The sequence below is a fragment of the Maribacter litoralis genome, assembly GCF_902506355.1.
Classification (GTDB): domain Bacteria; phylum Bacteroidota; class Bacteroidia; order Flavobacteriales; family Flavobacteriaceae; genus Maribacter; species Maribacter litoralis.
This window is the reverse complement of sequence record NZ_LR733271.1, coordinates 1,529,387-2,452,132: the sequence shown is the minus strand read 5'-3', so window position 1 is coordinate 2,452,132 and position 922,746 is coordinate 1,529,387. Positions and strand designations below refer to the sequence as shown.

At 35.9% G+C, this 922,746-nt stretch carries 756 protein-coding genes, 11 tRNA genes and 1 pseudogene (2 of these 768 only partly in view); 381 read left to right on the top strand and 387 right to left on the bottom strand.

What is annotated here, in order from left to right; translation table 11 throughout:
• Positions 1-58, bottom strand: the 5' end (the start) of a protein-coding gene (locus EXIGUO8A_RS10215) for an RNA methyltransferase (protein WP_159303047.1). Its footprint begins 473 nt before the window's first position; 58 of the gene's 531 nt are visible here — the first part of the coding sequence; the start codon lies at positions 56-58; its stop codon lies off the left edge, out of view.
• A gap of 165 nt (positions 59-223) precedes the next feature.
• Here EXIGUO8A_RS10215 and mutS point away from each other — a divergent pair, with 165 nt between their 5' ends.
• The 5 genes from mutS (at position 224) to EXIGUO8A_RS10190 (ending at position 5,128) form a co-directional block, all read left to right on the top strand.
• Positions 224-2,806 (top strand): DNA mismatch repair protein MutS, encoded by a 2,583-nt coding sequence (gene mutS / locus EXIGUO8A_RS10210; protein ID WP_159303046.1) that lies wholly within the window; start codon positions 224-226, stop codon positions 2,804-2,806.
• A gap of 95 nt (positions 2,807-2,901) precedes the next feature.
• Positions 2,902-2,974: transfer RNA gene (locus tag EXIGUO8A_RS10205), tRNA-Gly, on the top strand.
• Positions 2,975-3,018: 44 nt separating this feature from the next.
• Positions 3,019-3,105 (top strand) — tRNA-Leu (locus tag EXIGUO8A_RS10200).
• 101 nt (positions 3,106-3,206) lie between these two features.
• Complete coding sequence (locus EXIGUO8A_RS10195; RefSeq protein ID WP_159303045.1) at positions 3,207-3,842, top strand: SanA/YdcF family protein; 636 nt, start codon at positions 3,207-3,209, stop codon at positions 3,840-3,842.
• A 35-nt stretch (positions 3,843-3,877) separates the two neighbouring features.
• Positions 3,878-5,128 carry an NRAMP family divalent metal transporter gene (locus EXIGUO8A_RS10190; RefSeq protein ID WP_159303044.1) on the top strand — a complete coding sequence of 417 codons (1,251 nt, stop codon included), beginning with the start codon at positions 3,878-3,880 and terminating at the stop codon, positions 5,126-5,128.
• 20 nt (positions 5,129-5,148) lie between these two features.
• On the opposite strand, the gene EXIGUO8A_RS10185 is transcribed toward EXIGUO8A_RS10190, so the two are convergent.
• The 7 genes from EXIGUO8A_RS10185 to EXIGUO8A_RS10155 all read right to left on the bottom strand — a co-directional run bounded on the left by EXIGUO8A_RS10185 (position 5,149) and on the right by EXIGUO8A_RS10155 (position 17,405).
• Positions 5,149-7,062: an OmpA family protein gene (locus tag EXIGUO8A_RS10185; protein WP_159303043.1), complete on the bottom strand. Its 1,914-nt coding sequence runs from the start codon at positions 7,060-7,062 to the stop codon at positions 5,149-5,151.
• Positions 7,063-7,073: 11 nt separating this feature from the next.
• Positions 7,074-8,054 carry a PorP/SprF family type IX secretion system membrane protein gene (locus EXIGUO8A_RS10180; RefSeq protein WP_159303042.1) on the bottom strand — a complete coding sequence of 327 codons (981 nt, stop codon included), beginning with the start codon at positions 8,052-8,054 and terminating at the stop codon, positions 7,074-7,076.
• Between the two features lie 8 nt (positions 8,055-8,062).
• Positions 8,063-12,835, bottom strand: a complete 4,773-nt coding sequence (locus EXIGUO8A_RS10175) for a Calx-beta domain-containing protein (protein WP_159303041.1) — start codon at positions 12,833-12,835, stop codon at positions 8,063-8,065.
• A gap of 157 nt (positions 12,836-12,992) precedes the next feature.
• The gene (gene fabD, locus EXIGUO8A_RS10170; RefSeq protein ID WP_159303040.1) at positions 12,993-13,880 is read right to left on the bottom strand and encodes an ACP S-malonyltransferase; all 888 of its coding nucleotides are present in this window, start codon (positions 13,878-13,880) and stop codon (positions 12,993-12,995) included.
• Between the two features lie 76 nt (positions 13,881-13,956).
• Positions 13,957-14,466, bottom strand: coding sequence for a gamma carbonic anhydrase family protein (locus EXIGUO8A_RS10165; RefSeq protein ID WP_116770351.1), 510 nt, complete (start codon positions 14,464-14,466; stop codon positions 13,957-13,959).
• Positions 14,467-14,475: 9 nt separating this feature from the next.
• A complete protein-coding gene (locus EXIGUO8A_RS10160) occupies positions 14,476-15,207 on the bottom strand; it encodes a LytR/AlgR family response regulator transcription factor (protein ID WP_159303039.1) in 732 nt (243 codons plus the stop codon).
• Entirely contained in the window at positions 15,204-17,405 is a 2,202-nt protein-coding gene (locus tag EXIGUO8A_RS10155; RefSeq protein ID WP_236564466.1) for a tetratricopeptide repeat-containing sensor histidine kinase, read from the bottom strand. The genes EXIGUO8A_RS10160 and EXIGUO8A_RS10155 overlap by 4 nt, the downstream gene beginning before the upstream one ends.
• Positions 17,406-17,609: 204 nt before the next feature.
• On the opposite strand from EXIGUO8A_RS10155, the gene EXIGUO8A_RS10150 reads away from it, so the two are divergent.
• On the top strand, positions 17,610-18,785 hold the full coding sequence (locus EXIGUO8A_RS10150; protein WP_159303038.1) for a vWA domain-containing protein: 1,176 nt from the start codon (positions 17,610-17,612) through the stop codon (positions 18,783-18,785).
• A gap of 41 nt (positions 18,786-18,826) precedes the next feature.
• Here EXIGUO8A_RS10150 and EXIGUO8A_RS10145 read toward each other — a convergent pair whose 3' ends face one another.
• Positions 18,827-19,849 (bottom strand): PorP/SprF family type IX secretion system membrane protein, encoded by a 1,023-nt coding sequence (locus tag EXIGUO8A_RS10145; protein ID WP_159303037.1) that lies wholly within the window; start codon positions 19,847-19,849, stop codon positions 18,827-18,829.
• Positions 19,850-19,972: 123 nt separating this feature from the next.
• Between EXIGUO8A_RS10145 and EXIGUO8A_RS10140 the strand changes: the two genes are divergently transcribed.
• From EXIGUO8A_RS10140 to EXIGUO8A_RS10125, 4 genes are all read left to right on the top strand, one after another.
• The gene (locus tag EXIGUO8A_RS10140; RefSeq protein WP_159303036.1) at positions 19,973-20,884 is read left to right on the top strand and encodes a NifU family protein; all 912 of its coding nucleotides are present in this window, start codon (positions 19,973-19,975) and stop codon (positions 20,882-20,884) included.
• Positions 20,885-20,955: 71 nt separating this feature from the next.
• The gene (locus EXIGUO8A_RS10135) at positions 20,956-21,156 is read left to right on the top strand and encodes a dodecin family protein (protein ID WP_116770345.1); all 201 of its coding nucleotides are present in this window, start codon (positions 20,956-20,958) and stop codon (positions 21,154-21,156) included.
• 67 nt (positions 21,157-21,223) lie between these two features.
• Complete coding sequence (locus tag EXIGUO8A_RS10130) at positions 21,224-23,275, top strand: thioredoxin domain-containing protein (RefSeq protein ID WP_159303035.1); 2,052 nt, start codon at positions 21,224-21,226, stop codon at positions 23,273-23,275.
• 77 nt (positions 23,276-23,352) lie between these two features.
• Positions 23,353-24,177, top strand: a complete 825-nt coding sequence (locus EXIGUO8A_RS10125) for a mechanosensitive ion channel family protein (protein WP_159303034.1) — start codon at positions 23,353-23,355, stop codon at positions 24,175-24,177.
• Between the two features lie 63 nt (positions 24,178-24,240).
• On the opposite strand, the gene tsaB is transcribed toward EXIGUO8A_RS10125, so the two are convergent.
• The 26 genes from tsaB to ruvB all read right to left on the bottom strand — a co-directional run bounded on the left by tsaB (position 24,241) and on the right by ruvB (position 55,480).
• Positions 24,241-24,921 (bottom strand): tRNA (adenosine(37)-N6)-threonylcarbamoyltransferase complex dimerization subunit type 1 TsaB, encoded by a 681-nt coding sequence (tsaB, locus tag EXIGUO8A_RS10120; RefSeq protein WP_159303033.1) that lies wholly within the window; start codon positions 24,919-24,921, stop codon positions 24,241-24,243.
• Between the two features lie 83 nt (positions 24,922-25,004).
• A complete protein-coding gene (locus EXIGUO8A_RS10115; RefSeq protein ID WP_159303032.1) occupies positions 25,005-26,345 on the bottom strand; it encodes a TolC family protein in 1,341 nt (446 codons plus the stop codon).
• Positions 26,346-26,412: 67 nt separating this feature from the next.
• Complete coding sequence (locus tag EXIGUO8A_RS10110; protein ID WP_159303031.1) at positions 26,413-27,537, bottom strand: efflux RND transporter periplasmic adaptor subunit; 1,125 nt, start codon at positions 27,535-27,537, stop codon at positions 26,413-26,415.
• Positions 27,538-27,579: 42 nt separating this feature from the next.
• Positions 27,580-28,836 (bottom strand): ABC transporter permease, encoded by a 1,257-nt coding sequence (locus EXIGUO8A_RS10105; protein WP_116770340.1) that lies wholly within the window; start codon positions 28,834-28,836, stop codon positions 27,580-27,582.
• 1 nt (position 28,837) lies between these two features.
• The gene (locus EXIGUO8A_RS10100) at positions 28,838-30,067 is read right to left on the bottom strand and encodes an ABC transporter permease (protein ID WP_116770339.1); all 1,230 of its coding nucleotides are present in this window, start codon (positions 30,065-30,067) and stop codon (positions 28,838-28,840) included.
• Complete coding sequence (locus EXIGUO8A_RS10095) at positions 30,060-30,761, bottom strand: ABC transporter ATP-binding protein (protein WP_159303030.1); 702 nt, start codon at positions 30,759-30,761, stop codon at positions 30,060-30,062. Before EXIGUO8A_RS10095 ends, EXIGUO8A_RS10100 begins: the two co-directional genes overlap by 8 nt.
• Positions 30,762-30,856: 95 nt before the next feature.
• Entirely contained in the window at positions 30,857-31,972 is a 1,116-nt protein-coding gene (locus tag EXIGUO8A_RS10090; protein WP_159303029.1) for an efflux RND transporter periplasmic adaptor subunit, read from the bottom strand.
• 29 nt (positions 31,973-32,001) lie between these two features.
• Positions 32,002-33,258: an ABC transporter permease gene (locus EXIGUO8A_RS10085; protein WP_159303028.1), complete on the bottom strand. Its 1,257-nt coding sequence runs from the start codon at positions 33,256-33,258 to the stop codon at positions 32,002-32,004.
• A gap of 37 nt (positions 33,259-33,295) precedes the next feature.
• Positions 33,296-34,543: an ABC transporter permease gene (locus EXIGUO8A_RS10080; protein WP_159303027.1), complete on the bottom strand. Its 1,248-nt coding sequence runs from the start codon at positions 34,541-34,543 to the stop codon at positions 33,296-33,298.
• Positions 34,544-34,658: 115 nt separating this feature from the next.
• Positions 34,659-34,877, bottom strand: coding sequence for a hypothetical protein (locus EXIGUO8A_RS10075; protein WP_159303026.1), 219 nt, complete (start codon positions 34,875-34,877; stop codon positions 34,659-34,661).
• Positions 34,867-35,400: a DUF420 domain-containing protein gene (locus tag EXIGUO8A_RS10070; RefSeq protein ID WP_159303025.1), complete on the bottom strand. Its 534-nt coding sequence runs from the start codon at positions 35,398-35,400 to the stop codon at positions 34,867-34,869. Before EXIGUO8A_RS10070 ends, EXIGUO8A_RS10075 begins: the two co-directional genes overlap by 11 nt.
• A gap of 10 nt (positions 35,401-35,410) precedes the next feature.
• Complete coding sequence (locus EXIGUO8A_RS10065) at positions 35,411-36,142, bottom strand: SCO family protein (RefSeq protein ID WP_159303024.1); 732 nt, start codon at positions 36,140-36,142, stop codon at positions 35,411-35,413.
• Complete coding sequence (locus tag EXIGUO8A_RS10060; RefSeq protein ID WP_159303023.1) at positions 36,142-36,771, bottom strand: hypothetical protein; 630 nt, start codon at positions 36,769-36,771, stop codon at positions 36,142-36,144. Before EXIGUO8A_RS10060 ends, EXIGUO8A_RS10065 begins: the two co-directional genes overlap by 1 nt.
• A 122-nt stretch (positions 36,772-36,893) precedes the next feature.
• Positions 36,894-37,277, bottom strand: a complete 384-nt coding sequence (locus EXIGUO8A_RS10055) for a cytochrome C oxidase subunit IV family protein (RefSeq protein WP_116770330.1) — start codon at positions 37,275-37,277, stop codon at positions 36,894-36,896.
• Between the two features lie 53 nt (positions 37,278-37,330).
• On the bottom strand, positions 37,331-38,305 hold the full coding sequence (locus EXIGUO8A_RS10050; RefSeq protein ID WP_159303022.1) for a cytochrome c oxidase subunit 3: 975 nt from the start codon (positions 38,303-38,305) through the stop codon (positions 37,331-37,333).
• 97 nt (positions 38,306-38,402) lie between these two features.
• Complete coding sequence (locus EXIGUO8A_RS10045; protein ID WP_159303021.1) at positions 38,403-38,984, bottom strand: cytochrome c oxidase subunit 3; 582 nt, start codon at positions 38,982-38,984, stop codon at positions 38,403-38,405.
• 2 nt (positions 38,985-38,986) lie between these two features.
• A complete protein-coding gene (gene cyoE, locus EXIGUO8A_RS10040; RefSeq protein ID WP_159303020.1) occupies positions 38,987-39,889 on the bottom strand; it encodes a heme o synthase in 903 nt (300 codons plus the stop codon).
• A gap of 227 nt (positions 39,890-40,116) precedes the next feature.
• Positions 40,117-40,821 carry an energy transducer TonB gene (locus EXIGUO8A_RS10035; RefSeq protein ID WP_116770326.1) on the bottom strand — a complete coding sequence of 235 codons (705 nt, stop codon included), beginning with the start codon at positions 40,819-40,821 and terminating at the stop codon, positions 40,117-40,119.
• 62 nt (positions 40,822-40,883) lie between these two features.
• Positions 40,884-41,231: a VanZ family protein gene (locus tag EXIGUO8A_RS10030; protein ID WP_159303019.1), complete on the bottom strand. Its 348-nt coding sequence runs from the start codon at positions 41,229-41,231 to the stop codon at positions 40,884-40,886.
• A 37-nt stretch (positions 41,232-41,268) separates the two neighbouring features.
• Entirely contained in the window at positions 41,269-41,649 is a 381-nt protein-coding gene (gene gcvH, locus EXIGUO8A_RS10025) for a glycine cleavage system protein GcvH (protein WP_159303018.1), read from the bottom strand.
• Positions 41,650-41,782: 133 nt separating this feature from the next.
• Positions 41,783-48,913 carry a T9SS outer membrane translocon Sov/SprA gene (gene sov / locus EXIGUO8A_RS10020; protein ID WP_159304433.1) on the bottom strand — a complete coding sequence of 2,377 codons (7,131 nt, stop codon included), beginning with the start codon at positions 48,911-48,913 and terminating at the stop codon, positions 41,783-41,785.
• 65 nt (positions 48,914-48,978) lie between these two features.
• Positions 48,979-49,560 (bottom strand): Holliday junction branch migration protein RuvA, encoded by a 582-nt coding sequence (ruvA, locus tag EXIGUO8A_RS10015; RefSeq protein ID WP_076547292.1) that lies wholly within the window; start codon positions 49,558-49,560, stop codon positions 48,979-48,981.
• Positions 49,561-49,634: 74 nt separating this feature from the next.
• Complete coding sequence (locus EXIGUO8A_RS10010) at positions 49,635-51,929, bottom strand: NADP-dependent malic enzyme (RefSeq protein ID WP_116770321.1); 2,295 nt, start codon at positions 51,927-51,929, stop codon at positions 49,635-49,637.
• A gap of 118 nt (positions 51,930-52,047) precedes the next feature.
• Positions 52,048-53,367: an MFS transporter gene (locus EXIGUO8A_RS10005; protein WP_159303017.1), complete on the bottom strand. Its 1,320-nt coding sequence runs from the start codon at positions 53,365-53,367 to the stop codon at positions 52,048-52,050.
• Positions 53,368-53,534: 167 nt separating this feature from the next.
• Positions 53,535-54,455, bottom strand: a complete 921-nt coding sequence (queG, locus tag EXIGUO8A_RS10000; RefSeq protein ID WP_159304431.1) for a tRNA epoxyqueuosine(34) reductase QueG — start codon at positions 54,453-54,455, stop codon at positions 53,535-53,537.
• Between the two features lie 2 nt (positions 54,456-54,457).
• Positions 54,458-55,480 (bottom strand): Holliday junction branch migration DNA helicase RuvB, encoded by a 1,023-nt coding sequence (gene ruvB, locus EXIGUO8A_RS09995; RefSeq protein ID WP_116770315.1) that lies wholly within the window; start codon positions 55,478-55,480, stop codon positions 54,458-54,460.
• Between the two features lie 197 nt (positions 55,481-55,677).
• Here ruvB and EXIGUO8A_RS09990 point away from each other — a divergent pair, with 197 nt between their 5' ends.
• On the top strand, positions 55,678-57,942 hold the full coding sequence (locus EXIGUO8A_RS09990) for an acyl-CoA dehydrogenase family protein (protein WP_159303016.1): 2,265 nt from the start codon (positions 55,678-55,680) through the stop codon (positions 57,940-57,942).
• Here the strand turns inward: EXIGUO8A_RS09990 and EXIGUO8A_RS09985 are convergent.
• The 9 genes from EXIGUO8A_RS09985 to EXIGUO8A_RS09945 form a co-directional block, all read right to left on the bottom strand.
• Positions 57,939-58,766, bottom strand: coding sequence for a GIN domain-containing protein (locus EXIGUO8A_RS09985; protein ID WP_159303015.1), 828 nt, complete (start codon positions 58,764-58,766; stop codon positions 57,939-57,941). The genes EXIGUO8A_RS09990 and EXIGUO8A_RS09985 overlap by 4 nt on opposite strands.
• 131 nt (positions 58,767-58,897) lie before the next feature.
• The gene (locus tag EXIGUO8A_RS09980) at positions 58,898-60,727 is read right to left on the bottom strand and encodes a cytochrome c oxidase subunit I (RefSeq protein ID WP_159303014.1); all 1,830 of its coding nucleotides are present in this window, start codon (positions 60,725-60,727) and stop codon (positions 58,898-58,900) included.
• A gap of 63 nt (positions 60,728-60,790) precedes the next feature.
• Positions 60,791-61,894 (bottom strand): cytochrome c oxidase subunit II, encoded by a 1,104-nt coding sequence (locus EXIGUO8A_RS09975; RefSeq protein ID WP_159303013.1) that lies wholly within the window; start codon positions 61,892-61,894, stop codon positions 60,791-60,793.
• 36 nt (positions 61,895-61,930) lie between these two features.
• Positions 61,931-63,265, bottom strand: a complete 1,335-nt coding sequence (locus EXIGUO8A_RS09970) for a quinol:cytochrome C oxidoreductase (RefSeq protein WP_159303012.1) — start codon at positions 63,263-63,265, stop codon at positions 61,931-61,933.
• 15 nt (positions 63,266-63,280) lie between these two features.
• Positions 63,281-63,841, bottom strand: a complete 561-nt coding sequence (locus EXIGUO8A_RS09965; protein WP_159303011.1) for a c-type cytochrome — start codon at positions 63,839-63,841, stop codon at positions 63,281-63,283.
• Positions 63,842-63,843: 2 nt separating this feature from the next.
• Complete coding sequence (locus tag EXIGUO8A_RS09960; RefSeq protein ID WP_058103949.1) at positions 63,844-64,374, bottom strand: DUF3341 domain-containing protein; 531 nt, start codon at positions 64,372-64,374, stop codon at positions 63,844-63,846.
• A 2-nt stretch (positions 64,375-64,376) separates the two neighbouring features.
• Entirely contained in the window at positions 64,377-66,122 is a 1,746-nt protein-coding gene (nrfD, locus tag EXIGUO8A_RS09955; protein ID WP_159303010.1) for an NrfD/PsrC family molybdoenzyme membrane anchor subunit, read from the bottom strand.
• Positions 66,123-66,154: 32 nt separating this feature from the next.
• Positions 66,155-69,274: a TAT-variant-translocated molybdopterin oxidoreductase gene (locus EXIGUO8A_RS09950; RefSeq protein ID WP_159303009.1), complete on the bottom strand. Its 3,120-nt coding sequence runs from the start codon at positions 69,272-69,274 to the stop codon at positions 66,155-66,157.
• Positions 69,275-69,308: 34 nt separating this feature from the next.
• On the bottom strand, positions 69,309-70,679 hold the full coding sequence (locus EXIGUO8A_RS09945) for a c-type cytochrome (protein WP_159303008.1): 1,371 nt from the start codon (positions 70,677-70,679) through the stop codon (positions 69,309-69,311).
• Positions 70,680-70,911: 232 nt separating this feature from the next.
• On the opposite strand from EXIGUO8A_RS09945, the gene EXIGUO8A_RS09940 reads away from it, so the two are divergent.
• Positions 70,912-71,283 (top strand): SPOR domain-containing protein, encoded by a 372-nt coding sequence (locus EXIGUO8A_RS09940; RefSeq protein WP_159303007.1) that lies wholly within the window; start codon positions 70,912-70,914, stop codon positions 71,281-71,283.
• Positions 71,284-71,312: 29 nt separating this feature from the next.
• Here EXIGUO8A_RS09940 and infB read toward each other — a convergent pair whose 3' ends face one another.
• From infB to rimP, 3 genes are read right to left on the bottom strand one after another with little or no spacing between them, the layout of a single operon-like run.
• Positions 71,313-74,141: a translation initiation factor IF-2 gene (gene infB / locus EXIGUO8A_RS09935; RefSeq protein WP_159303006.1), complete on the bottom strand. Its 2,829-nt coding sequence runs from the start codon at positions 74,139-74,141 to the stop codon at positions 71,313-71,315.
• Positions 74,142-74,183: 42 nt separating this feature from the next.
• Positions 74,184-75,416, bottom strand: coding sequence for a transcription termination factor NusA (gene nusA, locus EXIGUO8A_RS09930; RefSeq protein ID WP_116770302.1), 1,233 nt, complete (start codon positions 75,414-75,416; stop codon positions 74,184-74,186).
• 12 nt (positions 75,417-75,428) lie between these two features.
• On the bottom strand, positions 75,429-75,890 hold the full coding sequence (rimP, locus tag EXIGUO8A_RS09925) for a ribosome assembly cofactor RimP (RefSeq protein ID WP_116770301.1): 462 nt from the start codon (positions 75,888-75,890) through the stop codon (positions 75,429-75,431).
• Between the two features lie 222 nt (positions 75,891-76,112).
• On the opposite strand from rimP, the gene EXIGUO8A_RS09920 reads away from it, so the two are divergent.
• Complete coding sequence (locus tag EXIGUO8A_RS09920) at positions 76,113-77,435, top strand: cation:proton antiporter domain-containing protein (protein WP_159303005.1); 1,323 nt, start codon at positions 76,113-76,115, stop codon at positions 77,433-77,435.
• 28 nt (positions 77,436-77,463) lie between these two features.
• Here EXIGUO8A_RS09920 and EXIGUO8A_RS09915 read toward each other — a convergent pair whose 3' ends face one another.
• Together EXIGUO8A_RS09915 and EXIGUO8A_RS09910 are read right to left on the bottom strand one after the other, a co-directional pair.
• A complete protein-coding gene (locus EXIGUO8A_RS09915; protein ID WP_159303004.1) occupies positions 77,464-77,796 on the bottom strand; it encodes a hypothetical protein in 333 nt (110 codons plus the stop codon).
• Positions 77,797-78,050: 254 nt separating this feature from the next.
• A tRNA-Gln gene (locus EXIGUO8A_RS09910) sits at positions 78,051-78,121 on the bottom strand.
• 168 nt (positions 78,122-78,289) lie between these two features.
• On the opposite strand from EXIGUO8A_RS09910, the gene EXIGUO8A_RS09905 reads away from it, so the two are divergent.
• Positions 78,290-81,640 (top strand): glycosyltransferase family 117 protein, encoded by a 3,351-nt coding sequence (locus EXIGUO8A_RS09905; RefSeq protein ID WP_159303003.1) that lies wholly within the window; start codon positions 78,290-78,292, stop codon positions 81,638-81,640.
• 52 nt (positions 81,641-81,692) lie between these two features.
• On the opposite strand, the gene EXIGUO8A_RS09900 is transcribed toward EXIGUO8A_RS09905, so the two are convergent.
• The 3 genes from EXIGUO8A_RS09900 to EXIGUO8A_RS09890 all read right to left on the bottom strand — a co-directional run bounded on the left by EXIGUO8A_RS09900 (position 81,693) and on the right by EXIGUO8A_RS09890 (position 84,092).
• Positions 81,693-81,989, bottom strand: coding sequence for a thioredoxin family protein (locus tag EXIGUO8A_RS09900; RefSeq protein ID WP_058103959.1), 297 nt, complete (start codon positions 81,987-81,989; stop codon positions 81,693-81,695).
• Between the two features lie 92 nt (positions 81,990-82,081).
• On the bottom strand, positions 82,082-83,311 hold the full coding sequence (locus tag EXIGUO8A_RS09895) for a metallophosphoesterase (RefSeq protein ID WP_159303002.1): 1,230 nt from the start codon (positions 83,309-83,311) through the stop codon (positions 82,082-82,084).
• A 58-nt stretch (positions 83,312-83,369) separates the two neighbouring features.
• On the bottom strand, positions 83,370-84,092 hold the full coding sequence (locus EXIGUO8A_RS09890; protein WP_159303001.1) for a copper homeostasis protein CutC: 723 nt from the start codon (positions 84,090-84,092) through the stop codon (positions 83,370-83,372).
• A 41-nt stretch (positions 84,093-84,133) separates the two neighbouring features.
• Here EXIGUO8A_RS09890 and EXIGUO8A_RS09885 point away from each other — a divergent pair, with 41 nt between their 5' ends.
• The 5 genes from EXIGUO8A_RS09885 (at position 84,134) to EXIGUO8A_RS09865 (ending at position 92,121) form a co-directional block, all read left to right on the top strand.
• Positions 84,134-85,120 carry an isoaspartyl peptidase/L-asparaginase family protein gene (locus EXIGUO8A_RS09885; protein WP_159303000.1) on the top strand — a complete coding sequence of 329 codons (987 nt, stop codon included), beginning with the start codon at positions 84,134-84,136 and terminating at the stop codon, positions 85,118-85,120.
• Positions 85,121-85,222: 102 nt separating this feature from the next.
• Positions 85,223-88,057 (top strand): DNA polymerase I, encoded by a 2,835-nt coding sequence (polA, locus tag EXIGUO8A_RS09880; protein ID WP_159302999.1) that lies wholly within the window; start codon positions 85,223-85,225, stop codon positions 88,055-88,057.
• Between the two features lie 121 nt (positions 88,058-88,178).
• Complete coding sequence (locus tag EXIGUO8A_RS09875; protein WP_159302998.1) at positions 88,179-91,061, top strand: T9SS type A sorting domain-containing protein; 2,883 nt, start codon at positions 88,179-88,181, stop codon at positions 91,059-91,061.
• The gene (locus EXIGUO8A_RS09870; protein ID WP_159302997.1) at positions 91,058-91,732 is read left to right on the top strand and encodes a hypothetical protein; all 675 of its coding nucleotides are present in this window, start codon (positions 91,058-91,060) and stop codon (positions 91,730-91,732) included. Before EXIGUO8A_RS09875 ends, EXIGUO8A_RS09870 begins: the two co-directional genes overlap by 4 nt.
• An 89-nt stretch (positions 91,733-91,821) precedes the next feature.
• Entirely contained in the window at positions 91,822-92,121 is a 300-nt protein-coding gene (locus EXIGUO8A_RS09865; RefSeq protein ID WP_116770293.1) for a T9SS type A sorting domain-containing protein, read from the top strand.
• Positions 92,122-92,173: 52 nt separating this feature from the next.
• Here the strand turns inward: EXIGUO8A_RS09865 and EXIGUO8A_RS09860 are convergent, their stop codons facing one another.
• Both EXIGUO8A_RS09860 and EXIGUO8A_RS09855 read right to left on the bottom strand, forming a co-directional pair.
• The gene (locus EXIGUO8A_RS09860) at positions 92,174-92,680 is read right to left on the bottom strand and encodes a hypothetical protein (protein WP_159302996.1); all 507 of its coding nucleotides are present in this window, start codon (positions 92,678-92,680) and stop codon (positions 92,174-92,176) included.
• A 94-nt stretch (positions 92,681-92,774) separates the two neighbouring features.
• On the bottom strand, positions 92,775-95,405 hold the full coding sequence (locus EXIGUO8A_RS09855; RefSeq protein ID WP_159302995.1) for a DUF5916 domain-containing protein: 2,631 nt from the start codon (positions 95,403-95,405) through the stop codon (positions 92,775-92,777).
• 246 nt (positions 95,406-95,651) lie between these two features.
• Here EXIGUO8A_RS09855 and rplM point away from each other — a divergent pair, with 246 nt between their 5' ends.
• The 4 genes from rplM (at position 95,652) to tsf (ending at position 98,761) form a co-directional block, all read left to right on the top strand.
• Positions 95,652-96,107 (top strand): 50S ribosomal protein L13, encoded by a 456-nt coding sequence (rplM, locus tag EXIGUO8A_RS09850; protein ID WP_159302994.1) that lies wholly within the window; start codon positions 95,652-95,654, stop codon positions 96,105-96,107.
• Between the two features lies 1 nt (position 96,108).
• Complete coding sequence (gene rpsI, locus EXIGUO8A_RS09845; protein WP_116770289.1) at positions 96,109-96,495, top strand: 30S ribosomal protein S9; 387 nt, start codon at positions 96,109-96,111, stop codon at positions 96,493-96,495.
• 240 nt (positions 96,496-96,735) lie between these two features.
• The gene (rpsB, locus tag EXIGUO8A_RS09840; protein ID WP_116770288.1) at positions 96,736-97,869 is read left to right on the top strand and encodes a 30S ribosomal protein S2; all 1,134 of its coding nucleotides are present in this window, start codon (positions 96,736-96,738) and stop codon (positions 97,867-97,869) included.
• 67 nt (positions 97,870-97,936) lie between these two features.
• The gene (gene tsf, locus EXIGUO8A_RS09835; RefSeq protein ID WP_159302993.1) at positions 97,937-98,761 is read left to right on the top strand and encodes a translation elongation factor Ts; all 825 of its coding nucleotides are present in this window, start codon (positions 97,937-97,939) and stop codon (positions 98,759-98,761) included.
• Positions 98,762-98,838: 77 nt separating this feature from the next.
• Here tsf and EXIGUO8A_RS09830 read toward each other — a convergent pair whose 3' ends face one another.
• On the bottom strand, positions 98,839-100,710 hold the full coding sequence (locus EXIGUO8A_RS09830; protein WP_159302992.1) for a M61 family metallopeptidase: 1,872 nt from the start codon (positions 100,708-100,710) through the stop codon (positions 98,839-98,841).
• Positions 100,711-100,859: 149 nt separating this feature from the next.
• Here EXIGUO8A_RS09830 and pyrH point away from each other — a divergent pair, with 149 nt between their 5' ends.
• The 6 genes from pyrH (at position 100,860) to EXIGUO8A_RS09800 (ending at position 108,316) form a co-directional block, all read left to right on the top strand.
• Positions 100,860-101,567 (top strand): UMP kinase, encoded by a 708-nt coding sequence (gene pyrH, locus EXIGUO8A_RS09825; RefSeq protein WP_116770285.1) that lies wholly within the window; start codon positions 100,860-100,862, stop codon positions 101,565-101,567.
• Between the two features lie 45 nt (positions 101,568-101,612).
• On the top strand, positions 101,613-102,167 hold the full coding sequence (gene frr, locus EXIGUO8A_RS09820; protein WP_159302991.1) for a ribosome recycling factor: 555 nt from the start codon (positions 101,613-101,615) through the stop codon (positions 102,165-102,167).
• 130 nt (positions 102,168-102,297) lie between these two features.
• Complete coding sequence (locus tag EXIGUO8A_RS09815) at positions 102,298-104,685, top strand: efflux RND transporter permease subunit (RefSeq protein WP_159302990.1); 2,388 nt, start codon at positions 102,298-102,300, stop codon at positions 104,683-104,685.
• 96 nt (positions 104,686-104,781) lie between these two features.
• Positions 104,782-106,215 carry an asparagine--tRNA ligase gene (gene asnS, locus EXIGUO8A_RS09810; protein ID WP_159302989.1) on the top strand — a complete coding sequence of 478 codons (1,434 nt, stop codon included), beginning with the start codon at positions 104,782-104,784 and terminating at the stop codon, positions 106,213-106,215.
• A 38-nt stretch (positions 106,216-106,253) separates the two neighbouring features.
• Entirely contained in the window at positions 106,254-107,711 is a 1,458-nt protein-coding gene (rpoN, locus tag EXIGUO8A_RS09805) for an RNA polymerase factor sigma-54 (RefSeq protein ID WP_159302988.1), read from the top strand.
• Positions 107,711-108,316 carry a hypothetical protein gene (locus EXIGUO8A_RS09800; protein ID WP_159302987.1) on the top strand — a complete coding sequence of 202 codons (606 nt, stop codon included), beginning with the start codon at positions 107,711-107,713 and terminating at the stop codon, positions 108,314-108,316. The genes rpoN and EXIGUO8A_RS09800 overlap by 1 nt, the downstream gene beginning before the upstream one ends.
• Here EXIGUO8A_RS09800 and EXIGUO8A_RS09795 read toward each other — a convergent pair.
• The 8 genes from EXIGUO8A_RS09795 to EXIGUO8A_RS09760 form a co-directional block, all read right to left on the bottom strand.
• The gene (locus EXIGUO8A_RS09795; RefSeq protein WP_159302986.1) at positions 108,311-108,979 is read right to left on the bottom strand and encodes a porin family protein; all 669 of its coding nucleotides are present in this window, start codon (positions 108,977-108,979) and stop codon (positions 108,311-108,313) included. The two genes, EXIGUO8A_RS09800 and EXIGUO8A_RS09795, sit on opposite strands and share 6 nt — an antisense overlap.
• 76 nt (positions 108,980-109,055) lie before the next feature.
• Positions 109,056-109,538 (bottom strand): ExbD/TolR family protein, encoded by a 483-nt coding sequence (locus tag EXIGUO8A_RS09790; RefSeq protein ID WP_058103977.1) that lies wholly within the window; start codon positions 109,536-109,538, stop codon positions 109,056-109,058.
• 23 nt (positions 109,539-109,561) lie between these two features.
• Positions 109,562-110,167, bottom strand: a complete 606-nt coding sequence (locus tag EXIGUO8A_RS09785) for an ExbD/TolR family protein (RefSeq protein ID WP_116770278.1) — start codon at positions 110,165-110,167, stop codon at positions 109,562-109,564.
• A gap of 12 nt (positions 110,168-110,179) precedes the next feature.
• Positions 110,180-110,611, bottom strand: a complete 432-nt coding sequence (locus EXIGUO8A_RS09780; RefSeq protein ID WP_116770277.1) for a hypothetical protein — start codon at positions 110,609-110,611, stop codon at positions 110,180-110,182.
• Positions 110,612-110,636: 25 nt separating this feature from the next.
• Positions 110,637-111,386, bottom strand: coding sequence for a MotA/TolQ/ExbB proton channel family protein (locus tag EXIGUO8A_RS09775; protein WP_058103980.1), 750 nt, complete (start codon positions 111,384-111,386; stop codon positions 110,637-110,639).
• A 77-nt stretch (positions 111,387-111,463) separates the two neighbouring features.
• Positions 111,464-111,551: transfer RNA gene (locus tag EXIGUO8A_RS09770), tRNA-Ser, on the bottom strand.
• 71 nt (positions 111,552-111,622) lie between these two features.
• Positions 111,623-112,648, bottom strand: a complete 1,026-nt coding sequence (locus EXIGUO8A_RS09765) for an asparaginase (RefSeq protein WP_159302985.1) — start codon at positions 112,646-112,648, stop codon at positions 111,623-111,625.
• 28 nt (positions 112,649-112,676) lie between these two features.
• A complete protein-coding gene (locus EXIGUO8A_RS09760; RefSeq protein WP_159302984.1) occupies positions 112,677-113,444 on the bottom strand; it encodes a TatD family hydrolase in 768 nt (255 codons plus the stop codon).
• Positions 113,445-113,481: 37 nt separating this feature from the next.
• On the opposite strand from EXIGUO8A_RS09760, the gene EXIGUO8A_RS09755 reads away from it, so the two are divergent.
• A complete protein-coding gene (locus EXIGUO8A_RS09755; RefSeq protein WP_159302983.1) occupies positions 113,482-113,931 on the top strand; it encodes a retropepsin-like aspartic protease in 450 nt (149 codons plus the stop codon).
• Between the two features lie 40 nt (positions 113,932-113,971).
• On the opposite strand, the gene odhB is transcribed toward EXIGUO8A_RS09755, so the two are convergent.
• Both odhB and EXIGUO8A_RS09745 read right to left on the bottom strand, forming a co-directional pair.
• A complete protein-coding gene (gene odhB / locus EXIGUO8A_RS09750; RefSeq protein ID WP_159302982.1) occupies positions 113,972-115,192 on the bottom strand; it encodes a 2-oxoglutarate dehydrogenase complex dihydrolipoyllysine-residue succinyltransferase in 1,221 nt (406 codons plus the stop codon).
• A gap of 25 nt (positions 115,193-115,217) precedes the next feature.
• A complete protein-coding gene (locus tag EXIGUO8A_RS09745; protein ID WP_159302981.1) occupies positions 115,218-118,013 on the bottom strand; it encodes a 2-oxoglutarate dehydrogenase E1 component in 2,796 nt (931 codons plus the stop codon).
• A gap of 117 nt (positions 118,014-118,130) precedes the next feature.
• On the opposite strand from EXIGUO8A_RS09745, the gene EXIGUO8A_RS09740 reads away from it, so the two are divergent.
• Together EXIGUO8A_RS09740 and EXIGUO8A_RS09735 are read left to right on the top strand one after the other, a co-directional pair.
• Positions 118,131-118,646, top strand: coding sequence for an alpha-ketoglutarate decarboxylase (locus EXIGUO8A_RS09740; protein WP_159302980.1), 516 nt, complete (start codon positions 118,131-118,133; stop codon positions 118,644-118,646).
• A gap of 37 nt (positions 118,647-118,683) precedes the next feature.
• Positions 118,684-119,787 carry an acyltransferase family protein gene (locus EXIGUO8A_RS09735; RefSeq protein ID WP_159302979.1) on the top strand — a complete coding sequence of 368 codons (1,104 nt, stop codon included), beginning with the start codon at positions 118,684-118,686 and terminating at the stop codon, positions 119,785-119,787.
• A 9-nt stretch (positions 119,788-119,796) separates the two neighbouring features.
• On the opposite strand, the gene EXIGUO8A_RS09730 is transcribed toward EXIGUO8A_RS09735, so the two are convergent.
• From EXIGUO8A_RS09730 to EXIGUO8A_RS09715, 4 genes are all read right to left on the bottom strand, one after another.
• The gene (locus tag EXIGUO8A_RS09730) at positions 119,797-120,150 is read right to left on the bottom strand and encodes a hypothetical protein (protein WP_116770270.1); all 354 of its coding nucleotides are present in this window, start codon (positions 120,148-120,150) and stop codon (positions 119,797-119,799) included.
• Between the two features lie 42 nt (positions 120,151-120,192).
• Positions 120,193-121,464: a metal-dependent hydrolase family protein gene (locus EXIGUO8A_RS09725; protein ID WP_159302978.1), complete on the bottom strand. Its 1,272-nt coding sequence runs from the start codon at positions 121,462-121,464 to the stop codon at positions 120,193-120,195.
• Positions 121,465-121,540: 76 nt separating this feature from the next.
• Positions 121,541-122,557, bottom strand: a complete 1,017-nt coding sequence (gene galE / locus EXIGUO8A_RS09720) for a UDP-glucose 4-epimerase GalE (protein WP_116770268.1) — start codon at positions 122,555-122,557, stop codon at positions 121,541-121,543.
• A gap of 42 nt (positions 122,558-122,599) precedes the next feature.
• Positions 122,600-123,754 (bottom strand): DegT/DnrJ/EryC1/StrS family aminotransferase, encoded by a 1,155-nt coding sequence (locus EXIGUO8A_RS09715; protein ID WP_159302977.1) that lies wholly within the window; start codon positions 123,752-123,754, stop codon positions 122,600-122,602.
• A gap of 90 nt (positions 123,755-123,844) precedes the next feature.
• Here EXIGUO8A_RS09715 and EXIGUO8A_RS09710 point away from each other — a divergent pair, with 90 nt between their 5' ends.
• Together EXIGUO8A_RS09710 and EXIGUO8A_RS18845 are read left to right on the top strand one after the other, a co-directional pair.
• On the top strand, positions 123,845-125,095 hold the full coding sequence (locus EXIGUO8A_RS09710; protein WP_159302976.1) for a 3-deoxy-D-manno-octulosonic acid transferase: 1,251 nt from the start codon (positions 123,845-123,847) through the stop codon (positions 125,093-125,095).
• 545 nt (positions 125,096-125,640) lie between these two features.
• A complete protein-coding gene (locus EXIGUO8A_RS18845) occupies positions 125,641-125,763 on the top strand; it encodes a hypothetical protein (protein WP_257786202.1) in 123 nt (40 codons plus the stop codon).
• A gap of 122 nt (positions 125,764-125,885) precedes the next feature.
• On the opposite strand, the gene EXIGUO8A_RS18780 is transcribed toward EXIGUO8A_RS18845, so the two are convergent.
• Complete coding sequence (locus EXIGUO8A_RS18780; RefSeq protein ID WP_236564465.1) at positions 125,886-127,970, bottom strand: family 16 glycosylhydrolase; 2,085 nt, start codon at positions 127,968-127,970, stop codon at positions 125,886-125,888.
• Between the two features lie 301 nt (positions 127,971-128,271).
• On the bottom strand, positions 128,272-131,076 hold the full coding sequence (locus EXIGUO8A_RS09700) for a helix-turn-helix and ligand-binding sensor domain-containing protein (protein WP_159304428.1): 2,805 nt from the start codon (positions 131,074-131,076) through the stop codon (positions 128,272-128,274).
• A gap of 283 nt (positions 131,077-131,359) precedes the next feature.
• Between EXIGUO8A_RS09700 and EXIGUO8A_RS09695 the strand changes: the two genes are divergently transcribed.
• Positions 131,360-133,738: a TonB-dependent receptor domain-containing protein gene (locus EXIGUO8A_RS09695; protein WP_159302975.1), complete on the top strand. Its 2,379-nt coding sequence runs from the start codon at positions 131,360-131,362 to the stop codon at positions 133,736-133,738.
• 132 nt (positions 133,739-133,870) lie between these two features.
• A complete protein-coding gene (locus EXIGUO8A_RS09690) occupies positions 133,871-134,119 on the top strand; it encodes a hypothetical protein (RefSeq protein ID WP_036157715.1) in 249 nt (82 codons plus the stop codon).
• A gap of 61 nt (positions 134,120-134,180) precedes the next feature.
• On the opposite strand, the gene EXIGUO8A_RS09685 is transcribed toward EXIGUO8A_RS09690, so the two are convergent.
• The 3 genes from EXIGUO8A_RS09685 to EXIGUO8A_RS09675 form a co-directional block, all read right to left on the bottom strand.
• Entirely contained in the window at positions 134,181-134,462 is a 282-nt protein-coding gene (locus EXIGUO8A_RS09685) for a DUF427 domain-containing protein (RefSeq protein ID WP_159302974.1), read from the bottom strand.
• A 16-nt stretch (positions 134,463-134,478) separates the two neighbouring features.
• On the bottom strand, positions 134,479-135,687 hold the full coding sequence (locus tag EXIGUO8A_RS09680; RefSeq protein ID WP_159302973.1) for a bifunctional alpha/beta hydrolase/OsmC family protein: 1,209 nt from the start codon (positions 135,685-135,687) through the stop codon (positions 134,479-134,481).
• Between the two features lie 156 nt (positions 135,688-135,843).
• Positions 135,844-135,925 (bottom strand) — tRNA-Leu (locus EXIGUO8A_RS09675).
• A gap of 128 nt (positions 135,926-136,053) precedes the next feature.
• Here EXIGUO8A_RS09675 and EXIGUO8A_RS09670 point away from each other — a divergent pair.
• A complete protein-coding gene (locus EXIGUO8A_RS09670) occupies positions 136,054-137,445 on the top strand; it encodes a dipeptidase (protein ID WP_159302972.1) in 1,392 nt (463 codons plus the stop codon).
• A 184-nt stretch (positions 137,446-137,629) separates the two neighbouring features.
• Here the strand turns inward: EXIGUO8A_RS09670 and EXIGUO8A_RS09665 are convergent, their stop codons facing one another.
• The gene (locus tag EXIGUO8A_RS09665) at positions 137,630-138,208 is read right to left on the bottom strand and encodes a PhnA domain-containing protein (protein WP_116770259.1); all 579 of its coding nucleotides are present in this window, start codon (positions 138,206-138,208) and stop codon (positions 137,630-137,632) included.
• Positions 138,209-138,434: 226 nt separating this feature from the next.
• Between EXIGUO8A_RS09665 and EXIGUO8A_RS09660 the strand changes: the two genes are divergently transcribed.
• The 3 genes from EXIGUO8A_RS09660 (at position 138,435) to EXIGUO8A_RS09650 (ending at position 142,356) form a co-directional block, all read left to right on the top strand.
• A complete protein-coding gene (locus EXIGUO8A_RS09660; RefSeq protein WP_116770258.1) occupies positions 138,435-138,800 on the top strand; it encodes a BlaI/MecI/CopY family transcriptional regulator in 366 nt (121 codons plus the stop codon).
• 2 nt (positions 138,801-138,802) lie between these two features.
• Positions 138,803-141,136, top strand: coding sequence for a M56 family metallopeptidase (locus EXIGUO8A_RS09655; RefSeq protein WP_159302971.1), 2,334 nt, complete (start codon positions 138,803-138,805; stop codon positions 141,134-141,136).
• 116 nt (positions 141,137-141,252) lie between these two features.
• Entirely contained in the window at positions 141,253-142,356 is a 1,104-nt protein-coding gene (locus EXIGUO8A_RS09650) for a DUF4407 domain-containing protein (RefSeq protein ID WP_159302970.1), read from the top strand.
• 60 nt (positions 142,357-142,416) lie between these two features.
• On the opposite strand, the gene EXIGUO8A_RS18840 is transcribed toward EXIGUO8A_RS09650, so the two are convergent.
• Positions 142,417-142,545 (bottom strand): hypothetical protein, encoded by a 129-nt coding sequence (locus EXIGUO8A_RS18840; RefSeq protein WP_262885559.1) that lies wholly within the window; start codon positions 142,543-142,545, stop codon positions 142,417-142,419.
• 427 nt (positions 142,546-142,972) lie between these two features.
• Here EXIGUO8A_RS18840 and EXIGUO8A_RS09645 point away from each other — a divergent pair, with 427 nt between their 5' ends.
• On the top strand, positions 142,973-147,961 hold the full coding sequence (locus EXIGUO8A_RS09645) for a translocation/assembly module TamB domain-containing protein (protein WP_159302969.1): 4,989 nt from the start codon (positions 142,973-142,975) through the stop codon (positions 147,959-147,961).
• Complete coding sequence (tamL, locus tag EXIGUO8A_RS09640) at positions 147,951-150,272, top strand: translocation and assembly module lipoprotein TamL (protein ID WP_159302968.1); 2,322 nt, start codon at positions 147,951-147,953, stop codon at positions 150,270-150,272. Before EXIGUO8A_RS09645 ends, tamL begins: the two co-directional genes overlap by 11 nt.
• Before the next feature lie 3 nt (positions 150,273-150,275).
• Here the strand turns inward: tamL and EXIGUO8A_RS09635 are convergent, their stop codons facing one another.
• The 18 genes from EXIGUO8A_RS09635 to EXIGUO8A_RS09545 all read right to left on the bottom strand — a co-directional run bounded on the left by EXIGUO8A_RS09635 (position 150,276) and on the right by EXIGUO8A_RS09545 (position 166,723).
• Positions 150,276-151,277, bottom strand: coding sequence for a metal-dependent hydrolase (locus EXIGUO8A_RS09635; RefSeq protein ID WP_159302967.1), 1,002 nt, complete (start codon positions 151,275-151,277; stop codon positions 150,276-150,278).
• A gap of 72 nt (positions 151,278-151,349) precedes the next feature.
• Complete coding sequence (locus EXIGUO8A_RS09630) at positions 151,350-153,749, bottom strand: hypothetical protein (RefSeq protein WP_159302966.1); 2,400 nt, start codon at positions 153,747-153,749, stop codon at positions 151,350-151,352.
• 50 nt (positions 153,750-153,799) lie between these two features.
• Positions 153,800-155,572 carry a MutS-related protein gene (locus tag EXIGUO8A_RS09625; protein ID WP_159302965.1) on the bottom strand — a complete coding sequence of 591 codons (1,773 nt, stop codon included), beginning with the start codon at positions 155,570-155,572 and terminating at the stop codon, positions 153,800-153,802.
• A gap of 88 nt (positions 155,573-155,660) precedes the next feature.
• Positions 155,661-156,143: an ExbD/TolR family protein gene (locus tag EXIGUO8A_RS09620; protein WP_159302964.1), complete on the bottom strand. Its 483-nt coding sequence runs from the start codon at positions 156,141-156,143 to the stop codon at positions 155,661-155,663.
• Positions 156,144-156,147: 4 nt separating this feature from the next.
• Positions 156,148-156,765, bottom strand: a complete 618-nt coding sequence (locus tag EXIGUO8A_RS09615) for an ExbD/TolR family protein (protein ID WP_159302963.1) — start codon at positions 156,763-156,765, stop codon at positions 156,148-156,150.
• A gap of 124 nt (positions 156,766-156,889) precedes the next feature.
• Positions 156,890-157,243 carry an MmcQ/YjbR family DNA-binding protein gene (locus tag EXIGUO8A_RS09610; RefSeq protein ID WP_159302962.1) on the bottom strand — a complete coding sequence of 118 codons (354 nt, stop codon included), beginning with the start codon at positions 157,241-157,243 and terminating at the stop codon, positions 156,890-156,892.
• On the bottom strand, positions 157,240-157,788 hold the full coding sequence (locus EXIGUO8A_RS09605) for a GNAT family N-acetyltransferase (protein WP_159302961.1): 549 nt from the start codon (positions 157,786-157,788) through the stop codon (positions 157,240-157,242). Before EXIGUO8A_RS09605 ends, EXIGUO8A_RS09610 begins: the two co-directional genes overlap by 4 nt.
• A 10-nt stretch (positions 157,789-157,798) precedes the next feature.
• Entirely contained in the window at positions 157,799-158,194 is a 396-nt protein-coding gene (locus tag EXIGUO8A_RS09600) for a Dabb family protein (protein ID WP_159302960.1), read from the bottom strand.
• Positions 158,195-158,211: 17 nt separating this feature from the next.
• Positions 158,212-158,838: a DUF4230 domain-containing protein gene (locus EXIGUO8A_RS09595; RefSeq protein ID WP_116770248.1), complete on the bottom strand. Its 627-nt coding sequence runs from the start codon at positions 158,836-158,838 to the stop codon at positions 158,212-158,214.
• Entirely contained in the window at positions 158,831-159,190 is a 360-nt protein-coding gene (locus tag EXIGUO8A_RS09590) for a DUF4260 domain-containing protein (protein ID WP_116770247.1), read from the bottom strand. Before EXIGUO8A_RS09590 ends, EXIGUO8A_RS09595 begins: the two co-directional genes overlap by 8 nt.
• A gap of 2 nt (positions 159,191-159,192) precedes the next feature.
• Complete coding sequence (locus EXIGUO8A_RS09585; protein ID WP_159302959.1) at positions 159,193-159,939, bottom strand: cyclase family protein; 747 nt, start codon at positions 159,937-159,939, stop codon at positions 159,193-159,195.
• 125 nt (positions 159,940-160,064) lie between these two features.
• Positions 160,065-161,198: a radical SAM family heme chaperone HemW gene (gene hemW, locus EXIGUO8A_RS09580; protein ID WP_159302958.1), complete on the bottom strand. Its 1,134-nt coding sequence runs from the start codon at positions 161,196-161,198 to the stop codon at positions 160,065-160,067.
• Positions 161,199-161,270: 72 nt separating this feature from the next.
• Positions 161,271-161,636 carry a four helix bundle protein gene (locus tag EXIGUO8A_RS09575; protein WP_159302957.1) on the bottom strand — a complete coding sequence of 122 codons (366 nt, stop codon included), beginning with the start codon at positions 161,634-161,636 and terminating at the stop codon, positions 161,271-161,273.
• 50 nt (positions 161,637-161,686) lie between these two features.
• Positions 161,687-162,244: a crossover junction endodeoxyribonuclease RuvC gene (gene ruvC, locus EXIGUO8A_RS09570; protein ID WP_159302956.1), complete on the bottom strand. Its 558-nt coding sequence runs from the start codon at positions 162,242-162,244 to the stop codon at positions 161,687-161,689.
• Positions 162,245-162,249: 5 nt separating this feature from the next.
• The gene (locus EXIGUO8A_RS09565) at positions 162,250-162,726 is read right to left on the bottom strand and encodes an energy transducer TonB (protein ID WP_159302955.1); all 477 of its coding nucleotides are present in this window, start codon (positions 162,724-162,726) and stop codon (positions 162,250-162,252) included.
• A gap of 41 nt (positions 162,727-162,767) precedes the next feature.
• Positions 162,768-163,907 carry a tetratricopeptide repeat protein gene (locus EXIGUO8A_RS09560; RefSeq protein ID WP_159302954.1) on the bottom strand — a complete coding sequence of 380 codons (1,140 nt, stop codon included), beginning with the start codon at positions 163,905-163,907 and terminating at the stop codon, positions 162,768-162,770.
• A complete protein-coding gene (locus EXIGUO8A_RS18775; RefSeq protein ID WP_236564464.1) occupies positions 163,908-166,364 on the bottom strand; it encodes a TonB family protein in 2,457 nt (818 codons plus the stop codon). It lies immediately after the preceding gene.
• Positions 166,361-166,723 (bottom strand): BlaI/MecI/CopY family transcriptional regulator, encoded by a 363-nt coding sequence (locus EXIGUO8A_RS09545; RefSeq protein ID WP_159302953.1) that lies wholly within the window; start codon positions 166,721-166,723, stop codon positions 166,361-166,363. The genes EXIGUO8A_RS18775 and EXIGUO8A_RS09545 overlap by 4 nt, the downstream gene beginning before the upstream one ends.
• A gap of 144 nt (positions 166,724-166,867) precedes the next feature.
• Between EXIGUO8A_RS09545 and EXIGUO8A_RS09540 the strand changes: the two genes are divergently transcribed.
• The gene (locus tag EXIGUO8A_RS09540) at positions 166,868-167,383 is read left to right on the top strand and encodes a DUF456 domain-containing protein (RefSeq protein ID WP_116770239.1); all 516 of its coding nucleotides are present in this window, start codon (positions 166,868-166,870) and stop codon (positions 167,381-167,383) included.
• A gap of 7 nt (positions 167,384-167,390) precedes the next feature.
• Here EXIGUO8A_RS09540 and EXIGUO8A_RS09535 read toward each other — a convergent pair whose 3' ends face one another.
• From EXIGUO8A_RS09535 to EXIGUO8A_RS09525, 3 genes are all read right to left on the bottom strand, one after another.
• A complete protein-coding gene (locus EXIGUO8A_RS09535; protein ID WP_159302952.1) occupies positions 167,391-167,948 on the bottom strand; it encodes a nitroreductase family protein in 558 nt (185 codons plus the stop codon).
• Positions 167,896-168,054 carry a hypothetical protein gene (locus EXIGUO8A_RS09530; RefSeq protein ID WP_159302951.1) on the bottom strand — a complete coding sequence of 53 codons (159 nt, stop codon included), beginning with the start codon at positions 168,052-168,054 and terminating at the stop codon, positions 167,896-167,898. Before EXIGUO8A_RS09530 ends, EXIGUO8A_RS09535 begins: the two co-directional genes overlap by 53 nt.
• Positions 168,055-168,126: 72 nt before the next feature.
• Positions 168,127-169,014 (bottom strand): LysR family transcriptional regulator, encoded by an 888-nt coding sequence (locus EXIGUO8A_RS09525; RefSeq protein WP_159302950.1) that lies wholly within the window; start codon positions 169,012-169,014, stop codon positions 168,127-168,129.
• Positions 169,015-169,098: 84 nt separating this feature from the next.
• Here EXIGUO8A_RS09525 and hutH point away from each other — a divergent pair, with 84 nt between their 5' ends.
• From hutH to hutG, 4 genes are all read left to right on the top strand, one after another.
• A complete protein-coding gene (gene hutH, locus EXIGUO8A_RS09520; RefSeq protein ID WP_159302949.1) occupies positions 169,099-170,673 on the top strand; it encodes a histidine ammonia-lyase in 1,575 nt (524 codons plus the stop codon).
• Positions 170,674-170,677: 4 nt separating this feature from the next.
• Positions 170,678-171,925: an imidazolonepropionase gene (gene hutI / locus EXIGUO8A_RS09515; protein WP_159302948.1), complete on the top strand. Its 1,248-nt coding sequence runs from the start codon at positions 170,678-170,680 to the stop codon at positions 171,923-171,925.
• Positions 171,926-172,009: 84 nt separating this feature from the next.
• Positions 172,010-174,010, top strand: a complete 2,001-nt coding sequence (locus tag EXIGUO8A_RS09510; protein WP_159302947.1) for a urocanate hydratase — start codon at positions 172,010-172,012, stop codon at positions 174,008-174,010.
• Positions 174,011-174,180: 170 nt separating this feature from the next.
• On the top strand, positions 174,181-175,137 hold the full coding sequence (gene hutG, locus EXIGUO8A_RS09505; protein WP_159302946.1) for a formimidoylglutamase: 957 nt from the start codon (positions 174,181-174,183) through the stop codon (positions 175,135-175,137).
• A gap of 184 nt (positions 175,138-175,321) precedes the next feature.
• On the opposite strand, the gene EXIGUO8A_RS09500 is transcribed toward hutG, so the two are convergent.
• Both EXIGUO8A_RS09500 and EXIGUO8A_RS09495 read right to left on the bottom strand, forming a co-directional pair.
• Entirely contained in the window at positions 175,322-175,675 is a 354-nt protein-coding gene (locus EXIGUO8A_RS09500; protein WP_159302945.1) for a pyruvate kinase, read from the bottom strand.
• Positions 175,676-175,781: 106 nt separating this feature from the next.
• Complete coding sequence (locus EXIGUO8A_RS09495; protein WP_116770911.1) at positions 175,782-176,240, bottom strand: COG2426 family protein; 459 nt, start codon at positions 176,238-176,240, stop codon at positions 175,782-175,784.
• 227 nt (positions 176,241-176,467) lie between these two features.
• Between EXIGUO8A_RS09495 and EXIGUO8A_RS09490 the strand changes: the two genes are divergently transcribed.
• Positions 176,468-177,859, top strand: coding sequence for a Gfo/Idh/MocA family protein (locus EXIGUO8A_RS09490; RefSeq protein WP_159302944.1), 1,392 nt, complete (start codon positions 176,468-176,470; stop codon positions 177,857-177,859).
• Here the strand turns inward: EXIGUO8A_RS09490 and EXIGUO8A_RS09485 are convergent, their stop codons facing one another.
• Entirely contained in the window at positions 177,860-178,333 is a 474-nt protein-coding gene (locus EXIGUO8A_RS09485) for an Lrp/AsnC family transcriptional regulator (RefSeq protein ID WP_116770230.1), read from the bottom strand.
• A 480-nt stretch (positions 178,334-178,813) separates the two neighbouring features.
• Between EXIGUO8A_RS09485 and EXIGUO8A_RS09480 the strand changes: the two genes are divergently transcribed.
• Both EXIGUO8A_RS09480 and EXIGUO8A_RS09475 read left to right on the top strand, forming a co-directional pair.
• Positions 178,814-180,004: a pyridoxal phosphate-dependent aminotransferase gene (locus EXIGUO8A_RS09480; RefSeq protein ID WP_159302943.1), complete on the top strand. Its 1,191-nt coding sequence runs from the start codon at positions 178,814-178,816 to the stop codon at positions 180,002-180,004.
• Positions 180,005-180,124: 120 nt separating this feature from the next.
• On the top strand, positions 180,125-181,312 hold the full coding sequence (locus tag EXIGUO8A_RS09475; RefSeq protein ID WP_159302942.1) for an AEC family transporter: 1,188 nt from the start codon (positions 180,125-180,127) through the stop codon (positions 181,310-181,312).
• Between the two features lie 3 nt (positions 181,313-181,315).
• Here the strand turns inward: EXIGUO8A_RS09475 and EXIGUO8A_RS09470 are convergent, their stop codons facing one another.
• On the bottom strand, positions 181,316-182,668 hold the full coding sequence (locus tag EXIGUO8A_RS09470) for a Gfo/Idh/MocA family protein (RefSeq protein ID WP_159302941.1): 1,353 nt from the start codon (positions 182,666-182,668) through the stop codon (positions 181,316-181,318).
• A 141-nt stretch (positions 182,669-182,809) separates the two neighbouring features.
• Between EXIGUO8A_RS09470 and EXIGUO8A_RS09465 the strand changes: the two genes are divergently transcribed.
• The 6 genes from EXIGUO8A_RS09465 (at position 182,810) to EXIGUO8A_RS09440 (ending at position 190,180) form a co-directional block, all read left to right on the top strand.
• Entirely contained in the window at positions 182,810-183,688 is an 879-nt protein-coding gene (locus tag EXIGUO8A_RS09465; protein WP_236564463.1) for a nucleotidyltransferase family protein, read from the top strand.
• A gap of 264 nt (positions 183,689-183,952) precedes the next feature.
• The gene (locus EXIGUO8A_RS09460) at positions 183,953-184,318 is read left to right on the top strand and encodes a DUF7009 family protein (protein ID WP_159302940.1); all 366 of its coding nucleotides are present in this window, start codon (positions 183,953-183,955) and stop codon (positions 184,316-184,318) included.
• Positions 184,319-184,401: 83 nt separating this feature from the next.
• On the top strand, positions 184,402-186,699 hold the full coding sequence (locus EXIGUO8A_RS09455; RefSeq protein ID WP_159302939.1) for an FdhF/YdeP family oxidoreductase: 2,298 nt from the start codon (positions 184,402-184,404) through the stop codon (positions 186,697-186,699).
• A gap of 239 nt (positions 186,700-186,938) precedes the next feature.
• Entirely contained in the window at positions 186,939-187,802 is an 864-nt protein-coding gene (locus EXIGUO8A_RS09450; RefSeq protein ID WP_116770222.1) for a UDP-2,3-diacylglucosamine diphosphatase, read from the top strand.
• Entirely contained in the window at positions 187,799-188,797 is a 999-nt protein-coding gene (locus tag EXIGUO8A_RS09445; RefSeq protein WP_159302938.1) for a glycosyltransferase family protein, read from the top strand. Before EXIGUO8A_RS09450 ends, EXIGUO8A_RS09445 begins: the two co-directional genes overlap by 4 nt.
• 15 nt (positions 188,798-188,812) lie before the next feature.
• Complete coding sequence (locus EXIGUO8A_RS09440) at positions 188,813-190,180, top strand: GH1 family beta-glucosidase (RefSeq protein WP_201304112.1); 1,368 nt, start codon at positions 188,813-188,815, stop codon at positions 190,178-190,180.
• Positions 190,181-190,305: 125 nt separating this feature from the next.
• On the opposite strand, the gene EXIGUO8A_RS09435 is transcribed toward EXIGUO8A_RS09440, so the two are convergent.
• From EXIGUO8A_RS09435 to EXIGUO8A_RS09420, 4 genes are all read right to left on the bottom strand, one after another.
• Positions 190,306-191,484 (bottom strand): acyl-CoA dehydrogenase family protein, encoded by a 1,179-nt coding sequence (locus EXIGUO8A_RS09435; RefSeq protein WP_159302937.1) that lies wholly within the window; start codon positions 191,482-191,484, stop codon positions 190,306-190,308.
• 55 nt (positions 191,485-191,539) lie between these two features.
• Positions 191,540-192,199, bottom strand: a complete 660-nt coding sequence (locus tag EXIGUO8A_RS09430) for a tRNA1(Val) (adenine(37)-N6)-methyltransferase (protein WP_159302936.1) — start codon at positions 192,197-192,199, stop codon at positions 191,540-191,542.
• A gap of 85 nt (positions 192,200-192,284) precedes the next feature.
• On the bottom strand, positions 192,285-192,998 hold the full coding sequence (locus EXIGUO8A_RS09425; protein ID WP_159302935.1) for a LytR/AlgR family response regulator transcription factor: 714 nt from the start codon (positions 192,996-192,998) through the stop codon (positions 192,285-192,287).
• On the bottom strand, positions 192,995-193,864 hold the full coding sequence (locus tag EXIGUO8A_RS09420; protein WP_236564462.1) for a sensor histidine kinase: 870 nt from the start codon (positions 193,862-193,864) through the stop codon (positions 192,995-192,997). The genes EXIGUO8A_RS09425 and EXIGUO8A_RS09420 overlap by 4 nt, the downstream gene beginning before the upstream one ends.
• A gap of 550 nt (positions 193,865-194,414) precedes the next feature.
• On the opposite strand from EXIGUO8A_RS09420, the gene EXIGUO8A_RS09415 reads away from it, so the two are divergent.
• From EXIGUO8A_RS09415 to EXIGUO8A_RS09395, 5 genes are all read left to right on the top strand, one after another.
• On the top strand, positions 194,415-195,503 hold the full coding sequence (locus EXIGUO8A_RS09415; RefSeq protein WP_159302933.1) for a carbohydrate-binding family 9-like protein: 1,089 nt from the start codon (positions 194,415-194,417) through the stop codon (positions 195,501-195,503).
• Entirely contained in the window at positions 195,487-196,614 is a 1,128-nt protein-coding gene (locus EXIGUO8A_RS09410) for a family 10 glycosylhydrolase (RefSeq protein WP_159302932.1), read from the top strand. The genes EXIGUO8A_RS09415 and EXIGUO8A_RS09410 overlap by 17 nt, the downstream gene beginning before the upstream one ends.
• A gap of 147 nt (positions 196,615-196,761) precedes the next feature.
• On the top strand, positions 196,762-199,863 hold the full coding sequence (locus EXIGUO8A_RS09405; RefSeq protein WP_159302931.1) for a SusC/RagA family TonB-linked outer membrane protein: 3,102 nt from the start codon (positions 196,762-196,764) through the stop codon (positions 199,861-199,863).
• Positions 199,864-199,872: 9 nt separating this feature from the next.
• Entirely contained in the window at positions 199,873-201,444 is a 1,572-nt protein-coding gene (locus EXIGUO8A_RS09400; RefSeq protein ID WP_159302930.1) for a SusD/RagB family nutrient-binding outer membrane lipoprotein, read from the top strand.
• A gap of 119 nt (positions 201,445-201,563) precedes the next feature.
• The gene (locus tag EXIGUO8A_RS09395; RefSeq protein ID WP_159302929.1) at positions 201,564-204,902 is read left to right on the top strand and encodes a VCBS repeat-containing protein; all 3,339 of its coding nucleotides are present in this window, start codon (positions 201,564-201,566) and stop codon (positions 204,900-204,902) included.
• Here EXIGUO8A_RS09395 and EXIGUO8A_RS09390 read toward each other — a convergent pair whose 3' ends face one another.
• The 8 genes from EXIGUO8A_RS09390 to EXIGUO8A_RS09355 all read right to left on the bottom strand — a co-directional run bounded on the left by EXIGUO8A_RS09390 (position 204,903) and on the right by EXIGUO8A_RS09355 (position 215,426).
• Entirely contained in the window at positions 204,903-206,336 is a 1,434-nt protein-coding gene (locus EXIGUO8A_RS09390; protein ID WP_159302928.1) for a sulfatase family protein, read from the bottom strand.
• 51 nt (positions 206,337-206,387) lie between these two features.
• Positions 206,388-208,445 (bottom strand): FN3 associated domain-containing protein, encoded by a 2,058-nt coding sequence (locus EXIGUO8A_RS09385; RefSeq protein ID WP_159302927.1) that lies wholly within the window; start codon positions 208,443-208,445, stop codon positions 206,388-206,390.
• 1 nt (position 208,446) lies between these two features.
• Positions 208,447-209,253: a chitobiase/beta-hexosaminidase C-terminal domain-containing protein gene (locus EXIGUO8A_RS09380; RefSeq protein ID WP_159302926.1), complete on the bottom strand. Its 807-nt coding sequence runs from the start codon at positions 209,251-209,253 to the stop codon at positions 208,447-208,449.
• Positions 209,250-210,284, bottom strand: a complete 1,035-nt coding sequence (locus EXIGUO8A_RS09375) for an NHL repeat-containing protein (protein WP_159302925.1) — start codon at positions 210,282-210,284, stop codon at positions 209,250-209,252. Before EXIGUO8A_RS09375 ends, EXIGUO8A_RS09380 begins: the two co-directional genes overlap by 4 nt.
• Positions 210,284-211,777, bottom strand: a complete 1,494-nt coding sequence (locus EXIGUO8A_RS09370) for a DUF1501 domain-containing protein (protein WP_159302924.1) — start codon at positions 211,775-211,777, stop codon at positions 210,284-210,286. The genes EXIGUO8A_RS09375 and EXIGUO8A_RS09370 overlap by 1 nt, the downstream gene beginning before the upstream one ends.
• A 2-nt stretch (positions 211,778-211,779) precedes the next feature.
• Positions 211,780-214,131 carry a PSD1 and planctomycete cytochrome C domain-containing protein gene (locus EXIGUO8A_RS09365; RefSeq protein WP_201304110.1) on the bottom strand — a complete coding sequence of 784 codons (2,352 nt, stop codon included), beginning with the start codon at positions 214,129-214,131 and terminating at the stop codon, positions 211,780-211,782.
• A gap of 190 nt (positions 214,132-214,321) precedes the next feature.
• On the bottom strand, positions 214,322-214,849 hold the full coding sequence (gene rimM, locus EXIGUO8A_RS09360) for a ribosome maturation factor RimM (RefSeq protein WP_159302923.1): 528 nt from the start codon (positions 214,847-214,849) through the stop codon (positions 214,322-214,324).
• 13 nt (positions 214,850-214,862) lie between these two features.
• Positions 214,863-215,426 (bottom strand): 30S ribosomal protein S16, encoded by a 564-nt coding sequence (locus EXIGUO8A_RS09355; protein ID WP_116770205.1) that lies wholly within the window; start codon positions 215,424-215,426, stop codon positions 214,863-214,865.
• 400 nt (positions 215,427-215,826) lie between these two features.
• Between EXIGUO8A_RS09355 and dnaE the strand changes: the two genes are divergently transcribed.
• From dnaE to EXIGUO8A_RS09330, 5 genes are all read left to right on the top strand, one after another.
• Positions 215,827-220,263 (top strand): DNA polymerase III subunit alpha, encoded by a 4,437-nt coding sequence (gene dnaE / locus EXIGUO8A_RS09350; protein WP_159302922.1) that lies wholly within the window; start codon positions 215,827-215,829, stop codon positions 220,261-220,263.
• A 212-nt stretch (positions 220,264-220,475) separates the two neighbouring features.
• A complete protein-coding gene (trxA, locus tag EXIGUO8A_RS09345) occupies positions 220,476-220,793 on the top strand; it encodes a thioredoxin (protein ID WP_027065108.1) in 318 nt (105 codons plus the stop codon).
• Between the two features lie 122 nt (positions 220,794-220,915).
• A complete protein-coding gene (locus tag EXIGUO8A_RS09340; protein ID WP_159302921.1) occupies positions 220,916-221,845 on the top strand; it encodes a DUF58 domain-containing protein in 930 nt (309 codons plus the stop codon).
• A 72-nt stretch (positions 221,846-221,917) separates the two neighbouring features.
• Positions 221,918-221,991 (top strand) — tRNA-Asp (locus EXIGUO8A_RS09335).
• A 705-nt stretch (positions 221,992-222,696) separates the two neighbouring features.
• Positions 222,697-224,613, top strand: coding sequence for a hypothetical protein (locus tag EXIGUO8A_RS09330; RefSeq protein ID WP_159302920.1), 1,917 nt, complete (start codon positions 222,697-222,699; stop codon positions 224,611-224,613).
• A 92-nt stretch (positions 224,614-224,705) separates the two neighbouring features.
• Here the strand turns inward: EXIGUO8A_RS09330 and EXIGUO8A_RS09325 are convergent, their stop codons facing one another.
• A complete protein-coding gene (locus tag EXIGUO8A_RS09325; RefSeq protein ID WP_159302919.1) occupies positions 224,706-224,933 on the bottom strand; it encodes a hypothetical protein in 228 nt (75 codons plus the stop codon).
• Between the two features lie 124 nt (positions 224,934-225,057).
• On the bottom strand, positions 225,058-225,321 hold the full coding sequence (locus EXIGUO8A_RS09320) for a hypothetical protein (protein ID WP_159302918.1): 264 nt from the start codon (positions 225,319-225,321) through the stop codon (positions 225,058-225,060).
• A 241-nt stretch (positions 225,322-225,562) separates the two neighbouring features.
• On the opposite strand from EXIGUO8A_RS09320, the gene EXIGUO8A_RS09315 reads away from it, so the two are divergent.
• The 20 genes from EXIGUO8A_RS09315 (at position 225,563) to EXIGUO8A_RS09220 (ending at position 248,938) form a co-directional block, all read left to right on the top strand.
• On the top strand, positions 225,563-226,042 hold the full coding sequence (locus EXIGUO8A_RS09315; RefSeq protein ID WP_159302917.1) for a UpxY family transcription antiterminator: 480 nt from the start codon (positions 225,563-225,565) through the stop codon (positions 226,040-226,042).
• A 568-nt stretch (positions 226,043-226,610) separates the two neighbouring features.
• Positions 226,611-227,957 (top strand): undecaprenyl-phosphate glucose phosphotransferase, encoded by a 1,347-nt coding sequence (locus tag EXIGUO8A_RS09310; protein WP_159302916.1) that lies wholly within the window; start codon positions 226,611-226,613, stop codon positions 227,955-227,957.
• Positions 227,958-228,028: 71 nt separating this feature from the next.
• Positions 228,029-228,808, top strand: coding sequence for a polysaccharide biosynthesis/export family protein (locus EXIGUO8A_RS09305; RefSeq protein WP_159302915.1), 780 nt, complete (start codon positions 228,029-228,031; stop codon positions 228,806-228,808).
• An 11-nt stretch (positions 228,809-228,819) separates the two neighbouring features.
• On the top strand, positions 228,820-231,123 hold the full coding sequence (locus tag EXIGUO8A_RS09300) for a GumC family protein (RefSeq protein ID WP_159302914.1): 2,304 nt from the start codon (positions 228,820-228,822) through the stop codon (positions 231,121-231,123).
• A 27-nt stretch (positions 231,124-231,150) separates the two neighbouring features.
• Entirely contained in the window at positions 231,151-232,248 is a 1,098-nt protein-coding gene (locus EXIGUO8A_RS09295; RefSeq protein ID WP_159302913.1) for an acyltransferase family protein, read from the top strand.
• Between the two features lie 52 nt (positions 232,249-232,300).
• Positions 232,301-233,590: an MATE family efflux transporter gene (locus EXIGUO8A_RS09290; protein ID WP_159302912.1), complete on the top strand. Its 1,290-nt coding sequence runs from the start codon at positions 232,301-232,303 to the stop codon at positions 233,588-233,590.
• A gap of 11 nt (positions 233,591-233,601) precedes the next feature.
• Positions 233,602-234,135: an acyltransferase gene (locus EXIGUO8A_RS09285; protein ID WP_159302911.1), complete on the top strand. Its 534-nt coding sequence runs from the start codon at positions 233,602-233,604 to the stop codon at positions 234,133-234,135.
• A 112-nt stretch (positions 234,136-234,247) separates the two neighbouring features.
• The gene (locus tag EXIGUO8A_RS09280) at positions 234,248-234,733 is read left to right on the top strand and encodes an acyltransferase (RefSeq protein WP_236564461.1); all 486 of its coding nucleotides are present in this window, start codon (positions 234,248-234,250) and stop codon (positions 234,731-234,733) included.
• Between the two features lie 114 nt (positions 234,734-234,847).
• The gene (locus tag EXIGUO8A_RS09275) at positions 234,848-235,837 is read left to right on the top strand and encodes a glycosyltransferase family 2 protein (protein ID WP_159302909.1); all 990 of its coding nucleotides are present in this window, start codon (positions 234,848-234,850) and stop codon (positions 235,835-235,837) included.
• A gap of 48 nt (positions 235,838-235,885) precedes the next feature.
• A complete protein-coding gene (locus EXIGUO8A_RS09270) occupies positions 235,886-237,013 on the top strand; it encodes a glycosyltransferase family protein (RefSeq protein WP_159302908.1) in 1,128 nt (375 codons plus the stop codon).
• A 177-nt stretch (positions 237,014-237,190) separates the two neighbouring features.
• Positions 237,191-238,441 carry a glycosyltransferase family 4 protein gene (locus EXIGUO8A_RS09265; protein ID WP_159302907.1) on the top strand — a complete coding sequence of 417 codons (1,251 nt, stop codon included), beginning with the start codon at positions 237,191-237,193 and terminating at the stop codon, positions 238,439-238,441.
• Positions 238,442-238,450: 9 nt separating this feature from the next.
• The gene (locus EXIGUO8A_RS09260) at positions 238,451-239,623 is read left to right on the top strand and encodes a glycosyltransferase family 4 protein (RefSeq protein ID WP_159302906.1); all 1,173 of its coding nucleotides are present in this window, start codon (positions 238,451-238,453) and stop codon (positions 239,621-239,623) included.
• Between the two features lie 30 nt (positions 239,624-239,653).
• Complete coding sequence (locus EXIGUO8A_RS09255) at positions 239,654-240,946, top strand: hypothetical protein (RefSeq protein WP_159302905.1); 1,293 nt, start codon at positions 239,654-239,656, stop codon at positions 240,944-240,946.
• A gap of 31 nt (positions 240,947-240,977) precedes the next feature.
• Entirely contained in the window at positions 240,978-242,141 is a 1,164-nt protein-coding gene (locus EXIGUO8A_RS09250) for a glycosyltransferase family 4 protein (protein WP_159302904.1), read from the top strand.
• Between the two features lie 42 nt (positions 242,142-242,183).
• Complete coding sequence (locus EXIGUO8A_RS09245) at positions 242,184-243,377, top strand: glycosyltransferase (RefSeq protein ID WP_159302903.1); 1,194 nt, start codon at positions 242,184-242,186, stop codon at positions 243,375-243,377.
• Positions 243,364-243,927 (top strand): WcaF family extracellular polysaccharide biosynthesis acetyltransferase, encoded by a 564-nt coding sequence (locus EXIGUO8A_RS09240; RefSeq protein ID WP_159302902.1) that lies wholly within the window; start codon positions 243,364-243,366, stop codon positions 243,925-243,927. Before EXIGUO8A_RS09245 ends, EXIGUO8A_RS09240 begins: the two co-directional genes overlap by 14 nt.
• 214 nt (positions 243,928-244,141) lie before the next feature.
• Positions 244,142-245,404, top strand: a complete 1,263-nt coding sequence (locus EXIGUO8A_RS09235; RefSeq protein WP_236564460.1) for a WcaI family glycosyltransferase — start codon at positions 244,142-244,144, stop codon at positions 245,402-245,404.
• Positions 245,405-245,421: 17 nt separating this feature from the next.
• Positions 245,422-246,750 (top strand): phenylacetate--CoA ligase family protein, encoded by a 1,329-nt coding sequence (locus tag EXIGUO8A_RS09230; RefSeq protein WP_159302900.1) that lies wholly within the window; start codon positions 245,422-245,424, stop codon positions 246,748-246,750.
• A gap of 28 nt (positions 246,751-246,778) precedes the next feature.
• A complete protein-coding gene (locus EXIGUO8A_RS09225; RefSeq protein ID WP_159302899.1) occupies positions 246,779-247,828 on the top strand; it encodes a sugar-transfer associated ATP-grasp domain-containing protein in 1,050 nt (349 codons plus the stop codon).
• Between the two features lie 90 nt (positions 247,829-247,918).
• The gene (locus tag EXIGUO8A_RS09220; protein ID WP_159302898.1) at positions 247,919-248,938 is read left to right on the top strand and encodes an acyltransferase family protein; all 1,020 of its coding nucleotides are present in this window, start codon (positions 247,919-247,921) and stop codon (positions 248,936-248,938) included.
• Positions 248,939-248,962: 24 nt separating this feature from the next.
• Here EXIGUO8A_RS09220 and EXIGUO8A_RS09215 read toward each other — a convergent pair whose 3' ends face one another.
• From EXIGUO8A_RS09215 to EXIGUO8A_RS09200, 4 genes are all read right to left on the bottom strand, one after another.
• Positions 248,963-251,311: a FlgD immunoglobulin-like domain containing protein gene (locus tag EXIGUO8A_RS09215; RefSeq protein WP_159302897.1), complete on the bottom strand. Its 2,349-nt coding sequence runs from the start codon at positions 251,309-251,311 to the stop codon at positions 248,963-248,965.
• Complete coding sequence (locus EXIGUO8A_RS09210) at positions 251,308-252,045, bottom strand: hypothetical protein (RefSeq protein WP_159302896.1); 738 nt, start codon at positions 252,043-252,045, stop codon at positions 251,308-251,310. The genes EXIGUO8A_RS09215 and EXIGUO8A_RS09210 overlap by 4 nt, the downstream gene beginning before the upstream one ends.
• Complete coding sequence (locus EXIGUO8A_RS09205) at positions 252,046-252,531, bottom strand: T9SS type A sorting domain-containing protein (RefSeq protein ID WP_159302895.1); 486 nt, start codon at positions 252,529-252,531, stop codon at positions 252,046-252,048.
• Positions 252,532-252,939: 408 nt separating this feature from the next.
• Entirely contained in the window at positions 252,940-253,701 is a 762-nt protein-coding gene (locus tag EXIGUO8A_RS09200; protein ID WP_159302894.1) for a WecB/TagA/CpsF family glycosyltransferase, read from the bottom strand.
• Positions 253,702-254,172: 471 nt separating this feature from the next.
• On the opposite strand from EXIGUO8A_RS09200, the gene EXIGUO8A_RS09195 reads away from it, so the two are divergent.
• The gene (locus EXIGUO8A_RS09195; protein ID WP_159302893.1) at positions 254,173-255,594 is read left to right on the top strand and encodes a right-handed parallel beta-helix repeat-containing protein; all 1,422 of its coding nucleotides are present in this window, start codon (positions 254,173-254,175) and stop codon (positions 255,592-255,594) included.
• A gap of 27 nt (positions 255,595-255,621) precedes the next feature.
• On the opposite strand, the gene EXIGUO8A_RS09190 is transcribed toward EXIGUO8A_RS09195, so the two are convergent.
• The 8 genes from EXIGUO8A_RS09190 to EXIGUO8A_RS09155 form a co-directional block, all read right to left on the bottom strand.
• The gene (locus EXIGUO8A_RS09190; protein ID WP_159302892.1) at positions 255,622-256,557 is read right to left on the bottom strand and encodes a nucleotide-diphospho-sugar transferase; all 936 of its coding nucleotides are present in this window, start codon (positions 256,555-256,557) and stop codon (positions 255,622-255,624) included.
• Positions 256,554-257,441, bottom strand: a complete 888-nt coding sequence (locus EXIGUO8A_RS09185; RefSeq protein ID WP_262885581.1) for a glycosyltransferase family 2 protein — start codon at positions 257,439-257,441, stop codon at positions 256,554-256,556. Before EXIGUO8A_RS09185 ends, EXIGUO8A_RS09190 begins: the two co-directional genes overlap by 4 nt.
• Before the next feature lie 22 nt (positions 257,442-257,463).
• On the bottom strand, positions 257,464-258,831 hold the full coding sequence (locus EXIGUO8A_RS09180) for a lipopolysaccharide biosynthesis protein (protein WP_159302890.1): 1,368 nt from the start codon (positions 258,829-258,831) through the stop codon (positions 257,464-257,466).
• Positions 258,831-260,093 carry a hypothetical protein gene (locus tag EXIGUO8A_RS09175; protein ID WP_159302889.1) on the bottom strand — a complete coding sequence of 421 codons (1,263 nt, stop codon included), beginning with the start codon at positions 260,091-260,093 and terminating at the stop codon, positions 258,831-258,833. The genes EXIGUO8A_RS09180 and EXIGUO8A_RS09175 overlap by 1 nt, the downstream gene beginning before the upstream one ends.
• A 50-nt stretch (positions 260,094-260,143) precedes the next feature.
• On the bottom strand, positions 260,144-262,462 hold the full coding sequence (locus EXIGUO8A_RS09170; RefSeq protein WP_159302888.1) for a GumC family protein: 2,319 nt from the start codon (positions 262,460-262,462) through the stop codon (positions 260,144-260,146).
• Positions 262,463-262,540: 78 nt separating this feature from the next.
• Positions 262,541-263,329 carry a polysaccharide biosynthesis/export family protein gene (locus tag EXIGUO8A_RS09165; protein ID WP_159302887.1) on the bottom strand — a complete coding sequence of 263 codons (789 nt, stop codon included), beginning with the start codon at positions 263,327-263,329 and terminating at the stop codon, positions 262,541-262,543.
• A gap of 202 nt (positions 263,330-263,531) precedes the next feature.
• Positions 263,532-264,224 carry a 4'-phosphopantetheinyl transferase family protein gene (locus EXIGUO8A_RS09160; RefSeq protein ID WP_159302886.1) on the bottom strand — a complete coding sequence of 231 codons (693 nt, stop codon included), beginning with the start codon at positions 264,222-264,224 and terminating at the stop codon, positions 263,532-263,534.
• A gap of 36 nt (positions 264,225-264,260) precedes the next feature.
• Positions 264,261-271,646: a non-ribosomal peptide synthetase/type I polyketide synthase gene (locus EXIGUO8A_RS09155; RefSeq protein ID WP_159302885.1), complete on the bottom strand. Its 7,386-nt coding sequence runs from the start codon at positions 271,644-271,646 to the stop codon at positions 264,261-264,263.
• 515 nt (positions 271,647-272,161) lie between these two features.
• Between EXIGUO8A_RS09155 and EXIGUO8A_RS09150 the strand changes: the two genes are divergently transcribed.
• The gene (locus EXIGUO8A_RS09150) at positions 272,162-272,977 is read left to right on the top strand and encodes a class I SAM-dependent methyltransferase (RefSeq protein ID WP_159302884.1); all 816 of its coding nucleotides are present in this window, start codon (positions 272,162-272,164) and stop codon (positions 272,975-272,977) included.
• Positions 272,978-272,980: 3 nt separating this feature from the next.
• Here the strand turns inward: EXIGUO8A_RS09150 and EXIGUO8A_RS09145 are convergent, their stop codons facing one another.
• A complete protein-coding gene (locus tag EXIGUO8A_RS09145; RefSeq protein ID WP_159302883.1) occupies positions 272,981-276,952 on the bottom strand; it encodes a non-ribosomal peptide synthetase in 3,972 nt (1,323 codons plus the stop codon).
• Positions 276,953-278,403: 1,451 nt separating this feature from the next.
• Here EXIGUO8A_RS09145 and gmd point away from each other — a divergent pair.
• The 3 genes from gmd (at position 278,404) to EXIGUO8A_RS09130 (ending at position 282,120) form a co-directional block, all read left to right on the top strand.
• Complete coding sequence (gmd, locus tag EXIGUO8A_RS09140) at positions 278,404-279,516, top strand: GDP-mannose 4,6-dehydratase (protein WP_159302882.1); 1,113 nt, start codon at positions 278,404-278,406, stop codon at positions 279,514-279,516.
• Between the two features lie 45 nt (positions 279,517-279,561).
• Positions 279,562-280,653, top strand: a complete 1,092-nt coding sequence (locus EXIGUO8A_RS09135) for a GDP-L-fucose synthase family protein (protein WP_159302881.1) — start codon at positions 279,562-279,564, stop codon at positions 280,651-280,653.
• Positions 280,654-280,773: 120 nt separating this feature from the next.
• A complete protein-coding gene (locus EXIGUO8A_RS09130) occupies positions 280,774-282,120 on the top strand; it encodes an undecaprenyl-phosphate glucose phosphotransferase (RefSeq protein ID WP_159302880.1) in 1,347 nt (448 codons plus the stop codon).
• A 29-nt stretch (positions 282,121-282,149) separates the two neighbouring features.
• Here EXIGUO8A_RS09130 and EXIGUO8A_RS09125 read toward each other — a convergent pair whose 3' ends face one another.
• Positions 282,150-283,016 (bottom strand): DUF808 domain-containing protein, encoded by an 867-nt coding sequence (locus EXIGUO8A_RS09125; RefSeq protein ID WP_159302879.1) that lies wholly within the window; start codon positions 283,014-283,016, stop codon positions 282,150-282,152.
• A 118-nt stretch (positions 283,017-283,134) separates the two neighbouring features.
• Between EXIGUO8A_RS09125 and EXIGUO8A_RS09120 the strand changes: the two genes are divergently transcribed.
• On the top strand, positions 283,135-284,109 hold the full coding sequence (locus EXIGUO8A_RS09120; RefSeq protein ID WP_159302878.1) for a Gfo/Idh/MocA family protein: 975 nt from the start codon (positions 283,135-283,137) through the stop codon (positions 284,107-284,109).
• A 381-nt stretch (positions 284,110-284,490) separates the two neighbouring features.
• Here EXIGUO8A_RS09120 and EXIGUO8A_RS09115 read toward each other — a convergent pair whose 3' ends face one another.
• The 3 genes from EXIGUO8A_RS09115 to dinB form a co-directional block, all read right to left on the bottom strand.
• Positions 284,491-287,544 carry a DNA polymerase III subunit alpha gene (locus EXIGUO8A_RS09115; RefSeq protein ID WP_159302877.1) on the bottom strand — a complete coding sequence of 1,018 codons (3,054 nt, stop codon included), beginning with the start codon at positions 287,542-287,544 and terminating at the stop codon, positions 284,491-284,493.
• Positions 287,545-287,573: 29 nt separating this feature from the next.
• Entirely contained in the window at positions 287,574-287,699 is a 126-nt protein-coding gene (locus EXIGUO8A_RS18835) for a hypothetical protein (protein ID WP_262885558.1), read from the bottom strand.
• A 359-nt stretch (positions 287,700-288,058) separates the two neighbouring features.
• Positions 288,059-289,273, bottom strand: coding sequence for a DNA polymerase IV (gene dinB, locus EXIGUO8A_RS09110; protein ID WP_159302876.1), 1,215 nt, complete (start codon positions 289,271-289,273; stop codon positions 288,059-288,061).
• A gap of 308 nt (positions 289,274-289,581) precedes the next feature.
• On the opposite strand from dinB, the gene EXIGUO8A_RS09105 reads away from it, so the two are divergent.
• From EXIGUO8A_RS09105 to EXIGUO8A_RS09095, 3 genes are all read left to right on the top strand, one after another.
• Positions 289,582-290,463, top strand: a complete 882-nt coding sequence (locus EXIGUO8A_RS09105) for a hypothetical protein (protein ID WP_159302875.1) — start codon at positions 289,582-289,584, stop codon at positions 290,461-290,463.
• A 9-nt stretch (positions 290,464-290,472) separates the two neighbouring features.
• Positions 290,473-291,807 (top strand): phospholipase D-like domain-containing protein, encoded by a 1,335-nt coding sequence (locus tag EXIGUO8A_RS09100; protein WP_159302874.1) that lies wholly within the window; start codon positions 290,473-290,475, stop codon positions 291,805-291,807.
• 103 nt (positions 291,808-291,910) lie between these two features.
• Positions 291,911-292,951 (top strand): DNA cytosine methyltransferase, encoded by a 1,041-nt coding sequence (locus tag EXIGUO8A_RS09095; protein ID WP_159302873.1) that lies wholly within the window; start codon positions 291,911-291,913, stop codon positions 292,949-292,951.
• A gap of 43 nt (positions 292,952-292,994) precedes the next feature.
• On the opposite strand, the gene EXIGUO8A_RS09090 is transcribed toward EXIGUO8A_RS09095, so the two are convergent.
• A tRNA-Leu gene (locus EXIGUO8A_RS09090) sits at positions 292,995-293,074 on the bottom strand.
• 194 nt (positions 293,075-293,268) lie between these two features.
• On the opposite strand from EXIGUO8A_RS09090, the gene EXIGUO8A_RS09085 reads away from it, so the two are divergent.
• The 3 genes from EXIGUO8A_RS09085 to pth all read left to right on the top strand — a co-directional run bounded on the left by EXIGUO8A_RS09085 (position 293,269) and on the right by pth (position 295,599).
• Positions 293,269-294,210, top strand: a complete 942-nt coding sequence (locus EXIGUO8A_RS09085; RefSeq protein ID WP_159302872.1) for a ribose-phosphate pyrophosphokinase — start codon at positions 293,269-293,271, stop codon at positions 294,208-294,210.
• Positions 294,211-294,252: 42 nt separating this feature from the next.
• On the top strand, positions 294,253-294,882 hold the full coding sequence (locus EXIGUO8A_RS09080) for a 50S ribosomal protein L25/general stress protein Ctc (RefSeq protein ID WP_116771758.1): 630 nt from the start codon (positions 294,253-294,255) through the stop codon (positions 294,880-294,882).
• A gap of 87 nt (positions 294,883-294,969) precedes the next feature.
• Positions 294,970-295,599 (top strand): aminoacyl-tRNA hydrolase, encoded by a 630-nt coding sequence (gene pth / locus EXIGUO8A_RS09075; RefSeq protein ID WP_159302871.1) that lies wholly within the window; start codon positions 294,970-294,972, stop codon positions 295,597-295,599.
• On the opposite strand, the gene EXIGUO8A_RS09070 is transcribed toward pth, so the two are convergent.
• Both EXIGUO8A_RS09070 and EXIGUO8A_RS09065 read right to left on the bottom strand, forming a co-directional pair.
• Positions 295,596-296,246, bottom strand: a complete 651-nt coding sequence (locus EXIGUO8A_RS09070; RefSeq protein ID WP_236564459.1) for a hypothetical protein — start codon at positions 296,244-296,246, stop codon at positions 295,596-295,598. The genes pth and EXIGUO8A_RS09070 overlap by 4 nt on opposite strands.
• A 32-nt stretch (positions 296,247-296,278) precedes the next feature.
• Entirely contained in the window at positions 296,279-300,043 is a 3,765-nt protein-coding gene (locus tag EXIGUO8A_RS09065) for a reprolysin-like metallopeptidase (RefSeq protein ID WP_159302869.1), read from the bottom strand.
• Positions 300,044-300,096: 53 nt separating this feature from the next.
• Here EXIGUO8A_RS09065 and EXIGUO8A_RS09060 point away from each other — a divergent pair, with 53 nt between their 5' ends.
• The 15 genes from EXIGUO8A_RS09060 to EXIGUO8A_RS08990 all read left to right on the top strand — a co-directional run bounded on the left by EXIGUO8A_RS09060 (position 300,097) and on the right by EXIGUO8A_RS08990 (position 312,676).
• The gene (locus tag EXIGUO8A_RS09060) at positions 300,097-301,023 is read left to right on the top strand and encodes a bifunctional riboflavin kinase/FAD synthetase (RefSeq protein ID WP_159302868.1); all 927 of its coding nucleotides are present in this window, start codon (positions 300,097-300,099) and stop codon (positions 301,021-301,023) included.
• Positions 301,024-301,025: 2 nt separating this feature from the next.
• Complete coding sequence (locus EXIGUO8A_RS09055; protein WP_159302867.1) at positions 301,026-302,357, top strand: HTTM domain-containing protein; 1,332 nt, start codon at positions 301,026-301,028, stop codon at positions 302,355-302,357.
• Positions 302,358-302,436: 79 nt separating this feature from the next.
• Complete coding sequence (gene serS, locus EXIGUO8A_RS09050) at positions 302,437-303,708, top strand: serine--tRNA ligase (protein ID WP_159302866.1); 1,272 nt, start codon at positions 302,437-302,439, stop codon at positions 303,706-303,708.
• A gap of 161 nt (positions 303,709-303,869) precedes the next feature.
• A complete protein-coding gene (locus EXIGUO8A_RS09045; protein WP_116771765.1) occupies positions 303,870-304,196 on the top strand; it encodes a DMT family transporter in 327 nt (108 codons plus the stop codon).
• Between the two features lie 70 nt (positions 304,197-304,266).
• Positions 304,267-306,054: a tetratricopeptide repeat protein gene (locus EXIGUO8A_RS09040; protein ID WP_159302865.1), complete on the top strand. Its 1,788-nt coding sequence runs from the start codon at positions 304,267-304,269 to the stop codon at positions 306,052-306,054.
• A gap of 72 nt (positions 306,055-306,126) precedes the next feature.
• Positions 306,127-306,762 carry a DUF4286 family protein gene (locus tag EXIGUO8A_RS18855; RefSeq protein WP_159302864.1) on the top strand — a complete coding sequence of 212 codons (636 nt, stop codon included), beginning with the start codon at positions 306,127-306,129 and terminating at the stop codon, positions 306,760-306,762.
• Positions 306,763-306,780: 18 nt separating this feature from the next.
• Entirely contained in the window at positions 306,781-307,647 is an 867-nt protein-coding gene (rsmA, locus tag EXIGUO8A_RS09030) for a 16S rRNA (adenine(1518)-N(6)/adenine(1519)-N(6))-dimethyltransferase RsmA (RefSeq protein ID WP_116771767.1), read from the top strand.
• Entirely contained in the window at positions 307,634-308,986 is a 1,353-nt protein-coding gene (mgtE, locus tag EXIGUO8A_RS09025) for a magnesium transporter (protein WP_159302863.1), read from the top strand. Before rsmA ends, mgtE begins: the two co-directional genes overlap by 14 nt.
• Positions 308,987-309,101: 115 nt before the next feature.
• Positions 309,102-309,467: a cupin domain-containing protein gene (locus EXIGUO8A_RS09020; protein ID WP_159302862.1), complete on the top strand. Its 366-nt coding sequence runs from the start codon at positions 309,102-309,104 to the stop codon at positions 309,465-309,467.
• Positions 309,468-309,477: 10 nt separating this feature from the next.
• Positions 309,478-310,434 (top strand): 2-hydroxyacid dehydrogenase, encoded by a 957-nt coding sequence (locus tag EXIGUO8A_RS09015; protein ID WP_159302861.1) that lies wholly within the window; start codon positions 309,478-309,480, stop codon positions 310,432-310,434.
• On the top strand, positions 310,424-310,927 hold the full coding sequence (locus EXIGUO8A_RS09010; protein ID WP_159302860.1) for a DUF1801 domain-containing protein: 504 nt from the start codon (positions 310,424-310,426) through the stop codon (positions 310,925-310,927). The genes EXIGUO8A_RS09015 and EXIGUO8A_RS09010 overlap by 11 nt, the downstream gene beginning before the upstream one ends.
• The gene (locus EXIGUO8A_RS09005) at positions 310,887-311,273 is read left to right on the top strand and encodes a VOC family protein (protein ID WP_159302859.1); all 387 of its coding nucleotides are present in this window, start codon (positions 310,887-310,889) and stop codon (positions 311,271-311,273) included. Before EXIGUO8A_RS09010 ends, EXIGUO8A_RS09005 begins: the two co-directional genes overlap by 41 nt.
• A 55-nt stretch (positions 311,274-311,328) precedes the next feature.
• Positions 311,329-311,724, top strand: coding sequence for a TM2 domain-containing protein (locus EXIGUO8A_RS09000; protein WP_159302858.1), 396 nt, complete (start codon positions 311,329-311,331; stop codon positions 311,722-311,724).
• Positions 311,725-311,802: 78 nt separating this feature from the next.
• Positions 311,803-312,126: an ArsR/SmtB family transcription factor gene (locus tag EXIGUO8A_RS08995; protein WP_116771774.1), complete on the top strand. Its 324-nt coding sequence runs from the start codon at positions 311,803-311,805 to the stop codon at positions 312,124-312,126.
• 49 nt (positions 312,127-312,175) lie between these two features.
• Positions 312,176-312,676 (top strand): GNAT family N-acetyltransferase, encoded by a 501-nt coding sequence (locus EXIGUO8A_RS08990; RefSeq protein ID WP_159302857.1) that lies wholly within the window; start codon positions 312,176-312,178, stop codon positions 312,674-312,676.
• Here EXIGUO8A_RS08990 and EXIGUO8A_RS08985 read toward each other — a convergent pair.
• The 3 genes from EXIGUO8A_RS08985 to EXIGUO8A_RS08975 form a co-directional block, all read right to left on the bottom strand.
• Complete coding sequence (locus tag EXIGUO8A_RS08985) at positions 312,673-314,493, bottom strand: GNAT family N-acyltransferase (RefSeq protein ID WP_159302856.1); 1,821 nt, start codon at positions 314,491-314,493, stop codon at positions 312,673-312,675. The genes EXIGUO8A_RS08990 and EXIGUO8A_RS08985 overlap by 4 nt on opposite strands.
• 82 nt (positions 314,494-314,575) lie before the next feature.
• Positions 314,576-315,823 (bottom strand): aspartate kinase, encoded by a 1,248-nt coding sequence (locus tag EXIGUO8A_RS08980; RefSeq protein ID WP_116771777.1) that lies wholly within the window; start codon positions 315,821-315,823, stop codon positions 314,576-314,578.
• Positions 315,824-315,858: 35 nt separating this feature from the next.
• On the bottom strand, positions 315,859-316,341 hold the full coding sequence (locus EXIGUO8A_RS08975; RefSeq protein WP_159302855.1) for a GNAT family N-acetyltransferase: 483 nt from the start codon (positions 316,339-316,341) through the stop codon (positions 315,859-315,861).
• Positions 316,342-316,449: 108 nt separating this feature from the next.
• Here EXIGUO8A_RS08975 and fbp point away from each other — a divergent pair, with 108 nt between their 5' ends.
• Positions 316,450-317,460, top strand: coding sequence for a class 1 fructose-bisphosphatase (fbp, locus tag EXIGUO8A_RS08970; RefSeq protein ID WP_116771779.1), 1,011 nt, complete (start codon positions 316,450-316,452; stop codon positions 317,458-317,460).
• Positions 317,461-317,511: 51 nt separating this feature from the next.
• Here the strand turns inward: fbp and EXIGUO8A_RS08965 are convergent, their stop codons facing one another.
• A complete protein-coding gene (locus EXIGUO8A_RS08965; protein WP_116771780.1) occupies positions 317,512-317,934 on the bottom strand; it encodes a tellurite resistance TerB family protein in 423 nt (140 codons plus the stop codon).
• Positions 317,935-318,036: 102 nt separating this feature from the next.
• Between EXIGUO8A_RS08965 and EXIGUO8A_RS08960 the strand changes: the two genes are divergently transcribed.
• Genes EXIGUO8A_RS08960 through EXIGUO8A_RS08940 form a run of 5 tightly spaced genes read left to right on the top strand, consistent with a single transcriptional unit; the run spans position 318,037 to position 324,689 of the window.
• Positions 318,037-319,062 (top strand): ligase-associated DNA damage response exonuclease, encoded by a 1,026-nt coding sequence (locus EXIGUO8A_RS08960; protein ID WP_159302854.1) that lies wholly within the window; start codon positions 318,037-318,039, stop codon positions 319,060-319,062.
• Positions 319,059-320,669, top strand: coding sequence for an ATP-dependent DNA ligase (locus tag EXIGUO8A_RS08955; RefSeq protein WP_159302853.1), 1,611 nt, complete (start codon positions 319,059-319,061; stop codon positions 320,667-320,669). The genes EXIGUO8A_RS08960 and EXIGUO8A_RS08955 overlap by 4 nt, the downstream gene beginning before the upstream one ends.
• Before the next feature lie 4 nt (positions 320,670-320,673).
• Positions 320,674-323,142, top strand: coding sequence for a ligase-associated DNA damage response DEXH box helicase (locus EXIGUO8A_RS08950; protein WP_159302852.1), 2,469 nt, complete (start codon positions 320,674-320,676; stop codon positions 323,140-323,142).
• A gap of 14 nt (positions 323,143-323,156) precedes the next feature.
• A complete protein-coding gene (gene pdeM, locus EXIGUO8A_RS08945; protein WP_159302851.1) occupies positions 323,157-323,828 on the top strand; it encodes a ligase-associated DNA damage response endonuclease PdeM in 672 nt (223 codons plus the stop codon).
• A 57-nt stretch (positions 323,829-323,885) separates the two neighbouring features.
• A complete protein-coding gene (locus tag EXIGUO8A_RS08940) occupies positions 323,886-324,689 on the top strand; it encodes a tryptophan-rich sensory protein (RefSeq protein ID WP_159302850.1) in 804 nt (267 codons plus the stop codon).
• Here EXIGUO8A_RS08940 and EXIGUO8A_RS08935 read toward each other — a convergent pair.
• Positions 324,686-326,035 carry a dihydrolipoyl dehydrogenase family protein gene (locus EXIGUO8A_RS08935; protein ID WP_159302849.1) on the bottom strand — a complete coding sequence of 450 codons (1,350 nt, stop codon included), beginning with the start codon at positions 326,033-326,035 and terminating at the stop codon, positions 324,686-324,688. The two genes, EXIGUO8A_RS08940 and EXIGUO8A_RS08935, sit on opposite strands and share 4 nt — an antisense overlap.
• Positions 326,036-326,161: 126 nt before the next feature.
• Between EXIGUO8A_RS08935 and mfd the strand changes: the two genes are divergently transcribed.
• The 7 genes from mfd to EXIGUO8A_RS08900 all read left to right on the top strand — a co-directional run bounded on the left by mfd (position 326,162) and on the right by EXIGUO8A_RS08900 (position 334,568).
• Positions 326,162-329,530, top strand: a complete 3,369-nt coding sequence (mfd, locus tag EXIGUO8A_RS08930; protein WP_159302848.1) for a transcription-repair coupling factor — start codon at positions 326,162-326,164, stop codon at positions 329,528-329,530.
• 1 nt (position 329,531) lies between these two features.
• Positions 329,532-329,858 (top strand): TerB family tellurite resistance protein, encoded by a 327-nt coding sequence (locus EXIGUO8A_RS08925; protein WP_159302847.1) that lies wholly within the window; start codon positions 329,532-329,534, stop codon positions 329,856-329,858.
• Between the two features lie 99 nt (positions 329,859-329,957).
• Positions 329,958-330,971 (top strand): 3-dehydro-L-gulonate 2-dehydrogenase, encoded by a 1,014-nt coding sequence (yiaK, locus tag EXIGUO8A_RS08920; RefSeq protein WP_201304109.1) that lies wholly within the window; start codon positions 329,958-329,960, stop codon positions 330,969-330,971.
• Between the two features lie 63 nt (positions 330,972-331,034).
• A complete protein-coding gene (locus EXIGUO8A_RS08915; RefSeq protein WP_159302846.1) occupies positions 331,035-332,312 on the top strand; it encodes a serine hydrolase domain-containing protein in 1,278 nt (425 codons plus the stop codon).
• Between the two features lie 24 nt (positions 332,313-332,336).
• Positions 332,337-332,741, top strand: coding sequence for a TerB family tellurite resistance protein (locus EXIGUO8A_RS08910; RefSeq protein ID WP_262885557.1), 405 nt, complete (start codon positions 332,337-332,339; stop codon positions 332,739-332,741).
• Positions 332,742-332,749: 8 nt separating this feature from the next.
• Positions 332,750-333,082, top strand: coding sequence for a tellurite resistance TerB family protein (locus EXIGUO8A_RS08905; protein WP_116771792.1), 333 nt, complete (start codon positions 332,750-332,752; stop codon positions 333,080-333,082).
• 166 nt (positions 333,083-333,248) lie between these two features.
• Positions 333,249-334,568 carry a TlpA disulfide reductase family protein gene (locus tag EXIGUO8A_RS08900; protein WP_159302845.1) on the top strand — a complete coding sequence of 440 codons (1,320 nt, stop codon included), beginning with the start codon at positions 333,249-333,251 and terminating at the stop codon, positions 334,566-334,568.
• Here EXIGUO8A_RS08900 and EXIGUO8A_RS08895 read toward each other — a convergent pair.
• Both EXIGUO8A_RS08895 and EXIGUO8A_RS08890 read right to left on the bottom strand, forming a co-directional pair.
• Positions 334,565-335,224, bottom strand: a complete 660-nt coding sequence (locus tag EXIGUO8A_RS08895; RefSeq protein ID WP_116771794.1) for an aspartate kinase — start codon at positions 335,222-335,224, stop codon at positions 334,565-334,567. The genes EXIGUO8A_RS08900 and EXIGUO8A_RS08895 overlap by 4 nt on opposite strands.
• A gap of 88 nt (positions 335,225-335,312) precedes the next feature.
• Positions 335,313-335,672: a YraN family protein gene (locus EXIGUO8A_RS08890; RefSeq protein ID WP_159302844.1), complete on the bottom strand. Its 360-nt coding sequence runs from the start codon at positions 335,670-335,672 to the stop codon at positions 335,313-335,315.
• Positions 335,673-335,859: 187 nt separating this feature from the next.
• Between EXIGUO8A_RS08890 and EXIGUO8A_RS08885 the strand changes: the two genes are divergently transcribed.
• Both EXIGUO8A_RS08885 and EXIGUO8A_RS08880 read left to right on the top strand, forming a co-directional pair.
• Positions 335,860-337,353, top strand: coding sequence for a DUF1800 domain-containing protein (locus EXIGUO8A_RS08885; protein ID WP_159302843.1), 1,494 nt, complete (start codon positions 335,860-335,862; stop codon positions 337,351-337,353).
• 11 nt (positions 337,354-337,364) lie between these two features.
• Positions 337,365-339,068 (top strand): DUF1501 domain-containing protein, encoded by a 1,704-nt coding sequence (locus EXIGUO8A_RS08880; protein ID WP_159302842.1) that lies wholly within the window; start codon positions 337,365-337,367, stop codon positions 339,066-339,068.
• Positions 339,069-339,122: 54 nt separating this feature from the next.
• On the opposite strand, the gene EXIGUO8A_RS08875 is transcribed toward EXIGUO8A_RS08880, so the two are convergent.
• Positions 339,123-339,302 (bottom strand): hypothetical protein, encoded by a 180-nt coding sequence (locus EXIGUO8A_RS08875; RefSeq protein ID WP_159302841.1) that lies wholly within the window; start codon positions 339,300-339,302, stop codon positions 339,123-339,125.
• Positions 339,303-339,511: 209 nt separating this feature from the next.
• Here EXIGUO8A_RS08875 and metG point away from each other — a divergent pair, with 209 nt between their 5' ends.
• The 6 genes from metG (at position 339,512) to EXIGUO8A_RS08845 (ending at position 349,392) form a co-directional block, all read left to right on the top strand.
• The gene (gene metG / locus EXIGUO8A_RS08870) at positions 339,512-341,593 is read left to right on the top strand and encodes a methionine--tRNA ligase (RefSeq protein ID WP_159302840.1); all 2,082 of its coding nucleotides are present in this window, start codon (positions 339,512-339,514) and stop codon (positions 341,591-341,593) included.
• A 28-nt stretch (positions 341,594-341,621) separates the two neighbouring features.
• On the top strand, positions 341,622-343,763 hold the full coding sequence (locus EXIGUO8A_RS08865) for a Tex family protein (RefSeq protein WP_159302839.1): 2,142 nt from the start codon (positions 341,622-341,624) through the stop codon (positions 343,761-343,763).
• An 8-nt stretch (positions 343,764-343,771) separates the two neighbouring features.
• On the top strand, positions 343,772-344,674 hold the full coding sequence (locus EXIGUO8A_RS08860; protein ID WP_159302838.1) for a histone deacetylase family protein: 903 nt from the start codon (positions 343,772-343,774) through the stop codon (positions 344,672-344,674).
• Between the two features lie 78 nt (positions 344,675-344,752).
• Complete coding sequence (locus EXIGUO8A_RS08855; RefSeq protein ID WP_159302837.1) at positions 344,753-345,586, top strand: phosphatase PAP2 family protein; 834 nt, start codon at positions 344,753-344,755, stop codon at positions 345,584-345,586.
• Positions 345,587-345,802: 216 nt separating this feature from the next.
• Positions 345,803-348,211, top strand: coding sequence for a putative sodium/potassium/calcium exchanger (locus tag EXIGUO8A_RS08850; RefSeq protein WP_159302836.1), 2,409 nt, complete (start codon positions 345,803-345,805; stop codon positions 348,209-348,211).
• A gap of 101 nt (positions 348,212-348,312) precedes the next feature.
• Positions 348,313-349,392 (top strand): T9SS type B sorting domain-containing protein, encoded by a 1,080-nt coding sequence (locus tag EXIGUO8A_RS08845; protein WP_159302835.1) that lies wholly within the window; start codon positions 348,313-348,315, stop codon positions 349,390-349,392.
• A 9-nt stretch (positions 349,393-349,401) separates the two neighbouring features.
• On the opposite strand, the gene recQ is transcribed toward EXIGUO8A_RS08845, so the two are convergent.
• The 3 genes from recQ to EXIGUO8A_RS08830 all read right to left on the bottom strand — a co-directional run bounded on the left by recQ (position 349,402) and on the right by EXIGUO8A_RS08830 (position 352,837).
• The gene (gene recQ / locus EXIGUO8A_RS08840) at positions 349,402-351,486 is read right to left on the bottom strand and encodes a DNA helicase RecQ (RefSeq protein ID WP_159302834.1); all 2,085 of its coding nucleotides are present in this window, start codon (positions 351,484-351,486) and stop codon (positions 349,402-349,404) included.
• Positions 351,487-351,629: 143 nt separating this feature from the next.
• Positions 351,630-351,962 (bottom strand): single-stranded DNA-binding protein, encoded by a 333-nt coding sequence (locus EXIGUO8A_RS08835; RefSeq protein ID WP_116771804.1) that lies wholly within the window; start codon positions 351,960-351,962, stop codon positions 351,630-351,632.
• Between the two features lie 188 nt (positions 351,963-352,150).
• Positions 352,151-352,837 (bottom strand): GNAT family N-acetyltransferase, encoded by a 687-nt coding sequence (locus EXIGUO8A_RS08830; protein ID WP_159302833.1) that lies wholly within the window; start codon positions 352,835-352,837, stop codon positions 352,151-352,153.
• Positions 352,838-353,129: 292 nt separating this feature from the next.
• Between EXIGUO8A_RS08830 and EXIGUO8A_RS08825 the strand changes: the two genes are divergently transcribed.
• Positions 353,130-354,656 (top strand): sensor histidine kinase, encoded by a 1,527-nt coding sequence (locus tag EXIGUO8A_RS08825; RefSeq protein WP_159302832.1) that lies wholly within the window; start codon positions 353,130-353,132, stop codon positions 354,654-354,656.
• Here EXIGUO8A_RS08825 and EXIGUO8A_RS08820 read toward each other — a convergent pair.
• Positions 354,649-355,275 carry a hypothetical protein gene (locus tag EXIGUO8A_RS08820; protein WP_159302831.1) on the bottom strand — a complete coding sequence of 209 codons (627 nt, stop codon included), beginning with the start codon at positions 355,273-355,275 and terminating at the stop codon, positions 354,649-354,651. The two genes, EXIGUO8A_RS08825 and EXIGUO8A_RS08820, sit on opposite strands and share 8 nt — an antisense overlap.
• A 201-nt stretch (positions 355,276-355,476) precedes the next feature.
• On the opposite strand from EXIGUO8A_RS08820, the gene EXIGUO8A_RS08815 reads away from it, so the two are divergent.
• From EXIGUO8A_RS08815 to EXIGUO8A_RS08780, 8 genes are all read left to right on the top strand, one after another.
• Complete coding sequence (locus tag EXIGUO8A_RS08815; RefSeq protein WP_159302830.1) at positions 355,477-356,880, top strand: purple acid phosphatase family protein; 1,404 nt, start codon at positions 355,477-355,479, stop codon at positions 356,878-356,880.
• 142 nt (positions 356,881-357,022) lie between these two features.
• A complete protein-coding gene (locus tag EXIGUO8A_RS08810) occupies positions 357,023-357,319 on the top strand; it encodes a GNAT family N-acetyltransferase (protein ID WP_159302829.1) in 297 nt (98 codons plus the stop codon).
• A 54-nt stretch (positions 357,320-357,373) separates the two neighbouring features.
• Entirely contained in the window at positions 357,374-358,258 is an 885-nt protein-coding gene (locus EXIGUO8A_RS08805; protein WP_159302828.1) for a sugar phosphate isomerase/epimerase family protein, read from the top strand.
• On the top strand, positions 358,258-359,421 hold the full coding sequence (locus tag EXIGUO8A_RS08800) for a mandelate racemase/muconate lactonizing enzyme family protein (protein WP_159302827.1): 1,164 nt from the start codon (positions 358,258-358,260) through the stop codon (positions 359,419-359,421). The genes EXIGUO8A_RS08805 and EXIGUO8A_RS08800 overlap by 1 nt, the downstream gene beginning before the upstream one ends.
• Positions 359,422-359,424: 3 nt before the next feature.
• Positions 359,425-359,919: a VOC family protein gene (locus EXIGUO8A_RS08795; RefSeq protein ID WP_116771812.1), complete on the top strand. Its 495-nt coding sequence runs from the start codon at positions 359,425-359,427 to the stop codon at positions 359,917-359,919.
• The gene (locus EXIGUO8A_RS08790) at positions 359,912-360,877 is read left to right on the top strand and encodes a 2-hydroxyacid dehydrogenase (protein ID WP_159302826.1); all 966 of its coding nucleotides are present in this window, start codon (positions 359,912-359,914) and stop codon (positions 360,875-360,877) included. The genes EXIGUO8A_RS08795 and EXIGUO8A_RS08790 overlap by 8 nt, the downstream gene beginning before the upstream one ends.
• Positions 360,878-360,889: 12 nt before the next feature.
• A complete protein-coding gene (locus EXIGUO8A_RS08785; protein WP_159302825.1) occupies positions 360,890-361,324 on the top strand; it encodes an SRPBCC family protein in 435 nt (144 codons plus the stop codon).
• Between the two features lie 63 nt (positions 361,325-361,387).
• Positions 361,388-362,935, top strand: a complete 1,548-nt coding sequence (locus EXIGUO8A_RS08780) for a M20/M25/M40 family metallo-hydrolase (RefSeq protein ID WP_159302824.1) — start codon at positions 361,388-361,390, stop codon at positions 362,933-362,935.
• A gap of 9 nt (positions 362,936-362,944) precedes the next feature.
• On the opposite strand, the gene EXIGUO8A_RS08775 is transcribed toward EXIGUO8A_RS08780, so the two are convergent.
• Positions 362,945-365,533: a cyclic nucleotide-binding domain-containing protein gene (locus EXIGUO8A_RS08775; protein ID WP_159302823.1), complete on the bottom strand. Its 2,589-nt coding sequence runs from the start codon at positions 365,531-365,533 to the stop codon at positions 362,945-362,947.
• Between the two features lie 202 nt (positions 365,534-365,735).
• On the opposite strand from EXIGUO8A_RS08775, the gene EXIGUO8A_RS08770 reads away from it, so the two are divergent.
• Both EXIGUO8A_RS08770 and EXIGUO8A_RS08765 read left to right on the top strand, forming a co-directional pair.
• A complete protein-coding gene (locus tag EXIGUO8A_RS08770; RefSeq protein ID WP_159302822.1) occupies positions 365,736-368,891 on the top strand; it encodes a WD40/YVTN/BNR-like repeat-containing protein in 3,156 nt (1,051 codons plus the stop codon).
• Between the two features lie 7 nt (positions 368,892-368,898).
• On the top strand, positions 368,899-369,471 hold the full coding sequence (locus EXIGUO8A_RS08765) for a pentapeptide repeat-containing protein (protein WP_159302821.1): 573 nt from the start codon (positions 368,899-368,901) through the stop codon (positions 369,469-369,471).
• A 64-nt stretch (positions 369,472-369,535) separates the two neighbouring features.
• On the opposite strand, the gene EXIGUO8A_RS08760 is transcribed toward EXIGUO8A_RS08765, so the two are convergent.
• The gene (locus EXIGUO8A_RS08760; RefSeq protein WP_159302820.1) at positions 369,536-370,810 is read right to left on the bottom strand and encodes a PQQ-dependent sugar dehydrogenase; all 1,275 of its coding nucleotides are present in this window, start codon (positions 370,808-370,810) and stop codon (positions 369,536-369,538) included.
• A gap of 234 nt (positions 370,811-371,044) precedes the next feature.
• Between EXIGUO8A_RS08760 and EXIGUO8A_RS08755 the strand changes: the two genes are divergently transcribed.
• The 5 genes from EXIGUO8A_RS08755 to EXIGUO8A_RS08735 are packed head-to-tail and all read left to right on the top strand — an operon-like array spanning position 371,045 to position 373,140.
• Positions 371,045-371,263 carry a DUF6500 family protein gene (locus EXIGUO8A_RS08755; RefSeq protein ID WP_159304423.1) on the top strand — a complete coding sequence of 73 codons (219 nt, stop codon included), beginning with the start codon at positions 371,045-371,047 and terminating at the stop codon, positions 371,261-371,263.
• Between the two features lie 6 nt (positions 371,264-371,269).
• Positions 371,270-371,857 carry a nuclear transport factor 2-like protein gene (locus tag EXIGUO8A_RS08750; protein ID WP_159302819.1) on the top strand — a complete coding sequence of 196 codons (588 nt, stop codon included), beginning with the start codon at positions 371,270-371,272 and terminating at the stop codon, positions 371,855-371,857.
• A gap of 3 nt (positions 371,858-371,860) precedes the next feature.
• Positions 371,861-372,250, top strand: coding sequence for an SMU1112c/YaeR family gloxylase I-like metalloprotein (gene gloA2, locus EXIGUO8A_RS08745; protein ID WP_159304422.1), 390 nt, complete (start codon positions 371,861-371,863; stop codon positions 372,248-372,250).
• A gap of 51 nt (positions 372,251-372,301) precedes the next feature.
• Positions 372,302-372,793 (top strand): DUF6265 family protein, encoded by a 492-nt coding sequence (locus EXIGUO8A_RS08740; protein WP_159302818.1) that lies wholly within the window; start codon positions 372,302-372,304, stop codon positions 372,791-372,793.
• On the top strand, positions 372,790-373,140 hold the full coding sequence (locus tag EXIGUO8A_RS08735) for a hypothetical protein (RefSeq protein WP_159302817.1): 351 nt from the start codon (positions 372,790-372,792) through the stop codon (positions 373,138-373,140). The genes EXIGUO8A_RS08740 and EXIGUO8A_RS08735 overlap by 4 nt, the downstream gene beginning before the upstream one ends.
• A 241-nt stretch (positions 373,141-373,381) precedes the next feature.
• Here the strand turns inward: EXIGUO8A_RS08735 and EXIGUO8A_RS08730 are convergent, their stop codons facing one another.
• Positions 373,382-373,846 (bottom strand): CBS domain-containing protein, encoded by a 465-nt coding sequence (locus EXIGUO8A_RS08730; protein WP_116771824.1) that lies wholly within the window; start codon positions 373,844-373,846, stop codon positions 373,382-373,384.
• 120 nt (positions 373,847-373,966) lie between these two features.
• Between EXIGUO8A_RS08730 and EXIGUO8A_RS08725 the strand changes: the two genes are divergently transcribed.
• The 4 genes from EXIGUO8A_RS08725 (at position 373,967) to EXIGUO8A_RS08710 (ending at position 378,385) form a co-directional block, all read left to right on the top strand.
• Positions 373,967-376,252, top strand: a complete 2,286-nt coding sequence (locus tag EXIGUO8A_RS08725) for a M28 family peptidase (RefSeq protein ID WP_159302816.1) — start codon at positions 373,967-373,969, stop codon at positions 376,250-376,252.
• The gene (locus tag EXIGUO8A_RS08720; RefSeq protein WP_236564458.1) at positions 376,242-377,048 is read left to right on the top strand and encodes an SDR family oxidoreductase; all 807 of its coding nucleotides are present in this window, start codon (positions 376,242-376,244) and stop codon (positions 377,046-377,048) included. The genes EXIGUO8A_RS08725 and EXIGUO8A_RS08720 overlap by 11 nt, the downstream gene beginning before the upstream one ends.
• Before the next feature lie 125 nt (positions 377,049-377,173).
• Complete coding sequence (locus EXIGUO8A_RS08715) at positions 377,174-377,548, top strand: hypothetical protein (protein WP_159302815.1); 375 nt, start codon at positions 377,174-377,176, stop codon at positions 377,546-377,548.
• Positions 377,549-377,680: 132 nt separating this feature from the next.
• Positions 377,681-378,385 (top strand): tetratricopeptide repeat protein, encoded by a 705-nt coding sequence (locus EXIGUO8A_RS08710; RefSeq protein ID WP_116771828.1) that lies wholly within the window; start codon positions 377,681-377,683, stop codon positions 378,383-378,385.
• 48 nt (positions 378,386-378,433) lie between these two features.
• On the opposite strand, the gene EXIGUO8A_RS08705 is transcribed toward EXIGUO8A_RS08710, so the two are convergent.
• Both EXIGUO8A_RS08705 and EXIGUO8A_RS08700 read right to left on the bottom strand, forming a co-directional pair.
• Complete coding sequence (locus EXIGUO8A_RS08705; protein WP_159302814.1) at positions 378,434-378,928, bottom strand: nuclear transport factor 2 family protein; 495 nt, start codon at positions 378,926-378,928, stop codon at positions 378,434-378,436.
• Complete coding sequence (locus EXIGUO8A_RS08700; protein WP_116771830.1) at positions 378,915-379,415, bottom strand: hypothetical protein; 501 nt, start codon at positions 379,413-379,415, stop codon at positions 378,915-378,917. Before EXIGUO8A_RS08700 ends, EXIGUO8A_RS08705 begins: the two co-directional genes overlap by 14 nt.
• Positions 379,416-379,478: 63 nt before the next feature.
• Between EXIGUO8A_RS08700 and EXIGUO8A_RS08695 the strand changes: the two genes are divergently transcribed.
• Positions 379,479-380,426 carry an NAD-dependent epimerase/dehydratase family protein gene (locus tag EXIGUO8A_RS08695; RefSeq protein WP_159302813.1) on the top strand — a complete coding sequence of 316 codons (948 nt, stop codon included), beginning with the start codon at positions 379,479-379,481 and terminating at the stop codon, positions 380,424-380,426.
• An 18-nt stretch (positions 380,427-380,444) separates the two neighbouring features.
• Here EXIGUO8A_RS08695 and rimK read toward each other — a convergent pair whose 3' ends face one another.
• From rimK to EXIGUO8A_RS08665, 6 genes are all read right to left on the bottom strand, one after another.
• On the bottom strand, positions 380,445-381,815 hold the full coding sequence (rimK, locus tag EXIGUO8A_RS08690) for a 30S ribosomal protein S6--L-glutamate ligase (protein ID WP_116771832.1): 1,371 nt from the start codon (positions 381,813-381,815) through the stop codon (positions 380,445-380,447).
• Positions 381,816-381,852: 37 nt separating this feature from the next.
• On the bottom strand, positions 381,853-383,379 hold the full coding sequence (locus EXIGUO8A_RS08685; RefSeq protein WP_116771833.1) for a bifunctional GNAT family N-acetyltransferase/carbon-nitrogen hydrolase family protein: 1,527 nt from the start codon (positions 383,377-383,379) through the stop codon (positions 381,853-381,855).
• Positions 383,380-383,568: 189 nt separating this feature from the next.
• Positions 383,569-383,892: a hypothetical protein gene (locus EXIGUO8A_RS08680; protein ID WP_159302812.1), complete on the bottom strand. Its 324-nt coding sequence runs from the start codon at positions 383,890-383,892 to the stop codon at positions 383,569-383,571.
• A gap of 2 nt (positions 383,893-383,894) precedes the next feature.
• Positions 383,895-384,872: a deoxyhypusine synthase family protein gene (locus EXIGUO8A_RS08675; RefSeq protein WP_159302811.1), complete on the bottom strand. Its 978-nt coding sequence runs from the start codon at positions 384,870-384,872 to the stop codon at positions 383,895-383,897.
• Positions 384,859-385,797: an agmatinase gene (speB, locus tag EXIGUO8A_RS08670; protein ID WP_116771836.1), complete on the bottom strand. Its 939-nt coding sequence runs from the start codon at positions 385,795-385,797 to the stop codon at positions 384,859-384,861. Before speB ends, EXIGUO8A_RS08675 begins: the two co-directional genes overlap by 14 nt.
• A gap of 93 nt (positions 385,798-385,890) precedes the next feature.
• A complete protein-coding gene (locus EXIGUO8A_RS08665; RefSeq protein WP_159302810.1) occupies positions 385,891-387,303 on the bottom strand; it encodes an arginine decarboxylase in 1,413 nt (470 codons plus the stop codon).
• A 478-nt stretch (positions 387,304-387,781) separates the two neighbouring features.
• Here EXIGUO8A_RS08665 and EXIGUO8A_RS08660 point away from each other — a divergent pair, with 478 nt between their 5' ends.
• Positions 387,782-388,531 (top strand): hypothetical protein, encoded by a 750-nt coding sequence (locus tag EXIGUO8A_RS08660; protein WP_236564457.1) that lies wholly within the window; start codon positions 387,782-387,784, stop codon positions 388,529-388,531.
• A 581-nt stretch (positions 388,532-389,112) separates the two neighbouring features.
• The gene (locus EXIGUO8A_RS08655; protein WP_159302809.1) at positions 389,113-390,210 is read left to right on the top strand and encodes an adenylate/guanylate cyclase domain-containing protein; all 1,098 of its coding nucleotides are present in this window, start codon (positions 389,113-389,115) and stop codon (positions 390,208-390,210) included.
• On the opposite strand, the gene EXIGUO8A_RS08650 is transcribed toward EXIGUO8A_RS08655, so the two are convergent.
• From EXIGUO8A_RS08650 to EXIGUO8A_RS08635, 4 genes are read right to left on the bottom strand one after another with little or no spacing between them, the layout of a single operon-like run.
• Complete coding sequence (locus EXIGUO8A_RS08650) at positions 390,197-390,655, bottom strand: hypothetical protein (protein ID WP_159302808.1); 459 nt, start codon at positions 390,653-390,655, stop codon at positions 390,197-390,199. The two genes, EXIGUO8A_RS08655 and EXIGUO8A_RS08650, sit on opposite strands and share 14 nt — an antisense overlap.
• Before the next feature lie 2 nt (positions 390,656-390,657).
• Positions 390,658-391,317: a hypothetical protein gene (locus tag EXIGUO8A_RS08645; RefSeq protein WP_116771840.1), complete on the bottom strand. Its 660-nt coding sequence runs from the start codon at positions 391,315-391,317 to the stop codon at positions 390,658-390,660.
• Complete coding sequence (locus EXIGUO8A_RS08640; RefSeq protein ID WP_159302807.1) at positions 391,307-391,831, bottom strand: RNA polymerase sigma factor; 525 nt, start codon at positions 391,829-391,831, stop codon at positions 391,307-391,309. Before EXIGUO8A_RS08640 ends, EXIGUO8A_RS08645 begins: the two co-directional genes overlap by 11 nt.
• A gap of 14 nt (positions 391,832-391,845) precedes the next feature.
• Positions 391,846-392,889 (bottom strand): alpha/beta hydrolase, encoded by a 1,044-nt coding sequence (locus tag EXIGUO8A_RS08635; protein WP_159302806.1) that lies wholly within the window; start codon positions 392,887-392,889, stop codon positions 391,846-391,848.
• Between the two features lie 247 nt (positions 392,890-393,136).
• Between EXIGUO8A_RS08635 and EXIGUO8A_RS18760 the strand changes: the two genes are divergently transcribed.
• The 7 genes from EXIGUO8A_RS18760 to EXIGUO8A_RS08600 all read left to right on the top strand — a co-directional run bounded on the left by EXIGUO8A_RS18760 (position 393,137) and on the right by EXIGUO8A_RS08600 (position 400,633).
• Positions 393,137-394,921 carry a helix-turn-helix domain-containing protein gene (locus tag EXIGUO8A_RS18760; RefSeq protein WP_159302805.1) on the top strand — a complete coding sequence of 595 codons (1,785 nt, stop codon included), beginning with the start codon at positions 393,137-393,139 and terminating at the stop codon, positions 394,919-394,921.
• Positions 394,922-395,139: 218 nt separating this feature from the next.
• Entirely contained in the window at positions 395,140-395,862 is a 723-nt protein-coding gene (locus EXIGUO8A_RS08625) for a porin family protein (protein WP_159302804.1), read from the top strand.
• A gap of 17 nt (positions 395,863-395,879) precedes the next feature.
• On the top strand, positions 395,880-396,560 hold the full coding sequence (locus tag EXIGUO8A_RS08620) for a DUF4386 domain-containing protein (RefSeq protein ID WP_116771845.1): 681 nt from the start codon (positions 395,880-395,882) through the stop codon (positions 396,558-396,560).
• Positions 396,561-396,639: 79 nt separating this feature from the next.
• On the top strand, positions 396,640-397,896 hold the full coding sequence (locus tag EXIGUO8A_RS08615; RefSeq protein WP_159302803.1) for a serine hydrolase domain-containing protein: 1,257 nt from the start codon (positions 396,640-396,642) through the stop codon (positions 397,894-397,896).
• Positions 397,897-397,947: 51 nt separating this feature from the next.
• On the top strand, positions 397,948-399,123 hold the full coding sequence (locus EXIGUO8A_RS08610) for a serine hydrolase domain-containing protein (RefSeq protein ID WP_159302802.1): 1,176 nt from the start codon (positions 397,948-397,950) through the stop codon (positions 399,121-399,123).
• Entirely contained in the window at positions 399,110-399,979 is an 870-nt protein-coding gene (locus tag EXIGUO8A_RS08605) for an SDR family oxidoreductase (protein ID WP_116771848.1), read from the top strand. Before EXIGUO8A_RS08610 ends, EXIGUO8A_RS08605 begins: the two co-directional genes overlap by 14 nt.
• Before the next feature lie 33 nt (positions 399,980-400,012).
• Positions 400,013-400,633, top strand: coding sequence for a CatB-related O-acetyltransferase (locus EXIGUO8A_RS08600; RefSeq protein WP_159302801.1), 621 nt, complete (start codon positions 400,013-400,015; stop codon positions 400,631-400,633).
• 1 nt (position 400,634) lies between these two features.
• On the opposite strand, the gene EXIGUO8A_RS08595 is transcribed toward EXIGUO8A_RS08600, so the two are convergent.
• A complete protein-coding gene (locus EXIGUO8A_RS08595; protein ID WP_159302800.1) occupies positions 400,635-401,207 on the bottom strand; it encodes a RidA family protein in 573 nt (190 codons plus the stop codon).
• 238 nt (positions 401,208-401,445) lie between these two features.
• Here EXIGUO8A_RS08595 and EXIGUO8A_RS08590 point away from each other — a divergent pair, with 238 nt between their 5' ends.
• Positions 401,446-402,690, top strand: coding sequence for an MFS transporter (locus EXIGUO8A_RS08590; protein WP_159302799.1), 1,245 nt, complete (start codon positions 401,446-401,448; stop codon positions 402,688-402,690).
• A 78-nt stretch (positions 402,691-402,768) separates the two neighbouring features.
• Here the strand turns inward: EXIGUO8A_RS08590 and scpA are convergent, their stop codons facing one another.
• From scpA to EXIGUO8A_RS08565, 5 genes are all read right to left on the bottom strand, one after another.
• A complete protein-coding gene (scpA, locus tag EXIGUO8A_RS08585; protein WP_159302798.1) occupies positions 402,769-404,931 on the bottom strand; it encodes a methylmalonyl-CoA mutase in 2,163 nt (720 codons plus the stop codon).
• The gene (locus tag EXIGUO8A_RS08580; protein ID WP_159302797.1) at positions 404,924-406,297 is read right to left on the bottom strand and encodes a methylmalonyl-CoA mutase subunit beta; all 1,374 of its coding nucleotides are present in this window, start codon (positions 406,295-406,297) and stop codon (positions 404,924-404,926) included. Before EXIGUO8A_RS08580 ends, scpA begins: the two co-directional genes overlap by 8 nt.
• A 110-nt stretch (positions 406,298-406,407) precedes the next feature.
• Positions 406,408-407,214: a DUF6503 family protein gene (locus tag EXIGUO8A_RS08575; protein WP_159302796.1), complete on the bottom strand. Its 807-nt coding sequence runs from the start codon at positions 407,212-407,214 to the stop codon at positions 406,408-406,410.
• Positions 407,215-407,652: 438 nt separating this feature from the next.
• Positions 407,653-408,069, bottom strand: coding sequence for a response regulator (locus tag EXIGUO8A_RS08570; protein WP_159302795.1), 417 nt, complete (start codon positions 408,067-408,069; stop codon positions 407,653-407,655).
• A gap of 7 nt (positions 408,070-408,076) precedes the next feature.
• The gene (locus tag EXIGUO8A_RS08565) at positions 408,077-410,779 is read right to left on the bottom strand and encodes a PAS domain-containing sensor histidine kinase (RefSeq protein ID WP_159302794.1); all 2,703 of its coding nucleotides are present in this window, start codon (positions 410,777-410,779) and stop codon (positions 408,077-408,079) included.
• Positions 410,780-411,033: 254 nt separating this feature from the next.
• On the opposite strand from EXIGUO8A_RS08565, the gene EXIGUO8A_RS08560 reads away from it, so the two are divergent.
• The 3 genes from EXIGUO8A_RS08560 to EXIGUO8A_RS08550 are packed head-to-tail and all read left to right on the top strand — an operon-like array spanning position 411,034 to position 416,987.
• The gene (locus EXIGUO8A_RS08560) at positions 411,034-413,883 is read left to right on the top strand and encodes a TonB-dependent receptor (protein ID WP_159302793.1); all 2,850 of its coding nucleotides are present in this window, start codon (positions 411,034-411,036) and stop codon (positions 413,881-413,883) included.
• A 20-nt stretch (positions 413,884-413,903) separates the two neighbouring features.
• The gene (locus tag EXIGUO8A_RS08555) at positions 413,904-415,202 is read left to right on the top strand and encodes a DUF4249 domain-containing protein (protein WP_159302792.1); all 1,299 of its coding nucleotides are present in this window, start codon (positions 413,904-413,906) and stop codon (positions 415,200-415,202) included.
• A gap of 9 nt (positions 415,203-415,211) precedes the next feature.
• Positions 415,212-416,987 carry a hypothetical protein gene (locus EXIGUO8A_RS08550; protein ID WP_159302791.1) on the top strand — a complete coding sequence of 592 codons (1,776 nt, stop codon included), beginning with the start codon at positions 415,212-415,214 and terminating at the stop codon, positions 416,985-416,987.
• 164 nt (positions 416,988-417,151) lie between these two features.
• Here EXIGUO8A_RS08550 and EXIGUO8A_RS08545 read toward each other — a convergent pair whose 3' ends face one another.
• The gene (locus EXIGUO8A_RS08545; RefSeq protein ID WP_201304108.1) at positions 417,152-417,991 is read right to left on the bottom strand and encodes an NUDIX hydrolase; all 840 of its coding nucleotides are present in this window, start codon (positions 417,989-417,991) and stop codon (positions 417,152-417,154) included.
• A 286-nt stretch (positions 417,992-418,277) separates the two neighbouring features.
• On the opposite strand from EXIGUO8A_RS08545, the gene EXIGUO8A_RS08540 reads away from it, so the two are divergent.
• From EXIGUO8A_RS08540 to EXIGUO8A_RS08520, 5 genes are all read left to right on the top strand, one after another.
• Positions 418,278-420,959, top strand: coding sequence for a TonB-dependent receptor (locus EXIGUO8A_RS08540; RefSeq protein ID WP_159302790.1), 2,682 nt, complete (start codon positions 418,278-418,280; stop codon positions 420,957-420,959).
• Between the two features lie 124 nt (positions 420,960-421,083).
• A complete protein-coding gene (locus EXIGUO8A_RS08535; protein WP_159302789.1) occupies positions 421,084-422,637 on the top strand; it encodes a sulfatase family protein in 1,554 nt (517 codons plus the stop codon).
• Positions 422,638-422,671: 34 nt separating this feature from the next.
• A complete protein-coding gene (locus EXIGUO8A_RS08530; protein ID WP_159302788.1) occupies positions 422,672-426,133 on the top strand; it encodes a ThuA domain-containing protein in 3,462 nt (1,153 codons plus the stop codon).
• A 12-nt stretch (positions 426,134-426,145) separates the two neighbouring features.
• Entirely contained in the window at positions 426,146-427,006 is an 861-nt protein-coding gene (locus tag EXIGUO8A_RS08525) for a ThuA domain-containing protein (RefSeq protein ID WP_159302787.1), read from the top strand.
• 30 nt (positions 427,007-427,036) lie between these two features.
• Positions 427,037-428,020 (top strand): sugar phosphate isomerase/epimerase family protein, encoded by a 984-nt coding sequence (locus EXIGUO8A_RS08520; protein WP_159302786.1) that lies wholly within the window; start codon positions 427,037-427,039, stop codon positions 428,018-428,020.
• A 21-nt stretch (positions 428,021-428,041) separates the two neighbouring features.
• On the opposite strand, the gene EXIGUO8A_RS08515 is transcribed toward EXIGUO8A_RS08520, so the two are convergent.
• The 4 genes from EXIGUO8A_RS08515 to EXIGUO8A_RS08500 all read right to left on the bottom strand — a co-directional run bounded on the left by EXIGUO8A_RS08515 (position 428,042) and on the right by EXIGUO8A_RS08500 (position 435,049).
• Entirely contained in the window at positions 428,042-429,166 is a 1,125-nt protein-coding gene (locus EXIGUO8A_RS08515) for a glycerate kinase (protein ID WP_159302785.1), read from the bottom strand.
• Between the two features lie 10 nt (positions 429,167-429,176).
• Complete coding sequence (locus tag EXIGUO8A_RS08510) at positions 429,177-430,781, bottom strand: sodium:solute symporter (protein WP_159302784.1); 1,605 nt, start codon at positions 430,779-430,781, stop codon at positions 429,177-429,179.
• Between the two features lie 102 nt (positions 430,782-430,883).
• Positions 430,884-432,197: an MGH1-like glycoside hydrolase domain-containing protein gene (locus EXIGUO8A_RS08505; RefSeq protein WP_159302783.1), complete on the bottom strand. Its 1,314-nt coding sequence runs from the start codon at positions 432,195-432,197 to the stop codon at positions 430,884-430,886.
• Between the two features lie 176 nt (positions 432,198-432,373).
• A complete protein-coding gene (locus EXIGUO8A_RS08500) occupies positions 432,374-435,049 on the bottom strand; it encodes a TonB-dependent receptor (RefSeq protein WP_159302782.1) in 2,676 nt (891 codons plus the stop codon).
• 194 nt (positions 435,050-435,243) lie between these two features.
• On the opposite strand from EXIGUO8A_RS08500, the gene EXIGUO8A_RS08495 reads away from it, so the two are divergent.
• On the top strand, positions 435,244-436,269 hold the full coding sequence (locus EXIGUO8A_RS08495; protein WP_159302781.1) for a LacI family DNA-binding transcriptional regulator: 1,026 nt from the start codon (positions 435,244-435,246) through the stop codon (positions 436,267-436,269).
• Positions 436,270-436,284: 15 nt separating this feature from the next.
• Here EXIGUO8A_RS08495 and EXIGUO8A_RS08490 read toward each other — a convergent pair whose 3' ends face one another.
• The 5 genes from EXIGUO8A_RS08490 to rseP form a co-directional block, all read right to left on the bottom strand.
• Complete coding sequence (locus EXIGUO8A_RS08490; RefSeq protein WP_159302780.1) at positions 436,285-437,826, bottom strand: acyl-CoA carboxylase subunit beta; 1,542 nt, start codon at positions 437,824-437,826, stop codon at positions 436,285-436,287.
• A 28-nt stretch (positions 437,827-437,854) separates the two neighbouring features.
• On the bottom strand, positions 437,855-439,327 hold the full coding sequence (accC, locus tag EXIGUO8A_RS08485) for an acetyl-CoA carboxylase biotin carboxylase subunit (RefSeq protein ID WP_159302779.1): 1,473 nt from the start codon (positions 439,325-439,327) through the stop codon (positions 437,855-437,857).
• Positions 439,328-439,419: 92 nt separating this feature from the next.
• The gene (locus EXIGUO8A_RS08480) at positions 439,420-439,899 is read right to left on the bottom strand and encodes a biotin/lipoyl-containing protein (protein WP_159302778.1); all 480 of its coding nucleotides are present in this window, start codon (positions 439,897-439,899) and stop codon (positions 439,420-439,422) included.
• A gap of 285 nt (positions 439,900-440,184) precedes the next feature.
• Positions 440,185-440,258: transfer RNA gene (locus tag EXIGUO8A_RS08475), tRNA-Asn, on the bottom strand.
• Between the two features lie 80 nt (positions 440,259-440,338).
• Positions 440,339-441,691 carry an RIP metalloprotease RseP gene (gene rseP / locus EXIGUO8A_RS08470; protein ID WP_159302777.1) on the bottom strand — a complete coding sequence of 451 codons (1,353 nt, stop codon included), beginning with the start codon at positions 441,689-441,691 and terminating at the stop codon, positions 440,339-440,341.
• Positions 441,692-441,852: 161 nt separating this feature from the next.
• On the opposite strand from rseP, the gene EXIGUO8A_RS08465 reads away from it, so the two are divergent.
• Positions 441,853-442,527 carry an SCO family protein gene (locus EXIGUO8A_RS08465; protein ID WP_159302776.1) on the top strand — a complete coding sequence of 225 codons (675 nt, stop codon included), beginning with the start codon at positions 441,853-441,855 and terminating at the stop codon, positions 442,525-442,527.
• Between the two features lie 54 nt (positions 442,528-442,581).
• Here EXIGUO8A_RS08465 and EXIGUO8A_RS08460 read toward each other — a convergent pair whose 3' ends face one another.
• The gene (locus EXIGUO8A_RS08460) at positions 442,582-444,231 is read right to left on the bottom strand and encodes a hypothetical protein (protein WP_159302775.1); all 1,650 of its coding nucleotides are present in this window, start codon (positions 444,229-444,231) and stop codon (positions 442,582-442,584) included.
• A 23-nt stretch (positions 444,232-444,254) separates the two neighbouring features.
• Complete coding sequence (locus tag EXIGUO8A_RS08455; RefSeq protein WP_159302774.1) at positions 444,255-445,241, bottom strand: hypothetical protein; 987 nt, start codon at positions 445,239-445,241, stop codon at positions 444,255-444,257.
• Positions 445,242-445,558: 317 nt separating this feature from the next.
• Here EXIGUO8A_RS08455 and EXIGUO8A_RS08450 point away from each other — a divergent pair, with 317 nt between their 5' ends.
• The 3 genes from EXIGUO8A_RS08450 (at position 445,559) to EXIGUO8A_RS08440 (ending at position 449,789) form a co-directional block, all read left to right on the top strand.
• On the top strand, positions 445,559-445,804 hold the full coding sequence (locus EXIGUO8A_RS08450) for a FeoA family protein (RefSeq protein WP_116771871.1): 246 nt from the start codon (positions 445,559-445,561) through the stop codon (positions 445,802-445,804).
• Positions 445,801-447,993, top strand: a complete 2,193-nt coding sequence (feoB, locus tag EXIGUO8A_RS08445; protein WP_159302773.1) for a ferrous iron transport protein B — start codon at positions 445,801-445,803, stop codon at positions 447,991-447,993. Before EXIGUO8A_RS08450 ends, feoB begins: the two co-directional genes overlap by 4 nt.
• Positions 447,994-448,250: 257 nt before the next feature.
• Complete coding sequence (locus tag EXIGUO8A_RS08440; RefSeq protein ID WP_159302772.1) at positions 448,251-449,789, top strand: carboxypeptidase-like regulatory domain-containing protein; 1,539 nt, start codon at positions 448,251-448,253, stop codon at positions 449,787-449,789.
• On the opposite strand, the gene EXIGUO8A_RS08435 is transcribed toward EXIGUO8A_RS08440, so the two are convergent.
• From EXIGUO8A_RS08435 to EXIGUO8A_RS08415, 5 genes are all read right to left on the bottom strand, one after another.
• Entirely contained in the window at positions 449,790-450,176 is a 387-nt protein-coding gene (locus EXIGUO8A_RS08435) for a DUF423 domain-containing protein (protein WP_159302771.1), read from the bottom strand. It lies immediately after the preceding gene.
• 48 nt (positions 450,177-450,224) lie between these two features.
• On the bottom strand, positions 450,225-450,647 hold the full coding sequence (locus EXIGUO8A_RS08430) for a DUF2141 domain-containing protein (protein WP_159302770.1): 423 nt from the start codon (positions 450,645-450,647) through the stop codon (positions 450,225-450,227).
• Positions 450,648-450,735: 88 nt separating this feature from the next.
• Complete coding sequence (locus EXIGUO8A_RS08425; protein WP_159302769.1) at positions 450,736-451,137, bottom strand: hypothetical protein; 402 nt, start codon at positions 451,135-451,137, stop codon at positions 450,736-450,738.
• Positions 451,138-451,240: 103 nt separating this feature from the next.
• The gene (locus tag EXIGUO8A_RS08420; protein ID WP_159302768.1) at positions 451,241-452,062 is read right to left on the bottom strand and encodes a ZIP family metal transporter; all 822 of its coding nucleotides are present in this window, start codon (positions 452,060-452,062) and stop codon (positions 451,241-451,243) included.
• A gap of 19 nt (positions 452,063-452,081) precedes the next feature.
• Positions 452,082-452,744 carry a metal-dependent transcriptional regulator gene (locus EXIGUO8A_RS08415; protein WP_116771977.1) on the bottom strand — a complete coding sequence of 221 codons (663 nt, stop codon included), beginning with the start codon at positions 452,742-452,744 and terminating at the stop codon, positions 452,082-452,084.
• Positions 452,745-452,822: 78 nt separating this feature from the next.
• On the opposite strand from EXIGUO8A_RS08415, the gene EXIGUO8A_RS08410 reads away from it, so the two are divergent.
• Positions 452,823-455,099: a TonB-dependent receptor gene (locus tag EXIGUO8A_RS08410; protein ID WP_159302767.1), complete on the top strand. Its 2,277-nt coding sequence runs from the start codon at positions 452,823-452,825 to the stop codon at positions 455,097-455,099.
• A 77-nt stretch (positions 455,100-455,176) separates the two neighbouring features.
• The gene (locus EXIGUO8A_RS08405; RefSeq protein ID WP_159302766.1) at positions 455,177-456,319 is read left to right on the top strand and encodes a lycopene cyclase family protein; all 1,143 of its coding nucleotides are present in this window, start codon (positions 455,177-455,179) and stop codon (positions 456,317-456,319) included.
• Here the strand turns inward: EXIGUO8A_RS08405 and EXIGUO8A_RS08400 are convergent.
• Both EXIGUO8A_RS08400 and EXIGUO8A_RS08395 read right to left on the bottom strand, forming a co-directional pair.
• Positions 456,316-457,290, bottom strand: a complete 975-nt coding sequence (locus tag EXIGUO8A_RS08400; RefSeq protein ID WP_159302765.1) for a polyprenyl synthetase family protein — start codon at positions 457,288-457,290, stop codon at positions 456,316-456,318. The genes EXIGUO8A_RS08405 and EXIGUO8A_RS08400 overlap by 4 nt on opposite strands.
• A gap of 126 nt (positions 457,291-457,416) precedes the next feature.
• Positions 457,417-458,433 (bottom strand): GntR family transcriptional regulator, encoded by a 1,017-nt coding sequence (locus EXIGUO8A_RS08395; RefSeq protein ID WP_159302764.1) that lies wholly within the window; start codon positions 458,431-458,433, stop codon positions 457,417-457,419.
• Positions 458,434-458,955: 522 nt separating this feature from the next.
• Here EXIGUO8A_RS08395 and EXIGUO8A_RS08390 point away from each other — a divergent pair.
• From EXIGUO8A_RS08390 to EXIGUO8A_RS08340, 11 genes are all read left to right on the top strand, one after another.
• Positions 458,956-462,147: a SusC/RagA family TonB-linked outer membrane protein gene (locus tag EXIGUO8A_RS08390; RefSeq protein WP_236564456.1), complete on the top strand. Its 3,192-nt coding sequence runs from the start codon at positions 458,956-458,958 to the stop codon at positions 462,145-462,147.
• Between the two features lie 9 nt (positions 462,148-462,156).
• The gene (locus EXIGUO8A_RS08385; protein ID WP_159302762.1) at positions 462,157-464,034 is read left to right on the top strand and encodes a RagB/SusD family nutrient uptake outer membrane protein; all 1,878 of its coding nucleotides are present in this window, start codon (positions 462,157-462,159) and stop codon (positions 464,032-464,034) included.
• Between the two features lie 67 nt (positions 464,035-464,101).
• On the top strand, positions 464,102-467,446 hold the full coding sequence (locus tag EXIGUO8A_RS08380; protein ID WP_159302761.1) for a VCBS repeat-containing protein: 3,345 nt from the start codon (positions 464,102-464,104) through the stop codon (positions 467,444-467,446).
• Between the two features lie 2 nt (positions 467,447-467,448).
• Positions 467,449-468,810, top strand: coding sequence for a phosphatase PAP2 family protein (locus tag EXIGUO8A_RS08375; protein ID WP_159302760.1), 1,362 nt, complete (start codon positions 467,449-467,451; stop codon positions 468,808-468,810).
• Positions 468,800-470,485, top strand: a complete 1,686-nt coding sequence (locus tag EXIGUO8A_RS08370; protein ID WP_159302759.1) for a CRTAC1 family protein — start codon at positions 468,800-468,802, stop codon at positions 470,483-470,485. The genes EXIGUO8A_RS08375 and EXIGUO8A_RS08370 overlap by 11 nt, the downstream gene beginning before the upstream one ends.
• Before the next feature lie 129 nt (positions 470,486-470,614).
• Entirely contained in the window at positions 470,615-471,139 is a 525-nt protein-coding gene (locus EXIGUO8A_RS08365; RefSeq protein ID WP_159302758.1) for an RNA polymerase sigma factor, read from the top strand.
• An 11-nt stretch (positions 471,140-471,150) separates the two neighbouring features.
• Complete coding sequence (locus EXIGUO8A_RS08360) at positions 471,151-471,564, top strand: hypothetical protein (RefSeq protein WP_159302757.1); 414 nt, start codon at positions 471,151-471,153, stop codon at positions 471,562-471,564.
• An 84-nt stretch (positions 471,565-471,648) separates the two neighbouring features.
• A complete protein-coding gene (locus EXIGUO8A_RS08355) occupies positions 471,649-472,254 on the top strand; it encodes a TetR/AcrR family transcriptional regulator (protein ID WP_159302756.1) in 606 nt (201 codons plus the stop codon).
• Positions 472,255-473,595 (top strand): TolC family protein, encoded by a 1,341-nt coding sequence (locus tag EXIGUO8A_RS08350; protein WP_159302755.1) that lies wholly within the window; start codon positions 472,255-472,257, stop codon positions 473,593-473,595.
• Positions 473,596-473,620: 25 nt separating this feature from the next.
• Complete coding sequence (locus tag EXIGUO8A_RS08345) at positions 473,621-474,787, top strand: efflux RND transporter periplasmic adaptor subunit (RefSeq protein ID WP_159302754.1); 1,167 nt, start codon at positions 473,621-473,623, stop codon at positions 474,785-474,787.
• 6 nt (positions 474,788-474,793) lie between these two features.
• Complete coding sequence (locus EXIGUO8A_RS08340; RefSeq protein WP_159302753.1) at positions 474,794-478,294, top strand: efflux RND transporter permease subunit; 3,501 nt, start codon at positions 474,794-474,796, stop codon at positions 478,292-478,294.
• A 72-nt stretch (positions 478,295-478,366) separates the two neighbouring features.
• On the opposite strand, the gene EXIGUO8A_RS08335 is transcribed toward EXIGUO8A_RS08340, so the two are convergent.
• Positions 478,367-478,714 (bottom strand): toxin-antitoxin system YwqK family antitoxin, encoded by a 348-nt coding sequence (locus tag EXIGUO8A_RS08335; protein ID WP_116771898.1) that lies wholly within the window; start codon positions 478,712-478,714, stop codon positions 478,367-478,369.
• A gap of 260 nt (positions 478,715-478,974) precedes the next feature.
• Here EXIGUO8A_RS08335 and aspS point away from each other — a divergent pair, with 260 nt between their 5' ends.
• The 6 genes from aspS to EXIGUO8A_RS08305 all read left to right on the top strand — a co-directional run bounded on the left by aspS (position 478,975) and on the right by EXIGUO8A_RS08305 (position 484,607).
• Positions 478,975-480,729, top strand: coding sequence for an aspartate--tRNA ligase (aspS, locus tag EXIGUO8A_RS08330; protein WP_159302752.1), 1,755 nt, complete (start codon positions 478,975-478,977; stop codon positions 480,727-480,729).
• 128 nt (positions 480,730-480,857) lie between these two features.
• Positions 480,858-481,403: a hypothetical protein gene (locus EXIGUO8A_RS08325; protein WP_159302751.1), complete on the top strand. Its 546-nt coding sequence runs from the start codon at positions 480,858-480,860 to the stop codon at positions 481,401-481,403.
• Positions 481,375-482,229, top strand: coding sequence for a tetratricopeptide repeat protein (locus EXIGUO8A_RS08320; RefSeq protein WP_159302750.1), 855 nt, complete (start codon positions 481,375-481,377; stop codon positions 482,227-482,229). The genes EXIGUO8A_RS08325 and EXIGUO8A_RS08320 overlap by 29 nt, the downstream gene beginning before the upstream one ends.
• Positions 482,230-482,264: 35 nt before the next feature.
• Positions 482,265-484,049, top strand: a complete 1,785-nt coding sequence (locus EXIGUO8A_RS08315; protein WP_159302749.1) for a chloride channel protein — start codon at positions 482,265-482,267, stop codon at positions 484,047-484,049.
• A 29-nt stretch (positions 484,050-484,078) separates the two neighbouring features.
• A complete protein-coding gene (locus EXIGUO8A_RS08310) occupies positions 484,079-484,345 on the top strand; it encodes a hypothetical protein (protein WP_159302748.1) in 267 nt (88 codons plus the stop codon).
• Between the two features lie 70 nt (positions 484,346-484,415).
• Positions 484,416-484,607: a cold-shock protein gene (locus tag EXIGUO8A_RS08305; protein ID WP_116771904.1), complete on the top strand. Its 192-nt coding sequence runs from the start codon at positions 484,416-484,418 to the stop codon at positions 484,605-484,607.
• Positions 484,608-484,675: 68 nt separating this feature from the next.
• On the opposite strand, the gene EXIGUO8A_RS08300 is transcribed toward EXIGUO8A_RS08305, so the two are convergent.
• The gene (locus tag EXIGUO8A_RS08300; protein WP_159302747.1) at positions 484,676-485,119 is read right to left on the bottom strand and encodes a nucleoside deaminase; all 444 of its coding nucleotides are present in this window, start codon (positions 485,117-485,119) and stop codon (positions 484,676-484,678) included.
• 62 nt (positions 485,120-485,181) lie between these two features.
• Here EXIGUO8A_RS08300 and EXIGUO8A_RS08295 point away from each other — a divergent pair, with 62 nt between their 5' ends.
• Complete coding sequence (locus tag EXIGUO8A_RS08295; RefSeq protein WP_159302746.1) at positions 485,182-486,948, top strand: 1-deoxy-D-xylulose-5-phosphate synthase; 1,767 nt, start codon at positions 485,182-485,184, stop codon at positions 486,946-486,948.
• Positions 486,945-488,072: a DUF3078 domain-containing protein gene (locus EXIGUO8A_RS08290; RefSeq protein WP_159302745.1), complete on the top strand. Its 1,128-nt coding sequence runs from the start codon at positions 486,945-486,947 to the stop codon at positions 488,070-488,072. Before EXIGUO8A_RS08295 ends, EXIGUO8A_RS08290 begins: the two co-directional genes overlap by 4 nt.
• On the opposite strand, the gene EXIGUO8A_RS08285 is transcribed toward EXIGUO8A_RS08290, so the two are convergent.
• The gene (locus EXIGUO8A_RS08285) at positions 488,069-489,412 is read right to left on the bottom strand and encodes a deoxyguanosinetriphosphate triphosphohydrolase (RefSeq protein ID WP_159302744.1); all 1,344 of its coding nucleotides are present in this window, start codon (positions 489,410-489,412) and stop codon (positions 488,069-488,071) included. The genes EXIGUO8A_RS08290 and EXIGUO8A_RS08285 overlap by 4 nt on opposite strands.
• A gap of 179 nt (positions 489,413-489,591) precedes the next feature.
• Here EXIGUO8A_RS08285 and EXIGUO8A_RS08280 point away from each other — a divergent pair, with 179 nt between their 5' ends.
• From EXIGUO8A_RS08280 to EXIGUO8A_RS08265, 4 genes are all read left to right on the top strand, one after another.
• Positions 489,592-489,993 carry a carboxypeptidase-like regulatory domain-containing protein gene (locus EXIGUO8A_RS08280; RefSeq protein ID WP_159302743.1) on the top strand — a complete coding sequence of 134 codons (402 nt, stop codon included), beginning with the start codon at positions 489,592-489,594 and terminating at the stop codon, positions 489,991-489,993.
• Positions 489,994-490,212: 219 nt separating this feature from the next.
• Positions 490,213-492,480, top strand: a complete 2,268-nt coding sequence (locus EXIGUO8A_RS08275; RefSeq protein WP_159302742.1) for an inorganic phosphate transporter — start codon at positions 490,213-490,215, stop codon at positions 492,478-492,480.
• A 30-nt stretch (positions 492,481-492,510) separates the two neighbouring features.
• Complete coding sequence (locus tag EXIGUO8A_RS08270) at positions 492,511-493,227, top strand: DUF6503 family protein (RefSeq protein WP_159302741.1); 717 nt, start codon at positions 492,511-492,513, stop codon at positions 493,225-493,227.
• A gap of 66 nt (positions 493,228-493,293) precedes the next feature.
• Positions 493,294-494,013, top strand: coding sequence for a Tim44 domain-containing protein (locus EXIGUO8A_RS08265; protein WP_159302740.1), 720 nt, complete (start codon positions 493,294-493,296; stop codon positions 494,011-494,013).
• Between the two features lie 21 nt (positions 494,014-494,034).
• Here the strand turns inward: EXIGUO8A_RS08265 and nadD are convergent, their stop codons facing one another.
• From nadD to EXIGUO8A_RS08235, 6 genes are all read right to left on the bottom strand, one after another.
• Positions 494,035-494,619 (bottom strand): nicotinate (nicotinamide) nucleotide adenylyltransferase, encoded by a 585-nt coding sequence (gene nadD / locus EXIGUO8A_RS08260; protein ID WP_116771913.1) that lies wholly within the window; start codon positions 494,617-494,619, stop codon positions 494,035-494,037.
• Positions 494,620-494,625: 6 nt separating this feature from the next.
• Positions 494,626-495,207: a guanylate kinase gene (gene gmk / locus EXIGUO8A_RS08255; protein WP_116771914.1), complete on the bottom strand. Its 582-nt coding sequence runs from the start codon at positions 495,205-495,207 to the stop codon at positions 494,626-494,628.
• Complete coding sequence (locus tag EXIGUO8A_RS08250) at positions 495,208-496,065, bottom strand: YicC/YloC family endoribonuclease (RefSeq protein WP_159302739.1); 858 nt, start codon at positions 496,063-496,065, stop codon at positions 495,208-495,210.
• 135 nt (positions 496,066-496,200) lie between these two features.
• Entirely contained in the window at positions 496,201-497,028 is an 828-nt protein-coding gene (locus EXIGUO8A_RS08245; RefSeq protein WP_116771916.1) for a 3-keto-disaccharide hydrolase, read from the bottom strand.
• Between the two features lie 12 nt (positions 497,029-497,040).
• The gene (locus tag EXIGUO8A_RS08240; RefSeq protein ID WP_159302738.1) at positions 497,041-497,781 is read right to left on the bottom strand and encodes a 3-keto-disaccharide hydrolase; all 741 of its coding nucleotides are present in this window, start codon (positions 497,779-497,781) and stop codon (positions 497,041-497,043) included.
• A 12-nt stretch (positions 497,782-497,793) separates the two neighbouring features.
• Positions 497,794-498,846: a sugar phosphate isomerase/epimerase family protein gene (locus tag EXIGUO8A_RS08235; protein ID WP_159302737.1), complete on the bottom strand. Its 1,053-nt coding sequence runs from the start codon at positions 498,844-498,846 to the stop codon at positions 497,794-497,796.
• 494 nt (positions 498,847-499,340) lie between these two features.
• On the opposite strand from EXIGUO8A_RS08235, the gene EXIGUO8A_RS08230 reads away from it, so the two are divergent.
• Positions 499,341-499,802, top strand: coding sequence for an ASCH domain-containing protein (locus EXIGUO8A_RS08230; RefSeq protein ID WP_159302736.1), 462 nt, complete (start codon positions 499,341-499,343; stop codon positions 499,800-499,802).
• Between the two features lie 64 nt (positions 499,803-499,866).
• On the opposite strand, the gene EXIGUO8A_RS08225 is transcribed toward EXIGUO8A_RS08230, so the two are convergent.
• The 4 genes from EXIGUO8A_RS08225 to EXIGUO8A_RS08210 all read right to left on the bottom strand — a co-directional run bounded on the left by EXIGUO8A_RS08225 (position 499,867) and on the right by EXIGUO8A_RS08210 (position 503,784).
• Positions 499,867-501,006 carry a Gfo/Idh/MocA family protein gene (locus tag EXIGUO8A_RS08225; RefSeq protein WP_159302735.1) on the bottom strand — a complete coding sequence of 380 codons (1,140 nt, stop codon included), beginning with the start codon at positions 501,004-501,006 and terminating at the stop codon, positions 499,867-499,869.
• A 94-nt stretch (positions 501,007-501,100) separates the two neighbouring features.
• On the bottom strand, positions 501,101-502,330 hold the full coding sequence (locus EXIGUO8A_RS08220; protein WP_159302734.1) for a nucleoside permease: 1,230 nt from the start codon (positions 502,328-502,330) through the stop codon (positions 501,101-501,103).
• On the bottom strand, positions 502,331-502,774 hold the full coding sequence (locus tag EXIGUO8A_RS08215) for a DinB family protein (RefSeq protein ID WP_159302733.1): 444 nt from the start codon (positions 502,772-502,774) through the stop codon (positions 502,331-502,333).
• A 17-nt stretch (positions 502,775-502,791) separates the two neighbouring features.
• The gene (locus EXIGUO8A_RS08210; protein ID WP_159302732.1) at positions 502,792-503,784 is read right to left on the bottom strand and encodes a sugar phosphate isomerase/epimerase family protein; all 993 of its coding nucleotides are present in this window, start codon (positions 503,782-503,784) and stop codon (positions 502,792-502,794) included.
• Positions 503,785-503,956: 172 nt separating this feature from the next.
• Between EXIGUO8A_RS08210 and EXIGUO8A_RS08205 the strand changes: the two genes are divergently transcribed.
• The 3 genes from EXIGUO8A_RS08205 (at position 503,957) to EXIGUO8A_RS08195 (ending at position 507,317) form a co-directional block, all read left to right on the top strand.
• Positions 503,957-505,666: a GMC oxidoreductase gene (locus EXIGUO8A_RS08205; protein WP_116771924.1), complete on the top strand. Its 1,710-nt coding sequence runs from the start codon at positions 503,957-503,959 to the stop codon at positions 505,664-505,666.
• Positions 505,666-506,313 carry a gluconate 2-dehydrogenase subunit 3 family protein gene (locus EXIGUO8A_RS08200; protein WP_159302731.1) on the top strand — a complete coding sequence of 216 codons (648 nt, stop codon included), beginning with the start codon at positions 505,666-505,668 and terminating at the stop codon, positions 506,311-506,313. Before EXIGUO8A_RS08205 ends, EXIGUO8A_RS08200 begins: the two co-directional genes overlap by 1 nt.
• Before the next feature lie 80 nt (positions 506,314-506,393).
• Entirely contained in the window at positions 506,394-507,317 is a 924-nt protein-coding gene (locus EXIGUO8A_RS08195) for a hydroxypyruvate isomerase family protein (RefSeq protein ID WP_159302730.1), read from the top strand.
• A 570-nt stretch (positions 507,318-507,887) separates the two neighbouring features.
• Here the strand turns inward: EXIGUO8A_RS08195 and EXIGUO8A_RS08190 are convergent.
• The 4 genes from EXIGUO8A_RS08190 to EXIGUO8A_RS08175 form a co-directional block, all read right to left on the bottom strand.
• On the bottom strand, positions 507,888-510,368 hold the full coding sequence (locus tag EXIGUO8A_RS08190) for a ribonucleoside-diphosphate reductase subunit alpha (protein WP_159302729.1): 2,481 nt from the start codon (positions 510,366-510,368) through the stop codon (positions 507,888-507,890).
• A 121-nt stretch (positions 510,369-510,489) separates the two neighbouring features.
• A complete protein-coding gene (locus EXIGUO8A_RS08185; protein WP_159302728.1) occupies positions 510,490-511,476 on the bottom strand; it encodes a ribonucleotide-diphosphate reductase subunit beta in 987 nt (328 codons plus the stop codon).
• Positions 511,477-511,965: 489 nt separating this feature from the next.
• A complete protein-coding gene (locus tag EXIGUO8A_RS08180; RefSeq protein WP_116771929.1) occupies positions 511,966-512,529 on the bottom strand; it encodes a hypothetical protein in 564 nt (187 codons plus the stop codon).
• 15 nt (positions 512,530-512,544) lie between these two features.
• Positions 512,545-512,685 (bottom strand): hypothetical protein, encoded by a 141-nt coding sequence (locus tag EXIGUO8A_RS08175; protein ID WP_159302727.1) that lies wholly within the window; start codon positions 512,683-512,685, stop codon positions 512,545-512,547.
• Positions 512,686-512,990: 305 nt separating this feature from the next.
• On the opposite strand from EXIGUO8A_RS08175, the gene EXIGUO8A_RS08170 reads away from it, so the two are divergent.
• Positions 512,991-513,725: a LytR/AlgR family response regulator transcription factor gene (locus EXIGUO8A_RS08170; RefSeq protein WP_116771930.1), complete on the top strand. Its 735-nt coding sequence runs from the start codon at positions 512,991-512,993 to the stop codon at positions 513,723-513,725.
• Positions 513,726-513,815: 90 nt separating this feature from the next.
• Positions 513,816-515,708: a tetratricopeptide repeat-containing sensor histidine kinase gene (locus EXIGUO8A_RS08165; protein ID WP_159302726.1), complete on the top strand. Its 1,893-nt coding sequence runs from the start codon at positions 513,816-513,818 to the stop codon at positions 515,706-515,708.
• Here EXIGUO8A_RS08165 and EXIGUO8A_RS08160 read toward each other — a convergent pair.
• Positions 515,701-516,270 carry a DUF3109 family protein gene (locus tag EXIGUO8A_RS08160; protein ID WP_159304418.1) on the bottom strand — a complete coding sequence of 190 codons (570 nt, stop codon included), beginning with the start codon at positions 516,268-516,270 and terminating at the stop codon, positions 515,701-515,703. The genes EXIGUO8A_RS08165 and EXIGUO8A_RS08160 overlap by 8 nt on opposite strands.
• A 116-nt stretch (positions 516,271-516,386) precedes the next feature.
• On the opposite strand from EXIGUO8A_RS08160, the gene EXIGUO8A_RS08155 reads away from it, so the two are divergent.
• Entirely contained in the window at positions 516,387-516,965 is a 579-nt protein-coding gene (locus tag EXIGUO8A_RS08155) for a MarC family protein (protein WP_116771980.1), read from the top strand.
• A gap of 36 nt (positions 516,966-517,001) precedes the next feature.
• On the top strand, positions 517,002-517,205 hold the full coding sequence (locus EXIGUO8A_RS08150; RefSeq protein WP_116771932.1) for a hypothetical protein: 204 nt from the start codon (positions 517,002-517,004) through the stop codon (positions 517,203-517,205).
• On the opposite strand, the gene EXIGUO8A_RS08145 is transcribed toward EXIGUO8A_RS08150, so the two are convergent.
• The 4 genes from EXIGUO8A_RS08145 to EXIGUO8A_RS08130 all read right to left on the bottom strand — a co-directional run bounded on the left by EXIGUO8A_RS08145 (position 517,202) and on the right by EXIGUO8A_RS08130 (position 520,717).
• The gene (locus tag EXIGUO8A_RS08145; RefSeq protein WP_116771981.1) at positions 517,202-518,827 is read right to left on the bottom strand and encodes a S41 family peptidase; all 1,626 of its coding nucleotides are present in this window, start codon (positions 518,825-518,827) and stop codon (positions 517,202-517,204) included. The two genes, EXIGUO8A_RS08150 and EXIGUO8A_RS08145, sit on opposite strands and share 4 nt — an antisense overlap.
• A 14-nt stretch (positions 518,828-518,841) precedes the next feature.
• Positions 518,842-519,279: a deoxycytidylate deaminase gene (locus EXIGUO8A_RS08140; RefSeq protein ID WP_159302725.1), complete on the bottom strand. Its 438-nt coding sequence runs from the start codon at positions 519,277-519,279 to the stop codon at positions 518,842-518,844.
• 85 nt (positions 519,280-519,364) lie between these two features.
• Entirely contained in the window at positions 519,365-519,949 is a 585-nt protein-coding gene (locus tag EXIGUO8A_RS08135) for a HupE/UreJ family protein (protein ID WP_159302724.1), read from the bottom strand.
• Positions 519,950-519,976: 27 nt separating this feature from the next.
• Positions 519,977-520,717, bottom strand: coding sequence for a TerB family tellurite resistance protein (locus tag EXIGUO8A_RS08130; protein ID WP_159302723.1), 741 nt, complete (start codon positions 520,715-520,717; stop codon positions 519,977-519,979).
• Between the two features lie 130 nt (positions 520,718-520,847).
• Here EXIGUO8A_RS08130 and EXIGUO8A_RS08125 point away from each other — a divergent pair, with 130 nt between their 5' ends.
• The 3 genes from EXIGUO8A_RS08125 to EXIGUO8A_RS08115 all read left to right on the top strand — a co-directional run bounded on the left by EXIGUO8A_RS08125 (position 520,848) and on the right by EXIGUO8A_RS08115 (position 522,749).
• Positions 520,848-521,258 (top strand): BrxA/BrxB family bacilliredoxin, encoded by a 411-nt coding sequence (locus tag EXIGUO8A_RS08125; protein ID WP_116771936.1) that lies wholly within the window; start codon positions 520,848-520,850, stop codon positions 521,256-521,258.
• 79 nt (positions 521,259-521,337) lie between these two features.
• Positions 521,338-522,075, top strand: a complete 738-nt coding sequence (locus EXIGUO8A_RS08120) for a lysophospholipid acyltransferase family protein (RefSeq protein ID WP_159302722.1) — start codon at positions 521,338-521,340, stop codon at positions 522,073-522,075.
• On the top strand, positions 522,072-522,749 hold the full coding sequence (locus tag EXIGUO8A_RS08115; RefSeq protein ID WP_116771938.1) for an HD domain-containing protein: 678 nt from the start codon (positions 522,072-522,074) through the stop codon (positions 522,747-522,749). The genes EXIGUO8A_RS08120 and EXIGUO8A_RS08115 overlap by 4 nt, the downstream gene beginning before the upstream one ends.
• A gap of 77 nt (positions 522,750-522,826) precedes the next feature.
• Here EXIGUO8A_RS08115 and EXIGUO8A_RS08110 read toward each other — a convergent pair whose 3' ends face one another.
• From EXIGUO8A_RS08110 to EXIGUO8A_RS08090, 5 genes are all read right to left on the bottom strand, one after another.
• Entirely contained in the window at positions 522,827-524,260 is a 1,434-nt protein-coding gene (locus EXIGUO8A_RS08110) for a glycosyltransferase (protein ID WP_159302721.1), read from the bottom strand.
• 386 nt (positions 524,261-524,646) lie between these two features.
• Complete coding sequence (locus EXIGUO8A_RS08105; RefSeq protein WP_159302720.1) at positions 524,647-525,720, bottom strand: PA0069 family radical SAM protein; 1,074 nt, start codon at positions 525,718-525,720, stop codon at positions 524,647-524,649.
• Positions 525,721-525,767: 47 nt separating this feature from the next.
• Positions 525,768-527,321: a hypothetical protein gene (locus EXIGUO8A_RS08100; RefSeq protein WP_159302719.1), complete on the bottom strand. Its 1,554-nt coding sequence runs from the start codon at positions 527,319-527,321 to the stop codon at positions 525,768-525,770.
• A 17-nt stretch (positions 527,322-527,338) separates the two neighbouring features.
• Complete coding sequence (locus EXIGUO8A_RS08095; protein ID WP_159302718.1) at positions 527,339-528,121, bottom strand: enoyl-CoA hydratase/isomerase family protein; 783 nt, start codon at positions 528,119-528,121, stop codon at positions 527,339-527,341.
• Positions 528,122-528,139: 18 nt separating this feature from the next.
• Complete coding sequence (locus EXIGUO8A_RS08090; RefSeq protein ID WP_159302717.1) at positions 528,140-529,552, bottom strand: sensor histidine kinase; 1,413 nt, start codon at positions 529,550-529,552, stop codon at positions 528,140-528,142.
• Between the two features lie 298 nt (positions 529,553-529,850).
• On the opposite strand from EXIGUO8A_RS08090, the gene EXIGUO8A_RS08085 reads away from it, so the two are divergent.
• Entirely contained in the window at positions 529,851-533,102 is a 3,252-nt protein-coding gene (locus EXIGUO8A_RS08085; protein ID WP_159302716.1) for a ligand-binding sensor domain-containing protein, read from the top strand.
• Between the two features lie 65 nt (positions 533,103-533,167).
• Here EXIGUO8A_RS08085 and EXIGUO8A_RS08080 read toward each other — a convergent pair whose 3' ends face one another.
• The 4 genes from EXIGUO8A_RS08080 to EXIGUO8A_RS08065 all read right to left on the bottom strand — a co-directional run bounded on the left by EXIGUO8A_RS08080 (position 533,168) and on the right by EXIGUO8A_RS08065 (position 541,560).
• Positions 533,168-534,166, bottom strand: a complete 999-nt coding sequence (locus EXIGUO8A_RS08080) for an alpha/beta fold hydrolase (RefSeq protein WP_159302715.1) — start codon at positions 534,164-534,166, stop codon at positions 533,168-533,170.
• Between the two features lie 214 nt (positions 534,167-534,380).
• A complete protein-coding gene (locus EXIGUO8A_RS08075) occupies positions 534,381-534,932 on the bottom strand; it encodes a CopD family protein (protein ID WP_159302714.1) in 552 nt (183 codons plus the stop codon).
• A gap of 188 nt (positions 534,933-535,120) precedes the next feature.
• Positions 535,121-538,246 carry a VPS10 domain-containing protein gene (locus tag EXIGUO8A_RS08070; protein ID WP_159302713.1) on the bottom strand — a complete coding sequence of 1,042 codons (3,126 nt, stop codon included), beginning with the start codon at positions 538,244-538,246 and terminating at the stop codon, positions 535,121-535,123.
• Positions 538,247-538,416: 170 nt separating this feature from the next.
• Positions 538,417-541,560 (bottom strand): VPS10 domain-containing protein, encoded by a 3,144-nt coding sequence (locus tag EXIGUO8A_RS08065; protein ID WP_159302712.1) that lies wholly within the window; start codon positions 541,558-541,560, stop codon positions 538,417-538,419.
• A gap of 275 nt (positions 541,561-541,835) precedes the next feature.
• On the opposite strand from EXIGUO8A_RS08065, the gene EXIGUO8A_RS08060 reads away from it, so the two are divergent.
• Positions 541,836-543,140 carry an alpha/beta hydrolase family protein gene (locus tag EXIGUO8A_RS08060; RefSeq protein ID WP_159302711.1) on the top strand — a complete coding sequence of 435 codons (1,305 nt, stop codon included), beginning with the start codon at positions 541,836-541,838 and terminating at the stop codon, positions 543,138-543,140.
• A 1-nt stretch (position 543,141) separates the two neighbouring features.
• Here EXIGUO8A_RS08060 and EXIGUO8A_RS08055 read toward each other — a convergent pair whose 3' ends face one another.
• The 4 genes from EXIGUO8A_RS08055 to hemH all read right to left on the bottom strand — a co-directional run bounded on the left by EXIGUO8A_RS08055 (position 543,142) and on the right by hemH (position 546,628).
• Positions 543,142-543,282 carry a hypothetical protein gene (locus EXIGUO8A_RS08055; protein ID WP_159302710.1) on the bottom strand — a complete coding sequence of 47 codons (141 nt, stop codon included), beginning with the start codon at positions 543,280-543,282 and terminating at the stop codon, positions 543,142-543,144.
• A gap of 71 nt (positions 543,283-543,353) precedes the next feature.
• A complete protein-coding gene (locus EXIGUO8A_RS08050; protein WP_159302709.1) occupies positions 543,354-544,733 on the bottom strand; it encodes an MATE family efflux transporter in 1,380 nt (459 codons plus the stop codon).
• 47 nt (positions 544,734-544,780) lie between these two features.
• Positions 544,781-545,554, bottom strand: a complete 774-nt coding sequence (locus EXIGUO8A_RS08045; protein WP_159302708.1) for a DUF3050 domain-containing protein — start codon at positions 545,552-545,554, stop codon at positions 544,781-544,783.
• Positions 545,555-545,584: 30 nt separating this feature from the next.
• A complete protein-coding gene (hemH, locus tag EXIGUO8A_RS08040) occupies positions 545,585-546,628 on the bottom strand; it encodes a ferrochelatase (protein WP_159302707.1) in 1,044 nt (347 codons plus the stop codon).
• A gap of 177 nt (positions 546,629-546,805) precedes the next feature.
• Here hemH and EXIGUO8A_RS08035 point away from each other — a divergent pair, with 177 nt between their 5' ends.
• Together EXIGUO8A_RS08035 and EXIGUO8A_RS08030 are read left to right on the top strand one after the other, a co-directional pair.
• Entirely contained in the window at positions 546,806-547,876 is a 1,071-nt protein-coding gene (locus EXIGUO8A_RS08035) for a mechanosensitive ion channel family protein (RefSeq protein WP_159302706.1), read from the top strand.
• Between the two features lie 9 nt (positions 547,877-547,885).
• Positions 547,886-548,728, top strand: coding sequence for an N-acetylmuramoyl-L-alanine amidase-like domain-containing protein (locus EXIGUO8A_RS08030; RefSeq protein ID WP_159302705.1), 843 nt, complete (start codon positions 547,886-547,888; stop codon positions 548,726-548,728).
• Between the two features lie 3 nt (positions 548,729-548,731).
• On the opposite strand, the gene EXIGUO8A_RS08025 is transcribed toward EXIGUO8A_RS08030, so the two are convergent.
• On the bottom strand, positions 548,732-549,622 hold the full coding sequence (locus tag EXIGUO8A_RS08025; protein WP_159302704.1) for a helix-turn-helix transcriptional regulator: 891 nt from the start codon (positions 549,620-549,622) through the stop codon (positions 548,732-548,734).
• 192 nt (positions 549,623-549,814) lie between these two features.
• On the opposite strand from EXIGUO8A_RS08025, the gene hemA reads away from it, so the two are divergent.
• Genes hemA through EXIGUO8A_RS07985 form a run of 8 tightly spaced genes read left to right on the top strand, consistent with a single transcriptional unit; the run spans position 549,815 to position 557,348 of the window.
• Positions 549,815-551,071: a glutamyl-tRNA reductase gene (gene hemA / locus EXIGUO8A_RS08020; RefSeq protein ID WP_116771956.1), complete on the top strand. Its 1,257-nt coding sequence runs from the start codon at positions 549,815-549,817 to the stop codon at positions 551,069-551,071.
• The gene (gene hemC / locus EXIGUO8A_RS08015) at positions 551,068-552,648 is read left to right on the top strand and encodes a hydroxymethylbilane synthase (RefSeq protein WP_159302703.1); all 1,581 of its coding nucleotides are present in this window, start codon (positions 551,068-551,070) and stop codon (positions 552,646-552,648) included. Before hemA ends, hemC begins: the two co-directional genes overlap by 4 nt.
• 50 nt (positions 552,649-552,698) lie before the next feature.
• Positions 552,699-553,055: a four helix bundle protein gene (locus tag EXIGUO8A_RS08010; RefSeq protein WP_159302702.1), complete on the top strand. Its 357-nt coding sequence runs from the start codon at positions 552,699-552,701 to the stop codon at positions 553,053-553,055.
• Between the two features lie 37 nt (positions 553,056-553,092).
• Positions 553,093-554,124 (top strand): uroporphyrinogen decarboxylase, encoded by a 1,032-nt coding sequence (gene hemE / locus EXIGUO8A_RS08005; RefSeq protein ID WP_159302701.1) that lies wholly within the window; start codon positions 553,093-553,095, stop codon positions 554,122-554,124.
• A 54-nt stretch (positions 554,125-554,178) separates the two neighbouring features.
• Complete coding sequence (locus EXIGUO8A_RS08000) at positions 554,179-554,721, top strand: GNAT family N-acetyltransferase (RefSeq protein ID WP_159302700.1); 543 nt, start codon at positions 554,179-554,181, stop codon at positions 554,719-554,721.
• A complete protein-coding gene (gene hemF, locus EXIGUO8A_RS07995; protein WP_159302699.1) occupies positions 554,711-555,613 on the top strand; it encodes an oxygen-dependent coproporphyrinogen oxidase in 903 nt (300 codons plus the stop codon). The genes EXIGUO8A_RS08000 and hemF overlap by 11 nt, the downstream gene beginning before the upstream one ends.
• Complete coding sequence (locus tag EXIGUO8A_RS07990) at positions 555,604-556,548, top strand: DUF4421 family protein (protein WP_159302698.1); 945 nt, start codon at positions 555,604-555,606, stop codon at positions 556,546-556,548. Before hemF ends, EXIGUO8A_RS07990 begins: the two co-directional genes overlap by 10 nt.
• An 11-nt stretch (positions 556,549-556,559) precedes the next feature.
• Positions 556,560-557,348 (top strand): PhzF family phenazine biosynthesis protein, encoded by a 789-nt coding sequence (locus EXIGUO8A_RS07985; RefSeq protein WP_159302697.1) that lies wholly within the window; start codon positions 556,560-556,562, stop codon positions 557,346-557,348.
• Position 557,349: 1 nt separating this feature from the next.
• Here EXIGUO8A_RS07985 and EXIGUO8A_RS07980 read toward each other — a convergent pair whose 3' ends face one another.
• The gene (locus tag EXIGUO8A_RS07980) at positions 557,350-559,992 is read right to left on the bottom strand and encodes a DEAD/DEAH box helicase family protein (RefSeq protein WP_159302696.1); all 2,643 of its coding nucleotides are present in this window, start codon (positions 559,990-559,992) and stop codon (positions 557,350-557,352) included.
• Between the two features lie 159 nt (positions 559,993-560,151).
• Here EXIGUO8A_RS07980 and EXIGUO8A_RS07975 point away from each other — a divergent pair, with 159 nt between their 5' ends.
• The 15 genes from EXIGUO8A_RS07975 to EXIGUO8A_RS07900 all read left to right on the top strand — a co-directional run bounded on the left by EXIGUO8A_RS07975 (position 560,152) and on the right by EXIGUO8A_RS07900 (position 576,653).
• Complete coding sequence (locus EXIGUO8A_RS07975; protein ID WP_164674225.1) at positions 560,152-560,304, top strand: hypothetical protein; 153 nt, start codon at positions 560,152-560,154, stop codon at positions 560,302-560,304.
• Positions 560,305-560,320: 16 nt separating this feature from the next.
• Positions 560,321-561,310: a porphobilinogen synthase gene (hemB, locus tag EXIGUO8A_RS07970; RefSeq protein ID WP_159302695.1), complete on the top strand. Its 990-nt coding sequence runs from the start codon at positions 560,321-560,323 to the stop codon at positions 561,308-561,310.
• A gap of 1 nt (position 561,311) precedes the next feature.
• Positions 561,312-562,655 (top strand): serine hydrolase domain-containing protein, encoded by a 1,344-nt coding sequence (locus tag EXIGUO8A_RS07965; protein ID WP_159302694.1) that lies wholly within the window; start codon positions 561,312-561,314, stop codon positions 562,653-562,655.
• A gap of 37 nt (positions 562,656-562,692) precedes the next feature.
• A complete protein-coding gene (locus EXIGUO8A_RS07960) occupies positions 562,693-563,817 on the top strand; it encodes a CNNM domain-containing protein (protein WP_116771969.1) in 1,125 nt (374 codons plus the stop codon).
• A 15-nt stretch (positions 563,818-563,832) separates the two neighbouring features.
• Complete coding sequence (locus EXIGUO8A_RS07955; RefSeq protein ID WP_159302693.1) at positions 563,833-564,309, top strand: methylated-DNA--[protein]-cysteine S-methyltransferase; 477 nt, start codon at positions 563,833-563,835, stop codon at positions 564,307-564,309.
• Between the two features lie 393 nt (positions 564,310-564,702).
• On the top strand, positions 564,703-565,266 hold the full coding sequence (locus EXIGUO8A_RS07950; RefSeq protein ID WP_159302692.1) for a hypothetical protein: 564 nt from the start codon (positions 564,703-564,705) through the stop codon (positions 565,264-565,266).
• A 574-nt stretch (positions 565,267-565,840) separates the two neighbouring features.
• Positions 565,841-566,671, top strand: coding sequence for a hypothetical protein (locus tag EXIGUO8A_RS07940; protein WP_159302690.1), 831 nt, complete (start codon positions 565,841-565,843; stop codon positions 566,669-566,671).
• Positions 566,672-566,893: 222 nt separating this feature from the next.
• A complete protein-coding gene (locus EXIGUO8A_RS07935) occupies positions 566,894-567,634 on the top strand; it encodes a hypothetical protein (RefSeq protein WP_159302689.1) in 741 nt (246 codons plus the stop codon).
• Positions 567,619-568,338, top strand: a complete 720-nt coding sequence (locus tag EXIGUO8A_RS07930) for a hypothetical protein (protein WP_159302688.1) — start codon at positions 567,619-567,621, stop codon at positions 568,336-568,338. The genes EXIGUO8A_RS07935 and EXIGUO8A_RS07930 overlap by 16 nt, the downstream gene beginning before the upstream one ends.
• A gap of 652 nt (positions 568,339-568,990) precedes the next feature.
• Positions 568,991-569,539: a hypothetical protein gene (locus tag EXIGUO8A_RS07925; RefSeq protein ID WP_159302687.1), complete on the top strand. Its 549-nt coding sequence runs from the start codon at positions 568,991-568,993 to the stop codon at positions 569,537-569,539.
• Positions 569,540-569,781: 242 nt separating this feature from the next.
• Positions 569,782-570,429, top strand: coding sequence for a hypothetical protein (locus EXIGUO8A_RS07920; protein WP_159302686.1), 648 nt, complete (start codon positions 569,782-569,784; stop codon positions 570,427-570,429).
• A 388-nt stretch (positions 570,430-570,817) separates the two neighbouring features.
• The gene (locus tag EXIGUO8A_RS07915; RefSeq protein WP_159302685.1) at positions 570,818-572,161 is read left to right on the top strand and encodes an SWIM zinc finger family protein; all 1,344 of its coding nucleotides are present in this window, start codon (positions 570,818-570,820) and stop codon (positions 572,159-572,161) included.
• 2 nt (positions 572,162-572,163) lie between these two features.
• Complete coding sequence (locus tag EXIGUO8A_RS07910) at positions 572,164-575,109, top strand: DUF6493 family protein (RefSeq protein ID WP_159302684.1); 2,946 nt, start codon at positions 572,164-572,166, stop codon at positions 575,107-575,109.
• 221 nt (positions 575,110-575,330) lie between these two features.
• Entirely contained in the window at positions 575,331-576,050 is a 720-nt protein-coding gene (locus EXIGUO8A_RS07905; protein WP_159302683.1) for a 3'-5' exonuclease, read from the top strand.
• A gap of 93 nt (positions 576,051-576,143) precedes the next feature.
• Positions 576,144-576,653, top strand: coding sequence for a DUF3124 domain-containing protein (locus EXIGUO8A_RS07900; RefSeq protein WP_159302682.1), 510 nt, complete (start codon positions 576,144-576,146; stop codon positions 576,651-576,653).
• 7 nt (positions 576,654-576,660) lie between these two features.
• Here EXIGUO8A_RS07900 and EXIGUO8A_RS07895 read toward each other — a convergent pair whose 3' ends face one another.
• A complete protein-coding gene (locus tag EXIGUO8A_RS07895; RefSeq protein WP_159302681.1) occupies positions 576,661-578,859 on the bottom strand; it encodes a S8 family serine peptidase in 2,199 nt (732 codons plus the stop codon).
• 163 nt (positions 578,860-579,022) lie between these two features.
• The gene (locus EXIGUO8A_RS07890) at positions 579,023-580,000 is read right to left on the bottom strand and encodes an endonuclease/exonuclease/phosphatase family protein (protein WP_159302680.1); all 978 of its coding nucleotides are present in this window, start codon (positions 579,998-580,000) and stop codon (positions 579,023-579,025) included.
• 110 nt (positions 580,001-580,110) lie between these two features.
• On the opposite strand from EXIGUO8A_RS07890, the gene hflX reads away from it, so the two are divergent.
• A complete protein-coding gene (gene hflX / locus EXIGUO8A_RS07885; protein ID WP_159302679.1) occupies positions 580,111-581,322 on the top strand; it encodes a GTPase HflX in 1,212 nt (403 codons plus the stop codon).
• Between the two features lie 276 nt (positions 581,323-581,598).
• Here the strand turns inward: hflX and EXIGUO8A_RS07880 are convergent, their stop codons facing one another.
• From EXIGUO8A_RS07880 to EXIGUO8A_RS07830, 11 genes are all read right to left on the bottom strand, one after another.
• The gene (locus EXIGUO8A_RS07880; RefSeq protein WP_159302678.1) at positions 581,599-582,519 is read right to left on the bottom strand and encodes a DUF3078 domain-containing protein; all 921 of its coding nucleotides are present in this window, start codon (positions 582,517-582,519) and stop codon (positions 581,599-581,601) included.
• 72 nt (positions 582,520-582,591) lie between these two features.
• On the bottom strand, positions 582,592-583,098 hold the full coding sequence (locus EXIGUO8A_RS07875; RefSeq protein WP_159302677.1) for a DUF2480 family protein: 507 nt from the start codon (positions 583,096-583,098) through the stop codon (positions 582,592-582,594).
• Between the two features lie 31 nt (positions 583,099-583,129).
• Positions 583,130-583,462, bottom strand: a complete 333-nt coding sequence (locus EXIGUO8A_RS07870; RefSeq protein ID WP_058104470.1) for an SUF system Fe-S cluster assembly protein — start codon at positions 583,460-583,462, stop codon at positions 583,130-583,132.
• A gap of 5 nt (positions 583,463-583,467) precedes the next feature.
• Positions 583,468-583,893: a SufE family protein gene (locus EXIGUO8A_RS07865; RefSeq protein ID WP_159302676.1), complete on the bottom strand. Its 426-nt coding sequence runs from the start codon at positions 583,891-583,893 to the stop codon at positions 583,468-583,470.
• A 73-nt stretch (positions 583,894-583,966) separates the two neighbouring features.
• On the bottom strand, positions 583,967-585,181 hold the full coding sequence (locus EXIGUO8A_RS07860; protein WP_159302675.1) for an aminotransferase class V-fold PLP-dependent enzyme: 1,215 nt from the start codon (positions 585,179-585,181) through the stop codon (positions 583,967-583,969).
• A gap of 142 nt (positions 585,182-585,323) precedes the next feature.
• A complete protein-coding gene (sufD, locus tag EXIGUO8A_RS07855) occupies positions 585,324-586,640 on the bottom strand; it encodes a Fe-S cluster assembly protein SufD (RefSeq protein ID WP_116771688.1) in 1,317 nt (438 codons plus the stop codon).
• 74 nt (positions 586,641-586,714) lie between these two features.
• Positions 586,715-587,467 carry a Fe-S cluster assembly ATPase SufC gene (sufC, locus tag EXIGUO8A_RS07850; protein WP_116771687.1) on the bottom strand — a complete coding sequence of 251 codons (753 nt, stop codon included), beginning with the start codon at positions 587,465-587,467 and terminating at the stop codon, positions 586,715-586,717.
• A 58-nt stretch (positions 587,468-587,525) separates the two neighbouring features.
• Entirely contained in the window at positions 587,526-588,971 is a 1,446-nt protein-coding gene (gene sufB, locus EXIGUO8A_RS07845; RefSeq protein WP_159302674.1) for a Fe-S cluster assembly protein SufB, read from the bottom strand.
• An 81-nt stretch (positions 588,972-589,052) separates the two neighbouring features.
• Entirely contained in the window at positions 589,053-589,382 is a 330-nt protein-coding gene (locus EXIGUO8A_RS07840; protein ID WP_159302673.1) for a HesB/IscA family protein, read from the bottom strand.
• 123 nt (positions 589,383-589,505) lie between these two features.
• The gene (locus tag EXIGUO8A_RS07835) at positions 589,506-590,852 is read right to left on the bottom strand and encodes a hypothetical protein (RefSeq protein ID WP_236564455.1); all 1,347 of its coding nucleotides are present in this window, start codon (positions 590,850-590,852) and stop codon (positions 589,506-589,508) included.
• A complete protein-coding gene (locus tag EXIGUO8A_RS07830) occupies positions 590,852-592,099 on the bottom strand; it encodes a choice-of-anchor B family protein (protein ID WP_159302672.1) in 1,248 nt (415 codons plus the stop codon). Before EXIGUO8A_RS07830 ends, EXIGUO8A_RS07835 begins: the two co-directional genes overlap by 1 nt.
• 127 nt (positions 592,100-592,226) lie before the next feature.
• Here EXIGUO8A_RS07830 and EXIGUO8A_RS07825 point away from each other — a divergent pair, with 127 nt between their 5' ends.
• Together EXIGUO8A_RS07825 and thiL are read left to right on the top strand one after the other, a co-directional pair.
• Positions 592,227-593,684, top strand: a complete 1,458-nt coding sequence (locus tag EXIGUO8A_RS07825) for a Gfo/Idh/MocA family protein (protein WP_159302671.1) — start codon at positions 592,227-592,229, stop codon at positions 593,682-593,684.
• A gap of 98 nt (positions 593,685-593,782) precedes the next feature.
• Complete coding sequence (gene thiL / locus EXIGUO8A_RS07820) at positions 593,783-594,826, top strand: thiamine-phosphate kinase (protein ID WP_116771682.1); 1,044 nt, start codon at positions 593,783-593,785, stop codon at positions 594,824-594,826.
• 13 nt (positions 594,827-594,839) lie between these two features.
• On the opposite strand, the gene EXIGUO8A_RS07815 is transcribed toward thiL, so the two are convergent.
• The gene (locus tag EXIGUO8A_RS07815) at positions 594,840-595,007 is read right to left on the bottom strand and encodes a hypothetical protein (RefSeq protein WP_317164585.1); all 168 of its coding nucleotides are present in this window, start codon (positions 595,005-595,007) and stop codon (positions 594,840-594,842) included.
• Positions 595,008-595,312: 305 nt separating this feature from the next.
• Between EXIGUO8A_RS07815 and EXIGUO8A_RS07810 the strand changes: the two genes are divergently transcribed.
• Complete coding sequence (locus tag EXIGUO8A_RS07810) at positions 595,313-596,590, top strand: branched-chain amino acid transport system II carrier protein (RefSeq protein ID WP_159302670.1); 1,278 nt, start codon at positions 595,313-595,315, stop codon at positions 596,588-596,590.
• Between the two features lie 9 nt (positions 596,591-596,599).
• Here the strand turns inward: EXIGUO8A_RS07810 and EXIGUO8A_RS07805 are convergent, their stop codons facing one another.
• The gene (locus tag EXIGUO8A_RS07805) at positions 596,600-597,370 is read right to left on the bottom strand and encodes an exodeoxyribonuclease III (RefSeq protein ID WP_159302669.1); all 771 of its coding nucleotides are present in this window, start codon (positions 597,368-597,370) and stop codon (positions 596,600-596,602) included.
• 8 nt (positions 597,371-597,378) lie between these two features.
• Positions 597,379-598,671, bottom strand: coding sequence for an aminopeptidase P family protein (locus EXIGUO8A_RS07800; protein WP_159302668.1), 1,293 nt, complete (start codon positions 598,669-598,671; stop codon positions 597,379-597,381).
• A gap of 148 nt (positions 598,672-598,819) precedes the next feature.
• On the opposite strand from EXIGUO8A_RS07800, the gene EXIGUO8A_RS07795 reads away from it, so the two are divergent.
• From EXIGUO8A_RS07795 to EXIGUO8A_RS07740, 12 genes are all read left to right on the top strand, one after another.
• Positions 598,820-600,271, top strand: coding sequence for a M20/M25/M40 family metallo-hydrolase (locus EXIGUO8A_RS07795; protein WP_159302667.1), 1,452 nt, complete (start codon positions 598,820-598,822; stop codon positions 600,269-600,271).
• Positions 600,259-602,019 (top strand): M28 family peptidase, encoded by a 1,761-nt coding sequence (locus EXIGUO8A_RS07790; protein WP_159302666.1) that lies wholly within the window; start codon positions 600,259-600,261, stop codon positions 602,017-602,019. The genes EXIGUO8A_RS07795 and EXIGUO8A_RS07790 overlap by 13 nt, the downstream gene beginning before the upstream one ends.
• A gap of 36 nt (positions 602,020-602,055) precedes the next feature.
• On the top strand, positions 602,056-604,902 hold the full coding sequence (locus tag EXIGUO8A_RS07785) for a VPS10 domain-containing protein (RefSeq protein ID WP_159302665.1): 2,847 nt from the start codon (positions 602,056-602,058) through the stop codon (positions 604,900-604,902).
• A 4-nt stretch (positions 604,903-604,906) separates the two neighbouring features.
• Positions 604,907-605,245: a cupin domain-containing protein gene (locus EXIGUO8A_RS07780; protein WP_159302664.1), complete on the top strand. Its 339-nt coding sequence runs from the start codon at positions 604,907-604,909 to the stop codon at positions 605,243-605,245.
• A gap of 12 nt (positions 605,246-605,257) precedes the next feature.
• Positions 605,258-605,650 carry a DUF2721 domain-containing protein gene (locus EXIGUO8A_RS07775; protein ID WP_116771674.1) on the top strand — a complete coding sequence of 131 codons (393 nt, stop codon included), beginning with the start codon at positions 605,258-605,260 and terminating at the stop codon, positions 605,648-605,650.
• A 107-nt stretch (positions 605,651-605,757) separates the two neighbouring features.
• Positions 605,758-606,189, top strand: coding sequence for a hypothetical protein (locus tag EXIGUO8A_RS07770; RefSeq protein WP_159302663.1), 432 nt, complete (start codon positions 605,758-605,760; stop codon positions 606,187-606,189).
• 169 nt (positions 606,190-606,358) lie between these two features.
• The gene (locus EXIGUO8A_RS07765) at positions 606,359-607,039 is read left to right on the top strand and encodes a succinate dehydrogenase cytochrome b subunit (RefSeq protein WP_116771672.1); all 681 of its coding nucleotides are present in this window, start codon (positions 606,359-606,361) and stop codon (positions 607,037-607,039) included.
• Between the two features lie 12 nt (positions 607,040-607,051).
• Entirely contained in the window at positions 607,052-609,067 is a 2,016-nt protein-coding gene (locus EXIGUO8A_RS07760; RefSeq protein WP_159302662.1) for a fumarate reductase/succinate dehydrogenase flavoprotein subunit, read from the top strand.
• A gap of 65 nt (positions 609,068-609,132) precedes the next feature.
• Entirely contained in the window at positions 609,133-609,879 is a 747-nt protein-coding gene (locus tag EXIGUO8A_RS07755; RefSeq protein WP_159302661.1) for a succinate dehydrogenase/fumarate reductase iron-sulfur subunit, read from the top strand.
• Positions 609,880-609,944: 65 nt separating this feature from the next.
• Complete coding sequence (locus tag EXIGUO8A_RS07750) at positions 609,945-610,427, top strand: very short patch repair endonuclease (protein ID WP_159302660.1); 483 nt, start codon at positions 609,945-609,947, stop codon at positions 610,425-610,427.
• 131 nt (positions 610,428-610,558) lie between these two features.
• Positions 610,559-611,104 carry a type 1 glutamine amidotransferase domain-containing protein gene (locus EXIGUO8A_RS07745; protein WP_159302659.1) on the top strand — a complete coding sequence of 182 codons (546 nt, stop codon included), beginning with the start codon at positions 610,559-610,561 and terminating at the stop codon, positions 611,102-611,104.
• A gap of 81 nt (positions 611,105-611,185) precedes the next feature.
• The gene (locus EXIGUO8A_RS07740; protein ID WP_159302658.1) at positions 611,186-612,343 is read left to right on the top strand and encodes a methionine aminotransferase; all 1,158 of its coding nucleotides are present in this window, start codon (positions 611,186-611,188) and stop codon (positions 612,341-612,343) included.
• A 10-nt stretch (positions 612,344-612,353) separates the two neighbouring features.
• Here the strand turns inward: EXIGUO8A_RS07740 and EXIGUO8A_RS07735 are convergent, their stop codons facing one another.
• The 9 genes from EXIGUO8A_RS07735 to trhO form a co-directional block, all read right to left on the bottom strand.
• Positions 612,354-613,502, bottom strand: coding sequence for a serine hydrolase domain-containing protein (locus EXIGUO8A_RS07735; protein ID WP_159302657.1), 1,149 nt, complete (start codon positions 613,500-613,502; stop codon positions 612,354-612,356).
• Between the two features lie 15 nt (positions 613,503-613,517).
• Positions 613,518-614,042: a GNAT family N-acetyltransferase gene (locus EXIGUO8A_RS07730; protein ID WP_159302656.1), complete on the bottom strand. Its 525-nt coding sequence runs from the start codon at positions 614,040-614,042 to the stop codon at positions 613,518-613,520.
• Between the two features lie 146 nt (positions 614,043-614,188).
• Complete coding sequence (locus EXIGUO8A_RS07725; RefSeq protein WP_159302655.1) at positions 614,189-614,554, bottom strand: hypothetical protein; 366 nt, start codon at positions 614,552-614,554, stop codon at positions 614,189-614,191.
• A gap of 492 nt (positions 614,555-615,046) precedes the next feature.
• A complete protein-coding gene (locus tag EXIGUO8A_RS07720; RefSeq protein WP_159302654.1) occupies positions 615,047-615,700 on the bottom strand; it encodes a 3-oxoacid CoA-transferase subunit B in 654 nt (217 codons plus the stop codon).
• Between the two features lie 4 nt (positions 615,701-615,704).
• Positions 615,705-616,403, bottom strand: coding sequence for a CoA transferase subunit A (locus tag EXIGUO8A_RS07715; RefSeq protein WP_116771663.1), 699 nt, complete (start codon positions 616,401-616,403; stop codon positions 615,705-615,707).
• A 103-nt stretch (positions 616,404-616,506) separates the two neighbouring features.
• Positions 616,507-618,852 carry a transglycosylase domain-containing protein gene (locus EXIGUO8A_RS07710; RefSeq protein WP_159302653.1) on the bottom strand — a complete coding sequence of 782 codons (2,346 nt, stop codon included), beginning with the start codon at positions 618,850-618,852 and terminating at the stop codon, positions 616,507-616,509.
• Positions 618,853-618,855: 3 nt separating this feature from the next.
• Complete coding sequence (locus tag EXIGUO8A_RS07705; protein WP_116771661.1) at positions 618,856-619,341, bottom strand: gliding motility lipoprotein GldH; 486 nt, start codon at positions 619,339-619,341, stop codon at positions 618,856-618,858.
• Positions 619,334-620,521, bottom strand: a complete 1,188-nt coding sequence (locus tag EXIGUO8A_RS07700; RefSeq protein ID WP_116771660.1) for a PSP1 domain-containing protein — start codon at positions 620,519-620,521, stop codon at positions 619,334-619,336. Before EXIGUO8A_RS07700 ends, EXIGUO8A_RS07705 begins: the two co-directional genes overlap by 8 nt.
• Before the next feature lie 244 nt (positions 620,522-620,765).
• A complete protein-coding gene (trhO, locus tag EXIGUO8A_RS07695; protein ID WP_116771659.1) occupies positions 620,766-621,797 on the bottom strand; it encodes an oxygen-dependent tRNA uridine(34) hydroxylase TrhO in 1,032 nt (343 codons plus the stop codon).
• A gap of 371 nt (positions 621,798-622,168) precedes the next feature.
• Between trhO and recA the strand changes: the two genes are divergently transcribed.
• From recA to EXIGUO8A_RS07675, 4 genes are all read left to right on the top strand, one after another.
• Positions 622,169-623,176: a recombinase RecA gene (gene recA / locus EXIGUO8A_RS07690; RefSeq protein ID WP_058105109.1), complete on the top strand. Its 1,008-nt coding sequence runs from the start codon at positions 622,169-622,171 to the stop codon at positions 623,174-623,176.
• An 81-nt stretch (positions 623,177-623,257) separates the two neighbouring features.
• Positions 623,258-623,680 (top strand): hypothetical protein, encoded by a 423-nt coding sequence (locus EXIGUO8A_RS07685; protein ID WP_236564454.1) that lies wholly within the window; start codon positions 623,258-623,260, stop codon positions 623,678-623,680.
• 15 nt (positions 623,681-623,695) lie between these two features.
• Entirely contained in the window at positions 623,696-624,262 is a 567-nt protein-coding gene (locus tag EXIGUO8A_RS07680) for an RNA polymerase sigma factor (protein ID WP_159302652.1), read from the top strand.
• 32 nt (positions 624,263-624,294) lie between these two features.
• Positions 624,295-625,821: an outer membrane beta-barrel protein gene (locus EXIGUO8A_RS07675; protein WP_159302651.1), complete on the top strand. Its 1,527-nt coding sequence runs from the start codon at positions 624,295-624,297 to the stop codon at positions 625,819-625,821.
• On the opposite strand, the gene EXIGUO8A_RS07670 is transcribed toward EXIGUO8A_RS07675, so the two are convergent.
• Positions 625,818-626,558, bottom strand: coding sequence for a lysophospholipid acyltransferase family protein (locus tag EXIGUO8A_RS07670; RefSeq protein WP_159302650.1), 741 nt, complete (start codon positions 626,556-626,558; stop codon positions 625,818-625,820). The two genes, EXIGUO8A_RS07675 and EXIGUO8A_RS07670, sit on opposite strands and share 4 nt — an antisense overlap.
• A 69-nt stretch (positions 626,559-626,627) precedes the next feature.
• Between EXIGUO8A_RS07670 and trpS the strand changes: the two genes are divergently transcribed.
• Entirely contained in the window at positions 626,628-627,596 is a 969-nt protein-coding gene (trpS, locus tag EXIGUO8A_RS07665) for a tryptophan--tRNA ligase (RefSeq protein WP_159302649.1), read from the top strand.
• A gap of 181 nt (positions 627,597-627,777) precedes the next feature.
• On the opposite strand, the gene dprA is transcribed toward trpS, so the two are convergent.
• Positions 627,778-628,896 (bottom strand): DNA-processing protein DprA, encoded by a 1,119-nt coding sequence (gene dprA, locus EXIGUO8A_RS07660; protein ID WP_159302648.1) that lies wholly within the window; start codon positions 628,894-628,896, stop codon positions 627,778-627,780.
• A 92-nt stretch (positions 628,897-628,988) separates the two neighbouring features.
• Between dprA and EXIGUO8A_RS07655 the strand changes: the two genes are divergently transcribed.
• Entirely contained in the window at positions 628,989-629,948 is a 960-nt protein-coding gene (locus EXIGUO8A_RS07655; protein WP_159302647.1) for an HU domain-containing protein, read from the top strand.
• Positions 629,949-630,008: 60 nt separating this feature from the next.
• Positions 630,009-630,521, top strand: coding sequence for an acyl-CoA thioesterase (locus EXIGUO8A_RS07650; protein WP_116771652.1), 513 nt, complete (start codon positions 630,009-630,011; stop codon positions 630,519-630,521).
• Positions 630,522-630,526: 5 nt separating this feature from the next.
• On the opposite strand, the gene EXIGUO8A_RS07645 is transcribed toward EXIGUO8A_RS07650, so the two are convergent.
• From EXIGUO8A_RS07645 to EXIGUO8A_RS07515, 27 genes are all read right to left on the bottom strand, one after another.
• Positions 630,527-630,844 carry a hypothetical protein gene (locus EXIGUO8A_RS07645; RefSeq protein WP_159302646.1) on the bottom strand — a complete coding sequence of 106 codons (318 nt, stop codon included), beginning with the start codon at positions 630,842-630,844 and terminating at the stop codon, positions 630,527-630,529.
• A gap of 149 nt (positions 630,845-630,993) precedes the next feature.
• Positions 630,994-631,839 carry an aldo/keto reductase gene (locus tag EXIGUO8A_RS07640; protein ID WP_159302645.1) on the bottom strand — a complete coding sequence of 282 codons (846 nt, stop codon included), beginning with the start codon at positions 631,837-631,839 and terminating at the stop codon, positions 630,994-630,996.
• A gap of 12 nt (positions 631,840-631,851) precedes the next feature.
• Complete coding sequence (locus EXIGUO8A_RS07635; protein WP_116771649.1) at positions 631,852-633,075, bottom strand: murein hydrolase activator EnvC family protein; 1,224 nt, start codon at positions 633,073-633,075, stop codon at positions 631,852-631,854.
• A 4-nt stretch (positions 633,076-633,079) separates the two neighbouring features.
• Positions 633,080-633,802, bottom strand: a complete 723-nt coding sequence (locus EXIGUO8A_RS07630) for a DUF4292 domain-containing protein (RefSeq protein WP_236564453.1) — start codon at positions 633,800-633,802, stop codon at positions 633,080-633,082.
• A 70-nt stretch (positions 633,803-633,872) separates the two neighbouring features.
• Complete coding sequence (locus EXIGUO8A_RS07625; RefSeq protein ID WP_159302643.1) at positions 633,873-634,808, bottom strand: tetratricopeptide repeat protein; 936 nt, start codon at positions 634,806-634,808, stop codon at positions 633,873-633,875.
• Between the two features lie 16 nt (positions 634,809-634,824).
• The gene (dut, locus tag EXIGUO8A_RS07620) at positions 634,825-635,259 is read right to left on the bottom strand and encodes a dUTP diphosphatase (protein ID WP_159302642.1); all 435 of its coding nucleotides are present in this window, start codon (positions 635,257-635,259) and stop codon (positions 634,825-634,827) included.
• A complete protein-coding gene (locus EXIGUO8A_RS07615; protein ID WP_159302641.1) occupies positions 635,256-636,716 on the bottom strand; it encodes a lipopolysaccharide biosynthesis protein in 1,461 nt (486 codons plus the stop codon). Before EXIGUO8A_RS07615 ends, dut begins: the two co-directional genes overlap by 4 nt.
• A gap of 51 nt (positions 636,717-636,767) precedes the next feature.
• Entirely contained in the window at positions 636,768-637,208 is a 441-nt protein-coding gene (locus EXIGUO8A_RS07610; RefSeq protein WP_159302640.1) for a hypothetical protein, read from the bottom strand.
• Positions 637,209-637,283: 75 nt separating this feature from the next.
• Positions 637,284-637,850, bottom strand: coding sequence for a hypothetical protein (locus EXIGUO8A_RS07605; protein WP_159302639.1), 567 nt, complete (start codon positions 637,848-637,850; stop codon positions 637,284-637,286).
• Positions 637,843-638,337, bottom strand: a complete 495-nt coding sequence (locus EXIGUO8A_RS07600) for an RNA polymerase sigma factor (RefSeq protein ID WP_159302638.1) — start codon at positions 638,335-638,337, stop codon at positions 637,843-637,845. The genes EXIGUO8A_RS07605 and EXIGUO8A_RS07600 overlap by 8 nt, the downstream gene beginning before the upstream one ends.
• On the bottom strand, positions 638,337-639,179 hold the full coding sequence (locus EXIGUO8A_RS07595; protein ID WP_159302637.1) for an alpha/beta fold hydrolase: 843 nt from the start codon (positions 639,177-639,179) through the stop codon (positions 638,337-638,339). Before EXIGUO8A_RS07595 ends, EXIGUO8A_RS07600 begins: the two co-directional genes overlap by 1 nt.
• A 75-nt stretch (positions 639,180-639,254) precedes the next feature.
• A complete protein-coding gene (locus tag EXIGUO8A_RS07590; RefSeq protein ID WP_159302636.1) occupies positions 639,255-640,475 on the bottom strand; it encodes a TCR/Tet family MFS transporter in 1,221 nt (406 codons plus the stop codon).
• Positions 640,476-640,605: 130 nt separating this feature from the next.
• A complete protein-coding gene (atpG, locus tag EXIGUO8A_RS07585; protein ID WP_159302635.1) occupies positions 640,606-641,466 on the bottom strand; it encodes an ATP synthase F1 subunit gamma in 861 nt (286 codons plus the stop codon).
• An 81-nt stretch (positions 641,467-641,547) separates the two neighbouring features.
• Positions 641,548-643,128: a F0F1 ATP synthase subunit alpha gene (gene atpA / locus EXIGUO8A_RS07580; protein WP_116771638.1), complete on the bottom strand. Its 1,581-nt coding sequence runs from the start codon at positions 643,126-643,128 to the stop codon at positions 641,548-641,550.
• Between the two features lie 60 nt (positions 643,129-643,188).
• The gene (gene atpH / locus EXIGUO8A_RS07575) at positions 643,189-643,728 is read right to left on the bottom strand and encodes an ATP synthase F1 subunit delta (protein WP_159302634.1); all 540 of its coding nucleotides are present in this window, start codon (positions 643,726-643,728) and stop codon (positions 643,189-643,191) included.
• Between the two features lie 8 nt (positions 643,729-643,736).
• Positions 643,737-644,237 (bottom strand): F0F1 ATP synthase subunit B, encoded by a 501-nt coding sequence (locus EXIGUO8A_RS07570; protein WP_159302633.1) that lies wholly within the window; start codon positions 644,235-644,237, stop codon positions 643,737-643,739.
• 87 nt (positions 644,238-644,324) lie between these two features.
• Positions 644,325-644,519, bottom strand: a complete 195-nt coding sequence (gene atpE, locus EXIGUO8A_RS07565; protein ID WP_027065438.1) for an ATP synthase F0 subunit C — start codon at positions 644,517-644,519, stop codon at positions 644,325-644,327.
• 39 nt (positions 644,520-644,558) lie between these two features.
• Positions 644,559-645,734 carry a F0F1 ATP synthase subunit A gene (atpB, locus tag EXIGUO8A_RS07560; protein ID WP_159304416.1) on the bottom strand — a complete coding sequence of 392 codons (1,176 nt, stop codon included), beginning with the start codon at positions 645,732-645,734 and terminating at the stop codon, positions 644,559-644,561.
• 93 nt (positions 645,735-645,827) lie between these two features.
• Positions 645,828-646,220: a DUF6168 family protein gene (locus EXIGUO8A_RS07555; RefSeq protein WP_159302632.1), complete on the bottom strand. Its 393-nt coding sequence runs from the start codon at positions 646,218-646,220 to the stop codon at positions 645,828-645,830.
• Positions 646,221-646,223: 3 nt separating this feature from the next.
• On the bottom strand, positions 646,224-646,457 hold the full coding sequence (locus EXIGUO8A_RS07550; RefSeq protein WP_116771633.1) for an AtpZ/AtpI family protein: 234 nt from the start codon (positions 646,455-646,457) through the stop codon (positions 646,224-646,226).
• Positions 646,435-646,857: a bactofilin family protein gene (locus EXIGUO8A_RS07545; RefSeq protein WP_071340843.1), complete on the bottom strand. Its 423-nt coding sequence runs from the start codon at positions 646,855-646,857 to the stop codon at positions 646,435-646,437. Before EXIGUO8A_RS07545 ends, EXIGUO8A_RS07550 begins: the two co-directional genes overlap by 23 nt.
• Positions 646,858-646,860: 3 nt before the next feature.
• Positions 646,861-649,371 (bottom strand): type IX secretion system periplasmic lipoprotein PorW/SprE, encoded by a 2,511-nt coding sequence (porW, locus tag EXIGUO8A_RS07540; RefSeq protein ID WP_407658228.1) that lies wholly within the window; start codon positions 649,369-649,371, stop codon positions 646,861-646,863.
• A 379-nt stretch (positions 649,372-649,750) separates the two neighbouring features.
• The gene (locus EXIGUO8A_RS07535; protein WP_159302630.1) at positions 649,751-650,473 is read right to left on the bottom strand and encodes an ABC transporter ATP-binding protein; all 723 of its coding nucleotides are present in this window, start codon (positions 650,471-650,473) and stop codon (positions 649,751-649,753) included.
• 55 nt (positions 650,474-650,528) lie between these two features.
• Positions 650,529-651,998 (bottom strand): DUF5687 family protein, encoded by a 1,470-nt coding sequence (locus EXIGUO8A_RS07530; protein WP_159302629.1) that lies wholly within the window; start codon positions 651,996-651,998, stop codon positions 650,529-650,531.
• A gap of 105 nt (positions 651,999-652,103) precedes the next feature.
• Positions 652,104-655,622: a T9SS type B sorting domain-containing protein gene (locus EXIGUO8A_RS07525; RefSeq protein WP_159302628.1), complete on the bottom strand. Its 3,519-nt coding sequence runs from the start codon at positions 655,620-655,622 to the stop codon at positions 652,104-652,106.
• Positions 655,623-655,745: 123 nt separating this feature from the next.
• Complete coding sequence (locus EXIGUO8A_RS07520) at positions 655,746-656,981, bottom strand: RNA polymerase sigma factor (RefSeq protein ID WP_159302627.1); 1,236 nt, start codon at positions 656,979-656,981, stop codon at positions 655,746-655,748.
• A 3-nt stretch (positions 656,982-656,984) separates the two neighbouring features.
• Complete coding sequence (locus EXIGUO8A_RS07515) at positions 656,985-657,335, bottom strand: YciI family protein (protein ID WP_159302626.1); 351 nt, start codon at positions 657,333-657,335, stop codon at positions 656,985-656,987.
• A gap of 241 nt (positions 657,336-657,576) precedes the next feature.
• On the opposite strand from EXIGUO8A_RS07515, the gene EXIGUO8A_RS07510 reads away from it, so the two are divergent.
• The gene (locus EXIGUO8A_RS07510) at positions 657,577-658,626 is read left to right on the top strand and encodes a ferredoxin--NADP reductase (protein ID WP_159302625.1); all 1,050 of its coding nucleotides are present in this window, start codon (positions 657,577-657,579) and stop codon (positions 658,624-658,626) included.
• A gap of 67 nt (positions 658,627-658,693) precedes the next feature.
• On the opposite strand, the gene EXIGUO8A_RS07505 is transcribed toward EXIGUO8A_RS07510, so the two are convergent.
• Together EXIGUO8A_RS07505 and EXIGUO8A_RS07500 are read right to left on the bottom strand one after the other, a co-directional pair.
• Complete coding sequence (locus EXIGUO8A_RS07505) at positions 658,694-659,464, bottom strand: patatin-like phospholipase family protein (RefSeq protein ID WP_159302624.1); 771 nt, start codon at positions 659,462-659,464, stop codon at positions 658,694-658,696.
• Between the two features lie 78 nt (positions 659,465-659,542).
• Positions 659,543-661,057 carry a Do family serine endopeptidase gene (locus EXIGUO8A_RS07500; RefSeq protein ID WP_159302623.1) on the bottom strand — a complete coding sequence of 505 codons (1,515 nt, stop codon included), beginning with the start codon at positions 661,055-661,057 and terminating at the stop codon, positions 659,543-659,545.
• A gap of 328 nt (positions 661,058-661,385) precedes the next feature.
• Between EXIGUO8A_RS07500 and EXIGUO8A_RS07495 the strand changes: the two genes are divergently transcribed.
• From EXIGUO8A_RS07495 to EXIGUO8A_RS07460, 8 genes and pseudogenes are all read left to right on the top strand, one after another.
• Positions 661,386-662,120, top strand: a complete 735-nt coding sequence (locus EXIGUO8A_RS07495) for a TIGR04282 family arsenosugar biosynthesis glycosyltransferase (RefSeq protein WP_159302622.1) — start codon at positions 661,386-661,388, stop codon at positions 662,118-662,120.
• 52 nt (positions 662,121-662,172) lie between these two features.
• Entirely contained in the window at positions 662,173-665,376 is a 3,204-nt protein-coding gene (locus EXIGUO8A_RS07490) for a SusC/RagA family TonB-linked outer membrane protein (RefSeq protein WP_159302621.1), read from the top strand.
• Positions 665,377-665,386: 10 nt separating this feature from the next.
• Positions 665,387-666,811 carry a SusD/RagB family nutrient-binding outer membrane lipoprotein gene (locus EXIGUO8A_RS07485; RefSeq protein WP_159302620.1) on the top strand — a complete coding sequence of 475 codons (1,425 nt, stop codon included), beginning with the start codon at positions 665,387-665,389 and terminating at the stop codon, positions 666,809-666,811.
• Between the two features lie 88 nt (positions 666,812-666,899).
• A complete protein-coding gene (locus EXIGUO8A_RS07480) occupies positions 666,900-668,240 on the top strand; it encodes an SLC5/6 family protein (protein WP_159302619.1) in 1,341 nt (446 codons plus the stop codon).
• Positions 668,195-668,857, top strand: a pseudogene (locus EXIGUO8A_RS07475) (metallophosphoesterase family protein); the annotation flags it as partial. The gene EXIGUO8A_RS07480 and the pseudogene EXIGUO8A_RS07475, both read left to right, overlap by 46 nt.
• 237 nt (positions 668,858-669,094) lie before the next feature.
• On the top strand, positions 669,095-669,430 hold the full coding sequence (locus tag EXIGUO8A_RS07470; protein WP_082642972.1) for an arsenosugar biosynthesis-associated peroxidase-like protein: 336 nt from the start codon (positions 669,095-669,097) through the stop codon (positions 669,428-669,430).
• 209 nt (positions 669,431-669,639) lie between these two features.
• Positions 669,640-670,695: an arsenosugar biosynthesis radical SAM (seleno)protein ArsS gene (gene arsS, locus EXIGUO8A_RS07465; RefSeq protein WP_159302618.1), complete on the top strand. Its 1,056-nt coding sequence runs from the start codon at positions 669,640-669,642 to the stop codon at positions 670,693-670,695.
• Between the two features lie 249 nt (positions 670,696-670,944).
• Positions 670,945-671,562 carry a TetR/AcrR family transcriptional regulator gene (locus EXIGUO8A_RS07460; RefSeq protein WP_159302617.1) on the top strand — a complete coding sequence of 206 codons (618 nt, stop codon included), beginning with the start codon at positions 670,945-670,947 and terminating at the stop codon, positions 671,560-671,562.
• A 2-nt stretch (positions 671,563-671,564) separates the two neighbouring features.
• On the opposite strand, the gene EXIGUO8A_RS07455 is transcribed toward EXIGUO8A_RS07460, so the two are convergent.
• From EXIGUO8A_RS07455 to EXIGUO8A_RS07445, 3 genes are read right to left on the bottom strand one after another with little or no spacing between them, the layout of a single operon-like run.
• Positions 671,565-672,611 (bottom strand): glycosyltransferase family 9 protein, encoded by a 1,047-nt coding sequence (locus tag EXIGUO8A_RS07455; protein ID WP_317164582.1) that lies wholly within the window; start codon positions 672,609-672,611, stop codon positions 671,565-671,567.
• Positions 672,598-673,200, bottom strand: a complete 603-nt coding sequence (locus tag EXIGUO8A_RS07450; RefSeq protein WP_116771617.1) for a DUF4254 domain-containing protein — start codon at positions 673,198-673,200, stop codon at positions 672,598-672,600. The genes EXIGUO8A_RS07455 and EXIGUO8A_RS07450 overlap by 14 nt, the downstream gene beginning before the upstream one ends.
• Before the next feature lie 39 nt (positions 673,201-673,239).
• Entirely contained in the window at positions 673,240-674,169 is a 930-nt protein-coding gene (locus EXIGUO8A_RS07445; protein ID WP_159302616.1) for a DUF6427 family protein, read from the bottom strand.
• Positions 674,170-674,209: 40 nt separating this feature from the next.
• On the opposite strand from EXIGUO8A_RS07445, the gene EXIGUO8A_RS07440 reads away from it, so the two are divergent.
• Complete coding sequence (locus EXIGUO8A_RS07440; RefSeq protein WP_058104550.1) at positions 674,210-674,431, top strand: DUF6341 family protein; 222 nt, start codon at positions 674,210-674,212, stop codon at positions 674,429-674,431.
• A 57-nt stretch (positions 674,432-674,488) separates the two neighbouring features.
• Here the strand turns inward: EXIGUO8A_RS07440 and purD are convergent, their stop codons facing one another.
• From purD to EXIGUO8A_RS07360, 16 genes are all read right to left on the bottom strand, one after another.
• Positions 674,489-675,760, bottom strand: coding sequence for a phosphoribosylamine--glycine ligase (gene purD / locus EXIGUO8A_RS07435; protein ID WP_159302615.1), 1,272 nt, complete (start codon positions 675,758-675,760; stop codon positions 674,489-674,491).
• A gap of 169 nt (positions 675,761-675,929) precedes the next feature.
• A complete protein-coding gene (locus tag EXIGUO8A_RS07430; RefSeq protein WP_236564452.1) occupies positions 675,930-677,000 on the bottom strand; it encodes an MraY family glycosyltransferase in 1,071 nt (356 codons plus the stop codon).
• 132 nt (positions 677,001-677,132) lie between these two features.
• Positions 677,133-677,921, bottom strand: coding sequence for a glycosyltransferase family 2 protein (locus EXIGUO8A_RS07425; RefSeq protein WP_159302613.1), 789 nt, complete (start codon positions 677,919-677,921; stop codon positions 677,133-677,135).
• A 16-nt stretch (positions 677,922-677,937) separates the two neighbouring features.
• Positions 677,938-678,897 (bottom strand): glycosyltransferase, encoded by a 960-nt coding sequence (locus EXIGUO8A_RS07420; protein ID WP_159302612.1) that lies wholly within the window; start codon positions 678,895-678,897, stop codon positions 677,938-677,940.
• Complete coding sequence (locus EXIGUO8A_RS07415) at positions 678,897-679,994, bottom strand: glycosyltransferase (protein WP_159302611.1); 1,098 nt, start codon at positions 679,992-679,994, stop codon at positions 678,897-678,899. Before EXIGUO8A_RS07415 ends, EXIGUO8A_RS07420 begins: the two co-directional genes overlap by 1 nt.
• Positions 679,991-681,403 (bottom strand): O-antigen polymerase, encoded by a 1,413-nt coding sequence (locus EXIGUO8A_RS07410; RefSeq protein ID WP_159302610.1) that lies wholly within the window; start codon positions 681,401-681,403, stop codon positions 679,991-679,993. The genes EXIGUO8A_RS07415 and EXIGUO8A_RS07410 overlap by 4 nt, the downstream gene beginning before the upstream one ends.
• 17 nt (positions 681,404-681,420) lie before the next feature.
• Positions 681,421-682,833 (bottom strand): lipopolysaccharide biosynthesis protein, encoded by a 1,413-nt coding sequence (locus EXIGUO8A_RS07405; protein ID WP_159302609.1) that lies wholly within the window; start codon positions 682,831-682,833, stop codon positions 681,421-681,423.
• On the bottom strand, positions 682,814-684,130 hold the full coding sequence (locus tag EXIGUO8A_RS07400) for an O-antigen ligase family protein (RefSeq protein WP_159302608.1): 1,317 nt from the start codon (positions 684,128-684,130) through the stop codon (positions 682,814-682,816). Before EXIGUO8A_RS07400 ends, EXIGUO8A_RS07405 begins: the two co-directional genes overlap by 20 nt.
• Positions 684,131-684,165: 35 nt before the next feature.
• A complete protein-coding gene (gene rfbD, locus EXIGUO8A_RS07395; protein ID WP_159302607.1) occupies positions 684,166-684,936 on the bottom strand; it encodes a dTDP-4-dehydrorhamnose reductase in 771 nt (256 codons plus the stop codon).
• Positions 684,933-685,478, bottom strand: a complete 546-nt coding sequence (gene rfbC, locus EXIGUO8A_RS07390) for a dTDP-4-dehydrorhamnose 3,5-epimerase (RefSeq protein WP_159302606.1) — start codon at positions 685,476-685,478, stop codon at positions 684,933-684,935. Before rfbC ends, rfbD begins: the two co-directional genes overlap by 4 nt.
• Complete coding sequence (rfbA, locus tag EXIGUO8A_RS07385) at positions 685,475-686,335, bottom strand: glucose-1-phosphate thymidylyltransferase RfbA (RefSeq protein ID WP_159302605.1); 861 nt, start codon at positions 686,333-686,335, stop codon at positions 685,475-685,477. The genes rfbC and rfbA overlap by 4 nt, the downstream gene beginning before the upstream one ends.
• Positions 686,336-686,337: 2 nt before the next feature.
• The gene (gene rfbB, locus EXIGUO8A_RS07380; protein ID WP_159302604.1) at positions 686,338-687,345 is read right to left on the bottom strand and encodes a dTDP-glucose 4,6-dehydratase; all 1,008 of its coding nucleotides are present in this window, start codon (positions 687,343-687,345) and stop codon (positions 686,338-686,340) included.
• 3 nt (positions 687,346-687,348) lie between these two features.
• Positions 687,349-688,344, bottom strand: coding sequence for a hypothetical protein (locus EXIGUO8A_RS07375; RefSeq protein ID WP_159302603.1), 996 nt, complete (start codon positions 688,342-688,344; stop codon positions 687,349-687,351).
• On the bottom strand, positions 688,345-690,027 hold the full coding sequence (locus tag EXIGUO8A_RS07370; RefSeq protein ID WP_116771597.1) for a DUF6909 family protein: 1,683 nt from the start codon (positions 690,025-690,027) through the stop codon (positions 688,345-688,347).
• A 45-nt stretch (positions 690,028-690,072) separates the two neighbouring features.
• Positions 690,073-691,578, bottom strand: coding sequence for a GH3 auxin-responsive promoter family protein (locus EXIGUO8A_RS07365; protein WP_159302602.1), 1,506 nt, complete (start codon positions 691,576-691,578; stop codon positions 690,073-690,075).
• 8 nt (positions 691,579-691,586) lie between these two features.
• A complete protein-coding gene (locus EXIGUO8A_RS07360; protein WP_159302601.1) occupies positions 691,587-692,459 on the bottom strand; it encodes a M23 family metallopeptidase in 873 nt (290 codons plus the stop codon).
• 197 nt (positions 692,460-692,656) lie between these two features.
• On the opposite strand from EXIGUO8A_RS07360, the gene tatA reads away from it, so the two are divergent.
• The 3 genes from tatA to EXIGUO8A_RS07345 all read left to right on the top strand — a co-directional run bounded on the left by tatA (position 692,657) and on the right by EXIGUO8A_RS07345 (position 696,050).
• Positions 692,657-692,845, top strand: coding sequence for a twin-arginine translocase TatA/TatE family subunit (gene tatA / locus EXIGUO8A_RS07355; protein WP_159302600.1), 189 nt, complete (start codon positions 692,657-692,659; stop codon positions 692,843-692,845).
• 313 nt (positions 692,846-693,158) lie between these two features.
• Entirely contained in the window at positions 693,159-695,594 is a 2,436-nt protein-coding gene (locus EXIGUO8A_RS07350) for an OmpA family protein (protein ID WP_159302599.1), read from the top strand.
• A gap of 279 nt (positions 695,595-695,873) precedes the next feature.
• Positions 695,874-696,050 (top strand): DUF6747 family protein, encoded by a 177-nt coding sequence (locus tag EXIGUO8A_RS07345; protein WP_164674209.1) that lies wholly within the window; start codon positions 695,874-695,876, stop codon positions 696,048-696,050.
• A gap of 100 nt (positions 696,051-696,150) precedes the next feature.
• On the opposite strand, the gene EXIGUO8A_RS07340 is transcribed toward EXIGUO8A_RS07345, so the two are convergent.
• The 3 genes from EXIGUO8A_RS07340 to EXIGUO8A_RS07330 all read right to left on the bottom strand — a co-directional run bounded on the left by EXIGUO8A_RS07340 (position 696,151) and on the right by EXIGUO8A_RS07330 (position 700,106).
• A complete protein-coding gene (locus tag EXIGUO8A_RS07340) occupies positions 696,151-697,155 on the bottom strand; it encodes a DUF4837 family protein (RefSeq protein ID WP_159302598.1) in 1,005 nt (334 codons plus the stop codon).
• Between the two features lie 12 nt (positions 697,156-697,167).
• Positions 697,168-698,799: a LysM peptidoglycan-binding domain-containing protein gene (locus EXIGUO8A_RS07335; protein ID WP_236564451.1), complete on the bottom strand. Its 1,632-nt coding sequence runs from the start codon at positions 698,797-698,799 to the stop codon at positions 697,168-697,170.
• Positions 698,800-698,915: 116 nt separating this feature from the next.
• Positions 698,916-700,106, bottom strand: a complete 1,191-nt coding sequence (locus EXIGUO8A_RS07330; protein ID WP_159302597.1) for a phosphoglycerate kinase — start codon at positions 700,104-700,106, stop codon at positions 698,916-698,918.
• A 124-nt stretch (positions 700,107-700,230) separates the two neighbouring features.
• On the opposite strand from EXIGUO8A_RS07330, the gene EXIGUO8A_RS07325 reads away from it, so the two are divergent.
• Both EXIGUO8A_RS07325 and EXIGUO8A_RS07320 read left to right on the top strand, forming a co-directional pair.
• A complete protein-coding gene (locus EXIGUO8A_RS07325; protein ID WP_159302596.1) occupies positions 700,231-701,391 on the top strand; it encodes a DNA polymerase III subunit in 1,161 nt (386 codons plus the stop codon).
• 6 nt (positions 701,392-701,397) lie between these two features.
• Positions 701,398-701,796 carry a DoxX family membrane protein gene (locus EXIGUO8A_RS07320; RefSeq protein WP_159302595.1) on the top strand — a complete coding sequence of 133 codons (399 nt, stop codon included), beginning with the start codon at positions 701,398-701,400 and terminating at the stop codon, positions 701,794-701,796.
• Positions 701,797-701,868: 72 nt separating this feature from the next.
• Here EXIGUO8A_RS07320 and EXIGUO8A_RS07315 read toward each other — a convergent pair.
• The 8 genes from EXIGUO8A_RS07315 to EXIGUO8A_RS07280 form a co-directional block, all read right to left on the bottom strand.
• Positions 701,869-701,939, bottom strand: a tRNA-Cys gene (locus EXIGUO8A_RS07315).
• An 89-nt stretch (positions 701,940-702,028) separates the two neighbouring features.
• Positions 702,029-702,400 (bottom strand): dihydroneopterin aldolase, encoded by a 372-nt coding sequence (gene folB, locus EXIGUO8A_RS07310; protein ID WP_116771587.1) that lies wholly within the window; start codon positions 702,398-702,400, stop codon positions 702,029-702,031.
• A gap of 45 nt (positions 702,401-702,445) precedes the next feature.
• Positions 702,446-703,396 carry a PorP/SprF family type IX secretion system membrane protein gene (locus tag EXIGUO8A_RS07305; RefSeq protein ID WP_456085616.1) on the bottom strand — a complete coding sequence of 317 codons (951 nt, stop codon included), beginning with the start codon at positions 703,394-703,396 and terminating at the stop codon, positions 702,446-702,448.
• 17 nt (positions 703,397-703,413) lie between these two features.
• Complete coding sequence (locus EXIGUO8A_RS07300) at positions 703,414-721,368, bottom strand: T9SS type B sorting domain-containing protein (RefSeq protein ID WP_159302594.1); 17,955 nt, start codon at positions 721,366-721,368, stop codon at positions 703,414-703,416.
• Between the two features lie 1,380 nt (positions 721,369-722,748).
• Positions 722,749-722,934, bottom strand: coding sequence for a hypothetical protein (locus EXIGUO8A_RS07295; protein ID WP_159302593.1), 186 nt, complete (start codon positions 722,932-722,934; stop codon positions 722,749-722,751).
• 177 nt (positions 722,935-723,111) lie between these two features.
• Complete coding sequence (locus EXIGUO8A_RS07290; protein WP_159302592.1) at positions 723,112-724,179, bottom strand: hypothetical protein; 1,068 nt, start codon at positions 724,177-724,179, stop codon at positions 723,112-723,114.
• A gap of 108 nt (positions 724,180-724,287) precedes the next feature.
• Positions 724,288-725,322, bottom strand: coding sequence for a hypothetical protein (locus EXIGUO8A_RS07285; protein WP_159302591.1), 1,035 nt, complete (start codon positions 725,320-725,322; stop codon positions 724,288-724,290).
• A gap of 175 nt (positions 725,323-725,497) precedes the next feature.
• Positions 725,498-725,959, bottom strand: a complete 462-nt coding sequence (locus EXIGUO8A_RS07280) for a hypothetical protein (RefSeq protein WP_159302590.1) — start codon at positions 725,957-725,959, stop codon at positions 725,498-725,500.
• A gap of 263 nt (positions 725,960-726,222) precedes the next feature.
• On the opposite strand from EXIGUO8A_RS07280, the gene EXIGUO8A_RS07275 reads away from it, so the two are divergent.
• Complete coding sequence (locus EXIGUO8A_RS07275; protein WP_159302589.1) at positions 726,223-728,019, top strand: tetratricopeptide repeat-containing sensor histidine kinase; 1,797 nt, start codon at positions 726,223-726,225, stop codon at positions 728,017-728,019.
• A gap of 6 nt (positions 728,020-728,025) precedes the next feature.
• On the top strand, positions 728,026-728,769 hold the full coding sequence (locus tag EXIGUO8A_RS07270) for a LytR/AlgR family response regulator transcription factor (RefSeq protein ID WP_159302588.1): 744 nt from the start codon (positions 728,026-728,028) through the stop codon (positions 728,767-728,769).
• Positions 728,770-728,874: 105 nt separating this feature from the next.
• Here EXIGUO8A_RS07270 and EXIGUO8A_RS07265 read toward each other — a convergent pair whose 3' ends face one another.
• Together EXIGUO8A_RS07265 and EXIGUO8A_RS07260 are read right to left on the bottom strand one after the other, a co-directional pair.
• A complete protein-coding gene (locus EXIGUO8A_RS07265; RefSeq protein WP_159302587.1) occupies positions 728,875-731,046 on the bottom strand; it encodes a PorP/SprF family type IX secretion system membrane protein in 2,172 nt (723 codons plus the stop codon).
• 7 nt (positions 731,047-731,053) lie between these two features.
• Positions 731,054-733,300 carry a T9SS type B sorting domain-containing protein gene (locus tag EXIGUO8A_RS07260; protein WP_159302586.1) on the bottom strand — a complete coding sequence of 749 codons (2,247 nt, stop codon included), beginning with the start codon at positions 733,298-733,300 and terminating at the stop codon, positions 731,054-731,056.
• Between the two features lie 226 nt (positions 733,301-733,526).
• Here EXIGUO8A_RS07260 and EXIGUO8A_RS07255 point away from each other — a divergent pair, with 226 nt between their 5' ends.
• Complete coding sequence (locus EXIGUO8A_RS07255) at positions 733,527-735,212, top strand: glutamine--tRNA ligase/YqeY domain fusion protein (RefSeq protein ID WP_159302585.1); 1,686 nt, start codon at positions 733,527-733,529, stop codon at positions 735,210-735,212.
• 273 nt (positions 735,213-735,485) lie between these two features.
• Here EXIGUO8A_RS07255 and EXIGUO8A_RS07250 read toward each other — a convergent pair whose 3' ends face one another.
• A complete protein-coding gene (locus tag EXIGUO8A_RS07250; RefSeq protein ID WP_058104579.1) occupies positions 735,486-736,415 on the bottom strand; it encodes an SPFH domain-containing protein in 930 nt (309 codons plus the stop codon).
• 189 nt (positions 736,416-736,604) lie between these two features.
• Between EXIGUO8A_RS07250 and EXIGUO8A_RS07245 the strand changes: the two genes are divergently transcribed.
• Positions 736,605-736,964, top strand: a complete 360-nt coding sequence (locus EXIGUO8A_RS07245; protein WP_159302584.1) for a bleomycin resistance protein — start codon at positions 736,605-736,607, stop codon at positions 736,962-736,964.
• A gap of 62 nt (positions 736,965-737,026) precedes the next feature.
• Here the strand turns inward: EXIGUO8A_RS07245 and katG are convergent, their stop codons facing one another.
• Positions 737,027-739,273, bottom strand: a complete 2,247-nt coding sequence (gene katG, locus EXIGUO8A_RS07240) for a catalase/peroxidase HPI (protein ID WP_159302583.1) — start codon at positions 739,271-739,273, stop codon at positions 737,027-737,029.
• 451 nt (positions 739,274-739,724) lie between these two features.
• Here katG and EXIGUO8A_RS07235 point away from each other — a divergent pair, with 451 nt between their 5' ends.
• The 3 genes from EXIGUO8A_RS07235 to EXIGUO8A_RS07225 all read left to right on the top strand — a co-directional run bounded on the left by EXIGUO8A_RS07235 (position 739,725) and on the right by EXIGUO8A_RS07225 (position 741,825).
• Complete coding sequence (locus EXIGUO8A_RS07235; RefSeq protein WP_159302582.1) at positions 739,725-740,303, top strand: PepSY domain-containing protein; 579 nt, start codon at positions 739,725-739,727, stop codon at positions 740,301-740,303.
• 43 nt (positions 740,304-740,346) lie between these two features.
• Positions 740,347-741,318, top strand: a complete 972-nt coding sequence (rlmF, locus tag EXIGUO8A_RS07230) for a 23S rRNA (adenine(1618)-N(6))-methyltransferase RlmF (protein ID WP_159302581.1) — start codon at positions 740,347-740,349, stop codon at positions 741,316-741,318.
• A gap of 111 nt (positions 741,319-741,429) precedes the next feature.
• Complete coding sequence (locus tag EXIGUO8A_RS07225) at positions 741,430-741,825, top strand: ACT domain-containing protein (RefSeq protein WP_159302580.1); 396 nt, start codon at positions 741,430-741,432, stop codon at positions 741,823-741,825.
• Positions 741,826-741,855: 30 nt separating this feature from the next.
• Here the strand turns inward: EXIGUO8A_RS07225 and gltX are convergent, their stop codons facing one another.
• The gene (gltX, locus tag EXIGUO8A_RS07220) at positions 741,856-743,364 is read right to left on the bottom strand and encodes a glutamate--tRNA ligase (protein WP_159302579.1); all 1,509 of its coding nucleotides are present in this window, start codon (positions 743,362-743,364) and stop codon (positions 741,856-741,858) included.
• A gap of 181 nt (positions 743,365-743,545) precedes the next feature.
• On the opposite strand from gltX, the gene EXIGUO8A_RS07215 reads away from it, so the two are divergent.
• The 5 genes from EXIGUO8A_RS07215 (at position 743,546) to EXIGUO8A_RS07195 (ending at position 750,957) form a co-directional block, all read left to right on the top strand.
• Entirely contained in the window at positions 743,546-747,031 is a 3,486-nt protein-coding gene (locus tag EXIGUO8A_RS07215) for a DUF4175 family protein (RefSeq protein ID WP_159302578.1), read from the top strand.
• Positions 747,024-747,443, top strand: a complete 420-nt coding sequence (gene ybeY / locus EXIGUO8A_RS07210; protein WP_159302577.1) for an rRNA maturation RNase YbeY — start codon at positions 747,024-747,026, stop codon at positions 747,441-747,443. The genes EXIGUO8A_RS07215 and ybeY overlap by 8 nt, the downstream gene beginning before the upstream one ends.
• Positions 747,444-747,448: 5 nt before the next feature.
• A complete protein-coding gene (gene mnmG / locus EXIGUO8A_RS07205; RefSeq protein ID WP_159302576.1) occupies positions 747,449-749,317 on the top strand; it encodes a tRNA uridine-5-carboxymethylaminomethyl(34) synthesis enzyme MnmG in 1,869 nt (622 codons plus the stop codon).
• A 59-nt stretch (positions 749,318-749,376) separates the two neighbouring features.
• On the top strand, positions 749,377-750,213 hold the full coding sequence (locus EXIGUO8A_RS07200) for a class I SAM-dependent methyltransferase (RefSeq protein WP_159302575.1): 837 nt from the start codon (positions 749,377-749,379) through the stop codon (positions 750,211-750,213).
• A 237-nt stretch (positions 750,214-750,450) separates the two neighbouring features.
• Complete coding sequence (locus EXIGUO8A_RS07195; protein ID WP_159302574.1) at positions 750,451-750,957, top strand: OmpH family outer membrane protein; 507 nt, start codon at positions 750,451-750,453, stop codon at positions 750,955-750,957.
• A 46-nt stretch (positions 750,958-751,003) separates the two neighbouring features.
• Here EXIGUO8A_RS07195 and EXIGUO8A_RS07190 read toward each other — a convergent pair whose 3' ends face one another.
• The 3 genes from EXIGUO8A_RS07190 to rnr all read right to left on the bottom strand — a co-directional run bounded on the left by EXIGUO8A_RS07190 (position 751,004) and on the right by rnr (position 754,648).
• Positions 751,004-751,684, bottom strand: a complete 681-nt coding sequence (locus EXIGUO8A_RS07190; protein ID WP_159302573.1) for a LysE family translocator — start codon at positions 751,682-751,684, stop codon at positions 751,004-751,006.
• Between the two features lie 6 nt (positions 751,685-751,690).
• On the bottom strand, positions 751,691-752,368 hold the full coding sequence (locus tag EXIGUO8A_RS07185) for a head GIN domain-containing protein (protein ID WP_116771569.1): 678 nt from the start codon (positions 752,366-752,368) through the stop codon (positions 751,691-751,693).
• Positions 752,369-752,455: 87 nt separating this feature from the next.
• On the bottom strand, positions 752,456-754,648 hold the full coding sequence (rnr, locus tag EXIGUO8A_RS07180; protein ID WP_159302572.1) for a ribonuclease R: 2,193 nt from the start codon (positions 754,646-754,648) through the stop codon (positions 752,456-752,458).
• A 647-nt stretch (positions 754,649-755,295) separates the two neighbouring features.
• Here rnr and rpiB point away from each other — a divergent pair.
• Together rpiB and EXIGUO8A_RS07170 are read left to right on the top strand one after the other, a co-directional pair.
• On the top strand, positions 755,296-755,727 hold the full coding sequence (rpiB, locus tag EXIGUO8A_RS07175; RefSeq protein WP_159302571.1) for a ribose 5-phosphate isomerase B: 432 nt from the start codon (positions 755,296-755,298) through the stop codon (positions 755,725-755,727).
• 109 nt (positions 755,728-755,836) lie between these two features.
• A complete protein-coding gene (locus tag EXIGUO8A_RS07170) occupies positions 755,837-756,280 on the top strand; it encodes a GNAT family N-acetyltransferase (protein ID WP_159302570.1) in 444 nt (147 codons plus the stop codon).
• Between the two features lie 44 nt (positions 756,281-756,324).
• Here EXIGUO8A_RS07170 and EXIGUO8A_RS07165 read toward each other — a convergent pair whose 3' ends face one another.
• Together EXIGUO8A_RS07165 and dcm are read right to left on the bottom strand one after the other, a co-directional pair.
• Entirely contained in the window at positions 756,325-756,699 is a 375-nt protein-coding gene (locus tag EXIGUO8A_RS07165; RefSeq protein ID WP_116771565.1) for a hypothetical protein, read from the bottom strand.
• Between the two features lie 154 nt (positions 756,700-756,853).
• Positions 756,854-758,086, bottom strand: a complete 1,233-nt coding sequence (gene dcm, locus EXIGUO8A_RS07160; RefSeq protein WP_159302569.1) for a DNA (cytosine-5-)-methyltransferase — start codon at positions 758,084-758,086, stop codon at positions 756,854-756,856.
• Between the two features lie 55 nt (positions 758,087-758,141).
• Here dcm and EXIGUO8A_RS07155 point away from each other — a divergent pair, with 55 nt between their 5' ends.
• Both EXIGUO8A_RS07155 and EXIGUO8A_RS07150 read left to right on the top strand, forming a co-directional pair.
• Positions 758,142-759,335 (top strand): C40 family peptidase, encoded by a 1,194-nt coding sequence (locus tag EXIGUO8A_RS07155; RefSeq protein ID WP_159302568.1) that lies wholly within the window; start codon positions 758,142-758,144, stop codon positions 759,333-759,335.
• A gap of 102 nt (positions 759,336-759,437) precedes the next feature.
• Entirely contained in the window at positions 759,438-760,070 is a 633-nt protein-coding gene (locus EXIGUO8A_RS07150; RefSeq protein ID WP_159302567.1) for a hypothetical protein, read from the top strand.
• A gap of 14 nt (positions 760,071-760,084) precedes the next feature.
• On the opposite strand, the gene EXIGUO8A_RS07145 is transcribed toward EXIGUO8A_RS07150, so the two are convergent.
• On the bottom strand, positions 760,085-761,590 hold the full coding sequence (locus EXIGUO8A_RS07145) for a S10 family peptidase (RefSeq protein ID WP_159302566.1): 1,506 nt from the start codon (positions 761,588-761,590) through the stop codon (positions 760,085-760,087).
• Positions 761,591-761,782: 192 nt separating this feature from the next.
• On the opposite strand from EXIGUO8A_RS07145, the gene EXIGUO8A_RS07140 reads away from it, so the two are divergent.
• Entirely contained in the window at positions 761,783-762,655 is an 873-nt protein-coding gene (locus EXIGUO8A_RS07140) for a 3-keto-disaccharide hydrolase (RefSeq protein ID WP_159302565.1), read from the top strand.
• 6 nt (positions 762,656-762,661) lie between these two features.
• Here the strand turns inward: EXIGUO8A_RS07140 and EXIGUO8A_RS07135 are convergent, their stop codons facing one another.
• The 7 genes from EXIGUO8A_RS07135 to EXIGUO8A_RS07105 all read right to left on the bottom strand — a co-directional run bounded on the left by EXIGUO8A_RS07135 (position 762,662) and on the right by EXIGUO8A_RS07105 (position 773,879).
• Complete coding sequence (locus EXIGUO8A_RS07135; protein ID WP_116771558.1) at positions 762,662-764,290, bottom strand: S41 family peptidase; 1,629 nt, start codon at positions 764,288-764,290, stop codon at positions 762,662-762,664.
• Positions 764,271-764,699, bottom strand: coding sequence for a ribonuclease P protein component (gene rnpA, locus EXIGUO8A_RS07130; RefSeq protein ID WP_236564450.1), 429 nt, complete (start codon positions 764,697-764,699; stop codon positions 764,271-764,273). Before rnpA ends, EXIGUO8A_RS07135 begins: the two co-directional genes overlap by 20 nt.
• A 27-nt stretch (positions 764,700-764,726) precedes the next feature.
• A complete protein-coding gene (locus EXIGUO8A_RS07125) occupies positions 764,727-766,580 on the bottom strand; it encodes a M1 family metallopeptidase (RefSeq protein WP_159302564.1) in 1,854 nt (617 codons plus the stop codon).
• A gap of 15 nt (positions 766,581-766,595) precedes the next feature.
• On the bottom strand, positions 766,596-768,245 hold the full coding sequence (locus EXIGUO8A_RS07120) for a S8 family peptidase (RefSeq protein ID WP_159302563.1): 1,650 nt from the start codon (positions 768,243-768,245) through the stop codon (positions 766,596-766,598).
• Between the two features lie 53 nt (positions 768,246-768,298).
• Positions 768,299-769,159, bottom strand: a complete 861-nt coding sequence (locus tag EXIGUO8A_RS07115; RefSeq protein ID WP_159302562.1) for an MBL fold metallo-hydrolase — start codon at positions 769,157-769,159, stop codon at positions 768,299-768,301.
• 123 nt (positions 769,160-769,282) lie between these two features.
• Positions 769,283-769,702 (bottom strand): response regulator, encoded by a 420-nt coding sequence (locus EXIGUO8A_RS07110; protein WP_159302561.1) that lies wholly within the window; start codon positions 769,700-769,702, stop codon positions 769,283-769,285.
• Positions 769,683-773,879 (bottom strand): PAS domain S-box protein, encoded by a 4,197-nt coding sequence (locus tag EXIGUO8A_RS07105; RefSeq protein ID WP_159302560.1) that lies wholly within the window; start codon positions 773,877-773,879, stop codon positions 769,683-769,685. Before EXIGUO8A_RS07105 ends, EXIGUO8A_RS07110 begins: the two co-directional genes overlap by 20 nt.
• A gap of 481 nt (positions 773,880-774,360) precedes the next feature.
• On the opposite strand from EXIGUO8A_RS07105, the gene EXIGUO8A_RS07100 reads away from it, so the two are divergent.
• Positions 774,361-776,220 (top strand): cation:proton antiporter, encoded by a 1,860-nt coding sequence (locus EXIGUO8A_RS07100; protein ID WP_159302559.1) that lies wholly within the window; start codon positions 774,361-774,363, stop codon positions 776,218-776,220.
• Positions 776,221-776,390: 170 nt separating this feature from the next.
• Here EXIGUO8A_RS07100 and lepA read toward each other — a convergent pair whose 3' ends face one another.
• On the bottom strand, positions 776,391-778,187 hold the full coding sequence (gene lepA / locus EXIGUO8A_RS07095; RefSeq protein WP_116771551.1) for a translation elongation factor 4: 1,797 nt from the start codon (positions 778,185-778,187) through the stop codon (positions 776,391-776,393).
• A gap of 204 nt (positions 778,188-778,391) precedes the next feature.
• Here lepA and EXIGUO8A_RS07090 point away from each other — a divergent pair, with 204 nt between their 5' ends.
• The 3 genes from EXIGUO8A_RS07090 to dusB all read left to right on the top strand — a co-directional run bounded on the left by EXIGUO8A_RS07090 (position 778,392) and on the right by dusB (position 784,520).
• Positions 778,392-780,794: an outer membrane beta-barrel family protein gene (locus tag EXIGUO8A_RS07090; protein ID WP_159302558.1), complete on the top strand. Its 2,403-nt coding sequence runs from the start codon at positions 778,392-778,394 to the stop codon at positions 780,792-780,794.
• Between the two features lie 111 nt (positions 780,795-780,905).
• A complete protein-coding gene (locus EXIGUO8A_RS07085; protein WP_159302557.1) occupies positions 780,906-783,305 on the top strand; it encodes a TonB-dependent receptor in 2,400 nt (799 codons plus the stop codon).
• 216 nt (positions 783,306-783,521) lie between these two features.
• Positions 783,522-784,520, top strand: coding sequence for a tRNA dihydrouridine synthase DusB (dusB, locus tag EXIGUO8A_RS07080; RefSeq protein ID WP_159302556.1), 999 nt, complete (start codon positions 783,522-783,524; stop codon positions 784,518-784,520).
• Here the strand turns inward: dusB and EXIGUO8A_RS07075 are convergent.
• Entirely contained in the window at positions 784,517-785,722 is a 1,206-nt protein-coding gene (locus tag EXIGUO8A_RS07075) for an ABC transporter permease (RefSeq protein ID WP_159302555.1), read from the bottom strand. The two genes, dusB and EXIGUO8A_RS07075, sit on opposite strands and share 4 nt — an antisense overlap.
• 4 nt (positions 785,723-785,726) lie before the next feature.
• A complete protein-coding gene (gene rbfA / locus EXIGUO8A_RS07070; protein ID WP_036150772.1) occupies positions 785,727-786,119 on the bottom strand; it encodes a 30S ribosome-binding factor RbfA in 393 nt (130 codons plus the stop codon).
• 65 nt (positions 786,120-786,184) lie between these two features.
• Here rbfA and mce point away from each other — a divergent pair, with 65 nt between their 5' ends.
• From mce to EXIGUO8A_RS06995, 15 genes are all read left to right on the top strand, one after another.
• A complete protein-coding gene (mce, locus tag EXIGUO8A_RS07065) occupies positions 786,185-786,589 on the top strand; it encodes a methylmalonyl-CoA epimerase (RefSeq protein WP_159302554.1) in 405 nt (134 codons plus the stop codon).
• Between the two features lie 228 nt (positions 786,590-786,817).
• Positions 786,818-786,891: transfer RNA gene (locus EXIGUO8A_RS07060), tRNA-Ile, on the top strand.
• Positions 786,892-786,945: 54 nt separating this feature from the next.
• Positions 786,946-787,242, top strand: a complete 297-nt coding sequence (locus tag EXIGUO8A_RS07055) for a GIY-YIG nuclease family protein (protein WP_159302553.1) — start codon at positions 786,946-786,948, stop codon at positions 787,240-787,242.
• Between the two features lie 328 nt (positions 787,243-787,570).
• A complete protein-coding gene (locus EXIGUO8A_RS07050) occupies positions 787,571-790,186 on the top strand; it encodes a M14 family metallopeptidase (RefSeq protein WP_159302552.1) in 2,616 nt (871 codons plus the stop codon).
• Between the two features lie 258 nt (positions 790,187-790,444).
• Complete coding sequence (locus tag EXIGUO8A_RS07045; protein ID WP_159302551.1) at positions 790,445-791,206, top strand: hypothetical protein; 762 nt, start codon at positions 790,445-790,447, stop codon at positions 791,204-791,206.
• Between the two features lie 316 nt (positions 791,207-791,522).
• Positions 791,523-792,104: a hypothetical protein gene (locus tag EXIGUO8A_RS07040; protein ID WP_159302550.1), complete on the top strand. Its 582-nt coding sequence runs from the start codon at positions 791,523-791,525 to the stop codon at positions 792,102-792,104.
• A 59-nt stretch (positions 792,105-792,163) separates the two neighbouring features.
• On the top strand, positions 792,164-793,957 hold the full coding sequence (locus EXIGUO8A_RS07035) for a sensor histidine kinase (protein ID WP_159302549.1): 1,794 nt from the start codon (positions 792,164-792,166) through the stop codon (positions 793,955-793,957).
• Complete coding sequence (locus EXIGUO8A_RS07030; protein WP_159302548.1) at positions 793,954-794,568, top strand: response regulator transcription factor; 615 nt, start codon at positions 793,954-793,956, stop codon at positions 794,566-794,568. Before EXIGUO8A_RS07035 ends, EXIGUO8A_RS07030 begins: the two co-directional genes overlap by 4 nt.
• 208 nt (positions 794,569-794,776) lie before the next feature.
• On the top strand, positions 794,777-794,953 hold the full coding sequence (locus EXIGUO8A_RS07025) for a hypothetical protein (protein ID WP_159302547.1): 177 nt from the start codon (positions 794,777-794,779) through the stop codon (positions 794,951-794,953).
• A gap of 8 nt (positions 794,954-794,961) precedes the next feature.
• The gene (locus EXIGUO8A_RS07020) at positions 794,962-795,231 is read left to right on the top strand and encodes a hypothetical protein (RefSeq protein ID WP_159302546.1); all 270 of its coding nucleotides are present in this window, start codon (positions 794,962-794,964) and stop codon (positions 795,229-795,231) included.
• A 41-nt stretch (positions 795,232-795,272) separates the two neighbouring features.
• Entirely contained in the window at positions 795,273-795,515 is a 243-nt protein-coding gene (locus EXIGUO8A_RS07015; protein ID WP_159302545.1) for a hypothetical protein, read from the top strand.
• Positions 795,516-795,621: 106 nt separating this feature from the next.
• The gene (locus tag EXIGUO8A_RS07010) at positions 795,622-795,810 is read left to right on the top strand and encodes a hypothetical protein (protein WP_159302544.1); all 189 of its coding nucleotides are present in this window, start codon (positions 795,622-795,624) and stop codon (positions 795,808-795,810) included.
• A 108-nt stretch (positions 795,811-795,918) separates the two neighbouring features.
• On the top strand, positions 795,919-796,497 hold the full coding sequence (locus tag EXIGUO8A_RS07005; protein ID WP_159302543.1) for a TlpA family protein disulfide reductase: 579 nt from the start codon (positions 795,919-795,921) through the stop codon (positions 796,495-796,497).
• Positions 796,498-796,591: 94 nt separating this feature from the next.
• On the top strand, positions 796,592-797,476 hold the full coding sequence (locus tag EXIGUO8A_RS07000; RefSeq protein WP_159302542.1) for an SdiA-regulated domain-containing protein: 885 nt from the start codon (positions 796,592-796,594) through the stop codon (positions 797,474-797,476).
• Positions 797,477-797,479: 3 nt separating this feature from the next.
• Positions 797,480-798,193 carry a TVP38/TMEM64 family protein gene (locus tag EXIGUO8A_RS06995; protein WP_159302541.1) on the top strand — a complete coding sequence of 238 codons (714 nt, stop codon included), beginning with the start codon at positions 797,480-797,482 and terminating at the stop codon, positions 798,191-798,193.
• Here the strand turns inward: EXIGUO8A_RS06995 and EXIGUO8A_RS06990 are convergent.
• The gene (locus EXIGUO8A_RS06990) at positions 798,190-799,242 is read right to left on the bottom strand and encodes a phosphotransferase enzyme family protein (protein WP_159302540.1); all 1,053 of its coding nucleotides are present in this window, start codon (positions 799,240-799,242) and stop codon (positions 798,190-798,192) included. The two genes, EXIGUO8A_RS06995 and EXIGUO8A_RS06990, sit on opposite strands and share 4 nt — an antisense overlap.
• A gap of 190 nt (positions 799,243-799,432) precedes the next feature.
• On the opposite strand from EXIGUO8A_RS06990, the gene EXIGUO8A_RS06985 reads away from it, so the two are divergent.
• Positions 799,433-799,987, top strand: a complete 555-nt coding sequence (locus EXIGUO8A_RS06985) for a hypothetical protein (protein ID WP_159302539.1) — start codon at positions 799,433-799,435, stop codon at positions 799,985-799,987.
• A gap of 3 nt (positions 799,988-799,990) precedes the next feature.
• Here EXIGUO8A_RS06985 and EXIGUO8A_RS06980 read toward each other — a convergent pair whose 3' ends face one another.
• From EXIGUO8A_RS06980 to nirB, 5 genes are all read right to left on the bottom strand, one after another.
• Positions 799,991-800,575 carry a precorrin-2 dehydrogenase/sirohydrochlorin ferrochelatase family protein gene (locus EXIGUO8A_RS06980; RefSeq protein ID WP_159302538.1) on the bottom strand — a complete coding sequence of 195 codons (585 nt, stop codon included), beginning with the start codon at positions 800,573-800,575 and terminating at the stop codon, positions 799,991-799,993.
• A complete protein-coding gene (locus EXIGUO8A_RS06975; protein WP_159302537.1) occupies positions 800,562-802,412 on the bottom strand; it encodes a sensor histidine kinase in 1,851 nt (616 codons plus the stop codon). Before EXIGUO8A_RS06975 ends, EXIGUO8A_RS06980 begins: the two co-directional genes overlap by 14 nt.
• Before the next feature lie 22 nt (positions 802,413-802,434).
• A complete protein-coding gene (locus EXIGUO8A_RS06970; protein WP_159302536.1) occupies positions 802,435-803,025 on the bottom strand; it encodes a DUF4202 domain-containing protein in 591 nt (196 codons plus the stop codon).
• Positions 803,026-803,046: 21 nt separating this feature from the next.
• Positions 803,047-803,427, bottom strand: a complete 381-nt coding sequence (nirD, locus tag EXIGUO8A_RS06965; protein WP_116771524.1) for a nitrite reductase small subunit NirD — start codon at positions 803,425-803,427, stop codon at positions 803,047-803,049.
• Positions 803,428-803,508: 81 nt separating this feature from the next.
• On the bottom strand, positions 803,509-806,025 hold the full coding sequence (nirB, locus tag EXIGUO8A_RS06960) for a nitrite reductase large subunit NirB (protein ID WP_159302535.1): 2,517 nt from the start codon (positions 806,023-806,025) through the stop codon (positions 803,509-803,511).
• Between the two features lie 123 nt (positions 806,026-806,148).
• On the opposite strand from nirB, the gene cobA reads away from it, so the two are divergent.
• The 12 genes from cobA (at position 806,149) to EXIGUO8A_RS18830 (ending at position 821,446) form a co-directional block, all read left to right on the top strand.
• On the top strand, positions 806,149-806,922 hold the full coding sequence (gene cobA, locus EXIGUO8A_RS06955) for a uroporphyrinogen-III C-methyltransferase (protein ID WP_317164580.1): 774 nt from the start codon (positions 806,149-806,151) through the stop codon (positions 806,920-806,922).
• Between the two features lie 246 nt (positions 806,923-807,168).
• Entirely contained in the window at positions 807,169-808,596 is a 1,428-nt protein-coding gene (locus EXIGUO8A_RS06950) for an MFS transporter (protein ID WP_159302533.1), read from the top strand.
• A gap of 12 nt (positions 808,597-808,608) precedes the next feature.
• Complete coding sequence (locus tag EXIGUO8A_RS06945; protein ID WP_159302532.1) at positions 808,609-809,367, top strand: Crp/Fnr family transcriptional regulator; 759 nt, start codon at positions 808,609-808,611, stop codon at positions 809,365-809,367.
• Positions 809,368-809,616: 249 nt separating this feature from the next.
• Positions 809,617-811,005: a CmpA/NrtA family ABC transporter substrate-binding protein gene (locus EXIGUO8A_RS06940; RefSeq protein WP_159302531.1), complete on the top strand. Its 1,389-nt coding sequence runs from the start codon at positions 809,617-809,619 to the stop codon at positions 811,003-811,005.
• A 33-nt stretch (positions 811,006-811,038) separates the two neighbouring features.
• Positions 811,039-812,139 carry an ABC transporter permease gene (locus EXIGUO8A_RS06935; RefSeq protein WP_159302530.1) on the top strand — a complete coding sequence of 367 codons (1,101 nt, stop codon included), beginning with the start codon at positions 811,039-811,041 and terminating at the stop codon, positions 812,137-812,139.
• 17 nt (positions 812,140-812,156) lie between these two features.
• Entirely contained in the window at positions 812,157-812,996 is an 840-nt protein-coding gene (locus EXIGUO8A_RS06930; protein WP_159302529.1) for an ABC transporter ATP-binding protein, read from the top strand.
• 13 nt (positions 812,997-813,009) lie between these two features.
• On the top strand, positions 813,010-813,834 hold the full coding sequence (locus EXIGUO8A_RS06925; protein WP_116771517.1) for an ABC transporter ATP-binding protein: 825 nt from the start codon (positions 813,010-813,012) through the stop codon (positions 813,832-813,834).
• Positions 813,835-813,869: 35 nt separating this feature from the next.
• Positions 813,870-815,153 carry an alginate export family protein gene (locus EXIGUO8A_RS06920; protein WP_159302528.1) on the top strand — a complete coding sequence of 428 codons (1,284 nt, stop codon included), beginning with the start codon at positions 813,870-813,872 and terminating at the stop codon, positions 815,151-815,153.
• Positions 815,154-815,264: 111 nt separating this feature from the next.
• The gene (locus EXIGUO8A_RS06915; RefSeq protein WP_159302527.1) at positions 815,265-815,936 is read left to right on the top strand and encodes a response regulator transcription factor; all 672 of its coding nucleotides are present in this window, start codon (positions 815,265-815,267) and stop codon (positions 815,934-815,936) included.
• Positions 815,937-816,207: 271 nt separating this feature from the next.
• Positions 816,208-819,738: a nitrate reductase gene (locus EXIGUO8A_RS06910; RefSeq protein ID WP_159302526.1), complete on the top strand. Its 3,531-nt coding sequence runs from the start codon at positions 816,208-816,210 to the stop codon at positions 819,736-819,738.
• A gap of 11 nt (positions 819,739-819,749) precedes the next feature.
• Positions 819,750-821,186 (top strand): rubredoxin, encoded by a 1,437-nt coding sequence (locus tag EXIGUO8A_RS06905; RefSeq protein ID WP_159302525.1) that lies wholly within the window; start codon positions 819,750-819,752, stop codon positions 821,184-821,186.
• A 134-nt stretch (positions 821,187-821,320) separates the two neighbouring features.
• Complete coding sequence (locus tag EXIGUO8A_RS18830; RefSeq protein ID WP_262885555.1) at positions 821,321-821,446, top strand: hypothetical protein; 126 nt, start codon at positions 821,321-821,323, stop codon at positions 821,444-821,446.
• Positions 821,447-821,489: 43 nt separating this feature from the next.
• Here the strand turns inward: EXIGUO8A_RS18830 and EXIGUO8A_RS06900 are convergent, their stop codons facing one another.
• The 4 genes from EXIGUO8A_RS06900 to EXIGUO8A_RS06885 are packed head-to-tail and all read right to left on the bottom strand — an operon-like array spanning position 821,490 to position 828,066.
• Positions 821,490-822,701 carry a Pycsar system effector family protein gene (locus tag EXIGUO8A_RS06900; protein ID WP_159302524.1) on the bottom strand — a complete coding sequence of 404 codons (1,212 nt, stop codon included), beginning with the start codon at positions 822,699-822,701 and terminating at the stop codon, positions 821,490-821,492.
• 53 nt (positions 822,702-822,754) lie between these two features.
• Positions 822,755-826,489, bottom strand: a complete 3,735-nt coding sequence (locus tag EXIGUO8A_RS06895; protein ID WP_159302523.1) for a BamA/TamA family outer membrane protein — start codon at positions 826,487-826,489, stop codon at positions 822,755-822,757.
• A gap of 39 nt (positions 826,490-826,528) precedes the next feature.
• The gene (locus EXIGUO8A_RS06890; RefSeq protein WP_159302522.1) at positions 826,529-826,699 is read right to left on the bottom strand and encodes a hypothetical protein; all 171 of its coding nucleotides are present in this window, start codon (positions 826,697-826,699) and stop codon (positions 826,529-826,531) included.
• Between the two features lie 5 nt (positions 826,700-826,704).
• The gene (locus tag EXIGUO8A_RS06885; RefSeq protein WP_159302521.1) at positions 826,705-828,066 is read right to left on the bottom strand and encodes an NAD-dependent succinate-semialdehyde dehydrogenase; all 1,362 of its coding nucleotides are present in this window, start codon (positions 828,064-828,066) and stop codon (positions 826,705-826,707) included.
• A gap of 199 nt (positions 828,067-828,265) precedes the next feature.
• On the opposite strand from EXIGUO8A_RS06885, the gene EXIGUO8A_RS06880 reads away from it, so the two are divergent.
• Genes EXIGUO8A_RS06880 through EXIGUO8A_RS06870 form a run of 3 tightly spaced genes read left to right on the top strand, consistent with a single transcriptional unit; the run spans position 828,266 to position 829,149 of the window.
• Entirely contained in the window at positions 828,266-828,598 is a 333-nt protein-coding gene (locus tag EXIGUO8A_RS06880; protein WP_116771509.1) for a YtxH domain-containing protein, read from the top strand.
• The gene (locus EXIGUO8A_RS06875; protein ID WP_116771508.1) at positions 828,599-828,946 is read left to right on the top strand and encodes a hypothetical protein; all 348 of its coding nucleotides are present in this window, start codon (positions 828,599-828,601) and stop codon (positions 828,944-828,946) included.
• A gap of 8 nt (positions 828,947-828,954) precedes the next feature.
• Positions 828,955-829,149: a hypothetical protein gene (locus EXIGUO8A_RS06870; protein WP_036150676.1), complete on the top strand. Its 195-nt coding sequence runs from the start codon at positions 828,955-828,957 to the stop codon at positions 829,147-829,149.
• 85 nt (positions 829,150-829,234) lie between these two features.
• On the opposite strand, the gene EXIGUO8A_RS06865 is transcribed toward EXIGUO8A_RS06870, so the two are convergent.
• Together EXIGUO8A_RS06865 and EXIGUO8A_RS06860 are read right to left on the bottom strand one after the other, a co-directional pair.
• Positions 829,235-829,702, bottom strand: a complete 468-nt coding sequence (locus EXIGUO8A_RS06865; RefSeq protein WP_116771507.1) for a Dps family protein — start codon at positions 829,700-829,702, stop codon at positions 829,235-829,237.
• 110 nt (positions 829,703-829,812) lie between these two features.
• Positions 829,813-830,418: a DUF2652 domain-containing protein gene (locus tag EXIGUO8A_RS06860; RefSeq protein WP_116771506.1), complete on the bottom strand. Its 606-nt coding sequence runs from the start codon at positions 830,416-830,418 to the stop codon at positions 829,813-829,815.
• Positions 830,419-830,665: 247 nt separating this feature from the next.
• On the opposite strand from EXIGUO8A_RS06860, the gene EXIGUO8A_RS06855 reads away from it, so the two are divergent.
• On the top strand, positions 830,666-831,742 hold the full coding sequence (locus EXIGUO8A_RS06855) for a DNA topoisomerase IB (protein ID WP_159302520.1): 1,077 nt from the start codon (positions 830,666-830,668) through the stop codon (positions 831,740-831,742).
• A 25-nt stretch (positions 831,743-831,767) separates the two neighbouring features.
• On the opposite strand, the gene EXIGUO8A_RS06850 is transcribed toward EXIGUO8A_RS06855, so the two are convergent.
• Positions 831,768-831,980 (bottom strand): hypervirulence associated TUDOR domain-containing protein, encoded by a 213-nt coding sequence (locus EXIGUO8A_RS06850; RefSeq protein WP_116771504.1) that lies wholly within the window; start codon positions 831,978-831,980, stop codon positions 831,768-831,770.
• A 266-nt stretch (positions 831,981-832,246) separates the two neighbouring features.
• Between EXIGUO8A_RS06850 and EXIGUO8A_RS06845 the strand changes: the two genes are divergently transcribed.
• From EXIGUO8A_RS06845 to EXIGUO8A_RS06835, 3 genes are all read left to right on the top strand, one after another.
• Positions 832,247-832,489 carry a hypothetical protein gene (locus EXIGUO8A_RS06845; protein WP_159302519.1) on the top strand — a complete coding sequence of 81 codons (243 nt, stop codon included), beginning with the start codon at positions 832,247-832,249 and terminating at the stop codon, positions 832,487-832,489.
• A gap of 51 nt (positions 832,490-832,540) precedes the next feature.
• Positions 832,541-832,990: a ferritin-like domain-containing protein gene (locus EXIGUO8A_RS06840; RefSeq protein WP_116771502.1), complete on the top strand. Its 450-nt coding sequence runs from the start codon at positions 832,541-832,543 to the stop codon at positions 832,988-832,990.
• Between the two features lie 204 nt (positions 832,991-833,194).
• The gene (locus EXIGUO8A_RS06835; RefSeq protein ID WP_159302518.1) at positions 833,195-833,857 is read left to right on the top strand and encodes an SOS response-associated peptidase family protein; all 663 of its coding nucleotides are present in this window, start codon (positions 833,195-833,197) and stop codon (positions 833,855-833,857) included.
• Here the strand turns inward: EXIGUO8A_RS06835 and EXIGUO8A_RS06830 are convergent.
• Positions 833,854-834,891: a helix-turn-helix domain-containing protein gene (locus EXIGUO8A_RS06830; protein ID WP_236564449.1), complete on the bottom strand. Its 1,038-nt coding sequence runs from the start codon at positions 834,889-834,891 to the stop codon at positions 833,854-833,856. The genes EXIGUO8A_RS06835 and EXIGUO8A_RS06830 overlap by 4 nt on opposite strands.
• Before the next feature lie 169 nt (positions 834,892-835,060).
• Positions 835,061-836,110 carry a helix-turn-helix domain-containing protein gene (locus tag EXIGUO8A_RS06825; protein ID WP_159302517.1) on the bottom strand — a complete coding sequence of 350 codons (1,050 nt, stop codon included), beginning with the start codon at positions 836,108-836,110 and terminating at the stop codon, positions 835,061-835,063.
• A 275-nt stretch (positions 836,111-836,385) separates the two neighbouring features.
• Between EXIGUO8A_RS06825 and EXIGUO8A_RS06820 the strand changes: the two genes are divergently transcribed.
• Positions 836,386-836,568: a hypothetical protein gene (locus tag EXIGUO8A_RS06820; protein WP_116771730.1), complete on the top strand. Its 183-nt coding sequence runs from the start codon at positions 836,386-836,388 to the stop codon at positions 836,566-836,568.
• Positions 836,569-836,631: 63 nt separating this feature from the next.
• On the opposite strand, the gene EXIGUO8A_RS06815 is transcribed toward EXIGUO8A_RS06820, so the two are convergent.
• Complete coding sequence (locus EXIGUO8A_RS06815; RefSeq protein WP_159302516.1) at positions 836,632-838,188, bottom strand: hypothetical protein; 1,557 nt, start codon at positions 838,186-838,188, stop codon at positions 836,632-836,634.
• 82 nt (positions 838,189-838,270) lie between these two features.
• Positions 838,271-838,681 carry an arsenate reductase family protein gene (locus tag EXIGUO8A_RS06810; RefSeq protein ID WP_159302515.1) on the bottom strand — a complete coding sequence of 137 codons (411 nt, stop codon included), beginning with the start codon at positions 838,679-838,681 and terminating at the stop codon, positions 838,271-838,273.
• Positions 838,682-838,811: 130 nt separating this feature from the next.
• Between EXIGUO8A_RS06810 and cls the strand changes: the two genes are divergently transcribed.
• Both cls and EXIGUO8A_RS06800 read left to right on the top strand, forming a co-directional pair.
• Positions 838,812-840,239, top strand: coding sequence for a cardiolipin synthase (gene cls, locus EXIGUO8A_RS06805; protein ID WP_159302514.1), 1,428 nt, complete (start codon positions 838,812-838,814; stop codon positions 840,237-840,239).
• Positions 840,236-840,865, top strand: coding sequence for a hypothetical protein (locus EXIGUO8A_RS06800; RefSeq protein WP_407658181.1), 630 nt, complete (start codon positions 840,236-840,238; stop codon positions 840,863-840,865). The genes cls and EXIGUO8A_RS06800 overlap by 4 nt, the downstream gene beginning before the upstream one ends.
• 9 nt (positions 840,866-840,874) lie before the next feature.
• On the opposite strand, the gene EXIGUO8A_RS06795 is transcribed toward EXIGUO8A_RS06800, so the two are convergent.
• Positions 840,875-842,398 (bottom strand): GH3 family domain-containing protein, encoded by a 1,524-nt coding sequence (locus EXIGUO8A_RS06795; RefSeq protein WP_159302513.1) that lies wholly within the window; start codon positions 842,396-842,398, stop codon positions 840,875-840,877.
• 115 nt (positions 842,399-842,513) lie between these two features.
• Positions 842,514-843,269 carry a sulfite exporter TauE/SafE family protein gene (locus EXIGUO8A_RS06790; protein ID WP_116771495.1) on the bottom strand — a complete coding sequence of 252 codons (756 nt, stop codon included), beginning with the start codon at positions 843,267-843,269 and terminating at the stop codon, positions 842,514-842,516.
• A 75-nt stretch (positions 843,270-843,344) separates the two neighbouring features.
• On the opposite strand from EXIGUO8A_RS06790, the gene EXIGUO8A_RS06785 reads away from it, so the two are divergent.
• Positions 843,345-845,156, top strand: a complete 1,812-nt coding sequence (locus EXIGUO8A_RS06785) for a sodium:solute symporter family protein (RefSeq protein ID WP_159302512.1) — start codon at positions 843,345-843,347, stop codon at positions 845,154-845,156.
• A 7-nt stretch (positions 845,157-845,163) separates the two neighbouring features.
• The gene (locus EXIGUO8A_RS06780; RefSeq protein ID WP_159302511.1) at positions 845,164-846,252 is read left to right on the top strand and encodes an acyltransferase family protein; all 1,089 of its coding nucleotides are present in this window, start codon (positions 845,164-845,166) and stop codon (positions 846,250-846,252) included.
• 2 nt (positions 846,253-846,254) lie between these two features.
• Here EXIGUO8A_RS06780 and EXIGUO8A_RS06775 read toward each other — a convergent pair whose 3' ends face one another.
• Positions 846,255-846,839: a riboflavin synthase gene (locus tag EXIGUO8A_RS06775; protein ID WP_159302510.1), complete on the bottom strand. Its 585-nt coding sequence runs from the start codon at positions 846,837-846,839 to the stop codon at positions 846,255-846,257.
• 60 nt (positions 846,840-846,899) lie between these two features.
• On the opposite strand from EXIGUO8A_RS06775, the gene pdxA reads away from it, so the two are divergent.
• The 10 genes from pdxA (at position 846,900) to EXIGUO8A_RS06725 (ending at position 855,872) form a co-directional block, all read left to right on the top strand.
• Complete coding sequence (gene pdxA, locus EXIGUO8A_RS06770) at positions 846,900-847,952, top strand: 4-hydroxythreonine-4-phosphate dehydrogenase PdxA (RefSeq protein WP_159304411.1); 1,053 nt, start codon at positions 846,900-846,902, stop codon at positions 847,950-847,952.
• A gap of 122 nt (positions 847,953-848,074) precedes the next feature.
• Positions 848,075-848,605: a YceD family protein gene (locus EXIGUO8A_RS06765; RefSeq protein WP_159302509.1), complete on the top strand. Its 531-nt coding sequence runs from the start codon at positions 848,075-848,077 to the stop codon at positions 848,603-848,605.
• 7 nt (positions 848,606-848,612) lie between these two features.
• Positions 848,613-848,810, top strand: a complete 198-nt coding sequence (rpmF, locus tag EXIGUO8A_RS06760; protein ID WP_159302508.1) for a 50S ribosomal protein L32 — start codon at positions 848,613-848,615, stop codon at positions 848,808-848,810.
• A gap of 233 nt (positions 848,811-849,043) precedes the next feature.
• The gene (locus tag EXIGUO8A_RS06755; RefSeq protein ID WP_159302507.1) at positions 849,044-850,036 is read left to right on the top strand and encodes a beta-ketoacyl-ACP synthase III; all 993 of its coding nucleotides are present in this window, start codon (positions 849,044-849,046) and stop codon (positions 850,034-850,036) included.
• A 34-nt stretch (positions 850,037-850,070) separates the two neighbouring features.
• On the top strand, positions 850,071-850,568 hold the full coding sequence (gene accB / locus EXIGUO8A_RS06750; RefSeq protein ID WP_116771488.1) for an acetyl-CoA carboxylase biotin carboxyl carrier protein: 498 nt from the start codon (positions 850,071-850,073) through the stop codon (positions 850,566-850,568).
• 84 nt (positions 850,569-850,652) lie between these two features.
• Positions 850,653-852,005: an acetyl-CoA carboxylase biotin carboxylase subunit gene (gene accC, locus EXIGUO8A_RS06745; protein WP_116771487.1), complete on the top strand. Its 1,353-nt coding sequence runs from the start codon at positions 850,653-850,655 to the stop codon at positions 852,003-852,005.
• 87 nt (positions 852,006-852,092) lie between these two features.
• The gene (locus tag EXIGUO8A_RS06740) at positions 852,093-853,208 is read left to right on the top strand and encodes an NAD(P)/FAD-dependent oxidoreductase (protein WP_159302506.1); all 1,116 of its coding nucleotides are present in this window, start codon (positions 852,093-852,095) and stop codon (positions 853,206-853,208) included.
• A gap of 170 nt (positions 853,209-853,378) precedes the next feature.
• Entirely contained in the window at positions 853,379-853,990 is a 612-nt protein-coding gene (locus EXIGUO8A_RS06735; protein WP_159302505.1) for a hypothetical protein, read from the top strand.
• On the top strand, positions 853,977-854,447 hold the full coding sequence (locus EXIGUO8A_RS06730; protein ID WP_317164579.1) for a GreA/GreB family elongation factor: 471 nt from the start codon (positions 853,977-853,979) through the stop codon (positions 854,445-854,447). Before EXIGUO8A_RS06735 ends, EXIGUO8A_RS06730 begins: the two co-directional genes overlap by 14 nt.
• Before the next feature lie 96 nt (positions 854,448-854,543).
• The gene (locus tag EXIGUO8A_RS06725; protein WP_159302504.1) at positions 854,544-855,872 is read left to right on the top strand and encodes a GntP family permease; all 1,329 of its coding nucleotides are present in this window, start codon (positions 854,544-854,546) and stop codon (positions 855,870-855,872) included.
• Positions 855,873-855,882: 10 nt separating this feature from the next.
• Here EXIGUO8A_RS06725 and arfB read toward each other — a convergent pair whose 3' ends face one another.
• From arfB to EXIGUO8A_RS06690, 7 genes are all read right to left on the bottom strand, one after another.
• Positions 855,883-856,284 carry an alternative ribosome rescue aminoacyl-tRNA hydrolase ArfB gene (arfB, locus tag EXIGUO8A_RS06720; RefSeq protein WP_159302503.1) on the bottom strand — a complete coding sequence of 134 codons (402 nt, stop codon included), beginning with the start codon at positions 856,282-856,284 and terminating at the stop codon, positions 855,883-855,885.
• Between the two features lie 87 nt (positions 856,285-856,371).
• Positions 856,372-857,361, bottom strand: a complete 990-nt coding sequence (locus tag EXIGUO8A_RS06715; RefSeq protein WP_159302502.1) for an ABC transporter ATP-binding protein — start codon at positions 857,359-857,361, stop codon at positions 856,372-856,374.
• A gap of 85 nt (positions 857,362-857,446) precedes the next feature.
• Positions 857,447-859,603: a prolyl oligopeptidase family serine peptidase gene (locus EXIGUO8A_RS06710; RefSeq protein WP_159302501.1), complete on the bottom strand. Its 2,157-nt coding sequence runs from the start codon at positions 859,601-859,603 to the stop codon at positions 857,447-857,449.
• A gap of 86 nt (positions 859,604-859,689) precedes the next feature.
• Positions 859,690-860,679: an aspartate-semialdehyde dehydrogenase gene (locus tag EXIGUO8A_RS06705; protein WP_159302500.1), complete on the bottom strand. Its 990-nt coding sequence runs from the start codon at positions 860,677-860,679 to the stop codon at positions 859,690-859,692.
• Between the two features lie 239 nt (positions 860,680-860,918).
• On the bottom strand, positions 860,919-861,326 hold the full coding sequence (gene mscL, locus EXIGUO8A_RS06700) for a large conductance mechanosensitive channel protein MscL (RefSeq protein WP_116771478.1): 408 nt from the start codon (positions 861,324-861,326) through the stop codon (positions 860,919-860,921).
• 85 nt (positions 861,327-861,411) lie between these two features.
• Positions 861,412-862,518, bottom strand: coding sequence for an alanine racemase (alr, locus tag EXIGUO8A_RS06695; RefSeq protein ID WP_159302499.1), 1,107 nt, complete (start codon positions 862,516-862,518; stop codon positions 861,412-861,414).
• A complete protein-coding gene (locus EXIGUO8A_RS06690) occupies positions 862,511-863,155 on the bottom strand; it encodes a thymidine kinase (RefSeq protein WP_159302498.1) in 645 nt (214 codons plus the stop codon). Before EXIGUO8A_RS06690 ends, alr begins: the two co-directional genes overlap by 8 nt.
• A gap of 104 nt (positions 863,156-863,259) precedes the next feature.
• Here EXIGUO8A_RS06690 and EXIGUO8A_RS06685 point away from each other — a divergent pair, with 104 nt between their 5' ends.
• Together EXIGUO8A_RS06685 and rsmI are read left to right on the top strand one after the other, a co-directional pair.
• A complete protein-coding gene (locus EXIGUO8A_RS06685; protein WP_116771475.1) occupies positions 863,260-863,952 on the top strand; it encodes a hypothetical protein in 693 nt (230 codons plus the stop codon).
• A 155-nt stretch (positions 863,953-864,107) separates the two neighbouring features.
• Positions 864,108-864,779: a 16S rRNA (cytidine(1402)-2'-O)-methyltransferase gene (rsmI, locus tag EXIGUO8A_RS06680; protein WP_159302497.1), complete on the top strand. Its 672-nt coding sequence runs from the start codon at positions 864,108-864,110 to the stop codon at positions 864,777-864,779.
• Positions 864,780-864,795: 16 nt separating this feature from the next.
• On the opposite strand, the gene EXIGUO8A_RS06675 is transcribed toward rsmI, so the two are convergent.
• Positions 864,796-866,337: a hypothetical protein gene (locus tag EXIGUO8A_RS06675; RefSeq protein ID WP_159302496.1), complete on the bottom strand. Its 1,542-nt coding sequence runs from the start codon at positions 866,335-866,337 to the stop codon at positions 864,796-864,798.
• Between the two features lie 172 nt (positions 866,338-866,509).
• Between EXIGUO8A_RS06675 and EXIGUO8A_RS06670 the strand changes: the two genes are divergently transcribed.
• The 6 genes from EXIGUO8A_RS06670 (at position 866,510) to EXIGUO8A_RS06645 (ending at position 870,969) form a co-directional block, all read left to right on the top strand.
• Positions 866,510-866,881 (top strand): hypothetical protein, encoded by a 372-nt coding sequence (locus EXIGUO8A_RS06670; protein WP_074670646.1) that lies wholly within the window; start codon positions 866,510-866,512, stop codon positions 866,879-866,881.
• Between the two features lie 216 nt (positions 866,882-867,097).
• Entirely contained in the window at positions 867,098-867,892 is a 795-nt protein-coding gene (locus EXIGUO8A_RS06665) for an MbnP family protein (protein WP_236564448.1), read from the top strand.
• Between the two features lie 49 nt (positions 867,893-867,941).
• A complete protein-coding gene (locus tag EXIGUO8A_RS06660) occupies positions 867,942-868,979 on the top strand; it encodes a cytochrome-c peroxidase (RefSeq protein ID WP_159302495.1) in 1,038 nt (345 codons plus the stop codon).
• The gene (locus EXIGUO8A_RS06655; protein ID WP_159302494.1) at positions 868,954-869,955 is read left to right on the top strand and encodes a transporter family protein; all 1,002 of its coding nucleotides are present in this window, start codon (positions 868,954-868,956) and stop codon (positions 869,953-869,955) included. Before EXIGUO8A_RS06660 ends, EXIGUO8A_RS06655 begins: the two co-directional genes overlap by 26 nt.
• A gap of 33 nt (positions 869,956-869,988) precedes the next feature.
• Positions 869,989-870,333 carry a HopJ type III effector protein gene (locus EXIGUO8A_RS06650; protein WP_159302493.1) on the top strand — a complete coding sequence of 115 codons (345 nt, stop codon included), beginning with the start codon at positions 869,989-869,991 and terminating at the stop codon, positions 870,331-870,333.
• Between the two features lie 63 nt (positions 870,334-870,396).
• Entirely contained in the window at positions 870,397-870,969 is a 573-nt protein-coding gene (locus EXIGUO8A_RS06645) for a uracil-DNA glycosylase family protein (protein WP_159302492.1), read from the top strand.
• Between the two features lie 21 nt (positions 870,970-870,990).
• Here EXIGUO8A_RS06645 and EXIGUO8A_RS06640 read toward each other — a convergent pair whose 3' ends face one another.
• Both EXIGUO8A_RS06640 and EXIGUO8A_RS06635 read right to left on the bottom strand, forming a co-directional pair.
• Positions 870,991-871,188 carry a helix-turn-helix transcriptional regulator gene (locus EXIGUO8A_RS06640; RefSeq protein ID WP_116771470.1) on the bottom strand — a complete coding sequence of 66 codons (198 nt, stop codon included), beginning with the start codon at positions 871,186-871,188 and terminating at the stop codon, positions 870,991-870,993.
• Between the two features lie 821 nt (positions 871,189-872,009).
• The gene (locus EXIGUO8A_RS06635) at positions 872,010-872,612 is read right to left on the bottom strand and encodes a carboxymuconolactone decarboxylase family protein (RefSeq protein ID WP_058104690.1); all 603 of its coding nucleotides are present in this window, start codon (positions 872,610-872,612) and stop codon (positions 872,010-872,012) included.
• Positions 872,613-872,734: 122 nt separating this feature from the next.
• Here EXIGUO8A_RS06635 and EXIGUO8A_RS06630 point away from each other — a divergent pair, with 122 nt between their 5' ends.
• The 6 genes from EXIGUO8A_RS06630 (at position 872,735) to EXIGUO8A_RS06605 (ending at position 877,550) form a co-directional block, all read left to right on the top strand.
• Complete coding sequence (locus tag EXIGUO8A_RS06630; RefSeq protein WP_116771468.1) at positions 872,735-873,163, top strand: OsmC family protein; 429 nt, start codon at positions 872,735-872,737, stop codon at positions 873,161-873,163.
• A gap of 49 nt (positions 873,164-873,212) precedes the next feature.
• A complete protein-coding gene (locus EXIGUO8A_RS06625) occupies positions 873,213-873,569 on the top strand; it encodes a four helix bundle protein (protein ID WP_159302491.1) in 357 nt (118 codons plus the stop codon).
• A gap of 120 nt (positions 873,570-873,689) precedes the next feature.
• The gene (gene recJ / locus EXIGUO8A_RS06620) at positions 873,690-875,378 is read left to right on the top strand and encodes a single-stranded-DNA-specific exonuclease RecJ (RefSeq protein WP_159302490.1); all 1,689 of its coding nucleotides are present in this window, start codon (positions 873,690-873,692) and stop codon (positions 875,376-875,378) included.
• The gene (locus tag EXIGUO8A_RS06615; protein ID WP_159302489.1) at positions 875,375-875,758 is read left to right on the top strand and encodes a VOC family protein; all 384 of its coding nucleotides are present in this window, start codon (positions 875,375-875,377) and stop codon (positions 875,756-875,758) included. Before recJ ends, EXIGUO8A_RS06615 begins: the two co-directional genes overlap by 4 nt.
• Positions 875,759-875,818: 60 nt before the next feature.
• A complete protein-coding gene (locus tag EXIGUO8A_RS06610; RefSeq protein WP_116771465.1) occupies positions 875,819-876,181 on the top strand; it encodes a hypothetical protein in 363 nt (120 codons plus the stop codon).
• Between the two features lie 106 nt (positions 876,182-876,287).
• A complete protein-coding gene (locus EXIGUO8A_RS06605; RefSeq protein ID WP_159302488.1) occupies positions 876,288-877,550 on the top strand; it encodes an MFS transporter in 1,263 nt (420 codons plus the stop codon).
• A gap of 503 nt (positions 877,551-878,053) precedes the next feature.
• Here the strand turns inward: EXIGUO8A_RS06605 and EXIGUO8A_RS06600 are convergent.
• From EXIGUO8A_RS06600 to EXIGUO8A_RS06570, 7 genes are all read right to left on the bottom strand, one after another.
• Positions 878,054-878,818 carry a UDP-2,3-diacylglucosamine diphosphatase gene (locus tag EXIGUO8A_RS06600; protein WP_159302487.1) on the bottom strand — a complete coding sequence of 255 codons (765 nt, stop codon included), beginning with the start codon at positions 878,816-878,818 and terminating at the stop codon, positions 878,054-878,056.
• A gap of 84 nt (positions 878,819-878,902) precedes the next feature.
• A complete protein-coding gene (locus EXIGUO8A_RS06595; protein ID WP_159302486.1) occupies positions 878,903-879,889 on the bottom strand; it encodes an endonuclease/exonuclease/phosphatase family protein in 987 nt (328 codons plus the stop codon).
• Between the two features lie 83 nt (positions 879,890-879,972).
• Positions 879,973-880,422, bottom strand: a complete 450-nt coding sequence (locus EXIGUO8A_RS06590) for a 6-pyruvoyl trahydropterin synthase family protein (RefSeq protein WP_159302485.1) — start codon at positions 880,420-880,422, stop codon at positions 879,973-879,975.
• Between the two features lie 57 nt (positions 880,423-880,479).
• Positions 880,480-880,905 (bottom strand): hypothetical protein, encoded by a 426-nt coding sequence (locus tag EXIGUO8A_RS06585; protein WP_159302484.1) that lies wholly within the window; start codon positions 880,903-880,905, stop codon positions 880,480-880,482.
• A gap of 216 nt (positions 880,906-881,121) precedes the next feature.
• A complete protein-coding gene (locus EXIGUO8A_RS06580; RefSeq protein ID WP_116771459.1) occupies positions 881,122-881,889 on the bottom strand; it encodes an enoyl-CoA hydratase/isomerase family protein in 768 nt (255 codons plus the stop codon).
• Positions 881,890-881,910: 21 nt separating this feature from the next.
• Positions 881,911-883,245 carry an MATE family efflux transporter gene (locus tag EXIGUO8A_RS06575; protein ID WP_159302483.1) on the bottom strand — a complete coding sequence of 445 codons (1,335 nt, stop codon included), beginning with the start codon at positions 883,243-883,245 and terminating at the stop codon, positions 881,911-881,913.
• Between the two features lie 12 nt (positions 883,246-883,257).
• Positions 883,258-883,758, bottom strand: coding sequence for a GNAT family N-acetyltransferase (locus tag EXIGUO8A_RS06570; RefSeq protein WP_159302482.1), 501 nt, complete (start codon positions 883,756-883,758; stop codon positions 883,258-883,260).
• A gap of 53 nt (positions 883,759-883,811) precedes the next feature.
• Here EXIGUO8A_RS06570 and EXIGUO8A_RS06565 point away from each other — a divergent pair, with 53 nt between their 5' ends.
• The 4 genes from EXIGUO8A_RS06565 (at position 883,812) to EXIGUO8A_RS06550 (ending at position 886,604) form a co-directional block, all read left to right on the top strand.
• Positions 883,812-884,609 (top strand): universal stress protein, encoded by a 798-nt coding sequence (locus EXIGUO8A_RS06565; protein WP_116771457.1) that lies wholly within the window; start codon positions 883,812-883,814, stop codon positions 884,607-884,609.
• Between the two features lie 159 nt (positions 884,610-884,768).
• Positions 884,769-884,842, top strand: a tRNA-Ala gene (locus EXIGUO8A_RS06560).
• A gap of 176 nt (positions 884,843-885,018) precedes the next feature.
• Positions 885,019-885,279, top strand: a complete 261-nt coding sequence (locus EXIGUO8A_RS06555; protein WP_159302481.1) for a GIY-YIG nuclease family protein — start codon at positions 885,019-885,021, stop codon at positions 885,277-885,279.
• A 470-nt stretch (positions 885,280-885,749) separates the two neighbouring features.
• Entirely contained in the window at positions 885,750-886,604 is an 855-nt protein-coding gene (locus EXIGUO8A_RS06550) for a helix-turn-helix transcriptional regulator (RefSeq protein WP_159302480.1), read from the top strand.
• A 42-nt stretch (positions 886,605-886,646) separates the two neighbouring features.
• Here EXIGUO8A_RS06550 and EXIGUO8A_RS06545 read toward each other — a convergent pair whose 3' ends face one another.
• The 12 genes from EXIGUO8A_RS06545 to EXIGUO8A_RS06495 form a co-directional block, all read right to left on the bottom strand.
• Positions 886,647-886,823, bottom strand: a complete 177-nt coding sequence (locus EXIGUO8A_RS06545) for a hypothetical protein (RefSeq protein WP_201304107.1) — start codon at positions 886,821-886,823, stop codon at positions 886,647-886,649.
• Positions 886,824-886,936: 113 nt separating this feature from the next.
• The gene (locus EXIGUO8A_RS06540; RefSeq protein WP_159302479.1) at positions 886,937-888,370 is read right to left on the bottom strand and encodes an alpha/beta fold hydrolase; all 1,434 of its coding nucleotides are present in this window, start codon (positions 888,368-888,370) and stop codon (positions 886,937-886,939) included.
• A gap of 10 nt (positions 888,371-888,380) precedes the next feature.
• Positions 888,381-889,223, bottom strand: coding sequence for an NAD(P)H-binding protein (locus EXIGUO8A_RS06535; protein ID WP_159302478.1), 843 nt, complete (start codon positions 889,221-889,223; stop codon positions 888,381-888,383).
• A gap of 88 nt (positions 889,224-889,311) precedes the next feature.
• Positions 889,312-889,713: a DUF5367 family protein gene (locus EXIGUO8A_RS06530; RefSeq protein ID WP_159302477.1), complete on the bottom strand. Its 402-nt coding sequence runs from the start codon at positions 889,711-889,713 to the stop codon at positions 889,312-889,314.
• A 20-nt stretch (positions 889,714-889,733) separates the two neighbouring features.
• The gene (locus tag EXIGUO8A_RS06525; protein ID WP_159302476.1) at positions 889,734-890,228 is read right to left on the bottom strand and encodes an anthrone oxygenase family protein; all 495 of its coding nucleotides are present in this window, start codon (positions 890,226-890,228) and stop codon (positions 889,734-889,736) included.
• Positions 890,218-890,472: a hypothetical protein gene (locus EXIGUO8A_RS06520; RefSeq protein WP_159302475.1), complete on the bottom strand. Its 255-nt coding sequence runs from the start codon at positions 890,470-890,472 to the stop codon at positions 890,218-890,220. The genes EXIGUO8A_RS06525 and EXIGUO8A_RS06520 overlap by 11 nt, the downstream gene beginning before the upstream one ends.
• A 278-nt stretch (positions 890,473-890,750) precedes the next feature.
• Entirely contained in the window at positions 890,751-891,281 is a 531-nt protein-coding gene (locus EXIGUO8A_RS06515) for an NADPH-dependent FMN reductase (RefSeq protein WP_159302474.1), read from the bottom strand.
• 2 nt (positions 891,282-891,283) lie between these two features.
• Positions 891,284-891,415 (bottom strand): TQO small subunit DoxD, encoded by a 132-nt coding sequence (locus EXIGUO8A_RS18755; RefSeq protein WP_236564447.1) that lies wholly within the window; start codon positions 891,413-891,415, stop codon positions 891,284-891,286.
• Positions 891,387-891,740: a DoxX family protein gene (locus tag EXIGUO8A_RS06510; RefSeq protein ID WP_236564446.1), complete on the bottom strand. Its 354-nt coding sequence runs from the start codon at positions 891,738-891,740 to the stop codon at positions 891,387-891,389. The genes EXIGUO8A_RS18755 and EXIGUO8A_RS06510 overlap by 29 nt, the downstream gene beginning before the upstream one ends.
• Positions 891,741-891,752: 12 nt before the next feature.
• Positions 891,753-892,397, bottom strand: a complete 645-nt coding sequence (locus EXIGUO8A_RS06505; RefSeq protein ID WP_159302473.1) for a hypothetical protein — start codon at positions 892,395-892,397, stop codon at positions 891,753-891,755.
• Positions 892,398-892,545: 148 nt separating this feature from the next.
• Positions 892,546-893,082 (bottom strand): Crp/Fnr family transcriptional regulator, encoded by a 537-nt coding sequence (locus tag EXIGUO8A_RS06500; protein ID WP_236564445.1) that lies wholly within the window; start codon positions 893,080-893,082, stop codon positions 892,546-892,548.
• A gap of 332 nt (positions 893,083-893,414) precedes the next feature.
• Positions 893,415-895,019, bottom strand: coding sequence for a thiol-activated cytolysin family protein (locus tag EXIGUO8A_RS06495; RefSeq protein WP_159302472.1), 1,605 nt, complete (start codon positions 895,017-895,019; stop codon positions 893,415-893,417).
• 311 nt (positions 895,020-895,330) lie between these two features.
• Here EXIGUO8A_RS06495 and EXIGUO8A_RS06490 point away from each other — a divergent pair, with 311 nt between their 5' ends.
• Entirely contained in the window at positions 895,331-897,214 is a 1,884-nt protein-coding gene (locus EXIGUO8A_RS06490) for a tetratricopeptide repeat protein (RefSeq protein WP_159302471.1), read from the top strand.
• A gap of 4 nt (positions 897,215-897,218) precedes the next feature.
• On the opposite strand, the gene EXIGUO8A_RS06485 is transcribed toward EXIGUO8A_RS06490, so the two are convergent.
• Positions 897,219-898,259: a succinylglutamate desuccinylase/aspartoacylase family protein gene (locus EXIGUO8A_RS06485; protein WP_159302470.1), complete on the bottom strand. Its 1,041-nt coding sequence runs from the start codon at positions 898,257-898,259 to the stop codon at positions 897,219-897,221.
• Between the two features lie 178 nt (positions 898,260-898,437).
• Here EXIGUO8A_RS06485 and EXIGUO8A_RS06480 point away from each other — a divergent pair, with 178 nt between their 5' ends.
• From EXIGUO8A_RS06480 to EXIGUO8A_RS06465, 4 genes are all read left to right on the top strand, one after another.
• Complete coding sequence (locus EXIGUO8A_RS06480) at positions 898,438-899,643, top strand: serine hydrolase domain-containing protein (RefSeq protein WP_159302469.1); 1,206 nt, start codon at positions 898,438-898,440, stop codon at positions 899,641-899,643.
• A gap of 14 nt (positions 899,644-899,657) precedes the next feature.
• The gene (locus EXIGUO8A_RS06475) at positions 899,658-900,194 is read left to right on the top strand and encodes a sigma-70 family RNA polymerase sigma factor (RefSeq protein ID WP_159302468.1); all 537 of its coding nucleotides are present in this window, start codon (positions 899,658-899,660) and stop codon (positions 900,192-900,194) included.
• A 55-nt stretch (positions 900,195-900,249) separates the two neighbouring features.
• Positions 900,250-901,155 (top strand): PhzF family phenazine biosynthesis protein, encoded by a 906-nt coding sequence (locus EXIGUO8A_RS06470; RefSeq protein ID WP_159302467.1) that lies wholly within the window; start codon positions 900,250-900,252, stop codon positions 901,153-901,155.
• Positions 901,156-901,299: 144 nt separating this feature from the next.
• Entirely contained in the window at positions 901,300-902,034 is a 735-nt protein-coding gene (locus EXIGUO8A_RS06465; RefSeq protein WP_159302466.1) for a flavodoxin family protein, read from the top strand.
• 303 nt (positions 902,035-902,337) lie between these two features.
• Here the strand turns inward: EXIGUO8A_RS06465 and EXIGUO8A_RS06460 are convergent, their stop codons facing one another.
• On the bottom strand, positions 902,338-902,889 hold the full coding sequence (locus EXIGUO8A_RS06460) for a VOC family protein (protein ID WP_058104712.1): 552 nt from the start codon (positions 902,887-902,889) through the stop codon (positions 902,338-902,340).
• Positions 902,890-903,195: 306 nt separating this feature from the next.
• Here EXIGUO8A_RS06460 and EXIGUO8A_RS06455 point away from each other — a divergent pair, with 306 nt between their 5' ends.
• Together EXIGUO8A_RS06455 and EXIGUO8A_RS06450 are read left to right on the top strand one after the other, a co-directional pair.
• Entirely contained in the window at positions 903,196-904,095 is a 900-nt protein-coding gene (locus EXIGUO8A_RS06455) for a 3-keto-disaccharide hydrolase (RefSeq protein ID WP_159302465.1), read from the top strand.
• Positions 904,096-904,124: 29 nt separating this feature from the next.
• Positions 904,125-905,123 (top strand): LamG domain-containing protein, encoded by a 999-nt coding sequence (locus tag EXIGUO8A_RS06450; protein WP_159302464.1) that lies wholly within the window; start codon positions 904,125-904,127, stop codon positions 905,121-905,123.
• 283 nt (positions 905,124-905,406) lie between these two features.
• Here EXIGUO8A_RS06450 and EXIGUO8A_RS06445 read toward each other — a convergent pair whose 3' ends face one another.
• Positions 905,407-906,645 (bottom strand): glycoside hydrolase family 117 protein, encoded by a 1,239-nt coding sequence (locus EXIGUO8A_RS06445; RefSeq protein ID WP_159302463.1) that lies wholly within the window; start codon positions 906,643-906,645, stop codon positions 905,407-905,409.
• Between the two features lie 135 nt (positions 906,646-906,780).
• Positions 906,781-907,950: a glycoside hydrolase family 117 protein gene (locus EXIGUO8A_RS06440; protein WP_159304407.1), complete on the bottom strand. Its 1,170-nt coding sequence runs from the start codon at positions 907,948-907,950 to the stop codon at positions 906,781-906,783.
• Between the two features lie 570 nt (positions 907,951-908,520).
• Between EXIGUO8A_RS06440 and EXIGUO8A_RS06435 the strand changes: the two genes are divergently transcribed.
• Positions 908,521-910,104 carry a tetratricopeptide repeat protein gene (locus EXIGUO8A_RS06435; RefSeq protein ID WP_159302462.1) on the top strand — a complete coding sequence of 528 codons (1,584 nt, stop codon included), beginning with the start codon at positions 908,521-908,523 and terminating at the stop codon, positions 910,102-910,104.
• A 394-nt stretch (positions 910,105-910,498) separates the two neighbouring features.
• Here EXIGUO8A_RS06435 and EXIGUO8A_RS06430 read toward each other — a convergent pair whose 3' ends face one another.
• Genes EXIGUO8A_RS06430 through EXIGUO8A_RS06420 form a run of 3 tightly spaced genes read right to left on the bottom strand, consistent with a single transcriptional unit; the run spans position 910,499 to position 916,936 of the window.
• On the bottom strand, positions 910,499-912,097 hold the full coding sequence (locus tag EXIGUO8A_RS06430) for a carbohydrate binding domain-containing protein (RefSeq protein WP_159302461.1): 1,599 nt from the start codon (positions 912,095-912,097) through the stop codon (positions 910,499-910,501).
• A gap of 11 nt (positions 912,098-912,108) precedes the next feature.
• Entirely contained in the window at positions 912,109-913,836 is a 1,728-nt protein-coding gene (locus tag EXIGUO8A_RS06425) for a RagB/SusD family nutrient uptake outer membrane protein (protein WP_159302460.1), read from the bottom strand.
• Between the two features lie 10 nt (positions 913,837-913,846).
• Complete coding sequence (locus tag EXIGUO8A_RS06420; protein ID WP_159302459.1) at positions 913,847-916,936, bottom strand: SusC/RagA family TonB-linked outer membrane protein; 3,090 nt, start codon at positions 916,934-916,936, stop codon at positions 913,847-913,849.
• 825 nt (positions 916,937-917,761) lie between these two features.
• Between EXIGUO8A_RS06420 and EXIGUO8A_RS06415 the strand changes: the two genes are divergently transcribed.
• The 5 genes from EXIGUO8A_RS06415 to EXIGUO8A_RS06395 all read left to right on the top strand — a co-directional run.
• Complete coding sequence (locus EXIGUO8A_RS06415) at positions 917,762-919,627, top strand: AAA family ATPase (protein ID WP_159302458.1); 1,866 nt, start codon at positions 917,762-917,764, stop codon at positions 919,625-919,627.
• 151 nt (positions 919,628-919,778) lie between these two features.
• Positions 919,779-919,928: a hypothetical protein gene (locus EXIGUO8A_RS06410; protein ID WP_159302457.1), complete on the top strand. Its 150-nt coding sequence runs from the start codon at positions 919,779-919,781 to the stop codon at positions 919,926-919,928.
• A gap of 195 nt (positions 919,929-920,123) precedes the next feature.
• Positions 920,124-921,563, top strand: coding sequence for a BspA family leucine-rich repeat surface protein (locus tag EXIGUO8A_RS06405; RefSeq protein WP_159302456.1), 1,440 nt, complete (start codon positions 920,124-920,126; stop codon positions 921,561-921,563).
• A 169-nt stretch (positions 921,564-921,732) separates the two neighbouring features.
• Positions 921,733-922,266, top strand: coding sequence for a leucine-rich repeat domain-containing protein (locus EXIGUO8A_RS06400; RefSeq protein ID WP_159302455.1), 534 nt, complete (start codon positions 921,733-921,735; stop codon positions 922,264-922,266).
• A gap of 141 nt (positions 922,267-922,407) precedes the next feature.
• Positions 922,408-922,746 carry the 5' portion of an SDR family oxidoreductase gene (locus EXIGUO8A_RS06395; protein WP_159302454.1) on the top strand. 612 nt of this gene lie beyond the right edge of the window, so 339 of the gene's 951 nt are visible here — the first part of the coding sequence; its start codon is at positions 922,408-922,410; the stop codon falls past the right edge of the window.

Below are 922,746 nucleotides of genomic sequence, written 5' to 3'. Positions count from 1 at the left end.
CGAGCTTATATCCTTCCACATCTATTCTTCCCAGTTCATCATTTCTTAATTTCCTCATAATCCTTATTCAATTTCATTAGTACAATATGGGTACAAACTTATCCTCAAATATCAACAATGATTAAAATTTCAGTGATAAAGCCATATTTTCGTGAAGGAGCAAAATTAATGAGATAAAGATAAAGTGGCGGAAAAAAGCAAAACAAAAAAGGTAACCCCTTTAATGAAGCAATACAATACCATCAAGACCAAATATCCTGATGCATTATTGCTGTTTAGAGTAGGTGATTTTTATGAAACTTTTGGTGAAGATGCGGTAAAGGCTTCACGTATACTGGGCATAATTCTAACCAATAGAAATAATGGCGGAGAACGCACCGAATTGGCAGGTTTTCCTCACCATTCGCTGAACACTTACTTACCTAAATTGGTGAAAGCGGGGCAACGAGTTGCAATTTGCGACCAACTTGAAGACCCAAAGCAGACCAAAACCATTGTGAAAAGAGGGGTAACCGAATTGGTTACACCCGGGGTAGCAATGAACGATGATATCTTAAACTCAAAAACCAATAATTTTCTTTGCGCCATTCATTTTGGACGGAAAAAAATCGGGATTTCATTCGTTGATATTTCAACCGGTGAATTTTTAACCTCTGAAGGAAGCGAAGAACAGATTGATAAGTTAATACAGAATTTTTCACCAAACGAAATCTTAATTTCAAAAGCTCATAAAAAAGAGTTCTTAGAAGTATTCGGTAAAAACCACCATTTATTTTATTTAGAAGATTGGGTTTTTCAAGAAGATTATGCCTTAGAGAATTTAACCTCTCATTTTAACACAAATACCTTAAAAGGTTTTGGTGTAGATCATTTAAGCTGTGGAATTATTGCATCGGGTGTTGTTTTACATTATTTGGGCGAAACCCAACACAGGCAATTACAACATATATCAAAATTACAGCGTATTGCCGAAGATGATTATATATGGATGGACAGGTTTACCATTAAAAACCTTGAACTCTACCATTCTACCAATGTAAATGCCGTTACCCTTTTAGATGTCATAGACAAAACCATTTCACCAATGGGTGGCAGAATGATCAAAAGATGGTTGGCGCTACCACTTAAGAATTTAGAAAAAATTAAAAGGAGACAACAAATCGTTTCCTATCTATACCAAGATGAGGTTACCTTAGAAAAGTTTCAGCACCATATTAAACAAATGGGTGATATTGAACGTTTAATTTCTAAAGTAGCTACTGGCAAGGTAAACCCAAAAGAGGTTGTACAATTAAAGAATTCACTTGAAGCCTTAATTCCCATAAAGCAATTGGCCACATCATCTAAAAATGAGTCATTGGCTCTTACAGGTGACCAAATACAGTCTTGCGATCTTTTAAGGGCAAAAATCAAGGAAATGCTTAGTGAAGAAGCACCTGTAAATATTTTAAAAGGTAGCACTATAGCACAAGGTTTTTCGGAAGAATTAGATGAGCTACGAGGATTGGCAACATCTGGTAAAAATTATCTAAACGATATGCTGGAGAGGGAAACGGCCGCAACCGGCATAACCTCGCTCAAAATAGCATCAAACAATGTTTTTGGGTATTATATAGAAGTAAGAAATACACATAAGGACAAAGTACCAGAAAGCTGGACACGTAAACAAACCTTAGTAAATGCAGAGCGATACATTACCGATGAACTCAAAGAGTATGAAGCCAAGATTTTAGGTGCAGAAGACCGTATCTTAACCTTAGAACAGCAACTCTTCTCACAATTAGTGGTGTGGATGCAAGAATATATTACACCGGTACAAAACAACGCACATTTAGTTGCCCAGTTAGACTGCCTTTGCGGATTTGCGCAATTGGCAAAAGAAAACAGTTACAATTGCCCTGCATTGAACGACTCAACAGATTTGGAAATTACGGAAGGTAGACACCCGGTCATTGAAAAACAATTGCCATTAGGTGAGCAGTACATTGCAAACGATTTACAGCTAGACAGGTCTAACCAACAGTTTATAATGATCACAGGACCAAACATGAGTGGTAAATCTGCTCTTTTGAGGCAAACGGCATTGATTGTACTATTGGCTCAAATGGGAAGTTTTGTTCCTGCCGAAATGGCAAAAATTGGTGTTGTAGATAAAATATTTACCCGTGTAGGAGCTAGTGATAACATTTCAATGGGCGAATCTACATTTATGGTAGAAATGAACGAAACAGCATCTATTCTAAATAATTTGTCTGAACGTAGCCTCGTATTATTAGATGAAATTGGTCGTGGCACCAGTACTTATGACGGTATTTCTATAGCATGGGCCATATCTGAATATTTACATGAGCATCCGGCAAGGGCAAAAACCATGTTTGCCACACATTACCACGAGCTAAATGAAATGACCAATACTTTTGATAGAATAAAGAATTTCAACGTAGCCATAAAAGAATTAAAAGACAACGTACTTTTCTTAAGAAAGCTAATACCTGGCGGCAGCGAACATAGTTTTGGTATACACGTAGCAAAAATGGCGGGCATGCCACAACAAGTAATTCAAAAGGCAAACAAGATTTTAAAAAAATTGGAAAACAAACATGTTAGCGAAGAGATGGGAGAAAAACTCATGAGCGATACCGATGAAATGCAACTAAGTTTTTTCAATTTAGATGATCCGTTGTTAGAAGAAATAAAGGAGGAAATAACACATTTGGATATAGATACACTTACCCCTGTAGAGGCTTTAATGAAATTAAATGAGATTAAACGTCTGTTAACCAAGGACAAAAAGGCGACATCTTAAAATATTTAATTCTTTTACACTTTTTTACTTTGACATTTACAGAATTGTATTAAATTTGCACCCGCATCTGGAAACAGATGCACGTTCATTAACTTGCGAAAATAGCTCAGCTGGTAGAGCGCCACCTTGCCAAGGTGGAGGTCGCGGGTTCGAATCCCGTTTTTCGCTCAGCAAAATGTTAGTTAAAAACATTTTTTTATAAAACCAAGTATGCTCGAGTGGTGGAATTGGTAGACACGCCGGACTTAAAATCCTGTGCTCTTTGGGGCGTGCGGGTTCAAGTCCCGCCTCGAGTACCACAAACCCCTGAAATCAATTGATTTCAGGGGTTTTTTATTTAATTCACTTTACAAATTCAAGTCACAAGTTATTTACTAACTTTAGTATTGAAATAGTCTACATGCTAAAAAAGATTCTTAAAATATTCGGATTACTTTTAATACTGCTGGTACTGATCATTTTCGCATGTAACATCATTATTTCAAGTACCGCCGATGGAAAAACATTTACAGACATTTCATCAACACCCAAGAACAGGGTAGGTTTAGTTTTAGGCACTTCCAACAAATTAACCAATGGCTCACCAAACCCTTACTACACTTATCGTATAGATGCCACCAAAGCGTTATACAATGCCGGTAAAATTGAATTTATACTGGTTAGCGGTGACAATGGCAGTATTTACTATAATGAACCCGATACTTTTAAAAAAGACCTGGTTAAAGCCGGTATTCCCGAACATGTAATTTTCTTGGACTATGCAGGTTTTAGAACTTTAGATTCCATGTTTAGGGCAAAGTTTATTTTTGGTTTAGATGATGTAACCGTTATTTCTCAAAAATTCCACAATGAAAGGGCCATTTATATTGCCAAACAAAAAGGTTTAAATGCCATTGGCTTCAATGCTCAAGATGTTTCTACCAGCCAAGGTCTAAAAGTGCAGTTCAGAGAATATTTGGCGCGCGTAAAAGTATTTATTGATATGCTGTTGAATACCCAACCCAAATTCTACGGTACTACCGTAGAAATAAAATAGATTACATTTAAGGTTACCAACCAAACGTATCTGCAATGTTCAATTTTAAAACTATACTTAAAAATTTAGGTCCAGGAATCTTATTTGCCAGTATGGCCATTGGCACCTCTCATTTGGTACTATCTACAAAAGCCGGTGCCCAATATGGTTGGCTTATGATAATACCTATTATACTGGCCAACGTATTAAAGTATCCATTTTTTGAATTTGGAGTAAGGTACACTAACGTCACCAATAAAACATTGATAGAAGGATACCTAAACCGTGGTAAAGGTTATTTATGGTTCTATGCCATCATAACATTTGTTACCACATTTACCATCTTAGCAGCATTATATACCGTAACCGCAGGGTTATTCATCAATCTATTCAATATAGGCCATAGTTCTATAGCTATAGTTGCGCTGTGTCTATTCTTAATTATAAGCGCACTTCTAATTTTAGGGAAATACAAATTTCTGGAAATTAGCCTAAAGTTCGTAATTAGTATTCTGTTTATTGCATTACTGGTTACAACCGTGTTAGTTCTTTTAAAAGGACCGGTTAATCATATAGCCGATTTTAAACCACTACCTATTTTTAATGATGTCGGAATTCTTTTTTTAATAGGATTAATTGGTTGGATGCCCACCACTGTTGAAGCCTCTAGTTGGATTAGTTTATGGAGTATAGAAAAATGGAAAACTCAAGATAAGCCAAGTTTAAAAGAGTCATTACAAGAATTTAATATAGGCTATATCATCACGGCAATTTTAGCTATATTTTTTATGGTTATAGGTTGGTATACCTTATATGGCACCAACACCCACCTAAGCAATAACGCCGTTAGTTTTGCGGATCAAGTCGTGCGTTTATTTACCGAGCATATAGGCACTTGGGCATATCTCTTTATCGCCATATCTGCCTTTGCCACGATGTTCAGCACATGCATGACCGCACATGATGCATTGGCAAGGGTGAGCCTCGACATTATCTCCTTACTAAAACCGAAAACCAAATGGTATGGCACCAGGAATGCATACGCCACGGGAGTGCTCCTTTTAACAATTATTAATTTTGTTGTAATTGCTGCTTTCAGCGCCAATATGGGAGATTTGGTTGCTTTGGCAACATTTGTATCGTTCATTGTAGCGCCAATAGTTGGATATATGAATTTGAAAAACGTGACCAGTAACGATCTAGATTCTCAATTTTGGCCTAACAGACAACTAAAGTTATTGACCTATGCAGGAATATTATTTTTAACCTGTTTTGCTCTTTACTATTTCTATATAATCATTCTATAGTAACTAGAAACAGGCAAATCTTATTCAACCACAAATAGTGTACGTTCATTCTGCTTATGAAGAAAATCTAGGCAATATGCACCGTTAGTACAATTATTTACTATTTTCTCCTCACCATAACCGGTAGCTTCAATGATGTTATGCGAATTTAAACCGTTACTTAACAAATATTGCTTAATGGTATTTGCTCTATCTTGTGACAATCTCTTATTATACGAGCTACTACCTCTACTATCTGTGTAAGATTCAATTCTTAACCTAATTTGTGGAAAACGCTCTACCGCATCAATTACTTTTTTCAATTCTGTTTCTACCTGAGCATTCATAGTAGATTTCCCTTTATCAAAGTAAAACTTCTTAAGCTTAAGTACAGTTTTCTCTTCTTTTTCGGTAATTAAATCTTCCATTTTTGCCAAGCCCATGTTATAGGCCGTATTCTGAATTTCTTTCATACCCTCTTCTGAGTACGTAGTTGAGAAAATAGAATAACCGTCGCTCATTGCTTGTATGGTTACTTGAGACATCCAAGGAATTTCAATTCTAAAGCTTCCATCTGTACCAGAAACCACTTCTTTTAAAATATCTCCCTGTTGATTTAACAATCGGACTTGAGCCCCTTGTAATCCTGCTTTATTTCTTAGGTTTACCACTTTGCCCCCAAGCGCAAAAGTCTTCAAACCTGGTGTTTCATCAAGCTCGAACGCATAAAGATCATCTCCGCCCTTTCCTCCTTTTCTATTGGAAGCAAAAAAACCTGATAATCCATCATCATCCTTAGACCTTTCAATGATAAATCCAAAATCGTCTGATTTAGAGTTGATACCCTCACCTAAGTTAACCGGTATGGTATAGGCTTCATCAGCCAATATATTAGATTTATAGATATCCATTCCGCCAAGACCATAAAATACATCGGAAGAAAAATAAAGACTACCATCAAAAATATATGGTGCTATTTCATTACCGGGGGAATTGATCCTAGGTCCTAAATTAATAGGTGCGGACATAATCTGTCCGTTATTAGTGTAAACGTAATAAAGATCTGTACCACCATAACTATCATCAAAATTGGCTGCAAAGTATAAGCGTTCGGTCGTATCGTCAAAAAATGGATAGTAAAAAGACGTACTTAAATCTTTTAAGATAAACCTAAACCTACCATTTTCTGAAAGTGTACCAATTGCCAATGCATTTTTACCATTCTCATCATATCGTAATTCACCATCTTCAGTATTAGAAAGAATATAAAAAAATGTAGAAAGTTTAGAAGAGTAATACGGTGTAGATTTGTGAAATTCAGTAGCCGGTATTTCTTTAAAAGCTTCAACATCTACCAAGGCATTTGAAGAATTTATTCTAGCAAAATAGATGTTTAAATACGATTCACCAGTAGGTTCGTAAACGTTTTTAGAATTTCTAGACCTACTACTACTAAACAGAATACCATTTTTGTAAAAAGCCGGAGAGAAATCTCCTTGAGGACTATTTATACCTAAATCACGAATAATATTGTTATCATTTTTATTCGGGATTTCCAATAAACTATAATTGAACTCTGCGTTTTCTAAAAGTTCTGGAGATAATTTATCAGCTTTAGACCTAAGAAAAGTTTTTACCCTATCTCGTTCAGAAATCTTTGATAGGCTTTGTAACATTTTATTAAACCTATTCACAGACATAATGGTATCATTCTTATTGACTTCTAAATAAAGTTCTGAGGCATTATCAAAGCTACCTTTACTGAAATAAGAATCTGCAAGGTTCAATAATTGATGGTTCGTCAATGGATTTTTCTCCATTTCCTTTTTATACTCTGTAATTGCCTGTTGGTATTGATAGCCATAAAACAGATTATCAGCTTTAGACTTTTTATTTTGGGCAAAAGTCAAAAGTGGCATAAAAACCAGAAATGATATGATAAATTTAAATTTCATTATAGTTCTATTTAAAAGAATCTGGGTGAATCTACTTGTTTAGGCTTTCCTTTAGCATTCTTATCACCACTTCCTTTAGATTTTGCAGCTCCTGTTCTACCTAGATAGAATTTTAATATTATTTCATGAGAACCATTATTAAATTCTCCTAGCAAGTTTGTATTGTAATCATAGGAATAACCAGCAAATAATTGGTTAGATATTTGAAAGCCTGCCAATCCACTAAATGCATTATCTAAACGATAGGAAGCACCAGCGGTAAACACATCTGCAATTAAGAAGTTACCCGATAAATTTACGTTTACTGGTGATCCCGAAATAGTATTGACCAAAAAGGCTGGTTTAAATTTTAAATTATCAGAAAGCTCGAACACATATCCCCCAATAAAATTAAATTGAAGTTTGTCTTCTACAATTGATGCAACCTCATCATTATATACCCCTTCTGTCAAAAAATTAGGAACCGAAGCACCTAAGTACCAATCTTCAGCATACAAAAAAGCACCGGCACCTACCGTTGGGTAAAATTTACTCAACATTTCTTCATTCAGATTTTCCCCAGGATTTTCGAAGGTACCTTTAGAAAAATCTACATTTAGAAATGAACCACCAGCATCGATACCAAAGGATAATTTTGTCTCATCCGTAACCATGATCTGGTATGAGTAAGAGATATCTGCATAGGTTTGTGTAGTTGGTCCTAATTCATCATTTACAATATTAATACCCAAGCCAACTTTTTCATTTTGAAAAGGCAGGTTAGCCCCAAAACGAAATGTACGTGGTGCACCAGGAACATCAATCCATTGAGCCCTGTACAAGCCTGAAAATTCAGGGTTTTCTACCGTACCAACATATGCAGGGTTAAAGCTGCCAATATTGTACATGTACTGAGTATACTGTGGTTCTTTCTGTGCAAACGCGTTAAAGCTTAACAGAGAAAATAGTACAAGAGCAACAGTATAACTCGGTTTATAAAAGTTATAATCCATAATTTATTTTATCTAATAAGCTGTATCCAACCTTTATCCAATGTTTCAGGTCCGTTATTAACACTATAGTTCATAATATAAAAATACGTTCCTTTTGGCACTTCTTTTCCTTTATAGGTACCGTCCCAAACATCGGCATCATTTACTTTTTCAGTTTCAAAAACAAGGTTACCGTAACGATCGTAAATTTTAATTTTATATTGCAAATCCACTTCAACCTGTGCACCAGTATCTGGATCTGTCAAAGTTCTATTGATTCGTAATACCTCATTCTGGTTATTTCCATTTGGGGAGAATTGATTGAACAAGAAACCAGGATCCGCAATGCTTTTCTCGATTACCTCAACCTCAACCGTTGCTTCATTATTGAGTGTATTACTATCTCTAGGAGATGACCTTACTATATTCGCCGTATTTGTAAACATTCCTAATGAAGGTGCTATAGCTATTATCTTTAATGTAGCCATCTCTTCCCTATCTAATGATGGAATATTCCAATTACCGGTATCTTCATCATAAACTCCATTAAAATCTGATTCTGCCGAAACGAACATAAATCCGTTTTCAACCAGTATCTGATCATTAACCACAATATCCGTTACTACATCCGATTCAGAAATATTAGTTACCCTAATAATAAATTCCACTTCATCGCCAACCAAAGCCTTATCTGGTCTCGCTTCTTTAGAAATTCTTAAATCAACTCCCTCTGGGGCTTCAGTGTTTAAAACTACTGTGGATTCATCATTCTCGGAATTATTATCCGATGGAATAGATTCTAACAATTCAGCAGTATTTGTATACGGACCTTGCTCATCTACGGTTACCGTAATATTCAATTCGGTAGAAATACCCGCTTCAAGTTCTGGAATAATCCAACTACCGGTTATTTCATCATAATCTTGAGAATCTGCAGAAACAAATATAAAACCAAGCTCCAATAAGTCACCAATTACTATAGACCTGGCCGTTCTATCTGATAAGTTAGTGACCAAAATGGTAAATACTACAGTATCACCTACTAAAGCATCTATATTATCTACAGATTTCAAAACTTCCAAATCTATAGGCTCATCGCAATTTGGCGTTGCCACAGGATCACAAGGATCATCTGGATCCGAACCGTTTGTTTGTTCATCTAAATCTGAAATACCATCACCATCTGTATCGCAACTGCCATTAAATCTATTAGGTATACACGGATTATTATTTGCAGGATCCTGTTGGTCGTTTACTCCGTCGTTATCTGCATCTGCAGTATTCGAATCCAAGGCATCAATGATACCATCGCCATCTTCATCTAATGGATTATCAATATCATCACCTACCTCTTCACCATCTTCAATACCATCGCCATCGGTATCAGGATCGTTGGAATCAGTTCCCAAAACCACTTCTTGACCACCTAGGAGTCCGTCATTATCATCATCGGTTTCACAGTCGCTCACATTGATAGTAACTTCGACTGTTGGATTTTCACAAGGTGCTGTTGAATTAGTAGTGGTATAGCTAAAAATATACGCCCCAGAAGCAGCACCTTCAAATTCCACCACATTAGTAGAGCTGATATCCACGTTAGTTTCTGGACCAGATACAAAAATCCAAACCCCAGGATCAGCACCAGAAAGTCTTGAATCCAAATCTATAGCAGTAAGTCCGTTTGCCGCTACATTACAAATAGAACCGTTTGTTGCCGTACCGGTCGAAGCCTGCACACCAATTCTAGCAACCACAGGCTGTCTTTCTGTGGTACAACCATTTTCGGTAGCCTCAACATAATAAGTTGCGGTGGCATTCAAAGAGGGCGTGGTAAAAGTCTCGCCAGTAGCAATAGGAGTAACAGCATCTAAGGAATCAAACCAATTGACAGATGCGCCATCGCTAGGTTCAACACTTAATAAAAGTGTACCAGGACCACAACGTTCATTATCATTTATTTCGTTTAATTGCGGCAACACATTACGTACAATTTGCACTTCTATTGTTCCACTTGCACAATCATTAACTTCATCGTAGAAAAAACCATAGTAAGATGCAGGTAAACTAACATTTTGCGCCTCGGAAACGGTTAAATGAGAATTCGTATTCAATGGATTGGAAACTCTACTCCATGTTAAAACAGTACCTGTGGGTGCTGTACTAGAAGTGTAATCGAATAAATTAGCCGAAAAAGGATCACCGGCATTCTCCACACAATAGATATTTGAAACAGTTTCATCTAAAATAGGTGCTGCCACACAATTATCATCGTCTTGTATAGTTCCAGTGGCAGTACCGCCACCAGCACGTTGTACATTATTTGTAGGTAAACCTAATTGAAGTGTAAACGTTTCAGTATTCTCTAAAACAGCGTCATTATTGATAGGAACCGTAATTTGCTGAATTTCACCCGCATCGCCGTCAAAAGTGAGCGATCCATTATTACCAGTGAAGTCTACACCACCACCTTCTGCTGTTTCGTCAAAAAAGGAATATGAAACCGTTGTACCACCAATAACCTCTAAATCCAATTCCACTTCAAAAACCATTTCACCGGCAGCATCGTCTTCATTTAATGATTCGTTAGAAATTGTTAATGTCCCTTGGTCATTATCCTCAATTTCAACTGTAGCCGATTGCGTAGCAACCGAACCTAAAGAATAACTAGTACCATTTTGTAATGTAATTATAACAGTTTCCGTACCTTCTTGAATTGCATCGTTGATTGGCGAAATATCTATTTCTACAGATTGCTGACCATTTGGAATGTTTACCGCATTTGCATTTATAGCTGTATAATCTGTTCCATTACCAGCCGTTCCCGCAATAGTATAATTAATGGTCATTGTGGTACCCGTATTATTAGGAACACTAAGACCAATTGTAAATTCACCAGGTGAAACTGCATTGTTACTCTCTGCCGCAGTACCATCTGAAGCTGTAATTTCCGCTACATTGGTATCCTCACTAACAATGACTACAGTAGCATTACTTGGACCACCAACAGTATATCCCGTTCCATTGACCAAAGTTAAAATCACCGTTTCATTACTTTCAATGTCATCATCATTAATAGGAGTAATAGTAATGGTACCTGTGCTCTCACCTTCTTCTATTACCACAGACCCCGAAAGATTAGCATAATCATCTCCTTGATCGGCAGTTCCTCCAATTGTGTAATCAATTTCTAAATCGTCCCCTGTGGCGTTTACTTTCTCTACATCTACGGTAAACACCCCAACACCAAGTGGACTCTCATTTGCAGTGGCATCCGTAGATTCAATAGATGCTTCAAAAATATCGGTATCATTTATGTTAATAGTAGCAGTAGCAGAACCTGCATTTCCTAAATTGTATCCGGTACCTGTTGCCAGATTCAAAATTACAGTTTCAGCATTCTCAACTAAATTATCATTTATGGGAGTTAACAAAACCGTTGCATCTTGGCTGCCATCTGCAATAATAACAGAACCGCTCAATGCTGAAAAATCTGACCCGGATGTTGCTGTACCTGCAATCGTATAATTTACTGTAATTGGATTACCAGTATTATTTACCTGATCCAAGCTGATTGTAAACAACCCGGTATTCGTTACGTTATTTGCTTCTACAGCAATAGCATCAGTAGCAGTAACAGATGCTACAAAAGCATCGTCATCTACTATTGTAACAGTATCCGTATTAGGTGTTCCAATTTCATAAAGCGCACTATTAATACTGTTCAGCGTAATTACTACTGTTTCATCACCTTCAATTAAAGCATCATCTATGGGGGCAATGTTAAGATTGGTGAAATCTGAACCGTCTGGTATATTGGCATTACCGGTAATGGTAAAATCATCGCCTTCTGTTGCGGTACCGCTAATGGCATAGTCTACAGTTAAGGCACCACCCGTATCATTCTCCTCACTTAACTCTATTCTAAATCGGCCATTGTTTCCTGAGCCATTTTCATTGGTACTTGGTCTATTTGCCAAAACAGTAACTTGAGCAAGGTCATTATTAAGAATTGTACCCGTACCCGTATCTCCCGCAATTACACTAGTATTATCATCACTTGATAATGTTGCTATAAATGTTTCATTGTCCTCAACTCGAGTATCGTTACCTGTAACAACTGCCATTTGTTTAGATGTTTGCCCTGGCAAAAAAGTAATTTTTTGTTGGTCGCCATTATAATCGTCTGGATCAGTAAACCCTAAAGTACCTTTAGTTGCGGTTCCTCCAGAAAAATCAACTGTTACGGTATGCTCATAGACAACAGCTTTATCAGTACTAATATCAAATACTAAATTATTTCCTTCGGTAGCTTGTACATTATTAATCTCTAAAGTTGTTGTATCATCATCTGCTATTAAGATAGTAACTTGGTCATTAGACCCAATTAAATAGCTAGGATCACTAACCAATTGCACTACTACTGTTTCATCACCCTCCACAAGTACATCTTGTTCAGATGCTATTACATCTATGTCTTCACTTCCACTACCGAACACACTATATGTTACATCTACATTATCTCCTAATTCTAAATAATCAATATTTGAAGTAGCAGTACTAGTAGCCAATACATTGTATTTGACATTTATTGTATTAGGACCAAAACCGTTAACAGTTATTCTAAATCTACCAGAAACGAAATTACCTTCAGCAGCATCTCTTACTTTAGTAATATTAACTGTTTGCGCAGAAACACTTTGGGTGAAAACCCCAAAAACCAACAATGTATAAACAAATAAAAATTGCTTAAACCGTTTAGTATTCTGAAAATTCAAAAGACTATTATATATACTTATTTTCATAGCATTCTTTATCTTACCCTACACTATAATTGGGAAAGTTCTAAATTCCACAATCAAAAATAAGGGTCTCAATATTACAAAAAAATCAAGGTAAACTGCTCAGAAACAGTTGAAAAAAGGATTTATGGGTTAAATGGTAATATTAAGTAAACAATAACTACTCTGGCAACTGTGGGGACTGCGTACTTACTGAAGACTCAATTTTTCTTACCAAACCTTGCAACACTTTACCCGGACCTATCTCTGTAAACACCGAAGCACCATCCTTGACCATTTGTTGAACACTTTGTGTCCATTTTACCGGGGCCGTTAATTGTAGCATTAAATTCTTTTTGATCTCCTCTGCACTGCTCACCGCAGTTGTAGGTACATTTTGATATATTGGGCAACTAGGCGTTGAAAACGTCGTATTTGCAATTGCGGCAGCCAATTCTTCTCTTGCAGGTTCCATTAACGGAGAATGAAAAGCACCGCCAACAGGTAACATCAAAGCACGTCTTGCACCAGCTTCCTTTAATTTTTCGCAAGCTTCTTCTACAGCTGGCAATTCGCCAGAAATTACTAATTGCCCAGGACAGTTATAATTTGCAGCTACCACAATACCTGATATTTCTTCGCAAACTTTTTCTACCACGGCATCTTCCAAACCTAAAACGGCAGCCATTGTCGACGGCTTTAACTCACATGCCTTCTGCATTGCCAAAGCTCGTTGAGAAACCAATTTTAATCCGTCTTCAAAACTTAAGGTATTGTTAGCAACCAATGCTGAAAATTCGCCTAAAGAATGACCCGCAACCATATCGGGCTTAAATGCATCTCCCATTACTTTACTTAGAATTACAGAATGTAAAAAGATGGCAGGCTGGGTTACTTTGGTCTCTTTTAAACCTTCAGCAGTACCATTGAACATAACCTCTGTAATTTCAAAGCCTAAAATATCATTAGCTTTAAGAAACAACTCTTTTGCAATAGGGTATTTCTCGTATAAATCTAAACCCATTCCAACAAATTGAGCACCTTGCCCAGGAAAAACATATGCGTTCATAACTTTTAGTTTTGGTGGCTCAAAAGTACGTATTTTAGCTAGATTGCCATACCCCAAAACTTTTTTGAGTTAACGATTATTCTTTAAACCAACCGGAATACATAGTATAAGCCTCTGCAATTCTATTAATTTCACCCGAACTTAGCTCAGGACTAATATCTTTTATTTTCTTTGCTGGCATACCGGCAAAAATACTTCCAGATGGTACATGGGTTCCTTTAGTTAGAACCGCACCTGCTGCAATAATACTGTTACTTTCTACAACGCAGTCATCCATTATTATACTCCCCATGCCGACCAAAACATTATCATTAATGGTACAACCGTGAACAATGGCATTATGCCCTATAGAAACATTGTTACCGATCGTTGTAGGAGATTTTAAATATGTACAATGTACTACGGCTCCATCTTGAACATTTACCTTATCGCCCATTTTTATATAGTGAACATCACCCCTAAGTACGGCATTGAACCAAACACTACATTGTTTACCCATACTTACCTCACCAACAATGGTGGCATTTTCTGCAATAAAACAATCTTCACCTATACTAGGCTCTTTACCTCTAACGCCTTTTATCATTTTCGTCAATTAATTAAAATAAGATAGAAATTCTTTCTTTTTGGATGCAGAAACCATTACCTCTTTTCCGTTGGACATAACCACACTACCACCCTTACCCTTTCTGTATTTTACTACTTCATTAACATTCACCAAAAAAGATTTATGTACACGTGCAAAAGGATACTCATTTAGGGCATCCTCAAAATACTTTAAAGTTTTACTTACCAATATTTTCTTGTTCAACAAATAAATTTCAGTATAGTTATCATCTGCTTTGCAATATAAAATTTCAGCGATATTCAGTACTTGAAAGCCGTCTTGTTGAGGCAAAGTTAATTTCCCCTCCACTCCATTTGATTTTGTACTGAGTACTACCCCTTCTAAATTTGCTTCCTTTTCTCGAACATTTTCTACATAGGCTACAGCATTTATCAGTTCATCTATATTGATCGGTTTGGTCAAATAATATGCAGCATGATTATTTAAAGCATCTTTTGCATAGTGATCATAAGCGGTGACAAATACGGTCTCAAAAGTTCTATCGGGTAATTGGTCAAGCAAATCAAATGCGTTACCAAAAGGCATCTCTACATCTAAAAAAACAAGATCAAGCTTATTAGCCTCAATTAAAATCTTAGCTTCTTTTATGGAAGAAGCTTCTCCCAATAAGTTAATACTAGTACAATATTTGGCTATATAATTTCGTAGAATCTCCCTACTATTTGCCTCATCTTCTACAATAATCGCATTTAGGCTCATTTCTCTCTTTTTAAAATAAACAGGACTTTGGTTCCCGTACCATCCGATTGTAAATCGGAAATTTTAATATCTACCTTATCAGTATACATATCATTTAAAATAGCGACACGTTTTTGAATAATACCCATCCCTTTAGATTTTTGCTTTCGCTGATTCTGGGTTTTAATTTCGGCAGATTTCTTTCTTCCTATACCATTATCTGTTATAGTTATAATTATAGAATCTGTACTGTTTTCTTTTATTGTAACCAACAGTTCTCCCTTTTCCTCTCTATACCTTAGTCCGTGCCAAATGGCATTTTCTATATAAGGCTGTAACAACATAGGCGGTATTTGAAACTTGGCCACCTGTACATTTTCTTCAATATTTATCTGATAATCGAACTTATCTTCAAAACGAGAATGTTCTAATTTGATATAAAGTTCTAATTGTTGCAGTTCTTTTTCGAGCGGAATAAAATCTTCTTCAGAATTTTCAAGTACAGAGCGCATTAGTGTAGAAAAATCACTGAGATATCTATTGGCACTACGCTCATCGCTCTTAGATATAAAATTATTAACTGAATTCAGTGCATTGAATATAAAATGCGGATTCATTTGCGACCTCAACGATTTTAATGCCAAAAGGTTATTCGCCAATTTCTGTTGTTGATTACTACGGTAAAAGAAGAACGCGGCCAACAGGGTCAGCAAGAGACCCAATATTAAAGAATAAATTACCAATTGTTGGCGTTTGTTGCTCTCTTTAACCAACTCTTGCTCTGTCAAAGCGAGTTCATACTTACTTTGAGACAGCTCCCGTTCCTGCTCCAGTCCCGTAAGTCGGTTTTGAGCACTAGCAATTTCCCTATTAAACCGATTTGCCCTTGAAATTTCTTGTTCTTTGCGTACATACAGAGAATCTACCAATGCAACATACGTTTGATATGTGTCTAGAGCTTTGGTAAAGTCACCTTTCACTTTATACACTTCAGATAACTTTCTGGTTGCATCTTTCTGAACGACTAAATCGTCATCTGAGTCCGCTTCAACAATACTTTTTTCCAAAAAGGGAATAGCCTCATTGTATTTATCTTGAGAAATATATGCGTTTGCAATTTTATAATTTATACGTTGTGATGTAATCGTATCTCCAAGCTCAAGTTTTTTTAATCCGACATTTGGCGCATTTAGTTTTTCTAGTTCTTGCAAACTACTTTTACGCATATTGATTTCTTCGTTGAACCTACTTTTAGTATTGTAGAAATCCGCCACTTTTTCTTTCTCCTGCAAGGCCCGTTTTGGCTCGGATTGTGTAGCTAGTTGTAGTGAATTACCATAATAGGCTTCAGCTTCCATTGACTGGTTCTCTATAGAATACGTATCGGCTAATTTAGAATTCAAGTCAATCATTTTTGAGGTATTCTGATTTTTCTCGGCAATCAACAACCCCCTATTATATAAATCTATAGCCTCTTTGGTCTTACCTTCCCCCTTTTTGGCATCGCCCAATAATTCATAAAGCAGGGCACTCTGGTTCGGCACCATTGTTTTTACTTTTAATAATGGGTTTAATAAATCAATAGACTCTTTAAATCTTGAAGTTAAATTGTATGCCCTACCCAATAATAGTGAAGTTGAAATCGTCTTGTTGTTCTCTAACGCATCTTCATAATTATCTATAGCTAAATCTAATTGTTTATGATATTGATAAATTTCACCAAGTTTGGAAAGAGACCGTGCTAATTCTTTCTTTCTGCCTCTCTTGCCTAGTATAGCAATGGATTGCGCCACAAGATCAATACTTTTTTCTATATCTTTTGCCATAAATGTTTCTGCATCGTCTAATAATTGCTGATGCCTTGAAGCAATATCGGGCAACGAATTTGACCTATTGGTAGGTGAAGACTCAAAGCCTTCCACCAAAATAAGTACATCATCTTTTTTCTCCACATCGTACCATAATGTCTCAATATCATTATGCTCTATGATTAGATGGTCTCCAACTCTAGTAGTAATCTCAAACTCGCCCAGGCCATTAGTGACGACAAAAACTCCCATATCGTTTGAAACGGAAACACCAGAAATTGGGCGTCCAGTATCCCTAACCTCAACCCTTCCTTTCAGGTTAAATTTCAAGGCATTATTTTGAGATTGGGAAAGAAGCATGTTCCATCCAAATACAAAACAAATCAATATGTAAATACTATAATTTTTCATCTGTTATTACTACGGTAAACTTAGCTGATTATTATGGCACAAAAAAATGAACCATTTGCAAATCATGTACTTTTTCCAGCTGTATTTATGCGTTAACAAACCCATTTAGTCACTTAACTAAACTAAAAGGTACTTTCACTCATTTCTACTATTCTAAGAAATTCTTTGCTCTTAGTTTGGACCTGAATTTAAAAAACGAAAACTATGAAAATTTTAAAACCACTTGGGTTAATGAGTATAGCATTATTGACTCTTTCATCGGTATACGCATGTAATTTCAATGAGAACAAAAAACCAATTGAACTAATTGCACAAGCAACGAATACATCAGAAGCAAAAAAAGACAACATTGTTCAAATCGCTTTATTATTAGATACCAGCAATAGCATGGACGGTTTAATAAGCCAAGCTAAATCTCAATTATGGGATATTGTAAATGAATTCAGTTTAGCCAAATGCGAAAATGACGCCAGACCGAAATTACAAATTGCAATTTACCAATATGGCAACGATAATCTTTCAGCCAACGAAGGGTATATACAGCAAGTTTTAGGCTTTAGCAGTGATCTTGATGAAATTTCCGAAAAACTCTTTTCACTAACTACCAATGGCGGTGAAGAGTACTGTGGTAAAGTATTACAGACATCGTTACAACAATTACCTTGGAACAACAACCCAGATTTGTTACGTATGATTTTCATTGCCGGCAACGAGCCTTTCAACCAAGGAAGATATAACTATACAACAGCACTTACCAATGCAAATGAAAAAGGGGTAACGGTTAACACCATTTTCTGTGGTAATTACGAATTGGGCATTAATACAGATTGGAAAAAGGGAGCTACAATGACCGGTGGAGAATATATGGCCATAGACCACAACAAAGAGATAGTTCATATTAATACCCCATATGATGACATCATAATTAAATTAAATTCAAAATTGAACACTACCTATATTTCCTATGGATCTTTAGGTCGAACGAAATACAAAGCCCAATCTGTTCAAGATGAAAATGCCTTAGAAATGGAAGAAGCAGTTGCCGTTAAAAGAGCGGTTAGCAAAAGCTCAAGATTATATAACAACAAAAAATGGGATTTGGTCGATGCCTATGAGGATGATGCTTTTGAAATTAGCGCTTTAGAAAAAGATGATTTACCTGATGTTTTAAAAAATAAAAATGAGGATGAAATAAAAAAATATATAGAGACCAAAAAAACCGAAAGAGTACAGATACAAAAAGAAATACAAGCATATAATTCGAAACGATTATCATATATCGCCGAACATCAAAAAGGAGACAAATCGGGTGAATTGGAGAATGCCATTATCAAGGCAATTAAAAAACAAGCCGAATCAAAAAATTATAGTTGGGAATAAGTATGCAATGATTAAGGGTCTACTTAAAACAAGTAGGCCTTTTAATTGGCTGCAGGGCAGTAACAATCATACTTACGTTCTGTTTGTCCAAAATCGTACCCTAAGGTTATTTGGTGAAACCCGCCATTATCAAAACGAATATCTCCCATCTGATAAGAATAATTGTAAGAAACCATGAAATTCTTAATGTTGGCACCTACAATTGGGGTAATTAATTGTAAACGTTGTTCTCCAAAAGTACCGTTGGTTTGATACTGTGCTCCATCAAAACTTCTTCTATAGGAGAGTCCGCCCCAAATACGTCCAAAATCAACATCTCTATAAACTTTGGCGTTTATATCCATTGTCTTTTCTTTTGTAAACTCGGTCAACTGAAAAAGCACAGAAGGTTCTACTTGCCACTCACTTCTTCCAAAAATATAACCAGCAGATACTAAAAACCTTCTAATATTGTCAATAACCAACTCATCTGGGTTGTCATCTCTATCTCTATAATACAAGTTTCTTTTGCTACCCGTTAATGCATTTGTTACTGCAAAATGAGAGTAAAATTCACCATAATTATATGAAACCCCAATATCAACATTAGAATAAGAAGAACTCAATTTTATACCTGAAACAGCAGGATCCGGTGTCACAGACCTAAATTCTGTTTCATCTAAACTGCTTTGTAATATTGTTGCACTTAAACCAAAAGATAGTTGATTTAATTGTCTTACATCACTACCCCCCATTCTTAAATGGTGAGCGTAGGTAAGCTTTAATCCGGTCTGTGAATGATAGCCATTAGCATCATTAAAAATTATTGCACCAATACCACTTGGTGAATCACCTAGTCTAAAATGGGCATTTATAGTCTGTAAACTTGGAGCATCATCAACATCGAACCACTGCTTTCTAGCAGTCGCTCTAATCTTACCTCCTTCACCAATACCGGCCATAGATGGAAAAACCAAATAGTAGTTATCGGACAAATAATCGAAATATACAGGAATACCTTCTTGTGCGTTAGATTTAAGACCGATCATAAGCACGGTAAACAATAATAGAATTTGGTATTTCATCTTGGGACTTTAAAACTAAGGTTTAGTTTCTGTAATATAAAGTTAATAACGAGTTAACCTGAACATTATTATGTTGATGCAAACTAAGATTTCCTTTGTATTTTTGCATAAATTATTTGAGAGATGAAAGAGTATTCAATTACTGTAGTAAAGACCAACAACCCACATATATTAAAGTTTGAAACTAACCATCTGTTAGTTCAGCGAAAAAACTACGAATTTAAAAATATTGACGAAGCCAAAAATAGCCCTTTGGCACAGCAATTATTTTACCTTCCATTCATAAAAACCGTTTACATTTCTGGTGATTTTATTGGGCTGGAGCGTTATGATATTGTACAATGGGAAGATGTTAAAGATGAAGTGGCCCAGCAGTTAGTTGAGTATTTGAATGCAGGTGAGCCAATTGTTATCGAAGAGGACATGGACAAACCCATTCCAGTAACCGTATATGCCGAGGTAACCCCTAACCCAGCTACAATGAAATTCGTAGCCAGTAAAAAAATTGTAGGTTCTGCTTTTGAGTTCAAAAATATTGATGAAGCTAGAGATTCTAAATTGGCTACCGAACTATTTCAGTTTCCTTTTGTAAAACAGGTATTTATAGACGAAAATTACGTTTCTGTTTCTAAATACGAAGTTGCCGAGTGGGACGATATTACAATAGAATTACGCGAGGTCATAAGAACCTTTATTACCGACGGCAAGCAAATTGTCGCAGATAATGCAAAAGCAATTGGTGCAGAAGCCCAAGTATCTGAAACGGTTACCGCAGAAAGCACGGTAGAACTTGATGAAACCTCACAGGAAATTGTTGATATTTTAGAAGAATATGTAAAGCCTGCCGTTGCCAGTGATGGTGGTAATATTATGTTTCAGTCTTACGATACCGAAAGTAAAACGGTGAACGTAATATTACAGGGAGCCTGTAGCGGTTGTCCTTCCTCCACATTCACCCTTAAAAACGGTATAGAAACAATGCTGAAAAATATGATGGGAGATAAGGTGAACGAGGTAGTTGCGCTTAACGGCTAATTATCGATTTAAATGAATTAAAGATTGCCTTCTATTTTCGTAACTTGTAGGAAATCTAAAAATCATTAATTATGGCAGTTTTAAAAGTAATCGAAATTTTAGCAAATTCTGACAACGGATGGGAAGATGCAGCAAAGCAAGCAGTTGCAGAAGCATCTAAATCCGTTAAAAACATCAAGTCTGTATATATCAACGAGCAAAGTGCAACCGTTGAAGATGGAAAAATCAAAAATTACAGAGTAAATGTAAAAATCACTTTTGAAGTGAAATAATATAAAATAAGCATATAGAAAAGCGCCTTTCGGCGCTTTTTTTGTCTTAAAACTAATTACCCTTTTTATGCCAACTCCACAGAAGCATACCAATAACCTTATAAAAGAAAGTAGTCCGTACTTATTGCAGCATGCCCACAATCCCGTGCAATGGGAAGCTTGGAACGATGCCACATTGCAAAAAGCAAAAGACGAGAACAAACTAATATTAATCAGCATAGGTTATGCAGCGTGTCATTGGTGTCATGTAATGGAGCATGAGTGTTTTGAAGATGAAGAAGTTGCAAAGACCATGAATGCGCATTTCATCAATATAAAAGTCGACAGAGAAGAGCGGCCGGATATTGACCATATTTATATGGATGCACTACAAATGATGACCGGTAGTGGCGGCTGGCCATTAAATATACTGGCGCTACCCGACGGCAGACCTTTTTGGGGCGCTAAGTACGTAAAAAAACAAGATTGGATTCAGGTGCTGAACCAACTACAACAATTATACATTGAAGATCCCAAAAAAATCATTGGCTATGCCGAAAATATGGCACATGGCCTTAAGGAGATTAATGCAATAGTTACAGAAAACAATCAAGATTTTATTCAAGGTGAGGAAATAGATAATATGGTCGCCGATTGGTCTAACTATTTCGATACATTTTTAGGCGGATATAAGCGAGCACCTAAGTTTATGATGCCTGTGAACCTTAATTTTCTTCTGCATTATTCGCACGTTAAGGAAGATGAGAATATTCGTGAATACGTGAATACCACTTTAACCAGAATGGCATGGGGCGGAATTTTTGATCATGTAGGTGGTGGTTTTTCTCGATATTCCGTTGATACCAAATGGCATGTTCCTCATTTTGAAAAAATGCTGTATGACAACGGGCTATTGATTAGTCTTTACTCCAACGCCTATGCCGCTACTAAAAATGAGCTTTACAAAAGTATCGTAGAAGATAGTGTTACTTTTCTTGAAGAAGAACTACTGGACAAAAAAAATGGATTTTATTCTTCGTTAGATGCCGACAGTTTAACTACTGATAACAAACTAGTTGAAGGCGCATACTATGTCTGGCAAGAAAGTCAGTTAAAAGACATATTAAAGAGTGACTACCCCATTTTTGCCGATTATTTCAACATCAACTCTTATGGCTTGTGGGAAGAAGATAACTATGTGCTTATAAGAGATGGGGAAGCTTTGGATATTGCCATGAAGCATTCCATCACTAAAATAGAATTGAAAGAAATCATATCAAACTCTCTTGCCCTGTTGAAAAAAGAAAGGGCAAAACGCAAAAAACCAAGATTAGATGATAAGATTTTAACCTCTTGGAACGGACTTGCATTAAAAGGTCTTACAGATGCCTACCGTTATTTAGAAGAAGAAAAATATAAAGAACTCGCTTTAAAAAATGCTGATTGCATCTTAGATAAAATGAGTACGAATGACGGTGGTTTGTATCATAATCATAAAAACGGTAAAAGCACCATTCATGGGTTTCTAGAAGATTACGCATCCATAATAGATGCTTTTATTGGGTTATATGAAATTTCCTTTGATGAAAATTGGCTAAACGAAAGCTTACGGTTAACCAACTATGTTATCAATCATTTCTCCGATACCGAAACCGGACTATTCTTTTTCACATCTAACAAAGAAGACAAATTAATTCGAAAAACGATTGAAGTTGCAGACAATGTAATACCCTCATCAAACTCTATAATGGCTCATAATCTGCATAAGTTATCTAAATATTTTCCAGAAGATAATTTAGATGTTCTACTGAATACCATCATGAAAACAATGAAGCCTGCAATTACTAAAAACCCACAAAATCATGCTAACTGGCTTCACTTGGCGCAGCTTATGAGCGAGAATTTCTTTGAAGTTGTCGCTATTGGTGAAAACTTTGAACTCATATGCAAAAACCTTATGAAGAACTACCTACCGAACACTATCTTTGCTGCTTCAAATGCTAAGACTAGTAACTTACCATTATTAATGAATAGGTATGTCATGAACAAGACGCTTATATATGTGTGCAATCACGGTAGCTGTCAAATGCCCGTTGAAGAACCATCAAAAGCCTTGGACCTTATTAGTTCGATCGATTAACAGAATAATGGCCTAAAAGTAACATCTAGTCAAAAAGGTATAATTAAGTTAACCCCCTTTAAACAACATTTATTTTTATGGACGAGATTACAAACATTAAAGAACATGCAGACAAAGCAATAGAGTGGATCTGGGCTGCTTTACCGCATTTATTGTGGGCAATTTTCACTTTATTAATAGGTATTTATATTATTAGAGTAGTTAATAAACTAGTTCGTAAATTCTTTGCTAAAAAAGATTATGATCAAGCATTGGAATCTTTTCTGCAAAGTTTCATCAGTATAGGCTTAAAAATCATCTTATTTGTATTGGTTATTACCCAATTAGGGGTTCAAACTTCTTCATTAGTCGCTATATTGGCTTCTGCCGGTTTAGCAATAGGTTTGGCATTACAGGGTTCTTTAGCAAATTTTGCGGGTGGCGTACTAATTTTATTGTTCAAGCCATTTAAAATAGGAGATTGGATTTCTGCCCAAGGTGTTAGCGGATCTGTTAAAGAGATTTCTATTTTCACCACAAAACTAAATACCTTTGAAAACCAGATAGCGATTATACCTAACGGAAAATTATCAAATGACAATATCGTTAACTATAACGGCGAAGGCACAAGACGTGAAAATTTTGTAATTGGTATTGGGTACAGTAGTAACATCAAAAAAGCGAAAGAAATTTTACTTCAAATATGTGCTGAAAATGATAAAATTGCAAAATCACCGGCACCAGAAGTATATGTTGGAAATTTAGGAGATAGCTCGGTAGATATTTCATTACGATGGTGGGCAAGTAACGATAAGTTTTGGCCAGCACACTTTTATCTAAGAGAAGAAACAAAAAAACGTTTTGACGAAGCAGGAATTGAAATTCCATTTCCTCAAAGAGTTATTACTCAAGTACAGGCTTAAGTTATTTCGAAATTTTATATAAAAAAAGGTCCTTGTTAAACAAGGACCTTTTTTATTGGATTTTTACGATTTTGCCTTCTTGGTTTGAAGTACAAAGTCTTTAAGATAATAGGGTTCAAAATACGCTACATCTTCAAATTCCGATGCATTAAATTTATCCGCTGAAATAGAAGCCATTTCTCTAGCGGACGGAACTACTTCACAGTGATAATTTATTGATGAATCAGTAAACAACTCCTTTATTTTCTCTGCTCCGCTTCCTAAAAAATGAACAGATTTAGCGTTGATGTATTCCACAAAGGAATGTTCATCTATAATTTCAGCTTTGGTTTCCTTTATTTGATGTAGGTCAGCATCGAATATCGCAGAATACACCTCCATACGTCTCGCATCTAAAACAGGTATCAAAACCTCATCTTCTTTGATTTTAATTTGCGATGCCATACTTTTTAGAGTTGAGACAGATATTAACGGGATGCCTAACGCATAACATAAGCCCTTTGCAGCGGAAACTCCAATTCTGAGTCCTGTATAAGAACCCGGACCTTTACTTACCGCTACAGCCTCTATATCTTCCATTTTCAGAGAAGCCTCTTGTACTACTTCTTCAATAAATAGGTGAAGCTTTTCTGCATGCGAGTAGTTGGCAGAATTTAATTCTTGCATTGCAAGTATTTCTCCGTCTTTAGCTATACAGACAGAACAATTGGTAGATGATGTCTCTAGGTTTAATAATATTCCCATAATACAAAGGTATTACATACTATAAAATGATTAAGCCTGTAACATTAAAATGTTACAGGCTTAATTATCACTAACTATTGTATTTATTCTAAGGAAATAGGAATTCCGAAATAGAATTCCAATATTTTTAATCTAAAAATATAGTCGTACTTCGTTCTAATAACTTCTGCTTCGGCATTATCTACTCGTGCCTGCGCTTGACTAAAATCAAATGCATTCATCAAACCTACATCAAAACGCTCTTTTGAATATTGATAGGCAAGGCTTCTTGCTTCCAACGTTTTCTGAGCAGCTTCATATGCTTTATAAAAACTGGTTACATCTACGTATGCCTGGTTCACATCGGTCTCTAATTGTAGTTTTGTTCTTTCATACTCTATTTGAGCTAAATCAACACCTATCTGTGATCTTTTAATATTATTTCTAACACTCCAACCATTAAAAATAGGAATACTCATTTGAGCACCATAAGAAATACCATCATTGATATATAGTTGATCTTTAAAAGGAATTGCCTCACCTGTAAAAGGATCGTTATTTTGATCAGAATATCTTGTATTATAATTGATAAATGCACCAACGCTAGGGTATTTAGCGCCTTTTGCAATCTCCAAATCTTTTTGCGCAAGTTCAACACCAGACAAGGCCATTTTAATATCATTTCTAAATGTCAATGCCGTATCAAAAATGATTTTGGCAGAATTGTTTAAAATATCAGATGGAGGAATATCGAACTCTTCATCTGCAATATCAAAGTTTTCGTAATCGGTTATACTGAGCAACTGTGCCAAGTTAAGCTTGGAAATCAATATCAAATTTTGCGCATTGATAATTTGCTGTTCTTGACCTGCAGCCGTTGCTTCAATTTCCAATAAATCTCCACGAGCCACAACACCTGATTCCACCAATTCTTTGGTACGTTTTAAATCTTGCTCCGTGACCGCTAATTGCGCTTTAAAAACCTTTAAAGATTCTTTATTGGACAACACCTGCAAATATGCATTGGCTACATTTAATTTTATATCATCCTTTATATCATCTAAACGGTACTGATTGGCAATACCATTCAATTTTGCCCTTTCGATACGATTATAATTTCTGAGACCATCAAACAAAGTAACCGATGAAGTTAAATCGCCTTGCGCTGAAAAAATAGTAGCAGATACCAAATTATTGGTAGTTGGATCTAAAGCAAGACCTGTATTTGCAGAGGCCTGCAAAGTTCCATTTAAATTTGGCAATAATGCGCCAATGGCATCAGACTCGTCAATTTTAGCGTTCTCTAAATCTAATTCATATTGCTCTACGGTAAGGTTGTTCTCAACAGCATAAAGAACGCACTCTTCTAGTGTCCACTTCTTTTGTTGCGCCATACCCATCACTACAGAACATAATAGTAGTAATCCTGTGATTTTTACTTTCATTTGATTCATTTTTAATACAACCTATACATAGGTTGAACGATTCGTTTTTTGATTTGATTGATTGTTCTTAATCTTCCCTTGGTCCCTCTCCGTCGCTTTTAGCCTCTAATTTGTTCCAGACCTTTATCTTGGCGTTTTCATCGAGACCAGAAAGTATTTCTACGTCAATACCATCACTAACACCAAGTTCCAACTCTCTTTTTTCAAACTCGTTCTCTCCCGTTTCAACTTCTACATAAGGTTTGTTGGTCTCCTTGTCGAACTGTAACAACGCTTCTTTAATAGAAAGCACGTCTTTTTTCTCTTCTAAAACAATGGCCGCATTTGCACTGTAACCCGCTCTTATATTTGTACTGTCAGAAACCGCAAGATCACCTTCAATTCTAAATTGAACGGCTCCTTCTTCTTCAACACCTTTAGGAGCTATGAATTTCAATTTTGCATCGAATTTTGCATCTTGCAAAGCACCCATACTAATCTCTAATGGCATGCCCACTTTTAACTTACCAACTTCTGCCTCATCTACTTCACCTTCAAAAATCATTTTTGACATATCAGCGATAAAAGCAATTGTGGTACCATCATTAAAATTGTTACTTTCAATAACCTGATCACCCACTTCAACAGGTATCTCCAATAAAGTACCGGTTACTGTCGCTCTAATATTGGTATTGGCACTCGAAGAACCTCCTGCAGAACCAACTCTGATAATTTGATAATCTGCCTGTGCATTTTGTAACTCTTGCGTAGCCTGGTCATATTGAAGTTGCAATGCATTGAAATCTTGACTGGAGATTACACCTTTATCGAACAAAGATTTATTACGATCATATTCGATTTTTGTATTGTTCAATGCAATTTTAGCATTATTTACCCTACCACGTGCCTGGTTCAATGACTGCTCGTTAGGTACAACTTTAATTGTTGCAATCAAATCTCCAGCCTTTACCTGTACACCTTCTTCTAAATATACTTTTTGAATGATTCCTGAAATTTGAGGTTTGATCTCAATTTCATCTTGAGGTATAACCTTACCGGTAACAACTACCTTATTGGTAATATTTCTTTTCTCTACGGTTTCAGTTTCATATGTTTTTAAAGGGGTACTATTCTTTTTTAGAAAATAGACTACTGCTGCCAGAATACCTATAATCAATATCCCTATTAATGTGTACTTTACATACTTGTTCATGCTCAACTATTTGATTGTTATTTACTTTTTTTATTTGGTCTGTTACTCTTCTCTTAATGCGTCAATCGGTTTTATTCTGATGGCACGGTTTGCTGGAATCAATCCTATTAAAACACTTAAGCCTACCATTAAAATAAAGGAACCAACGAACTGCGGAATATTGATCATTAGGTTATAAAATGGCATGTCGCTATTTTCACCTATCATATTATTTGCCAATGCCAAGAAACCTACGGCAATAGCGAAACCAACAAAACCGGCAAATACTGTAATTACGATAGATTCTAAAACTATTTGTCTTTTCACCACTTTTGGAGTTGCCCCTAATGCACGTCTAATTCCTATTTCCTTTGTACGTTCTTTTACGGTGATCAAGAGAATGTTACTTATGGCAATTACCCCAGCAAGCAACGTTAATATTCCTACGAAAAAAGATACCCCTTGTAACACCCCGGTAAAGGCAGATACATTGTTAAAAACCTCAGACATATCAAAACTGCCGATAGCACGTTCATCAATAGGGTTAATATCATATTTGTTCTTTAATAATCGCTTGATTTTACTTTCAACAACGGGCACCTTAGAATCTGCCTCAACCGAAATTGCCATCCAGCCCATTCTATCCCCCGAACCAAAGGCTTTTTGAAAAGTGGAAAAAGGAATATAAATTGAATTCTCACCATCAATATTAATATTCTGATTTGGTTTATATATCCCTACGATATTGAAAAACACTCCGTTGATACGCACATCTTCACCAATGGCATTTTCTCCTTTTTCAAAAAGTAACTTATAAGTTTCCTCACCAATAACACATACTTTTTTAGACTCGGACATATCATTCTCGTTAAGAAACCTACCCTCAACCAGTTTCTTTTTCATGATTTCGTCAATGTTAGGATAATCTCCATACACCGCCGAACCACTGGTAAGTCCCTTTCTATAAACCGTAACTACACCTCTATGACTACCTAATTCTATTCTGGGAGCCAAAACTTCAATTTCAGGTATTTGATTTTTAAGAATGGTAGCATCTTCTAATTTAAACTGAATTCTACGTCCTCTTTCAAATCCTTTATAGGGTTCAGATGTGCTTTGGCTCCAAACGAACAGACTATTGGATGCCGTACCTGCGAATATTTTTTGAAAGCCATTACTCATACCGTTGGCTCCACCTAATAAAAGCACTAATATGACCATAGCAATAATAACCCCTAACATGGTTAAAAATGTCCGGAACATGTTTTTACCTAATGTGGCAAAAATCTCTGACCATAAATCTCTATCTAGTATCCACATATTATTTATCGGTTAATGCTACGATCGGTTTTACTTTAGCTGCCTTCATTGCGGGAATCAACCCTGCCAGCACCCCTGCTACTACTAATATTATAGTAGCTGTTACTACCATAGACATACTTACGGATGGATTTGCAAAAGCATCGGTCTGAATATTTGGACCAATGGCGGCCAATAAGCCTGTTGCTATACCCAAACCAATAAAACCTGACAATGCCGTTATAAAAACAGACTCGAACAATACAAGCTTTATAATTGACCATGGCTCTGCTCCCAAAGCTTTACGTACACCTATTTCTTTTGTTCTTTCCTTGATTATGAATACCATGATATTACCGATACCAACAATACCCGATAACAAAATCAACAGACCAACGATAATTACTGCAACATCTAACCCACCAGTAAAATTGCTGATATTCTCAAATACCTCTGCGTAATTAAAGACTCTTATACCCGCTTGGTCTTGTGGAGCTATTTTAAATCTTCTTTTAAAAACACTCTCCAATCTATCTGAAAAAGCAAGTGCTTCGGTTAGATCGTAGTTTGGGTTATAGGTCAATGCTATTTGATCAATATGATCTGTTTGACCGTACATTCTTTGGTAAGTACTTGTAGGTGCATAGATGTTACGTTCTGCATTATCATCACCGTCATCGGTAAATGTACCGATCACCCTAAACGGGAGACCGTTGAACTCTACAAATTTACCTATAGCGTCTTCGTTCTTAAACAAGTCCTCCTCTACCTTTCTCCCAATCACCGCAACCTTTGAGGCATTAAGCAAGTCATTGGTATTGATGAATCGTCCTTTATTGACTATGGTTTTTTCTATTGCCTGGTGATCTGGGTAAACGGCCTGAATATTATAACTACCCGTTTCGCTCTTATAACGTGCCGATGTATTTTGATATACTCGAGGGCTTATGTACTCTATATCATTTGGAAAACTTCTTTTGATGTATTCAATATCATCATTGGTCAATTGAACTCTTCTACCGGCCTCAAAACCTCCATATGCCATTGAGGTCGTTCCTGTTCTAACAAAAATTGAATTTGTAGCATCATCGTTGAACTGTAAGGTAAAACCATTCTGCATACCTTTTACAGAAGCTAAAAGCAGTACCAAAATAAATATACCCCAGCCCACGGAAAATCCGGTCAGGAAAGTTCTAAGCTTGTTGTTGCTTATACTATGATATATTTCTTGCCAAATGTCTCTATCAAACATACTGCTCGGCTCTTACTTGTTCTATTTTCTTATCCTCAATAATAATCCCATCCTTTAAATGAACAATACGCTTGCACATATCGGCAATATCAGGTTCGTGCGTAACAATTAGTATCGTATTTCCAGCATCGTTAATTTTCTGTATCAAGTCCATAACCTCATAAGATGTTTTACTATCCAATGCCCCGGTAGGCTCATCGGCAAGTAATACCTTGGGTTCGGCCGCCAATGCCCTTGCTATGGCCACACGTTGTTTTTGACCACCAGAAAGCTCACTTGGCAAATGACCTGCCCATTCTTTCAACCCAACCTGCTCCAAGTATTTTAAAGATTTTTCTTGACGTTCTTTTCTTGGTACTTTTTGGTAATATAAAGGCAAGGCAACATTCTCTGCAGCACTTTTATAATTGATGAGATTGAAGGATTGAAAAACAAAGCCTAAAAACTTGTTTCTATATCTAGCTGCCTTGGTTTCATTTAGATTTTTGATTGGAACATTATCCAGTATATACTCTCCGGAATCAGAACTATCCAACATCCCTAAAATGTTTAATAGGGTGGATTTACCTGAACCAGATGAACCCATAATAGCTACCAACTCACCTTCCTCGACATTGAAGTTTATTCCCTTAAGAACATGTAGTGAATTCTTGCCCATTTTATAGGACTTGTGAAGATCTTTAATTTGAATCATGTTGGTTGTTGTTTTGAACAATTTTTACATTGTCTATTCATTAGACTATGCAGTCATAAATTTGTTACATCAATTAAACTATATTTTTTATTTTATTAATTCTCGGCAAGCTCATCGGGCTTTATCTCGTTCCACACCTTAATTTTCTCCCCTTCCTCAATACCTGAATTGATCTGTACATGAATACCATCGCTAATACCCAATTCGATATCACGTCTTTCAAATTGCTGATCGCCAGATTCGATTTCAACAAAGGGCTTTTTGGTTTTATCATCAAATTGAACCAAGGCCTCTTTTACAGCTAGAACACTATCTGCACGTGCCAAAATAATAGAGGCATTGGCACTTAGACCCGCTCTAATAAATACCGAATCTTGTTTTTTGAGCGTTCCCTTTATTTCAAATTGTATGGCTCCATTTTCTTCATTTCCTTTTGGCGCGATATAATCCAATACGGCATCAAAAATTTTATCCTCAATTGCACCAACGGTTATTTCTAACGGGAGATCCTCTTTTATTTTACCCACTTCAGACTCATCGACCTTTCCTTCAAAAATCATTTTATCAACATCTGCAATAGCGGCTATAGTAGTACCCTCATTAAAATTATTGCTTTCAATAACTTGGTTACCTACCTCTACCGGCACTTCTAAGACCATACCGCTCACCGTAGCCCTAATCTGTGTATTGGCGGCATTACCATACCCTGAAGTTGTACCTGTTTTTACAATATCATATCTTTTATTAGCTGCTGCATAAGACTGTTTAGATTGATCATAACTTACCTGGGCACGTTCTAGATCTACCTTTGAAATTACCCCTTTAGAGAACAGGCCCTTTTGTCGCTCTAGATTTCGTAATTGATCATCTAAATCAATTTTAGCCTCGTCAATATTATTTCTAGCATCGTTCAAGGCACTTAAATTGGGGACTACCTTTATCGTACATAATAAATCACCCGATTTCACATAGTCTCCCCCTTCCACAAATATCTTTTCTATTACTCCAGAAATATTCGGTTTTATTAGCACCTCTTCTAAGGGAAGAATACTACCCGTTGCCATCGTTTTCTTAATAATAGTTTGTTTGGTAGGTTCTTCGGTTAAATAGACAACAGGGTCTTCCGCATTTTTTGAATAGAGGTAAAACATTGATCCGCCAAAGGCGAAAACAATAACCAGGAGTACAATAATAGTTGTTGACTTTTTCATTTTATGATCGATTAAATTTTGTTGATGAATTATTCTGTTCTTAATGCTTCTATTGGTCTGATCTTAATGGCACTTTGTGCAGGAATGAAACCTGCCAGTAAACCAGAAAACACTAAAATAATCAGTGCACTGACCACAACGGCCAAACTTACACTTGGGTTAATAAACATATCTACCGGACCTACGGAATCTAACACAGCATTTACCCCATAAATAAATGTCGCACCGAAAACAATACCGATCATTCCTGAAATGATGGTTAGAAATATAGATTCCATTAAAATCTGCTTTTTTATGGACCAAGGTGCTTCGCCCAATGCTCTACGAATACCTATTTCTTTTGTTCGTTCTTTTATGACGATAAGCATAATATTACTTACCCCAATAATTCCTGAAAGTAAAACCAGTACACCCACAAAGTAAGCTACCCAACGTAGCGCGCCAAACAAACTTTCAACTCGGTTAAACTGTTCGTATAGGTCAAAGTACCCTACCGCACGCTTATCATCTGGATGAACCTTTCTTTTCTCCTTCACTACACCCACTATTTTTTCCTTAAGGTTAGATATAGAGCTACCATCATTGGCCGTAATGGCCATCCAACCCACATCATTACTGGTATTAAAAGCTTGTGAAAAAGCAGTGAACGGCACATAAATTTCTTTTTGACCTTCTTCACCTCCACCATCATCTTTCTTTTGGTACGTACCCACAACCATAAAGTTGACACCCTGTATTTTTATATAAGTACCTAATACCGTTTCACCTTTATCGTAAAGTTCATTTCTTACTCCGCCGCCAATAACGGCAACCTTTCTTTTATCTTGAATATCATTATGGTTAACGAACCTACCCGAGGTTATGGTCATAGGTTCTTGTTTAATAATTTCAGGATAATCTCCATATACATTAAACGCTCCTGTACGCAATCCGCGAACCACATTATTCGACCCTCTAAAACCGCCTAATTGATTACGAGGAGATATAAAGCGTAAATTGGGTACATTGTCTTTGATAGCTTGTACATCTTCCAGTTTAAAACTAAAACGCCTTCCTTTAGGCAATCCTTTGTAGGGCATTGTAGTATTCCTTGACCACATGAACATTGTATTTGTAGCTATATCTCCAAAATCTGCTCTAATACCGTTCTCAAGACCTTTACCAGCGGCCAGTAGAATAATCAAAATAAAAATTCCCCAACCCACACCAAAAGAGGTAGCCAATGTTCTAAAAACATTACTAGATAAAACTTCCAAGATTTCCTTCCATCGGTCTCTATTGAACATTGGTCATATCTTATTAATTACACCTAATTCTTTTAAACTATTCATCACGAAGCGCTTCTATCACATGGATTTTGGCAGCCCTCCAAGCCGGAAAAAACCCAGCAATAGCACCTGCTACGATCAGCACAAAAACTGTTGTTAAAGCCACATTGAAATTCACTGACGGATTTAAAACATAATCTACTTCTACATGCGGACCTACGATTTCCAGTAACCCCATACTCAAAATAAGTCCCGTAAAACCGGCAATTGCAGTAATAAAAATGGCTTCGTGCAAAATCATACCTACAATAGACCATGGTTTTGCACCTAGCGCTTTTCGAATTCCTATCTCTCTAGTGCGTTCTTTAACCACTATCAGCATAATGTTACTTACCCCAACAATACCAGCTATAATGGTACATACCCCTACAAACCAAAAGAAGAATTTTATACCCCCCATTAAGGCATAAAAACGTTTAGCCTCTTCCATAGGGTTGTACACTTGTATTGCACTAGTATCTTCTGGAGCTACCGTATGTACTTTTTGCAAATAAGACTTTAAGTCGTTCTTAAATTTGATGGATTGCTGTACCGCCGCTTCAAAGTCTTCCATTGGTGGAAGTGTATAACTAAGGTTGTTTAAACGATCAGCCCCATTGAAAACTTGTTGTGCAGTACTTACGGGAATGTATATTCTATCTTCTTCACGTTCCCCGCCAATATCACCATATACCCCAACAATCTTGAAAGGAATACCGGACAAATCCAAATACTCGCCGATAGGACTTTCCAATTCATGAAATACCTCCCTATTTATCTTGTTGCTGATAATGGCAACTTTGGCTTTTGTATCACCATCTTGCTGATTAAGAAATCTGCCAAGGGTCATAAACTCATTCTCTATAAACTGAAATTGATGTGAAACCCCTTGCACATTATATGCTAACGATTCGCTACCATAATTGACAAATACATCTCTAACAAATAATCTAGGTGATTTGTTTTCAATTTGTTCCTGAAACAAAACACCGGCCATATCATAATTCTCGTTTCTAAACTGAATAGGTCTGCCGGGGTTCATACCCTTATAACCAATTGTAGTTACACCAGGCCAAACCCAAACACTTGTAGCCGCATCTTGCTCAAACTCTTTGGCGATACCATTTTGCATGCCCTGACCAAAACCCAATAAGATAACCAGAATGAAAATGCCGGAAGCTACGGAAAGACCGGTAAGAAAAGTACGTAGTTTATTCTTGCGAATAGTATCGAAAATTTCTTGCCAACGTTCAAGATCGAACATAAGATTGATTGATTAGTATGATTGATTGATGAGCGTAACACAAGTGTCACACAATCATAAGACTAACCAATAATGAAAATGTTACAGTTTTTTTTAAAAAAATTAAGAATGAGTATTAAGCTCTCATTTTTCTGTAGATAAAATAGAAAAGACCAGCGACCAAAACATAGGGTACTGCCATTAAATAAACTATACCGTTATTTATTCCTTCTGCAGCCTTTCCGGTAGATTCACTTTCCAGAACTGCCCTGCACATCGCACATTGAGCTTCAACATCTATTGGAGCCAAAAAAACAACCAGTGCCAAAATCCAAAATATTTGTTTAGTATGCATAATAAGGAAATATCATTAAATAAACCACTACACCGGTAACAGCAACATATAACCATATAGGAAAGGTATATTTTGCCAAGGCCCTATGATCTTCAAACTTGCCCAAATAAGCCATCGCATAGGTTTTTAACACTAAAGGGATCAATGCGATAGACAATACGATATGTGTTATCAAAATAAAATAATACACATATTTAATTGCACCATCTCCACCGTAACTCGTTGAATCGGAAGTCATGTGGTAAGCAATATACATTACCAGAAATAACAAGGACAACACAATATTGGTTGTCATTAAATTCTGGTGTAATTTTTCATTACCATTTTTTATAGCCCATACAGCCACTAAAAGTAAAACTGCCGTTAAACCATTTATAGCAGCATAAATAGGAGGTAAAAATGACAAAGGTTCGACATTGGGTAATTTAACCCCAAATAGCACCGCTACAACTATGGGTATAATTATAGAAACCACTGCGATAAGCCTATTAAATTTTTTTTCGTTTTGAACCTTCCCTTGCATATCTGTACTCTTATTCTTCTAACAACTTTTTTATATCGGCTTTAAGTATACCTATTTCTTCCGTTTCACCATGATCATTGGTTCCTTTTTCCTCCAAAATAGCACCGCGGTAATATACAATAGGATTTCCGAACTCATCTATTCTAGATCTTAAATAGCCCTCTTTATCAACCAAAGCAAATAAACCCGAATGCTCAAACCCACCAGGTGCATCTGGCATTTCTGCAGCAAAGATATTGAAACCGGCATTTGCAAGATCATAAATAGCTTCTTGGTCACCTGTCATTAAATTCCAATTACCTTCTTGTATATTATACTTTTCCTGATATTCCCTTAGTACTTCTGGGGTATCAAATTTTGGGGTAATACTGAAAGATGCTATAGCGAAGTCTTCTTCGTTTTCAAAATGTTTTTGAATGTTCACCAAATTCGTTGTCATCACCGGGCAAATACTTGGACATCTTGTAAAAAAGAAATCTACAACATATACTTTACCCAAATATTCCTTATCCGAAACTTGAATACTATCTTGATTTATAAATTGAAAAGAAGGTACTCTTCTACGTTTACCATTAAGCAAAATGTAACCAAGTTTCTCGTTTTCAATTTCGCTAGATGTATTTAAACGGTCATTTTCAACTACCGAACCATCAGATAATCTATTTACTATTCTTGGAATTACAATGATTCCAAAGATTAGAACAATTAACGAAACCCAAACGTATGTGTATTTTTTATTCATTATTTAGATCTATCTGCATTATTCTTTTTTAAGGCAAGTCGATATTCAGCCAAAATAATTTTAATATCATCTACCATCTTATTATTTAAATCCGCAACAGAATTTGAATTAAAGCCATATTTGGTTCCGTCATCTTCATCATCAGACCTACCTCTTAAAGTCAAGTCTTTATCTATGATAAAAACATAAGGGCTACTATTTTTAGTATCTAATTCAATATCGGTCTTTAGACTAGTAAAAAGAGTATTTATTTGTTCGCTATTTGCGTAAACAAATTTCCACTTGTCATTATCGGCTAAAGTTGCCAACTCCTTTTTAAGCTCTTCTACTTGAGGTTTATCTTCTGGAGCAACCATCATAACAAATTGAAAATCGTTAAACTCGTAGAAGCGCTTATATATCTTTTGATTTAAGTTAAAGGCATTGCCCTTTCTACCTTCTACATTAGAGCCTAAGAAACCCAATACCGTAATTTTATCTTTTAACTGGGTTTCAGAAGAGAAGTTCAGTTCTTGAACATTCTTGGTCAACTGAGACAATTTACCAAAGTTAGTAACCCCAGAAGCAAAGAACATATATGCTACTATAGGAAGCACAAACAAGACAACAAGAACAAAAGTCTTTTTCATAAATTAGAAAGGCAAGTTATTGAAATACACTATAGTTTTCAATGTAATAAACTTTGAATACAAAGTATACAAAAATAAAAAAGACGGTTTTAAAACCGTCTTTTAATATTGTTAATTATAACCTAGAAGTTCCAACTTATAAAACCATCCTTGTAAACATTATAAATATAATCTGCTTCTACCAAGAGAATGAAGGTCAAATAAACTACTAAGAAAATCGGAGTCCAGACTATAGCTCTTCGTAAAGAAGATTTTTCATCACGCAAGTGCATAAAATCCCATGCTATATAATATGCCTTAACCAAGGTCAAAATAATAAATACCCAGTTGATCAATTTCATTCCAAGTACATAAGTATCTGTTAACGACTCTGGTTTAATGATACCTAAAACTACTTCTACGGCGGTTATCAACGTCAAAAAAGCCAATACTCCCCAGATTTTCTGTGTGTTAGATTTGAACTTTACAAGCCCTCTAAAAATCTCTAATTTATGTCCGTCTGCCATGTTACTTTAATCTAAAATTCTATTTACAGTAATGCTGTTTTTTGTTAAAAGGATTATACCAAGTAGAAAAAGGTAAATACGAATACCCAAACTAAATCTACAAAGTGCCAGTATAAACCAACTTTTTCTACCATTTCATAATGCCCTCTTCTTTCGTATGTACCAAGAATAACATTAAACCAAATAATAATATTGATCACTACACCGGAAAATACGTGGAAACCGTGAAAACCTGTGATGAAGAAAAAGAAGTCAGCAAATAATCTGCTACCGTATTCATTATGAATTAAGTTAGCACCTTCCACCACTTGGGTAGCATCTGCCAATTTAGCCAAAGAAGCTTTTCTGTCTAAAAGTGTTTTTTCACCTTCTTCATTAATCGTCTCGGTTCTGATCAAAATATTAGAATCAGCCTTAAAACCTTCAACCACTTCTTTTAAAGAAACGCTTGTAAGACCTGGTTCTTGATAAAACCAAATACCGTTCTTTCTTTCATGCACAACTCTTGAATCGGGAATCGATGCTGCGAAATCGGATATAGCTGCTCTTTCTCCTGTATCAGCTTTTACAAACTGTAATATTCTACCACCTTTAGTTTCTAAGGCACCGTAATCACCTTTTATAAAAGTACCCCATTCCCATGCTTGAGAACCTACGAAAATAATACCTCCGATAACGGTAGCGAACATGTACCAGATAACGGCATTTTTCTTCATCTTATGACCTGCATCTACAGCTAATACCATAGTTACAGAAGACATAATTAAAACAAAAGTCATAAAAGCCACATAAATCATGGGATAATTACCATGAAAGAAAGGAACGTGTGTAAACACCTCGTCCGCAATTGGCCATGTTTCAATAAACTTAAATCTTGAAAAGCCGTAAGCTGCTAAAAATCCAGAGAAAGTCAAAGCATCCGAAACAATGAAAAACCACATCATCATTTTACCATAGCTTGCTCCTAAGGGTTGATTACCTCCGCCCCATACGCTTGTTTCCGTTCCCGTAGTCACCGTAGAATTCATATAATTATTTATCGTTTTAATAAAACTTTAGCAAATTTACATCTTTTTGAACTATTTAAAAACGCAATTTGCCCCAAAACTAATTTTGATTCAATTTTTATTTTACAAAGAACATAAATAACACTAAATAGATCCATAATAAATCTAAAAAATGCCAAAATGTAGCCCCTAAGGTAACACCTAAATAGTCCTCTGGACTATATTTTCCTTTGTTTTGATTATACAATACCACCAATAAAGATATCATACCTGCTACAACATGCACAACATGCACCATTGCTATTAAAAATACAAAGGATACTTTAATACCACTTGTTGGTCCCGTAAAATAATATCCTTGAGCAACCATTTGTGAAAAACCAGAAAACTGAAGTAACACAAATAGAATACCTAAACCTAACGTTATCCAAAGCCATTTAGTACCACTGGCACCTTCACCATCTTTAATAGCTTTTTTTGCAAGCATATAACTAAAGCTACTAATGATAATGACGATGGTACTATATAAAAAAGCATTCGGCAATTGAATTTCACTAATCCAATCTTCTCTTGAGCGACTTACGATATAAGCACTTGTCCAACCTGCAAAACTCATTAGAAGACTTATAATACCGAACCAGAGCATCATTTTTTTTGCCCTAGCTCTTTTCTCTGCTTCCGTTCCTTGTGTTAAATCCATAATTAAGCTAAAAATTTATCTACTACATATACTATTTGCATCAACGTTATATAACTAACACTTGCAAGCATTAATTTTCTTGCGGATACATTATCCCTTTTTCTATATAACTGAAAAGCATAACCCAACATTACAGCCCCCATTAAAAAGACAATTACCGCAGAAACAATCGATAAATGCAATCTACCGGTTATACCAAATACGGGAATTATCGAAACCGCCATCATCCAAATAGTATACATTATTATCTGAAGCACCGTTGCCGCGTCTTTTTTGCCTGTTGGAAGCATTTTAAAACCACCACTTTTATAATCTTCATCTAACATCCAACCTAACGCCCAAAAATGTGGAAACTGCCAAAAAAATTGAATCATAAATAACGTACCGGGTTCTATTCCAAAATCATCGGTAGCTGCAACCCAGCCCAACATAAAAGGAATAGCACCTGGTATAGCACCAACAAATACCGCCAATGGCGTTATCGTTTTTAAAGGTGTGTACACGCTTGTATATAGAAATATTGAAATAGCACCGAACATGGCAGTTTTGGAGTTTAATAGATAAAGAGACAATACCCCCAATACTGTAAGAACAATTGCTACGGTCATGGCAATATTCACAGACATGCGCCCAGCTGGAATCGGTCTATTTTGTGTCCGCTTCATTAAAGCGTCCAAATCTTTTTCTATGACCTGGTTATAGGCATTACTGGCCCCAACCATACAATAGCCGCCAAATGCCAATAACAGCACTTGTGTCCATTGAATTTCGTAAGCACCTAAAAAATAACCTGCAATGGATGAAAAAACGACACTTATAGCTAATCTAGCTTTAGTAATCTCCTTAAAATCGGCAAAAATCAATGCAAATGCACTATTCTTTGCCGAACCAACGGCCGTCTTCATACTTTTTAAAATAGGTCTGCAAAGATAACGCCCTAGTCATATTTCTGCAACCTAAAACCTTTATTTCTAGCTTTATTGAAGGAGCTACAATTTGCACTTAAAAAGAAATAGCAGAAAACTCCAATTACCGTTGATGTTTGTACGGGTATTCATTAAAAAAGTTTAGAGCAAAAAAAAGACCCTGAGCAAAGCTCAGGGTCTTTTTACATATAAATACTAATATAATCTTATTGTAACTTAAAGTTGATCGGAATACTAAAAGGAACACGAACAGCTCTACCTCTTTGCTTACCAGGAGTCATCTTTGGTAACTTACTGATAATTCTAGCAGCTTCTTTTTCTAGGTTTTTATCTGGACCACGCATTCTAACGTTACCAATACTACCGTCTTTCTGTATTACGAACATTACACTAACTCTACCTTGAACACCCATTTCTTGAGCAATTTCAGGATAACGGAAGTTTTTACCAATGTGCTTTTGAATCATTTTGTTGAAACAAGCTCTTTTATCGCTTTCGTTTTCACAACCAGGAAATACAGGTACATCTTCAATAACTGCGAAAGGTACATCTACATCCTCTTCGATTTCTTCTACGACAACGTCTTCAACCTCAACGATTTCTTCTTCTTGACTAGTTTCCGTAGACTCGATTACAGTTTCTTCAACCTCTTCTTCATCTTCTACAACTTCAATAATTTCTGGTGCAGCTGGTGGCGGTGGAGGTGGTGGAGTTTTGATCTGTTCTGTCATTGGAACTTCTTCATCTAAAAGATCATCCACATTCATAGAAATATCATAATCATTTACCTCATCATAGGTTTTCCATTCAAATGCTATAAAAGTAAATAACATTACTACAAATAAACCGATAACGAAATAAAGACTGCTGTTCTTTGTTAAATCCGCCTTTGGATTCTTTTTAGGTTCCATATATATTCAATTTAGTGATTGCTAATTTAACTAATTAATCCATAAAAATGCAACTAAAATTTTCATTTTAACGACGGTGTTCTAAAAAACAGAAATCTTATTACAAACATTCCTACAAATGCTCCTATTGAATTTGCCAATGCATCAAAAGGATCACCATGCCTATCCGTCGTTAATACATGTTGTAATACCTCAATAATTATGCCGTATATTACAGCAAATAAAACAATGTACCACAACAACTTAGATCGCTTCTCGAGTTGGTCGGTTTTATTCCTTATTGCCATGTACCCCAGAACTACCATAACCGAGTAAAAAGTAAAATGTACAGCTTTATCCATATGCGGTATATTGAACCTAGAGGTACCAACACCTGATAAAGAAAATAAGCTGGAAAATGTTACGAACATGATCCAGCTTACAAAAAGTACTTTAAAAAAAGTGTTTTTAACCACCTATAATCTCTTTATACGCAACATCGCTTAGCAAATCTTCTAGCTCACTTGCGTCACTGAACTTAATTTTTACCATCCATCCTTCACCATAAGGATCTGAATTCACTTTTTCCGGCTCATCTTCTAAACCTTCATTGAATTCAACTATTTCACCAGATAAAGGAGAGAATAAATCAGATACCGTTTTTACCGCTTCAACAGTTCCAAAAATAGCCTCACGATCTAAAGTTTCATCTAAAGTGTCCACTTCTACATAAACAATATCACCTAATTCACCTTGTGCGAAATCTGTAATACCTACCGTAGCAATATCACCATCTATCTTAACCCATTCGTGGTCTTTTGTATATTTTAATTCAGCTGGTATGTTCATTATGTTCTTTAATTATTTTTTTACTTCGGCAAATGTAAAGTTTTCAACTAAGGTTATCAAAATAATTACCCATGTTGTAGTTTGTTTAAAAGTCTACATAATTATTACAGGCAACTTTTATTAAACAGCCTTATTAATTACCGAAATTATAACGAATTGTAAATCCTGTATTAATAGTTGTTTGCGGAAAGGCTGTAGAAACAGCGAATTTAGAGAAAGAGTGATCATAAAAGAACAATGCATTTAAACTCTTACTTAACGCATAATCTGCAGTAAACTTTAAGGACATCAAATTTTGACCAGAAGTAATTTGATTATTATTGATATCTAAATTTCTAATGATAGTTATATTATCACGCAGGGTAACATCTGCCTTTAAATTTAAATCGCCCTTCAACCTAGTCTTATTACCACCAATGTTGGTCACGAATTTTACATCTTTAAATCTGTATCCCAGTCCAACGGTATATTCCTTACCATTGATCTCGGTCATTAAATCATTATCAAAACTTAATGACAATGCTCTATCTGTTCTAACCTCTGCCAACACACTTACCGAATTGATCATTTCAAAATCTACACGTATCAACGGATTAAATTGATCCGTAAGTACTACATTGTTCAAAATCAAATCGGGTAGAATATCGAGATTCTCTTCATTTATTGCAAACTCACCCGGATTATCTTTAAGCAACTGTACCTTCTCTAAGTTTGTTTGGTACGAGTTTATACTATATGATGCACGATACCCATGACTCAATGAAAAACGCTTGAATTTCTTTTTAAACCACTTACTCTTCATCAAACCGGTGTACTTAATGTTCCAGTTAGGAATAGGAATATCTCTAAATGTATCTAAGTTTACACGCTCAGCATCTTGCCCGGTATACGCAGCAAAAAACGCTGGTAACAATACCTCTTGTTGCGTTTTACCGTATAATTCTGGAAAATCGTCTTCATCAAGATCACCAATAGGCTGTGATCTATCTGACACCAATCTATTGGCAATTGTGATTCTATTATCTTTAAACTGTTGAAAAGTACTGGAGTCAAACTCATCACTTTTACCAAACGCAGTACCGATCATCATTGTAGAGATACTGAAACTACCATAGTTATTACCCAACTGTAGGTTATACTCTTGATCAACAACATTAAAGTTTTCTTGATAACTGTCAGAGTATTGCCTGTCTGCCACCAAGTCAATAGTAATATCCTTAGTTGGCTGCGCAGTAGCGGTAATATTCAGTTGTTTATTTGTTCTTTGGATGAATTGCTCGTTGAAATCTTCAAACCCAGTTAACCATCCATTTCTTGCCGCCTCATAACGAACATCTGATTGACTACCGAACAAGAAACCTATAGTAGGCTTAGTTGTACCTACAAAACCTACAGATTGTGTATACCCCGGAAGCACCGTACCATTATTTTCGCTATAATTCAAGTTCACCCTTTTTACCATGGTTACAATATCAACCACTGTATTGAACAGGTCACTTGTTTTACTTTTTATTTTTTCCTGATCTTCCGCTAACGCTCCAGATTTATCCCTTCTTATTGGTCCTCTTGAATTTGCTTTAGGCGCTTCGCGTTTTTTAAGTCCTAACATATCATAGAACTTTTGCATGGTCAATGAAGACGTTAACGTATGTGTATTTGCATTTTGTACGGTATTGATATATTCGCCGGCTACTTCAAATAATGCATCACCACCTCTTTGCCAATCAAAATTACTAGTATACGAATATTGTGTGCTAATAAAGTCTAATGCAGGAATCTTTGAAAAAGGCACTTCATAATTCAATTGCATTTGTTGCGAATGTCTATTAGGTTCTCCAACATCGAAGAAACCGTCCCACATACCCAATTCATTCATAATACGATCCGTAGATTCCAAAGGTTCATCTTCGTTAAGGTAATTTCTAACGATATTGTTGTTAGAACCTGTCAAATTCAAACGTAGCGATTTAGTTAAATTATAATTTATAGCATATTGCCAATTGAACAAATAGTTACGCTGTTGCAATTCTGGCAACTCCAATCTATCCTCACCATCGGTATACACATCTCTAAAGCGCTGCGCATTAAACTGCCTATTGATATTAGAGGTAACCCCAATGTTTGATGGCAATAAATTTAAATTAAGGTCTTTTAACCATTTCCAATACTTACCTGTAAAAAGGGAGTCTTTTTTAGCAAATGGCGCCACTTCAACAGGATCAAAACTATGATTATATACAAAACCGGTATTGACACTTTGCTCTTTTAACTCGGCAATTTCAAAGTCTCTATGGTTAGTTTCATTATAACTGTAGTTAAGGGTGAAGTTTTCTATATCATAGAAATTGGCATCTGCCTCTTCTCCTCTATCTTTTCTTACGCCTATTAAATTGATACTGGTTCGTTTTGTATAGTCTTCCGCTTGTTCCAGAACCTCATCTTTACCTTCTTGGGTATCTTCGGCAGCAATTCTATCTTCTAATTTAAGATCATCATACACAGGATCAAACTCAGGAGTTATCAATTGCTCGGAAACCCCATAATTAAAAGGCAACTGAATTCCCCATTTCTTCGGAAGCAATTGACCTACATTAACATTGGTAACCACATCATAAGAAATTGCATCTTCACGGGCACGTTCATTGGGCATTTGATCTATGGAACCAAAACCAGAAGTACTTTTACTACCGGTTGCACTAAAATTTGCAAAATCGGCAATATTACCATCTATCGCAGCAATTGCTGCCCAACCACCATTATTATCCAATCCTGCAAGACGAAGTTCATTAAACCATACCTCTCCTCTTGCCGGTAAAATATCTTGATTCTTTACACCTACCATCATAGTACGTATACTACCTAAAGATGGGTTACCTTTAATACCGATACGAAGTCTACCTGGGGTACGAACATCGAACTCACCAACCGGAATTACTTCCCCGTTGTCAATCTCAAAGAACCGAACATCATCTAAATCACCATCTGCGATCCATTGCGATTTCACTTTGGTCAAATCGCTCAACTCAATATTCATCTCATTGTTCTCCGGCCATATTTCTTCGTCGGATACCGCTGTAAAAGGGGTGAACTCCAAAGGCAATTCTATTTGGTAGTAGTTCTGGGTAAAATCTGTACCCATTCTTAAGAAACCAACCAAAGGAGTTGATGAATCTGCATAATCACTATCCACAATTTTTTCAGCATGAATAAACATTTTCAATTTCTCATATTGACGAATGTCTACATTCAAATTTTTGAATACCCCTCTAGAATCTTCAGACTCTAAATTAGATACCGTTAAAGAAAGAGACTGTTCATTTTGGCGAATAATAGTATTGTTGTTGTTCAACTGCTCCCTAACAACCCCAGGTGGCAACACATAAGGTATAGGTGTTCTACTGCTATTCTCTTCAATATTTACCGTATTTACATCTAAAGTGGTACCATCATCAGTTGGATCACTATCGATATCAGTATCTTGTAACGTATTGGTATATGTACGCCAATCTCCCCTAACCAAATCCAATGTTGCAAAACGTAGAATAGTAGGGCTATTGAAACCTGTCATATACATACGCATAAAACTAATAGACCTAAAATCTGTAATACCACCCACTGCATCGGTAAAGTCACTTAACGGAATCTTATATTGGATCCAACGGTAATTAACCTCGTCTCCATTTAAAATTCTTGGTTCACCACTAGCCGTGCCTTCAATAATATCGGTTACATACTCGTCATTAATTGTAGTATTGGGTTTTATGGTAATTCTATACTCATAATAACTATTCACCGTATTCATGGTTAAATCCCTATCAATATCTTCTACATCAGGTAGGGTTGTAGAACCTCTATCGGTATTTGTAACCGAAACAGGAGAGTTACCTTGTGGATTATTGAAGTCTTGATATCTTTCTAATATGCTACCTTCCCTATTTAAATAATATACATAGTTATCCAATGCGGGGTCATCACCATCGTTATTGGAATATACATCGGCTTCACGCGCATCATCCAAACCATCAAAACCTATATCCTGTAAAACTCTATTATTTTCGTCTGCATCAAAAGCATATACTAATGACTGTGTAGCGGGCACCTCACCCCATGAAGTTGGAGAAACAAAATCGTTACTGTCAACACCTGGTAATCCGTTTTCGTATTGCTTTTTACCATCGCGCAAAATATCTTCCGATATATTACCTAAATTTAGCACCAACTCACCTGCTCCATTTGCAATACCGTCTACATATGGATCCATGACCCAAAACTGAACAAATTCCACATTACTCTGTTCAAAATCGGTACTACTCAATGAACGCATCATACCACCCCATTTTTCAGACGGAGCTTCGGTCTCAAAATCGGGATTATTATTGTAAGGCCCTTTTACTTCTGGATAATACACCATATCCAAGGTAGTTTGAACCTGTGTTTGCCCTTGAGCCTGATCAGTCTCTGGAAAAACTTCATCTATATACACCCTACGCGTAGCGTTGGTGGAAAGATCATCATCACTAATAGTAGAAGGCCTTTGCGTAGTATAAAAAATAGGATCAATAGTATACCAAGACAATTTTGCCCTGCCATAACCATTAAGTAAGTTATTTGCATCTTCTGGAGAACTACCAAAAGATTGATCATCATTACCAAATTCCAAAGGCATACTAGAGAGCGACCACCCAAGCGAGGCTCTAATATCTATTAATGCCTGTGCACCTTCAAAATCATCTAAATATGTGGTAGTTTCCCCTTCAAAATCGGCATTTTTAGGTGAGCTAGGTATTAAAGCCGCCATTTCTGCCCTAACGGAAATATTAGAAGGCACATCGGTATCTATATTAGGTAACTTGTTTACCATACGGGTTAAAAAAGGAACCTCTGTAGAAAAGTTAGTGTTCAACCCAAAAATGGTATTGTTTACAGACTCCACTCCGTATGTAGATTTCTGAGTTAAGGGTCGTTCGTTCAGGTTTAACAATGTACCGCCTAATACAAATTTCTCATTAAACTGATGCTCTACATTAACACCAGTAAAACGACGCGTTTGCTGCCCGAAAACTGCATTATTCTCTACGGATATATTAATAGGCACATTTGAAGCCTCTAAACTTGGATCTAAAATTTGAACCGTACCCGATTGATAGTTTACCGTATAATCTATACCTTCTTGTAAAGTTCTTCCGTTAGCGGTAACCGTTACAGAACCCTGTGGCACATTGAATGCACCAATAGAAATACCGTTACTACCTTCTGATTTATATGTACCTTTTAATAAGAACTTATTTTTTTCGGGATCTTGCAGAGCAGCTGTTTTGGTCAAGGCATACATATCTCTGAATACATACTGCTCTTGATTGGCGTTATAGCCAGATGTTACATCGTACTGACCACTGTTACCATTTTCCAATTTTTCATATAAATATTCTCCAAAAGGTTCTACCGTGGTAAATATTATACGCCCGTTCTGCACATCAATGGTTTGCCCACTAATAAAATCAAAGAAACCATCTCCACCAGGCTGAATATCATTATAGACATTTAACCTATCTAAATTAAAGACGTTCAATAATATATCTTCCTCTAAACCTTCGGGCCAACCAGAACCGGGTCCTTCTTCTATGGGTGTAATATAATTTCTTGCCGTAGGATCAGAATATAAGATGTTCATCTTAAAATCTTCTTCACTTAAACTATAAGCCCCTGTTGCATAGATATTCTTCATCATCAAATCCCAAATAGGATCAGTAATGTTGGTAATATTACTTTTAAGAAGTTTAAGTATTAAGGTATTGTTTTCAATAACCGTACTTACGTCTTGAGTTACTGTTGTAGCTTCAATTCCTCCATTCGCAAATTCACCTACTTGATAAACCTGCCCTTGAAACGTATATTGGTAAGCAACCCCCAAAACCTCATCATTACTTAGTCGTTGGTTTAAAGAAATATACCCTAGCTGTGAATCATAATCAAAATCTCTTCCTTCTTCTAGTTTTCTTGCATTTTCCAAGTATGCATAATCAAAACCTTGGTTAGGTGTATAACCAGCGGCAAAACTAGCATCATTAAATCCGCTTTCTACCGTAGCAATCTCCCTAATGTTATCGTTTAACGCTCCATTTCCTGTAAGTATCAAGGCAGGATCGTAATCATTGGCGTTGTTTCTAGGTCTTAAATCGGCAGGACCATTAAAAAATCCGCCAGCACTACCATTATTTTGACCGACCCTGGTCTTAGTAATATTTGCCTCACCTAAATCTTGAATAGCCACAACATTACGTACATTCAATGTTTGTTGCGTTCTATTCGTAATCCAAACCTCTATACGGGTAATTTGAACTTGACTCTGTATATATGGGTAAGACGAAAGTGCATTATCATAATTATCCCTAAAATACTGTGATAGGAAGAAGTGTCTGTTTTCATCATAATCCAATGCAGATAAAGAGAATTCATTTACAGTTCCACCACCTTGGGCAACTACAGTGTTATTTTGAGATCGTTGTTCAGAAAAAACAGCCGTTACAGATGTTTTACCAAATTGTAATTTTGTTTTTACACCAAATAAACTTTGGGCTCCCGATATTAGCGAACTATTAAGAGGCATATTAACGTTACCCACTTCTATAGATTGAATAATATCATCTTCGGTAGGTGTATAATCGAGCTTTACGATGTTTTGAAAATCGAAAGTTGCCTCGGTGTCGTAATTTGCCGTTACTTGTAAGCGTTCACCGATTTTACCCAACATACTAAGACTAATACGCTGATCAAAATCGAACGATAGGTTAGTTCTATTTCTTGGGGATAAAGAAGGATTATCATTCTTTTGCCAAATAACGCCCAAATCCATCGCCACGGATCCTTGTGGTATTATCTCAATGGTATTTCCACCAAAAATGGTAGAAAAGAAATCATTGTTAACATAAAAATTAGGCAGTAAATTTTTTCGAGCCTCTTCACTTCCTTCTTTTTTACCCGAATAAGCATCAGATTTTTCTTTGAAGTAAGATTTTATACCCTCTTCTTGAATCAGTTTAAAATATTGATCAGGTGTAAGAATAATCGGATATCCAATGTTAAAATCGCCAACACTCTCATTATAGATATATCTATCCATTTCTGGATCATAAATATACCTGGAAACAATACTATCTGGATTTTCAATTAGGATCCTTCCTAAATCAAAACCAGTTTTTACAGAATCAATCTCCTGCTCTTCAGTCTCTTGTGCCACCACCGCAGTTATGGAACCAAAAAACATAAAGAATACAAAGATGTGCTTAAAAGAAATTTTAAGAAATTTAGTTACCCCGTTTTTCAAACTTATTACAAATTTTTGAGCGCGAGTTTAATTATATTCTCTACGCTTAGAGAAGCATCTTGACCTAGCACTTTATCGACAACCCTCTCTGATTGTTTACGTGCGAAGCCTAGAACTTCTAAAGCAGATAACGCTTCATCTTTATTTGTATTGTTTGTACTTAACGAAAGTTCGTCTATATCGTAAACTTTTAAGACCTTATCCCTAAGATCCAAAATTACCCTTTGTGCGGTTTTGGCACCGATCCCTTTTACGGCCTGTATAGCAGCAACATCTCCATTTGCGATAGCATCCCTTACTTGAGATGGTGACATAGAAGAAAGCATGGTTCTTGCTATACTTGAGCCAATACCAGAAACCGACAGCAACAACCTAAATATTTCTCGCTCGGATTTCTCCACAAAACCAAACAGTGTGTGCGAATCTTCTTTCACTTGTAGGTGTGTAAATACAGAGATATTTTCCTGCTCTGGAAGCTTTGAAAAAGTATTTAAAGAAATATTTACAAAATAGCCAACACCACCACATTCAATAATTACGTGAGTTGGGTTTTTCTCTACTAATTTTCCTCTTAAGTGATGTATCATAATCTTAAAAATTAAAAAGGGAAATAAGTATAATTACCGATTTCCCTTACTTGCTAAATTATTTTTAATAAAATTTATTTTGAACTTTTTGCTTTCTTTCTTCTTTCTCTCTCTTGCGCATCTATTACTGCAATGGCAGCCATATTCACAATTTCATCTACACTTGCCCCCAACTGCATAATGTGAACTGCTTTTCTTAAACCAACCATAATAGGTCCTATTGAGTCTGCACCGTTTAACTCTTTTAATAACTTGTAAGTAATGTTAGCAGATTCCAAATTCGGAAAAATTAAGGTATTCACCTTTCTACCCGCTAATTTTGAAAACGGGAACTTGCTTTCATGCAACTCTTTATTCAGCGCGAAATCTGTTTGAATTTCACCATCTACAACCAAATCGGGCGCAGTTTCATGAAGAATACGAACCGCTTCCCTAACTTTTTTGGCATTAGGATGCGTTGACGAGCCAAAATTGGCATAACTCAACATTGCAAGTACAGGGTCAAAACCAAAAGTTGACGCTACATTGGCCGTCATTTGTGCAATGTCTGCCAATTCTTCTGCATTAGGCTCTATATTTATAGAAGTATCCGCTAAAAATAAAGGACCTCTTTCGGTTATCATAATATTCACCGTAGCTACTTTTTTAACCCCAGTTGCCCTACCGATAACTTCTAAAATTGGTTTTACTACTGTAGGATATGCTCTTGAATAACCAGAAACCATTCCGTCCGCATCACCTTCAAGAACCATCATCGCACCAAAATAATTACGCTCGCGCATTTTTATCTTTGCACTGTAAAAAGTAACTCCGCTTCTTTTTCTACTTTCCCAGTATTTAGTAGCATAACGAACATGACGCTCATCAAAGTCTTCTGACATTGGATCGATAATAACAAGGTCTGCATCAAACTCCAATTCTTTTTTAAGCTCAAGAATAATCTCTTTTCTTCCCAAAAGTATAGGTATTGCAATACCTTCTTCATGAACGATCTGTGCAGCTTTCAATACATCTAAATGATCTGCTTCTGCGAAAACTATTTTTTTGGCGTTGGTACGAGCTCTACCGTGCAATAACCTTACCACCTTATTATCGTTACCCGACCTAAGCATCAATTCTTCCTTGTACTTATCCCAATCGGCTATCGGAGCTTTTGCCACACCGCTCTCCATTGCTGCTTTAGCAACCGCCGGTGGCACTTCATGAATTAATCTCTGGTCAAAAGGTTTTGGTATAATATATTCCCTACCAAAAGTCAATCTTGTTTCGCCGTATGCAATGTTCACCTGTTCCGGTACGGGTTGCTTGGTCAGTTCTGCCAAAGCCTTAACCGCTGCCATCTTCATAGCTTCATTAATAGCAGTAGCCCTAACATCTAACGCGCCCCTAAATATAAACGGAAACCCAAGTACGTTATTAACCTGGTTAGGATGATCAGATCTACCCGTTGCCATAATAATATCTTTTCGGGTATCTATGGCCAAATCGTAAGCTATCTCCGGATCCGGATTTGCCATTGCAAAAACAATTGGGTTCGGCGCCATTGATTTTAGCATATCAGGCGATACGATATTAGCTATGGAAAGTCCGATAAAAACATCGGCATCTACCATTGCCTCATCAAGAGTATCAATTTTTCTATCCGTAGCAAATTCTTTTTTGGCAGCCGATAAATTTTCGGCATCTTTTCTAATAACACCTTTACTATCTAACATTACGATATTTTCGGCCTTGGCTCCAAAAGCCTTATATAGCTTTGTACAAGAAACTGCCGCGGCACCGGCACCACTGATAACAATACGAACTTCTTCAATTTTCTTTTCTGCTATTTCAAGTGCGTTCAATAACGCTGCAGCAGATATAATTGCCGTACCGTGCTGGTCATCATGCATGACAGGAATATCCAATTCCTCTTTTAATCTACGTTCTATTTCAAAAGCTTCTGGAGCTTTAATATCCTCAAGATTGATACCTCCAAATGTTGGGGCGATCATCTTTACGGTCTCAATGAACTTATCTACATCTTCGGTATCCACTTCTATATCAATACCATCGATATCGGCAAAAATCTTAAATAACAGACCTTTACCTTCCATGACAGGTTTTGATGCTTCCGGACCAATATTACCTAGACCTAAAACAGCGGTACCATTAGAAATTATTGCCACAAGATTACCCTTAGAAGTATATTTATAGGCATTATCCTTGTCTTTAGCTATTTCTAAACAAGGTTCTGCCACACCTGGCGAGTAAGCCAAGGCAAGATCTCTTTGGGTACTATATGGTTTTGTAGGAACTATTTTTATCTTACCTGGTTGAGGTTTAGCATGGTACACCAATGCTTCCCTTCTTTGCTTCTCCTTGCTCATACGTTCTATTTTAAAAGGTCAAATTTAAAGGTATTCTTCAAAAAAGTGTAAATAGTAACGGTATTTATGCAAACAAAATAAATAGAACCCTTACAAAAAGGAAAAAGTGGAATATTTACTACAGATCAATAACCTTGGCTTTGCTCCTTACATTTAATCTAAGCGCCAACATACCAGAAATTGCAAAGAATGCTCCTGCAAACAACATCGCATTTATGGCGTTATTACCTAGTACATATTTATATATAGGTCCAAATGTCAAAGTCTCTATTCCCATAGGTATGACAATCATCATATTTAAAATACCCATATATACTCCTCTTCTATCTTGAGGCACGACTTTAGACACCATTGTATAAGGTATACCCATCATTGCCGCCCAACCAATACCGAATAAAACCATAGGTACCAAAACCATAATAGGATCGGTAATAAATGGAATGGAGAATAAGGACACCGCCGTACCAAACAGGCTTAACGCGTATACTTTTTTACCTCCAAATTTCAAGGTCAAAGGCACCAAAGCCAAAGCTACCAACATGGTGACAACATTATAAGTTAAACTCATTTGCGCTGATTGCGATGCTGCTTCTCCAGTAGTATACCCCATGGTCAACTTGAAAAGAGGTGTGGTATACTGCCAATAAATAAACAGTGCATACCATTGAAATAAATAAACCGCCCCTACTCGCCACATAAATTTGGGCATTCTTTTTATTGACTCGGCAATTTCTTTGAATGGAAACATTATCCGTTCCATTAACGGTTTGGACTTTGCCGCATTTATTTCTTCCAACTCCATTGATGATGGAGGAATTTCAGGTGTTTTTAATACCGAATAGAGTATGGTAGTAATAGACAGAATTGCACCGATATAGAATGAATAATATAACCACGTTGGTATGGTGCCTGCCACTTCTACAGATTCACCTCCAAACAAGTATTGAAACAAAACAATAGATCCGTTTGCCAAGAGAATACCGGCCCCAACGAATAGGCTTTGCATTTGATAGCCTAAACTTAATTGCTTTTCGGGCAACTTATCACCTACAAAAGCACGATAGGGTTCCATAGCCATGTTATTACCTACGTCTAAAATCCATAAAAGTCCGACGGCGAACCACAAAACGGGACTTGTAGGAAATGCAAAAAGACACAAACTACCTAAAATTGCCCCAATCAAAAAATAAGGTTTTCTTCTCCCCCAACGTGCAGACCAAGTTTTATCTGACATTGCCCCAATTATTGGCTGAACGATCAAACCCGTTACAGGACCCGCTATATTCAAAATAGGCAACATATCTTCTGGTGCACCTAGATAAAGAAATATAGGGTTAATAGCCGTTTGCTGTAATCCGAAACTATACTGGATTCCTAAAAATCCAACATTCATATTAAATATCTGCCAAAAACTAAGACTTGGTTTGGTTATTTTCATCAAGGAAAACTTTTATAATTTAATGGTCAATTTTAACATATTCATATAAAAATCATGCTATAACTTAGAAAAACATAATTTAAAGTAGCAACCAATATAATATAAATAAGTCTCCTTTGCTTAATTATCTAAAGGAAAAGCCTACGAAAACGATTGAGAAAATGAAATTATTTAAGAAACTCTATATTTCTAGTAAGGCCACTAAACTTTGTTCGTTTAACGGCAGATTTTTTGAAGACCTTTTGAAAAACCTCTAGGGTAATTTCTTCCCAGTCATTTTTACTCATAGAAAGTAGTTCAGGGTGGGGATTGAATAAAGGCTCATTGTGCGATTTAGAAAAACGGTTCCATGGGCAAACATCTTGGCAAACATCACAGCCAAACATCCAATCATCAAAAGAACCTTTCATCTCATTTGGAAGTTCATTTTTTAACTCAATAGTAAAATATGATATGCACTTACTACCATCTACCACGTAAGGTTCTACTATTGCCTGTGTTGGGCAGGCATCTAAGCAAGCGGTACAAGTACCACAGTGATCGGTTACGGCATGATCGTACTCCAGCTCAATATCAACTATTAATTCCGCTATAAAATAAAAGGACCCTACTTGTTGGGTCAAAAGGTTACTATTTTTACCGATCCACCCCAGTCCGCTTTTTGCCGCCCATGCCTTATCTAAAACCGGAGCAGAATCAACAAAAGCACGACCATTGACCTCACCTATTTCTTCGGTAATAAATTCATGTAATTGTCTAAGTTTATTTTTTATAATGTGATGATAGTCTTGACCGTAGGCGTATTTTGAAATTTTATAGGCATCTTCTCGTTGGGTTTCTTCCGGGTAATAATTTAAAAGAAGGGAAACAACGGATTTAGACCCTTCTACCAATTTTCTTGGATCTAACCTTTTATCGAAATGGTTTTCCATATAGCCCATTTCACCATGCATATTTTTATTGAGCCATTTTTCTAACCTAGGTGCTTCTTCTTCTAAAAAATCTGCTTTAGATATACCACATGATAAAAAACCGAGGCGTTGCGCTTCGGTTTTTATACTATTGGTCCATTTAGACTTTATATCTATACTCAAAATAACCCTGGTTGAATTCCTCCTTTTATTCTTCCTAAATGTTTATATGCCATTTCCGTTACTTCACGGCCACGCGGAGTTCTCATGATAAACCCTTGTTGAATTAAAAAAGGTTCATACACTTCTTCAATAGTTTCTGCACTTTCAGAAACTGCAGTAGCCAATGTAGTAATACCTACCGGTCCGCCTTTAAATTTATCGATTATAGTAGTAAGGATCTTATTGTCCATTTCATCCAATCCGTGAGCATCTACATTCAATGCCTTCAAACTGAATTTAGAAATTTCCATATCTATAGCGCCATTACCCTTAATTTCAGCAAAATCTCGCACCCTTCTTAAAAGTGCATTACAAATTCTTGGTGTACCTCTACTTCTACCGGCTATTTCAATTGCAGCATCATGGGCAATCGGCACGCGTAAAATCTCAGCACTACGTTCAACAATAGTAGACAACAACTCTGTTGAATAGTATTGCAACCTACTTTGAATACCAAATCTTGCACGCATTGGTGCGGTTAGCAATCCTGATCGGGTGGTAGCACCTATTAAAGTAAACGGATTCAAATTAATTTGAACGGACCTTGCATTTGGACCCGTTTCGATCATAATATCGATTTTATAATCTTCCATAGCAGAATACAAGTATTCTTCTACAATAGGGCTCAATCTGTGTATTTCATCAATGAACAACACATCTCTTTCCTCTAAATTGGTCAGTAAACCCGCTAAATCGCCAGGTTTGTCTAACACAGGGCCAGACGTAATCTTAATACCGACACCAAGTTCATTTGCCAAAATATTGGCCAAGGTTGTTTTACCCAACCCTGGAGGGCCATGAAACAATGTGTGATCCAATGCCTCACCTCTTCTATTTGCAGCCTCAACAAAAACCTTAAGGTTTTCAAGCACTTGCTCTTGACCTGTAAAATCGTCAAAATTTACAGGTCTCAAAGCTCTTTCAATATCAAGCTCCTCATTTGAGAAACCGTCTGCAGATGGGTCTAAATACTCGTTCATACACTAACAAAGATAGACAAACACAAGATAACTTTAAGTCAAATCAGTTTTCTAAATCTATTTTTCATCAGAGCAAAAAAAATGTTCTTAACTAATAAATAACACTTCTTGATTATGCAAGCAAGGTTTAAAAAATGAAAATATTTAATGCTCGTCTAGTTCAATTCATTATCAAGTAAAAATTGTAATTTCATGGCATGACAATAGAAAATTACACCGCATCAGTATTACAATATATTCCCGTATTCTATATTATTTGGTCAGACGACCTATTATCAGCATCGGAAATCAATGTTGCAGAGAATGCTATTTCCAATGACAGCTCTTTGTCTTCCGAAGATAAAAAACTATTAAAATCATGGTTGAACGTTAAAAATCCTCCTAAAAATTCCGTATTCAAAACTTGGAAACAATTGATTATCAATAGTGGTGTTAAGTTGGTGGAGCACGAGACCTATCCGTTAACCGCTTTTAGCGAAAAAGTAGCTACGCACTATCATGGTGAAATACCATTTAATGAATGCATCAAAAATATTGAAATCAACCTCGGTATACAGCCAAATCATTACAATCACCTATTTGATGTACATATTGATGTGGACAAAAAATCATCTCAATATTCAGCCAAAGAAATCGATATTATTCTCAAAGGTAAACACGCCGATACTATAAATACATTTAGAGCCACCTTGAACGATCCTATTTTCTCTTGGCAAGTTCGTCGTAACAAAGAGGAATTTAGGAATCATGTTTTAAAACAAGTAGAATTTCTAGCCGAAAAAGGATATGGCGCCATGGCTTATTCAAAAGAATATGGAGGCACGAACAATATGGAAGGTTATGCCCATATATTCGAAAACATGATATGGGCAGATGGAAGTCTGACCATAAAATTCGGTGTTCAATTTGGATTGTTCGGAGGTAGCATTCAAAAGCTAGGAACCAAAAATCACCATGAAAAATATTTGACCAAAACCGGGAAAGCAGATTTATTAGGATGTTTTGCCATGACCGAAACCGGTCATGGATCAAACGTACGTGGTATTAAAACAACAGCTACCTACAATAAAGACACTGAAACTATTGTAATTCACACTCCAGGTAAAAATGACAATAAAGAATATATCGGCAATGCCATACATTCTAAAATGGCTTCGGTTTTTGCCCAACTGATCGTTAATGGAAAAAACGAGGGAGTTCATGCTATATTAGTTCCATTGAGAAATAAGGACCATGAATTATTACCCGGTATTACCGTAGAGGACAACGGTTACAAACTTGGGCTCAACGGAGTTGATAACGGTAAAATCTGGTTCAACCAAGTAGAGGTTCCTAAAGAAAACCTTCTAAACAAGTACGGCACTATTTTAGCAAATGGTGATTACTTCTCAGAAATTAAAAACCCCAACAAAAGATTCTTTACCATGCTAGGTACTTTGGTGGGCGGTAGGATCTGTGTAGCAAGAGCAGGACTGGGTGGTGCTAAATTTGCATTGACAGTGGCAATAAAGCATGCTTTAAAAAGAAGACAATTTAATGATAGTGTAAAGGTGCAAGAAGACTTACTAATGGACTACCCTTCTCACCAATTGCGTTTAACCCCACTTGTTGCCAACGCATATGTTTATCATATTACCTTAGATAAAATGATGGCTCTATATTGTGATGAATCTCAACCCGATAAGAGAAAAATTGAAACACAGGTTGCCGGTTTAAAATCCATCATAACTTGGTATGCTAACGACACCATTCAAGAATGTAGAGAAGCATGTGGCGGTAAGGGTTACCTGTTAGAAAATCGAATTGCAGACTTAAAAGGTGATGTAGATATTTTTACCACGTTTGAGGGCGACAACAATGTTCTTTTACAATTAGCGGCAAAAGGAGTACTATCTGATTTTAAAGCAGAATTCAATAGTGCCGGTTTCTCGACGGTATTAAAACTATTAAGCTCACAATTAAGTGACAAACTATCTACCATTAATCCACTTTACACCAACAAAACGGATAAAGATCATTTATACAATCCTAAATTTCATATCCACGCATTAGAGCATAGAACGCATAGATTGACCTATACTTTGGCTATGCGTATTAGGGGATATATCAAAAAGGGAATTCCTTCTTACCAAGCCTTTTTAAAGGTGCAAACCCACTTAATGACACTTGGTAAGGCCTATAGCGCAGAATTGGCTTATAAATCGTTCTTAGAGCATACTGAAACGATTACTGATGCCAATCATAAAGAACTATTTGAAAAAATAGGAACGCTACATGCTTTGCAGGAAATTAGAAAAGATGCGTCATGGTATTTGGAACAAGGATATATTGGTGGAACAAAGTCTAAAGCTATTCGTCAGCGAGTAGAACGTTTATGTACAGAACTTAGACCACATTTAAACACTTTAATCGATGGTTTTGGTATTCCAGAACATCTATTGACCGCACCAATTGCCAATTAATTTTTCTCTTTTTCTAACCTAGAAGTATCAAGAAAATCTAAAATAGTTATCTCAGCATCACCATACAACTTAGTTCTAGTAGCACCTTTTGAACTAAGTTGCAATGTGTTTAAAGCTCGAACCTCTACATCAGGTGAATCTTCAGCTACCACGAGTACGTCGTTAGATTGCAAGTTTGATGCTTTTAGAGCACTATTACCGTATAATTTTGCCATTAAAAAATCTGAGGTACCTTCAACTTTAGCAGAAGCATTCTTGTACATATAAATATTATTACTGGCCCCCGTGGTATATAATTTAACATCAATTCTGTCTTTTAAAACAATATTTAAAGAATCACTAGCCAAATTAAAATCGCCAGAACTTATTTCCTCCATGTTAATATCGATGACGTCTGCGGTTGCATTCAACTCCAATCTAGAGGTCCCTAAGGTTTGAACTCTCAGTTTATCTGTAGATATAACATCTTTCATACTTATTTTACCATTCAACATCTTAACGCTACTTAATTCTTGGAAAAAGATAGTAATCTCCAATTTTTTCTTAGAAGTGATATTGTAAAAGGATGAGATTTTCAATACTCCGTTATCTACATTGAACTTTAGTACATCTACAAGATTATCGTCTAATTCAAGAGCATAACCTTCTTGTGAAGCTTTTTGGAGTACGATATCCAAATCATCGACCAATTCAATACCATAAAATGGTTCCAGATCCTCACGCAACTCCACCACATTTCTATTACCTTTTATTTTTGGCTTACGTTGAGAATAAGTGGTAACTCCCACAATTAAAGCTACAAACAGAATGGCGAACTTTTTCATAGATAACAATATTTAAAAATTGAAGGTATTTAAATTTATGCAATAATAGAACAACTTAGTAATATCTTAAGAGCTTTACAAAAAAAGCCCAACTAAGTATAGTTGGGCTTTTAAAAAAATTATAATGTATTTTAATGATTTAACTCTTCTTCATTTTCCTGTAGTGGAATATGCTGAGGCACAAAATCTTGACCAGAGATAATGTACTCTCCGTTCTCGTACACTTTACTATAATCATATGCCCATCTATGAACTTCAGGAATAGGACCATCCCAATTACCATGAACGTGTTTCTGGTCGGTTGTCCACTCTAAAGTATTAGATTTCCATGGATTCTTAGGACCTACTTTACCGTAGAACATGCTATAAATAAAGTTAGCCACGAATACCAACTGAGCAGCTGCTGCAATAATAGCAAAGACTGTCATCAATACTTGAATATCGGTTAATTCATCGAACATTGGAAAAGCCGTATTTTCATAATATCTTCTTGGAACACCAGCCATACCAACAAAGTGCATTGGGAAGAAAACCCCATAGGCACAAACCGCTGTTACCCAAAAGTGAACATAGCCAAGATTTTTATTCATCAACTTTCCTTCAAACATTTTTGGGAACCAATGATAAACACCTGCAAAAAGACCATATAAAGCAGATATACCCATTACCAAGTGGAAGTGAGCTACTACGAAATAGGTATCATGAACATTAATATCCAAGGTACTATCCCCTAGAACAATACCAGTTAAACCACCAGTAATAAAGGTAGATACCAAACCAATTGAAAACAACATTGCCGGATTCAATTGAAGGTTACCCTTCCATAACGTAGTAATATAATTAAATGCTTTTACCGCAGATGGTATTGCAATCAACAATGTAGTAAAGGTAAACACAGATCCTAGGAAAGGATTCATACCTGAAATAAACATGTGGTGACCCCATACAATCGTTGATAAGAATGCAATTGCCATAATAGAGGCAATCATTGCACGATAACCAAAAATTGGCTTTCGGGCATTGGTAGACATTACCTCTGAAGTAATACCTAATGCAGGTAACAATACAATATAAACTTCAGGGTGACCTAAGAACCAAAATAAGTGTTCAAATAAAACCGGTGAACCACCTTGATAATGTAATACTTCACCTTGAATGAAAATATCCGATAAAAAGAAAGATGTTCCAAAACTTCTATCCATTATTAACAATAATGCCGCTGACAATAATACTGGGAAAGAAATTACACCAATAATAGCAGTAATAAAAAATGCCCAAATAGTTAAAGGTAATCTAGTCATAGACATCCCTTTCGTTCTTAGGTTAATTACTGTTACAATGTAATTCAAAGAACCAATTAATGAAGAGGCAATAAATATTGCCATAGACACCAACCATAAAGTCATACCCATACCTGAACCAGGTTGAGCCATTGGTAATGCACTCAACGGTGGATAAATTGTCCAACCTGCTGCAGCTGGACCAGCTTCAACAAACAATGAAATAATCATTATAATACTTGATACGAAGAACATCCAAAAAGATACCATGTTCAAGAAGCCCGATGCCATATCGCGTGCACCAATCTGTAGCGGAATCAAAAGGTTACTAAAAGTACCACTTAACCCTTGGGTAAGTACAAAGAATACCATGATAGTACCATGCATGGTAACCAAGGCAAGATAAACATCAGCATCCATAACTCCTCCAGGAGCCCATTTACCTAATAATGCTTCAAATATTGGAAAAGACTCACCCGGCCAAGCCAATTGCATTCTAAACAATAATGACATTGCAATACCGATGAAACCCATTACCAAAACACCCATTATAAAATATTGCTTCGCAATCATTTTATGGTCTTGGCTAAAGATATACTTTGTTACAAAAGTTTCTTTATGATGATGTCCATGATCGTCGTGTGCGTGATCATCTACATGTGCATGTGCTGTTGCTGACATAATCGAAATCTTATTTTTTATTAATTTTCTTTAAATAGCTAAAAATGAATTGAGAATAAAAGATTACTCTCCTACTGTTACTGCGCTTAATGAGTGTACCTCTGGGCTACTTTCATCTTTCATTACTGTTTCAGCAAATGTAGACTGACTCTTCATCCATTCATTATATTCCTCTTCGGTCTCCACTATAATTTTCATTTGCATGTTATAGTGAGATTTACCACATATTTTATTACATAGCAATATGTAATCGAATTGCCATGGATCTAAAGCCTCTTCGCCAGAAGCTGATTTCTCAGCTCTAATTTTATTGGTTCTTTTAACTTTATCCATAACATCTGGATTAGTTCTCATTTCTTCAGTAGTATATATTGGAGTAAATGAAAACTCAGTTATCATACCTGGCACACAGTTCATTTGTGCTCTAAAATGTGGCATATAAGCTGAATGCAATACATCTTGAGATCGCATTTTAAAGTTTACTTTTCTACCGACTGGTAAATGCAATTCATTAACGATAACATCATCATGTGCATAAGTATCGGCTTCATCCAAACCTAGGATATTTGCTTTGTCGATATCTATCATTCTAACATTTGCTCCACCTAGTACGTTATCATCACCGCCATATCTAGCAGACCATTTAAACTGTTGAGCATATAATTCAACAATTAATGGATCATCTTCATCATTTACATCCATAATTGTTGTCCAAGTATAAAGACCCCATAAGATAAGTCCAGCTAATACAATTACCGGAATAATTGTCCAGATAAACTCTAAACGATCATTATCGGCATAGAACAATGCTTTCTGCCCTTCTTTACCTGCGTACTTATAACCAAAATAATGAAGCAACGCCTGTGTTATGGTCTGAACGATAAATATGATAATGAAAGAAACCAACATTAAGTTGTCATATTCTTCACCATGTGCAGAACCCGCTTCAGGTAATAAGAACTTACCGTACTTCCAAAAACTGAAAATGGTAATTCCGTAAATGAAAACCAAGAATCCAAATAACATGTAACCGTTATTCTTATTATCAGCATCAGTAGCTATCTCGTACTTACTAGTTTTAAGCTGTGATAATTCGAAGATTTTAGTCAACTGCCAAATGGCAATCGCTACAAGAACAAGAACAGCTAAAGTCAATAATGTCGTCATCGTATATATAAATGTTATACTTTACTTACTAATCTATTAATAGTGAAAGTTTCTACTTTCTTCAATAAATGGATTTCTTTTTGGTTGCAAAGGTGCCGTTGATAGTGCTCTGAATACCCAGAATATGAAGAACCCAGCGAAAAACATTACAGAACCTATTTCAGGGATACCAATGTACCAATTTTCACCAACCGTTGAAGGCATAATGGCGTTAAAGATATCCATATAATGACCTGCCAATATTACAATACCCGTTAATACAACAAACCAGTTTATTCTCTTATAATCACTATTCATCAGTAATAATACCGGAAACAAAAAGTTCATGGCAACCATACCAAAGAATGGAAGTTTATAGTCAGCTATTCTAGTTACATAATAAGTAACCTCTTCCGGTATGTTAGAATACCATATCAACATGAACTGTGAGAACCAAAGATATGTCCAAAAGATGCTGATACCGAACATAAATTTCGCTAAATCATGAATATGACTATCGTTAACATCTGGCAAAAGTCCTTTAGACTTTAAATAAATAGTTACCATAGCGATAACTGTTATACCAGATACGAACATACTCGCAAATATATACCAACCGAACAAAGTACTAAACCAGTGTGGTTCTACACTCATGATCCAGTCCCAAGACATGATTGATTCAGAAATTAGATAGAAAACCAAGAAAGCTGCAGATATTCTGAAATTCAATTTAAAATTAGAATTATCATCAGAATCATCTTGAGCTAAAGATAATCTTCTAGAGTATTCTCTATACCCAATCCAACCTGCTAAAAAGATAGCAGCTCTTATTAAGAAGAAAGTTGGGTTTAAATAACCAGCTTTACCTTGTAACAAATGATCATGCGCAACAACATCGGCATCCATCCATATAAATAAATGGTTCATATGCAAAACAGATAGCAACAGTATTACAAACACTATAATTCCACCAGGAACAAGATAAGCAGTTATACCTTCCATTACTCTAAATAATAATGGTGACCAACCCGCTTGTGCCGCTCTTTGTATTGCATAAAATGCTAATACACCAAGAGATATCATCATAAAAAAGAAAGCCGCCACATAAAGCGCAGACCAAGGTCTATTCTTTAACTGATCCAACAAATGTTGATCATGAGAAGCATCGTGACTTTCACCATGACTATCTGCAACAGCATGATCATTCTCATTAGTTGCGTGTTCTGCTTCAGCTCCATGCGCATCACCATGACCTTCATCATGACTTGCTACCATTTCTTTCGCTTCTGCTATAGTTCCAGGAGCCATAACAAATCCGCCGATAATTCCTAATGCACCTACTATCATTAGAACTATGGAAGCTATTTTTAGTCTATTTGAAAACGTATACATAGTATTGCTTACCTATTATTTGGTTAAATCTTGTTTCAATTTCATTACATATTCCGACACTTGCCACATCTCTTCGGTATTCATTTGAGAAGCATAAGACCCCATCGAATTCAATCCGTAATGAATTGTGTAATACGCAGATCCAACAGTCAAGTTCCTTACCGGGTCGGCATAACTTGGAACACCTAATATTTTTTCTCTTTTTACAAGTGTACCTTGCCCATCTCCTTTATCACCATGACAGATAGCACAATATATTGTATATAACTGACCTCCTTTTGCCAAATTAGTTTCTACGTTCATAGAATCTAATGGACTAGATTGCAATCTAGCCAATTCTTTACCCTCAGGAGAATTTTCTATTTCATAAGGCAACCAACCTCTATTAATCGTATTCGCCGGTGGCAATAAAGCTTCGGACTGGTTTGGTAAAAAATCTGCCTCACTATAAGCCTCATAACCTACGGACTCATACATATTAGGCATATACTGATAATTAGGAACACTATCGTCTTGGCAAGAAGTTGCCACAATAGCTACACCGAATATTAATGCTAATTTCTTAAAACTGTTCATATTTAATGACTGTTTTTTTCTGATATACTAATTTCTACTGCACCAGTATTCATTAATAAATCTCTTAATTCTTGCTCGTTGTCATGGATTTCGATCTCCATTAAAAAATGATCATCCGTTGTTCTTACATCAGGATTTTCAGCTTCTTTAAAAGGCCACAATCTACTTCTTAGGTAAAAAGTAATTACCATAAGGTGTGCAGCAAAGAAAACCGTTAATTCAAACATAATAGGAACAAAAGCCGGCATATTCTCTAGATAGCTAAAACTTGGTTTACCACCTATATCTTGAGGCCAATCTTCGATCATGATAAAGTTCATCATTAAAACCGCAACCGTTAAACCTACACAGCCATATAAAAAAGCCGTAATAGCGATTCTAGTAGGAGCTAAACCCATAGCCTTATCAAGTCCGTGAACCGGAAAAGGACAATAAACCTCTTCAATATGAAGCTTTGCCGCTTTAACCTTTTTAACGGCAAGCATTAGCACATCATCATCGTCGTAAAAAGCATGTATAACTTTAGATGCCATATTTATCTTTTGTTATTTAATAATATTGATGCTTGTCCTGCCCAGTCATCACGTTGTGCTCTACCTGGGAAAGAACCTGTTATAGAATCTAATAAATTATACTCACTTTCGGTCATTCTAGCGACTTGAGCAAATGTATAAATTCCTATCTCGTTCAAAGTAGCCTCCATTTGAGGTCCTATACCTTTAACTTTCTTCAAATCATCAGCCTCTTGTGTTGCAGGATCAAACGTACCCACAGCACTCAATAAATCAGAGACTCCAACTTTATCACCTACAGAAGGTACAACCTCACCCATAACTACATCGTCGGTAATAGGTTCTTTTATTTTAACTTGTGTTGTTGAAATTTGATATAAAGGCTTACCTGCATCTCTTAAAACCTTGTATTTTTCTCCTGATGATTTCAAAATAGATTTCACCTCTGCCTGAGCAATTACAGGGAACGTTCTAGAATATAATAAGAACAATACAAAGAAGAAACCGATAGTACCAATAAAGATACCAATATCAACGAAAGTTGGAGAGAACATTGTCCATGATGATGGAAGATAATCTCTGTGCAATGATGTTACTATAATTACAAATCTTTCGAACCACATTCCAATGTTTACAACAATTGAAATGAAGAAAGAGAACATAATACTAGTTCTTAATTTCTTGAACCACATAAACTGCGGAGAGAATACATTACAAGTCATCATTGACCAATATGCCCACCAGTAAGGTCCGGTTGCTCTATTTAAAAACGCATACTGTTCGTATTCAACACCTGAATACCATGCCATAAACAACTCAGTAATGTAAGCACAACCAACTATTGAACCCGTTAACATTATAACGATGTTCATTAACTCTATGTGTTGAACTGTAATATAATTTTCTAAGTGACACACTTTTCTCATGATAATCAACAGCGTGTTTACCATTGCGAAACCAGAGAAAATTGCACCCGCAACGAAGTACGGAGGGAATATAGTTGTATGCCAACCTGGTATTACCGAAGTAGCAAAGTCAAAAGATACGATGGTATGTACAGAAAGTACAAGTGGAGTTGCAAGACCTGCAAGTACTAAAGATACCTCTTCAAATCGTTGCCAATCTTTAGCACGACCACTCCATCCAAAACTTAACAGACTGTATATTTTCTTCTGGAAAGGCAACACCGCTCTATCACGAATCATTGCGAAATCAGGAAGAAGACCTGTCCACCAGAATACCAATGAAACAGATAAATATGTTGATATTGCAAATACATCCCAAAGAAGTGGAGAGTTGAAGTTTACCCATAACGAACCAAATTGATTCGGAATAGGAAGTACCCAGTATGCCAACCATGGACGACCCATGTGGATAATTGGAAACAACCCTGCTTGAACAACCGAGAAAATAGTCATTGCCTCAGCAGAACGGTTAATCGCCATTCTCCATTTTTGACGGAACAATAATAGTACCGCAGAAATAAGAGTTCCGGCATGACCGATACCTACCCACCAAACGAAGTTGGTAATATCCCAAGCCCAGTTTACAGATTTGTTAAGACCCCAAGTACCGATACCGGTAGAGACCGTATAAATAATACAACCTACTCCCCAAAGAAATGCCACTAAGGCAATGGAAAAAACTATCCACCAGTGCTTGTTAGCTCTGCCTTCCACAGGAGCAGCTATATCCACAGTTACATCGTGGTAGCCTTTGTCTCCAGTTACTAGGGGTTTACGTATAGGTGCTTCGTAATGCGACGCCATAGACTTTTGTTATAATTACTTTCTACTATTGTTTATGCTTCATTGGTGTTTCTAACCTTAACGTGATAGAAAACATTTGGTTGAGTACCTACATGCTCCAATAAATGATACATACGGTCACTCTTTTTTAATTCTGATACTTTACTCTTCTCATCGTTCACATCACCAAATACTATGGCACCATTACTACATGCAGAAGAACAAGCTGTTTGGAATTCTCCATCCTCAATAACACGACCATCTCTTTTAGCATCCAAAATAGTCTTTTGTGTTTTTTGAATACACATAGAACATTTTTCAATAACACCTCTAGAACGAACATTAACATCTGGGTTCAATACCATTTTACCCAAATCATTGTTCATATGGAAATCAAATTCGTCGTTGTTGTTATATAAGAACCAATTAAATCTACGTACTTTATAAGGACAGTTGTTTGCACAATATCTAGTACCAACACATCTGTTATAAGCCATTTGATTCTGACCTTGCCTACCATGTGAAGTTGCCGCAACAGGACATACAGTTTCACAAGGTGCATGATTACAGTGCTGACACATTACCGGCTGAAAAGCAACCTGAGGATTAGCAGAAGGATCTTCTAACTCACCAAAGCCTCCTAATGAACCATTGTCGCCAGACAAGCCATCAAATCCATCTTTTTTGGCATTATCGCCTTCAAAAGTTTCTTCTGAAGAATAATATCTATCAATACGCAACCAGTGCATATCTCTTGATTTTCTAACTTCGGCTTTACCTACTACAGGCACATTATTCTCTGCATGACAAGCAATAACACAAGACCCACAACCAGTACAAGCATTTAAATCGATAGACATATTAAAATGATGTCCGATACTACGATCAAAGCTATCCCACAAATCAACAGATGTTGCAGGTACTTCTTGGTGATCCAATGATACTACCGGCACTTCATTCCACTCGGCATGATCCTTTGTATTGAATATCTCTAAAGTAGTTTCTTTAATGATATCACCTCTACCCATTAGGGTTTTATGCAATTGAATACAAGCAAACTCATGATTACCTGCAACTTTCTCTACACTTACAGATTGTATGTTACTAAAACCATCATATAATTTGAAGGCATTAACACCTGTTTGCATATCCTCTTTCAAACCTACAGTTTTACCATAACCGAAAGAAAGACCAACCGTTCCTTTTGCCTGTCCTGGCTGAACAACAACAGGAACTTTATCAAGACTAACACCGTTAACGGTAAGCTTTACATAGCTACCATCCATACCGCCGTTAGCAACATTTACATTCTCAACACCCAATTCAGCAGCATCTGCTTTTGAAACGGTAACGTAGTTATCCCAAGAAACCCTTGTAATTGGATCAGGAAACTCTTGCAACCAAGGGTTACTTGCCTGCTGACCATCACCCATACCAACTTTAGAGTAAAGCGTAAGCTCCATACCCTCACTAGTAGTATTAGCCAAACTACGTACAGCGGATGCCAATGAGGTGTTAGACACCACCTCTACATCATCTTCTGCAATACTAACATTCTGAACAGCACCCTCAACACCAACAACCATCGTATCGGCACTAAAAACACCATCTTGCAATGCTTGGTTCCAACTTGCACCGTTAAGCACACTTGAAGTCCAAGTTTCTTTTATATAATCATAATACGTCTGCTCGCTTCCCAGTAATTCTAAAATCACTGACTGAAACTGCTTAGTATCGAATAATTCTTTAATTGTAGGCTGCATTAAACTGAAATGACCTTTCTTAACCTGAAGATCACCCCAAGACTCTAAATAATGATTAGAAGCACCAACGTACTGTACAGCCTCTGTAGTTTCATTCCAATTTGTGGAGAAAGCTACACTAAGATCAACTTTAGTAAGACCTTCTTTAAAATCTTCAGCATTTGGAAGAGAATACATTGGATTAACTCCGTCTATTAACAAAGCTCCCACTCTACCCGCTTTCATATCTGAAATTAAGGCATTTACAGCCTTAACACTACCTTTTCTTATATATTTAGGAGCCGAAGCGTCGTACGCTTTACTACCCAACATTTCATTGATAGCCAATACTACCGACTGTGCGTTAACATCATCCAAACCAGTTACAACAACAGCATTTGAACCTGCCTTCTTAATTTCAGCAGCAATAGAATCAACTAAAGCATCATATTCAGATGTATTACCGCCAACAGAAGTTCCATTTAACTTACCGTACAGCTTAGCTAAAACAACTTTCTGAACACTTGGTTTCATAGCTACACGCTTATCAGCGTTTGCACCTGTCAAAGACATATTTGCCTCTACCTGTATATGCCTAGACATTTTACCGTTCGTTGGAACTCTACCTCTAGAATAGGCCGCATCATATCCTCCTCCTTGCCAATCTGCAATAAAGTCCGCACCGAAAGAAACAATTACTTCAGCTTTTTCAAAGTCATAATCAGCTAAAGCTCTCTCACCATACTTATTTTCAAAAGCAGTTAAAGCCGCATCTTCAGAAATCGCATCATAAGTAACATGAACTACATTTTCATTTGCCGCCACCAAATCCGACATTAAACGATCCGTTGATGGACTAGCGTAAGTCTGAGTCAACACAGCAATTTTCTTAGAAGAGCCTTTTAATGCACCCAGCTTAGATTTCACCGTAGCTTTTAAGACATCCCACTCAACAGGTTCGCCGTTTGCCAAAGGCCCTTGCAATCTGGTACTATCATATAGAGAAAGTACAGAACCTTGAACTCTAGCATTTGCCGTACCACCTATTTTAGCCAAAGTGTTATTCTCAACTTTAATAGGACGACCTTCGCGTGTTTTTATCAATATACTTGCAAAATCAAAACCATTTGCGATTGTTGTTGCATAATAATTAGCAACCCCAGGAACTATATTTTCTGGCAAAACCACATAAGGAATAGATTTTACAACCGGTCCTTCACATGCCGCCAAAGAAGCTGCTGCGGTACTAAACCCAACATACTTTAAAAAATCTCTACGATTTGTATTTGTAGAAGACAATGTTTCCTTATCACCCAAGAAATCATCAACAGGAATCTGCTCCACAAATTCATTCTGCTTAAGCGCCTCAACAATGGAATCGTTAGGATTTAACTCCGCTTCGTTCTTCCAATACTTTTTGTTTGATGCCATACGTATTATCTGTAATTAGCTTCTTAAATTATTATTAATAGTGACACTTACCACATTCCAGACCACCTAACTGTGCTGCTGTTAAATTCTCCACACCGTACTTTTTAGAAAGCTCAGCATGAATTTTCTCATAGTACTCATTGCCTTCGACCTTAACATTGGTCTCTCTATGACAATCAATACACCAACCCATAGTTAATGGAGAATACTGATACATAATTTCCATTTCCTCTACAGGACCGTGACAAGTTTGACACTCAACCCCAGCAACCGAAACGTGTTGTGAGTGATTAAAATAAGCGAAATCAGGTAAGTTATGAATACGAACCCATTCTACTGGTTGACTTTCACCTGTATACTTTTGGTTTTGCTCATCCCAGCCAACCGCTTTATACAACTTCTTTATCTCACCAGTGTAAAAATCATTAGTATAACCGTTCTCCAAATCTTCTTGAGATGGACCTTCTGGATTACCCGTATACTCATAAATTGATTTATGACAATTCATACAAACGTTCAACGAAGGAATTCCAGATGTCTTTGAAACCCTTGCAGAAGAGTGACAATATTTACATTCTATCTTATTATCACCTGCGTGGATCTTATGCGAATAATGAATTGGCTGTATTGGAGCATACCCTTGGTCAACTCCCACCTGCATCATCCAACCATAAGCAAAATAAGCACTACCCAATAACAATATTATTGCGGTCACCAGAACCAAAAATTGATTTTGCGCAAAAGCTTTCCAAATAGGCGTTCTTTTAGCAGCATCCGCTTTTTCAACTACAATTCCGTTTGCTTGCGCTATACGTTGCAAAGTTTTATTTACCAACAACAACATTACAACCAACAAACCAAATACAAGCACTAACGCCCCAAGAATGATTTCATTGGAAATACCTGATGAATTCGCCGATCCACCAGCAGCGGTTTCAGCACTTCCAGCAGCAGCGGCAGGCGCAGCAGGTGGCGGTGCAGCCGTGTAAGCCAAAATATCATCAATATCACTATTGGACAATGTAGGAAAAGCGGTCATCGCAGCTTGGTTATACTCAGCATACACTTTGTTAGCATAAGCATCACCTGACTTGATAACACCTGGACTATTTTTAATCCAAGCATACAACCACTCCCTATCTAAACCTTCTTCTTCACTTAACCTGCTTTCCACATTCTGTAACGCAGGACCGGTCATTTTACGATTTAACGCATGACAAGCGGCACAGTTCTGGTTGAACAAAGCTTTACCTTTTTTAGCATCTCCACTACCCTCGGCTTCAGTAGCCGCAGGTTCAGCAGCAGAATCATCCTGCGCTATTGACGGACTTGCAAAAAACAAAAATGCAATTAGGGATAAACCTAAAATTTTAGAAAACTGATTTCGGTTTGGAACCTTTTTCATATATCGAATATTTCTATCGGAATCTTGGCATGATTTTGGTCATAGATGAAACCAAATTAAAATCCACCAAATGCCTAAATCGGAGACAAAAATACGACATAGACTTTATTTGAAAAATGTTAATGTATCTATAATTTATAATTTAGAAATGTTCTAAATAAACATTGATTTATTTGTTTGAACCTTAATAATTTACTTTTGCAATGAAGGAAAATAAAACCCTAAAAAAATCATGAAAATACTAAGTACCCTCGTAATTTTTACATGTATTACTCATTTTACCTACGCACAAGGTGCTAAAGTGACTATACAGCAAGATCAAAAAATAGACGAACTGTTAGAAGTTTATAAAACTTCTTTAAGTAATAATGAATACTATAGAATTCAGGTTGGCTTTGGTAATTACGCAAAAGCAAAAGAAATTAAAGCAAATGTAGAAGAAGACTTCCCTGATCTAGTTTCAAAAATAGATTTCGACTCACCAACATACCGTGTTAGAGTTGGCAGGTTTACTTCGAAATTAGACGCCGAGCGAAAATTTAATGAGGTAAGGGTCAAATACCCTAATGCGATGTTATTAAAACCAAAAAAATCGACCAAATAGGTCGATTTTTTTTTTGCTTTAGATATTATTTATTTGGATTTCAACTTCTTCTTAACAGCAACCTCTTGGAAAGCCTCAACAATATCACCCTCATTGATATCATTGTAATTCTTAATCTGAAGTCCACAATCGTAACCCTTAGCAACTTCTCTAACATCATCTTTAAAACGTTTTAAAGAAGATAATGTTCCTGTGTAAATTACTACACCGTCACGTATCAATCTAATATTAGAATTTCTAAAGATTTTACCACTAGTTACCATACATCCGGCAATAGTACCCACCTTCGAGATTTTAAATGTCTCTCTAATTTCAGCAGTACCAGAAATCTCCTCTTTCATTTCAGGCGATAACATACCCTCCATTGCATCTTTAAGATCATTGATCGCAGAGTAAATAATGGAATACATACGGATATCTATTTCCTCTTTCTCGGCAATTGCTTTGGCATTACCCATCGGTCTTACATTAAAACCAATAATTACCGCATCTGACGCAGAAGCTAACAACACATCCGATTCCGTAATAGGACCAACTGCTTTATGTATAATATTAACTTGAATTTCATCAGTAGACAATTTCTGGAAAGAATCGGTAAGTGCTTCAACAGAACCATCAACATCACCTTTAAGTATAATGTTAAGTTCTTTGAAATCACCTAACGCAATTCTACGTCCAATTTCATCTAAAGTAATATGACGCTGCGTTCTTACAGATTGCTCACGTTGTAATTGAGATCTTCTTGAAGCTATTTGTTTTGCCTCACGCTCATCTTCCAATACATAGAACTTATCACCCGCTTGCGAAGCACCATCAAGACCTAATATCGATATTGGAGTAGACGGACCGGCGGACTTAATATTATTACCCCTTTCATCTTGCATAGCTTTTATCTTACCACTAGTGGTACCGGCCAATACATAATCTCCAATTTTAAGTGTACCAGATTGCACCAACACAGTAGATACATAACCTTTTCCTTTATCAAGGAAAGCCTCCACAACCGTACCGGTAGCAAGTTTATCTGGATTTGCCTTCAGCTCCAATAATTCTGCTTCAAGCAATACTTTTTCTAATAATTCTTTTACACCCAAACCAGTTTTAGCAGAAATATCATGTGATTGTATTTTACCACCCCAATCTTCTACCAATAAGTTCATTTGCGCTAAACCTTCCTTAATTTTATCAGGATTAGCTGTTGGCTTATCTACTTTGTTTATTGCAAAAATGATAGGAACCCCAGCTGCCTGAGCATGACTAATCGCTTCCTTCGTTTGTGGCATAATATCATCATCAGCCGCTACAACGATAATAGCAATATCAGTCACTTGAGCACCTCTTGCACGCATCGCGGTAAACGCCTCGTGACCTGGTGTATCCAAGAAAGCTATACGCTCTCCGTTCTCCAAAGAAACACCATATGCACCAATGTGTTGCGTAATACCACCACTTTCACCGGCAATTACATTTTCCTTACGGATGTAATCCAACAATGAAGTTTTACCATGATCCACGTGACCCATTACGGTTACGATAGGAGCTCTGTGCTCTAAATCTTCAGGAGCATCCTCCTCCTCAACAATACTTTCTTCAATATCTGCAGTAACGAAATCTACTTCGTAACCAAATTCTTCAGCAACGATAGACAATGTTTCGGCGTCTAAACGCTGGTTCATGGTCACCATAATACCTAAAGACATACAAGCCGAAATAATCTCGGTCGTAGAAACCCCCATCATGGTAGCAACCTCGCTTGCCGTAACAAACTCGGTAACCTTAAGAATTTTGTTCTCTAATTCTTGTTTCTCTAGATCTTTCTCCGTCTGCTCACGGTGCTGATCTCTTTTACTTCTTCTATATTTAGCACCCTTACCCTTTTTAGATTTACCCTGAAGTTTTTCTAAGGTCTCACGTACTTGCTTTTGAACATCTTCTTCGGTAGGCTCTACTTTTGCAACTGGCGCAAATCTACCTCTACCTTTATTTCTATCACCTGGTTTTCCAGTGTTTCTATTTTGACCCGGACCAGAAGGATTTTTTGTAACAATTCTTCTACGTCTCTTTTTACGATCGGTATTTGATTTATCTGAAGCCTTTTTTTCTTCTTTTTTCTTCTTAGGCTTCTCAAACTTACTTAGGTCAATTTTTTCACCTGCAATTTTAGGACCCGATAATTTTTGATATTGAGTCTCTATTGTTTTTGGTGCTTCATTCTCTGGATTAGATTCCGTTTCAGCAGCTTTAGCCTCCTCTTTCTTAGGCTCTTCTTTTTTAGGCTTTTCAGCTTTTGGAGCCTCAACTTTAGGTGTTTCTTTCTTGTCCTCTGTTTTTTGCACAGGCTGAGACACTATTTTAGGTCCTTTAAGAACAACTTTTCTAGTTTCTTTAACCTCTGCCTTTGGCTCAGCTTTTTCTTCAACCTTAGAAGCAACCTTTTCTTCAGACTTAGGAGTTTCCTTCACAGGTTCTTCCTCTTCCTTTTTCTTTGGATTAAGGTCAATTTTTCCGACCATTTTAGGACCGGTCAACTCTACTTTGCCAACCAAAGTTTTGTCTTCAGCTTCAGAATTTCTTCGCTCACGGGCCAAGCGACGATCTTCCTGTTCTTTTTCCAATTGAACTCGAATTGCCTCCTTCTCCTTACGTTTTTCCTCTCCAACTTCCTTAGATGCAACCTTTTTACTCTTATCCGTTTGGAACTCGTCAAGTAAAACCTGATAAACATCATCGGAAATTTTAGTGGTAGGCCTCGCTTCCACATCATGCCCTTTCCCATTAAGAAAGTCCACTGCCCTGTCCAAGGAAATATTAAGTTCACGAAGAACTTTATTAAGCCTTATTTTCGCATTGTCTGCCATAAATACTGATTCCCGTTCTTTTATTTAAGTGCTAATATATAGCTAATCTTCTAATTCTTCTTTTAGGATACGCACAACTTCTAAAATTGTTTCCTCTTCTAAATCTGTACGTTTCACTAAATCGTCAACATCTTGCTCTAAGACGCTACGAGCTGTATCGAATCCAATTTTCTTGAATTCATCTATAATCCATGCATCGATTTCATCAGAGAACTCTGTTAATTCAACATCTTCCTCTACACCTTCACGGAACACATCTATTTCATAACCAGTTAATTGACCAGCTAATCTAATGTTATGACCACCTCTACCAATTGCCTTAGAAACCTCTTCAGGTTTCAAGTACACCTGGGCAGTCATTTTCTCATCGTTCAATTTCACCGAAGAAACCCTAGCCGGACTCAATGCCCTAGTAACCAACAACTGTGGATTTGCCGTCCAGTTAATCACATCAATATTCTCATTACCCAATTCACGAACAATACCATGAATTCTTGACCCTTTCATACCTACACAGGCACCTACAGGATCAATACGATCGTCATAAGAATCAACAGCTACCTTAGCCTTTTCCCCTGGTATTCTAACAGCTTTCTTAACCGTAATCAAACCATCAAAAACCTCTGGTATTTCTTGGAAGAACAATTGCTCCAAGAATTTAGGCGAGCTTCTAGACATTATAATGGTCGGTTTTGCTCCTTTCAATTCTACACTTTCAATAACACCCCTAACATTATCACCTTTACGGAAGAAATCTGAAGGAATCTGTCTGTCTTTAGGCAAAATGATTTCATTACCTTCATCATCAAGCAAAATTATGGCCTTATGACGAATATGGTGCACCTCTGCAGTATATATTTCACCCTCTAAGTCCTTAAAGTGCTTGTAGATGGTTGTATTATCATGCTCATGGATTTTAGAAATCAAATTTTGACGCAATGCCAAAATAGCCCTTCTACCCAGGTCAATTAACTTTACTTCTTCAGATACATCTTCACCAACTTCAAAATCTGGCTCAATTTTACGAGCAGCGGACAATGAAATCTCCTCATTTGGCTCTTCAACCTCTCCATCATTTACAACGACACGGTTTCTCCAAATTTCCAAATCACCTTTATCTGGGTTAATAATGATATCAAAGTTATCATCTGAACCAAATTTCTTTTTCAGCGCATTTCTAAAAACATCTTCCAAAATGGCCATCAATGTTACCCTGTCTATGAACTTATCGTCCTTAAACTCTGAGAAAGATTCAATTAACGCAATATTTTCCATTGGTAATTACAATTAAAATTTTAATACAACTTTTGCTTTAATAATATCTGAAAAATTTACTTCTTCTTTTTTCTGAACGGTCACTTTCCCCTTACCTATTGGCTTAGGCTCCCTAGCTTTCCATTCCAAAACAATAGAATCATCATTTACTGCGGTCAAATTTCCCTCAAACTTATTATCGTTTGTGCGAACTTCAAGTTTTCTACCAACATTTTTTAAATATTGACGAGGCATAACCAAAGGTGCAGCTGCACCAGCAGAAGCAACCTCTAGGGAAAAATCGTGTTCATCACGGTCTAAATTATGCTCGATCGCCCTACTGATTTTTATACAATCACTGACCGTAACCCCATGGTCACCGTCTATTACCACATGAATGCTATTATCAGCACCCATTGTGAAATCGATTAAAAATAGGGAGGGATCTTCTTGAAGACCTTGTTCCAATAATTCTTTTACTTTTTCCTTTAGCATAAATAATAAGTAATAAAAGAGGGGACTAATTGTCCCCTCATGAATACTTTTATATCCTTTCAGCTTTGCAAATATACAACAAAATTAATTTCCTACAATACCACACCAACACCTAATTCATTCATTTTGAAAACAATTATATAAAATAATAAATCTTGTTTCAATTATAGCTTTTTAGAAAAAATCTTATTTTTAACAGAACACCAACCAAAATAACCCTTCATGGAAATTCTATCCTCGTACAACCTAATTATTGGAGCATCTTTAATTGTAGTTTTGTCATTCTTTTTTAACGGCATCTCAAAGAAGACAAATATTCCGGCAGTATTAATGCTCATTGTACTGGGCATACTCATTAAAATAGGTCTTGAATTCTTTATTCCAGAAATACCAGATTTTAAAGGTTCTTTAGAAATTCTAGGGACCGTTGGTTTAATAATGATCGTTCTTGAAGCTGCTTTAGAATTAGAACTAAAAAGAGAAAAGCTGATCCCTATTCTTAAATCAATGGCTATCGCTTTAATAGGTTTAGTAGGGTCTGCTTATGTTGCCGCATTAATACTATATCAATTTATACCCAACATGACGATGCAGTCTGCCTGGCTCTACGCTACTCCATTATCAATACTTTCCAGTGCGATCATAATTCCGAGTGTTAGTGGTTTAAGTGAGGAAAAGAAGGAATTCCATATTTATGAAAGCACCTTTTCTGACATTATGGGGATTATGATGTTTTACTTCTTAACGGGGAAATTAAACCCGGCAGAAGACACCGGCGCAAGCGGATTTGCTTTAAACCTACTACTCACTGTTGTAATAGCCCTTGTTGCCAGCTATGCCATTATATTAGTGTTTCAAAAAATCAAAAGTCAGGCAAAATTATTTCTACTTATAGCAGTTCTTCTTCTACTTTATGCTATTGGTAAAAAGATGCATTTATCTTCTTTAATCATTATACTCGTTTTCGGATTGATCGTAAAAAATGTGAATTTATTTTTTCCGGGTAAAACAAAAATCTTTCTAGAATCTGAGCGAATGCAACAAATATATCACGAACTACATATTGTAACCCTTGAAACAGCATTTGTAGTAAGAACGTTTTTCTTTGTCATATTTGGTATCACTATTGTACTATCATCACTGTTAAGCATTAATGTAGCCATTGTCAGTTTACTGATTATAGCATCGATATATGCTATACGCTTCATTATACTAATGATATTTGTAGGTAAAGACATGCTACCTCAATTATTTATAGCACCAAGAGGACTAATTACCGTACTTCTATTTTACGCGATACCCATGGAAGCACAAATTGAGGGCTTTGAATCTGGTATTTTACTCTTTGTTATAATCGCTACAAGCCTTGTTATGACATGGGCTATGATAAAAGACAAACGTAAAATGGGTACACTCTTAGATGAATTGGACGAGGAGATTTTGGAAAGAAATTTAGCTGAAGATGCCGTTCGAGTTTCTAATACTACGTCTTCTACAAGTAATGATGATGAAAATCATCAGACCAATACATTCAAAGAACATTAAGATTAAAGCAAAAAAACACCTATTTCAACTATTGAAGACCAAAAGAAGCATGTTGCTCTTGATGCTCTTCATAAGCTTGAGGCTCTGCATCTTCTAAACTATCGACTTCTTTACGAAAACGAAGTATCATCAATGTATCCAATTGTTGGTCAATACTATCTTTGAGTACTCTCCAGTTAGTGGAGTTCATTTTATTATTGTACTCCATTATTTTATTGAATCGCTCTAAATTATAACGATTCGCCTTCCAAGCATGGGAAGTACTTTCTTCATGCTTAACATCCTGAAGATAGAATCCTATTCCAAATCCAAGCACAACAACAATTAATAATATCTTTAAAACTTTTGGAGAGAGTTTCATAAGGTTAAGTTCTTTAGGGTACTAAAGTATATAATAACGATATCGAAATGGTTTCTTTTCCGATGAATTTGTAACGTTATTAGATTAAATGTACAAAATTACTGACACACAGTTAACCATTTCTTCACATTAACATATGGAAAGTTATATGATCGATCAAATTTCATTCAAATTTATTTTAGAAAAAATGACACAGGTCATAAAAATGAAAAATCCTAATATCGGTTGATATTAGGATTTCATTGTTCTCTTAGTTGGCCCACAAGGACTCGAACCTTGAATGACGGTACCAAAAACCGGAGTGTTACCATTACACCATGGGCCAATACCTATTAAGAGGCTGCAAATTTAAAACAAAGTTTGGTTTCACCAAATATTTTTTACAGTAAAAATTGAAAAAATCTTTATTGCTTCATGTTAAAGGTTTATAAAAATAGTTTATTCCTTTCTATATTAATTAGTAAATTCGCCACTTAGGTTTAACCCAAGCTTCATGTTTTCAAAGAACTACCAAAAGTGGAACACCATACTAGGATGGTCCGTATTTTTTATAGCCCTTATAACGTATTATATTACCGTTGAACCCACAAATAGTTTTTGGGATGCGGGGGAATATATAGCCACAGCTGCCAAGCTGCAGGTTGGTCACCCACCAGGGGCTCCCCTATTGCAAATGATCGGTGCTTTCTTTGCTATGTTCGCATTAGAACCCAATCAAGTAGCTATGATGGTAAATTTAGTGTCTGGTGTATCTAGCGCATTTACCATTTTATTCATGTTCTGGACGATTACTAACATTACCAGAAAATTGATAGACAAAGATGGTCCGTTTACCAATAGTAAGGCCATCGCGGTATTTGGCAGTGCTTTAGTTGGGTCACTTGCCTTTACATATTCAGACAGTTTTTGGTTCAATGCCGTGGAAACAGAGGTTTACGCCATGGCCAGTTTTATAATGGCACTTTTGTTATGGCTAGGTCTTAAATGGACAGATAATTTAGACGACCCTAGAGGAAATAGATGGATCGTTTTAATTTCATTTGTGGTAGGACTTACCTTTGGTATTCAATTTATGGGCTTTTTGGCTATTCCTTCAATTGGTCTGTTATACTATTTTAAAACATACAAAAAAACTACGGTAAAGAATTTTTTACTGGCGAACATTATTGTAATCGCTATATTAATGCTGGTTTATAAATTCTCATTGACCTACGTATTAAAAGTATTTGGATGGGGAGAGGTCTTTTTCATAAACAGCATTGGACTTCCGTTTAATTCGGGGTCTATTATCATTGGCTTATTGTTTATTGCAGCCTTTTACTTAAGCCTAAACTATACTCGCAAAAACAACTACAAAACTGCAAACACCATTGTTTTATGCATGATGTTTCTGTTCTTAGGATTTTCATCATGGCTAATGTTACCAATTCGAGCAAATGCCAAAGTGGTTATCAACGAGAACAATCCGGAAGATGCACGTGCTCTTCTTGCTTACTATAACAGAGAACAATACCCAGGTGTAGACAGCCCTGTTTACGGAACATACTATTCGGATATGTTTGCCGCGCCTGGTGAAGATCAAGATGGCAAGCCTAAATATGAGAAGGACTATACGCTTGGCAAATATATCATAGTAAACAAATACAAAGACGCTATACAAGGCCCCAACCCCAAGCATCAAGGATTGCTACCTAGAATGTGGAGCTCTCAAAATGCAGAGAATTACATGCGTTATTTTGGTGCCTTAGATTTTAGAATCACCCAACCAAACCAAGAATTGAGACAGGCAGCAGAGCAAGTTAAAATAGGTTTTGCAAATGGCGAAATTGGCGCAGATCAATACATAAGTTTTTTAAAGCGTTTTGATGAGTACATCGAAGTACAGCCACCAACATTGTGGGACAACATTGAATACATGATTGAATTTCAGTTCAACTACATGTATTTACGTTACTTTATGTGGAATTTTGTTGGAAAACAGAATGATGTACAAGGACGTTATAATGAGAATGGAAATTGGTTAAGCGGCATCAATTTTATAGACAGCTGGCGCTTAGGAAGTCAAGATAATTTGCCTAGCGACATAAAGAACAATCCTGGTAGAAATACCTATTTCTTTTTACCGTTAATTCTAGGAATAATAGGCATTGTTTTTCAGGTCTCTAAAGACAAGAAGCAATTTTGGGTATTACTAATCTTCTTCTTGTTTACAGGATTGGCAATTCAATTTTACACCAACCCAGGCATTTTTCAACCTCGCGAACGTGATTATTCTCTAGTAGGTTCATTCTACGTATTCGCACTTTGGATAGGAATAGGTGTCTACGGACTATACGACGGATTTAAAGATTGGATTACCCCTAAAATACTAGCACCCGTAGTCGTAGTTGTAACATTACTTGCCGTACCTACAGTAATGGCGGTACAGAATTGGGACGACCACGACAGATCAAATCGTTTTACAGCTAATTCATCTGCAAAGGCATATTTAGATTCTTGTCAAGAAGATGTGGGAGCTATATTATTCACTATTGGTGATAATGATACGTTCCCTATTTGGTATGCCCAAGAAATTGAACATTACAGAACAGATGTTCGTATTGTTTGTACCAGCCTTTTTGAGACAGATTGGTACGTTGACCAAATGAAATCGGCCGCTTACGAGAGTGCACCAATACCTTCACAAATTACACATGAAAAATATAGATGGGGATCTAGAGATGTATTGTACCACCAAGGTATTACAGAAAACAGATGGCCTATTAAAGATTTTATCAATTGGATCGACAGCGACAAACCAAGAACAAAGCTTAAGTATTTATTTGAGCAAAATGGTGCAGATTTAAGCCAATATTCTGAAGATACCCAAAACATAGTTTACTACCCAACCAATAAAATAAGGGTTCCTGTAAGCAAACAAAATGTATTGAGCAGTGGTTTGGTCAAAGAAAAAGATGCCGATTTAATAGTAGATTATATTGATATTGACTTACCAGGTGCCATTACCAAGAAAAGCATGATGATGCTTGACATATTGGCCAATAATGATTGGAAACGTCCATTGTACTTCTCTGGAGGTAGTTTTGACGATGCCGAATATCTTTGGATGAAAGATTACTTGCAATTAGATGGATTGGCTTACAAATTGGTGCCTATTAGAACAGAAAGACCTAATGCTTTTGAACTAGGCCGTATTGATACAGATTTGATGTACGATATTGTTACCGGTTGGGATTGGGGCAACTCTGGCGGAGATATCTACCACGATACACAAACACGCATACAAAGTGTATCGTTCAGAGGTAATTTGGCGCGCTTAACCGAAGCTCTTATCAAGGAAAATAAGATAGACAAGGCAAAGGATATTATTGAAATATCGTTGACCAATATGCCAGTAGACAAGTTTGGTTATTACACTTTAGTAGAACCATTTGTAGATGGATATTACAAGGTAGGCGAAAGCAATAAAGCTCGTGCGCTGTTCGAAAAATTAAAGAAGAAATATCAAGAAAGGTTGGAATATTACGCTTCTACCAGCTTAGACGAACAATACAACAACATTGACGACATCATTGCTGACATGGAAGCTTACAGACGTAATATAGATATCGTAATTACTAATGACAGCGAAGATATTGCCGAAAAAGAAACATTGATATTCAATGAGTATATCGATAAGTTCCAGCATTTCTATAAAGATGAAGACGATATGGGCATGCCACAAGATGTACTGGGGTCAGATCCGGATATGATGGATACAATGCCAGTTTCCGATACAATATTACCTGACAATACCAGAACCGATATATTAGAAGATACTATAGATATTTCGGCACAACAATAAGCTTTGGGCGAAAGCCCAAAGTTCTTTTCTTTTAAAATAATAAAGGGTAAAATTATACGTATTCCTTAAGAATACCAATAAGGGTGTTCGCGTCTTGTTCACCGCTTTGGCGCCAAACCATTTCACCTTTCTTGTAGATCATAAGTGTAGGCAAACCTTTAACACGTAAGGCTTGGGAAAGTTCTTTATTCTTGTCCACATCAATTTTTATAACCTTACCTCTATCACCTAAAGCCGCAGCTACATCTCTAAGCACTGGGTGCATTGCAGTTGACTGTTCGTTCCACTCTGCATAAAAATCCAGAAGAACGGGTACCTTTAAATCTATTAGCTCACCAAATTTGGACATATAAAATACTTTTCTATGTTAGCCAAATGTAATAAAAATTGTTAAAATACTACTCTCGGCTGTCTATTTGTAAACCCGTAAAAGGGTTAAAATCATGTTAATGCCTTCTTTTGCAAAGTAATTACCGTAATCTCAGGCCAAATTCCGACCCTACCAGGGTATCCTAAAAAGCCAAAACCTCGATTCACATTTAAAAACTGACCCATTTCCTTGTATATTCCCGCCCAATAAGGGTACCTCCATTTCACAGGACTCCATTTGACCCAACCCGGTATTTCAATACCAAATTGCATACCATGGGTATGCCCACTTAAGGTTAAATGATAATGATAAGCATCCTTAATGACTTCCATTTCCCAATGAGAAGGATCGTGGCTCATTAATATTTTAAAATCGTTCTCTTGTATTTGTGCAGAAGCCTTTTTAAGATCTCCTGCTTTTTTGAATCCGCCTTTACCCCAATTCTCTACACCCACCAAAGCTATTTTATCATCACCTTTTTGCAGGTATCTATGTTCATTGAGCAAAAGATCAAAGCCCATATCTTTCTGCAATTTTTTAAGGTCTTCTAAATTTTGATGTTTTAACTCTTCCGTTTCCCATGGAATGTAATCACCGTAGTCATGATTTCCCAGTACAGAAAACTTACCGTCTTTTGCGTGAAGCGTACTAAAAAGATCTGCCCAAGGCTCCATTTCAGAAGTCATATTATTTACCATATCACCTGTAAAAAGCAAGACATCACTTTTTTGTTTATTGATCAGGCCTACCGCATATTCTATCTTTTTTCGATCATCAAAGCTCCCACTATGAATGTCAGATATTTGGGTAATTTGATACCCATGAAAACTATCGGGTAGATCATCAAATTCCAAGTTATACCGTAACACTTTAAAATTATATTTCCCTTTGTACATGCCGTACAACAAAGCCCCAAAAGGTATCGCGGCAATACCTAATGCCAACAAACTTAAAAATCGTCTGCGTGCCGGTAACCCAAACTGTTTTTCTTCACCATACAGCTTTTGATACAATCCGGAAATAAGGCGATAAATATCCTCCGAAAACAAGAAGATTATAGTGATCAAATTAAAGGTGAGCATGGTCAATAAAAAACCAAAGGCATAACTTTTAGGTATACTTAAAACACGACCCGTTTCTTCACCTACCGTGAATTGATAAATAAAATTAACCATAACAGCCAGCGAAACCGCAATGTAAATCCAAGACCACCAAGGTTGTTTTGAGATAGTCCTTAATGCCTGTAACACATAAAAACTTAAGGCCATGTATGCCAAAACGAAAATAAGCCAACGAATCATGTTATGTTTTTTTTACAAAGATATCTGTATAACAGCGGTATATGCGCTCATTTACATTTTATTTAACCTTGGAAACCACTGCCTCAATATTTTCTAATTGGCTAATCGCTATATGGTCATCGCTCAAAAAACCTTTTGAATTCATAGATATTAATGGTTTAGACGGCAATACCTGCATCATTGCTGTACCTGATAAATGCACTGCATTAAAACCTTTTTCTTTAAACAAATCAACATTACCGGCATTAACTCCAGAACCCGGCATTATTTGTATCGTAGTGCTTTTTGATTTTAGACGAGTTAAAAAATCTAAACCCTTAGGTGCTGAACTTTGTTGTCCAGATGATAAAATGGTATTCACCTGTAAATTTTCTAATTCAAACAATGCTTCAAAAGGATTCACGAGCCAGTCAAATGCCCTATGAAAAGTAAAACTCATATTGCCCGCTGCCAACTTTAGTTTTTTAGTACGATCAACATCCAACGAAAAATCTTTTGAAAGAACTCCCGCTACAATACCAGCAAAACCAAATTCGGCACAAATCTTAATATCCGAAAGCATTATATCCATTTCTGCATCGGTATATGAAAAATTACCACTACGAGGTCTAATAAGTACATGAACAGGTATAGAAATTTGGTCCTTAACCGCTTTTAGTAATCCATAAGAAGGTGTCAACCCACCAACAGCCAACTCCGAACACAGCTCAATACGGTCTGCCCCAGCACGTTCGGCAACCAAGGCAGATTCTAAGGAATTTGCGCAAACTTCTACTATCATATTACTATATTTAAGGTCAATAAAAGTAAAGAACCCAACCCATGAAAAGAAGAAAGTTCCTAAGAAATTCGGGCACTGTAGCCGCAGGCGTAATATCTACTCCCCTATTCGCCTCATTTAATGAACCTAAAGAAGAAATAGGAACCGAAAAAGAGGCTGTTTTACCAATAGCAATCTGTACATGGAATTTTGGTAATGCCACTGCTAAAGCTTGGCAAGTTTTAGAAAAAGGCGGTAATGCACTAGATGCCGTTCACCAAGGTGTAATGGTAGAAGAAAACGACTTAAATAACAGTACCGTCGGTAATGGCGGCAGACCCGATAGAGACGGAAATGTTACGTTAGATGCCTGTATTATGGACAAAGATGGTAATTGTGGCGCCGTACTGGCAATGCAAAATATTGCCAACCCCATTTCTGTCGCTAGAAAAGTAATGGAAGAAACTCCGCATGTAATGCTTGCAGGTAAAGGTGCCGAGCAGTTTGCATACGAACAAGGATTTAAAAAAACAGATCTTTTAACCGAAGAATCCAAAAAAGCATGGGAAGAATGGAAAAAAACCTCACAATACAAACCAATTATCAATATAGAAAATCATGACACCATAGGTATGTTGGCCATTGATGCCGACGGTGATATTGCCGGGGCATGTACTACAAGTGGCATGGCCTATAAAATGGCAGGAAGGGTTGGTGACTCCCCTATTATTGGCGCCGGACTTTTCGTAGACAATGAGGTAGGCGGAGCCACTGCAACAGGTGTTGGTGAAGAAGTTGTAAGAACGGTTGGTAGTTTTTTAATTGTTGAATTAATGCGACAAGGTAAATCGCCACAAGAAGCATGCGAAGAAGGCGTAAAACGAATAATCGCAAAAAATAAGGACAAGCAAGATTTTCAAATAGGCTTTATTGCCATTAATAAAAAAGGTGAGACAGGGGCTTATTGCATTCACCCTGGGTTTACTTATAGAACATACACTAAAGAAGGTCATGTAAACAATCCTTCAGACAGTTATTTAAACAAATAAATTACTTCAGGACAGAAACATATTGGTTAAGCAATCGGGAAATCTACCCTAATGTTTCACGATCAATTTGTACTTTTAACCTTTTACAATCAATATTGAATAATGGCAGATCAAAAAAGACTCTTTTTGCTAGATGCATATGCACTAATATTTCGTGGATATTACGCACTTATAAAAAACCCAAGAATTAACTCCCAGGGCATGGATACCTCGGCTATAATGGGATTTATGAATTCTTTATTCGACGTTATTCGACGTGAAAAACCTGATCATTTAGCGGTATGTTTCGATAAAGGAGGAAGTGTAGAAAGAACAGAAATGTTCGCAGATTACAAGGCTAACAGAGATGAAACACCAGATGCCATAAAGATTGCCGTACCCTATATACAAGAGATACTTAAAGCTATGCACATACCTTGTGTAGTGTTAGAAGGATGGGAAGCAGATGATATTATTGGTACTTTATCAAAACAAGCAGAAAAGGAAGACTACAAAGTGTTTATGGTTACACCAGATAAGGACTTTGGTCAGTTGGTATCTGAAAACATTTTTATGTACCGCCCAGCGAGAATGGGTAACGGAATTGAAATTTGGGGTATACCAGAAATACAGAAACGTTTCGGAGTAGAAAGACCTGAACAGGTAATAGACTATTTGGGCATGATGGGCGATGCCAGTGATAACATACCTGGCTTACCAGGCGTAGGAGATAAAACCGCAAAAAAATTCATTGCACAATTTGGCTCCATGGAAAATCTACTGTCCAATACGGATCAGCTGAAAGGAAAAATGAAGGAAAAAGTAGAAGCCAACAAAGAATTGGGCTTACTTTCTAAAAAATTAGCAACCATTTGTATTGATTGCGATGTTACTTTCAATGCGGAAGACTATGAACTTTCTGTGCCTGATTTTGAAAAAGTACAAGAGATTTTTGAACAATTAGAATTTAGAAGACTAAAAGATCAATTCATTAAAATATTCTCGGAAGAAACAGATGAAACGGTTACACAAGTAACAAGCACGGCAACGGCAAAAAAAGAAAAACAAGATGCGGGATCTGGGCAGTTCTCGCTATTTGGAAGTGCTGCCGACTCAGGCGCCACGGTAAAAGATTATTCAAGCAGACAAACCATTGCAGATGTATCGCATGCATACCAAAGTGTTGCACCCGGTATGGCAATGACATTGTTTCTTAAGAACTTAATGAAACAAACCTCCGTTTGTTTTGATACCGAAACAACCGGTCTGGATCCATTGACAGCTGAATTGGTAGGGATAGCATTTTCATGGGAAGCAACAAAAGGCTATTATGTTCCTTTTACAGATAACAAAGATGAAGCACAAGCGCTTTTAGAAGAATTACGCCCTTTCTTTGAGTCTGAGGAAATTGAAAAAATAGGTCAGAATCTTAAGTATGACATCAAGGTATTGGATAAGTATAATATTGATGTTAAAGGTCCTTTGTTTGATACCATGTTGGCACATTATCTAATTAATCCGGATATGCGTCATAATATGGATGTTTTGGCAGAGACGTATTTAAATTACACTCCCGTTTCAATCACTGAACTTATTGGCAAAAAAGGGAAAAATCAATTGAGCATGCGCGATGTTCCCTTAGATAAACAAACGGAATATGCGGTAGAAGATGCAGATATCACCTTTCAGTTAGCACAACATTTTAAACCCGAATTAAAAGAAGCCAATACAGAAAAGTTATTTCAAGATATTGAAATACCGTTATTACGAGTTTTGGCAGATATGGAATTGGAAGGCATTAATTTAGACAAAGAATTCTTGAATTCACTTTCAGAAGACTTGAACAATGACATTAGCCATCTAGAAAAGAAAATTTACGAGGTTGCCGGTGAAGAATTCAATATTGGTTCACCAAAACAGTTAGGTGAAATTTTATTTGACAAACTAAAACTAGTCGATAAGCCTAAAAAGACCAAAACCGGTCAATACTCAACTGCTGAAGATGTTTTATCATATTTAGCAAAAGACCATGAAATTGTTCAAAATGTATTGGATTATAGAGGTCTTGCCAAATTAAAAAGTACCTATGTAGACGCATTACCAGAACAAGTAGAACCGTCTACAGGAAGGGTGCATACAGATTATATGCAAACCGTTGCCGCAACAGGTCGTTTAAGCAGTAACAACCCTAATTTACAGAACATACCGATTAGAACAGAGCGCGGTAGACAAGTTAGAAAAGCATTTGTTCCAAGAGATGAGAACTACACTTTGTTGGCAGCGGATTATTCTCAAATAGAGCTACGTATTATCGCAGCATTAAGTGAAGAAACCACCATGATAGAAGCTTTTAAAAATGGAGAGGATATTCATGCATCTACGGCATCAAAAGTATTTGATGTGCCTTTGGAAGAAGTGACCAGAGAACAACGTAGCAATGCCAAGACCGTAAACTTTGGTATCATCTATGGTGTTTCTGCATTCGGATTAAGCAACCAAACGGACCTATCAAGAAAAGAGGCAAAAGAACTGATAGACACCTACTACAAGACCTACCCAAAGTTGAGAAACTACATGAGCGAGCAAGTAGATTTTGCACGTGACAATGGTTATGTTTCAACTGTTTTAGGAAGAAGACGTTATTTAAAAGATATCAATGGTAGTAACGCCATAGTACGTGGTGCTGCAGAGCGAAATGCAGTTAACGCACCTATTCAAGGTAGTGCTGCGGATATCATAAAAATAGCCATGATCAACATTCATAACAAATTAGAAGAAGGCAATTACAAGTCTAAAATGTTACTGCAAGTACATGATGAATTGGTATTTGACATTTACAAACCAGAATTAGAAGAATTGCAAACACTCATTAAATCTGAAATGGAAAATGCATACAAAATAGCAGTTCCTTTAGATGTTGAAGTTGGCTTAGGTGATAACTGGTTGGTAGCCCATTAAAATACAGAGACTACATAATTACATCAAAAAATGTAAGAAAGTTACTGTGGTATTTTAACGAAAATATTCTGTTAACAAAACGCTAATTTTTATATTAGTGCTTTGCTAACCAGAATTAACTATGATTAAAAATTACACTAGGCTGCTATTGGCAGTTTTCTTTTTGTCTTCAATTCTAGGGTTTTCACAGACAAATTATCTACAGAATTCCAGCTTTGAAAATTGGTATGTCAGCCCTGAAGCACCAGAAAATTGGAGCATCGCCAATGAAAACAATATTACCAAAAGCATTGACGCTACAGAAGGGAACTTTTCTCTAGAATTAGATTTGAACAATACTTTAGTAAACCAAACCGAACTTAGCACTTGGAATACAAGCGATATAGTTTTGGTACCAAATACTAGTCACACCTTTACTTTTGATTACAAAGTTAACACTGAGGCAGGTAATAACCTTAGTGCCTACTTAGACGTTCTAAAAGATGAAGGCAGCTATACTATTCAATATATTCATGAATTTATTCCTTTAGAAAGTGATGGCAATTGGCACACTTACACTTTCGATTTTGAAACTGAATCTGAAGAAGATTATGCCTTTGAATTAACTTTTAGAGCAAACACAGACCCTGCCAGCTCAATCAAAGTAGATAATTTCCAGGTTTTAGGTCCTGAAACAGCAGTTATTCCAGACAAGGAAGCATTAATTGCCTTATATTATGCCACGGATGGACCAAATTGGCAAAGACAATGGGACCTTAATGCTGAAATTACCACGTGGCATGGGATTACAACAAATTCACAAGGAAGGGTAACCGAGTTAAGCCTAAAATCAAATAATCTAAATGGCACAATTCCACCTGAAATACAACTTCTTACTGAACTAGTAAAGATAGAATTAGATAGAAGTCTGATTTACGGACAACTACCAAATAAAATTTCTGGAATTTCAACAGAATTTTGGAATTTAACTAAATTAGAAGAAGTAAATATTTCCAATACAGAACTTGAAGGCACTTTACCACCTGATATAGGTCAGCTGATATCATTAAAATCCCTATTATTATACAACAATAATCTTACAGGTAATATACCACCCGAAATTGGAAATCTTGCAAAACTTGAAATATTAGGATTAGGTTCCAATAATTTTACCGGCAATATTCCTTCACAATTAGGTCAAAGTAATTCATTAAAAAGTTTAGTGCTATCATACAATATCCTAGAAGGTAATATTCCAAGTAGTTTAAGTCAGATTAGTTCACTTGAACTATTAATTTTGGATAATAATGAATTAACTGGAACCATACCAGCAGAATTAGGTCAATTTACAAATCTTTATAGACTTAGTCTTGACAGCAATAATCTTGAAGGGAACATACCTAATGAGCTATCACAGTTAAATAATATCGAAACTCTTGATTTAGCGTATAATAATTTATCCGGCGAAATACCTGAATCTCTAGGTCAACTCATCAATTTAAAATATTTAGAACTTTCGGGAAATAATTTAACAGGTGAAATCCCCGAATCACTAGGACAGCTCACCAATTTAAACAATTTACAACTTGGAGCCAATGATTTAACAGGTGCAATACCTACATCCTTAGGTCAACTTACCAATCTTTTACAATTAAATTTAAGTAATAACAATTTTAGCGGCAAAGTACCAATATTTATTCAAGATGATATTAGTTCATTTTCTATTCAAAACAATTCTTTACTCTTTGAAGATTTGACTGATGTCATCAGTAATCAATCGAATATTTACTATCATCCACAAACGAACTTAGGTGTTTTATATGGTTCGCCAACATCATTATCGGAAGGAGAACAATTTTCTTTAAGTGTAACTGAAACCACCCATGTTAACAATACATATCAATGGAGAAAAGATGAAGTTGAGATTGAGAATGAGACTAGTTCTACTTTTACTATTGATAGTGTTACTCTAGAAGATGCAGGCAAATATGATTGCGTAATCAACAACACCATAGTAACCGACCTCACTTTAGTTAAACACTTTAGAAGATTATTGGTCACCAGTGTTGATGATGACAAAGATGGTGTTTTAAATGAAGATGATATTTGCCCAGACACCCCTTATGGTGAGATTGTAAATAGATTTGGTTGCTCAGAAAGTCAATTATCAGATAACGATGATGATCAAGATGGTGTTCCCAATGCTAATGATGTTTGCGAAAACACACCTGTTGGAGCAGTAACTGGTGCTACTGGTTGTAGCTATCAAGATATTTTAGTACCAAAACAAGATGATTTTACTGCAAAAGCTACGAGCACTTCTTGCCCTAATACCGCAAATGGGAAGCTTACTGTTGAGTTTAAAGTTAATCAAACACATATATTAATTATTACAGGTCCGAATAATTTCTCTGCTAATTATACGCAACAAAACGGAAGTACACTTACAATTACTGATCTAGAACCAGGTTCTTATAACATTGTTGCTAATTCAGAGATCGGTCGATTAGTTGGCGCGCCCAATGTTATGTTTAGCTTGAATATTGAAACTCCCGAAGAATTTATTTCTGGTAAAACAGTAATAGACTATACCGCTAAAAAAGCAAGTGTTGTTGTTTCAGGCAGTAAGAATTACCAAGTTTTAGTAAATGAGAAAGTATATTCCTTTGAAGTTGATAATATTAAAAATCAGCAATTATCATTTCCGCTAGATAAAGGCTCCAATATTATTTCAATAGAAACTGATAAAATTTGCCAAGGTGTTTTTAAAGATAGTATTGTACTTAGTAATGCTATTTTATCTCCGAATCCCGTTGAAGACATTTTACGGGTTGAAGGTCTGGACATGATGACCGATGCTCAAATAATTGTATCAAACTTAAGCGGAGTTACATCATTACAAGATAACTATCAAATAAACTACGGCACATTAGAAATGAATATTTCTAATCTTTCTCCTGGCGTCTATATGTTAACAATTGTAGATGGAGATAAAGAAATCAATTTAAAATTTGTAAAAAAATGAAATTAGCTATAAAATTAATTTTAGTAGGATTACTAGTTGTGTCATGCGGTGGAAGCGATGACAGCAACAACAATCCGCCTGAGGAAACAGAAAAAGAACTGGGTGCATTTAATCTTATATTTCCTGAAAACAACTTAATATGTACAGAAGGAGAAGAAAATGGTTCTGACGGGGTAAGTATAGAATTTCAATGGTCTGCATCTACAAATGCCACCTCTTATGAATTAGAAATTACCAATCAAGAAACCAATTCTACAGACACAAGAACTATAACAACAACATCACTTGCTGTAGGTTTACCTAAAGGCACCCAATTTTCATGGTCGGTAACTGCTATTCTTGAAGATAAATCTTTGGCAAGCGACTCATGGAACTTTTATTCGGAAGGTACAAGCACTGAAAATTTTGCTCCTTTCCCAGCAGAAATTAATGTTTCAGATAATGGTGACGGCACAGTAAACGTATCTTGGGTAGGTGAAGACTTGGATGACGACCTATCAACTTACGATGTTTACATTGGCACATCTGGGAACTTAGTATTGATTCTTGAAAATACAACCAATGTAAATACCAATTACAATTTTACAGCTGGAAAGCAATATATTGTTCAAGTAGTTTCTAAAGACAGTAACAACAATACATCTACTAGCGAAACCTATTTCACTTTCTAGAAAGTTAAAGTTTCTTTAAAGGGAGACGAAAATGTATTTTTGTAACGTTAGCATATAGCGTACCACTACAATGAGGTACGCTATTTTTCATGAAAAGACTTATAATCATTTTAGCTTTTACGGTCTTTAGCGGTGCTTCATTGGCTGCGCAAGAGGTTAAAGTCTTTCCAAACCCGGCAACCAACGTTATAAACGTGCTCGGTCTAAAAAATGATAAGAATGCCGTTATTACAGTTAGAGATAGTTACGGAAACCAAGTCATTCTCCACAAATGGGAGATTAAAAGAAACGCTTTGAACATTCCTGTTTTCAATCTTGAAAAAGGTCTGTATATGATTACCATACAATCTGAACATCAGAATATAAAAACAAAGTTTTACAAACAATAAAAAACCCCTGCCATGAGACAAGGGTTTTTAAATTCTATATACTTTTTAAAACTTAGCGTTTTACAAAAATTAATTGTCCGTCTTCTGAAAAATTAGGAATATCCAAGTCACTTGCATCAACAGTCATCATGTTACCGTCAATAGAAACACCTATCGTTAATTCCTCTCCGTTTTCATCTATAGTCGTTACGGTTTCACCATCAAAAGTATAAGTACTTTCATTGATATCAGACTCCGTAGGACAAGGAATATCTAACCCAGAACTAGTAGCGTTTACCTCTACATAATTTGCAGAGTTAGAAGCACTAGCAGTTAAATCTTCATTAAATTGCAATGTAATAATGTAACAGTCCTTAGCTGTTAGAAAATCTAATATCTGTTTTCCAAATTTAACGTCATCACTTGCAGTTTCATTATCAATTTCAAGCTCTGTAGCAACCCAGGTGCCAATAATAGCAGTGCTGGTATCTTCTAACTCTGTTTGTGTTTCATCTTTATCGGAACTACAGGACATAAGTGTCAATACCACCCCCGCAATTAGTAAAATATGCTTATACATCTTTTTAGTTTTTTTGGTTGTACACCCCTAAAAACGAAAAAAACGCTTTATTATTTCAAAATATACCAAATGCTTAATTCTAAGAACCAAATATTTACAGAATAAACCTGTATGTTGCCTTTAGCAAAAAAGTATTGTCTTTTTTCTGTCCCAATATTTGTCTGTCTAAATTTCTACCCAATGTATCACTGGGGTCACCGGCACCAACCACACCTTGAGACCACACCAAAAATATTTCCGAACCAGGTATATACTCCCATCTTAACACAAGATTAGACCTAAATTGAACATATGAAAAATTAGGATCCTCAATTTGATAATCTATAACACCATTTAAATCCTCGTCTATCAAATAATTATCCGTATCAGTCGATTTTGAAATCTGATTCTCTGAAAATAGCCTTACCCGCTCACTTAATTCTTCGGCTATTGGATTGTTCACATAATTAAAATCGGTGTATTTACCTCTAGAAATAAAAGGCTCCCCATAATATTGAATGGATAAATTGGGGTTTATACTATAATTAAAGCGGATGGAAGTACTAAATGTTTTTTGATCAATATTACCCGTAATATATCTGGCATTTCCATTAAAATTGGTTTCCGTAACATATTGCGTTTTATTCGGATTCTCTTCATACTCAGAAGAAATAGACAAATTAAAAGCATCAAATGGTTGGTAATACAGTCTAAAGACATATCGCGCCAATGAAAAGTTTTTTTCCGCTGCCTGGCTATTTACATAACCTAATGTAAAACTAAGTTTCTTTCTACTGTCAGAACCAAAGAATAGATACCAAAAATTTTCTTCAGACCAGCGCCATCTTGGTCCGCCTCGCAATACGGTATTCGAAAAAATTCGGGGTTTGTGGGCAGCTCCAACTTCTGTCCACCAGTTGTTCTTATAATTTATAAAGCCTTCAAACTGATATTGTATTCTATTATAATTACCCTCGAAATCGTAGGTAGTATACTGATTTAGTTCCATATTGGCTCTGCGGTAAAAGTTAGTAGGTTTTAAAAACAATCTGCTAATTGAAGCGGTTTGCTTTATTTCATCAGCCTGACGCAAAAAACCAATATCATTAAGTTCTAATTCTGGAGACCGCCATATAAGTCCGCCATCATACCTCCAATTTCCACCACCTGCTTTACCTAGTTCAATTTTACCCCCGGTACCCGTTAACGATGTTCTACTCTCATCTACCGAAACATGACCTGCATCTACCCTTTGAAAAAGATGGGTTATACTTCTTTGGGTTCTGGCAATGGCATCTGCACTACCCTTAACATGGCTACCAACGATATTACCTTCCACATAATAATCTCTGTTCTTCCAATTGTGCTTAAAATCAAAACCGCCCGTGTATGCATCACTTCTTAAGAAATCTAGATTATCAGTTATATTTCTATTCGTTGCCGTAAAAATGCCACCAATAAAAGAATTGCGCTCATTAAAATCTTTTTGCACCCTGCCCACTATATAATTCGTTAAGGGCTCCACAAGTTCTGAACGCTTGTTACCTGCGACATCTTCGATATCTGCATACATTTTACCGGTAACACTTTCTAACAGCCCTAAAGACCATCCATTTTTTGTTTTACCCGAAAATTTTGCGGCTCCCAAAATCGTTGAATTTGTAGGCTCATCTATAAACTCTTCTGGTGTGGTGGTCGCAAAGCCTTGCGGACTTCTACCAATTCTTCTACTATAAAATATATTATCATTACCATCGGCAAACTCATAATCGAAAATATTTTTATTTTCAATAAAGAAAGGCCTACGCTCCTCAAAGAAAATTTGAAATCCGTCTAAAGCAATGGCACCTGGATCGGCATCTACCTGTCCAAAATCAGGATTCACCGTTAAATCTAGAGTTAAATCATTTGTTAAACCAATTTTAGCATCTAGTCCGGCATTTAGAATATAATCGTTTCCATCGCGAAAAGGATTGCCCGCTTGCGAAGGGTAGGCATCGTATTGATTCACTAAAAAAGGCTGAATCTCAAGTTGCTTTTGAGGTTGAATATTCATGAGACCCCTAAGCACCCCGAATTCGCTCACCCAACCTGGAGCATCAAGTGAAACTGGTTGCCACAACGAGCGTTCTTCTGCCCTAAAAAATCTTCTGTTCAATTGTAAACCCCAAATTTGTTCTTCTTGCTCTCCAAATTTTAATTGACTGAAAGGTATTTTCATTTCTGCTGTCCATCCTTTATCATCGATTTGGGCGGCAGTATACCATATAGGATTCCAACTGGCATCCCAAAAATCACCATTTTGAGAAATGAACTCATCTCCCTTTACTCCCGCAGCAGAAACATTGAAAGAAAACCCGGTTCTTTTATCATTGTAACTATCTATATTTATTTCTATCCAATCTCCAGAGAAATTATCGCGCCTGGCAAGTCTCTTTTCTATTTTAGCAGGTATACTGTCGTAACAACGAATACCTACATAAAGAAACTTTTGGTCGTATAAAATTTTAAATTTTGTAGATTGACTAGGCGTTTCTCCATTATTAGGATCAAAAACGGTAAAGTCGGTATCCCAAGAGATATTATCCCAAGCGAGATCAGACAATTCTCCGTCAATTGTAATTTCTTCACCAGCCCGAAGTTGTTTGGTAACATATTCCCTTTGTACCTTTACCGAATCTATTTGAGCAAGAATTGTAGATGTAAATAATAGAAATACGATACTGTGCAATAAACATTTTATCATTACTGTGCGTTCTTTGATTGATTGATTATGATATTGAAGAGACACAGAAGATTACCGATTGTTACAGAAATAGCAATAAAATCAATTAGTTTAACAGTATCTCGATAAAAGTAAAGTAGTTAGATATTGCATTTAATTAAAAAATGTAAAAAAATAAGAAACAAGTATTTGCAATTCAAGTTAATAATTGTAGATTTGCAGCCCCTTTCACGGGATTGATTAAAATAATAGTTAAAAATAGCAGTAGTGGATACATTAAGTTATAAGACCGTTTCGGCCAACAGAACAACTGTAAACAAAGAGTGGTTATTGGTAGATGCCGAAGGAGAAACATTAGGACGCATGGCTTCAAAAGTCGCCTATTTGTTAAGAGGAAAGCATAAGCCTAGTTTCACCCCTCATGTTGATTGTGGTGATAATGTTGTTATTATCAACGCAGAGAAAATTGTTCTTACAGGAAACAAGTGGTCTGATAAATCATATATGAGATACACTGGCTACCCAGGTGGACAACGTACTACTAGCGTACAACAATTATTGGATAAAAATCCAGAAGGCATTCTTGAAAAAGCAATAAAAGGTATGTTACCTAAAAACAGATTAGGTGCAGAGCTTTTTAGAAACCTAAAAGTTTACGCAGGTTCAGAGCATGGTCAAGAAGCTCAAAAGCCTACTGTTGTTAATTTAAAAGATATTAAATAAGATGGAAGTAATTCATAAAATTGGTCGTAGAAAGACCGCTGTAGCGAGAGTATATCTTTCTGATGGAAATGGAGACATTACCATTAACAATAAAGATTTAAGTGTATACTTCCCAACTGCAACACTTCAATACAAAGTAAAACAACCTTTTAGTTTAACTGAAAGTTTAGATACTTACGACGTTAAAGTAAATGTTTACGGTGGTGGTATTACTGGTCAAGCAGAAGCTATTCGTCTTGCTTTATCTAGAGCAATGTGCGAGATTGATGCCGAGAACAGAACAATCTTAAAACCAGAAGGTCTATTAACTAGAGATCCAAGAATGGTTGAACGTAAGAAATTCGGTCAGAAGAAAGCACGTAAAAAATTCCAATTCTCGAAACGTTAATTCGAAATTGCAAGAGTACAGGGCACCCTTTTTGGGTGCCTATTTTTATATTTTATCACACTGGATAATCCAGATTATTAACAAGTTCATTGAAAGTCCGAAAGGACAATTAAAAATCCTTTAATCCCTAAAAATTGAAGGTAAGATTAGTTTAGCATCTAAATGGTGAAGGCTTCTTGATATTATATCGAGATACCACTTTATCATTGCTAATTCAAAAGAACGTAAACTAAATTTAAAATGGCGAGAGTCGAAGTAAAACAATTATTAGAAGCAGGTGTACACTTTGGTCACCTAACAAGAAAATGGAATCCGAACATGGCTCCTTACATCTACATGGAGCGTAATGGGATTCACGTAATCAACCTTTACAAAACAGTTGCAAAATTAGATGAGACCAATGAGGCTCTTAAAAAAATTGCAGCATCAGGTAGAAAAATACTTTTTGTAGCTACCAAAAAACAAGCAAAAGATATCGTTGCAGAAAAAGCAGCAAACGTAAACATGCCTTACATCACAGAAAGATGGCCAGGCGGTATGTTAACAAACTTCGTTACTATTCGTAAAGCTGTTAAGAAAATGGCTTCTATCGATCGTATGAAGAAAGACGGTACTTTCCTTACGCTTTCTAAAAAAGAAAGATTACAAGTAGACCGTTTACGTGCAAAATTAGAAAAGAACTTAGGTTCTATTTCTGAAATGACACGGTTACCAGGTGCTTTATTCATCGTTGATACTATGAGAGAGCACATTGCAGTAAAAGAAGCTCAAAAATTGAACATTCCTATTTTCGCAATGGTTGATACCAACTGTGACCCTAGAGATGTAGATTACCTTATACCTTCTAACGATGATGCTTCTAAGTCAATTGACATCATTATGACAGAAGTTACCAACGCAGTTGCCGAAGGTCTTGCAGAACGTAAGGCAGAAAAAGGTGATTCTGAAGGTAAGTCAGATAAGAAGGATAAAGCTCCAAAGAAAAAGGTTACTGCTGAAAAGCCAACACCTACTCCAGCAAAAGTTGACACAAAACCAGCACCAGTTGTTGATAAAGTACCTAACGTTGAAGTAAATGTTGAAGCTACCAAAGAAGCTGTTGCTGCAGATGCAAAAGTTGAGGCTGACGATTTAACCAAAGTTGAAGGTATTGGACCAAAAGCTGCAGAAGCATTAGTTGCTGCCGGTATTGCTACTTACGCCGATCTTTCTGAAGGTGATGCTGAAAAAATCAAAGAGATTTTGACTGAAGCTAGTTCAAGAATGGCTCATTTAGATCCAACTTCATGGCCAAAGCAAGCTAAAATGGCTGCAGAAGGCAAGTGGGACGAGCTTAAAGAATGGCAAGACAACGTTAAAGGTGGTGTAGAATAAGTTACTACATTTGTTATAAAAATAAATCTAACGACCCCTTAAAACGGGTATACAAAAAGTAAAAAAAATGGCAAAGATTACAGCTGCAGAAGTTAATAGATTAAGAAAGACTACTGGTGCAGGAATGATGGATTGCAAAAAGGCCTTAGTGGAAGCTGAAGGTGATTTTGAAAGCGCAATCGAAATTCTTCGTAAAAAAGGTCAAAAAGTTGCAGCAAAAAGAGCCGACAGAGATTCTTCTGAAGGTGCAGCAATCGCTAAGGTAAATGATGACAACACTAACGGTGTTATTATTTCCCTTAACTGTGAGACCGACTTCGTTGCTAAAAACGAAACTTTCATAACATTGGCTACAGAATTGGCAGACTTAGCAATCAACTTTGATTCTAAAGAAGCTTTCTTAGCTGCTGATTACAAAGGCATGACCGTTCAAGAAAAACTTACCGAACAAACTGGTGTTATCGGCGAGAAAATTGAAATAGGCGGATTTGAAACATTAAGCGCTCCTTTCGTAGGTTCTTACATTCACGCAGGAAACAAAATAGCTGTTTTAACAGGTCTTTCTGCATCGGTTGCAGGTGCCGAAGAGGTTGCTAAAGATGTTTCTATGCAAGCTGCTGCAATGAACCCTGTTGCATTAAACGAAGATGGTGTAGACCAATCTATCATCGACAAGGAAATTGAAATCGCTAAAGATCAATTACGTCAAGAAGGTAAACCAGAAGCAATGCTAGATAAAATTTCTCAAGGGAAAATTAAGCGTTTCTTTAAGGACAACACCTTGGTTAACCAAGATTTCATTAAAGACAGCAAACAAAGTGTTGCTCAATATGTAAAATCTGTTGATTCTAGCTTAGAAGTAACAGGCTTTAAAAGAGTTGCATTAGGTTAATTACAATACAACTAACTCAATAAAAAACCGCCTTACTGCAAAGTAGGCGGTTTTTTTATTTGAAAATTTATTCTACTCTAGTCTTTCAACCAGGCGTTACGTAAGTTTAAAGTTTTCTGATCTACATTTTCTAAAGGAACTATCTTTTTTACTTTTTTTACGGGCTTTCCCACCGGTCCTTCTACCGATATCATTTCACCATCTCTTTCCACTGTCACACTTACAACGGTTTCTGGAGTCCAGCTAAAACTTTCACCTATAATTGGACGTAACGTTTCAAGGTTTATCTCTTTACCATTGATTACTCTAAAAATATCTCCTCCCTGAAGCTTTAAGTCGTTAAAGAAAGAATTGAGCTCAATATTCTCACGTATAAATACCACACTATCGTTTTGCACATCAACATCCATGTAGGGCACTTGACCATCAAAAAAATACCCGGTTGGTTCTTGAACATCTTTTGTAGCCAAACCTACTTTTTCAAAATACAGATCATAATCTATAGGTGTGGTTCCTATTACGTGCTTCTTAAAGAAAGTATCCACTTCTGGATAGGTCATTGCAACGATTTCATCAAATAAAACTTCATCTTCAAAAGGAACATCTGAGCCATATTTTTTAGATAATTCTTTCATTAACCAAAGCATGCCTTTTTGACCATTGCTCTCTTCTCGTAAAATAATGTCTAAACACATATTAATTAATGCCCCTTTTTCATACACATTAGCATAATTAGGCTCATAAGGTTGTTCAAGAATATTTTCACTCATAACGGTAAACGACATGTTATCATCGTAAAAAGAGGCATTTCCAATTTTGGTCAGCATACGCTCATAAAATTCGTCTTCAGTAATAAGTTCTTGCTGAATTTGAAACAAATTGGCAAAATACTCTGTAGTACCTTCGTACATCCATAAATGCTGAGACATTTGAGGATCATTAAAATCAAAATATTGAATTTCTTCCGAGTGAACGGACAAAGGTGTTACAATATGAAAGAACTCATGAGAAACCACATCTACCATTGCCTGCTCCAAACGACCAATATCCATAGCTTCAGGTAAAACAACTACCGTAGAAGTATGATGCTCTAAAGCACCAAAACCATGAGCATCGGGTTTATTAACATTCGATAGATATAATAAAATATTGTACTCTTTAGTACTATCAACCTCTCCTAGAAACTTCTTTTGAGCCTCCATCATCTTCAACATCCTACTTTTTAAGTCCGACGCTTTATACACGTCATTCGGAGAAAACAAACTTAACGTCACCGTTATACCGTTTATCTCAAAACTTTCGGTATTAGGCTTAGCATACATGATAGGGTTGTCAATAACCTCAAAATACCTATTTGCAAAAAACGCATCCCAAAGTGGATCAGGCTTTCGGTCAATTTGATCGGAAAGCGTTGTCGTAGCAATTAAATCAGCAGGTTTTTTAATCTGAATCGCATACGGCACTTCCTTAAAACCATCAAAATAACCTACAAAACCATGTAGGTTCAACATAAAATTACTGTCTTTCTCAATATTTGTTCCCGCAGGTGAAAACACAGCATCTTCAACTTCATTTTCGGTATCATAGGTATCATTGACCCAATACCTTACTTTATCTAATTGAGTTCCATTAGAGACACTCCATGAGTTTTCATCTAGTTTCGTAAAACTCAAAGCATTGCCTTTATAATCTAAGGCTTCAAAATCTTGTACATACTTTCCGTAATTATCCGTACTATAGGTACCAGGAACCGTTTTTGGTATTCTAAAAATAACCGTCTCTGTTGAAAAAGCACCTGGATCCATACTCACCTGCACCTTATCATCTACTACGTTCACCAAATCTATTGAAGTTATAACTGCACTTTTTTCTATAGACACCAACTGCTTACCAGCTCCACATGCATATAGCAAAAGTGAGCATGAAATAATTAAAAAATATTTTCTCATAAATATCGAATTACTAATTTTTAAAATAATGATTTCAAAGATAGAAAATAAGTATCCACTGGATCTAACCACATATCTTTTAGCGGAATAAAATATTGACCACGACCATCAAAAATTTTCATTATTTTTGATGGCAAATTAAAACCAGAATGCACTACAAAAGAATTCTTCTAAAATTAAGCGGTGAAGCCCTAATGGGTGAAAAGCAATATGGCATAGACTCTAATCGCTTAAATGAATATGCGGAAGAGATAAAAGAAGTAGTTGAAAAGGGAATTGAAGTCGCAATAGTTATTGGAGGCGGCAACATTTTTAGAGGACTTACTGGTGCAGCTACCGGGATGGATCGTGTGCAAGGTGACCACATGGGTATGTTAGCAACCGTTATAAACGGGTTAGCTTTACAAAGCGCCCTAGAAATGAGTGGCGTACAGACCCGATTGCAAACCGCAATTAAAATCAATGAAGTAGCCGAGCCTTTTATTAGAAGACGTGCCATGAGGCATTTAGAAAAAGGAAGAGTTGTTATTTTTGGTGGCGGTACGGGAAACCCATATTTCACCACTGATTCCGCAGCCGTTCTTAGAGCTATCGAAATTGAAGCAGATGTCATTTTAAAAGGTACTAGGGTAGATGGTATATATACTGCCGATCCCGAAAAGGATAAAAATGCTACAAAATTTGACAACATCTCTTTTCAAGATGTACTTACAAAAGGCTTAAAGGTAATGGACACAACTGCCTTTACTTTAAGTCAAGAGAACGAACTACCGATTGTAGTTTTTGATATGAACAAAAAAGGAAACTTATTGAAAATTGTTGACGGACAAACCATAGGAACGACTGTCAATTTATAATTTTTGGTACAATTAATGTTATTGCGATAGTAATACACTTATTATATGAACGAGGAAATACAATTTGTTTTAGACGCTACCAAAGAAGGCATGGAAGCTGCAATAGCGCATTTAGAACGTGAATTTTTAAAAATTAGAGCCGGTAAAGCTAGCCCTACCATGCTATCATCGGTAATGGTAGAATACTATGGCTCACAAACTCCACTATCTCAAGTAGCCAATATCAATACTCCAGATGGTAGAACTATCTCTGTTCAACCATGGGAAAAAGGTATGCTTCAAGAAATAGAAAAAGCCATTATGAACGCCAATTTAGGCTTTAACCCTATGAACAATGGCGATATGATTATCATCAACGTTCCTCCTTTGACCGAAGAACGTAGAATTCAGTTGACCAAACAAGCAAAGGCAGAAGCTGAACATGCAAAAGTGGGCGTTAGAAGTGCAAGACAAGATGCGAATAAAGAAATAAAAGATTTGGATATTTCTGAAGACCTTCAAAAAAATGCCACGGCAGATGTACAAGATCTTACTGATGTTTATACTAAGAAAATTGACGCTTTCTTAGACAAGAAAGAAGCTGAGATTATGAAAGTTTAGTCTCATAAACTATAAAAAGAATATAAAGCTACCCTAATATGGTAGCTTTTTTTATTTGTATAAAATTTAAACTTTTCAATTTAGGAACAATTGTAGCTTATAGTTACCTTTGCCACCTGCAAATACAGTTATGGTAGCGAAACTTACGAAAGGATTTTGGCCTAAAACGGCAAACATAATTCTACGCAACAGAATCCTCATTTTACTATTGATTACCGGTTTCACCATTTTCATGGGCTGGCAATGGCAATATATGCGCTTTTCAAGCTCACAAACCAATCTTTTACCAGATGACCACCCGGTAAACATACAGTATCAGAATTTTTTGAGCAAATTTGGTGAAGAAGGCAATGCAGTTGTTTTTGCAATTCGTGACAGTACCCTATTTGAACCTGCTAATTTTAACCGATGGAACAAGCTAAGTAAACAATTGGCAGCTTTTCCTGAAGTGGAGTTTGTAATTTCTACCGACAATCTAAAGGAGTTGGTAAAAAACAACGACAAGCAAGAGTTTGAAATGCTACCTTTAATTACTGGAGAATTAAAGACTCAGAAAGAAATAGATAGCATTACCGATCATCTTTTCAATGACCTGCCTTTCTACGAGAATTTACTTTTTAATAAGGAAAGTAAAACAATACGTACTATTGTTAACTTAGACAAAGACATCGTCAATACAACCGTTAGAAAAGATTTTATACTACAGGACATCAATACCCTGGTGCGCAATTTTGAAAAAGAGACCGGTTTAGACGTTCATATATCTGGCATGCCATATGTGAGAACCATGAACTCTCAGAATATTATTGATGAAATAGGTAAATTTATTTTGGCCGCATTGGGCGTTACCTCTTTAATATTCTTCTTTTTCTTTAGAAGTGTACGAGCCACTTTCATTTCAATGTGTGTAGTAATTATCGGTGTGATGTGGGCCTTCGGTTTTCTTGGACTATTGCAGTATGAAATTACAGTACTGACAGCCTTAATACCGCCATTAATTATTGTAATAGGTATACCCAACTGTATTTTCTTGATCAATAAATATCAGCAAGAGGTTAAAAAGCATGGTAACCAGGCACTTTCATTACAACGTGTTATTTCCAAAATAGGAAATGCAACCTTAATGACCAATATTACTACAGCTTCTGGTTTTGCTACTTTTATCATTACAGATAGTACGCTACTTAAGGAATTTGGTATTGTTGCCTCCATAAATATCATCGGTATCTTTATCCTATCGCTATTAATCATTCCTATTGTGTATAGTTTTATGGCTTTACCAAAAACAAAGCATTTAAAACACTTAAACAAAAAGTGGATCGATGCCTTTGTTAATTGGATGGAAGGTATTGTAAGACATCGAAGAATTACGGTTTACATAGTTTCGATATCCTTATTGGTTTTAAGTATCATAGGCATCTATCAAATTAGAATTTCTGGTAGCCCTATAGAAGACATGCCCAAGAATGCTGAATTCTTTCATGACATTCGCTTCTTTGAAAAAGAATTCAAAGGTATCATGCCCGTTGAAATAGTTGTCGACACCAAAACACCGAAAGGAGTGTTAAAACCGGCCACACTTAAACGTATGAATCAACTTGGGGAGGTCATAGAAGAAATTCCAGAGTTATCTACTCCGGTTTCCGTGGTAAATTTGGTAAAGTATTCCAAACAGGCCTTTTACAATGGTATTCCTAAATACTATCAACTTCCCACAAGTCAAGAAAACACTTTTATAATGGATGTTGCCCGTAAATCATCCGATAACGACAATCTGTTGGAATCTTTTGTTGACAGCACTGGGCAGACCGCAAGGATAACCACTTTCATGCGTGATGTGAATACGAGCCGAATGGAAGACATTGAACAGCGTTTGCTAGAGAACATCACTAAAATTTTCCCTACCGAACGCTACAATGTGTATATGACCGGTAGTGCACTTCTATTTTTAAAAGGGACCAAGTATTTGGTCAAAAACCTTATAATGTCACTTGCCCTTGCCATAGCACTTATTGCGCTTTTTATGGCATATCTCTTCCGTTCATTTAGAATGATCGTAATATCTTTAATACCCAACTTATTGCCATTGGTAATAACTGCGGGCATTATGGGCTTTGTAGGCGTACCTATTAAACCATCAACGATATTAGTATTCAGTATTGCGTTTGGTATTTCGGTTGATGACACCATACACTTTCTTGCCAAGTACAGGCAAGAGCTCACAGCCAACAAATGGCGAATTGAAAAATCGGTCTACAACGCCCTTAGAGAAACCGGGGTAAGTATGTTCTATACTTCAATTGTTTTGTTCTTTGGCTTTTCAGTTTTCGTTATTTCTAATTTTGGGGGTACTGTAGCACTGGGATCATTGGTATCGGCCACCTTATTGTTAGCAATGTTGGCTAATTTAATTTTATTGCCGTCGTTGCTATTATCACTAGAAAAAAGTATAGCTAATAAACAGACTTTAAAAAAACCGCAAATAGACATCTTACCTCAAGATGAAAACAACAATTGATTAAATTCATTTGAAGGCAATGTTTATATAGCTGTTTAGCCACTTTATTTTTTAACAAAATCCTATCTTTGGAACTTTAATTTTCAATTCAACATCATGCGTTCAGTAACAATAAAAGAACTACTTTCAAGTAAAAACCTACTACAGGAAATAACAATAAAAGGATGGGTTAGAACCTTTAGAAGCAATAGATTTATTGCACTAAATGATGGCTCAACCCTAGGTACTATTCAATGTGTCGTAGATTTTGAAAATTTTGATGAAGAATTATTAAAAAAAGTAAATACAGGAGCCGCACTAAAAGTATCGGGTACTTTGGTTGAGAGCCAAGGTAGAGGTCAATCTGTTGAGATACAAGTTAGCGAATTAGAGGTTTTGGGTATCGCAGATCCAGAAGAATACCCAATTCAACCCAAAAAGCACTCATTGGAATTTCTTAGGGAGAAAGCTCACTTAAGAATTAGAACCAACACATTCGCCGCTATTATGCGTGTGAGATCAACCTTGTCTTTTGCGATACACAACTATTTTAGGGAAAATGGTTTCAACTATTTTCACGCCCCAATAATTACGGGTTCAGATGCTGAAGGTGCTGGAGAAATGTTTAGGGTTACCACATTAGACGAAAAAAATCCTCCGTTGACAGATGATGGTGATGTTAACTACAAAGAAGATTTCTTTGGTAAAGAGACCAACCTTACTGTGTCTGGACAATTAGAGGCAGAGGCTTATGCCATGGCTTTAGGTAAAGTGTACACTTTTGGACCAACTTTTAGGGCAGAAAATTCTAATACATCAAGACATTTGGCAGAATTTTGGATGATAGAACCAGAAATGGCATTCTTTGACCTTGATGCAAATATGGATCTTGCCGAAGATTTTATAAAAAATGTGATATCATATACTTTAACCCACTGCCAAGAAGATCTAGAGTTCTTAGAAAAGAGGTTATTGGATGAAGAAAAAAGCAAGCCACAAGCACAACGCAGTGACATGGCTTTAATTGAGAAATTAAAATTCGTTGTCGATAACAATTTTAAAAGAGTTAGCTATACCGAGGCAATTGAAATTCTTAAGAATTGTAAGCCAAACAAGAAAAAGAAATTTACCTACCCTATTGAAGAGTGGGGTACAGATCTACAAAGTGAACACGAACGTTATTTGGTAGAAAAACACTTTAAATGTCCGGTAATACTTTTTGATTACCCTGCTAAGATCAAAGCGTTTTACATGCGTTTAAACGAAGATGGCAAAACCGTAAGAGCCATGGATATTTTGTTCCCAGGTATTGGAGAAATCGTAGGTGGATCACAACGTGAAGAACGCTTAGATGTACTTAAAGAAAAAATAAAGGATCTAGGTATTGACGAAAAAGAACTTTGGTGGTATTTAGATTTAAGAAAATTTGGAACAGCAGAACATAGTGGCTTTGGTCTTGGTTTTGAAAGGTTAGTACTTTTTGCAACTGGCATGGGCAACATTAGAGACGTAATACCGTTTCCAAGAACACCACAGAATGCTGAATTTTAAGCAGATTTGGTTACTTTTACAAGTACTAGAACAAAGTAATGCTAAAACAACATTTACAATTTAAATTATCTCAGAAGTTATCTCCACAGCAGATTCAGTTGATGAAGTTAATTCAATTGCCAACGCAAGCATTTGAACAACGACTGAAACAAGAACTAGAAGAGAATCCTGCTTTGGAAACCGGTAAAGATGATTTAGATAAGGTTGCCGATGAGTATGAAGATGTTTATGACGACAATGCCGACAGCGAAACCATTAACACTGAAGACATCAATATTGATGATTATTTAAGTGATGATGAAATACCTGATTATAGAACAAAAGTGAATAATTACAGTTCTGATGATGAGGAAAAAAGTGTGCCATATGCTGCCGGTATTTCATTCAACCAACACTTAATAAACCAACTGAATACGGTTTATCTTTCTGATGAAGAGTGGAACATTGCCGAGTTTTTAGTAGGCAGTGTAGATGAAAGTGGCTATATACGAAGACCTATTTCGGACATAATGGACGATTTAGCGTTTACGCAAAATGTCTATACAGACGAAGAAACTATTACTAGGATACTGTCTATTGTTCAGGAATTAGACCCACCGGGTGTTGGTGCTCGTACATTAGAGGAATGCCTTATTATTCAATTAGAAAGAAAAGATGTTACTCCAAGCATTGAATTAGCTACCGAAATCCTTAAAAAGTCATTTGAACATTTTACAAAAAAACACTATCAAAAACTAATTCAGAAACATAATATCACCGAAACAGAACTTAAAGAAGCGATCGGTGAAATCGAAAAATTAAATCCTAAACCGGGTGGGTCTTATTCTGGCAACAATAGAATAGTTGAGCACGTAGTACCCGATTTTGCTATCAGAATTACCGAAGGTGAACTAGAATTGACACTGAACGGTAGAAATGCTCCCGAGTTACACGTATCTAGAGAATATAGCAACATGCTAAAAGGCTATAAAGAGGCCAAAGACAAGTCGAAGTCACAGAAAGACACCGTCATGTTCATTAAGCAAAAGTTAGACGCAGCCAAATGGTTTATAGACGCTATTAGACAAAGACAGCAAACATTGTTCATTACCATGAACGCCATTATGCAGTATCAAAAAGAATATTTTTTAACTGGAGACGAGCGAAATTTACGTCCAATGATCCTGAAAGATATTGCAGATGAAATAGGCATGGACGTTTCAACAGTATCTAGGGTAGCAAATAGTAAATATGTAGATACCCCTTACGGAACCAAGCTTATAAAAGAGTACTTCTCCGAATCCATGAAAAATGAACAAGGCGAAGATGTTTCAACAAGGGAAATAAAGAAAATTCTAGAAACCGTAATACAGAACGAAACGAAAAAGAAACCGCTTACAGACGACAAATTAGCGGCAATTTTAAAGGAAAAAGGATACCCTATCGCTAGAAGGACAGTTGCAAAGTATAGAGAGCAATTGAATATTCCTGTTGCACGTATGAGAAAAGAAATCTAATGAAGGTTTTTTCACAATTTATCTCCTATTTACTACATCCACTTTTTATACCTATTGGCGGCACAGTAGCCTATTTTCTTATTACGCCAAAATATACCCCAATTGAAATTAAAAGCGCTAGTGTACTACCCATCTTTATACTAACGGTCATAATCCCTATAGTAACCTTCCTAATCTTAAAAAACTTAGGTATGGTACAATCCATCTCCTTAAATTCAATAAATGAGCGCAAATACCCGCTGTATATTCATGCTTGTATTCTACTTTTAATACTCTACAAGGTTATACCCAACAATTATGTTAGCGAACTATACTTTTATTTTACTGGATTATTGGGTGCAACAATTGCATGCATACTTTTGCTGTTCTTCAATTTTAAGGCGAGTCTTCATACAGTTGGAGTCAGCGGCCTATTAATGTACTTGTTGAATTTAAGCATACACTTTGAAATCAACCTGATAATAGCCATAAGCTTTTTTATTCTACTTACCGGTAGTGTGATCACCGCTCGTCTTTATTTAAAAGCGCACACAGGTATTGAAGTGATAATGGGTCTATTGATAGGCTTATTATCACAATTATTGACCGTACGTTTTTGGTTATAATATATAGAAGATTAATCCAATGCGCAAAGGCCTATATTGCAACGTCTCTCCATTTACCAAAGCATTACCATTGAATAATTCAGTTAGTGCATAATAAGCATGCAGATTAAAGGTATTATAACCAAAGCTCAATGTTAGCCCGTACTGAAATTTTGTTAAGTCCGTATTATTGAATCCTTCATTAACATCATCAAGATCATATTTAGACCTTGCACCTAAAATGTAAGCTGCTTTAATTCCACCATAAATACGCCAGAACTTATATTCTTCCGCAGTAGAATTTCGCCATCTAAATTCCAACGGAAATTCTAACAGATGTGTTTCCAACTTACTTCTGGTAATATCATCATTAATACTATAAGTAATATCGTCTCCAGAAATATCTGCAACTAGATTTGAATAATAACTATTCAGCGCCAAACCCGCACCAATACCAATAGCCTTAGTTCCCTTTCGATTTAACGGGATATCTTTAATAATACCACCTTGCAGACCGTAAGATAAATTTCGTTGATTAGAGCCCTCAGGATGATTCAATATAAAATTATAAGATAGCCCTAAATAAAACTGATCTTCAAAGTACCGTGAATTTGGTACTGTATCTAAAGCCACCTGGGCATTAGACTGAAAAATCACGAAGAGCAAAACAATAACAAAGCGCATGAAGTAAAGTTAATGAAATAAAAAACGCTTCAAATAAATTTGAAGCGTTTTAGATAAGTAATATTCTACTAACTAACTATTGTAGATTATTGAAAGCGTCACCTTCATAGGTTGTATAATTTACCTTTAAAGCGTTAACCTTTCTTAACTCTTGTTTAATATCGGATATCAATCCCATACTTGCGTTCTTATCGACTTTTAGTGCCGTGGTCAAAACATTTTGAAGTTCTTGAGGCTTTTTAGCCCTTTCCATTAAAATGTAATCACCAACTTCAGATGGACTAGATAATTTATCGTTTAATTGAATCTTCGGCTCACTACCAAATAATTTCTCATATTCCTTAGTTGGCTTACCAACATAAATATAAATTACACGATCTTTCTTTTCAAGCTTCTTTACTTCACTAGCATTAGGAAGTACATTTTCAACTTTTAAAGAACTATCCTTCATCACGGTTACCGTCATAAAGAAAAACAAAAGCATAAATACAATGTCAGGAAGGGAAGCTGTTGATACCGCAGGTACCTCTCCATCTTTTTTCTTTGCAAATTTTGACATAGTGTTACTTTTATTTTAATTAATTAATCACTTGAAGTTTCAGCTTCAGATAATTTCTGTGGAAACAAATCTTGAATTCTCTTTACTTTTTCCTTCAACTCTTCCTTTACGTCGTCGTCGGTTTCAGGGTTAAGATATTCAGCTTCCATGTCAACGAAATTCTTATTGTACAAACGTTGAGCCTCTCTATTTCTAAGATCATTGTAAGCACCTACTAGTTCATTTTGAACTGTAATGTATGTACTATACTTTGTTTCACGATCATTCTTTAAAGAGATAATCGCTTTAGAAGGATTATCTGAAGACTCAGCATTTTTTCTTCCTTGACAATAAGAACATGTTCCATCACCGCCATTATCCAAAAAAGCCTTTGCTTTTTCTCTTAAATCTTTAAGCTCAATTAACTCTTCATCAGCTAACAACTGACCATTTTTGTTAATATTCACCTGAAAGATGTTCTTCTGTTTAATTACTACATCCGTATCGGGCGGTTCAATTGGTGGAAGCATACGATCCAATCCTGCATCCGTTTCAATAGTAGTAGTTACCAAGAAAAAGATAAGTAAAAGGAAAGCTATATCCGCCATGGAACCGGCACTTACTTCTGGTGCTCCTGCTCTTCTAGCCATAGTTTTCTATTTTTATTTACTAAACATATTTTTAACAGCTGGTATGATCAAGGATAATACAGCAATTATAGTAAGGATAAAAAATACATTTAACCCCATACCTATTTGCTTAATCGTACCCTCGTCTTCCATAGCCAAGAATTCCGGATCTACATCCGTTCCACTTGCCAAGACGTAAGAAACCCCAACTACTAATAAAAAGCCTCCTACAGCAAATAACGTCTTCTTTAACCCTTGTGGGTTAGAAAATAAATTCTTTAAAGTAAACACTAAACTTACCACAACTGCAATACCCAATAAAAGATAAGTAATGATAAACATAGTATTCATAGCTCCACTCTGAGCAGCTTCAGCTGCCGGCATATCTGCACTTGGTAACAAATACCAAAGCACTGCACTTAATACACCTATAGCAATTAATGCTATTTTAATAATTTTTTGCATAATTTTTAGGTATTAAAAGTGAAACTTATTTTTTGTGATCTACCAACATATCTATCAATGTAATAGAAGAATCTTCCATATCATTAACAATGCTATCAATTTTAGCGATAATATAGTTGTAGAAAATTTGAAGTATAATAGCCGTAATAAGACCGAATACCGTTGTTAATAATGCAACTTGAATATCACCTGCAATAAGAGATGCACTTAAGTTACCAACAGCAGCAATCTTTTGGAAGGCTTGAATCATACCGATTACCGTACCCATGAAACCAAGCATTGGTGCAATAGCGATAAATAAAGACAACCAAGAAACGTTTTTCTCCAATTGACCCATTTGAACACCACCGTAAGCAACAACCGCTTTCTCAGCAGATTCGATGCTCTCACCAGCTCTATCCAAACCTTGGTAGTAGATAGAAGCAACAGGTCCTTTTGTATTTCTACAAACTTCTTTTGCAGCCTCAACACCACCCGACGCCAAAGCATCTTCAACTTGTTGTTTCAACTTGGCAGAATTTGTACTTGCCATGTTCAAATAAATAATTCTTTCAATCGCAACTGCCAAACCAAGGATCAAACATAAAAGAACGATACCCATGAAACCGGCACCACCTGTAATAAACATTTCTTTTAAAACCTGAGTAAATCCTTTTTCCGCTTCAGGAGCTCCTTCTTGAACTAGCAACGCTACTGCTGCTACTTTTGCACTTACAATATTTGTACCTGCTACAAATGCCCCAGCGACTGCTAGGCTTGGGAATAATTTTTTCATTTTTTCAAACTTAAATTAGTTAGTTAATAGGGTTAAAGATAAAAAAAAAACAATATAAAAAAAGTAAAACTTACTTGCAGAGAGGAAGGGATTCGAACCCTCGATACCCTTTTGGGGTATACACACTTTCCAGGCGTGCGCCTTCGACCACTCGGCCACCTCTCTAAGTTACCTTTTTTAAGGGTGGGCAAATAACAAAAAAAATATTAGTTATCGAAATTAAAGTACTGTTAAATTTAAAGCATCTCTCCGCGTAAAGATGTTTCAAAAACAGTTTTAAATAGCTCAGGAGAGACTCCGCTTCCCAGCAAGTACATTGCCTTTGTAATGGCAGTCTCAGTTGTAATATCCTTACCATTAATAACTTGCATTTTCTTTAATCTAGAACTCGTTTCATAATGGCCCATCATAACCGCACCACCAGAGCACTGCGTAACATTAATTATATGAACACCATTAATTATCGCATTATTCAATTTATCTAAAAACCATTCTTCCATTGGCGCATTTCCTGATCCATAAGTTTCCAAAACCAGCGCTTTTAAATTTTTGGCACCCAAGATAGCGTCAACAATATTTTTATTAATTCCTGGAAAAATTTTTAAAATTGCAACATTATCATCCATATTTCTATGAGATTTTAAGGACAATTTTCTTTTCTGAGGCAATAAATATTCTTTAAAAACGGTCAAATGAACTCCAGATTCAATCAAATGGGGATAGTTTAAAGAGGCAAAAGCCTGAAAATGCTCCGCATTTATTTTTGTAGTTCTATTACCCCTGTATAATTTATATTCAAAATACAACCCTACTTCTTGCACTACCGGCTTTCCTTTTTCACATAAAGCAGCAATTTGAATAGCGGTTATGAGATTCTCTTTGGCATCGGTTCTTAAATCCCCTATTGGCAATTGTGAACCTGTTAAGATTACCGGCTTGGTTAAATTTTCGAGTAAAAAACTTAGAGCCGATGCCGTATAACTCATAGTATCACTACCGTGCAGTACAACAAAACCATCGTAGTCATTATATTTATCGGCTATGATGTCGGAAATAGCGATCCAATGACCAGGATTCATATTCGAAGAATCAATTGGATAATCAAAAGAAAAACTTGATATTGTACAATCTAACTGATTAAGTTCTGGTATGTTCTTTTGTAACTGTGAAAAATCGAACGCCTTTAAGGCTCCAGAAGAATAATCCTTCATCATACCTATGGTTCCTCCTGTATATATCAGTAATATATTTCTTTTATCCATATTTAAATCACTAAACAATCATTATCACTTACACACCAAATACATCTTTAGAGTTATTGGTAGTTATTTCTGCAATTTCTTCATTGGGAACACCATAAATGTCCGCTAATTTCTCGAGTACGTTAATAATGTATGCACTTTCATTCCTTTTCCCCCTATAAGGTGTAGGTGCTAAATAAGGCGCATCGGTTTCCAACACAATATGCTTTAATTCGATTTGATCTAAAAAGGTATCTATTTTACCATTCTTAAAGGTAGCCACACCACCAATACCCAATTTCATATTATAGGAAATGGCTTTTTTAGCCTGCTCTAAAGTTCCCGTAAAACAGTGAAAAATACCACGTAAACCACCACCTTTCTCCTCCTCTAAAACCTCAAAAACTTCATCAAAAGCATCTCGACAGTGTATAACGATCGGCAAATTTTTTCTTTTAGCCAACTGAATCTGTTTTTTAAAGGCAACTTGTTGTTCTTTCAAATATTTCTTTTCCCAATACAAATCAATACCTATCTCCCCAACGGCATAGTAGGAGTGTGTTTCAAGCATTTCCTCTACATGTGCCAATTCTTCTTCAAAATTTTCTTTCACATGCGTGGGATGCAGACCAGACATTAAGTACATATGTCCCGGAAAATCTTTCTCCAATTTCAACATACTTTCAGTATACGTAGAATCTATTGCCGGAATAAAAAACCTTTTCACCCCTAAGTCAATCGCCTTCTCGATCGCTTCTTTTCTGTCATCGTCAAAAGCCTCACTATATAAATGCGTATGCGTATCTGTTATAATCATGCGGCAAAAATAGGCTTATCTTTGAAGAAAATGAATTATGAGTACCCTCAAAAAATTCTTGAAGCATAAAGATTACGTACGTATCCCCTTGTCTTTAACAGCAACCGATCATTTTGAAATCTATGCCGAAATAAATGATGTACAAGGCAGGTTTATATTAGACACTGGCGCATCGAACACCTGCATTGGCATGGATAAAATAGAGCACTTTAAATTAATATCCGAAGAATCTATTGTAAAAGCCGCAGGTGCAGGAGCCACCAATATGGAAACCTTGGTATCCAAAGAAAATACCATCAATCTAAACTCATGGGAATATCACCAATTAGAAATTGTGCTTTTTGACCTAAAGCATGTTAATGAAGCTTTAATCGCACACAACACAGAACCTGTAGACGGTATTATAGGAGCAGATATTCTTAAAAAGTCAAAAGCCATTATCGACTATGGCAAAAAATGTATTTATTTAAAAAAGAAAAAGCGTTGAGTTTCCTCAACGCTTTTTCTTCTTATAAAACCTTAGAAAATTACATTTCCAAAGCTTTCTTTACGTTATTGTCCATCAATATTTCTTCCGGACTTTCCAATGCTTCTTTAATGGCAACCAAAAATCCTACCGACTCTTTACCATCAATAATACGGTGATCATATGACAAAGCCACGTACATAATCGGTGCTATAGCAATAGCTCCGTCACGAGCAATAGGTCTTTCCACAATATTATGCATACCCAAAATAGCACTTTGCGGTGGATTGATAATTGGTGTAGACAACATAGAACCAAATACACCACCATTGGTAATAGTAAATGTTCCCCCTGTCATTTCATCAACAGTAATCTCACCTTCACGTGCTCTAATAGCCAATCTTTTAACTTCAGCTTCAACACCTCTAAATGTTAAGTTTTCGGCATTTCTTATTACCGGCACCATTAAACCTTTAGGTCCTGATACAGCTATACTGATATCACAGAAATCATAAGAAATCATTTCCTTACCGTCTATCATAGAATTAACGGCCGGATACATTTCCAAGGCTCTTACCACTGCCTTTGTAAAAAAGGACATAAAACCTAAACTAACACCATGCTTGCTCTTGAAATCTTCTTTATACTTATTTCTAAGTTCAAAAATGGCACTCATATCCACTTCATTGAACGTAGTCAACATTGCTGTTTCATTTTTTGCAGAAACCAATCTTTCCGCTACTTTTCTACGCAACATTGATAGTTTTGATCTAGACTCACCACGACTGCCACCTGTAGGCGACCCCATAGAAGGCACTGCATTTACAGCATCTTCTTTTGTAATTCTACCATCTCTACCAGAACCGGAAACCGAGCTACTATCAACACCTTTTTCATCTAAAATTTTCTTAGCTGCAGGAGAAGGAACTCCAGAGGCATAGGTCTCTTTTGCCTGAGCAGGCTGTGGAGCTTTTTCTTTTTTAGGCTCTTCTTTTTTCTCTTCTTTTGGAGCACTAGCTGCTTCTGCACCACCATCTGGTTTGGCAGCACTTGTATCTATTAAGCAAACTATGGCACCAACCGCAACTGCATCACCTTCTTCGGCTTTCAGTGTAATTGTTCCACTTGCTTCTGCAGGCAATTCTAAGGTAGCCTTATCTGAATCTACTTCTGCAATTGCCTGATCTTTTTCTACATAATCCCCATCTTCAACTAACCATTCCGCTATTTCTACCTCTGTGATAGACTCTCCCGGCGAAGGGACCTTCATTTCTAGAATCATTCTTTCTATAATTTGATATGTTATATTATTTTTTTGGTTTGGACATATTGTCCTTTGTCTTATCGAAAACGTAATCTATAACTTGCTGATGACGCGCTTTGGAACGTACAGAACTACCAGCTGCTGGAGCTGCATAAAATCTTCTTGAAGCAACTCTAAACTTTTGAGCTTCACTAAAGTGCATTAACATATGACTCCATGCACCCATATTCCTTGGTTCTTCTTGTGCCCAAACAATATCATCGGCATTTTTATACTTAGCAATTGCCGCTTTCATTTTCTTTTCAGGAACCGGGAACAACTGCTCAACCCTAACCAAAGCCACATCGTCTCTGTTGTTCTCTTCTTTGACCGCTAACAGGTCATAATAGAATTTACCTGTACAGAAAACCAAACTTTTTACTTTTTTGACATCTGCAGTGTCATCATCAATAACTTCTTGAAAACTTCCACCGGTTAAATCTGCAATCTTAGACACGGCTTTTGGATGTCTCAATAAACTTTTTGGCGTGAAAATTATCAAAGGCTTTCTAAAATTAGCCTTCATTTGCCTACGCAATATATGGAACATTTGAGCAGGCGTAGTCACATCTGCGATGTACATATTATCTTTTGCGCACAGTTGAAGGTAACGTTCCATTCTCGCAGAAGAATGTTCAGCTCCCTGACCCTCATAACCGTGAGGCAATAACATCACCAAACCGTTCTGAAGTTTCCATTTATCCTCTGCCGCAGAAATATACTGATCGATCATTATCTGGGCTCCATTACTGAAATCACCAAACTGTGCTTCCCAAATAGTCAATGTATTTGGGCTTGCCATAGCATAACCATAATCAAAACCTACAACACCATATTCAGATAAAAGTGAATTGTAAATTTGGAATTTAGCTTGTTTTTCAGATAACTGATTTAACAAAATAATCTCTTCTTCACTTTCCTCTACTTTCATTACGGCATGGCGGTGAGAAAAAGTACCACGCTCAACATCTTGACCAGACATACGAACCGCAAAACCTTCTTCTAACAAAGTACCATATGCCAACAGTTCACCCATTGCCCAATCAAGGTTATCGGCTTCAAAATACATGTTGTAGCGATCCTTAACCAATTTTTCTACTTTGCGCAAAAACTTCTTTCCTTCAGGTAAAGCCGTAATCACTTTAGCTATCTTATCTAGCTTAGTTTTTGCAAATGTGGTTTTTACCGGGTCCATCATTTCCCATTCACGTACATTTTCAAAACCTTTCCATTCATCTGCCATGAACGGAGTTATTATAGTTTTATCCTCTTTACGTGAATCTTCTAATTTCTCTTCTAGAGAATCTTTATATTGTTTTTCTAATTGAGCAACATAAGTATTATCTATTACACCTTCCTGCATCAGCTTTTCAGCATAAATATCTCTTGGATTCTTATGCTTTGCAATTGCCTTGTAAAGTTTCGGTTGGGTAAACCTTGGCTCATCACCTTCATTATGACCATACTTTCTATAGCCTAATAAATCTATAAAAACATCGCCCGCAAATTGCATTCTATATTCTAAGGCAAAAAGAGATGCATGCACTACTGCTTCTGCATCATCTGCATTTACATGAAGTACCGGACTCAATGTTACCTTCGCAACATCGGTACAGTATGTAGAAGATCTTGCATCTAAATAGTTAGTTGTAAAACCTATTTGGTTGTTTACCACTATATGTATGGTACCACCGGTCTTATACCCATCAAGACCCGCCATTTGAACTACCTCATAGACTAAACCTTGACCTGCAATAGCGGCATCACCATGTACTACGATAGGAAGCACTTTAGAAATATCATCTTGATAATCGGCATCTTGCTTAGCTCTTGCAATACCTTCAACAACAGCACCTACCGTCTCTAAGTGAGAAGGGTTTGGCGCAATACTCATTTTTATCTTATTTCCGTTATCGGATTTTCTATCAGAAGTCCAACCCAAGTGATATTTAACGTCGCCATCAAAAATCTCCTGCTCATAATCCTTACCATCAAACTCACTGAAAATATCTTTCGCAGATTTACCAAAGATATTGGTAAGCACATTTAACCTACCACGGTGGGCCATACCCATAACAAATTGCTTAACACCCATTTCTGCTGCGTGTTCAACAATTACATCCAAGGCAGGAATCAAAGATTCGTTACCCTCTAACGAGAATCTTTTTTGACCTACATATTTAGTATGCAAAAAAGTCTCAAACGAGATGGCGTGGTTTAACTTCTTAAGAATATGTTTTTTTCTTTCAGGCTCAAAATTTGGATGATTGTCATTGACATTTATCCAATCTTGGATCCATTTTACACGCTCTGGTTTTCGAATATACATATACTCTACACCAATAGCATCGCAATAGATACTTTGTAAATGCCTAACAATTTCTTTTAAGGAATTTGGACCTATACCAATTATATCACCAGCATTAAAAACAGTATCAAGATCAGACGATGAAAGTCCGAAATTTTCTATATCTAATGTAGGTTCATAATGTCTTCGCTCACGAACCGGGTTTGTTTTAGTAAATAAGTGACCTCTGCTTCTGTAGCCATCAATAAGCCTGATCACCTGAAACTCCTTTTGTAAGGATTCTGGCATTTCACTCTTGTTGCCGTTGACTACTACAGTAGTTCGATTCTCATCAATTTCCAGTTCATCTAACGAACTTTCCATTCCAAAGTCGAATCCTTGAAAAAAGGCTCTCCAACTTGGCTCTACACTATCCGGATTTACTAAATACTTATCGTATAACTCTGAAAAAAAAGAGGTATGAACGGTATTCAAAAAGGAATATTTATCCATGAATTACTTTCTGTATCTTTAGAATAAATTTCTAACAAAAATACAACATTTACAATATCTAACGATAGAATGCCAAGTATTATTGAAAAAAATGAAACTTTAAAACAAAATCATCACATGAGCTTAAAAAAATTAATATTCATAGGGTTAGCTACATTAAATATCACCTTTTCCCTTGCCCAAACTTCTAATTTCGGTAATGATTTTTGGAATAACGTAAGATTTGGTGGAAGTATTGGATTAGGATTCACAAATAATGGATTTAATGGCTCTATATCTCCAAGTGCCATTTACCAATTCAATGAGCAATTTGCTTCTGGAGCTAGTTTAAGTTTCAATTATGCAAAATTTGATGATGATAAGTTTTTAGCATATGGTGGTAGCGTTCTTTCATTATTCAACCCCATACCTGAAATTCAAATATCTGCCGAATTTGAACAACTACGTATTAACCGAACCATAGCTACCTCAACTATAGATATTGAGGATAACTATTGGTTACCTGCATTTTTTGTTGGCGCAGGTTATAGCACTAGAAATGTTACCATTGGTTTGCGTTATGATCTGCTTTATGATGACAACAAAAGTATTTATGGAAATGCCCTAATGCCCTTTGTGAGGGTTTACTTTTAAAAATCACTACCTTACATCTTAGACCAAACCAACCAACATGAATACGTTAAAGAACCGATATCTATCTTTAGATGTCTTTAGGGGGATGGATGTTGCCCTTATGATTATTGTAAATTCCCCAGGAAATGGAGATACCAGTTTTGGAATATTGAAACATGCCGTTTGGAACGGATTTACACTTACCGATTTGGTTTTCCCTACTTTTTTATTTGTCGTAGGTAATGCCATGAGTTTTAGCATGAAAAAATATGACAATGTAAGTAGCGGTACGTTTTTAAAAAAGGTTTTTAAACGTTTTGCCATAATATTCCTATTAGGATTTTTAATGTATTGGTTTCCGTTTTTTGACAACGGTGGTTTAAAACCAATTGGAGAAACTAGAATTTTTGGTGTTCTACAGCGTATAGCACTGTGCTACTTGTTCGCTTCCCTTTTGCTCAGATATTTTAAAACCAAATCAGTTTTAATTTTCAGTGCATTGGCGTTAGTCGCATATCATATTATTCTAATTGTATTTGGAGACCTCAGCCTAACAGGAAACGCGGTTCTAAAATTAGATAAATTTCTTATTGGAGCTGATCACATGTATCATGGCAATGGTGGCGTAGCTTTTGACCCAGAAGGTTTATTAAGTACATTACCCGCAATTGTAAATGTCATAGCCGGATATTTTACCGGTAAATTCATTCAAAAAAACGGTCAAAACTTTGAAACCATAGCCAAACTCATAATGGCTGCCGGCTTATTAATTATTGTGGGTTTTGCGTGGGATTTAATCTTCCCTTTCAATAAGAAACTTTGGTCCAGTTCTTTTGTATTGCTCACTAGCGGAATAGATATATTCATCATAGCCATTTTAATCTATTTGTTAGATATGTCTAAACCCGGAAAATGGACTTACTTTTTTGAAGTTTTTGGCAGGAACACCTTGTTCATCTATCTATTATCTGAACTCTTTATCATAAGCCTGGCAGAAATAACTATGAAAGGCACCACCGCTTATAACTGGATTGCAGATACTATTTTCATTGCTACCGCTGGTGATTACTTTGGCTCACTATTATTTGCCCTATGGATAATGTTCACCTGTTGGTTCATTGGCTATATTATGGATAAAAGAGGGATTTATATAAAAGTGTAAATGCACATGCTATTGATATTTGTTTCTATACCAAACCTTTTTGTATTCTCTTTTTAATATCAACAACGTAACTTGATCGGCCACATCTACGGTGTCGGTAATTTCAATATGTTGAAAATCTTTCTCAGGGATGTCTATAATGTACATTAGATTCAAATACTCAGCAAAATGCTCCATCATTAAATAATACACTTTTTCTCGAACAAGAGCTATAAAACCTGAAGCATCTATGGCTAAAGGCATTTTTAACGGAACGTTTGCGAGGATAAAGTCTTTTTCGGCTTGTTGAATTAATTTCTTAAAAAGCGAATCTTCCAGGGCAATCTGCATCAACTGCTCACTATTATCTACTCTCAACTTCATGCTCAATCAACTTTATAAAAAATGTACGTAATACGGATTACACTATTGCTTGTACACAACCCCTTCTTTCATAACAAAAACCACATCGGTTAGGGTTTCCACATTATTTAAAGGATTATCGTTCACAGCCACAATATCAGCTATATATCCTTCTTTAATCTGCCCTAGCTCATCTTCTCCCAATAACATTGCATTGGTCATAGTAGCTGCACGTAATGTCTCTATAATTGGCATACCAGCTTTGTTCATATAAATGAACTCCTTTGCATTATCCCCATGAGGAGACACACCAGAGTCTGTACCAAAAGCTATATTAACTCCCTTTTTGTAAGCTTTTGCAAAAGTAGCATTTAACTTAGGCCCTATTTCCAATGCTTTCTTTGCTACAACGGGCGGCAAGTAGTTAGGTATCTTAGCCAACCTAGCTGCTTCTTGTCCGGCAGATATCGTAGGTACCATAAATGTATTATGCTCTATCATTAAGTCCATCGTTTCCTCAGACATCAGCGTACCGTGTTCAATAGTCTTTATTCCGCCTAAAATTGCTCTTTGCATACCCTCATCTCCATGGGCATGAGCAGCGGTCAACATACCGTAATCATCTGCTGTTTCGGTAATCGCTTTTATTTCTTCAATCGTAAATTGAGGATTTTGACCACTTTTTGCCACGCTAAGAACACCACCTGTTGCCGTAATCTTAATAACATCGGCACCATCTTTATAACGTTGGCGCACCGCTTTTCTACCATCTGCAGGCGAGTTTACTACTCCGTCTTTCGGACCCGGATCACCCATTAACTCCTGGCTTCTGCCGTTTGTAGGATCTGCATGACCACCGGTAGTTGCAAGAGATTTTCCCGCGGTAAAAATTCTTGGACCAACAATAGTTCCTTTATTAATTGCTTTTTTCAGTGCAATGTTCACACCTGAACCTCCTAAATCTCTCACCGTGGTAAAACCTGCCATTAAAGTTCTTTTAGCATATACGGTAGATTGTAATGCAACATCTGCTTCATTTAATGTAAAAGCCTCTAAATACCTAGACGGACTAGATTCACTTTCAATATGCACATGCATATCTATAAACCCGGGCAAAATGGTTTTCGTTTTTAAATCAACCACCTTATCCGATTCATTCCCAGACACAAATCCATTTTTAATTTCTTTGATTTTATTTTCAGAAACTACAATGGTCTTTTCCGATAGAATTTTACCAGATTCAATATCGACGATTTTACCGCATTGAAGATAGGTGTCCTGAGCATTTGCTACACCAAAAACGAACATCAACAAAACAAAAAGAGAATTTTTCATACGAGGTGGTCTTTAAATTAAATAAGGGGAAATATAGCCATATTTCCCCTTATTTATATCGTTGTTCTTAAAAAAATCAGTCCCTAATTTTCTGCTCCCAGATCCATGCATAATTCATGGCTTCTTCTAAAGTATATTCGGCTTTCCAACCCAACACCTCATTTGCCTTAGTAGTATCTGCATATGCCGTAGTAATATCACCAGGTCTTCTATCAACAATTTTATAGTTCAGTTTTTTTCCTGAAACTTTTTCAAAGCTCTTAATTGCCTCAAGTACAGAACTACCTTTACCCGTACCTACATTAAAAACCTCATAATTAGATTCATTGTTGCCATTCAACAAACGTTCTAAAGCTACTACATGGGCTTTGGCCAAATCTACAACATAGATATAATCTCTTATACATGTACCGTCGGGCGTTGGATAGTCATCACCAAAAACAGACAGTTCTTTTCTCAACCCAATGCCGGTTTGCGTAATAAACGGAACTAAATTTTGCGGCACCCCTTTTGGCAACTCCCCTATTTCACCACTTGGGTGTGCACCCATCGGATTAAAATAACGTAATGCAATAGCATTCAAATAAGGAGTTACTTTACATGTATCAGCAATAATCTCCTCACCCATCTGCTTAGTATTACCATATGGAGATTCGGCAACCTTAACCGGTGCATCTTCGGTAATTGGCATTTTATCTGCTTGTCCATACACAGTGCAAGAAGAACTAAAGATGAAACTAGCTTTGTTCTTTTTACATAATTCTTTTAAAATGTAAACGAGCGTACCAATATTATTTTCATAGTAAAGTAACGGCTTCTCCACACTCTCTCCTACTGCTTTACTCGCAGCAAAATGGATAACACCTTCGACGTCTTGGTGTCTTGCAAAAAAATCTTCGACCTTTTGCCTCTCCTTTAAATCCAGCTTTTCAAAAAGTGGTTTTTTACCAGTGATTGCCTCAATGCCCTCTAGAACACTCTCATCTGAGTTAGAGCAGTCGTCAATAATCACCACTTCAAAACCTTTATTCTGAAGCTCAACTACGGTGTGGGAACCAATAAATCCAAGTCCGCCTGTTACTAATACTTTCATTTATATGCTATTTGAACATTGCCAAAATAAAAAAACTATATACTACCCATTAACAAACCCGATGACTAACTGCGTTATATGGTTAATCTGTTCATCATCCAACTCGGTATGCATGGGCAATGAAATCACTTCTTTCACCAATTGATTGGTTACTGGAAAATCTGCCTCATTGTACCTATCATCCTCATATGCTTTTTGCTTATGTAACGGAATGGGATAGTACACACCAAAAGGAACTTCGTTTTTAGCTAAAAATTGTGCTAGTTCATCTCTTTTACCATTGGTGATTTTTAAGGTATACTGATGAAAAACATGGCAATCACAAACATCACAGATACCTTCACAATTATTAACGGTTACAGGAGTAATAATATGTTCTTGACCTTCAAAAGCCTTAGAATATGCACGCGCCGCATTTCTTCTTGCCTCGCAATAACCATCTAATCTGGGCAGTTTAGCACGAAGTACGGCAGCTTGAATGGAATCTAATCTCGAATTAACCCCTACCACGTCATGATGGTATCTTTCATACATACCATGGTTTACAATACCTCTTAAGGTATGCGCCAATTCATCATCATTTGTGAATATTGCACCGCCATCACCATAACATCCTAAGTTTTTAGAGGGAAAAAATGAAGTCGCACCTACGTGACCCATACTTCCTGCCATTTGTTTTGTACCATCTGCTGAATAATATCTAGCTCCAATCGCCTGGGCATTATCTTCTATGACGAACAAATCATGTTTTTTGGCCAGTTCTAAAATAGCGTCCATATTCGCACATTGTCCAAAAAGATGCACTGGCACTATAGCCTTAGTTTTCGGCGTAATGGCTTTCTCAATCGCTTCTATATTAATGTTGAACGTATCTGGATAAACATCGACCAAGACCGGAGTCAACTGCAGCAAGGCAATAACCTCTACCGTTGCGGCAAAAGTAAAATCAGCCGTAATTACTTCATCACCAGGTTTTAAACCTAAACCCATCATGGCAATCTGTAAAGCATCTGTACCGTTCGCACAAGGTATAACATGTTTTACCTGTAGGTACTCTTCCAATTCTTTCTGAAAAGCATGAACTTCCGGCCCGTTAATAAAGGCGGAAGTTTCTAATATTTGAGATATTGAAGAGTTTACTTGATCTTTAATTTCTTGGTATTGACCACCTAGGTCAACCATTTGTATCTTTTTCATCTGTTGTAATTACATGAAGTAGCACAAAAATACGAAACCGGCGACACTAATTTTATGGAAAGAAACGTAATTTAGCCCAAAAGCATCAGTTTGTACATTCTTTATAACCTTATTGCCATTAGCACCTCTGCCATTTTAAAGGTATTGGCCTTAGCGAATTCAAAGCTTTCTTTATTTGTAAAAGGTAGAAGGGAAAGCCTTCCTAAAATAAAACAATCTATTGCAAAAGAAGATAAAGTTATTTGGATACATGCGGCTTCATTAGGTGAATATGAACAAGGGTTACCGGTACTGGAAAAACTAAAATTGTTATACCCGCATTATAAAACACTACTCACCTTTTTTTCTCCATCTGGGTATGAAGTGAAAAAAAACAGCAAAGTGGCCGATGTCATTTGCTATTTACCTTTAGACACTAAAAGTAACGTATCTGCTTTTTTGGACATTGCTCACCCAGATATCGCAATTTTCATAAAGTATGAAATATGGCCTAACTACCTAGTTGCTTTAAACAAACGAAATACACCAACATTTTTAATTTCAGCAATATTTAAGAAGAATCAGATTTTCTTTAAATCTTATGGCGGATTTATGCGTAAAACGCTCAACAACTTTACACACATTTTTGTTCAGAACAAGAAATCGCATTCGTTATTAAATTCAATTGGTTTCAATAAAGTTACGATTGCTGGCGATACCCGTTTTGACCGCGTAAGCGAAATTGTAGATCAACATAATGAGTTGAACTTCATGGAGAATTTCAAGCAAAATCAATTTTGTTTTATTGCAGGCAGTACTTGGCCAGAAGATGAACGCTTAATTATTGATTACATCAATCAATGCAATTACCCCATTAAGTTTGTTCTTGCTCCACACGCAATGAAGAGCAATCATATACAAGAAATCATACAATCAATAGAAAAGCCTGTTGTAAGCTATACTGATTTGAACGAGAATATAAACTTAGCGGATTATGAAGTCATCATCATAGATACCATCGGTTTATTGACCAAAATATATAGCTATGCCGAAATTGCGTACGTAGGTGGTGGCTTCGCAACAGGATTACACAACACCTTGGAGCCTGCAGTATTTGGCATACCTGTAATTATAGGTCCGAAATTTGAAGGTTTTGCCGAGGCAGAAGAATTGGTACAATTAGGTGGAGTCATTTCAATAAACTGTTCTGAAGAACTTCAACACAACATAGACACTTTTTTCTCTCAACAACAAAAAAGACAACAAACCGGTCAAATCAATACAAATTTTATCAAAGAAAAAGCCGGAGCTACACAACAAATCTTAAATGCATTAAATTCAGTTTTATCTTCAAAAAATTGATTCATTCACAGTAACACTACCTTTAAAATATTAAATGTTTAATGCAAAAATTAAGACATTTATAGTCCACATCATGTACTTTGCTCAGACAATTTGATACGTTAATCGAATTTATAGCTCTATTTTACAGCACATTACACACGTAATACCTATATTGAATACAGAACAATAGAACTATGATTATGGAACAAGGACTTTCTTCAGGAGTTAAAATGCTCAATGGATTTCTTAAATTAATGATTACATGCTTAATCTTAATACTTTTGGCAGTACCGCTCGCTGGCATAGCCGATTGGCTTGGACTGCTTAAGTAATCTTTAATAACATTTACATTTAAGCTTTAAATAGATTACATCATGAAATTACTTGCATATTCAACAAATCGATAAAGTGCAAGTTTCATGGATATAATGCACTTATTAAGAAACACTTACCACATTTAAGTACGGTTTCACCATACATTTGTAGGTATTTACAACAATTAATAGGTAATAGTTGCTTATTTCAACTAACTTTAGTAGTGTAACTTTAAAGTAGGTAATGTTATGAACAATTTATCATTTAAAACAGGGGTAGAAACTTATCTATCCGTACTAATTATTGCAATGAACGCTTTTCTAGCTGTTGTTGCGGTAGGTGCAATATTAACCCTTTTAGGGATTGTCTAATCTTTTAAATTAAAGCTTATTGCAAAAAATTACGTTTTAAAAAGCCCCTTTTATAGGGGCTTTTTTGTATTCAAATATCAAATGGACTCAAAAATTTTAAAAATTGATAGCATTTTGAAATATTATTGATATACCCTTACATAATCTACTTCCATTGTATCTTGTGTAAATGCCGGGTCAATTGAACCACCAAGTGTACCGCCCATTGCTACGTTCATAATTAAGAAAAAGTCATTATTGAACGGTGTAGTTCCATTATTAACAAAACTATTATGGACTACTTGATCATCTACCACGAACTTAATACTTTCAGGTGTCCATTCTACAGTATAATTATGGAACTCAGATGTTGCCGTTGCTACCGGTGTAGAGCCTACAACCGCATTACCCGCCGAATTACCAGGGTAGTGCAATGCACTACTAATTACGTTATTGTTGTTACCAACATGTTCCATTATATCGATTTCACCACTTGCAGGCCAACCAACTTCATCATAATTTGCACCTAGTGCCCAAAGTGCAGGCCAAGTACCACCACTAGAAGGAAGCTTAGCTCTAATTTCTACCCTACCATATGTAAACTCAAAGAGGTTTTCCGATTTAATTCTACCCGAAGTAATTCCGCCAGAGGGCGAAACTCCAAAATCAAAAAACAAAACAACTCTGTCATATGTTCCAGCAGATGCAGAACTAAAATCGAAATTTAAGGTTTCCCATGCATTATCAACAGTCGTATTTACACTAACCTCTACATTCTCATCTGCATTTGCTTGATTTTCCAACTTAAGGATAATATTTGCACCTACTGAAGGTGACCAAGTTTTAATGCTTATAGTTGGATAGGTTACCAGATCAACAGGAGTTGATAAATCAAAGAACGAACCGGCCCAAGTTTCTGCACCCAATGCTTTTGTTGATTGAGCTACATTGGCCGAAGTATTATCTCCAGTAACATCTGGATTTGCTACTACGGTAGTTTCGGTACCTCCAAAACCGGTAAAAGTAGGAGCTACACCTTCAAAATCTTCCAATGTTTGAGAACTACCAACAGCATCGATCAACGTGACATCATCAAAATAATGAACCGCGGCTTCACCCTCTCCAGCTATAGCCATTATTTTTAAGACCCCGTCTTCTACCTTTACATTTTCTAAATCACTAGTATATGTTTGAGCTTCACCATTGCCCCATCCGCCAGCACCTAAGTCATAGGCCCAGTTTGAAGGATTGGGAGCACCGTCAACATCAAATTCATCAGACCAAACCAAATTCGTATATATAGTCTCTAAGTTTTCATCACCACCATCCACAGCTGCTTCTGCTGTAAACTTATGGTACCAAGCTAAGTCAGCGTTTTCTGTATCGTAGGTGCGTACATATAGAAAATCATCTTCGATTGCCAAAATCTCATACACAGAAGATCCTACGTAATAACCCATAAAACCACCGTCGGAAATAGTTATTTGTATACCTGTTGTTTCATCTTCAGGAACATTTCCCTCAACAGGAGAAAGCACAACAGATTTTGCTCCACTTGTATCAAAATCATAGCAAAAATCAGATTCTTCACTACCACCAACTACGGCTTTATGACCAACATTAAAATAGGTTTGTCCTTTATTGTCAAGCTCAAAGGTTAATTCGCCGCTTGAATCTACCGCAAAGGTTATTTCATCATCACAAAGACAATCAGAATCTTCGGTTCCACACTTCTCAAATGCAGAAGCTACATACCATTTTGGGTACCACCAATCTCCATCTATACCATCACGTGCAGGCCCTAAACCTAAATGTCCTTGCTGAGAAGCAGCAAGAAACCATGTTTTAGAGCTGTCATTAGTTAATAAGGTAACCGTTTCGGGATCAGAAAATGCTACGGAAACAGAAACATCTAAAGTTTCAGAAATTTTCTTTCCTTCTGTAGAACCAGCTGTAACTGTTACCGTGTATGAATTATCACCTATCATGTCATATGTTTTGGAAACTTCTCCCGAAGTACCCAAAGCAGAAGATCCATCTCCAAAATCAAAATGATAATAATTGGCCTCAGAAGCAGATGCCGTAAAATTCACAGTACCACCACCCATATTTTGTGTATTAACAACTAGGTTAGATGGCAATACCGAAACAGGAATATCGATATCATCTTCGTCACAGCTCATCAATGCCAAGAATAAGCATACAGCGATGTAATTTAGTTTTTTCATAGTTTAAATTTTATTGTACGAGTTAACAAATTGATTATAGGTCCTTACCAAGATTACCTTTAATTGAATATTAACTAATAGGGTAAAGACTTTTGCAATTTAATTTCAATGATTATTAAATTCTAATTATTCACCTATACAAAAAACATACAATTCAAAAAAAACATGATTAAAATAACAATTCATCAATTTACCCCTTTTAATATTACTGAAAAGACATCTAAAGAAACACCTATAAAACATATGAAAATAACCAGTTGTTGTGGTAATGTTGTGGTTAAATACAAAAATGTTGAGGAAACTAAAGGTTAATAATATAATCTGTTAAACCCTCTTCATGTAAAAGATTCATTTTTTTACGGAGACGATATCTCTTTACCTCCACACTCCTAACGGAGATATTCAATAAAGGGGCAATTTCTTTTGATGAAAGGTTTAATCGCAAATACGCACATAAGCGAAGATCGTTAGATGATAATTCTGGGTGTTTGTCCTTTATTTTTTTTAGAAAATCCTTATCAGCATTATTGAAGGCATTTTCAAAAAACGTCCAGTCTTCATCATTATTAATATTTTTATCTATTGTTTTTATCACCGATCTTACCTGTGAGTTATCTTGACTATCTTTAAGTTTTTCTTTTATAGAATTCAAGAATTCATTCTTTTTTATAATACTCATCGTAGAGATAGCCAATTCTCTATTTTTACTATCTATAAGCTCTTGCAATCGTTCATTTTTAACCTGAACCAATTTCTTTTGGTTCTTTAATTTCTTACGTTTTAAACGTTTCTTATTCTCCTTTATAAGCTGCAACTGTTGTTTCTTGTAATAATTTTTATACACTCTGTGTATCGCCACAGATAATAATGCAGCTAAAAATACGTAACCCAAAATTGCCCAATAAGATAAGTACCAGGGCTTTTTAATAATAAACGAATGACTAATTTCATTTATGGTTGAGGTGTTACCAACCTTGGCCCTAACCCTAAGCATATAGTGACCATGTGATAAATTTTCTAGTGATATAATTGGGTCTGAAGACCAATTACTCCATTGTTCATACCTCCCCTCAAGCATATATTGATAGTAGACCTCAGTAAATCTATCAAATTCAGCAACATGAAATGAGAAGGAAATATTATTTTGAGAATGTTCGAATTCTTCATTTTCGGATATAGGTATGGCAATCTTAGGTCCGTTATAAGAAGTTTTTGTCACACCATTTAAGGTGAGACTGTAGTTTCTATCATTTTTCTTATCTAAGTCTAATGTGACATATCCATTGGACATGCCTATTAAATACTCTTCTTTTTCTACATGTACTACAGATTCAAAACCAAGAACCCCCATGCTTCTCCTAAAAAAATTTGGAATTGAAGTTTTGACCACTTCTGGCTCTTGAGTTAATTGTCCCGTAGAAATACTTATTATATTATTAGTTGAAAAACCCCATAACCTCTGAGCGTCATTTGTAGATTGCACAATACCAACAATACTATCGCTAGCATTAAAGAACTTACCTGTCAAAATAGAATCCTTAATAAAATCTTGTTGTTGAGCTTCATAATTATAAACCCCATTAATAGTAGCATAAACGATATCATCTTTAAACCTCATTAAACTAGAACCATTACCTTTTGAAGGTATCTGACTTACTTTTAAAACCTCGGTGTAATCTGTATTTAACTCTAATCGATAAATTCCTTTATAGTCATGATTTACCAGTAGTTCATTAGTATCTGAAAACTCAAAAAACCTCGAAGAACTATCAAAACCTTCAATTCTATTTTTAAATATCCATTGTCCATCACTGAACTTCAGAACACTTAGTCCTTTATAATTACCCTGTACCAATAATTTAGAGTTTACATGTATTGGTTGAATATCCCAAGTACCTGGATAATTAGAAATTTTAGTCGCAATGGTATCATTGATGACATAGGTACCATTGTGATGACCACAGAATAAAGTATTTTGAATCTCTTTCAACATCCAAACTTGACCTTCTGTGCCTTTCACCATTTGAAAATCAGAATTTTCGTTATCCTTCTTATAAAACAAGCCCTGGTTGGTCCCTAAATACAAAGTCCCTTTAATTTTATCAGCAGTATAAACAACTCCTAAAGTCCCTAAGTGATCCACATATTGCTTAAAAGGTGAATTTAAATTCAGAATACTCAGACCATTATCCAAGCCTAACCACAGATTATGATCAATATCTTCATATAAAGACAGTACTGTGTTATTATTAAGTCCCTTTTCTTGATTTACATGATAAATTAAAGTGCCATTTTCACTTATATGATAAATCCCTTTGGAAATTGTACCTAAAATGTAAGACCCATCATCCAGCTTTAGTGTACTATAAATTTTAGTGGCGGTCAAGTTAACATCGGCACTAATTTTCCATTCTTTTAGGGTATTATAGTCATAATAAAAAAAGTTGCCCGTTTCAGTTATGACCAGCATTCTGTCCTCTACGGAAAATGCTCCTACAATCGTCTCATTTTTAAAAACGTCATGATCCGACACTAAAATCGGCGTTCCGTTCTTTAACGTAAACAAACCATTAACCCCATTCTGAAAATAAATTTTGTTGTTAACCTTGAAGATTTTTGCACGGCTAGTCGTTACCTCAAAAATCTCAAACAAATTGGTTTTAGAATTATAGATATAGATTCTATCCAAAGACTGAAATAATACCCAATCTTTAAAACTTATTATATTCCAAAAATCTTCATCATCTATTAAAGGTATTTCTAAATCTTTAGATAGCGATGAATAACTTAATACACCCAGTTCATTACTTTTCCAAAAACCAAATTCCATGTAACTACCGGTGTAAATTCTATCACCAACAGCACTTACCGATTTTACAGGTGTTCCAAAAGGTGCTTGGTATAGTTTCCATGAAGTACCATTAAATTCTAATAACCCATTATTATTGGCAATATAAACTCTTTGATTTTGAGATTGCGCAAAAGACCAATTTTGGTTTCCTGCCTCATATTCAATAGGAGTATAATTCTGAATTGGAGGTAATTCTTGAGCCGAAACAGTAAAGACCAGAAAAGCAAATAAAAAATAAAACGGTTTTAATACCATCAAATAAAGCATCAAAAATTGATAAATTTAAATATAGGTATTTAATTATTACCCTTTGAAAGAACTTCCACAATAGAAATGACGCCTACTTAGAATTAACATGTTATAAGACAATATTTAATTTTGTGCATCAAGTCTAAAAACGACTTTCGTAAATTTTAAAATTAAGCAAATAATTATTTTAATAATGTTATTCGCATTACCTAAACTGTTGTTTGTACTAATTAATTTTATCCCCAAAAACTAATGTGCATTTTTGCACTAAACAACATCAACACTCATAATGCTTAAACAACTTCAACACTCAATTCTTTTAATTGTCTCGTTATTTGTCTCTACGACTTTATTCGCACAAAACACCACCACCATTACAGGTAAAATTGTAGAAACTAATAATGGCGGGCCAATTGAATTTGCAACCGTTCTTGTAGGCGACCCAACCAATCAAAAACCTATTGTGGGTACTACAACCTTGCAAGATGGTAGTTTCACTCTAGAAACAACTGCTTCTGAATTTTATATAGAAGTAAGTTTTATTGGTTTCACAACCAAAAGATTTGATAACCCCACCATTGTAGACGGTAAAATTAATCTTGGCACCGTTACCATAGCAGAAGATTCTCAACAATTAGACGAAGTGGTGGTAGAAGGTGAAGTTAGTCAGACCGTATTCAAATTAGATAAACGTGTATTCAATGTAGGTGCAGACTTAAGTAGTACTGGAGCAAGTGCATTAGAGGTCTTGAACAATGTACCCTCGGTAAACGTTAATATTGAAGGAGCGGTAAGCCTACGTGGTAGCCAAGGAGTTCAAATGTTGATTAATGGAAAACCTTCAGTTATTGCCAATGAACAAGGAAACGCCCTTGGAACCTTAACGGCAGATATGATAGAGCGTATAGAGGTTATCACCAACCCTTCTGCCAAATACGATGCAGAAGGTACATCGGGAATCATAAATATCGTTCTTAAAAAAGAGGAAAAGAAAGGATTAAATGGTGCGGTTACTTTAAATACGGGCGTGCCTAATAATCATAGTTTAGGACTCAGTCTTAATAGACGTACCGAAAAGTTCAATTTATTCAGTCAGTTAGGATTTGGTCGAAGAACCTTCCCCAGTGATGAAGAAACAGAAAATAGGAATTTGGAAGACGGCACTTATATCAGCAGTTTAGGCGAAAACGATAAGAACGAAACATTTTTTAATCTTATTCTGGGAACAGATTATCATATCAACGACTTTAATGTCATTACACTATCAGGAAATTTCGCATATGAATGGGAAAAAGAGAATGCAGATGCCATTTTCAGCACTTTTGATGAGAGCAATACATTGACAGATGCTTTTAGAAGACAAGAATTGACCGAGGGTACAAACCCTAAATACTCATACGAACTGCAATACAAAAAAGACTTTGAAGGCAATGAAGAGCAATCGTTGTTATTAAGTGCTACCGGAAACTTATTCGCCAAGGATCAAACATCAGACTTTAATAACACGACTACTATTGGTGCTGATGACAACACGCTTCAAAAAAGTAGAACAGATTTCACCCAAGCAGAATATACTTTTAAGGCAGATTACACACACCCTTGGTCAGAGCAATTTACCTTAGAGACCGGTGCGCAATATCAAATAAACGACGTAGAAAATGATTTTGCCATCAGCAATTTTGATAGTACAGATTTCATTGAAGACCCTAATTTGACCAACGTATTCGAATGGACCCAAAAAGTGCTGGGCATTTACGGCACCACTGCTTATGAAGGAGATAAATGGGGCATAAAAGTAGGACTTCGTTTTGAAGATACCGATGTTGCCACCTTGCTACAGACCACAAACGTGAGCAACGATAAGAATTACAATAATCTTTTCCCTAGCGGTCACACAAGCTATAAAATTAACGATGACCTATCATTACAAGCGGGATACTCTAAACGTATATTTAGACCCCGTTTGTGGGATTTGAATCCGTTTTTTAATATTAGGAACAACTTTAGCATAAGTACGGGTAATGCAGATTTACAGCCAGAATTTACCGATAGTTTTGAGGTCACCAGTATTTACAAACTTGGTAAGGTTTCAATGAACCTTGGTGTTTTCTATAGACATACCGAAGACGTTGTGGAAGATATTGTAGAGTTTGAAGACAACGTAAGTATTTCAAGACCAGAAAATGTTGGTATTAGTAATACCACAGGTTTAGAATTCAATGCCAAATACATACCAGCAAATTGGATATCTTTTACCAACGATTTAAATTTCAGCCATTTTGCCCGAGAAGGAGATTTTGAAGGGAGCTCATTCGACTTTGAAGGAAACCAATGGTCTACGCGTTTAACCAGTAAAATTAAACTTCCTGCAGATATAGATTTGGAATTCATAGGAAACTACCAATCTAGTTATAGAACATTGCTTCAAGAAATATCAGAAAACCTATTTATGGATTTCGGAGCGAGAAAAAAGATTTTAAAGGGAAAAGCTATTGTCAACTTAAGTATTAGGGATGTCTTCGCCTCTCGTATAAGCGAAAGCATTACCGATCAACCCACATACTATCTTAGAGATTATAGTAAGCGTGGCAGGTTTGTAACGCTGGGTATAAGTTTTGGATTTGGCAAGGGTGAGGCAATGGAATTTTCAGGACAAAAGCGATTCTAAAAAAACATAAAATATTGATTTTAACCATCGCTATTTTTAAATAATCTAAATACATACTACTGAAAAACAGCTATTTAAATTGCTTCTAAAAGATTAAGGTTTTAGTTTTAATTGAATTTAAAACAGAAGATTATGTCGATAAGATTTGGAAATAGTTGTGTTAATTGTGATAATTTGGTTGAAGGCAATACTTGTAAAGTGCATGGCGTAAAAGTAGGAAATAGTTATACGTGCGATAGCTTTGAAATGAAAGCCACTTTAAAAGATGACACCAATTGTGTAACCTGTGTAAAGTTTGAATCTAGTGATTGTGCTAATCCACAAAAGGCAGCACCAGGTATGTCTTGTAGCCATTGGGCACCACAAAATGCTACTGCATAAATGCAAATAATATAAGTAAGAATTTAAAGGTCAGCCGAAAGCTGACCTTTTTTTATGTAAACTATTTTACTTCTACACCTTTCCAAAATGCTACATACCCTTTAATACTCTTAGCCAATTCTGATACTTCTGGGTAGTACCATGCAGCATCTTTATTTACATCTCCGTCAACCTCAATATCATAATATGACGCCACACCTTTCCAAGGGCATTTGGTATGGGTCTCGGTACCTTTAAAATATTCTTGTTTTATAGATGACGGCGGAAAATAATGATTTCCTTCAATTACTATTGTAGCATCACTTTCTGCGATTACCTCGTTATTCCAAATTGCCTTTACCATATCTTAATATTTAATTCTATTTTAATTCCGTCAATACTGTAGAACCTACCGTTAGAGTTTTATGTACCGGACATTTATTGGCTATTTCTAATAACCGCTGACGTTGTTTTTCATCTAGATTACCGAACAGTTCTATTTTTCTTTTAAAAACATCTATTTTTTCAACGGATTGTGAAACATTTTCAGAGTCTGGAGCGTGTTCTTTACCATAATCAACATGAACAACTACCTTTTGCAAATCCCATTTTTTTCTAGTGGCGTACATTCTTAATGTCATAGCCGTACATGCTCCTAATCCCGATGAAACATAATCATACGGAGAAGGTCCAAAATCGTTTCCACCAAAATCAGTAGGTTCATCTGCAATCAACAAATGATTACCAGAAACTATCTCAGAGGTAAAGCCTTCATTACCTATACTCACCGCAACTTGGTGAGCGGTTTTTAATGGTGCTCTCTTAGGAATATCCAAGTAACGTTCTGCCCAACCAGCAATAACGTTACCAACATATGTAGAGTCATCATTGTTTGTTAACAGATGATCAGCTTTATCAATAGAAATAAAGCTTTTTGGATGATGTGCGTATTGATATAATTCCTTTGCATTTTCAATACCCACAATGGTATCTTGGGGCGAATGAATGACCAAATACGGTTTTCTCAAGTTCTTTAAAACCTCATTCATAGGTTTTGACTCAATATCATCTATAAAATCTTTTTTAATGGTGAAGTCCCTACCACCAATATTCACTTTTGCTTTACCCGTGGCATTAATTTCCTCTACATTAGATTTAAATAGATGTTGCACATGTGCCGGGGAAGATGGGGCGCCAATGGTAGAAACAGCGACAACAGATGCAATTTGAGAAGCAGCAAAAATAACAGCTGCACCACCAAGTGAGTGTCCAATCAATAAAGCAGGAGCTTTGTAATTCTCTTCTAAAAATTTAGCCGCTTGAATAAGATCAGAAACGTTCGATGAAAAATTGGTATCTTCAAAACTACCTTCACTATCACCTAAACCTGTAAAATCGAAACGAAGTACAGCTATTCCTTTATTTACTACAGCCCTTGATATATTGCGAACAGCAGAAAAATTCTTATTACAGGTAAAACAATGGGCAAAAACAGCATAAGTGTGTGCTTCTTGATTATTAGGTATTTCTAACCTAGCCGCTAATTGTTTTCCTTCAGAATTTGTAAACGATACTTTTTCGAACCCCATAATTATCCTTTCTGCTATTTGACTTAATCTATAGCATTAGAAATAAATAAAGGTTAAAACTTACAAACCTGTTTTTTTAAGTGAAGTTCTAAGGCTCTTATTTGATAATATTTATGCATAAAAAAAGCCTCTCGATTTCTCAAGAGGCTTTCGTTGTACAGGCGGAGAGACTCGAACTCTCACACCTCGCGGCACTAGATCCTAAGTCTAGCGTGTCTACCAATTCCACCACGCCTGCATACTTTCCTAAATCACGATATGTGATTATCGGGGTGCAAATATAATGCAAAAAATCAATTCTCTAAATTTTAGCTATTTAAAAATTACGCTTTTTGTACTTTTATCGAAAGTCACATAAAAAAGTACATGAAAAACGTAAAGAATTATTTATCGGAAAACAAAGACCGATTTTTAAATGAAATCATTGAATTACTTAAAATTCCGTCTGTTAGCGCAGACCCTGCCTTTTCACAAGATGTTTTAGATGCTGCTGAAATGGTAAAATCGAGATTGGAGGATGCTGGCTGCGATGTTGTTGAAATTCATGAAACTGCTGGTTACCCAATTGTATACGGTGAAAAAATTATAAATCCTGATTTACCAACGGTACTTGTATATGGTCATTATGATGTACAACCAGCCGAACCATTGGAATTATGGACTTCACCACCATACGAACCTGTTATCAAAAAAACCGATAAGCACCCAGAAGGAGCCATTTTTGCACGTGGTGCGTGTGACGACAAAGGGCAAATGTATATGCATGTAAAAGCATTGGAACTTATGGTGAAAACCGACCAGCTACCATGTAATGTAAAATTCATGATTGAAGGTGAAGAAGAAGTTGGTAGTAATAACTTAAGCATCTACGTCGCTGAGAACAAAGAAAAACTGGTAAATGATGTTATCCTTATATCTGATACGGGAATGATTGCCAATGATGTGCCTTCTATTACAACAGGTTTACGGGGGCTTAGTTACGTTGAAGTAGAGGTTACTGGTCCTAATCGCGATTTACATTCTGGCTTATATGGCGGTGCGGTTGCCAACCCTATCAATATTTTAACCAAAATGATCGCCAGTCTACATGATGAAAACAATCATATAACCATTCCCGGTTTTTATGACAAAGTAGAAGAACTATCTGCCGACGAACGTGCAGAAATGGCAAAAGCACCTTTTAGTATTGAAAAATACCAAGAGGCTTTGGATATTGAATCTGTTTACGGAGAAAAAGGTTATTCTACCAACGAACGTAATTCCATTAGACCTACGCTAGATGTAAATGGTATTTGGGGAGGTTATATTGGTGAAGGTGCTAAAACGGTTATAGCCAGTAAGGCTTACGCCAAAATATCTATGCGATTAGTTCCTAATCAAGATTGGAGAGAAATCACCGAACTATTCAAAACACATTTTGAAGCTATTGCGCCTAAAGGTGTAAAGGTAGTTGTAAAACCTCATCATGGCGGACAAGGATATGTAACCCCTATCGATACCACTGCTTACCAAGCGGCTTCAAAAGCTTACGAAACTACATTCGGTAAAAAACCGATTCCACAACGTAGTGGTGGTAGTATACCAATAGTTTCCCTTTTTGAGAAAGAACTGAAAAGCAAGACCATACTTATGGGCTTTGGTTTAGATAGTGATGCCATACACTCCCCTAACGAGCATTTTGGAGTGTGGAACTACTTTAAAGGCATTGAAACAATACCGTATTTTTATGAGTATTTTACAGAAATGACCAAGAAGTAAATGGTTGACAGTTGAAAATAAAACGTCTTTGCGAGTTTGGCGAAGCAATCTGTAACTTTGGAACACGAAACTTACAGATTGCTTCATCGCTATAAAGCTCCTCGCAAAGACGTTCATTTTATTCTAGAAGTATCTTTTATCGATGATATATTGATTCAAAGAACCAACAACTATCTAATTTCAACTATATTTTCTTCACGTACTTGGTAATGATAACCGTCATAGTTGGTCCCACCTTACCTTCAATGTACTCGGCATTCTCACGATCTAAAGAAATTCTACGTACTGCAGTACCTTGTTTAGCTACTTGGCTAGACCCTTTAATTTTCAAGTCCTTCACCAGAACTACACTATCTCCATTTTCAAGAATTACCCCATTTACATCTCGGTGAATTATTTTCTCGCTTTCTGCTAATCCTTCTCCTGTCGCTTTTGCCCAATCTAAAACCTCTGGTTCCAAATACATCATATCCAGCAAATCTTTAGGCCAGCCTTCAGATTTTAATCTAGATAGCATTCTCCAAGCCACAACTTTCACCGAATCATATTCGCTCCACATACTGTCGTTCAGACAACGCCAGTGGTTTGCATCCATTTGTTCTGGGTCTTCAATTTGGGTACGGCAAATTTCACATGCCAATATACTAGAATCCACACCACTTACCGTTACCGGTTCCACTTCAAAAACTTCTAAATTACTGGTTCCCGTACATAATTCGCAAGTGGAGCCACTACGTGCTTCCAAATCAGCTAATACACTCATATTTTTGGTTGTTTTAAGAAGTCAAATTTACATCTTTTAAATGGGTCATATGGACCTTTCCCCAAAGAATTGGGGTCGGGCTATACATTACAAGTACGCTTCGCTAAAAAGCGAATGCGGGCTTTTCATTGCTATCCCTAAGGCAAAAACCAACAAAACGCCTCTACATTTGTAGAATTAAAATATTTATTCTATGTTTGTAGAAAATACTCTAAACTTGTAGAAAATGCAATTATCCAAATCAGAAGAAGAATTAATGAATATTCTTTGGAAGCAGAAAAAGGCTTTCATGAAAGATTTGCTTGATGCTTATCCAGAGCCAAAACCCGCCACCACTACCGTTGCCACACTTTTAAAAAGAATGACCGACAAGAAGTTTATTGACTATAAAAGCTTTGGTAGAAGTAGAGAATACTTTCCGTTGGTTAAGAAAAAAGACTATTTCTCTAAACATGTTAACGGACTCATTAAAAATTTCTTCAATGATAGTGCGAGTCAGTTCGCATCTTTTTTCACTCAAGAAACCAATTTAAGCAAAGCAGAATTGGAAGAATTGAAAAAACTAATAGATGTTGAAATAGAAAAGAAGTAATTATGGAAATCTATCTTTTAAAATCCGCCGCATGTATGGGCATCTTCTTGCTTTTCTATAAACTCCTTTTGGAGAAAGAAAGCATGCATCAATTTAAAAGATTTTTTCTATTAACTGCAGTCATCGCTTCTTTTATAATACCTCAAATTGTCTTTACAGAATATATTGAAGTAGAACCAACCACGGTAGTCACTCAAGTTATATCCATAAATGAACCCCAAGAGATACAACCAGTAATTCAGGCTATTGAAAAATCGCCCATGAATTGGTCTTTAATACTATGGACTATCTACGGGCTAGGAGTTGCAGGATTTGCATTGCGTTTTCTTATCAATCTCTATAAAATATGGAAACGTATTCATAACAACCCAAGAACAAAACATAGTGCTATCTATAGAATATTACTAATAGAACAACTACCACCACATACTTTTTTACGGTATATATTTTTAAACAAACGAAAGTTTGAGGTCAACAGCATACCAAATTCCGTAATAAAACATGAGGAAACCCATGCTAAAGAATGGCATAGTTTAGATGTTCTTTTTATTGAAATATTACAAGTATTATTTTGGTTCAATCCGGTAATATATGCTTTCAAAAAAAGCATTAAACTAAATCATGAATTCTTAGCAGATAGTGCTGTACTAAATGGTCAAGAAGACCACTTAAACTATCAAAATACAATACTGTCGTACTTATCAAACGACAGTTTTAACACCCATCAATCAGTTGGTATTGCAAATGCCATAAATTATTCATCAATCAAAAAACGATTCATCATCATGAAAAAACAAACATCAAAAAAAGGAATTGCAATTCGAAGCCTACTGTTACTACCTGTATTGGCTTTAATGCTTTATGGTTTCAGTCAAAAAAATGTAATTGCTCAAAACACCATTAAGGACATTAATATTGAAATTACAAAAACTGGAGATTTACTGCTTAATAATAAGCCAGTAGCATTAGAAAACCTTTCGACAGAAGTTTTAAGAACCAATCAAAATTTCGGTCCTTACATTATAAAAAACTATCTAACGGCTCATATTCTTTATGATGAAAATCAATATGGATTAATTGACCAAGTTCAGACAGAACTAGCAGCTATAGGTATTTTTAACATTGAACATTTTAGTAAAAGAACTGCAAATATTCTTGGTAAACACGGATTTGAAACAAGTGAGTATCATGGTAAAACAGTAGATGAAGCGCAAAAAATCAGAAGAAATAATGTTTTTAATGAACTTAAAAACAATGCCAACCAAGAACCACTGCTAGAAATAGTATGGATAGAAATAAAGAATGAAGACGAAATTTGGTTTAATAATCAACAAGTTCTATTGACAGAACTAAATGAAAAAATAAAGTCAAAATTTCCTTTGGCAATTGAGAACAACAAGCTAGCAGCTCAAATTTATGCTACAGAGATTATTAATTCTGTTTTTACAGATGCAATTACCAAAGAATTGAGAAAGCTAAAGACAAAAAGCATTACTATTTTTTCAGATAAGTATATCATGCCTAAAAACGAATATGAAGAAACTGTTGAGATAACACCTGAAACTGTTATTTTAAAAACCAACGATATTATTTTACAATCAAATAAAATCACGAAATACAATTCCTTAGCCAAAAAATACAACGCTATACCTATTGAAAAAAGAAGTATTCCACTTAGTGATTTAAGGATGTTAGAATCTATTTATAAAAATATGACTGTTGAGGAAAGAAAATCAGCTCAACCTTTTCCTGAATGTTTGCCTAAACAAAATCAAGATGGTGCTACAAAAGAGCAATTATCCACCTACAATAAGTTGGCAAAAAGTTACAACACCATGATTTCCGAAGGCGGAAACATACGCATACTAAAAGCTGATGTGGATCAACTAACTTATATCTACGGATTAATGTCTGAGAAACAAAAAGTGAATGCAGAACCATTCCCAGATTTTCCAGAACCTCCTCCAGCACCTAAAGCCCCAAACACATCTGAATATGCAGACAGTCAGATTAATGAAATCATTGAAAATCAAGACCCATATGATCATTTAAACCTCGATGTAAAGGCTTTAAACGGAATTCCTTCAAACACCCAAACTTTTCATTCTAAACCTAGCAGTCCGGTTGCACCTCCACCTCCTACTCCGCCGTCACCTTTAGATTACGCTATAAGCATGGCAAAAAAAGGAGCAACGTTTTTCTACGAAGGCAAAGAAGTTTCGTCTGATAAAGCCATTGACCTACTAAAGAAAAACAAAGCGTTAAATATAGAATCTAAAAAGAAAAATGGTAAGACAGAAGTACGAATTTCTAAAGAACTTGTAACAATAAGGTAACAACAACGTCAAACATATGTTAAAGCCCTCTTTTCGAGGGCTTTTTGCGTACCAAAAGTGAAATAGTTACGTTCACCCAGTATACATCATCATCAATCAAAAAACGAATTTTCATCATGATTCAAAACTTCTTTATTCTTTGCTCTTGCGCAGATGCCGAATTATTACAAACTTGTTCTAAAGGGGAACAGAACAAATATGCGGGTATTGGCGCAACGGTTTTTTTTACTGCGGTCATGGCATTTATCGCCAGTAGTTATGCACTATATACTGTTTTTGACAATGTTTATGCAGCTATATTTTTTGGTTTTATCTGGGGATTACTAATTTTCAACTTAGACCGCTTTATAGTTTCTACCATTAAAAAAAGAGGGAATTTTGGTCAGGAGTTTCTACAGGCCGTACCACGAATTATTCTTGCCGTTATTATCGCCATTGTGATTTCAAAACCCTTGGAAATGAAAATTTTCGAGAAAGAGATCAATCAGGTGTTATTAGAACAAAAGAATGAGCTTACCCTTGCCAACAAAGAACAACTCGCATTGCAATACACCCCAAAGGTTGAACAATTAAATCAAGATATTACAGCCCTAAAAACCGAAATTGACACTAAAGAAGCAGAAACAAACGCACTTTATGATATTTACATCAATGAAGCTGAAGGTACTGCTGGCACAAAGTTATTGGGTAAAGGACCTGTGTATGAAGAAAAACGTGAAAAACATGATGCATCCCTTGCCGAACTACAGGCATTGAAGATCACCAATGCAGAAAAAATTACAGAATTAGAAGCCCAGATAACCGATTTAAATACGGAATATGCCGAAGAAGTAAAAACTTCGCAACCCATTATAGATGGTTTTGACGGATTAATGGCAAGAATATCAGCTTTAGATGAATTGCCGTGGCTACCATCCTTTTTCATATTTCTACTATTCTTAGCGATTGAAACTTCGCCTATAATTGCCAAATTACTGGCACCAAAAGGTGAATATGATATTAAATTAGAAGAGGAAGAAAGTGTACTTTCTACTTGGGTAGAACAAAAATTGGCGCAACGTCAATTAATAGCTTCAACTGACGGAGAAATCAATCAGAAAATATACGAAGATTTAAAGGGAGAAGAGGAATTGTACGGGTATAAAAAGAAAAAAGCAGAGGAATTGCTACGCTTACAAGCAGACAGCTTTCATAAAATACAGACGAAAGCCTTAAAATAGAAAAAGACCAATATTTCTATTGGCCTTCATCGGTTTGGGGGAACTACCTGAACAACTTTTTTACACTGCCATGGATTCTACGATCAATTCAGAATCTGTTATATTAAATTGGCAGATTTCATAAATTTCATCTTGGTTGGCTGTTTCAAAATACCCTAAGCATCTTTTTGAGTTTATAACTGTTTTCATATGATTTCGTATTGGTGATATTTTTTGAGTTAATCGTTAATTACACTCCAAAGGTATCGTGTAGATAGTGTTCAATTTTTCAATCGTAGATTAACCCACAGCAACTGTAGACGAATCAACAAAAAGTGTAGATGAACAGTTTTTAGCCAATAATTTAAATAGGTAATAAAGGCACAAATTGCTTGATTATGTTGTATACCGATAATCTTCGTAGCAAATAAGCTAAATTTATATTTTGGTAGGTTTAACTTTGCGTTTTTATGGCATCACTTAAAGAAACCAAGAAAAAGAAAAGAAGGTTTTACAACCTTATGATCATAATAGTCTTACTAATTATAATTGCTACAGGTTTTATGGCACAACTTGAACAATAGTTTGTCAATGATGAAAATTGAATGCTTGCATTCAATCCTCTAGTGCTCACTATATGGCCAACGAAAATGCGAAATTCAAAAAGTATTTAAAACGCTTAGGAAAAATTATCCTCGGGGTATTATTGCTGTTTTTTATTCTGGTATTGGTCATTAGAACACCCTGGGCGCAAAACTTCATCGTTTCAAAAGTCACTAATTATATATCTTACAAAACGAATACCAAAGTAGCCGTTGGCAATCTATACCTTACCTTCTCAGGAGACATTCAAATAGAAGACGTTTATTTAGAAGATGTAAAAGGCGATACACTTTTCTATTCACAATCACTGCAGGCCGATATTCCTATATACCCTGTTATTTTCAAAAATGAACTTTCCATTGATGATATAGTTTCAAATGGCGTTGTCGCCAAAATAAGTCGAGAAAGCAATCCCGAAGAGTTTAATTTCACATTCTTAATCGATGCACTGACCACACCAACCGATACTACTACAACTACCAGCGAACCCATGAGTATTACCGTGGGTAGTGTAGATATAGCTGATTGGAAATTGACCTATACAGATGCCTATCTTGGAACCGACGTTAATTTAGTGCTTGGTAAGTTAAATATAGATGTATCTGAATTTGACTTAGATACCATGGAGTTTTCTTTGGATGATTTTACGTTAAGCGATACCGAGTTTAAATATGTACAATCTCATGCATTCCCCATAACCGAAGACAGCACAAGTACAGCACTACCATTTATTGAAGTTGAAGATTTTAATGTAAATAATGTAAACATCAACTACGACAGTCAGCCTGATGGTTTACGAACTAAATTACAACTAGGTACTATTGAACTCACAGATATACTAGCAGATGTTTCTAAAAATAGATACGAGACCGATGACCTTGTTTTACATGATTCACAAATAGAACTAGAAATAAGTAGTGAAGAAACTAAAGGAACTACCAATAATACAGCTGAATTTGAATGGCCAGAATTTATCATCGCCGCCAACACTATAGATATTGCTAAAAACAATATCATCTATGCAAAAAAAGGTACAAACCAGCTTGAGGATACTTTTGACCCAAATGCCTTCAAAATTCAACAATTTCAATTGCAAGCTAAAAATTTGGCCTACCAACCCGAGAAATTTAATCTGAACGTTTCTAAATTTTCCTTTTTTGAACCTAGTGGCATAAAGTTAAACCAATTGGCATTTAATGCAGGCTTAACCAATACCGAAGCATCACTTTCAGATGTTGTTTTTCAAATGAATCAGAGTTCAGTAAAGGCAGATTTTAATGTACAGTTTAGTTCCTTAAAAGGCGCATTGAAAAATCCTGAGAAAAGTGCCTTATCCGCCACTATTTCAGACCTTAATTTAGAGCTTGACGATGTACTACAACTACAACCTGAATTAGCCCAAAATCAGTATTTAGATTCCTTATCGGCATATTCAATTATTGGTAACTTAAAAGCAAGGGGGACTTTGAAAAAAGTAGATGACTTCAGTACCGAATTACAATGGGGAAATGACACCAAACTTAGTGCAAAGGGAAGCATAAATAATTTAACGAAACCAGATTCACTACAATACAACTTGAACAATATTAGCTTTAAAAGCACTGAAAAAGCAATAAATAAAATAATATCATCTAAAGAACTAGGTGTTTCAATTCCTGAAACCATACTAGCGGAAGGTAATTTATCTGGTGGAACTACATGGGTAAAACCCAATACAAATATCAAAATACCTGAAGGTTCCGCTTACATAAATGCACTAGTAGATTTTGGAAATATCATGAAATTTGACGGTGCTATTTCAGTAGATAGTTTACAACTGGGACAGCTGTTACAAAATAATCAACTGGGTAAAATTTCACTTGATATAAAAGGTAAAGGATCAGGAAGTGAACCAAGTAATTTTGATGCCAATATCAACGGTACAGTTTCGCAATTTCAGTACAGTGGATATGACTACAAAGAAGTGACTATTGATGGAAATCTAAAAGACGGGAATGGTACTATAACTGCCAACATCAACGATCCAAATTTGAACATGAAAGCAAATGCTATTATGGCACTTTCATCAGAAGAAAATGACATTGTTTTTACGTCAAATATTATTGGGGCAGCTTTACAAGAACTTGGGCTTACAAAAAGTGATATTAAAATTGCAGCGAATATCAATGGAAACTACACCGGTACGCCATCAAACTATACCATAAACACCACAATTGATGAAGGTATTGCCATTGCCGATAATGAGCAATACCAAGTGTCTACTATTGTCTTAAAAGCCCATATAGAAGATACTATTACCGATGTTTCCGTACAGAGTAATTTCTTGAAAGGACAATTGGCATCGAACGCATCACCCAATAGAATAACCAACGCCTTAAAGAAACAAATAGAGCAGTATTTCACTACAGACGACACAACTAGTTTTACAGTAGAAGATGATATAGATGCTAAGTTGGCTCTAGCAGTTATCCCCACTCCTATTCTATCTAAAGTATTTTTTGATGGTGTCGAAGATTTAGATTCGTTGAATATAGATGCTAGTTTCAATTCTAAAAATCGAAAAATTTCTGCCGAGGTCACTGTACCACACATTGCATATGCCGGTAGTTCTGTCGATAGTTTAAATGCATATATAAAGGGAGATTCTGTCGACCTTAAATTCTCTGCTGGTTTGGCTGATTTAATTTATGAACCCATCCACCTAAAACAGACTTATTTAGAAGGAAGCTTAAAAAACAAAGAACTATTATTGGATTTTACTTCTAGAAACGACTCCGTACAAGTAATGCATATAGCATCGGGACTATCAATTCAAAAGGACACTTTAAGACTCCATATCAATCCTGAAGATTTAATACTGAATAAAAAGCAATGGGAAGTACCAGAGGATAACAGTATCGTTATTGCCGAAGCATATTCTGACTTTGAGAATGTCGTCTTGACCAGAAATGCTCAAAAATTAGAAATATCGAACAAATTTCTAAAAATGAATACCGAACATATCGGTATTCTGTTCGAGAACTTTCAATTACAGACTTTCCTTAGTTTTTTCAATCCAGATGAAGCTTTGGCGAAAGGAAAAGTAGAAGGAGATTTCGTAGTTCTTAATCCGTATACCGCATCGGGTCTGGTAGCCGATATTGATATTAAAGATTTTCACGTGCTCCAAAATCCGTTAGGTACTTTAACCTTAGATGCATCTTCCAAATCACTGTCTGAATATGATTTTGACTTGGCAATGAAAGATGGTGGTGCAAACCTCACTTTAACAGGGGACTATACAGCTGAGGAAAATACTGCGTATTTAAACATGGAGCTTGATATTCAAAAACTGGAAGCCAGCATTATACAAGGGTTCTCCAATGACCAGTTGACAAATGCCAAAGGTTATTTAGACGGAAGCCTTTTGGTGAAAGGTACCCTTGCAGAGCCTAAATATTCAGGAAGAATAAACTTCAATGAATTCGGTCTAAGTCTAAATGCCTACAAATCTGCATTGGAAATCGATAATCAATACATAGATATTGACCAAGAGACCATCAGTTTTAATTCATTTGCCATAAATGATGTCAACCAAGGTACGTTGACCATAGATGGCACGGTAAATACAGACAGTTTTATAAATCCAGGTTTCGACCTTTCGGTGAAAACAGACCAGTTTAGAGTACTTGATTCTGAAAAAGGAGACGATGAATTGGTGTACGGCATTGCAAGTATACAGGCAGATGTTACCGTTAATGGAGATTTAGAACTACCTGTTATCGAAGGTAAATTACGTGTTCGTGATGTTACCGACCTTACTTATGTTGTACCGCAAGACCAATTGGATATTCAAGAACGAGACGGAGTGGTCATTTTTGTAAACAGGGAAAATCCTGATGCTATTCTTACAAGAACGGATGAAGAAACAACAAATTCATTTTTTGCAGGTATGGATATCAATACCATTCTAGAAATAGGAAACGAGGCAAAATTTACTATCGTTCTTGATGAAAAAACACAAGATAAACTACAAGCATCTGGTGATGCTACATTGAATTTGAACATAGACCCCAATCAAGACATTCGATTATCTGGGCGGTTAGAATTAAATTCAGGATTCTATAGAACCAGCCTATATAACTTGGTAAGTCGTGAATTTCAGTTACAAAAAGGCAGTAGTATAGTTTGGAGCGGCGACCCTTATGATGCCAAAATGGACGTTACCGCAATCTATGAGATAGAAACCTCGGCATCATCTTTAATGTCATCCATAAGTTATGGTACAGACAGCAGTGTTTCTGGTTCATACCAACAGACTGCCGATTTTTTGGTGTATCTAAATATTGACGGACAGCTAACACAACCAGAAATATCTTTTGCTTTAGACATGCCCGAAAGTGAACAAGGTAATTTTGGCGGTGCCGTTTATGGTCGTATTCAACAATTGAACGAGCAAGAGTCTGAACTGAACAAGCAGGTTTTTTCCCTATTGGCATTAAATCGTTTTTATCCCACCACGGGTAGTGATGGTAGTAGCGGTGGTGCTATTTCTATTGCAAGAAACAATGTAAACAAAGTACTCTCTAACGAACTCAATTCCATCTCGAATAAACTATTGGGCAATACCGGTTTTGAGCTTGGTTTTGACCTAGACAGTTTTGAGGATTATGAAAGTGGCACTGCTGAAAGCAGAACCCAATTGAATATAAGTGCAAGCAAAAAACTTTTCGATGACCGATTGATTGTTACTGCCGGTAGTGCCGTGGATGTAGAAGGTAGCGCCTCATCTAGCGAAACGGAAACCCCGTTAATTGGCAATGTTACGTTAGAGTATTTGCTGAGCGAAGAAGGTACATATCGACTAAAAGGCTTCAGAAAGCAAGAGTATCAAAATATTATAGATGGGCAATTGATTATAACCGGAGTCGCTTTTATATTTAATCGGGAGTTTAATAAATTCAGTCAATTGTTCAGTCCGTTGAAAAAAGAAGAACCTGAGAAAAAAACTTCTAAAAAGAAAGAAGAGGACATTGAAAAATAAAAAATTCACATATCGTACTTTATTATGCCTCGCACTATTGTTTGTTTATTCTTGCGGGATAAAAAAATATATACCCGAAGGAGAGCAGTTATATACAGGAGCAACCCTTGATTTAAATTATGAAGGAGAACTACAAGACAGTAAGAGAGTTAAGGCAGAATTGCTTAATCTTATAGAACCAAACCCTAATACCAAGTTTTTAGGAATGAAACCTGCCTTGTTTTTTCATTATAAGGCACAGCGAGAAAAACCCGGTTTCTTATATAGATTTCTAAATAAATCCTTTGGTGAAGAACCTGTTTATTTTTCAGATGTAAACCCCGAACGCGTAGAAGAGTTGATATTGAACCGACTAGATAATAACGGATTCTTCTACAGTGAATCCGAATCTGAAACGGTCATCGATGAGCAATTTGCCTCGGTAAATTATTCCGCCAAGTTACCTGCTCCTTACGTATTGGAGAATTACACCCTAGAGTCGGATACTTTACCTATGTACAAGGAAATAGAAAAATTGCTGCCGGAAACCGCGTTAAAAAAAGGAGACCGTTTTGATTTAGATCTATTAAAAACTGAAAGAATACGCCTTAATAACGGTTTAAAACAAAAAGGTTTTTACAACAGTCAAGAAGACCTGTTGATTTTTGAAGCGGATACCAATCAATACAAGAATAGAAAATTTGATTTGTTCCTTAGGCTTAAAAAAGAAGTACCTAGCCGTGCCTCTATACCGTACACCATAGATTCCATTACCGTTTACCCCAACTATACTATTGAAGGTGACACTTTGCCCTTGACCAAAGAAAATGTAACTCAAGTAGACAGTATAGATTTTGTACAGAACGAATTATATTTTAAACCAGAACTCTTAGAGTCGTACTTACTCTTCAATGAAGGTGATCTATACGATGCCAACACATCAAAACAAACAAGCAACAGACTATCTGCTTTAGGCAGTTACAAGTACGTAAACATACAATACACCGAGCTAGACACCACTGGTACCGACGGTAATGGAGGGTCGTTAGCGGCAGATATCTATTTAGCTCCTCTAACAAAACGATCCATTAGAGCAGAATTACAAGCTGTCTCTAGATCTAACGGTTATACAGGTCCAGGAATCTTGTTGAGCCATACCAACAGGAATGTTTTCAACGGTGGCGAAACTTTTAGTGTCTCGGCAGACTTTTCTTATGAGCTACAACTGTCTAATAGCAATAACAATCTCAGTAGTATTGCCGGTGGTTTAAGTGCCGATTTGATCATACCTAGATCCATACCATTTTCTCCCAGCAGGTTTAAATATGCCGTGCCTAAAACCAAAATATCTTTAGGGGTCGATTTTCTACAACGTAGCGATCTGTTCACCCTAAGTTCCGTAAACAGTAGTTTTGGGTATACTTGGAAAGAAAATCAATACGTGTACCATACATTAGACCCAATCAGTATAAACTATTCCAGATTATCTAACGTAACCGATGAATTTCAGGAAATTCTAGATGATAACGAATATTTAAGCCAAAGTTTTGAACAGCGCTTTATAGCCGGTTTGCTATATAGTTTCACATATGATGAAGTCTCTAATCTTAGCAAAGAAAAGCCCATTTATTTTTCCACCAATTTTGATTTGGCAGGAAATGCCTTAAGTCTATTTAGCGGAGGCTCCAATACCATTTTTGGATCAGAATATGCACAATATGCAAAAGTGGATGCCGATTTACGACTCTACTTACGCTGGCAAAAAGAACGTACGTTAGTTTCACGTATATATGCAGGTTGGGGAATACCTTATGGAAATAGTTCCACTTTACCTTTCGTTAAACAATTTTATTCTGGCGGACCATATAGTGTGCGTGCCTTTGACATCCGTTCAATAGGACCTGGTAGTTTTTATCCGGATACCGAGGATGATTCTACTGATTACTACGACCAATCGGGTAACTTAAAATTAGAGGCCAATGTAGAATATAGGTTTCCGTTATTCTCCTATTTAAAAGGAGCCTTTTTTGTGGATGCAGGTAACGTGTGGCTAACAGGAGATTATTCCAGCCTTGTAGAAGATGAATCAACTTCGTCTTCTTCTGTATCACTTTTTACTGACGGAAAGTTTGAAAAAGATTGGGTAAACGAAGTTGCTGCTGGTGTGGGCTTTGGTTTACGCTTAGATATTCAAAGTTTTGTTATTCGGTTAGATTTGGCTTCCCCTTTACGTATTCCCTATTTAGACGAAAACGAACGATGGAACGTACCCTTCTTTGGTAATGCAGATAATAATATGACCTTGAACTTCGCGATAGGCTATCCTTTTTAAATATTAATTTCCCCACATACGTTGCCAAAGAGCGGACAATAATCGTTTTGCATCCCTTTTAAATTTAGGTCTTTCTTCAACAATTAAATCATCACCATTAGGCACTAAACTATAGCTAAAGGCGAATTGAGTCTCGTTTTCATCTAAACTAATGAGTCCGAATCTAAGATCGTTGAAATACAGATGCCCATCATTTTCGGTAATCGTATACCAGCCTTCGGATATTTTTATAAGTCGCTCTATTTTATCGTTACTAGACCATTTACCCAGTAATGCATGATTTTTAGGATACGATGTAAACGAGATAGGCTGCGTATCAAAGAAAGAATAATCTCCCATTAAATAAGCATCTTCAGTATCTATATTTGCCATCCACAATACCGTATTCAATGGTGCCGGACGCGTATTCATTTCACTGTACACAATACCCTGTTCATCGAGCGCATTCTCAAAATTCTTAAAAGCGATTGCTTTTAGAACTAAGGTCAATAGTAAATAAGCACTACTGATTATCAGACCCAAGTGCACATATTTTCTACGTTTTACAGCAGTGCGTTTTTGAAACATAGACAGTATCAAGAAAACAACGAACGGTAATGTATAGAGTGGATCAATCACAAAAACACTTTGAAAAGCCAATCTTGTTTTAAACGGCCAGAATAATTGTGTACCCCAAGTAGTAAATGCATCCAATAACGGATGCGTAAAGAGACCCCAGAACATGAGCCAAGACCAGTCTTTCCAGGTAGCCGATTCTTTCTTGTTTATTTTCCATACTAGCCATCCAAAAACAGGAGCAAATAGTACAGAAAAGAAAATGGAGTGACTAAAACCTCTATGCCATTCCGTTGCCGTAACGGTATCTAGAAAATAGCGTGTTATGACATCTAAATCTGGAATGGTACCAGCAATAGCACCGTAAAGCATAGCTTTATTGCCCACTTTCTTACCAAGAACCGCCTCACCGACCGCTGCCCCGAGTACTATTTGTGTTAGTGAATCCATATAATGCCGAGCCCCTAGTCCCCAAAGGGGGAATTAATAAGTGTTGTTATATAATTTTAATAAAATATTAAATCAATCAATTACAAGATATTGCTCAGAAGAAATCAAACTACCATCAGACCCCATGCCCTCAATATAAAAATTGATATTATTCTGTAAGGTGTTTAGTATTTTGAATGTAGCTATACCATTTTCATCCGTCTTTAATTCAGGAACCCAATGTATAGTACCAAAATTCTCAAATTCATTAGAAAGATATGAAGTGTATTTAGGGGTATAAAATTTCTTAACAGGTTCGAATCCTTCTTTAAGTTCGTACTTAAAAACATTCTCATCTTTACCATATTGACCATTATAATCTCTTGGCAATCTTCTAGTATAAATACGAATTACGCCACCGGCGCCTCTTGCTCCTTCTCTAGCCCCAGATTTATCTATCATAAAACTTTCTATTTCGCTTGTAGGCATTTTATATAGAATGTCAAAGTTTGGTAAACGGGCATTATCTAGATATACAATAGGAACAGGGTAAATATTACCCCCCATAAAGGAAGATGGTATAATTGACCTAATAATTACACGACTCACACTGCCAAACTGAAGATTCTCCAGCACATAGTAACCCCTAGACCTAATGATATCGGTAACATACGGTAAACTAAATTCCAAATTTTCAGTAACTTCAGTCATCCTATTCACCAAATATTTAGGAATTAAAGAATTCTTTGCAACAGTAGTTTGGACCTTATCTTCAACAACTGTAACCTCATTTAAACTTATGGTATTATCAGAAGAAATTAGATCTGGCACATTATTTATTTTAGAACTATTTTCATCTTCAAATTCTATTTTTTCTTTCCAAATAGCAGCAATTTCATTCGGTACAACTCCCAACTTCATATTCAAACCTATATTTGGTTTTGCCAATTTTCCATTCTTAACAATGAGGGTAAAATCCAAGGTTTCACCTTTTACAGGAAATTTTTTCTGTATTAAAAATCTATTGTCTAAGATGTCTAAATATCTACTACGACCATCAGGAAAACTAACTAATAGCTTCTCTTCTGATGTAACTCCTTTATTATAAATAGTTCCTTCTAAATCTATTCCCTTTTCAAATTCATAAAACTGACCAGGAGGACCTTTAAAAACATCGGTCCAATTATATTTAGACCAACCTTGGGTCATCAATAAAAGATCTAAATCATTCTCTTTCTTCGGGGTAACATCCTTAAAATAATATTTTGGATTTTCAATAAATCCTTTTACATAAGGTTTTAAATATAAGGCACTATAAATAGAGTTTTTTTGATTGTAAGAAATTGTATTACCAGGTAAAACAGAGACACTCAAATTTTGTTGCACATTACCGTTATCAAGAAGTTTGACTTGAATATTCAAAGAATCGCCCTCTGTGGTTAATTTTCTTACCTCCAATTTAGAGTCAAAAAGATCTGCATAGTCAAATATTAATCGCTCAGCAATTGGCTTACCATCTGGATTGAATAACGTCAAGATATTCATCCCTTTATTAAGCACCTCTTTATTTAAAACCTTAGATACAAATAGTTTATTCTTAGGGAAGGTAATAGGTATTCTATTTGCATGACCATCTTTGTGTACCAACAAATAAAACTGTTTTTCTTTAATAATTTCCTTTGTCGTCGCGTTTGTTGTCAAACTAATAATGAACCTGTCATCATCAACATTCTTTACATTAAAAGAGATGCCTACTTTAGAAGGTTTTTGAAGTGTAGTGGTTTCCACATTACCATCGTCAAACTCTATTTTAGCCACGTACTCAATACCTGCCCTAGGATTAAAATTAAATTTTCCCAAGCCAAAAATTGATGTATAAAATCTGGCTACTTGAGTATTCTTATTATCGAATATAGACCCTTCAACAATTCTAACACCATATCCGTTAGCATCGGTAACTTTAACTCCCATAACACCTGGCGCATCTTCAACGAAGTTACCGCCTTCGGGTAGAAACTGGATATCATAATCTTTGATGGGTTTAGCCTTTTTAATCGGCTTCTCGTTTAGGATGGTGATTTTCTGAACAAATGAATCATCTTCTTTAAAATTCTTCATCCAATTCGTACTTGTACGAAGATAATATTCACCACTAGCAAGCATTGAATCTACAGCAATATTACCTTTAAAATAACCATCACCTGCTTTAAAATGGTAGTCGTTAAATTTCTTACCATAGCCATTATACAACCCTACGTGAACTGTGGTAGTTTGGTTAAAAGGTTTATTGTTATGCCTATCGTATACATAACCTTTTAGCCATATTTCTTCGTTGGCTATATACGTTGTTTTGTTCGTGTGTAGAAATATTGACTCTCTTGGCAACTCAAAATATTTCAAGAATTTATCCTTGACCAAATTGTTACCAATTTCATTTTGAGCAAAAATAATATTAGAAAGTAGAAAAAGGAGTAAAAGCGAAATTCTATGCATAAAAAAAGACGGAAAATGATTACAATTTTAAATCTAAGAATAAAAAAGATTTATTCTATTATCCCCATCTTCTTTAACAGAAAAGAAGCGTTCATATTTTGACAAATACCGTCTTTAAACGTGTAATCGAAATGTAGTTCGTTATCTATGATTTCTGCGTCAAAATAATGGTTCTTTACTGCATCATATTCTTTGGCAACTTCACAGAGGCTAAGATCGTGAGTAGCAATAATTCCGGTAGATTTACTCTTTACTAATCGCTCTACAAACCTTCGTGAACCCAATGCCTTATCGGTACTATTGGTTCCCTTCAAAATTTCATCTAACACAATAAAATAACGGTCTGTTTGTATTTCATCTACAATGTATCTAAGACGCTTTAATTCTGAAAAGAAGTACGATTCATCATCTGTCAATGAATCTGTAGTACGCATACTGGTAATGAGTTTAATTGGAGAATAACTTACGGATTCAGCACAAACTGGCAACCCAACATTAGCCATCATAATCTGTAATGAAACAGTTCGTAAGAATGTACTCTTACCGGCCATATTTGCCCCGGTAATTATAAAAAACTGTCCGCCCTTTATCGTGATATCATTCAATATACTTTTCTTGGGATCCAATAAAGGGTGACCTGCATTTTTAGACTTTAATACCACTGCGTCAGTGGTAATCGTAGGATACGTAAAATTCGGATTGTTAAAAGCGAAGTTCCCTAAACTACTATAGGCATCAAAAAATGCGATGGTATTGAACCAAATTTCTACACTCTTACCATGTTTTTGAATCCAGTTTTCTACCGCAAGGCAATCGGTTAACGAACGGAGAAAAAATCCGTTTGCAAAAATTAGATATAGAAGATTATTATTACGGTCTAGATTACTTAAAAGCGAAGCGAATTTCTTTAGCACTTTAGAATTATTCTCCCCATTGTTTAAAATATTGGATTTCTGTTTCTTTAATAGATCAGACGAAAATTCCGTTGTTTCTATCATTGACAGCAATTGATTGTACTGATCAAAAGTAGATTTCATTTTGGTAGCACTCTGACCTAAGTTGGTAACTTTCTTTGAAAAAACACCAACGATAATCATACCTAGTACCAACCACATAATCAAAACCGATTCTGGTAGGTAATCTAAAAAGTATGCAATAAATATAGCTACTGAAATAATTGAAAATACTAGCGGAATAAATTTCATTGCCTTGGGTACAAAAGACTCATAATTTTTAAGCCACTTAGTAATAGTATGTGTTGACGTTTCTGTTTTGGTCAATGCTGCCATGGCAGAAAATTCTTGTCGCCAGTCTACTTTTTCACCAATCTCGGCAATAGCTTCTTGCTTTTGCTTTATGTCACTGATGGAATTTTCTTTGTAGATATCCGCCAATAATAGACTACCCTCTTCAAGTTTTGTTCTGTTGGAAATTTGATAAAAAGACCCCTCACCGAACAAGTCTATATCTTGACTAAAAAAATGGATATCGTCTGCAAATTCTTTTCCGTTGGACAAGTTGGAATAATCTCTTTTCAATACCTGTAACTCAACTGTATTGATATCTTTTAAAGCTTCTAATTTTTCTTTTTGATGTTTTAGATTCGAGTATTTACTTACCAGAAATAGGAATAAAGGAATACCTACACACAACACACCAATAACATATTTAGCATTTACCGAGGCAAAATAAATAGCTACGATAGTACCCAAAAATATAAGTAAACGAAGTAAACTAAAGGTGAATAATGTTTTATTAAGTGCTTCAATCTGTGTGCTGAATCCCTTTACTTTATTGGTGTAAAATTGCTGTAAATTATCCATTCAAAATAAACTATTATAGAAAAGGTAAAGATAACCTTAGAAAATGGTTTCTATAAATGGAAAATAGATTTAAAACATTCATTTCATTCTATAAGTTGTTTACAGTAGCACCTTCATAAGTGGTATAGTTTATTTTCAACAAATTCACCATACGAAGTTCGCTTTTAAGGTCTTCTATTATTCCCATTTTCACACCAACATCTGCTTTTATAGATACGGTTGCAACACTTCTTAAATGCTGTGGCATTGATGACAAGGCTTGCAAGGCATAATCGCCTACTTCATCTACGGTAATAAATTTATTATCCATTTGAATTCTGGGTTCATCTCCCAAATTTGCATTACTACTTTTAGTAGGCTTGCCTACAAAAATTTCTATAACTCGGTCTTTCTTATTTAACTTCTCAGTCTCTGTTGCCGTTGGCAAAGTATTTTCCACCAACAAGTTCTGATTTTTCATAACCGTTACGGTCATAAAGAAAAAGAGAAGAATAAAAACGATATCTGGCAATGAAGCAGTTGATACATGTGGCAAGTTTTTACTAGATCTATATTTGTTAAATTTTATCATGACTTTAATTATTTACGGTTTCGGGTTCTAAAATTTTCTGTGGGTAAAGTGCTCTTATAATTTCAAGTCGTTCTTTTAGAACTTTCTTTTTGTCCTCACTAATTTCTTCATCGTAATAATCAGAATAAATGGTTTTATAAGGAGTATTATACAATTTTAAGCTCTCTCTATCTCGTAAGTCATTATAAGCTGCAATCACTTCATTTTGGACTGCAACATAAACCGGATAACTACTATTACGCTGTGCCTTTATAGAAATGATAGCTTTATCTGGATTCTCAGAGGAATCTGCGAATCTATTTCCTTTACAATAATTGCAATATCCTTCTGCTTCTATTGGTAATCCTCCATTATCAATAAAAGTGATTACTTTCTCTCTAAGGTTTTTAGGGTCTATAATATCTCCTTCAGCCATTATTAAGTCAGCATCATTTATGCTGATTTCAAAAAGATTACGCTCTTTAATGTCAACACTGTTGTCAGTAATATTAGGAGGCATAGACCGATTAAGTCCCGCATCATTTTCTATAGTAGTGGTAACTAAGAAAAAGATCAGCAATAAAAAAGCAATGTCTGCCATTGAACCGGCATTTACCTCTTGAGGGTTTCTGTGGTTTTTCATAAATAGTGGTTTTAAGCACTATTAAGTACTGAAAATTGACCGCTAAAGAAAAGTTAGAATGAGGGAATGGTGGTTTTGAATGAGGGAATGGGAAAATAAATTGGTATAATTAGCTAGGTATGTATTACATAGTCTCCAACTCCGCCTTCACTTTCTTAGTCAATTTAGACACCACCAAATCATAAGAATGGTCAATAAGCTCTCTTGTAAGGTCTTTGGATATTTTATCTAAGTAAACAGTGTTCCAATGCTTTATACTCATGTGCCACCCTTCTATAATGCCATCATGTTCTTCACGAAGTGCTATGGCTCTTTCTGGGTCACATTTTAAATTGATACGTAATGGCACGTGGTCTAATCCACAAAGGGCGAACATTTTGCCCATTACCTTAAAAACCAAGGTTACCTCATCAAAAGGGAAAGATTCCGTAACTCCTTTCTTTGAAATACAATATTCTCGGTATTCTTCAACGTTCATTTATGTACCGTTTTGTCTTTCATGTTATCCATAAACTGTGAGGCATCATCCCAATAGTACCTAATTTTCACAAAGGTCTTATCGCCAATATCGTTAGATTCTACACGTTCTATGGCAACACCGCCTACTTTTTCATAGTATAATATTGCGGCAGCATTGGTATCTAACACCCATAAATAAAAGTTATTTCCACTATCTATAGCAAGAATCTCTTGTGCCAATGCGGTCATCAGTTTTGTACCAACACCTTTCCCTTGAGCTTGAAGACTTACGTGTAAATTGTCCAATAACGTACCGTATTTGTCGTCATGGTCAAAATAGGCACACATAAAACCTAATAATTCACCCTCGTCTTCTGCTAACAAAACAAACTGATCATCTGTATGATGCTGAAAACGATTTTCCCATTCTTTAAGCCTATTTTCGAATGCCAAATGGTCTAAAAAATGGGCACTGAAAGATGCACGGTAATTCTGCTGCCAACTTTTGGCATGCAGAGTTGCAATATCGGCTACATCAGCCGCCGTAGCCTTTCTATAGATCACCCCCTCAAATTTAGATTCCGGTGGAATCGTAGACGATTACTTTTGACCATAATTTTTCCGACTCTGCAATGAATACCTTGTGCGGTGCTTCATCTTGATATGCTTGCTGAGATTCGGCAGAGTCAAAACTTACGATCAAAGAATAGGTAAAAGAACCATCTACAACATCTCTACTCGCCTTTGGCGGCACGCCAATAAACTGTGTTTTCGCATAGGCTGAATTATCTAAAAACTTACGTAATGAAGTTTCAAAAGCGGTACGATCTGCTTGACTATCAGGATTTTTCAACCAAAAAAATACGGTATGTGAAAAATTAGCATCGAATTCTGTCATTTTATCATCATTTTGACCAAAAGTTACTGTGGTCATTAAGGTTAATACAAGGATACAAATTACATTTTTCATTTTAAATTTTATTTAATTTATTGTTTTTCTTCTAACAATTCTATTTGTTTCTGCGGAATTTTAAGTGCCGAATAATCAAGCGTCCAACCAATGGTTTCAACTATTTTCTCCATGATTAAAACAGTTTGCAATGCTTCTTTTCTAGCGGTTTCCATCAATCCGCTTTCCGGTATTTTTTCTCTGATGTGGGTTTTAGCCTCAGAGTTCAATTTAGTAAGATCATCCGGAGCAAAAAAGTTAAAAAATCCGCTTTTAATATCATAAAATTCCAACTCCGGTTCAATACTCAATACTTCTGGCTGTGGAAAATTATCAAGAACAATTGTTTTCTTTCCTTCATCGGCGTGCATCAAAATTTTACTGAGATCATAACCGATATGAGCCTTAGCTTTAATTACAACCAGTGCCTTCTTTTTACTGCTCACCAAACTCATAAAGTCCTTTACGTTTTCATACTTGTAGATTTCGGCAAACTCGCCTTCTACAGATATCAATTTGCAAACACTTTTCATTTTCTCCAATAACACGGTAGATTGGTGTGTTGTAATCTCTTTACTTTTCTTGCCTTTAAAAAAATTAAAAAGCCAATACATACCAATGGCTCCTAAAACCAGACCCAGAATCGTATCAAAAATATTATCCATTTTTATTACCTATTTCTCCTAAATGCGTAAACTTAAACCCTTTATCGTATTTAAGTCCGTAACCAAAGATACGGTCCATAGCCGTATGTATAAAAAGAATTGTACCTATTAATTGTACTATGGGCAACATAAAATATATGCCTACAAAGTATAAAAGTATGGCAAAACCCCTATGATGAAAAACATTATAGCACAACGCACCTATTCTAGAACCTAGTAAATAGCCCAACATTGAAATATCTGGAGTGAGTATTAAAACCGGTAGCCACCACCATTGGTAACCTAACAGACCGAACATAAAAATACCGAGTACCATTAAGGCGAGTTCCTCTAATTTTAGTAGATTTTTCATAGTTATTCTATTTTATAAAGTATTGGTCTGCTTGGGCTAGCGTCATTCTCAAAAGGTGCAACCTGTAAGTTCAAAAAATATGTACCATCAGTAATTGAATCTGGCACATAAATAAACTCAGTGATCGTAGCGTTTAATCTTACCGCTGCATTAAAGTTCCAAAATGCCTTGTGCGCCAAAAGAGCACCATTGTCCTTTTCTTTATCTACCGAAGGTAGATCTACCAACAAATGTTCAACACCCAGTTCTTTTAAAAATATCATGGCATCCTCTAATATGAAAGGCGGATTGGTATGTGAATACTGCCTGTTTTGTTTTGATGTTGCATTGGGAAGTGTTCTTATCACTAAAGCTGTTGGCGTTTTGCTGCTTACCGCTTTTTGAAGTTGATTTTTTGTAATTACGAAATCCCCTTGTTCTACGGATGGTGTTATGGTAATTACCTCAGCTAAAAAGAAGAACTGCTTTAAATGCTGATTTACAGATTGACGTTCTTTTGAAATATGCCCCACACATTCGGTATGCGTACCATGTGCATGCGGATTAAACCATATATCATAAAAATTGGTGCTCGCCCCTGCCGGAATACTCCCAACAAAATCCTTCTCTCGATGTGGCTCTATCTTTGGGGCATCAATATACCAGGCGTTTACATTGTCTTTCTTACTAGTGATCGGTATTGAAATATCCAATGGTTTAGATAGGTCTATTTTGTACTCGTTGGCATTATAGGTTACGGTAGTCTTCATTTTACTTACGCTCAAATTATAAGGCAGGTTTGAGATAAGAAAATTACAACTTTTTGGGCGGTTATTTTGAAGGATTTAAGAAGAGGTGAATATTCGTGTTCCTAGCTTGTTCTCGATACTATTTGTTATTTCAAATTCACCATAAACAAATCTGCGGCGATGCCGTCGGCCAAAAACATGCCTTTTTTTGTGGTTTTAAGGATGTCACCATCAACGAAAAGCAAATGCTCTTCTAAAAACTTATCGGCTTGCATTAAAATGTACTCTTTATATTTCGATCCAAATTCGGTCGCTATTCTAGATAACGAAACACCCCAAATCGTACGCAAGCCCGTCATGACATACTCATTGTATTTATCGGTCGCAGAAAGCACCTCAACTTCCATAGGTACTACATCTTGTTCGATGGATTTAATGTATTTCGGATTGTTATTAATATTCCACCCACGTTGTACACCATCAAAGGAATGAGCGGACGGACCAATACCTATATACTTTTTCTGTTGCCAATAGGCGGAATTATTTTGAGAATAATACCCTGGTTTCCCAAAGTTTGATATTTCATAGCAGTCAAATCCTTCAGCTAGCAAAGTTTCGTTCAACAGGTTGAAATGCTCTTGAGTTTCTTCGTCGGTAGCGGGAATAATCAATCCGTCTTCAACAAATTTTGCAAGTGCCGTATTTGGTTCAACGGTTAAGGCATAACTGGAGATGTGCGGTATACCAAAACCTAACGCTTTTTCAATATTTTGTTTCCACCGCTCTAAAGTCATGTTCGGCATTCCGTAAATCAAGTCAATCGAAATATTATCGAAATGTGCGCTCGCCAATTGCAAACACTTTTCAGCTTCCAAAGCATTATGTGCGCGATTCATCAGTTTTAGATCTTCCTCAAAAAATGATTGAATGCCTATACTTAAACGATTTATAGGACTGGCTGCCAATTGCAATATTTTTTCTTCGGACAGGTCATCAGGATTCGCCTCTAACGTAATCTCCGGATTGTCCACAACATCATAGAGCTCACGAACGGTATTAATCAATCGTGCTATTTCTTCGGTCTCCAGAACAGAAGGTGTACCACCGCCAAAATAAATAGTAGCTACCTTCTCGCCTGCGAACTCTTTTTTACGAAGCTCCAGTTCTTTACACAAAGCCTTCACCATCGCCTCTTTCTTCCCCATAGAGGTAGAAAAATGAAAGTCGCAATAATGGCAAGCCTGCTTGCAAAATGGAATGTGGATGTAGATTCCGCTCATGTGTTCAGTTTTCAGTTGGCAGTAACAGTATTCAGTTAACAGTTTCAGTAAAAGGTTTAAAATTTTCAGTTCCTATGCTGAACCGAATTTACTTGGATTATTAATCATATAGTTTAAAAGTTTACCTACTTCTTCACTATCATTTATCAAATCATTAAACGCTTTTTGGTCAATATACTCACACTTTAGTGCAAACTCTAACCACGTTTGTGTCTCTGAATTCTCTGCATCACTATCGGTTAACTTACTTATAAAGTGCTTAGGATAACTTCTTTTTCTATATGCTTCCGCGATATTAGCACTTACGCTTCTTGAAGAACGTCTTATTTGATCGGTCAAAGAATATTTCTCCTCTTTTGGAAAGTTTTTTGAAATATGAAATATCTTCATGGCAAGTGCAAAAGACTTCTTATAAGCCAATAAATCTTGAAACTGCATATATATTTTATTAATTACTGCTACTGCCAACTGAAACTGCCAACTGAAAACTACTTTTTAACCCTCTTCTCATTCTGTTTCACAAAAGCATCCCAGCCAGAATAGCTTTTACCGACCACATCAATTCTACCTTGATTATAAAAATGACAAACGGCAGCTGCTAGTCCGTCTGTACTATCCAAGTTTTTTGGGAGTGTTTTAAGTCCTAGTACGCTTTGTAACATTCTAGCCACTTGTTCTTTACTGGCATTACCATTACCGGTAATTGCCATTTTTATTTTTTTAGGAAGGTATTCGGTAATTGGTATTTGACGAGAGAGTCCGGCTGCCATGGCAACCCCTTGTGCCCTGCCTAATTTGAGCATGGACTGTACATTTTTACCAAAGAAAGGGGCTTCAATAGCAATTTCATCTGGGTGATAGGTATCAATAAGCTCAATAGTACGTTCAAAAATCAGCTTTAATTTGGTATATGGGTCGTTATACTTTTGCAAAAGCAATTCGTTCATTTGAACGAACTCCATCTTTTTACCCACTACCTTAATGAGTCCGAAACCCATAATGGTGGTACCCGGGTCAATACCCAATATTATCTTTTCGTGCGCCAAAATTTTTAGTTTGTTTTTAATTGAATAGGAATTCGGTACTTGGAATTCACCGGAATTCCTCTTTTTATAGCGGGTGCAAGTTTAGGAAGATTCTTTAAGCTTTGGGTAACCACTCCATCAAATTCTGGCATTTGATCAAGCACCAAGATATTCTTTTCTATGTTAGATACCTTTATTCTTCCTAAAGTGTCAATGACAAAGATAACATCTACAGTTTCACTTTCTTTATCGGTTAAAATGAATTCAAAATCATTTAAGGTTTCTTGAAAATGAGAGATTAAGGTTTCTTCAAAGCAAATTTTCTGTTGTTCTTTGGTAACCGCTTCTTCACAAGTATAGAAAAAAGGATAAGAGTCTACACTGTTCCAATCCATATCGCGCAACTCCTCATCTATAAGCTTCTGCGTTCTTTTTTGTTTAGACTCAAAGAACGAACAAGAACTTATTAAAATTAACACAAGAAAATAGATAACTCGTTTCATCACACCTGTTCTACGGGTGAAATTACGATTTTTTTGAGGAGTTAATCTTTGGTAAAATGGATTTCTTCCTTTAATTCAGAAATACGTTTTTTAGCGGTTTCGTAATAATACGGATGCTCATTCGGGTAATCATTTAAAAAATTCTGATAATAGACTAATTTCTTCTGCAAATCAGTACCAAACTGATCGTATGTTGTAGCTATATTATAATATGTACGCGCATCAGATGTATCTTCTTGATGAGCCATTTTGAAGAATTTGAATGCTGTTTTAAAATCGTTTTGCTCACGGGCAATATATGCCAATTGATTATAACCATTCGCAAAAACCGGTTTTTGAACTACCATTGCCTTCTTAATAAAAATTTTCGCGCTGTCTAATTTATTTTCTTTCTGATAAACACTGGCTAGATCAAAATAGGTTTGTGAATTGGTATCATCCCGTTTTATCAAAATATGATAAGCTTTTTTTGCTTTACTAAATTCCCAATTTCTGTTATACGAAAAAGCTAATTTATCGTACATATAATCTTTGTCCTCCCCTAATTCTAAAACCTTTTCAAACAATGGAATAGCCTTTTCATATTGATAATCGTTAAAGAGAACCAACGCATGTAAATTAATTAGCGAGACATCATTCTCATAATAACGCAATCCTTGTAAAATATACTTTAAGGCATTGTCTCGCTCTTGCTTAATAGTGTAATGTTTTGCGAGTTGAAACAAACTTCTTAGATGCGTACTATCTAAATTAATTGCTTTTTCATACTGTTTTAAACTTTCATCTGTTACATCTAAATGACGATTGACTTCTCCCAAATAAAATTGAAATTCAGGGTTAGTCATATTGAGATTAGACAAATTTGTAAACACAGATTTCGCCTCTTTAAACCTATTTACCTTGAGCAGTAATTTTCCAAGTTCAAATTGAGCGAGTTGATTTTTGACATCTTCTTCAACCACATATTGATACTGCGTGATAGCTTTTTCATAATTGCCAACGGCGTTATAACTTCTTGCTATCTGAAGTGCAGCAGAAAGTCCGCCAACTTTGGAATACTCATTAATCGCTTTTGAATAATTACCTAAAGTATACAAACTATCTGCAACCCCTAAAGCCGAGGTTTGCGCCTCGGCTTTAATTTGTAATAATAGCAGTATTAAAATAAAAAATAGTTTCAATTATTCTTTTTTAATTTTAATCTCAACAACACCGTTTTCACCCTCTTTTCCATACTTTTCTATAGCCTTTTTATCTTTAAGAATAAAAATACTTTCTATAGTATTTGGATCAATAGCTTCCATTTCTAGTTTAGTTATTTTTTTATCATTAACATAGTACAAAGGCTCAACCTCATTTTCATTCGAAATTTCAGAAACCATGTTTGCTGTATTTAATGTACTATCATCCTGTAATTTAAACTGTACAGGAATTGAAAAAGGAACATTTACAGCTTTACCTTTATGTTTTCCAGGTGTCATTTCCGGTAATCTCTTAATAATGCGCTCTACTTCCTCATCCAATAGTTTATCGGGACTACGAGTAGATATATGGCCTATAGTACCTTCTTTTGTAATTACAAACATTGCACTAACCCTACCTTGTACCCCTTTTTCTTGTGCTTCTTTTGGGTAATTAAAATGTTTACTAATATGTAGTTGCATTTTCTCATTAAAGCAAGCTCGTTTATCAGTAGCATTTTCACACCCAGGGAAAATTGGAACCTCATCTACAACAGAAAAAGGTACATCATTATCATAGATGTTTTTTTTAACTTCCTCTACAGAATCATCACTATCCTTAAACTTAAATTGTACTGGAATAGAAAAAGGAACATTAACGGCTTTACCAGATTGCCTGCCAGGAGTCATCTTTGGCAGCCTTTTTATTATGCGTTCCACCTCATCTTCCAATAACTTGTCCGGACCACGCATTTTGATATTTTCAATAATCCCTTCAGAGGAAATAGTGAACATCGTACTTACTCGTCCCTCTATATTAGCATCTTGAGCCTCTTGGGGGTAATTAAAATGCTTACTGATGTGTTCTTGAATTTTCTCATTGAAGCAAGCGCGTTTATCAGCAGCATCTTCGCAGCCAGGAAAGATTGGAACCTCCTCCACTATTGCAAAAGCAACATTGACATTATCCATTTCTTCAAATTCTTCTTCGCTTACAATCTTAACAGTTCGAGACTCAATACTACCCTTTAAATCTTTAATATCGGTCTTTATCAAAAATATATTTGTATCATCAGAAAGTATAATATTCGATAAATAATCTGGTTCATTTTCTAAACTAATTAACAATTCATTGAATTTTTGCAATTCATTTGAACTAAGCTTCGATGTATTACTTACTTTATATTCTAAAAAATTTGATGGATAAGCCCCTAAACTGTTATCATAAAAAGCAATATCTTTTCCGAATGCTTTAACCGATGATTTTAAGTCATTATCTATTAATTTATACGCTTTTCTTTGACCTACAAAACTATTATAGCCATCAGTAGAAGGTGGCTGTAACGTTGCTAACTTAATGTCTTTACCCGGGTTTTCTTTAATATAACCTTTGAATACCTTCTCCATCACTTCATTTTGTAAGACTTTATATAGAAAAAATTCATGTTTAGTAATTTCTTGGTCAATATCCTCATATTTTTCCGCTAAACCAGAAGTATATAAGTAATTCATATCCAAATTATCCTCTTTAATTTCATTCTTTACTTCTGAAATTAAAAGCTCATCATTTACATTGATTTCTTGACTATCAGTTGTGGTCTTATTCATTTTACAACTTGTATACAACAACATTCCAAATACCATTGGCACAAGGAGCAAATACTTCAACTGCCAGATTTTTTTCGATTTTGATTTTTGTAACATGACTATTCGTTTTTTGATTAATGATTTTGTAAAAAATTGATTGATGAAGGATATATGTTCGGTTTGAAAAACCTGAGCCAGCAACTGCTCATAATGATCTGATTTGTGCTCTTTTGATACTTGAGCATCGGCAATAAACTCATGTAATTCTGAAATACGATTTTGATACACGTACACTAACGGATTAAACCAGCCTACAATTCGCATCAACTCAAAAAACAACAAGTCGTACGTATGCCTTTGTTTAATATGTACCAATTCATGAGCAATTATGGTATCATGTTTCATTTTCAACACCTTATCTCCAATAAAAATGGATTTAAAGAATGAAAAAGCAATGCTGCTATTTTCTATAACAATCTGGGTAAACAAAGGGTAAGAAATCTTTTCCCCGCTCTTTCTCAAGAGGTATAATTGTCTAATTTTCAATCCGAATAACACTAATGCTACAAGCATTCCGCCATAAAGAATACCTTCTTGCCAAGTAAGATTCCAGCTGGCTGTTTCCTGAACTTGAACCATAACCGCTTCATTCTGTAATTCCCATAAATATTCTGGGTATTGGGCAAATGTTTGTGGTACTTGCTGCTTAAAAGCTTCAATTTTTACCCAAGGTAAAATCAAAGACAAAACAAACGTTCCTAGCAGATACAATCTGTTCCATTGAAAAAAGGTCTCTTTCTTTAGAAAAAAGTCATAAATAACCAAGAAAAGAAGTTGAAAGGCAATGCACTCCAAAATATACTGTATCATGGTTTTTCCTTTTTAATTTCATTTAAAACAGATTCCAATTCCGATAGGCTCATATCGTTCTTCTTCATAAAAAATGACACCATACTTTTAAATGAACCTTGAAAATAGCCGTCTACCAATTTGTTGATGGACTGATTACTATAATCTGATTTCTTCACCAAAGGGAAATACAAATACCCCTTACCGAGTTGTTCATGATCTACAAAACCTTTGCTTTCTAAAATTCTAACAATTGTAGAAACGGTATTATATGCCGGTTTTGGTTCAGGCAACTTTTCAATGATCGACGCTACGTTACATTTCTGTAATTCCCATAACTCAATCATTACTTCTTCCTCTGCTTTTGTCAACTGTTTCATTCAACTAATCTTTTAGTTCTATGCTCAAATATAACTAAATATTTAGTTTAAACTAATTTTATAGTTGAAAAAATTTATTTTGATTGCCGCGCATGTAACAAATGCAACCTATATTAGTCTTATAAGCAATACTTACTATTTACAATGGATATATTTTTATTAGTTCTAGGATTCCTTTTAATGCTCGTAGGCATTTTAGGAAGCTTTTTACCCGTTTTACCAGGACCTCCGATCAGTTGGGTAGGTTTACTTTTACTGTATTCTACCAGCGCAATAGCAATGAATTGGACATTTTTGGGTATAACCCTTGCCATCGCATTGCTTGTATTTGGGTTGGATTATGTGATTCCTGCAATGGGCACCAAAAAATTTGGCGGCACAAAAGCCGGTGTTATTGGCACCACGGTAGGGTTATTGGTTGCCTTGATATTTCCAATATTAGGTCCTTTCGGAATTATTATATGGCCTTTTGTGGGTGCTTTAGTGGGAGAGTTATTAAATAAGGCGGACAAAAAAACCGCTACGAAAGCGGCTTTTGGTTCTTTTTTAGGATTCTTGACAGGAACATTTTTGAAATTTATGGTCGCCATTGTTTATTTGGGACTCTTCATTTCAAAAGCTTGGGAGCACAGCAATGCCCTGTTTCCCTTTTTTAATTAGCATACGGTTATTCGGTAATCCATTCGGTTTTGGTCTCAATGGGCTCACGTTTACCTTCACCTAATTCCCCATCAAAATTACCCATATAGAAAAAGCCTAAACACTTTTCTCCTTCGGCTAAATTCAAAAATTCACCCATGTGTTTTATGAGTCCCGGTGAAGACCAGTACGAACCTATTCCCATTTCGGTACATTGTAACCACATATTCTGTACGGCCATTGAAACAGCTGCTACCTCTTCCCACTCCGGCAACGACTCTTTTGGGTCTCTTTGCATACAAATTGCTACAATAGCTCCGGCCATTTTAGGGTTTTCCTGCAATTTTTTAATCTTCATTGCCTTTGGCTTGGGGTCTAACTCCTCATACTTTGTAGCCAAGAAAGTACCTAGTCTGCCCTGCGCCTCACCTTGAATTACTTTAAATCGCCATGGCTCTGTACATTTATGGTTAGGTGCCCAGTTTGCGGCCTCTAATACTTTTTCAATATCATCTTTTGCAATTGGTGTTCCGTTATACTGTACCGGAAATACCGATCGTCTCTTCTTTATTATATCTATTATCATAAATTTCGTTGTTCGTTGTTCGTTGTTCGTTGTTCGCTGCGTGCAATACGCTGTGCGTAGCAAGCTCTATTTTCTCTTTTCTCTTTTCTCTTTTCTCTTTTCTCAAAAAAGTAAAATTAACTTTTCAAATCACCACTCACTGTTAGATAAGTATTAAAGTTTACTCGATAGTATCACTCTATCCTTCTAAAAGTAACTCCATACAATTCTTAAGAACCGGATTCGTATGTTCCTTTTTCCATATGACCGATAATTCTGCTCGTTGGGGAATATCTTTAAGCTCAACAAACTTTACCCGCATCTGAAATCCGTTTTGCAAAGAAGTAGGTACAATAGCTATGCCCATATGATTCTCTACCAATTTAAAAATCGTGTGGGCATGAACAGATTTATGGGAGACTTTAGGTGCAAAACCAGCATCTTTACAAATACTAAGAATGGTATCATAATACAACGGACTATACGCCTGACTAAAAAGAATAAAGTCTTCTTTGGCAAATCGTTCCATACCGTCAAATTCCCTGGTCAGCATAGGATACCTTTCTGGTAAAACCAAAGAAAAGGTATCGGTGAAAACGGTTTTCATTTCCAAAGTACTTGGCACTCTAGAAACTCGCACAAAACCCATATCTAACTGATTTTTTAAAACGGCATCTACCTGGGCAAAATTAGAAAGCTCTTCTAAAGATGTTTTTACCTTGGGATACTTCTCTTTTATCTGCAATAGCATTTTTGGAATTACCTGTTGCATGGCAGAACCTAAAAACCCAATACGTAATTCGCCACTATCGCCATCTCCAACCAATTTTAATTGTCGCTCTACCTTTTCTATATGGTTGAATATAAATTCAACCTCTTTTTTTAAGTAGTGCCCCGCAGGTGTTAAGCCCACTTTTTTCTTGTTTCGCTCAAACAATTGCGTTTCTAGAATCTCTTCCATTTGCTTTATTTGCCTACTAAGCCCCGGTTGAGAAATAAACAACTTTTCAGCAGCCTTTCTAAAGTGCAATTCTTGCGCTACCGCTAGGAAATACGTTAGGTGTCGCAATTCTATTTGATTACTCATAGTTATGAATTGATGATAAAATTGATATTACCAAGTATTAAAAATAGATATTAATTTTAATAAAATTCTTGAAAAGTAAAAGCTATGGGCAAACAGACCTTTAAATTGGGAGAAGATTGGCTTACTGCAGGTACAGCAATGCAAATTGTAAACCATGACTATACTATTACACTTTCTAAAGCTACAGAACATAAAATAAACGAGAGCTGGAAAATTGTACAGAACATTGTAGAGAAAGGGCATCCTGTGTATGGTATCAATACCGGTTTTGGACCATTATGCACAACAAAAATATCAAAATCGGAAACCAATATATTACAGACCAATATACTTCAAAGCCATAGTGTAGGTGTTGGCGAACCTATAGCAAAAGATATTGCTAAATTAATGCTGATCCTTAAAGCACAATCTCTTGCAAAAGGATATTCCGGTATAGCATTGAACACCCTTAGACGTATTATATGGCATATAGAGAACGATGCTATTCCAGTAGTTCCTTCTCAAGGATCGGTGGGTGCTTCGGGAGATTTGGCTCCGCTATCCCACTTGTTCTTACCACTAATTGGTTTAGGTAAGGTAGAATACAAGAATGAAACGATAACTACTGAAGCACTTTTCAAAAAAACAGGATTGGCTGCAATTGAATTGGGACCAAAAGAAGGGCTGGCATTGATAAACGGCACACAATTTATAGCGGCACATGCCGTAAAAGTGGTAGCACAACTACATTCAATTCTAGGTCAGGCAGATGTTATTGGCGCCATGATGATTGAAGGTCTACAGGGTTCAGTTAAACCATTTTATAACGAGCTTCATGCACTTCGACCTTTCAAAGGAAATGTGCATGTGGCAAAACGCGTAAAGAAATTATTGAAGGGCTCTGAAATTATGGAAGCTCATGTAGATTGCGAAAAAGTTCAAGACCCCTACTCTATCCGTTGTATTCCGCAAGTTCATGGTGCTTCAAGAGCAGCTTGGTTACATTTAAAAGAATTATTGGAAGTAGAGTTAAACTCAGTTACCGACAATCCCGTAATTATAGATGAAGAATTGACCATTAGTGGAGGTAATTTTCACGGTCAACCTTTAGCCATGGCATTGGATTATGCGTGTTTGGCTGCATCGGAAATCGGAAACATTTCCGACCGGCGTATTTATTTATCCTTAGAAGGAAACAGTCCCGGTGTACCCAAATTACTTATGAACGACACCGGCATCAATTCCGGATATATGATTTTACAATACACTACTGCAGCATTAGCAAGTGAGAACAAGGGACTATGTTTTCCGTCAAGCGCAGATAGTATTCCAACTTCCCTTGGTCAAGAAGATCATGTAAGCATGGGATCCATTGGTGGCAGAAAAGCGTTACAGGTAATCGGCAATGTAGAGAAAATATTAGCTATTGAGTTGTTAACCGCAGCACAAGCATTTGAATTTAGAAAACCCCTAAAGTCCGGCATTTATTTAGATGAAGTACATAATGCAGTACGTGAGCAAGTAGCTTTTGCAAGTAAAGACAGAGTATTTGCCGATGATATTGAAAAAGGTATTGCTATGATTAAAGATCAGACCATATTAAAAGTTATAGACCGCGTACAATCGGAACATAACATATCTTTAAAGACAAAACACTCAGAAGAGTTCGAAAACTACTAATCTAATGACAAAAAGAACACTTATAGGTCCGTTTAAACAAATCATACCCATGACCGGGTTGGCATTGAAAGGTGCAATTTCCGACAATGAGCTTGATGTTATTATTGAAGGCGGAATTGTAATAGAAAACAAGGTAATACTTGCCACCGGAAACTTTGATGACTTAAAATCAGAATATCCTCAAGCAGACATCCAATTAGTAAAAGGAAATCATGTTTGTCTTCCAGGCTTTGTAGACGCCCATACCCATATCTGTTTTGGTGGCTCGCGCGCCAAAGATTACGCCATGCGAAATGCGGGTAAAACATACTTAGAAATTGCAAAAGCCGGTGGTGGCATTTGGGATACCGTTACCGAAACCCGAAAGGCGAGTACTGAAGAATTGACCAAAAACACCATTAAAAGAGCCAATCGGCATTTAAAAAACGGTACCACTACACTAGAAGTTAAAAGTGGATACGGATTAACAGTAGATGAAGAATTGAAAATGCTTCGCGCAATTAAAAAAGCGAATGAAAAGGCAATGCCAGAATTGATTTCTACGTGCCTTGCAGCGCATATGTTACCAAAAGATTTTGAGGGAACAGAAAAGGAGTATCTAAAACTAATAAGTGAGAAGTTGTTCCCTGTTCTTAAAGAAGAAAACCTCACCCATAGAATGGATGCTTTTATTGAACAAAGCGCTTTTTCTGCGGATGATATTCAGGCGTATTTCACCAAAGCAAGTGAACTAGATTTTGATATTACCGTGCACGCAGATCAGTTTTCAACAAACGGAAGCAAAGTTGCCGTGGACCATAAAGCTATTAGCGCAGACCATCTTGAAGCTAGTACAGATACAGAAATTGAACTTTTAGCAAACAGCGATACCATAGCGGTTGCATTACCAGGTGCTTCCATAGGATTAGGATGCAATTTTACTCCCGCACGTAAACTGTTAGATGCGGGAGCAGCACTTGTCATCGCCAGTGACCACAACCCAGGATCCGCACCAATGGGCGATTTACTGACCCAAGCCAGTATTCTGGGAACCTTTGAAAAACTGACCAATGCCGAGGTCTTGGCAGGAATCACATTTAGAGCAGCGGCAGCTTTAAAACTAGAAGATCGCGGCAAATTGGAAGCGGGACTTTTAGCTGACCTGGCGGTATTTCATTCAGACAATTACCAAGATATTCTATACAACCAAGGAAATCTAAAACCATGTATGATTTGGAAAAATGGTGAGTTGGTTTTTGATAGACATAAGTAGTTGTTGGTTGTTGGTTGTTGGTTGTTGGTTGTTGGAAAATAAACCTCTAGATCCAAAACAAATAAATTTATTTAAAAATTAAATATGGATTTTAAAGCACAGATACAGATGGGGATACCTACTGAATTACCTCCAAAAAAGGAGCGTTCTTCAGCGGTTAGTCACGCACCAAACCGAAAGCAGATACTTTCTAAAGAAGAAAAGCAATTGGCAATTAGAAATGCCTTGCGTTATTTTCCGGCGGACTGGCATGCGGTATTGGCTCCTGAATTTGCCGAAGAATTACAGACATATGGTAGAATTTATATGTATCGCTTTCAACCCTCTTATAAGATGCATGCTCGTGCTATTTCAGATTATCCAGCACAGACCAGTCACGCTGCAGCAATTATGCTCATGATTCAAAATAATTTGGATTCTGCCGTTGCACAACATCCCCAAGAACTCATTACCTATGGTGGTAACGGAGCCGTTTTCCAAAATTGGGCGCAGTATTTATTGACCATGCAGTATTTGTCTGAAATGACCGACGAGCAGACCTTGCATATCTATTCTGGTCACCCAATGGGATTATTCCCATCATCCAAAGAAGCACCAAGAGTTGTGGTCACAAACGGAATGATGATTCCGAATTACTCCAAACAAGATGATTGGGAAAAATACAATGCACTAGGTGTCACCCAATATGGTCAAATGACAGCGGGTTCGTATATGTACATTGGTCCTCAAGGTATCGTTCACGGCACTGCCATTACCGTAATGAATGCTTTTAGAAAAGTATTGAACGCGGATGAAAATCCCAATGGAAAAATATTCTTAACTGCAGGGTTAGGCGGAATGAGCGGTGCACAACCAAAAGCCGGTAACATAGCCGGATGCATTACTATTTGCGCAGAAGTGAATCCGCTTGCTGCAAAAAAGAGGTATGAGCAAGGCTGGGTAGATGAATTGATTAATGATTTAGATATTCTAATAACCAGAACAAAAGAAGCCACCTCTAAAAACGAAATCATATCACTTGCATTTATAGGTAATGTTGTCGATGTATGGGAACGATTTTATAAAGAGGACATATTCATTCACCTTGGTTCAGACCAAACTTCTTTGCATAATCCGTGGGCAGGTGGTTATTACCCTGTCGGATTGACTTTTGAAGAATCCAACGAATTGATGAATCAGGATCCTGACGCATTTAAAATAAAAGTGCAAGATTCGCTACGCAGACATGCAGATGCTATTAATCAGCATACAGAAAAAGGCACCTATTTCTTTGATTATGGCAATGCCTTTTTGTTAGAAGCTTCGAGAGCGGGTGCCGATGTAATGGCAGAAAACAAAATAGATTTTAAGTATCCGTCTTACGTTCAAGATATATTGGGACCCATGTGTTTCGATTACGGATTTGGACCATTTCGCTGGGTATGTTCTTCTGGAAAAATAGAAGATTTACAAAAAACCGATGCCATTGCATTACGTGTATTAAAAGAAATTAAAAAGGAAGCACCCCCAGAAATTCAACAGCAACTATCAGACAATATCAAATGGATAGCCGAAGCTGAGCAAAACAAGCTAGTTGTTGGTTCTAAAGCTCGAATTTTATATGCCGATGCAGAGGGAAGGGCAAAAATAGCCTTGGCTTTTAACGAAGCAATTGAAAATGGAGAATTAAGTGCTCCTGTAATTTTAGGTCGCGACCACCATGATGTTAGTGGTACAGATTCCCCCTACAGGGAAACCAGTAACATTTACGACGGCAGTAAATTTACTGCAGACATGGCCATTCACAATGTTATTGGCGATAGCTTTAGGGGCGCAACTTGGGTATCAATACATAACGGTGGCGGTGTTGGTTGGGGAGAAGTCACCAATGGCGGCTTCGGTATGGTGTTAGATGGCTCTAAAGATGCAGAGCGCAAATTAAAAAACATGCTCTTTTACGATGTTAACAACGGTATTTCTAGACGTAGTTGGGCAAGAAATCCAGAGGCAATGTTCGCAATAAAACGCGAAATGGAAAGAACAGAAAATCTAAAAGTCACTTTCCCTACTTTGGTGGAAGACAATATTCTAGAAAATCTATTCTGACTTTTAAACCCAACATTAGAGATACCCCAAACAAAAAGTACCACATTTAACAGGTGCAACGTAACATTAGCTATTGCTTTTCCGTTAGGTTAAAACATTGTTTAAAATTTTAAGTTCCCCCCAAATTTTAGGTGATTTAAGATTTTATAATTCAAAAAATACAGAATTATATGTCCATTTATAAATTAGCGAATACCGATAATTGGTTTGGTCGTTCATCAGACCAACAACTTTACCTACATGAGAAAGTCAAATTGTTGAACTTGCAAGAATATGAATATCAAAAAGAGTATAAAACGTACGCCCTTTTAGGGTATAGCAGTGATGAAGGAGTAAGAAGAAATCTTGGCAGAACTGGGTCGGCCTTAGGTCCTGATGCTATTCGTGAGCAATTAGGGAAAATGCCCAATCATCTAAACGAAAATACACAATTAATAGATTTTGGGAATTTAGAATGTAAGGATCAAAATCTTGAGGAATTACAAGAAGAATGTACAATTGCAGTAAGTAAATTAATAAAGAACAGGGCAACCCCAATACTTCTAGGAGGAAGTCATGATCTTGCATATGCCCATTATAACGGATTACTACAACACATAAAACCTAAGGAAAAAATAGGCATTATAAATTTTGATGCCCATTTTGATTTAAGGGCTAATATTGACGGAAACAATTCCGGTACTCCCTTCTACCAAATAGCATTGGAACATGAAGCCAAAAATGAAGCAATAAAATACATGGCATTAGGTATTCGAAAAGATGCCAACACAAGAACACTATTTGATTTTGCAGAATCGCAAAAGGTCAATTATCTACTTCAGGATCATTTTAGCATGAGCTATTTGGAGCACGTGCAACTAAGGCTTATTCAATTTATGGAAGATGTAGATTATATCTATACTACAATTGACTTAGATGGATTATCTTCTGCTTATGCACCAGGGGTTAGTGCAGCTTCGCCCATGGGGTTTGCACCCGATATTGTTTTAGAAAGTCTAAAGCTTATTATTGATTCGGGCAAATTAGTAGGTTTAGATATCGTAGAGTTAAACCCAAACTTTGATATAGACAAGCAAACAGCCAAACTAGCGGCTTCTTTAGTACATTACGTTATACATAATCTTTAGGGTAGAAACAAAAAAAGCCTCCCTTAATGGAAAGCCTTTCATTGGGTTCTATCGGTAAAATCCGATAAACACAATTGCCTCAAATTTCTTTGAGACACAACACAACGCCGTAAAGGTAGTAAAGCTTTTCTAATAAAAAAACGGTCTGTACGTTTCTTGTAAAAACTATGTTCACTTCTGTATTTTATTGGTCCTCTTCTCCTTTAAAAAGCTTATAAATATACTGCTTCTCTTTCAGTGTAAATTGCTTGTTCTCAAACCAGTCATGAACCTTAATTTTTTCATTTTCTATTTGTGCATTTCTAATTGCTTTCAAAGAAACAATATGCCAATGCGTTCCTTTGTTACGAGAAACCGAATAGCCAACATCTTCCATAATATAAGATTGTTTAGGTCTATTGATTAATCGAACTCCATTTTTTAGAACCGCCAAAGTTTCGGTAAGTCGCACTACTTCAGAAAAGGAATATCTAGCGAAATCGTTGAATCCGTTCTGTTCAACATTATATAATTTATCACCAATTTTAAGGGTATCCATAGCTCAAAAAAAGCTGCAAATTTAAAAGGCCAAATCTGTTAATGAAATTAAAACAAGGTATAGTTATCCACAAAATAAATGAATAGAATATATGAATACAACAAGGTTATGCCATACCCTTCATGGTCAGCAAAGTAGTTGCCCAAACAATGACCGATGATAAAAATATACCAATGGTATTAGCCAAAAAGGCTTTCTTTCTTTCAATCTTAAACAAGTAACTGGCAATACTACCTGCATAGACACCGGTGCCTGGCACAGGGAGCATTACGAAAAATATGAGTCCGTAAAAACCATATTTTTTGATTTTATCACCTGATCCCGTTTTTGCCCTTCTTGCAACAAACAGGGCATTCTTTTTATAAAAATGCCATCTAAGCAAATACGTATTTACCGTATTCAGAAAAAACATCATGATAGGAAATACCAGAACATTCGCTAAAAAACAAACTAAAAAAACCACATAAATATTAACCCCATGAAAAAGACCGTAGGGTATACCAACTTTAGCCTCTCCTAACGGCGAGATACTCCAAAGTGCTGCTATAAATATATCTTTCAACAAAATTTTCTTTTTAAGCGAACGCAAAATTACGGTGATCCAGAAAATTTGTTTGCCATTTATATCATAAATGTTGTCAACTAACAAAATATACAGATGAACTACACCACATAAAAAAACATCTTGTCATTTTACAATTGATAAATTCAAATTATCCAAACATGACCACGTAGCAAGGTTAATTATTTGGTATTTTTAGTAGCTAACAACAAACAACAACTTAAAACAACATGGATCAAAAGAACTCTAGAAGATCATTTATCAAACGGGCATCATTGACCACTGCAGCCTTGGGTACAGCTCCTTATATATTATCAGCTTCTAATAACAAAACACAAGTTTTACATAGAGCATATACAGTAGAACAATATAGTAGTAATGACCAAATAAACATTGCTCTTATAGGGTCGGGTATTCAAGGTATTTACGACACACAAGCCGCCCTAAAGATTGATGGTGTAAAAATAGTTGCTGCATGCGACCTGTATACCGGCAGACTTGACCGCGCTAAAGAACTTTGGGGTCAAGATATTTTTGTAACCAGAGATTATCGCGAAATTTTAAGTAGAAAGGACATAGATGCCGTTTTAATCGCCACACCTGATCATTGGCACCAAACCATTACGGTTGCCGCATTAAAAGCGGGTAAACATGTATACTGCGAAAAACCGATGATTCAAAATTTCAACGAGGGACAAGAAATTATAAGAGCTCAAAAAAAATCGGGTAAAATATGCCAGATAGGAAGTCAAGGTATGGCCTCTTTAGGGAATGAAAAAGCAAAAGAACTTTATGAAGATGGTGCTATCGGAGATATTGTGATGTTAGACATGTATAATGATAGGTATTCGTCTGAAGGTGCATGGCAATACCCTATACCAACAGATGCCAATAATGATACGGTAGATTTCGATAGATTTTTAGGAAGTGCACCAAAAGTACCTTTTGATAACAATCGATTTTTTAGATGGAGAAATTATCAAGATTACGGCACCGGAGTTGCTGGAGATTTGTTCGTTCATGCATTCTCTACCCTAAATTATGTGATTAGTTCAGACGGTCCAAATAGGGCTATGGCAACAGGCGGACTCCGCTATTGGAAAGACGGCAGAGATGTGCCAGATGTTTCTATAACACTTTATGACTACCCAAAAACGGAAAATCATGCCCCTTTTAACGCAGCTTTCCGTATCAATTTCATTGCTGGTAGTGGCGGTGGAGGCGGATTCAAATTAATAGGTACCGAAGGAGAAATGGAAATAGGGCAGAATTCGGTTACCGTAAACCGTTCAAAACTTGGCATGGAACCAAGTGGATATTCCATGATATCATTTACCGAAGATATGCAGGCACAAATAAGAAAAGAATATGCCGCTAAAAAAATAGATACCCGAATAAGTAATTTGGCTACCGGTACTACAACCTGGCAAGCACCGCGAGATTACAAAGGGGCGCATTACGATCATTTTTTCAATTTTTTTAGAAGTATTAGAACCAATGGTGAAGTTATACAAGACCCAAAGTTTGGACTTAGAGCAGCAGGTGCGGCACTACTTGCCAATGAAAGCTACTCAAAAAAACAACCGGTTCACTGGAATCCTACCGAAATGAAATTGTTATAATTAATTTTCTTCCGTTGCCACGAATTGAATATGGCGCTCCAAATTCTCTTCAATTGAAATAAAAGATTCTATACCACGTATACCAGAAATACTTAGTATTTCATCTTGATAGACTTGTTTGTAGTGAAAACTATCTCTTGCATGCATTTTTATAAAGACATCATATTTTCCGGTTACGTGGTGTATTTTCACCACTTCCTCAATGTCGTTCAATCTTTGCATCACTTTCTTAAATAAGCTGATTTCACTTAAAAAAATACCTAAGAAAATGGTCATCTTCCAACCCATTTTTGCATAATCAAGACTTAAGGTAGCCCCGGTAATCAAGCCCATCTCTTTCATTTTACGCATTCGCATGTGTACAGTACCTGGAGAAACAATCAACTTTTTGGCAACATCAGTGTACGGGGTCTGGGCATTTTCGGCCAAAATATTTAAAATACTGAAATCTACGTGATCAAGTTTATTCCTCATTTTTCATAATCATTTGAAATATTCATTGAATTATTACAAGGTTTTAATCCATTTTAACAAATTTAATTTATAATTAGTTAAATTTTAGTAATTATATGACAATAAAAAGGCTTAAAAATGAGGTTTTGTTTATAATTCTCTAATTAAATTGACAAATACATAAAAAGAGAGTTTTAGAATAATTATGCCGTATCGGCACATTTTCAACAGTGGACAAATCACTTCTTACATTATCGGTATAATTTCAAACAAAATTTAACTATTATTCAATAAAACAAGCTGTACACCCTGTATATACAAGCCGTTGTAAGCATAGGCTATTTCCATAATCCTTGAACATTCAATAATATTGTTTAGCACTAAACATGAACATTTACCATAGTAGCGAACATGTTTATATCGATAAATAAAATCGATGTTTGGTTACTTTATTTATAAGGAACAAACAACCCATCACCAACATTTCAAACTTGAACTAAGATGAAAACAACAGTAAACAGAAGAGATTGGCTTAAAAAAGGCGTTCTTTCAGCAGCAGGTGTCATGGCAGCACCTTATTTGACCTACGGGGCTTTCCCGTCACAACCCATATCCTTAGATGCGAAAGGAAATATTCCTTACACACCGTTCTTTAAGGAATATCTTCCACAAGCACCTATGCAACCTTTGGCACTGGCAGCTAAACTTAATGCAAATGAAAACCCGTACGGTCCATCACCAATGGCGGTTACGGCAATGCAAGAGTATGCACCAAAAGGTAATCGTTATGCTTGGAAAGAACTGTATGAGTTAATGGACAAAATTGCGGTTGAAGAGGGTGTTAAACAAGAAAATATAATGATGGGTCCTGGTTCATCTGATCTATTGGAAAAAACGGCTATGGTGTTCTTTCAAAACGGAGGAAATATCGTTTCTGCTGATCCGGCATATATGTCACTTATTAAAGTAGCAGAAGCAACCGGCGCAACTTGGAAACCAATTCCATTGAAAAAAGATTGGTCTCATGACCTAGCTGCAATGGAGGCCGCAGTTGATGAAGACACCAAGTTGGTTTACATCTGTAACCCAAATAACCCAACAGGTAGTATGACAGACCATGATGAACTTGTTGATTTCTGTTCTCGTGTATCTGAAAAGACTCCAATCTTCATTGACGAAGCCTATTTGGGCTTTTTAGAAGATGCCGCGAAAAAGAGTATGGTATCACTTATCAATGAAGGTAAAAACGTAATTATTGCCCGTACATTTTCTAAAATACAGGGTATGGCCGGTTTACGTGTTGGTTATGTAGTGGCACAACCAGAAACTTTAGACATTATCCAAAAAATTACACGTGGTGGCATGGGTATATCATTACCATCAGTTTACGCAGCCATGGCAAGTATGGAAGATGTTGCCTTTAAAGACAAATCTAGAAAATTAAACAAAGAATGTAGGGAATACGTGTATGAAAACCTAGACAGATTGGGGTTTGAATATGTCCCCTCGTCAACAAGTTTTATCATATTTCCAATCGAAATGGACGGTAAACCTTTCTTAGAGAAAATGACCGCCGAAGGTGTTGGTGTAAGAGCTTTTGAAATCTACGGAAAAAACTGGTGCCGCGTGAGCATGGGTACCATGGAAGAGATGAAGTTGTTTACTGCAGCCCTTGAAAAAGTGCTCGTTTAAGTTTTGAATTAGTCCGGGAGTTGGCAGTAAGGATAATTGCCTTGACACAAATACCCTGAGTTCAACTCCTAAGGACTATTCATAGTACACCAAACTACCTCAAACTAAACTTCTCAAAATATGAATTTTGCTCTACAGAAAACCCTCGAATTAATACTAATCATAGGTCTTGGTTTACTACTACAAAAAAAAGTTGCAAAACAAGATTTAAAAGGTGTAAAAGTTCTAATACTAAGTGTAGCATTGCCCGCAACGATTTTTGTTGCACTATTAAAAATAGAACTTAACGGCACCTTATTGGTATTTCCGTTAATTGCCCTAACTTTTAATCTTTTAATGCTGGCGGCTACCAAATATTTCTTGGCAGCATCTTTACATAAAGAAGAAAAAAGCAAAAAGCGAACCTTAATGATGTTGTTGCCATCAACAGCACCTGGTCTTTCATGTTTTCCTTTTATAGTAGCTTATTTAGGTGATGATACACTTGCATTAGCCGCTCTTGCCGATATAGGAAATAAAATATTCGTTCTAATTTTATTGTACATGCTCGCCATGCATTGGTACCGAAAAAATTCGGTTATTAAAAAACAAGAATCTTCCAAAAGTAAATTAAAAGGACTTTTTATTTCATTGATCAACGAACCCATTAATATGGTTATTGTTATAGGCTTGGTCATGTTAGGTTTTGGATGGGATCTATCTTCCCTGCCTACCTTCTTTCAAAATACCGCATTGAGCATTAAAGGTCTTATGACTCCATTAGTATTATTATTCATAGGTATGGCAGTGAGAATAAACAAGGGGGAATTTAAATTGATTATTTCCATGCTTTTACGCAGAATGGGTCTGGCATTTTTACTTAGTGGTGTTTTCGCCTATATTTTACCTGCTTTAACTCCTGCAATGATTTTACTATTAGTAGTATTTCCGCAGAGTGCCTGCAGCTTTTGGCCATTTGCCCATATGAGTGCAATACAATCTATGGAAGAAAAAGATGAACAGCCAAAGCCTACATTCGACGTTAATTTCGGATTAAACATTCTAGCTTGTTCCCTACCCTTTTCAACACTTTTAATAATAGGGATATTCTCTTTTAGCGAATACTTTATCAACCCTGTTACCCTTCTAGGTTTAGGTGCAATTATTTTAGGTGTTACTTTTGCTCCGGATATTATTAAGTCTACCAGCTTTAGAGCTGATCGCGAACGTAAAATTTCACGTAACATCTGGAAAAAAAAATCGAAAATGACAATAGCCACAGATGAATTTGAAAAAAATGAGAATATCAAAGAAGCTAAGGCTAGTTAAATTCTAATATGCTTCTTTCATCCATTCGTAAGGCTTTCTTTTTATCCAAAGTCCTCGAGTAAAATCAGGGAAATCTTGTGGTTCGCCATTATTTGCAATGGATGCCTCTGAAAGTGGTGTTACGGCACTCCAAGCTGCTGCATCATATGCATCTAAAGGCGGTGCTATGTTTTGTTTTGCAGATTCAACAAATGAGTTAAGCACAAAGAAATCCATTCCGCCATGCCCAGCATTTAAGGCATATTCACCATACTTTTTCCACAAGGGGTGATCATAAGTGTCTAACCAAGGTTTAGCTTCATCCCATGTATGTGGTTCAGACTTACCTTCCACGTAAATGCGGCTTCCGTCCACTTCCCAGAGTCCGTTTGCGCCTTGTACACGAAAACCTAATGAATAAGGCCTAGGCAAATTACAGTCGTGTGTAATGATTATTGTTTCGCCATTTGCTGTATTAATGGTTGAGGTAATTACATCACCCTGCTTAAATTTTACTTTTGCATTGGGGTGATCTATTCCACCTTCCTTTACAACATAATTGTGTAGCCCTATACCTTTAGATGCATGAGAAGTCATAGACACAAACCTATTACCTCTATTAACATCTGCCATAACAGCCACAGGACCCAACCCATGAGTTGGGTAAACATCGGCATTTCTTTTTACAGAATGTTCTGTACGCCATTTAGATTCAGAAATACCCTTATCGCCAAATTCAACACCTTTACCATAAGCAGTTTTACCATCGTTAAATTTAACATGCCGTAAATCATGCTGATAACCACATCTGTAATGCACCATTTCCCCAAATACATTCTGTTTCACCATATTGAGAACTGCCAAAACATCTCTTCTGTAATTCACATTTTCTAGAATCATCATATGTGTTGCGGTACGCTCATGTGTATTCACCAGATCCCAGCATTCCTCTAAGGTATTTGATGCAGAAACCTCAACCCCAGCATACTTACCAGCTTCCATAGCATCTACCGTCATACGGGTATGCCATAACCATGGCGTTGCTATTATTACGGCATCTACCTCTGCTAAAGACAAAAGATTCTTATAATCAAGATCATTAGCCCCAAATACTTTAGGTACCTTACCATTCGCTTCAGCAATATGTTTTTTGGCAATGGCAATCCTATTATCATCAACATCACAAATAGCAGTAACGTTTACATCTTTTCTAAGCAATAAATTACGTAAATGATTGGTTCCTCGCAGACCTACCCCGATTAGACCGACATTAAGTTTATCTGCGGCACTAAATGTTTTATGGGAAAATACCGGTATCGTAACCATACCCATACTTGCTATAGATGTATTTCTGATAAATTTTCTTCTTGATATCATATTTGGTGGTTGTTTGAACTTTGAATTTATAAAATCTTGATGATCCATATTAACTAATTATCAATTTTAACCATCATACATCTAAAATGAGCCATAATTTCTATTAGCATTTCATATTTTTGATATTTAAACACAAAAATCATGACATTACTTTTAATGGCTGCCGGTAGCGGTAGTAGATATGGAAAACTGAAACAATTTGATGATTTAGGACCAAACGGTGAGTTCTTAATGGAATTTGCCATTTATGATGCTATTCAAAATAATTTTGAACAAATTGTTGTTATCACCAAAAAAGAGAATGTTTCTTTCTTAGAGGAACATCTTTCTAAAAGAATACCTAGAAATATTAAGCTAAACGTTCTTGCTCAAGAACTTACAGACTTACCTGACGGAGTTACTTTCACCGGCGAACGTAAGAAACCTTGGGGTACTGCCCATGCGGTTTGGACGGCAAGAAATGTAATCAACGGTCCCTTTGTGGTAATCAACGCAGACGATTTTTATGGTCAATCTGCATACAAAAAAGCAGCTGATTTTATGAAGTCTGATGATAGTGCATATGCATTATTGGGTTACACCTTAAAAGATACCTTGTCTGAGCACGGTTCTGTATCTAGAGGTGTTTGCGAAGTAAACGGCGACAACCTTATTTCTGTACAAGAGCGCTTAAAACTTGTTCAACAAGGCGATAAAATAATCGACGAGGATACCAATTTAGAATTTACGGGCGACGAACAAGCCAGTATGAACTTTTGGGTATGCAGACCGTCTATCTTTGATAAAATAGAATCTGAATTTAGAATTTTCTTGAAAGATGAAGACCGTATTGCAAATAGCGAGCTTTACATTCCTTTAATGATACAAGAAATGTTACAGGCCAATGAAATTGAAGTTAAATGCATTCCTTCTGGTGGAGATTGGTTTGGTGTTACTTACGCAAGCGATAAAGAAAAGGCTATGAACAGTTTAAAAGAAAAATCAGATACAGGTAAATACCCTGCACCTATTTGGAAATAAAACTTACAAACGTTTATCTAAGCCTATTAAAAACTATTTAATGGGCTTTTTTTTATATCCTTGATTGACTTAAACTAAAAAGAGTCCGATCTTTTTAGACCGGACTCTTTTACGAGAACACTATATGAAAATGAAAAAATTTATTTCGTTTTTTATTATATCGTAAATATATAGGTAAGGTTAAATAATAGAAACAATTTGATGTCAACCCCTTATATTTTGTTGTCAGATGGGCTATTTTTGTTGTGAACTCAATTTATAGCCATGAAAATTAGAATAAAAGGTGATTCCGTACGGTTTAGACTTACTCAAACAGAAGTAAAATCGCTATCTGAAAATGGAAAGATTTACGACAGTACTAATTTTGGGTCTATAAAATTTAATTATGGCGTAGTGCTGAATAGTGACATAGACCAATTACACATAAGCTATGAGAAAAATGCCATCGTACTTGAAATGCCAAAAAAAACAGGTGAAGAATGGTTTTCAAATGACATTATCACCTACGACCATACATTAAAGACTTCTTCAGGAAATGATCTTTACTTATTGCTGGAAAAAGATTTTACCTGTTTAGACAATACTATTGAAGATCAGTCTGACAACTACCCTAACCCAAAGTTGAGTTAAAGTCTACTATATTCTAACATTTTCAAGGCAGTTTTAGTGCATTCTAGCACTGCCGTTATTTTTACATTTACTAAGTTTAAGGTATGGATGCAAAAACGGAACGCAAGGTCTCATTTAGAGGATCGGAAGAATTTCTTGACATTGAAGTAAAAGACCCTATTACACATGCCGCTGGTTATTTAGGTGTGCGTGAAGCTTTAAAACATACATTTAAAGAAATGGGGGTTTTACGATCTATGCGAACCTTGCTTAGCATGAACCAAAAAGACGGTTTTGATTGCCCTAGTTGCGCGTGGCCAGACCCAGAACACCCATCGCCCGTTGCCGAATATTGCGAAAATGGGGCAAAGGCACTTGGTGATGAAGCTACAACACAACAAATTGGTGCAAGTTTTTTCCAAAAAAAATCCGTAGAAGAATTATCTCAACTAACAGATTATGAGCTTAATAAATTTGGGCGTTTAGTAGAACCATTGGTATTAAAACCGAGCAGTGTTCATTATCAACCTATTTCATGGCAAGATGCCTTTGACTTAATAGCATCTGAATTAAAAAAACTGAACAACCCAGATGAAGCTATTTTTTACACCTCTGGGAGATCTAGTAACGAAGCCGCATTCTTATATGGAATGTTTGCACGTGCATTAGGCACCAATAATTTACCAGATTGCTCTAATATGTGCCATGAGAGTAGTGGTGTTGCCTTAGGAGAAACTTTGGGCATCGGTAAAGGATCCACAACTTTAGAAGATTTATACGAAGCTGAGGTTATTTTGATTGTTGGACAAAACCCAGGCACCAATCACCCAAGAATGTTATCGGCTTTAGAAAAATGTAAGCAAAACGGCGGTAAGGTTATTAGTATAAATCCACTAGAGGAATCAGGATTGGTCAATTTTAAAAATCCGCAAAACCTAGGCGGATGGATCGGTGGTGGTGAAGACATGGCAGATATTCATTTACCAGTTAACATCAATCAAGATATCCCATTGGTGAAATTGATATTGAAGAAACTAGTTGCCTTAGAAGAAGAAGGTAAATCCGTTTTCGATCATGCATTCATTAAAAAATATACAGATGGCTATGAAGCATTGATTGCCGATCTAAAAAATTATAATTCAGAAGACCTACTAAGTCACACAGGTGTATCCGAAGAAAAAATAAATGACACCGTAGATTTATTAGCAAATAAATCTAAAATAATCGTGTGTTGGGCCATGGGTCTTACCCAACATAAGAATGGTGTAGAGAATATTAGAGAGTTCATAAACCTGCTTTTATTAAAGGGAGCAATTGGCAAACCAAATGCAGGTACTTGCCCAGTTCGCGGTCACAGTAATGTACAGGGCGACCGTAGTGTTGGTATTCAGCATTTTGTGGACAAAGACATGAATGCCCGTATTAAAGAGCACTTAGGTTTTACACCGCCAGATCACGAAGGAGTAGATGTTGTAGGTACGTTGAAAGCTATGTATGAAGGCAAGGCAAAAGTATTTATGTGTCTTGGGGGTAATTTTTTAATGGCGGCATCCGATACCGAATATACCGCAAAAGGTATTCAAAATTGTGATCTTACCGTACAGATCAGTACAAAATTAAACCGTACTCATTTAATCACCGGCAAAACAGCTTTAATTCTACCGACCATTGGAAGATCTGAAAAGGATATGAAAAATGGTAAACCTCGTCACTTTACTGTAGAGAACAGCATGGGAAGGGTGAAAAGATCCAAAGGAATATTAAAGCCTGCTGCAGATACCATAATGAGCGAACCAGAAATCATTGCCAATATGGGGCATGCGTTATTTGGAGAAGAACACCCAATGAACTGGAAATCTTTAAGCGAAGATTACGAATTAATAAGAAAGCAAATTGACCAAGTAGCCAAAGGCTTTAGCAAAACAGAAGAACGGTCTGTTGGCGCCGGTTACTATTTACCAAATAATGTTCGTGAATTGGATTTTAGTATGTTACCTAACGGCAAGGCTCAATTTACCATTAACAAACTACCGGAACATACCCTTGAAAAAGACGAGTACATGTTAATGACCATACGTTCTCACGACCAGTTCAACACTACCATTTACGGTTTAGATGATCGCTATAGAGGAGTTTATAATGCAAGAAGGGTCGTCTTTATGAATGTAGATGACATGAAAGCCATAGGTATCAATAAGCTAGACATTGTGGACATTACCAGCACGTATGACGGACAGGTAAGAACCGCACATAATTTTAAGATCGTACCTTATAATATTCCTTCGGGGAACTTGGCTTCCTATTTTCCTGAAACAAATGTATTGGTGCCATACAATCATTTTGCAGACAAAAGCAAGACACCCATTAGCAAGTCTGTCAAAGTTCGATTGGTAAAGAAATAGTTACCAAATACAGTACTGAAGTTCAATTACCTAACAATCTGATAACTAAAAAATAAGTTAGCAGTAACCTTACTATAGCTATAATTTTTGAAACTTTACGGTCATAAGTTTCAGTATATGAAATCTATTGAATTGGCCGCTTTCCCTATTGCCATTCTTGCACTCCATGCCAAGTTTGTGGTCGTTCTGCCCCCTTTTATTTTTTTAACATTCCTAGTTAAGGAACCTTCCATTTATTTATGAAAAAAAGACCAGTTGACATTGTGGTCATTTCTGATGTTCACTTAGGAACATACGGTTGCCACGCCAAAGAGCTTTTAAAATATTTAAAATCAATAAAACCAAAAGAGGTTATTCTCAACGGTGACATTGTAGACATTTGGCAATTTAGCAAGCGTTATTGGCCCAAGTCTCACATGAAGGTGATTAAGCTTTTACTAGAATGGGTGGCTAAAGGAGTACCTGTACATTATATTACGGGTAATCACGACGAGCTTTTGCGCAAATTTTCTGGTAACAGCATGGGATCTTTAGGTATTGTCAACAAAATGGTGATTCCGCTTGAGGACAAAAAAGCTTGGATTTTTCATGGTGATGTGTTCGATGTAACCATGCAACATTCTAAATGGGTAGCCAAACTTGGTGCAAAAGGGTACGACTTTTTAATATTATTGAACAGAGCCATTAATTTTATTAGCAAGAAAATGGGCAAGGGTCCTATTTCCATGTCAAAAAAGATAAAGAACGGTGTAAAATCCGCAGTAAAATTCATTAACGATTTTGAGCAAATAGCTGCTGATATTGCTATAGAAAATGGCTATGACTATGTTATTTGCGGTCACATTCACCAACCGGAAATTCGAAAAATAAAAACTGACAAAGGCGAAGTTACCTACTTAAATTCTGGAGATTGGATAGAAAATTTAACCGCTCTAGAATACCATAACGGCACATGGAAACTATACTCTTATCTTGAAGATCAATTAACCATTGACCACCAAGAAGACATAAAAGAAGAAACCTACGTTCTAGAAAAAGCAGAACTCTTTCAAAGCTTACTTGAAGAGTTTAGAATAAGTGGAATGACCCATCAAAGTAAATGAGAATACTATACGCAATTCAAGGTACCGGCAACGGCCATTTAAGCAGGGCCAGAGATGTAATACCGGCACTTTTAAAACATAACGTTTCATTAGACCTTTTAGTAAGTGGCATACAGGCAGATATTAAATTGCCCTATCCCGTAAAGTACCAGTTAAAAGGACTTAGCTTTATTTTTGGAAAAAAAGGTGGCGTAGATGTTTGGAAAACCTACTATAGGGCAAACTCTATGCGTTTACAAAAAGAGATAAAAAGTATACCGGTAGAAGATTATGATTTGATCATTAATGATTTTGAACCTGTTACGGCGTGGGCATGTAAATTAAAGAACATTCCCTGTTACAGCTTTAGCCACCAAGCGGCAGTTCTTTCTACATTAGCCCCTAAACCTAAAAAAAAGGATCGTATGGGTAAATGGATCTTAAATAATTATGCACCTACAAGTCATCAATTCGGGCTTCATTTTAAATCGTATGAACCTAATATCTATACCCCAATAATTAGAAGCGATATTCGATCTGCAACCATTAGTAAGGGAGAACACTACACCGTATACCTACCTTCATATAGCGATGAGAAATTACTGAAATTTTTGAGTAAGATGAAAAGGGTTAAATGGGAAGTCTTTTCAAAGCACAATACATATGAATATTTTAAAAAGAACATACATATAAAGCCTATTACCAATGAAGCATTTGTACATAGCATGGCCACCAGTAAAGGTATACTATGTGGTGCTGGTTTTGAAACACCGGCAGAAAGCCTGTATATGCAAAAAAAGCTACTGGTAATACCAATGAAAGGGCAATATGAACAACAATGCAATGCCGCAGCCTTGGCAGATATGGGTGTACCCGTCATAAAATCCCTAAAAACAAAACACCTGGCCAAACTACAACATTGGCTGAATACAGAAACGATTGTACCGGTAGACTACCCAGATATTACCGACCAAATTGTAACCCAACTTTTAGAGACCTCTCTAAAAACACATTAAAAAGCCCCTACGCTATTGAGAGAACAAGAAGAATTCTTTTTGAACGTACAAGACTTTGGCAAAAAATTTACGTGGGGCGTTTCTACGGCAGCTTTCCAAATTGAAGGGGCGTATAATGCCGATGGAAAAGGACCTTCTATATGGGATAATTTTACGACCAAACCAAAAGCAATACTAAACGGGGACAATGCAAAGGTATCTTGCGATTTCTATAATAAGTATAAAGAAGATATTTTACTGATGAAATCCATGAATATTGACAACTACCGTTTCTCAATATCATGGCCTCGAATTCTACCGAATGGCATTGGCTCTGTAAACGATCCAGGTGTTCAATTTTATAATAATGTCATCAATTTCTGCTTAGAACAGGGCATTACCCCATGGGTAACATTATACCATTGGGATCTACCACAGGTTTTAGAGGATAAAGGCGGATGGACAAATAGAAACATTATACGATGGTTTTCAGAATTTACACAAGTATGTGCCAACGCTTTTGGAGATAGGGTAAAACATTGGATGGTCTTGAACGAACCTATGGTTTTTACAGGTGCGGGATATTTTTTAGGCGTTCATGCTCCTAGCAAAAAAAGGTTGAAGAATTTTCTACCCGCTGCCCACCATGCTGTATTATGCCAAGCCGAAGGAGGCAGAATACTAAGAAAATCTGTGCCCAATGCAGAAATAGGCACTACATTTTCCTGCTCTCAAATTACACCGTATAGACAGAACAAAAGAGATCGAAAAACCGCCATTAAAGTTGATGCATTATTGAACCGGTTGTTTATTGAACCGGCTTTAGGCTTAGGTTATCCTGTAAAAGACGCTCCAGTGTTAAAGAAACTACAACCCTACATTAAAACATCGGACATGGAGGATTGTAAGTTCGATTTTGATTTTATCGGGATTCAGAATTACACACGTGAAAAAGTAAAATATAGTATTCTGGTACCATATATAAGGGCAAAAATTGTAAAAGCAAGTAAACGAAACGTACAAACTACGTTGATGGATTGGGAAGTTTACCCACCCAGCATTTACAATATGATCAAGAAATACAGTGGGTATACCCAAATAAAGAAAATAATAATCACGGAGAACGGTGCTGCTTTTAAGGACACTTTTACTGGAGATACCGTAAACGATACCAAACGTGTACACTTTTTACAACGCTATTTAGAGCAAGTTTTAAAAGCAAAACAAGATGGGTTGAATGTTCACGGATATTTCGTTTGGACCTTTACCGATAATTTTGAATGGGCAGAAGGATATTATCCTAGATTTGGCTTGGTACATATCAATTTTAAAACTTTAAAAAGAACTATAAAAGCTTCGGGCAAATGGTTCTCCCAATTTTTATCCATGAAGAATCGGCAATAAAAAGCCGATGTTTCCATCGGCCATAGCTTATATCTAAAAAAACATGCACACATCTTACACGCGCATACCAAAGATAGATTGCCTTTCTTTTTTTAATGTTACGACGATTAAAGCAAACCGTTAAGTTATTGAAAAGCAGGCATTCCGGTAATATCGGCACCTGTAATCAATAAATGAATATCATGTGTACCTTCATACGTTATCACACTTTCTAAATTCATCATATGCCTCATAATACTGTACTCACCGGTAATACCCATACCGCCAAGTACCTGTCTTGCCTCACGTGCTATTTTTATGGCCATTTCCACATTATTTCGTTTGGCCATAGAAATTTGGGCAGAGGTAGCTTTCCCTTGATTTTTTAATTGTCCCAATCTAAAAGCCAACAATTGCGCCTTGGTGATTTCAGTAATCATCTCAGCCAATTTCTTTTGTTGTAATTGAGTTGCGGCAATAGGTTTACCAAATTGAATACGTTCTTTGGCATACCTTAAAGCAGTATCATAACAATCCATAGCGGCACCTATAGCTCCCCAAGAAATTCCAAATCTTGCAGAATCCAAACAACCTAATGGTGCTCCCAATCCAGATTTGTTTGGCAATAGGTTTTCTTTCGGCACCTTTACATTATCAAAAATCAATTCACCGGTTGCTGATGCTCTCAATGACCATTTATTATGGGTTTCTGGCGTAGTAAAACCTTCCATACCACGTTCTACGATTAATCCGTGAATACGACCTTCTTCATTTTTTGCCCATACTACAGCAATATCACAGAAAGGTGAATTGGAAATCCAAAGTTTGGCACCATTCAGTAGATAATGGTCACCCATATCTTTATACTTGGTTTCCATACCGCTTGGGTTAGAACCGTGATTGGGTTCGGTCAACCCAAAAGACCCCATCCATTCGCCAGTTGCTAGTTTGGGTAAATATTTTTTACGTTGTTCTTCCGTACCATAGGTATATATAGGGTACATCACCAAAGAAGATTGTACCGATGCCGTAGACCGAACACCGCTATCCCCTCTCTCAATTTCTTGCATGATGAGTCCGTAACTTATTTGATCTAGACCAGCCCCACCATACTCTTCGGGTATATAAGGACCAAAGGCACCAATTTCGGCAAGACCTTTAATAATCTGTTTGGGGAATTCTGCCTTTTGGGCATATTCTTCAATAATAGGAGATACATCTCTTTTCACCCATTGGCGTGCAGCATCGCGAACTAGCAAATGCTCTTCAGAAAGTAAATCATCTAAATTGTAGTAGTCTGGTGCTTCAAATAAATCTGGTCTCATAACAAAGCTTTCCTCAAAGATAAATAAAGAAATATAACAATAAGCAACGCTAAAGTTACATTTTTAAATAAAAATCTTTTGTCAAGTCTACATATTCAGTAGTATACCGATGTCTTTCAATTTCAATGATCAATTCAGAAGTTTCACAGTCTTTTTGTTCTTTAGAAAATGCCAACAGCACCCGCTTAACTTCTGCCGTAGGGTTACCTTTTACATGCAAACATTTATAGGGAAACAAGGCCAGCCCTGCCGCCATATTTAAAAAAGCATCTTTTTCCTTGAAAGGAATTATAGTGGCAAAGGTTCCGTTTTCCGCCAATAATTTGGCAGCGCCTTCTAAAAGTTCATCAAAAGGAAGAAATTCATTTTGCCTTGCTTGATCACGCTGTAAATTTCCAGATGCAACCGTTTCAGAATAAAAAGGCGGATTACATAGTATTAATTCATATTCATCATCGATCTCATCAACAAATTCATCTAACCCGGCATGATAGCAGTACAGTCGATATCCCCAAGGGGAGCGTTCAAAATTCTCCACACATTGCTCATAGGCTTCAGCATCTATTTCAAGAGCATCAATTACCTCTGCATTGCTCCTCTGAGCCAACATTAAAGCGATGACACCCGTACCTGCCCCAATATCAAGAATAGATATGGGCAAACCTTTAATTGGTGCCCAAGCACCCAACAGAACACCGTCTGTGCCGATTTTCATAGCACAACGGTCTTGTTCAATATTGAATTGTTTAAATTTAAATAGCTTGCTCAACGTAATTTATTTCTAAAATTAGTAGAAAATTTTAGTCCGTCAGGTTATTGAGTATTCTACTTTTGGCATCGGCTAAATAGCTTCTTCCAATAGTATATCTAATACCCCCAATCTCCACACTATTGCCTTCTACTACACTTACTTTATCAACGGCTATAGTGTACGAACGGTGTATTCTAATAAAATTATCACCAGGTAGCTCATCCGTAAAGCTACTTAAGGTTCTATGAATAATATATTTAGCGGTAGGTGTAATAATCCTGATATAGTCCTTAAGGCTTTCTATCACCATAATCTCATCAAGATAAATTTTCTGCAATTTCTTTTTATCCACCTTAACAAAAATGGAAGGCTTCTCATCTTTATCAGCACCACCGTTATTGCCTATTTTCTTAAGACCGATGATACGGTCAACCGATTTAAAAAAACGAGGTAATGAAATTGGTTTCACCAAATAATCAATAGCCTCCAGTTCAAAACTCCTTAAGGCATGCTCTTCATGGGCGGTTGTCATAATTACAAAAGGTTTTTTGTGCAAGGTGCTTAAAAACTCCAATCCGTCCAAATAAGGCATATTAATATCCAAGAACATAATATCTACCTCGTTATCCCTTAAAAAAGTAGATGCATCCAAAGCATTGGAGAAAGTACCGACCAGCTGCAATTCTTTCACCCTCAGTATATAGTTCTTAATCACATTTACCGCCAATGGCTCATCATCTACTACTATTACTTTTAAAATCATATTACCTTAAGCTTTAAAAACACATTGAACATTTTATCCTCCTCGAAAATCTTTAAATCATATTCGTTCTTCACATACCCCAGCTCCAACCTTTTTTTGACATTAGAAAGACCTATGCCTCCTCTTTTTACAGGGTATACGTATTCTTTGTTTACAAGTGGAATAGAGTTGGACACTTTAAAATCCATCCAATCATCATCAACCTTTACATCAATCTTAATTTTCATATCCCCTATATTCTTACTAGCCCCATGTTTAAAGCAATTCTCAATAAGGGGAATCAATAGCATTGGTGGTATTTTACAATTATCTAGATTACCAGATATATTCATATCTATCTTCAGCGAATCATCGAACCTAATACGTTCCAAATCTATGTAATTTCTAATACAATTAATTTCACTCGTTAAATCTTGCCTCTGTTTCTTCGTTGCGTATAGTAAATAGCGCATTAGTTCCGAGAGTTTCAAAATTACTTCTGGGGCTTGATCAGATTTTTCTAAGGTCAATGAATAAATATTATTCAATGTATTAAAGAAAAAATGGGGTGATACCTGCGACCTCAAAAAGCGAAGTTCTGTCTTAAGTTGTCGCTTCTCTAAATCGTGTAGTTTACTACTTTCCCTCAACCAATCTATAGTCAGTTTTATCGCCGTAAAGAAAGATATTACATATACTTCGCCTATCATAGTTTGCACGGCATAGCCAATAGTAAGGGTATTGATAACTTCTGGACCTTCTGGCATTACATCTGTACTCACCAAATAATAGGTAAGATTATATTTCACCAAAAGCATTATAAACAATGATAGCAGTATATACACCGTATACTCCAAATACCTCTTTGTATAAATAAACTTGGGCATTAGGTAATAGGCATTTAAATATGCCAAAAACATATGAATAGGAAAACCGATAAGGTTAGTTCGTAAAGAGAGTAAGAAATCGTCATGTATAAACGTCCACCTAAAAGTATTGAAGACAAAATAGACCGACCAAAATAAAATATGGTGCCAAGGTTTGATCTCACTGGTACCAAAAAATTTGGGCCTTCTCAAAAACTTCATTAATCTAATATCCATAGGCTGCAAACACTAATTTTATTCTGCCCTATTATGACGTTGGGCAACAATCTTTAGTTGTTAGGCTAAAAATATTCAGTTTACGAAGAATTTTAAAAATATTCAACAATAATCTCAGAATAGCCATAAAAGCTAATTATTGCTAAATGTAGTTAAAACAACTTGAGCAAAAGCGCATTTTAAAAATCTAAATAAAAGGCAAAGCTTTATACAGCAATACTGTTTTTGGTACCTAGCACTGCTAAATATGGAAGTTAGCCTAATTAATTGCTTCTATTTTCCCTATTCTTTAGGTTATGAGTTACACAACAAGAACAGACCAAAATATTAGGCTATGGAAATAACCGATAAAAAATCACTAAAAACAAAGAAAGCCATAGCATTACTATTGTTTCTCATCTATCTTGGTGCAATATCATTGGTAGCTCAAGAAACACCACGTACCTATATAGCAGTAAACACAACTGAATATATTTCAATTGATGGTAAAATGAACGAAGATGCATGGCAGTCTGCTAACTGGTCAAGTAACTTCATTGATATAGAAGGCATTAAAAAACCTACTTACCCTACAATGTTTAAAATGTTATGGGACCAACAGTACATGTATTTTTTTGCACAGCTTGAAGAGCCCCATGTTTGGGCCAACTTAAAGCAAAGAGACACCATTATCTTCTACAACAATGATTTTGAAATATTTATAGATCCAGATGGTGATACCCATAATTATTATGAATTCGAGATGAATGCCCTAAATACCATTTGGGATCTGTACCTATCAAAACCCTATAGAAATCATGGGTATATTATGGATGGATGGGATTTTAAGGGAATTAAAACAGCCGTGGATATAAATGGTACATTAAATAACTCATCTGACATAGATAAAGGGTGGAACATTGAAATAGCCATTCCATGGTCATTTACCACAGCCCCGGGCGGTACTACCAAAGTACCAGAAAATGAATTTTGGAGGATCAACTTTTCTAGGGTTAACTGGGACTTTGATTTAAAGAACGGCAACTATTACAGAAAGAAAGATTCAAACGGGAAATTCTTACCAGAATATAATTGGGTCTGGTCTCCACAAGGGGTAATAAATATGCACGAGCCAGAACATTGGGGCTATGTATTCTTTAGCAAAGATGATTCTAAAACATTTACTATTCCCGAAGACGAACATATAAAATGGTATATGTACCAATTGTACAGAAACGTCAAGAACAAAAATGAACAAGGCTGGAACCTTAAAAACGGAAAACTTCAAAGAGAAGCTAAAATAATAAAGGGAAAACCAGTCATTGCGGTTTTAGAAAAGAATAATTTTGGCTTCGACATTTGGGTAAAAAGTCCTTTCACAAATAATCAACTAGTTATACATACCGACGGAAAATTTGAAACCTACCATGAACAAACCAACTAAATTCTTTCACTTTCTAACACTTTTTATTCCATTACTCATTGTTTCCTGTGAAAACAAACCACAAAAAGAGGTAACAGAAACTATTACAAATAGTACAACTACAACCAAAGAATCAAATTTTAAACTTTGGACATGGACCACAGCTGACAAATCTAGAACAGACGAATCATTTGATGAAGAGTTTAAAAAATATGGAGAAAATGGTTTGGACGCCATTTTAATCAACACCTATGGTGATCCAGAATTACTGGCCCGTTTAGTACCTATAGCCAAAAAGCATGATCTTGAAGTACATGCATGGATGTTTACCATGAACCGCCCAGGTGATAAGGTTGCAGAGCAGCACCCAGAGTGGTATGCCGTAAGTAGGGATGGAAAATCTTGCTATGACGAACCACCTTATGTGGGTTATTACAAATGGCTTTGCCCGACCCGAAAAGAATCTCGCGAACATATTCTTGGTTTAATAGAAGGTTTATCTAAAGTAGAAGGCGTAGCTAGCTATCATTTAGATTATATACGATATTCAGATATTTTTCTTCCTATTGGACTGCTACCAAAATATGATTTAAAACAGGAGACAGAATTGCCTAGATATGATTTCTGCTACTGTGATGTTTGTACAGCGGAATTTGAAAAAATACACCATAAAAACCCAAAGGACTTTACAAATCCTGCAATAGATATGGAATGGAAAAATTTCCGCCTAAATAAAATAAAATCGATTGTAGATGAGGCATATAAAATCACCCATGAAAACGGCAAAATACTAACGGCCGCTGTATTCCCCTATCCAGAAATGGCAGACCATATGGTACGCCAACGTTGGGACAAATGGAAAGTAGATGCCGTTTTACCTATGATCTACAATAAATTCTATAACGAAGAAATAGATTGGATCGGTTATGCCACAAAACAAGGTGTAGCAGATTTAGAAGGTAGAGACACAGAATTACACACGGGTATTTATGTTCCAGAAATGACTGTTAATCAACTTAAAGAAGCTATTCATCAAGCAAAAAGCAATGGTGCAAATGGTGTCTCTTTTTTTGACGGACCAGCAATTACAGATGAACAATGGCAGGTTATTAGGGCATTACAAAACCCTTAAGAATTGTTTCATTAGTAAAAATTTTCTTTTTGTTAACACGTTGTTAAGCTTTTCACAACAGTTATTTGTCGAAATTTTTAATGATTGAGTGGGGAATGGTTCAACTTATGACAGTATTTTATACAAACTAACTTAACTCAATCATTTATGAACAGAACAATCTCAAGTTTTTTGACCGTTGCATTACTGCTTTTTTTTCAGGTGGTAATAGGTCAAAGTAAAAGCGTTTCTGGTGTTGTCACAGACGATACCGGTATACCTTTGCCAGGTGTCAACGTTGTTGAAAAAGGCACAACAAACGGAACTTCTACTGATTTCGACGGTAATTACACAATCAACGTTGATGCAAATGCAACTTTGGTTTTCTCCTCTTTAGGGTATAAGACCAAAGAAGTTGGTGTTAACGGTAGATCTACCGTCAATACTTCAATAGCAGAAGATGCCAGTGAATTAGACGAAGTAGTAGTTACCGCATTAGGTATTCGTAAAGAAACCAAAGCATTAGGATACTCCTTAACGGAAGTTGATGCTGAAGAAATTTCTACTATCAAGACACCAAATGCCATTAACTCCTTACAAGGTAAAATAGCCGGTGTAAACATCTCTCAAAATGCTACCGGTGCAGCTGGTTCCAGTAGAGTTGTAATTAGAGGTGCAAGTTCATTATCTGGTAACAACCAACCACTTTATGTAGTAGATGGTATTCCGATCGGTAACGGCAATAATGGTTCAGCCAGTTTATGGGGTGGATCAGATGGTGGTGATGGTATCTCAAGTTTAAATCCAGATGATATTGAATCCATTTCTGTACTTAAAGGTGGTGCGGCATCTGCACTGTACGGTTCTCGTGCTGCAGGTGGTGTTATTATCGTAACCACAAAATCTGGTAAAGGACAAGAAGGTTTTGGCATCGAATTGGGTAGCTCTGTAACTTTTGACAAAGTAGACACTTCATTACAAGATTTTCAAACTGAATATGGACAAGGTGTTAGAGGTGTAAGACCCTCTTCACAAAGTGCCGCATTAGAGGCAGGTAGTTCTTCTTGGGGAGAAGCTTATGATGGTGTAAATTCAACTCAGTTCGATGGTGTTTCAAGACCTTACTCTTATGTAGGTAATAACGTTGACAAATTCTATAGAACCGGATCTACTTTTATTAACACGGTTGCAATAACCAGTGCCAAAGAAGATTTGACCTATAGACTTTCTGCATCAAATCTAGATAATTCAGATGTACTACCAAATGCCGGCTTAAACAGAAAATCTTTTTCTTTCAATTCTAGTGCAATATTAGGAGAAAAGATAACGAGCAGCGTAAATGCCAAGTACATTATAGAAAAGGTTAAAAACAGACCACGACTTTCAGATTCTCCTGGTAATGCAAACTTTTCAGTGGCTTTGCTGCCAGGTAACATCGATGTAACTACGTTACAGCCATCTACAAATCCTGATGGTACTGAGAGACAATTCTCTAATAACACATTTTCCACAAACCCATATTTTGCGGCCTATAATTTCAACAATGAAGATATTAGAAACAGAATAATTGCATCTACATCGCTTCGTTATGATATTTTAGACTGGTTATCGTTAACCGGTAGAATTGGTATAGATAATGATATTATTAGAAGAACATCAGTAGAACCATTTGGTACAGCTTACAAACCCTTAGGTGGCATTAACGAAGAAGAAAGAAGATATAATCAAGTTGATGCCGATTTAATATTAGCCGCCGAAAAAGATATTACAGATAAGTTTGCCATATCTGCATTAGTAGGTGCTAACAATAACCACGTTAAATCTGAAAATCTATATTTAGGCGGTAATGACTTTATTGTTCCAGGTTTAGAAGACATAGGTAATACAGTTAGCCAATCTCGTAGCAGAGAATATTCAGAAAGAAAAATTGGTTCTGTATATGGTTCATTAGAACTATCTTATGACCGTTGGGCATATGTTACCTTTACAGGTAGAAATGACTGGTTCTCTACATTATCCTTCCCGGGTAAGGCTACTCCTAATGATGATTTCTACCCTTCAGTTAATGGTAGTTTGATATTATCGGATGCTTTTAACATGCCTTCTTTCGTTAGCTTCTTAAAATTAAGAGGTGGTTATTCTGAAGTTGCAGGTGGTGCTCAAGATCCTTACTCTTTGGCTTTGAACTATGAAATTTTCGGAATCCCTATTAACGGTCAGCCATTAGGTAGAGTTTCCGGTAGTACCGTTCCAAATGCCAATTTAGTTGCTTTTAGTAAAAGCGAAACGGAAGTTGGTTTAGATATGAGGTTCTTTAACAACCGCCTATCTTTTGATGTTGCTTACTATAGCAATGAAACAACAAATGATATTGTAAATGTATCAACATCTACGTATTCTGGTTATAACGGTGCTAGCGCAAATTTAGGTAAGGTAACCAATGAGGGTGTTGAATTCTTAATTAGTGGTTCGCCCATTAGAACAGACGACTTCTCTTGGAATATGACCGTAAATGGTGCTTATAATGAAGGCCTGGTAGTTGCTACTGACGATGTTGACTCTGATATTAACCTTGATGAACCAAGAACACAGAACGTAAGAATTACCCATATTGTTGGTGAAACCTATGGTTCTATAGTTGGTGTTTCTTACGAGCGTGATGATAACGGGACTATAGTTTATGAAGTAGGTGATGATGGTGTACCAAGAGCTGTTGAAGGAGAGCGTAAGATTTTAGGTGAAGGTGTACCACCATTGACATTAGGTTTTTCAAATTCATTTACTTACAAGAACTTTAATCTGAACTTTTTGATCGACGGAAAGTTTGGCGGACAGATATTTTCTGGCACCAACACGATCCTATATGGTAATGGTCTACATAAAAACACATTAGAAGGCAGAGAAAATGGGTTGACCGTATCTGGTGTTGACCAATCTGGAGCTGCATTTACAACGACAGTTGCACCAGAAAATTTAGCTGACTATTATGGTGAAATTGCAGATATCGCAGAAGAATTCGTTGAAGACTCTGATTATATTAAATTCAGACAATTAAGCTTGGGTTACTCCGTACCAAAGAAAGCCCTAGACAATGTATTTTTAACCAATGTTAATGTATCACTTATCGCTTCTAACTTATTCTACATAAAAAGAAGTGTAGATAATATTGACCCAGAAAGTGCTTACACTGTTGGAAACTCTCAAGGTCTGGAATATTTTGGAGTTCCTTCTTCTAGAAGTTACGGTCTAACTATCAATGTAAAGTTTTAAAAGAGAACTATGAAAAAATCAATATATATACTAATGTTTGCACTACTTTCTGTAGGTGCATGTGATGATGGTTTTGAAGATTTGAATGTGAATCCAACAAAACCTACCCAAGTTGCTGCGGGCAATAAGCTAACAGCGGTGATGAAATTTATATCTAGTGAAAGATATGACAACTGGAGAGCTGGTATGATCTATCAATCTACCATGATGCAACATGTGGCAACAACTGCTGGTTATTGGAGTGGAGATAAATATACGTGGAACAAAGGTTATGCTTCATCTTTATTAGATCGCTATTACGAGAATGCCATTAAATCGATTGAAGATTTGACCTTCCAATTAGAAGAGGAAGAAGCTCCAGAAGAAATGAAGGCTATCGTAAAAATATTACGTGTATTTGCTTACTCAAGGCTTACCGATCTATATGGCGATGTACCGTATAGTGAAGCAGGTAAAGCAGTTATAGAAGGTATTCTTCTTCCTAAATATGATGCGCAAAGCGAAATCTACCCAGATTTATTGAACGAACTGGAAGAAGCTTCTGCTGCATTGGGTACTGGAGTATCTGAATTTGGTACTGCAGATGTCATCTATAATGGTGATCAAGCAAAATGGAAAAAGTTAGCTAACTCCTTAATGTTACGTTTAGGTCTTAGGCTAATTAAAGTAGACCCTACAGCTTCACAAGCATGGGTTACAAAAGCGATCGACGGAGGTGTCATGACATCTAATGAAGATATCTTTTATCTGCAACACGATGCGGATAACAAAAATGGAATTGGCGAAGTGTTTATGGCTGACCCAAACCCTAGAATGAGTGATACGTTCATTAATTTACTTAAAGATGCAAACGACCCTAGGTTAACCGTATTGGCTTCGTTACCGGCACAGAAAATTATTTTTAAAGAAGATCCCGAGAACCCTGGTCTATTCATAGAGGATTATAGAGAAGATAGAACGGTGGAGGAAAGACTAGATCCAGACGCACAAAGAGGTCTGTCGAATGGCCAGGATCTTCCTATGCTACAAGAGCAAGATGTCGATCTTGATAATCTTTTCAGCAATTTAAACGACTACTCTGAGCCTAATCGCCTTTTAATAACTTCTGAAACCGCACCTATGATTTTTCAAACGTACGCAGAGGTAGAATTTATGCTTGCCGAAGCAAACGTAAGATGGGGTCTTGCAGGTGATGCAGAAACACATTACAACAACGGAGTAACCGCGGCGATGAAACAATTATCATTATACGGTGAAGGTGGTATTATTGCCGATGCTGCCATTGCAGATTATCTTGCTGCCAACCCATATGATTCAGCTAATGCACTAGAGCAGATCAACACCCAATATTGGGCAGCAACTTTCTTAAATGAATATGAATCTTTCTCTAACTGGAGAAGAACAGGTTTCCCAACACTTACACCGGTAAACTACCCGGGTAATGTTACTAATGGTACGATACCAAGAAGACTTACATATTCTGAAAGCGAACAAAGTAATAATCCTGATAACTATGCCGCTGCAATAGCCGCTCAAGGACCAGATGTTCTTACCACTAGAGTTTGGTGGGATGTCGAATAATAACAATTACGTTAGGTTTTTGAGTGAAACCTCTCATAATAGTTTTGAGTTAATTTTTTATTGAGTTTGAAAAGGAGGGGAAACTCTCCTTTTTTTGTATAAAATAGTATCTTGTAATCATGAAAATCAGGCATTTATTATACTTCTGTTCCTTGTTAATTTTATGTTGTGAAAATGCTCCGGAAGAGACTAAGGCAACACCAAAATTATTTACACTTCTCCCTTCAAATGAAACGGGTGTCGATTTCAATAACATCATTAAAGATGATAAGGACAAAAACATATTTGCCTATGCAAACTTTTATGGTGGCGCAGGTGTGGGTATTGGTGATTTTAATAATGATGGGCTACAAGATATTTTCTTTGCTGGCAATATGGTACCAGATAAATTATACCTAAACAAGGGGAATTTAGTTTTTGAAGATGTTACCCAAAAAGTAGGTATTAAAAATTTTGAAGGATGGTCAACCGGCGTAACCATAGCCGACATCAATAATGACGGACACCAAGATATTTACGTAAGCAGAGAACTTTATGATGAAAACCCAGCATGGCGAAGAAACCTATTGTACTTAAATAAAGGCAATGGAACTTTTGAAGAAAAGGCTGAAGAATTATTGATTGCGAATACCGAAAGAACAAGACATGCTACTTTTTTAGATTTTGACAAAGACGGTCTATTAGATCTTTTCCTATTGACCCAACCACCAAATCCGGGTAGCCTTTCTCAATACCACAATGCAGACAATCTTCTTGTACCCCAATATGCACTAAAGCTTTACAAGAATAATGGCAATACCTTTGAAGATGTATCTAAAGCTGCAGGTATAGACCGTACGGGTTTTCCAAATGCAGTATCGGCAAGTGACATTAATAACGACGGATGGCCAGACCTCTATGTCGCCAATGATTTTTACGCTCCAGATTTTTTATTCCTCAACAATCAAGACGGTACGTTTTCAAGCATCGAAAAAAGTGCTCTAAAACAAACTTCTTACTACAGCATGGGTGTAGATGTTGCCGATATCAATAATGATCAAAGCTTAGATGTTTTTGTGTTAGATATGGTTTCGGAAGACAACTTCAGGCTAAAATCAAATATGAGCGGTATGAATATCGATTCTTTTTGGAAAGTTGTAGAAGATGGTGGTGGCTACCAATACATGTACAATACATTACAGCTTAACAATGGAAATGAAACCTTTAGCAACATTGCTCAGTTCACCGGTATGGCAGCAACAGATTGGAGCTGGTCCAACCTCATCGCCGATTTTGACAATGACGGATTAAAAGATACTTATGTTACTAACGGACTGCTAAGAGATATTAGAAATACCGATGCGGACAAAAATGTTGCCAACTATATCAATACTACCAGGGCTCAATGGCTACAAAAAAATCCAAGGGCACAGAATATCAAAAGTATTTGGGATATTGTAGACCTTGAAAAAGCCGTCGGTATGGTACCATCACAACCTTTAAAAAATTATGCCTATCAAAACTTAGGAGATCTGGAATTTAAGAACAGATCCAATGATTGGGGACTAGATGAAGAATCGTTCTCAAATGGGTCTGCTTATGCAGATTTAGACAATGACGGCGATCTTGACTTAGTAGTGAACAACATCAATAACGAAGCTTTTATTTACAGAAATAATTCAGAAAGCTTAGAAAATGGAAATTTCCTGAGAATTAAACTTATTGATCAAAACAATAGACCAACTTTTGGCACCAGGGTTAATCTATACACCTCAAAAGAGGTACAAACCTTAGAAAGTACCAATGTAAGAGGCATATACTCTACCAGTGAGTCTACCCTACATTTTGGACTGAACAGCCATAAAAAAATTGATAGCCTTATTGTGTTATGGCCTAATGGAAATACCACCATTAAAAAAAATATAGAAGCTAATCAGTTGTTAGAGATTACATCAAACGAATTTGATGAAAATAAAGGTAGAACAGAAAAACCTAATCAATATCTGTTTGCCGATGTCACTGCAACTCAAAATGCAAAATTCAAGCATCAAGAGAACACTTTTAACGATTTTGAAAAACAAATACTACTACCTCATAAACTCTCACAATTTGGACCAGCGCTGACTGCTGGAGATATCAATAATGACGGATTAGATGATTTCTATATTGGCGGTGCCGCAAACCAAGCTCCTATCCTATTTGTTCAACAGAAAAACGGAAGTTTTAAAGAGAGTCAGACTACATTTTGGCAAAAAGAAGCAGGTTACGAAGATGTAGATGCTCTTTTTGTTGACATCAACAATGACGGATTAAAAGATCTTTATGTTGTTAGTGGTGGAAACGAATACCCAAAAAATGATTTTCATTACACCGATAGAGTTTACTTGAACCAAGGTAACGACACATTTAATAAAGGAGCTATTCTGAATGCGAACAGAATTAGTGGGTCAGTAGTAAAATCAGCGGATTATGATGGAGATGGCGACCTAGATCTATTTGTAGGTGGCAGACATACGCCGCATCAATATCCAAATCCAACTTCCAGCATGTTATTGGTGAATGACAACGGACAGCTTGTAAACCAAACAGAAACCCTATCGCCAGAGTTATTAAATATCGGTATGGTCACCGACGGTATTTGGACCGATTACGACCAAGACAATGACTTAGATCTCATAGTTGTTGGAGAATGGATGCCTATTACCGTTTTTGAAAATAACCATGGCAACTTATCAAAAATCAATACCGAAGATTTTAAATCAAGTTACGGTTGGTGGTTCAGTATAGAACAAGGTGATTTTGATAATGATGGTGATCTGGACTATATAGCCGGCAACCTTGGTTTAAACTATAAATACAAAACCAGTCCAGACAAGCCTTTTGATGTTTACTACAATGACTTTGATTCCAACGGTAACGCAGACATCGTTCTAGGGTATTACAATAAAGAAAAACATTATCCTTTAAGAGGTTTTTCGTGTTCTTCAGAACAAATTCCTGCTTTAAAGAAAAAGATAGTAAAATATGACGCCTTTGCCTCTATGGAACTGAAAGATGTATACGGCGAAGAAAAATTAAAAAACTCGCTACACTACAGTGCAGATACATTTGCTTCAGTCTATATAGAAAATTTGGGCAACGGGCAATTTACAATTAGCGACCTACCCAATCTGGCACAACTTTCTAATATAAATGATATGCATGTAAGCGATTTTAATGGCGATGGGTGGCTAGATGTTCTTGCAGTCGGTAATTTATACGTTTCAGAAATAGAAACTCCAAGAAACGATGCCGGAACAGGGGTTTTACTTTTAGGTGATGGCAAAGGAGCATTTACCGCTAAGAGAGGTTCGGAAACAGGATTTTTTGCTGATGGTGATACAAAAAAACTGGTAGCCATAAACAACGGTCAAAACAACTACTTTCTTGTAGGAAACAATAATGATGAATTGCAATTCTTTAAACTACTGAAAAACTAATTAGTCAATACGACCTGGTGAACGCGTTTCGCTTCCCTCTATATCTAAAAGTGAATCGCCCAGTTTTGTACGCATGTCATCCGCTAACTGCTGGATGGTCTTTACCACTTCTGGATGAGCCTGTGCCACATCGGTTGTCTCGCTTTCATCTAGTTCCAAATTGTAAAGTTCAATCTGCTTAAGATCGATCATTTTATAATTTCCGGGAAAACCATCCTTGCCAGGCTTCTGACCGTTCATTGTTCTATACCGATGTGGAAAATATAATTTCCATTTGCCGTACCGAACACCGAATAGTTCATTGACTCGGTAGTAAAAGAAATATGCCTCTTGCGGACTCTCATCAGTCTTACCTGTAAATAGCGACCATGCACTTTTACCGTCAATCTCTTTTTCCGGTAAGTGAGCATTCGTTACCTCAGCAATTGATGGTAAAATATCAATGGCCATTACAGGGGCTTCGATAATCGACCCTGCTTTAATTTCTTTCGGATATTTAATGATAAAAGGTTCTCTTTGTCCACCTTCCCATCCGGTTCCTTTACCCTCTCTAAAAGGTAAGGCACTACCAGAATGATTTCCGTATGCCAACCATGGTCCGTTATCAGATGTAAAAATAACAATGGTATTCTCCGTTAAACCATTCCTTTCTACTGCTTTAATAATTTCCCCAACAGACCAATCGAGTTCCATAATAACATCACCATACTTGCCTCTATTGGATTTTCCTTTGAATTTATCCGAAACGAATAAGGGTACATGGGGTTGCGGATGCGGAACATACAAAAAGAACGGATTCTCTTTATTGCGGTTAATGAAATCGACACTGCGCTCGGTAATCTTCGTGGTTAAATTCGTTTGATCTATAAGCGTGTCGATCACTTTTTGATTTTCATATAAAGGCAACGGACCAAAATCAAAAATAGGTCCTTGCTGTGGATGTAATGGCCACATATCGTTAGAATATGGAATTCCATAATATTCATCAAAACCTTGGTTGTTCGGCATAAATTGTTCTGCATCGCCCAGGTGCCACTTCCCAAAAATAGCGGTAGTATATCCTTCTTCCTTTAAAAGTTCCGCTAGTGTAGTCTCATCTGGATGTAGACCTACTTTACTATTGGGCATAAAGGCATTATGAATACCGATTCTGTTTGGATAAGCACCCGTTAAAATTCCCGCCCTAGAAGCGGAACACACCGCTTGGGCAGCATAAAAGTGGGTGAGTTTGGCTCCGTCTGCGGCCATTTGATCCAAGTTGGGAGTATCAATATCATTTGCCCCAAAAACGCCCACATCATTATAACCCTGGTCGTCAGTAAAAATCAAAATAACATTGGGTCTGTTCTTTTCAGCAGGCTTTATTTTCTGACCAGATATATGCTGAGAGATTACGGTAACCAAGAATAGAATGTAACATGATTTTAAACTCATAACAAACGTTTACAGATATTTAATGATTTATTTCAATGCCAACCAAACAACTTAATTCAGCACCACCTCATCAATAAAAATCCAACTTTTACCACCTGGATCGGTATGCCAATCAGGATTTTTCAACGGACTCTTAATGGATAGCTTTACATATTTTGCATCGGTAGGCGCAATATTCAAATCGAAAAAAGTAAGTTTTACCTCGGCATTGGGTTCTTCATTACCCATATCTTTTCTACCTACTTCCTTATAATTAGCACCATCGTTAGAAACGGAAACTACAAAAGATGTGGGATAAAATATCCAACTTGCAGGTGCAGACAAAGCACCGATAGAAACTTTAGAAATAGATTGTTTTTTCTCTAATTCAACAACGGCATTTAAGTGTTTGCCTTCAAAACCCAACCAATTGCCATCAACAAAATTAACGGAACCCCGTTTTTGATCCATCAATGTTTTACCTTCTTGACCCTTGTATTTTTCATTAGGAACTGATAATAAATCTACATTTGCGTATGCGATATTATTTTTGATAAATGTACGCTCGGTAATATGACTAGGCTCCCACTCCTTTTTAGTCGCTATTGCTTTTACATTTGCTGTGGTCTCAAGCGTAATCTCGCCTTCATATTTTAAAGAAGATTCCGTAGGTTTCGAGCCATCAAGTGTGTAATAGATTTCCGTTCCCTCAAATAGACTTTCTATGGCTATTTTTAAACTATCACTAAAAAAACTACGATCACTAATAATCGTTGGCGGGTCTAAAACGGTCGCCTTAAAAACATCTGCACCAATTTGCTGTATGGTCACGCTAGGCAAATCTTGTTGTAATTGTGCCAATCCATCCTCGGTAACTTCAGTTTTCCACAGATATATATTGCGGAGTCTTTTATTTTCCTTCAATTCATCTATCAAATTATCCGTCACCGAAGTACCATATAAATTCAAAGATTCCAAAAGCTCAAAATCACCAAGGTACTTACCAATATCATCGGTAACTTGGGTATGCTGCAATTTTAGTTTTAGCAGATTTTTAAACGGTTTCAATGCTGCCATCAAATCATTGTTGAAATTGCTAAATCCTAAATCCATCTCAATAACATTTGGAGCATAATCTTCCAACATCTCCAAAGTTTCCTCGGTCACAGCATTCATACTTGCCATGTTCACCGTTAAAAGGTGGTTTGTACTAGATAACGTTTGCACAGATATACCTGCAGCCTTAACATTTTGCAACCATTCTTTTGGCACCTCAACAGCGTCTTTTGTCAAAAGTGCGATTGCAGAAGTATCTTGTTCCAAAGAAGTCAAAATAGTTGCCATTTTACCTTCTTTTGGCAACTCGTTTACCTTACATTCAAAGCAATTCTTATTCGCCATCCACCATTCAAGTAATGCCTTTTCATTATCTGTAAGCTGTACCTTTCCTTTTGGCGGCATATGATCATCATTATCCATTGGCAGGTGTATTCTTTCTAAAAACAAGGCTTGTTCTTGACCGGAAATTGTATCGAATAAACTCCCCGAATCACCACCTTTTATAATCTCATTTGGCGTACTCATTAACAGTCCGCCTTTAGCCTTATTGGCATTATGGCAACTTACACACTTGTCATCCAATATGGGCTGAATTACTTGCGCATATACCTGGGCTTCTTGTATGTTCGTAATGACAAGTTCTTCTTTTTCTTCCATGAAAAGGTAATCTTCGCCATGGGTCATATTACCACCAAAGTGCCCTGTAAGACTAATCAGAGCCAATACCAATAAAAAAGTTGGAATATAGGTTTTGCTCACCCATTCTATTTTGCTTCGTTTCACCAAGTATAGCAGTATCGTTGTTACGGTAAACGCAACCGCCATCCATCTATGTAAAAAGAGCGAATCTTCATCATAACCACTTTCTTCACCTAGCAACCAACCTGTACCCAATGACAACAAAGCCGTTACACCAGCTACCAACAACGTAAATTCTACAACTTCGTTAAAAGCGTCTTTTGATTTTAACCTACCATATATCTCTAAAATAAAGGCAAGCATGATGATACCTATGGGCAGGTGAACAAAAAGCGGGTGTAGGTGTCCTATCTGTATTCCTAATTGTATCATGCTATTGTATAATTATTTCATCAATAAAAACCCAAGGAGTAGTTCCTTTGCCTTGGTGCCATTCCGGTATTTCTTCAAGCGGATAAATTACTACTTTTAAGGTATCGTAAATCCCTTTCTTAACCGGTACGTTTAAAAATGTTGCCTTGTTCAATGTTTCTTTTTTACTCTTAGGATATGTCATTTCCCCAATTAAAGAGTCCCCATGAAAAACCTCGACCTTACCTGGTGCAAATATCCAATTTGATTGATTGGTTAACGCACTCACCACAATTTTATGAACGGTACTATTTTTTTTCAGCTGAAGCGATACGGATATTTTTTCCGTTTGATACCCCAACCATTGTTTATCACCTCCAAATTGAGCACTGCCTTTCTTTAAATCCATTAATCCCGCAGATCCCATTCCTGAATATTTTTCACTGGGAGCAGGAGTAATCTCTATCTGTTTAATAGCACTATTTCTTGAAATTTTCACCACTTCGAGCTGTACTTCATCGCTTTCTTTATAATCCGGATGAAACATTTTTGCCTTTATAATAGCACTCTCGGTGATTTTCAATGGTTCGGTAAACACCTTTGAATTAAGATTTACCGTGCTAGCATCTAAGGTATATTTTATAGTTGAGTTAGGCATATCCAAACCAAAATTCAGGGTGGTGTACGAATCAAAAAAAATAGATGAAACTTGTATTCGAGGATCGGATAATTGAAACATCTCTGTGGATGCGAATTCTGTATTTTGAGAAATACATGCTTGGCACAACATGAGCATTGCGAATATGGAATAAAAAGTACGCTTGATCATATTCTATTAAGTTTTATAGGATATGTTTTCCCCGAATTCCATTGAGCAACATACAAATTATCGTCATCGTCTACACAAACATCATGCGGATGCGTAAATATTTTGATGGATTGATACATGGGTTCCAAGCCGTTTTCACCATATACAGGAGTACATCCGCCTGGTGCAGAAATCAGTTTGTTATTTTTATCCAAAATAGAAATGAATCCCGTTCCATCTGATCCGTCTCCAGACCAAATGGTTGCCAAATAAACGTTCTCGCCTTTAATTACGGGTCTACAAATATATGCTCCGGGCAAATCTATACTTGCAATAAATTCACCGTCCATAGTAAACCGCTTAAGCTTATTTTGCTGCCTGGCGGTAATTAAAAGCTCAGGAGATTTACCTCCGCGTGTATCAATGCAAATGCCGTGTGCATTATTAAATAAATGATCTTCATCTCCTCTACCACCAAAAGTCTGTAACAATTTACCTTTGGCATTATAACGCATAATGTATTGCGCCCCGTACCCATCGGCAATATAGACATCTCCATTCTCTGCGATTGTGGTTTCAGTAGGTATATATTGTTCTTTAGCGATATATTTTCCAGATTCCTTGGGGTATAAAAATACCTGCACCACTTTACCATCAATGGTAGTTTTGATTACCTCATGCCGATTATTATCGGCTATATATAAAAAATCCTCCCCATTTTCCACGTTTAAAGTGAGTCCGTGTGCACCAGGGTAATCCGTTCCCCAAGCTTCCAACAAATTCCCCGAACGGTCATAAACAATGATGTTATTTTTTGTGTTATTTGTCAGTAACAAAATTCTGCCTTTAGAATCTTGCACCATCTCATGGCAATCGTTCACCGGGTAGTAATTAGGATTTAAGGCGCCCCAATTCAAATCAATCTTATATCGATGACTACCGTGACCAATAATGGCATCTTTATATTCCAATATATTTGCACCAACAGAAGAGCACGTTAGTATTCCTGCAGATGCAGTGGCTGTATTTTTAATGAATGTTCTTCTTTGCATTATGATAAAATATCTTTGACTACATGACCCTCTACATCGGTTAATCTAAATCGTCTACCTTGATATTTATAGGTGAATTTCTCGTGGTCAATTCCCAATTGATGCAACATAGTAGCCTGAAAATCATGTACATGCACAGGGTTCTTGGTTATGTTATATCCAAAATCATCGGTTTCTCCGTACACAATACCAGGTTTAATTCCACCACCTGCCATCCACATGGTAAAACACCTTGGGTGGTGATCTCTACCGTAGTTGGTATCGGTAAGCAAACCTTGCGAATAATTGGTTCTACCAAACTCGCCTCCCCATACCACCAAGGTATCCTCTAAAAGTCCTCGTTGCTTTAAATCTGACACCAGGGCAGCTGAAGCCTGATCTACATCTTTCGCCTGTTTTTCTATAGCTCCCGGAAGGTTATCATGCTGATCCCACCCCATGTGGTACAATTGAATAAAGCGAACATCTTTCTCCGCTAAACGTCTTGCCAAAAGGCAGTTCGCAGCGAACGTACCCGGTATTTTAGCATCAGACCCGTACATTTTATAAATATAATCGGGTTCCCCTTCGGTATCCATTACATCTGGTACAGAAGTTTGCATTCTATATGCCATTTCATACTGTGCAATTCTACTTTGAATTTCCGGGTCGTTAGATTCTTGATAGTGTTGATCATTCAATTCTGCCAACTTATCCAACATCGATCTTTTTACATCTGCGGTAGTTCCTTTTGGGTCGTTCAAGTATAACACAGGGTCTTTTGCCGCTCTAAACTGCACCCCTTGGTGTAGGGAATGTAAAAATCCGTTACCCCAAAGACGTGTGTACAATGGCTGTCCGTTAGGTCTGCCCGAACCTCTTGAAAGAAGCACCGTAAACGCTGGCAAGTTTTCATTTTCGCTACCCAAACCATAACTCAACCACGAACCAATACTTGGTCTACCTGGTTGCTGTGACCCTGTCTGAAAGAACGTAACAGCAGGATCATGGTTAATCGCCTCTGTATACATTGATTTTACGATACAGATATCATCTACAATTTTGGCTGTATACGGCAATAAGTCACTGATATGAGTACCATTTTTACCGTATTGCTGAAATCCGAAATTTGAGCCTACTAATGGGAATCTATCTTGACCAGAAGTCATACCCGTTAGTCGTTGCCCGTTTCTTATAGACTCCGGCAAATCTTCACCTCTACGTTTATTTAAAAGTGGTTTATAATCAAATAGCTCCAGTTGCGATGGACCACCACTTTGAAACAAATAAATTACTCTTTTTATTTTTGAAGGATGATGTAGGGAATCCAATACTCCCTTTACCCCTGCCGGACCACTATCTGCCGTATACAATCCATTTTCGCCTTTTCTAAACAAGTTGTTACCTAATAAAGAAGCCAAACCAATTCCTCCAACTCCCATAGCCGCTTTTCCTAAAAAAGAACGTCTGTTTAAAATTAGTGACCGTTCCTCAACTATTTTCTTTTCGCTCATAATCAGCCTCTATTTATAGTTTCATCTAAATTCAATATGGTGTGCGCCGTGAGTGTCATAGCCACCAATTTATCCTTGTTCAAATCAGCAGGCACTTCACTTCTACCTATACTTAAATACTCACTTGTAGAAATTTCACCACTCTCTACCTTTGCCAGCATTTCACTATAGTAATCGGTTAAAGATTGTACTTCAGTTACATTTGGTAAGCGCGAAGTAGCTTTATAAAACAATGTTTTGATCTGCTCATTCTCGGCATTGGGGTTTGCCTCCATCTGCCCAACGGCAGCAACTCTAGCTGCTTCCACTATTTGTGGATCGTTCAATAAGACCAAAGCCTGTAACGGTGTATTCGTTTCTTGTCTTTTAACCGAACAGTAATCTCTAGAGCTACTATCAAAGGTCATCATACTTGGTGGTGGCACGGTGCGCTTCCAAAAAGTATAGATACTTTTTCTATACACATCATCACCTTCACTTAGTGTATATGATGCGGTACTACCGCCACCGCCACCTGTAGTTTCTTCCCAAATTCCTTCGGGCTGATAAGGTTTTACACTGGGTCCGCCAACTTCTCTATTCAACAATCCGCTAAATGCCAATGCTTGATCGCGAATAGCTTCAGATGATAATCGTAAACGAGAAGCTCTTGCTAAATATTTATTCTCTGGATCTTGTTCTAGTTTCTCCGGACTTGCCTTGGTGTCTTGGCGGTATGCTTCTGACATGGCAATGTACTTCAACATTTTTCTGGTATCCCAACCTTCGTTTTTATACTTAATGGCTAAATAGTCTAACAATTCCGGATGCGTAGGTAAAGAACCTTGGTTTCCAAAATCGAACGAAGAAGCCACAATACCACTACCGAACATACGTTGCCACAATCTATTGACCGCAACTCTCGCCGTCAATGGGTGTTCATCTTCAAACAACCATTTTGCCAAGCCTAATCTATTCTTAGGGTAATCATTGAAGGGTAAAATGGATTCAGGAGTATCAGGATATACCTCTTCGCCATACTGATCATAAATACCCCTTTCCAAAATATAGGTGTTTCGCGGTTTATCCATTTCTTTCATGACCATTACCGGCACTTCTTTCATCTCACTTTTTTCAAGATTGATAAATCCGAGGATATCATCAACCTCTTTTGGAGTTACTTTTATATATGGTTCAGGCAATTCAGCTGCATTTGCCAACAAACCTTTTTCAGGAATATTATTGAAGAAACTATAAAACTGAAAATGCTCTTTTTGACTTATAGGATCATATTTATGATCATGACAACGTGCACATTCTAGAGTAAGACCTAAAAATGCCGTACCCAACGTGGTATTTCTATCTTCAACATATTCAACCCGGTATTCTTCAGGAATCACCCCGCCTTCGGCAGTTATTTTGTGATTCCTGTTAAAACCGGTAGCTAATATTTGTTCAAGGTTAGCATTTGGCATTAAATCGCCTGCCAATTGATATGTTACGAACTGATCATAGGGCATATTCTCCTTAAATGCGTGAATTACCCAATCTCGCCAAGGCCACATGGTACGCTCAAAATCATCTTGATATCCGTGGGTATCGGCATAACGGGCAATATCCATCCACTCAGCAGCCATATTTTCAGCATAATCAATAGAAAGCAATAGAGAATCTATGACTTCCTCATACATTTCTTCAGAAGGATCGGCAGCGAACTTTTGCAATTGCTCCAACGTAGGCGGCAAACCGGTTAAATCAAATGTAATTCTGCGCAATAATTTTTCACTACTGGCCCTATCACTGGGACTCATACCTTTTTCTTTCATCTTATTTAAGACAAAGGCATCAATTTCATTGTTTCCCCAAGCTTGATCATCATTATTTTCAGGAACTTCTTGTGGTGTTGGCGGTATAAATGCCCAATGCGTTTTATACTCTGCCCCCTGCTCTATCCATTTTTCTAAAATTTCTTTTTCAAAATCTTCTAAAACAAGGTTAGATTCCGGTGGTGGCATTATTAAGTTTGCATCATTACTATTAATGCGTTCTACCAAACTACTTTTCGAAGCATCGCCGGGTACAATGGCCGCATGGTCTTTTAACTCGCCTAATGCTTTATAAGCTTCTTCTGCCGAATGAAGGGAAAGATTACCTTCTACGGCATTTTTATCAGGACCATGGCATATAAAACAACGGTCTGAAAGAATTGGCTTAACATGAAAAGTAAAATCGATTTTTTCTGGAACACTATTTAAACTAGCTCCATCTGCTAAGGCAATTGTTTTTTCTGTTTCCGATGCACAACTGAATATTAAACAGCATGCAAAAACGACGGAAACAACTTTGAACAATTGGTTCATTAAATTCATTGTCATTGGTGGAGGTTTTTGATAACTGCAATGAACTTACAAACTTTACAATTTAATAACAGTTAAAATTCGACCAATAACAAAGCTAAGAAGCTAAATAATAATAGAATTCTTAAAAACAAAACTGAATATTATCAGTATCACAATGTCTAACAACAAAACTTAAAAGAAACGCAATGATAATTAGGCACTGATTTTAAGACAGGTACAAATCAACAAGACCCTCTGGGGTATTTACATGAATACACTTGTTCTCTCGGTCTACTTTAATAATGATATCATCGTTAATTGGAATAAGCAGTTGCTTATCATCTTTCTCCACTTCGAACAAAGCTTGTGCCGTGGTATCGTTGACACTTTGTATGATTCCAATATCTCCGTGAACAGCATCGATCATCGTAAAACCGATGATTTCATGGTAATAAAATTTGTTACCGGTAAGTTTAGGTAACATGGTAAGGGGTAGATAGAGACCAGATTTCATAATGCGGTCTGCATCAGATTCTGATTTTACCTCTTCAAAATCTATACGAAGAAGGTTAGATTTATGAAGTCGGCATCTTTTAATAAAAAATGGAACCAGATTGTTTCCTAAAGAAACGAATACTGATTCCATGTTTTCGTATATCTCGGGGTCATCGGTATCTAGTTTAACCAGTACCTCGCCTTTGAAACTATATTTTGAAACGATATTACCTAGGTAGAAACAATCTTCCTTGCGCATCGTTTCTTATAATTTATGCTTTATCGTCTTCTGCAGGAGCTTCAGTAGCTTGTTCTGGCTCACCAGCAGCTTCAACAGCTTCTACTTCTTCCTCTGCACTTTCACCTTCTGGAGTTTCTGGTAAAGCAGCAGCGGCAGCTTCAGCAGCACGCTTATCGTTTACTTCTTTCTCCGCTTTCAATGCAGCAGCTCTAGCTTCAGCTTTAGCTTTATCCAATCCACCAACTTTATCGGCAATTGCAGCTTCTTTTTCAGCAACCCAAGCATTGAATTTTTCTTCAGCTTGCTCTTCAGTTAATGCTCCTTTACGAACACCACCTAATAAATGATGCTTTAAAAGAACACCTCTATAAGAAAGAATAGCTTTAGCAGTATCAGTTGGTTGTGCACCGTTTTGTAACCACTTTACAGAGCTATCAACATCAAGCTCAATAGTTGCAGGGTTTGTATTAGGATTGTAGATACCTAATTTCTCCAAGAATTTACCATCTCTTTTAGCTCTAACATCTGCTGCTACAACCCAATAGAATGGTTTTCCTTTTTTACCGTGTCTTTGTAATCTAATTTTTACTGGCATATCACATTAATTTGTAGGGTGCCCGACCCTTGATTATTAATTCTAGTTTTTTAACTCGTTCGCCTTCAACAAGCAAAGCTGATCTGAAAGCGGGTGCAAATATAATTCAAATTACCGAATTGGCAACAACTAAGCATAGTTATTTAAGTCACTATCCTTAAAAATATTTTAACAACGTATACAGCTACTTGAAAATCATAATTTCAAAAATCATTTTTCAAGTAAAAAACTCACATTATCAGCATTTTAAGATGGTGGATGATCGGAATAAAATTGTCCTCATTAACCCTCGTTAATAACTCTTGGTAACTCCGTTTTCACCAACACCTCCTTTTTCGTAATTTTATAGGCACTTTTTAGGTCACTCAACTGACCGTGTTGAACACTCAGAACATTCTATATGTACCTTATTTTTGATACCGAAACTACCGGTCTTCCAAAAAACTGGAATGCCCCCATTACCGATACTGACAACTGGCCCCGCTGTATACAGATAGCATGGCAGTTGCATGATGAAATGGGTAATTGCATTGAGCATCAAGATTATTTGGTACGCCCTGACGGATTCAACATACCTTATGATGCTGAGCAAATTCACGGTATTTCTACCGAGCTAGCCGAGCAACAAGGCATTTCCCTTTCCGAGGTACTGAAGAAGTTCAACATCGCCATGTCCAAAACAAAATTCATTGTTGGGCAGAATGTAGGTTTTGACGTGAATATTATGGGTGCAGAATTTCACCGTTTGGGCGTGGAGAATCCGTTACAAGAATTGCCCGTATTGGACACCTGTACCGAGCATACCGCACAACTGTGCCAAATTCCCGGTGGCCGTGGCGGTAAGTTCAAGTTGCCAACGTTGACCGAACTGCACCAATTTTTATTCGGCGAACCTTTTGGGGAAGCGCATAATGCCACTGCCGATGTTGAGGCCACTACGCGTTGTTTTTTAGAGCTGATCAGAAAACATCAGTATACCGCTGAGCAATTAGATGTACAGCCCGATTATTTCAAGAATTTCTCTGAAGCGAATCCGCAGGAGATTCAACTCATTGGTCTTAAACACATCAACCTAAAAAAAGCATCGAAAAAAATAGCCGATGCACTTTGGGAAAAAGATACGGGCGGAGTTTCACAAGAGGAAATACAGGAAAACCTTGCGACCTTAGAAAACGCAAGTTTTGCACATTTACACAACCACACACAATTTTCAATTCTTCAGTCTACCATTAGTGTACCCGATTTGGTCGCTGCTGCTGCAAAAGCAAAGATGCCCGCCGTAGCCATGACAGATCATGCCAACATGATGGGGGCTTTTCACTTCGTGAACGGCGTACTGAACCATAATAAAGGAGTGGCATCAAGAAACGAAGCCAACTTAAAACGATACGAAGCTACCCAAAACGGAACATTGGAAGAAGGACAAGAACCTTTGAATGAGTTGCCGGAACCAGAGCAGGAAATAACCCCTATAATCGGTTGCGAGTTCCAAGTCTGTGAAGACCACACCAATAAATCACAGAAAGACAATGGGTACCAAATAGTGATGCTTGCCAAGAGTAAAAAAGGGTATTTAAACTTGGCAAAGATGTCTTCCATTGCCTTTGTTGACGGTAAATACTATGTACCTCGTATCGATAAAAAAATTATAGAGCAGTACAAAGAAGATGTTATGGTACTTACCGGTAACCTATACGGTGAGGTACCCAGTAAAGTATTGAACGTTGGTGAAAACCAAGCTGAAGAAGCCCTTATTTGGTGGAAAGAAACCTTTGGCGATGACCTGTATATAGAGATCATGCGTCACGGTCAAGAAGATGAAGACCGTGTAAATCAAGTTTTAATTCAGTTTGCAAAAAAGCACAATGTAAAGCTAGTAGCCACCAATAATACCTACTATGTAGAGAAAGAAAACGCTCATGCACATGATATTCTTTTATGCGTAAAAGACGGTGAAAAGCAGTCAACCCCTATTGGTCGCGGACGTGGTTATCGTTATGGTTTGCCTAACCAAGAATATTACTTTAAGTCATCCGATGAGATGAAAGAGCTTTTTAAGGATATTCCGGAAGCTATCATCAATATTCAGGAAGTTATTGATAAGGTCGAGACCTTTACCTTGGCACGTGATGTACTGTTACCCGCCTTCGATATTCCCGAAGAATTTCAATTTGAAGAAGATAAATTAGACGGAGGCAAACGCGGTGAGAACAAGTTTCTACGCCACATTACCTACGAAGGCGCCAAAAAGAGATATGGGGAGATTACTCCGGAAATTGATGAACGATTAGACTTTGAGCTCAAGGTAATTGAAAAGACCGGATACCCTGGTTATTTCCTGATCGTTGAAGATTTTATTAGAGCTGCGCGAGATATGGATGTTTCTGTAGGTCCCGGTCGTGGATCTGCGGCAGGGTCTGCGGTTGCCTATTGTTTATGGATTACCAATTTGGACCCTATTAAGTACGACCTACTTTTTGAGCGTTTTTTGAATCCGGATCGTGTAAGTATGCCCGATATCGATATTGATTTTGATGATGAAGGGCGTGGTCGTGTTATGGACTATGTAATCGACAAATATGGTTCTAACCAAGTGGCGCAAATCATCACTTATGGTACCATGGCAGCAAAATCTGCCATTAGAGATACAGCTCGTGCTTTAGACTTGCCTTTGCAAGACTCCGACCGTATGGCGAAGTTGATTCCGAACATGTCTAAGCTAAAAAAGATTATCGGGGTCGATGAAAAAGTACTTAGAAGTAAGTTCAACAGTGAAGAGCTAGAGAAAATTAATGAGCTTCTAAATATATCCGAAGGCGACGGTTTAGAGTCCGAAACCCTAAACCAAGCTTACGTTTTAGAAGGTTCTGTTCGTAATACCGGTATTCATGCCTGCGGGGTGATCATTACCCCAGATGATATTACCAAGTTCGTACCCGTAGCACTTGCCAAGGATTCGGACATGTACTGTACCCAGTTTGACAACTCCGTAGTGGAAGATGCCGGACTGCTGAAGATGGATTTCTTGGGATTGAAAACGCTGACCTTAATTAAGGACACCGTTAAAAGCGTAAAAGCGAAACACGGTGTTGAGTTAGACCCAGAGAATTTTCCGCTAGATGATGAAAAAACATACGAGCTTTTCCAAAGAGGGGAAACTATTGGGGTGTTCCAATATGAATCTCCTGGAATGCAAAAACACATGCGCTCGTTAAAGCCTACCGTTTTTGCGGATCTTATTGCTATGAACGCCTTGTACCGACCAGGTCCGATGGAATACATACCAAGTTTTATCGCCCGTAAACATGGTACCGAAGAAATTGTGTATGATTTGGATGCCTGTGAAGAATATTTAGCGGAAACCTATGGTATTACGGTATACCAAGAGCAGGTGATGCTCCTTTCGCAAAAGTTGGCGGACTTTACCAAGGGTGAAGCCGATGTCTTGCGTAAGGCGATGGGTAAAAAGCAGAAGCACGTACTTGACAAAATGAAGCCAAAGTTCATTGATCAAGCTTCTGCAAAAGGACATGCCGTTGATAAACTGGAGAAAATTTGGAAAGACTGGGAAGCCTTTGCAGCGTACGCATTTAACAAATCGCACTCCACTTGCTATGCATGGATCGCCTACCAAACTGCCTATTGCAAAGCTCACTACCCTGCCGAATATATGGCGGCGGTATTGAGTAATAATATGAACGACATTAAGCAGGTAACTTTCTTCATGGAGGAATGTAAGCGTATGGGCTTAGAAGTTCTTGGTCCAGATGTCAACGAATCGTACTACAAGTTTGCCGTTAACGATGCCGGTGCCGTGCGTTTTGGTATGGGTGCGGTTAAAGGCGTTGGTCGCGGTGCGGTTGAAACCATTGTAGAGAACAGAAAAGATGTTGGACCCTACAAATCGGTATTCGATTTTGCCAAACGAATCGATTTACGTGCAGCGAATAAAAAAGCATTTGAAAACTTGGCAGTTGCCGGTGGCTTCGATTCCTTTGGCACTACACATAGGGCGCAATATTTTCATGATGAAGGCGATGGCATTACTTTTTTGGAAAAAGTAATTAAGTACGGCGCCAAATACCAAGAAAACGAAAACTCTTCGCAAGTAAGTCTCTTTGGTGATGCCAGTGAAGTACAAATACCAGAACCCGTTGTGCCACCATGCGAAGAATGGGGTACCATGGAAAAATTACGAAGAGAAAAAGAAGTGGTGGGTATTTATATATCTGGTCACCCGTTGGACGACTTTAAAACAGAAATAAAAGCCTTCTGCAATGCAAATATTGGCTGCGTTAATGATTTACCTAGTTATGTAAACAGAGAACTTACATTTGCCGGAGTAATTACCGATGTACAACATAGAGTCTCCAAAAACGGAAAAGGCTGGGCAGCGTTTACCATGGAAGATTATACCGACTCCTTTGAGTTTAGAATTTTTGGTGAAGAATACCTAAAGTTCAGACATTTCTTAATGATAAATTCATTCGCATACGTAAAATTATTTGTTAGAGATGGGTGGACCAATAAGGAAACAGGCAAAAAAGGCGATCCCAGAATGCAATTCAACAGTTTTATGCTACTGCAAGAAGTTATGGAAACATACGCTAGAAAACTGACCATCAAACTCAATATTGCCGAACTAAAAGAAGAAAAGGTCAAAACATTAAAAGATACCTTTGAAAACCATAAAGGAGAACATGCCATTAATTTCGTGGTCTACGAAATGCAAGAAAAAATAAAGGTGAACTTAAATAGTAGACGACAAAAAGTGCACATTTCTAGTGAGTTATTACAACTTTTAGAACAACAAGACGTTCATTTTAAGCTCAATTAACGTATATATACGTACATTAAAAAGCCAATAAACAGGTATTAACATTCGTATGTACTGTAGATTATAACTTTTATTTAGCAGTACTATGTAAGAAAATAGCCCTAAAAATTGATAAATTAGCTTGATACCCGTATAGGCAAAACGAATTGTGGGCACGTAAGGAAACAGAAGAATAATTGACTAAATTTGCATAATCAATAAAAGTAAATAAAATGGCATTAGAAATAACAGATGCTACTTTTGACGAGGTAGTTTTAAAAAGCGATAAACCTGTAGTAGTAGATTTTTGGGCAGCATGGTGCGGTCCTTGTCGTATGGTAGGTCCTATCATAGACGAAGTTAGTACTGAATATGACGGCAAAGCTGTTGTTGGTAAGGTTGATGTAGATGCAAATCAAGAATTTGCCGCTAAATATGGTGTACGTAATATACCGACAGTTTTAGTTTTTAAAGACGGTGAAATAGTAAGTAGACAAGTAGGTGTATCACCTAAAAAAGTTTATACAGACGCTATTGATGCAGCTTTGTAAAAACTGATATACGTTATAATAAAATAAGTTCATAGAGCCGGCAATTGCCGGCTCTTGTTATTTATGGCAATTTTAATTCTTTCCATTTATATAGTTCGGCTGTCTTCACTATCTTTAGTAATGTGAATCTACAATCAGAGTTAAACAAATCGTCCTTATTTTCCAATCTTGAGCTTCTTGCCAATCAAGTAGTGGAAGGTTTTATCAGCGGAATTCACCGAAGTCCCTTTCATGGATTTTCTGCGGAATTTGCAGAACATAAAATCTATAACAATGGTGAAAGCACCAAGCACATAGACTGGAAATTATTTGCAAAAACAGATAAACTCTATACCAAGAGATATGAAGAAGAGACCAATTTAAGGTGCCATATGATTTTGGATAATTCGGCTTCTATGTATTATCCAGAAGTAGACAATTTAAGTATTGATTCCTTAAATAAGATTGGTTTTAGCGTCTTGAGTATAGCAGCGTTAATGAACGTACTAAAAAGGCAACGTGATGCGGTAGGACTAAGCATCTACTCCGATTCTTATAGTTATTATGCTCCGGAAAAAGGAAGCGAACGTCATTTTCAAATGCTTTTGGCACAATTAAGTGCTGTCGGAATAGCGAAAAATCCACCAAAGGAGACAAAAACATACACCTATTTACATCAGATTGCAGAAAATATTAAGCGCAGAAGTCTAATTTTTTTGTTCACGGATATGTTTCAGACCGAAAAAAATGATGCGGAATTGTTTGAAGCACTACGTCATTTAAAATTTAATAAGCATGATGTCGTACTTTTTCACCCGATTGATAAACAGCGAGAATTATTCTTCAATTTTGAAAATACACCCAAAAGATTTGTCGACGTAGAAACTGGAGAGCATTTAGACTTATATGCAGAAAATATTAAGGAAGCTTATAATGAACGTGTTACAGCATATTTAAATGAAATAAAAATGAAATGCGCCCAGTATAAAATCAAATATGTAGACGTAAATATTCGCCAAGATTTCTCTACAGTGCTCAATACTTTTCTAGTAGAAAGAAATAAGTTTCTCTAGTATTAAAAAAAATAAAGAAAAATGTTTGTGCAATTGAAAATGCGGTGTATATTTGCACTCGCTAAACGCCACGGTCTGGTAGTTCAGTTGGTTAGAATACCTGCCTGTCACGCAGGGGGTCGCGGGTTCGAGTCCCGTCCAGACCGCAAATACAAATCCTAATTAGTTACTAAATAACTAATTAGGATTTTTGCGTTTATAGAGTGTACGGTAAATCTTTTCCCAGCTAAAATTACACCCATATTTATTTCTACAAGCTGTCTGTCCATAAAGACAAGGTGCACAATTGGCAATTTTAAATACTCGATTATATTTGAGGCTATTCACCATCAACAGAAACTCCAAATCGTAAAAATATCTACCTGTGAAATATGCCAAGTATCATATTCTCGACTTCTACAACATGTTAAATTAAGACATGGCATAGAACCTCAACAAAATAAACAACTTTCATAAGAACAGAAATATTTCAGGATTAATATTGACAATTAAATCTAAATGCAATAATATGATTTTAGCAGGCGATACTCATTATGAACAAATATCCAGAGATATACTTCCTCATCTCAATTATCCACATATAAGTCATTTAGCCGTTCTTTCTCATGGAGGTAAAGCAGGTAAATTCATTTACAAAACCCCTAAACATATATCATTGACTTATGATTGCATTATATGAAAATGAAAAGTTTTATTTCGTTTTGTTACATGGAAAAAGTAGCTAACCCCTTCCTGTTTTAAAAAGAAATGATGCGTAGAAAGTAAAACATATTGGGATTCCCCTGTTTATGTTTTTAAAGACAATGAAATAATATTTTCATCGTTAAACCAATTCAACAAACAATCAAATTATGCTTAAAAAACCTATTGCACTTTTTTTATTGACCTTGTCTTTTTTAGGATGTTCTAAAAATGAATCCGATGATTCGCCTGATACTCCAGAAGAGGAGGTTTTGAGTGATGCCAAAGAGATTATTTCATTTAAGATAAGTATTGACAATGAAGATTATACGGCCGCAATCAGGAACGACAGTATCTTTTATACTTTTCCTTCTACCACAGATTTAACTGCTTTGGCACCGATAATCACCTATTCTGAAATGGCAGATATAGAACCCGCTTCGGAAGAAACGGTAGATTTTACCAGTCCGGTTAAATATACGGTAACAGCTGAGGACGAATCCCAAAAGGAATACACGGCCGTATTGGACAAATCTGATTCCGAAAATGAAATTACACTGGTAACATTTGAGAATTCGGGTAGTTATAGCACGGGATTTTACGGACAAAATCCGGCAGATATAGATACCTTGTACTACACGTTCACCTTTGCCGATATAACAGATTTAAAAGCACAGATCGAGGTTTCTGAAGGAGCTACTTTGGAGCCTGATCCCGCCGGAATAACTGATTATTCTTCTCCGGTCAAATATACAGTGACAGGAGCCGACGGCACAACAAATGAGATTCTTGTTTTGGCTAAGAATTGGCCACTTGACGAAGTGAGAATAGATGGTTTTGTTTCAAGTGAATTTGCTGATGTGCCTTTAGGAGGCGATATAACGTTCGAGGTGAATGAACTCACACCTTATCGCGATAGTATACAGGTACGGTTGTTCAGTGATTTGGAGTCCTTTGACCTCGAGATAAAGAGTATTAATGAAGAAACCAAGGAAATAACGGCAACCCTACCCGATTCCTATATAAATAACAGATTTGCACTTGAAGTTTCGATAGCAAGTGAAAATACCGATGAATCTGACGGATTTAGGCTACTTAAAGGAAGATCGAATTTCACAAAGGTGGTAACCCCTTATAACGATGGCAATCCAATACCTGTTGAGAAAGCAATATGGCCAGGGTATTATTTAGATTTGTTTGTATATATAAAGGATGATGCTGTGGATGATCATGAATTTTTCCTGTTAAAAGATGGAATCTATTATGAATTGATTAAAAAAGATGAGTATAATACATCCATTACATCAGGGGTTAGGGTTGAGATGCCGGAACTTCCAAGTGTTTTGCCGGCAGAAGGTACCGATTTTAAATTGGTCATACGAAATGCCGATGGGGATGAAGTATTTGACCTTGTCAATAGCGAAGGAAACAAAATAGAGGTAGTTTTTGCCAAGGAACCGGTAGTTAATTCTATTAGTACTGCTTCGGTGCGCAAAGATGGGACTTTTAAAATAGTAGGGGAAAATTTGTTTAATGGTCCTGTTATTGGTTATGCCAACTCAAACTTTTTAAGAACAAGAAGTAATGTGTTGCTAAGTGATGGAATGGGTAATTACTATTATGTATATAGTGAAGAAGTAGATGCTAACGGAAACCTTATCGTTGATCTTTCATCTCGCCAATACATGCCGACGGGAACCTATGAAGTGGCTTATTCCAGTAACTATACGATTTATCCCTTAGATTACATCGGTTACAGCATTACTATTACACAACTGCCTTCAGAGCACCCAACTTTAGAGGTTGCTGAGTCAAAGCTATATAGCGATAGCAATGCTACTTCTGCGAAACAGATTCTTTTGACTTTCAATGAAGATATTGGGGATTATACTATAAAGAGAATCGTAACAGGTAAAAATGAAAAGGTTGTTGTAGAGAATTATTTCAATTATCCCACCACGTTATTAACAGGGGCTTTATCCAGTGAAGATTATGCCTTAACGGTGAATGATCGCGACGGTTATGTTGTGATAGAGGATAATGGCGTTGAGTATAAAATCTATTTTTCTATGCAACTAGAGGATTAAAATAAATTGAGTAACTATATTAATGCCCCATATAAATGGGGCATTTTTTGTTTCTGTTCTTTTGAATACATGATAAACTAAAAAGAGTCCGATCAAGTCGCAGCCTGTTTAGTTGGCCACTTTTCAAAATCAAATGATGTTGGAACACTTTCACTCTTAGCCTCAAGCAAGGCTGATTTTAAATCTACTAAATTTTTGGTAGCATAAGAAGATGCATCTTTTTTATAATCAATACGGCAACTTTTAAATTTCTTAAATACAGACCTATTAATTTCAGACACTTTATAATTCTTATCATCCGAAAATTCAGGATAATACAAACTTGAATATCAGATAGTTTCAATTCCCATTCAGACCACAAAAAGCTCTCAATTTCTTGAGAGCTTTTTTATGTAGATAATTGTGGTTATTATTAAAGTTATACTGGGCAAACACCCAAAGGACTTACATTAATTTTCTTTTAGTTCGTAACATTCTTTCGTTCATCATTTGAGCATAAAGAATTTGGTTCTCCTCTATTTGTCTTTCTAAGTCTGTAACCTCAGAGGCGTCATCTTTACCAAAAGTATTGCCGTACTCTTCATCCTTTTCAGTATCGATGGTTAAATCGTTCAACAATATATCAAGTTCATTTGAAACTTCATTTTCAGATAGCGCTAAGGTATTTCCTTTGGAAACCACAGATTTGAATAAGCTTAAGAATATCATAGAATTAGATTTGGGGGTTTAGTATAAAACGATAACAATGTCAAAATAGTATATACAAAAGTAATCTTTTTCTTACTTATTTAAATTCAAGTACATATCTATTCATCTTCACAACATCTTTTATTAACTCAATAGCTATAAATGATAAATCCCTTATTGTAAAATTCCTATTTTAGACTTATTGAAATACTAGAAAAGCAAAAAAATAGTTACTTTATTAAGCAATCCCTTATTTGCACATATGTTGAAAAACTGGTATGTACTTTATGTAAAACCCAAGAATGAAAAAAAGGTATCTGAACGATTACTGGATCATAATATAGATGTCTACTGCCCTATGATAAAAGAGGTCAAACAATGGAGTGATCGCAAAAAAACCATTGAAGTGCCTTTATTTAAGTCTTATGTATTTGTCCAAATTGCAGAGTCAGAAAGACAAAAAGTATTTGAGATTCCTGGTGTTGTTCGCTATTTATTCTGGTTGGGGAAACCTGCTATAGTCCGCGATATTGAAATGGAAACCTTAAAAAAATGGTTGTCCAATGATACCGTAGAAAACTACAGCTTAACCAAATTAGAATCTGGCGACCGAGTAGCTATAAAATATGGCGCATTAAAAGATCAAAAAGCAGAAATTATAGAAGTAGGTAAAAAACGTGTTAGGTTAGTTCTAGAAGGCATGGGAGTTGTTCTTAATATGAAAATTAGAGACCTTGTATAAAAGTTCGTTTACACTTATAGTTTCCTTTTTTTAATTTCCCTTATTACTCAAGTAACCAAAGTCATACGAATGGTTAGAAAATTGAATTTCATCTACATTACGAACATTAGGGTATTCATCAATTAAACGCACACTATAATCCTCTATTTCATTCTTACATATTCAAAAACATCACATGAAAATTGATAATAATTGTCATTAATTTATGCCAATGTTCAAGTAAAACTTCAATTAATATTTGTATTTCATAATTTATAATTTCGTTGTCGATAATTTTTGGAATGCAACTTTAAGCTACTTAAGTTTGTTTAACATTTTACTCCCCCGTAAAAATTTAATGAAGGTTTAAAGTAACTTCATTTCAAAATTTCACAGCTACGGTTGGTTCTATAAAATGGGGCTGACAATGCGGAGCGCTATACCCAATTCAAAATTCAGTTTTTTTTTTAAACAATAAGTAATCCGAATTCCTTTTACTCAAAGCAAGCAATGGTATTAGATTTCCAAATCTACCAAAAAGCTTTAATACCATACTTTACGTCCCTAATCAAGTTTTAATCCTAGTGAATTGAAAAAGTCATTTTTTGTTATTCCACTTTCGTTCTTAGCGCATATATTGATTGTCAATATAGTGTTATATGCATTAACACCAGTGACCTATAAAAATGCATTCACAATTGTATTTATTAATCTTGCTTGGTTCTTTGTTACCTATAGTTTAGACTTTTACCCTACGGCAAGAAGAGAAAGTTTTAGTCAGAGTCTTAAAAATTTCTTTAAACTCTATATACTATTCGGGCTGGTCTACTTTACCTCTTTTGCATTTCTTAAACCTTACCCATATTCTTGGCAATACCTAAGCCTGGTTTATTTAATGATCTGTGCATTGTTAATGCTATTTAGAATATTTTTTTACTGGTCTAGAAATCTTGTTAGAACTAAAGAGTATGTACATACCAGAACAGTGGTAATAGGCAGAGACAAGAACCTTAAAAAAATCCGCCGCATTTTCGACATCCCAAAATATGGATACCGGTATATGGGCTATTTTGACAACTCTAAATCTAACAGTCCAACCTATTTAGGGGATATTGAAAGTAGTTATGAATATATTTTCAATAATAAAATTGAAGAAGTATATTGTTTGGCATCAAGACTGTCAAAAGATGAGATAAAGCATATTATGAATATTGCCGATAATAGCTTAAAAAAGATAAAGATTATACCCGATAATAAAGAATTATTTTCAAGGGCTATGTCTATTGAATTGTATGACTCCGTTCCTGTGTTAAACTTAAGGGCCTCTCCTTTAGACTTAGAATATTCAAATTTAATAAAAAGAATTTTCGATATTACCTTTTCGTTGTTGGTGATCATATTCGTTCTTTCATGGCTAACACCTTTGGTCTTTATGTTAATGAAACTAGACTCAAAAGGGCCTTTATTCTTTAAGCAAAAACGTCATGGGGTCAATAAAAATACGTTTTGGTGTTACAAATTTAGATCCATGACCAAAAGTGACGACAGCGACACCAAAATGGCTACAAAAAATGACATGCGTGTAACCAAACTCGGTAAAATTTTAAGAAAAACCAGTATAGATGAATTACCACAATTCTTTAATGTGCTTAAAGGAGACATGAGTATTGTGGGTCCAAGACCACATATGGAAGTTCACACCAAACAATACGAAACATCTGTTGAAAAATACCTGGTACGTCATTTTTTAAAACCGGGCATTACCGGTCTGGCGCAAGTAAAAGGATATAGAGGAGAGATTTTACGTAAATCGGATATAATTAACAGAGTGAGATATGATATTTTTTATATGGAGAAATGGTCTATACTTCTTGATATTCAAATAATTACAAACACCGTTACCAACATTTTCATGAATGACAAAAAAGCCTATTAGTCCATTTACCAGCTACCAATATTTTAATTAAGTTTATATTGCCATTAGAAAATTAACACTATATATTTTATATGAAATCCGTAATCAATAAGAGAAACATCATCATTTTCATTCTCCTACCCCTAATATTCTCATGTTCACGAAGAAACCTAGGGTACTTTAGCAATTATGGTGATGAAAAATTGCTCACAGAAGACATTACCTTAAAACCAAAACAACCTATAATTCAAACAGGTGATTTATTGCAGATTTCGGTTACCGATGCCAATCCTGCAGCGGCAGCACCTTTTAATCGTATTTCTTCTAACACAACATCAACTAACTCGGCATCCGTCAACTCTCAAGAAGGCTATCTGGTAGATGAAAACGGTATTATAGACTTTCCAATTTTAGGTAGAATAAAAATTGGGGGACAAACAAAGGCAGAAGCCAAATTGAGTCTAACCAACTTACTGACCAATTACCTTGGCAATCCTATGGTTAGTATTCGCTACCTCAATTATAGAATAACCGTTTTGGGAGAAGTTAGAAGTCCTAGCACTTTTCTAGTGCCTTCAGAGCGCATTAATTTAATAGAAGCCTTGGGCATGGCCGGTGATTTGACCATTTATGGAAAACGAGAAAATATTAAGATCATTAATGAAGCTAATGGAGTACGTACCGTAGCCCAATTAGATTTAAACGACAAGGCCATTTTAGATTCGCCGTATTATTATTTACAACCCAATGATATTGTGTATGTTGAACCGGTAACCGCTCGTAAAGATCAATCTAGCCTAACCAGATCTAATATTTCATTGGTTTTAGGTATTATTTCCGCTGCATCTTTAGTGATATTAAATTTTAGATAGACCTCAACCTTATGTTTGAACTTAATTCAAGTACAGTGAACTCAGATAACACCAATATAAGAGATTTTTTAGCTTCATATATAAAACACTGGTATCTCTTCGCAATTGGTATTTTCTTATGTGTGTTGGCGGCCTTTCTATATTTAAGGTATAAAGCCATACCCCAATATCAAATTACCAGTACGGTACTAATCAAGGATAAGGATAAAGGGTCTTCAACTAATTCTGAGCAGTCCTTAGGAGATTTAGGCTTGGTGAAACCTTCCACTAATATTGAAGATCAAATAGGTATCATTACATCTTCCTATTTTATGGAAAAGGTAATGGAAGAGTTAGCTCTCAATGTGGCTTATAGTATTGAGGGTCAAGTTAAAGACATTGACATATATTGGAGAAATATACCTTTTTACCTTCTTTCAAGTAGAGCATCGCAGCCCACGTCTAGCTTGCCCTTAATAATTAGCCCAATAGATTCATTAAGTTTTAATCTAAAAAGTACCACGGCTTCTACAGAAGTACAAGCCGGCACTTACCAATTTGGTGATACCATACATACAGGTAAGAAATTTTTTCAGGTTATTAGAAACCCACATTACACCAAAGATTTTATAGATGTAACCCCAATACAGACCAGATTCACCAATATTGAAGATATGGCAATAAACTATAGTGGACAATTAGTAGTGGAATCGGTAAACACAACAGGTAGTTTACTATCCCTAAGTTTGTTAGATGCCATTCCACAACGAGGAAAAGATATTTTACAAACGCTAATTGAACTCTATGCCGAAGAATCGGTCAAATACCAAAATCAATTGGCCATAGGTACTATTGAAATTATTGATGAACGACTAAAATTATTGACAGGAGAAATTGCAAGTGTGGAAAATGATGTTGCAACGTATAAACAACAAAACGACCTTACCAATATAAGTTCTGATGCTGCAGTTTATTTACAAAGTGCTCAACTGGCAAGTAGACAATTAGATGAATATCAAACTCAAATAGACATCTTAAACTCTATAGAAAGTTATTTAAGACAAAATGGAGATGAAAGATTGGTACCTAGCTCATTGAATATACAAGATCCAACGTTATCGGGTTTAATTTCTCAATTCAACTCTAAACAACTGGAACGGAAGACGCTTGTTCGCACCACACCGGCAGATAACCCTTTGGTAGTTTCCCTTGACAGAACTTTAACAGATCTTAGAATAGATATTTTAGAAAATCTTAGAAATATTAAAGATGGCTTACTCATTGCGCAAAAAAATGTAAAAGCTAATTCTTATAGAACTCAAGCCAAAATAGCTAAGGTACCCACTGCAGAACGTGCATTACAAACTATCAATAGAGATCAAGGAATTAAACAAGACTTATATCTTTACTTACTTCAAAAAAGAGAGGAAGAAGCATTATCGTTAGAAGCGCCTATATCAAATACACGTATAGTAGATCCACCTAAGGCAGGTCGTTTTCCGGTAAGCCCTAATAAAACCTCTATTTATTTGGGAGCATTAATTTTTGGTCTATTTATTCCATTCTCATTTGTTTTTGTCAAAGACCAATTAAACAATAAAATTTCTGCAATAGGAGATATAGAAAAATTTACAAACGCCCCTTTATTAGGTCAAATATCGCACAACACCGATCGTAAAAATCTAATTGTTCATAAAAACAATACTAGTGCCATTGCAGAATTGTTCAGGCTTATGCGTTTTAACCTGAGTTATTTGACCATAGACAAAGCAAATAAAGTTTTATTGGTTACTTCTAGCAATGCCGGGGAAGGTAAAACTTTTTTCACCATTAATTTTGCAGCTAGTTTGGCCCTAAGCGGAAAAAAAGTAGTTGCTTTAAGTTTTGATCTTAGGGCTCCTAAATTATTGCAGCGTTTAAACTTAAAAGAGAGTATTGGTATTACAGATTATATTATGGATCATAAATGGACAAGTAAAGACCTATTGGTCAAGGTACCAAATTATGAAAATTTAGATGTCATCGGATCTGGTCCTATACCAGCAGATCCAGGTGAACTTATGCTTCATGAAAGAATAGGCTCGCTAATCGAAGAATTGAAACAACACTATGATCATATTATTATAGACTCTGCACCTATAGGTAAAGTAGCCGATGCTTTTGCTTTTGTGCCTAATATAGACGCCACTGTCTTTATAGTAAGGCAAAATTTTTCGCTTAAGAAGGATGTTAAAATTCTAAATGACATATATAGTAACAATAAACTAAAAAATATGATGGTGGTACTTAATGATACCGAGGCAAATAGCAATTACGGATATGGTGATCAGAAATAAAAGATAAACAGTTCTTTTTATAAAATTATGTCACATATATTTAAATATAATCCCAGCTTAGATGGTTTAAGAGGCATTGCCGTAATATGCGTTTTATTGGTGCATGCTTCTTATGGTAAAATTAGCGGTGGCTTTTTAGGAGTAGATCTTTTTTTTGTTCTTAGTGGTTATTTGATCACTGCTATTCTTTTAAAAGAGTTTACCCTTTATGGTAATATCTCTTACTTTAATTTTTATATTAAAAGATTTCTAAGATTACTACCTCCGCTGGCGGTTTGCATTATTCTTTACTTAATATACCAGTCTTTTATTTCTCCTACAGGTAATGAAAGTCCATTATTAATTGTACTTTCTAGTCTTTTTTATTTTGTGAATTTTGTGAATGAATCCTATTTAGGTCCCTTAGTTCACTTATGGTCATTATCAGTTGAAGAGCACTTTTATCTATTTTGGCCCATTTTAATGGCAGGTCTAATTTTTAAACTGTCTAAAAAGAAACAAATTACCATTATAGGCATTTGCATACTTATAATTACGGTGTTTAGAATATGGGTATTTTATACAAATACCATTGAACCCATGCATTTTGGTTTCTTTTCTATAGATTCTTATAGATTTACTTTTTGCAGAATTGATGCTATAATGCTTGGTGGTTTAGCCGCAATAGCATTAAGTGAAAATAAAACCTCGTTCAATATAAAAATTCAACCAAATATTGGATTATTTCTACTCTTAATTATATTAGGTTTTTTGGTATTGTTTTTAGATGTAGACAATACCATATGGCGCTACGGGGGGTTTGTAGCTACAAACATTTTGGCACTCATAATCATCTTGTTTGCAGTAAAATATCCTTCTAATAAAATTTTAGGCAACCAAATTTTACTTTGGTTTGGACAACGCTCATATGGCATATATGTCTACCATTATCTTATATTTTTAGCCTTGGAACCATTAAGGGTTTCAGGTAGTTTCTCAAATTTATTAATGGTTACAAGCTTAAGGATTTTAATTAGCTTAGTCTTTGCGGAAATTTCATATCGTATAATGGAAAAGCCTATTTTAAAATTAAAAAGCAAGTTTCAAAATAAGGCTAAAAACAGCCCGCTCCAATTTAAAAGCTAGCTATATAATACCATATAGAATTTTAATTCTAAACATCAGTTCTTAATTTTAAATGCTAAAAAAAATAAAATCTCACCCTCTTTTCAAAAGGGCCACAGATTGGGCAAAACTATTAGGTGTAACCGGCACAGCACAAGTTGGGGTGCAAGCTATAGGTCTATTAAGTGGAGTTTTGGTTATTAGGCTTTTATCCACTGATGAATATGCTTTATATACATTGGCTAATACCATGCTAAGTACCATGGTAATGCTCGCAAATGCAGGGATCCCCATAGCAGTAATGTCTGAAGGCGGCAAGGTCTGGAAAAATAAAGAAAAACTGGGCGAAGTTTTAGTAACAGGTTTTGACTTTAGAAAAAAATTTGCAATAGGCAGCCTAATATTAGGCATACCCATTCTTTCGTATTTATTATATATAAATGATGCAAGTATTTTAATGACCATTCTTATAGTTCTAGGTTTAATACCAGTGTTTTACACGCAACTATCGGATGTTCTTTTACAAATAGCGCCAAAACTTAAACAAGATATAGTTCCATTACAAAAAAACCTAGTTCTTGTTAACTTAGGCAGGTTATTTCTTTTAGGCTTGTCCCTTATCCTGTTTCCTTTTGCTGTGGTAGCAATATTTTCAGCAAGCATTCCACAAATCTTAGGCAATTTCAACTTAAAGAAAATAGCTAAACCATATGCCGACTGGCACCAAAAACCTTCAACTGCATTAAAAAAGAAAATGTCTGTTACGGTTAAAAGGGTATTACCAGAAGCACTTTATTACAGTATATCTGGTCAAATTACGATATGGATTTTATCTATTTTTGGTTCTACCACTTCTATTGCAGAAATAGGTGCATTAGGTAGAATAGCAATGGTTATTAATTTAGTCTCCATCATTTTTGGTATGTTGGTTGTACCTAGATTTGCAAGATTAGAAAACACGTTTAATTTATTATTTAAAAGATTTATTCAAGTTCAAATTCTAGTTATAGGTATTTTCGGTATTTTAATTGGATTCGTCTATCTATTTCCAGAAGCAATTCTTTGGGTTTTAGGACCGCAATACGCCAATTTAAAATTTGAATTATTCTTAGCGGTCATTGGAGGTTGTTTAAGTGTTTTTTCAGGAATTGTATTCTCACTCTATTCTAGCCGTGGCTGGATAATAAATCCCACCATTTCAATTCCCCTAAATTTAGCAACACTTTGTCTTGCTATTTGGGTCACAGATGTTACTAGCTTAACAGGAGTGTTATTTTTAAATATAATTATAGGTACGGTTCAATTAGCAACACATAGTGGATATGGCTTTTTTAAAATATTCAAACTAAAAACATCCTTCTAGAACATTAGTAAATGAAATATTTTTTTGCGGAATTAAAATTATATATATGCAATAAAGTCATTGCCAAAATACCAAGTCATAGACTTAGGTTATGGTATTATAGAACCATAATGAAACATAACATTGGCCAGAAAAGCTATATTTTGTTAAACTGTAGTTTTGACAACTCTTCTAGATTTACAATGGGTAATAATTGTGTGATCAATGCAAAATGTAGAATGGATGCAAGAGGAACTATTACCATAGGTGAAAATGTTTCTATTTCTGAAGAAGTAATAATATTAACAGCGGACCATGACCCCTACTCTCCCAATTTTCAAGGACAAAACAAACCCGTTACAATAGAAGATTATGTATGGATCGGTACCCGAGCTATGATTTTACCTGGTGTAACGTTACAAAAAGGTTGTCTAGTAGCTGCTGGAGCTGTAGTAACAAAATCCGTACCTCCTTTTGAAATTTGGGGAGGTGTACCCGCCAAAAAAATTGGTGAAAGAAACCAAAGTTTACAATACACGGTAGACTACAAACGTCTACTACATTAATTAAAAAAAAGTGGTTAGCAAATTTATACAAAAGGTTTTTTTCGTATTTAGATTTCGATATTTAGCATCTATTACTTCCTTTTTAAGAAAGAAATATTATCGTCTTTTAGGTATGCAAATAGGTAAAGGAACAAACCTTCCAAAAACTAGTATTACCTGGCCGCACCAAGTTGAAATAGGTAATAACTGTCAGTTAGAATCCAACATCCTTTTTAAATATGATGGTATATGGGAAAAAGGACCGTCGATAATTATAAATGAAAATGTATTTCTCGGTGCTAACTGTGAGTTTAACATCACTGATCGTATAATTATAGGAAAAGACAGTATGATCGCTTCTGGATGTAAATTTATTGACCATAATCATTCCACAGAATTATTACCAAAGAATGAAAGGCAACCGGATAGCAAAAAAGCCATTAATATTGGTAAAGATGTTTGGTTAGGTGTAAATGTCGTAGTATTATCTGGGGTTAATTTAGGTGATGGTTGTATAATTGGTGCTGGTGCAGTGGTTACAAAACCTATACCCGCATTCGAAATATGGGGAGGTATTCCTGCTAAAAAAATTGGAGTAAGAAAATTAAATACTAAATAAGGACATCAAAACCCGCTACTTTTAAATAAATGCTAACCCATATCTTTTAAAGAATTTTAAACAGTGGCTTATGAAGAATTCATCAAAAATTGATTATAAAATATAAATAAGTATATGGATTTGAATTATAGAAAAATAGTCGTCCTAACTCCAATAAAAAATGAAGAGTGGATCCTAGATACTTTCTTAAAAACCACTTCTTGCTTTGCAGATCATATACTAATTGCAAATCAAAACTCTGATGACAATGGAATGTTAATAGCTAAAAAATATCCAAAAGTGGATATTATTGAAAATAATTCTACTGCTTTTAATGAAGCAGAAAGACAAACACTATTAATTAATACAGCAAGAGAAAAATACGGTGAAAACAATATTCTATTGGCTATAGATGCTGACGAGATTTTAGCTTTCAGCTCCTTAAAATCTAATGAATGGGAAAATATTAGATCAAGTGAAGCAGGTACTGTCCTATTTTTTGAAAAACCTACATTTTATGATGGTGTAAAACAAGTTATAAGGTATGAAGAACAAGGAGGGTGGCCGTTAGGTTTTATAGATGATGGCAGCAAACACAAACCAGAATTTATACATAGTACGCGCATTCCGTTTAACGAAAACTCACCTACCCTTTTTTTAAATGAAATTAAATTTTTACACTGCAATCTACTTTCTCTTAGCAGACAAAGAGCAAAAATGAGATACTATTGTATTTTAGAAAGTATAGCCAATAGTAAACCTTGGTATCATAGGTTAAGAATGTACCATAGTAGCTATAATTATGCGAAGCAAGAAGGCGATGGTTTGGCACCTGCTCCCCAAAAATGGACCGATGGATGGATTAAACAAGGTATCATTTTTAAGAATCCTAAGGAAGAAGAATTTTACTGGTATGATCGTGAAAGTTTAAAGCTCCTTGACCAATATACTTTTAGAAAATTTTGGCTAGAGGATATTTGGGATATAAAATGGAACAAAGTAGGTGACCACTTTAATTTATCAAATATAAAATACAAAAAACCGTCAGTTATTAAATCACTTTACAGAGAAGCATTATTTCATATTGTAAATTTTGCTTTCTTCATTAAAGGATTAAAGACATAAATTTAAGATGGATGTGTTACTATAAATGTACTACAGAAAATTTTTAAAATGAAAGTCATCTTTATATGCGGAAGTGTAGATCCTGGTCGTGACGGTGTTGGAGATTATACCAGAAGACTCTGCGCTACTTTATACAAACTTGGCATTACAGTCGGTATACTTGCTATTAATGACGGTTCGGTCTCCAAACCAGAAGAAACTACTCAAAATGAAGATGGTGTTAATGTAGAAGTTTATAGATTACCTAATACACTAGCCCAAAAAAAACGTTATAAATTAGCTTACTCATGGATAGATAAGATAAATCCTAACTGGCTAAGTTTACAATATGTACCTTATTCTTTTTCCCAAAAAGGAATACCAATTGGTATAAGCTCAAAACTTCTAAAATTAGGCAAAGGAAGAAAATGGCATATTATGTTTCATGAATTAGCTATTGGAATAGAAGTTGGTGCCAGTATTAAAGATATTTTAATTGGAAAAGTACAAATACAGATAATACGCTCTTTATTACAAAAAATAAAACCAAGTATAGTTCACACCCAGACTCACTTATATCGCCAAATACTTGATGATATAGGGTTTAATTCTAGCTACTTACCATTGTTTTCAAATATTCCCAGGGAAAATAAAATAGATAGCATAATTAGCGATAAAAAAAAGTTGATCCACAAGAGTAAAAATCTTAACTTTTTAGTTTTTGGTGGAATTCAACCCAACTCCCCTATTGATTCCTTTATCATGGAAGCAAAAAATTTCGCTAGCACAAACAACTTATCTATGAAAATGATTTTCGTTGGTAGAAATGGAAAAGAACTAACTAATTGGTCAATAATCTGCAAAAAAAATAGCGTAAATTTTGAAATATTGGGGGAGAAACCCAGAAAAGAAATTTCCAATATTCTATCAGATGCAGATTATGGTATTTCTACAACTCCCTTGGTTCTGTCCGAAAAAAGCGGATCAGTTGCTGCAATGCATCTTCATAATTTACCGGTGCTATGTGTTGCAAGAGATTGGACAACTAAAGTAAAGATAAAAGAAAACAATTTTACTGTGATGAATTACCAAGTTGGAGATTTCAATAAATTGATTAAAAATTCTCAAGCTATTCCCAAAATTGATACCACGGTCACCAAAGTTGCAAAATTATTCCTAGACTCCTTGAAGGTTTAAAGTTGTTCTACCACTTAAGACTGTAATTAGATTATTAGAAAAACGATGATATTCTAGCCTTTGAAAATAAGCCGTGCAATGTGTAAAATTTCTTACAAGAAATGAAAACCTAAACAAAAAACTGCACTAATTGTCGACATTAAACTGATGCAAAATGATTGGACCAAATTCATTAAAATGAAATTACTATTTTCTCATATCACCAACAATACCAATGCAAAATCTGCTTCATTGGAAATTTACAAGGCAGGTCTTTTACATGAATATTATACAACAATAGCTGTTTTTCCCAATACATATTGGGATTTTTTAAGTAATATCAAAGGCCTTTCAGAAATTAGAAGAAGACGATTTGACCCTGTTTTAGAACCCTATGTAAAAACAAGTCCGTTGAGCGAAATTTGCAGACAAATAGCAACAAAAGCCGGTATAACTAGTCTAATTAATCAAGACTCAGGAATATTTCATATAGATGCAGTTAGTAGAAGATTAGACCAAAAAGTAGCACGAAATCTTGTAAAAGCTCAAAAAAGAAATGTTGGAGGAGTTTATAGTTTTGAGGATTTTGCAGTACAGTCTTTTAGAAGAGCCAAAAGCTTGGGTATCAAAAATTTTTATGACCTACCTATCGGATATTGGAGAGAATCACACAGGCTTTTAACAATTGAACAGGAAAAATGGCCAGAATGGGCCTCAACCCTAACGGGCTTCAATGATTCTGAAAAAAAACTTAAACAAAAAGATGAAGAATTACAATTAGCAGATGCCATTTTTGTTGCAAGTAGTTTTACTGCAAAAACACTAAAATCTTATCCCGGTCAATTAGCCCCAATACACGTAATACCTTATGGTTTTCCCCCTGTCACCACAAACATAAAAAAATATTCCCAACCAAGTAAAACAAGACCATTAAAACTATTATTCGTTGGAGGGCTTACCCAAAGAAAAGGGATTGCAAATCTTTTTACTGCTGTTGAAACATTAAAGAAGCATGTTGAATTAACAATAGTTGGTTATAAAGCAAGTGATAATTGTAAACCTTTAAATGATGGCTTGGCAAAACACAATTGGATACCAACCTTATCGAATGACAAAGTTCTTGAGCTAATGAGAGAAAGCGATGTATTGATATTTCCCTCACTTTTTGAAGGTTTTGGACTAGTAATCACTGAAGCAATGTCTCAAGGCACTCCTGTAATTACTACAGACCGTACTGCAGGACCCGATATTATGACCCATAATAAGGACGGATGGCTTATTGAAGCAGGTTCCACCAAAGCTTTGAGAGAGCAAATTGAATATCTAATTGCTAACCCAGAAAAGATTGAAGCAGCTGGCAAAGCAGCTATGGAAACAGCTAAGAATTGGACGTGGGGCGACTATGGCCAAAAATTAACAGAAGTAATTGAAAATACTCTTAGAAGCTAAATTTGATTTATGTCCAAAAAAATAATATTTATAAATTCTCATCCTATACAGTATTTTGCTCCTATGTACAAATACATGAATGATCAAGGGGTAAATACCGAAGCTTGGTATTGTTCAGATGAATCTATAAAAGGAGGTTTCGATAAAGAATTTGGAGTCAAAATTACATGGGACATTCCATTATTAAATGGATATTCTTACCGATTTTTTAAAAATTATTCCTGGAAGCCTTCCATATCAAAAGGTTTTTTTGGGTTGGTAAATCTTGGGTTGATCAAACAATTATTTCGTGAACCTAAAGCTGTAATAATTATACATGGGTGGAACTATTTTACTCATTTTATGGTTTTAATGCTGGGTAAACTTAAGGGGCACACCATATGTTTGAGGAACGATATGCCTTTAAGCCATGAGTATTATAAGAAAGGTTTGAAGCAAAAAATAAAAAAAATTGGTTTAAAGTATTTTTTATTTCCCAGGATAGATAAGTTCCTTTATATAGGTTCACAGAACAAGCTTTTTTATAAGAGTTATCAGATTAAGGAAAAGAGATTGGTTTCGTGCCCATACGCAGTGGACAATGATAGATTTAAAGCACAATTTAAAGTTATAAAACCTAACATTTCTAATATAAAAATGAAGCTGGGTATTCCAGCAAGTGATAAAATCATTATTTTTTCAGGAAAATATATTGATAAAAAAAGACCCCTAGATTTATTGCATGCTTTTAAAAGTTTGAACAGCCCAAATTGTTGGCTTATAATGGTGGGTGAAGGTGAATTAAGAACCTCTATGGAGAACTATATCGAGAAATACCAATTAAAACAAGTTATTCTGACCGGTTTTGTAAATCAATCTAAAATAGCAGAATATTATGCTATAGGTGATTTATTTGTTATGTGCTCATCTTTAGGTGAAAATTGGGGTCTATCTGTAAATGAAGCCATGAATTTTGACCTTCCTTTACTTCTTTCTGACCTTACAGGTTGTTCCTGCGATTTAGTTAAAAACGGTAATAATGGGTTTGTATTTAAAACAGAAGATACCGATGCCATAACCATAAATCTTGAAAAAATTCTACTGAAAAATCAACTATCCTGGACTTCATCTTCTAAAACTATTATTGATAATTATGATTTCGATAAAATTATAGAAAATTTACGCCCACTCTTATTATTATAAAACATAGTTTAGCCATTCGGCTCATAGTAAATGACAGATTCAGTTTATACAAACAGTAGACAAAGTGCTGAGAAATTAATTAAAATAGGTATATGGACCTATCTTTTTTTATTGCTATTTGAGGGAGCATTACGAAAATGGTTCCTCCCTTTTTTATCTGGACCTTTAGCTCTTATCCGTGACCCATTGGCATTGCTTATAATATTAATAGCTTTGAAAAATGGATTGTTAAGATTGAATATTTACATTTTATCCACCGTCTTTATAACAATAATAGCTTTTGGCACAACTTTTCTGGTAGGTCATGGTAATATAGGAGTTAGTGTTTACGGAGTAAGAATACTACTAATTCAGTTTCCACTTATATTTGTTATTGGTAATATATTCAACAAAGTAGATGTTTTAAAAGTTGGAAAAATATTAATTTGGATATCTTTACCTATGACAATCCTAATGATTTTACAATTTTACAGCCCGCAGTCCGCATGGGTAAATAGAGGTTTAGGTGGAGATTTAGAAGGTGCTGGTTTTTCAGGGGCTTTAGGTTTTTTCAGGCCTCCAGGTACTTTTTCTTTTATTTCTGGACTCACTCAATTTTATGGTGTTGTTGCCTGCTTTATAATGTATTTTTGGTTTAAGCAACAAAATATCAATCGCTTATTATTAATTCTAGCGACTTTAGGATTATTAGCAGCTATTCCTTTTTCAATAAGCCGTACACTTTTATACCAAACAATCATTACAGTTTTTTTTATGCTAATTGCGGCTTTTCACAAGTCTAAGTATATCCCCAAAATAATCTTTGGTTTTGCCGGGTTCGTCACTCTATTTATAATTTTAATAAATACTGGATTTTTAGCTAAACCTATGGAAGTTTTTATATCTCGTTTTGAAGGCGCTACAGAATATGAAGGAGGTGTAAGCGGTACTATTGTTGACCGTTATTTAGGGGGTATGGTAAACGCTGTAACAAGTACTGCTGAAAATCCGTTTTTTGGTCATGGAATTGGTATAGGCACCAATGCCGGTGGTAAACTCTTGACTGGAGATAAAGTAATGCTGATTTATGCTGAAGATGAATGGGCAAGACTTATCGGTGAATCCGGTCTTTTGTTAGGCTTAATTATGATTTTCATTAGAATTATTCTTAGCTTTCAACTAACTCTTACATCATATAAAATGCTTAGGATGGGTAACATGCTACCTTGGCTACTTTTAAGCTTTTGTCTCACATTAATACCAAATGGGCAATGGGGACAAATTACAACATTAGGTTTCGCTACATTCTCTACCGGTATTCTAATTGCATCTTTTAAAAAATAAAAACATTACTCGTGAAAATTTGATTTATAAAATGAACATCATTTTTTTTTCACATCCAACATTCATAGGTCATCAAAGTATGCCACGTTATACCCAAATGTTAAACAAAGGTTTGAAAAAAAATGGGTATTCTACCGAGGTTTGGTCACCAACTACTATTGCCAGCTCTTTACCGGCACCTAAAACCTTAAAAAAATGGCTTGGGTATATTGATCAGTATATATTTTTCCCTTTAAGGGTTAAAATGAAATTACGAAACGTAAATAAAAATACCTTATTCGTATTTACAGATAATGCTTTAGGACCATGGGTACCATTAGTTAAAAAATACAAACATGTTATACATTGTCATGATTTTTTAGCTCAACGTTCTGCTTTTGAAGGCATTGAAGAAAACAGTACTGGGTATACCGGCAAGCTTTATCAAAAAATGATTCGTAACGGGTATTCACAAGGCAAAAACTTTATATCTGTGTCTAAAAAAACACAAACGGATCTACATCGATTATTAGGGTTTACACCTAAAATATCTCAAGTAGTGTACAATGCCATGAACAGAAGTTTTTCGCCACAACCCATAGCAGACACCAGAATTTTATTGACCGAGCTAACTGGTATCTCATTGACCGGAGGGTACCTATTACATGTTGGTGGTAATCAATGGTATAAAAACAGAACAGGTATTATTGAAATATACGATCAACTTCGGCTTAGATTTAAGCTTGAAATTCCGTTGTTATTAATAGGCACAGCACCAGATGAAAAATTAAAAAATTTAATCTCGGCCTCTCCATTTCACAAAGACATTCATTGTTTATCAAATTGCACAGATGAAATGGTCAAAAATGCATATGCTGGTGCATCTTTGTTACTTTATCCTTCTTTAGACGAAGGTTTTGGTTGGCCTATTGCCGAGGCTATGGCCTCTGGCTGCCCAGTAATTACAACCAACCAACCCCCAATGACAGAAGTAGGCGAAAAGGCGGCATTTTATATATCCAAACGCCCAACAAAGAATAATGTTGAAAAATGGGCTTTTGAAGCTTCCAGCGTAGTTCATAAAGTATTGACCTTAACTCCTGAAAATCGCAATAAAATTGTTTCTTTAGGATTAAAAAATGTGGAGCGTTTTGAACAGGAAAAAATGATAGGACAATTAGACCAGCTCTACAGACAAATACTATCTCAGCCCTAGCACGAGATACTCATTATAAGCTATAATTCGCATTATTATTTTATGACCAATGTATTAAACGTTATCACTAGTATGGATCCCGTATATGGCGGCATGTGCCAAGGTATTAGAAATAGTATTGGCCATCTGGACACAAAGACAATTGTTAGCGATGTAGTCTGTTTAGATGAGCCAGATGCCGCCTTCCTAGGTAAAGATGACTTTAACATTATAGCATTAGGTGGCAAAACCTCTTCTTGGGCCTATTCAAAACATCTTTTGCCATGGTTGAATAAAAATATATCACAATACCAAGTTATTATTGTACATGGGTTATGGCAATACCACGGTTATGCCGTAAGAAAAGCGTTATACCAAGCTAAACGTAAAAATAAGGATACACCAAAATTCCTTATAATGACCCATGGTATGATGGATCCTTATTTTCAAAAAGCTCCAGAACGTAGACTTAAAGCCATTCGAAATACATTGTTCTGGAAAGCAATAGAAAAAAAGACAATGAATAGTGCAAACGGAATACTCTATACTTGTGAAGAAGAGTTATTACTAGCTAGAACTACATTCAGTGGCTTTACCCCACAAAAAGAGATGAACATAGGTTATGGCATTTTACCACCACCACCAAAAAACCTTACCGATATAGCTACTTTTAAGGCACGCCATGGCATATCACCCAATGAAGAATATATTCTATTTTTAAGTAGATTACATCATAAAAAAGGATTGCTTAATCTATTAAATGCCTATTCCAAAGGTCTAAAAGATGATATAATGCTGCCTAAATTAATTTTGGCCGGTCCTGGTATTGAAAGTGAATTTGGTCAACAACTTTATAACTTGGTAGCGCATAATTCTTTTTTAAAGCAACAGGTTAAATTTATTGGAATGATATCTGGTGAAGAAAAATGGGCGTCATTTTATGGTGCAAAAGCCTTTATATTACCTAGTCATCAAGAAAATTTTGGAATTGCCGTGGTGGAAGCATTAGCATGCAAATGCCCTGTAATTATCTCTAACAAAGTAAATATTTGGCGTGAAATAGAAAAAGGGAATGGAGGTCTTGTTTCGGAAGATACCGAACAAGCAACTTTTGAAGCTCTTAAAAAGTATATTACGTTATCACAAAACGAAATAGCGAAAATGAAAGAAAGTGCGTATAACGTATACTTAGACAATTTCACTATGGAAATAGCATCCGAACAATATATTAAAGCCATTGTAGATGTATCACTTTAAATCTAAGGTTTCCTTAAAGGATTTTGATGCTTCAATAGGATTAGACCGTGGTGCAAGTAAATTTAAGGAGATATTTTGGTATCTATTTAAAACGCTTTTTTTCCTATCAGCATTGCCTTATCCTAGTAAATTAAAGGTTGGCATATTAAAAATGTTCGGTGCCAAGGTCGGGCATGGTGTAATCATAAAACCAAGGGTAAACATCCATTTTCCGTGGAAACTCTCAATAGGTAATTATGTATGGATCGGTGAAGAGGCATTTCTATTGAATTTTGAAACATTACATATAGAGGATAATGTCTGCATATCTCAACGTAGTTTTCTATGTGGTGGAAACCATAATTACAAAAATCCTTCTATGCCCTATAGAAATGGTCCTATTACATTAAAAGAAGGCTGTTGGATTGGGGCCAATTGTTTTATAGCCCCAAATGTAACCGTTGGTACAGATTCTGTAATAACCGCAGGGTCAATAGTAACTAAAAATGTCAAAGACAATATCGTCACCAGTATAACACCAACTAATTTCAATAAACCCAGGTGGGCCTAACCCTAATAATAGTGGCAATAGTTACACTTTTGGTTTTTTAAGTAAAGATTAAACAACCTTAATTGTTTCATCTTGTGGCATTCTAAAATTACTGCTAATCCTCTAATTTCGCCAACCTATTCTCGGTTACTACAATAGATATTATCCCCTTCTATCAAAATATCTATAATCAACAATGTTGTTTAAAATACCCACCTCACTAAATAGTATTATTTTGAAAAAAAGAATCCTTTTAATTGGCTACAATTATTCACCCGAACTAACAGGTATTGGCAAGTATAGTGGTGAAATGATGGAATGGCTATGCCAAAAAGGCCATGAATGTTCTGTAATAACAAGCTATCCCTATTATCCACAATGGGAAGTGCAAGCGCCTTATGACAAAAATAAATACTGGTATTTAAAAGAAAATGTATTTCTTGAGGATACACAAACAACAATAAAAGTATATAGATGCCCTATGTACGTACCTAAAAAGCCGACCGGATTAAAACGTATACTTTCCGACGTTAGCTTTTTTACATCTGCACTAGTATTACTACTATACTTTTTATTCAAGAAAAAATTTGATTTGGTTATTTCTGTTGCCCCAACATTTCTTTCGGGTGTTTTAGGTGCTTTTTATAAAATTCTTAAAAATACCAGACATGTACACCATATACAAGATCTACAGATAGAGGCCGCCTTAAAACTGGGCATGATAAAATCTAAATACATCATCAATATGCTACTACGTATTGAATGTTTTATTTTTAAGCATTCAGACAAAATCAGTAGTATCTCACTAAGTATGATCGATCAGATTGAAAAAAAATGCAAAAAAAAGGTATTTTATCTCCCCAATTGGACAGATAATTCTCTATTTTTTCCTCTAGATAATAAGGCTGAATTAAAAACAAAATTCGGGTACCATAAAGAAGATACAATTATTGTGTATTCGGGTGCCATTGGAGAAAAACAAGGCTTGGAGATTATACTTAAATCGGCAAAAGAATTTATAAACGACAAAAACATTAAATTTTTAATCTGCGGTTCAGGACCCTATCAATTGGTATTAAAAGAAAGAGCTAACCAATTAAATTTACACAACATTACCTTTTTACCTTTACAACCCAAAGATGTTTTTAACGACTTTTTAAATATGGTCGATATTCATTTAGTCATACAAAAAGCAAATGCCAGTGATTTAGTAATGCCTTCAAAACTTACTACCATTTTATCGGTGGGTGGTATTGCCTTAATTACCGCAACAGAAAACACAGATTTGTACAGGTTGGTAAATTCTCACAATATGGGTCATTTAATACAACCCGAAGATGAAAACGCATTAACCTCAGGAATCAGTTATCTTATCACAAACAAAAATTTATCAACTTTGAGGAAAAATGCGCATATATATGCTAGCCAATTTTTGTCATTAGACTATATTATGCAAGATTTTGAAAATAGAATATTGCTCGACCAATCCCCAAATTAAAATGAGTAACTTTAGAAATGGCGGTAAATTTTAAGGAAATAATTTATTCCATTAAAACCAAACTAATAAAACCTTCACTTTACAATTCTTTTTTAAAAAACGAAAGAGAATTGTTAAATGGAAATATTAACGATTTAAATTTAAAAAAAAGACAGGCACTTGTAAATCATGCCGTTAAAAACTCCTCTTTTTACGGTAACAAATATGCAGAGGTATTAGATGACGTCGGTTTTATTTCACCAGAAGTATTTCTTAAACTACCGCCACTTACACGAGATGAACTTGCCAAAAACTTCAAAACCATTAAGGTCAATGGAGTTCAAAAATGGCATACCCGTAAAGTGACTTCTTCGGGCAGTACTGGATTAGCAGTTTCGGTTTTACACGATTTAAGATTTCCAACTACCTCTTTACAATGGCGTATTTTAAATTGGTGGGGCATTAAACCCTACGAAAACCAAGCATTTATTTACCGTTACAAACGTTCTTTACTAAAAAGGATTGGTAATACTATTTTGTGGTGGCCAACAAAAAGAATTTTTTTACCTGGAGCAGAAATGAACCTAATACAGGTTAAAAAATTTGTATTTAAAATCAACAAACTAAAGCCAGCTCTTTTACAAGGGTATGTAGACGTTGTATATGAATTTGCACTCTTTCTTTTAGATTATAATTTAAAAATTCACCCCCCTAAAATGGTGTGGGTAACATCGGCACCATTACTTGAAAATCAACGTAAGATTATGGAAAAAGCCTTTGGAGCACCAGTATGCGACCAATATGGGAATACAGAAGTTTTATTGATAGCCGCAGAATGCCCAAACCAAACCGGACTTCATATTTTGCAAGATGCTGTGCATATTGAATATGTAGATGATCATAATGTACCGGTACCACCAAATGTTACAGGGAAAATATTAATTACCGATTTAAATAATTACGCTTTTCCCTTAATAAGGTATGAGGTAGGTGATCGTGGTCAATATACCTTAGAACAATGCAATTGCGATATACCTTTACCCATAATGTTTTCGGTAAAAGGTAGACAATCGGTCAGCTTAGAATTACCCTCGGGATTACGAATAAAAAGCGAACATTTACATTTGCTGTTTGAAAAACAAATTAAAACCATTAGAGAGATACAACTGCTACAAAAAAAAGATTACACTGTTGAGTTACATTATGTTCCCCAATTAAATGTAACAACAACCCATGAAATCAATAGTATGGTTAGCTCGTTAGTACAAAAAACTAGAAATGAAATTACAATAACACCGATAAAAGTAACTACGGTAAGAGTTTTTAAAAATAAAAAACCCTTAATTATAAGTGAATTGACGAGGTAATATATTTAAGTATTATCTTAACAATTCTATGATACCTACTGAACCTATTAAAAATTCCATTAAAAAATATTACTCGTCATTTCTAGACAGTCGGTATCACTTTATCTCTAACAGACAAGCATTAAAAGCTTTAAAACATATTGAAAAACAAAAAGGAAAACTACCTATACAATTAAAAAAAGAAGTACGGCAATATGCTCAAGAAACTTTAGGCTGGAAAGGTTACGCACCTTGGTTATTAGTGTACACGGCAATCTGCGGAAAATTTAAAAAAGGATGGATACCAGACAATTATTACAGAGTGGTAATCACCCCAAAATTACAGGGCGAATATGGAAAAGTTTCTTTTTTAAAATCCCTTACCAAACCACTTTTTCAAACTGATACATTAGTTGATATTGCCTATTTTATCAATACTGATTGGTTTGATCATAACTACAAAAAATTATCGACACCACAGGTAGAAAAACTAATAGGTAAACAGACAAATAAAATAGTTTTTAAGGCAGATAACTCTTTTCAAGGAAAAGGCGTAAAGGTTTTTAATACAGAAGATTTAAACTTAAAGACGATACAGAATATTGGGAACGGTACCATACAACAATTTATTGAGCAACATGATTTTTTTAATCAATTTCAAACCAACAGTACCGCAACAATTCGATTAACAACTGTAATAGACAAAACCGGAACAGCATCTTTACGAGCAGGTTATTTGCGCTTAGGCAGAACTAGGGATACACATATTTCATCCAAAACTCATATAAGAGTACCCATTGATATAGCAGAAGGCACACTAGAAGAAGTAGGTTACCTACCCAATTGGTATACCATTACCAATCACCCAGATTCTAAAATTGAATTTAAAGATAAAACCATACCCAACTTTAAAACATGTGTAGAAGAAGTAAAAAAACTTCACTTAAAGCTCCCCATGGTGCAATGTATAGGATGGGATGTAATAATCGACAAGCATTCTCAAATGGTTCTAATGGAATGGAACGGTTATGGTAACGATATAAAATTCTCTGAAGCTACACAAGGACCATGCTTTAAAGATTTGGGGTGGATAGATTAAGGAAAGTGACAACTCTATATTGAGATTCCATATTAAACTTCACGATTTTTTCACATACGAAATCTCTTAATTTTAAAAACGTTTAAGAACATGTATTTAAAACTATTTAAAAGAGTAGTCTCTAAGGGTACGTATAGACCTGAAATAGATGGTCTTCGATTTATTGCTATTATAGCGGTACTTATATTTCATGTAGATGCCTTTCTTACGCTCTATATGGACAAGGCTTCTGCATTATCCAGCTTATGGTTTACAGGGCATTATGGAGTTCCCCTCTTTTTTAGTATTTCCGGTTTTGTATTGTCTTCACAGTTATTGAAAACTAAAAAATTTAGTTATAAGCAATATTTGATACGGAGAATAGAGCGTATTGAGCCCCCATTTTTAATAACCACCATTGTATTTTACTTATTGCTAAGCTTTAGAGACGGATTTGATCAGGAAAAAAATTATAGCTTATTTCGGGTATTAACATATACCAGTAATTTTGACACTAATTTAATTAATGTAGTCACTTGGTCCTTAGAAATAGAAGTTGTATTCTATTTATTACTTCCATTATTATATCTACTAGCAAAAGATACTATTTGGAAATGGGTGTTACTTGGCTTATGCACATTTGTCTTTTCCCAATTTTATAGACTGCCTTTTTTAACTACCTATTTTCATTGGTTTGCCATAGGTATTATCATAGCTATTTTGGAAACAAAAAAAACATCTTCTTTTTCTTATAAATTATTGGGGCAAACAATTACTTTATTATGTTTGATACTTTTTTTTGGTCTTGCCCATTATGAAACCTTACTAATAATTGAAATTGTACAACCAATTTTACTGTTCTTTTTTTTATATGGGGTTTTAATACAGAAATACTTTTTAAAATACCTGTCTTTTACCTCTTTCACAATAGTTGGCGGGGCATGTTACATTATTTACCTCATACATTTTCAAGTTATTTCAGTAACAGGTCATTTACTGATACCTATTATAGCTCATAGGGAAATACTTGCATTAGTATTAGTAGTTATCACTACATTACTCTGTTTGATGGCATTCCCAGTTCTAGAAAGACCATTTATGAAAAAAGGATGGTGGAAGATTAAAAGTTGAAATTTATCAATAAAAAATATAGAATTATTCGACAGTAATTGAAAGTATATCAACTTTCACACTATCTAAATCAGAAATTCTCCATCTATGAATACCACCATGCCAAGATTCATCAGGGTGATATAAATAGGCAATATCAGAATTTAATGGATTGAAAACAGTATATGGATTTATTGCATTACCAGCCATACCTTCAAAAGGTATAAATACCTCACCGCCTAATCTACTAACAGAGAGACCATTTACATTTTTTGTCCAATTCGTACCGAAAACATTCAACAGCAAACCATTTTCCCAATAATGAGCATATTGGTTGGTTTGAAAACCCCCTTTCCAAAATTCCCCATAATACCCCCAAACAATATTATTTCCAAATGCCATTGCTTTACTCCCGGCATTATGGACGTCATTACCTGTATCGAATCGTCCATCAAGAGGATAATCACCAGTATAGTCCTTTCCCGTAGCTTTAGACGTTTTAAATATCCAAGTATTATCATTCGTATTTAATAACCCTAAATGATAGCCAGCTCCCATATTATTCTCCTCAGGTCGAGCATCAAAAGTAAGAAGTTTATAATCATCTAAAATTGCAACACTTAAGGAACTACCATATCGAAAAAGTGGTTCATTAGCTAAAATGTTAGTTCTTTTAGCTAAAAGTGAACCACCTAAAAAAATAGGGTCGTTATTGTTATCAAAACCATTTAATTCATATTTCTCCCAAATAACATTACCGTGCAATTCTGCTGGGTTAACATAAACTAATGCCCCATCTTCTAACCAGACCCAGTTGAAGCCATCTAAAACCTTATCGGTAATTCTTATTCCACTCTCTGTTAATTCAGCCACGACAAAATTATTCCCTTCAGTAAGTAGAAAGTAGGTTTTTCCATTAGATAAAGTTACGGGTTCTCTAATTCGGCCGAATGAGTTATTATATTCATCTTGTATTGAGAAGCCCCAATTATTTTTTAAAGACCAACTTTCACCAACATCTTCTTGTGAATAATCTATTTCATATTCCAAAAAATCAACAAATAATTTTGAACTATTGTTTTTATCGATAGACATCATAAGCCAATCTGGAGTATATTGAATTTTTTCTTGGAAGTTTCGATTACTATCATATTTCATCATTCTGTTGTTTCCGGTATCCAATACCCAAAACGAACCATCATTTTCAAAAGCCAATGATGCATGATTATACTGGGGCGTATATATATCTGCATTGAAATCTTTAGACTTTGAGTCTGAAAAATAAAATTTGTTATTAGAAACTTTTGGTCCATTTGCATAACCTCCCAGTTCTCCAAACGGTGTATCTTCCGCACCATTATCAGCATTAAAAAATCGAATTTGCTGATACGCACCTCCGTCACACACGCCTAGAATGTTATCTTTTTTATTGAAGCCCAATGTCAAAGGCTCATCTAATGACGAAAGACTCAAATTGGTCTTTTCTAATTGACCATTTTCTTGTATAACGTATTTAGCAACAGTTGATTCATCTGAAATTAACCAAAGATTTCCCTTATCATCTGTTGTCAATTCTCTAGGCGCGTTAACTGATTCAATAGAATGGACTAGTTCTCCCCCTTCTGATAAATTAAGAACTTGAATTGAGTTTAAAAGCTGTCTTGCAATAAACAAGTAACCATTATAATAAGCCAAACCGGTTATGTATGAGTTAGTTCCCTCAATTAAATCTAAAGTAGATTCATATGTTCTAGAATACGTGACCTCATATGGTATTGCTTTATCAAAAATATATTCTTCGTTGTTACTCTGATCGGTAACAAATACAAATGATTTATTTGCTTTAACATCATGCCCACTCCAAAATACTTTATCTTCTCCTGTAGCAATATATTTAACTATAGCTCCTTTTTCCAAAACAGCAGTGGTTACTTGTGGATCGCTTAACTCTGAAGTATATGCCGCAGTTCGCTGTTCATTATAGCCATTAGACCAATAAATTTTTTCTCCATGAACTATAAATTTAAAGAAACCACTTAATCCGTGATATCTATTTACTCCGGTTAAATTTTTAGACGTATTTCCAATTTTTGCACCTTCCCATTCATATTTAACATTGTTAGAAAGCACTTTAATAGTATAATTTCCAGAAGAAACGGGTATACCTTCATCATCTAAACCATCCCATTCTATGGTATGTATTCCTTTATCCTTTTCAACATTGCTCCATAAGGTTCTTAACAATACGTCGCCATTATAAACACCCGCACTAGTTCTTGCCTTTTCTTCCAAATAAAACTCTACTTCTTGAGTAGCTTTATTATCAACTGCATAATGATAATTCTGAGCGCTAAGACTCAATGTCAAAAAAAGGAAGTAATAGAATAATTTCATTGTCCAGAAACGATATAAGAATTTTCAGCAATTTTGCGCAACATACCAAAACGCACATTACCAAGATTACTTATAAAGGTAGCACTACCCCCATCAGTATAGTTTAATTCAACTCCATCCATAGCTTGTATTGAAAGTACTGCACCATTATGAGCTTCAAGGTTAATAACTTCGCCTATAGCCATACTATTAAAATTTGAAATTAAAATTAAACTAGCCGTTTGCGTACATTCAATAGTATTATTGATATCATTTTCATTAATATTTCTATTATTTTCGAATGAAACAATATCTGCGTTATTTTGATAATTACTATTTGTTGAAGCAACAGCACCTGCAGTTTTAGCATATAGGGCATAGGGCACACTTAAAAGCTCTGTTAAACCTGTTATGGAATAATCTGTTCCCCCGGTTAAATCCATTTGTGTTTCTATATAAAAAGGACCATTCGACCATTCAATAGTAGAGAAATTGCCCAATAATACATTGCCCGCGCCAATTTGCATGGTAACCAAGCCATTTTCATTGGTTACCAAGGCATGAGTTTCTTCATAAACCCGAGAACCATTTGTGTCTTGATGAACAATAGCTATTTTAACACCAACCGGTGATTTTACCAAAATTTCACCTTCAACACTTCTAATAACAGCTTGGTAGCTAATTTTTTCATTAAACTGAGCAAACGAAATAAAATGGCTCATACAGAATACTAATATGGCTATATATACTTTCATTTATTTCTTAATTATTTTGACAGAATCAATAATTCTGTTGTTTTGTAAAACCACAAAAACATACATTCCTTCTATTAAAAACTCTAGATTTATTTCAGTATAATTATTCTTAATATCTCCTGAAAGTATTGATTTACCGCCCAATTCGAATATGTTAAATGTCAAATAATCATTATCATTAGAAGTATAACTTACTTTTAGAACATCTTCAACCGGATTTGGATAAACAAGAAGCTCCCTTTTATCGTCTTCTAAAAATGGTATTTCATTTTCTAAATTATACTGAACTCCTAATTCTATTTGATTTACTTTATCAACAATGGGGGTGAAAAATAGTTGACCAATTGAATAAGAATAATTACCAATTACACCAGTAACGTTACCACCGCCAGAGTTTACAGATATATTATCATTTACAACCTCGCTATTTTGACCATATAAGGGGCAAAACAAGAGCAACAAAAAAGCAGATACTAAAAATTTCATTTAAATTGACAAAAACCTAACCTGCTTAAATAGTTAATAATAAGCCGAATAGAAACATGATTTACTTGGTTAATTTCTATTCGATAAACGCAAAAGAATTAAACTTAGTTTAAAACATACGTTATAAAAGTTATAAAAGATGTTTTAGAAATGAACTATTCTCATTCTTGCTGTTTTATAGCCAAAAAAGTATTGAAAATTCAAAATTAAATTTATAATTAGAATAAAATGCAGTAAGAAAAATGGACATTATTTTAATGTAAGAACATTTTAATAGTGAATCGCGAATTAGACCCTTATTAAAATAACAACATGTAATAGGCGTAAGAATAATAGCTATATAGTTTCCCTTAAATTCAATTACTAAAATTTAATAGAAAAAACTGTTATTATCAAAATACCATAAAATTACCTTACTTCTCTATTAACCCTGTATGTTGGATAAAATTTAGCTTTCATAATACACTTTACATATATTAAACCATAGTAAATATACCTCTTATACATACGTTTGGGTTCTTTTATTAAACGGCCCAACCACTCTAGGCCCAAATCTCTCCATACCTTACTTGGTCTTTCTATGGTACCTGCATAAAAGTCGAATACAGCACCAATTGAGCATATGATTTGAGCATTAAGTTCGGCTTTGTTGGTGTAAGTCCATTTTTCTTGTTTAGGGGCAGTCATACCTACAAACAACACATCTGGAGCAAAATTATTGACCGCCTCAATCATATTTAAACTGTCTTTTTCGGTGAATTGCGGTTTAAATGGTGGAGCATAACTACCAAATCTAATATTTGGATAATCGATCTGTAGTCGTTTCTCTATTTTGGACAATGTTTCACTACTGGCACCTAAATAAAAACAAGAGCCATGGTTTTCATTTAAGCGTTTTAATTGAAACTCGTGAAAATCTGCACCCGCAATTTTTTTCAATGAATCTCCATTTAACCATTTTGCTGCCAATGTAATACCAATACCGTCCGGTAGAATGACATCGCTACCCAACAAGGCTTTTTTAAATTCAATATCCTCCTCTGCTATACAATAAGAATATTGATTAATGGTATTTACTAATAATTTAGATTTAAATGGTAAATCGTCTAGCGAAGAATTGTAGATCGGGTAACCAAGGCATAACACCTTTGGGTCAACTTCAGTAATCATCATAAATATCTAAAAAGCCGTAATTATAATTTTGTAAATCCTAAACAATTATAATTGTATCGGGGGTTAATGGTTGTTCAGACAAATATATTTATTTGACCTTCAACCACAGATTACTTCTGTTAACGTGTAGAGAAATATAGTTATAGCGCAGGTTAAAGCATATGATATTACGTGATATAAGATTTTCACAAATAACCTTGTAGTACAATTCTACAAAATTTTGTAAGCTAATAAACCGCGGTAATTTTTAACTTTTATTAAACTTCTTTAGAATGAAACTTTACATTTTAAAATTTATCTTAGCATTCTTAATCCATTAAGAATTAACACATAAGAGCTTTTTAATTCGTATTCTGTTCATATTCCCCCAAATCATATGCAGAATAACGTTTACAAATGATAGATCAACGCTTTTAAAAATTATAATGGCGTTCATTGATCAAGACATTAATGACGAACTAATGTATTATGAAAAGACCTACCTTAAACAGCGCCACATTTCTATTTTATGTTACGATTATCTGCTACATTCTACCTTTAGGATCCTGTGCTTCTGAAAAAGATAATTTTGAAGATGATCAGACAACTAATATACCGCCCGAAGAACCTACAGCCAACTCAAATGCAAAAATAACCAGTTTTAGTTTTCTCTCTACAGATAATGAGGGCTTAACTACCAATATTAACGGTACCCTAGACGAAGAAACTAAAACCATACGCGTAGAGTTAGATCCTATTCAAATAGCCATTGAACAATTAATACCTACCATTACATTAACCTCGGGATCAACGGTGAGTCCAATATCAAAATCGGAACAAGATTTTAGTCATGAAATTACCTATACCGTTACTGCAGAGAATGGTATTGCTACCGCTTATAAGGTTGTGCCAAGCATTGTGGGTACTATTTGCACCGACAATCTTGAGGATTCTGGCCCTGTTATAGTAACTGCCAATAACCAACGTATAGAAAACTTATACATAAGAACATCGAACCAGCATGGTATTGAAATCAATAACCACTCGGGTGTCGTCATAACCAACTGTATTATTGAATATACCGGAGCCTTTATGGGGATAAAATTTACCAGCGCAGATAACCTGACCATAAAGAACTGTTATATAAAATATACCAATGCACCATCTAGCGGCCCATTAGAAGATTCGGAAAGAAACTGTATTGAAGGAATAGGCTCACAGAACATTGTTATAGCCAATGTAAAGTTAGAAGATGGTTCTACGGGTATTAGGCTAAACCAGTGTGATGATTCGGTCTTAAGATATATTGAAGGCCATAACATGAGAGGCCCTTTTCCACGAGGGCAGTTGGTACAGTATGATAAATGTGATGGCGGACTTTTAGAGAATTTCTCTGTAATCAATGACCGTGAAGTTGCATGGACCGAAGACAATATAAGTGTCTATAAAAGTGGCGGGCAACAGATTAAAAAAGGATTGATCGTAGGCAATAACAGCCCTACCGGTGTTGGCGTATTGTTTGAAGACCAAAATACCGAAGGTGCACGAGGTGGTTATGGCGGACTTGTAGAAGATGTAGATTTTTTAGAAATGGGCAATGGTGTGGTCTCTTCGGTAGAAGGTTCTAAAAATGTATCTTTCACCAGAATACGGGCAAAGCAGATCATATGTGGTGATTTAGGTCAAAATAGAGGTAAATCGACATCCAACTCCTTAATATTCGCCGCTTTTGGAACTACGGCAAATACCGGTGGTAATACTATAAATGACTGTATTGTATACAATTCATGCAACCCAACGAACATTGTTTGGCCAGAACATAACTTTGACGTAATAGATTTTAGAACCGATGTTGATTTTGAACCAAGAAATCCTATAGTACTAAATTTCAATTGCCCTACCGACGATTAAAATTAGTGTCGCTAGAATTACAAAAACTTACCCTTCTGTAGAATACCCTTTAATTCTTAAAAAGCCAAATAGTTTCCTCTTTACAATGGTGTCTTTAAAGAAATATTTAAAGTACCTTCTATCTGCCTTTATGTCCCTTATAATAAATTTCGGGTGCGCCAATGGGAAATCCATTTCCTGTGCTTCATTGTATTGCCTTGCATCATTGGCACTTATGGTATGCGTTGCATCATCACCAAACCCAACATTTTTGATCATATTTTGATTTGGTATAATAGACAAGCCTGAGTTGACCAGTTTGGTATAATCCCACTGATAATCCCACCAAGTGACTTCTTTGGAATTGATCGTTTTTTCAATTTTACTTAGCCTATATTTCTTTTCAATGAAGTTTGAAAAGTAGTGGTCAAAATAACCTTTCTCCTTTAGTTCCGGGTAACTTGAACAGTTGTAGTCATAGTTTTTCCAAGCCCTACGCCAACTTGCCCAGCCCCACTCATGACTAAAGTACGAGAAGTAATACGAATAATCTGAATCTGACACATAGCCATTCTGGAAATTTGAACCGCCAATGTGCATTATCTGGCTATTATCTCTATATTTTTCCAATAACTCTGAACAGAATCTAAAAAAGCTTTCTGAAGGCAGGCAGTCATCTTCTAAAATAATACCTTCTTCCTCGTTTTCAAAAAACCAATCAATTGCTGTTTTGGGTCCTAGCCCACAGCCAATATTCTCTTCTCTAAAAAGGGTTTTAACTTCACATTCCCAATCGACCAAATCTATAATAGCCCTGGTTTCTTTACATCTTACATCATCTTTGCCATTATTTCGCGGACCATCTGCAGCGACGTATAATTTTGTGGGCCGTGCTTTTTTAATCATCTCGAAGACCTTTCGGGTCTGTTCGGGTCTATTAAAAATGATGAATAGTACCGGAGCTTGTGGATTTTCCTTTTTCATTTTAAATAGTCTTCATTTTTAAATAATTGCCAGATAATGGGGAACAACGTTTTACCCCACAACAATAGAAAAGCTTGTGGTAAATGAAACGGAAAATGGGCTTTAATAAATTGTAAATATTCTTTATACGATAATCCCGTAGGGCTATATAAGTATGCTATTCTTTCTTTTAGATTACTTTTTTGGCTCAACCAATTTACCCCATGATCATTTTTACAATATCCGCAATAAGCACTGGCTACATAGGTTAGAATACCATTGTCCAACGCCTTTAGGGTGTAATCAAAATCTGCAATGCCATGTGTATAGGTTTCCGTTAAAGACCCTATTTCTTCATACACTTCATTTGGCACGAGCATAATATTGGCATTACCCATTTCGCATTTCTGCGGAAATTCTTCATTTGGCAAAACCATCTCACTTTTAAACGATAATTTGTTCAAAATTCTATGTCCGCCATAGGAAACCTTTTTAGTATCCGGGTCTAACGTAGGCCCAACTATAATACTTTTGGGTTCATTTACGTCGTCAAGATCATTTAGTAACCTGGTTAAAGTGTCTTTAAAAACTATGGTATCATCATTCAGCAATAAATAGTAATCGGAATGCCTGTCGTTATCACGAGCGGCCTTCCATGCGGTGCGCATACCGCCTGCCCAAAACAAACTACCTGACCCCTGTATAATATGAAGGTTCTTAAAATTACCCTGTAAATACTCCGTAGTACCATCTGTACTACCATCATCTACCAAGTAAATCTTTAAATAGTAACTATCATGATCAAAATCGCAGTTTAAAAGCGCTTCTAAACAACTATATGTTTTCATCTTACGATTATGGCACGTAAGCAAAACCGTTATTAATTTTTTCTCTTTAGTTGACATCATCTTTAATCTATTTCAACTTTTAAACCGATAGTTTTTTATTCTTTCTCATTTCCATATACACCTGATAGGGCGCCACCAAAAGTCCGTTTACATTCGTAATTACAATGGCCATACAGATACCAAAAATGCCATACTCTAACTGCACAGACAACAAGTAGGCTATAGGCACAAAAAACAGGATTACAAATATGGAAATGTAAAACTGTAAATTCACCTTGCCCATACCATTAAGAACACTTATAAATATTTCTGAAAAGCAATTGGATAGTACAATCAACAATACACCAAAAGATGTAATAAAAGGAATATTGATAACATCACCGATCCATAAATTATAAATGGTAGGTGCGATCATTAAAACTATAATACTCCCTATTGCAATTACGGTCCAAATCAATAAAAGTTTTTTGATCAGTTTTCTGATCCAGGCATAATCATTATTCACCTGTGCATTGGTTACCGAACTCCACACCGGACTCAAAATAATACCGAAGACCAAAGATGCTACACTAAAGAGCTTAAATGCGATATTGAACTCGGTAACTTTTTCGGGCGTAAAGTATTTACTGATCAAAAAATTACTGGTTTGAAATTGCACCATATACGCAATATTCAAAAAGAAAAATTTAATCCCCAATGAAAAGATAGACCCTAAAGTATCCATAGTGGGCTTTTCAATTTTACGAATAAGATCAGGTCTTTGAAAAATGAAAAAATATGCCGTGAAGCAAAAGATAGAAAGTACATTACTACCCATGACCACAGCCCCTAAATTAATTAACGAAGGTTCTGAAAACTCCCTTAAATACAATATTCCGATGAGTCCTAACGCATTACCTACTAAAATAGTTCTCGCTATCATCGCCGGTTTCTGCAATGCGTACTGTATTGGATTATAAATTTGGAATATAAATTGCAAACTAAAGAATGAAATCAATAAAAACACCAGCTGTTGCAGTTCTTCCCTATACGAAACATCAACGCCCAAAAATTCATCCCAGTGAATTTGATCGGTAAAAATAATATTGAGCGAAAAGATTATAGTGGAAATCAAAATTAAAACGGCAGCAGTGGTATGCACCAGTTTTCTTTGTTCTTTAATATCATTGAGTGCTACCGCCTCAGAAAATTTATTTCGTAATCCGTTACCAAAGCCAATATCCAACAGCGTAAACCAAGTTAAAACCGAACTTAGTGTTAGCCATATACCATAGCGTTCAGCATTCACAAAATTTATGACCAATGGAACAAACAAGAAGTTTATTGCAGTACCCAAACCTCTTAATACCAAAGACGAAAAAACATTCTTGACCAATAGATTGGTTCTAGAATTTCCTTGAAAATAAGATTGAATGATTACCCTTATGGAATTAAACTTTTTGATCATTATATAGTATGGGGTCTTTGTGATTGTAGATACTTTACTCTATACTCAAATGACAAAGCTGAAAAATCTTTATTCTTAAATGTTGGTAGAAACATAAATATGACACAAATAGGCAACATTAAAATGGGCTCACCAAAGCTTAGAATCAGTAAAATTAAAATTGAATAGCAGACATACTCCATTTTTCTCAAGTAGGTTTTACAAAGTTTACCATAACGATAGAGCAATACAAAAAGACCAACAACACCAAATTTAGTTAGAAAGTCCATAATACCGTTAGATATATTGACATTGTACTCATCAATATAAAATTCGTCATATTGATTACTAACACCTAAAAATAGTTTCCAATTGAATTGTTCGTACAGAAATATGACACTGGCAAATCGGTTTAATGGAATTTGCCTTTCCACATCTTCATAGTACACGGATAATTGCTCTAATTCCTTTAAATCTTGTATATCTTGTTCATATATTTCAACAATCTTTTCCCCTAAGAACGGCACGTTTGGTATGGCCAATGCAAAAATGAGGGCGAACATAACTATGGTAATTTTACTACCCTTATTCAATACTCGATAACGAAGAAAAAACAATAGAAAAACCCCTAAGTATGCCGTTGTAGATACCGTTGTTAAAATTGCCAATGTAATGATCAGCGCTTCTTTATTCAGTTTAAAGTCATTAATGAAAAAATTGAACATCAATGCCAAAGTCAAAAACGAACCAAAGGCACCGGGTTCCCAACAAAAACCAGAATTTCTATAGTAGTGAATGTCGTCAAAAGTGAAAAAGATAAAATTGGTGTACCGAAAAGATTGATCATCTACCGTTAAACTTTCGAACGTAGTACCAATGGCCTTTACAATTGCACCATTTTGAAACATTTGTAAGCTGTAGAACACTAGAGATACAAAAGCTAAGTGCGATATTACCTTTACTATATAATACAAAGCTTTTTCTCGTAGTATAACACAGAATAAATATGCCGTGAATACAAACTTGAAGAAATAGAATACATCACTTGTAAAATAGTCTGCAGGTAGTTTATTCAGTTTAAATCGAATAGCAATGTACAGAAAGTAAACTACCAAGCTGGTCAAGAAAAGCTGAACATCGCGCTTTTTCACCTTTTTCAATTTAAAGGCAACGATTATCATAAAAACCTCAAGACCAAACCATGCGGAATTATAATCAACTAAAAAATTGGCTTTAGAAGAAAACAGCAAGAAAAGTAAAACTACAAGGTAGTATATATTCATTTTTGGTCTTTACTTAATTCTAATTCTTGTGGGTGTTAAATCAGTTTCCCCTATTTCTTGTTTGCAACATCATTAAAAACAACCATAGGATTTTTGAATTTCTTATTAACCCTAGCATCTTCTATTACCGCTAAATCTTCTAAACCGGTATAACTCTCACGAACTATGAACACACAGCTATCAGAATATTTAGAAAGGGCAAGCGTGTCTGCCATTGTACCAATGGGTGCAGAATCAATTACAATGTAATCGAAGTCATTTCTTAACTGCTCCATAAGCTGAGCCATTTGCACCGAGTTAAATGATTCAAGTCCGTCAACCTTTTCCGAGCCCAATCCTATGGCAAACAAATTAGCATTACCACTAACGGGAACCAGTAGGTCGCTTATATTGATAGCATTAGTACCTGCAGCTAGATAATTTGAAATTCCATATTCCGGTTTGTTTACGCCCAATGCTCCTAACAATTCCGGATTGTGTTTATCCAGTTCCAAAATCACCACTTTTGAACTTGACGATGCCAGTGCCACACCAATGTTAGAAGAGAAAAAGGTTTTTCCCTCTCCTTTTTGTACAGAAGAAACCAATAATGTTTGCATCTTCTTCTTAGGCAGGTGAAAACCTAAATTCATTCGCATCATTCTAAAATCTTGAGCTAAACCACTAGATTCTTCGCCTTTGTCAATTATATTTTTTCCTGTTGAATTATGACCTATTTCGCCAATAATATGAACCTTAGTTCTTTTTTCAATATCTTTTTTACCGGTGACTTTAGTATTAAGTCCGTCTTTTAAATGAATAATACCTACCGGTACCGCAAGACCCAGCAATAGGGAGATTAACATGAACAACTTTTTACTAGGTACTTTTGATTCATAATCTGTAATAGCCTTATCTATAACATCAAAATTATCTTGCCTTACACCAACCATTAATGCTGCTTCTTCTCTCTTCTGAAGTAGGTATAAGAACAAATTTTCTTTAATACCCTGCTCCCTACTAATTTCTAACAATTGCCTTTGCATTGAAGGTATTCTTTGCTTTTTAGCCGCAAATTGATTGGACCTACTTCTAATACTACCAATAGTACTTCTTAAACTTTGTCTAGATGTAGAAAGGCTACCAAGTATATTCCCCTTTAATTGTTCCAATTGATCTCTAATATCGATCATTCTAGGGTTATTCTCGGGTACGGTTCTTTGTAAACTCTTTCGCTCTATCTGTAATCTATTATAATTATCTATTAAATAAATTAGATTAGGACTTGAGACACTCAAAGAATTTAAGGTAGATCCATTATCGCCTTTTCTTAAATTACGGTCTATAGCACTTAATACTTTTAACTCAATTTCAGCTTCGGTCAATTTTCTGCTATAATCTATTTCTTGTTCTGAAAATGAATTTGCATCAAACTCTACGTTAGCTAACTCATTTTCCGTTTTAAATTGGGCAACGTTCTTTTCCACTTCACTAAGTTCAACGGATAAGGCATTTAAACGTTCATCAATAAACTTGACATTGTTTAAGGCAATGGCATTTTTCTTTTGGTATGCCTTTATACCATAAATTTCAACCAAGGTATTTATGATATCCTCCCCTTTCTCTGGGTTTTGCTCTTCCAACAGAATATTAATAACAGAGGCATCTTTGTTGATGACGTACACACTTAAAGCTTTTTTTACATAATCATGTGCCATTTCATCTATATCCCTAAACTCTACCAAAAATTCAGTTTCCTTAACGCTCGATTTTTCATTGGCTACAATTTGAAAGGTTCCATACGGTTTTTCAATTTTGTACCCATAATTATATCTATTATAACCATACGCTGAACTCATAGATCCCGCTTCACTTGAAGAACCTTCAAACTCTTCTAATATACTGAAGCTGTCTTTACCTTCTACCTTAATTTTGATTGCAGTATCATAAGCACTTGGATAAATTGTATCTACAATGACCTTAAACGGCAATTCAGAGCCGTATAATTCTGTTTCTGGAAAACTACCAGGAGCTATAAATTTGCATTGTAAGGATAAGCTATCTAATACAGAACGCATTAATTGAACAGAAGTAAGAACTTCAATTTCATTATTTACCCTTTCAGAATTGCTAAATGGATTATTACTAACCAAATTATTACCCGAAGCATCTATGTTAGAAGTCTCGTTCTTAAGTAAAATTTTACTGGAAACTTCATACGAAGAGTTAATAAATAGCAAGGCAAGAGCTGCCAAGCCAATAAAAATCACCATAAACACAAGGAACAATTTCCAAGATTTTAAGTATTTGCCCAACAATGCCTTCAAATCAAAATTCTCTTCATTATCGTTAGAAAATAGCCTTGAGTCAAAATATTCCTTTTCAGTCATTGTATTCAATTTTATATGATAAATAAGCCTGGTTACGAATAGCCTATAGCTCTGGAATTTTATGTTATAAGAATGTACTTAGAAACTAGCGATAGATATTACGGCCAATGATAAAGAACCTAGTATTACTGAAAACCACTGAGTAGCGTTAGATGTGTTTCTAACCTTTCTATCGTTTGGCTGTACATAAACAATATCATTTGGTTTCAGGTAGTAGTTTGGAGAAGTAAATAATTCATCTGAAGTAAGATCAATTCTTTTGGTACTCTTAATACCATCTTCTTCGCTTATTAACAGAACGTTATTTCTTTGCGCATAAATGGTCATGTCACCTGCCATACCCAAAGCTTCTAGAAGTGTTACTTTTTCATTGGGAATAGTAAATACAGCCGGTTGATTAACTTCCCCTAAAACGGAAACCTTAAAGTTCATAAAACGGATATCTACAATGGGCTCCATCAACAACCTTTTAGAAATTAGTTCTTCTCTAATGTATTCCCTCAATTCTTTTTTAGTTAAACCAGCTACCGCAATTTTACCCAACACAGGAAATCTTATAAATCCGTCTTGATCAATTAAATAACCAGGAGTTTGAATACCGCCGACATTATTTGCAATATTGAACATTTCAGTAACCTCAGCGTTTAAACTGGTAATATTGATACTTAGTAAATCGTTCTTCTGTAAAATTGGCTCTAACGGTTCGTAGTACGATGCGAATGTATTATTACCTACTTCATTAAAATAAGATGACTTTTTAGCACTACCGCATGAAGTCATTTGTAATGCCACTACTAGTAAAAACGAAAATTTTAATACGTATGATTTGGTTTTGTTTAGATTAATTGGGGAAAAATTAGTTTTCATAAATTAATTGTTTGCAGCTTATAGTTACTGTACATGGTGAACATCAAAATTAATTGAAACAAAAAATTGAACTACATTAATTCCGACATCTGCATTTATATAATCGTCGTAATTAAGGAAAAGCGGGCATTTGGGGCTTTCTGAAAGGAAAATTTCGAAAGAAAGTAAGCACTTTATCGTATTTAATAACTGCAAATGCTATTCAGCCCATTGTTTTAAAGCTATTGGCGGATAAAAAATGGATTATTTCAACAGGAGATAAATGATTGACTTCAGCTCTTGAACCTTGGCGTAAATATTCGGTCGCAACATGGCATTTATAGTGATCGGTAAGACTAATTTCTTCCAAATAAAATACCCTATTTTCTATTTTTGAGGTATTATCGATAATTTCAATAGCATCTAAGGCTATATGTAAACCGGTACCAAAAGCCTTTAAAACAGCTTCTTTTTGTGTCCAGTAATCATAGAAACATTCCTGTACATTTTTAGAAGAAAGAATGTTCTCATATTCTGATCTTGAGAATTGATCTTTAAAATCATTTACGTCAACCTCGTTTACCTTTTCAACATCAACACCAATATCTCCCGTAGTTGTAAAGGCGCAAACAATGAATTCATTAGAATGGGATATATTAAATTGAATGTTGGAATGTTCTAAAAAAGGCTTTTTATCTTTGGAATAACCGATTTTAACATCCTCAATAGCAACATCATAAATATGTTGCAAACCGTAAGCAAGCAACAACCTACCCAAAATAGTAGATTTAGCATCTTGCCATCGTTTGTACTTAGAATATTTAGACATAAACCCATTAGAAAACTTCTTTTCCGCAAGGGTAAAGAAGTTTTCATTGTCGGAATCTATTAAGTTAGTACATAAAAGATGTGTCATCTAAATAGGAACATGTATAAACCTTATTGCAATTATCTAAATATCAATTTTCATATACCCGTTTTCCTTTGTAGCATCTGCTACATACCAAGCTGGTTGCCCATTTTCATCTCTACCTAAACGCGCTCCAGGCACTGGTGGTGTGTTCAATTTCTCAAAAGAACTTTGTACCGGAGTGGCATGACCGTTAGTTTCCTTTTTAATTATACCCACAGCAACCAATTCTTCTATTGATTCCAATAAGGTCTTCTTTAAAAACTCAACATCATCATCGGTATAAGCCGTGGTTAAAAAGCAAGGGAATCCGTCCCAAATATGTATCCCTTTTTCACGCATGATCACAAATAGCAATTCTGAATACGGAATATCTTTTTTAAACTTCAACCTCCATAAGGATCCAAAATACGTGATTTCTATAGGTAGTCCGTTTTTCGTAAAATGTTCGTTTAAGCTAAGAACCATACGCTTCGTCATAGCCGAAACATTTGCCTGTAAACTTGGTCCCTGTTCTTTCATATGAAGTAAGGCTGCCTTTGCAGAAGCCAAAGCTAAAGGATGACGAACAAAAGTACCGGCAAAATAAGTAACACCTACCTCTGGGTAAGAATCATCTCCGTACTGCCAGAAGCCACCATCAAGCGCATCCATATATTCTTTCTTTCCTAATATTGCGCCAATGGAAACACCTCCACCGATTACCTTACCATAAGTTGCAATGTCGGCTTTAACATCAAAAAGGGCCTGTGCGCCACCCGGATGCATTCTAAAGCCGGTGATAACCTCATCGAAAATAAATGGTATCTCTTCAGCGGCAGTAATTTCCCTTACCTGTTTAATAAATTCTATAGGTTGAAACTCTGGCCTACGGCTTTGTACCGGTTCTACAAGAACAGCTGCCACTTCATGCGCCCTATCCTTAATGATTTGTAAACTTTCCTCTGTGCCATAATCAAGAATCAACATATTTTGAACCGCTTCTGGTAGAATACCCGCAGCAGCCGGAAAAGTTTTCTTTTTCTGGGTACCCCTAACAATACCTTCATCATTTATACCATGGTAAGAGCCCGTAAATGCAATAATAAGCGATCGTCCCGTTACGGTACGCGCAATTCTCATAGCACCCAAAACCGCCTCTGACCCTGTGTTGCATAAAGCTGCCCTATCATGACCGGTAAATTCCAACAACAATTCACAAACCTCACCTGCTAAAGGGTGTTGTGGACCAACTTCATATCCTAGATCCACTTGTTTGTGCATAGCCTCTTTAATAAAATCTGGCTGGTACCCAAAGAAACAAGAACCAAATCCGTTCAAGGCATCAATGTATTCATTACCATCTAAATCCCAAAGACGATTACCTTGAGATTTGCCGATTACTATTGGGTAAACCAAATCTTTGGTCAATGGTTTAAAACCCGATACTACTCTTGGATCCGCCATTTTTGCCCTGTGATTTTGAGCATAATTTTTACTGCCGATGGTTTTCTTATTATATCTTGAAGTCAGTTCAGCAAGGTACTGTGCTTGAATTTGATCTAACCCTGTAGATTGTTTTTCTATTTTAGGCGATGCCCCAAATGGTTTTTTATGCTCTAGTTTTTCCTTTTCGGTACGGATATCCATACTACTGGCACCGTTGACTTTTTTCGGTTTTGCAGGAGCACTAGGCGTAATTACTGGTTGAGTAGGAGCCACTGCACCACCTTGTAAAAGCTGCAATTGTCTACTTAGTAATTGAAGTTGCTCACCAATAAGACCAATAGCCGTTTGGTTGCCAGCTGGGGCGGCATACTGTACATTGTTGGTTTCTTGCACATGATTCGCCACAGGAGCGGGTTGTTGAACAACTTGAGGTTCTGGCTTAAGTACTTCTTCAGGCAAATTCTTATCTAAATAATTCGCTAAAAGTTCAGGAGTGTTTATATCCTCATTTAGCTGCCTGAACGTAATAGGAATTTTAAATTCTCTCTTACAGGTAATTGCCATTTGAGTTAAGATCAGAGAATCTAAGCCAATTTCTAAAAAACTTAGGTTTTTATCATCAGCTTCTATTTCAATACCATAATTGTTTGAAACTAATTCTGAAATTTTGTTTAAAATAGTTACATTTCTCATTGGTGTAACGCTTATTGGTTTTTCTATTAAAGTTTGTGTTTTTTGGTTGGCATTGGCACTGACCACTTCAGTTATTGGTTGAGTAACTATAGGGTCTATCCAACAAGGTTTACGGTCAAATACGTAGGTAGGCAACCTTAATCGTTGCCTGCCATGTTGAGCATAAAAATTATGCCAATTTATCGACAAGCCCGTTAACCATAATTGACCCATCGCATGTAGTAAGCCATGATAGGAGTTTTCATTGGTCTTAGACACCGGTAAAGAAGCTATAGCTTTCATTTTTTTAGCTTCCTTATTTTGGCGACTTAGGGAAGTAAGGGTATTACCCGGGCCTACTTCTAACATCACCACATCTTCCAACTTTACTATGGTATCCATAGCCTCGGAAAATTTTACGGTATTGCGTAAATGATTCGTCCAATACAACGGATCAACCGCTTTATCATTAGTAAGCCAAGTACCTGTTACCGTAGATACGATCGGTATTTTAGGAATATTTAAATTGATACCCTTGACAATAGCCCCAAATTCTTCTAGAATTGGATCCATCATTGCAGAGTGAAACGCATGGCTGGTGGCTATTAATCGATATGGGAGACCTTGTTGCTTCAATACCTCGCTAAATTTCTCAATTTCATCATCTTCACCAGAAACAACGCATAATTTTTGTGAGTTTACTGCTGCTATAGATAAAGTATCAGGTAATATCTCTTCTAGGGATTTTACATCTATACGAACGGTAAGCATACTCCCTTTAGGAAGGGTACTTACAAGCACACCCCTCATCGTAACCAATTGCAATGCATCTTCTAAACTAAAAATACCAGCTAAGTGTGCTCCAACAAATTCCCCTAAACTATGTCCGCAGATTACGGTTGGTTGTATTCCCCAACTCATCCATAATTGAGAAAGGGCATATTCAATGATAAACAATGCTGGTTGGGTATATCTTGTATCGCGTAATTTCTGTTCCGCTTCTTCGGTATGATCCTCAGGAAAAATTATATTCCTAATGTCTAACTGTAAAGTGTCCAAAAGCAAATCGGCACATGTGTCTACAGCTTCTTTAAATATAGGTTCCCCATGGTACAACTCCTTACCCATGTTTAAAAACTGGGAGCCTTGCCCTGGAAGTAGAAAAACCACTTCATTGGGCACTACTTTTACGACTGATGACCGCGCTGTTTTATTATCCGTATCCAATAAAGCGGCAGAAGCCCCTTCATTATCGGACGCCAAAACAATTCTTCTTTGTGCAAAACTAGCCTTTGTAGTGCTTAGCGTATAGGCAACATCAGCCAAATTCTGAGTTTTATTAGCATCTAGATGCGTTTTTAAAGCATTTTCAAAACCACCTAAACTAGTACTTGTTTTAGCAGAAATCGGCAATAGTTGTACCGGTCTATGTTGTGCCGATTCCTTTACCTCCATTTCATACTCCTCCAATACCACATGAACATTTGTGCCACCAACGCCAAAAGAACTTACTCCTGCTCTTCTAGGTCCTTCAACTTCCCAAGATGCCAAAGTGCTATTGACATAAAATGGACTATTCTCAAAATCAATAACCGAGTTAGGTTTTTCAAAACCTAAAGAAGGAGGTAATTGTTTATGGTTAAATGCCAGTATCGTTTTTATTAAACCCGTAACACCGGCCGCTGCAGTAAGGTGCCCCATATTACTTTTCACCGATCCCAGTCCGCAGAAATTTTTCTTCGGTTGTTCACCAAAAGCAAGGTTAAGGCCATCCATTTCTATAGGGTCTCCCAAAGGTGTTGCCGTACCATGCGCCTCAATGTAACTAATGGTAGCCGGTGAAATATTAGCGTCGTTTATGGCACTCCTTATAGCATTTGCTTGCCCTTCCGCACTTGGCGCCGTAAAACTACCTTTACCGCCGCCATCGTTATTGATTCCTACTCCTTTGATAACACCATAAATGAAATCGCCATCTTTTTTAGCTTCTTCCAAGTTCTTTAAAACTACTACACCTGCACCATCACTGAACACGGTTCCTTTAGCTTGCAAATCAAAAGGTCTACAATGCCCATCTGTACTAAGCATAGACCCTTCTTGATATAAATGACCGCTGTTTATAGGAGCCGTTATACTCGAACCACCGGCTAGGGCAACTTCGCAATGTCCGTTTCTAATGGCTTCGACCGCTTCGGCAATTGCCAACAACGAAGTAGAACACGCCGATTGCACACTTACTGCCGGACCTTTTAAGTCTAAATGATATGCAGTTCTTGAGGATATATAATCTTTTTCGTTTACCGTATCTAACTGAAGCTGACCAACCGTTTCAATTAACTCGCTGTTCGGTAAAATATTTTTTTTGTAATATGTATTGGTTCCTGTACCTGCATAAACCCCAACTCTACCGTTATAGTGTTCAGGTAGGTGACCAGACTCTTCAAGAGCTTCCCATGCAAGTTCTAAAAACAGTCGTTGCTGCGGATCCATTGCCGCGGCCAGTTTCGGTGTTAAACCAAAAAATCGTGCATCGAACATTTTAACCGAAGGGACAACTCCTCTTGCCCCAACATACAAACTATCGTTTCTTAAAGATTCTGGAATACTTTGGTCCAGCTCCTCTTTGGTGAAAAACGAAATGGTTTCCTTTCCATCCCTAAGAACTTCCCAAAACTCATCTATATTTTTAGCTCCGGGAAATCTCCCTGTCATACCAATGACAGCAACTTCGTTAGAAGCGTTATTTTTCCCCTTAAGCTCATCAAAATTTAAGGCAGTTTCTTTACCACCTTCTATAAACTTAGCAAGTGTTGCAATCGTAGTATGTTGATATAACTTGGTAACGGGAATTCTCACCTTGAGCGTTTTCATAATGATGTTCACCACCTTTTGAGCCATGAGCGATGTTCCGCCCATCTCAAAAAAGTTATCATCAACACCAATACCAGTTAGTTTTAGTTCCTTTTCCCAAATGGAAGCAATGTCTTTCTCTACTTTCGTACGAGGTTTTTTAAAGATCACATCGGAATTTGATCTAAGATACCCCGGCTCGGGAAGCTTTTCCTTATCAATTTTGCCATTGGCATTTGTTGGAAATTCATCAACCCACATAAAAAAAGTAGGCACCATAAATTCTGGTAATTTACTCGCGAGCTCTAACCTTATACTACTCATTTCAGGCTTCATGCCTTTTGATTGAATATATGCCACCAACCTCGTTTCACCCACTTCATTGGTATTCGGCACTACTACTGTTCGCTCAATACTTTCTATAGCGTTAATGGTAGATTCAATTTCCCCCAATTCTATACGGTGTCCTCGAATTTTTACTTGATGGTCAATTCTACCAATATATTCTAGACTACCATTAGAAAGTCTCCTTACCAAATCACCCGAACGGTACATTCTCTCCCCAGGTTCGTAAGGGTTCATGATAAACTTGTCACTTGTAAGTCCTGGTCTATTTAAATAACCTCTTGCCAGTCCGTGACCGGAAATACACAATTCCCCAATCACTCCAATTGGCTGTAATTTATTTTTCGTATTTACAACATGAGAAGTTAGCGATGAAATACAATTACCGATGTTAGAAACATTGGTTCTAATATCTTCATCGTCAATTACATTAAAGGTCGTAAAAATGGTCGTTTCCGTAATGCCGTAGCCATTAACAAATTGAATACCGGGAAATTTACGGTACCATTTTTCTAAATACCTAGGAAATAAAGCCTCTCCACCAAAAATGACATAACGTAATTTTATATCTACATCACCTTTAGGCAAGCTGCCCATTATATTTAAAAAAGAAGAAGGTGTTTGGTTTAAAATTGTAACCTCTTCTTTGATTAACAAGTTCATAAATTCAAAAGGGTCCTTAATAACTTCGGATGAAGGAATAACTAATTTCCCCCCAAACAACAGAGCCCCGTAAATTTCCCAAACCGAAAAATCAAAACAGTAAGAATGAAACATGGTCCAAACATCGTTCTCATTAAAATCATAGAATGGTTTATCATTAACGAACAGACTAACAATATTTCTATGCTCTAACATGACACCCTTAGGGTTTCCGGTAGTACCCGAAGTGTAAATGATGTAGATTAAATCGTTAGGCTGTAGATTAACACCAGTAATTTCATTAGTAGAAAAATTATCTTTTGTCGCTTTAAATTCTTCTATTACCGTAGCATCTATAGTAATAGTACAATTGCTGTCCTCTTTAATAAAATCTCTACGCTTCACAGGGTAGTTTGGATCTACAGGCACATAGGCCGCACCAGCCTTAATGATACCCATCATCCCTACTATAAGCCATTCACTTCTATCTAAGCTTAAGCAAACCAGATCACCTTGTACAGCACCTTTCTTCTGAATTAAATAATTTGCTAATTGATTTGACAGCACATCAAGTTCTCTGTAAGAAAACTGACTATCTTCATAAGCAACCGCTATCCTATCCGGGGTTTTAAAGACTTGTTCTTTTAACAAATCAACCACCGTTTTTTCTCTCGGATATTCTACAGCAGGAGTATTAAACTTATTTAGCAAAGTAGCACGTTCATCTTCCAAAAGAAAATCAACACAACCGATTTCTAAAGTCGGGGTTTCTAATAATGCCGAAACAATACTCTTATAGTGCAATAGCAATTGCTCAACTAAGCTTCCATCAAATACGAATTCATTATAAATAACATCTAATCTTATATACTCCTTATCAACTGCAAGGTTAAATTGAAGGTTAGCATTACAGTCAACTTCACCTTTAGATTTTATATCGACATATGCTACCTCATCTTGTAAAGCGGTAGTATGTTCATCATTTAAAAACCTAATGGAAAGTACTATATCTTGTAATGCATTATGACCATTAGTATCAATGAGATTAAAATCGTTCAAAAATGCTTCGGTAGGATAAAGATTTAGATGGTTTAACGACAATCTCTTTTCTGTGTCTACCTGTACGGTTTTGAAATTAAAATCGGGCTCTAGGATATTTCTGAATAAAGATAAATTTTGAACAGAATCAGAATGATCATTTTTCACCATTAAACCGAAAGCAATATCGGTCTGGTTCGTATATCTATGCAAGAGCACACTTAACGCAGAAACAAGAGTTGACTCCAAACTCTTAGATGAAGTAGCAAATGAAAGGATAGTATTAAATTCCTTAGAAGAAAAATAAGTTCGTATTAAACTTCCTTTTAAAACTTCATCATCAACTAATAATTTTCTTGTAGGCAAGTCAAGCAATTTAATGTCCTCTAACATTAAATTCTTCCAATACATCTTAGTTTCATTGGAAATAGACCCTTCTTTTTTGACACTCATATCTTATTGATACTATTATGATTATCCAAGACTAAGCAAATTTTACATTTCAAAAAATTTATAAAACAATCTTTAACCAAATTGAATAAGTCAAAAGAAAATTGATTTGAGTTAAAACCTTATCTAATCGAACCTATGCTTATAGTTAATTTGAAATTACTTAGTGCTATATAATTGTAGTAAAATTAACGATTACAATAAACAATCTTGGTTTTAACTTAATTGACAAGATGCTATTTTATTTATTTTTTAATATTTAAAAAGCTGATTTTCAGTTGTTTAACTATAATTACAGAAGATGTGTTTATTATTTTACACATGAAATTTCATCGAATAAAAAAGACGTTCTTCGATGTAAATTTTTAGCAACTATATTCAAGTAGATAAACTGATTATTTTTTAAGATTATCGGTTGAATTCAATATAAAAATCATCTAATTTCACAACTAACAAATGGTAGCGATAACGTGAAAAATAAAATCATTTTTTTTATAGGGGATTTGCTTGTATTTCTAATGCCTAAAAAAGCAGAAGACTTTGCTAAAACCGGCATGACCATTACCGATAAAAGTAAAATTAGCTTAGTTGAGCTCTTTATGCGCAAATCTCTTTTAAGAAAAGTAGAAGAGAAACAAGACTACAATACATTATCTGACTTTCATAAGGCATATTGGAAAAATAAGGGAGATGATTTCTTTTCAGCAACCGATGAAACGTTTGAAAAAAATTTCTTGCCAGAATGCTCCTTTATATTCAAACTTCTAAATGACAAATTATCGATAGAAAACGAAAGCTTTAATACCCTAGTTGAAATTGGTGCTGGAAACGGAAAGGTGCTTAATTATTTAAGTGAACAGCTTCCGCAAATAAGTAGATTTATTGGTATAGATTTGAGTCAGAATCAAACTTCACTAAATAAGGAAACATATAAAAACAATGCCAAACTTGAGTTTGTAGCAGGCGATGCTTTTGATTGGGTAAATACTTACGCCAATAAGAATATGATATTTGTTACTTCTAGAGGTGTGCTTGAGTATTTTACCAAAGCTAAGCTTCTAGATTTTTTTCAACAGATAAACCGATTAGGAAATACCATTTTTATTGCCATTGAGCCTAACGGAATTGACCATGACCTGAAAACAAATTCGAGTTCAGAACTTTATGGATATGAACGCTCATTCTCCCATAATTACGCATTTTTATTCAAGAAAGCCGGTTTTGACCTATGGCATAGTTCAAAAAAAGCGAGTACCTCAGACCATTATTTTAGCTATTTAGGTGCTGACAATTACAGTAAAAAACCCATATTGGCTACAGCAGAGCAACTTTAAACCCTATTTGAACTCCGAGCTATTTTTATCCAACACTTGTTGAAGTGTCTTTGATAAAACTATATCGTTAGGTGGTGAAAACATGGTTAAATGCTCACCTGGAACATAATGCACTTCTATTCCATTCTTGGCGTATGAATTCCACCCCAAAGTTTTAGGATCATGGGTATAGTCTATGACATCCTGTATCCTAAACAAGTCGGCCTTAATTGGTAATGGTTGTAGATGATATCTATCGATAACCTTATTATGCTCAATAATTCTACTCTCATATTCCCAATCATAATCCATTTTAGACAAGGTATTCTTATCTTTTTTCAACCTTAAATAAAGCTTTTTCAAATTTGCTTTCGTTACACCAACTCTGTAATTAAAACCCTCTCTACTTAATAAAAGTTGCTTTAAAACATGTAAAGCTTTATTAGCTATGTAATTACCAAATGCCAATTTTTTACCTATATATGTATTACGCCCATAATGTGCATAAGCATAGGTATCTAATAATACCAAAGATGAGATCTTCTCTCCCTTGTCCATTAATTGCTTTGCCATTTCATAGGCAATAATTCCACCAGAGGAATAACCAGCAAGCATATACGGTCCTTTTGGTTGTGTTGCCAAAAGTGCTTCGTTGTAATGAGATGCAATTTCTTCTACCGAAGTTAAAAGGGGTTCTTTACCGTCTAATCCTTTGGCTTGAAAACCATAAATGGGTTGATCCGGGTTCATATGATCCTTTAATGTCTTAAATGAAAGAATATTTAAACCTGCACCATGCACAATAAACAATGGTGTTTTAGCACCTTTAGGTTGTATGGGCACTAGAGAGTCCCAGGTTACCTTGTGCTCTTCGATTTTGATAAGACTTGCCAATCTCTTAACCGTAGAATACTCGAACAAGGAGGAAAGTGGTAAGCGTTGACCAGACTTCTGCTCTAATTTAGTCATTACCTTTGCCGCAATCAACGAATGACCACCAAGTTCAAAAAAATCATCATCTACATTTACCTGATTTAAGAACAAACATTCTTTCCAAACTTCAGCCACTAATTCTTCAGCCTTTGTAAGTGGTTGAACGTTTTCAGTTGAAGTAATTTTGCTTTTCGTAGCTGTATCCGGTAAACTCTTTCTATCTAACTTACCGTTTATAGTTACCGGTAATTTTTCTAATTTTATATACTCAAAAGGCAACATAAAAGACGGCAATTGCTTAGCTAATTGTTCTTTCCATTGTACAACACTAGAATCCCAATCGGCATCACTGCCTTTATAGACCACATACGCCCTTAACGCATTATTTCTAACATCAGATGTTGCGGCTGAAACTCCTTTCAACTTCGCTAAAGCATGTTCTATTTCCCCAAGTTCTATTCTGTGTCCACGAACCTTTACTTGTGTATCTTTTCTACCCAAGCATTCTATTTGACCATTTGGTAAAAGTTTCCCTAAATCGCCCGACAAGTACATTTTAGACTGACCGTCAACTGTAAAAGTATTTGTAACAAAACGTTCATTAGTCAACGTTTCTTGACCTAAATACCCCTTTGTAACCCCTTGACCACCAATGGCTATTTCACCTACACTACCATTTGGCACGGGATTTCCATAATCGTCTAAAAGGTAAATTTGTGTATTGGCTATAGGTTTACCAATCGCAATAGGGTCATCTGTTGCTAAAATTTTAGTAAGAATACAACATACCGTGGTTTCAGTTGGTCCATATATATTCCAAACCTCAGTACATTTTTCTATTAATTGTAACGAAAGCGGTTTCGGCACAGGCTCACCTCCAATTAATGCCTTAATAGGCAGTGGATTTTCCCAACCGGAATCCAGTAAAATTTGCCAAATCGTAGGTGTTCCCCACATCATAGTTATTTTATCCTGAATTGCTTTTTGCAATAAAAGATGACCATCTTTTCTGGTATCTTCATCCACTAAAATTACACTTGCACCGTGAATTAATGGTAAGAATATTTCCATAACCATAGCATCAAATGAAATTGTGGTTGTTGCAAATATTTTATCATCGCTGGAAATACCCGGCTCATCACCCATAGAATACAAGAGATTGATCACATTTTTATGTGTAACCTGTACGCCTTTTGGTTTTCCCGTAGATCCTGAAGTATATATAATATAAGCCCCAGCATCTGCAGAAACTTGTATTTTTTCAAAATTTACATCATCACTAAACTCCATGTCCTCAATGAAAATGTTTTCGCAACCATGATCTAAATCTTTTTTTGCTCGATCACAAATGAAAAACGTAGCACTTGCATCTGATATCATCAATTTAGTACGAACATCTGGATAACCGGTATCTATAGGCACATATCTAGCACCACATTGTAATATAGAGAATAGTGTTATTATTAAATTAGAAGATCTCTCCAAAGAAATTGCAACCGTGGTACCTGGGGCAACTCCCTTTGTCCATAAATACCCAGCAGTGGCATCAATTTTACCTTGCATCTCTGCATAGGTAATTTTCTCTTTATTAAACTCTAAAGCTATGGCATTTGGTGTAGCACTCGCCTGTTTTTGAAATAACTCATGAAGGTTACTGTCTGGCAAATCTAAAGAAACACCCTCAATGGCAACAGATTGTTGCTTTTTACCAATTATTTCGGATAATTTTGCTTCGGGATTTTCAACTAACTTGTTGATTATAGCCTTAAAAGAATCACCGAGTTCAAGAATGGTACTTTCTTTGAACAAGTTCGTATTATAAGACCATTCTAGCGTAATTTTCTCATTAGAACCTGTTGCATTTAAAAATAGCTCGAAGGTTTCATATTTGCGTGGATTACTATGATAGTCATAGGTCAAACCCTCAAAAGCAACATTATCATCCAAATTCATGTCTACATTAAAAACAACAGGAACCAGAGGAACCCTACCCGGAGTTCTTGGAATATTCAGTTTTTTCAGTAAGCTACCAAATGTGAGTTCTTGATTCTCGAATGCATCGAAATTCGCAGATTTTCGTTTTTTCAAATAATCTAAAAAGCTATCGTCTTCATTAAGCTCACTTTTCATTGGAAGGAGCTTAACGCAATGACCTACCAAATTTTTGACACCCATGTTAGATTGACCAGCCACCGGAAGTCCGAGCACAATACTTTTTTGCGCTGTAATCTTATAAAGTAATATTTCAAAAGCTCCCATTAAAGTTAACACCAAACTGGAATTGGCTTTAATACCGGTATCTTTTATTCGCTTTACAATATCTTTTCCTAAAGATTGATTAATACGAGCACCGTTATATGTTCGTTTTATAACCTCACCAAAATCGGTAGGTAGGGTTGTTTTCGGAATATCACCCTGGAAAAAATTCAACCAATAATTCTCTGCTTTTGCAAACTCACCATTAGCCTTTAATTCTTCTTGTTGTGATACATAGTCGGTATAGGGAGTTGGCTCTGGCAGGTCATGTGGTTGGTTAAGCACTTTTGACGAATATAAAGCACCTATTTCTTGCATAATAATACCAACAGACCATCCGTCGCATACAATATGATGTGCGGTAATGATAAAGTTGAATACGCCTTCCTTTACTTTAATAAGGGTAAATCTAATCAACGGACCTTTGGTTAGATCAAAAGCAGTATTTACATCCTTATCTGTGTAAATATTGATTTCTTGATTTTTTTCCCCGACCGATAGGTGACTATAATCTATTAGGTTAATATTTGTTATTACCGATGTATAAACATTAATATATTTTCCGTCAGGACTAAAAGAAGATCTTAAGGACTCATGCCTCGCGATTAGCTCATCTACTGCTAATTGCAAAGCGCGTACATTAAGCCCACCACGTAGTTCTATAGTTAGGGAAAGATTATAAGCAATATTTGCATCTTCCCCACCAAAATAACAAGAATGCCAAATTTCCTCTTGAGAGTCAGTTGTTGGCAAAATATGTTTAATCTCAGGTCCTTTAAAAGGATTAAAAGGTGTTAAAACTTCCAAGTTTCTTTACTAAATAAGTTAATACATTTTTGGATAAGGGAAACTTCTTCGTTTGATGTTAATTACTGTTTTAAACTGGTAATTCATCAAATACAGCGATAAATATATTTATATTCCTCACAAGAATAATTTAGATTCGCTAATCTGTTAAAAAAAAGAGTTGTTTGAATATATTGAATAGTATATCCATGAATTTGAAGAAGTAACAACTTTATAAAACCTTGGTGATTAAGTTATCTTTAGCTTCTCATTTTTAAGTTATATGTTTAAAAGAATGAAACAATTCTTTTAAACATATAAAAGACATGATCATTTATAAACGACCATGCCTTCTCTTGTAATTATTTGCGAAAAATTTAAAACGTTACCACTAAAGATAACTCAATAGCCACATCAACCTTTTAATAACTTTTCAGTCATTAATTTAGCATACATAATTTGGTTCTGCTCAATAAGATTAAATGAAGTTTGATCTGTTGTATTTTTTGATTTCTCTTGTACAGATGCAATTAAATTTTTCTTCACTTGGCCACTCCTTTTGACCTTAAAATATGGTTTGAGCTGCATGTAGCAATTTTCAAGAGAAACTAATCTTTTCCTTTGATAAGAAGATGTTAGTCTCCCATTTAAAATGTTAGATATCATCATACGGTGGTTTAAGTTGATAAAAGAACGGGGTAAAACAATAAAAATTTTATAAAAACCAGTACAAAACCTAATATATAAGATTAAAACATAACTAGTTATATAAAAATTAAACATAACAAAAATAACAATTTAAGTGCTAAAAAAATATCGAATTATATGAATTTTAACTAAAATGCCAGTTTATTATTATTTTTTGTGTTGTAATTAAATTTAACCCTCAAACAAGATACAGATACCATTACCTATAAACGCCATTAAGTAAAGACTGCTAATTACGTACATTACTTATTTTAAATTAATACTGAATAGAATTTGGTATCAAAATACAATTCGAAGAATACTTAAAATCGAATGCTTAACATATCCTATATTTTAGACCCTTATTTATCATAAAGCATCAAAGATTATACGCCCTAAAAATACTCTTCACAAAAATTTTAAATAATAAATTGGATAATTACACTTTATCGAATAAATGATTAATTTGTCTAAGGTTTGAATTCAACAAAGCGATTTAGACAAATATTATTCTAAATTTGTTTCACAACCATTAACCACAGTCATTATTGGCTCATTTGCTCAATAATGTCTTTCAATACTTATTTTGTTATAATCTAGGTAGTGGTAAAACGTACTTTTACTTTTGAACCAGTTATAAACAATTATAAATGATTCCTCTTTTCTTATTAAAATATATTGAACACCCTTATAACAGGGCAGAAAGCAATTACAATTCAAATTCTATAGCAGAAAATTTGAAATATTGTTAAAATAAAATATTATTTAAATTCATTTCACAAACTATGAAAGTAGCATTAATTACTGGAGTCACAGGTCAAGACGGCGCTTATTTGAGCGAATTTTTATTGAAGAAAGGATACCAAGTTCATGGATTAAAAAGAAGAGCATCTTTATTCAATACAGACAGAATTGATCATTTATATCAAGACCCACATGTTGAACATAGAAATTTTGTACTTCATTATGGTGATATGACAGATAGCACCAACTTAATACGTCTAATACAAGAAATACAACCAGATGAAATCTATAACTTGGCGGCCATGAGCCATGTTCATGTTTCTTTTGAGGTACCAGAATATACCGGAAATGCAGATGGCTTAGGTACATTACGAATTTTAGATGCCGTTCGATTATTAGGACTTGAAAAAAAGACACGTATTTATCAAGCATCTACCTCTGAATTATATGGTAAGGTACAAGAGGTACCGCAATCGGAAACTACTCCGTTTTACCCACGAAGTCCGTATGCGGTAGCGAAAATGTATGCATTCTGGATTACAGTAAACTATAGAGAAGCATACAATATGTTCGCATGCAACGGTATTTTATTTAACCATGAATCTCCTATTAGAGGGGAAACTTTTGTTACCAGAAAAATCACCAGAGCAGCAGCACGTATTGGCTTAGGTTTACAAGATAAAGTGTATTTAGGAAACCTTGATGCTCAACGTGACTGGGGGCATGCCAAAGATTATGTACGCATGATGTGGATGATTTTGCAGGCAGATGAACCAGAAGATTGGGTTATTGCAACAGGCAAAACCACACCTGTAAGAGAATTTGTAAGAATGGCATTTGCTGAGATGGGTGTAGAAATAGAATTTAAAGGCGAAGGTGTTGATGAAAAAGGGTTTGTAAAATCATGTTCTAACCCAGATATTCAATTGGAAATAGGTAAAGAGATTCTTTCCGTAGACCCTAAATATTTTAGACCAACTGAAGTTGAGTTACTAATTGGCGATGCTACCAAAGCCAATACAAAGTTAGGATGGACACCAGAATATGACTTACAGGCATTGGTAAAAGATATGATGCAGCATGACCTAAAACTAATGAAAAAAGATCAGTATCTGAAAGAAGGTGGGTATGTAACTTTTAACTATTTCGAATAATTCCACCAGCATTATTATAATTTTCATTGAAGGTAAAATTTTCAAATGTTAGATAAAGAAGCGAAGATATACATAGCAGGTCATAGAGGGCTTGTGGGTAGCGCCATAGTTAAAAACCTCAAAAGCAAAGGGTACACTAATTTAATTTTTAGAACACATAAAGAATTAGATTTAACCGATACTTTAAAGGTTTCACAGTTTTTTGAAAACGAAAAACCTTCATATGTAATACTTGCCGCCGCAAAAGTTGGCGGCATTGTTGCCAACAATACGTATAGGGCAGATTTCATTTATGAGAATCTCATGATTCAAAATAATGTTATTCATCAAAGCTATAAACATGGTGTAAAAAAATTACTTTTTTTAGGTAGTACCTGTATTTATCCTAAAAATTGTCCACAACCCATGAAAGAAGATTACTTGTTGACCGATACTTTAGAATATACCAATGAGCCTTATGCTATCGCTAAAATTGCTGGTATAAAAATGTGTGAAAGTTACAATTTACAGTATGGCACCAATTTTATTTCAGTAATGCCTACCAATTTGTACGGACCTAATGATAACTTCGATTTAGAGAAATCACATGTATTACCAGCATTGATTAGAAAAATGCACTTAGGAAAAGCCCTAGAGAATGATAATTGGGATGCCATCTCATCAGACTTAAATACCTTACCTATTGAGGGAGTCAATGGAAACTCTTCAAGACAAGATATTTTATCTGTCTTAGATAAATACGGTATAAAAAAGAAAGATCACAACATTCATTTAGAAATTTGGGGAACAGGAAAACCAATGCGAGAATTTCTTTGGAGTGAAGACATGGCAGACGCCTGTGTTTTCTTAATGAAACAAAGAGATTTTAATGACTGTTATGACCAAGACAACAAAGAAGTTCGCAATACGCATATTAACATCGGTACTGGTGTAGATATCAGTATTAAAGATTTAGCCGAACTTATTCAGCAAAAAATAGGTTTTAAAGGCGAATTATATTTTAACACAGAAAAACCAGATGGAACTTTAAAAAAACTAACAGACCCCTCAAAACTACATGACCTTGGATGGAAACACACCGTTTCACTATCCCAAGGCATAGAACAAGTTTATTCTTGGTATACCACTAAGAACTAAATATAAATACCTACAGATTTCTATCAAACTTTAATTTCCCTGTTATCCATTAGCATTTGCGAATGGATAACAGTAACAACCTATCATTAGCTCTTAAACCAACCATTACTAACAGCTGAAATGAAGAAATCTAATTTTATAATACCAGTATCTTTTGTGGTACATATACTGTTCATTAATTTGACTTTGTATATGTATACACCAGATACATATCTTAATCCATATTGTATAGCATATTACAATTTAACATGGTTAATAACCACCTATTGTTTAAATTTTTATCCAACTGCTAGAAGAGATGGTTTCATGACCAACTTCAAAACGTTTATTGTTTTATTTATCATCTATGGCTTAGTTTATTTTACATCTTTTGTTTTCTTTGGTATACACTCTTATACCCCATTATTTCTATCACTAGTATATTTACAAATTTGCGCACTACTAACACTCTTCAGAGTACTATTTTATTGGGCTAAAAAACTATATAGAACTAAAGGACATAATAGTACTAGAGTAGTAGTTATAGGTAAAGACAAAAACCTTCAAAAGCTAAGACGAATTTTTGATAATCCTGAATATGGGTATCGCTATATGGGCTATTTTGACAACTCCAACCCCAGCAGTTCTACCTGCTTAGGTGATATTGAAAGTTCATTTAATTATATTTTTGAGAATAATGTAGAAGAAGTGTATTGTATGGCCTCAAAATTAACCAAGGCAGAAATACAGTACTTAATGAAAATTGCTGATAACAGTCTTAAAAGAATTAAAATAATACCAGATAATAAAGAGCTATTTTCGAGAGCAATGTCATTAGAACTATATGGCGCAGTTCCTATTTTAAATTTAAGGGCTTCACCTTTAGATCTAGATTATTCAAATCTAATTAAACGAATTTTTGATATTCTAGTATCAAGTTTTACAATAGTATTTGTTTTATCTTGGTTAACCCCATTAGTCTATATCCTAATGAAACTAGACTCAAAAGGACCATTGTTTTTTAAACAAAAACGTCACGGAGTCAATAGAGAAATTTTTTGGTGTTATAAGTTCAGGTCCATGACTCAGAATAAAACTAGTGATACTCAAATGGCTACTAAAAATGATGTACGGGTAACCAAATTGGGTAAAATCATGAGGAAGACAAGTATAGATGAACTGCCCCAATTTTTTAATGTTTTTATGGGTGATATGAGCGTTGTGGGCCCTAGACCGCATATGGTACTACACACCCAACAATATGAAAACTCTATTGATAAATATTTAGTTCGACATTTCTTAAAGCCTGGTATTACAGGTTTAGCTCAAATTCAAGGATGCAGAGGAGAAATTATTAAACGTTCGGATATTGTAAATAGAGTTAGATATGATATATTTTATATGGAAAAGTGGTCTTTGGGCCTAGATGCCAAAATTGTATTCTTAACAATATATAATGCCCTTAAAGGAGAAGCACGTGCTTACTAAACTAACACTACTTTATTTTAAAGTTTTCCTTATTTTTTAAATAACAGTTTAACTCCGTTAAAAATCAATAAGGCAATAAAACCAACCACAAGACCGGTTAAAAACTCTACTATAATACTTGGCACATTGGGCAATATATGATGTAAGAAATCAATATTATGAACAAAAATACCTCCAGAAACTAAAAGCAATGCTATAGTGCCAATAACGGAAAGTCCTTTAATTACCTTTGGTAACGCACTTACAAAAAATTGCCCTATTTTATCTGAAATAGTATTTGTCTCTTCATTAAAGTTGATCAACCTAGTACCAAATTCATCCATTCTAACAATTAACGCCACAATACCGTATACCCCAACCGTCGCTAATAATGCGACCACAGAAACAACGGCAATCTGAGTTACTAATGGTTCTTCAATTACAGTACCTAATGCAATGATTACTATTTCAATAGAAAGAATAAAATCGGTTACGATAGCAGATTTAACTTTTGTTTTTTCCAAGGCTAAAATTTCATCTTTAGTCATAGGTTCAGCATCGGCAGAAACATGGGTATGATTGTGAGGAACAAAGAACTCGTAAATTTTCTCCGCACCTTCAAAGGCAAGGTAAATTCCACCTAATATTAAAATAAGCGTAACCGCCCAAGGCAAAAAAGCACTTAATAAAAATGCTATGGGTAGAATTATAATTTTATTGAGCAACGAACCTTTTGTAATGGCCCAAAGCACAGGTAATTCCCTTTGAGAGACGAATCCTGATGCTTTTTCGGCATTTACCGCCAAATCATCACCAAGAATACCTGCCGTCTTCTTAGTAGCTATTTTACTCATTGCCGCTACATCATCTAACAATGCTGCAACGTCATCTAAAACTGCAAAAAATCCTGAAGCCATTTATTCTTATTTTACGACCAAAAATAATTCAACAAATTCATTATTTAGAATTCTATTAAGAAAAAAGATAACCCATCTCTAATTTGTAACTTTAATACCCAATTGAAATAAGATTTAAATGAAGGAAATTAATTGGGGAATTATTGGTTGTGGAGATGTTGCCGAGGTAAAAAGTGGTCCTGCTTTTCAAAAAGTCGCTAATTCCAATTTACTAATGGTCATGCGTAGAAATGAAGCCAAGGCCAAAGATTTTGCTGAACGTCACAACGTACCGTTTTGGACTTCTAACGCAGATGATATATTAAGTAATCCTAAAATACATGCAGTATATATTGCTACTCCACCCTCTTCTCATCTTATGTATACTTTGCAAGCATTAAAGGCAGGCAAACATGTTTACTTAGAAAAACCAATGGCACTGAACCTAAATGAAGCTAATCAAATTTGTAAAGTATTAGTAAATAGCACCGGCAAATTAACCATGGCACATTACCGACGTAAATTACCAGCTTTCTTAAAGGTTAAAGAATTATTGGAGAATAATTCTATTGGCGAGGTACTCCACGTTGATTTACAAGTTCTACAATCTAAAAAAGAGCTGTTTATTTCAGATAAGAAAGATAATTGGAGAGTACAACCGGAAATATCTGGCGGAGGTTATTTTTATGACCTAGCACCTCATCATATAGATTTGATGCTCCATTTTTTCGGACCTATTGACAAACTACATAGCCTTACCAAGCCAACCTATAATAAGGTAAATGAAATGGTTAACGGCATTATTTCATTTACAAATGGTGTTCAATTTCGAGGTTTTTGGCAATTTAATGCCGCTGAAATAAACCAAAAAGATGAGTGCACAATATTTGGAACAAACGGCTGTATTAAATTTTCTTTTTTTGGCACGAAAGTTTACCTTATTTCCAAATTAGATGAAAGAGTATTTGAATTCAATAATCCTAAACATGTACAAGAACCTATGATCAAAGCTACTATTGATTACTTTCTAGGAAATAAAAAAAATCCATGTACTGCAAGTGATGGACGTAGTGTTATGAATGCATTAGAACAATTAAGTGGCAATAAAGATTAGTTTCAAACCAGCCATATCAAAATAAATAATTTGAAATAGTATCTATTTATATTTTTTGGATTACTTTTTCCCGTAATAACAACCACCAAAACACGTAAATTGTACCCATGAAAAAATTAATTCAAATTATTGGCGCTTGGTATGGCGCAAAGAAAATTGGAGGTGGAAAATGTGGATGTATAGGAACCGTATTCGTTTTCCTAATTCTATATTGGATATTCGGTTACGTTTTAGAGGCTTTTTGAGATTGGTTGTTGGTTATTTCGCCAAGCGCTAAACGCCTCACGCATTACGCTTTTCGCTGGACGATTCAATTGCGCTTCTTTCGTGATACGATGCCTTATAAGCTTTTCGCCTCGCCCTGAACGATTCACGCGACGATTATTTTTGCGCTGAGCGCGTAGCGTATTGCGAATAGCGTTTCCTCTCTTCTCCAGTTTTCTTTTGATCAAAAACTTTGGCACTAGTTTTCATATCGGCATATCTTGGATCTTGTATAAAGTCTTGCTTTTGCATTTTAATGACCTCAATACTCAAAAAGCCAAATTCACTGACCACCTTTCCATAAAACCGATAAATTCCCCTACCCCTAAACATATATTTTTTAGCAACGGGCGGGAACAGTACAGTATCAAAAACTTGCCCTTGTTGATCCAACAGCGTAGCAAAGAACATTGTTTTCTTTGTATGTGTTCTTGTTCTTTTTACCGTTATTAAATATCCGTAGATATCAATATTTCTATTTAAATACCGTTCTAAATCTTTACTACCAGAACTATTTAATGGTGCTTCTGCCAAAAGTTCAAACGGACTACATAGACTAAAGCCCAACAACTCTAATTGCGTAAAAGCCACTTCTAGATTTGTACTGTATAACGACGGAATCTCAAAATGTTGCTGTCTTGGGGCAAACAGTTTTGGGTGGTCTATTTTCTTTGTTTTGTTCAAAAACAAATGTGCTTTCCAGAGCAGTTCATGCTTATTGGTGTTGGTAAACCTAAAGGCATCAATGCGTATTAAAATGCTTACTTGTTCTATGGAGATAATCAATCTATCCAAAAAATCTTCCAACGAATTAAATTCACCATTAAGAAAGCGTTCTTTTAAAATACGCTCCATCACCCGTTGTTCCAATTCCCGCAAATAACCTAATCCTAAAAACAAATCTTTACCATAAATCTTATTTGCTGCATTACTTCTATTTACGCAAGGCGGATGAATTGTTGCGCCTAACATACGGGCTTCGTGCACATAAAACTCAGGCTTATAAAATCCGCCACCGTTATTGAGCACTGCCACCATATATTCCAACGGATAGTACGCCCGTAAAAACAAACTTTGATAACTTTCTACCGCATACGATGCCGAATGACCTTTGGCAAAAGCGTAGCCGGCAAAACTTGCCACTTGGTCCCACACCTCTTTAATAAGTTTTTCGGTATAGCCTTTTTTACGGCAATTATCCATAAAAGTATCCTGCACTTTCTGGAATTCTTCCCGCGAACGGAACTTACCGCTCATACCACGCCGTAGCACATCGGCTTCACCCAGATCTAAATCGGCAAAATGGTGGGCTACTTTTATCACATCTTCTTGGTACACCATAACTCCGTACGTCTCTGGCATAATTTCCAGCATTACCGGGTGCGCCATCTCCTCAGCCCTGCCCTTGTTACGGTGGCGAAGAATATACTCGCGCATCATTCCGCTTTTAGACACTCCCGGGCGAATAATGGAACTTGCCGCTACCAAACCCAAATAGGTATCTACCTCTAGCTTCTTCAACAGCATACGCATAGCGGGAGATTCTATATAAAAACAACCCATGCATTGTGCCGTTTTTACCATGTTATTGATCTTGGGGTCGTTTTTAAATGCCTTGATATCATGAATATCGAACTTGGCAAATTCTTCTGGGCGGTCGCGTTCTAAAATGTCAAGCGTTTCTTTTATTTTGGAGAGTCCGCGTTGGGCAAGAATATCGAACTTAAAAATACCGACATCTTCGGCGATGACCATATCAAACTGTGTGGTGGGAAATCCTTTTGGGGGCATATTGGTCGCAGAAAACCAGTGAATAGGTTTTTCTGTAATTAAGATTCCGCCAGCGTGTATACTCAAATAATTGGGCATGCCATGAAGCAACTGTGTGTATTTCAATACCAAAGCAGATATATTGTCTAATCTACTCGCCTGAATATTACCATCGCACAATACATCTATTTCATCTTTTGGTAGCCCGAATACTTTACCCAATTCCCGAATTACACCTCTAGATTGAAATGTAACGTAAGTACCCAAGAGCGCCACATTATCGAATCTATTAAATATATACTCCGTCATCACCGGTCTGTCACGATGCGAGAAATCTATATCAAAATCAGGCGGATTTACACGATACAGATTAATAAAACGCTCAAAATACAGGTCGAGTTCCATAGGGTCTACATCGGTAATAAAAAGCAAGTATGCCACAATACTATTGGCTCCGCTACCACGACCTACATAAAAGAATTTTTGCTTTCGGGCATAGGAAATAATATCCCAATTGATAAGAAAATAAGAGACAAAATTCATTTTTTTAATGAGATAGAGCTCTTTTTCCAAGCGGTCTAAAACAGCCTGGTTAATTTCTGGATACCGCTTAGGCAAACCTTCTTGACACAAGTTTTCAAGCAATGCCTCATCGTCTTCTTCGGTCTCTAAGTATCTGCTTAAATTCTGTGTTTTTCTTTCTGCGGAAAAATCAAAATAGATAGAACAGGCATCCATTAATATTTGTGTGTTCTCTAAAATAAAACTGTGCTCAGAGAAATGCGCCGCCAAATTGGGTACGGCATACATTTTTTCATCTTCGTCCGCTTGTTCGGTAACCGACAACATACTCAGCAAGGTGTTGTTATCAATGGCACGCAATAACCGATGTGCATTAAAATCGCGCTTATTCCGAAAAGTAACGGGTTGCAATAGCACAATTTTATCGCGCTGCTCCAATAATTTTGAAAACCGGAGTCGCTTTAGCTCGTTGACGGAAACTCCAATAAATTCATGTTCGGCAAAAATTTTCTTTTCATGCTGAAGCACTTTCTCAAACGGATAAATAATGAACACGTGTTTAAACTGCGGAGCTATTTCTGGAATTTTCTTTTCTTGATGAATGTGATGGGACAGAAAATCATTGAGTTCTAAAAACCCCTCATTATTCTTGGCTATACCTATAAAGCAGGGCTCTACCCCATTTCTAAAATCGATTCCCAAAATAGGCTTTACATCATATTCAGGCGCCTTACGAACAAAATTTAAACAAGCGGATGTGTTATTGATATCGGTCAATGCCAATTGCGTTACCCCATGGTCTTTTGCCAGTTGCAAGAGCTCCAGTTCCGAAAAGGTTCCGTAGCGAAGGCTGTAGTATGTGTGGCAGTTTAGGTACATTCTGGTTGTTCGTTGTTGGTTGTTAGTTGTTAGTTGTTCGATTTTTTGCGCTGTTCGCTTGACGCTACGCGCAGTGTGCTTCTTTTGCGCTTTGCGTGTGGCGCAATGCGCTCCCTTTCTTCTCTATTTTCTATATTCTTTACTTTACTCAGCATTTCACTTCGGTTACGCTAAGTGAACGGGTGTTCGTCATTGCGAGGTTCTTCACCGAAGCAATCTGCCGAAAATAGGTACTAAGGATAATCATTGTCACCCCAATTTAGCAGATCACTTCGTCGTGCCTCCTCGCGAAGACGTTTATACGCTAGGCGCTGTTCGCTTGACGCTACGCGCATTTGGTTGTTCGTTGTTGGTTCTTGGTTGTTCGATTTTTTGCGCTAGGCGCTCAGAGTGCTGCGCAATGCGCTCCCTTTCTTCTTCTCTTCTCTCTTCTCTATATTCTAACTTCTTCTCTCTCAACAAACAACAGGTCTCGACTGCGCTCGACCGGACAAACACCTCCAACAACCAACAACTAGATTTTTCTATGCGCCAATACTACTGGTGGTAATCCGTTGAAGGGATTATGCATTCTGCCTATTGTTTTTGCTCCCATACCCGATGCCCGCAGCACACTTTTGTCTCCGTAGCGTTTACGAATATTGTCCATAGCGTTATAAAGACTTAGAATTTCTTCGGTGTCATCGAACAGGTTAATTTGATAATTGCCCGATACTAGGTGACTGAAGCGTATACCGATCAATCGTACCAATAACCTACGGTTATATAAATTCTTGAACAGGTCTAAAATTTTGGGAATTAAAATGTGATCGGCACTCGTATACGGAATTCTCATCTGCTTTGAATAAGTATTAAAATCAGAATACCGAATCTTTACTGAAATACAAGCCGTTAGCTTCTCTCCACGTCGTAATTGATATGCCAAATTTTCGGTCATCGCGATAAGAATACCACGTAGTCTGTTTACATCAATAGTGTCTTTATTAAAAGTGCGTTCCGTGGAGATTGATTTTCGCTCGCAAAATGGAATTACGGGCGTATTATCAATCCCATTAGCACGTTTCCATATTACTCCGCCATTAGCACCCAAGACCCTTTGCATGACTTCCATGGGCATTTCTTGCACGGTACGGACTTGTCGCAGGCCAAGGTTTCGTAAGGTCTGGTAAGTCTTATCACCCACCATTGGTATTTTTTTAATGGATAACGGAGCCAAAAAAGGTTTTTCCAACCCCTCATCTATCTTTAATTGATTGTTTGGTTTTGCCTCGTTCGTCGCTACTTTCGACACTACTTTGTTAGCTGATAATCCGAAAGAAATAGGGAGTCCGGTTTCATTGATAATCTTCTTCCGCATTTCTGATGCATATTGATAGCAGCCAAAAAAACGGTCCATACCAGAGAGGTCTGCATAGAACTCATCGATACTCGATTTTTCGAATACAGGTACGTACTCTTTTATGATTTCGGTTACCACATCAGAATGCTTACTATACTCGCCCGCATTACCACGAATTACAAAAGCATCTGGGCAAAGTTCACGTGCCATTTTCATGGGCATACCAGAATGCACTCCAAAGCCGCGAGTTTCATAACTACACGCCGCTACCACTCCGCGATCTCCCGTACCACCCACCAACAAAGGCTTATGCTGCAACTCACGATTATTTAATCGTTCTACAGAAACATAAAAAGTATCTAAATCGATATGTAAAATGGTCTTGCTCATAAGGTTCTTTAAAAATTCGGGATAGCTAAATTATGGATTATTTCCATTTTTTAGGATTATTTCCATTTTTTAACATTGAAAAATAAAATCTAAAGAACTTTAGAATAGTAGTGACAACTTGGTAAAAATCACTCTCCATAAAACGCAATATGCATGTTGATATGGTTTTAAGCTTCAAACCATTAAAAAAGATAATAGCATTTATATTAAATTCATGTAGTTTTTCGTTAAATGCCATATATCTTGTAGATTACAAAGGTCTTGAACAATTGGTTCTATAAGACTATCTTTAGGGTAAGAACGTACATATGCGCCAATTTCATTTTATATTTTTATTTGTTCTGTCATTAACATTTACTGTTGCACATACGCAAGAGACTTCTACAATAAATATCATTTCCCCAAATGAAAATACAACCTGGAATATTCCGGATAAAATAAGCCTAGAATGGAATACCGTTAAAATAGACACGAGTAAATCAATTCGGTTCTTTTTAGTAAGAAATGAAATGGTCGTACAAGAACTAGGCTCCTTTAAAAACGATGGTTTTGAAGACGGTATAGCGTTAGCAAAAAATATTGGTTCTGGCGACAGGTATCAAGTTGTCGCCATAGAGTTGTTCCCCGATGACAAATTTAATATTGCCAAAAGAGTAACTCCGTTTTTTACAATTACCAATGCAGCTTCAGATGAAAGAAAGAAAAAACAGCAATTAGCGAATGTAAATACGGTTAGCCCTAAAAAAAAGAGAAAAAAGTCTAAAGCCAAAACAAAGGTAAAAGAATCAATTGCTCAAGACCAAACAGCTATAGTACAGACCGAAAAAAAGGATGAACCACGAAATAGTTTTGATGGAAGAAAAATTTCGTACACAAAAGAATTTGAATTCGATTCTGAACATATCATCGTAAAAATATGGGACCACGGCAGGCAAGATGGCGATATCGTTTCTATTTACCTTAATGGCGTACAAGTGGTAAAAAAATACTACTTAACCTATTGGAAAAAAGAATTCAAAATTAAGTTGGACCCAAATAAATCTAATGATCTATTTCTATACGCCCATAACCTAGGCGACTCACCACCCAATACGGTTGCCGTAGAAATAACCGATGGAAAAAAATCGGAGAATATTGTACTTAACTCAGATTTACAAAGTTGTGAAGCGGTTTTAATAAGTGTAAAATAACCACCGCATATGCCCTTCTATTCTTATTTTGATGAGCCTGAAAATTATAGAGATCCATTCGGTTTTTATGAACAAGGTGGCTCTCCTTCATTACTACAAGAATTTATAAATACCATTGAAAAGGATAAAAATAATATTGAGGAAATCAATATTTCATGGTATTTATTCAACAACCAATATTTATATAACTATCTCAAAGAAGTAGCTGCAATTGGCATTAAAGTGAATGTAATCACTATACCGTTAGAGGGTTACGACAACAATAACCCTAAAACCCTAAAAAATCTTGAAACTGAAGCAAAAACCGAAGAACGCTTTACCAAATATAATTTAGCAAGAAAGATTTTTGGCGAAACATACCGATCAACATCACACAAAAAATTCAATTTATATATATTCTCCCATCTTTATGTTCGTAGCGCGAATATTAAAAAATTCTCAAGAGGCACCTTTCCCTATTCCCTACACATTAAATCTGCCTACATAAAAAAGAAAAATGGTTATTTGGTTTTAATGAGCTCATCTAATTTAGCCGTAAGAGATTTGGTAAAGTATGAATCCATGATCTGCATTGAAAATGAGCCGGGCTATGAAGAAACCGCCAAAGCTTTTTATAAGAATCTGATAGAAAATTCCATTCCTATTAAAGCGTACAAATCTTCATTGAACACTACTTGCAACATGTTCGAAAAAGTAGCGTATAAATTCAGTGGTTCAATGTATATTACGGCTCCTTTTTATGAAAACTCTGCGAATAATTTAGAAAAAAAACTATTAAAACATATAACATCGGCAACGCACAGAATTATCATTTGTGCACAGCATTTGGCAGCATTTAATTATGATTTCAATGCCAACCATCACTCTACCATAGATAAAAATGAAATCAGACAAGGTATATTGGGCATGATTTTAAAAATAGCGAACAATGGTGTTCGTGTGACTTGTTTATCACAAACATTTGCTCCATTACCCAATAATGAAAATAAGTTTAAAAATGCCAAGTTTAGAAAGCCGGTAAACACACGTAATTTTCAAAAATTTTATGGTCAGCTGCAACAAACGGATAATATTGAGTATTACGTTAACAACAATATTCATTCAAAATATATTATCATAGACCATATTTTAATTTTTTGTTCTTACAACTTCACTCCCACTCAATTCATTTATCTCGATAACGTTAAAATTGACAAATTTAAAAACATGTCGAATGTTAGCTATACGGGCATTCACTGTGAAGTAGGTATACATGCTATTATCAAAGACCCGGCAATGGTAGCTGCATTTGAAAATAATGCCATGGATATTATACGAAAGAAGAATACAATACAAGTAAAATAGTTTGTCGAATTAAAAGCAATTTGAAAATCTAAAATGTATTTTTGTTTACATGTGATGAGATTTTATAACTCTTTTACACATGACCAATTAGAATAGTTTAAGAATGAATGTAGTATCCTTTTTTGCTGGAGCAGGTGGTTTGGACCTTGGTTTTGAACAGGCAGGATTCAATGTTATTTGGGCAAACGAGTATGATAAGGATATTTGGGAGACGTATGAAAAGAATCACCCCAATACTATTTTTGATAAAAGAAGTATTGTAGATATCCCAGCGGATGAAGTCCCCGATTGTGACGGTATTATTGGTGGTCCACCTTGCCAGAGCTGGAGTGCAGCTGGTGCCGCAAGAGGTATTCAAGATAAACGAGGACAACTATTTTATGATTTCATCAGGATTCTGGAAGCCAAGCAACCCAAGTTCTTTTTGGCAGAAAACGTAAGCGGCATGCTTATTAACAAACATAGCACGGCACTTGATGGTATTAAAAAACTGCTGAAAAATGCCGGTGTAGGTTATGACCTTTCATTTCAAATGCTAAATGCGTCCGACTATAACGTTCCCCAAGATAGAAAAAGGGTTTTCTTCATTGGGATAAGAAAAGATTTGGGTTTCAAATATGAATTCCCAACCGAAACCTTTCCTAGAATAACACTTGAAACTGCAATTGGTGATTTAAAAAACAAGGCAGTACCCGCTTTAGAATACAACAACACCAATGGCGCAAAATGTAAAGTTGCCAATCATGAATACATGATCGGTGGTTTCTCTACCATGTTTATGTCTAGAAACCGAGTACGGAATTGGGACGAACAATCATTTACCATACAGGCTGGGGGCAGGCATGCGCCCATACACCCACAGGCTCCAAAAATGAAATTGATCGAGAAGGATGTTAGAATTTTTGTACCAGGTAAAGAGCACCTTTACCGCAGGCTTAGTGTAAGAGAATGTGCTAGAATACAGACTTTTCCTAACGATTTTATTTTTCATTATAAAAAAGTAGCTGCAGGTTATAAGATGATCGGTAATGCGGTACCCGTTAATTTGGCGAAGTTTTTGGCTCAAAGTATTATGAAACAGCTAAAGTCAAATGAAAATAGCGTACCTCAAGCCCAAAAAACAGCTAATTCAATATCTTTTTAAAAACAAAAACCCTCTTAATCAGATGATTAAGAGGGTTTAAAAGTACTCGAGGCGGGAATCGAACCCGCACTCCGAAGAACTGGATTTTGAATCCAGCGCGTCTACCAGTTCCGCCACTCGAGCATATTTTACCAGCTAAAACTGGCTTCCTATCAAAATAGGACTGCAAAATTAAATAATAATTTTCTATCCACCACTAAAAATATCAATATTTATGCAATAGCAACCAAAATTAATCTTTAAATTTGCACCTTCTAAAAAACAAGGTATTTAAACCGAACAATCAAGTAACTGTTTGGAAAACAACAAATAAAGACATGCCATACCAAGTTCCACAACCAAAAATATTTGCTTGTACCCAAAGTAAAGTCTTAGGGGATAAAATTGCCAAAGCATATGGCATGGAACTAGGTAATGTTTTGTTCTCTAGATACAGTGATGGTGAATTTCAACCTTCTTTTGAAGAATCTATTCGTGGAACAAGAATATTCCTAATCGGCTCAACACACCCTGGTCCGGAAAATTTAATGGAAATGTTGTTGATGATCGATGCAGCGAAAAGAGCATCTGCGCGCCATATTACAGCGGTTATGCCATATTTTGGCTGGGCAAGACAAGACAGAAAAGATAAACCTAGAGTACCTATAGCAGCTAAACTAGTTGCCAAAATGTTGGAAACAGCAGGGGCCACTAGAATTATTACTATGGATTTACATGCCGACCAAATTCAAGGCTTCTTTGAAAAACCTGTAGATCATTTATTTGCTTCTACATTGTTTTTACCCTATTTAAAAAATTTAGGTCTAAAAAATCTTACCATAGCTTCACCAGATATGGGTGGTTCTAAAAGAGCTTATGCCTATTCAAAAGCCTTAGATTGCGATGTGGTAGTTTGTTATAAACAAAGGGCCAAGGCAAATGTTATATCTCACATGGAATTGATCGGTGACGTAAAAGGTAAAAATGTAGTTTTAGCAGATGACATGGTCGATACTGCAGGTACATTGACCAAAGCAGCTGATCTAATGATGGAAAGAGGTGCTTTAAGCGTAAGAGCCATTGCTACTCACGGTCTATTATCTGGAGATGCGTACGAAAAAATCGAAAAATCGAAACTTACAGAATTGATCATAACAGATTCCATTCCGGCAGAGGTGAAAAGTGACAAAGTTAAGGTTTTAAGTTGCGCCGAATTATTTGCAGATGTTATGGATAAAGTGCATAACAACAACTCAATATCTTCTAAGTTTTTAATGTAACCTAGAAATCAAAAACAAGAATATTAATTTTTAATACATATAATGAAGTCAATTACAATTAAAGGATCAGAAAGAGAAAGCGTGGGCAAAAAGGCAACAAAGGCCCTACGTAATGCTGGAAAGGTTCCTTGCGTGGTATACGGAGGGGAAAAACCATTACACTTTTCAGCAGATGAACTAGCGTTCAGAGACTTGGTTTACACTCCAAATGCACACACGGTTGCAATTGAATTGGAAGGCAAAGAAACGGTTAACGCTGTATTACAGGACATTCAATTTCACCCTGTAACAGATGCTATCATCCATATTGATTTTTATCAATTATTCGATGATAAAATGGTTACCATGAACATTCCTGTAAGATTACAAGGAAATTCACCAGGTGTACGTAACGGTGGACGTTTATTGTTCAGAAAACGTAAACTTGCCATTAAAGCTTTACCAAGCAAATTACCAGATTTCTTTGATATCGATATTTCTAAATTGAAAATTGGTCAGAACATCTCGGTAGCATCTTTATTAAACGATGAGTTCACCATCTTACACCCAGAAAGCCAAGTTGTAGTACAGGTTAAAACTGCTCGTACGGCTGTTGTTACAGATGATGAAGATGAAGATGAGGATGGAGCTGAAGGTGCAGAAGGTGCATCTGAAGATACTGCTCAAGAATAAACATAAAAGTTTAAGATTCATTAAAAAGCATCCTGGTACTTGTATCAGGATGCTTTTGTATTTTTACGCCTTAATTATATACTATAAATGTTCCGTTTTTTTAAATCACTATTTACCGAACAGAGCATCATTACCGCAGAAACAGACCCCATGAAAAAATTTTTAATCGTTGGCCTTGGAAATATAGGAGAAGAATACACCGAAACCCGACATAATATTGGTTTTAAAATATTGGATGAGGCAGCCAAAGCAAATGATTTCACCTTTGAAACAGCAAAATTGGGCGACATTGGCTCTTACAAAGTAAAAGGTAGAACAATTATATGTCTCAAACCTTCCACATATATGAACAGAAGCGGCAAGGCATTAAAATATTGGATGGACAAAGAAAAAATACCGCAAAGCAATGTACTCGTAATTACCGACGACATTAACTTACCGTTTGGAACCATCCGTGTTAAAACAAAGGGCAGTAATGGCGGACATAACGGATTAAAGGATGTAGAGTTATTTCTACAAACTATTAAATATAACCGTTACCGATTTGGTGTTGGCGCAGATTTTGGCAAAGGAAGACAAGTTGAATACGTTTTGGGGGAATGGAACGATGAAGAAAAAGCCTTGCTCCCCGAACGATTGAAAAAATCTACTGAGATCATCAATTCTTTCGCCCTAGCAGGGATTGCCAGAACCATGAATCAGTTTAATAATTCTTAGAGCACTTTAAAAGAGTAGATACCCGTATCGGATCTATTGCCTTCTTCATCAATTACGATAATGCGCCAATAGTATACCGTATCTGATGAGACTGATACCTTAACACTAGTTACTTCTGATGAAAGCGAACGTATAAGGTCTATAGGAGGGGTTTCTACAGAGAAATACACTTCATAACCAGTTATATCATTATCTAGGTCAGATGCCGACCATACTAGCTCTACTTCATTATTGATGTCCATAAAAACATTAGCCGAAGAAGCGGGACTCTCAATTGTTGCCGGAAATGGAGCAAATGTTGTTCTCGATCCTGAATTATAAAAATACCATTCAGCACTAGATACCGTCTGTTCTACCTCACTATTTCGCGAACGTACCAACCATGAAAACTGCTCTCCTTTAGCTAAAGGCAATGTTGCTGAATTTGTAGTAGATACAATTGTTTGTACAGTACCAGTTGCAATATTGGTTACGCGTAGCTCATAGGTTTCGGTGTGATCTGCTAAGCTCCATATAAATTCTACCTGACTGGTCTCACTACCTAAGCTAACACCCGTTGTACATTCGGAGTTCTCTTCAGGAAAAACTAAACTTACCGCTTCTGGGGGCGTTGCAGAACTTTTCTTTTTACAACTCGTAAAAGCCATAAGTATGCACAAAGAAAGAAGTAAAAACCGTATCATTCCTTAATTACTTTTGTTGTTCCATTAATTGTTCCTCCATCATACTTTAAATAATAGATTCCCGCAGCCAATGAGCTTAAATCCATTTGAATTACACCATCGACTAGTGAAATTGTTTTACTGTAAATATACCTTCCTTCCACACTAAAAACACGCACCACAACCTCTTCTTCAACAGCACCAACATAAACCTGTACCATATCTATCACCGGATTTGGAAATACTATAGGTCGCTCATAAAAGACAATCTGTTCTTCGTGTACGCCTTGACATGCAATTGAAGTATATACTTTTAATGTATTAATTCCTTTTTGCAGTTCTAGCTGCACCACAGAATCTTCAGTTTGTATTGCTATACCGTTTAATTCTACCGTATACAAAGTACCACCTTCTAGGTCTAAAGTCACCAAAGATCCATCGTCGGCAACTTTTGATGTAACATTCAATGGACCTGGCTCTGTAATTTGAACATCTACACAATACTCTTGGTATACTACAAGTCCGTCAGAACCGGTAATACACAAAGTATATGTGCCAGAGCTTAAGTTCGCCAAATTAAAGCTATTGGAAAAATTCTGTGTTAAACTCAGATCATTCCCCGTTACGGTAACTTGATAATCCAAAGCTAGTTTAGGGGCAATAGACAGTGAACCATCATTATTATCGCTACACGTTTCGCTTTCTAATGTAATAACAAAATTCTCTGGTGGAAAACGATAGATTGCACAACCGGAAGCATCAACTTCTTGTCCTTCCGGGGTATTCAGACAAAGGTCATCACCATCATCGAATACACCATCATTATCTGCATCAGGCCTAAAGTCTCCTTCCACACAAACTTCAAGGGCAAAAGACACCAAACTGCCACCATCAGAAGGTGCATTATCTTTGACTTCTAAAGTCCATTCACCAAGTATCGACTCGCCATTAAACGAGCTTAATGTTCCCAAGGGTTTTACCGAACCGCCTATTCCAGGGTTCACACCACAGTCAAAAGCCGGACTATCATCATCAAAAATGGCGTTTATATCACTTGCATCTCCACAAGAATTGGAGACAAGGGTAACCGTAGTACCTGCTGGCGAAGTTAAACTCACCACCAAATCTGCCAAAAACGTATGTTCAATATCTAACTGTACATTGATATCCGCAATAGGTAAATCTTCCAAAAATATAAGTGTAGACGTAATTACCGGTGTACCACTACTCGATATGGCTAAAGGTGTATCGGAAGCAGTTTTGGTAGTACAATTGAACTGAACGGTAGAAAAACTGAAGACCTCACTAAAATCTCCTTCTCCACAGTCGTTTTTAGGTTTTACACGCCAAAAATAAGTACTATTATTATCGAGCAGAGTTGGCGTATAAGAACTGCCGTTGACAGATACAGATTCAACAACATCTGTAAAAATAGCGTCACTGGCTATTTCTATCTCATACTGCGTGTTCCCAATCGCCGTACCCCATTCCAATAGAACATCTGTAGACGCATTTTCAAATCCGTCAGCGGGAGCTACCAAAATAATATCTTCAAAATCATCATCGAACACACGAACTTGCAGTGTAATTTCTTTTGTAACGGTTGCAGATGTTGCTACTACTTTAACAGGATATTCTCCAACATTTAAGCCAGCTATACCTTCAAATGCTATATTAACCTCGGTATCGGTAGCATCAGCAGTTGTAGGTGTAAATGTAGCAGTTAAACCAGCAGGCAAATCTTCCACCGTAAAAGTACTTTCTTCGTCAAAACCTAAATTGGTTTCATAATTAAAGGACACATCTAAATCGTTTGGCTTACAGACATCAAATATCACCTGATCAAAATTCATGACTATTTCAGATGGCGTAATGGAAAAACCAGCATCATTGACAGCGAAGAATATATTATCATCTGCCTTAACCATAATTTTACCGGTACTGGTTGATATATTAGGTATTATGACACTATGACTACCGTCATTTGGCGTATTTTCTGCAAGAATATCAGTAAACGTAATTCCACTATCGGTAGATAATAAAATGGTAACCGTTTCGGCATTTATTGGTGCTACATCTGTATTTGCAACATCCCAGATAATAGTTTGTACAGAACCAGCCTCAAAGGTTTCTTGCGTATTTTGGGAAGTAATCAAAAACGGACCCGCTTCATTACTTACCGATACCGTCATCTCGTCGGAAACAGATTGTCCGCCGTTTAGGGCATTATCTCTAACCGTCAATGAAAAATTAAAATCTCTGCCCACATTTGAAACGCTTTCCCAAGCATCTCCAACAGAAGGTAAAGTTTCTGTAAGTTCCCCTTCTAAAATGCGGGTGAGATTGGGAAAATAACGCTCTGGATCAAGTGTTGGGGGCAAAGACCTGAAATTGGCCCCTGCAGGGTTTGTAGGTCCAAATGTAGATTGGGTTACAATTCCATTATCTATCTGCTCCCAAGCGTAACTAAGAACATCGCCAGCATCTACATCGTTAGCCTCGCCAGTAAGCACAAAAGGTGTTCCCTTTGGTATACTGTAATCGGTTAGAGCAGATAATGTTGGCGGGCTATTTGTCAGCACAACGGTTTCACCACATGAAATTGTTTCTAGATAATCCCTTATCTGAACTATACTTACGTAATGAAAATAATCATCACTATTATTAGCCACATTATTGTTTCCCGTAATACCAGCATAGCCCATAATTGTTGTTCCACTTGCAGGTTCTACTTGTACGGTCGTACCTTCTGATGTATGTGAAAAAGAGTGATTGGCCCCAAACTGGTGCCCCATTTCATGAGCGACCAAATCAATGTCAAAAGCATCACCTACCGGAGAGGATAAAGTAGTATACCCACTACCCTTTCTACCGTCTACACAAACGGCCCCAATAAAACCCGAGTTTCCATCTAAAGTATTGTCCTGTTGATTGAACAAATGCCCTATATCATAATTTGCCTCTCCAATAACACTAGTCAAGGTATTTTGAACTTGAGAACTTAAACTTCCGGTATATGGGTCGGTGTCTGGATCGGTATAAATAACAAGATCGGTATTTGTGATCAATTCTAACGTTATTGCCAAATCCCTTTCAAAAACTGCATTGATTCTTGTTAACGTAGCATTTATTGCCGCAAGGGCATCTACTTTTGTTCCCCCATGAAATTCTGTGTACTCACCCGAAGCTGAAATAGCTACCCTAAATTTTCTAAGTGTTTGATCATCCACTAATTTAGCTGTCAGATTTTGAGAGTATTCTAGAACCTCCGGTATCGTCTTACAGACAAAATTAATGTCACTTTTCTCTTGTTCTGTTCTTCTGTACAACACATAAATATCATCGGTAGATTTCTGCATAAAAAGTGCGCCGTTCTCACCAGAAGTCATCATGGTACTTTGTATTCCCTTTGGGGAAACACTAAACCTTACTTGCTTGGTAACATCATGTAGCGCAATACCTTTGTATGATTTTATAGAAGGATATTTTAAAGAAAGTTCTTCCGTAAAAAGATGTGCATCTTCTACAACAAAAGGAATTAGCTCCCCTGTTTCATCAGGGAAATAAACAATTTTAGAATCTTCGCTGCCGTTAAGAGCCTTTAACAGTTGTTCTTGATCCAACTTAAAAGCTTTACTATTATTAACTTTTAATCGTTGTGTAGAAAATTGCTTCGCCGTTCCGTTCAACTCCGTATTTTTCCAATAAGTGGATTGCGCCACACCGGAAAAGGAAAGAAATGCTATGGTAATTGTAAAAACTAGGCGTAATTTTGCAATCATTAAGGGACTTTTAACCAAAATCAAATATAAGTCTTTTTATTTTCTATCATAAGGTGATTACAGTCCGCAACATTTCCAAATACAAAGAAGAACACCCTACGGTTATGACCATAGGCACCTTTGACGGGGTACATATAGGCCACCTTAAAATACTTAATAAAATCATAAACCATGCCAAGAGTACCGAACTTAAATCATCGGTACTAACGTTTTTTCCACATCCAAGAATGGTATTACAGAAAGATGCCAACATAAAATTGTTGAATACCATTGAGGAAAAAATAAATATTTTAGAACGTTTAGGTTTAGATGTACTTATCATACACCCTTTCACCAAAGAATTCTCGAGACTTACCGCAACTGAGTTCGTTCGCGACATTCTTGTAAACACCTTAAACACCAAAAAAGTAATTATTGGTTATGACCACAGGTTTGGCAGAAACCGAACTGCCAATATTAACGACCTGGTAACATTTGGCAATACTTATGATTTTTCCGTCGATGAAATACCGGCACAAGAAATAGATGATGTTTCGGTAAGTAGTACTAAAATCAGAAAGGCCTTAGAAGATGGGGATATAGAAACGGCGAACAACTATTTAGGGTATGACTATATGCTTACGGGCACCATTATTAAAGGTAAAGGCATTGGTAAGCAGCTTGGTTATCCTACGGCTAACCTTTCTATTGCGGAGGACTATAAACTTATACCTAAAAACGGTGCGTATGTAGTTAACAGTGTAATAAATGGCAAAACTGTATACGGCATGATGAACATTGGTTTTAACCCTACAGTCAACGGTACCAAAAAATCTATAGAAGTAAACTTTTTCAATTTTGATGCAGATCTGTACAACTTAAAAATTCAAGTTAATATTTTGGTTCGCTTAAGAGATGAACATAAATTTGAAACGGTTGATGCCTTGAAAACGCAGTTGGCCAAAGACAAAGAAAAATCTCTACACTATATTAATAGATAATTATGCTCAATAGGTTATTATTTCAACGCATAGATAATAGCTCATTAATCGCATTTCGGATATTTTTTGGCATTCTTGTTTCATTGGAATGTTTTGGTGCCATTGCTACCGGTTGGGTAAATAGAAATTTAATTGCCCCAAAATACAAGTTTCCATTTATTGATTTTGATTTTCTACAACCATTACCAGGCTACGGTATGTATTTCTACTTTGGTATAATGGGGCTAATGGGGTTATTTATTGCCGTAGGCTTTAAATATCGCGCTAGCATTATTACGTTTACGGTCATGTGGACCGCTACATATCTGATGCAAAAAACCGCATATAACAACCACTATTACCTGCTTATTTTAATTTCATTTATTATGTGCTTTTTTCCTGCGGAAAGAAGCCGATCATTAGATGTTAAGCAGAACCCTAAATTAGAAAGCAACTCTATGTTCGCCTATGTAAAATGGATTGTTGTATTTCAATTGCTCATTGTTTACGTATACGCCTCTGTAGCTAAAATGTATGGAGATTGGCTAGACTTTAGCACTATAGAGGTATTAATGCGATCAAAAAAAAGTTATTGGTTAGTAGGTGATTTGCTACAAGAAAAATGGATACACAAAATAATTGGGTCGGTCGGTATATTATTTGATCTACTTATTGTGCCTGCCTTACTTTGGAAACCTACGAGAAAGATCGCTTTCTTTCTTTCCTTGTTTTTTCACTTGTTCAACTCAATTATATTTCAAATAGGTATTTTTCCATATCTCTCTATTGCATTCAGCGTTTTCTTTTTTGAACCTGAGACTATTCGCAGAATTTTCTTTAAATCGAAAATTCCGTTTACCAACTCACCCATTATACTACCAAAACATAGAAATCTAATTTTATTGGGGCTTACAACTTATTTCATAATTCAGTTGGTTTTGCCCATAAGACACTACGCCTTTAAAGACGATGTACTTTGGAATGAAGAAGGGCATAGAATGAGCTGGCGAATGATGTTGCGCAGTAGACAAGGTAAAGGGAAATTTAAGGTGGTAGATAAAAATACCGAAGAGGTTTTTATTATAAACCCCAAAGATTATGTATCTCGTGGTCAGGAAAGAAAAATATTTGCCTATCCTGATTTTGCATGGCAGTTTGCCCAATACCTAAAAAAAGAATTTGCAGAAGAAAACAGAGAAGTTTCGGTATATTTAACAAATTCAAAGATCAGTATAAACCGTAAGCCTTACGAACCCTTTATAGATTCAAAAACCGATTTGGCTGCCGAAAAATGGTATCAAACCAAACACCACGATTGGATTCTGCCATCAAACCACAACAAACCTAAAAAATAATTTATCTCCGTTTAGTAGATAAAAGTATCCACATTAAATATAAGATTACCGTAAATTTGCGGGTAAATACAATTCAATAATGCTACAAATACAAACCATTAGAGATAATAAGGAAGATATTATCCTAGCCCTTGGAAAAAGAAATATTGACGCACGGCCCTTAGTGGAGAAAGTGCTTCAATTAGATGAAAACAGACGTGCCGCACAAACTAGTTTGGACAACGTTTTGGCAGAATCGAATAAAATTTCCAAAGAAATCGGTGTATTGTACAAGACAGGAAAAGTTCAAGAAGCTAACCTGCTAAAAGAGCAGACCGTAAAATTAAAAGAAGAGTCCAAACAATTGGGCGAAGATTTGAATGCTGCTGAAGAAGAATTAAAAATACTACTGTACCAATTACCAAATGCCCCGCATAAATCAGTAGTAAAAGGTTCTACAGAAGAGGACAATGAAGAAATTTTCAGTGAAGGTGACGTACCAAAATTAAATGAAGCCGCACTACCACATTGGGAGCTAGCAAAAAAATATGACATTATAGATTTTGAACTAGGTGTTAAGATCGCTGGTGCAGGTTTTCCGGTGTATAAAGGAAAAGGTGCTCGTTTGCAACGCGCGCTAATCGCATATTTTTTAGATAAGAATACAGAAGCGGGCTATACCGAAATTCAAGTGCCACATTTGGTCAATGAATTATCTGGGTATGGAACAGGTCAATTGCCAGATAAAGAAGGGCAAATGTACCATGTAACTGCAGATGATCTTTATTTGATACCAACGGCAGAAGTTCCAGTTACGAACATTTTTAGAGATGTTATTGTCAATGAGAACGACTTTCCAATTACTTACACAGGATATACCCCATGTTTTAGAAGGGAAGCAGGTAGCTATGGCGCACATGTAAGAGGTCTAAACCGTTTGCACCAGTTCGACAAGGTTGAAATTGTACGTGTAGAACATCCTTCAAAATCTTACGAAGCATTGGATGGCATGGTAGAACATGTGAAGAATATTTTAAGAGAGCTTAAATTGCCGTATAGAATTTTAAGACTTTGTGGTAGTGACCTAGGTTTTACAGCCGCACTTACTTTCGACTTTGAAGTGTTTTCAACCGCACAAGACCGTTGGTTAGAAATTAGTTCTGTTTCAAACTTTGAAACCTACCAAGCCAATAGATTAAAATTACGTTTTAAAGACGAGAACGGTAAAAACCAATTAGCACATACCTTGAATGGAAGTTCATTGGCATTGCCACGTGTTTTAGCAGGAATTCTAGAAAATTACCAAACTGCAGATGGCATTAAAATACCAGAAGTATTGATTCCGTATTGTGGTTTTGATATGATTGATTAAATCACTTTAATCTAAAGGGTACATACTGCTTATCACAGATTAAGAATGCAGTAATAATTAAAGCGTCATGATATTTATAATTATCATGACGCTTTTTTTTGAAATGTATATTCTTTTAAGCCAATTAAATCTGCGACCTTTATTATTAAATTTACTCAAATATGAATTGGATTTTATTGATCATCGCTGGTCTATTCGAAGTAGCCTTCGCTTTCTGCCTTGGAAAAGCAAAAGAGTCTACCGGTAATGAAATGTATTTATGGTATGTAGGCTTTTTATTGGCTTTAGCTATTAGCATGCTACTTTTAGTAAAGGCGACACAAACATTACCAATTGGTACGGCCTATGCCGTTTGGACAGGTATTGGCGCCGTTGGCACTGTGCTTGTGGGTATATTTGTTTTCAAAGAGCCGGCCACATTTCTACGCATGCTGTTTTTAACTACTTTAATTGGATCTATAATAGGACTAAAAGTAGTTTCGCATTGAACAGTAGTAGCACCAAAGCTTATTACCAAAGCATTAACAACCACTTACGGCATTCTACGTATCTTTGAGTATGCGGTTTATCATTTTTCTAATTACATATTTAACCCTCTCTACTCTGGTCTTCGCCCAAGATGATTTCTTGGCCAAACAATATTTTGAAGATGGCGACTTTGAAAAAGCCGTAGTTTTTTATGAAAAACTAGTGGATAAAAACCCCAGAAGAACAGAGTATGTTCAACAATTGGTGTCATGCTACCAGCAATTAGAACGGTATAATGAAGCCGAAGTATTTTTAAACCAGCGTTTAAAAGATCGTAACCCTTACCCTACCTTATTAATTGACCTAGGCTATAATTACGCTCTTCAAGAAAAAACAGAATTAGCACAAAAAAATTATGACAAAGCTTTAGATATTATTGACAAGAACCCCAATTACGGTTATGCATTAGGTCTACAATTTCAGAAATACAATCTTTTGAACATGGCAATAAAAGCTTTTCAAAAATCAATGAAACTAAACCCTGCCTTAAATTTCAATTTTCAATTGGCTAGAATTTATGGGGAACAGGGTAATGTTGAAGCCATGTACAATTCTTATCTAAATCTTGTAATTGATGGCAAAACATCTAAAAGCAACATTCTAAGGAGTATTGATGATTTTGTTTCTGAAGACCCAGAGAATAAAAATAACACGCTACTAAAAAAAGTACTATTGGAGCGTGCACAAAAGAATCCTGATATTTTATGGAATGAGCTATTAAGTTGGTTGTTCATAAAGCAAAACCAGTTTAGTAGTGCTTTTAGACAAGAAAAAGCCATCTTTAAGCGTATGAATGGTAGCTCTACTACCCGTTTAGTAAACTTGGGCCAGAGTGCGCTAGAAAATGAAGCATATGAAATAGCCAAAGACATCTATAGTTATATCATTGCCAATACCAGTGATAAAATCGTACAATTAGATGCTGAATTAAATCTTATTGATATTGATTTGGTAAACGCAACGGGCAATAAATTAGACGCTATTGAAAAAAAGTACGAAGAACTTGTAGACATATACGGTTATAAATCGCAAACTCTGCAACTTCAAGTAGCATATGCCAATTTTCTAACCTTTAAAAAAAATGACCCCACGCCTGCAGAAAAATTATTAAAGAACAGCCTTCAACTACCTTTGAGCGCTAGGGGAACGGCATATTTAAAATTGGCATTGGGCGATATTTTAGTGTATAATAAAAAGTTCAATGAAGCCCTTATTTATTTTTCACAAATTCAACAGAAGCTTAAAAATGATGTATTGGGACAAAATGCTCGATATAAAGTTGCCCAAACCAGTTTTTACAAAGGAGATTTTAATTGGGCACTAACCCAATTAAAGGTATTAAGAAGTTCTACCTCTCAACTTATTGCAAATGACGCTATGCAATTAAGCCTTTTAATATCAGACAATTCGCTGGAAGACTCTACCCAAACAGCCCTTAAAAAATATGCTAGGGCAGATTTTTTAGCCTATCAAAACAAAAATAACGAAGCTATTTCAGCTTTAGGTGACATTCTAGAAAACCACAAGGGAGAAAAAATTGAGGACGAAGCCTTGTTAAAGCAAGCGCAACTATTCGAAAAACTGAAAAAATTTGAGGATGCACAGTTAAACTATCAAAAAATCATCACATTTTATGGTAATGGCATTCTTGCAGATGATGCCTATTATGCCTTGGGAGAGCTTTATAGAAAAGAATTCAACGACCCCTTGAAAGCCAAGGAACAGTACGAAAAAATCATCTATAACTATCAAGATAGTTACTACTTTCCAGAAGCCCGTAAGAACTTTAGAATTTTAAGGGGAGACTCCATTAATTAAATTCAAGCTTCATCTAATGCATAGTTAAGGTCCAGTTGAACTAACTTTGCATTTTTAATTGAACAAAAGCACATGTATATTTATAACGTAACTACCAATATAGAGGAAACAGCCCATGACACTTGGTTACAATGGATGAAAGAAACCCATATTCCACAAGTATTATCAACCGGTAAATTTTTAAGTGCAAAATTCACCAAGGTATTGGTAGAAGAAGATATGGGCGGTTTTACTTATTCCGTTCAATATACCGTTCAAGATAAAGCAACTTTAGATAGGTACTATGAAGAAGATGCACCCAAATTAATAGAAAGCATTCAACAAAAATTTGCCGGTCAATTGGTTTCTTTTAAGACCGAGTTAGAAGTCGTAGATGAGTATTTTGTACAACGCGCTACGGCAACTCATTTTCTCTTCACTTATGGCACCTTACAAGAAAGAGAAGTACAACTTGCGGTTTTTGCAAGACCCTTGAACGGATTTGAAGATGAATTACCTTCATATACTATATCCGACCAAAAAATTGCAGACCTCTACCCTACCTTAAAACATACCGGAAAAAAAGAGGATTCAATTAAAGGTCAAGTGTACACATTATCTCACCACGAATTACAAAAAGCTGATGTTTATGAGGGTGAAGCCTACGAAAGAATCGAAATTCAATTAGCTTCCGGAAAGAAAGCTTGGGCTTATATTGCAAAATTGTAGGCTATTTAAAATAGATGTATGGGAACAAAAAAAAAGAAATATAAAGGAGATAAATATGCTCATAAAAAGCATCAAGAAAAAGGTCCCGTAAAAGCAAAAAAACACTTAGGCCAGCATTTTTTAAAAGATGAGGCTATTGCCAAGCAAATTGCAGATACATTATTACAGCAAGGCTATAAAAATGTTATTGAAATAGGTCCCGGTACCGGCGTATTAACTAAATATCTTTTATTGCGCGACAGTAATTTAGTAGCTATGGATTTAGATTCGGAATCCATAACATACCTAAACCAAACTTTTCCGTTAGAGCACCCAAAAGCATTTGAAGGCGACGGATCTTTTAAGGTAATTGAAGCCGATTTTTTAAATTTTGATATTTCATCTTTGTTCGGTGATGAGCAATTTGGCATTACCGGCAACTTTCCCTACAATATTTCTACGCAGATAGTTTTTAAAATGCTCGAATTACGGCAACAAATTCCCGAATTCTCAGGTATGTTTCAAAAAGAAGTCGCACAACGTATCTGCTCTCCAAAAGGCAGTAAGGCTTACGGTATACTTTCAGTATTGGTACAGGCTTTTTATAACGCAGAGTATCTATTTACCGTAGAGCCAGATGTTTTTGATCCGCCCCCAAAAGTTCAATCGGGCGTATTGCGGTTAACTCGCAAGGAAAACTTTGAACTCTCTTGCGATGAACAATTGCTGTACAGAGTTGTAAAGACGGCTTTTAACCAACGCAGAAAGACATTACGTAACAGTTTAAAAACATTTACATTATCAGATAATCTAAGAGAAGATACTATATTTGACCTTAGACCCGAACAATTGGCTGTTGACGATTTTATAGCATTGACGAAGAAAATAGCAAATGACACCCTTTAAACTTACAGAAGAATTAGTTTCAGAAATAGAACAGCTCATTGAACTGCACAATGACGCTGAACTAAATGCTATGTTAGGGACTGTGCATTATGCCGATGTTGCTGAAATTATAAATGAATTAGATAAAGAGCAAGCAACATACTTGATCAAGCTACTTGATAGCGATAAAACCTCTGATGTTCTTACAGAGTTAGATGAAGATGTTCGAGAAGCTATTCTAAGTAATTTATCAACAAAGGAAATTGCGGGCGAATTAGAAGAACTTGATACCGATGATGCCGCCGATATTATTGGTGAACTTCCTAAAGAACAGATACAGGATGTCATCTCTAAAATTGAAGACCGAGAACATGCCAAAGATATTGTTGACCTTTTAAGATATGCCGAAGATTCCGCAGGCGGACTTATGGCAAAAGAGCTTGTTAAGGTAAACGAAAACTGGAACGTACTTACCTGCGTTAAAGAAATGCGGGTTCAAGCAGAAAACGTTACTCGTGTACATTCTATCTATGTAGTTGATGATGAAGAAAAGTTAAAAGGTCGCCTTTCATTAAAAGATTTATTGACCACTTCTACAAAGACCCACATAAAAGATGTTTTTATAAAGAACGTAGATTCTGTAAATGTCAATGAAGACCCAGAAGAGGTAGCAAGAATCATGAGTAAGTATGATTTGGAAGCCATACCGGTGGTAGATGAAATCGGTAGGTTAGTAGGGCGAATTACCATTGATGACATTGTTGATGTCATAAAAGAAGAAGCAGAAAGAGATTACCAAATGGCTGCAGGTATTTCTCAAGACGTAGAAGCAGATGATAGTATTTGGGATCTTACCCGTGCACGTTTGCCTTGGTTAATTCTAGGACTTTTTGGTGGCGCCGCCGCCGCCGTGATCATGGGCGGTTTTGAAGAAATGTTTCGCGAGTATACCGTACTTTTTCTATTTACACCGTTAATTGCAGCAATGGCAGGTAATGTTGGCGTACAGTCAAGTGCCATTATTGTACAAGGTTTGGCTAACGATGATATTAAGGGAAGCATTAGTAATAGGTTAATCAAAGAAATGCTTTTAGCCTTGTTGAACGGATTTATCCTTTCTTGCCTATTACTGATCTTTACTTGGATCTGGAAAGGAGATTTTCCTACTTCGCTGGCAATTTCAATCTCATTGATCGCCGTTATAGTAGTAGCCGGTTTCATAGGTACTTTTGTTCCTTTGTTTTTGGATAAAAGAGGAATCGACCCTGCCATTGCAACAGGCCCATTTATTACCACCAGCAACGATATTTTCGGTATTTTGATTTACTTCTCTATCGCCAAGTTGATTTTGGGCATATAATTAAGTGCACATCTTTTTTAGAATACTAAGGCTTTACGTATCTTACTGTATTCATTTTTATTTAAATTAAAATAGCCTTAGCACTATCCTTGAACAGGATTGGTTAAACAGACGCATGAAAAGCATCAACCTAAAAGAAAAATATAATCTTGTTAATGGGTATTGGCATCCGCACCAAATAGGTATGGTAGATAATATGCAGGTATTATTGGCAAAACTAAAAGGTGAGTTTGTTTGGCATTCACATGATAAAGAAGATGAGCTCTTTCAAATTGTAAAAGGCACGCTTTACATGCAATTTAAAGATCGTACGGAAATAGTTCAACAAGGAGAAATAATCATTGTACCCAAAGGTGTAGAACACTGCCCTATGACCAAAAATGATGAAGAAGTACACGTAATGTTATTTGAAAAACAAAGCATTGCTCATACCGGAAACGTTAAGGACGAAAAAACAAAAACAGAATACCCCAAAATATAATTAAGCATAAATGAAAGTATTACATGTAGATATAAATCACCCTTTAATAATTGAACAATTTTCTGAATTAGGTTTTCAGAACGATGAAGATTACACCTCATCAAAAGAAGAGATAGAAGCTAAAATAGCCGATTATGACGGACTCATTATTAGAAGTAGGTTTACTATAGATTCCCAATTTTTAGATAAGGCAAAAAATCTAAAATTCATTGGTAGGTTAGGTGCCGGACTAGAAAATATTGATACCAAGTATGCAAAATCTCTAGGTATTTTTCTTGCCGCCGCTCCAGAAGGCAATCGTAATGCCGTTGGTGAACATGCATTAGGTATGCTTTTATCATTATTCAACAAACTAAATACAGCAGATAAGGAAGTAAGAAATGGTAAATGGGACCGTGAAGGTAACCGTGGTATTGAACTAGAAGGAAAAGTAGTTGGGGTAATTGGTTACGGCAACATGGGCAAGGCCTTTGCCAAAAAATTAAAAGGTTTTGATGTAGATGAGGTAATCTGCTATGATATCCAAGGCGGAGTAGAAGATGATAATGCTCGCCAAGTGGGCATTATGGAATTTCAAAGCAGGGTAGATGTTATCAGCCTACATGTGCCCCAAACAGAATTAACCATTGGTATGGTTGACGCAGCCTATCTCGAAAAATTTAAAAATCCAATTTGGATCATCAATACCGCAAGGGGCAAGTGTATAAAAACCATCGATTTGGTAGATGCTCTAAAATCGGGCAAAGTACTCGGTGCAGGTTTAGATGTATTGGAATATGAAAAGGCTTCTTTTGAAAACATGTTTACCGATGATAATTTACCAGAAGCGTTTCAATACCTAATTGAATCTGACAAAGTAATATTATCGCCCCATGTTGCTGGATGGACCGTTGAAAGCAAAATAAAGCTTGCACAAACCGTAGTCGATAAAATAAAAGCCAAATTAGAAAGTTCCAATGAAATATAAAGCCAGCACACCAGACGAATATATTGCTCAACTACCACAAGAACGTAAAGAGGTTATTGAAAAGCTTAGATCAATTATGCTTACAAATTTACCCAAAGGGTTTTCAGAGCAATTAAGTTATGGTATGTTAGGTTACGTTGTTCCTCATGAACTGTATCCGGCAGGTTATCATGTACAACCAGAACTGCCGTTACCTTTTATAAATTTGGCATCACAGAAAAACTATATTGCCCTATACCACTCAGGTATATATGCAGATACAACCTTAATGAATTGGTTCAAGGGCGAATACCCAAAGTACTGCAAACGCAAATTAGATATGGGCAAAAGCTGTATACGATTTAAAAGTATGGATGATATCCCTTATTCCTTAATAGAAGAATTGTGCACTAAAATGACGGTACAGCAATGGGTCGACTTGTACGAGAGTAATATAAAAAAGGTAGATAGATATGAAAAAAAGAGTAACAGGGCTAGGTGGTTTTTTCTTTAAAACCAAAGATCCAGATCATTCGAAAAATTGGTACAACAAACATTTAGGATTAAATACAGATCAATACGGATGTACTTTTTGGTGGAAAGACAAAGAAGGGAACGATTGCTCGACCCAATGGAGCCCCATGAATGAAGACACTACGTATTTTAAACCTAGCCAATCAAGCTTTATGATGAATTTTAGGGTTGAAAATCTTGTAGAGTTGCTAGAGATTTTAAAAGAAGAAGGAGTTACCGTTATTGGAGAAATCGAAGAATTTGAATATGGAAAATTCGGATGGATCTTAGACCCTGATGGAAATAAATTAGAACTTTGGGAACCAATAGATAAAGCATTTTTGTGATGTTCAAATAATTACTACATTTAACACTTATAATAACCACCAAACAACAATTATAATGTCAGAAGAAAACAAGGATTTTGGAGATAAAGCAGAAGAATCTGTAAATGAATTTAGCGAAGGAGCTAAAAAAACAGCAAATGAATTCACAGCTGGAGCGAAAGAAGCTTTCAGCGGAGGACCTGGAGGGGAAAACAAAAAGGTTCTTGCAGGTATTTTAGCTATTCTATTAGGCTCATTAGGGGTTCACAAGTTCATCTTAGGGTACCAAAAAGAAGGTTTTATTCTTTTAGGTATATCTATAGCTGCTTGGGTATTATCATGTCTTGCTATTGGTTTATTGTTCATATGGATTCCCTCTGTAATCGGATTAATTGAAGGAATCATCTACTTAACTAAATCAGACGAAGAGTTTTACAACACATACCAAGTTGGTAGAAAACCTTGGTTCTAAATAACTTGAGCCAGATATAATCTATCTGGCTTTTTTTAACTTTATCAATATCGCAATATTGCTATATATAAATATCAAATGGGACTCACTAAAACACAAATATTCAATGTAGAGCAAAATGAGCTAGCCGTCATTTTTAAGGTACTATCCAATCCTGCGCGCATTGCCATTTTGCAATATATAAGTAGGCAAGATGCCTGTATCTGTAATGATATTGTCGATGAAATTGGTCTGGCCCAACCAACGATATCTCAGCATCTAAAAGAATTAAAAAGTATAGACCTAATTAGAGGTGAAATTGAAGGCAAAAAAGTATGCTATTGTATTAATCTACCCAAATGGACTGCAATACAAGACCTTTTGAATTCATTCTTTAATACCACAAAAAGTAACTGTTGCTAATGAAGCTTGTAAAATAAAACCTATAACGGTCCATTAAAATTTATAAGAAATGAACAATATCACTATAAGAGCCATGTTAGCTACCGACTGGGATGCCGTAGCCAAAATATATGAGGAAGGTATTTCCACCGGTATGGCAACTTTTGAAACAAATGTGCCTAGCTATGAGTCTTGGAACTCCGCACACATGAAAAGTTGCCGCTTTGTAGCGGAGAGCGATAGTAATATCGTAGGATGGGTTGCCCTATCGCCTGTTTCCAATAGATGCGTGTATGGCGGCGTAGCAGAAATAAGCGTCTATATTGCAAGCGATAGCAGAGGCAAAGGTCTGGGAAAACTATTACTACAACATGTGATAACGGCTAGCGAACAAGAAGGTATTTGGACCCTTCAATCTGGCGTGTTCCCCACAAATTTTGGAAGTATAAAAGTGCATGAATCCGCAGGATTTAGAATGCTTGGTAAACGCGAACGCATAGGTAAATTACATGGCAAATGGGTAGATAATGTACTTTTTGAAAGGCGTAGTAAAGTTGTTGGTATAGATTAAGCCTCCTTATCGGCATTTTGACCTTCTATCAACCTACGCTCCAACTCTGCCTGAAATTCTTCCATTACAGGTTTTACCGTACTTTCGGGTAAGTCCGCAATTTTAATGTACATTAGTCCGTCCACGGAATTATTAAAAAGCGGATCTACATTAAAAGCTACCACTTTGGCATTTTGCTTAATGTACTTTTTTATAAGAACAGGCAAACGTAGGTTACCGGGTTCTACCTCATCAATTAAGCGGTCAAACTTATTTAAATCGGCTTGTGTTTCATCGAACACAAATTCTTTATCGGCATCTTTTAACTTCACCTTGAACTCCTTTTTAGGTCTAATATACTGAGCCACATAAGGATCCCAATAATTAGACTTCATAAACTCGATCATCAACGATTTTGAGAAATTAGAGAACTGGTTACTAATACTTACCCCGCCAATAAGATATTTATGCTCAGGAAAACGCAGTGTAGTATGTACAATACCTTTCCATAACAAGAATAAGGGCATTGGCTTTTGCTGGTACTCTTTAGTTATATATGCACGCCCCATTTCTATGGAATGTTCCATCATACCATAAAGCTCTGGTTCTACCCTAAATAAATCTTGAACATAAAATCCGTCAATGCCATGCTTTGGAAATATTTCTGCACCCATACCCATTCGGTATGCACCAACAATACATTTAGCCTCATCGTCCCAAAGAAAAAGATGATGGTAGTAGGTGTCGAAATTATCTAGATCGATCGCTTTGTTGGTTCCTTCACCAATAGCTCTAAAAGTAACCTCACGCTGCCTACCTATTTCCTTCAAAATAAACGGCATATCTTTTTCCTTCGCTAGAAAAACTTCGTAGTTCTTACTTTGTAAAAGCCTACAATCTTTTTCCCTGAGCTTCTCAATTTCACCCTCCATGACCTCTTTTCGAACGGCGTCTGCTATTTTCTTAGGTTGTTTTGGCAGTTTAAGCGATGTAGGTATTTGATCTATTAAACGCTCTTTTTCATATGCATTGGAGAGCATGTAGGTTTTTCTACGTAATAGAGCGGTATATTCTTCGATACTTTGTTGTTCTTGCTGTGTTGCTATGGATATAGGCTGACCTATTCTCACCTTTATTGGTCTATTCCTCTGGGAAAAAACTTGAGAAGGTATCATGGCAGTTCTTAAGGAATCTCCCATTTTAGAAATCCTATAGAACAAAGAACTGTTCTTGGCATGAAAATATATTGGTACTACGGGAACGTTAGCTTTTTTTATCAGCTTGATAGCGGCTTCTTCCCAGGGCTTATCAACAATAAGCTTACCATCTTTAAAAGTAGATACTTCCCCTGCAGGAAAAACACCCAATACATGACCGTTCTTTAAATGTTCTAAGGTTTTCTTGAACCCAGCTAAATTACTTCTGGCATCTTTATGGTCACTAAAAGGGTTTACTGGTAGTATATAAGGTTTTAAGGGCACCATTCTCTCTAAGAGAAAATTTGCCATTATCTTATAATCAGGGCGTTGCCTTACCATTAATTTAAACAACAAAATACCATCGATAGCCCCTAATGGATGGTTACTTATGGTTACATACGGCCCTTCTTTTGGCAACCGCCTAAAATCATCTTCGGGTATTTCGTAGTCGATTTCAAAATGTTCAAGAATGGCATTGGCGTAGTCTTCCCCTTCTAAATGAGCAATGGAATCATAGAATCTGTTAATAGCTGATATTCTGGTGACTTTCATTAGTACCCAACCAATAAAAGTACCTAACACCCCGTATTTGGAGAGATTGATAGCTTTGGCTATTTCCTTTGCGGTGACTAGACCCATAAATTCATCCTTGTTTAAAGTGTAAATATAGGGAAATAGCCAAAGTAGCTACCTATTAAAAACTATCGAAATAACTACTGTTTTATTTCACCACCAACTGCACGGTTTCTTTACCACGCTGCTCCAATAACAGCTCATGTCCGTTTTGCAACGACTCTAACGCTTTATTATCAAAATGTCTAATGGTATACAAAGAAACATTCTCGTGATGAACTACTTTAAATTTACTTTTTAATTGCTGTAACAAGGCATCTAACCCACCAAATTTATTATCTACACAGACCGAGAAACTTATTGCCGAATTCTGAATTAGATCTACCTTAATTTTATGTTGATGAAAAAGTTTAAAAAGCTCGCTAATGCTATCTTCTACTATAAAAGAAAAATCTAGCGAGGATAGTTTCATCAGTACTTGGTTCTTCTTAACTATAAAACAAGGTACTTTTGGTTCTATACCAACACCTTTACCTACCGTAGTACCTTTATTTTTTGGATTAACAAAAGACTTTACATGCAACGGAATCTCTTTACGTTGCAAAGGCTGCAACGTTTTTGGGTGAATTACCGATGCACCATAGAATGCCAATTCAATTGCCTCTCTGTAAGAGATATTATTAAGTAATTGCGTTTCTTCAAAATACCTTGGGTCGGCATTTAATACTCCCGGTACATCTTTCCATATAGTTACCGAATCTGCGTTTAGGCAATACGCCAATATTGCGGCCGTATAATCAGATCCTTCACGGCCTAAGGTGGTCGTAAAGTTATTATCATCGCTACCTAAAAAACCTTGGGTAATGTTCAATACCTTTTGATCGATATTGGCAACATTCTTTTGTGTACGTTCCCAGTCTACCGTGGTATCTCTATAATTGCTATCTGTCTTAATAAAGTTTCTGACATCTAACCAATGATTGGATATACCGGTTTCTTTTAAATATGCACTAATGATCGTGGTTGATAATAACTCACCGTATCCCACAATTTGATCATAAACAAAGTTATAATTGGGAGATTTATTCCAAACCAAAAAGCCATTTATCTCATCAATAAGTATTTTAATTTCCTTATAAATAGCGTGTGAAGAATTCGGAAATAAATCGGACACTATAGCGTGATGATAATCTACCAATTCGGACACTTTTGCAGGTATTTCCTGCTTATCGTTAAAATAGGCATTTATTATATCTTCCATGGCATTGGTGGTCTTCCCCATTGCCGAAACTACCAATAGTGTATTCTCATACCCTACTTCCTGTAAAACCTTAACTACATTTTTAACCGCATTTGCATCTTTAACCGATGCTCCTCCAAATTTAAAAACCCTCATATTCAATCTAAATCTATACTATTATTTTCTTTTTCTTAAGCAATGGCGTTTAAATATGCCTTAATACCTTTTTGGTCCAATTGAACAACATCCCAATCTCTCATCACATTAGCTCCCTTACTCTCGTAGAAACCAATGGCAGGCTCGTTCCAATCTAACACTTCCCAACATATTCTTCTTACCCCTAATTCATCACCGTACTTTACAACCTCATCTAATAGCGCCGTACCTAAGCCGGTACCACGCATTTCTTTGGTAACGATCAAATCTTCTAAATGTATTACAGGTCCTTTCCAAGTAGAATACCTAGGGTAGACCAAGGCCATACCTACAATTTTGTTATTCTTTTCTGCAACAAAGCAGTGAAACAATTTATGTTTACCAAAACCATCTTCCTTTAAATCTTGCACACTTACCTCAACAGCATTTTCTTCCTTTTCAAAAGTGGCTAATTCTTGAATCAATTGATGCACTTGTTCCATGTCTTCTTTTTGGGCAACTCTAATTGTATATTCCATAATTGTTATAAATAAAACACAAAGTTATAAATTTAAAAAATGTAATTAAAATGAAAATGAATCGTTTAACAAAATACACGATATTTGTATATAACCATAAACTAAAGAATGTCTCCAAAAAGAAATCAGACCCTAGGAGAGTTTATTATTGAAAATCAAGACTCGTTTCAATACTCTTCAGGCGAATTATCAAAACTTATCAATGCCATTAGATTAGCTGCAAAAGTTGTAAACCATGAGGTAAGCAAAGCAGGGCTAATAGATATTTTAGGCGGTGTTGGCGAAACCAACATACAAGGCGAAGATCAACAGAAGTTAGATCTATTCGCGAACGACAAATTCATTCAAACTCTAAAAAACAGGGAAATTGTATGCGGTATAGCTTCTGAAGAAGAAGACAGCTTTATCAGCATCAACAGTAATGATGAAAACCATCAAAATAAATATGTTGTGCTAATAGATCCCTTAGACGGTTCATCTAACATCGATGTAAACGTTTCTGTAGGTACAATTTTTTCCATTTACAGACGTGTAACCCCAATTGGCACACCAGTAACTATGGAAGATTTTTTACAACCAGGTCACAAACAAGTAGCTGCGGGTTATGTAGTTTACGGTACTTCTACCATGTTGGTATATACTACAGGAGATGGTGTAAACGGATTTACCTTAAACCCTGCACTAGGTACGTTCTATCTTTCGCATCCAAATATGACCTTCCCAGAAAATGGTAGAATCTATTCGGTAAACGAAGGTAACTATGTACATTTTCACCAAGGCGTAAAAGATTATATTAAATACTGCCAAATGGAAGAAGACGATAGACCTTATACTTCTCGTTACATAGGTTCTTTAGTATCTGACTTTCATAGAAACATGATCAAAGGAGGCATATACATGTACCCTAAAAGCAGTGTTACTGCAAGCGGAAAATTAAGGTTGTTATACGAATGTAACCCTATGGCGTTTTTAGCAGAACAAGCTAACGGATTAGCTATTGGCGGTAAAAACAGAATTTTGGATATTGAACCAACAGAACTGCACCAACGGGTTCCGTTCTTTTGTGGTAGCCGAAATATGGTAGAAAAATTACAAGAATTCTTAGATAAATATCATTAAAAAAAAGGGAGCTAAAAGCTCCCTTTTTCTTTTACTTTTTTTGAATGTTATTTAATGCTTCAACAAGTATAAATAATCTTCAAAATCGAACTTTCCACTAAAAATAGCAACAGAACGCTCAATTACTTTGTCAGCTTTATCACCTGTAAAACCTAGTCCTATAGCATATTTTTTAATTAAAATTCTCTCTTCGTCATCAATTTCATGATCAGAATAAACAATTCTAAAAAGATCGAACAAACGCTCTAATCTTTTTTCAGAATCTGGAGTAGAATCAATTGGGTATTTGTTTTCTTTCTTAAAAACCTCCTCATACTCAGATCTGGTGATATCTAGTTTCGTTGCAAAACGATCTAGCATTTTCTTTTCCTCTGTACTTATTTCACCGTCAACCGATGCCAATGTTGCCAAAGCCGCAAAGTGTGCCAAATTTCTTCTGTGCTCACCGCTAGTATATAAATCTGCAAAAGACATATCTTATTTTTTAATTATTGAGCAAATATAATTTTTTTAGAGGTCATAGTTTACTTTGACATCAACTTTGTTAAAATACAAAAGTTGTAACTTGACAAGGCTATGAAAACTCCGCTATTACAATTTACAGACAATGGCATTTATTGTGAAAAAGCCAATGTATACCTTGACCCATGGAAACCTGTAGACCATGCCATTATTTCGCACGGTCATGCAGACCATAGTAGGTATGGTCACAAAAAATACATAACCCATCACCGAAATGTTCCCATCATACAACATCGTTTGGGCGAAATACATGTTACCGGTAAGGAATGGGGAGAAACTTTCGTCGTTAACAATGTAAAGTTTAGCCTTCACCCAGCAGGCCATATCTTAGGGTCTTCACAAATTAGGGTTGAATATAAAGGTGAAGTTTGGGTGTTTACCGGTGATTACAAGACAGAAGACGACGGTATATCCACTCCGTATGAACCCATAAAATGCAATACCTTTATTACCGAATGTACTTTTGGTCTACCTGCTTTTAAATGGACTCCCCAAGCAGAAGTTTTTGAAAACATCAATAATTGGTGGGCAGAAAATAAAGCCGAAGGCAAAACCTCAATCTTATTTGGCTACAGTTTGGGCAAAGCGCAACGCTTGTTAAAATACCTGAATACAGATATCGGTGAAATCTATACGCACGGAGCCATTGAAAATATGACCGAAGTACTGCGACCACTGGTAGATTTCCCAAAAACAACTTTAATAACCAGAGAAACAAAAAAAGAACAATTACTGGGCAACATAGTGTTAGCACCACCAAGCGCACATGGCAGTACATGGATTAGAAAAATGGTTCCATATGTAACTGCCTCTGCAAGTGGATGGATGACGTTTAGGGGTGCTCGCAGAAGAAGAGCCATAGATAAAGGTTTTGTATTAAGTGACCATTGCGATTGGGGTGGACTCCTAGAAAGTATTGAAGCTACTGGTGCCGATAAAATTATTTGCACACATGGGTATACAGATATATTCTCAAAATATTTAAGGGAACAAGGGTACGATGCCCGTACAGAAGCCACACAATATGGCGAAGAAGAAACTGAAGCGGCCTTAGCTTCAAAATCGACCGCAGCTGTATGAAAAATTTTGCTCAACTTATTAAAACTTTAGACAGCACAAACAAAACGACCATAAAAGTACAGGCGTTGACAGCCTATTTTTTAAAAGCCAACGATGCCGACAAAGTATGGACCATTGCCATACTATCTCACCGTAGGCCACCAAGACCGGTGAACACTACATTACTAAGAACATGGGCGTCTGAATTGGCGAATATTCCGCTTTGGTTATTTGAGGAAAGCTATCATATCGTCGGTGATTTAGCCGAAACCATCGCTCTGGTAATTCCGGCGGCTGATCAATCATCCGATAAAAGCCTAACGGATTTTCTTCAAGAAATGATTGCGCTCAAAAAAAAGACCGAAGAAGAAAAGAAAACGTACCTCTATGAAAACTGGAGCGTTTTAAATTATTATGAACGTTTTGTATTTACCAAACTGATCACTGGCGGTTTCAGAATTGGCGTAAGTCAGAAATTAATGACCAGAGCCTTGGCAAAAGCTACCGACATAGAAGAGGATATTTTGGCATATAAGCTAATGGGAAATTGGGACCCAGATACCATCACATTTCAAGAGCTAGTTTTAGAAGAAAACGAGAGCGATTACCTATCCAAACCCTACCCATTCTATTTAGCCTACGCCATAGAAGGTGAAGTTTCAGACTTAGGCGATATTCAAGAATGGTCAGCAGAACATAAGTGGGATGGTATACGCTCGCAAGTAATTTTAAGAAATAATGAACTATTTGTGTGGAGCCGTGGAGAAGAATTGGTCTCCGATAAGTATCCCGAATTTGCAAAGTTTGTAGGTGTCATACCCAACGGTACGGTCATAGATGGTGAAATTCTACCTTATCCTAATGGAACAATTGGAACATTTAACGATTTACAAACTCGTATTGGTCGTAAAAATGTAACCCCAGCACTATTAAAGAAAGTACCAGTTATTTTAAAAGCCTACGATCTTTTAGAATGGCAAGGAGAAGATGTTCGTCAATTGCCTTTTATTGAGCGCAGAGAAATTTTAGAGAAACTGTTTAACAATATCACCGAACGTAGCCAAAACGAAATACCGCTTCATATTTCTGAAACAATGCATTTTAAATCATGGGATGAGTTGGCACAAGAAAGAGAATTATCCAGAGAAAAATTTAGTGAAGGCTTAATGCTAAAAAGAAAAGATTCTCCGTATTTGGTAGGACGAAAAAAAGGCGATTGGTGGAAGTGGAAAGTTGATCCCTTGACCATAGATGCCGTACTCACCTATGCCATGAGAGGTCATGGAAGACGCAGCAACCTTTTTACAGATTATACCTTTGCGCTTTGGAATGATAATGAAGAAGGAGAAAAAGAATTGGTGACATTTGCAAAAGCCTATTCCGGACTAACAGATGCAGAGTTCAGAAAAGTAGATGCTTGGATAAAAAAGAATACGCTAGAACGTTTTGGACCTGTACGTAGCGTTACCCCGCACCACGTATTTGAAATAGCTTTTGAAGGTATTGCATTGTCTAAAAGACATAAAAGTGGCGTGGCAACCCGTTTTCCAAGAATTTTACGTTGGAGGACGGACAAAAAAATTGATGAAGCAAATACCTTGGATGATTTAAAAGCGATGATTCCTTAATCTTATGAACAGAGACCAATTGTACAACATCGCAGAAAACTGGTTCGCCGAACAGCATTGGAAACCCTTCAAGTTTCAAAAAGATACCTGGAAAGCGTTTCTGCAGGGTAAGGACGGACTTTTAAACGCGCCTACTGGTAGTGGCAAAACCTATGCACTTTGGTTCCCTATCGTACTTGACTACATTAAGAACAATCCGGATTATAAGACCAAACACAAAAAAGGATTAAAAGCTGTTTGGATTACTCCCCTACGTGCTTTATCGCAGGAAATTAAGCAATCGGCAGAGCGCATAACACAAGATTTAGGAACTCAAATGACCGTTGGCATCCGCTCTGGAGACACTTCAACCAAAGAACGGGCACAACAAAAAAAACAAATGCCCGATCTGTTGATTACCACACCAGAAAGTCTACAATTATTATTGGCTACAAAAGGCTATTATAAAATATTCAAAAATTGCACTGCCATTGTGGTCGATGAGTGGCATGAAATTTTAGGCACCAAAAGAGGCGTGCAGATGGAACTTGCCTTATCACGTTTAAAAAATATATCCTCGCAATTAAGAATTTGGGGAATCTCTGCAACCATAGGTAATTTAGAACAGGCGAGAGAGGTTTTACTGGGCATTGATTCTAATACCATAGAAAATTCGGTGCTAATAAAAGCCAAACTCAATAAGAAGATTACGGTTAAAAGTATCATTCCCAAAAAAATGGAAACCTTTCCATGGCGTGGTCATTTAGGTTTACACTTACTGGAAGATGTTGTACCCATTATTAATAACAGCAAGACCACTTTACTCTTCACCAATACCCGTAGCCAATGTGAAATTTGGTTTCAAAAAATATTGGAAAAGCACCCAGAATATGCGGGCGAAATGGCTATGCATCATGGCAGCATTAATAAAGAAACTCGTGTTTGGGTTGAAAATGCAATTCGCAATGAACAGTTGAAAGCGGTGGTTTGTACCTCAAGTTTAGACTTAGGCGTAGATTTCGCTCCCGTAGAAACAGTAGTACAGATTGGCGGACCCAAAGGTGTTGCGCGTTTTTTACAACGTGCCGGGCGCAGTGGTCATAGTCCCGGTAAAGAAAGTGTCATTTATTTTTTACCCACCCACGCCATTGAACTTATTGAAGCTTCGGCATTACAAAAAGCGGTGAAATTGAATACGGTTGAAGACCGCATACCTTACCTCAACAGTTATGATGTGCTTTTGCAATATTTGACCACTTTGGCGATTTCTGACGGATTCTACCCTAAGGAAATCTATCAGGAAATAAAACAAACATTTTGCTACCAAGCTCTCACGGAAGAAAAATGGCAATGGTTATTGAACTTTTTGGTCATGGGCAGCCAAAGTTTGCAAAGCTATGACGAGTACAAAAAAGTTGAAATAGAAGAAGATGGTAAATTCAAGGTGAATAATCGTGGTGTCGCCATGCGGCACCGTTTTCAAATAGGCACCATTGTAGGCGACGTAAACTTATCGGTAAAATATCAAAAAGGTGGCTATATAGGGTCTATAGAAGAATTCTTCGTGTCTAAATTGAACAAGGGCGATGTATTTACGTTTGCCGGTAAAAACCTAGAATTTATCCGTATCAAAGAAATGACTGTTCAGGTACGTAACAGCAATAAAAAAACCAATAAAATCTCTAGTTGGATGGGAAGTAGGTTAACCCTATCCGCACAGATGTCAGAATTACTACGAAATGAATTATATAGTTCGGGCGAACCGGTAAAAAATCAGTCGGCAGAAATTAGGGCATTGGCTCCACTTTTTGAAAGACAGCGAAGAGATAGTATTGTACCTAAACCCTCGGAATTTTTAATTGAAACCTTTAAGACCAGAGATGGCTACCATCACCTCTTCTACCCTTTTGAAGGTCGTTTTGTACATGAAGCTATGGGAAGCTTGTTAGGGTATCGCATTAGTTTGTTATCACCTATCACCTTTTCGCTGGCATTCAATGATTATGGCTTTGAATTACTATCCGACCAACCCATAGACATTCAACAAGTATTGGATAATGACCTGTTTACGACCGATTTTATATTGGATGATTTACAGAAAAGTTTAAATGCTACGGAAATGGCGCGCCGCAGATTTCGTGATGTTGCCATTATAAGTGGTATGGTATTTACCGGCTACCCGAAAAAGGGAATTAAAATGAAACATTTACAAAGCAGTTCCCAGTTATTATTCGATGTATTTAGGGATTATGAACCTGACAATTTGTTATTTCAACAAGCCTTTACAGAAACCTTTGAGCATCAATTAGAAGAAGGGCGTTTACGATTGTCATTAGAACGTATAGCCACGCAAGAAATCGTTTGGAGAGCATGTGAAAAACCAACGCCGTTTTCTTTCCCATTAATCACCGACCGTATGAGTAGGGAGAAATTATCTAGTGAAAAATTAGCGGATCGCATTAAAAAAATGGCAGCATTATTGATGAAGAAATAGGTAATTTTACAACAATGACCCATTCCATTAGCCTACATAATCAAACTTTTAAAATGCATTTTTCTGGTGCATTGTACTGGGCAGAACAATCCAAACTATTAATAAGTGATGTGCACTTGGGCAAAGTTTCGCATTTTAGAAAATATGGCGCTGCGGTGCCACAACAGGCAGTACAGCAAAACTTTGAAGCATTAAATAACGTTGTAGACTATTTTAAACCAAAAGTCATTGTTTTTTTAGGTGATTTGTTCCATTCCTCATTAAATATCGAATGGTCACTATTTGAGCAATGGGTGGAAACTTTAACCCAAGAAATTATTCTTGTAAGCGGCAATCATGATATTATATCGCCCTTAAAATATGAAGCTTTAGCAATAAAGGTTATTCCCGAACTGATAATCGATTCTTTTTTATTGACACACCACCCTGAAGAACGAGAAGGTGTATTCAATTTTTCAGGACATATACACCCCGCCATTAAATTGAGCGGACTAGGTAGGCAATCGGTTCGATTGCCCTGTTTTTATAAAACCGAGCATCAAATGATAGTGCCTGCATTTGGCGAATTTACAGGCACCTACACCTTAGAACCTTGTGACGGCTGTGAAATTTATGCGCTTTTAGGAGATGCTGTGCTACCAGTACCTATAAAAGAGGTGAAAAAGAGACGTAATTACCGAAAATAGTTCGTTTAATGTGCTAAAGAGCATAACTTTATAAGGTAACCATTATAGTTTTACATTATGAAAAAGAAGCTATCCGTTCTCAACTTAGTCTCCGTTATTCTGGTCATTCTAGTAAATTATATTTCACAAGCATTTTCTCTAAACGATACTACGATTGGTGAAATGAGTGCCAAGTATGCTAATTTGTTTACACCCGCCGGATATGCTTTCGCCATTTGGGGCATTATTTTCTTAGGATTATTGGCATACGGAATTTTTCAAGTACGCCGTGCGTATTATAGTGAGAAGGAAAGTAATTTCATTGAACAAACAGGTTATTGGTTCTTTTTAGCCAATATATTGAACTGCTGTTGGGTTCTTGCATTTATGTATGATTTTACTGGATTCTCAGTACTGATCATGTTGGGAATTTTGCTTTCGTTGATAAAGATTATTCTAAACACTAATATGGAACGTTGGGATGCGCCTATAACCACTATTGCTTTTGTTTGGTGGCCCATTTGTTTATATAGCGGATGGATATCTGTCGCAACCATTGCCAATATAGCGGCCTATTTAAGTAAACTAGATTGGAACGGTGGTATTTTATCTGAACAAGCCTGGACCATTAATATGATTGTGGCTGCCACAATTATAAATCTTCTCATGATTTGGAAAAGAAATATGCGCGAATTTGCCATGGTAGGTGCTTGGGCCTTGTTCGCCATTTTCATAAGACACAATGGTTCAAACATATACATTGCCTATTCGGCAATGACAGGCACAGTTATTCTTTTTATTGCCGCAGCGATTCATGGTATCAAAAATCATGAAACAAGTCCGTTTAAAAAACTTCAAGAGCTTTTAAACGACAAGCATTAAACCATACTTTTTATATCATTTACCCATGATGGGTAAGAGAAAATGGTAGATTTCATATCATTTTCCGTCATACCATTATTGATTGCCATAGCGAAAATATTTATGGTCTCACCCGCATTCGGACCTAACAAATGCGCCCCAACAATTTCATTGGTTCTTTCATTTAGAATCACTTTATAGGCATATAGCGGAGCATTAATTCTTTTGGCGTTAAACCACCCTGTAGCTATTTCATAATTTACACGAATATTCTTATATCTCGCGTTTGCCTCCTCTTCAGAATAGCCCACCGTGGCTAGATTTGGCAGCGTAAATACAACTGAGGGTATCACCGGAACTTCTAACTCTTTCTTGTTTCCGTTTATTATATTTTCAGCCACCACATAACCTTGTCTGCCCGAAAGAGGAGTTAACGGTAAATTTTTATCAGATACATCTCCGCACGCATACACTATAGGGTTGGTTTTACTTTGCAGATAATCATTTGTTACAATACCTTTATCATTGAACGCAACATTTCCTTTTTCGAGATCTAAACCTGCCAATGCCGGTACACGACCTGCGGTATTAAATACTGCGTTAGCTTTAATTTTCTTTTCCTCTCCTTTAACTTCATAAGTTAATTTGAACTTCTTTTGCTTCTTTTTAAGTGCAGTTGGTTTTGCTTCAAAAATGAATTTTATCCCGATAGATTCAGAATACTTTCGCAGCTCTTTTACCAAGTCAGGATCAAACGGATGTAACGGTCGCTTACCTGTATCAATGATAGTAACATCGGCACCCGCTCTTGCCGCCATATGCGCAAATTCCATCCCGATATAGCCTCCGCCTACAAAAACTATTTTTTCAGGCAGCTTTTTAAGGTTTAGAAAATCATCACTATTCATAAAGTACTCTTCACCGGTAATGCCCATACTTCTAGGTATTTGACCGGTTGCAATTATAATTTTTAGCGCAAAAACCTTCTTACCTTCCACCATTAACGTTTGCTCATCAATAAATTTGGGCGCTTGATGAAAAAGATGAATTCCCTTTTCTTTTAAAACACGCTCTGTAGCAACGGGTACATTAACCGTAAAATTACTTTTATATTTCTGTAATTTTTTCCAATCTATTTTAGCGGATTTGGCAATACCTTTTCCTTTTAGATTTTTACTGATCTCATTAGCTTCCATCGCGCCCAATAATATCTTCTTTGGATCACACCCCCTATTTGCACAAGTACCACCAAACTCACGGTTATCGGTAATACCAACTTTCAGCCCTGCATCTGCACATGTATTTGCCACTGTTTGTCCAGCAATACCACTACCTATTACAAAAACGTCAAACTCTATCTCTTCCATAAATCAAAATTTTAACTGCTACAGCACAATTTCCAACTTTTTTGGGGCAATGTGTAACCCATATATGATAATAATGAGTGGTATCCATTAATTACGTATCCGTATATTTGCAAAAATTTATAACTGTTGAGTCATTCTTCAATCCAACAACGGTACAATCAGTCTCCCCAACTCGGGAAACTGCAAAGAACTATTGCCGAATCTGAAAATTCAGGAACCAATAACATTCAACTTAAAGGGCTAGTTGGTTCTTCATTATCCTTTGTACTATCGAGTATTTTTGAAAAAGAAGAGCGCCCGTTCTTGGCAATATTCAATGACAAGGAAGAGGCTGCCTATTATTTAAACGACTTGGAACGTCTTATTGGCGAAGACCATGTTCTGTTTTATCCGGGCAGTTATAGACGACCGTATCAAATTGAAGAAACCGATAATGCCAATGTACTTTTACGTGCCGAGGTATTGAACAGAATAAATTCAAGAAAAAAACCTGCGGTTATAGTTACTTATCCAGATGCACTTTTTGAAAAAGTATTGACCCGAAAAGAACTGGACAAGAATACCCTAAAAATGAAATTAGGGGATACACTTTCGCTTGACTTTTTAAACGAAGTTCTCTTCGAGTATAAGTTTAAACGAGTAGATTTTATTACCGAACCAGGTGAGTTTTCGGTACGTGGGGGTATTGTAGATGTCTATTCTTTTTCGAATGACGAACCTTATAGAATTGAATTTTTTGGAGATGAAATAGATAGCATAAGAACTTTTGATGTAGAAACGCAACTATCAAAAGAGAAGGTAAAATCAATTACCATTGTGCCAAATATGGCAAATAAGTTTCTGGTTGAAAAACGTCAAAGTTTTTTAACCTATGTAGCTTCTAAAACATTGGTTTTTGCCAAAAACACAGATTTGCTATATGACCGCCTAGATGATTTTTTCAGTAAGGCAAAAGAAGCGTTTACCAAGCTATCAAAAGATATAAAACATGCCGAACCCGAAGAACTTTTCATGGGCGGTAAAGAATTTAGAGAACAATTATCTGGGTTTACGTTACTAAGTCAAGATGCAAATAGAGATTCACCAAATCTAGTAGCGTTTCATGCTAAACCTCAGCCATCTTTCAATAAAAAGTTCGATTTATTGATTGAAAATTTAAACGGCTACAAGGATAAGGGGTACACCAATTACATCTTCTGTGCAAGTGAGCAGCAGGCAAAACGTTTTCATGATATTTTTGAAGAGGTAAACCAACAAGTTCACTACCAAATCATTGTTTCTCCTTTATTTCAAGGGTTTATAGATGACGACCAAAAATTGGTTTGTTACACAGACCATCAAATTTTTGAACGTTACCACAAGTTCCATTTAAAGAACGGTTACGCCAAAAAACAGGCCATAACCCTAAAGGAACTGAACAAATTAGAAATTGGAGACTACGTTACCCATATAGACCATGGTATTGGCAAGTTTGGTGGATTACAAAAAATTAATGTTGAAGGCAAAAAGCAAGAAGCTATCAAATTGATGTACGGCGAACGCGATATTCTCTATGTAAGCATCCATTCTTTGCACAAAATCTCTAAATTCAACGGTAAGGACGGTGCTCCGCCAAAAATTTACAAATTAGGTTCTGGGGCATGGAAAAAGATTAAGGACAAGACCAAATCAAGAGTCAAGAAAATTGCCTTTAACCTTATTAAAGTATATGCCAAAAGAAGACTTGAAAAAGGATTCCAGTACAACCCAGATAGTTATTTGCAGAACGAGTTAGAAGCATCTTTTATTTATGAAGATACTCCCGATCAAAGTTCAGCGACCGAAGATGTAAAGCGTGATATGGAAAGTGAGCGACCAATGGATCGCCTAATCTGTGGCGATGTAGGTTTCGGTAAAACTGAAGTTGCCATACGTGCCGCGTTCAAAGCTGTGGATAATGGCAAACAAGTAGCCGTTTTGGTACCCACCACCATTTTGGCTTTTCAACATCATAGAACTTTCTCCGAGCGTTTAAAAGATATGCCGGTAACGGTAGATTATCTGAACAGATTTAGAACTGCCAAGGAGAAAAAAGAAACCATTCAACGGTTGGGCGAAGGCAAGGTAGATATCATTATTGGTACACACCAACTAGTGAATAAAAATGTTCAATTCAAAGATTTAGGACTTTTAATAGTAGATGAGGAACAGAAATTCGGTGTTGCCGTAAAAGATAAATTAAAATCTATCAAAGAAAATGTAGATGTTTTGACATTGACGGCAACGCCGATACCGAGAACGCTTCAATTTAGTTTAATGGCCGCTCGAGATTTATCTACAATTACTACAGCCCCACCGAACAGATACCCAATTGAAAGTCAAGTAATTCGTTTTAACGAAGAAACCATTAGGGATGCCGTTAGCTATGAAATAGAACGTGGCGGACAAGTTTTCTTCATACATAACCGAATTGAAAATATTAAAGAGGTTGCCGGTATGATTCAGCGCTTGGTACCCGATGCTAAAGTAGGTGTAGGTCACGGACAAATGGATGGTAAAAAACTGGAAGCCTTAATGCTTGGCTTTATGAACAGTGAGTTTGATGTTCTAGTTTCCACCACTATTGTAGAAAGCGGATTGGATGTTACCAATGCTAATACCATTTTTATTAATAACGCCAACAATTTTGGATTGAGCGATCTGCACCAAATGCGTGGTCGTGTAGGTCGTGGAAATAAAAAGGCATTCTGTTATTTCATTACTCCGCCATACGAGGTAATGACAAATGATGCACGTAAACGTATTGAAGCTTTAGAACAGTTTACCGAACTGGGCAGTGGTTTTAATATTGCAATGAAAGATTTAGAGATTCGTGGAGCAGGTGATCTTTTAGGTGGTGAGCAAAGCGGATTTATAAACGAAATTGGTTTTGAAACCTATCAAAAAATTCTTGCCGAAGCTATAGAGGAATTAAAAGAAAACGAATTTAAAGACCTTTATGATGAAGTTGAAGGCAATCAAGAAAAGGTATTTGTGAAGGAAACACAGATAGATTCTGATTTTGAATTGCTTTTCCCAGATGACTACATCAATAATATAACAGAAAGACTTACGTTATATACAGACCTAAACCAGGTTAAAGATGAAGAATCGCTTCAGAAATTTGAAGCTCAGCTTGTAGACCGTTTTGGTGAATTACCAGATGAAGCTCAAGATTTACTGAATTCGGTTCGTATAAAATGGATCGCAAATAGCATTGGTTTAGAGAAAATTGTAATGAAGCAAGGTAAAATGATCGGTTATTTTATAAGTGACCAACAATCGGCTTTTTATCAAACAGCCACATTTACCAAAGTATTACAATATGTGCAATCACATGCACAACAATGTAAAATAAAAGAAAAACAGACCCGTAACGGCTTAAGGCTTTTATTGGTATTTGATAATATAAGGTCTATTGACAGGGCTTATTTGGCATTAAAGCCATTTGAAATTAAAGAAAAAACAAAAATATAAAATGGAATTTGACATTTCAGAAAAATTAGCAATTGTCCATCTTATAGATTCCGTTATTGTAGCTGACGGAAAAGTACATGAAGGAGAAATTAATGCACTTAGTAAACTAATGCCCATAATTGATTTTGACAGTAACTTTTTAATTCAGGCTCGTACAATTGACATTGATCAAAGTGTTCTTATTTTGAAAGAAATGACTAACATCAAAAAAAGTAAATTGGCTAAGATCTTAGAAGACGTAGCTATTTCAGATGGCTATGTTCATGAAAAGGAAAGTGATGTTATACGCCATGTATTTTCAGAAATAGGCATTTCCAAAAAAGCCTAATGACTACTACTAGCATCTAGATTTAGTGCATTCATTTATTATTAATTCATTAACCTGATCATCTTACGTATCTTAACGGTAGAATTTAAATAGACCGTTTTGAAGCATACTACAATTTCTTCACAAGAAATGCGTTCAGTGTTGGCGTCTTTGTTCACTAAATATGGTTTTTCAAAAGAACAAGCAAACACATTGGCGCGTATACACACAGAGAGCACTGTTGATGGCATATACTCACATGGCATAAACCGAGTGCCCGTTTTTATAGACTATGTAAAGCAGGGGTTAATTAAAATAGATAATACCGCAAGTAAAGTTGCATCTTTGGGCAGTATAGAAAGATGGAACGGTAATAAAGCATCGGGTGTGCTCAATGCCTTAAAATGCACAGACAGGGCGATTGATTTAGCAAAGACACATGGATTGGGCTTGGTAGCCCTAAGAAATACAAATCATTGGATGCGCGGTGGCACATATGCTTGGCGAGCGGTAGAGCAAGGTTGTATCTCCATACTTTTTACCAATACTATACCCAATATGCCCGCCTGGGGAGGAAAAGAAAATAGAATTGGCAATAATCCATTGGTTATAGGTATACCCCGAAAAAATGGTCATGTTGTTCTAGACATGGCACTTTCACAATTTTCCTTCGGCAAAATGCAGAGCTTGGCATTAAATGATCAAGAACTTCCTTTTGAAGGAGGCTGGGACAACAATAACAATTTAAGCAAAGACCCAAAAGCTATTATCGATTCTGGTAGAGCATTACCAGTAGGATATTGGAAAGGGTCGGCACTATCTATGGTTTTAGATATGCTAGCCACATTATTGTCCGCCGGTAACTCTTCACACAAAATAGGGTTAGAAGAGAAAGAGACTTCATTATCTCAAGTGTTTCTTTGTATTGACCCTACCACATTTTCCGATACAGAATTACAAGACAAACTACTGAACGAAATTATTCAGTTTACTCATGATAGCACGCCGATGACCAAAGGAGATCGCACGTTCTACCCTGGGGAGCGAACATTGACAAAAAGAGCAAAATCTTTAAAGGAAGGAATGCAGGTCAATACCGAAATATGGGAAGAAATACATCAACTTCTATCATAAACCGGCAAAATACACCTCATTTAATTTCGTACATTTAACCATCCTACCTTCAGATTATTACATATGAAAAACCTATTGCTCATATTTTCTTTCCTATTCATTATTTGTTCTTGCAAAGAAACAAGTAAAGATGAGGTAGTCGAAAAACTGATATCCACTGATAACAACATAGTTACTTCAATTGCTAAAGCAAGAATAGATTCCGTTCTCAATGCTTTTGTAACATCTGGAAATATAGCCGGTGCTTCTGCCCTCATTTTTGAAAATGGAAAAGAAGTATACTACAATGCATTTGGTTACTCAGATATAAAATCAAAAATACCCATACAGAGAAACACCATAGTTCAAATATATTCTATGACAAAACCGATTACCGGTACAGCGCTAATGACCTTATTTGAAGATGGGAAATTTATGTTAGACGACCCGATATCAAAATACATTCCTGAATTTGGCGACATGAAGGTATATGACGGTGTAGATGCCAATGGCACTATAAAAACAGTGCCTTTACATAGAGAAATTACCATTAGAGACTTAACGAGACATACTGCAGGTTTCCCAAACAGGGGCAATATTCCCGGTTTAAGTAAGCTATTCCAAACCGCAGATGCAATGAACAGGGAAAACACACTTACCCAAATGGCAGAAAAAATGGCTGAAGTACCCTTATGGTTTCAACCAGGTTCCCAGTGGGAATACGGACCAAGTGTAGATGTACAAGCCCTATTGGTAGAAAGAATTTCTGGTATTCCCTATGCCGAATATTTACAAAAACACATACTATCTCCATTACAAATGAATAATACCAGATATTATATACCTGAAGAAGATAGAGATAGGTTTTCAAAACTATACATAAGAACAGGTGAAGGTCAATTAGTGCAAGATTCGATAACCTACAGCAATTATACAGAACAATGGCCATTAACACGTGGCGGTTCAGGTCTTACTTCTACCCTAGATGATTATATGCGTTTTGCACAAATGTTGGTAAATGAAGGAAGTTTAGATTCCGTACAGGTTTTACAACCAGAAACCGTAAAATTAATGGCTACCAACCATTTACCAGATAGTGTTACCAAACGCTCATGGCTACCTAGCAAAGGTCAGGTTGGATTTGGTATCGACTTTGCCGTTCGTATAGCACCACCTAAAACACCAGAAGAAAATAACGGCGTGGTCGGTGAATTTTATTGGGACGGTGCCGCTTCTACTCTTTTCTGGGTAGACCCGGTGAATAAAGTTACAGCTGTGTTATTTGTTCAATTATTTCCATATGACCAGATCGATCTACATAAAAAATTTAGAGATGCAGTGTATGGCCATTACCCATTTTAAAATAAAAAACTACAACTTATACCATTGTTAGTAAACTCGTTACAAAATGATATAAAAAATAGTGTCATTTTCTTATCTTTCAGCTCCAAAATAAAAAGCATGGAGTTTGAAGAATTTGTAAAAGCGGCCTTTGTAAAAATGATTTACGAAGTTATAGAGGCAGATGGGAAAATTCATCCGGCAGAATTGGAAATATTGAACAAACTTAAAAGCGTAATCGGTTTTGACGATGCATTTTTAAAACGTGCCAGATTGCTAGAATATGACAATGCTTTGGTAACCCTCTACAATTTACCACATGAGCAAAAGAAAGCCCTGGCCAATATTCTTGATGATGTTGCCATATCTGACGGTGCCATCCATAAAAAAGAAATGGATTTAATTATTAATACTTTTATCAATATTGGTTTAGGAGAAGAAACAGAATAATAAATCTAATGATCAATTATACAAAACAAGAGAAATTAGCTGTTGTAAAAATGGTAGACTATGTTATTCTTGCAGATAGCAAAGTAGCACCTGCAGAAATGCAATACCTTACCCAACTTATGGATCGCTTTGCATTTGATAGTTTCTTTATTGGCCAAGCACGTAATTTAAATAAAGACCTAGCCTATAAAATTCTAAATTCAATGTCCTTACCAAAGAAAAGGGCTCTTGCCCAACTATTGGAAGAAGTTGCTATTTCTGACGGTTTCGTGCACGAAAAAGAATTACTTAAAATTTCTGAAGCGCTAGGTCATATGAAAATTCAAAAAGAATTTTCATAACCTTTTCAAAATTAAAGCTTTCATTTGCAGCTTGATTGTTACTTTTATTCTGTGAATGGTAAAATCTTCACTTCATCAATAACCAATATAGAATAATAGATGGCTAACATCATCAATTTTAAAATGTTAGTACCATTCTTGGTCCAATAATTGTTTTAACATCAGCATGAGAATATTTATACGTTTTTGTATCCTTTTTATAACCATTGGTATACAGGCACAAGGGACAATAAGCGGAAATTTTTCCCCCGCAAAAGATTTTAAATGGTTAATTGCCTATGAGCTTACTCCAAATGGAGAGCGTTATAGTAAAGATACTGCTGTTAAAGACGGGGCTTTTTCCTTAGAAATGCCCATTACGGCCCAAGCTGGTATGTATAGGCTTGTATATGCAGTACCGCAAGACGAATTTTATATTGATGTCATATATGACAAAAAAGAACATGTTAAATTTAATTTTGACCTTCAAGATGGTTTAACCATCACCAATTCAGTAGAGAACAAATGGTACAATGAGTATTTTTCTAAGATAACGGTTGCCCAAGACCGCTTATTGGAATATTATGAGCTTGGTAAGGAATCCAGAAAAGAGTATATGGCTATTCTAAATGAGCTGAAAACACTACAAGCTACCTATGAAGAGAACCATGTTAATACCATTGCCCACAAATTTATAAAAGCGAACAGAAGTTATATACCTTCAGATTTTGAGAATCTTGAGACCTTCCTAAAAAATAAGAAACAGCATCATTTTGATCATTTAGCTATCAAAGACCCATTGCTACAGAGCTCTAACTTTTTAACCGATAAATTCTCTAGCTACGTTTTTTCTGCATTACCAGTAAATATTACCACTAAAGAACAATTGGTCTCAGAAGTCATTAAAAATTTAAAGGTTACCGCTGAAAAGATTGTCAATACACCTTTAGGTTTTCAAGTAAGGTCTTTTCACCAATTATGGAAAATTGCAGGTGCCAATGGTATAGCAGAAGTACAAGATTATATTTTTAAAAATCATTTAAAAAAAGCGGCCTTAGCCAATAAGAACCAAAAACTTGTAGATGAAATAGAAATGGCATCTCGCTTAAGAAAAGGTGCTGTTTCTCCTAATATTACCTGGGAGGCAAAGGGCAAAAAACAATCGCTTTTAACAATGGAACCTGCAGCTAATTATTTGCTTGTTTTTTGGAGCAGCACTTGTTCACATTGTTTGAAAGAACTGCCTGCGCTTCATAAAGAGCTAGAGGATTATGAAAATCTAAAAGTTATAGCAGTTGGTTTAGAAGACGATGCCGTCAACTGGAAAAAAGTTTCTGCCACACTACCTTCATTCAACCACGCCATAGCCTTGGGCAAATGGGAAAGCGATTATGCCAAAACATTCGGTATACAAAGTACACCCACTTATTTTATCTTAGATAGCGAAAAACGATTTTTATCTAAACCAGAATCAGACAAAGAGGTGGTTGAACAATTAGAAAATTAAAGCGACTTTAAATCTTTGATTGTTTTAAATGCCATATCCACTTGTTCATCATTTACAAGAATAGTGAATTCGTTGGTTGTAGAAATTACTTCGTAAAGTACAATACCCTCCCAAGCTAAACGCTGAAAAATAAAGTAATAAATACCCGGAACCGAAACGTTTTCAGCTGGTAATTTTACGGTTATCGAAGAAAGGTCTTCTGCTTTTTGAGTACATTTCTCATCTTTAAAGAGCTTTTCTACCGTTTTGTCCATCACATTGCTGATGACAATATTGATTTCGTTTACACCACGACTAGAGGTATAAAATACATCTTGGTTATTGTTGATTTCTTCCAGTAGTTTTGCTTGATGCACCAATATCTTATCAGAAGCTAAAAAAGTATAATCGGTCAACGATGATCTTACCGTAATCTCACCAATATTCTTCAATACCTTTAAGATTTTGTGGGTAGCCCTAAATTCTAAGTCATCAGACAAACGTTTTAGTGCCATAACAATTGCACCGTTACGAATATCCTTACCTAGTTCATGCTCAATTTCTGGTTTAACTATTCTAGAAAGTGATGTAAGGTTGATGATTCCTTGAGCAAGAGCACTTTGCAAAAATGGTTTTTTCTTGATGTACTCTTCAACGACTGACGATATTGTTTTCATTTTATTATAAGGTTGTTGTGCAAATATAACAACTTGTTACAAATAAAACAAAATGTTTTTTAATAAATCTACTAATCAAGTAGATTATTTAGAAATGGTAAAAGGCAGATTCTAAATGTTCCAGTTCAAATTTGCTCCTATTTTTGAGTATGGTTATAATATCAAATCGTACATCTACATCAATATCATTTTCGCTTACATAATGATCAGCGGCCATAACCAGCAACTTAATTTTTTTAGGTGTTACGGTCTCTGCAATATTCTCAATAAAATTTGAACTTCTAGACCGCACCTCAACAATGGCAAGAACATCATCTTTTCTTGCGATAATATCTACTTCTGCTTTAAGGTACCTGTAATTTTTATAGGTAATGGTATATCCTTTCTTTTTAAGGTAATCCACCGCTAACTGCTCACCTTCCTTTCCAAATTCATTATGTTTTCCCATGTATTACTATGTAGATTGTGTAATTCATCGAAAATATAGGAATTTCGACGCCATTATGAGGATAATTCTCGTTATTTGATTCCAGATTATCGAAAATAGATAGTTTTAAATACTATACCAAATTTCGAAACGTTTAGCATAGAAGCCCCAACTCTACGAACGTAACACAAATGCCTATTTTAAGACTATGGAATATTTCATTAATTGTAATACTTCTACTCTTGCTCCGTATACAGCTAACTTAGATCAGCTGAGAGCATCCCATTTATACAGACGGTTAGGATTCAGTGCCTCGGTCGAAACCATTAATCAAGCAGCAGGTCAGCCTGCCGGTAATTTGGTAGACACTTTAATAGATGAAGCTTTGAGCATGCCTACAATTACCGCTCCTGTTTGGGCAAATTGGAACAATGACGATTATCCTGAGGATAGTGATGCAAGCAACCAATTAAAAAGAGAACAGAAAAATGAGTTTCAGTTAGCCTATGCCAATAGCTTATTGAACAACAACTTAAGGGATAGATTAAGCTTCTTTTGGAGTAACCATTTCGTAACCGAATTGGATGTTTATAATTGCAACTCTTATTTATATGAATACATAGAGTGTTTACAACGTAATTCAATAGGCAATTTTAGAACGTTTACCAGGGAGATAGGGCTTACCAATGCCATGTTATATTACCTAGATGGGGTATACAACAATGGTAACAACCCCAACGAGAATTATGCCCGTGAGCTCTATGAGTTATTTACCCTTGGTGAAGGCAACGCCTATACCGAAGAAGACATTATAGAAACGGCAAAAGCGTTAAGTGGTTATGTAGAACGAGGCGAAGTTGGGTGTTCGCCGGTTGCCTTTGACGCTACAAAGCATGATGCCGGCACTAAAACAATTTTAGGGCAAACAGGTAATTGGGGATATGACGATGTCATTGATATTCTTTTTGAACAAAGAGCACCCGAGATAGCGGAGTTCATTTGCCGTAAGTTATATGAATTCTTTGTACACCCAGATTCTAGGGACGATGCCAATAATGCCCAAGTTATTATTGATGGTATGGCGGCGACATTTGTATCGAGCGATTTTGAGTTGGCTCCGGTATTAAGACTATTATTTAAAAGCCAACATTTCTTTGATGACGAAGCTATAGGAGTAATCATTAAAAGTCCTGTAGATTTCTACTTTAATACATTGAAAGAATCTAGTTTTGCCTATACCGATACCAATGTGGCCGAAATGGTCAACTATAGTACATTATTAAGTCAAGAAATTTTTGAACCTTTTGATGTTGCCGGTTGGCAAAGAAACAGATCTTGGATCAATACCAATTTTATGATCGGTCGTTGGCTGACCATTGAAAGTATTCTAGAGAATTTCTACATGGCAGATAACGAACAGTTTAGAAGCTTAGGTCTAGAAATATCTGGTAATGTAGGCTTAACCAGTAATAACCCAGATGAAGTTGCAAGGCTAATAATAGATTTTATACTCACTAAAGGACTATTGAACGAAGATGAGTATGCCAAGGCATTCACTATTTTTAGAAGTGATGTTGAAGATGTTTATTACGAAGGCGGCAACCAAGAATCGTGGACATTGGCTACTTGGCCACAAGGACCCTTTCAAGTATATCTACTTTATCAATATTTAGCGAGACAACCAGAGTTTCAATTAAAATAACACCTACTTCTATGTGCAATACACACCACACCCCATTTAAAGGCCTACATCACGAAGGCCATGATGAAGAACATAAAACATGGAGCAGACGCTCATTTTTACAAGCAATGGGCATTGCTGGATCAGGCTCAATGATGTTAGGTTCAAATATGCTAACGGCTTCGGCACCGTCTGCGTTATCTGCTGGTATTTCAGCGGCGGAAACAGATAATATTTTAATTCTTATACGTTTGTCCGGTGGTAATGACGGTCTAAGTACCGTAATTCCTATTGAGCAATATGATAGCTATGCCAACGCAAGGCCAAACATTTATATTCCAGAAAGTAAAGTACTTAAATTGACCGATGAATTTGGTGTACCATCTTACATGAGCTCTATAGCCCCAATGTGGGATCAAGGACAATTTAAAGCCGTTCATGGGGTAGGTTACGAAGGTCAGAGTTTATCACATTTTACAGGATCGGATATTTTTGCGAATACAGATATAGAAACTACCGGTTTTAGTGGATTAAATACTGGTTGGATGGGCAGGCATTTTGAAAGTATTTATCCAGATTATTTGGTAAATCCGCCAGCAGCACCAGCAGCCATACAAATTGGTCAGTTTGGTAGTTTGGTATTTCAAGGCGATGAAACAAATTATGCTTTCGTTACCTCAAACGTTGATCAATTAGAGGAAATTGCAGAATCTGGTGTAGTTTATGGTTTAGATGATACCTTATTTAATGATTGTATGTATGGTGATCAACTTAAATTTTTAAGGGGAGTCGCGAATACCACATATGAATATTCTGGTATTATCCACGATGCCTACACAAGAGGTCAAAATCAAGTAGAGTACCAAGACAATGGTTTTGCACGTCAACTAGCCCTTATCGCAAGATTGATCAAAGGAAATTTAGGAACAAAGGTGTATATGATTTCAATGGGCGGTTTTGACACTCATGGTAATCAACCACAGGCACATGCACAGTTAATGACCAATTTATCGGTAGCGGTAAACAACTTTTATGAGGATATTGCCTTTACACAACAAGATGATAAAGTGTTGAGTATGACTTTTTCTGAATTTGGGCGACGTATTTTTGAGAATGGTTCCAATGGTACGGATCATGGTAAGGCTACACCTACCTTGTTCTTCGGATCAGGTTTGAACGGCAGTGCATTTGTAGGCGACCACCCAACTCTAGACGACCCAGATGGAAGAGGAAATTTAGAGTACACGATGGACTTTAGAGATTTGTATGCAACCGTTCTAGCAGAATGGCTATGTGTTGATATTCCTTTGGTAGAAGCACATTTATTGAATTATAAACCTTATGTACCTGTAGATTTAGGTTTCAGCTGTAGTGGCGAGCCATTTCCAGATATTGCATATAGCGATGGTGAAGTTACTCCACCGGTTCCACCAGGTGAAGAGGCAGAAACACCTATTAGTCCAGATTTATTGAATGCCGTGGTTCATAAACCCTTTTACCCTACAGATCAAACCCCACATATCTATTTAGAAATGCCATTCTCGGCACACGTAGATATTCAATTATATAATATTTTAGGACAAAAGGTAGGTACTGTTTTCAACGAAATGATGTTTGAGGGTTCTACCGAAATAAATATACGAGAGCGCATGCCCGAACAGTTATCAACAGGAAAATACATCTATAGGATCATTGTACAGAATCAAAAGATGAGTAAATCCGTTATGGTAGCCTAGTTTGTTTCCCACAAATGAAAAAGCCCTATTTTTTAAAAATAAATAGGGCTTTTTTTATGTAAGTTTAGAATTATTCATTTTAGATTCGAACCTTAATTCTTTAATGATTCTATGGTTCTTATCTTTATAGAGTAACACAACATCTTCTTTAATCGTCTGTGTACTTTTGCTTTCTACATTCAATTTTTCCAAGCTTTGATCTAGCTTAATTTTTTTTGAATCACCAACTGCCATATCTTTTATGTTTTTAAAAAAAATAAGTTTTTTCTTACAATAGAACTGAAATTATCCCGTTTTAGTATAATTTTCTTTTTCCATCCTAACATATACTTCTATTTCCCTCCAAAAATTGTCTTAAGTTTCATGGCAATACAAACTTGAATTGTACGGTTATTAGTAATTCTCCCGGCAAATTCAGTATTTTTGTGGCTTAATTTATTTTGATGTCCGATATTAAATTACCCTCTAGATATACGATTACCGCAGCATTACCATACACCAATGGTCCAATTCATATAGGTCATTTGGCCGGTGTGTATGTACCTGCAGATATTTACGCTCGTTACTTAAGATCAATAGGTAAAGATGTTGCCTTTGTTTGTGGTAGTGACGAACATGGTGTTGCCATTTCAATGAAAGCAAAAAAAGAAGGCGTAACTCCTAAAGATATCATCGATAAATACCATGCTATTATTAAGCAGTCCTTCATGGATTTTGGTATTACCTTCGATAATTATTCTAGAACTTCTGCTCCCGTACACCATAAAACAGCATCAGAATTCTTTATAAACCTGTATAAAAAAGGAGATTTTATCGAGGAAACTACTGCTCAGTTGTACGATGAAGAAGCACAACAGTTTTTAGCAGACCGCTTCGTCATAGGCACTTGCCCAAAATGTGGTAATGAAGAAGCATATGGTGATCAGTGCGAAAACTGTGGGTCAAGTTTAAATGCAACGGATTTAATTAATCCGAAATCAACTATTACCGGTACCGTACCCACAACCAAAGAAACAAAACATTGGTTTTTACCTCTAGATCGATATGAAGAGTTCTTGAGAAACTGGATTTTAAAAGGGCATAAAGATGATTGGAAGCCCAATGTATACGGCCAATGTAAATCATGGATAGATGGTGGTTTAGAGCCTAGAGCGGTTACCAGGGATTTAGATTGGGGAATACCCGTACCCGTTGAAGGTGGAGAAGGAAAAGTACTTTATGTATGGTTTGATGCGCCTATCGGATATATATCATCTACCAAAGAGTGGGCTGCACGTGAAGGCATAGACTGGGAACCCTACTGGAAAGATGAAAATACTAAACTAGTGCACTTTATAGGGAAGGATAACATTGTTTTTCACTGTATTATTTTCCCTTCTATGCTAAAAGCGGAAGGAAGTTATATTTTACCGGAAAATGTGCCCGCAAACGAATTCTTGAATTTAGAAGGTAACAAACTTTCTACCTCAAAAAATTGGGCAGTATGGTTACATGAGTATTTGGTTGATTTCCCTGAGATGCAAGATTCGCTGCGCTACACATTAACAGCTAATGCTCCAGAAACCAAGGATAATGATTTCACCTGGAAAGATTTTCAAGCCCGAAACAATAATGAGTTAGTAGCCATTTTTGGTAATTTCATTAACCGAGTGGTGGTATTGACCAATAAATATTACGATGGTAAAGTACCCGCTGCAGGAAGCCTAACCAATGTTGATAACGAGACACTTGAACAATTAAAAAAGTACCCAGAAATAATTTCAAGCTCCATTGAACGCTATCGTTTTAGGGAAGCTGGTCAAGAACTAATGAACTTAGCTCGCTTAGGTAATAAATATTTAGCGGATGCAGAACCATGGAAGGTAATTAAGGTTGACGAAGAACGTGTAAAAACCATTATGAACGTAGCGCTACAAATTGCTGCCGGATTAGCGGTTCTGAGCGAACCATTTTTACCATTTACTTCTAGTAAGCTTAAGAATATTTTAAATCTAACTTCTACTGAGGGTAGCCCAGGTGAAAGTTGGAACGATGTTTCTCTAAAAGAGGAATTGTTGAAACCCGACCATCAAATAAACAAAGCAGAATTGCTCTTTAGAAAAATTGAGGATAGTGAAATTCAAGCTCAGTTAGATAAATTGGAAGCGACCAAAAAAGCGAACGAATACGAAAACAAGCAAGTAATGCCACAAAAAGATACCATAACATTCGATGATTTTTCTAAATTGGATATGCGGGTAGGTACTATTATCGAAGCTGAAAAAATGGCGAAAGCCAAAAAACTTTTAGTTTTAAAAGTAGATACCGGTTTAGATGTCAGAACCATAGTATCTGGTATTGCAGAAAGCTTTAAACCAGAAGACATTGTTGGTAAGAAAGTAACCGTATTGGTCAACCTAGCACCAAGAGCATTGCGTGGTGTTGATAGTGAAGGCATGATTCTAATGACCGAAAACACCGATGGAAAATTGGTGTTTGTCAACCCAGATGAAGATGGCGTTGGTAATGGTGAAGGGATAAGCTAGATTCTTCACAAAAAAACTACATTTATAAATGGCAAATTCTAATTCGGCCGAAATTGTCGGCTACATACTTAAACATACCCAACTACCGGAAATAGGCATTCAAAACACCATTGAGCTTTTAAATGCCGATTGCACCATACCATTTATTTCGCGGTATCGAAAAGAAAAAACCGGTAATTTAGATGAAGTTCAGGTAGGCGCTATAGTACAATATAAAGAACAGTTTGAAGCACTTGAGAAACGAAAAAAAACGATTATTAAAGCTGTTGAAGAACAAGGTGTTTTAACGTCTGAATTGAAACAAAAATTTAAAAACGCCGAAGATTTAACGCAATTAGAAGACCTCTACCTACCTTTTAAAAAGAGTAAAAAAACCAAAGCCGAAGTTGCCCGTAAAAACGGATTAGAGCCGTTAGCAAAAATCATTATGGCACAACGTGATGATGATATTGAATTTACAGCCTCTAAATATTTGAACGATATTATTGAGAATAAAGACGATGCTTTGGAAGGTGCCCGCCATATCATTTCGGAATGGATCAACGAACGAACAGATATAAGAGCATCTATAAGGTCTCAGCTGTCAAGATATGCCATTATAACCACCAAAGTAATAGGCACAAAAAAAGACGATGAAAAGGCTCAGAAATTTCGAGATTATTTCGATTGGAGCGAACCGTTAAATAAATGTCCGTCACACAGACTTCTAGCCATTTTACGTGCAGAATCCGAAAAATTCATACGAGTAAAAATTGAATTGGATGACGAACGTTTATTAGACAGAATTGAAAATAGAATCATAAAAACGAACAATGCCTGTGCCAAACAAATAGAGTTGGCTCTTGCAGATGCGTATAAGAGATTGTTATTTCCGTCCTTATCAAACGAACTGCTCAAAGCTGCAAAAGAAAAGGCGGACGATGATGCCATTGCAGTATTCTCCAATAATTTGAGACAGCTATTGTTAGGCGCACCTCTAGGTGAAAAACGTATACTTGCCATAGATCCTGGTTTTAGAACTGGCTGCAAGGTGGTTTGCTTAGACGAACAGGGCAATTTGGTACATAATGAAACTATTTATCCACATGCACCACAAAATAATGTTGCTGGAGCAATCAAGAAATTAAGTTCATTGGCAAATGCATATAAAATAGAAGCAATTGCTATTGGTAATGGTACAGCATCTAGAGAAACAGAGCAGGTTGTAAAGAAGGTCATTTTCAACAATCCTGTTGAAGTGTATGTAGTTAGTGAAGCAGGAGCCTCTATTTACTCCGCCTCTAAAATTGCCCGTGAAGAATTCCCAAATTATGATGTTACCGTTCGTGGTGCCGTATCTATCGGTAGACGTTTAGCTGATCCACTTGCAGAACTGGTTAAAATAGACCCTAAGTCTATTGGTGTAGGGCAATATCAACATGATGTTGACCAAACTAAATTAAAGAACTCATTAGACACCGTGGTTGAAAGTTGCGTGAACTCGGTCGGCGTAAATATCAATACCGCCAGTGTCCCATTATTGAGTTATGTATCTGGTATTGGTCCGAAATTGGCAGAGAATATCGTTGCCCAACGAAAAGAAAATGGGGCATTTAAAAGTCGTAAAGATATTATGGCCGTTCCTCGTTTAGGCGGTAAGGCATATGAACAAGGTGCAGCTTTTTTACGTATCAAAGACGCTGAAAATCCGTTAGACGATTCTGCCGTACACCCAGAAAGTTATAGCATTGTTAAGCAGATGGCAAAAGATAAGGGAACAGAAATTTTATCCTTGATCGGAAACAAAACGCTTCTTAAAGAAATTGACCTTAAAAAATACTGCACCAATGATGTTGGGCTCCCTACCTTAGAAGATATTCGTTCAGAGTTGGAAAAACCAGGGTTGGATCGTCGTGAAAAAGCTAAGGTTTTCACTTTTGACCAGACCATTAAATCCATTACCGACTTGCATAGCGGTCAATTGTTACCAGGTATTGTAAATAACATTACCAATTTCGGCTGTTTTGTAGATATAGGCATCAAAGAAAGTGGTTTAATACATGTATCAAACCTTTCGGATTCTTTTGTAAAAGATGTAAACGAGCATGTTCATTTACATCAGCAAATTATTGTGAAGGTCTTGGATGTTGATGTAGCCCGAAAAAGAATTCAATTGAAACTTCATAAATGATTAGGTCGATGCTGAAAATCGCCTATCACCCTATATACAAACATCCGTTACCAGAGGGGCATCGTTTCCCTATGGAAAAATATGAGCTATTACCACAGCAATTGATTCATGAAGGTACCTGTACAGAAGAAAATTTCTTTGAGCCAGAAATACCAAATGACAAACATATTGTAGCTGTTCACGACCCTGAGTATTTCTATGATTTGTTGAATATTATGATTTCGCCCAAAATGGCCCGAAAAATAGGCTTTCCCCTCTCAGAAGATTTAGTAGAGCGAGAACGCATTATTGCCGATGGAACGATAAAAGGATGTGATTTTGCCTTAGAATATGGAATAGCAATGAATATAGCCGGTGGAACCCACCATGCCTATAGCGACCACGGTGAAGCATTTTGCATGTTAAACGACCAAGCAATCGGCGCTAGATATTTATTAAACAAAGGTCTTGCTAAGAAGATTCTAATTGTCGATTTAGATGTACATCAAGGAAACGGATCTGCAGAAATATTTCAGAATGATGATGCCGTATTTACATTTTCCATGCATGGAGAAGGAAATTATCCGTTTAAAAAAGAAAAGTCAGACCTAGATATTCCATTACCAAAAGGAACCACTGATGAAACATATCTTTCTATACTTAAAGAGAAATTACCTCGGCTAATTGAAAGCGTTCAACCAGATTTCATCTTTTACCTCTGTGGTGTTGACATTCTTGAAAGTGATAAATTAGGTACTTTGGGTATGACTATAGAGGGTTGTAAAAAACGCGATGAATATGTACTAAAAACATGTCATAATTTTAAAATTCCAGTACAATGTAGTATGGGCGGCGGGTATTCTCCAGACATCAAAGTTATTGTTGAAGCACATGCCAATACCTTTAGAGTAGCCCAAAATCTATATTTTTAAGCCTATTGAAAACGTTTAGGGCAAAACATTGTTCCAATTTGATTATATTCTAAACAACCAACACTTTAAATTTGCGCCATGAACAAATTAATGACCCTATTAGGTTTAATCTTGTGTATTTCTTTAAGTGCGCAAGACACTAGCAAAGATTCTACCGAAACAAGATGGAACATGTTCAAATATGATATTGCCACCATGTTTCAAAGTGTTGGGCATTCATATACAAGACCATTGCATTGGGAAGGCAATGAATGGGCTCAATTTGGTGCTGTGGTAGGAGGTACTGCATTGGTATATTTAGCTGATGATGATACTTCTAGGTTTATTAGAAACAATAGAGAGGGTGTTCCGGAGCTGATAAGAGATTATGGCGAGTTTTACGGTAGTCCGTCAAATAACTATATGGCAACTTCTGGAGTATATGCCGTAGGATTAATTACCAAAAACGAAAAATTAAGAAGAACCGGGGTTTTACTGATATCATCTGCCACCTCAGCAGGACTTTTACAACAAGTATTAAAATCGGTAGTGGGTAGAGCGAGACCGCTGGCTGAATTAGGCAAAGACACGTTTGATCCATTTAATTCAAGTAGAAATTTCCATTCATTTCCTTCAGGACATGCATTACTTGCTTTTACAAATGCATATGCGATTGGAAAACAATTTAAAAATCCGTGGGTAAAAGCCGGTATCTATACTTTAGGTGCCATACCAGGTATTTCTCGTGTGTGGGATGGGCAACATTGGTTAAGTGATATGGTTTTCGCATTCGCTATTAGTATTGCAACCGTTGAGTCCATAGATAAATATCTAGATAAAAAGTATGATGAGAAATATAACAACCAAAAAAAGATGGTTAGTTGGAATCTAAATTTTGGACCCGGACAAATGGGTGTTACCGTAAATTTTTAATCTAACCCTACACTTTTAAATCCAATTTCAATTTAAAGGTCTAGGTAAATTATTAAAAGGTGATAAACTCAAAAAGCGAATATGACAAATATCATTTTATAGGTTTATTCTTACAACATATTATATCTATTTGATATGGTTTTTCCTACATTTTACAACAAATAATTACATAACCCTTTATTATTGATGTACTTAGTCTAAAAATTATTTTAGGCTATGATTTCAAACAAACACTACATTACCCTATTCCTACTTTTAATCACCTCCTTGAGTAGTTTTGCTCAAGTAAAGATTGGAAATGATGTTAGTACAATACATGATTCTTCCTTACTGGAACTTGAAAGCGCTACTAAAGTTCTAGTTTTAACTAGAGTTAGGAATTCTGAGATGCTGGGTATAACTCCTTTAAATGGTGCCTTAGTCTATAATACGGATACTAAATGTGTATACTCTTTTAATGGGGTTCTCTGGCAAAATTTATGCGACAGTACCTCCAATGTCATTTCAATCATTGATAATGAAGATGGCTCCTTTACCTTATCGTCTACGGACGGATCGACATTTACATCGCCTGATGCAGCAAGTCTGAAAGGTGAGGTTGGAGCTACAGGCGCAACAGGTGCCACTGGAACAAACGGACTAAGTGCATTTCAAATTGCAACAAACAATGGATTCTCGGGTACGGAAGCTCAATGGCTAGCTAGCTTGGAAGGTACTGACGGAAATGATGGAAATAATGGAACAAACGGATTAAGCGCATTCCAAATCGCAACAAACAACGGATTCTCCGGTACGGAAGCTCAATGGTTGACCAGTCTTGAAGGTGCTGATGGGAGCAATGGTGATGATGGAGCAGCAGGGTCAAACGGACTAAGTGCTTACCAAGTCGCAACAAATAATGGTTTCACTGGTACGGAAGCTGAATGGTTAACTAGCCTTGAAGGTGAAGACGGAAACGACGGTGATACAGGAGCAGCGGGATCGAATGGACAAAGCGCATACGAAATCGCTCAGAACAACGGCTTCGCAGGGACCGAGGCGGAATGGCTCGCAAGTCTTCAAGGTGCCGATGGAAACGACGGTGACACAGGAGCAGCGGGATCGAATGGACAAAGCGCATACCAGATCGCACAGAACAACGGCTTCGCAGGGACCGAGGCGGAATGGCTCGAAAGCCTTGAAGGTGCCGACGGAAACGACGGTGATACAGGAGCAGCGGGATCGAATGGACAAAGCGCATACGAAATTGCTCAGAACAACGGCTTCGCAGGTACCGAGGCAGAATGGCTCGCAAGTCTTGAAGGCGCCGACGGAAACGACGGTGATACAGGAGCAGCGGGATCGAATGGACAAAGCGCATACGAAATCGCTCAGAACAACGGCTTCGCAGGTACCGAGGCGGAGTGGCTCGAAAGCCTTGAAGGTGCCGACGGAAACGACGGTGATACAGGAGCAGCGGGATCGAATGGACAAAGCGCATACGAAATTGCTCAGAACAACGGGTTCGCAGGGACCGAGGCGGAATGGCTCGCAAGTCTTCAAGGTGCCGACGGAAACGACGGTGATACAGGAGCAGCGGGATCGAATGGACAAAGCGCATACGAAATTGCTCAGAACAACGGCTTCGCAGGGACCGAGGCGGAGTGGCTCGAAAGCCTTGAAGGTGCCGACGGAAACGACGGTGATACAGGAGCAGCGGGATCGAATGGACAAAGCGCATACGAAATTGCTCAGAACAACGGCTTCGCAGGGACCGAGGCGGAATGGCTCGAAAGCCTTGAAGGTGCCGACGGAAACGACGGTGCTACCGGAACAGCGGGATCGAATGGACAAAGCGCATACGAAATTGCTCAGAACAACGGCTTCGCAGGGACCGAAGCGGAGTGGCTCGAAAGCCTTCAAGGTGCCGATGGAAACGACGGTGCTACCGGAACAGCAGGGTCAAATGGGCAAAGCGCATACGAAATTGCTCAGAGCAACGGGTTCGCAGGGACCGAGGCGGAGTGGCTCGAAAGCCTTGAAGGTGCCGACGGAAACGACGGTGACACAGGAGCAGCGGGATCGAATGGACAAAGCGCATACGAAATTGCTCAGAACAACGGCTTCGCAGGGACCGAGGCGGAATGGCTCGAAAGCCTTGAAGGTGCCGACGGAGCAACGGCAATTAAACAAAATTTAGACAGTCCCGATACCATTACAACATTGAGTACTTCTGCACTTACTTCATACTTAAAAACGGAAATCCTAACCCAGGCAAGTGCATTCAGTACATCAGATTTAACTGGAGCATCAGCTGTAGACTTATCGATTGTAGCTTGCCCATTTACACCTGTTGAAAGCAATATTGTAGGAGCAAAATATGTAGGTGAAATACAATGGGAAATTTTAGAAACACTGGGTCTATTTAAAAATAGGTTCGCTATTTACGTAAATAACACTCGAGTAACACCTGTTTTAAATATTTGGCCAAATGTCGTTAATATAACTTCTGCCCCAACTAGTAGGTTCTTTGAATACACAAGTACAGGTAGCGATGTAATTGAATTACGAATGTCAAGAGCGGTTGGAGCTACTGGGGTATCACACGTATTAAATGCGCAACTAAAATTAAGAAGGTCATTTTAAACTTTTTCCTATTGATATCCCAATTTATGAAACATATAAAATATACATATATATTCGCAATTATAATCTATGTTACCACGCTACAACTACATAGCCAAAAAATGAAAAACTATGGAGACCTAGAAGTTCATACTGACGGTCAACTTGGATTTTTTGGACCCGTAGTAAATGACGGACAGTTCTTTAGTAATAGTGGATTAGTAGGACTTTATGGCGAAAAAAGCTATACCATTTCTGGAAGAATAAAGCCAAAATTGTTTGATTTAGAAATAGCTAATCCTAATAATATTACTTTAAATATTCCTGTATCGGTTAGCAGTAATACCAATTTCATTTTAGGAGATTTACAAACTACTAAAATCAATCATAAAAATTATCTAGGTTTTAAAGCATCTTCCTTTTCTAATGGTGCATCTGATTTTTCTAAAGTAAATGGTTTTGTAAAGGCAACTGTTCTTGACCATTTTATTTTTCCTGTTGGGGATCAGGAATACATCAGACCTATATCATTGGAAACAGAATTTTCCGATATCGATTATACAGCTTGCTATATATATGGAAATTCAACAAATACATATCCTTTATATAATAATCAAGAAGTTGAAAACATCAGCACCAATGAATATTGGATACTGAAAGGTTCTAAAAAAGTTTCAATTACTATTGATTGGAACGACCGAAGCAAAATAGAAAGAATTACCGATAATATAAATGATATTAAAATAGTAGGGTTTGAAACTTCTACCTCGAGTTGGAAAACTTTGGGTGGGATAGGAAATACAGGAGACTTAAATAATGGTTTTTTAAGTTCTAAACTTTTTACACCTAATGAATATGCCGCAATTACATTTGGAGTTCTCGCTTCAAATGAAATCGAACAACCAGAAACTTCCTTAAATAGTTATCATTATATACTCAGTCCGAACGGTGATGGGGTAAACGATAATTTTATTATTGAAGAACTTGCGGACTATGAAAGCAACGTACTTCACATTTATGATAGAAACGGTTTACTTGTATTTGAAGCGCAAAATTATACCGATGAATTTGATGGTTATACAGGAAAAACAATTTCTACTTTAGATAGAGATGCCGGTTTAGCCCAAGGAATTTACTACTATATAGCTGCGGTCAATGGCGGTGAATTCTCATTACAAGGCTATTTATATATTGATCGATAGTAATGACTTTTAAGCATCTAACATATACAGTGCAAATTTAATTTTCCAGTACGGCATTTTTTCTTCAAAATACTCGAAGTAATCTTTTAAACCGGTAGCGTTGGTCAATTCCGATTTTGCCGCTTCTATTTTTGATATTTCATTGGCACTTACAAACTGATTTAAATCGAGCTCCTCCCCTTCGGCATGTTTTTTCATTAAATGCCCGTAAATCGTATTTTCAGATAGATTTCTTTGTGTAGCTATTTCAGAAACCGTTAGACCATCTTTAAATAAATCAAAAGTTTGATCATGAGTTTTTCGCTTTGATTTTTTTGCACCAACATGCTTTTTTATCTCCGCTAAAAATACATCTGCATATTTTTCTAATTTAGCCTGACCTACCCCGGAAACATCCATGAACTCCGTTTCATTTTTAGGTAGTTTAGCTTCCATATCCTTTAGACTGGCATCACCAAAAACCACATAAGCCGGTACATTCTGTTCAGTTGCGATTTGTTGTCTAAGCACCCTAAGCTTTTCAAACAAATCTGTCTTCCTAACCCGTGATTTGGTGGCAACCTTTTTCTTTTCAGTTTCCTTTTGTAATACAGCAAGTTGAACATTCTTTCCTGAAAACAACACTTCTTTTGCCTGAGGAGTTAGTCCAATCCTTGCTCCTTCCCTAAAGTTAATATACAACACTCCTTGATTCAATAACTGAATAACATATTGCTGTAAGTCTAACCAAGAAACATCCTTTACAGCTCCGTAGGTTTTTATATGCTGATAACCTTTTTCTAAAACCTGTGCGTTTTGTGCTCCTCTTAAAACGTCTATCACCATACCCATTGGCTCACGCTCTTTTAACCGTGCAACGCCAGAACATATTTTCTGCGCAAGTAAGGTTGCATCAAAATAAGCTGGTGGTGTGGTACATATATCGCAGTTGCCACAACCTTCGGTTACCTGCTCCCCAAAATAATTCAATAATGCAATTCTACGACAACTTAATGCTTCGGCAAACTGCTGCATACGCTCTAATTTGGCATATTCTACATCTGCATTTTCACTTTGAGTAATAAACCTTCGCAACTGTGCCACATCGGCAAAACTGTAAAATAATAATGCGTGCGCTGGGAGTCCGTCACGACCTCCACGACCAATTTCTTGGTAATAACCTTCTATATTCTTGGGTAGATTGTAATGAATAACCCATCGTACATTACTTTTATCTATCCCCATACCAAAGGCAATAGTTGCAGCAATAATCGGCACTTTATCCGTAATGAATTCTTCCTGCACCAATGAGCGCTCTTCTGATGACATTCCTGCGTGATATGCTTTCGCCTTAAAGCCCGCATTTCGTAATTTCTCTGCGATGGACTCCGTACTTTTACGGCTTAGGCAGTAGATGATTCCGCTTTCAAAAGGTCTTTCATCTAAAAAATCTAAAATATGCTTTATACGGTCTTGGGCAGGTTTTACATCTAAGTACAGGTTGGGTCTATTAAAAGAAGCCAAGTGACGCTTTGCATTTGGTATACTTAATTGATCAACGATATCATCTTGAGTAGTTTTATCGGCCGTTGCCGTCAGTGCCATTACCGGAATATTGGGAAATCTTCTTTTTAATCCGCCAAGCTGAGTATATGCAGGTCTAAAATCATGACCCCATGAAGAAATACAATGCGCCTCATCAACGGCAAACAAGCTAATTTTTAACCTATCTAAAATTCCGTTTAGAAATCCTAAACTTTCTGGAGCAACATAAAACAGTTTCAACTCCCCATGTTCCAATTTTCCTAAAATCTCTTGTTGTGTTTCTGCGGACTGGGAACTATTATAGTATTCTGCAGCAATGCCATTAGCTTTTAGAACATCTACTTGATCCTTCATTAAAGCAATTAGGGGAGAAATCACAATTGCAGTTCCTTCTAAAGCTAATGCCGTCAGTTGATAACAAAGCGACTTACCACCACCAGTTGGCATTATTGCGAGTACATCCTTTTGCTGAAGTGCATCTTCGATAATAGCCAATTGATTTGGCTTAAAAGAATCATAACCAAAGTGTTTTTTTAATATGGGAAGTAAATCTTGTTCTGTTGTAATCATGTAATGCAAAAATAGTATTTGGAATTGTCTTTGCTAGCTGTTTTCAAATTATTAAGTCTTTACGAGATAAGAAGCAATCTGTCGAATTCGTGTACCAAATCAACAGATTACTTCATCGTTCCTCTATTTGTAAACAGGTAAACCTATTTCCCCAACATCAACAATTCATTACATCTAACTTCTGTGATGTATCTCTTTTCTCCTTCTTTTGTTTCATAAGATCGGTGGGTCAATTTACCTTCTATGGCTACTTGTTTTCCTTTAATTAAATAATTTTCCACGATCTCGGCAGTTTTACCCCAAGCAACAATATTATGCCATTGCGTATCGTCTACTTTTTCTCCATTGGCGTTTTTGTAACTATCTGTTGTAGCAATAGAGAATTTTGCCAATTTGGTTCCTCCTTCTAGGTTTACGATTTCTGGATCTTGCCCTAAATTTCCAATCAACTGTACTTTGTTTTTTAATGCGTTCATCTTACTAATTTTTAATGGTTTAACAGTTCATACTATCAAGTTACCGGAACTCGACACTGCAAACCTATATCAGCTTTGAAACTATAGTCGGTTTGTAAACGTTTACTATCATTTGTTGTCGTTTACATTCGTTTAAAAACTTTTTTAATACTGTATATCAATTGATTAACAAATAAAAAATAAGTATTTTATTTACATCGATATAACCACCAATTCATATCTCGAGTCAATTCGTAGCCTAATTTCTCGTAAAGTGGTATTGCAGCATTGCCTTTGTTTGTGTGAAGAATTGGTGTCTTTTTCTCCTTTATAATTTCTTTTGTACAGTGCGCAATAAGCTGTTTGGCGAGTCCCCTTCTCGTATAATCGGGATGGGTAACAACGGCACTTACCTCAATAAATAAATTGGTTTGCATTCGTTGTCCCGTAATTGACACTAATTTGCCTTCTTTAAAAATTCCGTAATAATTACCCATTTCAAAAGTCTTTCTTCTGTAATAACCGGGCATTACCAACCAGACTAATTTATAAATTTCATCAATATATTCATCGCCCAACAAAACTATCTCTTCGGTTATAGCAACATCTGGCAGCTCATTTAAAACCATTTGGCAACCATCTATTTTCTTCTCTAAAAAAACGTTGGCATCATCAACTAAGGGTGTTTTATTTTCAGAAACGAAGAAGAAACTATCGGTAGTTTCTAGATAATCATTAGATGCTTTGGTTGTTTTTTCTTCATTAAAAAAAGCACCAAATGTACATACCTCCTGTTCATAGAAAAGTACTCCGTCAAATTCAACGGCAAACTTTTTATGGGTTTCAATTAGGGAATACCATACGGGGTTTTTTAGTTGTTCTTCTAAGTTTGCCATAGTATACATATAAACAGGAAAATGTAAAGTTGCATAAAATAAATAATATCTAAAACCACAATTTCATCATATCATAAATAGAATCTTATAGAAAACTAAGCGATTCTATTATCCTTATTTATAGATAAGTGAACTTTTTTTCATATATTAAAAAAGAAAAATATACTCTTACATATCCCCCATCGATTTTGTAAACCTATGATCTGATTCCCCCATAACAATGTTATGGTCAAGTATAAACATAAGTTGCATTTGTGGCTTATAAAAATCAACTTATACACCGTTTGCAACTATGAACGTAATCGATTACAAATATCTTGAAACTTTTGTTTTTGCAGCAATATTCGGTGTTTTCGCAATTTATCACCTTTTACTTTTTCTGGTTCTTAGACTCAAAATATTACTTTACTACTGCATTATTTTGATTGGTGTAACGGCTCATTGGTCACTTTACTTATTATTGTTCGATGCCGACAATAGCTTTTCTCAACTGGTACAAAACACTTCGTTGACCACGGCAATGATCACCACATTCGGGTTTCTGATCTTTACCAAATTTTATCTCAACATCACACAGAACAACAGCCCAGGCTTACACAAAGCTTATACAATATTAATGTACGTTACTATTACACTACCCATTATACACATTCTTTATTCTATGCTTGTTGGGTTCAATTCTTTTAGTAAAATATTAGAATTAATAGCTGCAATAACTTCTTTGACCACTATGGTCTTAAATATCATTTCTGGAATTAAATTATTCCATGCAGAGAAATTCAACAAATATTATCTCTATTCCTACACTCCATATCTTTTAGCTTCTATTTTATATATTGTTACTTGGTTACTTAGTTATTTCTTCAATATCAAAACCGACTATATAATATTGATTACCTCTATTTTGGTAACCTTGCAAATAATTCTATTCTCTATCTTAATTGGCTTCAAGTTCAAATCAATCGTAGATGACAACAAAAGAATACAGCTTGATGCAAATAATAGGCTGGCATATGAAGTTGATCGCCAAACCAAACAACTACAACAGGCAAAAACTGAACTCGAATTTCAAAACAAAGAACTGGAGACGGTCAACAAACTAAAAAACAAAATATTCTCATTGCTTACACATGATGTAAGAGGGCCTTTAAACAATGTTAGCGTTTTAATCGGATTAATAGAAAATGAACTGGTTGACACTCCTTTAAAACAGATTACCGCAAAACTAAAAAGTGATGTTAACGACCGTGTATCTATGGTAAACACTTTGCTAGATTGGTCTTACAAACAGATGGACGGAGTTAAAGTCAGTAAAGAACAATGCAATTTAAATGAGGTATTCAATGCTATTATAAAGGAATTTGAGTGGGCAGCAAAAGACAAAAACATTTCTATAGAACAAGAGATTTTGTGCCAAACCATATTTATTGACCGAAACATGCTAAAGGTTATTCTACGAAACCTTTTATCAAATGCCATTAAATTCAGTGAAAATGGCAAAAAAATAATCCTGTCGTCTCAATGCACTTCTGATATAGTAGAAATTAAAGTCAAAGATTTTGGCTTAGGTATGAATACCGATTGGCAAAATAGTAACGAAAGTAATCATGGTCCTACAATTAGAAAAGGTACCATTGGCGAGAAAGGAACTGGTTTCGGTTTAATGATCACCAAAGATTTCGTGGAAATGAACGATGGTGAAATACACTGTATAAGTGAAATTAATAAAGGAACCGAATTTATTTTACAATTTAAAAATACCGTGCAAGAACCACCCAAATTAAGTTCAAATGAATTGGATGATATGTTGTCTAATTAACCTCCACAAATTCTTTTTCTTGACCATTATCAAAAGTTGGAGAAGACATCAGTTTTGCATGATTTACATCAAAAACATTTCCTGACTCTTTATCTATTTTATAGGTTGATTCTTGAAATTCAGAAACCACTAAAATATCATAATAGTCCTTACTCTCCCTAATGGTCATATCATCTTCAAAGCTAGCTATGTCTATTGACCCAACGTTATCACTTGAATTGATTGACTCTATTACAAATTGAATAGTGTTTTCCATCTCTTCCGTTTTATAATACGGCGAAATTTTATCATCAGCATTAAAATTTTCATTTGACACCTTAGCATAGCTAATGACATTCTTCAACACATCTACTCCAAAATCAGAATAAAAAACTGAGTTCACTGGCAGATATTTTATCGGATTTCTAAAAGAAACTTGAACTGTTTCTCCATTGGTCATCACTTTTATTCTTGAAAAATTTTGAGCGCTTACATCCTCATCGATCATTCCCAACGCCATTTTTACAATGGCATCTTTTCCTAGCTTAACAATTTCTTTCACTTCTTTATTCATTGTAATGTCTTGAGAAAATGAATTTGCATTCACCAATAACAAAAGAAAGACTACGTATAATTTCATAAGCTTATTTAACGTAATAAAACCTTTATATATTACATTTAAAACCCGCAAGTATTCATTAATCTGCGATTACATCGAATAGCTACAATGTATCACATGGTTTAAAACGTTTATTCAACTCGTTGTTTAACTAAACGCAACAATTTCTTAACCTTTTATCGTAATAAATCAATCATCTTTACTATACCTATTAAATGACCAATGAATTACAACAAAATCACTTTAATACTAGTACTATTTATAGTTAGTCTTCTAACCGGCACTTCTCAAACAACAAATAATGACGAAGACCATGGTCACACCCACTACAAAAATTATTCAGATGTCATAGACCATAAATTAATCTTCCCATCCGAAGTTCCAGATAGAATTATAATCAACTTAACCACAGACCCTTCACATAGCTTTGCCGTTAATTGGCGAACCGAGCAATCTGTAGATTCGGCATATGTGGAAATAGCTTTAGAAACCCATGGACCAGAATTACGATTACCCGGTGTGGCAAAAAGCATATTGGCAAGTACTGAGTTCTTTGAAAATGAAAATATAAGGGATAATGAACCCTTAGTAAAAGCAGCCTATCACTCCACCGTGGTCAATAACTTACAACCTGGCAAAACTTATGTATATCGTGTGGGTTATGGCGCACCGAATGCAAGTACGTGGAGCGAATGGTTTCAAATTAAGATGCCAAATGAAAATAAGGATGAATCGTTCAGTTTTATTTACTTCGGAGACGCGCAAAACGATGTAAAATCAATGTGGTCTAGGGTTATTCGTAAATCTTATAAAATGGTACCAAATGTTGATTTTATGTTACACGCAGGTGATTTGATCAACCACAGTGAATCTAATAGGGAGTGGGGCGAGTGGTTCTATGCCGGCGGATATATACATGCTACCGTACCAAGTGTTATGACACCAGGAAATCACGAATATAGCAATGGTCAACTTTCAAAACTATGGAAACCTCAATTCAACCTACCGGAAAACGGACCAGAGTTTGAAAACATGGAAACATATTACAGCATTGAATATCAAAATATGAATTTGATCTCTTTTGATGCCGAACATTTTGACGAACACCCTAATACCCGAAAACAAGCTACAGCATGGTTAGAAAGCGTACTTTCTAAAAACAAGAGCAAATGGACGACCATATTTCTACATCTACCAATTTTCTCTACTGCAAAAGGCAGAGATAACACAGAACTTCGTAATGCTTTGAAGCCATTAATCGACAAATATAAAGTTGACTTGGTCTTACAGGGGCATGATCACACGTATGCCAGAGGTCATGAATCTAATGAAGAAAACGGTAAAACAGTAATTTCAGATGTTGGTACCATTTACACCGTATCGGTCAGCGGACCAAAAATGTACGAATCACAAGACCAGGAGTGGATGGTACGTAGAGGTGAGTTTACTCAATTATTTCAAGTAATTACCGTAAACGAGAACAGTATAAAGTACCAAGCATTTACGCCACTAGGCAGTTTGTACGATAGTTTCGAATTGCAAAAAGATGACAAAGGCAATAAAAAGCTCATAAATGGCGAAAACGAACTGTTTTTACGCTTAAAGCAAGATTTTTTAAAAAAATAAGTCTTCGTATATTAATTTAAACGTAAACGCAGGGCATATTTAAACTAAGCCGATTTTTACTTCATTTCACAAAATTCAATTCACCAAAATTCCTCTATAGAAACAATTTTCATTACCTTAAAACTTCTAAAATTTTTTGGGGATGGAATTGAATTTGGTGAATGTAAAATCTAAGAAAAGATATGAAGTATTAATTGATGATTCAACAGCTTTCATTGATTATATCATAGCTAAAGAAAAAATTTACCTTACCCATACCGAAGTGCCAAAATCCATGGCAGGTAAAGGAATAGGCTCTGCCCTTGTCCTAAAAATTTTAGAAGATATAGAAAGACAGAACTTAATTTTAGTACCTCTTTGTCCTTTTGTAGCATCCTATATTAAAAGACATCCAGAGTGGAACAAATTAGTGCTTAAAGGCAGTAATGTCGAAGAGTAAATTATGAAAACCAAACTATCATATAAAACAACAACAAATCAATAATACAGATCAATGGAATTAGCCATACATAATTGGATGCGTGCCGAATCGCTCGAGCATACACTCAGCAGAATCAACAAATTAGATTACACGCACATAGAAATACAAGGTACCCCAGAGGATTACGACGTTAAAAAAGCCCAGTTGCTATTTGATCTCTATGGAATTAAATGTTGGGGCTCTGTAACGCTTATGCTAGAGCAACGTAATTTACTTGCAAAAGATCCGGCACAACGAAAAATGTCGGTTCAATATGTAAAGGATGTTGCCAAAATGGTGTATGAATTGGGCGGAAAAGTAATTTCGTTGGTTCCGGCGACCGTAGGTAAAATTGTACCCGATGCCAGACCAGAGGAAGAATGGGAATGGGCTGTAGAAGGCATACAGGAAATCTATACATATACCGAAGACCACGGATTGCAAATTGGCATTGAACCTATCAACAGATTTGAGACCTATTTCATCAACAGAGGAGAACAGGCATTGGCACTTGCTGAAGCCGTAGGTCCAAATTGCGGGGTTTGCCTAGATACTTTTCACATGAATCTAGAAGAGGCTAATATGTTCGACACCATTAAAAAAGTGGGCAAGCGTTTGGTTAATTTTCATGTTGCCGATAATAATAGAATGGCTCCGGGTATGGGTCATTTAAATTGGTCTAAAATCATTTCTACGCTTAAAGAAATCGAGTACGACAAAGTACTGTCGGTTGAATTTTGTTCCCCGTTAGATAGAACACCTGCCAACCGGTATCCAAATTCCATAGAAACAAACCCTGACGGACTCACTGCAGAGCAGAAAAAATTCTTGGAAGACCACGGTAGTTCTGCCGTAACCGATGAATTTTATACCATGCTGACCAAAAAATCAATTGACACCCTTAAAGAACTTATTTAATGAAAATTACCAACATAGAAGCCTTTTGGTTACGCTGCCCTATCCCTAAAGAAAAACAACATTTCTCAGATTACGGTCTATTGACCAATTTTGATATGACCTTAGTCGTAGTAACTACAGATACCGGGTTACAGGGTTTTGGCGAAGCAAAAGCCGCAGTAGGCTCCTCCGGGTCTTGCGCATCTATTGTAAGTTGTATAGAAAATGAACTAAAACCACAGTTAATTGGTAAAGATGCCCGTAATATTTCTCGTATTTGGGAACATGTATACAATGGCACAAGAGATCATTATTCACTCTCTAGAGGACGTAAATTTCCCATTTTAGGTAGAAGGGGATTGACCATTTCTGCTATGAGCGGTATCGACACTGCCCTTTGGGACATTAAAGGAAAAACATTGGGTGCACCCGTGGTAGAATTATTGGGCGGAAGCTGTCGCGATAAAATGCCTGCCTATGCCAGTGGTGGCTGGGCAAAAGCAGATGCCATTGGCGAACAGTTGTTGGGGTATACCGAAAAAGGATTTGGCGGAGTAAAAATGCGCGTTGGTATTATGGATCAAACCGTTGCCGAAAGTATTAAACGTGTAAAGGCAGCCCGTGAAGCCTTGCCCGATCACATAAAATTAATGACCGATGCACACGGTACTTTCAGTGTGCCCGAAGCCAAGCAATTTACAAAAGGCGTTGAAGACTGTAACCTATATTGGTTTGAAGAACCTATTAGTCCAGATAATAAAATAGGCACCGCAGAAGTACGTGCCAATACCTTTATACCCATTGCAGCCGGAGAAAGTGAATACACCGCTTTTGACGTTCGCGATTTAATTGCAGAACGCGCCTTAGATGTGTTGCAACCAGATTGTGCTATCATTGGTGGTATCACCGAAGCTATGCGTGTATCACAATTGGCGCATACCTATCAGTTAGAGTTGGCTCCACATTGTTGGGGGTCTGCATTTTCTTTTATGGCGGGACTTTCAGTTGCTTTTGCTTCTCCTTCTGCCAATGTAATAGAGTTTTCCTTAGGTGGTAACCCTATGATGTATGATTTGGTAGAGGAGCGTATTACCGTAGATAACGAGGGAATGCTCATTGCACCTGATAAACCGGGATTGGGCTTGACCCCTAATTGGGATTTTGTAAACGATTTTAAACAATAGATCATGGCGAAGGCAGTACATATAAATCACGTTGCATTGGTTGTAAGCAACCTAGAGGAAGCTTGTAAGTTTTATGAAGAAGAATTGGGTTTAGAGGCTATTCCCGCATTTCTTTTTGACTACCCTACCGCATTTTTCAAATTCAACGAAGAACAGCAATTACATTTGACGGAATGGGAAGATGCCTATTCATTTAGAGGTCATATTTGTGTTCAGGTAGATGATATCAATACACTATTTTTTAGAATGAAAGAACTTGGAGTAATTGATATTAAGCCATGGGGCAATGTGCGCCAATTACCGGACGGAGCCATACAAATGTTTGTGCGTGACCCATCGGGAAATTTAATTGAACTTTCTTCTGTTCCCGGGGATTATATCGACCCAAAAATATTTGAAGACGAATTATTTAAAGAAGGTATTTATGTCTCGGGAAGAAATGACTTCCGTGGCTATAAATCTAAAGATGCCACCCTTTATCATAAATCCGATGAATAAAAAAAACATTCTTTTATTAGAAACCGTTGCCGAAGATGCCATGAGCATATTAGAAGAAGCTTCGGATATGAATATTTTAACAGGGTTTGATGAAACCTCGGTAACCAGCCAGATTCAGAATTACTCGATAGATGCCATTATTACACGGGGAAAAGGTCAGGTACGTGATTCGTTCATGGCACAATTGCCCAATTTAAAAGTTATATCTCGCTGTGGTGTTGGTTTGGATAATATAGATGTATCAAGCGCTACGAAAAGAGGAATTAAAGTAGTGAACGCCCCAAATTCCAATGCCGATACCATTGCTGAACATACCATTGCCCTTTTATTGATGCTCCAACGTAATTTATACGATGCCGTAACTATGGTCAAAGAAAACAGATGGCAAGACCGAGGCTCGTATGTAGGCGATGAAACCCACGGCAAAACGTTGGGGATTATCGGTATGGGAAATATTGGTAAAAAAGTAGCGAAAATTGCTTCAGCCTTAGGTATGAACATTATTTACTGGAGTTCAAAAAAAGAAGATGTCCCCTATACTTTTGTCGATTTAGATACGCTTTTAAAAACATCGGATAGTATAAGTCTTCACTTACCGTTGACCTCTAAAACAGAAAACCTTATTGATAAAGCTGCATTTTCAAAAATGAAAACCAATGCGTTATTGATCAATACTGCCAGAGGGGGGATCATAGACCAAAAGGAGTTGTTACAAGCCTTGGAAAATAAAAAAATAGCAGGTTTCGCAGCCGATGTTCTCGTTGAAGAACCACCTGCAAAAAATGACCCGTTAATGCAATTAAAAAACGTACTGATCACTGCACATTTAGGTAGTTTAACCAAAACCACATATACTAAAATGTGCACCATGACGGTTAAAAACACCTTGGCAATTTTACGTAATGAAGCACCTATGGAAAATTGTGTTTTCAATAAAAAAGAACTGGATAACAGCTAAAAGGATAGCCTCATGAAAAACAATGAACCCATAATCGTTACTCAGCTTTTTAACGTTTCCATGGAGCAAGTATGGGAAGCATTGACAGATGTGGAACAAATGCGACAATGGTATTTTGATGCTATTCCCGATTTTAAGCTGGAAGAATCTTTTCAGACTCGTTTTTTAATAACCAATGAAGGACGAAATTTCACCCACAATTGGCTAATTACAGAAGTAGATTTCCCCACCAAAATCAGTTATCGGTGGACGTTCGACGAATACCCTGGCGAGAGCATATCTACCTTTGAACTTACTAAAAAAGAACATCAGACACTGCTTACGGTTACCAGCAAAATCATAAAAGATTTCCCGACAGACATCCCCGAATTCAAAAGAGAAAGTGGTGTTTCTGGCTGGGAGTATTTAATTAAAGAAAGCTTAGTCAAATTCTTAGCGACCAGATAGTTTTAACATCGTTCATCCGTCATTAAATTAGTACCTTAGTTCAAAGAACAAACTAACTTGAACATGAAAAAAGTACTACTCATTAGTGCATACTTGTTATGCACCGCATTTATGTTTTCCCAAACTACGGAAGACATTGTCAAAGCCATTGAAAAAGAAGGCATTGAAAACTCCCAATTAGAGCAATTGGCATACGAATTAATGGACCTGAACGGACCACGATTGGTGGGCACACCAGAAATGAAAAGTGCCCATGACTGGGCGGTCAACACCTACAAAAAATGGGGAATTACTGCCGAGAACCAACAATGGGGAACGTGGAAAGGATGGCAAAGAGGAATTACCCATGTAGATATGGTTTCGCCTCGTGTAGCATCATTGCACGCTACTCAATTGGCATGGAACCCCGGTACTAGTTCAAAAGGTGTTACAGCCTCATTAATTACACTACCAAGTTTTACAGATTCATTGTCATTTGTAAAATGGCTTCCTAATGTAAAAGGAAAAATAGTAATGGTGAGCATGTTACAACCTACGGGAAGACCAGATGAAAACTGGGAAGAATATGCAACAAAAGCATCCTTCGAAAAAATGAAAACCGAACGCGATTCCTTAGAGAAAATTTGGAGGCAAAATATTCGAAACACAGGGTACACCAGTAGAAACATCAATGCCGCATTTGAAAAAGCGGGTGCAGTAGGTATTGTTCAATCGCGATGGTCTGAAGGTTTTGGTGCCAATAAAATTTTCAGTGCCGGTACCGAAAAAATTCCCGCAGTAGATATTTCTTTGGAGGACTACGGAATGCTGTACAGAATGGTAGAACACGGTGAGGACACCAAAATAAAAATTGTAGCGGAATCAAAAGACCTAGGTGTTGTGCCCACTTTCAATACCATAGCCACCATACCGGGAACCGAGTTCCCAGATGAATATGTAATACTTTCTGCCCATTTCGATTCTTGGGATGGCGGCACAGGAGCAACCGATAATGGTACAGGCACCATTACCATGCTAGAAGCCGCACGTATTCTAAAAAAAGTATATCCAAACCCAAAAAGAACCATTTTAGTTGGGCATTGGGGAAGCGAAGAACAAGGCTTAAACGGTTCTAGCTCTTTTGTTGAAGATCATCCAGAAATCGTGGACGGAGTTCAAGCCCTTTTTAACCAAGATAACGGTACGGGTCGCGTTGTGCGTTTGTCGGGACAAGGGTTTCTTCATGCATACGATTATTTAGGTCGATGGTTAGAAGCTGTACCTGAAACCTATAAAAATGAAATAGAAACTACATTCCCCGGTTCACCTGGTAGAGGTGGGTCTGACTATGCCTCATTCGTAGCTGCCGGTGCACCTGCATTTTCGCTAAGCTCCCTTAGTTGGGATTATTGGAACTACACATGGCACACCAATTTAGATACGTATGACAAAATTGTTTTTGATGATGTACGCAACAATGCCATACTAACTGCAATTCTTACTTACATGGCTTGTGAAGACCCAAAAAAAACATCTCGTGAAAAAGCGGTTTTGGGCATCAATCCTAGGTCTGGTAAAAAAGGAGAATGGCCAACACCAAGAAAGCCACAACGAAAAGGTGGGCAAAACTAAAATTAAAATCTACATTTGATTTTCAAGTTCAAGGCTATCCGCTGCTTGTAATGCTTTTTTAATAGCAGTACTCCACAGTGCATAGCCTTGCTTGTTTAAATGCAATCCGTCAGAAAGATACAATTCCGGAATTGGTCTATTATCCGTAGTTATCATTTGTGCAAATACATTGATGTATTGGGCGTTAAGCTCTGAAATAAAATACTTGGACAACATTAAATTGGTCTCCATGATCAACGGAATTAATGCTTCACGCTCTACACTTGGTTTAAGGCTAATCAATGCCAATTCTACCTCCGGATACTTATTTTTGATCAACTCCACCAATTCCATACATCCTGAAAGTACTTCTTGTGGTGTTTTACCATCATTAAGATCGTTTTCACCTGCATAAAGCACAATTTTAGACGGATTCGCTTCGGTAAAGATCTCATCGAAGTAATGAATACACCATGCAAAAGTTGACCCTCCAAAACCAAGGTTTACCACATTGAACGGACTAAGATCTCGTTTCATATTTACCCACAATCGCACTGAAGAACTACCGTAAAAGGCAATTAGATTTTCCTGTGTAGGCAATTTGGAAACCCGTCTTTTAAGTCGCTTTATCTCATTGCACCAAATAGTAGGTGGATCCTCAAGACTATCAGTTCCAGAGGAAGACACATTCAATTGTTCTGCCCTCTCAATGGCTTGTTTTACATAGCCCGAATACTGTTTTTGATATTGCTCCATAAACGCGAACAAATCCGTATTACTTTTAGAAGGCACCTTATCGCTCAATAAAAAAGGTTCTTTAATAACGCAGTAATACAAATTTTTGCCAATTCTTTGATCAAAATTGACCATAACTATCGGTACTATATAAGGTTCTGGCTCGGTATGCAAGGCTAATTTGAAAGCTCCCATTTTAAAAGGTCCGGGAGACTCTTCTGTTCTATATGATGTGCCTTCAGGACTTATGATCAAATTATAGTTCTGTTTCAGATGTTTAGTAGCCTCACTATAAAATATGCTACGGGCTTGTTCTTTTTTATTGCTTGAAGTTTGTTCAGACTCCTTTGTATATACATTGATATAACCTAGGTTGTTGTAATAATTTTGGTGTCCGTATTCTTGCCCCTGCCCTATTCTCACCGTTCTAATACCTGGCTCGCTATATTTCTTATAGAGCACCATAGCACTTAAAAAATGGGAATCAAGAGTAATTTGAAAATTATTGTTTAAAGTATAATGTGGGTCATTTATGAGGTGATTATAAATAAAAACATTCCCGGTATTCTCCGGTAGATTTTCCCAACCTTCAATAATATACGGTACGTTTTTAAAGACCTTTGTTGTGAGTTCTGCACATACCTTTCTGTTCTGTTCTACATCTTCACTGTTCTTTTCTGCAACATTTTCATAAATATGCTGTAGTCCGCTCACAAACTCGTGCTCCTTTTGATCCTCACCCAACAACTCTAAACTTAATGAGGCTATATGCCTTTCTAATGCCGTGCCGTTTTTCAATAATCTTAAAAGAGCATCATAAGCAAGTTGCTTGGTCGTCATACTTTTTAAAAGATGCGGTACTTGGTGCAATGGTGAGGACAATAATAAGCGTGACTTATTATTTTTGATCAATTGATAAACCGCCTGTAAGCTGTGTTTGCCCAACAACCCCACATATCTAACAAAAGCTGCATTGAGTTGATTACCCATAAGCCAGAGTAACCGCTGATAAAATTGACCTTCGAAAGCATCATCTTTCTGGAACAATTTCATTAGATCGCACTCGGGTATAAAATAGGCAGATGTTTTTGTATTGGTAATTGCAGAGCAAATATCTTTCTCCTTCAGTAAACAAGACCATCCGAAAACAAATCCGGAGTTTTTAATAGAGCGTTGTTTAATTTCAATAGTGTTTTCAATTCTTTTAATGGTCACTTCCCCATGAATAAGAATGAACAATCCGTTACTAGAACCATCTTGCACATACAACACCTCATCGGGTTCATACTCGCGCCGCTCTGCCAAAGCAGCCAATGCCATTAAACTTTTCTCTTCAAAATAATCCAAAAACGGGGAACGACGCATCAATGAAACGATTTCTTCTTGCTCCGATACAGGAGAGATAAAGAATTGACGATCCTCAACGAAAGGTTGAAACCTTACCGGACTCAACAGCTCCGTTTGTTTTAATAATGCGGTACGTAATACATGATATAATTTGGCACCAATATTTTTTAATAATACGTTCTGATGCCCCTTTTTTAAGTATGCATCAAGCTCTTTGAACGGAATCTCAAAAAAGGTCGCTTTTGCAGAAGCTACCGTGGCTTTATAGGTAAAACGTTTAGGTGTATTAAAGCCATTTAAGCCTATAGTTGAAAATGGTTCTGAATTTTGGCAGACCAAAATATCGCTCTCTGGGCTATCCAATGAAATATAGTAATTAATACTCCCTTCTATAAGCCACCTAAAGGTATTTACTTTCTTATGAATGTAACTAATAGCATATCCCTTTTGGTATGTTTTTATTGCTCCGTCAGGAAAATATTCCTTTAGTTTTTCAGTATGTATTTCTTGCCTTAAAAGTCTAGTTTGGTGTGTCATGCGCCTTCTAACTTAACTAGATTAAATCGAAAAAAGAAACCCGGCATACATTAAAACCAATTTATCATTTTAAGAAATTGATATTGGTTAAAACCATAAAATTTACACCCTTAAAATTAGAATTACCAAATTTAATTTGCCGGTTATCTTTTTACAAAGGCTTTTGTTATCTTCCCTATTCAACAACAAATTAGACCACACCATGAAAACCATCAGACTTCTGCTCGTGCTTATTATTATGGCACCGGTAGCCATGCAATCTCAACGTAGAAAAAACAAAATAACCGAACCCGCCATCACAATAAAAGACTCGCTTTTCACAGGGTTAAAATGGCGAAATATTGGTCCGTTCAGAGGTGGTAGAAGTGTAGCTTCAACCGGTGTGGTTGGACAACCCATGGTATACTACATGGGAACCGTTGGTGGCGGAATATGGAAAACTACGGATGACGGAATTACTTGGAAGAATATTTCTGACGGATTTTTAAAAACCGCAACAGTTGGTGCCATTTCCGTATCGGAAAGCAACCCTAATATTGTAATTGCAGGTATGGGCGAACATGCTGCCCGTGGTGTAATGACCTCAATGGGAGACGGTGTATACAAATCTACCGATGCCGGAAAAACCTGGAAGCATATGGGTCTGGACAAAACCAGGCATATTTCTGACATCATCATAGACCCAACCAACCCAAATATTGTTTTTGTTTCGGCACAAGGGGCACAATACGGTGCCTCTTCTGAAAGAGGTATTTATAAATCTGTAGATGGCGGCGAAACATGGAAAAACGTACTTTTTGTAGATACTAATACCGGAGCATCTGGTCTTACGATGGATATGACCAACCCCACCATTTTATATGCAGCTATGTGGCAACACAGGCGTTTTCCATGGACGATGGAATCTGGCGGTAAAAACTCGGGTATCTACAAATCTACCGACAGTGGCGAAACATGGCAGCAATTAACCGTAGGCTTACCTAAAGAAATGGGCAAAATAGGTATTTCTGTATCTAGAGCCAACCCAGAACGTGTTTTCGCAGTAATTGAGGCGGAAGGAGAAAAAGGCGGTGTATACCGTTCTGACGATGCCGGTAAAAAATGGACGCTTATCAACAAAGACAGAATAAACATTGCCCGCTCTTGGTATTACATGGAAATTTTTGCTGACACTCAAAATGAAGATATTGTATATGTGCTTAATGCCCCGGTAACCAAATCTATAGATGGTGGAAAAACATTTACGCCGTTACCTACGCCACATGGTGACAACCACGATTTATGGATTGATCCATTAAACAACCAACGCATGGTAAATTCTAACGATGGCGGCTCTAATGTTTCCAATAATGGAGGTAAAAGCTGGAGTACGCAAGAGAATCAAAATACGGCACAGTTCTACAGGGTAATTACAGATAATTTGGTGCCTTATAACGTTTATGGCGGTCAGCAAGATAATTCTACCGTTGCAATTGCCTCTAGAACAAATGACTGTGGTATAGACTGGAAAGATTGGTATGCCGTTGCCGGTGGTGAAAGTGCTTTTTTAGCTTTTGACCCAGATAATCCCAAATTAATTTATGGCGGTACCTATCAAGGAAATATTGATAAATGGGATGCGGACACCAAAGAATCTAAACCCATAAAGGAATACCCAGAATTGGGTTTAAGTATATCTCCCGAAAATGCAAAGTATCGCTATAATTGGAATGCACCCATTATTACATCGCCACACGATAGAAAAACCATTTACCATGGTGGTAACGTTGTTTTTAAGTCTACGGACGAAGGTCAAAGCTGGTCGGTTATTAGTCCGGATTTAACCCGAAACGAAAAAGATAAGCACGGACTTGGTGGCAGACCGTTTACTAATGAAGCCGCAGGTGGGGAAATCTACAACACACTTACCTATTTAACCGAATCTCCACATGAAGAAGGCGTCATTTGGTCAGGTAGTGACGATGGGTTGGTACATATAACCAAAGATGGTGGTGAAAATTGGACAAATGTTACTCCACCAGGTGCTAAAGACGGTATCATTAATAGCATTGAAGTATCTCCGCATGATCCTGCCACTGCCTACATAGTGTTAATGCGCTACAAATCGATGGATTTTGATAACTACATTTACAAGACTACGGACTACGGAGCAACATGGACTAAAATTACTAACGGTATAACGGGCGACAATACCTTTACTCGAGTGGTTCGTGAAGATAAAAAAGTGAAAGGACTACTTTATGCAGGCACGGAAACAGGCTTGTTTATTTCTTTGGATGATGGTATGCATTGGCAACCTTTACAATTAAACTTACCCTTGACTCCGATTAACGACCTTATCATTCAAGATAATGATTTGGTAGCGGCAACTGCCGGTCGGGCATTCTGGATTTTAGATGATTTAGCAGCATTGCAAAATGCGACCATACCAAAACAAGCATTAAATATTTTTACACCAAAAGACACGTATTTGTTTATAGGAGGATATAGCGAAAAGCCCGTATCCGGACTAGGTAGTAACCCGAAGAGCGGAGTTACTTTTGATTATTACCTAAGTGAAGCGCAAGACAGCACAGAGTTAAAATTAGAAGTACTAAAGGACGGTGAGGTAATTAGAACCATAACCAACCAAAAAGACAAAAAATTCAGTTCTTGGCCAGGCGGACCATCAAAACCAGCACTTTTAGCTTCAAAAAAAGGATACAACCGTTTTACCTGGGATTTTAAAAGAGACCCATTGCCCGCGGTAGATAAGGTTTTTGTACTTGGAGGATTAGATGGTTTTACTGTTGGGCCAGGCGATTATAAGCTAAGGTTAACTTTAGGTAATCAAACGGCAGAAACCATGGTAACCATTTTACCGCTGCCGAAGGTTAAGGCTAATATGGCAGACTATGAAGAGCAACAAAATATGTTAAAAACCATAGAGTCTACCGCAGTTGAAATACATAATACGGTAAATGATATGCAATCGGCAAAATCGCAGTTAAAACAGTATAGCCAATTACTTGAAGACAACTTAAAAGCTGAGGCGCTAATGAAAAAGGGCGATTCATTGATCAAGCGTATTACCGCTTGGGAAGAGAATCTTATTCAACCCAATCAAAAAACCTTTCAAGATGTTATCAATTTTGAAAATAAACTGAATGCTCAATTATTGAATTTGAGAGGATATATAGATGTAGCGGAACCCAAGGTTACGGCAGGCGCTAAAGAAAGATTACGAGATCTATTGGCTACTTGGAACACTTTTAAAACAGAGCATAATACCATTATCAACACTGAAATGAAAGCATATAATACGATGTTTCAAAGTCTGAACATTCCTGCAATTATATTACCGCAAAAACAAAACTAAAACGGAGTTGGAGAAATTAATACTAGATCAAACTTTTAAAGGACAAAAGTATACAGAAGACCGGTTACCAAGAGCCGAATATGAGAATTGCACCTTTGAAAGTTGCGATTTTTCTAAAGGATACCTTGACAACCAAACCTTTTTAGAGTGTGAGTTTATAGATTGTAATTTAAGCAATGCAAATATTGTAAATACGACCTTTAAGGAGGTAAAATTTTCGCATTGTAAACTTATGGGGCTTGCTTTTAATACCTGCAATACTTTTTTGATGGATTTTTCTTTTTTTGACTGCAATTTAAGTTTCTCCGTTTTTACCGATTTAAAGCTAGTGGGTCAAGTCTTCATGTCTTGCAAAATGGAAGAAGTAGATTTTGGCGATTGTGATTTAAGTAAATCGAAGTTTGATGAGTGTGATTTAGAACGTGCTATTTTCTCAAGAACCAATCTTGAAAAAGCAGATTTAAGTACCGCTTTAAATTTCAGTATCGATCCGGACAATAACACTATGGCAGGATCCATATTTTCAAAAGATAATTTATCAGGGTTATTACAAAAACACAAATTGAAGATTTTGAAATAAAAAATAATACCGACAGAGACTACTCTGCCGGTATTATCTTTTTTACAGACAATGGGTTTTAGAACTATTCAATCGCAGAAACCCTCCAAATGACACCACCATCATCATCGTTTACCAATAAAGACCCATCTGGAGCAACGGTTACCCCTACAGGGCGACCATATACCTCACCTGCCTCTTCATCAGCAATAAAACCGGTCAAAAAATCAACGGGCTTTTTGGGTTTCCCGTCTTGAAAAGGAACAAATACCACTTTGTACCCGGCAAATTCCGCTCGGTTCCATGAACCATGTTGACCAACAAAGGCACCGTTCTTATACTCCTCAGGAAACTGTGAATCAGTATAAAATGTAAGCCCTAAAGATGCTGTATGACTACCCAACGGAACATCGGGCACAATTGCCATATCTACAAGATTTTGATGTGGATCATCTTCCCATCTTGGATCATTTATATTTCCATAATAGCTATAAGGCCATCCGTACCAACCACCTTTTTTAACACTGGTAAGGTAATCGGGCACTAGATTATTGCCAATTTTATCACGTTCGTTCACTGCCGTCCATAACTCACCTGTAACCGGGTTCCAATCCATTCCTACAGGATTTCGAATACCACTTGCATATATAACTTCATCTGTACCATCTGTGTTTACTTCTAAAATAGCAGCACGTCTTTTTTCTTTATCCATACCCTGTTCCCCAACATTACTTGCAGACCCTACAGAGATGTATAATTTATTGCCTTCTTTGTTCGCTATCACATTACGTGTCCAATGATTATTATAGCCACTAGCAGATAGTGCTACAATTTTTTCACCTTCTCCCTTAAGGGTATTTTGACCTTCTTCATAGGCGTATCTATAGAGTCCGTCTGTATTGGCAATATAAAAGAACCCGTCTAATACCAACATACCTAAGTTTTGGTTGAGTCCTTCTTTGAACACATGACGTTCATCAACAACACCATCCATATCATTATCCCGTAACAACGTAATTCTATCGGCGCTGTTTTTGGTATTAGATTCCGCCACAAAAATATCATTATTAGGTGCCACATATGTCCACCTTGGGTGCTCTAGGTTTTCTGCAAATTTCATTACTTCAAACCCCTCTGGTGCCTTTGGCAATTTATTTGGTGGCCAAGCAATAATTTTACTGTTTTTAGTAACCGATTCAGAAGCATAAGGAGGCACCAATTCTAAAGGTCCAACAGCAGTTTCCACAACTGTAATTCCAGTATTTTTCCATTTCTCTTTTGTATTTTCAGATACACTCTTTTTACTGTTACAACCAACGAATAATGTTGTTAAAACAAGTAGATGTAGAATTGTTTTCATAATAAGGGTTTGCTCTCAAAATTATAGCAACGGAGCCAAAAATTAAATCATAAATACCTGTTTATAAATACTTTAACAGATAGCCGTGAAAATTCTGAAAAACCCCTATTTATATAGGTAAACAGATAAAATTCAACTTTTTCAGGTCAACATCTTCAGGTTAAAATCAGTATAAAATTAGGTTGATTTGAAGCTAAAATTTAAATAAGTACCTTTCTACATCAATACTAAATGATGAATAAAGAAATAAAAGCAAAAATCATTCAGGTTTGCGATGCTAAAATTGCAGCAAAAGGTGAAAACGTAGGGCTATCTTTCTATGCATTTTTTAAAAATAAGAATGACAATCCTGAGCTTTTAATGGAAGTAGCACAATGGTGGATTTTAGAAAACAAATTGGACCATTTTGAAAAAGCTGTGAAAATTAAGGAGATGGTAAAATCGTTAAGCTAAAAAATAATGAGAAATACCTTAATTATTCTATTAGTACTAAGTTTATTTACCGGATGCGGTACCAAGAAGTTAAGCCGTCAAGAGACTGTCACTACATATTATAATGCTTATGATTCTGGGGACTTCAACAAGATAAAAGCTGTAATTCATGATAGCATTACATTAGTTTCCGGAGATTTTGTAATGCCTTTCAACAAGACAAGTTTTAAGGAATTCTATAAATGGGACTCCATTTTTAAACCGACGTATGAAATACTTCAATTGACTGAAGACAACAATGATATTATCGCAACTATCACACAAAAGAATATCCGTAATGGATTTCTAAAGAATAATCCGTTAAAACTGCACATTAAAGTCTCTTTTGTAACAGGCAAAATAACAAAACTTGAAGAGTTAGATTACATTGATGTTAATTGGACAGCATGGAATCAAGAGAAAGATTCTTTAGTTGATTGGATAAAAGTTAATCACCCAGAACTAGATGGTTTTGTAAATGACATGACAATGACGGGAGCAATGAATTATTTGAAAGCGATTGAGTTGTTTGAGAAAAAGAGGAAACTAGAAATTCAAAAATTACATCAACCTTAAGGCATTAAAGTAATGAACAAAGTACACCATACCGCTATCATTTGCTCAGATTACGAAATTTCCAAAAAATTCTATACCACTATTTTAGGCTTGGAAATAATTCGCGAAGTGTATCGGGAAAAACGGCAGTCGTATAAATTAGATTTAGCTTTAAACGGATATTATATTATAGAGTTGTTTTCTTTTCCCAATCCGCCAAAAAGACCTTCTAGACCAGAGTCTTGTGGGTTACGTCATTTGGCTTTTGAGGTAGATGATTTGGAAAAAATTATAATACATTGTAAAAAGAATAATGTCATTATAGAGCCAATAAGGGTCGATGAGTTTACCAATAAGCGATTTACGTTTATTGCAGATCCAGACGATTTACCCATAGAGTTTTATGAAAAATAAGCAGAAGCGTTTGTAAACGTTTAATTTGTATCTTGTTACAAATACCAGTACATGAAATATTTATTGCTTTTTCTTTTTTCTGCAACTTGTGTTTTACAAGCACAAAACACCATCTCCTACGAAGAAGGTATGGTGAGTCCCGATGCAAACCTCATTGATATAGAATGGCTAGCTGGCCACTGGAAAGGAGAAGCCTTTGGAGGTATAGCCGAAGAAATTTGGAGTCCGCCCACAGATGGCACCATGATGTTTTCTTTCCGCCTCATCGATAAAGGCGCTGTAAGTTTTTATGAATTTGGTCATATAATTGAAGTGGATGGCACATTATTACTACAGCTAAAACATTTTGATGGTAATTTAGGTGGTTGGGAGCAAAAAGATGAAACCGTTGATTTTATACTTGTCAAAATCGAAGAAAATAAATTTTACTTTGATGATTTCACCATTGAGCGTATTTCCGATACCGAGATAAATATGTATGTGGAAGTCAGCGAAGAAGAAGGCATTTCTAATGAAATAACATTCAACTACCAAAGGCAATGAAAAGAGAATGTTTAGAATGCGGTTCTGAAGTTTTTGGCAGAATAGATAAAAAATTCTGTAATGATTATTGCCGTAATATTTACAACAATAAAGTAAACCCTGCTAGCAAGCAGTTAATACGTAATATCAACAATAGGTTACGTAAAAACTACCGTGTTCTTGATAGTTTCCATTTAAAGGATGGCAAAACAAAAACTACCGGCACCCGTTTGATCGATAAGGGGTTTGACTTTAACTACGTCACTAACCTGTATACCACAAAAAAAGGTACCACCTATTATTTTCTTTATGACTTAGGATACTTACCACTCGACAATGACTATTACATGATCGTAAAACGCGAATAGCTGTTGGCTGTTGGCTGTTGGCTGTTGGCTGTATAAAGGCATAAAAAAAGTCTCCTTTCAAGGAGACTTTTTTATTAATTAACTTCTTACTTCTTACTTGTTACTTCTTACTTTGTACTTTGTACTTTGTACTTTGTACTTCTTACTTGTTACTTCTTACTTTGTACTTTGTACTTCTTACTTTGTACCTAATACTTTTTACTTTTTACCGTATACCTAGTAAATCCGTACTTAGCAATATCTATTTCCAATTATGTCCGCTTAGTTTCAGGGCGGCGATAACAATGTCTTTTCTACTAATTTGTCCCACTAAAATATCATTTCGCATAACAGGTAATCTTCTTCTATTGTGTTGTGCAAAAATACCCGCAGCATCAAAAATAGAAATATCGTGAGGAATTGTTTCCACCGTTTTAGTCATAAATTTTTCAACGCTCTTATCTAAAATTGGCTGATTAAAATATCTACTTTCGGAAATTTGTTTCATACAATCTGCCTCAGAGATGATTCCTACTAAAAACCCATTACTGTCTAAAACAGGTCCACCAGAAATACGATGCTTGGCAAATTTCTCCATTACGTCTAAAATTGAATCATCTGGCGAAAAAGTGATTAACTTAGTGGTCATGTAATCAGCTACCAAAATTGGAGCTTCAAATTCTTTTTTAAATACCTTTCTAACGCCTTGAAAGCTTTTGATTCCCATGATAGTATGTTTAGAGGTTGATTACTAAAGATAGTAAATAAAATGAGATTTGCTAAAAATATTCGTTGTATATCATTTTATACTCAAAATTTTAATACATTTTAGAAGAATATCGTAATTATGAAAAAAACGCCAACCGTATTAACTTTACTTCTTATTATTCTTGCCATTTATTGGAGTTTTAGGGTTCTTTTACCACAGTACACGGCAGGCGAAACCATTGACGAAACCCAATTTTCAACAGATAGAGCCCTAGTTCATGTAAAGGAAATGTCTAAAAAACCTCATGGGGTTGGTTTTCCTGCACATACTACAGTACGTAATTATATTGCAGACCAACTTCAGTTATTAGGACTTGAAACAACAATACAAGAAGGTTATACCGCTGGCGATTGGGGTAATTTAAGCAAAGCCGAAAATGTTCTTGCTAGAATTAAAGGTACAGAACCGGGCAAGGCACTGTTACTGCTTAGCCATTACGACAGTAATCCACACTCTTCTTTAGGTGCTAGTGATGCCGCAAGTGGAGTTGCCACTATTTTAGAAGGTGTTCGGGCATTCTTAAAAAACAATACCACTCCAAAAAACGACATCATCATAGTAATTTCAGATGCGGAGGAATTAGGCCTCAACGGTGCCTCACTTTTTGTAAATAAACATGAATGGCTAAAAGATGTTGGGCTTGTTTTAAATTTTGAAGCACGTGGCAGTGGTGGTCCTAGTTATATGCTGATGGAAACCAACAGAGGGAACAGTAAATTAATTTCCGAATTTATAGCTGCAAACCCGGCATATCCTGTAGCAAATTCATTGGCCTATAGTATTTATAAAATGTTACCTAACGACACCGATCTTACAGTATTTAGGGAAGATGCCGACATAGACGGTTTCAACTTTGCATTTATTGATGATCATTTTGATTACCATACCCAAATTGACAACTATGAAAGACTGGATAGAAATACCCTGGCGCACCAAGGCAGTTATTTAATGCCATTATTGACACATTTTAGCAATGCCGACCTTACGAATCTAAAAAGTATGGATGACAGCGTGTATTTCAATGTACCGTTTTTTAAAATGGTGTCTTATCCGTTTAGTTGGATAACGCCCATGCTGATTATTGCCATTGTCGTTTTTATAGTACTGTTGGTATTAGGTTTTAAGAAAAAAGTACTGAACGGAAAGGATATATTAAAAGGATGTATACCTGTATTGTTCACCCTAATCATTAATGGAGCCGTTGGATATTTTAGTTGGCAATTTTTAAAATGGCTCTACCCGGCATATCAAGATATGCTTCATGGATTCACTTATAATGGTCATGCATATATTTTTGCATTTACCCTTTTCTCTTTAGCCACTTGTTTCTATGCTTATTATAGATTTAGAGTTGTCAAAACGGCAAATTTATTAGTAGCCCCATTTATCATTTGGATTATTATTTGTGGCCTGGTCGCCACGTACCTAAAAGGGGCTTCCTTTTTTATTGTACCTCTATATAGTTTTTTGGTTGCTTTTTATGTGCACATTAACCAGAAAAACCCTGAACCTTTTTTATTATTGTTCTTGGGCATACCTGCATTGTTCATTTTTGCTCCGTTCGTACAAATGTTTCCAGTAGGCTTAGGACTCAAAATGATGGTAGCTACTACCATATTTACCACGTTAATTTTCTTTTTGTTACTTCCACTGGTATCAAAATACCGTAAAAAAGGTGCACTGGCTTTTTTGAGTTTCTTGCTGTTTGCAGGTTTTATGGTATCCGCTCATATGGATTCTAGTTTTACAAAAGACCGTCCAAAGCCAACGAGCTTATTATATGTATTAAATACTGATGAAAATACTGCTATGTGGGCAACCTATGAACGTAAATTATCTGACTGGACCGCACAATATATTATAGATAAACTAGCCGTGCCTCCAGCAGTAAACAAAACTATTAGTAGTAAATATGGTACCGATTTCACATATACCTATAAAGCTCCCTTAAAGGATATTCCGAAGCCTACCATTGAAGTACAAAAAGATACCATAAAGAACAATGTACGATCTATAAGCGTATGTATAACACCAAATAGAGACATTAACCGGTTAGAAGTATTTACAAATGAAATTGACATTTTAAAAGCAACCGTTAATGGCATTGAGCTGAATGAGTATTTTTTGAAAAATAGAAATGGCGGTAGGTTAATAACAAACTATATCAGCGATAAAAATTATACTGATATTACCTTGGAAATTTCACCAGAAACCGAACTGGAGCTTACCTTCTACGAAGCTTCTAATGACTTACTGGAAAATGATTTGTTCTCCATACCAGCACGTAGAGAAGACCAAATACCAATGCCCTTTGTGTTAAACGATGCCATAGTAACCGTACAAAAAATAAATTTTGATCAATAGAATAGGTGTTATTGGTTGCGGATGGCTTGGCTTGCCTCTTGCCGAAAGTTTGGTTGCTGAAGGGTTAGAGGTGAACGGCACTACCACATCACTGGATAAATTATCCGTTTTAAAGGAAAATGGCATCAAACCATTTCAAATTTCCATATCCGAGAAGGAAATCAGTGGAGATATCGATGCTTTTCTTTATTCGTTAGATGTTTTAATTATCAACATACCCCCCAAATTGAGAGGTAAAGGCCCGAAAGAAAGCTACATTGAAAAAATTAAATTGCTTCACAAGGCCATTAAAAGGTCGAACGTAAAAAATATCATCTTTGCAAGTAGTACGGCCGTCTATGGTGATATAAAAGGTGAGGTCACGGAAAAAACCGAACCGAAACCCTCAACCGAATCTGGCAAACAATTATTGGAGTGTGAAAATCTTTTAAAAAGGGATCGCGAACTAAATAGCGTTATCATAAGATTTGGCGGATTAATAGGTCCAAACAGACATCCCATTACGATGCTGTCGGGCAAGGAAAATCTAAGTGGCGGAAATGCTCCGGTCAATTTAATTCATTTAGATGATTGCATTGGTATAATTAAGAAAATCATAGAACATAATCATTTTAACGATGTCTTGAATGCCGTATATCCAGCACATCCAACCAAAAAAACATACTATACCCAAGAAGCAAAAAAAAGGGGGCTTAAACCTCCAACTTATATAGCAACGGGCGAAAATCTAAAATCAATTTCATTTTGTAGTATTTTTCTTATTAATAAGTATAATTTCCTTACCCCTATAAATTGATCATTGACCACACTTAATAACCCTTTCACAACAAAACCTCAAAAACAGCGTTAATATACTATTGGCATTCAGCTACTTACCGACGTAATACATACCTTTGTCTAACAATTAAAAACCATAATGTTATGAAGAAAGATTTAATACGGGAGAGGGTTTTAGTTGAATTAGAGAAGCTCATCTCCCTAAGTTGTAAGAACCCGAACAGTTCTAAAAAGTATAAGGATTTACATATTGCACTATTAAAAAAATATTATAATGCAACGAACGTAACTATTGACTATCACCGCCACAGAATACAAATGGAGGTTATAGAAGATGATAGTCTTTATGACCCTAAAACGGTAAATACCTATTTACCCACTTTTTACACCAATTTGTTGTTTACCAATCTATGTAACTTCCTTCTTTCTTGTTTAGAAAAAGATAATAAGAGTATAGGTTTTTACACCCAATTGATAAACTCATTTAAAGCTTCGAAAAACAAGCTTGAATTGGCTTAAGAACTAGTATAATTTTTAATTATAAAGACGCCTAAATAGGCGTCTTTTTTTGTTTTGAACATTTAAACCTTTCCTTAACAAGATCATACAGAATAATTTAATAGTTTAGCGCACTTTAAAAGAATCGGAAAAATGAAAAAATCAGTTTTAATATTAGTAGCAGCCGTTTTACTATCTGGCAGTTATGGATATTCACAGACCAAATCAGAACTACTTAAACATTACGAAGCATTTTATGACCAAATGAGGTTACAGGGTGATGTTGATGGTGTTATTAATGCACTTACCCACTTAAACGTGCTTTCTCCATCCAAGGAAAGAAATGATACCCTAGCTTATATCTATGCGAATGACAACCAACATCTACAAGCTTTAAATATTATCGGTATTGAAAAATTAGATTCTGACTCCAATTTGGCAATACAAGTAAAAGCGGTTTCGTTAAAGGCATTGAATCAACCAAAAAGAGCCTTAGAGCAATTTGAAGCTTTGTATGCAAGAGAGCCTAATGCCTACTTGGCATATGAACTTGCTGATCTTAAAGTGCAAACAGGTGATAACGCCGGTGCCATGAAGCATGTGGAATATGGAATTGCCAATGCAAAGGACGATATGAAATATGCTTTTTACGAACGTCAACAACCTTATGAAGTACCTTTAAAAGCTGCTTTTATACATGTAAAAGCACTTATACAGTATAACATGGACAAAACCAATATAGACCAAGCGATAGCTACTTTAGACGAAGCTTTAGCTATTGATCCGAACTTTAATTTGGCAAGCTTAAGCAAACAAGCTTTGACTTCTAGAAAAGAAGCTCCGGAAGAAAAGAAATAACAACATTTAAATTTCATAAAAAAGGCGAATCTTACTGATTCGCTTTTTTTATTTCTGCATTTTAAGCTCCTTCATGAGAAGGTCGTCTTTTTCTTTTTTTAGTTCAACAAGTTGATCTACCAATTCATTAGGTACTGCTATAGAAAGCACATAATGCCCCACTTTCCATTGACCATCAACCTTTTTTACAACACCTGAACCACGACAAATTTTCATTTGAGTATCTAATAGTTCATCGAACCAAGCTATATTACTAGTATCACTTACATAAATATTGCGTTCGATCGCAGTAAAATTCCAAGCTTTTCCCTTGTCAAAATAAGGTTTGGAAAAACTCATAAATTCATCTCTCTGCCAATTTTCAGTAGCATCGGTACCAATGAAAATGGCATCCTCTGTCATTAGTCCGAAATAAGCTTCAAAATCCGCTTCACCTGCAGCTTTATGCCAATTGTTCAACGCTTCGGTAATCTGCACCTTATCATCATTTTGAGAAAAGACAAGGGTAGAGAACAGTATTAATAATAGACTAATTTTCTTCATTTTTGAGTAATTCTTCTGGCAACGTATTGTTGACCACAACGTTAAATTGATTTCTAAGTGCATTATAAGCGGTAATCATCTGAATCATAGATTCAGTAGGATTCTGTCTATATTCCAAATCGCCCTTGGTTTTTAAAACATAGGTCTTGAACAGTTTTTGTCTTCCTTTTACCTGCTGAATATCAAATTTAGGAGGGTATTCACTTTCTTCTAGTTTTTTTTGATTCTCTATAATTTCATCGATTACAAGCTCAAAATCTTCAATGTACTCAGAAGTATACATCTTATCGAAACTTTTATCCAAGGCATTATATTCCAACCAATCTTTTAAAATGGCATTTGCCTTAGTATTTACACCAATTTTATTGGGTAGGCTGTCTTTTGTTCCTTCCCAAAGAGATTCATGGACAATATCAAGTTCTTTTGCTTCCTCCTTACAAGAGGCAAGTAGCACCACGAGTGATAAAAAATAGATAATTTTGGACATAAGCGAATGTACAAATTTTAAGAAAAGGTATCTTTATCTCAAATTCATTTAACGTAAAATTTAATGCCAAAATATATATTGATTATTGGGGCCTGTGGTCAAATTGGAACGGAATTAACTTTAACTCTAAGAGAAAAACACGGAGGTGATCATGTTATTGCCAGTGATATAAGAGAGGGTAACGATGAATTAATGCAATCTGGACCTTTTGAAATTTTAGACGCTACCAATTATGATGCCTTGGAAGAGGTAATCGCCTACTATGAAATTTCTGAGGTGTATTTAATGGCGGCCATGTTGAGCGCTACCGCAGAAAAATTCCCAATGCGTGCTTGGAATTTGAACATGAACACGCTATTCAATGTATTGAACTTGGCAAAGGATAAAAAAATAGATAAGATTTTCTGGCCATCTAGTATTGCCGTTTTTGGACCGAATACACCCAAAGACGACACTCCTCAAAATACCATTATGGAACCAAGTACGGTTTACGGAATAAGTAAACAGAGCGGTGAACGTTGGTGTGAATATTATTTCAACAAGTTCAATGTTGATGTAAGAAGTATACGTTACCCAGGGCTTATTAGTTGGAAAACCATGCCCGGTGGCGGTACCACGGACTATGCCGTTGAAATTTATCATAAAGCCCTTGCAGAAAAATCATACACTTGCTTTTTAGAAGAGGATACCAAATTACCCATGATGTTCATGGACGATGCCATACGTGCCACTTTACAAATCATGGAAGCACCTGAAGAGAACATTAAAGAACGTTCTGCCTACAATTTAGCTGCTATGAGTTTTACGCCAAAGGAAATGGCGGAAAGTATTAAAGCTGTTATTCCTGAATTTAAAATAACCTACGAACCAGATTTTAGACAAGAAATCGCTAATTCGTGGCCAAGCAGTATAGATGATAGCAAAGCCCAAAAAGACTGGAACTGGCAGGCGGAATTTGACCTTGAAAAAACAACTAAAGCAATGTTAGAAAATTTGAAGAACAGGGTGTAGCCTGTTCTTCAAAATAAATTAGTTGGTAAACTTCAATCGCTTTTCAATTGCCATAATCATAGCATTGGCAATGTCTTTACCCGTAGCGTTTTCAATACCTTCTAGTCCCGGAGAAGAGTTGACTTCTAATAATAACGGTCCTTTATTGGAGCGAATAATATCTACACCTGCAACGGCAAGGTTCAATACCTTGGCTGCCTTTAACGCCAGCTTTTTCTCGTCTGCAGTAATTTTAATAATGGAAGCCTTACCACCTTGGTGAATATTGGCCCTAAACTCTCCTTTTTGGGCTTGGCGCTGCATACTGGCCACTACCCTACCGTTTACCACGAAACAACGAATATCTTGCCCGTTTGCTTCTTTGATAAACTCCTGTACCAAAATGTTTGTATTAACACTTTTAAAGGCATTGATAACACTTTCTGCCGCCTTGTTGGTTTCTGCTAGAACAACACCTTTACCTTGCGTACTCTCCAGAAGTTTAATAATTAATGGTGCACCGTTCACCATTTTGATCAAGTCTTTGGTATCCATAGGTGATTTTGCAAATCCGGTTATCGGTATATGAATATCATGATTAGAGAATAATTGAGAGGCGAACAACTTATCCCTTGACTGTGTAATGGCTTCCGCAGAATTTTGGCAGTACACTCCCAAGTTATTGAACTGACGAATTAACGCGCAGCCATAAAACGTAACCGATGGTTTAATTCTTGGTATTACGGCATCATACTCTTTTAAGATGATACCACCTCTATATCTAATTTCGGGAGAATGAGCATCGAGCTTCATATAGGCTTGCTCAACATTTAAAAAATGTATTTCATGACCTCTAGCCTCCGCAGCCTCAACAATTCTTTTATTGCTATATAGGTTAGGATTACTGGCAAGCAATGCAATTTTCAACCCTGTTTTTTCCTTAAAATAAGGTGCATAAAACGTATTGATCTCTTTATCTTCAAATGATTGTAATTGATAGTTTACGGCAGGGTTTACAATAAAACGTTCGTTTAAGGCCTCTCTACCCAAAAGCATACGAAACTCCATCGTATCTCTATTGGCCAATGTAAGCTCAATATCAAAAGTAGCATCTCCTAAGGTTATCGGTGTTTTTATAACTAATCGTTCTTCTGAAATACCAGATGAACTTTTAACCATGCGGCGGGCAATTAACCTTGCTTGACATTCTATTGCTATACTGCGGTTTTCTTGTAGCGGACTTACCTCAAATTTTACCCATTCTTGACCACCTTTAGATACTATTTTAATGTTTGTAGCCTGTATAGAAGACGTCTTTGCACCAGAATCTACCCTAGCTTTTATTGCCGGTATTCCCAATTCATTAAAAACACACCACTCTTCACTACCTATTATCTTTAAATTATCCAATTTTGTTTGTTTTTGACCCCTAAATATAGGGGCTTTCTTATTTCTTTTTTAACTCAAATAAATCTATTCTTCTATCGCGAAGATTACGTACCGCACCAAACTGATTTAGTTCACGAAGCAAACTAATATCGACATCAGCAATTAAGATCATTTCTGTATTCGGTGTTGCCTCTGCCTTAACTCCGTTAGTAGGGAATGAAAAATCACACGGTGTAAACACCATAGATTGTGCAAACTGAATATCCATATTCTGTACATTGGGCAAATTACCCACACTACCCGCAATAGCTACGTAACATTCATTTTCTATTGCCCTTGCCTGAGCACAATGACGTACTCTTGAGTAGCCGTTCTGCGTATCGGTCAAAAAGGGAACAAACAAAATATCCATACCCTCATCTGCCAATAAACGACTTAATTCGGGAAATTCTGAATCGTAGCAAACTAACACGCCAATTTTACCACAATCGGTATCAAAAGCCTTTAATTGGTTACCACCTTGCATACCCCAAACTTTGGCTTCATCTGGAGTTACATGCAATTTTTCATAACGCTCCATGCTTCCGTCTCGTCTACACAAATAACCTACGTTGTACAAACGTCCATCGATTACCTCGGGCATACTACCTGTTATAATGTTGATGTTGTACGATATGGAAAACTCCGAGAATTTTTGGGCTATTGCCTGTGTATGTTTTGCCAATTCCCTAATGGCATCGGGCGTAGACATGTGATTGTTCACCGCCATTAAAGGCGCATTAAAAAACTCAGGAAACAACGCAAAATCTGAACGATAGCCGGAAACCGCATCTATAAAATATTCTGCCTGCTCCAATAGCTCGTCCAAATCTTTATAAGGTCTCATTTGCCACTGGATCAACCCTAATCTGATTACTGTTTTCTTTGTAGCCGCTTTTTTAGAAGGCTTTTGATAATAAATATTATCCCACTCCATCAAAATAGCGAAATCTTGAGAAGCCTTGTCACCATCTAAATACCCTTTCATCACTTTTGCAGGATGAAAGTCATTACTAATTTGAAAGTTTAATACCGGATCTTGAATTTCTTTTCTACGAACCTTATCTATATATTCTTTTGGAGACAATTCTGATGCATAGGCATGGTAATTAGGCATACGACCTCCAAAAACAATACTCTTTAAGTTTAACTTTTCACAAAGTTCTTTTCTATAATCGTACAAACGACGACCTAAACGCAGCCCCCTAAAACTTGGCTTTATAAATACTTCGATACCATAAAGCACATCGCCCTCATCATCATGGGTGTCAAAAGAATACTTGCCGGTAATTTGCTCGTAAGTATGTGTATCATCAAAAGCATCATAATCTACCACAATTGATAAGGCTACACCTGCAAGTTGACCATTGATCTTAATTACGACCTGACCTTCAGGAAATTTTTCGATCAAAGATTTAATATGTTTCTCTTTCCAATAAGAGCCGGGCATATTGGTATAGGCAGAAATCATAGCAGTTTTTAGTTCTTGATAATCATCAAGATCTAAAAACTTTAATTCAATATTTTCAATTTCGTCGATTTTCATTTATCCGTTGTAAGTACAACAATATTAGTTTATAGTTTTAAATGGTAAGCAGTTTTTAGGCTAGCCCAAGGGGTATTCGGAAAATCATATTTTCTCCAAGTAAGAGAAAAAATTATACACCGGTCTACAGAAAGCAGACCGGAAATATCATTTGAATATACGCGTGATCAAACTTAGATTAAAATACATTTAATCTTCATCATCACCATCAACCATATCATCAGGGTTTGGCTCTACTACCGCTGTTGGATCATCATCATCAAAATCTTCATAATCATCTTCATCATAATTCTCCATAGTGTACTCAAGTTTGGCACTAATTTTAACCAAATACTTAGTGTCTTCGGTTAAAACCTCAACCGCTTCAATACGTTCTCCTTGAGCATTTCTAAAGGAGATAATATTACGGTCGTCATATCCATCAGGATATTTGTCTACCAACAATTTTAAAACTTCTGGCGTCAACTTTTTAAAGTCCACGATTACTCTTTTTAAGTGTGCGTTCTTGTCCATAATTACATATCTAATAGGTAAGCAAAAATTAATGGTGCAACAATCGTCGCATCGCTTTCAATAATATATTTGGGTGTATTGATATCTAACTTCCCCCAGGTAATTTTCTCGTTAGGCACTGCACCTGAGTACGAACCATAACTGGTTGTACTGTCGCTAATTTGACAGAAATAGCTCCAAAAAGGTGTATCTGTTCGTTCCATATCTTGATATAGCATCGGCACAACACAAATAGGGAAATCGCCCGCGATACCACCACCGATTTGGAAGAATCCGATTCCGTTTTCAGAATTATCGGTATACCAATCTGCCAAGAATGTCATGTATTCAATACCAGATTTCATGGTACTCGCTTTCAACTCGCCCTTCATTACATACGATGCAAAAATGTTACCCATGGTACTATCTTCCCAACCTGGGCAAATGATAGGCAGGTTCTTTTCTGCAGCTGCATACATCCACGAATCTTTAAGGTCTATTTCATAATATTCTTCCAAGACTCCCGAAAGCAACATTTTGTACATAAATTCATGTGGCAAATAACGCTCTCCTTTATCATCGGCATCTTTCCAAATTTTAAAAATATGCTCTTGTAATCTCCTAAAAGCCTCTTCTTCTGGAATACAGGTATCCGTAACACGATTCAGTCCTTTTTCCAACAGGTCCCACTCATCTTGCGGAGTCAAGTCTCTGTAATTAGGCACACGCTTGTAATGAGAATGCGCTACCAAATTCATGATATCTTCCTCAAGGTTAGCACCCGTACAGGAAATAATCTGCACCTTATCTTGACGTATAACCTCTGCAAAGATTTTACCCAATTCTGCGGTGGACATAGCACCAGCCAACGAAACCAACATTTTGGCTCCATATTCCAACTGCTCTTCATACCCCTTTGCGGCATCGACCAAGGCAGCGGCATTAAAATGTAAATAGTATTTTTCTATAAAATTGGTGATCGCACCTTTAGTCTTCGTCATCTTCGAATCTTGAATTTGTATTTGCTTTATAATCTACATCAAAAGTATTGTCATACTCTTGATCAAAATCTTGCCCCGCAAATTTATAGCTGAGCATCTTGTAATATAATTTTGCCGCCAAGAAGTCTGACGATCTATCATTTTCGTTGGGGCAAAGCTCAACAATGTCGAAACCTACCACGTTCTTATCTTCAAAAACCTGTTTTAAAAACTCAATGGTCTCGTACCAAAGTAATCCGCCTGGTTCTGGAGTGCCGGTAGATGGCATTATAGAAGGATCAAAAGCATCTAGGTCGAATGTAATAAATACATTGTCCGTCATGGCTTCGATCACCTTATCTGACCAATATTCATCAGCGATCATATCATGTGCAAAAAAGGTTTTTTCCTCATCCATTACCGTTTTTTCTATGGCATCCATAGAACGAATACCTACTTGAATTAAATTAGTGGTCTGGCTAGCTTCATAAACTGCACAGGCATGGTTATACTTGGTACCTTCGTAAGATTCCCTAAGATCTGCATGTGCATCTATCTGCAACACCGTTAAATTATCGAAACACTCATTAAAGGCACGTATAGAACCAATAGATATAGAATGTTCGCCACCAAAAAGAGTTACAAACTTGTTACGTTTAATAAAGTCTTTGGTAATGTTGTGTACTTCATTCACCATAGCCTCAGGAGAACTATTCTCAGTTATTGGCTCGGTTAGATGAATACCTTGTTTGTAAACTTCAGAGTCGGTTTCAATATCATACAATTCCATGTTTTCTGAAGCTTCCAAAAAAGCATCAGGACCTTTGTCCGCTCCTTTACCCCATGTACTGGTTCCGTCATAGGGAACAGGTATCAAGATAATTTTTGATTTTTCTAGTTGCGCGAATTCATCGGAAATACCGGCATAATTCTTAGATGTACTCATGATATATTAGCTATTGTTAAGTGGTTTTTTAGTAATATTTTCAATTTTATATACGTAATTCTGTTTGTATCGGTCTTTGTTATCCAGTTCTTTTTATTCATGCTCAGCATCTACTTGATAACCTAAAATATCTAACAAATCTTCTGCTTTTTGCTGGGCTCTAAAGAGTTTGTAAGTGAAGTTACCGTTTTCATCTTTATCAATCAATACGTGTTTTGGCTGCGGAATCAAACAGTGTTGCAAACCTCCATACCCACCAATGGTCTCTTGATAAGCACCTGTATTAAAAAAGCCGATGTACAGCGGTTTTTCCCTTTTATACTTTGGTAAATAAATAGCGTTCATGTTCTGTTCACTATTGTAGTAATCATCACTATCACATGTTAAACCGCCCAACAGAACGCGCTCATATTCATCGTTCCAACGATTAATTGGCAGCATGATAAACCTTTTGTTGATCGCCCAAGTATCTGGTAAGGTCGTTATAAAAGAAGAATCAATCATATTCCATTTCTCGCGATCGTTCTGTTGTTTCTGATATAGAATTTCGTAAATGGCACCGCCACTCTCACCTACCGTGAAGCTACCGAATTCGGTAAAAATATGAGGAACGGGTACATCTGCTTCTGAGCACGTAATATTAATCTGATTTAAAATTTCATTGATCATATATTGGTAATCGTACTCAAACGCCAACGTGTTCTTTATAGGAAAACCGCCTCCAATATTTAAACTGTCTAATGATGGGCAAATCTTCTTTAAGCGAACATATACTTTCAAGCATTTTACAAGCTCGTTCCAATAATATGCATTGTCACGTATACCCGTATTAATGAAGAAGTGTAGCATTTTAAGTTCTACCTTATCATTGTCTTTAATTTGATTTTCGAAAAAAGGAACAATATTCTTGTAACCGATACCCAAACGAGAGGTATAGAACTCGAATTTTGGCTCTTCTTCAGATGCAATACGAATACCCACTTTAAAAGTATCGTTTATCGCATCTGACAATAAATCTATCTCCTCATAATTATCTATTATAGGCACACAATTTTGGTGTCCGTCATTGATTAAACGAGCAATATTATCTATATATTTTTCACGCTTGAAACCGTTACAGATAACATAGGTTTCATTTGTTAACTTACCATCTGCTTTTAATTTTTCAATGATATTGATATCGAAGGCCGAAGAGGTTTCCATATGAATATTGTTCTTTAAAGCCTCGTGCATTACATGCTGAAAATGTGAGCTTTTAGTACAATAACAATAATGGTATTTACCCTTATAATTATTCTTCTCTATAGCATTGGCGAACCAGTTTTTGGCCCTTAAAATATTCTCTGAAATTTTTGGTAAATATGTAAATTTTAACGGACTACCATATTGCTGCACCAACTCGTTCAAAGGTATGCCGTGAAACTGCAAGTGCTCTCCGTCTAAATTAAATTCTTCTTGGGGAAAATAATAAGTTTGATCAATTAGATCAATATATTTGGTATTCATGAAATAGAATTAAAATGAAATATGATATTTTATAAATATAGTAACTAGCCTAGTGACTTAAAGTTAAGAAAACGTAACCATGTAGAAACAGGGTATCACACCAATATTTGACGTTGTGTAGTAGGAATAAAGAAGTAATCATGCTGACTTTGCATGATACTAGAATAAAGGGCGGAAGTTTGCTTTACTAATCGGCAACCTATCTTATAAGCCATTTGTGGGAAATACTTCCAATTTCCCTCAAACCCGAACATAGAATAACGATACATAATGTTCAGCTAAAAGCCTGAAATCTCCAACATACAAAGTTGTATATTAGGACAGGACAAATGAAATCAAAAAAAATGAAAAAACAAGCTTTTTCGTTTTTTTTACGACCAGTGACAAAAATTTTAAAAATTAGACCTGAAAATACTAAAATAAAAATATAACTATCTTATTTTTAATGTATTAAAACAACAAATTTAAAACTAAGAAAATGAAAATTTATAATTTAAAAACACCATATTTCGCAGTAATTCTATTTTTTGCCGCAAGTTTAGCTTCCTACGGTCAAATTAAGCGCGGAATTTATGTTGATACTGTTGAAAATAACGGTGTAAAAAGAGTGCATCAAGTAAAAATTAATCAGGATTATTTTATCTATAATGAATATGAAATTGAACCTGCAAAATTTATAAAAACAGTGGGCGGCTTTTTTCAAATTGACGATACCTCAACAGGCAAACTATTGGTAGCGCTTTTAGAATTTAATTCCGACTACAAGAATGATGTTGTAAGAGAACTATCAATTCCTATTGAGGTTGCAGGTGATCAGCTAAAAATGAACTGGAAACAACAGTTAACGTTAGAACATATAAAAGATACGGCACAAGATTTAGACGGCGCTTGGCTTTTTGCCACTAGAGGACCAGATACCGGGCAAGAAAGACGCGGTGAAGAAAATTCAAGAAAGACACTAAAGCTCTTAATGGACAATACTTTTCAATGGATAGCTTACGACACTGAATCTTTTCGTTTTTCAGGCACGGGCGGCGGCGCCTATTCCGCTGAAAACGGAATCTATAAAGAGTTTATAGAATTCTTCTCTAAAGATAATTCTAGGGTTGGTGCTGATTTGGAATTCAACTACAGCATTGAAGGTGAAGATTGGCACCACACGGGTAAAAACAGTAAAGGTGAACCAATGTATGAAATATGGAGCAAAAGATTATTGGCAGACGAATAAGATAGACCAAACTTACATTTTAAAGACAACTCCGATTTAGATGCTGATTATCAAGGATATAGCGTAAGGCTATAAAAAGGCTACCGTTTATCGAAAATAACATTAGATGAACATAGCCGTACAATACTTTTTATAGTTTAGTAGAAAATTCCTACTTATGTCCAACTACATTAACCTTTTCGGATTTTTTGCTATTTGTTTGGTAATCGCCTTTTTATGGGTTTTCTTTTTTACAGAAAACAAAAATTAAACCCACTATGGTTTAATGGCTAATAAGATAAAAGTCATGATTTTATGGCATAAAAAAGCCGATTGATAAAATCGGCTTTTTCAAACTAACTCAAACTAAGAACGTATCCCTTTTTTAGGGCACAGCAAAACTAATACTCCAAAGTGGCTGTAAAGTAATTTATAGGTAAACATTCTGTTACCAAATTGATTTATTGATTCCTTAATTCAAGTAAATTCCAATTATTTTAGCAATTACTATATTTCATATATGAAACAATGATCTTAAATCATTCTTTATTACATTAGAGAATAGTGATTCTTGTATTGAATAGATAAAACTTAAAAACTGAATGGGTTTTTCACCAAAAACAAAAAGAAGACTACAACGAATTCTACCATTCGGTGTCATTTGGTGTATTATTGGTTTATTTGTGCTCTTTATTCAAGAGGCAGCCACCAGCCATAAAAACTTAAACCCTAATGTAGTTATCACACTAACCCCAAAGGTCTTCGCATTTGCCATGATTTCGGTTACGCTAATCGGTTTTATTGTTGGGGCAGTAGAAATAATGTGGTTAGGAAAATTATTCAATACTAAAAGCTTTTATAAAAAGATATTCTATAAACTTAGCTTCTATACATTTTTCTTAGTGCTGGCTATCATTTTCGTATATCCTATTGCAGCATCAATTGAGCTCGGGTTGCCTCCATTAAGCGAAATGGTCATTTACAAACTATCTAATTTTTTAATTAGTCTAGACTTTATAAGTACCTTAGTATCTATAGCCGTGAGTCTTTTTGCGAGCCTCTTTTATTCGGAAATTAGTTTTCATGTAGGTGATGCAGTGCTTATGAACTTCTTTACTGGAAAATATCATAAGCCCATTCAAGAAAAGCGCATATTTTTATTTTGTGATATGAAATCTTCTACCACCATTGCAGAACAATTGGGGCATATAGAATATTTTAAACTGCTAAAAGCCTACTATAGTGATTTTACCAATGCCATTACCAATCATTCTGGTTCGGTGTACCAATACGTAGGCGATGAGATTATAATCTCTTGGAAGTATGAAGAAGGAATAAAGAACAACAACTGGATAAACTGTTTTCTAGCCATGAAGCAAGACCTGCACAACAAAGCCAATTGGTACAAAAACAAATTTGGACTAGAGCCCACTTTTAAATCTGGATTTCACGTAGGTGAAGTAACCACCGGTGAAATCGGAACTCTAAAGAAAGAAATTATATTCACTGGCGATGTTTTAAATACTACTGCAAGAATTCAAGGGCTATGTAACTCGCATAATGTTGATATACTAATATCTAAAAAACTCATTAAAGAGCTAAAACCAGATCATAGTTTTAAGGTAAAGTCCATGGGTGTTTCCGAATTAAAAGGTAAAGAAGAGAAAATGGAGCTCTTTACAGTTTTTAGAAGTAGCTGAAGTAAAAGGCTATAATATTACCGAATACAAAACTTAAAATTACATTTCCAATAGAAATCTTACCGAGATTGAACGCATTGGAAAAAGCGATAAAAAAAGCGATACCGCCACTAACCAAAAGCAACATCATAATTGCTAATGGAATTATTACGGTACCAACACCAAACAAATTAAGAATACCATTTAATACCACAGTAAAAGCAAACAACGCCATTGCAAAATTTGTTTTTTTGTGACCTACATAGAGGTAATACGCTGCCGCAATTAATTCTACACAAATAGCAATAGCGCCAAACTGACCATAATATGCCTGGGTAAAATAATCTCCTAAATGTTGCGGGGTATCAACTTTTAAAAAGAAGACAATACTAAGAATTAAGGCGAGTACTCCAAAACTAATGGCTATTAATCTTCTTTTATTTACAGAATACGTTTTTTTCTCCATAACTACTTTTTAAATTCTTCAATATCATTTAAAAAATTAACTGCTTTTCTGGTATTGGTACTTGCTAGAATATTTATAGTTCTTTTCACCCATTTAATGTGCATGTTCTTATAACTTAACTTTTTAAGTAACCACACTAATGGTACCAATAATAGTGCATTAATAATTACATACTTATTTACAAAAGCGACATCTAAATGAGGGAAAATATCAAAATCGAAAAAATAAGCCAATGCTACAATAGGATAAGCCCACCACACCGGCGCTGATAGAAAAGCAAGTTTTATAAATAACAAACTATGCGCGTTTATCTTTTCTATTTTCTCCCTAATTTCTACAATAGGTTTAGCATAATCAATTTGGGTTACTAAAGTCAGTTGTCCTATGCTACCAATTAGTGCTATGAGTCCAAAAATATGCAAAATAATACCGCTAACAGCCAAATGTAACATACCCCAATGATCGGCCGTAAATTTACCAAGTACTATCAACACCATTAAAAAAAACATTACTTCTATACTTCTTTTTACAAGGATATTACGTGTTTGCTTTTTAGTATTTTCAAGCTTTATCTTTTCTATCGAAGCCTTATTCAAACTTAGAACAGTATCTAACTTGTCATTATATTCTGCAAAAAGTTCTCTTATTTCTTTATCTTCCATGACGTTTTATTTTATCAAATTCTTTCTTAATTTTTACTTTTATTCTACCAATTTTGGTACCTACATTGGAGGTAGAAATGCCTAATATATCACCGATTTCTTCATAGCTGTTTTCTTCTAAATACAATAGCATAATTGCCTTATCGAGTTCTTTTAGTTTTTGAATAAAACCCTGAAGCATTTTTACATTTGCAGATAATTCCATCGCTTCTACATTACTACCATCTTCTAGGCGAAACACAGATTCATCGTTAAAAAAATCATTTCTTTGATACCATTTCTTTTCTTTTCTATAAAATGAAATAGCCGTGTTCAGGGCAATTCGGTACATCCAAGTAGTAAACTTGTAATTAGGGTTATAGTTATCAAAAGCATTCCATAATTGAATGATTATCTCTTGTTCTAAATCCTTCCGGTCTTCACGTTGTGGGCAATAAGAGTTCACAATCTTATAGATGATCCGTTTATGTTCATCTATTACTCGTATAAATTTCTCCTTTTTGGCAGGTTCCATGAGTTGGTTGGTGGTTACTGTAAGTTATGGTTATTGAACCAGTTAGCAATAATCTTCATTGCTTTATTGTTATGGCGAATTCCGTTGTGCGTTTCATCAGGAATCACAAAAACCTTCCCACTACTATTTTCTGTAACTGCATTATGGTATTTCTCAGCTACAAATGCCTCATCATTGGCGCCAACTACTACAAGCAAAGGTTTGGTTATATGTTGTAATCCTTCCTTATAATCTGCAGGATACATACTTTCATTGGCACGATAACTATACTTGGTTACAGGCATAGATTCTGGCAGGTTAAAGAAAAGCACAGGCAAATCATTATACTTAGTTTCACCAATAGCGTTCATCATTTTTATACCAATAATTCTATTTAAATGCAGTTTTAAAAATGGTTCTTGATCCCCTTCTACTGGAGCAACATTTATTGTTGGAGAATTTGCGCCCAATTGCGGTGCAAAAAGTAAATACCCGTCTACTGCTACAGCGTCTTTAGCCATAGCATATCTTAGAATAATACCACCACCCATGGAGTGCCCGGCGAGTATAATTTTTTGATTAGGTTTTTCCTTTTTTATACTCGTAACCACATCTATGACGTCATCTACATATTGGTTTATGTATGATACATCGCCCGGAGTTCCTTCAGATTGCCCATGACCCCTAAAATCTAGCGCTACAATTTCGCTTTGCGTAGCTTCTTGTAATAAACCTGCTGTTCTATTCATCATATAGGCACTAGATAAAATTCCGTGTAAAAGAAGAATGGTGGTATTACTATCGCTATTGTATTGATAAGCGAACAATTGTTTTCCATCTTTAGCAGTAAATTTTCTAGACTCATTTTTATATAGCTGCTCCAAACCTAAATCAGCCATGGCTTTAGCATCCATAAGTTTCTGATGTTGTTGCGGTTTAAAAGTAGGGTCGGGCAATTGAATCAGTTTAGTGACTTCACTTTGCGCTTTTTCAAGTTGCTCCCAATTCTCTTGAGCCATAATAAATGACATCGAAAACAGAAAGGCGAACAACATTAGATGATTGACTAATTTTTTCATGACTGTTTGATTTTTTGATTGTTTATTATATGATTCGCACTCGACTGAATAAAATCACACTTTTCAACAATTATCTTTATAAATCTTTTATTACCAATATAAATGTAGCCTACATCCTACAAGTAAATGTTCTGATTATCATTTCTAAGTTCTATATCTCATAACCTTGAAGTTTTCTATGAAAATTTGGTATTTTTAAAATACCGAATAACCAAGTCATCCCCGAAAAACAAATATTAATTGACCCGTGCACGCTGTTTTTAACACGAAATCGATAGCCGTACTACCATTTAAAAATATTGGGAGTACTGAAAATGATTACTTTTCAGACGGTATTTCTGAAGAAATCATCAATGCTCTTACCAAAATTGACGGGCTAAAAGTTACCGCTAGAACCTCATCATTTTTTTATAAAAACAAATCGTTAGATGCACGCCATATAGGAAATGAACTTGGCGTTGAAACCTTGTTAGAAGGTAGCGTTCGTATTATTAAAGAAAGAGTACGGATTACCGCTCAATTAATACGTACCGATAACGGGTTTCATATATGGTCTGAAAATTTTGACCGTGAACTTACTGACATATTTGAACTACAAGATGAAATTAGCCTATTGATTGCCGATAAAATACGTGAAAATTTCGGTCATTTTGAGCTGCAAGAACATCTGGTAGCATCGGCAACCAATAACATTGAAGCTTATAAACTATTTCTAAAAGGACGTTCATTTCAATTAAATTGGCGTTTAGAAGACATTAACACTGCCATTACTTATTTTGAAGAAAGTGTGGTTATTGACCCTTTATTTGCAGATGCCTACGTGGGTATTGGTTGGTGTTATGGTATTTTGGCAAGCTGGCAATATATAGACCACAAAGAAGGTATTGCAAAAGCCGCATTTTATTTAGATAAAGGGGTTGGTTTAAACCCAACTTCTCATGTTGGTTATTTTGGAAAAGCAACCATCAGTTTTTGGGGAAATTGGTTGTATAATGAAAGCTTATCCTATATAGAAAAATGTTTAAACATAAACCCGAAATACACCGAAGCATTAGAAGCAAAATCCGAAATTTTAACGTCCTTAGGCAAGTTTACTTTAGCTAAAACGACCATTGATTCGGCTTTGGAAATAAATCCGTTATCACCAAACCACCACTATACCAAAGGAAACATTTATTATTTACAGGGAGATTTTGATAATGCAATTGTTTCATTAGATGTATCCCTTAAAATAGACCCAACTTTTGTTCTGGCAATGGAACTAAAAACTGCTTGCTACATACAACAAAATAATTATAGCTCTTTTATCAAATATATTGAGATAAACAAACATTTAGAAAGACCCAATCTTTGCAAAAAATTATTTGATTTGGTAAACCGGAGCAATCATTTTGAAAACCAAAATATTGAGGTAGCAATTGATGACAAAATTGAAAACAGTACACATTTGCCTTGGGATTTTTATATTTTAATACATGAGGATAGAAATAATGCATTAAACTTATTAAAACACCATACAGAAATAAAAACTGGTCAGTTTATAAATTTCTCCAATGACCCATTTTTAGCTCCGCTACACCAATTACCTAATTACAAAAACCTGGTAAGCGAATTATTTAGCAGCAAGGTTTTACCTAGCAATATTGAAAAAGGAAAAAGCAACAATTCCTCAACTCCCTTTGAAGCCGAAGAATTAAATGATTTTGCTACAGCATTAGAAAATACAATGACAAATAGTAAGCGATTTTGCAATCCTGAATTATCACTAAAGCAATTGGCGTATGAAATCAACCTACACCCCAACAAACTATCTTGGTTGTTAAACAATCACTTTGGTAAAAATTTCAACGACTTTATAAACCATTATAGAATTAAAGAATTTCAGCAACTGGCAATTTTACCTGAAAATAAACACATTACACTCTTAGGTTTAGCTTATGATAGCGGCTTTAATTCCAAAACCGTTTTCAACACCTTCTTCAAAAAAGAAACAGGAAAAACGCCCAAACAATGGGTTAAGGCAAATTCATAAGCCCGGCATTTTCTTCTTTTTTATTCATTAAACCATTTCCTCTTTTTAAAAGGTTCTGAATTATTTTTTAGAACCAACACCTGTGTATACGAACTTTTAAAAAGGCCAAGACAAGTAATTTGCGCTTGAAATTGAGCTGCTTCTACTTTTTTAAAAAAAGTGTGATGATTTAAAAAGTGGTTCGAATAATAGAACATCAATCAAAAAATAATCAAATCATGAAAAAACAAGGAGTTTTATTAATAGTTATAAGCCTATTGACATTTAATGTATTTGCCCAAGAAACGTACTTAGACATTGTATTAAATTACACCCCTACCAGTATGAGTTTTGGGGACAACAATGATGCTATAAAAGACTTTAAAAAAGGGTATTGGGGTTTACAAGCTGGCGCATCTTTACAACTGGGTATTACTGATTATTTTTCTGTAGTACCTGAAATGTACTTTGTAATGAAGGGTGCCAAATTAAGCCAGAACAACCCGTTAACGAACCAAGAAACACGAATACGTTTCAACACCTTAGACGTACCGCTTTTAGCTCGTTTGCATCTATGTGATATATACTTGAATGCCGGACCTGTAGTAAGTTATAATTTAGGAGGAAGAGTAAAAAAAGAAGGCACTGAAACTTTAGAAGCGAGTAAAACCAAAATGAATTTTGGAACCAGTGCAGAGAGTTATAGCCGTTGGGATGCCGGACTTCAATTTGGCTTAGGTTATGAAATTCAACTGAAAAAATCACGATTACTTTTAGATTTCCGCTATCACTACGGTATGGTCGATATGGGCAATGGGACTGACATGTACAACCGGTATTTTAATATGAATATACTACTGGCTAAAAAATGGAAACAAAATCCATTATCAAAAGCCAAAACAAGAGATATAGCTCTTTGGAAAGCCGTTGACAGCAATCCGTTTGCACTACAGAACAATTAATTAAGGGTTTATTCATCATGAAATCAAACAAAAACACCGCTAGAATTGCAGGCGCACTGTATCTGTTGGTCATCATATTTGGTGTATTTGCAGAAAAGTATGTTCGTGCTAGCCTTATAGATATAGAAAACAACGAAAAAACAATATCGAATATTCTTGAGCACGAGTTTTTATTTCGTTTAGGTTTTCTAAGTGATTTAGGTATGCAATTCGCCTACTTTTTACTTGCCATGTTTCTTTACCGTATCCTAAAGAACATCAATGAATGGATAGCTAAAACCATGCTCTTAAGTGTATGTATTGCCGTAGCCATAATGTGTATTAATATGCTGAACCATTATGCACCCTTGCTTTTGTTAAGTGCAACTTTTGAGTCCACAATAAATACGAAAAACTTAATTGTCTTCTATGTACAAATGCATAGCCAAGGTTACCACATTGCGCAACTTTTCTTTGGCTTCTGCCTACTTCCTTTAGGCTATTTAATACTTAAACACAAAGGCTTCCCAAAAATTATTGGATACCTACTTATGATAGGTTGTATAGGTTACCTATTAGATTTTGCGCTCTACTTCTTATCACCTGGGGCAAGCAAAAACCTTTCTGAATATATTACCGCTCCCGCAGATTTAGGAGAAATCAGTCTGTGCATATACCTTCTTGTAATCGGGGTAAAATTAAAAAGTACCGAATCATAAATCAGAACGACTGGTACGCCATAATACCAAATATTTGCATCAAATAATAATTAAAACATCAATCAAAAAACAAACAATTATGACAACATTATCAAGAATCATCGGAATATTACTTTTAGCCTTTATCACGCTTTTGACATCTTGTTCGAGCGACGACGACATTTCTACATTGCCAGAACCAGATGCAGCAATGACTAGTGCAGAATTAACTACTTATTTTAAAACCCTGGCCGAAGACTCAGAAATACCTGGCTTTGCTGTAAGTATTGTAAAAGATGGCGCAATCGTATATCAAAATGCGGTAGGTTATGCGAATATTGAAAATGAGGTAGCATACACAAACCAAACTGTAAATTTCATAGCATCATTAAGCAAAACATTTGTTGGTGCCGCAACCGCAAAAGCTATTTCAGACGGGCATTTTACGTTAGACACCAATATCAATGAACTATTGCCTGTACCTATTACCAATCCAAAACAACCTAATGCTGTGATTACAATAAGGCATTTGGTAACACATACCTCTGGATTAATTGATAATGTAGAAAGCTATTTAGCTCACAACTATTATATTCTTCCGGGAGAGAATACTTCAACCACAGGAGCAAACATTTTAAAAGATGCTACGGGATTGGAACAAAGAGCTGGTGAATCATTAGAAGATTTTTTAGCAAATTATTTTCTTGAAGATGGAGATTTATACAGTACCGCTAATTTTGCCAATGTAAAACCCGGAGAGGTCTGGAATTATTCTAACACCGGCACCGCATTAATGGGGTATATTATTGAAACCGTTACAGAACAGTCATTTGATGATTATGTCAAGCAAACAATACTTGCTCCCCTTCAAATGAATGCGTCTACATTTAATCTAGATGAAGTAAATACGAACGCAACTGCCACATGTTATATAGAAAAAGGCATTCCATTACCCAAATATGCCTTTGATTCTTACCCAGAAGGCGGTCTGTTCACCAATAATAAAGATATGGGTATCTATTTGTTGGAAATGAGCAAAGGTTTGAGCGGAGGTGCCACCACGTTATTTGGGTCATCTTCGTACGATATGCTTTTTAATTACCAATTAGCGGACGGTATAGTTCCTAGCAATTTTGCCGACAACCATGGTTTGTTCTGGTATTCGCACAACAATCATTGGGCACATGGCGGCAACGACCCAGGTGTATCTACATACATAGAATTAGCTGATGATGGCTCATGGGGGTATACCATGTTATCTAATATGGATGCCGTATTTGGCGCAAATGAGGCTAAATATCTTCAGGTCAAAGAAAAAATAGAAGAAGGCATTCAAGTCTACTTAGAGAGTAATTAAAAAGTTTAATGAGTTCCCCCATCATTAACCCCTAGCAAAAAGCAGAAAATCATGAAAATCAAAATTTTATTGATCATAGTTTTTCTTACTTACGGATCAAACTATAGTCAAAAAGCGGTACAGGTCAAAACAAAGATAGATTCTCTATTTAATGCACAACTGCAAGATAAATTAGTTCACAATGCTTTTCTTTCTGTGTATTCCGAAAAGTTAGAAATTGATTGGAATTATAGCAATGGAGCATTTAAAAACGGAGAAAAAGTAACTAAAAACAATCCTTTTCACAGCACCAGCGTTGCCAAGACGTTTACTGCCGTCTTAATAATGCAATTGCAGGAAGATGGTAAGTTAGATATAGATGACCCTATTGCCGAATATCTAGCGGGCGATATTATAAAAGAATTGCACGTGTATAACGGTATAGATTATTCAAAGCAAATTCTGATAAAGCATCTGTTACAACACACTTCTGGACTACCAGATTATTTTATGGATACCCCAGAAACAGGTTCTCCTTTTATGAAGCAACTATTTACACATCCTGATAGGTTTTGGCAACCTAAAGAGCTAATAGATTTTTCAAAATCCCAGCTACAAGCTCATTTTGTTCCCGGTACTGATTACAACTATTGTGATACCGAATATGTTCTGTTGGGTTTATTAATAGAAGAACTAACAGGTAAACCATATCATGAAGTTATTTCGGAAAAAATTTTTAATCCCTTAAAAATGGAACATTCCCATATGCCGTTACGGTCAAAACCAGCAAATACAACTACTGGAAAATTATCGGAATTTTATTTTGATGACACTGATATAAGTTTATTTAAAAGCTTAAGTGCCGATTGGGCCGGCGGAGGATTAGCAACGACCTCAAAAGAGTTACTCACGTTTTATCGCGCTTTATATAATGCTGAAATCATTTCAAAAAAAAGTTTTAAGTCAATGCAAAGTTGGACCGATGAATCTTATGGGTTAGAGTATGGATACGGACTTAGAAAATTTCAATTGAAAAAACTATATCAACATCTACCAAGCTTAACGCTCATAGGTCATTCGGGTACTTCTGGCTCATTTATGTACTACTGTCCAGAATTAGACGTGTATTTAACGGGTACTTTTAACCAGACAGCGTATCAAAAAAAGCATGTTGATTTTATGGTATCTGTTTTATCACAATTAAAAAATCTGTCTAAAGTAAAAAGCAAAGTAAATGGAAAAAGATGAGACCGTAATACTTGCAGGAGCTACTGGTTATTTAGGCGATTACATAGCCCAAGAACTCTACCAACGTAGTATACAGACTATAATTCTTGCTAGAAACACCAAAAAAGCGGCACATTTAGCAAATAGCCATACTAAAATAATAAAATCAGAGGTAACCGATAGCAAAACTTTGCATGGGTATTTTGAAGGAGTAACCACAGTAATCTCAACTGTTGGCATAACACGCCAAAAAGATGGATTAACGTATATGGATGTTGATTACCAAGCCAATAAAAACCTACTACAAGAAGCTAAGAAAGCTGGCGTTAAAAAGTTCGTATATGTTTCTGTCCTAAACGGAAAACAACATAGAAATTTAAAAATTATTGAAGCCAAAGAGTTATTTGTAGATGAATTGATTGCTTCTGGTTTGAACTATACCATCATACGCCCAAACGGATTCTTTTCAGATATGAAAGACTTTTTAAATATGGCCAAGAAGGGAAAAGTGTATCTTTTTGGTAGTGGAGAGAAAAAAATAAATCCCATCCATGGCAAAGATTTAGCCATTGCTTGTGTAGATAGTATTCGAGTATCGAACGAAGAAATCAATATCGGTGGTCCGGATATTTTAACCCAAAACGAAATAGCAGAACTGGCTCTTTTGGCCAGTGGAAAACCAATAAACATTATTCATATACCCCATTGGATCAGAAAATCGATTCTAAAATTAGTTCGAACATTCACTTCATCAAAAACCTACGGACCAATAGAGTTTTTCTTAACTTTAATGGCTGAAGATGCTATTGCGCCACGTTATGGCAGCAATCGGTTGGTTACATTTTTTCATGATGAAATGGATGTTTTAAAACCATAACTTTCATAAGTTTTTCTCATTCAAAATCAAATTATGACCATTCCTGACAAAAACACTTTATTTCCATTAGAAAACTATGATAGATTATGTTTCTTAAAGAATATTATCAAAAACCCAAATATCGTTGTTGGTGATTACACCTATTATGATGATTTTGAAGATGTAGCCAACTTTGAGAAAAACGTAAAATATCATTTTGATTTTGTAGGTGACCAACTCATAATTGGTAAGTTCTGTATGATCGCTTCAGGTGTTACTTTTATTATGAACGGTGCCAACCATTTAAGTAAATCAATTTCGACCTACCCATTCGCCATTTTCGGTAAAGATTGGCAACATGCCATGGATGGAAAAACCTACCCTACCAAAGGAAATACTGTAATTGGCAATGATGTTTGGATAGGATTCAACGCTACCATTATGCCCGGAATCAATATTGGAGATGGTGCCATTATTGCAAGTAATGCAACGGTTACAAAAGATGTACCGCCTTATGCCGTTGTTGGTGGTAATCCTGCCAAAGTGATTAGAAAACGGTTTTCTGATGAAGGCATAACCAAACTTCTTGAATTGAAATGGTGGAACTGGCCTATAGAAAAGATAACGGCAAATGTGCACCACCTTACAGGTGAACATTTAGATCGCTTAAAATAAATTACTCATAAACCTCAACGACCATTTCTATTTCAACAGCCATATTGCCAGGTAAGGACCCCATACCAACTGCGGCACGCGCATGCTTGCCATTGTCACCAAAAATTTCAACCATTAAATCTGAATAGCCGTTAATAACCTTAGAATGGTCTTTAAAATCTGGTGAAGCATTCACCATACCATGTACACTTACTATTCTTTTCACTTTATTAAGATTACCCAATTCAGCCTTTAAAACCGATAATTGATTGATTCCCACTTCTCTTGCCGCTTGGTAACCTTGCTCTACAGTTAAACTATCGCCCAATTTGCCTACAATATTTTCACCATTAGCTTGCTTTGGTCCTTTACCCGCCAAAAACAATAGATTGCCCGTTCTTGCAGCGTGTACATAATTTGCTACGGGAGTTCCTTGATCTCTAAGTACAATACCCAAACGTTCTAAATTAGCTTCAGGATTATAATTTCTATTTACCGTTTCGGTTTCTAGTACTTTTTGATTCTCATTTCCTTTATTTTCATCTGCACAACCGATTACTAAAAAGGTTAAAAGGACATATATACAGTGTTTCATAATTTTAGGTTTCAATGGAGTTATTTCAGCTACAAGTTACCTAATACTTCATTATCAACACAATACCTCAAAAAAAGCTACGTATACTATTACATAAAAAACACTAAAAATTGTGTAAATGCTATTTTTTGTGCATTCTGTCGTAGTTTAGGTATCATTTTACTAAAAAAGCATTGATATTATTTCATTTTTATTAGTTTAGCAAATTAACCAAAACAACAACTAAATCAATTCAAATATGGAAAGTTCTACAACGACTTCTAAAGTAAATGCCAACAGGCTCTTTTATGCCAGTTGCTTTGCCCTTATCACCACAGCTTTTTCATTTGCCATAGCGGCAGGTATTTTAGACCAGCTAAAAACAGAATTAGAATTAAGCGCTAGTCAGGCCGGCTTAATTACATCTATGTGGTTTTTAGGTTTCCCAATTGCCATGGTCATTGGCGGTTTGATCTATCATAAAGTAGGTGGTAAGGTAATTATGCAATTTGCTTTTTTTGCACATTCTATCGGTATTTTACTTTTAATTTTTTCTGGCAACTATATAGGACTTTTAATAGCAAATTTACTAATAGGTCTAGGTAACGGATGTACCGAAGCGGCTTGTAACCCCATGATCGCCGATGCTTATAAAGGCAACAGAATGAGTACGATGCTTAACAGATTCCACATGTGGTTTCCTGGTGGTATTGCCGTAGGTAGTTTGTTATCTGGTTTCATGACAGATTTTGGAATTACCGGACAAAGTCAAGTTTGGCTACTATTAATACCTGCTATTATTTATGCATTCTTATTTTATGGTCAAACATGGCCTAAAGCTAAAATAGAGGAAGCAGCAACCATTAGCGGAAACTTAAAAGGTATGTTTACGCCATTATTCTTATTCATTGGAGTATGTATGGCATTGACTGCTATTTCGGAATTTGGACCAAACCAATGGGTAGGTCTCATACTATCTAAAAGTGGTGCCGAGCCTACATTAATTTTAGCATTGACTGCCGGATTAATGGCGGTTGCACGTTTCTTTGGAGGTAGCATGGTAGCCAAATTCAATCAAACGGGTGTTCTTTTAGGATCTGCAATTCTTGCCACCTTAGGTATTTATCTGTTCAGTACACAAACTGGGACAATGGCATACGTTGCTGCTATAATATTCGCTTTGGGTGTTGCTTATTTCTGGCCAAACATGATTGGTTTAACAGCTACTAAAACTCCAAAAACCGGAGCGTTGGGCATGTCGATCATTGGTGCTATTGGTATGTTCTCCACATCAATATTTCAACCCATTATTGGGGGTTGGATCGATGCCGATAGAGCTGCAGCAGAAGCACAAGGGTTTACTGGTGATGAATTAGAATTAGTCTCAGGTCAAGAAACCTTAAGTACCATGGTACTTTTCCCTGCTATCTTAATTGTATTGTTCACCATTCTTTATTTCTGGTTAAAGAACAAGGAGAGTAAAGGAGAAATTGCCACGGCATAACGACTACACTTTATATTAAAAAAGCCGAGCAATCAATCAATTGCTCGGCTTTTTTATTTTTTGCTTAATTATATAATACTACTCCAACAGTAAATCCAACAACTGAATGGCAGCATGACTAATTTTGGTTCCTGGTCCAAATACAGCAGTAGCACCTGCTTCTTTTAGAAATTCATAGTCTTGTTTGGGCACGACACCACCAACAATGACCATGATATCTTCGCGACCATAACTTTTCAGTTCTTTAACTACTTCGGGTACTAAAGTTTTATGTCCCCCAGCAAGAGAAGATATTCCTAAGATGTGCACGTCGTTCTCTACTGCTTGTTTTGCTGTTTCCTTTGGCGTTTGAAAAAGCGGACCTATATCCACATCGAACCCCAGATCGGCATAGCCGGTAGCAACTACTTTTGCCCCACGATCATGACCATCTTGACCCATTTTGGCAATCATTATACGAGGTCTACGACCATCTTGCTCCGCAAACATATCGGCTAGCTCTTGCGCTCTCTTAAAACTTCCGTCCTCTTTTATCTCTCTTGAATACACGCCCGTAAATGAATTAATGATGGCTTTATGCCTGCCATAGGCTTTCTCTAATGCACTGCTTATTTCACCTAAAGTGGCTCTTTCCCTAGCAGCAGCTACTGCTAAAGCTAATAAATTTTCTTCCGATTCGCTACTCTTTAATTTGTTTGTAGCTGCAGTGGTTAGATTCTTTAGTTTTTCGATTACTACATCGGTATTTCTAGTTGCTTTAACTTCTTCTAAACGCTGTAGTTGTTGTCTACGCACCTCTTTATTATCAACTTCTAAAATTTGAAGTTCATCCTCTTCTGTCAACTGATATTTATTTACACCTACAATAACATCTTGCTCACTGTCTATACGCGCCTGTTTTCTAGCGGCAGCTTCTTCAATACGTGTTTTTGGTATACCGGTTTCAATAGCTTTGGTCATTCCGCCCAGGTTCTCCACTTCTTGCATCAACTCCCATGCTTTATGTACTAAATCATGCGTAAGTTTCTCTACATAATAACTTCCTGCCCAAGGGTCGACCGTTTTAGTTACGTTCGTTTCATGTTGCAGGTACAATTGTGTTTCCCTTGCTATACGCGCAGAGAAATCTGTAGGTAAGGCTATTGCTTCATCTAATGCATTGGTGTGCAAGCTCTGAGTGCCCCCAAAAACCGCCGCTGCTGCCTCTATTGTAGTTCTTGCTACATTATTGAACGGGTCTTGTTCCGTAAGGCTCCATCCGCTAGTTTGACAATGTGTTCTCAACATCAATGATTTCTCGTTCTTCGGATTAAATTCTTTCACCACTTTAGCCCACAACATTCTTGCCGCACGCATTTTGGCAATTTCCATAAAATGATTCATCCCTATACCCCAGAAAAAGGAAAGTCGTGGGGCAAAATCATCGATCTGTAATCCGGCTTTTAAGCCCGTTCTAATATATTCCAATCCGTCAGACAACGTATACGCCAATTCTAAATGCGCAGGTGCGCCAGCTTCGTGCATGTGATATCCTGAAATACTGATGCTATTGAATTTAGGCATGTGCTTACTCGTATACTCAAAAATATCCGCCACCAGTTGCATAGAAGGTTTTGGTGGATAGATATAGGTATTACGAACCATAAACTCCTTTAGGATATCGTTCTGTATCGTACCAGATAATTTATCCAAAGAAACCCCTTGCTCTTCTGCCGCAACTATATAAAATGCCATGATAGGAAGTACAGCTCCGTTCATGGTCATAGATACTGACATTTCGTTTAGTGGAATACCATCAAAGAGCACTTTCATATCTTCAACAGTATCAATGGCTACACCAGCTTTGCCAACATCACCGACCACACGCTCATGATCACTATCATAACCTCTATGCGTTGGCAGATCAAACGCTACGGATAACCCTTTTTGACCAGCTTTTAAATTTTTCCTATAAAACTCATTACTCTCTTTTGCTGTGGAAAAACCAGCGTATTGCCTTATAGTCCAAGGGCGTTGCACGTACATTGTTGCGTACGGTCCACGTAGAAATGGCGGCATACCCGCTGCAAAACTTAAATGCTCAACACTATTTAAATCTTCTTTGCCATATCTTTTTTTCAACGGAATACTTTCCGCAGTAGTAAACAAAGCGTCTTCGGAGTCTTTTTCAAAATTGTTTTGAACGTTATCTATACCTTCTAAAGTAGCTAACTGAATATGTTGTAAGTCTCTTCTACTCATGTGACAAACGGTTTTGCTCAAGTTCTTCTGCCAAGCGTTTTTCAATAATGGGAGTAATTAGAGTTTTTCTTGGGTTCTTTTTTATGAACGGATACAGTTCCAACTCCTGTTTCATTTTATCCTCTTCATTCTGAAATGCATTTGTACCCACCAGAACTGTCTTTTTCGCATTAAACTTCTCTTGCTGTTTACGGGCACTATCGGCAATTTTGTTTTGAATGGTATGATTCTTCAATTGCTTTAAAAAACCACCATCTTTTTCAATTGCCTTAAAAAGCAGTAAAGCTTTGTCTGCCAATTGATGCGTAATCGTTTCAATATAGTAACTACCATCGGTGGCATTTTCCACCTTATCAAAATAACTCTCCTCCTTCAGTAAAATAAGTTGATTTAAAGCGATACGACTGGCAAAATCATTCTCTTTTTTATAAATGGCATTATAATTCAAATTAAAAACCACATCAGAACCGCCCAATACGGCAGACATACACTCTGTAGTGGTTCTAAGCATATTTACATTATAGTCGTAAATAGTTTTATTACGTTTTGAAGGTTGCGAAACAATATGACACGGAATTGAAATTTTATAGGCTTCGCACAAAACATTCCAAAGGTTTCGTATAGCTTTTAACTTGGCAATTTCAAAGAAATAATTACCCCCGACCGATATTTTAAAATCGATACTTTTTAAAGTATCTAATTTTTCACTTTGCTCCAGTATATTTAAATATTCATTGGCATGAGACAACCCGAAAGCCAATTGCTGTACGATATCTGCGCCTGCATTTTCATAAAGTGATACATCTACGCTTAAAAGATTATCGATAGGCAAAGTTGATAACGCGTTAATCAGAGCAATATCTGAAGACATATTACTATACCAATTTCCCGACCTGGACAAATGACCTAAAGGGTCAATTTGCCAATGGATTGTATTTGCATTTGCAACTTTATCAAGTATATTTTCTATGTAATTTTTAGACAAAAATTGCAAATCAAAATACACATTGACCTTTTTTAAGTCAATATTGTTCAAAACTATACTTGCATCTATATTCTCTGACGGAATATTAAAATGTATGGCCTCAGCACCTTTTTGTATACTTTTGAGCGCACTTTCATTCGCCATAATGGCATTACCGGCATAAATACTTTGCCCAAAAATCCAAGAGGAATTTTTAACCGAATTCATCTTTAATTGCTCAAGATCTTCAGCATGATAAAAGGGTTTTACTATGATACCTTCGGGTGAATTCCACACCACTTCTTCATTGTAATCTTTCCCCTTTAAATTGTATTGTATTTTTTGCTTCCACTCTTTGGCAGAAATGTCCCTAAAACTATCAAATAAGGTTTCACCCTTCATAGTAAGACGTAGTTTAATTAAACACCATGTTTTATTATACGCAAATGAACATACATTCAGCGTATTCTCTCAAAGATACAATAAGTAAATCGGGTTTATAAAGCGACGGATTAATCGTGCAATTTGGCAGTATTTAAATTGCGTACTTGGGTAGTCTCTATTCTAGAAAGCTCTTTTAACTGGTTGTTTTCAAATAAATTCGGTAACTCTTCCAATGGTGTACCTACGGGTGCCTTCCAATTTATGTAATCTTGAAATCTGATACCATCTATAGTTCTTGGATTGTAAGCACTTCTAAAACGCACTCCACCATTATTAACACTGTAACTGTAGGCTAAGTAATTTATATAGTGAGATTTCTTGTTTATCCAGTACATGAAAATATCATCATGATCGGTACCGCCTCCTTCTTTATTAAAAGTAACGCGCACCACATCATAATCTTCTCCTTTGATTACAGTTTCACCTACACTTTCTTTATGTACCGCCTTATCATTTAATTTATGGGGCAACGTAGCAAAATATATAACGGAATTTAAGGCATTACTATGTATGGCAATATCCTCTTTAGAAAGATCAACCGATTCATCGTTTATCTTTCTATTAAAGGTTCCGTTAATTAAATTGTCCTCAATTCTATTCCCCAAACTGTCCCTAAAATTTACACGATAGGCATATCCATCAGAATTATTGAACATATACATTTTATCTCTAAATACAAACTCGTAATTAGCCGTATCATAAGCATTACCTCCATGGGCATTTATCGCTTTTTGAACAATAGTATCTGCACTATGTTCTTCACTTTCTAAAATAGAATTCTCCTGAGAACCAGCTTCAACTTTTTTCTGATTTTCCTTACAACCAACTAAGGTTAAAAACACTATGCCAAATGCTATTTTAAAATACTTGTTCATTTTTATCGAATATAAATTGGAGTTGAATCACTTATGCTAATTTCACACCTCTTTTAAGACTGGGTAGTCGAAAGAAGAAGCTTTTACTAACGAACCAAAGTTATTATATAATTAACCGGAGTGGAAGATTTTCAGTCATAATAAATGTTAATACCATTGACGATTAATATCTAAACAAAAGAAGCGTCCGACTTTTAGTATTTCATAAAAAAAACCGAACAAATATCAGTATTTTGATATCCATTCGGTTTTAAATGTCATTGCCATAACAAAGTAGGCAAGACAAAATATGTTTAACAACTATTGATTTTCAAGGTAAGAATGCATTATTATCAACACTCTAAAAAAAATCTTAACCTAATTTCCATTACAATCAAAATTAATTATAAACATCAGTTTTTCTTGACTTTATTGACCAAAGAAATGCCTTAAAAAATGCTAGTCATTTCTATCCGCTAATAAACCCTCGATTATTTTCTTCAATCTACCAAGACCAATTGGTTTTACGATATAGTCAGATATAGCACTAATTTTTTTAGCCCTTTCTATATCTACAGGATCAAGAGATGATGATACCATGTAAATCGTAATTTTTTTACCGACTCTAGGTTTTATTTTCACGTATTCTTCCATGAATTGAAAACCATCCATAACCGGCATATCAATATCCAAGAATATAACATCTGGGAATAAAGAGTCTTGATTTAGGTTATCTAACATAAAATCGATTGCTTCTCCCCCATCTGAAAAGACCATAATCTCCAAAGGTAATTTAGTAGATTCTAGGGTTTTTACCATGGTAAATTGGTATATGGAGTCATCATCTACGATGCAAGTCTTTAGAATATCGTTCATTATAAGCTTAATTAAAATTTATGGTAAAAGTAGTACCTACATTTACTTCACTAGTAGCGGTAATGGTACCGCCCATTGATTCAATTTGTGTTTTGGTTAGGTACAAACCTACCCCTTTGGCATCAGGATGTCTATGAAAAACCTTATTCAATCCAAAAAGTTTATGTCCGTGTTTATCAAGGTCAATACCTAAGCCATTGTCTTTAAAGGTAATGATATTCTTACCGTTTCTTATTTCGGTTTTAATTTGAATATGAGGTATTCTATCTTCAGCACGATATTTAATGGCATTCCCTATTAAATTTAAGAAAATGCTTTCCATGTAAATTTTGTTGTAGGAGATACTTGAAAGCTTAGAGAAGTCACTATTAATAACAGCTTTGGATTTTAAAATAGCTCCGCTTAACATTTGAACTGTATTCTCTAAAACCTCATTAAATTCAATTTGTTCTTTTTGCTCATTGGCATCACCCACTTTTGCTTTTAACGCCTCGATCAATGTATTAAGGGTAGAAGAAAGATGATCAATAACGCTACTGAATTTATTGAAGATATCTGTTCGTTCTTCTTCATCTTCAGCGTAAGAATAAATTTCCAACAAAGAATTAAGGTTGGCAACGGGTGCTCTAAGGTTATGCGATGTAATATGGGTAAAATCTGCCAATTGTTGGTTTTGTAAAGATAATTTTTTGGTAAAGATTTCCAATTCCTGCTTTGCTTCGATCAACTTGTTTTCGGCTTTTTTAGATTCAGTTATATCTTGGCAAGTACCGATCATTTCTATAATTTCATCTTTTTCATTAGTGAAAACTTTCCCTAAAAGGAGAATCGTTTTAACCTTGCCAGAAGTTGTAATAATACGATGTGTAAAACGCTCCCATATTTTATTTTTATTTACTTGCTCAAAATGATTGTCAACAATTCCTATATCTTCCGGATGAACAAATCTATAATAACTGTTGAAATTAAGATCAGTTATAGCCTCGTCAAGTTCTAGAATTGTATAAAAATTTTCTGACCATTGAACCTTATCGGCAACCGTATCCCATTTCCAATTAGACATCATTGAAATCTGTTCGGCAAAATTCAATAAATCATTCTTCTTTCTCAATTCTTCTTTAGCTTCTAACAGCCTATCTTCGGCTTTTTTAGATTCGGTTATATCTTGGCAAGTACCGAATAGCTCAATTACCTCTCCTATGTTGTTAGTAAAGATTTCACTCATAAGCTTAATGGTCTTTACAGTACCATCCTTTAACATAATACGATGCACCAAATTTTCAAACTTCTTAATTTTGATTGCAGTTTCTACATGTTGAGTAACCATCTCCTTATCCTCTGGGTGAACAAAACTAAAATAGGTATCATAATTAAGTTCTGATTGTTCACTATCAAAATCAAAAATGGAATAAAGGTTATTGGACCATTTTACATCATTAGTTATTACATTCCACTTCCAATTCCCCATCATGGTAATTTGCTCAGCAAAATTCAATAACTCATTCTTTTTACGCAGTTCATCTTTAACCTCCTTAATTTTAGAGATATCGGTGACGACCGCTATAAAACCGTCGTTTAACCCATCCTTATCTTGTATGGCCGTCAATGATTTAAGCCCTGGAAAAGTCGATCCATTCTTTCTTTTAAAGGTCCATTGCCTGGTATTGAAAATCTTTTCGTTTCTATAGTTAAAATCAGCATCATTAGAATCCCCCTTAAATTCAAGTTGCATATCTTTTTTAAAGACATTCAATTCTTCTTCAAAAAGGTAAATTTCAGGTTTTTTAATTCCGATCATTTCCTTTGCCGAATAACCAAGTAAATGTTCTGCACCACTATTAAAGCGATTGATCACTCCATCTTTATCCGTAGAAATCACAGCAATAGAACTTGAGCTAAAAATAGCATCCAATTCATTGTAAGCTTTATTAAGTTCTCTTTCAGACTCTTTAATTTGGGTAATATCTTGTACGATACCAAATACCCTGGTAACCAAGCCCTCTACATATTCTATCTTTCCAATTGCCTTAATAAACTTAAGGTTACCTTTTGGAGTTCTAATTTCAAACTCCTCATTCATTTCTTTACCTTTTTCAAGTAAATCGAGCATACATTTTTCTAAAAAACCTCTCTTCACTTCCTCTTCGATAAATTCTAACAAACTATCTAAACTAGGTTTAAAATCATTGGAAACATCATGAATTTCATACACCATATCACTCCAAATGATTTCATTTGTATGTGTATTAATTTCCCATGTACCAATACGGGCAACCTCACTACAATCACTTAAAATAGTTTCAAATCGCTTTTTTTCGAGTTCCTTTTCCTTTTGCTCGGTAATATCGCCGGTATGCATAAGCAAGCCCCCAATTTCACTATCTAAATTATACCATGGGCGCACATCCCAATATATCCATTGTATGGATCCATCCGCCCTTTTAAAAGGAGCCTCGTCGCAAATATTTATTGCTCCTTTTAGGCAATCTTGATGGTTTTTTTTCCAATCATCGCCAATTTCTGGAAAAACATCATAGTGACTACGACCGATTACATCTTGCTCATCTAACTTATAATCTTTTAACCAGCGTTTAGATACAGCTAAATACACCATGTTTTTGTCTAACATTGCAATTGCGGTAGGCGCTTGTTCTATAAAAATTTGGTGATGCCTTTCTTGAAGTTCTATTCTATTGGAAATTGGAGTCAACGTATTTATTTTAACAAGTATTTATGATAAAAATAGTAATAAAATACTGATAAATACTAAAATATCAATGTGATTAAAATGAATACACTCATTAATTAAAGCTTTCTCTATAAACACATTAGCAGTAAAAAATCATATTGATAGAAAGAAAGCTATTATTTCTATTTTTTTCAATAAATAGATGTGATTATTTTAAATATCACATTTTGTTATAATATACTTTTCCTTACCTTGTAAAGATCCAACCAACCACCATGACTGACCGAACAATAAATAATAGTTTATTTAAAACTTTTATTACACCAAGCATATTTGTATGCGAGGTAACACTTTTTAAAAGGACCGTAGTTAACCTTGTATTGCTTTTAACTCTCTGTACTAGTTATTCGCAACAAACAACAACTATAAGCGGTCAGTATTCTAATACACCGTTAACATCTGTACTTACAGACGTTGAAGAACAAATAGGTTATCAATTTTACTATTTAGATTCTTGGATTCAAGACATTTCTATAACTGCCAATTTTGAAAATGAAAACTTAACCACTGCATTACAATTACTTTTTGCTGAAACCTCATTGAATTTTCATGTATTAGAGACAGATAAACGAATAATTCTATTAGAGAATACCATAGTATATGACGACCTACCCAATGGCTTTTTTGGTCAAGAAGAAGTAGTTGAAGAAAATAACGGCAAACAAACAAAAGCCAACGCACCACCCCCAACATTTTATACCACCAATACTCAGGTTAAACGAAATTACGACGTTGCAAAAGTGGGCAAAAGCGACCCTAATAACTTACAAGAATCCTATAAATTAACCGGTAGAGCCATAAATTCTAAAACAGGTGAGCCTATTCCAGATTTAACTATTCGCGTTAAAGGCTCCAACCGAATTACTGTATCCGACTCGAACGGAAATTACTCTTTAACATTACCTTCGGGCTATAACGTACTAAGTATACGCGCCATGGGTATTGCATCTACAGAACGTGAAGTCATCATGTACAATAATGGTAATTTAGATTTGTTGATGGAAGAAGGGCTACAACAATTAGACGAAGTTGTAGTAGAGGCAGATGCTTATAAAAATGTAGAGGAAGTTATTACAGGTAGTGAGCAAATAGATTCTGAAGAGTCTAAGAACATTCCCCTAGTTTTAGGGGAACGAGATATTTTGTCAGTCGCCAAGGCATTGCCTGGTATTTCATCTGCGGGTGAAGGTGCAATGGGATTAAACGTTCGTGGCGGTAAAACAGACCAAAATTTAGTACTGTTAGACGATGCGGTTATATACAACCCACAGCATTTTTTCGGAATCTTTCAAGCATTGAATCCATTTACGACCAAGGGCGTAAATATCTATAAAGGTGCTATTCCTGTAGAGTTTGGCGGTCGTCTTTCATCGGTCTTCGATATCAGAACAAAAAATGGTAATGTAGAAAAATTCTCAGGCGAAGGTTCTATTGGTCCTGTTACCGGAAATTTAGCATTGGAAATTCCGCTAGAAAAAGAAAAATCATCCCTTGTCGTTGGTGGCAGAGGTGCTTATGCGGACTGGATTTTACGGTCTTTAGATGATGAATCGTTAAGCAATAGCAACGCTTCGTTTTTTGACGGCATCGTTAAATATCACAAAAAAATAAATGACAAAAATGAAGTGAAAGCGACTGCATATTATAGCAGAGATGCTTTTAGTATCACCTCAGATTCATTATACAATTATGACAATCGTCTTTTTTCTGTGCGTTGGGACCATAGAATGAGTGATAAAACCAATAGCGCACTTATTGTCGATAATAGTAATTACGGATTCGGAATTGATTTTGACGGTGAATCGAACAGTGATTTTAAGCTTGATTACAGCATTAACGAAACCGAATTAAAATATAAGCTTCGTACAGCTCTAAATGATAAAAACACTTTAGACTATGGTGGTTCAGCCAAATACTATTCCGTTAACCCCGGAAGCATAGAACCTGACGGAAACGAGTCGGACATCAGCGAATTTACTATTGATAAAGAACAAGCTGTTGAGGGCGCACTATTTATAGGGGATGAAATTACGGTTAGTGATAAACTTTCTGTCAATTTAGGGGTGAGATATGCATTTTTTGCTGCATTGGGCGAGGCTACGCAAAGAACCTATGAAGAAGGGATGCCAAAGAATGAATCTACCGTTCAAGACACCATAGCCTATTCAAGTAATGAAAATATAAAAACCTATGGCGGACCAGAAGCTAGGGTTTCCGCTAGGTATTTATTTACTCCAGATTTTTCTGTAAAAGCCAGTCTAAACAATTCGTATCAATTTTTACATACCCTTTCAAATAACACCACAGTTTCACCAATTGATACATGGAAACTTTCTGACCTGAATATTGAAGCACAAAAGGGCTACCAAGCCTCTCTTGGTTTCTATAAAAACTTTAAAGAAAACGAATATGAATTAAGCATTGAAGGGTATTACAAGAAGATGGAAAACGTGCTTGATTTTAAAACCGGTGCCAACCTCTTCTTAAACGAAAATGTAGAAACACAGATATTACAGGGTGACGGAAAGGCATACGGAGTAGAATTTTTATTAAAAAAGAAAAGTGGTGATTTAAACGGATGGTTGAGTTACACCTACTCTAGATCGTTATATCGTTTTGACAGCGAGTTTAGTGAGGAGCGAATTAACAACGGTGAATTTTTTCCCTCTAATTTTGATAAGCCCCATGATGTAAGTGTTATTACCAACTATCGTTTTACAAAGCGATATAGCATATCTGCAAATTTTGTGTACCAAACTGGTAGACCTATTACCTACCCCGTAGGCACATTTAGATTCAATAACGCAGATTTTGTTGCTTTTAGCGATAGAAACAAGTTTAGAATACCCGACTTCTATCGTTTAGATCTGGGATTAAACATTGAAGGAAACCATAAGAAAAATAAATTGGCACATAGTTTTGTGACTATATCCGTTTATAATGTTTTAGGAAGAAATAATCCGTATTCGGTATTTTTCGTAACAGATAATGGTGAAGTTAAGGCGCTACAAAGTTCCATTTTCTCCATTCCAGTTCCTTCCATTACCTATAATTTCAAGTTTTAAAGAATAGAAAATTACTATAAATGAAAAAATTAATTCTATTTATAATTTGCATTTCCACTTTAGCATCATGCATTGAAGAGGTTGATTTGGGTATAGCCGCAGATGATGAAGTCTTAAAAATATTAATTGTAGAAGCCACCCTAACCAACGAACTAAAAAAACATACGGTAGCATTAAGCAGAATGGACACTTTAGTAGATTTAGGAATAGACTCCGTTTACAATCCGTACACACCAATACGAGATATTAATAGAGATTTGGTACGCTACGAAACTAATGCTACGGTTTCAATTGAAAACAGTAATGGCACCACCTATTCTTTTAATGAGGCAAGTCCGGGTATTTATGAATCTGATATTGAATTTGCTGCTGAAATGGGCAATGTATATCAATTGAATATTATTACATCAGGTGGAAAAAGATACACCTCTACCAATATGCAAATTGAAGGTTTAGCAGCTATCTCTAATCTTTACGCAGAAAAAACGACAAGTGAATCTGGAGCACAAGGTATTGGCATATTCGTAGATAATACGATAGAGTCAGGTACCGTTCAAAACTTACGCTATACTTATGATGAAACGTATAAAATTATTGCTCCGAATTGGTCTCCAGAAGCTTTTAAGCTTACCAATTACGATCCATGCGCCTTACCAGAAGTAACTTATGACCTTGAAATTGTAGAACGAGAAGAAGAACAACAGGTTTGCTATGGCAATAACCTTTCTAATTCTATCATTCAAGCTCAACAAGGTAACTTAGATGATAATATTACAAAGTTTATGGTACGTTTTATTGACCAAGAAAACTTTATTATAAGCCATAGATATAGTATTGAAGTAGAACAATTAGTTTCAAGTGCAGCATCTTTTAGTTTCTACGATCAATTGAATAACTTCAGCCAAACCGGTAGTATTTTTTCTCAAATACAACCCGGATTTTTAGAAGGTAACCTTTCTGCAGACGATGGCTCTCAGGGTACTGTAATCGGTTTTTTTGATGTAGTATCCGTTTCTAAAGATCGGCTCTTTTTCAATTACATCGATTTTTATCCGAATGAAGAATTACCCCCATACCCTTTTAATTGCAGTGAATTGACAGCACCAGAATCTCATGTTTCTTTTTGTTTTAGTGGAATGAGAGGTCCTAACCCATGTCCACAATCAGTAATTCAACAAGTAGATCTTGATTTAATAAGTTATGTGAAGCCAAATGTTAATGAGGAAGATTGTGGCGGACCACACATATTTGTACCAAGAGTATGCGGAGATTGTACAGCTTTAGGTAGTAATATTGAACCAGATTTTTGGGTAGATTAAATAACACTTATGAAGACAACACAAATACTTACCGCAATAATCATTTTAATCGCCAATCTCGGTAGCGCCCAATATGTAATCAAAGATGGTAGCGACCTTTTGAGTCTAAAAAAAGTACCTCAAGAAAAAGCATATGTGGATCATAGCGGTCCATTATCGTTCTCTGGAGAATACCTGTATTACACTATACATTGTTTTAACGCTCAAACTAATAAGCCTACCAACATAAGTACCATTGGTTATGTAGCACTGGTAAACGAAGCTAAAGAGTTCGTTTTTGAACATAAGATAAAGTTGAATAAAGGACATGGATATGGTGACTTTTTTATCACGACCGATATACCGTCGGGCAGATATAAACTTTTAGGCTATACGCAATGGATGAAAAATTCAGGTCTACCTCAGGTTTTTAAAGACGATATAATCATTATCAACCCATATATGGCTGATCAAACCTTACTATTGAACAAAACCACAGCTAACATTGATAAAAACAATCTAGACAAAAAATCAGTTTCAGACGCATCGATCATTTCTTTAAAAACTTCAAAAGCTTCATATCTCCCAAGAGAAAAAGTGAACTTATCCATTAAAAATTACAAAGGAGCTTTAGGTCATGGTTCATATACCCTCAAGGTGAAAAGAAAAGAAGAAATTGATGTTCCGCCCGCGTTAAACTCCATTACTTATGGCAATGCCTACTTCAATGCCGACAAGGAAATCAAACAAACTATTGGCGATAGCATTTTTTTGCCAGAACAACGAGGAGAGCTAGTTTACGGCACCGTAAAAAATACTAAGACAGGATTACCTGCTGAGAACCTTCCCGTTGTTATTTCTATTCCTGGGAAAGAATCATTATTGAAGTTTTCAAAAACCGACCAAAATGGAAATTTCTATTCTTACATACGCAAAGACCGTAAAAACCCAATGGCGGTAATACAGGTTGAAGACCAAAGCGAAACGTATACTATAGAAAAAGGAACACCTAAGCATATTGATATAACCGATCTATCATTCGCAAATTTCAGATTATCAAAACAGCAGGCGGAATATATAAAGAGCAGAAGCGTACTAAACCAAATAGAAAATCAGTTCTTTGGTGCCAAACCAGATTCTATTTTACAAAGTAATCCCATAGATATTTTTAACGGTGGCATACCAGAAGTTATCATTCTTGATGAATACACGCGTTTTCCTACCCTTGAAGAAACTTTGGTAGAAGTAGTAAAATTCGCAGGCTTTAGAAAAGTGAATACCAGTGACGCCTATATAAGAATTGGTCAAGATTTTAAATCTTATGATGAAGATTACAACGATTTTCCTGCCATTGTCTTAATAGACGGGGTATTCATACCTCATCACGAAAAAATCAGAACCTTTGATGCCCGAAACATTGAAAAAATAAGCTTGACAAGAGATCAATTTCGTTTGGGTCAAAAAGAGTATCAAGGTATTATTTCTATTGAAACTTTCGATGCAAATTTTCTAGACACCTATACTGCTAAAAATAGCCTAGTTGTACCGTTTACCCAACCCGTAGCCAAAAAGAACTATTTTGTACAATCTTATCCACCGGAGGATGTTTCTTATGATAGAATTCCGGATTACAGAAGAATGTTATTATGGAAACCAACCTTTAACATCACCGATAGCGATTACAATTTTGAATTCTATACTTCTGACCTTGAAGGCACCTATGAGATCATGCTGAACGGATTTACAACTTATGGTAAGCCTTTAACGATTATCAAGGAAATTGAAGTAAGTAAAAATAGCATGTAGTACTATTCAATTAAAATAAACTCTGAACGTCTGTTTAACTAATGATCTTTATCTAAACAGATTAAACCAGTATCGAAACTAATTAAAACTATTCACCACCCTATTCATCTGAATACAAATCTTTGATGTGAAAAAATGCATAAATATGCTTAGCCGTTAAGTGATTAAATCAATCCGATTCCTTTTTGCAATAAAGCATTGTATTTTTCCTCGTCGAACATATATAAATAAGGGGCTTTGTTTGAAGCTCCGGTCATTTTTTTCTCTAAACGGATTAAAATATCAAGTTTTAAAAACTTTCTCTGAAAATTACTTCGTACAAGTTTAATACCAAGAATTGCTTCATATAATTTTTGAACATCGCTAATGGTAAATGTTTCTGGTAATAAAGATTTACTGATTGGTAAGTAATTTAACTGTATTCTTATTTGTTCTAAACATTTTTGAACTATAAACGAATGGTCAAATAGAAGTTCTGGAATATTCGCAACATTGACCCAATCGCACGAAGCACTAGCAATATCCGGACTGAGTGCTGCTTTATTTATATCAACAAAAGCAAAATAACCAGTGGTCATAAATCTTTTTTCCAACCATATGGCCAACTCGGGGTTAACTTCGGAAATTTGTTCGAACAACGGCTCTCCTTTTTCATTTTTAATATCCCATAATGATGGTCTTTTTTCTGCCCCAAACGTATAAAATTGTTCCAAAAATATATCTTTTAATCCCGTACGATCATACAAAACACGCTGAGCAGCCATATCTATATGCTCGTTAATCTTAATAAATCCACCCGGTAAAGCGTAAAACTCCCCAAATTTCATTTTCATAAGTAGAATTTTCAATTCTTGATCTTGGTATCCAAAAATCACACAATCCACCGAATGACCCGGTTGATAATCATTAATGTCAAAAACATTTATACTTAAATAATTTTGCACTATATAACTAGTAACATCATCTATTACAGGTTTCATAATATTTTCTTTATAAGTCTTCATCATTACTCATGTCGTAAAGATAATCACCACTTTAGCTCATTACTTCTATTTGCTAAGATTTGATTTTCACCAATCAATTAAATCATCAATTCTTTGAGATTACCAAGTATAGCTAATTAATTACACACATTTACATTTACTCTCAAAACTACATATTCATTAATTATTAACGATTAAAAAAGAGATAAACGTAATTTTTTATGTTCTTTTTTGGCAATATAGAAATAATTATATACTATTGTATTAAATTGATACAATATAAATTGTATTTTAACATAACGCTATTATGAAAACCAACAATCAACCTAACTCAACAAGTAAGTCCTTTCTTCAGTTAAGAATTGGCACCTCAACGATGTTCTTATTGCTATCGTTACTGTATGTTTTCAACTCTTGGGCTTCTACAAACCATAGTTTTGATGACGTACTACAAGAATCTACAATTACCGGTACTATCAAAGATGAAAGAGGTGAACCGCTGCCTGGGGCAACAGTACAGGTTGTAAATACTACCATTGGTTCTGTTTCTGATTTTGACGGTAACTACACAATTACAATACCTAATGCTGCTACTAAATTATTATTCTCCTACTCTGGCTTTGCACAACAAGAGGTGTTAATAGAAGGCAAAACAACCATCGACATCACCTTAATTGAAAGTGCATTATCACTTGAAGAAGTAGTACTAACAGGTACTACAAATCCTCGTAAAAAGATTGAATCAAGTGTGGCTATTTCTACACTAAGCGTTAAGGAAATGGAAAGCCGTGTTATTCGTAACAGTGCAGATCTATTAAAATCTGTACCAGGTTTATGGGTAGAAAGTACTGGTGGTGACGGACCTGGTAATGTAAGAGTAAGAGGGTTTCCTGATGGCGGCTATGCTTTTATGGGTATTATGGAAGATGGTTTACCTGTTTTTCAAGCAGGTACAAATTCAATTCCTTCTCCCGATCAATTTTTTAAAGTAGATGCAACCATAAAACAGTCGGAAGCTATTAGAGGTGGTACCGCTCCAATAATTATGCAAGGTGCCGCTGGCGCTTTAGTAAACAATATAACTAAAACAGGCGGTAATGAATTTGAAGGATTAGTCAAAATATCTACAAGTCCTAATCAAGATATGTATCGATTAGACCTTAATTTAGGCGGACCAATATCAGAAGGGTTGCATTACAACATCGGTGGGTTTTTAAGAACCGATGACGGTGTTTATGACTATGGTTATGCTGCAAACAAAGGTGGGCAGATCAAAGCAAATGTTGTAAAATATTTAGATAAAGGCTCTATTAGAGTTTATACAAAATTCATTCATGAAAACGTAAATTGGAACCTAACTTCACCATACATTTTTAACAAAAATGGTGATTTAGGTGATGTACCTGGTTTTGATAATAAAAAAGACGGTGCAGGTTTAAACGGTGCAGATACCCAATACAGTTATACTTTGCCGAGTGGAGAAGTTGTTGAAAGAGATGTTCAAGATGGTTTTTATACCAATTTAATTTCGGGCGGATTTGAATTCAAACATGAATTGGGAAATAACTGGTTCTTTAAAAACAACTTTAGAATAGATGACATTACACACAATAACGATACTGATATTTTAACTGATATAACAACCTTAGACACAAATAATTCTTATTTCTATACTGATGGAACCCAAGTTGCAGATGTAGCCAACTTAAATGGTAATGGTTTAGGTATGGGCGCTGTTATTATAGCATCAGACAATAAGTATAAAAACCTTATCAATAGACTAGAAATATCTAAAAGAGGCGATAAAAACGGACTAACTATTGGTCTTGAATATTTTAAGTATCAGTTAGAGAGTTCTAGTTCTCAAGCATTGGTTACCAAAGAACTTACACACGCCCCAAGATTATTGATTGCAAATGACCCTAATGCATCGGCATTCTTACCTGTAGCATTATTAGCTCCAGGCGGTATTACACAAGCAGATGGTACAGAAAATACATTTTCCATTTACATAACAGATGAATTGGAAGTATCCGATAAACTGCGAATAGATACCGGTTTTCGTTACGACCACAAATCGTTAAAAGGAAACAACTTCGGTAAAGAAGGATCTTCAATATTTGCCGGCGGTGCTGGCTATACTATTGGTGACCCTGTGGCTTTTGACGAAAGTCAGGGTAACTGGGTAGCATCCATAGGTCTTAATTATAAATTCAACGAAGGTTTTGCTCTATTTGCAAGAGGTAGTAGAGGTTATAACGGCCTTAAGTTAGGTGATTTTACAGCTGATGCTGCCGATCCTACTGCGTTATCTGAATTAGATACTAGGGTAATTAGACAAGGTGAAGTTGGTTTTAAGTACAGCTCACCTAGCTTTGGTTTATTTTCATCATTGATTTATGCAGATGTAAACAATTTAGCAAAAAGCATCGCCATACCTGGACCAAGTGGTCTTGTGTCTCAACAAATATTTATTTCTTCAAGAACTATATCGGCAGAAATAGAAGCTTCCTATAAAATAGACAAGAACTTCAATTTAAGATTAATTACCACAATACAAGATCCTGAGTATACAGATCTAACATTTACTGCAAATGAAGGTACGTTCGTTGAAGGGCAAACATTCGATTGGGCAGGAAACACAGCAGAGAGGGTTCCTAAACTTACCGCTGATATGACCATAAATTACTCGGCAAAAAAATTAAATGCTTTTACCGGACTAAGGTATTATTCCAAAAGATGGTCTACACCTGCCAACAATGTAGAACTTAAAGGCTTTTCTGAAGTATATGTAGGTGCCGGATATAACTTTTCAAAATCCTTGAATCTCAATTTCAATGTAGCCAATTTATTCAACTCCATACAACTAACAGAAGGTAATACTAGAGGAGATCAGTTTGTTGACATTGATACAATTGACGGTACACCAAGATTGGGAAGAAGAAACCTGCCACGAACATTCTTTATAAATATGACCTATAAATTTTAATTCATTGTGTTTAGTTTAATAATTGTGTGGGCGAAAGTCATTCTTTAAATAGAATGGCTTAGCTCATATAATCATTTATTAAAACCACATCATTTTACCTCTCTAGAACCTTTAAACTAAGAACATGAAAAAGTTTTTTAAAATACTCTACCGCATATGGAAATCTTTGGTTTCCATTTTGGGTTATTTAGTTGCCCTACTAATTATTGCAGTACTTTGTATCGTATTTATTTGGTATCCAATTAAGGTAAGCAGCTATGAGCCAGAAAACCCAACACATTTAAATCATAAAACTTCTTATTTAGAAGATATTTCTTCGCAACATATTTCAGATTCGTTGAAACCAAATGTTGTAATAATCATGTTCGACGATTTAGGGCATGGTGACCTCAGTTCATATGGCAACAAGCTTATACAAACTCCGAATATTGATAGTGTTGCCCGTAAAGGGGTAAAATTCACTAATTTTTACTCCAGTTCGCCAGTATGTACCCCATCTCGCGCAGGTATGTTAACAGGCAGACTCCCCATACGAACATTAGCAGGTAATGTATACTTTCAAACAGGATCTACTTTCGCAAACGTACAGAAAATGATGGGCAATAAAAACGAATTGCCACAAGACGAAATTCTTTTACCTGAGGTGTTTAAAGCTGCGGGATATACCACTGGCATGATGGGTAAATGGCACTTAGGAGATACCAATGGTCACTTACCCAACGATTTTGGTTTTGACCATTTCTATGGTGTTCACTATAGTAATGATATGTTGCCTTTACACGTGTATAGAAACGAGGACATTGAAATTGAGGACAAAACAGAAATGGTAGATGGCAGTAAACTACATACAGACCATCAAGACGATATAAAAACCCCTGGGCTTGACCAATCAAAATTGACCCACTTATATACTGAAAATGCAACAAAATTTATTACGGATAATAAAGACAATCCGTTCTTATTATATTTTGCCCATTCTTTTCCGCATGTACCACATTATGCTTCAAAAGACCATGCAGGTGAATCAGATGGGGGTCTGTACGGCGATATCGTAGAAGACCTTGACAGAAGTGTAAAAGTTGTGATGGATGCCTTACAAAAAAACGGATTAGAAGAAAATACAATAGTCATTATTACCAGTGATAATGGTGCCGACTTAAATGGCAGCGCCGGCAATTTAAAAGGTAAAAAACAAACCACTTTTGAAGGTGGTCAACGAGTACCTCTTATCGTTCAATGGAAAAACCACTTACCAGCAGGCTTAGAGACCGATCAAATGGCAATGAATACAGACTTTTTTCCTACACTATTAAATGTTCTGAATATACCAGTACCAAAAGACCGTATGATAGACGGTAAAAACATTTGGCCAATATTACAAGGAAAAAAATCTCCACACGATTATTTGTACTATACCAAAAACTCAAACGGAGAGATCAAAGGTATTCGTAATGATAGATATAAATATCATGTAGCTGCCTACCAAGCAATGCCTTTATTTGGCACTATCGGTTTCGTAAAGAACCAAAAACCACAGCTGAATGATTTATTACTTGATGGTGAAACACACAATCTTATTGAAAAATACCCAGACATTTCAAAAGATTTGGAGCTTCAAATGAATAAAAAAATAGAAGAACTAGACTTGAAAAATAACAAGCGTGGTTGGTTAAACTAACTAAAAATCCATCGAACACATAATCATTAGTAAAATGAAAGAAGTAAAAAAAGGAAGAACTAAAAGAAGAATAATCAGGGTGTTGGTTGTACTTGCTATTTTAATTGCCATACTCGCTTTGGTAGGTTACTTTATGCTTAAACCAGCAGAAGTAAAGGTTCTGGTTTTTTCCAAAACCGAAGGTTATAGACACGAGTCTATTGAACCAGGAATAGAAGCCATTAAAAAAATTGGAGAAGCCAATAACTTTACAGTTGTTGCTACAGAAGACGCCGAAGATTTTAATGAGAATAACCTAAAAGATTTTATGGCGGTGGTATTTTTAAATACCACAGGTAATGTATTAGACCCCGTACAGCAGAGCCAAATGGAACGCTTTATACAAGCTGGTGGTGGTTTCGTTGGTATACATGCAGCGACAGACACAGAATATGGTTGGCCTTGGTACGGTAAATTGGCAGGTGCATATTTTGATAGTCATCCTTTAAACCCAAACGTACAAGAAGGTAAGGTAAATGTAGTACAGCCCAATCATGCAGCTACCGATTCATTACCATCTTCATGGACCGTTGCAGATGAGTGGTATAGTTTTAAATCTATTGAACCCGCCAATACCGTTTTAATTACGTTAGACGAATCTACATATGAAGGTGGCACCAATGGTGCCAACCACCCTATTGCATGGTACAAAGAATATGATGGTGGAAGGTCTTTTTATACAGGTCTTGGGCATACCAACGAACAGTTTTCAGATGTAAAATTCTTAAGCCATTTAAAAGGAGGTCTCAAATATGCTATTGGGTTAGGGCAACCTGTAGATTATAGCAAGGCATATTCTGAATTGGTACCAGAAGAAAATAGGTTCAACAAAGTGATGTTCACTCAAAACCTAAATGAACCTATGGAGCTTGATTTTTTATCGGAAAAAGAAATTATTTATGTAGAACGTAAAGGAGGGATTAATATTTATGACCTAGAAAAAGGAAAGGATTCCTTGATTACTACCCTTGATGTATTCTCGGGCTTAGAAGATGGTTTATTAGGTATTGCCGTTGATCCTAATTACAAAGAGAATAATTGGGTTTATCTGTATTATTCAGAGAATAAGAATGCTAATAACCAAAATTTATCTCGCTTTAAACTAGCTGATTACACACTCGATCTATCAACGGAAAAGATTCTACTGCAAGTTAAAACACAACGCGATGAATGTTGTCACTCTGGTGGCTCTGTAGGATTTGGTCCAGATGGAAACCTTTATCTGTCTACAGGCGACAATACAAGTCCGCGTGTAGATGGTTTCGCACCTTTGGATAATAGTGAAGGAAGGTCAGCTTGGGATGCACAAAAATCTGCAGGGAACACCAATGATCTAAGAGGCAAAATTCTACGAATTAAGCCAGAAGCCGATGGCACTTACAGCATACCCGAAGGAAATTTATTTACGGAAGGGACACCAAAAACACGTCCTGAAATTTACATTATGGGCAACCGTAACCCTTATAGAATATCGATTGATTCGAAAACAGGGTTTTTATATTGGGGCGAAATTGGTCCTGATGCAAACGGAGATTCTTTAAACCTTGGACCCAAAGGGTATGATGAAATTAATCAGGCACAACGTGCCGGTAATTTCGGTTGGCCATATTTAATAGCTGACAATCAACCATACCATTCACGAGATTACGTTAAGAATTCTACTGGTGTTGCTTACGACTCCTTAAAACCAATTAACGAATCGCCCAATAATACCGGGTTACGAGAATTACCACCATCGCAACCGGCAATGATATATTATCCATATGCGGTATCAGATAAGTTCCCGGCTTTGGGTAGTGGCTCAAGAAACGCTATGGCAGGTCCTATTTACTATAGCGAAGATTATAGTGAAAGTGAATTGAGTTGGCCAGATTATTTCGATGGAAAGTTACTGGCATATGATTGGATGCGTGGATGGATTTTTGCCATAACCATGAAAGAGGATGGTTCTTTTGAAAAAATGACCCAAATTCTGCCAAACATGAAATTCAACAATACCATAGACATGATTTTTGGACCAGATGGAGCGTTATATATTTTAGAATATGGTACAGGTTGGTTTTCTCAAAATGCCAATGCCACACTATCTCGCATAGAATATATTAAAGGAAACAGAGCACCTAAAGCAGAAATAGCTGCAGACAAAACTATTGGCGCAGACCCATTGACGGTAAACTTTGCCGGTAGAAACTCAATTGATTATGATGGTGATGAACTAACGTACAAATGGACTTTTGGTGAGGGCGATGAAACTTCATCAGAAGTAAATCCTGTTCATGTTTTCAATGAATCTGGAAAGTACAAGGTAAAGCTAGAGGTTACCGATTCCGAGGGTAAAAAATCACAAACCGAAACAGAAATCATGGTCGGTAATGAACTACCCAAGCTTTCATGGGAAATTACAGGTGGTAATGGCAGTTTTTATTGGCCCAATGCACCTGTCAACATTGACTATAAAGTAGATGTTACCGATGCAGAAGATGGTAAGTTATCAGATGGTTCTTTAGATGCATCACGGGTAATTGTCTCATTCGATTATTTAGCGGAAGGAAACGACAAGGTTCTCGCCATGAAAAATCACTCTGACATGAGTGATGCCGCACAATCATCCGTAGGGCTAAACCTAATAAATGCATCGGATTGTATGGCATGTCATAAAGAGTCTGACAAATCTATAGGACCATCGTATATGGATATTGCCAACAAGTATGCAGCCATTGCTGGTTCCACTGAAATGCTAGGTAATAAAATCATAAATGGTGGTAGCGGCAATTGGGGTCAAGTACCAATGGCAGCTCACCCAGGTTTAAGTACTACCGAAGCCAAGCAAATGGCTGAATATATTTTAGGTTTATCAGAAAGCGCTACTCCTAAAAAATCTAAATATCCGCCATCAGGCAGTTATACCAGTAAATCTCATATTGGTAGTAAAACCCAAGGTACATATGTACTTACGGCAAGCTATACCGATTTGGGCGGTGGTGAAATAGAAGGGCTCAATGCACAGCAAACATTTTTACTACGCTACCCAAAATTAGAGGCGGAAAATTTTGACGAAGGTTCTTCTCAAAAAATGAACGTACCGGCTGGCACCATACCTGATTTAGAAGAGTCTTTAGGAATTGCAATAGGTCAAAAAGATTCTTATTTCATGTACAAAGATTTGGACCTTTCTGGTGTTAAAGGCGTAAAAGGTCGATTTGCTGTAGCTGCAGGTATGATCAAAGGAGGTAATGTAGAATTTCGCATTGGTGGAATAAACGGTGAATTGATAGGCACTATTGTTATTGAGGTAGGTCTTACCGAATTTGGGCTAAAAGAGTTTCAAACCAATTTTAACACTTCAATTGAAGGAAGAGAGAATCTATATGTGGTTTTTAAATCTGAAGAAAAAGATGAAGGTACTATGGTCGGTGTTATAGATTGGCTAGAGTTTTCAAATAAATCATTGAACTAATTCTTTAGTATTATGAGTTTTAAACGTACAATCAAAAAGGTATTATTAGCCATATTAGGGGTCATTTTGTTGATGTTCATTGGCATGGGTATATTTATGTACAAAGCACTTTATGGCATTAATTTTTATGACAGTACACCTCCAGAGCTTCCAAATAACTTTACCGGCAATACCGTATTGGTATTCTCCAAAACAAATGGATTTAGACATGGTGATGCAATAGAAAAGTCGTTACCTGCTTTTGAAAAAATGGCGAATGATAATGGATGGAAACTATTCTTGACAGATAATGGAGCCGTATTCAATTCAGAGCAATTACAGAAATTCGATGTGGTCATATGGAACAATACCAGTGGAAAAACCTTAGACGAAGAGCAACGTCAGCATTTTAAAAATTATCTAGAGAATGGTGGAGGCTTTGTAGGCATTCATGCAGCTGGTGACAATTCCCATCAATGGGATTGGTATACGCAAGAAGTCTTGGGCACCCTATTCTCCCATCATCCCATTGACCCACAATTTCAAACCGCAACAATGTACCTAGAAGAAAGCGATCCTAAATTGACCATTGGTTTAGATGAAACATGGGAAAGACACGAGGAATGGTACATGTTTTTTGACAATCCAAGAGATAAAGGTTTTGATGTTTTATATACCGTTGATGAATCTACCATTAACCCCAATGGAAATATTCCAATACTGGCATCGGATAAGGACTGGGGAATGGGAGAAGATCACCCTGTAGTATGGTACCGCCCTTTAAAAAAAGGAAGGGTAATATATTCCTCATTAGGGCATAGTGGCGAAGCGTTCAAAGAACCGGGGCATTTAATATTATTGGAGAATGCCATCAATTGGGCAGGTAGATTTTAAAATATAAAATGATTATTTAAAAATATACACATGAATAAAAGACGAAAATTTATCAAACAAATAGGTCTTGGAACTTTAGGCACAGGTTTATTGACCACTTTACCAAATTCCCTGTACGCAAATAGCATTGCCAACAACTATCCCATTTCATTGGCGCAATTCTCTTTGGCTTCAGAATTTTTTATGGGAAAACATAATACCTTAGAATTCCCCGCTAGAGCACAAAAGGATTTTGGCGTTAACATTGTTGAATATGTTTCTATGTTTTTTGCCGATAAAATGAACGACCCTTCATTCTTTAAAGAACTTAAATTACGAACTGATGACTTAGGGGTAACAAATCATCTAATCATGGTGGATGATGAGAATATCGCCGACCTTGATAAAACCAAAAGAGAACATGCCGTAGAGAGTCATTACAAATTTGTGGATGCCGCAAAAATATTGGGCTGTAGCTCCATTAGAGTCAACTTAGGTAGTTTAGAGCAAACAGGCAGTGCTGAAGCCGTTGCCGATGCCGCTTTAGAAGGCTACAGCAAACTTTTAAAATATGGCGATGATCATGACATGAATATTATAGTCGAAAATCATGTAGGTCATTCTTGCAATGGCAAATGGTTGGCAAATATTATGAAACAGCTAAACCATAAAAGAGCCGGGGTATTACCTGATTTCGGTAATTTCTGTATCAACCGCACTAAGCCCGAAACGATGGATATAGCCGGATATATGAACACCAAATGTTTGGAACAATATGATATGTACTTGGGTATTGAAGAGTTAATGCCATATGCCAAAGGGGTAAGTGCCAAAACTCATAAATTCGATGCACAGGGAAATGAAACCGAAATGGATTACAAACGAATTTTTAATATTATAGAAAAATCTGGGTTTAACGGTATCATCGGTATAGAATATGAAGGCGGATTAATGCATGCACAAGGTATTGAAGGTTATGTAAGCAATGAAGAAGGAATAATAGCTACCAAAAACCTGATACAAAAATCAATGTAACAACTATATAAATTGAATAACCTACCTAATCAAACTTGCAAAATTAAAGCTAGCGATTACAAGATTATCCCTACTCTGTTCCATAGCTTGTTTTAACGTAGAAACACCTCTAACAATTGAGGCTACATAATCCAGTCCGAATTTTTTTTGTTGTGCCACGGTTATACTTACCGATCCGCAGAGTGCGGCAATAGGAATTTTTTTAAGCTTTGCAGATTTCACGACCCCATCTATTGTCTTACCGGAAAGTGTTTGTTCGTCTAACTGACCTTCACCGGTTATTATCCAATCTGCACCATTAATGGCATTATCAAAATCTGCCAATTCTTTTACCAAATTATTCCCGGAAATTAATTCCCCATTTAGAAAAACAAGGGCACCACCTCCTACTCCGCCAGCTGCACCGGCGCCACTTACTTTTTGTAAATCGATTTCATAGCGATTCTTAATAATTTCGGCAAAATTACATAGACCTTGATTCAGAAATATAATCTCATTTTCAGAAGCACCTTTTTGTGCCCCATAAATATAAGCGGCACCTTGCAATCCATAAAAAGGATTGGTAACATCACATGCCACCTTAACGGTTATCTTGTCAAGTTGCGGGTGTTTGTTGGAATCATCAATTGATTTAACCTCAGAGAGATTTTTACCCACAGGTGACAATTCTTGTCCTTCCCCATCTAAAAATCGATATCCCAAAGCATTAGCCATGCCCATACCCCCATCGTTGGTTGCACTACCGCCAATACCTAAAATAATTTCAACTGCACCTTTTTCCAGTGCATCATAAATCAATTCTCCTGTGCCCGAAGTTGTGGTTTCCATGCAATTTCGCTCATCTTCTGAAAGCAATTTTATTCCTGATGCTTCTGCCATTTCTATGTAGGCTATTTTTGTTTCATCAGAATATAGATAAGAAGCATTAATGGGTCTAAAAAGTGGGTCGTTTACCGTTACTGCAACTTTTTCTCCTTTTATATAATGTTTAGCGACTTCCATTGTACCATCACCACCATCTGCCAACGGTCTTTTCAAAATTTCGGCATCGTTGAACACCATTCGGAGTCCTTCTTCCACGGCATCGCAAAATTCGAAACCGGTTAAGGAACCTTTAAACTTATCTGGTGCTATTACAAATTTCATCGATGTAAGATTAATTTAAAATATTCGGTAATACAACACTGAACGCTATAATGGCTACAAAATAGGCAATCAATATCATTACCTCTTTTTTACCTGAATAGTATTCTACTTTTAACCCTTCGTTTACCGTTCTTTTAACAGTGTAGCTAACCGCAAGTGCCACCAATACCGTCACCAAACAACCAAGAGCATTCCACCAGAACCAAAAGATCTGTGGCACATACAACCATAGATAAACATTGAACAAAACACCTGCCACTATACCAATATTTGCTCCAAGCGCATGTGTTTTCTTGGTCAGGATAGCCAAAATAAAAGCTGCTAAAATTGGACCATAGAAAACCGAACTTATCTTATTGATCACCTCTATAACCGTGCCCTCTATATTACCTGCAAAAAAAGCGAAGAACAAGCATACAAGTCCCCAAAATATGGACAAGAGTTTAGAATAGGTCATGTACTTTTTATCGGGCATATTTGGATTGAACCTTTTCACAAAGTCTTCCATAGTTACAGCAGAAAGTGAATTTACCGTTGAGCTTAATGTAGACATAGCTGCAGACATAATTGCCACGATCAAAATTCCTATTACCCCGTTAGGTAAATATTTTATGATAAAAACCGGTACCATTAAATCTGCCTTTTTACCCGCTAGAGAGCCAATATTAGCTTGATAAACCGTTTCCATTTGCTCTTGAAAAGTTACATCTTGCAATAATAACGTACCCAACACAAGCCCCATAATACAATAAGTCAATGTAAACGGAAAACGAAGAAGTCCGTTTGCCATCATTAGTTTTTTAAGGTTAGACATGCTACTTGAAGATAACAATCGTTGCGATTGGGTTTGATCCGTACCGTAGTAGGACGCATATAGAAAAAATCCGCCTATGACCATGGGCCAAAAACCAAATTCATCATTTCCGTCCGCATTATTAAAACCCCATTTACTAAAGTCTACCGCTGTAATTCTATCGGTATCCACGTGAGTTAGAAAATTATCTACTCCACCAAGCTCACTAAAACCAAAATACAGACAAATGATAATACCTATAAATAGAATACTCATCTGAATTACATCTCCCCAGATAACCGCTTTCATCCCTCCTTGAAATGAATACACCATAGTGATAAGGCCGATGATCAATATAGAAATCCAAAAATCCAGTCCAATGGTTGCCTGTAGAATTAGAGCCATAGTATACACCATAACCCCTGTTGCTACCGATCTGCTAATTTGAAATACAAAGCTTATTAAAAGACGGGAAGAGGAGTCAAATCTTTTCTCCAGATATTCATATACGCTAACAATACCAGATTTATATAACGTAGGCAATACTGCAATAAGTAAAAAAGCCATTGCCAGGGGCACGCCAAACTCGTACGTTAGCCACTGCATGCCTCCACCATCTTTAAGACCTACAAATGCAGGTGCAGAAATAAAGCTTATAGCTGATAATTGCGTTGCCATTGCCGAAAGGCTTAGCGGCAGCCATGATGTTTTTCGACCACCCAAAAAGTAATCGCCACCAGAGTTGTTCTCCTTGAACATAAAGCCCAACCCTAAAAAGCCTGCCAAATAAACAACAATAATGATATAGTCAACGTAGTTCATACCTTAGTTTCTATTTTTTTTGATTAAAAAGCCAACCATAATAATACCGAATAGGTAGAATACAATTAAAAAGTAATCAATATAATTCATAACACATCAGTTTTAATCGGTATTCACCATATCAATATATAAAGCGGCGCTCCAAGAGAAATTATTACCGCCGTATCCGGTAGGTTTCTCATTGCCCGTATCTTTTCTACAGTCAAAATATTCGTAAAAACCATATCTCTCGATCAGCTCTATACTATCTTTTTTCATTTGCTCAGCTACATTTGAAAAATCATAGTTTTTAAGCCCAAGAAAAAGCATCCAGTTCATGTTAATCCAAACAGGACCTCTCCAATATTTTCTGGGATTAAATCGATCGTTCGTAGGATCGAATGATGCACATAGGTATCTATCGTCTCCTCCAAATTTATCCATCATGGTATTCACCAGCACCTTGGCTCTTTCAGGCGAAGGAATATTTGCGAATAAAGGTGAAAACGATGAAGACGTAATATGGCGAATAGCTTTTTCATTTCTTAGATCATAGTGCACGTAGGCACCAAGTTCAACATCAAATAACTTCTCGTTAAAACTTGCAATACTCTTAGCTTGCCATTGTAATAAGGTTTTAATCTTATCTTCATTACCCCCAATTAACTCATACAATTCAATTAAAGCTTGATTGGATTTTATTAGCATGGCATTGAACAATGGATCTTGTACCAAAAAAGGAGACAATTCCGCTATTTTACCATCGTCATAATTATTCTGTTTAGCAATGTCTATAATATACAAGTAGTGATCATACTCTCTTTTAGAAGGACGTTGAGAAGCATCTACATGCGTTGTATCTTTTCTAACGAAATTATATTCTGGCGGATTCATAGTATCCCAGATATCATCCCAAACAGGTGAGTTGTCAGTACCAGATTCCCAGTTGTGATAGATGTATACCAAACCTTCATCTTTGGGGTCTCTATTTTCATAGAAGTACACGTGATTATCAAAAACCTTGTCGATTTCTTCTTTGATAAAGTTCAACATATCATTTTTATCCTCAGCAATACGATGCATTTCTTGCAACACAAAACCAGAAACAGGTGGTTGCGTCATACCCGTAGACCTATATTTTTTAGAGGACAATGGGTGCAATTCAGATTGATGAAAATCTGCTCCGGGGAAATATGAATCGTTATCCGTATGAAAAACGATATGCGGTATAAATCCGTTACCCCATTGAGAATCTAACAATGTTCTCATTTCGGTTTTTGCCTTTTCTACATCATAATGGGCAAAACCGATAGCGATAAACCCAGAATCCCACTTCCATTGAAAAGGATACAGCCCTGCGCTTGGTATGGTAAAACCTCCATCTTGAAAATTTGCATCTAATACAGCAATTGCCTTTTTATATAATTCTTGCTTCATATTATCTCATAAATAACCTTGGGGCCACCCCACTAGGTTTTGAATTGAAAAATAATTATCACTTCGACTCAGGCGTCGGAGCAATTAAATCTCGATTATCGAGTAAAAAAACACATTGGTAATTCTCCAACCACCAATGTGCTCATCATTTAAACTTAAACTAACAACACAAATTTTTAGAAATTGAAAGTAGCCGTTACGAACAATCTTCTAGGTAAAATTGGTCTACCTACAAAGAATTGAGATTCCGTTTGACCTGCTGAACCTGCTCTTGGGTTCCCTTCTGTAATTCCGTCACTATCGAATAAATTAAAGACCGATACCCCTAAACGAACCGAATTGTTGTTATCCTCTTTAGAGAATGTGTAACCGGCACCTAATCTGCCAATGGTTATAGCATCTAATTCTATATTATTGGTATCATCGGTATATTTGGAACCTGTATAGTTGAATCCGAAATTGGCATCGAAAGCAGCATTGTCATAATACAATCCTAAGCCGCCCAACAAGTTTGGCTGTCTAGCCAATTCATTACCTACGTTGGCTTCTGTAGATGTACCGTTCACCAAATCAAAATCGGTATTTTTTGTAATCTCATGGTTTTGGTACGTAGCATTACCACGAAGGTTTAAGTACTGGGCAAGACTATAATCCCAAGTTGCCTCAATACCTATTGTTCTTGTATTTTGCTCTGCTCTTGTTTCATCTATTAACTGACCACCAACAATGGCTTGTCTAATAGAGATACGATCTTTAAGACCTACATAATACCCAGCAACAGAACCAGAAAATTTTTGATTTCCGAATTTTGCACCCGCTTCAAACTGAATAATATTTTCAGCATCGTACGGGCTCTCAGAAATACCAGCTACCGGAGCAAAACCTCTTAATTGTGGAAAGAAATATCCTTTCGAAAAGTTAGCATATAAGTTGGTTGTTTCCGTTAACTCGTAAAGACCTGCTAGAGAAAGTGCCCATGCATTTGCATTTACTTCAGTTCTCAAGAACGTTCCATCTGCAGTTTGCACATCACTTAAGCCAGTAGTAAGTTCTGGATCGGCATATACCGTTTCGCTCATAATACCACCACGGCTATTAATACCATCGGTATGCTCCCATCTGAAACCAACATCAAAACGCCATTTATCCAAGATCATCTCATCTGTTATGTAAAGTGCAAGTCTGTTTTGAGAAAGAAAGTTATTTGCCGTCTGGCCAATTCTATCATACAAACCACCTTGAGAGTATATTACATTGTTACCACTAGCATCGGTGTAATTTAAGTTTACCAATTGCGGATTGTTATTGAACTCTGTCAACACTCTATATTGATAGTTAACATCTTCTGCTTCTGTACGAGCTATATAAGAACCTACGGTAATGTTATGATTACCGCCATTTGCAGTTTCAATAGATTTGGTAAGGTTAATCTCACCAGAGTAATCTGTCATTGGGCGCAAACGATCTACATGAAGGTTATCAATTACCAAGTCGTTACCGTTAATTTGAGCACCTGATCCACTTTGGTACTCTGCGGTATACCCTAAATTACCAGGAGCAATACTTTCTACATAATTATCTAATGTGATAGGGTTTCCGTTATTTCCGCTACCACCAACATAAAGTGCAAAGTTGTGCTTGTAGTTTGCATATTTAATTTTGGAGGTTAATTTAAGGTCGTCTTCAAATCTGTAATTGAAATCACCCATAAGGTAACCACCGGAAGTAGCAACACCATCTGAAATAGGACTATTATAGGTTCCACCTGGTGTGTTGAACGAGGTATTCGCCAAATCACCGGATAACAATTGCTCAACCGGGTCACCGTCATTACCGTTAATACGTTCTCTACTACCGCCGCTTAAAGGAATAGGAAGATAAAATTGAGCCTTATCGTCAATAAACTGTCCGCTTAAAGTAAATGATCCGTTATCGAATTTCTTTTTAATATTACCTCTAAACTGAACACCCTTTGTTGGCAAACCTACATCTATAGGACCTCTATCATGACGTACAAAACCAGTAAAAGCATAGTAGGTATTAGAATCCTCGCCACCTAACTGACCACCAGAATAGAAATCTGTTTTAATTCTACCTTGGTTGGCTACTTCTATATTAATAATGTTACCCGGGTTGGTATCTCCCGTTTTACTAGTGTAGTTAATAATACCGGCAACAGAACCTGCACCGTATAATACAGCTGCACCACCACGAACAAATTCTACACCTTTAAAACCTATATCTGGTCTAGCATAAACATCATGCGCAGAAGAGTTAAGACCGAATGAACTGATCAAAGGCATACCATCATATTGTAGCGGATTAAACACATATTGACCACCGGATGGAAGACCCCTAACAAATATATTACTTGCCGTTTCACCACCACCACCTTCTGCGGTAATACCTGGGACACTTCTAAGAATATCTGCCTGACTGTTAGCGGATAGCTTAGTTATTTCTTTCATTTTTACAGAACTAATAGATAAAGGAGCCTGCTTTTGAGAACGAAACGTACTAGATGCCGTTAAAACTACCTCATCTAATAACTGACCACCTTCTTGCAGCACAACATTTACTGTTTGTGCGGTACCGTCTAAAGACAACGGTTTATCTACCGAAGTAAAACCTATATATGATATACGTAATATTTGTTCACCTGTAAGGTCTGTTGAAAAAGAAAAATTACCATCAAAATCTGATGTTGTACCCGACGTACTACCTGCTATTAAAATATTAGCACCGGGAATTGGTTCTCCTAAATTGTCTGTTACGGTTCCAGAAATATCGGTCTGTGCAAGGGAGCTTGCACTGATAAGAAGTCCGATTACCGCAAAAATAATTTTCTTCATAATGTTTGAGTTTTTTTAAGTTGAGTCGATTTAAATTATCAAATCGTTGATTATGAAGCCAAATTATGTGAATATAGCATTCTATTAACCAAAAATTAATGAAATATCATTGCAAACGTTTGCGGAAACGTTTGCAATTTATTTTGTATTATTGTTATTCCTTCAATAAACATATAATTTACTCATTTTCAACCATGAGCAAAAAAAGAAACACCACTTTAAAAGAGCTTTCTAAAGAACTGAGTTTATCCATTTCAACAGTTTCAAGAGCCCTTAACGACCACCCGGACATCAGTCTAGAAACTAAGGAGAAAGTGAAAAAATTGGCCAAGCAAATGAATTATGTTCCCAATTTATTTGCTAGAGGCTTCCGTTCAAGAGAAACTCACATACTAGGTGTCATCGTGCCAAACATCTCGCACTTATTCACTTCTACCATTATAAAAGGTATTATTGAGGAGGCCGAGTTAAGAGGCTACCGTGTCATTATATCAGAATCTAATAATGACGATACCAAGCAAATAGAAATGTTGAATACCATGACACAGTTTGGAGTTGATGGCGTATTAATGTCATTGGCACGAAAAACAAAAGATGTAGAAGAGGTTTTAAAGGTTTTAAATCGTATCCCTATTGTTTTGTTCGACAAGGTATCAAGTAAAATACCCTGCACACAAGTAGTTATCAATGAAGAAGAAGCTGCATTTAATGCTGTTGAACATTTAATAGAACTCGGTAAGAAACGAATAGCTATTATTAAAGAAACCGAAAACTCATACAATTCAGAAAAAAGATTCGCTGGTTATTTAAGGGCATTAAATCAATATGATATACCGGTACGAGATAAGTTGATTCTAAGTACCGAAGATATCTCATTGGGGAACGGAAGACGATTGGCCAATATTCTTATAAGCATGAAAAAACGACCCGATGCCATTTTTGCCATTACCGATAATGCTGCAATTGGAGCGATTAAAGCGTTACATAAGTTTAAGATTAAAATACCGGACGAAATTGCCGTAGTAGGTTTCAGCAACTCGATCAATTCTACTATTATTAGTCCGGCTTTGACCACAGTAGATCAACCCGGTGACAAAATTGGACGTACAGCGGTTCGTTTCTTAATTGAAGAAATAGTAAGCCCTACCAACGAAGTAAACACTAAAACCGTTGAAATTAAGACCAGTTTAATTGTTAGGGATTCTTCACTAATGGTTTAAAAAGGCAAGAATAGATTATAATGGAATATTGCCATGCTTCTTCTTTGGCAAGGTCGCTACTTTATTCTCTAGCATAGTATACGCTTTTATCAACTTTCTTCTAGTGTTTTTTGGCAGAATAACCTCATCTACAAATCCTCTTTGGGCAGCACTGTAAGGATTTGCAAATAGTTTAGCGTATTCAGCTTCTTTTTCCGCCAGTTTAGCTTCTGGATTATCGGCAGCGCTTATTTCCTTTCTAAAAATGATCTCACTTGCACCTTTAGCTCCCATTACCGCAATTTCTGCACCTGGCCAAGCATAATTTAAATCGGCACCAATATGTTTAGAATTCATAACATCATACGCACCACCGTATGCTTTTCTAGTAATTACGGTTACCTTAGGCACTGTTGCCTCACTTAAAGCATATAGTAATTTAGCACCATTAGTAATAATACCGTTCCATTCTTGATCGGTACCCGGCAAGAATCCTGGAACATCTACCAATACCAAAAGTGGGATATTAAAACAATCGCAAAAGCGTGTAAAACGCGCTGCCTTTTTAGAGCTATCAACATCAAGTACACCTGCGAGACTAATTGGCTGATTGGCAACAATACCAATACTTTTTCCTCCTAATCTTGCAAAACCGACAACAATATTATCTGCATAGGCTTCATGAATTTCAAAGAATGAATCTTGATCTATAATTCCATTGATAACGTTGCGCATATCATAAGGTTGATTTGCATTTTCAGGAACAATATCCTCTAGTACATCACGAACCTCGTTACCTGGAACAAATAGTATATCGGTTGGTTTATCCTCACAATTTTGAGGCATATAACTAATTATCTGTTTAATCTGGTTGATACATTGAATATCGTTAGCTGCCGTAAGATGGGTTACTCCAGATTTAGTTGCATGCGTTAATGCACCACCGAGTTCTTCTGAGGTTACTTCTTCATTGGTTACCGTCTTCACCACATTTGGACCGGTAACGAACATATAACTAGAATTCTCTACCATTAAGGTAAAATCGGTCATTGCTGGAGAGTACACCGCACCACCGGCACAAGGACCCATTATCGCAGAAATCTGAGGAATCACCCCCGATGCCATTACATTTTTATGGAAAATATCCGCATAGCCACCTAAGGATCGTACACCTTCTTGAATTCGGGCTCCCCCACTATCGTTTAATCCAATCATTGGCACACCAATCTTCATGGCCAGGTCCATGATCTTACAAATTTTTTCAGCATGCGTTTCGGATAATGCTCCTCCAAAAACAGTAAAATCTTGTGCAAAAACACAAACTTGCCTACCGTTGATTGTACCATAACCCGTTACTACTCCGTCTCCATAAAAGACTTGCTTGTCCATACCAAAATCTTTGGTACGGTGGGTAACCAAGGCACCCATTTCTTCAAATGAACCTTCATCCAGCAAAAAATGAATACGTTCATAAGCAGTTAACTTTCCTTTAGCGTGCTGTTTGTCAATACGTTCTTGACCACCACCCAATTTCGCCAATGCCAGTTTCTCTGCTAATATCTCTTTATTATCTTTCATGCTACTCGTTCAAATACAATTTACAATGCTACACCCTACTCTTCTGCCAGTTAGAAGATACCTCAGACGGAATTTTTAATATTTTATCGTTATCCAAATACAATTTTAATGCTGTTAAAGCTGCTATTCGTCTTTCTTCTGTATATTGCTTTTCTAAATGCTCTGGAGAATAGTAGTTTTTAACAAAATGAGTATCAAAATTCCCTGATGTAAAAGCTTCGTGCTCACACACAAATTTTCCAAAAGGTAAGGTTGTGGCAACGCCTTCTACTTTATAATTATCAATAGCTTTAATCATTAATTGTATAGCCTCTTCCCTATTCTTTCCATAGGTAATCAACTTAGAAATCATAGGGTCGTAATAGATGGGTACTTCCATACCTTCTTCAAAACCATCATCCACACGTATACCTTCACCAACCGGTTTTTTGTAGGTTGACAGCTTTCCTATACTCGGCATAAAATTAGCCAACGGATCTTCTGCATACACACGTACTTCAAGCGCATGACCTTTAATTTTCAAATCGTCTTGTGTAAAAGCTAACTCTTCGCCTCTGGCTACTTTTATTTGCTGCTCTACCAAATCAATACCAGATATCAACTCAGACACCGGATGCTCTACCTGCAATCTCGTATTCATTTCCAAGAAGTAGAAATTCTTATTTTCATCAAGTAAGAACTCCACCGTACCTGCACCTACGTAGTCACATGCTTTTGCTACTTTGATGGCAGCTTCGCCCATACGCTTTCTAATTTCCGGCGTTAGAACTGCTGAAGGAGCTTCTTCTACTACTTTTTGATGCCTTCTTTGCACACTGCATTCCCGTTCAAACAAATGAACGGTATTACCATGCGTATCCGCTAAAATTTGAATTTCTATATGCCTCGGTAAACCTACGTACTTTTCTATAAAAACGGAACCATCACCAAAAGCAGCTAATGCCTCACTGATAGCCCTATCCATTTGATCTGGCAGATCTTTTAAGTTCTCTACAACGCGCATTCCCTTACCACCACCACCTGCGGAAGCTTTTATTAAAATAGGAAATCCAATTTGCTTAGCTGCCTTTTCAGCTAATGCAACATCGGTTATAGCCTCTTCTATGCCTGGCACCATAGGAATATCATAATCGCGAACCGCTTCTTTTGCCGCTAGTTTATTTCCCATCACTTTAATCGCATGGGGCTTAGGACCGATAAACGTAATACCATTATCTTCAACCATTTGTGCAAAAGCAGCATTCTCACTTAAAAAACCGTAACCTGGGTGAATACCTTCTGCACCGGTCACCTTTGCTGCATCGATAACTTTTTCCATGACCAAGTAAGATTCCGATGATGGCGCTGGACCTAATAAAACCGCTTCATCAGCGAATTTTACGTGTGGCGAATGGCGGTCGACTTCTGAATAAACAGCAACTGTTTTGATACCCATTTTCTGGGCAGTCTTCATTATTCGCAAAGCTATTTCACCTCTATTGGCTATTAGTATTTTCTTCATTCAAACTTAATTTACTCGATAATCGAGATTTAACTACGTAACGATTCAGTATTTATAACTGAAGAGTATTCTCTTATGACCATCTTGTATTTCTATTCCATTTCAATAATCAACTGTCCTTTTTCTACAGTATCGTCTTTTTTAACTTCAATAGATTTTACGATACCCTCGCCTTGAGCAAGAATAATATTTTCCATTTTCATTGCCGACAAAACCAATAAAGGAGTACCCTCTACAATCTCTTGCCCTATCTCAACCATTACATCTACAATTAAACCTGGCATTGGTGCTTTTACTTCGTTTAATTTCTGAGTAGTAACCGCAAGCAATCCCATTTTCTTGACCTGCTGATCGTATTCATCTTCAATCTTTAAGTCGTATCTATTTCCGTTGACCGACAATGACATCGTCTTATTCAAAAAATCTGTATCGAGTATTTCTACCTCAAAAGCCCTATTATTTTCTAAAACATGAAGTGTTTGTGAATTAACGGAAATACAATCTAAAGAATCAGTATCGCTAGTTTTGTATTCTAACTCTTCTTCGTTTACGGTAATTAGATAGTCTGCCATATAAGATCGAATAAAACAATATGAGTGTTTACCAAAGATATTGAAAAAGATTGGCGATAATTTGAAGCGACTTGAAATGACATTACTCCCAATTATTTAAATAATTAGAATTTGTATTATTACAAAAAAGTACACCGATAAGAACACTAAAATTCTGGTGTTACAGTGAAATATAGTTTTTAAGGGGAAAAGTAGATATATCGGACAGAACAGCGCAAAGCACCGTCAATATTGAGCAAAAACAAAAAATCCAACCTAAATAAATAGATTGGATTTCGCTTTTTGCTCCCCCTCTTGGGCTCGAACCAAGGACCCTCTGATTAACAGTCAGATGCTCTAACCAACTGAGCTAAGGAGGAAAATAACCCGTTTTAGTTTCCTAAAGCGGGTGCAAATATAGTAGTTTTTTGAAAGTCGCCAAACAAATAAATTATTTTTTTTATTTAAATATCGCTTTATAAACATCGTTACCGTTTGCGAACAGTAAAAGTGCTATTAAAATAAAGAATCCGGTGATTTGAGCGTACTCTAAAAACTTATCGCTTGGCTTTCTACCCGTAATCATTTCGTAAAGCAAAAACATAACGTGTCCGCCATCTAAAGCTGGTATTGGCAGTATATTCATAAAAGCCAATATAATGGATATAAAGGCAGTTGTAGCCCAAAATGCTGGCCAGTTCCAAGTATCTGGGAACATACCACCAATAGCGGCAAAACCACCAACCTCTTTATAGGCACCAGTATCAGGATTAAAGATTTTCTTCATTCCTTTAATATAATCTGTAAGGGTCTTTACACCTTTGTTCCATCCGGCGGGTATAGATTCTAAAAAGGTATAGTTAAGTGTCTCAAATTTAAAATAGCCCTTTTCCTCATATTCTTCCATGGTATTAAATCCCGCATAAACACCGAATTTACCTTCGTCAGAAACTTTTGCATTCAATGATACTTTATTACCTTCCCGCATAACTTCTATAGGAACAGTTTTACCTTTGTTAGCCGCTAATACAGGAATAACCTGATCTTGATACTCCACAGGTGTTCCGGCAATTTTAACTACAGCATCACCTTCTTTAAATCCGCTATCTTTATTTGGAGAATCTTCTGGAATACTCCTAACAACAAACGGATTTCGGTATGAAATAAACCTAACATTCTCTTTATTGTTAGAAATAGTTTCTATAAAATCAACTGGAATTTCTTTCTCTATAGTACTACCAGCTCGTTCAATCGTAATATTCTCTCCATAAACCACTTCTGGCACTATGGTATTCAAAGCTTCAATTTCTTTACCATCAACAGCAATGACCTTATCTCCCGTTTCTATTCCAAGAGCATCGCCCAATGTAGTATCGGTAACCCATACTCCGTCTTTTAAACTATCATTTGCTATATAGGTTTCACCATACGCATACGCCAAGCCAATGAAAATAACAACGGCCAAAATGAAATTTACCGTTACACCGCCTAACATTATTATTAAACGTTGCCAAGCCGGTTTGCTTCTAAACTCCCACTCCTTAGGCTCTTCTGCCATGGCTTCTTTGTCCATGCTCTCATCTATCATTCCAGATATTTTTACGTATCCGCCAAGTGGCAACCAACCAATACCATATTCGGTCTCTCCAATTTTCTTTTTGAAAAGTGAAAACTTTACATCAAAAAACAAGTAGAATTTCTCTACTCTGGTCTTAAAATACTTAGCTGGTATAAAATGCCCTAACTCATGTAGTACAATTAGTATAGAAAGGCTTAAAAAAAATTGAATCGTCTTTATTACAATGGGGCTCATCCTTATTTCCTGAAAATTAAAATCGCACAAAAGTACATTTTTACAACCGCTAAAAAAAAGAAACCCGCTGACCTAGTGGTATTTTATGAATAATTTATCAGGCGAAGCAGTAAATTTCCTTGAAAACTCGCCACCCCTAGACTATCTTTGTATAAAAAAGTATGCGTTCTTTCTTCGCTCGTTACAAACTCTTTGGAATAGTACTTTTATGCCTATCCATAGTAATTATCTATCTTTTTTATAATGCCTTACAGCCCGTAAAACTTTTACCGGTGTATTCGCCTGCAATGGTAAATTCTGAATTGGTAGCCGATGAAATTCAACACGTTAGAAAGTACCATACCATTGCCGATTTTTCTTTGACCAACCAAAATGGGGAAACCATAACTCAAGATAATTACAAGGACAAAGTCTATGTTGCCGATTTCTTTTTCACTACCTGTCCCACTATTTGCCCTATTATGACAAAAAATATGGTCGGTCTACAAAAAGCCCTTGGAAATGATTCTGATGTTATGCTATTATCACATTCGGTAACTCCCGAAATTGATTCGGTTGCCCAATTAAAAAAATACGCTATTGAAAAAGGCGTTGATGATGGCAACTGGAATTTGGTAACGGGACCCAAAAAAGAAATCTATGAACTGGCCCGTAAATCGTATTTAGCAGTAAAGACGGATGGAGACGGCGGACCGTTTGATATGATCCATACAGAAAACTTTATTTTAGTAGATAAAGATAGACGTATTCGGGGTTTTTATGATGGCACAAAAAAAGAGGATATGGATAAAATTTTAGCCGATATTGAAATTCTTAAAAAATCTTACGAAAAATAAAAGCCCCCAATACAATTTGTAAAGGGGACTTTTTAAATTCTATAGCATTAGCATTTATTTACATTCTTCTGAATAAGCTTTTGCAATTTTTATCTGATCTTCTAGTGTAGATGCAAATTCACCATCTTCTATACGTTTTGCAAGTGTTGGACAACTAGCAAAATATTCTGCATTGGCTGTTTCCGCCTTTTTTTGACCCTCTATACCAAAGTAATAAGTATCCAAATCGGTTAGATCTTTAAACAATTTTATACCCTCCCCTAGGTATACGCGCTCCATAAAAATGTTATTGTTTAAATTAAAACCGGTAAGACCGGCATCACCAACCTTTAACAATCCTTTTTTAGGGTTTACAGGCTCAAAAACTCTTTCTTCGATAACAATTTCTTGCACCTCTTTGCATTTTAATGAAGCATTTTTGATTTTACCTTTTTCATTTACATAAGTAACCGTAACTCTTTTTGCAGTAGTATCACCACTTATATCAACGATATTGCCTTCTTCTTGCTCTTTAGGTGAAAAACGCATTGAAATTTTACCTTCCATTTTTTCACCTCCATTTTTAACAACATAACCCGGTGCTTTCGTAATATTGTTTGCCTCTGCCGCTTTATTACTGGCGATTGTAGCCAAAATTGGATCAGGAGTATAGCCTTCTGAGTAGATACGTTCACCGCTATTCTCATCATAATTTAAGGTGTAGGCTTCATAATGCTTGTTATATGCATTTCTTTTTCCTTTTGTTACCCACTTCTTTTCTTCTGTTTCCAAAGCCATTTTCATGTACTTTGATGCCCCTTCAAAATCTTCTTGCATTAAAGCTACATTATAAAGGTTTATCAATAATCCCCATCCTACTTTTTTACCGGACTTGCTTGATAGGTCATAGTTGGCTAATTTATCTTCCCAATAGGTTCTGAACGATTGTAATTGTTCTTTACCTGCTCTTAACTGATCAATATTCGTAAAGGCAGCAGACATTTCTTTAAAAGCCATCACCTTTGCTTTGGTCTCATCTTCTAATCCCTCGGTTTTTTTATCTTTTATATAGTAGAACTTTTCGAATTCGGCATTTGCCCTAATATCATAATCGTTATACAGTATCGGCACCAATTTTTTAGTCAAAAAATTATCGCCAAGGCTCTCTTTTAGATATTCTTGCACCAAATACGGTGTTCCTTTAGCTTGATCATTATCATTGGTTACCAAGTACTTTTCTTCTTCATCGAATTTAAAGGTAATAACCTCAGGAATGACTTTACCTTGAGAATCTGCGGTAGGGAGAATGGGTATGCTATTGTAATGAACACTTTCTCCGTTATACATGGTAAGAACATTTATGTCTGCACTTTTCTTTGGAACAATAGAAACAGTATAAGTTTCATTTGCCTTACTACGTGCAATGGTTAAATCTAAATCCTTAACGGTTAATCCGCTTAAGGCAAATAGAAAATCTGGCGTACCGGTATCTGACGAAAACCTTGTAAAGTCTTGAAACTGCAATGCATTTTTATACTCCTCTTCCGTAAAAGGTAAAACGGCGTTAGTCCTGTTTGCAAAAGCGCCCATATATGTAATATCATTTTTGGGAACTGGTTTTTTTGCATAACTAGGTACAGCCACTTTAATAATCTTGCTTTTGGTTGATTGAGCAAAAATGGACACCGTTCCAAAAAGGAACAACACTAGTAATGGTTTTTTCATAATGGTTTGTTTATATAATTAATTTAGTTGATTACTCTTTTTCTAGTATTATGAATTTCTAGATAGTTTGCGCTATAACTTTCATTGAAACCCATAGTAGAATCGAACAGTAACGATTGATTTTCTTTTCGACGCATTGCCTTACCCAACTGCTCATTGACCATCATTGTAAACCTAGCTTTATCTGTATAGGTAAGTGCCAAATTATAATGATAGTGCACCTTGCCAAAATCTTCGCGTAGTGTGTATAGACTTGCTAAATTGGCATGAACATAAAAACGATATGATTCGTGGTTTTTATAGTCATCAGAAGATCTTAAATCTATAAAAATGGTGGTCAATTCCTCCAGCTCTTTATTAAAGGCATCACGGTTTAAGATATCCTTGTCTAGATTTTCTAGTTTTTTGATTCTTTTTTCAATGACCTTTATTTCTTCTCCGGTAATTAATTTCTTTGATTTTGAAATTCCGTAAAACTTGATGAAATCTTGGGTAAAACTTAAATCAACCAAATCTTTAGAAAACTGGTGAAAGGAAGATATGATTGCCGGTAACACTTGATCGTTTAAGGTCAAAGCTAATTCGTTAGCTTTATTGGTAGCTATGATATGAACATCTTCTCCCGATAATTCAGATGTAAAAGTGCTGATTGTTTCATTATAGTGTAACGTATCGCTAACTATTATATCATTTTTATGTAAAACCGATAAACGAACCTGGTAGGCAGTATTTATAGTATAGACACCGTTTTCACCCGTATACTCATGATACAGCTCTACATCATCCATTTCCATTTTTAATAAAAACCCATTCTCGAAAGGAATTTCAGGTTTATGATATTTACTAAAAGCAAATAGCTTTGGAACCAACGGATTGTTAATTGCACTATAACCCGCGTTACGAATCTTTAAATCGCTAAGCCTTAGCTTATCGCCTCTATAATCGTAGGTAATGATCGATCTTTTATTTACACTTGTAGACAAACCATACACTTCACAGCCATTTGGCAAAGGATGGGATGGATAGTTGAATTGCCTTAATTTTAGATAAAAACTATTTGGTTTTTGCCCTGAACATACGCTTGTATAGAGCAGAAAAAATAATATTGAAAACTTCAGTAAATTATTAATGTTGATGGGATTATATAGTTAGTTACTAAAAACTAACGGTAGATTTTAGAATATATTTTAATTCTAAAATGGGGTAAAGTGTAGGTATTGAAAACTAGCCTACAACGTGCAAATTAGGAGTTAATTATTCTAAAAAGTATATGGGATAATATTTTTTCCATTACTTTTGCCTTACTTATAATGAATCTAAATAAAGTTTGGAAACTACCGTCGCACATTTAAAGAGAGGTCAAAAAGGAATCATAAAAGAATTTACTCAAGACCTATTGCCGATCAAGCTTCTTGAAATGGGTTGTTTACCAGGTAATGAAGTAGAATTGGTTCAGGTAGCTCCGTTAAAAGATCCTATTTACATCAACGTAAATGGTTCACATATTGCCATTAGAAGAGATATGGCTATTCATATAGCACTTGAAATTATAGAAGACAATGCGGTTATATGAGCAAACAAATCAATGTAGCCCTAATAGGCAACCCTAACACCGGTAAAACATCGGTATTCAATCAACTTACAGGATTAAATCAAAAAGTAGGTAATTACCCGGGCATTACCGTTGAAAAAAAAGAAGGTATTTGCAAGTTGCCCCGTGGTGTAAAAGCCCATATTTTAGATTTACCGGGTACCTACAGTTTAAACACCACTTCTTTAGACGAGAGTGTTGCCGTAGAACTGTTGCTCAATAAAAATGACAAAGACCATCCAGATGTTGCCATTGTAGTATCTGATGTAGAAAACCTAAAAAGAAACCTACTTCTTTTTACCCAGATTAAAGATTTAAAGATCCCCACCATTTTGGTCATCAACATGGCCGATCGTATGGATCGTAAAGGAATTACCATAGACATAGATCTGTTAGAGCAAAAACTGAATTCTAAAATTGCTCTGGTAAGTACAAGAAAGGAAACCGGTATTGACAGATTAAAAGAGTTAATTGCCGATTACAAAAACCTAAAGAAGACACAAAACTTAGATATATCTATAATTGCCCCAGATTATTTTGAACAGCTTAAAGAGGCTTTTCCAAAAGAAGATATTTATAAACTATGGTTGGTCATTACCCAAGATGTCAACTTTATGCCATTGAAGAAAACGCTTTTTAAAGACACTTCTTCATTTAGCACCAAATCTAAATCTGAGCTTAAGCGTTTACAGCAAAAAGAAACCATTTTACGCTATCAGTTTATCAATGGTATATTAAAAGAAACATACAAAGTTGATGTAAATGCTGCTAAAGGATTTAGGGCTACTTTAGATAAAGTTCTAACCCATAAAGTATTTGGCTACGCGATTTTCTTTTTAATACTGCTAATGATCTTTCAGGCCATTTACGGTTGGAGCGAATACCCAATGGATATGATCGATGGCTTTTTTGCCTCTGCTACAGAGTGGGTAAAAAACACGTTGCCGCCAGGCGTATTTACCAATCTTATAGCTGAAGGTATTTTGGCAGGTATTGGCGGTATAGTCATATTTATACCACAAATAGCATTCTTATTCTTATTTATAGCCCTGTTGGAAGAAACCGGCTATATGAGCAGGGTGGTGTTTTTAATGGACAGGATTATGCGCCCGTTTGGGTTAAGCGGTAAAAGTGTAGTTCCGCTAATATCAGGTACAGCTTGTGCCATTCCGGCCGTAATGGCGACCAGAACTATAGAAAACTGGAAAGAAAGATTAATTACTATTCTAGTAACACCTTTTACAACGTGTTCAGCAAGGCTACCAGTTTACCTCATCATTATTGCTTTGGTTATACCTGAAGGCAGTTTTTTAGGATTAAGCTACAAAGCCTTAACACTAATGCTTTTGTATTTAATGGGCTTTGGAGCGGCAATACTATCTGCCATGATCCTAAATAAAATACTACAAATAAAAAGTAGGTCTTTCTTTGTGGTAGAAATGCCCAATTATAAATTGCCGCTAGTGAAGAACGTTGCTTATACCGTACTAGAAAAGACAAAAAGTTTTGTCTTTGGTGCTGGTAAAATTATTTTGGCAATCTCTATTGTTCTTTGGTTTTTAGGCTCCAACGGATTCTCTTATGAATTCAAAAATGCCGAAACAATAGTAGCTCAAAGAATTGAAGAAAAAGGATATAGCGCCAACAGTGAGGTTTATTTTGAAAACCAATTAGAAGAACAAGAAAGCACGCTTACAAACCAAGAAGAGGCTTTACAACAGCAAGAGCTACAAGAAAGAGCTCTTAGCCAAGAGATTGCCAGTTACAAATTGGAACATTCTTATATGGGCTATATGGGTAAAGCAATAGAGCCAATAGTAAGACCTTTAGGTTATGATTGGAAAATTGGTATAGCCGTACTGACCTCTTTCGCCGCTAGAGAAGTTTTTGTAGGTACATTGGCTACCATTTATAGCGTTGGTAATGATGAAGAAGAGACCATAAAAAATAGAATGGAAGCAGAGGTTGACCCCAAAACCAAAAAACCGATTTTTAATTTGGCTTCCGGTATTTCGTTATTATTATTTTATGCATTCGCCATGCAATGTATGAGTACCTTGGCGGTCGTAAAAAGAGAGACCAATTCATGGAAATGGCCTACCGGTCAGCTAGTATTCATGAGTCTTTTTGCTTATATTGTAGCATTAATAGCATATCAAATATTAAAATAGAATGGATGCTATACAACACATATTGGTTTACATAACTCTAACTATTTCGGTGGGATATTTGGTAAATAAATTCCTGATTCCCAAGTCCCTTTGGTCAAACAAAAAGAGTACCTCTAAAGCTTGTGGCCAAAATGATTGTGGCTGTCATTAAATTCCGTTTCTAAGTTAAAAAAGATGTAAAAGACTCATAACAGTTTCTAAAACTGTAACGTTTCTTGGTTTTGTTCGTTTAGATTGCGAAAGACTAATCTAATACCATGAGCACTAAACCATTTCTCATTACATTTTTTACAGTTTTAATTTTCAATGTATTACCAATTAGCGCACAAAATTTAAGTGCTTTTGTGTTGGATAGTATTACACAGCAACCAATACCCTATGCCACGGTTCAACTAAAAGAAAAAGGGGTCATTACCAATGAAGACGGAAATTTCAATTTTATATTGAATGAAACTATACAACCTTCAGATTCACTTATAATATCTTCCATGGGCTATGAAACCTTGTCTAAGCCCATTTCTGAATTTAACAGCACCAAAATATTACTGGTACCAAAAGCTATTGAACTAAGAGAGGTAATAGTATCCAACAAAAATTATTCAGCAGAAGAAATTATGGATTTTGTAGTTGATAATTTGGATAAAAACTACAACTACGACCTAGCCAAAAAGAGATTGTTTCATAGATCCTCACATTTTGATAGATGGATAAAAAGTGACTTTAAAGTAAAGAAATCATCCATAGATATACTGAACCAGAAATTTTTAGATAGCGTCATAACTACAGTACCTAAAGATAATAGCTATTATTCTGAAATCGTAGGGGACCTATATGGCAACCCAAGCAAAGAACTATTGAAATTAAATCTATTAAAAGCTTCTAAACTTTTTGATAAAAGTAAGGAACTGGACGCCGAAAAACTCGAAGAAAAATTCAATGAAATACTTCGTGATAATGTAATAGAAGGGTCTTACTTTAAAATAAAATCTGGATTGTTCGGTACTAAAATAGACGCCGAAGAGGTTAGTGAATTTTTAGAAGAAGATGTTGATTCTACCGATGTGGCCGCTGCAAATGAACAGTTAGAGAAAAAGAAAAAAGACAAAGAGGAACAACAGAAAAATTATGCCAACTGGAAAAAAAATCAACTGAACAACATATTCAATAACATACCTACACAAGAGGATAATGATTTAAACTTTATTCTAAAATCTAGAAAATACGATTATACCTTACAAGAATTTACCTATTTAGGCAATGATGCCGTTTATGTAATTACGTTCACGCCAGACGGATCGGCAGATTTTGAAGGTACCCTATATATCAATGCCGATGATTTTGCCGTATTACAAGTAGACTATAGTAATGTTAAGCCGGTAAAAAAGTTCAAGCTTTTGGGCATATCAACAAATACCTATTTATCTAAAGGAAAAATTATATATCAAAAAGGTACAGATGGTAAATACGGATTACGTTATTACGAATCTGAAGTTGGTGAACGTATAGGAGTGAGAAGACCGTTAAAAATCATTGAAAAAAACAAGATCGTAAAAGGCAAGAATAAGCAAAATGAATTATCTGGAGATATGGATTTTGTTTTTATAAACGTAGCAAAAAATGAATTGATCGTATTTGAATCTGAAAAAATAGCCCAGGGCACTTTCGATGATTTTACAGAAAACAATGCCGTATCACCTACATATATGCCTTCATACGACCCCACATTTTGGGAAGGATATGCCATAATGGAACCCAATACGGCAATTAAAGAATTTAAATCAACTTCAATTGAGTAATTAAATATAGTTTTTAATAAAACTATAGAGTAAAAGACCCCAACCAACAACCAGAAAGAGTCCGCCAAGCGGAGTCACAGGTCCTAACAGCTTTATTTTATTTCCTTTGGATGCAGATATGCACAGACCGTAAATACTAAACGAGAAAAGTACAGTACCAATAATAAAACAATAGATGATAGCTTTTTCTAAACCAGTTTCTAGGTTAAGGTTAAAGCTCAACATCAATATCAAAAGTGCATGGTACATTTGGTATTTTACTCCCGTTTCAAAACTATTAAGCTGATCTGTTGTAAACGTTTTCTTTAACAAATGGGCACCAAAGGCCCCGAAAACCACCGCTAACAATCCTAATAAAGCTCCAACTAATTGTGCTACAAGTACCATGAATGAATTTTAATATCAAAGATACTATCAACCGTGCTAATCTAAGAATTACTGTAACCTAATATTCATTTCCATGTTAGAATTGATTGTAAAGGCGCACTCATTGTATTTAGGCGGTCCAAACATTTTCATTTTGCCTTTCGAAAAAGCAATCTGTTCTTTAGGTATACCTAACATATTGGTATCTAAATTATTATTACCATTAGCGTCGTGAAAAATAGCAATGGCATACTCCCCTTCCGGCAAATCGGTGATATCAAAAACGGTCTTTCCTTTCACCGCTTTTTCTGAGCCAGATTTGTATACTTTATCAAACTTTAAAAATGAACCTTCATCAGTATAAACGGCAAAACAGATATTGCCTTCTTCAGAGGCAACTCCGTCAATATTTAAACTTAAACTATGTTGGGCAAAAACACCTGTAGACATGAATCCTAAAACAAATAGAACCAATAAATTTTTAATTATCATGCTATGTTATTTTACAATCAAAATTAGTTTCAATAGTTGTACCAAACATTCTTATAATTGGACCTAAATATAAAATTTCAAAGCAACTTTAATTCGGTGTACTTAACATACCTGTACTATTACTAAGTTTCTGAAATAATTGAAAAGTTTCAACGGAATCCTTTAGGTTAAAGTATACATAAGTAGAATCTTTATATACCAACTTTACTTTATGTTGGTTAATATTATCTACAAAAACATGAACCTTTTTATCCGTCAAAGAATCTTTAAATTCCCTAAATACACCTTTCTCTTTATCTAATGCCGAGAAACCGTGCAAACGTTCCATTGGTGGTATTCGTTCTACAAATACCACACTATCCAATTCATTTAATGGAATTTCAACATTATAAAATCCTGAGCGAAGAGCTAGGCTATTATCGCCATTACTTACCCAATTTTTGACATGAAGTATTAGTATGCCCGAACAACAAATTATCGTTGTAATCAATATAATTGTCCAGACCCAATTTTTCTTAGTAAAATGCATAGAGAAACCAAAGTATCAAGTTAACAATACTATTGCCTTAAACGGTAAAATCCGTATTAAATTATTACCCTAACCCAACATCTAATGTCATCATGATAATAAAACCACCTATGAAGCCCATGGTAGCAATATCGGTATACTTATCTTGTTGTGTTTCAGGTATCACCTCTTCAACAACAACGAATATCATAGCGCCGGCTGCAAAAGAAAGTGCATAAGGCAAAATAGGCTGAAAAGTAAGGACCGCCCAAGCCCCCAATACCGCAGCGACGGGTTCTACCAGTGCAGAAGCTTGCCCAAACATAAAACTTTTGGTTCTACTAAGCCCATGCCTACGTAACGGCATGGCAACGGCAAAACCTTCTGGAAAATTTTGAAGTCCGATACCCAATGCCAAAGCAACGGCACCACCAATAGAAGCGCCATCAAAACCAGCGGCAACACCACCAAACAGGACACCTACCGCTAAACCTTCCGGTATGTTATGAAGTGTAATTGCCAAGGTCAACAAGGTCGTTCTACGCCAAGGTGTTTTTACACCCTCAGCTTCCGTTTCCTTAAAATTTATATGTAAATGGGGTAACACCTTATCCAATCCAAAAATAAACAAGGCTCCCAGCAAAAAGCCAACTCCTGCCGGTATTACCTTTACAAACCCCTCACCCGGACTCATTTCTATACCCGGTGCCAAAAGACTCCAAAAACTTGCGGCTACCATTACTCCGCCGGTAAAACCCAACATACCGTCTAAAACAGCACGGTTCATTGTTTTAAATAGAAAAACCAAAGCGGCACCCGCAGCTGTAAGTCCCCATGTAAATAATGTGGCATAGAATGCAGCCAATACGGGGTCAATTGATTCAAAATACGCTATAATGTCATCCATAATTTAAATAATTAGTATGCTACTCTTCATCTACGATCTCCAAAAATAAATTTGTTGCAATCTGTTTTGATATCCTTATAGAACCTGATCTAGTAGAGATGGTAACGGAACCATCAAACTCTTCAATTTCCAATATTTTAAAAGTATCGCCCAAAGCAATGTTATTCTTATCCAAAAACTTTAAAAATGCAGCAGAAGAATCGTTGACCCCTACACACACTCCTTGGCTACCCACCGGCAGTTCACTGATCAATTTCTTAACAGATTTTGTAAACACCCCATCTTTATTGGGTATTGGATCTCCATGCGGATCCACTTTCGGGTATCCTAAATGGGCGTCTAGTTTATCAATTAAAGCATCACTTTTTATATGCTCAAGTTGTTCTGCCACTACATGAACCTCATCCCAAGAGAAATTAAGTTTATCAACTAAAAATACCTCCCAAAGTCTATGCTTTCTAATAATGGAGAGCGCCACCAACCTACCTTTTTCAGATAGTGAAACACCTTGGTACTTTTTATAGTTCACTAAAGATTTCTCAGCTAATTTTTTCACCATATCAGTAACCGAAGACGGCTTAGTCTTCATCTGTTCTGCAATAGCATTGGTTGCAACAGATTTACTGTTGAAATCACTTAAGTGATAAATAGCTTTTATGTAATCTTCTTCTGATAATGTCATTTCAAAAACAATATTAATACAAAAATACATTTTTATATATAAAAACAATTATTTAGTTTTGTCTAAAACTTATTTTAGATGCATAAAATATTATTTTTTGCTTGCTCTATTTTGACTTCTATGACCGTGAAAGCTCAAAATTTTACCATATCTGGAACCATATCATCAAACAGTTCGCCGGAAGCCTATGTGAATATTTATTTGAAAGGCACTCAGCTTGGTGCTGCATCAGACGAAAATGGTAGATATGAGCTAAAAAATGTTCCTGCAGGTAAGTACACAATTATTGCTTCTAACATAGGTTTTGAACAGTTTAGAAAATCAATTTCCATTTCAAAAGGTGAAGATCAAGTAGTAAATATCAACCTAAAGCCCTCAACCGAATCCCTTGATGAAATGGTAGTAACAGGCACTTTAAAACCGGTAAGCAGATTGGAGAGCCCGGTACCTGTAGAGGTCTATACACCTACTTTTTTCAAGAAAAACCCAACTCCCAGTATTTTTGAAGCGCTACAAAATGTAAATGGTGTACGACCACAAATAAATTGTAATGTGTGCAATACTGGCGATATTCATATTAACGGACTTGAAGGACCGTACACTTTGGTTCTTATAGACGGAATGCCCATTGTTAGCGGACTTGGAACCGTGTATGGATTATCTGGAATTCCTAATTCACTTATAGAACAAATTGAAGTCGTTAAAGGCCCTGCTTCTACCTTATATGGAAGTGAAGCTGTTGGCGGACTCATAAATATTATTACCAAGAACAATTTATCGGCACCCGATTTTTTTGTCGATAGTTTTGTAACCGATTGGGGGGAATTCAACCTCGATATTGGCACAAAATTCAATGTAGGTAAAAAAGCCAACGTTCTATTGGGCGCAAACTATTTTAAGTATGACAACCCTATAGATAATAATGGGGACAATTTTACCGACCTCACGCTACAAAATCGTATATCGGTGTTTCAAAAATGGAATTTTGAAAGAAAAGATGCTAGAATTTTTTCTTTGGCAAGTAGATTTTTTTATGAAGACAGATGGGGAGGAGAAATGCAATGGACTCCAGAATTTAGAGGCGGAGATGAAATTTATGGCGAGAGTATTTACACCCGAAGATGGGAAATTTTAGGAAAGTACCAATTACCGGTAGCGGAACAAATGATGCTTTCTTTTTCTTATAATGACCACAACCAAAACTCGGTCTATGGCGATGTACCCTACTTAGCAGATCAGCGCATTGGTTTTACACAATTGACATGGGACAAAACTATGGGTAAACATAGCCTTTTAGCAGGTACGGCTTTGCGTTACAATTATTACGACGATGATACTCCGGCCACATCGAATTTAGAGGGCAATGAACCTGATGAAGTAATTATACCTAGCCTTTTTTTACAGGATGAGATTATGTTCAACAATAAACATTCGTTACTTCTAGGGGGCAGATATGATTATGATAGCCGCCACGGTAATATTTTTACACCTAGGGCAGCTTATAGATTTAAGTTTACCGATAACGACATTATACGTCTTAATGCCGGTACCGGATTTAGGGTAGTTAACCTGTTCACAGAAGATCACGCAGCATTGACCGGATCAAGAGACGTTATTATTGCTGAAGAATTAGAGCCAGAAGAGTCATTTAATGTTAATCTTAACTTTCTAAAGAAGATTTATAGTGACAATGGCACCTTTATTAGTCTAGACGCTTCGGCATTTTATACGTATTTTCAAAACGTAATAATACCCGATTATGACACCAACCCCAATCAGATTATATATGATAATTTAGATGGAAAATCCATTTCTAAGGGAATAAGCGCAAATATTGATATTTCTATGTTTAACGGGTTCCAATTTATGCTTGGTGGAACTTTGCAAGAAGTAAGCAATACCGAAAACGGGGTTACGCAACGCCAGGTCTTAACAGAAAGTTATTCTGCCAATTGGAGCGTGGGTTACCATATTCGACCGTGGAGTTTAAAAATAGATTACACCGGTAATTTATACGGCCCTATGCGATTGCCCACCTTGGGGGAAACTGACCCTAGACGAGATTTTTCGCAAGCATGGAGTATTCAAAACATTCAATTTTCATATAGCGGCATACAGAATTTTGAAATTTATGGAGGGGTTAAAAATTTATTGGACTGGACACCTAACCGTGGTAACCCCTTTATCATTGCCCGCGCCAACGATCCATTCGACAAAGAAGTAACCTTTGACGCAAATGGCAATGCCGTCGCAACACCTAACAATCCAAATGCATTAACTTTTGACCCTTCTTATGTATATGGACCAAACCAAGGCATACGATCATTTTTTGGAGTGCGTTATACTTTAAATTAAACATTAAAGACACAGGCTATTTTGTATTTTTGATATTCTAGACCTTAAATAAAAAATGAGGACTACCTAGTAAATACATGAACGATTACGATTATATCCTCATTGGCGCAGGCGCATCTGGTTTATTACTGACAGATGCTATGATTACTGATTCGTTTTTTAAGAGCAAAAGAATTTTACTACTAGATAAAGCTCCAAAAAATAACAATGATAGAACATGGTGTTTCTGGGAAAAAAGTAACGGTCAATTTGAAGAGATAATCCACAAAAAATGGGATTCCATTCATTTTCAAGGAGAAAATATTACCAAAAGAACCAAAATAGCACCCTATTCCTATAAGATGATAAGAGGCATAGACTTCTATAATCATTATTTGCAAAAGGTAAATACTTCCCATAACATAACATTCATACAGGAAGCCGTAATAGAAATCGAGGAAACGGATAAAGAGGTCATGGTAAAGACCGAGAATAACACGTATTCTGGTAAGTACGTATTCAATAGTCTTTTCGACTATAAAATGACCATACAGCAAACAAAATATCCGGTATTGCAGCAACATTTTGTAGGTTGGGTTATACAGACCGATAAGCCTGTTTTCAATACCGAAGAAGTCACATATATGGATTTTTCCATTCCTCAAAAAGGAAATACCAGATTTATGTATGTACTACCCTATTCCAACAATACCGCATTAATTGAATACACTTTATTTTCAGAAAAGTTATTACCAAAAGACGAGTATGAGGAAGCTATAAAAGAGTACATATCAGTACGCTATAAATGCACTGCGTACGAAATTTTAGAAAAAGAATCGGGTTCTATACCCATGACCGCGTATGATTTCAGAGAGCACCATACAAACAGAATACGTTACATAGGTACAGCAGGTGGTTGGGCAAAACCAAGTACAGGTTATACTTTTATGAGTACAGCAAATAAAATACCTAAACTGATTGATTTCATTAAGCAAGGAAGTCCCCTAAAAAAATTGAACCTAAAAGGTAAATTCTGGTTTTATGACATGCTGTTTTTAGATGTATTACAACATGATAATGCAAATGGGTATCGCATATTCGAATCTATCTTTGCTTCATTACCACCACAAAAGGTTTTTAAATTTTTAGATGAAAAAACAAACCTAAGAGAAGACATTGTATATATAAACGCTTGCCCCAAAACACCGTTTATCAAGGCATTGATCAAACGAATTTTCTAGACCGTTCTGTTCATTAGGTTTTCGCCAAATTGCCTCAACAAATCTTTATTTTCTTGTTCTATGTCAATGCCTTCAAGAACATCAAAAGCCTTAGCCGTATAATCGGCAATAGCGCTTTTTGTGGCTTGATCCGCTTTGGTCTTTTCAAAAATAGAGCGCACAGCATTGATTTTCGCATCCGCTTCTTTGGGGTGAATGGAATATAAGTGCTCTAATTCCTTTGAAATTACCTCTGATCCAGAATTCAGAGCTTTAAGGTATAAATAGGTTTTTTTATTCTCTATAATATCTCCTCCTACTTGTTTACCAAAGGTTTCAGGGTCTCCGAAAACATCTAAATAATCGTCTTGTAATTGAAATGCGATACCAAGATTCAATCCGAAATTATACATCTGTTCTTGAGCTTCATCTGAAGCACCTGCAACTATTGCGCCCATTTTCAAGGCGGCAGCAACTAAAACAGCAGTCTTGTATTCGATCATTTTAAGATACTCGGGCAACATTACATCGTCCCTAGTTTCAAAATCGACATCATATTGCTGGCCTTCACAAACCTCTAACGCAGTTTTACTGAATAATTTAGCCAAGTCTCTAAAGACATTAGGCTCATAATTTTCAAATAGCTGATAGGCCATGATCAACATTGCGTCACCAGAGAGAATACCTGTATTTACATCCCATTTTTCATGAACCGTGGTCTTACCTCTACGTACAGGAGCATCATCCATAATATCATCATGAACTAGAGAAAAATTATGAAAAACCTCAACAGCAACGGCGGCATCCAAAGCTTTTCTGAAATCGGTTTTAAAAATTTCGGCAGTCATTAAAACCAATACAGGCCGTAACCTTTTACCGCCCAGACCTAGAATATATGTAATTGGCTCATATAAGTTTCTAGGCTCTTTAGTAATCTTCATTGAGTCTAAATACGTAATAAACTCATCTCGATATTCACTGATAGTGTGCATTCTTAGCAATTTTGTACAAAAATAGAACAAATATGGCTGAATGAAGCCGCTTTTCAATTGAGAAGAAATAAAACTTTAAAGGAGATTTATAACCGGAAAAAAAAATTACAGTATAAACTATTACCTTTACAAAGAAGCTCTCTTAATAAGTCTTGAAGGCATGATCACCTTTGTAACACCATCACTTTTTAAATGTCGAGCAGCTCTTTTTGCCATTTCGTTAAAATCGGTGGAAATTGTAGTAATACCGCCAAAAACAATTTCCTTGGAAACGTTATCGTTTTGGGAAAGAATACCAATATCCTCACCAATTTTATATTTTTTCCTTACCGCATCCCTTAAAATTTGCCAAAGTATCGTATCGCCTAAAGCAAAATATAAATTACCCTTGTTAGCCGATCCTATGGTGTAGTTATTTTTAATGGCACCTTTGATATCGTACTCGGTTATGAATTTTTGAAATGCATTTTTAATAGAAATAGGGGAAAAATCACTCTCTTCATTGAAGTATAATATAATCTTCTTGTACTTTTTAATTTCAGGTAGTAATCTTACTAAAGAGGTATATATAACTTCTTCAAATTCTTGCGAAATATAGGAGTAAGACGCTCCTAAATCTAAATACCGATCAACCAATAACAACTTTTTGGGCTCTATGCCTTTAAGCAATGATTCCACCTTTTCATTTTGTATGGGAGCAATAACATACATTCCATATTTTCCATTAATATTAGAAATTATAGTTTCAAAAACGGTGAGATTATTATGATGAAAAAAAACATCGATCTGAAACCGCTTACCCATTTCTTTGCGAAAAGTTTTATAGAATTCTTCTTGATAACTTTGAAAGGCAAACAACAGCAAAGCCATTCTTTTCGTAATATTCGTAGCCTGGCTAATTACAAAATAGCCCTTTAACTGTCTTGATTCTATTAAGCCTCTATTCTTAAGTTCTTCATAGGCTTTAAAGATGGTTTTTCTAGCATAACCAATCTCTTCAACCATAGTGTTTATAGAAGGTAATTGATCACCAACCGTTAAATTTCCATCTTCAATAGATTCAATTACTCCTTGAACTAATTGCTCATGTTTTGTAAGGTTATTATTGTGGGTTAGGTTTAGAATTTTACTAATAACCGGCATAAATTATAAATGAAATTTGCAGCCGTCAATATACAATTTAAAAGAATACTTCAAAATTTCACTTCTTAATTTGAAGTGAAATCCGTTTATTTTTTTAACACAAAACTAACCGCCAAAAGATTTCAGCACCTATAAATTATTCCAACTAGGGATACTTAATTCATACACAAAAGTTAGTTCTCCTCACAAATAAAATATAGCAAAATCATTGTAATGTATCAGGTTTTATAGGAACTGATAAAAATATTCACAAAAGACACAATATATTAATTTGATAAAAATTTAAGATCTAAATAACAATTTCAAAATTTATCATAGTATAATTTATTAAATTAACATTTTATTATATATTTGTTCACAGTAGCATAGTGTATCATAGTCTCTTCATCTCAAAATAGCTTCCAAAAGAGTCTATAATGCCTATGCTAACATATTTAACTAACAACTGTAAGAACTAACTTTATGAATTATCAAACAGACTTTTCTAAGTTTTCCATGATTCGGAATCATGTAAGCTTAACGATGATTTTATTTTTTAGTGGATTTCTCTTTATGAATCTCCACGCACAGACAACCGTTTCTGGAACTGTAACATCAGCTTCAGACAACATGCCGTTACCGGGCGTATCAGTCATAGATGCGAATAACCCAACAACGGGAGTACAAGCGGATTTTGATGGAAACTTCACCATCACCGTAGATGATGGTAGTACAAGTTTACGATTCAGCTACATTGGTTTTAAAGCTGTGGTTGTTCCCGTAAACAACCAAAGCACCATCAATGTATCTCTTGAGGAAGACGTAGCCAATTTGGACGAAGTTGTAGTCGTTGGTTACGGTACTCAGAAAAAAGCGACCGTAACAGGTGCGGTAACCGCAGTACAGGGTCCGGTTCTTGAAAGTTCGCCCGCCATTAGTGTGTCAAACTCTTTAGCTGGTAGATTACCCGGGGTAGTAATTGTTCAGACCAGTGGGGAGCCTGGTAATGACGAATCGAACATTAGTATTCGTGGAACCAATACCTTAGGAAACAACCAACCTTTGATTGTAATTGACGGAATACCAGATAGAGATGGTGGTATAGGCCGTATTAACCCAGATGATATTGCCAATATATCTGTACTTAAAGATGCATCAGCTGCAATATACGGAGCTAGAGCGGCCAACGGAGCAATAATCGTTACTACCAAAACCGGTAAAGCCGGCAAAATGCAAATAAATTATAAGGCTGATTTTGGTATAACCAGACCTACAAGAGTACCAGAAATGGCAAGTGCGGTAGAGTATCAAACTATAATGAATGAATTGGCGATTTATAACAGCAATATTCCTTCATCACAATGGGGAGCTGCAAATACCGCTTTTCAAACCTCAGGTAGTTACACTATACCAGGTAGCGATCCTGCAGAAACCGTAAACGCTGCATTTAGTCCAGAAACAATCAATAATCATAGAACCAATGCTGATCCATGGTTATATCCTGATACAGATTGGTTCGGTGCTACTTTTCAAGATTGGGCGGAACAACAAAGACATAACCTGTCTATAAGTGGTGGTAGTGAAGATTTAAAATATTATGCTTCCTTAGGTTATGCAGACCAAGGAGCTATTTACAAAAACTCTGCGAACAGATATCAACAATATAATTTTAGAATCAATACCGATGCTAGAATAAATGAATATCTGTCTACTAAGTTAAGTATGGCCTATAGAAAAGAAGATAGAACTTTCCCAACCGAAGGTGCAGGTGCTATCTTTAGAATGTTGATGAGAGGTAGACCAAATGAACCTGCAATATGGCCAAATGGCTTACCGGGACCTGATATTGAAAACGGACAACAACCAGTGGTTGTTACAACCAACGCTACAGGTTATGATAAACAACCTACAGACTATTTACAATTTACAGGTTCTTTGGATATTACCAACCCTTGGGTAGAAGGATTAAAATTAACCTTATTGGCAGGTGTTGACCAAAGTCAATTACGTAGAAAACTATGGCAAACACCTTGGACACTTTATTCTCTTGATCGTGCAAATTATATAGCTACCGGTGTTCCAGAACTTACAGGATCTATACGTTCTAATTTTACAGATGCAAGATTATTACAAGAATCTAACAACGTACTAAACACTAACCTTACCGGTTTATTAAGTTATGATAAAACCATTGGTGACGACCACACCATTAACTTATTGGCCGGTGTTACCCGTGAAAACTTCCAAGGAGAATTTTTCTCTGCATTTCGAAGAAATTTCCTTTCTACCGCTGTTGACCAATTAGGTGTCGGTGGTGAAATTGCACAGGAAACGGATGGTTACGGTTACAATAGAACCCGTTTAGGCTACTATGGTCGTGCGCAGTACAATTACAAAGAAAAGTACTTAGCAGAATTTATTTGGAGATATGATGGATCTTACATCTTCCCAGGTAATGATCGTTTCGGATTCTTCCCTGGTTTATTGGTTGGTTGGAACATTAATAATGAAGATTGGTTCAATGTTGACTCGATCAGCTATTTAAAATTAAGAGGTTCTTACGGTGAAATGGGTAATGATCAAGTTTCTTTTGACACTAATGGTGATGGAGAAATTACAGATGATGAATTACAAGAATATGCGTACCAATCTATCTATGAGTTTGGTCAATATCCAATTAATGGACAAGTGCAAACTACCTTATTTGAAAACCTCTTGGCCAACCCTAGTTTTACTTGGGAACGTGCTAAAAACTTTAACGTTGGTTTAGATGGTATTGTACTTGATGGCAAGTTAAGTTTCACTTTAGAATATTTCTTGAACAAGCGTGATCAGATTCTTATTCAGAAAACTGGTTCTACTCCGGGATCCTCAGGTATTTCTGAATTATTACCTCCTGTTAATGCAGGTAAAGTAAATAACGAAGGTTTTGAATTTGCCTTGAATTACTTTGGCGGTAGTGTAGACGGCTTCAAATGGGATGTTGGCATAAACGGTGGTTACGCGCAGAATACGGTAGAATTTTTAGATGAAATACCAGGTGCACCTAGCTATCAATTACAAGAAGGAAAGCCTATTGGTTCTTACTTAGTATATGAATCAGATGGTGTGTTTATCGATCAAGCTGCCATAGATGCCAATCAGTTAGACTATAGTGCCGTTAAACCTGTATTAGAGCCGGGCGACATGAAATTTAAAGATGTTAATGGCGATGGCGCTATCAATGACTTAGATCAAGTAAGACTTAAAAATAGTATTAATCCTAATTTCAACTATGGTGTTACGTTCAATGCTTCATATAAGAATTTTGATCTTTCTGTTTTATTACAAGGAGCTACAGGGGCTAAGTTATTTATTCAAACAGAATCTGGTGATATTGGAAACTACTTAAAGTACAGCTTTGACAACAGATGGAGTCCAGACAACCCAAGTAGCGAACACCCAAGACTTGCGAGTCGAGGAGACACCTATTATACTGGTGGAGATTATGGCAATAACACCTATAATTTGTTCAGTAAAGATTACTTAAGACTTAAAAATGTTCAGTTGGCCTACAATTTCCCTTCAGAAATGATTGAGCAATTTGGTCTATCTAAATTTAAGATATATATGAGCGGTCTAAACTTGGCAACATGGGCGGCACAAGATATATATGATCCTGAATCGACTAGTAATGATGGTCAGTTTTATCCGCAACAGACTATTATTAACACAGGTTTTAGTTTAACATTTTAAAAAAAAATCATGAAAAAAGGAAAAATAGTACTCTTAGGCTTACTAGCGCTAGCGTTAGTACCTATTTCGTGTAATGAAGATTTTTTAGAAACGCAACCATTAGATTCTATTTCGGCAGATGCCACTTGGTCAGATGGTACGTTAGCACAAGCTTTTGTATTTAATGTATACGCATCTCTTGGCTATGGAGGGTTTGAGGAAGAAGGCTTGGCTTCATTAACAGACGAAGCAATGTTTACACACTCCGGTAGAGGAGTAAATGTTATCACAGAAGGTTCTCTTTCACCATCAGGTACAGGAAATGTGAATATCATTCCACAATGGAACGAGCTATATTCAGCTATACGTAAAGCGAATATTGCCATACAAGAATTACCTAATTCAACTTTCGATGACCAAACGTTAAAAGACAGGTTATTGGGTGAAGCTCATTTTCTAAGAGCATATTATTACCATCAACTAATGCGTTATTACGGTGGCGCACCACTAGTTGATGTAGCATACGGCTTAGACGACGATTATTCAATTGCAAGAGGCACTTATGCTGAAAATGTAGATTTTGTAATTAGCGACCTTGAACAAGCTATTTCTCTTCTAGACGGTAAAGAAGTTACTCCTGGTAGAGCATCGATGTTAAGCGCTATGGGGTTAAAATCTAGAGTTTTAACATATGCCGCAAGTGATTTACGCGACGGTCCTACTGCCAGCGCTAAATCAGCTACATTGAGCGGGTATTCAAATTTAGAATTGGTGGCTTACACTTCTGGGGACAGAGATGCAAGATGGACTGCCGCCAAAACTGCTGCCAAGGCGGTTTTAGATGCAACCACTGGTTATAAATTAGATTTAACAGAGCCAGCAAGTGCAGAAGAAGCTACACAGACATATATCTCTATTGCTATGGGAGGTGGAAGTGCTGTAGGCGATGCTGCCGCGAGATCCGAACTTTTATTTGAAAGAACGCATTCAGCATTATTTACCGAAGAAAGTAATTGGCCATTAGGTGGTATTCACCAAGGGATCAACAACGGTCCCAACGGTTACCATAACTGGGCGGGTAATACACCTATTCAACAATTGGTAGACGACTATCAAATGATGGACGGTTCTGATTTCGACTGGAGCAATGAAGAACACGCGTCTGCACCATACGAAAATAGAGACCCAAGACTGGCAGCCACTATCCTTTATGATGGTGCCCCATGGAAACCTAGACCAGACGATGTAGCGTCAATTGACCCATATGATGAAATACAGACTGGTACCTATGCTGATGGTAGCGGAGGGATTATACCTGGTGTAGATATGCGAGATTCGCCAATTGAAAACTGGAACGGAAGTAGAACTGGGTATTATGTACGCAAGTTTATCGATCCAGACCCAGCATTGGTCGACAATCAATCAAGTGCACAAGTGGTTCCTTGGCCGTTTATTCGATATACCGAAATCGTATTGAATTATGTAGAAGCTTCTATTGCCCTAGGTGATGAAGGCGAGGCAAGAAATTGGCTGAACAAAATTCGTTTTAGAGCAGGTATGCCGGCAATTACCTCATCAGGCACAGCGCTTTTAGAAGATTATATCAATGAAAGAAGAGTTGAATTGGCATATGAAGAACATAGGTATCATGATGCTAGAAGATGGATGATAGCCGAAGAAACACTTGGTAGAGGTATTAAGGTTATGAAAGTCACAGCTACCTTAAAAGCAGGTGCAACACCAAGAACTCCTTATCAGTATGACACATCTGTATATGATTACACCTATACCGTTGTAGATAATAATGATAATGAAACCAGAACTTGGGACGACAAGATGTATTTCATGCCTATTAGTAGAGATGAAATCAATAGAAATAACCTTTTGATTCAGAATCCAGGTTATTAGTTAAGTTTAAATTGAGTTAAATTAAAGATCTATTCCTTTTTGGAATAGATCTTTTACTTTTAAACAAATGACAAAAAAACCAATCTCCATACTTTTAATTGCATTCGTACTGCTACTAAGTTGTGCAGAAAAACATAAAAAAGATAAGGTTTCTTCTACTGTAAACTCGGTAAAAAAACCATCTCTTTTTACACTTCTACCTGAAACTGAAACCAATATCTCATTTCAAAATACATTAAAAGAAGGTTTAAATGCTAATGTATTGGTATACGAATACCTATATAATGGCGGTGGTGTTGCCACAGGAGATTTTAATAATGATGGTTTACAAGATTTGTATTTCACCTCTAACATGGGTGAAAATAAATTTTATTTAAATGAAGGTAATTTATCATTTAAAGATGTTACATCAATTTCTAAAGTTTCGGGCAGACCAGGTCCTTGGAAAACCGGTATTACCTCCGCAGATGTAAACGGAGATGGAAAATTGGATCTATACTTATGTTATTCAGGGGCCTTACCAGATGCAAAGCGTAAAAATCAGCTTTTTATAAATCAAGGTAACGACACCAATAACATACCCATTTTCAAAGAACAAGCGGAAGAATATGGTTTAGCTAGTGCTGCATTTAGCAATCAAGGATATTTCCTTGACTATGATAAAGACGGTGATCTAGATATGCTTTTACTAAACCACAATCCAAAATCTTTACCTGTTTTAAATGAAGTAAGCACTAAACAGTTTTTAAAGAAAGACGATCCTTTACAAGGCATACGCCTTTTTGAACAAACAAATAACAGGTTTGTCGATGTTACCGAAAAAGCGGGTATTAGTGGCTCTGCACTCACTTACGGCTTGGGCATTGGTATAAGTGATATTAATAATGACGGATGGCAAGATTTTTACGTATCTAATGATTACACCGTACCCGATTACCTGTATATCAATAATAAAAATGGCACGTTTACAGACCAACTAGGTAAACAAATGGGGCATACAAGTCATTTTTCCATGGGCAATAATGTTGCTGATATAAATAATGACGGATTACAGGATATTTTCACTTTAGATATGCTACCTAAGGATAATAAGCGTCAAAAGTTATTATTATCGCCTGATAATTATGAAAAATTCGATTTAAACATTAGAAGTGGATTTCACCATCAATACATGCGTAACATGTTACAATTGAATAACGGTGATAATAGCTTCAGTGAAATTGGACAACTTTCTGGCATATCCAATACCGATTGGAGTTGGGCTCCCCTATTTGCAGATTTCGATAACGATGGTTTTAAGGATCTATTCATTACCAACGGATATTTTAGGGACTACACCAATTTAGATTTCATTAATTACATGGACAGTTACGTAAAGTCTAAAGGTAGGCTACAACGACAAGATGTATTGGAACTCATTAAAGAAATGCCAGCTTCTAACCTAACAAATTTTTATTATTCCAATAAAGATGGCGTCAATTTTACGGATCAGACCATAGAAGCAGGTACAAATCAGCCTGCCAATAGTAACGGTGCCATTTATACAGATTTAGATAATGATGGCGATTTAGACTTGGTGATCAACAATATTAATAAGCCCGCATTTATTTATAGGAACGATACACCAAAAAACACCAGCAATTTTCTAAATATTCAATTAAAAGGTAATAACAAAAACACAAAAGGTATAGGTACAAAGGTTAGTGTTTTTACCAATGGAAAAACACAGGTAGTAGAGCAAATGCCCACCAGAGGTTATCTCTCTACCGTATCATCAGTTCTACATTTTGGGTTGGCAAACGCAACTACTATAGATTCTTTAGTGGTAGTATGGAATTCTGGAAAAACCGAAACTATTAAAGACCTTTCAACAAACCAATTGATTGTATTGGATGAGGACAATGCCATTACAAAAGTTAAGTCCGACAAAAGAGCAAAGCCTTTATTTTCACCTGCCTCTAACGCTATAAATTTTGTACACCAGCCTTCAACGGTTAATGACTTTAAAAGACAGTCGCTTTTACTAAAGCAACTATCGCATACCGGACCACCAATTGCTAGTGCAGATTTAAATAAAGACGGATTAGAAGATGTTATTATCGGCGGTGGAGTTGACCAACCAACTTCTATATATCTTCAAAATACCAGAGGTAATTTTAAACAAAAATTGAATACAGATTTTGAGAAAGACAAAGCATATTATGATGCCGATATTGCAGTGCTTGATGTAAATAATGATGGTTATTTAGATATTTATGTAGGCAGTGGCGGCTACCATCACTTGACCGCCAATGATCCTCTCTTGCAAGACAGACTTTATTTGGGCGACGGCCAAGGAGGTTTTTTGAAAATGAAAAAATCCTTACCAACAATATCCACAAGTACCGGCTCAGTTACCTTCTCAGATATAAACAATGACTCATTTCCAGATATTTTTGTTGGAGGATATATTACTCCGGGTCGTTTTCCCGAAATACCCAGAAGTTATATTCTTATTAATGATGGAAAGGGAAATTTTTCGGATAAAACGGATGTAATTCAGCCAAGTTTAAAAAATATAGGCATGGTTACAGACTCCCAATGGGTAGATATGGATGGTGACCAAGTAGAAGATTTAATTGTGGTTGGCGAATGGATGCCTATTAGTATATACTTGAACAAAAATGGAAAGTTGACCCATGCAACAGATCAGTTTTTTGAAAAACCTCACTCTGGATTATGGACAAGCCTTCAGGTTACAGACCTAAATAACGATGGTAAACCCGATATAATAGCAGGAAATATTGGCACAAACACACAATTTAAAATTAGTACCGAAACTCCGGCAGAATTGTACTACTCTGACTTTGACAACAACGGTTCAGTAGATCCTATTCTCAATTTCTACATCGATGGCATTAGCTATCCTTATGTTACAAGAGATGAACTACTTGGGCAACTTGCCAGTAAAAGGCAGGTTTTCAATAGTTATGAGAAATATGCCGATGCACTTTTAACAGATATATTTAATGAAACTGATTTAAAAAAGGCGAAAAAATTAACTGCTCATCATCAAGAAACCACATTATACTTAAGTACTAAAAGTAAAAAATTTAAAACCACAACATTACCTACGCAAGCACAGTACGCACCGGTGTCTGAAATCATAACCTCAGATTTTAATCAAGATGGCAACAAAGACATTTTACTTTTAGGTAACGATGATAATTATAAATTAAGAATTGGTAAGTTCGACGCCAATTACGGCACGCTGTTAATGGGTAATACTAACGGAACATACAATTACATTCCCCAAACCCGATCAGGTCTCTCCATAACAGGAAGCAATACACATGCTGTGCTTATAGGCAACCAATTGATATTAACCAATTATGGTGCTCCCACTAAAACTTATATATTAGACGCTAAATAACGATGACCATATTCTTTACAAACAAAATAGGTAAATCTCTTTTAATCTTACTTCTTCTAATAGTAACGGCATGCTCTACTAAAGAAGAGCAAAAAATGAGCGATAAAGAGGTTGTATTAGAATGGGCGAACATGACTTTGTTCATTACTAGATATACGCCTTCCAACTCCCCCACTTTCGCATCCAGAGCTTTTGGATATACCGGACTCACCATGTATGAATCTGTAGTGCCAGGCTTTACCGATTACAATACCATGAACGGTCAGTTGTTAGGGTTAGAAAAGCTACCTACGATTGACGATACAAAAGAGTATGATTGGGTATTGGCCCTAAATGCAGGTCAATCAGAAATATTAAAAAACATATACGTTCAAACATCCGAAGAAAACATTCAAAAAATAGATTCTCTAGAGCAAGTTATTTACAATCAATTTCAAAAAGAAGTTGAAAAAGAAACGGTTCAGCGCTCGGTAGATTTTGGAAAAGCTGTTGCCAATGCAATTTTTGAGTGGTCTAAAACAGATGGTGGTCATAGAGGGTATCTTTTCAATTTTGACAAAACCATGGTTCACCCAGACAGACCCGGTGCATGGAAACCCCCACTGTTCGCACAATCATTCAGTCATCATCCCTTACACCCACATTGGGGCGAGAATAGAACATTTGCTTCCAAGAATAAAGAAGTAGAAGACCCAAAGATGATACCATTTGATACTACACCAGGTTCTCCTTATTATGAACAATTTGAAAATGTATACCTAAAAGATCTTGAATTAACCCAACTAGAAAAAGAAGCGGCAATTTGGTGGGGAGATGATCCAGATGTTAGTTTTACCCCACCCGGTCATTCGTATTATTTTGCAGCACTAGCCGTAGAAGGCCATGATATCTCACTTATTGAAAGTGCACAGGTATTTGCACAAGTAGGTATGGCGGTAGCAGATGCATTTATAAATTGCTGGAAATGGAAATATCAATTTTTTACCGAGCGACCTAATACGTTTGTACCAAAATATATTGATGAAGAGTGGGAGTCTTTTTGGCCCGACCCGCCGTTTCCTTCTTTTCCATCAGGGCATGCGATACAAGCGGCAGCGGCGGCTACTGTTTTAGAACATAATTTTGGTAAGGAATTCACTTTTACCGACAGAGCTCATGAAGGAAGGGAAAGAGATGAATTGAAGGAAACTGATTTTGTAATTCGTACGTTCCATTCTTTTTGGGAAGCCGCACAAGAAACAGCTGATTCAAGATTTTACGGCGGTATACATACTCAACTGGACAATGAAGTAGGTTTAGAGAAAGGCAAAGTAATAGCTAAGAACATTTACAACTTAGAATGGAGAAACCCTCATGAACAATAACACCAAAACATTCACAAACTACCTAGTTATATCCATTTTTTTCTTTGGATGGGTTAGCCATGCACAACAATTTACAGATGTTACAGAAGACTCGGGTATAAATCACCAATATGAGGTATACGAAGGTACCTTTGGTGGAGGCGTTACCGTTTTTGATTTCAATAATGATGGTTTTGAAGATCTTTACATCACCAGCGGTATAAAAGATGATAAATTATACTTGAACAACGGCGATGGAACTTTTAAAAACGTTTTTGAAGGATCTGGTCTTGAGGTTACCAGTAAGTATGTTACACAAGGCGTAGTAAGTGCCGATGTTAATAGAGATGGATTTAGAGATTTATTCATAACCACAATTACTACTACCGATGGTAAGAATATTATTCCTAGGGCAAAAAATCTATTGTTCTTAAATAATGGAGACTCCACCTTTAAAGATGTTACTAATGAATACGGATTAGAAGATTTAAATTCCTTCAGTACAGGTCCAAGCTTTGGCGATATTGATGCCGATGGTTACCCAGATTTATTTGTGGGCAACTATTTTCAAGAATTTACCGGTAAATTGGGAATCATAAAAGACGCTACCATAGTTAGTGCCAACCAAACAGCTAAAAGTTATCTATTAAAAAACGAAGGTGGGAAAAGTTTTGAAAATGTATATGATGACTATGGTCTAGGCCATAAAGGATTTGGATTTGGCGGTGTATTCACCGACTTTGACAATGATCAAGATCAAGACCTTTTGGTAAACCAAGATTTTGGGTATAAAGCAGTACCGAATTTTCTATACCAAAATGAATATCCTAATGAGCATTTTGAAGACGCAAGCAAGCAAACCGAAATGGATTTGAAAATCAACGCCATGGGAGCTGCTGTGGGAGACTATAATGGCGATGGGTGGATGGATTATTACATTACCAACATCAAGTTCAACATGCTCATGGAAAACCAAGGCAATGGAAGATCATTTGAAGATAAAGCAAAAGAATTGGGCACGTATAATTTAGCCATTAGTTGGGGTGCCAATTTTGCAGATTTTGACCATGATCAAGATTTAGATCTGTTTGTGTCTAACGGAGATTTAAATCCTAATTGCACACCCATGGGCAATTTTTATTTTGACAACAATGATAATACCTATACCGAAAAAGGCAGGGAACTTGGCATTAACGATTATGGTATTGGCAGAGGTTCAGTCATTTTTGACATGGATAACGATGGGGATATGGACTTATTGGTCGTAAACCAAAAACCTATTTTAAACTACCCTATAGCATCTACAACACGTCTTTTTAGAAATGATACTACCACCGGAAACTGGTTAAAAGTGGCATTGAAAGGTGTACAGGCCGAAGCCAACGGAATAGGTTCAAGGGTAACGGTAATTGCCAAGGGAAAAAGATTAATTAGAGAAATAGATGGTGGTGGATCCAGCCATTTGTCTCAAAACTCCGTCATTGCACACTTTGGATTAGGAGCAAATACAAAAGTAGACTCCGTTATTGTAGATTGGACTGGTGGCAATACTCAGGTATTAACTAATGTTGAAACCAACCAACAACTACAGATCAAAGAAATTGCCCAGCCCAAAAACAATCAAACTTATGTTTGGTATCTTCTGGGCGTGCTTGTTTTAATTATTACCGGTATATTTTTATATCGCAAAAAATAAACACAACTATCTGATTATATTATCTTTACCATCAATTAGGTTTCCCTTTTAAAAAAATCTTTCCTAAAAATGCAATAGGTTTTAACTTCTTCGTCTTTATATATGAAGACCAATTGAAAATACTCTTGGATGTCATCCAACCAAAAAGATAACAAGAACCTTAATAGTTTTTTTGAAGAAGAATATGGCTCGATCAAGTACTATATTCAATCTAAAATTAAACAAACATCTGAGAGTGATGCAGAAGACATTATACAAGATGTTGCATTACGTATTTTCTCTAGACCTATTGACGCATTACCTATACATAACATTGGCGGTTATGTCTATAATGCAGTTAAAAATAAGATTACCGACATATTGCGCACTAAAAAATCGCGCTTAGATGACCAAGATCAACTAGAAGAACTTTGGACGGATTTCACCAACCTATTCTATGATGAAACTTCCAACGAATATCCCCATCATGTTCGCGAAAAGCTAAAGATTGCAATTAGTGAACTAAAACCTGTGTATAGGGACATTATCATCGCGGTAGATTTTGAAAATTACAGTTACAAAGAAATTGCATCTGAAACCGGCATACCACAAGGCACACTTATGTCTAGAAGACATAGGGCATTATCAATATTACTTAAAAGTATAGAAAATTAAAAAATAGCATTATGAAATCTAATTTGGAAAAAACCATGGAAAAATCAGTGCAACATTACGTGTACAAGGCGTTTAAAATTCTCTTTTTTGTTTTACTAGGCCTCGCTATAGCCTTTTTAGTGGGCTACATTGTCATGCGCCTATGGAATTGGCTTATGCCAGATATTTTTGGATTACCTCAAATAGATTATTGGAAAGCAATGGGAATACTTCTTTTCTCCAAAATAATCTTTGGTTTTGGAGGTGGAGACGGACCAGGTAACAAGAAAAAGAACAAGCGTAAAAAGTTTGCAAAATTTGACCCATGTAAACCTGTAAGAAATGACTTTTCTAAATGGAAACATTATGATGAATTCTGGAAAAATGAAGGAGAACAAGCCTACAAAGACTATGTTGCTAGAAATGAATCTATAAACAACGGATGATCTTTCCAAATAACATTAACAAATTGTAAAACTTAGGAAACTTTTGAAGTTTCTAAAGTTTCCTGATGTATATTTGCAGTCGTTATGAAAGAAAAAATAAGGGATACTGCTACACAGCTTTTCTTGGAACGTGGTTTTAAAAGTATAACCATGGACGATATTGCCAATGAAATAGGCATGTCTAAAAAAACTATATACAGCGAATATGAAAATAAGACATCGCTCGTAGAAGATTGCGTAATGGCAAAATTTTGCGTTCTTAATGAGGGTATAGATCTAATAATAGCAATGGAAAAGAATGCTATTGAGGAATTATACGAGATCAAAAGATTTGTAATGTCTCATTTAAACAACGAAAAAAGTTCCGCTCAGTTTCAGTTAATGAAATACTACCCAAAAATTCATAAATCGTTAAAGCATCTGCAATTTGAAAAAATGCACAAGTGTGTACTCTTAAATGTAGAACGCGGTTTAGAACAAGGGCTTTTTAGGGACAACGTAAATCCTGAATTTGTAGCTCGAATATATTTTAGCGGTATGAATACCATTAAAGATCAGAACATTTTCCCTTTAGACCTTTTTCCCATCTCTGAACTTATGGATTCATTTTTAGAATACCATATAAGAGGTATCGTTACCCTTAAAGGAAAAGCCATATTAAACAACATCATCAATTCAAATCAAGAATAAATGCGAAATCAATTAGTAATTTTAATCACGGTACTAGGTCTCAATTTAGGCTATTCACAAGAGCAGACGTACACCTTCACACTAGAAGAAGCCATTCAATTTGCCTTAGAAAACAACTACGCTGCCATAAATGCCAACAGAGACATCATTGATGCCCAAAAGCAAAAATGGGAGACAATAGCCGGTGGTTTACCGCAAATAAACGGATCAGTTGGGTACCAAAACCAACTAAAGCAACCTGTTACGCTTTTACCTGCGGAATTAGTAGGTGGTGCAGCCGGAGAATTTATTCCCGTAGTGTTCTCGCAACCACAGTCTATGACCGCTACTGCAACGTTGACCCAACAGATTTTTGACGGCTCATACATTGTAGGGGTACAAGCAACTAAAGCTTTTTTAAGTTATAGTGCCAATAACAAGGAAAAAACAGAGCTAGATGTTAGACAACAAGTAGTAGAGGCATATGGTAATGTACTTTTGGCAGAAGAATCGGTTGCTATTTTAGAAAAGAACAAGGCCAATCTCGAAAAAAATCTTTACGAAACCAGCAAACTTTACGAAAACGGCTTAGGAGATGAAGAAAGCGTAGATCAACTACAGATTACACTTTCTTCCATAGAAAATCAATTACAAAATGCATTAAGGTTAAAAGATATAACCCTACAAATGCTCAATGTTAGCATGGGCTTAGATTTAAATGCTCCAACACAGTTAACAGAAAATCTAGAAGATCTTACCGTTTCTAAAATGGACCTAGGTATTCAAGATACGGCATTTAACATCAGTGAAAATGTAGATTATAAACTTGCAGAAAATTTAAACGAACAACGCTATTACGAGTGGAAACTAGCTCGAAGCCGTGCTTTACCAACCCTAAATGCGTTTGTAAATTACGGCAGTTCTGCATATTCAGAAAGTTTCGACTTTTTTAGTGGAGACCAAGAATGGTTCGATTCTTCTATACTAGGTTTCGATTTGAACATACCTATTTTCAGTTCTTTAAAACGTAGTGCCAGTACCCAACGTGCAAAAATTGCTTTAGAAAAAGCTAAAACACAGTTGACCGAAGCAGAACAACAAATTAGATTACAGTTAGAGAATGCCAAAAACAATTATACGTTGGCCATAAATAATTATGAAACGGCAAAACAAAACCTTTTACTCTCTGAGCGTATTGAAAATAAGAACCAAATTAAATACAAAGAAGGTTTGGCAACTAGTTTTGAGCTTAGACAGGCACAAACCCAACTATATACTACACAACAAGAATTTCTACAGTCTATGGTTGAGGTTATCAATAAAAAGACCGAATTAGAAATTATACTAAATACAAAATCCTAAATAGTCAATCATAAAAAAAACAATCATGAAAAAATTACCAATTTTACTAATTGCCGTCATAAGCCTTTACTCATGTGGTGGTAAAGATCAATCGGTAGCTGAAATTATTTCGGAACAAAATCTTGAGGCAATCAGAGCCAAGAAAAATGAAATAACTACACAGCAGAAACTAATAGATGCCCAACTTAAATCATTGGACTCTGCAATTGCTATTTTAGGAAATGAAGAGAAATTGCCTTTGGTGAATACGCTAACGGCAAAGAAAGAAGTGTTTAATCATTACCTGGAATTACAGGGTGATGTTAGCACCAAGCAAAATGTACTGATCTACCCAGAAATGGCAGGTACCTTGCAAAGGGTACATGTAAAAGAAGGCGACCGTGTTAGCAGAGGACAAGTTTTGGCTACTATTGACGATGGTGGTCTGTCTAGCCAGTTAAACCAATTAAAAACCCAGGCATCTTTGGCCAAAACCACTTTTGAGCGTCAAGAGCGTTTATGGAACCAGAATATTGGCTCTGAAATTCAATACCTACAAGCGAAAACCAATTATGAGGCGGCAGAAAACATGGTGTCACAAGCAGAAAGCCAATTAGGTAAATCTACCATTAGAGCTCCATTTTCAGGTATTATTGATGATGTAATCAAAGATCAAGGTACGGTAGTAGCCCCAGGTCAAGGATCAGAAGTATTTCGTATTGTGAATTTATCTGATATGTACATTGAGGTTGAGGTACCAGAGGCTTATATAGGCAATGTTACAAAAGGTAAGGAAGCATTGGTCTACTTTCCTGTTTTAGGAGATAGTATTGTTACAAAGATCAGGGAGACCGGAAATTTCATCAACCCGGCAAACCGATCATTTGAAGCTGAGATACCGGTACCGAATAAGGAAGGTAAAATCAAACCCAACCTTACCGCAAAAGTGAACATTAACGATTATACCAGTGAAGATGCCATCTTAATACCTACGAGTATCATTTCTGAAAATGCAGAGGGAGAACAGTATGTCTTTGTTGCAGATGAAGCAAGTGCAGAAGGAGAATCGATAGTAAAAAGAACAATTATTACCACAGGTAAAACGCAAGGTGCAGAAATAGAGGTATTAACTGGTTTAAATGACGGAGACCATATTATTAAAGAAGGCGCTAGAAGCGTTAAAGATGGTCAGAAAGTTAAAATCAAAAAATAAAGATCGATGAGTAAAGTAAAAAAGAACGCCGATAAGGAATTCGGTCTTTCATCATGGTCCATAGATAACCCGTCGGTTATTTATGTTATGATAGCCATTTTTCTTTGGTTAGGCTTCAGTGCGTACATGGCTATGCCAAGAGAAGACTTTCCTGAAATCATAGAGACTAAAATATACATTAGTACCCCATATCCTGGTAACACCGCAGAGGATATTGAAAAACTGATAACCGACCCTTTAGAAGATAGGCTAAAGAATATTAGCAATGTTGTAGAGATTGTTTCTACCTCTCAAGAAGATTACGCCATTTTAACCGTAGAATTTGATGAGGACATAACTGTAGAACAAGCCAAACAAAAGGTAAAGGATGAAGTAGATAGTGAAAAAGCAAGTGAAGATTGGCCAACGTTTAACGGTGCCAAAGTAGAACCCAATGTTTTTGATTTAAATTTCTCAGAAGAAGTGCCGATCATGAACATCAATTTTACGGGAGACTATCCTGTAGAGAAATTGAAGGAGTTTGCTGAATATCTGCAAGATGAAGTAGAAGATCTCCCAGAAATTAAGCAGGCAGATATACGTGGTGCGCAAGACCTTGAAGTTGAAGTAGGTGTGGATGTCTACAAGATGATGGCCGCTAAAATAAGTTTCCAAGATGTTATTAATGCTATAAGTAATGGTAACATGACCATGTCTGCAGGTAACTTGAAAACCGTTGGTCAAAGACGTACTATACGTATTCTTGGGGAAATTGAAGACCCAAAAGAATTGAACAATTTTGTAGTCAAATCTGAAAATGGAGCAGTTTATCTTAAAGATATCGCTACGGTTAATTTTCATGCTAAAGATAAAACTACCTATGCCCGTGAGTTTGGCAATAATGTAGTAATGCTCGATGTAAAGAAGAGAGCGGGTAGAAATGCGATATCTGCCGCTGATAAAATCAAAGAACTGGTTAAAAAGGAAAAAGCGGAATACTTTCCATCGGATCTAAATATTTCTATTGCCAATGATTCTTCTACGCGTACATTGAACCAAGTAGATGATTTGGTGAACAATATCATTTTCGGGATCATTCTTGTTGTTACCGTATTAATGTTCTTTTTAGGATTTAGAAACGCACTCTTCGTTGGTTTTGCCATACCCATGTCAATGTTCATGTCATTCGTAATTTTATCATGGCTCGGTTATACGCTAAATACCATGATTCTTTTTGGTATGATCATGGGCCTAGGTATGTTGGTTGATAATGGTATTGTGGTAGTAGAAAACGTATACCGTTTAATGGACGAAGGTCTTTCTAGAACTGAAGCTGCCAAAAAAGGTATTGGCGAAATAGCCTATCCCATTATTATTTCTACGGCAACAACGGTAGCTGCCTTTGTACCTTTAGGATTGTGGCCTGGTATTTTCGGGCAGTTTATGATCTATTTTCCAATTACACTTTCTGTAGTATTGGGATCGTCATTGTTCGTGGCAATTTTCATGAACTCCATGTTAGTTTCCAAATTCATGAGTACAGATGAAAAAGAACTGACCTTAAAACAATTGATCAGAATGAGTATTATTCTAGTTGGACTAGGAATATTAATACTGATTTTTGGTGGTGCCATGCGTGGATTGGGTTCTGTGTTGATATTGACCGGAATCATGTTCTGGGTATATAAATACGTTATTAAAGGTGCCGCAATGAAGTTTCAACGTAAAACCATGGTACGTTTTGAAAACTGGTATGAAAAACGACTAAAACATGCCCTTAGAGGCAATAATGTGTACTGGTACTTTGGTATTACATTTTTAATGTTGATCGGTGTCTTTATGCTTTTTGGAATGTCTGTAGATAGTGGTCGTACCAAAATTGAATTTTTCCCCGACAACAAACCAAATGAAATTTATGTGTATGTAGAATACCCTGAAGGTACTTCTATTGAAAAAACCAATGAAATTACCAAAGAAGTAGAAGATCAGGTATACGCCATAATGGATGACCCTAAATACAAAAAGAACGGAGAAAATTTTATGATGGCTTCTGCTGTTTCAGTTGTTGGTGAAGGTGCAGGTAATCCGTTAACAGATGGTGGTTCTTCTGCAGAAATGCCACATAAAGGAAAAGTTACCGTAAACTTTAGTGAATACAAATACAGAGAAGGGTTAAATACCGAAGATATTAGAGCACGGGTGCAAAATGCATTACAGGGTATTTATCCTGGTGTTGCCATTTCGGTAGAAAAAGATGCCAATGGTCCACCAGCTGGTTTTCCTATCAATATTGAATTGGAAGGTAGTGATTATGATGAATTGATCAACACCGCCGAAGACATTAAAAACTTTATCAATACCAAAAATATTGCTGGCATTGAAGAGTTAAAAATTGATGTCAATAAAGGCAAACCGGCAATGCAAGTAATCGTAGATCGTGAAAAAGCGGGTGAACTTGGCGTTGCTGTTGGTCAAGTAGGCAACCAATTAAGACGTTCTATTTTTGGTGAAAAGGCTGGTGTTTATAAAGAGGACGGAGAAGACTATGATATCAATGTTCGCTTCAATGAAGATTTAAGGTATAACAAAAGTGCCCTATTCAACCAGAACATCATCTTTAGAGACCCTTCTAACGGTCAAATAAAAGAAATTCCTATTTCTGCGGTAGCCAAGGAAAAAAACACGTCGGGCTTTAGCGCTATAAAACACCGTGATGGTAAACGAGTAGTAACTATTTATTCCGGATTAAAACCTGGCTTTACCGATGCCGGTGCTATTGTAGCTGAAATTCAAAATGAAATGGAAAGTTTCGATGGTACACCCGCTACCGTTAAAATTGATTATACCGGTCAGTTGGAAGAGCAAGCGAAGCAACAGGCATTCTTGGTAGGTGCCTTTTTCTCTGGATTAGGATTGATTATGCTTATTCTAATATTCCAATTTGGTGGTATTTCTAAACCATTAATTATTATGATCGCTATTTTCTTAAGCTTCATTGGAGTATTTGGAGGTTTAATGATTACCGGATGGTCTTTCGTAATTATGATGACCATGATGGGTATTATCTCCTTGGCAGGTATTGTAGTAAACAATGGTGTAGTACTCTTAGATTATACACAAATATTGATCGATCGTAAAAAGATTAGGTTAGATATGGAAGATAGTGACCTATTGACCATAAATGACGCTACCGATTCTATGATCGTTGGTGGTAAAGCAAGGCTTAGACCAGTAATTTTAACTGCAATCACTACAGTATTAGGCTTGATTCCACTAGCTATAGGCTTGAACATTGACTTCTTTTCCTTGTTCTCGGAATTTAATCCTAAGATTTACATGGGAGGTGACAATGTGGTCTTCTGGGGACCATTGGCATGGACGGTTATCTTCGGTTTATTGGTAGCCACCTTTTTAACCCTTATTATAGTACCGGTACTCTTCAACATAGTTTATCGTATAAAAATTAAGCTAAGAAATTGGGGCAGTAATAGTACTGATACTACCGAACAAATAGAAAGTGCCGTATAGGTATATTAAATAATAGTCCATAAAAAAGCCCGTATCAAAATTGATACGGGCTTTTTATTTGAGTTAGTTAACTTATTTATTGCTTACAACAGGATCCTTAGCACTTGCTTGTGTAACACTTGCTATTCTATTGTTATCAAAATTTACTTCGTTTATTACATCGCCTTCCCAAAATAACCATTTACCGGTTCTTACCCCGTTGTCATAATTACCCATGGCAATTTTTTCTCCTTTTTCGTTGAACATTTTCCACTGTCCATCTAGCTTTTCATTTACAAAATAACCTTCTTGAGACTTCTCTCCATTTGCGTGAAAGTATGTAGCTTTTATTTTATCTCCATCTTTTACAAAGGTGGGATCAACTTGTGCGTACGCTCCTAACGATAGTGCCATTACGGCTAAAATTAAAATCTTTTTCATGATATATATTTTTTTTAGATTATTGTTTTACAGTATTGTAACGTGATAAAGATACAATTATTTTGCAATTAATCAATGTTTAGATAACTTTTACGTAACATTAAATTTACATTGCAGACGTAACACATTGTTTTACAGTGTATTTACATATACAACTTATTCAACTTCCCTAAAACCGGTCGTCGAATAAAACCTACCTTTTATATAGACCTATAATGAAATAGACTTCTTAAATTTGCCCTTTCATTAAAGCACATGTTATGTATAGAAGCCATTCCTGCGGGGAACTAAGAGAATCACATATTGGTACAACTGTTACCCTTTCTGGGTGGGTTTCCAAAACCAGGGACAAAGGTTTTGTTGTTTGGGTAGATATACGTGATCGTTATGGTATTACACAATTGGTACTTGATGAAGATCGTACTAATGCAACACTTTTAGAACAAGCTAGAAATTTAGGTCGGGAGTTTGTAATTCAAATAAAAGGTGAAGTTATTGAAAGAGCTTCCAAAAACGCAAACATCCCAACGGGTAACATTGAAGTTTTGGTATCTGAATTGACCATATTAAACGAATCTAAGACTCCGCCGTTCACTATCGAAAACGAAACCGATGGTGGTGAAGATCTACGCATGAAATATAGGTATTTAGACATCCGTAGAAAACCTGTACAGAACAACCTTATATTTAGAAGTAAGGTAACTATGGAAGTTCGTAAGTTTTTATCTGGTGAAGGTTTTATAGAAGTAGAGACGCCATACCTTATAAAATCAACACCAGAAGGTGCCAGAGATTTTGTCGTACCAAGTCGTATGAACGAAGGACAATTTTATGCCTTGCCACAATCGCCACAAACCTTTAAGCAATTGCTAATGGTTGGTGGTATGGATAAATACTTCCAAATTGTAAAGTGCTTTAGAGATGAAGATTTACGTGCCGACAGACAACCTGAGTTTACACAAATAGATTGTGAAATGGCATTTGTTGAGCAAGAAGATATACTTTACGTATTTGAAAACTTGACAAAATACCTTTTGAAAGAAGTAAATGGTTTTGAAATCGAGTCGTTCCCAAGAATGACCTATGATGAAGCTATGAGCAAATATGGTAACGATAAGCCAGATATTCGTTTTGGAATGGAGTTCGGTGAATTAAATGCCGTTGCACAACATAAGGAATTCGGAGTTTTCAATTCATCTGAACTCGTAGTTGGTATAGCCGTACCAGGTGCAGCCTCTTACACACGTAAAGAATTAGATGCCTTGGTAAACTGGGTAAAACGTCCACAAGTTGGTGCCAAAGGAATGGTCTATGTAAAATGTAACGAAGACGGAAGCTATAAATCAACCGTAGATAAGTTTTACGACCAAGATGATTTGGCTAAATGGGCAGAAGTTACTGGTGCTAAACCAGGGGACCTTATATGTGTACTTTCTGGAGATGCCAATAAAACAAGAACACAGTTAAGTGCCTTACGTATGGAAATGGCTACAAGACTAGGGCTAAGAAAACCAAACGAATTTGCACCATTATGGGTGGTAGATTTCCCATTATTGGAACTTGATGAAGAAACCGGTCATTACCATGCCATGCACCACCCATTTACATCACCAAAACCAGGCCAGTTAGAATTATTGGATACTGATCCAGGTGCAGTACGCGCCAATGCTTACGATTTGGTATTGAACGGTAACGAAATTGGAGGTGGATCTATTCGTATTCACGATAAAGAAACACAGGCGACCATGTTTAAGCATTTAGGGTTTACTCCGGAAGAAGCAAAAGCACAATTCGGGTTCTTAATGGATGCCTTCCAATACGGTGCACCACCTCATGGCGGACTAGCATTTGGTTTAGATAGACTCGTAGCTATTTTAGGCGGACAAGAAACTATTAGAGATTTTATCGCCTTCCCTAAAAACAATAGTGGTCGTGATGTAATGATCGATGCCCCCGCTGCTATTGACAACGAGCAACTGAAAGAATTGAATTTAAAATTAGATATTCAAGAATAGTTCATCTTGATCAATTTATAATTAAAAATCCTGCCACTGTGCAGGATTTTTTTGTTTTCTACCAGTTTCTATTTATTCATTAAAATAAAGCACTATTCATGTAAGGTATTTTTTGTTAAATTCACTTTGTGAAAAAATGGATTAAAATTTTATTGTATAGTATATTGGGCATTGTTCTAATTCTTTTTGGAATTATCGGGTACATTTATTATCAATATGAATGGAAGTATGATGTAAATTCTGAAAAACATCAATATGATGTTGGTTATTTATCATCAGAAAATCGTGATTTTGCCTCCAATTTCAAACGTTGTAACGATTACAGCCCAATAGGTTATTACTCTCATGTAGACTTCAATGTTTTTGATAAAAATAAAGCACAATTTAAACGCTTTATTCAATCTAACTTCAACAGTAACCTTTATACTGATAGTGGCATGCTCAACCTTCGTTTTATCATCAATTGTAATGGTGAAGTCGGTGATATGGAGGTAAACCAGTTAAATAAAGATTATCAAATAACAAAATTCAACAATAATTTGGTTGAAGAAATAATTCAATTAACGGTCGAAAAGGAGAATTGGGTTATTTCAGATAACAAATCGGATAACGACAAATATATGTACTTGATTTTTAGACTAGAAGATGGAAAAATTACTGAAATATTGCCTTAGTTTTTTACTATTGACATCATTAAGCTGTAAGAATAAAAATTTTGATGAAATTCCTTTTGAAGAGCGAAAATTAATAGCAAAGCAACTATGGGATAGCGAAAACAGTAAACATGGTTTTGATCATATCTTTCAAGGAACACCTAAAGCGATGACTCTTTTAGATAACATTATAGCTTTAGATAGTACCCATGCAAAAGCATTAAGAGAGATTTCCGTTCCTTTTCTAAAAAGAGGAATTCCACACGAATGGAAACTAAGGTTTGACAAAGCGGTTGCACATGACCCAGCTACTTGGGTTCCAATGCGAGGTTACCTCTACCTATCGTTCTACCGAGATTATGAAAAAGCAATTGCAGATTTTAACGCATCAGACACGATAACTCCGTATTTAGATTATCCACAAGGGCATAGTGTCGATTTTTGGCGCGGCATAGCCTATTTAGGCGCAAAAGACTATGATAATTCTATTGCTTATTGGGACAAACACATTACTAAAGAAACAGAAGATTCGGGTGAAGATTGGGTAGAGCTAGAAGCTTTTCTTTACAGAGGGATAGCCTATTTTGAATCTGGTAATACAAAGAAAGCAAATGAGAATTTTGACAAAGTTATTCAGTACTTTACCAGCTCTGCAGATGCTAAATATTACAAAGCACAGCTATTATTAAATGAAGGCCATAAAAAGGCAGCTTTAAACATGATCGAAGATGCCATTGTAGATTTCAACAAGGGCTATTATAACAATAGGGCTTATGTTGAAACACTTCGTCAAATTTACCTATTAGATTTAGAAGAACTAAAATCAAAAATCATAGCTAGTAATTAAATACCTTTGATCCCTAATAATGTTATGGCTCAACCATGCCCATTCAAACGAACAACTTCTTAAAGCGAATTTATAAGTGGAGATATAAGAACATCTCCCAAAAGACCTTTATTTACATCTTAAGTGTAGTTGTGGGTCTTTTAGCCGGTTTGGCATCGGTAACCCTAAAAAACATTACCTATTTCATTGAAGCATCTCTTGAAAAAGGAATCATTTTCTCTAGTAATCAACTGTATTTTATCCTCCCTATCATTGGACTGACATTGGTTTACTTGTATGTAAAATTTGTACATAAAGAGAAACTAAAGCACGCCGTATCATCGATCTTATTTTCATTATCAAAGAACAAAGGTCATATTGACGTTAAGCAAGTATACACTCAATTGATTATAGCTCCATTAACGGTTGGTTTTGGTGGTTCGGTGGGGTTACTGGGGCCAGCAGTGGCAACTGGAGCGGCAATTAGTTCAAATCTGGGTAGGCTGTTTCATATTAACAGTAAAACCCGTTCCCTATTGATTGCCTGTGCATCGGCAGGTGCGATATCGTCAATATTTCAATCACCCATTGCCGCCATTATTTTTGCGGTAGAAGTATTTAGCCTAGATCTTACTATGATATCTATGCTTCCCCTATTGTTGGCTTCTATTAGCGGCGTACTTACCTCCTATTTTTTTATGGGTAATGAGATATTGTTCAACTTTTCTATCAATGAACCATTTCAAGTTAAGGATACACTATTTTATATTGTTCTTGGTGTAGGTACAGCGGTAGCGTCTATCTATTTTACAAAAATGTATTTTGGTATCATCAACCTATTCAAACCGTTGAAAAGTCCAAAATATCGTCTTTTGGTCGGTGGGTTGGCTATTGGTATAATGCTTTATATGATACCTCCATTATACGGTGAAGGTTTTTCCTTTATAAACGACCTTTTGAAAGGTGATCATATTAGCGCATTAGGAAAAACACCGTTAGACGCATATATCGATAATATTTGGGTCGTAATTGCTTTACTGTTCGGCATAACCATTTTTAAGGCCGTAGCGATGACCACTACATTGGCAGCTGGCGGTGCAGGTGGAATATTTATACCCACCATGGTAATGGGCAGTGCGTTAGGTAATGTAGTAGCAAAGTTGATCAACAATTCCGGTTTAGGGTTTTCTGTATCGGAAAGTAACTTTACGTTGATAGGTATGGCCGGTCTTATTGCAGGTGTGCAACACGCACCCTTGACCGCAATATTCCTCATCGCTGAAATAACAGGCGGCTATGCCTTATTTGTTCCATTAATGATTACCGCATCAATTTCATATATCATTACCAAAAACACCGTTGATTACACGATTTACACAAGAGAATTGGCAGAAAGTGGTGAGTTGTTGACCCATAACAAGGATCAAGCAGTATTAACCTTAATGGATTTAGATACTGTTATTGAGACGAATTTTAAAACCGTACACCCAGAAATGACCCTAGGGGAAATGCTACATGATTCGGTCGCAAAATCTACCCGAAACATATTTCCTGTAGTTGACACCAATCAGAAATTTTTAGGTATTATACTTTTAGATGATATTAGGGAATTTATGTTCGATACAAAATTGTATAATACTACCAAGGTTGAAACCTTTACCCATAAAGCACCCGATCATATATATTACGGTATTGACACCATGCAAATAGTCATGCAAAAATTTCAAGACAGCGGCGCTTGGAACTTACCTGTGGTGAAACATGGAAAATACATGGGCTTTGTTTCAAAATCTAAGTTATTGACCGCCTACAGAAGAGAACTTATAAGGTTTACAAAGTAAGCTTTGACGATTAAAATAAAATTAAGGACATGAAATACATTATAACACTGATAGTCTTAATCTCAATCGGACTCATAATTTACGGCTTTACCTTAGATGCCAGCCAAGAAGCCTTATCACATAGATATATTGGATCAGGTACTTTTGGGCTATTTTTACTTGCGATGCCACTTTTTCTAATAAAGGAGAGCAAAGGCAAAAAGTTCAAAGATTATATGCTTACCGATGAAAATGTAAGAAAAATGCAGGGAAAAGAACCTAGAAACACTGATAATCAAGACACTCCAAAAAAATAATCATCTATTTTTCTACCAATCAAGCTGAAAATATATTAAATTAGAATGTTAATATTAAAATTTCAATACAATGATCGGTACCGTCAAATTTTACAATGAATCTAAAGGTTATGGATTTATAACCAATGAAGAAACTGGAAAAGATATTTTTGTTCATGCCACTGCATTACATGGCACTGAAATAAGAGAAGGAGATAGAGTAAGCTATGAAGAGGAAGAAGGAAGAAAAGGTACGGTTGCCGGACAAATTCAAGTACTATAAATAGTTTTTCTTTAAGTATAAAATTAACTAACCACGCAAAAGCGTGGTTTTTCGTTTACTACCAAAAATTACTTCCTCCTTTTTGCAAAAAACTCTTGCAATAAACTGGCAGCTTCAATATCTAAAATACCCCCAAGAACCTTCGTTTTAGGATGAAGTTTTGTGCCCATCGCCTCAAAACCTCGTTCGGGATCTTTTGCCCCATAGACTATTTTACCAATCTGGCTCCAATACAAGGCACCTGCACACATTTGGCAGGGCTCTAAGGTTACATACAAAGTACAATCTTTTAAATACTTTCCTCCTAAAAAATTTGCTGCAGATGTAATTGCTTGCATTTCCGCATGGGCAGTAACATCATTCAGCTTTTCGGTTAAATTATGGGCTCTTGCAATAATCTTATCTTGTACAACAATTACCGCTCCTACAGGTACCTCACCAGCTTCAAGAGCATACTCAGCTTCTTGAAGCGCTCTTTTCATAAAATAAGTATCATCAAAAGGTAAAACCATAAGGTCAAAAATACAACAGTTTCATTTTTAAAAAAGTATTTTTGTGCCTTTATACCAACAACTTGAATTCAATTCTAGAACATATAAATTCACCAAAAGACCTAAAATCTTTACATCAGAAAGATTTAGGGCAATTGGCTATTGAATTACGTGAATTTATTATTGACATTGTTTCTGTAAAAGAAGGTCATTTAGGTGCAAGTTTAGGTGTTGTAGAACTTACCATAGCATTGCTCTATGTGTTCAACACGCCTGTAGACAAATTAATTTGGGATGTGGGGCACCAAGCCTACGGGCATAAAATACTGACCGGTAGAAAAGATATTTTTGACACCAATAGGCAGTTTGGTGGTATAAGCGGATTTCCGAAAATGAAGGAAAGCGAGTTTGATGCCTTTGGTACGGGTCATAGTTCTACCTCAATATCAGCCTTATTGGGTATGGCTCTATCTGCACAATTACAAGGTAAAATAGAACGTCAACATATTGCCGTAATCGGCGATGCTTCTATTGCCAGTGGAATGGCTTTTGAGGGGTTAAACCATGCGGGCGTCACCAATGCAAATATTCTAATAGTTCTTAATGATAATGCTATGGGTATCGACCCAAGCGTAGGTGCCTTAAAAAAATATCTCACAAACGTAAAAACAGGTACCGCAAAAGAAGAGAATATTTTTGAGTGCTTGAATTTTCATTACACAGGTCCGATAGATGGTCATGATTTACCCTTACTTGTACAGCAATTAAAACAGTTGCAAAAAATTGAAGGTCCCAAACTGTTACATGTAATTACCACTAAGGGCAAAGGCTTACAAAAGGCAGAAGAAAACCAGGTTACCTACCACGCACCCGGTAAATTTGATAGACAAACCGGAGAATTACAAAAGAAAAATGGAGCTGTAGAAGCACCTAAATTTCAAGATGTTTTTGGAAAGACCATAGTAGAGCTTGCATTAAAAAACGAAAAAATTGTTGGCATAACTCCCGCTATGCCAACAGGTAGTTCTTTAAAATATATGATGGAAGCTATTCCAGAAAGAGCATACGACGTTGGTATTGCAGAACAACACGCGGTAACCTTGGCTGCGGGTATGGCCGCCGACGGATTAATTGTTTTTTGCAATATATATTCTACATTTTTACAGCGTGCCTATGATCAGGTAATACACGATGTTGCCTTACAGAACCTACCGGTTATTTTTTGTTTGGACCGTGCCGGTCTGGTAGGTGAAGACGGACCTACGCATCATGGAGTCTTTGATATTGCTTATTTACGATGTATACCGAACCTTACTATTTTCTCTCCTTTGAATGAAATGGCCCTTCGAAATATAATGTACACGGCGCAGTTAGGTTTAGATCATCCTATAGCCATTAGATATCCTCGTGGCAGAGGCAAAACGCTCAATTGGCAATTGCCTATGAAAAAAATTACTATCGGAAAAGGGGAAATTTTAAAAAAAGGCACAAAAATTGCTATTATCAGCACCGGACCAATTGGCAACATGATATCAGATATGTTAATTGATTTAGACGAACCTGATGAAATAGCACATTACAATTTTCCTTTTATAAAACCTTTGGACAGTGTTTTATTAAAAGAAATCTTACAGAATTTTGAGCATATTATTACGATAGAAGATGGTTCATCTATTAACGGATTTGGTAGCGCAGTGTTAGAATTTGCCAATATTGTTGGAATCAACAAAATAATTAAGATATTTGGTGTTCCTGACAATTTTATTACACATGGCAATACCCAGAAATTGTATAAAAAAGCAGGAATAGATAAGATGTCCGTAAAAAAATATGTACAACAATTTCTATGAAAAGAATAGCTTTGAAACCGCTTAAATTTCTGCTTCCGTTACTTTTTCTAGTAACATTAGTATCACACGGTCAAGATACAATTCCCGCACCAATAATTGTTGATAGTGTTACCGTTGACAGTATAGCCGTAGATACCATCGTTATTCGTAGAACGGTAGATAAAATCTATACACCTAAAAAGGATGTGAATCTTCAAATACCCAAAATAGATTTTAAAAAAACCAAAACGCTAAAAAAAGGCTTTCAACGTTTTAGGGTGCCTTCATTTTGGGAAACCGAAAACAGTTTTGGTATTAATATTAGCGAGGTAGCCTTTGTGAACTGGAATGCTGGTGGTGACAATGCCATAAGCGGACTAGGATTTCTAAAATTTGCCAGAAAATATAAATTCAGCAATTTTCAATGGGATAATAATTTAGAGTTAAGATATGGTTTAAACGCTCAAGAAGGTCAAAAACTAAGAAAAACAGAAGATGTAATTCGGCTTACCTCTAACCTAGGTTTTAAAAAAGAAAATAACAGTAGGTGGTTCTATTCCGTTCAATTGAACTTTAACACGCAATTTTCCAATGGTTACAAATATCCAGATAGAGATACGCCCATATCTAGATTTATGGCACCAGGTTATCTATTATTCGGTGCAGGTACCTCCTATATTACCAAAGATGAAAAGTTCAATCTTTACCTATCCCCATTAACTCAAAAATCGACATTTGTATTGGACCAAGATTTAGCTGACAGTGGTGCTTTTGGTGTTGACGAAGCCATTTTAGATGCAGAAGGAAATGTCATCACCCCTGGAAAAAACCATTTATTGGAACTTGGTATACTTATCACCAACAATTTAAGCTATAACATTGCAGATAATGTTGAACTTAAAAGCAGGTTAAACTTGTATTCCGATTACATAAAAAGTTTTGGTAACATAGATGTTGATTGGGAGCTTACCTTGAATATGAAGGTGAACAAATACATAAGTACCAATTTGGGCACACAGGTAATTTTTGATGACGACATTCTTTTTGATGTGGTCAAAGACGATACAGGCACTGTTATTAACGCAGGCACGCCCAAAATTCAATTTAAACAAGTATTGGGCGTAGGTATTCTTTATGGTTTCTAAAGGGTTCTTCCTTTAATCTTATTATGAATATGCACCGCTGCACTATCCGATAAACTAGCAACATAGCAGCAAGTATTCAATACAATTTGATATAAAGAGGTGTCGGTTTCCCTGTAAAGACCAGGTAAAGTTTGCAGTATTAATTTGTGATAATTACTGGCGTTATTGTTTTTCTTCTGAATCAACGCATTGATATAAACATCTAAAATATCTGAGATAATGGTATAGCCGGCAATCTCTTTTTCCACTACTTCTTGTGATTGATATATTTTTTGCACACTCAAACTAATGATATCCTCAATTTGAGCTTTGAACTTACTTTTGTCCAATAGGGAGACTTCAAACTTACCGTTTAAAATTTGCTCTTCATATTCTATAAATATAGATACGGCATCTTGTATTAAAGTGTTTATGGCCAGTGCTCGTAAATAACTTAGCCTATCTTCCATATACTCCAAAGAATTATACTTTTTGGTATTTATGGTATCTTTTACCAGTTTTATAAGATACTCCAGCGCATAATCTTCAGAAATTAGTCCGAGGTTAATACCATCTTCAAAGTCGATAATAGTATAGCAAATATCATCTGCAGCTTCAACCAAAAAGGTTAATGGGTGCCTACCATATGAAACTGAACCATTTAAACTTCTATTTGGCAACCCTAAATCTTCGGCGATTTCTTCAAAGATGTGCTTTTCACTCTGAAAAAACCCAAATTTCTTATCACAAATGTGTTTGCTAGGTTTTTTTGGTAATGATTCCTTTGGGTATTTCATAAATGCACCCAAAGTGGCATAACTTAAACGCAATCCTCCAGAAACCCCTGCCCTATCTTGGGTCAAAAATCTAAATCCGTTTGCATTTCCTTCAAAATCTATTATATCTTGATATTCAACATCGGTAAATTGCGTTCTAAATTTAAGTCCGTTACCCGTTTTAAAATACTCACCTATAGCTTTTTCCCCACTATGGCCAAAAGGAGGGTTTCCAATGTCATGAGCTAGGGCAGCGGCAGCAACTATACCTCCAAAATCATTGAATTGATAGCCGTGCACTTCTTTTAAATGTGGATGTTTTTCAATAATTTTCTTTCCAGCAAGTCTCCCTAAACTTCTACCTACTACAGAAACTTCTAGACTATGTGTTAATCTGGTATGTACAAAATCGGTTTTTGATAATGGAATAACCTGGGTTTTGTCTTGAAGACTTCTAAACGCAGATGAGAAAATAATACGGTCATAATCAACATCGAACCCAAGCCTGGTTTCATCTTGTTCATTTCGTAATCGTTTATTTTTATCGCCCTGTCTTCGCAAAGAAAGTAGTTGCTCCCAATTCATTATGATCAATTATTTTCGAAGTGCAAGATACAGCATTTACCAATTTTTAACCGGTGAAACTTTGCACAACTAAGTTATTACAAACTAGAATCTTAACCTTTTAAATACGTATTCATAATTCTTAGGTAACCTTTTCTTAACCTTGAACTCCTTTCTTTGCGCGAGAATCTATTGTACCAATGAAAAAAGTCTTTTTTATTCTATTTGCTCTAGTAATAACTTCCTTGTCATTTGCACAAGAAACAAGTTCTATTAAAGGTAAAATTTTAGACGGTGAGTTTTTTAACGAGCCTTTGCTAATGGCCTCTGTTTCTTTAGACGATGATACGGTAGCTACAAAAACCAATTTTAGAGGCAATTTTGAGTTTAACGACATTGCGCCAGGTAAACATAATATTCTAGTTCAATTTATGGGGTATGAACCTATGCGATTAGAAATAGAAGTTAAAAATGGAGAGCAGGCAACAATTTTAGAAACGCTGTACGCTAAAAGTTTACCTATGCCATCTTCTACTAAAGTTAGCACTACCTCTACAGCGACCACTGGTACTTTAGGGCTGGCAGTGAACAAGACCAAATAATTTTAAGGTATAATACCAATTTTTATTCTTTTTAAAATTGACCAAAGACCATTTAATAAAAATCTATTTCAAAAGAATAGTAGTATTTTCATCATCAAAAACTTGGTTTCTTTGAAAGTATTAATCATCATTGCACGAAATACGATTTTAACTTCATAACCTTATGTTAACCTGAATGATAATTTATAATATCATTTTTGTTCCTTATTTAAATTTTTGATGGGCGAGAACATTTATTTATTCATGATTATTGCATTGGCCGTGTTAGCCATAACCGATTTAATTGTAGGTGTTAGTAATGATGCCGTCAATTTTTTAAATTCAGCAATAGGTTCAAAAGCAATTTCCTTTAAAACTATAATGATCGTTGCCAGTGTTGGTATAGCCTTCGGTGCAATATCATCTAGTGGAATGATGGAAGTTGCCAGAAAAGGGATTTTTAATCCTTCGGAGTTTGTATTTGCGGAAATCATGATTGTCTTCATGGCCGTTATGATCACCGACATTCTCTTATTGGATTTTTTCAATACCCTTGGTATGCCCACATCTACAACGGTATCTATCGTCTTTGAATTATTGGGTGCTGCAGTAGCTATATCGCTAGTGAAAATCTATTCTGGTGACGGTAATATTACTCATTTAAACGATTATATAAATACAGATAAAGCTACCGAGATCATATTGGGCATTTTATTATCTGTCGTCGTCGCATTTACTATTGGTGCCATCGTTCAATTTTTTACCCGGGTTTTAATATCCTTTAAATTCAATGAGAAGCCAAAATGGGTAGGTGCCATTTTTGGTGGTATGGCCATCACAGCGATTATATATTTCATTTTGATCAAAGGCCTTAAAGGAACTTCGATTATTAGCCCCGAAGCATCTATGTTCATTGCAGAAAACCCAGAATTATTTCTTTTAGGAAATTTAATTCTATGGTTTGCGCTTTCTTGGTTGGCTACTACATTTATGAAATGGAACATTTATACCATTATCATTATTTTAGGAACTTTTGCATTGGCAATGGCCTTCGCCGGAAATGATTTGGTCAACTTTATAGGGGTACCCTTAGCGGCTTATGAATCTTTTTTAAGTTGGTCTAATTCGGGGCAACTGGCCACTGAATTCAATATGGAAGGGCTGGCAGTTGCTGTACAAACCCCAACATATTTATTATTGGCATCGGGTATCATAATGGTGGTAACGTTATGGTTCTCCTCTAAAGCAAAGAATGTAGTAAAAACCAGTGTTGACCTATCTAGGCAAGATGAAGGAGACGAGCGTTTCGAACCAAATTTTCTATCTAGGCAAATTGTAAAATTCTCAATTAAAGCTTCGGAAAATTTAAACGGAATTATACCAATATCCATTCAAAACAAGATTAACCACCAATTTATTAAACCGACCTCCTACGCACTAAAGGCAAAAGCGAAAGACCAACCTGCGTTCGATCTTATTAGAGCTTCTGTAAACCTAATGGTAGCTAGTGTATTGATTTCTTTGGCGACATCATTAAAATTACCTTTATCTACCACCTACGTAACATTTATGGTAGCAATGGGTACATCTTTGGCAGATAGAGCTTGGGGATCAGAAAGTGCCGTTTATAGAGTTGCAGGTGTACTTAATGTTATAGGCGGATGGTTCTTTACTGCAATCGTAGCATTTGTTGCGGCTGCGATCATCGCTTATGTAATACATTTAGGCGGTATTTGGGCAATTGGTGCATTATTGATTTTTGCATCTATATTGATAGGTAAAAACTACTTATCTCATACTAAAAAATTGAAGGAGACAAAAGAGGAGGAAATTTTAAAACGTGCCGAGAGCAGTTCTATTCAAGGTGTTATTGAAGAAAGCGCCAAGAATATCGCCAATGTGGTAAAAAGAGCAAACAAAATATACTCCAACTCCATCAACGGTCTTGCCAAACAAGATTTGAGTTCACTTCATAAAAATAAAAAACAAGGGGCCAAGTTGGCCAACGAAATTGAAGATTTAAGAAATCACACTTTCTATTTTATCAAAAACTTAGAAGAAGCTCATATAGGCGCAAGTAATTTCTACATAAATGCTATGGGTCATTTGACCGATATTTCCCAATCATTGGAATATATTGGTAAGGTAAGCCATAAGCATGTCAACAATAACCACAAAAAATTAAAGTACAACCAAATTAAGGAACTCAAGCAAATAGATATTAAGCTTGCAGAAATTCTAGACAACACCTATCATGCCTTTGATGAAAGGTCTTTTGAGAAGATTGGTAATATTTTGAACAATAAGCAAGAGCTGTACGATTTGGTTTCCCAAAAGATAAGCTTACAAGTAGAACGTACTAGATCTGAAGAATCAAGTCCTAAAAACACTACGTTATATTTCACTATCTTACTCGAAACAAAAGATTTGATGACGGCCACCATGAATCTTTTGGAATTGTACTATAAAGAACATGATGCCGATGTTAAACCGGCTACATTAGATTAAAGGGTGTGCCCTTTTGAATAAAACATACTTATGAAATACTTTTTGCTTTCCGTTTTACTATGCTGCGGAGTATCTAATTACGCCCAAGATATTACGGGACCTGAATTATTAGAGCGCGCCATTGCATTTCACGATCCTAATGATAACTGGTCTACATTTAAAGGTAAAATGCTTATTGAAATGGAGAGTCCAAAAAGGAGTTTGCGAAGCACTTTAATTGAAATGAAGCTTCCTAACAATTACTTTAAAACTACCGTTAAAAAAGACAATTACACAATTGAATCTGAATTGGACAAAGGTGATTGTACTTTAAAACTCAATGGAAGTACTTCTATTTTCCCTAGAATAAAAGATAGTTTAAACATTAGCTGCGATCGTGCTAAGATGATGAAAAATTACTACACCTACCTCTACGGATTACCTATGAAGTTGAAAGATCCAGGCACCATCATAGATGATAAAGTAATTAAAAAGACATTTAAGGGAAAAGAATATTTAGTGTTAAAAGCTACTTACGAAAAGGAAGTGGGCAATGACACTTGGTACTTCTATTTTGACCCAAAAACGTACGTTATGGAAATATATCAATTCTTCCATGACGAAAGTAAAAATGACGGGGAGTACATTTTACTATCGGAAATGATAACCGTTAACGGCATAAAAATACCAAAGGTACGCGCTTGGTATTACAATGAAGGAGATAAATATCTTGCTACGGACAACTTACGCAAAGCGAATTCGCTTTAATTGAATGAAAACATACTAAAGTCAACTCTTTGAGAGTTATTTAATGAACCTTAATTCCATAGTAACATGAGAAAGAGTCATTTAATAATTCTAGTACTGGTGCTAGCCCTAGTTCTTTTTGATATAGACCCAATGTACGCCGGTCCTGGCGGCACGGTGGTTAAAGCAATATTTAAGACTTGGTGGGGAAAAGTACTTTTAAGTATTCTTGGAATTATCTTTCTTCCTTTAACCATCTATGTATATTTCAGGGAATATTTTGCAGTTAAAAACTGTAAAAAGCAATTATTGGAATTAGGTAAAAGAAATAAAGATTTCTCTTGGCTAAATTTAGATAAGAATGTTCGCAATATTTTCAACAGAGTATATATAGCTTGGAACAACCAAGATTTAAAAGAGGCCTCTAGCTATATTAGTCATTGGTACTGGCAAAATCAACAATTGGTTCACCTAGATGAATGGAAAAAAGAGAACCTGAGGAATGTTTGCAAGGTAGATGGCATAAAATCGGTTAAACCATTATACCTCGAAATTTCGGAGCAAGAAAATCTTGAAGGCTCTAGAATCGCATTTTTAATAACTGCAAACATTATGGATTATCTTAAAAACAACGATACCCATAAAATTGTACAAGGCAGTAATAAATATGATGACGAAGAGAAAATTTGGGTGATGGAATATACTGATGGGCAATGGGTGTTGGATGACATACAAGATGGGCAACTATCACTTGCATTTGCTAAGACCAAAAATATAATTCCGGCAAACTTGGTACCGGCGGGTTAACAGGTAAATTAATCGTAATCTCTATCGATAAAAATTCATTTCATCCATATACTTCCAAACTTCTGGCGGTAGTAAAGGCTTAATATTTTTACCGATCTTATGTGCTTTTCTAATAAAGGTTGAAGAGATTTCCATAATAGGCGCACTCACCGGATGAATTTTTTCATGCCCTTTAAATTGATGCTCTATTACACCATTCGATATTCTTGGATATACGTAAATATTGTAGTGCTCTAATATGGTTTCATAATTTTTCCATTTATGAAGACTTTTTAAATTATCCTCACCCATAATTAAGGAAAACTCATAGCCATTTGGATATTTTTCTTCTAAATGAACCAGTGTATTTACGGTATAATTTGGTTGCGGTAAATTAAACTCAATATTGCTAGGCTTTAACTTATCGTACTCTTTTGTTGCTTCATAAACCATATCAAACCTTTGGTGATCGTCTAAAAGCGTTTTCTTGGTCTTAAACGGACTTTGAGGAGTTACAACAAACCAAACCTCATCTAAATCTGAAAACTCTACCATATGGTTCGCAATGACCAAATGACCTATATGTATAGGGTTAAAGGTACCAAAGTATAAACCTACCTTCTTCATAACATATTATGCTTTGTCTTCAGAAATGAAATCAGCAACCAAATCAACAGCTTCTTTTAGGGCTACATCCAAATCATAATTTTTAATGATTTTATCGAACTGAGGTGCGGTGGCCAGTTCTACCGATGCTTTTGCTATACGCATGTTGATTTTATCTTCGCTTTCGGTACTACGTTTTTTAAGTCTGATCTTTAGCTCATCTACACTAGGTGGTTTAACAAATACGGCTAACGTTTGTTCGGGAAACTTCTTTTTGATTCTTAAACCGCCCACTACGTCAATATCAAAAATAACGTTCTTGCCTTCTGCCCATAAACGCTCAACTTCACTCTTAAGCGTACCATAAAAATTATCTCTATAGACTTCTTCCCACTCCAGAAAATCATCATTTTTAATATGATTCTTAAATTCTGATACCGACATGAAATAATAGTGTTCCTTGTTTTTTTCTTTTCCTCTTCTTGGACGGGAAGTAGCGGATACCGAAAAAGCCAAATTCAACTCAGGTTGTGACAATAAATGCCGAACAATGGTGGTTTTACCACTACCCGAAGGTGCAGAAAAAATGATTAGTTTACCGCCTTTCATCTATAATACGTTTAACATTTGTTCTTTAATCTTTTCTAGCTCGTCCTTCATTTGTACCACAATCTGTTGCATTGGGGCAAAGTTGGCCTTAGAACCAATCGTATTGATCTCACGACCTATTTCTTGAGATATAAAGCCTAGTTTTTTACCATTACTATCATCTGAACGTAATGTTTTACTAAAGTAATCCAAGTGATTGGCAAGTCGTACTTTTTCTTCGGTAATGTCATACTTTTCCAAGTAGTAAATAAGCTCTTGCTCAAACCTATTAGCATCAACATCTGCCTTAATGTCTTGCACGGCTTTCTCTAAGCGTTCCCTTATCGTAGCTTGTCTATCTGGATCAATAGCGATTACTTCTTCTAGTAATTTTTTTAAAGAAGCTATTCTAGCAAGAAAATCCTTTTCCAATACACTACCTTCTTCAGACCTAAACTCATTGATTTCTTTCAAAGCCCCGACCAAAGCTTCCTTGATCGCTTTGTACTCCTCTTCATCAATATCCTCTTTATCCGTTTTCATAGCATCTGGAAAACGCAAAGCCATTTCCAACAATCTAAGATCATCACCGGAAGCAATATTCTTTAATTGATCCATATACTGTTTTACGGCTATCTCATTCACCTGGGTAGAAGTTTCATTACCGGTAAGCTCAACGTACAAGTTAAAATCTACCTTACCACGCAATAAAGAATTAGCTACTAGTTTTCTTAGTTCTAATTCCTTTTCACGATAACTGGAAGGCATACGTGCATTTAAATCAATACTCTTGCTATTAAGAGATTTTATTTCAACAGTAATCTTTTTGTTAGGTAACTGAACTACATGCTTTCCGAAACCGGTCATGGATTGAATCATAAATACTTTTTAAGATTAAGACAAAGGTAAGGTAATTGAAAAATCTAATAAATAACCTGTTACCCTATATATGTAAAGAAGGAGCAAACAATACTGAACTCTTGTTTACCCCTTACTTATTATGTCAATTTTTAATTATAGTTCCCTCACCCAAATGTTACGATAACTTACACGGCTGTCATCACCGTGATCCTGTAACATTAAAGGACCTTTACCATGAGGTGGGTTTTTAGGCCAGCCCACGTAAGGGGTCGTACCTTTTATCTCCACATGGTCCTGTACCAACACGCCATTGTGTATAACAGTAATATCGCCAGATTTAATTTTACCGCCATCTTTATTGAATTCTGGTGCATGATAAATAATATCGTAAGTGTTCCACTCACCAGTTGGTACCGAAGCCATCGCCAAAGGCACATGTTGTTTGTAAATGGAACCTACTTGTCCGTTTACATAAGTAGGATTATCATTTTGATCAAGAACCTGTACTTCATAAATACCGTTTAGAAACACACCACTATTGGCTCTATTTTGCCCTTCTCTCTGCACAGGTAATGGAGATTTCCATTCAATGTGCAATTGTATATCGCCAAAATTCTGTTTGGTCTGTATGTTTCCGGTTTTATCATTAACCGTCATACTACCATCTTTGTTCAAATGCCATTTGGCTGCCGTACTATCGTTAGTGCTTATCCAATTATCAAGACTTGTGCCGTCAAATAACACGATAGCATCACTAGGTGCAGACCCTTTTTCACCAGGTTTTACCACGGGCACTTTAGGCTCATAAAATTCAGTCTCCTCTGGTTTTGTAGGTTCATCGCCCATATACTCCTCATAAACGATTACACTATCCTTTACTTTAGCATCCATAGTGCCAACAACATCTGCCGGAACTTTTTCTTGACATGATACCACCCCTAAGGCAGCCACAAGTGCCAATATTGTATATTTATTTTTCATATCTAAATGCTATTAAAGTTCTTTGATTTTTATATTTCTGAACGATACTACATTGTGGTGATCTTGCAATCCGATCTTACCAGTAGTATACTTACCAAATCCGTCCCAACCGGCAAACTTAGACTTGGCAACCATAGCATCCCACTCATCATTAGCTACCGGAAATGATACCGTTTCAGTACCATTTAAAGTTACACTACCTTTATTTTCCTTATGACTAACGGTAATTACCATGGTATTCCATTCACCTACTGGCTTAGTGACATCTTTAGCCGGGGCAACCATATCATACAAAGCCCCTGCTTGATGTGTTGTACCAGCCTTGGCATCTGGGTGCTTATCATTATCTAAAATTTGTATTTCGGGACCTGTTTGGTATCCCGTACCAAATTTTTCATCTTCACTTACACCCCAGAATACACCACTATTGCCTGCTTCAGAGATTTTCCAGTCTAGTGTTAATACAAAATCGGTATACTCTTTTCTAGTTACAAGATCGTGGTTCTTTTGCTCTTCACCTTCAGCTGGTGGTGTATACACCAAAGCATCACCTTCTATTTGCCAAGCATCACTTACTCCGTCTGTTTTAAACTCTTTCCATTGATCTAACGAAGTACCGTCAAACAACACTTCCCATTCATCTTCAACCGCTTTAACCTCTTCTACCACAGCCGCTTCAACTTTCTCCTTTTTCTCTTCCTTACATGCTACCACTGCCAATAAACAAGCGGTACTTACTAATAACTTCTTCATATATCCTCGTTTTTAAAGTCCTAACATTTTCTTCAACATTTCCTTATCAATCTCTGCACCGGCAAAATCATCAAAAGTTTTTTCTGTAGCTTCTATAATATGATCTTGTATAAACTTAGCTCCTTCACGAGCTCCTTGTTCAGGACTTTTTATGCAACATTCCCATTCCATAACTGCCCAAACGTCGCAACCGTATTGAGTCAATTTAGAAAAAATCGTCTTAAAATCTATTTGCCCATCACCTAACGAACGGTATCTACCGGCTCTATCGCCCCAGTCGTTATAACCGCCAAAAGCACCTTTTTTACCTGTTGGATTAAACTCTGAATCTTTAACGTGAAAAGATTTTATAAACTCATGGTAATGATCGATATAGGTAATGTAGTCTAACTGCTGTAATACGAAATGACTTGGATCATAAAGAATATTTACTCTCTTATGATTTCCTGTAGCTTCTAGAAAACGTTCAAAGGTATCACCATCATGCAAATCTTCACCTGGGTGAATTTCATAACAAACATCTACACCTTCTTTATCAAAATGATTTAATATCGGTGTCCACCTTTTTGCCAACTCTTCGAAACCCATTTCCACTAGACCTGCTGGTCGTTGTGGCCAAGGATGCATGGTATGCCATAACAGAGATCCAGAAAAAGTAGCATGGGCATTTAACCCTAATCGTCTACTTGCCGTAGCGGCTTTTTTTACCGTTTCTACCGCCCATTCTGTTCTAGCTTTTGGGTTACCATGAACATTTTCAGGTGCAAAAGAATCGAACATTAGATCATATGCAGGGTGAACGGCTACTAACTGTCCTTGAAGATGTGTCGAAAGTTCTGTTATTTCTAATCCGTAAGAGTTTACTTTGGCTTTGAGCTCATCGCAATAGGTTTGACTTTCAGCAGCCTTATCCAAATCGATCAGGAAACTTTCCCAAGTAGGAATCTGAATACCTTTATACCCAAGGTCAGATGCCCATTTACACATTCCGTCCAGAGAATTAAAAGGGGCTTTGCTGTCTACAAACTGTGCCAAAAATACGGCTGGTCCTTTGATTGTTTTCATAAAAATATACTATCTGTTGTTTGATTTAGTTGTTGAAAAAGACACTTAATATGTGCCAAATTATCTTATATTTAAGAATTGTACTGAGTTCCACTCAATACATTAGAGATTTGCCATAAATATAGGGAATACCATCAGAAAAAGATAAAAATTAGCCTATGAATCAAAGCGAAATATTGGACCAAATTGTGTTAAAACTAAAATTATCTTCCTCTGGAATGCTAAGGAATTAACAGAGAAGGGCTTAAACACCCGTATTTTTAAATGTATTATAGACTTGAATATTCTTAGGATTGTAGTGATATCATAAGATACCTTACAAATAACATAATTTTAATCAAATAACAACCAAATACATTTAATGTCCCTCCTATTTTGAAAAAAGCAAAAATCATGGTACAGAACATATAAAGCGAGTAAATTTCAACTGTACTAAAATTTATTATAAAGAATAGCGTTTACTAAATCCTATAGAACAAATAAAATATCAATTTATGGAGAATGCATCGGTCAGGAACATGTGGGGAAGTTATTTAAAAAACCACCTCGAAGATGTTTTTCATGAAACCCCTAAAACCAAGTATTTTGGCGATAATGAAATTGACGCCAACGAAAATGCACATCTAATTAAAAGCGGAGTCAAAAAGGCTGTCTCATATGCATTGTTAGGATTACAGAACCGTCATGAACCATTACCGAAAATAGGGGATTATATTGTTGTAACAGATTACAGCGGCGAAGCACAATGTATTATTGCAACAACGGCAGTTACACTAAAGCCTTATTTTAGTATTGATACAGCTTATGCCCAACTGGAAGCAAATGGAGATAAGTCATTGGATTACTGGAAAAAATACTATTGGGAGCTTTTTACCAGAGAGCTGGAAAAATTTGAAAGAGAACCCAGGGAAAGTATGATAGTAGTATGTCAGGAATTTAAAAAAGTGCATTCTTGATCAGAAATAATAATATAAAAAAGAGCCGCAAAATGCGGCTCTTTTTTTTTACTCTTCTATTATTTTAGTTTTCTAACACAACCCAATTGTTACCACTCTTGTGAGATTCAACCGTCGCTTCAATAAAGTTCATTCCACGAACACCATCTGCCATGGTTGGGAATTCACCATCATTATAATCTTCTCCTCTAATAGCCTTTGCAACACCTTTGTAAATATTGGCCATAGAATCAAAAATACCCTCTGGGTGACCAGCTGGTAGTTTTGTACCATCTAAAGACAATTCAGAATTATATGCGTGCCCTGGCTTGTAAATTTGCGTAGGTTCGGTATCACTTAACTTATACAAAAAGTTAGGTCGTTCTTGCTCCCATCTAAACGCTCCTTTTTCGCCATAAATGTTAATGGCAAGTCCGTTTTCTTCACCTGTAGCTACTTGGCTACCTCTAATTACCCCTTTTACATGATCTCCCATGCGAATAAGCACGGTACCATCAACATCCATTTGGTTATCTTCATAAAGGTAGTTGAAATCACAAAGTAACTCTTTAACCTTTAATCCCGTAGTATATTCTACCATATTAAAAGCATGAACACCTATATCTCCCATGCATGAACTAATACCCGCTTTTTTAGGATCTAATCTCCAAACAGAAGATCTTTTCTCTTTATCGTGTATAATGGTATTGATCCACCCTTGGTAATAAACGGCATCAACCTTATGTATTTTACCTAAGGCTCCTGCTTTTATCATCTCGCGCATTTGGCGAACCATTGGGTACCCAGTATAGGTATGTGTAAGGGCAAAAACAGTACCTGCTTTGGCATGTGCTTCTTGCAGATCTTTAGCTTCTTCCAATGTAGTGGTCATTGGTTTTTCACAAATCACGCTAAAGCCATTATCCAATAACTTCTTTGCCATTGGGTAGTGTAAAAAATTGGGGGTAAGTATAGAACACACCTGTATACGTTCATCTTCCGGCAACTTTAGTTCCTCCTCAATAAGCGTATCAAAATCTTTGTAAATCCTATTAAGAGGCACATCTATTTCTTTAGCAAAAGCTATACTGTCTTCATGATCTGGGTTAAAGACAGCTCCGGTAATTTGATAATTATCATTTATAAAAGAAGCTACTCTATGTAAAACTCCAATAAGAGAATCTCCTCCTCCACCTAATATTCCTAATCGTATTTTCTTTGGCATTTTTGTTGTTGTTTAAATTGTAAAATATTATTTATTAAATCTGTTAGGTTCTTAAACCATTAAAAATTTGAGGCATTTAAATTAAAGAATTTATCTAAGACTGGTAATCTATTTTTTCCGTTTTAAAGAAAATAGCGAATAAAATAAATACAGTTAACGCAAAACCAGCAGGATACAACCAAATGGTTTGCCAAAGATGTTCTCCATCATTTATTAGATATGCAGTCGATATTTTTCCTGCCACCCAAAAACCTATTAGCATACCTACTCCATAGGTTGCCAATGTAATAAGACCTTGGGCAGAACTTTTAAATTTATCGCCTGCTTTACTGTCTGTATAAATTTGTCCGGAAACAAAGAAAAAATCATAACATATACCGTGAAGTGCAATACCAACAATCAGCATAAAACCAAGTTCATCGACATCGCCAAATGCAAATAACAAATAACGAACGACCCAAGCTGCCATAGCAACAAGAATAGTTTTCTTGAACCTGAATTTTGTGAAAAAATATGGTAGCAACAACATAAATGCAATTTCTGAAACTTGCCCTAATGTCATTTTACCTGTGGGATTGTTCATACCAATCTCTACCAAAAAGGGATTAGCGTTCTGATAGTAGAAAGCCAATGGAATACATATTAAGACCGAAGAAATAAAAAATATAAAAAAGTTCTTATCCTTAAATAAACTCAAAGAATCTAAACCTAATATTTCTTTAATATTGACATCTCCGGTACTTGCTGCCCTTGGAGGCGTTTTTGGTAAGGTAAAACTAAAAACCCCGAATATTAATGATGCTATAGCAGTCATTAAAAACGTATTTCTAAGTAAGCCTTGCCCAATATTCTCGCCTTGATCCCAGTGAAATATATAACTAATGGAAAGACCGGCGATGATCCACCCTAAAGTGCCAAAAACACGAACCATAGAAAACTCTTTGGCAGGGTTCTTCATTTGGTTAAACGACACCGAATTAACCAATGCCAAGGTCGGCATATACAATATCATATACGCCAATACCAAAATATAGAAACCATCGAATGCGGTACTTTGGTACATGAAATACATTAGAACAGCCCCAAGAACATGTAAAATTCCTAAAATTCTTTCTGCGTTAAAATATCTATCAGCTATTATCCCAATTACAAAGGGAGCAATAATAGCTCCCCATGATTGTGTAGAAAATGCCAATGCTATTTCGCTATCTGTTGCTCTTAGATTATTTCCTAAAAAAGTACCTAGTGTAACAAACCAAGCACCCCAAATAAAAAATTCTAAAAACATCATAAAGCAAAGTTGTACCCTGACTTTATTTTTCATTTATCTTTTAAAATAAACATAATCGAAGCCAATTGGCTCTTCCCCATTTACTCTTACATCTACGGCAATTTGCCCTCGGTGATTTGTAGAATGATTTATGATATGAAATAGAATATCTTGCAAGGTATTTGTAAATAAACGCCCTTCGGTATTTTCATAATCAATACGCTTATCGAAATTATCGGCATTAGAAACTATATCAAAAGAAGTTCGCTGATTTTCGTAATGAATATCTGCCCAATCTTTAACCTCATGCTCTTGCCAAATTTGAAATTCGCTAGCTTTATTCAAAATTCTAGCATTCCAAATATGATGCGCATTTAATATATGACTGAACAGCCGAACGGTGTTTGGCGGTACCGTGTTCATCTCCAAACATTGTTCGATCAGTTTTTTGTTACAGTGAAAATTATAGTCGAAAATTTCATTAAAAAAAGCGTCCATAAATCATATCCTAAAGATTATTCTATTTCGTTTGCAGCTTTAAGCAATAAATCTCTAGTCGCAATAATACCATCTTCTTCGCTTATCTCAGAGCCCTCATATTCCACACCGATATAACCGGTATACCCAGCATCTTTAACTATTTGTAACATTTGAACATAGTCTATGCCGGTATCATACCCATCGGCATTAAAATTATTGGATTTTGCACTAACTGCTTTTGCGTAAGGCATTAGCTCTTTAACGCCTTTATACTTATCGTACTCCTTTAGGCAATCCCAACTATCTGGTTTACGTTCTATACAAAAATTGCCAAAATCGGGTAGGCTACCGCAATTATCCATATTAACGGTTTTCATTACCTCAGCATGAAGCTCACCGTTAGATGAAAGTCCCCCATGATTTTCTACCAAAATATTAATGTTCTTGGTTTTAGCATAGGTGGCTAATTTGGTTAATCCGTCTACAGAATTCTTGATCCATTGCTCTGGTACATCACTTCCGTTAAGATTTACTCTTATGGAATGGCACCCCATAGCAGCAGCGGCATCTACCCATTTCTTATGCTTTTCTACGGTTTCATTTCTTTCTGCTTCATCATCGACCGCTAAATTACCTTGGCCATCAATCATGATCAATACATTCTTCATTCCGTGTTTTTCAGCCTCGGCATTTGATTTGGCAACAAAATTAGCCATTGCCTCTTCAGAGTAGTTTGCTTTTTCAAGTTCTGGATTGTACAATTGGCTTACATACTCTAACCCTGTAAAACCCCAATTTTTTGCTTTTTCTGCAAAAGAGTACGGATCTACACCATCTTCCCTGATCATTTTGTGCATAGACCACTGTGCTAATGATAAATCGAAAAAGGGTTCGGCATTACTTGTTTCTTCTACTACTTCTGCATTTTCCACTTTTTCTTTTTTAGTTTCTTTACAGGAGTAAATTCCTAATAACGAGACTCCAATACATACTGCCGCAGCAATTCTAATAAATTTGTTTGTTTTCATTTTTGGTTGTTTGTTGTTGTTTGAATTCTAATCTCAATCGTTTGCGTTAAAATTATGACTAAATCTATCGCATATGCAAGATGCATATTTTAGCGAATTTCGCAAGAAGAATGGACAATAAATGTATAGAATTAATTTAATATTTAATAAATTTAGAGATTAAACAACTTTTATGAGCAAATTTTATTACAATGAAGAGCAGGAGTCCTATGACGCTATAGTTGTAGGAACCGGAATTAGTGGTGGTTGGGCCGCGAAAGAATTATGCGAGGCCGGTCTTAAAACACTGGTTTTAGAACGTGGTCGTATGGTAAAACATATTGAAGATTACGAGACAGCAAATATGGATCCGTGGGATTTTCCAAATGCAGGGCAACCTACCAAGGAAATCATAGCCCAACAACCCAAACAGAACAGAACCGGCTACACTACAAATCAAGCTAGCCATATGTGGTTCGTTAATGACCTTAAACACCCGTATAACGAAACCAAACGATTTGATTGGATGAGAGGCTACCATTTAGGTGGTCGTTCTTTACAATGGGGGCGTCAAAGTTACCGTTTAAGCGATATTGATTTTGAGGCAAATAAAAAAGAAGGTATTGCCGTAGATTGGCCAGTACGATATAAAGATATAGCACCTTGGTACGATAAGGTAGAGGAGTATATAGGTGTAAGTGGTGAGAACTTGGGTCTAGAACAATTACCCGATGGAAAGTTTTTACCAATGATGGAACTTAACTGTGTTGAACAAGAGTTTAGGGAAAAAGTTGCAGAGAATTTCGACGGTCGTGTGGTAACAGCGGGTAGAACTGCACACATTACAGGTACCAAACAATTTGACGGCAGAAGTAAATGTCAATTTAGAAATAGATGTATTAGAGGGTGTCCTTTTGGGGCTTACTTCAGTAGTTTATCATCAACCTTACCGGCAGCGGAAGCTACTGGTAATATGACATTAAGACCAGACTCTATTGTACATGAAGTAATGTACGATCCAGATACAAAGAAAGCAACAGGCGTAAAAGTGATTGATGCAAATACGAAAGAAACTTTTGAGTTCAAGGCTAAGGTAATTTTCTTATGTGCCTCTGCTATTGCTTCTACATCTATACTAATGCAATCTAAATCTGATACATTCCCTAACGGTATGGGTAATGCATCTGATCAATTGGGCCGTAACATAATGGACCACCAATTGCAAGTTGGTGCATCGGGTAAATTTGATGGTTTTGATGATAAATATTACAAAGGAAGAAAACCAAGTGGTATCTATATTCCAAGATTTAGAAATTTAGGTGGTGATTCTGACAGAGATTATAAAAGAGGATTTGGCTACCAAGGTGGAGCTTCTAGAGGTAACTGGGAAGAAACCATTGCCGAGCTATCATACGGTAAAGATTTAAAAGAAGCTGTTTTAAAACCAGGTGGATGGACATTTGGTATGATGGGCTTTGGAGAAGTACTACCTTATGAGAACAATAGATTTACCCTAGATTATGATAAATTAGATGATTGGGGATTACCTACGGTTACTTTTGATGCTGAACTACAGGAGAACGAGCTAAAAATGAGAAAAGATATGCTTGAATCTGCTGTAGAAATGCTTGAAAAAGCAGGATTAAGAGATGTTAAAGGGTATGATAATGAAAGTGCCTTAGGCTTAGGTATTCACGAAATGGGTACCGCCCGTATGGGTAGAGACAGAAAAACATCTGTTCTTAACGGTAATAACCAACTTCATGATGTACCGAATGTTTATGTAACAGACGGGTCTTTTATGACCTCGGCAAGTTGCGTAAACCCTTCCCTAACCTATATGGCCTTTACGGCCAGAGCTGCAAACCATGCAGTTCAAGAACTTAAAAAAGGAAACATATAATGGATAGAAGACGCGTATTAAAAAATATGGGGATGTCACTTGGATATATGGTGGCCACCCCAACTTTATTATCGATCGTACAAAGTTGTAAAAGTGAACCAGCGGTAACTTGGACACCTGAGTTTCTAGCTCAAACCGAAGGAAACGTATTAACTAAGTTAGTAGATATTATTTTACCTAAAACCGATACACCTTCTGCTTCCGAAGTACAGGTAGATGTTTTTATCGACAAATTTGCACAAGACGTAATGGAAAAAGAACAACAAGATTTCCTTAAAATGTCGATGAATAAATTTATAGATAAAGCATTGGCAGATTCTGGTAAGGAAAAAGCTGAAGATTTAACTACCGAAGACCTTGAACCTGTTTTAGCTAGTTCTTTAAAGTATACTAAAGAGCAGCAAGCAGAAATGTTCGAGACCATAAATAGCTACACTAAAGCAATCTCTGAAGGCACTACTGCAGAAATAGATGATGAAATATCAAGATTTGCATTTGCCAATAACTTAAGAGGTATGACTATATGGGGCTATAAAGCTTCTGAATATGTTGGCGAAGAAGTATTGGCTTATTTGCCTGTGCCTGGTGAGTACATAGCATGTGGAGATATGCAAGAACTTACAGCTGGTAAGGCATGGTCCTTATAACTAAATAACATTCTAATTGTAAAAAGCCAAGAGTATATATTTTTTATAGCTCTTGGCTTTTTACTTTAAAAAAACCACTCATGAAAAGACGAAGTTTCATTCAAAAAACTGCATTGACTACAGGTGCAATTTCAATAGGAAATACCTTATCATATGCAAATACCTTAAACTCAAAATCAAAGGCTCATACATACAACCTTAAGTATGCGCCACATTTAGGTATGTTTAAACATCTTGCTGGCGAAGACCCTATTGATCAATTGAACTTTATGGCCGACCAAGGTTATACTGCATTTGAAGATAATGAAATGCGAAAACGCCCAGTAGAACAACAAGAAAAAATGGCAAAGACCATGAAGGAACGTGGTCTGGAAATGGGAGTTTTTGTCGCTCATGAGATACATTGGAAAACGCCTAATTTGGCATCTGGAGACCAGGTAAAAAGAGAAGAATTTTTAAATGATATTAAAAATTCGATAGAAGTTGCCAAACGCGTTAATGCCAAATGGATCACTGTTGTACCCGGTCATGTTGACCTGAAACTAAGAATGGGCTACCAAACTGCAAATGTTGTAGAAAGCCTAAGGCAAGCAGCAGCTTTATTGGAGCCGCATAAAATCACAATGGTGTTAGAGCCTTTGAACTTAAGAAATCATCCCGGATTATTTTTAACCGATTCTCCACAAGCTTTTGAAATCTGTAGAGCGGTCAATTCGCCTTCATGTAAAATTTTATTTGACATATATCATCAGCAAATACAAGAAGGTAACCTAATACCGAATATGGAAGCTTCGTGGTCTGAAATTGCATACATTCAAATAGGCGATAACCCTGGCAGAAAAGAACCTACTACCGGAGAAATAAATTACCATAATGTATTTAAATGGATTCATGAACAAGGGTACAATGGCATTCTTGGTATGGAACATGGTAATTCTAGAGACGGTAAAGAAGGGGAATTGGCAGTAATTGAAGCGTATAAAAAGGTAGATGACTTTTTATAGTTAAGACCAACATCTCCCCCTATTTAAATGGCATAACAAAAGAATGTAAAATGCATTTCATCGAATAGCTTCTATTTTTTCGATGAAATGCATATTCGAAATGTAAGAATTAACTTACTTATTCGTTATTTTGTATATGTCCCAATACCTACTAACATTACTCGTCTATGCCGGTCTTCTACTGGCCTCAAAATTATCCTTTTATATTTATAAGAAGATAAAATCAAATTCATTTGAACTATTTCAAATGAAACTAACCTACAAGTGGTTCAACTTCAAAAGTGCCGTAAAATTGACATTTCATGGTCTTTTTAACGATACCATTAAATTTCCGTAATCCAAATTGAATTTTACTGCGTATATAACTTATACCCTAATACTTAAGTTATGGAAAATTACATCACAATATTGATGATATATGCAGCTGCCTTGTTATTTACAACGGTTTTAAAGCCATATATCACGAACGATAAATAAAAGTCCCCTTACTTAACCTCTGGCTTAGCCATATGTAAAAAAGACCCCATTTTGTGGGGTCTTTTTTATGGTTAATTTTAAAATTTCGAATGATTAAGAGCCACACATTAAACAATCATCATCTGCTTGCCCTTCTTTAGCCCTAGCGATCATTTCTTTCATCTCTTGCGGAGATAGCGGTTCAACATCTAATTCTGCCTGAGGCGCCACTTTAGAAACTGCAGATTCAGTGATCACAACTTCACTATCTATAGCTGTAACTACTTCGGTTTTCTTAACCTCATCGGTAGCAACTACTTTTTTCTTGCTATTATCTAAGGTAAACTTGATTGCATCTACAGCTGCTTTGGTACGTAGGTAATACATTCCTGTTTTTAAACCACTCTTCCATGCATAAAAGTGCATTGAGGTCAGTTTAGAATAGTTGGCGTTTTCCATGAACAAATTCAATGATTGACTTTGATCAATAAAATAACCTCTTTGTCTAGACATATCAATAATGTCTTTCATACTAAGTTCCCAAACGGTTTTATAAAGGTCTCTAATGTCTTGCGGAATAGTTTCTATATGCTGTATAGACCCATTAGCCCTCATTAGCTCTTGTTTCATACTTTCGTTCCACATACCCAACTCCACTAAATCTTCTAAAAGATGCTTGTTGACAACTATAAACTCTCCAGACAATACACGTCTTGTATAAATATTAGAGGTATATGGTTCAAAACACTCATTGTTACCTAGAATTTGTGAAGTTGAAGCAGTAGGCATAGGTGCTACCAAGAGAGAATTTCTAACTCCGTTAGACTGTACTTCTTTACGAAGCTTGGCCCAATCCCATCTTCCAGATAATTCATCATCCTTTATACCCCACATATTATATTGAAACTCACCATTCGCCATTGGCGAACCTTCAAAAGTAGAGTATGGACCTTCTTCTTTTGCCATTTCCATAGAAGCAGTCACCGCAGCAAAATACAAGGTTTCAAAAATCTCTTGATTTAGTTTTTTAGCGGCATCACTGGTAAATGGTAAGCGTAACATTATAAAAGCATCTGCTAAACCTTGAACTCCCAAACCAACAGGTCTATGACGCATATTGGAGTTTTCGGCCTCTTTGACCGGATAATAATTTCTATCGATAACCTTGTTCAAGTTTTTGGTTACCCTTTTTGTTACCTTGAACAATTCTTTATGATCAAATTCACCATTTTTAACGAACATTGGCAATGCAATAGACGCCAAATTACAGACAGCAACCTCATCTGGTGCAGTATATTCCATTATCTCGGTACAAAGATTAGATGAGCGAATAGTACCTAGGTTTTGTTGATTGCTCTTGCGGTTGGCCGCATCTTTGTATAGCATATATGGTGTACCTGTCTCTATTTGAGATTCTAGTATTTTTTCCCAAAGCTCACGAGCCTTAACTGTTTTTCTGCCTTTACCTTCGGCTTCATATTTAAGATAAAGCTTTTCAAACTCATCACTATGTCTATTATAAAGATCAGGACATTCATTTGGGCACATTAAGGTCCAATCTTCATTAGCTTCGACCCTTCTCATGAACAAATCTGAAATCCACATGGCATAAAACAAATCCCTTGCACGCATTTCTTCTTTACCATGATTCTTTTTAAGATCCAAAAACTCAAAAATATCGGCATGCCAAGGTTCTAAATAGATAGCAAAACTACCTTTTCGTTTACCGCCACCTTGATCTACATACCTTGCCGTATCATTAAAAACTTGCAGCATTGGCACAATACCATTTGAAGTACCGTTGGTACCTGCTATATAAGATCCTGTAGCTCTAATATTATGTATAGACAAACCGATACCACCTGCCGATTGTGAAATTTTAGCGGTTTGTTTTAATGTATCGTAAATACCCTCTATACTGTCATCTTTCATAGCCAAAAGAAAACATGAGGACATTTGAGGTTTTGGAGTACCAGAATTGAACAATGTTGGTGTAGCGTGGGTAAAATACTTTTTAGACATAAGTTCATATGTCTCAATAGCAGCATCTAAATCATTTAAATGTATACCAACAGATACACGCATTAACATATGTTGAGGACGCTCAGCGATCTTTCCATTAATTTTTAATAAATAAGAACGCTCTAATGTTTTAAAACCGAAATAGTCGTAGCTAAAATCCCTGTTATATATAATCGTAGAATCTAATCTCTCTGAGTTTTCAGAAATTACTTTATGAACCTCGTCCGATAGTAAAGGAGCCTTTTTACCCGTTCTTGGGTTTACATAGGTATATAAATCGTTCATTGTTTGAGAAAACGACTTTTTTGTATTCTTATGTAGGTTGGAAACAGAAATACGTGCAGCCAATTTTGCATAATCTGGGTGAGTAGTTGTCATGGTTGCCGCTATCTCTGCCGCAAGATTATCCAATTCAGAGGTTGTTACCCCATCATATAATCCTTCTATGACTCTCATGGCAACTTTAAGGGGATCAACAAGACCGTTTAGACCATAACATAATTTACGTACACGTGCAGTGATCTTATCGAACATGACCACTTCTTTTCTTCCATCTCTTTTAACTACGAACATTGGCTACAAAAATTTTAGGTTACTACTATTTTAAATTTATTAAATGTTAAAAATTTAACATTTAAAATAAAGGCACAACATTCCAATGATTAGCATAAAGAATGTTAGTACTGTATATTGTTTAGAAATCGGCGTCGAAGCTGATTTTCTGGGAATCATCATCCTTATCTTTATTCAAAACACCAGCTTTCTGATATTCAGATACACGTTTCTCAAAGAAATTGGTCTTACCTTGTAATGAAATCATATCCATAAAGTCAAATGGATTACTAGCATTGTAAACCCTATCACATTCTAATTCAACCAACAGTCTATCGGTTACAAATTCTAAATACTGGGTCATTAATTTGGAGTTCATACCAATTAAACTAACCGGTAATGATTCTGTGATAAACTCGCGTTCTATGTCTAGGGCATTGGTTAGAATCTCTGTTATACGCTCTTTCGGCACTTTATTCATTAAGTGTTTGTTATGCAAGTGAACGGCATAATCGCAATGCATACCTTCATCTCGTGATATAAGCTCGTTTGAAAAAGTTAAACCAGGCATTAACCCTCTTTTTTTCAACCAAAATATGGAACAAAATGCTCCGGAGAAAAATATACCTTCAACTGCTGCGAACGCGATTAAACGTTCGGCAAAACTTGGAGATTCAATCCAGTTTAAAGCCCAATCTGCTTTTTTCTTAATTGCAGGAAAATTTTCTAATGCTTTAAAAAGGACATTTTTTTCCTTTTCATCTTTCACATAAGTATCAATCAGCAAAGAATAGGTTTCAGAATGAATGTTCTCCATCATAATCTGAAATCCGTAAAAGAATTTTGCCTCTGCATACTGAACTTCACTGACAAAATTTTCGGCCAAGTTTTCATTGACTATTCCGTCAGAAGCGGCAAAGAATGCAAGAATATGTTTTATAAAATAGCGCTCATCATCATTCAACTTATTATTCCAGTCATTCAAGTCTTCATGCAAATCAATTTCCTCTGCTGTCCAAAAACAAGCCTCACATTTTTTATACCATTCCCATAGGTCATCATGTTTAATAGGGAAAATAACAAAACGATCATCATTTGGCTCCAAAATAGGCTCTAAAGCTGCGGACATAGTATTTAAATTTTTAAAATTAGTTGTGAAAAAGAATACAATCTTCTTTCATGAAGGTACTAACAAAGATTCAAAATTGTATTGAAAATATGAAGCTAGTTTAGGTATTTGCCTTACAAAGTTTTTAACATAACATGTTGAAATGTGCTCTCGTTCTAAGTGTTCACTACCCTCAACGAAATAAGGGCTCAGCGTTAATTTTAGGTAAAGTTAAAACATGTTTTTTTTAAACCAAAAAGTATAAAAAATCATACTAAATGGTTTATTGGCGAAAGCTTGAAATAAGGTGAAAGTTAGTTTCTGAAATAAAAAATGTACGGCCCCACTAATGCTTCTATTATGAAAAATGCCCACCAAGACTAATAAAGGTAGTTCCCCCGAAACCTTTTCTTAGAATGTAATCATACGACTAAACGTATTAATACTATTTGGCGCTCAAACATTAGATATAAGGCAACATACACTACCTTATAAAGAACCGTACTATTTTTAAACTTTTATACCTGCTTTAAAGACTCCTTGAACTTTCAAAGATTCTCCGTTTGCATTCTCTAATTGTACTTCTAATTTTCCATCTACTTTATTAGAAATACTCTCTGTAATTATAATATCTCCAGATTTAATAAAGAAAGGTAATTCACTCACCTCCTTTAAATCTGCAAAACCATAAACACCGTTAAAACTATTGATCAAACAGTGAATATTCTTAATTTTATGTTTACCCGTTGGCACTCCCTTAGTTTTCTTATAATCAGAAGCTATAATAAATTCAAGGTTATGCTTTTTACCGGCATCACAATCTGTGAAGCTCAACACCAACTTATCTGCTTTATTACCAAACTTATCTAGCTCAGTAATTCTTTTAAAAGATGCAGAACCGTCTATGTGAAAACTAGAACTACCACCTATATTAAAACTACAAGTGCCATTCTCTAAACTTGCGTTTCCTATTTCACTTTTAGCCCCACTGGCCAACAACATAAATGGAACTATACCAAAACAAATCAATTTCAATGATTTACCAACAAACCGTAAAGTACTCTGTAAGATCATTAGTTAAACTTTGAATTATGGTCTATTCACTTTAGTTAAATTTTGTTCAATAGCTACTTCCATATTTCCACTAAAAGATTCTTCATCTTCCATTACATGAGATGCGATCCACAAGATCACAATAAAAAATGCCAACATAACACCGCATCTTCTCATTTCTATTTCATTTATAATATACTGAACTCTAGGCTAAAGGTAATTTTAAGGCTAAATAGCCTATAGCTATTTTGTATAATCTGTGCTCTTTTATGTATAAACGGACCATGAAAAATTGAAAAGATTTACTGAAAATATAAAATGTAAGTCTTTTCTTTCATTTTGATATGATTTAGAAAGGTTTAACACCCTTAACGCAAAATATACCGATTACACTAAAATTTCATCCATTGATACAAATTAGCATATGAAAACTGCACAAACGCTTAATTTTTCATAACTTTCTAACTTGATACCCTAACATTATGCTACAAGCTGTAATTGTTGATGATGAAATAAAAGCACTACAAAGCTTAACGTGGGAGCTCACTAATTTTAGTGATGAAATTAATGTAATTGCTTCATTTACAAATCCGAACGAAGCACTATCGTACTTAGAAACACACACGCCAGATTGCCTATTTTTAGATATAGAAATGCCCACAATGGACGGATTTCAATTTATTAGAAAACTGACCAACAAAAATTTTCCTGTTGTAATAACCACCGCTTACAATCAATATGCCCTAAAAGCTATTAAAAGTCAAGCCTTAGATTATCTTTTAAAACCGATCGATACCGATGATCTGGAAGAAACCATTGTTAAGATCAAAAAGTTTAACAGTAAGAACTTTTCTGTTGAAAAGTTAGAAATGGCCCTTTTAAATTATAACTCTAGAGCCGTTCACAAGCGAATTACGCTAAATACAGACGGTAAATTGCTATTTTTAGAGAGTGATGAAATATTGTATGCCGAATCTGATGGTAATTATAGTACCATTTTTTTAACCGATGGTCAAAAAATAGTGCTAACCAAAAAACTGAAGGAGGTTAATGAATTATTACCTTCCGATTCTTTTTTTAGGATTCATAATTCATATATCATCAACCTTAATAAGATAAAGGAATTTTTAAAGACAGATGGTTATGTAGTCTTAAAATCGAACCATAAAATACCCGTTTCCCGACAAAAAAAATCAGATTTTTTAGACATGTTATAGGGCTTTCCCCTAACAGAATTTTTCAAAGCTTTTTCTCAATCAATAGTGCATAAACTCAGGTACAAATTCCATTTCTTTTTTCTCTATGCTTTGGCACTGTCTTTACACGGTTATGCTCAGGGTACCTCTAATGAGTTAAAAGAAAATTTGGATAGTCTTCTTATAGTAACCCCAAAAACTTTTAAGGAGATCGATGGTCTTCTACATCCATTTAAGAACGACAGTATACAATTACGCTATATTCAAGAAAAGTCCGTCAATAGAAAATATAGCCTAGGTCAGGCTTATGCTTTAAATCAACTAGGTTCTATTTACAGAGACAAAGAACTATATTCGCAAGCATTAGAATTATACCAACAAGCATTACATTTATCGGTAGAGGCCAATAGCATAGAATTTAGGGTGTATAGCCTTAATAACATCAGTAGTGTATACTCTAGAACAGATGCTGTAAAATCTGCATTGGATTACAGCCAAAATGCCCTTGAACTAGCTGAAACCGTTAACAACCCTAGCGATGCTCTTAAAAGAAGTATTATAGCCTCATTAAATAACATTGGGGCAACCTATCAAATGCTAGAACAATATGAACTAGCGATTGAAAAGTATGAAAGATCCATGTCTCTTGAAAAAGAGTTGGATGACAAACTGGGGTTGGCCATTAACCATAAAAATGTTGGCGAATGTTATGAGGCACAAGCCATACTAGACCCTGCATTAACGAATTTTAGAAAATCACTCGTTTATTATGAGATTATAGATTCTAACAAGGGTAAAATAATGTGTAACTATAACATTGCCCATGTATATGTTCATCAAGGAAAAATACAAGAAGCCATAGATATTCTACAATCCAATTTAATTAAGGCTAAAGCTATCAACGACCAAAATATCATTACCACGATCTATATAAATCTTGGTTGGGCTTTTATACGCCTAGGTGATTACACAGCGGCACAGACTAATCTAGAATCGGGGTTGACCCTGGCCAAATCTAACAACATAAATGCAGAAATAGCGGAGGCCAATAAATTTCTATCTGAACTTTGGATCAAAAAAGATGATTACCAAAAGGGGATGAGTTATTATAAAGATTTTAAAAAATATGAAGAACGCATTACAAACTCCCTAAACTTAAGGTATGTTAATGATATGATTCTGCGATACGAATCTGAAATGAGGGAAAATCAATTGGAACGCCTGGCAGAAGAAAATGAATCTGTTCGTTTAAAGCTGAGGAAAAACAAGACCATGTTGATTATCATTGGTATCTCGTTGATATTATTAATCGGTATTTTATACATTCTTTACCGTCAAAGCCAACTGAATGCAGACAAAAAATTATTGACCTTGGAACAAAGTATGTTACGAAGTCAAATGAATCCACATTTTTTATTCAACTCTCTAAATTCCATTAAATTATATATTATAAATAATGAGAAAAAGAATGCCGTTCATTATTTAAACAAGTTTTCAAAATTAGTAAGGAAGATTTTAGAAGCATCGTCGCAGCGTGAAATCTCATTAGCTGAGGAATTGGAAACCGTAGAACTTTACATGAACATAGAAAACATTAGATTTTCTAATGAAATCAATTTTACCGTTCATATTAAAGATGATATCGATGTACACAACATTAAAATTCCCTCTCTAATTCTTCAACCATTTTTAGAGAATGCCTTATGGCACGGATTATCTTCAAAAGACGGTGCTAAAAATATAGATTTAGAGGTCAAAAGAGGAAAAAACGGCTTTATAGAAATTGTTATTACCGATAACGGTGTGGGCAGAGACGCTGCTGAGAAAATAAAGGATAGCAAAGTTCTTAAAAGAAAATCTGTTGGTATTGATATTACCAAAGAACGTTTAGCCAACTTTTCCCGAGATTACGAGAATTATTTCCATGTTGATATCATTGACAAATTTGATGATGAAACCAACCCTGTTGGCACCCAAATTGTCATCTACATACCAACTATTTAAGATGGTCTTCAGCCACCTCTTCTAACTCCTTATACCAAGCTTCACCAAATTTTCTAATTAAAGCTTCTTTAACGAACTTATAAATAGGCACTTTCAATTCGTCTCCTAAGGCACAGGCAGGATCGCATATATGCCACTTATGATAATTAACCGCTGTCAATTCTGTGTACTCTCTAACTCTTACTGGGTACAGATGGCAAGAAACCGGCTTTTTCCAATCAATTACACCTTGGTTATAAGCCTCTTCAATACCGCATTTGGCAACTTTCTTATCATCAAAAATTACGTAAGCACATTCGCTACCGTTTACCAAAGGGGTTTCCCACTCACCATCTTCGCCCTTTACAAAAGCTCCTTCTTTTTCAATAACCAATATTCCTTCCGGTCTAAGAAAAGGTTTAACCTTGGCATAGATATCAACCATAATTTCGGTTTCGTTATCATCTACAGGTGCACCTGCCTCTCCATCTACACAACACCCACCTTTGCAGGCACTCAAATTGCAGACAAAATCATTCTCTATTATTTCCTCGGATACTATGGTTTTTCCTAATTGAAACATGGCGTAGTTTAAAGGGCGCAAGATACATATTTTAAAAAAGTATAAATCCTAGAATATTTTATAAATAAAGATCCAAGTGCATGTTTATAAACGTAAATTTGCAAAAAATTAGAAAGATGGATCTTCATTTTAATTTAAGGGAAATTGCTACCGCCAGTATGGTTCTATTTGCCGTAATAGATATTTTAGGAAGCATACCGATTATCATAGGCCTAAGAAAGAAAGTAGGCCACATTCAATCTGAAAAAGCTTCTGTAGTAGCAGCTGTGATAATGGTAGCGTTTTTGTTTCTGGGCGAAGAAATCTTAAACTTGATCGGCATAGATGTAAATTCATTTGCCGTGGCCGGTGCTTTTATTATTTTCTTTTTAGCAATTGAAATGATATTGGGAATCACCCTTTATAAAGACGATGAACCGGAAAGTGCATCTGTTGTACCCATAGCTTTTCCATTAATTGCAGGTGCAGGTACACTAACCTCTTTACTTTCCTTAAGGGCAGAATATTACGTAGAAAATATTATTGTAGCTATAATCGTCAACATTGTGTTCGTATTTATTGTCTTGAAATCATCGGGCAAGATTGAAAAAATGTTAGGAAAAAATGGGGTGAACGTTATTAGAAAAGTATTTGGGGTTATACTAATGGCCATAGCCGTTAAATTATTCGCTGCCAATATAAATCAACTTTTCTAGACCGTTAGAAGATTGTATTTTTATAAAAACAAATTTATGAGCAAGACATTATCCATCATATTCATAGTTATTGCAATTGCTTTAATCGCCTATAACGTAACATTGGTGAATTTTGCAGATCCTTTTGAGAAGAACAGTACTATTGCCTTGATCGGCATAATGGCATCGTTATGTGCCGTTGTACTACTGTTGGTATTTGTAACCAGTAAGAAGATTCAAGACAAGATGAACGAAGACTAATTATAGGTCTTAATTTCGCCAGATTCTTGTTGTTCTATACCGCCACCATCTAATTCCAAAACTTTTTGCAGCATTAAGTCCTCATCAGACTTTATCTTGGCATGTATGTTTGTATTGAACAATTGTTCTGCAATATTGGCCTTTAAGAATAACTTGATGCTTTGCTCATGTTCGTAGAAATTCATTCTAAGGTTTCTGTCTACCGAATATTCCACAAACTTCTCAAAAAGGATATCATCGACCCTAAAATCGTTTACGAATTCTTCTTGGGTATATTGTGCATATCGTTCACGATCTTCATCTAAATGCTCGAATACGAAAAAGGAAATAAACCCTAAGTTATCCATACTGTCAACGGCCTCTTCTTCATTAGTACCAATAGGCACAAAAACATCAGGAATTATTCCACCTCCGCCATAAACTACCTTTCCTTTAGGGGTTACGAACTTTAATGAATCTGCCACTTTTATACTATCAACGGAAATCATTTCACCGCTATGATACCTATCCGTAAAACGCTGATAGTAATCTTTAGTGCCATTAGCGTACGTTTTTTGAATACTTCTACCTGTAGGGGTATAATATCTTGAAACCGTTAATCTAACGGCCGAACCATCGCCTAATGCCATTTCACGCTGTACCAAACCTTTACCAAAAGACCTACGCCCAACTATAGTACCTATGTCATTATCCTGTAATGCTCCAGCAACAATTTCACTGGCAGAGGCTGATCTTTCATTGATCAGAACGTAGATCGGCTTATCTTCGAAACTACCTTCATCGGTTGCAAAACTTTTACTGATCTTACCTTTTTTGTTTTTAGTAAATAAAATGAGTTTACCATCTTCTAAAAATTCATCTGCCATTTCTTCGGCCATACCTAAATAACCACCGGGATTATCACGTAAATCCAGAACCAATTTTTTGGCTCCCCGATTTTGTAGTCTTCCCAAAGCCTCTTTGAACTCTTTGTAGGTTGACTCCGCAAAACGGTTCACCTTTATATAGCCAATATCTTTTGTAAGCATATAAAAGGCATCTACACTTTTTAAGGGAACTATACCGCGTTTTACTTTGACGTTGAATGTTTTGTCTTCTGACTTTCTATATACGGTTAAATCAACCGTGGTGCCTTCTTTACCCTTTAATTTATCTACAATGACCTCACTTGGAAAATCCTTACCATAAAGCGTATCCTTACCGGCCATTAATATACGGTCACCAGGTAAAATTCCCTTCACATAACTAGGACCATCTTTTACCGTTTTAATTACCGCAATGGTATCATGATAAGAGTAGAAATTGATACCTATGCCCACAAAATCGCCCTTCATGTTATCTGCAACACTAGACATTTCTTTTTCAGAAATATAAACCGAATGAGGATCCAATTTTTCTAGAATACTATTTACGGTAACATCAACAATACTATCGGTATTGACATCATCTACATATTCATAATCGATGTAGTCAATTAACCTGTTTAATTTGTCTTTTTTAGAATTGGTTGAGAAAAGTCGTTCTGGAGAGTCATTAAAATTCAGTTTTCCACCAATAAAAAACCCTAATGCAAGAGCAGAAGCGATAATTAAAGGAAATAGAGCACTGTATTTTTTATTCATCATTAGTGTTAACGTTAGTTTGTCACATTTATTTCTGGCATGTGTTGTATTTCAACCCCGGCTTTCTCCAAAAAATTTAATCCGGAATCATCTTTATAACCCACTTGGTACACTACACGTTTAATGCCAGACTGGTGTATTAATTTACTACACTCTCTACAAGGCGATAACGTGATGTATAAAGTAGCCCCTTGACAAGATTGTGTTGAACTTGCCACTTTTAGAATAGCATTGGCTTCTGCATGTAAAACATACCACTTGGTATACCCATCTTCATCTTCACAATAATTCTCAAAACCAGTTGGGGTACCGTTATATCCATCAGAAATTATCATTCTATCCTTAACGATAATTGCACCTACCTGTTTTCTAATACATGACGATAATTTTCCCCATTCTTTGGCCATTCTCAAATAGGCCCTATCATATTTTAATTGTTTTTCTTTCTTCATTAACAGTGAGCTTTAGAAAAGCACATAACCCTAAGTTACCTGCTTTGATCAGTAAAGTCATTATCGTAGGCTAAACTTTAACAATCTAAAAAGGAAATGTTTCATATAACAACGGTATCGTTATCAGTATTACAACAATACTGCCTACCATTATAAAAATATGCTGCTTGACCTTTAATAGTATTTGAATAATATAAGCTAGGATCAGTACCAATAAAACTATTACAACTTGAGACAATTCAATGCCACCGGCGAAACCCAATAATGGTGCCAATTTTTCCTCTTCTCCCATAACCATAATTTTAAAATAATTGGAGAAACCAAAGCCATGCACTAGTCCGAAAAAACCTGTTGCCAATACATGAAACCATATTGTTCTGTTTTCTTTTTGAAGCTTCAAATCTATAATATTGAACAATGCTGTTGCCAAAATGGTTACTGGTATTAAAAACTCAATCCATGTAGCGTCAATCACCATAATCTCATAGACCGAAAATACCAATGCCAAACAATGGGTTATGGTGAAAACTGTAGCCAACAATAGCACATTCTTCCAGCTTTTAAAAGTAAATGGCAGTGCCAAGGCGGTCAAAAAAAGAATATGATCGTAAGCATTGATATCCAATACATGTTGTAAACCTAATTCTATATAAAACCAAAACTCTTGCATTGTAACTCTAATATTAAATTATACCAACTAGTTCAATCCGCGTTCTTTTTGTATGGTTTCATACGCTTCCTGCACTTGCTTAAACTTCTCTTCCGCCCCTTTTTTAATAGCTTCATCTTTAGTATTCACTCTATCTGGGTGGTATTTTTTCGCCATATTCCTATACGCTTTTTTCACCTCTGCATCGGTAGCTGTTTTTGGTATATCAAGAATTTTATATGAGTTGTTCGCAGATTTTACGAACATGGCCTTAATACTTTCAAATTCGTTCAATGAAACCCTAAGATACCCAGCAATTTCCCTGATTTTTTCAATCTCGGGATTACTTATGCTACCATCCGATTGTGCAATACCAAACAAAAAATGAAGTAATTGTAACCTGACCTCATAACGCGTACGTTGTGCTAAAAATGCAGATACCTTTTGCGGAGATATTTGCCCTTTTTTATTTATTTCATTGAACCTTCTAAAAATAGCATTTGCCTTATCCTTACCGTACGTACTCACAAAATACTGGCGAACATACTCCATTTCCGACTGACTCACTTGTCCGTCTGCCTTTATAACTATAGAACATAAGGATAATAAATTCAGTTCAAAATCCTCGGCAGTAACATTTGGTCTTGTATAGTCTTCAAATACACTTCGTGCACTACTTTTACTAGGTCCAAAAAAGCTATCTATAATACTACCGGCAAAGAAGCCCAAAATAGCTCCAGATAAACCTCTAAAAGAAAAACCAATTACGGCCCCTAACCATTTAATCATTTTCGTATTCTCAATTTTGCCAAAGATAAAATATTACCAATAGAAAGTATGGCCAATGAAAAGTTAAGGTCTTAAGCTCCCCTGCGACTAATTGATTATCTTTGTAATAATTAATTAAAATATTAAGAATATGTACCCTGCGGAATTAGTAAAACCAATGAGAGATGATCTGGCCTCTGCCGGATTTGAAGAATTATATACTGCAGATGCAGTAACAAATGCCATAAATAAAGAAGGTACAACTTTAGTTGTAGTAAACTCTGTTTGTGGTTGTGCAGCAGCCAATGCAAGACCTGCTGCTAAAATGAGCTTGCAGAACGATAAAAAACCTGATCATGCCGTTACGGTATTCGCCGGTGTTGATAAAGAAGCTGTTGATGCGGCAAGAAACTTAATGGTTCCTTTCCCTCCATCTTCTCCATCTATGGCATTGTTCAAAGACGGTGAATTGGTTCATATGATCGAACGCCACCATATTGAAGGTAGACCTGCTGAAATGATCGCTCAAAACTTAGCACAGGCTTACGATGAGTTTTGCTAAATCTATAGCTTAGTATATTTACAAATAAAATAATAGATTAAAAAACCGCTCTAATTGAGCGGTTTTTTATTTTTGTACTATGCAGAAACTGCTTTCCTATATTATAACCCCCTTTTTTTTCATAGCATTTGGACTATGTCTACTTATTTTTCATCCTATTCAGTGGGCGGCTTTTAAAATCTTTGGATATAACGGACTAAAGCCCGTAGTCAGCAAATTGAATTTCTTTTTAATGCGAAGCACCAATATTTTGGGCACTACCTACAAATTCACTAACAATTTTGACCTTCCAGTAGATAAACCTTTGATCATTGTAACCAATCATCAAAGTATGTATGATATACCGCCATTAATTTGGTATATGCGCAAGCACCATCCAAAATTTGTGAGTAAAAAAGAGCTAGGCAAAGGTATACCCAGTGTATCTTTTAACTTGGTTCACGGTGGATCTGTACTTATTGACCGAAAGGATGGAAAATCGGCAATAATGGAAATAGGTAAACTTGGTGCTTACATTGAAAAACATAAAAGAAGTGCCGTTATATTTCCTGAGGGAACGAGAAGCAGAGACGGACATCCAAAACCTTTTAAACCTATGGGATTAAAAATGCTTCTTAAAAAAGCACCATCGGCATTGATCGTTCCCATTAGTATCAACAATTCATGGAAATTAGTTAGGTTTGGGCAGTTTCCTATGGGGTTGGGATCTAAGGTAAGATTAGAGGTACAACAACCTATTGAGAACAAGGGCAATCTTGATGAACTAGTAAAACAAATTGAAGCATCCGTAGTTAGCGGCGTAAACTCCTTTAAATGACCGATTCAGAAATAGTAGAAGAAACCATAATTTTCGTCAAAGAAACGTTACAAAATGCAGAGGGAGGGCATGATTGGTTTCATATTGAACGTGTTTTCAATAATACCATGCTCATTGCCAAAGAAGAAGATGTAAATATTTTGGTGGTTAGCCTGGGTGCATTACTTCATGATATTGCAGATGCTAAGTTTAATGATGGAGATGAGACGTTAGGTCCCAAAATGGCCGAGAATTTTTTATTAAGTCTAGAAGTACCTAAAAGAATTATTAACCATGTAACCAATATAATCAAGTACAGCTCTTTTAAGGCAGGCTTGAACGATGGCAAGATGAAGAAAAAACCATTTACTTCTAAGGAGCTAAAAGTGGTGCAAGACGCCGATCGTTTAGATGCAATTGGTGCTATTGGTATTGCAAGAGCATTTAATTATGGCGGATTTAAAAATAGAGCACTTTATGATCCAAGCATTCCTCCAAACTTAAACATGAGCAAAGAGGAGTACAAGAAATCACAAGCACCTACCTTAAATCACTTTTACGAAAAACTGCTGTTACTAAAAGACAAAATGAATACGGAAACCGGAAAGCGTTTGGCAGAAAAAAGACATCAATATATGATAGATTTTCTAGAGCAATTTTATCAAGAATGGAGTCCTCTTAAAAATTTAAGCTAGCACAACTAACTAAGCTATATTGAATAAAAAAAGGGTCTCATTTTGCATTGAGACCCTTTTTAGTTTTAAAATTTTTCTTATTTCTGTGGCAACTCTCTTGTTAGCCAACCTCTTCTGCTCGCGGTTGCAATGGCATAAGGGGTAATCCAAAACAAACCAAATGTGTAAAGTACACTATAAGAATATGCCCAGAAAGACTCTGAAAACGTATATCTTTTTGCATAAAATATCACTGGGAATGTAGACAGCACCAATATACTTAAGAATGTAGAGCTTAAGAACAATAAAGGATGCGTGAAAACAAATACTAGCATAAACAGTACAAATGGGTAACACAATACAATTCTTGAAAACTGGCTAAAGAACAATAATCTTGTACCCGCTTTTGGTCCTTTTCTAAAGTTTGTAAACACATATTTAGACATTTGTATATTCTCACGAACATTACTTCTACCCCATCTAATAAACATTTTATAAAGACCTTTATATTTTTCTGGAACGTTAGTATACGCAAAAGCATTTCTTTGAAACAATACATGAAAACCTTGTTTCAATATCATATTGGTCATGGCTCTATCTTCACCAATATCTGAAGGTTGCCCCATAAAGGTTTGATTGATCCACTCATCTAAACAACCAAATACCGCTGTAGCTCTATAAGCCGCCAAAGCCCCTGGTGTACATAAAACTGATTTTAAAGTACTTTCAGATGAACGTACGAACTCAAAACTAAGTGCAAAACTTACATCTAGCATTTTAGGTAATATTTCTTTCTTGTTATTTAAAACACGAATATTACCTGCAACCGCACCACAGTTTTCATCAACAATAAACGGACTCACTAAATTTCTTAACGTATCTGGGTCAACGATAGAATCACTATCAACAGTAACAAAAATTTCACCTGTACCTTCTTTAAATCCTCTGTAAAGGGCATGACGCTTACCCATATTTTTAGGTTGCTGGCAGATAGAAACCCTATCTCCTAATTCTTTTTTAGCTTCAAGCATCCAGTTCCAAGTATCGTCTTTACTACCATCATCGATAGCCAACAATTGTACTTTATGCTCTGGGTAATCACTATCCGCTAAACTTTTAAGTGTGGCCCAAACTTGCTTACCTTCATTATAAGCTGGCACAATTACAGTTACGGTAGGTAATTCATCATCGGTTACCGATGGTATCGCCTTATATTTTAAAAAACGTACAAAAGTGTAGATAAAGAAGCTTAATTTGAAAACGAAGAAAGCTGCAGCTACAATCATAAAAATAAAGCCGATAAGACTACTTCTACGCTCTAAATGCAAATCTGTGAAATCGTTTTGTAAAATATAAGCTAAATAAGCAGATCCAAACATTAATACAAATGTACTGCCCATTACAAAAATGCCCCATGCGTTGGCATTTTCTATCTGGTCGGCAATCTTAGAGAAGAAAGATTTCCTTACTTCTTTTTCCGAATTTTTCTTTGAAATTTTCATATCTTTTATGGTAGTGTTCTTGGTTTTCATAAATGGTTCTAATATTTATTTCATTCACCCTATCTACGCTTAGATTTCTCTTTTGGACTTTATTTTAACAAAACTTTCGAAAGAAATTTTTTACTCTATAAAACTGCATAACATTTAATTTTAAGCCACTAATTCAAATGCTTATATTTTTAACTTAAACGCAATATTTAGTTCTTTTTCATGCAGTTATGTTGATCATTTGGACATTATACCTGTTTAACTGTATTAAAAATTATCAGCCAAATTTTTAATAAAAACATTTCCATTTTTATTGATGCTCACATTTCCTTCGGATTTTCAAATACCAACAAAAATCTATGACAACGCTTTTAAAAAAGTACCCACGAGCAGACATTTTATAATGTTGAAGTTTGTGGCATATTATTTTAAAATAACTTTAATTGACCATCTTTATAAGATTCATGTAACTGAGTATTTAACTTTGGGAAAGTTCTATTATTGAAATAAGTGCGTTTAGCCAAACGTACCATATCATGAATTTGAGTAGCTATTTTGCCTTCTCCTCTGCTGCGAATACCAAAACGGCTATCATTTAAAGTTCCACTATGGCATTCCTCTATTTGATGTAATACCTTATCTGCTTTGTTTGGGAGTGTTTTTCGAATCCAATCGGTGAATATTTCACCAATGGCACCATTTAATCTTACAACCGTAAACGCCATAGATAAAGCACCACGATCCGCAACCGCTTTTGCTAAATTTAGAATTTCATGACTGTTGATACCTGGAATAATTGGAGCCAACATAGCATTTACGGGTATACCGTTTTTAGATAATACCTCAATAGCTTCTAACCGCTTCTTTATAGTGGTTGTTCTAGGTTCGAGAATTCTTCTGGTTTCTTCCGATAGCGATGTAATCGAAATATTAACGCCAATTAACCCGTGATCATTCAATTTCTTGAGGATATCCAAATCACGTAAAATCAAGGCATTTTTGGTTATGATACCTACTGGGTGTCGGTATTTTAAGAAAATCTCCAAACATTCTCTTGTTAATTGAAATTCTTGCTCGGCAGGTTGGTAGCAATCTGTATTACCTGATAGTACAATAGTACTGGCTTGCCATTTTTTACTTTTCAATTTCTCTTCTAACAATTTTGGCGCATTATGCTTTACCAGTATTTTACGCTCAAAATCCAGCCCCGCACTATAGCCCCAAAATTCATGTGCATTTCTTGCATAACAATAAATACAACCATGTTCGCAACCTTGATACATGTTCATGGAATAACTCATGCCAACATCTGGACTAGTTACCTTGTTGACAATTGTTTTAGGGTAAACCGGTATATACTGGGTTTTATTCTTGTCGGAAACCTCACCTTCTACACGACAAAATTCTAGAAAATCGTCTCTAGTCTCGTAGCTGTATGTTGAGAATTTATTATTGGTATTCTTTTGGGCACCTCTACCCCTTACAATACTATGAGATATCATTAAATAGGATTTAATCCAAAATTATGGAAATAATCCTAATATCAATTTTATTTAACACCCACTTGAACCAATTGTTTTTTGGTGCCTCTTTTGGCATAGAACATCAATTCGTCATTTTGACGATCAATATAAGGCGCTGAGACCATAAGTGGTAAGCGAGCTTCAGTGTCATCAATAACCTTATTATACTTCATATGCCCATTCTCATCTAAACGAATTAAAAAGACATTTCTATCTCTACTTAATCCTTGTTTGAACATAATACGATCATCGCTCAATTGTTGAGGATTCTCTGCAGATGTACTTATAAAGAAATAGGTTGAATTATTCTTAGTGTACGCGCTATAAGAAGCATAAGCACCATCACCTTGGGTTACCTCGGTTTTATTAATATTTCTTGCCCATACCAAATCTCCAGTAGCACTAAGTTTTGCACTTATTATATCGTTATGATGATACCTGGTTACCATAACCCTACCACCACTTGAGTTAGACTGTACACTATTACTTGTAAAATATTCTTCTGCATTGAACAAGATATTACCTTCTGCAGTAATATCCATACCCTTAAACACAAGATTCTTAATGGCTTTATCATCTTCGCGCCCAAATTTATCTAACATGAACTGTTCTGAAAAAGCATTAAATTTCTCGGTTTTTAATGTGAGGGATTGTGGCTCCAAGTTAAAATAAGATATACCGTTATATCGATTATCTTTTCGATCTGCATAAAAACCGATACAAAGCAGTTCGTCTCCCTTAAAAATTGGTTTTAAAGCTTCAGGAAATTTCCCTGGGGTGAAGAATGACTGTGTACTTCTACCATTTTTTGAAACCCTGACCATTTCATACTGAAATTTTCGCTCAGTCGCGTTAAAACGTTTCTTCTTAAAATACGCCTTACCTACTAAATACACATTTTGAAGATCTTTCGAAAAGACCACATTTTCAAATGCATAATTTTTCTCTTCAACCTCATCAGAAAAATCATGCTCGAATATTTTATTCAAATTCGATTTAAAAGCATAAATAGTATGCTGGTCTACCTTCCTCTTTTTGTAATGTGTAGTTATAGCAAAGGCAGATTTATCGTCATTGAACAAGATGGATGTTGTAAAGCCAGATGAAAAGTTTCTGTTGTAGAAATTTCTATCCAAAGGTTGTTCTACGGGATCAGATGCAATGGATAGAATAGTCTCCTTAGTAAATTGAAACTGAGAAAACGGACTTCTATGTACTTCATATTGATAGCTTCTACTATTATAGTTGTACTCTAAAAATAGTAGGTATACTTGTCCGTTTTGTACATACGCATCTATAAAATTAGCTCCTTTGAGTTTATAATTATACTCAGAAACAAGTTCTAGATCCTTATTATAATGTTCAATAAAATAACCTTTGGGCCTTAGAACAATTCCCGTGTAATATGCACGCACCACCACAGTTCCTTCATTGCCGTCATCAGCAATTGCCAGCATATTGGAGTATCTGTATTTGTCGTGAAACTTTTCTCCAATAGTATATGAAACCAGTTCTTCTTGAGCAAAAGAACTTAAAACATTGATTGTGAATAAAAATAAGAATACGCTACGTTTTAACATAACCAGATTGGTTTATGTCATGAACCCGGAAAATCAGCTTTTCTTTTTTCTAAAAATGCTGTTGTGCCTTCGGTAAAATCATCAGTTCCGAAACAGGCACCAAAAGCCTCAATTTCCTGCTCATAACCATTTACAGTATTCTTAAAACCAGCATTTACAGCTTTTATTGCATGAGCAATGGCTACTGAGGAATTATTGGTGATTTTTGATATGATTTTATGGCATAACGGCAACAATTCTTCTTGTGAAGTTACATGGTTTACCAGTCCATAAGTTTTAGCTTGATCTGCAGAAATCATACCCGCGGTCATGATCATCTCCATAGCCCTGCCTTTACCGACCAACTGAGGCAAACGTTGAGTACCGCCATACCCAGGTATTAATCCTAAAGAAACTTCTGGAAGCCCCATTTTGGCATTAACGGTAGCCACTCTAAAATGACAAGCCATAGCTAGTTCTAATCCTCCGCCAAGGGCAAAGCCGTTAACTGCTGCAATAACGGGGGTTGTTAAGCCTTCAACAAAATCGAACAACTGTTTTTGACCTTTAGCGGCTAATTTTTTCCCTTCCTTTTCACTAAAATCTGCAAATTCAGAAATATCTGCACCAGCTACAAAAGCCTTTTCACCGCTACCTGTCAAAATAATGGCCTTAATAGTCTTGTCTTTTTGTAAATCTTTAAAAGCATCATGTAACTCCCCAATTGTTTCCTTATTTAAAGCATTTAATTTACTTGGTCTATTGATGGTTACAATTGCAGTTGTTTCTTCTTTCTCAATTAGTATTGTTACGTATGACATTGTTGTTGATTTGTTGCATTAAACATTTTCTTTTGGAAACATTACACAAAATACCGTTCCCTTACCAGGTTGTGAGGTAAACTTAATGGTACCCTTATATGTCTCCACTATATTTTTCACCATTCCTAAGCCTAAGCCCATTCCACTGGTCTTGGTAGTAAACTTAGGTTCAAAAATTTTATCTTCATTTTCTTTTTCAATACCGTGACCATTGTCCGCTACCGATAATTTTACCATATTTCCTTCAGACGCTACAGTTACCAAAACTCTTGGCGATTCTACATCTGGCACAGCTTGTATAGCATTTTTTACCAAATTGGTAACCACTCTTATTAATTGTGTACGATCTAATTTCGCAATAATTTCTTCTTCATCAGCAATGAAATGAATATAATCTTCGTTAAAAATATCTAATGCCAGTTTTACGATTTTTACAACATTCAGTGTTTCATTCTGTTGCGCTGGCATTTCGGCAAAATTTGAAAATGCTGACGCAATACTGCTCATGGTATCTATTTGCTGTATTAAAGTATTGGAATACTCCTTTACCTTTTTATGAATATCTGGATCATTAGGATCAAATTTGCGTTCAAAACTCTGCACGCTTAATCTCATTGGCGTAAGGGGGTTCTTAATTTCATGAGCCACTTGTTTTGCCATTTCTCGCCATGCCTGTTCACGTTCGCTACGGGCCAATTTTACAGCACTTTGACCTAATTCGTCAATCATACCATTGTAAGCCGAAATTAGTTTTTCTATTTCTTCTCCGGGATTATCTAGATATATTTTTTTGTTCTGCTTACTCAATTCTGTTTTTCCCATCATGGTTGAGATGGTCTCCAATGATCGGGTTATATATTTTGAAATAAAAAACGCAAATGATATTGCCATTAATAGCATGAGCAGATAAACACCCGATAATCGAAACAGAAATTCCTTTAATTCATAATCGTTAAAAGAGTTATCCTCAAAGTACGGAAGGTTTAAAATACCAATTGGTTTAAACTTTTGATCGGCTATATAAGTGAATGAGGCCTGGTATTTATCCCCCGCCAAAGCATTTTCCATTACATAGCGTTTATTAGGGCTAATCTCTAGCATATTTAGCACCTCAGCATCTAAACACATAGATATGGAGTCATTGGCAAATTTAGGTCGAGAACTTTTTATAAGCTCCCCATCCAAACTATAGATATTAAAATTCATGTTTTGCACAACGGCAATTTCATAAATTTCATTCTTAAAAATAAGATCTAAGTTTTCTGTAGTAACGGGATATGTTGTTTTCTGAATGGCAAGATCAATACTTTGGCGTATTTGCTCTTCTTTACGTTCCATTCTATTCTCGTGATAATCTTTTGATTGCTCACGGTATTGATACACCGTTACGCCCGCAATCAGTACCGATGCGATTAACACCAAAAAAATCATGGAAAGAAAAATACGTGACCGTAAAGATACTCTTGTTAACAAGCTTCAATTATTTGTTTAAAGTTAGCAAATATCACACCAAAAAACATTAACAAACATAATGTCGACTCTTTTACATACATAATTAGTAGCTATAAGAAGTTTTTCAGTTAGCAACCTTGTACCAACTAACTCATTGTTACACAAAAAAGATACTAATGTTTTAAACATTTTAGCCCATATTGCAATTAGTTCATTTTGAAAGTAATTTCTTATATTTAAATGCGTTAAATCATAGTACGCCCCTTATAGGTCTGATATGCTTTTCAATACTTTGTCTAAAAATCTTGCCTTTTTACTAGTCATTCTAATTTCATTTAGCGCTTACTCTCAAAGCTTAGAGCCACTAAAATTTCATCATATTCAAGATGGTATGTCTCAAAGCTCTGCTACCAAATTACTAGAAGATCGCTATGGGTTTATATGGGTAGGCACACGAAATGGACTGAACAAATATGATGGTAAGGATTTTGAAATATTCAGAAAAAGTACTGATAATAAAACTGGACTTAGTCATGAATACGTAGTTGAATTATATGAAGATGGCGAGAACTTACTTATTGGCACAAACGAAGGTTTAAATCTATATGACCGAAGTTTAAATATTGTAGCCCCCTTTCCTTTTAAAAATGAAGGATTACATATAAAAGACCGCAGCTTTCAATCGGTAGCAAGAATAAATGGAGAATTATGGTTAGGCACAGAATCGGCAGGTCTTTACAAGTACAATGAAAATACAGGCAAGATAAGTCACTTGGCCCTCGACAACGATAAATTAGAGGTAGTTAATCCTAGAATAAACAAGATACATAAGATAATTCCTTTAGATGCCAACAGGGTACTTATTATTTCATCGTACAATATCATTGTCACCAATAATGATTTAGAAATTTTAAACGAAGTTCAAGAAATAGAAAATATCATATCTGCCATTTCATTGGAGGACAACAACTTTTTGCTTGGTACAAATAATGGCTCACTAATCCGTTTAAACGTAAGTCTTACTTCTAAAATTGAAAGAGACAAAAAACAGGTTAGTCCAGGCTTTGGCATTCGTTCGTTAGCTAAAAATCTAGATAATGAATTTTGGATCGGTACTGAAAATAATGGTTTATATATATACTCTACCGAACTTGAGTTTATACGTCATTTAGAGTATCATGTTTCTAAACCTAATTCCATTTCCGGTAATTCAATTTGGTCCTTATTATGTACTCGAAACGGTACCATGTGGGTAGCCCCATATAAAAGCGGACTAAATTTTTATGACCCCGAATATTTTAAATTTAATCATATTAATTCAGACCCTTTTAACCCCAAGTCTTTAAGCAATAAACTAGTCAATTGTTTTATTGAAGACGCAAATGGAAACTTTTGGATAGGTACAGATGGTGGAGGTCTTAACTATTGGAACAGAGCATTAGACACCTTTGAACATTATGCACTAAAAAATAAAACCCTTAATACCAATGTTGTTCTATCTATATTACAGAATAAAGAAGATGAATTATGGCTAGGCACTTGGACCAATGGAATCACCGTATTTAATACCCAAACAAAAAAGTTTAAGGAATTAAATACAGAAAACTCTTTTTTAAACTCGAACATTATAGTCGATTTTTTAAAGGATAAAAAAGGGCATATTTGGATTATAAATTATTTTGCTGGTGTGCAAGTATATGATCCAAATACAAATTCACATAAAAATGTAATACTAAATTCAGATGTTGATGGAGTAGAAATCAATTCAATCTATCAAATATTCGAAGACCATCTAGGTCAAATGTGGATTGGCACTTTAAACTCCGGTCTATTCAAATTGACCGGAAACAATGGAACATGGACAACGACACATTATAGCACTCATAATTCATTAAGCAACAACTTTGTCAACACTATCATTCAAGATAGTGAGGGTACATTATGGGTTGGCACGCAAGGCGGACTTAACAAATACAATGCTGAAAACGATTCTTTTAAGGCAATTACCAAATCAGAAGGTCTTAGAAATGATGCTATAAAAGGAATTATAGATGATACCTACAACCATCTATGGCTAAGTACTGAAAACGGAATTACCCGGTACGACACCTGCACAGGTGATTTTATAAATTATGATGTTGATGAAGGACTGCAAGCTAAAGAATTCATAGCCAGTTCTACCTTGACCACTAGTAAAGGTGAGTACGTTTTTGGTGGTATAAACGGATTTAACATTTTTACCGCCAATGATGTAGAAAAACGTAAAGATACCCTTACCTTATATGTTTCCGGACTTAAAATCTTTAATAAACCAGTGCTTCCTAACGATGAATTTGGTGTATTGAAAAAAAATATTAGTCAAGTAGATACCTTAACTTTTAGCTATGATCAGTCCGTTATCAATATTGACTTTAAAGCGCTAACGTTTAGACATCCAGAAAGTGTTAATTATGCTTTTTATTTGGGTGGATTTGAAAAAGAATGGAATTATGTAGGAAACACACCTACAGCGACCTATACCAATCTTAATGCCGGAGAATATACCTTAAAAATGAAATCTACCAATTCTGATGGTGTATGGACCGATAATGAAATTGACTTAACCCTAATTATCACTCCCCCATATTGGCAAACTTGGTGGTTTAATTTATTAATGGTCGCCCTATTGCTTTTGCTATTCTATGTTGCATATTACATTAAGCTTAGAACCATTAAGAAAAACCAACGTAGGTTAGAATTAAAGGTAGCAGAACGTACCACTGAACTACAAGATCAAAAGGACAAACTTTTAAAGGCCGCAGACGATTTAGAAACGAAGAATCAAGAAATACAACGATTTACTTTTGCGGTTTCACACGACTTAAAAAGTCCACTGAGCAATATTAAAGGCCTTGCTAGCCTTATTCCTACAGAAATGCCAATAGAAGAGCATCCGCTGGTAGCCGAATATCTTGATTTAATAGATGTTTCATGCAATAATATGAACGAGTTGATATCTGACATCACCGAAATAGCAAGACTTGGAAAAATAGAAAATAAGAATGAGCTATTGAATACCAATGAGATATTAGATTTATCAAAAAAACTTATTAAAAGTAAACTAGAGAAGAAAAACATAAATCTTACCATTGCAGATAACCTACCCGACATTTTTGGCGACCGAAATAGGATTATTCAGGTTTTTGGCAACTTTTTAGATAATGCGGTCAAGTATATGGGAGACCAACCAAATCCTCAAATAACCGTAGATTTTGAAAATACAGGAAAAACCAATACTTTTTTGGTACGTGACAATGGTTTAGGTATCAGCCAAGCAGACCTGAAAAAATTATTTACACCTTTTGAACGTTTTCATCAGAACGTTGAAGGCACAGGTCTGGGGCTTTATATGGTTAAAAAAATTGCAATTTCCCATGGTGGTACTATTACTGCCGAATCTGCAGGAAAAGGAGAAGGAACTACTTTTAAACTTATTTTGCCAAAAGCGAAAATTGCCGCTAAGAAAGCTAAAAACTCCTTGAAGTCTTAATTGAATAAATTAGGCATATCTACATATTAAAAAATATACCCCAACAAGCTTTGTATAACCAATACTTATTCTTTTAAAAACTTAATTAATGGGGTAATAAAGCTTTCAAATTTTTCAATATGTGGTAAATGACCAATATTATCTATTTCCACCAATTGAGCGTTCTTTATGCGCTGCTGTGTTGTTTTACCTAATTGATTATAAAGTCCCATTGTTTTTCTCACCTCATCAGAAACTAATGGTTTACCAAGCGCCGTTCTATCTCGTGTTCCTATAATTAATAACGTAGGCACATTAATATTTTTAAATTCATACACTACAGGTTGTGTAAAAATCATGTCATAGGTTAGCGCAGCATTCCAGGCAATTCTATCATAATCTGAATTCAATGTCCAACCGGCCAATAAATTTACCCATTGATCATAGTCGCTTTTCCACTTATTATCATAATAATTTTTCAATTGGTAATTTTTAATGCCTTCATAACTTTTCTTAAGTTCATTGGCATACCACCATTCAACAGGCTTGTAAGGTACTTTTAATTTCCAATCTTCAAGTCCGATGGGGTTTTCTAAAACCAACTTCTCTGTTGTTTTAGGGTACATTAGCGCAAATCGAGTAGCCAGCATGCCTCCCATAGAATGTCCTAAAATAGTTGTTTTAGTTACCTTCAAGGTATCAAGCAACTCTTTTGTATTGCGTGCCAATTGTTGAAATGTATAATGAAAATGTGCAGGTTTAGAAGATTTACCAAAGCCTATTTGATCCGGTGCAATTACGCGATAACCTTCTTTAGTCAGTGCTTCGATTGTAGTTTTCCAATAGGCTCCATTGAAGTTTTTACCGTGAAAAAGCACAATGCTCTTGCCGTTAAAGTTAGAAGGTTTTACATCCATGTAAGACATTTGCAGATCTTGACCTTGAACTTTTAAATTCAACTCAGAAACATCAAAAGGATATTCATAGTTCGCCAATTCAATATCAAGCCATTTCAGGTTGTTTGTCTGTGCAAATGAAAATTGGATAAACACACTAATTAACCCTAACATCATTATATTTCTCATCTATATATTTTTATGATTATCTAAAATTAACAAAGCTATAGCAGCCTTTTTAACTGTAAAACACAAAAATTATAACAATTAAACTAAGAGTGGGATTTAAAATAGGACCGTGACTTGTTGGCCTTCACCTGATAGTTAGATTAAAATAATACTTGCTTGATATAAGTTGAGCCGTAATTCAACCTCGCTCATTATTTCTAGCATAAAGCTTGAATTATGCTTCGGGATTCTTGTTCCGTATTCTTTTGTAGAGTTTTATACCCAGCATTAAAAGTATCCCTAAAACAATAATGCCTACTACTCCAAAAATCCAATTAAAAGAACTCTTCAAAATCACCAAGAAAACAACTGCGAACAAAATTAAGGTAGCACCTTCATTCCATATACGCATAAATTTAGAGGTGTATTGAATATCATCTTGTTGAAACTTTTTGAAAATTTGATGGTTTTTTAGGTGATATAATATCAGTAACACTACAAAACCTAGTTTTATGTGCATCCAAGGTTGGGTTAACCATCCTGGGTAAATAATTAGCAGCCAAATAGCAAAAAACACTGCTAATACAGCCGATGGCCAGGTAATGATATACCACAACCTCTTGGTCATCAACTTTAATTGTTTTGATAGAATTTCCTTTTCTGGTGATGGTTTTTGGTGAGCTTCTATATGATAAATGAATAATCTAGGAATATAAAAAAGCCCTGCAAACCACGTTATTACGAAGATGAGATGCAGGGATTTTATATAATTGTAATATTCTGTCATAAGGCTTATAAAAACAAACTCAAGTTCAAGAGGCAAGCTCAAAAGCAAGAAACAAATTCAAACTCAAACTCAAAACTCAATCTCAAGTGCAAGAAACAAGTTCAAGTGCAAAACTAATTTCTCAGTTCTTTTTTCTATTTTCTCAACTTAAACAAGTTCAAAGTTAGCAAAAGCGGATAGAACTTACCTTATAATCTTATTGCACCTACTCCTGCATCCCATAAGGTTTTATTGTAGGCTGGTATTTCCGAATTCTTCAATTGATTTCCTTTTGCTTTTAATGTCTCCCATTTCTTATCCAATTCAGCCTTTCGGTCTTTATTAGATTTATTCAATCTTGCGATACTACTATTGGTCTGATTGATCATGAACAGATATTCTGCCGTGAATTTATTTGGAAAATTTTCTACGTCATCATACGCCTGAGATTTTCGTTGTACCATATCGGCATCCCAAGCTTTCAAATCAGCCAGCAACTTTTCACCTTTAGATTTGGCTTCTACATCGGTTACCTTTTTCAACACTTCTGCCAAATCTTGTTGTGCTTTGTACAACAGATTCACCATATTATGCATTTCTGTCAACTCTGCTTCTGCATCGGTCATAAAAGCATCAAACTCTTCATACTGACCAGGTTTCGTCTCGTAAGTAGGCACTTCTTTTATTACACCTGTGGTGGATACTGTTTGCCCATCAACCTTTAAGGTAAAAGTATATGTACCAGGGGAAACTTTATGTCCGGTAAATCCTGCTTCAATATATACATCAGGTACTCCTGGCATAATTGGGTATTTCATATCCCATACAAAACGGTTTAGTCCTTCTTCTTTACTCAACACTGGTGCCGGAGGAGCACCGCCACCATTGTGTGGTTTGTACGTAGGATCCTTTTCTGAAGTGATAGCTCTTATCAATTTCCCATTAGCATCAGAAATTTCTAATGTTATAGAAGCACTATCTGCTAATTTTGGGAGCTCATAATATAATACCACCCCATTGGCAGGGTTAATACCGTTAAACGCATCGCTACCCGTAAATGAACTAGAATTACCACTTAGCGGACTGCCCCAAGAGCCATTATAAGCATCTTTTGGTTTTAATATTTGAAGTCCTTCCTTAGACGGTTGATACTGAGACAGCGCAATAATATCATCTAATATCCAAAATGAACGCCCCGATGTTGCCACCACTAAATCGCCCTGATGTACTTTTAAATCTGTAATTGGAGTATTAGGCAAATTCAGTTGAAAAGGCTCCCAAGATTTACCACCGTTCCATGATGCATATAATCCTTTTTCGGTACCTGCATATAACAAGTCTTTCTTAAACTCATCTTCACGAACTACACGCGTAAAAGCTCCATAAGGTATCCCTGAATTTATAGCTGTCCATGTTTTACCATAATCTGTTGTTTTATAGATACCGGGCGTATAATCATTGAACTTATATCTTGTTGTAGCTATGTAAGCTGTTGCCGGGTCATGCGGAGAAACCTCTATGGCATTGATCAAACATTCTTTCAATCCTTTAGGGGTTACATTCTCCCAAGTTTCTCCACCATTTTTGGTCAAGTGTACCAATCCGTCATCACTACCTGTCCAAATATGTCCTTTTTCATGTGGCGATTCTAGCATATATGCCAATGTTCCGTAATTCTCTGCACCAACCGCTTCATTGGTATAAGGACCACCGCCATTACCTTGTTTTGCATCGATATCGCGTGTGAGGTCAGGCGATATTTCTTCCCAGGTTACACCCATATCCTTAGTACGCAAAACCAATTGTGCACCGTGATAGTATGTACCAGGCTCATGTTTAGAACCAATTAAAGGTGCATTCCAATTATACAGGTACTTCATATTTCTAGCTTCCCTACCCAAATATTGAATGGGTGCCGCCATAATTTTGGTCGATGCCTTTGATTCCATATCCAAGACTTCAATAGTACCTAGGTAACTACCACCTAAAACATAACGGGGATTATCTGGATCAAAAGCTAAAAAAGCACTTTCACCACCGGCAGTATATGTCCAATCTTGTTCTGTTATACTTCTTCTACCCATAGAAACACTTGCAATTTTGACCGCAGTATTGTCTTGTTGACCGGCATAAATATTATAAGGAAACAGATTATCTACGTTAATACGATAAAACTGAGCCGTAGGCATATTATCTTGTGTAGACCAAGTTTTTGCATAATCGAATGAAACGGCAGCCCCACCATCATTGGCAATCACCATATTCTTAGAATTATTTGGATTAATCCATAAGTTATGATAATCCCCATGGGTTCCTGAAAGCCTTTCCCATGTTTTTCCACCATCCTCAGAACGTAGCGCAGGTGCACTTAAAACATACACCGTATCTTCATCATTAGGATCTACAAAAACCTCAATATAATACCAAGCACGTTGTACCAATCTATTATCTCCACTAACCATGCTCCAAGATCCACCGGCATCATTTGAAACGAAAAGTCCGCCTTTATCTGCGTCGGAATCACTTTCAATAAGAGCATAAACTTTGTTAGAATTTGAAGGACTCACAGCTATCGCCATTTTTCCTTTTTCCTCCGGAAGTCCTTTATGTATTTTCTGCCAAGTTTCTCCGGCATCCGTAGATTTATAGAGACCACTACCTGCACCACCACTGACAACCATATTTGGTTTACGTTGGTGTTCCCACATGGCGGCATACATAATTTCAGGATAATTAGCATCCATAGAAAGTTCAGAAGCACCTGTTAATTCATTTACAAATAGGGTATTTTTCCATGTCTTACCCCCATCAACGGATTTATAAACACCACGTTCGGCATTACCTTCAAAAAGAGCACCCTGCGCAGCCACATAAACAATATCAGGATTTGTAGGATGTATAATGATACGCGATATATGCTGGGTTTTTTCAAGTCCCATTTTCTTCCAAGTTTTACCCGCATCGGTAGACTTATATACACCGTCACCGTAAGATGTCATAACACCACGTGGTGCATGTTCTCCCATACCCACATAAACAATATTAGGATTGGAAGCCGATACCGAAACCGCACCAACAGAGCCCAGTTCAAAATAACCATCAGAAATATTTTCCCAACGTTGCCCGGCAGATTCTGTTTTCCATACTCCGCCACCAGTTGTACCCATATAGTAGGTCATGGGATCACCAATAACCCCTGTTGCAGTTACCGAACGCCCACCTCTAAACGGACCAATATTTCTGAATTTTAAAGGTTGAAAATAATCGTTGGCATTTTGGGCAAAAGTTATGGTGATTGCCAGTACCGATATAAAAAAGAGTAGTTGTTTTTTCATTATTGGGTTGTTTGGTTGTTGTTTTAGGCATTCTAAATTGTCAGTTTGAGCAGTTTTCTTGGGGTAATGCATAAAGAAAAAATGTATCGAGAAACATTTTGAACACAAAAGTTTCTCGATACTAATTTTTTCATACTTCAAAAATTCACTCGAAATGACCGTTTTCGACTTTACTTACTTTCATCAATGAACAAATAATTCAAATTAAGCTCGTTAAACTCTTTATTGAATTCTTGAAGTTCTGATGATATTACGTTATTAAATACTTGAAGCTCCTTATTAATTTTAGCTGTCAGTTCATTCTTTACGGCGATGTCTTGCTCTGTAGGCGGAAAATCGTCTATAGAAACCAAACTGTTCAAGTGACCTAACTTATTCGTCAGTTTAATAGGGAAATTCAATGGATCCTGTCGACTTCTGTTTTTTGTTTGATACAGTGCCTTCTCTACCTCGCCAAGCTTTTCTTTCATTTTTTTGGCTTTTTCAATCAACTCGGTAGTTCTTTCATCATCTTTATACTGCTCGGTAAATGCATTCAATTGTGCCGTAACATCTCTAATCTTCTTTATAGATTGATGCGCATTTTCAATAGTAGTGTTGATATCGGTAATAAAATCGTATTGTTGCTGCATTTCTGCTACAGAACTTTCTGCTCTTGGGTCTGGCAAAATGGTAAACGTTTCGCTGTTATTAGTCCCGTTCACATTCAAGTGTACTTTGTAATCTCCAGGCACAGCTTTGGCACCGTCAAAACTAGCCCACCAGAAAATCATTCCTTCGAGTTTCGTAGCTCCTTTACCGCGCGTATCCCAAACAAAAGTGTTACCCCCTTTTTTAAGGTCTAACTTCTTGTCTTTTTTCTTTGCCGTAGAACTATAGTTAGCCAATGTATCACCAGCCATATTAGTATACGTTAATTGTACGGTGTCTTTTTCAGAATAGTTCTTCAAAAGAAAGTGGGTAATGACGCCGTTCTCCAAATTTTGACCTGAAGTTTTAGAAGGCTTCTTAGCTGCCCTACCTTTTGTACGGTATGAATCTTTTGGTTTGAACAATATGGTATTCGCATTCTTCTTGCTTTCATCTAATTGATGCAACACCGTTAAATCATCTATTATCCAAAGGCTGCGACCTTGCGTTGCTACAATTAAATTATCATCTTTAATAGTCAAATCTGTAATTGGAACAATAGGTAAGTTCATTTGAAAAGGAGACCAACTAGCTCCGTCATTAAACGAAACGTACATACCTGTTTCGGTACCTGCATATAACAAGCCTTTCTTCTTAGGGTCTTCACGCAATACTCTAGTAAAATGTTCAGAAGGGATACCGTTCGTTATTTTTGTCCACGTTTTACCGTAATCCGTGGTTTTATAAAGATAAGGTTGAAAATCACCTAATTTATATCTTGTTGCGGCAACATAACATGTACCCTCATCAAAGTTTGATGGTTCAATACCGTTAATCATATTCCACTCTGGCATGTTAGAAGGCGTGACATTTTCCCAAGTTGCACCAGAATCTTTAGAAACATGAATTAATCCGTCATCACTACCTACCCATAACAGGCCTTCTTTCAACGGACTCTCATTTGCCGTAAAAATGGTACAGTAATATTCTACACTGGTATTATCTTGAGTGATTGGTCCGCCACTAGAACCCAATTTCGTTGGGTCGTTTCGTGTTAGGTCGCCACTTAAAACTTCCCAGCTCTGACCCTCATTTTCCGAAACATGTACGTAATTGGAAAATGTATATAATTTCTTCGGGTTATGTCTACTAAATAGAATGGGGAAATTCCACTGAAAACGATACTTCATAGCTTCCGCACCAGCACCCATTGGGTTGTCTGGCCATACATTAATACCTCTTACCGTTTTATTTTTATGATTGACCCTGGTTAAAAATCCGTCATAACTACCACCATACACGATATCATTATCTTTTGGGTCTACAGCAATCCAAGCAGATTCACCTCCGGCAGTTTCTTCCCAATTACTATCATCAATGGTACGCCCATCACTTCTGTGGTCTATTCTTAAAGTTGAATTATCTTGTTGTGCCACATAAATTCTATAAGGAAAAGAGTTATCTGTGGTAACCCTATAAAATTGTGCAGTTGGCTGATTGTAGTAGGTACTCCAAGTTTCACCGCCATCATAAGAAATTTGAGCACCACCATCGTCTCCAATGATCATACGTTGCGAATCTTCAGGTGAAATCCACAAATCATGATGATCACCATGGGGCGCATTGAACGTATTAAATGATTTACCTCCGTCGGTAGACTTGTGGTAGTTCACATTCAACACATACACAACATCTTCATCTTGCGTATCGGCATACACTCTTGTGTAATACCATGCACGCTGTCTTAGCTTTCTTTCCGAATTAACGATTGACCAGGTCTTACCTCCATTTTCGGATCGGTACAAACCACCTTTTTCCTTATTCTCTACTATAGCCCAAACCTTTTCTGAATTCTTAGGAGAAACGGCTACACCAATAATACCCAAAGTATCCGTAGGGAAACCTTCATTTTTTGAAATCTCAGTCCAGGTTTCACCACTGTCCATACTCTTCCAAAGTGCAGAGCCGTCACCACCACTTATTAAACTGTAAGGCGTTCGTTGTGCATGCCATGTAGAAGCATATAAAATTCTTGGATTGTTGGGGTCAAAAGTTAAATCTACCGCACCAGCTTGTTCATTTACAAATAGCACTTGTTTCCAATTTTTACCCCCATCCGTACTTTTATAAATACCACGGTCTTTAGTCGGCTTATAAATATCGCCTAGAACCGCTGCATATACCGTATTATAATCAGTAGGATGCACGCGTAGTCGTGGTACATGTCTGCTCTTTTCTAATCCTGCAGTTGCCCAGGTTTTACCTCCATCCTCGGTTTTCCAAACTCCGTAACCTGATGATACGTTACCTCTTAAGGTTTTTTCTCCACCACCAACATATATAACGTTCGGGTCGCTTTTAGCAACTTCAACAGCGCCTATACTACCACCGAAATATCCATCGGAAATATTGTCCCAAGTACGACCACCGTCCAATGTTTTCCATACTCCGCCACCTGCAGCGCCAAAGTAAAACAAATTAGGCTCGCCGGGCACACCGGTTACCGCAGCAGATCTACCACCACGAAACGGACCGATCAATCTATAATCCAAGCTAGAGTATAGCTCTTCTGGATACGTTGGAGTAGCAGTTTGTGATTTTTTCTTTCTTTGAGATAATAATGATAATGGTAATAGAAAACATGCCAGCATGAGTATGCCAGCATTGGTAAGGTGCTTTTTCATTTTGATAGTTTGGTATTAGTCTTCTCTAAAATTAAACATTTTGTTACGCAAATGTTGATTTTAAGATTTTATTAGCATCTCTTAAGAAGCTTAATTATCACATTATGAATTCCGCTGTCCATTACATAGACAATCTTCGATCAATATTTAAATTTCTAAGTATCATTAAATGGACCAATAACTAATACTAAGAAAAAAACAGCAATTCAAGGTTATACAACTAAATCGATAAATAATTAAAGTATTCTTATATTTAAGCCAACAAACTAACAATTATGAAATTTAGAACACTTTTATTTTCGGCATCGTTAATTGTCATCCTTTTCAATGGGTTAACAATTAGCACTGTAAATGCCCAAACCAATGATTTTTTGTACGGAGATCAACTACCCGATGCCCCTGAACTTAGCGCAAGAGGCGAATATAAAGTTGGCGTACAGACCGTAAATCTGGTTAACCTTAATCAAGTAGATATTTTAAATTCGAAAGAAGGCAAAGACCCCACCTATGACAGACCTATTACTATTGAAGTTTGGTATCCTGCCAGCGTAAACAATGATGCTAAAACCGTGGTGTATGATGAAGTCATGGGAACAAGAGGTGATACGCTTAGACCATTAACACCATTTACTTTTAAAGGAAGAGCCTATAGAGATGCCGATGCCTTAAAAGGAAATAAATTTCCTTTAATCGTTGTATCTCACGGTTATGTAGGTTCTAGATATTTAATGACCTATTTAACGGAAAACTTAGCTTCTAAAGGGTACATCGTTGCTGCTATTGACCATACAGATTCAACTTTTAAAGATGCGAACGCATTTCAAAGTACTTTACTTAATAGACCTAAAGACATTCGCTTTGTAATTAATGAAATGGAAAAACTAGGAGCTAAAGGTTCTAAAAATAAAATAGCCGGACTAGTAGATGCCAATAATACGGCAATCATAGGATATTCTATGGGCGGATACGGAGTATTAAACGTTGGCGGAGCCGGATATAGTGCTGGTTTAGGACAATTTTTTACAGGAATGACTGGTGGTAGTTCTGCAATCTCCGTAAATCTTGCTGGAAATGCGGAATACGAAAAATTGGCTGATGCTAGAATAAAAGCTATCGTAGCATTTGCTCCATGGGGAATGGAACGAGGAGTTTGGGATGCGGAAGGATTAAAAGGATTAAAATCTCCCACATTCTTTATTGCTGGAAGCCAAGATGATATTTCCGGTTACGAAAAAGGAATCAAAGCAATTTATGAAGGTGCGGTAAATGCAGACCGATACTTATTGACTTATAAAAACGCAAGACATAATGTAGCACCCAACCCACCACCAGCAGAAGCTTTAGCTCCTGGTTTACATATAGATGAGTACTACAGATATGCAGAGCCATCTTGGGATCAGCGTAAAATAAACAACGTTAACCAACATTTTGTAACTGCATTTATAGGCAAGCATCTTAAAAACCAAGACAGCGCCAAATTTTTAAATGTTCAGGAAAATTCAAATGAAAAAGACTGGACAGGTTTTAAACCAAGATCTTCTACCGGGATGGAGTTGTTACATGCACAACCCGCTAACTAACTTAATTTTTAAATTTAGCTGCTTTAGGAGTCTCTTCCTCTAGCAGCTTCATATATCTATTTTGATTGTTTACTAACTCTTTAAGTTTCCATGCTAATAGAAATATAGCAACGGCAATTAATTGTGATAAAATAAAATTCATATTCGTGTTTTTTAGCGTTTCTAACGCTACTTACGATTGATTTGGACTAGGGTTTGGTTTTACATCAGAAATTAGCCCACCAAAGTTTTATTAATCTCTTTCCTTAAAAAATATCCAGTAACAATAGTTGCAAGCACATCAGCTATGGGAAAAGAAATCCAAACGCCTAATTCCCCTAAAAAGTTAGGTAAGATTAAAATCAAAGGAATAAAGAAAAAACCTTGCCGGCAAAGAGTTAATAATAAAGCAGGCACAGCCTTACCTATAGCCTGAAAATAAGCGGCACCAATAAGTTGAAGTGCAATAATAGGAGTTGCGGCAAACACCCAACGCATAGCAGACGGTGTGTTTTCTAGAACAAAGGCATTTGTTTCAAGCTCCAATGCACTCATATCTGGTTTATGGCTCAAAAAGAGTCCAGCAATTTCTGCGGGGAAAATCATGAGTCCGGCGAAAACTATGGTTGCCAATATTGCTGCATATTTTATTGCAGTATAAATAGATTCTTTTACCCTATCGAATTTTTCGGCACCGTAATTAAAACCGGCAATTGGTAAAAACCCTTGCGTAACACCAAATACCGGGAAAAGCGCAAACATCAACATTCTACCGATAATGGCATATACAGCTACCATAGCTTCTCCTCCCAAATCGAATAAAATATTATTCATCAACAGATAAATAACGCTCACTACAGCTTGTCTAGAAAGAGTAACTACGCCAAGCGAGCTTATTTCTTTTAGAATAGAAAACTTAATTCGTAAATACTTGGGCTTTAGCTTTAATTCTGAGTTATTCGATAAGAAAAAATAAACGACATAACAGAAGCACAATAAGTAACTGATAGTGGTTGCCCATGCAGCACCTTCCATGCCATAATCCATCACATTAATAAGCAAATAATCTAAAACTAGATTACCAATGGAAGGAATTATCATTGCGATCATAGCAAATTTGGGCTTGCCTTCCGATCGAATAACATTATTGCCCATCATATTGAGACCCAAAAAAGGTACTCCGTACAATACAATGACATAATAGATTTTAGCCAACTCAAAAATGGAGCCTTTACCACCAAATGCAGGTATCAATGTGTCAACAAATGTGAGTCCCACGGCAACCATCGAGGTAGTAATCAAAATGGTAAACGATATCTGATTACCAAATGTTCGCAGTGCTTTTTCCTTATTATTGGCACCTAAAGCACGAGAAATAATACTGGCGCCACCAATACCAATGGCCATACCCAAAGCCCCTATAAAAAAGGAAATAGGTAGTACTACGTTGATTGCGGCAATGGCAATTGACCCGATCCAATTTCCAACAAAAATAGAATCTACCAGCACATTGAGCGACATCACCAATATGCCGATACTAGCTGGTAATGCCTGTTTAATAAGCAAACTTGAAATTGATTCCGTTCCTAGTTGTTCTGCGGAAACGTTTGCCATGTGTGTAGTTTATTTGTTGAAATTGATACTCATATAAATTGCGATGATTAACCCGATACTTCTGAAGTTTGCCTAATAGATGCTTCAATATGGCTCCACAAATTAATGCGTTCTTTCAAAGCTTTTTCTGAACATTCCAATACTTCATGCCACTTAGCTTCACTATCACCACACAATTCTTGTATCATTTTTAAAGCAAGCGGACCGTGTTCATCCCCATCCAATTCAATATGCCTTCTTAGGTAATACTCTAGTTTAGGATATGCATCTTCCCCTGCCTGTTCCACAATTTTTAAAAACATATCGGGTATCAAATCTTCTCTACCAAAAGTAAAAGCTGCTGCAATTTTATGTGGTTCTTGTGTTTGTATCGTTTCAAAAGTGAAATTCAAAAACGACTTAACGGCATCGTTTAAATCAGCATTTTCAATAGCTGATAATACAGTATCAAGAGAATGTATTCCATTAAGAAAATCGGTTATTTTATTGGTATCGGCACCTACTTCAACCATCGCATCCAAGTACATTTCGTAATGACTTTTTAAAACGCCCAATTCATTGACATCAGTTTCTTCCTCCAAAACGATTTCATTAATAAACCGAGCGGTATTTGTATTCTTTACCGGTTTCCACGGTAAAGTGGTACACGTTAGGTTTACTTGCAAGGCCTTTAAAAGTGACATAAAATCCCACACGGCATACACATGGTTTTCCATGAATACCTGTATATCAGATACCGATTTCAGCTCCTTATATAGGGCATGATTTCTTAATTCCTCTCTTAACGGTTGTAATATAATTTCTATTTCTTCGATTTTCATAGCGGTGATTTCTAAGATTTAATAGTGTGTTTATGTACTTGGCACTACATCCAATACATCTGTAGTTTGCCAATCGTTGACCCATTTTGCCATTACTTTAACCCATGCGTCGCTATCGTTCAAACAAGATATATGCTTGTAATCTTCTCCACCGGCTTCTAAAAATTGTTCTTTGCCTTCCATTGCAATTTCCTCTAGAGTTTCAAGACAATCACTAACAAATGCAGGTGTAATTACGGCCAATTTTTTCTTGCCTTCTTTAGCCAAACGTTCAAACTCATAATCGGTATAAGGTTTTAGCCATGGATCACCCGCCAAACGCGATTGAAATGAAGTGCTGACCTGATCTTCTTTCAACCCTAAATATTCCTTTACCATTTTTGTGGTATCATACACTTGATGTCTATAGCACGTGTTATGTGCAACAGAATTCACATTACAGCACGTACCATCAATTTTACAATGGAAACTGGTAGGGTCGTTCTTACGAATATGACGTTCTGGAATACCATGGTATGAAAATAATACATGGTCATAATCAAAACCTTCTAGTCCGTCCTTAATACTTTCAGAAAGTACTTTTATAAACTCTGGATGTTTATAAAAAGCAGGCAATGTCGTTATTTTCATGCCGGGAAAAGAAGCTTTTTGTTCCTCCAGTACCTTAACCACTACCGTTTCAAAACTAGACATTGCGTAATGTGGGTATAAAGGCACTAAAAGCACATCATCAACACCTTTATCCTTTAACTCTTGCATGGCATTTTTAATGGTCATGGTTCCATAACGCATACCTAAGGCAACCGGCATTTCGGTCTGTGTTTTCAATTTATTCGTAAAACGCTCGGAGATTACGATTAAAGGAGAGCCTTCTTCCCACCAAATCTTGGCGTAAGCCTCTGCAGATTTTTTTGGTCTGGTCTGTAAAATAATTCCTCTTACCAATATTGTTCTTAACCATTTAGGAGCATCGATGACGCGCTCGTCCATTAAAAATTCATCTAAATACGGTTTAACATCCTTTGGTGTTGGGCTATCGGGCGAACCTAAATTAACCAATAATACTCCTTTCATAGCGTATGTGTTTGTTATTCATTTGCAAAAATAACACTTGAACGTAGATACTATTTTAATTTTTGGCAATAGTTTTTCTATACTTCCATAAAGCAAACCAATTACAGCCCCAATAAGTTTTAAGTGCTGTTTAATTTTAGTAAGTTGTAATTCATAAAGAACTATAATACCTTATACATGAACACATTATTTGATACGGTTCCCAAAAGTGCACTTTACTTCTTTATAGCATCTACCCTAGGCGTTTTAATAGCCTATTGGATTATATCATATTTCATTAAAAAATATGGCAAAGACCCCAAATATTTATTACCACGCGGAGCCTTTAAAAAAATCAGCCGTCCTATTTTTTTAATTATCATATCCATTTGGATTCGATCGGAGTCGATACGAACACTATTACAATTAGAAGATTACGCATATTGGTTTAAAAAGACAAGTACCATTCTTTTTATATTATCTATCACATGGTTATTACTTAATTTATTGAAGATTATAAAAACGGTAATCGTTAGTAATTACGACGTACATGTAGAAAATAATCTGAAGGCGCGTAAGATCTATACCCAATTTAATATTCTTGAACGCATTTTTATTTTCGCTATAGTCATACTGGCCATTGGTGCCATACTCATGAGTTTTGAAAATATAAGGGAACTTGGGGTAAGTATTTTTGCATCTGCCGGTGTCGCGGGTATCATTATTGGTTTCTCCGCTCAAAAAATGATCGGTACCGTTTTGGCAGGTATTCAAATTGCAATAGCCCAACCTATAAAAATAGATGATGTGGTCATTGTTGAAGGAGAATGGGGACGCATAGAGGAAATCACCCTTACATATGTTGTCGTTAAAATATGGGATAAACGAAGATTGATTGTACCCACACCATATTTTATTGAAAAGCCGTTTCAGAATTGGACCAAGACATCTTCAGATATTCTAGGAACGGTATTTTTATATACCGATTACAATGTACCTTTTGATGCCATTCGTGAGGAAATGACCAAAATTCTGGAAAATACAGACCTTTGGGATAAAGAAGTCAATGTATTACAAGTAACAGACAGCAAACAAAATTGTGTGGAAATAAGAGCCTTAATGAGTGCCAAAGACTCGCCAACTTCATGGGATCTTCGTGTTCATGTTCGTGAAAAACTAATAACCTTCTTGCAACAAAATTACCCGGAAAGTATTCCAAGGAATAGGGTTTTGTTGGAAAAATCTACTTATGAAAACAACAATGCCTAATTTAGCGATATGAAACAAATTCTTTTTTTCATTTTTCTTTTAGTAGGCATATCAATAGTATTCTCACAACAAATCACCTGCTCACCTAAAGACAGAGCAGCCGTTGAAAGCAAACTAGTTGAAATCGACGGAATGTATAGTGACAATTTCGGTGAAACTATGGTGAGCGTTGGTAAAACGTTTATGAAGACTCCTTATGTAGCAAAGACACTTGAAATTGGCGATACGGAAACATTGGTCGTAAATCTTCATGGATTAGATTGTACCACCTTTGTTGAAAATGTGCTAAACCTTTCAAAACTTTTAAGAGCTGACGACCTTTCTTTTGATGCATTCATTAAAAACTTAGAAACAATCAGATATAAAAACGGCGAACTAGATGGCTACGCTTCTCGTTTACATTACTTTTCTGAATGGATTGCCAATAATGCCGAGAAAGGACTTCTGCAAGATATCACGGGTGAAATTGGTGGTGCTGAAATCACGAAAGACATAGATTTTATGAGCACCCATAGAGACCTATATCCGTTTTTGGCGGACGATACTAATTACTCAAAAATTAAGGCGTCAGAAAACTATCTGAACAATCAGGCTATTTGTGTACTTGCACAAGACGATATTGCAGAAAACGAACATTTAATCAAATCTGGAGACATTATAGCACTTGCCACTTCTATTGACGGCTTAGATGTCACCCATACGGGAATTGCCACTAGGGAAAAAGATGGTAGAATTCATTTACTCCACGCATCTACCGGATCTATGGAAGTAGAGGTATCAAAAAAGCCGCTAGCAGATTATCTTAAGAACATAAAAAGCAATACCGGAATAATGGTGGCAAGACCATTATAAAGATTAACTACTTGCTAATGCCAATAAATATTTCTTAGGTGTTGTATTATACTTTTTCTTAAACGCCGCAATAAAATGGCTAGAGGTACTATACCCTATTCTTAGCCCAATTTCATTGACATTATACTGACCGGTTTCTAATAACCGCTTTGCATAATCCATCTTATGATCAAATAAAAAGCTGTACACAGAATCACCGTAAATTTGTTTAAAACCTTCTTTTAAGCGTTTTAAACTCAGGCCTACTTCACTTGACAGTTCTGCCAATGTTGGTGGTTCGGCCATATTCGCCAAAATAATTTCTTTGGCTTTCTTGATTTTCTTTACGTTTTCCTCATCTGCCAAATACGGGCACTGTTCAATATCTGCATTAGGACTTCTATTAAAGTACAAGGCAATCAATTCATAAATCTTACCTTTTACGTACAACGATTTTATAGAAGGATGTAGATTATAATTCACGATCTGACTTAATATAACGGCAATGGACGGTGAAAAAGGTTCTTGTGCATAGTACTTTTTTTCTTTGTTATCTGCACTTAAAAACGGAATGTAATCTGCCTCTGCCGTAAAGAGGGAGTGAAATTTTCGTAAGGTCATCACCACAGAAACCAATGAGGATTTTGGATTAAGGTCCAAATTTAAAGGAAGGTCTAATTGGGTGTTATACAACAGTAAAGAATTCTCTTCCTTAACATCTAGACTATAATTTCCTTTATTAAAATTATAGGCTCCGCTTCCCTTAAGACAGAAGTGAAACTGTATGAACCGCTTATTGATATCACGGGTATACTGTACCATCCTATCCTCCTCATTCTGAAACTTTAGCACATAGAATCCGTCTTCAATCAAAACCTCATCGTATGACCCTTGAGCGTTACTTTTATCTTCCATTTTTCAATTTCTATTTTTATTCTATTTAGAAAGCATCTAAATAAAACACCTACTATTCGCTGATAACACCATAAAATTATAGCTAATTAACTGATAAATGTCATTTTTTATCTAAAAATTCGGCAGACGACATTAATTGTACCTCTAGCGTTGTTTTTATTGAATGTATGCACATATTTTTGTACCCGCTTTATGAAGGACTATCACATTTCTAAACACGACTCCTTTTATACCATCGGACTTAACTACAAAAAGGCCGATGCTGAAGCTCGTGGTAAATTTAGTTTAGACGAAGTAGCGGTAAACAAATTACTTGTAGAAGCTAAAAATCAAGGCATTGATGGTTTGCTAGCTACCTCTACCTGTAACCGCACAGAGTTACACGGTTTTGCAAAACATCCTTTTCAACTCATAAAATTATTATGCGATCATTCTAACGGAACCGTTGAAGCGTTCCAAGAAGTGGCATATGTATATAAAAATAAAGAAGCTATCAATCACCTTTTTCGCGTAGGAACTGGTTTGGATAGTCAAATACTGGGCGACTTTGAAATTATAAGTCAGTTAAAGCAAAGTTTCAAACGCTCAAAAGAATTGGGCATTGCAAATCCTTTTATAGAACGTCTTTGTAACAGTATCATTCAAGCAAGTAAGCGTATTAAGAACGAAACCGAAATTTCTTCTGGTGCAACTTCGGTAGCATTTGCATCTGTTCAATACATTTTGCGAAATGTAGAAAATGTATCTGAAAAGAACATTTTGCTGTTCGGAACTGGGAAAATTGGTCGTAATACGTGCGAAAATTTAATAAAGCACACCAAGAATCCGCACATTACCTTAATCAATAGAACCAAGGGTAAAGCTGAGCAAATTGCAGGTAAGTTCAATCTAATGGTTAAAGATTATGGGGATCTACAATCAGAAATTAGAAAGTCCGATATTTTGGTGGTTGCCACGGGAGCGCAAAAACCCACAATTACCAAAGAGCTGATCTATACCAATAAGCCGTTATTAATTTTAGACCTATCGGTACCTAAAAACGTTGATGCTTCCGTTTCTGAAATGGACAATGTTACGGTAATTCATTTAGATCATTTATCTCAAATGACCGATGAGACTTTAGAACGTAGAAAGCAATTTATACCAGATGCCGAAGCTATAAACGAAGAGGTAAAACATGATTTTAACCAATGGTTAGAAACCAGAAAATTTGCTCCTGTCATTAAGGCTTTAAAGAAGAAATTAAAGACGATAAAGGATGAAGAATTAGACTACCAATCTAAAAAAACGGTAGATTTCAATCCGCATCAAGCCGATTTGGTAACGAATCGCATCATTCAAAAAATAACCAAACAATTTGCAAATCATCTTAAGGATGACTCGGTAGATTCCAATTCAAGTTTAGAATTTATCCAAAAAGTATTTCAATTAGAATTGGACGAAAAATGAGTAAAGTAATACGATTAGGCACACGCGATAGCGAGCTAGCGCTATGGCAGGCAAATACCGTAAAAGATCAACTACAAGCATTAGGCCATACTGTAAAATTAGTTCCGGTAAAATCTACCGGCGACTTAATTTTAGACAAGCCCCTTTATGAACTGGGCATAACCGGTGTTTTCACAAAAACACTTGATGTTGCCATGATCAATGGCGATATCGATATTGCGGTACATTCCATGAAAGATGTACCCACAGCATTACCAAAAGGTATCGTTAAAGCCGCTGTTTTAAAACGTGGCAACTATATGGATATCATGGCGTTTAAAGACAATGAGGAGTTCTTAGGGTCACGCGACGCTGTTATTGCTACCGGTAGTTTACGCAGACAGGCGCAATGGCTCAACAGATACCCAACACATACCGTAGTAGATTTAAGAGGGAATGTAAATAGCCGTTTAGAAAAGTTGTACAACAACGAATGGAACGGTGCCATTTTTGCCGCTGCCGGTTTGGAACGTATTGGTTTGGAACCTGAAAACACGATCGGACTTACATGGATGCTACCAGCACCTGCGCAAGGGGCGATCATGGTTGTTGCTATGGAAGACAATGAAGAAGTTCGAGAAGCCTGCGCACAATTAAACCATGAAGAAACGGATACCTGTGTTACGCTTGAAAGAGAATTTCTTAGGGAATTGGAAGGTGGCTGTAGTGCACCTATTGGAGCTCTAGCCTATATCAACAAAGAAAATATTGTAACGCTAAAAGGCGTATTGTTAAATGTTGATGGAAGTAAAAAACTGGAAACAGAGCTAACTGCACCACTGGGCAAACATCAAAATTTAGGTATTGACTGTGCCAAGACGATTTTAGCACGTGGTGGAAGACGTTTAATGACAGAATTGGCAAGTGCCGGTACCGAAATAAATATTTTTTCTACAAAAAAACTTACGCCACAACAGCAACTTAGCCTTAATTTATCCGTAAATGCCGATTCAGATGATTTCATAAAAATCAATTTTAATCGTATTTCACCTATTGTTCTTAAAAAGGAGCACAAGAATGTAGTCTTTACTAGCAAAAATGCAGTTGAAGCGGTATTGGCAAGTAGAGATGTGTCCGAATTGGATTTTGAGAATATCTATTGTGTAGGCAGAAAAACCAGACGGTTTATAAAGAATAAGTTTGGTAAAATAACGCATTATGAGAACAATGCTAAAGATTTGGCCAATCACCTAGTAGAATTCATAGACGGTACAGAGGTGACTTATTTTCATGGAAATCTAAGTTTAGAAGAATTGCCCACTATTTTAGAGGAAAACAATATTACGGTCAATGCTGTTGAAGCATATAGAACAAAATTATCTGGTAAGTCCATACCAGAATCTGTAAAAGGCATCATGTTCTTTAGTCCATCAAATGTTGAAAGTTATTTAAAGGAAAACTCAGCAGATAAGGTGGCGTATTGTATTGGCGAAACCACTGCAAAAGCCGCTAGAGAACATTTCACAGCAGTAAAAGTAGCCAAAATACCAACTGTAGAAAGTGTAATTGAATTGGTGAATGCGGATTATGAAGATTAATAAATTGCCTTTAGCTGTTGGCTGCTAGTCTTTGGCTTTTTTAATAAATTATGAGGGACTTTAAAAAGCTTGAAATATGGAAAAATGGAATCACCATAGTTAAGCATGTTTATAGTTTAGTTCAAAAGTTGCCAAGCGAAGAAAAATTCGGACTTAAAAGTCAACTTTCTAGAGCCGCAATATCAGTACCTTCAAATATTGCAGAAGGATGCAGCCGAAATAGTGAAGTTGAATTTAAACGATTTTTAGAGATTGCACTAGGTTCTCTTTTTGAAGTAGAAACTCAATTAATAATATCAGAAGAATTGAAATTTTTTGATAGTGACGAGTTGAAATCCATTTTTGAATTGATTTCAATAGAATCTAAAATGATTAATAGTCTAATTAGTAAAATAAAAAATAACTAAAAGCCAATGGCTAGCAGCTAAAAGCTATAATAAGAACATGAGCTTAAAAAACGACCTATTTCTAAAAGCATTAAAAGGTGAGACTATAGAAAGACCACCAGTATGGATGATGCGCCAAGCAGGTAGATATTTACCTGAATTTATGGCAATTAAAGAAAAATATGACTTTTTTACTAGATGTCAGACTCCGGAGTTAGCATCAGAAATTACGGTACAACCCATCCGTAGGTATGGAATGGATGCCGCCATATTATTCAGCGATATTCTAGTGATTCCGCAGGCAATGAATATTCATGTGGAAATGAAGCCGAATTTTGGTCCGTATTTACCTAATCCCATCAGAAATCAGAAGGATCTAGACAGCGTTATCGTTCCAGATGTTCATGAAACCTTGGGTTATGTAATGGACGCTATTAAAGCGACCAAAGAGAAACTGAACGACGAAGTTCCTTTAATAGGTTTTGCAGGATCCCCTTGGACGATTTTATGCTATTGCGTACAAGGTCAAGGTAGTAAGACATTTGATAAAGCCAAAGAGTTATGCTTTACACAACCGGTCGTAGCTCATGAATTACTCCAAAAAATTACCGATACCACTATAGCATACTTAAAGGCAAAAGTTGCCGCAGGTGTTAATGCCGTACAAGTATTCGATTCTTGGGGAGGCATGTTATCACCTATGGATTATCAAGAATTCTCTTGGAAATATATTCAACAAATTATTGATGCATTAAAGGACGAAGCTCCGGTAATTGTTTTCGGAAAAGGATGCTGGTTCGCCTTGGGCGATATGGCAAAATCAGGTGCATCTGCATTAGGTGTCGATTGGACATGTTCCGCTAGAAACGCACGTTATTTAAGTGGTGGTAAAATTACCCTACAAGGTAACTTTGACCCTGCACGTTTGCTTTCACCACCAGCAGAGATCAAGAAAATGGTTCACCAAATGATCAATGAATTTGGCAAGGACAGCTACGTAGTAAACCTAGGTCACGGTATTTTACCAAATGTGCCGGTTGAAAATGCAAAAGCGTTTATTGATGCGGTAAAAGAATACAAACCGGCTTAAATTACGTCGATTATTTCAGCATTCTTGTAGAATTTCCGAAATTACAGTAGCCATATGAATTCCTTTCAACTACCAGATTTCGAAATAAATCCAATTTCAGAACGAGATGGGTGGCGTCTGTGCGACTTTGTTTGTGCAAATGCCGATCATATCAAAAGATATTTTCCAAAAACAGTAGCGGCAAATCTGAACCCAACTTTATCCAACATTTTTGTGTTGGAAAAAATAGCAGAATTTCTAGCAGGAAAAGAGTATTTGTTTACCCTAAAAGAACCGGAAAACAGAAAAATTATAGGGCTCATTTTTCTCAAGGAATTAAAAAAGGAAACTCAAGAAGCAGAAATAGCCTATTGCATTGCATACACCCATAAAAACAAAGGTTTTGCAACACTAGCCGTTAAAATGATTTCTGAATGGGGATTTAAACAGCAAGACATCAACCAACTTAGAATCATAGTACACAAATCTAACCCTAGCAGTATTAAGGTAGCAGAAAATTGTGGTTATATTTGGAAAGAAACACTTTTAAAAGAACATACCCCGCCTAACGAAGACCCGTTAGATATGGAACTTTACGTCTTAGAAAATGAAAGATAAATTTTACGCTTACATACAACAACTTCAAGATACGATTACCTCTAAATTGGAAGAGGTAGACGGCAAAGCTACTTTTCAAGAAGATATTTGGAAACGCCCTGAAGGCGGCGGAGGTAGAACCCGAGTTATTGAAAACGGAGCAGTTTTTGAAAAAGGGGGCGTAAATATATCGGGCGTTCATGGGGAACTTCCCGATAGTATGAAAGCTTATTTCAAAGTAAAGGAAGGGAACTTTTTTGCATGCGGACTCAGTTTGGTCTTACATCCAAAAAATCCTATGGTGCCCACCGTTCATGCCAATTGGCGTTATTTTGAATTGTACGGTAAAGATGGCGAAATTGTAGATCAGTGGTTTGGCGGCGGTCAAGATTTAACGCCATACTACCTATTTGATGAAGATGCCCTTCACTTTCACCAAGTATGTAAAACCGCTTGCGATAAACATCAACCCACATTTTATGACACCTACAAAAAAAGGTGTGATGAATACTTTTGGAACACGCATAGAAACGAGGCCAGAGGTGTTGGCGGACTCTTTTTTGATTATTGCAAAGCAACACCAGAAATGGATATGCAAGATTGGTACAACTTTGTAACCGAAGTAGGAAATAGCTTCCTGAAGAGTTATGTACCGATTGTTACAAAAAGAAAAGACCTTGATTACACCAATGAACAAAGGGATTGGCAAGAGATAAGAAGAGGTAGATATGTAGAATTTAATCTAGTCCATGACAAAGGCACTTTGTTCGGCTTAAAGACCAACGGGCGCATTGAAAGTATATTAATGAGCTTACCACCTCATGTGCAATGGCGCTATGATCACCAACCCGAAGAAGGCAGTGAAGAAGAGCGATTATTGAATATTTTAAAAGCACCAAAAGAATGGGTATAAGAGTACTGCTTATTTTGGGTATGTTTTGCTCAATTAACCTTTGTACTGCTCAAAATTCACAATATAAAGAAGACTTTCCTGATAAAATTACGTTGAGACTGGCATTACAGACCACCTCAAATAATTTTACCCTTAGAGATAAAATTACACGTAATAAAACAGAGTTCATACCCAACGATAAAAGCTACTTGGGGCTTTCTATTCTATTTCGGTTTTTAGAGGTTGATTTGGGATACGCACCCAATTTCTTGTCCGAAAACAAGGATAATGGCGATTCTAAACTAATTACGTTCAATATTAGAACGTTTTTTGGACAGTTCATGCAGACTGTAGATTATTATAAACAAAAAGGATTCTTTGTTCGTACCCAAGACATTACTTTGCCCGTAGATGACTTGAAAACCCTAAAAATAGGCGGCAGCTCTAGTTACATTTTTAATCCCGATTTTTCGTTTCGCGCTATCGGTTTCCAAAATGAATGGCAGACCCAGAGCGTGGGCAGTTTTATACCCAGTATCTCCTATTACTACACCAAGTTTAAATTAGAAGACCCGCTAATTGAAAATCAACTGGAAAAATCGTTTAAGGTGGCTGTAGGACCTGGTTACTATTACAATTGGGTTTTTGACGAGAACTACTTACTTTCTGCAGGAGCAACTGGAGGTTTAGGGTTTAATTATTCAAGCACCGACGGAAAAAACTCATTTAACGGACTGGCTCAACTGGTTTTTAGAATGACCGGTGGCTATAATTCCGAATCATTTTTTGGAGGTGTAAATATCAACACCCAATTACTGAGTCACACTTCCGATGAGAATTTTATTTTGGATGACTCCATCAGTTTTTTGGAATTTTACGTAGGATACCGATTTGACGCTCCTAAAAAATGGATCGCCAAAGCAGATGAGATAAGTCGTAAATTAGGGATTGAATAAATCTTAATGCCATGAAGCAAAAAATATATCAGATCGATGCCTTTACCAAAGAATTGTTTGGTGGCAATCCTGCTGCCGTTTGTATTCTAAAAGAATGGTTGGCAAACGACCTCATGCAAAAAATAGCCGCAGAAAATAATTTGGCAGAAACCGCCTTTGCCGTGCAGAAAGATGACCATTATGAACTACGTTGGTTTACACCAGAAATTGAAGTAGACCTTTGTGGTCATGCAACGCTGGCAACTGCCTTTGTGCTTTATAAATACTATGGTTTCAAAGAAAATACTCTACGGTTTATTTCGCCTAGAAGTGGTGAGCTCATTGTTGAAAAGAATGAAAAGGGGACATTGACCATGGACTTTCCAACCGATGAACTTAAAAAAGTATCTGAACAGACACTAATCACAGAAGCTATAGGCAAAAAACCTTTAGAGACCTACAAAGGCAAAACAGATTATATGCTGGTCTATGAAACGCAAACAGAAATTGAGGCTATGACTCCTAATTTTCATTTGCTAAATGAGTTAGATTGTAGAGGGGTTATCGTTACCGCGAAAGGCAATACCGTTGATTTTGTATCACGTTTTTTTGCCCCCCAATGTGGCATTCCAGAAGACCCTGTTACAGGTTCGGCACATACCACATTAACTCCTTATTGGTCGAAAAAATTGAATAAAAAGTCCCTATCAGCAAAACAACTGTCCGAAAGGGGCGGCAATATACAATGTGAGTACCTTGGTGATCGGGTAAAGATTTCAGGAAATGCCGTTTGCTATTTGATCGGGGAAATTGATATCTAAACTATTTCCAAGTAATGGACTTTTTTGCCACTGCCTCAAATTGATATTTGAGATGTGAAAATCTAGCTTTTAAAAGCACTTTTCGACCCTCAAGGGATCTTGTAAACTGTATTTTTGACCGATCTACATGAGTATTCCAGTATTTTTGAAAGAGTAAAGCTTCCTTTTTGTTTTTACCTATATCCGTTGGCACAACATAATAGCTTCTAATTTTTAGCTTACGCTTTAACCAATTACTATTGACCAATAGATACCTAGGGTTATCAATTGGTGCAATAATTTCCTCCAAAAGAGATATAAATACATTACTATCATGCTGGCTAGCATCCTTTAAATAAATGGAAAAAGTTCCTTTTATATGCTGTTCGACATGTATTATGGCATTTTTTGATTCGAAATATGAAGTTTTATCATCTAACAAATAGGCTAACAGAGCCTTGCCAATTTTCTTTGTTTTCTTGTATTGATTGCCGAACAAAAAGTATAGTTTCAAGGCTTTAAACGTTTTTGGACCAAAACCAAGAATAAGAGCGGCGCAAAATAAATAGATAACTTGCACAACCCCTTTGCCTATTACGGCACCCATATTTTTTATCAAAAATTCAGGGACAAACATAGAAACTCCCAAGACGACCTCTAGCATTACATACTTCCCGGCATTTAAAGCATGTAGTTTCTTTGTTTTTGCAAAAGGCTGGTCGCTAGCTGAAGGTATTTTCAATTCTCTCACTAAAACATTTCCTTTTTCAATCGCTTGATACCATCTACTTTTAAATTCAGATTTTTGTTGTGCTTGTTCAAGCATATCTGCGTTAATCGCTTCTAAATCGGTAGTTTCTGACCATTCTATTGGCAATACCAATCGGTCAATTCCGTTGGAAATATAAATTTCATTATGTAGAGAGACACCTGTAAAAGCTTCAAAACGTTGCTGCAGTTTTTCCATGTCCTTACCACCATCAGCAGCCGTTGGATCTAAACAAGCCAAGTGCCAAATAGTTCCGGTTTTATCAGGATTGTTGGCATCTACTCGAATGGCTCGCCCTCGCATTTGATTGGAAGAAACAAAAGAACCCACATAAGAAGCCAAGATCAAGGTGTTTATACAAGGAGCATCCCACCCTTCACCAAGAAATGCCTTGGTTCCGATCAGGGTTTTTATCACTCCGTCTTCAAACAATTGTGTAATAGATTCCGCAATTTTGTTTTTAAGGGCATCGGGCACATGAATAAATACGTATCCCAGGGACCCCTCAACAGGATGTACCTGTAATTTTTCAACACTCAGAAGCTGTTTAAATTTGAGTAATGCATTTTCATGCACTATAACCATTGAACCGGTTAACAAACCTAACTTTTCATCACCGGTCTGTTTAGCCAAAATGTATTTGAAAATGGGAACAACTCCAAGCTTGTTCAATACTTTAGTATCGCTTCCTTCAAAATCTAAAAACTCCTTTCGGATAAAATCAGCCAAAATTACCGTTCTACTGTCAGCACCAAGATTTGCATCCGTGCTTTTTACGATTTGATAAATACTCTCCAGTTTACTAGGGCTATTTGACAGATTTCGGTACAAGACCTCATCACCAACGAAATTGACCCGTTTGTGCTCTAGTACACCTATTCGCTTCAACTCCTTTTCCAAAGGCATTAAAATATCCTCAAATGCCATAAAAGTTTCGCGTTGATCCACTAACAGATTTTGCAATAATGCTTCAGACCATTCATACGTAAAACTAGGGAAGCTTACGTCGTTGGTAGAAAAGCCAAGTATCTTTAAATTCTGTTCATTTACGGCATAACCACAAGAATTCAGGTAAATAATAATCGAGGAGAAAAATGTAGGGTGTTGATAAATATAATCCAACGATTCTTTAGGGTTCACGTAGAAATCTTGCGTAATCAACTTTTCCTGCAAGCCCTTATTGGCAATAAGATTTTTGGTGAAATTTAAGATCTGCTCCCTGTAATTAACGATATACTTGATCTGGGCTTCTTCTGGTTTTGAGAAGTAGACAAAGTCTTGATGCGGACAAAGATCTCCATTCTTTATAAGGTCCGGAACCGCAATTTCATCATCTATAGGTCCGCATAAACTAAAATAACGGTTGATTTCAGTAGTAGAACTGTCGTATGGCGGTGTAGCGGTCAGCGAAACAACAGTAAGACCTTCAATCTCCTTTAAATGGTACAAACAATGCCACCATTCATTTTTAAGGTGATGCGCCTCATCTAAAACCAAGGTCTGTATACCATGAGATTTTATAAACTCCACCAACATTTCTTTCCCCTTATCATCGAAAGATTTGGTTAAAGCATATAACGACTGATAGGTGGAAAAAGTAATGAAATCGGGATTTTTAATATCAAGGGATAAAAACTCAAAATCATGCTTTGCAGTAAAAAATTCCAATAACCTAGATCGCCATTGATTTCGTATGGTCAATGTTGGTGCCAATACCAAGGTGGGCTTACCTATTCGGGTTAAAATTTCTAAGCCTAATATTGTTTTTCCAGAACCAGGCGGCGCAATAACGTGCAAGTGCCCATCTTTAATATGCTCTTGAAAACCATCTAAAAACTTTTGTTGATAGGTTCTCCAGGTATATTTGAACTTTAAGAGGTCACTTAGTTTTTGCATCCAAAATCATTTAGCGGCTAAGCCCATAAAAATAAGTAATAACGGCTGTAGCTATTCTTCAAATTCCCCTATTTTTGTAAAACTTCAAGAGATGTACGTTTTATTGCATAACAATTAAGAGATTAAAGAGACAAAACGTTCGAACATAAATATTCAGGTATGGCAAAAAAAGGCAAGGCTAAAAACACATTGAACAAAGCAAAGCATGCCAAGCTTATGGATAGAAAGAAGAACAAATTGAAAAAAGAAGCTGCCCTTAGAAAAGAACGTCTCAAAAGCATCATCAAAAAAAGTCAAGAATCTAAGAACTAAAAATAAATATAGCATTATGTACCCACTTATACGCCCAAGAAGATTACGAAGCAATGAAGCCATTAGAAGTTTGGTTCGTGAAACCATTATTTCACCAAGCGATTTTTTAGTACCCTTATTTGTAGTAGAAGGTAAAGGCATTATTGAAGAAATACCGTCTATGCCAAATTACTACCGTCTTAGTCTAGATAATTTGACCAAAGAGGTAAAAGAACTATGGAACATGGGCTTGCGATCGGTTTTACTTTTTGTGAAGGTGCCCGATAATTTAAAAGACAACAAAGGTTCCGAAGCGTTGAACGAAAACGGATTAATGCAACTGGCCATTAAAACAGTTAAAAATGCGTGTCCGGATATGTTGGTGATGACAGATGTTGCCCTTGACCCCTACTCTTCTTACGGTCATGATGGTATTGTTGCGGACGGAGAAATTCTGAATGACGAAAGTGTAGAGGTGTTAACCGAAATGAGCGTATCTCACGCAAAGGCAGGAGCCGATTTTGTGGCACCTAGTGATATGATGGACGGTCGCATTCTTAGCATTCGTGAAGCATTGGAAGATGAGGGCTATTTAAACACCGGTATTATGGCCTACAGTGCAAAATACGCCAGTGCTTTTTACGGTCCGTTTAGAGATGCTTTAGATTCTGCTCCCGTAGATATCAAAAATGTGCCTAAGGATAAAAAGAGCTACCAAATGGATTATGCGAACCGATTTGAAGCCATTCGTGAAACTCAAATGGATATTGACGAAGGTGCGGATATCGTGATGGTAAAACCAGGTTTGTGTTATTTGGATATTGTTCGTGAAATAAAAAATGAAGTTGATGTTCCGGTTGCCGTGTACCAGGTTTCCGGGGAATATGCCATGGTCAAGGCCGCAGCTGAAAAAGGTTGGTTAGATCATGATGCCGTTATGATGGAACAATTGACTGCAATCAAAAGAGCGGGTGCAAATATGATTGCTAGTTATTTCGCTAAAGATGCCGTGAAACTATTAGGATAATATGCGCAACTATTTGTTTATACTTTTCGGTTTATTTTGTTTGATTGGGTTTGCTCAGAAGAACGAAACAAAACCCTTGTTGCTTCCGGTAGGTTCTAGTTTACAAGTAGGCTCTTTGGCAGACTATGAATTGGATTCTATCGCTATTTACAGCAAAGTAGACAGTATTATAACAAATGGTATAAAGAACAATGCTTTTCCAGGTGCTCAAATTTTAATCGCCAAGGAAGGAAACATCATTTTTCATAACGCCTACGGATTTCACACCTATGATAGTATTCAGCCGGTAGCTTTAAATGACATTTATGATCTGGCTTCGGTGACCAAAATTTTGGGTCCGCTACCTGCCATTATGAAATTGGTAGATGAAGGCAAGTTGAATTTAGACCTGCCTTTAAGCACTTACTGGAAACCTTGGAGAAGACAAAAAGACAAAGCATCTATTACGCTTCGTGAAATTTTAGCCCATCAAGCAGGTTTAGAACCCTACATTGTTTTCTTGAGCAGAACCTTAAAAAATAACGATCGGTTTAAAAAGAGGTTTATCCGTAGCACTTCAAATAAACGGTTTACTAACGAAGCCTATGATGGAATCTATGTCAAAAACAGGTTCCATAGAAAAATGTACCGCATCATTAATCGGTCTGAAGTTTCTGAGGAGAAAAAATACAAATACTCCGGTTTGTCCTTCCTCATTTTCCCTGAGTTGATTACGCAATTAACAGGGATGCCCTATGCCGAGTATATGCAGGAGAATTTTTATAAACCACTTGGTATGAAAACCTTCGGTTTTCTTCCAAGTACCAAAAATTTCAGCAGTAAAATTGTTCCGACAGAGGTCGACACCATTTATAGACACACCTTAACCCAAGGCTGGGTGCATGATGAAAATGCATCGTTGTTAGGCGGTATTTCGGGTAATGCCGGGTTGTTCGGTACAGCGCAAGATCTAGCGATTATAATGCAAATGTATGTTCAGGGCGGCATTTTTAATGGTAATCGATATATATCTGAGAACACCATAAAGGAATTTACACGGGTTCAATATCCTGAAAATGATAATAGAAGAGGTTTAGGTTTTGACAAGCCATACTTGGACAATGCGCAGTTTACATTGGCGAATGCTTATCCGGCACCAGAAGTAGGTGCCTCAAGTTTTGGTCATAGCGGCTTTACGGGCACTTTTGTTTGGGCAGATCCAGAACAGCAATTGATATATATTTTTCTATCCAACAGAGTATATCCCACCCGCAAAAACCGTAATATTTACGACCTGAACATCAGACCTGCCATTCAACAAATATTTTATAGCGCATTTGATAGATCAAAACAGCACAATCATTAGTATATTTATCAATATCTTAGATTTTTAAAACAACCCTATGGGACTACTTATATTTTACGCATTCATTTCTATTTTCTTCTCTTTTCTGTGTTCTATTCTAGAAGCGGTATTATTGAGCATAACGCCCACATTCATCAATGTAAAAATGAAAGAGGGCAAATCATATGCAACTACCTTAGAAGCACTTAAGAAAGATGTAGACCAGCCCTTGATCGCTATTTTGACCATAAATACCATTGCCCATACCGTTGGTGCCATATTGGTAGGTGTGCAGGCGAAAGCTGCTTATGCAGAACTTTACGGTAGCGAAACCAGTTCTATTTTCGGTATCGAATTTACCGAAGATTTAATGGTAGGGGTAGTTTCAACGATTATGACGATTCTTATTTTGGTCGCATCGGAAATTATACCGAAAACCATTGGTGCTACGTACTGGAAACAATTAGCGAATTTCTCTACAAAAGCACTGAATATTATGGTTTTGGGCTTAAAATATACCGGATTGCTATGGTTGCTGCGCCTTTTTACGAAAATGGTAGGCGGTGGCAAACATCATGGTAGCGTATTAAGCAGAGAAGATTTTCATGCCATGACCGATATGGCACACGAAGAAGGAGTATTCGAAAAATCGGAATCTACCATCATCAAAAACTTATTGAAGTTCGATGAAGTTTTGGTAAAGGATATCATGACGCCAAGAGCGGTGATGAAAATTGCATCGGAAGAGAAAACAATAGCAGATTTCTTTGATGATAACCCAAAGCTACGTTTCTCTAGAATACCAGTGTATACCGAAAAAATGGACAACATTACCGGTTTTGTACTTAAGGACAATGTTCTTGAAGAGATGATCAATAAAAATGGGGAGATACCGTTAAAAGAAATTAAACGAGAAATACTGGTAACACGTAGAAGTACGCCGATACCAACCTTGTTTGAAATATTCATTCAAAAACGTGAAGCAATTGCACTTGTGGTCGATGAATATGGTTCTGTTAGTGGTTTAGTAACGATGGAAGATGTCATTGAAACCCTATTAGGACTCGAAATAATGGATGAGAGCGATAATATTGCCGATTTACAGAGTCTTGCCCGTAAAAATTGGGAAACACGCGCAAAAGCTACCGGAGTTATAGAAAAACCTACTTCACCAGACGAATAATCAGTAGTACATATCATGGACGATGTTGCTTACATTAAAACCCCTTTAGGCGTTGCCAAAATTATAGGCAACGCTTACGGATTGTCCGCCATTACCGTACTCAACTCAGATGAACCTTTAACCGATGTGATACCGGAATCTTTGGAAGATGCCGTATACCAGCTCAACGAATATTTTGAAGGAAAACGAACCGATTTCAGCCTAACATTGAACCCAGAGGGCACCGAGTTTCAGAAAAAGGTTTGGACGGAACTACAGAACATTCCGTATGGCAAATCAAAATCATATTTAGAACTAGCAAAATTATTAGGTGACCCCAATGCAACAAGGGCTGCCGCATCGGCAAATGCAAGAAATCCGTTGTGGATCGTAGTGCCCTGCCACCGAGTGATCGGATCCGATGGCTCTCTTACAGGTTACGCTGGCGGATTGCATAGAAAACAGTGGTTATTAAACCATGAAAGCCCCGTAAAACAGCAAAGTTTGTTCTAAAAGTACACCCCAAACCTCGCAAAAAACAAACCACTTGGTTTGTTAGCAATAAAGAATGCCCGCTAAACTACGTACGCTTTGCATTTTGTCGATACTATTACGATTGCCGTCGTTTCTTTCAGCAAATTACAACCTATTCTACGTTCAAAAAACCGACTACTTGGTCGGTTCGTTATTTTAATGGCATTTCGCTTCTAATTTCTATAACTGACTCATTACTATGATAAAATTTATAGCCTTTATGGTTTCCCGTAATCAAGATCGAGGTGAATATTGTAGGTTTATTCTTTAATACTATATTAGTAAATAGAAAACAATTGTACATATTCCGCTATATTGGAGAATATGTGCAATTGTACACATATACAATAGTTGTGTTTAATTTAAAAAAAAATGAAATCAATATATCTAATTTGTCTAATATCAATAACATTTTCGACATCTCTTTTTGGTCAAAAATTATTAGCTGAGGTTGGAAACGAGAGGAATATTTACATTATCCATTATGGACAAATTCCAACTTTTGAATATGATTCTGTAACAACACTCTTCAAAAAAGGGGGACTGGACAAAGGATGGAAATGCTCAAGAATGATTGATAAGATGTTGAAAAAAATGTCAAAAGATGAAATAAAAGGAGACGCAATAATATTTACCTCTGAAAACATGAATGACGCTTTGGTAATTAATTTTAGAGAAAAAGAATTAGCCAAACCAACCGTAGAATTGGAAAAAATCGGAGATGTATACTTAATGTATCTGGAACAACGACCCTTATTCGAGATGGAATTTGTCATGGCTATAGAATCTCCAAAAGTAATTAAGAACTGGAGGACTTCAACATTGAGAAAAATAATGTTGAAAAAAGCTTTAAGTTCAAACCGAAAATTTAATGTCTTACATTTTAAAGAGGACGATTTATGGCAAGCAGACTCTTATATTACAGGTGTTGACTAACCGAAGGAAAACTAAACACAACAATAGTAACCGTTGCACAAGCCAATAATTAGAGATAATTGCTATCGATATAAGCCTCTTTAAGGGGCTTTTTTTATGCCATGTCAGAAGATGAACCTAAATTTTAGATGCACTGGAGAAAGGCTTTTCACGNCTTTCACCGTAATAGCCTTTGGTCAGCTTATAGAGAAAATTCAGGTCCAGAACCTCTTTTAAACGCCTGTAGAAATTGTTCTTCGGTATACGCTCGCTCAATTGGAAACGGGCGAACAGTTTTTCCTGATACTCCTTTTTTCCTTGCATACCTAAAGTTAACGACCCAACGTTAAGATCACGTTGACCCTATATGGTTTTTTCGTTAACTTGTGCAACAGGCACAATACCTAAACGTAATGCGGACTTTAGGGTAAAACAGAAAGGTCTGTGTATATGTATGAAGTCGCTAAATCTTATGGATTTAGCTTTGGAGCAAAAAAGAAAAAGCAAAACAATAAGCTTTAGCTTCGTGCGCAGACGGAAACGAAAAGTTTCCTTACTACCGCACTACGCTTAGCCGAGACCGTTAGCAAAAATTATGAAATACATATTTTTCTCAGTAATAATATTCTTAATGGTTGTTTCTAAAACATATAGTCAAGAAAACTACATGGATTACGCAATAACTAATAAAAACGATACTATTTATGGACTCCTTAGAGAAAGCGGGATTAATAACATCGTTTTATATTCCAAAAACCAAAATCCTGAATTAGATGGAATTAAATTCTACAGTAATAATCTTAAAGGGATTAATGAAATAAGATGGAATGGCAAAACCTATAAATATGAAGCGCCAGTATATGACGGAATATATGAATCTAATATTCATTCTCAAAAAAAGGGATTTATAACTCAAACAATCGGTGATTTTGTAAATCTTACTCCAAGACTTAAAGATTATGTGGTAATTAAAAATGACACAATTTATGGGGAAATAAGTAACCCTATACTTGGAAAACTCGTTTTGAAGAGCGATAGGGGAAACAAATACAAAATTAAGGTGAAAGACATCAAAGGCTACAGGTTCAAAAACGAAGTGTTTATTAGGAAAACAAAAAAAAGAGTTGAATTGTTTGATGATAAAATTTCTTTTCTCAAATCACTATTGACCGGAAAGACTAAATTATATGAATATAAGGTTTCAAAGAATAAAAATTTGGCTAATGACAATAACATATTTTCACAAGGCATTTTCTATTATATTGAAAACAATGATGGATTAACACTAATCAGACACGTAAATTTTAAGGATAAAATGAGGGATTTATTAGCAAATGATAAAGTTATGCTGGAAAAATTAAACAATGAGGAATACAGATTTGAAAATATTTATCATATCATAAATTATCTGAACAAAAAGAAATAACTTTTGCTAACAATACCTATAACAAATAGGGTCTAAAGACCGTATTTATTGGCTAGAACGTATTTGCTTAGTCCGCCAAATCTTTTGGATTTGGCAATTAAAAAAGAAAAGAAATTTACAAAACAAAAAGCTCTGGCTACGTGCGCAGACGGAAACGAAAAGTTTCTTTACCTACCCTACTTGTCATAGCTGAGACGTTACCCACAATCATTAAAATAACCTATGGCATTAAATCCAACAACAGCTAAACTACATATTGAAGGAAAACAATTAAGATATAAAGACAAAGGCATTAATGGAGTTATAAAAGCATTTAGAACAAATATTAAAAAAGCTCATTATAGTGGTTCTAACATAATCGTTGAATTAGAAACAGGAGAAATAAGAAAATTAAAAAGTCCGCTTTACAATATGGACGAATTAGTCAAACAAGCACCAAAAGTGACTAAAAAAAAAGCGGAAAAATCAAAACCTAAATCGAATAGTAGCTTATTGAATTCAAACACAGCTTCAGCAATTGGTGGTTTTGTAGCAGGAAGAGCATCTAAAAAGACGAAACCTAAAGCAAAAAAAAACCAAGATGAAGAAGAAATCATCAATTCATTTGCTCACGAATTGAATCATTTTCATAATATTTCATTTAACAATAATGTTGAAGAAATCACAAAGAAACTTGACGAAATATATTTTGGTATTAAGGCATATAAATGGAAGTTCGTAAGTGATGGCATTAATAAAGAAACAGTCACAGAAAACAACAGAAGTTTAACCAAATGCTTAAATAAATTTGAACACGGTTTAAAACTTTTATATAGTTCAACTCAAGACGAGGAACTTAAAAAAGAATATAATAAGAAATACAAAAAACTTAATCGTAAAAAAATTTCAAATAAGTTTGGTTTAGTAATAGGTCTTGTACTTTTATTTTTCATTGTAATCCTGACTTTATGGATAATGGAATAAATGACAAAATAGTATTTCAAGAATTAAACAAAATTTTTTCTTACCAATCAAGCATTGAAAGAAATGATAAAATTATAAAAAGAGGTTTTGTTTGTTCTCAAATTAAAAAAGAAAAAGTTCTTTTTGTTGGCATAAATCCTTCTTTTCCATCTGGTTCTAAAATTGAGAGTTTTCAATATAACATTGATAAAGCTGTTTATGAATATCCTCATCATTATTCCAAATTTCCTGATTTAATTAAGGAAACTGATTTTAGCGAAAGTTGGTCTTATATCGACTTATTTCAATTTAGAGAAACTGACCAAAAAAAAGTAGGAAATTTCATTAAGTCTGACCCTCAATTTTTAGTTAGTCAATTGAGGCTAACTCATAAGATAATTTGTGAAATAAATCCAGAACTTATTATTGTTTGTAATAGTGGAGCGTCTGATTTTTTTGGTATTAATAAATGGGAAAATAAAAAAGGTTGGCAAAATGTTTGGTTTGGTTACGATTTTGAATTTAATGAAAATTTCGGAATTGATATTATTAAATCAAAAAATGAAAACAGTATTTTAGATAGTGAGGATAATTTTTTAATTGGAAAACCAATTTTATTTACAAGCACATTAACTTATATGGCAAAATTCGACAAAAGGCGACTGAATTGGCAAATAAAAATGATTGCTAAAAATAGAGAATTAAATAAACATTGTGCAATGTAACTGTGGCTAATAATAGTAACCGTTGCACAAGCCAATAATTAGAGATAATTACTATCGATATAAGCCTCTTTAAGGGGCTTTTTTTTATGCTAAGCTAGAAGTTGAACGTGAATTTTCCGTGCGCCGGAGAAAGGCTTTTCGCCTAATGGACCATAATTTTTACGAATAATGGCAGGGCAAGCTTTCCTGCCCCACTTTTTTGGTGTTTGTTCTCGAATTTCAGGTACTTTTTGAGGTTGTAGGCGATCGCCGAGAGGTGCATCACCTTGTTCGCCTGTGCGAGCCCGATGGTATTTATCTTTCTCAGACTTATAAATTGGTTAAGCCCACTTAATTTTAATAATAAAAAATAAAATGGTTGGTCAGTTCGCTGTTTTTAGTCAATTCTTAAGCAGACTTAAATAATTTATAGCCTTTATGGTTTTCCGTAATGGAGTGTGCGTTTATAATTGTAGGTTTATTCTTTAATAGTATATTAGTGAGCAGAAATATATGTGCAATTGTACACATATACGATTGTTGTAAAACATTTGCATTCCTCATAAAACCTTCACTTATTTGGAAAACCCGTATTTTCCTACATTTAAACGAAATAGTTTCGAAGATGGAACACTGTAGTTTAAATTGCCGTCCAAAACATAAGAGTTATCCAATGAAATATCAAATTATCAGTAAAGCTTTATTATTATTTTTAATTATCTCAGTTCTATCATGCGATTCTGAAGATACATTGGAATCACCAGAACTATCTTTATCTGAAAAATTAATAGGCGAATGGACTTTGACCAACTATTACAGTGACTTATATTTCCATGCTAGAGAAGAAGGACGTATCGAAAAAATTGTACCCGAAGAGACAGATTATGGAATTGAATTCACAAGTAACCAAAATGAAATTATCTTATCTGGTTTTTTAAGGTACACTTGGGATGAATATGAAATTGCTGACGGAGAAAAAGTAATTACTTATCAAGCCACAAATTTTATGGACTCAGAACACGGAGAGGGTTATCATACTGGCAACTGGAAAATCGAAAATGATTTGCTGATTTGTACGGACGTCAGTTCGCAAGAGGGAATAGAATACTCAACTATATCTTCAATTGAATTTTCGGGAGACAATCTAAAACTCACTTTGGAAAACTCACAATTTGGAACTCACCTAGAAGGAGAAACCATAATAGAGTACATCAGAAAGTAAAAAAACGTTTTACAACACGTTGTATAATTAATTGCGGTCGGATTACTTAAACGGAATCCTTTGCAATCAATTATCTTTAACGTTGGGCGGACATTTTCGGTTGGAAATGTCCGCAACTAATCATACACGAACCGTTGGCAACAATTCCAAGTGTAAGTAAAAACTACTAATTTATTTAGACAACTACAACTATATTGTCCTGGACAATTATCCTAACTTTAAACGTTGATTAGAATTTTATAATGAGAAAAACGACCATAATACTTTCTACCTTAATCTTAATTTCATGTGCTGCCAAAAATATCGACACTGACAAAATTAATAGTCTAGACTATTTTGAGCCAGTTGCGTTTATCAACTTAATAAATAAAGAAAATACTACGACCGTTAATGACTCGATTTCTCAATTAGTTTCACATCGATTAGACTCTATTGTCAATGAATATTCTGATAGATTTAGAATTAGAAAGAGGTTGGAAATAAGAGACCCTTCTTTACAAAAGTCTTTTGAAAAAGAAGTTGCGGACTTAATTTTTGAAAAATTTATAAATAAAAATCCTAAAATGAATATACCAACCCCCACCATAGATTCTATACTTCAAATTAATAACTCTAGATTTACGATGCTAAATGTGGTTACTGGGTTTCAGAGAACCAAAAAAAACTTTCGCAATCAAACTCTTAAAAGTTTGGGAATAGGTCTTTTAACCTTAGGGAGTGCTATACAAATTTATTCTAAAAATAGCATAACAACTTATACATTGATTTTTGATTCAAATGGGGAGAAAATCGTATTTGAAAATAAAACAGATTTGATCGAAAGTAAACCTACAAAACCAAGCGTTTTACGTTCTGAGTTAATAAAAACATTTAGAAACTATTATTTCTAAAAAACTATTGCCAACATGGGTAACCGTTGCACAACTCCTTTTATAAAATAAATAGATGATATTCAGATGGTTTAACAAAATTAAACACCTAACAACCAACTGTTTATGATTTTGATAAACTTAAAAAAATAGGTTTTTAAGCTTATTTTATGGTTGTGCAACAGCCACACAACCTATACGTAATGCGGACTTTAGGGTTTAAACGTAAAGGTCTGTGTATATTTATGAAGTCGCTAAATCTTATGGATTTAGCTTTGGACAAGAAAAAATAAAACTAAACAATAAGCTTTAGCTTCGTGCATAGACGGAAACGAAAAGTTTCCTTGCCACCGCACTACGCATAGCTAAAACGTTAGCTAACATTTAGATTAAACTCCGTAAATTGAAGATGATAGAAACTTTAAGTTATAAATATAATTCGCTCTCAAGTTTAGAAAAGAAACAAGGTAAAGAAAACCTACTGCTGTCAAAATTCAATGAAGTCGATAAAGGTAGTTCGCCTTGTTTTTTCTGGGGTAAATTGAACAATCCTTACGAGCTATCGAGATGCTTAATAACATTATCCAATACAGTTCAATCGAGCTTTAATTTATCTCCATTTCAATTAGCATTATTAAAAGATCCCATAGTAACTGCTGGGAATAATCAGATACGTTTTGAGGGATTTTCACACTGTGCAGGAGTTTATGCAAGAGTTGATGTATTAGAAAATGGACAGGACGGCGAGTTTATAGAAAATGGTACTACTAATGTAGATTTTAATACACCTTTGATTTCTGAATTAGGCAAAATCAAGAAAAATGACAATCTCATTTTATCTGTCGGTCAAAAGGAAGTAGGATTCCATAAAGAAGGCGAAAGTTTTATTGAACGAAAAGTGCCCTTACCTAGCAAATGGATTAAAGGACTTACAACTGTTCAACATTATTTTTCGGAGTCTGATTATGCCCAAACGCTAAATCGTATTCAAGCCATTCAATTATTTAAGACAATTCCATCAGGAAAAGTAAAGACAGACTACTATCTCATAAAACGTGGTAACAAATATTTATTTAGCCCTTTAAAGGCTTTTAATGCTTTTTGTATTGGTGGCATTCACAGATTAAAATTGCTTCAGCCTTTAATACCATTGATCAATGAATTAAAGGTTTTTCCACATAAGGACATGCAGTCGGTGACTTTAATTTTATGTTTTGACGAATTGAATTTTGTGTTCTCTGTCTCTAGAGATTTTTGGAGAGGTTTTTCAGGCGAAGGTGCAGCTTTAGAAGCTTTAATAGAAGACTTGCCAGATTCACTGATACAAGCATTTGATAATTACTCTTATACAAATCAAGAATTTAATCCAGCATTAATGTCTTTTGAGGAAGGAATAGACATTTCCAAGATTGAAAAACTATCTACTAAATTATCTGCTATGGGTTTGTTGGGTTATGACTTAGCAAAAAATGGATTCTTCTACAGAAGATTACCCTTTAAGCTCGAAAGAATTTTATCATTGAACCCTAGATTAAAAGGTGCAGAAAAGCTTTTAGAAGAAAACAAAGTTCATATAACCTTAAAGACCGATAACGAAATAGAAGCTAAAGTAGAAGGTAGTGGTGTACAACATTATGTTGTTGTAAAAGGAGATTTACAAAAGTGTACCTGCACTTGGTTTAGTAAAAACCAAGGTGAACGGGGAGCTTGTAAGCATATTTTAGCAGTAAAGAAAAAAGCAAAATCCAATTAAATATGCTTAAAAAAGAATTAGAACAAATTGTTCTTAAGGAAAAAGATATTATTCCATTTTTAAAAAAGCTTAACCCAAAAGATAAACGAGAGCTTGTTCCTTTTCTAAAAAAATTGAAAGAAAAGATTTTTGAACGTTACGATGTGACCGAAAAAACAAAATGGGGAATGTCTTATACTACAAAACCCGTTCACTCTGAAGCTAAACGAAACCTTGTAAACAAAGCTTGTTACGTATGCTTTAATAAAACAGATACTAAAAAGGCTTTTTTTAATGTCAGCCAACTTTCTGTAAGTGATGATTATTTAGAAAACATTATTCCTTGGTATATTCCAAAATGGTATAGTAACTTGATTAACGAGGATATGCCTTGGGAATTGAATTATGAGAAGATGATGGCTTTATATAAAAAGGGCTTGTTAGAACCTTCTCATGCTTTAATACTAGCTAGACTTCCAAATGCAATAGTTGAAAGCAAATGGGAGAATAATAAAAATAGAAGTTTTTATAGACCTGAAGTTCTTCATAAGCACAAAGAGACTTTAGACGATCATATTTGGTTTTTGTTTGAAGAAGAATCTGGCATTAACAATTATTATAATTATTTACATCTAGAGAATTATAAAGGAGGCAATGATATTTGGATTAATACAATAACCTATTTGGTTGCTGAAAATAAACTTGACAGAAAAAAGGTATTAGTAGCAACAATCTACTCTTCTACTAAAGGATTTAATAAAACTTTAAGCGGTTGGTTTTTTGATTTACTAATCAAATTAAATCCCTCACAAGATGAAGTTTTAAGTCTACAGAATGAGTTTTTTGCAGCTTTAAACTCACCACATTCTAAAGTAATAAATACAGTTTTAAAATATTTCAAATTAGTCGCTAATCAGAAGAAGTTCAAGCATAAAGTCTTTATTGAGAATGCCTCTATTCTATTAAATTCTGAAACTAAATCTGTTGTTAATTCAACGCTAATGATTTTAGATAAAATTGCTAAAGTTTATAAATCTTCGAGTATTTCTATTTGTAAGAAAGCAGCAGAAGCTTTGATAAATGTTGATGAAAAAATACAATTAAGAGCAGCAAAAATAATAGAGAAATACGGAAACCCGAAAAAACAAGAATTGTTAGAAGAAGTTAGTCTCTATGCAGATAATCTATTTCATTCATCAAAGGAAGTTTTAAAGGAATACATTATCTCTAACGAGGAAATCGAAGAAGAATCCTATGAAGTAGAAGATGCAAAACTTTTATCTGAAGAAAATAAGCTACCTACATACGGGTCATTAGATGATTTAATCTTTTTTATAAGTCAGGTTATTGATAATAATGAAGTCTATCATATAGATTTACTTTTGAGTTATTTGCCAAAACTGAATGTTCTTTTAAACAAAGACAATGTTGCCAAATTAGAACCGATTTTTAAACGATCTCTTGATCTTTCAATGAATTTCGAAGGTTGGAATAGTCAAATTGGAAGCCTTGAGTCAGAAGCTGCATTTTACTTAAACGATTTTGCAGAAATCTTGATGAATAAATATCCTTTGGAACTTCAAAGTTTTAAAAAAACTAAAGACCAAAAGATAAAAAAACTTAAAAAAGACCGCTTTTATAAATCACGGTATAAAGAAAATCTCAAAGAGATAGAGTATCAAAGTATTCCAGACTATATATACCAAATACATCATTCCTTATTCATACAATCAAAATCTTTAATTAAAAAAGGATTAACTCTTGAGTTATTGTCTACACCTACACATGCTCCATGCTGGGTTGACCCAAAAGTTCTAATTGATAGAATTATATCCTATGAAAAAAGAAATGAGGAAATTAATTTATTCGATTTTCAAATAGCCATAGGGAGACTACCTATAAATAAAGACACCTCTGATATTTTTGAAAATATTGATAAGATAAATGATGGCGACATTAAAGAAGTTCTCAAGTATCATTTTGACCAATTGGAAATTCAAAACGTTAATATATCAAGACCAGAATTATGGCTTCAAAGCGTATTAAGTAAAAACAGCGATGAAGAAATCACATATTTTCAAGAATATCTAGCTAATCCTTTACAAAAAGAAAAAGGTGCTTATAGTTGGGATTGCAGATTGAGAGATCATTTCTATAAAGAATACGATTATGCAGCTGGTAAACAAGTACAGAAAAAAATGATTAGAAAGGAGTTGAAATATAAAGATTTTAACCTTCAAAAAAACGAACCTGAATCTCTTATCTCAAGTCTTAAAAATGTTTTGAATAAAAAGAAGAAGAAAATCAAGATTAGTAGTATTTACGAATATATGTACTTTAAAAAACAAAAATACTATACTACAATACAACCTAATGATGATGTAAAATTCTTATTTCTCTCTCCAAATAATCCTAGCATGTTCTTAAGTCATGTTATTCATAACAACTTAAAGGAATCTACATTCTTTGATGAAAGCAGTAAAAAGAATATGGTTAATTTATTGAAGGGAATATATGAAATATGGTACAGAGCTGATTTCAAAGAATCGACCTACTTGTTTTTATCTACAGGGCTTTTGTGTAGTGACAAAGTAGCTAGAGAGCTTGCTGCAGAAATATGGATTAAAGCAAATTCTGAAAACAAAATCAACAATAGAATAATAGGTCAAATTTTAGGCAAATTAGAATCAGGAGAATATGCACCTCTTAAACGATTTACAGATTTGTTGACTGCTAGTCTTTTTAAAGTGTCAAAGAGGCATAATGAATCTTTATTTACCCTATTAGACAATATGATTGGCAACATGAATGATGAACCCATTAGAGGGATTAAGAAGTTACTTGAATTATTTTTAGAGTTAAAACATACTTTCCCTCAAATAGAAATTAGCGAATCAACAAAAGATAAATTATCAGGATGGAAGAATTCAAAAACACTCAAACCTGTAATAACCAATATTGAGAAATAACTAAAACTGGCTACAACAACGGTAACCGTTGCACAAGCCTATAATTAGAAATAATTACTATCGATATAAGCCTCTTCAGGGGCTTTTTTTTAGCCTTTTAGAAGCTGAACGTCAATTTTTGGTACGTAACAGAAGTGCTTATCGGGTAATGAAGCGTGGTTTATGCAAATGACAATAACGAAATTACCATAATTTCCTACTTATTAGTATCTTACCTTTCTATGCCTAACAAAATACATCTTGAACATATCTTGTTTTTAGATATTGAGACCGTACCAGAAAAGAGCTCTTTTGACCAGTTAGACGATACTACCAAAGAACTGTGGGCACATAAATCTCAGTACCAACGTAAAGACGATATAACCGCAGAGGAATTTTACGACCGTGCCGGTATTTGGGCGGAGTTCGGTAAGATCATTTGTATTTCAGTTGGTTATTTTATTGTTCAAGGTGATCGTAGAAATTTTAGAATTACCACATTTTACGGTGAAGAAGCCAAACTTCTACAAGATTTTAAAGATATGTTAGACGAGCACTTTAACCATGCAAAGCATGTGCTGTGTGCTCATAATGGTAAAGAGTTCGATTTCCCTTACATAGCACGCCGTATGATCATTAACGGCATATCATTACCCCAAAAACTGGACCTGTTCGGTAAAAAACCGTGGGAAGTACCACATATAGATACGATGGAGCTTTGGAAATTTGGCGATTACAAGCATTATACGTCCTTAAAACTAATGGCGCATGTACTGGGTATACCATCACCAAAAGAGGATATTGATGGCGGTATGGTACGCAGCGTCTACTATGAACAAAATGATCTAAAGCGTATTATTAAATATTGCGAATTAGATGTATTGACTACAGCACAGGTATATTTACGACTAAGAAACGAGGCATTATTGAATGATAACGAAGTAAAGAAAGTAGCCAAATAATAGATTTGAGTTAAAAAAAGCATCCAACGATATAAAAACATAACGAATGATGTAATTTTGTTTGTACCATCATTATGTAAAAGAGTCTTATTTATGAAAAAATGCATCTTATTATTTTCGGTAATCGTTTTAGTAGCAAGTTGTGTGGAAGAAAAGGAAATAAGCTCTATAAACCCTGAAAACTGGTCAAAGAGAAAAACGACCATAAATGCCATGGATTCGTTAGAGCATGGTAAATCTTACCTATCTATCTATTCTCAAATTTACAGCAGTTCTGAGCATAAGACCCATAATTTAACGGCAATGGTGAGTTTACGCAACACCAGTGATGTCGATACCATTTATTTGACAAAAGCAGAGTATTTTGATACGCATGGTGTATCGTTAAGAAACTATTTTAACCACCCTATCTATCTGGCACCATTGGAAACTGTTGAAATTATCATCGATGAGATGGATGTTGAAGGTGGTACGGGCTCTAATTTCATATTTGAATGGCATGCACCCAAAGAAAGTCCGGAGCCTTTATTTGAAGGTATAATGAACTCCACCGTTGGGCAACAAGGGCTATCATTTACCACACAATCCAGAAGGATCAATTAAACCCGATTTAGTACTTATAGAACTTAGTACTCTTATTAACATCAAAATCTTGAATCTGTAATACGTAAAGACCAGAAGGTAGATCAGAAACGTTGATTCTTGAATTTGTAGCGGCATCCATTTTTAACTCCACACCACTGGTGCTCATAATTCTATATACCGCCGTATCCGATGTTTTTACGTTCAACTGAATTTCATCGACCGCAGGGTTTGGGTAAACATTAAAAGGAATTTGAGAATCTGCACTTAAGGCGTTTAACGTTTCCAGTTCGGTCTCTTCACCGTTAAAGGTAAAAGTAGCCACTTCACTAAACTCAGAAGCGATGTTTTGTGAGCAGAACGTTCTTAATCTAAAAGAATAGGTTTGATCCAATAACAATGCTTTCCAGCTAAATGTATTGATTGAAATATACTCGGTAGTCCATTCTTGTTGGTGTACTTCTTTGTACTGAATTTCATATAGTGCGTCTTCAGTAGCATCCCAAGTTAATTCAACACTAGAAGTTTCCGCTGCGTCAAGGGCAACTTCTGGAGCTTGAATGGAACAGCTGGTCATTGCCACACCAGAAACGATCAATGAAAAATCTTGCATATCGTTTATCAAGTCCCCTTTATGGGTTACCGTAATGGTATATGAACCACTGGCATTGGCTATTTCAACTCTTTCAAAAGGATCAACCTTATTATCACCTCTAGTAGCGGCACTACTGGCTTGAGCAGGATTTAATTTCCAAGGTAAAAATGTTTTTCCGTTTTGTGTGATTCTAATATCAAGATCGTTTACCAAGGCAGCCGTAGTATTGTTAAGTTCACCTGTATTTACAAAACTCGACTGTACATCTGTCCAAGAAATAGAAGCGATCAATGGCTCATTACCTTCAGCAGTAACTTCAAATGAGAAAGACGCACCGTTTTCCAACGATTCTTCCGCTACGTGACTTGTAAAATCTTTATTGTTCAATAATTCTGCCGCGGTTTTGGAGTTCATGATTCCCCATCCCATTTTATAATCAGGACCTTCGGCATCAATGTCATCTGCAGTATGTAAAGCCAAGCCTTTTAAAGTAGCAGCTTTCATATACTCACCGTAAAGCTCTTCATGATATTGTTGTAACAATAATAAAGAACCCGTAACCCCAGGCGTAGCCATAGAGGTACCCGAAGAAGTATCATAGCTTGTATTGCTAGCGGCATCCGTAGATAATACCGTACCGCCGTTACCAGCTAAATCGGGCTTAATTCTACCATCATCAACAGGACCAAAACTACTATAGGCAGAAACTTCGGCACTTTTTAAGTTTCCGTTGTTATCTATTTTAGAATTGGCACCGGCAACCGTAATATTGTTTTTAGAAATGGTGAAACCCAAAAGCACGTCAAAACCATCGGCAGTTTTACCGTAAATAGGGGTATCATTATCGCTACTTTTTTGAGCATTACCTGCAGCGGTAACCATTAAGTAATAAGGAGCATTGTACATGATCTTGTCCCAATCTTGCGCTACTTTGGTATACGCACCAAAATACCAGTCTGGTACACGATCTGCTTTTATACCGTAAGAATGGTTAGAAAGCAAAAGACCATCTGCAGCGGCTTCGGTAACCTCTATCTTATCCCTTGTCCAATCATGCGAAATAACATTCGCCATATTGGCAACTCCCCTAGCATCTTTTTTAAGTCCCGTTGAAATAATACTTCCTGTAACATGAGTGGCATGGGTATCCACTTCAGCGTTTTCATCTCCAACAGCAATTCTTGATGTATATTCCACATGATTTTGAAGTGCTATACCAGCATCCCAAACACCAACGTTCATTCCATTACCATCCAAATCCAATCCCATTAAACCATCGGTATTTAAAGTACTAGCTCTTGAAACCAACCCAGCTTCATCTGCATATGTCTCATAATACAAAGGGCTACCATCTGCACCTATACCCTGTAACTCTATTTTTTTACCATTGGCAAGTGTTTCCTTGATTTTCCAATTGTTCAATTTCGCCGCTTCCTGTAATTGGGTTCTTTCAAGAGCATATTCAGATACCAAGTTAGACCTAAAATTCGCCAATGCGGTCTTCTTATTATTGTCAGCTATTTTTAAACGCTGTTGAGATGTTTGTGCAGTTGCAAAATTTGCGGCGAACACAATAAAGAACAGTATTAAAAGAATACTATTTGTGCGGTAGGTTGGTTTGTAGGAATTCATAGTAGGTTGCAATTGTAAGATTTGGACTACAAATATATGAACCCTGCTGAGTGTTCGGTGAATGAACACTTTTATTCGATGAATTACCTAGAGATAAAGATGAACCTGTTGTGAAAACCCCATTTTTTGATGTGTAGGATTTTTATTTCTATTAATTTTAGGATTATGAATTGAAAGTAAGCATAGCATAAACCGGAAAGTGATCGCTGTATCCACCAAGATATTTGTCAGAAACAAAGGTTCGATAGGGTGTACCTTTATATTTTCCTTTCTTTTCCCTTAGCGATTTGTGATCATAAATATCTGCCTTATCAAAACTATGGGTGTTCTTTTCATAATTGAAAAAAGAGTTGGAGACCAAAATTTGATCGAACATATTCCACTTGTTTCCATAAACAGATGATCCCCTACTGTTGGGTATGTGCAAAGTCTCCATTGGGTTGAAAAGACCCGCCTCTTCTTTTAAGGTCTGTATGCTCAACGATGAGGGATCATCATTAAAATCTCCCATAACAATAATGTTAGGGTCCAATTCTTCTGTTTTAATACCTTCTATACGTTGAACTATCTCTTTTGCCGCAATAACACGTTTGTATTCCGTCTCAACACCACCATCTCTTCTAGATGGCCAATGATTTACAAAGACGTGTACCAATTCTTTATTTAATTCTCCTTTTACATATAAGATATCTCTTGTGGTATCTCTAACGCCACCGACATTATCTACCAAGAGTGCCAAAGGTTCTGCATGCAGCAACTTAAAAAATCGTCTACGGTAAATAAGTCCCGTATCGATACCCCGTTCATCTGGAGAATCGAAATGTACAAAACCATAATCCACATCATCTAACGGATCGGTATCTAACAATGCTTTAAGCACACTATTATTCTCTGCTTCGGCTACACCAATTAAAGCAGGAGGATAAGGATGTTCTTCATCTCCTATTCTATAAATTGTTTTGGCAAGTTTCTGTAATTTACGCTGGTATTTTTCTACCGTCCACTTTTTAACTCCGTTAGGGGTAAAATCCTTATCCAATATGTTCACATTACGTTCTGGATCAAATAGATTTTCTAAATTGTAGAAAGCGACCGTATAGCGCTGTTTTTTAGTCTTTTTCTTAAAAAATGGTAATCGCATGTATATAATTAAGGTATAAACTACTGCAGAGCAAGTACTCTTGAGTATCGAGTCAATAAAAATACGAAATAGCTTATGGGTAATTGCTTAATTTTGCACTTTACGTTATTATGATAGAAAAGAAGAGTATAGATTATGAAAAAGCGGTTCTTATTGGTATTATCAATAGGGAACAGAGTGAAGAAAAGGTATCTGAGTATTTAGATGAGTTAGAGTTCCTTACCTATACCGCTGGTGGCGAAGTAACAAAACGGTTTATACAACGTATGGACGTACCCAACCCAAAAACACTAATTGGTAGCGGTAAAATGGAAGAGGTACAGCAATATGTTGAGGAGAACAAAATAGGTTCCGTTATTTTTGATGATGAGCTTACGCCTGCTCAGCAACGAAACATTGAAAAAATACTACGTTGTAAGATCATTGATAGAACAAGTTTGATCTTAGATATTTTTGCACAGCGCGCACAGACAAGTTACGCCCGTACCCAAGTAGAGCTGGCACAATATGAATATCTATTGCCTAGGCTAACCGGACTTTGGACACACCTAGAGCGACAAAAAGGGGGTATTGGTATGCGCGGACCCGGGGAAACGGAAATTGAAACCGATAGACGTATTGTTCGTGACCGTATTACTTTACTGAAAAAGAAACTGAACAAAATTGACCGCCAAATGGAAACCCAAAGAGGTAACCGTGGTGCCTTGGTAAGGGTTGCATTGGTTGGGTATACCAACGTGGGTAAATCTACCCTAATGAACGTTATAAGTAAGAGTGATGTATTTGCGGAGAATAAACTGTTTGCCACCTTGGATACTACGGTTAGAAAGGTCGTTTTAGGTAATTTACCTTTTCTTTTAAGTGACACGGTAGGATTTATTAGAAAACTACCTACCCAACTGGTAGAAAGCTTTAAAAGTACTTTAGATGAAGTTCGTGAAGCAGATTTGTTATTGCACGTTGTTGACATTTCGCATCCGCAGTTTGAAGAACATATAGATTCTGTAAATAATATTTTGTCGGATATTAAAAGCTCGGATAAAAAAACAATTATGGTCTTCAATAAAATAGATCAGTACGAGCATGAAACTATAGATGACGATGATTTAATTACAGAACGCACCGGAAGACATTTTACCATCAATGATTGGAAACATACCTGGATGGAAAAAGTAGGTGACCGTGCCATTTTCATTTCTGCATTGAACAAAGAAAACCTTGATGAGTTTAGAAAACGAGTCTACGACGAAGTAAGAGATATACATGTTACCCGTTTTCCGTATAACAATTTCTTATACCCAGAACATTTAGACGAGTATTAATGACCAATTTTAATCAAATTAGTGTAGTTCATCGATGAAATTAAACCGATGATAAATCTCACCACACAATGCGTTCAGTTCACAACATAAATTGTTTTCAGCAAGACCATATGTATTAATTTTACAGTGTACTTAAGCAAAGGTATTGACCCCAAATCGATATTTTACTTATGATAACAAAAAGTAAAATCCCAAATTTTACGATAATTACTTAACCGAAAAAAGCCCTCTAAACAGAGGGCTTTTTTAATTTATACACTTATACGTTTTTAATACTTAGAACGCGTAGTTAAGACCTACTAAGAAATAGGTCTGTAACTTGTTGTCAACAGTATCGAATGTCTCTGCAGGATTGTCAGCTAATGCAAAGTTTAAAGCTTCTTGCTTGTTGTCACGTAAACCGAATTCAAAACCTAAACCGATTCCGTTCCATAACGTGTAACCAAAAGAGTTGATCCAAGTTAAGTTCGAAAGGTCACCGCTCTTATAGCTTTGAAACATAGATAGGTTAGATTTAAAGTTTACAGCACCGATCTTTTTAGTATAATCGGCAACGATCTTAGCACCTAAAGAAGATTCAAAAACTGCATCGTTATCACTAAATACAAAGTTGTAGTTTAAAGGGTGAATAACAACGACCAAGTCGGTAATTGGGTTCCAAGTGGCACCAACACCTAAATCAAGGTACCCAGGATCATTGAAATTATCTAAAATAGTAGTTCGGTATTCAGCCAAACCTGAAATAGCCCACTTCTCACTAATGTTTCTACCATAAAGAGATGTGATGTTGAAAACATCCGTTCCTTTTTGGAAGCTATCATCATCGGTATCGTCGTTCTTATCGTCGAACTTTACCCATCCAAGGTTTACGTTTGCAGAGTTTCTCCAAAAGAATTTTTCTTCCTTTAAATTGGCAAAAGCATTTACGGTTACACCAATGTTACCAGAAGCTAAATCTGGTGTACCTTGACCGTACCAATTATTAAAGCTGCTCAAGTTAGCACCAATAGTACCAAAAGCACCTTTTTTCCAACCTGGTAAGGCATCGATTTTACCTTGAATTGCATCTGCTCTACCTTGTATAGCTGCAATAGAATCTTTAGCTGCACCTAACTGTGTTTTTAATTCTTCTTCCGTTTGAGAGAAACCAACGGTTGCAACAAAAGCAAGAGCTAGGGTTAATACAATTTTTTTCATAATAATTAATGTTTATAATTTATAGTTGCGCAAATGTAAGAATACTTCGCAACTTCTTTAAACAGGAAATTGTTATTTTCTCTTGTATAATGGTACCGAAGAGCATGCTTCGCCGTACATAATGGACTTTGCGACCGGTTTCAACCGCTCGGCTAGAAACAGATAAGCGTTAGCTGGCACAGGTTTTTTACTGCATCCTTTAATAATTATTAATTTATCTTGATATTCAGAAACATCGATATTTTCAATTATAGATTGATAAATACTCGTCTCTAAATCTACCAATGAGCCTTGCACCGCTTTTTTGGCAATACCGCTAAGCTTAACACTTAATAGCAGGTAAGCCCAACCCGGTATTATTGCATCTGTAGAACAATGCATAGCAACATAGGCATCTTTATATTGAGACCAATCATGTTCTTCAACAAAGGCTCTAAATTCTTTTTCTTTAAGAATAAAGCCTTCATACAACCAATCTTTTATGTCCAATACCATTCTTTCGCCTTTCGGGTAGTAATCCTCAAGGTTAAAAGTAATAAGCTTACTTTGAGCAACTTTATTTATTATCTCATCTTGCATAATGGCATCTTTTAAAAATAGAACAATCTCTTTAAAGCAGACCTAGTTCTAATTTTGCCTCTTCGCTCATTAAATCTTGTGTCCAAGGTGGATCAAAAGTAATTTCTACCTCAGCATCTTTAATAGCATCTAAAGACTTTACTTTTTCTTCTACTTCTGCCGGTAAACTTTCAGCCACAGGGCAATTTGGAGAGGTAAGGGTCATTAGTATCTTCACCTCATTATCTTCGTTCACCAAAACGTCATAGATCAACCCTAATTCGTAGATATCAACAGGAATTTCTGGATCATAAATCGTCTTTAAAATACGAACGATTTTTTCTCCTAATTCTGCACTATCCTCTGCTATATTTTCGTCACTCATAATTTCTATTCTTCAATTTGTGTTTGATACGCAACTGCGTATAACTTTAATTGTTTGATCATACTCACCAAACCGTTTGCCCGTGTAGGCGACAAATGCTCTTTTAACCCAATTTCATCAATAAATTGTGTATCGGCATCTAAAATATCTTGTGGTTTTTGGTTGCTAAATGCCCTAATTAAAATAGCTATTATACCTTTTGTTATTATGGCATCGCTATCTGCCGTAAAAACCAATTTGTTGTCTTCCAATTCAGCATGCACCCACACCTTACTTTGGCAACCCTTAATGATATTGTCTTCAGTTTTATATTCTTCCTTAATCAACGGCAGGGATTTACCCAATTCTATCATATATTCATACCGCTGCATCCAATCATCGAACATGGAAAATTCGTCTATAATCTCCTCTTGTATCTCTTTAATTTCCATTGCTTTATTTTATACAAAAATACGATAACAATTGAAGCATATCAAACCTTAACAGTATCTATAACACTTCGTTCTACAACAACATACTTTTAGCTTTTAAGACACCGGCAATCAATACATCTACTTCTTCCCTGGTATTGTAAAATGCAAAACTGGCACGAACGGTACCCGGTATTTTAAAGAAATCCATAATAGGTTGTGCACAATGATGGCCCGTACGTACCGCAATACCCAATTTATCTAAAATACTGCCCATATCATAAGGGTGAATACCTTCTATATTGAATGAAATTACGGAAGTCTTGTTCTTTGCCGTTCCGTAAATTTTGAGTCCGTCTATCTTTAATAATTCTTGCGTAGCATATTCCAGTAATTCGTGCTCATACTTGGCAACTTCCTTAAAACCAACACCGTTCATATAGTCCAATGCAGCACCAAAAGCAATACCGCCACATATATTGGGCGTACCGGCTTCAAACTTGTGGGGCAAATCTGCATAGGTGGTTTTCTCAAAAGTAACCTCTGCGATCATTTCGCCACCACCTTGATACGGTGGTAACTTATTCAACCATTCTTCTTTACCGTATAACATACCAACTCCCGTTGGTCCACATATTTTATGAGCGGAACAAGTATAAAAGTCAACATCTAAAGCTTGTACATCTGCAACTAAATGCGGAGCTGCCTGTGCCCCATCAATTAACACCGCTGCTCCAACTTTATGAGCTTTTTCAATGATTTCCTCAATAGGATTGATAGTTCCTAAAGCATTTGAGATATGGTTACAGAAAATCAATTTTGTTTTATCTGAAAGTAAATCGTCAAACACATCCATTCTTAATTCCCCTTCTTGGTTCATAGGAATTACTTTCAATATTGCACCAGTTCGTTCACATAACATTTGCCATGGCACAATGTTAGAATGGTGCTCCATTGCTGATACCAAAACCTCATCTCCTTTTTTTATAAGCGATGAGAATCCGTTTGCAACCAGATTTATACTGTGCGTTGTACCCGAAGTAAAAATTATCTCATAAGATTTAGCGGCATTAAAATGCTTTTGAATCTTTAACCTAGCTTGCTCATACTTATCTGTTGCTTCTTGAGACAGTGTATGTACCCCACGGTGAATATTTGCGTTGTAGTTCTGATAATAATCTACAATGGCATCTATCACTTGCTGCGGAGTTTGAGATGTAGCGGCGTTGTCTAAATAGACCAATGGCTTACCATTTACTTCTCGCTTAAGAATTGGAAAATCTTCTCTTATTTTTTTAATATCTAACATAGTCAATCTTCTTATATACAAAGATACCCGATAATGAAAACATATATTATTGAAATATGATTTAGTTCAACATCAGATTAAAATAAAAAAGGATAGCTAACTAAATAACTATCCTTTATATATGATACTTACGTATAATATCCTATAAATCAAACCCAAGGTTTACCCCCAGCTTTTTAGCAATCAGTTTATTTATTCTCGTCTTTAGTTCAGGAATACGAACAGAAGACAGTACGTTATTTGCAAAGGCATACATTAATAATGCTCTAGCCTCTTTCTGTGGAATCCCCCTTGATTGTAGGTAGAACAATGCATCTTCGTCTAATTGACCAATAGTACAACCATGAGAACATTTTACATCATCGGCAAAAATCTCTAATTGAGGTTTTGTATTGATACTTGCTTTATCACTGATCAAAATATTGTTATTCTGTTGAAAAGCATTGGTCTTTTGAGCTATTTTATCTACGATAATTTTACCATTAAACACCCCAGTTGAACTATCACCATAAATACCTTTGTAGTCTTGGTGGCTTTCACAATTAGGCTCAATATGATGCACTAAGGTATGGTGATCTACATGTTGCTTTTCACCTAATATAGTAACACCTTTCATAGTAGAATCTATATACTCCCCATTCTGATAAAAGTTAAGGTTGTTACGCGTTAATTTACCCCCGAACGAGAAGGTATGTAATTTAACAACACTCTTATCTTTTTGATCTATATAGGTATTATCGATCAAAGATGCAGATTCAACATCATTCTGAATTTTATAAAAATCAACGATGGCACTTTTATCGGCAAATATTTCGGTAACCGCATTGGTAAGCACCTCATTAGAGGTCAAACTCTGGTGACGCTCAATAATTTGCACCTCGGCATTTTCTTCAACCACAATTAAATTACGTGGCTGCAGCATCAACGACGCCTCATTACCAGTAGAGAAATGTAAAATTTCAATAGGCTTTTTAGGCATCTTGTTTTTAGGAATATAAATATATGCGCCTTCTCGACTAAATGCCGTATTCAAAGATGTCAAAGACTCGTCTTTAGATGCAATTTTATTAAAATACACATCAATAACCGGTTTGTACATTGGCTTTGTTAGCGCTGCACTCATTAAGCAAATGTCTACCCCATCATGTGTAGTTTCAGAAAGGTAAGAGCTATATATACCGTCAACGAAAACAATTTTATAAGAATCGATCTCGTGTAAAAAATAACGCTTTACATCTTTGTATTCCAACGCATTGTCTTCCTTTGGAAAAATGCTAAAATCAATTTTCTGTAAGCTATTTAGTGATGTATATTTCCATGCTTCCTCTTTTTTGGAAGGAAACCCTTTTTCCTCAAAGTTCTTTATGGCCGCCATACGAACATCATGTACGGGATGTTCAACATCCACGTTGTTTTCAAACGCCATAAAAGAGGAAATCAATTTATCTTTTAAATCCATATTTTTTCAGTTGCCAGTTTACAGTAGCAGTTGGTATAATCTCTGATTACCACCACTGAATACTGTATACTTAATTACACCGCTGTTTCTTGCTTTAACCAGTCGTATCCTTTTTCTTCTAGCTCTAACGCAAGTTCTTTACCGCCAGATTTTACAATTTTACCATTATGTAAAACATGTACATAGTCAGGTACGATATATTCTAACAAACGTTGGTAGTGCGTAATCAATATTACTGCATTGTCTTTGCTCTTTAACTTATTTACACCACTAGCAACAATTCTAAGGGCATCAATATCCAATCCAGAATCGGTTTCATCCAAGATTGCCACTTTAGGCTCTAACATTGCCATTTGAAAAATCTCGTTTCTCTTTTTCTCACCACCGGAAAAACCTTCGTTCAATGATCTAGATAAGAACTTGCGGTCAATCTCCAATAATTCAGATTTCTCACGAATTAATTTTAGCATATCCTTTGCAGGCATATCTTCTAGACCCTTTGCCTTACGAGATTCGTTAATGGCAGTTTTCATAAAGTTGGTAACAGAAACACCTGGAATTTCAACTGGATATTGAAAAGAAAGAAAAACACCTTTGTGCGCTCTTTCTTCTGGTGATACCTCTTCTAAATCTTCTCCACTTAATTCAATTGACCCTTGGGTAACTTCAAAGTTCTCATTACCTGCAATTACTGAAGCCAATGTACTTTTACCAGAACCATTTGGTCCCATAATAGCATGTACTTCACCTGCTTTTACTTCTAAGTTAATCCCTTTTAATATCTCTTTATCCTCTACACTAGCATGTAGATCTTTAATTTTCAACATAATATGTTACTTTAAATATTCTGGTGCCTACGGCTTATTTTATACTATTGACTATTCTTTATCCTACAGAACCTTCTAAACTAATTTCTAATAGTTTTTGTGCTTCTACTGCAAACTCCATTGGTAGTTTGTTCAAAACCTCTTTACTAAAACCGTTTACGATCAAAGCAATTGCTTTTTCCGTATCTATACCTCTTTGGTTACAGTAGAAAATTTGATCTTCACCAATTTTACTCGTAGTAGCTTCGTGCTCTATCATCGCGCTTTTATTCTTTGCCTCAATGTAAGGGAAAGTGTGTGCGCCACATTCGTTACCCATTAAGAGCGAATCGCACTGAGAGAAATTACGCGCCCCTTCAGCACGGCTATTCACTTGTACTAGACCACGGTAACTATTTTGCGATTTACCTGCAGAAATACCTTTAGAGATTATGGTACTCTTTGTGTTTTTACCAATATGAACCATTTTAGTACCCGTATCGGCTTGTTGGTAATTATTGGTAACTGCAATCGAGTAGAACTCTCCAATAGCGTTATCCCCTTTTAAGATACAAGAAGGATATTTCCACGTTACGGCAGATCCCGTTTCAACCTGTGTCCAAGATACTTTAGCGTTCTTTTCAACCATAGCTCTTTTGGTTACAAAGTTGAACACCCCACCTTTACCATCTTTTCCACCAGGGAACCAGTTTTGTACCGTTGAGTATTTAATCTCCGCTCCGTCCAAAGCGATAAGCTCTACCACAGCAGCGTGTAATTGGTTTTCATCTCTAGAAGGTGCTGTGCAGCCTTCAAGGTAACTTACGTAACTGTCTTCGTCTGCGATTACCAATGTACGTTCAAACTGACCTGTACCTGCTTGGTTAATTCTAAAATAAGTTGATAGCTCCATTGGGCAACGTACCCCTTTAGGAATATAACAGAAACTACCATCAGAGAATACAGCGGAATTTAATGCCGCGTAAAAATTATCTTTTTTAGGAACTACAGAGCCAATATATTTCTTCACCAATTCCGGATGATCCTTAATAGCTTCTGAGATCGAACAGAAAATAATACCTTTTTCTGCCAAGGTCTTTTTAAATGTAGTTGCTACGGATACGGAATCCATCACAATATCAACAGCTACATTTTGAAGTTTCTTTTGCTCATCTACAGAAATACCCAATTTCTTGTACATTTCTAATAACTCTGGATCAACATCATCCAATGTTTTGTTCGGATCCGCTTTCTTTGGTGCAGAATAGTAAGATATCGCTTGAAAATCTGGTTTCTGGTAATGCACATTAGCCCATTCTGGCTCTTCCATTTCCTTCCAATACTTGAAAGCCTCCAATCTCCATAGCGTCATCCATTCCGGCTCTCCCTTTTTCTTTGAAATGGCAATAACGATTTCTTCGTTTAAACCATTAGGAAACGTTTCGGACTCAATATCTGTATAGAAACCATACTCGTACTCTTTGGTTTCCAATTCTTTCTTTAATTCTTCTTCTGTATATGCCATATATTCATAGTTAATAAGTTAAAAATTAATGAGTTAAATTAACTACATTTCTTCTTAACATATTTAAAACATCACTTCATTCTATAATGAAAAACTTTCGCCACAACCACACGTTCTTTGTGCGTTAGGGTTGTTAAAAACAAAACCTTTTCCGTTTAGACCACCTGAGTATTCCAACACAGTTCCTACTAAATATAAAAAGCTTTTTTTATCAACGATAATTCGTACATTATTGTCTTCGAACACTTTATCAGTATCATCCTTCTTATTATCGAAGTTTAACTCGTAAGATAATCCACTGCACCCACCACTCTTAACACCAACACGCACAAAATCTTTAGAAGCATCAAAACCCTCTTCTGTCATAAGGGTGATGACTTTCTGTTTAGCCGTTTCTGATACTTGAATCATAATATCTCGATTTAATCTAAAAATAGTTCACAAATATACGTTATAAGTAGGTTTTTACCATAGAACCTAACATTATTATAACGTATAAGTAGATAGAGAAATACTATGATTGACTATCGCAGGTTATTTAATTTTAAGAAGTACCAGATCTGTATTTCCCTTAGTGGTCAAAGAATTGAAATCGGTACTTGCCGTTTCACCCACCACCATTACACTTCCGTCCTCATTTTCAAGAATATCATATGCAAAATCGAGTCCGGATCCGCCAAATGATTTTTCCCAGACCAACGCTCCAAAACTGTTCGTTTTAACCACCCAAATATCATTCTCGCCATAATTAAACGAGCTGTCCTTGTCATCGCTTTTAGTATTACCGGTAATATAGAACCCACCATCTACACTTTGAACCACGGCTTTTGCCAGATCAAACTTGGTTCCGCCATAGGTCTGCTCCCAAATTAGATTTCCTTCCGCATCAATTTTTATCATCCACATATCAGACTCACCATGGTTGATCAATATATCTCCATTGTCACTAAAAGTATTGCCTACCACAACAAAACCATCATCTGCGGTTTTTGCTATATCATAAGCAACCTCAATACCATCACCACCAAAAGAATGCTCCCAAATTAAATTGCCAAATGAATCTACCTTTACCACCCAGAACTCATAACTACCATTGGTACTACTAATATCGTAATCATCACTTTCAGTAAAACCTGCCATTACAAAGCCACCATCATCGCTTTGAACCACACTATGTGCACGATCATTGTTTGTGCCTCCAAAATAACCTCGCCACTGAATACTACCGTTTTCATCTATTTTGGTTCCCCAAAATTCACCAACACCATGACTTGTTAAAGAGTTTCCTTTTTCTGTATTGCCATCTGCCCTGGCAGAGGTAATATCTAAAAAACCCGTAAAAAAGTATCCACCTTGTGATGCTTCTAGAATATCGTACGAATGATCGTGTCCGGAAAAACCATAACTACTTTCCCACTCCAAACTGCCTTGCGCATCTAACTTTAAAATCCAGTTGTCATGAAACCCCTCATTATTACTAGCATCACCATCACTACTCATGGCATAACCCGTTAAAGCATAACCACCGTCACTTGTTTGAACTAAACTTTGACCGATATCGTCCATACTACCACCATAAGTTTTGTTCCATTGCAACATTCCGTTGGCATCAAATTTCAAAAACCAATAATCGTTCTCCTCTTCAAACTTTGAAGCAATATCGCCATCGATACTGCCGGTATACCCTAAAACGGCAAAACCGCCATCTGTTGTTTTAATAATGCTCTGTGCACTTTCATTACCACTACCGCCAAAAGTTTTGACCCAAGCCAACTCTCCCTCAAATTCAGTATTGAGACCCTGAAATGTAAGCTCCGCATCTTCTTTAGCACAAGAAAATAAGATACATAGCACTACACACAACAGCATTGGTCTTATCATTAGTTGGATTTTTTGATGATAAAGAAACCACTATTAATATCGCTTACAATAATATTAGCACTTTCAAAATAAGGGTAAACACTCCATACGCCTGCAAACTGCGTATTGTCATTTTCAGGATAGGTATCAAAATACCCCGTTTCAACAACTACGCTATTCTCAATATCAGAAATATCTAAAATTCGTACCCCGGCAGTATAATTGGCCAACAAAAAATCATCTTGCAAAACATAACCATTATGATCAATGGCACTCGTAGGTCCTAAATATGTATGATGCAGTACAGGATTCTGTAAATCTGCCATATCAAAAATCAAGGTTCGCGTTTGAAAACCTTGCCTAACCTCATCTAATTCATCACCAAGAATAAAATAACGATGGTCATCTGTAAACCAACCTTGGTGTGTATAACCAATATTTGGGTATGGCAACGTGGCCAGGGTTACGGGTGCATTCTTATCTGAAATATCTACCACCACTACCAAATCTTCATTAGCACCCACAAATATTTCAGCACCTTGAAAATCAGCATCAGGACCATTGTATGTAATTACCTGAGCATCGTGTGTATACCCGTTTAAGCCCCAACCACCTGCTAGTGATGGCTCTACAGGATTTTGAAGATCCAAAAAATGTACTCCGCCATTAAACTCATCATCTCTATCGGTACCTACCGGATAGGCAAAAGCAGTGGTTTCATTGATTACAATGTTATGCGCATTTCCAAGTCCGGTATAACGCCCATCTGCCGTAAACTCTTGGGGAACGTCTGCAATATTTCGCAACCGCTTTAGATCAAAAACCTGAACTCCATGATCGTTAGCTTCAGAGACCACATAAGCATAATCTTCAAAAACTTTTACATCCCTCCATGAACTGGCACTTGTTGCCGTTGGCAATTTTCCTAAATAAACAGGGTTTTCTGCGTTAGAAACATCAATAAAAACAGTACCGTTATCCAATCCCATTATAGCATATTCCTTACCGGTTTCAGTATCGGTCCAACCCCAAATATCATTAGCCTCATCCGCAGAAAAAATATCCAAAGACATATGCGCTACCAAATCATAACCGTTGCATGGGTATATACCTGCTAATCCGTTGTCACATGGCACAGTTCCAACCTCATCTGGCAAATTGGTAGGCGATTCTTCTTCTAATTCATTTTCCAGATCAGCATCAATAGTATCATCTGAAGAACAACCTAAAAGCAAAGAAAATGTTAAAACCCAAAGCAGTTTTTTCATGCAATCAATTTACAGTCAACACTTAAAGATACTAAATGCATTCATACAGGAGGTATTAAAACTGCCAAGCATTTAAAATTTAAAAGAATTCAAGTATCTTCATTACCAAATCAAACAACAACAACTTATGTCACAGAAAAAAATCAACGACAAAAAGAACACCCGCCGAAAATTTATGAAGAATACCGGTATGGCGGCAGCCGGTTTTATGATCGTACCAAGACATGTACTTGGAGGTACGGGGTATATTGCTCCAAGTGATAAATTAAACATTGCCGGTATTGGCGCAGGCGGTAAAGGCCAAAGTGATATTGCCTCTTTTGCCGAGAGCCTAAACGTAAATATTGTTTCGCTGTGTGATGTAGACGACAGACAGGCAGTTGCCTCAAGAGAAGCTTTCCCAAAAGCAAGTTATTACAATGATTTTAGGGAAATGCTAGAGAAGGAAGGTAAAAATATAGATGCGGTATCTGTATCTACTCCCGACCATAACCATGCCGTTGCAGCTTACCAGGCAATGTCTATGGGCAAGCATGTGTATGTACAAAAACCGTTGACACATGACATTTGGGAAGCAAGAATGCTGACCGAAGCTGCAAAAAAATTCAAGGTAGTTACGCAAATGGGCAACCAAGGTGGTTCTGGCGATGGTGTACGTACCATGAAAGAAATTTATGATACGGGTATCATTGGAGAGGTACATACCGTAAAATGTTGGACAAATAGAGCTATTTGGCCTCAAGCATTACAAACTCCCACCAAGAAAGACCGAATACCAAAAGGCTTGAATTGGGATCTTTGGTTAGGAACTGCTGCAATGCGAGATTATAATGACGCATATCTTCCGTTTGATTGGAGAGGTTGGTCAGATTTTGGAACAGGTGCTTTGGGCGACATGGCATGCCATATAATGGATCCGGTATATAGAATCTTACCGATTTTATATCCTGATACGGTTGAATGTAGTGTTTCTGATTCCTTCAGTGGCAATTTCCAATATAAAGATTATCCAAAGAGTTTCCCGAACTCCAGCAAAATACATTTAAGCTACCCAAGAACGGATGGCAAAGGGAAAATAAAAGTTACTTGGATGGATGGTGGATTACTACCAGAAAGACCAGAAGAACTAGGCGATGATGAAGCCTTAGGAAACTGGGATGGTGGCGTACTTTTCATTGGTACAAAAGGAAAATTAATGGCAGATTGCTATGGTGCAAATCCACGTTTACTTCCACTGAGCCTAAACGAACAGTTTGAAGTTGAACAAACCATTGCGCGTGTACCGGAAGGTCACTACCTACAATGGGTAAATGCATGTATGGCAGGTTACGGAAATGCAGAAACGAGTTCATCGTTTGATTATGCCGGTCCGTTTACAGAAAGTATCCTAATTGGAAACTTGGCATTAAAATCTTACTTTGAAGTAGATCCAACGGTAGAAAATCAAAGTTTCTGGGGTGGCGGAAAACAATACCACGGTAGAAAACGTCTACAATGGGATGCCGCCAATATGAAAATCACAAATTTTGAACCTGCAAACAAGTATGTAAGACGTACATACAGAGACGGGTATTCTTTAGGATAAGTCTTCAATTACCTTATAATATCAACACTAAGACCGATGCTTTTCAGCTTCGGTCTTTTTTATGCCATACATCTTATTTTACTTCTTATTTTTGCAACATGCTAGAAGATAAAGAACAAGAAAGAACATCATTGGAAAAACTGGGTGAATTCGGACTCATAGAACATCTCACCAAAGGTTTTGAAATAAAACAAAAATCTACACTTAAAGGAATAGGTGACGATGCCACTGTTTTAGACTTCAAGGATAAAAAGACTATTGTAAGCACCGACCTTTTAATTGAAGGCGTTCATTTTGACCTTGCCTATATGCCATTAAAGCACTTGGGTTATAAGGCCATTATGGTCAACTTATCGGACATCTACGCCATGAATGCTACAGCTACACAGGTAACCATTTCTATTGCAGTCTCTAATAGGTTTCCTTTGGAAGCACTTGAAGAATTGTATGCAGGTGTGGCAACAGCCTGTAAAACGTACAATGTTGACCTAGTAGGTGGTGACACCACATCTTCCAAGACCGGATTAATGATCAGTGTTACCGCTTTAGGTATCGCCAATGAAGAAGATATTGCTTACCGATCAGGTGCAAAACCAAACGACCTACTGGTAGTAACAGGTGATTTAGGTGCGGCATATATGGGCTTACAGGTTCTGGAAAGGGAAAAAGAGGTATTTAAAGTAAACCCGAACAGTCAGCCCGATTTAGAACCATATTCGTACATCGTTGAGCGACAATTGAAGCCAGAAGCGAGAAAAGACATTCCAGAGTTATTAAAACAATTGGAAGTTCACCCAACATCAATGATAGATATTAGTGACGGACTTTCATCTGAAATTCTACATTTAAGTAAGAGTAGCGGACTGGGTATAGATCTGTACGAAGATAAAATTCCGTTAGACCCAACAGTAATATCTGCTTGTGAAGAATTCAAGATAGACAGTACGCTTGTAGCGTTAAGTGGTGGTGAGGATTATGAATTATTGTTCACTATTGACCAAAAAGAATTCCCAAAAATTAAAGGCAATCCTAACCTTACCGTCATAGGGCATACCACGGGAAAAGACGAAGGGGCTTACTTAATTTCTAGGAATAATACTAAGATTCCGCTAACCGCACAGGGTTGGAATTCATTTGACTAACAAATACCCAAATTTATGCTACCTGTTGCTGTGTAGCTGTATGTCTTCTTTGATAAATATGTTCTAACGTTCTATTGATATCTTGTAATTCGGGAGTTAAAATTGATAAATTGCCACTTACATCGGTAGTAACTTCTTTTTGACAGTGAATACATTTGTATTCTTTAATGTGAGATGTCACTTTTTTGGAGATTGTGTAGTGATGGCCGAAGATGCTGCAAAATATTTTTTTCATGCTGTAGGTTTTATTGCAAGAATTCCGATTTGGGTAATCGAGAAAATGCGGTTAATATATTAGGTTGAAACTCAAGGAAATTAGCATACGCTTATTTTCCTATTGTTAAAGTACTGTATATTAACAGACTGAACCACTAATTGTTGTGAGTTTTACCTAACCTGTTGTCAATGCGCTTTTTTTTGCTGTTTCAGAAAATGAAAAACCTTGGCTTGCCTGTTTTTTAATAATCTTTCACGTAATTTGTATCTATGTTTAAAAAGAAGGAAACCCTAGTAACCGCCTTTGCCCTATTTTCTCTTTTTTTTGGAGCAGGGAACCTTATTCTACCTCCATTATTAGGTTTTAATTCTGGAAATCAATGGCTAATCGTTACAATTGGTTTTGGGTTGTCTGCCGTAGCCATTCCCGTTCTTGGTATTTTGGCACATGCAAAACTACAAGGCACCCTAATCGATTTTGGAAATAAGGTATCACCGACATTTAGTCTCATCTATGCGTTTTTTATTTATGCCATTGCCATAGCATTACCAAGCCCTAGAACAGCTTCGGTAACCCACGAAATGGCAATTCAACCGTATTGGGACATATCATCTTGGTTTACTAGCAGCGTTTATTTTGCATTGGTTTTGCTGTTCGCATTAAACCGTTCTAAAATATTAAATATACTAGGGAAGATTTTAACTCCTGCTATCATCGTTATACTGCTATTGATCATTGGCATAACCGTTTTCTCTTTTCCGTTCGATTTTGGAAACACGACAATCGCAAGTCCGTTCACCAACGGAATATTAGAAGGGTACCAAACATTCGATGCCATAGGCGCTGTGGTCGTAGGCGGAGTAATTATTATCTCTATCAATCTAAAATATGTTAATGCATCATATGATGACAAGAAAACAATGATAAGAAACGCTGCTTGGTTTGCCGGTTTAGCTTTGTTCTTAATCTATATGGGCTTAATTCTTTCAGGCGCATTGTCTCACACAGCTTTTAATACAGATACCACTAGAACAGAGATATTATCTGGCTTGGCAAAGCAGAGTTTGGGCAACATTGGCAATTTGTTTTTAAGTATTCTAGTAGGACTAGCATGCTTTACCACCGCAGTAGGTATTGTTACCGGTACGGCAGATTTTGTTGCATCGAGATTTCATGAATCTAAAAAAGTATATACCCTTATGGCAGTTATAGGTAGTTTATTGGGTGTATTAATGGGTCAATTTAATGTAGCTTACATCATTGCGGTAGCCATACCCTCTCTAATGTTTATTTACCCCATAACGATTATCCTTATTTTATTGAATGTAGTGCCGGATAAATATGCATCAGTTTTAGTTTTCAGAGCGGTTACGATTACCACCATATTATTTAGTATACCCGACTTTTTAGGAAGTATAAGTGCTTTGGCACCTGCGGCAAACACTTTTTCGTGGATTCCGCTTCAGCAGTATAGTTTGGGATGGGTATTGCCAGCACTATTGGTATTTGTTCTGACCAATCTCTTAGCCAGAACAAATACTAATTAAAGTGATATTCTAAAATTCAATTTCCAAACTAATAGGACAATGATCACTGCCCATGATCTGATCATGAATTTCGGAAGATTTCACCTTGTCCCAAATAGATTCACTTACCAAAAAGTAATCTAAACGCCAACCTACATTTCTACCACGTGCACCACCTCTTGCACTCCAAAAAGTATATTTATCAAATGTTGTTGGGTGTAGGGTTCTAAAGCTATCTACTAAATTGACTTCCTTCAACATGTTGTCAAACCCATCAATCTCCACTTGTGTAAATCCTGATGTTTTATTGTAATTGCTTTTTGGGTTCGCCAAATCGTTCTCGGTATGTGCCACGTTAAAATCGCCCGTAATGATCAATGGCTTAGACTTTGACAGCTCTTTTAGGTAATTGGTAAAGTCCTTGTCCCATCCGGCACGGTAATCCAATCTTTTTAATCCGCTACCACTATTAGGAATATACACATTTACTAAATGGAAGTGCTCATATTCCGCATGTGTAATTCTTCCTTCCAAATCATGAAGTGCTACACCCATGTTTTTATTAAAGGCAACCGGTTTTTCTTTTGATAGAATACCTGTACCCGAGTAGCCTTTTCTTTTGGCACTATTACTAAACAGTTCATAATCTGTAATTTCTTTCAATGCTTCGGCAACCTGATCATCTTGAGCCTTTGTCTCTTGCACACAAAACACATCGGCATCAAAATCTTTTACGATATCTTCAAAACCTTTTTTTACGGATGCCCGTATACCATTCACATTCCACGATACTAATTTCATGCCAGCTCTTATTTGTTCATTAGTTCTTCAATTTCATCTGCCTTGATGGGTATATTTGCCATCAAGTTAAAAGGTTCTCCATTTTCTTGAATAACCACATCGTCTTCTAAACGGATTCCCATATTTTCTGCAGGAATATAAATACCCGGTTCTACGGTAAATATCATATTTGCTTTCATAGGTGTTTTCAATGCTCCGTAATCATGCGTATTTAAACCAATGTGGTGACTGGTTCCGTGCATAAAGTACTTTTTGTATGCTGGCCATTCTGGGTTCTCATTCTGCACATCTGCCTTATCCAATAACCCAAGTCCTAACAATTCAGAAGTCATTAGTTTACCACATTCTTTATGATATTCTGCCCAAAGAGTTCCCGGCACCAACATTTTAGTAGCCTCGTCCTTTACTCGCAAAACAGCATTATAAACTTCTTTTTGTCTTTTAGTGAATGTACCGCTTACAGGAATAGTTCTTGTAAGGTCACTTGAATAGTTTGCATATTCGGCAGCAGTATCCATCAAAATTAAATCGCCCGCATTACACGGCTTATTGTTCTCTAAATAATGCAACACATTAGCATTGTTACCAGACGCTATAATCGGCGGATAAGCAAACCCTTTAGATTTGTTACGTACAAATTCATGCAGTAATTCGGCTTCAATTTCATACTCCATTACTCCCGGTTTCACAAAACTGAGTAATCTACGGAAACCTTTTTCGGTAATATTACATGCAGTTTGCATGATATCGATCTCCTCTGGTTCCTTAATTCCTCTAATTTCTTGAAGAATTGGGTTACTCTTGGCAACTTTATGAGCAGGATATTCTCGCTTACACTTTTCAATAAAACGATCTTCTCGCGTTTGCGTTTCTACCGCTTGTCTATAATGTTCGTTGGTATTAAAGTATATCGTTTCTGCCTCGGTCATTAGGTCAAAGAAAATCTTATCGAAATCTTGTAACCAACAAACGGTTTCAATACCTGATACTTCTGTAGCCTTTTCCTTGGTCAATTTTTCTCCTTCCCAAATAGCTATATGTTCGTTTGTTTCACGAACAAACAGAATTTCGCGATGCTTTTTGTTGTTGGCATCGGGAAACAATACTAATATGGTTTCTTCCTGATCTGCCCCAGAAAGGTAAAAGATATCTCTATGTTGCTCAAAAGGTAAAACGCTATCCGCTCCTATTGGGTAAATATCATTTGAATTAAAAACGGCAATACTTTTAGGTTGCATGCGGTCCATAAACTTCTTGCGGTTCTTAATAAATAGGGAGTTAGGTATTTGATCGTATTTCATGAATTTTTATTTTGACATAAAATTACGCATTATGTGTTGTTTCCTTAAAAAATAGGGCATGGAATTATAAAATTTACAAGTCAGCAACGGTTCTTACTTAGCAACAAATTAGCTAACTTGTATACCTAAACCAAACTACGTAAAACTCATGAAAAAAATCGCTTACCTCATCATAGGTGCACTTTGCCTACAGGCATGTTCAGAAGCTAAAAAAGAAGAATCACAAGCCGAGCTCTTTGCAAGAATTGACACGGAAATTAAGCAAAACTCCAAAGGTTATAGCACACTAAAAGAAGCTACGGAAACCATTGGTCACAGATTAACGGGATCAACTAATGGTGCCAAAGCAGAAGAGTACACCTACAACAAATTCAAGGAATACGGTTTTGAGGACGTTGAATACCAAACCTTTGAAGTTGAAGCTTGGGCAAGAGGTGATGTTTCTTTAACCATCAACGATGAAGATGTTAAAGTTGTGACTTTGGGTCATGCCCCTGTAGAGGCACATGTTACCGCAGAAATAGTAGATATGGGCAATGGTCTTGATGCTGACTATGCCGCAAACCCAGACGCCGTAAAAGGAAAGATCTCACTAGTATATATTAATATTTTACCAGGAAGTGAAGAAGGACTTACCAATTTACACAGAAGTGAAAAAACTGCTTTAGCCATAAAGTATGGTGCAATTGGCATCATCATTATAAACCAGGTGGATAATGGTGTTTTGTTAACGGGTACTGCATCCGTTACTGGAGAATTGATTCCAATTCCTGCGGTATGTATTGGAAAAGAAGACGGTATGGCATTGAAGGAAACTTTAAAAACTAAAAAAGCTACTGCCAAAATTGATATGACCAATACGAGCGATATTATTAAGGCAAGAAACGTTGTAGCAACATTACCTGGTTCAGAAATTCCGCAGGAAGAAATTGTAATTGGCGGACATTTAGATTCATGGGATCTAGCAACTGGCGCTATTGATAATGGTATTGGTTCTTTTGCGGTTATAGATATTGCAAGAGCGTTCAAAGCAAATAACCTTCACCCAAAACGAACCGTAAAGTTTGTCATGTTCATGGGAGAAGAACAAGGACTGCTTGGATCTAAATATTTAGTGGAACAGGCTATTGAAAACAATACGATAGACAACATCAAATACATGATGAATTTAGATATGTCTGGCAACCCTATTGGCATGAACGCTGGCGGACAGTTAGATAACGAACAGTTCTTTAAAGATTTGGGCGCAGCCATTCAGCAACAAGACACTATTTATGAGAATAAATTTTCCAATAGATCAGGCTTGCACAGTGATCACCAACCATTTATGTTAGAAGGTGTTCCAATTTTATCTGTACACAGTAATCTAGACCGTTCAATTTATGGATGCTACCATTCTGATTGTGACGATTTTCATTTGGTAAATGAAGACCACATGAAAAACACGGCTCGTTTTGGCACTATGATGTTATATGCCCTTGCAAATGCCGATACCTTACCTGCCACTAAAATGGATAGCGAAACCACAAAAGAATTTATGATCAAAAATAATTTAAAAGAGAAGTTGATCATTGGTAACGAATGGAAATGGGAAGAATAATTCCGTTAAAAAGAATACTAAAGAGGCAGGGTATTGTACTCTCAATACTCTGCTTTTCATTTATAGTAGGATGCTATCAGCAACCCAACGAAGAACCAGTAGATTATTTTACTATTGTAAGACCTGAATTTACGGGTAAACTGGCATACGAGACCACAGATTTTGTAGAAGACTATTGGCGCGTTGTTGGCAACACCGGATTCAATAAAACCATTTACCTCATTGCCGATAGTTTAGAAGCTTCAGGTTATGTTTTAGAGGAAAAAGCGAAAGAAAACGACCGATTCACCTATCGAATCGAAAAAAGGTCTATGACCTACCAAACCTGGGAACCTTTATCTGCCTCCTTACAAATTGTCGGTGCAGACAAGCCTTTGTTGCTTTCAGACTCCAACCGTAACATGACCTATTTAAATTCGGTTTCTACGCCTAAAAAAGGACTAAAAACCGAAGTGGTTTGGGTAAAATCCTTAAAAGACGTAGAGTCCGTTTCTTTAAAAGGAAAAGTTGTATTTGCAGAAATGAGTGCCCGTAAATTGTATAAAACGGCAATTGGCAAAGGTGCCATTGGCATTCTGACCTATGACAATCCTGCATATTTACAGCCAGAAAAAAACACCACTTCTATTCAGTTTAGAAGTCTTCCATCTCAAGATGATGGCAATTTTTGGGGCATTGCGCTATCCTACGAAGCAAAAGAAAATTTGGTAGCAGCACTTAAAAAAGGTACAACTGAAGTTCTAGTAAATATTCAAACGAAAAGATACCCATCCGAAGAACTAACAATTGTTGCAGAAATAAAGGGTAATGAACTACCTTATGAGCGTTTGGTGTACAGTGCACATGTTCAAGAACCAGGGGCAAATGACAATGCCACCGGGGTTGGTACACAATTGGAAATGGCTAGAACTGCAGCCAGATTATTTGCTGAAGGTAAAATTGACTTTAAACGAACAATGACCTTTTTATGGGGCGATGAAATTATTTCTACCAGACGGTATATTCAAGAAGATGCCCAACGTGCCAATGGAATCAAATGGGGAATTAGCCTGGATATGGTAGGTGAAAATACTTCAGTAACTGGCGGAACTTTCTTGATTGAAAAAATGCCCGACCCAAGTGCCATTTGGACCCGCGGAAAAGAGAAACATAGTGAATGGGGCGGTGAGGTTTTAAAATTAGCGGATATGAAACCCCACTACCTTAATGATTTTATTATTTCAAACTTTAAAAAGCAAGGGGAATATGCCAATTGGGTGGTAGAAACCAATCCTTTTGAAGGTGGCAGTGATCATACTCCGTTTTTACAGGCTGATATACCCGGACTTTTACTTTGGCATTTTACAGACCGGTTTTACCATACCGATAATGACCGTATTGACAAAGTCTCCCAAGAAACCATGAAAAATGTAGGTACAGCAGCATTGGTTAGCGGATTGGAATTGGTGAATTCTGACGCAGCTTTTGCCTTAAGTCAAATTTCAAATCTAAAACGGAAGGCATTTGAACGTTTAGAAAATGAATTTCAATTGAGTTTAACTGCCATAGAAAGCGGTAAAGATCTTGAAGATGAAATCGCAATTCTTAACGCTTGGGAAGATTGGTACACAAAAGCCATCTTAACCGTAAATGATGCTTTGCCAAATTCTAAAACAGCAGTGGAAAAAGACATTAAAAAAGCAAACGTATCAATAAAATCAAAAACAAAGGAATTGGTTAGTCGATTAAAAACCGCCTCTCAAAACTAATCAGTAACTTACCGTCAGTAGTATAAAAACATAAAAATGAAACAATTTTACCTATTATTACTCGCCAGTATCTCAATAGCATCGGCACAAATACAGCCTACCTCATCACAACAAATTGATGCGTCGTTAAAAGCGAAAAAAGCAATGGATGCCAATTCTTTGGTAAAGAACATTCCATTAAAGAATATTGGTCCGTCTGTAATGAGTGGTCGTGTAATAGATTTAGCGGTCAATGAAGATAACCCAACGGAATATTACGTAGCATATGCTTCCGGTGGTTTATGGTATACCAATAATAACGGTAATTCATTTACTCCAATAATGGATGATACCGAAACTCAAAACCTAGGCGACATTGCAGTACATTGGCAAAGCGGTACTATTTGGGTGGGTACCGGAGAAAATAACTCATCCCGTTCTTCTTATGCCGGTATAGGCATATTAAAATCTACGGATAAAGGAAAAACATGGCAGCATATGGGCTTACCAGACTCACATCATATTGGGCGTATTATCGTAAATCCAGATAATGCAAACCAAGTAACGGTTGGCGTAACGGGTCATTTATATTCTACGAATAAAGAACGTGGTATTTACAAAACTACAGACGGTGGTAAAACATGGAAAAATACCTTATACATTGATGAAAATACCGGTATTATAGACGTTGCCGCTTCACCAAATAATTTTGACATTCAATATGCAGCTGCTTGGCAAAAAGATAGAAAAGCTTGGGATTTTATTGGAAACGGACAAGGTTCTGGTATTTATAAAAGTACCGATGCGGGTACAACCTGGGCAAAAATCTCCACTACAACCAGTGGTTTTCCTACGGGAGACGGAGTAGGTAGAATTGGTTTAGCCGTTTTTGACGACAATACATTATATGCAGTTCATGACAACCAGTTTAGACGAGAGAAATCCAAAGAAAAGAAAGATAAACTATCGGGCTTAACAAAAGACGACTTTAAATCGCTCTCTAAAGAACAGTTTTTAGACTTGAACGATAAAGACCTGAACGAGTTTTTAAAGACCAATAATTTTCATGAAAAATATAGAGCTGCCAATGTTAAACAAATGGTTCGTAGCAATGTAGTACAGCCCACAGATCTAGCCTTGTATTTAGAGGACGCTAACAGCATGCTATTTGACACGCCCGTTATTGGTGCAGAGGTCTACCGTAGTAATGATGGCGGAAAAAGTTGGACAAAGCAAAATGAAGAGTATATAGATGACCTTTTCTATAGCTACGGATATTATTTTGCCCAAATTAATGTAGACCCGAATAATGTTGATGCCATTTATTTGGCAGGTGTACCTATAATTGCTTCTAAAGATGGTGGTAAAACCTACACCTCTATCCATGGGGATAATGTACATGCCGACCACCATGCGTTATGGATCAATCCTAAATTACCAGGTCACCTTATCAATGGAAACGACGGTGGTGTCAATACCAGTTATGATGATGGTAAAAATTGGTTCAAGAACAACTCGCCCACTGTTGGTCAATTCTATGCCATTGCCGTAGATAATGAAAAACCTTATAACGTATATGGCGGATTACAGGATAACGGGGTATGGATGGGACCTCATAATGCCGAAGAAAATAACGAGTGGCACCAAACGGGTCAATACCCTTGGACATCTATTTTAAGTGGCGATGGTATGCAGGTAGAAATTGATAACCGCAATGCCAACATTGTTTATACCGGTTATCAATTTGGAAATTATTTTAGAATAGATTTAGAAAAGGACCAACGAAAGTATATTCAGCCAAAACATGAGTTAGGCGAAGCTCCTTATCGTTTTAATTGGCAAAGCCCCATTCTGCTTTCTCCCCATAATCAAGACATACTTTACATGGGAAGCAACAAACTGCATCGCTCCTTAAATAAAGGAGATACTTGGGAAACTATTTCTGTCGATTTAACCCAAGGCGGAAAAACCGGGAATGTAGCGTACGGTACACTTACCACTATTTCTGAATCCCCATTTAAATTCGGATTGATGTATACCGGTAGCGATGATGGTTTAATTCAACGAACGGATAACGGTGGTGGCAATTGGGTAGAATTATCAAAAAATCTGCCCCAAAATTTATGGGTAAGTAGGGTTATCGCTTCACAACACAATAAAAACAGAGTGTATGCCACATTGAACGGTTACCGTTCAGATGATTTTACACCGTATGTATATGTAAGTGAGGACAAAGGAACAACTTGGAAAAGCATTTCCAATAACATACCTACCTCCGCTGTCAATGTAATTACCGAAGACCCCGAAAACGAAAACCTCTTATTCGTTGGTACGGATAATGGATTATATGTAACATTAAATAGAGGAGCCACTTGGCAATCTTTTCAAAATGGGATGCCCTATGTAGCCGTCCATGATTTGGTAATACAAAAAGACGCCAAGGACCTAATTGTTGGTACGCATGGTAGAAGTCTATACAAAGCTGATATTTCTGCGCTTCAAAAACTGACCGATGCTGTGCTGAATAAAGATTTACATGTATACGACTTAGAAAACATAAAGCATTCCGCCCGATGGGGCAATTCATGGAGTTCATGGTCAAAACCAAGAACACCTGGTCTGGACATCACTTTTTATTCTGACAGTGATGATATATACCAAGCCAAAATACTATCATCAGATGATATTGTGGTAAGCGAAACTAAAATCATTGCCAATAAAGGCTTAAACATCTTATCATATGATGTAGCTTTTTCTAAAATAGGGAAGATAAATTACCTTAAAAAGCATAAGACCGATTTAAAGCAAGCCGATAATGGCAGTACCTATCTACCTAAAGGAACATATACCGTTGAAATTAAAGGAAATGGTACTGTTGAAAAGGTAACTTTTGATATAGAATAATAAAATGAAAATAACCGATTGGAACGAACTGCCAGATTTGGGCGTAAGTCATAATCTTGAAATAAAGAAAAGGACATTGATCGCACGTGGAGAAATTCCTCAACTAATGATGTACGGTACCGCAGTGTTTAAACCAGGTCAAAAAGTAGAGCTTCATAAACATGATACCATGTACGAGGTGTTTCATATACAGACCGGTAAAGCCGTGTTTACTATTTCCGGGAAAGAATATGAAGTTGGTCCAGGTAAATGTATTACCATTGCCCCTGGAGAAATACATGGTCAACATAACCCGTTTGACAATGATGTCACTTGGACCTATTTTGGTATTGCTACAGATTAAGCTTTAAAAATTATGGAACTGACCTTAGGTATACCCGCTTTATTATTTCCGGCTATTTCGTTAACCATGCTAGCATACAATGCCCGGTATTTGGCTATTGCCGCTTTAATTAGACAATTACATCAAAAGTACCAAGAAACCTCCTCTGAATCTATTGGCCTACAAGTGCAAAAATTGCGCAAACGACTTACGATAATCAAGAATATGCAGGCCACGGCGATCTTCAGTTTTTTATTGGCCGTAATTACTATGACCCTAATCTATGTAGAACTTTCATTCTGGGCCAATTTGATATTTAGCATTAGCTTGTTTGCGTTAATGGTGTCTTTGGTCTTATCATTGATCGAAGTTCAGTTATCGACAAAAGCATTGGAAATTCAGTTAAAGGATATGGAGAAATCGTAGACCTAAACCGCACAAGAACTCCCAACTAATTACCTTACCGTTCATCGATGTTTTTATTAGCTATTTAAGTAATATCCAGTATCTTTGCCGTCCGATAATCAATAGGCATGAAAAAAATTCGAGATCTCGAATTAATTAATCAGATCCGGGAAATAAGGGAATTTGAATTTGGTGTATTCTATTTCTTTAAAGGGGGTATTGTAATATCTGAAATGCACGAAGGTGTTCTATTTAAATGGGACAACGCAAAAAAAGCTGTCTATGCCGCTCAAGAAATATATGATGACCACATTCCTCTAATTTATATCGCCAATAGGATTAATAGATATCATGTAGCTCCATTCGATTGGTTCAAGTTTTATAAAAATCGTTTCGATATGCAACATATCGCTGCCGTTGGACCGTTAAAAGGTCATGCTTTAAGCTTATTAATTAAAAAATTAATCTTTCCAAAAAGGATCAAAAACTTTACAGATTTGGACAAAGCTGTCGCTTGGGCCATCGAAATTTCTGAAAAATCTGCAGAATTAGTAAAATAACATTTCAACTTTTGTTGAAAGATTGATTATTTGAAAGCCTGATTTACAAAAAAATCTTAAACATCATCAAAATTGATTTTATAATCAATCTAAATAGACATACTAAAACCTGTTAATTCTTGTTAATAACTGGCGTGTGATGTAAATTCGCATATAAAATTATCAACTAATGAGCGGATTTTTTAAATCTTCGATTGGTAGAAAGTACGCAATGGCACTTTCTGCTTTCTTTTTAATGTTTTTTCTACTTCAGCATTTTGCAATTAACATTTTATCGGTTTTCAGTCCAGATGCCTTCAACGAGGCTTCACATTTTATGGGTACATTTTGGGCCGTGCAATATGTGTTGCAACCTGTCTTAATTTTTGGCGTAGTGTACCACTTTGTTATGGGGTTCATTTTAGAAGCTAGAAACAGAAGTGCCAGAGTAAAAAAATATGCAAAAAACAATGGTGCTGCCAATTCATCATGGATGAGCCGTAATATGATCTATAGCGGTTTGTGTATTTTGGCATTTTTAGTACTTCACTTTATTGATTTCTGGATTCCAGAAATCAATACTAAATATATTCAAGGCGATATGTCTGGATTATTGGGTAATGGTGAAGGCTTTCGTTATTATGAGGAACTTGCCCATAAATTTGAAAGTCCATTACGTGTAGGCGCATATGTAATCGCCTTCATATTCTTATCGTTACACCTTATGCACGGCTTTAGTTCTGCATTTCAGTCTGCCGGTGCAACTAGCATGAGAAAAGAAAAATTACAATTGTTTGGTAAAGCGTATGCCATAATAATTCCGTTAGGATTTATTTTCATTGCACTTTTTCATCATTTTAATCATCATTAATACCTATTACTTATGTCTGTATTAGACTCAAAAGTACCTAAAGGTCCGTTGAAAACGAAGTGGACCGATTATAAGAACCATATTAATTTGGTAAACCCTGCCAACAAACGTAATATTGATGTTATTGTAGTTGGAACAGGATTGGCGGGTGGTTCTGCTGCTGCAACTTTAGCAGAATTAGGCTATAATGTAAAAACATTTTGCTACCAAGATTCTCCAAGAAGAGCACACTCTATTGCTGCACAAGGTGGTATTAACGCAGCAAAAAATTACCAAGGTGATGGTGATTCTACCTACCGCTTATTTTATGATACCGTAAAAGGTGGAGATTACCGTTCTAGAGAAGCAAACGTATATAGATTAGCAGAAGTTTCTGCGAATATTATTGACCAGTGTGTTGCACAAGGTGTTCCTTTTGCACGTGATTATGGTGGTCTTTTAGATAACCGTTCTTTTGGTGGTGTATTGGTTTCAAGAACTTTTTATGCCAAAGGACAAACAGGGCAACAATTATTGTTAGGTGCCTATTCTGCAATGAACAGACAAATTGCTCGTGGTAAAATTACCCCGTTCAACCGTCATGAAATGTTGGATGTTGTCAAAGTAGACGGTAAAGCCCGTGGTATTATTGCCCGTAACTTGGTTACAGGTGAAATTGAGCGCCATTCTGCACATGCTGTAGTTATAGCATCTGGTGGTTATGGTAATGTTTATTTCCTATCGACAAATGCAATGGGATCTAACGCAACCGCTGCTTGGAAAATACATAAAAAGGGAGCTTTCTTTGCTAACCCTTGTTACACACAGATTCACCCAACATGTATTCCACGTTCAGGAGATTATCAGTCAAAACTGACATTGATGTCCGAGTCTTTACGTAACGATGGGCGTATTTGGGTTCCAAAGAATTTAGAAGATGTAAAAGCCATTCGTGAGGGTAAAAAGAAACCTACCGATTTATCTGAAGACGAAAGAGATTATTACTTAGAGAGAAGATATCCTGCTTTTGGTAACCTTGTACCACGTGATGTTGCCTCTAGAGCTGCAAAAGAACGTTGTGATGCCGGTTACGGTGTAAATGCAACAGGTGAAGCCGTATACTTGGATTTTGCATCCGCAATTCAGAGATACGGAATAGAACAGGCAAAAATTCACGGTATAAACAATCCTTCTGCCGATAAAACATATGAATTAGGTGCTGCTATCGTAAAAGCGAAATACGGTAACTTATTTCAGATGTATGAGAAAATCGTTGATCAAGATCCATACAAAACACCAATGATGATTTACCCAGCGGTACACTATACCATGGGTGGTGTTTGGGTAGATTACAATTTAATGACAACTGTTGAAGGACTTTACTGTATAGGTGAAGCAAACTTTAGTGATCATGGTGCAAACAGACTTGGAGCCTCTGCGTTAATGCAAGGATTGGCAGATGGTTATTTTGTATTACCATATACTATAGGTGATTATTTATCGCATGAAATTAGAACAGGTAAGATCGCTACTGATTCTCCTGAATTTGATGAAGCCGAAAAGTCTGTAAAAGATAGAATTGATTTCTTTATTAATAATAAAGGACAACATTCCGTTGATTATTACCACAAGCGTTTAGGTAAAATTATGTGGGAAAAATGTGGTATGTCCCGTAATGCAGAAGGCTTAAAAGAAGCGGCTAAGGAAATTAAAGAATTAAGAGAAAGTTTCTGGAAAGAAGTTAACGTACCTGGCTCAGCAAACGAAATGAACCCTGAACTGGAAAAAGCCGGTCGTGTAGCAGATTTCTTGGAGTTAGGTGAACTATTTGCTAAAGACGCCTTGGTTAGGGAAGAATCTTGTGGAGGTCACTTTAGAGAAGAATCTGTTGAAATTGGTGGTGAACAAGCTGGTGAAGCAAAGCGTAATGATGAAGAATTCGCATTTGTTTCCGCTTGGGAATATAAAGGAGAACCTGGTGATGCTGTTTTACATAAAGAGCAATTAGAGTTCAACGAAATTGAGTTAAAACAAAGAAGTTATAAGTAGTTGATGGTTGCTAGTTGCTGGTAATGTACCAACAACGAACAACGAACAACCAAAAACGAAATATTATGAATCTTACATTAAAAATCTGGAGACAAAAGGGACCAAAAGATAAAGGTTCTATGGTCGACTATAAAGTAACGGATATTTCTGAGCATATGTCCTTTTTGGAAATGATGGATGTTCTGAACGAGCAATTGATCAACCAAGGAGAAGAGCCAGTTGCCTTTGATCACGATTGTCGCGAAGGTATTTGTGGTATGTGTTCAATGTACATAAACGGTGAGGCCCATGGTCCTGATCGCGGTGTTACTACATGCCAATTGCACATGCGTATGTTCAAAGATGGTGATACTATAACTATTGAACCGTTTAGAGCTAAGGCATTTCCTGTAATAAAGGATTTAGTTGTAGACAGAAGTTCTTTTGACCGTATTCAACATGCAGGTGGATATATTTCTGTAAATACCTCTGGTAATACACAAGATGCAAATGCATTACCAATATCTAAACATGCTGCCGATGAAGCTATGGACGCCGCTACCTGTATTGGTTGTGGAGCATGTGTAGCAAGTTGTAAAAATGCCTCTGCAATGTTATTTGTTGGCGCAAAAGTATCTCAATACGCACTATTGCCACAAGGACAAGTAGAAGCCGTTGACCGTGTTAAAAACATGGTAGCACAAATGGATTTGGAAGGTTTTGGTAACTGTACCAATACCGGGGCTTGTGAAATTGAATGTCCTAAAGGAATTTCTTTGGAGAATATCGCAAGAATGAACCGCGAATATTTAAGTGCCAATATTAAAAGTTAGACTTAAAAATCATAAAGTTTTAAAAATCCCGGCCATTAAGGTTCGGGATTTTTTAATTTTAAGATATGTCAAAAGACTACAAGCAAGAGCGAATTAAAGTACCAAGGTTCAATGAAGAATCAGGTTTTTACACAACTCCACAGCGCTCTAAGATCATGAGTAAAATACGTGGTAAGAACACAAAGCCAGAACTAGCCTTTAGAAAAGCCTTATATGCAGCTGGCTATAGATATCGCATTGATTATAAAAAGTTAATAGGTAAACCAGACATTGCCCTACCCAAATATAAAACTGTAATATTTATTGATGGTGAATATTGGCACGGTAAAAATTGGGAAGAAAGAAAACCAAAAATAAAGACAAATCGAGAATTTTGGATTGCCAAAATAGAACGAAACATGCAACGTGATGAAGAAGTTAACCAAGAACTTAAACGTTTAGGATATACTGTTTTTAGATTTTGGGAAACCGAAGTGAAAAAAAACCTTGATGGTTGCATCTCAAAAACCATTGCCCACTTAAACACAGTTGAAAAAAGCGCAAAATAAATTTTATAAAGTTCATTTAATAAATGTTTAACCCTTGTAAACCCTTTATTAATAAGGCTTTAACGGACATTACCTTCTTTGATTTGTAACTTAGTATCAAAGAAATTATTAATCGTTAAAAACTATATATTATGAAGAGGATAGCAATATTAGCTACTAATGGATTTGAAGAAAGTGAATTAAAATCTCCAAAGGAAGCGATGGAAAAAGAAGGCTTTAATGTCGATATCGTAAGCTTGGAAAAAGATGAAATAAAAGGTTGGGCAGATGGTAATTGGTCTAACAGTTACACTGTAGATAAAACCTTAAACGAAGTAAGAGCTGAGGATTATAACGCCTTGGTATTACCAGGTGGTGTAATTAATCCAGATTTACTAAGAAGAGAAGAAAAGGCACTGGATTTTGTACGTGACTTTTTTAAATTGAAAAAGCCAGTAGCGGCAATTTGCCACGCACCTTGGACGCTGATTAGTGCCGGAGTGGTAAAAGGAAGAAAAATGACTTCATATCATTCCATTAAAGATGATGTAATTAATGCAGGAGCTGATTGGGTAGACCAAGAAGTTGTTGTTGACGAAGGATTTGTGACAAGTAGAAATCCGGATGATTTACCTGCTTTTAATTCTAAATTAATTGAAGAGATAAAAGAAGGAAAACATGAAATGCAACATGCATAATTCATTTTAGTGGAATTGAGAAGCCCACCCTAACGGTTGGGCTTTTTTTTGTCTTTCTGTAAAATGCATACATTTACTAGTATGGATTACAAATCACTTATAGATGCATCTAAACTGCCAGATGTAAAAACTACCATATTCACCACCATTGGTAATCTAGCAAGAAAGAACAATGCTATTGACCTATCTCAAGGCTTTCCTAATTTTGAAGCAGATCCAAAATTAACCTCGTTGGTAAGCCAAGCGTTAAATAACGGACATAACCAATACGCACCTATGCAAGGCTATTATGGTTTAAGGGAAATCATTTCACACAAAATAACATCGTTATATCAACATACCTATCATCCAGAATACGAAGTAACCGTTACCGTAGGTGCCACTGAAGCTATTTTTACCGCCATTACAGCCTTTGTAGGCAAAGCTGACGAAGTAATTGTAATAAAGCCAGCGTACGATTGTTATGAGCCCGCTATTATCTTAAATGGTGGTGTTCCGGTTTATGTTCAACTAGACGCTCCAGAATATAAAATTGACTGGACCACTTTTAAAAAGAAGATAACCGACAAAACCAAAATGGTAATTATCAACACACCGCATAACCCCAGTGGAACCATTCTCACTAAATGGGATATGGAACAGTTAGAAGCTATTTTAAAACCTACCAACATAATTCTATTAAGTGACGAGGTGTATGAGCATATTGTTTTTGATGGACGGGAACATGAAAGTGCATCGCGCTTTTCAGATTTGGTTAATAGAAGTATTGTGTGCGCATCCTTTGGAAAAACATTTCATGTTACCGGTTGGAAAGTAGGATACTGTGTGGCCCCAGCTGAGCTGATGTCAGAATTTAGAAAGGTGCATCAATTCAATGTGTTTTGTGTAGACCATCCTGTACAACGCGCTTTGGCTTGCTATTTAAAAAATGCCTCTCACTATTTAGAATTGAATGATTTTTACCAGAAAAAACGTGATTTCTTTCTAGATGGGATAAAATCATCCAAATTTAAGTGTAAACCTTCCCAAGGTACCTACTTTCAATTATTGGATTATATCAACCTAACTAAGGAAGTAGATGAAGTAATCGGTAAACGTTTAATCATAGAAAATAAGATAGCATCAATCCCTATTTCATCGTTCAATGTAGACCATAGAAATGACCATATGCTACGTTTCTGCTTTGCCAAAAAACAGGAAACTTTAGAAAAAGCTGTTGAAATTCTATGCAAGCTTTAACACCTACTTACTAAAAAGCCGCGTTTACCTTAGTCATAAATTCTCCAATTTTACTAGGCTCTAGCCAACGTGTAACAACCACTACATCATTTTCTTTATCAATGACTATAAAATTACCGCCAAAACCTGCAGCATAATAAATGTTTTCAGAAAGACCTTCCCAATGTCTGTCTCCCTTTTTATTCAACCACCACATATAACCATAGTTCACATTGGGTTTTGATGGTGTGGTAGCCTTTTTTATCCAGGCATCAGAAATCAACCGCTCATTTTTCCATGTTCCATTATTCAGGAACAGTAATCCAAAACGAGCCATATCTTCAGCACTAATAAATATTCCAGCACCGGAATGTCCACCGCCCGTTACCGATTTCATTTTCAGTCCGTCAATTACTGTCCAAGCATCATCATAACCAAACCAACGCCAGGTAGAAGAAGCGCCAATCTTGTCCATTATCTTTTCTTTCAATACCAAAGGCATCGGTTTGCGCCATACATGGGTTAGCGAATACGCCAAAACATTTACACGTACATCATTATATTCCATTACCGTACCCGGTTCTTTAGGTGTTGCTAATTTCCAATCGTCAATACCACCTTTGCTAGGCGGTCTGTCTGCCCAATCTTTTCCTCCCCATAATTCTCCAGACCAGGCGGAGTTTTGTTGTAATAAATGTTCCCAAGTAATTTTAGAATTATGGGCTCCGTCAAAAGTACCATCCCAAATATAATCTCCTACTGCATCTTTTGTGTCGGTAATTAGACCTTCATCTTCTGCAAGACCAGCCATTGTGCTAAGGAAACTTTTTGTAACGCTAAAGGTCATATCTACTCTTTTTGTATCGCCCCACTGCGCAACGATATAACCGTTTTTAAGGATCATACCAGCCGGACCACCACGTTTTTTGGTTGGTCCAAGAATTTTATGAAATGGTTCTTTTTCAAACCCCTTTAGAATTGCTATTCGTAAATCTCTAGACCCGGAATATTCATTTGCCTCGGCAAAGGCTACAGCCTCCTGTAACGAAAGATCATTTATTTTAAAGGATTTTGCAGCGCGTTGTTCCCAATTAGCGTTTAAATCTGGAAAGTAATATTCCTGTGCATATAAATCAGTAAAAGCGATAAGCGAAATGATAGCGAGAAAGTGTAATTTCATATAGTTTGTTTATTGTTACAAGGTACTTAAATCAAAGCGCATTAGCCAATCGGTCTGCTCATCAGTACCAATGAAATATGGATGAGTATCAAATTTTTGAAATCCGTGGCGATGATAAAATTGAATTGCACGTGTATTTTCTTCCCACACCCCTAACCAAAGCATTTTCTTGTTTTTTTCTTGAGCTAAACTTTTGATGCGATCTAATATTTGTTTGCCTAAACCTAAACTTTGATACGATTTTAAAACATAGATGCGTTCTAACTCTATACTATCATCTCTTTTAACGTCTGATTGCGCAGAAAGCACGTTGAGCTTAAAATAGCCCGCCAATTCATCATTTCTATATACAAAGTAGAAATCACTATCAGGGTTTAAAAGTTCAGCTTTGATTTTGTTGAGGGCAAAAGCTTTTTCTATATAATCTTTAAAATCGGAAGGATCATTATCTTTCTCAAAAGCATTTACGAAGGTCTGCTCAGAAATCAATCTTAATTGTTCTACATTCTGAAGAGAACATTTGGTATATGTGAGTTCCATACTACTAAAATAGAAAAAGGAGCAAATTACTTTGCTCCTAATCGGGGGAAATTCTATAAAAAGGTTGATTTGATAACTTATCTGTTTTAGATACCGCTCTATGAAAGCGGTATTATAATTCGCGGGCATTTTTCATATGCGAACTTTTATTGTTTTTCTGCAAATAATTTTCCTTCTGTTCTCATGAGAATAACGCCGTCGTCGGTTTTTTCCATTTTCACAAAATCGTCGGGGAAATCTGTACCTGGGTAACTTACAATGTATACTCCATCATGAACACTCCAGCTAAAATCTGTTAAGTAGACCACTTGATCATTTTTATAACCATGAAACCTACCTAAATAGACATCATTAAAAATCCATTCTTCATTATCTACTACCATTTTATTTTCATTGGTAGCAGTTTTCACCGTATGTTGCCATATACCAATAATCGGGTCATTATTCTCTTCAATCTTAGAGCATGAGGTAATAATTACCATCAATACCAGGTAGTGAAAAACATACTTCATAATAGCTTAAGTTTAAAAAGCGATTTGGGATTCACTCTTAATTACCATTCAAATATATGTAGTCTTTTTCTTACAAAATAATATTTGTGGTAAAACTTATAAAAAGTGTTGTGAACTTAGAGCACCTTGTTAATGAAGTTAGGAGTTATCACATACCGTAATCTTAAATGTGGATATAGGGCAAAAAAAAAGAGCGACTTGAAGTCGCTCTTTTCGTTATTTTTTCAAAGACTATTTACAACATAAATAGCTTTTTAGTAAGTCGTAGAAATCCGCTAAAAAAGTCATTTCTATAGACTTGTACCTTATGTTCTGGTGTAATGTTGTTTGTTTGAGAATTCATGGTGGTTAAGTAATTTATAGATTAAGGATTTAATAACGACCTAAAAATACATTTGTTACCTTGAATTTCACTAAAATTTGTTGTGTACGGAATATAATATGTTGTGAAAAAATTAAAAAACATATTTTACCGATGAATACAATACCTTCTTAGACAGACATTTCCTTTACTCCATCAGATACCACCAACTTACCTTCTGTAGCCATTTTAATCTCTTCAATACTAACGCCTGGAGCCCTTTCTAAAAGCAAAAAACCTTCTTCTGTAACTTCCAATACCGCTAAATTGGTAACTATCTTCTTAACGCAGCCCACACCTGTTAAAGGCAAACTACAACGTTTTAATAATTTAGATTCACCAGCCCTATTGGTATGCATCATAGCTACAATGATATTCTCAGCTGAAGCAACTAGGTCCATTGCCCCCCCCATACCTTTTACCATTTTACCAGGTATTTTCCAATTGGCAATATCGCCATTCTCTGCGACTTCCATAGCACCTAAAATAGTTAGGTCTACATGCTTTCCCCTAATCATGGTAAAACTTGTAGCCGAATCAAAAAAGGAAGCACCGGGTAACGCAGTAATGGTTTGTTTACCTGCATTGATCAAATCGGCATCTTCTTCACCATCGATTGGAAAAGGTCCCATACCCAAAATTCCATTTTCGCTTTGAAACTCTACACTAATATCATCACGTACATAATTTGCCACCAAGGTAGGTATACCTATACCAAGGTTAACATAGTAACCGTCTTCCACTTCTTGTGCAATTCGTTTTGCAATTCCGTTTTTATCTAACATGGGCTTATTTTTGACGTACAGTTCTTTGTTCTATTCTTTTCTCATAATCTTTTCCCTGAAAAATGCGTTGCACAAAAATACCGGGAATATGAATTTGGTTTGGATCAAGTTGACCTTCAGGTACCAATTCTTCAACTTCGGCAACGGTTATTTTAGCGGCACCACACATACAAGGGTTGAAATTCCTTGCCGTACCCTTAAAAATTAAATTTCCGGCAGCATCACCCTTCCATGCCTTAACAAAGGCATAATCTGCCTCAAAAGCTTCTTCTAAAATGTATTTCTTACCATTAAACTCTCTAACCTCTTTACCTTCGGCTACTTCTGTGCCATAACCAGCAGGGGTATAAAATGCCGGAAACCCTGCTTGGGCCGCTCTACACTTCTCAGCAAGCGTACCTTGTGGAGTTAACTCAACTTCCAACTCTCCACTAAGCATTTGTCGTTCAAACTCATCATTTTCTCCAACATAAGAAGAAACCATTTTTTTAATTTGATGTTGATGCAACAATAATCCCAAGCCAAAATCATCAACTCCCGCGTTATTGGATATACAGGTAATATCCTTTACACCCAATCTTACTAATTCGGTAATTGCATTTTCAGGTATGCCACAAAGACCAAATCCACCTAACATAAAGGTCATTCCATCTTTAACACCCGCTAACGCATCGGTTACATTATTTACAGTTTTACGTATCATTTTGTCATTAATTAACTTGTTACTAAAATACCGAATATAAATGGGATAAAATAAAAAAGGTCTTGGCGAATACCAAGACCTTTTTCAATATCATATTTATAACCTAAAAATCAAGATCATCTAAATCATCATCCGTATCGGTATCGCTATCCGAAGCCTCTTGAAACTTCTCACAATCTATTTCAATGGACATATTTTCAGGTTTTACAAAGTCCTCTTTTGAAATACCCAATTCTTCGTCAGCATAGTTCTTTGTCATATATAGTCCCCAAATAGGTAAAGCCATAGATGCGCCTTGACCATATGTAATACTTTTAAAGTGAACGGATCTTTCTTCACCACCTACCCATACTCCGGTAACCAGATTAGGAACCATACCCATAAACCAACCATCACTATTATTCTGAGTAGTACCTGTTTTACCCGCAATTGGGTTAGTTAATTTATATGGATAACCAGTTATAATTTCATCATACTCGGGTCTCCATTTATTTGCACCAGTAGTACGTAAACGTGTACCTGAACCACCTTGGGTAACGCCTTTCATTAAATCTAAAATAGCGTAGGATACATCTTTACTTAATACATCTTTCGTTTCTGGAACATATTCGTACAAAACAGTACCATCTTTATTTTCAATACGTGTAACCATAACAGGTTTTACATAAACACCCTGGTTTGCAAAGGCACCATATGCACCAACCATTTCATATACATTAACATCTAATGTACCCAAAGCTATGGAAGGCACTTCTAAAATATCACCCGTAAGTCCTAGATTACGCACCATGCTCACAACCGATTTAGGGCCCACCTCATCAATTAACTGGGCGGTAACCGTATTCACCGAATTTGCTAAAGCCTTCTTTAAGGAGTAACTGTTACCAGAATATTTAAGGTTGGAGTTTCTTGGGCACCAAGGCTCCATATTACCATGTTTGCCAGCCTCTATACAATACTGGGTATCTGGGCGAGTTTCACATGGGGATAGCCTTAATTGATCGATCGCCGCAGCGTATACAAAAGGTTTAAAAGTTGATCCTGCTTGCCTAGCTCCTTGAATAACATTGTCATATTGAAAATGCTTATAATTGATACCACCTACCCAAGCTTTTACATGACCCGTTTGTGGTTCCATTGACATCATAGCGGTTCTTAAAAATGCTTTATAATAACGTATGGAATCTCTTGGGGTAAGAATAGTGTCTTTCTCTTTGGTCGGACTTTCCCAATCGAACACTGTCATCTCGGTCTTTTTGTCAAAAGACTCTCGAATCTCTTTTTCAGATTTGCCCTCGCTTTTCATGATTTTCCAACGATCTGAATTCTTCATTGCACGTTCCATGATCGACTTTGTTTCTTCTGGCGTAATGTCTAAAAACGGAGCAGTCTTATTTCTATCTGGAGTGTTCTGATGAAAAAATTCGGCTTGCAGTTTAGTCATATGCTCATTTACAGCTTCCTCTGCATTAGCCTGCATCTTAGAATCTATTGTTGTGTAGATTTTAAGTCCGTCCAAATAAAGATTATACCGATCGGATTCATCACCAATGGCCGGCTTCGGATTTTTATCGATCCAATCTTTCATAAAACGCTGCAAATACATTCTAAAATAAGTTGCCAGACCTACACTATGCGTTTCAGGATTATAATTGATACCCATTTTCATCGCCTGTAAAGAATCTTTTTCCGCTTCGGTTATGTAATCGTATTTTGCCATTTGCGCAAGCACAACATCTCTACGGGTCTTTACCATTTCTTCCCTACGCAAAGGGTTAAAAAGCGAAGAGTTTTTGAACATACCCACCAGCATTGCAGATTCCTCAATCTTTAAATCTTTAGGCTCCTTACCAAAATATATACGGGCAGCAGATCTAATACCATCGGCATTATTTCCAAAATCGTAAATATTAAAGTACATACTTATAATTTCTTCTTTGGTATAGCTACGCTCTAATCTAATGGCAAGCACCCATTCTTTAATTTTTTGTTTTATCGCATCGAATTTACTTCTAGAACGCACACCAACAAAAAGCTGACGAGCCAACTGCTGCGAAATGGTACTGGCACCACCTTTACTACCTAAATATGCAAAAGCCCTAACTGTACCACGGGCATCGATACCGGAATGATCTTTAAAACGAGCATCTTCTGTCGCGATCAATGCATTTACCAAATTATCGGGAAGCTCTTCAAATTTTACATCTGTACGGTTATCGTCTAAATAGAACTTACCCAGAAGCTTACCGTCTGAAGAGATAATCTGCGATGCTAAATTGGTTTGTGGATTCTCTAAATACTCATAGGGTGGCAACTCACCGAACAACCCCCAAGAGGCTGATAAAAATATTAATGCCACTAAGGCAATACCAGATGCAAATAAGATCCAAAACCACAAGATGAATTTGGAAAAATTGTTGGTTGTTTTCTTCTTTACCGCTTTTGCCATTGTTTAAGGGGTGCTTTTTGTTACTTCTATACCTACATCGGTAATACCTTCGAGATTAATAATACCAGAAACATTACCATTTTTACGCATTGCGTGTGATATCTCAATAGTATATACGCCGGAAGACGGAAAAACGATGTTTTCCTTATACCATAATTTATTTTCTTTAATACTGCCGCTACCTTTACCGAGCCAAGTACCATCTGGTAGAGACATGGCATACTCCAAGGTATCTTTGGTTACTTCACCCTCGGGTGTTGTTAAAGCCGCAATGATAAATAAATTACTGTATGGAAATGTATTGTCGTTCCTCACATTGATAAAGACATCATGCTGGTTAACGGTATCCATCTCTGATAGAGAAAACTCCAAGATATTATCTTTGTTCCAAACACCATCTTCCAATGTTCTGTATTCAGATTTTATAATATTACTATCGCAGGAAGCAAATAGCACCAAGGCTAAAAAGCAACAAGATAAACTACGCATTCTTCTGATTTCTTTTACGATTTCTGTTCTTGTTCTTATTTCTATTTCTATTCTTGTTCTTGTTTCTATTCTTGTTTCTATTACCCTTAGGTTTATCGAAACGGGTAAGGCTATCTTGGCCAACAACATTTTCAAAAACAACTTTTTCCTCTACGACAATTTCCATTGCGTACATTTCTAAGCTCGGTACCTTTTCTTTCTTTTTGTTCTTTAGAAGAATCTCATTTACCTGATCTTTAGAAAGTACATGCCAATTACCCGGATCATCTTTGTAAGAGAACCAGAGCATTTCTTTAAAAATATCGGTTTTTTGACAAAAAGCGAGTCCTTTTTCGGTGAATAACTTAGTGTCTTGTGATGGAAAATCCTTTAGTGCATCTAAGTACACATCTAGCTCATAATTTAAGCAACACTTAAGTTTACCACATTGACCCGCTAGTTTTTGCGGATTTAAGGACAACTGTTGATATCGAGCAGCAGAAGTACTAACAGACCTAAAATCGGTCAGCCATGTAGAACAACATAATTCTCTACCACAAGACCCGATACCGCCAAGGCGTTGTGCTTCTTGACGATACCCAATTTGACGCATTTCGATACGAATACCAAATGCCTTTGCCATATCTTTTATCAGCTGGCGAAAATCTACACGTTCGTCTGCAGTATAGTAAAATGTAGCTTTAGAACCATCTCCTTGAAACTCAACATCAGAAATTTTCATTTGAAGCTTTAAGATAATAGCAATTTCACGTGCTCTTTTCTTAATTTCTTCTTCTCTATCCCTACATTTTTGCCAAATATCTATGTCTTTCTGGCTAGCTTTCCTGTAAATTTTAGAAGCGTCTTCCTCTTTAAAGGACTCTTTTTTTCGCTTCATTTGTACACGTACAAGCTCCCCAGTTAAGGTAACCATACCTATATCATGACCAGATTGTGCCTGTGTAGCAACAATATCGCCAATGGAAAGTGAGAGATTTTCAGTATTTCTAAAAAACTCTTTTCTACTATTTTTAAATCTTACTTCAACAAAATCGAATGGTCGTTCCCCATTTGGGAGCGACATATTAGAAAGCCAGTCAAAAACTGTCAGTTTATTGCAACCATCTGTACCGCAAGTACCGTTATTCTTGCATCCCTTTGGTTGTCCATCCTTACCGGTAGAACAACTACTACAACCCATATTATATATATTGATTTGGTCGAATTCTTTAAAATTCACCAAAAAAGGTTCATAAAAAACTTATAGGTAAAGATACAGTTTTTTTAATGTGAAATAAAAGCTAAGTTCATGCTAACCGTTATAATTAGCAACTGTACTTACTCCACAGTAAAAGGCTCCAAACCATATTAAACTTAAGCAAGCACTCATTTCTGGTAACTGAAAAAATAGCCTTGTTACTGTAATTTACTACGTTTACGAATACTTATTTTTTAAACTTGAGCACTTCTGAACGTCCTTTTTTGAATATTTTGTTGCTTACAACCTTACCTTTTCTCAATGCTTTTTGTTCTTCATAAGGTAGCTCATGCACCTCTTTACAAGCATCTGAACAGCAGTTATTCATCTTTTCTGCACAAGATTTACATTGTATAAATAACAAATGGCAAGCTTCATTTGCGCAATTAACATGATCGTCACAAGGTTCACCGCACTGATGACAATTTGCAATGACATCTTCACTTATACGTTCACCCCTTCTATGATCAAAAACAAAATTCTTACCTCTAAACTTATTTTCAAGTTTCTTTTGTTCTACTTGCCTTGTGTACTCAATTATACCCCCTTCTAACTGGTAAACTTGTTCAAAACCTTTATGCTTGTAATAAGCACTTGCCTTTTCACAACGAATACCGCCTGTACAGTACATAACAAGTTTTTTATCTTTTTTATGATCAGCTAAATCTTTTTCAATAATATCCAGTGAATCTCTAAAGGTGTCAACATCTGGAGTTATGGCATTTTTAAAATGACCAATTTCGCTTTCATAATGGTTTCGCATATCTACCAAAACTGTATCTGGATCCTCAATAAGTTCATTGAACTTTTCGGCATCTACATGAATTCCTTTATTGGTTACGTCGAAAGTGTGATCATTTAATCCGTCTGCCACAATTTTATTACGAACCTTTACTTTTAACTTCAGAAATGAAAGGTTGTCTTGTTCGATAGCAATGTTCAGCCTTACGTTCTCCAGAAAAGATATACTATCTAAATGGGCTTTAAAGACATTGAAATTTTCGGCTGGAACAGAAAGTTGGGCATTTATACCTTCATGAGCTACATATATTCGCCCAAGAACATCCATTTCGTTCCAATGAATAAAAAGGTGATTTCTAAAAATAGTGGTATTACCAATGTGTGCATAGGTATAGAAAGAGATCGTAAGGCGCTCTTTGCCCGCTTCTTCAATTAAAGCTGCTCTTTCTATTGCACTTAATGTATTGTACAGTTGCATGCTATACTAATAATTTAAGCCTGCCTAGTGGCAGAAGGTTATAGAAAATTTTTGAGGTGCAAAAATAGCTATTATTCTTAAAAAACACCTATTTAATTAGGGTTTAACACCTTATAGAAATTAAAAAGAGCCCTGTTTTACAACAAGGCTCTTTAAAGGCTATCCCATTTTTTTCTTTTTCATAACATTCTTAGAGAGTACAAAAGGAAATAGCCACCAATAATCGCCAACACTAAACAGCGATCTATAACCAATAAAGCAACTTATATTTTTAAATAGATGGCAAATACATAAATTGGTTGCGTAAACGATTTCATTATTATTCAATTCAAAAAAGAATTGGTAATTTAGCTTTCCAAAAAATTATGAAAATGAGTTCTGAAAAAGAAGCAAAATTAAAAGCATTAAAGTTGACCCTTGACAAAATGGATAAGACCTACGGTAAGGGCGCTGTAATGAAAATGGGGGATAGTGTTGTTGCAGATGTCGAAGTGATTCCTTCTGGCTCATTAGGTTTAGATATTGCGTTAGGTGTTGGCGGTTATCCAAGAGGTAGGGTTATTGAAATATACGGACCGGAATCTTCTGGTAAAACTACCTTGACCTTACATGCCATTGCTGAAGCACAAAAAAATGGAGGTATAGCGGCATTTATTGATGCCGAACACGCTTTTGATCGTTTTTATGCCCAAAAATTAGGTGTAGATATAGATAACTTGATTATTTCTCAACCAGACAATGGTGAGCAAGCATTGGAAATTGCCGACAACCTTATACGTTCGGGGGCAATTGATATTGTAGTAGTCGATTCTGTTGCGGCGTTGACTCCGAAAAGTGAGATTGAAGGTGAAATGGGTGATTCTAAAATGGGTCTACATGCACGTTTAATGTCACAGGCACTTAGAAAACTTACCGGATCAATCAGTAAAACAAACTGTACGGTTATTTTCATTAACCAATTACGTGAAAAAATCGGAGTAATGTTCGGTAACCCAGAAACGACCACAGGTGGAAACGCTCTTAAATTTTACGCTTCCGTTCGTTTAGACATTAGAAGGTCTACACAAATTAAAGATACAGATGGTAACGTTCAAGGAAACAAGACCAGGGTTAAGGTTGTGAAGAACAAAGTAGCACCTCCTTTCCGTACTACAGAGTTTGACATTATGTATGGCGAAGGTATTTCTAAAGTTGGTGAAGTAATTGATCTAGGTGTTGAATACGAAATAGTAAAGAAGAGCGGTTCATGGTTTAGTTATGGTGACACCAAATTAGGTCAAGGCCGAGATGCCGTTAAAAACCTTTTATTGGACAACCCAGAATTATTTGAGGAATTAGATGGCAAAATAAGGGAAGCTATTGCTGCCTTGAATGCTTAAATTCAGTAAAATAAATTAACGTAAGTACCTTAACGCAACCATTGCACTTCATTTTCATCTTATAATCAAAATAGTTATATGATGAGAAATAAGATAATGCTGCTGGCGACAGTCATAGCATTAATATGCAATGGTTGTTCTATTGATGATGATGGCGCAAATTTCCATTTTACAGCATTGGAAATTGTTGATGCCGAAGTACCGGAATCGTTTGATCTTAACGAAACCTACCAAATTTCCGTAAATTATCTAAAACCAGATAGTTGTACGTATTATGAAGGATTCGACGTTGTAAAAGATTCTTTAACGGTTAGAAGCGTAGTTGCCATTGGCTCTGTAAGAACAGATTTCGATGATTGCACCGAAGAGTTAATACAAGAGACCGCATCTTTTAACTTTCAGGTAATCTATAGTGACCCATATACTTTTAAATTTTATACTGGAGATAATAGTGAAGGAGAGGCAGAATATATGGAAATTGTAGTTCCAGTAAACAAACCTTAAAACAACCAACCATTTGTGAGTCTAGAAGAACTCATACATAATTGTAAAAAAGGAGACCGTAAAGCGCAGGAACTGCTGTATAGAGCCTACGCTACTACCCTCTTTGGTATATGCTTAAAATACTCCAAATCTAAATCTCAAGCAGAAGACACCCTACACGACAGTTTTATGACCATTTACGACAAAATTGGTCAGTTCAAGAACAAAGGATCTTTTGAAGGGTGGATGAAGCGAATAACCGTAAATACGGCACTACAAAAGTATAGAAAGGAAGAATACCTAAATGTAGTTACGGAAAATACGGAAGAAGATGTAACCGTAGATAATGCCTTTAGCGACATCAGTTTACAAACACTTTTAGGCTATATACAAGAATTACCCAATAAATATAGAGCTACATTCAATTTATATGTTTTGGACGGATACACCCATAAAGAGATCAGTGAAATGTTAGGAACCTCGGTAGGAACCTCCAAATCTAATCTAGCACGGGCAAGGGCTTTATTGAAAGAAAAAATAGAAACTAAGGTAGCACAGTCAATTATTAGTGTCCTTATCATAATATCAACACACTTTTTATAATCTGATATGATTATAGACTGAAATAATATTCGATGCAGAAGAAAAATATAGACGAACTTTTTCGAGATAAGCTCTCGGACTTCAAACAAACACCGGACAATAAGGTCTGGCGTGCGATTGATGCGTCATTGGACAAAAGAAAGAAAAAACGGGTCATACCACTTTGGTGGTCACTAGGTGGCGTTGCCGCTGCGTTATTAATCGGTTTAATGGTTTTTAATCCGTTTACAGAAGAGTACAAAACCAACGAAATATTGGTGGACACTGATAGCGAATCAGAATCAACAAAGGATTCTCAGGCAACATCAGACAATGAAATATTTATTGACTCTATAAACAATACCACCAACGCTATAGTTGAACAAAATACAGTTAATGAAGACCATGGTAATGTTGATAACAGTATTCTACCCAGTCATCAGAAAGAAGCAAACAAGATTACTGTATCTACCAGAAATGACAGTAACAAAAATCTTGAAACACTTTTAACAGAGGATGCAATTGCCAAAAACAATAAAAACTCTTCAGAAGATAGTATTCAAAACCAAAATGGGTTGATTGCTGAAAATATTTCTACGGATGGTTTAGTTAAAAATGATTCTAAAAACACATCGACAGACAATATCGATTCAAATATAAACACCAATAATAAAAATAAGACAGAAACCGCAATTGCTTCGAATCCTACCACTAAGGATGCCGAAAATACTATAGTTAAAAGTACTTCTACTGAAGAAAACACAGAAGATCCTTTAGCAAACAAAAAATCAATCTTTGAAGAAATAGATAAACAAGAAGAGCTAAAAAAAGAAAAGGTAGCCCAAAACAGATGGTCTGCAGGACCAAATGTCGCACCGGTATATTTTAATGCACTTGGAGAAGGTTCGCCCGTAAATTCAATTTTTACCCCTAACACTAAAAGTGGTAATGTAAATATGAGTTATGGGGTATCGGTTGCTTATGCGGTAAGCAAAAAACTTACCATACGTTCAGGAATCAATAAAGTAGATTATGGCTACGACACAGAAGATGTTGCCTTTTCATCTTCTGCCAGTTTTGCCTCTGGTAATGGCCAACTTGCCACCATTGATTATGCCGAAACATCAAATACACTAACCATTTCAAGCAAAATAGTGCCATCAGATAAATATAGCACCGTCAACACTGCTCAAGATGTTACAGCAAAAAGTGCATCTAAAGAAGGTTTTATGTCTCAACAACTAGGGTATTTAGAACTACCAGTAGAGTTGAATTATGCATTAATCGATAAAAAATTCGGGGTAAATATTATTGGTGGGGTCAGTTCATTATTTTTAATAGACAACGCGGTATCGTTAACATCAGGTGATTTGACTACCGAAATTGGAGAAGCAAATAACATTAATGATTTAAATTTTAGCGCCAATATGGGACTAGGACTTAACTATAACTTTTCACAAAAAGTCCGGTTTAATGTTGAACCAATTTTTAAATATCAACTAAACACCTTTTCTGATGTAAATGGTACGTTTAGACCGTATTCGGTTGGAGTATATAGTGGACTAACTTTTAAGTTTTAACTATTCTTAATCAAATCATCAAGTATCGTTTCTCTAACACTATTTCTAAGGTCTGCCGTATCTTCCGGACGTATGGAATGTGTTTCAATAAATGAGTGCACTCTGGCCCTACATTTACCAGGTCCTCCACTAAAAAAGGTAAAAGAAAAACGCTCTTTGTTATCATAAAAAGTCATGGGTACCACTGGTATTTTATGGGCAATTGCCATTTTAAATGCACCGTCTTTAAATGTATCTAAAACTACGTGTTCTTCGGGGACTCCTCCTTCGGGAAAAATACAGATACTCAACCCTTGTTGTAGCCTTTTCTGCGCCCTTCTGTATACTCCGGTTCTACTTTGGGTATTGTTTCTATCTACCATAATACAAACACGTTTGTAGAAAAATCCGAACAACGGAATTTTAACCAATTCCTTTTTACCAACGAAAACGAATGGGTTTCTACTAACCACCAACATAAGCATAATGTCTAGCATACTTGTATGGTTAGCGACCAACATATAACTTTTCTTTTTAACCAATTGTTGCTCGTATTTTACTTTCGGAAAACAAAACATACCGTACAGTATAGGTTTGGCCCAAAGATTTCTTGCCATCCAGAAAAATTGGGGATACCATAGTTCTTTAGAGGCAAAAATGACCAATACAGGAAAAAATATAATGATGGGTATGGCTACTAGAATATAAAACCAGATACGGTACAAAGTTTGACCAATTTGTCTAACGACTTTAAGCATAAATCAAAAGTAGTTATTTAGGATAGTTTTTTTGTATTGTTTTACCTTTGCTTGATACAATTAAAGAAAATGGCAAGAATTTTAACAGGTATACAAAGTACAGGAACACCACATTTAGGAAATATTCTAGGAGCGATCAAACCAGCTATAGAAATGGCGAATGATCCGTCAAACGAGTCTTTTCTGTTCATTGCAGATATGCATTCGTTAACGCAAATAAAAAATGGCGAAGAATTACGCCATAACACTTATGCCGTTGCCGCTACTTGGCTTGCTTTTGGTCTTGATATTGAGAATACCGTTTTTTATAGACAGAGCGATGTACCACAAACCGCAGAATTATCATGGTACCTTAGCTGCTTTTTTCCGTACCAACGTTTAACCTTGGCCCATTCGTTTAAGGATAAGGCAGATCGATTAGATGATGTAAATGCCGGACTTTTCACTTACCCGATGCTTATGGCCGCCGACATATTGCTCTATGATGCCAATATAGTACCGGTAGGTAAAGACCAAATGCAACATCTTGAAATGACTAGAGATGTTGCTTCTCGTTTTCATGCGCAATTAGGAGAAACCTTTGTTTTACCGGAAGGAAAAGTACAAGAGGAAACCATGTATATACCTGGTACAGATGGAGCAAAAATGAGCAAGAGCAAGGGAAATTTGATCAGTTTGTTCCAGACCGATAAAAAATTGCGTAAGCAAATTATGGGTATCCAAACAGATAGCACCCCAATGGAAGATCCCAAAGACCCAACGAACGACAATGTTTTCGCATTATATAAAATTTTAGCGACCCAACCACAAATAGAAGAAATGAGTGCTAATTATTTAGCCGGAAATTACGGGTATGGTCATGCAAAACAAGCTCTTTATGAAGTAATCATAAACAAGTTTGAAGAACCACGCGAAAAGTTCGATTATTACATGAATCACTTAAATGAATTGGATGACGCTCTTGCCTTAGGCGCCGAAAAAGCTAGAAAAGTAGCAGATGGAGTACTAGAAAGAGTTCGAGAAAAGCTGGGTTACTAAATAGCTATCTCAAAAAACCACAAATATTAAAAACCGACCACTAGGTCGGTTTTTTGTTTTACATAAGTTAGTACAACATATTTTTACCCGTTATGATTCCATACAATGACGATAAAACGCAAAATTAATTTATAGTTTATTCGAAAAATTTTAATAACAAACCAAGTAGTTTGCTAAATAGTTATATCGCCTCAAACAATTTCCCCGGTAATGGTCGAATTACACCTTTCATTTCCATGGCTAACAAGGTAGATGATGTTTTAAATATGGGTAGTTTACAATCTAGTGCAATACTATCCAATAATTGCTTCCCGTTATTCTGTAGATAGGTATATATTTCCTGTTCAATTTCATCAAGATCAATGAACAGTTGTTTTTGAATAGGTGTATTCTTCTTTTCCTCAATATCCCAGTCTAACAAATAAATTAAGTCCGCCGCAGAAGTCATTACATGAGCTTTTTGCTGTTTTATAAGGTTGTTACAACCAAGGCTATATTTATCTGTAGTTCTGCCGGGCACTGCAAATACATCTCTATTATAACTATTAGCAATATCAGCAGTTACCAAGCTTCCACCTTTTTCAGCTGATTCCACTACTACGGTCGCTTCACTCACACCGGCTATAATTCGGTTGCGTTTTAAAAAGTTTTCACGCTCAGGTTTACTGGTGCTCCAAAATTCTGTGTAAAATCCGCCATTTTTAAGAACCTCAGCTTGGTATTTGGCATGCACCTTTGGGTAAATTTGATTAAGCCCATGCGCCAAACAACCTACAGTCTGTAAGCCATTTTTGACAGCCTCTCTTTGAATACAAATATCCACTCCATATGCAAAGCCACTAATAATTACCGGGTTCAGTGGTGCCAATTCCTCAATAAACTGCTCACAAAAAGAAGTTCCGTAACTTGTAATTTTACGTGTACCTACGACGCTAATAATTTTTCGTTGCGCTAAATCAATGTTTCCTTTTTGAAATATTAGAATAGGTCCGTCAATACAATGCTTTAGATATTTCGGATAGTTCTCATCTAAAAAATAAGTGCATTTAATATCATTTTTAAAAATATAATTGTATTCAGCTTCTGCAGCTTCCAAATGCTCTGTATCGAATAAATGCTTTATAGTATGTGTTCCAATACCGTCAATTTTCAAAAGATTCTGTTTTTTATCTTCAAAAATTGCGGATGGACTACCACAATGTGAAATTAATTTCTTGGCTAGGACATCTCCTATATTGGGTACATGTTGCAAACGAAGTATTGCAACAAGTTCATCGGCAGTGTGTTGTGTAGTTTTCATTTCTTGTTCACAAATAAGGTGAAAAAATATGTTAATAAAAAGTTACGAAAGAGGTTTTTATACCTCTTTATTTTTTTCATATTTGCGCAACAATGGTTTTAGAACACTATATAAGCGATTTACTTTATAGGTACAACTGTGTTGTTGTTCCCGGGTTTGGAGCGTTCCTAACTCAAAAAAATTCTGCGAAAATAAACGTAGTAACCAATACGTTTAGCGCGCCAAATAAATCTATTGTTTTCAATAGACAGCTTACTTCAAATGATGGACTTTTGGTTTCTTATGTGTCCAATGCAGAGAAAGTATCCTATGAAACTGCACTGGTAGAAATAGAAAACCAAGTGAAGGTTTGGCAAGATGTTTTAATACAAGAAACTTCCTTACACCTAAAGAATATAGGCTCATTAACAAGAAACAATGAAGATAAAATATTGTTTCAACCTGCCAATGAGACTAACTATTTAACGTCTTCTTTCGGGCTTTCAAACTTTAATTCGATTCCGGTATTAAGAGAAGAATTAAAAGAAGAAATCGTAGAGATCGAAGAAAAAATACCGTTCGTTATTAGTCCTGAACGCAGAGCGACTAGTCGCTTTAGACCGTACTTAAAATATGCTGCAATATTAATGTTGGCATTCTCAACAGGTATTACAGGTTATCGTGCATACCAACAGCAGCGCACTAATGAGCAAGTTGCTAGACAAGATGCTCAAGAGTATGTAAACAAGCAAATACAGGAAGCTACATTCTTTGATCTTTCTCCGTTAGAATTACCAACGGTTACTATAGATGCTTCTTCTTCGTCAACCGTTAAAGAAGGTGTAGAAACCCATTATATTGTTGCAGGAGCGTTTAGGGTAAAAGGCAATGCAGATAGAAAAATAGAGCAATTAAAGGCTCTTGGTTTCAATGCGGGCTACTACGGCACCAATGCTTACGGGTTGCACATGGTTACATTTGACAGCTATACGAACGCAAACGATGCTTTAAAAGCTTTACGTGAAATAAAGCTTACGCAGTCTAAAGATGCTTGGTTATTATCCGAAAAATAAACCTACACACATTTTATAAGTATCATTGATGCCCGTATCTTTGCGGAAAATTTCTATTTAATGGAAGCAAAATCGCCTTCAGCATCTCGTACCACAATGACAGATATGGTTCTCCCTAGTGAGACCAATGCACTTCAAAATCTATTTGGAGGGGAATTATTGGCCCGTATGGATCGTGCAGCCAGTATAGCTGCAGGTAGACATAGCCGAAGAATTACGGTTACAGCATCAGTAAACCATGTTGCATTTAATCTAGCAATACCTTTAGGTAGTGTAGTTACCGTTGAGGCAGCCGTTTCTAGAGCTTACAACACTTCTATGGAGGTGTATATAGATGTTTGGATAGAAGACCGCTATAACGGCAAGCGCACTAAGGCAAACGAGGCTATCTATACCTTTGTTGCCGTAGATGAAACCGGTAAACCTACCGAAGTACCAGAGTTAATACCTGAAACACCATTGGAAATTACGCGCTTTGAAGGTGCTCTACGCAGAAAACAATTAAGTTTAGTTCTAGCCGGTAAAATGAAGCCGGACAATGCCACTGAGCTTAAAGCGCTATTTACTAAATAGAGCTATTAAGCAACTTCCTCGTATAATTCTCTTTCTAATTCAGTTTGGTCTACATCAATTTGAAAAGAAACTTCCATGTCGGTATCCTTCATATAGTTCCAGATATAAAGTGCCGTTAAACCCAAACTACCAATTATAAAGAATATACCTGCGAAAACCAAAGAGCCATATAAAGCAAGCGCTAAACTTACGATAAGAAATACCGCATAAATGACAATTGGAATATAAGTAGCTACACCATTCCATGTTATCGACTTTAGCTTTGTATTATTACTAACTTGCTTTTGACCTGTGGTTGAATTGAATGTGAATGTGCTCTGCATAATACTCTCCTTTTTTCATTTCTACCTCAAATTTCGCAAAAAAACTGAAATCATTCACACATAACGTAATGAATATCAGTAAAATAACTAATTTTTAAAGAAATGATATTATGCATTTAACATAAAAACCGATATCACAAAATAGCGTATTAAAAATTGAAGTTATCGGGATCAGGACCTGTGCGTTCTCCTGTTTCCAACCCATCTAAAAAGGCAATATCTTCATCGCTCAATTCAAAATCAAAAATATCGGCATTAGAAGCTATTCGATTTTCGTGAACCGATTTAGGGATTGCAACCACACATTTCTGAAGATTCCAACGAAGAATAATTTGAGCAACACTCTTATTGTACTTTTTGGCCAAATCATCACAAATATCAAGTTCGAACACTTTGCCTTGCATAAAAGGAGACCATGATTCATATTGTATACCGTTTACATTACAATAATCAATCAATTCTTGTTGAACCAAATATGGATGAAATTCCATTTGGTTAACCATTGGCACTATTTCGCAATCCTTAAGTAAATCTTCTAAGTGATGTTGAAGAAAATTGCTTACACCTATGGCTTTAATCTTTTTTTGAGCATACAAATACTCCAATGCTTTCCAAGTTTCTTTGTATTTACCAGAAACGGGCCAGTGAATTAGGTATAAATCCAAATAGTCTACACCTAAACGTGCTAAACTTTCATCAAAAGCTTTTAAGGTTTCATCATAACCTTGATCATCGTTCCATACCTTGGACACTAAAAATAATTCACTTCTATCAATACCACTTTCTATTATGCCCTTACCAACACCCTCTTCATTCTTATATACTGCTGCCGTATCAATATGCCTATAACCAATTTTAATAGCACTTTTAATCGCATTTACAACTTCTTGATCATTATCTGATTGATAGGTACCTAAACCTAAATAAGGCATTTGAACTCCGTTTCGTAATTCAAAACTTCCTTTAATATCCGTTATTTTAGTCTGATTTTGCATACGAGTACATTTTTAAAGTCGATACACCCATTCTTCTGGGTTTAAACGAGATGTATCTTGATATAAATAAAATTTCAATCTAGTTTGTCCATTATTCCTATTCGTATAAACGATACCCAGCTCTTCTTTACTACTTACTTTATCCCCTTTTTTTACATAAAGTTCAGATAAGTTGTAATAGGTACTTATAAAATTACCATGTTTAATTTGAACACCTTTGTTGCCGCCAGGTACAGCAAGAATGGCAATAACCTCTCCTTCAAAAATTGCACGTGCTTTAGCCCCTTCATCGGTAGCAATGATTACACCGTTACTTTGGTGTTTTATACCTGGGTATACAGGATCGGCATACACCCCAAACCCCTGACTTTTTATTCCCTTTTCGACCGGCCAGATCAGTTTTCCTTTATTAGCTGAAAAACTATTGGCAATTCTAGAAGCTTCCGGTGTAAGCACAAACTTGCTAGAACTTTTAGTAGTACTTCCAGATTTTTTATTGGAAGCGGCAATGGCGCTTCGTATCAATTTTTCAATTTGTTGATCGATTTTTCTAGCTTCCTTCTTTTTTGCTTCAATAGCGCTGGCATATTTAGTTTCATTCTTACGAATTGTTCCTAATAGCGCTTTTTGAGACTGAATTTCTGCAAATAATTGGTCCTTTGCTTTTTTATTCTGGGCAAGCAAAACCTCTTTCACCTTACGCTCTTCGTTCAAGTCAGCGTTGAGCCTTGATAATTCATCAGTTTTAGCCAATATTTCAGCTCCTTGCTCTTTTCTGTAGTCAGTATATTGCTTCATATATTGAAGCCTCTTAAATGCTTGAAAAAAGCTTTCTGAAGATAAGAGGAACATTAACCTATTCTGTTTGGATTTATTTTGGTAAGACTTTTGAATCATCTTAGCGTATTCATCCTTTACCTCTTGCAATTCGTTTTTTAATTTGCCAATATTTCTGATGTTGGTATTAATTTGCCTGTTCAACAAATTAGATTGTTGATTGGTTACCCTAATTAATTGTTGCCGTACGGTAATCTTTTTGTCCAAAGCTTCCATTTGATCCAAAACATTGCCTTTTTCTTTCTTTTCAGCAAAGAGCAACCTATTGATATCTCGTATTTCAGATTGTAGTTGTTCGCGTTTTTCCTCTAAAGCCTTTTGTTCACTGGTCTGTGCTATAGCAAAACCCGAAGCAAACAATAGAAGTAATAAAAGGCTAAGTTTAAATTTGAACAACATCTGCTTAAAGCTCTATTTCATTAAAACCTTTTGGTATGGAATATGGAAAATTGACCGTTCCGTTCAATTCCAAATTTTTAAACTCAAGGTCTATATTATTTTCATTGTCTTTGCTAATCGCTTTTACCATAATTTCGTTAGGTAAAATTTCATTATCCAAACTTTGATAGTTTTTATAGGAAATCTCTAACACTCTTTTTTCAGCAGGTTGAGAAAGCTGTTGCAGACCCATTTTAAAATTCTTAGGTTCTACTTGAAACAAAGTCTTATATAGTACCCCTTGTTGTTTAGGAGTTAACCTGTAACTATCACTAGAAATATCAATGTCATATTTCTCTTGTCTTAAGTCTACTATTGCCTGACCAGTAAGTAAGTTTTGCAGAATGGAAAAGTCAACTTCTGTGCCCAATAAATTACTTAAATAGGTGAAATCTCCATCAAAATATTCATTTTCAAGTTTGTTATAGAACGATACTCGATCAGGAGTGATATATGCTTTTACGATACCAAGAGGGGCACTCATCCATATGGCTTTATCCTTCTCCATTCGTAAACTAACCGAAACACTTTGAGATGTTTCCCCATCAGAATAATTTATTTTAACCCTACCTGTCAATGTTTTAAAACCGGCTTCATTTTGGTAGTGCGCCTTAATTACAGATTTAGACGATAGTTTAGTATCAACAGTACCGCCCGTAACTACTTTGGTACTTTTACATGACGCCATAAACACTATTGTAACTAGCAGTAAAAAGTGGGATGTTCTCATTGTGTTCAAAAACTTTATCATCAACAATCTAAGATTTAATTTTACTAAGGTACATATTTGCTTTAGACGTATTATTTGTAGCGGTATATGCTTTGACCAATTCTTTATAAATGGCATTTTCTAACGGAGCATCATCTATTATATAATCTAATGCCCCCTCCAATACTTCAATCGCATCTTTATGCCTTTGTACTTTGTTCAATGCTGTTCCATTAGCATAATAAAAATATGGTTGAGAAGGAAAATTTTCTATTGCTTCCTCGGTTGTTTCCAACAACTCATTACTATCAGTATCTGCATTAAGCATTGCCTTTATTCTAGTTTTAAAACCAGCTACATTGTTCAAATCTTTACTAGGGGTAGTATTTACCGCTCTAACTACGTGTACAAATTTCGTTTTTTTATTAGCGATCGAGTCGGTAATCTTACTAGCTAAATACTGATGTTTTTTGGTAGTTTTAACTCCTTTTAAAATAGTTTGGGCAGTTACATAATCTTCATTTAAATAATAGATCTCTGCTAGATTCACCCTTAACTGTACATTATTCCAAGGTAATTCTTCTTTAACTGCATCTATAACAGCTTTTCTAGCATCTATAATATCTACCAAGGTTTCGGCGTACCAATAATTTTCCGGCTCCCCGTTTATAGCCTCTAATGCGTATTCTTGCGCGTTGGTCAGTTGCTTATCGTACAAATGGAATTTGGCCAGCTCAAATGAAACTACAGTATTCTGAGGCTGTAACCGCTTACATTCTAAAAAGTAAGTAATGGCACGATCATAGTTCCTAATGCCTTTCTGTTTTAAACCTTCAAAAAAATTCTCTTGAAAAGTATCGGAATATTCTTCAAGAAAGACTTCTGAACTCTGTTCAATATCCAAATCGGGGGTTTCTTGCGCATAAATTGATATCGGTGAACAAAAAACACCGAATGCCAAACCCAAAAAAACCGCCTTCATCATATTTATTGAATAGAATTTACTTTACACCAGTACTACCAAAGCCACCTTCTCCCCGAGTGGTTTCAGACAAACTCTCCACTACGTTCCATTCAGCCCGTTCATGCTTGGCGATTACCATTTGTGCAATACGTTCTCCGTTTTCAACTACAAAATCTTCACTACCAAGATTTATCAATATTACTCCCACTTCACCTCTATAATCCGCATCAATTGTGCCAGGCGCGTTAAGTACTGTTACTCCTTTTTTCGCAGCCAAACCACTACGTGGTCGCACCTGTGCCTCAATACCAACCGGCAATTCCATATAAAGACCAGTTGGTATAATAGCCCTGCTCAATGGTTGTAATGTAATTGATTCGGTAAGATTAGCCCTTAAGTCCATTCCCGCAGAAGCACTTGTTTCATAGTGGGGTAACTTATGGGAAGACTTATTTATGATTTTTATGTTCATCTTTTTAAATATAATTTTTTAAGGTTCTCAAACTCCAGCTTGTAAACAAGACCTAAAAACAACAATAATAACGGGATACCTACAATGAGGTTTCTATCAAATATGTAAAATGAAAGTATAGAAAACAAGATGGAAATTCCTAAATAAAAGATAATTTTTCTAAAGTTATACGGAATAGGATAATACATTCTACCAAAATAAAACGACAACATCATCATAGTGCCATAAGCCATTAAGGTGGCTACGGCCGACGCCATATACCCAAAGTAAGGGATAAAAATTAAATTGATAATGATAGTCAAAACCGCACCAATCATTGAAATATAAGCACCGAATTTTGTGCGGTCTGTAACTTTGTACCAAACGGATAAGTTATGGTAAATACCTAAGAAGAAACTAGCAAGAACAATTAATGGAACTATTGGCATGGCATCCCAATATGATTCGTTTAAAACCAGAAAACGCTTAAGTACGTCTGAAAAAACCACAACCGATAATAAAATTATACTACCCAAAACCACAAAATAGTTGGTAATCTGAGCATAAGCTTTCTGCGGGTTCTTAGTATCTGAATGACTAAAGAAAAATGGTTCTATTCCCATTCTGAAAGCGGTGGCAAATAGTGTCATAAAAAGGGCTAGTTTATAACAAGCTGAATATTTGCCCATTTCACTTTTTGCAATATCCACAGGCAACAATTCAGAAAGCAAATACCTGTCAAAAACCTCATTGATCGTAAAGGCAATACCTGCAACCATAACAGGCATTGCATAACTTACCATCCTTTTCCAGAGCTCTTTATCAAATACATATGGTCTACGAATGTAAACCCTAATCATTAATAATAGCGTAACTCCGCTAGCTATTAAGTTCGCAATTAAAATATAAGGAATTTCATAGTCTACCTTATACAATGTATTTAAAAACCCAGACGATGATCCCGATGCGATCTTAGGTAAGAGAATCAAGAAAAATAAGGTGAGACCTAGATTTAGTGATACGTTTAATATTTTAACAACTGCATATCGCATTGGTTTTTCATTGGCTCTTAACCATGCGAAAGGTATAATAGCTAACGCATCTAACGCCAAAATCCCCAACACATAATTCATGAATGGCAAGTCAATATTTAAAGCGGTAGATAATGGTGTCTTAAAAAATATTCCAACTAAAACTAACAAGGCAGTTGAGCCCATTATGGACAATAGTGAAGTGCTGACAACCTTTTTCCTATTTTCCGATTCCTTATAAAAACGAAAAAAAGCCGTTTCCATTCCGTAAGCCAAAAAAACATTAAAAATGGCAAACCAAGAGAATATTAATGTAACCTCACCATATTTACCCGGTGCCATAACATCTGTATAAATTGGCACAAGTAAAAACGAAATCATCCTTGGCAAGACAGTAGCCAAGCCATAAATTGCAGTTTGTTTAAAGAGTTTTTTGAGTGGATTCAAGCACTGTACATTAAGGCGATAAAAGTACCTATTTATAGCCTAGTTACAAAGTTAGTTTTGAGGAGCGCCTTTATATATTAAAGGTTGTTTCTGTTTTATGCTGCTTATTTTCACATATTTTACTTCTCCATTTTCCTTATAGCTTACTACTGCCTCGTCTGCATTTAACTTTAAATCTAAAGTTTCAGTTGATTCTGGAATGTTATTAGGTATTCTAACCACAATCATTTTTTGATTTTCTATAGTATTAACTATTGCTTTTACCTTCTTACCACGAAAATAAATCTCATATAATTCTACTTCAGAATTTTCAAGTAGTGAAACCGGAATTCGTAATTCGGTACCAGAGCCACTTTCTTCTCTACCGCCAACATATGGCTGACTTGTAGCTTTACCGATTTCGAACGGAGCTTCTGTTTGTAATTTTTTCTGTGACGTACAATTGGTTAAGCAAAGACAGAAAAGCAAGAAGTAAACATTCAAATATTTCATTAGACCCATATTATTCTTATAAAGATAATAAGTAATATGGGTTTAATAGGTCATTTAACATCGTGATCACAAATATTATACTCCCTCTTGCATTTGTAATTGCTTTAATTTAAAAAGTTCATTCTTTACTTGTTTGTATAAAAACACTGAGAACAGGACTAAAAACACTACTGATGAGCATAGAATATAAATATAAAATCCGTTTGATAAGCTAGCCTTAAACAATGGCAATAATATTATAAACCCAACGGTATAAACTATAAGAGCTAAAGGTGTAATTATGTAATGCGTATATTTTCTAAAGGAATAATAACTAGTTAAATTTTCAGTAAAAGTATTTGCATCTTTACTAAAGTTAATGCTACGCAGCCTTTTCAAACTAAACAATTCAATAGCAATTCTAATCACTAAACTACCGATCATTAAACCGATACCAAGCATAAATGTCGCGCTGTTGTATCCTGAAACATATATCAGAAAAGACACTAGAATAATAATAGTAAGGGTCAAAACTATGTTTCCTGTTCTTTGTTTCTGTTCTATGGATTTTACGCTTTTTAAAAGGGATTGAAATCCGTCTTCCGTTGCAGAAACACCTGATTGGTTCTGCCATTTCTTTTGTAAATCTTCAAAATTATTCATTGTTTACACATTTTGTAAGTTGTTGTTTTATTCTATGAATTCTAGTTCGTACAGCTTCATGTTTTATCCCAATTATTTCTGAAATCTCTAGTTGGGGCAAGCCTTCCAATTCCAATAATATTATTGCTTTATTAGTGCTGCTTAGTTTATTTATGCACTTGTATAATTGCACTAACATATCTTCTTTTTCAACAGGGTTGTCACTATTGTCACTTACCTGCAGACTATCAATTTGTAGCTCCCTATCTTTTTTCCGTTCCCGCCGTATTTCAGCTAAACAGGTATTCACACAAATACGATAAATCCAAGTGCCTATTCCGCTTTCATTTCTAAAAGCGTCTAAATTCTGCCAAATTTTTATAAAAGTTTCCTGTACCAGATCTTTAGCAAGAGACTGGTTACCTGAAGTATACCCCATGCATAATCGCATTACTTTTGGGTAGTTTTCTTCATATATTTTCTGGTATATGATTTCTTTAGACCTCATTAGTTCTTCAAGGCATTTTTAAGATTCTTTATAAACCACTGTGGTTGATCATACATGATAAAATGTGATGAGCCATTTGCAAAGTCAATAGTGTATTCTGCAAGCGCTTTATACTGTAGGTCATAAGTAGATTTTGCCATTTCTAAACCATAAGGTTCTGTAGCCGCCAAAATAGTCACCGGTGCATTAATCTTAGACAAATCTTCACGCAGATCTAACTTTAATAAATCGGTATACCCATAGACATAGGTCTCTTTATCTGCCAGAATCATCCAATTTTTAATTATTTCTTGATTTGATTTTTCTTTGGTCATACCACTAGCCATTTGAACAACCATAGCTTCAAAATCGGTATCGTTCATAGCTAATAGTTGTTTATTATATGGCGAATCATACACCATGTACTCACTTTTAAAATCGGGCCTCATTAAAACACCGGTTGATGGTAAAGCATCTACAATGATCAGTTCTTTATATGAATTACCCTCTGCTGCCATCCAAAGTGCCAATGCACCACCTAAACTATGACCTAGTAAAACAGGATTTTCTAATTCATTTTCTGATATATAGGATACAACACCTTCCTTTATTTTTGGTAACCAAGGTTTTTCAATGGCAGCAACGTCACCGAATCCGGCAAAAGTAAAAACATGACATTCATATTTTTTTGATAGCTCTACCACCGTAGCGTCCCAAACTTCACCTGTGCACGCAAATCCAGGGAAAAGAAGAATTGGATTTCCTTCGCCAGTAACTTTTACTTCAAAAGGCTTGCCTTTTGCCGCTGTTGAAAGTGCTGAAAAAATTAGTAATCCGAATAGTAAATTTTTAATTGTTTTCATCGTAAGAGTTTTTTGTTTGTTTGCCCTTTAGATTCAAAAACTAAAAAATGTTACATCCTAAATTGAAAAAAGATTTTATTCCGGCTCTACATCCATTCTTTTTATGGCTATAGATGCTAAAATAAAAGCCGCTAAGAGAAATACTGCCGCCAAAGCATATGGCGCTCCTGGAAAGTAGATTGACCCCTCAGGGCGTATAAAATAATAAAACACGGGCGCAAAGATGAATTGCCCAAGTATGGCAGTAATACTAACCAAACCGGTAATCGATCCCTGCAAAATTCCCTGCTCCTTTTCAGATACTTGGTTAGAAATTACGCCTTGTACCGTTGGACCAGCAATACCGCCCAATGCATACGGAATTAAGAACGCATATAGCATCCACGGTTCTTTGGCAAAAGAAAATAAGAACATACCAACCGTCCATAACAAAAAACCGAAGGTAATTACTTTACGCTTTCCAAACTTCTTTACAATCTTACCTACTAAAAACCCTTGTACGATTGCAACCAATAAACCTACGACCATAAGCGACAATCCTATTTCTTTCGGAGTCCAATCATATCGCTCTATACCGTAGTATGACCATGTAGATGGAAGTGCCTGCCCAGCAAGATTTGCCAAGAAAAAAGCAGATATCAATAGTAAGATCCCCTTGTAGTTTCTCAATGCGAACAAAGAAACCCCTGGAATCATTTTAGAAAAATTGATTTGTCGTCTATTTTCTTTTGTCAACGATTCAGGAACAAAGAAATAGCCAAAAAGAAAATTGGCAAACGTTAAGCCAGCAGCTATATAAAATGGTAAACGAATATCTATCTCACCAAAAAAACCACCAATACCAGGACCGATGATAAAACCTATTCCGAAAGCAGCCCCAATTAATCCAAAATTTTTTGCTTTGTTTTCTTTCGTACTTACGTCGGCAATATAAGCAGAGGCAACAGTAAAACTAGCACCTGTGATACCTGCTAAAAATCGCCCAAGAAACAACCAGGTAATTGTTGGCGCCCACGCATGAATCAAGTAATCGATACTTAAGCCTAACAGCGCAATAAGCAATATGGGTCTTCTACCAAATCTATCGGAAATTTCACCTAGCACAGGTGAAAACAAAAACTGCATACCGGCAAATGCGGTCGTGAGCCACATTCCATAGATGATTGCCATGTGATTACCTTCGCCCGTTAACTCCATAATCAAATCTGGAATAATTGGAAGAATGATGCCTATACCGATGACATCAACTAAAATGGTAATAAAAATAAAAAGTAAGGCGGTTTTTTTAGATTTCATGGTCAAAGCAAAAGTCGGATAAAAAAAGGAATCTAATAGCTATAAAAGTAAAAACCCCACGTTAAGGTGGGGTTTTCAACTTAGTATATGTTCAAGCTCAAAATGACTTCAAATATGTTATCAAGTGGCATTAGTTATTCAATGCTTCTGCACCACCAACGATTTCTAATATCTCGTTAGTAATTGCAGCTTGTCTTGCTTTGTTATAGGTCAATTTTAATTGATCACGTAACTCGGTAGCATTATCTGTTGCTTTATGCATTGCCGTCATACGTGCACCATGCTCACTTGCAAAAGAATCTCTTATTCCTTTATACAATTGTGTTTTCAGTGATTTAGGTATCAATTGCTCAATGATTTCAACTTTTGAAGGTTCAAAAGTATAATCTGCGCTTGCCGTTTCTTCAACTTCTAATGGTACAATTGGCAAAAATTGCTCTGTCATTACAATTTGAGTAGCCGCATTTTTAAACTTGTTATAAACAACTTCAATGCGATCATATGCACCCGCTGTAAACAATTCCATTAAATCTTCTGCAATGGCAGCTACATTATCAAAAGTTAAGTCATCAAAGACACCGCTATGATTAGCAATAACCTTATAACGTTTACCTAAATAATCGTTAGCCTTTTTACCAACCGCAACAAAATCTACTTCTTTCCCAGCATATACATTCTCTACAAGGTTTACAGACTGCTTTAAAATGTTGGTGTTAAAAGCACCACAAAGACCTCTATTAGAAGTAACCGATACGATCAAGACTTTATTTACTACACGATTATCTGCATACACACTACCAGAATCACCTTCTAAACTAGCACTAAGATTTTGTAGTAACTCGGTCAGCTTATCGGCATAAGGTCTCATTGCCGTAATGGCATCTTGCGCCTTTTTCAATTTAGCAGCAGAAACCATTTTCATGGCACTGGTAATCTGCATCGTTGAAGAAACCGATGAAATCCTATTTCGTATTTCCTTTAAATTTGCCATTTTATTCAGTATTTAGTAAAAAGTACATAGTATTAAGTTGCTTCAATACTATGTACTTTTTACTCAGTACTCAGTACTTTTTTAGTTCTTATATTTCGCAGAAAGCTCTTTACAAACAGAAGTCAATGTATCTGTAACCTCATCGGTAAGTTTACCAGACTTCAATGTATCTAGAACATCTCTGTGCTTAGCGTTCAAAAACTCTAAGTAGTCACGTTCAAATTCTTTTACTTTCTCAACAGGAACATCTCTTAACAAGTTTTTAGAACCTGCATAAATAATAGCTACTTGATCCTCTACTGTAAACGGATCGTTTTGTGCCTGCTTTAAGATTTCAACGTTTCTACGTCCTTTTTCAATAACGTTCAATGTTGCTGCATCTAGATCAGAACCGAATTTCGCAAATGCTTCCAATTCACGGAACTGCGCTTGATCCAACTTCAATGTACCCGCAACTTTCTTCATTGATTTAATCTGAGCGTTACCACCAACACGAGATACAGAAATACCCACGTTAATTGCCGGTCTTACACCTTGGTTGAATAAATCTTGCTCCAAGAATATCTGTCCGTCAGTAATAGAAATTACGTTTGTTGGAATATAAGCAGAAACGTCACCCGCTTGTGTTTCAATAATTGGTAATGCAGTCAAAGAACCACCACCTTTTACCATTGGCTTTAATACCTCAGGTAAATCGTTCATTTCTTTTGCGATATCATCATCATTGATAACCTTAGCCGCACGCTCCAATAATCTAGAGTGCAGGTAGAAAACGTCACCTGGGTAAGCCTCACGTCCTGGTGGTCTTCTTAACAAAAGAGACACCTCACGGTAAGCAACCGCTTGTTTAGATAAATCATCATATATAATTAATGCAGGACGACCAGTATCACGGAAATACTCACCAATAGATGCTCCTGTAAACGGTGCATATACTTGCATTGGTGCAGGGTCGGATGCATTTGCAGCCACAATAGTCGTATACGCCATTGCGCCTTTATCTTCTAATACTTGAGCAATACCGGCAACGGTAGATGCCTTTTGACCTATGGCAACATAGATACAGTAAACAGGCTCACCAGCATCATAAAATTCTTTTTGATTCAAAATGGTATCGATACAAACTGTAGTCTTACCAGTTTGACGGTCACCAATAACCAACTCTCTTTGTCCTCTACCTACTGGGATCATGGCATCAATTGCCTTAATACCAGATTGCATTGGCTCGGTTACCGGCTCTCTATAGATAACACCAGGAGCTTTACGCTCAAGTGGCATTTCATAAGTATCGCCAGAAATAGGTCCTTTACCGTCAATTGGGTTACCTAAAGTATCCACAACACGACCAACAATACCTTCACCAACTTTTACAGAAGCAATACGTTGCGTACGTTTAACCGTATCTCCCTCACCAACAGATTTAGAAGGTCCTAAAAGAACCACACCAACGTTATCTTCTTCAAGGTTAAGAACGATACCTTCAAGTCCGCCTTCAAATTCAACCAATTCTCCATATTGAGCATTAGCTAGTCCGAAAACCCTTGCGATACCATCACCTACCTGTAATACAGTACCTACTTCGTCTAAAGTAGCGGTAGCATCGAATCCTGATAATTGTTTCTTTAAAATTGCTGATACTTCAGCGGCTTTTACTCCTGCCATTTTTAATTAGATATAAGATATTAGATCATGAATGTAAACATTCGTGGTCTTATATAGTTATTATAGACTATTTGAAAATTCTCTTTTTAAATTACTAAGCTTGTTACTTATGCTAGCATCGTACTGTAAATCTCCAACTCTTAAGATAAATCCTCCTATGATACTTTCATCAATTTTACTTTCAATGGTAACTTCATCTCCAGTAATTGTAGCAACTTGCTTTAATATTTTTTTCTCCATTGCAGCATTTAAAGGCACAGCAGTAGTCACATAAGCTACGTTTTTACCTTTTAATTGCTCATTAAGAATAATGTATTTTAAGGCGACTTCATTTAGCATAGCTAAACGTTTGTTGTCAACCAACATAGTAATTGTACCTTCTGTAATTGAATTACACCCTTTGAAAATTTCAAGTAATGCACTCTTTTTAGAAGTACCAGAAACTACCGGACTAGCCAATACATCTTTTAATTCTTTACTATCGGAAATAGTAGCGGCGATTGAACGCATATCTTTCTCAACAGCGTCCAAGGCTTTGTTTTCCTTGGCCATATCCAATATCGCCTTTGCGTAACGTAATGCAGCTCTAGATTCGCTCATTATTTCTTTTAGTTAAGTTTTATATCGCTCAACATTGTATCTACCAACTTCAATTGCTTGTCATTACTAGATAACTCTTCTTTTATTACTTTCTCGGCAATTGCTACAGACAATTCTGCAACCTGACTTTTAATGTCAGCTACAGCAGCTTTTTTCTCACTGTCGATAGCAGCTTGCGCTTGCTTCAACATTTTATCACCTTCTAATTTTGCTTGCTCTTTAGAATCCGCGATCATTTTTTCTTTGATCTCACGAGCATCTTTTAACATTGCCTCACGCTCAGAACGTGCTTCTTGCAACATTCTGTCATTATCCGCTTGTAGGTTCTGCATATCTGCTTTAGCCTTTTCAGCAGCAGCCAATGCTTCTTGTATTCCTGTCTCTCTCTCGTTCAATGAGTTCAAGATAGGTTTCCAGGCAAATTTTACCATTAAGAAAATTAAACCTAATAATAATATTGTTTGTACAATAAACAATCCTGGTGAAAAATCATTCAATAAAACTTCCATATCTTAATCTTTAAAATCTAAATCAATAATTAAAAACATTTCCTGCAACCAACCGTTACAGGAAAATGCCTTTGGGTTTTCGTGTTCTTATTTTCCTAAGAACAAAGCACCGAATGCTAAACCTTCTAAAAGTGCAGCTACGATAATCATCGCAGTTTGAATTTTTCCTGCCGCTTCTGGTTGACGAGCAATACCTTCCATTGCTTTACCACCGATTTGACCAAGACCTAAACCTGCTCCGATAACGATTAAACCTGCTCCAATTAAATTGTAAGTTACCATACTAATTGATTTATATAATTAAATTAAAAAAACTCTTTTTTATATGAAGTCTGCCCTTACATCTTCTGTATCGGCTACTTCGTGACCAGCCTCATCATGATGATGATCATGGTCGTGTTCTGCAACTGCCATACCTATAAACAAGGCTGAAAGCGCGGTAAATATATATGCTTGCAAAAAGGCTACTAAAACCTCAATTAACGTAATAAAAAATGACAACACCAAAGAAAGACCAGTAGCGCCCGCTACACCTAAACTCTCTTTAAGTGTAAACATAATTGCAATTAAGCTCATTACTACAATGTGACCTGCAGATATGTTTGCGAACAAACGCACTAACAATGAAAATGGTTTAATGATAAATGCACCTGCTAATTCTATAATAGCCAATATAGGTTTTACGAATACAGGTACGCCCGGCATCCATAAAATGTGCATCCAGTAATCTTTATTACCACTTACCGTATAAATGATCAATGTGAAAATAGCCAAACAAGCAGTTACGGCTATTTGCCCTGTAACGTTAAAACCGAAAGGAGTAAGACCCAATAAGTTCAGTACCCATATAAAAAAGAATACGGTTAAAAGGTACCCTGTAAATTTTCTGTAATGCTTTTCGCCAATGTTAGGTCTTGCAATTTCATCCCTAACATATAAAACCAATGGTTCTAACACTCTACCGAATCCTGTAGGAATACTTTTCTTGGCATACTGCTTAGCCAATGAAGAAAAGGCGAGTAGCATTAATAAACCTACCAACAACACCCCAACTACACTTTTGGTAATAGAAAAATCTAAAACCTTATGCGCATTTGTTGCATGGTGCTCTTCATCAAAATTCACTGAAGATGCGCCCGCTTCCAACTCATAAATTTTACTGTGAAGCTTTACGAATTTAGATCCGTTCTTTTCCACGATTACTTCACCGTTATCATCATGATGAAATTCAGACGACATAAAAGTTACCAATCCGTTGCTTGACCATAAGATCACCGGTAATGGAAAACCAACATGTTTTCTTTCGCCTGCATCATTGGTATATGAAAACAAGTGAAAATCATGAGAGTCTTTTAAGTGGTGTAAAATATACTCATCTACCTCTTCTTTAGTACTCACCGTACCTTCTTGTTCGGTATCGGATAGTGCAAAACTTTGCAATGAGAAACAAAGTATTAGAAGTTGTAATAAGGTTTTAATCGTATTTGAAACTTTCATCATTAGTTCTATGTCAAAAAATTAAGCTCCTAGAAATTTTGCGCAAAAGTAGTCAATAATAACATAACCATCCCAATTTTAAAGCTTTAAAATTTATAGACTTTTATTCCCCATAATTTTAGCTATAAAAAATACCTCTAGAAAAAGAAATATTAAGATTGGAATCAATAACATTCCCCTATATAACTGAGGCATAATTAGTTCTCCAAGCAGGTAAGGATAGAAGATCATTGCGAACAAAGTGATCTTAAATACAAGTGCGGCCATATAAAGAAAGCCTAACTGCTGAAAAAATGAATTGTTCTTCGACGCAATTAAGAAGGTGATGACCAATACCAACGAAAACACATAATGAAATGTATAGGCTTTTTGTAATAAGGGCTCAAAATACGGTTCGGCATTGCCCAATAACTGATCTTGTAAAAGAAAGGAAGTCGCGCCCACAACAGTGAACACGACTATGTATAAAATAATTTTTTTTAGCAACGTTTATTTATTTAATGCCATAACTTTCTTTATGACCAAATAGATAGACAAAAATACTGCAAGTAAAGTAAATGTGTCTTCTAAAAACGTTTTTTCAAATTTTTCATCTAACCATTCTCCTAAAAGATTGCCTAAAAATATGGTGACACCCATTTGTATGGCCACACCACTTAAGCTTGCGGCATTTCTTAGTAACTCGGAATTATCATTGCCTTTACGAGGCTTTTGCGGCTCCATTGTTCGGTGATTTAAAACCAGCTGGGTTACTTCCTCCTTTTTTGCCTCCCATGTTACAAGATGCATTAAAAGTAGCGCCAGGTTCTACTGCCAATTTACTTACTGAAACAGTACCCTCTATAACTGCAGACGATTTTAAGGATAACAGATCAGATACGTTCAATTCTCCGTTAAAACTACCTTCTATATCCGCATTTACACATTCTACTTTGCCATGTATATAGCCATCTTTACCTATGACCACTTTACCTGAGGTTTTAACATTGCCATCTAACTTACCATCGATACGAAAATCTGCTTCTGAGATGATATCTCCTTTAATTTTTGTGTTCTTCTCTATTCTGTTCGGCTGTCCTCCTATTTCATTCATAGCTTTGGGTTTTTGTCTGTCTGAAAACATTGTTCACGGTTTTGGGGTTAAAAGCGTATTTCTATAATCGATTATATTTTTGTGCACCTGTATAATCTTATAGTTCTCTGATAAAACTACAAAATTCTCATCAGCAACTCGGTAATCCTTATTATTTTTTAATAGCTCGGCGTAACCAAGTGCGAAATCTTTCGATTTAAATCCGTGAACGACCACAAATTGGTCTTCTACATTATAAATATCTCTTGAAACTTTATTTTTATATCTAAGGTCTTCAATTGATTTTTCTAACAGTTCCATCAATTTCAAAGCCTTTTCGTTATTGCTCCTTTTAAAAGGGAAAACCACTTTCCAGTTTGATGTTCCTTTGGAGTCTGTCTCTGGAGAAAAGTCTTTTTGTTCTAATTTAGGAAGCTGCTCGGCAATCATCTGTTCTGCCTTTTTACCTTCTGGATTATTAGGGTAAGTCAATGCCACATAGTTCAATGCTTCTTTAAAAAGCTCAAACCCTTGCAACCTTCCAATGGCGTTCGCTTTTAACATCTCAAATTTTGGCACTATTGGATCACCGGTAAATCTATTGATATTTTCCTCTGCACCTGTTATTACCTGTAAATAATGTTGTTCTTGGTATTGTTTGAACAAACTCTCATAGCGCTTTTCTGGACTGTCTGAACTATTTGCCAATACGGCTTGCGGATTCAACAATATTTCAGCGTATCTAGAATCTGCATGGTTGGCAATAATATCTGCCTTCATTGTTTCTTTCAACGGACTACCAACTTCTTCGTAAATTTTATACAAGTTATATTTTGAAGGAAGAATCAAACGTTCTTCCGCATTTGATGCCAATACATTTTCAAGCTTCTCTGCTGCCAACAAATTCTCGTTGAATTTCTCCTTATAGATAAGTCCTAATTGATAGTTCGCAAAATTTCGTTCTGTCTTTAAGCTATCGATTATGGTAACATCTGTAGGTAAACGATCCATATAATAATCTAAAGAGAATTTCTCGTCTTCACTTACCACATTTAAACTATCATTTGTTCCCGGTGCATTTTGTAATGCAATATTCTCACTATTGACAAGTGACTTGTCTGACCAGCGCCAATCATCAGTGAGCTCTCTATTGCCCCAACGGTTTTTAAAATCATTTTGGCCATAGCCTAAACTGGTAATATTGTAGAAATAGAACTTACCCTTATTCTCTTTACCACCTTTACTATTGTTAAAAGCCGCAAAACCATCGGTAATTCTTTGCTTTTCTTTTTTCTGCGCTGCTTCTTTCGCCTTTTGTAATTCTTCAATATGCTTTCCAAAATATGCCAACTGCTCTTCTTTTGGCATTTCAAATACCGTAATAACACTATCGGAATATTGAACAATATCTTCGTATTTAATTACATCTTCAAGGTTATCACGCTTTTTCTTTATTGCCCTAAATTTCTTAGTATTCTCGTTTAGATTGGTCAGTACACTATCATAATAGGCACCGGCAGGCTTGTAAACACTTTCATCAAAATTATATTCCGCCAAATTCTCATAATTAAGCGCATTTAATTTTGGTTTGTTCTGCGAAGCCCGAAGCGATTTATTAAAATATACGATTGCCAAACTATCGGCTTCTTGCTCCAAATGAAATTCGGCCAACTGTCTATAAATACCATCTAAAAAAGGTCTGTTTTCTCTATTCAACTCCATTTTAGTCAAATACTCCAAAACCTCTTCTTTATTCTCGCTAGTTACTTTGGTATTCTTAAGTTTTTCAATCTCCGCATTGATCATGTAAACTCTTGGAGATTTTCTGTTCAGCTCAATTACCTTATCAAAAGCATAATTAGCACTGTCCTTAAAACCCATCTGATTGTACAACTGACCAATGATATAGTAATACCTTCCTTTTTCAGGGTTTTTCTTGGTGTAATGCGATGCAACCTTAAGGTTTTGCACTGCAGTATCAGGAGCATTTAGGTTAATATATGCTTGTGCCAACATAGCTCTAGCGTCGGCATATTCTTGGTCTTTTAAACGCTCGTACTTCATTAAGCGTTTTAAATTTTTAATGGCAAGGTCATCGTTTTCTAGTCTTATGTTTACCTTTTCTCTCCAAATACTGGCTTCATTAAGCTTATCACTTTCTGAGTATTTATTAAGAATGTAATTAAAGGATTCTAATGCAGGAATGTAGCGTTCATCAAAATAACGGGCTTTGCCTAATAGCAGAAATGCTTCATCTATTTGAGGGTTTCGCTCTTCATCCTTAATATCCATACTATGGCGTTGAATAGCCTTGGTAGCTTTTTCTTCTGCAATAAGGAAATTAGGGTTGTTGTCTTCTGAATCTAGTTTTATTTCACCACTAACTTCTAAACGTTCTATTGGCAATACTTCAAAATAGTCATCTTGATACGTATCGTTCAAAGTTTCTCGCCCCAGGTCAAAAGCAATGTTACCATTATACAAGGTATTGTACTTGGTATTGAGCGCGTGCCAATTACGGTTTACGAACTTGTCTTTCTTGACAGAACATGCATTAAATAGCATACTCGCCAAAACACCGGATAAAATAAGTTTGTTTCTAAGATTCAAAATAGATAATCTACGTATGTATGTTTAACTTAAAAACAACCAGATTATTATACCGTTTATCGGTAAACTGCATATTTATTTTTGAATGATAATAATGGAAACAACCTGGATGATACTTTTATAACAGACTGAGTAGTTTGTTTTGACATAAAATGATCAAGATTTCATCATTTTATTGCAGTTAATCTGATCAACGAATTCTTTATCGACTTTTATTAACCTTACAGTAAAGGTGTATTATTGAAAAACCGACCTAACGGTCGGTTTAATAAATTTATGGGGTTTTACACCAAAAGTTAGATTTTCAACTGTAACTAAACCAAAAATACATTGGTTAATCTTCCAGAACCACCTCAGCATTATCTGAACCAAAGAACACTTCTAATTCTTTTAAAGTTTCGGTAGAAGTTTCAATATCTCTTACCACCTCGCCTTTGTTTAACACCACAATACGTTCGCAAACTTCGGTTACATGAATTAAATCGTGACTAGAAACCAAAACAGTAACATCTTGCTGTGCTGCAAGCTCTTTTATAATTTGCTTTAGACGAATCTGTGTTGTTGGATCTAAATTGGCAAAAGGTTCATCTAGAATCACCACTTTAGGATTACCAATAAAAGAAGCAACAATACCTGCTTTCTTTTGGTTTCCCTTAGATAGGTCTCTCAAGTACTTTTTCTGACCCAATATTTCACCATGAAAGAAATCTTGATACTGCGCCAATAGTGCATCAACATCGGCTTTGTTTTGACCACGTAGGTCACCAATGAAGTAAAAATACTCTTCGGGAGTTAAATATCCGATCAAAAAAGTTTCATCTATAAAAGATGATGTAAACGGTTTCCAATTTTCACTGGTGTTTACCTGAACTTCGTTATTAATAATATGTCCTGTAGTTGGCTGAATTAGGTCAAGCAACAAACTAAAAAGCGTTGTTTTACCTGCCCCATTATTACCAACCAAACCGAAACTTTGTCCTGTTGGAATATGTAAAGATTCTATATTCAATACTTTATGTGCGCCGTAAATTTTGGATAAATTTTCTATTGTAATCATAATCTTGTTGTTCTATATTTTTTGGATGAATTGTAATGTGATAAATAGATAAAGCCTAACTCGCTTTCTCTTTAAAGCCCGCAATCATTCCGTATTTCTTTTTCTTGTATTGTTCCGTAATTAAACCTAATAGATAATTCTTCATAGCAAAACCGATAATTCCTAAAACTGAAAGTACACCTACTGCCAATTCTAAATTAAAAATGTAATAAAAGATGGAAAATATAATAATAGGAACAACTAATACAGGAAGCATTACTAGAAATTGAGTGGCACTTGCACCTTGCATATTACCGAACGGACTCTGATCTAATTCAATCCTTTTCTTGTTGAAAGAACCGAAATATAAAATGACCGGTATATTTACACCTAAATTATATAAGGCACAGCCAAAATTGATTGCCAAGGCATCCCAACCAAAGTAAACATAAGGTATAGTCAATAAAAACATAGCCACTATACTCACCGTAATTAAAGAAACTTTAGACTCCAAATACTTGCGCATGGGTATATTTTGCGACATCATCATACTATAATAGCTACTATCCCAAGCTGGAATAAATTGACCAAAATTACTTAAGAAAATTCCTGTCATAAATATGCCGACAAAAGCTTTCATAGGCATCATACTACTATATATATCTTGGGTGTAAAACACTAAGCCGTAAAAAACAAATAGCAGAGAAATATACACTTGAGACTTGGTTCTTTTATTACGCCATATCATTTTAAGATCAAGTTGTAAGAAAGAGCCCATTTCACCAAAACGTTTTGTCCAAGCTAAATCTGAGGTATTTGCCTCTACAGATTTCGCTTTAAGTTTTGCATCTAGGTAAATTTTATCTTTTAAATATGTATAGTTTATATAATACATGAGCAAGGCTAGAGCAACGGGTATCAATACTGTTATGGGATATGCATAAAGTGCATGAAAAACGGGCGCAAAAAATTCCTTAATAGAAAACACCCCAAAATAATCTAATCCATAGCCCAAAACGAGTAAGCTTACAATAGCAATAAGAACCTTGTCATTTTTATTGACCAAAAGGTTTAAATAGTTAATACTAAGAACAATTGCCTTTATTGCAACAACCCATAATAATACATTCAATACAGGGTAATCATTGAATAAAAGAACAATAGCGAAGGGAACAATAAAAAATAAGGTCAATAAATTATAAATAGATGCAGCCGATCTACCTAATATATAATGTGCTATGGTACTTTTCTTCACTGGTGTGGTCAAAAAAGGCTTAATATCCATTACCGGTAGTTTTTGCATAAAATACCTGAGCATTAATTCCATTAGAATCCAGTAAATAAAATATTGACTAACAATCCATAAAGGGTTTTGATCTGGGAAGAATTTGCGCAGTAGAAAGTACATACCTCCACCGGTTACGGCTAGCGATATCAACATATACACCGCAAAAAATCCCATGACTATTTTTATCCCTAAACTTTTACCAAGGTTAGAGGACCTAAAAAAGGATTTCCATTGTAAGGAAGAAAAACGTTTAAACATTCGGTTGGTTTTAGTATTCAAAATATAAGTAAGAAAAATCTTGAGTTTGTTACAAGATAATTCAAGAATATATTTCTAAACTACTTAAAATAGACCGAAATCATTTTATCGCTTTAAAGCAAAATGACCTGTAATTATTTGATTTTCAGAATATGTATATTTAAACCAATAATCTGATTCTGGTAATGAGATACCGTTAGAAGTTCCATCCCACCCTTTAGAATTTGGACTAATCTGTTTCAAAAGTTTTCCATATCTATCGTAAATAAACAATTGGGATTCAGGATACAGTTCTCCACCAATAATGTTCCAATATTCATTATTACCATCTCCATTGGGAGTAAAAAATCGCTGGTAACCAATGGCAATAACATCTTTTGATATAACCCTGCACTCCAATAAATCTTTAACAAAGACTGTATGTTCTCCAGGGAAGACCACAAACTCATTACTAGCTTGATAGTTATCACCATCTACCGAATATTCAAAAGGTCCCGTTCCTGTTGCGTTAATTGTAATATCTATTTGGTCTGAAAATCCGTTAATTTCAACTTCCATTGTTTCTGGTGCCCCAGATGATAACACCTCAAATGATCGGGAATTTTCACAACGTACGCCGTTTGTAGTTTGGCTTACGGTTAATTGATATGCACCTAAATCAGACACGTTAAAATTTCTGATAGTACTTAGTTCTACACCATCAAAATTTTGCCAAGACCACGATTCAAAATCACCTCCATCAATAACTAAAGCAGGACTATCTGGACAAATAACATAACGTTCTTCTAAATTTATCTGTGGTAAAGAATTGATAATAATTTCAAAGAATGTCGTGGCGTAGCAATTATCTAGACTGGTAGGCTGAACCCGAGCGTAAATAGTTTCTTGATTCAATACATTAGTATATGCCGATGAATCTAAAGTATTTGTGTTGTTTTCAGCATCAACTTGAGAGGCGAAATACGTTACCTTGAAATCGTTGACAGATTGATTACCTAAAATCTCCACATCTTTTTGAGTCAAATCTATAGTTTGAATACCTGTTTCGTTATCATCACATAGAATTATAGGTAATGGAGCTTGTGTAAACGGCGTGTTATACACTTCAATTTCAAAACTATTTGTCACAATACAAGTTGCGCTTCTATTGTTCTCAATACTGTAAAATATAGTTTGAGGGTTTGTTGTGTTTTGATAGAAACCATTGATTTCATTTTGAGCCAAATTGGCATCTACCGCATTCTCATAATAACGCACCGTAAAATCATCAACATTTTGATTTACTAATATTTCCGTATTCTTTTCGGTAAGGTCGAAAACAGCACTACCATTGTTATCATTGTCACAAACATTCCAATCTGTGACTGACGGAGTATTTGGAGCATCAAAGACTTGCAATTCAAAATTGGTGATTGCATAACAGCTAGCATCAGTAGCATTTTGCACTCTAACGAATATTGTTTGATTGTAACTAATGGTATTTGTAAAGCTATTGGATAGTGCATCAGTGCCATTTTCAGCATCTACCTTAGTGGTATAATATGTTACTAGTAAACTAGTTGAACTTTGTGTTCCAATAATTTCCGCTTCTGTATCGCTTAGCAAAAATGTTGCGAAGCCATCATTATTATCATCACAGACCTCTAAATTATTAGGGGTATTTGCAACAACACCGGGGCTGACCTCTATTGTAAAACTATCCGTTTTATAACAATCGGTATGAGTACTATTTTCCAGTCTCACAAAAATTTCTTCACTGGACAAGGTGTTGGTATAGTTGATAGGTAACGGATTAGAACCAGTATCGGCATCAGCTTGAGAAGAAAAATAACTTATATCAAAAATAGTTTCATCTTGACCATTAAAAACCTCAATGTCTTTTTCAGATAGGTCAAAGGTGTAAAATCCGTCAAGGTCATCGTCACAAATGGTCCAATCGGTTATAGTTCCCAATGTTGGTTCTTGCAGGGCAATGACATTAAACTGGGTTGTATCATAACAAGCTGTATTGCTTTTATTAGATACTCGTGCATAAACTGCCGTACTTCCAAGTGGAAAGTCATAACTAAAAGCTAACGGATTACTATTTGTATCTGCGTCAGCTTGTGATGAAAAATAGGTGACCGTAAAAACTGATGGATTTTGAGTACCTAAAATTGCATTATTTAGCGTGGTTAAGTCTAAAGAATATGTGTTTTGTTCACTACATCTTTCTAAACCATTTATTGTTGTAGCTATTGGAATTTCATAAATGGTAATATCCTTAGTTTCTATTTTGGTTTCTGATGCTGTGGTTACGGTTACTGATACAGTGTAATCCCCAGGTGCTGCATAGATATGACTTGGATTTTCTAAAGTAGAGGTATTTCCATCTCCAAAATCCCAAATGATATTTAATATAGGATCAGATGAAGATACTTCAAAATCGGTAGCATCACCTAAGCAAAAATTCCTTGCACGTAAGCCAATGACAAAGAAGGACTGGATAAAAGGTGGAAGACCCGATAAACTTGTACCAGACAATAGAGGAACAGTATTTGGTGAATAATCACTAGCCAACCCTCCTAAATTTGGGTTATTTATTACACTAAGATAATTCTTTTCAAACTCTGCAACATAAATCTTGCCATCTATCGCCAACTGCAATGCCCCTACACCGCCTGGCTTTATTGGCGCAATTTCTACTCCCGAAGCTAAAATAGCCGGTTCGCTATAATTAGACATATCAAATTGATGAATGCTATGTTCTTGGGTGTAATTGAGATAAAAATTTGTGTAGGTAACATATAGCTTACTACTATCTGATGAAAACTCCGCTCCATAAGAAAAAGTAGCTGCATTTGGAGGTATTAAAGGCAAAAAATAGGGATTTAAATCTATTGCACTGCTTATTTGGCCAGAAAACGAATCAAAACGAAACAATTCACGAAGTCTTGTACCCGTTGTAATAGAAACCAAGAATTGCCCATCCGGAGAAATTTTCATATACCCTCTTGTACCTTGTCCATTAGGGGCTATAGGTAAAATTTCCCCAACCGATGAAACTACGGGTGTAGTTACTAAGCCAGTTGGTGTTACCAAATACCCCAAAAAGTCATTGTTACCATAACCATGTGCCACTACCCAAATATCCGTACCATTGGTATGTTCTACAGCAGTCAGTTTTTCAGCCACAGGAGTAGCAAGGGGTATATTTTTTGTGATAACATCTCCCAAACCACCATTCAAGGACATATCTAGAATGCTATATTGCAGACCCTCTGGTTCTCCTGCATCGTGTATAGTGAATATATAATACAGGTCTATATTTCCTGGATAAGGAACTATAATACCCGATTGAGTGCTACTTGGGTTTCCTAATAAACCCGTTCCATTGGACATTGGAATATGGTTTCTATTCCAAACCGTAATACCATCTGTATAAAAAAGTAAACTACCGGTAGCATCTGAAATAGTGGCACACCCTTCAAGTGTATTCAATTGCCCGTCTGTTAATGCAACGGGCGCCCCAGAATTAAAGTCCAAGCCCGCATTTTCGCCAAAATACCATATAGCAGCCTGTTCTTGAGCTTGTAAAGTATATGTGGAAATAACTATGAGGGCAATCGAAATGAACTTTTTCAAGTTTAAGTAGGTTTGTTGATTTAATACTAAAGTACCAATTACAGCAAATAACGTAAGTAAAATACTTCATAATGTTGAAAACCTCGATAAGTTGCGTTTATCAATATTAAGAGAAAGACACTGCTATAGCAGTTTTTCCCGCTTCTTCATCAAAAACTCTCGCTCCAATTTATTCGAAGTTTCCAGCAGTGCTTTATCCAAAAAAGAGATTGCCAAATCTTTCTCACCTTTTTTTAGATAATATTCCGCAAAACAACCATAATATAGATATGCTCTTTGACCAAGTACGGCTACCTCAATGCAATTCAATAATTGATATGTTTTCGCTAAATCGTTTAGTTGAAGACATACTGTTGCATGATTTAACAATGTAAACATGTTAGGTTCAAACGTATGCAACTGTTCATACCAATAAGAAATCTTTTTCCAGTTGGTATCTTTAAATGTTTTGGCATTTAAATGTTCAGAGGCTATAGCAGCTTCGTAATGATACACAGAACTATCATCATAATCCATGGCTTTGTGCATTGCGCTATTCCCCATTTTTATCAGTGGAAAATACCATTTGGTACGGTTTTGGTTTTTCAAATTAACCAATTGATTATCAGACGAAATTTTACTTTCCAGTCTTGACATGTGAAAACAGAGTAACGCAAAAAGTGCATACAAACTTCCGCTTCTAAACTGCTCTTTTTTCAAAAGAAGTTGGCAAAGACGAATAGCTTCGCCACACAAATCTTCTTTAATTAATTTTTCTTTATTAGTGGAATGAAACCCTTCATTAAACGTCAAATAAATGACTTTCATGACCTGCTCCATACGATTATGAATTGCTTCTGGATTTGGGTACTGAAATTGAATATTCCTTTCTATAATTGTTTTCTTTGCCCGGGTCAGTCGTTTAGAAATAGTTTCTTCTTTGGTCAACAATGCCGCAGCTATTTCTTTAATGCTAAAACCTGAAATTGTTTTAAGCGCAAATGCAATTTGTTCATTAGGATGCAAAGTTGGGTGGCAGGCAACGAAAATCATTCGCAACTGACTGTCGGCTACTTCGTGGTCTAAAAACAGTTCATCAATCTGTAACGAAGATGCACCTGTGGTAATGGCAAGATTTCTATTCTTTTCAGCTTGTATACTTCTTAGTATATCAATTGTTCTGTTTTTGGCAACCCTGTTCAGCCAAGCTTCTGGATTGTCGGGAATTTGGGTTCGCCATTGAGAAGTTGCTTTTATAAAGGTATCCTGTACCGCATCTTCAATGGTTTCTATATATGACAACCCGAAAAAACGGGTTAAAATAGCGACCATCTTCCCGTAATGATGTCTAAAAAGATGGTCTACTACTTTATGTTCCATATATTATTGTAGGTCAAATACCATTACTTCCCTAATTTCTACGGTGCCATCCAAATCGTAATCTGGGTAATCTTCTGCGATTTCTACAACGGCATCGGCATTCTTTGCTTGTACAATATAATACCCTCCAATTAATTCTTTACCTTCAATCAACGGGGCATCGGTTACGGTACGGTTTGGTCCAGATACTCTTTTTACATGTGGCACCAATGCATCACCAGCTTTTACGATACCTTGTTTTTGCATTTTTTCGTTCCAAGCGAACCATTTTCCCATACGTTCTTGCAACTGCTCTGGCGATAAACCTAATTCTTGGTAATCTGCACCAATGAAAATCATCATAAAATCTTTCATAATTTAATCGTTTTAATTTTACATAGAACTCGCTCTAAGTTCTTTTTGTTTACCTCATGACGTAACCGAAATCAAATTAGGGACAATTTTTATATGTTTTTTTCAAAAAAGATAAATTAAGGATTATTTAATGTGAGAAAAACGCTGTAAAAGCCATTGACCGTTAGACTTTTTTGACAAATGTCATATGATATCGCAAAAGCATGCTTAATTTTGTAAATCGATTTAAAGAAACGAACATATGTCGCATTTTCACCCATTAACGGTAAAACATATCAAGAAATTAACGCCAACCTCTGTTGCCGTTACATTTTCAATTCCGAAAGAATTGGCACAGACTTTCACCTTTACGGCGGGTCAGTATATCACCATTAAAAAAGAGATTAAGGGAAAAGAACTTAGAAGAGCATACTCCATTAGTTCATCACCTGAAAAAGATGGCATTACCATCGGCATCAAAAAAGTAGATAATGGCGGATTCTCCAACTACGCCAACTCAGAATTAAAGGTAGGCGATACCTTAGAGGTAATGGAACCAGAAGGTCGTTTCGTATTTAATACGACCAAAGAAGTACAGAATATTGCCGCTTTTGCTGCAGGTAGCGGTATTACCCCTATTATGAGTATCGTAAAATCGGTTTTAGATAGTAACCCTAAGAACAAATTCGTTCTTGTTTACGGTAACAAATCTTACGAAGAGACTATGTTCTATACCGATTTAGTAAAATTAGAACTAGAATATGCCAATCGGTTTTTTGTTTACTTCACCAATAGTCAAACCCGTGAAGACAAGGCGTTATTTGGTAGAATTGATACCTCAACGGTAAATTATGCTTTGTTAAATAAGCATAAAGACGTTGATTTTGATGGATATTATTTATGTGGACCGGAAGAAATGATTCGTTTGGTACAAGATACCTTAATTGAGAATGAAGTGGATAAGGATAAAATCCATTTTGAGCTATTTACACCAACGGAAATAAAAGAAGAATTGCCCATACAGGCTGATGGTCAAACTGCGGTTACTGTACTTGTTGATGATGAAGAATTTGAGTTTACTATGGATAAGAAAACCATAATTCTTGATGCTGTTCTAAAAGAGAATATTGATGCTCCATACTCATGTCAAGGCGGAGTTTGTAGTAGCTGTATTGCCAAAGTTACTGATGGAAAAGCAGAAATGGTCATGAATCAAATTTTGACCGACCAGGAAATTGCGGACGGATTTATCTTAACCTGTCAAGCGCATGCAACGACACCTACTATAAAAGTAGATTTTGATGATGTGTAAAATATAATGATGCTTTATAAAAAAAACGTCCTTGAGATTTCAAGGACGTTTTTTTATGAACTATTACTTAATTTAATATTGTTTCAAACTTTCTAACCGCAGCTTCATACCCAATAGCATACGCTTTTTCAATTCCTCGCCTATCCAGCAATCCTATATGTTCCAATTCTTTTGATTCTAGTACTAAGTCGCAATTATTGATTTTTTTTCGATTAATGGCGTAAATCATCAATCCTGTTACTCTGCCCGTTAATTGAAAAGAGTTGTTTAAATGTTTTTTATCTAAGTGAGATACAACCGACACATTGCTACCGATTACAAAATCTACTTTAGGCAATACCGGTTCTGATGGAAAATTGTTCATAATACCACCATCGGCATATAGTTCACCATTATACTCTACCGGGCTAAATACGGGCGGCAAAGCAGCGGAAGCCAACAAAGGTTTTATCAATTCCCCATTATGAATAAACAACTCCTCGCCCTTCTGTAAATTGGTAGCGACTACATGAAGCTCTCTATTTAAAGCCTCAAAACTATCTTCTGGAAAGTATTTTTTAAACGATGTTATATAGCTCTCACTATTTAAGAGTCCAGGTTTGGCAACAGCAAAATAATTGTATTTAAATAGCGGTGTTTCCTTAAAAAAACGAAGCATATCCACTACAGGCCTATCTGCAGCGTACAAAGCACCTACCAAGGCGCCAATACTACTACCGGATACCACATTTGCTTCAAGACCAAATTCTTGCATTGCCTTAATAACCCCTATATGCGCCATTCCCCTAATACCGCCACCGGAAAGTACCAAGCCAATGGATTTAGAACCTAATTGCATCTATCTAAAATTAATTTCAAAAAAAATGCCAAGTGAATACTATTATTCACTTGGCATAAAATTAGTCAATATTGCGGACTATGAATCCAATCCGAAGGCATAATAATATTTAGAACCATCTTCATAAACTCCTTCCAACATTACTCCGCCTTTTTTGTTCTCCAAAACAGCGGCAACATCTTCAATGTCATTTATACGCTTACCATCTATATGAGTAATAATAAACCCTTCTCGCATTTGGGTTTCCTTCTTTATTTTACCTGGGTATAGTTTAGATACCTGAACTCCGCCATCAATATTTAGTTTTTTGGCGGTATCCTTATCTACGTTCTCAAAATCTGCACCTAAAAGATTAAACACCTCTTTCTTTTCTTTCTTGATAAAATCGGTACCTCCTTGAGAATTGTGAAGTTCTACCTCAAATTCTTTCTCCTTACCATTTCTATTAACGGTAATCATTACTTTATCTCCAGGTCTTTTTCCTGCAATAATTTCTTGTAGTCTAGGTGATGTAGCAGTTTCTTTTCCGTCGACACTTACAATAATATCACCAGATTCCATACCTGCAATATCAGCACCACTATCTTCACCAACTTGTTCTACCCAAACACCTTTGGTAAAGTCAACATCTTTTTCTTTGGCAAGGTTACTATCCATTGTTCTAATGGTTACACCAAGCATACCACGCTGTACGTTACCGAATTTCAGTAAATCTTCAACCACCTTGGTAACGATGTTACTAGGCACCGCAAATCCGTATCCGGTATACGTACCGGTTGTACTGGCAATGGCTGTGTTGATCCCCACCAAATTACCATCAAGATTAACCAAAGCTCCCCCACTATTACCAGGGTTAATAGCCGCATCGGTCTGTATAAAGCTTTCAACCGCAAATTTATCGGTATTAATATGAATGCTTCTTGCCTTAGCACTAACGATACCAGCGGTTACCGTTGAATTCAAACCTAAAGGGTTACCAACTGCCAATACCCATTCGCCAACTTCCACATCATCGGAATTTACCAAAGACATCGTTTTTAAGTTATCTGCCTTTATCTGTAGCAATGCTAAATCTGTAGTTGGGTCAGTACCAATAACCGTCGCCTTGTACGATTGGTTGTTATATAAAGTTACCTCAACCTCATCTGCATTATCGATAACATGATTATTGGTTACAATGTAACCTTTGTCATTAATGATAACACCCGAACCTGTACCTACTCTAGGTCTAGATGAAGACCCTTGCGGAGATTGCCCCTTAAACATATCGCCGAAAAACTCTTTAAAAGGATCTGGCAATTCTCTTGCACCTTGATTTTGGTATGATGACCCCGTTTGTGTAGATTTAATATGTACCACGGCATCCAATACCTTCTCTGAAGTATCGGTAAAATCCAATGGTTTAATATTACCATCACTGTCTTTAGTGTATAAGGCTTGTGCACCGGGTATGGATTCTACCACGGTTACACCTGTAGTTTCATTTGATTCTTGTTTGTTCAATTTTATTACCCCATAACTTACTGCAAGGGCAATAACAGCTGAGAAGAAGTAAACCTTCCAAGCGCCTCTGGAATTTGTATTTGATTTCATATGTATATAGTTTTTAATATTTTTCTGTGTCCCTAGTTTCAATAGCTATGCCATGAATACCTATGTCATTGCTAAAAAAAATTTAAAACTTTTTGAAATTTTAAGGGATTTTTTAGACTAAGTGGTCTGTAACCTTAAAATTACATGAGAATAAGCATATAAATTATGCAGATTATCTAATTTTATAACTTGTTTATAGGCTAATGCCCAAGATATTACCAAAAACGATTTGGTAAAACAAACTGCATAGTCTAAAACTGACAATTTGACTTAAAGTAAGGCAAAACTTATCTTTTATTGATACAATTTATGTATTGTTAAAAAACCTTTGCCATATTTTTACGTAAGTTTAACAACGAGAAAGAAAATTGAATTGAATTCACAAGGTACTACTGCTATACTGGTATTTGCCAATTCCGCTAAGGAAGATTTGGTCAATAAGCGTATTGCCAAAGGTGAACGTTTATTCAGTGAGCTTACAAAAAGTACACTCCAAAAAGCTAAGAACTCCGGTTTACCCGTTTTTCATATTTCTGATGATGATCAAATAGGATCGAGTTTTGGGCAACGATTTACCAATGCCATAGCTTCTGTATTTAATACTGGTTTTACAAGTATTATTGCCATAGGTAACGATACTCCGCATTTAAAAACCCAACAGCTTAAACTTGCGGCCGGGCAATTGGCAAAGGGAAAGACAGTGATTGGTCCGTCAAAAGATGGTGGATTTTACCTTTTAGGTTTACAAAAATCAAATTTTGAAATTAGTGAATTTCAAAAGTTACCCTGGCAACGATTTAGTTTGTACCACAAAATTACCATGTGGTTGCAAAAAGAGTCATCTGAACTAGTAAAATTACCTGCTCTACAAGATTTAGATTGTGAAAAAGATTTAAAGTCCATATTATCGTTTTCAGATGACCTATCACCAACCCTATTCTTGTTGATAGCACAACTAATAAAAAGAAAAAGAGGTTTATACTACACTAACCAGAACTTCTCTTCTTCATACCCAAACAGTTTTCCTTTCAACAAAGGCTCTCCTGCAGTTTCATTTATCTAGATCCCCCTTTATCCAATAGTTGGGTAAGTGAAACCTCAGTCCAAAGCTAAATATGAAACACTTATTACTGGTGTTGACATTGTTCATATTGAACATAGTCAATGCTCAAGAAACAATTACAGGTACCGTTACTGATACCTATGGAAATTCCATACCGTACGTAAACATTGTATTATCCGGTACTTTGACCGGTTCGACCACCAATGAAGACGGTATATATACTATAAATGTTCCCAGTCTTTCAGGTGCTATTGAATTTTCCGTATTGGGATATGAAACACAAGTAATACCAATTAATAATCGAAACACAATCAATGTTACTCTAAACGACTCTTCTGAAATATTGGATGAGGTGGTACTGACTGCATTAGGCTTAAAGAGAGAAACCAAAGAATTAGGCTACGTTGTACAAAGCTTAGACGCAAAAGGAGTTACCGAAGTAAAATCTGTCAATTTTCTTGATAATCTATCGGGTAAGCTTGCTGGTGTTACTATAAACCAAGGTGCTACCGGAGTAGGGTCTTCCTCTAAAATTACCATTCGTGGTGAAGCTTCTTTTTCTAATAATAATCCGTTATTTATTGTAGACGGAGTGCCTATCAATAACAATTCGGTCTTCAATTTTACCAATGAGGCCGCTGCCGGATTTCAGGAAATAGATTTTGGAAACGGTGCTATGGAGGTAAATCCCGATGATATTGCCGAAGTTTCTGTATTAAAAGGACCAAGTGCAGCCGCCCTTTACGGTACTAGAGCATCTAACGGAGTTATCATTATTGAAACCAAAAGCGGCAAGAATTCAAAAGGATTAGGCGTTAGTTACAACACCAGCTTTTTTGTGGATTCAGCATTTCAATTACCCGATTTTCAAAATGAATACGGACAAGGGAATTCCGGTGAGTTCGCCTTTGTAGACGGATTAGGTGGTGGAACAAATGATTTGATTACCTATAGTTGGGGACCACGTTTAGATGTTGGCAACTTAATTCCTCAGTATGATAGTCCGGTTACCTTGCCAGATGGTACGGTAGTACGTGGTGGAGACACTGCTCTTTATAACGGTATAGCCATTACTCCCACAGAATTTAAATCTAACCCAGATAACCTTAAGAATTTCTACGAAACGGGTACCACATTGATTAATAACATTGCCATTTCTAACGGATTTGATACAGGTAGTTTCCGTCTCTCCTTTACAGATTTACGAAGCGAATCTATAATACCGGGTGTTGACCTAGACCGCCAAACGATTAGCGCACGACTAAATTTTCAACCGATTGATAAATTACGCATTAATTCATCCATCAGTTATATCAATTCCGGATCGGACAATAGACCCTCTAACGGTTATGGTTCAGAGAATGCAAACTATTCTTTGGTAGCTTGGGGACCACGCTCGCTGAACATAGAGAATTTAAAAAATTACTGGCAACCAGGCTTAGAGGGTATACAACAATACTCGTACAACTATACCTTTTTTGATAATCCTTATTTCATTCTTAATGAAAACAGAAACTCGTTTAATAGAGATCGTGTTTTCGGAAACATTTCGGCAAGCTATGATATTACAGATCATATAACAGCGTCTATCCGTACCGGTATGGATTATTCTAGTGAACTACGCCAATTGCGAAGAGCCTATAGTTCTAACAGGTTTGCAAATGGTGGCTATGCAGAACACGATGTTTTTTATAGAGAAGTAAATACAGATTTTCTTATAAATTATACCAATAGGTTTAATAATATTAAAGTCGATGTTTCTTTAGGTGGAAACCGATTAGACCAAAAAGCGTTTACCTCACAATCACAGACCACGAGTTTGGCACAACCGGGTATTTTTAGATTATCGAATGCAGCCTCGCCCATAGAAATTTTTGAATTTGAATCGAACAAAAGAATAAACAGTATATATGGTCTGGCCAAGTTGGGCTATAAAGATTACTTGTTTTTAGATATTACAGGTAGAAATGATTGGTCTAGTGCATTGGCAACACCGTTTTCTGTAGATAATACATCTTTCTTTTATCCTTCTATCTCTACTAGCTTTATTTTATCTAACACGGTGAATTTACCTCAGGTTATTTCCTTCGCAAAACTTAGGGCAAGTTGGGCGCAAGTGGGTAATGATACAGATCCATACCAAACAACTGGTGCATTTGTAGCGCAAACACCTTTTAACGGGCAACCAACATTTAGTAATTCAAATACCATTGCGAATGCAGATTTGCAGCCTGAGCAAACATCTTCTTTTGAAGTTGGTGCTGATATTCGTTTTTTTAACGATCAACTACGATTAGATATTTCTTATTACAATGCATTGACTAAAGATCAAATTATTTCATTGCCAATAGGTATTTCATCTGGATATACGCAACAGGTCGTAAATGGTGGAGAGGTTCGTTCGAAAGGACTGGAAATTATATTAGGAATTTCCCCCGTAATAAATCAGGATTTTAAATGGAACAGCACCTTAAATTTTAGCACTAATAGATCTACTGTAGAAAGCTTACCACAAGAAGAAGGTCGATTAACATTGGCATACTCTAGAATTTACGACAGTCAAAACCAAACGGTATTTTTGCAAGCTGAAGAAGGCGGTCGTGTAGGTGATTTATATGGAACAGGATATCTAAAGAATGAAAATGGTGATTTTATTTTAACCGATGAGGGCAGATACATACCCGATAATGAACTGCAAAAATTAGGAAATTACAATCCTGAATTTATGTTGGGTTTCAACAATCAATTCAATTACAAGAACTGGAATATGGGTTTCCTTTTCGATTGGCGACAAGGTGGCATCATCGTTTCTAGAACAAGGGCATTAGGTAATGTTGGTGGTCAGTTAGCAGAAACGGCTTTTAGACCAGAAGGAGGTATTGTGCCCGAAGGTGTTGTAAATACCGGTACTGCTGATAATCCTGTATATACACCAAATACCGTTGCTGTAACGGCAGAAAGTTATTACCGCCAATTTTATGACAGAAACCATGAAGAGAACAATACGTATGATGCTTCCTTTTTAAAGTTACGTCAAGTATCCGTTGGTTATACGTTTGATAATCTTAGTCTGTTCAACCAAGATGCTACATTGAGTTTATCATTGATAGGAAAGAACTTATTTGCTATAACAGAGAATCCACATTTTGACCCCGAGCAATTGGCAGTACAAGGGCAAGGCTTTATTAGCGGTGTTGAAGATATGTCGTATGCCACAACAAGAAGTATAGGTTTTAAAGCCGGATTTAATTTTTAAGAAAAAGAAAATGAAACATATATATATCATTCTAGTCTTATTGTTGGTCATTGGCTGCACAAAAGATTTTGAAGAAATTAATACAAATACAAATGACCCTGTTACGGTGCAACCAAGTCTATTGTTAAGACAGGTAATCTATGACTTTGGTGAACAAATGTCATATGAAGGTTTTACTGCAGGTAATCTGTTGGGTCAATATAGCACAGCACTAGATTTTAACCTGTTTGACCGTCACGATTTAAAATCTCCGCAATTAGGTGGAAATCCATGGCCCATATTCTATCAGAATTTACGAGACAATGAAATTATTTTGAATTTATCTCAAGATAATGCGGCGTATGCTGTGTATGAAGGCCCAGCAAGAATTATGAAAGCATATATGGCAGCTGGTTTAACAGATTTATTCGGTGATGTTCCATATTCAGAAGCATTTCAAGGAGATACAGAAACTGTTACTCCGTCCTATGACACACAGGAGTCAATTTATATGGATGAAGGAGGAATATTTGACAATCTTGATAAAGGAATTTTAGCCATTCAGAATTATTCAGGTAACATAGCTTTAGAGGGAGACATTCTCTTTAATGGTGATTTAGACGGATGGATACGTTTTGCAAATTCATTGAAAATTAAATATCTAATGCGAGTTTCCAGCAAAATAGATGTTGCGGCCCAATTACAAGCAATAGTTGCCGAAGGAAATTTTATAGATGAAAACAGTGAAAACGCCATTTTTAACTTTACCGATGGTGAACCTAACAGTTTTAGATTGGCACAGCTTAGGGTGGGCGACTTTAATAATTATGTGCTTTCTGAAACGATGGATGAAATTTTAACCAATTTAAACGATCCACGAATTGCACGCTTATACCAACCTTTTGCCAATAGTACAGATGGCGGTTATAACGGACTATTAAATGGAATCGATGCCTCTGCTGGAGTATCGTTAGCTGATTACTCTTTATTGGGCACTATTTTCAGAGAGAATACAGGGCTATTAGACGCCAATTTCATGACAAGTATGGAAACTTACTTTCTATTAGCGGAAGCTGCTCAAAAAGGGCTTATTTCCGCTGATACGGAAACCCTTTACAATACTGGAGTAACACACGCTTTTGAATATTGGCAGGTAGCACTTCCTGATAATTATTTAACAGCTGATGCTGCGTTGACCAACGGGGATCTTTTAGAAAATATCATCACACAAAAATGGATCGCAAATTCCATAAACGGCTATGAAGGTTGGATAGAGTATAGAAGAACAGGTTTTCCGCAATTGAAAACAATTTCAGCTAGTTTGAACAATGATTTGATTCCCATACGCATGCCTTACCCTTCTGAGGAAGAAGCTTTAAATAATGCCAATTATACCGAAGCTTTAAATAACACGGAAGGCAATAGTATAAATGTTGCAGTTTGGTGGGATGAGTAAAGGAGTTAGGAGTTAGGAGTTAGGAGTTAGGAGTTAGGAGTTAGGAGTTAGGAGTTAGGAGTTAGGAGTTAGGAATAAAAATAAATTTATGACTGAAGTACAAGTTTGGCAATGGGGATTAGTAATAGCATCTAGTTTGATGCTGTTCTTTCTTTCCCCATGGGCAAAAGATACCAATCAGTTTTTTAAGGCTGTTCAAAAAAAGAAAGCGCCCAATGCATTTATGTTAATGGGCAGTTTGATCATCTCATGGATATTCGCCAAAAGTATTACCAATGCGGCAAATTTAGGATTGGATTTCGGTATTGTAGGTGGGGTTGCCTATGCAGGTTATTATCTGTCGTTTGCGGTTGCAGGTATCGTAATTTATAAGATGAGGCTACATGGTAAGTATACCAGTATTCATCATTTCTTATCCTCAAAATTTGGCAAAACTGCGGTAACGGTTTTTTCAATTCTTATTGCATTTCGGTTGTTCAATGAAGTCTGGAGCAATACCATGGTCATTGGATCTTATTTTGGTGATATGGGATCTAGTGCATATTACTGGTCCATTTTAATATTTACCGGACTCACATTATCGTATGTTCTAAAAGGTGGTATGAGCAGCTCAATTTTTACTGATGTTGTCCAAATGGGATTATTTTCTGTTCTTTTAGCGGTAATATTGTTCACTATTTTCGGAAATGACAATGCCATAGATACTACAGAAGTACTTAATTCTGGGGTTTGGTCTTTTGAAACCGGACTAAATTTATTGTTTGCTGCCTTGCTACAATCTTTCAGTTATCCCTTTCATGATCCCGTATTAACAGACAGAGGATTTATCAGTAGTCCTAAAGTAACATTAAAGAGTTTTTTATGGGCAAGTATTCTTGGTGCTATTTGTATCATTCTTTTTAGCATCATTGGTGTTTATGCACAATCGCAAGGTATGCAAGGGCAAGCTGCGGTACAAGTAGGTAAGGCTTTTGGCACCGTTATTCTATTAGTCATCAATTTTATTATGATTACCTCGGCAGCATCAACTTTAGATTCTACCTTTTCATCGTTTTCTAAACTATTGGCACTGGACCTAAACCTTGGTCATACGGTAAAATTTGGTCGTTGGTCAATGGTTGCGGTTGCGGTTTTAGGTACGGTTCCTGTTTTTTTAGATGCCGAAATTCTATCGGCAACGACCATTAGTGGAACTATGGTCATCGGTTTAACCCCCGTTTTCCTTTTTTGGAAAGACAATGCATCAAAAATGAGCTTTCACTTGAGTGTTTTTATAGGGTTACTTTTTGGTTTCCTTTTAATATTTAACTGGTTTCCGTCTAACTTAATATTTACAACAGGCAAATATGCCTCGTTACTTTGGATTAATTTTTGGGGCATATTATGTTGCCTAATCGTTTATATGATACCTACATGGATAAAGAAATAAAACATATGGGCACTAAAGCCGGAAAGTTGTTACTTTTTGGAGGTGTGTACAGCAATCTACAGGCATTGGAAAAATTAATCCAGATTGCTGACGAGGCAGGTATCCCACCTGAAAATTGTATAAGTACAGGAGACTTAACTGGCTATTGTGCCCAACCTGAAGAAACGGTACAGCTATTTCAAAAATGGGGAGCACTTAGTATTGCCGGAAATGTAGAATTACAGTTGGCAAATGATAGCGAAGACTGTGGGTGCGATTTTAAAAGCGGAAGCCGTTGCGACGATTTTTCAAAAATGTGGTTTCCATATACTAAAGGTCGTTTATCCAAAGAATCTTTAGATTCTATGAAAAACATTCCTGAATACATAAGCTTTGATTATGGCAATAAGAAAGTAACAGTAGTCCATGGAAACTATGGTAACACTTCAGAATTCATATTTAAATCTAACGCCACTGAAAGTAAAGAACGTTGTTTTAAAGAGACTAAAAGTGATATCATTATTGCGGGGCATTGTGGCTTGCCATTTCATCAAACCATAAAAGAAAAGGTGTGGCTTAATCCTGGAGTTATTGGTATGCCGGCAAATGATGGCACACCTAGGGTCTGGTATATGATGTTAGATATAGTAAATGGCGAAGTAATTTATACTCATCATTCTTTTGAATACGATGCCGAAAGCGCACAAAAATTAATGTACAAAAACCATTTACCCGAAGCATACGGCGATACGCTTACCTCTGGTATTTGGGACAATATGGAAATACTTCCTGAACTGGAAAAAATGGGTCAGGGAATTCCGATTTATTTTAATCAAGAACAAAAAAATACAATACAAACTAAAACTCAGAAAAAAATGGCTAATACATATTACGACCCAGCAGATTTAAGAAAATTTGGAAAAATTACAGAGTGGAGCGAAGAGCTAGGAACTAAATTTTTCGACTATTATGGTAAGGTTTTCGAAGAAGGCGCACTAAGTGCTAGGGAAAAGTCGCTTATTGCCTTAGCAGTTTCCCATGTAGTTAAATGCCCTTACTGTATTGATGCCTATACCAAAGACGGCCTACAGAAAGGAATAACAAAAGAAGAAATGATGGAGGCAGTCCATGTAGGTGCTGCAATTGAAGGCGGTGCAACATTGGTACATGGCGTACAGATGATGAATAAGTACAATAAATTGTCCATGTAAATTTCGTTGTTGGTTGTTCGTTGATGGTTGTTCGTAACAGCCTTCTTCAATAATCAATACAATGAAATTAAAGCTGGTTTAAAAATATTGTAAATGGAATATTCACTAAGAATATCCATGAAAAAAAAGAAATTAAATGTTGTGAAGTTAGGTTTAATGCATTTGTACAAAATGCCAACAACGAACAACGAACAACGAACAACTAAAAAATGGCTACAAAATCATTAAAAGCAAAAGGAAACGATTTAGCAGTTTCCAACAAGCAGTTAGAAATATTGAACGGAGGCTTATTTGCTGATGGCGAGCTTCCATACTTTAAAGACAAAATTGCAGACATAGGACATTTTCCTTTACGCCCAAAAAAACTTGAAATTCTACAAATCAATGTAGGTTACATGTGTAATCAGGTTTGTGAACATTGCCACGTAGATGCTGGTCCCGATCGTAAAGAAATCATGACTCGTGAAACCATGCAGCAATGTATTGAAGTAATCAAAAATACAGGCGCACATACATTGGATTTAACGGGTGGTGCACCAGAAATGAACCCCGATTTTAGATGGTTTGTAGAAGAGGCAGCAAAAGCCGGAATTAAAGATTTTATTGTTCGTTCAAACCTGACTATCATCCGTGCCAATAAGAAATACTACGATTTACCAGATTTCTTTAAAAAGCATAATGTACATGTTATCTCTTCAATGCCGCACTATACCCGTGGCAAAACCGATAAGCAAAGAGGGGACGGGGTTTTCGATAAATCGATAAAAGCATTGCAAGAATTGAACGATAGAGGCTATGGTATGCCAGGTAGCGATTTACGATTGGATTTAGTGTATAATCCGTCAGGAGCGTATTTACCGGGAGATCAGGCTGCGATGGAGAAGGATTTCAAAAAAGCCTTGAGAGAAGATTTTGATATTCAGTTCCATAACCTTTTTGCAATTACCAATTTACCTATTGCTCGATTCTTGGACTACTTGATAGCATCGGAGAATTACGAAGATTACATGTATGCATTAGTGGAAGCTTACAATCCGTCTGCAGTAGCAAACGTAATGTGCACCAATACCATTTCCATTAGTTGGGATGGTTGGTTGTATGATTGTGATTTTAACCAAATGCTAGATTTAAAAGTAGCCAGCAAGGTAAAACATATTAAAGATTATAATGAGGACTTATTGAACGACCGAAACATTATTATATCTCAACATTGTTATGGCTGTACGGCAGGTGCTGGTAGTAGTTGCCAGGGTACCGTTGCATAATTAATTTATAGATGGTTAATGAACCGCTCAGTGCATGCACTGAGCGGTTTTTTCTTGTCAAATAGCTGTAATTTCTTAAAACGGAACCAACCAAGCGGTCTGCAAGACAATTCTAAAGTGTTGTTTTTCAACAACAAAAGGTGCGTTCATCGAAAAACTATGCATCTTATCTATAAATTCTGAAGCAATATACAAATTGGGAGTTCTATAAAAAGACCACATGGTCAGTTTTACCCAAATCTCAATATTATGAACAAGAGTTTAAAGCGCATGGCTACCATGCAACGTATGCAGACCACAGGATTGGAGTTGTTTTATGCCCAAGGTTATTATAATACCAGCGTAGACGATATTTTAAAAAGACTTGACCTGTCTAAAGGCGCATTCTATTATCATTTTGACTCTAAAGAAGACTTCTTTGTTCAAATTATACAGAACTTATTGGCTCGCAAAGTATACAGCATGTTAATTGAACCGATTGAAGGTCACGATAATCCTCTAACCTTAATTACCAAATGTTTTGACGATGCTATGGAAACCGCTGTTCATAACGAAATGGACTATGGTTTTATTCTTAGCAACTTCTTATCTGAATTTAACGGTAAGAACGATGTGATCATGAAGCATTTAAATGAAATTGTAACGGTTTGGGAGGTAAACTTGGTAACCACTTTACAGAAAGGAAAATTTAATGGATACCTCGATAGACATGTTGATTGTGAAGCTGCAGCAACATTTTTGATGAGTTCATATTTCGGAGTACGAACATTAATGACAAGTTCAGCACCAGCTGCTAAAAAATACCGATTCATGTCTCAATTAAAACAATATTTTAAAAGTATTGAAGCCAAAGTAATTACCTCTTAAACTCAGACATTTAAAATTTCACTTATTTTTTGAACGATTGTTTCGGGGTGGATAGTTTCCATGACTTTATCATAGCCTTCTGGATATTTGTTACCATAAATGGAAGTTGGTATAGCAGGATATTTTTTTCTGTCGGATAAAATAGCATTACCCTCTGGCTGATTAAAAGGTGCAAAACCAGCATACGGATGCGTTACACCCCAAATAGTTACGGTTGGCACTGCATACATGGCTGCCAAATGTGCATTTCCGCTATCCATGGCGAGCATCAAATTCAAGTTTGAGATTAAACTAAGTTCTTCTAAAAACGATAACTTACCCGCAGCGTTGACACAATTAGCAAATTGCTTTTCCCAACTTGCTAATACTTCTATTTCTCTGGCGCCACCTCCAAATAGTACAATTTTATACTGTTCGGTACTAACCAGCTGCGAAACCACTTTTTGCATCAAGTGCAAAGGATACATTTTTCCTTGAAAAGCGGCAAAAGGTGCAATACCTATCAATTGCTGATTTTGATCGCGAACTAAATCTTCAAAACTTTTGGGTGCAGATTTTTTAGCCAAACTCACCAATTCACTTTTAAGAATGGGAAAGCCAAGCAACCCAAATACATCAGCATATCTATTAAAAGTGGTTTTTAGAGGCTTAAAAACGGTCCTATTGCCGTCAATTAACGCTTTCTTTTCTGCCCTACCCTTATCAAGTTGTACAAACGGAATAGATGACAGTCTAAAAAACTGCTTCAAAATTGTACTTCGTAGTACATTATGAATATCCGCTACAGCATCAATATTTAATGCTCTTAGTTCTTTATACAGCTTCCAAAGACCCAAAACGCCTTTATGCTTACCTTTTACATCCGCTTTAAAAAGAGAAACATTAGGTATATCATGGAAAATGGGAGCAGTAAAAGCTTTTGTTAACACAGTGATTTTTACATCGGGGTATTTTTTAACGATACCTGCGATCACTGGAACGGACATGGCAACATCTCCCATTGCAGAGAGTCTTATGACCAATATATGTTTAGAACTATTTATTGCCACGAAGGATGGGGTTTAGTTCCTCATCATTATACATTTTCATTTGTTTATACACCTTCATATACTTGGTACCACTTTCAATATCAAAAAGTAACTGGTCTATCGCCTGTGAAAGATCATTTTTTTGTTCCAATAAAACTTCCAACTTCGTTTGACACTTTTCTCTATGTGCCAAAGTTGCATCTGCCCTGGTAGCTTCTTCTTTCATATGATAGATCTTTAATGCCAAAATCGATAACCTATCAATAGCCCAAGCAGGGCTCTCGGTATTAATAGTGGCACTTGGCTTAACATCTACCGATTGGTATTTATTTAGAAAATAACTATCGATAAATTCAACCAAGTCGGTTCTATCTTGATTACTAGCATCAATTTTTCGCTTTAAGACCAAAGCATCATCAGGATTTATATCAGGATTTCTAATAATATCTTCATAGTGCCATTGTACAGTATCGATCCAATTTTTTCGATATAATAAATGTTCTATATCCTCTTTAGCATAAGGATTTTCAAAACTTTGGTACACATCATCCTTTACATGATATTTTTCAATACTGTCATTAAAAATTTTAAACGCGAATTCGCTAAACATAAGAGCCTTTTTTACAAAGATAAAGTTTATAGTGGTAACCTATAATTTTACCAAGTAGACAATTATAGGAACTATTATACTAGTTATAACTACCAGTTCTAAAAACTTAGGTTTTTTAATAGATTGAAGATAATTTACGATGAAAACTACTGAAGGAAAAAAGGTGATTATCACTGCATTGTTATTATCTGAAGTAACTAAAATGTTCACTATGAGTCCAATAATAAATGAAAATGCGATTAACCTCATTACTATAACCTTACCAACCCCAGATTTACTTAACTGAATAAAGGCAGAAAAAGCCATAGCTATATTTAAAACGGCATAAAGTGTCATTTTTAAGCTTGTCCACCATTGAATAGGAAATATTGCGTCGTAATCAATTGCGAAATCGTAATGTTCTTGAAAAAAGTTGGGCTTATCAAGAAGTAATAAAATACCGTATAGAATCATAAAATAACAGAAGCCAACAGATAAAATTACCAACCAGTTTCTGATATTTTTTGGCTCATAAATAAAAATAGCTGCAAATACCAACAGTAAGTACAGCAACGCCCATTCATAAAAAACACTTGCAATGCAGATCCAAAGTCCGGCATCAAAAATCTTGAGTTTAATATTCTTTAAAGATTTTATACTCAATAAACGCCTCATGGCCAAAAGGAGAAAAAAACTGGTTAAAATAGCCTTATTATCAACCAAAGTTTCAGGAAACACCACAAAAAGCAACGTAAAAAACAATATTGCATAAGAATTTGTGCCCGTGAGTTTATTGCGTTTTACAATAAAGTCAACAACAAAAACGCTAAAAAGAACAACAGATAAAATTCCAATTGAAGGCATAATATGCACTTCACTTATTTCAAAATCAAATAAGTAAAATTGAACCGACCAGTAAAATAGAAACAAAAAAACCAGAAGAATTATGAAATTCACCGGTTTTGTTTTCTCAAAAATGCTTGAAATCATCTAAGCTTTTTATATTTTTGCTGGTAAATATAGTAATAAGATGAAATCATTTTTTGAAGGTATCGCGGATTTGTTCGTAAATGTATTATTTGCGCCGTTGGATTTTTTGCGTTTTACTGATAGTTGGGCACTAGCAAATATTCTTAACTGGATATTTATGCTAATTGGTTCAGTAGCATTTGTATATTGGATGCTTGAATTGAAAAAGTATAATGAGAAAGGTGAAGAAGACAAGTCAAGTACTTCTCACTCATATTTATAAGTTTATATTTATTACATCGGATTATCGCATTACCAAAATCCGATGTAATAGTATTATCTAAAGATCGAATCCAAGATCTTTTCTATAATTCATTCCTACAAAGGAAAGCTTCTCTACGTTTTCGTACGATTTAGACAGTGCCCTTTTAAAGTCACTACCAAAAGAAGTAATTGCCATTACCCTACCACCATTAGTTACTACCTTACCTTCTTTAAGCGTAGTACCAGCGTGAAACACTAAAGAATCTTTAATAGATTCAATTCCGGTAATTTCTTTTCCTTTTTCATAAGATCCAGGATAACCACCAGAAACCGTCATAACCGTCGTAGCGGTTCTTTCATCTAATTGCAATTCTATTTCAGCCAGTTTCTGATCGGCAACAGCTTTTAGCAAATCGACCATATCGTTTTGAATACGTGGCAATACTACTTCTGTCTCAGGATCGCCCATTCTAACATTGTATTCAATAACCTTAGGGTCATCTCCAACTTTTATGAGTCCTATGAAAATAAAACCTTTGTACGGCATATTATCCTTTTTAAGCCCCTCTACGGTAGGTTTTACAATTCGCTGCTCTATCTTGTCCATAAAAGCTTTATTAGCGAAAGGAACTGGGGATATTGCGCCCATACCGCCTGTATTAAGACCGGTATCGCCTTCACCTATTCTTTTGTAATCTTTTGCAGTAGGTAACACTTTATACGAATCACCATCTGTAAGCACAAAAACACTTAACTCAATTCCGTCTAGAAATTCTTCTATTACCACGGTAGCACTAGCAGAACCAAACTTTTTGTCTACCAACATAGACTTAAGTTCATTTTTGGCATCATCAAGATCATTTAAAATAACTACACCTTTACCAGCAGCCAATCCGTCAGCTTTAAGAACATAAGGCGGACTAAGTTGTTCTAAAAATTTGAATCCGTCTTCAACTGTTTCCAAAGTAAAACTTTTATACTGAGCGGTAGGTATTTGATGTCTCATCATAAATTCTTTCGCAAACTCTTTACTTCCTTCAAGAGTCGCTGCCAATTTTTCTGGACCGATAACGGCTATATTCTTTATATCAGCATCCGCTAAAAAGAAGTCATGGATTCCATTTACCAAAGGATCCTCTGGACCGACAACGACCAATTGAATATTTTCTTTTAAAACCAATTTTTTGATTTCTTGAAAATCATTCACACCAATTGGTACATTCGTTGCAATATTATCAGTACCGGCATTTCCCGGTGCAACAAATAGTTTAGAAAGTTTTTTACTCTGAGCCAATTTCCAAGCAAAAGTATGCTCACGACCACCTGATCCTAGAATTAAAATATTCATTTTATCAATTTTTGCAAAATTACCTTTTGCCTTTATTTAATCTTATTTAGTTGAGAAATCTCTATGTTCTTTCTTTTGTAAGTCTTCTGGAGACAACGATTTGAAGTAATCGTATACGATTTTTACGTGTCCAATACTTTTCTTTTTTTGGAAAATATCTATTGAAATACTAATTATTTATATCTCTTTTAGAATTTTTTTTGGATTTTTCTTTTTTAGGATTTTCAATACTCGACTTAATTTGACCTACTTTTCTCTTTAATAGGATTTTCTGTTTTAAAGTTGTAAAATTATAATTATACTTAAAAAAGATGTAAGCCAATATAATTACCGCAGAAATCAAGAATATAACCATTCCTAAATTTTCTGCCTTACTACCAAGAACTATAAAAAGTACTACAAAAACTAAATTAAAACATCCAATAATAAAACTAGCTTGTTTATGACTTAATCCCCAAAAGTCAATAAGAACGTGATGCGTATGATTACGGTCTGGAGAAAATGGACCTTTCTTATTGGCAATTCTTATCGCAAAAACACGAGCAGTGTCAAACAACGGAACTATCAATATACTAATAGCAATCAAGGGTGCATTTTCTAATAGAAAGGGTAAACCTACATAAGCATCAGGAGTAAGTGCCAAAAATTTAAGTGTTAAAACACTAATGATGAAACCGACGATTAGTGAACCAGTATCACCCATAAATATTTTTCTTTCCGAAGAAATATTAAAACCAAAAAACGCCAACAAGCATGCATTTAAGGAAACACTAATCAAGGCAAAAAAGTACTCTCCAGTAGTATAGAATATTGTGGTGTAAATTGTTAGAATTACTATTCCAACGACAGATGCCAACCCATCTATCCCATCTATTAAATTATAGGAATTTATGATGGTTATCATAATAAATCCAGCTATAATAAGATAAAGATAATAGGGAATTTCAAAAATATTCAAAAATCCATTAAAGGAATGAATGGTAAAACTAGGGTTAACCAAAATGAAGGCTACAGCAATAACTTGCGCAATTAATTTTGCTCCTGGTGAGATAACCACTAAATCATCTTTAAGTCCAGTCATAAACAAAATGGTTAAACCAGGTATAATATAAATCGCTTCGTCCATTAAGTCTCTCCCATGAACAAAAAATAGAACAAATACTAAAGTATAGTAAAAGGATACACCTCCTAGGGTTGGGGTTTTCGAAGAATGAGAACTTCGTTTGTTAGGATCATCCATAAGTCGTTTATACTCAACGATTTTGATAATCTTTGGTATTGTAAGATATGTAAGCAAAAAACTACCTATAAATACAGAGATAGCGGTTTCTAAGAAAAACAATGTTATATGGTTTTATACAAAAGTAGGATTTTATGAAGAAGTGTGTTGATAATTGACCTTTTTCTTTGAAACTGCTTTATAATAAAAATAATGAACTAAAAAATTTATCATCCTTAAAATAGAGTTCAACCATGAATAACCCAGTTCTTCATGGTAAATTTTAAAATTATACTTTAATAACTTTATCTTATTACTACTCAAAGATGAATTGCCAATTCGATAAAAAGCTAAAGGTTCTTGAATACCATGGGCAATTTTTAGACTCTTGAGCAACTTTAATTTATAGGCCCAATCTTGCCTTCTTCTAATTTCCGGCATTAAAATTTTACCTATTCTCTTTGTATCGTACAATAAAGTAAGAAAACCTATATAATCGTTACACAACATTCTTTTATAAGTAACTGTTTTAGGTGAACAAATCTTAAAGTTTGGTAAATTTGAATCACCTTCAACAACATAGTATTGGCTAAAAACTAATTCTAAATTGTTTTTCCTTATATATTCTAACTGTTTTGCGAGCTTTTGTTCATGCCAAAAATCATCACAGTCTAAAAAAGCTATATATCTTCCGGCAGCTTGTTTAATAGCCTGATTTCTCGCAATGCCAGCTCCGTTATTAGTTACACTCTGAATCAATTTTATTCTTTTGTCCCTCCTAAGGTATTCATGAATGATTTCTACACTAGAATCTGTAGAACAATCATCACTTAAAATTAATTCCCAATCAGTATAATTCTGGGCTAAAACAGAATCAATACATTGCTTAATAAACTTTTCTGAATTATATACAGGAGTTATTATTGAAACTGTTTCATTCATATTTAAAGTAAGAATTTTAAAGATATTTATTATAAATTCTTTTATAAGAGCTTATGCTGTTATCCATACTAAAATTAAGCACAAACCTTCTCAAATCTTCCTTAGGAGCCAATAATGATTTCTTTAAAGCTTCTGATAATTCTATTGGATCATCATTACATACAAAACAAGATTTTGTCTGATTAGCAATATTGGCTAAATCACTTACATCTGTACTAACAAATGGTTTATTTAAAGCAAGCATTTCCTTTACAACATTGGGCCAACCCTCATGAGTTGAAGTAAGTAATAACACGTCCATGCTCTTCATAAAATCGCAAACCTGTTCATGCGCAATATTACTCATCACGACAAATTCTGTGTTTGGAAAATCAATGTTCAAAATATCGAAACTTTCTTTTGCCAAATCAAATCGTTTTATAGGATTGTTCTTATTTACTGAAGCGAATAGTACCTTTTTTACAATATTTTTTTCTTTTTCAAATTCTTTCTGTTCAGGGAATCTTTTTAAATCAATAGGATCAACAATAGTTTCAACCTGTTTATCAGGATGCTGCTGGAGTACTAAATTTTTCATTTTATTAGACATTACTATTACATGATCAAATTTCTTAATGGACCATTTGGTAAAAATTCCCCCAACTAAAATCCTAATTTTATGAAGAATTGAAGGATTAGGAGCCTTATACCAATCAGAACCTTTTAATGATAATATTTTTATAGGTTTCGTATAACTAGTTAAAAATCCAACGGCAGAGCCATATTGGGCATGTATTATATCATAATTTTTAGACAACTTTCTTAATGCAAAAAAATGCTTAATAAATTGAAATGGGTTTCTAAGTCTATCCAAATAATATAAATCCACATCATCTTTTAAGTACTCGTATTGATTGAACATCCAAACGCCACCTGCACCAGGTTCATTCTTAAAATTATGCGTCCACAATATCTTTTTACCAATCTTTTTGTCCATTAGTTCGCTCCTGTAATATCTTTAAATAGATTTTCAATTAATTTAACGTTTTTCTGAAGTGAAAAAAGTTCATTAGACACTTTTAATGCGTTTATACATGTTTCCTGATATATTTCAGAATCTAAAATAGTCTTCATTTCAATAAATAATTTAGAAGTATCACCATTACAGTTAACTCCTAAATCAAATTGTTCTATAATACCGTCTGGATCAGAATTTAATGATAAAACAGGTGTGCCGGACATCCAAGCTTGTATAAAAGTATTGGAAAAGCCTTCAGAAACAGAAGTGTTGATTAATAATCCAACACTTGAAAGTTCTTTGTTAATAAAAGTATTTTCTTGTTCACCAAAGTACTTTACATTAGTGCTCTCCTTTATTATTTTTTGTAGTTGCTGTCCATACACCGTATTTGGCAAATTTCCAATAACTTTGAAGAGATAATTTGAACCTTCATAACTTTTCGCCAATTCTAAATACAATTCCAATTGTTTAACGGGTCTGGCATTACCTATCCATAAAATTTCATTTTTTTGCTTAGTAATTACTTCCTTTAAAATTTTCGGATGCATATTTGGCACCTTGATTATTAAATTATTTTGGGCTAATTCCTTAATAATTGAATATTGATAATTTGTCTGAGTAATTATTGCAACATTATTCTTTACTACATTTTTAAACAACTGTTTTTTGATAAAACCTTTCACGCCTTTAAATTCAATTGAATAATTGTCCGCAATGTGTAATACGTAAGGTATGTCCAGTTTATTTGTTATAGTTGAAATTCTATAAGAAAATGTGTTCAAGATTCTTTGGTATACAATATCTGGGTTTTCTACCAAAATAATCTTCTTGAAGGTTTTTGAAAAATCTTTATATAAAGTAACTTTTTCTTCAATATTTGATATCACCTCTACCCCATAAATTTTGAATCCATCTTCATATATCAATTGACCATTTTTTAAGCCTTGAGAAATAAAAAAGACATCATGTCCTAAATTCAAAAGTTCCAAAGCTATTAGCTTAGATTGGTATTCAGCTCCCCCTTTAGTAAAAGGAAAAAAGGGTATGAAAAAACAAATTTTCAAACTTGTCATTTATCAAATTTTAAGGTTGCAAGTACTTTTTTGGGTAAAACCTTATACACAAACACTACAGCAGCTATTTGAATTAAATAGAATATTGTTGTTTGAAATATATACTGAGATGAGGATCTTGAAAAAATCAAAAAAACATTAAAGGAAAGTAAGTAAAATAGATTTATAAAAATATTTTCATTTGCTCTCTTACTTTCCAAGTATATCAATACAAATAGGAATAACAAGTAAATTAAAAAAGGTCCAAAATACCCAAAATTCATATATGCTTCCATTAAGGAAGAAAAACCTGTTCCAGCGGTACTTCCCTGTTTTCTACGTTCAGGAAAATATGTATTTCTAAATTCGTATACTATACCAATAGGTTTATTAGGATATATATAAACTGGGATAAAAGCCGTGCTAATTTCTAAATAAGTTGCTCCCCATTTATAATTATAATCCTCCTCTTTTAAATCCATGTAAATACGATAATTCAAAGCAGGAGCACCAAATTCACTGTTTGCAGGGTTCATAATTCTGACTAGTGTAGTTTCGTACGTACTTATAAACTTACCAAAACCTTTATATTTTATTCTATCCTCTCTTAACAAGGTCAAAAAGCTAAACCCAATATATAGTACACCAATTAGTATAAAATATAAAAACCTTACTTTGGTTATTCTTACTTTAATGGTAAAACCTAAAAAGAAGATAACCATAGCCACTATTAACAAACCTCTTTCTCCAATTAATAAATTGGTAAATAATACAAAACCAATACTTAAAAAATAAATTGGAAGATAGATAAAATACTTATTTGTTGACCTTCCTAATGATGCAAAAAACATAGCAAATAAACCAATAGAAATATAAAGAAAGCCTTCATAAGGTATATTCAGGACTAAGTCATTTACCGCTCCTTGATAATATGCTTTACCTCGATTGATTGCATTAAAACCGCCTACTCTAAAAAAATTTAGAGCCTCACTAATACTCGCAAAAAGTCCGGCAATTATTGCAAAGTAGAAATAGCTGAATTTAGGTTCCTCATAATCAGAATTCAAAATATTCATTGTTCTTCTTTTTATAAAGAGCAGATACAATAAAGTAATTGCCAATAATGCCAATTGATTAGATAACATAAATGAAAATAATGTGAAATCCACACTCTGCCATGTAGAAAGTTTTGCCACCCGATGCCAGCCAATATCCGCTTCAAAAAAAATAGAAAGTGGTACACTATAACCGTATAAGCCAAATAAAATCATAAATAAGAATAAAACAGAGTTTACTCCTGCAGATTTCATTGTATAATATAACAGAAGTCCATATGATAGTAATGAAAATGAAAGGCCGGCATTAAACCATTCCAACGAAATAAAAACTAAGCTGAATAAACAAAGTAATATGGATGCTAGAACTTTCAAATGCTATATTAAAATAGTTAACGTTTAAATTTTGATAAAATAATTGAACTATACTTTAAGAAAATATCTTTATTAAGCAATAAACTTATCATTAGCGCAACTACAAAACTACTAATAAATGATAGAAGAGTTCCAAAAATGGAAATAGACCAAATTAATAATCCTATTACAATGTAAAATAGGAACCTTTGATATGGTATTTTAACCTTTACAAATTGTTGAATATCTATAAACCGATATAACAACCAGATAAAATTTCCTAAAGTAAAAACAATTGATGCGCCAAGTAAATCATATCTAGGAATAACTAAAAACCCTAATAAAACAATTATTAAACCAGATAGTAAGGAAGTTTTAAAAGCATTAATATTCTTCTTTACACATTGATAAATAATGCCTAAAACAGAAGACAATGACATAAATACTATACCTAAACCTAAGATAGGTATATAATTCAAAGCACCAAGAAATTTATTGTCTATTACCAATGGTAACGCTAATTGTTGAACACCTATCATCATATACCAAAGTGAAAAAAGAATCACCGAGTATGTTTTAATGGTATTTGCAAAGTATTCTTGAAACCCTTCTTTACCAAAAACTGCATACAACTTGTCTTGAAAAGAATAATAAAAAATACGGTTAAAAATTTGAATTACATATGCTATTTTAAAAGCTATGGCATAAATTCCGTTAGCGCTAAGGGTTAAAAATGTTGCAATTACATATTTACTAGATTGATTATTTAACCACAAGCTTATTGCATTTAATACTAACGGAAAAGAATATGTCAAAAGCTCTTTACTAGTATTAAAGTTTAATAAAGCAAGGCTAATATACTTGTAGATCTTCAAAAATAATAAGTAAACTAAAAATGCTAATGAAGCAAAGCCATAAGCAATGAATATAGCTTTCAACCCATGATTTTGCACTAAAAAAATAGTGCAAAAAAGAACTATAAGTATATAAGTTAACTCGGTAAAAACATAATGAGAAGAAGAATACACACTTCTTACTACCTGCTTAGCTATAATGTAGAAAAAATTTGAAATAAAATACAAAAATACATAAGGTGCCAATTTTAACGCAAAAAAAAAGTCAATTGAAAAATAGACAATAGAGAAAATTAAAAGACCTATGATAAATATAATAAGACAATTGGTGACAACTTTTGTCAAATTTTCCTTGTCTTTACTAGAAAGTGTCCATCTAATTACAGCTAGCTCCACATGACCAAAAAAGATTGGAGCAAATAAAATTAAAGATGAGGCAACAAGATCAAAATATCCTAATTCTTCATTTGTAAGATAAAAGGTATATAATGGAACCAAAAAAAAATTGATTACCAAAGTACCAATATTACCAATTCCATAAATTATAGAGCCTTTAGCAAGACTCTTCGGTTTTACCTCAGTTTTCTCTTTGGTCATTTAGATGGTTTAATGAATGAAAAAGAGTGTTAAGAATTGCAAACAAGAAAACACCAGACATCCTAACTAGTATATTTTCTGTTAAAAGACCGATTGTAAATATTAACAGAAAAAAACCATAGCAAAAACTATTCGATTTAATTGCAATTTGTAGATTAGTAAATAGCATAAATAAAAAGAAAAGCAGTGTAATAATCCCTCCCGCTAACCACAGATTTAAATAATAATTGTGAGAATTAATATTAGATCCTACTGACTCATATTCAGCAACAACATAATCATTTTCTTGATAGCAATTATTTAATTCATTTTGAACGTCTCCAACTCCATATCCAAATATAACATTGTTTTTAATCAATTGTATAGAACAGCTATATATGTAAATACGTTTATCTGTGCCTTCTTCTAAATCGTTTTCTGATATTGACTTTAATAGTTTTATTACTGATGTTGTATTCTTATTTGAGTAAGTCTTAAAAAAACCTGAATTTAAAGAAAAGAAACCAAGAATAATTAGAAGCGATAGATAAACAACTTTCTTTAAGCTTCCTTCAAAATAAAAGAAAGGAAACGTGATTATTAAAAGAAATAATGTCAAAACAGTAGTTATAGCCTGTGTGTAGATAATTGCTACCATAAATAACAATATTAAAAAAGTTAAGACTACTTTTTTTAAATTATTTACTTTGTGTTTAACTATTAAGTTAACCGACAGAACAATTGCAACGAGAAATTGAAGGGACAAATAAACTTTATGGGATTCAAATAGTACCTCTAAATGTTTATATGCTTTAGAGAGCACGAATTCATAAGGATAGGTATTTAAAGCCTTAAGCTGTTCTAAAAAGGTTTTTTCTGAAAGCTTATAAATCCTGTCAACTTCTAAAGCTTCTATTAACAGATTATAAAAATATACCAATAAGATAAAAACGCTTATTATAAACCCATAAGAGAAATACTCTAACGTACTTTTCTTAATTCTGGGCAAAAAATATAAAGTGATAGCTGGAAAAAAAAGAAGAAGTAAACTAGCTTGCAATGATTTAAATGCAATAAAATAATCATTAGAATAAACTATAGAAATAACAAGCAAAATATAGAAACCACAGTTCGCTATTAACGGTTTTAACCCTAGTTTATTAAATCTATTTTTAAAATTGTTCCAATAAAATAACAAAGTTGTCGCCAAATAAAGCATCCCAAGCATTGAAGCAATATTCGCCTTCATTATAGGAAAAAATGATAAGGTAAATAATAAAAAATATGGAATATTTTGAAATACCTTTTGTTTTGGCATTTTAAAGTTTTTAAATGTAGATTTAAGGATAATAGTTATAAAAGCACACTATTTACCGGCCTTCTAACAAAAGTACGATAATTCTTATCTCTGCGTAATTGAACCGTCTTCTCTAATTCATGCTCAATTAATATCTTCTTGGCAAAATCAAACCAGGTACAGGAATAATCATCTGTAAAGTGTTCTATACCAAAGTTATTATTCTGGATTAATTTTTCTACTAAGTACAATGCCAAATTATTAGCGTTAGTAGGACAACCCAACTGTTCATCGGTAACCGAAAGATTTTCTCCAGCCTTAGCCTTCTTCAGAATAGTAGTATAAAAATTCTTGCCAAATTCAGAATACAACCAAGATGTTCTTATAATACAATAATTGTCCATTATCTCTTGAATATGCTTTTCACCTAGTAATTTAGATTTACCATATTCATTAATTGGGTTAGGCACATCCTTTACGGTATACGGTTCATCCTTTTCACCATCAAATACATAATCGGTAGAAATGTGTATTAAAGTCGTATTATATCTTTTACAAACATTGGCTAAGTTCTTAACACCTTCTGCATTTACCTTATAAGCAATATCTGGTGTTTTCTCGGCTTGTTCTACATTTGTGTATGCGGCGCAGTTAATGCAATAATTAAAATTGCCCTTTACAAATGCTTCTTCTATTCCTAAAATATCAGTGATATCTAACTCCTTGGAACTTTTAAATATAACATTCAATTCTTTATATGATGGAGTTATTTTTTGCAAACATTGACCTAGTTGCCCATTGGCTCCTGTTACTAATACTTTCTTCATTTTTCTAAATCTTTGAAACTAGGCAGAAGCATGTCTTTCTTTGACACGATCAGTTCTGAAATCGGGTAGCTCCAGTCTATTCCTAAATCTGGATCACTATATAAAATGCCCGATTCCAATTCAGGGTCGTAATAATTATCACATAAATAAGTGAAAATTACTTCGTTGGATAGTGTTACAAAACCATGGGCCATACCTTTTGGTATATAAAGGCTTGTGCGGTTTTTATCAGATAAATTAACCTTGATATGCTGTCCAAAAGTTTCACTATTTGGTCTTAAATCTACCACTACATCTATTACTTCTCCTCTTTGGACGGAAACTAATTTAGACTGTGCCCCTAGTCCTTTTTGGTAATGCAAACCACGTAAAACTCCTTTCTTAGATATAGATGTGTTCTCTTGTACAAAACCTACTTGATACCCTAAAACACTTTCAAGTTCCTTTTTTTTAAAGACCTCATAAAAGACACCTCTATTATCTTCATAAATTTGAGGCTCTAGAATTAAACAACCCTTTAGCTTTGTTTCGGTTATTTTCATTTAATCAAATTCATTAAATATTCCCCATAACCACTCTTTAACAAAGGTTTTGCCAGTTTTTCAAGTTGCTTTGCATCAATAAAGCCCTGAGTAAAAGCTACTTCTTCTATACAACCTATTTTCAATCCTTGTCGTTCTTCAATAACCTGCACAAATTGAGAAGCTTGCATTAGAGAACTGAATGTACCAGTGTCTAGCCATGCAATTCCTTTATCCAGTACACTTACTTTCAAATTACCTTTATTTAAGTAAGCAATATTTACATCAGTGATTTCCAGTTCTCCTCTTTTGCTCGGTTCTATTTGCTCGGCAATCTTTACTACATTATTATCGTAAAAATAAATTCCCGGTATAGCATAATTAGATTTAGGAATATGAGGTTTTTCAACAATTGAAATAGCTTTTCCAAATTCATCAAATTCAACCACACCATATCTATTTGGATTATTTACATGATACCCATAAATTATACCGCCTTCTGGCTTAGAATTTTCTTTTAATAATTTTTCCAGGCCATTACCGTAGAAAATATTATCTCCTAAAACTAGAGCTACCTTACTATTGCCAATAAATCCCTTACCTATTATAAAAGCCTCTGCCAAACCCTTTGGTTTTGGCTGAATAGCATATTGAAATGTACAACCCAATTGTTTACCGTCTGACAGTAGTTTTTTGAATAACGGTAAATCATCTGGTGTAGTTATTATTAGAATATCCCTTATTCCAGCAATCATTAGCGTAGATAACGGGTAATAAATCATTGGCTTATCGTAAATTGGCATTAACTGCTTACTTAATGCTTTTGTCAAAGGCCAAAGTCGCGATCCCGTACCTCCTGCAAGTAAAATTCCTTTCATAATTATATAGATTGATACTTTTTTAAATACCAGTCAACTGTCTTGTCTAAACCAGTATGGAAACTTTCTAGAGCACTCCAACCTAGTTCTTTTTTAATTTTGGATGCATCAATGGCATACCTAAAATCATGACCTAATCGATCCTCAACAAACTTAATTTGGTCCCTGTAACCGCCATTACTTTTGGGTACTTTTAAATCTATAAATTCACAAATTTTTTCAGCTATCGTTAAATTATCATATTCATTATTACCTCCCAAAAGGTAAGTTTCACCAGCAACGCCGTTAAAATAGATAAGATCTATTCCTTTACAATGATCCTCTACAAATAACCAATCTCTTACATTTTTACCATTTCCATAAATTGGAATTTTTAATCCTTTTATAGCAGACTTAATGATAGTAGGAATTAATTTTTCATCATGCTGTTTCGGTCCATAATTATTTGAGCAATTACTGGTGACTACGTTCATACCATAAGTATGATGATAACTTCTAACCAAAAAATCAGATGAAGCCTTAGATGCACTGTAAGGACTATTTGGCTGGTATTTTGACCCTTCGGTAAAAAAACCATTTTCACCTAAAGACCCATAAACTTCATCTGTGCTAATATGATGAAATCTATAATTTTCACCTTTCCAATAGTTTCTAGCTGCCTCTAATAACGTAAAAGTACCTTCAATATTGGTTTTTATGAATTGCCCTGGAGAGTTAATTGAATTATCTACATGTGACTCTGCGGCAAAATTGATTACGCCTTTTATTTCATGCTTATGAAATAGTTTTGAAACTAAGGTTGCATCGCAAATATCTCCTTCAATAAAAGTGTAATTAGGATTATTACTTAATTCACTCAAGTTGTTTACATCACCAGCATAGGTTAGTTTGTCTAAGTTAACTACTCTAATATTAGGGTATTTCGTTAAAAAGTAAACAATAAAATTGCTCCCTATAAAACCAGCACCACCAGTGATTAGAATTGTGTTGTCAGATAGCTGGTCTATCATACACTACATTAAAGATTTTGCCTTCTTATTCAAATAAAGGAGTGCTGAAAATACGAAGAAGCCAGAAAGAAGTAATAATGGAATCAACACAATACTCTTCCCAAAAAACGACTTATGTTCTACTTGTGTTTCCCCAAGGTTGATAACACTTACTGGCACAGTACGTTCTTCTAGTTCTATTTTTTTGGATTCTATATCTCTGATCAGTCCTGTTTTGTATTCAAAAATATCAGCAATGTTCACTTGTTCTTGGTTATCAAGAATAATCTTATCAGTTGCAGTACTATTACCTTTGTTAGCTAGACCACTTGTATAATTAACTATAATCTCGTCTACTTGTTTTAATAATTTCTCGTCTTGTTCAATACGATCTTGGGCATTATTTCTATATATTTCTAATAGCCCGTTAAAATAGGTATTGGAGTTAATATAATCTAAAACCTTTTTTGCAAACTGCTTACCAAATGCAGCATTGTTATAATAAAAAGTAATTCTATGGTTGAAAGAGCTTTTGTTTTGTAACTCGGCCCTAACGATATCAGCAATAGCATCTGTATTTTCAAAGCTTTGAAGCAGTTCTAAATATTTTAAGTCACTTTCAGAATTGCTTACCTCTGCGACTCTACCTATTTCAATTTTTAAACCTGTAAAATCAACTTCATTTATACCTATGGTATTAAAAAACAAAGTATCTTTCGCTTGTATATTAGATTGTATTTCGGTTACAACATCATATAAATAGTTTTTACTTTCCAATTGAGGTTTAACAATGACCTCTGTTTTATATTTTTTAGATATAATTTGATTGAGACCGTACCCAATTGCAAGACCAACAACAACCAGGCCAATAAGTATGAGTAGATTCTTTTTAAAATATAGAAAAACTCTTAAAAACCAACGAAAAACAGCATTAAAGCCCCTTCCTATTAATTGAAATAACTGCCCCAAATCAATTTCGTCTGAGTTGTTTTGGGTAGATGGTGATTGATTGCTTGCCATTTATGTAGTAAATATTTGCTTTAAAATTTTATCTGTAATTAAGTATGTAGGTTTTACTCCTGTTGTACCCAAGCCCCCTGAAGCTAATGTGCTTCCTGTTTCCAATGGATTGTCTGATGCATAATATGCATAACGTACTTTTACATCTTCGCCTATACTTTTTCTAATTTTTGAAGCTGACTGAATTGCTTTTTGATAATGCACTCCCTCCATTTCCAGTCCGATAACGTTCCATGTGGACTTGTGAAAGAACTTTAATATATCTTTATTCTGTAGTGATGTTCCCAACACGGTTACCATAGTACCTTCAAAAACCTGTAAACCATATCCTTCAAAATCCTTAGCACACAATTCATTGTTAAAAGGATAGTTGTCTGCCGTTCCTTCAAAAATATGTGCAGAAGGAATCATTAAATCTCCTTTTCCCCCTTCTAGAATACCAGCTTTACCCATAATTGAAACCGAGTCCACATTAATTAACGAAGAACCATTCTTTTTAGTTACATATGGCTTCAATAACTCATCGATAGTTTCATATGCCTGTTCGCCAAATGCGTAATCCATTACAAATATAACAGGTTTTTTATCATCCTGTGTTTCCGAAAATTCGTACGAGCAATTATTGATTTTTATTTTCGCCGTATCAAAAATTTGAACATCAATATTTGTCCCAGATGTATCATCAATAGCGATCATTCCGTTTTCTTCAGCTACATCAATAACTTTCTTTCTTAGCGCTGCATTACCAGAACTACTTAGTGCTTCAAAAATTTCTAATGAATCTGTATTTGGAAATTCACTTTTTAATGCTGCTTTAGCAAATAGTGAATTCATTACACTATGCATATTTGCAGATATGATATGAATAGGTCTATGTAAAAGATTATTTTGTGTTAATACCTCTTTTATATTATTTGCCCATCTTTCACCGTGAATATGATGTCCCAATCTCTCCCTTAAAAGTGCACTAAAAGTAATGGCCCTTTTCTCACCCGTTATCTCTTCATCAAGTGCAAGTTTACCTAACCAGTATATTACTTTTAAAAAGCGATCGGGATTATCTTTGGTACTGAACTTTTTATATACCTCTAATATCTCCTCAAACGATCTTCCTAAGATATTTGCCGTATGGATAATTGCAATTTCACGTTCCGATTGCGGTAGTTCTTCTTTTTGAACCGCATTCTCTAGCTTAGTCCAGTCTCTAATTGTTTTATCAGTATCCGTTATCAGTACCTTTTTACAGATTTTCTCAGATTCAATGAACAGAAAGGTTAGGTGGGTTAAAATATCATAGATATCTGAACGACCCCTTGTTATCTCAATATTCATTTGCTCATCGTCGATACGATAACAGTTTCTTCTTCTTTTTGGAGGAATTATTGGATTGATATGTGAAATACCATATCCTTCATCTGAAGTTAAATTGATGAATGAACACTGTTCTATACCTTCTGGCAATCTTTCCAAAACGTAAATAAGTCCGTTGAGTTCTGCCTTTTCCTCGCCTACAGATCCATATATTTCGGGCCTTAGTTGTAAAAGCGCATTTTTTAAAGCTTCCCCAGAAACGCCGTTAGGCTTATAAAACCCTCTATTAAACAAATGGCGCATAGTAATATACATGCGTTCAATAGCATTTGTAGATTCTTGAGCTCTAGTTGTTGTAATTGCTTTTCCCATTGAAAATTTCGATCGAAATTACGATTTATAATTTGTTATTAAAAGTTAGCTATTACTAAGCTTAAATTTTGACAAGCCATCGGCTACTTTCCTATCATTTGACAATCGTTGCACCTTATTTTGTCCGCCAAGTTTACCAATAGACTTCATATACTCTAAAAAGGCCCCGCTTTGTACCGGAGTTATTTTTAAGGTTTGTAACACCTTACCCACTATTAAATCGTAATAATAACTGTTTTGTTGCTGTAAAGCCAAATCAAGTTCTTTGATGAACAATTCCATATCACTTGGTAACTTTTCAAATTCAATGAACCATTCATGATATGGCAATTCATTTTCAGCCGGCACAATTTGGGGAGCTACCGTAAATTCACTTACACTTGCATCTGTAGCTTTTGTAGCAACCAACATTGCTTCTTCAACTTCTTTAGCGATTACATGTTCTCCAAAGGCTGAAATAAAATGTTTAATACGCCCCGATACAACAATTTTAAAAGGATTTTTTGAAATAAACCGAATGGTATCACCTAAATTATATCCCCATAAACCTGCATTGGTAGAGATTATCATTACATAGTCTACACCTAGTTCCACATCTTTTATAGTGATGCGTTTGGGGTGTTCATCGTAAAATTCATCTGAGCGGATAAACTCATAAAATATACCCGCATCCAAAAGCAAAAGCATGCCATTTTCTTTTTGCGAATTTTGATAGGCAAAAAATCCTTCGCTTGCAGGAAAAAGTTCAATACTTGCCACTTTTCTACCTATTAATGCTTCAAACTTCTTTCTATAAGGCTCAAAATTTACTCCGCCATAAATAAAAAGCTCAAAATTTTTAAAAAGGTCACCCACATACTCATTGGTATTTTCTTTGAGTTTTTCAAAATACATTTGCACCCATGAAGGTATACCGGCAATAACGGTCATATCTTCATTTTTTGTTTCCTCTACAATTGCATTGACTTTGGTTTCCCAATCTTCGATACAATTTGTTTCCCAACTAGGCATTCTGTTTTTTTGCAGATAATTGGGAACATAATGAGCAGATATTCCAGAAAGTCTCCCCAGTTTAACTCCGTTCTTTTCTTGTAATACAGGACTTCCTTGTAAAAAAATCATTTTACCGGTTACAAATTCTGCATTACCGGTTTCATGTATATAATTTAGTATTGCGTTTCTAGAGGCCTTTACCTGTTCTTTAATGCTACCCTCTGTAATAGGAATATATTTCGCCCCTGAAGTAGTACCTGATGTTTTGGCAAAATAGAGTGGTTTGCCAGGCCAAAGAATATCCTCTTTTCCTTCTACAGCTAAATTTACATATAATTTTAGCTCCTCATAATCCCTAACGGGTACTTGAGCAATAAAATCGCTATGCTTTTTAATGGTTTTAAAACCATGGTCCTTACCAAACTTAGTGTCGCTTGCCTTTGCAATTAGGCTTTTGAAAACCTTGTCTTGCGTTTCAATAGGGTTATTTACCCATTTAGCCGTTCTTTTGGCAATGCGATGAGCAAATATTTTAGCAGCAATAGTCTTTAAAGACATTTATGAATTTAATTAAAGTCAATATAATTTGTAGGGTCAATTGGAGTACCGTTGTCCCAAATTTCAAAGTGCAGGTGCGGACCGGTAGTGAGTTCTCCCGTATTACCAACAGCAGCGATTACCTCTCCACCTCTTACAATATTACCTTGAAATTTAGATAAGGAACCATTGTGCTTATAAACACTCAAAAGTCCTCCTTCATGCTCTATGATAATTACATAACCCGTATCTGCTGTCCATTCGGAAAATATTACGGTTCCATTTGCAACGGCTTTAACAGGGCTACCGGTAACGGCGGTAACATCAACCGCATAATGTTTTTCATTTGGTTCAAAACCCATTGATATAGGTCCTGATACTGGTGTAAATAAAACTAAATTTTTCTTATCGATCGTACGTTCAAATAAATTGTATTTATCTTCAAGTGCAACCTCGGCCCGTAATAACGAATCCTCCTTAATCGGACTTAAGTCTACAGATGCAGGGTCTAGTTTATATTGCTGAAATAGAGAGTCTCTATTTACCACGGTATTTTCTATGTCACCCTTTAATACCATTCGAATATTGTCTAAATACTTATTGGTATAATTTAAGGTCCTTATTAAAGAATCTGTTTTGTACGTAAGTTCGGTAGCTTCCTTTTTAAGTCTGGTTGATGAATAACCAGGTATATACTCCCGCAAAGGAGTAAAGGCAATTAACAAGGTGGTAAGACCTATTAAACCTATCATAAAAAGAGAACCCGTTACAAATACGTTAAGCCTACTTAATTTAAAAGAAATCTTTTCTTCAAAAGTACTTTCGTTTAGAATAACCAAACGGTACTTATGCAGTAGTTTACGTTTTATCTCTTTTCTTTTTTTGACTTTCTTTTTGGCCATCTTAACAAAGATAAACTTAGAATTTAATTTTAAACCTATTCACCTAAGAAATATAACGGCAATAACGATAGCTTTTTGCCCGTTTATACCCAAATAATAGTTAAAATATACAAACCTGAAAAACGTATTTAGATATACTGAAGAATTCTACAGTAGTTTTTAGTATCTTTGAAATCCATATTTTAAATTATAGTCTTATGACATTCTTATCTACATTTTTGGCCATAGGCGCTCCACAAATAATATTAGTGGTAGTCGTGATTCTACTATTATTCGGTGGAAAAAAGATTCCTGAACTTATGAGAGGTTTAGGTAGTGGAATCAAAGAGTTTAAAGACGCCTCTAAAGAGGATGAACAAATAGAAGAAAAGAACAAGGAGCAATAAATAAGATTGCTTCCTTTCACAATTATAAAGCCCTGTTTTACAGGGCATTTTGTTTGCTTAAAATTTTAAAAACACATTCAATTTCATAACAACAGTATCTCCAATCTAATGCTTTATTCAGTGCTTACACTTACGTATAGCTACTACATAATATTCGTACACGACAAAAAAAGCCTCTTTCACAACAATTAGTATTTAGAATACCCATATAAATCTAATTTCGTTAGACGTACGGCACTAAAAACCTATAGCAAACCGTTCGTACAATACTTAACCCCCTGTTGAATTTATCATTCGGCTAAGATTTATATTTATGAGAAGTGTTTTAAATTTTATTTTTCTAGTCTTTGTTTTATCCGCCCATGCTCAAAATTTTGGTGATGGCATAGAAACAGAATTTCCTCAAGAAAAAGGTTATGACGCTAATACTTTAGCGTTTAATGAAGAGGAAGACAAAAAAGAATTTCAAAAAGCTGCTGAAGCCATACCCGTTCCATATAGAGCATTCAATAAGATTGAAAATATAGAAAATGGTTATTACGTTATTTCAGGCACGTTCTCAAAAGATAAAAACTTAAAATCTCAAGTAAGAAAGCTCAATAAAAAAGGTTTTAATGCTGGCTATTTTCAAAATCCCGAGACACAACTTTATTATGTCTATTTAAACCATTACGATTCTTGGCGTGATGCTTTGAACGATTGCTCATCAAAATTTGATGGTAAATATGACGATCAAGTATGGGTGTTAAAAATTCTAGATGGTGATACGGAATCTATGGACGATATGGAAACTATTGCTGTAGAAGATGTTACATATGATATGCTTGATGCATCTAAAACAGAAAACCCAGAATCAAAAACCAAACTTGTTAAAAGAGCAGATGAGTATTTTGATAAAATGTGGTATGCTGAAGCAGCAAGGTTGTATGAACAAGCATTGTCAAAAGGTGAAAAATCATATTCTTATGATGTATTAAAGAAAGCAGGAGATGCGCATTATTTTAATACAGATATGGAGAACGCATATAAATGGTACAATATACTTTATACAAAGTATGAATCTAATATGGGTTCAGATTACTTATTTAAATATGCACATTCATTAAAAGGAATTGGTAATTACAAGAGATCAAAGCGTTTATTAAAATTATACAATAGAAAATTAGTTGGAGAAGAAGTTGCAAAACAAACCAAACAAAATGAAATTGTATTGGACGGACTTCTAAGAATGGAAGGAAAGTTTGATATCGCCAACCTTAGTATTAACTCAAAGTACTCTGAATTCTCACCTATGTACTATGGTGGTGATCAAATGGTTTTTGCCTCGGCAAAAGATTCTTCAATATTTAATACCAGAAAATATAAATGGAACAATCAACCCTATTTAGATCTATTTGTAGCAAAAGTAAATGAAGAAACACAAGACTTTAAAGACGCTTTAAAATTTTCTAAAAAAATAAATACCAAATATCACGAAGCCTCAGTTGCATTTTCACCAGATAATGAAACCATGTACTTTACCAGAAACAATTATGGTAAAAAACTCAAGCGTGACAAAAACGGAATCAACCATTTAAAAATATACCGTTCCAGAAAGGTTAATGATGAGTGGTTAGAAGCAGAAGAAGTTTCATTTAACAGCGATGCATATTCAACTGGTCACCCAGCTTTAAGCCCAGATGGTAAACAATTATACTTTGTATCGGATATGCCAGGTAGCATAGGTGAAACAGATATTTTTGTGGTTGATGTCTTAGAAAATGGTTCCTTTTCTTCGCCAAGAAATCTTGGTCCAGAAATCAATACCGAACATAAAGAAATGTTCCCGTTTATAAACGACAAGAAATTATACTTCTCATCTGACGGTCATGTAGGTTTAGGAGGTTTAGATGTATTTGAAGTGGCTTTCGACGATGAAGCCGGATTCCTAGAAGTACGAAACGTAGGCAAACCCGTAAACAGTAAAAAAGACGACTTTTCTTTTATTGTAGATGAAGAAACACAAAAAGGATACTTCGCTTCTAATCGTAGTGGTGGTAAAGGTGACGATGATATCTACTCATTTAAAACACTACATGTTGAAGAAATACCGACCAGTATTAATGCAATTTCCGGTGTTGTAACCGAATTGATAACCGGTGATATTATGCCTAATGCCTTGGTTGAGCTTCTTGATGAAAACAATATAAAGCTTAAAGAAATGGAGACCGATGAAAATGGTAATTTCATTTTTGAGGATTTAGATGCAGATACCAGATATGTTTTAAAAACTACCAAAGGTTCTTATTTTGATGATACCCGAGAGGCCGCTACCAAAGAAAACGAAATTGTCAATGTCGATGTGTCAATGAGAAAATTGAACGATATGATCGCTGTTGAAGATGGTATTAAGAAACTCAAAACAGAGATGATCCACTTTAATTTTGATAAATCATTCATTCGTAAAGATGCCGCTTTAGAACTTGATAAATTAGTAGCTGTTATGAACGATTCACCGAACATGGTCATCAAAATTGAATCTCATACAGATTCCAGGGGTGATGCCGTATATAACAAATACCTATCTGATAAACGTGCAAAATCTACAAGAGACTATATTATAGCTCAAGGTATCGATCCAAAACGTATAGAAAGTGCTATTGGATATGGTGAAGAACGCTTAATCAATGAATGTGATGGTTCTGTTCGCTGTACCGAAGAAGAACACTACTTAAACCGTAGATCAGAATTCATTATCGTGAATATGTAATACAACTTTAACTAAAGTAATTAAACCCGCTCTATAGCGGGTTTTTTGTTTATAACTCTTTTCTAAACGCTCCAGAAAACCACTTCAACCCATTTAATATACATTCTATCGATCCAATAAAATAATGACACCGGTCGTTAATCTGATCTAATAACCGTTCATAGATTTTAGTTTTAAAAGGGTACAGTTGATAGTATTAATTATCCTTTCACCTAAACTATTCCATATAATTTTCTATTATGGTGAACTTTACACCCAGCAACAACTAATATATTGATTATGGAAAAAATTACTCTAGTGAAGGAAATATACATTGAAGCTTTTAGAAATTGGAAAAGCTACATCTTAGAGCATTACTTCAAAGTATTCTCTTGGTTGTGTTTTGTGTTGATTGCTTTTGCCATGTACGCATTGATATACAGAGTATCTACCGGTTTTACATTTAGTAATCTATAAGACCGTATAATTTTAGGTTCTGAATATTTGAACTTAATTAACATTAAAGAGGCTCAGGTGTTTCCTGAGCCTCTTTTATTATATAGTAAGTACGGGAAAATTAATTCTTTTCTTCTCCTACATTAAATTGTACAGATTTTAATATCGCTTCCAGCTCGAACATATAATCTCTTTTCTTTGTAGCTGGAGCAAACACAAAGCCTTCTAAAACCAGCTTACGGTTATTCTCTTTATCGTTGATAATATAGGTCAAAAACGGACCTGCCATTGGATATGCGGACATTTCCCAGATTCCCCTAACCTCAGCTGCTTTTTTGCCAGAAACCTCGGCAGGAAAAACATATGGAGAAAAAGCTTTCTCTGTTATCATATGATTCTTTTTACCTGGTACATCCTCTCCACCAATATAGAGTCCGCCAATAGAATCTCTCATCTTAACAATGTCTTGAACAAACGTAGAATCGTTCTTAAAACTATCCCAAGGCATCGTATAGGCTATTATGTTCATGTTCCCTTTTTGAATCTGGCGATCTATCCAGACAAAATTGTCTTCTTCTCTGCCTACTCTATAAATAGAAGGTATTTTCAGTGAAATATTAAACTTGTCCTCAAGGGCCTTTTCCTTATTCAATGATTTCTCAAAACGTTTTTGCGCCTTGTCAATTTCCAAAGCCTTATAAGCAGCTATAAATTCTTCTGCAGTTTTATGGATGTTCTCAATAAGTTCTTCTTTATTATGCCCTTTAATTACGCCCACTTTTTGTGGTTTGGCATACATATTGGATTTCATATGGGCAACGTTAAGAGTATCTTCCATAACATATAAAATAGAACTAGTGTTACGAATGGCTCCGCTAAATATTTGCTGAGGAATTTGGGTGACACTAAATAGAGCTTCGTCCCAAGTTAAGCCTTGTGCCGCTGCCGTATAATTTTCACGAATGGCATCGCCCACACTACTATTCCATAAATCATTATCTATAACAACGGTAAGTGTGTTCATGGCTCCTACAGATTCTGGTAGGTAATCTGCTTTTCCTTCTTCCTTACAAGCTATTGATAGTCCTAAAATTGCTAAAAAGCAAAGTAAAATTCTTTTCTTCATTGGTGTTTTAATTTACGATGAACAGTCGCACAATTTCAATTTTGTGCCCGGTTTTAAATTATTACCACTAATACCGTTCCATTTTCGCAAATTTTCGATAGTAACTCCCGGATATTTTCTAGAAATGGTCCATAAAGAGTCGCCACTTCTTACTTCATGTATTTTCGAATTATTGGCAACCGTAGTTCTAGAAGGGGTTTCCCTAGGTTTAACCGAAGAGCTAGGGTTCTTTCTTGGGTAAATGGTCAGTCTTTGTCCAATACGCAAATTATTGCTTCGTAAACCGTTCCATTGTTTTAATTGACTAACACGAACACCGTAACGTTCTGCAATTTTTCCAAGAAAATCACCATCGCGTACTCTATAACGTATGCTATTTTCTTCAGCTGCTTTTTCTATTTTAGCTATAAGCCCTTCTTTCTCCTTTAATTCTTTTTGAACATGGGCATAAATAGCTTCTTCATTGGCTACAAATTTTCCCATTTGATGCACCGGAAGTCTCAACGCATGCGACCGACCTTTTGCAAAGGGGATTACATCTAATTTATATTGTGGGTTAAGTATCTTTAGTTCATCTTTATTGATGCCTGTAAGTTCTGTAATCTGATCGAAGGTAATCATGTGCTTGACATGAATTGTATCCGTTTCAAAATACGCTCTTTCCGCTCTTTTAGTTTTTAATCCGTGTTCCTCGGCATATTCAAAAATATACATCGTTGCTTGAAAAGCAGGTACGTAACCAGCTGTTTCCCTAGGTAGATTCCTTCTTATGTTCCAATAATTTCTTTGACCACCACTTCTGCGAATAGCTTTGTTGACATTTCCAGGACCAGAATTATAGGCTGCCAATGCCAAATCCCAATCATTATATATTCGATACAATCTATTTAAATAATTACTTGCGGCCGCGGTAGATTTTATTGGGTCACTACGTTCATCTACATAGCTGTTAATGTTCAGTTTCATTTCTTTACCCGTACCGTACATAAATTGCCAAAGCCCGGTTGCTCCTACTCTTGAACGTGCTTTGGGGTTTAAAGCAGATTCAACAATAGACAAATACTTCATTTCTAAAGGTATGTTCTTATTGTCCAACTCTTGTTCAAATAAAGGAAAGTAAAACTGACTAATGGTAAGCATGCGCTCCATTAAATCTCTTTTTCTAGTAAGAAAAGATTTTATAACACTTTCTAAAGATGAGTTGTACTCAATATTGAAAGGCGTTCTTTCATTCATTCGTGCCAAACGCATCTTTAAGGTATCGGTAGGTAAATCAAGTACAAAAGCCGCAGTTGTATCTGGTTCGGTTAATACCTCTTGATACATTTCGTTAAAAAGTGGTGCGGCGTCTACAAGTTCTTTCATCCAAAGACTGTCGAACTTGGCGGCCAACGCATGATCTTGAAGATTATAGGTAGAAGATTCTGTTGGCTTGAACAACGCCAAACTTTCTGTATTTGAGCTTTTAACTATATTCAGTTGTTCTAACGGTACCACATTATCCAAGGAATCTTGAACAACGATTATACTACTGTTTAAAGAATCTGATACTGTTGAATTGGCATCTTTTTGTTGAGCGGCACCTACAATAGGAAACAGTGCCAATCCAAAACAAAAACTTTTATAGGTTACTTTATTCATCATGGGGCGAAATATCTTAACGGAACAAACGAAAATCGTACATTTTTTAGTGAGAATAAAATATATTCTCTTAAAATGCACAAATTTTCGTCATATACCGTTTGTCGATAATGCCCTAACTACGCTAATATTGCAGCGATCCCTGGTAAGGTTTTACCTTCTAAACTTTCTAGCATTGCCCCTCCGCCTGTTGATACATAGCTTACTTTGTCTTCAAAGCCAAATTGTTTAACGGCAGCAACTGAATCTCCACCACCTACTAATGAAAATGTACCTGCTTTAGTAGCTTCTGCAATATAGTTACCTACAGCAATGGTTCCACCTGCAAATTTTTCCATTTCAAAAACACCAATTGGTCCGTTCCAAAGAATGGTTTTAGAGTTTAGAATAACACTTTTGAATATTTCCAAGGTTTTTGGACCAGCATCCAACCCTTGCCAACCATCTGGTATTTTGTCAACATCCACCACCTGAGTATTTGCATTTGCATCAAAGGCATCAGCCGCAAGCACATCGACAGGAATATGTACGTTTACATTTTTTTGTTTTGCCTTTTCTAAAATTTCCATTGCAAGGTCCATTTTATCATCCTCACAAATAGAATCACCTACTTTACCTCCTTGGGCCTTAATAAATGTATAGGTCATTCCTCCACCAATAATTAAATCATCTACCTTATCTAGAATGTTTTCTATGATAGTGATCTTTGATGAAACCTTTGCCCCACCAAGAATAGCTAAAACAGGTTTTTCACCAGTAGCCATTACTTTTTCGATTGCATCAATTTCTTTTGCCAACAAAAAGCCAAAACATTTAGCTTCTGGAAAAAATTTGGCTACGATAGTAGTTGATGCATGTGCACGGTGTGCCGTACCAAAAGCATCGTTTACATAAATATCACCAAGTTTAGAAAGTTTTTCAGCAAAACCTTCATCACCTTTTTCCTCTTCGCTATAGTATCTTAGGTTCTCTAACAAAAGTACTTCTCCATTCTTTAAATCTGCCACAGCTTTTTCAGCTTCTTCGCCAACACAATCACCGACAAATTTAACGGCAACCCCAATGATATCAGAAACAGCGTCTACAATATGACTTAATGATAAATCTGGATTACGTTCTCCTTTTGGTCTGCCTAAATGGCTCATAAGAACAGCACTACCACCATCTTCCAACACTTTTATAATCGTAGGTTTTGCAGCCTCAATTCTATTGGTATCGGTTACTTCAAAGTTTTCGTTAAGAGGTACATTGAAATCTACTCTTATCAATGCTTTTTTATCTTCAAAATTAAAGTCATTTAATACTTTCATGTAATTATCCTTTTGTTAGTTAACAAATGTAAAGATTAAAAGGTTTGTGATAAAGTGCTAAAAGAGATTATTTACACTCAATACCCTTAAATTTGTTGTACTATAAACAACTATATTTGAATCTATGTTATTCAAAGAAATTTTAGGGCTTTCCCATATAAAAAGTCATTTATCTTCAAGTGCAGATGCCGGTAGAATACCCCATGCACAATTATTTGTAGGTCCAGAAGGCTGTGGTTTATTACCAATGGCTTTGGCTTATGCCCAATATATCATTTGTCAAAATACCAATGGAGAGAATAGTGGTGGCAATGAATCTTGTAATCTAAAATTTAAATCTTTTGCACACCCAGATGTTCATTTTGCATTTCCGGTGTCGAATTCAAATAAAGTAAAATCTCACGCCGTAAGTAACCACTACATGAAAGAGTGGCGAGAGTTTATCATGGAACAACTTTATGGCAATTTGTTCGATTGGTACAGATACATAGAAATTGAAAAAAAACAAGGGCAAATAGGTGTCGACGAAGCACAGGATATCGTAAAGAAACTTTCATTAAAATCTTATGAAGGCGGTTACAAGGTCATGATTATCTGGATGGCAGAAAAAATGAATATCGCAGCTTCCAATAAATTATTAAAACTTATTGAAGAGCCTCCAGAAAAAACTATTTTCCTATTACTTTGCGAAGACGAAGAACAGATCATACAGACCATTAAATCTAGATGTCAAGTAGTACATTTTCCTCCTTTAGCAGAAGATTCTATTGCTACTGCGTTAGTTGAAAAGGGAGCCAATAAATCAGAAGCAAAGTTATTCGCTCATGAGGCAAACGGTAATTTCAATAAAGCTTTAGATCTACTAAACAAGGATTCTGAAGATTTGGTCTTTGAAAATTGGTTTGTACAGTGGGTAAGAACCGCTTTTAAGGCAAAAGGAAACAAAGCTGCAATTCATGACCTTTTGTTATGGAGCGAAGAAGTCGCAAAAACCGGAAGGGAAACACAGAAGAACTTTTTAAGTTATTGTATTACTGTGATGAGGCAAGCACTGATGATCAATTATGGCGCAGAAGAACTGGCATATTTAAAAATACATGCCGAAGGATTTCAATTAAAGAAATTTGCTCCTTTTGTTCACGAAAATAATATTCTTGATATCACCAAAGAATTGGAAGATGCGATTTATCATGTGGAAAGAAACGGTAATTCAAAGATTATTTTTACAGATTTATCTATTAAACTTACCCGATTGCTTCACAAAAAAAAGACAGAACTTAAATAACTTACAATGAAAATATTATTGAACAATGCTACCGAAGTTTTATTGCTATTATTTTTAATCATAACCTTTTTGCAAAGCGGTTTTGATAAAATTACCGATTGGAACGGTAATATATCTTGGCTTAAAAAGCATTTTTATAAAACACCTTTTAAAAATATAGTTCCGTTACTAGTGGGTATTATATTGGTAACAGAAGTTGTTGCCGGTATATTATGTGTAATAGGAATTTACCAAATTTTAAATTCTGGTGATACCGTATTTGCAAAGTACGGTGCAATACTATCGAGTATGACGCTATTGATGTTATTATTTGGTCAAAGAATAGCCAAAGATTATGAGGGTGCTAAAACTATTGCAGTTTATTTTATTCCCACTATACTGTTGGTCTTTTTACTTCAGTCTTAATATAAAGTGCCTTTTAGAACTACAAACGGATATCTATAAAAAACAAAACCCTCCTATTTGGAGGGTTTTTTGAGGCATCGAGCGGATTCGAACCGCTGTACAAGCTTTTGCAGAGCTCTGCCTAGCCACTCGGCCACGATGCCATTTTTTAGCGAGAGCAAAAATAAACAATTCTACCAATCTAAGCTGCATTCACAACCAAGAAATTATATTATTTTTAAGGTAGAAGAATTTAGTTAACCGTTTGTCCGCGTTGTAAATTCAATGATACAGTTACCTTTTCAACATCGCCATTTATTGGCGGATTTATTTTAGAAACCGAAACCATTGCATTGGCCACGGTAGGTAATTCAGTAAATATTCTGTCTATGATTCTTTTGGCTACGTGTTCCAACAGTTTGGAAGGTATTGCCATTTCTTGCTTTACAATTCTGTTGATGTGAACATAATCTACAGTGTCCTTTAATTCATCGGAAACAGAAGCTTTTAGCAAATTCGTATCTACGGAAACATTGACCAAATAATCACTGCCGATGTTCGTTTCTTGTGGCAAGCACCCATGATGGGCGTATGCTTTAATATTCTCTAATTGTACCTTACCCATTAGTCTTTTGTCTGGAGCACAAATTTAATGATTCTCCACAAAGCATTAGTATGTACAACGACAATTACTGATACCTTGAAACAAGTCTACACCTAAAGTGATAACATGGGTACCAGAACTATAACCAAGTAGTTCGTTTAAGATTACTTGGTAAGAATATCCAAAATAAAAATTACTTTTCTTTAAACCGGCTATAGGAGCTATATATAGTGGGTTTCCTATTTGATCGTTCAAGAAACGATAGTTTACACCAGCGTAGAAATAATCCTCAAAATCATAAAATCTGAATTTTAAGTTTAAATCGGTAACAGAGCGACCATCACTTTCAAATAACTGAAACAGTACAGAAGGCTCTATCTCTACTTTACTAGTTCTCTTCTTCATGTATCTGTAACCCGTATAGACATAGTAGTTTCTTAATCTATTTGGCTCGTACAACTCGTTGAAATTACTTAAATCCTTATCTAAAATATTAGATGCATTGGCACTGAAGTAAAACTTATCATACCTATACAACACTCCAATATCAAAGTTATGGTTCGTAGTAGCTTTATCACCTACATAAGCAGGATCGGCTATTAATTCTGGATTAGAGTTGTCTATTCTAAATTGGTTGTAATTATAAGATAAACCAAACGATAAGAACTCATCATCATAACGATCTAGAGTCAGGTGGTGTGCAAAAGATAATCTTGCTCCCTGTTGTTTTGTTTCTCCGTTACTATCGTTGTAAAGCACCATACCAATACCTGATTTTTCTCCAAGTCGCATATCTGCAGCAAGAGATTGGGTATCTGGTGCATCTTTAATACCTACCCACTGAGTAAGGCCATTTAGCCTTATTTTAACATGGTCACCAATACCAGCGTAAGTTGGGGACATTACAAAGGGGTTATCGGCAAGATATTGTGATAGTTGAGGTATTGTAAGTTCTTGCCCTCTTACGGAGAGCACGCTTATAAATAATACCAGTGTCAATAGACTGTTCCGCATCATCATTTTAGGTTAAGTTTTTAACGGTATAGGGTAAAATGTCCAACAAATTCTCTTTCATCTCTTTCGCCATTCAGTTTCACTACATACCAGTAGTCTCCCGTTGGCAATTCATTGTCTAAATAAGTTCCGTCCCAACCTTCAGAATCAACAGATTGTTCAGAAACCACTCTACCATAACGATCAAATATTTTTATTAGTATTTCTGGGTATTGTTCAATGTTTCTAGGGATCCATAAATCGTTCTGTCCATCGCCGTCAGGGGTAAAGAAATTAGGCAATTCAATGTCTATGAACTCCATAAATATATTAGCAACGGTAGAACAACCGTTCTCATCTACCACACGAACTTCATAGGTATCTGTTCTTGTGATATAAAAAGTATTGCTATCGCCATTATCAATACCATCGAAATAGTAGGTATAACCTTCTCTACCACCTTCAACAACAGCCGTTATTTCATTCATGTTGTTTTGTTCCAGTTCTAAGGTCAATGGCTCAAATGCCTCAATAACAAAGTCGATGGTTACAAAACATCCGTTAGCATGGGCAATAATGATGTAATGGTTACCCGGTGCCGTATTTCTAAAGTCGGGATTCAAATGAAGATCAACAGGGTCAACAGAATCTATCGCATATAATACATCTCCAATTACGCTATCGTCTTCAAGCGTAATATTTACATAGTTATCTGGAGTATCACCGGTACATTCATAGACCGGATCAACCGTAGCATTTAGGTTAACTCCCGCTTCAATATCTACCACTACGTTAGTATCACAACCGTTGGCATCTTTAATTACTATTAGGTAATTCCCAGCGGCCATATTATAGAATTCAGTTCTATTCAACACAAAATCTTCATCGCTATTTGAATTTAGTGCCGTGCTATATGGTGCAGTACCACCTGTAATATCTAAGATTATAGTACCATCTTGACTATCTACACAAATTTCTGGTGTAGTTTCTACTTCAACTGCCAAACTAGATGGCTCAGAAATAGTATATGTCAAGTATTCGAAACAACCATTTTGGTCTTGTGCAATTATCGTATACTCACCAGGAGCTAGATCAGTAAATGTATTTTCATCATAGAACTGATTCAAGTTTGGTGAAATAGCATATTGATAACCACCGGCTCCACCAGAAAGCGTAACCGTAATTTCACCGTTATCTTCACCGGCACACGTAATATCCAAGACGGTGTCTGTGTATGACAATGGAGTTGGCTCTATAATGATCACCTCTTCAGGTGCTGTAGTACAATCTTCATTAACAACAGTTACATAATACGTACCTGCACCCAAATCTCTAAATACACCTTGAGACTGAGGACCTGCAATTCTAGAAGCTACGCTTAAAGAACTATCGGTAAACAATTCATATTGGTAGTTGCCTAATCCGCCATCTGCACTTGCATAAATTATTGCAGTACTTTCACCTGTACAGTTCAGTACCGCAGCAGAGGTGTCAACCGTTAATTCTAAAGCAGGAATCTCGCTTTCTGTAATTGCATTAGAAATCGCAGATTCACAACCATTGATTGCATCACGTACATAGAATTGGTATCTACCAGCCGGATACATTCCTGTTTCAGGCAATCCTAAAGGATTACTGGTCATAGGTAAGAAGTTGATATTATCAACACTATACTCATAAGTTCCACTACCACCTGTGGCAGTAAGTTCAAACTCAGCACCAGTAGTACAGGTCAATGCATCAGTTCTAATTAAACTCGCCTGTACTTCAGTTGGCTCTCTTACCTCAACAATATTCGTTGTAGTATCACAGTTCCACCCATCGACTACGGTTACACTATAGAAACCTGCGCCTAAATCTGTAAAACTAGGATTGGTTTGTTCACCAGTGGTCGCCGTAATCGTAGTACCTGTTTCATTATAGAAATTCAACTGATAACTATACGTACCACTACCGCCACCAGTTACATTTGCAGTAACAACAGCTCCCGTATCACCGTAACAAGCTAGGTCTGTTACAAGCGGAGTTGCATTAGCCACTATCGGTGTTGCTGGCGTTAATGTTTCAGTATAATTTACAATACATCCGGCATCATCGGTAATGCTAATTGAGAAATCACCAGCAGCCAATCCTGTGAAAATACCTTCATTAACATTATCCATGTTATATGCATCGCCTGTTGTAGTATTTGTCAATACAATATCATATGGCTTATAACCGCCTTCAACTTCAACTCTAATAACACCTTGGTCATCGGTACAAGTTGCTTCCGCCAATGGAGTTACTACTCCGCTTAACGCTATATCCGGCGAAATAATAGTAACCAAATTGGTATCTTCAGAACAGAAAGGAACATCGGTTTCTGTGATGGTTACATAATAGCTACCACCTGAAAGACCTGTTATTGTTCTAGGATTAACACTAGTATCCGTTGCCGTAGAAGCTATAATCGATGTACCTACAGCATTGAATACTTCGTATGTGTAATTACCCGTATACCCATCAATATCAATTTCTAAACTTCCGTTTGCATCACCAAAACATGTAACTTCTGAAATTGCTGTTGCAGTAGCCGTAATAAAATCGAATGGAGCAACGGTATAACTAGTTGTATTAACATAACAACCTGTATCTGTATCAGTAACTCTAAATACATATGAACCAACGGTATCTAAATCGTACGTTGCTGAAGTGGCCGTTGAACTTACCAATGTAGCCGATGTATTTCCTATTGGCAACAACTCATATACATAGTTATGAGCCAAACCATTATCAACTACTGAAATTGTTATTCTTTCATCGTTGGTACATGTAATTTCGACATCTTGAGCTATTGTAGGCGTAAATGTATTTATAGGTTGAATTGTAACGGTATCGAACGTAGTACAACCATTGGCATCTTTTACATATACATCTATATTTTGTACGCTTCCATCATCCGTAACGTTGAATATATTTGACGTTTGGAAAATAACATTATCAATACTGTATAAATATGGTGCGGTTCCTGTACCTATACCAGCTGTTGCTGTTATAGTTGCAGTATTTACACTGTTATCAGCCGCACAATTAAATTCCGTTGCCGTAGCAGATACTGTTAATTGTGTAGGTTCAGTGATTGTCTCATTTTTAACAGCATCACAACCTCTACTAGATATTACTCTTACTTGATACTCACCTTCCGCTAAACCTGTAAACAAAGCATCGTTTTGAGCAGGTACGATTGGTGTTACCAAGTCAGCAAAATCGTATAGTTCATATTGATATATAGGATTATCGTCTGTACTTGGGTCAATATTGGCTCTAATACTACCATTCGAATCTCCAAAACAACTTACGTTTACGATAGTTGCATCTAATAATACTGGTGCTACTGGCGCATCTAGAACTTGCGTTACCGTTCTTTCACAAACTGGATTCGTAGTATCTAAATCACTAACTACGAAGGAATATGTTCCTGCCTCAGTTAAGTTTGTAAATACACCTGTTGTTTGAGTTACAACGCTACCTAACGGAGTGGTCATTTCAAACTCAAGGTTTGTAGAGCCACCGGTAACATTCACGGTTATTTCTCCACCCGGAGTCACCGTACAATCAATAGACTTATCTACTGTGGTAGAAACGTCCATTTGCTCATAAAGTATTTCAGCTGGAGTAGTGAATGTACAACCCCATTGATCTGTAATAAACACATCATAGTTACCCGCTCCAAGTCCTGAGAACACTCTTGTGTTCTCAGGAGCACGGAAATCGGAACCGTTTAATCTCAATTGATAGGTATAGTTACTTCCTTGTCCGCCAGTTGGTAGGCTCACTTCAATCTCACCCTGTAAATTTGTACAATTTTCTTGGTTAACTTGTAAAGTTGCCGCAATAGGGTCTGGAACATCAAGAACAATATTATCTTGAATTAATCTCTCACAACCTTCAGAATCTAGTGCCCATGCTTGGTAAGTACCAGCAACTAAACCTGTAAACGAAGCATCAGCTACAAAATCTGTTGTTGCAGGAACACTCGTGCCTACAAAATACGTATAGCCACCCCAACCACCAACTACGTCAGTAATGGTTATGGTACCGTCATTTCCAGGCACACATGTAATATCCGTTACTACCGTAGATCCACTGATATCAGCAGTAGGACCGTTGATTGTAAATGCTTCTGTATTTGTACAGAACGGGTTATTGTCTTGTGTAATAGAAACATAGTAACTACCTGCCGCTAAATTAATATCTGCTGTTGGGCCGTTCGCAACTTCTGTGTTTGTTGCTTCTACTGTATCATCGGCAGTATTAGCCAAAGTTCCATTAGTGTTATAAATGGTCCAAGTAAATCCGCCAGGATATGTTGCATCGACTAACTCAAAGTTTACTGCACCAGTTGCCGTACCATAACATATAACATCACTTGTTTTAACTATATCGATGGTAAATGTATTTGGTTCTTCTATAGTTTCTGCAACAGAAACCACACAACCCGTATCAATATGTCTTGCTAATATCGTATACGATCCTGCAGACAAACTACCGAACACGTTAGAAGTTTGGTAGTTGGCACCATTATCAATACTATATTGGAATCTAGTTGGGTCGCTTAAAGTAGATGTCACCGCTACCGTAATTTCACCATCGCTACCAGGAGCACATGTAACCGTATTTGAAACCGAAGCGTCTATATCGGTAATTTCATCAAAAGGAAGAACAGTAGCTGTTGTGCTACCAGAACAACCCTTGTCATCATAAACATTGATGGTGTAGGTATCACCTGCTCTATTTGTAACCACCAATACATTTGATGCACCAGATTGTACCACAGACGAACTGCTATCCAAAAATTCATAGATTACATAGTTACCGCTACCACCGGTTATGGCAGTTTCGTCAACTGTTATTGTAGCATTGTTAGGGTTATTACCAGAAGTACAACCAAATTCTACAACTGTAGTGTCTATGTTCGATATTACTGCAGGTTCATCTATTACAATGTTACCCGATGCAGTACTACAACCGTTAGTACCTGTTGCCGTTACAACGTATGTATTTGGAGGTAAGCCTTCAAATGTATTATTACTTGCATTGAACGTTCCAGCTACTGGAGATATCGTAAAAGTTAACGGATTTACTCCGTTTTCAACTTGTGTCAAAGTAATTGAACCATCGTTAGCTCCAAAACAAGTAATATCTATATGCGAATCTGTAAAAACAGGTTGAATAGCAGGAGCCAACTCTTGCGTTACCGTAATTTCACAAACAGGATTTGTAGTATCTAAATCTCTTACTAAGAAACTATAAGTTCCGTCAACGGTTAAGTCAGTAAATGATGCATTATTGGTTTGCGTAACCGCAGCTCCTGTTGGAGGTGTCATTACAAACTCTAGGTTTGATGAACCACCGGTTACATTGATAGTGATAGTACCACCAGGTGTACCCGTACAATCAATAGCCTTGTCTACCGTAGTAGTTGCACTTAACTGTTCGTATAATTCTACTGGAGCAGTTGTAAATGAACATCCCCATTGATCCGATACAATTACTTCATATTCACCAGCTCCTAATCCTGAGAAAACTCTAGTGTTCTGCGGAGCTCGAAAATTAGACCCATCCATTACCAATTGGTAGGTATAATTACTTCCTTGTCCCCCAGTTGGCACACTAACTTCTATTTCTCCCTGTAAGTTTGTACAATTCTCAATGTTCACTTGTAATGTCGCCGCAATTGGATCAGGAACATCAAGAACAATGTTATCTTGTATTAATTGCTCACAACCTTCAGCATCACGAACCCAAGCTTGGTACGTACCTGCAGGTAACGAATCAAAAGTAGCGTTAGCTACGAAATCTGTAGTTGCAGGAGCACTTGTACCAACAAAATAGGTGTAGCCACCCCATCCACCGACAACGTCAGTAATCGTAATTGACCCATCATTTCCAGGAACACATGTTATGCCAGTTAACACAGTACTTCCTGATATATCAGCATCAGGACCTGCAATATTGAAAAATTCAACATTGGTACAGAATGGATTGCTGGTTTGTGAAATAGAAACATAGTACTCACCAACACCTAAATTAATTATTGGTGTAGGACCGTTCGCAGCTTCAGAACCACTAAGAACAGAAGTATTATCGGTACGGAAAATTTCCCAATCGAAACCTGTGTTATACGTAGCATCTATCAATTCAAAAGTTACTTCACCGGTATCTGTTCCAAAACATATAACATCACTTGTTTTTACAACATCGATCGTAAACGTGTTTGGCTCTTCAATTCTAGCCGAAGCAGTTACGATACAACCCGTATCGGTATGTCTTATCAAGAAGTTATGGTTTCCAGCAGACAATCCGCCAAAAACATTGGTAGAAAAGTAAGTTACACCATTATCAATGCTATACTCGAATTTAGAACTATCACTAGCTGTAGATGTTGCCGTTACGGTAATTTCACCATCACCACCCGGTGCACAAGTAACCGTATTGGTCACTGCTGCCGTTGCTCCTGTTAATTCGTCATACGGAAGCACAGTAGCTGTTGTACTGCCCGAACAACCGTTGTCATCATACACATTAATAGTGTATGTCTCGCCCGTTCTATCTGTAACCATTAAGACATTCGATGAACCAGATTGTACTACGGCAGAGCTGCTATCAATAAATTCATATGTTACATAGGTATTACTACCTCCAGTAATTGCTGCCGTATCAACGGTTATTGTAGCATTATTATCATTATTACCTACGGTACAACCAAACTCAACAACATCTGCATTTACGTTCGTAATTTGTAACGGGGTACCTACCGGACTGTCAACTTCTAATTCACAACCACGAGCAGAAGTAGCCCTAACAACATAATCATCGTTTGCGCCTAAATTGTTAAATATAGTAGATGTTTGTGGTACGCCAACCGGTGTCAATACCGAGGGAGCCGTCTCTATAAATAATTGATACACATATGGAGGATTATCCATTGAAGCATCAAGTTCTACAACTATAGATCCATCAGTATCTCCAAAACAGGTTACATCGGTAATATCCGTTGTAAATAAAACAGGGGTTGCCAATTCCAATTCAACATCTGTTTGAGCGGTACAACCTCCTAGAACTGTATCATATACATGGGCGGTATAAGTACCTGAATCCAATCCTGTGAAAATTGGTGATGGTTGAGGTCCGCCAGCTACGCTAACTCCTCCATTATCGAATAATTCATATTCATAGAAAGTAGAACCACCATATGCTGTAATTATAATCTCACCATCTCCCTCTGTACATGAAGGTTGGGTTGTAACCTCAGCTGTGATAGATGTTGGTGCAAAGATTTCAATGTTTTCTACATTTCCACATCCATTAAAGTCACGTACTTGAACAGTGTAATTACCAGAACTAAGGTCGGTAAACTGATGTGTAGTACCTGTGGTCGTTAACGTAGAAGACTGGTATGAACCGCTGTTTACACTAAGTGTATATGGTTGAGACCCTTCTCCGTCTAACGTAATTTCTATAATAAAGTCGCCCTCATCTGCAGTACATTGGTTGATTACCAATCCAGAAATAGCAGGGGTTGGATCATCTGCAATAGTAACATCTATAGGTAAAGCTGTAGAACAACCATTTCCGTCCAATACATAAATATCCCATTCTGTATTTACAGAAGGATCTAATTTTGCATAGTTACTAGTTACATAATCTGTTGCAACCGGAGTAGCTCCGTCTTGAACATATGCATACGTATAAGAACCATTACCACCACCAGCGATAACCGTTACATTGGCATCTTCTGAACAGTAGCCATTGTTTTGGTCTGCTAGAGTCAAAGTAACCGGGTTCGGTTCTAATATTCTGAACTCAAAAGTATTTGTACACTCAGGAGTAGCTGCCTCTTGGAAGAATAATACATAATCTCCTGGAGGAATATTCGAAATTGTTTCAGTCGCTGTTGGACCAGGACCGTTTGGACCTGTAACGCTACCTGAATAAGCACCACCTAATGGTGTGTTGCTAATACTTTCCCTTAATTCATAATTAATGGTAGTAACCGAAGAATCATAACCCTCAAATTGAAAAGCAATTGACCCATTTGTATCACCAAAACATGCAACATCTGTTACCGTTGGATCTGCAACTACATCAATAGCAGATACATTAGGAATATCAACTTCAACAAAACTAGAACATCCTGTTGTCGTGTCGATCACTTGAAAAACATAACTAGCACCAGGGTTTAGTCCGTTGTACGTTGCAACTTCCTCATCAGCTGTAGCACCCGCCGCCTCAGCATCTGGTGCGGTTCCTGTACCATAAATAGTAAAATCGTAGTTTCCTGAACCTCCACTTGCGGTAAGTTCAGCAGTACCACCAGTAATACAACTAACTGGCATTAAAACCGGGTCAACCGATAAATATGGACTAGACAAAACCCTAACCGGATTCTCGTAATACTCACAACCATTGGCATCCAATACACGAACATAGTAGTCTCCGAAAGCTAATCCGTCAAAAGTTACCGTAGTTGCTGTCGTATTTACAACAGGGTTTGGCCCAGTCGTAGGAACAACATTATTAAGATTATCATATAGGGTATATGTAAAATTAGGTACCCCACCACTTGTAATCGTAATTTCAATACTACCTGGTATATCACCAGTTGCACCACAACTAACATCTGTAGCAACAACATTTGCATCAAATAATACTGGGTCAACAACAGTTACACTGCCATTATAAGTACATTCTTTAGAATCTCTAACTATATAATTATAAGTACCAGCAGCTAAACCTGTGTATACACGTTGGCTTGTAAAGGCACTACTGTTAAAACTAATTTCATAAGGCGATGAACCAAAGTTAGGATCCACATTGATTTCAACGATACCATTGGTGTCTCCAAAACACGTAGGGTTGGTAACGGTTTCAGTTGCAATAGGGTTTACTGTTGGTGTAACCGTAACTATATTAGAAACGGCAGTACAACCTTGGTCATCTGTTACTCTAAATCTATAAGTACCAACTGTTGAAGTTGAATACGGGAATGTTCCTGCAAAAGCAGCATAGCCCCCACCATTAACTTCCAATTCATAGGTGTAAGGAGCATAACCGCCATTGGTTACCAAGTTCATGACTGCATCTGGTGATACTGTACAGTCTAAATCTTTATCTAATGTAAGCGTTGCCGTTAATTGAGGTTCAATATCAAAAGTTACTGTATCTGTACAACCATTGGCATCTCTAATTTCAAAAGTATAATTACCAGGAGTTAGATTTGTAAAGGTGTTTGATGTTGTAAATGTACCCATACCCATTCTATACGTATAAGGAGCAACACCGCTAGTAGCGCCGACCTCAATTGTGGCCGATCCTGATACGGAAGAATTAAAACATACATCTGAACTAGGTAAAATACTTGCAACCGGAGTAGCAGGGGCTACTAATGTAAATGTATCTGTTTCGGTACAACCATTAGCATCGGTAACCGTAATTGTATGTAAACCTAATTGATCCAAACCTGTAAATACCCCCGTGCTTTGTGAAGCCGTATTGGAGCCATCTGGAAGTTCTATTACATAAGAATATGCCGAAGTTCCACCTGTTACCGTAATATCAACAGCACCATCATCAATACATGTGGGCTGTGTTGGCGTATTAGAAACCATTAAAACTGCAGGCTCATCAATAATTTGAGTTAGCATTTCAGTACAACCAGCAATTGGGTTGTCAACATCCCTTATGAAAATAGTATAACTACCTGCAGCCAAACCTGTTATTTGATGTGTTGCTAGCGTATCGCTACCTTCAATAGTTGTAAAAGCACTATCATAGCTATACTCATAACCACCTGCTCCGAAATTTTCAACTTCAAAAGTTATAGTACCAGAATTATCACCGTTACAATCCAAATCTTCAAAAGACTGAATTGCAGCTTCAAAAGCATTACCGTCTTCAACATTTACGATAATATCGGTAGTACAGTCGCTACCATAATCAACAGTTATAGTATGTTGACCAACTGCAACGTTACTGAATTCATTACTTGTTTGAGGCGTATGACCATCTATACTGTAAGTATAAGTTGCATCATTCGGAAGTATGGTAATTATGCCTGTTCCATCACAACTGTAATCAATATTACTGCTTAAAGATGGTTCTGTTGGTAAAGGTGCTATTACGATATTTGGCAGGTCAACAACACAACCTGTATTGTTAGCATCCCTAACCTGAACTGTATACGTACCGTCGGTCAATCCTGTGAAAACCGTTCCTCCAGTTGTAGCCGTAGTCCAAGTACCACCGTTTAAACTGTATTGATATGAACCAGAACCGCCAGTTGTAGGTGTCACACCACCAACAGTGATCTCTGCTAATTGATTACAGGTATAATCTTCTGTTTGTTCGCTTTCTGCCACTATTTCAGGTAATTCATCAACAGAAACAGATAAGATAAGCTCACAATCGTTAACATCTCTTACTCTTACATCATAAGTACCTGCAGTAAGATTATTGAATAAACTTACAGACCCGAAGTTTACACCACCATCAATACTATACGTATAAGGAGCCTCACCACCACTAGCGGCTAAAGAAATACTACCATTATTACCACTAAAACAAGTAACATCTACAACTGTTGGTGTTGCTGCTACAGGGGCATCTTGATCAATATTGATGTCATACTTGGCAGGACATGCATCTGTGCCTCCATTGTTATCCAAAACATAAACATCATAATCGCCCGCACTTATAACCGTTACCGTATTCGTAGCCGAATAATCGCCCGCATTTGGTGTTGTTCCATCTGTAACCACTGCATAAACGTAGTTTCCATCGCCACCTGCAGCGGTAATATTAATTTCGCTATCAGTACCACATGCCGTTATTGTACTTGCGCTAGCGCTTACCGTAACCTCTTGTTCAATGGTTACTGTTTGCGCAGGAGCATCACAACCGAAAGCATCGGTAACCTCAATAGTGTATGTACCATTTGAAAGACCCGTGAACGTATACGTGGTCGCATCTACCGGAGTCGGAGTTACATAAGATCCTCCATTAATTCTAAACTGATAGTCTCCATTACCAGCTGTAACATTTACGACAATAGTAGCATCATTACTACCACTATAACAAATAGTTTCCTGTAAAGTGAAAGCCGGAGTTTCTGGAGCCGTAACTACAATTGGGGTATCAATTAAATCTGAACAACCATTGACATCTCTAGCACGAACATTGTAAGTTCCTGCCGATAAGCCACTAAACACTGTATTCGTTTGGTATGCGGTTATAATACCGCCAGAAGTATCTTCTAATTGATACTCATACCCTGGCGTACCACCTGTTGCACTTGCTGTAATTTCTGCACCACCATTGTTACACGTATAATCTTGTGTAAGATCTGCATCTGCAACTACTAATGTTGGTTCATTAATAGTATGGTCAAAAAATGTAGTACAACCAGGTAAAGAACTCGCTGCATCCCTAACATATACTCTATAAGTGCCTGCTGAAAGTCCTGAAATTGTTTGAGGTGATACCGTAGTACTACCCAATGTGCTGGCAAAATTATCTAAACTATATTCAAATCCGCTTGCCCCATAGTTATCTACTTCAAAAGTTATCGAACCAGAGTTATCACCGTTACAATCCAAATCTTCGGAAGAAAGTAGGTTCGCTTCAAAAGCATAACCATCTTCAATAGTAACGTCAATAGATACTGTTTGAGAGCACTGTTCCGGACTTTGAAAAGCCTGAATATTATCTATAGCAACATCGTTTCCGTTTGTTCCGGTAGCAATTGTTCTAATTACAATATCGATTGTACTGTTTGCACCAGGATTTAATGGAGGAATATTAACATTTCTCCAGTCATTAGCTCCTGTGTTTTCGTCAATTAAACCTGTTGTACCACTATCGATTACATTACCTGATGGATCAACTATCTCTACCAGAATATTTGGTCTAATCAACCCTGAACCTTGCCTTACCAAATTAATTACATCTAACTCTACTTCAACATCTCGGTTAGGTACGATCTCAATATCAGTTTTGCTATAAACTATTGTGTTTACACCTGGATCACCAACATTGACCGCTAAATATCTTCCGTTAGGGTCTCCAGAATTATCAATAGGACTTACCCACGTTCCAAAAGGAGCAACAATAGTGCTAGTTACACTATATTGCAAATCGTTTATGTTGAAATTGGTGTCTGAACAAGTCCCTAAAGAGGCATCTTGAGACTCATAACAGTAATAAGTCGTATCGATCTGAGGGATGGAAATATTTGACCCTGTTCCAAAATCTTCGCGCATTAGCACACTTCTTGCCGGTGGAGTGTTACTAATATAATCAACATCAATCGTATGGGTACCCACAGGAACATCTGTAAATACATTTGAATCTCCAGGAGTATTAACCGAACCATTCAGATAGTACGTATAATCTAAGTTAGGATTATCTGGAGTTATAGTTACAATACCCGTACCATCACAAGAGTAATCAACCTCTGGCGTAAGCTCAACATTAGGGGGTGTTGGTGCTTGTTCAATAGTCACATCCATAGGATACGTACAGTTATTTGCATCTTGTATATACACTGTGTGTGATCCAGGTAAAAGATATCCTATTGCATCTGTACCATATGAGCCTCCTCCATCAAAACTATACGTATATGGAGCAGTACCACCTTGAGCGTTTGTTATTCTAACCTCAGCACCGTCTGCCGGGTTACATTCAACTAATTGCGTAACCGCTGCCGATGCAGAAAGCGTAAAAGGTTCTGAAATTGTATACACTTGGTCAACCTCACAATTATTTACATCCCTTACTCGAATATTATATGTGCCTGCACCAAGGTTATTAAAAGTATTTGGGGTTTGATAATTTGCCCCATTATTAATACTATACGTATAAGGTCCCTCGCCACCAGAAGCAACTATAGTTAAAGTAGATTGATTTTCTCCACTACAAAGTATATCTGTATTGGAAATAGATAATGCTAATGCATCATCTTGGTCTATTGTAATCTCATATGAAGATTCACAGAAATCAGCATTACCACTATTATCTCTTACATATACATCATATACTCCTGTGCCAGTAACTGTCACAGTGGTACTTGGGTCAAAGTCGCCCGCATTTGGGGTTGCCCCATCATTTACTACCGCATACACATAATTACCATCTCCGCCAGCTGCAGAAATATTTATATCGGTATCGGTGCCGCAGGCAGTAATGTTACTTGCGCTTGCTGTTACCGTTAATGCCGGGTCTATAGTAATACTTTCTGTATCTGTACAGTTGTTACCATCTCTTACCTCAACCGTATATGTTCCTGCAGAAAGATCAGAAAATATATTGGTTGTACTAAAAGGACCTCCATTTAAACTATATTCAAAAGTACCGTCGCCACCAGATGATACACTTGCGGTCAAGGTCAATAATACAGCATCATCAAAACAATCTTGATTCGGTGTTATTACTAGAACAGGCGGTTCCGCAGCGTCCAAATCGAACGTGAAAGGAATACTACAATTGTTCGCATCTGTTACCGTACCGTTATATGTACCAGACTGGGTTAAACCTGTAAAAGAACCTGTGGAATTAGAACCAAATACAGAAGTATCTGGATTGTTCAATGTATAAACATAACTTCCCCATCCGCCATCGGCAAGAACACTTACACTACCCTGTGATGTACAACTAGGTTGTATTTCGGTTAAACTAGAAATAATCAATGCCGAAGCCGGACCTTCTAATTCATGTGTAGCAGAATAAGTACAGTTGGTATCTGTATCTACAATGTCTATGGTATAAATACCAGCAGCTAAGTTGTTGATGTTATCAATAACAGCTTCAGTACCACCTGTTCTTTCAACACCTGTAGGACCGGTGATTGTATACGTAAAGTTTTGACCCGCTTGGAAGTTTACATTAAAACGAATAATACCATCTTCAGCACCAAAACAACTGATCGGTTGTGTGGTTGCTCCACTAGCCGATATTGGGTTAATCGTATTTATCGTATAATTTTCTTCATAGAAACAGCCATCCGCATCAGTAACCCTAACCGTATAAGTATCTGGAGACAAATCTTCAAAAACAGCTTCGTTACCTGAAGTACTTGTTGGGCCAATGGCAGAAGGTGCAGTAATGGAATATACGTAAGGTGCTGTACCATTAATTGCGTTAACAGTTAAGTTAGATGTTCCAGTAGGACATGTAATTTGAGACTCTGTTATAGTTAAATCCGTTGGTGGATTTGGTCTATCAATAACAATTTGATTGGTTACAAAAGTACAGTTATTAGCATCTCTAATAGTAATGGTATAAGAACCATCGGTAAGGTTTTCAAAGCGGTTTGCGTTTGTTGTTGTATCGGGAACAAAGTTAATACCATCAATACTGTATGAATATGGTGCGGTTCCGCCAACTACATTTTGTGCTTCAATTATACCTTCTTGTAAACAGGTATAATCTTGAACCAAAATAGCATCGCCACTAATTGCAGCAGTTGGTGCATTGATAGTAAATGTCTCTTCTGATAAACAAGTAGCCGTGCCTCTTGTTTGCGTAATTTCAACTCTATAGTCTCCTGCCGCCAAGTTTGGAAAACTACCTGTACTGTTATCTGCTAATGGTTGATCGGTATCATCAAATAATGCAAAATCTAAAGTATAGCCATTAGTGTCGGTTACATTAAACTGAATTCTACCGGTAGTTTCTCCGAAACAAAGAACATCTGTAACAGTAGTTGGATCAAAATCTGCCGTTGGGTGATATTCTATAGAAACCGTATTTGATTCTACATAACAGCCTGTTCTATCTAATACCAAGAAAACATAATCCCCAGCACCAGAAACATTGAACGTAGTCTCCGTTTGGAAATTGGTTGCAGGAATATCTGCAAAATCTGAATACGATGTAACGGTATTTCCGCCCTCATCAACATAACTCCAAATTACGTAGGAGTAATCTGGATTACCGCCGTCGGCATCCATTGAAATAATACCATCTTCACAAGTAATATGTTGCGTAACACTTGCGGTTAATTCTAAATTATTTTCATCTAAAATGGTAAATGATTCACTAAATGAACAGCCATCATCTGTAGAGATGTAGGCGATATAATCACCAGCACTTACATCTGTAAAAGGGTAATTATTATCTGCATGACCATTTTGGCTATCTACAAGAGTTCCTAATCCTCCATTGCTACCGTCATCTAACCTTATCTCAAATGCATACGGTGAGTCAGCATCTGTAATCTGTAGCGTAACGGTACCTAAGTTGAAACACGTCTCTGGAGTTACACTTACGTCATATGTTACCGCTCTTTCTCTAATACCTATAACCGGAGTAGAAAAAATACATGCATCTTGAATTAGATCACCGTTTGTATCTAATTGAGTAACCTCAACTCTATAAGAACCGTTCTCACCAGAAGCAAAATCAAAACTTGGACCGTTGTTAGCACTAAATGGAACAATAACATTATTAGTGTCATTATCTACCAATTGATAACCATAACCCGCTCCAATATTTGTAATGGTAATGTTACCATCGGTATCACAAACAATATCTCTATTATTAAATTCTATATCTAAGTTGTTCTGAAAACCTTTGAAATAGAAGCTGCTAGTACATCCATTTTGATAGATTACAGAAAGTCTATATTCACCTGGTGCATTTAATAAATAATTACTACCGGTACCTACTTCTGTCCAAGAACAAGTGAGGGCTCTATTAGCACAATCTTCACCTACATCAACACCACAACTACCTTCATTTAAAATCTCCCAAGTAACACTTTGCGCATCAACAATATTAACAGCTAGTGGTTGCGTGTCATTAATACCGCACAAGAAAATTTTAGGTAAATAAGCGCTATCGTCTGAGCAGAAAACGATTTCGCCAGGAATGTCATTACTAGGGTCAGCATCACCATTTACTTCATTGAAATATTCGGTAACAGGGTTTGGTAAATTACCAGAACCAAAAGGCTCTACATTGATAATTTCTTTAAATCCTTTACATGGATCGGCAACAATTTTATCAACTATATATTGACCAACAAGTGTTACTACTTGCGTACTAGGGTCATTATCTGGATCACCATCGTTAATTTCAACATCGGTAGCATCAATTTCACCATTACTATTGGTGTCTCTATACCATACATACGAATCAAAACCGTCGCCTGCATTTAAAATGGTACTTGTGCCGCAAAGTTCTATGGTTCTTTGAAAATTACAATCGGACAAATCATCCAATAGGAAGTTGGTAGCTCCCGGAACCACAAATCCACAAGAATTAAAATCTGTAACACTTGGGTCATCTGTAACTTGGGCAGAGTTGTTTTCACCTCTATATGAGCTATAAGCCAAGTTTTCTATTAAGTCTGAACAAGCATCTATAAAATCAAAGCAGTTTTCAGCAACTTGAACTCTAAAAATAATTGAATATTCCCCATCATTTTGATCAACAAATACATCTGGAACGTTAAAAACTATTTCCCTACTTGCCGGGTCATAGGTATATGTAATTTCATGACATGTTCTAGGTGTTCCTTCACATATTGGTGCAGGAAAAGAAAAATCGGTATCATTAAAAAAGTTTCGTCCATCTGGTGGCGAAACGTTAACTGGCAATACGTCTCTAATAGTATAGTTGACTCCATCATCATTACCAATATTTTCAAAAGTCAATACATAATCCAATGTTTGACCTAAGTTTACCCCTTGCCCCGTGATATCAACGCCTCCTGGAGTTTGTACTCTTTTTTCCAAAACAATGTTTGGCGCAATTATATCGACATCAAAAGAAGTAAAGAAGATATCATACTTATCTTGTGAAGAACTTGCCCTTAAAATAGCACTTGTAGAACCATTAGGTATTACGGTATTACTGGCACCACCATTAGGTATTTCAAAAAGATCAACATCCCAACCCAACGTATTAATGCTATTCGGATTTCTAGTGGTATATTGAGCATCGAACTGAGTAATACTGGAATTAAAGAAATTATTTGCCGGATTTTGACCATTTGACAATGTGGTAAAAGAACCGTTCGCATTAATTTGCAAAGCATCTCCACCAATTCTATTATCACCTTCTAAAGCGCCAACTCCCATATTGGCATAAACGGGAAAAGGTGCTGGCAAGGTTGTAAAACCGTTTACTGGTATGTCAATACTTTCCCCGGATTTTACACCCGCATAACCATCAAAAGTGGTGATGAATTTATCACCCGGTAAGTTTGGGTTTTCATATACAATGACCATTTTCCACCCACCGGAAATTCCACCTGAAATATTATTGCCAGTACTAGCACGTACATTAGCTACAAAATAATCACCATTGGGGTTCCCTAAACCAGCCACTATAGAGGTTACATCTTTATAAGCTGCATAGGGACTGTAGTACCCGAAATCTACATCACCATTACCATCAAAAATTATTTCATCTGCAGTAATATCTTGGTAAGTTCCTCCTGGAGTTCTAAACTTAATATCATCAATAGTACTTCTATCTGGATTTACATAAACAGCTGACCAATAAAGACCTGCATAACGTACCAAAGAACAATCAACATCCGGTATTTCTAAATATGCGCTACTAGAGCTAAAAGTACTGTTATCATTGTCGATATCAATATACTGCATGTCATAGTTGTCATTGTAATTGGAGGCATTACCCGTAACGTTCAAAGGTTCGTTTGGCGTTACTTCTGGCGTGGTTACCCATTCTCGTCTCCATCTGCCATTTCTATAAACCCACTGTCTTTGTGTAGTTTCAGGAATATATCTATTTACAATGTTGTTAGCAATAAATGTAAGTTCACCTCGAATATCCGCTTCGTAACGAACATCAAAATCATTTTTAACCTGAGCAACCGCAGTTTGTAAACCAAGTGCCAAGAATAAAATGAAAAATAAAAACTTTGAGTACTGTTTTCCCATAGGAGAAATGTGTTTGGTGAAATCTAAAAATGTGGTCAGCTGTATCATGTGCTAAAATTGTTGAAGCATTCCTCTCATTCGACATTGATCTTGTATCGTTACACTGCGGAATTCTCCAATAACAAATATTAACCTTAGTAGTAACGTGAAGAATTTATTGTTGTGGTAACGATGTTTTCTGTTGTGAAACAGCAAATAAAATGGGTTTGTTTTTATGAAAAAGTGTGCATTTCAACGATAATACACACATAGGCACGACTTTAAGGATGTATTAATCCTGACAATTCAAGTAAATTTTGTGAATAATATTTAATTGAATTTAAAATATTTATATAGGGAAGCCAATGACTTTAAAAACAGTAAAATAATTTAAATTTGAGCTAACGATTGTACGTAAATTGTTAACGTATAAAACACTAGAATAATACTTTTAACTATAGCCAACAAGTCAATTTTAAGTGTAAATACCTGTTAAAACTAATATAAAAATATCCTAAACTGCTCTGATAAATTAAAGCAATTAAGAATAAACTTTAGCCTATCATTTCTGTTTAATTTGTTGCAATTTACTTCAAGTTCCCTAAATTGATTTCCCCCTATTTCCAGGTAAGTTCAGCATTGGAATACAGCTCCATTACAGAGTCCGAGAAATGATAGGTAAAATGGGGTGCGAACACATTAAGGTTGCTCGTTTGAAAAAATTTAAAACCAATCGCACCTTCGCACTAAGCTGTAACAGTACTTTTTTATAGTTAATCAGGGTCTCAGCTTTTTCCGGATTAATCTTAAAAACCACATAACCATCTATATACACAATCTGACTTATTTTACTGGCAATCTCTTATCCATATGGGGTCTAGGGCAAAAATTCAGAAAAATAATTTAAAAAAGACAACTTAATCAATTTACTTTTTCAAAGTTAATGAACCTAGCATCCGTCTATGCCAAAATCATATGGTCCATGAAACATTTAATCATGTACCAACTGAAATCTTTGGTCCCGTCCGAAAAAGCTTCTCTCCATTTTAATATTATCTCCAGGTATGTCTACAAATGAAATATACTTATCGTTTTTCGGAAAAATCTGCCACCAGCATCCCTCCCATACTCTTAAAAAGATACGTTTTATGATTCCGCTCCAATCGTTTATAAAATATTCCCTTTTTAAGACATTGGTTTACATATCTAAGGCAAACTTTTTAATGTCTTTTACGACAAGCTGACTGGTTTTGACCTCTTGTATGATGATTTTACCTTTTGGTCTGTTGGGTAAGTGCGGTCTAATTCATCACCTAAAGATGCTCTTATAACATTTGGATACTTACCAAATGGGCAAACCTATATAGTCCGAGCCATTGAAGTTTCTTTTGACCACCTCCACCTTTAAAAGATATATCTGTTGGGGGTTGTCTCGTTTTATATAGAAATCTACGTTCCTAAAATGGGAAAGCTCTTTGTGTTTTTTTGTATAACAATATCTTTTAAGTCGGTATCTGGAGATTTGTACATCAAATAATCTGATTTGCCTAATGTGGTTTTCGATTGCTGTTCGGCACTATGCAATGAAGACATATCTTGATGGTTTTCTACCGTTTGCGATACTGTAGTGCCCACTTTTTCCTTTTGGTTGCCTTCATTAACAGAAATAATTATCTCTTTAATGGTATTGTCCTAAGCTTTTTCTTGGCTTGCTGATACAGCTTTTTAAGAATCAGCACATTGACCTTGAACAACATGATAAACAATACTCCCCCATGATTATTATAAGTACCCTAATATTCCCCATTTTGATCATTGTTTAAGATTTGCAGTATTTATATCCACCTCGCCCATAATATCGGTAAGGTCCACATCTTTGTAAAATTCAAGAATCGGACTCTCCAGTTCGTATTCCCAAATTACAGAGGTCGAATTATAGGGTTTTGGATTTACCCGCACTTTGAACACTACAAAAACCGGTGACCTTGGAATTAATCTATAATTCTCGGCCTTTTGGGCATCTATAGGTAAAAATATTTTTTTGCGTTGGTGCTTTATCGCTTTCTCGTTCTCGGTGTAGGGCAAAAAATTGGAATGATCAAGTATGTAATCCCCTCCGATGGAAAATAGATTTCCTATCCAATAGCCTTTTTCTTTAAAATCATATTTTTCGGCCACCAGACCCTTTACCACATAATACGCAACCTCGCTACCATCGGCATATAAGGTCTGACTCCAATCTTTAAGAGTATTGAAATAATTCTTCACAAAACCGGTATAACTACGGTTCTGGGCAAACTCATTGTTACCAATGCCCCCCCAATAGGAAACATTTATCCGCTCTCCTGACGGATTATAGAAATTACAGGTCGATGCTAGTTCGGTATCACAAAAATAATCTTTCAATTTATCGTCGGATAGCGTTTCCCCTGCCAAGATCCTTACATGATTTTGGGCAAATTCCGAATTCTTTTTGCTCAGTCCTCCTGTTGAATTTTGATTTTTAGTAAGCTTTGAACGATCCATATCGTTGAATGTTTCCTTTAAAAACCGCATCTCCAAAAGAGCCTTATAAGCCTTATTAGTAATCAGTTTATGTGTATTTCTCTTGAAATGTAACTGTCCATATCTTGGTATCCCCTTATGGGATTGAATCACTATATCCCGGAAATCTTTGGATGGGGCCGAGAATCGCAATACTTCTTGATCCATATCAATAACATTCGTGTCCTTAGATGGTTTGTAAGAAGCGGTGGTAGCGCCTCCATCGTTGGAGGGAGATATTGCAACAGGGTAGGTCGTGGTTTTATCGTTTTGACCGTTCAAAATATCGTCCGTGGTATTGTTGGCCGCCTCCTCGGCTTTAACTTCAAGGTTCATTTTCAATTTCTTGAGAAATTGGGCGTTCGTTGAAATCGGTTTCAAGAAAACCATTGTTTCGAACATGATAAATAGGATCGACCTTATATTTTTGGATCTCATCATTTGTTATCTAGTTTTGGTCTCCATAGTATTAATATCAATTTCACCGACCTTATTGGTCAAACCGTCATCTGAATAGATTTCAATTATCGAAGAATTCAAAGTGAATGTAGTTTTTAATTGGTCAGCCCTATAACTTTCGAGTCCGTTCAACTTTCCGGTCACATCAAATACCAAGTACACCTGCTGTACTTTTTCCGAAAAGGTTTCGGCTTTCTCAGGCGACATTTTCAATAATATGGAGGCACCGTTAGGGTGCATTAATTTTCTTTCTGCCGAATTGCTCGGCTGTAATCCATACCATTTTAACAAAAATCCTTGATTGTAAAATTGATGTGTTATCAACCAAAACCCTTCGGCTTTAAAATCATATTTCCCCAAATGGGTCCGTGTTACATAGTAACCCTTAAGTATATTGTCTGGAAGCAACGTACTTCCCCATTCTACTATCTTGGACAATTCGTTCTTGACAAAACCAGTATAGGCCCTTAGTTGCTGAAACTCGGTGGCTCCTCTGCCGCCCCATGGACGTAAGTTTCTGGGCTCGTTGTAGTATCCCTCTTGTGGAAATTTCGATATACAATCCGAATCTTCTTTTTGATTACAGAAATAGCTCATTGCCTGCTTGTTGGTGGTGAGTGAGTTGGCAAGGGCCAAAGTATGTTGCTGAGCGGTATGGCTCATTAAATCTTCTTCAAACATTGAATTGGTTCGCTCGGTAAAATAATTCAAGTCCATAGCCGCAAACATCTCTTCTTTAAACCTGATCTTTAAAAGTTCTAAAAAAGCATGTCTGCTAGCATTGTTGTGACTAAATCGTTTGTCTATATTCACATACGATGCCTCACTTGGCTTTACGAAACTGCCATCCGATTTTAAATAATACTCATCTTGTATACCAAAACGCAATTTACCTTTATGCGTCTGGAGTGACAGATCTATGAAATTGGGAGAAGGAGCTCTATATAACTTTTCTTTTCCCTGCCCAAAAACGGATAGAAGTCCCGAACATACAATGAATATAAATACGATATGTTTCATAAATTAATTGTTTAGATTGGCAATAGGCAATGTTTTCAAGTGCTGTGTTTGGCCTTCGCCTTTATAAATTACCAAATTGATGTTTTCTTGCGAATATGTAAATATTATGAGATCAGAAACGGGTTTCATATAAGTTTACTAAATTGTCTTTACTTTAATTCTTCCCTTAATTTCTTCAGTTCCACGTAACTGTTCCATCCAAAGTCAAAATAGAATCATTATCAGTATTAATTACAGTGGTATTGTCAAAAATAACAGTGTTACCGTCAAAATCAATTCTAAAATTTTCACCACAATCGGTAAAAATATTTAGGTTGGGCGTTGAACAAGCATGTCTATACTCTACTCCGTTTTTTACAATGGTCATAGAAATTGTTTTTTCAACACTAGTAGAACCTCCAGCAGAAAAATCGGCAGCTACAATTACAAATCCGTTTTGGTCATCATCGTAAACAAATTCATTATCTGATACAGAAATATTATCTGACAATAATATAACAGATTTATCTGTTCCAGTTAAAGCAGTATTTGCAACCTCAATATTCCCTATACTCAAAGCTGTTCCTAATTCAGATGTTTCTACACCTGATAGTATTATAGTGCCGGTGGTCTCATTAATAGGAACTATATCTTGCATATCATTCTCAGTTCCACAACAAAAAATGAGAAGCAAACTTGAGAAGCAAAGTAAATTTTTAATAGTATCATTCATAAGTCAATTGTATTTAATGGTTTGGTTATTTCTAAACTACCCAATACATCCGATTTCTACTATAAATAATTATTCTACGTACACATTTACGATTTTACCGTATCAAATATTAAAATATTCGTAAACCTCTGATTGACCACATCTGCATTCTACAAAAAGTTTAAATTTGAGTAAACCAACCAATTAGCATGCTCAATTCCATAAGAAAATATATTTGTCTTTCAATTATTTTAATCTTTGCCTTCTATTCATATTCACAAACCAACGTTATAGATTCTTTAAAAAATGAGTTACTCAAGCACTCTAAAAAAGATACGGTTAGAGCGGAGCTTTTAATACATTTAGTTTCTGAAATGACCTATTCTAACCCCAAAGAAGCTTTTCCATTAATTGATGAATCAATTAAAATTTCTAAAAGTAAAAAATGGATAGAAGGTGAAATTTTGGGGTTACGGCAAAAAGGAAACCTTTATTATGTGTTGGCGGATAATCTTAACGCATTGGATAGTTATCAAAATGCCTTAGTGTTGAGCGAAAATATAACCGATAGGCAATTAAAATCTAGCTTATTGAGCAACATTGGCAATATATATGCAGATCTAAAGGCATATGATAAAGCTCTAGAAAATTATTATGAGTATTTAAAGACTGCTCAAACGTTTGGTAGCCGTTCAGATGAAATTAAAGCCCTCTCCAATATAGGCATTATATACAATGATTCTAAGAATTACGAAAAAGGAATTTCAAATTTGGAAAAAGCTTTAAGACTGGCCAAGCTAGAGAATAATAACCTATTCATGGCAGCTATTACCAACAACCTCGCATTGGCACAAAAAAATGTAGGTAAATATGAAATGGCATTGGACAATTACCATAAGGCAATTGACCTAGCACATCTAATTAATAACAAATATATTGAGGCATCTTCACTAAACAGTATTGGTAAAATTAATTCACTCTTAAATCAAAATTCACAAGCTAAAGAATATGCAAATCGTGCCCTTTCTATATCAAAAGAAATTGGTGCCGTAGAATGGGAAGCAGATTCATGGAGCGTGCTAAGCAATACTTATGAAAAACAGGGCGATATGAACAGAGCTCTTAGCGCCTACAAGAAATATATTTTACTTAGAGATAGTGTGCTCAGTGAAGAAAAAAAATCGGAGTTGACACGAAAAGAGATGCAGTATAAAATGGAGCACCAATTGGCAATTTCAGAAGAAGAAATTAAAAGAGAACGTTTGGTAAAAAATACTTATCTCATAGGTTCTATCTTTCTCTTATTTTTTGGTGCGTTGGGGTATTTCTTTTATAAACGTAGACGAGATGCACTAGAAAAAAAGAAAATAGCAGAATTTAATGCTCAGGTAGCAGAAACGGAATTAAAAGCGCTACGTTCACAAATGAATCCTCATTTTATTTTTAATTCCTTAAACTCAATTAGTGATTTTATCTCAAAAAAAGATATTAAACAAGCGAATGATTATTTAATAAAATTTTCCAAATTGACTAGATCAATCCTAGAAAACTCAGAAAAAAAACGGATTACCTTAAAGGAAGATTTAAAGCTTATGGAACTTTATATAGAATTGGAAACATTGAGATTAGAAAAGGAACTTAAATCTTCTATTTCTGTTCACAAGTCCATTGATATCGATAATACTTTAATTCCACCACTTATTTTACAGCCTTTCATAGAAAATAGCATTTGGCACGGTGTAGCACCCAAAAAAGGAATTGGACAAATAGACATTGACATTAAACCTGATAAAAATATACTTGTATGTTACGTAGATGATAATGGTGTAGGTAGTTCCAAAAGCTTGAACCAGACCATAAAAGAAAAATCATATGGGGTGAAAATAACAAGTAATAGAATTGATATAATAAACCATCTAAAGAATACTGAAGGATCACTTAAATTTATTGATAAAAACGAAGGGGTCCGTGTAGAAATCAGACTACCTTTTGAATCCAAATTTTAATTGACTATGCTTAAAGCTATAATCATAGATGATGAGCAACATTGTATAAATAGATTAGATAGCCTGATCCAGGAATTAGGAAAAGATATACATGTTTTGGCAAGATGTCCTACTGTTGAAATTGCAAAATTAGAAATAGAACGTGGATTTCCTGATATTATATTCTTGGATATACAGATTGGAAATGATACAGGATTCAATTTATTAAAGCAATTGTCAACTATCGATTTTGAAATAATTTTTACTACATCTTACGACAGTTATGCTTTAAAGGCTTTTAAGTTTTCAGCACTGGACTATCTATTGAAACCTATTGATAAATCAGATTTTATATCTGCTTTACAAAAACTTAGACAACAAAAAAGTTTAAAGGATACATCTAATAAAATTGACATTCTATTACAAAATATTGAAAATAGGGAATCTTTAAAAAAAATTGCTATACCAACAATAGAAGGCTTTCAGATGTTGGATACTCATGATATTGTACGGTTTCAATCTGATGTAAACTATACTCATATTTTTACTTCGACAAAGAAAAAAATTACCGCCTCAAAAAGCATAAAGTACTTTGAAGACATACTAGATGAAGATTGCTTTTTTAGAACTCATAAATCACATTTAATTAACTTGGAATATATTGATACTTACACGAAAGGAAAAGGTGGATATATAACTTTAATAGATCAAACGAAAATAGAGGTTGCGGTTAGAAGAAAGGAAGAACTTATGCGCAAGTTAAAATATTGATATTACGCTTTGTTTAAATTGTTCAATTACATCCATTTTATATAAAAAGAGACCTTGTCAACTTTGACAAGGTCTCTTTTTATACGTTTAACTCATATAGCTGTTCTAAGCCATTTGTTCTTGGTTGACCCGCATAATCCACATCTTATCATCATAAGCATCGTTTAGCTTCGAATAATAGGATATAAGCGCATTTGTCCATGAGTCGTGCTTTTTAAGATACACATATCTGTAATTGTTCTTTGGGTTAATAAAGTAACTGGCACTTAACCCAAATGAATTTAATAGGGCTACAAACTTTTTAGCATTGTTAGGGTTTGCAAATACGTTCGCTATAAGATAATAACCAGAACCGGCACCTTCTATTACGTAAGATCTTGAATCAACATCTCTGGATTCAACATTGTCTCTAACCACTTCGTTAGATGTAAGCACATTAGAATCATACTTTGAAGATTTCTCTTTTAGTTTGTTTACATTGCTGGCGTACGCCTCATTAGAATACCTATTATCAACGTTCATTATCCACATGGCACCGTCATATGCTCCATTGAATTTAGAATCATGAGCGGCAACCGCATCTTCAAAGGTTTCAAATCGTTGTAGATACACATATTTTAATCCCGTATTAGGATTATCGATGTAATCGGCTTGGATTCCCTTTTCATTAAGGTCATCAATAAAATTATTCATATAATGCCCACCTTTGTAAACATTGGCAACAACATAATATCCATCGGTTACATCTGGCAAATTCTTGAATCTTCTACTTTTAACAGCATCTTGAGCAACTTCGGTAGTAGCTGCGGGTGCAGTATTTGTCGTTCTTCTATTAGCCACAACCGCATCTTTTGGTTGAACTTGAGTCTGATAATTACGATTTGATGTTGAATTATCGGCAGTATTAGATTCGGCAACGGTTTGTCTTTCAACTACAGGATTGTTTTGTTGATTAGCCGCAACAACGACTCTATCTTGTTGACTTTCATTAACCGCTTGGTTTTGACTATCAGCAGCACCGGAATTGCTTGGATTGTAGTTAGAAGCAACCTGAGTATTGCTTTCTTCATCTAAGAAAAGCGCTTTAGCTCTTTGTTCCAAATCTGGTCTCTCTCCGTTCGTCTCATTACGCACCATACGCATTACCATGGCAAAACGTCTTTCTAGATCAGATTGGCGAATAGCTTCCAAAGAATCTTGACGGAACATTAGTTCTTCAATGATGGCATCGTTCTCTGCCAATTTCATCTTTAGTTCTTCAATTTCTTCATTGGTAGCAATATTCTCTGGTTCTTCATCATTCTGTACCAAATCATCCTCAAAATCATCTTCTAACATTACCCTGTCTTCGGTAAGGTTAGGTGTAAATGAATAAGCAACAGAAATTTCATGAGTAAGGCCAAAATTGTCAAAATTATTGGACAATCCTTTTTCCATTGTATAGCCTAATGATATTCTTTCATTAAGGTTAAAACCAACGCCTGCCGCAGCACCATAAAAACTGTCGTACCCACCTTGGATCCATCCTAATTTAGGAAGATCAAGAATTAAACTACCGCCAAGGGTAACATCTTCTTCACCGACTTTTCTAACCCTTGCCAAAGGCATTAACCTGGCTTGTTCAAAAATTCCATTTTGATTTTCAAACTGATGGGTATATTGTAAGTGTGCCGAGTATGTTTTGTCTTTAAAATCGGTAACGGATTCACTGTTCTTTAAGTTATAATCAAAAAGGTTTTCTGCGAACATACCCACATCGAACTTGCCATATGAAAGGTTGAAACCAGGTTGAAAAGACAATAGGCTTTGATCTTGTAAACCGGCCAAGAAAGGATCTTCTTCTACCGTTGAAGCTCTACCGTTATCAAATCCGCTTTGATAGTAAGATACATTTGCACCGAAAGTAAAATTGCTCTTATCGTTCAGTTTAATACCATAAGCGTAATTTGCAAGTACGCCAAAGTTACTAAGTGTACCTTCTCTTTGTGAATATAGACTTAGACCAAGCCCCGTTCTATCACTGATACGACCACTATAGCTTAAGAAATAGTTTTGATTGTTATCATCAAATTGTACCGATTGGTTTCGGTGTAACAAGTTAATGTAAGATTTATCTTCCCTAACCGTTGAAAACGTTGGGTTAATCAAAAATCGGTTATACTTCAATAAGTTCTGGGCAGGAACGTCGTATGATACAAACGGACTCTCCTCTTGCCCACTAACTTTCATGATAGCAAACACAAATAACAATAGATATAAAACACTTTTCTTTGGCATGGTGAGCTTAACGTATTACTGTGATAGTACCTTGTTTAAGTACTTCACTGGCATTTCTAATTTTATAATAGAATACCATATTCTGTTTGGTGAAAGCCGTAGTTGACTGCGGCCAATTATTTTTATAATCGAATTCGTTAACAATTTCCTGACCTTGCTCATTATAAATAATGACATTAACATCGGCCTTGTTGGAGTATGAATTTGGTATGACCCATTGATCATTGATACCATCTCCATTAACCGTAATTACGTTTGGTACTTTAAACGTATCTAAATATGATACTTCAACCTGTTTAACTATTTCGCAATTGTCAATTGAAGCAATTAAAGTATAGCTACCGGCCTCGGTAAACGTAATACTATCAGCATTACTGATTTCAACAGCATTGGTATCTAACCATCTATATGCAGTACCTCCGCTAGCCGTAACCAACTTACTAGTACCTTCTGGCATTACAATTTCATCTCCAAGATCAAGGGTAATTAGGCCTTCATCAAGAGGGGTAACAACTATTTCATTTGATATTAGGGAACAACCATCTCGGTCTACCGCCAACATATACGTACCAGGTGTAGAAACGGTTAATTCGGTATCTGTGGTGCTGACCATTGCTCCGTCCAATTGCCACTCGTAAGATGAGGCACTTAAATCGCTTGTTGTATTTAAGGTTATTGTTTCACCTCCACTACAGAACACGGTTCCAGAACTAGTTATAGCAATGGTTTCACTGGTCAATAATTGCACGGTCAACATATTGGAATCGACATTAAAGCTATCTACAGAAGCATTTAGGTCATAGTCTCCATTTTCAGAGTTCGATGCCAAGCTAATTGTATTACCAGTTGCCCCACTAACAGCGGTACCGTCTTTACTCCATTGGTAACTAAACCCATCAATTAAAGCACTGGTAACATCTGTTTTTGTTCCATCCGCAGCAACAGCGTTGATTTGTTCTACCCCCAAAATGGTACTGGTAGATTCACAAGAAGTATACGCATCGGTATAATCGATTGTCATTTCAAAAGAAGCAGGAGATACAACGGTAGTTACATCAGAGTTTTTAGACGATACTGAACAGGTACCTCCAGTTTGTGTAACTTCTGCGTGATACTCTCCGTCTTGTGAAATGCTTAGTGAACTACTAGTCTCGCCACTTATTTCTACGCCGTTTCTAAACCACTTATAACTTGGAGTATTTGCAGTGGTGCTAACCGATATAGTTTGAGTTTGCGTTGGCAATAGCACCATATTGATTTCATTCTCTACTATTACCTCGTACACATCTGCATTAGTAATTGTAATAGCTGTTGATCTTTCATTACAAATACCCGTTCCAGAGATTTCAATGGCATAATCACCTTCAAATCCTGCACTTGATGCATCAACGGTATAGCTTGTAGCCGTTGCACCTAAAATAGCAACATCATCTTTAAACCATTGATAGCTCCATGAAGCATCTGTTTGATCAATACTTAAGGTTTCGGTATCTGTACTACATAGTGCGGTTTTACTTGGGGCTGTTACAGCAATACCTGTACCCGAACCACCAATAGTAACATCTACAATATTTGAATCTGTATTACCAGAACCGGTACATCTTGGTCCGTAATCAATATAAGCATTGTACATTCCAGACTGGGTAACATTTAAAGTATGCCCAGTTTCACCGGTTAATTCGGTACCACTACGAAACCAAATATACTGGTAGGTTTCTGGGTTGGCTATATTATCAACTTGCAAGGTTATAGGACCTGTACTACAGACGGTTCCAGGTGGTACTCCATCTCCCAATTCACTAATGTTGAGGTTAGAAGTTACATCCATATAATACATGTTATAGGCAGGAGATTCGCTACCTACTTTTTCAGGGTCTGTACTACGAACTCTCATTTTGTAGCCTTCACCACGTGTATCGGTGGGTATGGCAAAACTCGTATCAAAATCCTTCACATCATTCTTGTCGGTAATCGTCTGCAACGTTTGTGCGTTGGCAAAGCTACCACTGGCATCAGATAGTTCGAGTATAAACTCGTTTCCTGCGTTGGCAGTACCTATCCAGGTAATGTTTACGAAGTATTCATTGAATCCGGAGTTTCCTGCACATACGGCAGTCCACGGCGTACTTCCTGACAGGTTTGGATTGTCTGCAGGTTCTGGGGCATTAATAACTATTGCCTGTGCCGATAGTTGAAAGGCACTGAATAACAGGCATAATGCGGTAAAAACGGTAATTTTGTTCAAGGTTTTCATAAGTATTTGTAGTTATGGGGGCCACTACGGTTGAAAAGTCGGTTAATAAATTATTTCACTAATCCGTCATTTCATAGACAAATATGTTATTTAATACGACGAAGTGAAATTTAATGTTGTCGGAAGGAAGATTTCTGTTGTGAAACTCATTTTATGTAAGGTGTACCTTTTTTAAACCTGCCAATTAAGGCAATTTTGCTACTTTTGTAGCTTGAAATATTATAACATGAGCGAGACAACAAAGTCTTTGAATTTTATTGAACAAATTGTTGAAGAGGACTTGGTAAATGGTTATGCCAAAGACGAATTACGATTTCGTTTCCCACCAGAACCAAATGGTTACCTACATATTGGGCACGCAAGTTCTATTTGCTTAAACTTTGGTTTAGGTCTTAGATATAACGCCCCTGTAAACCTGAGGTTTGACGATACCAACCCGGCGAAAGAAGAACAAGAGTTTGTAGACGCCATTAAAAAAGATGTGGAATGGCTAGGATTCAAGTGGGATACCGAACGGTATGCTTCTGATTATTTTCAGCAGTTGTACGACTGGGCCATTGAATTGATCAAAAAAGGAAAAGCCTATGTTGACGATCAATCTTCTGAAGATATGGCTGCTCAAAAAGGAACCCCCACCGAACCTGGTACCGATAGTCCGAACAGAAATAGATCCGTTGAAGAGAATTTAGATCTTTTTGAAAAGATGAAAAATGGAGAATTTGCAGAGGGTTCTCATGTACTAAGAGCTAAAATTGATATGGCATCTTCGAATATGTTGATGCGCGATCCTATAATGTACCGTGTTCTACATAAGGCACACCATAGAACAAATACCGATTGGTGTATTTACCCGATGTATGATTGGACACATGGAGAAAGTGATTATATTGAACAAGTTTCACATTCGTTCTGTACGCTAGAGTTTGCCATGCACCGTGAGTTATATAACTGGTTTTTAGATCAAGTATACGATGAATCTAAAGTAAGACCTAAACAGCGGGAGTTTGCCCGCCGTAATTTGAGCCATACGGTTGTAAGCAAAAGAAAACTGGCTCAGTTAGTGGAAAAGGGTGTTGTAAATGGTTGGGACGACCCCAGAATGCCAACCATTTCTGGTTTGAGAAGAAGAGGATATACACCAGAATCTATCCGGAATTTTACAGATACTATAGGTATAGCAAAAAGAGACAACTTAATAGATGTCTCTTTATTGGAATTTCAAATACGAAATCATTTAAACAAAGTTGCTCCAAGGGTAATGGGCGTTTTAGATCCATTAAAAGTTGTCATCACTAATTATCCAGAAGGCGAAGAGGAGTGGTTAGATGCGGAAAATAACCCTGAAGATGAAAGTGCGGGTTCTAGAAAAGTTCCTTTTTCAAGGGAGTTATATATTGAGAAGGAAGATTTTAGAGAAGAGGCCAATAAGAAGTTCTTTAGATTGAAGCTTGGTAAAGAGGTTCGTTTAAAGAATGCCTATATCATAAAAGCAGAATCTTGCACAAAAGATGCCGAAGGGAATATTATAGAAGTACAATGTACTTACGATCCGAAAAGTAAAAGTGGAAGTGGTACAGAAGAAAGCCTACGTAAAGTTAAAGGAACATTACATTGGGTCTCTATAAAACATGCCGTTGAAGCAGAAGTACGTTTATACGATCGTTTATTTACAGATGAAAGTCCGGATACACACAAAGACAAAGATTTCATGGAATTTATTAATCCTGATTCTTTAGAAGTTATTACCGGGTATGTAGAACCTCATCTTAAAGAAGCACAGGTTGGAGACCGAGTGCAGTTTCAGCGATTAGGATATTTCTGTGTAGATCCTGATACTACCTCCGATAAATTAGTATTTAATAGAACTGTTGGTTTACGTGATTCCTGGGCAAAAATCCAAGAGAAAAAGTAACATAAGTATTCCTTATACCTTATGTTTTCAAAGATCAATAAAATTGATATAAAAACGCCGTTATTCTGTATGTCTAACGGCGTTTCTTTTATTTTAGACCTATTGGTATTGTATAACTAGTAAAAGTCGTTACAACCCTATTATTTTAAGTTTTCAAAATGTTTGATCTCTTATTCTATCAATTAAAGCAACGCTATCAAACAACTAAAATTTGTTTAATGAAAAAACCCGAAAACAAATTGTTTCGGGCTTTTTCATATTATGCGTTACCAATTATTCTTTTGGCTTGGGTTTATTTGTTTTTTTCATGCTCTCCCCGATCATATTACTAGCCGTAAAGCTAGCAACCATATTATTCAACATATCACTGCCTGCCTGTGGAGAATTTGGTAGCAGTATTAAATTGGTGTTGGTTTCTTCCCCGATACTTTGAAGGGTATCATAATGTTGCGTTACTACAATTAAAGCAGAAGCTTCTTGAGAATTGATACCAACTTTATTAAGTACCTCAACAGATTCCTCTAAACCGCGAGCTATTTCCCTTCTTTGATCAGCAATACCTTGACCTTGCAGTCTTTTGCTTTCCGCTTCCGCCTTTGCCTTTTCGACTATTAAAATACGGGCTGCATCACCTTCAAACTGCGCAGCAGTTTTTTGGCGTTCAGAAGCATTAATTCTGTTCATTGCCTCCTTTACCTGTGGATCTGGATCAATATCTGTTACCAATGTCTTTATAATATCAAAACCGTAGTCAAGCATTGCCTCTTGCAATTCGGATTTTACCGCAATGGCAATATCATCTTTTTTAACAAAGACATCATCCAACTTCATTTTAGGTACCTCAGCACGTACAACATCAAATACGTAAGAAGTTATTTGCTCATGCGGATACTCCAATTTATAATACGCATCATATACCTTTTCTCTTATTACAACATATTGTACCGATACTTTTAACTTAACAAAAACATCATCGAGCGTTTTAGTTTCGATAATTACATCTAATTGCTGAATTTTTAATCCTATTCTAGCCGCAATACGTTGTACAAACGGAATTTTAAATTGAATACCCGATTGTCTTACACTAGTAAATTTTCCAAAAGTTTCTATCAAAACTGCGGTTTGCTGTTTAACAATAAACACACCCGAAAGAATGGTAACAATGACCAGAAACAAAATTGGAATCCAAATGAATGAGCCCATAATAATTTATTTTTAAGTTAATAATTGAAGATACTAAATGCCTTCATCATATCAGTAGCTTTAATTATACATTTGTTACAGAAACACCCTATAATTTATTATCATTTCATTAAAAGAGAGAAAATCAGCAGTATTGCATAATTTTTTGATTTTTATCAATACCTTTTAATTTCATTCAAAGCCATATAAATGCTGCAAGCCATTCACCCTAAACTACCTATGAGAGATAAGGAGGTCACCAAAAGCTATTATATAGACTCCTTAGGTTTTAAAGAGTGGAGCGTAACCGACTATCCTGACTATTTGATGCTAGAAAAGGATGAACTACAGCTTCATTTCTTTTTATTTAAAGATTTGAATCCGAGAGAAAACTATGGACAGGTGTATATAAGAGTAAATCAAATCGAAAAATTATACCAATCGTTACTAAAAAACAAAGTAGCAATACATCCAAATGGAAAACTTGAAACAAAACCATGGGGGCAAAAAGAATTTTCTCTTTTAGACCCAGATAGTAATCTACTCACTTTTGGGGCATCTATCATTTAAAAATGGGCATAAAAAAAGGCAGTACTTAAAATACTGCCTTTTTCAATAAATAATTAATTATCTTATTTTAAATCATAACGATCTAAATTCATAACCTTAGTCCAAGTCTTTGCAAAATCTTTTACAAATTTTTGTTTTGAATCTTCTGTACCATAAACTTCAGCTAAAGCACGTAATTCAGAATTTGAACCAAAAATTAAATCTGCTCTAGTACCTGTCCATTTTACAGTTCCTGTTTTGCGATCACTTCCTTCAAATACAGTATCATCGTTAGAAGCAGCTTTCCATGTTGTGCCCATATCTAAAAGGTTAATAAAGAAATCATTGGTAAGCACACCTGGGGTCTCGGTAAACACACCGTTGCTGGATCCATCATAATTTGCACCTAACACACGAAGTCCGCCAATAAGAACCGTCATTTCTGGAGCTGTCAGCGTTAATAGATTAGCTCTATCAACTAAAAGCTCTTCCGCCTGTACAGATAATTTTTGCTTTGTATAATTTCTAAATCCGTCCGCTATTGGCTCTAATGCCTCAAATGATTCAACATCGGTCATTTCTTGAGTTGCATCTGTACGCCCGGCATTGAATTCAACATTTGTATCAAAACCTGCCAATTTAGCTGCATTCTCAACAGCAGCAGTACCTCCTAACACTACCAAATCTGCAAAAGAAACCTTTTTATTGCCAGATTGGGCTTCATTAAATTCCTTTTGAATTCTTTCTAAGGTTGCTGTTACTTTTGCCAACTGAGTAGGGTTATTTACTGCCCAATCTTTTTGAGGGGTCAAGCGAACACGCCCTCCATTGGCACCTCCTCTTTTATCTGAACCTCTAAATGTTGATGCAGAAGCCCAAGCAGTTGAAACCAATTCTGAAGTAGAAAGTCCTGAAGACAAAATAGTTTTCTTTAATTCGGCAATATCAGCATCATTGATCAATTCAAAATCAACAGGTGGTACAGGATCTTGCCATAACAATTGCTCTTGTGGTACCTCTGGACCTAAATAACGATCTTTAGGACCCATATCGCGGTGAGTTAATTTATACCATGCACGAGCATAAGCATCTTTAAATTCATCTGGATTTTCCAAAAAGTTTCTAGAAATCTTTTCGAACTCAGGGTCTACTCTTAAAGACATATCGGTAACCAACATAAAAGGTTGGTGGGTTTTTCCTTCAATGTGCGCATCTGGCATTTCACCAGCACCGGCATCTCCAACTGGCTTATACTGCCATGCACCAGCAGGACTCTTAGTTAATTCCCACTCGAAACCAAATAGGTTTTCAAAGAAATAATGGCTCCACTTTGTTGGTGTTTGTGACCATGCACCTTCTAAACCACTAGTAATGGTATCTGCGCCAGAACCAGAACCATAGTTGCTTTTCCAACCTAAACCTTGTTCCGTGATATCTGCAGCAGCCGGTTCTGCACCTACATACTCATCTGGATTGGCGGCACCGTGTGTTTTACCAAATGTATGACCACCGGCAATTAAGGCAACGGTTTCGTAGTCGTCCATAGCCATTCTTTTAAAGGTCTGTCTTATATAATGTGCAGCTTCTAAAGGATCCGGATTCGCATTATGACCTTCTGGGTTTACATAAATAAGACCCATGTGAGCAGCACCTAACGGATTTTCCAATTCATTACCATCCTCATCATATCTTTCTTTGTTGCCTAACCATTCAGTTTCTGACCCCCAATAAACATCATCCTCAGGTTGCCAAATATCTTCACGTCCACCGGCAAAACCGTACATTGGTAATCCCATACTTTCATGAGCAACGTTACCTGCCAAAATCAATAAATCTGCCCAAGAAATCTTTTTACCGTATTTCTGTTTTATCGGCCATAATAATAAACGGGCCTTATCTAAGTTGGCGTTGTCAGGCCAGCTGTTCAATGGAGCAAAACGTTGGTTACCTGCACTTGCACCACCTCTACCGTCAGATATACGGTAAGTACCCGCACTGTGCCATGCCATACGAATGAAAAATGGACCATAATGACCATAATCCGCCGGCCACCAATCTTGACTATCGGTCATTACATCGGTTAAATCTTTTTTAATAGCTGCTAAATCTAACGACTTAAACTCTTCGGCATAATTAAAGTCAGCATCCATTGGATCTGCCATTTCTGAATGTAACCTTAGAATATTAAGGTTTAACATATTTGGCCACCAGTCTTTATTAGTGGTTCCACCACCTGCTGCTTGATGCATTTCACCATTTAAAAATGGACAATTCGCTGCTGAGGATTCATTTACATCCCAAGCTTCACCTTTTCCGTTAGTACTACTCATGATTATGTCTATTTTATGTTGTTTCTAATTCTTACAAGTGTAAAACTATCAATATTTAATTTATCAAAAATCAGATTATAATAAAAAATATCTATTGTATGATTATAAAACGTTTCACCTTTATCCAATTCGATTGATAAACTGAACTAAAAAAGTACGCAAAATTTAGAATATCATAAAGATAAACACATAAAAGGATAATGTAATATTAGATAACCCATAATTAATATTTTAGTAAAACAAACTAGCGACGTATCCATTCGACACACAAAATCCATTTATTTTAACCCAGTCAATACCATACCTAACTAAATCAATTTTTACATATTCACTTTTGTAACAGTAATTGATATCATTAAAAAGGGAGCATATCATGAATTTTAATTTAACAAATCATTGATAAATCTGCCTAGTTAATCTAGTTATATTGCGCGTTAACCAAACCAAAAAAATGCCTAAAATCACCAAAAGACAACGACAAGCAAAATGGTTGCGTATTTTTAGAAAAGTGCATAGGGCAACCGGCGCCGCGTTGTTTATCTTTTTCTTTTTTATTTCAACTACCGGACTTTTATTAGGATGGAAAAAGCACAGTGGAGGCGTAATTCTATCAAAGACTTATAAAGGAACATCTACTAATTTAAAAGAATGGTTACCGGTAGATAGTTTACACACTATTGCAAATGCCTATTTACTTGAAAATGTATCGCCAGATTTGTCTACAGAAATTGATCGAATTGATATAAGAAAAGAAAAAGGCATTGTAAAATTCGTTTATGCAGATCACATATGGGGTTTACAAATCGATGGTGCCACGGGAAAAGTTTTACATACCGAACGGAGATATTCTGACTTAATTGAACATATTCATGACGGCTCTGTTCTAGATGATTATTTAGGAACTAGCGATAATCAAATAAAGGTTTTTTACACTACCATTATGGGGCTTGCCCTGTTACTTTTTACCATTACCGGATTTTGGTTATGGTATGGACCAAAGCGTATGCGAAGAAATAATACGAGCACTTAAAAATTAGGCTTAGCTTTGGACTCTTCAACAAGTTCAAAATCATATGCCCGATAACAAGAAAAAAGCAGCTTTAGAAAAACCGAGTTTACACGTAAGGAACAAACATACCGGTCGTTACAATCTTAAAGCCCTAAAACAAATAAACCATGAGTTAAACCCGTTCGTTGCCAAGAATAAATATGGCAACCTATCTATTGACTTTTTTAATCCTGTTGCTGTAAAGGCGCTAAACAAAGCCTTACTTAAGGCACACTACAATATTCAATATTGGGATATACCAGATGGTTTTCTATGTCCGCCCATACCAGGTCGAGCCGATTATATTCACCATATAGCAGACGTTTTAGCCGAAAGCAATAACGGTCTTTTGGTGAAAGGGGAACATATTACATGTTTGGATGTTGGAGTAGGAGCAAATTGTGTTTATCCCATTATTGGCAATAGTTCTTATGGCTGGTCATTTATAGCTTCTGACATTGATCCAAAGGCTATTGAAGCTGCTGAAAAAAATGTAACTAACAATCCAAATCTTTCCGGAAAGGTTGAATTTAGAGTTCAAACCAAGGCAGATCATATTTTTTCTGGGATAATAAATTCCGATGAAAAAATAGATTTTACCATTTGCAATCCGCCCTTTCACGCGAATCAAGCAGAAGCAGAAGCGGGAACTTTGAGAAAGCTGAGCAACTTAAAAAAGAAAAGGGTTAAAAAACCCGCTTTGAACTTTGCCGGGCAAGGAGGAGAACTTTGGACAGATGGTGGAGAAAAGCGCTTCGTACTGAATATGATCAACGAAAGTGCCCAATATTCTAAAAATTGTGCTTGGTTTTCAACTTTAGTATCAAAGCAATCTAACCTACGTGCATTTTATGATAGATTAGAAAAAGTAGGGGTTGTTGAACACAAAACTACACCAATGGGACAGGGAAATAAACTAAGTAGAATAATTGCCTGGACATTTTTATCGACCGCAGAAATGAAATCTTGGGCAAATGACAGGTGGCTCAACGAATAAATTTCGCCGCTGCTCTTTTTTAATCATCAAAAGAAGTATTTTAAGGAGTATTCTTTGGTAAATTGACCCGAAGGGTCGAAATTTTTTTGAAAATTCAACAAACACGCTAAAATGGAAGGAGAAACCGATTTGAATATACTTTTAAAGAGTTTAAAACCTAGTTTGAACAAAGGGAGCTATGTTTTTATATCGGTAAATGATATTCGGCACATTTCTAGAGACATCATTTTATTTGAGTTCAAAGAAAAAGAAGGTATAACCATAATCTTAGAACAAGCTAAAGCCGATGAATTAAATTTTAAATATGACTTTGTTGCTTCTTGGATTACACTTACCGTACATTCTGCACTGAATGCTGTTGGTTTAACGGCGGCAGTTTCAACAGCATTGACCAAATATAATATTAGTTGCAATGTTATTGCAGCTTATTATCACGACCATATTTTTGTAGCAACAAAAGACACCGAACAAGCTATGGAAGTTTTAAATGGATTTTCGGGAAAGTAAAGCGTACTTCATTCTCCCGAAAATTTTATTTTATCCCAATCTATCTAGGGCTGTTTCAATTCTAGCAATACTTTCTTCTTTACCGATCATCGCCATGATATCAAAAATATGTGGTCCTTTCATATCACCCACCAAGAATAGGCGTAAAGGTGGCATTACTTTACCGAACGATAATTCTTTTTCGCCAATCCAAGCTTTTACTACAGCTTCGCTATTTTCCGATGAAAAATCTTCAATAGGTTCGAGTACAGAAACTAAATCGTTCATGATACTTGCTGTATCATCTTTCCACTGCTTTTTAGCTGCTTTTGCATTATACTCAGTAGGAGCTACAAAAAAGTAATCTGATAAGTTCCAGAAATCTGAAACAAAAACTGCCCGTTCTTTTATTAAACTGACCACTTTCGTTACATACTCTAGATTCACTTTAGATTCAATATTCGTATGCTGTTTAACCGTAGGTAAAAATTTAATAGCAAGCTTCGCATTATCAGTTTCTTGTAGATAGTGTTGATTGTACCATTTGGTCTTTTCTGGATCAAAACGTGCTCCAGATTTATTAACACGCTCTAAACTAAATGCTTTTACCAATTCTTCTAAAGAAAACAATTCTTGTTCCGTTCCAGGATTCCATCCTAACAAAGCCAAGAAATTGATTACCGTCTCAGGAAAATAACCAGCTTCCTTATAGCCTTCAGATTCATTCCATGAAAGAGGAAAAACCGGAAAGCCCATTTTTTCACCATCACGCTTGCTTAATTTCCCTTTACCTACAGGTTTCATTATCAACGGTAAATGAGCAAAATGAGGAGCGGTCCAACCCAATGCATCATACAACTGCTTATGCAGTGCTAAAGAGGGTAGCCATTCTTCTCCACGTATAACATGTGAAATCTCCATTAAATGGTCATCAACAATATTCGCTAAATGATAGGTTGGCATACCATCGCTTTTAAAAAGCACCTTATCATCTAAAACGTTAGTGTCAATTTTTATGGAACCACGTATTAAATCATCTAAATGTAATATTTCATCTGGCGGTGTTAAAAAACGAATAACATAGTCATCACCATTGGCCAACCTTTCTTTAACTTCTTCTGGCATTAACGAAAGAGAATTATCCAACTTTAACCTGTTATGCCAGTTATATATAAAAGTTTTACCTTTTTCTTCATGTTCTTTTCTATGTGCATCTAGACTTTCTGCTGTATCAAAAGCGTAATACGCCTTATCGCTAGCAATTAAATCATCGGCATATTTCTTATACATTGATTTGCGTTCGCTCTGTCTATATGGACCAAAACCACCATCTTTACCAATGCCTTCATCAAAATGAATTCCGCACCAGTTCAAAGCATCAATTATATATTGTTCAGCGCCTTCAACGTATCTATTCTGGTCGGTATCTTCTATTCTTAGAATAAAATCACCACCATGTTTTTTAGCAAATAAATAGTTAAATAGGGCAGTACGAACACCACCAATATGTAATGGTCCTGTTGGACTAGGGGCAAAACGAACACGAACTTTCTCTGACATAATTTCTAATTGAGCCACAAAGATACATAACCAAGCGTTTTTGAAATAGGATTTTGAAATAGGATTTTCATTAAAAACCACCTGTTATTGGTGTATTAAACAGCAGACCAGTGATTTGATTTAACAAATATTTCCCAACAAACAATATTTATATCCGTTATCTTGGTATAAAAAAGGGCAATTGCAAGACTATAATCACATTTTAGATCGTTTAAATCAATTTATTCAAAAATACTACTCACAGGTTCTGATAAAAGGTATTCTTCTCTTTTTCGCCTTAGGATTATTGTTTTTTCTATTTATTCTAGGAATAGAGTATTTTCTTTGGTTATCAACAATAGGCCGAATGGTATTATTCGGCATTTTTTTAGTGGTAGAACTATATCTACTCTTTACATACATAGTAACACCCATCTTTTACCTTTTCAAAATCAAAAAAGGACTAGGCCCTAAAGATGCTGCAGCAATGATTGGCACCCATTTTCCAGAAGTAGGAGATAAGCTTATTAATTTGCTGGATTTAGCAGAAAATCCTCAACAATCTGAACTTCTACTAGCAAGTATTGCCCAACGTTCTAAACAAATGGATACTATTCCATTTTCGAGTGCTATTAATTTTAAAGATTCATTTAAATATTTGAAATATGCTATAATACCCATTCTTATTATTGGCGCACTATACATTTCTGGAAATTGGAATACATTTTTTGGTTCTTATGAACGGGTGATAAATTATAAAATGGCCTATGAAAAACCTGCACCGTTTCAATTTCAACTTTTATCAGATAATCTAAGCATTCTACAAGATGAGGCTTATACAATACAAGTTTCGACTAAAGGTGAAATTAAACCCGAAAATGTTTTTATCAACATTAACGGAAAATCTATTTTATTACAACAGCAAAATGGATTGTATGAATACACATTTGCACCACCGATAACAACTACCACTTTTAATTTTAAAGCAAATGAAGTTAATTCTAAACCTTATACTTTAATTGCATTAGAAACTCCATCTATAGTTGATTTTACGATGGACTTATCTTATCCAACATATTTGAATAAACGTAATGAAACAATTAGAAGCACCGGCAATGCCGTAATACCTGAAGGTACCAAGGTATTATGGAAAATTAATGGTGAAAATACCGATAAGATTAATCTGTCATTAAAAGATACCGTTCTTTCTTTTAATAAAAAAGAAAACATATTTTCTCTGACACAAAGCGTATATAATGATTATAGTTACGAATTAACCACAACCAATAAAAATGTAGCTGACTACGAGCGATTATCTTATAATTTCAAAGTTATAAAAGATGCTTACCCAACTATAAAAGTAAATCAAGTCTTAGATTCTTTAAATCCAAATGTATCATATTATACAGGTAACGTAAGCGATGATTACGGTCTAACAAAAATTGATCTCGTTTATTTTGAAGTTGGGAGAGAAGACAATGAAAAGATTATCAACCTTAGTACATCTAAAAGTAACTACGAGCAATTTTATTACACTTTTCCATCTGGTATAGAAATTGAAGCTGGTAAAAATTATGGTTTTTATTTTCAAGTAACAGACAATGATGCCGTACACAATGGTAAAACAATTAAAAGCCAAATATTCCAACAGGTATTACTTGATGATAACCAACTAAAAAACAAAGATCTTGAATCTCAGCAATCGTTAATTCAAGATTTGGACAGATCTCTTCAACGTGCAAAACAACAGAAAGAAACTTTAGAAGAAATCAATCAAAATCAAAAAGAGAAAAGTAGTTTAAATTTTAATGATCAAAATCAGATTAAAGACTACTTAAAAAAGCAGGAGCAACAAGAGCAGTTGATGCAAAAATTCAGTAAAGAATTAAAAGAAAATTTAGACAAAGGAGATAAAGACGATAAATTAAACCAATTGTTACAAGAACGTTTAGAACGACAAGAAGAGCAAGCCAAAAAAAATCAGAAACTCCTTGAAGAACTTAACAAAGTAGCAGATAAGATCAAAAAGGAAGAACTCACTAAAAAACTTGAGGAATTAGGTAAAAAACAACAGAACAGTGAGCGTAGTTTAGAACAACTTTTAGAACTAACCAAAAGGTATTATGTAACTGAAAAAGCATCGCAACTGGCAAGGGATTTGGAAGAATTATCTAAAAAACAAAATGAACTTTCAGAAGAGGGTAAAGAAGAAAATAATGCTAAAAACCAAGAACAGTTAAACAAGGAGTTCAATGAATTATCTAAGGAATTAAAAGAACTCAAAAATGATAATGACAAACTAAAAAAACCAATTGATTTAAATTTAGATAATAATAAAGAAGAAGGCATAAAACAAGACCAACAAGAAGCTCTTGAACAACTTGAAAAAGACAAAAATTCAGACCAACAAAATCCAAGCAACGAACAAAACAATGCCTCGAAAAAACAAAAATCTGCTGCGCAGAAAATGAAAGAAATGAGTGAGCAATTAAGTGATTCTTCTTCCGGTGGAGGTGGGGGTTCTTCTGTTGCCGAAGATGCGGAAATGCTACGTCAAATTTTAGATAATCTTATCATATTTTCATTTAAACAAGAAGCCTTATTTGATAAACTATCATCTAAAGAAGACCAGGATGAAACCCAATATTCTGAAACAGTACGAGATCAAAATGAACTACGAGGTTTGTTTGAGCATGTCGATGATAGTCTTTTTGCACTATCATTACGCCAAGCAGATTTATCAGAATTTGTAAATGAACAAATAACCGAAGTCTATTACAATATTGATAAATCATTGGAGACAATGGCAGACGGACAAATGTTTCAAGGAATTTCGCATCAAAAATATGTTCTTACGGCAGCCAATAGTTTAGCGGATTTCTTAGCCAATGTTATGGATAATATGCAAGAAAGCATGCAAATGGGAAAAGGATCTGGTCAAAGCGAAGGCGGATTTCAATTACCGGATATCATAAAAGGACAACAGGAGTTGGGCGAAAAAATGGGACAACAAGGAAAATCTGGTAGCAAAGGAAAAGAAGGAGAAAGCGGAAAAGGTCAACAAGGTAGTAAAGGTGAACAAGGCGAAAATGGAGAACAGGGTGAAAATGGAAAACAAGGATCCAATGGTAAATCTGGAGAAAACGGAAGTGAAGGAGAAAACGGCAAGAATGGAAAAAATGGTGATAATGGCAAAGGAGGAGAAAATGGAAGCGGAAAAGGTAATTCCAATGGAAATGGAGGACAGGGTAATGGTCAAATGAGCGAAGCAGAACTCAAAGAGATTTATGAAATTTATCAAAGCCAACAAAAAATTCGTCAAGAGCTAGAGAAACAATTAGAAAACATGATTAACAGCGGTGACCAAAAATTGGGTCAAAAGCTGATTAAGCAGATGGAGGATTTCGAAAACGATTTACTCGAAAATGGAATTACACAACGTACAATCAACAAAGCCAACACTATACAGTACGAATTATTAAAGTTAGAAAACGCTGCATTAAAGCAGGGACAGAAATCTGAGCGAGAAAGTAACAGAAATACAAAAGACTTCACAAATCCTATTACTACTAAACCCTCATTATTAGAGAATTATCATAATGAAGTTGAAATTTTAAATAGGCAAAGCTTACCTTTGCGGCAAAATTTTCAAACAAAGGTTAAAGAGTACTTCAAAGCAAATGATTAATTACAACTACCTAACCGATTTTAAGCTAGTAGAAGAAACACATTTTGATTCATGGATAATAAATTCTTGTAAAACCGAAGGTTTTACAGTTCAAGAATTAAACTACATTTTCTGCGATGATGAATACCTACTTAAAATCAATCAAGATTATTTACAACACGATTATTTAACAGACATTATTACCTTCGACTATGTGTCAGGTAAAAATGTATCTGGCGACTTATACATTTCTATAGATCGTGTAAAAGAAAATGCAGAAGAATTTAAAGTCTCTTTTGAAAATGAATTAAAGCGTGTAATGGTTCATGGTGTTTTACACTTAATGGGCTATTCGGATAAATCGGAAACAGCTACTGCCGAAATGCGCGCTAAAGAAGAAGAAAAAATAAAGCTGTTCCACGTGGAACAATAGACGGTATGTTTGGAGAAGAATATGATGTAATTGTAGTTGGCGGAGGACACGCCGGTGCAGAAGCGGCAGCAGCAGCTGCAAACTTGGGTTCTAAAACCCTATTGGTAACAATGAATTTGCAAAATATAGGGCAGATGTCCTGTAACCCAGCAATGGGTGGTATCGCAAAAGGACAAATTGTTAGAGAAATAGATGCCCTTGGTGGATATAGTGGAATTGTATCAGACAAATCTGCTATCCAATTTAAGATGCTTAACAAATCTAAAGGACCTGCAATGTGGAGTCCTAGAACACAAAACGACCGAATGCGTTTTGCAGAAGAATGGCGTTTAATGTTAGAGCGTACACCGAATGTAGATTTCTATCAAGAAATGGTATCTGGACTATTAGTTGAGAATAATAAAATTACCGGAGTTAAAACTTCCCTAGGTATTGAGATAAAATCAAAAGCAGTTGTTTTAACTAATGGAACCTTCTTAAATGGTTTAATTCATATTGGTGAAAAACAATTTGGTGGAGGTAGGGCAGGAGAAAAAGCGGCTACCGGAATTACAGAACAACTCGTTGATTTAGGTTTTGAAAGTGGTAGAATGAAAACTGGTACTCCACCACGAGTAGATGGTAGATCCTTAGATTATTCTAAAATGATTGTTCAACCAGGAGACCTCACACCAGAAAAATTTTCTTATACTAATACGAAATCCTTAGCTAATCAACGTGATTGTTATATGACACATACTAGTGCTTTGGTTCATGATTTATTACGTGAAGGTTTTGATAGGTCACCCATGTTCAATGGAAGAATTAAAAGTTTAGGACCAAGATACTGCCCATCCATAGAAGATAAAATAAATAGATTTGCAGATAAAGACAGTCATCAAATGTTCATTGAACCAGAAGGATGGGAAACTGTTGAAGTATATGTAAACGGATTTTCCACATCATTACCAGAAGATGTACAATTTAAGGCATTACGTTCAGTGGTAGGATTTGAAAAAGTAAAATTCTTTAGACCTGGCTATGCAATAGAATACGATTACTTTCCACCAACACAACTGAAGCATACATTAGAAACCAAACTTGTAGAAAATTTATATTTTGCCGGTCAAATAAATGGAACTACCGGATATGAAGAGGCAGCATCGCAAGGTTTAATGGCAGGTATAAATGCTCATTTAAAATTAAAAGAAAAGGACGCTTTAATATTAAAAAGAGACGAAGCCTATATAGGTGTTTTAATTGATGACCTAATTACAAAAGGAACAGAAGAACCGTATAGAATGTTTACTTCTAGAGCAGAATATAGAACATTACTTAGACAAGACAATGCAGATTTACGTCTTACACCATTAAGTCATTCAATAGGATTAGCAACAGATTCTCGCATGAAACGCATGGAAGAAAAACAAGAACAATCTGAATCACTAGTACAATTTTTTAAAGAAACCAGTGTCTTACCCAAAGACATTAACCCAATATTAGAGAGTGTTAATTCATCTTTAGTAAAGCAATCTGATAAAATGTATAAAGCCTTTTCAAGACCAAATGTAACAATGGATCACATGCTACAATTAGAAAATGTTAGCGCATTTGTACAAGAAAATAACTTTGACAATGAAATTCTAGAACAAGCAGAAGTACAGATAAAATATTCTGGATACATCGCTAAAGAAAAATTAAACGCAGATAAACTTCATAGATTAGAAGCAGTAAAGATTCCAGCTAATTTTGACTACTCCAAATTAAAATCTCTATCATTCGAAGCACGTGAAAAATTAACTAAAATTCAACCCGTAACCATTTCTCAAGCATCAAGAATTAGTGGAGTTACACCAAGTGATATCAGTGTACTTTTAGTTTTCCTTGGAAGGTAGGACAAATTGTTCCACGTGGAACAACGTTAAATTATTCATCAAAATCAGGTAGATCAAAAATGACCAAAACTAAAACATATCTAAAAACTAAAGACTTTTTAGTTACAAAAGAACATTTTCTTCTTGAATATGATTCAGAAAAAGATATGCTAATAACACAACCAATACCTACAGATATTAGTAAATATTATGATTCTAATAATTATATATCACATACAGATGAATCAAAATCTCTTTTAGAAAAAGTATATCAACGCATAAAAAAAATTACATTATCTCAAAAGGTAAAATTGATTAATAATTATAGTCAAGAACGAAAAACTATTTTAGATATAGGATGTGGAACCGGTGAATTTTTATCTACTGCCAAAACCGATAATTGGAATACCATAGGAGTAGAGTTAAGTATGCAAGCAAGAGAAATAGCTATTAAGAAAAATCTTAGAATATATAAATCCTTAGAATCTATTACAAATCAAAAATTTAATATCATAACCCTATGGCATGTACTAGAACATCTACCAAATCTTGATAAACAAATAAACTTAATAGAAAATTTATTGGAAGAAAATGGTACATTAATCATAGCTGTACCCAACTATAAATCACACGATGCCCAATACTATAGACAGTATTGGGCAGCTTACGACACACCCAGACATTTATGGCATTTTTCAAAAACATCCATAACCAAAATCTTTAAGGAACATAATTTAAGTGTAAAGAAAATATTACCAATGTATTTTGATTCCTACTATGTTTCACTATTATCTGAAAAATACAAAAAAGGATATTCAAATTATTTTATGGCCTTCTATCGTGGTTTCGTATCCAATATTAAGGCAAAACAGTCCGGAGAGTATTCATCACACATATATATCCTTCAAAAAGACTAAAAACTTATTTTAAGACCATTTAAACCACTTTTCATACCATAATAATATAATCATAAGTGTTTCATAAAATCCGACGCTTAAAGTACTTTAAAATTAACCTATAAAATCAATATAAATTATATATATTAAATTTTAAATAAGAAAAATTTATATTACGGAAATTCAATATATATATCAATTTAAAAATATTTTCCTTTTAAAAGCTTTATTACTTTTGCAACTCATAAAAATGAAAAAATGAAAAACTTTATTGTAATTTTTGCTCTTGCCTTATTAGCTTCTTGCCAACAAGAAAAAATAGGATATGTAGATAACGTAAAATTGATGGATGAATATCAACAAAAAATTGATGTTGAATCTAAATTCAAAGTTAAGGCTGATGCTTTAGCAAAGAAAAGAGATAGTATTTCTCAAGCATTTCAAATAGAAGCACAGGCTTTTCAAGCCAAGGCTCAATCTATGTCTCAGACTAAAGCTCAAGAAGAATATGCAGCAATGCAACAAAAGGGTCAAATTATTGGACAACAACTTCAACAACAAGATCAACAATTACAAATAGAAGGTCAGACTGAAATGGACAGCATAGTTTCTAAAGTAAAAGAGGAAATCAAAGCTTATGGAAAATCCAACGGATATTCATACATATTAGGTGGAGGAGATGGTGGAAGCGTTCTATACGGAACAGAAGCCAATGACCTAACCGATGAAATAGTAAAATTACTTAATGACAAATACAAAAAGTAAACTACTATAAACATTAATAAAAAAAGCCGGTTAATACCGGCTTTTTTTATTCTATTAAATTAGGTTCGAATCTTTCTAATTCCTGTTCAAAATTAAACTGATCTTTTGGTAAAAAACCTTTAACCACCAAAACAATTCCACAGATTATAAGAATAACCCCAATTACTTTTTTTATCCAAACTATTCTGTCTGCAGTAAGTTTTCTCTTTAATTGTTTTGCTAATAATATTTTAAATACATCAGTAACAAAATAGGAGAGTAGTACCGTTGCAAAAAAAGTAAAAAATCTATTAGGTTGATTATCTAAACTTGGACCTACTATTATAATTATTCCTAACCAGAAAACCAGTACGCCGATATTGATAAAATTCAATAAAAAACCCTTAAGAAATAATCCAAAAAAATCTGACTTTCTTATTTTCTTAGACTCTATCGGTATCTCTTTTTTTTCGGTCTTAAAAAAAGTAAACAAACCATAAACCAACAATATAACTCCACCAAAAACATATAGTCCAGGCTGATTGCTTAAATTCTCAAGTAACTGAAAACTACTAAAATAAGCGACCAAAATAAAAATAACATCGGCTAATAAAACGCCTATATCAAAAGTAATAGCAGCCCTAAATCCTTTAATTGCACTAGTTTGAAGAAGAACAAAGAATACGGGACCAACCATAAAACTTAAAAAAAAGCCTAAAGGAATTGCTGCCTGAATATCTTCTAACATTAATGTTTACATTCTAGTTATAGTACCACCAAAAACGGTTTTCTCTTCTAATTTATCCGGATTACCAAAGACTAACACTTCACCCCCAGCTTTAACCGTCGCCTTTACATAATCTTTAGCATAAATTTCTGCCCGAGAACCTGCATTAACATTTATAGTAGAAAAATTGGTAGTAAATGATTTACCTTCATAAACACCGCCGGTATTTATTTGAACGTCTTGTAGATTAGAAGAACCTGTTGTTTTAATAATACCTCCAGAAACAGACTTAATTAACATTTGTTCTACCTTAGCATTAACCACTAACTCACCACCTTCTTGTGCTTTTAATTCTAAAACATCTTGTACAATCATTTGTTCTGTAACTATTCGAGCATCTTCATTTACATCAATAACTAAAATGTCTTGAGCATAATAAAGATCCACAAAAGTCTTATATCCACTAAAGATTTTACCAATCTGCATTCTAATTTTAAGTACCCCATCATTATTGACCACCGCAACTTTACCGGTATTTTCACCAGTAATGACTACCTTGTTCTCTGAAGATTTTATAAGATTAATCGATAATCCATCAAAACCTTTAACCTCTTTAAAAGAATCAATATTTTGAGTAATCTTATCATCTTGGCCATTAACCAAAAGACTTCCAAAGAGAAACATTATTAAAATAACTTGTTTCATTACTTTTATGTAATTTAAAATAAACGTATTAATTAATAGAAATACATTTTTTTAATTCCGTCAATCTATACCAAATTCTATTCCAATTTATTTATTGTTATCTGGAATTAAAGCAAAATCTAAATGCCTTTTAATTAAATCGGTATTCTTAACCATTACGGTAACCTCATCACCTAAGGTATATGTTTTCTTGGTACGCTCACCAATTATAGCATACTGTCTTTCATCAAAGATAAAATAATCTCCTTTTATGTCTCTGATTCTAATCATACCTTCACATTTATTAGAGATTATTTCAACGTAAATTCCCCATTCGGTAACACCACTGATGACTCCTCTAAACTCTTCATCTTTATGATCTTGCATAAACTTAATCTGCATATACTTTATAGAATCTCTTTCAGCACTTGATGCTAAGTATTCCATATCTGAAGAATGTTTACACTTCTTTTCAAATTCTTCGGCATTTGCAGATTTTCCACCATCTAAATAATGTTGTAACAATCTATGAACCATTACATCTGGATATCTACGGATAGGAGAAGTAAAATGAGTATAATAATCAAAAGCTAAACCATAATGACCAATATTGTCTATAGTATAAATCGCTTTGCTCATACTACGAATAGTAAGTGTATCTACCATATTTTGTTCTCTTTTACCTTTTACGTCTTGCAATAACTGGTTTAATGAAGAACTTATAGATTTCTTGTCCTTAAAATCTAATTTATGTCCGAATTTAGAAACTATACCATTCAAAGCCATCAACTTATCTGGATCTGGATCATCATGTATTCTATAAACAAAAGTCTTTTTTGGCTTCTGTTTTCCAATAAACTCGGCAACTTTTCTATTTGCTAAAAGCATAAACTCTTCAATAAGTTTATTAGCATCTTTAGATTCCTTAAAGTAAACACCAATAGGTTCGTTATTTTCATCAAGATTAAAACGTACTTCTACTTTATCAAAAGATAATGCACCTTTATCCATACGTTTATCTCGCATAATCTTGGCAAGTCTATCCATTTCCAAGGTTGCTTCAACAACATCTTTAGAAACCGTATAGGCCGTTTCTCTGATCGAAATGTCCTCAGGTATATCTCCACTAGCCGTTTCTATGATATGTTGCGCCTCTTCATACGCAAAACGCTCATTTGAATCTATTACCGTTCTACCAAACCACTGATTTCTTAAAATAGCATTCTCATCTAATTCAAAAATGGCAGAAAAAGTATATTTTTCTTCATTAGGTCTTAAAGAACACGCATTATTTGATAATACTTCTGGCAACATAGGCACCACACGATCAACTAAATAAACAGAAGTTGCTCGTTCATATGCCTCATCATCAAGAATTGTATCTTTTTGCAGATAATGGGAAACATCGGCAATATGAATACCTATCTCATAGTTTCCATTTTCAAGTTTTTGAAAAGATAATGCATCATCAAAATCTTTTGCATCTTTAGGATCTATAGTAAAAGTTAGTACGTTACGTAAATCTTTACGTTTTTTAATTTCCTCTTCCTTAATGCTCGTATCTAGACCATCAGCAAACTTTTGTACATCTTCAGGAAAAGAATATGGTAATCCATACTCTGCTAAAATGGAATGAATTTCAGTATCATGTTCTCCAGGAACTCCTAAAACTTGAGATATTTTACCAAACGGTGAATCTACATCATCTGGCCAATCGGTAATTTCAACCAATACTTTTTCGCCATCTTTTGCTTCTCCTAATTTATCTTTAGAAACAAAAATATCGGTATACATTCTAAAATCGGTAGGTCTAACAAATGCAAAAGTTTTCTGCATGTCTACTATACCTACAAAAGTGGTCTTATACCTATCTAGTACCTTTACAACTTCTCCTTCTAACTTTTTACTCTTTTTTCTTGGGTAAATAAATACCTCTACCTTATCCTTATGAAAAGCTTTATTCAACTTGTTCGATGGTATAAAGACATCATCATCCATACCTTCAACAATAATGTAGGCATTTCCTTTACCAGTTAAATCAACGGTACCTTCGTAATAGGTTTTTGTATCTTCTAGTACCTTATATTGACCCCGATCAACTTCTTGAATTCTTTTTTTCTCTTTTAATTGGGTTAACCTTTTTATAAGAGTATTTCTATCTTGAGCATCGGTAATATTTATCTTAGCGGCAATTTGCTTATAGTTGAAACTTTTATTCGGTTCCTTTTCAAGAACGGTAAAAATTCCTTTAGTTATTTCGTTCTTTCTATGATTCTTCGCCTTCTTATTTCTTTTCGACATTAAACTTTTAATTTGTTGGAAAATTACGAATTATAATCCACTACCTGTTACACAACCATTTAATGAAAAGTTAAGCAAACTAGTTGTTATTAACATATATATCATATTAGACATTTTTTCTTTTAAATTAAATTAAAAATTAATGGTTATTATAGCTTGTTAATATCTAGAATAACTTATTTAAATTTTACTTGACTTTATGAGATACTAATACTTGTTGACAATAACTTTTATTAAACTGTATTTGAATATCAGTATTTTGAGAAGTTATTAAACACAGTTTATAAGTGCTATTAACATGAATTTATTAATAACTAAATGTAATTTTAATGTTAACTAGGACTGAAATTTTGATGAAAATGAGCTAAAACTTTCTAATATTTAAATTCGTGTTAAGAAGATTAAAATTGTAAGCAGATGTCAACTTTAAAAAGCAAATATTTTAGCAACTTTTTCTAAACAATTTATGCAATAGGTAAACTCATTTATAACATACTAATTAACAACTATTATTATTTAGTTGGCAACAATTGTTGTGAACCCCTACTTTTTTGTTGTGAATGCCTGATTATTGTACCTTTAGCTTTGTTTAGTACCAACCCCACAGTATATAAACTATGAACAATTAACCATTAACTATTACGCATATGAAAATTGCTATAGGTAACGACCATGCGGGTACAGATTATAAATTAGCGATTATAGGTTTACTTAAATCTATACAGGTAGAAGTCATTAATTATGGTACCGATGGTACGGATAGTGTTGATTATCCAGATTTTGCACATCCTGTGGCATTAGATGTTGAACAAGGTAATGTAGATTTTGGTATTTTGATCTGTGGTAGCGGCAATGGAGCTTCTATGACAGCTAATAAACAGCAGAATGTAAGAGCTGCATTGTGTTGGAACAAAGAAATTACCAAATTAGCCAGAGAACATAACGATGCTAACATATTAAGTTTACCTGCAAGATATATAGCACTACCACAAGCACTTGAAATGGTTTCCACATTTTTAAACACTTCTTTTGATGGCGGTAGACATGAGCGTAGAATTGAAAAAATTCCATTGCAATAAATTGTTATAACAACTATGTTAATAACCTTAAATGGTTATTATAAGTATTTGAAATAGAAATACTTATTAATTTTTAGATATAAACATTGATAGTTAAATAAGTATATTTATGTTAGAAATTAAAGTAATGAACTTTACAGAATTCAATACTGAAGAACTGTATAATGTGCTTCAACTACGAAGCGATATTTTTGTAGTAGAACAAGATTGTGTTTATTTGGATATTGATGGAAAAGATGATAAAGCTGTACATGTAGTAGGATTAAAAGATAACAAGGTAGTTGCCTATACTCGTGTTTTTAAACCTTGTGATTATTTTGATGAGGCAAGTATTGGTAGGGTAGCAGTGCATAAAGAATATAGAAAATTTGGTTATGGTAAAATTATCATGCAGGCTTCAATAAAAGTGGTCGAAGAACATTTTAATAGAACCGAAATAAAAATTTCCGCTCAAAAATATCTTACTAAATTCTATTCGGATTTAGGTTTTAATACCATTGGTGAAGAATATCTTGAAGATGGTATACCACATATTGGTATGTTAAAAACATAAAAGTCCGCCAATGGCGGACTTCTAAAAATTTTAAATTAAGGTAATTATATTTTTATAGGCGTCTTATTGCTTAGATTAATATCCTCTAACATGTTATCAGTGAATTTATAATGACCTTTGGTGGTTATAATTCTAAATCTATTGGAGTTCATTCTACTCAATGTATCTAAAAACAGCCATTTTGTTTTTAAAAGTCTGGTTTTTGGTGATTTTAGGCTGATATCAAAATAATATTTTCTTCCGTTTTTTACTGCAACAATATCTGGAGTTATGTTACCATCTTTACCCTTTCTAGAGTATGATTTTGGGGTTTCATATCCTTCAATATCCGCCTTTATATTCTCAAAACCAGTGGCTTCTAAATGTTGTATCGACTTCTCTAAAAATTCCGTGTTTTCTGACTTTTCTACTTTTACCATACCTAGTAAAATAATAAAAAAAAGGACAATTCCTAATTTTAAACGTTGATTAACAATATGTTATGTTAATCAACACGTATTTTTGGCTAGATAATTTAGAGAGTGAAAGAGAAGATTATTTGGAAAATGTACTATTCAATAATCGAAATTGATTTTATTTTACTTCCATTATTTTTTCCGATAGCACTTTTCCTATCTTTCTAACCACACCTACCACTAAGGCATTACCCATAAAAAAAGCTCTTTTGGTATTAGAGATTCCTTCAAGTAATGTATGGTTATCGGGGAACATATTTAAGCGTTCCAATTCTATAGGAGTTAATCTACGTAGACCTTTTTTTGTGTTAATAACATGTTTAAACCGAGATGGGCTCTTACCTCCTTCACCAGTAATAATTGTTCTTGATGCATTATCAAGAGCATCGGGAAAAATCATGCTACCTTCATTGTAATGATAGGAAAAACCCGATTTAGAAGTTCTTGTTTCCTTTTTTGCACCTTTTAAATAATGCCATTTATCATGGTCTTCTTCGGGTATATAAAACTCCTCTGGTATGCTTTCTTTTTGTAATACATCTGCCAACACGGTTCTTTTGCCCAAATAATTAGCAGTAGTCTTGGTAGTATATACCTTACCTTTTATGAACATCCCGGTATTTAGAAAAGGAGATAATTTTTGGTCTAAGTTGAAATTTTCCGATAGTGAAACTAAGTCATCGGTAATATCAAAAGACATTATTTTTGATGCAGTACTGGTAATAGGAAAAGCAGATGCAATAGTACCTTGTTCAAAGATCCATTTATCAGCAGAAGTTTTATTTAATTGTTTATAAAGTGGTGTAGATTTATGATAGCCTAAAAAGAATATTCGTCTGCGTCTTTGTGGCATTCCATAATCTGCAGCGTTAATAACTCGCCACTCTACGGCATATCCTAAATCATTAAGACTCTTTAGCATAATAGCAAAGTCTCTTCCTCTTTGGGTTGAAGGTGACTTTAATAAACGGTCCACATTTTCTAGAAATAAATATTTTGGCGGATGTTTTTTTTCTGATAATATTCGGTGAATGCTCCACCATAAAACACCTTTTTTTCCAATAAGACCTTTAGAATTATGAAGCGTTGTAGCAACGGAATAGTCTTGGCAAGGAAATCCACCAACCAAAATATCGGCATCGGGTATTTCATTTGTTGGTACTTCAGATATATCTTGATTACGGTGATTATTTGAGCCAAATCTAGCTTCATACACTTTAGATGCATGTTGCATTTTTGTACTAGGTTCAAATTGATTGCTCCAAACTACCTCATAATTGTTAGTATCTTCTAATCCTAAGCGAAATCCACCTACACCAGCAAAAAGTTCTATGACCTTTAGTTTCTTCATTTGCGATAAAATTACATAATTTCACAAGGCTAATACTATTAGAAATTATTTAGGGATGAAGAGATTATTGTTTATAAAGGCTTTTGTATTGATTATGATTGCTTTAAATATGTCTTGTGGGGTTCGTATGGGACAAAAGAAAATTCTTGCCGATGAGATTGAACAAATTAAGAATGTATTTGCGCCAGATAAACGTACCGCGTTATTTAATATAGATGTTTTAGATGGTCCTTCGGGTTTTACATTGATTGGTGAATCAAATTTACCACATGCAATAGATTCTTTAGAAGCCGTTTTGAAGAAAAAGGGGATAGAGGCGACCAATGAGGTTAGAATATTGCCTTCAGATAGTTTAGAGGGTATGACAACGGCCGTTATTAACATTTCGGCAGCTAATCTTAGAAGTAACCCTAAACACTCAGCAGAATTGGCAACACAAGCGACTTTAGGTACAGTTGTCAATGTGTTGAAAAAGGAAGGAGATTGGTACTTAATACAAACGCCCGATAAATATTTGGCATGGGTAGATACAGGTGGTATTCAATTAATGAACGAATCTCAAATTACGGAATGGAAAGCTTCAGACAAGATTATATATACCAATACTTACGGACATGCATTTAATTCTATAGATGCTGATAATAGAATATCTGATGTTGTTGCAGGAAGCATTTTAAAATTAGTGGATAGAGATGATACTCATTTTAAAATAGAATTTCCAGATGGTAGACAAGCTTATATTTTAAAGGATGAAGCGCAAGAATATGAGACATGGTTATCTAGTTTAGATTATACCGCAGAATCACTGATTGAAACATCAAAAACATTAATGGGCGTGCCTTACTTATGGGGTGGTACTTCTACAAAAGGCGTTGATTGTAGTGGGTATACGAAAACCATTTATTTTTTAAACGGTATGGTTATTCCGCGCGATGCATCACAACAGGTGCATGCAGGTAAACTCATAGATTCTATAGCTGACTTTAGTAAATTGGAAAAGGGCGATTTATTGTTCTTTGGAAGAAAAGCAACGGAAACCAGTTCAGAAAAAGTGGTTCATGTAGGTATGTGGATCGGTGATAATCAGTTTATACATTCATCTGAAATGGTACGTATTAGCAGTGTTGACAAAGAATCTCCAAATTATGATGCGTATAACGTAGGACGTTATTTAAGAACCCAAAGATTATTGAACGAAGATGATCCCCTACTTCAAAACTTGAATATCACCAAGCCAATAAAAGATTGATCAGTTGCATATAGCACTTGGTGCTTCATCGAAATTTGGTTAAAGAATATAACATAGTTCTTATGTAGCCGTTTTATAATAGTTATCTATCAATTACGTGCTATGAAAAAAACGTCTCTTCTGGTTTTAGTCTGCTGTTTTGTAGGATTGATTGCCTTTGCCCAAAGAGATGCAGCTACCTTATATTTTAAAAATGGTAAACAACTCACAGGGTTGGCAAAACTTGTTAATGGGGATCAGGTAAAATTTAAGAAATCAAAGGGAGACAAAGCAGAGAAATATCATTTTGAAAACTTGGAGCAAGTAGTTATCAATGATAGGGAAGAGCCATCTACCTATATTTATTTAGAAACCCGAGATGGTTATTTTAATGTGGTACGTGAACTTGAAATAGGCAGTGTTAACTTATATGTTCTAGAACAAACAGGGTATTCTAGTCCAATGTTCGTTGGTGGTACGAATGGACAAATGAATATGATGCCTGGTAATTATTATGATATTAAAAACTTATATGTCACTAAGGGAGTAAATGGAGAAGTAACCCATTTAGGTTCCAATCAGCTCTTTAGTAAAAATTTCAAAAATGCAGCATCAGATTATTTTTCAGATTGCCCTGCGCTGGTAGCTAAAATTCAGAACAAAGAATACAAAAAAAAGCATGTAAAAGACATTGTAAATTTTTATAATCTTAAATGCCAACAAGAGAAAATAGTCATTTTGAATAAGGATAAGTAAGCCCAAATTATATATTACTTGCTTGTCATAAATTCTCGAATATCTTTACTTAGTTTTACAAGATCTGGTTCATGAGTATACATCATATGACCAGCTTCATAATATTTCATTTCAACACGTTCTTTTACTATTCCGTTTCTATCAAAAGTATATTCAGCATCGAAAAAAGGAGTAATTAGATCATAATAACCACTGGCAACCAGTACTTTCATTGCTGTATTTCTTCGCATGGTTTCGCCGAGATCAGGTGCGGTATTCACTGGCATAGGCTCCCAATAATTACCATCTGGTACTGTTCTCCATCTCCAATTAGAACCACCACCCGAAGTAATATAAGGTCTATCCATTTTCACCTTAAGTTCAGAAGCAAAATAATGGTATAAGCTAGCCGTATAAGCAGCACTAATTTGATAACTGGAGGCATCGCCCAAATGAGGTTTTTCTGAAACCTTATCTTCCTCATCACCCATAAATCGTCCGTCTAGTCTACCAATGGCCAAGCCTTTATCTTCGAGTAGTTTTTTCTGAAAACGACCCATTAATATTCTTAAGTTAGATTGCAGAATATATGATGTATCCAATCCGGTGAAATAAGAAAGTTTTTCAGCTATTGCTTTCTTTTCAGACACTGTTAAAAGGTTTCCTTTATAAAGTGCCGGTATATAGGTGTTATAGGTAAATGCTCTACATTCTTTTGTGAAATCTTGCAATGTTTTGCCTTGTCCCGCTTTTTTATGATACCACGCTGTAGCTGCCATACTCGGTAAATAAGTAATAAATGAGGTGATATTGTTGGGTATGGAAGTGGATCCTGCGTAGTCTAACGCTTGTGAAATAAGTATCATACCGTTCAATGCCATATTTTGGCCAGAGCCTTCCAAAGCTTTTCCTAGGGCTGCGGCACGTGTGGTTCCATAACTTTCACCAGCCAAATATTTAGGTGAGAACCAACGCTCATTTTCAGTAACCCATTTTCTAATGAATTGAGCAAAAGAATCAACATCTTCCTTTAAACCGTAAAAATCTTTTCCCTCACCTTTTCCTACCAACCTACTATAACCGGTACCAACGGGATCTATAAAAACCAAATCGGTAATATCTAATAAGCCATGTTCATTGTTCACTAAATTGTATGGTGCCGCTCCATCATCAGATTTTGCATCAGAATCGACCTTTACAACTTTGGGTCCAAAGAAACCCATATGTAACCATAAAGATGCAGAACCAGGTCCGCCATTAAAAACAAAAGTTACCGGTCTTTTGGTTACATCGCCTATGTTGGTTTTTGTATATGCTACCGACCAGAATGTGGCAATCGAATCTCCTTTTGCATTGGTCAGGAAAGTTTCTTTCGCAGTGGTAGTATAATCAATATTTTTTCCACCAAATACTCCCTTGTGCTGGGTAATAAAGGATTTTGCTTTTGGTATGGGAGTTATATTTTTCTCATTTTTTGAATCTTGTGCTTGTGTAGCGTGTATTAGAAGAAAACAAATTGAAAATACTATTAGATTTCTCATGGTAAGTTATTGTGTTGAAGGTGTTGTTTGTTCTTTTAAAAGTAGCTATAAAATTCGTATGGATCATGTTGATTTTATAATCGACTATATTTTTAAAAATGCTTTACTATTTATAATCAGAACATTGAGTATATTTAGAAGTGTATTTTTTGCATTAATACCGATCAACAATCTTTTCAACGAAGCATTTATATGAAAATTAAACAACTTAAATTCAATCTATTTCAGGGCTTATTTTTAATATTAATAGGATGCACGGTTACCTATGCTCAACAGTCTAACGATGGTTGGGAGACTATGTTCAACGGTACCGATTTAAGCGGATGGACAACCAAAGTGCACCATTATGAAGTTGGTAATAATTATGCAGATACGTTTAGGGTAGAAGACAATATGGTAAAAGTGAGGTATGATAAATACGAGGGCGAATTCAATAACAGGTATTCGCATTTATACTATGATAAACCTTTTTCAGATTTCCATTTAACGATGCAATACCGGTTTGTTGGTGAACTATATAAAGGAGCACCAGATTATACTATTCTAAATAGTGGGGTAATGTTCCATTCTCAAGATCCACGTACCATGTTGAAAGAACAAGACTGGCCCATAAGTGTTGAAATGCAATTTTTAGCGGGAGTTGAAGAAGGTGTAGAACGCCCCACCGGTAATATGTGCTCACCAGGAACAGATGTTGTTTATGAAGGTAAAATAGATCCTAGACATTGTATAAAATCTACGTCTGATACTTACTATGGTGATCAATGGGTAACGGCAGAATTAATCGTATACCATGATTCATTGGTTAAACATATCATTAACGGAAAAACAGTATTAGAATATTTAAAACCTCAAATTGGCGGAGGTGTAGCTACTGGTTATGACCCTAAAATGAAGCAAGATGGTAAACCTTTAAAAGAGGGATTTATAGCATTACAAAGTGAAGGTCAACCTATAGATTTTAAGAATATTAAAATACGCAACTTAAAGGGCTGCACAGATCCAAAGGCATTGAACTACAAAGAGTATTATCAAATTACAGATAAGGAGTCGTGTAGCTACTAAAAGGTGTTACTTTAGAATAGCGCTGTATTTTGATTTATTGCTTAATAATTCGGTTGCGGCCAATATAGCCTCATCATTGTTCAAGTAATATTGGTACAGACCATCTCTATAGAAATAACGCTTAACGATTTCATCTTCCAAATTCTTTTGAATCTCGCTTTGGTATTTATCCAAGGCATTGAGTTTGCCCTTTTCAATGTTCGCCAACAAAGTTTTATAGCTATCCTTAACCTCTGATCCCAAAAAGTCGTTCTCATCACCAGAAAGCGCTTTTTTAATGGCTTGTTCAGCTTTTGTTTCAAAAGAGAAGCTACTTTTCTTTACGTAATTTTTAAAATCATTGAAATCTGCATCTGTAAATTTAAAATCGCTTACATCTGTATAATTATGCGCATAGTGGTAATCTGTAGCATAATCAAAAATGACATTGTTCTGTAAAAGTGCCAAGGTAAGGTCATTGGTTTTAGAAGTAGCTACTTCAATATCTGGTAAGATACCGCCGCCATCTTGTACTTTTCTACCATTTCGTGTGGTAAAATCATTGAAGGTCGTATTACGAACGGCATTACCACTTTCATCTCTGTTCCAATAATCCAATGATTGTATGCAACGCCCAGAAGAGGTATAATATCTAGAAATGGTAACTTTAAGTTGTGTACCGTAAGTTAATTTAAGCGGACGTTGAACCAAACCTTTTCCAAAGCTTCTTGCACCCATAATTACCGCCCTATCTAAATCTTGTAAACTACCAGAAACGATTTCACTGGCAGAAGCACTACTACCGTTTACAAGTACTACTAACGGTATTTCTTCATCAACAGGTTGGTTGTTGGTATGGTATTCTCGGTTGAATTTTTTAACTTTTGATTTTGTAGTCACTACCAGCTCTCCTTTTGGAACGAATAAATTGGTAACATTAATAGCTTCAGATAACAAGCCGCCAGGATTGTCCCTTAAATCCAAGATGATTTTTTCGGCACCTTTTCCTTTAAGGTCCAATAATGCCGCTTTGGTCTGATCGGTAGCTTTTGCGTTGAATTTTGCAAGCACAATATAACCGGTCTTATTATCTATCATTCTATAAAACGGTACGGCATCGACTTCTATACCTTCACGAGTTATACTTGTAGTTTTTAATTTGCCCTGTCTTTTGTAGGTTACGGTAACCGTAGATCCGTTAGCCCCTTTTAAAAGCTCACTGGCATTATTTTCAAAATCGGCTACTTTGATATCCCCGATCTGTATTAACTCGTCTCCAGCCTTTAATCCTGCTTTGTCGGCTGGGTATCCTTCATGTGGTTCAATAATTAATAACCTATCATCGAATGAACGTACCATGGCACCAATACCGGAATATTCACCAGCATTGTTAATACGATAGGTTTCTACGTCTTGTTCGTTTAGAAATTTGGTATATGGATCCAATTCATTGAGCATATTCTTAATGGCGGTATCCATTAATTCTGCTGGGTTGGTTTCATCCACATAATTCATGTTCAATTCTTTGAACAGGGTAGTAAAGATTTCAATTTGCTTAGCTATTTCAAAAAAGTCACTTTTATAACTACTTCCTATAAAAAGAAAGGCAATGGCTATTATGGGTACAAGAACTTTTTTACTTACTATTTTTTTCATCAATCTGTAGCTTAAACTTGTTTAAAACGAGCTTCATTTTATGATCTAACTGCTCAAAGGTGGGCATATCCTTACCAAGGTATAAAAATAGAAACGCAAAGTTAGCATCTGTATTGTTAAAAACCTGTGCTTTGTTGCATCTGTAAGACTCTCTAAGTAAGCGCTTGATCCTATTTCTGTCAACAGCGCTTTTAAAATTTCTTTTAGATACGGTAACCGCGCTTTTAATAGGGACTTCTTTTTTTTCGATGGATAGATAAATTAATTTCAAAGGATATACAGAAATGCCCTTACCCTCTTCAAACAATTGTGTGATGAGTATTTTGCTTTTAAGTTTTTCCTTTTTTCCGAAGGATTGATCCATTAGTAAAGAAGCATTAAAAAGAATTAGCCCCCGAATTGGGGGCATAAATATCTAAAACTTTACAAGAAGATACTACTCTGCTTGCCAAACATTGTTCTCTAAATTAACATCTGCCATTAGTTGAGAAGGGTCTATAACTATAGCTTGTATTGAGGACATTGGTTTTTGTATCTCAAATTCATAGCTTGGGTAAGCCCATGGCCAATCTTTAATAACGGTTCTCTCTACACCCTCATAAGGGTTTTCTTTTTCTCCACGCATCATTTGTAAAGGTGCATAGAAAGTCTCTCTGCTTCCGTCATTGTAAACAACCAATATATCTAAAGGCATAGGCATTAAACCAATTCGCTCTAAAGTAACTTTAGTATTGGTTTCAACGGCAGACACTTCTTTAATTCCGTAGTCGATAGTATTGGTAGTTTGTGTCCAATCTGTTAAATACCAATCTAACTCAATACCAGATATTTTCTCGGCAACACGTTTTACATCATTAGGTACTGGATGTTTAAACTTAAACTCATCGTAATAAGTACGTATAGTTTCCATCAATTTATCTTGACCAATAATATAGCCTAATTGAGAAAGGAAAATAGATCCTTTACTATAGGCGGAAATTCCGTAGGCAAAATTAAGAGCGTAGCGATCAGCATGTGTAGTTTGTGGTTGTTCTTTACCTGACAAAGCCAAATTTCTGTAACCTTTATAGGTACTTTCGAACGGATTTTCTTTATCCGAATCCATAATTTCGGTCATGCAAAGTTTAGAGATAAATGAAGTAAACCCTTCATCCATCCATTCATGCTTACTTTCATTTGTTGCCAATATATGTTGAAACCATGAATGTGCCAGTTCATGTGCCATAACACCTACCAAACTACCAAATTTACGATTACCGGTTATCAATGTTGACATCGCATACTCCATACCACCATCGCCACCTTGAATAACCGAATACTGATCATATGGATATTTACCGATATTTTTACTAAAAAACTCCATTGCCTCAATAGTTTTAGGCTGAAGCTTTTTCCAATTCTCAAGAATTTTTGGGTCATCCTTGTAAAGAAAATGTAAAACCGGACCGTTAGGTACTTGTTGAATATCGTGGATATAATCTGGATCGGCAGCCCACATAAAATCATGTACCATAGGGGCTTTAAAATGCCAGGTTAAGGTTTTACCTTTTTGCTTTTTAATTTTTGTGCCAGGCGTTTCATAACCATGTCCAATTTCATCTGCATTCTGTAAATATCCGGTTCCACCAACGGTGTAATCCTTATCAATAGTCAATTTTACATCAAAATCTCCCCATACACCTTGGAATTCACGGGCAATATATGGATCGGCATGCCAGCCTTCAAAGTCATACTCCGCTAATTTTGGATACCATTGGCTCATAGAAAGCGCAACACCTTCTTCGTTATTTCTACCCGAACGTCTAATCTGTAACGGCACTTGACCTTTAAATTCCATCTTGAAGGTAGACTTAGCACCTGCAGGTATCGGTGTTGCCAGATCGACTACCAATACGGTACCCTCTTCAGAAAAAGATACTTGGTTGCCGTCTTGGGTCAATGAAGTCGCATGTAGATAGCCCATTTCACTCTCGGTAAGTGTTGCTATTCTACTTTTCTTATCGGCAGTTGTCATACGCCCATCTGGATCGGCAATATTCTGCAAGCGAATATCCATTTCGCTACCTGGTTGAAAGGCATTGAAATACAAGTGAAAATACACTCTTTTAAGTTCATCTGGTGAGTTATTGGTATAGACCAAGGTCTGTGTACCGGTATACTGGAAATTGTCAACATCCATGTCAACGGCCATGGTATAATCTACATGTTGTTGCCAGTAGTTGGTATTACCTTGAGCAAATAGCCCAATGGATAATAAAGCGGTAAAGAATGTAAAAAATGATTTAGTCATTTGAGTCATATATAATTAAAGTTCTATCTGCCCTGCAGCTACTTTACTGGCCATTACCAACGCGTTATAAGCATTTGCAATTTTGCCCGAAGTAGAAATTTCATCTAATGATGCGCTTTTGCCGGTATTCTTACCTAAAACCACTTTGGTTTTGATCGGAAGACCAGAGTTTAAAATTATTTTTTTCACCTGGGCAGCCGTTAAGCTTGGATATTGAGACATTACCAATGCGGCAACACCGGCAACACCAGGTGCGGCCATAGAAGTACCAGGAGAATATTCGTAATCGTTATTTGGGTAGGTAGAATAGATATCTGTACCAGGAGCAAAAACATCAACATTTATTTTACCATAGTTTGAATAGCTTGCAACCAATTCAGAACCATATTTTGGGTTCAATGCACCAACAGTAATTACATTATTTGCAATTTCGGGTCCGTTGTTCACTTGATCATTTGGAAAGTTAGCATTGATAGGGTTATCAAGATCTGCACCATCATTACCAGCTGCATGTACAAAAAGTACATTGTTGTCGGCTGCATATTTTATGGCATCATAAACCCACTGTGCATTTGGAGAAAAAGACTTACCAAAACTTCCGTTGATAATTCGTGCACCGTTATCAACTGCATATCTAATACCTCTGGCAATATCCTTATCATATTCATCACCATTAGGTACGGCTCTAATACTCATAATGGCAACATTGTTGGCAACCCCGTTAACCCCTATTCCATTGTTACGTTCGGCAGCAATAATACCGGCAACGTGTGTACCATGGCTTTCATCTTCTACCCTATTCATAGGGTTACCGTTACCATAATCTACATCTGTAATATCATATGGATCGTCACCAACCGGTTCACGACCATTGAACTCTTTGTTGAGATTGTAATTTACCTGCTCGGTGTAATATTTTATACCGTTGTTCAGCTCTTCAAGAACTTCTGGAATGGTATCCTTTATACCGAACATTTGATTTAAAATAGCTACATTACGCTGCATAGTTTCATCGGTTGCTGTAATACTGGCTAAGTCTTGTTTTGTGTAAGTATCTTTGTTTAAATACTTTTTTACGTCTGCATCGGCATTTTTTACTGCCTGATAAATAGATTCGTATTGTTCTTTACCTTGTAGTGCTTCGTTGTATTCGGCGTCTAGCTTTGTTTTAGCTTTTGATAAAGTTGCTGCGTCTCCAATGTTTAAACGAAGCATACGAACATATTCTAATTGTTCGTTATAAGATTCCCCTAAGAAGTTATAACCGTGTATATCATCAATGTAGCCATTACCGTCATCATCTATACCGTTACCGGCTTTTTCTTTTGTATTTGTCCATAGAACATCATCTAAATCTTCATGATTAAGATCAATACCAGAATCTAGTACCGCTACAATGGTTTTAGTTCCCTTTTTATTTTTAATGATATCTGTGTAAGCTTTATCAACGCTCATACCAGGTATGGTATCGGAAACAAGATCTAAATGGCCCCAATTGTTTTTTTCGGCTGTTGTTAAATCTGAAATCTTTAAAGGCGTGGAATCAATGTTTTCTACCGGGGTAAGAACTAATCCGCTACTTGTAGCTGTATTGGTACTACCGCACCCTGATAAAACGGCCGCAAAAGAAAGGGCGAAGATTGATTTAAGAGTATTATTTGTCATATATGGGCAACTTTTAGTTAATGTTTATAGTTTAGAAATTAAAAAGTGTAGCGTTAATTAAAGAGTTCGTCGAAGGTATATAGTTGATCTAACCTTACTCCTCTTTCTGTATGTTTTAAAGTACAAAGTTGGTTGTGAGCGTCGTGCTCAAAGAAAAGATAGTAGTTGTTTTCCACAGCTTCGTTCAAGAATATTTCTTTTTCGGTCATGGTAATAAGTGGTCTAGTGTCATAACCAATAACATAAGGCAAAGGTATATGACCCACTGTTGGTATAAGATCTGCCATGTAAGCAATAGTTTTGTTTTGATAAGTAAATTGTGGCAACATTTGTTTTTCTGTATGGCCGTCAACAAAACGTATATCAAATCCGAGCGGACTATCTTTTAAAAAGCTTTTATCTGTATGATCAATAAAGGTTAACTGACCACTTTCTTGCATTGGATACAGATTTTCTTTCAAAAACGAAGCTTTTTCCCTTGGGTTAGGCTCAGTGGCCCATTTCCAATGTTTTTCATTCGTCCAAAACTTAGCATTTTTAAATGCGGGCTCATAACCTGTTCTATCTTTGTTCCACTGTATGGCACCACCAACATGATCAAAATGTAAATGGGTTAAAAAAACATCGGTAATATCATCTCTATGAAAACCATATTTTTTTAAGGATGAATCTATATTGAAGACACCCCAACGATAGTAATATCCAAAAAATTTATCAGATTGTTTATTACCCATACCGGTATCTACTAAAATCAATCTATCACCGTCTTCAATCAAAAGACATCTGGCGGCAATATCAATTAAATTGTTGTCGTCTGCCGGGTTTGTTCTTTGCCAAATTGTTTTTGGAACCACCCCGAACATAGCACCACCGTCTAACTTAAAATTTCCAGTTTCAATGGGATAAATTTTCATAAGGGGCAAAATAATAAAAGTGTACCAAATCTTATGATTATTAAGAAGATATTATAATTTAAGCCCTATATAAAGTGTTTTTTATTGAATTTTAGAATTGATGAATAGCTTTTTTATAAAAGTTTAATCTTCAGCCAATAAATCTCCAATTTTATGATGTGCCAATGGTTTGGTCAAATGCTTTTTTACAATGGCATATTCTTTTCCTCTTTCAGAATCTATTGAATCTATTGAAGAACTTAAGATGTAAATCTTACAGTGATTTACAATAGTTTCGGGCAGTTTTAAATATTCATCTAAAAACTCAAAACCGTTCATACCCGGCATTTTGATATCCAGAAAAATAATATCTGGATATGTATCTGGGTTATCAACAATCTCATTTAAATGGTTTAAAGCGTCTTGCCCAGATGTCATAGTGGTTATTTGAGAAATATTATCCTCTTTTGAAATAACAGCTTTATTAATGAAATTATCGACATCCGAATCATCGATCAACAAAATATTAATATCCTTGCTCATATTATAATTTACCTGATTCATTTGGTATTGTTATCGTAAATGTTGAACCTTCTCCAATTTTAGATTTTAATGTGACAGTTCCTTTTAATCTAGATATAACCTCTTTTACAATGAATAGTCCAATACCGGATCCCATTACTTTAGAGGATACTCTGTAAAACATTTCAAAAATTCGTTTTATTTGGTCTTCATCGATACCAACACCATTGTCTTTTACAACTAAGATAGCTTCTTTTATAGATGTTTTTACGCTTATCCAAATAAAAGGTGACTCTTTATTAACGTCATGATACTTAATAGCATTTGAAATAAAATTATTCAATAATACCGAAACCCTTTTACTGTCAGATACAAATTGAACCTTATCATCAACGCTTATGTCAACTTTAATTTTTTTGGTGTTTTCTAAGTACCAAAAACTCTCAAGAGACTGTTCTATTAAATTACTAAAATTAATGGGTTCTAGCTCAATATTTTTATGTTTATTTCTTGAGTACTCAATAATATCTTTAATAAAGCTGTCTAACCTCTCTATTGAAATTTCCATCATATCAATATGTTGATATAATTTTGGGTCAACGCCTTCCATTTTTATCAACTGAATTAGACCCAATACAGAAGACAATGGAGCTCTAAGTTCATGAGATGCACTGTATACAAAACTATCTAGCTCTGAGTTTGTTTTTTGAAGTTCAATAAATTGAGTGGCTAATTTTTCGGCGGTTTCTTTTCTTTTGGTATCATCATTAATAGTAACCAAAACCCTTTTTTGATCTTTTATCTCTAAAAATTCTTTAGACACTAAAACGGTTTTTTCCTGTCCGTTTGTAAGGGTAATTTTAAATTCTTCATTGGTAACTCTACCTTGTTCTTCTAATTGGTTTATTGTATTATGCCTTTTTTCAGTGTAATGATCATTTAAAAAAACCACACCCGACTCCATAATCTTTTTGTTAATCAATTGTTCTTTGGAAACATTTAGTATGCTACAAACTGTAGCATTTGCTTCAATTACAATCTCACTTTCGTCTAGAATGAGCATACCAACGAATTTGTTCTCAAAGGCTTTGGCAAATTTCTCTTGACTTTCTTTAAGGGCTTCTTCTGCCAGAACGGTTTTTGTAATATCCATTGCGGTACCACGATATACAATTGGTACTTCGTTCTCATCAAAAACCAGTTCAGATGAAGCTAAAAAATATTTAAAAGTACCGTCTTTAAGTTGAGATCTATAAATGCTTGGTGTTGGGTGCTTTTCACCAGGTTTTGAAGATAATACCTTGTCCATTATAGACAGGTCTTCATGATAAATTGTTTTTCTAACCAGGTCTACTGTCATTTTAGTACTTGGGTCGATTTCATGTATAGCATACATTTCTTTAGACCACTCTACAACATCACCAGTCATGTCCCAATGCCAATATCCAATATTACCGATTCTTATTGCGGCATTCATTCTGTTCTGCAATTTTAAAATCTCAAAATCTGCCTCTTTTTGTTTAGTAATATCTATTATGGTACCACGAATGTTTACCGCACGGTTATCATCATTTCTATCTACCTCCGTTTCAACCATTAAATATTTTACAGAACCATCTTTTACTATTATTCTATAAGAAAATGCATGGGTGGTTTTTTCTTTTAAAATTAACATTACGTTTTGCCTATGCATATCTAAGTCGTCTGGGTGTATGAGACTTTCAAGAAAAGGGATGTCTATTACGGTATCTGGTTCAATATTGTAGATATGATATATTAACGGAGAACATATATAGGTTTTAGTATTCATGTCAAAATCCCAATATCCTATTTTACCTATTCTTATCGCAGCGTCCATTTTACTCTGTAGGTCAAGAATTTCTTTTTGTGTTTTTTTACGCTCCGTTAAATCGAACCCGATTGCGCCCATGGCAATAGGTTTGTTAGTTTTCTCATCTTTAATTAAGAAACCTGAAAATTCTAAAGGTGTAGGTTTGTTCGTTTTAAAGTTTTTTAGTGGAACTTCACCGGTCCATAGTCCTTTTTCCATAATGGAAGGCATATGTTCATTTGCTATTACCTCCCTGTATTCATCTTCAAAAAAGTCGAGTATAGTGGTGTTTTTTGGGTTAATAGTTTTAGGCAGGTTGACTAATTTCTTACCGGCATCATTTAAGAAAAGAGGTTTTCCATCTAGTGTAGCCATACCTATAAAACCAGGACTATTTTCTATTACTGAGATAAGTCGTTGCTTTTCTTCATCGGCTTTTTTTCGGTGTGTAATATCCCTAAAAAATACAGACAGTCCGTTTGGAGATGGATATAGGTGGTTTTCAATCCATCGATCTACCTCTTCATGGTACTGTTCAAAATGGGTGTAAACTTGCCTTTTAACTGCTCCGTTATAAATAGCGTAAGCCTCAGAATTTTTAAATGAAGGAAATTCATCCCAAACATTTTTACCTATCATCTCGTTCGAATCTATACCAACTATTCTGGCTGCTTTGGCATTAATAACAGTAAAGCACCAGTTTTTATCCAAACTTACGTAGGCGTCTGAAATTCTCTCGGTAAACTGCTTATATCTTTTTTCGCTTTTTTCTATAGCTATGCTAGCATTTTTTGATTCAGTTTGATCAATGTATGTACTTAAACAAAGTTGTTCTCCTAAATACTCATAAGGTTCATTAGATGTAATTAAATGAAGCTTTTGACCATTCTTGGTGGTTAATTCTATTTCGATTTTATCAACGCGATCAGAGTTAATAAAAGCATTCAGCTTAGGGTTTTTCTTTACGGCCTCAACCATATCTATTAACCCAAGTTCATGCATGGTTTTTCCTTTTATCTCCTCTAAGGAATAACCTATTAAATCTAGAAAATAGCAATTGGCATCTACAAATCGTTTATTCTGATCTTTGATGACCATACCAACAAAACCATTGTTATAAGCTTTACTGAACTTCACTAAATTTTCTTTGACAGATAATTCAAGTTCTTTTCTTTGGGTTACGTCTCTAACGATTCCTATAATGGTAGAATTGCTTAACTTTTTACCACTTACCTCACCATAAAAGATAGAACCATCTTTTTTAATCATTTTACGCTCAATACGCATGGACTCACCTTCTATGACTTTAGTGAAATTTTTATGCATATTTATAAGGTCCTCAGATAAGATCAACTCAGTAATGTTTTTATCTAAAAGTTCTTGTTTGCTATACTCGAACATCTGTATAGCGAATGGGTTAGCATCTAAAACATTGCCTTTAAAATCGGACAGAAAAATACCATCAGAAGCTTCTTCAATAAGCATTTTATATCGCTCTTGACTTTCTTTTAACATTGCGGTTTTTTCATCAACCAATCTGTTTAGCTTTGAAGGCTGGCGCATTAAAAACCAGGAAAGTAACCCGCAAACGATTGCGAGTAGAAGACCTAAAACGGAGAAAATTGTGGAGGTGGAATTAAATTTATTATTATTCGAATATACATATAACTTCCATTCTCCTTCACTTGTAGTTAACGGAAGTGTAGTAGTACCTTCTTTAGAAATATTTTTAGAAGCATAAAAGGTTTCTTCGGTTTCGTCTAGATTAATTTTAACCAACTCGTATGAGAATTTCGATTCGCCCAAAGTATCTAATTGTATAGCATTTAGCACTGTTGACAAACGTACCACGGCCGCTACAAATCCATTAAACTCACCATTTTTAAACATGGGCTTACGCCCAATAATTCCAGAGCCACCTTGTCTTAAATAAATAGGTCCGGCGGTGTAATAATCGCCTTTTTTAAGGGTAGTTGTTGCACCCATTTTATTATCGGGATCATCTAGTATATTTAAACCAATAACCTCATTTCCTTTTAATGGATATACATGGGTTATTACACCTTTTTTATCCACTAATTCTAATGCATCAATACTCTTATTACTGTTTAAAAGCAATTGGGCTACGCTATCGAAATTTTGTGGTATTCCATATTGGTCTACTATAAAGGCTAAGGTATGAGTCGCATTATAACTTTGACCTAATACATTTTGTAAATCAACTTTTAATTTTGATACCCTTTGTTCAATTTCTCGTTGATCAGATTTTTGATCTAACTGATATTTTTGATAGGCTATAAATTGAGTAATGATAAGAACCAGAAAAAACGATAAAAACCCATAAAATAAAGGGCTTTTTAAGATTGAATGCTTTTCTGGAACAAACATTTTTAATGGGTATGAGTTAATTGCACTTCCCTATTATTTTCAAATTAATAATAAGAGTTAATTTTTTGTGTAGTAACGAAGTTATAAAAGTCTTGTCTATTTTGGTGTTTTTTCTGATTCTTTTGTAGGATTAAACTTGGTGTAATAAATACATTTATAATTGATTTTGAAAGAATTAAAGATGAATTTTAAGAGTTTAAATTGCTAATCTTACAAGCACATTCATCAGCTACGCCTACATAAATAATCTTAAGATTTTTATAATATGTTGTAGTATTATCTTAGTATAAGTTAACCAATTTTTATATTAAAATTTAAAAGCTCTAAATATTAGAGAACCTTATGATCGCCTAGATTACATTTAACCTTATACAGTTATTTTATGAAGTGATAAAATCTCTAAAATTAAAATAGGGGTTATGGTAAGTTATTTATATCGTTTACTGGTCTAGAATTGTTATTTTTAACCAAAACAAATTAAATGCTAGAGCTTGCAGGGATTATAATTTTGGGAATACTTGCTCAATGGGTGGCATGGCGCTTAAAACTGCCTGCAATTTTACCTTTGATACTTATCGGTTTAATCGTTGGACCTTTGTCTACTTTGTATACAGAAGATGGATCTAAAATAATAGAACCTATTTGGAATGGGGATAAAGGTCTTTTTCCAGGAGAAGGACTCTATTATTTTGTGTCTTTGGCAATAAGTATTATTCTATTTGAAGGCGGACTCACCCTAAAACGTTCTGAAATAAGAAATATAGGTCCCGTAATTACAAAACTTATTACACTTGGTAGTTTAACCACTTTTTTTGGGGCTGCACTTGCTGCATATTTTCTTTTTGGGCTTTCATGGCAGCTATGCTTTCTTTTTTCAGCATTGATTATTGTTACCGGTCCTACGGTAATTACTCCTATTTTAAGGAATATACCACTTAAGAAAGATATTTCAGCTATTTTAAAATGGGAAGGCATACTCATTGATCCCATTGGTGCTTTAGCTGCGGTATTGGTGTATGAGTTTATTAGTGTTGGTGAAGGTCAAGCTTATACGGTTACCGCTTTAATCGAGTTTGGTAAAATTCTTTTATTTGGCTTTACATTCGGTTTTACGTTTGCGCATGCCCTTACCTTTTTAATTAAAAAGACCTTTATTCCTCATTATTTATTGAATGTAGTATCACTTTCTGTTGTATTGGGAGTTTTTGTAATGTCCGATGTATTTGCGCATGAATCGGGCTTATTGGCCGTAGTGGTTATGGGTATGGTTATGGGCAACACGAATTTGCCGAATATAAAAGAACTACTTTATTTTAAAGAATCGTTGAGTATTCTTTTAATATCCATACTTTTCATTTTATTGGCTGCTAACATAAATATTGCCGACTTAGAGTTGATATTTACCTGGAAAACCATAGCGTTATTCTTGGCCATTGTATTGGTGATTAGGCCTCTTGGTGTATTTTTAAGTTCAATAGGCTCTAACTTAAAATTCAACGAGAAGCTTTTTATAAGTTGGGTAGGTCCTAGAGGTATTGTTGCCGCAGGTATTGCCTCTTTATTTGGTTCTAAACTGCTATCTAAAGGAGAAGTGGGTGCAGAGTATATTACGCCTTTGGTGTTTATGATCGTTTTGGGTACGGTGTTGTTAAATGCAACTACAGCTAGAGTGTTTGCCAAATTAATAGGTGTTTTTCTAAACAAATCCGAAGGTATTTTAATATTGGGTGCTTCTAAAGTTTCCCGTTTAATTGGCGATTATTTACATAAAAATGATAGGCATGTAGTGTTGATCGACAATAACCAGTCTAATATTGACAAAGCGAACAAACTAGGCCTAGAGGCTATTTCGGCAAACATTTATTCAGATAATTTAATCGATAATATTGAATTGAACGATATTGGATATTTAATGGCGTTGACCGCGAATTCTGATATTAATAAATATGCTATTGATAAGTTTCAAGATGCCTTTGGAGAAAATGGTTCATTTAGACTTGTTGATGCAGATGAAATGTCAGACCCAGAGAATAATCCGAAAGAAGGATTGTTTTCACATACAGATGATTTTATCAAACTGACCGAAGCGGCAAGGAAGTTTCCGGCTATACATGAAATAGAATTGCATGACACAGAACATTATGAAGGTTTGATAGAAATTACCAAGGCAGATGCCGATATCGTTCCCTTGTTCCTCATTGATCCAGAAGGAGATATTCATATCATTACTGCCTTTAGTAAAGACTTTACAGACATTCAAAAAGGATATAAACTGGCATACTTAGGTAAAATGTTCCCAACCGAAGATCCGGATAAAGAGGAAGCCAAAAACAAAGAGTAACTTCAGATTTTCTTTACGATTTTTAATTATTTTGAACTACGAGGACAAACTATATCTTATTATATAGAAGCATCTTAAAGCCATTATCCTATTTAAAAATGTTTATTTAAAAAGCACAGGCAAGTTCCCCAACCAATTGAATTTAAAAAATAAGAAAGAAGTAAGATAATTTAGTCGTTCAACTTCAGTACCGCCATAAATGCTTCTTGTGGAATTTCTACATTACCCACTTGTCGCATACGTTTTTTACCTTTTTTCTGCTTTTCTAACAGCTTTCTTTTACGAGAGATATCTCCACCATAACATTTAGCGGTAACATCTTTACGTAAGGCTTTAATTGTTTCTCTAGATATGATCTTTGAACCAATAGCCGCTTGAATAGGAATATCAAACTGTTGTCTTGGTATAAGCTCCTTTAACTTCTCACACATTTTCTTACCAATAGTGGTAGCACTATCAAAATGTATTAAGGCAGAAAGCGCATCGACAGTTTGTGCGTTCAATAAAATATCTACACGAACTAATTTTGACTCTCTCATACCTATTGGGGTGTAATCAAAAGACGCATATCCTTTAGAAACCGTTTTAAGTCGATCGTAGAAATCGAATACAATTTCTGCAAGTGGCATATCAAAATTAAGTTCAACACGCTCTGTGGTCAAATAGGTTTGGTTAGTAATTTGTCCCCTTTTTTCTATACAGAGCGACATTACGTTACCAACAAAATCCGATTTAGTAATAATGGTAGCTTTAATATATGGCTCTTCTACTCGATCAATTGTAGATGGATCTGGTAGATCACTAGGGTTGTTAACAATTAACGGCACCTCCGGATCTTTTCTAGTGAATGCATAGTAGCTAACGTTTGGTACCGTTGTAATTACGGTCATATCAAACTCACGCTCTAAGCGTTCTTGAATAATTTCCATATGCAACATTCCCAAGAATCCACAACGGAAACCGAATCCAAGTGCAGCACTACTTTCAGCGGCGAATACCAAAGAAGCATCGTTTAGTTGCAACTTTTCCATAGAAGACCTTAACTCTTCAAAATCTTCGGTATCTACAGGATATATACCGGCGAATACCATTGGTTTTACATCTTCAAAACCTGCAATTGCATTTTTTGTTGGGTTTGCAGAATCTGTAATGGTATCACCAACCTTTACTTCACGGGCATCTTTAATACCTGTGATCAAGTATCCCACATCACCTGTATTTATTTCTTTTTTAGGATGCTGAGTCAATTTTAAGGTACCAACCTCATCTGCAAAGTAACTTTTATCGGTAGCAACAAATTTTATTTTTTGTCCTTTTTTAATAGAACCGTTTACAACTCTAAAATAGGTTTCAACGCCTCTGAACGGATTGTAGACAGAATCGAAAACCAAAGCTTGCAATGCTTCATCTGGGTTTCCTTTGGGAGCAGGAATACGTTCAATAATTGCACTTAAAATTTCCTCAATACCAATACCTGTTTTTGCAGATGCCGGTATAACTTCTTCCGCCTTACAACCTAATAGATCAACGATATCATCTGTAACCTCTTCTGGGTTGGCACTAGGTAAATCAACCTTGTTTAAAACCGGGATAATCTCTAAATCATTTTCTAACGCCAAGTATAAGTTAGAAATGGTTTGTGCCTGTATGCTCTGTGCAGCATCAACAACAAGTAGAGCACCTTCGCAGGCAGCAATTGATCTAGAAACCTCGTATGAGAAATCAACGTGACCAGGGGTGTCAATTAAATTCAGAACATATTCTTCTCCTTCATAGATATAATCCATCTGTATCGCGTGACTTTTAATAGTAATGCCACGTTCTCTTTCAAGATCCATACTATCTAGTAACTGTTCTTTTTTCTCACGATCGGTAACCGATCCTGTAAATTCTAACAGTCTATCTGCCAAGGTACTTTTACCGTGGTCAATATGTGCAATAATGCAGAAGTTTCTAATGTTTTTCATAGCGGAAACAGTAATAATGACGCTCTTTATTTACCAAAAATATACTCGGCATTAAAGAGCAATTGCAAATATAATCTAATTTATAGCGCTAAGCTTTAGAGTGGTTATCTATTTATTTATTGTAATTATAACTTTGGATTACATATATTGTAAAGAATTACGACAATAGCATACTAAGATTTGACAAATAGCCCCAAAATTCTGTTGAAACCTTTATTTATAATTTTTTGTTTCACCTTAGGTGTTACACAATTTGCACATGGACAATCTTTTGAGCTTAAAGGTGAAGTAAAAGACCAATACCAAGAACCTATTGCTTTTGCCTCTGTTTTTCTACTCACCGTTACAGATTCAACTTTGGTAAAAGGTACTTCTGCAGATGAAAACGGTGTTTTTGTATTTACAGGTATTGCAGAAGGTCTTTATTTTTTGAAAGCGTCTTATGTTGGTCAAGTGTCTAAGAATTTACCCTTAGAAATTATAAGTGACACGAAAATAGGTGCTTTGATTATTGCACAGGAAGCTGAACAATTAAACGAAGTTACCGTTACCAGCAATAAACCTGTTGTAAAAAGGGAGGTTGACCGTATTGTTTTCAATGTTGAAAATACAGTTGTTTCTCAGAACAATTCATGGGACATTCTTAGGCAAACACCAGGAGTGATTATGATGAATGATGAATTGAAAGTGAGAAACCAAGCAACTACCGTTTATATTAATGACCGTAAAGTTCAATTGTCTTCCGATGAGGTTAAAAATCTTTTGGAAAATTACCAAGGAGAAAATATAAAATCTGTTGAGGTAATTCACAATCCTCCAGCAAGTTATGATGCTGAAGGTGGATCGGTATTGAATATTGTTACCAGTAAAAATGTTTCTATTGGTTATAAAGGAAAAGTAAATGCTGGGTATACACAAGGGGTCTTTCCGAAGTACAATTTTGGAACCTCTCATTTTTATAAAACCAAAAAGTTAAACGTTCACGCCAGTTATAATTTTACTCCTAAGAAGGAATTTAAGAATACCTTGAACAATACTAATTTCATGGATGATACCGGTATTGTTTCCGTTTGGGATACTGATTTTGATCAAGTAATACGAAACAATACACATAGTGCTGGTTTGGCTATAGACTATAATTTTGATGATAAAAATGCATTAAGTTTTACAAGTAATGCCCTATTTCAACCAAAAAGGGATGCCGATTTTTTCCAGGAAACAACAATTACAAATGCATCGGGTCTTTTAGATTCTTTATTTACAACACAGAGTTTTCTGAGTGAAAAAAAGCGTAATATTTCCGGTGACCTTACATTCAAGCATCAATTTAAAGACCAAGGAAATTTATTGATAAACGCACATTATACGAATTTCGATTTGGATAGAAATCAAGATGTGAATTCTGACTATTTCGAGCCTGGGGGATCATTTATTCGTGATTTTAATTTTTCTACCCTGGCAGATCAGCAAATAGAAATTAAAACAGCTCAAATTGATTATAACGACTACATTGGTAGTGTTTTCTTTGAAACAGGTGCCAAAGGCTCTTTTATAGACTCTGAAAGTAAGTTAGATTATTTTCTACAGAATAATGGCACGGAATTTATACCGAATTTATCTGATGATTACACGTATGACGAAAGCGTTTATGCAGGTTACTTCAGTGTATCTAAAGATTGGGAAAAATGGAGCATAAAGACGGGTTTGCGCGCAGAACAAACAGAAAGTTCTGGCGTGTCCTTAAATGTATCTAGCATTAACGATCTTAACTATTTTGAACTATTTCCATCTTTGTATATTCTACATACTATTAATGAGAACCATAGTTTATCGTTTGATTATGCTAGAAAAGTTCAACGACCTAGATATGAAGATTTAAATCCGTTTAGAACGTACATTAATGAACGTACTTTTGAAGAGGGTAACCCAAACCTAACACCAAGTTTTAGTCATAAATTTAATTTGAACTATACCTTAAATCAAGAATATTATTTTGATTTCTATTACCGAGATAATGGCATGTATATCTCAACACTTACTTTTCAAGACAATGATAATTTTGTTTTAAGGGATATTACGCAAAATGTACTGGAAAGCACTTCATATGGGTTCGATTTTACCTATGGTAAATCTATTACCAACAGTTGGTATTTGTATAGCTATATTTCGCTATTTCATGAAGATGAAACCTTTATAGCCCTACAGAGCGATAATTATTCTTATAAGAATGATTATAACGGGGCATATATAGACCTTACTAATTACGTTACGCTGTCCAACGATGGTAGTTTTAAAGGAGAATTAGGGTTTGTATATTTATTGGGTTGGTTACAAGGTTCTTTCATTCAAGAGGAATCTACCAATCTATCAGTGGGTCTAAGAAAATCTTTTTTAGATAATAGAGCAGTTTTGAGTGTAAGCGCTAATGATTTACTGGGTAACTACAATTCGTATATGTCTTCTAAGTATTTAAATCAAGACAACAGATTTTTATCCCAACCGGAAACCCAATATGTTAAGTTTGGTTTCACCTATAACTTCGGTAATTTCCGCTTAGAAGATAACCAGCGTAACATAGATAAAATAGAGCGCGAACGGTTAGAGTAGTTATAACTACTTATTTAGCAGGTTCTTATAGTTGTAGTAGATATTTTTTATACTTTCTGTAAGATATTTCAATATTACTTTCCTACATTTAATTAGAATTCTGCATATTAAATGACCCGGAATATATATTTATCGTCTATATTTTTTCTTACGTTTTATCTAGCGATTGCTCAAGATTTTTCTATTAATGGTTTGGTTATAGACGAGAACAATGCACCTGTTGTTCTTGCCAATGTAATTTTGATGGGTGAAGACGGTGAATTTATAAAAGGAACCGTTACCAATGATCAGGGAGGATATGAAATTAAGTCTGTTTCTTCTGGCAGTTACCGTATAGTTGCTAGTTATATTGCGAATACGGTTGAAAGCGACTTGTTTACAATAACCGATACTATTGAAATAGCACCTTTGGTTCTTACAAGTTCTCAAGAGTTAGACGAGGTGGTGGTAACGCAGCACAAACCTAAACTAGAGCAACTGGCAGATCGCCATATCTTCAATATTGAAAATACTTCAATTTCCGATAGTGATATATGGGACGTACTAAAACGCACGCCAGGTGTTATGGTCATGAACAATCGTTTGTATGTAAATGGCAGCTCTAAAGTCAATATTATGATCAATGGTAAGTTGGTAAATTTGCCAGAAGAAGATGTAATTAATTTACTTAGCGGTAGTTCGGCAAGTAATGTGCAATCTATAGAGGTAATAACGAGTCCGCCTGCTAAATATAGCGCAGAGGGTGGTTTGCTTATAGATATTAAAATGAAAAAAAATCTAGTAGCCGGGTATAATGGTGCAGTGTTCAACAAATACACACAAGGGGTATTACCAAAACATACGGTTGGAACGGATCATTTTTTTAAAGGTAAAATGATAGATTTTACTACAAATTATAGTTTTAGCCATAATAGAAATTGGACTCGGTATACTGACGTTACTACATTTTTTGAAAACGGACAGGAGAATGAGTTATGGACAGCAGAACAAAAATCTATAACCAAAGAAAAGAGTCACAATCTAAACTTATTTTTAGATATACAATTGAATGATAAGAATATCATAAGCCTATCTTCTACTTCAAGCTTTTCGCCTGATCGTATCACTGAATATACCTCTACTACTGACATAGAAAACAATAATGAAGTACTAACGGCACGTTTAAAAGGTCTAAATATATTAAATGACGATACCTTCAATTCATCTAATTATTTAGATTGGGTTCATAAGTTGAACGACGATGGAGCAGAAATTTCTACAAATGCCCACTTTACCTACTATGATTCTAAAGACAATCAAGAATTAAATAATGACATTGTAGAAGGTTTTACCGAAAATACATCTGAAAATACGTTGAACTTAAAATCTGACCAAATTATAAACCTTTTTAGTGCTCAAACAGATTTAACCCTTCCATTATCTGAACAATCTACATTTGAGACAGGTCTTAGATTTGCGAACATAAACTCAGAGGCAAGTATATTACAGACTGGTTTTGATGATAACGTAGATAGTATTAACCCAACAGGGTCTGGAATTTTTAATTATGATGAGCAAATTTATGCTGGGTATATCAGTTTCAGCAACAATTGGGATAAATGGAAATTAAATGCCGGTCTTCGAGGAGAATATACAGATACTAAGGGAGATTTAGATGTATTATCCTTATCGAACAGTAATTCTTATTTTGATTTGTTTCCAAACCTGTCAATGTCTTATACGAAAGACAAAAATGCTTTTATGCTAAAATATTACCGGCGAATAACCCGGGCAAGATATAGCAGTATCAACCCGTTCCAATATTATTTATCGGCAAATTCTATTTTCGAAGGAAACCCTAATTTAAAACCAGCTTATCGATCGTACGTAGAAGTTGATTATGTATTTGACAAAGACTATAAGTTTGCACTATTTACCAGTATAAAATCTGACGAACAGGTACAACAATTTATTCAAGATAATACGACCAATACACTTAAGGCACAATATGTAAATTTAGAAACCAATTATAATTTTGGTGCAGATGTAAGTGTTTCTAAATACCTTACTTCATATTGGTATTTTTATTTTTTAGCAAGTCATTATTATAATCAGAATAGTTTTGTTGATTTAGAATCAGATGCTGTCATAGAGAATTCTATTTGGACAACATATATAAGAGCGAATAACTATTTTACATTGTTAAAAGATGAATCGTTGTATGCAGACATGGCGTTCACCTATATTTCTCCATACGTGAAAGGTAATGCTAGTTTTAGATCATATAGTAAATTAGGTATAAATTTTAGAAAGACTTTTTGGAATAAAGATGCTAGTGTTTCAGTAGGAGTAGAAGATATTTTTAATACCGGTAACACCTATTCTACAAGAAATTACCTTGACCAAAATAATTCCACAAGTACAAGACCCGAAAATCGATTATTTGTTTTGGGCTTTAGATATAAATTCGGAAATACTAAAATTCGCGATAATTCTAAAAGCAAGCATACAGATGAAAACAAACGGCTATAGTTCTGTTAAGATATCATAGACCCACAAACGCCTAAACTAATTAATAGGTAGACCCCTGCTAAAATCATAAAAACCTTACCGGCTTTTTTCTTTTGATACTAAAACAAGTATTTCAACCTACCTTAATAGCCTTTAATACTATATTATTTATCCAATAGTCATGGTAATGACCTTCCCGTATTTTTATATAACTTTGCAACCCAAAATTAGAATGCAGTGCCCAAGATAGGAGACATACAACTACCTGATTTTCCGTTGCTTTTAGCACCTATGGAAGATGTGAGCGACCCGCCGTTTCGTGCCCTTTGTAAAGAGCAAGGAGCAGATGTGGTATATACAGAATTTATTTCTTCGGAAGGATTGATTCGTGATGCGGCAAAAAGTGTCATGAAGTTGGATATTTATGAGAAGGAACGCCCTGTAGGTATTCAGATATTTGGTGCCAATTTAGACAGTATGCTGCAGTCTGTAGAGATTGTTGAAAAGTCTAAACCAGATATTATTGACATCAATTTTGGTTGCCCGGTAAAGAAAGTAGTGTCAAGAGGAGCAGGAGCCGGTATTTTAAAGGATATTGACCTTATGGTCTCTTTGACCAAGGCTATGGTAGAGCATAGTAACCTGCCCATTACGGTAAAAACTAGACTGGGTTGGGATGATAGCTCTATTAAAATTGTTGAGGTTGCAGAACGATTACAAGACGTAGGTTGCGCGGCAATTGCCATTCATGGTAGAACACGGGCACAAATGTATAAGGGAAGCGCAGATTGGAACCCTATAAGAGATGTAAAGAACAATCCTAGAATGCACATTCCCGTATTTGGTAATGGTGATGTAGATTCACCGGAAGCAGCAGTAAAAATGCGTGATGAATACGGTTTGGATGGCGCCATGATAGGTCGTGCAAGTATTGGTTATCCTTGGATATTTAGGGAAATAAAACACTATTTTGAAACAGGAACACACTTAGCGCCACCTACTATGGCAGAACGTGTTGAAGCTGCCCGACGTCATTTACAGATGTCCATCGATTGGAAAGGTGAAACTTTGGGAGTCTTTGAAACTAGAAGACATTACACCAACTATTTTAAGGGTATTCCTAATTTTAAGGAATATAGAATGAAAATGGTCACTAGTGATGATTCGACTTCTGTATTTGCAGCCTTTAATGAGGTTTTAGAGAAATTTGGAGACCATCAGTTTACCAACACTTAAAGATCCACCAACTTTTTATTAATACGGCTACTTGCAATTTTAGAAGCAATTACGCCCAATACTAAAATGGTTGCCAGTACAATACCAATGTTGATGAATTCAAACTTAACCGGATAAGCCAGCGACGGAGTAATTTTCAACCAACTAAAAGCAAGTTGAGACCAAACGATAAGCACGCCAAGCAATACACCTATTAGTCCGCCAAAACCGGTAACTAGAATTCCCTGTACAAAGTAAATTCGTCGTAGTTCTTTAATTGTAGTTCCAAGGCTATATAGTGTTTTTGAGTTCTGTTGCTTGTCCAAAATCATCATAATTATAGCACCAACAACATTAAAAAGAGCAATAATCAGTACCAAGGTAAAGATGAGGTAGGTAGCCACATTTTCGGTATTCAGCATTTTATAGAGGGTACTGTTTAACTGCTGCCTATTTTTTAATTGAACATCCGAACCTAAAATAGATTGAATTTCTGAGCGAACCGCACTAGGTTCAACGCCATCGTCCATTTTAAAATTGATACCCGAAATGGAAAGCGAATCTTTTTCCAATAAAGCCTGAGTCAATCGTAGATCGGCAAAAACATATTTATTATCCAAATCGGCCTCAACGGCATATACACCACCAATCACCATGGGTAATTGATTATAGAGCGATGAGATACTTTGCTGTGAAATAGAGCCTTTACCAGGTTTAAAAGCATAAATCTGCATGGGACTACGAAATTGATTTATGGTAACCCCTAAGATATTGGCAATACCCAAACCGGATACCACTTGAGATTCATTAATGGTCCAATTACCAATATAGAGCGTACTGTCAACACCCGTCACTTTGGTGTAATTACTATCGACCCCTTTTATGTATGCAATATGATTTTTCCCTCGATGTTCTAGAGATACCTTTTCCTCGATTTCCTTGGAGTAAAATGCGAGTCCGTCAACCGATTGCAAACGTTCTTCCTGTTCTGGAGATAATGTAAAAGTTTTTCCCGCTACGGGCATTGCCTTTAACTGTGGGTCAAAAGACTCGGTAAACGAAAGGCTAAAAGTTTTTAATCCGGCGAAAGCCGATAACACAATAAATAGTGCCGCAGAGCCAATAACTATAACTAAAAAGGTAATGAAATTAATAATATTGACCGCGTTCTGGGTACTTTTAGAACGCACATACCTTTTAGCGATATAGAGTGGAAAATTCAACCGATCAGCTCTTTTTGCGTTTAGGTAACAAATCTCTGTTCTCTATTGGGTTTTCTTCGCGCTTCAATGACTTTTCTATATTCTCTATATAATCTAAAGAATCATCTAAATAGAACAACAACTCCGGTACTCTGCGTAATTGATTACGTGTGCGTTGAGAAAGCTCGTGTTTTATTAGCGGTTGGTTAGATTTTATACCTTCCATCAACTCTCCCGATTTCTCATTAGGGAAAATGCTCAAGTATATTTTTGCGATAGATAAATCTGTAGTGACCGAAACCTTAGAAACGGAAATAAGTGTATTACGTAGACCACCATCAATAGCAGCCTTTTGTAGAATATCTACAATGTCTTTTTGAATAACTCCCGCGATCTTACGTTGTCTTTGCGTTTCCATACTGCAAAAATACATATTAAAATGTATCTTAACCCTTATATGATGTACTCTGAAGCAAATAAGGCATGAAAAAGATCGAACATTTAGGTATTGCGGTAAAGAACATGGTAGATTCCAATGCACTTTTTGAGAAATTATTGGGTGTAGCACCCTATAAACAAGAGGAAGTGGCATCGGAAGGTGTACTAACCTCTTTCTTTAAAAACGGACCAAACAAAATAGAATTGTTAGCGGCCACAGAACCAGACGGACCTATCGCCAAATTCTTAGAAAAAAAAGGGGAAGGCATACACCATGTAGCTTTTGAGGTAGAAGATATCGTAGGGGAAATGGAACGTTTAAAAAAAGAAGGTTTCACGTTATTAAATGAAAAACCTAAAAAAGGAGCAGATAACAAACTCGTAGCATTTGTTCACCCTAAGACTGCGAATGGGGTGTTGGTAGAGTTATGTCAAGAAATTGGTAAGTAGCGGTAGAATTGTTTGTGTCAGTTAAAAATAAGTAGTAATATTGCATCCGCAATTTGCGGGTTTTATAATACAACTGGTTTGAGCACCAGTCTTACTGATTTCAAATTAGAATGCGTATTATAAAATTTTAACCGGTTTTTAATTAGCTGGTTAGAGCACCTGACTCTCCCGATAGCTATCGGGACAGGTGGTGAAAAGATTAAGAATTGAAATATTGAATTTATAACCGGTCCTATAGCTCAGCTGGTTAGAGCACCTGACTCATAATCAGGTGGTCCCTGGTTCGAGTCCAGGTGGGACCACACATAAAACTCCATTAAATCATTTGATTTAATGGAGTTTTTTTATTTTTAGGTATGTCACACACGTACATTCTCCACAGTGCTATACTCAATAAATTCTATATCGGTGCATGTCATGAAGATTTAGAACAACGTATTGAAAACCATAATGCTGGTACATATGGGGCTAAGAGCTTCACTTCGATTACAAATGATTGGGTTTTGTTCTTAAAGTTTGACTGCGATAATTATGCGCATGCTATACGTTTGGAACGAAAAATTAAATCAATGAAGAGTAGTGTTTATATTCAAAATTTAACTAAGTATGCCGAATTACAAGACAAGATATTTAATGAAACAAAGAGCACCTGACTCTCCCGATAGCTATCGGGACAGGTGGTCAACTTAAGGTAGGTGAGACCACATTCAAAACTCCATTAGATCATTTGATTTAATGGAGTTTTTTTATATATGTCATGTCAGCCAAGTGCATTCTGCGGAGTTCAACCATTATTAGATCAAGATACATCTTCACAAATAGTAGTAGATTTGATCTTTGATAAACCATTTCCTTAATAACACCACCTTTAGATTATCAACTAAGAAATTAACATTTCTTTTAACATAATCTTTGTTAGATACATTTACCTAGCTCTATACTATTTCTTAATTTCCTAGTTCAAACAAACTAATTCAAAAAATGACTACAAAAAATTCTTGGTGCAAGGCGGCATTACTGTCCCTTGTACTTACCATTTTGTGCATATCCGTTTCGGTGGCACAAACCGTTCCTTCTCCCGAAGATGTTTTTGGCTTTAAAGTGGGTGCCGACTATAAGTTGGCAGACTATAGCCAAATTGAAGACTACCTTGGTCAACTAGACGCAGCTTCTAACCGTGTTAAAAAGGTTGAAATTGGTACAAGTGTACTAGGTAGAAAAATGTACATCCTTTTTATCTCTAGTGAAGAGAATCTTAAAGATTTAGACAAGTGGAAAGACATTAGTACAAAACTTGCACGTGTTCAGGTATCTGATGACGAAGCCAAAAAATTATCTGAAGAAGGTAAAGCAATTGTTTGGGTTGATGGTGGTATGCACTCTACGGAGTTGGCTCACGGTCAAATGACTTCGGAGTTTGCCTATACTTTAGCTACTTCTGAAACTTCTGAAATAAAGAAAATAAGAGAAAACGTAATCACAATTTTAATGCCGGTTATGAATCCTGATGGATTGGATATTGTTGTAGACTGGTACAAGAAGAACTTGGGTACTCCTTATGAGACATCTCGCCCGCCTATTTTATATCACTACTACATGGGGCACGATAATAACCGTGATTGGTTCATGAATACCATGCCAGAGACGTATAATGTAACCAAAATTTTGTACAACGAGTGGTATCCGCAGATTGTGTATAACCACCACCAATCTTCTCCATCTTGGACAAAAATATCTTTGCCACCATATGCGGACCCTGTGAACCCTAGAATACACCCAGCAATTACTGCCGGAGTAAGTGAAGTAGGTTCTGCAATGACCAAAAGATTTTCATTGGAAAATATGCCAGGTGCCATTGCCGATAATTTCTATACCATGTTCTGGAACGGTGGTGGGCGTACCGTGCCTTATTACCACAATATGATCGGTATTTTAACGGAAACCGGACACACCTCGCCAACTCCAAGATATTACGATCCAGAGAAATTACCGAAAACTGTAGCTGGTGGCACACCTACCGATGGTACTGATATTATGTACCCAGATCCATGGAAGGGTGGCGAATCTCACTTTCGCGATGCAGTAGATTATATGTTGACCGCTACTTGGGCAACTTTAGATTTGGCTGCCGATCGTAAGAGCAACTACCTATATAACATTTACAAAATGGGAGCTTCGGCAATTGAAAAGTCAAAAAAAGAAGGTCCGTTCGCATACGTAATAAGTAAAGAACAATGGGATGCTTTTGAGTCCGTAAACTTAGTAAATGTGCTTCTTAAGGGCGGAATTGAAATTGAGAAGGCAACCAAAAACTTTGAGATCAACGGCAAGAAGTATGAAAAAGGAGCGTATATCATTTATACGGCTCAAGCCTTTAGACCGTATTTAATGGATCTAATGGAAAAGCAAAACTACCCAACACGTTTTCAATATCCAGGCGGTCCTCCAGACACTCCGTATGATTTAGCTGGGTGGACATTACCAATGCAAATGGGTATTGCGGTAGATAAAATTGCAGAACCGTTCAAGGTAACTACAGAAAAAGTGATAGACGCTGCACCGTATTATGAAGGAGACGTAAAAGGGAATGCTTCTTTTGGGTATTTGTTGAATGCCAATAGTAATGCATCGGTCGCTGCAACCAATAAAATATTGAAAGCGGGCGGTACGGCGTACAAGACCAAGGCATCGTTTAAATCTGGTAAAACCACCTATCCGGCGGGTTCATATATTGTATCTGGCGGTAATGCATCTATAGAAGATTTAGCTGCTGAATATGGTTTAGAGGTTACTGGGTTATCCGCAGAACCAAAAGTAGAAATGACAAAGGTTCACGCTCCAAAAGTAGGCTTGTACAAATCTTGGGTTTCTAATATGGATGAAGGTTGGACACGTTTTATAATGGATGAATATGCATTTGAGACAGATACGCTTCATGATACCGACATACAAACAAAAGACCTGTCTCAGTATGATGTATTGATCATACCGTCGCAACGCGCAAAATCAATTTTACATGGTAATTCAACTTTAAAAATGCCAGAGAAGTTTACAGGGGGTATTGGTCTAGAGGGATCATTGGCCTTAAGTAACTATGTAAAAAATGGCGGAACGTTAATTGCATTTGATGCTGCCAGTAACTATGTGATTGAGCAATTTGGTTTGCCTTTAAAAGATGCTACAGAAGGCACCAATAGCAAAGAATTCTTTATACCGGGTTCATTGATAAAAGCGGGCATAGATACCACACATCCGTTGGCATTTGGTATGCAAGATACGGTGGCGGTATCATTTAATAAGAGTCGTGCTTTTGTAATAGACAAACAAAGTAAAAAAGGCGAAGGCGGTACGGAAGATATCAAAGATGCCCCGGTACCAGAGATTGAGGTTATAGCCACTTATGCAGAGAAAGACCTTTTAATGAGTGGATGGGCAATGGGAGAGAAAAAGTACATTGCTAAAAAACCGGCCATGGTCAAAGCGAAATACGGTGAAGGTTCAGTTGTATTGTTTGCATTTAGACCTCAATTTAGAGCACAACCAAGAGGAACATATAAACTTATCTTCAACACTATTTTTGAAGGAGCCGCAGAATAGTATTAAGTATATGAATTAACATAGGATAAAGTGATATAATCTTTCAATAACAGAAAGGTTAAGTACCAAAAATGCCCATCGAATTTCGGTGGGCATTTTTTATTTAATTTTTTTTTTCGAATCAAATTATTCCTACAAACACCGTGGTAGTTGCCTCGTTAAATTATTACGGATTTCCGTAATAAATACATTGCAATATTTTTAAAAGCTAATGGTTAAGTATAGACCTAACAAATAAATTAAAACCAAAAATTAAGCATGAAATCAATTAATCAAATTTTACTATTTTCATCAATTGCAATCTTAAATTTTAGCTGTGATGATTCTACCTCAGACGAGTTTGAAGAAGTAAATGGTAATGTGGAAACAAAGCTGATCAGCTCTATAAATGTGGGGTCTGCAGAAAATTCTGATGACAATACCAGCATTATATTTTCATATAATAGCGAGCAACAGTTAAACTCTATTTTTGATGGCACCGAAACAACTAATTTCATTTATGAAGATGGGGATTTAAGCAATGTTTCCGGTAACGTTGATAACGGAAATGTTGAAGAGTTATATGATTCACCTTACGATGCCTTTGAAACAGGTCAGGTTGAGGAATATGATGATAATGGAAACCCATCTGTAATCAAGTTTATTGAATATGACTATGATTACATGACGGGTGAAGAAGAAGTTGTGTATTACACTGCAGAAATCTCTTATGATGATAAGCCAAATCCTTTTTATAAAACTGCAGAAGCAGCAGGCTTGATCGATGTTATGGATCAAATTAGATTAAATTTTGCGCCAGCACCACAAGCAGAAGAAATTGTAAGGGCGAAAGCATTGTTCCCGAACAACAATCCGTCACAAGTACTATATAAAAATGAGGAAGGTGAAATTGAGTACACCATCAATATGTCTTATACGTATGATGGTGATTACCCTACAACTGCAACGGTTTCTACAGTATCTGAGTATTCAGATGAGAATGAAACTTACGTAACTACGTTTACGTACTTAGGTGAATAAAAATATAAATTGTAAACACTAAAAAGCAGCCTAATCGGCTGTTTTTTTTTGTTTTATATCATTTCTGGTAATGAAATACCATGGAATTTATATCTGATTTTTGTATTTCCTAATTAAATGTTAAATTGAGGCTGCCCTTAATATTAGTATACTAAAGTTCCCCCAGAATCTATTAGTGTTGCTCTTTATTAATGGGCTTTTTTTGTTGATGCTCTTTTGGTAATGAACTCACCTTTACAGGAATAAATACCCAGTTATGGGGATTTTATCCCCTTGTTTTTAATTTCATATTTAACCAAACCAAAAAATACATATTATGGAAACATTTGCAGGCTATATTGATTTAAAAGATAATTCAGAATGGCAAGAAATTTATTCAAGTCAATTATATGATACTTTTTTTGGCATTTTTGGCATTTTTTCCTGTGATAAAGTAAGCGAAAATGATCATTATATTCTTAGTAAAATGAAATTGAAGATTATAAATTACAAGGGTGTATGTGATTTGGGAATTACTGATGCTGAGATTTTTAAGACGAGGGATTCCTCTAAATTTGTATTGAAAATTGAAGTTCAGGCACTAAAAAGTTCTACAACATTTAACTTAGAATGTAACAATCTTAAAATACCACAAAATCAAGCTGAAATTTTAGTCGATAGAAGAGTGAAGAAAATGCATTCAGACGGTAGTGCTTTGCTAAATGGATTGTTTGATAATGAATTTTATTACAGAGAAGGCATTGCGGACGATAATGGTAACTTACCTTTTCCTAAAAGAACTCCTATTCCTTTGGTTTGGTCAGATGATTTACCTAAAGAAATTTTAGATGAATTTATAAGTCCTAGTTATGGAGTTGGAGGGTCTAAATGTCCAAGGAGACGTATAAAAGTTTTATAATGAAAAAACTTGGGTTTTTAATTTTCCTTCTAAGTATTGGTTTAACAGCTCAAACAAATATGAAATCCGAGTATGCAGGGTTATCTGAATTTTTAATTCAAATAAAAAATTTTAATTATCACGACTCAAAAATATTAGCTCAAAATTTTGATTTTGAACTTGAACGAGAGGCTATTTTATTGGCCAATGTATTATCCGAAGTGGAACTTTATCATATAGAGCTTAACTTAAATAATAATATACAAAATCCTCTTGCGCTTTGTTTAAATAAATTGGCTTTTGGTTATAATAGCTTATATACTAGACCTTATGACACCCAATCATTTAAAGTTTTTAATGACGTATATGTGTTTGCTAAAGAGAATAACTTTCAAGAACTAGAAAAATTTGCTTTAATATCAATATTAGAGGTGTATAGTTTTGAGCTTCTACAAACCAATGAGGAAATGCTCCTTTATTTGGAACGGTTGAAAAATATTAAAAAGGACAATGCAGATGAGTATCATTATAAAATGAACCTTTTACATTTTAGTTTGAGAGACATTTTTTTAGACATCAAGGTTGATGATAATTTTTTTTTGAAATTCGATAGTCTAATGACTAATTTTTCAGCTTCGCATAAATTTTGGCCAAATTACCATTCATCAAAAGCTGTTTATCAAGAGACGAAAAAACAATATGCTAAGGCCGAGGAAAATTATTTTAATGCTATAAATCTTATTAAGAATGAAAAATTCTTACGGTATATAAAGTTTCGTTCATTTATTAGAATTGCAGAAATTAAAAAGAAGTTGATTAAACCTAGGTTAGCACTTCGGTATATTGATAGCGCTTCAATCTATAAAAATCAAATGGATTCCGTCAGAAGTAATTATTATTTGAATTATTACTATTCAAGTGCTTATGCCATGTTAGGTGATTATGAATTGGGTTATAGAAAGTTTAGAAAAGCCGATAGTTTAAAAACATTTATCGATTATGAAAGAAACGCAAATGAAATTTCAGCTTTAAATATTAAATACCAAACCGCGGAAAAAGAAAAACAAATACTAGAAGAAAAGCAAAGGGCACAAACAAATAGAAATTGGCTCATAGTTGCAACACTTGCTCTAGTTTTTGGTGCAGGCATTGCCATTCTAGTTCAAAAGAATACGACCAAAAAACGCAAACTGGCAGAGCAAGAAACGTTACTGAAACAAGAACGTGTAGACAATCTATTAAAGCAACAAGAATTGGTGAGTATAGACGCCATGATAGAGGGGCAAGAGAAAGAACGCCAGCGCGTAGCTAATGAATTACACGATGACTTGGGTAGCCTTATGGCAACTATAAAATTGCATTTCGGCAATGTAAAGGGAAAAGATAAAGATCCAGCTTTAAAACAAGCGCAAACTTTATTGGAAGAAGCCTACCAAAAAGTTAGGGGAATAGCACATAGCAAAAACTCTGGGGTAATGAGTAGCCAAGGCTTGTTGCCCGCAGTTAAGAAAATGGCACAGGTCATTTCAGAAACCAATGCATTAGAGGTAAGTGTAGAAGATTTTGGTATGGGCGAGCGTATGGAAAACTCCCTAGAGCTCAGTCTTTTTAGAACCATACAAGAATTGGTGGCAAATGCTATAAAACATGCCGAAGCGACCAAACTGAATATTCAGATTTCGCAATATGATGATAACCTGAATATTATCATAGAAGATAATGGCAAGGGCTTTGATCGTTCTAATCTAGATAAAAGCAAAACCGGAATGGGACTTACCAATATTGAAAAACGAATAGAACATTTAGAGGGTAACTTTACCATAGATAGCGTACTTGGTAAAGGAACCTCTATTATAATAGATATTCCTGTATGATAACCATAGCTATAGCCGAAGATCACCAAGCTCTTATTGATGGTATCATCTCCTATTTAAAATATGAAGATGATATTGAAATAATCGGTCAAGCAAATAATGGTGAAGAACTCTTGAGGTTGGTACGGTTAAAACAGCCCAAAGTGGTATTATGTGATATTCGAATGCCCAAATTGGATGGTATAGAAGCCACCAAATGTATTTTAAAGGAATTTCCAAATACTAAAATAGTTGCTTTTACCATGTTCGATCAAGATGACGCCGTACAGCAAATGCTAGCTGCTGGTGCCCATGGTTACATTTTAAAAAATAGCAGCTTAGATGTGGTTTTAGAAGCTATACGTACCGTCTACGATAACAAAACATACTACGATAAAAAAATTCATATTCCCGATGGAGAAAATAATAGCACTAAAAGTATACTCTCTGCCCGCGAACGAGAAATTTTGCAATTAATAGGCAATGGCCATACCAGTCATCAAATTGCCGATGAACTCTTTATTGGCAAAAGCACCGTAGATACCCACCGCAAGAACATGATCCGTAAACTAGGGCTAAGTGGTGCGGGCGAACTATTGCGATATGCGGTGGAGAAGAAGTATGAGTTTTAAGGCATTAGTAAATTTAATTACCTCATTCCAGCAAAAATCCCATAGCAACATATGCTGCCGTTGTATTGAATTGATAAAGAAACACTTGGTTTTATAAATTATCAATTAACTTTAATGGGTATATAACTAGGTAAGTTATTTCTATACCCAAATTCCAAAGAATATTGCTAAATTTAGACAAACACTATAATAAATGCATTTGTAAACAATGGCAAAAATTGAAATTAAAGGTACCCCCGAAGAGCTAGAAAGAGTAGCTACTTTCTTGGCAAACAATAACGTAAAATTTGATATTGTCAATGATTACGGTAACCACTCTTTAGAAGATTTAGACAAGTACGAGAATTTAAAAGCGAGGTTCTCTGCGCCTGTGCCAGAAAATTAATGAAAATTATGAAAGGCTTACAACAAATTAAATCTGAAATAGACCTGTTTGCGATCAATAGCAACAAGACCGAACTAGAAGTGGTAGATGCCTTACACAAATATTACTTCAATAAAGCCGTAACGGCAGAGATTAAACATTATAAAAAGAAAACAAAAAAGGTGGCACAAATAACCAAAGACCTTAAAATAAGTCACCGTAGGTTTTATAAAATATTGGAAGATAAAAAAATAGCGTTCACTAAATACAACAAGTCTAGTGACAATGTAGAAGAATAGCAGAGGTACTTTACTATAGTCTTGCTCAAAACAAAAATGAAATGACCAAAGAAGCCTTAGCTGAATTAAGCACCCAAGAACTGGTTAAAAAGCATACAGCAGTCAAAACTATGGTATGGCTTTTGGCGATTGTACTAACAGGCTGTTTGTTGTTCTTTATTTACATGTCCTTGCAAGATGGGTTTACTCCGCTGTTGGCAGTTCCATTGGCATTGTCGGCAATTATTCCGTTGAATGTAAAGAACATGAATGCCTTTAAAAAGGAATTGGATTCCAGATTGTAAAACACCTCAGAGCAAGCCCATGAGGCATTCAAAGGAAACAAACTATTAAATTAGAGGCAAGCCTCGGGGTATTATACCCTTTGGCGGTGCCAATAAATAAAGTAATATGAGAAAAGCAATGTTTATTATTGGTATGGTTATAGCAATTATTGAAATAGCCTATAGCTTTGTTAGCACCAGTGAAACAGGTCAATTTTTTGGTGTAGACATGAATATCTGGATTTTCCGTTTGATTTGGGTTGCCCTATTTGGTGTGGTGTTTAACGGGTATCTTAAGGAAAGCAAGAAAGGATAACCTTTTAAGAATTTGCACAAACTTAACGCCAATATAGTTTAAGTTGTTATAAAAAGGCAATTAAGTACAATTGTTAACAATCACTAAGTTTTTCGACTTACACCTCATATGAAGAAACGCAAGATTAAATTCAGTGATATCCTTTTTGGGGTGTTTATTTTATTATTGTTGATTCCCCAGACAAGAACACCAATTCAGGTTGCGGTCAATAAACTTAAAGTAGCGGTGTGGTCGCCCAGTGTTGAAGATACCGAAGACCAAGATCAAGTGCCACCGTTTCAGTATGCCGTTGTTGATTTGCAAGGTAAAACTCAAAGCATATCGGTAGGTAAAGGCAAAGTTACTTTCATTAGTTATTGGGCAACTTGGTGCCCGCCTTGTATTGCAGAACTTCCAGGTATTCAAGATTTGTATCAAGATTATGGTGATAAGGCCAATTTTATATTATTGACTCAAGAAGCACCTGAGAAAGTAAAGGGCTTTATAAGTCGAAAGGGGTATAAATTGCCTATCTATTTTCCGCAAATGCAAGCACCGGAAATGTTACAGGGAAACAGTATACCCACAAATTATATAATCGATACAAAAGGTAAGATTATTATTAAAGAAACCGGTGCGGCAAATTGGAATAGTGCAAAGGTTCGAAATTTGTTAAATGAGTTGTCGGCTTTTAACACTAAGGGTTAAGGTTTTTATAAAATACCGGTTTGGGTATACCCGTTCCTATTACTTTACAGATTTGACAGTTACCTTTATATAAATAGTTTTAAATAAAGGAATTATGACAACTTCAAATAAAGCATTAAACATGGCAAAAGTAAAGTTTTGGACCATTGCGGTCATTGTTTTTGGTATGGCTTTCCTTTTTATGAACTTTAGGGATTGGGTACCGTACGATAGTGCCGATAAGGTGGCATATGAAATTTCAGGAAGATGGGAGCTACCTGCAGAACTTCGCGAAGTTTCCGGTATTTCTTGGATGGATGAAAATCAAATAGCCGCAATACAAGATGAAGACGGTATTATCTTTATCTATGATTTGGAGAAGAAAAAAGTAATAGAGGAGATAAAATTTGGTGGTGCCGGTGATTATGAAGGTCTGGCAACTGAAGAGGATAATGCCTATGTACTAGAAAGCGATGGTACTATTACTATAATTGAAAATTTCGAGGAAGAAGATAGAAAGGTAACGTCATATGAGACTAATTTTAATGAAAAAAATAATATGGAAAGTCTATGGTTAGATCTTCCTGAAAATCAATTATTGGTAATACCTAAAGACCGCGATATTAACTCAGATAACATGAAAGGTGTGTATGCTTTCTCTTTAGATGAATATAAATTGGCGTATAAACCTGTTATGCAATTAAATATGAATGATCAGGTATTAAAGCACTTTAGGGAAAAGAAAGTGTATAATAATTTTAGACCATCAGATATTGCCATTCATCCTAAAACAAAGGAAATTTATATGTTAGAAGGTGCTAAACCTAAACTACTGATTCTAGATAAAAACGGAGTAGCCAAAAAGGGCTATAGTTTAAACAAAAAAGTTTTTCCACAACCAGAAGGCATAACTTTTAGTCCAGATGGTGAGCTGTATATCTCTAGTGAAGGTAAAAAAGACGGTGTAGGCACCATAACCAAATTAAAGTTGTTACTTTAAAATATGCCGAACAAAGAAACCAAAACTTCTAAAAGCAAGCTGCCCTTATATATTTCCATAGGTATTTTGGCAGCTTTAGTAGTGTCTTACTTTGTAGTGCCCAGCGTACAGAGCTTTTTAGACGAAGCTTGGTCAGTGGTACTGAGTGATGATGAAGAGCGTGTTAAAAATTGGGTCTCTGGTTTTGGTTGGCTAGGACCTTTTGTGTTGGTATTGGCGATGGTGGCTCAGTTATTCTTATTGGTTGTTCCCAGTGTTTTATTGATGGTGGTTTCTGTGCTGGCTTATGGTCCTATTTGGGGCAGTGTTATTATCATTGCATCGGTATTTGCAGCTTCTTCGGTAGGTTATTTTGTAGGTAGTTATTTTGGTGATGCATTTGTAAAAAAAATTATTGGGAAGAAATCTGAAAAGAAAGTAGCATCATTTTTAGATGACTATGGGTTTTGGGCCGTAATTGTTACCAGGCTAAACCCATTTTTGTCGAATGATGCCATAAGTTTTGTGGGCGGAGTGCTGCATATGGGGTATTGGAGGTTTATGGGAGCTACACTAATTGGCATATTACCTTTAACAATTTTCATTGCCGTTTTTGGTAAAAGTATAGACGACTTAAAAATGGGATTGTTATGGGGTTCACTGGCAAGTTTGTTGTCTTTTGTTCTTTATGTTTGGTGGGATAAACGAAGAAAACAAAAAGATAAAAGCCAAACTTAAACTAGTTTACCTTGAATATAAGTTTCCATAAACTCTTTATGGTCTAAAGCTTTTTCTGCAAAATTAAAGAGGCTAAAACAACGATCTAAATTCTGATTTTTATAAGTGACTTTATAATATCTGTTATTATTCAGGTAGTCTGTTAATGCACGAAGCCCATGAATAAAAGGCATAAACACAGCACCAAGCGGAAGGCTTTCTTTTTCTGCGGAAGTTAATATTGGTCCGTTATAAGCTAATCCGTCCACGAAAGAAGTGAACAAGGTTGTGTTGAATGTAATGAGGTTGTGGTTTTGTTCATCTTCGGCAGCAGTATTGACAACTGTTCTAATGGCATCGCCAAAATCATAAAAGAAAAATCCTTTCATAATAGTATCTAGATCAATAAGGCATAATGCTTTTTCAGAATTTTTTGAGAAGAGAATGTTATTAAGCTTTGTATCGTTGTGACAAACTCTAATGGGTAAGCCACCAGTATTTAAGTGTTGTAGCTCTGTTATAAAATGCTGCGCTTTTGTTATGGCAGCTTGGGCAGTGGTAAGTTTTTCTGTATCTGCAGTTTGCAAGGCTTGTTGAAACTCTTGCTTTCTATGAGATAGTTGATGAAACTGTGGTAAGGTGTCCTTAAAAATAGCTGTGTCAATATCCTGTAAGAGTTGATGAAATTTTCCAATTATGCGTCCTGCCTCAAAAGCGGTTGCTGGCTTAGTTGTAGTGTTGTATGTGGTGCTATTGGGTATGTAGGTCATCATCCGCCAGAACTCATTGTTATGAATGAGATGGTTTTTACCGGTTCTGGTGCTTAAAAAAGTTATTTGCTCATAATCATCTGCACTAAGAATAGGCAGTGCAAATTGAATATTATCCATTAAAATAGGGGCATTCTCAAAAACATTTGTATTTATTTTTTGGAGAATATACTGCCGACCGTCATCCTCTTGAACCAAATAAGTATCATTTATTAGTCCGCTGTTTAAAGGAGTACACTGAGTTGAATTTCCGTTGAGGTTGAATTCGTTCAGTATTTCTTTGATGGATGCCGAGGTCATGTTGTATGAAAATGTTTAAGTTTTTAAAGGTATAGAAAACCGTGCTTTTCTTTTTCTGTGTTTAGATAAGTTTTATCCTCAGCATTAAAAATTAGTAGGAAATTTCTTTATTTTATGCAGTTGGCCTAATAATAATACGATTTTGAAAATAAAGAAGTTAGTATCATAACCAATTAAAATTCCCCCAAGAATGAACAAGATTACAACCTGCATAAAGGTGGCTGTATTATGTATTACCTCTACCTATGTACAAGCCCAATGTGAAGTATTTAAAAGTGAAATTAGCGATGTACAGAGTTATATGCAACAAGTGAGTCAGCTCTCAGATTCTTTGAGTACCTCTGCAGAAATAGCCGCTTTTGATGCCTCTTTTACCAAAGCAAGAACAAATACAAAAACGGTAATGCTATTAATGGGGCAGGCGGTAAATGCTGCTGACGAAGCCGTTATTTTAGCTTCTGAGGCACAATACGATTCAGAAAGTTGTGGTTTGCCAGAAGCGATTAGTTATACCATCGATGCGGAAAAACATGCCATAGATACACGTGACTTTTCTGCTGAAGCTTTTGAAAATGTCAAAAGTGCTGCAAAAGCACGAAACCTAGGAAATTTGCAGTACTATATGCGAATAGCTCAACGCCTAATGAAAGAGGCACGGGAATCTGCAGATGCATCTGTCTACGCTGCAGATAATGCACATTATAGCTGTAGCCACGATCTAGATCATGTAAGTTTAGAGAAGTAGTTTTTACTTCTCTTTTTTATTTACCAGACCTTTGGTGAATTCATTTAAGGTGTCTACTTTTTCCTCAAAATCGCCCTTAATGGTTTTTCTGAATTCGTTGAGGTTTTTAACGAGGTCGTCAATATTTTCTGGAATTACATCCTCAAAAAACTGGCGTAACCTTTTGGCGGTAGTTGGCGACTTTCCGTTTGTAGAGATCGCCACCTTTACATTTCCTTTGGTAACAATGCCTCCCATATAAAAATCGCAGTATGGTGGGTTGTCGGCTACATTTACCAAAATTTGTCTTTCTCTACAATCATGGTACACCTGCTCGTTTACGGGCACGTTATCTGTTGTTGCAATGGCTATATGTTTCCCTTTTAGAAAAGAGGCATCATATTCGGCAACATTCATTTTTATATTGAATTTATTAGCAAGTTCTACGGTTTCTTCCCTAAACATAGGTGCAACCATCTCCACTTGGGCATTGGGGCTTGACTTCAATAAAAAAGTCAGTTTCTCAAGAGCTACATTGCCTCCGCCAACAATTAAAATATGAAGGTTAGATACTTTTAAAAATATGGGATAAAGCTCATTCCGTTCCATGTAAAATATTGTTTTCTTCTGTTTTATAATTGATGGTAACCCGTGTACCTCTGCCAATTTCCGAATTTATAAAAAGGCGTCCGTTAATATAATCTATACGTTCTTTCATAAAAAACAGCCCCATACCACCCTCACTGTTATTTTTTGGTAATTGAGCCAATAAGGTATCGTCAAAACCTTTTCCATCATCATCAATGACCACACTTAAAATAGGGTACGAGTAATTTAAGGTAACCAAAATATAATTGGATTCAGCGTATTTAATAGCATTGTTCACGGCTTCTTGGGTTACACGATAAATATTGGTTTCTGCTAAGGAATCAAATCTAATATTTGCATCGGTCTTATTTTTGAACAAGACAGATTTTCCGGTAAGTTTAGATAGCTCGGCGGTCATTTTTTGTAGTGCTGGAAAAATTCCGTGATCACCAAGTTCGGGTGGGGTAAGGTTAAAAGTAGCCGTTCTCACCCCTTTGATCAAGTCTGACGTTAATGACTTTAAGTAGGCGATTTTCTCCCTCGTTTTTTCCTTGTCCTCAATATCTATTGATTCAATATTAAATTTAAGGGCGGTCAGCATTTGCCCAATGCCATCGTGAATATCTTTTGCTATACGCTTACGTTCTTCTTCTTGCCCCTCCACAATTTGGCTTGCCTGCAATTTTTTCTGCTGCATGCGTTCCTCAAAATTCTGCTTAGTCAGCTCTTGTACTTTAAGCTGATTTTCTTTGCGCTCGGTAATATCTGAACATAGAATTAAAATATCTTGCTCTAAGGAAGATTGATGCATAGGTACAATAGACATGTCTAACCAAAGGGTTGAACCATTGGTGGTTACTACCTGTAGTTCTTCATTTCTAATGATATTTTTTCTGTTGATTTTTAGAACCTCTTTTAAATACGATTGTTGACCTTCTTCTATGGTTAAAATTTCTGAAATTGGCTTGTTTACGGGAGTAGAGGTATGGCCCAAGAGATCAAGAAATTTTTTACTGATAAAAACAATGCTTCCGTCTTTGCGTATGCTTGCAAATAGTGCGGCATTATCAATTACGAAGTTAAGCTCTTGTAATTCCTTAAGTGAGCGTTCTTTTTCATCGTATAGGCTTTGTATTTTCTCCAATTGATTTTTAGACTCTGCGTCTTTACCAATTAGATGACCAATAGTATTTTTGATTTGGATGGACAATGGTCTGAAAATTACAAAGATCTCTAGTAGAAGAATCAATAATGAAAAAGCAAGTAACCAGTATTCCTTTCGTTTTAATTTCTGAAGCTGTTCGTTACTACGCGCATCATATTCGTTTACGATTTGATCCATGATGTTCAAAAATTGACGCTCATTGTTTAGCAGGGCATCAAGGTCTGCTTGGTCTACGGGTGCATTGATATCTTGTTGATGGGTCAATAGCACATGTTCTATGGCATCGACCATTGCCGAGTGGTGCGGGTCTAGTTCTTTAAATAAAGATTGTACTTTGGGATCATCTTCATAAGGTAGGTTAAAAGAAGCATCGCTCAAATGAAGCCCTTTATGAGATTCTTTCCAAATCTCTAGTGTTTTCACAATTTCCGACAGCACCAATTCTTTGTCCTTAGCATTTGTCATTTCTTTGAGAAGCAAAGTCTCTTTAGTTAGTTTTTGACTAAAGGCACGCTGTCTACCGGCAATATTTATAAGTTGTGAGTCTCCAGATTGTGCTTTGAGATGTAGTTGTATAAGAACCTGAGCAATTATAACGGTAAGCGCAATAGCGGCCAACGCCAATAAATACCATTTACGTATACGTATAAACGTAGCTGTGTCCAATGGTATGTTACGCTCGTCATGATCCATAAAAAAGAATAGTATATTTCTACTAGGCGTGTAGCGCCTTGGTAATTAAATCTAAAGAAAATTTAGAAAGCGGCAGTTTTAAAGCAGCTTCTTGACCTTTTGGCGACATTTTTCTCCACGTTTTTTGAAGAATATCAATGGTTTTGTCTTCAGGGTGTTTATGGGCAAAAGATTCAAAATAGAACTCTAAAAAAACCAAACAAATAACATCTTCCAAGGTTTGGGTTTCTTCGTTCTTCTTTAGTTGTTTTTTTTGTAACAGAAACTTGACATTGTCAATGGTTTCTTTGTCGTAACCAATATCTTCTAAAATAGAAGCCGCTTTAGTGGCATGGAATTTTTTTAATTCTTGTCGCCATCTTAGGTAGCCTTCACGGTTCATCTCGTAAGATTCCCTAGGTATTTCCCATCTACAAATATGTTGACATCTGGCAGTAAGGCGCAATGCTTCAGAGGCGTTGGGGTCAAATGCATTTAACCTTTCCGTCATTCGTATACCATAAAGTACTTCTTTAGGGTATGTGGTTCCTTCAAAAACTTCTGTATTGGGATCTTGCTTATTGGCTTCGTCAAAATATTTAAATGCAAGTAGTAATTTATCCGTGGTCGCCATAAGTCTTAAGTTTACTCAAAGCTATTCAGAAAACCCAACATACACAAAGTCCGACTCTATTTTTACGGGATAAGTGGCAATTGCATCCAACGAGCCATTTAAGTTTTCACCTGTTTTTAAAGAAAATGTATTTTTATGAAGCGGGCATGCCACTTTAGCTTCCATATTTTCTTCCCCTATCATACCTCTAGAAAGTACCATTTCCATTTTATGCGGACAAAGATTTTGGCAGGCATACCAGGTACCTTCTCTTGTAAAATTAAATACAGCAATTTGTTTGTCCTTGTATTTTATACAAGCACCACCGTTTTTGGGAAACTTAGAAATAGGTGCAGCTTTGAACCAAACCTTAACTTCATTTGCAGCTACACTTTCATATGTATTCAAAACAGGTAAAGACATAATTTCGATTTTTAATGTTTAATAAAATTCTACTTAAGAATATCAGCTAACTACCAAACAACAACTGTCAACCGACAATTGTTACGCCCACTCTTTAGGCATTTTTTGTTCTCTTAAAGACACAAATTCAATATTGTTATCCGTTTCTTCAGAATTTACAAAGTGCGTATAACGCGCTCTAATTTCTGGGGTTTCCACCGCCTCTTTCCATTCGCATACATAAGAATCTACCAAGGCTTGCATTTCTGCATCAAGTTGGTCTACAATACCTAGCGAGTCATTGATGACAACATTTTGTAAATAGGTAATACCACCTTCTAATTTCTCTAACCATGGGGCAGTTCTTTGCAAAGGTTGTGCGGTTTTTATGTAGAACATGATAAAACGGTCTACATATTTTATTGCTGTTTCCTTATCAACTTTTTCTGCTAGTAATAACGCGTGTTTAGGTGTAGCGCCACCATTGCCGCCTACATAAACATTCCATCCACCTTCAACTGCTATAAACCCGAAATCTTTACCTCTTGCTTCTGCACATTCGCGAATACAACCAGAGACACCACCTTTGAATTTATGAGGAGAACGTATCCCTTTGTAACGGTGCTCTATTTCAATGGCAAAGCTTACACTTTCATCCATACCATAGCGGCACCAGGTAGAGCCTACGCAACTTTTTACGGTACGTAAAGATTTACCATAGGCTTGACCCGTTTCAAAACCTTCCGCAATCAATTCTTCCCAAATCATGGGAAGTTCATGTAGTTTTGCTCCAAACATGTCAATACGTTGTCCACCGGTAATTTTGGTATACAGGTCATATTTTTGCGCTATTCTACCAATGGCCATTAATTGTTTTGGTGTAATTTCTCCACCGGCCACCCTTGGTACTACCGAATAAGTTCCATTACGTTGAATATTGGCTAAAAAGCGGTCGTTACTATCTTGTATGGTTTCTTGTCTATTGGCTGTTTCGTTGTATAAGCTGGCAAATATTGCAGCAACAGCCGGCTTGCAAACTTCGCAACCGTTACCAGTGCCTACTTCATCTAAAAGTGTGTCGTAATCAGTAATACCTTTTAGTTTTGCGAGATCAAAAAGTTCTTGGCGAGAATAATCGAAATGCTCGCATAAACGTTCTTTTACCGTTTTACCTAACGTTTTTAAACTTTCCTTTATTAAGTCGGTCACCATAGGTTTACAACCACCACAACCGGTAGTTGCTTTTGTAGCTTTGGCTACATCTTTTAAGGTTTCGTTGCCATTATCTAAAACAGAGCAGCAAACATCACCTTTGGTAACAGCTTCGCAAGAACAGATTACTGCTGTATCAGGTAGGTCCATGGCGCTTCCAAAAGCAGAACCCCCTTCACCTCTAGAGCCAACGATCAGTTCTTCGGCATTATCTGGCAAAGGCATATTGTTGAGGTACATTTGATGAAGAATGCTATAATCTTCGGCATCACCAACCATAATTCCGCCTAATAAGGTTTTCCCGTCATGGCTAACATTTATTCTTTTGTAGATTCCCTTTGTTTTGTTTTCATAGATAATGGAAAGTCCTTTCTCGGCTGGCATATAGGGAATACCAAAGCTGGCAACATCAACCCCTATCAATTTCAGTTTGGTAGACATATCAATTTCAGACTTCATGACCACGTCACTTTGTTCAAGAATTTGATTAACCGCAACCTCTGCCATTTCATAACCTGGGGCAACCAAACCGTAGATCATTTGGTTATACAATGCTACTTCGCCTATGGCAAAAATGGTTGGGTCAGAAGTTTGCATTTTATCATTTACCACAATACCGCCACGTACGCCCATTTCTAGATTACAGGTTTTACCTAGTTCATCCCTTGGTCGTATACCTGCTGAAATGACCAGCATATCCACATCTAATTTGTCATCTTCGCCAAAATCCATTCCTGTAATTGCGCCATTGCCCATAATACTGTTGGTAGCTTTTCCGGTATGTATCGATATACCTATAGATTCTAGGGTTAGTTGTAATACGTTGCTACTTCTAGCATCTAATTGCCGGGGCATCAATTTTGGGGCAAACTCTACTACATGTGGTTCTAGACCCATGTCCATAACCGCCTTACCTGCTTCAAGACCAAGGAGTCCGCCACCAAGTATTGCCGCTTTGCCATCTGGCTTTGATTTTTTTATTTCTTCGGCGTATGATAACATCGCCTCTAGATCTTCAATGGTTCTATAGACAAAGACGCCCTTTTTTTCTACACCTTGAATAGGAGGAACAAATGGTGCCGATCCTGTAGCCAAAACCAAGTAATCATAAATAAATTCTTTTTCACTAGCGGTAGTAATGGTCTTTTTACTTCTATGGATATCGGTAACCCTTTCATTAACTATCAATTCGATATCATTATCGGCATACCATTCCAAAGGTGCCATTTCTAATGCTTTGGCGTCTCTATTTTCAAAGAATTCGCTTAAGTGCACCCTGTCATAGGCAGCGCGTGGCTCCTCACCAAAAACAATCAGTTTAAAATGCTTACTTTCTTCACGTGCGGCAAATTTCTCACAGAATTTATAACCTACCATTCCGTTACCGACAACAATTATTGTTTTCATACCCATATTGTTTAGCTACTTAGCAATATTACGTATAAATACGTATATAAATACTGATTTTATGAAAATAATTACGTATTCTTGTTGAAGAATCCATAATTAACAATGCTTAATACTATGAAGATGGAATTGGAAAAAACAGCAAAAGTAAGTTTAGTAGGTGCGGGTCCTGGGGCTAAAGACCTAATAACAATAAGGGCTATGAAGGTTTTGAACCAAGCCGATATTGTTTTGTATGATGCGTTGATCAGTGATGAGCTATTATCTGAAATACGTACCGATATACCTAGGGTGTTTACAGGTAAAAGATGTGGAAAACATTCGCACACACAAGATGAAATCAATGAACTTATAGTAAGATATGCCTTTGAGTACGGCCATGTGGTACGCTTAAAAGGAGGTGACCCTTTTGTTTTTGGTAGAGCGAACGAGGAGATAGAATATGTAGAATCATTTGGTATACCGGTAAGTGTAGTGCCTGGCATTACTAGTGCAATAGCAGCACCATCTAGTCAAGGTATACCTATGACCAAACGAGGGGTAAGTAGTAGTTTTTGGGTTATGACGGCAACAAAAAGAGATGGTTCGTTTTCTCAAGATTTACAGTTTGCTGCCAAATCATCTACCACTATGGTTATATTAATGGGGATTAGAAAGTTGAAAGAAATAGTTGAAGAAGTTAGTAAATATAGGGGATTGATGACACCTATTGCTGTAATTCAAAACGGAACTACTACGCATGAAAAATGTTATGTAGCTACTTTAAATACGCTGAACACTATTTCAGGAGAAATTGATATTACACAGCCTGGTATTATTGTTATTGGTGATGTGGTAGCTGATCATCCATCATTTTTTGAAGAAGAAGTACAGCGTATTCTTCACCATGCCATTTAACCGCTAAATGACATTATATCACTAACTATATTCTGGTCATTGCCAAAAAGAGTATGCGGATCAATGGCAAATATTGATGTATCTTAAATATTATCTGCGTTAAATTCAGAATTAAATAACTGGAGTTGAGCTATTTCTTCGATTCTTTAAAAATACGTAGTAAAATAAAATTATATTCAAAACTACGTATTATTACGTATTTTTATAGTAGGTTTGTATTCATTCAATAACAGAATCTGCTATATAATGGAAAGTCAAACTAAAAAATCTACTACCTTAAAATTAACGAATGTAAAAAGTTTACCCATTCGTACCTTTTGGATAACCTCAATTGCATTTTTCATATGTTTCTTTGCTTGGTTTGGTATTGTGCCATTTATGCCAGATGTGGTAAAGGATTTAGGTTTGACTCCAGGTCAAAAATGGAATTCTATCATATTAGCGGTTACAGGTACTGTTTTCGCTAGACTATTAATTGGTAAGCTTTGTGATAAATATGGTCCTAGGTTATGTTATACCTATTTATTGATATTAGGTTCCATTCCTGTAATTCTTATTGGTTTTGTGCAAACGCCGTTACAGTTTTTAATATGTAGGTTGTTTATTGGTTTTATAGGTGCATCGTTTGTCATCACCCAATTTCATACTTCAATAATGTTCGCCCCAAATATTGTAGGTACGGCGAACGCTACCTCTGCCGGATGGGGAAATTTAGGTGGTGGTGCCAATCGTTTAGGTATGCCATTAATTGCTGCAGCAGTGGTAAGCTTTGGTGTTGCCGATGAAATTGCTTGGAGATATTCTATGATTATCGCTGGTATTATTGCTATGTTAATGGGTGTTGTATATTACTTTTTTACCCAAGATACTCCGGAGGGAAACTTCAAAGAATTGAAAGAAGAAGGTAAAATGCCGAAGCTTAAAAAAGATGAAGAATCATTTCTAAGTGTATTAAAAGATTATAGGGTTTGGATCCTTTTCATTGTATACGCAGCTTCTTTTGGAATGGAGCTTACAGTGTATGGTACTATGGACGATTATTTACAAAATACATTCGGATTAACAAGATCCACTGCAGGTAATCTGGTACTTTCATTTGCGCTCATGAACATTTTTGCAAGAACCTTGGGTGGTTTTTTTGGGGATCGATTCGGTAGATTGAAAGGGTTACGAGGCAGGGTGCTTTTTTTGACAGTAATACTTGCGCTAGAAGGCGTTATGCTTTCTACCTTTTCATTAGCCACAAGTTTTGCAATGGGTATCATATTTTTAATAGCCTTTAGCTTAACGGTTCAAATGGCAGAAGGGGCCACCTTCTCGGTTGTGCCATTTATCAACAAAAAAGCAATTGGTTCTATATCGGGCATTGTTGGGGCAGGTGGCAATGTTGGGGCATTTTTAGCGGCACTTTTACTGAAATCAAAATCGGCAATGGCTGAGACCAACGCGTTGGCTGCAAATGCTAATTTAGGAGAAGAAGCAATGAAAGCTGCTCAATCTGCTGCAGCGTCGGGTGCGGTTTCAAGCGGGTATTTAATAATTGGAGGCTTTGTTATTGTTACGGCACTAACCACACTTGCCATTAAATTTTCTGCGGAAGATGAAAAACAGGTGAAAGAAGAATTGCAAAAGGCAGATACCCCTGTGGTCAAATTATCACCAAGTTCCATATAAGTTCGTAAACCTATGCGAGAAGGCACAAATCAAATATCGATCTATACTGCACAGCAAGATAAGCTGCTAGATAGTGCCTGTGGTATATGTACGAATCAAAATTGCCTTATTCAAAAGAACATACACACTCCTAATATTGGTAAGCTGGTAAAAGCTAGAAAGGAAATAAAGTGTAAAAAGGGACAGCAGTTCATTATGGAGGGCGCTTCGGTTACAGGTCTATTTTTTCTATTAAGTGGCAAAGTAAAAGTTTTAAGAACCGGTCTTCATGGTAAAGAACAAATAGTGCGCTTTGCCACCCCGGGTGAAATAATAGGGCACAGAGGTTTTGGTACAGAAGAAACCTACCCTATTAGTGCCATTGCTTTGGTAGATTGCACATTGTGTTACTTCTCAAAAGAACTACTTCAAGAAACATTAAGAGAAACACCCAGTCTTACTTATGACTTTATGTTGTTTTATGCCAATGAACTTAATCGCAGTGAAATTAGAGTGAAGTCTTTATCTCAAATGACGGTTAGAGAACGTGTCATAGATACCTTATTATATATTAACCGCAAGTTTGGGCAAACCAACGGCTATTTCTCGCTCTTATTAAGCAGACGTGAATATGCAGATTATGCGGGCACTACCGAAGAACAGGTCATAAGAATGTTCTCCATCCTTAAAAAAGAGGGTTTGTTGATCACCAAAGGCAAAAGAATTGGCATTTCAAATATCACACTTCTTAAAAAAGAAATTTCAGAGCATAATTTCTACTTGGATAGTTAATAGTACGTACTATCTAATCACACATACTTACGTAGTTGTCACAATTTCTTTTATCAGCAGCAAAAGGTTAATTAACAGCGTTTTAATATTAAAACCTGCTTTTTCGCAGATTTTAATATGGTTTTAGAAGGGTTTATAATATGGTATAAAAAGAGGTTTAAACATTCCTAATCGCATTAATGAAAATTGTTGTTACGTATATATTTGTAGAAATAAGTATAAATACGTAGAAAACTAAATAATAGGATTATGAAAAACATTTTTACTTCATCTATTTTAACCTTTTCCCTAGCCTTGGTCTTTACAGCTTGTGGAGATACTAAAAGCAAGAAAGCCGAATCGGTTACTGAAGAGGCGGTAGCTTCTAAAACTAAAATGCTAGATATTGAAAAGCCACAGTTAACCTTCGGTTTTATTAAACTGACCGATATGGCACCTTTGGCGATTGCTAAAGAAAAAGGTTTTTTTGAAGAAGAAGGACTTTTTGTTTCTGTAGAGGCACAGAGTAACTGGAAAAACGTATTAGATCGTGTAATCGATGGGCAATTAGATGGTTCGCATATGTTGGCCGGTCAGCCAATCGCTGCAGGTGCAGGTTTTGGTAGACAAGCAGAATTGGTCACTCCTTTTTCAATGGATTTAAATGGTAACGGAATAACCGTATCGAATGATGTTTGGTCTAAAATGAAACCAAATGTGCCTGCAGATCCCGACGGAAAACCTATTCACCCTATTAAGGCAGATGCTTTAAAACCGGTAATTACATCCTATAAAAATGAAGGAAAGCCTTTTAAAATGGGAATGGTTTTTCCCGTATCAACACACAATTATGAATTGCGTTATTGGTTAGCTGCAGCAGGTATTCACCCAGGTATTTATACAGCTGATAATGTACAAGGGCAAATAGATGCCGAGGTGTTGTTATCGGTAACTCCTCCGCCACAAATGCCGGCAACATTAGAGTCTGGTACTATATATGGATACTGTGTAGGTGAACCTTGGAACCAACAAGCGGTTTTTAAAGGAATCGGTGTTCCTGTAACTACTAATTATGATATCTGGAAAAACAATCCTGAAAAGGTATTTGTAATGACAAAGCAATTTGTAGAGCAAAATCCTAATACGGCCATTGCGGTTACAAAAGCATTGATCAGAGCTGGTAAATGGTTAGATGAACCTTCTAATAGAGCAGAAGCGGTTGAGATATTGTCCATGTCACAATATGTGGGCGCACCAAAAGAGGTATTGGCAAATTCAATGACAGGAACCTTTGAATTTGAAAAAGGTGATAAGCGCGAAATGCCGGATTTCAATGTATTCTACAAGTACAATGCAACATATCCATTCTATTCTGACGGTATTTGGTTCTTGACACAAATGCGTAGATGGGGGCAAATTCCTGAAGCTAAAACTACAGATTGGTATGCTAGTACCATTAAAGATATCTACAGACCTGACATTTGGAAAAAAGCGGCAGATCTTTTGGTAGCTGAAGGTCAAATACCTGCAGCAGATATACCTGCAACCGATGGTTATAAAGCACCTACATCAGACTTTATTGATGGTACCAGCTTTGACGCTAAAGACCCTATTGGGTACATCAACAGTTTTTCTATCGGAAACAAGGATAAAAAGTAAGCACACATATTCATTGACTTTAAACAAATTATTATGGAGCAAGAAATGGTCTTAAAAAATGAAAAAAGTTTGTCTGCAAGCATAAAACAGCTGCTTTTAAAACTTACACCAAGTGTAAAAAAGGATGGTATTCTAAAATCTTTGAAGAATGCCGGTATAACACTTCTATCCATCTTATTGTTTATAGGTTTATGGCACATGGGGTCAAAGGCCCTTTACAATAAAGAGGCAAATTATAAGATAGAAAAAGCATTACAAGAACGAGGCGAAGAAGCTGCTGCTGCCGAGCGTGCATGTATAGAATCGGGAGATAGTAGCTGCCAGCCCAATACCTTGCCTTCTCCTTCTCAGGTTTGGGCGTCCTTAAAGTCTTTGGTTGCCGATCACCAAGTAATTAAAGCAGATAAGGCCGCTTTTGCAGAAAAATTGTCCGAAACCAATGAAAAATTGATTGCACAAGGTAAAGACCCAATAGTCTACACAGGTAGAGCTTCGTTTATAGACATTGTGCTTACAAGTATAAAAACGGTTTTTGCCGGTTTTCTCTTAGCATTGTTAATTGCCGTGCCTATAGGAATAGTGATCGGTCTTAGTCCGTCTTTACGCAGTGCGTTTAATTGGTTTATTCAAGTATTTAAACCTGTGTCGCCCGTAGTTTGGTACTTACTGGTATTTATGATCGTAAAAACGTTATATATAGGCGATAGCTCAGACAATGCCTTTGTCATCTCTTTTATCAGTGTTGGGCTTTGTGCCATGTGGGCAACTTTGGTCAACACGGCTATGGGAGTATCATCGGTTGATAAAGATTATATCAATGTTGCCAAAGTTTTGAAATTGGGTACGTTCCAAAAAGTATTCAAGGTAATTCTACCATCATCACTACCGTTAATTTTTACAGGATTACGTATTACCCTTTCGGTAGCATGGATGGTATTGATCGCTATTGAACTACTGGCACAAAGTCAAGGTTTAGGACTTTTTGTTTGGGAAGAATTCCAAAATGGTGCAAACGACTCTAACTCCAAAATCATCGTGGCCATGTTCGTCATAGGTATTATTGGTTTCTTGTTAGATAGATTGATGTTGACGGTACAGAACATGGTTTCTTTCAACAAAAATGAGATGGCATAATTTATAAAAAGAAGCACATGGCATACTTAGAACTAAATAATATTTATAAAACCTATGGTGAGGGCGATGGTAGTACAGAAGTACTGTCTAACATTAACCTTACTATGGATGAAGGAGAATTTGTAGCGATCGTAGGCTTTACCGGTAGCGGTAAAACCACCTTGGTAAACTTGATCAACGGCTTGTTGCAACCCACTAGTGGCAAGGTTCTTTTTAAAGGGAAACCGGTAACGGATACCAGTCATGAACGTGGTGTAATTTTTCAAAATTATTCCCTATTACCTTGGTTAACGGTTGGGCAGAATATTTACATGGCGGTAAAAGAAGCTTTTCCAAAAGAAAGTAAGAAAGTTCTAATGGAAAGGGTTAAAGACTACGTGTCAATGGTAAGTCTGAGTCCTGCAATAAATAAAAGACCAAAAGAGCTTTCTGGCGGAATGCGCCAAAGGGTTGCGGTTGCCCGTGCCTTGGCCATGAATCCTGAGATGATCATTATGGACGAACCCTTAGGAGCTTTAGATGCTTTGACCAGAGGTAACCTGCAAGACGAGATCTTGAATATTTGGAGCCAAGACAAGCGTACGGCATTATTGATTACCAATGATGTCGATGAAGGTATTTATATGGCAGACCGTATAATTCCATTAAAACCAGGTCCTAATGCCACCTTGGGTCCAGAGTTTAAAATAGACATTGAAAGACCAAGGGATAAAACGGCCATGAACGATAATCCTGTATATAAGAAAACCAGAAATGCCATTATAGAATACCTAATGGATATAGGTGATGAGAGAAAAACGGTATCTGATGTAGAATATAAATTGCCAGAGCTTACCCCAAAAAGTTTTGTGGCCTAAAGAATTGGAAAAAATGAATACAGTACAACAATCTAACGAAGTATATTCAGAGAATGGTATTGTTTATCCTTCAAACATAATGCTAGACCTTTCTAAATTAAAGAAAGTATATCCTACGCCAAAGGGAGATTATGTGGTTCTTGAAGATTTGAATTTACAAATCTTAAAAGAAGAATTCGTAACCATTATTGGTCACTCAGGTTGTGGCAAAACCACAATGCTTTCAATGATCGCTGGTCTTAATCCGATTTCTGGAGGTAATATTTCTGTATTGGGCAACCCGGTAAAAGGTCCCGGTCCAGATAGGGGCGTTATTTTTCAATCTCCTAGCTTAATGCCGTGGATGACTGCTTTACAAAATGTTTTGCTAGGGGTCAATCAAGTTTTTCCACAGGCGACCAAAGGGCAGCGACAAGACATAGCAAAATATTATTTGCACAAAGTAGGACTTGAAAATGCATTTCATAAAAAGGCATCAGAATTATCACAGGGTATGCAACAACGTGTGGGTATCGCAAGGGCATTTGCCATTAAACCCAAAGTATTGTTGTTAGATGAACCTTTTGGTATGCTAGATTCTTTGACCAGGGGAGAATTACAGGATATTCTCATTGAAATATGGAACAAAGAAAAAATTACAGCGGTCATGATTACCCATGATGTTGATGAAGCCATCTTTTTAGCCGATCGCGTTATTATGATGACCAGTGGGCCGAAGGCAAAAATAGGAGATATTCTCTCTATCGATTTTGAACGGCCACGAACTCGCAAATCTGTATTGGAGAGCGATGATTATTACACTTACAGAAAACATTTGATAGATTTTCTTGAACACTAACCATTAACTAACTCAGTATTTAAACAGTAACTATTATGAAAAAACAACACCTAATTATCACCCTGTTATTTTTGACCGGTAATGCAATGTGGGCACAATTTACGCTCGACGGTCAATTTAGGCCAAGAACCGAATATAGACATGGTTTTGGTAATATTATACCAGATGCGGCAGATGCTGGCTTTGCAATATCTACCCGAGCACGATTAAACGCAAAGTACTCAACGGAAGCCTACCAGTTTTATCTAAGCATACAAGATGTATTGGTTTGGGGTGAAAACAGACAAATATTGCCAGACGATCAAAACGATTCTTTTGCCGTTTTTGAAGCTTGGACCAATATAAATTTAGGAAAAGGTTGGTCCACTAAATTGGGTAGACAATCTATTGCTTATGATGACCAACGTATTTTTGGTGGGTTAGATTGGGCACAGCAAGGTAGAAACCATGATGCCGGACTTTTAAAGTACAAAAAAGACAAGTTTATGTTAGACATAGGTCTTGCTTTTAGTCAAGATTTTGATAATCCTACAGGGTTTCAGTCTGTAGGTACGGCATATAATACATCTGGTTTTTTTACCTATAAGACCATGCAATATGTATATGCAAAACAACAATGGGATAAATTCTCTGGTAGCTTTTTAACATTGAACAACGGTTTCCAAAATTTTGATACTGATGGCGCTGCCGATGGTATAAGTAGTTTGCAGACCATAGGTACACATTTAGGGTATAAGGCAGGAAGCTTTAGCGCAAATGCCAATATATTTTTACAAACGGGCGAAAGACAGAATGAAGTAAAAGTTGGTGGTGCATATTTATTGGGACTTGAATTGGGTTATAAAGCCAGCGATAAGATAGCATTGGGCATTGGTACAGAAGTAATAAGCGGTAACAAGGCCGATACCACAGATAAGACCGAAGCTTTTTTCCCACTGTATGGAACTAATCACAAGTTTAACGGATTCATGGATTATTTCTACGTAGGTAACCATGCCAATTCCGTAGGGCTGTTTGATATTCACGCAAGTGCAAAATTCAGCTTAGGAAAGCAGTCGAGCTTATTGGTAAAGGTATTGAACTTTAGTGGAGAGCAAGAATTACCAAGTGGAGAAAAATCATTGGGTACCGAAGTTGATTTGGTATTCGCTAAAAAATTCAAGGGCTACGGACTGGCAATTGGCTATTCTCAAATGTTCGCTGCAGACGGTATGTACGAGCTAAAGGGAATAACTGAAGACCTTGCGGCAAGTAGCCAAAATTGGGCATGGGTACAGTTGACCATTAAACCTCAATTTCTGAACACCAAAAAAGAATAGTATTTGTATTTAAATTAGTTTGGTTCTACGGTCTATACAGCACATTATGTATAGGCCGTATTTTTTTAAAATTATATGTAATTTAGCGTCGTACGTATAATTACCTATATTATGAGTGAAACAACAAGAATAGTATTGGCAGATGATCACGCTTTGGTAAGGGACGGTATACGTTCTTTATTGGAAACCGAGTCTGATCTAGAAGTGATAGGGGAAGCATCAAATGGCAAGGAGGCTATTGATTTGGTTGCAGAAGTTGACCCAGACATTTTGATTATCGATATTAGAATGCCTGTTATGAACGGTATTGATGCCGTGGCAGAACTCACCAAAAGTAAATCGCCGGTAAAGACCATTATACTTTCTATGCATGATTCTGAAGAGTATATCTTAAAATCTATTAGCTCTGGTGCCAATGGATATTTGCTAAAGGATACCGATAAATCAGAATTTATAAAGGCAATATACACCGTTAGGGAAGGTGGTAAATACTTTAGTGGAGATATAAGCAATGTTCTTGTAAATAACCTATTGGGTGCCAAAAAAGAGGTGGTAAAAGAAGACACACCTAAAAAGACGGGAGAAAATGTATTTGATCTTACCAATAAAGAATTAAAGGTTTTAGAATTGGTGCTATCTGGTTTAACCAATCAACAGATTTCAGAAAAACTTCAAAACAGTAAGCGAACCATAGAAACGCATCGATTTAATCTAATGCGTAAGATGGACGTAAAGAACCTAATAGACCTTTCTAAAAAGTCGCAGAAGTATAACCTTATTTAACCAAACTCGTATTCAGCTTTATGAGCTGACTAGTAATGGGATAAGCTTAATACTGAGATACATTTATCCATTTTCACTAATTAAAGCAGGCAGCTTGTTTTAACAAGTATGTGCCGTAGTTTGCTATTCTTTGATTTATTCTCAGTATTTGTCCTTATTAATTTAGAATCACTAGTTTTTAGGCAAAACATTTATCATAAAAAAGTACGTATTTATACGTACTTTTTATAATTTGCAGTGTACTTCTAACCCATTCTTTATCATTGATAAAATGAATAGCAACAAAACTCATAAAACCATATGTTCTTATTGCGGTGTAGGCTGTGGTATATTGGTAGATGTAGATGCAAAAGGAACTATTACCGTAGATGGTAATCCAGATTATCCATCCAACAAGGGCATGCTATGTTCAAAAGGACGAAATTTAAATTACGTAGCTCAAGATACTTCAGATAGAATTTTATACCCAGAAATGAAATGGAGCCGTAACCATCCCTTACAACGGGTTTCATGGGATACCGCTTTTGAACGCGCCGCTGCAGTGTTTAAAAGTATCATAGCAAAACATGGTCCCGATAGCGTAGGTTTTTATGTGTCTGGTCAGTGCTTAACGGAAGAGTACTACCTCATCAATAAATTGACAAAAGGATTTATTGGTACAAATAATATAGATACCAACTCTAGATTATGCATGAGTTCTGCCGTAGTGGGTTATAAAAAAACATTGGGTGAAGATTCTGTACCCATTTCATACGACGATATAGAACTGGCAGATTGTTTTTTAATTGCAGGGGCCAACCCGGCATGGTGCCATCCTATCTTGTATAGAAGGTTGGAAAAACATAAAGAAGAGAATCCTAATGTAAAGATAATTGTAGTAGACCCTCGTAAAACACAGACTTGTGCCGGAGCAGATTTACATTTGCAGATCCTACCGGGTACAGATGTTATTCTCTTTAATGCCATAGCAAGAAGGTTAATAGAAAAAAGAAAAATAGATACCGCCTTTATAAAAAAGCACACTGCCAATTTTGAAGCTTGTAAAGAAATGGCTTATAGCTTATCTCTTAAAGAAGCTGCTAAAAAATGCGGTATTCCCGTTGCCGATATTCGCAAAGCAGCAGAGTATATTGGTAATGCCAAAAAGTTCATAAGTATGTGGACCATGGGGCTCAACCAAAGTGTTATTGGTGTTGCTAAAAATGTATCGTTATTGAATCTTTCCCTATTAACCGGTCAAATAGGAAAACCTGGTTCAGGTCCTTTTTCATTGACCGGGCAGCCAAATGCCATGGGTGGTAGAGAAGTAGGTGGCATGGCAAGTTTATTGGCAGCCCATAAAAACTTAGGCAATCCCAAGCATAGAAAAGAAGTATCAGATTTTTGGGGAGGCGGAGAAATACAGGCAGAACCAGGGTACACGGCAACAGAAATGTTCGATGCCCTTGATGAAGGAAAATTAAAGGCAATTTGGATAATCTGTACCAATCCGGCAGTTAGTATGCCTAATGTAAATAAGGTTGAAAGAGCCTTAAAAAAGGCAAAATTTGTAGTGGTACAAGATATTTCCCATAATTCGGAGACCACAAAATTTGCAGATTTACTATTACCTGCAGCGGGTTGGCTAGAGAAAGAAGGTACAATGACCAATTCTGAAAGAAGAATTAGTTATTTACCAAAAGTTATAGACGCCCCCGGCGAGGCATTGCCAGATGCAGAAATTATTTGGCGCTTTGCCCAGGCAATGGGCTATACAGGTTTTGATTATGCAAATAGTAGCGAGGTCTATGATGAACATTGCCTTTTGACTAAAGGCACTGAAATAGATATTTCGGGTTTGTCGTATGATCGATTGAAGAATGAAGGTAGTTTTCAATGGCCCGTACCACATAAAACTCATAAAGGTACGCCTAGGCTATTTACAGACCGTAAATTTTTCACCAATGATAAAAAGGCACACTTTAACGCCCCTGCTACACTTTATAACAAATCGGAGGAAACAGATAACGAATATCCATTAATATTAAATTCTGGTAGGGTTCGTGATCAGTGGCATACCCGCACCAAGACCGGTAAAGTAAAAAGATTGTTGACCCATATTCCACAGCCTTATTTAGAAATGAATGCTGTAGATGCCTATTTAAGGAAAATAAAAGATGGCGATATCGCGGTGGTCAAAAGTAGACGTGGTCAAGTACAAGTGAAAGTACAGCTCAATTATGATATTAGGGAGTCGGTCGTATTCTTGCCAATGCATTGGGGCAAAGTATTGAACAATGATTTTGGTAGGGCAAATAACCTCACCAATGATTTGGTTGACCCCGTGTCTAAAGAACCAGATTTTAAGTACTGTGCCGTTGAGGTCACCAAGTACGTTAAAGAGAAACAGAAGGTTGTTGTCGTTGGGGCAGGTGCCGCGGCGTATCGCTTTATACAATCATACAGGGAAAAGAATACCGTAGATGAACTTCATGTGTTTTCAAAGGAAAAAGATCCGTTTTATAATAGGGTTTTGCTTCCTGAATATGTTAGTGATGAACTTTCGTGGGAAGCTTTGGAGAAATTGAAAGAAGGAGAGTTGCAAAAGTTAGATGTAACCTTACACTCGGGTATTTGTATCGACAATATTAATGCCGATGATAAAACGGTTGTAGATGCTAAAGGAATTAGGCATAGTTACGATCTGCTAATTATGGCAACGGGTAGTAGGGCATTTATACCTAGCGATGTACAAATAAAATTACCTGGCAGGTTTACCATGCGTGAAAGGGGAGATGCCGATAAACTCAGAAAATATTTAGCGGAAACCGGACTCAAGGCAAAAGACCAGAACGTAGTCATTGTAGGTGGCGGACTTTTAGGGTTGGAGCTTGCCGCGGCATTGAAAAAGATTAACATCAACATTAGTATTATACAGCGGGCACCACGTTTAATGGAGCGTCAGTTAGATAGCGTTGCCAGTAGGCTGTTGGCAGAAGATGTTATGGAACGTGGCATAAACTTATATTTTGATAATGAGGTAAGTACCGTTTTTGAAGACAAGGAACAGAAGCATAGTCTTTTGGTAAATCTAAAAACGGGCAGAACCATTCAGTGTAATGCCATAGTGTACGCCATAGGTACCAGACCTAATATAGAATTGGCAAAACAGACCGGGGTGCATACCCGTAGAGGTGTCGTTGTCAATTCATACTTACAAAGTAGCGACCCATCAATCTTTGCACTTGGCGAAATAGCCGAGTATAAAAATTCGCTTTTCGGAATCACATCGGCAGCTGAACAACAAGCTGATATTGCCGCTAACTTTATTCTAGGTGACTTTAGTAGCATCTACAATGGTTCGGTATTAATGAATATTCTAAAGTTCGAGAACTTGGATCTGTGCAGTATAGGTATGGTCAACTCGCCATTAGGAGATTCGTCTTATGAAGAAATCATTTTAATGGATGTTAGTAAACGATTCTATAAAAAATGTATTGTAAAGGACGACACCCTTAAAGGGGCTATTTTATTGGGCGATAAAAATGAATTTGCAGAGTTTAAAAAGTTGATTGAAGAAGAAATAGAACTCTCTGAAAAGCGTAATGAATTACTAAGGGGAGCTACCACTTCTGTACCTATGAAAGGGAAATTGGTATGTTCCTGCAGTCAAGTAGGGAAAGGTAATGTGATTGATGCCATTAAAGCAGGATGTTCAGATTTCAACAAACTATGCTCAGAAACGGGTGCAGGTTTAGGCTGTGGTAGTTGTAAGCCAGAAATTAAGGAGTTATTAAAGAACCAGCTGGTATTGGCAAATTAAAAATAATAGATATGAACGATGATCTTCATAGAATATTGATAAAAGGCGGCGTAACCTCGCCTGGGGAATTGAAAGATATAATTGCCATGTTGGAGTCTGCCGGACTTAAAAGTGTAAATTTTGGTTCAAGGCAAGATATTTTGTTTCCGCTGAAAGATGCTAAAGAAGAACAACTGGAAAGCATATCAAAATTCAATACCGATATTATTGCCAATAGATCTTATCAGAATATAGTTAGCTCATATGTATCGGCAGATATTTTTGACATGACACATTGGTTAAAAGGTTCTACGTATTTATATATTTTAGAAGGCTTTGATTTTTTACCAAAACTAAAAATCAATGTTACCGATCCAAAACAGCGATTAGTGCCCATTTTTAGTGGCAATCTTAACTTTATAGCCTCAGATCAAGAAGATTATTGGTATTTAAATATAAAACTACCACACTGGAAATCATCTGCATTTTATCCGGTTCTTATTTATAGTTGGGATATAAATTCCATATCAAAACAGATAGAGGAAATACATGAAGACATTTCAGATATTGATGAATTGTTCTTTATCATGAACAAAAATTTAGAAACGAACAATAAGACCATGGAGAAGGAATTAAAGGTTCCTTTTCAAACTTTCCCCTACTACGAAGGCATGAACCGTTTAGGGTCAGACCTGTATTGGTTGGGGCTTTATTGGAGAAATAATAAATATGACCTGTCATTTCTTAAGGAGTTCTGTGGTTTTTGCCTGGATAACAGTATTGGTAAAATCTGTATTACACCTTGGAAATCATTTGTGGTAAAAGGCATAAAAAAATCTAGTAGGCCAGAGCTGGAAAGATTTTTGGGCAAAAGAGGAATTAATGTTAGGCACTCGCAGTTAGAGATGAACTGGCATGTACCCATTGATGATGGAGAAGCCCTGGAGCTAAAAAAATATTTGGTGCGTAGTTTCGATCAAAATGATATAAGCACCTATGGTCTTACTTTTGGTATTAGCAATGAAGTGGGTAAACGTTCTCACTTTGCCTCGGTGATTATTGAAAAAAATAGTTTGCCCACCATTGTGAAAGAATTTGAAGTTCGCCCTACCTACAACGTTCTACATTTTGAACATTTTGACCCCAATAGCCAAAAGTATATTACCTACGCTCAAGATATTGATAAAATAGAGCTGCCAGGACTGTTGATGGAGTTGAGTAAAATGTATTTTGATCAATTAGGTCGCGTAGAGGATATTGAAAAAGCAAATAATATTGAAGTAGTGGAGACGAAACAACGACTATTTCAATGTCAAGATTGTTTTACGGTTTACGATGAGTCTTATGGTGATGAAGATTTACACATTGCTGCCGGAACAAAATTTCAAGATATAGATGAACAATATGAGTGCCCGGTCTGTTCTGCCCCTAAATCTAAATTTAAAGAAACGATGATACAATTGGGATAGTAATGTTAACCTTGTATTTACCCTACTGTCAATTAGTTAGTGTATATTAATGGAGGCAATAAAATGGTTTTTGGAGTTAAAACTTAAAAATGTCTTTCCATAATTTTGTGGCAGTACTAAATAAACCAACACTCATGACCAGGGTAAACGTAAATGAAAACCGAAAAGAACCAGTATTGGCCAAAGCACTAAAGTTCACTATTGTCGTTGCCGTTATAGGTATATTACTTTGTGTACTTTTTATGGCATTTGATATATAGTTTTATATTGAGTAAATACCTTATTCAACCTTGCCAACTTCTGCTATGGTTGCATTACGGGAAGCTCAAGCACCCTTTCCGGTCCGTAGAATTTTAATGCAATACCAAATACGATTACCGATATAATCATACCTGTCATAAAAATGGTATAGGTCCATCTTAGAATTCTATACTTTCTTTCTAAAACTACTCCTAGAAAATATAAGTCTTTGGTTAAAGAACTATAAATGTAATCCTTGTCTTTTATAAGTTCTTTCATTGCCCAGTTATACTGTTCTAGCTTCATTTTATGAAAATTACCAAAGAACAATAAATTGACTTTTTTAGTGGTAACTTCTTCTTCTGTAAACTGCCCGGTAGTTACATTGGGCTTTGTGGCAATAATTGACATTACCATAGAAACTACACTGAATATGATGAACAAAAATGTCGGGTAAAATAAATAATCGTTGGTTGGGTTGTCCAATTTAGGAACTAGATTAGCAAGAGCCATAGATATGATTATGGCATTTACAGAAAGTAGAATATTGGCTTTGGTATCGGCAATATCACTTAATTTTAAATGATTTTGAAGGGTTACCCTGTACAATGTTTGTATACCTCTGTCTGGTAATTCTCCTTTAAATTTAGCTTTTAAACTTTCTTTTTTAACCAGCTCTTTATACTTCTTTCTTGCCTTTATGAGCCTCTTAATATTTTTGTCTTTTCCCTTTTGCCAGTTTTGAATGGCGTAATCTGTATAAAAGCGATGTTTGGTGCGTAATAATTGAATATTTTCTTCACGCCAATCTGCAGAGGGGTTACTTTGCTTATCGATAAGCGAGAGCTCTTCTCGCAATAGCTCTGTGGTGGCTATGAAGTTTTTAATATGAAAATGCGATGAATCTGCATCGCGTATAATTTTCTCCAATTCATTCTCTGGCTCATAGTTTCTTTTGGTGGCCATTATGAGTTGGCATACATTCTCTGAAAAAGAACTAGGCAGGTGCTGTTCTTTTAAAAAGTCTTTTGCTAAATGGCAGCTATGCTCTTCATGATCATTGTATGATTTTGTATAGCCCAGGTCATGAAACCAAGCGGCAACTATAAGTAATTCGCTTTCTTTATCTGAAATGTTTTCACCTTCGATCAACTCTTTCGTACTTTCTACAACACGCTGGGTATGCCTAAGATTATGATATAAAAATCTTGGGTCAATATTGCCGGTTAATAGATCAGTGGCAAATACTTCGGCTTTGTTGACTATGGTAGACATCAGTTTATTGAATAGGTAATAGGTTTGAAAAGTACAAAAATTATCCGCTTATGTTAAATAGATAGTCCGAAACCCACTTGAATAAGGTTACTTTCCTTAGAATTGAAATATCCAATATTAAATGATAGCGCTTTTAAACTGCTGATCCAGAAACCACCACCTTGGGAAGTGTGCCAAACGTTAGAATTTTCACTGGGCATCCATACCCTACCATAATCGAACCCACCGTACATACCAATGGTTACGGGAGACACAGCGGTTACGTAACGTTTAAGCTTAAGTTTTAGATCAGAAGATTGGTAGAAATAGGACTTTCCGGTAAAACGTTCATCCCTAAACCCCCTTAAGCCATTACCGCCACCAATTGAAGGTGTATGATAAAAATAGACATCGTTGTAGTCAAACAGCCCTTTGTATTCTGCCGTTGTACTATACACAAGGCTTCCCGTGTGTTCTAATTTATGGTCAAATCCGACTTTTAAAGAAGCATATCCAAATTTATTCGCATTATTATTTATGTTCATTTTATAGCCTGCCGAAAATCCGAAGTAAATAGCCTTAGAAGGAAAATCTCCGGCATCATCACGATCATATTCCCCGGTCAACTCTACTCCCCCATAATTTTGGGTCTCAAAAATTTCTTCATCCAAATTACTGCTATTGAATAAACGATCAAGGTTATCGTCAACTTTAAACGACTCGAACAGACCTTTTATACGCAGGCTATAGTACGCTAAACCGGCACTAGCCTTAAACATTCTTATTCTGCCCCTGTAATAATCTCGATCCAGGGCATCTTCATTGTTTATAGTTTCATTACCAAAGCCAAAGAAGTTTTTTACGTACCGATCATTGGCGAAGTACGCATCGGTTTCAAAATTCCACCCAGGAAAAACACTACCGTAAATACCGGAGTAAGAAAGCTCGGCTGCCTTGAATTTAAAATAAAAATTGGCACTGATTTTATGTTGCTGTCTAAAGGAATTGCCATCAATGCCTTTTTGAGTATATGTGTTAGAAGCTCCTAAGAAAAAACCATCATCTGTTCTAAACCCTACCGATGGCACGAGAACATTCGTATTGGGCTCAAAATATCTAAAATGAAAGGTATTGGTCTTATAATTATCCGTTAATAGGGTTTTTGGTTTAAGGTCATCGATAACGATCTTCTCATGCTCCCAGTCATAAAGCTTTACTTTTTTCTTATTGTTTATAGTATAGGCATCATCACCATATCCGCCAATAATCCTTAATTTGGTTTTGGGGCTTTCTTCACCATCAACTACAAATTTATCATCATCTCCCAAACCATATATCCATACCTCTTTTGTTAGGCTGTCATTGAATGTTCTTGAATAAATGAGTTCGTTCTTTTTATCTGTAAAAATACGTTTTACCTCCACTTTTGTATCTCCGTTCTTTAAACGGGTCATAGTGAAAATATCATCTTTTTCTGTGCCAATGACCGCAACAATTTTATTGAGGTAGGTTGCATAATCTTTAGCGGTTTCCGGTAATGATACCAAACGTTGTTTTAAACTCTCTTTAATGTATTCAGCGGTTTCGTCTTGTACTGCAAGGGGTAATCGTTTGAAGGCATTTTCTATGACTTCTGCGGTCATCCCTTTTTGAATTGCCTTGGCTTCCTCTACCCATACATCTGGCCCGTAGGCAGTGGTCAAAGTTCTATCTAAACCTCTACCCGATAGGTTGAACCATTTAACATTGTCAACATCTTCATCATATGATTCCCAATTTCTTGTTCCCGGAACAAACCATTGTACAAACGGAATAACTTTGCCGTCAAATCTAGGGAAGGCATTATCCCGATCTCTTGGTACGGGCATAAATTCTTTTTCACCATCGGGACTCTCATACTCAATCCATCTCCACTGATCTTGGTGACGGTCCCAATCGCCGATCAACATATCAAAAATACGGGCTCTTATAAAGCTTCTTTCATCTACCCAATAAGATTCATCACTCTTTATTTTCTCAAGCATATCGGTAGTACTCTCATAATCTGTAACCTCGCCCGATGTTTGGTTGATAGTTCTTCGATATCCTTTATAATGCGCTTGTTCTTCAGACGGTCTTCGTTCTATATAATATAATTCATCACCATAATTTTCATTGTATTGCTTTAAACTGTCTTGCTTAGGAACATAAAACAAATCGGTGTCAGAATGGTTTATATTTACCGATCTAGCCAAGGGATTAATGACCAATTGCATGTAAGGATGAGCGGTAGTAAAGAAATCTGAAATTGCTTTTTCTGCCCAAGTATCTTGATAATCTTGCGTGTTGTATGAAATACCCGGCAGTTTAAATTTCAAGAATTTTAGCGCGCTTTTCTTTAACGATCGCATGGCGTATTGCTTACCATTTTCATCTTCTAGTCGCAAAGAGAAAGATTGATGCCCACCACCTTCTTTTACTACCGAAAGACCACCGTATAGGGTATCTAATTGTACTATGGGAGCATCGACGGGTTGACCGAAGTATTTGCGGTAGCGCTCACCCCACAAAAATTTATAAAATCCGCTTTTATTGTAATCTTTTGGATCTTCTAAAATGTTGGTTTGTTCAATTTCCTTACTGTTCACCGTAAATTGATCAAACTCTTTTTTAGCTTCTTTTTTCTCAAGTACTTCAAAGGTTTTACTAGAGGAAAGGTCGTTCTCGGAAACAAAAGTCACTTTAGAGCTGCCGTCCTTAAAATAGTCTAACCTCGCGAAGCCACGCTCTCCGAATACATACTCCCCATGATAATCAATGGAGCCACCAATTGCGGTAATTCTACCTGAAGTTAATTTTGCTGCCGTTTTTTTTCCAAGGGAACCACTTACTATTTGATGAATACCACCACCCTCTAATAATTGAAGACTTTCTTCATGACCGGAAATCAATGTAATTCTGTCATTAGCCTGTGCCAAAGCACTAACCGCAATACGCAGGTAGTTATATCTTCTTGAATTTACATGCTCAGGATTAAAAGCACCCAGGTCCATCACGGCATTTTTAATGGTGCCTACCAACGGCAGTACAGTGTGGTCTTTAATGGTAGTTTTACCGGCATAAGTACCATTGGTAAAAACCGGATGATGCATGGCAATAACAATGTTCTTTCCTTGACCGTCACCAATGTAGCCTTCTAGCTCTTCCATAAACCGTCTACGAGTAATAATATCAGAGCATTTTCTATTGATATCTTCGACTCTAGACCAGTTGGATACAAACCATTTCGAGTCAATTAGAATAAGATCAAGATCGTCGTTGATTACTCTGTGTTCAATGGGGCAACCATTATTAGGAAGCACTGCACTATTTGGTCTTTCAACCTTTTTAAGGGAATTCTCTACTTTTTCGATTTTATCTAACTGATAACTTTTCCACTCATTATTACCGGGCAAAAAAATAGTTTCCCCTTTAAAATTCGAAGAAAGAACTAGGTGTTGCTGTATAAAGAGGCTGTCAACCAACCAATTTTCGGTATCGGGAGATATATTGTCACCTGTAAAAACTAATGTGCTGTTATCTGTAGCATAATCAAGTTCTTTTTTAAAGCGCTGTAAAAGCGCATTGTTTGGAACTGATGATGCATTGCCCAAACCACCGGCTATGTAGAAGGTATGGGTTATCTCATCGTTAGCGATATTATTATCACTATTTACGATACTTTGTTCCTTATGTGTGGCACAAGAGGAAATGAACAACAAAGTAATTAGAACGCTAAGGGACCTTGCTGAAAAGAAGTTTGCCCATTGTTGGCAGAGTGGGTTGGTCATATAAATGTTTAAGTTAATACTTGGCGAGTAACGCGCTTATTAATTGGTAAAGAACACGTTTGATACTATGATACCGATAATCAGAATTACCAAAAATGCAATAAGGATAGTGATACCTAATTTTGTTTTTTTGTTTTTCTGAATAATGAATTCCCTTGTTTCTTCTTCGGGTTCCTTAACAAATTTTGTTTCCTGTGTATTCTGTTTCATGTTATTTATTTTTTAATGTATACTGTTTTTTTATTAACGAATTCCAATATGCCCTCTCTAGAAAGTTCTCTACCATAGCCTGATGCTTTGGTTCCCCCAAACGGTAATCTTGGGTCAGATTTCACCATGTCGTTGATAAAGAATGCTCCATCTGGTATATCCGATATCATGTTCATGGCATTATCTACATCTTGGGTAAAAAGCATACTACCGAGTCCGAATCTAGAATTGGTGGCTACTTTTATAGCTTCTTCTCTATTTTCGACTTTTATTATTGCTGCTACAGGACCAAATGTCTCCTCTTTAAAAACAGGCATGTCTTCGGTAACATTCGTTAGAATGGTAGGGGAATAATAGGCGCCATTTCTCTCATTGCCCAGAATAACTTTTGCACCTAGGTCTATGGAATCTTGTACTTGTTTTTGTAGTTCTTCCGCTAAATCTTCTTGTGCCATGACACCTATAAAAGTGTCTTCTTTAATAGGGTCACCTACTTTAAAGGAGGTTACTTGATTGGTAAATTTTTCTAAAAATGCATCATATATATCGGCGCAAACAATAAATCTCTTTGCAGCAATACAGCTTTGACCTGTATTTTGCATACGGGCAGTAGCTATGGTGGAGATATACTGATCTAAATCGGCATCTTCCCACACAATACATGCATTGTTGCCGCCAAGTTCCAAAACCGACTTTTTAAGGTTCGACCCCGCGGTAGCTGCAATTGATTTTCCTGCTTTTTCACTTCCGGTTAGGGTTACCGCTTTAATACCGTCATCGGCAATTAGCTTTTCAATTTCTTCGTGACCTGCTTTTATGTGTTGAAAACATCCTTCAGGATATCCTGCATCTAAAAACAATTGTTCAATAGCCATCGAACAACCGGTTACATTTTTTGCATGTTTTAATATTGCGGTATTACCGGCAGTTAAGGTAGGTGCTGCAAACCTAAGTACTTGCCAAAAAGGGTAGTTCCAAGGCATAACCGCCAAAACACATCCTAAGGGGTCGTGGCTAATAAAACTTTCATCGGCATCTGTATCAATAATTTCATCTGCCAATAAATCTTCAGCGTTCAATGCGTAAAAATCGCATACCCAGGCACATTTTTCAATTTCGGCAATACCTTGTGATATAGGTTTTCCCATTTCTTTTGTCATCAGTGTTGCATATTCTTCCTTACGGTCAATAAGCAACTCTGCTACCTTGGTCAATAGCTGGCACCTAACTTCAATTTCCAGAGTGGACCATGAAGCCTCAATTTTTAATGCCTTTTGTAATTTGTTATGTATAGCGGATGAAGAGTCTAATGTATAGTTCTCTAGAATTTCACCGTTGTACGGATTCATTGATTGATAATCTTTCATAATTGCAAATTTAGGTCTAACCCAATGGGCATGTTAATTCGTATCACATTATTCTTAACCCTTTAAGTTAGCTATTGTTAAGGTCAATATTATAAGGTTTTGAGTTAAGTAATTGTTTAGTTATTAGTGAACTTTGTAGAAGATGATGGTAAAACTATTATCGTCTAATAATAAAAACGTTTAATCTAAAATTTGAAATATGAACAATAGTGGAAATACATTATTAGCAATTATTGCGGGTTCTGCCATTGGTGCAGCCTTAGGGATTCTTTATGCACCGGATAAAGGTGAGAATACAAGAAAATTAATTGCAGATCAAGCAGCATCGACCAGAGATAATTTTACTGAAAGTGCGGTAGATCTAAAAAACAGAGTAGTATCTAAAATGTCTGACGAAAGAGAAACATTGGATACAAGAGTAGAATCGTTGGTTTCTGATATTAGCTACAAAACCGAAGATGTAATTTCAACCTTGGAGAAAAAATTAGCAGAGTTGAAAACAAAAAATAAGAAACTGCAGAAAACAGTATAAATGGGAGTAATTGATTCACTTAACGAAACGTCTAACAAGGCTATTGATGTAGGAGAGGTTTATTATAAAAAAACCCAAGAGTACTACAGGCTAAAAGTGTTTCAGCAGTTAACGATGACCACTGGTATGCTGTTAAAAACAGCGGTATTCGGTGGTCTTGGTTTTATGGCACTTGTATTTATTACGGTTGCCGGTGTTGTTTACATAGCTAAAATAATCGATAGCATGGTGGGCGCTTGTCTAATTGCCGGTGCTTTCTTTGTTGTATTATTGATTTTAGCATATTTATTTAGAAGCAAAATCGATAATCTATTGGTTAAAAAGCTTTCGGTAAAATTCTTTAATTAAATAGAGATATGTATAAAAATTTTGAGGAAGTAGAGTTTCATTTAAAACGCTTAAAATTAGAGCGTGAAATTGCTTTAGAAGAGCTAAAAGGCATAAAGAATGATGTAAAGCAAGATTTGAGTCCGTATAATTGGGTCTCTACAGCAATCTCTGCTGCCAAAAAATTCGGAATGCTCTATTTAGTACGTAAAGTGGTCAAATAGCATTTAACTTTTAAGCAGTTGAATAAAATAAAAAAGCACCTCATGGAAATGAGGTGCTTTTTTATATCTGTGAGTTAGATAAGTGTTATTCCTTTGTCCAGGCATCCAACATCCAACTTACTTTTTCGATTTCGCCAATATAGCCACCGATCATATCAATGGTTCCTTCATCTCCACCAGCTTCTGCTACCTTAACGACCTTGCTCATTTGTTTAAGTAACGTTTCGTGTTGATCCAGAATGTTTTTCACCATTTTGGTGTCGGAAATTAGAGAAGGAGTTTCTTTAATGGAAGACATTTCAAAATATTTAGAAAACTCGCTAGTTGGGTTGTGTCTTAAAGTTAAGATACGCTCAGCGATTTCATCTATTTTGATTCTAGCATCTGTATATAGTTCTTCAAATTTAATGTGAAGGTCAAAAAAGTTCTTACCGGAAACATTCCAGTGATACCCTCTTAAATTTTGATAGTATAAATTATAATCTGCCAATAGCGTGTTCAATTCATCAACAATTGGCTCAATATCTTTTGACTTAATATCTAAGTAGCTCATAAAATTTTGTTTAATTGTTTATACTGCAAATTTAACATTATTCGCTAGGTAAACTTAACTCAGAAAACTTATTGATGAACACTTTAACGAACTTTAACGTTGGCTGTAACCTATTCTTTTACAAGTGGTTTAAGGTTGATGTACGAGTAATTTATTTTGCCAACATGGTCATATTCAGTGGCGTTTTGTTTTAGCGAACCCCAGTCAAACTGATCGTCTAAATTATTTTCTTTGTAATAGTTGGTTAACCCTTCGGTAAAAAGCAAATACTCGTTCATTCTTACTTTATTTTTCAAAAGCTTATGGGCAATAATAAGGTCTTCACCAAAGAGTTTTATGCTATTGCCAACCTTTGTAAGGGCTATTTCTTTACCGTAATGTAGAATTATTTTGAGTCCCAATATTTCGGGTATAGACGCGGCATCTTTATTCTTTTTATATTTTTCTCTAAGCGCGTCGAGTTCTTTATAGAATTCTGTGTAGAATGTTCTGCATTGCTCAATGAGCTCTTGTAATGATGGCATATTGCCGGTTTTAAAAAAGAGCACGGCATCACCTTCAATTTCAGAAACTTTTAATCCTATTTTATTGGTGTAAATAATCTGATTTAATAGGGCAGGAATAATTTTAGAACTTAACTCAAAATCTGTTTCGCTCATAAATTCTGTAAAGCCACTAATATCTGGTATACAAATTAACATGGGAGATCCTTTCATAAGCGACAGTCTAAAAATATTTTGGAAAGGTAGATCACTTATAGGTTCAAAAAGACCTCGTTTCGCTAAAATGCTATCACAATCGAGCGAAGCACAACAAATGGATGTTGCCCAGTACAAAATGGTTTAGGCTACAAAACAGTTTTATTGGGCTCGTTATTAATTAGTGCTATGTTTATTTTTGTTTCACAATATATTAAAAAGAATGAACATAAAATTGATTGTCATTACTTCACTATTCTAAAAAATGAATTATTCAGACTTATTGGCTAGCGAGCCACACGATGTAGCGGCACACATGCATTTAAAGTATGTAGACAGAGAGGCATTGACCATTCAAAGAATTAAGGAAAAGGATAAATTCTTGTACTTGCTTAAGAATAAACCGCTTCGTAAAAAATCTGAATTAAGTAGAATTAAACAATTGGTGATTCCACCAGCCTGGCAAGAAGTAAAAATTGCATCCATAGCCAATGCACATTTACAGGCTGTGGGTTATGATCTAAAGCACAGACTTCAATATAGGTATCATGATTTATGGTTGAAGGTTAGAAACCGTACCAAGTTCTTAAGAATGCATCATTTTGGGCAGGCATTACCCAATATTCGCAAGCAGGTCGATAAGGATTTAGAGTTAAACGGATGGCAAAAAAATAAAGTTCTGGCTCTTATTGTGCGATTAATGGAAGAAACACATATTCGTATTGGAAATCAACAGTACGCTAAGAAAAACAAAACATATGGTTTGTCTACCCTTAGAAACAAGCATTTAAAAGTAAGTAAGAATAAATTGAAATTTGAGTTTACGGGTAAACGGGGCAAGAAACATAACATCACCCTAAATAATAGACGATTACGCAGGTTAGTACTACAGTGCGAAGAAATACCCGGCTGGAATCTTTTTCAGTTTTACGATGAAGATGGGGTTAAAACAAATATCGATAGTGGTATGGTCAATGAATATTTACAAGAGATCAGCGGAGACCTGTATACGGCAAAAGATTTTAGAACCTGGTCTGGCACAATTATATTCTTTGAATCATTAATGGAGAATGAGCCGACCAAAGACGAAAACCAACTAAAAAAGAATATTATAAAAGCCTATGATGCTACTGCCAAAGCACTCGGTAATACTAGAAATGTTTGCAAAAAGTATTATGTACACCCATTTGTGGTCAGTTCGTATGAAAAAGGTGAATTAGATGAGGTTTTTAAAGGTTTGGAGAATAAGTCATCATCAGAATACCAAACAGCGGCAGAGAAGGCATTAATCAAATTGATATCCGATTTTAATCCTTTACTAGACTTGTCAAAAAAGAAATAGCGTATAATTTATTAATGGTTTTCAATTAATCTGCACGTTCAACCTCACTTTCACTTTTTAGAACAAAATCACCGTCTTCTTGTTTAATATATAGCGCTTTGTCGTCATCACTACCATTTCTGGTTACTTCGTTGCCTTTTATGGTTTTAGTGGTTTTTGAGGTATACGTTTCTTCAACAGTACCTTCTGCCGTACCGTTTCCCCAAGACCATTTTACTGTAGTACCTTTTCTTATCATGACCATTAATTATTGTTTGTGCATTTCCATCACTTCAAAAGTATAGGAGAACAAGTGATGGAAATTACCTTTTCAGGGGCACAAACACGAGAACTAAAATTTGATACTGCAATTTCTGTATTATTTGATATTATTGTGTGAAATAGCACTTTTATTTTTAACTCTAAACACCTGATTGTTAACGCAATCGAAAGGAGTCAATGCTACTTTTTTTAAGGACAAAAAGAACCAATGATCACGTATATATTTAATAAGAAAACAACACTATGATAGATTTAGTTTTAGCTATTGCCATTATGGTAGGTCTGGGTTATTTAGGTTTTGTGGCAAACGAATATTTAAATGAAAGAGCTGCTGATGATATGGACAAAAATCAAATAGATGAGTTTTGCGATATAGACATAGATCATATGTTGATGTATTCTAATCGAGACCAAGCTAAAGATTTGAACGAGTTGAAAAGAAAGTTGCAAGATTTTAAGAACAGAAATAAATTTTATAAGATGTAATTGTAATCAACATCTCTAAATAATGGATTGCATAATTTAAAACTATAGAAAATGAGTACATATACTGAAGAAGTAGGAAATAAATTAAATGAGTTATTGGAAAAAACGTATGACGCTGAAAAAGGCTTTAAAAAGGCTGCAGACAATACGGATAATCCTCAATTAAAGTCATATTTTGAGTCTAAGTCGAAACAACGTTACGATTTTGGACATGAGTTAAAGACCGAGATCATGTCTTTTGGACAAGAAGTGGATAAAGGTGATAGTTTCACCGGAAAAGCACATAGAGCCTGGATGGATGTTAAGGCACTATTCTCATTAGACAATGCAGAATCAATGTTAGAAGAGGCTATAAGAGGAGAAAAAGCTGCTATTGATGATTACGAAGATGTATTATCAGATACTTCTTTACCATCTACTACGGCCACAATTTTAAGAAGCCAAAAAGATGCGATACAAAACGGTCTAGCCAATATTAAAATATTAGAAGACGTACGATAATATACACTATCTATACTTGTTAAAAGAGGCTTTTAAAGCCTCTTTTTTTATGTCGTGGCCTTAAGTATTTATGTGCTGTACCATCTTGTTTTTTAATGCGTTATCTTTTTTTGTTTCTGCAATAAGAGAAGCCTAATAATTAAGGGAACTTTACAACTAAAGCAAAAGATTGATATGTATTTTAAAATTTCGAATACAGCAAAAATGAAGGAGATAGAGCTGCATGTAAATGCTATGTTCAAATACCCCAACCTATATACCCCACAAGTCGTTATCAGTGGATTAACCGAGGTTTCCATACCTATTGTTACCATGGATGAACCAAATGCGGTGTCTTTGGCTATTTGGGGCCTATTGCCCAGTAGTTTTAATGATGATTGGGAGCTGTTTCAGAAACTGACGAATACCCTTACCATACCTACTCATAAAATGGATACGGATATTTGGTATCATGATTCTTTCTTAAACAGACGATGTATAGTGCCGATAACGGGTTTCTTTACATCGGTACTTAGAAATGGTGAAATTTACCCTTACCATGTTAGTAGAACAAACGGCGATTTAATTTACCTGGCAGGTATCTACACTATTTTAGAAGATGGCTTTATAACGTGCTCATTATTGACAGGACCATTGGAAAATGAAGTGATAAACTATCAAAATTTGGTTGACTATATGCCAAGCATTATAGATTATGAGGACAAAGATGAATGGTTATCTGGCAATACCCCGGTAGAACGTGCAAAAGCACTATTACAGCCACCTCATAAAACAGATTTAACTGTAAGACCAATAGCTAAGAGCCTTTTTAACCAAGACATATCGTACGATAGTATGCTTAATTCATGTGAGTATCCTGAAAATTAACGTATAGAAGAGTTTTTGTTTTTAATATGCTTTCTATACTCGGTTGGCAGTATGTCGTAGGCTTCAAAAAATATTTTGGAGTAATAACTTCTACTTTTTATACCAATGGCATAGACTATTTCTGAAACTGAAAGGTCTGAATTTTTCAAATAATTCTTCGAAATTTCAAGTTTTAAGGATCTTACATATTCATTTACAGTTTTAGAGTATAAAATTTTAAAACCTAATTGTAATTTTTTGGGGCTTAAACCAGATTCTTCGCTTAAGGCTGAAACAGATATATTCTCAGAGATGTTTTCAATGATATATGTGGTCAGCTTATGAATTTTAAGAATATCCTCTTTAGAAATAGCTTCGGGTAAGTTCATGTTTTCTTCGAATTTTTTGTGTTCTAATAGTTGTAGAGATAGAATAAGGTACACCCTGCCTTCTAAATACATGGTCCTTAACATCTCATTATCTATATCAACTTTATTAAGCAATTTTATTTCCTCTGCAATTCTTAAACTGTAGCTGCCGCCATGTTGAAAAGCAATTTTACCTTCGTTATCATTGAATAATGAAACCAGTAATTGGTTTAACTGAGAAATATTATTGTTCTTTTTATGTAGGTACTCTTTTCGCTCAATTCGTATAAAATTGATTTTTAAATGCTCGTTCTTTGGAAAAAGAAATGTCTTTTTGGTATTTCTTTTATGCGAGATAATGGTATTTTGAAATTGCACAAACTTGTTATAAGCATTGTTGGCATTTTCACTGTATTCAAAATATCCTTTAGATATAAAAATGAATTCGATGGGTGATAGCTCATCGGTATCGAATACCATTTTTACGTCCTCATTTAAATAAATATCACAATCAATTAGAGAAATTCCCCAATTTAAATCTAAGGTTCTTAAAGAACCTTTACCAATATCGTTATTGAAAGTTATGATCTTTTCTTCCCGGCCACCTTTAAATTCACCCTGTAAACAGGTTTGTATCTGATCAAAGATATTTTGTGACTTAGTACTATTTATAATCAATGCTTTCATTGTTCTATAGGTATACAAGGGTTATTGTATACTGCAAAAGAACTGTAAAAAAGAGAATTACATTAACACTTTTAAAATGTTAATTAACACAAATGAGCACCTTTTAATTCACTTAAAATGTTAAATAATCAATTAATTCATATAACCAGAAGAGAAAATTTATGCTTGCTTAAACTGTAGTACTATCATTTACAGTTTTAGCGGCATCTAACTTTTGCATATACTGTTTTGGAGACATGGAATAGCGTTCTTTGAACAATTTAGAAAAGTAACTTCTAGAATTAATGCCTATTCTGTAGGTAATTTCAGTAATGTTCAAATCGGTGTTTTCCATTAAATGCCTGGCTTTTTCCATGCGTTTGTTTTTCGAATATTCATTGACCGAGAGTCCAAATAAACTTTGAAATCCGGTTTGTAATGTCTTTTGATTTAGGCCTACCTTTTTAGAAAGGGTTGAAACATCTGGCGCTTGGTCTAGAGTCTCCTCTATGATATTTGCCGCATCTTCTATTTTGACTACGGTAGACTGTCTTAATATGGTTCTGCTTTCACTTGGTGATGCATCATCTACATATTGTCTTAGGTGATGTGCCAATATTTCATAGCATTTTCCTTCTATGAACACACTTTTAGTAAAACCTTCGTCTTCGGTTGCGTTAATTTCATCAATACATTTCGCAATATCCAAGCTATAATGTGCTTTATGAAAAAAGAGGTTGATACCGTTAACGTCTCTAAATAGACTTTCTATGTCTTCGTTCATTTCTGGTAAGAACGACTCTATTTTTTCTTCGAACAGTTTTCTATTTATTTCAAGACTGAAAAAACAAATTGGTTGATTGGCTTTTAGTGTAAGAACATTTCCATATTTACTATTACATGAGAAAATAGCACTTTCTAAATGCTTTATTTCTGTTTTTTTTTCTTGTCCTTCAAATTCATGCCAAATACTTTTTTCTCTATTGAATACAATTTCTAAAGGTTGTACCAATGATTGGTTAAGTACGAATCTTACTTCTTTATTAAGGGTTATATCCACATCTAAAATACCTACGCCATGAGAAAAACTAATGGCTTTTATATGACCTGAACCTGCTTCTTTAGGGATATCCACACAAATTTCATTGTTTTCTTCCCTATAATCCACTTCTAGTCTGTGGGCAATATCTTTTACAACATCAACCAGGTTCAATTCCTTAAATTCTTTTTTCTCGCCCATAACTATATTGGATTATAAGTACAAGATAAGGCAATATACAGTAGAAATTAAGGCTTGAAAAATTTTTAGATTAACACGAAAATTTGAGTAATGTATTAAATAATAGATAATTACCATGCATTGGTGAGATGAGTTAAGATTAAATTTTTTACAACCAAGCGGTATGAGTTTATAGTGTCATTTTTGTGTCGACGGTAATGAGATGCTACATTGTTAACAAGCTAATTTCAATACCTAACAATAAAAATATTAACCTAATTATTAAAATCTATATTATGAAGAAGTCACTATTAATGTTATTATTTGCTATCATGACAGTTGGTGTAGCAATGAGTTGCAGGGAGGAAAAAACTGCAGGAGAGAAAATGGAAGAAGGAATTGATGAAGTTGGTGATGATATCGAAGAAGGAGCTGACGAAGTTGAAGACGCGGTAGAAGATGCTACTGACGACAACTAGAATAAAATATTGCTATGAAAAGGAAAGCCAGATAGTTTAACTATCTGGCTTTTTTGTTTAAGCCTAGTCTTTTTTACCGTTACCAGTAAGTACACTTAAAAGTCCGTCCTGAAGGTTGATCCACAAATAATTGAAAAAAGATTTATGTTTAACCCTTTCAACGGACATGTCTCCGTACCTAAATCCTTCAATATCTGCTTTAGACCCATCATTTACAAACAAATTACCTATAAATGAAAGTACTTTTTTAACGCCATTTCTTTCTTTATTTAGTACTTCAAATTTAAAATCTTCGTAGCTCATTTTAATGTCACCTGTTGAGGTGTATTCATCTCCAGATATGGTAAAATAAAGCTGGTCTATGGTACCAGTAGTTTGTGTTCTAAGGTTGGGCACTAAAAACTCATTTAAACTCTCGGTTTCAAAGTTTGATAATTGACCAGAAATTAAAAATGTATTTTTTGGATCATGTGCATCAAATTTCCAATCTAAATGAAATTTACCCGTACCCATTAAATAAGCGTCTATTTTTATATCAACAGGGTCTTTTATGGTGACCATATTTGATAAATTACTGATAGAAGCATCCATATTATTAAAATGTAGGGCACCTGCTCTGCTATTATTGGGCATATCTTCTTCGTAGACAATTATTCCATTTTCGATTAAAACGGAGTCTATTGCAATTTTAAAAGGTAATTTTTGCAGTAATTCGCCATAAAGTGGCTTCTTTCTAAAATCTTCTAATTGAGATTTGTCTCGGTACATTTCTAATTTAGGCTCAGAAAGTTTAAGATTTTTGAAATGAATTTGAAGGGAGTCATTACTGGCTAAATAGGTATGGTTTTCAACCGTAATTGCTGGAACATTTAGATCAACATGATCTCTTTCGTACGTAATTTTTTCACTCAATTCAGATTTGGAATATATAGTAGCTAGAGAGATGTCGGTAATATCAATGGTTGAATTGTTCATCACCATAGATTTCAAATGAAGTTTTTCATACTTTCCCAACGGGGCTATGAAATTGTGAAATTCAATGTTGTATTTTGAAAAGGTAAATGGAACGTATTTGGTAATGATCTCGGGGTCGGTTGCCACATCGTTTAAATGCAGCCCTATAGATTCTACAGAAATTAACTCAACCTCTTCTTCAGCATCCCAAATTTCAACAATGCCAGATTCAAATATGAGTTCTTCTACAAATATCTCTTTCAATAATTTTATGGGGTTGCTTTTATTGGCAACTACGTTGTCAGAGTCTTTTGGACAAGTTTTAAAATGAAGATGAGGTTTGGAGAGTGTAAGTGTTTTAATGAAAATAGAGGTTTCAAAAAGCACTTGCCAATAACTGAATCCTTTAATAGATAGTTGATCGGCATTTACCTTAATTTCACAAGAAGATGTTTGCCTGCCCAAACTGACTACGGAAACATCATAAAATGCGATATTTCCTTTGATCAGGTTAATGGTAAGTTTATCGAACGAGAAGTCGATATGATTAGGCACTTTACGCTCCAAAAAACTGATGACCTCTTTCTTCATTTTCCATTCGGCAAGCATGTAGCCGCCAACACAGAAAATAAGGACAACAATAAACCATTTAAAGATTTTGGACATAAGGTGTAAATTAATGGGATATAATTATAAGCGTGTAAAAACCCTATGTCTAGAAGTAGACACTATCTGTTAGTATAGCGATTTATTTATAAGGTTTTTCAATACCCGCACTATCTGGATCTATGTATTGCTTATAATCGGAAGCGCTTGTAAGTTCAATATATTTATCCCCTTTTATAACAATGGCATTTTTAAGGAATCTTGGGTTTTTATCCAGAATTTTCAACCAACCGTCATTATCTAAATCAACATAATTTTCACCGTAAGTTTCCATAAAATCGGGCAAATCTGTATTTACTAAATCCGAAACGTCTTTACCAAGTCCTTCGGCCAATTCTGCCCATTGGGTACCGGTAACGTTTGTTTTTGAAATATCAATAGTCAAATGATCTTTCCCAGAAGACTCTACATAAGCATTCAATTGTTTACCTATTGAGTTTTCCGAACTGTAATAAAGGGTTATCTGTTTTTTATCCATAGCAATTACTCCCATCACTTTTTTTTAAAAGTACTCACAACCAGGGCTAGTAATTAACTCGTTTAAAACTAAAAGTGTCTTAAAAGAAATTTTGGGGGTATGGTCGGATCAAATTATAGTATATTGTTGATAAACAATTAACAAGGTGGTAAATACTATTTTTTGGCTTGCTTATGTAGCGGTAACGCTGTGGAGTATCGTCAATATTATTTTCAATGGATCAAAGGCGACTAAGATGATTAGTTGGTCATTGTCGGTCATTATATTTCCATTTTTGGGTCCGTTATTATACTATTTATTTGGTATCAATAGAAGAAAGTTTAAACTTTTTAAATTAAAGCAAAACGAAAAGAGAAAACTGTTCTCTGAAACTTATAAAGAGCTCGAAGGCGGTGAGCAAAGCGTTCATGAATTTGAAGATTACAAGCAAGACAAATTAGCATCTCTAATAAGAAAGAACAGCTATTTTGCCCCTTATAAAGGTAATGGTGTAGCCCTATTGAATAGTGGAGAAGAAACTTTTAACGCCATATTCAAGGCCATTGAAGGTGCCAAAAAATTTATACATCTCCAGTATTATATTTTGGAAGATGGTATGCTGTTAGATAGGTTTTATGAGCTATTTCAAAAAAAGGTAAAAGAAGGTGTAGAAATTAGAATGTTGTATGATTCTTTTGGAAGCAATTCTATGCGTGGAAAAAGAGTTCAGCGTTTTAAAGATCTCGGCGTAAAGGCATATTCTACTATGCCCATACGCTTTGGAAATCTTTTGTTTACCCTTAATTATAGAAATCACAGAAAAATAGTCGTTGTTGACGGTAATATTGGTTTTACCGGCGGATTCAATGTATCGGATAAATACATGAAGCCCGATTCAGATTTAGGCATTTGGCAAGATTTACACTTACAGATTACAGGACCTGCCGTTAATAGCTTACAGCGTGTATTCGTAAAAGACTATCACTTTGCCGGAAAGGAAGAATTATTACTCCAGGATAAATATTTCCCCAAAATAGAATCTGCCGGGGAAACGGTTGCACAGATAATTTCAAGCGGTCCAGATTCAAGATACCCCGCAATTATGCAGCAGTATCTTGCCATGATCAATATCGCAACAAAAAGCATTTGCATTGCCAACCCATATTTTATACCTGGCGAACCGGTTTTGGAAGCTATTAGAATTGCGGCCTTAAGTGGTGTAGAGGTTACCTTGTTAACCCCTAAAATTTCAGATTCGTTACTTGCTCAATACAGTATGTTCTCTACTTTCGAAGCGTTGTTAGAAGTAGGAGCCAAAATTTATTTAAGACCAGATTTCTCGCATAGTAAGGTAATTATCATTGATAGTGAAATTGTATCTGTAGGGTCTGGCAATTTTGATTATAGAAGCTTTGAGCACAACTTTGAAACAAATGCCATTCTGTATGATAAAGACAAGGCGTCGCACATAGAAGAACTGTTTACAAAACACTGTACCGAAGATGCAAAAGTAGACTTGGAAGACTTTAAGAAAAGGTCGCCATTTAGTAAGTTTTTAGAAGGACTTGCAAAATTCTTTAGTCCGTTATTATGATAACATTCAATTTCAGTAAAAATTTAAATCTTTTAATCTTATTTATATTCAGTTTCCCTATGGTTGCACCTACACAGCATACAATACCACCAGAAATTACCAATGAAGCAAAAATTGCCTTGTCGCATTACCCAGAGCTTACAGATGTTGTTATAGAATTCAAGTTCAAGAAGAATATAAAGAAGTCGACCATGCAGGCACAACCTTCTTTTTGGAGTGTCTTTAAGTCGAAGAAAAATCGATCTTATAAAATATTGATCAGTGAAAGAATAATAATTGCCGATTCGGTTTATTTTACCAAAGATATTCCATCGGAAATTATGATCGGGTGGTTGGGGCATGAGCTAGGTCATGTTATGGATTATCAACAACGAAGTGGATTTAATTTAATAGGCTTTGGTTTTAAATATATAACCTCCAAAAATTATATACGTGAGGCAGAGCGCCGAGCAGATTCTTATGCGGTAAACCACGGTATGGAAACGTATATTCTTGCCACCAAAGAGTTTATTTTAAAGAAAGCGGGCTTGACCCAAAAGTATGTAGATAGAATAAAGAACTATTATCTGTCTCCAGAAGAAATTATGCTTTTAGTAGAAGAGCGAGATGCAGCCCTTAATAAATAGAGGGGAATATTATTGGTGTTTTTCAACGAAAGCTTCCCACTCAGCAAATTTATCTTCTTTCATAACCCGTTCCATTTTCACTTGTCCGCCTTTCTTTTTATTACTGTCGTTCCAGCTATAAAAAACATCGGGGTTAATAGTAAATACCTTTACTCCTTTTAATGCTTTTGATCGTGCTACCTTATAATTTTTGTTGGCGGCTTTCAACGAAGCATCTAATTTTTCAGCGATTTCATTTGGGTCTTGTGTAGCAGAAGTGCCTAAATACCAAGTATGGTAAAAACCGTCTTCATATTTTTTTGCACAAAGGGTATATTCGGGTATTTCGATATCAAAAGTTTCCATGATGTCTTGTAACGCATCATCCAATTTGTTGACAGATAATTGTGAACCTACCGTATTTAAGAAGAATTTGGTACGCCCAGTAATTTTTATTTCGGCACGTTCCACATCGGTAAATTCTATGGTGTCGCCTATTAAGTAGCGCCAAGCACCACTAACGGTACTAATAATTAGTACGTAATTTTGACCGGTTTCAACTTCTGAAAGTGTTAATGAAGGTGCGTCTTGTGAAAGAGAACCATCTTCAAGAATATAATCTGGATCAAAAGGAACGAACTCAAAGTAGATTCCGTTATCCGTAACCAATTTCATGGCATCGGTTTCTGGTCGTGCTTGAAAGGCAATAAATCCTTCGGATGCTAAATAGGTGTCAATTACCGTTACCGGTTTACCCATTAAGGCATTAAAACTTTTTTCGTATGGTCCAAATGCTACTCCGCCAGAAGTATATACCTGCAAGTTGGGCCAAATCTCGTGAATGTTGTTGAGGTTATGTTTTTTGATGACTTCTTTTAGCATTAATTCTATCCAGGAAGGAATTCCGCTTAAAGCTCCTATATCCCAATCTGGCGCTTTTTCGGCAATTTTTGCGACACGTTCGTCCCAATCATCAATTTGTGCAATTTCTTTTCCAGGTTTATAATATCCGCTAAACCAAGATGGAATATTGCTGGCGCTAATACCACTGATTTCACCCTCTAGGTGATCGTCATTTTCTATTAAATCGGTAGAACTTCCTAACATTAAAATTCCCGTTTCAAAGAAATCTGCCGGAAGATCAAAGTTTGATATCGCTAACACTTGCTTTATTCCTGCTTGTCTTATAGCATCGATCATAGCACCGGTTACGGGAATACGTTTACTTGTTTTTCCTGTGGTACCAGAACTCAGTGCAAAATAATCTGGACTGCCAGGCCATGTTACATCGGTTTGCCCTTCATGTAATTTATGCCACCAAGCTTCATTGATCTGGTTATAATCAAAATAGGGAACAGTATTACGAAATGCTTGATGTTGATCATCACTATTTAGAATATTTTCAAATTCATAGGCTTTACCAAAAGAAGTGTCTTTTGCTGTTTCCAACAGATTTTGAAGAACTGTTTTTTGGTCGGCTATTGGGTCGTCATCACCAGTAATTTTATCGGTAACGTTGATGACCCCTTTTATAAAATTCCCTATGATATTCATGTGCCAAAAGTGTTTCAAGATTAATGGCTATAAAGGTAGTTCTAGGTCGAAGTAAAGATTAACCCTAATCTGAAATATGTGGACTTTATTAAGCTCACCCTGAAAGAAATGCGAATTAACTGAACATAATAAGCACAGCACCGACAGCGGTAAGTACTAAAATCATTTTTCTGAAAAATGCTTCTTTAATGTATTTGATAAACTTTACCCCCACAAAGAACCCTAAAAGAATACCAGGTAAGAGCATTAAGTTTAATTGTAACGATTCTAACGAAATGGTTTTCCAAACGAAAAAGTGAAAAGGCAGTTTAATAATGTTTATGATCAAGAACAACCAGGCGGCGGTACCAATAAAATGATTTTTAGGTAGGCGCATGGCCAGGAAATATATGTTAGAAAATGCACCCGCCAAATTACCCACCATAGTGGTAATACCTGCAATGGTACCTATGGAGCCCGCAAAAGACCAATGCGAGGGTACATTTTTATCTTTCTTACGATCCCAATAGAACATCATACCTACGGTAATAATAATGATGATGGCCATACCTATCTTAAAAAACTTTTCAGGCAGTTCATTGCCTATGAACACACCGATTAAAAGCCCGACCAACATCCATGGTAATACCTTAAACACATATTTCCATTGCGTGTATCGATTGTAGTATATTACTGCAAAAATGTCGGCGAGAACCAGTAACGGTACTACCATACCCGTAGACTGTCTTGCGCCAAAGGCTAACGCCATAATCGTAACGTTTAAAACGGCAATACCTTTAATACCGGCTTTTGACAAACCTATGATAAAAGTAGCTATAGAAGCAAGAATCCAAGCTGTTGGGGTAATTTCAGAAGTTATTGATAGTAGCACGTAGTACGTTTAGCGTATTAGATTTAAAAATGTCCTAAAATAATATATCTTTAACAATCAACCTAAAACCAACTTATGGAACTCAGTACATTAGACTATGCATTTATTATAGTTTTCTTCTCTCTTGTCTTAGGAATAGGAGTATATGTGTCAAAGAAATCAGGCAAAAACTCTTCAGAATTTTTTCTATCGGGCCGTACTATGCCGTGGTGGCTATTAGGTCTTTCAATGGTAGCAACGACATTTTCAACTGATACCCCCAATTTGGTGACAGATATTGTTCGTACTAACGGAGTTTCGGGGAACTGGGTGTGGTGGTGTTTTTTGATCACCGGTATGTTGACCGTTTTCGTTTATGCCAAACTTTGGCGTAAATCTAACGTAAATACAGATTTAGAGTTTTATGAAATGCGCTATGGTGGTAAGCCGGCAAGTTTTCTGAGAAAATTCAGGGCGGTTTATTTGGGGGTTATTTTTAATGTAATAACCATGTCTGCAGTAACCTTGGCAGCAATAAAAATAGGTAGTATAATGTTGGGCCTAGAGCCTTGGCAAACGGTTGTAAGTGCTGGTCTTATAACGGTAACGTTTAGCGCACTTGGCGGATTCAAGGGAGTGGTCTATACAGATTTTCTATTGTTTTTTGTGGCAATGGCAGGTGCCATAGGTGCGGCATATTATTTAGTGAATATTCCTGAGGTTGGTGGAATTGAAGCTTTAATGGCTAATGAAAATGTTACGGAGAAACTGAACATATTGCCAGATTTTAGTAACAAGAAAGCATTGATTACCTTATTTATAATTCCCCTTGCAGTACAATGGTGGAGTTCTTGGTACCCGGGTGCAGAGCCAGGTGGTGGTGGTTATATTGCCCAGCGTATGTTAGCGGCAAAAGATGAAAATCATGCAATTGGGGCAACATTTTTCTTTAATATTATGCACTATGCTTTAAGACCATGGCCGTGGATTTTGGTCGCACTGGCTTCTATAGTGGTATACCCAGATTTAGCAAGTATACAAGAAGCTTTCCCAAATGTAACTGCGGATAAATTGGGGCACGATCTAGCGTATTCCGCAATGTTGACCAAACTGCCTAGTGGATTATTAGGTGTGGTATTGGCTTCTTTGGTAGCGGCATATATGAGTACCATTAGTACCCAATTAAACTGGGGGTCTTCATATATAGTGTACGATTTTTACAAACAACAGATCAATCCAGATGCCTCGGAAAAAAGATTGGTTGCGGTAGGTAGAATTTCTACGGTAGTTTTAATGATATTCAGTGCTGCATTGGCATTATTGCTTCAAAATGCACTACAGTTGTTCGATGTACTATTGGCTTTTGGGGCAGGTACAGGATTGATTTTTATTCTAAGATGGTTCTGGTGGAGAATTAATGCATGGAGTGAGATTACGGCGATGTTCGCATCGGGTATAATTTCCATTATTCTAAAACTTACTCCGGTAGGTGCCTATCTGTTTGCTTCGGAAACAGGACTGTTGCCAGATTGGTCAGAATACATATTTATTGTTGTGGTAACTACAATCATATGGTTAGTGGCAACTTTTATGACACAACCGGAATCTAATGAGACATTAAGAAGCTTTTACACAAAAATTCAACCTGGTGGTCCAGGATGGTCAAAAGTGGTTAACGAAGCAAAAACCGATGCAGTTGAAATTATAAAGGATAAAGAAAAGTGGAGCGTTCCGGCAGGCATTACAGCCATGTTGTTGGGTGTATTGTTGATTTATTCTATCATGTTCGCTACCGGATATTGGATTTATGGTAGAACTACACAAGCTATTGTTTTATCTGTAGTTTCTATAATCGCGGGCGTATTGCTGATAAAAGCTTGGAATCGACTCAAGGGCAATATCTTATAATATCGGCATGAAAAAGGACAGAATCATTTCGGTTGATATTTTTAGGGGAGCAACTATTTTACTCATGGTATTGGTAAATACACCAGGTACTTGGTCTAATGTATATGCTCCGTTTCTACATGCTGATTGGCATGGGTATACACCAACGGATCTTGTTTTTCCGTTCTTTTTATTCATAGTAGGTACTTCAATAGCTTTTTCGTACCAAAACAGAGCCATAGATGCCAAAACGTATAAGAAAATTGCAATTAGGGCATTAAAGTTAATAGCTCTAGGGCTTTTCTTGGGGGCATTTCTAATTCACTATCCATTCTTTAAAAGTTTTAGTGATATTCGTTTTCCTGGTGTGTTGCAGCGAATAGGTGTCGTATTCTTTTTTACAGCTATATTATTTATTAACCTAAGTTGGAATAAATTGATCTGGGTTACGGCAGTATTGCTAATTGGATATTGGTTGTTGATGACATTTATTCCCGTGGAAGGTGTGGCGTCTACATTAGAAAGAGCACCTAATAATTTGGCCAATTGGATAGATGTAAAAGTTTTCGGTTCTCATAATTATAAAGAAGATTATGATCCAGAAGGCTTGTTAAGTACTGTTCCTGCTATTGCTAGTGCTCTATTGGGTGTCTTTACGGGTTTGATATTAACTGCTAAGCAAGAAAAGAAAGCCACCATCTTAATGGGTATTGGTGGTAGTTTTCTAATTATAGGTCATTTGTGGGACATCGTATTTCCAATCAACAAAGCACTTTGGACCAGCAGTTTTGTATTGGTAACAGCAGGATGGGCAAATCTTATTTTAGCATTGATTTATTACTTGACAGATGTAAAGAAAATCGAGTTCGGTTCTATTTTTAGATATGCAGGCGCAAATGCTATTGTAATATATTTCTTGTCCAGTTTTATAAGCAAGGTAATGGGTCAAATAAAAATAGGTGATACCTCATTACATGGTTGGTTGTTTCAGAAAATATATGTGCATGATTTTTTGGCACTCGAAACCTCGTCTTTATTGTACGGGCTAAGTGTAGTGCTTTTCTATAGCCTAGTTGGCTACATGCTATATCAGAAAAACATATTTATAAAGGTATAAGGCTATGTAAGCATCAATTTTGCTACATACTTTCCTATTACATCAAACTCTAGGTTTACAATCGTACCCGGCTTGTACGTATTAAATCTGGTATGCTCGTAGGTGTAAGGTATAATGGCGACCTCAAAAGTGTTCTTACCAGAATTTACGACGGTTAAACTTGTGCCATCTATAGTTATTGAGCCTTTTTCAATAGTTGGGTTTCCGGTTTTGGCATCATATGAGAAAGAGAAAATCCAACTACCATTATCTTCACGAACACCGGTACACTCCCCTGTTTGGTCAACATGGCCCTGTACAATATGTCCGTCTAACCTAGACCCTAAGATCATAGCGCGCTCAAGGTTAACGGTATCATTCACTTTTAGGGTGTCAAGATTGGTTTTGCTCAACGTTTCGGCAATTGCGGTCACGGTATAAGTTGTGTCCGTTAGGCTCACAACGGTTAAGCAAACCCCGTTATGTGCAACACTTTGGTCAATTTTAAGTTCAGGTGTTAAGCTAGATTCTATGGTAATGTCCAAGTTGCCACTTTTAGGTTCAAGAGCGGTAACCTTACCTAATGTTTCAATAATTCCCGTAAACATGTGTCGTTTAATTTAAGTAATTTTGAAAATTCAAAATTGAGTACAAAGGTACAGATTATCATGGACGAAAACAGGAAAATAAGGTTAGGTATCTCTATAGGAGACTTAAATGGAATAGGATGTGAGGTAGCGTTGAAAACATTTGAAGATAGTAGAATGTTAGATTTTTGCACCCCGGTTATTTTTGCCTCTAACAAGACTGTTTCCTTTCAAATGAGACAATTAAAACTGAATGTTACCTTTAATGGTATTCCAGATGCCTCAAAAGCAATAGATAACAAAGTTAATATCGTCAACGTTTGGAAAGAAGTACCTAGGGTTGACTTTGGTCAAGCCACCAAGACGGGTGGCGAATATGCCATTAAATCATTAAAAGCTGCAGTAGAAGCTTTAAAGAAAGGTGATATAGATGTATTGGTAACAGCACCTATCAATAAGAACAACATACAATCTGAAGATTTTAATTTTCCTGGGCATACAGATTTTTTAGCGCAGGAACTAGAAGGGGAAAGTTTAATGTTTATGGTCACAGAGACCTTAAAGGTTGGCTTATTGACCGATCATGTGGCTGTTAAAGATGTGTCTGCCGCCATCATACCTCGGTTAATAAGAGATAAGATCAATACCATTGAGAAATCTTTGAAAATGGATTTCGGTATTCGTAAGCCAAAAATTGCTTTGTTGGGCATTAATCCGCATAGTGGAGATAATGGTGTAATAGGCAAAGAAGATGATGAGGTATTAAAACCGGTTATTAAAGAAATGGCAGACATGGGGCATTTGGTTTTTGGACCCTATTCGGCAGATAGTTTTTTTGGGTCTGATGGCTATAAAAAGTTCGATGCCATATTAGCGGCATATCATGATCAGGGCTTAATACCGTTTAAAACAATATCATTTGGGCAGGGAGTTAATTATACAGCAGGCTTAAGTAAGGTAAGAACATCGCCCGATCACGGCACGGCATATGAGATAGCGGGTAAAGGTGTTGCAGATGAAAGTTCTTTTAAAGAAGCTGTGTTCATGGCACTGAATATTTTTAAGCATAGAACAGAGTATCAAGAGCTGACTCAAGATGTATTAAAAAAGCAGCGTTTAAAGAGAGAACGTTAAAATTAGGTCCAATTAAAAAGTTATAAAGATAAATAGTTGATAACTATTGTCTTTTATTAAAATAATAGTATCTTTGCACCCGCCTTTTATGGGCGATTAGTGTTAATTTAAGTGTGTACGTGATGAAGCAAAAGGAGTTCAATATTCCTTTCTCAGGTTTGAAGCAAGGAAAACACAACTTTAATTACCAGATTGACAATACGTTCTTTGATTCTTTTGGATACGATGAATTCAACGCTGCCAGCATCAATTTAGATGTTGTACTTCATAAAACAAGTACAATGATGGAGGTTGATATGGAAGCATCGGGAACAGTTAATGTTGCTTGTGATATTACCAGTGAACCATATGATCAGCCTATAAGTGGAGATTTACATTTGGTGGTAAAATTCGGTGAGGAATATAATGATGAAGATGATGAAATATTAATTCTTCCTCATGGCGAACATCAATTGAACATTGCACAGTATGTGTACGAAATGTTGGTATTGGCGGTTCCGCAAAAAAGAATTCACCCTGGTATTGAAGATGGCACTTTACAATCTGAAGTGTTAGACAAGTTAAACGAGCTTCAACCAAAAGAGAAAAGATCAAACAAAGAAGAAAACGATCCCCGTTGGGACGAATTAAAGAAACTATTAACGGATAAATAAGGTTTAAATGGCACATCCTAAAAGAAAAATTTCCAAAGCAAGGAGAGACAAGAGAAGAACTCATTATAAAGCAGTAGCACCTACTTTAGCTAAAGATTCTACTACTGGTGAAACACACCTTTACCATAGAGCACACTGGCACGAAGGTAAATTACATTATAGAGGTCAAGTTTTGGTTGATAAAACCGAAGAAGCAGAAGCTTAAGACTTTTTAAAAATATACTAAGCTCCCACTTCGTTTGAAGTAGGGAGTTTTTTTTAGTCCAATTTGTATTTTACCACCTTGTAACTCAGATAATTTAAAAGGTTATAGCCTTTGTGCTATCAATTGCAATTTTTCAAAAACCCGATAACTTTAGGCGAAAAGTCGTTGAAAATGACTAATTTTCATGACTTTTGACTCGTTTTTTAAGTTTTTTACAAGAAAGCAAATAAAGTATGACCAAAATTACAGCAGCTATTACCGCAGTAGGAGGCTATGTTCCCCAGTTTGTAATGACGAACAAAATGCTCGAGGAAATGGTTGACACCAATGATGAATGGATTACTACCAGAACAGGTATTAAGGAAAGAAGGGTGTTAAAAAAGGAAGAAGGGGAAGGTACTTCGTATTTGGCCATTAAAGCGGCCCAAGACCTAATGGAAAAGAAAGGACTTGATGCTGCTGAAATAGATTTGGTAATCGTAGCTACTGCTACCCCAGATAGTATGGTGGCTTCAACAGCTGCTTTCGTTGCATCTGAAATAGGTGCGGTAAATGCTTTTGCATATGATTTATTGGCGGCATGTTCTAGTTTTCTATTTGGAATGTCAACGGTTGCGGGCCATATTGAGACCGGCAGATATAAAAAAGTATTATTAATAGGTGCCGATAAAATGTCATCTATAATTGACTATACAGATAGAACTACCTGTATTATTTTTGGTGATGGTGCCGGTGCAGTACTTTTTGAACCAAATACAGAAGGATTTGGTTTGCAAGATGAGTACCTTAGAGCAGACGGTTCTGGACGACAATACCTTGGTATGGAAGGTGGCGGTTCTTTAATGCCGGCCACTATAGAAAGTGTTACCAATAAAAAGCATTTCATTTTTCAAGAAGGTAAAACAGTATTTAAGTTCGCTGTTTCCAATATGGCCAATGTAGCGGCAAAGATTATGGAAAGAAATGAACTTACCGAAAAAGATGTTAATTGGTTAGTGCCGCATCAAGCGAACAAACGAATCATTGATGCCACTGCCAAAAGAATGGGTGTAGATGATTCTAAAGTATTAATGAACATACAACGTTATGGTAATACTACATCTGCTACATTACCACTTTTATTATTCGATTACGAAAAACAGCTTAAAAAAGGAGATAATCTAGTTTTTGCTGCCTTTGGTGGTGGTTTTACTTGGGGTTCTATCTACCTTAAATGGGCATATTAACTAACAACAACTACCAATTATAACTTAGAGAAATATGGATATTAAAGAGATTCAAAGCCTTATCAAGTTTGTAGCTAAGTCTGGTGCTAGCGAGGTAAAACTCGAGACTGATGATATCAAGATCACCATTCGTACAGGAAGCTTATCGGGCAATTCTGAGCCAACGTATGTACATACAATGCCAATGGCACAGCCAGCAATGCCAGCACCTGTAGCACCTGCAGCTGCAGAGCCACAACAAGCGGCAGCCCCTGCAAGTGAAGCAGAGCAGAAAAAAGCTGATGATGATAAGTATATTACCATCAAGTCTCCTATCATAGGTACTTTTTATAGAAAACCATCTCCAGACAAACCTGTGTTTGTAGAAGTAGGAGATACTATCGGAACCGGAGATGTACTTTGTGTTATTGAAGCAATGAAATTGTTCAACGATATAGAGTCTGAAGTTTCTGGTAAGATTGTCAAGATTTTGGTAGATGACTCTTCTCCAGTTGAGTTCGATCAGCCATTATTTTTGGTAGACCCTTCTTAACTAAATTTTGAGTAGAAATTGTTAGATACCGTTAATTAACGGTGTGTAAGAATCATGTAGAACCAAGAACTTAAAATTTAAAAGATGTTTAAAAAAATACTGATTGCCAATAGGGGAGAAATCGCTTTGCGTGTTATCCGTACCTGTAAAGAAATGGGTATTAAAACGGTAGCCGTATATAGTAAGGCAGATGAAGAAAGTTTGCATGTACGTTTTGCAGATGAGGCCGTATGTATTGGTCCTGCCGCTAGTAGCGAATCTTATTTAAAGATCCCTAACATAATTGCAGCTGCAGAGATTACAAATGCAGATGCTATTCACCCAGGGTATGGTTTTCTTTCTGAAAACTCAAAATTCTCACGTATCTGTGCAGAACACGATATAAAATTCATTGGTGCATCTGGAGATCAAATTGACCGTATGGGCGATAAGGCCACAGCCAAGCAAACCATGAAAGAAGCCGGTGTACCTTGTGTACCTGGTTCAGAAGGTCTTTTAAAAGATGTTGCCGATGCTAAGAAGGTGGCCAAAAAAATGGGCTATCCTGTAATGATCAAAGCTACTGCCGGTGGTGGTGGTAAAGGTATGCGTGCCGTGATGTCTGAGGACAAAATGGAAGAGCTTTTTGATAGCGCCGTAAATGAAGCAACCGCTGCCTTTGGTAATGGTGGTATGTATATGGAAAAGCTGATCGAGGAGCCAAGGCATATTGAAATTCAAATTGTAGGTGATCAATTCGGTAAAGCATGTCACCTGTCTGAAAGAGATTGTTCCGTACAGCGTCGTCACCAGAAGTTGACAGAAGAAACTCCGTCACCATTTATGACAGATAAATTAAGGGAAGCAATGGGTGAAGCTGCGGTTAAAGCTGCAGAATACATAAAATATGAAGGTGCGGGTACCATAGAATTTTTGGTAGATAAACACCGTAAATTCTACTTTATGGAGATGAATACCCGTATTCAAGTAGAGCACCCTATTACCGAGCAGGTTATTGATTATGATTTAATTCGTGAGCAAATATTGGTAGCTGCAGGTGTGCCAATTTCAGGTAAAAACTACCTTCCAAAATTACATTCTATAGAGTGTAGAATTAATGCGGAAGATCCTTATAACAATTTTAGACCATCGCCAGGTAAGATTACTACCTTACATACACCAGGTGGTCATGGGGTACGAATGGATACGCACGTATATAGTGGGTACAGTATTCCTCCAAATTATGATTCTATGATCGCTAAGTTGATTACCACTGCCCAAACTAGGGAAGAGGCAATCAATAAAATGAAACGCGCCTTAGATGAATTCGTAATTGAGGGAATAAAGACTACGATACCTTTTCACAGGCAGTTAATGGACCATCCAGATTATTTGGCGGGTAATTATACCACAGCCTTTATGGATGATTTTAAAATGGATCCTGAGACAGAACATTAAAAGCAAAACTCCAACAGCAATGTTGGAGTTTTTTTTGTCTTTTTTTAAGATTGATTTTCTATCTTATAGTACATTCAAAATACTACTATGCAGCTAAGCTACTGGGAACGTAAATCATGGTTTTCAAATATCGATTTTACCATTATCGGTAGTGGTATTGTGGGTTTAAATTGTGCTTTGGAATTAAGAAGAAAGCATCCTAAGTCGCGCATATTAATTTTAGAAAAGGGTAAGCTTCCCCAAGGTGCTAGTACTAAAAATGCGGGGTTCGCCTGTTTTGGCAGTATTTCAGAAATCTTATCCGACCTTAAAACACATTCAGAACAAGAAGTAGTGCAATTGGTGCAAGATAGGTTTAACGGTATACAAACACTTCGTACACTGTTAGGCGATGGTACCATAGGTTTCGAGAATAATGGAGGGCATGAATTATTTCTGGAAAAAGACAAAGCTTTATACGGGCAATGTCTAGAGAAGATCAAAACTATTAATGAGTTATTGCATTCGGTTTTTAAGAATGATGCGTTCAAAATTATGCCAAATGATTTTGGTTTTAAAGGAATCAATGAAAACTACATTTCCCAAGTTTTTGAAGGGCAGATCGACACCGGAAAAATGATGATTTCTTTAATGCAATTGGCACAACGAAAAGGCATTATGATTTTGAATGCTACTGAAGTAAACGCTTATGACGAATTATTGGAGAAAGTTGTTATTAGAACAGATGAATTGGACTTCGCCACAAAGAAGTTGTTGATCGCCACTAATGGCTTCGCTTCTCAATTCGTATCGGAAAATGTGAAACCTGCTAGAGCTCAGGTTTTGATTACAAAACCAATTAAAAACCTTCACATAAAGGGAACGTTTCACCTAGAAGAAGGCTATTATTATTTCCGTAATATCGATAATCGAATATTATTGGGTGGTGGTAGAAATTTAGATTTTAAAACAGAGGAAACTACCAAATTGGGGACAACCGATCTTGTGGAAAATAAACTTAGAGAATTATTAAAGTCCGTCATTTTACCCAATACCGATTTTGAAATAGATTATAGCTGGAGCGGTATTATGGGTGTTGGGCAACAAAAGAAACCGATATTAAAACAGATCTCTGGTAATGTATTTTGCGGAGTACGTTTAGGCGGTATGGGTATTGCCATTGGCAGTACGATCGGTAAAAAATTAGCAAATTTAATTGATTGAATTTCACCCCGTTTATCCTGTTTTTTTAAATCTTATCCAAAAGAGGGTTGTTCTCTTAATTTTATTTATAAATTGTATGCCCCCTCAGCTTATCTATTACCCTATATGCACTTTCGGTTTGCCTTAGAACAGTAAACTGTTAAGATGGTTTGTAATAGCATGTAAACTATATGAGAATAATATTTAAAAGAATAGCTACAGCTGTGCTAACAGTTGTACTAAGCATGGCTTGCCTAACCAGTTGCGGATTGACCAAAAATCGTTATCAACGAGAATACGCAAGAGTATGGAAAGAACATATTAAAAGCGAGGCTTGGAAACAATCGCTAATAGCAGATAATTCGTATACCAAAGATGATCTTTACGCTAGTACAGATGCTGAAATGACCTTGGCTGAAGAGGAAGCAAACGTTTCTGGATTTTATGCCACATACGAAGCTTTGGTTTCTAAAGCATATTTTAAGATCATTACCGAAGCTGAAAAAGCAGATGCAAAAATTACGGCTGATTATAAAATGCTACGCAATAATGAATCAGATGTTAAAATAGACAAGAAAAGAGCACAAGCAATTACAAAACGCTACGAAGCTCATAAAGCCATGCTAAGCGGATTAAAATCATGGAATATTTTTAGCGAAGACCGCTCTGGTGATTTGGAGTATTTTAAGGCTGAAAATGAAATAGAGATTCAAAAAATGCTAAGTGCTGGTGAAAGTGACAATCAAATTGTAAATTACTTGATCTATAAACTGGCAGATTTGTACCACATTGAAGGAAATTGATTCACTAGACATTCTAAAAAAAGACGCTTACCATTTTTGTGTTCAATTCGTTAACGATAGGTTGGCAAGAATACAGGGTCAAATTAAAGAACTGGAGTCTGCCTTAACCTCAGAGACAAAAAGCAGTGCTGGCGATAAACATGAAACCGGTCGTGCCATGATCCAGTTAGAGCGCGAAAAAATGGGTCGGCAATTGGCAGAACTGGAAAAAACGCAACAACTACTTTCAAAAGTACCTAAAGACAGAAACGCCCCAACGGTAGGGTTGGGTAGTTTGGTTATTACTGATTCATTTATTTATTTCATAGCGATATCGGCAGGTGAGTTTAAGAGTAATACCAAGTCGGTCTATTGTATTTCTGCGGCTACGCCTATTGGTAAACTTGTCTTTGGCAAAAAAGTGGGGGAAAGCGTAAGTTTTAATGGTAAGAAGTTAACGATAGTTGGTATTCAATAATTAGCTAACTTATACTGCCTTTGTATACAGCATATTTGGTGAAGGATAAATTTCGTAACCAATTAATCTTAGGTGAAAATTTATGTAAAACTGATTATGGAAATACTTTACTTACTTATTGCGGTCATTGCCATAATAATATTGACGACTAGGCTTAAGGTACATGCTTTTTTGGCGTTGTTCATCATTTCAATTCTATACGGTATTTTTGCCGGTATGCCCTATGGCGATATCATAGTTTCTATTAATGACGGATTTGGCGGTACGCTTGGTAAAATAGGATTGATCATTGTTCTCGGAGTTATTATCGGAGCATTTTTAGAACATACAGGCGGTGCATTTGCAATTGCTGAAAAAGTTCTAGGGGTCATTGGTAGAAAACGAGTACCTACGGCAATGGGCATTATTGGTTACATTGTTTCTATTCCTGTATTTGCAGATAGTGGTTTCATGCTACTACATCCTTTGAATAAAAGTCTCTCAAAAAAAGCTAAAATCTCCATTGCGGGTCCTGCAATAGCATTAGGTTTGGGCTTAATGGCATCGCACACCATGGTGCCACCAACTCCGGGTCCTATAGCTGCGGCAGGTATTCTTGGGGCAGATTTAGGTTTGGTCATCGCCTTCGGTTTTCCAACAAGTATTGTTGCTTTGGTAGTTGGTATCATTTTCGCAAAAAAGTATGCCTCTAAAACAATAATAGCGCCAGATGTTGAGGTAGCGCTAGAAGCGGAAAAGGTAATTAAAGATTCACCTAGTGCCTTAAAATCATCTATTCCTATTTTGGTTCCTATTTTTCTTATTGTGCTAAAATCGGTATTAAATTCTATGGAAATAGCACAAGAAAACAGATGGTTAGATATAATCAATTTTTTAGGTGAGCCAGTTATATCATTATTGATAGGAGTCTTTTTATGCCTGCTTTTACCAAAAAAGTTAGACTATGATATGCTTTCTTCAGCTGGCTGGGTAGGTAAGGCAATAAAAGATGCCGCGTCTATTCTATTAATAACAGGGGCAGGAGGAATTTTTGGTAAAATATTACAGAACTCGGGCATTGCAGAAATTTTAGGACAAACTTTAACGGATTATAATATGGGTATTTTTCTGCCTTTTGTTTTGGCTGCCGCATTAAAAACCGCACAAGGCTCATCTACCGTGGCCTTGGTAACAACAGCCTCTATAATAATGCCTATGATGTCATCGTTAGGGTTTGATACAGAAATACAGAAAGCTCTTGTTGTAGTGGTTATAGGCGCAGGTTCTGCTGTAATTTCCCATGCAAATGACAGCTTCTTTTGGGTAGTGACACAAATGAGTGGCATGAACGTAAAAACAGGGTATAGACTCTTTGGTCTGGGTACGGGAATTTTGGGGCTTACCGGCGCAATTACGGTTTTTGTATTCTATTCTATTTTTGCTTAAAACAAACGGGTTAATAGTCCGGTTTACTTCTATTGATTTTTTTTAGAGAAGCAATTTTCTTGCTCTTCAGTCTTTTTTCAATAGACGATCTGGTGGGTTTACTTTTCTTTCGTGCTTTAGGTACGACCAATGATTTTTCTATAAGTTTCAAGAACCTTTTGATAACCAATTCTTTGTTTTTGTGTTGACTACGAGATTCATCGCACTGTAAAATTAATAGACCTTCTTTACTGAGTTTGTTGTCTAATTTAAGGATAAGCCGCTTTTTTTCTCTATCTGTTAATCCTGCAGAAGCTTCTATGTGAAATGCTAATTCAACTTTTGAAGACACCTTATTTGCATGCTGACCACCCGGGCCACTACTTCTAATGGCCTTAAATTGTAACTCGGTAAGTATTTGTTCTTGGTTCACAACAGGTTTTTATCAAATGTAAGCAAAAGCAAGTCTTACTTTTTAAAGCAAAATAGAGATTTAAAAAAGTGAAGTAAAAGTAATCTATTAAATAGATGCAGCTTCTTGTATACGTTGGTTTATGGTTTCTATGGCAACATTTAAAAAGACCTCTTTCCCTTTAGGGTACAACTTGTCTGCATTGAAATATATGGTTTCATTATCATCACTTTTACTCTCAGTTAGATAATGACTGCCCATTGGGTATGCTTTTTCTACCGTAACATGAAATCCTTGTGAAGGTGAAACACGAAACTCATGGGCATACACTATAATCTTTCTTTTGGTATTCGCATATGTTTTAAGAACATCGATAGAAATCATACTTGCCTCACCAAATAATGACGCAACATATAAACTTTTTGGGTTTTTATATAATTCCATAGGTCTTGCCCGTGCTATAATTTCGTTATCTCGCAGTACAACAGCTCTATCGGCAAAAGGTAGCACATCGTTGACATCATGTGTGGCAACTATGGTCGTTATTCTATGCTCTTTTAAATAGTTGAACATATTGCGTCGTAAACTATTCTTTAGAAAATTGTCAATATGGCTAAATGGTTCATCTAACAGTAATACCTCGGGTTTTTGTGCTAAAACCCTGGCTAAGGCAACTCGTTGTTGTTGGCCACCGCTTAATGTTTTTACCTTTTTGTCGGCGTACTCTGTCAGCTCTATCATTTCTAAAAGCTCTTGAGTTCTTTCCTTTAATTCATCAGGATAAAAAACAGAAAGATATTGGCTTATATTTTCGGCCACTGAGATAAACGGCATGAGGTCAAAATCTTGAGAAAGATATTTCATGAATGGCATACCAGGCACTAAGTTGTAAGCCGGACCTAAAATTTGTTCATCTTCCCAAAAGATTTCACCTTGTTCCAAGTCCATCAATCCATATAAAATCTTAAGTAAGGTACTTTTTCCGCACCCACTTTCTCCAATAATAGCGACATGTTCTCCACGTTGAATACGGAGGTTAATAGACTCTAGTACTGGAAGTTTGTCATAAGAAAATGATAGGTTCTCTACTCGTAACATGCTTTTGTGCTTAGAACTGTAAAAATGAAAAATCCGTTCCAATTTGAAACGGATTTTTCGATAATTTATTGATTTAAAAAAATAATTACTCTTTAAATTCTTTTAATACGCTTTGGTTAGGAAGCTCGGTATACCCCATATTAAAAAGAGTAAAACCAAAAATATCGGCATATTGTTCAATGGTTTTACTAACGGGTGTACCCGCTCCATGCCCGGCATTGGTTTCAATACGAATTAATGTTGGGTTGGTACCTTCTTGCTTTTCTTGAAGTTCTGCCGCAAATTTAAAACTGTGGGCAGGTACAACCCTGTCATCATGGTCGCCCGTAGTAACCAAGGTTGCTGGGTATGTAGTGCCCGCTTTAACGTTATGCACGGGAGAATAACCTTTTAGGTACTTAAACATTTCATCACTGTCTTCTGCCGTTCCATAATCATAGGCCCAGCCCGCACCAGCCGTAAAGGTATGGTAGCGTAACATGTCCATAACACCTACTGCAGGTAAAGCTACTTGCATTAAGTCGGGTCTTTGCGTCATTGTGGCACCAACTAACAAACCGCCATTAGAACCTCCACGAATAGCTAAGTACTCTTTTGAAGTGTATTTATTTTCAACAAGGTATTCTGCAGCGGCAATAAAGTCATCGAATACATTTTGCTTTTTGGTCTTAATGCCCGCATCATGCCATTTTTTGCCATATTCACCACCACCACGAAGATTTGGTACCGCATAAATTCCGCCTTGTTCCATCCAAACAGCGTTTCCGATACTGAACGACGGAGTTAAGCTTACATTGAATCCGCCATAGGCATAAAGAATGGTAGGGTTTTTACCATTTAGTTCAGTATCCTTTTTATAGGTAATGATCATGGGAACTTTAGTACCGTCCTTAGAATTATAGAATACTTGTTCAGAGGTATAGTTTTCGGGATTGAAATCTATATCTGGTTTCCAGTACAGTTCATATTCACCGTTTTCAACATTGTATTTGTAGGTAGAGCCAGGTGTGTTGTAGTTGGTGAAAGAAAAATACAGTTCTCTATCTTCTTTTTCACCACCAAATCCGCCGACCGAACCAATACCTGGCAATGCAACTTCACGAATTAGTTTACCGTCATAATCATATTGATTTACCTTAGAAATAGCATCTACCATGTACTCGGTAAAGAAGTAGCCTCCTCCAGTGCTAGGGCTGAGTACATTTTCGGTCTCCGGTATAAAATCTACCCAATTTTTAGCTTCAGGGTTACTGGCATCTACGGTTACAATTTTCTTATTAGGAGCATTTCTATTCGTAACTATGTAGAGTTTAGAACCAACATTGTCAATTACATAGTTGTCAGAATCTGTATCTTCTACTATTGGGATAAGCAATCCGTTAGGGTCTTCTAAATTTCTGATGAATAATTTATTGCCAGAGGTAGAAACAGATGCACTGATCAATAGGTATTTATTGTCTTCGGTAACATTTGCACCTATATAACGATGTTTTTCTGTGGGTGTACCACCAAATATAAGTTCATCGTCTTTTTGAGAAGTACCTAGTTTATGATAGTATACTTTGTGTTGATCTGTTTTAGCCGATAGCTCGCTCCCTTTTGGTTTATCATAACTGGAATAGTAAAAACCATCGTTCCCTTTCCATGAAAGTCCGCTGAATTTAATATCAATTAATGTATCTTCCACTATTTCTTTGGTCTCAGCATTTAAAATTATTGCTTTACGCCAATCGCTGCCTCCTTCAGAAATAAGATAGGCAGCCAATGAGCCATCTTTAGTAAAGCTTAAACCAGCCAATGACGTAGTACCGTCTTCTGAGAAGGTATTTGGATCTAAAAATATTTCGGGATCCTCATCACCTTTGGCTCTATACACTACATATTGGTTTTGTAATCCGTCATTTTTATAGAAATAGGTATAGTCGCCTTTTTTAAACGGAGAACCTAGTTTTTCGTAGTTCCATAGTTTTTCCAATCTATTTTTCAGGTCGTTTCTAAATGGAATTTTTTCTAAATAACCGAAAGTAGTTTTGTTTTGATCTTTTACCCATGCTTCCGTTTCTGGACTTCTATCATCTTCTAGCCAGCGATATGGGTCTTTAACTTCGGTGCCAAAGTAATTGTCTACGGTATCAACTTTTGCGGTAACAGGATAATTCACGGTTATAGGTTCAGGTTTAGATTCGTTTTTACAGGAAGAGATTAGCGCAATGACAAGTAGCGCAGGTATTACTTTTTTCATGTGTAGTTGAGTTTGCACTAAAATACCATAAAAAAACCTTCAAAACAGTGAAGTTTTGAAGGTTTTAACGTTGTAAAGGATATAAATTAAACTAAGCCTTTTTCTACTAGGTATTCTGAGATTTGAACAGCGTTAGTTGCAGCCCCTTTTCTAAGGTTATCTGCAACGATCCACATATTCAATGTATTTCTTTGCGTTTCATCTCTACGTATACGACCAACAAAAACCTCATCTTTATCATGAGCATAGATTGGCATTGGGTAGGTATTTGTATCAGGATTATCTTGAACGGTAACACCAGGCATTTCGTTTAACAACTTGCGTACCTCATTCAGTTCAAAGTCATTTTCAAATTCAACGTTAACGGATTCGGAGTGACCACCAGCGGTAGGAATACGTACGGCAGTTGCACTAACCGAAAATGTACGATCATCTAATATTTTCTGTGGCTCACGAGCCAGTTTCATTTCTTCTTTAGTATAACCGTTCTCTAAGAAAACATCGCAATGAGGTAAAGCATTTCTACCGATAGGGTAAGGATAAGCCATTTCGCCTTGTACACCCGCAATTTCATTTTCCAGTTGTTTTACCGCTTTAACCCCTGTACCGGATACAGATTGGTAGGTAGAAACAACTACCCGTTTCATTTTATACTTTTTGTGTAATGGGTGTAGGGCCATAACCAACTGTATGGTAGAACAGTTAGGGTTGGCTATAATTTTATCTTCAGCGGTAAGCTCATGAGCATTGATTTCTGGAACCACTAATTTTTTGGTAGGGTCCATTCTCCAAGCAGAAGAATTATCCACTACGGTTGTACCTACTTCGGCAAATTTTGGAGCCCATTTTAAAGATGTATCTCCACCTGCAGAAAATATGGCAATATTAGGTCTTGCGGCAACGGCATCTGCTAAACCAATAACCGTATATTCATTTCCTTTAAAGGTCATTTTTTTACCTACAGAACGTTCAGAGGCTACCAATAATAACTCCGTTAAAGGGAAATTACGCTCAGCCAATACTTTCAACATTACATCGCCAACCATGCCTGTGGCACCAATTACAGCTACTTTCATTTGTAAAACAATTATATTAAGCGGCAAAAATACGTATTACTGATACTTGCACAAGCAAAAAAGAAAAGAATAATCAAAATATAACAAAATGTTTATTTTGTAACAATTGTTTGTTTTGCTTCTATCGAATGGATAATCAAAAAAAGAACCGTCAACGTTGTTAGCGAAACAGCGTTGACGGTTTAAGTTAAAATATGTTGCAGTGCAACGGCTCCCTTATAAAAAGGGCGTATTTTAAATTACTTTTTTAAAGCATCCCTAATCTCTATCAATAGTTCTTCAGCAGTAGGTCCTTTTGGAGCTTCTTCTACTGGAGCTGGTGGAGTTTTTGTTTTGTTGTAAGCTTTAACAATCATAAACAATACAAAACCAACGATAATTAAGTTGATAATAGCATTGATCCACTTACCGTAAAGAATAGCATTTTCTGGTTTTGTTACTGACCCGTCTGCAGCAACAACTGCTTCGTCCAATACAACTTTCATATCAGCAAAATCTACACCTCCGCTAAAGTGACCAACGATTGGCATCATGATATCGCCAACGAATCCGCTAACAACTAATCCCATAGCACCTGCAAGTAATACGGCTACGGCTAAATCTATGACATTACCTGTCATAATAAACTCCTTAAATTCTTTTAACATGTTTCTAATGTTTTTTATTAATGGTTAATATAATAAGTGTAGCAATTTACTAAAAAAAACGATTCCTTAAATAAATGTTAACAAATCAATGAACGATTGTTCTTTTAATTCGCTGAGAAAGACCCGTTAACAGTTCATATGAAATGGTTTGTGCCGTTTCGGCAAATTCGCTTGCTGGTAAAGATTTACCAAAAATAATTACTTCATCTCCTTCTTCACATGCTATGTTGGTAACATCGATCATAATCATATCCATACACACATTTCCGATAATTGGTGCTAGTTGACCATGAACGCTAACATAGGTTTTTCCATGACCATATTCTCTACCGATACCATCGGCGTGGCCCAGAGGTAAGGTAGCGGTTACCGTATCTTTCTCAGAGGTGTATTTTCGATTATATCCTACAGATTCTCCTGAACGAATAATATGCTTTTGAGCAATGATGGTTTTTAAGGTCATCACCGGTTGTAATTGCTCATCAATATAAGGTTCATTGCCATAGCCATACAGTCCTATACCACTTCGTACCATATCACATTGCGCATGAGTGTAATTAATGATACCCGATGTGTTGAGAACATGCTTAAGAATGCTATGTTCAAATAGCGAATCTACCTGTTTACAGATATCACTGAAACGGGTCAATTGCAGGTTGGTGAATTCTTTTTCTTCGTGGTCTTCTGTTGCTGCTAAATGTGATAAAACGGCAATGACTTTAATTGTTTTTTGTTGATGAATCAAGTTTAAAATATCTGGCAGTTCATCCGCAGAAAAACCTAATCTATTAAGTCCGGTATTAAATTTCAAATGAACCGGATACTCATGTATATTCAAGGTACTTGCCGTTGCTATAAAATCCGATAAAATAGATAACGAATAAATACTTGGTTCAAGCTGATGTTCGATCAACGTTGCAAAATGTATTTTTTGTGGGTGCAAGACCAAAATAGGTGCTGTTATACCACCTTCTCTAAGGGCTATGCCCTCGTTGACATATGCGACGGCAAAATAGTCGGCTCCCAAACCTTGCAAATGGTTGGCTATGGCAACCGACTCGCTACCGTAGGCGTATGCTTTTACAACCGCCATAAATTTGGTGTCAGGCTTAATTTTGGATCGTAAAAAGTTGTAATTATGACCAAGTGCATTTAGGTCAATTTCTAAAACGGTCTCTTCTGCCTTAGCCATTTTTACTTTTTTTGGTGGTATTGACCACTTCAGAATTTACATCTATGGTTTTTACTTTCTCTTTGAGCATCGCCTTATAAAATGCACCTCTGCTTAAAGGTTCATATTCATTTACCTCACCTAGCATTACCAGTTTGTCGTTGCTGGATTTTCTAAAACTATAATTGGCTAAATTTCCGGTACGGGTACAAATGGCGTGTACTTTGGTGACATATTCTGCAGTGGCCATAAGTGCTGGCATGGGACCGAATGGTTTTCCTTTAAAATCCATGTCCAGACCTGCAACGATTACTCTAACACCTTTATTGGCCAAGTCGTTGCAAACGGTAACTATTTCATCATCAAAGAATTGAGCTTCGTCAATGCCAATAACATCACAAGTATCTGCCAATATGCGAATGTTGGCAGCTGCAGGTACAGGTGTAGACCTAATTTCATTGGCATCGTGCGATACTACCATTTCATCATCATAACGGGTATCTACCATTGGCTTAAAGATTTCAACCTTTAATTTGGCAAATTGGGCACGCTTAAGTCTACGGATCAATTCTTCTGTCTTTCCAGAAAACATAGAGCCGGCAATGACTTCTATCCAGCCGAATTGTTCTTTATGATTAACTGTGTTTTCAAGAAACATTTTGTAATTTTAGACGAAAATAACTGGATTTTCGTTTATTCTTTAAAGATGATAAAGGTATTTAAAAATCCTGCTATTTAGGTCTTGACCCTAAAAATTGTACTATGAAAAATAAGTTGAAACTGGAATTGAGAAAGTTATCTACAGAAATTTTGACTGCAGAGAACTTAGATGATGTTACAAGTTTGTATGAGATTTCTAAAAACTTGTATGAAAAATTAGCGGTATTAAAGTTTATTGAGGTAGAGCTCAATGATATGGAAGTTGATGTTTCTAAGAATGCGATAGCTGCTAAATTTGAAGAGATGGCCAACGCCGTATTGGATTCAAATAAATCGGTACCGGAAAGTAACCCGCATGAAGAAGATATCATCCAGTACCCAGGTATGGATACTATTAAAGGATTTGTTTCTGAAATGCCTAGCAGCGATGAATTAGAGGATGTTTTGACGGAGTTTATGTCAAAGCCAGATTTAATGAAGAATGACAAAGAATTATTTACCCCTACCAAAGCAGATTTAAAACAGGCGGAAGCATTGCCAAAGTCTCTTAATGATCGTTTGGCAAAGAGTAACGTAAAAATTGACTTAAACGATCGCTTGGCATTTGTTAAGCATTTGTTTAATGATAGTATGGAAGATTATAACCGTGTACTATCTCAATTAAATACGATAGACACCGAAGAACGATCAATAGCTTTTATAAAGAATATGGTTAAGCCCGATTATAATAATTGGGTAGGTAAAGAAGCTTTTGAAGAACGCTTTGTTGAACTGGTTTCGCGTAGATTCTCTTAATAATTACAATATTTGTAACGTAGACCCAGCACTTGTGTTGGGTTTTTTAATAGATAATGGAAATTTAAATAGTTCTTACGTTACGTAAAATTCTAATTTAAATTTGCAATTCAATGCTTTAAGGTCGTGCCTTAAGGTTGTTCACGATAGAATATATGGGAAAGCTGTATTTGGTGCCAACACCAATTGGTAATTTAGAGGATATGACCTTTAGGGCCATTCGGGTATTAAAGGAGGTAGATTTAATTTTGGCGGAAGATACCCGTACCAGTGGGAAGCTTTTGCACCATTTTGAAATTGGTACGCAAATGAAAAGTCACCACATGCATAATGAGCATAAAATGGTCGATTTTTTAGTGGGAAAGCTAAAGGGAGGTGAGAACATCGCATTGATTTCAGATGCAGGCACACCTGCAATTTCCGATCCAGGATTTTTGTTAACACGTGCATGTGTAGAAGCGGGCATTGAAGTTGAATGTTTACCAGGGGCAACAGCGTTTGTTCCAGCATTGGTCAATAGTGGCTTACCCAATGATAAGTTTGTTTTCGAAGGATTTTTACCCGTAAAAAAAGGAAGACAAACACGTTTAAAATTATTGGCTGAAGAACCACGCACTATTATCTTTTATGAATCTCCACATAAACTTTTAAAGACCTTGGACAATTTTGTAGAATATTTTGGAGCAGAAAGACCTATTTCTGTTTCTAGAGAGTTGACCAAACTCTACGAAGAAACCGTTCGAGGTACTGCCGAAGAAGTTTTAAAACATTTTACCGAAAAACCGCCAAAAGGGGAAATTGTTATTATTGTTGGGGGGAATAAATAATAGTTTTACACTTAAATTAAAGTGAATTTAAATCTACATATTCTACAACAATTTTAGAATTTGAAATATTTTCTACAGCAATATATAAAGTATCGTTAACAATAGTTAAGCCTTCAATATCCACTAAACTCGGATCTATACTTTCAAAATTGATAGAGGTTTCTACAAAAGAATTTGTTTCTACATTTAAGACACCAAAAAAGAAGTTTGGCTCATTCTCCACAAAAGGTAATTTACCAGAAACAAAGATTAGATTCTCATATCTGCAAGCTGTAGTTTCAAATATTCCTTTAGGTAAATCAAAATAATCTAAAGAGCCATTATCCAAGTTGTATTTAAAACCGGTTTTAATTAATTCATATGGATTTGAGTTCTCAACTAATCCGCCAAAAACATATAAATCAGAATCAACTATTTCTCCTTCTGCAATAGTCCTTGATTCCTCTATGGTAAAAACATCTTGTAAATCATAAGTGCTATTGTTTAAACTTCGGATTTTGAAAGGAACTTTTGGATTGTCTAGAACAGTTAAATCTCCTCCAAGTAAATACACTTGAGAATCAACGGCTGCAGAACCAGCTCTTGATAAATTAGAAGCATATGGGTAGGTACTAATTTCAGAATCCAATGTATTTTTCATTGTTGATACTCGTCCTGAACCCACAACCACTAATTGATCATCAATTAAATGTAATCTGCTTGAAGTAAATTCGGAACCAGTATACGTTATTTCGGTAGAATCCAGAACCTGCGAATTAATATCATATTTGTAGACCCTTCTAACTCTTGGGGAACTGCTATCATCACGGTAAGATAGATATAAACTGTTGGTGTTATTGCTCCCTACAAATCCAGTAGTTTTACCATAGCTGGTAATATTGTTGAAATTTGCAAATGATTTAAAGTTAATGTTAGTGGGAGCTATTTTATAATCGTCACTAGTTTTTTGGACCAATGAAACCATTAACTTGGAATTAGTGGCTTCATCAACTATAATTTCACCGGTAATTGTATTTTCAGTGTCCTTGATCAGTGTAAACTCTGGATGTACTATTTCTATATTATCATTAATTATAAAGTCAAGCTCCACAGGCGACGAATAATTATCATTCGCGACTGATGAATTTGCATCAGCAATATGGTTTATACCTTTTCTCTTTTTCCAGGTTAAAATACCTGATACTTCATCGGAAGAATTAGAAGACGTAAAAATAAACTCATCATCCAAAATGTTGCTATTAGCGGTAACATCTAATGTCCCCGTAGCATTAACTAATGAAGCGCTTGAAATGTGCCAAGTCTTTTTTACTCCATTATTTAATGTATTCTCAATTAAAAGCTGAAGTAAATCATTCTTTGATTGCAATATTTCTTGCTCTGATGGTCCTTCTGGTAAAGGTTCTACAATTTCTTCTTCCGGTTCTTCGACCTCCTCGGTTATTTGATCATCATCATTATCAATAACGATGTCCTCATTTGAAGAGCAGGCTATAATAAAGATAAACAAGAATGAAAATGTGAATTTAATCGAAGATAACCTTAGGAGTCTATTGCTCATATTATAAATGCAAAAGGGTTTGTATATTGAAATATAACGTTTCTTTTCTGACTTTCTGATACTCATAAAACGCTGTTTACCTAAATCATTTAAAATCAATAGCCCTAAGTGTTAATTTGGAGAAATAAATAAGAAATTTTCAAAATGAGAATTACCTTTACTCCAGTTTAGCATGAAAAAAATTCTCACATATACCTTTATTCTTCTTTACCTCACTGCAATGGTAAAGCCAGTATTGCCTGTGTTAGAATATGTGATAAATCAAGATTATATTGCTGAAGTACTGTGTATCAATAAAGACAAGCCCATGCTTAATTGTGATGGTAAATGTTACTTGGCACAAATGATCAAAGAGCAACAAGAAAAAGATCATCAAGATATACCTTCTGCCGATCTTCGCGAATATCCTATTGGCTTTGTAAATATTCTTGATGTTGATTTTGAAAGTGTATTGATTAAAACAGCTTTGGTTTCAATGCATCCTAACTTGAACGAACAACAGTTTATATCTACTGTTTTTCGTCCACCAAATTTCATCTCCTAAATAGCATTGTAGATTAGGCAAGCTTATTTAAAGTGATGCCCAGCTATGTGTTATTACCACGGCTCAAATCCTGAAGTCGGGGGTAACTGATCAATTTTTTTATTTAAAAATATCTTATGCCTGTGCATAAGGTGAAACCATTACAATGACAAGAATGCAATAAGCCAATTTTACATGGCTTCTGCATTCAAAATAATATATCAACAGATGAAATTTATGTATAAAATTTTAGCAATAACGTTAGTATTAACCCTAGTTGTTAGTTGTAGCAGCGATGATGATACTGCTACGGAATTAACTGGCGAGAACAGTGTAACACTTGAATTTGATAACAGTTTTGGTTCAGACGATTTGTTGTTGGCTACATCTAGTTATACCAATTCGCAAAATGAAACATTGATAATTACAAGGCTCAATTATATCGTCAGTAATTTTCGTTTAACCAATGATCAAGGTGAAACTTTTACTTATGAAAAAGATGACAGCTACTTTGTTACCAGTGAAGAAACCGGTGATACAGAGGTAGTGTTAGAGAATATACCTGCAGGAACCTATGTGTCTATCACTTTTGGTGTGGGTGTAGATCAAGAAAAGTACCTACAAGGTGCCGAAGGCCAGGGCGATTTTTTAACTGTAGCAGAAGAGACCAACATGATGTGGTCATGGCAAGCAGGGTATAAATTCTTGAACTACGAGGGTTCATTCACTTCAGAGACCGTTACCGAAGCAACCGACTTTAAAGTACATATGGGTAGCCATGGTTCTAGTTTGGATAACTACAAAGAGGTAACCTTAAGCTTGGATACAGATGCTTTAGTAAGTGATGAGATGTCGCCCATTATTCATTTAGTGGCAGATGCAAATGCCATATTAGATGGTGAAAACAAACTGTCGTTGACCGAGCAATCTGTAATTATGGTGAGCGAAGAAAAGTCGCCACAAGTCGCTACAAATACCGCAAGCATGTTTTCTGTAGACCACGTTCATAACGGCACAGGAGATTCACACTAAATACATTAGGGTCGCTCAACGGGCGGCCCTAATTTTAAAATAATAACAGATGAAATATCTAATATGGGTATTACTGTCAGTGTTTTTGGTGTCTTGCAGTGATGATGATTATGTAGCTATCGAGAACACGCTTTTAACGATAGAAGTTCCGGATAATTTCCCCGATTTGGCGTATGATATTGAGGCGAATCCGCCAACACAATTAGGGTTTGAATTGGGTAAGAAATTGTTTTATGATGGTAAACTCTCTTCTAACGGGTTTATCTCTTGCGGTTTTTGCCATGAGCAGAGTTCTGCGTTCACCCACCACGGTCATCAATTTAGCCATGGTGTAGATGATATGGAAGGCACAAGAAATACCCCTACCATAGCTAACATGGCATTTTTTAATGAATTTGCATGGGACGGTGCTACATCGCATTTAGACCTTTTTCCAATAATTCCGATCACAAATGAGGTGGAAATGGGAGAAACCATAACGGGAGTTATCAATAAACTGATAGCCGATAACGAGTACCAGCAACAATTTGAAAATGCTTTTGAAGAAGGTAGTGTCAATGCAGAGAATTTTTTAAAAGCACTATCCCAATTTATGGTCATGATGATTTCTTCAAATTCTAAGTACGATAAGTATGTACGTAATGAAGAAGGTGGAGAGTTGACGGAAACCGAATTGTATGGATTACAGGTTTTTCAACAAAAATGTTCCACTTGCCATGCAACCGATTTATTTGCCGACGGTAGTTTTAGAAATAATGGACTTCCACCTAATGTTCAATTAAACGATGTTGGTAGAGCAGAAGTCAGTGGTAGTGACAATGATAACTACAAGTTTAAAGTTCCCAGTTTGCGTAATGTAGCGTTAACGGCTCCGTACATGCACGATGGCAGGTTTGGTAGCCTTGAGTCTGTGTTGGATTTTTACACCAACGGCATGGTAGATTCAGAAACATTGGATGATTCCCTTAGAACGGAAGAAGGAATAGGAATCGCTTTAAACGACGAAGAAAAAGAAGGATTGTTGGCCTTTTTTGAAATTTTGACAGATGAAACTTTTATAAATGACGAACGATTTTCAGAATATTAAAATGATGAATAAGATTATAATGTATTTAGTGATGCTTGGGGGGTTGTTTACGACCCAAGCAAGTAATTTGCCTAAGGAAGGGGACAAGTGTATTTGGAAAAATACGGCATACGAGTATTTCTGTGATACCTGCGGTTGCGGAGGCAATGGTGGAAGCATGGGTTTTGGTACAGGATTGAATAATAACTTCGTGGGTCTTAGATATATTGGTCAGAAATACCGTTCTCGCGACGGTATTTTTGATAATTCCCCATGGATAAACGAAAATTTCAACACCGTACAGGCGTGGGGTAAGTTTCCTGTGGGAAAAAGAGTTTTGATCAATGCATTGCTTCCTTATCACTCGCACAATAGAACCTTTGCAGATGCTACGGAACAAACCATAAATGGTATTGGAGACGCTACTGTTTTGGCATATTACAATGTGTTGAGGCAAACTCCAGATAGTATTATTTCCATAAAACCAGAACATGCCTTGCAAATAGGTGGGGGTGTAAAATTACCTACCGGTAGTTTTGATGCTGAAAATATAGAAGGAAGTGTTAACCCAAGTTTTCAATTGGGAACTGGGAGTTGGGATTATATTTTGGCTGCTAATTATGGTGTTACCCATAGAAATTGGGGACTGTCCGCATTATTAAATTATACCATAAAAACCGAAAACAGTAAGAATTACCTATTTGGTAATCAGTGGAATGTAGCGTTGAATACTTATAAAACCTATTATGTTTCTTCGTCTGTAGCTATTACTCCGCAAATAGGTTTGGGAGGGGAGTTTTTTGCAGAGAACGAAGAGTTTGGTTTTTCGGTTCCCGATACGGGTGGCGAAGTATATTTTGCCCGTGTTGGGGTAGAGGCAAATTACAATAGGTATGCATTGGGTGTTTCAAGCATGCTCCCAATATCACAAAATTTGAATGAAGGTAAAGTGGAGGTAAAAAACAGGGTTTCATTATATTTGAACATTAATATCTGATTCATAAACCATTAAATACCTAAACAACTAACCATGACTTTAGAAGAGTTTAAGAAAAAACTAGCGGCTGCACCCAAAGATATTTTGTTTTCAGACACGATGGTGGTTATAGATTCCAAGTACAGTTTTACTCCTACGGCATATACTAATGGAGAAGTAAGCAATGAAGTGGGGCAAAATTCCGGTTCGTGTAAGTTGTTTTCATTTGCCATTAAAGAGGGGTTTTCTAAAGAGGAAACCTTAGCTTGTTTTGGTCAATATTATTTTGATGAGGTCTTATTGGATTTAAAGGGAAGCTCTCATCAGAATATTAGAAATTTCATGAAAACCGGCTTCGAAGGTCTCAGTTTTGATGGGGAACCACTAAATTTATTGTAGCATAATTTTGCCATTACATCTTTCGGTAATTATCGAATAATTTATAATCTATAGTATTGAACCATGCAAGAGTTATTAGTTGAGATAAGAAATTGCAAGGTTTGTAAAGCGTATTTGCCATTAGAGCCTAGGCCCATAGTAGCGGGTAATAAGAATTCTAAAATTATATTGGTGAGTCAGGCACCGGGAAGAAAGGCACATGTAGAAAACAAAGCGTGGGACGATCCCAGTGGCAAAAAATTACGGGAATGGCTAGGTGTCAATGAAGAAGTATTTTATGATCCCGATAATTTTGCCGTATTGCCCATGGGGTTTTGCTATCCTGGTAAAGGAAAAACAGGAGACTTACCACCCAGAAAAGAATGTGCTCCTTTGTGGCACCCTAAGGTGTGGGAGGAATTTGAGAATGTAAAACTCATTTTACTTATAGGGAAATATGCCCAAGACCAGTACTTGGGCGAACAAGCTAAAAAGAACCTGACTGAAAATGTATTGCACTACAAAGAGTTTTTGCCAAAGTTTTTCTTGCTGCCACACCCCTCACCGGTGAATCATTTTTGGCGAAGAAAGAATCCTTGGTTTGAAGAAGAGGTTGTTGGGGAATTGCAGAAATTGGTGGGGAAGATTTTGGGGTAATATTTATGTGCTTTATAAGATTTATTCTTCTTCTATAATGAATAACTCTTCAACTGTTAGACTGAATAATTTTGCCATTTTAAGTGCTAAAATTACTGAAGGGTTAAATTTGTTTTTTTCAATAGCATGAATAGTTTGTCTTGAAACCCCTAGTTTTTCTGCTAAATCTGCTTGAGTAAGATCTAATCGAGCTCGTTCTACTTTTACCAGATTTTTCATTAGTGTATTTGTCTTTTTTTAAAATAAAATATGATAAGATAAATAGTAATGAAGATATATAAGGGATAAGATAGATTAAACATCATTTCAGAATTGATTAAATGTAAAATGAAGGTTATTGCTAAACATAGTATAGTAGCTAGTTGATATGATTCTAATCTTAATTTGGTAATGTAATCATCCTCTACTTTTTCTTTTGATAACATATAAACCAACATTCCTAGAATCGTAAAAATATTTGCATATTTCATTATAGTGGGATTCAATAATTCATGAAGAAATGGTGAATTTTCATTGCTTTCAAAAGGTTGGGTAAATCCCATGAAAAAAGAAATAATTGAAGGTATTCCACAGAAAATAAAGAATGTAAATAGTCCAACTATTTTAAACCTATTGGGTAGTATTTGTAAACTCATAATCTATTATTATATCCTAAAAGTAAACAAAACTTTACATAATGACAATTATAATAGTTATTTTGGTTAATAACGAAGAATTTCAGGGTTGTAAGTAAATTGTGTAATATGGTAAAAAGCGCTAAGAAATTCAGATGAACCCCGCATTATTCTTAATGAAGTTTAAAGCAAGACTTATATCAATATTACAAGTGTTTAATTGTCACTTCGAGTGAATTTTTAAGGTACGAGAAAATTAGTATCGAGAAGCTTTCGTGTACCAAAAGGTTCTCGATACACTTTTTAATTCAATGAAAATATTGAATTAAAAACCACTCGAACTGACATTTTTTTTAATTTTAGCCAACAGCCAACAGCCAACAGCCAACAGCCAACAGCCAACAGCCAACAGCCAACAGCTATTTCTTAATACACAGAGCCATCATGTTTGCCTTTTTCCCACCCATGTTTTCCTAGGTATTGATCGGCACTTTCAACGGCACCCGTTTCTATGGATGTTCCCATAGAGTCGTTCCAACGGTTAAGATATCCAAAGAGCGAAATAACGCCTAGCATTTCAACAATTTCACCTTCGTTCCAGTGTTGGTATAAACGTTCTTTAATTTCTGCATCTACTCCGTTGGGTACTTGTGACGCTTGTAGTGAAAAGTCTAAAGCGGCACGCTCGGCATCCGAAAAAGCAGGGTGTGTTCTATATTCCCAAATATTATCCAATTGCTCTTGCTCTGCACCATAACGTTCTGCCGCTCTAATGGCATGAGCTTGGCAATATCTACAGCCAGTAGCATTGCTGCTTACCCAAGCAATCATTCTTTTTAAGGCAGAGGTTACGCGGCCTTCATTTGCCATTACGGCTTTGTTCAAATTAATAAAGGCTTTTGAGATGGCAGGTCTATGCTGCATGGTCAAAACCGAATTTGGGCAAAACCCAAGTGTTTCATTAAAAAATGCCGCTAATTCTTTGGTCTCCGGATCATGATTAGGGTCAAGTGGTGTAACTAATGCCATACGTTTTGTTTAAGTATTTATTTAAGTTGTGTTAACTGATTATTGGCTGTTAGGTTCACTATGGATGGTATTAAAGCAGCCTTTATTGTTGTATTTTTGTGTTCTACAAGAAACAAAAAATTATGAGCACAACAAATCATATTAGTACCAAATGGTTGGGTAACATGTCCTTTGAAAGTAACAATCCATCCGGACATTCATTAAAAATTGATATTGCCAAAGAAGATGGCGGTGACAGTAGCGGTTTAAGACCAAAAGCCTTAATGCTTTCTTCACTAGCAGGTTGTTCTGGATTGGATGTCGCTGCAATGTTCAAAAAGATGAAATTAGAGGTAGATGAATTTCATATTGAAACCATTGCCAATCTAACCGATGAGCACCCAAGGTTTTATGATAAAGTGGTAATCGAATACCATTTTCATGGTGCAAACTTGGCGGAGAAAAAATTACAAAGAGCGGTTGATTTATCCATTGAAAAGTATTGCGGCGTAATGGAAATGTTCAGACAATTTGCAGAACTGGAGATTAAGACAGTTTTTCATAAAAAATAAATGAGCAAGTACAAATGCAAGAATCAAATTCAAGTACAAATAAAATATTATGCCGGATAATAAGTTTGACCTTGAAGATAGACTATTTGATTTTGCAGGTAATGTGGTTCTTTTTTGCAAGGAATTACCGTCTGATATGACTGGTCAATATTATGGAAATCAATTGTTAAGATCTGCAGGTAGCTCTGCTTTAAATTTTGGTGAAGCTCAGGGATCTAATTCGAATAGGGATTATATAAATAAAGCTTCTATATCTTTAAAGGAATTGAAAGAGTCTAGAGTCAATCTTAAAATCTTATCTAAAGTTGATTATGGTAAGCAAGTAATAAGAGCTGAATTGTTAGATGAATTAGAACAATTAATAAGAATTATAGCAACAATAATTAAAAACAAAAAGCAAAATTGAGTTGATATTTTTTGAACTTGAACTTGAACTTGAACTTGAATTTGAACTTGAATTTGAGCTTGAATTTGAACTTGTATTTAAAGAACTGCTAACTGCCACTGAAAACTGATTACTAAAACCATGCGCTGGACAATTAAACCAAAACCGAAACAAGAAGATATTGACACTTTAGCCAATGCGCTTAATGTTGATAGTTTGGTGGCGCAATTATTATTACAAAGGGGTATCTCGACCTTTGAGAAGGCAAAGCATTTCTTTCGCCCGCAGTTGAGTGATTTACATGATCCTTTTTTAATGAAAGACATGGATATTGCCGTCAATAGAATTGAAGAGGCAATTGCCAACGGAGAGAATATTCTGGTGTATGGTGATTATGATGTTGATGGTACAACTGCCGTAGCTTTAATGTCGTCTTACCTATTAAGTTATTACCCCAATGTGGCAACCTATATTCCTGATCGGTATGATGAAGGATACGGAGTCTCTTTTAAGGGAATCGATTTTGCCGAGGATAATGATTTTACATTGATCGTGGCGTTAGATTGCGGTGTAAAGGCAATTGATAAAGTAGCCTACGCAAAAGAAAAAGGAATTGATTTTATCATCTGTGACCACCATAGACCTGGTACAATATTACCAAGTGCCGTGGCAGTTTTAGACCCAAAAAGAGAAGATTGTTCATATCCTTATGATGAATTATGTGGATGCGGAGTAGGTTTTAAACTAATTCAAGCATTAGGCTCCCGTAGAGGTGAAACTATTGATGATGTTATCTATTACCTTGATTTAGTGGCAACTGCAATTGGAGCAGATATTGTGCCGATAACTGGAGAGAATCGAATTCTGGCTTTTTATGGCTTACAGGTTATCAATCAGCAGCCTAGAACCGGTTTTAAAGCCATAATTGACCAAATCAATAAAAAAGAACTGACCATTACCGATGTGGTGTTCATCATTGCACCAAGAATAAATGCAGCGGGTAGAATGAAACATGGTCAGCATGCCGTAAATCTTTTGACCGAAACCAATATGGACGAAGCCTTAAAATTTGCTTCTGAAATAGAAAAATTCAATACCGATAGAAGAGGGCTGGATCAAGAAATTACGATAGAGGCACTTGGTCAAATTCAGGAAAATCAAGAACAAGAAGGATTCACTTCTGTTGTATATAAAGATACTTGGCATAAGGGCGTAATAGGAATTGTAGCATCGAGACTCACGGAAACCTATTATAGACCAACCTTGGTTTTTACCAAAAGCGGAGACAAATTGGCGGCATCGGCACGATCGGTTAAAGGTTTTGATGTGTACAATGCCTTGGAAGGATGCGCAGATTATATAGAACAGTTTGGGGGTCATAAATATGCGGCAGGCTTAACCTTATTGGAAGAGCAATACAATAATTTTAAACATCAATTTGAAAAAGTGGTCAAAGAAACTATTGATCCACAAATGTTGATACCTGAGATTACCATAGATGCCGTAATTGAATTAAAGGATATTAACCCAAAGTTGATGCGGATATTAAAACAGTTCGCTCCTTTTGGTCCGGGTAACATGTCGCCCGTGTTCATGGCAGAGAACCTACAAGATACCGGCTATGCAAAAGGTGTAGGTAAAGATGAGGCGCATTTAAAATTGGCTGTTGTACAACAGGGCAGTCATAAAATTGATGGTATTGGGTTTAATATGGGTAATAAACTATCAAAGGTTACTGGTAGAAAACCATTTAATGCGGTCTTTTCTATTGATGAAAATGAATGGCAGGGCAATGTTAGCCTTCAATTAAAATTAAAGGATATTCAATGAGAATAGAACATATTGCTATTTGGGTTACGAACTTGGAGGAAATGCGTAAGTTTTATGTAACCTATTTCAATGCAGTTGCCGGAGAAAAGTATCATAATCCTACTAAAAAATTTACCTCCTATTTTTTAAGTTTTACAGATGGAGCCCGTTTAGAAATCATGCATACTCCTTCCATTAATAAATCAAACTATACAGAAGAGCATACTGGATTGATTCATTTTGCTATGTCCATCGGGTCAAAAGCACAAGTAGATCTACTAACAGAAAAGTTGAGAGAAGACGGATTCACAATTGCTGGCGAACCAAGAACTACGGGAGACGGTTATTATGAAAGTGTGGTCTTAGACCCAGAAGGAAATCAGATAGAAATCACCATTTAACATTGTTATTTATAATTGTTCTAAATAAGATTCATATATTTATATAAATATTTACATCTTATGAACGATATTCATCCTATTTATCAGAACGATTTTGGCATAGCGTTTCAGTGGAAACGTGATAAACCCAGCGAATCAAATAAAGTTCAGGTGATTTTCAGGGATATTGGTTTGCTGCTTACAAGTAGCGAACTACGTTATTTTTCAAAATGCATTGCCAATACAGTAGAAAACGGAAAAGGTCACCTATGTAGTGATTGCAAATCAAAAGAAACGTGCCGTTCATTGCTTTTAAATTCTCCTGCACATCAAATATCGTTTGCAGTTAGTTATCAAGAAGCTATTGAAATTAGAGACTTAATTAACGGAACCATGTTTAGGCTCGAGCTAGATTCGTTTTTTGGTGAATTGGGTATTGAATAACAGTCAATAAGAATTCCGCATTTAAGAAAATAGGATTTTTGTTATCAAATCTTGTTTTGCCCTATCCATTATTAAATATCTTTGAAGTCAATTTACCGATTTCTCTATGAGCGTGAATGATCCCTATGCGGCCCTAAGATTTAAGGAGTTCAATATTTTTCTTTTAGTTCGCTTTGCCATGGTTTTTGCCTGGTCTATGCAGTTCATAGTTATAGAATGGCAGGTATATACCATGACCAAAGATCCGTTGTCATTGGGTATCATTGGTTTAATGGAAGTAATACCTGCGGTAAGTATGGCACTTTTTGCCGGTCATATCGTGGATCAGAAAGAGAAGCGCAATTTATTGGTGAAGTGCATATTCGGTTTCTCGGTTATTAGCTTCGGACTGTTCATGTTAAGCCTTCCCTCAGTATTGGAAAGCTACGAAACCAAAACCATACTTTACGGAATTTATGCACTGGTCTTTTGTGGCGGTTTGGTACGTGCGTTTTTAGGTCCCACCATATTTTCGTTAATAGCGTTGATCGTTCCAAAAAAAATATACCCGAATGCCGCTACTTGGAGTAGTACTACATGGCAAATGGCATCTGTATTGGGTCCGGCATTAGCGGGCTTTTCCATTAGTTTAATTGGCGTGCACTGGTCTATGTGCGTCATTTTCGGCTTTTCATTATTGGCGTTAACCGCCCTATCTAATATTTCAAAAAAGCCTATTCTTAACCCTAAGATCGGTGAACCCGTTTTTCAAAGTTTAAGAGAAGGACTAACATTTGTTTTTAAGACCAGAGCGGTTTTAGGTGCTTTGACCTTAGATATGATTGCTGTTCTATTTGGTGGTGCTGTGGCATTGTTGCCCATTTTTGCACAAGATATTCTACATGTGGGATCAGAAGGTTTTGGAGTCTTAAGAGCAGCTCCCGCTGTAGGTGCGGCAATTACAATGTTAGGTTCTACAAGATTTCCGTTGCATAAGAACGCAGGAAAAAAGCTTTTACTGGCAGTATTTGGCTTTGGTGTATGTATGATCGTATTTGGCTTATCTACCTATTTCTGGTTATCTGTAATTGCCCTATTTTTAAGTGGCGCGGTAGATGGTGTTTCCATGATCATAAGACAGACCATTTTACAATTGAAAACCCCGGACAATATGCGAGGGCGTGTGGCTTCTGTGAACTCCATGTTCGTGGGTTCTTCTAATGAGCTCGGTGCTTTTGAAAGTGGTGTTACGGCAAAGTTAATGGGAACGGTAACTGCAGTTGTATTCGGCGGTACCATGACCTTGCTTACCGTTGGTCTTACGGCTATTGTCTCTCCAAAGTTTAGAAGGCTTGATTTACAGAAGGATGTGGAAGATCATGAAAATTAATAAACAGAATATATCTGATAAAAAAAGCCCTAATCAAAGGGCTTTTTATATTGTAAGTGGTACTTAAGACTTTCGTCGTAAAGTGGAAGCACTATTGTAGGTCAGTTATAGTATTGGGAATAAACACTTTATCTAAACTTGTGCGTAAAGATAAAACCAAATTCTATTTTTTACCAATTTTTATAGGTACTTGATCGATGTTATCTTCTTTTAAAAAGTAAAATTCTGTTATTCCTCAATACAAGATATAACAATAAAAAAAGCCCCTCATTGAGGGGCTATTCTTTAAAGTAACACTTAAGAGTTTTAAATCTTCAAGTGGGGAAACTTGTAGGTAATGTGAAGATTTGGGTTACAACACTTAAACTAACTAACTAACTAACACTGTAAAGGTATGGTCAAGAGCTAGTTTTATAAAACTATTGTTGTGAACTGCTTGATTTATGTTGTAAGAAAAGGATTACAAAATAAAATATGTATTTCATCGATGTTTTTTGATGAAATTAGTTGAATTCTTTTAATGAAAGTGCTGAGCCATTAAACTCGGCATAGGTGTAGTAATTAATCCAATCGCCTAGGTTTGTGTATGTTGAATTCTCATTTAATGGTATTTCCAAAGGCAAATGTCTGTGTCCAAAAATGAAATGGTCATAGTGCTGTGTCTCCAATTTTCTTTTGCAGTATTGTACAAGCCATTCTTTATCGTTGCCTAAAAATTTGGCATCGTCATCACCACTAATCAATTTATTGCTAACCGATAGATGTTTGGCCAAGCGAACACCAAGATCGGGGTGTAGCCATTTAAAGAACCATTTGGCAACCGGGTTGGTAAATACCTTTTTCATTCTTTTAAAGCCCTTATCATCTGGACCTAAACCATCCCCATGGCCTAAAAAGAAAGAGGTACCATTAATATTGTATTGTTGAGGTTTATGATACACAGGTATATTCAGTTCTTCTTCAAAGTAACCGTTCATCCAAAGATCATGGTTGCCCACAAAATAGTGTATTTGTATGCCTGCATCAGACAGTTCTGCAAGCTTTCCTAACGTTCTGGTAAATCCTTTAGGGATAACGGTCTTGTATTCGAACCAAAAATCGAACAGGTCGCCCATCAAAAAAATGACTCCCGCATCCGACTTAATCGTATCCAACCAACGAACAAACTTCAATTCTCTCACCCTACTTTCTTTCATGGTAGGCGCGCCAAGGTGGTTGTCACTGGCAAAATATACTTTTTTCCCTGCTGGAAGTTCAATGTTCGTCATCAGAATGTAAATATAATAACTGTTTTGCGTACCTAGGGAATACGTGGGTCAAAATAAGTACATAGGTGCTTTTATAAACTTTGTTTATGCAGGTGCGTCTTTTTCGTTCAACACAATTTTTATGGGCAGATGGTCGCTATAACCGTTTAAGTTAAATGTACTGGAGTTAGGTCTACCAAATCTTACTGGTTTTTGATATGAGCCAGATGTAAGCTCTGGATATGCAATAATTTCTACGGTACTTAATTTAAAGGGAAGATCAGACTTCTCTGATAAAATACTTTTAGAGATCATAAATTGGTCTAACATATTATAGGTGTTCCCAAATACGAATGTGCCGATCTGTGCATCTAAAAAACGGTGCATTACGTTGTAGAAATATTTTAAACGTACTCTATTACTTTTAACCAACGCCTTATTATTGATGGCCATTAAATAATCTGTAATACTCTTGTTATAAGGGTTATCATTAAAATCGCCCATTAATAGTATATTGGCATCTTTACCCTGCTCCTCATAAATTCTTTCGATCCAATACGATAGGTTTTCGGCAACCATAATTCTAAAAGGCTCGCTGGTCAATTCGCCCCCGGATCTCGATGGCCAATGATTGAGAATACAAATAAGTTTGTTGCCGTTGGCGGTATTTATGTGTACTTGAAATAAATCTCTAGTGGTGTTTCTTTTAATAATACGTAGACTAAATGTTTGTTGTTCAGGTCCGTATTTTGTTTTATCATAAATAAGTGCGGTATCTATACCACGTTTATCATCTCCTTCAGAAATAACAAAACCATAATTTTTATTGAGGGCATTACCCATTGCCGCTATCAGCAATTCAATAACATGCTCATTTTCTACCTCACAAACCCCTAAAATATCCGGCCCTTCACCGTTATTGAATTTAGAGATTACTGCGGTAAGGTTCGCTATTTTTTGTTCAAGAATAGAAGCGTTCCACCCGTTGAGTTCATTACCCAAATGGTTGTTGAGAAACTCACTTCTACGTGGTGAATTTTCTATATCGAAAAGGTTTTCAAGATTCCACCAATAGATATGATGCTTGGTCATGTTGTTATATATTAAGGAGTTGCCTTAAAAATAAAACAATTTAAAAGCTTGTAAAGAAAGTATATCGTTAAGTTATGTTGAACTTAATTGTCACTGGCATACCATTCTGCGAAAGAGGTATCGGTTTCCTGTAATTTTAAGGAGAACAATGAAATATTTTCGGGCAATCTCGCTTTAATTTTGGCGGCAAAGTCTATCACCATATTTTCGCTGGTAGGTTGGTAGTCCGCTAAAATTACGTTATGTCCCCTGTCCATTAATTCTTTGGCCAATTCTACGTGTGGTGTATTTTTATTGAACACGGTAGCATGATCAAAAATATCAACAATGTCTTCTTTCACTATTTTTTTAAGGTCTCCAAAATCTATCACCATACCCAGCTTAACATGGTTGGTATCGGTAATAGGGCTTCCAATTACGGTTACGGATAATTTATAGCTATGGCCATGTACGTTTCTACATTTACCATCATAACCATACAGTGCATGGCCGGTTTCAAAGTTGAATTGTTTAGTAATACGAATATTGCTCATAACCTATAATTATTTGGCAAAGGTAGGGAAAGTATACACGTATTAATAGCGAATAAATCAATCTAGAACAATTGTTCTGTTTCCTGCTATTAAGCTTACGTGGCAACAATCTGCACCAATCTCAAATTCTTCACTTACAACTTTCTCATCACCTATAAAACCGTTAAACAGAAGGGTTGCTGTTTTATTTTGATATTTTTTGCGGTATGCATCGCTAATAATAGGGTAAATGCCTTGATCATTATGGTATTCTTCCGCAGTTGTACTTTCTGCCAAATTCTCGCCGGTTGCAGTGTCTATTACCTCAAAATTATCTAAAGATACGGCATCACCTGTTGCATCTTCGACGCTAACCGTAATGGTTACAAAATTAAGTGTGCATATGGCTGTAGAACAATTTATTGGCTCTGGTTCTGGTTCAGCTTTATCAGAACAGGTCATAAGAAAGAAGGATAGAAATGCCAATGTAATTTTTGCGAACATAAAACTGATTTATTAGAAGATGAATAAATACCGATTAGTTGCGTAGTAAGGGGTAGAATTACCTTTTGTATTTTCTCTTTGCGCGAACTTTATTTACAAAATAAATGACCAACACAAAAAGGGCCAAAATAGGAAATACAAGGTTACCGTTTAAAAATTGAAAGAATTCCATACATAATATTTAGAAACAGAACGATGTGCTGTTTCGGTTATTGTTTATTTTTTAAATTTTGACAGTGCATTTCTGGTAAAGTCAGATAGTGCCAGTTTACCGGTGATCGATGCACGGTCTGTCAATAAGGTATCCCAATGGTCGGTGCCTTCCCATAAAACTTTCTTCCACTCGGTTAAAGCATCTGGGTTATAGCTTGCCAATTTGTGAATGTAGAAATCAAGTTCTTTATCCATTTCTTGGGCAGAGTCGTACACCTTGTTGAACAATCCTTTTTCTTGTGCCCAATATGCACTTTTCCATTCGGTAGGCGCCAGAGACATTTCTCCCATAGCGGCATTACCTATTTTTCTTGCTACGGCAGGTGCAATAACCAAAGGAGCAATACCGATGCTAAGTTCAGAAAGTTTAATAGATGCATTTACGTTAGAGTACACATAATCACAGGCAGCGGCAAGACCTACGCCACCACCAACGGTTTTACCATGAACACGACCTACAATAACCTTTTTACATTTGCGCATAGCATTGATGACATGGGCAAAACCACTAAAGAACGCTTTACCTTCTTCTAAATTAGATACTTCTAACAGCTCATCAAAAGAAGCACCGGCACAAAAAGCCTTTTCCCCTTCAGATTTTAAAAGAATAACAGAAATACCATCGTTTTCTGAAAGTTCATTGATAGTATCGGTTAAACGTTCTAAAAGTTCAGAAACGAAAGAATTACTAGCAGGGTGTCCAAATTCTACATGGGCAACTTTACCATCGATTCTTGTATATAAACTACCATTTTTTCTTGTGGTGACCATAGCATTTTGTTTCCTTCAAAATTACGGATTTTGCAATAAAGGTTTGAATTTGTTTCTAAACTTCCACACTAATGCGGCACCTCTAATAAACATCCAGACCGTAAAGGCCAGCCATATTCCCGTTAAGCCCCAGTTGAGGTATTTACCTAAGAAGAGCATGGGCACAAATCCTAAAAAGGTAGCCACGAGCAATGTATTTCGTAAATATTTCATTTCTCCCAGACCTTTAAATACTCCGTCTAGCACAAAGGCAATGGTATTAATGGGCAGCCCAAGAATTATAATATAGAAAATGGCGTAGAAAGTAGAAAGCACTAAACTTTCATTAGAAAATAGACTGCCTAAAGGTCTATAAAATATACCGGCAAATGCCATGATCACCAAACTGACTATGAGTCCGTATTTCGTTATTTTTTTTGCCAGTAGCCACAGGTCGTCGTAATTTTTTTCTCCCAGCAATCTACCGCCCATAATATTTCCTGCTGCACCAAACCCATCAATAAAAAAAGCGGAGAATAGCCAAAGGTTAATGGCAATGGTATGTGCGCCAATGTATTTATCGCCAAGTGCCGTTGCTTCTCTAACAGCCAGTATAAGAGCTGTGTTCAATGCAATGGCACGCACAAAAAGATTCAAGCTCATGACTACCAATCGACCTAATTCTGGGTGAATGGGTAGCCTTAGCTTTAGACTGATATCGGTCTTTGTCCAAAGAAGGTAAAATGCCATGATTGCCATAATGCTTTGTGCCAATAGACTGGCATAAGCTGCACCGTCTAAATACATGGCGGGTATAAATCCGTCAATTCCGTATACGAAGGCAAAATCGAAAACTACGTTTAATACAGCCCCGGTAATCGCAATGACCATGGGCCAATAGGTATTTTGTAATCCGCGAAAAATACCCATAACGGCAAAAACGAATAAGGTTAGCGGAAACCCCCATACGCGAATGGAGTAATAACTAATACAATACTGCAGTATTTTTCCCGAGGCATTTAACAACTCAAAAATTTCTTGAATAACGAATATGGTAGAGAGCAGTATTAAAATACTAAGGGTAATGTTGAGGTAAATGGCCTGTGCGGGCAGGGTTTTAACCTCTTCTAATCTACCAGCGCCCAAATATTGTGAAATTATGGCAGAAATTGCACTACGGGTCTGCCCCAAAATCCAAATAAGCATAGAAAGAAAAGAACCCACAATACCAGCTGCAGCGAGCGATTCTAAACCATCAACCGGTATGTTGCCCACAATGGCCGTATCGGTTATGGATAATAGAGGTTCTGCTATACCGGCAATTGTTGCAGGTATTGCCAGAGCATTTATAGATTTAAAATTAACAGTAGTCTTCAAAAAATATAGGTTCTAGAGTACAAGTTCATAGCAATGAAAAGGGTGTTTGCTTTGGTTGGGAAAAAAGATATCTCCCAGTTTAGCGTAACCACGTTGCTCATAAAATTTCTGATTTCTTTTGTTTTGGCTAAAGGTATCCAACCTAACCGATAGGGCATTGTTTTCACGGGCAAAATTTTCCCCAAAATCCATTAAGCGCCGTGCACAACCTTTACCTTGGTATTTAGGGTGAACCGCTAGCCTATGTATGTAATAGTTGATGCCGTTTGGCGTTAACCAAGCTACATTTTTATATTCATCATCCATCAATAACGATACTACAATGCAGCCAATAATGGCATTATCCTCTAAGAGAACATACAGCTCATTGCGATCAATATCTTTCTCAAAAGCTTTTTGAGAAGGATATTCCGTTGTCCATTGATAAATGCCGTTTGCTTCCATGGCAATTCTACAGGCATTGGTCATCGTTAAAATTTCGGGTATTTGAGATATCTTTGCAGGTGCTATCATTAAAGCCATTTAATTAAATTGTAAATTTAGAGTTATAATCAATACTTTTTATCATGATGAACATTCTTGTTCCGATAGGGACCTCAATAAATGCGAACGAAACTTTACAATATGCCGTTAATTTTGCACAAGATTTTGGTGCCGATATTTATGTAATGGAGGTATTTAACGTTAGCGGAAAAACGGGTACACTTACTAACCTTACCCAAAAAGTTGCGGAAAATTCTAAAGAACGATTAAAAGAGATAATCGCAACCGTAGATACCAAAGATGTATCTATAAAAATTGCAAGTTTTAATGGTGAGCTAAAAGATGGTCTACGTGAAATAGATAAAGGAATTGGTATAGACCTTATAATTTTGGCACCTAGAAGTAATGATATACAAGAAGAGTTTTATTTAGGGCATACTTCTGGAGCCATTATCAAGAGAACCAATATACCTACCTTGATCGTACCAAAAGGAACCACGTATAAATCATTTGAAAATATATTGGTAGCGTTTAAATCGGGTATTTTAAAGCGAAAAAGAATACTTGATCCACTAATCGAAATAAAGGTAAAGCACAATGCAAATGTGAATCTTTTAATGGTAAAGACCCCTGGGTATTCAGATGATGATTTAAAGATCAACACGGCGTTAATGGATATTTGTTCGCAACTAACGTTTACAGATAACTCTACCACATATCATGGAGTTTTAGAGCATTTTCAGGCAAAACACCCCGATTTGTTATGTGTTTTTAGAAGAAAAAGAGGTTTCTTTAAAAAATTATGGGAGAAAAGTACCATTTCAAAATCAGAGTTTTACGCACCGGTACCAGTATTGGTGCTTAGTGTAAAGAAAGATTAAATAGTACTTTGATAGGTTATTAAAATAGGTTTTCTTTGACGCTGTCGAAAAATTAGGGGGATTAGCTCGCCCGACTTTTTAGGCGGGCTCAGTTGGCTAGAGCGTCCCGAAAGCCTTCGGGAAGGTCGCTTCGATATTGAATTGAGATTAAGAAAATAAGGGGGATTAGCTCAGTTGGCTAGAGCGCTTGCCTGGCAGGCAAGAGGTCACCGGTTCGAATCCGGTATTCTCCACAAATTAGTTAAGCCTTCACGAAAGTAAAGGCTTTTTTTATGGTTCAGAGTAAGTTGCGTTATCATAGGAATAGCGTCCCGAAGGCTTTCGGGAAGGTCACCGGTTCGAATCCGGTATTCTCCACGCAAAAAGGCTACCATTTTGGAAGCCTTTTTAATTTGATTATTTTTAAAAAATGCCATTCAGTACTTATATAATTTATAGTCAGACACTTGATCGCTACTACATTGGTAGTACAGAAAATATTGAAAGACGACTTGAACGACATATTAAAGGAAATGGATCTACTTATACCAAAAAGGCAAATGATTGGGTTTTAAAATGCCAACGTAATTTTGAAACACGATCAGAAGCAGTCTCATTTGAACTTCTGATTAAAAAGAAGAAAAGTAGAAAATATATTGAGTATTTAATCTCACTAGAAATTAGAGAATAGAGCGTCCCGAAGGCTTTCGGGAAGGTCACCGGTTCGAATCCGGTATTCTCCACTAAGTTTTATTGGGCTTCAAGAGTTTTTGACTTTTGAAGCTTTTTTCATTTGCACACAATTTGCACGCAGAACTGGTTTTAAATTAAGCTTGGTAATATTTGATTCATATTGGTTTACTTTGATAGTTCTTCACTAATTACAGAATGCTTTTCCGTAAAAACATCACACCCCTTAGACGCTTTAATATTCAACATTTAGGAAATTTAAGTCCTATAAAAGGTTAATTAACGAAAATATTAAAAAAGACACTCTTAAGTATAGTTATTACATTTAGATAAAAGCGTTTTAAAAACGGCCGTTTTAGGGAGTGATAACCTTTTTTCTCTTTTTTGTTCATCTAGTATTCGAATTAGGTATTTTTTTCAGCAATAATCAGCCGATATTGTGCATGATAATGATTAAATTTAAGATTACTAATGACACGAGATTTTATCCATATCAACGATTTTGTAATTCTTGTTGAAGAAGCTGATTCACTCACCAAGGAGGTAGATTCTTGCTATTTTGATGAGCCCATTGTTGCCATTGCCTTCTACGGGTCGGGCAATGTAGATTTATCGGTGAAATACGGTAGTAGTCATAAAGATTTTACCTACACCAAAGGTTTGGCACTTTCTTTTTATGCAGATGAAAAAGTGGAATTTGAGCATACCGTGAGCCCAAGAAAAAGCCTTAAGTGTCTAGTGGTTGCAACTGCTCTTCGAAATTTAGAACATTTACCAAATCAAGAGGGCGAAATATTTTCTGAACTCTTGGGAGCCTTGGTAAAACCTAAAGATCATTATGTAGAAGGTCCTAGTTTTTTTATGACGCCGCAAATGGAACGTATTGTCGATGCTTTCTTTTCGAATAGCTACATTGGGAAGACCAAAATGATGTTCTACAGAAGTCAGATAACGGCTTTATTATCCCACTTTTTCGGTCAGCTCGCACTATTACCGGAAAAGGACTCAAGTGCCAATTATAGGGATCAGTTGAACAAGGTACGGGATATTTTATTGGACAATATTGAGGACCCGCCTTCGCTTTCGGAACTTTCTAAGGAAATAGGACTTAATACAACAAAGCTCAAAAAAGAGTTTAAAGCCATTTTTGGCGTACCAGTTTTTAAATACCTTCAAAATGAAAGACTTACTTCTGCCCATACACTTATAAGTGAAGGTCAAGCTACTGTTCAAGAAGCGGCTTGGCAAGTAGGCTATGATAGCTTGAGTTCTTTCTCCAATGCTTTCGCGAAAAAATTTGGTTACCGTCCTAGTCAAATCAAGTAAATTAGTTTCTATAGTAACTGGATTAGTTTTGTTGCATCTATATTAATTATATTTTTTATTTCTCATCATTTTTTTCACTCCAGTTCCAAGAGCTGCTCCAAGGACTAAACCTACACCAGCTCCTAGAACTAGTCCAATTGCAATAGCATTGGTTAAGATACCGGTGATAAGGCCAATTCCTGCTCCAAATAGCAATCCCAATGTCAATTTCTTTTTCATAATACTTATTTAGTTAAACATCTAATTTATATAAAACCAAGCGTTTTCTCGATTTTAAATTCAATATGAAATAATCTTCATAAAGTAATTCATTTTATACTTACCTTTTCATATCATTCGAATAGAATAGGTTTCAGTTTTATCCGGTTTGTCCCAATTTCATTTTCTTTAAAAAAAGCCAAAACCGTTTCACTTACCAATGGTGATTGCATATACAAATCGTGACCGGCATTTTCAATGATAATGTGTCGTCCATTTTTAAACTTTTTTGCAAGCTCTATGGCACTGGAGACATAGGTGCGCCCGTCCATTGTTCCGCTTAAAAGAAGCGCATCTACCTTATTAGGTTTCATTTTTCTAAACTGTTTCGGCAGTTGACGGAAATTTGTAGTTTGCATCCATTCAAATTGTAAAAAGTTTATAGTGCTGCCCAGAATAGCATCGTCTATTTGCCTTTTCATGATTCGTTTACGGTCTTGCGATATACCACTTTGCATATCCATTGAAAATGCCATTGGCCGTATGCGAGAGTAGATATACTTTTTTAATATCATCACATTCGGTGCGATTTCCGTAAAGTTGCCGTGGTACATTTGGTCATAAAGCCTCGGTACTATTTTAGAGTCTTCGGGGTTCTTTAAATAGAACGTGGCAATGGCCGATTGCAATTCAAAATTTGAAATCCCAACAGTATCAATTCTACCTTGTCTATTCACATAGGTGGAGATTACGGGACTTTTTTCCAATCGCCCGTGAACGGCAAGCATCTTTTCTTTCAGGTTTGGGTAGGTAATATCGGCGCCATAATTAGCTGTAGCCTTTTCGGCGATTTGAAATATAAAATTGGCTGTGTTTTCGGGAAGTTTGATAGTTTCATTAGGACCCTCAAGGCTTGCCAATACAACTTTATCTATGTTATCCTCAAAAAGTCTGATATACTCAAAAGCTAGATGAGAGCCGTAACTAATACCCCAAAGCGAAATTTTCTCCACCTTGAGAACGTTTCTTAACGCCTCAATATCTTTTGCGTTTTCTGTAGTATTGTATGCGCCTAGATTAACGTTTTTTTCTTGCCAGAACGCTAAACATTTAGTGATGTTCTCGGTGCTTTTATCCACATACTCTTGTTTATCAATGGCTTTGGAGAGTTCAAAACTTGCGGTATATGGGCATTCTAGCAATCTCGTTGACATACCAGTACCGCGTTGGTCAAAAGCAATTACATCGGCAACCTCTCGAAGGTTCATAAATAATGAAAAGCGCTTGCCTTTTGCCGTACCGATACCTGAACCACCGGGGCCGCCCGATAGATATACTATCGGGCTTCCAGGATTCGGATTCGTGCTTTTAAAGCGTACAAACGAGAGTTGTATGGAGTCTAGACTTTCATTGTTTCGGTCCTCCAAAACTTTGAAAGAACCTAACTCAGCTTGGACAGTATCTTTGGACCTTGAAATAAATTCATAGGGTTCAACCTTTAGACTTTGCCCGGTAAGAAGCATTATCGGTAGTAAAAGGAAAAAATGAACAATTGCCTTTAATTTCATTTTCATAGTTTTAAACCTTCGCTATCTTTTTGTTCCAAATACCTGTTTCAGCAGTTGCTGCAGCATACTCACTAAAATCAATAGGTTTTCTCCCTAATATTTTTTCAATATCGTGGGATACTTCAGCCAGTTCAGGATTGCCCAGCACTTCAGTAAACAGATATTCAATAAGCCAGATAAAGTCTTCGTGAAGACCAGTCTTTCGCATTCCATCACCATATTCCTTTACTGAAATAGGCACAAATGCAATATCACGATTACTCGCTTTAGCAATTTCCGCTACAGCGTCTTTAAACGTTAAGGTTCTTTGTCCTGTGAGTTCATAAATCTGTCCATTGTGAATATCCTCGGTCAAGGCCTTGGTGGCCACTTCGGCAATATCATCAGTATCTACCCAAGGGATTTGAGCTTCTGCCTGAGGTAGTGCAACCAAACCATCAAAAATGGGTTCCAACAAAAAGTTTTCGCTAAAATTCTGGTTGAACCAGCTTGCACGTACTATGGTATAATCCAAACCGGAATGAATCACGACTTGCTCACATAATTGGGCTTCGCGCTCGCCTTTTCCGGAAAGTAAAACCAATTTTTTGACATTGGCGCGTTTTGAGACCTTTACCAATTGTTCAATAGATTCCAATGCTCCGGGTACTGCCAAATCGGGTTGATAGGTGATATAAACTTTGTCCATTCCCGCTAAAGTGGCGTCCCAATTCTCAGGTTTATGCCAGTCGAATATGGGAGTCGCACTACGGGATCCTATGCGTATATTATGGCCCAACGCTTCAAGTCGTGCTACAATTCTTCTCCCTGTTTTACCAGTTCCTCCGATTACTAAGATGTTTTCTTTTTCCATTTTTACTTGTTTTTAGGACCCACTTTACAGCCGGACAGATTATAGTAGTTCTGCTTCGAATAGTTTAAATTTTTGTTGTTACTTTTTATTAATGGGTTGCATGAATTCTTTTGCGATGTACTTTGAGATACCAATACACCATTGTCGTTATAATAAACTCTAGCCCAATGAACCAAAACCCAAAATCGACGAAGAAATCATAGTAGCTTCCTCCATAGGGTAGAATTGTAAATGGTACGGTAATAAGCGCATCTAAAATTGCCGATATCGTAAAGAAAACTAGTCCTGTTATAAGTCCGTGGGTATAAACCCCATTTTTATAATATAGTTTTGCTCCAAGCCAAACTATGGGCACTACGACTATTGAGAGCCATATATTGGCCTGTTGCTCTGCATTTTCTAACATTGGCACGTAATAGGAGAATGCAAATAAGCTCACACCGATGATCCAAATTAATATTCCAAAAGTAATTGCTCTAGTTAATTTCATAACTGTTCGTTTTTTGATGATTATTTGTAATAAATGATTCCGATGAGCAGTAAAGCAAAAGCCATGAAAGAGGCTATGGTGCGCTGTATGTGCCATCTATTCCATGGCTTCTCAAACTTAGTTCTTAGCTCTTTGAGTTCTAAGGATGAAAGATTTTCCAATACTGTCTTGTCCAATAGTTCGTTGAGGGGTACATTTTTGAATATGGTTACAAACCCTATCCCTACAAAAAAGAGTACTGCTGCTATCAGAAAGGACCAAAACGTCGCAGGATGCGCATTTCTATGTAAAAAAGCATTTACTGATAGCAATACGACAGGTGAAAAGAATACGATTAAAAAGCTTGGGTTAATAATCGCTCTATTCATTGCCTGAAAGGATTGTAAAAAGGATAGGTCGTTCAATCTCCCAATACCCGGAGTAATTGAGTTGGACCACGTGAAACACAATCCTGCGGTAAGCCCTGTAAATAAAATGCCCAGGCACAATACGATAATTTTGATTTTATATTCCATTATTTTGAGTTTTTGTGTAGCTAACCCACGTTAATAAATCTTGATATTCTTGACTGGTGAGTTTGGTTTTCTTGCCTTTAGGCATTCGTTTTTCTATGAATACTTGTTGGTAAATATCATTTGTCCAGCTGTTCATATTATCCTCGGTAAAGACACGTCCGCGATTACGCTGAGCGTGGCAGACATTGCATTTATCCGCAAGAATACCAAAGGCTCTTTGTTGGGTTGAGTCTTTTAGTATCATATACATTGGTTCGGAAGGCACGTAGTTTTGTACTAAGTCTCTTTTTGGGTTCTGTACTGACCAGAAAGAGAGTGTAATTCCGAGTATAATTTTTACTAGTGTTATCATCATAAGGTTTATTGATTATGATGACACAAAATTGCACATATATGCCACCAATTATTTATTCGAGCGGAAGTATGATTTGTTCGAAAAGTCCATTCGCATTAATCGAATTAAGAGTAGGCATCAAAAACTACTTCCCAATGCGTTTCTAAAGGTTCTCCCAATAGTTTTGATTAGAGTTCTTCAGAAAACTTAACCGTCTTATCTTCTAATTCCTTTCTATAGTCTTCCTCAATTATTTCGCCTTCTTTAAAGTTGTCATAAAAAGACGGTAGCGAATAGGTTTCTATAATTTTTGCTCCCAAAAATGGAAAATATGTTCTTGCTGATTGTAGTGCGTTTGCACCACCTCTCCCCCCAGGTGAAGTTGCCATTAAAAGCATTGGCTTTTCTCTCCAAATTTTCATATTTACACGTGATAGCCAGTCTATAGTATTTTTAAATACCGCTGCATAAGAACCATTATGTTCTGCTAAAGAGATAATAAACCCATCAGCATCATCTAACAATTCATTAAGTCTTTTTATAGCGGTTGGCACCCCATTTTCAGCTTCAAAATCGACACCGTAAATGGGCATAACATAATCGTTCAAGTCGATTGAATTTATTTCTACATTTTCTAATAAACTAGACGTAAAGGATAGTAAATGTTTGTTAATAGATTTCTGGCTATTACTTCCTGCTATTGTGATTACTTTTTTCATGATTATTGTTTTTGAGAGATTATAGTATCGATTGAATATTTTCCGCTTCCATTCATTAGTATTGACAGTGCTATACCAATAACAAGCAAAGAATATTCATAACCTTCACCTGCTTGGTTGCCGAACCAGTTCATAAAAAAAACCGTGCTGTAGTTGTGTGGTGAAAATTATACCTAAAAACATTCCGATAAGTGATAATGCCCAAAATCTGCTGAAGAGACCAAGAACCAATGAAATCGAACCAAAAAACTCAATCATTATTACTGAAAAAGCTATAATACTGGGCAAACCCATTTGTGTTGTGAACATTTCTATAGTGGCTGAATATCCATAGCCCCCGAAAAGCCCTAATAGTTTTTGTGCACCGTGCGGAAATATGACCAAGCCAAGTGTCATGCGCGCGATACTGAATCCCAAATTAGGATTTGTTTTTACTAATGTTCTGAATAAATTTTTCATAATAATTAAGATTTATAATGTTTTACGGTAATACAATCCGAAAGAGGATTTATGAATAGGTTTGGGTCCGTATTGGTCAAAATCTGACCCAAAGCCAAATTGATGTCCTTTGTAGGATAGACCCAAACGTAATTGTTGGAAGCTTCGAGAGTGTGTTTCAAATTTGTCCCAAACTGTTAGAAACTGTGCGTTGAACCACAAAGAAATCTTTCCACTAAGTGGTCTGTGCAGTTGAAATTGAGTGAATATTTCGGCGAGGCTGGCATCTTTCTTTTCTGAGTAAGCCACTGTCGGAATGACCACCAATAAAGCTCTTGAATTTTTAACTGAGAATTTGACCGAAAGCCTTTCTGAGAATCCTCCAAAGCTATTATAATAGAGGGAAGGTCCAATAGCGATAGTTTTGCTAACCTTATAGAATAATGTAGGTTGTACACCCACTTCATCAAATATTTGATTTTCTTTCTCTCTAAATTTTTGAAAGAAAGCGAGGGCAGTAACACTTAAAGTTTTACCATCATTGATTGAATAATTTGATAGCAAAGTGAAGTCCGTTTTCTCGAATCCTGAAAATAGTTCTAACTGAGTGAACTGCGCTTGTAAACTGCTTACAAAGGCAATTGTTACTATTACTGATATGAGTCTTACTTTTTTCACACTTCAAAATTCCGATTGGGAAGCGTGAAAAAAAATGAACTAGTTTAAGACTTTTACTAGATAATTGAGATTTGATAAGTTTCGAAACTCAAATAGATTCAATGTAATTTCTTTCTTTAATGTCTTTGTTGGCTTAGCCTGAGACTTTTTATTTTCGATTAACTTTTGTGATGATTTTGCTCATAAATTCAGGTGTAATACCGATATACGCGGCTAAATCTTTTTGAGTAATTCTCTTGACTATTTGTGGATATTTCTTTTTAAAATTGATATAGCGTTCTTCGGCAGTAAAAGATATTCCGTGGTTTGAACGTCTTATATAACTTATCAATGACCTTTGATATAAAATGCGATAAAATTTTTCGAATTTTGGAATCTCTTGAAATAAAACATCATAGTTAGCTCTAGAAATTCCTAGTAGTTCAGAGTTTTCAGTTGCCTTAATGTAGTATCTTGACGGTTCTTTCGTCATAAAACTTGAAATATCACCCGTCCAATAATCTTCAATGGCAAACATTGAAATATGTGGTGCACCATCCTCATCTAAGGTATATACTTTTAAACATCCTTTGGAAATAAAATATTCATACTGCGTAACTTCACCCGACTGCATCAAGAAACCCTTCTTTTTCACCTTTATTTCCGATAATAAAGAAATATATTTTTGCTTTTCTAGTTCGGTCAAATCAATAAACCTAGATACATTATTAAGTATAAGAGTATGTGATTCTTTATAACTCAACATTTAAGGTATTTGCGTGAATTTAATTTAAACAATTAATCCCATATGTAAAAGTCGGATTATGATTTATTTGTTTAACTGAAATGTAAAAACAAATAATATGAATGGCTCTTGAACCGTATTTTGATTCGCATTTTTTAATATAATTTACTATATATAAATTATTTATAATCAGCTATTTAACAGTTTTCAGGGTTACCTAGCTGGTTAATTATTAACAACAGCCGACACCAAGTTGTTGAATCACAACTTAAGGTGCCGACTGAAAATCAAATTTATTTTTTTCTTATAATAATAAACTGTGCTGTAATTCCCTTTTTAAAATTTAAATACGTAGTATCTGGAACGTTGAGTTTTAAACTATCCAGAACAACAGGGTTTATTCCTCCGGCATTACCCAAACTTTCATTACCAAAAATACCATTATAATCATATAATTCTCCTGAACATTCTACATAATCAGTGGCCATATTTGGTCTGTAGGGCCTAAAGGTGTATGATTCATTAATTGTATGTGTTTTATTGTTTTGTACATCAACAAAATTATCAGTATCAACACTCCAAGTTTTACCATCATCTATGCCGTTCTCATTAATGTCAAGGCGTTCCCCTCCTACCCACATTTTCACCCTTAGCTTACCATTAACCTCTGTATCGGTAGATTGTGTGCCCGTAATGTTAACAATGGTCGCCAGATATTCTGGATAGGCAACATCACAATTTCGTGATTGATATTCCGTTGCAAGAACTACATTTGCTGCAGGAAAACCTTCTTTTACATAACTTAATTTATAGGATAAAGGGGAACCGGGAGATTCTTCTGGGGAATAGTTGCCGCCAGCTGCAATATATTCATAAATTTTTTCAAGACTATTTCCGCCAATAGTTTGGGCAGCACTTGCCCCATCCCCTCCAATAATTAATGCTTTAATGTTAGATTCTTCTAGAATATTTTTAGAGTCAACATCAAGCTCAAAAGTTCCTCCTTTTTTACCCGCTTCTATAGCCGCATTAAAGGCTGTTTCTACTTCCGTTATACTATATTCAGACTCCACGGTATACAATACCATACGACCGTATGTTACAGTTGAAACATAGACAGGGCTTATGGAGCCCAAACTCTCAATACTAGGTAGATCAGTAAAAAGATCGCTTGGAACTTCACCTGGGGAGTCCAAGTCTATAGTAAAATATTTCTGAATGAATTTCAGTACATATTTTTTCTTAACTGTAGTGGTATTAAAATCAAAACTACCGGAAATATCTTTTGTTTTATCCCGATAGTTCGCTCCCAGTGCTATAGATAATTGCTGTTCAGAATAAACTTGAGACTTATCAAACTGCAGTTGCGCAGGAGTTGCTCCGGTAACTTCGAGGCTGAGCAATTTATTAACACCTGCTCTAACTTCACTAATGTTTTTTGGATTATTAACAGTTACGCTAGTCTTTCCTTTTACATTGTTTAACGAAATTGACATGGTAATTGGCGCACGATCTTTATCAATTCGCGCATATTCGCCAGTAGTTATGCTTTCCCCTTTTAACATTGCCCCTGGATATATAACATCGGTAGTAGGATCCAATGTGAATAATTCACTAAAGCCCGGAGCCCCTTTGAAAGTTTGGGTAAAACATTCAAATTCCGTTGTTCCTTCCCGTTCTGGGTTGGTGGAGGTGGTCTCTACGATATTCTCAGGTTGGTTAAAAGAACCCAAAGCTGCGACGGCTGCATTAAAGTCATCGGCATCATTGTTGGAAAATTGTTGTGCATTAGAATCATCAGGGCTTACTTCATCTTTACTACAAGCGCAAATAAAAAATAAGAGAACTAGTGGTGCTAACTTTAAAATACTTTTTAATGGTGATTGATTTGTTTTCATAATTGTTTGATTTTTAAGATTCAACATTCCAAACCTAGAGCAGAAATGGTCCCATCCCTAATTTTGTCCATGGACAAAGTATGGACAAGCAACTTGGATTTCGATGAACTACACCATGGACAGCACAAAAAACATAAAAGATGAAAACATTCAAAAACCCTTTATATTCAACGCTTTATATATTTTATTTATAGCTATGATCTCCAAGAAAGTATGGACTTTTTATGGATAAAGGGTTTTTCTAGCAAAGATACACATGCTTTACGAAGAGAATTATGATTTATCTTAGTGGAAACCAAACCATTGTAATTATGAAAATGAAAATCATTTTTTTAATAATTCTTGCAACGCCAATTTCAATTCTAGCCCAACTCCAAGGTCAAGAGAGAATAGACAGTCTTAGTCTGGTTTATGAAAAGCAATTGGGGCACAAAGAAAAAGTTGCAACACTGAGAGAATTATTTAATATGCAATTATACAATAATCAGTCAGTCGCAAAAAAAAATGCTCATATGATTTTGGAGCTGTCAAACAATACAGGTTATTCAAAGGGAATTGCCATTGGAAATTATTGCATGGGCAACTATTTTTATATAACTAATGCCAATGATTCAGCTCGCATCTATTATAGAAAAGCCATAGATTTTGCTGAAAAACTAACAGATAAATTACTCCTAACCAATTCCCTTTCCAACCTAGCACAAATTGAGGATGCCATAGGTAATTATGATTTTTCCATAAAGCTGAAGGATTCAGTTTCAAATATGTACTTACAAAGCAAGAGTTATCTCCAGTATGGGATATCCATAGGGGATGTAGCAAATACCTATATAAATAAAGGGGATTACGAAAAAGCAATAACAGGTACAATCAAGGCATTAAAGGTTCTGGATACAATCGATAGAGAACCTTTCCGAAAAGCGGACCTATATCGACAATTAGGAAGGGTTAATTATTTTCAAGGAAATTACACCAAGTCTATCGAAAACTTTAATCGGGCCTTAGGGGTGTATGAGGATACTGCCGATAATCTCTACAGAGCTTATACAATGGTGGATATTGGCAATTCTTATTTAGAAATGAAAGAACATGAAAAAGCTCTAGAATATTATCAACAAAGTAAAGCGATTAGCGAGAAATTTGGGTTTGATGATAATACTGCCAATGCCCTTGCCAATATAGGTATGGTCCTTGCAAAACAAGGTAAATATGATTTGGCAATTAAAAATTTACTGAAGTGTGTCGAAATGAATAAAACCAGCAACTCATACTTCAACATTATCAGTGCAATGGGGGAAATAGGGAATGCATATGCGATGAAAGGTGATTTTAATAAATCTATTACCTACTTGAACAAAACAATACACCTTGCTGATTCGATTAAATCCATGGATCAGTTAAAGATGGCTTTGCGATATCGCTCAAAAGCTAACGAAATAGGAGGGTTATTTAAAGAGGCGCTGGATGATCAGCGGCAATTTCAAATACTTAGTGACAGCCTTTTCACATCGGAAAAGACGAAACAAATTGAGCAGCTTCAAATATCCTACGAGACCGAAAAAAAAGAAGCAGAAATTGCACTGCAACAAGAGGAGATAAAAACACTTAACGAAAAAGCCAAAGTAGATAAACTTACCAAAGGCCTTTATGCCGGTGGAGCCATATCTGGACTGGCTCTATCAGGATTACTTTTCTTTGGGTTTCGGCAACGCATGAAAAAGAATAAGGCCGAAAGGGAAAAACAAGAAGAAATTTACAAGAAGGAAATTGAGTATAAGCAAAAAGAACTCACTAGCCAGACCTTGCATCTAGTTCAAAAGAACACGTTTATTCAAGAATTGAAAGAGAATTTGGAGAACATAAAAAACTCCCCAGATAAATTTAAAACAGAATTTAGGCGCATTGTCATGCTATTAAAGAAAGAAAATGCATCGGACAAAGATTGGGAAGTATTCAAGACTTATTTTTCTGAAGTTCATAATGACTTTGACCAGAAATTGAAGACTTTGTCTCCTGAGGTTTCAGAAAAAGAAATTCGATTAGCAGCTTTTCTTAGAATGAACCTAACCACAAAAGAAATTGCAGCCACTTTGAACGTACTACCAGATAGTATTTTAAAATCTAAATACCGCCTAAAAAAGAAACTGGGGTTAGATAAAGAAACTGATCTAAACCAATTTTTGAATGTACTTTGATTACCTACAAACGCTTACTAATACACATTAAAGTATCATCAATATTAACGGGCGGGGTAGAAATTTTGTACAATATAATACCCGATGTATGTGCTTTGTACTCCTTAAGTTTTTCACCAAATTCATTGGTGATGTAACCTACAACATCCCCTTCTTTAACGGTATCTCCTGCGTTAAGGTCGCTGTAAAAAAGTCCCGCTTCGGTAGCGCTTAAATAGGTTTGGTTGTTGAGCTGAACAAGGTTGGCATTGGGTCCGGTTCCGTTATCATACATATCCATAAGATCAAGCATATTATAGACCCCATTTTTTATTAACCTTACCGCATCTTCCTGTACATTGCCCAATTTGCCACTTTCAAAGCTCAAGGCTATTTTACCATCTTGCGAGGCTTGTTTAAAGACATACTTTGCTGGTTCATCGTCCCTTAAAGAGAACGGATAAGACACTATATATTCAAATCCGCTGTTCTCGGTCAGTTCGCGGGCCTTTTTTGTTTGTTCTGGGTAATTAGGGTTATCGTAGAAAAGTGCAAACGGAATCAAATCTTCATTGACCCCACCACCATGTATATCGATAAAAACATCGCTCACAGGTATTATGGTCGTTGTCATAAAATCTGCTATTTTTTGGGTAACGCTACCTGTAGATTTTCCGGGGAAGGCTCCATTTAAATTTACTTGGTCATGCGGATTTACAATAGAGGTTCTCGAAAAAAACGAACTGGTATTTGCAATAGGTATAATGATCACGGTACCGTTCAATTTATCCACATCAATTTCGTTTAACAGCTCTTGCACACCAACAATTGGCGGATATTCAAACCCGTGCACACCGGCAACAATGGTAAAAACAGGTCCTTCGTTCTTTCCTTTTAATACAGAAATAGGCAAAAAGGTTTTATTGTTTCGAGCATCTTGAAATGTAATACGTATGTTTTCTTTTAATGGTCTTGTAGTATTAGAAAATACGTCTTGAAAACTGTTTTGGGCAATCGCAGAAGAAAGCGAGAAAAATATAAAAAGGGTAAATAGAGTCCTGCACATGATAAGATATTTTTGGAAAGACCAAGGTATTAAAAACCTAGTTGCTAGTAAAGCTATTCATAGAGGATAAAATTACGAACAGAAAAACATAATTGCCATAACACGATACTTAATACCTGGTACTTATTACCACTAAATACCTAACTTGCAACTAATTATTCATCAATCAATTACAATCATGATAGTAAAAAAAATCTGTCAACTTATTCTGTTTACATTGTTTGTGGGCATAACACATGCGCAAACCAACGATTCTATTTCCAAAAAACTCACCAGTGAATTACAGCAAATTTCAGCTAACGGAAACTTAGTTGGTTTTTCGGTGGCCATAGTCAATGATAATGGCACGCTGTATGAAAACGGATTTGGCTTTGCCGACAAAAAAGCAAATAAAAAGTATACAGAAAACACCCTACAGAATATAGGGTCGATATCTAAAACCTTCATTGGTGTGGCTTTGTTAAAAGCGCAAGAGTTGGGTAAGTTAACCTTAGATGATCCTATAAATGACTATCTGCCTTTTAAAGTGGTGCATCCTAAATTTAAGAATACGCCTATAACCATTCGTCAGTTGGCAAGTCATACTTCGGGTATTAAGGATCCTGCAGAATATGAGGGTAAGGGTTATATATTGAAAGATGCTGAAAACGGAGCGGCTAAGGTCAACGCCAATTTTCTTGACCCTAGTAAAATGATGCCCCATGGCGATTATTTAAAAGCTATTTTAAGTACCGATGGGCAATGGTACAAAAAGAAAACCTTTTCTAAATACCCACCTGGCGGTATGTTCAATTATTCTAATATAGGTGCTGGTTTGGCGGCTTATGTGTTAGAGCAAGCAACGGGAGAATCATTTCCGGAGTTTACCAAGAAACATGTTTTTGATCTTTTGGATATGAATGGTTCCGGATGGTCTTTTGATACCATAGACTTTTCAAAACATTCAAAATTATACGCCGATGCCGATACCGAACTTGCCTTTTATACATTGATCAATTATCCCGATGGTGGCTTGATCACCTCTGCGCACGATTTGGCAAAATACCTATCTGAAATTATAAAAGGTTATGCAGGTAACGGAACAATTTTATCCGCAGAAAGCTATAAAGAACTATTTACACCACAGTTAACAGACGAGAACCATAAAGACCGCAGCGATAGGGAGTATAATGACGAATACAATATGGGGGTATTTATGGGCATGTCATCAAAAGGGCAAATTGGGCATACAGGTGGAGACCCTAGTGTAGTCACCCATATGTTCTTCAATGAAAACACAAAGACCGGTAAGCTGTTATTGGTCAATACAGATTTAGACAAAAAAAGCGTTCAAGACTTTATTGCTATTTGGAGGGCGCTGATGGCGTATGAAGATCAATTTTAGATAAATAGTACAGCATGAAAAATGAAATCAATACCATTTGGCTAGACCTTAATGAAGAATTGTATCATTTCATTTTGGGCAAGATCAAAGATGAACAAGTGTCAAAAGACATTCATCAAGAAGTATTCTTGAAAATACAGACGAGGATCCATCAATTGCAACACACCTCTAAATTGACTTCTTGGGTGTATCAAATTACTAGAAATACGATTATAGATCATTTTAGAAAACAGGGTAAAACTACTTCGAGTATTGAAGGTATAGAGCTAGCAGAAGAACAGTCAAATGATTTTGATTATGCCAAGCTCACCAATTGCATCAATCAGAAAATTGGCGAGTTATCGGCGCAACATAAAGAAGCCATTGTATTGACCACCTTTCAAGAATACTCGCAAAAAGAGCTGGCCAAGCATTTGAACATCTCGTATTCGGGCACAAAATCTAGGGTACAAAAAGCTAGGGAAATATTAAAAGTACAGCTGCTTTCTTGCCCCAATGTAATAGCTGACCGAACAGGAAAATTGCTCGATTTTGAAAATAACGAAGAATAGCTACGTCTTTTTTTAAAGTTTACCGTCTATCTGATATAATCTTAAAAAAATTACGATGGACGAATTAAAAAAAGTGACCGTACAAATACTAAATGCCTTTACAGAAAATGATAAGGGCGGTAACCCGGCAGGTGTAGTTTTAGATGCAGATGCACTCTCACATGAGGACAAGTTGCAGATTGCCAAAAAAGTAGGACTCTCAGAAACCGCTTTTATTTCTAGGTCCAATACGGCAGATTTCAAGCTCGATTTCTATACACCTACCAAGCAGATAGCCCATTGTGGGCACGCTACCATAGCCGCATTCTCGTACTTAAAACAGTTGGGAAAATTAAAGGGCAACATATCATCAAAAGAAACTAATGACGGAAACAGAAAAATAGAAATACAGGGCGCTTTGGCATTTATGGAGCAAATGGCACCCACGTATAAAGAGGTCACCGAAAAAGAGACCGATATTCTAGCGTCTTTAGGGTTAACAAAAGCAGATTTACTACCCAACGCACCGTTGCAAGTGGTCAATACGGGGAATTCTTTTCTGATGATCCCCGTCAAAAGTAGCAAGATTTTAGCAGGATTGTCACCAAATTTTGATGCCATAGGACAGCTAAGCGATCATTTCAATTTAATAGGCTACTATGTATTTACTACGGATTCTACTGTAGATATTGATGCCACGGCTAGAATGTTCGCCCCGCGCTATGGTATTTTAGAAGAAGCAGGAACAGGAATGGCTGCAGGACCGCTAGCAAGCTATTTGTATGATGTCTTACAGCTCAAGAAAACCACCTTTCAAGTACAGCAAGGCAAATACATGTTACCGCGATCACCAAGTGCCATCACGGTGCAATTGCAAGTGAAAAATGAAAAAATTGCCGGACTCATGGCAGGCGGAAAAGGAGTAGTGGAAAAGCATCTAGAAATAATATTAGATGATGCAGCGAATGAAGGAACTAAGTAAGTGTCAAATTTTAAAATATATTGATTTTCAATAATTTACATGTAAACAAGCCAATATATAGATGAAATGAAGTAATAACTCACTGTTCAAATACCGAAATTGCCAATGGTCATAGCACCTGAATAATTCCAAAAAAAACAAGGTATGAAAAAGAAAGATTTCAGTGATTTAAAAGTGATGTATATTAATTGTACGCTAAAGAAATCTCCCCAAGAAAGTCACACCCAAAAGTTAATGGATGTGTCAAAAGCCATAATGACCAAAGAGCAGGTAAAAATTGATGAGGTTCGCTTTATAGACCATCAAGTGGCCAGTGGTGTTTATCCAGATATGACAGAACATGGTTGGGATGTTGATGAGTGGCCAAAAATTGCCGAACGTATTTTAGATGCCGATATTACCATTATCGGTACACCAATCTGGTTGGGCGAAAAATCATCTGAAGCCCAAAAACTTATAGAACGCCTGTATGCCATGAGCAGCCAGACCAATGATAAGGGGCAGTATATTTTTTATGGAAAAGTAGGTGGGTGTATAATAACAGGTAATGAAGATGGTGTAAAGCACTGCGCTATGGGTATTTTATACTCCATGCAACATGTTGGGTATTCTATACCTCCACAAGCAGATAGTGGATGGATCGGTAAAGTAGGACCCGGACCAAGCTATGGCGATACCAAATGGAAAGGCGAAGACCTTAAAGAACCTGTAGGTTTTGATAGCGATTTCACCAATAGAAACACCACTTTTATGACTTATAATCTGTTACATTTAGCCAGAATGATGAAAGATAATAACGGCTATCCCAATTACGGAAACTCTCGCACCGAATGGGATGATGGTAAACGCTGGGAATTTGAAAATCCGGAATATAGATAGTGGTTTAGTTTATAGTAGTAAGTAATAAGTATCAAGTATGAAGTACGAAGTACTTAGATGTTATATCTAAAAATAACTTACCTAATACTTTGTACTCAGTACTTAATACTATTTTTTCTCCTAACTCCTAACTCCTAACTCCTAACTCCTAACTCCTAACTCCTAACTCCTAACTCCTAACTCCTAAACACGTTATACTAAATACTTGGTACTTAAATCTTCGTACCTCGTACCATTTTCTCTTATGCATTCCCTTTTTACATTAAAGGAAAATACTATCTAGTGAATTGATTACAATATGCATTAATCCCAACCGGAAAGCCCAATAATTTCTCCATTGGGTCCTACAAAAAAGGTGTATTTGTCACGAGCGTAGTTTTCGTTTTCCAGTTCGTAACCTTCTTCTTTCAGCATATCACCAATAGGAGCTATATCATTTACCTTTAGCATAAAGTGGTTATGGTTGGTGTTTCCTATAGGTCCAATGGTGTCTATAAATTCTGGAGCCGTTAAAGATAGTCCAATAGTTAGATCATCTGCCTTAAGTTTCATTACCAACATACCTTCAAGTCCAGGTCCGTGAAGTACTTCGGCATCAGCCATTTTAAAACCTAATATTTCTCGATATAATTTTAGGGTTTTCTCAAGTTCCAATACATGTACACTAATGTACTTTAAACCGGTAACCCTTGCTTTTTCAGAACCTATCATTTCAATTTCGCTAGGTGAAGAATCAGATGTTTGTGCAAAGCCGTAATAGGTACTTGTTAAAACAAAAGCTATAAAGAAGCAAGTTTTACAAATTAGACGTTGTAGTTCATGGTTTTTTGTACTGTGGTTATAATCAAATTTCATAATAAATATCGTTTTGTTAAAACTATGATATTATGGATGAACCTTAAGCTCAAAATGGCTTAACAAAAACTGAACATTTACAATGTTTGTAATGAGCAAACTTAAACATAATCAAGAGAGCTTCAATAAAAACTGAACAATGAAGCTTTACATGTTCAATCTTATCTTTTGGTGAATATTTCTTTGTAAAATTACCTTACTCACATGCTTTGGGATGTTCAATAAAATTCAATTATTTGAATGTAATTGGGTCTCTATATTGATCGGCAATCTACAAGGCATATAACTTAATCAACAACAAGTAATATGAAACATTGTACACTTTATTTACCACTTTTTTTCCTTGTGATTTCCTGTTCAGAGGTAAAAAATGAAGAACAAAAAAATCTAGAAGAAACATATGAGTGGGAAGAATTAATAGATGAGGATCTAACTCAGTGGGATACTTATTTAAGTTACCAACATCAACCAGGTTATGATGGTTCTGTACCCTTAGATGAAAATGGTGAAGAAATTGCCCCAATTGGGTTGAACAATAAAGACTATACGGTTTTTTCAACCTTACAAGAGGGCGAAGAAACCATTATCAAGAATACGGGAGAATATTATGGTTGCCTGATAACTAAAAAGGAGTATAAGAATTATCACTTTCAATTAAAGTATAAGTGGGGAGATAAAAAATGGGCCTACCGAAAGGACCTGTTGAAAGACTCCGGAATATTATATCACTCCGTAGGGCCTATGGCTGTTGAGTACTGGCGTTCATGGATGCTTTCTCAAGAATTTCAGATAATGGAAGGGCATACAGGAGATTTTTGGAGTCAAGCTAATTCCGCAATGGACATTAGGGCATACAAACCAGAATCTGTTTTAGATCCATTGGCACATGAATCACAAGAGTATTTGCCAATTGGTATGGGTAGTCAATACAACAATTATTGTTTACGAAGCGGTAATTATGAAAAACCCCATGACGAGTGGAACACGCTAGATTTAATATGTTACGAAGGCAAAAGCCTGCATATTGTAAACGGAGAGGTGGTCATGATTTTAAAAGATTCAAGATACATAGGTGAAAACGGTGAAGAAATACCACTGATCCAAGGAAAAATTCAATTACAGAGTGAAGCTGCAGAGTTATTTTTTAAGGACATCAAAATAAGGCAGATAGATTCGCTAACACAGCAGCAAAAGGCACTTTTTTAAAACAGATCAAACAATTAATATAGCATCATATGAAATTTAACGTATTTCTAATTTTAAGTATTATTAGTGCATTTATTGCATGTTCATCAAGTTCTAGTGATGAAGAGGAAATGGTAAAAGATCCGGAAAACCCAGAACAAGTAGAGGAAAATGATGAAGACCAGGCAGATGAAATTGAACCATTTCAACTTTCTGATCTAGACCCTGATCTACCTTCTTTCGTGTCTGTTGTAGATGAAACTCCAGAAGGTATGGAGTGGGTGAAAGTAGAAGCCATGTCAGATGAGTTTGATACGTGGAACGAGGACAAGTGGTTTAATTCATTTTGGAATTACGGTAACACCCCAGTTTCTATGCGTAGTGAAAACTCTAGCGTAGTAGATGGCAAATTAAACATACAGGCCACTTTAGATGAGAACAGTTCTCAATGGTTTCAAACGGCTAGGGTACATTCTAAAACCAAAATAAGTTATCCTATGTATACAGAGTGTAGTATGAAAACTTCCAGCATTTCGGCTTTCAATACATTTTGGTTGAACAATGGCGATATCAATGATAGGGATGAGATAGATATTGTGGAAAGCAACGCAAACCCTACTCCTGAGTGTAGTGATCAATCTACCAAACCAAGTAACTATCCATGGACTCCATGGGATTTTCCTACCCAAATGAACTCACAGTATTTTATAGCTAAAAGTGGGGTTACAGAAAGGCATGAAGATAATTTTGATACTAGAATGTTATCGGATGCCAATCCTAATAAAGGAAAAACTTGGGATGAAACCTACCATATTGTTGGTGCTTGGTGGAAAGATGCCAGAACGGTTCAGTTTTATTTAAATGGAGAGCCAGCTGGTGTTGTCACTACTAACCAAGATTTCACAAGAGAATTAGAGTTGATATTTGATCTATGGACATCTGAAGAGTGTTATTTAGGAGGTTTACCTCAAAAGGAAGAGTTAAATGACAATTCTAAAAACACTATGCGTGTAGATTGGGTACGTACTTGGAAACTTGAATCAAAGTAGTAATACATCAATTATTCACGTAGTGTGAAACAATGAAATAAAGAAGCAGTTTGTTAGTTTAAAATGGATTTGGGGCATGGTTAAAACCGTGCCTCTTTCTATTTAAATACATTTAAGTTTTATAGATTCTTTAGATTGATGGTGAAATGGAGAAGTAGGTTTATCTTATCTTTTTCACAAGAGTTGCTTGCGTGTTTAAACAACAGGAAATACATTAAGTAAAACGAATGTTATGTTGACCCCATCTTTCTTAAAAATCGTATTACACTAAGGTAGTAGTTGTTTAATCGATATTTAATTTTGAATTATAATCATAAGAGTCGTTATTCATGTACTCTTTGATCATTTTGTATTCTTTACGAACCCTATTGCCTTTTTCTAAAGATAAATCACATTCAAAACGTACAAAATGGTAATTAGGGTATAATTGGTGGCTAATTCCCCAAGTTATCCCTTTTCCTGGGCTTGTATTTACATCGGTAAAAGTCCCAGGTCGGTAAGCACCGCCACCCTTAGGAATGGTTAAACCTTGAATTTTTGGGTAAAAATTTATTCCGTCTTCAGAAAATAGAATGCTGTTTCTTTCAGGTCCTTCTGGTAATATTGCACATACACCGTTACGATAGGGCCATACCATACTGCCATGCCCGCCCATTAATACAGGGTTGTATTTAGATTTAGTATACGGCCCTTTTGGGTCATTTGCAATTGCAACACCCGTAGCTAAAGGTATATCGGCATAATCTTTATTAAATTTACCCGGAGATATATTGGGGGTCCATGGTAATCGGCCATGACTTTTATAGTATAGAAAAAATTGCCCTCCTTTAACAAAAAAGGTTGGTTCATGTATTACTTCTGCATCCCAACTTTCTTCAGAACCGGGTTTTAAAATTGGTTCGTCCAAAGCTTTCCATGGCCCTGCTGCCGAGTTGCCCACAGACATACCAATTACGTTGGGCGTAAAATCTCCAGATGTTCTAAATTGTTTTGACCAGCGTGCATTTTCTATACTTTTTGCTGCTTGATAAACTAAATAGTACTTACCATCTGTAAATAAAATATCTGGATTAAAAACACTGCGGTGGTCATAGCGCCCGGCTGTGCCACGGGAAACTGCAAGTCCCTGTTCTTCCCACTTTAACCCATCGGTAGAAGTTGCATACCAAATATCGCACAGATCCCAATGAAAAGCCCTTAGTGTATCGTTGGCATCAATAGGACCTACAACCTCACTGTTGAATTGGGGCTTAGAATACCACATATAATATTGATTGTCTGCCTTTATTATGCTAGACGGGTAATAGCGTTCAGCTCCATCTTCGAATCCTTCTATTTTTTGAAACTTAAATTGAGTATTGAACTCGTTGTACTTTTCATAAGAAATGTGGTTTTCACGAAAACGTTTATAGGAAGCACTCTCGTAAGTTTTAGGTTCCTGGTTCTGGCATGAAGTCAAATTTATTACTAATATGGCGTAAAATATCATGGTTACTACTGTGATGAAGGCTCTTCTTGTCATAAAAAAAGTAGATTTTGGTTTTATATTTGATAGGCTTTTTATGGTTATGCGCCGCACATGAAAATTCATTATATTGAAAAGGACAGTAGCTTCTTACGGCGTACTGTCCTTATCTTAACAAACTCAACAATTATTTTACTCGCCTTTTGCCCTATGTTGGGTCTTTCTTTCTGAAGTAAAGCTCATAATGCTCTGGTAATCCCAGCTATTGTACATATGAGAAAGTCCCCATCGTAATATTTCGGTAGGTTCTTTTTCAGTGTCAGCAGACCTGTTTAAGCCAATGGCATGTGCGCTAACTCCGGGAATAACGGACATTATTTCAAAATTAATACCGTCTGGCGCCCATTGAATAGTGTTTTTCTCTGGTCCATCTGTCGTAATTAAAGCTGCTACACCGCCATTGTACGGCCAAACACATATTTCGTGTCCGCTATTACTAATTGGATTGTAAGGAGATTTTATATATGGCCCTTCAGGTTTGTCCGCTATGGCAAGACCGTGGCGTATTTGTCTACCGCCAAATGTAATTTCCTCACCCATCTGTTCACCTTTGTAGTACAGATAAAACTTACCATTAAGAGGAATAATACAAGGGTCGTGAACTTTATGGCTATCAAAGTCACCTTTTCGTTCAACCGCAAATCTATCTTGTTCTTCACCTTTCCAAATACCATTATCGGCAGGACTCAAAATAGGTTCTTTGCTCTTTGTCCAAGGGCCGTCTGGAGAATTGGACCAAGCCAGGCCAATTTGGTTTTTTACACGAACGGTGTAAGGAGATTTTACGGTCTGGTAGCTTAAATAATATTTGTCTTCATGTTTCATGATCTCTACAGTAAAAACAGATCGGTCATCATATGCTCCAGCTTTACCTCTAGGAACGGCTAAACCTTCTTCTTTCCAAGTTTCACCGTCTTCTGAAGTTGCATACCAAATGTCACAACGGTCCCACGGAAATACCTTGTCGTTTTCAACGTCGCCGCCAAACCCTTGTGTTGGTCCAGTACTTTTTGAATACCATACATAGTATTTTCCATTTTCCTTTATGACGGCACTGGGATCTCTACGCACAACACCTTCTTCATAGGCTAAGTCTCCTTTTAAGGGCTTTAGATTGGAAAACTCGATAAACCATTCATTGCCTAGGTCTACGGGCCATTTTAGAGCTCTTTTAGAAGCTGAGCTCAAGTGGTTTATATCTGTAATGCCCAAGTGGTCTATTTGTTCTTGTGTTACCCCCAAAGAGTCTAAAATATTTTGGTCATATGTTGTATCCTGGGCTGTACTTTGAAGGATAAACATTGCGAAAAATAGAAAGGAATATAAGGTTGTTTTGGTTTTACTGATCATTGTATTTGTGGTTTAATTTATACGAATTTTATAAGAGTTTGCATGGATCTTTTGGTTAAGCCGAATGGTTAAATCCAAATTTTCGCTTAGTACATAGTATGGATAATTGCATTTTGCAAAATGTTGATTTGTTAGGTTGTACTGCATAGATTCATGTTCAATGTTTTAAATATTTCTAATCTGTCTATTTGATCTTTTTGGCTTTATCACATTGGTTTTTACTTTCCCCGTTTTAATTTTTTGCTTTTCAATGTGATGATGGTGATTTATGAAAAGCAACGATTACATATTGGATTAATAATTATGTTGCCATTATATTGACAAATATTAACTATATGCGGGTAAAATCTTCGATTTTTTAATGAATAAAAACTGAACATTATTAAAAACAGCCCTTATTTACATGAATTTAAGCTGAGCAAATATTATATTGATTTTCACAACTGCACTTTGCTATATGTTCAGTGCAATTTTTGACAGTGTTTAGATTTTTAAAATTGTTCAGTTAATATTTTTCACGATATGAAGACACGTAAAGCATTTCAAAAAACGGCCAGTATAGTGGTACTTCTTTTTTGTTTGTGCGTAACCGCCCAACAACCTTATGGTACTAATGAGTACATAGAAAAGGCAAACCAGCTTACAGCTAAAAATTTGGATAGCGCCATCTATTATCTTAAAAAGGGTATTGTTCATTATTCAATAGAAAAGGATACCATTAATTTAATTAATAGTATTTGCCAATTGTCTGGTTTGTATGACAATGTATTGGATTATGGTAAGTCTTATGATGGGTATTGGGAGGCATTGATATTTGCCGATGAATCTAATGATGATATTTCTAAATCACGAATATATCAAGAACTGGGTTGGCTATATACCGCATATAGAAAGGAAGAAGAATCTTTACGATACTTCAATATGTCGCTGGAGCTTAAGAAGAAACTAGTCGAGGAGAAAAAGATAAGTAGGGATTATCTGGTAAGTAACTACTTTGCCATAGTAAACTGCTATAGGGTAAATCGTAATTATGTTATGGCAAAAACATATTTGGATAGTTGTGAACTGTCATTAAAAAAGATCAGTCCAGATAAAAGATCATATTACGTAGAGACAGAAAAGGGATATTTTGATGCGGTAGCGGGTAATTATGAAAAAGCCTTGAGCAAACTGAACGAGACCAAGCTATTTTTTGAAGATAAAAACCCTTCATATTTAACGGTGGTTCATTTCTTAATGGGAGAGGTATATAAGTTTAGGGGAGAATATGATAAAGCAATAAAAAATTACAAAGAATCGTTGAGGTTTTCAGAAATGTATAATAAACATTTAGGTTACAAACTATTCAATTATGAAGAGCTATCTAAGTTATATTATGATCAGAATAACTTTAAAGAAGCCTTTTTCTATAAAGACAAAGCACAAGCGTTAAATGAAAGCATATTTGGGAGAAAAAGTAAAAACCACAAACATTTATTTGAAATAAAAGATAGATATAGACTTCAAAAAGAGAAAGAAAAGGCACTACTAAAAGAGGTAAGAATAGAGAAGCTAGAAGACCAGAAAAGAATAGGTTTTTTACAAAATATCTTAATGGGCGTTGTAGTGGTTTTTATGTTTTTGTACGGTGTTCTGTTTTTTAGAAATCTTAGGAGAAAACATAAACTTGAAAAACAAAAGACCAATGAGGTAATGATGCTTAAAAATAGAGAGCTAACGGCATCTGCCCTTCAGTTGATTGAAAAAGAAGAATTCATTTCTAAATTAAAACAGAATATCTCTAAGAGTGACGCTGTAGATACAAAGGCCATTCATAATATGCTGAAAGGTTTTCAAAACACCCCAGGTGGTAACTGGAAAGAATTTGAAGCCAGGTTTACTTCTATTAACGAAAGTTTTTATGAAAAGATTAGGGCTAAATATCCAAATTTGGGCCAAACGGATCTAAAATTGTGTGCTTTGGTCAAGTTGGGGTTTTCCAGTAAAGAAATGTCATCTCTGTTGGGTATTACCATTGAAAGTGTACATACCTCAAGATATAGACTTCGTAAGAAATTAAATTTGGAAAAAGGTGAAAACCTAATAGATTTTATGTCTACTATTTAATTACTGTACAAATCTCCTTTTTAAGTAATTACTGTGTAAAGTTTAAGGCTTATAACATGAACAAATTGGTGTCAACAACCAAGCTTTAGTCTTATTTAAGCAGGTTTATATCCTTGTAGTTCATTTTGGTAGTTGAATTTGGTACTTACATGCCTGATCATAGGGTAATATGGTAAGTTAAAAGTATTGTTCACAAAGATTTAATTGTTTTTGCCATCTCGCCGTAAATAATAATAGGGCAGAAAAGGTCTTTTATGTACAGACACGTATTGCCGTTGGTTTTTCAGAAACTGTACCTATTATGATGAGACTAAACACTGGTAAATAAAAAGGGCAACCTATTTTAGGCTGCCCTTTGTTATATTGAATACACCTATTACGGCGTAGGCTGTAATTATGGTCTAACGGGAACTTCTGCTAAGAAAAAGTCATCTAAATAGAATACAAGATTATTGTCATGAAATTCGTTAAACCCTCTAATAAACCAAGAGATATCTCTACCGGCACCTGCTTTGAATATTTGCTTTTGGTAGATCCACTTTCCTGTAGGCATGTCAGAAGTAAATGTAGTTGGTATCAAACCTGGTCCACCCCAGTCATCTGCATAAAGCTGAATATCTGCAGATTGGGTTCCGGTCGGTAAATTGGATAAATCACTTTCAATGTATAGCCAATAGCCAAATTCGTATGTTTTACCAGTTTCTATTGGAAATGTAATAGGATTTCCTCCAGACTCGGGTCTAATGATCATACCACCATTAGGTCTCAAATTAACCTTAAGGCTTTGCGATCCTGAATGGGTATTCAATAAGTCCATACTTATATCAAATCCATCCCATGGTGCACCCCATCCTTGGTAAACATAATTACTAACATTTGTTGTTTCAAAACCGTAATCATAAGAAGTAGTTGTATAAAAGTTATCTAGAGGATCAAATTCTGTTAATAGCGCATCGGTAATAGCTTCAGACTCTACTTCGTCTACCGTTCTTAAGGCTCCGGGAGTGTAACTTACAAAAACTTGGTCGTCATTATAAAGCTGTTCTCCATCTAGTTCTAGGATAACAATAGTAGCTTCATCTTTATCCACGGTTGCCGATACAACTGTAGGAGTAAGTATTTTAGGATTCATTTCATCCGTATTGTTTTCTATTCTAACTGTAAAATCACCAGCATTAACAGAAGTACCATCTATTTCTCTACTAAACTCTAGGGTAACTTTGTCATTTCTTTCCGCTACTCTATCCAAAGTAACAGGCGCAGTAGAAGGAATAACCTTTATTACCTTTTCAAAAGAAAGGGTATCTGCATCTGTTGGTCTAAACCTAGAAGCTATGTATTCAATATCCCAAGACCCTAATCTATTGAATCTCATGTCTACTTCAGAATCGTCGCTAATGGTTACGGCATTTGGCTTACCACCTACAGACTTCCAAGATACACTTTGTGGCTCTCCTATAGCTGTATAAGATAGACGAATAGAGTTGCTGGCTTCCAATTCATTTTCAGCACCGTCTGCCAAGTTGATTTCAGCACCGGTAGAGCCATCAGGGTTTATTCTAAATGCTTTAAGTACCGATTGTATAGAATCAATAACCGTTACTACAATAGTGGTATCCAACTCTCTAGAGTCAATAGGTGATGTACTATCATCATTTGGGTATACATTACCCTTAAATGTTTGGTTCAACACCACATCATAAACTCCTGCTTTATTAAATATTGCTTTTACGACTTTTTCAGATGACGTTGTTCCACTTTCCCCAACAATACGGGCATTGCTAGGTAAGATCCAAGTTCTGGATTCTACACCACGTGAAATGTCTCCAAAGTCTATGTCCCCACCAACAATTACTTTGTTTTCAAAGTCCATTTCAGAGGTAACAATAATTCTGTGGTTAGGGTCATTTAAATTTAGCTCTTCTTGCTTTTCACAACTTACTAGAAGTAAGGTGAAAACAAAAAGTATACTTAAAAACTTACATTTTTTCATGTCTAGTAATTTTAGTTGTTAAAGTTTGGGTTGTTTAATACTTCTCCTGAAGGAATAGGGAAATAGTTATGTTCTTCAGGTTTGTAGTTTTGAGATGATTGACTAAAATCTGGTCTTACCCTTCCTGAAATAAATAAAGGTGCTACACCTTGCCCGGTAATATCTAGATTTGTTTCTCTCCAAATTTCATCGGCACGTAAATCATCAAAAACTTCTTTTACGATACCCCAACGCACTAAATCCTTATAACGATGTCCTTCAAAACATAACTCAATGGCTCTTTCCACACGTTGAATATGTGTTAAAACAGTTTGCGCGTTAGCGGTAACCATTGGTTGATCGCCATGAACCTGTTTACTAACATGAAGCTGTGGAAACATACCACCGTTCATATCCATATATTGCTGTAAAGTGACAACACCAGCTCTACTTCTCACCATATCAACATAGCTAATAGCTGTGGCAAAGTCACCGTTGGCATTAATTACAGCTTCTGCATACATTAGTAAAACATCGGCATAACGAATATGTCTAAAGTTGATACCGCTACGTCCACGTACAGGCTCACCGTCCATATGATACCAGTTAGAGTGCTTTTTTACGTAAGCACTTTGTCCACCGCCCCAAGTTGCCTTTGCTTCTGAAAAAGGTGCTAGGTACCAATCTCCTTCACCGTTTCTAGGAGCAATGGTATAATTCATTCTACGAGACTCTAGGTTGCCGTCATTAATTGAATTATTAGGGTCAACCTCATCGTTCACCAACATTTCATGAAGGTTATATGAAGCCAATACGGTATTAAAAGCACCGTACTGTATATGACCAACTTCTGTACTTAGTGTGGTAGATTCTGCACCTGCTCCACCGATAGAGGTATCATCTTCTGCAAAACCACTATTTCCAGGATTTAAATCAAAAGAGTAGTTGACCTCAAAAATAGATTCTTCGTTAAACTCATTGAAATGCGTAAAGTTGTCTTCAATGTTTCTGGTTAAACTATATATACCAGAATCTATGACTTCTTTGAATAAACTAGCTGCTTGCGGCCATTGTTCATCATAAAGATATACTTTACCTAAAAGTGAAGTGGCAGCGCCCCAAGTAGCTCTACCTGCCGCGGTACTTTCCCAGGTTTCAGGTAAATTGCTCATTGCAAATTCCAAATCTGGAATAATAATTTGTGCGTTCACATCTGCCGTAGAAGATAGCTCTTTACTTAACTCTTCTAGAGATTGTGCCACCTCATCATGAATCATTGCACCACCATAGGTGTGTACAAGCTGAAAGTAAAAGAATGCTCTTAAAAAGCGGGCTTGAGCTTCTATTTCAGTTTTAGTTGTCTCATCTAAAATATCTTCGTCAACTGTTTGTAGCTGAGTAAGAATTGTATTTGCCCTAAAAATACCAACATATAGCTCTTGCCACTTTTCCGATAAGTGATTTTGACCGTTGGTATAGGTTAAATTTCTAAACGGAAACGGTCTATACCAAGCTTCTGTACCAGCTAAATCTGACATTACAAACTCCTGTACCAATTCAGAGCCACTAACAGAACGGTATTGCAACGCACCATATACTGATGTAAGTGCAGAGTTAAAATGGCTCTCTGTTTTCCAAAAGCTAGCTTCTGTAAGCGCATTTGGATTTGGTTCGTCTAAAAATGTGTTTTCGTTACAACTAACACCAACCAGCGTAAGAAGAACAAAACCTTTTACAATTATTTTTTTTATTGATTTCATAGTCTTTTTTTTAGAAACTTAATTGAACTCCCATTATAAACTGGCGCGTAATAGGGTAATTACCATTATCTACACCTCTTTGAAATAGGTTATCGCCACCCACTTCTGGATCATATCCTGTATAATTTGTAAACGTAAAAGGGTTTACGGAATTTAAATACAGTCTTATTTTATCTACGCCGAAATCCTGTGTGTTTGGAATAGTGTATCCTATAGATATGTTACGTATACGTAGGTAGGTTCCATCTTCTAGGAAATAATCTGAAAATGCCCTAACATTAGAGTGGGTACCACTTTGTCTATAGGTAGGAATATCAGAATCAGGGTTTTGAGGTGTCCATTGAAATACTTGCTCTTGATGGCGTCCACCGGCAAAAGCTATTTGCCTACCACCGTTATAAATTTCTGCACCGTATGCCAAATAACTTTGCACACCAAAATCCCAGCCTTTATAACCTAAATCAAAATTTAGACCGGCCTCCCATTGTGGAATACCAGAACCTGAGAATACACGGTCACTATCATTAATAGCGCCATCACCGTTGGCATCAATATATTTTATATCCCCTAGTTGTGGGCTACTAACTGCGCTTAGATCTAATTGTTGGTACTCTTCCAACTCTTCTTGAGTTTTAATTACACCGTCATTTTGGATCAAGTAGAATGATCCCGCTGGGTCTCCAACGCTTAAAAAAGTAGTTGGGTCATTACCTGTACTACCATCTGCATTGGTAAGCGTACCGCCAGAAGCACCAAGTGTTTTACCATTTAAATTGGTGATCTTGTTATCGTTAAGTGTCCAAGTACCTGAAAATCCAAAGGTTAAATCATCACCAATGCTACCCTTATAGTTTGCGGCTACCTCAACACCCTTATTCTGCATGTTACCGGCATTGACCGCCACGGCACCATAAACGCTTTGCGCTCGTGGTTGCCATAAACCGGCTGAAGGAGGGGATAACTCATTAATTAACATATCCTTCTTATCATTTCTATAGACATCTGCCGTAAGGTTTAACTTGTTGTTGAACATGCCTAACTCAAAACCAATGTTAGATGAAATTTGGGTTTCCCATTGTACATTAACATTAGGAAATCTACGTTGTACTAGACCGTTTTGTAAATCTTCATCAGCGCCAAATGGATAATTTACACCAGGTTCTATTACGGGTATGTAAGAGTAATCTGGAATACCGTTAAAACCTACTTGGGCCCAACTACCGCGAATTTTAAAATTGTTTACAGTACCTGAGTTAAACCAATTTTCATCGCTTACGTTCCAACCTGCTGAAAAACCATAGAAGTTATTGTTTCTGTTTTCAGGAGCAAATTTAGAAGAACCATCACGTCTAATACTTGCACTTAAAAGATACTTACTATCATAATTGTACTGTATTCTTCCTAGTTTACCAGCTAACGTATTAACATTTCTGAATTCACTTGGAGTTGTAGGATTAGCTCCTGCATTTAGTACTTGCACGTCATTTGAAGCATCGTCGGCAAAAACCGTACCCGTGTTCAAGGTTCTATATTTGTACTTTTCGTAAGAAGCAACCGCTAAGAAATCTAAATTGTGCTTTCCAAAAGATTTTTTATAGTTTAAAATGTGCTCAATGGTTTCTCTTGTAGAAAACCATTGGTTGTATTGTAGAATAGCATTGGGTGTAGAAGCGGATAAACTTAACTCCCCGTTACGATCTAAAGCTAAATACTGAGGCTGAAAGAACTTTCTAAAATACTGACTCTCATTACGACCGATATTAACTTTGTAGGTTAACCCATCTAAAATTTCGTATTCCAAATTCAAGGCAATACTATTGCTCTTGTTTTCCCTTTCATCAATATTATCTAACTGGCGCGCTAAAAAGCCATAAAATATTTCGTTTTGTACACTTAACTGAACGGTATTTTGCCCATTAGGTTGAAATACGCTAAAAGGCGCACTGTGGGGTGCATTACCAATAGCAAAACCGAATATATTCCAAGGTTCTTGCTCACGATTTTCTGTAGTTAAACTAGCGGAAGCAAAAGCTTTAAATTTTCCTTTGGTGAACTGCCCTGTAAGTCGGTTGGTTAAACGATCAAAACCAGAATTGATCAAAACCCCTTCTTGTTCGTAAAAAGTAGTATTGTAGTTATACGTTAAATTTTCAGCACCACCAGATAAGTTTACATTGAAATTTCGCACTACGGCGTTATCGTTTTGTACTTCATCAACAAAGTTTGTATCCCAATCCAACACGTTGCTATCTATTAAAAAAGTTAGTGGCTCATCACCACCAGCTTCTGCACTGGTCTCCGTAACGTAAAGAAAATCGGTTGTGTTAGATAATGGTGTACCAGAGGTAATGTTTTGGATACCTGTAAACATATTTACGTCTACCTTCATTTTACCTTTTTTACCACGTTTCGTTGTAATCAAGATTACACCACCGGCACCACGCACACCGTATACCGATGCAGAGGCACCATCCTTTAAGATGTCTATAGACTCAATTTGTTCAGGAGCAAGATTTGGATTTCCTTCTTGGGGTATGTTATCTACCACGTATAGCGGTTCTCCACCGTTCAAGGAAACTAATCCACGAATTTGTACGTTTGCGGCTTCCCCTGGACGACCACTTGCCGCTTGTATGTTTACCCCGGCAACTTTACCTTGAATGGCAGCTCCAATGTCAGATACAGGTATTTTAACCAGTTCGTCAGAATCTACTTTAGCAACGGCACCGGTAACTTCTTTCTTCTTCTGTGTACCGTAACCCACAACAACGACCTCTTCTAATTGTTGGGAATCTTCTTCCAAGGCTAAGTTCATTGTACTGGTATTAGCGGAAACTACTTGTTTTATACTTTTAAAACCTAAGTAAGAGAACACTAAAGTTTCGCCTACGTTGGCATTAATGGTATAATTACCATCAAAATCGGTTACGGCTCCCTTGCCTGATCCTTCAACAACTATGGAGACGCCCGGCAATGGGGTGTTTTGTTGGTCCGTTACCACACCTGAAACGGTTTTCTGTGCGTAAGCCCAGCCTATTCCTAAAAATAGGTAGAGCACAAAGGCACTCATTTTCATAAATTTTGGTTTTTGTCCTTTCATAATGATGAGTTAGGTAGTTGGTATTTTAATGACACTATTAATATGTCATTGAAATAGATTAATAATTTAATTATTGAAAAAAATTCAGGTATGAAATTATCATATTATGAAAAGGAGTAATAAAAAACGCCCTCAATAAAAACTAGACACTGTTTTACTATTTTTAATCTTGGGCTATTTTTAAACAAAGAATTCAGAATATTTGGCGGGTTCTTTTTTGTGTATTCTTAAAATTTTTGAATTTCAGTATTTGTTGATTTTTTTGCCAAGTAAAAATTGCGGAAAACAAAGCTATTTCTGCATTTTACTGTAGGTTTAGCGGTATTTGGAAATAGGATAAAGAGTGCTGGTCTAGGTAGTATGTTCAGGTTTTGTTCAGATGTTCAATGTTATTTTAAGCTTAGGTTTTTGTCAAATTATGAAGGATCTTATTTATATGGCAAAACCTGCTAATGTTTATCAATTTGATGGCTGTATAACCGTATTTAATGCCCAAATGGTGTAAAAAATTCAACGACACCTGAACAGATGCTTGCAGTTTGTTTAGAATAGAGTGGTGAAAAATAGGGTGTTATCACTTAAAAGGTTGCTATTTTGATGAATACGAAAAGTGTAGCACTTATGTTGAACTTTTAACTTCTTACCTCATACTTTTTTTTCCTCTCTTTTACGGTAACCCGTAATGCTACATTGAAGAAAAATACTACCTTTCTAGTCGGTTCTAAAACATTACTTCCCCCTGCCGTATTAGAATGTGATTATTTAATATCAGAGTATAAACTCATTTGTAAATTATATTATTGACTTTAACCAAATTAAAATTTAGTGCTAAAAGGAATAAAATTAAATGAATCGTTACAAAAAGATTTCACCGGACCTGGATATTTTGGTATTCTAGCAAATTTCAAGCAGTTGAATACTTTTGTTGGTGCTAATAACTCCGGGAAAAGCCGTTTTTTAAGAACTCTTTTTTCATATTCAAATGAAGTAAAATTTATTTTTGAAATAGATGATAATAAACTAAAACAAATAGCCGCGATTGGAAAAGATATCTTAAACTTAATGAATAGTCTTGAAAGATTTGAAATAACTTACAAATATAAACTTAAATATGAGTCTTTAGTAAATTCCATCAATCAAGATAATAATATTCTACTTGCATCAATTCTTGACTTATACTGGTACACCAGTACATTAGAGAAACATGAATTTGTCACTAATAATAATACACTAGAGTTTCGTTTAATACAATTCTTGAATAATGCAAAAGTTCTTTCTAATGACTTGAAAAGTTATATTGACAAAATAGGTAGAGAAAACAATAATTTTAAGAAAATATATATACCAATTTTGCGAGGACTTAGGCCAATAGCCGAGAAAGGAGAAACTTTTTCTAATGACAACATTTATTTAAATCGTACTAAACATGATTATTTTAAACAAAATATTTCTAACGGTGATATTTTTACAGGGCTTTCAATTTATGAGAACGTAAAAAAATTACTTCTTGGAGATGAAAATGAAAGAAATGAAATAAAGGAATTTGAAACGTTTTTGGCACAAAATGTTTTTAAAAAGAAAATTAATCTTATTCCAAAATATGATGATGATGTACTTCATATAAAAATTGAAGGAGAAAAACAATTTCCTATTTATGAGCTGGGAGATGGATTACAAACACTTATCATTATACTATTCCCAATATTTATTAATAGAAAGAAGCAACATCTGATATTTATAGAAGAACCCGAAACGCATTTACATCCTAAATGGCAAAGGCTTTTATACAGAGCAATGTGTCTTTTTGACAATCATTCTTATTTCATTTCTACACATTCTTCAGTATTCATAAACTCTTCAAATAATTCTATATTCATAGTTTCAAAAGTTGATGGAAAAACAAATTTGCACCATTCAGATATAAAGACTGAAAAAATCGCAATACTAAAGGACTTAGGTTATAAGCCAAATGATTTATATCAAACGAACTATCTTCTTTGGGTCGAAGGGCAAAGTGATAAAATTTACTTAAACCATTTCATTAAATCAATAGATGACTCATTAATTGAGGGAGAAGATTACAGTATAATGTTTTATGGTGGTAGTTCCTATAGACATTTTTTAGAAAATAAAGGAGAGTTAAATCTTGAATTCATCGAATCTCTAAATCAAAACTATGCACTAATTATGGATAGTGATCGGACAAAGGCAACAGAACGATACAGCAAAAAAAAGAAAAACATTGTTGAACTATTTAAAAAAAACAAGGCATATTGTTGGTTGACTAGATTAAGAGAGATAGAGAATTATATACCTATTAGAGATTTTAAAAACGCAATAAAATCTGTTCATAAAATTAAGAATATTGAAATTGATGATTCAGCTTTTGCTGATAGATGCAAATTTGTAAACTTAGATGCTAAGCCCTCATTCAAACCTAAGGTACAACTTAGTAATAAATTATTTAGTCAAATTCAGAAAAATAAAGATGGAAGTCTAAAAGGAATATCGGCTACGGAGATTAGAAGAGAACTGGAAATCTCCATTAGTAATACGAAAAAAACATGGAATACAATTGATAAAATAAAAGTAGCAGAAAGACTGGTTAAAGATGGTTTTGAAATGCAAAATGAAGAGCTATTAAAAAGAGTTAATGAATTGGTTGCGGATATAAAAAAAGCAAATAGCTAATATCAAGAATTTACAACATTTATAGGTTATAGTTTTTAATGATGGAGTAGGGAATTCTGGCTAATTTCCGAACTCTTAGTCTCTATTTCTTGACTTAATTCTTCAACTCTACAAACTATAGAAATACAAGTAATTAAAATATAACCAAGCAATGAAGATTCTCACCTTAATAGCAATACTGATCTTTATCTTCTCTTACGAGTCAAACCACCTCTTTAAAGAATTAGAAAATCGAGAACAGGTCTTTATTGAGCTGTCTAAATATGGGTTAGAAGATATACCTAAAGAGGTTGGGCAATAAAAGAAAGTAAAAACTCCGCATTTCTTCTCCAAATGTTGGACAGCAATTTTTCAGAGGTATTGTAGAAACCATTTATATTACAAAACAAAAAAAATCACTATGTTCATGGTGGAAAGCAAACACCAGTTTGATTTTCTGCTTTTTACAGACAAACCCTAGCGGTAATATATCGCTTCAATCAACTAAAATATATTAATGGGAAAAAATTATTTAAAGTTAATAAACAGCTTAATTCTATTATTATTAGTAGCTTTTATCAGCTGTAATAATAATGACTCAAATGACTCAACAGAGATTATAGTTAAAGACTTCTACACTGAAATTGAGGAAAATCCGACTAATAATGAATTACTGGGCGTAATCTCAGCAAATAGCTCACAAGGTAATCTTTTATTTGAATTAAAAACGGAGGCACCAGCTGGCGCACTTAGTTTAAGTTCTCAAAGTGGCGAGTTATTTGTTAAAAACTCATTGTTATTCGATTTCGAAGTTAATTCTATAATTACAGCATCAGTTACAATCTTAAATAATCAAACTGACATTGAAAAAACAGTAAACATTGAAATTTCTGTTGTTGATGTTCAAGAAATAACCGATAGCATCCCTTTCGTAACAGCTTGGTCTGTACCCGAAAATGATTTAACAATCGAAATACCCGTTAATTCAAACTACGATTATAATTATTACGTTGATTGGGGAGATGATTCATTCACAACAAACATTACAGCAGAAGTTTCGCATACCTATTCAATTCCTGGTACATATACCGTTTCAATATTCGGCAAATTTCCGGCAATTTACTTCGGAAGTAGTCATGAAGATAGCAGTAAAATAATATCCATCAATCAATGGGGAGATATAGAATGGAAATCTATGAAAGAGGCTTTCAGAAATTGCGATGAATTAACCTATAACGCTGTGGACATACCAAATTTGAAAGAAGTAACTGATATGTCTAGTATGTTTCAAAGGGCTATAAAATTCAATGGCATGATTGGAGATTGGGACGTTAGTTCTGTTGTTGATATGAGCGGTATGTTTGCTTCGGCTCTTGTTTTTAATCAACCAATCAATACCTGGGATGTTGGTTCTGTCACCTCTATGGTTGGGATGTTTTCAGATACTCGTTCATTTAATCAAAATATTAATGATTGGGATGTTAGTGAGGTATCAACTATGGTTGGTATGTTCAATGGTGCTTCTAATTTCAACCAACCTCTTAATGATTGGAATGTAAGTAATGTATGGAATATGAGCGGAATGTTCCTACATGCTTCTAATTTTAATCAACCGCTTGACAATTGGGATGTAAGTCTTGTACAAAATATGTCTTTAATGTTTTCTGGGGCTTTGGAATTTAATCAGAGTTTAGGTAATTGGCAGCTTTCAAGTCTATTTTACAATACTAGTGCAAATGGAATGATTAGCATGCTTGATGGCAGTGGTCTATCAATTGATTCATATGAATCTACCTTAAAAGGTTGGTCAGAATCTGCAAATACCCCTTGTTGTATTCAATTAGGTGCACAAAGTATGGTTTATTGCTCGAGTGGAGAAAATTATAGGAACCTATTAATCGCAAAGAACTGGAGCTTTGCATTCGATAAAAAAGGTTCTAATGAAGAATGTTTGTAATTATGTATTTGACAATACTGATTTGCTATTAGCTTCGCTAAACTTTTTGTCTTAAGCTTATTAAATAAAATCAAAAGTTCTGGATATTGCTACAGACAGAAACGAAATTATTTGTTCGCCTTTCTTGTATCAACCAAGGCATTTAAGGCAGTTGTCTAAGATTTAAACAATGAAGAATCCAGTCTTAATAACATTTCTGATTTTCGTTTGTTCTTGCGAGCCTAACCACCTCTTTAAAGATTTAGAAAATCAAGAGCAGGTCTTTATTGAACTGTCTAAATATGGGTTAGAAGATATACCCAAAGAGGTTGGGCAATTAAAGAATGCAAAGAAATTAGAAATCTACGTTGATAGTGTAGAAGGCTGGACTATTTATCCTCCACTGAGCGCAATGGACCAATATATAGACGAACCACCGTTTAGAACAATTCCGTCCGAATTATTAGAACTTGAAGGTCTAGAACAACTTACTTTATATGACCTAGATATAAAAACTTTACCTGAAGATTTGTACAGACTCCAAAATCTAGAATATCTAGATTTATCAATGAATAAACTGACCGTCTCGAAAGAAATAGCCAAACTGAATAAGCTAAGGAAACTGAAATGTGTAGAGCTGTTTGGCAACAGAATAAATAAGCTCGAATTAGAAAAATGGAGAAAAGAAAACCCAAATCTTCAAATACGGTATGGTGATGAATAACCTTCTAAAGTTGAATTAATTCTACTATCCAACTAATCCCCACCAAAAAGTACACAACATTCGAAAATGTGTGTAAGGCAAAACGCCATGTCTCATTTTACCTTTGTCCTATTCTTTTAGACATTTAAAAAATAAGATATAATGAGTACAACACAATTTGGTAAAAAAGGGTGGACACCCGCTAGAATAAAAAGCCTTAAAGGCAAAACATTCTTAATTACGGGCACTACCAGTGGTACCGGTTTTGAGGCGGCAAGAATACTGCTGTCTAAAGGCGCAAAAGTGGTGATGTTGAACCGTAATTCAAAAAAGGCTGCAGATACCATAACAACCCTACAAGAAGAATTGGGTAGTGCCATACCGGTAAGCAATATAGAAATGGACTTGGCATCTTTGGCTTCCGTAAAAAAAGCCGCAGATGAGGTGCTAAGAACCGTACCACAAATAGATGCATTGTTATGTAATGCCGCCATTGCTCAA

Excerpts from the sequence above, each read along its gene's own strand:
- EXIGUO8A_RS09540 (WP_116770239.1), top strand. The coding sequence starts at position 166,868 with ATGGATATATTTTTATTAGTTCTAGGATTCCTTTTAATGCTCGTAGGC.
- EXIGUO8A_RS08815 (WP_159302830.1), top strand. The coding sequence starts at position 355,477 with ATGAATTACAACAAAATCACTTTAATACTAGTACTATTTATAGTTAGT.
- EXIGUO8A_RS07720 (WP_159302654.1), bottom strand. The coding sequence starts at position 615,700 with ATGTTAGATAAAAACGGAATTGCAAAACGAATTGCACAAGAAGTGGAA.
- EXIGUO8A_RS08070 (WP_159302713.1), bottom strand. The coding sequence starts at position 538,246 with ATGAAAAAACAACTACTCTTTTTTATATCGGTACTGGCAATCACCATA.
- EXIGUO8A_RS08515 (WP_159302785.1), bottom strand. The coding sequence starts at position 429,166 with ATGAAATTTGTAATAGCACCAGATAAGTTTAAAGGTTCCTTAACCGGT.
- EXIGUO8A_RS06530 (WP_159302477.1), bottom strand. The coding sequence starts at position 889,713 with ATGAAATTAACTAGAGCAATTACTTTTGGAATATTAATTTGGATCATC.
- EXIGUO8A_RS06875 (WP_116771508.1), top strand. The coding sequence starts at position 828,599 with ATGGGAGTAATTGATTCACTTAACGAAACGTCTAACAAGGCTATTGAT.
- tsf (WP_159302993.1), top strand. The coding sequence starts at position 97,937 with ATGGCAAAGATTACAGCTGCAGAAGTTAATAGATTAAGAAAGACTACT.
- EXIGUO8A_RS07460 (WP_159302617.1), top strand. The coding sequence starts at position 670,945 with ATGAACAAGAGTTTAAAGCGCATGGCTACCATGCAACGTATGCAGACC.
- hutI (WP_159302948.1), top strand. The coding sequence starts at position 170,678 with ATGACAAAAAGAACACTTATAGGTCCGTTTAAACAAATCATACCCATG.
- EXIGUO8A_RS10115 (WP_159303032.1), bottom strand. The coding sequence starts at position 26,345 with ATGAAAGTAAAAATCACAGGATTACTACTATTATGTTCTGTAGTGATG.
- EXIGUO8A_RS08935 (WP_159302849.1), bottom strand. The coding sequence starts at position 326,035 with ATGGAAGAGATAGAGTTTGACGTTTTTGTAATAGGTAGTGGTATTGCT.
- EXIGUO8A_RS18855 (WP_159302864.1), top strand. The coding sequence starts at position 306,127 with ATGTATATTTATAACGTAACTACCAATATAGAGGAAACAGCCCATGAC.
- EXIGUO8A_RS10175 (WP_159303041.1), bottom strand. The coding sequence starts at position 12,835 with ATGAAAATAAGTATATATAATAGTCTTTTGAATTTTCAGAATACTAAA.
- EXIGUO8A_RS07050 (WP_159302552.1), top strand. The coding sequence starts at position 787,571 with ATGACTACAAAAAATTCTTGGTGCAAGGCGGCATTACTGTCCCTTGTA.
- EXIGUO8A_RS08995 (WP_116771774.1), top strand. The coding sequence starts at position 311,803 with ATGGGACTCACTAAAACACAAATATTCAATGTAGAGCAAAATGAGCTA.
- EXIGUO8A_RS08145 (WP_116771981.1), bottom strand. The coding sequence starts at position 518,827 with ATGAATAAAAAATACAGTGCTCTATTTCCTTTAATTATCGCTTCTGCT.
- EXIGUO8A_RS07015 (WP_159302545.1), top strand. The coding sequence starts at position 795,273 with ATGACCAAAGAAGCCTTAGCTGAATTAAGCACCCAAGAACTGGTTAAA.
- EXIGUO8A_RS09685 (WP_159302974.1), bottom strand. The coding sequence starts at position 134,462 with ATGGTAAAGGCAATTTGGAATAACGAGGTAATCGCAGAAAGTGATGCT.
- EXIGUO8A_RS08500 (WP_159302782.1), bottom strand. The coding sequence starts at position 435,049 with ATGAAGAAAATTATTTTTGCGGTAATCGGACTTCTTATCAGTGCAAGC.
- ruvA (WP_076547292.1), bottom strand. The coding sequence starts at position 49,560 with ATGATACATCACTTAAGAGGAAAATTAGTAGAGAAAAACCCAACTCAC.
- EXIGUO8A_RS08285 (WP_159302744.1), bottom strand. The coding sequence starts at position 489,412 with ATGAATTGGGAGCAACTACTTTCTTTGCGAAGACAGGGCGATAAAAAT.
- EXIGUO8A_RS09940 (WP_159303007.1), top strand. The coding sequence starts at position 70,912 with ATGAAAATACTAAGTACCCTCGTAATTTTTACATGTATTACTCATTTT.
- EXIGUO8A_RS09635 (WP_159302967.1), bottom strand. The coding sequence starts at position 151,277 with ATGGATTCACTAACACAAATAGTACTCGGGGCAGCGGTCGGTGAGGCG.
- EXIGUO8A_RS08905 (WP_116771792.1), top strand. The coding sequence starts at position 332,750 with ATGATCAATTATACAAAACAAGAGAAATTAGCTGTTGTAAAAATGGTA.
- EXIGUO8A_RS08420 (WP_159302768.1), bottom strand. The coding sequence starts at position 452,062 with ATGGATGACATTATAGCGTATTTTGAATCAATTGACCCCGTATTGGCT.
- EXIGUO8A_RS07865 (WP_159302676.1), bottom strand. The coding sequence starts at position 583,893 with ATGGAAATTAAAGAGATACAAGAGGAGATTATAGACGAATTTTCCATG.
- EXIGUO8A_RS09195 (WP_159302893.1), top strand. The coding sequence starts at position 254,173 with ATGAAAAGACCTACCTTAAACAGCGCCACATTTCTATTTTATGTTACG.
- EXIGUO8A_RS10035 (WP_116770326.1), bottom strand. The coding sequence starts at position 40,821 with ATGGAACCTAAAAAGAATCCAAAGGCGGATTTAACAAAGAACAGCAGT.
- EXIGUO8A_RS08435 (WP_159302771.1), bottom strand. The coding sequence starts at position 450,176 with ATGGTACTTGTAGCACAATTAGTTGGAGCTTTATTAGGATTGTTAGCG.
- EXIGUO8A_RS08655 (WP_159302809.1), top strand. The coding sequence starts at position 389,113 with ATGGGTTTTTCACCAAAAACAAAAAGAAGACTACAACGAATTCTACCA.
- EXIGUO8A_RS07005 (WP_159302543.1), top strand. The coding sequence starts at position 795,919 with ATGAAGAAACGCAAGATTAAATTCAGTGATATCCTTTTTGGGGTGTTT.
- EXIGUO8A_RS09425 (WP_159302935.1), bottom strand. The coding sequence starts at position 192,998 with ATGATTTTAAAAGTAATAGTAGTAGATGATGAGCCATTGGCGGTAAAT.
- EXIGUO8A_RS09220 (WP_159302898.1), top strand. The coding sequence starts at position 247,919 with ATGTATTTAAAACTATTTAAAAGAGTAGTCTCTAAGGGTACGTATAGA.
- EXIGUO8A_RS09000 (WP_159302858.1), top strand. The coding sequence starts at position 311,329 with ATGTCAGAAGAAAACAAGGATTTTGGAGATAAAGCAGAAGAATCTGTA.
- EXIGUO8A_RS10075 (WP_159303026.1), bottom strand. The coding sequence starts at position 34,877 with ATGCATACTAAACAAATATTTTGGATTTTGGCACTGGTTGTTTTTTTG.
- EXIGUO8A_RS07125 (WP_159302564.1), bottom strand. The coding sequence starts at position 766,580 with ATGACTAAATCATTTTTTACATTCTTTACCGCTTTATTATCCATTGGG.
- EXIGUO8A_RS08090 (WP_159302717.1), bottom strand. The coding sequence starts at position 529,552 with ATGATTTTTTTGGTGTTAATCGCATCGGTACTGATTGCGGGCGTAACG.
- EXIGUO8A_RS08675 (WP_159302811.1), bottom strand. The coding sequence starts at position 384,872 with ATGACGAAGACTAAAGGTGCGATCACCAATTTTATAGAAAAATACTAT.
- EXIGUO8A_RS07905 (WP_159302683.1), top strand. The coding sequence starts at position 575,331 with ATGCCTAACAAAATACATCTTGAACATATCTTGTTTTTAGATATTGAG.
- EXIGUO8A_RS09670 (WP_159302972.1), top strand. The coding sequence starts at position 136,054 with ATGAAAAACGTAAAGAATTATTTATCGGAAAACAAAGACCGATTTTTA.
- serS (WP_159302866.1), top strand. The coding sequence starts at position 302,437 with ATGCTACAAATACAAACCATTAGAGATAATAAGGAAGATATTATCCTA.
- EXIGUO8A_RS08150 (WP_116771932.1), top strand. The coding sequence starts at position 517,002 with ATGAGCAAGACATTATCCATCATATTCATAGTTATTGCAATTGCTTTA.
- metG (WP_159302840.1), top strand. The coding sequence starts at position 339,512 with ATGTCCGATATTAAATTACCCTCTAGATATACGATTACCGCAGCATTA.
- EXIGUO8A_RS09830 (WP_159302992.1), bottom strand. The coding sequence starts at position 100,710 with ATGAGAAAATATTTTTTAATTATTTCATGCTCACTTTTGCTATATGCA.
- EXIGUO8A_RS09660 (WP_116770258.1), top strand. The coding sequence starts at position 138,435 with ATGCAATTATCCAAATCAGAAGAAGAATTAATGAATATTCTTTGGAAG.
- accC (WP_159302779.1), bottom strand. The coding sequence starts at position 439,327 with ATGAAGAAAATACTAATAGCCAATAGAGGTGAAATAGCTTTGCGAATA.
- EXIGUO8A_RS09370 (WP_159302924.1), bottom strand. The coding sequence starts at position 211,777 with ATGAGCGAAAAGAAAATAGTTGAGGAACGGTCACTAATTTTAAACAGA.
- EXIGUO8A_RS07940 (WP_159302690.1), top strand. The coding sequence starts at position 565,841 with ATGAAATACATATTTTTCTCAGTAATAATATTCTTAATGGTTGTTTCT.
- EXIGUO8A_RS07725 (WP_159302655.1), bottom strand. The coding sequence starts at position 614,554 with ATGAAGTATGTTTTTCACTACCTGGTATTGATGGTAATTATTACCTCA.
- EXIGUO8A_RS09915 (WP_159303004.1), bottom strand. The coding sequence starts at position 77,796 with ATGAAACTCTCTCCAAAAGTTTTAAAGATATTATTAATTGTTGTTGTG.
- tatA (WP_159302600.1), top strand. The coding sequence starts at position 692,657 with ATGACATTCTTATCTACATTTTTGGCCATAGGCGCTCCACAAATAATA.
- EXIGUO8A_RS08030 (WP_159302705.1), top strand. The coding sequence starts at position 547,886 with ATGAAACAAATTCTTTTTTTCATTTTTCTTTTAGTAGGCATATCAATA.
- EXIGUO8A_RS06780 (WP_159302511.1), top strand. The coding sequence starts at position 845,164 with ATGAAAAAGGACAGAATCATTTCGGTTGATATTTTTAGGGGAGCAACT.
- EXIGUO8A_RS08755 (WP_159304423.1), top strand. The coding sequence starts at position 371,045 with ATGAATAAAGAAATAAAAGCAAAAATCATTCAGGTTTGCGATGCTAAA.
- atpH (WP_159302634.1), bottom strand. The coding sequence starts at position 643,728 with ATGAGCGAATCTAGAGCTGCATTACGTTACGCAAAGGCGATATTGGAT.
- EXIGUO8A_RS07880 (WP_159302678.1), bottom strand. The coding sequence starts at position 582,519 with ATGAAAAAAATTGTATTAACCCTAGCTCTTGCTTTTGTTGCAACCGTT.
- EXIGUO8A_RS09270 (WP_159302908.1), top strand. The coding sequence starts at position 235,886 with ATGAAAGTCATCTTTATATGCGGAAGTGTAGATCCTGGTCGTGACGGT.
- EXIGUO8A_RS06735 (WP_159302505.1), top strand. The coding sequence starts at position 853,379 with ATGAGAATAATATTTAAAAGAATAGCTACAGCTGTGCTAACAGTTGTA.
- EXIGUO8A_RS09305 (WP_159302915.1), top strand. The coding sequence starts at position 228,029 with ATGAAATCCGTAATCAATAAGAGAAACATCATCATTTTCATTCTCCTA.
- EXIGUO8A_RS06775 (WP_159302510.1), bottom strand. The coding sequence starts at position 846,839 with ATGTTTACGGGAATTATTGAAACATTAGGTAAGGTTACCGCTCTTGAA.
- EXIGUO8A_RS09295 (WP_159302913.1), top strand. The coding sequence starts at position 231,151 with ATGTCACATATATTTAAATATAATCCCAGCTTAGATGGTTTAAGAGGC.
- EXIGUO8A_RS09655 (WP_159302971.1), top strand. The coding sequence starts at position 138,803 with ATGGAAATCTATCTTTTAAAATCCGCCGCATGTATGGGCATCTTCTTG.
- EXIGUO8A_RS07505 (WP_159302624.1), bottom strand. The coding sequence starts at position 659,464 with ATGCAATTAGGTTCTAAATCCATTGGCTTGGTACTTTCCGGTGGCGGT.
- EXIGUO8A_RS07915 (WP_159302685.1), top strand. The coding sequence starts at position 570,818 with ATGATAGAAACTTTAAGTTATAAATATAATTCGCTCTCAAGTTTAGAA.
- EXIGUO8A_RS07025 (WP_159302547.1), top strand. The coding sequence starts at position 794,777 with ATGGCAAAAATTGAAATTAAAGGTACCCCCGAAGAGCTAGAAAGAGTA.
- EXIGUO8A_RS06410 (WP_159302457.1), top strand. The coding sequence starts at position 919,779 with ATGAAGATTCTCACCTTAATAGCAATACTGATCTTTATCTTCTCTTAC.
- EXIGUO8A_RS08085 (WP_159302716.1), top strand. The coding sequence starts at position 529,851 with ATGCTTTTCAATACTTTGTCTAAAAATCTTGCCTTTTTACTAGTCATT.
- EXIGUO8A_RS06665 (WP_236564448.1), top strand. The coding sequence starts at position 867,098 with ATGTATAAAATTTTAGCAATAACGTTAGTATTAACCCTAGTTGTTAGT.
- EXIGUO8A_RS06555 (WP_159302481.1), top strand. The coding sequence starts at position 885,019 with ATGCCATTCAGTACTTATATAATTTATAGTCAGACACTTGATCGCTAC.
- EXIGUO8A_RS09760 (WP_159302984.1), bottom strand. The coding sequence starts at position 113,444 with ATGATTATAACAGATACGCATACGCATTTATATAGTGAGGCTTTTGAC.
- EXIGUO8A_RS07400 (WP_159302608.1), bottom strand. The coding sequence starts at position 684,130 with ATGCCAAAACAAAAGGTATTTCAAAATATTCCATATTTTTTATTATTT.
- EXIGUO8A_RS06710 (WP_159302501.1), bottom strand. The coding sequence starts at position 859,603 with ATGAAAAAAGTAATACCTGCGCTACTTGTCATTGCGCTAATCTCTTCC.
- EXIGUO8A_RS09525 (WP_159302950.1), bottom strand. The coding sequence starts at position 169,014 with ATGAGTAATCAAATAGAATTGCGACACCTAACGTATTTCCTAGCGGTA.
- EXIGUO8A_RS09170 (WP_159302888.1), bottom strand. The coding sequence starts at position 262,462 with ATGACTGAAAAGGAATATTTTGACTCAAGGCTATTTTCTAACGATAAT.
- EXIGUO8A_RS10150 (WP_159303038.1), top strand. The coding sequence starts at position 17,610 with ATGAAAATTTTAAAACCACTTGGGTTAATGAGTATAGCATTATTGACT.
- EXIGUO8A_RS07450 (WP_116771617.1), bottom strand. The coding sequence starts at position 673,200 with ATGTTTAGCGAATTCGCGTTTAAAATTTTTAATGACAGTATTGAAAAA.
- EXIGUO8A_RS08505 (WP_159302783.1), bottom strand. The coding sequence starts at position 432,197 with ATGAAGCAAGAATTATATAAAAAGGCAATTGCTGTATTAGATGCAAAT.
- EXIGUO8A_RS10130 (WP_159303035.1), top strand. The coding sequence starts at position 21,224 with ATGCCAACTCCACAGAAGCATACCAATAACCTTATAAAAGAAAGTAGT.
- EXIGUO8A_RS07825 (WP_159302671.1), top strand. The coding sequence starts at position 592,227 with ATGTCACAGAAAAAAATCAACGACAAAAAGAACACCCGCCGAAAATTT.
- EXIGUO8A_RS09405 (WP_159302931.1), top strand. The coding sequence starts at position 196,762 with ATGAACAGAACAATCTCAAGTTTTTTGACCGTTGCATTACTGCTTTTT.
- EXIGUO8A_RS07650 (WP_116771652.1), top strand. The coding sequence starts at position 630,009 with ATGGAAGCAAAATCGCCTTCAGCATCTCGTACCACAATGACAGATATG.
- fabD (WP_159303040.1), bottom strand. The coding sequence starts at position 13,880 with ATGAACGCATATGTTTTTCCTGGGCAAGGTGCTCAATTTGTTGGAATG.
- EXIGUO8A_RS08510 (WP_159302784.1), bottom strand. The coding sequence starts at position 430,781 with ATGAACTACGTTGACTATATCATTATTGTTGTTTATTTGGCAGGCTTT.
- EXIGUO8A_RS08795 (WP_116771812.1), top strand. The coding sequence starts at position 359,425 with ATGGCGAAGGCAGTACATATAAATCACGTTGCATTGGTTGTAAGCAAC.
- EXIGUO8A_RS07670 (WP_159302650.1), bottom strand. The coding sequence starts at position 626,558 with ATGCTTAAAGTCGTTAGACAAATTGGTCAAACTTTGTACCGTATCTGG.
- EXIGUO8A_RS08975 (WP_159302855.1), bottom strand. The coding sequence starts at position 316,341 with ATGGAATATACAATTAGAGTTGCCCAAAAAGAAGACATGGAACAAGTG.
- EXIGUO8A_RS08855 (WP_159302837.1), top strand. The coding sequence starts at position 344,753 with ATGAACAAATTAATGACCCTATTAGGTTTAATCTTGTGTATTTCTTTA.
- EXIGUO8A_RS06905 (WP_159302525.1), top strand. The coding sequence starts at position 819,750 with ATGAACGATGATCTTCATAGAATATTGATAAAAGGCGGCGTAACCTCG.
- EXIGUO8A_RS07000 (WP_159302542.1), top strand. The coding sequence starts at position 796,592 with ATGACAACTTCAAATAAAGCATTAAACATGGCAAAAGTAAAGTTTTGG.
- EXIGUO8A_RS08845 (WP_159302835.1), top strand. The coding sequence starts at position 348,313 with ATGAAAAACTATGGAGACCTAGAAGTTCATACTGACGGTCAACTTGGA.
- EXIGUO8A_RS09775 (WP_058103980.1), bottom strand. The coding sequence starts at position 111,386 with ATGAAAAAATTATTCCCAAGCCTAGCAGTCGCTGGGGCATTTGTAGCA.
- EXIGUO8A_RS10180 (WP_159303042.1), bottom strand. The coding sequence starts at position 8,054 with ATGGATTATAACTTTTATAAACCGAGTTATACTGTTGCTCTTGTACTA.
- EXIGUO8A_RS06930 (WP_159302529.1), top strand. The coding sequence starts at position 812,157 with ATGGCATACTTAGAACTAAATAATATTTATAAAACCTATGGTGAGGGC.
- EXIGUO8A_RS08985 (WP_159302856.1), bottom strand. The coding sequence starts at position 314,493 with ATGGGTCTAGTCACCGCAAAGGAAATAGCCAAAGCTATCAATCTCTCC.
- EXIGUO8A_RS09765 (WP_159302985.1), bottom strand. The coding sequence starts at position 112,648 with ATGGATAAAAGAAATATATTACTGATATATACAGGAGGAACCATAGGT.
- EXIGUO8A_RS10085 (WP_159303028.1), bottom strand. The coding sequence starts at position 33,258 with ATGTTCAATAGAGACCGATGGAAGGAAATCTTGGAAGTTTTATCTAGT.
- EXIGUO8A_RS06520 (WP_159302475.1), bottom strand. The coding sequence starts at position 890,472 with ATGATACTAAAAGACTCAACCCAACAAAGAGCCTTTGGTATTCTTGCG.
- EXIGUO8A_RS09725 (WP_159302978.1), bottom strand. The coding sequence starts at position 121,464 with ATGAAAAATTCTCTTTTTGTTTTGTTGATGTTCGTTTTTGGTGTAGCA.
- EXIGUO8A_RS06440 (WP_159304407.1), bottom strand. The coding sequence starts at position 907,950 with ATGTTTATCCTTCAAAGTACAGCCCAGGATACAACATATGACCAAAAT.
- rpiB (WP_159302571.1), top strand. The coding sequence starts at position 755,296 with ATGAAAATTGCTATAGGTAACGACCATGCGGGTACAGATTATAAATTA.
- EXIGUO8A_RS07135 (WP_116771558.1), bottom strand. The coding sequence starts at position 764,290 with ATGAAAAAAATAGTAAGTAAAAAAGTTCTTGTACCCATAATAGCCATT.
- rpsI (WP_116770289.1), top strand. The coding sequence starts at position 96,109 with ATGGAAGTAATTCATAAAATTGGTCGTAGAAAGACCGCTGTAGCGAGA.
- EXIGUO8A_RS07150 (WP_159302567.1), top strand. The coding sequence starts at position 759,438 with ATGAAAAAAACGTCTCTTCTGGTTTTAGTCTGCTGTTTTGTAGGATTG.
- ybeY (WP_159302577.1), top strand. The coding sequence starts at position 747,024 with ATGATTAATTACAACTACCTAACCGATTTTAAGCTAGTAGAAGAAACA.
- EXIGUO8A_RS08785 (WP_159302825.1), top strand. The coding sequence starts at position 360,890 with ATGAAAAACAATGAACCCATAATCGTTACTCAGCTTTTTAACGTTTCC.
- EXIGUO8A_RS09300 (WP_159302914.1), top strand. The coding sequence starts at position 228,820 with ATGTTTGAACTTAATTCAAGTACAGTGAACTCAGATAACACCAATATA.
- EXIGUO8A_RS06490 (WP_159302471.1), top strand. The coding sequence starts at position 895,331 with ATGAAAATGAAAATCATTTTTTTAATAATTCTTGCAACGCCAATTTCA.
- rsmI (WP_159302497.1), top strand. The coding sequence starts at position 864,108 with ATGGGAAAGCTGTATTTGGTGCCAACACCAATTGGTAATTTAGAGGAT.
- EXIGUO8A_RS09065 (WP_159302869.1), bottom strand. The coding sequence starts at position 300,043 with ATGATTGCAAAATTACGCCTAGTTTTTACAATTACCATAGCATTTCTT.
- EXIGUO8A_RS06610 (WP_116771465.1), top strand. The coding sequence starts at position 875,819 with ATGAACGATATTCATCCTATTTATCAGAACGATTTTGGCATAGCGTTT.
- EXIGUO8A_RS07045 (WP_159302551.1), top strand. The coding sequence starts at position 790,445 with ATGAAATCAATTAATCAAATTTTACTATTTTCATCAATTGCAATCTTA.
- EXIGUO8A_RS06425 (WP_159302460.1), bottom strand. The coding sequence starts at position 913,836 with ATGAAATCAATAAAAAAAATAATTGTAAAAGGTTTTGTTCTTCTTACG.
- EXIGUO8A_RS07705 (WP_116771661.1), bottom strand. The coding sequence starts at position 619,341 with ATGCGTAGTTTATCTTGTTGCTTTTTAGCCTTGGTGCTATTTGCTTCC.
- rnpA (WP_236564450.1), bottom strand. The coding sequence starts at position 764,699 with ATGCCCCCAATTCGGGGGCTAATTCTTTTTAATGCTTCTTTACTAATG.
- EXIGUO8A_RS07570 (WP_159302633.1), bottom strand. The coding sequence starts at position 644,237 with ATGGAAGTTTTATTGAATGATTTTTCACCAGGATTGTTTATTGTACAA.
- mce (WP_159302554.1), top strand. The coding sequence starts at position 786,185 with ATGAAAAAGATCGAACATTTAGGTATTGCGGTAAAGAACATGGTAGAT.
- EXIGUO8A_RS08705 (WP_159302814.1), bottom strand. The coding sequence starts at position 378,928 with ATGAAGAAAATTAGTCTATTATTAATACTGTTCTCTACCCTTGTCTTT.
- EXIGUO8A_RS06815 (WP_159302516.1), bottom strand. The coding sequence starts at position 838,188 with ATGTCCAAAATCTTTAAATGGTTTATTGTTGTCCTTATTTTCTGTGTT.
- EXIGUO8A_RS09105 (WP_159302875.1), top strand. The coding sequence starts at position 289,582 with ATGCGCCAATTTCATTTTATATTTTTATTTGTTCTGTCATTAACATTT.
- EXIGUO8A_RS09435 (WP_159302937.1), bottom strand. The coding sequence starts at position 191,484 with ATGAGACCAGATTTATTTGAAGCACCAGACTACTACAATTTAGATGAT.
- EXIGUO8A_RS08530 (WP_159302788.1), top strand. The coding sequence starts at position 422,672 with ATGAAAGAAGTAAAAAAAGGAAGAACTAAAAGAAGAATAATCAGGGTG.
- EXIGUO8A_RS08060 (WP_159302711.1), top strand. The coding sequence starts at position 541,836 with ATGAAATTTAGAACACTTTTATTTTCGGCATCGTTAATTGTCATCCTT.
- EXIGUO8A_RS08665 (WP_159302810.1), bottom strand. The coding sequence starts at position 387,303 with ATGAATACCAAATATATTGATCTAATTGATCAAACTTATTATTTTCCC.
- EXIGUO8A_RS08735 (WP_159302817.1), top strand. The coding sequence starts at position 372,790 with ATGAAAAGAGAATGTTTAGAATGCGGTTCTGAAGTTTTTGGCAGAATA.
- EXIGUO8A_RS07055 (WP_159302553.1), top strand. The coding sequence starts at position 786,946 with ATGTCACACACGTACATTCTCCACAGTGCTATACTCAATAAATTCTAT.
- EXIGUO8A_RS08105 (WP_159302720.1), bottom strand. The coding sequence starts at position 525,720 with ATGATATCTCATAGTATTGTAAGGGGTAGAGGTGCCCAAAAGAATACC.
- fbp (WP_116771779.1), top strand. The coding sequence starts at position 316,450 with ATGTCTCCAAAAAGAAATCAGACCCTAGGAGAGTTTATTATTGAAAAT.
- EXIGUO8A_RS08300 (WP_159302747.1), bottom strand. The coding sequence starts at position 485,119 with ATGGTTTTACCTTTTGATGATACTTATTTTATGAAAAGAGCGCTTCAA.
- EXIGUO8A_RS10050 (WP_159303022.1), bottom strand. The coding sequence starts at position 38,305 with ATGAATTCTACGGTGACTACGGGAACGGAAACAAGCGTATGGGGCGGA.
- EXIGUO8A_RS08215 (WP_159302733.1), bottom strand. The coding sequence starts at position 502,774 with ATGGACGCTTTTTTTAATGAAATTTTCGACTATAATTTTCACTGTAAC.
- EXIGUO8A_RS08200 (WP_159302731.1), top strand. The coding sequence starts at position 505,666 with ATGGATAGAAGACGCGTATTAAAAAATATGGGGATGTCACTTGGATAT.
- EXIGUO8A_RS09565 (WP_159302955.1), bottom strand. The coding sequence starts at position 162,726 with ATGAAACGAGTTATCTATTTTCTTGTGTTAATTTTAATAAGTTCTTGT.
- EXIGUO8A_RS08135 (WP_159302724.1), bottom strand. The coding sequence starts at position 519,949 with ATGCAAGAGTTTTGGTTTTATATAGAATTAGGTTTACAACATGTATTG.
- EXIGUO8A_RS09625 (WP_159302965.1), bottom strand. The coding sequence starts at position 155,572 with ATGGATAATTTACAGCAATTTTACACCAATAAAGTAAAGGGATTCAGC.
- EXIGUO8A_RS08490 (WP_159302780.1), bottom strand. The coding sequence starts at position 437,826 with ATGAAAGATAATAAAGAGATATTAGCAGAGAAACTGGCATTGGCGAAA.
- EXIGUO8A_RS07405 (WP_159302609.1), bottom strand. The coding sequence starts at position 682,833 with ATGACCAAAGAGAAAACTGAGGTAAAACCGAAGAGTCTTGCTAAAGGC.
- EXIGUO8A_RS10190 (WP_159303044.1), top strand. The coding sequence starts at position 3,878 with ATGTTCAATTTTAAAACTATACTTAAAAATTTAGGTCCAGGAATCTTA.
- EXIGUO8A_RS06765 (WP_159302509.1), top strand. The coding sequence starts at position 848,075 with ATGAAGCAAAAGGAGTTCAATATTCCTTTCTCAGGTTTGAAGCAAGGA.
- EXIGUO8A_RS08365 (WP_159302758.1), top strand. The coding sequence starts at position 470,615 with ATGTCATCCAACCAAAAAGATAACAAGAACCTTAATAGTTTTTTTGAA.
- EXIGUO8A_RS07770 (WP_159302663.1), top strand. The coding sequence starts at position 605,758 with ATGAAAAAAATTCGAGATCTCGAATTAATTAATCAGATCCGGGAAATA.
- EXIGUO8A_RS08430 (WP_159302770.1), bottom strand. The coding sequence starts at position 450,647 with ATGATAATTAAAAATTTATTGGTTCTATTTGTTTTAGGATTCATGTCT.
- EXIGUO8A_RS09165 (WP_159302887.1), bottom strand. The coding sequence starts at position 263,329 with ATGAAAACTAATTTTTCCCCAATTAATCTAAACAAAACCAAATCATAC.
- aspS (WP_159302752.1), top strand. The coding sequence starts at position 478,975 with ATGTATAGAAGCCATTCCTGCGGGGAACTAAGAGAATCACATATTGGT.
- EXIGUO8A_RS08645 (WP_116771840.1), bottom strand. The coding sequence starts at position 391,317 with ATGGAAGATAAAGAAATAAGAGAACTTTTTGCAGAATATAATGACAAG.
- EXIGUO8A_RS09120 (WP_159302878.1), top strand. The coding sequence starts at position 283,135 with ATGAAGGAAATTAATTGGGGAATTATTGGTTGTGGAGATGTTGCCGAG.
- EXIGUO8A_RS06985 (WP_159302539.1), top strand. The coding sequence starts at position 799,433 with ATGAACAAGATTACAACCTGCATAAAGGTGGCTGTATTATGTATTACC.
- EXIGUO8A_RS07730 (WP_159302656.1), bottom strand. The coding sequence starts at position 614,042 with ATGGAACTCACATATACCAAATGTTCTCTTCAGAATGTAGAACAATTA.
- EXIGUO8A_RS06580 (WP_116771459.1), bottom strand. The coding sequence starts at position 881,889 with ATGGTCACCACAAGAAAAAATGGTAGTTTATATACAAGAATCGATGGT.
- EXIGUO8A_RS07530 (WP_159302629.1), bottom strand. The coding sequence starts at position 651,998 with ATGTTTAAACGTTTTTCTTCCTTACAATGGAAATCCTTTTTTAGGTCC.
- EXIGUO8A_RS08835 (WP_116771804.1), bottom strand. The coding sequence starts at position 351,962 with ATGAACGCATTAAAAAACAAAGTACAGTTGATTGGAAATTTAGGGCAA.
- EXIGUO8A_RS09745 (WP_159302981.1), bottom strand. The coding sequence starts at position 118,013 with ATGGATAAATATTCCTTTTTGAATACCGTTCATACCTCTTTTTTTTCA.
- EXIGUO8A_RS08650 (WP_159302808.1), bottom strand. The coding sequence starts at position 390,655 with ATGGAGAAAAAAACGTATTCTGTAAATAAAAGAAGATTAATAGCCATT.
- EXIGUO8A_RS08810 (WP_159302829.1), top strand. The coding sequence starts at position 357,023 with ATGGAATTGAATTTGGTGAATGTAAAATCTAAGAAAAGATATGAAGTA.
- EXIGUO8A_RS08830 (WP_159302833.1), bottom strand. The coding sequence starts at position 352,837 with ATGGCAAACTTAGAAGAACAACTAAAAAACCCCGTATGGTATTCCCTA.
- EXIGUO8A_RS07040 (WP_159302550.1), top strand. The coding sequence starts at position 791,523 with ATGGAAACATTTGCAGGCTATATTGATTTAAAAGATAATTCAGAATGG.
- EXIGUO8A_RS07685 (WP_236564454.1), top strand. The coding sequence starts at position 623,258 with ATGAGAAATAAGATAATGCTGCTGGCGACAGTCATAGCATTAATATGC.
- EXIGUO8A_RS07345 (WP_164674209.1), top strand. The coding sequence starts at position 695,874 with ATGGAAAAAATTACTCTAGTGAAGGAAATATACATTGAAGCTTTTAGA.
- EXIGUO8A_RS07920 (WP_159302686.1), top strand. The coding sequence starts at position 569,782 with ATGAGAAAAACGACCATAATACTTTCTACCTTAATCTTAATTTCATGT.
- recQ (WP_159302834.1), bottom strand. The coding sequence starts at position 351,486 with ATGATTACAACAGAACAAGATTTACTTCCCATATTAAAAAAACACTTT.
- EXIGUO8A_RS06970 (WP_159302536.1), bottom strand. The coding sequence starts at position 803,025 with ATGGCGACCACGGATAAATTACTACTTGCATTTAAATATTTTGACGAA.
- EXIGUO8A_RS08950 (WP_159302852.1), top strand. The coding sequence starts at position 320,674 with ATGAACAGAGACCAATTGTACAACATCGCAGAAAACTGGTTCGCCGAA.
- EXIGUO8A_RS08725 (WP_159302816.1), top strand. The coding sequence starts at position 373,967 with ATGAAAAAAACGCCAACCGTATTAACTTTACTTCTTATTATTCTTGCC.
- EXIGUO8A_RS06535 (WP_159302478.1), bottom strand. The coding sequence starts at position 889,223 with ATGGAAAAAGAAAACATCTTAGTAATCGGAGGAACTGGTAAAACAGGG.
- EXIGUO8A_RS07350 (WP_159302599.1), top strand. The coding sequence starts at position 693,159 with ATGAGAAGTGTTTTAAATTTTATTTTTCTAGTCTTTGTTTTATCCGCC.
- EXIGUO8A_RS06460 (WP_058104712.1), bottom strand. The coding sequence starts at position 902,889 with ATGAAATTTGATTATAACCACAGTACAAAAAACCATGAACTACAACGT.
- EXIGUO8A_RS08130 (WP_159302723.1), bottom strand. The coding sequence starts at position 520,717 with ATGATTAAATGGTTAGGGGCCGTAATTGGTTTTTCTTTTAGAGGTTTA.
- EXIGUO8A_RS07910 (WP_159302684.1), top strand. The coding sequence starts at position 572,164 with ATGCTTAAAAAAGAATTAGAACAAATTGTTCTTAAGGAAAAAGATATT.
- EXIGUO8A_RS08350 (WP_159302755.1), top strand. The coding sequence starts at position 472,255 with ATGCGAAATCAATTAGTAATTTTAATCACGGTACTAGGTCTCAATTTA.
- hemB (WP_159302695.1), top strand. The coding sequence starts at position 560,321 with ATGTACCCACTTATACGCCCAAGAAGATTACGAAGCAATGAAGCCATT.
- EXIGUO8A_RS07830 (WP_159302672.1), bottom strand. The coding sequence starts at position 592,099 with ATGAAAAAACTGCTTTGGGTTTTAACATTTTCTTTGCTTTTAGGTTGT.
- EXIGUO8A_RS07710 (WP_159302653.1), bottom strand. The coding sequence starts at position 618,852 with ATGGCAAAAGCGGTAAAGAAGAAAACAACCAACAATTTTTCCAAATTC.
- EXIGUO8A_RS09395 (WP_159302929.1), top strand. The coding sequence starts at position 201,564 with ATGAAAATCAGGCATTTATTATACTTCTGTTCCTTGTTAATTTTATGT.
- rpsB (WP_116770288.1), top strand. The coding sequence starts at position 96,736 with ATGGCGAGAGTCGAAGTAAAACAATTATTAGAAGCAGGTGTACACTTT.
- EXIGUO8A_RS08155 (WP_116771980.1), top strand. The coding sequence starts at position 516,387 with ATGGATCTTCATTTTAATTTAAGGGAAATTGCTACCGCCAGTATGGTT.
- EXIGUO8A_RS07190 (WP_159302573.1), bottom strand. The coding sequence starts at position 751,684 with ATGTTAGAAGATATTCAGGCAGCAATTCCTTTAGGCTTTTTTTTAAGT.
- EXIGUO8A_RS07415 (WP_159302611.1), bottom strand. The coding sequence starts at position 679,994 with ATGACAAGTTTGAAAATTTGTTTTTTCATACCCTTTTTTCCTTTTACT.
- EXIGUO8A_RS07285 (WP_159302591.1), bottom strand. The coding sequence starts at position 725,322 with ATGAAACATATCGTATTTATATTCATTGTATGTTCGGGACTTCTATCC.
- EXIGUO8A_RS18835 (WP_262885558.1), bottom strand. The coding sequence starts at position 287,699 with ATGCTGAGTAAAGTAAAGAATATAGAAAATAGAGAAGAAAGGGAGCGC.
- EXIGUO8A_RS07255 (WP_159302585.1), top strand. The coding sequence starts at position 733,527 with ATGAGCGAGACAACAAAGTCTTTGAATTTTATTGAACAAATTGTTGAA.
- EXIGUO8A_RS08035 (WP_159302706.1), top strand. The coding sequence starts at position 546,806 with ATGAACACATTATTTGATACGGTTCCCAAAAGTGCACTTTACTTCTTT.
- EXIGUO8A_RS09250 (WP_159302904.1), top strand. The coding sequence starts at position 240,978 with ATGAACATCATTTTTTTTTCACATCCAACATTCATAGGTCATCAAAGT.
- EXIGUO8A_RS07595 (WP_159302637.1), bottom strand. The coding sequence starts at position 639,179 with ATGAAAACAATTAAAAATTTACTATTCGGATTACTAATTTTTTCAGCA.
- pdeM (WP_159302851.1), top strand. The coding sequence starts at position 323,157 with ATGACCCATTCCATTAGCCTACATAATCAAACTTTTAAAATGCATTTT.
- EXIGUO8A_RS09290 (WP_159302912.1), top strand. The coding sequence starts at position 232,301 with ATGCTAAAAAAAATAAAATCTCACCCTCTTTTCAAAAGGGCCACAGAT.
- EXIGUO8A_RS06570 (WP_159302482.1), bottom strand. The coding sequence starts at position 883,758 with ATGATAGCACCTGCAAAGATATCTCAAATACCCGAAATTTTAACGATG.
- EXIGUO8A_RS09595 (WP_116770248.1), bottom strand. The coding sequence starts at position 158,838 with ATGGATAATATTTTTGATACGATTCTGGGTCTGGTTTTAGGAGCCATT.
- EXIGUO8A_RS09265 (WP_159302907.1), top strand. The coding sequence starts at position 237,191 with ATGAAATTACTATTTTCTCATATCACCAACAATACCAATGCAAAATCT.
- EXIGUO8A_RS08140 (WP_159302725.1), bottom strand. The coding sequence starts at position 519,279 with ATGAAGAAAGAAAAACAATTAAAATATGATAGGGCCTATTTGAGAATG.
- EXIGUO8A_RS07840 (WP_159302673.1), bottom strand. The coding sequence starts at position 589,382 with ATGATTCAAGTATCAGAAACGGCTAAACAGAAAGTCATCACCCTTATG.
- EXIGUO8A_RS08405 (WP_159302766.1), top strand. The coding sequence starts at position 455,177 with ATGAACGATTACGATTATATCCTCATTGGCGCAGGCGCATCTGGTTTA.
- sov (WP_159304433.1), bottom strand. The coding sequence starts at position 48,913 with ATGTTTTTTGGTTCCATAACTGCGGTGGTGGCACAAGAGACTGAAGAG.
- EXIGUO8A_RS08890 (WP_159302844.1), bottom strand. The coding sequence starts at position 335,672 with ATGGGAAAACATAATGAATTTGGAAAGGAAGGTGAGCAGTTAGCGGTG.
- EXIGUO8A_RS07360 (WP_159302601.1), bottom strand. The coding sequence starts at position 692,459 with ATGGCCAAAAAGAAAGTCAAAAAAAGAAAAGAGATAAAACGTAAACTA.
- EXIGUO8A_RS07955 (WP_159302693.1), top strand. The coding sequence starts at position 563,833 with ATGGACGATGTTGCTTACATTAAAACCCCTTTAGGCGTTGCCAAAATT.
- EXIGUO8A_RS09585 (WP_159302959.1), bottom strand. The coding sequence starts at position 159,939 with ATGAAGACTACCGTAACCTATAATGCCAACGAGTACAAAATAGACCTA.
- EXIGUO8A_RS08775 (WP_159302823.1), bottom strand. The coding sequence starts at position 365,533 with ATGACACACCAAACTAGACTTTTAAGGCAAGAAATACATACTGAAAAA.
- EXIGUO8A_RS06515 (WP_159302474.1), bottom strand. The coding sequence starts at position 891,281 with ATGAAAAAAGTAATCACAATAGCAGGAAGTAATAGCCAGAAATCTATT.
- EXIGUO8A_RS08315 (WP_159302749.1), top strand. The coding sequence starts at position 482,265 with ATGCCCATTCAAACGAACAACTTCTTAAAGCGAATTTATAAGTGGAGA.
- EXIGUO8A_RS09210 (WP_159302896.1), bottom strand. The coding sequence starts at position 252,045 with ATGAAAGTATATATAGCCATATTAGTATTCTGTATGAGCCATTTTATT.
- EXIGUO8A_RS10070 (WP_159303025.1), bottom strand. The coding sequence starts at position 35,400 with ATGCAAGGGAAGGTTCAAAACGAAAAAAAATTTAATAGGCTTATCGCA.
- EXIGUO8A_RS08480 (WP_159302778.1), bottom strand. The coding sequence starts at position 439,899 with ATGGCAGACTATCTAATTACCGTAAACGAAGAAGAGTTAGAATACAAA.
- EXIGUO8A_RS08800 (WP_159302827.1), top strand. The coding sequence starts at position 358,258 with ATGAAAATTACCAACATAGAAGCCTTTTGGTTACGCTGCCCTATCCCT.
- EXIGUO8A_RS08925 (WP_159302847.1), top strand. The coding sequence starts at position 329,532 with ATGGAATTTGACATTTCAGAAAAATTAGCAATTGTCCATCTTATAGAT.
- EXIGUO8A_RS10135 (WP_116770345.1), top strand. The coding sequence starts at position 20,956 with ATGGCAGTTTTAAAAGTAATCGAAATTTTAGCAAATTCTGACAACGGA.
- EXIGUO8A_RS08095 (WP_159302718.1), bottom strand. The coding sequence starts at position 528,121 with ATGTCATACGTAACAATACTAATTGAGAAAGAAGAAACAACTGCAATT.
- EXIGUO8A_RS07305 (WP_456085616.1), bottom strand. The coding sequence starts at position 703,396 with ATGATGCGGAACAGTCTATTGACACTGGTATTATTTATAAGCGTGCTC.
- EXIGUO8A_RS06840 (WP_116771502.1), top strand. The coding sequence starts at position 832,541 with ATGAGTACATATACTGAAGAAGTAGGAAATAAATTAAATGAGTTATTG.
- EXIGUO8A_RS08685 (WP_116771833.1), bottom strand. The coding sequence starts at position 383,379 with ATGAAAATCGACGAAATTGAAAATATTGAATTAAAGTTTTTAGATCTT.
- EXIGUO8A_RS06630 (WP_116771468.1), top strand. The coding sequence starts at position 872,735 with ATGAGCACAACAAATCATATTAGTACCAAATGGTTGGGTAACATGTCC.
- EXIGUO8A_RS08915 (WP_159302846.1), top strand. The coding sequence starts at position 331,035 with ATGAAAAACCTATTGCTCATATTTTCTTTCCTATTCATTATTTGTTCT.
- EXIGUO8A_RS08520 (WP_159302786.1), top strand. The coding sequence starts at position 427,037 with ATGAATAAAAGACGAAAATTTATCAAACAAATAGGTCTTGGAACTTTA.
- EXIGUO8A_RS07200 (WP_159302575.1), top strand. The coding sequence starts at position 749,377 with ATGACCAAAACTAAAACATATCTAAAAACTAAAGACTTTTTAGTTACA.
- EXIGUO8A_RS07625 (WP_159302643.1), bottom strand. The coding sequence starts at position 634,808 with ATGATGAAGGCGGTTTTTTTGGGTTTGGCATTCGGTGTTTTTTGTTCA.
- EXIGUO8A_RS08230 (WP_159302736.1), top strand. The coding sequence starts at position 499,341 with ATGGAGAATGCATCGGTCAGGAACATGTGGGGAAGTTATTTAAAAAAC.
- EXIGUO8A_RS06725 (WP_159302504.1), top strand. The coding sequence starts at position 854,544 with ATGGAAATACTTTACTTACTTATTGCGGTCATTGCCATAATAATATTG.
- EXIGUO8A_RS08570 (WP_159302795.1), bottom strand. The coding sequence starts at position 408,069 with ATGAACGATATTCTAAAGACTTGCATCGTAGATGATGACTCCATATAC.
- EXIGUO8A_RS09680 (WP_159302973.1), bottom strand. The coding sequence starts at position 135,687 with ATGGGGTTCGAAAAAGTATCGTTTACAAATTCTGAAGGAAAACAATTA.
- rfbD (WP_159302607.1), bottom strand. The coding sequence starts at position 684,936 with ATGAAGAAAGTATTAGTAACAGGAGCCAATGGGCAACTAGGTCAATGT.
- EXIGUO8A_RS08305 (WP_116771904.1), top strand. The coding sequence starts at position 484,416 with ATGATCGGTACCGTCAAATTTTACAATGAATCTAAAGGTTATGGATTT.
- cobA (WP_317164580.1), top strand. The coding sequence starts at position 806,149 with ATGGAATTGGAAAAAACAGCAAAAGTAAGTTTAGTAGGTGCGGGTCCT.
- EXIGUO8A_RS09155 (WP_159302885.1), bottom strand. The coding sequence starts at position 271,646 with ATGAGTGTCAAAAAAGAAGGGTCTATTTCCAATGAAACTAAGATGTAT.
- EXIGUO8A_RS09285 (WP_159302911.1), top strand. The coding sequence starts at position 233,602 with ATGAAATATTTTTTTGCGGAATTAAAATTATATATATGCAATAAAGTC.
- accC (WP_116771487.1), top strand. The coding sequence starts at position 850,653 with ATGTTTAAAAAAATACTGATTGCCAATAGGGGAGAAATCGCTTTGCGT.
- EXIGUO8A_RS07790 (WP_159302666.1), top strand. The coding sequence starts at position 600,259 with ATGGGAAGAATAATTCCGTTAAAAAGAATACTAAAGAGGCAGGGTATT.
- EXIGUO8A_RS07115 (WP_159302562.1), bottom strand. The coding sequence starts at position 769,159 with ATGAAAATTTATCCCATTGAAACTGGAAATTTTAAGTTAGACGGTGGT.
- recJ (WP_159302490.1), top strand. The coding sequence starts at position 873,690 with ATGCGCTGGACAATTAAACCAAAACCGAAACAAGAAGATATTGACACT.
- EXIGUO8A_RS08235 (WP_159302737.1), bottom strand. The coding sequence starts at position 498,846 with ATGAAAACAATCAAAGGACCAGCCGTATTTTTGGCACAGTTTGTAGAC.
- trhO (WP_116771659.1), bottom strand. The coding sequence starts at position 621,797 with ATGCAACTGTACAATACATTAAGTGCAATAGAAAGAGCAGCTTTAATT.
- EXIGUO8A_RS06400 (WP_159302455.1), top strand. The coding sequence starts at position 921,733 with ATGAAGAATCCAGTCTTAATAACATTTCTGATTTTCGTTTGTTCTTGC.
- EXIGUO8A_RS06705 (WP_159302500.1), bottom strand. The coding sequence starts at position 860,679 with ATGAAAGTAGCTGTAATTGGTGCCACAGGCATGGTTGGCGATGTAATG.
- sufD (WP_116771688.1), bottom strand. The coding sequence starts at position 586,640 with ATGGATTTAAAAGATAAATTGATTTCCTCTTTTATGGCGTTTGAAAAC.
- EXIGUO8A_RS09500 (WP_159302945.1), bottom strand. The coding sequence starts at position 175,675 with ATGGATACCCTTAAAATTGGTGATAAATTATATAATGTTGAACAGAAC.
- EXIGUO8A_RS07700 (WP_116771660.1), bottom strand. The coding sequence starts at position 620,521 with ATGGGTTGTAGTAGTTGTTCTACCGGTAAGGATGGACAACCAAAGGGA.
- EXIGUO8A_RS09470 (WP_159302941.1), bottom strand. The coding sequence starts at position 182,668 with ATGATATCAAGAAGAAAATTTATCAGAAATACATCTATAGCAAGTATG.
- EXIGUO8A_RS10005 (WP_159303017.1), bottom strand. The coding sequence starts at position 53,367 with ATGAAAATAACCAAACCAAGTCTTAGTTTTTGGCAGATATTTAATATG.
- EXIGUO8A_RS07245 (WP_159302584.1), top strand. The coding sequence starts at position 736,605 with ATGCTGCAAGCCATTCACCCTAAACTACCTATGAGAGATAAGGAGGTC.
- EXIGUO8A_RS10095 (WP_159303030.1), bottom strand. The coding sequence starts at position 30,761 with ATGATTCAAATTAAAGATCTTCACAAGTCCTATAAAATGGGCAAGAAT.
- EXIGUO8A_RS06590 (WP_159302485.1), bottom strand. The coding sequence starts at position 880,422 with ATGAGCAATATTCGTATTACTAAACAATTCAACTTTGAAACCGGCCAT.
- EXIGUO8A_RS07085 (WP_159302557.1), top strand. The coding sequence starts at position 780,906 with ATGACCCGGAATATATATTTATCGTCTATATTTTTTCTTACGTTTTAT.
- EXIGUO8A_RS08440 (WP_159302772.1), top strand. The coding sequence starts at position 448,251 with ATGAGCACTAAACCATTTCTCATTACATTTTTTACAGTTTTAATTTTC.
- EXIGUO8A_RS06740 (WP_159302506.1), top strand. The coding sequence starts at position 852,093 with ATGCAGCTAAGCTACTGGGAACGTAAATCATGGTTTTCAAATATCGAT.
- EXIGUO8A_RS09700 (WP_159304428.1), bottom strand. The coding sequence starts at position 131,076 with ATGGTATTAAAACCGTTTTATTTTTTATTTGCTTTTCTGGTCTTTACT.
- EXIGUO8A_RS07785 (WP_159302665.1), top strand. The coding sequence starts at position 602,056 with ATGAAACAATTTTACCTATTATTACTCGCCAGTATCTCAATAGCATCG.
- EXIGUO8A_RS09890 (WP_159303001.1), bottom strand. The coding sequence starts at position 84,092 with ATGATAGTAGAAGTTTGCGCAAATTCCTTAGAATCTGCCTTGGTTGCC.
- EXIGUO8A_RS06615 (WP_159302489.1), top strand. The coding sequence starts at position 875,375 with ATGAGAATAGAACATATTGCTATTTGGGTTACGAACTTGGAGGAAATG.
- EXIGUO8A_RS07300 (WP_159302594.1), bottom strand. The coding sequence starts at position 721,368 with ATGATACAGCTGACCACATTTTTAGATTTCACCAAACACATTTCTCCT.
- EXIGUO8A_RS09160 (WP_159302886.1), bottom strand. The coding sequence starts at position 264,224 with ATGACACATCTTTTATGTACTAACTTAATAGATTCCGACAATGAAAAC.
- EXIGUO8A_RS06445 (WP_159302463.1), bottom strand. The coding sequence starts at position 906,645 with ATGACAAGAAGAGCCTTCATCACAGTAGTAACCATGATATTTTACGCC.
- EXIGUO8A_RS09450 (WP_116770222.1), top strand. The coding sequence starts at position 186,939 with ATGAAAAAAAGACCAGTTGACATTGTGGTCATTTCTGATGTTCACTTA.
- EXIGUO8A_RS06550 (WP_159302480.1), top strand. The coding sequence starts at position 885,750 with ATGACACGAGATTTTATCCATATCAACGATTTTGTAATTCTTGTTGAA.
- EXIGUO8A_RS08125 (WP_116771936.1), top strand. The coding sequence starts at position 520,848 with ATGTACCCTGCGGAATTAGTAAAACCAATGAGAGATGATCTGGCCTCT.
- EXIGUO8A_RS08560 (WP_159302793.1), top strand. The coding sequence starts at position 411,034 with ATGACTGACCGAACAATAAATAATAGTTTATTTAAAACTTTTATTACA.
- EXIGUO8A_RS08080 (WP_159302715.1), bottom strand. The coding sequence starts at position 534,166 with ATGAGAAATATAATGATGTTAGGGTTAATTAGTGTGTTTATCCAATTT.
- EXIGUO8A_RS06565 (WP_116771457.1), top strand. The coding sequence starts at position 883,812 with ATGATGAACATTCTTGTTCCGATAGGGACCTCAATAAATGCGAACGAA.
- EXIGUO8A_RS06870 (WP_036150676.1), top strand. The coding sequence starts at position 828,955 with ATGTATAAAAATTTTGAGGAAGTAGAGTTTCATTTAAAACGCTTAAAA.
- EXIGUO8A_RS08395 (WP_159302764.1), bottom strand. The coding sequence starts at position 458,433 with ATGCCGGTTATTAGTAAAATTCTAAACCTAACCCACAATAATAACCTT.
- EXIGUO8A_RS07145 (WP_159302566.1), bottom strand. The coding sequence starts at position 761,590 with ATGAGAAATCTAATAGTATTTTCAATTTGTTTTCTTCTAATACACGCT.
- EXIGUO8A_RS09590 (WP_116770247.1), bottom strand. The coding sequence starts at position 159,190 with ATGAAAAATCTACTAAAATTAGAGGAACTCGCCTTAATGGTACTCGGT.
- EXIGUO8A_RS08535 (WP_159302789.1), top strand. The coding sequence starts at position 421,084 with ATGAAAAAGTTTTTTAAAATACTCTACCGCATATGGAAATCTTTGGTT.
- EXIGUO8A_RS07990 (WP_159302698.1), top strand. The coding sequence starts at position 555,604 with ATGGGTATAAGAGTACTGCTTATTTTGGGTATGTTTTGCTCAATTAAC.
- EXIGUO8A_RS07290 (WP_159302592.1), bottom strand. The coding sequence starts at position 724,179 with ATGAACCTTGAAGTTAAAGCCGAGGAGGCGGCCAACAATACCACGGAC.
- dcm (WP_159302569.1), bottom strand. The coding sequence starts at position 758,086 with ATGAAGAAACTAAAGGTCATAGAACTTTTTGCTGGTGTAGGTGGATTT.
- EXIGUO8A_RS07440 (WP_058104550.1), top strand. The coding sequence starts at position 674,210 with ATGAAATCATTTTTTGAAGGTATCGCGGATTTGTTCGTAAATGTATTA.
- EXIGUO8A_RS07325 (WP_159302596.1), top strand. The coding sequence starts at position 700,231 with ATGTTATTCAAAGAAATTTTAGGGCTTTCCCATATAAAAAGTCATTTA.
- EXIGUO8A_RS08895 (WP_116771794.1), bottom strand. The coding sequence starts at position 335,224 with ATGAAAACAATATCGTCAGTCGTTGAAGAGTACATCAAGAAAAAACCA.
- EXIGUO8A_RS09275 (WP_159302909.1), top strand. The coding sequence starts at position 234,848 with ATGGATTTGAATTATAGAAAAATAGTCGTCCTAACTCCAATAAAAAAT.
- EXIGUO8A_RS07370 (WP_116771597.1), bottom strand. The coding sequence starts at position 690,027 with ATGGGAAAAGCAATTACAACAACTAGAGCTCAAGAATCTACAAATGCT.
- EXIGUO8A_RS06480 (WP_159302469.1), top strand. The coding sequence starts at position 898,438 with ATGATAGTAAAAAAAATCTGTCAACTTATTCTGTTTACATTGTTTGTG.
- EXIGUO8A_RS08980 (WP_116771777.1), bottom strand. The coding sequence starts at position 315,823 with ATGAGGGTTTTTAAATTTGGAGGAGCATCGGTTAAAGATGCAAATGCG.
- EXIGUO8A_RS08180 (WP_116771929.1), bottom strand. The coding sequence starts at position 512,529 with ATGATCTTACAGAGTACTTTACGGTTTGTTGGTAAATCATTGAAATTG.
- EXIGUO8A_RS08575 (WP_159302796.1), bottom strand. The coding sequence starts at position 407,214 with ATGAACAAGTATTTTAAAATAGCATTTGGCATAGTGTTTTTAACCTTA.
- EXIGUO8A_RS09260 (WP_159302906.1), top strand. The coding sequence starts at position 238,451 with ATGTCCAAAAAAATAATATTTATAAATTCTCATCCTATACAGTATTTT.
- EXIGUO8A_RS09575 (WP_159302957.1), bottom strand. The coding sequence starts at position 161,636 with ATGCAGTTTCAAGATTTATTGGCTTATAAGAAGTCTTTTGCACTTGCC.
- EXIGUO8A_RS08540 (WP_159302790.1), top strand. The coding sequence starts at position 418,278 with ATGAAAACCAACAATCAACCTAACTCAACAAGTAAGTCCTTTCTTCAG.
- EXIGUO8A_RS10195 (WP_159303045.1), top strand. The coding sequence starts at position 3,207 with ATGCTAAAAAAGATTCTTAAAATATTCGGATTACTTTTAATACTGCTG.
- EXIGUO8A_RS07605 (WP_159302639.1), bottom strand. The coding sequence starts at position 637,850 with ATGAATAATTTTGAAGATTTACAAAAGAAATGGCAGAACCAATCAGGT.
- EXIGUO8A_RS08370 (WP_159302759.1), top strand. The coding sequence starts at position 468,800 with ATGAACAATAACACCAAAACATTCACAAACTACCTAGTTATATCCATT.
- EXIGUO8A_RS06880 (WP_116771509.1), top strand. The coding sequence starts at position 828,266 with ATGAACAATAGTGGAAATACATTATTAGCAATTATTGCGGGTTCTGCC.
- EXIGUO8A_RS07100 (WP_159302559.1), top strand. The coding sequence starts at position 774,361 with ATGCTAGAGCTTGCAGGGATTATAATTTTGGGAATACTTGCTCAATGG.
- EXIGUO8A_RS09895 (WP_159303002.1), bottom strand. The coding sequence starts at position 83,311 with ATGATTCGTTGGCTTATTTTCGTTTTGGCATACATGGCCTTAAGTTTT.
- EXIGUO8A_RS18840 (WP_262885559.1), bottom strand. The coding sequence starts at position 142,545 with ATGAAAACAGTTATAAACTCAAAAAGATGCTTAGGGTATTTTGAAACA.
- hemH (WP_159302707.1), bottom strand. The coding sequence starts at position 546,628 with ATGAAAGGAGTATTATTGGTTAATTTAGGTTCGCCCGATAGCCCAACA.
- polA (WP_159302999.1), top strand. The coding sequence starts at position 85,223 with ATGGCAGATCAAAAAAGACTCTTTTTGCTAGATGCATATGCACTAATA.
- EXIGUO8A_RS08990 (WP_159302857.1), top strand. The coding sequence starts at position 312,176 with ATGAACAATATCACTATAAGAGCCATGTTAGCTACCGACTGGGATGCC.
- EXIGUO8A_RS07330 (WP_159302597.1), bottom strand. The coding sequence starts at position 700,106 with ATGAAAGTATTAAATGACTTTAATTTTGAAGATAAAAAAGCATTGATA.
- dprA (WP_159302648.1), bottom strand. The coding sequence starts at position 628,896 with ATGAAAACTACACAACACACTGCCGATGAACTTGTTGCAATACTTCGT.
- EXIGUO8A_RS07795 (WP_159302667.1), top strand. The coding sequence starts at position 598,820 with ATGAAAAAAATCGCTTACCTCATCATAGGTGCACTTTGCCTACAGGCA.
- porW (WP_407658228.1), bottom strand. The coding sequence starts at position 649,371 with ATGCTATTTAATGCATGTTCTGTCAAGAAAGACAAGTTCGTAAACCGT.
- EXIGUO8A_RS06845 (WP_159302519.1), top strand. The coding sequence starts at position 832,247 with ATGATAGATTTAGTTTTAGCTATTGCCATTATGGTAGGTCTGGGTTAT.
- hutG (WP_159302946.1), top strand. The coding sequence starts at position 174,181 with ATGTCCATTTATAAATTAGCGAATACCGATAATTGGTTTGGTCGTTCA.
- EXIGUO8A_RS09400 (WP_159302930.1), top strand. The coding sequence starts at position 199,873 with ATGAAAAAATCAATATATATACTAATGTTTGCACTACTTTCTGTAGGT.
- EXIGUO8A_RS07375 (WP_159302603.1), bottom strand. The coding sequence starts at position 688,344 with ATGGCAAGCAATCAATCACCATCTACCCAAAACAACTCAGACGAAATT.
- EXIGUO8A_RS09010 (WP_159302860.1), top strand. The coding sequence starts at position 310,424 with ATGAAATATAAAGCCAGCACACCAGACGAATATATTGCTCAACTACCA.
- EXIGUO8A_RS07745 (WP_159302659.1), top strand. The coding sequence starts at position 610,559 with ATGAAGAGGATAGCAATATTAGCTACTAATGGATTTGAAGAAAGTGAA.
- hemF (WP_159302699.1), top strand. The coding sequence starts at position 554,711 with ATGAAAGATAAATTTTACGCTTACATACAACAACTTCAAGATACGATT.
- EXIGUO8A_RS06450 (WP_159302464.1), top strand. The coding sequence starts at position 904,125 with ATGAAATTTAACGTATTTCTAATTTTAAGTATTATTAGTGCATTTATT.
- EXIGUO8A_RS09545 (WP_159302953.1), bottom strand. The coding sequence starts at position 166,723 with ATGAAACAGTTGACAAAAGCAGAGGAAGAAGTAATGATTGAGTTATGG.
- EXIGUO8A_RS08170 (WP_116771930.1), top strand. The coding sequence starts at position 512,991 with ATGCTACAAGCTGTAATTGTTGATGATGAAATAAAAGCACTACAAAGC.
- EXIGUO8A_RS09975 (WP_159303013.1), bottom strand. The coding sequence starts at position 61,894 with ATGACGACATTATTGACTTTAGCTGTTCTTGTTCTTGTAGCGATTGCC.
- EXIGUO8A_RS08210 (WP_159302732.1), bottom strand. The coding sequence starts at position 503,784 with ATGAAAACAAACAAATTTATTAGAATTGCTGCGGCAGTATGTATTGGA.
- EXIGUO8A_RS08115 (WP_116771938.1), top strand. The coding sequence starts at position 522,072 with ATGACCGATTCAGAAATAGTAGAAGAAACCATAATTTTCGTCAAAGAA.
- nirD (WP_116771524.1), bottom strand. The coding sequence starts at position 803,427 with ATGTCTTTACCTGTTTTGAATACATATGAAAGTGTAGCTGCAAATGAA.
- EXIGUO8A_RS07960 (WP_116771969.1), top strand. The coding sequence starts at position 562,693 with ATGGGACTACTTATATTTTACGCATTCATTTCTATTTTCTTCTCTTTT.
- gltX (WP_159302579.1), bottom strand. The coding sequence starts at position 743,364 with ATGTCAGAGAAAGTTCGTGTTCGTTTTGCCCCTAGTCCAACAGGACCA.
- pyrH (WP_116770285.1), top strand. The coding sequence starts at position 100,860 with ATGCACTACAAAAGAATTCTTCTAAAATTAAGCGGTGAAGCCCTAATG.
- EXIGUO8A_RS08160 (WP_159304418.1), bottom strand. The coding sequence starts at position 516,270 with ATGTTTCAATTAGGAAAAACCATAGTATCCGAGGAAATAATAGAGAAT.
- EXIGUO8A_RS10090 (WP_159303029.1), bottom strand. The coding sequence starts at position 31,972 with ATGAAAAAGTCAACAACTATTATTGTACTCCTGGTTATTGTTTTCGCC.
- EXIGUO8A_RS07010 (WP_159302544.1), top strand. The coding sequence starts at position 795,622 with ATGAGAAAAGCAATGTTTATTATTGGTATGGTTATAGCAATTATTGAA.
- EXIGUO8A_RS09460 (WP_159302940.1), top strand. The coding sequence starts at position 183,953 with ATGAAAATTAGAATAAAAGGTGATTCCGTACGGTTTAGACTTACTCAA.
- EXIGUO8A_RS09795 (WP_159302986.1), bottom strand. The coding sequence starts at position 108,979 with ATGCGCTTTGTTATTGTTTTGCTCTTCGTGATTTTTCAGTCTAATGCC.
- EXIGUO8A_RS06850 (WP_116771504.1), bottom strand. The coding sequence starts at position 831,980 with ATGATAAGAAAAGGTACTACAGTAAAATGGTCTTGGGGAAACGGTACG.
- EXIGUO8A_RS07925 (WP_159302687.1), top strand. The coding sequence starts at position 568,991 with ATGAAATATCAAATTATCAGTAAAGCTTTATTATTATTTTTAATTATC.
- EXIGUO8A_RS09055 (WP_159302867.1), top strand. The coding sequence starts at position 301,026 with ATGCTCAATAGGTTATTATTTCAACGCATAGATAATAGCTCATTAATC.
- EXIGUO8A_RS08050 (WP_159302709.1), bottom strand. The coding sequence starts at position 544,733 with ATGGCAAACGTTTCCGCAGAACAACTAGGAACGGAATCAATTTCAAGT.
- rfbC (WP_159302606.1), bottom strand. The coding sequence starts at position 685,478 with ATGAAAATAACCGAAACAAAGCTAAAGGGTTGTTTAATTCTAGAGCCT.
- EXIGUO8A_RS07645 (WP_159302646.1), bottom strand. The coding sequence starts at position 630,844 with ATGCAGAGCACATTCACATTCAATTCAACCACAGGTCAAAAGCAAGTT.
- EXIGUO8A_RS08075 (WP_159302714.1), bottom strand. The coding sequence starts at position 534,932 with ATGACAGAATATTACAATTATATAAAATCCCTGCATCTCATCTTCGTA.
- EXIGUO8A_RS08110 (WP_159302721.1), bottom strand. The coding sequence starts at position 524,260 with ATGAAAACCAAGAACACTACCATAAAAGATATGAAAATTTCAAAGAAA.
- EXIGUO8A_RS08580 (WP_159302797.1), bottom strand. The coding sequence starts at position 406,297 with ATGAAGGGTGAAACCTTATTTGATAGTTTTAGGGACATTTCTGCCAAA.
- EXIGUO8A_RS07780 (WP_159302664.1), top strand. The coding sequence starts at position 604,907 with ATGAAAATAACCGATTGGAACGAACTGCCAGATTTGGGCGTAAGTCAT.
- EXIGUO8A_RS07610 (WP_159302640.1), bottom strand. The coding sequence starts at position 637,208 with ATGAAATATTTGAATGTTTACTTCTTGCTTTTCTGTCTTTGCTTAACC.
- atpE (WP_027065438.1), bottom strand. The coding sequence starts at position 644,519 with ATGGTAACTTACAATTTAATTGGAGCAGGTTTAATCGTTATCGGAGCA.
- EXIGUO8A_RS07225 (WP_159302580.1), top strand. The coding sequence starts at position 741,430 with ATGGAAGGAGAAACCGATTTGAATATACTTTTAAAGAGTTTAAAACCT.
- EXIGUO8A_RS06405 (WP_159302456.1), top strand. The coding sequence starts at position 920,124 with ATGGGAAAAAATTATTTAAAGTTAATAAACAGCTTAATTCTATTATTA.
- EXIGUO8A_RS09070 (WP_236564459.1), bottom strand. The coding sequence starts at position 296,246 with ATGGCTTTTACGAGTTGTAAAAAGAAAAGTTCTGCAACGCCCCCAGAA.
- EXIGUO8A_RS07590 (WP_159302636.1), bottom strand. The coding sequence starts at position 640,475 with ATGAAATCTAAAAAAACCGCCTTACTTTTTATTTTTATTACCATTTTA.
- gmd (WP_159302882.1), top strand. The coding sequence starts at position 278,404 with ATGAAAGTAGCATTAATTACTGGAGTCACAGGTCAAGACGGCGCTTAT.
- EXIGUO8A_RS08465 (WP_159302776.1), top strand. The coding sequence starts at position 441,853 with ATGCGTTCTTTCTTCGCTCGTTACAAACTCTTTGGAATAGTACTTTTA.
- EXIGUO8A_RS06890 (WP_159302522.1), bottom strand. The coding sequence starts at position 826,699 with ATGAAACAGAATACACAGGAAACAAAATTTGTTAAGGAACCCGAAGAA.
- nirB (WP_159302535.1), bottom strand. The coding sequence starts at position 806,025 with ATGAAAACAATAATTGTTGTCGGTAACGGAATGGTAGGTTATAAATTC.
- EXIGUO8A_RS08185 (WP_159302728.1), bottom strand. The coding sequence starts at position 511,476 with ATGTCCGCAGCTTTAGAGCCTATTTTGGAGCCAAATGATGATCGTTTT.
- EXIGUO8A_RS06670 (WP_074670646.1), top strand. The coding sequence starts at position 866,510 with ATGAAAAAAATTCTCACATATACCTTTATTCTTCTTTACCTCACTGCA.
- EXIGUO8A_RS08045 (WP_159302708.1), bottom strand. The coding sequence starts at position 545,554 with ATGAAAATCGAAGAAATAGAAATTATATTACAACCGTTAAGAGAGGAA.
- EXIGUO8A_RS09875 (WP_159302998.1), top strand. The coding sequence starts at position 88,179 with ATGATTAAAAATTACACTAGGCTGCTATTGGCAGTTTTCTTTTTGTCT.
- EXIGUO8A_RS07500 (WP_159302623.1), bottom strand. The coding sequence starts at position 661,057 with ATGAAATCAAATACAAATTCCAGAGGCGCTTGGAAGGTTTACTTCTTC.
- EXIGUO8A_RS09180 (WP_159302890.1), bottom strand. The coding sequence starts at position 258,831 with ATGATCAAAAAGTTTAATTCCATAAGGGTAATCATTCAATCTTATTTT.
- scpA (WP_159302798.1), bottom strand. The coding sequence starts at position 404,931 with ATGAGTAGAAGAGACTTACAACATATTCAGTTAGCTACTTTAGAAGGT.
- EXIGUO8A_RS06465 (WP_159302466.1), top strand. The coding sequence starts at position 901,300 with ATGAAAAAGAAAGATTTCAGTGATTTAAAAGTGATGTATATTAATTGT.
- EXIGUO8A_RS08025 (WP_159302704.1), bottom strand. The coding sequence starts at position 549,622 with ATGGAAGATAAAAGTAACGCTCAAGGGTCATACGATGAGGTTTTGATT.
- dinB (WP_159302876.1), bottom strand. The coding sequence starts at position 289,273 with ATGAGCAAGACCATTTTACATATCGATTTAGATACTTTTTATGTTTCT.
- EXIGUO8A_RS08340 (WP_159302753.1), top strand. The coding sequence starts at position 474,794 with ATGAGTAAAGTAAAAAAGAACGCCGATAAGGAATTCGGTCTTTCATCA.
- EXIGUO8A_RS09535 (WP_159302952.1), bottom strand. The coding sequence starts at position 167,948 with ATGATAATAGATATAATAAAGAAGAGACGATCGGTATTTCCGGTACAG.
- EXIGUO8A_RS09900 (WP_058103959.1), bottom strand. The coding sequence starts at position 81,989 with ATGTCCAAATTTGGTGAGCTAATAGATTTAAAGGTACCCGTTCTTCTG.
- EXIGUO8A_RS07250 (WP_058104579.1), bottom strand. The coding sequence starts at position 736,415 with ATGGGCTCATTCATTTGGATTCCAATTTTGTTTCTGGTCATTGTTACC.
- EXIGUO8A_RS08875 (WP_159302841.1), bottom strand. The coding sequence starts at position 339,302 with ATGGCAGTTGGTGATTCAAAAAAAATTAAGCTAGATCAAAGCTTGGAA.
- EXIGUO8A_RS07545 (WP_071340843.1), bottom strand. The coding sequence starts at position 646,857 with ATGTTTTCAGACAGACAAAAACCCAAAGCTATGAATGAAATAGGAGGA.
- EXIGUO8A_RS07550 (WP_116771633.1), bottom strand. The coding sequence starts at position 646,457 with ATGGAGCCGCAAAAGCCTCGTAAAGGCAATGATAATTCCGAGTTACTA.
- EXIGUO8A_RS07165 (WP_116771565.1), bottom strand. The coding sequence starts at position 756,699 with ATGGTAAAAGTAGAAAAGTCAGAAAACACGGAATTTTTAGAGAAGTCG.
- EXIGUO8A_RS08310 (WP_159302748.1), top strand. The coding sequence starts at position 484,079 with ATGAAATACATTATAACACTGATAGTCTTAATCTCAATCGGACTCATA.
- EXIGUO8A_RS06660 (WP_159302495.1), top strand. The coding sequence starts at position 867,942 with ATGAAATATCTAATATGGGTATTACTGTCAGTGTTTTTGGTGTCTTGC.
- EXIGUO8A_RS06950 (WP_159302533.1), top strand. The coding sequence starts at position 807,169 with ATGGAAAGTCAAACTAAAAAATCTACTACCTTAAAATTAACGAATGTA.
- EXIGUO8A_RS09150 (WP_159302884.1), top strand. The coding sequence starts at position 272,162 with ATGCCTAAAAAAGCAGAAGACTTTGCTAAAACCGGCATGACCATTACC.
- EXIGUO8A_RS08415 (WP_116771977.1), bottom strand. The coding sequence starts at position 452,744 with ATGACATTATCAGAAGAAGATTACATAAAAGCTATTTATCACTTAAGT.
- EXIGUO8A_RS09115 (WP_159302877.1), bottom strand. The coding sequence starts at position 287,544 with ATGTACCTAAACTGCCACACATACTACAGCCTTCGCTACGGAACCTTT.
- EXIGUO8A_RS06830 (WP_236564449.1), bottom strand. The coding sequence starts at position 834,891 with ATGAAAGCATTGATTATAAATAGTACTAAGTCACAAAATATCTTTGAT.
- EXIGUO8A_RS06980 (WP_159302538.1), bottom strand. The coding sequence starts at position 800,575 with ATGGAACGGAATGAGCTTTATCCCATATTTTTAAAAGTATCTAACCTT.
- EXIGUO8A_RS18755 (WP_236564447.1), bottom strand. The coding sequence starts at position 891,415 with ATGAACTGGTTCGGCAACCAAGCAGGTGAAGGTTATGAATATTCTTTG.
- EXIGUO8A_RS08175 (WP_159302727.1), bottom strand. The coding sequence starts at position 512,685 with ATGAGAAGATGCGGTGTTATGTTGGCATTTTTTATTGTGATCTTGTGG.
- trxA (WP_027065108.1), top strand. The coding sequence starts at position 220,476 with ATGGCATTAGAAATAACAGATGCTACTTTTGACGAGGTAGTTTTAAAA.
- EXIGUO8A_RS07810 (WP_159302670.1), top strand. The coding sequence starts at position 595,313 with ATGTTTAAAAAGAAGGAAACCCTAGTAACCGCCTTTGCCCTATTTTCT.
- EXIGUO8A_RS06690 (WP_159302498.1), bottom strand. The coding sequence starts at position 863,155 with ATGTTTCTTGAAAACACAGTTAATCATAAAGAACAATTCGGCTGGATA.
- EXIGUO8A_RS18845 (WP_257786202.1), top strand. The coding sequence starts at position 125,641 with ATGAACAATTTATCATTTAAAACAGGGGTAGAAACTTATCTATCCGTA.
- EXIGUO8A_RS08590 (WP_159302799.1), top strand. The coding sequence starts at position 401,446 with ATGGAAAGTTCTACAACGACTTCTAAAGTAAATGCCAACAGGCTCTTT.
- speB (WP_116771836.1), bottom strand. The coding sequence starts at position 385,797 with ATGAGTACATCTAAGAATTATGCCGGTATTTCCGATGAATTCGCGCAA.
- EXIGUO8A_RS09645 (WP_159302969.1), top strand. The coding sequence starts at position 142,973 with ATGGCCAACGAAAATGCGAAATTCAAAAAGTATTTAAAACGCTTAGGA.
- EXIGUO8A_RS10105 (WP_116770340.1), bottom strand. The coding sequence starts at position 28,836 with ATGTGGATACTAGATAGAGATTTATGGTCAGAGATTTTTGCCACATTA.
- tsaB (WP_159303033.1), bottom strand. The coding sequence starts at position 24,921 with ATGGGAATATTATTAAACCTAGAGACATCATCTACCAATTGTTCTGTC.
- EXIGUO8A_RS07675 (WP_159302651.1), top strand. The coding sequence starts at position 624,295 with ATGCAGAAGAAAAATATAGACGAACTTTTTCGAGATAAGCTCTCGGAC.
- EXIGUO8A_RS07805 (WP_159302669.1), bottom strand. The coding sequence starts at position 597,370 with ATGAAATTAGTATCGTGGAATGTGAATGGTATACGGGCATCCGTAAAA.
- pdxA (WP_159304411.1), top strand. The coding sequence starts at position 846,900 with ATGGACGAAAACAGGAAAATAAGGTTAGGTATCTCTATAGGAGACTTA.
- EXIGUO8A_RS08710 (WP_116771828.1), top strand. The coding sequence starts at position 377,681 with ATGAAAAAATCAGTTTTAATATTAGTAGCAGCCGTTTTACTATCTGGC.
- EXIGUO8A_RS10185 (WP_159303043.1), bottom strand. The coding sequence starts at position 7,062 with ATGAAATTTAAATTTATCATATCATTTCTGGTTTTTATGCCACTTTTG.
- accB (WP_116771488.1), top strand. The coding sequence starts at position 850,071 with ATGGATATTAAAGAGATTCAAAGCCTTATCAAGTTTGTAGCTAAGTCT.
- katG (WP_159302583.1), bottom strand. The coding sequence starts at position 739,273 with ATGAGTAGTACTAACGGAAAAGGTGAAGCTTGGGATGTAAATGAATCC.
- EXIGUO8A_RS08820 (WP_159302831.1), bottom strand. The coding sequence starts at position 355,275 with ATGAAATTATACGTAGTCTTTCTTTTGTTATTGGTGAATGCAAATTCA.
- EXIGUO8A_RS07470 (WP_082642972.1), top strand. The coding sequence starts at position 669,095 with ATGGCTAATACATATTACGACCCAGCAGATTTAAGAAAATTTGGAAAA.
- EXIGUO8A_RS07195 (WP_159302574.1), top strand. The coding sequence starts at position 750,451 with ATGAAAAACTTTATTGTAATTTTTGCTCTTGCCTTATTAGCTTCTTGC.
- rbfA (WP_036150772.1), bottom strand. The coding sequence starts at position 786,119 with ATGGAAACGCAAAGACAACGTAAGATCGCGGGAGTTATTCAAAAAGAC.
- nusA (WP_116770302.1), bottom strand. The coding sequence starts at position 75,416 with ATGGAAAATATTGCGTTAATTGAATCTTTCTCAGAGTTTAAGGACGAT.
- EXIGUO8A_RS09280 (WP_236564461.1), top strand. The coding sequence starts at position 234,248 with ATGCAAATAGGTAAAGGAACAAACCTTCCAAAAACTAGTATTACCTGG.
- gcvH (WP_159303018.1), bottom strand. The coding sequence starts at position 41,649 with ATGAACATACCAGCTGAATTAAAATATACAAAAGACCACGAATGGGTT.
- EXIGUO8A_RS09045 (WP_116771765.1), top strand. The coding sequence starts at position 303,870 with ATGAATTGGATTTTATTGATCATCGCTGGTCTATTCGAAGTAGCCTTC.
- EXIGUO8A_RS09020 (WP_159302862.1), top strand. The coding sequence starts at position 309,102 with ATGAAAAGCATCAACCTAAAAGAAAAATATAATCTTGTTAATGGGTAT.
- EXIGUO8A_RS08375 (WP_159302760.1), top strand. The coding sequence starts at position 467,449 with ATGACCATATTCTTTACAAACAAAATAGGTAAATCTCTTTTAATCTTA.
- EXIGUO8A_RS08865 (WP_159302839.1), top strand. The coding sequence starts at position 341,622 with ATGGCAAATTCTAATTCGGCCGAAATTGTCGGCTACATACTTAAACAT.
- EXIGUO8A_RS08960 (WP_159302854.1), top strand. The coding sequence starts at position 318,037 with ATGAAAACTCCGCTATTACAATTTACAGACAATGGCATTTATTGTGAA.
- EXIGUO8A_RS06475 (WP_159302468.1), top strand. The coding sequence starts at position 899,658 with ATGAAAAATGAAATCAATACCATTTGGCTAGACCTTAATGAAGAATTG.
- EXIGUO8A_RS09085 (WP_159302872.1), top strand. The coding sequence starts at position 293,269 with ATGCCATACCAAGTTCCACAACCAAAAATATTTGCTTGTACCCAAAGT.
- EXIGUO8A_RS07270 (WP_159302588.1), top strand. The coding sequence starts at position 728,026 with ATGCTTAAAGCTATAATCATAGATGATGAGCAACATTGTATAAATAGA.
- EXIGUO8A_RS07420 (WP_159302612.1), bottom strand. The coding sequence starts at position 678,897 with ATGGACAAAAAGATTGGTAAAAAGATATTGTGGACGCATAATTTTAAG.
- EXIGUO8A_RS06420 (WP_159302459.1), bottom strand. The coding sequence starts at position 916,936 with ATGAAAGGACAAAAACCAAAATTTATGAAAATGAGTGCCTTTGTGCTC.
- EXIGUO8A_RS09330 (WP_159302920.1), top strand. The coding sequence starts at position 222,697 with ATGCTTAAAAAACCTATTGCACTTTTTTTATTGACCTTGTCTTTTTTA.
- EXIGUO8A_RS07235 (WP_159302582.1), top strand. The coding sequence starts at position 739,725 with ATGCCTAAAATCACCAAAAGACAACGACAAGCAAAATGGTTGCGTATT.
- sufC (WP_116771687.1), bottom strand. The coding sequence starts at position 587,467 with ATGTTGAAAATTAAAGATCTACATGCTAGTGTAGAGGATAAAGAGATA.
- EXIGUO8A_RS07860 (WP_159302675.1), bottom strand. The coding sequence starts at position 585,181 with ATGTTAGATATTAAAAAAATAAGAGAAGATTTTCCAATTCTTAAGCGA.
- EXIGUO8A_RS08120 (WP_159302722.1), top strand. The coding sequence starts at position 521,338 with ATGCAGAAACTGCTTTCCTATATTATAACCCCCTTTTTTTTCATAGCA.
- EXIGUO8A_RS10055 (WP_116770330.1), bottom strand. The coding sequence starts at position 37,277 with ATGGCAGACGGACATAAATTAGAGATTTTTAGAGGGCTTGTAAAGTTC.
- EXIGUO8A_RS08955 (WP_159302853.1), top strand. The coding sequence starts at position 319,059 with ATGAAAAATTTTGCTCAACTTATTAAAACTTTAGACAGCACAAACAAA.
- EXIGUO8A_RS08280 (WP_159302743.1), top strand. The coding sequence starts at position 489,592 with ATGAAAAAAGTCTTTTTTATTCTATTTGCTCTAGTAATAACTTCCTTG.
- hflX (WP_159302679.1), top strand. The coding sequence starts at position 580,111 with ATGATAGAAAAGAAGAGTATAGATTATGAAAAAGCGGTTCTTATTGGT.
- EXIGUO8A_RS09695 (WP_159302975.1), top strand. The coding sequence starts at position 131,360 with ATGCTTAAACAACTTCAACACTCAATTCTTTTAATTGTCTCGTTATTT.
- nadD (WP_116771913.1), bottom strand. The coding sequence starts at position 494,619 with ATGAAGAAGGTAGGTTTATACTTTGGTACCTTTAACCCTATACATATA.
- EXIGUO8A_RS08010 (WP_159302702.1), top strand. The coding sequence starts at position 552,699 with ATGAGGGACTTTAAAAAGCTTGAAATATGGAAAAATGGAATCACCATA.
- EXIGUO8A_RS06675 (WP_159302496.1), bottom strand. The coding sequence starts at position 866,337 with ATGAGCAATAGACTCCTAAGGTTATCTTCGATTAAATTCACATTTTCA.
- EXIGUO8A_RS09885 (WP_159303000.1), top strand. The coding sequence starts at position 84,134 with ATGAAAAGAAGAAAGTTCCTAAGAAATTCGGGCACTGTAGCCGCAGGC.
- EXIGUO8A_RS09615 (WP_159302963.1), bottom strand. The coding sequence starts at position 156,765 with ATGAAAAACCACAGAAACCCTCAAGAGGTAAATGCCGGTTCAATGGCA.
- EXIGUO8A_RS06650 (WP_159302493.1), top strand. The coding sequence starts at position 869,989 with ATGACTTTAGAAGAGTTTAAGAAAAAACTAGCGGCTGCACCCAAAGAT.
- EXIGUO8A_RS08390 (WP_236564456.1), top strand. The coding sequence starts at position 458,956 with ATGATTTTATTTTTTAGTGGATTTCTCTTTATGAATCTCCACGCACAG.
- EXIGUO8A_RS06925 (WP_116771517.1), top strand. The coding sequence starts at position 813,010 with ATGAATACAGTACAACAATCTAACGAAGTATATTCAGAGAATGGTATT.
- EXIGUO8A_RS09870 (WP_159302997.1), top strand. The coding sequence starts at position 91,058 with ATGAAATTAGCTATAAAATTAATTTTAGTAGGATTACTAGTTGTGTCA.
- EXIGUO8A_RS09080 (WP_116771758.1), top strand. The coding sequence starts at position 294,253 with ATGAAGTCAATTACAATTAAAGGATCAGAAAGAGAAAGCGTGGGCAAA.
- EXIGUO8A_RS06430 (WP_159302461.1), bottom strand. The coding sequence starts at position 912,097 with ATGAAAAAATGTAAGTTTTTAAGTATACTTTTTGTTTTCACCTTACTT.
- EXIGUO8A_RS09005 (WP_159302859.1), top strand. The coding sequence starts at position 310,887 with ATGAAAAAAAGAGTAACAGGGCTAGGTGGTTTTTTCTTTAAAACCAAA.
- EXIGUO8A_RS09445 (WP_159302938.1), top strand. The coding sequence starts at position 187,799 with ATGAGAATACTATACGCAATTCAAGGTACCGGCAACGGCCATTTAAGC.
- EXIGUO8A_RS07260 (WP_159302586.1), bottom strand. The coding sequence starts at position 733,300 with ATGAAAACCTTGAACAAAATTACCGTTTTTACCGCATTATGCCTGTTA.
- EXIGUO8A_RS09130 (WP_159302880.1), top strand. The coding sequence starts at position 280,774 with ATGAAGAAATCTAATTTTATAATACCAGTATCTTTTGTGGTACATATA.
- EXIGUO8A_RS09630 (WP_159302966.1), bottom strand. The coding sequence starts at position 153,749 with ATGCATAGAATTTCGCTTTTACTCCTTTTTCTACTTTCTAATATTATT.
- EXIGUO8A_RS09600 (WP_159302960.1), bottom strand. The coding sequence starts at position 158,194 with ATGAAAAATGTAATTTGTATCCTTGTATTAACCTTAATGACCACAGTA.
- EXIGUO8A_RS06715 (WP_159302502.1), bottom strand. The coding sequence starts at position 857,361 with ATGTTACGAGTAGAGAACCTATCATTTTCTTATGACAAACTTCCAGTA.
- EXIGUO8A_RS06540 (WP_159302479.1), bottom strand. The coding sequence starts at position 888,370 with ATGAAATTAAAGGCAATTGTTCATTTTTTCCTTTTACTACCGATAATG.
- EXIGUO8A_RS06920 (WP_159302528.1), top strand. The coding sequence starts at position 813,870 with ATGAAAAAACAACACCTAATTATCACCCTGTTATTTTTGACCGGTAAT.
- rfbA (WP_159302605.1), bottom strand. The coding sequence starts at position 686,335 with ATGAAAGGAATTTTACTTGCAGGAGGTACGGGATCGCGACTTTGGCCT.
- EXIGUO8A_RS07425 (WP_159302613.1), bottom strand. The coding sequence starts at position 677,921 with ATGAATGAAACAGTTTCAATAATAACTCCTGTATATAATTCAGAAAAG.
- EXIGUO8A_RS08100 (WP_159302719.1), bottom strand. The coding sequence starts at position 527,321 with ATGTTAAAACGTAGCGTATTCTTATTTTTATTCACAATCAATGTTTTA.
- EXIGUO8A_RS09365 (WP_201304110.1), bottom strand. The coding sequence starts at position 214,131 with ATGACAATGAATTTAATGAACCAATTGTTCAAAGTTGTTTCCGTCGTT.
- EXIGUO8A_RS07110 (WP_159302561.1), bottom strand. The coding sequence starts at position 769,702 with ATGAATCAGGTAAATTATAATATGAGCAAGGATATTAATATTTTGTTG.
- EXIGUO8A_RS08220 (WP_159302734.1), bottom strand. The coding sequence starts at position 502,330 with ATGAAAAATAAAGTCAGGGTACAACTTTGCTTTATGATGTTTTTAGAA.
- EXIGUO8A_RS07775 (WP_116771674.1), top strand. The coding sequence starts at position 605,258 with ATGGAACTGACCTTAGGTATACCCGCTTTATTATTTCCGGCTATTTCG.
- EXIGUO8A_RS09510 (WP_159302947.1), top strand. The coding sequence starts at position 172,010 with ATGGATTTTAAAGCACAGATACAGATGGGGATACCTACTGAATTACCT.
- EXIGUO8A_RS10160 (WP_159303039.1), bottom strand. The coding sequence starts at position 15,207 with ATGAGCCTAAATGCGATTATTGTAGAAGATGAGGCAAATAGTAGGGAG.
- EXIGUO8A_RS07430 (WP_236564452.1), bottom strand. The coding sequence starts at position 677,000 with ATGGATGATCCTAACAAACGAAGTTCTCATTCTTCGAAAACCCCAACC.
- EXIGUO8A_RS09790 (WP_058103977.1), bottom strand. The coding sequence starts at position 109,538 with ATGTCAAAATTTGCAAAGAAAAAAGATGGAGAGGTACCTGCGGTATCA.
- EXIGUO8A_RS06685 (WP_116771475.1), top strand. The coding sequence starts at position 863,260 with ATGAAAAATAAGTTGAAACTGGAATTGAGAAAGTTATCTACAGAAATT.
- EXIGUO8A_RS07275 (WP_159302589.1), top strand. The coding sequence starts at position 726,223 with ATGCTCAATTCCATAAGAAAATATATTTGTCTTTCAATTATTTTAATC.
- EXIGUO8A_RS07155 (WP_159302568.1), top strand. The coding sequence starts at position 758,142 with ATGAAGAGATTATTGTTTATAAAGGCTTTTGTATTGATTATGATTGCT.
- EXIGUO8A_RS06945 (WP_159302532.1), top strand. The coding sequence starts at position 808,609 with ATGCGAGAAGGCACAAATCAAATATCGATCTATACTGCACAGCAAGAT.
- EXIGUO8A_RS08250 (WP_159302739.1), bottom strand. The coding sequence starts at position 496,065 with ATGATTCAATCCATGACCGGTTTCGGAAAGCATGTAGTTCAGTTACCT.
- EXIGUO8A_RS08055 (WP_159302710.1), bottom strand. The coding sequence starts at position 543,282 with ATGAATTTTATTTTATCACAATTAATTGCCGTTGCTATATTTCTATTA.
- EXIGUO8A_RS09190 (WP_159302892.1), bottom strand. The coding sequence starts at position 256,557 with ATGAAAAAGGAAAATCCACAAGCTCCGGTACTATTCATCATTTTTAAT.
- EXIGUO8A_RS07510 (WP_159302625.1), top strand. The coding sequence starts at position 657,577 with ATGTCGCATTTTCACCCATTAACGGTAAAACATATCAAGAAATTAACG.
- EXIGUO8A_RS06785 (WP_159302512.1), top strand. The coding sequence starts at position 843,345 with ATGGAACTCAGTACATTAGACTATGCATTTATTATAGTTTTCTTCTCT.
- EXIGUO8A_RS06975 (WP_159302537.1), bottom strand. The coding sequence starts at position 802,412 with ATGGATCATGACGAGCGTAACATACCATTGGACACAGCTACGTTTATA.
- EXIGUO8A_RS06455 (WP_159302465.1), top strand. The coding sequence starts at position 903,196 with ATGAAACATTGTACACTTTATTTACCACTTTTTTTCCTTGTGATTTCC.
- EXIGUO8A_RS08715 (WP_159302815.1), top strand. The coding sequence starts at position 377,174 with ATGAAGAAAGATTTAATACGGGAGAGGGTTTTAGTTGAATTAGAGAAG.
- EXIGUO8A_RS09430 (WP_159302936.1), bottom strand. The coding sequence starts at position 192,199 with ATGAAAATCGGCACAGACGGTGTTCTGTTGGGTGCTTGGGCACCAATT.
- rsmA (WP_116771767.1), top strand. The coding sequence starts at position 306,781 with ATGGGAACAAAAAAAAAGAAATATAAAGGAGATAAATATGCTCATAAA.
- EXIGUO8A_RS08190 (WP_159302729.1), bottom strand. The coding sequence starts at position 510,368 with ATGTTCGTAGTTAAAAGAGATGGAAGAAAAGAAGTGGTCATGTTCGAT.
- EXIGUO8A_RS07140 (WP_159302565.1), top strand. The coding sequence starts at position 761,783 with ATGAAAATTAAACAACTTAAATTCAATCTATTTCAGGGCTTATTTTTA.
- EXIGUO8A_RS06625 (WP_159302491.1), top strand. The coding sequence starts at position 873,213 with ATGCCGGATAATAAGTTTGACCTTGAAGATAGACTATTTGATTTTGCA.
- hemA (WP_116771956.1), top strand. The coding sequence starts at position 549,815 with ATGAAGGACTATCACATTTCTAAACACGACTCCTTTTATACCATCGGA.
- EXIGUO8A_RS09665 (WP_116770259.1), bottom strand. The coding sequence starts at position 138,208 with ATGAGTGTATTAGCTGATTTGGAAGCACGTAGTGGCTCCACTTGCGAA.
- EXIGUO8A_RS09815 (WP_159302990.1), top strand. The coding sequence starts at position 102,298 with ATGGTAGCGAAACTTACGAAAGGATTTTGGCCTAAAACGGCAAACATA.
- EXIGUO8A_RS10110 (WP_159303031.1), bottom strand. The coding sequence starts at position 27,537 with ATGAACAAGTATGTAAAGTACACATTAATAGGGATATTGATTATAGGT.
- EXIGUO8A_RS08880 (WP_159302842.1), top strand. The coding sequence starts at position 337,365 with ATGTGCAATACACACCACACCCCATTTAAAGGCCTACATCACGAAGGC.
- EXIGUO8A_RS08205 (WP_116771924.1), top strand. The coding sequence starts at position 503,957 with ATGAGCAAATTTTATTACAATGAAGAGCAGGAGTCCTATGACGCTATA.
- EXIGUO8A_RS09950 (WP_159303009.1), bottom strand. The coding sequence starts at position 69,274 with ATGGCATCAAACAAAAAGTATTGGAAGAACGAAGCGGAGTTAAATCCT.
- EXIGUO8A_RS08245 (WP_116771916.1), bottom strand. The coding sequence starts at position 497,028 with ATGAAAAATAAATATACAATATTGGCACTTGTGGCTGCCTTAGGGGTG.
- EXIGUO8A_RS09855 (WP_159302995.1), bottom strand. The coding sequence starts at position 95,405 with ATGATAAAATGTTTATTGCACAGTATCGTATTTCTATTATTTACATCT.
- EXIGUO8A_RS09480 (WP_159302943.1), top strand. The coding sequence starts at position 178,814 with ATGAAAACAACAGTAAACAGAAGAGATTGGCTTAAAAAAGGCGTTCTT.
- EXIGUO8A_RS08275 (WP_159302742.1), top strand. The coding sequence starts at position 490,213 with ATGGGCGAGAACATTTATTTATTCATGATTATTGCATTGGCCGTGTTA.
- mnmG (WP_159302576.1), top strand. The coding sequence starts at position 747,449 with ATGTTTGGAGAAGAATATGATGTAATTGTAGTTGGCGGAGGACACGCC.
- EXIGUO8A_RS06895 (WP_159302523.1), bottom strand. The coding sequence starts at position 826,489 with ATGACCAACCCACTCTGCCAACAATGGGCAAACTTCTTTTCAGCAAGG.
- EXIGUO8A_RS09175 (WP_159302889.1), bottom strand. The coding sequence starts at position 260,093 with ATGAATATATACTACCTTGTAGTTTTACTTTTCTTGCTGTTTTCTTCT.
- EXIGUO8A_RS08000 (WP_159302700.1), top strand. The coding sequence starts at position 554,179 with ATGAATTCCTTTCAACTACCAGATTTCGAAATAAATCCAATTTCAGAA.
- EXIGUO8A_RS09610 (WP_159302962.1), bottom strand. The coding sequence starts at position 157,243 with ATGAACGTTGAAGAATACCGAGAATATTGTATTTCAAAGAAAGGAGTT.
- EXIGUO8A_RS07950 (WP_159302692.1), top strand. The coding sequence starts at position 564,703 with ATGAAATCAATATATCTAATTTGTCTAATATCAATAACATTTTCGACA.
- EXIGUO8A_RS09375 (WP_159302925.1), bottom strand. The coding sequence starts at position 210,284 with ATGCAAAGAAGAACATTCATTAAAAATACAGCCACTGCATCTGCAGGA.
- EXIGUO8A_RS09865 (WP_116770293.1), top strand. The coding sequence starts at position 91,822 with ATGAAAAGACTTATAATCATTTTAGCTTTTACGGTCTTTAGCGGTGCT.
- recA (WP_058105109.1), top strand. The coding sequence starts at position 622,169 with ATGAGTTCTGAAAAAGAAGCAAAATTAAAAGCATTAAAGTTGACCCTT.
- EXIGUO8A_RS07105 (WP_159302560.1), bottom strand. The coding sequence starts at position 773,879 with ATGTTTGTTCCAGAAAAGCATTCAATCTTAAAAAGCCCTTTATTTTAT.
- EXIGUO8A_RS08265 (WP_159302740.1), top strand. The coding sequence starts at position 493,294 with ATGAGAAAGAGTCATTTAATAATTCTAGTACTGGTGCTAGCCCTAGTT.
- EXIGUO8A_RS09780 (WP_116770277.1), bottom strand. The coding sequence starts at position 110,611 with ATGCAAAAAATTATTAAAATAGCATTAATTGCTATAGGTGTATTAAGT.
- EXIGUO8A_RS06585 (WP_159302484.1), bottom strand. The coding sequence starts at position 880,905 with ATGTTCGCAAAAATTACATTGGCATTTCTATCCTTCTTTCTTATGACC.
- EXIGUO8A_RS09225 (WP_159302899.1), top strand. The coding sequence starts at position 246,779 with ATGATACCTACTGAACCTATTAAAAATTCCATTAAAAAATATTACTCG.
- gmk (WP_116771914.1), bottom strand. The coding sequence starts at position 495,207 with ATGAAAGGCGGTAAACTAATCATTTTTTCTGCACCTTCGGGTAGTGGT.
- EXIGUO8A_RS07965 (WP_159302694.1), top strand. The coding sequence starts at position 561,312 with ATGCGCAACTATTTGTTTATACTTTTCGGTTTATTTTGTTTGATTGGG.
- hemE (WP_159302701.1), top strand. The coding sequence starts at position 553,093 with ATGAGCTTAAAAAACGACCTATTTCTAAAAGCATTAAAAGGTGAGACT.
- EXIGUO8A_RS09410 (WP_159302932.1), top strand. The coding sequence starts at position 195,487 with ATGAACAAACCAACTAAATTCTTTCACTTTCTAACACTTTTTATTCCA.
- EXIGUO8A_RS10155 (WP_236564466.1), bottom strand. The coding sequence starts at position 17,405 with ATGAAAAATTATAGTATTTACATATTGATTTGTTTTGTATTTGGATGG.
- rpmF (WP_159302508.1), top strand. The coding sequence starts at position 848,613 with ATGGCACATCCTAAAAGAAAAATTTCCAAAGCAAGGAGAGACAAGAGA.
- mscL (WP_116771478.1), bottom strand. The coding sequence starts at position 861,326 with ATGTTAAAAGAATTTAAGGAGTTTATTATGACAGGTAATGTCATAGAT.
- EXIGUO8A_RS10140 (WP_159303036.1), top strand. The coding sequence starts at position 19,973 with ATGAAAGAGTATTCAATTACTGTAGTAAAGACCAACAACCCACATATA.
- EXIGUO8A_RS08410 (WP_159302767.1), top strand. The coding sequence starts at position 452,823 with ATGCATAAAATATTATTTTTTGCTTGCTCTATTTTGACTTCTATGACC.
- EXIGUO8A_RS09960 (WP_058103949.1), bottom strand. The coding sequence starts at position 64,374 with ATGGCATCTAAAGTTATACATGCTTTTTACGACGATGATGATGTGCTA.
- EXIGUO8A_RS09125 (WP_159302879.1), bottom strand. The coding sequence starts at position 283,016 with ATGGCTTCAGGATTTTTTGCAGTTTTAGATGACGTTGCAGCATTGTTA.
- EXIGUO8A_RS07490 (WP_159302621.1), top strand. The coding sequence starts at position 662,173 with ATGAAACACTTATTACTGGTGTTGACATTGTTCATATTGAACATAGTC.
- EXIGUO8A_RS09040 (WP_159302865.1), top strand. The coding sequence starts at position 304,267 with ATGCGGTTTATCATTTTTCTAATTACATATTTAACCCTCTCTACTCTG.
- EXIGUO8A_RS08850 (WP_159302836.1), top strand. The coding sequence starts at position 345,803 with ATGATTTCAAACAAACACTACATTACCCTATTCCTACTTTTAATCACC.
- hemW (WP_159302958.1), bottom strand. The coding sequence starts at position 161,198 with ATGAGCGGAATCTACATCCACATTCCATTTTGCAAGCAGGCTTGCCAT.
- EXIGUO8A_RS07655 (WP_159302647.1), top strand. The coding sequence starts at position 628,989 with ATGGTTTTAGAACACTATATAAGCGATTTACTTTATAGGTACAACTGT.
- EXIGUO8A_RS06915 (WP_159302527.1), top strand. The coding sequence starts at position 815,265 with ATGAGTGAAACAACAAGAATAGTATTGGCAGATGATCACGCTTTGGTA.
- EXIGUO8A_RS10125 (WP_159303034.1), top strand. The coding sequence starts at position 23,353 with ATGGACGAGATTACAAACATTAAAGAACATGCAGACAAAGCAATAGAG.
- EXIGUO8A_RS08770 (WP_159302822.1), top strand. The coding sequence starts at position 365,736 with ATGAAAACCATCAGACTTCTGCTCGTGCTTATTATTATGGCACCGGTA.
- EXIGUO8A_RS08270 (WP_159302741.1), top strand. The coding sequence starts at position 492,511 with ATGAAATACTTTTTGCTTTCCGTTTTACTATGCTGCGGAGTATCTAAT.
- EXIGUO8A_RS08605 (WP_116771848.1), top strand. The coding sequence starts at position 399,110 with ATGGAAAAAGATGAGACCGTAATACTTGCAGGAGCTACTGGTTATTTA.
- EXIGUO8A_RS07265 (WP_159302587.1), bottom strand. The coding sequence starts at position 731,046 with ATGCCAAAGAAAAGTGTTTTATATCTATTGTTATTTGTGTTTGCTATC.
- EXIGUO8A_RS10080 (WP_159303027.1), bottom strand. The coding sequence starts at position 34,543 with ATGTTCGATCTTGAACGTTGGCAAGAAATTTTCGATACTATTCGCAAG.
- alr (WP_159302499.1), bottom strand. The coding sequence starts at position 862,518 with ATGGCTAAGGCAGAAGAGACCGTTTTAGAAATTGACCTAAATGCACTT.
- EXIGUO8A_RS09100 (WP_159302874.1), top strand. The coding sequence starts at position 290,473 with ATGCCCTTCTATTCTTATTTTGATGAGCCTGAAAATTATAGAGATCCA.
- ruvB (WP_116770315.1), bottom strand. The coding sequence starts at position 55,480 with ATGAACGAGTATTTAGACCCATCTGCAGACGGTTTCTCAAATGAGGAG.
- EXIGUO8A_RS06655 (WP_159302494.1), top strand. The coding sequence starts at position 868,954 with ATGACGAACGATTTTCAGAATATTAAAATGATGAATAAGATTATAATG.
- EXIGUO8A_RS08965 (WP_116771780.1), bottom strand. The coding sequence starts at position 317,934 with ATGTCTTTTGCAGATTTATATACTAGCGGTGAGCACAGAAGAAATTTG.
- EXIGUO8A_RS07600 (WP_159302638.1), bottom strand. The coding sequence starts at position 638,337 with ATGAGGTCTAAAGAAATCATATACCAGAAAATATATGAAGAAAACTAC.
- rpoN (WP_159302988.1), top strand. The coding sequence starts at position 106,254 with ATGCTAAAACAACATTTACAATTTAAATTATCTCAGAAGTTATCTCCA.
- EXIGUO8A_RS06525 (WP_159302476.1), bottom strand. The coding sequence starts at position 890,228 with ATGGAATATAAAATCAAAATTATCGTATTGTGCCTGGGCATTTTATTT.
- EXIGUO8A_RS08680 (WP_159302812.1), bottom strand. The coding sequence starts at position 383,892 with ATGGACAAGAACGCACACTTAAAAAGAGTAATCGTGGACTTTAAAAAG.
- EXIGUO8A_RS09985 (WP_159303015.1), bottom strand. The coding sequence starts at position 58,766 with ATGAAAAAGTTCGCCATTCTGTTTGTAGCTTTAATTGTGGGAGTTACC.
- rlmF (WP_159302581.1), top strand. The coding sequence starts at position 740,347 with ATGCCCGATAACAAGAAAAAAGCAGCTTTAGAAAAACCGAGTTTACAC.
- EXIGUO8A_RS07715 (WP_116771663.1), bottom strand. The coding sequence starts at position 616,403 with ATGATACGTAAAACTGTAAATAATGTAACCGATGCGTTAGCGGGTGTT.
- EXIGUO8A_RS09785 (WP_116770278.1), bottom strand. The coding sequence starts at position 110,167 with ATGGCTAGAAGAGCAGGAGCACCAGAAGTAAGTGCCGGTTCCATGGCG.
- EXIGUO8A_RS08380 (WP_159302761.1), top strand. The coding sequence starts at position 464,102 with ATGACAAAAAAACCAATCTCCATACTTTTAATTGCATTCGTACTGCTA.
- EXIGUO8A_RS18830 (WP_262885555.1), top strand. The coding sequence starts at position 821,321 with ATGACCAGGGTAAACGTAAATGAAAACCGAAAAGAACCAGTATTGGCC.
- folB (WP_116771587.1), bottom strand. The coding sequence starts at position 702,400 with ATGGGTAAGGTACAATTAGAGAATATTAAAGCATACGCCCATCATGGG.
- EXIGUO8A_RS07020 (WP_159302546.1), top strand. The coding sequence starts at position 794,962 with ATGAAAGGCTTACAACAAATTAAATCTGAAATAGACCTGTTTGCGATC.
- EXIGUO8A_RS09320 (WP_159302918.1), bottom strand. The coding sequence starts at position 225,321 with ATGATATTCTTAAGCTTATTCAAATCTGTGGTTTCCAAAGGAAATACC.
- EXIGUO8A_RS09990 (WP_159303016.1), top strand. The coding sequence starts at position 55,678 with ATGACAATAGAAAATTACACCGCATCAGTATTACAATATATTCCCGTA.
- EXIGUO8A_RS08355 (WP_159302756.1), top strand. The coding sequence starts at position 471,649 with ATGAAAGAAAAAATAAGGGATACTGCTACACAGCTTTTCTTGGAACGT.
- EXIGUO8A_RS08065 (WP_159302712.1), bottom strand. The coding sequence starts at position 541,560 with ATGAAAAAGCACCTTACCAATGCTGGCATACTCATGCTGGCATGTTTT.
- EXIGUO8A_RS09135 (WP_159302881.1), top strand. The coding sequence starts at position 279,562 with ATGTTAGATAAAGAAGCGAAGATATACATAGCAGGTCATAGAGGGCTT.
- EXIGUO8A_RS09455 (WP_159302939.1), top strand. The coding sequence starts at position 184,402 with ATGGATGCAAAAACGGAACGCAAGGTCTCATTTAGAGGATCGGAAGAA.
- EXIGUO8A_RS18780 (WP_236564465.1), bottom strand. The coding sequence starts at position 127,970 with ATGAAAAAACTAAATTACATCGCTGTATGCTTATTCTTGGCATTGATG.
- EXIGUO8A_RS07765 (WP_116771672.1), top strand. The coding sequence starts at position 606,359 with ATGAGCGGATTTTTTAAATCTTCGATTGGTAGAAAGTACGCAATGGCA.
- EXIGUO8A_RS08885 (WP_159302843.1), top strand. The coding sequence starts at position 335,860 with ATGGAATATTTCATTAATTGTAATACTTCTACTCTTGCTCCGTATACA.
- EXIGUO8A_RS08550 (WP_159302791.1), top strand. The coding sequence starts at position 415,212 with ATGAAGACAACACAAATACTTACCGCAATAATCATTTTAATCGCCAAT.
- EXIGUO8A_RS06510 (WP_236564446.1), bottom strand. The coding sequence starts at position 891,740 with ATGAAAAATTTATTCAGAACATTAGTAAAAACAAATCCTAATTTGGGA.
- EXIGUO8A_RS06600 (WP_159302487.1), bottom strand. The coding sequence starts at position 878,818 with ATGACGAACATTGAACTTCCAGCAGGGAAAAAAGTATATTTTGCCAGT.
- EXIGUO8A_RS06820 (WP_116771730.1), top strand. The coding sequence starts at position 836,386 with ATGAAGAAGTCACTATTAATGTTATTATTTGCTATCATGACAGTTGGT.
- EXIGUO8A_RS09650 (WP_159302970.1), top strand. The coding sequence starts at position 141,253 with ATGATTCAAAACTTCTTTATTCTTTGCTCTTGCGCAGATGCCGAATTA.
- EXIGUO8A_RS06865 (WP_116771507.1), bottom strand. The coding sequence starts at position 829,702 with ATGAGCTACTTAGATATTAAGTCAAAAGATATTGAGCCAATTGTTGAT.
- EXIGUO8A_RS08360 (WP_159302757.1), top strand. The coding sequence starts at position 471,151 with ATGAAATCTAATTTGGAAAAAACCATGGAAAAATCAGTGCAACATTAC.
- EXIGUO8A_RS07335 (WP_236564451.1), bottom strand. The coding sequence starts at position 698,799 with ATGATGAATAAAGTAACCTATAAAAGTTTTTGTTTTGGATTGGCACTG.
- EXIGUO8A_RS08640 (WP_159302807.1), bottom strand. The coding sequence starts at position 391,831 with ATGGAACCTGCCAAAAAGGAGAAATTTATACGAGTAATAGATGAACAT.
- EXIGUO8A_RS09970 (WP_159303012.1), bottom strand. The coding sequence starts at position 63,265 with ATGTATACGTTTTCAAATAGACTAAAAATAGCTTCCATAGTTCTAATG.
- EXIGUO8A_RS10010 (WP_116770321.1), bottom strand. The coding sequence starts at position 51,929 with ATGAGCAAGGAGAAGCAAAGAAGGGAAGCATTGGTGTACCATGCTAAA.
- EXIGUO8A_RS08750 (WP_159302819.1), top strand. The coding sequence starts at position 371,270 with ATGAGAAATACCTTAATTATTCTATTAGTACTAAGTTTATTTACCGGA.
- EXIGUO8A_RS06545 (WP_201304107.1), bottom strand. The coding sequence starts at position 886,823 with ATGAAAAAGAAATTGACATTGGGATTGCTATTTGGAGCAGGAATTGGC.
- EXIGUO8A_RS08740 (WP_159302818.1), top strand. The coding sequence starts at position 372,302 with ATGAAATATTTATTGCTTTTTCTTTTTTCTGCAACTTGTGTTTTACAA.
- EXIGUO8A_RS09245 (WP_159302903.1), top strand. The coding sequence starts at position 242,184 with ATGACCAATGTATTAAACGTTATCACTAGTATGGATCCCGTATATGGC.
- EXIGUO8A_RS08400 (WP_159302765.1), bottom strand. The coding sequence starts at position 457,290 with ATGCACACTATCAGTGAATATCGAGATGAGTTTATTACGTATTTAGAC.
- EXIGUO8A_RS07030 (WP_159302548.1), top strand. The coding sequence starts at position 793,954 with ATGATAACCATAGCTATAGCCGAAGATCACCAAGCTCTTATTGATGGT.
- pth (WP_159302871.1), top strand. The coding sequence starts at position 294,970 with ATGTTCCGTTTTTTTAAATCACTATTTACCGAACAGAGCATCATTACC.
- EXIGUO8A_RS08385 (WP_159302762.1), top strand. The coding sequence starts at position 462,157 with ATGAAAAAAGGAAAAATAGTACTCTTAGGCTTACTAGCGCTAGCGTTA.
- feoB (WP_159302773.1), top strand. The coding sequence starts at position 445,801 with ATGAGCAAACAAATCAATGTAGCCCTAATAGGCAACCCTAACACCGGT.
- EXIGUO8A_RS06635 (WP_058104690.1), bottom strand. The coding sequence starts at position 872,612 with ATGGCATTAGTTACACCACTTGACCCTAATCATGATCCGGAGACCAAA.
- asnS (WP_159302989.1), top strand. The coding sequence starts at position 104,782 with ATGCGTTCAGTAACAATAAAAGAACTACTTTCAAGTAAAAACCTACTA.
- EXIGUO8A_RS08695 (WP_159302813.1), top strand. The coding sequence starts at position 379,479 with ATGCCAAAATATATATTGATTATTGGGGCCTGTGGTCAAATTGGAACG.
- rimP (WP_116770301.1), bottom strand. The coding sequence starts at position 75,890 with ATGCTAAAGGAAAAAGTAAAAGAATTATTGGAACAAGGTCTTCAAGAA.
- EXIGUO8A_RS08825 (WP_159302832.1), top strand. The coding sequence starts at position 353,130 with ATGAACGTAATCGATTACAAATATCTTGAAACTTTTGTTTTTGCAGCA.
- infB (WP_159303006.1), bottom strand. The coding sequence starts at position 74,141 with ATGGCAGACAATGCGAAAATAAGGCTTAATAAAGTTCTTCGTGAACTT.
- EXIGUO8A_RS08660 (WP_236564457.1), top strand. The coding sequence starts at position 387,782 with ATGAAAATTTATAATTTAAAAACACCATATTTCGCAGTAATTCTATTT.
- EXIGUO8A_RS08595 (WP_159302800.1), bottom strand. The coding sequence starts at position 401,207 with ATGAAACACTGTATATATGTCCTTTTAACCTTTTTAGTAATCGGTTGT.
- EXIGUO8A_RS09230 (WP_159302900.1), top strand. The coding sequence starts at position 245,422 with ATGGCGGTAAATTTTAAGGAAATAATTTATTCCATTAAAACCAAACTA.
- EXIGUO8A_RS06885 (WP_159302521.1), bottom strand. The coding sequence starts at position 828,066 with ATGAAAGATTATCAATCAATGAATCCGTACAACGGTGAAATTCTAGAG.
- EXIGUO8A_RS07640 (WP_159302645.1), bottom strand. The coding sequence starts at position 631,839 with ATGCAAAATCAGACTAAAATAACGGATATTAAAGGAAGTTTTGAATTA.
- EXIGUO8A_RS07485 (WP_159302620.1), top strand. The coding sequence starts at position 665,387 with ATGAAACATATATATATCATTCTAGTCTTATTGTTGGTCATTGGCTGC.
- EXIGUO8A_RS07535 (WP_159302630.1), bottom strand. The coding sequence starts at position 650,473 with ATGATTACAATAGAAAATTTATCCAAAATTTACGGCGCACATAAAGTA.
- EXIGUO8A_RS07120 (WP_159302563.1), bottom strand. The coding sequence starts at position 768,245 with ATGACAAATAATACTCTTAAATCAATCTTCGCCCTTTCTTTTGCGGCC.
- odhB (WP_159302982.1), bottom strand. The coding sequence starts at position 115,192 with ATGATTCTAGAAATGAAGGTCCCTTCGCCGGGAGAGTCTATCACAGAG.
- purD (WP_159302615.1), bottom strand. The coding sequence starts at position 675,760 with ATGAATATTTTAATTCTAGGATCAGGTGGTCGTGAGCATACTTTTGCT.
- EXIGUO8A_RS07035 (WP_159302549.1), top strand. The coding sequence starts at position 792,164 with ATGAAATCCGAGTATGCAGGGTTATCTGAATTTTTAATTCAAATAAAA.
- EXIGUO8A_RS07875 (WP_159302677.1), bottom strand. The coding sequence starts at position 583,098 with ATGCAAGATGAGATAATAAATAAAGTTGCTCAAAGTAAGCTTATTACT.
- EXIGUO8A_RS09465 (WP_236564463.1), top strand. The coding sequence starts at position 182,810 with ATGACATTACTTTTAATGGCTGCCGGTAGCGGTAGTAGATATGGAAAA.
- rseP (WP_159302777.1), bottom strand. The coding sequence starts at position 441,691 with ATGAGCCCCATTGTAATAAAGACGATTCAATTTTTTTTAAGCCTTTCT.
- EXIGUO8A_RS06995 (WP_159302541.1), top strand. The coding sequence starts at position 797,480 with ATGCCGAACAAAGAAACCAAAACTTCTAAAAGCAAGCTGCCCTTATAT.
- EXIGUO8A_RS06485 (WP_159302470.1), bottom strand. The coding sequence starts at position 898,259 with ATGTGCAGGACTCTATTTACCCTTTTTATATTTTTCTCGCTTTCTTCT.
- hemC (WP_159302703.1), top strand. The coding sequence starts at position 551,068 with ATGAGTAAAGTAATACGATTAGGCACACGCGATAGCGAGCTAGCGCTA.
- EXIGUO8A_RS09755 (WP_159302983.1), top strand. The coding sequence starts at position 113,482 with ATGAGTACCCTCAAAAAATTCTTGAAGCATAAAGATTACGTACGTATC.
- EXIGUO8A_RS09355 (WP_116770205.1), bottom strand. The coding sequence starts at position 215,426 with ATGCCAGTAAAAATTAGATTACAAAGACACGGTAAAAAAGGAAAACCA.
- EXIGUO8A_RS09240 (WP_159302902.1), top strand. The coding sequence starts at position 243,364 with ATGTATCACTTTAAATCTAAGGTTTCCTTAAAGGATTTTGATGCTTCA.
- EXIGUO8A_RS09095 (WP_159302873.1), top strand. The coding sequence starts at position 291,911 with ATGAATGTAGTATCCTTTTTTGCTGGAGCAGGTGGTTTGGACCTTGGT.
- EXIGUO8A_RS10100 (WP_116770339.1), bottom strand. The coding sequence starts at position 30,067 with ATGTTTGATAGAGACATTTGGCAAGAAATATATCATAGTATAAGCAAC.
- EXIGUO8A_RS08525 (WP_159302787.1), top strand. The coding sequence starts at position 426,146 with ATGAGTTTTAAACGTACAATCAAAAAGGTATTATTAGCCATATTAGGG.
- EXIGUO8A_RS10060 (WP_159303023.1), bottom strand. The coding sequence starts at position 36,771 with ATGAAAAAGACTTTTGTTCTTGTTGTCTTGTTTGTGCTTCCTATAGTA.
- EXIGUO8A_RS09200 (WP_159302894.1), bottom strand. The coding sequence starts at position 253,701 with ATGATTACTGAAGTTGACCCAAAGGTGTTATGCCTTGGTTACCCGATC.
- EXIGUO8A_RS08460 (WP_159302775.1), bottom strand. The coding sequence starts at position 444,231 with ATGAAAAAACCATTACTAGTGTTGTTCCTTTTTGGAACGGTGTCCATT.
- EXIGUO8A_RS08240 (WP_159302738.1), bottom strand. The coding sequence starts at position 497,781 with ATGAAGAAGTTATTAGTAAGTACCGCTTGTTTATTGGCAGTGGTAGCA.
- EXIGUO8A_RS08610 (WP_159302802.1), top strand. The coding sequence starts at position 397,948 with ATGAAAATCAAAATTTTATTGATCATAGTTTTTCTTACTTACGGATCA.
- EXIGUO8A_RS06605 (WP_159302488.1), top strand. The coding sequence starts at position 876,288 with ATGAGCGTGAATGATCCCTATGCGGCCCTAAGATTTAAGGAGTTCAAT.
- EXIGUO8A_RS07895 (WP_159302681.1), bottom strand. The coding sequence starts at position 578,859 with ATGAATTCCTACAAACCAACCTACCGCACAAATAGTATTCTTTTAATA.
- EXIGUO8A_RS06495 (WP_159302472.1), bottom strand. The coding sequence starts at position 895,019 with ATGAAAACAAATCAATCACCATTAAAAAGTATTTTAAAGTTAGCACCA.
- EXIGUO8A_RS09475 (WP_159302942.1), top strand. The coding sequence starts at position 180,125 with ATGAATTTTGCTCTACAGAAAACCCTCGAATTAATACTAATCATAGGT.
- EXIGUO8A_RS06825 (WP_159302517.1), bottom strand. The coding sequence starts at position 836,110 with ATGGGCGAGAAAAAAGAATTTAAGGAATTGAACCTGGTTGATGTTGTA.
- atpA (WP_116771638.1), bottom strand. The coding sequence starts at position 643,128 with ATGGCAGGAGTAAAAGCCGCTGAAGTATCAGCAATTTTAAAGAAACAA.
- EXIGUO8A_RS06855 (WP_159302520.1), top strand. The coding sequence starts at position 830,666 with ATGAATTATTCAGACTTATTGGCTAGCGAGCCACACGATGTAGCGGCA.
- EXIGUO8A_RS07365 (WP_159302602.1), bottom strand. The coding sequence starts at position 691,578 with ATGTCTTTAAAGACTATTGCTGCTAAAATATTTGCTCATCGCATTGCC.
- EXIGUO8A_RS09730 (WP_116770270.1), bottom strand. The coding sequence starts at position 120,150 with ATGAAGTTGAGAGTAGATAATAGTGAGCAGTTGATGCAGATTGCCCTG.
- EXIGUO8A_RS09920 (WP_159303005.1), top strand. The coding sequence starts at position 76,113 with ATGGAAATTCTATCCTCGTACAACCTAATTATTGGAGCATCTTTAATT.
- EXIGUO8A_RS07170 (WP_159302570.1), top strand. The coding sequence starts at position 755,837 with ATGTTAGAAATTAAAGTAATGAACTTTACAGAATTCAATACTGAAGAA.
- EXIGUO8A_RS09740 (WP_159302980.1), top strand. The coding sequence starts at position 118,131 with ATGAGCTTAAAAAAATTAATATTCATAGGGTTAGCTACATTAAATATC.
- EXIGUO8A_RS07750 (WP_159302660.1), top strand. The coding sequence starts at position 609,945 with ATGTCAAAAGACTACAAGCAAGAGCGAATTAAAGTACCAAGGTTCAAT.
- EXIGUO8A_RS07735 (WP_159302657.1), bottom strand. The coding sequence starts at position 613,502 with ATGAAATTACACTTTCTCGCTATCATTTCGCTTATCGCTTTTACTGAT.
- frr (WP_159302991.1), top strand. The coding sequence starts at position 101,613 with ATGAACGAGGAAATACAATTTGTTTTAGACGCTACCAAAGAAGGCATG.
- EXIGUO8A_RS07930 (WP_159302688.1), top strand. The coding sequence starts at position 567,619 with ATGGATAATGGAATAAATGACAAAATAGTATTTCAAGAATTAAACAAA.
- EXIGUO8A_RS06595 (WP_159302486.1), bottom strand. The coding sequence starts at position 879,889 with ATGACCAAGCATCATATCTATTGGTGGAATCTTGAAAACCTTTTCGAT.
- EXIGUO8A_RS18775 (WP_236564464.1), bottom strand. The coding sequence starts at position 166,364 with ATGATACAGTATATTTTGGAGTGCATTGCCTTTCAACTTCTTTTCTTG.
- EXIGUO8A_RS06900 (WP_159302524.1), bottom strand. The coding sequence starts at position 822,701 with ATGTCTACCATAGTCAACAAAGCCGAAGTATTTGCCACTGATCTATTA.
- cyoE (WP_159303020.1), bottom strand. The coding sequence starts at position 39,889 with ATGAAGACGGCCGTTGGTTCGGCAAAGAATAGTGCATTTGCATTGATT.
- EXIGUO8A_RS07890 (WP_159302680.1), bottom strand. The coding sequence starts at position 580,000 with ATGCGATTACCATTTTTTAAGAAAAAGACTAAAAAACAGCGCTATACG.
- EXIGUO8A_RS07760 (WP_159302662.1), top strand. The coding sequence starts at position 607,052 with ATGTCTGTATTAGACTCAAAAGTACCTAAAGGTCCGTTGAAAACGAAG.
- EXIGUO8A_RS08790 (WP_159302826.1), top strand. The coding sequence starts at position 359,912 with ATGAATAAAAAAAACATTCTTTTATTAGAAACCGTTGCCGAAGATGCC.
- EXIGUO8A_RS06860 (WP_116771506.1), bottom strand. The coding sequence starts at position 830,418 with ATGAAAGGATCTCCCATGTTAATTTGTATACCAGATATTAGTGGCTTT.
- EXIGUO8A_RS09205 (WP_159302895.1), bottom strand. The coding sequence starts at position 252,531 with ATGAAATTTTTAGTATCTGCTTTTTTGTTGCTCTTGTTTTGCCCCTTA.
- EXIGUO8A_RS09945 (WP_159303008.1), bottom strand. The coding sequence starts at position 70,679 with ATGAAAAAGGTTCCAAACCGAAATCAGTTTTCTAAAATTTTAGGTTTA.
- lepA (WP_116771551.1), bottom strand. The coding sequence starts at position 778,187 with ATGAAAAACATTAGAAACTTCTGCATTATTGCACATATTGACCACGGT.
- EXIGUO8A_RS10045 (WP_159303021.1), bottom strand. The coding sequence starts at position 38,984 with ATGGATTTAACACAAGGAACGGAAGCAGAGAAAAGAGCTAGGGCAAAA.
- EXIGUO8A_RS06990 (WP_159302540.1), bottom strand. The coding sequence starts at position 799,242 with ATGACCTCGGCATCCATCAAAGAAATACTGAACGAATTCAACCTCAAC.
- EXIGUO8A_RS06935 (WP_159302530.1), top strand. The coding sequence starts at position 811,039 with ATGGAGCAAGAAATGGTCTTAAAAAATGAAAAAAGTTTGTCTGCAAGC.
- trpS (WP_159302649.1), top strand. The coding sequence starts at position 626,628 with ATGGCAAGAATTTTAACAGGTATACAAAGTACAGGAACACCACATTTA.
- EXIGUO8A_RS07185 (WP_116771569.1), bottom strand. The coding sequence starts at position 752,368 with ATGAAACAAGTTATTTTAATAATGTTTCTCTTTGGAAGTCTTTTGGTT.
- EXIGUO8A_RS07870 (WP_058104470.1), bottom strand. The coding sequence starts at position 583,462 with ATGAGTGACGAAAATATAGCAGAGGATAGTGCAGAATTAGGAGAAAAA.
- EXIGUO8A_RS07800 (WP_159302668.1), bottom strand. The coding sequence starts at position 598,671 with ATGAAATACGATCAAATACCTAACTCCCTATTTATTAAGAACCGCAAG.
- nrfD (WP_159303010.1), bottom strand. The coding sequence starts at position 66,122 with ATGGCGTCGCATTACGAAGCACCTATACGTAAACCCCTAGTAACTGGA.
- rimM (WP_159302923.1), bottom strand. The coding sequence starts at position 214,849 with ATGCGCAAGGAAGATTGTTTCTACCTAGGTAATATCGTTTCAAAATAT.
- EXIGUO8A_RS08545 (WP_201304108.1), bottom strand. The coding sequence starts at position 417,991 with ATGAAGACTTATAAAGAAAATATTATGAAACCTGTAATAGATGATGTT.
- EXIGUO8A_RS06435 (WP_159302462.1), top strand. The coding sequence starts at position 908,521 with ATGAAGACACGTAAAGCATTTCAAAAAACGGCCAGTATAGTGGTACTT.
- EXIGUO8A_RS09980 (WP_159303014.1), bottom strand. The coding sequence starts at position 60,727 with ATGTCAGCAACAGCACATGCACATGTAGATGATCACGCACACGACGAT.
- EXIGUO8A_RS07445 (WP_159302616.1), bottom strand. The coding sequence starts at position 674,169 with ATGATTTCAAGCATTTTTGAGAAAACAAAACCGGTGAATTTCATAATT.
- EXIGUO8A_RS09015 (WP_159302861.1), top strand. The coding sequence starts at position 309,478 with ATGAAAGTATTACATGTAGATATAAATCACCCTTTAATAATTGAACAA.
- EXIGUO8A_RS06795 (WP_159302513.1), bottom strand. The coding sequence starts at position 842,398 with ATGAATATCATAGGGAATTTTATAAAAGGGGTCATCAACGTTACCGAT.
- EXIGUO8A_RS07900 (WP_159302682.1), top strand. The coding sequence starts at position 576,144 with ATGAAAAAATGCATCTTATTATTTTCGGTAATCGTTTTAGTAGCAAGT.
- EXIGUO8A_RS08780 (WP_159302824.1), top strand. The coding sequence starts at position 361,388 with ATGAAAAAAGTACTACTCATTAGTGCATACTTGTTATGCACCGCATTT.
- dnaE (WP_159302922.1), top strand. The coding sequence starts at position 215,827 with ATGTACCTTATTTTTGATACCGAAACTACCGGTCTTCCAAAAAACTGG.
- EXIGUO8A_RS06910 (WP_159302526.1), top strand. The coding sequence starts at position 816,208 with ATGAATAGCAACAAAACTCATAAAACCATATGTTCTTATTGCGGTGTA.
- EXIGUO8A_RS08635 (WP_159302806.1), bottom strand. The coding sequence starts at position 392,889 with ATGAAAAAATTAGTCAATCATCTAATGTTGTTCGCCTTTCTGTTTTCG.
- EXIGUO8A_RS06640 (WP_116771470.1), bottom strand. The coding sequence starts at position 871,188 with ATGAAAAATCTGGTAAAAGTAGAACGAGCTCGATTAGATCTTACTCAA.
- EXIGUO8A_RS09620 (WP_159302964.1), bottom strand. The coding sequence starts at position 156,143 with ATGATAAAATTTAACAAATATAGATCTAGTAAAAACTTGCCACATGTA.
- EXIGUO8A_RS09690 (WP_036157715.1), top strand. The coding sequence starts at position 133,871 with ATGTCGATAAGATTTGGAAATAGTTGTGTTAATTGTGATAATTTGGTT.
- mgtE (WP_159302863.1), top strand. The coding sequence starts at position 307,634 with ATGACACCCTTTAAACTTACAGAAGAATTAGTTTCAGAAATAGAACAG.
- EXIGUO8A_RS08600 (WP_159302801.1), top strand. The coding sequence starts at position 400,013 with ATGACCATTCCTGACAAAAACACTTTATTTCCATTAGAAAACTATGAT.
- EXIGUO8A_RS09215 (WP_159302897.1), bottom strand. The coding sequence starts at position 251,311 with ATGAAATTATTCTATTACTTCCTTTTTTTGACATTGAGTCTTAGCGCT.
- EXIGUO8A_RS08195 (WP_159302730.1), top strand. The coding sequence starts at position 506,394 with ATGAAAAGACGAAGTTTCATTCAAAAAACTGCATTGACTACAGGTGCA.
- EXIGUO8A_RS08290 (WP_159302745.1), top strand. The coding sequence starts at position 486,945 with ATGAAAAGAATAGCTTTGAAACCGCTTAAATTTCTGCTTCCGTTACTT.
- EXIGUO8A_RS09255 (WP_159302905.1), top strand. The coding sequence starts at position 239,654 with ATGACAGATTCAGTTTATACAAACAGTAGACAAAGTGCTGAGAAATTA.
- EXIGUO8A_RS09185 (WP_262885581.1), bottom strand. The coding sequence starts at position 257,441 with ATGTCAACTAAAGAGAAAAAATTAATAACGGTTTTGCTTACGTGCCAT.
- EXIGUO8A_RS09415 (WP_159302933.1), top strand. The coding sequence starts at position 194,415 with ATGGAAATAACCGATAAAAAATCACTAAAAACAAAGAAAGCCATAGCA.
- rfbB (WP_159302604.1), bottom strand. The coding sequence starts at position 687,345 with ATGATAGACCAGCTATCTGACAACACAATTCTAATCACTGGTGGTGCT.
- EXIGUO8A_RS07935 (WP_159302689.1), top strand. The coding sequence starts at position 566,894 with ATGGCATTAAATCCAACAACAGCTAAACTACATATTGAAGGAAAACAA.
- EXIGUO8A_RS07835 (WP_236564455.1), bottom strand. The coding sequence starts at position 590,852 with ATGATAAGACCAATGCTGTTGTGTGTAGTGCTATGTATCTTATTTTCT.
- EXIGUO8A_RS09490 (WP_159302944.1), top strand. The coding sequence starts at position 176,468 with ATGGATCAAAAGAACTCTAGAAGATCATTTATCAAACGGGCATCATTG.
- EXIGUO8A_RS07320 (WP_159302595.1), top strand. The coding sequence starts at position 701,398 with ATGAAAATATTATTGAACAATGCTACCGAAGTTTTATTGCTATTATTT.
- EXIGUO8A_RS08335 (WP_116771898.1), bottom strand. The coding sequence starts at position 478,714 with ATGAAAAAGATTTTAATTTTAGCCGTAATGGCACTATCGTTAGGAGCG.
- EXIGUO8A_RS07635 (WP_116771649.1), bottom strand. The coding sequence starts at position 633,075 with ATGTTGTTCAAATTTAAACTTAGCCTTTTATTACTTCTATTGTTTGCT.
- EXIGUO8A_RS06835 (WP_159302518.1), top strand. The coding sequence starts at position 833,195 with ATGAAGGAGATAGAGCTGCATGTAAATGCTATGTTCAAATACCCCAAC.
- EXIGUO8A_RS07985 (WP_159302697.1), top strand. The coding sequence starts at position 556,560 with ATGAAGCAAAAAATATATCAGATCGATGCCTTTACCAAAGAATTGTTT.
- EXIGUO8A_RS09800 (WP_159302987.1), top strand. The coding sequence starts at position 107,711 with ATGAAGGTTTTTTCACAATTTATCTCCTATTTACTACATCCACTTTTT.
- EXIGUO8A_RS09715 (WP_159302977.1), bottom strand. The coding sequence starts at position 123,754 with ATGAAAAAGATACAAATGGTTGACCTAGGTGGTCAATACCAAGAAATT.
- EXIGUO8A_RS08345 (WP_159302754.1), top strand. The coding sequence starts at position 473,621 with ATGAAAAAATTACCAATTTTACTAATTGCCGTCATAAGCCTTTACTCA.
- galE (WP_116770268.1), bottom strand. The coding sequence starts at position 122,557 with ATGAAAGTATTAGTAACAGGCGGACTTGGATTTATTGGTTCCCACACC.
- EXIGUO8A_RS08625 (WP_159302804.1), top strand. The coding sequence starts at position 395,140 with ATGAAAAAACAAGGAGTTTTATTAATAGTTATAAGCCTATTGACATTT.
- atpB (WP_159304416.1), bottom strand. The coding sequence starts at position 645,734 with ATGAAAGTTTCAAATACGATTAAAACCTTATTACAACTTCTAATACTT.
- atpG (WP_159302635.1), bottom strand. The coding sequence starts at position 641,466 with ATGGCAAATTTAAAGGAAATACGAAATAGGATTTCATCGGTTTCTTCA.
- EXIGUO8A_RS07280 (WP_159302590.1), bottom strand. The coding sequence starts at position 725,959 with ATGCAAGATATAGTTCCTATTAATGAGACCACCGGCACTATAATACTA.
- EXIGUO8A_RS08860 (WP_159302838.1), top strand. The coding sequence starts at position 343,772 with ATGCTGAAAATCGCCTATCACCCTATATACAAACATCCGTTACCAGAG.
- EXIGUO8A_RS08730 (WP_116771824.1), bottom strand. The coding sequence starts at position 373,846 with ATGGGAATCAAAAGCTTTCAAGGCGTTAGAAAGGTATTTAAAAAAGAA.
- EXIGUO8A_RS07755 (WP_159302661.1), top strand. The coding sequence starts at position 609,133 with ATGAATCTTACATTAAAAATCTGGAGACAAAAGGGACCAAAAGATAAA.
- EXIGUO8A_RS09380 (WP_159302926.1), bottom strand. The coding sequence starts at position 209,253 with ATGATCAAGCGTACTTTTTATTCCATATTCGCAATGCTCATGTTGTGC.
- EXIGUO8A_RS07630 (WP_236564453.1), bottom strand. The coding sequence starts at position 633,802 with ATGGCGTCATGTAAAAGTACCAAAGTAGTTACGGGCGGTACTGTTGAT.
- EXIGUO8A_RS08940 (WP_159302850.1), top strand. The coding sequence starts at position 323,886 with ATGAAAAAGAAGCTATCCGTTCTCAACTTAGTCTCCGTTATTCTGGTC.
- EXIGUO8A_RS08760 (WP_159302820.1), bottom strand. The coding sequence starts at position 370,810 with ATGAAAACAATTCTACATCTACTTGTTTTAACAACATTATTCGTTGGT.
- mutS (WP_159303046.1), top strand. The coding sequence starts at position 224 with ATGAAGCAATACAATACCATCAAGACCAAATATCCTGATGCATTATTG.
- EXIGUO8A_RS08495 (WP_159302781.1), top strand. The coding sequence starts at position 435,244 with ATGAGCAAAAAAAGAAACACCACTTTAAAAGAGCTTTCTAAAGAACTG.
- EXIGUO8A_RS10165 (WP_116770351.1), bottom strand. The coding sequence starts at position 14,466 with ATGATAAAAGGCGTTAGAGGTAAAGAGCCTAGTATAGGTGAAGATTGT.
- hutH (WP_159302949.1), top strand. The coding sequence starts at position 169,099 with ATGGGCAAACAGACCTTTAAATTGGGAGAAGATTGGCTTACTGCAGGT.
- rnr (WP_159302572.1), bottom strand. The coding sequence starts at position 754,648 with ATGTCGAAAAGAAATAAGAAGGCGAAGAATCATAGAAAGAACGAAATA.
- EXIGUO8A_RS06940 (WP_159302531.1), top strand. The coding sequence starts at position 809,617 with ATGAAAAACATTTTTACTTCATCTATTTTAACCTTTTCCCTAGCCTTG.
- dut (WP_159302642.1), bottom strand. The coding sequence starts at position 635,259 with ATGAACATAAAAATCATAAATAAGTCTTCCCATAAGTTACCCCACTAT.
- sufB (WP_159302674.1), bottom strand. The coding sequence starts at position 588,971 with ATGGCATATACAGAAGAAGAATTAAAGAAAGAATTGGAAACCAAAGAG.
- EXIGUO8A_RS07740 (WP_159302658.1), top strand. The coding sequence starts at position 611,186 with ATGGATTACAAATCACTTATAGATGCATCTAAACTGCCAGATGTAAAA.
- EXIGUO8A_RS10065 (WP_159303024.1), bottom strand. The coding sequence starts at position 36,142 with ATGAATAAAAAATACACATACGTTTGGGTTTCGTTAATTGTTCTAATC.
- EXIGUO8A_RS06755 (WP_159302507.1), top strand. The coding sequence starts at position 849,044 with ATGACCAAAATTACAGCAGCTATTACCGCAGTAGGAGGCTATGTTCCC.
- EXIGUO8A_RS08805 (WP_159302828.1), top strand. The coding sequence starts at position 357,374 with ATGGAATTAGCCATACATAATTGGATGCGTGCCGAATCGCTCGAGCAT.
- EXIGUO8A_RS09485 (WP_116770230.1), bottom strand. The coding sequence starts at position 178,333 with ATGAGGAATAAACTTGATCACGTAGATTTCAGTATTTTAAATATTTTG.
- EXIGUO8A_RS09315 (WP_159302917.1), top strand. The coding sequence starts at position 225,563 with ATGTTGAAAAACTGGTATGTACTTTATGTAAAACCCAAGAATGAAAAA.
- arsS (WP_159302618.1), top strand. The coding sequence starts at position 669,640 with ATGGCTACAAAATCATTAAAAGCAAAAGGAAACGATTTAGCAGTTTCC.
- EXIGUO8A_RS08320 (WP_159302750.1), top strand. The coding sequence starts at position 481,375 with ATGGAAAAATTACTGAAATATTGCCTTAGTTTTTTACTATTGACATCA.
- EXIGUO8A_RS07480 (WP_159302619.1), top strand. The coding sequence starts at position 666,900 with ATGACTGAAGTACAAGTTTGGCAATGGGGATTAGTAATAGCATCTAGT.
- EXIGUO8A_RS10145 (WP_159303037.1), bottom strand. The coding sequence starts at position 19,849 with ATGAAATACCAAATTCTATTATTGTTTACCGTGCTTATGATCGGTCTT.
- EXIGUO8A_RS10030 (WP_159303019.1), bottom strand. The coding sequence starts at position 41,231 with ATGTTCGTAACATTTTCCAGCTTATTTTCTTTATCAGGTGTTGGTACC.
- EXIGUO8A_RS07975 (WP_164674225.1), top strand. The coding sequence starts at position 560,152 with ATGGCAAAAAAAGGCAAGGCTAAAAACACATTGAACAAAGCAAAGCAT.
- EXIGUO8A_RS09905 (WP_159303003.1), top strand. The coding sequence starts at position 78,290 with ATGTTTTCAAAGAACTACCAAAAGTGGAACACCATACTAGGATGGTCC.
- EXIGUO8A_RS08615 (WP_159302803.1), top strand. The coding sequence starts at position 396,640 with ATGACAACATTATCAAGAATCATCGGAATATTACTTTTAGCCTTTATC.
- EXIGUO8A_RS06645 (WP_159302492.1), top strand. The coding sequence starts at position 870,397 with ATGCAAGAGTTATTAGTTGAGATAAGAAATTGCAAGGTTTGTAAAGCG.
- EXIGUO8A_RS07520 (WP_159302627.1), bottom strand. The coding sequence starts at position 656,981 with ATGGAACATAAAGTAGTAGACCATCTTTTTAGACATCATTACGGGAAG.
- EXIGUO8A_RS09390 (WP_159302928.1), bottom strand. The coding sequence starts at position 206,336 with ATGAGTTTAAAATCATGTTACATTCTATTCTTGGTTACCGTAATCTCT.
- EXIGUO8A_RS09965 (WP_159303011.1), bottom strand. The coding sequence starts at position 63,841 with ATGAACAGTTTTAAGAAATTAGCATTAATATTCGGTGTAGCTATTGTG.
- thiL (WP_116771682.1), top strand. The coding sequence starts at position 593,783 with ATGCTAGAAGATAAAGAACAAGAAAGAACATCATTGGAAAAACTGGGT.
- EXIGUO8A_RS08620 (WP_116771845.1), top strand. The coding sequence starts at position 395,880 with ATGAAATCAAACAAAAACACCGCTAGAATTGCAGGCGCACTGTATCTG.
- EXIGUO8A_RS07340 (WP_159302598.1), bottom strand. The coding sequence starts at position 697,155 with ATGAAGAAAAGAATTTTACTTTGCTTTTTAGCAATTTTAGGACTATCA.
- EXIGUO8A_RS09860 (WP_159302996.1), bottom strand. The coding sequence starts at position 92,680 with ATGTATAAGCATATTTTACTAATTGCGGGGGTGGTATTGACACTTATG.
- EXIGUO8A_RS08900 (WP_159302845.1), top strand. The coding sequence starts at position 333,249 with ATGAGAATATTTATACGTTTTTGTATCCTTTTTATAACCATTGGTATA.
- EXIGUO8A_RS07515 (WP_159302626.1), bottom strand. The coding sequence starts at position 657,335 with ATGAAAGATTTTATGATGATTTTCATTGGTGCAGATTACCAAGAATTA.
- EXIGUO8A_RS09385 (WP_159302927.1), bottom strand. The coding sequence starts at position 208,445 with ATGATACAATTAGGAATACAGATAGGACACCTACACCCGCTTTTTGTT.
- EXIGUO8A_RS06470 (WP_159302467.1), top strand. The coding sequence starts at position 900,250 with ATGGACGAATTAAAAAAAGTGACCGTACAAATACTAAATGCCTTTACA.
- EXIGUO8A_RS09735 (WP_159302979.1), top strand. The coding sequence starts at position 118,684 with ATGAATACGTTAAAGAACCGATATCTATCTTTAGATGTCTTTAGGGGG.
- EXIGUO8A_RS08225 (WP_159302735.1), bottom strand. The coding sequence starts at position 501,006 with ATGCCAAAGAAAATACGATTAGGAATATTAGGTGGAGGAGGAGATTCT.
- EXIGUO8A_RS09420 (WP_236564462.1), bottom strand. The coding sequence starts at position 193,864 with ATGCCCAAGTTTATTTATACAAAGAGGTATTTGGAGTATACGGTGTAT.
- EXIGUO8A_RS06800 (WP_407658181.1), top strand. The coding sequence starts at position 840,236 with ATGATAACATTCAATTTCAGTAAAAATTTAAATCTTTTAATCTTATTT.
- EXIGUO8A_RS08700 (WP_116771830.1), bottom strand. The coding sequence starts at position 379,415 with ATGTCCAAAATTATCTATTTTTTATCACTCGTGGTGCTACTTGCCTCT.
- EXIGUO8A_RS06810 (WP_159302515.1), bottom strand. The coding sequence starts at position 838,681 with ATGGGAGTAATTGCTATGGATAAAAAACAGATAACCCTTTATTACAGT.
- EXIGUO8A_RS07980 (WP_159302696.1), bottom strand. The coding sequence starts at position 559,992 with ATGCAAAAACTAAGTGACCTCTTAAAGTTCAAATATACCTGGAGAACC.
- EXIGUO8A_RS08555 (WP_159302792.1), top strand. The coding sequence starts at position 413,904 with ATGAAAAAATTAATTCTATTTATAATTTGCATTTCCACTTTAGCATCA.